The organism is Nitrosomonas communis, from assembly GCF_001007935.1.
GTDB classification, from domain to species: Bacteria; Pseudomonadota; Gammaproteobacteria; order Burkholderiales; family Nitrosomonadaceae; genus Nitrosomonas; species Nitrosomonas communis.
On sequence record NZ_CP011451.1, the window covers coordinates 1,730,144 to 2,652,889 of the forward strand.

Consider the following 922,746-nt stretch of genomic DNA (forward strand, 5'->3'; position numbering starts at 1 on the left):
TCCTTGTTTGGCAAACTCTTCGGTGACCGGGGCTACATTTCGCAATCACTCTTTGAGCAACTCCGCGAGCAAGGTGTGCAGCTCATCACCAAAGTACGCAAGAACATGAAAAACAAGCTGTTGCCGTTGTTTGACAAGCTGCTGCTACGTAAACGTTCGATCATTGAGAGCGTCAATGACCAATTGAAGAATATCTCGCAAATCGAGCACTCCCGCCATCGCAGCCCAGTTAACTTTTTTGTTAATCTGATAGCCGGATTGGTGGCTTACACCTTTCGCGAGAAGAAACCCTCACTTAATATCAGGCTCCCTCAAGCTCTTCCAGTCGTGATTTGATGATTCTTATGTCGAACTCACGTTACATTACTACCCCTTAGAAAGTCTCGCGAAAAATTTTATTGCAGACGCAAAGCCAACTGCTATCGGCCAACAAAACAGAATTTGTTTATGACTTCCCTTATACGCAGACTTCGCTTGGTTAATTCCATTTGTAAATCAAAACTGATTTTGTCGGCTTCACCATGCCGTATTATTGATACTGTCTGCGGCTCGCCTTCGCGCCATTTTTGATTTGGAAATGAAATAACCATAAAAATTGGTTGCACAGTATGTCGCTTGCGCAACATACTGCTCTGTTTTACACAGGAGAGGAGCACTATTTAATCTTTAAGGTTTCTTTCCCATTCACCAACTTGCTTTTCCGCTTCTTCCTTACTGATTCCATATGATTCTTGAATACGGCCAACCAGCTGATCGCGCTTCCCGGCAATTGTGTCGAGATGATCGTCCGTGAGGTTGCCCCATTGTTCCTTGATTTTACCTTTGAATTGTTTCCAATTACCTTCTATTTGATTCCAGTTCATTTTGCGGCTCCTTTTTAGGTTTGAATTGAATTTCTACTGCTTGATGCTCATTTCATCGGGGATGTTTTTTACACCCTTGATTTTCTGTGGAACTTCAATATCCCGGTCAATCTGAGTTTGGTTTTCCACAAAACTGCTGAGTTGAACTTATCCGTAGTGCGTTATTACATTAATTTTTGCCGGCAGTATCTTTTGCTTCACCCTTCACTTGGTCCTTATTCATGATGAATTCCTCAATATTAAGTTAATTCTCTACAAAAAGTACCAGGGTCGGTTCGTGTGCTACAGGCCGCCTCATTAACTTGCGTGAGGTTAAATGTATTGTAATGCTGGCATGACTACGCTTCTGTACGCTAGCTAACATAGGACTCAATGTAATGTTTTTTTCTAAAATAAAGCTGATTCACTTTCCAGGCTAATTATCGTTTTCCGATTTTTCGCTATCTGCTCATGTGTGAATGGTTTCTCAGGGCGGGCTGACCAGACGACCCAAGCGCTGCTGTGAGCAGGGATCAGCAAATTCCGGTAGCGCGCATGCGTTGTTAAAAATCAGTTTCGATGTACTTTATCAGTGGTCGTGTTCGTCACTGAGTCTATTTATCACTTCTTCTGTATCTTTGGATCAATCTGGTTTAAAAAATTCAATACCTGTCGGCTCGGCCGGCGTGATAGCGTTCATACTGCGCCTAAGGCTGGCAATGGATGAGTAAACAACTTTGCGGATCCGGTTGACCCCGCCGAGCGGTCGATGTTCGGATACCGAGTGCCAGGGCGTGTACGAAAGATTTTCACAAAATTTGTGTTGTGCTGGCTTGTCGAAATCTTGTTTGGGGATCGTGATAGTGGCAACTTTAAAAAATGGTGCGACATTCTCCTCCCATTCACTCGTGGACATCTCGACGCTGAGCGCTGCGCTGGCAGGTGTGCTGGTATCACGCGTCTGGAGCATAAATTCAAAGCAAGCGTCATTAGTGCTGAGGTGTTGCTGCATCGCTGCGCGCAAATAATTGGGGTCCTGCCACTTGACTGACGGAAGAGTGTTGTCCATTTGAGTGCAAGGTTTTGCGGAGTATTTCATTGCCCGACGGTTCGCACCAGAGCCTAACTGATAAGGTACCATCGACCAGTAGCGCAAATAGAGCGGGTTGCCGGTTTTCTTGCCACTGATCTTTGCCGCGATGATCGAGCCTTCTACCCCGAGCGAGAGTAGTGCGGATAACCGGGCTAACAGACTTGAGCTGTTGCGCGCTTGAATGAAGCTCAAATATTTCTGTGGATCATTAATGAAGAACACGGGATGATTAATCATTAAAAAATCCTGAGTATGGTTCTCATCGGTCAGAAGTTTTTCTCCGGGAACACCCATGAGTTTGATCGCCATGCCCCGCCCGTCTCCTTCCTTGTCTTCGGCCGTTGGGTCGCTGCTGCCGTTTGAAAAGCGTATCCAAGCCTTATAGTGGGCACCAGGCTGGAAGACGCCGTGCTGGTGTTCGTCCCGAAGCGCTTTATTAACCTGGAAGTCCGCCAGCACGCAACCATGTGCTTTGGTATGAACGTGGCGGAGCGCAGGAAGGTTATCCATATAACGCGATTTGATCGCTTGCTCGATGTTTTTCGTGATAGCCAGCGTTGCAGCTTCTTCTCCTGGCCAAGGCGATTCGCCGAGCTCAATGTCATATTCGATGTTGCTGGCCAGTGTCGGCTCGCTGCCTGAGTGCGCTGCGTGCACGGTGTTTGAAAGCAAACTTTCTTCCGGGATACTGCAAGCGGTCACAAATATCAGACTTGATAAAAGTACTGCCAGCCTTGTTGAAATTGAGTGGTGGATGAGTGGTGGCATAATGGTCTCATGTAAAAGCAGGACAGTAATTCGGGACATTCGCTGGATAGGCCTAAAAATGGTAATTTTCCAGTTCTGTTTGGACTGAGCCTGCGGGAAACCCATTTCCTTCGCTAGTTAATCCAAACAGGGCCGAAAGGGGCTCTTATTTTTCGAGCAGGTAGCTACTGAAATCGATAGGAGAAGTATTACAGGAATCGGGTATCTGGTATGTGCGCTAGCATACAATGAAAGTGACGACGAGTAGAGCTGAAGACGTTCTATGTCCCATTACGGGATCCGTAGCGTAAATGATAGTAAATCGAGTAATAGTAAACCGAGCTCCAGACCGGCAATTCACGAGGCAATTGTCGCTCTACTGACAATGTATTTTCTGAACTTACAAAATGGCATTGATTACCTGACGCATATGCAACTCTCGTGGCTTCCTACAGCTGATACTGACAGATGTGGTTTTAACTATTGCCACGCTCCATCACGCTGGTTGCTTGAAAATGTTTCTGCCATTTTTTGTTGACTCATCATATTGTTTGTTAATAGCAAAAAGACGCTACGTTAACCCAAAACTCACATGTGTGCGCTAGCGCACAGAAACGACAAGGGATTAGGTGTACTTTTTTTATCGGATACGAGTAGATGTTTTGTATTTGAACATCCGGTGTGGGCTGTTTGGTTTGTTTAACGCGAACAACAGTTATAGAAGAGAGAAGACCAAACAAGAGATGAAGCAGACAGGATAGTGACGGTTACAAATTTCATTTTAACATAGGAGCTATTTATGCAGCTTGGACTGTTTGAGCTTCCTTGTGAAGGGTGGGAGGGTATGTACTGGTTACGTTGGGTTTAATGCACATGACCATCGTTTCGGTGACAATTTTTCTACATCGGCATCAGGTGCATTGAACGCTGGAACTGCATCCATAGCTAATCACTGCTTCCGCTTCTGGTTGTGGCTCACTATTGGGATGGTCACCAAGTAATGAGTGGTTATTCACCGCAAGCATCACGCCAAGTGCAACACCTTTGAAGATTCACGCAGTCCTGAGATCTATGGCATCGGAATAGTTCTGTTCAAAGATGCCAAACTTTACCGTATGGAAGCTAGGAACACCGTAACATCGGCTACAAAGGGATGCGGGTGAGTCGCCGGAGGAAGAGCGAGCAGCCCTGGAGCAGGTGCTCTATTCCAGTGAAGTGCTAAGGACCATTTACTCGATGCATAGGAACTGACCGTTCTGTGGAGCCGCTCTACTGCATCCAAGGAACAGCTTGTAAAGTAGCTGGAAGACTGGTGTCAGCGCGCCGAGGAGAGCGGCATCAGAGCATTGCAATAATTCTCTCGGAAATTGCGTTGTTACGACTAACCCTTTGGAAGGAGAAATAAAATGACATTAGGAACAATACTACTGATCATTCTGATTCTGATCCTGCTCGGTGTGATTCCAACATGGCCCTACAGCAGGGGGTGGGGTTACGCCCCCAGCGGCATTCTCGGGTTAGTGTTGCTGATCTTGGTCATTCTGATGCTGATGGGCCGAATATAGCGCTCGGTTAATTGCATGGAAAGTTATATAGTCAAAGTAACAGCGGAATATTACACAACAGGCTCTGTGCTTTAACACGCAGGGCCTGTTTCGGGTATTTTTAGAGAACGAAGGGAAGCACGATTAATTAGCTGGCAATAACGAAGAAATTTATGGCAGGGTTATGCAGAGTGAGGCTGAAAAGTAGATCAATCTCAGCAGTAATCAATCAACTATTCATTCAAGGAGAAACGGTATCGGGCTCTACCATTGAATTTGTGCATGATACCCGTTGTCGAGTACTTTATTTAAGGAACAGGCCTAGAATAAAGAGTTTGTATTCTAGCTTTAGTATTTCTATTCTTTTTTATTCGCGGCATCGCCCTAAGATATAATTTCATTTCTAAATCAAAACTGACTTTGCCGGCTTCACCCTGCCGTATTATTTATACTGTCTGCGGCTCGTCTTCGCGTTATTTACGATTTGGAAATGGAATAAAAACTCTGGTGCTATCATCAGATTTAATGAAATTTTTAATTAGCGCTTGAGCAATTGAAAATATCTTTACTATGTTCCGTAACTGGAGTAGTTAGAGAACTGTTGCGCTGGATGCAACGGTTAAGACTGATGAAAGAAAGAAATCCTTTTCTCTTCATTGACGTAACAGAAAATCTTACAGAAGCTCAAAATTTTACGAAGTAAAATAGTTTGCGGTTTAAGGGAGGTGAGTTTCCGCCGCAGGTCGCGTCTGTTCTGTAGCTTTACTCTAATTCAAATTTAAATTTAAATTCATCTCTGTACTACAAGTAGATTTAAATCTTTTGTTGCTTGCTACGTAATCTAAAAATCATAAGTGTTATCAGCCGCTGTAAATTCCTGAATAACTATCTCAACTCAATGTCTAAGGCAATAAATGGCTTTAGTAGCGGTAAAACCCAAAGCAAAATAACTGATAAGTTGCCTAAATTTCGATTATTTAATTCGAGAAAGAATGGAATACTTATTTTTGGATTTCAGCTGTGTAAGAAATCAAACTTTGAAAAGTGCTTAACTTACTTGGACTGATAATCTTTAAAGCATTTATTAAACGTGATAAAAAATCATAAACGTCTGATTTGCTGTTTTCTTATGTGCGGTATGGTGCATGCTTTTTCTTCAGATATACAAGCCAAGGATAATACGCAAAGAAATATCACTAACCAGCAATCACATAATGATAATGATCAAATCACTATTATATTAAATGACATTATAAAAAAGATCAGCACGCAGAAAAAAGAACTTGACGAACAATTAGAGCTATTAGCAAAGGCACGCACTGATCAGGAAAAAGAAAAGATTCAATCTAAGATAGACACTATCGAACAAACAATAGCCGATCAGGAAGATTCATTTGAAATGATTCTCACCGCTGGGATAGATCTAGGTACCGATGAGACTGCTGCTAAGAAGGATTTTGATTGGCAGCAGGATTTAATCGAAATCATACAACCCTTCTTGCGAGAGTTACACGAACTTACTGAAAATAAGAGGAAGCTTGATAATCTTCATTTCAGGATTAACTTCTACCAACAACAAATTGAGAAAATAAATGAGGTTCTAAAACATATCTCAAAAATCAATCAGGAAAACTTGCAAACGGAAGCATTAGCTGAATTTGAACGAATTAACCAGAAATGGCAAGACCAGCTCGATGAAGGCAGGCATTTATTCGAGGTTGCTCAGTTGCAGCGCGATGAAATGATTCAGTTTAAGACCGAACAAGAACGTTCATTTTTTAATTACCTACAGGAATTCTATGAAGGTCGTGGAGCGACCTTGTTTTTAGCGCTAACCGCATTTATTAGTGTCTATCTTATGATGTTATTGATCTTAAAATTTTTTGGTTTGTTGTTAAATGGTAGAGATAAAAAAAGAAATTACTTTCAGAGACTGATTTTAGTTCTCTATTATTTTATGACGGTAATATTTGCATTAACTGCATTTTTTTATGTTCTGGAAGCACGAGATGATGCAGTGATGACGGGTATAATGATTGTAATTCTGATCAGCATTGCTTGGGTATTAAAGAACTCAATTCCTGCTTTTTTTGAAGAATTGAGGCTATTGCTTAATACAGGTTCTGCTCGAGAAGGCGAGTGCATTTCTTATAATGGGATCACTATGCAAATAGGAAGCTTGCATTATTATACTAATCTAACCAATCCATTACTCCCCGGGCTAAAGCTGAGGTTGACATTATCAGAATTAGCTAAATATGTTTCACGCCCTGTTTCCAAAGATGAGCCTTGGTTCCCCTGTAAAGTAGGAGATTATGTGATGCTTTATGGAGATATTTATGGAAAGGTGAAAAACATTACACTTGAGAATATCGTTTTATCATTACCTGATGGAACCATGCCCATCACATACACTATTGAGGATTTCTTATATGCTACTCCACGAAATTTTTCATTAGGTTTTGTCGCTACCACCACATTCGGGCTTGATGTTAAGCATTTTGAAATGAGTACTGTTGAGATACCTGGAATTTTGACAGAAGGGATTCATCAAGGAATATTGAAGGAAAGTTTTGGAGTTTCTTTAATAGACTTATCCGTTCATTTTGCTAAAGCTGATCTTTCTATCTTAGAGTACGAAATTATTGCTAACTTTGATGGTGCTGCAGCTAATGAATTTTATTCCATAATACGCGCTTTACAACGTTATGCAGTACAAATATGCAATGAACAACAATGGATTTCAATAACTGAGTAAAATTTTGCCGGTTCTTTACTCTACCAGACATTCATACCCGGATATTGCTTTATAATTCCAACTAAAACAATACTCTAATTTTTATCAGCCATTATCCAGAGATTGTGTAAAGAAGGGTTAATTTAAAACCTGTAAAAAAATATTCAGCACTCCACTATCTCTTATAGCTGTTTTCCAGGTTTGCTTTTTATTGAATCCTCAGCGTTTGTTTCAATTTCCGAATTGCTATCTTGATAGGCATATTTGCCGACATTAAAATCCTTACCGAAAATTTGCCAAAATGCGACGAACAAAACAGCAATAAGCGGACCAACGACGAATCCATTGACTCCTATTAGCGTAAGCCCACCCAACGTCGACAATAAAACCATCCAATCAGGCAATTTGGTATCTCGGCCAACCAAAATCGGCCGCAAAACGTTATCTGCCAGTCCAATGATAAACACACCATACGCAATTAACACCGTCGCCTCGAACCATTGTGTGATTGTATACAAATAGATTGCAGCTGGCACCCATACCAGACCTGCACCAATAACCGGAATCATCGAGAAAATTGCCATAATCACACCCCACAACAACGGAGACGGAATGCCTAAAATCCAGAAAATAAGACCACCCAGCGTTCCTTGAAGCATAGCAACCAGTAAATTTCCTTTAACTGTAGCTCTAGCAACCCCGGCAATATTTTGAAAAAGCAACCGCTCGCGCTCGTCACCCATTGGTATGACATAAATGAGCTTTTCAATCAACTGCCGACCATCGCGCAATAGAAAGAACGCAATGTACAACATTAATGCAAGCTTAGTAAAAAAGTTAAAAGTACCTATACCTAATGCTACGGCATTCTGCGTCAGAAAACTACCAATTCCCACCATTACTTCAGTCGCATTTTTTTGCAGTGAAGCGATATCGATGTCCATCCGTTCAAGAAATTGCTGCATTACGGGAAACGCTCGCCGAATCTGATCGAAATATTGCGCTAGCTGAATCTCACCACTTGCAATACGTTGGTAAAGCGCACTACCCTGCTGAAAAAAAGATGTCAACAACAACAAAAAAGGGATAACGACTAAAAATATACAAGCTATGAGTGTAATTAGAGCGATCAAATTAGGTTGCTCCCCCAATTTTTTTTTCAACCAAAGCTGCACTGGATGAAACAGGATTGCAATAATGCAAGCCCATAAAATAGGTGCAAAAAACGGTTTAAGCAGAAATAAAAAAAGGCCCGTAACAAATGTTAGTGCAATCAAGAATGTTTGCCGCTCAAGTATTTTGATCATCACAGAATCCTCGTTATGTCAACACGCTTTGGGAAAAGTTATCGTGGTGAAAATAGCAGCCGAAATGCACCTAAATGATTAAAATTCTACAAAAGCAAAAGCCCTCTTCTCACTTATATCAAGAGCCTGAGAAAGCTACTATAACTTGATTAACATGCAATCTTGCTTTCTCGCCCGAGAGCGGCCTGGAGCTCAACGATTAGCGAGTGGTGTTCGCCCTCATATTCCAACCATCTACGCTAGTCTAGCTATTTTTTCAAATACTTGATTGTGACTTCATAAAATATTTTTATCCACCGTTGTTTTTGTTACTTTTTGGCTTTGGATTATTTTCTTCTTTAATGGAGAAACTCTAAACTCTGGTTAAGCAGTGATTTTCAATAAATCATCTTATACTTTTATTATTTAAAAAACCCCGCACCAGTAGCAGCAAGAAATTCTTCAAGCTGGATTTCAGCGATTTCCTGATTATGTGCTGTACCACACAGATTCCCTGGCTATTATGAGCTAAATTAGTGCGAGCACAGCCATTTATTTCATTGTGCCACTAAAGTTTCTGGCTATTTATAAAGGAGAAGACATGCAAAATATTAGAAATGACTCTTCCGTTTCCATCTGGCAAGCTACCACCACCCTTCCTGCTTTTCCTTCTCTTGAGAGCGATGTTGAAACGGATGTATGCGTGATAGGTGCTGGTATTGCTGGTCTTACCACAGCCTATCTTCTAACCGAACAAAATCAAAAAGTAGTACTAATAGATGCCCATTGCATTGGTAGCGGTGAAACCGGGCGTACTACAGCACATCTTTTTCCTCCGGATGAGTGGTATCACAACATCGAAGACCATTTTGGAGCCGAGCATGCTGCCTTAGTAGCTAATAGCTTTTCTAAAGCAATCGATTTAGTTGAATCCATTATCAAAAAAGAACGAATTGATTGTTCATTCGAGCGCTTGGATGGCTATTTATATGCCTACTCTGAGAAAGATTTTAAAAGTATCGAAAAGGAATTCAATGCCGCACGCAAAGCGGGCGTCACTGTCCAGAAACTGGAGCAAGTTCCTGGAATAAGTTTCACTACCGGCCCTTGTATACAATATTCTAACCAGGCCCAGTTCCATCCACTTAAATATTTGAATGGATTAACAGAGGCTCTTGTGCGTAATGCTGGTATCGTTCATTGCGGTACTCGTGCACTAAAGATCGAAGGCGACAAATCAATGCAGATAGTGAGTACGGATGGTGGAAAAATTAAAGCCAAATCTGTCGTCGTCGCCACGAATACTCCCTTCAACAATAAATTAGTCATACACACCAAACAAGCCGCGTACAGAACCTATGTGATCGGCGTACGTGTTCCTAAGAAAAGCGTGCCGCGCATTCTAATGTGGGATACCGGTGATCCTTATTACTATGTGCGCCTGGAGACACCAGATTCTGAAAGCGACTCTGAAATACTGATTGTGGGCGGGAGGGATCATAAAGTTGGACAAGATGATCATCCTGAGCATCGTTATGACGAAATCGAACAGTGGGTCCGTGATCGCTTTCCAATGGCTCAATCGGTTGAATATCGATGGTCAGGCGAAATCATGGAATCCGCGGATGGCTTAGCGTTTCTCGGGCACAATCCGATGGATGACAACAACGTATATGTGATCACAGGGGATTCCGGTAATGGCATGACACATGGCACGCTCGGTGGAATGATTATCACCGATTTGATTATGGGAAGGAATAACCCATGGACTTCCCTGTACAATCCAGCACGTAAAGCCATTCATGGCATTTCCGACTTTGTTACTGAACAAGCTAATACGCAGGCTCAGTATACCGACTGGTTAAAAGGAGGCCAGGTAGCCTCTGTTCAAGAGATCCTGGCAGGGCAAGGGGCCATTGTTCAGGATGGCCTCCACAAATGGGCCGTTTATAGAGATGACCAAGGTGAATTGCATGCGGTATCGGCTAAGTGTACCCATTTAGGATGCGTTGTTCACTTCAATTCCGCAGAACGTTCATGGGATTGCCCTTGCCATGGCTCACGCTTTGATACGAATGGTAAAGTATTACATGGCCCTGCTTCAACTCCTCTTGCTCCCGTAGATCTCGAACTCAATAAAACTTAGGAGTACAAAATGGATAACAAAAAATGAATTCCGTCATAAATTAAGGGAAATCCTGTTAACTGATCTGACCGAACTACCCGTCAATTGCGCAGTACTGATAGCAGTGAAATCCAGAGAAAAACACCGAATAAGTTGCCTGAATTTGGCGTCGCTAATTCGAGAACGGAAAGAGTATTTATTTTTAGCTTATCTCTTAGGAAGTTAGCATACTTTAATCAGTACTTAACTTCCTAAGACCCAAAACAAATAAATACAACGTAATATTATTTATCAGTCGCATCTCTGACTGTATCTGCCTCATCTTCCAATCTATCAGCCGTATCTTCTGCTGATTTTCTTATTTGTTTTGCTTGCTCTTCCTTTCTCTCAGCTCTTGCTTCACCAGCTTTTTCAGTTGCTTCACGCATTTCTTTGTCTTCCTTGCGAATTTGGTCTGCTCTGTCTTCTAATCGATCAGCTTCCCTCTCCGCTCTGTCGCTAGCAGAACAACTAACAGAAGTTAAAACTAATAAAGAAGCGCTGAGTAACAGAGTTAATTTATTTGATTTATTCATTTCTATGATCTCCAATAATTAAGTTAATGATTTTTATCCTTTTGAAGGATTTAATTTTCATCATTCCACTGCTTCAATAGCTTATCCAATATGGTGATTAATTCAATACGTGTAAACACGTAGGGTCTTGTTGACATTTCATAGAGATAATCCCGGATATCTAATTTCTATCAGGCACGGCATCATGTTTTCGTCATTTATCTTTAGTTTGTCATACCGTGTTATTACTACTCGATATTATCGGCTTCAATATTGGAGCGGACGCAAGCGCTGCCAGGGCGCTACTTCGCTCCATTGAGGAGGGTTTCCATTTTTTCACCAACAATGACATTGTCGGCTTCACCTTACTATATGATTGATACTGTCTGCGGCTTGCCTTCGCGCCATTTTTGATTTAGAAATGACATTAAATCCGTCCAGATACTTCAGAGAAAAATTTACTTTTTATCAGAAAAAGCGGGCAAAGCTGTCATCCGAAATTTTCCTCTGCCATAGCAAAATTTTAAGGGTGGTGCAGAGGCCATTAAATGAAAAAGGGAACGCTGCCTATTTTTATTGTATTTATGCATAAAAAGAATAATATGGCGTTAGAACCCTTTTGTAATATTCTTTGCAATCAGCGTGCAATGCATGAGAAGTATCATGAACTGGAACTATCGGAAAGGAGGTTGTTATGATAAATGAGAACTTCGAGCAGATGGATAGCTGGACAAGTGAGGAAGTCGCCAAATTCAAAGAAGCAGCCAAGATAAAAGAAATCCAGCCGAGGGAAAAAGCAATAGGTTTTCTGGTAAAAACAGCTGCCAAGAAGCCTGGCAGGGTTATCGCTGAGGGAGACTCATGGTTCGATTACTTGCCGGGCACTGATCTTATCGATTGCCTTAAGAACCATTATGATTACGATATCGAGCATTATGCTAAGGCTGGCGATACCTTGGAAAACATGATTTTCGGCACCGGAATTAACAAACACTTCCAGCGGGTTGCTCCGCAGATTGAGACCGTACTGCGCCGGATAAAAGAGGTGCAACCGAAAGTGTTTCTGTTCTCGGGTGGGGGCAACGATGTGGCTGGTGACGAGTTCGAGTCGTATCTGAACCACAAGAATAGCGGTTTGCCTGCCTTACGGAAAGATTTCGTCGAAAACATGATCAACATCGTATTTCGTCAATACTTCACAGAGCTTATCAAACGGGTGGCTGCCGTATCACCAGCCACGCAGATAGTAGCCCATGGTTATGGCCACACGTTTCCAACGGGAGAAAGTGTTGATTTCCTGTTTTTCACCTTTGCAGGACCGTGGTTGCGGCCGGCACTTGCAAGAAAAGGGATCTTCGAGGCTACTGAACAGCAAAATCTCGTGTTTGAGCTTATTGATAAATACAACGAGATGCTGCGAGAGATGGCGCATGTTCACGCCAACTTCCACCATATCGATCTGCGCCCTATTCTCAATCCTGCAAGTGACTGGGCAAACGAGCTTCATTTGAAGAATAGCGCTTATGCACGCTCGGCTGCACAAATCCACGATAAAATACAATCCTTGCTTTAACCATCGTGGTGACATTGGTGGGAGATCATCGAAATGGAGATTTAGGAGGTGGAGTAATTAGAGGCATGATTGATTGCCTTGTTTTACCCGAAATTAAACGTGTCTCACGATAGCAATACATGATGATCAATTGTTCCATTTCTAAATCAAAACTGACTTTGTCGGCTTCACCTTGCCGTATGATGGGCACTGTCTGCGGCTCGCCTTCGTGTCATGTTTGATTGAGAAGTGGAATGATGTACTGCTTCACTAGCGCATCAACACGCAACACGCAACATGCTCCTGCCCTTCCCACATTTTCATTCTGAATAATAAATGTTAGATTATCCGATTTATTCGGAGAATCATATGCCCCGGCCGGTTACTCCATCGCTCGCCAGCGATATCATTATCGAACTTATCGATTATCCCAATCGTCCCATTGTCTTGATCGAGCGCGCTCATCTTCCCTATGGCTGGGCCATTCCTGGAGGGTTTGTCGATGTCGGTGAAATGATGGAACAAGCAGCGGTGCGAGAAGCGCGAGAAGAAGTTAGCTTAGATATAAAGTTGATCGCTTTACTCGGTCTTTATTCTGATCCAAGCCGTGACAGTCGTGGACATACTGTAACTGCAGTTTATGTGGCCGAGGCTTGTGGTACCCCAGTGGCAGACGACGACGCCAAAAATTGCCAGATATTCAGTGTAGATAATTTGCCCCAGCTTTTGGCTTTCGACCACAGTCTAGTACTTTCCGATTATCTTAATTTTCGTTCGACTGGAAAAGTGGCACCACTACGCGGTGTTTTTAAAATTTAAAGTATCCTTATCGCTTCAAAATTAGGTTTCATAATCCCTCACTCAGTCTTCGCCCTATAGGGAAGGTATTGATGCCTAATTTTGAAGTACGAGGAGATGCCTGACAAAAAGCCGCTTTTAATCATGGCATCGTTGTGCAACCGTTCATTACCTCAGCAATGATCACTGCGCTTACTCTGCCACACCTAGCTAATCCCTAAAATTCTGATATTGCAGTGGAAAGTCTGTAATAGATTCCTTAACGAATGCAATACAGTCCTGCAAGTCATCACGATTCTTGCCAGTAACACGCACGGATTCGCCCTGGATGCTTGCTTGTACCTTCAGCTTGCTTTCTTTGATCAGCTTGACGATCTTTTTCGCCAGTTCAGTTTCCACTCCTACTTTCACAGTGTAGGAACGCTTCACTTTGTTGCCACTGACCTTCTCGATCTTATCATTGATATCAAGGCTGCGGATATCTACGCCACGTTTGCTCAACTTGGAAGTGAGAATGTCCTGCACCTGGCTCAGCTGGAATTCATTGTCAGCATACATGGTAAGTTCCATTTCGGCCTGTTCCACGCGCGCGTCCGACCCTTTGAAATCAAAGCGTGTAGTGACTTCTTTGTTGGTTTGTTCCACTGCGTTCTTGACTTCGGTTTTATCTACTTCGGATACGATATCAAAAGACGGCATGTTCACTCCTTATAACAGCAAGAAAACGACAAATTAACCTAATTCCATTTCTAAATCAAAAATGATTTTGTCGGCTTCACCTTGTCGTATGATTGATACTGTCTGCGGCTCGCCTTCGCGTGATTTTCGATTTAGAAATGGAATAAACACTGCAGCTGCTCGGGGTGAAGCATGAGGTGACTCAGGTAACAAGGCTGGGTGCAATAAGTTCGCAGGGGCGCTCCCTGCAACGACGCTTTCGTGCCTGGAGCGGTCCACATTATACCGGCGTGGTGGCTTTAATATTCGGCTGAATGAGAAATTTCCAAAGAGGCCTCTATATGTCATGGGCTTAACTCTCCAATTAAGCGATCAATTGCAATTTTAGGATAATTAGGAATGAGCGTCCTCATTACCTGATCTTGAGAAAGCGGTGTTAAACCCTTTTATTCAATTCATGCATGAAAAAAATAATATAGTAAGTTTTATAAGATATGGAGGTTATGTTGTCATGTACATGTTCTTATAGGCGGCCCTACTACCATTAGTCACACCACTCGAATTTCAGAATTTTACATCGTAGTTCTGACTGCGATGGGCTTGTGCCCACTTGGTTTGCGAACTGTTGTATAGCAGTTTTACAATTTTCTAGTGCCATGTGCTCTGCTTGCTCTCTATCTGGTGCGCGCGCTAATCCATGCACTCCAATCAAGCTGTATCCCTGGTTTGCTCTACAATACTGGTGGCCACAATAATAGTTAGGAAAATAGTCAAGCACCCATTGGCAGCAGCTTCCCCATCCTTCCCGGGGAGGGCCTAAAACATCATATAGAGGTACAGCCAGAACCGCGGCAAATCCCTTGTCGTTGAATCCAGTCTTGTCAACAACATCGCCTTGCACGACTTCACCACGATTATCAAGATAGCTAATTACAGTATTTGACTGAGGATGCTTAGAACTACAGAGATCAGCCTCATATTGTGCCCGTATTTTTTCTTGAGGCGTGGCACAACCCACTAGGATACTAACTGAAAGTGCGACAAATACCAGCGGTAGTTTCATTTTTAATTATTACAATTTAGTTTATGGTTAAATTAGCTGAAGCAGAAATAAGAGAATAAATCTTTTAAGCAAATAAATTAGTGGCATTATTTAAAATTTGCGCGAGTAAATTAAACCCTATCATGTAATCTCTTTTAATTAAAGCTTCTTTAATAATGTAATGGAAATAATACGCTAAATAGAACCATTCTCATCGCTGCTGCTCATAACAAGTTCCCGTTACTGGATTAGTCTGGTTATAACGTTTATCCACAATTTCCGTGGATAAGGTTGTGAATAATTGCTGTATGTTGAAGAAGAGTCATGTTTATTCAGGACGCTGCAAAAAGATGCAGATCGGATGTTTTTACCACATTAGTGTTAGTGAGTCTAAGGATCGAGACTACTTTGTCAGTCTAAGCGATAGCTGTATTAACTCTTTTCCCAGCTTGAATAACCACGTTATCACATGGTTTGGTGGGGGCATAGTTATAGTTGCCACTGGCGTAAATTGCAGCCAAAGCAGCATAATCATATTTGCTCATAGATGGTTTTACATAACCTGCCTACTATTGAAAATACCTCGCAATCAAGTTTAATCTATGCGGTCTTTTATTTAAATAATCGACATGGATTTAACAATTACTCGCATTGAGTAAAGGTAGCTTCTCCATTGAATGTTTGCTGAGGGTTATCCTCACTGGCGCGCAGAAGGAAGATGCCATTCAAAGTATTTGCATCCAGGATGAGATGATAAGTACCCGACCATAGTCTTTTTTGTGCAGAATTTGGAACATTTTCTGCTTCTGAGGCATGAAGCGAAATCTCGATCTTATCACTTACTGTCGTGCTCGAACCGATTACCAGCCGCGTATGGTGTTGAAATGGTGGGGTGGTGATGATATCGAAACTGGCTGTTCCTGAGACTAAACGATTCTTGTTTTTTTTCCTGTGATTCGCTTCCTGATCCGCTTGCTCATTAAAGTCAAAAAGTTGCAACTGCGTGTCACCATGCCCTGGCATTGCGGTATTCAACAACCAGCAATAAGGAGCAGAGTCAGCCTGTGCCACTGAAGCCAAGCTAAAGATACTCACCAAAAGTAAATAATTAATAGTTTTCATGATGACCTGTTAAAGCAGTGTTAATATTTAGCAGCTAAATAAGGCTGTAACTGCTAAATTAATAGCACTTGGTGCATAAGTAATTCTATTTCTAAATCAAAATTGACATTGTCAGCTTTGCCTTGCCGTATGATTGATACGGCCGGCGGCTCGCCTTTGCGTCATGTTTGATTTGGAAATGGAATAACGCTTTGTAACACTTATAACACTTAGCCATTGCTAACTTCAAACATACTTGGCCGAGCAAACTGTAAAAAAAATCGACAAAATAATTCCTCTCAAAAGCAGAGAAGGAACCACGGCTCAAACTAATTGCGCTTTATTACGAAATGATAGTAAAACGCAACCAATAGGCAAGCAATAATGCATACGCATACAATTTTGTGTCTGAATAGCAGAGACATGAAAAAAAACCATATAATCAATCTGTTGCGTTATTGCGCCAGATAAATCAAGTTATCTGATATTAAAAATCCAGGCTGGCTCGTGTCATTTCGATAATTTTGTAAAAGAATTCTTTTTTTATGTCGAAATTTTTTACAGAATTATCTGGTGGCAGGGTTTCATTGATTAATTAATAATCATCAATCAAATTAAATTAATTTAAAAACAATAATATATATTAATTCCACTTAAATCGGCATGTTTATTGCTGATATAAAAGGAAATCATATTAAATTCAAATTAAGCGTTTTATAAATTTAAGATTGAGTCAGACAAAGCGTGAACTGAAATAAAACAACTCTGACTAAAATAGGTAATAATAATGAGAAGTATCTTTCCAGATTTGCTATCTGCTTTGTTTTTTATGATTCTTAAGGGTTTTCTAATCTTTGTATGAGCCATCAGCAATTCCCGCTCTTAAGAGTGGCCTATGCAATTTTTTTGAAAAGGACTACTTATGAGTGTAAATATAGTTGACATAGATCAGAGTCAAAGCAAACGACTTACTCGGAGTCAAGGTAAGCGGCTTACGCCAGCACTATACACATTGTTAGAAGCATGTGTTGAAATGAAAACAACCAATACCAAAGTACTTGCAGCTCACTTATGTCGCTCTCCTGCCACCATTCGCACTGAGTTCCAACGAATTCTTTCCTTTATGGATGTGCATTGCAGATATGAGGCATTGCGAAAAGCAGAAGATAATGGATTGATCCGACGACGTAAGCGAAGATAAATTGGCAAGGAATGGCAAGGAATTTGGTAGAGCAATCTGCTGATGTTGAGTTTTCCATGCCAACCTTGTTGGCAAGAACATACTTATAACATATTAGCCATCTATGTCACTGTTACTTTCTGGAAGCGCTTCATCTGGATTGTAATTGATATATTGCTGTAATATCTGACGTAATAGTTAAATGATCGATCTCATGGTAGCTTTTGATGTTCCTGCTATTGTGAGATAAAAAGTTATGCTCATGTATTATTGCGAAACTTTTTTTATTCTTGAGCATCGCTATGGAACAAAGCGTGACGATGCCTCATGAGATTCGCTGGCTGGATGCACGGTATAAATTCTTTGTTTTAATCTACGGATCACAGCAAATCAGGCTATCTCCTACTTTTCTCAATGAGAATATTTGCTTTGTCTGGACATAATAGGGCAATATCGGTAATTGGCAACTTGATTTGCTTTTTCCTGATTAACGCTCTGCCGCCCAATGGGAGATCAAATCAAAATGTCGCTGCTCTTCGTATTACCTATCATAAAGTGCCATGATGTGATGTGGCTGCTGCCATGACAGCGTGCAGGCAGCTGGCAAAGGTTGATTGAGTATGTTGAATATGGTTAGTCTTCAAAACATTGATATCCATAGCTCTACGATAAAGCACGAAATAACGTGTAGCTAATCTGGAGATGAGCTCAGATAAGCTCTAATTTGATAAGACTTTCCACAATTTTGGCGGGAGAATGCTATGACGAAAAGAATGATCGTAATTTTGGTCCTAATCCTGGCTGCATGCACAAGTATCAGAGGACCGAAAGAGCAGCCATGGATTTATGAAGAACCGATAGCTGGAAATCATGTTGATCTGGCACGCTGCGTTGTAGCTAGGTTGCAAGCGGATAGCAGATGGTCAATTCGTATGTTGCAATTCAGCAATCGACTCTATCAGGATATCGACGCATCCGCAATTTATGCCTATGACACAAGATTCCTGCCGGGTATCTTTGCGCGTAATTCCCCTACCAATCCCGATGCAGTTTTTGAATATGTTGCCCCGAACCCAGGAATCCGCTCCTGTCATCAAGATAGTGCCGAGGTGGAACCTGCTTATGCATTTGTTTTGATGATTAAGAATATGAGTGATAACCGTACGATGGCGACTTTGAAAGGCAATAAGCATGTAGGGGGTATCGCTTGGCAGCATTTGCAAACGTGCGTACTGACCAGAGCAAAGTCTTCATAATAGTGCTTCAGTTTGGCTGATCAAGGTTTGTCATTAGGCTCACTACTATACACTTATGAATTCATGGCATGCTGTTTCAGCTTGCAAAAATAAAAATATTATTCTTGTCAGTAATTTAAAACATGTTTCGAGGCTACGATGTGATCATCATCGGCGCGGGTGCAGCCGGGTTGATGTGTGCGATACAAGCCGGGAAGCGCGGACGGCACGTATGGTTGATCGACCATATGGCAAAAATTGCGGAGAAAATACGTATTTCAGGTGGCGGGCGCTGCAATTTTACTAATCTCCATGCGCAGCACCGATGTTATCTTTCGCAAAATCCACATTTTTGCAAATCAGCACTCAAGCAATATACAGTACAAGATTTTATTTCTCTAGTGCGCAAACATAACATTGCTTTTCATGAGAAAAAGCTGGGGCAGCTATTTTGTGATGACTCGTCCAAGCAGATCATTAATATGCTACTCACGGAAGCGCGTCAGGCAGGAGTCAAGCTGGAGACACAAACATGTGTGTTTGATATTGAGGCTGTTCCAGGTGGTTATTGTGTCAAGACCAATAAAGGTGATCAAATCTGCACTTCGCTTGTGATTGCAACAGGTGGCCTTTCTATTCCGAAAATCGGAGCAAGCAATTTCGGTTATGAAATCGCCAGGAAGTTTGGTTTGAATGTCATCGAACCCAGAGCCGGCTTGGTCCCTCTGACTTTTGACGGTGCGTTATTGGAGCGGTGCAAAGCATTGAGCGGTGTTTCAGTCGAGGCGAAAGTCTGCTACCAAAAGCAGGTCTTTGCTGAAGGACTGTTATTTACCCACCGCGGCTTAAGCGGCCCATCCATCTTGCAAATCTCGTCTTACTGGCAAGAAGGAGAGCCAATCAGGGTGAATCTGGCGCCTGGAATAGATGTTTTCAGGTTTCTAAAAGAAAAGAAGCAAAGCAACTCAAAAATGCACGTAAGTAATGCCCTTTCTGAGATTCTCCCCAAACGCCTGGCACAAAGCATCTGCGATGAGCAGACGTGCAATGGTATATTGGCTTCATTGCCTGATAGCAAGCTGGCAGCGCTTGCGCGCGCAGTCAATGACTGGCACATCCATCCCACTGGCACTGAAGGCTACCGCACAGCAGAAGTCACGGTAGGCGGTATCGATACGCAAGAACTCTCATCGCAGACAATGGAAGTCAAAAAACATCCCGGTCTGTTTTTTATCGGAGAGGTCATCGATGTGACAGGCCATTTAGGAGGCTTTAATTTCCAGTGGGCCTGGTCTTCGGGTTATGCTGCAGGGGTGGTTGTGTAGCGTACACCATCTATAAGGAATTAGAATTTAGGCTTATCTTTTGCTGAGGTATACCGTTTGACGCCCTCTATGATCTCCGCTTTGGCATCTTCAATACCGCCCCAACCTTCAATCTTGACCCATTTGCCCTTTTCTAAATCTTTGTAGTGCGAAAAGAAATGTGCAATCTGCGCACGCATGAATTCAGATAGATCATCCACCGATTTAATTTGCGTGTAAAGGCTGCATAATTTGTCAATCGGCACGGCCACTAACTTGATATCTTCACCGGCCTCATCGGTCATTTTTAATGCGCCAAGCGGTCGACAGCGAACAACTACACCAGTAATCAAGGGTACCGGCGAAATAACCAGCACATCTACTGGATCTTTGTCCCCGGATAAGGTATGCGGGATATAACCATAATTACATGGGTAATGCATGGAAGTAGACATAAAGCGATCTACAAACAGGGCACCCGTTTTCTTGTCCATTTCATATTTGATGGGATCAGAATTCATGGGTATTTCAACGATCACATTGAAATCATTGGGAAGGTCATGACCTGAATCGACACGATCTAAGTTCATTGGCAGTCCTGAAAATTGTTAATACGCTATTATAACGGTAAGCGTTGATTATCACGGCATGATCGATTGATTCATGCTTAACTTTCCTTCTATAAAATGGTACGTTAACTTAGTCTTATGCGCATGTTACTTAAACTGGTTATTTTCATGGCAGCCGGCTACGCGGCTTTGTTATTATTGGTATTTTTTGCCCAATCGTATCTTATCTATTTCCCGCAACGCAACATTACCTTTACACCCGATCGGGAAGGCCTTGCCTATGAGCCGGTGACGATTGCCACGGCTGATAAGGAAACCCTACATGGATGGTTTGTACCGGCCCCTTCCGCTGCTAAAGGAACCATTCTTTTCTTTCATGGCAATGCTGGTAATATTTCCCATCGGAGGGATTATTTATTGACGTTTTATCGATTGGGGTATAACACCTTCATTTTTGATTACCGAGGTTATGGCAGAAGCAGCGGTTCACCGTCAGAAACTGGCACGTATCAAGACGCATCAGCAGCATGGCAGTATTTGACCGAAATAAAAGCTATCCCACCTTCTCGGATCGTGCTATTCGGTGAATCACTTGGCGGTGCTGTCGCAGCATGGCTTGCTGCCAAGCAAAAACCCGGCGCATTAGTGTTGGCGTCGGTATTTATTTCGGTACCTGACCTGGCATCAGAATTGTATCCATTCCTGCCAGTACGCCTTCTCTCCCGATTCCAATACAATACGATCGATTATTTGCAGTCTGTCACTTGCCCGGTATTGGTCGCGCATAGCCCGCAAGATGAGATCGTGCCTTTTTGGCACGGTCAGGCGCTCTTTCAGGTAGCAGCCGAACCGAAACTATTCCTGACATTGCAGGGCGGGCACAACGAAGGCTTCATTTTTAGCCGTAAAGAATGGGCCATGGCACTGGATGATTTTATCAGTACCAGATTGGGGGAGGCTGGTAGATTATCCCAGTAATTCCATTTCTAAATTAAGCCTAACTCTGCCAGCTCTACCTTACTGTATTATTTATACTGCTGGCGGTTTGCCTTCGTGTCATCTTTGATTTAAAAATGGAATAACAGGGTAATCAATATATTGTTTGGCTTGAATTGGCAAAGACTGACATTTGCGCAGCTTGCTGGTTTGGTATGCTTGCCGCGAACAGTCATTAATAATCATTGTCAGATGGGATACTAATTGAGACAGAAGCTGCGAATATATTTTTTAAGAATTTGTTTGCTTATGGAAGGTCTGCTAGATGAGCTTGGATCCATTGAAACGGAATAAATCATTTCAATTAACCAAGAATATAAGGAGATCCAGATGAAATTGCGTCATTTTATCGTTATGCTATGCCTGCTTATCTTTAGTAACGGAGCATACGCATATCGTTGTACGATCGATATGAGAAAAATTGATGAGGCTTTGGCAAAAAAGCCGGCAATCACTGAAACACAAGAAGCCGAGGTCCGGAAGTTGCGAGCTGAAGGTGAAACCTTACATAACAAAGGAAAGCATACAGAAGCACTGGAAGCGCTTCATCGAGCGCTGGAAATACTAGATGTCCAGTAACCATTTTAGGAGAAGGAAAATAATAGTACTCACTTACTCAGTGTTCATAATATTGGAATATTAAGAATAAATGACTCAGACTTATTTTGATCATAACGCTACCACCGCAGTAGATGAAAGCGTATGGGAAGCCATGTTGCCGTATTTTCGGCAGGAATATGGCAATGCCTCTAGCCGCCATGCATTGGGTATGGCAGCGCGCCGTGCGATCAGCCAGGCACGTGAGCAGGTCGCGCAGGCTGTCGGAGTGCAGCCATCACAGATCATCTTTACCAGCGGCGGATCAGAAGCAAACAACCTTTTTATCAGAGGGGTGGCGGATTATTTAAAGCCTTCTCAGTTAGTCATCAGCGCGATCGAACACCCCTGCATCAGGCGGCCAGCCCAGGAATTGGCACGAAGAGCAAGTGAGCGCTGGCAGTTACGTCAACTGACGGTGAATGAATTGGGGCAGGTGCAATTGGAAGATGTACGTAATGCCTTGGCAGACCGACCTGCTATGGTATCAGTGATGTTAGCAAACAATGAAACCGGTGTGATTCAGGAGGTTGCTAAAATCGCGGACATGGCCCGCGCCCAAGGCGCCTGGATGCATACCGACGCAGTTCAGGCATTCGGCAAGATTCCGTTCGATTTCAATGAATTAAAAGTGCATGCGATGACTATTTCAGCACATAAGATTTATGGTCCCAAGGGCGCAGCAGCATTAATTATCGATAAGCGGCTACTGCTTAAGCCACTGATATATGGTGGAGGGCATGAAAATGGGCTGCGTTCAGGTACAGAGAATGTGCCCGCTATCGTCGGTTTCGGTGTGGCCTGCGAGCTGGCCTGCTCGCGCATAAACGAGATGTCCACGCGCTTAACCGAATTGCGCGAATATCTAGAACGAGGCTTGCTTGCAATGGGTGCGATTATTTTTGGATTAGACGCGCCACGCTTACCCAATACCTGTTATTTTGCGCTGCCGGAGATTGAAGGAGATACGCTGGTTGTTCGGCTGGATAAAGCGGGTTTTGCAGCTGCCAGCGGTGCTGCCTGCTCCAGTGTGACACCTGGGCAGAGTCATGTGCTGGAAGCAATGGGAGTTGACCCTATGCTGGCGCGTTGCGCAGTAAGAGTGAGCCTCGGATATGACAATACTATGACCGAAATTAATGATTTCTTGAAAACCGTGGGCAAAATCGCACGAGAGCTGAAGAGCTTGAATGGAATGCTACTGCAATGATTACCTTCAATATAGTTATCAAATTAAGGAAAATTTGATTTTTTCCAGTAGAATAACTTACCCATATTCATGTCCCGACACGACAAATTATAATTATAACAAGATTAATAATGCGTCAAATGATGCTATGACTAACAAAAAAAGCCCAATCCCTGTGAAAGCAATTGTTTTGAGTGCAGGTCAGGGACGGCGGTTACTCCCTCTCACTGAAAATACGCCTAAGTGCTTGTTACCCGTTTTCGGCAAGCCTGTGATCGCATGGCAAATCGATGCTTTACTGAGGGCAGGCATCGAAAATATTACCGTGATTGTTGGATTTCAGGTAGGAAAGGTGGAGGCATTACTCGCAGAGCGTTACGCTGATCATCCACAAGTCAGAACGCGCTTTAACCCTTTTTTTGAGGTGGCGGATAATCTTGCCAGTTGCTGGATTGCGCGCGATGAGATGACAGATGATTTTCTATTGCTGAATGGCGATACACTTTTTGATGCCGATTTATTATCATGTGTGCTACACGCTGAAATGGCGCCTATCACGCTTTGTGTAGACTTCAAGCAAATATTTGATGAAGATGACATGAAAGTGGAACTGGATACTGAAGGATGGGTTAGACATGTCAGTAAAGAGCTCACTGCAGAGCAAACAAACGCAGAATCAATCGGTTTGATTTATTTCCGCAAACAAGGCGTTCAGCTTTTCCGTGCTGCGGTTGAGCACGCATTGCGCGATCCAGCCAGGCTTAAATCCTGGTATCTCAGCATTATTGATAAGTTGGCTCAGCAGCGTTTGGTGAATTCCTGTTCTGTACATGGATGCCATTGGGGTGAAATTGATTTCATAGATGATTTGCGCAGAACAGAAACTTTGTTTGCGATACAGGGCGACGCGCTTAAGAAAGCAAACCCAATGGAAAGCGTAGTAGGCGATAAAACATTACCTTCTTCTATCTAAGCTTATGACCATAACCGTTTTTAATGGCACCATGCAAAAATTTGGTGCGCCGGCTACTGTCATCCGTCAGTATACCCATTGGAGCGTGCTACTGCGTCCTGCCCAGCTTACCCTGGGTGCGCTGGTCCTTGTTGCACATGAGCCAGCCCAGGCATTTTCTGAATTAAGCCCAGCGAGCTTTATCGAATTACACCAAGTGATCGGGCAAATTGAGCCTGCTCTGAAGAAAGCGTTCAATTACGACAAACTGAACTACTTGATGCTGATGATGGTGGATCCTGATGTTCATTTCCACGTGATCCCACGTTATGCACATTCACAGCAATTTACCGGACAAGAATTTATGGATGCAGGCTGGCCGGGTGTCCCTAATTTCAGTCAAATCAATCCCACCGATAGCGTCACCAATCAACTCATCATGAAACACATTACTGCTTGTTGGGAATAAATAAGATAACATGTCTGATAGAAATACACCGCCTGATTTTCCATTGCGCGAAGCACATGCACTTGTGCGTGATTTGATGACACCCAATCCATGGATTTACTGGCTGGATTTTCTGGTACACATCACACTCGGCTGGGCTGCGTTTATAACGGCGCTGCATAGCTCATTTCTCTCCGTGTGGCAAATTCTTGCTTGTGGTGTGGCGGTATTGGCTTTTTATCGGTCGGCGATCTTTATTCATGAACTGGCCCATCTCAAAAAAGGCACATTTAAAGTATTTCGTTTAGTATGGAATCTGATCTGCGGCATTCCATTGATGATTCCCTCGTTTACTTATGATGGCGTGCATAACGATCATCACAAACGGGATGTGTACGGTACCAGCAAGGATGGGGAATATCTCCCCTTCGCCATTCAACGGCCTGGTGAAATGGTGCGTTATGTATTGCTGTCATTCATTCTACCGTTGTTGCTGGTGGTACGTTTCTTACTGTTGACACCCTTATCTTATTTGATCCCGCCATTGCGCAGGCTTGTCTGGGAACGGGCTTCTTCCTTGACGATTAACCCCAATTACAAGCGAGCAGCCAATGCGGTACGTAATGATCACGATTGGCGCCTGCAGGAATTTGCCACCTTTGTATTTGCATTGGCAGTCGTTACCGGTGTGGCTCTCAATGTCCTTTCTTACCTGGTGCTGGTACTGTGGTATGTCATAGCCGTATTGGTTTTTATCCTCAATTCCTTGCGCACATTGGCTGCGCATGCTTATCGTAATCCTGGCACTCATACCTTGGAGTTGGCCGAGCAGTATCTTGATTCAATCAATGTTCCGGGGAATTTCCTCACAGGGCTGTGGGCGCCGGTAGGGCTGCGTTACCACGCGACCCATCATCTTTTTATGAGTCTGCCATATCATAATTTGAGCAAGGCACAGCATCGTCTTGTGCATGGATTGAGTGACAACACCCTTTATCTGCAGACTGTGCGCAAAGGATTATGGGATGCATTGACGCGCATCTGGAAAGAAGCGGCTGCCTCATCTCGATAGGAAAGAAAGTATCATGGAACTAGTGCCGTGAGTGAAAAACCGGAAATAACCAAGCTCGTCCTGCTGCGGCACGGTAAAAGTATCTGGAATCATGACAGGCATTTTACCGGCTGGAGTGACGTGACGCTGAACTTGGCAGGAGAAGAGGAAGCCAGGCGAGCAGGGCATTTGCTTCAGGAAGCTGGTTATACTTTTGATCTCTGCTTTACTTCAGAGCTGAAGCGTGCAACCGATACCCTCAAGATCGTGCTGTCGACCATGGGCTTGGAAGAAATACTCGTTCGGCGAGACTGGCGATTGAACGAACGCCATTATGGTGCATTGGAAGGGCTGCGGCCGTGGGAAGCGATCAGGCAATTTGGAATCTGGCCGATATTGAGTACTCAGATTTGCTTTGCAGCCACACCACCCTCCCTCGATCTGGGAGATCCACGTTTTCCAGGTAATCAAGTCAGCTATGCAGGTATTGATAAATCACTTCTGCCTTTGGCAGAAAGTTTAAAGCAGACAGTGGAACGTGCCAAGCCTTTCTGGCAACAAACCATTTTGCCAGAGATTCGCCAAGGAAAGCGTGTACTGATCGTCTCACACAAGAATCTGCTCCGTGGCTTAATGATGCAACTCGCCAACTTATCGCAAAAGCAAGTGATGAAACTATCCATCGCAACCGCCCAGCCACTGTGTTTTGAGCTGGATAGCAAGCTGAATCTGGTCAGGTATTATTATGTGCATCAAGAAAAAGGGTGAATTTGAATTATCCATTAACCACAAGAATGGGGTTTTTATATACGCTAGCCTAGAAAAAAGATGAGTGCCCTTTCTGGCTATAGCAACCTACTCCTGCGGTAAAAGGGACGCATCTCGCAAAGGTGCTGCATCAAGATTTGAGAGAAGCATACCATCTTAAAAGTTAGCACATGTCTTAAAACCGCCAAAAGCTGGCAATCAAGATGGGCTCAGGATAGAATCATAACCGTTAAAGTAGGTAATTCAGTGATGTTTGGGCCCCTACTATATAGGTCTTCTTTTTTACTTTTTTAAACCTAGGTCTATTCTTTATGCGTATCGTAGTGACAGGGATGGGAGTTGTTTCGCCGATCGGAATTGGGGTTGATCAATTCTGGGAGGCAGCCATTAAGGGCGTGAGTGGAATTCGTCGTATTCAAAGTTTTGATGCCTCCAGACAACGTTCCCAGATTGCAGGCGAAGTCATCGGATTTGATCCTGCCTCTTTTTTGTCAGCTAAGCAGGTGGAACAAACTGACCGATTTACTCAACTAGCGTTATTGGCTGCTAGTTTGGCGTGGGAAGATGCCGGTAGCCTTGATGGTTATGCGCCAGAGCGTCTGGCTGTGAGTTTGGGGTCCGGAATGGGTGGGTTTGCAACATTTGAATCCTCTGCTACACGCAAGCTGCAGAATAAGTCTGTACCTCCTTTTACTGTGCCCCGTATCATGGCCAATTCTGCTGCCGCCTGGATTGCTACCAAATATGGATTGAAAGGCGTTAATCTGACCACGAGTACGGCTTGTTCTTCGGGCGGAAACGCAATCGGTATGGGACTTGATCTTTTGCGTATCGGAAAAGCAGATGTAGTCATTGCAGGGGGGGCGGAAGCTTGTGTCTTGCCGCTGACCATGGCGGGTTTTGAAGCCTTGTTCGCGTTATCTACTCACTTTAATAATAATCCGGAACAGGCTTCCAGACCTTTCGCTAAAGATCGCGATGGATTTGTGATGGGAGAAGGGGCAGGTATACTCATCCTGGAGAAAGAAGAAGCAGCCGTGAGGCGTGGAGCCAAAATATACGCTTACTTGGCAGGCTATGGCTGCACCTGCGATGCCACTCATATCGTTGCACCCGAAATGGAAGGGCAGGTATCCGCCATGAAAGCCGCTATTCAGGATGCCGGCATACCACCAGAGAGAGTAGACTATATCAACGCTCACGCGACGTCTACCCCGCTCGGGGACATTGTTGAAACCAAAGCCATCAAAGAACTTTTGGGAGAACGTGCGCGAGAGATTGCGATTAGTGCTACCAAATCGCTCATTGGTCATACGATTGGTGCATCGGCTGCGATTGGTAGCATTGCTACCGTGATGACATTGCATACCGGTACGATTCACCCCACTATTAATCTCGCTGAGGCTGATCCTGAGTGTGATCTTAAGTATACCCCGAATCAAGCAACCCAACAGAAAGTCCAAACCGGTATGTGTAACGCATTCGGCTTTGGCGGCAACAACGTCAGCATTATCTTTTCAACCCTTTAAACACTACAGGCGTAATTTCAGATATGGATAAAACAGATATTGAACAGAAAGTAATACAGTTTATCGCATCAAAAGTTGAAAATGTGGATGTTTCCAAAATAACGACTGCTTCACAATTTGGGGAGCTGGGGCTCGATTCTATGGATACTGTCCAGTTGTTATTTGATGCAGAAGAAGAATTTGGCGTTTCTTTTGATAGTGACGAAGTCAAAAATTTTCGCAGTGTCGGAGATATTGTCAACTATATCGATCATCCTCCTCCTTCTGTATCTGCATAAGAATGCATAGAGTCATTCAGCATAGCCGGGTCCTTTACCGCGTGAGTCGCGCGCAAAGAAATTGATCTTGCCCATGGGTAATACCACGATGCCGCCGGGTGAAACCACATACTTCTTGTTATCCGCTTCCCGATCATAGCCAAGTTGTGTGTTGGGTTCGATGGTGTTATGCCGGTCAATAATGACGTTCCGCAGGCGGGCATTACGTCCTATTCGCACATAATCCATAATGATGCAATCCTCCAGTTCGGCACCTTCTTCTATTACGGTTTCACGGCGCACGATACAATTTTGGATACGCGTGTTTTTGTGGATGACGCAGGCTGCACCAAACAAGCTATTCTTGATTTCACCGCCCAGGATTTTTGCTACCGGGCCCTGATAATTACTGGAAAAGATAGGCCATTGTGGATTAAATGCGTCGAAACGGGGAGCCTCTCCCAATACATCCTTATGTGCGCCCAAATAAGCATCAATCGTTCCCACATCACGCCAATAGCCCACTTCTTCGTAAGACTTGATACCGGGTATTACATTGGTGGAAAAGTCATAAGCATATAAGCGCTGACTGGCCATTAAGCGTGGTAACACATGGCGTCCGAAATCGGTCTCGCCAAGCCGGTGGGCTTCGCGTAACGCTTCTATCAACACTTCGGTATTGAATAAATAGTTTCCCATAGAAGCATAGGCTCGGCCGGGATCAGAGGGCATAGGTTTGGGTGCTAAGGGTTTTTCTTGAAACTCGCAAATTCTTCCCTCCGTGTCAGTGCCAATAACACCAAAGCTCGATGCCTGTTCTATAGGGATCGGTAAGGCTGCAACTGTCACATCAGCCTGATGCTCTCGATGGAACCACACCATTTGGTTGATATCCATCCGATAGATATGATCAGCGCCAAACACAGCGACAATATCGGGTTGATGTAATTCGATGAGCCTGAGTCCCTGATAAACAGCGTCCGCGGTACCTTTAAATTGCAGGGTTTCCTTGTGCATTTCAGGGGGCACCACTGTAACAAACTGGCTGGGCAGTAAGGGCGATATGACCCAAGCTTTTCGAATGTGTTCAATGAGCTCTTGTGATTTATACTGCACTAATAGGTATACAGAATTTATTCCAGAATTGATCAGGTTGCTTAAAACAAAATCTACAATTCGATATCGTGCACCAAAGGGAACAGCAGGTTTACAACGCTCTGCAGATAATGGATTTAAACGCTTACCTTCTCCTCCTGCTAGCACAAATGCGATAATTTTTTCCAGCTGTCTTCTATCTCTCATTATTACTCCTTGTGATGACGTTTTTTTGAGCTGATTACCATATTAAAATATTAGCCTATATGAGTACTCAAGCGCACTTTAATTTGATAGGGATCAAGAGAGACATCCTGGATAAATTCTGCCAGACCACTATGGTTCAGGAGCTTTTAGCAGGTTATTGAAAAACGTATTCGAGGCAGTTGGTGATAGGTAAAAACAGGCGAAGCAGAATTTATCCCTGATAAATGAGCATGTTGTGCCTATTTTTAACACCGCAGCAGCCAAGCAGATAGTTTTTCAACAACTCACTAATTCCATTTCCCAATCAAACATGACGCGAAAGCGAGCCGCAGACAGTACCCATCATACGGCAAGGTGAAGCTGCGACAAAGTAGTCGGTTTTGATTTAGCAAGGGCATAAGCAGGCTCATCATTTGATTTGAATCCAAATTGACCGCATTGAGTGTCTGGCGCATTGAGTGTCTGGTCGAGTTCATGGAAAAATTGCTTGCCGATAACTATTTCTCCCGCCATCATAGAAGAAGCACAAAGTCTGGCCGAAGAAAGTGGAGGTTGTAATGAAAATGATTCATGTCATCTCCCATGCTCACTGGGACCGCGAATGGTATCGCACTTTTCAGCAGTTCCGTCTCAGGCTCGTTCATCTTGTGGACGGCTTGCTCGACCTGCTCGCTAAGGATGACAATTACAAACACTTTATGCTGGATGGTCAGACAATCGTGCTGGATGACTACCTGCTCATGCGGCCAGAGGCAGAAGCAATTCTCAAAAAGAACATCCGCAAAGAGCGTATTTTGATTGGTCCCTGGCACATCCTGCCGGATATGTTTCTCATAAGTCCCGAAGCGCATATTCGTAATTTGCTGGCAGGTGCACGGGATGCGCGCAAGTTTGGTCAGAAAATGAGGATCGGTTATCTGCCCGATTCCTTTGGGCATATCGGACAAATGCCTCAGATTCTGCGTGGATTTGGTATTGACAATGCCTGTGTTTGGCGGGGATTGGATGATCAGCCTGCCGAGTTCTGGTGGCAAGCCCCGGATGGCTCGCGTGTGCTGATGATGTATCTACGCGACTCTTACAGCAATGGTGCCGGTCTTAACGCCGATAACCCCGCACAATTCACTGAACAAATCAAACAAGCCGCAGATTCACTTGCGCCACATTCTGTTTTGTCTCATTTGCTGGTGATGTATGGTACGGATCATATGGAACCACCGGCCGGAACAAGCAAAGCCATTCAAGCCGCGAATGAGCATCTCAACGCATACTGCGCCATCCACTCAACCTTGCCAGCCTATCTCAAAGAAATTCAAACGGAAATCGCAGAGCAGAAATTACAACTTCCTGTGGTTACCGGTGAATTACGTTCCTGTAAACGTTCACCTTTATTGCCCGGTGTGTTATCTGCACGCATGTGGATCAAGCAGCGCAATCATACCTGCGAGAATTTACTGGAGAAATGGGCCGAGCCATTGAGTGTGTTTGCTTCACTCATGAAGTTAGTCAACAAGCCTGCGCCTCTGGTTCGTCAAGCCTGGCAACTGCTGATGGAGTGCCATCCGCACGATTCGATTTGCGGCTGCTCCATTGACCAGGTGCATGAAGAGATGAAATCACGCTTTGATCAGGTGGAACAAATTGGTGAAGAGATCACCAAACAAAATATCGACGCGCTGGCATCCGTAATCAACACAGAGCAGGAGTCCTCATCACCTGGCCCGAAGCTGTCAGCTATCATTGCCTTTAATCCGCTTTCTTTTCCCCGTACCGACGTGGTAAGTGCGAGCATGGTGTTGCCAGCCAACATTTCCGATTTCGAGATTGTGGATGAAGCGGGCAATCGCGTACCGCATCAGTCTGCCAGTGGAAAGGTAACCGATTTGATCAATGTGCGGGTGCCGCGTGAAAAGCTTGGCAGCCTGCTTGGGCTGGCGCATGAAGGACGCATTAGTAACCTGGCCGTACAGGCGGTTCACTTCGAGCGTGAGGGTGCCACCATGCGTATCGAAGCCATTTTTGCCGAGAATAAGCCTCCCCAAGTGGAGGTATGGAATAAGGGTGTGACGGCACTTCGGGAATTCATCCATGATACCAGCATAGAAGCCTTCCACATCCATGCCCGCTCGCCGCAATCAACTGATATTACCTTCGTAGTAAATGACGTGCCTGCTTTAGGATGGAAGACTTTCTATCTGTGCGCCAAGCAAAATAACCTGCCTGAAATCGAGGTGTCACCCGCCATGCGTTCGCTCGCGCCGCTGGTTTCTTTGCCATTGGTGCAAAAACTTATAGCACGCCTCTCCCGTCGCACATGCCGCCCACCTTATGTGATCGAAAATACCCACTTCGTGGTTGAATTAGAATTAAGTGACCGAACGTTGACGGTTACTGACAAGACCACAGCAAAGAAATATCGCGGTTTGCATCGTTTTGTAGATAGCGGTGACTGTGGCGACGAATATAATTTCTCCCCACCTTCGCTCGACAGCACACAGGACCTCCCGGCCTTGTGTGAGGTAAACATCGTGCGCGGTGCTGTCCAGCAGGTTATCACTGTTTCGCTTGAAATGAATATTCCTGCCCGTTTAAATGCAGACAGGAAATCACGGTCAAGTGAAAGGGTGAAACTCCCCATCACCACTACTATTACATTGATCAACGGCGTCCCGCGTGTGGATATTCACACACGCGTCAATAATGCCGCCAAAGACCACCGCCTGCGGGTACATTTTCCCTTCTCGACAGAAATTGAGTTTGCTCAATTTGATGGTCACTTTGAAATCGTCAAACGAAAAATAGGTATTCCTTTGCATGATGCAGCATGGGTAGAGGAGCCGCGCCCCGAAGCACCCCAACGTGCGTTTACTTCAGCGGTTGACATGAGTATCGCCAACCGCGGCTTGCCCGAAGTGGAAGTAACCTCGCGCCATGAAATTGCCCTTACTCTTCTGCGCTGTGTCGGTTGGCTCTCACGTGATGATTTTTCTACCCGTACTGGGCACGCAGGTCCTTTTCTAGAAACACCGAAAGCGCAAATGCAGGGTGAATGGGAGTTTGATTATTCGATCATCTTGAATCAGAGTAATTTTCAGCAGGCATGGAGTTTTGATGTACCCTTACGCGTAGTTTCGACTGATCTACACCGCGGCATGCTTGCTGGCACCGGCTCCTTTGTGACTGTCGACCATCCTTCTTTATTAGTGAGTGCCGTGAAAGAGACAGATGACGGTCGCGGCTGGCTTGTGCGTGGCTATAATATTGGTGACGAAGAGATTGAAGTTACCATTACGCCTTGGCGTAAATTCGGCAAATCTGCGCGATTGAATATGGCAGAGCAAACAATCAGCCTTCTCGAGATTGGGCGAAATGGAGAAATAACCGTCAGCGTGCACTCTCATGAAGTGGCTTCGGTCCTGTTTGAGGAGGGGTAGGCTGGGCTGATCAATCAATAGGAAGTTTGACGAGCCAGTCAGCTTTGCGTATATTTTCCTTATACTGAGCTGGGCACATGGCTGATTCCATTGTCCAATCAAAACTGAGTTTGTCGGCTTCCTCTTGCCGTAGGATTGATACTGTCTGCGGCTCGCCTTCACGTCAGTTTTGATTGGGAAATGGAATGAGGTCGGGTTTCATGCCGAGCGGCCACTTCGGAAGTGAGCTCTTAAAAAGGAAAACGCATGAGAGTTACCGTCATTGGTGCTGGTTATGTTGGACTGGTTACGAGCGGGTGTTTCGCCGATGTGGGAAACGATGTCGTGTGTATTGATACCGATCCGAAAAAAATCGAGCGCCTTACCCATGGCAAAATTCCGCTTCGCGAGCCAGGTCTTGATGCCATCGTCGCTCGTAACAGCACAGCGGGCCGTCTGAAATTTTCAACGAGCTATCAGGAGGCGGTCGCCCATGCCTCAGTTATTTTCATTGCCGTGGGGACTCCTTCGAGCGAAGATGGCTCGGCTGATTTATCAGGCGTATTGTCCTGTGCTCATGCCTTGGGCGAAAAAATTGTGCGCGATACGCTGGTGGTCATCAAGTCCACCGTGCCCGTAGGCACTAATGATCAGGTGCTGGCTGCCTTGCAAAAAGAACTCCATCAGCGTGATACTAACGTTCAGGTGCGTACCGCCTCCAACCCTGAGTTTCTTAAAGAAGGCGCCGCCGTCGACGATTTCATGCGGCCAGATCGTATCATTGTCGGCGTAAACGATGCGGCTGCGGCCGATATATTGCGTGCGCTTTATCTTCCTTTTAACCGCAATCGTGATCGGCTGTTTATAATGGATGTGCGCTCGGCTGAATTTACTAAATATGCAGCCAATGCGATGTTGGCGCTACGTATTTCCTTCATGAACGAGATGGCCGACATGGCAGACCGGCTGGGCGTGGATATCGAAGAAGTGCGCCACGGCATCGGTGCGGATCCCCGTATTGGGCCACACTTTTTGTATGCTGGTATGGGCTTTGGCGGCTCGTGCTTTCCCAAAGATTTGCGCGCACTTGTGCGTCTTGCCGATAGCATCGGGGAGCCGGCTCTGTTGCTGCGTTCCTCTCTCCAAGTCAACGAACGGCAGCGTGGCATTTTATTTGAAAAGATCAAAGCTTTTTTTGGAGGAAACGTACAGGGTAAAACCATTGCGTTGTGGGGCCTGGCCTTCAAAGCTAATACCGACGACATGCGTGAAGCGCCCAGTATTATGCTGGTCGATTTGCTCACTCGCTTCGGCGCGCGCGTGCGTGCCTACGATCCCGCGGCTATCAACAACGCTCGTCAGATATTTAAAACAACCCAAGGAATAACGTTTACCGCTTCAGCGCGTGAAGCATGTGAGGATGCTGACGTGCTCGCTGTGGTCACCGAATGGCTGGAATTTCGTAGTCCTGACTTTGAATGGCTGGCCGCTACGCTCACCCATAAAGCCCTGTTTGACGGTCGTAATCTCTATAATCCTGCTTTCGTACGCGCCAGCGGGCTGCAATATTTCGGTGTGGGACGTGGACAAAGCAATTAGCTGCAACGCTAGGAATGCTCCCATCATCGTTACGGGGGTGGCCGGATTTATTGGCATGCATCTGACTCAGGCGCTGCTCGCGCGTGGGGAGCAGGTCGTGGGAGTGGATAATCTCAATGACTACTACGATCCTGTGCTTAAAGAGGCGCGGCTGGCGCAGTTACAGACTTATTCCGCTTTTACCTTTGAGCGCATGGATATTACGCATCAAGCAAGGTTTTCTGCCTTAGTCGCGCGGCTGCACCCCACCCGTATCGTGCATCTCGCCGCACAAGTGGGAGTACGCTATTCCATCACGCAGCCGCAGGCTTTTATCGATGCCAACCTGAGTGGCTTTCTCAACGTACTGGAAGCAGCACGTTATCTGCAGCACGAAGGGATGTTCACCCATCTCGTCTATGCCTCCAGCTCTAGTGTGTATGGGGCCAACAGCATGGTTCCTTTTTCGGTCGAAGACCGAGTGGACACGCCCGTGAGCCTGTATGCAGTTTCCAAGCGTGCCAACGAATTGATGGCGCAGGTTTACGCACGACAGTTTGGTGTTGCCGCGACGGGTTTGCGCATTTTCACGGCATATGGCCCTTGGGGTCGACCTGACATGGCAGCCTTTAAGTTTACCGGTGCAATTTTAGCGGATGAGCCGATTGATGTTTACAACCACGGCCAGCTGCAGCGCGATTTCACCTACATTGATGACATCATTAGCGGTATGCTGGCCGTGCTGGATCACCCCCCGCCTGCGGTGGAGGGTGTGCCCCATGCGCTCTACAATATTGGTAACCATCAGCCTGAGTTACTCTTGCGCTTTATTGAGGTGTTGGCTCAAGCGCTGGGCCGTACTCCGAGGTTGAATCTGCTGCCGATGCAACCGGGTGACGTGCTGACTACTTACGCTGACACCACGCCGCTACAACGTGATTTCGGCTGGCGTTCTACCACAACAATTGAGCAGGGTTTGCCGCGTTTTGTGGCCTGGTACCGTGAACACTATCAGGTTTAAGCCGCAAGCATTGCCTGGCCGTCACTGCGGCCTCTGCGCTTTCTGGTCATATCGGTCACTAGGCAAGCGCCGAGTAAGTATTGCTATACGATACAACGCTTTGCTGATATGAGACATGATTACCCAATCGAGCAGCGTCGACTGCGCATCGCGGTGTTCTTGTCCGGTTTAAGCGGCGGCGGTGCCCAACGGCGTAGTTTGCTACTTGCACGAGGTTTCGTGGAACGCGGCTGCGTGGTCGACGTGGTCGTGGTGCGTGATGAAGGCCCCTTTCGTGCCGCAGTACCAGCCGGTGCGAGATTATTCGTACTCGAGTTTTACGCGGCTCATCTACCGGTCATCCGCAACTTCAAAGGATGGTGGGTGATGAGTAGTGTATTTGCTTTGGCACGCTATCTTGCCGTGGAACGCCCTCACGTTGTGCTGTCTACTTCGATTCCTGCCAACCTGGCTGCTTTGTGGGGAAGAGTGTGGTCGCAGACGCGCATCCCGATCGTGATCACCACCAATCTTAATCTCACAAAGGCGACAGCGAAATGGGGAGGATTGATTGCGAAGCTACTGCGCTGGCTGATCGCACGTGCCTATAATAGCGCACAAGCAGTCATCGCTATTTCACGTGGCGTGGCTGAAGATCTTATGACAGTTACCAGCATTCCCCGGGAGCGCGTATTCCAGATTTATAATCCGCTCGATCTTGATCTTGTTGCCCGCCTGTCGCGCGAAACGATCCAGCATCCTTGGCTGAGTACCGGTGCATCCCCTGTCCTGCTCGCAGTCGGCAAACTTAAATTGCAGAAGGATTATCCTACGCTCGTTAGAGCTTTTGCGCGCGTGCGGGTCAAGCACAAAATGCATCTGGTCATCTTGGGCGAAGGCGAAGAGCGTGCGCGCATTGAACATCTTATCAGGGAGCTTGGCATCGAAAATGACGTGTACCTGCCCGGCTTTGTAGAGAACCCCTTCGCGTGGATGGCGCGTGCTTCGGTTTTCGTGCTGGCGTCTGCCTGGGAGGGTTTCAGCAACGTATTGCTTGAGGCACTTGCCTGCGGCTGCACAGTGGTGAGCACGGACTGCCCAAGCGGTCCGCGCGAAATTCTCGCCGACGGCAAATTCGGCTATCTGGTCCCGGTCGGAGACGATATAGCGCTATCCGATGCGATCCTGGCCGCATTATCAGCACCTTCACCGCGTGAACACTCGACCGCACGAGCGGCAGAGTTCAGCTTCGATGTGGCCGTAGAACGCTACCTCGCAGTGCTCCGCGGCGTATATGCGCTCAGAAAGGAGAACTGACATGCGCATCGCTCTATTCATCTACAGCCTGCGCGGTGGCGGTGCCCAGCAACGCGCCCTTACGCTCGCCAATGGTTTTGCTGAAAGAGGGCATGTTGTCGATCTCGTGGTCATTGCTGACGATAACACTGGTATCGCGCTACATTCCGGCGTGCAAGTCGTTGTGCTCAAGCAGGGTTGGCGCTATTTCTTCCAGAGACTCAATCGACGCATTAATCTGCGTGGGCTGTTTACCGCCTGTGCCATACCGGCGCTGGCGCGCTACCTCCAAGACGAGCACCCTGAGGTGTTGCTTTCAGGTGCGAGTCACGTCAATTTGGTGGCGACATTTGCGCGCCGTTTTTCCAAGATGAATATTCCCCTCGTTCTGCGTGCGAGTAATTATCCTTCTGGTAATATCCGCTGGTGGCCACCGTTTGAGCAAGCGATCCACCGCTTACTGCGCTGGACGCTCGGTGTTGTTTATCCGTGGGCAGATCACATTATTGCCGTTTCCCAGGGAGTAGCGCGCGAGGTGCAGCGCCTCACCGGTTTGCCCGACCATCGCGTCACCACGATCTATAATCCCGTGGTTGGGCCTTATATTGCACGCCGTGCCGCGCAACCTGTCAACCATGTTTGGGTTACCGACCGCTCTGTTCCACTGATCATTGCTGTGGGTCGTCTGACCGTGCAGAAAGACTATCCAACCCTGATTCGTGCTTTTGCGCGCGTGCGCGCCGTGCGTGCGGCACACTTGGTGATTCTCGGCGAAGGGCGTCAACGCCACAAGCTCGAGAAGCTCATGCATGAGCTCCGGCTCGATACGGATGCCGCGCTTCTGGGCCATGTGGACAATCCGCTTGCCTGGATGTCGAAGGCAGCTGTGCTCGTGTTGTCTTCTGCGTGGGAGGGATTACCGGGTGTGTTGATCGAGGCGCTAGCGTGTGGCTGTCCAGTCGTGTCGACCGACTGTCCAAGTGGTCCGCATGAAATACTGGAGGGCGGCATCATCGGTCCCCTGGTACCGGTGCACGACGATCGGGCACTTGCCGCAGCCATTCTCAAGCTGCTCGCGGCACCGCCCGCACGTGCCAAGCTCCTTCGCCGGGCTGAGGATTTCCGTATTGATGCCGGGGTTGATGCCTACCTGCGTGTGCTAGCGGCTCAAGTCGCGGCACGTGGCATTTCCCCTGGGCCAAGCAGTACCGCATGACCGGACTCGAGCCGGTAGGCTTGGTCTGCCAGAGAAAGTGGCGTTTGCTGATGTGAGACAGCGAGGATGGTAACCTGACCGCGCAGTCCTGCTACCATCTGCCAAATCGCTTCCTCGCTGGTGCTATCCAACATCGAAGTGGGTTCGTCCAGGATGAGGAGCAGCGGACGACGCACAAGGGCGCGCGCGATCGCAATGCGCTGGCGTTCCCCTCCCGAGAGTTTGCCACCAAGCTCGCCCACATTGCTGTCCATGCCTTGTGGCAGGTGTGCGATAAATGACCACGCCCCACAGCGCCGCAGCGCATCCTCAATGCCTGCGCGACCGACTGCTGGATCACCGAGCGATACGTTGAGCGCGATACTCTCATTAAACAGTACTGTCTCCTGCGGAACATAACCGATCATGCGCCGCCATGTGGTCGTATCAAGATCACCAAGCGGCACATCGTCCACATAGATATCACCCGACTGTGGGCTCACCAGACGAGCCAGCAAATCGATAATCGTGGTCTTGCCGGCGCCGGATGGCCCAACAAGGACTGTGAATTTGCTGGCTGGAATGTCGACAGATACCCCATCAAGCACCCTGTGCGTGTCGTGAGCGAACACTACATCGCGTAGCACTATGCCGCGTGTGAGGTGTGGTATGGTATCGCCAGTGATCATTTCACGCTCGGCCTCGGCCGCCTCGACGGTCGAGAGCAGTGACCAGTATGCGCTTTCCTTCTCGGCCATATCCTGGTACTGTCGCTGCGCTTTGTTGAGGCTGGTCAGCATGCGAATAAAGACCAGCGCGAGCATGAATACTAAAGAGAGGTCGAGACCAAGCACAACGATGCATACATACACACTGATCGCGACGTAGGACATAAGCGCCATGTCCTGGAGCGCGGCGACCGCTTCTTTAGTGATGACCTGGCGGCGTAAGGCGGTGTTAAGCTGCTCGGTCTCATTCACGAGTATCGGCGTGACGATCGGCTCGCGTCCCATGACCTTGACCAGCTTGATACCGCGAAAGACGTCGATGAGGCGGGTAATAGCATCTTTTTGCAGCGTCGTTTGCAGTGCACCTGCCGCCCGTGTAATGTGGACGAGATGGCCGAGAATTGAAACAGTGACGATGCCGAGCAGAATCGCTACGCCCGTTGCCGCTGAAGAAGTCATTGCGGCGATGACGGCATAGGCAATCACGATAATTAACTGAGAGATCATCGTGACGCCCGCTAAATAAGCTTGCGAGGCACGGGTGGCTTCTGCTGCGAATGCGTTGGCGAGCACTCCGACAGGCTGACTCGTGAAATAGGTCCAGCGCGTATCAAGCAAGGCGCGTAACAAACGCAGCCGCAGATCAGTGGCGACTTGCGCTACGGTGTAGCCGACCTGGCGGTTGGCAACGAGCAGCAGCGCCGATTTGATCAGCAATGCTACCAAAATTACCAACAATAAAACAGGTGTGGACGGATGGAGCCCTATAGACGACAACACAGGCTCCATTATCTGAGCAAGGGCTGAATGTTCGCTGGCTGGTCGGTTACCCGCATGGCTCAGCAGCGGGAGCAAAGTAGAAAATCCAAAACCCTCTACTGCTGCGGCCAGCACCAGCGACGCAACCACCAGTGCACTGCGCCATGGATCGCTACGGGAAAATATGAGCAGCAGTTTCATGAAGTGAACCTGTCATCTCCTGCTTTCTAAAAATGCTCTGGTTATCTGTACTTTCACGCACCACATCATACCGGCAGTGTGCTTCAAGGTGTGGTTTCATGTATGCTCCGTTTTGAATAGTTGCTAACATTATTCCATTTCCAAATCAAAACTGACTTTGTCGGCTTCACCTTGCCGTATTATTTATACTGTCTGCGTTTATACTGTCTGCGGCTCGCCTTCGCGTCATGTTTGATTTGGAAATGAAATGCCTACAAGCATATACCGTACCTCAGACAGAGAGTAGCGCCATATGAAAAAACATTTTATTACAAAAGATAGAGGGGATAGCGCATGACTCAACACACATCCTATGCTGCTGTGGTGCTCGCAGCAGACCGCACCGCCAACGATGCGGTTGCGAGCCAAGCAGGCGTTGCATGTAAAGCGTTTGCCTCAGTTGGCGGCACACCCATGATTATCCGTGTGCTCGATGCATTGGCTGCGACTCACAGGGTGCAATCGATCATCCTATGCGGCCCGCCCGAAGCATTACTGCCGCAGTGTCCAGAGCTGGTCAAGCGTATCGAAAGCGGACAAATCATCTGGGTCGCCAATGAAAATTCACCTAGCCGCAGTGCGCACAAAGCGCTAGCGCAAGTGAATGAGCACACACGTGTGTTGCTGACCACAGCTGATCATGCGCTCCTCACGCCGGAAATCGTACAGTATTTTCTGGAAGTATCGAGTGCGGTGGATTGTGATGTGACAGTGGGGATGACCGATTATGAACTCATTAAAGCCGCTTTCCCCAGACGCAAGAAAACAGTCATCCGCTTACGTGATGGGAATTTCTGTGGTTGTAATTTATATACCTTCAATCAACAGGGCCGTGAACTGATTTCATTTTGGCGCAGAGCGGAAGAACAACGCAAACGACCTTGGCGGCTGGTTGGCCGGGTCCTAGGCTGGCGAGCCGTATTGAGTTACTTGTTTGGATTTTTAACGATGACGCAAGCGCTGAAAAGTGTTTCGGCCAAAACGGGCGTGAGAATACAGGCGATTAGACTTCCCTTTGCAGAAGCCGGGATTGATGTCGATAAGGCTGAGGATTTGCAGCTGGTAGAATCCCATTTAAATAAACGATGAAGCAACTTATCTGAGACAACCGATGCAGTCAGCAAACAAACCCCGCATTATTTCCAAAGAGAAATTGTGAGAACTCCGCTTCAACAAATCTATGATGAATCTGCTGACCACTATGAGCAACAGCGAGGTCTTTATAATATGACCTAATTCCATTTCTAAATCAAAACTGACTTTGTCGGCTTCACCTTGCCGTATTATTTATACTGTCTGCGGCTCACCTTCGCATCATTTTTGATTTAGAAATAGAATAGGGGTTTATTAGGGATAGGCCACGGTTTTAGTTATGGGAGAAACAGATTGCTGCATTATGGTTTTATAATCTTGTACGGTCGTCCAGATTTGCTAATACTTCCCGATGTCCCGGTGTCTGGCGATATCTGCAGCTTAAAGAGTTCATTGCTGAGCGAGCTGTACCCTTCCTGTCCGTCAGATTCTTTTACCAGTCCTGACTTCAATTCATAACGAAACAGCTCGTAGTAAGCTTCCAACCAGTAAAACCGTGGTCTACCCACTATTTGTTACCCTATTTGCCTAGTATTCTACGCTCAGCTAAGTTATTTGTTACGAGCTGGCGTAAAGGGTTTCGGCTTGGTAGGAATCTCGGTATCGCTAAACGTTTTCATATACGCTACGATAGCATCCTCTTCTTCTGAGGTTAACCCAAGATTACCAAGAATAGGTCCTCTGCGAGCGGTATTTTCTGGGTGCTCTGCTGCGGGCCAGCATTTATTCGCCAGTGCCTCCTCTTCCGTGTCTACACCTAATTCGGGAGGGCACACTGTGGCGCTCGTATTATAGAAATTTACGAAACCCTTGAGACTCTTGAAGAAACCATTATGAGCATAGGCCTTCACGAAAGAGGGATTGGGACGAGTATCCACGCCGCGCAGGGTTGGAGTCTTCCAAAAGCCACGGTGAGCCGGGTCGTTGGTGGTATCACTGAGGCCATCGTCTGGGTTCGTAAGGTTGAACTGTCCGATCGCGGGATTGGGCGGTGTGCCTATATTATGGTAGCTAAAATCGGTGTACAGCTGAGTAGGCTCCGCCCCATCTGACGGATTCGGACCAAAAGGAGAATTGCCACTATTATGACATACCACGCAATTGGCTCCTTTACCGTTAGGGGCGGGCCCGCTAATTATGTTGCCGCCAATCTTCACCGTATAAAACAGGTCATGACCCAGATTTTCCTGCTCAGTTAAACCGTCTAACGGAAACTTTTTGTCAGCATCGTTTGCGAGCGCCTGGTCACGCCTGGAGCTAAACGAAACGACTTTGCCGGAGTCTTGGAAGGCGGCAATTGCTACTGCAATACGCTTGTAATTCACATCGACGTGAGTATCGTCGCAAGTGATCGGAATAGTCCAGGCCTGCTCGAAAAGGGGAGCATACTGAGCCTTTTGAACATGTCGGCAAACACCGGCTCTATCCGCTTTGTTCTGCTCGACAGGATTGACGAAAGGGCCTAGCGCCTGGACGGCGGTCGGTCCCCGATATTGGCCGTAAGCAGTTTTTAGTCCAGCAGGATCGGCCGTTCCTGCAAAAACCTCATCGCCAATTTTGTTCGGGTCAGTAGTGTTTCCGGTAGGAATATTACCTTTAGCACGGCCGTCCCAGAAAGCACCCCCGAGTACTCCGGACGGTGGACCAACCACACCTTCCTGAAATGGTGGGATGAAACTTGCGTAAGCACTAGCGGGTGGCTTACGGTTTCCGATCGTGTGCGGATTGGCACCGGTTATCGCTACTTGAGTAAGGTTGGTCTGGGAATGCGGTCCCGTCCAGCCAGCCCTCGGGTCATGGCAAGTAACGCATGCCATGCGCGGTGGATTGGAGATTTTGTCCCAAAGACTTGTTCACCCAACTGCCGTAGGGCGTCAGGGTTAGCAGCATTCGTGCTGAGAGAGGAAAAGAATAACGGAAACGCCACGGCTAACGCGACGATTAAAGACTTTTGGATTTCCTTAAGAATCATAATGCCCATCATCTCCAATAAGAGTAACAAACGTATAGAAATTCATTTCTTTTCATTTGAAGCAGAAGAAATGCATAGGATCAAATTAGTAGAGCTTTGTTACTTGTTGCGTGGGTATGCTAGAGAGATAGGAAAGCGTCATACAATACGGCATTTGCATACATTTTCATGCTTAAAATAATAAAGGGGGCTACCATTGAATTAATAGAACTTGAGGTCGATAACCACTCGCTTCACTCTTGCTTTTTAAATTCATGGTTCTATAAATTAGACGAAAGCCTCCATTTTCAATACTTTTATAGCTGTTCCAGATTACTTGATTCGCCTTGCTACCGTTAAATAAAAAGCGTCCGCCAGGTTGCCAGTAACATTTATTCATACTGTCAGGTGCTCCGCAAGCTTATGCGGATGCCGTTTGTCTCCCCATGCCAGGAACGAACAGTGGGTTTTTACATTATTCGTTGGCAACAGTGGCATTGCGGAACGATGATACGGAAAATGCAATCATTGCGGATATGAGTTATCAGATTGCGACTCATCAAAGTACTGAGGAAACAAAGAAAGCCAGTGATTGTTGATTCGATGGCGCTAGCGGTAAGCATCACTTATTCCATCTCTAAATCAAAACTGACTTTGTCGGCTTCACCTTGTCGTATGATGGGTACTGTCTGCGGCTCGCCTTCGCGTCATTCTTGATTTGGAAATGGAATTAGCACAGCTGGCGTCAAGGTCAGCTTCATTGCCACCTTGATCCAGAAGCTGGCCAATGCCGAAGTTGCTGCGATAATAATCGAAAGTATGACCTACCGTTGGTTCAAGGAACCCTTTAGCCATATCCAGATCATAAATTCATATATTTTGTAACATGTGTGGCAAAAGTGTTGCAATTAGTCCAGAAACACTGCATTTAATACGTTATGCTAAAAGATTGGGGCAGTGCCATAAAACACAATATACACAAGGATTCGTGATAAATTCAGCCTTTTCTACCGTGACAGCCGACCAAGCCGCACCCTTGCACCAAGAATTCACCCAAGTAAGGAAAGATTCTGAAACGTTGTGTGCGCCTCTGGAAATCGAAGACTACGGCATTCAGACTATACCGGATGTGAGCCCGCCTAAATGGCATCTGGCACATACTAGTTGGTTTTTTGAAACATTTCTTCTCAAACCATTTCTCAAGCATTATCAGGAATTTGATGAACACTATGCACACTTGTTCAATTCCTACTATGAACAGATCGGAACGTATCATCCACGTCCGGAGCGAGGTCTGCTTTCCCGTCCGACGGTAAAGCAGGTATACGCATACCGGCAGCATGTGGATGCTGCTATGTTGGTGCTATTAGCACAGGAAACGCTGCCAGATTATCCTGAAATCGTCCGGCGCTGCATCATCGGCCTACATCATGAGCAGCAGCACCAGGAATTATTGCTGACCGATATCAAGCATATTTTTTCGTATAATCCGCTGCGCCCGGTGTACCGGGAGCTGCCAATCAGTAACATAAATCATACCGCTGAGTTATCCTGGCATGAACAACCTGGTGGCATGTATGAGATTGGTGCTGACGCTGCTGGGCAGTTTGCATACGATAATGAAACTCCCCGGCATAAGATTTATCTCAGCTCCTTTCGCATCGCTTCGCGCCTTGTCACCAATGGTGAGTACCTGGAATTCATGCATGCAGGCGGTTACTACAATCCTGCTTACTGGCTGTCCGATGGCTGGAAGATTGTGCAAACTCAACACTGGCAGGCACCGTTGTATTGGGTAAAGCAGGATATGCAATGGTATGAAATGACGCTTGGGGGGGTGCGCAAACTCGATGTTCATGCACCGGTATCGCACGTCAGTCTGTACGAGGCGCATGCCTATGCCAACTGGTGCAATAAGCGTCTTCCAAAAGAGGCAGAGTGGGAGATCGTGGCGCGCCAACAACCGATTACCGGCAACCTGCGCGATGCTGGTTACCTGCAGCCAATGCCAGCTGATTTACAGGGACTGGCCCAATTTTATGGTGACGTCTGGGAATGGACCCAGTCAAGCTACTCACCCTATCCCGGCTACCGGGCAGATTCAGGCGCGCTCGGTGAATACAATAGCAAGTTTATGAGTAGTCAGGGGGTATTACGGGGTGGCTCATGCGTGACGCCGCAAAATCATATACGCGCTACTTACCGAAATTTTTTCTATCCTGGGGACCGCTGGCAATTCAGCGGTATCCGCCTAGCGGAGGACATCACATGAATATCAGCAATGCCACATCCATCGCGTTTCATGATTATCACCCCAAGCCGGCTGATTTTTTTGTTGAGGTGATTGACGGCCTGTTACATCGCCCCAGGTCGATTCCGCCGAAATTTTTCTATAACGAGCGCGGCTCACAGCTCTTTGAGCAGATCACCGGACTGCCCGAGTATTATCTGACGCGCACCGAGCAGGGTATCCTGGAGGAAAATGCCGAGGAGATTGCCCGCATCGTAGGACGCAATTGCTTGCTGATAGAACCAGGCAGTGGCAACTGTGAAAAAGTGCGTTTATTGCTCGATGCCCTGCAACCGCAAACTTATGTGCCTATGGATATCTCCCGGGATCACCTGCGCAAAGCAGCGGTTAATCTGTCGGCCGATTATCCCTGGCTGGATGTGCATGCATCCTGTATCGATTTTACCCAACCACTGGACTTGTCGTTTTGTCCTCCTGATTCACAGCGCGTGGCATTTTTTCCGGGTTCAAGCATAGGCAATTTTGAACCAGATAGTGCGACCAGGTTTTTGGCACAGGTTGCCAACGTCGTGGGGCCGGGCGGAGGCATGCTGATTGGCGTAGATTTAAAAAAGGATCGGTGTATTCTCGATGCCGCTTACAATGACGCGACAGGCATCACTGCACAATTCAACCTCAATCTCTTAAAACGTATTAATAGCGAACTCAACGCCGATTTCGATCTGAACCGCTTTACCCATCATGCTTTTTACAACGAGCCCAAGGGTCGTATTGAAATGCATCTGATCAGCCAGTTACGGCAAGCTGTGCACATCGAACAACATACCATTGAATTCGTCAAAGGCGAAAGCATACATACCGAGAACTCTTATAAATACACTATCGAGGAATTCCAGGCACTCGCCATTCGGGCGGGTTTTATACCTGTTTACCTATGGACTGATGCCGATGCACTATTCAGTGTACAGTATTTTGAAATCCCCGCATGTTAATCTCATTGCATTGAATCCCTCGCCCATCTTCGAAGTGGGGATAATTTTATCTTCCGGAAAATAAGGCCAGAGAAGAATTTCATGCAATTGTAAAAGGGAAGAAACTATTGGAGGTATTATTTTAGCCAGTAAAGCTGGATGCTCAAAATGGCTCCCAACGAAGACTTTAGTTCAAGAAAGTGTTATCTGATTTTTATAAATTTTTTTGGTTTTCCTCTGTTGCAAAAGAAAGAGCGCTTTTACTTTCAAGTAATTTGCGAGAATAGATGTTAAAAATGAACATGGTGAGTGTTGAACCTACTCTACTGGCATGTTACTTTTGATGGTACTAAAAACGTTTGTCGCAATGAGGTGGCAAGACTTGAGCCTGTGGCTTATGTTTTTACATTACATAATATATTAGGCATATTTAATTATGTGAAAAATAGATTGCTGGGTTTTAGTTCTGTCGCCTTGCGCGGTTTCCCTGACTTGTCGGGCGCTGCCCGTCCGTCCCGAAGTCGCCAATACTTGCTCCGTGAAGCGCGCATTGCCAGCGCGTTGCGCCATTCGCTTCTTTTATCCGCCCTGACGCCAGTTCATAACATAACAGCTTGCGGTCAGCTTTCTATCTGTTAGGAGAACCGTGGCTCGTTCTCCCTTTCTCCCTTCAGAGGAAAGTTGATTTTTATACTACCGCCGTACATTATCGATATGAAGATGCCAATATTACATTCTAGTTGGAAAACATTGGTAGACATCGAAGCTGCGTCTTCCCTTATTAACCTCCGAAACAGGAACAATAGTATCGCCATTAATTAACGCTGCTTCATTACGCGCAAGATCCGCTAGTTCATCTGCAACTTTTTCTTGATTACGGTTAAACACTATTTTACTGACTACTTTAGTTTCAACTCTGCCTATTTTTTTGCATGGCTGGACTGCTTTGGCTGAGTGCACCAAGCGTACCCCTTCGCCTTTGGAAGTAACCTTAACCCATGTACAGGAAGAGAGTATTAAACAACTAGCAACAGCAATAAGAATTTTTATCATTACACTATCTCAGTTATAGGGAAAATTTTAATGAATAGTTTATTTGCAAAATAGGGCAATCCACATTTTTTTGGTTGTCAGATAATCGTTTTGCGCGAACGGAAGTGATTATAAGGATCGTTTACGTAGGTTCGCTTTATTTTTACGAGGTGGTGATAGCTTTTATCGAAATAAGTTTGGGTAGGCACTGAACTGTCTTTAAAGCTGATGAAAGCGCCTGAAGTATGGGGAATATCATAATCACGGCAAATCTCCATCCAGTCGAGCGCCTGGTTGACGCGGGTATACACATGGTTATTCTCACCTTCTCCTTTTTCTTTTTCAGTTTCATTCCACCAGGTTTGGTATTGTATGGTGAAGAGTTTATCCTTGTAAGGAAAGGCGCTTTTGTCTTTCTGCTCCAGGGTCATGACCTGCTGATAATAGCTGCCGGTAATAGCCCCTAAGGTAATATAAGTAAAGAGTCCCAGCTGTTCGTTGCCGCTTAATACCAGTGGAGAAGTGAGACTTTCCAATAATTTATAGTGGCCTTCTGTGCCAAGCCTCTCTTTATTTACTAAACGTGAGGTGATTTTGTGGGGGGCCGGCTGGTCTTCATCAGGTGGAAATGGTGTGCCTTCCAGCCCCTGTTTCAGCAAATTCATATTGTGAAACGAATAGCGATCCCAAGCACTCATCAGGTGATCGCCATAGGGTAAATCTTGGTACTTGCGCCCAGCTTTGCCCATTATGGTTACCTTGTAGGTGCTAGTGTGTCTAAAGTGTTTATCTACAAATTTTTGCAGACTATTTTCATCTCCTTCCCAGTAACCATACATCACGCAGTTGTGGCTTACAGTATGGGGATTAAAGTGCTCACCTTCGCTGGCATGTTTAGCCGCAATTTTCAGATTAGTCCCTACTAACTGGTTAGCGTCTGGCTGGGTGGAAGCAATGATTTTTTCCCATGTTTGCAACACATACAAGGTAGGTGTGGCATCGCGCAGAGCAAATAATTTGTTTTCAGGCACATAGTGGTATTTGTTCCACTCAATCTGAAACTTAATCATTTCATCGGGCAGGTCAAAGGTTTCAATTACAAACTCGGTCACTATGCCGTAGCTGAAACCACCTCCACCTTTTATAGCCCACAGCAGTTCTCGATCGCCAACTACTTCACTATTTATACTCAGCTCGCGTATGCTGCCATCGCCCAGCACCAGGGTAGCCCCTACGACACTTTCGCAGCACATGCCATGCTTGCGAGTCCAGGGACCCCAGCCTCCTCCCATGGTATAGCCTGCTATGCACACGGTAGCGCAAGTGCCATGCGGAATCATGACTTCACATTTGGCCAGCTCCGTGGTTAGGCTCTGAAAGCGTATACCAGGCTGTATGCGAGCAATCTTGCGCTCACGATCAATTTCTACCTTATTCATCTTCGAGAGATCGAGCAGAATGGTATCAGTGCCGCTGCATTCTCCTTCATGATCATGCCCACCCGAGCGCACACGTAAAGGCAAAGCATGTTTACTGGTAAATTTAAACGCTACGCTTACCTGTTGAGCTGTCTCACATAGCACAATAGCAGTAGGCATAAATTGGAAGAGACGGTTAAAAATATGACGATATTGGTCATATTTTTGCTGGTCTTGCGCACAGTTAAAAAGAATTTCGGGAGCTTCCATACCGTCTGAGCAGTAGGCCTCTTTAAGTTTTTCAATTCGGTCATGCATCTGTTTTATATAAGTTAAAGGTTGCTTATAAATGAGATAATTGATATTTCTGACTAACTATAAACAAGTACCAGATTCGGAGAAAAGGTAAGATATGAGCGACTGTGCGGTAAGCAATCATGTAAAAGCAATTAATACTAATATGCTTTTTAAATCGTGCAATGTACATTGTTCCCTTCTAATGCCATTCTTACAGGCGCGAACTAGGTATGCCTGCCAAGCACTTCCATTTCTAAACCAAAACTGACTTTGTCAGTTTCACCTTGCCATATTATTGATACTGTCGGCGGCTCGCCTTCGCGTCATTTTTGAGTTGGCAATCGAATACACCATGACTGATAACCTTCACAACTTTGATTGAGTGAGATTGCACGTCAGCCGGACCGGAATGGTGAAGTCATACTAAAGTTGAGCTTTCAGCAATCTTGCTCTACTTTTTGTCATAAGTTATTTTTAATATCCCGAAATGCCTGCATGATGTATAAAATTTTATCTATTTACCAGAATAGGACATATTAATAACTGGGAAACTGTAACTTTAGCGCTGATCTCAAAAATTCATTCTCATCATATAATAAATATTAACTCAGAAAATGAACATTATCTATTATTGAAATTAGCATATGATTAATGTATGCCAAGAGCAAGCTGAATCATATTTGTTGAGAAACCATATTGCAATAATCTGAAATGAAATCCGGGAAAATGACTTCACCATTGCTGTTGGATGTAGTCAATATTTCGGCTGTTGCTCGGTGTCAAGCTGGCTTTGCTTGTCATTCCTGGCAGGCTGCATGATTATAACTAGCTTTAACGTGATTCATGTGTTATGCATTAAAAATCATTTTGAATTCTTATCCTTTCTTTTGGTGAAAATTTTTCCATGATCGGATTAATAGTGGGCTAGCCAGATTACAAGGAAAATTATTTTCTTCGTGTTATGGTGGCGGGATACAGATGGTATGCTCGTGCATTGCATTATTGCCTGGTCATTAGTCATTCCCTGGCATCGGCATGTAATAAAGATGGGTTATTTCATTATGGCTCGCTTTCGTGCCAGTTTGATCTGGAGGTGGATGTTTGATTTCAGGACGAATTAAGACCAATACGACATTGATATAGCCTTTTATCTTATTGATGATACTTTTGTCCTAAAAAGGCTCCCAGTTTACACCAGTACACCATCAATCAGTTGCAAAACCCGTTCTGCCTGGTTGGCGAGTTGTGGATCATGCGTAACGATGACAAGAGTAGCATTCACTTTGCGATTGAGCTCCAGCATTAAATTAAATACTCCTTCTGCGGTATGGCGGTCAAGATTGCCAGTAGGTTCATCGGCCAGCACGCAGGCTGGCTGAGTTACCAATGCTCGTGCTACGGCTGCCCGTTGACGCTCTCCTCCAGAAAGCTCACCAGGCGTATGAGTCAGGCGATGGCTCAGGCCGACGTGCTGCAGCATGTCCGCTGCGCGCTCCATCGCTTCTTGTTTATTCATGCGCCGTATCAGCAGTGGCATGGCCACGTTTTCCTGAGCGCTGAACTCGGGAAGCAGATGGTGGAACTGGTAAATAAAACCAATTGAATGATTGCGCAATTGACACCTTTTTTCTTCGCTGATGGTGGTGAGACCTTGACCTAGCAGCAGAATCTCCCCTTTGCTCGGTGAGTCCAGTCCGCCCAGCAGATGCAGCAATGTACTTTTGCCCGAACCGGAGGCACCGACCACCGATACCATTTCGCCCCTGCTCAACGATAGGTTAACTCCTTGCAACACGGGCACTTCGAGCTTGCCCTGAAAGTAGCTTTTATAGAGATTTTTGCATGAAATGACGGTGTTATTCATAGCGCAGTGCCTCTGCCGGATTAACTTTTGATGCGCGGTAGCTTGGGTAAAGCGTTGCGAGTAGTGTAAGCGTAAAGGATACCACTGCCACTGTCACGATATCATCCAATTGTGGATCAGAGGGTATTTCGCTAATGTAGTAAACTTCCTGTGAGAGAAACTGAATGCTAAATAGTCGTTCTATGAACGCAACCACTTCTCCCACGTTATAAGCCAGCAGCGTTCCACCAATGAGACCCAGCACTGTGCCCAGGACACCGATTAGGGTTCCCTGCACAATAAATATTTTCATAATGCTGCCAGGGCTGGCACCCAAGGTGCGCAGGATAGCGATATCCGGTTGCTTGTCAGTCACGGCCATGACCAGGGTTGAGACGATGTTGAAGGCTGCAACCGCGATGATTAATGCCAGAATCAACGACAACATGCGTTTCTCGATCTGAATCGCCCGGAAGTAATTAGCGTGCTGATGCGTCCAGTCAGTGATGTAGTTATCAGCAGAAACCATCAATGACAGTTCTTTTACCACCTGGGGCGCCTGAAACATATCCTTCAGCTTGAGCCGCACCCCCGATACCTGGTTAGGTTCCATGCGATAGAGTTTCTGCGCATCTGCCATATGAATTAATGCTAAGCCAGAATCATATTCATAATGGCCGGCTTCAAATACGCTCGTTACGGTGAATTGTTTTAGACGAGGTAACATCCCTGCAGGGGTTACTTGACCCTGTGGGGAGATCAGGACAATCTTATCGCCCGGAAATGCACCCAGGCTACGTGCCAGCTCGATACCAATGGCAATATCGAATTCACCTGCTTTCAACTGATCAAGTTCACCCATCACCATCATTTGCGCGAAATCAGCTACGCGATTTTCATAGTCTGGCAAAATTCCACGTACCATAATACCTCGTACTACCTGATTGTGAGAGAGCATGCCTTGCGCGCTGACATACGGGGCTGCTGCAATTACTTGCGGATGCTTGCTTGCCATGTCGGCAATTTGTTGCCAATTAGTTAAAGTACCGCTAATGGTGCTGATTTGAACATGTGAAGCAACACCGAGTATGCGTGAGCGGATTTCCTTATGAAAACCATTCATGACTGACATGACCGTGATGAGTGCCGTCATGCCCAGCGTGATACCCAGCAAAGAAATCAAGGAAATAAAAGAGATGAAGTGATTACGCCGTTTTGCGCGTGTGTAGCGTAAGCCGATTAACAGTTCATAGAGGAACACGAATATTTTTCCTGGAGAAAATGAGATCTTATGGGCTATATATTCTAATGAAGCTGGGAAAGTAAATGTCAGGAAATTTCCAGAAAAAGTCTGAATTTTTGCCAAATTGCAGAAAGTACCTCTCGTCTTCAGTATAATTGATCAAGAGAAAACAGAATTTGATGTGGTTGGTTTTATGGTGCGAGAAGGAAAGGTTCGAATTATTGGTGGCAAGTGGCGCAGCCGGGTGATCACTTTTCCTGATGAGAAATATTTACGGCCAACACCTGATCGAGTTCGAGGAACGGTATTTAATTGGTTGGGACAGGATTTAACTGGTAAATATTGTTTGGATTTATTCGCAGGAAGTGGCGCAATGGGTTTTGAAGCAGCCTCACGAGGGGCTGAGCGCGTCGTGATGGTAGAGTTGAGTAGGAGCATAATGCATCAATTGGACGCAACCCGGCAGAAGTTGGATGCAGTTCAAGTAGAATTAGTGCAAATGGATGCGCTGGCATTTATTGCCTCGGATGTGAGGCAGTATGATGTCATATTTTTAGATCCTCCTTTTCAGTTTAATCTGCTGCCTGACTTATTGATGCAGCTTCCTTCACATATGACAGGAGACGGTTTGGTCTATATAGAAAATGATCATAAATTTGATCTGGATGAGCAATGGCTTGTATGGCGAAGCGGCCGGGCAGGCAAGGTTTACCACCACTTACTGAAATTGAAAAAAAATGGATAAAGCGGTTTATCCTGGAACTTTCGATCCATTGACGCGTGGCCATGAAGATCTGGTGCGTCGTGCCGCAAAATTATGTAAACATGTTATTGTGGCCGTGGCTGCGGATAGTGGCAAAACTCCTTTTTTCTCCTTGGCCGATCGCATTCAAATGGCCCAAGAGGTGCTAAAAGATTGTCGCAATATCGAGGTGATGGGATTTACTGGTTTGTTAACCGTGTTTTTGCAGCAACAAAATGCCCATATCATTCTGCGTGGCTTACGTGCTGTGTCTGACTTTGAATATGAATTTCAATTGGCGGGAATGAACCGTCATCTCTATCCAGAGGTTGAAACTGTTTTTTTAACCCCATCTGAGCAATATATGTTTATTTCTGCCACGATTGTACGAGAAATTGCCAGATTGGGAGGAAATGCAGACGAATTTGTGCATCCCATTGTTGCAGAACTGTTACGCAAGAAAATGAAAAACTGATTTTTTAAGGTGGTTGAGATGGCATTATTAATTACTGATGAATGTATTAATTGTGATGTTTGCGAGCCGGAATGTCCGAATCAAGCAATTTCGCAAGGTGAGGAGATTTATGAGATCAATCCCAATTTATGCACAGAGTGTGTAGGACATTATGATACCCCTCAATGTGTTGAGGTTTGCCCCGTCAATTGTATTATTACCCATCCCAATGTGACTGAGAGTCATGAGCAATTACTAGCTAAATATCATGCGTTGATTACTGGCGCGGAGCGAGCTCCTCAGGAATAGCATAACGCCTCGGCCCAAAAATGGCGGTACCTATCCGTACAATTGTGGCGCCCTCTGCAATCGCAATATCCATATCCTCAGACATACCCATGGATAGGGTATCGATATCGAAGCCATCCTTTTTGAGCTGCTCAAAGATCTGCCACATGATTTGAAATTGCTCGCGTTGCAGTGCAGTTGCTGAAGTCAGCTCGGGTACCGCCATTAATCCTCTTAATTTTAAACGAGGTAGTTGATTAACAAAGGCGGCGAGCTCTGCAGCCTGTTCAGGCGCAATACCACTTTTGGTCACTTCACCACTGACATTGACTTGGACACAGACTTGTAACGGCGGAAGCGATTCAGGTCGTGCATTAGACAGGCGCACAGCAATTTTTTCTCGATCTACACTATGTGCCCAGGCAAAATTTTCTGCAATAGGTTTGGTTTTGTTGCTTTGGATCGGGCCAATAAAATGCCACTCTATGGGTAAATCAGCAAGTGCGCGAATTTTGATCAACCCCTCCTGCAGATAGTTTTCTCCAAATACAGTTTGCCCCGCTTCCCAGGCTTCTCTTACCTTTTCAGGAGGATTAGTTTTGCTGGCAGCTAATAACAGAATGTCCTCTGGTCGTCGTCCTGCATTCCTGGCAGCCTCTGCAATATGGGATTTAACTGTTTGCAGACGTGTGGCAATTGTTGTCATGATTTACTAATTGGTAATAATGGCAATAAAAAAATAATCAAATAATGCTCGCTGGGAAAAGTGGCGCTGGATAAGATTAACTATCCCCTACCTAATATCTTCTCAATTTTTATTTATCCCTACCGTTATAAACAAGCAGGCTGTTACTTTGAGCTGGAAAACCAGGAAGAAATTCATGAAGACCAACCTTACCTACTCATAGCATCTAGGGAAAACGTAAATGAACATAGTAGAACTACTTGCCTTTGTGGTCAAGAATAATGCATCTGATTTGCATTTGTCTGCGGGTATGCCACCAATGATACGTGTACATGGTGATGTCCGGCGCATCAATCTGCCAGCCATGGAGCATAAAGATGTCCATGACATGATTTATGACATCATGAATGATAGTCAGCGCAAATTCTATGAAGAGCATCTCGAATGCGATTTTTCTTTTGCCGTACCTAATCTTGCGCGTTTTCGAGTTAATGCATTCAATACTCATCGAGGTGCAGCTTCAGTCATGCGCACAATTCCATCAAAGGTGCTAACACTGGAGCAGATCAAAGCGCCCAAGATTTTTGCAGAAATTGCGCAGCAACCGCGAGGCGTTGTGCTGGTAACAGGTCCAACCGGTTCGGGTAAGTCAACTACCCTGGCGGCAATGATCGACGATATTAATGAGAATCAGTATGGTCATATTCTTACACTTGAGGATCCGATCGAGTTTGTTCATGAAAGTAAGAAATGCCTGATCAATCAACGTGAAATCGGAAAAGATAGCCATAGTTTCGCTAATGCATTGCGTGCAGCTTTACGAGAAGACCCGGACATTATTTTAGTGGGTGAGATGCGAGATCTGGAGACGATTCGTTTGGCGTTGACAGCGGCAGAAACAGGTCATTTGGTATTCGGTACCCTGCATACGAGTTCTGCCGCCAAAACCATTGATCGTATTATCGATGTGTTTCCTGCGGAGGAAAAGGAAATGGTTCGTGCCATGCTATCGGAGTCCCTGCGGGCAGTGATCTCTCAGGCATTGTTGAAAACTAAAGATGGGACTGGCCGAGTGGCAGCGCATGAGATCATGATCGGTACCCCCGCCATCCGTAACCTGATCCGGGAAGGAAAAGTGGCTCAGATGTATTCAACTATTCAGACCGGTCAGAGTGTAGGAATGCAAACACTCGATCAAAACCTGGCTGATCTGGTGAAGCGTAATGTCGTTTCCATGGTGGAGGCAAGAGCCAAAGCTATGAACAAGGACAATTTTCGAAGTTAATATACCTAATCCATTTCTAAATCAAAACTGGCTTTGTCGGCTTCACCTTGCCGTTTATTGAAACTGTCTACGGCTCGCCTTCGCGTCATTTTTGATTTAGAAATGGAATAAAAGGAAAGGATATTAAAATTTATTATGGAACAAGAGCAGGCAACAAAATTTATGCACGATTTGCTGCATTTAATGCTCAGCAAAAAGGCTTCCGATTTGTTTATCACAGCTGGCTATCCGCCTGCGTTTAAAATTGACGGAAATATGACCCCCGTATCCCAGCAGCCGCTTTCCCCCCAGCAAACGGCAGAACTGGCGCGCGCTATCATGAATGACAAACAGGCGGCAGAGTTTGCAGCGACCAAGGAGTGCAATTTTGCCATTCATCCAGCGGGCATCGGACGATTTCGTGTGAATGCATTCATTCAACAACAGCGAGTAGGTCTTGTGATTCGCACGATCACTACACAAATTCCAAAATTTGATGATTTGGGTCTGCCGCTTGTGCTAAAAGACGTGGTGATGAGCAAGCGTGGTTTAGTTATTTTTGCAGGCGGTACCGGCTCAGGTAAATCGACCTCACTTGCCGCTCTGATCGGACACCGTAATCAGAACAGTTATGGCCATATCATCACTATTGAAGACCCAGTAGAATATGTGCATGAGCATATTAACTGCGTTATCACACAACGAGAAGTGGGCGTGGATACGGATTCCTGGGAAGCAGCACTCAAGAATACCTTGCGCCAGGCACCTGATCTTATTTTGATTGGTGAAATTCGTGATCGTGAAACCATGGAGCATGCCATTGCTTTTGCCGAGACGGGCCACTTATGCATGGGGACGCTGCACGCCAACAGTGCCAACCAGGCGCTTGACCGCATTATTAATTTTTTTCCGGAAGAACGCCGAGCACAGCTGTTGATGGATTTATCATTAAATTTGAGAGCCTTGATTGCGCAACGGCTGATTCCCAGGAAAGAGGGGAAAGGGCGGGTGGCAGCAATTGAGGTGATGCTGAATTCTCCATTGATCTCAGATCTGATTTTTAAAGGTGAAGTTCATGAAATCAAAGAGATCATGAAAAAATCGCGCGAGCTCGGTATGCAAACTTTTGATATGGCGTTATTTGAGCTTTATGAAGCTGGCCTGATCAGTTATGAGGAAGCGCTGAGAAATGCAGATTCCATGAATGAGCTACGCTTACAAATCAAACTGCACAGCTCAGAAGCGCAACACAAAAACATCAATGAAGGCATTGAGCATTTGACGATTACCTGATTTATGGCAGGATGAAGTCGTCATGGGGTATTTTAGAAAGTTTCCGGCAGTCTGGTTTTCACCAGACTGCCGTTTAGGATGACTGCTTCTCAATAACAACCTGATTATTCAGTACTTAATTATCGGTCTATCAGTACAGAATTATTTCCCTGTCAAAATATTTCGACCGTTTACCTCTTGAGGTAAACGATTGTTATTAGCGTAGAAGCTTTTTAGTTGAGTAAGTTGCGCATCTGAAATGGTGATCAATTTGGGGAGAATATACCATTGAACACCTTCGCTACAGGGCGGGGTAGTTAACGATCCTGCTAAGGTGAAGTACTGGATCGGTTGATCAAGTTTTGGTAATAACGCTGCAGGGTCGAATTGCAAACCGGAGTTTTGATTTTTACCACCTGAATCAGGTGGCATATTGTCTAGAATCGTTTGAAATACTGGATTTTGATCCCCTAAATTGATTGCCACTGCCAAAACGACCAGTCTGCCATCGCTCTTGACATGAACATAGTGCAATTCAGCTGGAAAACTAGTGGTACCCACGACATGTTCACTTGGTTCATGAAAATGAAATTGGGTTAACGGAAACGATTCTTCTCCAATCTTAAGATGGCCTGTGTAACCGGAGGAAGTATTAACTTGTATCGCATGACCCGTATTGAAAAAAACTGGTGCATTATCAACAGGATATGAAATTTCCAGAGGATTAACCTCTGTTCCCTCAATTTTTGCTTTAGCCAAGTCAATAGGAGATTGATGCTGCCCTACACCGCATTCAGCAAAAGGGAAACTTAACGGTGGTGCTTGAGAGGTGTCCTGAAGGGACCACCAGGTTTCTTGCTCAGTATGGTCCCAGTGAGGTGGTTCTGAAAAAACACTTGTTGCGTAAGATACAATGACAGCAGCGAATAAATTACTTAATAATTTTCTTTTCATGATCACTCCAGCAGTAACTAGTTATGAGATTAGCAAGTATGCTCTTTGCAGTACTCTTCCATCGGGTGCCCCTTTTTGGGAGTGGAAGGTTCTTGCCCTTCCCCTGAATCGTTATCTTTTGATGATTCTGAGGTTTCATTCTTAGTTGATGAATCAGATTGCTGTGTTGGCAGTATCAGCTCATTTGAGCTTGTTGATGAATTGGGTGATGTGGATGAATTGGATGTCGTGTCTGCTGCGGAACACGAAATGCTGAAACTTAGTAAGACAATTAACAAAACTTTAGTAAACATAATAAAGTCCTTGTGTATTAAAAGAATTTATAAAAACATACTTAATTGGTGAATAATTAACTTTCTAAGCCCTTCAGTTATCTTGCTTTTAATTTATATGACTGATTTTCCGTTCACGTAAGGTAATCGGCTAAAAATACATCAACTTTAGTCCTAACAGCTCTGTAACGCTTCTAACAGAGCAATTTTTTAATAAACATAAAATTTTCCTCCTTTGTAAAGAAATAAAACGAAAATGGTGAAATCAAAATAAGGCAGCAGGAGGAATGCTGTCAATTTGTATTTATCTTTCGTCCCAGAATATTGACTAAACGCCATTCAAATTCTTGTGTACCATCCGAATCTAAAACCATGGAAAGCGCACCCCTGGATAAAGGCAATACTTTCACGTCGATGTTGTATTCCTTCGTTTCAAGCGAGATTTCAGAGGATGTGCCTGCTATCTGCGAGGGGATCAGCTTGATAATGACCTGTTCGATAGCACAATTTTTATTCCTGTTGTAAAGGCTGCCATTAAAGATTCCCCAACCGAAGCCGGCAGCAATTTTGGTCTTATTCACCGCGTCAGAGGGAAGTGTTATTACATTTGAATTGTCATCAGGAGAAACCTCATCACACTGATTGCTCAATTCATGTTTTTGATTACTATTTTGCATAGAAGCTTTTAAGCAATGATCATAATCAGCTAAAGCTGGACTAGCGATAGTTATAAGAGGCCAGAGAGTAATACCGATCAGCATAAACCTGGCTAATAAAAATTGTTGCATTAACCAACTCCTTCTCTGTTTTCGCTCATTAAGATCTCAGCTTTTGTATAAGGTACATTATCTAAGCTAAATAAAATGTGAAGATGGAATAGTATGAAACAGACTAAATGAAATTTTAGGCAATTACCAATCACCCTTTGCTGTTAAATGGGGTTTGTGCCCTGGTTCGACATGCAGGTCAATCCGATTTGTTTATTTTATTTCCAGATCAAATATGACGCAAAGGTGAGCTACAGGCGGTATAAATAATACGGCAAGGTAAAGCTGATAAATTTTGATTTAGAAATGGAATGATATTAATGCATGAGGCCGGCGATCAAATTAAAGTAAGATGCTTGAACCTCATGAAAAATAAAAAAATGAAAGCAAGGTTAAGGATAATCCCAGTCAATTTTGCTGTTGAGTTGCCGTACTTGTTTGTTTCTCAACTCATCAATTAATGACATGTGCATTGAAAGGATAGTGATGCGGCTTGTGCTTCACTTCCCACTATTTGATGGGCTCCTGATGAGATGGCCTCATTAATCCGGCGCTGCAATCCGTTTAGCTGGGATTCATTAATAATAAACCCAATCATGGTATCTGGCGCATTGGGATCGCCTACTTCAACTGATGTACTCGATCAGCAAAGCGCTTCACAAACTCATCGTGAATCCGAACATCAATAGTAAAGCGGTTAATACTCATGCAGGTTTGGCCTTGGTGTAAAACTTACCAAACACCGCAGCTTCCACAACTTGCCCCAGGTCGGCATCACTCAATATCACAAATGGGCCATTACCGCCCAGCTCCAGTTCAAGTTGTTTCAGCATGGGACCTTCTGCCGCTAGCTTTGTGATATTGCGGCCAACCGGTGTGGAACCGATAAATGATATAACACGAGGAATCGGGTGAGTAACAAATGCATCGCCAATCTGGCTGCCTGCACTGACGATAATGCTGAGTACATCAGCAGGAAGACCGGCCTCCTCCAGAATTTTAGCCAATAGCAATCCGCCCGTTAGGGGTGTGTCATTGGCTGGCTTGACCACAACAACAGCGTTACCAACGGCCAATGCAGGTGCTGCAGACGAGCAGTGAGCTGGAATGGCCAGTTCCAGGGACTGACTACACCGACGACGCCGACGGGTTTACGATATATGCGGCTTTCCTTGCCGGGAATATCCGCCGGAAGAAGCCGGCCTTCTACCAGATAAGACAGTGTGGTTGCCTCGAGCAGTACGCCATGTACGGCAGTCCATTCCAGATTGGCTTTGCTACGGGTTCCACCGGATTCATGAATGATCCATGACACAATCTATTCATGGCGCGTTTCCATGATCTGTGCCGCTCGCCGCATACTTGCCCACCGCTCGCCCGGTAATAATGCTGCCCATTCAGGTTGTGCCTTGGCGGCACCCCAATCGGCTTCGTCCATGTCATCACGATTGGCGTGCGGTATTTCGACCAGAATGTTGCCATTATAAGGATGCAAGGCATTTAAAACCTCTATTCCCTTGCCATGACGCCACTGGCCGTTGATCAGTAACTGGTCGAAATTTGAATAGGGGGTGGAGTATCTTTTTTTTCCATCATGCATTCCTCATGCGTGTTTTCATAGAGAGCCCGGGAGTACAAAAATTCATACTACAGCCGAATGATCGGTTTAATCGTGCTCCCTTTCTCGCTATCTTCAGCAGCCTGATTGATTTGATCGAGGGAATAGAATTTCACCTGCTTGTCAAAAGGAAATCTTCCCTGCTGATAAAGCTCAACAAGTGCTGGAATAAAAAGATCCGGATTGCTATCGCCTTCGATGATGCCGATAATGCGCTTCCCTGCTGTCATCACCCCATTTACGTCGAAACTCGCTTCAGTACCCAAAGCAGGGGCGCCGACAATGCCGCATGTTCCCCGAATAGCCAGTGCATCAATGGCTTGACGCAATACGGCAGGGCGTCCACTTGATTCCAGCGTGAAATCAGCGCCTCCTCCGGTAATTTTGCGAACCGCTTCGACAGGATCGGTTTCCCGACTGTTAATAGTATGGGTTGCGCCCAGTTCCATAGCCAGAATCAAGCGCGCAGGCACTACGTCTGCCGAAATGATGGTGGTCGCGCCAGCTGCACGCGCTGCCATCACGGCACTGAGTCCCACTGCGCCGCCGCCAAAAGCGGCAAAACTGCTGCCAGGATTGACTTTGAGAGCATTTATGACAGCTCCAGCACCGGTTTGAATGCCGCAACCCAGCGGGCCGAGTAGCTCTAAGGGCGCATCGTTGGGGACCTTGATGACGTTACGCTCATGCACGAGCGCAAATGTGCCAAACGACGACTGCCCGAAGAAATGATCGTGGACTGGCTCTGAAGTATTATCTGCTGTAAAGGTTGACGTGCTGCCGTCTTCGCGTGCTCCATTGAAATTCAGCGCATAAAAATGTTCGCAATAGGTCAAATCACCACGTAAACAGGGCTTGCAGTGTCCGCACCACATATAGGTCAGCACAACATGATCGCCAACAGCGACTTTCTTCACATGGCTACCTATCTGTTCGACAACGCCCGAGCCTTCATGCCCCAACACCACTGGCAGCGGCACCGCATAAAGTTGATCGCGCGCGACCATATCAGTATGGCACATGCCCACCGCTACGATGCGAACGCGTACTTCATCGGACCGCGGATCATCCTGCATCAGATCTTCAATTTGAAACGGCCCACCCTGTTGGCGAATAACTGCTGCCTTGATTTTTCTCACTGATACCTCCGCTTTAGAAGGGTTGTTTGCTGTTCACAGGTAAGAGAAAGCTAGCGAATGCCAGATTTCCCCGGGGCAAGAATTCCATTGGGATCCAGTGCTTTTTTAAGGATTTTGTGTACATTTCTCTGTACCGGGCCATAAGTTTCAGCCACTTTATCCATAAATGCCGTGTTGACGCGATAAGTTCCATACCCGCGCGCCGAGAATTCGGTCAGCAATTCATCGAAACACTGATAGGCTGCTTTCGTCTGCTTCGGGTCAGTTTTATCGTACAGTACGTCGACAATATGATGCATATCACGCATGCCGACGATAAACTCACCGGAATAATCCAAGCCGTATTTGGCAAGAATCTGCTTGGTCAGAGACATCTGCTTGAGCGTCTCACTGCCTCGCGCCTGTGAGACGGGTGCGAACCACATCGACCCGCCACCACCACGCCAGTTATACAACGAAAATTCCGTAAGTGTCATTTCTCCACGCATGAGCTTGGCACGATAAACAAATGCGGGATCCTCTGCCGCTTCCTGCTCTGTCAGGATTTTTGCCTTGCCGGATCGACCAAAAGCCTGTGTCACGATTTTCCAATTCACATCAATCTGCTCCTGTGTGCCATAGAGAGCCGCATACACATTCCAAATACCTAGTTTATGGTCTTTCATAATCCGATAGACTGCTTCATCCGGGATTGAACCAGGCCCGGACACATAATCACTACGCCGAGCTTTTACGGGTGCCTCATACAGTGCATGAGCAATGACTACTGCATTCGGAATGACACCACTGATGCGCAGCGGACGAATCGTTTCCACGATCTCTACGATATCTTCTTCGTATTCATATTGAATCACAAACGGTTTGAACGCTGGCGGTTCAGGCATCAACCAGAAACCGAATTTAGTGACAATACCGTAGTTGGATTGTGTAAAAATGCCATCCAGATAAGGGCCGTATCCCCATTTAAATACCTGCCAAGTGTTGGAGTTAGGCATTGAACCCATTCCCGTACGCAGTACTTCGCCATTGGCAAGGACAACTTCCATGCCACAGGCAAACAGGAAGTGTTCTCCGTAGGGCGTATATCCGACACCGCGATCGAGCGTATTACCCACCGGCCCTGCAATGGCGGAGGGCGCTGGCATGGATAACCATAAGCCCAGTTTGTGTTCTTTGATATAGTCATCAAGCTGCTGATAGGTTACACCCGGTTCCACCAAAGCAAAGGCCAAATCTTTATCTACTTCGAGAATACGATTCATACGCTTGAGATCAAGCACGACCTGACCGCGCTCAGCAGGAGCTGCCGAGCCATAACCCAGATTTTTCCCAGTCGAAATCGTCCAGATCGGTACTTTGTATCGGTTACAAATCGCAACAATCTTTTGAATCTGCTCGACAGTCGTGGCCAGAAGTGCCGCTGAGGGTGCATGTTCGGCATCGGAAACCGGCATCATCGTCTTGATGTAGGGTGCCAGTTGTTCTGCGCTGATGAGCACAGCGGCATCGCCAAGCACGCTGCGAAAATCGTTGATAGCTGCATCAAATACTTTCTCTGTTACGCCTTCAGGTAATGCGATATATTTACTGGTCATGCTGTGTTCTCCCTACACGTCGATTACAAACGAAACAAAATGTTTTCCCGCTAATCCGTGATGATGCGGATAACGCTGACCTGATCTATGCACGAATGCGCGCCTGGAGCAAAGTTCCTGATGTATACCCTTACCCAATGCGGTCGCTACAGTCGCGTAGCCGGTGGCTTCTATCCAGTTGTCAAAGGGGGGAAGCTCAATTGCTGTAGCACTGGCTGTTTTATCTTGGTAAGTGGAAGAACTACCGGTCTGAGAAAATACAGGTTGCCAATTTTGGGATGCCCTCCAGCCAATAAGTTGACTGGCTTCCAGCGGAGGTACGCCAGCACAATGTAAACGGATTGGCGGCTGATCACCCAACTGATAAGACAGAAATTCGGATAGGTCTACCTCTTTTCCTGCACTATCTCCCAATGACGATGCAAGAAAATTTTCGGTAATAGAAAAATTGTGCTGATTCTGCATGAGAATTGATGCCAGTAATCCCCCGGCACTGTATGCGGGTGATGCCGTCGTCCACACATGACGCAAGGGGAGGGAGATGTTATCGCTGGATATAGAAGTATGTGAACCTAATGCCAGCAGGCGCCCTTCAGCATTCCGTACCAATTCAGTGAATATGGCTGCATTTGCATCATCCATGATGGCAACCCAGCGCATATTATGAGATTGTGTCAATAGATCGACTATGCGCACAGGATTCGTTAATAGCTCATCCTCTAATTGGAATGCCGGCAATATACCTTGACAGTAACTGCTATAGAGGGCGCAAGCAGTTTGGGCGCCTTTGGCAAACGCTTCGTCGATAGGTGTAGCCCCCATCAATAGCTGGCAATTATGTGTACTGCCGAACAGCGATTGATTGATGGGGGCTGCTTGAGTGATTCTGGGAATACCCAAAGCCAATAAGGTTCCACCGGTGAGTATGCCTTTGATGAGGTGACGTCGAGTTTCATCCATAAGATGTGACCTCCTTAATGCTGAGCTTCCGTTTTTGAAATGAAATCCGACAGTTTTGTCAGTGATTCATCGTCGATCTCTGAAGAGCGGAAAGCGGGCATGGCCCGGTTTCCATTACGAACGATAGTGCGGATATAGTTTATGGGAAGCTCACGGTTGCGAATGGATGGCCCGACCTGGGTTTCATGGCAATAAGCGCAAATTTTGGCATAAATTTCTGCACCATCCTTCCACGCAAACCCAGCACTAAGTTTCTCTTCCTGCGCTGACCATGCATGGTTTATCGCGGGGAAGAATATTACCAACATGAAACCGAATACTACGACTGCGCCTCCCAATCTTGTTTTTTTCATACTGATCCTCCGCAGAATTTCAGTGAGTTGTCGGGTGGGTAATGTGATGTATTCCCAGAAGAGTTAATAAAATTTTTCTGCTACTGCCACAGAAAGCTCGTAACTCTTTTACCCATGATTTCCTGGTTAAACACAACTTTGGCTGTCGGTGTATCGATACAGGCAGCACCATAACAGACATGTAACGGTAAAAGATGGTCTTCTCTAGGGTGGCAATATCGAGCAGAGGGAGCTTTCTCCCACTCAATCAATCTTTGCTCGCGCTCATCTGGCAGAAAATCTCTGCTGGCACATGTTTCTATCAGCCAGCTATCAAACTCATCGTTTTCTTTGTTGCCATCATTGCCACTCGAGAAGAACCGCTTCAAATTATGAAAGGACATCCCGGAACCAACAATCAGAACGTTTTTCTTTCGTAAAGAGGTGATGGCTTTCCCTAAATTAATGTGTTGACCTGGGTCTAAATTCTTGAGTAGGGATAATTGGAGGCAGGGAATATGTGCCTGTGGATACATCAGCATGAGTGGAATAAACATACCATGATCAAATCCCCGCTGTTCGTCCAGTTTAGCTGAAATTCCATTGGCTGTTATCATTTCAAGGATTGCTTTCGCCAGCTGCGGATGACCTGGAGCAGGGTAACGGATTTGATAGGCTCTTTCCGGGAACCCATAGTAATCATAAATCAATTCAGGATGGCTGTTACTTGTGATGGTTGCTTGATCCTCTTCCCAATGAGCACTGATAACTAATATGGCTGAAGGCTCACTCAAATTTTTTGCAATCCCTTTTAGAAAAGAAACCATCCTTTCATGTTCTTTATCGCCCATAACGGGTAAGGGCCCTCCGCCATGCGGTATATACAACACAGGTGAAAGTGTCTCTGATGGTTGATTGCTCATATACTTATTCCCTATCGCAAGAAAAACTAATATATTCCAATCATGAGAGGGGCTTTTTGTTATTCCATTTCTAATCAAACCTGACTCTGTCGGCTTCACCTTGCCTTATTATTGATACTGTCTGTGGCTCACTTTCGCGTCATTTTTGATTTCGAAATGGAATTACATTCCCTCTTGAATCAGCAAATCAGGCTAATTTCCTGGTTATTTTTGCTACATGAGCTCCCTGAAAGCGAGCAATTTTGAGTTCATTTTCTGACGGTTGACGGCTGCCATCTGCTCCGGCGAGTGTGCCTGCCCCATAGGGAGAGCCTCCAGTAATTTCACTCATATTCATGATTTCCTGGCAGGAATAGGGAACACCTACAATGATCATGCCGTGATGTAATAAAGTGGTATGAAAGGATGTAATGGTAGTTTCCTGACCCCCGTGCTGGGTAGCAGTAGACGTAAAAACGCTCGCAATTTTACCAATCAAGTTGCCGTCAAGCCACAAACGGCCGGTCTGATCAAGAAAATTGCGCATCTGTGCGCACATATTGCCAAATCGGGTTGGCGTACCAAAGATGATAGCATGATAGTTCGGTAATTCATCTACTGTCGCAATCGGTGCTTCCTGATCAAGCTTGACACCGGCCTTTCGTGCCACCTCTTCCGGGATCAGCTCAGGCACTCGCTTGATAATGACTTCAGTATCCTCCACGCTTCGCACCCCTTCCGCAACTGCTTTCGCCATGCTTTCAATATGTCCATACATACTGTAGTAAAGAACAAGAACTTTCGTCATGTTTTCTTTCCTGATTTCCTGGTTCGAAAAATGGCTTGTATTCAATTCATCCGTTTTTATTTCTAATAGGCTTCTATTTTTTAAAAAAGTTTTGTAACTTTAATAAGGTTATTCCTGAACCAAATTTATGGCAATAAAAATTTTGAATATCAATTTCAGATTAGATGGGGCTCTAATTTTTGAGTTGTCAGATCAAATCTTAGGAATCAGGATTTAATAACCCCAGAAATTATGCTGGCAGATGGAATAGCAACATAATTCCATTTCGGTAAAAACGGGTCAAACTCAATGGTGATATTTTCTTTAAAGCCATCCGCCACTTTGCGCCCAGTTTCAAATACCCTATCCATAATTGAGATAAAGACCTTTAGTCCCTGAGAAGTTTTTGCTTTACTCATGACTGCTTTGATCCGCTCGACACTGGTAAAAATAACTCCACTACAAGCTTTGGTGATAGCGTGGCGTGCATTATTGCTGCCTCCACAGTCGCAGAGCAATAAAATACTCGTCGCCTTTGGATAGTCCAGTTGACCATAGTTCAACCACCCATGCCGGATACAGGTGCAAGCGAATTCAGAGGTATCATGGCTCGTGCCTAATACGATATAGCCGCTTTTGCGATGGATGTCATACAGCCCATGAGGCACAATTTTACTGTCTGCCAAGTATGCAAAATCATGATCATTGACCCGCACGACCTCAGTGGTATAGAGCTTTCCGGGGCGATAAAAATTACCGATCAATTCTTTTTTTTAACGTCCATACTCATCACCGGATTACCTTGGACCCGGCACTCTTCTTTGAGGCGCTCGATATTTTTGAACTGCTCGTCCCGATGCGGCAGGTTCTTTTTCCCGGCTTCAACCTTGAAGGCTTGACGGCGGCGAAAATGATGTTTGTCGAGCAATTGATCAACAACGGTCACACTCACGCTAAATCCGCACTGTTTTAGCTTCTCAGCCATTTCGTTGCGGCTCAAATTTGACCACTTTACGGATTCATCCATTGGTGAACCGGCAGTATGATTTTTTAACATCTCTAAAAAAGCTTCATCCAGCCCTGCCATCGTCTCCACAACTGACTTTCGCCCACCCCCTGCTTGTCGAATACGTTTCTCCTTTTCAAGCAACGGCATCTTTAACTCTTTCAGGCCACGGCTAACGGTGCCTTCATCGCAGTGTAATACCTGACAAAGGTAGGTGATCCCTCCGTGACCCAGCTTTGCCGCCTCAACGGCAGCATAGCGGCGGCGGTCTTTTTCCGATAAGCTGTGATAAAAATTGCGCATTTGTGCTTCGACTTCAGGGGTGTATGTGGTTATCTTCATTTTCAAAACATAACCGAAATACTCTATCCGCGGCAACTTAATTTACAACTCAAAGCTCTGGAGTTATTGAATCTTCGTTCCTTAGTTACTGCACGTCAAGATATGACGACGCCATCTTTACGCTTGCCGCCTGAGATTGGTCGCGCAGCTCGGTCGCGTCAATACTGTTGATATGATCGGTGTACGCTTGCAGAATACCACAGTTAGCTAAAATAAACGCATGGATAGCCGCATGGGCTCCATGTTTGAAAACACACCTCGCACTGAAATGCACTAATTCATTAGAATTATTAAAATTGTACTTATTGATAACAAAGAATTTTATGGCACAAATACGGGAATACGATGCGATGATATGGTTGAATCTTATTCAGCAACTAACTTTCCTAAATTCTGAGGTATTCCATCCTTATCTAATTTAGCAACATGAATTACCCAATTTATTTTTGAGTCTACAGAAAAAGTCATCTCACTTACCCAGCCAGTAGTTGATTCCTCATCCTCAAAACCATTAAAAATAAAATTGCCTAAACTATATAAAATAGGCTTGCCCTTGTATATTTCAATATTCTGAGTTACATATGGGTGACCACCTACAATGGCATCGTCACCACTATCAATCATTAAATGAGCAAGCTTTTTTTGTCTAGAAGAAGCCATTTTTTCAGATTCCCAACCCCAAAGCGGGAAAACAATTACAATATCTGCTTTATCAAACTCTTTGGCGCTTCGAATATCATGCGTCACATACCCATCTTCGTTCCAGGCAATGTCCGGCCGGTCATCGAGTGCCTCGAAACTTCGCGGAAGATACTCGTTATAACCAGGAATTGCAATTTTTTTACCCTTAACTTCAAAAAGTATTGGTTTATGAGCAGACCGTATATCTTTCCCTCCACCAAAGTAACGTAACCCAGTCTGATTAAATAAATCCAACATTCTTGAAAAAGCTTCGAGCCCATAATCTCCACTATGGTTGTTTGCAACGGATACAGCACTAAAGTACTCTTTCAATATTGGAATAACTCGAGGGTGAGCTCTAAATGTAAAAGGTTTATCTTCTGGCTTACCACTAGTGCCAACCAAGCATTCTAAATTTCCTATTGTAATATCAGCACTTTTAAACAATGGATCAAAAGAAGAAAATGGATTTTTAACTTCTTCTATATACTGACCAGGTAATTCATCAAGCATTACATCGCCTGCAAATAGATTTTTATCTCTTAAGGATCTGAGAAGGAGGCTTCACTATAGAATGTTAATAGGAAGAGGATAATCAAGATTTTTTTGATAAATAGATAGGGTTATTGGCAAGCAAGCTTACAATGAAATAATAGTTCTCTTTCCATTCCTGTCGAATAAACTTTATTTTCTCCAAAAGTTTTGGGGGCAATTTTATGTTCTGAGGCGTGGATTAGAACGTATCTATCCTTGGAATCATAGTATGTATAAGTTTTTAATTTGTTGAGGTGATAAAGATATTGAGCTGAAAATCTAAAATGATTTGATAAATCTAGCTTATCAAAACTATAGAGATCAGTAGTAGGACTAACTCTCAATACATATTGATTGTTACTACTCTCAATTTCACAAATTAAGTTACTCCCTTCTACACGAATTAGAGCTGTACATCCTAAGAATATTGGAAACAAGGATAAGCATAACTTTCTGGTTATCATTAAAGTGACACAAAAAGCTGAATAAATTAACTTAAGGGCGCCTCTAAAAATTCATATTTCGTCACAATACTTTGTTGCTCACCATAAATTATTATTACATATCAACTATATGCTGCGTCAACATCTTTTGTTCTCGCCTCGTCCTGTTTAAAAATCTGAATTTTTAGAGGTGCCCTTAAAAGATCATTTCTACTTCTTATTTCTTTAAGTTACTTGAAATAAGGAGTTATTAATTTTCTGTTTAATCAGGATATTATTTTTTATTAATATCCAGAAATACGCTTCTTAATAGCAGCGTGAACAAAAAAGGAATAAAACTCATTCCTGTTACCCAATAATGCTCATAAGTGAATTGATCGCCTTCATCCATTATAATATACGTAAAAAAGATACCGACGGGAGCAATCAAGGAAAGGAATTGAATTAATAAAAATAGTCTTTTAAGCATATGGGGTTATCTTATATATTAATTTCTATCAGTTATTATAAACTTGATAGATTCGTGCATAGTCAAAGTAATTTGAGTTTAGTATAAAAAATAATAAAAGGTTTTGAATCTTCCTGATTTTTGAATCTTCCTGTGTGTGAGACAAAATGGAAGTTATACTTATTATCACCAATTTTCCTGACAAAACGAGCGCGTTAACGCTTGCTCAAAAACTCATTGAACGTCGAGCTGCAGCGTGCATCAATATTTTGGCCGAATCCACTTCAATATACCGATGGCAGGGAGAGACTGAAGTAAGCAATGAGATACCGGTCTTAATCAAAACATTAGCAAAACATTATAGGGTGATAGAAGAAATCATTAAAGCCATTCACCCTTATGAACTCCCTGAGATTATTGCAGTCCCTGTAAAGTTGGGATTGCCAGCGTATATACAATGGGTTGCCGATGAAGTGACCAATCATTCTTGAATTAGCAATATAAAAAAACAAATTTGGGTCAGCTATGCGTTTAATTCAATTTTTTTTAATTTTATTTATTTTTGTTAGTACAAATGTAGTGGCTGAAGAAGAAAAACGCTCCAGCGTACTATCGATCTTGCAGAAATTAGGTGCTGGTTTTGGGCAAGCAGAACAGGAGTTACTGCCTCCGGATGAGGCATTTAAGTTTTCGATTGAGGTGAAAGATGAGCATACACTCATTGCCAATCTTATTCCTGCAAAGGACTACTATCTTTATCGCGATAAAATTGCCTTTGAGCCGAAAAGTGATGGTATCCATATAGAAAAAATCATCTTGCCACCCGGCAAGATGAAGGAGGATCAGACCTTTGGTAAGACGGAAGTTTATTATCAGCCTGTTCAGGCAGTTATTTCATTAAAACGAGAAGTGCCAGCTGTAAACCAGCTTTCTCTTGCCGCAACTTATCAGGGATGTAATGAACCGATCGGTGTGTGCTATGCCCCGATCAAAAAAGAAAACGATATCACCCTGCCGACAATCAAAGCCGCTCTGAATACGGCTGCTGAGACGATCAGTGGCAACGCAGCGGCTGCGAATGTGGATGCTGCTGCAGAATTGTTCCAAACACCCGCAGGCTTACCCGCTATTGAAACGGAGTCGTACAAAATTGAACAAATGTTTGCGAGCGGTAATTTCTGGTTGATATTGACCGGTTTTTTTGGCATAGGCTTATTGCTCGCGTTTACGCCATGCGTTTTTCCCATGTTTCCAATTTTATCGGGCATTATTGCCAATAGGAGTCAGCATCTTACTAAACGACGCGGGCTTGTTCTTGCGCTGGCTTATGTCCTGGGAATGGCGATTGCTTATGCCATTGCAGGTATTGCGGCCGGCTTATCAGGTGCGATGCTGTCTGCGGCTTTGCAAAATGCCTGGGTACTAGGTACCTTTGCGCTGATCTTTGTCGTATTAGCTTTTTCAATGTTTGGCTTTTATGAATTGCAGTTACCCAGCTTCCTCCAGAGCAAGCTTTCAGAAGAAGCAGGACATTTGAGAGGAGGGCACTTATCTGGTGTCTTTGGCATGGGGGCACTGTCTGCCTTGATTGTCAGCCCTTGTGTAGCAGCTCCCCTTGCCGGTGCGCTGCTCTATATCAGTCAGACCCGTGATGTCGTATTGGGTGGAGCGTCATTATTCATGATGGCGCTGGGTATGGGTGTACCGCTATTATTATTGGGAGCTTCAGCAGGTGCGCTGTTACCTAAATCAGGCCCATGGATGGAATCCATCCAGCAGTTTTTTGGTGTGCTGTTGTTGGCGGTTGCCATCTGGCTGATATCACCGGTGATTTCTGAAGTCGCTCATATGTTGCTATGGGCCGCGCTACTCATTATCTCGGCAATTTATCTGCATGCAATCGATCCGTTACCTGAAAGAGCATCTGGTTTCAGAAAATTTCTTAAAGGCCTTGGGGTCATTGCGTTACTGACCGGGGTTGCTCTTTTGATCGGCGTATTGTCTGGCAGCCGGGATATTCTGCAGCCTCTCTCAAAATTGAGTGTTGCTAGTGCAGGGAACAATGAAGTGGCGCAGTCTGTGAGCTTGAATCAAGCTGACCATCTGCCATTTCAGCGGATAAAAACAATTGCTGAGCTTGATGAAGTGATCCAGCAATCAAAAAATAAATACATCATGGTAGATTTTTATGCTGACTGGTGTATTTCCTGCAAGGAAATGGAGCGCTTTACATTTACTGATGCAAACGTGCAAGCGCGATTAAAAGATGTGGTGTTATTACAAGTAGATGTGACTGCTGGAACACCGGATGATACAGCGCTACTGAAACGTTTCAAATTGTTTGGTCCACCCGGAATTCTATTTCTTGACCGCCAAGGGAACGAGGTACCGAACATCAAAATCATTGGCTATCTCAATAAGAAAGATTTTCTTACTGTATTGGATGCAGTATTGATTTAGCTTATCTGTTTTACCGTTTAATTAATCCACAAGGAAAGATTGCATGTCAAAGTTAGGCAAGTGGTTGCTTTATGTTGCTATCGCTTTGGGAGCGATAACTGCAGGATTTATGTTCAAGGCTCTCCAAGTGAACCCAAAGTTAAGCAGCCCTCAGAAACAAGCGGGCGCGGAAGCGTTCTTTGCTGCTAGTTTTCCGGATATCGAAGGGAATACGCAGTCTTTCTCTCAATGGCGCGGCAATGTGTTGCTCGTAAATTTCTGGGCTACCTGGTGCGCACCCTGTCGTGAAGAAATACCAGAATTTATTGAAACACAAGATAAATTTCGTGAGCAGGGGTTGGTGGTAGTAGGTATTGCTATCGATCAAAAAGAAAGGGTAGATGCGTTTAGTAAAGAATTTGCCATTAATTATCCTGTCGTGGTGGGGGATTTGGATGCTTTTTCACTCGCAGAGGCAATGGGTAATCCGCAAGGTGCGCTACCTTACACAGTGATGATCAATCGCGCGGGAGAAATTGTTGATACTCATTTAGGCCGCATCCACATGGATAAAGTTGAAAAAGTACTGAAACCTTTGCTATAACTTTGGAAGGGATGCAGTTAGCGGACATCATATTGATCATTCATTTTTTGTTCGTGTTATTCGTTGTAGGCAGTCTTCCTGTTATTTGGATGGGTGAGTGGCTGCATCTAAAATTTGTCCGGAATTTTGTATTTCGACTCACCCATCTTGCAGCCATACTGTTTGTTGTGGCTGAGTCGCTGATCGGTGTAATTTGCCCACTCACGAGTTGGGAGAACGAGTTACGTGGAATCAAAGCAGAGCAAAGTTTTATCCAGTACTGGTTACATCGAATGCTATATTATGATTTTCCTGAAGGCGTACTCACGGCAAGTTATGTGGTATTTGCGCTGTTAGTAGCGATCACTTTCAAGTTGGTTCCACCAAACATTCCCAGCAAATTGAAGTTTAAGCGTTAGGGATGAACAGTCTAATCACTTTCTATTTCGGTTAAGTTATTTTTAGTCAGAGTATTTTTAGTCAGAGAAAGGAGCTCTGCAATCGGTGGCTCAAATATTTCTTCATCAAAAGCCTTATCCCCATCAGCGACGGGAGCGCCATTGGGTTTGAGCCCTTGGAAATTGTAGCGCGCTTTGTCTGCTAAGTGAGATAATTGCACATTCTGGAGCGCAGTAAACATCGTTTCGAGCCTTCCTGGGAACTTTTTATCCCATTGCTGCATCATTTCTTTGATTACCTGGCGTTGCATATTTTTCTGAGAACCACATAAGTTACAGGGAATAATTGGAAAATTCTCAATTTCAGCGTAAACAGCCAGATCCTTTTCTTTGCAATAAGCCAATGGACGAATGACGATATGATGACCGTCATCACTAATGAGCTTGGGCGGCATTGCTTTGAGCTTGCCGCCATAAAACATGTTGAGGAAAAAAGTTTCGAGTATGTCGTCCCTGTGATGACCTAAAGCTATTTTGGTCACGCCAAGTTCAGTTGCCACACGGTAGAGTACGCCGCGGCGTAAACGGGAACATAAACTGCATGTGGTTTTTCCTTCAGCGATTACCCGTTTAACGACACTATAGGTATCCTGCTCAACAATGCGAAATGGCATACCTATTTGCGTGAGATATTCAGGTAGGACATGCTCAGGGAAACCAGGTTGTTTCTGATCCAGGTTGACCGCAATCAGTTCAAAATCCAAGGGAGCATGTGCCTGAAGATTGCGCAAAATATCGAGCAGAGCATAGCTATCTTTTCCGCCCGATAAACAAACCATCACCCGGTCGCCAGGTTCGATCATATTAAAATCAGAGATAGCCGTACCTACCAGGCGACGTAATCGTTTACGAAGTTTGTTGGTGTTATATTGCACTTTTTTGGATAAAGGTTCCATCATGAGAAATGTTGTCGTGTGAAAGTTCTAAAATACTTTATTGGTTATATCACTGGTTGTAACAAACTAAAAATAAATAGTTTAACAGCCGGAACAATAAAACAGTAACGCGTTCTAACAGTTGGATTTAAAATCACAGTTTTGTACCATAAGCACAGAGGGCAGAATTATATGAAGAAGCATATCACCGTATTCTTCTCGATTATGATGTTCTGGGTGGTGAGTGTATCGGCTGGTTTGAATCACAATCAACATAGTATCAATCCTTCGGCCATTGGTAAGCCAGGTGATCCTGCGAATGTGACACGTACGATAGAAATAACGATAATGGATAATTACTTTTTACCTTCCAAAATTAATGTGAGGCAAGGTGAAACGATCAAATTTATTGTTAAGAACGAAGGTATGAGGCGACATGAAATGGTCATTGATTCCTTGGAAAATTTAAACAAACACGCCAAAATGATGCGTTCGAATCCTGGTTTCATCAGTGACAGTCCCAACTATGTTGATATGCTGCCACGTGAGCAAAAAGAGCTCATATGGCATTTTACAGAAAGTGGTATAGTTAATTTTGCTTGTGGTTATCCTGGACATTTCAAAGGGATGCGCGGCGAGATATATGTGGAGATGAAATGAAAATAGCAATGAATAGATTTTTGTTGAAATCGATGATGGCTGGTGCATTAGCCTTAACAACATTGTCGACTTTTGCCGCTGAAACAGTTGAAGTTTATAAAAGCCCGACATGTGGCTGCTGCTCAAAATGGGTTGATCATCTGAGAGATAATGGGTTTACCGTGAATACCCATGATGTGGGTAATAAAGAAGCAAGAGCGCGCGCAGGTATCTCTCCTTCTTTAAGCTCTTGCCATACCGCCCTGGTCAGCGGCTATGCCATTGAAGGGCATGTGCCTGCACGTGATATCAAGCGGCTTCTGCGAGAACGCCCTGAAGCGGTTGGCTTGGCAGTTCCTGATATGCCCCATGGTTCCCCCGGTATGGAAGGCGCACGTAGCGATCCTTACAATGTCCTTCTGGTCAAACAAAAAGGCGACCAACGACGTGATGCCGCCGTTTACAGCAGCTATCCTTCTAAATAAAAAACGATAAGTAAAATCCAATATTCTCTATTAACTCTAAAAGATTTTTGCTTTTTTATACGCTTATGTGGCTTGAAATGAAAAAGTGTTTGCTGCCGACTTTAACGATAACTGGATTTATTTTAATGTCGGGCTGTACCGATTCTATTTCTACTGCCAATAAGCTTCTGCAGCAGATCCAACAAGGACAGACTGAAATAGTTGAGCGAAATTTTGATCCCGCCCAGATTACTCGAGGGCGGGCAATTTTTCGCGAGAATTGTGCTGTTTGTCATGGACCAAATGCTGAAGCCACACCCAATTGGAGAAAACCATTGGAAAATGGGCGGTACCCGCCGCCTCCTTTGGATGGCACAGCGCATGCTTGGCATCATTCGACTGAGGAATTGAAACGTTTCATTTTAAAAGGTGGTCCTCCTGGAGAAGGCCGTATGCCCGGTTGGGAAGGTAAACTTACAGAACAGGAAATAGAGGATATTCTTGTTTGGATTAAGTCTTTATGGCCTGATGAGGTATATGATGCTTGGTATAAACGAATTGAGCATCGCCAATAAACCGCTTTTTCAAGCATAAGTAAGCTGACTTTGTCGGCTGCACCTTGCCGTATGATTGATACTCTGTCTGCGGCTCGTCTTTGCGTCAAGTTTGATTGAGAAATGAAATGACTACTCAGTATTTGATAACGAGTGGCTGATGATGGCGCGCCCAACACGATTCGAACGTGTGACCCCCGCCTTCGGAGGGCGGTACTCTATCCACTGAGCTATGAGCGCTTAATACTTAAATTCCCGATAGGGAATGATGATAAAGAAACATCTATCTGGATTTATTCCTTTAACCCAGGCTTTGGCAAACCTGGATAAATACGGACAACTTTGACTACTTTATTTTTCGTTTGAATAATCTCCAGGAGATACCCAGCTATATTTAATCCAATCCCAGCCTCTGGGATATCCTGAAAATGCTCCAAAATCAAACCGTTTAAAGTTTTAGGTCCATCTAAAGGCAATTGCAACCCAAGCTTCCGGTTAAGATCACGTAATAACACACTACCTTCTACAATTATACTACCATCTGACTGCCGAATGAATGTGCTCGTCTGAGTAGGTGGGTGTGTGGTAAATTCACCAATAATTTCCTCAAGAATATCTTCGAGGGTTACCAGCCCTATCCACTCACCATACTCATCAACAACCAAACCTATTCGTTTCCGATTTTCCTGAAATAGTTGCAATTGTGAAAACAAGGGGGTGGCAGATGGGATGAAGTAAGGCTCCTGCATAACTTTCTCAAGTATGGTCGCAGTAATTTTTCCATCTCTCATTTGGTTGAATATTTTGCGTACGTGAATGATTCCGACTACATTATCAAGATGTCCGCGATATACCGGCAATCGAGTATGGTGGCAGGTTAGTAGTTGATCATGGATGGTTTCATCATCAGCCTCCAGATCGATGGCTTCAATCTGACTTCGTGGCACAATGACATCGTCAACGGTAACGGTTTCAAGATCAACAAGATTAATCAGTACGCTCTGATGTTTCTTCTGGATGAAATGGCCAGCTTCCAGAACAAGTGTTTTAAGTTCTTCAGGACTCATTTTATGAGTTGTATTTTCGTTAAGCTTTAGGCGAAAGAGGATTAATAGTCCTTGGACGAAAAGATTAACAAACCAAACGACAGGGTAGAAAATTTTTAACAAGGGTGTTAATACGTAGCTTGCCGGTAATGCAATTTTCTCTGGATAGGCAGCGGCGATAACTTTGGGCGTAATCTCGCTGAATATCAGTATTGCCAGTGTTACACCTATTGTGCCGATAAGTAGCGCCAAATCATTGTGTGCAAAGAACATAGAAATGATTACTGCCACCAGGGTGGCCGCGGCTGTATTTAATAGATTGTTTCCAAGCAAAATGACACCGAGCAATTTGTCGGTGTTGACTAATAATTGAGTTGTTAAGCGAGCGCCGCGATGCCCCTGTTTAGCAAGATGCTTCAAGCGATAGCGATTAATTGCCATCATGCTGGTTTCAGAAAGCGAAAAAAAACCAGATAAAATGAGTAATAAAAATAATGCTACAAGTAATACAGATAAAGGTACGTCTTCCAAATGGCTTTGTCCTTGTAACTTTCCGCAATCAAGCGTAAAAACAACTTCAGCCTCATACCAACTTATGAATTGGTTTCAGCTGCTAGCACACATATATTGTTGAAGAAGACTTTCTATCTTTAAACTCTATTTCTTTAGCCAATCGAAATAAACATAACTACTTTGTGGAACTTTCGACTCGGTAAAACGCTTAAGTTCTTCTTGATTCAGTTTCTTATCCCACCACATAGCGCGAGCTTCCTTTTGCTGCTCGGCCAAGTAGGGTCTTTTTTCAAATAATTCTCGCAGAAATTGAGTGTGCTCAGATTCATAATTGTCTATAGTCGGTTTGCTCATAATAGTAATAATTTGTAAACTTTAACTACAATTGATTGGATTGTTTTTGTAAATGTAACTTTTGCTAATGATAACTTCAACTGGGTAAATTATAAAAGAAGAAAAATGATTAAGAAAAGATTAAGCTAATGGTTAGTAATGAAAAGCTATTCAAATTTAACAGGAAATTTATATTTATTGGCTTCGGGAGTGTTGGACAAGGATTTCTTCCCTTATTATTAAGGCATGTTGATATTTTACCTTCCCAGATTAGGATTATTGCTGCAGATGAAAGGGGAAAAATTGAAGCAGAAAATCAAAATATCTCCTTCGAGGTTAATCCACTGACACCGCAGAATTATCGTCCAATACTTGGCCCCCTGCTAGAGCCTGGTGATTTTTTACTTAATGTATCTGTCAATGTATCCAGTCTGGCATTAATTGAATTATGCCACACACGAGGTGCGCTTTATCTTGATACTTGTATTGAACCTTGGATAGGTGGCTATGCTGACACCAATTTATCACTTTCTGAGCGCTCTAACTATGGATTACGTGAGAAAGCGCTGGCGCTGCGTGAAAAATTAGGATGCGGTCCGACAGCTGTTCTTTCTCATGGGGTTAACCCTGGTCTTGTTTCTCATTGGGTTAAGCAAGCGCTGCTGAATATCGCGCATGATATTGGCTTAAGTTTAGAAACCCCGGCTACGCGTAACCAATGGGCAAAGTTGGCGCAGATGCTCAATGTTTCCGTTATTCAATGTGCAGAGCGTGATACGCAAACAATCAATCCGCCGAAGCAGGTTGATGAGTTTGTTAACACCTGGTCAATTGATGGCTTTGTCTCCGAAGGAATACAACCTGCGGAGTTAGGGTGGGGAAGCCATGAAAAGCATATACCGCTTGATGGAAGACGTCATGGTTTTGGTTGTGATGCGGCTATTTACTTGGCACGGCCGGGTATTCAAACGCAAATTTATGGCTGGACTCCGCTTGAAGGAGCTTATCGCGGTTTTTTGATTACGCATAGTGAGTCCATCTCCATTGCGGATTATTTAACAGTCAAAGAAGGAAATAAGCTTTGCTACCGTCCCACAGTTTATTATGCGTATCATCCTTGTGATGCAGCTGTTCTCTCAATACACGAGTTCAATGGCAAGAATTTTAAGCTGCAATCAAAAGCTCGCTTACCTATGGAGGATATTTTTAATGGTGCCGATGAGCTTGGGGTGTTGTTGATGGGACATGCCAAAGGAGTATATTGGTATGGCTCGGTACTGTCTATCCATGAGGCGCGCAAGCTTGCTCCTTACAACAATGCCACTAGTTTGCAAGTGGCAGCGGGTATATTAGGGGGGGTAATCTGGGCCATGAAAAACCAGCAAGCCGGTATTGTTGAGCCCGATGAAATGCCTTTTGAGGATATTCAGAAAGTGGCGGCTTCTTACTTGGGGAAAATGGTGGCGCAATATAGTGACTGGACCCCACTTAGCGGACGAGGAGAGCTGTTTGAAGAAGATTTGGATAAAACCGATCCATGGCAATTCAAGAATTTTCGTGTTAGTTGAATAGTCGATCAATAGCTTTTGTTTTTACGGCGTAGATAAGAAAACCCGGTTGGGTGTATTGCTTGATTTGCAATACAATATCGTGATGTAGTCGATTTTCAGTTCAATATTGAAAAATAATGTTTCACGTGAAACATTATTTTTTAGGTTAAATTTTTTATGAATAAAAATGCGGAATCCCTTAGAATTGAACAATAATTAGATTACCGGTGTTACAACGCACATTTATGAGCTTTTCGGAAAATTTTGATGTTATCGTGGTAGGCGGGGGTCATGCAGGAACAGAAGCAGCGCTAGCGGCTGCTCGCATGGGGCAGAAAACGTTGCTGCTTACCCATAATCTCGAAACACTAGGGCAGATGTCTTGTAATCCCTCCATAGGCGGTATAGGTAAAGGGCATTTGGTCAAGGAAATTGATGCTTTGGGTGGTGTGATGGCTGAGGCCATAGATGAGGCGGGGATCCAGTTCCGAATGCTTAATTCAAGTAAAGGTCCAGCTGTGCGTGCGACACGTGCTCAGGCTGATCGCGTGCTTTATCGTCAGGCTATTCGCAGGCGCCTGGAGAACCAGCCTAACCTATGGTTAATTCAACAGGCGGTCGATGATCTGGTGTTGCAAGGTGATCGCGTCGTGGGAGTAATGACCCAGCTTGGCGTTAAGTTTTTTGCACCAGCCGTTATCTTGACAACCGGTACTTTTTTGGCTGGATTGGCGCATGTGGGTAATAATAATTTTCAAGCTGGCAGAGCAGGGGATCCGCCCTCCATCAGCCTGGCGCAACGACTGCGTGAGATGAAATTACCGGTTGGACGCCTCAAAACCGGCACACCTCCGCGTATCGATGGGCGCAGCATTAATTATGCTCTGCTGCAGGAGCAGCCTGGTGATGATCCTGTGCCGGTATTTTCGTTTCTAGGTAATGTGGCACAGCATCCGCGCCAGATAGCCTGCTGGATGACACGCACGAATCGCCGGACGCATAATATCATTCGCGAAGGCTTGGATCGTTCACCTTTATTTACAGGAAAAATAGAAGGAATAGGGCCACGTTACTGTCCGTCTATTGAAGACAAAATCGTTCGTTTTTCGGATAGAGACTCGCATACGATTTTTCTTGAACCGGAAGGACTGGATACGCATGAGGTGTATCCTAATGGTATTTCGACCAGCCTGCCTTATGATGTGCAAGTTAATTTAGTCCGGTCGATCAATGGGCTAGAGAATGCGCATATTATCCGTCCAGGTTATGCCATCGAATATGATTATTTTGATCCACGCGCACTTAAAAGCTCGCTAGAAACCCGGGGTATAGAGGGTCTGTTTTTTGCAGGCCAAATTAATGGGACAACGGGCTATGAGGAAGCGGCTGCACAGGGATTATTGGCAGGATTAAATGCAAGCCTCAAAGTGCAAGGACGTGCAGCATGGTGTCCGCGTCGTGACGAAGCCTATTTGGGTGTACTTGTGGATGATCTGATATCTCGTGGTGTGACGGAGCCTTACCGTATGTTTACCAGTCGTGCAGAATATCGTTTGCAGTTACGAGAAGATAATGCCGATATGCGATTGACTGAAATAGGATATCGCTTAGGAATCGTCAGTGAATCACGTTGGCGAGCGTTCGAGCTTAAACGTGAGGCCATTGAAACCGAGCAAGAAAAATTACGTAAGATATGGGTGCGTCCGGGGATGTTGCCAGAAGCGGATTTAATCAATGTGCTCGGTAAGACTATTGAAAAGGAATATTCGTTATATGAATTGTTGCGCCGCCCGGATGTGACTTATACCGAATTAATGGCATTGCTAGGCATAGAAGGTAGCATGGCTGATGAAAAAGTTATTGAACAAGTGGAAATCAATGTTAAATATGAAGGGTATATTGAGCGGCAAAAACAGGAAGTCGCTCGCTATAGTGTTTATGAGATGACGAGCCTGCCAAAGGATATCGATTATGGAAGCGTACGCGGTCTTTCGAGGGAAGTGCAACAGAAGCTGAATCAGCATAAGCCTGAGACGATTGGTCACGCAGCGCGCATTTCTGGCATTACACCAGCGGCTATTTCTCTGTTACTGGTCCATCTAAAGCGCGGTTTCGTATTGTCAGAAATAAAATAAATTATGAATTTAGAAAAACAACTACTGGAAGGTCTTAATAAGCTTGAGGCTGGCCTGCCTGAAGAGAGGGAGCGGACTAGCACCCGCTTGCTGCAATATATCCATTTTCTGAATAAATGGAATCGTGTACATAATTTGACCGCCGTGCGTGAACCAGAAGAAATGGTAACCAAGCATGTGCTCGACAGTCTGACGTTGCTCCCTGTGATTAGCGGGACTCATCATGCTGATGTCGGCGCTGGCGCGGGCCTGCCCGGTATTCCGTTGGCGATTGCGCGATCAGATTGGCATCTGACCTTGATTGAAAGCAATCAGAAAAAAGCGGCTTTTTTAAAACAGGGCTGCATTGAGTTAGCGTTGAAAAATATCGAGGTGGTTTGTGAGCGTGCTGAACGCTTCTTTCCCTCTGAAAAATTCGATACGGTCATTTCTCGGGCTTTTGCTGATCTGAGCACTTTTGTCAAATCAGCGAACCATTTATGTGCTGAGCATAGCAAAAGTAGGTTGGTCGCGATGAAGGGCCGATTTCCCGATGCCGAGCTGATGCAATTACCCGCGCAATTTGAAGTGGAAAAAGTATTGCGTGTCATGGTGCCTGGCTTGAGAGCCGCCCGGCATCTCATCGTTATTAAGCCAGATCTCGGAACGCGAGATTAAGGAGCTGGTGTTGTGGTAAAAATTCTTGCGATCGCCAATCAAAAAGGGGGGGTCGGTAAAACAACAACGGGTATCAATCTGGCTGCAAGCTTGGTTGCGGTCGGTAAGCGTGTGCTACTCGTGGATCTCGATCCCCAAGGAAATACTACCATGGGAAGCGGCGTGGATAAACGTGGTTTGCAACAGACGATTTACCATGTTTTATTGGGTGAGCAGCCCATCACTGAGGTAAGAGTGGTTTCCACGCCGGGTAAATATGATTTGATCCCGGCCAATCAGGAACTGGCTGGCACAGAAGTGGAAATGGTGAATTTGGAGCAGAGGGAAACACGCCTCAAAACAGCCCTTCAGCCTGTCAAGGAAGAATATGATTTTATTCTGATGGATTGTCCTCCATCGCTCAATTTGCTGACATTGAATGGTCTTTGTGCCGCCCACTCAGTCGTCATTCCAATGCAGTGCGAATATTTTGCACTTGAGGGGCTCAGCGATCTGGTCAACACGATCAGAAAGGTGCGGCTTAATTTTAACCCTACGCTTAAGATTGAAGGCTTGCTGCGCACCATGTTTGATCCACGTAACGTTTTAGCAAAGCAGGTTTCCGATCAACTGCAACAGCATTTCGGCAATAAAGTGTACCGGACGGTAATTCCGCGCAACGTCCGGTTGGCAGAGGCGCCCGGGTTTGGTGTGCCTGTCTTATTCCATGACAAATTATCAAAAGGGGCACAAGCTTATCTTGCCCTTGCGAAAGAGATTATGGGGGCTACAGCTTAACATGCCGGGTTTTCCAGATAAATTAGAAAAAAAACAGGTAATCAAGAGCAAATGGCTAAGGTAAAAGGTCTGGGAAGAGGACTAGACGCATTATTATCAAGTGATCACAACGATCATACGTTAGCAGAATCGTTGCAGCATTTGGATATCAGTTTGTTGCAGCCGGGTAAATATCAACCCCGTACCAGCATGGATCAAACCTCTCTGATGGAATTATCCGAATCCATCAAGGTGCAAGGGGTAATACAGCCCATTCTGGTTCGGCCGGTAACTGCCGAACGTTATGAAATCATTGCAGGCGAGCGTCGCTGGCGTGCCGCGCAGCTGGCTGGACTGACTCAGGTGCCTGTCATCATACGTGAAGTACCGGATGAATCAGCGCTGGCAATGTCTCTGATTGAGAATATCCAGCGTGAGAATCTGAACCCGTTAGAAGCTGCCACTGGCATCCAGCGTCTCATCAAAGAGTTTGGCATGACCCATCAAACCGCGGGTGAGGCACTGGGAAGTTCGCGCAGCGCAATTTCAAATTTACTACGGCTGCTTAATCTGGCTGAGCCTGTGCAAGAATTAATGTTACAGGGGAACATCGATATGGGGCATGGCCGTGCGCTGCTTGTCTTACCTGCTGCGAAACAAGTTGAAATCGCCCATCTAATTGTTCACAAGCAATTGTCAGTACGTGAAACTGAAAATCTGATCAAACGCATCGAGCAGGATCCGGCAGAAAAAATGGTCAAGCAAGACCGTGACTTGCTACGCTTGCAGGAAGACATTTCTTCCAGGCTGGGCGCCAATGTCGTCATCAAGCCTGGAAAACGTGGAGCAGGCAATCTGGTTATCCACTATACCAGTTTGGAGCAATTGGATGGCATTCTCTCTAAATTCTAAAAGATCGCCTAGATTTCTTGCTAAAGATAAAACATTAAACTCATCTGGAGCCTAATAAGTGAATACGCACATTCTCATCAACCCTGACGTTGCTGCCATCCTCGGCGCCCTCGTTGCGGATGCAGCATCACTTGGCCTGCACTGGTTGTATGATCCAGTGCGTATTGCAGAAATAGAAAAGGATGCAGAGTTAGTATTTCGCCAACCCCATGCTGCCGATTATGCCGGATCAAGCGGTTTTTTTGCACATGGCAGCAGGCAGGTAGGAGAGTCCTCAGGTTATGGAGAAGTATGCCTGCTAATGCTGAAACACTTGGCAAAACACGGTGAATTCAATCGTGCCGCTTACCAGCTCGAATTTCGTACGCATTTTGGACCTGGTGGTGAATATGTCGGGTATATCGATTCACCTACTCGCCAGACCCTACGGATTTTATTATCGCTTGATACCGCCAGCTTTCCGGAAATATCCGGTGCAGATGATGATCAAATGCCCGCACTCGCTGCTATTCCCGCACTGGTTGCTACGCACCATGGAGCATACGATGCGCTCATGCAGCGTGTTAAAGAAGTGGTACGCATTACCAATAACAATGAAATCGCCGTTTCCGCAGCGTGCTGTGCGGCAACTGCATTGCAAGGCATATTGAGTGGCAAATCAATGACTCAGGCTTTGACTGATGCTCTCGCTGTTGCCGGGGAAGTATTGAAGCCCACGTTGGAGCAGGCACTTGCTATGGAGGCGCTGGATAGCCTATCTGCCGCAAAGTCCTTTGGTTCAGCCTGTCATGTCACGGAAGGGCTTCCCCTTGTCTTTCATATCGCCAGGCATGCGCCGGATTATACTACTGCGATCAAAGCCAATATCCGAGCAGGTGGAGACAGCTGCGGACGCGCCATTATGCTCGGGGCATTGGTCGCCGCGCATCAGGCCAAACAACAAAACCTGGCCTCTTCCATTCCATTATATTGGCTGGCGCGCTTTCGCAAATTGGCGATAGCGGCTGAGGCTTGTGAGAGGATTTAATTGCCTGATAATAGCCTCCAAAGTGGATCAGTATAAATTTTTCAATTTTCAATCAAATATATGCGAAAGCGAGCCGCAGGCAGTATAAATTATACGGTAAGGGGAATCGACAAAGTTTAAAAAAAGGAAATAGCTGGCTTTCAAAGCAATGTTTTTGAGTAGGTAGTGGCATTATTATCTACGGAAGCTTGTGAGCATCGGTACTTATGTTGCTAGGACTTCTTTAATCTGTGCTCCTTTTGTGACCAGAGAATTGGCTCAAGATCATAATTCTCCAAAGCATCAATTACTGCCTGCGAAACAGTAGTATTGCTCTCATTTCATTCCAATTCAAACCGTCATCGCAGTTTCCTCCTCACCCCATATAATGAGACACCTCCTAGAGATGCTAGGGGTGGCACTTAGCAGAGATAACTGAATAAGCATGCAGCAGGCCAATATTCCGCATCGCGGCATTCTACCGCGAGATTTTTCTGCGCCCAAATTTCGTGATGTTTCACGCTAATGATCATGAGAGCATTGCTTCGCCCCGGATGATAAAAGATAAAACGGTGCGGTGTGCAGTTGTCAGAAGCCGTTCAAGTTTTTGGAGGTTTGACTCCGCACGCTAATGTGGCTCAAGCGATCAACTCGCTCCAAATTGTTGCCATAGAGCACCCATAGTAAAAAGGTCGCTTTTTCCATCACAGGATTGCAGGCAATTTGGTCACTTGACAGCAAATGTGCGCCGTAATAATGCAGTACTTGTGTTAGTCATCTTTCCTATCCATACTTTTTTATGGATCGGAGGTGTTTTGTCTTTTATCTATGTTCTTTCATAGTAAACCTGACTTTCTCGGCTTGTCCTTGATATATTATTGATACAGTCTGTGGCTCGCCTTCGCATATATTTGATTGGAAATGGAATAACATGATCTGCTTCTCCTTTCAAATTTACTGCTTGAAACTCAAATCCAACCCCAACCCCAGCCAGTGGTATAATTACACTTAAATCAAATAACTATACAATCTGCTTGGCCGGAAATATCAGCTTGAACGTGCAAACATCGTTAGAAACCAATACAGCCATTAACCTGCTTTACGCCCACCGTCGCTTGCTTCAAAAGAAAAAATTCTAAATATGCTTCATCACTTCCACTTCCTTTTTTTGATTCAGCGCTACAGATTTACCGATTTATATTATTTATTGGAGGAGAAATGAGTCACACATTGTATGAAACCAAGATTCAGCGCGTGCAACGTTGCGAACTGGCCGTGCCAGGTTCACGTCCGGAAATGTTTGAAAAGGCACTGAAGAGCGGGGTGGATTTTATCTTTCTGGATCTGGAGGATGCGGTTGCGCCTGATGATAAAATACAGGCCCGTAAAAATATCATTCAGGCAATCAACGATCTGGACTGGAAAGGGCATGGCATCACGCTGTCAGTGCGCATCAATGGCCTGGATACGCAATACATGGTACGCGATGTGGTTGATCTGGTTGAGCAGGCCGGCAACAAAATCGACACCATTCTGATTCCCAAAGTGGGGGTTTACGCAGATGTTTACATGGTTGAGGCGATGCTTAATCAGTTGGAAATGCAGCAAGGGCTGAAAAACAGAATCGGCATTGAGGCCTTGATTGAAACCGCTTTAGGTATGGCTAATGTCGAGGATATCGCGCGCAATGGCACTTGTGGACGGTTGGAGGCGCTGCATTTTGGTGTGGCTGATTATGCAGCCAGCAATCGCGCGCGCACTACCAATATCGGCGGACTAAACCCGGATTATCCTGGCGATCAATGGCATGCCGCCATCAGTCGCATGACCGTGGCTTGTCGTGCTTTTGGCTTACGACCCATCGATGGGCCATTTGGTGATATTCAGGATCCTGAAGGTTATAAGCAAGCTGCTAAACGGGCAGCTGCTCTTGGTTGCGAGGGGAAATGGGCGATTCATCCGAGCCAAATTGCATTGGCTAACGAGGTATTTACGCCGCCTCCAGCTGAAATTGAGAAAGCCAAGCGCATTCTGGCGGCATTGAAAGAAGCAGCGGCGCAAGGTAAAGGTGCTGCTTCACTTGACGGCCGCTTAATCGATGCCGCCTCAGAAAGAATGGCTAACAATATTGTGAAAGCTGCTGAGGCCATTGCTGCCAAAAACAAATAATCAGAAGGCAGGTTTTTGAACAGTTTTTAAATAGAAGGGGTAGGCATTGGATATTCATGAGTATCAGGCAAAAGAAATTCTGGCGGAATATGGTATCAAGATAGCCGAAGGTGGCTTGGCATATACGGTGGAAGAAGCAGTACAGCGCAGTCGGGAAATCGACGGGAACGTTTGGGTGGTTAAGGCACAGATTCATTCAGGTGCACGCGGTAAAGCTGGCGGCATCAAAGTATGTAAAACCAATGATGAAGTGGAGGCAGCAGCCGAAGCGCTTTTGGGCAGGAAGTTGGTAACTCACCAGACCGGTCCAGCGGGTAAGTTATGTACTCGGCTTTATGTCGAAGCAGGAACGGATATTGACCGAGAACTCTACCTATCTTTTATGATAGATCGCAGCCATGAGCGCGTCATTATGGTCGGATCTGCACAAGGCGGGATGGATATTGAGCATCTTGCTGCCACTAATCCTAAAGCCATCATTAAAATTTATATAGAACCAGCAGTAGGGTTGCAGGATTTTCAAGCACGTACCATGGCTTTTGCCTTAGGGCTCGGAGAAGACTTGCTCAACCATGCGATTAAAACTATCAAGGGATGTTATCGTGCTTTACGTGATATGGATGTCAATATTTTGGAAATCAATCCGCTGGTCGTGACTAAAACTAACGAGCTAATTGCGTTGGATGCAAAAATGAGTTTCGATGAGAATGCTTTATTCCGTCGTCATCGAATTGCCGAATTACGCGATACAACCCAAATTGATTCGCGCGAGGTTGCCGCGGCAGAGGTTGGTCTGAGCTATGTAGGATTGGATGGTGATATTGGCTGCATGATCAATGGTGCTGGCTTGGCGATGGCCACCATGGACATGATCAAGCTGGCAGGCGGTGAACCTGCCAATTTTCTGGATGTTGGTGGAGGCGCATCAGCTGAGCGGACAGAAAAAGCATTCCGTTTGGTACTGGCTGATGCAGGTGTCAAAGCCATGCTGGTCAATATTTTTGCTGGAATCAATCGCTGTGACTGGATTGCAGAAGGCGTCGTGCAAGCGGTTAAAAATATCGATATGAAAGTGCCATTAGTGGTACGTCTATCTGGGACAAACGTCGAAGAAGGTCGCAAAATCATTGCCGACAGTGGTTTGCCGATCATTACCGCGGAAACATTGGCGGAGGCAGCAGAAAGAGTCGTTCAGGCACGCAACGAAGTGGTGGCAAAACAAGGTTAAGGGAGAACAGAGTGGCCATTTTAATTAACGAAAATACGCGCATTATTGTACAGGGGTTTACCGGTAGAATTGGTAGCTTTCATGCGCAGGAAATGATCGAATATGGATCGAAAGTAGTCGGCGGCGTTACCCCAGGTAAGGGTGGAAAAACGCATTTGGGGCTGCCGGTTTTCAATACTGTGAGAGAAGCCGTTGAACAAGTCGGCGCCGAAGCGAGCATTGTGTTTGTACCATCGGCATTTGCCGCTGATTCGATCATGGAAGCAGCTGACGCGGGTATCAAGTATTGTGTTTCTATCACAGATGGTATCCCGACGCAGGATATGATGACGGTTAAGAGTTTTTTGCGCCGTTTTCCCAAAGAGCAAAGAATGATGCTGACAGGGCCGAATTGTTCAGGCACGATTAGCCCGGAGCGCGCGATGCTAGGTATCATGCCTGGTCATATTTATAAACGTGGGAATGTTGGCATCGTTGGTCGTTCAGGTACGTTGGGCTATGAAGCTGCCGACCAAATGCGGCGGCTGGGGATCGGTATTTCGACCTCTGTCGGCATTGGTGGTGATCCAATCATCGGAAGCTCGCATCGTGATGTGTTAGAAAAGCTGGAGCAGGATCCTGAAACTAAAATAGCGCTGATGATTGGTGAAATTGGTGGACCGCAGGAAGTGGAAGCGGGTATTTTCGCTAAAGAGAATATGAGCAAACCATTAGTCGCCTATATTGCCGGATTGACGGCTCCTCCCGGTCGGCGTATGGGGCATGCGGGCGCAATCATTTCTTCTGCGGGTGAAAGTGCTGCAGAAAAAGTAGAACGGCTGAAAGAGCTGAATGTCACTATCTGCCCAACGCCATCCTTGATGGGACAAACGGTGGCCTCGGTATTGGCTAAATTGTAAGTCAAATATTATTTCTTCAGTTTACTGGCCAGCTTTGCCATGACTGTGTGATAAGTCTGGCCAATTTCCTTGAATCTGTTATCAGTACTTATACAATAAATGCACGCTATCGTGCGCAAAATTGAAGTAATTTCTGAAGTTATGGACATTAATCAAAAGACTGACAAGAAAAGAATCTCAACAATAGCCCGCTTTCTCTTTTTATCGCGCTGGCTGCAGCTACCGCTTTATCTAGGGTTAGTACTGGCACAATGTATCTATGTATTTCATTTCTGGGTAGAATTGATCGATCTGTTAGGCGCTATCATGGGTGATAAAGAATCACTAAAGCATATTGTGCATATCGTTTCGCATGAAGATGGTGACGGACCAATGAAAATTACTGAAACAGCAATTATGCTGGTGGTATTGGGCTTGATAGATGTCGTGATGATTTCCAATCTACTGATTATGGTCATTATTGGCGGATATGAAACATTTGTTTCACGCATGAATCTGGAAGGTCATCCCGATCAACCTGAATGGCTGTCACATGTCAATGCCTCGGTATTAAAGATCAAGCTCGCCACCGCCATTATCGGTATATCGTCTATTCATCTGCTCAAAACCTTTATCAATGCCGGTGCGTATGATGAAAAGACATTAATCGCTCAAACAGGTATTCATATTACCTTCCTGATATCCGCAATTGCGATTGCCTTTACAGATCGCCTCATGTCTGCAACGGTACACGCTAGCACAGAATCAAGCGAGTGAAGGAGGAATGTCTTTTAATAGTTTAAGAATACCCTGTAAGGCGGTCCCAACAGCTTGCCGCCTTACTGCTTCACGATTTCCTGAGAAAAAATGAGTTTTGCTGTGTGCGAACCCTTGTCTAGATGCCCAAGCAAAGCACACCATCCCGACCGGCTTTTCCTCCGACCCCCCTGTCGGGCCGGCAACGCCCGTTACCGCCACGGCTAGCTGAGCATCACTCATTTTAATAGCGCCTGCTGCCATTTCTTGTGCGGTTTGTTCGGATACTGCGCCATATTGAGTCAGCGTGGCAGACTGCACTCCGAGCATTTGTTGCTTAGCGTGGTTACTATAAGTAACAAAACCCCGATCATACCAGGCTGAACTTCCTGTTACGGCAGTTACCGCTTGGCCTATCCAACCCCCTGTGCATGATTCTGCACTAGCCAGCATAAAGCCTCTTTCAGCAAGTGCCTTGCCTAACTGCTGGGCATAAGTTAGCAGCATTTGATCATCAATCATAACATCACCTCTAGAGTTACCTCGCGGACGAATCGCAGCCCTGCGTTTCACCTATTTTAAACATGACAAGCAGGTGAGGTGCAAAGTTTAATAAGTCATACCGTAAAGGAAAACGGTAGAATCAGGTTTGATTTAGAAACAGAATTAGAAGTAACTTTCAAATAATACCAGTGACTTCCAGCCAGAAAGACAAAGTAAGGTATAGAATGCTGCCAGTAAATCATCAAACATCACACCGAATCCACCGTGTAACTTGCGCTCAAAATATTTGATAGGAGGAGGTTTTAGTATGTCAAAAAAACGAAATAATATAAATGCAGCGCTATACCATAGCACATGATCGGGAATGAAATAAAGCACCAGCATGAAAGCTACGATTTCATCCCATACCATACCTGAATGATCCGGTGCGCCCAATACTTTGCCAGTAATACTACACGCCCAGATACCTAAAATAAACAGTATATCGATAACGAGTAACAGTGTGATCGGTTCGAACCACGAATTCAGAGACCAGAATAATGGAAAAGCAATGAGTGTTCCAAACGTGCCAGGCGCCCACGGGATTAATCCTACTCCAGCACCAAATGCGACAAAGTGGGCAAAGCGGCTATGAACAAACGCTAAATCAGGCTGCAAACGGGGGAGTTTGATGTCAGATTGATAAGGTTCAGGTAAGGAAGTGGTCATAGCCTTTTTTCTCGTATGTGATCGAATTACCGTTTGCATCCAGAAGGAGCAACCCTTCGCCTTGGGATATTTTACCAATGCGGCTAAGGGGAAGAGCCAATTCCTGGGATAGCTGCATTATTTCTGCAAATTTTATCTCGGGTGCAGTAAAACAGAGTTCATAATCATCTCCCCCTGCGAGTAAACAGTCAACTGCAAGAGGTAAAGATAAGTATTTTTGCATGACCCATGAGCATGCTATTTTTTCTACCTGGAGCGTGGCGGCCACATGGGAGCATTCCAGGATATGCCCAAGATCAGCCAGCAATCCGTCGGAAACATCGATAGCGCTATGCGCAAGATTAATTAACCGCTGCCCGAGTTCGACGCGTGCGTTAGGCAGATCAAGTGCAGGTAAACATACCGCCAGTTCTGCTGGAGCCAAAGTGATGCGTTGTTGCAGATGAGCCAGTGCTAAGGCAGCATTACCTAAATGCCCCGAAATCCAGATATCATCTCCTGCTATTGCTCCATTTCTTCGCAAAGCTTTATGTTTGGGGACTTCTCCTATGATTTGTATACCGATATTAAGCGGGCCACAGGTAGTGTCACCACCAATGAGTTCCACTTGGTATTTGCTGGCTAATGTAAAGAAGCCCTCTGTAAACGCTTCCAGCCAGCCGCTATTCATGTTGACCAAATTGGCAGGTAATGTCAGCGAGAGTGTGCTCCAACGCGGAATAGCCCCCATTGCTGCCATATCAGAGAGATTGACTGCTAGCGCTTTATGACCGAGTTTATAAGGATCAGCATCGGCGAAGAAATGCTGATCGACTACCAGCGTATCAGTAGAAATAGCTAAATCAATCGTCGCGGTGTAGGGAATGAGCGCAGCATCATCGCCTATGCCAAGGATCGCCAGCGGAGTTGGTCGTGTGAAATAGCGACGAATAATATCAAACTCGGAACTCACGATTAGGCTATGGAATGGAAATAATCATGAAGGATATATCAGACAACTAGCAGAACGTAGCTATGACGCCGGTTCAATTTTTTTCTTGGCCGCCGACTGAATTTCAATGGTACGTAATTGTGCTGCGAGCTTATCCAGCACTCCATTCACATATTTGTAGCCGTCGGTTCCCCCATATGTTTTGGCGAGCTCTATGGCTTCGTTGATAATGGCACGATAAGGAATTTCCAGATGATAAATGAGCTCATAGGTACTGAGTAAAAGAATAGAAGACTCAATAGGGCTGAGATCGGTCAGAGAACGATCAAGACAGGGTTGTATATGTTGTTCCAGCGTGGTTGCGTTTTTAAGTACACCACGCAGTAACTCGCAAAAAAAAGATTCATCTATTTTGTGAAAAAGGCTGGTATCACGTAATTGTGCCTCAATGAAACTGGCATCGCTGCCAGCAACCCGCCATTGGTAAATACCTTGTAGCACGAGTTCGCGCGAAAGATGACGACGTTTCTTGTATTTAAAGCCAGATTTTGAATGTGAAGTTGATTGTGCAGCAGCCATGAACGAGTTTTTAGGTGATTTCATCAAATTTTGCCAGAAGATTGGCCATTTCAATCGCTGCGCGTGCAGCTTCTATTCCTTTTTGCGTCATGCGGGCAAGCGCTTGATCATCGTTGTCAGTCGTAAGAATGCCATTTGCCACAGGAATATCCGTATCGAGTTGCACGGTGATTAAGCCTCTGGCTGATTCATTGGCGACGATTTCAAAATGATAGGTATCGCCCCGTATGACTGCTCCTAATGCAATCAAGGCATCAAACTGATCGGATAAGGCCATTTTTTGTAAGGCGAGCGGGATTTCCAATGCACCAGGTACCGTAGCTAATAATATATTGGATTCTTGAACACCCTGCTTAGTTAATTCAGTAATACACGCGCCAAGTAGTCCTTCTGCTATTTCAATGTTAAAGCGGCTCATTATGATGCCGATGCGAAGTTCGGTTCCAGTGAGCGTAGTTTCAACTTCTAGGATATTGTCATAATACGCCATGCTAACTCCAATAAGGCTACTAATAGTAAAAAAAATAGAATAGGATGGATTTTATTGTAAAGCAGTTAGTTTATTACGAGTTTCCAGATATCCCGTCACTTCCAGGCCAAAACCCGTCATGCTGGGCATTTTGCGGGGCGTTGCAAGCAAACGCATCTTACCTACGCCGAGATCTTTCAGAATTTGGGCACCAATGCCATGATCACGTAAATCTGTCTTGGGCTGATCATGGTAATGTGCTTTGCTTTGCAGAAGACGTTCTGTCAAGACGGCGGCATCTCCTTTACGATGAAGCAGTACGATAACACCTTGCCCCGCCTCAGCAATGGCACGCATGGCATCATTGATGCTCCAGGAATGCGTACGATCATTGATATCCAGCACATCGATGACAGATAAAGGTTCATGCACGCGGACGAGCGCCTCTCTATCAGGATGAAGTATGCCTTTTACCAACGCAAGGTGGATAGTATTAGCCATTTTATCATGGTAAGCAATCAGATGAAATTCGCCATAAATAGTTTGAATGGATCGTTCCGCCACGCGTGTAACCAAGCTTTCGGTGAGACTCCGATAATGAATGAGATCCGCAATAGTGCCAATTTTGAGTTGATGCTTGGCAGCAAATTCAATAAGATCCGGGAGCCGCGCCATTTCACCATTCTCTTTCAGAATTTCACAGATGACGGCAGCAGGGGTCAATCCTGCCATATGCGCCAGATCGCACCCTGCTTCAGTATGACCGGCGCGTACCAATACACCTCCTTTCTGGGCCTTGAGCGGAAAAATATGACCTGGCTGAATGATATCTTCGGGCTTGGCATCTGCTTTAACAGCAGCTTGAATGGTACGCGCGCGATCAGCGGCAGAAATGCCTGTCGTGACTCCGTTTGCCGCCTCAATAGAAACGGTAAAGTTGGTGCCATGCGCTGAATAGTTAGCTGAAACCATCATGGGCAACTGGAGTTGATGGCAGCGTTCTTCGGTCAGTGTTAAACAGACCAGTCCGCGGCCATATTTAACCATAAAGTTGATCGCTTCTGCTGTCACAAAATCAGCAGCCAAAACCAGATCACCCTCATTTTCACGGTCTTCTTCGTCGATGAGAATGACCATTTTCCCAGTTTTGAAATCTGCAATGATTTCATCGGTCGTGCAAATTGCCATAGTTATTTAATTATCTTCCAGAAGAGAATTCCATCAGACGCGCTACATAGCGTGCCAGCATGTCCGATTCTAAATTTAATTGTTCACCCGGTTTAAGATGTTTCAGGTTTGTTTCAGCTAGTGTATGGGGAATGAGATTGATTTCCAAAATATCGTCACAGATACGATTAACGGTCAAACTGACCCCATTGACCGTAATCGATCCTTTTACTACCATATATTTTAACAGTGATGGCGGGGATTTGATTGCCAGCAGATAATTTTCTCCCACTTGCTCGAATTTCCTTACTTCACCGATCCCATCCACATGGCCACTGACCAGGTGACCGCCTAATCGATCCGTTAAGCGCATAGCCTTTTCCAGATTAACATAATTACTTACTCTATTCAGGCCAAATGTACAATGCAACGTTTCCTCGGATACATCGACTGTAAAAAGATGGTTAGTTAATGAAGTTACTGTCAGACACACACCATTCACTGCAATACTGTCACCCACTTTGACATCACTCATCTCGAGCTTGCCTGGCGCAATTTGCAGGCTGATTGCATTCGATTTCTGGGTAAGTTGTTTAATTTCTCCGATTGCTTCGATGATTCCTGTAAACATTTTTATTTTCCTAACATTGAGAAGCCATCGCCTTGATTATGCTTCTTGGCGACGCAATCACCAGCATACGCCATCCTGAAAGTTTTTTTCAATTCAAATTGCCCAGAACATACGGCTAGCACCAGCTTTATTAATGCTAACGGCTTTTGCCGAAATGTTTTTCGTTTCCGCGGACCATTTTATTCCTTTTGGCGAAGCTAGCTTCGCCAAATTTCACGGTTCCTTTTCGATGTGATGCCTCAGATCGGTTAATTATTTCATCATAGTTTCAACCTATTAGGTAATTTTTAAACCAAGTGCTCTGGCACCAAGCATTTCTGGCACGATCCTTGCGCATATCTATTTGAAGGCAACCAAAGTTGAACAGGCTGACCTGACGAGAATGAAACCCAACACGTTAACGCAAAACCTGATGACTGATTTGATCATAACCCGATGCGTAATGAGGACCTAAAAATTGGAGGACTAAGCCATGCATGATATTGATCGCACAATGATGGAGTATGAGCCAGAGATGGAATATGAGCCAGAGATGGAATCTGAGACTGGTTATGAGTTCGGTGAATTTGAATATGCTGATATGGAAGGAGTACTTGATGAAGCCGAGGAAATGGATTTGGCGGCGGAGTTGCTAGGTGTGACAGATGAAGCAGAACTCGATCAATTTTTCGGAAAGTTGTTCAAAAAAATCGGAAGCAAAGTAGGTAGGTATATTAAATCTCCAACCGGCATCACACTGAAGGGCATTCTGAAGAGCGCTGCGCAGAAAGCACTGCCAATGCTAGGCACAGCGATTGGTGGTCCCGTAGGCGGTGCGCTGGCCAGTCAATTGGCAGAAGCTGGAAACGAAATCTATGGTATGGAGCTGGAAGGACTAAGCGAAGAAGATCAGGAGTTTGAAATGGCAAAACAGTTCGTACGCTTTGCCAGTACGGCGGCGGAGCAAGCGGCCGGTGCCCCTCCCCATATCGAATCAAAAGTAGCGGCAAAATCTGCCGCGATAACATCAGCCCAGCAGCATGCACCCGGCCTGTTACGCCCTGCCCCTTCTGCTACCGCCATGTCTACTATGTCGCTGCCGGGTAGTGGTCGCAGTGGGCGTTGGGTCAAACGGGGCAGCAAGATCATTCTGTACGGCGTCAAGTAGTCATTGCATTAATTGGAGTGTCGCTCATGGTGAACAAACCTGCTTATGTGCGCTGGATGTTGATGCAAGAGGCTCGTGCCATGCTAGTTCGGCTGTCTCAGGTAAAACCGTTTGTATTGACCGAGTCAACTGTGCCGGCGGCAAATGCTTCGTTAGCGGCTCAAAGCGCGATCGATCGCTACCTGATGGCGGGGCGGCATACATTGCGGTTGCAGGTACAAGCCTATTTACACTGGCTGCATGGCCTGGACGACGAGAACACTCATCCAGCTGAGGCGCAGCAACGTTTGAGCTTATTGCGATTACGCTTCAACGCAACGCTTTCACAGCTTGATATTTTTGCAGATGTCTTGACGCAACGCAGCGAATATGAAACTGGTATTAGGTTGGCTGGACTCGATGTCGTGGCCGCAGATGCATTGAGGTTGGAGAATTATTATGTGCCACCCCCCGTGATCTGTTATTTGGATCGTGGCTCGGGTGCGGCGATTCGCCGGGCCAGGACTCGCTTGCCGGGTGGTGGAGAAAATCCGGTGGCCGTGATTCGGGTGCCGCGCGAGCGGATGATTGGTAGTGGCATTGCCTCATCTTTGATCCATGAGGTTGGTCACCAAGCGGCGGCATTGCTGAATCTCACCAACTCCCTTCGGCAGGTATTGCAACAACAGGAGCGTGAGGTCAAGGATAGTATTTGGCGCCACTGGGAACGGTGGATATCGGAAATTGTTGCAGATTTCTGGTCGGTTGCCAGGGTAGGGGTGACTTCAACCCTTGGTTTGATAGGGGTAGTAAGTCTGCCACGGGCTTTTGTCTTTCGCATGAACATGAATGATTCCCATCCTTTTCCCTGGATCCGGGTCATCCTGAGTTGCGCCATGGGTCAGGCACTTTATCCTCATCCACAGTGGCATCGACTGGCTCAACTCTGGAAATCGTTTTATCCAAAGGCAGACTTGGATACGGCCGGTTATACCTTACTTAATCAGCTTGAAGCCGGGATACCTGAGTTCATCGACCTGTTAATTCACCATCAGCCTCGAAGTTTGCATGGCCAGTCACTGATTGAGGTCATGGATAGCGCCAATCGTCAACCTGATCGATTAAATGCTTATTTTGAACACTGGCAGCGGGCACCCGCAGCGATGTATCGCACTGCTCCGACTTTGGTATTTGCGGTGATTGGGCAGGCACGTTCCAATGGCAGGATGAGTCCGGAACAGGAGAGCGCAATTTTGACCAAGCTGCTGACCCATTGGGCAATACGCAGCACATTAAGAACTCATGCAACCTGTGTAATGCCTGAACTAACGCCCCCGATAGTCAAGGTGTCTTCATGAACCTGAGGGTGGCATAGCACAACGGATGCAATTGATTTTAATTGAGGAGAAATATTATGGAAAATGAAAAGGATGACAATGATCTTGGAGAAAATCGCATTCGAATTCACCATTCTACTGGAACATATAGTGATATAGAAGGAGGAAGCGCAATCACGACGCTTATACAAAAAGCGACTGCGTATTTCGATGCAGGTTTCGTTAGGCAGACAAGCACAGCTTTGGAGCCTTCAGCAGGAACGCCAACGGACGACCAGGCACTTTGGGCAGCGATTCGGGATCGTACGAATGCTATTAGCTTTGAGCAATACAATAATTTTATCGAGCGAGTATTTTGTGCCCCCCGCACATCTGACCAGGGCAGAGCAGTATGTTGTCCAGAGTTTGAGGATTCAGGTCCAATAGGGATAGGCTCTACATCGGATAACTGTCGAAATATGCCGTGTAGTACTTCAGATATTGAAGCATCTAATAATTTCGTTAAAACCAGCTCGATCGGATCGCCGTCGATTAATGAAAGGTATGAAGAATTATGCAGGCGACCCGGCATTTATGGCACCGATGCCTATCAGTTATTAAAACTGGCGACACAGGCATTTTTGCTGTTTGAAAGCGGAGTAGTGATTGAAGGAGCAAGAGATCCTGGCAGCGGTCGATTTCTCGTACCTAATTCTTCTGGTCTTCGCGGACGTAAGTGTGATGACAATGTGCCGGTAGAAAAAGAGCGGGGTAACTTAAATGATACTTCTTTTGGAACGCTCCAGAGTACCTTAGAACGTTATCTCACAACCACCTTAGGCGCTAACAGAGCACTACCTTATTTGAAGCGAATCGTCAGTGCTCTTCCTTCATTGAATTTGAGCACTGAAGAGGGACCGCCGTATTGTAATATTATTCTGCAGCATCGGCTTAGCTGCCCGAGCCTCCTGGAGCTCATCTGGTCCTATTGGCACGAGGAAGGCATGCTGGTACAGACAATGAATGCCATTTCCCTGCGATTCCAAAACAAGAAGCGGCACGCAAAGGATCCGCTGGCGAATCTGGCACTTGATTCTTTACGTCCTCTGAATAATATTCTTTGGGGATATATCCAGGATGAGCCTAATCGATTAAGCATACAACGCCGTTGCTACGAATACGACAGTCAATACGGCATTACTCTGGTAGGTAAAGCTGTGCCCAAATTGGAATCTGCCGATAGCCGCTCCCAGTTTATCAAGGCATTTCATAATTTGCTTTATCGTACAGTATTGTTCTACCGTGAAGATGATGATAACACCATCAAAGCCGATGCTTTCTCATTACTCAACGCACTGCGAGAAGTACATATTATCCTGGCGGAGGGAGCAATCAACCAGTTCGGCGATTTGCCATGGACTGCACGCCATGAGATGTTGCTGATGCAATGGATGCTGGCACGGCCCGAAACGAAGGAGTTCTTGCGGGGCCGTTATTCTGTGCCATACCAGGAAACATGGATGGGGGCAGTGGATGATATGAAGCGCTTGCAGGGCTGGTCGGATGTCACCGTCACACATTTCCATGAACTCGCCATAAAAGGGGAACAGATCTTGCTCTCCATCCGCTATGGCGATTGGATTGATATTAATAATCAGGAACAGGCCAGAAATTGGGCGCGTGACTGGCGGCCTGAAATTCAGCGCTATATACATGCCTACTATGCAGTGTCGGGGGTTGATCTAACTTCGGAAACCGTCGATGCCCGCGCAGCGGAAGCGCGTTATGCACAGCCATCTCTATTGCTTCAAAAACGACTCGCGATGCAGCAGCCAAAAAATAGGGTTGCCGGCCCTAATCAGCGTTTGGCAAATAGCCGGCGGACGGGGTATGCACCCTTGACAAACAAAATGGCGAACCGTCTGCGCATTGAGCGAAGCTGATTGCCGCTCAGAGTAAAGTCTGAAGGAGATCAATTATGAAGTATGCATTGAATCTAGAACCCGAAAGCGTAGGCGATGCATCCGAAATGGATGAATTCGAGGATGAGACAATTGATAACTTTTGGGAGCTGCAAGGGAATCCTGGTCATGAGTGTGGAACATGCGCTGAATTCGACACGGAGTTAGGCGAGGCAGAATGGGAGACCGAAATCAGAAGGGGGCAGCGTATGCCTATGCGTCCAACTGGGCTTAGGCCTGCTGCTTACCGAAGACCTGGCCCATCAGGTCAACCTAAACCTCGTGGTAATTATCCGTTTCATAAACACGGGAAATATAGGCGCTGGCCTGCGGGCGTTATAACAGCACCCCATAGTTGCACCTGCCCAGCGCCTAACTGTCCACGGCATGGCAGCGAGTATGTGCGTTGGGTGCAAAACACGTTGAATCAGGTTTTGGGACTGCGGCTCCCGGTTACCGGCATCATGAATCCGGCGGCACGGAGCGCTGTTCGCAGCTTCCAGCAGCGCCAAGGGCTCCCTGTCGATGGCATTGCCGGTCCTGATACAGAACGTGCGCTAATTGCTGTGAGAAGTGGAAAATCGCCCGGCAGTGTTGCTGCAAAACATGCTGAGACAGATATGGTGACACCGCTTGCATCGGCCAAGGTACCACTTACTGCAGAATTCGACTTTGAATTCGAGCGGCCAGAAGCCGCTGGAGAACGTCAGAGGAAGGCCCTGGCTAAGCGCCTACAGAACACACCAGTTGGCCGAGCGCTTACAAAGATGGGAGCAAACATTACCATTGAGAAGGCCCCGCCCTTGCATCCCGCGCATTGGGTACGCGGCCTGAGCGGTTTCGAGGTGCGCTGTGGTGGACAACGAAACATCAATGTCGTGTTTGGGCTGTTTGACCAGCAGAAGAAAATGCTGGCTTGGTACCTGTTTTCTTCGACCGTAGACTTAAGGTCAAAGCTCGCGTGCAAAAGAAGTGGCTCAAGACCGGTCGTGAGACCTTTTGGAGTTGCTAGCGCCGTGGCCACTTTTACTCCCAACCTCCAGAAGAAAAGCCAAATTGACGTGTCTGAATTGGTGCGTGACGCCAAAGGCCCCTCCGCAACAATGTTATTAGACACTAAGATTGATAAGAACCGCATAACTTGCCGCTTGGATAAGCTCAATACTAAATCAAATGGTCTCGTTCACCTAACTTTCGGTTTAATAAAAGTCTCCGAGCCTTCAAGCGCGAATGTAGCCATCCTTGGAAAGCTGTTCTTCCTAGACGTTGAATCCTTTGATGAAGAAAAGTTCAGAGAGCCCCCTGTTTTGGACCCTCGGCGTATATTAGATCCTCAGGCAATAGCCGAGAGGAAAGCCCTATCTCTCTTTTGACTACGGCTTATTTCTTGTGAAAAAAATTGGGATGGGCAATTTTGGTTAGTTACTAGTAAGGATATTCTTTAGGCTGAGTTGGTGTGTCGCGGAGTTCACCAACAACTTGCAAAAAGCCCCGACTTCAAGAATGAAATGGATTAAGAATGAGGCGGCGACAAATATCATGAAAACGTAATTAGCCAGGGGTCCTAAAAATGGAGAACAAAAATGAATGCAAGTGAAATGGGGGCGGAGTGAATTTCATTGCGAGAGGGCGAACGCTATCGAGGAAAACGCATTCTTTGCCAGGAACAACTTACCGGAGGATCGCGAATGGTTGCTGTTTCTAACGCCTTGATGAGGGCGCCCTTGACTCTTCTGTTCTGTGAATAACCGCTGTAAGCCCGGAATAAACGCCAGCACATTGGAAGATAATTATGGAGTTTAGTCATGAGCAATGAATACAGTTTTAAAGAGCAGCCATTTAAGGCTTCTTCCGAATTTGGGGAAGAAGAGAGCGAATTCGATCCAGAGACTTTCGGTGCTGAGCTAACCTACTCCGAATGGAAGGAGGGAATGCGAGGCAGCACGCCCTGGTCGTCCAAGCGCCGTATATGGGGGCATTCATCTCCTCCGTTGTTTGTGGACAAGGTTGAAGGTGAATCTGTCTCCTGTAGCTGCCCCGTGCACGGCACTGCGTTCGTCCGCTGGGTGCAAAGTTCATTGAATCAGGTTTTGGGTCTACGGCTCCCGGTCACCGGTATTATGAACGCGGCGATGCGGAGCGCGTTGCGCCGGTTTCAGCAACAGCGGGGTCTTAGGGCCAACGGCATCGCCGGGTCGGAGACCCGGCGCGCATTGGTCGAAGCAAAGAAATCTGAAAAGGGACAAACCGGCGACTTAACCGACCCGGCCGAATACGCGGAATTATTGGCTGAGGTTAGCGATAATGGAAAAGCAGATGCTTTTGTCGCCGACAAGAACGGAAAAAAATACTTTGACTCATTCCCGCAGCTTGGAAATTTGAAAGTTCAACGAATAACCATCTTGAAACCGCCAAATTTCGAAAATCTCATGGATTTGATGCTGGCATCGAATCAAAAGAACTTTGTGATCGATGCTCATGGGAACCCTAATGGCTTGACTATGCCTTTGGCAAGCGCAACTAGAATATCTGCGACAAAAACTGCCTTATTTATCCTGACAGGAATTGAATATATTCAATCATTGATCCGTACGGCTAAAGAAAGTGACACCTTTTGGGAGCGAGCTTCTGGGATGGATTTGGAGAGGTGGCGGCGGATTGTGGAAGTCATGCATTCCAAAACATGGCAACAGATGATGGCTGGATGGCCGAAGATAACTCCCAAAGTCTCCACAGTGGATGCAGCCAAGAGGATTGTCCAAGCTCGCCTCAACTCACTCGTGGATTCACTATTCCCCGGAAAGGTTGCCAACAAACAAGATCGAGTGAATAGGCTTATCAATAAAATGCTGCGCTTGCAAGCCCAGGGCATTCGTGAAATCCAATTTCGTGCCTGCAACATCGGGAAAGACTCGAATTCACTGTATGAATTTCGGAAGTTTTTTGGAGCTGATCACCTCTGTGCTCCTGATGTGCGTAGTGGCATGGGACCCCTAAGAAGATTTGACATTAGTCGGGGAGCTGTTGATCGATTAGCGCGCAATCGTCGAACCCAAGTATTTAGTATGCCGAGTGGCCGATTGGCCATCCTCATTAATGTCCTGAATCACGAATTTGAAGCATTTTGTGCAGCAGATGCACAGGCAGCCGTGAATGAATGGATTGCCACTCACATCATGGCTCACTCGACTTATCGACGAGGAGCATTTCCAATTCATTTCCTACAAACGCAGCCGCCAGCCTTTCCATTAGATAATGACTATGCGGCTCATATTAAGTGTCGTTCATCTTTCTGGGAAAGTGTCATTCGTAAGAGTGAAAAGCACCAGCAAGAAATCGAGGATTATGACGAACGGGAAGAGAACTGGGCGGTCAAGGAACAGGAAAATGAAAAGTATGGTGAATATATTGGCCAATTGAGCGAAGAGGAATTTGAAGAAGGTGGCACAATACCAGTCCTGTCGCTTGACAAGCTCAAGATCGATGGCCTTCCAGAGATTACTTTGACGTTGGGGGATAGTGGGCAATATCAGGGATTTTTTAGAAAACCTCCATCGTCATACAACGGATCGGTGAAACTAAGCGGAAGGGTTCAAATTGAAAAAGCGGGAACCCGGCGGAACTATGATTACGATCTCGATCGTAGCCAATGGCCTTTGGGTAAGGTGTGGGGTAATGTTGCAATCGGCGGCGCTATCTCTTCAAGTAGCGCAAGTTTCTCTTCTGTCAAGCGCGACGGGGTGTTTACCACATCGACCTGGATCGGCTACAAACCTTACCTGGTTCGTCGTCTCGTAATAAAAGTGATATTAGCGCTGAAAAACGGCAAGAGGTTCGGAGCCAAAGTGGTGGTGGAGCTAATCGATCTGGCCGGGTTCCTATCGATCGTTGACCCCAAGGAAAAGGTCCGCCCTGGATGGCAAACCCACTTGCAGTTTCTAGCCTCGGTGCGAAAGGTTTTTCATGGTAATGCCAGAGAACCACAGTTCATCGGTCCATTCAACTGGATATTGTATCGACATCGGAACGTAGAGCCACTGTTTAAGTTTTGCACTCCCGATGAAGAACGGCTTCAAGCCAAGCCCAAACATTGTAATCCCGCGCAACAAGCCGCAGAAGAACGGCTTCGACTCTACAAAATACTTTATGACAAAGGAGAGTGGCTTGAAATAGGACATGCACTTGCCGGGATTGAAGGCTCGCCAAAACAGGAGCCGAATAAGAATCAGAGTGTTCCAATACCAATCCGGCCGGAACTAATCGTGACTTGGTCAGGCGATTTGGGTAGTGCCTTGCAACGTTATATTCAGCATTTTTGGCTTGCAACAGACAAACACGGGAATCCCATAGACAAAAACGATCCGCTGGATCTGAATTACTATCTTGTGAGGGAAGCGAGCCGATCTGATTTAATTGGAGACATTGATGGAATCAATATCGGGAGTGCCTACGATTCCTCACGTTCTTTAGCAGATAATCTGAATGCCTACTATAGCAAGAAAAGCCTTCGCCGGTTTCACGAGTTTATCGCTAACTCGAAGAACGCGAAGGGGATTGCGGAGTTACCGCTGGAGCCCGGCAAGAAACCTCCCAAGCTCTCCAGACAAGCTCGGCAGACGATTGCTATTCACACCCATGGATATCTCAAATATTTCTGGGTAACAGGCGCACTGTATCACGGCACCGAGCCTGCCAAGCGCAAGCGGGTAGATGACATCATGAGGGTGGATAGCAAGTTGCTTCCCTTATCTGCAGAAATTCAGCAGGTTGCCGATTATTTTGGCCGCTTTCTTGAGGATGGACTTGCGCTGGAGCAAAAACAAGGTATCCAGCCGGAACTTGAAGAATTTGATTCATTTCTTAATGAATTGGGCAAATAGCTCCCGCGGGGTAATATGGAATTGCCATTCAGTCAGACAAGCACCAAATTAACGGCCGCACGCAAGTGATACTGGCTTCGAGACCATCATCGTGTTTCAGTGGCGGCAGCGGGTGGCCATATCGGTTTAGGTACCACCAGCCAATTTGGAGCAGGGCAGGGTGTCGTTGCGATTGCCAATGCTTCGGCCGCCCCGTCCGTGTATCCTGCTGACGGAGGAGTCTTGTTTGTCAAGGACGGCGCGTTCATATACCGAGGGGCTAAGGGAACAGTAACCAGGAGCGCGCCCGCTTAGGTGGTGTGGTAGCTTCATAATAGGGCTTAGTATTTCCATCTCGTGAATGAAATGCAGAAGGCAGCACGCGTTGGAAGATTGAAATGGCTTCGCCACAGCATGTTTACATGAGGTCGTTTCGCAGATTGAGAGGAGAGCAAAAATGACTAGTGATATATTTGGCCGCTTAGTGAGAGCACAATACCTAGTGAGATGAATACCTCATTCGGGCCTCGCATCAGCACTAACCGGTAGGATTTCCACGATGGCATCGACCTGCCGACTGAGCGGTAGCGATCCAAGGGTAGCTAAGAGTCCGGCAATGATTAAAATCGATGAGTGGCGGCGATAGCGATTGCATCTGCTGCGGATTGGTACTCGCGAGAGTACCGGGGTGTTTTATCTGGACAATGATGACGCACTGGAAGAGTATGCACGTCTTAACTGGGATTCGATGGCTATTGAGCTATCGGTTCTGCGGGCTGGAATTGGTCGATCGCCGGCTGGAAAGAGAGCAATTGTACTGATCGATGAGCTGCGGGTGAGCGGATCCTGGATCTCACTGACAGAGTCCCGCGTGGTGGAGCTAAGATAATGCAGTTTCTAACATTCATACTCGTTTCAAATTTTATGAAAATATCATACTAGCATAGGGACTGTGCCAGTTTTTTGAAGGAACTATAATCTCATGGCTGAAATGGGTAGTTGATCGGCTTTCGCTAATCAAATATTCCATCTTTTGATATAGCAAGTATCTTTTAATTTCCTAAGAGGAGGTGGAGCGTGATCATTGATTGCCACTGTCATGCCGGAACAGGTGATGGCTTGACCGGCCCCTGGGACACCAGGGCATCATTGCATGATTATCTGCGACGCGCATCAGCAGCAGGCATACATAAAACGGTGCTGTTTGCCGCTTTTCATTCAAACTATGCCATAGCCAATGAAGAGGTGGCACGCATCGTAGCGAGTAATCCTAAGCGTTTTTTCGGCTTTGCTTTTGTCCATCCTGCACGTGATCGGGGGCGTGTGCATGAACTTGTCAAGATTGCCGTTGAGTGCTATGGTTTCGTGGGCATCAAAGTTCACCGCCACGATGCCTCCATTACACGCGAAATCTGTACAGCTGCGCGCATTTACAATTTGCCGGTGCTGTACGATGTGGTGGGTGAGGTGTCTGTTTGCGAGCTACTTGCTCAAGAATATCCAGATGTTAACTTTATCATTCCGCATCTCGGCAGTTTTGCCGACGACTCGCGTGCTCAACTTGGTGTGATCGACCATCTGGTTCGCCATCCGAATATCTACGCTGATACCTCTGGCATACGACGCTTTGATTTGCTGAAACAAGCCGTCAAACGGGCGGGAGCAAATAAACTCTTGTTTGGCTCCGACGGGCCGTGGCTGCATCCGGGAGTTGAACTGACTAAGATCAAGGTATTAGGACTGCCACCATCCCAGGAAAACTTGATTTATAGCATGTCCCCTATAAATTGATTATAATTTACAGATGACCTATCCGATATTATTTCGCCGTAAAGTATTATCCGTTCGTGAGAAGGAGAACCTCTCAATGGCGCAAGTGGCCAAGCGTTTTGGTGTAGGGGTCGCCAGCGTGATGCGTTGGATCAAAACTCCCGATCCCAAGACCACCCGCAACAAACCTGCCACCAAGATCAACATGGAAATGTTGGCGCAGGACATCAAGAATTATCCGGACGCGTATCAGTACGAGCGCACCAAACGGTTGGGTGTCAGCAAGCAAGGCATTAACCATGCTTTAAAGCGTCTGGGCGTGACTTATAAAAAAAAGCCTGTGTCACCCCAAAGCCAGCGAAAAAGAGCGGCGTATCTTCCAGCAAAAAATTGAAGACTATGAGCGAGCAGGCCGCGTTATCGTCTACCTTGATGAAAGCGGCTTTGCGCACGACATGCCACGCACGCATGGCTATGCGCCAGTGGGTGAGCGCGTCCATGGCGTAAAAGACTGGCATGCACGAGGTCGAACCAATGTGATTGGCGCTCTCATCGGAAAGACGCTGCTGACCATAAGTCTGTTCATCGCCAATATCACCGCTGACATTTTCTATGCGTGGATAACGCAGGACCTTTTGCCTAAACTTCTGCCCGCTTGCGTGATTGTCATGGACAACGCAACCTTTCATAAACGGCAGGATATCCAAACCGCCATTGCCAATGCCGGGCATACACTTGAATACCTACCGCCTTATTCCCCTGACTTAAATGACATTGAACCCAAATGGGCTCAGGCCAAAGCCATCAGAAAAAAGGAAGGTTGTTCCATCGAGCAGCTCTTTGCCGCTTATGAAATTTAAATCATTTTATATGGGATCTGCTATAAGGAGGAAATTTTCTAAATTTGATCAGCGTAGCTAGAAATGGCAAATCATCAATAATGACAGACAAGTTAGCTGGCTCAGCGAAAATAATGACTGCAAGCGCTCGATTTTAGCTTATTGGTCATGTGAGATAGAGCGTATTATTTATCTTGTCGCGTATTGGGTTATTTTCGTGAGATACGCTAACAATTTTCCTGGCGCTGCGCTGCCCGACGCATCTGAAGTGCGCGGTCAGTAACGCCCAGACGCTGGGCAGCTCTTTGTAGGTTGCCGCTAGCTTCATTCACAGCAATTCGGATAGCAACATTTTTACTTTCTCGACTGATGGTTTTGAGATTCACACCGCGCGTCAAGGCGACGCGGATGGCGCGCTCAAAGCCACCGTCGCACCATGTGCTCCAGTAATCAGTATGATTTGGTCGGTCTTCCGGAGGGATGCAGCCTACCGTGATTGCTCCTTGCCCGGCGTAATGGCAGAGCATACGTGCTACAACCTGTTTGAGATCACGTACGTTGCCAGGGTATTCGTGACGCAGCAGGTATTCCTGTACTAAAGCATCCAGCTCAGGAGGTTCTTGATTGGGGAGGAATACCTTCAGGAAGTGATTGGCCAAAGGAAGAATGTCTTCAGGACGTTCCCGTAAGGGCGGCAAATGGCAAACATAACTGGCGATACGGTAATAGAGATCAGCGCGGAATTCACCGCGTTGCACTTGTGCGCAAAGATCGCGATTGGTGGCGCAAATCAAGCGGAATGAAGTTTGCTGCCAAGCATTGCCCCCAACGCGTTTGAAGGTATGTTCTTGAATAACCCGCAATAGCTGGGCTTGCAGTGTCAGAGGGAGTTCTCCTACTTCATCGAGAAACAACGTACCACCGTTGGCAAGCGCGAACACCCCATCACGGGAAGACACCGCGCCAGTAAAAGCACCCCGCTCATGACCGAAGAACTCACTGCCGGATAATTCCGGCACGATCGTGGTACAATCCTGAATGACCAAATTGCCCTTGTGCGCACGGGGATCCAGGACATGCACGAGATTTGCCAGCAATTCCTTGCCAGTACCACTCTCACCGAGGATCAAAACCGAAGCATCGGTGAAATGGGCCACTTCCACCACTTGACGTAGAATCGCCTTCAAGACCTGGCTTTCTCCCACTAATACATTCTGCACTGCGAGGGAATTCACCAGATGATGCACCGCCCCCCAGCGTTGAAGACGAGAAATGATCTCATGGATGAGGGTATTATCTTGCGAGTTCACTAAGACGTCAGAAGCACCTGCTTCCAATAGCTGCCAGACGGCATCACCCGGAATAGTTGTGTTACAACAGGCAAGCACGGCTATCTGGCCATTACGGCTAAGTTCGCGTAATTGCTCACAGATTTTTGGCGTGACCTTATTACTAAACATCACGCCTGCCATGCAGGAAAAACTATTATCATAGTCGTGTACTTTGATGTCCTGTTGGTGCAATCGATCAACGATTTCATCAGCAGCTTGTTTCTGATAGCCATCCATCCAGCGAAACCAGACTTTGATAGTCATCTAGTACCTCCAGTATTCAGTATTCTCGAAGAGAGAGCATGCTTAAATAAAGAGGAAAATAGAATTTTTCTAAACTAACAATTGAATTCGATTTTTCGAGTTAATGCCAGTGTATGTCATTGATATAGCAATGATTTTCTCTGATTCGATGTCTCGCTCATCTCTTCTGTTATGAGTAATGCTATCAATATTGATCATTACTCTATGCAATTAGCTTTAAGCCTGATGATACTAATGAATAACAAATAGGCAGGCAACCCTACATTTGCATACAATTTTTCTTTCTTAATGGCAGAAATATACAAAGTCAGCCATATGATCTATGTAATCACTCAGAAGTATCTTCTCAATGCGTTATAAACAATAAACTTTCTAAGTTCTTGTGGAAATTATGGAACATTTGACTATTTAACTGGATCAATCATCAGCCAAGAGAGAGATGATTATCCCTGCTTAAATCTCAGCAGATAAACTAACAGTTGAGAATCATTTTCAGTTTTCTCACACACAGTACTCTTAACAGATGTGTAATCACTACGTGAATCGCATGCTCAATGCAAAGGGGTTAGCGGAATCGTTCAAGTTTAGCGGTGGTCACAATAACTGATTATGTTACTGATTTAGTGTATAATTATTTCTTGTTCACGTCCATTTCAAGTTAATTCTTAGGTACTTAATATATGTCACGCCCACTCCGAAATATCGCTATTATTGCTCACGTTGACCATGGTAAAACTACCATGGTAGACAAATTGCTGCATCAGGCAGGAACATTTGCCGCGCATCAGACCATTGCCGAACGCGTCATGGATTCCAACGATATCGAACGCGAGCGTGGCATCACGATTTTTTCCAAGAATTGCGCAGTCGATTATGAGGGGGTGCATATCAATATCGTCGATACGCCTGGGCATGCCGATTTTGGTGGTGAAGTCGAGCGTGTGTTGTCAATGGTGGATGGGGTGTTGTTGCTCGTGGATGCGGTGGAAGGACCGATGCCGCAGACACGTTTTGTCACCAAAAAAGCATTGGCGCTGGGGCTACGGCCGATTGTTGTTATTAACAAGATCGATCGCCCTGGTGCGCGACCGGATTGGGTGATCAACCATACCTTCGATCTGTTTGATAAACTGAATGCAACGGAAGCGCAGCTGGATTTTCCAGTAGTGTATGCCTCCGCACTTAATGGCTATGCTACCTTGGATCCGAAGCAAACCAGCCCGGATATGCGTCCATTGTTCGAAACTATTCTCAAGCATGTGCCTGAACCTGCTGGCAATCCTGACGAACCGCTGCAATTGCAAATCAATGCGCTTGATTATTCGAGCTTTGTTGGGCGCATTGGCGTGGGGCGCATTACGCGTGGCCGACTCAAGCCTGCTCAGGAGGTAATGGTCATGACGGGGGAGCAAACGCCCAAGAAAGCGCGCATCAACCAGGTGTTTGGTTTCCGTGGACTGGAACGCGTGCCGCTGAGTGAAGCATTAGCAGGCGATATCGTGTTAGTGAACGGAATTGAAGAGCTCAGCATCGGCACGACCCTGGCAGATATCGATCATCCCGAAGCGTTACCAATGCCGAAGGTGGATGAGCCAACTCTGTCCATGACTTTTCAGGTCAATACTTCTCCCTTTGCGGGTAAAGAAGGAAAATTCGTTACCAGCCGCCAGTTGCGCGAGCGTCTGGAAAAAGAACTGCTCACCAATGTGGCGCTCAAGCTGGAAGAAACGGGTGAGACTGATTCTTTTCTGGTTTCCGGGCGTGGCGAATTGCATTTGACGATCTTATTGGAGAATATGCGGCGCGAGGGTTATGAATTGGCTGTTTCTCGCCCCCGCGTGGTAATCCGTGAAATTAATGGGGAAAAATGCGAACCTTTCGAAGTACTCACGGTGGATGTCGATGAAGAAAACCAGGGTGCCGTGATGGAAGCGCTGGGGATGCGGCGTGGCGATTTGCTTGATATGGTATCGGATGGGCATGGCCGAGTCAGACTGGATTATCGTATCCCTGCACGGGGTCTGATTGGCTTTCAATCGGAATTCATGACCATGACGCGTGGTACCGGTATGATGAGTCATGTCTTCGATGAATACGCACCGATGCGATCGGAGATCGCAGCACGCAGAAACGGTGTGTTGATTTCTGCCGAATATGGCGAAGCAGTCGCCTATGCCCTGTGGAAGTTGCAAGAGCGGGGACGCATGTTTGTCAGCCCGGGCGATCCGGTTTATGAAGGCATGGTGATCGGGATTCATAGCCGCGATAACGATCTGGTGGTCAATCCGATCAAAGGTAAGCAGTTGACCAATATTCGTGCCTCCGGCCATGATGAAGCCGTGGTGCTGACACCACCGATCCAGCTCACGTTGGAATCCGCCATTGAATTCATTGCGGATGATGAACTGGCGGAAATTACGCCAAAAAGCATACGGATACGTAAACGCTTACTGCTGGAACATGAGCGTAAGAAAGCATCGCGCACAGCTGCATAAATTATCTTTTTCTGGCTTTGCCTGCTGGTATGAACGAACACACATTGTGGTATATCGCTGATCCGATGTGCTCCTGGTGCTGGGGGTTTTCCCCCGTGATTGAAACCATCAGGCATGATTATGGAGAGCGCTTGGCGATCAAACTGGTAGTGGGCGGGCTGCGTGCCGGCACTACCGAAGCGCTTACCCCCGGGAAACGGGCAGAGATACTACAGCACTGGCATAGCGTCCAGCGTATGACGGGACAACCCTTCACGTTTGAAGGGGTTCTGCCAGCGGGGTTCATTTACGATACCGAACCTGCGTGCCGTGCTGTGGTTAGCGCTATGCTCATCGATTCATCGTATACCTTTCTGTTACTCGCTGCCATTCAACATGCTTTTTACGTTGAGCAGATCGATGTGACCCAGTTGCAAACGCTGATTCAACTCGCGACAGATGTCGGTATCTCTGCCGAATCATTTTCGCAAGTATTTACGTCGGATGCGGCTAAACAAACAACACAGGATCATTTCCGCCAGGCTATTCAATGGGGGATTCGAGGTTTTCCCACTGTTATTGGACAGGATGTTGCCGGTCTTCATTTGCTGACTAATGGCTATTGTACTATTGAAACCATGGGTCAGCGCATCGATGTATGGTTAAATACGTCTAATAGCCATGGCTGACTATTTAGTACCGAGGAGTACAGAAACACGGGTAACGGTGGAGTAGAGAGTCTGCTCTTTACTGTGCAGTGCTGTGCTGTGTATCGGTAGCCAGGTCTACAGGTCGATATTTTATGAACTGTAGTATGATGTGATTGAATATAGACTGATCCCTCTGCTGCACAGCTTGCCGAGCTCCGATTGATTCAGGATTGCCGAAAAACTGGGGAGGTTTGCCAATGATATCTGCTCATCGAGAAGGGCGCTTATTGCGAAGTTTGCTGATCGCATTTCTACTATTATGTGGAATGTATCCTTTGTTAGTTCAGGCTGAAATCTGGAGTCGTACATCCATAAACGGCATGAGAGATGTGGCTGTCGCACCTGACGGCATCATCTGGCTTACCGATAAGAACGGCGCCGTCTGGAAGTCGGATAATATCTACGCCTCCTCACTCACGCAAATTGCGACGAGCGGTTTTAGCCGAATATCTGTTGGACCTGATGGTGTGGCATGGGTAATTAAATCCAATGGTACCTTATGGAAATTTGCCACAGACAGCTGGAGCGAAACAGCAGCAAAGGAAATAGAAGATGTTGCTATTGCATTCGATAGCAAAAAAGTTTGGGTGGTTGGAAAAAATGGCACGATATGGTTTAGTAGCGATCAAGGGCAGAGCTTCATGCAGATTGAGGGAAGTAATTTTAGTCGGATTTCTGTTAAATCAGAAAATATGGTATGGGCAGTTAAATCCGATGGTACCTTGTGGAATCTGGCCGCGGGAAATTGGAGCAAAACATCGGCAAAGGATATAGAAGATATTGCCATCGCACCAAACGGTTTGATCTGGCTCACCGGAAAAGATGGAACGGTATCGAGCTCATCAGATGATGGCATTACTTTCATTCTATACGAAGAAGTCGGTGGTTTGAAAAATATTGATGCCAGGAACAGAGGCGCATGGGCGGTCAGTATCGATGGCACACTATGGCATAAATTCTTTTCTCCTCAGTTCTAATTCCATTTTTTAATCATACCTGATAGTCTTCTGGCCAGCCTCTTGGCAGCTCGCGCAGAGCACAATAGCGAAGCGTATTGCGCTTTAGCATGCCCGGCATGGGCTAAAACTTGTTATCTGAAAGGCAATATGAGGTATGTGTGTCTATAAAAAATGTATGCAATTAAATTATTGCATGGGTTTTTGTCACCACTTAGCATGGCGATAGAATTTGATTGAAAAAGAGCATTTATTTTATCTATATATATTTAGCAGCCCGAATGTTAAACCTCGTCGTGGCGGTGCCATATGACTTCGCCTGTTGGCACTCTATGGCCCTATGATCCTATAAGCCGGGCGGCGAAACAGACTAAAAGAAAAATCAGGAGCACCAAATATAAGGCTTCGTAAATTGGCCTGCCAATGAAGAAAAATACGACAGCGTTGAAAAAAACCATCAACTCGCTTGCAAAAAAGCACGGCACACCGCTATTTTTGATTAGCGAGAACCTGCTCATCGAACAGGTGAAGAAGTTTCAGACGCTACTGCCAAGCGTAAAGCCATTCTATGCGGTCAAAGCGAACAGCCATCCCTTCGTGCTGAAGATATTTGCAGAGTACGGAATCGGTTTCGACGTTGCGTCGACTCAGGAGATGAAAGCGGTGCTCGATCTCGGCGTTACACCCGATCGCATAATCTTTGCGAACACAGTCAAGCGGCCTGAGGCTTTGCAGTTTGCGGCCCAGCACGGTGTACGGTTAATGACATTCGATTCAGAATATGAACTCAACAAGATCGCAAAATATGCGCCGGGTGCGCACGTCTTGATCAGGATAAAAGTGCCGAATGTCGGCTCGCTCGTCGAGCTGTCCTTAAAATTCGGGGCCGAGCCGGCCGATGCCATTCCTCTCCTCATCAAAGCCTTTCAAATGAAACTCAAACCGGTGGGAGTGAGTTTTCACGTTGGGTCGCAGAGTACCAACGAGGAGAACTATCTTGCCTCCCTTGAAATGGCGTCAATGATATTCAATGAGGCTAAGATATAGCAGATCCCATATAAAATGATTTAAATTTCATAAGCGGCAAAGAGCTGCTCGATGGAACAACCTTCCTTTTTTCTGATGGCTTTGGCCTGAGCCCATTTGGGTTCAATGTCATTTAAGTCAGGGGAATAAGGCGGTAGGTATTCAAGTGTATGCCCGGCATTGGCAATGGCGGTTTGGATATCCTGCCGTTTATGAAAGGTTGCGTTGTCCATGACAATCACGCAAGCGGGCAAAAGTTTAGGCAACAGGTCCTGCGTTATCCACGCATAGAAAATGTCAGCGGTGATATTGGCGATGAACAGACTTATGGTCAGCAGCGTCTTTCCGATGAGAGCGCCAATCACATTGGTTCGACCTCGTGCATGCCAGTTTTTTACGCCATGGACGCGCTCACCCACTGGCGCATAGCCATGCGTGCGTGGCATGTCGTGCGCAAAGCCGCTTTCATCAAGGTAGACGATAACGCGGCCTGCTCGCTCATAGTCTTCAATTTTTTGCTGGAAGATACGCCGCTCTTCTTCGCTGGCTTTGGGGTGACACAGGCTTTTTTTTATAAGTCACGCCCAGACGCTTTAAAGCATGGTTAATGCCTTGCTTGCTGACACCCAACCGTTTGGCGCGCTCGTACTGATACGCGTCCGGATAATTCTTGATGTCCTGCGCCAACATTTCCATGTTGATCTTGGTGGCAGGTTTGTTGCGGGTGGTCTTGGGATCGGGAGTTTTGATCCAACGCATCACGCTGGCGACCCCTACACCAAAACGCTTGGCCACTTGCGCCATTGAGAGGTTCTCCTTCTCACGAACGGATAATACTTTACGGCGAAATAATATCGGATAGGTCATCTGTAAATTATAATCAATTTATAGGGGACATGCTATAAAGCAGTTGCCCTTGGAGATCCTCGACATCGGTGGCGGCTTTCCGATCCGTTACTTTGAGCAGGACAAGGATAGCTTCGCTCCTATGTCCCTCCAAATAAAGAAGGAATTGAAACGGTTGTTCGGTCCGGATGTCCAGGTAATCGCCGAGCCAGGCCGGGCGTTCGTTGGACCGGCATGCTATCTGGTCATGCAGGTTGTGGGAAAATCGATTCGTGGCAACAAGCATTGGTATTATCTTGACGATGGCGTGTACGGGTCACTGTCCGGTATCATCTTTGATCACGCGAAATACCATTACCATACGTTCCGCAGAGGGGTCAAGCAAATAACCACCCTTGCCGGACCTACCTGTGATTCGCTGGATATCATATCAGTAAGCGAGGATATGCCAGAATTGGAGATCGGAGATCTTATCTATTGTGAAAACATCGGTGCCTATTCCTGGGCAACAGCCACTAACTTTAACGGCATACCGCCAGCAGAAGTGGTTTTGATACCGTAGATGGTAGAAGATGGCTCGTGTTGCTAGAATGCTAGACCTTGGCATGACGGCGCAATACAGCTTCGTCTATTTTGCGTCTTACTGCTCTTACGATCAAATCCTTTTTCTTTACAACATATTAAGTTCTGCATGGTGCCGGACTGCAGGAATATGACCATCTGTCAGTTCCTTATAAATATCTTTCAGGTTCTCCTTTAATTCTTCGAGCGATTCCCCTTGCGTCATATAATCAGGAAATTCATCAAGGTAACCTAACCACATCTCGCCGTCTTGCCAGTATGTAATGCCATTGCAGTTTTATACATTCATTTACCTTTTAAGTATCATGTAAAGTGATGTGCTCTCGCAAAAATCAGCACCATAACCTTATGTCAACGTGTGCATCTTCAAAATAAAAGATTTAAAAAATCCGATAAAACCCTATCATAAACCTGTGAGTATCATGCGTAAAATATGATTTTTTGAATGAGGCTTGCCTTCTTTATTCGAGAAAGCTTTATGGAAAGCATTTGAATGGATCAAGTTCCTTATTCGCGGCCTGGCTCCTTTTTGCTATGTTCAATTGCAAGACGCGACCCTTTTGTGCGCAGTGGGTGCGTGAGAGGTGATGTCAAATGTAAGGCCTGACCCTAAGATCGCATTAAAATTCGGGGCTGAGCCGGCCGATGCTATTCCTCTTCTGATTAAAGCTTTTCAAATGAAACTAAAACCGGTGGGAGTGAGTTTTCACGTTGGGTCGCAGAGTACCAACGAGGAGAACTATCTCGCATCCCTTGAAATGGCGTCAATGATATTCATTGAGGCTAAGGATTTAGCTAAAAATAACTTCCCGAAATCAGATTGTTTGTGGGACTGCCCGGTAGTTCCAGCGAGGAAGATAGTCATCAAAGATGATCCTCATATTTTCAAGAAAATTCTCTGCACACTTTTTTCCTGTAACGTAAACCCCGGTCAATATATCCACGGTTACTTTTAAACCCTTGCAGGTTTTAGTCTTCTCCATAAATTGTTTGGCAATGGCGACCGAATGAAACACCACACCCTGGCAGGCACGCGTAATGTGCGAAAACAACCGGTGTTCAATAGGGTTGTACTTTGAGCAGTAAGGCGGATAGTGGGCAACACGAATTTCCAGTCCCAGCCGTTTGGCAAGCACCTGCAAAGCTTCCTTGAACACATGTCGATTGGCGGCGTTACTGCCGCCACCATCACAGAGAAGCAACAACCGCCGGGCCTTGGGATAGTGCTGGCAACCCTGCTGTTTCCACCAATGCGCAATACTGTCGCAACAAAATTCACTGGTATCGTGGCTGGTATTTAGGTTCATATGCCCTTCGTTTCGCGCCAGATCATAGATGCCATGCGGAATCAATTTGCCTTCACCGGCACTGGGAAAATCATGATCCAAAGCATCTACAGGCGTCTGTGTATAGGTGTAACCTTCTCGACTGAAATTGCCAATCAATTCCTTCTTTTTGGAATCAATACTGATCACAGGCTCTTCCTTGGCCATATACGCTGCCTTAAGTCTGGCAATGTTTTGAAACTGGGCATCCCGATCAGGATGGGCTCCCAGCGTTTTTTTCTTACGCGTTTTACGCTGTCCTAAACCATGTTTCTTTAATAATTTACGTACCGTGTACCGACTTGCTGATGTGCCCATTTCAGCCAGGCGGCGACTAATTTCGCAACGTGATAGATTGGTCCATAAGACACCTTCGCGCATCGGATCGCCGGCGGTAAATTCCGCAAGTAGCCTGAGGAAATTTTCTTCCAGGGTAGGCTTGTGAACCATTGCATTTTTACGTCCCGCACCTTTTTTTTCTGATCCGGCTCGGCGCAGGATCCTCACTCACTTCCAGTTCTACCAGACCACGTCGCACCGTCTTGGGATCCATATCAAATAACCCAGACACATACTCAATACCGCCGTGCCCTAGCTTGGCCGCTTCAATCCCCGCATACCGCCGCCGATCCTTTTCTGATAGCAGCAGAAACAACCGCTGCATCTTCAGTTCAATGCTTTTATCGTAAACAGCCACAATTTGTCATTCACCAATTATAAATTGGCTTTATTATCCATAATCCTGCATGAACATTCTAATCCAATTTCTGGAAGTTATTTTTGACGACATACTAAGCTGAAGCAGTTGCCCTTGGAGATCCTCGACATCGGTGGTGGCTTTCCGATTCGCCACTTTGAGCAGGATAAGGATAGCTTCGCTCCTATGTCTATTCAAATAAAGAAGGAATTGAAACGCTTGTTCAGTCCGGATGTCCAGATAATCGCCGAGCCAGGCCGAGCGTTCGTTGGGCCGGCATGCTATCTGGTCATGCAGGTTGTGGGCAAATCGATTCGTGGCAACAAGCATTGGTACTATCTTGACGATGGCGTGTATGGCTCATTGTCCGGCATCGTCTTTGATCATGGGAAATACCAGTACCGTACTTTTCGTAGGGGCGTCACGCAAATAACCACCCTTGCCGGACCTACCTGTGATTCGCTGGACATCATATCAGTGAGCGAAGATATGCCAGAATTGGAGATTGGAGATCTTGTCTATTGTGAAAACATTGGTGCCTATTCCTGGGCAACAGCCACTAACTTTAACAGCATACCGCCAGCAGAAGTGGTTTTGATACCGTAGAGTAAGAAGATTGCTCGCGTAGCCAGAATGTTATACCTTGTCATGGTGGCGCAATACGGCTTCGCCTATTGCGTTTTACGGCTCTTACGATCAAATCCCTTCTCTTCACAACACGTTAAGTTCTGATCAGAAAATTCATCAAGGTAACCTAACCACATCCCGCCGTCTTGCCAGTATGTAAATGCTATTAAAGTTTTATTCATTCATTTACCTTTTAAGTATCAAGTAAAGTGATATGCTCTCGCAAAAAGTCAGCACCATAACCTTATGTCAACGTATGCATCTCCAAAATAAAAGATTTAAAAAATCCAATAAAAATCTATCATAAACCTGTAAGCATCATGCGTAAAATATGATTTTTTAAAGAGGCTTGCCTTCTTTATTCGAAAAAGCTTTGTGGAGACACTCGAATAGATCAAGTTCCTTATTCGCGCCCTAGCCCCTTTGTGCTATGTTCAATTGCAAGACGCGACCCCTTTTTGTGGGGCAGTCCATCCAGTGGGGACGTGAAAGGTGATGTCAAATGTAAGGCCTGATCCTGAGATCCCTATTAAATCTGGTCATGGCGGCGCAATAAGGCTTCGCCTATTATGCCCTACGGCCCTATGTTCAGTTGCGAGACATGACCCTTTTTGTGCGCGGCCCATTTTGTCCGTGAGGACTGCGCGAGCTGCTATCTTGATCGAATTAAACGAAATAGTTCAGCCTGATACCGTGCATCTTGAAGCGCATCATGGGTAGCAATGAGCTTAGGTTTGAGATTAGATGAAATTTGACTTGATTTGGTTTGATCCCATGAGCACTTCGTAAAACCCATATATAAAGATTTAATGTCCAAGGCAGCAAATCCGAAGGGATTTTTATCAATATAGTAATGGAAATAGTAATTGATAAACGACCAGTCGAATGCTGCATTAAATCCAACGAAAATAGGTGTACCGTCGGATCCGGCGACATGTAGGACCCAGTCATAAAACATTTGTATTGCCTCGGCCGCTGCGATCCCTTCTCGCTCGAGTGTATCTAGTGATAACCCAGTTATTGCCAAAGCTTCTGGATCTGCGTTGCGATTTGTTGGCTTGAGCTTACAGGTGAACGTCATCGTATCATCAAAAACTACACAAGCACCGATAGTCAGTAAACTATACTTTCCGGGAATAGGTCCCGAAGTCTCTACATCTACTGAAATAAAAACTTCACGTTTAGTATTCATGGGATAAGAGGCTCCATTGGCACTAAGGGAGGACGATTTTTAATGGCCTCCCAGTGTTTGCTAAACTCCCTTTGACGTTCTTCTACTGTTCCAGTCGTTTTCCAGTGATGGCCGAAAAATGAGTAAATATCAAAAGGATGATCAGTTCCATCTTTTGCAAGGAGCATAGTGGGGAGACCTCGCCCGAATGCATACCCCAGCTCTATATAGCAATTTGGACGGCAACCAGTGATGTCAGCGATGACAACGCTGCTGCGATGGAGTTTAGCGAAAATTTCTTCATCGATTCTGGCGTAATCATATACCTGATTTCCGTCAATTACAGTCAACTTATACCCGAACTTACCCTCTACAATGGGTTGAACAACCGTGTCAAAAAAAGTTTGAACATCAAGATATTCTGGATGAGCTGGATTTAGTAACCGAACAACGAATGCCTTGGGTGGCGAAATATCCTCAAGGAGGTCAATTATGTCAAGTACTCTTTCGGTGATTTCTTTTCGCGACGGAAAATCAAGCCGGTTGATCCAAGTATGCGTCGGGGTTCCACCTTCTGTTTGAAAAAGTCGCCGCGCATGATTACTTGTCTGAGCATAGTCGAAGATCTTCTGTGCCCCAGTGTTGGGTGAACAAAGCTTGAAATTCAAAGGAACAACAGGTTTACCAGCATCGTGATAGAGATTTGCTAAAAATAGCACCCCTTCACCACCGCCAATCGCAATCAGAATATCTCCACAGCGCGCTTGAACCTCCATCCGTTTGCTATTCATGTTCCAATGTGCCGCGCTTTCGATCTGGACTAGAGGAGAGCCGCGGAACTTATCCCACAGGGACTGATATTGCTCGGGAATCTGTTCTTCGTTCTTGTGGTGCTTGACAGCGATTACGAGTGAACTAATTGCATCAGCCGGACGATTCGCCAAATTCTTTTCGATAGTATCCCAGACTAGCCAATCGAAACAGATTGGAAGGCCATCGGACTCCCGTACTTTCTCAGCATCCACAGGAATAACGAAAGTAGCGCCCTTACGGAGCAATTCCTTAACCAAACTTTCCACCAACTGGCGGGCACGCCCAACTTCCTCGGCTGACGCGTACTTTGCTTCATTCGGAATACTCCCTGCAATATGAATTCTACGGCCGAAAAGCGGTGATCTTGCCATTAAAAATCCTCCAAAATTGGTGATGGACGCAAATTTTTTGCCGCATCATGAATATGTGTAAAGTTAAGTGGCTGATTGGGAAAAGCCGAAGCCAATGCTGCCGGATATAACCGGGTCCGAATGTCTGAAAAGGTCCAACCTGGAATATCATTTTTTGGTCCTGTAGCAGCCACTAACTCGGCTATTTGGCTCTCGGTAAGGGAAACTCCAGCCAGATCCATTTTCAATAATGACCGTCGTTCTTCTTCATTTGGCCGAAGGAACTCTTCTATTATCGCTGCTCGTCTTTGTAGAGCTGCATCGAGTACTGAAAGTCGATTAGTACAAAGGAATACTACTATTCGTCCCCCAAACCTCCGCAAGTCATCTACGCATTGTATTAAGGTGTTAACCGCAACCTCATCTTCATGATGGCTATGTTCCTGAGTGCGAGAAGTGGCTAGGGAGTCGCCTTCGTCAATAATCAAAATTGCACGCCTACTTTTGCCAGCCGATTGGATAACTTCTTGAAAAGCCTGGGTCAATAATGTGCCCATTTCGCCGACTTTTCCACTGCCACGCACCCTGTTGCTCAACTTGAATAGCATAGAATCTTCAGTCCCAGATTCTTTTGCTAAGCGATTGGCAATACATTCGGCTGATGCCGTTTTTCCGGTGCCTACGTCGCCATAAAAAATCACCAACGGGTATTGGTCCGCTACAAGATCACAAAGAGGGATGCGCTGTCCATGATACTTTTTACTCCAATCTGCCAACTCATTAAGGTTGAGCAGTAAGCGCAGTTGATCATGGATTTTCTCGTAGCGTGAATCAAATCCAAGTAGTGTTTTCTCCCTTGCCGCCAGAGAGCTATCGGGGAGAGCTGTTTTGCTATCAAAAATATTATTTTGATTACTCATTAGTTGAAATCCTTGCGCTGCATACCATATGCGTTACTGACATAGTTTCGACCTGAATTGGATTTCAATGTCGAATGGCTCGTATCTACACTGGTAGGAACCCAGTCGATACAAAGCTTTGGTTTCAATTTGGATCGAGCTTCGGAATTGTATTCTGATGTGTACATCAGAATTATTTGAAGATAAGGTTGATTGACGCGAGGCCAAAGTACGCCACCCGGTCGGCTTGTGGTCAATGCTCCTGATTCTGTGTTAATGTCATAACGTACCGCCTTTATTTCGCTATTTCCGCTAAATAACGTCAAATCCACTGCTTTTAAGTAGCCGTTTTTTGCGAGAACTTCAATATCATGCCCCCATTGGCGCGCTTTTTCTTCCGAAATGGCGCCGGTGCTGCCGGCGATCATGACGATGTCAGCAGTAACTTTCCGCATGACTGTTTCAATATCAGTGACGGAGTAAGTCTCTGTAGCAGTATTTGAATAACTCATTAATTAGTCCTCCACCTTGAATCGAGGACCAAACAGTTCTTTCCAGATTTCAATATTATTTTCGCAAGACGCATAGTGTGCGATTTCCCAAGCATCGTTTGCAGCTTGCACAATTTCCAAACGTTCTTCGTCCTTAATTCGGCTGGCGACATTATTACTATTGCATACGGGATCAAGAATGACGACTGGATCGGAGAATTGTGGGTACACCGATCCATTTTCTGGGAAATAAATGACTTCCTTCAATTCAGATTGAGCGATATAAAGCAGAAAGTCACGAAAGCATTTTTCGATTGAGCCGTCCTTGCCATTCTTTGCAAGCACATGGGCCATGATCAATTCGATGATGAAGGATTTCAGTGGTTTAAGCTCGGTGTAGTTTCTCCACCTTTTAGCCAGTCGCACCAACGTCCGGAAATCACTATCAACATCCTTGCGATCGCGTACGAACTTGATTTGGCAAGGAGCACACGTTTGTATTTTGGAGCCGTCGTGTATGTCATACTGCCATCCGTAACCTAGTCTGGCTGGATCTTCGATTACGGGAACGATATCAACACTCAAGCCAGACTTGATGAATTTGACGGTCGCTGCCTTTCGCTACCTTTCGCTGAATTTCGAAGTGGTCAACAGCTTTGTTGGGATAAAGCTTAATCAATAAGTTGTAAATTGTTTCACTCAAGCTTTCCAAGGTTTCCTTATCGACACTGCGACCAGAGATATAAAACACCACATCTACATCTATGGGATCTTCCGAAGTTTTTCGAAGAATGGTGTATTTCGCAAACGATCCGGCCTTTACTACCTTGGTAATTTTAATGTCGGTCTGATCGTGCAGTCTTTTGCTTAGTTCACTGATGAGACGATCTACTTGCTCGTGATATTCCTTGCGTTTGTCAGCAGGCAAGCGCAAGACATTGCTATCGTAATATCGAAATTGGGTATTGTTTATTGACATTTGTTTTGTTCGCTATTCAATTTTCATAAATTTTGCTCGTTTCGGCTGTTTAGCGATTTTGGATATTGGGCCAGAGTTTGTGCTTTCAAGAGATCTTTTAAAATAAAACAATTAAATTATGAGTTGTGACTGTTTTATGTTAAATAATAATAGCTTGCGATATTATTATATGAAGCTAAATATTGTTTTAAAGTTAGGGGTATGGTGTTTTTTAAGTTTGCAATGAATAAGAAAAAAGCACGGTTCTTTAGTCAGTAGAATTCTCATTTGACTGTGGCCAAGCAACGGCACACTGTTTATTACAGATACTTACGTTTCCGTTTCTTGCTGCCATTCAACATGTCTTTTTTTAGACATCTCAATGTCAAACAAGCAGATGGACTAGTTCAGCTTGTGGCAGTTCTGGGTATGCCTGATTAAATATCTTCAAAAAATTACGTGACTATTTCGCATTGATTTTTCATCGATTGGGTACTTCTATTTCCTATTTCGATTACGTACCGTTCCTCAATCAGCGTTATAATTGTTCTTTTTCAGAAATAGATTAAAACACATGACCACCATAGTATCCGTACGACGGGGTAAACAAGTTGCATTGGGGGGCGATGGTCAGGTAACGCTGGGTTCTATCGTTGCCAAAGCCAGCGCGCGCAAGGTGCGCAGGCTTTATCATGGGAGAATTCTGGCAGGGTTTGCAGGGGGAACCGCAGATGCCTTTACCTTGTTTGAACGTTTTGAAGGTAAGCTGGAAAAACATCAAGGCCATCTCATGCGCTCTGCGGTTGAACTCGCCAAGGATTGGCGCACCGATCGTATTTTGCGGCGCCTGGAGGCAATGCTGGTGGTAGCGGATGGAGAGGCCACTCTGATCATCACTGGAGCTGGCGATGTGATTGAGCCTGAAATGAGCCTGGCTGCCATTGGCAGCGGTGGTGCCTACGCCCAGGCAGCGGCGCGGGCGCTGTTGGCAAATACCGATTTGCCTGCCAGGGAGATTATTGCCAAAGCATTGACCATTGCAGGTGATATTGATATTTATACCAATCAGGTTCACGTTATTGAGTCGCTCGATTAATTTGATTTACTCCTTCTAAGAAGCTATTACTATGTCACAAATGACCCCACAGGAAATTGTTCACGAATTGGACAAACATATCATCGGCCAAGTTAGCGCCAAGCGCGCCGTTGCGATTGCGCTCAGGAACCGCTGGCGCAGACAGCAAGTGGGTGATCCGCTGCGGCAGGAAATCACGCCCAAGAATATCCTGATGATTGGTCCCACCGGTGTCGGTAAAACAGAAATTGCGCGACGTTTGGCGAAGCTCGCAGATGCGCCATTTATTAAGATAGAAGCGACTAAGTTTACTGAGGTGGGTTATGTTGGGCGCGATGTCGATTCCATCATTCGGGATTTAGTGGAATCCGCTATCAAGCAGGGACGTGAACGGGAAATCAGAAAAATGCGCCCGATGGCGGAAGATCGTGCTGAAGACCGGATTCTCGATGTATTATTGCCACCTGCGCGCGATCTCGATTTTCGAGCAGAGAGCGAGGAAAGCAGCGTAACCCGGCAAAAATTCCGCAAAAAATTGCGCGAAGGGGAACTGGATGACAAGGAAATAGAAATAGAAGTTGCTATCCCACAGGCGAGCATGGAAATCTTTGCACCACCAGGAATGGAAGAGCTCACGTCACAGATTCAGGGTATGTTCCAGACGATCGGGGGCGGGAAAAAGAAAACGCGCAAACTCACGATACGTGAAGCCAAAAAAATCCTGGTTGAAGAAGAAGCGGCACGGCTTATTAATGACGAAGAACTGAAGTTGCGTGCGGTGCAGAATGTCGAGCAGAATGGCATTGTGTTTCTTGATGAAATCGATAAAATCACCAGCCGCTCTGAAACATCAGGCGCTGATGTGTCGCGGCAGGGAGTGCAGCGTGACTTATTGCCGCTGGTGGAAGGGACTACGATTTCTACCAAGTACGGTATGATCAAAACTGACCACATCCTGTTCATTGCGAGCGGCGCATTTCATCTCTCCAAGCCTTCCGATTTGATTCCTGAGTTGCAGGGGCGTTTCCCCATTCGGGTTGAATTGGGAAGTCTGAGCGCAGGCGATTTCGAACAGATTCTCACCAATACCGATGCTTGTCTGACCAGGCAATATCAGGCGCTGCTGAAAACAGAGGGGATCGAGATGAGTTTTGCCGAGGATGCCATCAAGCGATTGGCGGAAATTGCCTATTTTGTCAACGAGAAAACCGAGAATATCGGGGCCAGAAGACTGCATACCGTCATGGAGAAGCTGCTGGAGGAAATCTCTTTCAATGCGAGCAAGCGCAGCGGCGAAGCGATCGTCATCGATGCGGTTTATGTTGATTCGCGTCTCAAAGAACTCTCTCAAAGTGAGGATTTGGCGAGATATGTACTTTAGAAACCTCTAATAGAAAGAGGATGTCTCGTGCCAGCACATGAGGTTGTGATACTGAGTGGGGTGCGCACCGCCATCGGGGATTACGGCGGGGCGCTGAAGAGTGTTGCTCCGGTTACTTTAGCGGCAAAGGTGGTAGGCGAAGCTGTTGCACGCGCGCGTGCTAACCCTGCTGAGGTTGGTCACCTGGTTTTTGGTCAGGTGATCCACACGGAAGCACGCGATATGTATCTCGCGCGGGTAGCAGCTCTGCAAGGTGGCTTGCCACAATCCACTGCAGCCCTGACCTTGAATCGAGTTTGTGGCAGCGGTTTGCAGGCCATTCTATCCGCTGCTCATCTGATCTTGTCAGGCGATACTGAGGCAGCAGTTGCGGGTGGCGTGGAATCGATGAGTCGAGCAGGTTATCTGTTACCGGCGCTGCGCTGGGGACAGCGTATGAAAGACAGCCAAGCGGTAGATATGATGATCGGCGCTTTGACTGATCCGTTTGATCAAGTTCATATGGGTGTGACGGCGGAAAATATCGCTAAGAAATGGGGAATCAGCCGCGAAGAGCAGGATCAAGTTGCCATGGAAAGCCATCGGCGTGCAATCGCTGCCATCAAGCAAGGTTACTTCAAAACGCAGATCCTGCCTATCGAAATCCCCAGCCGAGAGGGAATGACGCTGTTCGATACCGATGAACATCCGCGCGAGCAAGTTAACCTGGAAAAACTGGCTGAGCTTCCCAGCGTCTTTGAGGAAAATGGCACCGTCACCGCAGGCAACGCCTCCGGTATCAATGATGGTGCAGCCGCGATGGTGCTCATGCATGCTCGAACAGCTGAGCAAAAGAATCTGCATCCGTTGGCGCGTCTCGTTGCTCATGGTTATGCGGGCGTTGATCCAAGCTATATGGGAGTCGGCCCGGTCCCTGCTGTCAAGCAGGCACTGAAGCGTGCAGGGCTCAAGCTCGCCGATATGGATGTGATTGAATCGAACGAAGCATTCGCTGTGCAAGCCTGTGCCGTTGCGCGTGAACTCGGATTTGATTCCGCCAAAACGAATCCCAATGGCGGAGCTGTCGCATTCGGACATCCGATTGGCGCAACCGGTTGTATTTTATCCATCAAGGCGATCTACGAACTGCATCGTACAGGCGGACGCTATGCCCTGGTAACGCTGTGTATAGGCGGTGGGCAAGGGATTGCTGCGATTTTTGAACGGCTCTAATAGCAGCTATCCATGTAACCGTTTATTGAGCAAACATGTCCCCTTCTTCCCGTCATGATCTGCAAGTATTATTTATTACACCAGAAGTCTATCCATTGTGTAAGACTGGTGGCCTGGGTGATGTCAGCGCCGCATTACCGACTGCTTTACGTGAATTTAACGTAGATATACGCTTGTTATTGCCTGGCTATCCCGCCGTTATGTCAGGGCTCAAATACAAACGGAAAATCGCCACCTTCAATGATTTCCACCATTTTCCACCTACTACGTTATGGTCAGCTAAACTGTCAGTCAACTATTCGGAGAATGTACCGGTATATATCATTGACTGTCCCGCGTTGTATCAACGTGAAGGCGGAATTTATCTCGATACCGCTGGGCAAAGCTGGTCGGACAATGTCTTGCGTTTTGGCGTGCTCTCAAAAATGGGGGCTATTCTATCAAGTGATGCGAGTCCGCTGACTTGGTTTCCTGACATCGTCCATTGCAATGATTGGCAAAGTGGGCTCACGCCTGCTTACCTTCATTTTCATCCGGGGAAAAAAGCGGCTAGCATGATGACTATCCATAATCTTGCCTTTCAGGGCTGTTTTCCGCCAGAAACAGTGGCTCAATTGGGGTTACCAGCCGCCAGTTATAATATGAACGGTGTGGAATATTACGGTAATCTGTCGTTTATGAAGGCTGGGCTTTATTATGCTGATCGTATTTCGACAGTCAGCCCCAGTTATGCCCGCGAAATCCAGCAGGCGCCGCTTGGGTTCGGTTTGCAAGGATTACTAGCGGCACGCAGTCAGCATATTGATGGCATCGTCAACGGTATTGATACGATGGAATGGGATCCTGCCACTGATCCTCATCTCAACAAAAACTATTCCAGCAATAACCTGGCTGCCAAGAAGGCGAACAAGCTTGCGATACAGCAGGTAATGGGGCTGGAGGTCGACAGTGATATTTTGCTGTTTGCCGCTATCAGCCGCTTTACCGAACAAAAGGGTTATGATCTCATCCTGCAGATCGCACCGCAGCTCGTGCAGATACCCGCCCAACTGGTATTGCTGGGAAGTGGAAATGCCATGCTGGAAGAGCAGTTGGTCAGACTGACAGATACTTATCCCGGCAAAATAGCTGCGCACATTGGGTTTAACGAAGCGCTATCTCACCTGATCGAGGGAGGGGCGGACAGCTTCCTGATGCCGTCGCGTTTTGAACCTTGTGGCCTGAATCAGATGTATAGCCAGCGTTACGGCACACCTCCGCTGGTCCATGCTACCGGTGGGTTGATTGATACTGTCGTGGATTGTACTGCGGCTACCCTGGCAGATGGCAGTGCAAGTGGTTTCCAATTCCATGGTATGACGCCGGAGGCATTTCTGGCGGGTATCCAGCGTGTGGTGATAGCCTACCGGAATAAGCGGGTTTGGCGGCAGCTACAGAAAAATGGCATGAGTAAGGATTTTAGCTGGCGGGCGAGTGCGATGGCATATCGTGAAATTTATCAGTCATTGCTGGCCCCAGTTTGATAGCATGTGAAGCGGCTGTTACCACGTCTTCTGCTTTTCTGCGGCTGCTATCAGTTTTTGGTAGGTCGCTAGACGCCGCGCATGAATGTTTCCTTCCTGAGCTGCGAGCAATAAGGCGCAATCCGGTTCTGTCATGTGCCGGCAATTGCTGAACCGGCATTGCCCAAGATAGGGGTAGAATTCAACGAAACCGCCTACCAGCTCACTGTTATCAATATGATGTAAGCCAAATTCCTGCAGACCGGGCGAGTCAATGATGGCACTGTCCAAATCAAGATGATAAAGGCGCGTGTGTGTCGTGGTATGGCGCCCGCTATCGAGGGCAGTGGAAATTTCCATCGTGGTGCGTTTGGCACCCGGCATCAATGCGTTGATGATGGTTGATTTCCCCATACCGGACTGGCCAGTCAGCACACTGGTGTGACCATGCAGATAAGGTCGAAGTGGTTCGATATTTTGAGTAGCACTGATAGTCAAAACCGGGTAGCCCAGCGAACTATAAAACGATAACGTAGCCGCTGCTGTGCGGGCCTGTTCGAGCAAATCAGCTTTGTTGAGTACGATGAGCGCTTTGATCCGCTGATTCTCAGCTGCGATCAGACAACGATCGATTAATTCTTCGCTGAAAGTCGGTACCACAGCCACTACGATGATAAGCTGAGTGACGTTGGCGGCAATCAGTTTCTGACGAAACGCATCGCTGCGATAGAGCAAGCTTGAGCGTGATAACACAGTTTCTATCACGCCTTGGCCCGAGGTGGTAGGAAGGATTTTAACCTGATCCCCGCAGGCAATGCCGCCTTTTTTGCCGCGCATAACGCACGTTAACAATGCTCCATCGCTTGTTTGGACGCCATACTGCCTGCCGTAGTTAGCAATGACCTGGCCTATCATTGGTTGAGTAAGTTTTGTCTTAGAAGGAGACTTTGAGCTCAAATTTTGAATAGCCAATCAATTTTGGCAGCACAAATAAAATCATTTTCCGACAATCCATCGATCGCATGCGTCATGTATTCGACCTGACACTTGTTATAGCCTACTGTCATGTCGGGGTGGTGATCCTCACGGTGGGAAAGCCATGCCACCGCATTCACAAATGCCATGGTTTGATAGTAATTTTTGAATTCAAAGGTTTTGCTGATTTTATTAGTCATCAGCGACCATCCTTCCAGCTGTTGCATTAATTTATTTGCTTCCTCTGCAGTAAGAGGAGGCACACCCCCTTCGCAGGGTTTGCATTGCTTGTTCGTTAGCTCACAGATATCAGCCATAAATACCTCTATACGGAAATAAATTTCTTGAGATGGGCAACCCGAATCGCAGCGGGAGGATGGGAGTCATAAAAAGTGGAATGGACTGGATCAGGGGTGAGCGTTGCTGCATTATCCTGATAAAGCTTCACTAACGCTTGAATCAAATCAGCGGCTGAAGCATTTTGTGCCGCATATTCATCTGCTTCAAATTCATGTTTGCGCGAATATAAGCTGGACAGCGGTTGCAGTAAAAAGGTAAAGACGGGCATCACGAGAAAAAATAGTAGCACCGCCATTGCGTTGGAAGGAACGGATGGGACAGTCACGCCTAATCCTTGATAGAACCAGTTCTGCTGCATCAAATAACCTAATAGCCACAAAAAGGCCAGACTGACGATGAATGACCAGACAATGCGTTTGATGACGTGGTGGCGTTTGAAATGGCCAAGCTCGTGAGCGAGGATAGCTTCTATTTCTGATGGTTCCAGGCGTGACAATAATGTATCGAAAAATACAATTCGTTTCGTTTTGCCAAAGCCGGTAAAATAGGCATTACCATGACTGCTGCGGCGTGACCCGTCCATGACAAATAAACCACTTGATTCAAAACCACACTTATACAAAAGCTGCTCGATCCGCTCTTTGAGAGAAGCGTCTTGTAATGGCGAAAATTTGTTGAACAGCGGCGCGATCCAGGTTGGATAAATAGCCAGGAGGAAGAGATTGAAAGCGACCCATGCCAGCCAGGCATAAAACCACCAACTCTCACCCATTTTCTCCATCAGCCATAACATGACGAATAATAAGGGTGCACCCAGCACAAAGCCTAATGTATATTGTTTGATCAGATCAGCAAAAAACATAGCCGGTGTCATCTTGTTAAAGCCAAATTGCTGTTCAATAACAAAAGTCCGGTAATAACTGAATGGAATTTCAATCACACTTAACAGTAAAACCGTGCTGATAATGAGCGCCATGCCATGAGGGATCGGATCGGTAAACCAGTTCGCCCAGAAACTTGCAAGGACATTGAGTCCCCCTCCCAGCGTGAGCATCAATAATAGAAGAACATGGGTAAAGGTGCTGGGAAAACTGAGGCGGGTTCTAGCGCAAGTATAATCAGCCGCTTTTTGATGAGCGGCAAGATCAATTTGTGAGGCAAAATCTTGCGGAACCTGGTTGCGATAAGCACGGATATGACGGATATGGCGGATCGCTAACCATAGTTGAGTAACAGTGGTCAGTAATAATGCAGTAATAAATACAGCAGTAAAAGTTTGCATAGTCAAAATAGCATAGAAAATATAATCGATTAACACTCAAACCTTGTGAAAACGAGCGTAGCAAGTTTCGCTAAAACGAGCGCAGCACACTTTGCTAAAACACGCACAAAACAAGTTTTAACAAAATAAAAGAAAAGTCACAATAAAAAACGCAATTATTGGAACACAGCCGTGCTGATTTGTTCACAAATACTTACCCTTCACTAAACATTAAGTGACGGATAGTTTTCAATATGACAAAATCAATCTCTTAAAATTCAAGAAAACGCATTATGGCACAAGATAGCAATAACCTCATCTGGATCGATATGGAAATGACCGGCCTGAATCCTGATAGCGATCGTATTATTGAAATCGCTCTGGTCGTGACCGACTCACAACTCAATGTGGTAGCCGAAGCCCCGGTATTAGTGGTGTCACAACCGATCGCTATACTGGACGGTATGGATAAATGGAATCAATCGACTCATGCTAAATCTGGACTGATTGATAAAGTTAAAGCTTCTAAGATGACAGAAATGCAAGCTGAGGAAACTATGCTCGCTTTTTTGCAAAATCATGTTCCGCCAGCAACCTCACCAATGTGTGGGAATTCAATTTGCCAGGATCGACGCTTCCTTGCTCGCGCCATGCCACAGCTGGAAGCGTATTTCCATTACCGTAATCTGGATGTCAGCACGATTAAGGAGTTGGCGAAACGCTGGAAACCTGAAATCATGGCTGGGTTGAATAAAGAAAGTAAGCACGAAGCGCTAGCAGATATTTATGATTCAATTAAAGAATTAAAATATTATCGTGAGCATTTTATCAGCGCTTAATAGTCTCAGTATTTATCTCGGCAAGGAGAGCATTCAATGATTAATAAAACAACCTTTACTGTCACTGTTAATCCCAAAATACCGGCTCGGCTATCGCGCATGGAAGAATTAGCCAATAATCTTAGATATAGCTGGGACCGTGAGACACGTAGTTTGTTTTCTCGTATTGATCCCCGCTTGTGGGGAGCAGCCGGGCATAATCCTAAGGCTTTTCTCAGGCGAGTCGATGAGTCGTTACTGCACAAGGCTGCATCTGAACGAACATTTCTATCCAGTTATAACAGCGTGCTGTCATCTTATGATGCGTATCATGCGGAACCCTTACAGTACGACCATATCGAAGGCTTCAGCCCACCTGACCGGATTGCCTATTTTTGCTTCGAATTTGGTTTTCATGAAAGCCTTCCAGTTTATTCTGGCGGGCTCGGTATTCTGGCTGGAGACCACTGCAAGGCAGCAAGCGATTTGCGTTTGCCATTGGTTGCAGTCGGATTGTTATACCGCCAAGGCTATTTCTTCCAGACCATCGACGCCCAAGGTAATCAGCAAGCAATTTATACTGATTCAGATTTTGAAGTTCTGCCGGTGAAGCCGGCTTTACATGATGATGGCTCAGAAGTCCATATACAAATAGCCTTGCCGGGACGTAATGTAATGGTAAAAGTCTGGCGGACTATCATCGGCCACGTCAACTTGTATTTGCTGGATACGGATTTACCGGAAAACCCTGAACATGACCGCTTGATCACCCATCAGCTTTATGGCGGAGATAAAAATATGCGGATCGAGCAGGAAATCCTTTTAGGGGTTGGTGGAGTCCGTGCGTTACAGAAAATGGGGATTAAACCAACCGTATGGCATAGTAATGAAGGGCATGCAGCCTTTATGATGCTGGAACGGGCACGCAATCTGGTGCAGCAGGGACTGGATTTTGCCAGTGCAATGGAGACAGTAGCTGTCAATACCATCTTTACTACGCATACCGCTGTACCTGCAGGACATGATCACTTCTCCAGAGCTATCATGCATGACTATTTTGCTGAATTTTGTCATGACTTGAAGATCTCCTGGGAAGAATTTATGGCATTGGGACATATGCCAGGTAGTGATGACTTCAACATGACCACGTTGGCTATCCATATGTCACGCACGCATAATGGAGTTAGCAAGATACATGGCGATGTCTCCGCCCGTATTTGCCGCGATCTCTGGCCCCAAATTGAGCCAGAGGAAAATCCAATCACTTATATCACCAATGGCGTGCATGTCCCCACTTTTTTAGCGCAGGAATGGTCGAATTTATTTTATCGATATCTGGGCTATGAATGGCGCGACAAAATGTGTGACATTGAATTCTGGTCACGTATTGATATGATTCCTGATCATTTGTTCTGGAGTGCGCGGCAGACATTAAAATCACAAATGTTCTACGGTATTCGTGCCCGCCTGACCGAGCAGAATAGACGCAATCGCGGCTCGGAGACGCATCTTGATCGGCTCCTGGAATTGGTTGATCCTATCAATCCCAATGTATTGGTATTGGGCTTTGCGCGTCGCTTTGCAACCTATAAGCGTGCAGCCTTGTTATTCGAGAATCTCGACTGGTTAAGAAAAATCCTGCTTGACCCAGAGCGACCAGTATTACTCGTTTTTGCTGGCAAGGCACATCCCGCGGATATTCCTGGCCAGGATTTGATTCGAAGAGTTAGCCAGGTAGCACGACTGCCGGAATTTGAAGGGCGGATATTGCTGGTGGAAGGCTATGATATGCGTCTTGCCAGAAGACTGGTAGCTGGCGTGGATGTTTGGATCAATAACCCTATTTACCCGCTTGAAGCAAGCGGCACTTCCGGCATGAAAGCAGGGATCAATGGCACGATCAACCTGAGTGTGCTCGATGGCTGGTGGGAAGAGGGCTTTGACGGAAAAAATGGCTGGGCCGTTAAACCAGCTTCGGATGATACTGAAGCTGGTGTGCGTGATAAAGATGAGAGTCAAGCATTCTACGAAATTCTGCAGGACCAGGTCATTCCCATGTATTACCACCGAGGCAAATTCGGCTATTCTGCTGAATGGGTCAAAATGGCCAAATATTCCATGGCTTCTCTGCTGCCGCGCTACAACGCAACGCGCATGGTGAATGAATATATCAAAAAATTTTATGCTCGTGCTCATGCACAAGGTGAGCACTATGCTCAAGATAATTTTGCGAATGCCAAAAAAGTCGCTGCCTGGAAGGCGAAAGTAAGTGCAGCTTGGGGAGGTGTTTCGCTACGGCGGCAGGATACGCCGTGTAAGCGGATTGATTTCAGCAATGCCCTACATTTCAAATTGGCGGCTAAATTAAACGGTTTGCAACCTGATGATGTGGTGGTGGAACTGCTTATTTATCAAGAGAATAAGAAAGTTAGGTTAAACAGCTACCAGCATGTTCGTTTCAAGTTTGTGGGAATAAACGAAATGCAGGAACACTTGTTTGAGCTGAATTATGTGCCCGAGTTATGTGGTAAGAAGGAATATTATTTACGCATGCATCCCTACCATCCGCTGCTGACTCATCCGTTGGAGATGGGCATGATGGTGTGGGTATAAAATTTTGTGCGAAGCGTTATTTCGCAAAATGGTACTGCTTAAAGGTTGCGCAGGTTCAAATTCGAAGTGCAATTTTTGATGACTGTTTGGTATAACTTATCGGTACTCCGGGGAATAGTTCACACATGCCTCGAAGGCGAGCCTCAGACAGTATAAATAATACGGCCAGGTGAAACTGACCGAGGCAGGTAATGATCGCACGGAGATAATAAGCCCGATGATATCTTGCTTATATGCACATGCTCAGCAGCTTGGAGAGTGTACAACACGTGCAGGGGTTTCAGGTTGCAACGTTACGTGATCTATGCCATATTGCTCCGATAGCATATGACGCAAATCGTCTAGAATACTGTCCCATTGATTGAGATCAAGCAGCACAACGTGGGCTGATAATGCGAATTGCTGCGATGACAATGACCAGATATGCAGATCATGTACCGACAACACTCCTGGCCGGGCTGCCATTTCAGTGCCAATGGTCGTCAGCGACAACTCCAGGGGAACACCTTCCATCAAGCCATGCAGCACTTCACGCAACAGACGCAAAGTGGAGTACAGGATAAACGCGACAATGAGCAGCGATAGCAGCGGGTCGATTAAAGTCCAACCGGTGAAGATGATTACCAGCCCAGACAATATGGCAACGATAGAGGCTAGCAGGTCGCTCAAAACGTGTAATGCCGCGGCACGTTGGTTCAAGTCAGTCTCACTATGCCCTAGTAGGTACAGTACGAGCACATTGAGTACCAAACCAATAAATGCCACGGTAGACACGACCTCTCCTTGCACGGGCAGTGGTTGTTGCAGCCGTTCGACAGCATGGATGATAACAATACTCGCCATTACCAGTATTAATAGACCATTGATTAAAGCTGCAAGGAACTCTGCACGGCCTAGCCCATAAGAATGGCGTGGCGTCGGGCGACGTTGCGCCAGCCAGGCCCCAAGTGAGGCGATCAGCAGAGCGCTGGTGTCGGTCAACATATGCCCGGCATCACTTAGTAATGCCAGCGAATTCGCCCACCAGCCCACACTGGCTTCTATCGCTGCATAGATGAGCGTAATGCTGGCAGCGAAATATAAGCGATGCGGGCTATTGTGGAGATGAGGTTGCTGGTGGTTGGGATGCCTCATGCTATTTCGCTATACGGCAAGTGATCATGCAACTTAATACCTGGTACGCTGCCGTAGTCAGCGGGAAGTTTGGCAGTGATTTCATATCGCAGCATATTAACATTCTCCTTATTAGGTGATTGTTAAGGGATATTTATCCCATTTCTAAATCAAACCTAGTTTTGTCGGCTTCACCTTGACGTTTTATTTTTTCTGTCTGCGGCTCGCCTTCGTGTCAGGTTTAATTTGAAAATGGAATTGTTTCTGTTTTTCGTTTACTAGCACTTCGTCTCGCTTGATGGCTTGTTCAGACTTTCCCGGCTATAAGGTAAGCGCAATCTCCAGATTATCGATTAAGCGAGTCTGGCCCAGCCAGCCTGCGCCGAGGATGACCAGATCCGTGTCGCTGGTATTGGCCGGCAGCAGTGTTTTACGCTGTTGCAAGGCAATATAGTCGACCTTCCATCCCTGCTTGGCGAGCTCACATTTTGCCCGCTCTTCTAATAGCCGGAGATTATGATCGCCTTGTTCTATTTTTTGTTTCACATGAAACAGTGTGCGAAACAAATGACTGGCTTGCTGTCTTTGCGACTCGCTCAGATAGCTGTTGCGTGAACTTAACGCAAGACCATCTTCTGCGCGCACTGTTTCACCCGCCATAATCTCGATAGGTAAATTCAATTGCTGCCCCATCTTTTGCATCAGATGCAGTTGCTGATAATCTTTTTTGCCAAATATGGCGATATGTGGCTGGACGATATTAAACAGTTTTAGCACAATAATTGCTACACCTCGAAAAAAACCAGGGCGGAATTGTCCTTCCAGCGTATCAGCTACGGCCGGGAGCAGTAGTTGAAATTCCTGAGGGACTGGATAAAGTTCTTTTTCGTCAGGTAAAAACACGATTTCCACCCCGAGCTGCTCCAAAAGATGGCAATCGGTTGTTTGGGTGCGTGGATATCGATCGAAATCTTCGTGCGGAGCAAATTGTAGCCGATTAACGAAAATACTGACGACGGTACAGCCTGCATGCTGCTGAGCTAGTTGAACCAATGACAAATGACCCTGATGCAAATTGCCCATGGTCGGTACTAACGCTATGGACGATTCACGTTTAAGGCGGGTTCGCAACGATGCAATATCAGTAATGATTTCCACAGCCAGTGCTTTAGGATAAATGAAATGAATGGTTAGAAAGTATGCTCTGCTGCCGGGAATTTTCCTGCCTTGACTTCTTGTACATAATGTTCGATCGCGGCTTGGATGCTGTCAGTGCCTATCATGAAATTTTTGACAAACCGGGGTTTATTGCCTCGATAAATGCCCAGCATATCATGCAACACGAGTACCTGAGCAGAGCAATTGACTCCTGCGCCGATACCGATAGTGGGAATAGACAACTCCCGGCTAATTCTAGCCGCTAAAGCTGCTGGAATCGTTTCCATAAGCAATATGCCTACCCCTGCTTCCTGTAGTAGCATAGCGTCATTCAGAAGTTGTTCAGCTTCGTTGGTGGTTCGTCCCTGGACTTTGTAGCCGCCCAACTGATGAACCGACTGTGGCATCAAGCCGATATGAGCACAGACAGGAATACCGCGCTGAGTAAGAAAATCGATGGTGTCAGTCATAATTTGACCGCCTTCAATCTTGACCATCTGTGCGCCTGCGGCCATGAGTCTGGTTGCATTCATGAAAGTTTCTTCAGGTGATACCTGGGAAGTGCCAAAAGGCATGTCAACCATGATGAAGGCTTTGTTTGATCCGCGCACTACGCACTGAGTATGATAAATCATATCATCCAGCGTGACGGGTAATGTGGTAGTATGGCCTTGCATGACATTGCCTAGTGAATCACCTACCAAAATAATATCGACGCCGGCATTTTCCAGTATGGCTGCAAAGGTCGCATCATAGCAAGTCAGTGCAGCGATCTTATTGCCTGCTGCATGCATTTTCTGTAAGGTATCTCGAGTTATTCTCATGACGGTTTAGTCCATAATGACTTATAGATATTCTCTCAGGCCACAGTTGAAATATTCCCGCGCACCTCTCATCTGATTAAGACGCTGGAGTAACAAGTTGAAATCGGCCGTGTTGTTGGCAAAATTGAGATTCTCGCTATTGACGATGATGACAGGCGTTTTTTCATATTGATGAAAAAACTGTGTGTAGCTACTCGATAACTTATATAGATAGTCTTCGGATATATTTTTCTCATAAGTACTACCACGACGCTTGATACGTTCTAACAGTTTTTCTGGTGAAGCCTGAAGATAAATGACGAGATCAGGAGAAGGCGCTTGGGGCTGTATTTGAGAATAAATTTTCTGATAGAGATCATATTCGGATTTGTTCAGTGTCATACGAGCAAATAATTGATCTTTCTCCAATAAAAAATCACTGATCATTGGTTTTGAAAGAACGTCTGCCTGCGTCACATATCGGAATTGATCAATACGTTGCAGTAAAAAGAATAGCTGCGTAGGTAATGCGTAGCACGAGCGGTCGCTATAAAATTTTTCGAGGAAAGGGTTTTCTTCCGGGCGTTCCAGCATTAAGGCACATTCCAGATGGTCTGCCATATTCTGGGCAAGACTGGTTTTGCCAGCGCCAACTGGGCCTTCGATAGCAATGTAGTGATATTTTTCAAGTATCATGATGATGAAATATATTCAAGTCGTTGTTGTGTACATGCGACCAGTAGCTCGCTAACCAACCCCTGGCCAGGAATTTTACAACCACGTGTGATTTCCATAAGTGGCTGTAATACGAATGCGCGTTCATGCATACGGGGATGTGGCAAGACCAAACCTTCCTCATGACATTGCAGATCATCATATAACAATAAATCAAGATCGAGAGTGCGCGGCGCATTGGGATAAGTTCGAATACGCCCGCAACGCCGTTCAATTTCAAGTAAAGCCATAAGGAGAGCCCGCGGCATAAGCATTGTTTCGATGTGGACAACTGCATTAATGAAATCAGGCTGATCAACTGTCCCCATCGCTGCGCTGCGGTATAGGGAAGATTGTCTTATCAAGCGGGAGTCAGGAAGCTCTGTTAGCAGTGAAATAGCTCGTCTGATTTGAAATAAAGGGTTTTCCAAATTGCTGCCTAGCCCAATAAAGGCCTGACTGGCTGATTGAGTCGGAATGGATGGTATCAGATCATTTTCCATAATAGCCGCTAAATTGGTGACGTCGCTTTTTTATGGTCTGTTGTTCCGGCTGATTTGCGTCGGCGGTTTCTTTTGCGTCGTTTGGGTGCCGTTTCCTTTAACAGCATCGCTTCGCGTGTAGCGGTATCAGCATGCTGGAAAATTTTCCACCACTGTCCTACTTCCATATCGAGCTCGCCACTTTCACAGCGTAACATAAGAAAATCATATGCCGCACGGAAACGCGGATGTTCAAGTAAGCGGAATGGCTTATGTCCTGCTCGCATCAGAAATCGTGGCTGTAATGTCCAGATATCATAAATGATGGAATCCAGCCGCCGTGGTAGAGCGAGCTGCTGACGTTGTAATGTTAATATTTCAACCATAGACAAATGCAGTGCAGGCATAGGTTTTTCTCCAGCAGCCTGGTGTTTATTCCAGGCTGCCAGCACTTCATGCCAGAGTAGCGTTGCAAACAAGAAGCCTGGTGAGATGGGCTTGCCCTCCTGCACGCGCTTATCGGTATTCTCAAGCGCTAAAGTAATAAAGCGTTCACCTAGGGGTTGCTCAAGAATGACATCCAGCATGGGAAGTAAACCATGATGAAGTCCGCGCATACGTAAATCCAAAACACAAGCAAGCGAGTGGCCAGACATTAATAGTTTTAGCATTTCATCGAATAATCGGGCTGCTGGCACATTCTGCAACAGGGGGGCCAAATCGCCTATGGGCACTGCCGTCTCTTCATCAAGCTGGATATCAAGTTTGGCAGCCAGCCGAACTGCTCGTAGCATGCGCACCGGATCTTCCCGATAACGTTGGGTAGGCTCGCCAATGATGCGCAAGCGTTTCGCCTCAATATCCTCATAGCCGTTGAGATAATCAAGAATTTCTTCGGTAGCGGGATTATAAAACAACGCATTAACCGTAAAATCCCGCCGCATCACGTCTTCTTCTTGACTGCCAAAAATATTGTCCTGCAGTAAACGCCCGTGTTGATCAGCATGGCTCTCAGTATTTATTTCCATACTGCCATTAATAGGGTAATTGGCACGAAAAGTGGATACTTCCACAATCTCGCTGCCATAAGTGACGTGTACCAGTCGAAAACGTCGCCCAATGATACGAGAACGGCGGAATAACGCACGTACTTCCTCGGGAGTCGCATTGGTTGCAACATCAAAGTCCTTGGGCTCCAGTCCCAGCAATAAATCACGAATGGCGCCCCCGACGACAAATGCAGAAAACCCGGCTTGTTGTAACACTACAGTTACCTTTAATGCACCTGGACTAATTTGATTGCGGCTAATGCAATGTTCCTTGCGAAGTATCGTGCGCAACACTGGGACAGTGTTGGCAGTAGATGAATTGCGCATGAAAATACGTTGAAAAAATTTATGGATCATTGCAAGATGCTGAAAGGATCAGTCACGGATTCTCCTGAAATCTGTAATGGGATGAGCGTATAACGGAACAATTCTCAGGCGAGACAAGTTCTTTCCTGCAGCTAGGCGCATTGCCGCATTCTCTGCTAATACGATATATCCTATCTGCCTTAGCGATTTTACTATGCGGGCAAGTGAAAAGTTTTTAAAGCTATCTTTATCAGTCATGGGATGGGCTTACCAACCAAGCGTTCAACTGCAATGCTAGGATTATACACTTGGTGATGTATTCAGATTAAGTGGTTCATTTTATTTAAATTAACCACACTCGTCATGGGTCTAACACCCCGATTTTAAGGATGGGTTATCAACAAAACGAGAGCAGAAGTCAAATGAGAGTTTTAACGAAAATGGAGAGAAATGCAATATTCGGAAGAATAAGTGTGGTTGACAAGCAACAACACCGATGAATCGAATCAAGGAGATACTAAAATTAAAATAGGCATAATATTCATGCCATTGTTAGAAATCCGTTGTGCGATCCAGGATAACTCGATCATAAAGCTGCTGAAAGCGAATAACAGCAGAATAAGCAACAAAAAATTAAAGTAATCAAGTAATAGTGATGGTAATGCTAAGCGGATACATAAGCAAACGAGCGATTAATTGATAGCAATTAAGTTATTATGAAAAATTGGGGAAGCTGACCGATAAGCCGGATTCTGTCGTGGACAGTCATTCCTCTAGGTGCCCAGTTACCCGGGCACTCAAGCAACCTACCCGCAGGCTCAGCGAGCAGCGTCATAGCCTGCCTATTTGGTCTTGCTCCGGATGGAGGTTACCGCGTTTCACCGTAACTTAATACGCTCGTCTCTGTGGCCCTGTTCCTCGCCTCACAACGGCCGGCCGTTAACCGGCATCCTGCTCTGTGGAGTCCGGACTTTCCTCTCCCTGTTTGCACAGGCAGCGACTGTCTGGTCAGCTTCTAGATATATTTTATCAAGTTCCTGTATAAGGAATGATAAAACTTTATCCTATAACAGTCCGTTGATTTCCTGTAATACTTCTTCATCGAGTTCTCCAACTTCGGCTTTGAGGCGTAATCGCGACATCAAATAGCTGTAATACGCTTGCGCCAAATCTCTGCGTGCGGCAAAGTATTGCTGTTGAGCATTTAAAACATCCACTTCTACCCTGACACCCACATCCCTTCCTAGTATGGTGGAATCCAACTGGCTCTTGCTGGTTGTAAGTGCCTGCTTTTGAGCTTTGATCAAGGCAATACCGTTAGTCACATTCAGAAATTGCTGGCGTACCTGCAAACCAATGGTGCGCTTAGTATTTTCCAAATCCTGACGTGCCTTATCCCGATTGGCTAATGCTTCACGAATGCGAGATTGCACTGAAAGCCCTTGGAAGATAGGAACATTCAGTTGCAGACCTACTGATTTCGATTCTAAATCGATACCAACCCCGGTAATGGCCCCCCCAACGCCTTGTTGATTACTGTACTGAGCGACCAGATCAAGTGTTGGGTAATGTCCCGCCCTCGCTTTTTTGATATCCTGCTCGGCCAGATCAAAGGTGAACTGCTGTATTTTGAGAGAAAAATTTTTCTGCTCAGCCAAGGCTACCCACTCTTCCATATTCTCGTAGGGGAGGGTAAGCGGAGCTGAAACTATCTTATCTATGCTAGTACTGATTAGCTGGTCTGGAAATCGGTTGATGATTCCTTGCAGGGCGCGCTTGTTAACTTCAAGCGTGTTTCTAGCCACAATTTCTTGCGAGACCGTTAAATCATGGCGAGCTTGCGCTTCATGCGTGTCTACAATCGTGGCAATACCTACTTCAAAGTTGCGCTTGGCTTGCTCCAGTTGTTCACTGATGGCTTTTTTCTGGCTTTCCACGACCTCAAGATTGGCCTGGGCAATGAGCACATCAAAATATGCCTGTGATACGCGCAATATCAAATCCTGGGCAGCCAGAACAAATCTGGCATCAGCTTGTGCAACCTGGTTTTTCGATTGCTCATAGATGATAAAATTTTCTATGCGAAAAAGCGGCTGCGTGGCTGCAAGGACGATGCCTCGATTTTTGACCAATCTTTCTGGACCGAAGTTAGTATCGATATACTGATTCTGACCTGTTCCAGTGAAATTAATGTTAGGGAGCAATCCTGCCCTGCCTTGCGGCAGTTTCTCCTGCGCTGCGATATAGGCAGCCCGCTCGGCACCATATTGCGCATCCTGCTCCAGCGCTTCACGGTAAATATTCATGAGGCTCGCTGCTTGCGCGGGTGTTTGCAGGATGATGCCGATAGCAACAAGCATAACAACCAGGTGCCACGGATTTTTCATGAGTACTTTTAGCAAAATCCTTCCAGATAGTGAGCGATATTAATCTCCTTCTCTGTGAAAAGTAAGCTAATGTATTGGATCGAATGCATTAAAAAGTAAATCGTTGAGGTTGCAGGGCGTTTCTCAGGGGGGCCGTGCAAGTTTCAAACAGCACCTTTGTCTCGTAGACGTTGGGTGCTACACAGGTGATAAGCATGGCTTCCATCAAAGGTTCTTCGCCGACAATCGCAAACAGACGTCCCCCAGGATTAAGGCTTTTTTGGAAAGCTTCAGGTAATATGGGTGTGGATGCGGTAAGAACGATGACATCATAAGGGCCGTGCTGAGGCCATCCCTGGGCTGCATCTCCTTGTTCCAAGGTGACATTAGTAATGCCATGGGTCTGGAGATTCATTTTTGCTATACTGCAAAGTGTTGGCACAATTTCAACACTATACACTTGGGCGCCCAACTCTGCCAGTAATGCTGTCATGTAGCCGCTGCCGCTGCCTACTTCGAGAATTTTGTCGGTTTTTTTGATACGTAATTCCTGGAGGATTCGCGCCTCCATTTTGGGTGTCAGCATAACTGCACCATAATCTAAAGGAATTTCCATATCTGCGAAAGCAAGTGAACGATAGGCTGCTGGCACGAATTCTTCGCGCCGCACTTTGTAAAGTAAATTGAGAATGGTTAGATCCAGAACATTCCAAGTCCGGATTTGTTGTTCCACCATATTGAAGCGGTTTTGTTCGAGATTGGTGTCGAGTTTCATAATCATTATTTTTATGGATGAAATAATCAGGCTTGCAATTATTTCATATTTCTATTAGTTTCACAGCTTCAGCTAGGGGTCCGCACTTGGAGATTAAATTGTGGTGCGCAATAAACTTGTTAGCAACATCTATTTTTTTCAGGCTCCAAGTGTCGGTGAGACAGTCCCTTAATACCTGATGCGGATAATGCCGCCGTAGGGAAGCTAGAGATATCCGCTTGCTCCTTACGGTATTTTGAGGAGCATAATATGAATACAATTATTTCAAAGTTAGGAAAATTTACCAGCGAAACGGCGCAGGTGGATGAAGCTGCGATCAAGCCATTGCCCAATTCGCGCAAGATTTACGTAGAGGGTACTCGTCCTGACATTCAAGTCCCTATGCGGGAGATCAGTCAATCGGATACAGCCATCAGCAGTGGCACAGAAAAAAATCCTCCCATTTACGTGTACGATACCTCTGGGCCCTATACGGATCCTGCGGTTAAAATCGATATTCGTGCGGGATTATCTCCCTTGCGGGAAAAATGGGTCGATGAGCGTGGTGATACTGAACGGCTTTCAGGGCTGACATCGGCTTATAGCCGGGAGCGTTTGAATAATCCGAAGCTCTCACAAATGCGCTTCAATCTCCAACGTCCGCCGCGACGCGCCAAGACAGGCATTAATGTGACCCAGATGCACTATGCCCGCCGTGGCATGATTACCCCTGAAATGGAATATATCGCGATCCGGGAAAATCAGCGACGGGAAATGATGGAGGCGCAAGGCAATGAATTACTCGTTCGCCAGCATACTGGCCACGATTTTGGTGCGGCGATCCCGCGCTTAATTACTCCCGAGTTTGTGCGCGATGAAGTTGCACGTGGACGGGCCATTATTCCCGCCAATATCAATCACCCGGAATCTGAGCCGATGATCATCGGGCGTAATTTTTTAGTCAAAATCAACGCCAATATTGGTAATTCTGCGCTGGGTTCCAGCATTCAGGAAGAAGTCGAGAAAATGACTTGGGCAATCCGCTGGGGAGGGGATACGGTCATGGATCTTTCCACTGGTAAAAATATCCATGAAACGCGCGAGTGGATTATTCGTAACAGCCCGGTACCGATCGGTACGGTACCTATTTATCAGGCATTGGAAAAAGTTGATGGCAAAGCAGAAGAACTGACATGGGAAATATTCCGCGATACCTTGCTTGAGCAGGCGGAACAAGGGGTTGATTATTTTACTATTCATGCTGGAGTGCGTTTGCCGTTTATTCCCATGACCGCCAAACGTATGACTGGCATTGTTTCACGTGGTGGTTCGATTATGGCTAAATGGTGTCTTGCGCATCACCAGGAAAGTTTTCTTTATACTCATTTTGAGGAAATCTGCGACATTATGAAGGCCTATGACGTCAGTTTCTCGCTGGGTGACGGACTCCGGCCGGGCTCGATTTATGATGCCAATGATGAAGCACAATTTGCTGAATTAAAAACATTAGGTGAATTGACGCAGATTGCCTGGAAACACGATGTGCAGGTGATGATCGAAGGGCCGGGTCATGTTCCTATGCATTTGATCAAAGAAAATATGGATCTGCAGCTTAAATATTGTCAGGAAGCTCCTTTTTATACCTTGGGACCGCTTACGACCGATATTGCGCCAGGCTATGATCATATTACTTCTGCCATTGGTGCCGCTATGATCGGCTGGTATGGTACCGCCATGCTATGTTATGTGACGCCCAAGGAGCACTTGGGGTTGCCTGATAAAGATGATGTCAAGGACGGTATCATTACGTATAAGATTGCAGCTCATGCGGCTGACCTGGCTAAGGGACATCCTGGCGCACAGATTCGCGATAATGCGCTTTCCAAGGCGCGCTTCGAGTTCCGCTGGAATGATCAATTCAATCTCAGCCTGGACCCGGACAAAGCCAAGCAATTCCATGATGAGACACTGCCGCAGGAAGGAGCTAAACTTGCTCATTTTTGTTCGATGTGTGGTCCCAATTTCTGCTCAATGAAGATTACTCAGGATGTACGCGACTATGCAGCGCAACAAGGCATGAGCGAGGATGATGCGCTAAAAAAAGGCATGGAACAGAAATCTACCGAGTTTAAAGAAAAAGGCGCGGAGATTTACAGTAAATTATGAGGGTTTTTTCATATCGTTTATTGTTATTTTTTAAATCTTTGAACAAAAGGCCGACATGGATTGGCCGATACTGATCAAAGCGCTGATTCTTGGAATTGTTGAGGGGTTGACTGAGTTTCTGCCGATTTCTTCCACAGGGCATTTGATCCTGATGGGTGATTTGCTTGATTTTAATGATGACAAGGCTAAGGTTTTTACCGTAGCCATTCAATTGGGCGCGATACTGGCAGTATGCTGGGAATATCGCGCCCGACTGACAGCAATTGTAACCAGTATAGGTTCAAAAGAGTCAAATCGTTTCCTGTTAAATTTATTGATTGCCTTTTTGCCTGCTGCCATCCTCGGTTTTTTATTTATCAAGACGATCAAATCTTACTTATTTCATCCCTTACCAGTTGCCATGGCGTTGATCATCGGGGGCATATTAATTTTATGGGCAGAACGCCGTGATCATATAGTTGATGTTAAGCAGGTAGAGGATATGGACTGGAAACATGCGCTGAAAATTGGCTGTGCCCAGTGCCTTGCCTTGATTCCAGGCACTTCCCGTTCGGGGGCCACCATTATTGGCGGCTTATTCTTTGGCTTATCACGTAAGGCAGCGGCCGAATTCTCCTTTTTTCTGGCGATCCCAATTATGTTTGCCGCTACCTTTTACGATGTGTATAAAAGTCGCGACCTGCTGCAAATGGAAGATTTGAGTATGTTCGCAGTTGGTTTTATGGCTTCGTTTGTAAGTGCATGGCTCGCGATACGTGGATTGCTGCGCTATATCAGCCATCATGATTTCGCTCTCTTCGCATGGTATCGCATCGGATTCGGCATCATGATCCTTGTAACGGCTTACACCGGACTTATTGCCTGGTCAACAGGTTAATTTAAATGTAGGGTGCAATAAGCGCAGCGCATTGCACCAGATTTACTGCGTAATGCCCGCAGCTTATTGCGCCCTACGGTCGGTCAATCAGATAGTAGCGGTCTCTAGCCGCTTGAGAAAGCGCCTGGATGGCGCTTCTACTGAAGAATAAGCAACGATCGAAACATTAACTTTGCACCCAAGGCAGATCCGCCGCCTTCCAGCCGCCTTTACGGCCGCGGTGGCCCGTTTCATCCTTATCGCCTTCAAAGCCTTCTAGGATGTTGTAGCAATTAGGAAAATCTGACTGAGTGGCGATAGTGGCTGCATAATCTGAACGTCCGCCGCTACGGCAAAGAAACATGATCACATCGTTTTGCTGTACTTTTTCAGCAACCTGATCAATAAAATTTGGATTAGGTTGCATGCCTGGGTAAGTCTTCAGCTCGACTTCGATGGCGCCAGAAATGCGACCAACCCAGTCCAGTTCGGCTTTACAGCGAACATCAATCAACTTGGCATTGGGAGTTGCTTGTAACAGTGCGAATGCTTCGGCAGGCAATAAAGCCCCTTTGTAAGGTAAATCCATCTCCTCAGCCCGTTCATGTGCTTTTTCCAATATTTTGCTTGAATTTTCCATGTGTCTATTTTAATCGGCAAAAGGTGAAGTGTAATCAAAGTGAAGCGCTGAGGCAAAAAAAGCCATGAATAATAATCTGAACTGATGCTATCCAAGTGAATCTCATATAATTCCACTTCTCAATCAAACCAGACTTTGTTGGCTTGTCTCTGTCATATTATTGATAGTGTCTGCGGCTCGCTTTCGCGTGAGGTTGGATTTGAAAATGGAATAATGTATTGTACAAATTAACTTTCTTTGTTTGTATTCTGAAAAAACACTATGTTCTATCTGATACTGGTTATCCTGCTGGTTATTTTAGTGGTCGGACCCTCTTATTGGGTGAAACACATCATGGAGAAGTATAGCCAGCCGGACGATCGTTATGCTTGTACGGGTGCAGAACTGGCCCGCACCTTGCTCGATCGGGCAAATTTACAACAAGTTAGGATCGAGACTACAGAGCTGGGTGATCATTATGATCCCCTGGAAAAGGTGGTTCGCCTTACTTCGGATAAATTCAATGGTCGATCGCTTACCGCGATTACAGTAGCGGCGCATGAAGTAGGGCATGCTGTTCAGGATCGGGATGATTACTTGCCGTTAAAAATGCGCACCAGGCTAGTGCAACTGGCTGCACCAGCGGAAAAAATGGGAGCGAGTATCCTCATGTTGGCGCCGCTTGTAGTCGCATTAGTCCGTGTGCCCCTGGCCGGTGCATTATTTTTGGCCGGCGGGTTGTTAACGTTAGGGACTTCAACGTTAGTACATTTGCTTACCCTCCCGATGGAAATGAATGCGAGTTTTGTGCGTGCTCTACCGCTTTTGGAGCAAGGAAATTATCTCAAACAAGGTGATGCACCGCATGCCCGCAGGTTACTCAAAGCGGCCGCCTGGACTTATGTTTCCGCTTCACTTATGACATTACTCAATATCGCACGCTGGTGGGCTATTATTCGGAGGTAGCGATAGGGTAGAGGTGCCGCCGTAGAGATAAATGCATGACGTCAACTATAGAATCTCAGAGTGATGGCAGCAAATGTTATGATGTACGGACTTGCCTGATAAGTATGCTAATCGCTTCTTTAACGATGCGATCTGAAATCAAGAGAGGATATTGATGACTAATAATATCAGCGGATGGGCTGCGCTCGATGCCAAGCAAAAACTCGAGCCGTTTACTTATGATGCTGGGCCGCTAGGATTGGAAGAGGTTGAAGTTGCGGTCGAATTCTGCGGTTTATGCCATTCTGATCTTTCCATTATTAATAATGATTGGGGATTATCGAAATATCCGGTTATTCCGGGGCATGAAGTCGTGGGCCGGATTGTGGCAGTCGGTGATCACGTCAAAGAACTGAAGATCGGGCAGCGTGTTGGTATTGGCTGGAATGTCAATAGTTGTATGCATTGTCATGAATGCTTGACGGGTCAGCATAATCTTTGCCTGCAAGCGGCACCGACCATTATCGGCCATTATGGCGGCTTTGCAGAGCGCGTGCGCTCCCATTGGCTATGGGCCATTCCGTTACCCAATGCGCTCGAAATATCTTCTGCCGGGCCGCTGTTGTGTGGTGGCATTACTGTTTTTGCCCCGCTGCTGATTCATGGTATCAAACCGACAGACCGGGTGGGTGTTGTTGGGATTGGCGGGCTCGGTCATCTTGCGTTGCAATTCGCCCGTGCCTGGGGATGCGAAGTGACGGCATTTACTTCGAATCTATCAAAAGCAGAAGAAACCCGGGCATTTGGCGCCCATCACGTTGTTTCCAGCCGTAACAACGCGGAAATCCGCAAGGTAGCTAATTCGCTTGATTTCCTGATGGTTACTGTCAATGTACCGCTCGACTGGACATTGCTGCTCAAAACGCTGAAACCGAATGGTCGTATGCACGTGGTAGGCGCCGTGCTGGAGCCGATGCCTATTCCGGCATTTGAGTTGATCATGGGACAGAAGAGCGTGTCAGGTTCACCCACCGGCGGACCAGCTATGTTGGCAACCATGCTGGATTTTGCCGCCCGACATCATATTGCACCGCAAGTCGAGCATTTCCCGCTGAATAAAGTCAATGATGCTATCGGGCATCTGGCAGCAGGTAAGGCAAGGTATCGGATCGTGCTGGATCATGTGGGTCCATTCTGAGCTAAGCCCAATGCCGATTCTGCCGCGGATACGTTTTTCAACCACTTGTGATTATGGTTATTTTTTCCTTTTGGCGCGAGGATGGGTGTTATCGTAGATCATTGCAAGATGTTGAAAATCGAGGTGAGTATAAACTTGAGTGGTGCTAATGCTGGTATGGCCCAACATTTCCTGTACTGCACGTAAATCTCCACTCGATTGCAGCATATGCGAAGCAAACGAATGGCGCAAGGCGTGAGGAAAGGTGTGAGTGCTGAGATTCTGCTGGCTGGCGCGAATCTGGAGGCGATACTCGACTGCACGAGGGCTGATTCGTTTGCCGCGGAGCGATAGAAAGAGTGCAGTTTCTCCAGGCGCCAGCATCGCTGCGCGTTGCTTCAGCCATGCTTGTAGCGCTTGCAAAGCATAACTGCCGACCGGCACCACCCGAGTCTTGTTCCCTTTTCCTCGAACCCGCACCGTGCCCTCAGTAAAATCGATATCTTCGGGTTTGAGCTGCGTTAATTCTGTCAACCTTAAGCCAGAAGAATAAAATAACTCGAGCATGGCACGATCGCGAATACTGAGCTGATCTTCCTGCTCGAAAGCCATCAGTTTTACTGTTTCATCTGGAGAAAGCGCGTGTGGCAAGTTTTTGGGAGATTTGGGGACTCGCATGCCATTGCAGGGGTTATCGGCATAGCCATGATGACGGATTAAATAGCGATAGAAGCCTCGCCAGGCAGAGAGCATCCTTGCAAGACTCCGGCCGGAGAGGCCCTCTCCATGAAGTTTGACGATGAAATGCCGGATATCATGAGCGCGCAGCTGATTCAAAGAGGTTGCTTCAGATAATTGCAGCAGAATAGCCAGATCTCTTGCATAACTTTTTTCTGTCAATGCGGACAGTCTGCGCTCATTAGTCAGATGGGAGAGATAAGCGCTGACCAGGACTGTTTTCTCTTCAGGAGCGTGGGAGTTCATGTACCTGTGCTTCAATATTCCAACACCCCAGGCGAATGAGCGCACCTGCAATGAGCTCGCTTAACCTTTCTAGATAAAGTGTGCCCATATCAGGATAAAACCGTTCCAGCTCTGGACTACCCATGACCAGTAACCCAAAGGTATGTTTCCTGCGTAGCGGGATGAGGGAGAAGGACTGTAACTGAGGTGTTTCATCTCCAAACCATTGCTTGATCTCGTCTGTTAAATGCGGACCACAGTAAGGCTTTGCCATGCTTTCAACAGCGGTGCGCACGGCCTCGCTGACTGGCGTGAATTCAGGGCGCTGCTGATTGTCAGGGGAATCTTTCAAAAACCACAAGCGAACAATGACTTGTTGGATGGAAAAATTTTCACGCAGACTGTCATTTAACCTATTCAGCATTTCTTCGAGCGAATTGGATTCCATCAAAGCAACCGACAGTTGGTGCATTTTTTCACCAATCATATCGTTATTTTCTCCGATACTGATGAGTTCGTGCAGTTTCTCTTGCAGCAAGCGGTTTTTTTCCCGTAACGAAACCATCTGGCGTTCATTGATCGAAATCACCCGATTTTCGTAAGGATGAGGAATCCTGACATCTGCCAGCATTTCAGCATATTCGACAAAAAACTGCGGGTTTTTCCGCAGATAGTGCGCAACATTTTCTGGTTTCATAATGACATCCTGATCAATTCCGGTTCATAGGGCAAAAATGGGGATATTAGCGTATAAATTCATAAACTGTGTAAGCACTTTTACATCTTCTCTTAATTCCAGATGGCCACAGAAGAAAATGGTTGGTCTATGGGCTCACAAGAGTTGCCTCTACAAAAAGCGATCGATATAAGCATACAAATGAAGATTTGCTGCTGGCAGTAAATTATTAATGTGAGAAAAATCACTTCTTTTTCAACCAAACAGATACAAAAAATAACAATAATATTAGGTCGAGCATATGGGGTGAGCATATGCAGACAGTGGCAAAATGCGGCCTGTTAAAGTTAATCCTTTCAGAGAGTTGGGTTGCTAATTAAAAGTGGCTCTGACTGAAAACGCAAGCATTTTTCCTGCAATATGCAAATTAAAAGATGTAAATGAGCAATTTTTTCTTCCCTAATCATTCTTCCAGCAGGTCGTTATTTTTTTTACTATGTTAAGGTTAATCCAGTTGGTTGTTATTTTTTACTATATTAAGCTAATAATGTTGCAAATTAACAACACAATCCCTTCAAGAAGATTTGATCACTTGCGTACAATAGTTTTTTTCGGCAGAATCGTCCAAACTTGTCAACTGTGGCGATTTCTGGCGGCGGGACCATTGTCGTGAAATAGCAATCAGGCAAACAGAAACGCGAAATCTGACATTTAACAGGTTGCAAGGACTATTTGTTTCATATTCAGCAATTTCGTGACATATGGTTTTTTGTCTTAAGTTTTTTTAACTTTATTTAAAAGGAACACGTGTTATGGCTATTTCCTCCCAACAAAAGGAAGATATACTGGCGCTGACGGTAGCTACATTTAATGCTGCTCCGAGTGCAAAAATAATGCAGGAATTGGCTAGTGCGGTTGAGTCTGGCATGACCAATCAACAGCTGGCTGATATTCTGGTGGCAACCGATGAATTTAAGGAAGGGGTTCTGAAGGGCGCCGTGACCAATGAAGAAATTACAGCCAACCTGCTGAAAAATTTCGGTCTGGCGGCAGGCAATACGGACGCGGCCAGCCCGGATGCTCAAGCAGAGGCCTTTTTCATGAACCGCCTCGAATCAGGCGCAAGCATAGGAAGTATCCTGCTGGAAGCAAGTGCGTATCTTACAGGCACTCCTGCTGAAGAATTCAAGCCTACTGCTGATCTGTTCCAAAACAAGGTTACGGTGGCTGATGTCTATTCCAGAGAGGGAAAAGGCGAAACTCTGGATGCAATGCAAAATGTGCTGATAGGCGTAACACCGACATTTCCTACGACAGAAGCTGAAGCTGAAGGGTTTGTAGCTGGAAAAGGTACTGGTCCTGACAACACTTTCCATCTTACTACCGGTGTGGATAACCCTCGAACCACTACTGGCAGCGATGAAATCAATGGTGTGGTTGATACAGCAGCTAATGGTGGTACGCTGACCAATGGCGATAATGTGAACGGCGGTGCTGGTTTCGATACCGCTAATTTGGTTGTTGCTAGTAGTGCATGGCCTGCAGGCGCTACTATCAAAGACGTTGAAAAAATCGTATTTAAAAATGTCAATCCTGCTGCTACTAATCTAAACCTGTCGAATGTGACCGGTGCTACGGAGTTGTGGAACTCTGGCGCCCTTAAAGGCTCGGTTCTGAATTTGACAAACATTCAAAGCAACGCTGCTATCGGAGCCCTGAATGTTGAGGGGGGCGCTACACAGAACGCTACCTTTAAAGATGGCTCAATTGGTGCGGGTGGTACGCTCACTCTGTCTACTGTCTCTTCCGGTAACAGCGCGACGGATCGTGTGAATGTATCCGTAGGACATGCGAACACAGCCAATAGCGCAAAAGATGTGACGCTGTCCGTGATCGCGGAAGGCAAAAATTTTGTGCAATTTGCTGACGGAGGCGGAGGAAAATCTATTGGTGGGCTGAGTGCGATTAAAGTAGCTGGCGGCGGTGCACTGGATATTGTGGCTCCAGGCGGCGAGTTCAACAATGTGACCACAGTAGATGCTACAAGTAACGGCGGTGGCGTCACACTCGATCTGACTACTAACAACAAGGATGTCACGTTCACTGGCGGCGCTGGCAATGACACACTCATTCTAGGAAATTTCACTGCTGCCGATACCATTGATGGTGGCGGCTCGGTAGATAAAGATGGCAAGAGCAGCGATAATGACACGCTCATCGCCTCACTGGCCAACCTGCAAGCTTTTAACAAGGCAGGTTCAGTGAAGAATGTGGAAACCCTCGGCATCAATTTAGGTGCTCCGCTGGCTGCGAACGCAACCGTGAATGGCGAATTGTTCGGTATCAGCAACATTACTTTTAATGATGCGCTTAATCTGAATGGCAAATCTCTGATTCTGTCGAATCTGGCTAATAACACCAATGTGACCTTCAAGGGTTCTGCAGGCGCAGGCGGTGGTACAATTGGCGTAGATGTCAAAGGCGCTGTTGCCGGTGCCGACAATACTGCGACGCTGACTTTCGGTAAAGACGCTAATCTCGGTACCAACAAAGTGACGGTCAATGCCGGTGGCGTGGAAACCATCACTATCGCAACCGATGCGACGTCTGGCGCTGGTGCTCAGCTCTTTAAGCTGGCCGATACTGCCCTGACTACGCTGAAGGTGACCGGCTCGGATGGGATCGGTATTGGCGATCTGACTGCCAGCAAAAATATCACCACCATTGATGCGACCGGTGTAGTGAAGGATGCTGTTGGTGCCGTAGGCGGTGTATTTGTATCTGTTGCTCAAAATGACAAATCTGTGACCTTCACAGGTGGTGAAGGCGGGGATGCTTACATTGCCTCGGCTAAGGGTGACATCGTGACCGGCGGTCTGGGCAGTGACGTGATCACTTTGGGTGCGGGCGCTGACAAGCTGATTTACAATGCTGCAGCAGAATCGGATGGCCAACCTGCTCCCAACGGCAGCGTGGACGTTATCGGTAATAATACGGCTACTGGTGACTTCGACGTGGCTGCGGATTCCATTCAATTTGCTGCCGCCCTGCAGACAGGTACTGCCAGCTTTATCGGTAACGCTGCCTTTACCAACACTGGCGCTACACAAGTTAGCTTTACTAATGTGGCCGATGCTAACCCGTTCGCAGTTGGAAACCAAGCGGGTGGTGCGGTGAAAGTTGACTTGAATGGTGATGGTACGTCCGACATGACGATTAACTTGGTTGGTGTGACCGAAGGCGAATTCGGTGCGTCCAACTTCAGTTTCGCCTGATAGAGCAGGCGGGGGCACGCCTCTGCTTCTCTAAGATAAGAACCCTGCCAGCCGTAAGGCTGGCAGGGTTTTTTAATTGAATAGAAAATATGGATAAAGATTGGTCACAAGGGTATTTCACTGAAATCGGCTATACGTTTGGTTACTATCGCGAGATTTCACCTGTTTTCATCCGTTTTTGCCTGTTGCTGCAAGGTGTAATGCCACCCGAGTCAGCCACACCAAATTATTGTGAACTTGGCATCGGGCAAGGATTGTCACTCAATCTGCATGGTGCTACGACACCCGGGCGCTTCTTTGGAACGGACTTCAATCCTGAACATGCGGCATTCGCCCAAAATCTGGCGAGAGCTGCCGCCTTACCGCTCGATATTCGGGATGAAAGCTTTGAGGAATTTTTGCATGCCGATCTGCCTCCAATGGATTACATCGCTCTGCATGGTATCTGGACTTGGGTGAGCACTGAGAATCACCAACAGATCGTTAATTTTGCACGTAAATTCCTGAAACCAGGTGGTGTACTCTACCTGAGTTATAACTGTTTCCCTGGCTGGGCGCCAGCTGCGCCGCTGCGTCAATTGTTCGCACTACATGACCGTTTCGCTAGTCGTGCGCAAGGTGCGTTCGCGCGCATGGATTCTGCGATTCAGTTTTCAGAGCGTTTACTGGATGCCAATTCGGCCTACGCACGCGCAGTGCCAGGCGTTAAAGAACGGCTAACCAAGATCAAGGAGCAAAATCGAAATTATATCGCGCATGAATTTTTTAACCGCGATTGGAACGTCATGTATTTCGCGGATGTGGCCGAGCGCCTGGCAGATGCCAAACTCGAATTTGCCGCTTCAGCCACCCCGCTCAATGCAATTGATGCCATCAACCTCAGCCCAGAAGCCCAGGAGATGATGAGGGAAGTCACTCATCCTGTACTCAAGGAGCAGATGCGTGACTACTTCACTTTTGCTCAGTTCCGTAAAGATATTTTTATGAGAGGGGTGTGCCGCTTGACGGATCAGGAAAAGAGCCAGCGTTTGCTGAATACACGTTTCGTCTTGATGAGCTGGCCGGAAGATATTCCGCGCAAGGTTACGGGAAACTGGGTCGAGGGAAATTTGCAACCAGAAATCTATAATCCCCTTCTGGCTGTCTTGGCCGAGCGTGAGTTCGCACCCAAGACCCTCCGTAGTCTGTGCGCAGCAATGGCTAATATAGCGAACGCACAACAAGTGCTGCAAGCAGTGACCATTCTGGTGGGTATGGGGCATTTGGCTCCCTGTCAAGATGAGGAAACGGTAAAGAAGGTGCGTACGAGCAGCGATCATCTCAACAATGTGATTCTTAACCGTGCGGTGTTTAGCCGTGACATCGCTTATCTGGCTGCTCCTGTGACAGGTGGGGCTGTCTCAGTAAACCGCATGCAACAGCTTTTCCTGCTGGCCAAGGAACGAAAAACAGCTGACCCCGCGGCGTTCGTTTGGCAGATTTTCAAGGACAACAATGAACGCATCGTCAAAGAAGGACAGGTCATCGAAAATGATGAGGAAAGTTTAAAAGAAATCAAAGCAAACTATGCGAGCTTTGCCGCCAAGGCGATGCCATTACTTAAAGCAATGGGAATCTTGCACTGAATAATTGAAATAGAAAGCTTCGATCGATTTAGTGTGGCGCTTCACCTCATTGCATACCTGGCAGAGAGTGCCACAAATGCTAGGTGGCAATGTTGCAGTGGTACAAGAAGATATGCGGGTGCTAAAAGTTATTCCATTTCTAACTCAAATCTGGTTTTGTCGGCTTCTCCTTGCCATCTTATTTGTATTATCTAACGACATGTCTTCGCGTGGTATTGGAGTTGGAGATGGAATTATCTGCTTTGCCTTACCTTGTAAGGCACGATTTCTCAACTTTGCTTTTGCAAAAGTATTGGTGTAAGCTGATTATATGGAGTTTCCTGTATTCAACAAGGAGCAGCGAGAAGGTTTAGCTAAAGTATCAGATAATGTGGCTACTGCATCGGTTGTTGCAGCCTTACTGGGTGGTTTGATTGATAAGAAAGTAACTATCTTCGCTGTGTTGGCACTGATATTTCTGGCAAGCATGTTCTTGATTGTTTCCTTTATTCTGCGTAAAGGAGCAGATGATGGCGATTGAATCTATAATTGGACTGGCAGTATTTGCAGCTATCATGTTATTAGTAGCATGGTACGCTGATAAGCATCGCTCAAGCAAATAGATGATCCGGTTTTATAAAGATGCTTGCAAGATGTGCCAACGTGACAAGGTCCATCGTTCGAATGTAAGTATTAACAGATATCCGCACTGCAAAACTAAAGTAATATAGCCCAAATCACTTTGGTAATCATACCTGCTGCAATACCGCCAGCCAGGATAGCGAAGCCTTGCTGTAACCGGGGGCCGGCAAGACGCTCGGCAAACATTCTACCGAGCAGCATGCCTGCGATCGTGCCAGTACAAAAGAATAAGGCTATCGGCCATTGCATCGCGCGAATGATTATCGCTGAAATGACGCCCGTGGTAGCAATCAGAGCGGTGATTGCCAGTGAGGTCGCCATTATGGACAATATGGGAAGATTAGTGATTTTCCTGAGGGCGGGTACGATCACGAATCCTCCTCCTACGCCCAGCAGACCTGACAAGAAACCTGCTGTGGTGCCTGACAATGCTAATGCTCTGAAACATGGTATGGTCCAAATTAAACGTCCGCTGGCTTCATCTATCTGACAAGGAGAAGCGGAATGTTGCGTGCTCATCTCATTTTTACCTTCATGCATGCTTTGGCGAAACATATGCTGGGCAACAAAGAGAAGTACTCCAGCAAACAGTAAGGTCAAGGATATATCGGGTAAATGCTGTGCTAGCCATATCCCGGCGGGTGAGATGAGCGCGCCTATCAAAGCAATGAAACTAGCTGCCCGGTATCTGACTCTTTTTTGTCTGAACGCCAGCCATGCGCCGATGGCTCCCGACAAGCTGACCGCCAGCAAACTGATGGGAGCAGCTTGTGCAACCGTCAGGTCCAGGCTGAACATGAGCAATGGCACTGCGATGATGGTGCCACCTGCTCCTGTCAGGGCAAGCACAATGCCGGTAAATGAACCGAGCAGAATGCTGATTAAGCTAGCGTCCACCGGCTACTCAGCTTACATTGGTTGAGCGGGTTAGCCACTCACGGCCTTTCAGCATGCCATTCCAATACAGCCAAGGGAACACTTTGGCTTTGAGAAACCAGGTGAATTGCCTTGGGACAGTCGGATCAAGCGGAAAAGTAGGTAGCAATTTTCCGCCAAAACCAAATTCGGCCAGAATCACCTTACCCTTTTCCACGGTTAGTGGACAGGCACCATAGCCGTCGTAAACATCGGGAAGCTGTTTGCCTTCTCTGGCTGCCAGCAGATTATCAGCTACGATCACGATTTGCTTTCTAGCTGCCGCTGCTGTTTTGGCGTTGGGCGAGGAGCAGGCATCTCCGAGCGAGAAAATATTGGAGTAACGCACATGCTGCAAAGTTATAGGATTGACTTCACAGAAGCCCGCTGTATCTGCCAAAGGACTGTTACTCAGAAAATCCGGCGCGACCTGGGGCGGCGTGACATGCAACATATCAAATGGTTTGTCTATACGTGAGGCTTTGCCTTCGCTGTCTTTGATTTCAAAAGTGGCAATTTTGTTGGTGCCATCGACTTTGATCAGATTAGAGTTGAAGACCAGTTTGGCATGATAGCGCTGCACATATTTCATCAATGGCGGCACAAAATCAGCGACCCCAAACAGTACTGCAGCGGCGCTATCGAATTCGACTTCAATATTATCCAGCACGCCCTGGTGCAGCCAGTAATCGCATGAAAGATACATGGCTTTCTGTGGTGCACCAGCGCATTTGATCGGCATAGGGGGCTGGGTGAACAATGCCTTACCTCTTTTGAGAGTTTGCGTCAGCGACCAGGTATAAGGCGCCAGCTCGAATTGATAGTTGGAAGTCACCCCATTTTTGCCGAGCGTTTGCTGGATACCTTCGATTTTTTCCCATGCTAGACGAATCCCGGGACAAACAATCAATTGGTGATAACCGATTGAGCGACCGTCCGCCAGATGGACCAGATTATGGTCTGGATCGAAACCGCTCGCTGCTGCCTGAACCCATTCAGCTTTGGGTGGAATGATATCCACCATGTTCCTTACCGTATCCTTAATGTCATAAGCGCCTCCACCAACCAAGGTCCAGGCCGGCTGATAATAATGCTTATCACTTGGTTCAATGATAGCAATGCGTAAGGAAGGTTGGCGATGCAACAAACTCGCAGTAACGCCGATGCCTGCAGCTCCTCCTCCTATCACAACGATATCAAACACGTTGCCCCAATTGCAGGCAGGAACTGCTGACTGTCTTTTTTCCGCTGAGGGAGAGGATAGCTGAGCCGTCGCAGGGGCTTCGCCTGTCCAGCTGCAGGCGGCAGTAACCGATTCTGCTTCACCTGCCGGCTTTTCCTGTTTTTGCTTGGCCATTTGATACAATGCTTTGGGCCGACTGCCGCTTTTGCAGAAAGCGAGCACGGGCCCCGGTAATTCAAGCAGCAGTTTGTCGAATGCTTCACTTTTTTCAGTCGAGGCTGCCCCGATCTCGACCGGTAGATAAACAAATTGAAGGCCAAGCGAGCGCGCTGCCTGTTGCAGTTGTGCGCTGGTAGGTTGCGCTTCCCCGCCCTCATAATCGGGTCGATTGCAAATAACCGATTGATAACCTGCTGCAGCAATTTCTGACAGATCATCCAGACCGATCTGGCCGGAAACAGACAATTTTTCATCCAGTTTAGTCGTGATTATACCCATTTTTTTCTCCTCCAGAAGGGATTGGTTTTTTCAGCTTAAGATGACTGCTTTTTTTCTGAGGGTGAGGACTGTGATCGATGCAATAAAGATGATACAGCGTTTGCATAATGTGTAATGCTGCCTGACTAGCCAGGCAGTAATAGATATATTTGCCCTTGCGCTCAGTATTGACCAGTTTTTCTTCCCGCAGCACGGTAAGCTGCTGTGACAGGGTCGGTTGTCGGATTCCAAGCGATTGCTCAAGTTCGCCCACATTTTTTTCACCTTGTGCGAGCTGGCAAAGAATGAGTAAACGATCTTCATTAGCCAGTGCTTTCAGCAAGGCGCATGCCTGTGCAGCGGATGCCCGATTGGACAGCATGTCAGTCAAACCAGTAGGATCAGCTATTTCTTTTTTGATTAATGGATTGCTCAGCATAAAAAGTGTTCAAATTTTCTTGTTTAAAAGGTGTTGCAAAAATGTTTTGTGTGGAGTAGACAGCAGCCTATCCATCTTGTTGCTTGGCCTGGCGGGCACGGTATCGTTCCACTAACTCAAAAATAGCCATACCAAGCAACATCGCTGCGACAAATACCATACCGTGCAGACTGCCTGATCCAACCAGCACCAGACCAGGGCCTGGGCAGACGCCAGCCATACCCCAACCGATACCAAACGCCAAACTACCTAACACCAGCCGTTTATCGATCACGCGAGATGTAGGCAGCGAAATGGATGAGCCCAGGAAGGTTCTGCCGTGGCGGCGTGCTAAGGCAAAAGCAACTATACCAACACTGATTGCACCCAGCATGACAAAGGCCAGAGATGGGTCCCAAGAGCCAGTCATATCAAGAAATGCCAGGACTTTGGCTGGATTTGCCATCTGCGACCAAATCAACCCGATGCCAAAGATCAAACCCGAGAGTAATGCGATGAATATCGTGCTCATAGGGAAATCCTTTTCAATGGCGCAATCAGCTCAGTAGATGTCTGATGAGGTAAACCGTGACTACGCCTGCAGTGATGAATGTGAGCGTCGCCACGATCGAACGGGGCGACATGCGTGATAACCCGCATACGCCATGTCCGCTGGTGCAGCCTGAGGCATAACGAGTACCCAGACCCACGATCAACCCTGTCAGAGCCATTATTAGGTAGCTGGTGTCTATTTGAATCGGGGGTAGTTCATTAAACAACTGCCAGATAATAGGTGCCAGGATGAGCCCGGAAGCAAAAGCAAATCGCCAGCCGATATCACCTGGCTGTCGCCTGAATAAACCTCCGACAATACCGGAGATGCCGGCAATCCGGCCGGCAAACAATAACAGGATCGCAGTGGCAATCCCAATCACCATGCCGCCAGCCAGCGCAGATGCAGGTGTGAAATGTATCCAATCAATGGTCATGAGAACTCTCCATGATTTATCTTTATATATAATAATAATTGATAATATGTTAATAAATATATTATAGTCAATTTATTGAATTTATTTGAGCTGAGAAAAGAAGAAAGAACAGGAGAGAACCATGCAACCAAACATCCAAGCATTCTTTGACCCGGCTACTTGGACAGTGACTTACGTGGTGTTTGATGAGCGAGGCGGAAGTTGTGCCATTATTGATCCTGTGCTCGATTACGATCCAAAAGCGGGTAGAACGAAAACGGTTTCTGCCGATAAATTGATTTCATTTATTCATGAGCAGCATTTGACTGTGGAGTGGATTCTCGAAACGCATGCACATGCTGATCACCTCTCCTCTGCGGATTACCTGAAAGGAAAGCTCGGAGGAAAAACAGCGATAGGCGATCACATCCCGGTGGTGCAGCAAACTTTCAAGAAGCTGTTCAATATGGAAGCCACATTTTCCCCGGATGGGTCGCAATTCGATCATTTGCTGGCGGATGGCGAATCGTTCGGTGTGGGCAAATTGACTGCCAAAGCCATTTCAGTTTCGGGGCATACGCCAGCCGACATGGCTTATCAGTTTGAAGATGCTATTTTTATCGGTGATACCTTATTCATGCCGGATATAGGTACCGCTCGTGCTGATTTTCCGGGAGGAGATGCACGTCAGCTTTATCATTCCATCCGTAAATTACTGGATTTTCCACCAGATACAAGATTGTTCATGTGTCATGATTACCCGCCCAAAGGTCGTGATGTTCAGTGGCAAAGCACAGTAGCGGAAGAACGTGCTCACAATATTCATGTTCATGATGGTGTCAGCGAAGAAGAATTTGTTGCGATGCGCACTGCGCGTGATGCGACCCTGGAGATGCCGGTGCTGATGCTGCCATCCGTACAGTTCAATGTACGCGCAGGCCAAATGCCTCCTGCAGAAGATAACGGGATTGCTTATTTTAAAATACCGATCAATGTAATTTGAGCATTTTTAATATGAATTAAGGTGGAGGGAGAAACAATGGCACACTTTGATAGCAAAAGACGACAATTTCTGCAGTTTGCTGCTTTTGGCACGATGGTGGCAGCGTGGCCGGGTTTTATTCTGGTGGAAGCGGCAAAGATGAATAATGCATCCAGCAGCGCGTTCAAGCCTGATGTGGAAATCGAGCTGACTGCTAGGCCCGATACTGTTTCCCTCAAGCCCGGTGCGGCCACCAAGGTCTTCAAATATCACGCCCAATTAATTAAAGGCCCCACTACTACGTTAACCAACATGCCAAGCTATCTTGGTCCTATACTGAATTTTGTGCGTGGCCAGAAAGTTCGCATCATTGCCTATAACGATTTGCCTGAGCCGACCGTTGCGCATTGGCACGGTTTGCACGTGCCGCAGAAAATGGATGGACATCCGATGTACGCCATCAATCCAGGTGAGCGCTATATTTATGAATTTGAAATCAAGAATCCTGCTGGCACTAACTGGTATCACGCACATACCCATGAAAAGACTGCCACCCAGGTTTATCAGGGACTGGCAGGATTGATCACTATAAGCGATGAACAGGAACAAAAACTGGCGCTGCCCAATGGTGAATACGATCTCCCTTTGGTGATTCAGGATCGGCGCTTGACTGTGGATAATCAGCTGCAGTATCTCCAGCATGGCCGGCGTGAGCGCATGTTGGGTTTTCTGGGTGATACTATTTTGATCAATGGCCAGATTAATCGTACTATTCCGGTTAAAACCCGTGCGTATCGCCTGCGCTTGCTGAATGCTTCGAATTCGAGGATTTACAAACTCGGCTGGGAAGATGGGACACCCTTGACGGCAATCGGCACCGATGGCGCTTTGCTCGAAAAGCCCGAAACCTTTCCGTATATCATGCTGGCGCCGGCTGAGCGGGTTGAATTATGGGTTGACTTCAGTGGCCGTGAGGTTGGCTCCGATCTCATCTTGCAAAGTCTCGAATATCACGGTGTCATGCCACATATGGGTGGCGGAATGAGAGGCGGGATGGGTATGATGAGGGGGGGGCTCGCGCAAGGAAGTAAATTTCCGTTGGTGAAATTTCATATTGCTGAGAAAACCAGCGAATCACCTCAATTACCGGCTCAGCTGATCAAATTCCAGCGTTTGACTGACCGTGATGTGGCCAACCCCGACAAACCAATCCAGATTGGCTTGAGCATGAGGCATATGTCGCCCGAGCTCAACCATCGATCGTTTGAAATGCTGGCTGTGGCTGAAGGGGAAAAAATTCCAGTCAATACCATCCAGAAAATCAGGATTTACCAGGAAGAGCATGGCATGCACGGAGGAGGTAGAAGGGGAATGGGTAGAATGGAGGATGATGCGGACGGTATGGAAGGAAGAGGAGGGATGAGAAGTGGCAGAGGCGGGATGATGGAAATGGCGCACCCGATCCATCTGCACGAGCAGCAGTTCCAGATACTATCCCGTTTAATCAAGGATTCGCATGGCAGTGGCTATGCTACTGTCAAGGATGGTTTCATCAATAGTGGCTGGAAAGATACCGTGCTGGTCATGCCTGGTGAAGAAGTCACGATTATCAAGCCATTCCAGGATTACACTGGTCTTTATCTTTATCACTGTCATAACCTGGAGCATGAAGATATGGGGATGATGCGGAATTTTTTGGTGAGCTGAATCATTCAAACTAACTGTGAACCAAATGACAGCGAGGTAAGAAATTCCTCTGATAAAATAGAGCGTACTATTCAACTCCTGTCCGCGAACTGCTTCAGCGCGGCATTAAAATCAAATAGACATGATGAGAAAAATATTATTGCTGGCTCTTCTTGTATCTCTCCTAACGCCTGCGCAGGCAGAATGGATAAGGATGGATGGGGGCGCAAAGCAAGGGGGGGCTCATTATTTTGATCCAGAAAGCATGCAAAAGGACGGCCATTTCAGAAGAATCTGGGTTTTATCCAGTTATGATCAGAAGCAGTCAGGCGGATATCAATCAGTCAAAAGCCTCTATGAGCTTGACTGCAAGGAAGGAAAAGCCCGCTCTTATACCATGCTGCTTTATTCAGATCCCAAAGCGGAAACCAGTGTAATCGGTGCTCAGCATGATCCATCAACTGATTGGTTTAGTTATCCCACCAATTCTCCTCTTAGTCATATCGCTAAGACTGTTTGCGAAAAATAATTTTGTCTATTCTTTTTGCCATTCAGAGTCAGCTTCATTACGGAGGAAATCCAGGTCGGGATGGCTATGGGCGAGAACGCGAATGGGCTAAGAAATTTTTCAAGACACTGAGGAGATAATCAATATCGCCAATGGTATGGTTGGCATTAATTTGGAAACGGATTTCTTCGTCTCCTTTAGGAACAACTGGATAATTTAAACCGGTCGCTAAAATGCCATTCTGGAAAAGATATTCGATCAGAAGCGCTGTTTGCTGGGTGTCACGCACGACCAGCGGAGTTACCGGGTGTTCGCCAGGAATGGTTTCGAATCCCAGTTCAGTTAAGCCATTTTCAAAGCGTGCTGTCAGCTCGCGCAATCTTGCTAAACGCGCCAGTCCTTCCTTGCTTTCCAATATTTCCACAGAGCCTGTGGCAGCCAGTGCCTCGGATGGGGTAATCGGATTTGAATACACATAAAAAGGGGAGACTTGCCGTAGATAATCAATCACAGGGGCGCTGGCAACGATATAACCGCCATTGACTCCCAAAGCCTTGCCCATCGTGGCAATGAGTATGTCGACTTGGCTCCTTGTGTATTCTTCGGTTCCCCGTCCGGTTTGGCCAAACGCGCCTACGCCATGTGAATCGTCAGCAACAGTAATGATGCCTTCGGCAAAGTTCTGCTCATATTTCCGGCAGATCGCGACAATTTTATCCAGTGGCGCATAATCACCACGCATACTGAAAATGCCGTCAGTGATGACCAGCACGCGCTTGATCTCAGGCTCACCGGCAGCATTTCTGCCAGAACTATAAGTACTGAGAATGCGTTCGAGTTCTGCCATATCGAGATGTGGGTAAATCTCTTTTTTGGCTGAATGGGACAAACGAATGGCATTGATGATGGAGTTATGATTCAGTTGATCGCTCACTACCAGCGTGTGTTCATCGATTAACGCGGGCAGTACCCCCATCACAGTTGCATAAGCTGCACTGTAAATCATGGCGGATGCCCGTCCGTGAAATGCCGCCAGGCGCTTTTCAAGTTCAACATGCGGTTGGTATGTGCCGGAGATGAAACGGACGGCACCGGGTCCGGTGCCAAAATGTTTAACGCCTTCTTCTTCTGCGGCGATCACCTTGGGATGCAACGCCAGACCCAAGTAGGAATTGGAGTTCATCAGTAAGTACGCCTTTTCATCACTTGCTAGAAGATAACGCGGCCCAAAGTTTTCATCTTCTGCCGGAGTGGGCAATCGGCCATTTCTTACCCAGTCGGGCAGGGTGATTTGTGCAATCACTTTCTCAACCCCTCTGTGAGCCCCTCTTTCCTTCAGCTCGGCCAGCTTCGAGGTGCAATACGCATTCAATTGTTCAAGAGACATCTCAGCTCCTTATCAATGTTTAACTTGGCTTTTTTGTAGACGCTCGATCATGTCTTTTGTCATGGCCGCAAGGTCATATTGAGGCTGCCAGCCCCATTCTTCCCGCGCAGCCTGATCGTCCATGTGGCGCGGCCATGAATCAGCGATGGCTTGCCGCACCGGGTCGATCTGATAATGCAGGGTAAAACCGGGAATATGTTTTTGAATTTGTCCTGCCAGCTCTTCTGGCGCAAAACTCATTGCAGTGAGATTAAAAGCATTACGATGTTTTAGCTGCTGCGAGTCGGCTTCCATCAGCTCAATGGCAGCCCGCACGGCGTCCGGCATATACATCATATCGAGAGTAGTGCCTTCAGCTAAGAAGCAGGTGTATTGCTTTTGCTGGATGCCCTGGTAAAAAATTTCGACGGCGTAATCGGTCGTTCCTCCGCCAGGCAGCGTTTCATACGAGATCAATCCAGGGTAGCGGACCCCGCGGGTATCTACGCCAAAACGGGTGAAGTAATAATCGCACAATAGCTCACCAGCCACCTTGCACACGCCATACATGGTATTGGGGCGCTGAATGGTATCCTGTGGCGTGTGGTCACGCGGCGTGCCTGGTCCGAAAGCGCCGATCGAACTGGGAAAGAAAACGGCGCAGCCATAGGCGCGGCTTACTTCTAAAACATTTTGCAGTCCTTCCATATTGATTTTCCAGGCAATCTGCGGGTTTTTTTCAGCGACAGCTGATAATAAGGCAGCCAGGTGAAAAATAGTATCAATGTGAAAGTCTTGTACAATGGTTGTAAGCGCATCGATATCGGTCACATCAAGCGAGGTGTAGGGCCCTTCTTCTACCAATGTTTTTGGAGGTGTTCTCTTATGTCCGGCCGCGACCACATGATCGCTGCCGTATTTTTTTCGCAGTGCAGGAACCAGTTCAGAACCAATTTGCCCGGTAGCCCCGGTGACCAAGATGCGATTCATAAATTCCTTATTTTTGAATTTCAGGAGCAATCAGAAAGAGATCATTGCCAAAAAACATTTTGGCTGGGCAAGTACATAGTGACTCTCATACTTACCATTATCTCTCTATATCGAGTTGCTTTGTCAAATGGAGGCCTATAGATTAAGCGGTTTTTTTGTGTACAGCCGTACCCATCCGAGGAAGCCAGATGCCAATCATCATGCCGATGAGATTGAATGCAATATCAACGAAACTAATGTATCGACCGGAGGTATCGGTTTGATACCATTTCAGCAGTGCGCCATAAATACCCGCCATTATCAGGATTAGAATCATTTTAATCCGAGGGTTAAAGTACGGAAACAAGCAGCGGTAACATATCCCGGCAAGCAAAGCATAGGCTGGCATATGCAGCGTATTGTGAATTATTGAAGAAAACAATAAAAATATGGAATGAATGATTGATGGATTGTCAGGCGGCTTCTCCGGTATCGGACAAATGGCATGCAGGCAGATATTACGCCCTACATGAGCTAATGGGTGATCTCAGTAATGCTTTGAATAAAAAGCATATGTTTACAAGCATGCTTTCATAATTCGAGCTTATTTCCAGATTACCCTGCCGGATCAGTATGGTCCGGCAGGATTTATTGCATCCGAAACCATGCGGCAGAATTTTATGCTGCGTATCCGCCGGCAAATTAGTTCTAAGTACCAGCAAAGTATTCTGAGATCATAATCAAAGCTACCGTTACGCCGAATATGACTGCGATATTAATAGCAAAATATCTAAGTGTTTCCGCATCGCTTCTTGTATTGTTTAATGAACTCATATCCTTATTTACTCCTATATTATCTGTAAACATAAAAAAATATGAACCGATTCAAGGTTATAAATATGAGCCGAATCGTGTTTAGCTTCATTGATCTAGATCAATGAAGCCAACCTCAATTATTGATTTATGTCAATAAATACTAATTGAAGGTCTCAATAGCTTCAGCTGTTTGCTCCCACAATAAATTGAAAAAACTGGGGAATAGGAAAAGGTGTTAGTTATTTCAAAGTATATACAATGCTGTAGGGCGTAACAGCGAAACGTATTGCGCCGCTATGACTGCTCAAAAGCTGGCGGGCATTGGGTGTGTGAAATTAGAGTATTGGCATGCAATAAGAGCAAATCTTTATTTGATTGCTCGTGTCACTCTGGTACTATCAGTTTTTGCGAAAGCTGAATAAGCTGCTCAAAGATCATGCGGGCTCTTTTTGTGAGCCGTTAACCATACCGTCTAATTCTCAATTGAAAAATCTATTTTATATTTTTACATCATATGCATGTGCTAGGTATTAATGCTCGACAGGCCTTTGAATTAACTGAGCTTCCTGATCCCGTTATTGGTGATTACGATCTGTTGGTGCGGGTAAAAGCAGTGGCAGTGAATCCTGTCGATATTAAACTCAAGGCTAGTATCAAGCCGGATCAGGCTGGATTGAAAATTCTTGGATTTGATGCCTGCGGTGAAGTGTTAGCAACAGGTGCACGGGTTGAGGGCTTCGCGGTGGGTAATCGGGTATTTTATGCGGGTGATGTCATGCGCGCGGGATGCTTTGCTGAACAACAAGCCGTAGATAGCCGCTTGGTTGCCAAAGCACCGCAAAGCTTGTCTGATCTGGAGGCGGCGGCCATGCCGTTGGTCGGGTTGACTGCTTCTGAAGCCTTGTTTGACCATTTGGGTATGAGCCTGGATGCTGCTGCTAATCAAGGCAAACGTATATTGATTATTGGCGGTGCAGGTGGGGTAGGTTCCATGGCGACTCAATTGGCTAAGCAAGTGGGGGGTAGAGTGATTGCGACGGCTTCACGTGCTGACAGTCAAGCTTGGTGCAGGCAATTAGGTGCAGATCAGGTGATAGACCATAACCAGCCGTTACGCCCGCAACTTGAGGAAGAGGTGGATTGGATTTTGTGTGCTGCCGATACGGATAGCCATCTTGATAATATGGCTGCTTGTATTCGACCCTTCGGTAAAGTCTGTGCTTTGGTGAGTCATCGTCAGCCGATGGATATGAATCGTTTTAAAAACAAAAGCGCAAGTTTTCATTGGGAGTTCATGTTTACCCGGGCGATGTTCAAAACATCAGATCAGTCGCAGCAAGGCGTCTATCTGCAGCGCCTGGCGCAAGCCGTTGACGCGGGGATTATTCGTTCCATCCTGACTCAGCAGGGCGGGCAGCTCAGTGTTGAAACGCTGCAAGCTGCATTTGATCAAGTTGCTAGCGGCAGGATGATTGGCAAAATAGCGTTAAAAGGGTTTTAAGCAATAATTTGCTCATAAGTGCTGGTAAAAACGTAGCTTCGCTCATTACTTGTCTGCATAGCTTATTAGCTCGGCTTTGATTTCCTCTTCCCATCCGAGCAGCTCTCCTCTATTTTTGCTTGCCTCGCTGATTAATCGTAGATTTCGGGCGGTGGTTTTGGATTCCCATGATTCTCGCCGTAACTCTTGGTATCCGCAATCGTGCCAAGGCTATGCTCTATCGTGCATACCGCATCCAATCCCTGCTTGCGAGCTTCAGCTAATTTTTTGATCTGCTCTGATAGACAGCGCGCTCACGGATATATCTCTTCCAAAACCATTGATTAATTAATAGATGGGGCTGTCCGTCGTTCGCTTGCTTAAATACTTCTTAAAATTGTTTTGTCAGGATTTGAGTAATTCTTGCGATATTGACAGGCTTGCCATTTGTACCGATACCATAAGGTATGCAACGTAGCGGCGCAACATTAAAGGAAGGTTGGCCTGTGTGCTTGATGAAAAGTGATACGGTGAAGCGGGCTGTGCAGCATGGCGCAAGCCGAGTTTGTAGAAAACGTTGGCGTTGGACGTGGTGAGATCAGTGAGAGCGTATTCGCATAATATCAGACGTTCGCACATTGGTTTATGGATCATATCACGGTCATTTCCTCGTCAGCTCGTATTGGTGCGTCATCGGCTGCCAGGATAGCCGGTTCGATCAGTCATGATAAACCGCATCAAAATCAAGCATCTTGCCGCCAGTCGTCGGTTCTTGCCCAAAAAGCATGAGTACAAAGCAGAGCGGGCTGGTCATGGTTTTTTTTCAGACTGGTTAAATAAGGGCGAAATCTTATCTCGCTGTTTATTTAATATTTTTGATGCGTTCAGAATATGAGGAGTGTACTCATAATCATGACCCTCAATGGCGTAATAATTCACTCATTTTAGTTGATTCTTGAGCGGAGAGGTTTTTACCGACACCAATGGCCGATGCTGTGGCTCTTTGCAGGCTGAATGCCATTTTTAGAAAATATTTCAACAAGCGCTTGCATTACTCGGTTTTTTGTATATAATGAGAATCATTCTCATTTACATTATTAAATTTTGGCTGTCATGAATAGATCGAATAGTAATTTGCAAGTTATTACGGAATCACACTCTTTACTCATGCGCGATCCATATAAACCAATTAGCAGTGATAGCTTGTTTGTAGTAGGTAACGAAGTGCTTATTCAACACCGAGGCGAACAGTATCGGTTACGCAGAACACGAAATGGTAAGCTGATTCTAACGAAATAGTGAGTAAAATTAAATATTATCTTGCAAAACAAAAAAACCTATAGCCGGATAAAACAGTTTCTCATCAGTCACTGGAAGTACTCTCTCCTCTGCCAGTGACTATTTTAGCCAGCCAGCCTAACTTTTCTAGGCAAGCCAGCCAATTTTTTTATCGATTTAAGGGGTAAGGGCTATGAAATCTTTAAAAAAAACTATCTTTACGCTTGCCTTTCATGGAATAGATAATTTCTCCGGCAATGCGTTGCACGATTATTCTCACCACCCTTCGCTCATCACAAAATACCATACAGATAATCCTGAGAAGAAATTTACTTACATCGGTAAGTTATTTTGGCTAAGAGATACCTTGCGTGCATGGCTGTCCGCCTTTAGAGCAATTTCATATGCTGTCATCCGGCCTGTATCTGAACAAGAGCCTCTCCCGATAATTCATAGCCATTTTCCCGGGAAAGGAGTGTATTCCAATGTAAACATAAGGCCGGAGACAGAATGGGTTCCACTGATCAAGGCAAAGCCGATGATCAAGTCTAATGCTAGCCAGGAGATCACCGAAATGCACGGTTCTAACCTTAACCTTGCCGGGCAAACTGTTCTATGCGTGGGTGGGCGTGCTACGCTTTATCCAGATTATCTTCAGCTGGTAGAAGCTGCGGGAGGGTGCTTCATGATCTATCGTGGCAATCCAGAAAGTAAAAGAGATCATTTATATCCATTACTAGATCGGGTTAATATGGTTATTTGTCCAGTCGACTGTGTCAGTCATGATGATTACTTTGCCGTTAAACGTTATTGCAAGCTGTCGGGCAAGTTGTGTGTATTCCTGGAACGTTCCAGCTTGCCTGCTTTTAGTCAAGGTTTGAGAATGCTTGTTTTACAATTGCGTAAAGATCATTATCCAGCGTAACAGATTTCCCGCTGTCTGTTTATGCATAGGGTATTAAAGGCACGATCATACTTTCGGAAAAGCAATATACTTATGCCTGGATCGCAGACGCAGAGGCTGGCTCTGGCCCTTGCGATCCTTCCTCGGTTATCTGGTTATTATTCGACTTCCAAATCAAAAATGATGTAAATGATGTGAAGGCAAGCCGCAGACAATATAAAAAATATGGCAAGGTAAAGCCGACAAAGTCAATTTTGGTTTAGAAATGGAAATAGGTAAATAAAGATCTGTTCCCCTAATAAAACTTCCCTCACATGCTTTCGGGCTGATATTTCACTTTTTTAAAAGTAGAAAATTCTATTCGTAATACTTTAGTCATTAGTAAAACGATCAATTCAGACATTTTCTATAGTGTGTTTCTAATTGGCGACAAAATAAAGCTATTGAAAATAATAAATTATTTATTAAATATAAAAAAACATGTTTCTAATAATAGACATAGAAAAACATGTTAAAAGCTTATTATCATAAGCAGCCCATGTATTTGTAAAAAAATTAATTAATTATTGGCGACATTTATCCCGGTTTTTCTTCTAAGGCTGTAATGTAAGCAATTGATTAGTAACTATAATGTTTTTTTGGCATAAATATTGCGGATAAAAAAGCTTTACATAGACATTCAAGATGACGAGGTCGTTTTAGATGACGAGGTCGTTTTTTATTGTAATGCGAATCATAGCGCATTATTTGCTTAATCTTTCCAGTCACAGGTTTTCTCTATGCCAGATTGCTTATCCATTGGCTGAAGAAAAAATAGTTATTAATAAAATATAAGGAGATAGACAATCTATGATAGCTATATCATCAGGTCAAAAGGCGGGGAAAATTATCGGTTTCTTTGCAGCAATTCTGATTGTTCTATTTATAAATAATACTTTTGCCCGCGATGATGATTCTGAGCTTAACGATAATGATCCCGATAGTGAGATTAGATTTGAGCTTACCGATAATGCCGGCCGCTGGTTTGATACTGGGGCTGAGTTAGAAGATAACCGCTCGATTGCAGTCGCTACACCGGGTGTGCGAGTTAAATTCTCGGGTGATTCAAATACCGTTCATACCAGAACCAGTCTGGTTTATCCTACCGGAGCCGCTGGCATGCCCTTTAATACCGAGCCGAGAAAGGGGGGCGACGATGTGACGCTGACTACTCCAGGTTTGTATATTTTTGTCTGTAGTATTCATCCTTACATGTTTGGCGCGGTGATTGTGGATGATCCGGCTACCGCCGGTTTGGATCTGGGTTCCTCGCTCAGTATGATTACGGGAGAAAGTTTTTCCAGCAGCAGCGACCTGGCAACACGATTGCTACGCACCTTTTTCATTGCGACCAATCCTGCCAACTGGCAGAACTATGCTAGTAGTACGCCTTGGCGTGTTACCTATCCAAACATGGATGTACACGTCGATGGAAGTACCGTTAATTTAGCCAATGCTCTGAATGCTCGTTATGGGAATGATTTGACGCTGGAAGCGCTCAGCAAACCAGCGATCCCTGCAGTAGGTGAAGTATGGGTCGCCACCCAGTTTGAAACCACTGCAGGGAAATCCAAGCCGGGTACGGTGTCGGCGATTGATGGTGGCAACTGGCAAGTGACGCGCAAAGTAGCCTTACCGTCGATCGATATGAATAATCCGCACAATTTATGGGCTGATAAGGACCAGAATGTTATTTATGCAACCCAATGGTTTGACAGTAAACTGGCTGTTTATGATCGCCAAACAGGGGCATTGATTCGGAATGTGTCTGTCGGTGAATCGCCTGCGCATGTGATGACTTTGACCGATAATGATCGGATTCACATCACCAATAACGGTGACAGCCGCACAGATTCTGTGATGGAGCTGGCGCCTCTCGCAACCGAAGTGCTGCGCCGTATCAATATTGGCCGTGGTACGCCGCATGGTCATTGGATGAGTCATGACGGCAAACATATGGTGACGCCCAATGTGATCAGCGGTGATACCACGCAATACAACTTCAGGACCAATGTTATTGAAGCCATTGTACCGGTAAGTGGTGAATTCAGCCATCCAGTGGCGGTTGGTATGCTGCCGAATGCCGGTAAATATTATGTCGCGAACATGTTTGACAACACGATTACGGCAGTCGATATGAGTACGCATACCGTCATCAAGCATATTAACCTGCTGGAAAACTACGATCCTTTGTCAGGCGCTGCTTCAGGCCCTGTGGGAGCATGGCCGATTCAGACACCGGTATCGCCTGATGGGAAAAACATGGTGACAGCCAATGCCCTGAGTGGAACGATTACCATCATCGATACCAGGCCAGGCCTGGCGACGACAGATGCAGCAGTAAAAATGCTGCCGTGTGATCCAGGCTGCCATGGCGTGCAGTATGGCGCCAAGCAAGGTGGTGGATACTATGCTTATGTATCCAGCAAATTCTCAAATAGACTGTTAGTGGTGGATCCCGATCCAAACGCTGATGGTGATCCGTCAGATGCGAGTATTGTCGGTAGTGTAGGACTCTTTGCTTCCGAGGCAACTCTTAGAGATGATGCCATAACAGGTAATCCGGGAATGGGTGGACAAGGTATACTGCCGATTCCGCTGGTTTACAATGGCTGGGTGCAAAATTTACCCGCTTCCTGGAGCGATCAACTAACTGAAGCGCAGCGTCATCCGATTCAGTAGTGAGGCAGCGTGAGGCGATAGCGCTAACCCGTATCGCCTTCGTTTCGGATCTGGCACTGAACACAGGGCCTGGTTTCTCTGGTAAAGCAGGAGCATGGACAATTAAGCGGGCTCTGCTACCGCTATTTTTGGTCGGGATATGGTATAAAATATTTAATAATATTACTGATTCATATGCAAAAGTAATTTTCAGCACATGAAAGCAAGTACTTGTGCCTATCCTTACTATGCAGAAGTTCCTTCAGATCCTGTATCATCCTGCTTTTAGAGTTCTTGCAAGCTTTCATGAAAACGATTTTTCTGGATTTTGAAAAAGGTATCGAGGAATTTGAAGAGAAGATCGAGCAACTGCGCTTTGCCCAGGATAATTCAGCACTGGATATTTCAGCTGAAATTGCTAAATTACAGGCAAAAAGCCAGGCGCTCACCAAAAATGTCTATGCCAAGCTCACTCCTTGGCAGATTTCTCAGGTGGCACGTCATCCGCAGCGTCCCTATGCACTTGATTATATTCAGTCTTTATTCACTGATTTTGAAGAGTTACATGGAGATCGCCATTTTGCCGACGATCATGCGATTGTGGGAGGATTAGCGCATTTTAACCAGCAGCCTGTGATGGTCATCGGCCATCAAAAAGGTCGTGATACCAAAGAGAAAATTTACCGTAATTTCGGAATGCCAAAACCAGAAGGCTATCGCAAGGCATTGAGGTTAATGAGCCTCGCAGAGAAATTTTCGTTGCCACTGATCACTTTTATCGATACGCCAGGTGCTTATCCAGGAATTGATGCTGAAGAACGCGGACAATCCGAAGCAATCGGGAAGAATCTTTACGTAATGGCTGAACTGAAAGTGCCTATTATATCTATCGTAATCGGTGAAGGAGGTTCAGGTGGCGCGCTGGCTGTTGCGGTTGGGGATGCTGTCATGATGCTGCAGTATGCCACTTACTCGGTTATTTCCCCAGAAGGGTGTGCTTCAATCCTTTGGAAGAGTGCAGATAAATCGTCCGAAGCCGCAGAAATCATGGGTATTACCGCTGATCGCCTGAAAGAACTGGAGCTGATCGATACCGTTATCAGTGAACCAATTGGCGGGGCACATCGCGATTACGCTGCTATCATGTATTCAGTCAAAAGCGCTTTGCAGGATACCTTAAGAAAGCTGCAGGTTCTGCCGTATGAAATGCTGCTGCAGAAGCGTTTTAATCGATTAATGGGGTATGGCAAATTTAAGGAAGTCAAGGCCGAACACCATTCTTGAATGGGTTGAATGCATCCTGCGTGCGCAGGTGGGCGGAAAAGATCACTTAGTGGTTGCGCTAAGTGGCGGCGTTGACTCGGTGGTGCTGCTGCATTTGCTTCATACATTGTCAAGCTCGATGACATTCAGGCTTTCCGCCGTGCATGTTGAACATGGCATCAGTGCTTATGCAGGCCAATGGAGTGATTTCTGCCAGAATCAATGCGGCGCGTTGGGTATTCCTATTCAGATTTTCCGTTTAAAAGTTCAGAAAGTGCCTCAGGTTAGCCTTGAGGCTGCAGCCAGGCAGGCACGTTATCAGGTATTTAACAGTATTGGAGCTGACTATATTGTGCTGGCGCATCATCAGGATGATCAAGCTGAAACTTTGCTGTTACAGCTTCTGCGTGGTGCGGGCGTTAAGGGTCTGGCGGGAATGCCAGTGGTGAGGAAGCTTGCTTCTAGGAGTGCGATCCGGCTTTTGCGCCCTCTGCTAAGTGTTTCACGCGAAACCATCCTGCAGTATGCACGGCAGCATCATCTTAGCTGGGTGGATGACGAGAGTAATAGCGACACTGCATACAATCGCAATTTTCTGCGACATGTTATTTTCCCGCTGCTGGAGCAGCGCTTTCCTGCTTACCGGGAGACATGCTCACGTGCCAGCCATCATCTTGGTGAAGCGGCTCACTTATTGGATGAGCTTGCCGGGATTGATAGCCAATGCGCTATGACAGCCGGTAAACTTCATTTGTTTGGTTTGCGTCAGCTCAGTTTTTCTCGCGCCAAGAATCTGTTACGCTATCTGTTCTCGCAGCACGGAGCAATCCAGCCCAATTCCCTAAAACTTGAAGAAATCTTGCGGCAATTATTGTCGGCAAAAGCTGATACTAAACTTCATCTTGTTTTTGGCGAAGTAGAGATACGATGCTTCAAAGGCTTGGTTAATATTCAATCAAAACGTATACCATCCGAGATAAATGTTCCTCTGGTATGGCGCGGAGAATATCGCTGGGTGATTGAGCCTTTGGGTGGGACGATTGAATGGATTCAACAGCAGGGTATGGGAATCAATCCGACTGAGCTGATTAAGAAGCCTGTCACTGTCCGCTTGCGCGCGGGAGGAGAGCGATTTCAGCCTGACTGCAAACGTCCCCGTCGCAGCTTAAAAAAGATGCTGCAAGAAGCTGCGCTGCCGCCATGGGAGCGTGGTACGCTACCGTTACTTTTCAGTGGTGAACAACTCGTCTGGGTGCCTGGCATTGGTGTGGATTGTGCTTTTCAGGCATTGCCGGGAGAATTGGGATGGGTGCTGACATGGCAGCCACATAAGGTCGATTAAGTAATCAAAATAACGTTTCAAACAATTTTTCGGAAAAAAACATGATTCTTGTAACGGGTGGAGCAGGATTTATCGGAGCAAATTTTATACTCGACTGGCTGGCACAATCGGATGAGCCCGTAATTAATTTAGATAAATTGACTTACGCAGGCAATCTGCAGAATTTGGCTTCATTAGAAGGAGATTCGCGGCATATTTTTGTACACGGTGATATTAATGATCAACAGAAAATAGCTAACTTGTTTAGGCAATATCATCCTCGTGCCATCATTCATTTCGCAGCAGAAAGCCATGTTGATCGCTCCATCCATGAACCGGAAGCCTTTATTCAGACAAATATTGTGGGTACTTTCAGGTTACTGGACACAACTTATCGTTACTGGAAAGAGCAGAAAGGGGAAATTCAACATGGTTTCCGTTTTCTTCATGTTTCAACGGATGAAGTGTATGGTTCCCTCTCTAAAGATGCGCCTGCTTTCACAGAAACTCATCCTTATCAGCCAAATAGCCCTTATTCCGCCAGCAAGGCTTCCAGTGATCAACTGGTTCGTGCTTATCACCATACCTACGGCTTACCTACGCTCATCACAAATTGTTCCAACAATTATGGCGCATTCCAATTTCCAGAAAAGCTCATCCCCTTGATGATCGTGAATGCGCTGGTTGGTAAGCCATTGCCTGTATATGGAGATGGTCAGCAGATCCGTGACTGGCTTTACGTAAAGGATCATTGCAGCGCCATTCGCCGTGTGCTGCAAGCCGGTATGCCAGGAGAAACTTATAATATTGGCGGATGGAATGAGAAACCGAATATAGAGATTGTGCATATCATTTGTAATTTACTCAGTGAGCTTCATCCGGCTGATTATCACAAATTAATCAAATATGTGGTAGATCGCCCAGGTCATGATCGCCGTTATGCCATTGATGCACGTAAAATCGAGCGTGATCTAGGCTGGAAGCCAGTCGAAACGTTTGAAACAGGCATTCGAAAAACTGTCAAGTGGTATCTGGATAATCAGGACTGGGTTGCCAATATACAATCCGGCGAGTATCGAAAATGGATTGAATCTCACTATCAGGAGTATGCCGGGTGAAGATATTGTTATTCGGCAAAAACGGGCAAGTGGGTTGGGAATTACAGCGCAGTCTCCAGCCGCTAGGTGAAGTGGTGGCATTGGATAGATCCAGTCAAGCATATTGTGGTGATCTGGCTGATCCGGCAGGGATCAGGCAAACCGTACGTGCGATTATGCCAGACGTCATCGTTAATGCGGTTGCGTATACTGCTGTGGACCGAGCTGAAAGCGAGCCCGATCTGGCGTACCAGATAAATGTTGAAGCAGCAGCCATTTTAGCGCAGGAAGCGCAGCGTATCGATGCCTGGTTGGTTCACTACTCTACGGATTATGTCTTTGATGGCAGCGGCGATAGCCCATGGATCGAATCTGATTTGACTTCCCCTTTGAATGTTTATGGCCAAACCAAACTCCAGGGGGAAGAGGCTATTCGCAATGCTGGCTGCCACCATTTGATTTTTCGGACAAGCTGGGTTTATGCTGCACGCGGCAATAATTTTGCCAGAACCATGCTGCGTCTGGCGCAAGACCGTGATCAATTAACTGTCATTGATGACCAGGTTGGTGCGCCGACAGGAGCGGACTTGCTCGCTGATGTGACGGCGCACGCAATTTTAAAGGCATTGAAACAGCTTGAGGTAGCAGGGCTTTATCATTTGGTCGCAGACGGGGAGGTTTCCTGGTATGGTTATGCCCGCTTCGTACTTACTTTTGCAAGAGAGCACGGTTGGGCAACCAAGACTCAATCTGAAGCTATTCTGCCAGTGCCCAGCCGTGCCTTTGCCACAGCTGCGAAACGACCGCTGAACTCTCGCTTGAATACTGAAAAATTCCGCCGCACTTTTGGGCTGAATATGCCTCACTGGCAAATAGGTGTTGCCCGGATGCTGATTGAGGTACTGGAGAAATAAACCAAGTTATCGGAGCTGCCAGCTTTCCGAAGTCCCTATTAGCAAATTGGCGGCCATTTTGCCGAAACGCTTGGCAAAATGCTCAGCTAATCCTTCCTTAGTAGTATAATCAACAATACGTCCGACTTGGATGACTTCCCGCGCTACATATTCGGCGCTGCCGAGTGCATCGACCAAGCCGAGGTCTATGCTCTTTTGACCTGTCCAGAGCATGCCGCTGAAGATTTCTGCTGTATTCTTCAGGCGCTCACCTCTCCCTTGTTGGACCACCTGTATGAATTGCTGATGAATTTCAGCTAGCATTTTCTGGGCATGCTCTCTTTGTTTGGGATCAGTGGGTGAAAAAGGATCCAGAAAACTCTTATTTTCCCCAGCTGTGAGCAGGCGTCGTTCAATACCTAGTTTCTCGAGAGTTCCCGTAAAACCAAAACTATCCAGGATGACGCCGATGGAACCAACAATACTTGCTTTGTCCACAAAGATTTTATCGGCAGCTACCGCGGCATAGTAACCTCCAGAAGCGCAAATATCCTCTACTACGGCATAAAGTGGAATTTGCGGATACTCCGCTCGTAACCGTCTAATTTCGTCATTGATATAGCCTGCCTGTACCGGGCTTCCTCCTGGGCTATTGATTCGTAGAATTACTCCCGCTGTGTTTTTGTCTTTAAAGGCTTTTTGCAGCGCTGCATTAATATTATCAGCGCTTCCCATACTATCAGGCTTGATTTCGCCACGTAAATCAACCAGTGCCGCATGTCTTTCGGAAATTCCCACAGATTCTTCCCCGAGCCAGCCTAATCCCCAGAAAAGCAAAACATAAAGGTAAATAAAAGTCAGTGATTTAAAAAAAATACTCCAATAACGCGTGCGGCGTTGCTCCTGCAAAGAGGAAAATACCAGTTTTTCCAATATTTCCTTTTCCCGGTCTTCATTACGATTTGTTGAATCTGTCATAGCTTCCTCAACTCTTTAGAATGATGTTTCTGAAAATAATAGTAAGTATGGTTAGACTATTTTTGAAATCTTACTCACATTATAAGCATTAAATGATATGTCGGGATTGCAATGAGATGCTGAATAAGTGCCACTTACCAGTAGGCTAGTACGTTAAGTGACGTGAAGGAATGAGCAAAGTTCGCTTTAACGAAACTAATTCTGCTCATTTTAGCGTGACTCACTCTGTTCGTTTTAGCGAAACTCACTCTGTTCGTTTTCCCGTTTACTGCACTCCGTTTGCCTTACACTTTATCTTGCTCGGTAGCTTATTCAGGATCTAGGTTTCCTTAATGGCGAGTCAGGGTTATCCAATCCTGACTACTTTATGACGATTTTAATCCCATCATCGGGTTGAAGTCTGGGATGACTGCTGCTCCATGACAAAGATTTCCACGCGCCGGTTTTTAGCTCGATTAGAGGGTATATCGTTTGAAGCAATGGGTTGAGAGGAGCCACGGCCATCAATCTGTATACGTCGAATTGGCACATTACGACTGACCAGGTAATCACGTGTACTGGCAGCACGATTAACCGATAGAGGATTGTTAATGGCATCCGTACCGGTATTATCAGTGTGCCCCACAATCATTATGGTCGTATTGGGATTATTAAGTAGACTGGTTGCGAAGCTATCAAGAATGGGCCTGAAATTAGGCTTAATATCTGCGCGCCCGCTGTCGAATGAGATATCACTCGGAATATTGAGCATCAAGCGGTTATCAGGAGTTTGTGATACCTGTACCCCAGTGCCGGCCGTCGCTGCCTCCATTTGTCTTTTTTGCTCTTCCATTCTTCGTGACCATATGTAACCTGCGCCAGCACCGAGTACAGCACCGGAACCTGCGCCAATAGCAGCACCTTTGCCACCACCCAGGATTGCACCAATCACGGCTCCTGTACCTGCACCAATGGCGGCACCTTGAGAGCTACCGCGTTGTGTTTCCGTCATGGTGGCACAGCCACCGAGCGTCAACGAAGTTACAAGAGTTGCGATTGTCATTCTAATTTTCATAAATATCTCCCTCATGAATAAACTGTACTGTAGCAGAAGAAGTAAAAAATTCAATCTTCATTATCTTATAGAGTGCGCTATTATTTCCTATAGATAGCGTTGAAACCAGTTTTTCATTATTTTAAAAGGTTGAATATTTATGACACAACAGATCATTGATTGTGAACTGCACGATTATATTGAAGTGGCTTGTATGTATGGCTATCAAGTCAGACTCATTTTAAGGGATGAGCAAATATTTGAAGGTAAAGCAAAAGATATTGCAACAACCGCTGAAAAACGAGAATTTTTGATTATTGATAATGAGCAGGGGTCACAACAGGTTGAGCTGATACAGCTTAAAAAAATACAGATACTGACGCCTAATGCACAGTTCAAAGAAGTTGTATTTTGATAACTATCTTGCAGAGAATTTACAGAATTGTCTCTTTTCACCAGATTATCTCTTGAATTAACTATTAGGCGCCTCTAAAAATTCAGAGTTCTAAGCAAGACAAGGCGAGATTAGGGTGTGATGTTTCACCGTTGTGTATCATGCTGGTTATGTCTTTTATCGTCTACTTTATTTCCGTATCTGGTATGATCACAGCTTACGACATACAAAACTTTGCAGAGAGCCTCTATAATGAATTCTCTTTATTCTTGGTATGTTGTCAGTAATAGTTATATAGCGGAGATAACCTATCAGCAGAGCGATCTCACAATAATATTAGGAATGTCTGCAAATCTGGTATTACCGAAGGATAGAGTTGTTCAAAATTCAAGCATGGAAGCGTTACAAAAAAGATATCCAATGCTTGATGTTTAAATATTGCCTAACAAAGGAGACATAATGAATCTGATTCTTACCGGAGATCATGTAGAAATCACACCTGCCTTACGCGATTATGTGAATTCTAAAATGGAGAAGATTAGCCGGCATTTTGATCATCTGATTGATGTTAATGTCATTTTGTCAGTAGAAAAACATCAACAAAAAGCTGAAGCTTATATTCATCTCCGTGGCAAAGACATTTTTGTCGAGGTAGAGAGCGCTGATATGTATGCATCAATTGATAGTTTAGTGGATAAGCTTGACCGGCAGATTCTTAAATATAAGGAAAAAAATATAGAACGTCGTAATCATGACGCGTTAAAAAATCAGGAATTTGACCATCCTGAGTAACGTTAAGTCAACTTAATAGAAAGAGAAAGTTGCAATGCCAGAAATTATCTGCTTCATCACAAGACTTAATCGGCCTAAGATAGGACAAGGCTAAGAGAATAGAAGTTATGGCATATCAAGTTGCCTACAGATATGTTATCAATACAAGCTAATTTTTTTCCCTCGTTGTCAAATCCCACCTAATTACAGCTTCAACTTCGATGTAAAAAGATAATTTCAGGCGGAATATCCTATTTGTGTTTATTGAGAGTAATTTTATTTCTTTTTATGAACCTTATTTCACAATTTTTACCAGAATCCAACGTGATCGTTGATCTGGATGTCGCCAGTAAGAAACGCGTCTTTGAGCAGGCTGGATTATTGTTTGAGAATACATTGCACATCGCACGCAGTCAGGTATTTGATAGCTTGTTCGCGCGAGAAAGGCTTGGCTCTACTGGCCTGGGTCAAGGTGTGGCAATTCCGCATGGTAGAATCAAGGGGCTGCGTGAAGCTGCTCTAGCTTTAGTCAGAATGAAAGAAGCCATACCTTTTGATGCACCAGATGGTTTGCCAGTCAATATTGCCTGTATCCTGTTGGTACCTGAAAAAGCAACAGATAAACATCTCCAAATTTTAAGTGAGCTGGCCCAAATGTTTAGTGACAAAAGTTTTCGTGAGAAACTGCTCTCGAGTAAGGGCGCAAAGGAGATTCATCAGCTTATCTCTGATTGGACACCTGGTAATGTCTCACATTAGCATTACTCAGCTATTTGAAGGCAATAAAGCTAAATTGAGGCTGACCTGGAATTGCGGGCAGGAGTATGGCAATAAGGAGCTGAATAATGAAGTCGTTGCTAAATCTCCACAAGGGCTGATAGGTCACCTCAACTTTATCCATCCTAATTGGATACAAGTGCTAAGTAGTTTGGCTATGGATTATCTTAATCAGCTTGACCTCTCTTCCTTGGAGAGAAAATTTCAGCAATTAGCTCAAAGTAATTTAGCATGCATGATTGTGGCTGATGGCGCTTTGGTTTCTGATGCCTTAAGATCATTCGCTGCGAGGACACAAACACCGGTACTTTGTTCAGCCAGTTCAAGCCTGGATGTCATCTGGATATTACGCTCCTTTTTAACCAAAGTGCTGGCGCCAAGCGTGAGTAAACATGGGGTGTTATTGGATGTTTTAGGAATGGGTGTGCTAATAACGGGTGAAAGTGGAGTGGGTAAAAGCGAATTGGCATTAGAGCTGATCAGTCGCGGTCATGGGTTAGTAGCAGATGATGTTGTTGAATTACGTCGTATCGGACCAGAAACACTAGAGGGTTTCTGTCCGCCAATATTACGAGATTATCTGGAAGTGCGCGGACTCGGTTTATTGAATATTCGGACTATTTTTGGGGAAACTGCGGTTCGTCGGCGCAAAAATATGAAATTAATCGTCCATTTGGAAAAATCCAGTGGTTCAGATATCAGTTCAGTTGAACGACTTCCTCTGAGCAATCTGAATGAAGATATTTTGAATGTAAACATACGCAAAGTGATTATTCCCGTTGCTGCCGGGCGGAACCTGGCGGTATTGGTCGAAGCGGCAGTCCGAAATTATGTTTTGCAGCTGCGCGGAATTGACAGCACCCAGGAGTTTATTAAGCGGCATGAGCAGAAAATGACTGATATTGCTTCAGATTAATATATTGGAGATTCTTTTCAGGAAATGAGTGCTGCGCATACGATTACTCTTGCCTTTACAGGTGCATCCGGTATGCCTTATGGCATTCGTTTGCTAGAAATATTATTAGCTCAAGGTGTGCATGTTTATTTACTATATTCACAAGTGGCGCAGATCGTTACCCAGCAGGAGATGAAATTGACGCTCCCTTCACGCCCACAAGAAGCAGAAGCATTTTTTACCAACTACTTTAATGCAGAAAAAGGGTTACTAAAGGTATTTGGGCGGGAGGAGTGGTTTGCACCCGTTGCTTCTGGATCGAATCCAGCTGATGCGATGGTAATTTGCCCCTGTACCATGGGCACCCTGTCAGCTGTTGCTTCAGGCCTGAATCAGAAATTAATCGAGCGGGCGGCGGATGTCATGCTCAAGGAGGGGCGTAAACTTATTCTGGTACCGCGCGAAATGCCCTTTTCTACGATTCATCTCGAAAATATGCTAAGGCTGGCACGTTGTGGCGCTATTATCCTGCCAGCTAATCCCGGATTTTATCATCATCCCCAGAGCATACAGGATATCGTCGATTTTGTCGTCGCACGTATCCTTGATCATCTTGGTGTCGCACATACGTTAATGCCACGCTGGGGCGAAGGAAGCGAGTGAGTTATTAACCATAAGTGTTCTTCTGGTTATTCCATTTCTAAATTAAACCTGACTTTGTAGCTTCACCTTGCCGCATGATTGATGCTGTCTGCCGTTCGCCTTCGCGTCATGTTTGATTTAGAAATGGAATTAAAAGCTTTTCACTAAACCTGACATTATTTCAATGTATTTCTTATCGCGCATGTCTCCCGTGAAATTGACTGTAATGTATGGTCAGTCAAATAGTAGATCGTTTTTTCAGTAATAACATAATCCATCGCGATATCATGCTCATGGGGATAGATAGTAGGAAGGTGGAGTATCTCAAATGCGACCCCGATAGTTAACGGTCGAGGATTGATTGCAGCCAGTGTACGATCAAAAAAGCCACTGCCATAGCCTAGCCGGTACCCTTGACTATCAAAAGCAACCATTGGGATGATGATGGCGTCGATGATGACTTCCTCGGTATCGTGAGGAATAGCAATGCCATAGGCATCTTTTCTCATCGGAGCTTGTGGCCACCATTTGCGGAATCTCAATGGTTGATGCGGACCCATTACCTCTGGAAGTGCCAGCGTCGCTCCACAGGCATATAAATAGACCATTACCTGTGCCGGCTCGTATTCGCCATGAAAAGGCGAATAACATCCCACACGGCGTTGTTGCAGTACCGGGAAACCTTGTATGAGCGAGGCGGTAATCGCCTCACTCCATAGAGCGCGTTCTGCCTCTGGAATTTGTTTACGACGTGCGATCAAATCAGCACGCTGTTGTTTCCGCCATTCTCGCCAGTTATTCATGGGGTGACATTTTAATCTGTCAGAAGCGATTGCTGGAAGTGAGTTCTAACAAAATTTTTCTGACTGGTACAGGGATAGCTAATTGTAATGCCCTATCAATAGTTAACCAAATCTTAGTGGCTGTTTTCTTGCGAGGATAATTGATCACTTGCAGTAGTTGGGGGTGAATCCGCAGCTTAAAATGGGTAAAGGTATGGTTAAGCGGAGGTAAGCTACTGATCGTTACACTCTCAATCCCCATACATTGCTTGCAGTAAGTTTGACTGTTGATGTCGATCGGTTTTTCTGGCAGACACCATAATCCGCCCCAAATACCCGGGCTTGATCGTTGTTCAAGTAAAATCTCATCCTGATTTCTTAATATCAAGAAAGTGGTTTCCTTACTGGGTAATGGTTTCCTGGGTTTGGATGTAGGAAGGCTCGCTACCCGGTTTTCCGCGAAAGCAATACAATCTGGCTGTAAAGGACAATTCAGACATTTTGGCTGATGACGCGTGCACACAATAGCGCCCAGATCCATCAATGCCTGGGTATAAGTAGCCATTTGTTGTTGGGCGTTTTCTTGAGGGAGGAGTCCCTCTGCTTTTTGCCACAATAGTGCTTCTGTTTTCTTTTCACCCGGATAACCGGTGATACCAAAGTAACGAGTAAATACCCGTTTGACATTTCCATCCAGTATCGCGCAGCGCTCCCCATAAGCGAAGGCAGCGATGGCCGCGGCCGTGGAGCGACCTATACCCGGCAGCTGTGCAATTTCTGCTGCATGCTGGGGAAACCTGCCCTGAGAACGCTCCATTATGAGGCAAGCTGCTTTATGTAAATTTCGGCCGCGCGAATAATAACCAAGACCGCTCCATAAAGTGAGTACAGTATTAAGCGATGCTTCGGCGAGGCATTCGATATCAGGAAAAGCTTCCAAGAAACGCTGATAATAAGGGATCACCGTCATCACTTGTGTTTGTTGCAACATAACCTCTGCCACCCAAATGGCGTAAGGGTCATTGGTTCCCTGCCAGGGCAGACTATGCCGGCCATGCTGTTTTTGCCATTCAATCAGGGTATTAGCGAAAGTAGACATTCAAGCAATGCGATGACTCGGTTTCTGATTGGACATGCTGAGGATGATTGCGGCTGAAACCCATTACTCCAGGGAGAATACTACTCGGCTGTTAGGCTGCTGACCATCACTTGCAGGCTCTACTTTTGTCCCCAGCACGAATACGCGCTCGTTCGGAATGCCGCCTTGCTCAATCAGCCAATAGAGGACAGCGCTTGCTCTTTGTTCTGCAAGTTCATGCAACTCATCATCACGGATTGTGGTGTGAGCGAGGATCAGCTGTTTCATTTCCTCTACAGGTAAGCTTTTGGTCAATCCGATGATGTTTTTGGGCTTTTCGAAATCAGCTTCTTTATAGACGTGCGTGAGATACTGGGCGTATTCTTTTTCATTGAGCCTGATTTCGTCCAGTGTACCAGTAGCCTGTCCTTTTTTTACGCTTGCGGAAAGTTTCTGTGCCTTGATGCTTCGCTCGAGTAATGCATGTTTGAGCTCTTCATGATCGTTGACCGGATCCGCAAAACTCGTTATTTCAAGCTTGAGCGCAGGATGATCCAGCAAGGCTGCCGCCAGTGCCTGCAGACGTTTTTCTGCTTCAGGTTGAAGTGTGGGGTAGCCTGAAGGGAAGCTGATCTGTGACAGCTCCTCTTCATCTCCCATTAAAGAGCTCAGCAAGGTAAACGGGGCTGTGGCGGCTTTGGTGATCAAATTGACAAATGCTGTCCAGACAATGCCTGTCAAACTGAACTCGGGATCGTTGATCGATCCCTTGAGTGGCAGACGAATGTCTATTTCGCCATGTCTATTCTTGAGAAGTGATATGGCGAGATGGAGCGGCAGTGACACAGCTTCAGGACTATCGGTTTTGTCGCCGAGAACAAGTTGATCCAAAAAGATTTTGTTTTTCGCTTTCAATTCACCGTTTTCAATATGATAATTGACATCAAGCGAGAGTTTTCCTTTCTCAATGACATAGCCAATGTATCTGCCAGAATAAGGACTAAACGTTGGCAAATCGATCCCCGTCGCGGTTGACTTGATATCGAGAAAGAGTTGTCCGCTGAATGGATCAATCATGCCTGAAATGTGCAGTGGTGCAGATCGATCAAACAAGCCTTGGATATCTATTTTTCCAGATTTACCTGGATGAAGTGGTCCAATCTGGCCTTTGAGTCTAGCCAAATTAGCGCGGTAGCTTGGTTTGATGAATTGATCTGCAAAATCAATATTACTATTTCGTAAAACAATTTTATCGATATAAACGGGTAAGGGGGCATTGTCGGCTGGCGCAATAGGGGTTGGCTGGCTGACTGAACCGTTCAAAGTGGACTCGGGAATGGGGGTAGGCTCTGTTTGCTTGACAAGACTGTGAAGATTGAGCTTCTTATTCGGTAATAAGGTGACGCGCGCATAAAAATCAGCGAGGTCAATGGTTGCGATGTCCACTCGTAATGGTTCGTTGATAAACTTGATGTTTGCAAGATCGATTTCTTTCCAGCGTAGCAACCTAGAGCCTTTGTCCTTATCAACTATATTGAAGTCAGTCAGTTGTCCTTTGCCAGTTAAGGCTATTTTGAGGGGTTCTCCATCTACTTTCGCATTACCCTGAAAAGAGAGTGCGCCCTGAGTAAGAAGCGCATTTAATCGATCGCTTAACCAACCCTGCAAAGGTACCAAATCAACATTTTTGAGATTAAAGATGAGATCAGTTGTGAAAGGTGTTCGCCTGAGATTGCCTCTGGTTTCAATGCTGCCGTGCTGATTAATGGTTGCTTGCAATAGCAGATCGAGTGGTGTGGCACCGTCCACATCAATATGGTTAATCATCAAATTCAATGAATCGATGTTCATTGGGGCTATTTTTGCCAGCGTGTGATCTTCAAAACGTACGGAAGCATTCGTCAATTTCACTTGATTGATTTGTGTTGACCAGGCTTTGCCAGTTTCAGTGTTTACCTGGGGGGTAGCGAACTCTGTTGACATCTCGTCTCGATCGTTGTTAGTTTCTACCATGCCAGTGCTTGCTGGATAGGCCGGTTTGGCAGCGGGAATGGGAACGGCCGTTTTGGCTGAAAACACGGCAACCTTCTCTGATTTACTGAATGCATAGGATCTATTGGCAGGTTTTTTATCTGGAATAGGAATGAGAGAGGTGGAATTTTCGATGGATTGAGGCGCTGATGACAATGTTACTGCGGGAGCAGCATTGCCGGATGATGATGCCAATATAAACAGTTGAGCCAGATCAAGTTGACCATCAGCTTGCCGGCGTATCAATGTCTTTGTCTCATCCAGTATCACCGAACCCAGCTCGATAAACCGTTGAGCACGATTGATCTTGATCGTATCGATGTCCAGTTTCGGCAGTTGCAGCACAGGTTCCGTTTCGCCATGACGCGTGAGTTTTGCATCTGCCAGCGATATCGTTGTCTCTACAGGCTGAGGCTCGGTCAGTACTGCTTCCTGCAATGTCATATCGAGCCGTTTCAACGCTACTTGATGCGGCGCTTGAACTGCTTCATTGTCGATAGCCAGTTTCTTGAGTGCAGCACGGCCAGACAGGCTAATGGTAGGTGCTTTGTCCCTCATTTGCGTAAAAACCAATGATAAATCGCTGTCTAGGTTTCCGGAAAGTAGACGGAAACCGACCGGAATAGGAGAATATTCATCGATATCAGTCAGATCAATATCATTAAACTTAAGCGAGAGCGTTGCTTCACGCCTGTCAGTAAACGGGCGCAACTTACCTTCGAGTAAAAATGGAGCGCCATTGATCGTAGCGCTGAGATGGGGTTCAACCCAATTGGTTTGTGTGCTTTGAAAATTAGCAATAAATGGAATGCCCAGCTTGATTTGGTCAATATTCTGCTGGCTTTTTTTGAGCCGATCCTCAAACGCTACGGTTCCTCCATCAATGCTGATGTTACTGATGGAAAAACGCGATTTGCCTTGTGTATCATCTGCTGAGCTGGTGGGCTGTGACTGGAATTGCTCGATCAGATCGGAAATATTGAAACGATGCTTATCCTCACGCACGAGGTGCAGTCTGGGCGCTGTTAACGTTACGGTACTGACAATGGGGGCTAGATGCCTGATCGATTCGGCGCTCAGATCAACATATAAACGAGCGAAAGCAAACAGAAGGTTGTCAGTATTGGCTTTTTCTGCTACCCGGAAGCCTGATATAGTCAATTCTAACGTATAAGGCTGAATGTCAATAGATTGAATGGTAACCGACCGATTCAGCTTCTCGGATAAAATGCCTTCAATCTTGTTCTTGGCATAACCAGGTAACCAATAATAGCCAAGCAATCCAAACAGTGCGGTGACTAGTATAACAACACCGAAGCTAATAACGAGACGCTTGCGCGTCACGAAACGACGTGGTGCTACAGGAGAATTTAAAGAATTTCCCATGCAATCGTACCTCCAGAAACGAGCCTGCAGGAAGCGGCGGGTAACGCAAGCCAAAAGTTGTTACTGAGCGCAGGTGATTAACTTGCTTGCGTTACCTGGCTGGATTGGCTGCTATTGCAAGCCAATCAATTCTACATCGAAAATCAAGGTTGCATTCGGTGGAATCACATTGCCAGCGCCGTGCGCGCCATAAGCCATATCGGGAGGAATGATCAATGTACGTTGCCCACCCACTTTCATTCCCATTACTCCTCGATCCCAGCCTTTGATAACACGTCCTGAACCCAGCAAAAATGAAAAGGGCTCCTTCCGGTCGTATGAGCTATCAAATTTTTTTCCTTTTTTATCAGGAGCCGCCGCATCATAAAGCCAGCCTGTATAATGAACACGCACGGTTTTACCTATTACAGCTTCCTCTCCTGTACCCTCCTTGACATCGATTTTTTGCAATTCAGTGGCTCCTGACGTGGCGGTGTGTGGCTCTGAGGCATGTTCCTTGTAGGCAACAGCGCTCAGCGGCAATAGCGTTAAACTTAGCAGAAAAAAGCTCAAACTCAATGAAATTTTTGTTCTATCCATAAAAACCTCAAAAGAAAAATCAAAAAATGTATTGCCTTTTATCAAACAGCAGCAAGTATTATACTCACTATGGCTTACCTATTTGGGCAATCCATGCAATTTCATATTATTGTGCCTTATTAACGGCATTCTGTTTTTTTAAAATTTTATAATCCGATTTATTTATTCATATGCAATTAAACGAACAAGCAAATCAGAATAGAGATGGAGTGCATATCCTGCACTTACATAATTCTCTTTTTATGCGTTGGCTTTATTTGGGGGTCGGCTTCACAGCTTTGCTGTTGGGGATATTGGGTATTTTTTTACCTATTCTTCCTACTACACCGTTTATCTTGCTAGCTGCAGCTTGTTTTGCACGCAGTTCAGAACGTCTTCATGATTTTTTGCTCGGTAATCGTATTACTGGCCCCATCATTTACGAATGGTGCCAATACCGTAGCGTATCCCGGCGAGTCAAACGCTGGGTATATTTTATGATCATCTTGTCATTTGGTAGCTCTATCTTGATGGTATCTTCCTATTGGCTTAAGTCAATGCTAATTGCGCTGCTAATGATATTAATGTTTTTTATATGGCGCATACCAGTCAGAGATACCGTCATTTATTCAAAAGAAAATTAACAGGCTTGATTATTGTCAGCAGCTATTTTGCCGATCCTTAAAAACGCAAAATCAAGTGCGTGCTGATGTATCTGGTATGCAAGAATAAATTATTCCCGCCACGACGGAAGCTGGTAAATTTATGGAATGGTAAAAGCTAATACCCAAGCCGGGATGAAAAGTATTTATAGAATCTTAAAAAAAGTTGTCAATAAAACTATTATAGCTGATTCATCAAGGGGATAGTCCGCTTAAAACTATAACGACGCGGTAAAATCCCTAAAAAGTAAAACTTCAGTTCTCTGCTAAAAGTATTGAACAAAAATATTAGCGGAAAATTTCTTTTCAGTATCGTGCAGACATCTTTCTTGGTTAACTTTAATGTGAATTAAGAGCTAACTGGTAAAAAATTCCAGGAAAACAGAGCCGCAGCCAGCTTTACGAATACATGCATCATAAGCCCCTTATAAGAACGCACTTTGCTGGCCCATTCAATGCCTGCTTTTTCTGCTATCCAAGCAAATAATGTTTCAATCGATTGCCGCACGCGAGCAACTGCTGTAGACAACCATTGATCCTGTAGCTCCAGATAGGGTTGCCTCGCAAGGGTTACCGAAAATGAATCAGTCAACCACACCTGCCTGGGATTCCTGATTTCCTGTTCTTGCTGAATCAGTGCTAATAAGGGTGCAAACACATCGGCTACTCGATTCAGGCGCTGAACATAAGCCACATAACCTGGGAGTCGTGGAAACTCATCGCGCAAGTGGCGATCCGCAAACGCATCAATACCTTTGATCTCTCGATGCTTGTCTACTACACCGAACAGGAAGAGGGTAATGATTTCTTCGTAGCTAAAACTTAAATCCGCGTAATGGCTCATTCTTTGATTATAAGTTCAAAGATTTTGCTGGTAATGCTTCGGTTTTTCCAGTTCATTGGTTACTTTGATTGAAATTGGGTGATGCTTTCCTCAATAGTTTAATGTTATAGATGAACTGGCTTCTATTTCAGCTCTTAATTCGTATTTTAATAGTAGCAATTGAGTTACAGAGGTTCGTAAGCAATTTTGGGGGCTTAGTCTGAGTATGATAAACTTATAAAGAAGAGCTTAATTATTTAGAAGTTAACAGGAGAGAAGAATGAAGAAAAAGCTACCTTTGTTGTTATTAGGTTGTATGCTGGTGGTATTGAGTGGCTGCTCGAGAGATAAATATATGCCAGAAGCAGGCGCAACGCCTGAGACTATTTTTAAGGAGGCTTGTGCAAAATGCCATTCTCCTGTAAATGGCAAGGTAATGGCGTTGAGTCCGGAAATAGCCAACAAGGAGGCAATTATTGATAGGATTAGAAATGGGAAAGGATTAGGCATGCCTGCTTTCCCTAATCTCATGGGTGATTCCGTGGAAGGTCTGGCACAATATGTATTGGAAAATAGCACAACAAAGTAAATTGTTGACAGCTGTCATTTTCTGTGATAGAGGTTTTTGCTGGACATTATGAGCTATCCATGCCGCATAAGGATTTCTGAATGGTTTGCTTGTGCGGCATTTTTTGATTGAAGCGGTAATTTGAGTTGACTTAATTCGTATTTACTCAGGAATTTGTCTTGCCTAATCACACAATAGCTAGAAATTATATTGTATCTACAGCGGAATCGAAATGTGCTACTTGTAGTTTGCGAGAGATATGTTTGCCAGTGGGTCTTGATAAAGATGAAACAGAGCTCCTGGGCGATTTAATTAATCATAAGTATAGGATTCGACGTGGAGAGCACTTGTTTCATACTGGATTAGCTTTCAAATCACTTTATGCTGTCCGCAATGGTTTTTTTAAATCTTGTGTACTTGACTCGGATGGTCGTCAGCAGGTTACTGGGTTTTATATGACGGGAGAGTTGTTGGGGCTGGATGCAATTAGCTCAGAAAAACACACTTGTGATACCGTTGCGTTAGAAGATAGCGAGGTTTGTGAGGTTCCTTTTATCAAGCTTGAAGAGATCAGCCGTCGTATTCCCTTGCTTATGCATCATTTTCATAAAATCATGAGTCGTGAAATCGTTCAAGATCACACCATAATGATGTTGATGGGAGGTAGAAAAGCTGAAGAACGATTAGCTGCTTTTTTACTTAATCTATCAGAACGTTTTGCCAAGCGTGGATATTCATCCACAAATTTTATTCTTAGAATGACGCGCGAAGAGATCGGAAGCTACCTGGGGCTCAAGCTTGAAACGGTTAGCCGTTCATTGTCCAGATTGCAAGAAGAAGGAATTATTACGATCAACAACAAAAACGTCAGATTAAACGATATTTATCGCTTGAGCCACAAAATTAGTGGCTACTCAGATTGAGAGTGGTTGTAATTTCTTGTCATTCAGAATTTATTGGAACCTCAATCTATATTTTTAGATAAATGGCTTTCTTGAGAGTAGGCTAGAGCATGTTATAATCGCCGGCTATCAAGACTCTCAAATATATAGCGGGAAGTCTAATTGTAATCCATATAGTAAATATTAATAAATACACACACTTGTCATTATAGGGTGCTTAATAAGCAAAATAGCTGGAGACGAGTGGCGGTTTAACCCTAAAGGAAATTTTATGTCAGTAAATATGCGTCAAATGTTAGAGGCTGGTGTACATTTTGGACATCAGACCCGCTTCTGGAATCCCAAAATGTCTCCGTATATTTTTGGGCAGCGAAATAAGATTCATATTATCAATCTTGAAAAAACCTTGGTCATGTTTGATGATGCGATGAAATATTTGCGTAGACTGTCTGCAAATGGAGGCACTATTCTGTTTGTTGGAACAAAACGCCAAGCACGCGATATCATTCGCGAAGAGGCAACACGTTGTGGTTCTCCCTATGTTAACCAGCGCTGGTTGGGGGGGATGTTAACCAATTTTAAAACAATTAAACAATCGATCAAGCGCCTCCAAGACATGGAGGCAATGGTGCAGGATGGTTTGCTTGATAAGTTCGTCAAAAAAGAGGCGCTCGATTTTCAACGTGAACTCGATAAGCTCAATAACAGTTTAGGTGGCATCAAGGAGATGAAAGGGCTGCCTGATGCGATGTTTGTTATTGATGTGGGATATCAAAAAGGAACTATCACTGAGGCAAACAAATTGGGGGTTCCTATTGTGGGTGTTGTCGATACTAATCATAGCCCGGCTGGCGTGGAGTATGTGATTCCGGGCAATGATGATTCAGGCCAAGCTATACGTCTTTATGCGCGCGCAGCAGCTGATGCTATTTTGGAAGGGCGCAATCAATCTATCCAGGAAATTATCGAAATGAGTAATTCTAGCGCTGAAAGTTGATTAGATTTAGCTAGAAATGTAGAAAAGAAGTAGTGATTAGAGCAGAAACAGAATTTGAAGCAGATATTCACTTTCGATTCTGTTATAAAATAAAAAAAGTGGTAAATGATAAAACCATTATATTGCTCTTTTCTTTCATCTTTATTAATCAATAATTAAGTTTTTAGTACTTGGAGTAAATATGGCGGAAATTACCGCAAGTATGGTAAAAGAATTACGTGAGCGAACCGGCTTGGGTATGATGGAGTGTAAAAAGGCCTTGGCAGAAACAAGCGGTGATATAAAAGCAGCGGAAGATTTGTTGCGAATCAAAAGCGGTGCCAAGGCAAGTAAAGCGTCTGGACGTATCGCTGCTGAAGGTGTTATTGGCGCTTATATTTCGACAGATAGGAAAAATGGCGCATTAGTGGAAATTAACTGTGAGACTGATTTTGTCGCAAAAAATGACGATTTCGTCAATTTTGCCAAAAGTTTGGCGCAGTTGATTGCAGCAGAAAAAGTGACTGAGACAGGAGCGCTCTCGACGATGACGCTGCCTCATGGAGAAACTGTGGAAGCCTCCCGCCAGGCTTTAGTGATGAAGCTTGGAGAAAATATCAGTATAAGACGAAGTGTTTGTTACACGGCAAATGGCAATCTCGCAATGTACCTGCACGGATCAAAAATTGGTGTAATGATCGATTACTCCGGTGGGGATGAAGCGCTAGGTAAGGATTTAGCTATGCATATTGCTGCATGTAAGCCGATATGCGTTTCTGGTGAGCAAATACCATCAGACTTGCTGGAACATGAGCGTCAGATTTTTGCAGCACAGGCTGCAGAGAGTGGAAAGCCGGCCAATATTATCGAGAAAATGGTAGAAGGACGGATAGCGAAATATTTAGCTGAGGTAACCTTGCAAGGTCAGCCTTTTGTTAAGGATCCAGAGCAAACAGTCGAGAAATTGCTTGCTAGCAAATCTGCCAAGGTTAATGGTTTTACTCTTTTTGTGGTTGGTGAGGGGATAGAGAAAAAGTCTGACGATTTTGCTGCTGAAGTTATGGCGCAAGTTAGTCAAACAAAAGAGAATAAAGCATAATAGCCATTTCTTACTTCAGCTTATGCCATCTGCTTATAAACGTATTCTGCTGAAACTTTCTGGGGAAGCCCTGATGGGCGACGATAAGTATGGGATTAATCGCAATGTGGTAGAGCATATCGTGGTTGAAATTGCAGAGGCATGCCAGTTCGGTGTTGAAGTGGCCATCGTGGTAGGAGGGGGAAACATCTTTCGTGGCATGAAATCTGCCGGTGACGGCATGGATCGGGTAACCGCGGATTACATGGGTATGTTGGCTACCATAATGAATGCTCTGGCCCTGCAGGATGCGATGCGCAGGAAAGGCTTAATATCACGAGTACAATCTGCATTACGAATTGATCAGGTGGTAGAACCCTATATACGCAATAAGGCAATACGGTATTTAGAAGAGGGGAAAGTTGTAATATTTGCCGCGGGTACCGGTAACCCTTTTTTTACTACCGATACCGCTGCTGCGTTGCGGGGCATGGAAATTAATGCTGATGTTGTACTTAAAGCGACTAAGGTAGATGGGATTTATTCTAGTGATCCCAAAATAAATTCCAACGCAACACGCTATCATCATTTATCTTTTGACGAGGCAATTATTGAAAATCTGCAAGTCATGGACGCTACAGCTCTGACACTTTGTCGCGACCAGAAATTACCCATTAATGTTTTTAGTATCTTTAAATCGGGCGCGCTTATGCGAATACTCATGGGGGAAGATGAAGGAACCCTGGTAAGTAATGGATGATTCAAATTAGGACGATTAATTATGATCGCTGATGTAAAAAAATCTGCTGAGCAGAAAATGCAGAAGACTCTGGAAGCACTTAAAACTGATTTTAGTAAAGTCAGGAGCGGCCGTCCACATACTGGTCTATTAGACCATGTTATGGTTGACTACTATGGAACCCCAACCCCTATTAATCAAGTGGCTAATATTAGCTTACCAGATGCGCGTACCATTGGTGTGGTGCCTTGGGATAAAAAAATGCTCAATGCTATTGAAAAAGCCATTCGTGAATCTGAATTAGGGGTGAATCCTATGACAGTGGGTGAAATGGTACGTGTACCCATGCCGCCGCTGACTGAAGAACGGCGTCGAGAACTTACTAAGATTGTTAAGAATGAGGCTGAAGCCGCCCGAGTAGCCATGCGTAATATTCGTCGAGATGCAAACGCTCACATGAAAGAATTACTCAAAGAAAAACAAATTTCTGAGGACGATGATCGGCGAGGTCAGGAGGAGATTCAGAAACTCATTGATCGCTATATCGCTGAAGTAGATAAATCTTTGCAAGCCAAAGAAGCCGAATTGATGGCTGTGTAAGTTATGCCTCAGAGCCTTAGCTCAACTGCCGAAATTTCAGGAAAAAGTATCATTCCCAGGCATATCGCCATCGTTATGGATGGTAATGGGCGTTGGGCAAAAAAGCGGTTTTTGCCAAGAGTTACTGGGCACAGAAAAGGTGTCGAAGCTGTAAGGAGTATCATTAAAGCGTGCATTGAACAGGGGGTAGAGTTTCTTACGCTCTTTGCTTTTAGTAGCGAAAACTGGCGCAGGCCTGAGGAAGAGGTCACATTTTTGTTACAGCTTTTTGTTAATACACTTGAGCATGAAGTGACCAAATTGAATGAAAATGGCATCTGCTTCAAGGTGATAGGTGATCTATCCAAATTTGATGCAAGAACTGTAACGTTCATTCGTCAGGGCGAAGAATTAACTGCTAATAATAACCGCTTGATATTTACGGTTGCAGCAAATTATGGAGGACGCTGGGATATCATGCAGGCTATCCAGAAACTGATGATCCATTCACCAGGTTTAATGGAAAATTTTGAAGAAGCGGATCTTGCCAAGTATTTTGCGATGAGTTATGCACCTGACCCAGATTTATTTATTCGGACTGGTGGGGAATGTCGTATCAGTAATTTCTTGCTGTGGCAATTAGCCTACGCAGAATTATATTTTACAGATACACTTTGGCCAGACTTCGATGCCCAGGCGCTTGATTTGGCGATAAAATCTTATCAGCAACGAGAGCGTAGGTTCGGTCGAATCAGTGAGCAATTGCAAAATATGCCTGTTGAAAAAGGAATGACCAAAATTGCTGCCAAGAAAAAATTTTAATTTCTTTATTTTTTATTTCAGCGGGATGTGACCCGCTCATGCTGAAAACACGGATCCTTACAGCTATTATTCTGATAGCTTTATTCATACCAGCTTTATTTTACTTGCCGGCAATATTTTGGGCGATGTTGCTTCTAGGGCTGACCATTGTTGCGTCTAGAGAATGGTGCAGACTGGCAAAGTTTACAACCCATCAAACTATACTTTATTTAATTTTGACAACCTTGCTGGGTGGAGAGTTACTGCTAATAATAAGTGAAGCAGTGACAATTAATCCAAACAATACTAGCATGATGTGGATTTATGTAGTGTCATGTATATTTTGGGGAGGCGTTGCCCCGATTTTATTATGGAAATTTTACGCGGTTAAAAGCGTAAGCTTATTAATGTTAATGGGTTGGCTCATTCTTCTCCCAACTTGCCTGGCCTTATATCAATTGCGTGCTATCGATCCGTGGTTACTGCTTGGATCGATGGGTGTGGTCTGGGTATCAGACATCGCTGCCTATTTTGTCGGCCGCTCGTTTGGTAAACATAAACTCGCTCCTAACATTAGTCCTGGCAAAACTTGGGAAGGTGTAGCTGGCGCTTTAATAGTGGTTGTTTGTTATGCGTTGATATGGGGTCAATTTATAGGAAAAGGGGATAATATATTAATAATCAATTTGGTTTTATTGTCCCTGTTGCTAGCCGGATTAGGAATTATAGGTGATTTATTTGAATCGCTAATGAAGCGACAGGCCGGTGTTAAAGACAGCGGTAACATTTTGCCTGGCCACGGCGGTATACTCGATCGAATTGATGCACTTACTTCAACTTTACCCATTGCAGTATTGGCATTTCTCATTTTTTATTCATTCGAACTATGACAGTAATGCATCATCTGACTATACTTGGATCTACGGGGAGTATTGGTGAAAATACATTGGATGTAGTAGCGCGTCATTCCGACCGGTTCCACGTGGTTGCCCTTACTGCTAATAAAAATGTAAATAAAATTTTTACACAATGTCAGCGTTTCCACCCTAAATATGCAGTCATGCTAGATGCAGTCAGCGCTGAACAACTGGAAAAAAAATTAAGAGCAGCAGGTATTGATACGCAGGTATTGGCAGGCATTGAATCGCTGGAAAGAGTGGCTTCTTTAGCTGAGGTGGATGCTGTCATGGCGGCAATTGTTGGTGCTGCTGGCATCCGCCCGACAATAGCAGCTGCACGCTCGGGTAAGAAAGTTTTATTAGCTAATAAAGAAACGCTTGTGATGGCAGGTCGTATTTTTATGGATATAGTAAAGCAGTACCACGCCATCCTGTTGCCGATTGATAGTGAACATAATGCCATCTACCAGTCATTGCCAAGACATTTTAGTGGAGACCTTGCTTCATCAGGTGTTCGCCGTATCCTGCTAACAGCATCAGGAGGACCCTTTCGGCGGTTAACCTTGTCAAATCTAGACCATGTCACACCTGAGCAAGCTTGCGCACATCCTAATTGGATCATGGGAAGAAAAATATCAGTAGATTCTGCCACAATGATGAATAAAGGGCTGGAAGTGATCGAAGCACATTGGTTATTCGATGCAGCGTCAGATAAAATCCAGGTCGTCATTCATCCAGAAAGCGTCATTCATTCCATGGTCGAGTATATTGACGGTTCAGTTCTGGCGCAACTGGGAAATCCTGATATGCGCACGCCAATTGCGCATGCCCTCAGTTATCCTGAGCGAATGGAAAGCGGTGTCAAGTCATTGGATATATTCGAGATAGCACAATTAAATTTTGAAGCACCGGATTTTGCGCGTTTTCCTTGCTTGAGACTTGCCTATGAGGCATTGTCTGCAGGTGGCAATATGCCAGCAGTACTCAACGCTGCCAATGAAGTCGCTGTCGAGTCTTTTCTTGCTGGTCAAATGCCATTTACTGCGATACCAGTAATGATCGAGCAGGCTTTGCAGATGATCAGTCGAACAGAGATTGCCTCATTGAATGATGTGCTGACAGCTGACTCTATAGCACGAGACGTTGCACGAGAATGGTTGGCGTGCCAAGCTTAAGTTTAGCGTGGCTTTTATGTGAAAAATAGAAGCAATGAGTAATTGACGAGGTGTAGCACGTTCTTTCTTCCTAAGTATATTAAGAAACATATTATTGTCATCATATTTAATTGATATGTCATTACTTTTTACAATTCTCTCTTTTATTGTTGCGCTTGGCGTATTAATCACTTTTCATGAGCTTGGTCACTATCTAGTTGCACGCTGGAGTGGTGTTAAAGTATTGCGTTTCTCAATTGGTTTTGGCCAGCCATTGTTCAAAAAACGCTTAGGTAAAGATCAAACCGAATGGGTGATTGCAGCGCTTCCCTTAGGGGGATATGTCAAGATGCTGGATGAGCATGAGGGAGAGGTTTTGCCCCAAGAGTTGCCGCGTGCATTTAATCGCCAACCTGTCATAAAGCGTTTTGCTATTGTCGCTGCAGGGCCGATCGCTAATTTTCTGCTGGCAATTCTTCTCTATTGGCTTCTTTTTATATCTGGAGTGAGTGGGTTGAAGCCTATACTGGGTCCCATAAAGCCATCGACACCCGCTGCCTTTTCAGCTTTTAAGGAAGGAGAAACCATTGTAAAGATTGAAAATGAGCCTGTGGTGACTTGGCAGGATGTGCGTTGGCTCGTATCAACCCATGTAATTGACCGTAATCCTGAAGTGATGGTGGAAACAGTTAATCCTCAGGGGGAAGTTTTTTGGCGGAAATTAGATTTAAGTAGTGTAGATACTGATGACGTGAATGCAAACTTCCTGGAAAAAATTGGTTTGGTAAATTATCCACCGAATATGGCGCCAATTATTGGTCAGGTAATTACTGGCGGAGCAGGGGATCGGGCAGGGTTGCACGTCGGAGATGAAATTCTTGCAGTAGACAATAAAGGCATTTCATATTGGGAAGAATTGGTTAAAGAAATCCGAGCCATGCCAGGGCAGTCGCTTACCTTGGAAGTTTTGCGTGATGGTAAGACAATAGATATTCCTATCACACCGGATAAAGCGGTCGATGGTAATGCAGAGATCGGGAAAATTGGAATTGCACCAAGGATTGATCAGGAAGCAATCACTAAGCTGTTGGTTAATGTAAGTTATCCTGCTGACACCGCATTGTTGAAAGCGTTGGATAAAACTTGGGAGATGACCTTTTTTACTCTTCGAATGCTGGGAAAAATGGTGATGGGAGAAGTTTCATGGAAAAATATGAGCGGTCCCATCACGATCGCAGATTATGCTGGGCAATCAGCAAAAATGGGGATAATTGCTTATCTTGGCTTCCTTGCTTTGATCAGTGTAAGCCTGGGGGTATTGAATCTATTGCCTATTCCTGTATTGGATGGAGGGCATCTAATGTATTATGTGATTGAAATTTTTAAGGGTGCGCCATTATCTGAAAAAACTGTGGCTATTGGCCAGCAGATTGGAATGGTGATGTTATTTACCCTCATGGTTTTTGCAATTTACAATGATATTTATCGGCTTATTTCTGGTTAAGCATGAAATTCAAGTGTCTCGTCATACTTTCTTGCTTGTTCTATTCGCTTGTTTGCGAAGCGATTGAACCATTCGTGGTAAAAGATATTCGTGTTGACGGGATACAGCGTACTGATGCAGGAACAGTCTTTAGTTATCTCCCCATAAAAGTGGGGGATGTTCTCGACGATACTAAAGCCGCTGCTGCAATAAAAACACTTTATGCAACTGGCTTTTTCCAGGATATAAAATTAAAAGCACAAGATGGATTATTGATTGTACAAATCCAGGAGCGCCCAGCTATTGCGCAAATTAATATTAACGGCGCTAAGGAATTTGAAAAAGACAAGTTGAAAGAAGGCTTAAAACAAGCGGGTTTATCTGAGTCGCGTATCTTTAGTCGCGCTTTGTTGGAGAAAGCCGAGCAAGAGTTGAAACGCCAATACATCAGTCGCGGCAAATATGCTGTTAAGATTACGACGACAACGACCCCATTGGAGCGTAATCGCGTAGGAATTAATTTTGATATTGAAGAAGGTAAAACGACCAGAATCCGTCATATCAATATTGTTGGTAATGAAGTTTTTAGTGATAGTGATTTGATAGGTTTGTTTGTGCTGAGAACACCGGGATTACTGACCTGGTTCACAAAAGATGATCAATATTCGAAACAAAAATTATCTGCCGATCTGGAAACATTGCGATCGTATTATCTCGACCGTGGTTATCTAGAGTTCAATATTGATTCTACTCAGGTATCCATTACGCCTGATTTGAAGGATATTTACATCACTATTAATATCACGGAAGGGCCGCAATATACGGTTTCAGATATCAAGCTTGCTGGAAATTTATTGGTACCAGAACAAGAATTACGCAAATTGATTAAACTCAAGCCAGGAGGTGTTTTCAATCGGGAGAAATTAACAGAATCCATCAAACTGATTACTGATCGATTGGGCGATGAGGGTTATGCCTTCGCCAATGTTAACGCTTCACCTGAGCTAGATAAGGACAGCAGGAAAACAGCGTTTACTTTTTATATCGATCCAGGACGCCGGGTTTATGTTAGGCGTATCAATATCAGCGGTAATGATCGGACCCGAGACGAAGTCATTCGCCGGGAATTTCGTCAAATGGAGGGAGCGTGGCATTCAACCAGCCAAATCAACCGTTCGAAGCAACGCGTCGACCGAACAGATTTTTTCTCGAATGTCGATGTGGAAACTCCCCCAGTGCCTGATGCGCCTGATCAGGTTGATATCAATGTCAGTGTGACTGAGAAACCTACCGGTTCGATCATGTTTGGGGCAGGTTACTCGGATTTGGAAGGGATCATTTTAAATGGCTCTGTTTCCCAGAATAACATTTTTGGCACAGGAAATTTTCTCAGCGTAAATGTTAATACCGGAAGTGTCAATAAGATATTTGCGGCATCTTTTACCAATCCTTATTGGACGATCAACGGTGTCAGCCTTGGTGTTGATATCTTCCGACGTTACCTGAACACCAACTCCTTGTCCAATGTAGGTGTTTTTAATACGGATACATCTGGCGCGACGTTACGTTTCGGGATTCCGATCGCGGAAAACGATATCGTTTCTCTGGGGCTGGGTGCGGAACATACGAAAATTGATCTTAAAGCCAATAGCCCCCAGCGCTTTAGAGATTTTGTAGAACAGTTTGGAAGCTCGACCAATAATCTTCCGATTACCCTTAGTTGGGCGCGTGATAACCGTGATAGTGCGATCTGGACTACCTCAGGGACGACGCATCGAGTATTTGGAGAAATTAGCCTGCCTTTTGCTGAGCTGGAATACTACAAGGCGAGCTATGAACAGAAATGGTTTGTTCCTATTACCAGAATATTCACCTTGATGCTGAATGGACAAGTAGGTGTTGGCGATGGTTATTCAGGTGAACCGCTGCCTTTCTTTAAAAATTTCTTTGCAGGCGGCTTTAATTCGGTGCGTGGTTACAATATTAATTCACTGGGCCCGCGCGACCCAATATTGGATGCCAATGGCAACCCAATACCTGGCAGAAGAGGAAGTGTTGTAGGAGCGAGTAAGCGTGTTGTTGGCAGCGCAGAAATTTTGTTTCCCGCTCCTTTTATGAAAGACTCAAAAAGTGTACGTTTGGCTGCTTTTATTGATGGTGGGAATGTTTTTAATGATTGGTCAGAACTGGATCTGAACTATTTGCGCTTTTCTACCGGGCTCGCTGTTACCTGGATTTCGCCAATGGGTCCGCTGAGGTTCAGTGTGGCACAACCATTAAATGACCAAAAGGGTGATGATATACAAAGATTCCAATTCCAGCTGGGGCAAACATTCTAACTCCAGGCTAGTTAGTTCAGCAGGAGGAGTAATTGAGGCGTAAACTGTTACGATTACAGTGGTTGATCAGCTTGTTCATGCTGATTTTTCTGATGGGCGGGAGCTCAAATATCTGGGCGGGAGAGATCAAGATCGGGGTGGTGAATACCGAGAAAATCCTGCGGGTATCTGCACCAGCTATCGCAGCACAAAAAAAAATAGAAAAAGAATTTCTGGTGTATGATGAGCGCATCAAAAAAATGGCCGCTCAAATCAAAGAATTGCAGGAACATTTAGAGAAACATGATAAAAGTACCACAATAGAAGAAAGGCAAACTAAGGAACGTGAGCTGGCGAACATCAGCCGACAATATCAACGGGCCCAGCAACAGATGCGGGAAGATTTAACTATGCGTCAAAATGAGGAATATAGTTTGATCTTGGAACGCGTCAATAAAGTTATTAAAAAAATAGCAGAAAATGAGGGTTATGATTTGATCTTGCAGTTACAGGATTCAGTCTATCGCAGCCAGCGTATCGATATTACGAATCATGTTATTAAGGCGCTTGCCGAGCAGGAGCAGGCAAGCGGAAAATAGGTATAATTCCAGCTCTAAATCAAAACTGACTTTGTCGGCTTCACCTTGCCGTATGATTGATATTGTCTGCGGCTCGCCTTCGCGTCATTTTTATTTAGAAATGGAATAACCTATTTTTCACTTATACGCACTCTGGGGCAGTATTAAGCGGACTATTATACAAATAGCTCATTCACTATCCAGGCTAAAAAGGGAGATAAGATTGAATGCCATGGACATTTATGAAATTTTAAAGTATTTGCCTCATCGCTATCCTTTCATTTTGGTTGATCGAGTTGTATCTTATGAGCCAGGCGAAAAGATTATTGCCCTAAAAAATGTATCGATCAATGAACCATATTTTATTGGACATTTTCCGCATTATCCCGTTATGCCAGGTGTTTTAATCGTCGAAGCTTTGGCGCAGGCAGCTGCATTATTAACGCTCAAAACAGAGAATGCTGCAAAAAATGATGCACAAGTTTATTATTTTGTAGGGATTGATGGAGTACGTTTTAAAAAACCAGTCATGGCTGGTGACCAGCTTATGTTGAAAGTTGAAATTACTAGACAGATCAAAGGCGTTTGGAAATATTCAGCGCGAGCAGAGGTAGATGATCAGCTTGTGACTGAGGCAGAATTGATGTGTACTGCTAGAAACATATAGAAGCTGCTTCACTTGTTTGCAAACTTCTTTTTTACTTCGGTGTTCTGCACTCATAGATAGCTTATTGACAAGCCAATGCATGAGACTGATTGGATCGGTGGTGTGGATGAGGCTGGCAGAGGACCACTTGCTGGGCCAGTCTATGCTGCGTGTGTTATTTTGGGCTCAGATTGCACTATTGAAGGGTTGGCTGATTCTAAAAAACTAAGCGAGAGAAAACGTACTTACCTTGCTGGTGTCATCAAGCATCGAGCGAGAGCATGGGCGGTCGCATCTGCTTCAGTTTCCGAAATCGATCGGCTAAATATTTTGCAAGCGAGTTTACTCGCCATGCAACGAGCCGTTGAAAAATTGCCACTGGTTCCCTCAATTGTTTTGGTTGATGGGAATCAATCGCCACGATTCAATTGCCCCACCAGGACGATCATTAAAGGTGATAGTTTAGTTGCTGAAATTTCAGCGGCCTCGATACTGGCTAAGACAGCACGTGATGCTGAAATGCAGCGATTACACATACATTTTCCGGTTTATGGTCTAAATCAGCATAAGGGATATCCCACAAAAGCTCACTTGGAAGCATTAAAGCATTATGGCATATCCAACATTCATCGCCGTAGCTTTGCTCCTGTACGTGCATTATTGACGGAGCCTGCTAGTTCCTGATTCTACTTTTCTAGCAAAGAACGCACATGAAGATTCCATTATTTTTGCATTTACTGGGTGTAGTCATTTGGGTGGGTGGGATGTTTTTTGCTTATATGGTGTTACGTCCAACAGCTGCTCAGTTGCTTGAACCTCCTTTGCGATTAAAGCTGTGGCATGGTGTTTTTAGCCGGTTTTTTCCATGGGTATTTTTATCAGTAGGGCTCATCCTGGCAAGCGGCCTTTATATGATCATGCAAATGGGAGGCTTTATGGCCGTACGTCTGTACATCCACCTCATGTTTGCGCTAGGTCTAGTGATGATGCTCATTTTTATTTATGTGTTTTTCTCGACATTCAAGAAACTTAACTATCATATTACCAGAGAAGAATGGTCATCTGCAGGGATTGTACTAGGACAAATTCGCTTGTTAATCGGAATTAATCTTATACTGGGAATGGTCACCATTACCGTTGCAGTTTTAGGTGGATCAACTTAGCTTGACCGATCGTGAGGATGTACTAAAAACCTTTTTGTGTTTTTGTACTCCATTATTAAAGAGAATCAATATAGGTGAAAAAAGATGCGTATAGAAAAGGATACCGTGGTATCGCTGCAATACTATAAATTGTCTAATTTAGACGGTGAGGTTATGGAAGAATCCACAACACCAGTCAGTTATCTGCATGGTGGTTATGGAGGAATGTTCCCGAGTGTAGAGGAGGCGCTACAAGGAAAGGAAGCAGGATATCAACTTTCCTTAGCAATGGAGCCGGAAGAAACTTTTGGGGAATATGACAGTGAATTGATTCACATAGAACCGCGCAGTGCTTTCCCAGATACTGTTGAGGTAGGGATGCAGTTCGAAGGCGGAGAAGAGAATTCCGATGATGTGATGATTTATACGGTTACCGATGTCACTGATGATATTGTTGTCGTTGATGGCAATCATCCGCTCGCTGGCATGGCTTTGCAATTTGAATGTACCGTAATGGAAGTGCGCGCTGCTACCCATGATGAGCTTTCACATGGTCATGTGCATGGGCCGCATGGTCATCATGAACACTAATAAACCCTAAAGGCTGTTGAAAAACTATCTTGTAGTCGCTGTGGTGTTAAGAACAGGCTCAAAATTACTGATTTATCAGGTATAAACTTTTTTGCCTGTTTGTTCCTATCATCTATTGCTATAAATACGTTTTTCAACAGATTGCTAATGCCATTTCCAAATCAAACATGACACGAAGGCGAGCCGCAGACAGTATAATAATAGGGTAAGGTGAAGCCGACAAAATCAGGTTTGACTTAGAAATGGAATAAAGACTTCTCAGGTCAAAACGCTCAATCTTTATTCAGCATCGATTTCAATGTATAGAGATGTTCCAGTGCTTCCTTTGGACTTAATTCATCTGGTAGAAGTTTACTCAAATGGCTAAAAATGGGATGAAATGTTTCAGAAAATTGTATAGTGGTATCGGTTGGTTCTGAAAATAAATCAAGTTGTGGGTTGTTGCTGATATTTTCCTGTTCTAGTTTAGTCAAGATTTTTTGAGCTGCCTTGATTACTGGAGCAGGTACACCTGCCAGCGCTGCCACATGCAGACCGTAGCTCTGACTGGCAGGTCCTTCATTAACCGTATGCAGAAAGACAATGTGTTGTTTATGTTCAACAGCTCCCAGATGAACATTGGCCGCTTGTTCAAATTCTTCACCTAATCTGGTCAGTTCGAAATAATGCGTCGCAAACAATGTATAACTCTGGTTCTTAGTCAGTAGATAACGGGCAATGGCAAAAGCCAGTGCCAAACCATCAAAGGTAGAGGTTCCCCGCCCAATTTCATCGACCAGCACCAGGCTCTGGCTGGTAGCATTGCGGAGGATATTGGCCATTTCGGTCATTTCAACCATAAAGGTGGATCTTCCACCGGCCAGATCATCCGATGCGCCAATGCGAGTAAAGATTTGATCAATCGGCCCAATACGTGCATGTGTTGCAGGTACAAAACTGCCGCAGTGAGCAAGTAACGCTATCAAGGCCGTTTGTCGCATATAAGTGGATTTTCCTCCCATATTGGGGCCTGTGATGATAAGCATTTGTCGCCTGCCAGTTTCACCTGCTCCAAGATGCGCATCATTGCTAATATAATGATTGACCTGACTTTCTACCACAGGGTGGCGACCGGCTTGAATTTCTATGACCGCTTCCTCCGTGAAGACCGGGGTAGTATAGTTGAGTAGTTGAGCTCGCTCTGCGAAGGTACTCAGTACATCTATTTCTGCCACACTCTGCGCTATGTTTTGTAAATGGCTGGAATAGGCACTAAGTTTTACCAGCAAGGTCTCATATAAATATTTTTCTCTGGCAAGTGCTTGATCTCTGGCTGTCAGCGCTTTGTTTTCAAAAGCCTGTAGCTCAGGCGTGACATACCGTTCTGCATTTTTCAAAGTTTGTCTTCTACGGTAATCGGATGGAATTTTATTACTATGTACATGTGTGATCTCGATATAAAAACCATGTACCCGGTTATATTCCACTTTGAGATTAGGGATGCCTGTGCGTGTTTTTTCGCGGGCTTCCAGTTGCAGCAGAAATTCGCCACAGTTATTTTGTAAGGCTCGTAATTCATCCAGTTCAGCATCGTAGCCATCAGCGATGACTCCTCCTTCGCGTAGCAGCGTACTCGGCTCGGGAAGTAATGCTTGCTGCAATAGCTCTACCAGAGAATTCTCCGGTATCATGGCATGTGCTAACAGGGTGATGTGCTCACTGGCAATATTGGTTGTCATGGCTACAATTTCAGGCAAAGCGATCAGGCTATCCCGCAGGCCGGAAAGATCGCGCGGCCGAGCTGATTTGAGTGCAATGCGCGCAGCGATGCGTTCGATATCGGCAATACGCTTGAGATGTGCCCTGATGCTAATATATGGCACCGTTATCCCAGAAGTTTCCATCAGAGCAGAGACGCTGCCAAGCCGATACTGCAGAATCCGGTAATCTCGTAGTGGATGATGCAGCCAATGTCGTAACAGTCTGCTACCCATAGTCGTTGAGCATGTATCCAGTAACGACATCAAGGTAGGTGAAGTTTCTCCGCGTAAAGTCTCAGAAATTTCTAAATTACGGCGGGTAGCAGCATCCATACGGATGTAGGTTCCTTCACGTTCAACCTGGATTGTTTTGATATGTGTAACATCTGTTCCCTGGGTGAGGCGGACATATTCGAGCAGCGCTCCAGCAGCCTGCAGCGCAGCATGCAAATCATCGCAGCCAAAACCAGCAAGATCATGGGTGCCAAGTAGCTTAGTCAGGCTGCGAGTAGCACTGTTGTAGTCGAATTGCCAAGCAGGCAGTTGTTTGGTATGCTTTGATCCATCAAGTGTTAGCGACGCATCCAACGATTCAGGTAAAAGAATTTCGGCAGGCTGCAACCGCTCTAGCTCACTCATTAGATTATTTGGAGAAGTTTCCAGCATTCGCAGCTGGCCAGCAGCTAGATTGAGCCATGCCAAACCCAACGTTAATTTGTGGGAAGCTAACGCGAGCACGATACAGTCACGCTTATCTTCGAGCAAAGTGGCATCGGTCAGTGTGCCGGGTGTGATGATACGTATTACCTTACGTTCTACGGGTCCCTTGGTTGTAGTTGGGTCGCCGACTTGCTCGCAAATAGCAACCGACTCACCTAGTTTGACGAGTTTGGCCAGGTATTGATCAGCGGCATGATAAGGTACCCCGGCCATCTTGATGGGCTCACCTGCGGATGTGCCACGCTGTGTCAGTGTGATATCGAGCAACTTAACTGCTTTCTCAGCATCTTCAAAAAATAGCTCATAAAAATCTCCCATGCGGTAAAAGAGCAGCTTGTCAGTATGTTGCGCTTTGATGCGCAAGTACTGCTGCATCATGGGAGTATGATCTTTTAGTGCCATAAAGTTGACGGAATATTAATCTGACAATATATTTTAGCAGATGAGGCTATTGCACGAGTTAAGCCAATGCGATAGAGGATTTGCTTTGCTAAGCATACGAAGATGTACGCTAATGCGTATTCCATGTCTAAATCAAAATTGACTTTGCAGCTTTACCTTGCCGTATTATGGATGTTGTCTGCGGCCGGCCTTCGCGTCATGTTTGATTTAGGCATGAAACTAAAGGTGCCTCTGAAAATTCAAAGCTCTTAACAAGGCAAGGCGAAAACAAAAAATGTTGAAATAGCCTATAGCTGATAGGTAATGAAACGTTTTTTGTCAACCACGTAAGGATATATGAATTTTAGAGGTGTCCTTAATACTGTATTGGATTGATTTAACCAGCTAATAGCTGACTGATTACTGGCTAAACTTATCGAAAGGAAATAGAAATTCAACAAGTCTAGCCAGGATGAAGCATATTCCTTACTGCATTGTGGTAATTATTATTGAATAATATATAAAGCCAAACTACAAAACCATGACATCAGGTAACGGGAAGCCATTGAAATTGCTGGCGTAGGCTGTGGTATAGGCGCCGGCGTTAGGAATAAAGATGAAATCACCTTCTTGGATATCTTCTGGCAATAGCTCGTCATGCATCAACACATCAACAGAATCACAGGTTGGACCGGCAATGGACCATGGCGTACTACTACCTGTGCGGTTAGTCAAAATCTCATAACGTAGCCCTTCACTAACTTCGATAATACCGCCAAATATACCTGCATCCCAATACATCCAGCGCTTGCCATTGCGTGTGGCCGTGCCCACAACTCTGCAAACAAAGCATGCAGAGTCCGATACGAGATACCGACCTGGCTCTGCCATGATGCGAATTTCTTCCGGAAGATCAGCGATTGCAGCATTGATGACATCTGCGATCACCTCGATAGAAGGAATTGGTTTAACATGACGTACAGGATAACCACCACCGATATTGAGTAAGCGAGGCCTTAACCCTGCCTGCCTCATGTCAGCGAAAACATTTCTCGCGCGTTCAATACCGACTCGCCAGTTTTGCGGATTACGGCATTGCGAACCTACATGAAAGGTGACACCCGCGAGATCAGCATTCAATGAGACCGCTTCGTTAATAATTGCTTTGATGTCGGCAAGGTGCGTGCCAAATTTTCCTGCCAGCGGCCAGTCACTGCCGATGTTGGGTGTATCGATGCGCAAATATAACTTTGCATCTGGCTTGACACTGACGATTTTACGCAGCTCTTCAACACTGTCCAGAACATACCATTCTACACCTTTAGATGCGGCGTATTCCAGGTATTGACGTGATTTCATCGGGTTACTGTAGTATATTTCCGCTGCAGGAACACCCAGACTAATTAACAGATCCAGTTCGGCAATGGACGCAATTTCAAATCCAGAACCTTCTTCTATTAGGGTTTTTAATACACGCGAATCCGGATTAGCTTTGGCTGCATAATGCGGATGAACACGTGGCATGGCAGCTTTAAAGCGGCGAATTTTATTACGGATAATATTGCTGTCGACCAACAAGAAAGGCCTGTTGTAACCTTTTTTGAGTGCGTCTTCAACGTGGGAAAGATCTAAACTAATCTCAGGATGGGTGTCAAAGATAACTTCATTTTCAGTTCTCTTTTGCACAGTGGCGGTACGTATTTTCATCATTAACTCCTATCAAAAGCCGCTACGTTTCTGGGATATGAATATGAACCAAATCAACCTTAGCAAAAGAATTCGCTTTACTTTTCATGATGACCTCCTTATTGCTTCTTGGCGCTAATAAAATGACTAAAGGGTAGGAATTATAGGCTGGATTTCTGTGGAATCAAGCATTTTTTTAATGTAGAAAAAAATGGTTTATTCTAAAAATAGATACATGAAATCATGAGGCTGTGGCATAAGTTATTTTTGCCTTTTAGGTCTTCAAATAGACTAAATTGTGTTTGAGACAATAAAAATAATTTATTGTTCAAGACAAATCACCTTAAGTGGTAAATCGCATCAAATTTTGCTGTACTCAGCAGGTTGGCATCCAGCGGCTAAGAGGAGAGAAAGAGGAGATATAGGGTGGGATAGAGCATTTGCAGATAAGAGATTTTAAGGAAATTTAGGCGAGAGGAGAGCGCTAGGCAACGAGGCAATATGCTAAGTTGCTGACATCTCTTTAAATTTTTCTGAAGGTTATAATTCCATTTCCAAATCAAAAATGACGCGTAGGGGAACCGTACACAGTATCAATAATACGGCAAGGTGAAGCCGACAAAGTTAGTTTTGATTTAGAAAGGGGATAGCTTGGCATACCATTAGTTGAACCAAAATCGGCAATCGCCTGTACAATTCTCCGCACATTTAGCGTACCCCAAAAGAGCGATGCTTATAATTAGCTCTTTTGTACGAGCATCTTTAGGATTTCACTTCTACCGGGTGAAGCGCAAAGAACCGCGCAGCAATCAACGACACAATTCAAGAAAAATCGGCGAGAAACGAGCGAGCACTTAAAATCGTGATTCGTCTACAAATAGATTTATAGAGGTATCTTTATGTGGTTTAAGAATTTACAAATTTATCGTATCACTGATTGGAAGCTTATGCCTGAAGAGCTGGAAGAGTTATTAGCCAGACGCACTCTGCAAGCCTGCTTAAGCATGGAAATGCAAAGCCTGGGCTGGATTCCACCAGGCATGGAAGAAACCCGCCTTGTGTATGCGCGAGGCCAGCAAATGCTGATTGCGCTCGGATCTGAAAAAAAATTGTTGCCTGCTTCCGTCGTGAATCAGCGTGCCAAGGAACGTGCTGTGGAAATGGAAGCGCAGCAGGGCTATCCAGTTGGCCGTAAACAGATGAAAGAAATCAAAGAAGCAGCCTTATACGAGCTACTACCGCGCGCGTTTGTCGTGCGGCAAAAAAGCCATGCCTGGATTGATCCGGTAGACGGCTGGATTATTATTGATAGCTCGAATATTGCCAAGGCAGATACCTTTGCTGAAACTCTCCTGAAAACGATCCCCACGCTTCTACTCAAGCGCATCAAGACTAATTTGACTCCTGCTTCAGCCATGACCCGCTGGCTATCAGGCGATGAGTTACCTCATGCGTTTACTATCGATAGCGATAGCGTTTTCCGTAGCAGAGAAGATAAAAAAGTCTCGGTCAGCTATCAGCGCCATCCACTCGATTCAGATGAAATTACCAGACATGTCCGAGCAGGCAAAGAAGTTACCAAACAGGCAATGGTATGGGAAAACAACCTTTCCTTTGTGCTGGATGAAAACCTGCAAATCAAGCGGCTCACCCTGCTCGATATCGAAAAAGAACCCGCTGAATCAGCGGAAGAGCAATTCGATAGCAATTTCTTCCTTATGACCGAACAATTGAAACAGTTATTACCTGATTTAATCGATGCATTAGGCGGGGAAGTGGTTGAGTGACAAGCTGGTTGGAAATTTAAGTGGTAATTTTAATGCTAATACATTACCCCATAAGGTCCGATTAATAAATCGGACCAGTACCATTTTACTGGATTGCTTCTTATTTTTTAAATTTAGCTGTTATATAGAAACATGGATTCGAATTCGAAGTGCACTTCGGAAGGCTGATTGGTAGAATTTATCGACACCCCGAGGAATACCTCATGCGGAGTTCTGAATCCAAGTACTTTGCATGGTCAGTGATTGAGATTATCGACTGCCCACTGCACTTGTTCTTCGGTAACACCAGTCAATCTCATCTTGGGGAAATACCGTTGTAGTAGCCCATTGCTGTTCTCATTCAATCCCTTCTCCCATGAATGATTGGGGGGTGCAAAGTCAAAGTAGATGTCTGCTTCCAATTCTTGAGCGATGATTTCATGTCCAGCAAGTTCTCTTCTTTTGTCGAATGTTACCGCGTAGCATTTGTGCTTGTGAGGGCGTAGCAGACTATTGATCTTTACTAATACTCCCTGCGCATGTTTCGCTGGCAATTGACCTTCCAGGATATAACGCGATTTCCTTTTTGCCAAGGTAACCAGTACTCCTTGATGGTTCTTGCCGATCACCGTATCGCCTTCCCAATCTTCAATACGAGTTTTATGCTCGACGATCTCGGGTCGTTCATCAATGCTGACTCGGTTGCGAATAGTGCCACATCGTTCTTGCCCACTTGCATGGCGCTTGCGTCGCGGTTTCTGGCAGCGTAGATGTCTTCACAAATCACCTCCTGCCAGTTTGTCGGCGTATAGGTGCTGATATAGTTTCGTGGCTGATTGACAATTCATTTTCCAGTTTAAGTCGGGCGGATGCCTGTTCAGGACTACTCATATCCTGTCGAATCATCTTCTCTACCTTATTCCAGTTTTCTCGGCTAAATCCCCTGCCCTGGGCTTTCTGCCTTGCACGTTTATCTGGTAATTCCTGTACCCGCTTTGGACGCCAACCTCGCTATCCCCTCTTGCGCCTGAGTTCTCGTGAGAGGGTAGATTTGTTCACGCCTACTTCATTCGCTATCTCACTTTGCTTAAATCCTGCTTTTCGTAACCCATAAATCTGATAGCGTTACTCACAGGTAAGCTGATGATAGTGCGGATTAAACTATGAAGTGCAACGCTCGACCAGATCAATACTTGAGCGGGTGTCAAGTCAAGATCAGCTGTTTAAATGTTAACGAGCTCAGCTTTTTTATGTATAATCCATTGGTAAGTAATTAATCTGTAAGTTAGAAATAGCAGTGTTGCCGACTATTATAGGAGCACGTGTATGAAACTTCTTGCAGTTGCTTTCGCTACTTATCTTTTTGTAACACCCATTCTTGGCCTCTCTCAGACTACCCGTTATGATGCAGAGCGCGCATTGCCAGCAACGCCTGCACCAATCAAGAGCATTCTTGCTGTACGTCCCTTCACACTTGAAACACCTTACCCATACACCTGGAGCAAGGAACGTTTCATGGTGTCTACGGGTGTTCTCATCGTTCTTGAGGTCGATCCCGCATACGTCGTTCCGCGCAACAAGCTGGAACCGGTGCTCTACGCGGGCAATGTTCCGGTGCAGCGACTGAACCACGGCAACGTCTCCGGTCGCGTCATAGGTATTGTGCCAGGCAGCATCGATCTCACCAACGCACTTATTTGGTTCGGTTCGCCGGATCTGCCGGAGCGCATCACGGCAAGTAGAGTCGAATCCGAGCGTGTACGTGCCGAAAGAGCCGGGATACGCCCATTCCCGGAAGCAAGGATTGCCAGTATTTCGCATCCACCGGTCGTTGCGAAGGATCTTGCTGCGCTGCTGCGCGATATTGGCGCCGAACTCATCCTTGAGTACTCCCCGCAGGAAAATGAACTTGCGGAGTCTTGGCGCCTACCCACAGCGAAGGTGCCGCCGAAGAACAAGTCCAATTAACAACAAACGTCTTTCGGATATGAGCATTCGATATGGGGAGGTATAATTATGAACAAGCACCTTTTGGGGCTTAAGGTCAAGTTCGTCGCCTTCAGCCTGCTGTTACCGCTGTCCGGGGCAGCGGCGATCACGGAAACCGAACTCGCCGGCAATCCCCTTGCGCAATACCCATTCTTCGAATACGTGCGCGCGTTTAACGTCGACGCACCGGTGAACGTCGCGATCGATCCGACGCGCTTCCCCGCCATCGTCGGCGCCACCTGCGGCGTCTATGTCGTCAACCACCAGAACGCGTCCGACTGGGCTGCGAATCCCGCGCTCGTCGACGTGACACCCGGCGGAATGCAGACGCACACGTTCAGTGCAGGAACGATTCAGGCGAATACCATTGAAGTAGCCGCGGCCTCCACATTGAATGCCAACGCCGGAGAGGGCCTCGGCGTACCCTACGACATCGTGCTTGACTGCGATCAAAACGGATCTTTAAGCGATGGCGACTATATCGACGGCCTAAGCGGCGAAGCCGGGTTCTACATGGTATCTGATACCACAATGGCAGGGCCGTATGCCGTTACCGAACTGGTTTATAACCTTGACTCCGCCGTCGCCGCGGACTTCGGCATTCCGGGCAACAAGCTCGGCGAAGACCTCTACTTTCCCACTAACATTGCCACAATGGGAAGACTGCCTCTCGTCATCATCAGCCGTGGTAACGGCCATAATTTCCGCTGGTACGACCATATTGGAAATCACCTTGCCTCCTATGGCTACGTGGTGATGAGCCATGATAACAATACGCAACCTGGTCCAGAGTTCGCCGCGACCACGACACTCGGCCACACCGACGCATTTATCGATCAGGTGGAAGCAGGCGCGATCGCTGACGGTGCGCTCGCCGGTCATATTGACGCGCGGCGCATCGTATGGATCGGCCACAGTCGCGGCGCCGAAGGGGTGGCGATCGCCTACCACCGCCTCTTCGACGGTACCGCCACGCCGACTCACTACGGCCGTAGTGACATCCGGCTGATCAGCAGCATGCTACCGACGGACTTCAACGGTAGTGAGGTCGCTAATCCGCACGACGCCAACTATCACTTGTGGACGGCCTCTGGCGATGCGGACGTAGATGGCTCGGCAGGGAATGAGTGTAGCGATGACGGCGTCAATTTCCTTGAGCGGTGCCAAACCTTTCACTTGGTTGACCGCGCCACAGGCTATAAGCAGTCGACGGTCGTGCAGGGAACTGGGCACGCCTGGTTTCATAACGGCGGCGACGCTTCCTCGTCTTCTTGGTTCACCGGCCCTTGCCCGATTGGTCAAACCAATACTCATCTCATCCTGCTGGGATATCTCCTACCGCTCGTTAAACACTACGTTGAGGGGAACATTCCCGCGCTCGATTTCTTGACGCGTCAGTACGAGTCTTTCCATCCAATCGGTGTGCCGACAGACGACCCGTGCATCGTCGTCACTCACGAATACAGAAACGGCGCAGCGGACGGCAATTTCATCATTGATGATTACCAAACGCAGCCCGAAATCAACGTAAGCAGTTCTGGTGCAGCGGTGGCGTTCGACGTCGAAAACTTAACCGAAGGTCGCCTTGACGACAACAATTTTGATTTCGACTGGGATGCGTCGGATCCTTTCAACGGCGCCACACAAGCTGGCGCCACCGATAGTCTCACCACGCGTTCCGACAATAGCCGCGGCGTCGTGTTCGACTGGACGGACGCAGACCATTTCTACGAATGGCAAGTGCCCGCGGGTAGTAATGATTTCACGCGCTTCAAGTTTCTGTCGTTCCGCGGCGCACAGGGCACGCAGCACCCGAACACTGTGGCCGAGCTCGGCGACCTCACCTTCACCGTCACGTTACGCGACAGTGCAGGTGTAGTGAGCCACATCAACATCGGTGCTTATGGTGGCGGGCTCGAGGAGCCTTATCAGCGCGACGGGGGGTGGCATAACGAAATGGAAACCGTCCGCCTGCGCACGACGGATTTCGCCAACAACGGTACTGGCATCAATCTCACTAACATTGTCGCGGTACGGTTTAATCTAGGCCCGTCATTCGGGTCGAGCAAAGGCCGCATTGTCATCGACGATCTGATGCTCACCAATGATCAGCCGCCGAATTCGCTTGCGGCCATTGAATAAGCTGGCGCAGACGCGGCTCTGGCTTGCTGGCAGCTCGGTAGTAGGCAGTCGTTTGCTTGTGCACTCTTTCGGCAGTGGAGGACTTGATCTGTCGCCCAGAAAGCTGAAGCTTTCTGTCGCTGGTGTAGCGTTCACTGTGGCGTAGATTCGACGCTGGCAACATAGAGCTACGTGGCGAGACTTGAGTATTATCTCACCAGGACTGAAGCTTAACGGTTGCTAAGAGCTTCCGATATGAACTGCTGTCGATTTAGTGCCAGTTGTTGAGAGAGTATCTGCATCATGCTTTAGTGCATGAAGGAGTGTAAATTTTATAGTAATGGAATGAATATTGCCTCAGGTGCCGGTGGTTTCATCTAATTCCATTTCAAAATCAAAACTGACTTTGTTGGCTTCACCTTGCCATATTACTTATCCTGTCTGCGGCTCACCTTCGCGTCATGTTTGATGTGGAATGGAATTAAAAACGGGTACGTACGGCCAGCGAGAAATCGGAGTGTTTATCAATTGCACCCAATGACGATTAGGGTAATTGTTCGCAAGAACAAGAATTCTTGATTCTGTACTTATTCCCTACTGTGCTGAGTAATGATGCTGCCGCTATTGTGCATACCAGAACTCAGATCATCGTGATGGCAATGGATCAGATTTTAATGTGGCACATGCACCTTGTACGTATTCATAGCCAGGCATAGCAAATGGATATGTATTCCTTTGGAAATCCCATGCCCATAACGGAAAGCTTGACATGATTCCACCATTAACACCGGTACAACTGCCAAAGCCCACAAACGGTGTATTCTTTACCCGACACTGACAGCTCAACGGTTTATCCAAATTGGATGAATTCGGGTTTTCAGTGCATGGAGCGGCATCGCAGATAGCCCAATATAAATCCCCGGTATAGTCTGATGTGTATTGATCACACGCTATGGGCTTGTACTCCAAAAGACTGCACCATCCACGATAAGAATAAGTGGATACCCAATTATACTTGACATTATCCACTTCATACTGTCCATCCTTGATGGCTTTACATACAGGAGCTTGGTCTATATCACAAGGATACTCCTCGGTGCACTTGGCCAGCGTCAGGCGTTTGACCACAAGGTCTTGGATCTCGCTTGTTGCAATAATATGGGGCTCATTAACCCTTAAACAGTCGCAGTCAGCCTTGTCCCCATTCATTTTGCAGTCGGGGGATGCACTACAAAGAGCGTGCCATCCAGTACACACGACAAATTCCTGAGGTACATCAATAAAATCAGAGGCGTTATTGTCCGTTCTTTCACTAACTTCTGCCAAACATATAGACCCATAACTTATTGCTATCCATACTATACACGTGATCGCTAAGAATTGAAATCTCATCTTTTTTCTTCCTAGTTGATTTATCTGATATCACGATGTAACTACAGAAAGGGTCACAGAATGGATCAATTCCAGATACAAGCACAGTTTTTTGAGTATTTTTGCAAATTAGCCCTTAATTCATATTGTAATTTTAATCTTGCGAATAGTTGGTAATATATAATTTAAGCAGCAAAATTAAACTTGTTATTCACATTGTTACTGCACGTGTTTACTGTAGTGAGCGCCAGGGTGCAATGTTTCGATCAGCCATTAGCCGATGTTGGCTGATGCCATCATCATTAAAGTCGGCTTGTTCAAATGCATTGATTTGATATATTCCAGATGCAAGATGGATTTTGATATGCCCATCTGCAACCGCGACATGTTTATTGCCATTTTCGCTCATATGGATGCTGCAGCGGGTGCCAGAGCCCCTGATGAGGGCATTGCCGACTTTTGCTTCAAGCTGATTAGGGGTATTTTTATCGATGTCAAAATAAACCTTCCCCTTAAATAACTCAATTTGCAGAGGGTGCTCTAGTTTCACGGCTATAGAACTGCTCATATCCAACGCCATATCTATACCGGGTGCTATCGCAGTGGCCAATTGTTCTTCCTGTTTTGTTTCATAAAACCGGATGCTGGGCGGCTTACCAAAATACCATGTCATCAGACCGAGCATTAGGCAACCACTCATAATTGCACAATGTACCAAAAAACGCCGCCAATTGAAAACAAATTTAAAGGGTTCTGGCTTAGGTTTTAGCATTTTGTTTATCGTAATATAAAATATAAGTAAAAATTATATACTGTTATTAAATTTTTTAAAGCACGGAATTTAAAGCAAATTCTCGATAAGTAAGCAGGGTTATTGATGTTCGGGACTTCAATTATTCACCTCCACTTTAAACATTTATCCTCCATCTTTGCGTCGCCCGAATGGCGGCACAAACTGAAAATGGAACGGATAAAACTGATATGACTTGCTGCTGGCACGGCAGTTATATCCACCTGCGCAAATCTCTCCTTCTATCAGGTAATTTTTGTTCATTTTCCCCATTTTTATTAACCGCTAACATTTCAGAAGATTACCTAAATATATTGGGCAAGAAAATACGTGTAAGTACGTAATAAAAGATGAGTAAAAAAGATAGGATCAGATACTACTTTGAATTGCAAGTGTTGAATGATTAGCGAGGAAGAGGCGCCTCGCACGAAACGGAATCTGCGTAACCGTGCGATTACCTCGGATTACCTTCTTGAGTAGGAAGCACAAATCCTGAATAAGGTTTGAGTGAAATGGCTCAAGGCGGTGAGTGTTGGTTCCTCCACTCAAAGAGAAAATCTAGAAACGACTGGTTGGGGTCTTCGACAGCTTATTGCTGCAGCATGTCAACAACAATTGCATGCAGATTTTCATCAACGAGATAACCAGCTGTTACCCTGGTAATAATACCGTTATCATTCTTGATAGTGCCGGCTGGCATGAAAGCAAGAGCTTCATTTGCCTAAGAATATCCGTTTGCTATGCCTGTCACCGTACTCACCTGAATTAAATCCGCAGGAACGCCTTTGGGATGAACTGCGTGAAAAATACCTTCGTAACCACGTACTTGACAGCATCTATATGCTTGAGAATCATGTGCTTAATGCATTAGGTGATCTTGAAAATGCCCCGGCTTTAATCAATAGTATTACTGGATAGAATTGGATTATTAATGCAATTTTTAGTGCAAATTAGAATGAGGCTTTCCAGCGGTGTTCACGTTAAACAAGCTTGCCGGATGAACATTTACTAACGTGATGTTTTACACGCTAAGTCCGAAATCAAAGATCTTATAATTTTAAAAGAACTATGTTTCACTCTTGCGACGGGCTTCTCAATAACAGCTCATGGATTTCTGCACGCAGAGCAACCACCTCTTGTTGTAAGGCGGCAATTTTTTTGGAGCCGGCGACTTCGGCTTCATCATTCTCCGCATCTCGGCCGATGAAAAAAGTCGCCAGCGTCGCTGTCATGTAGCCGAAGACAGTAAAAGCATATAACGCCAGAAACACGCACAGCAAACGGCCTTCGAAGGTTTGAGGCCAATACTGTGAACCCATCGTGGTCATGATCATTGCCGTCCACCACAGCGACTCGCCATAACTGTTCAAACCGCCGGGGACTTCATTTTCAAAGGCATACATGCCGGCGGCCCCAGCGAAGGTGACAAGTAATGTCAGCGCAATGATATAGCCGAAGCCGCGGCGCCGCAGGCTTTCACCCAACGCACGCATGCCCCGGTTCAGTGACGTGACGATGCGTAATAAACGCAGGCCTCTTCCTACACGTACCAACCGGAGCAGCCTAACCACGCGAACAATGCGAAAGATGCGTAAGGCCGGTATCAGCAACGCAATAGTCGTCAACCAATTGCTTTTAAGGTAAACCAGTTTATGAGGTGCTAGCATCAATTCCACGACAAAATCGAGAATGAAGATGCCCCAAATAATCGTACCGATAATTTCGAAGGCAGGACTTTCACCCCAGATCAATTCTCTGGCCAACAGCGCCAGCCAAATAAAGGCAAGTATCAGCATGGGTATTTCCAGCCAGTCTGCCAGACGCTGAAGTAACTCGTACCGTTCCCGATTCAGAGCATCTTGGCCAGGAGCTGTTTCGATTTTCTTATCGCTGTGGACTTCGTGCATAAAGACAATGCCTTACTTTATGTGCTTATGTTGAATTTATTAACAATTATGGCTCTTGAATGGATAACCGTTTTTTATAAGAATTTTTATTTATCAGAATTGTAAAAATTACTCACATTAGTTGAATTTGTGATTAGTAAAGTTCATCTGAATAAATAAAGCAAGTGCTGTTTTCTCCTTGTGCATTTATATTCTTCTTAGTGAATTTTGGCATTCAGCATATACTTAATTCAATATAAGCATATTGTTAAAGATTATAAATACTAAAATTTTATGCTCTACTTTAGCCATTCACTTTCCCTCCTTGCATCGCCTGAACGGCGACACAAACTGAGAAGAAAACAAGTGTCCTGACATAGCATGCTGCTGACGGGCTATTAAATCTGAAACCTTGTGTCACTGCGCTACCAGGCCTCCGATCAGGCGGTGCTTGTTGTGCCACGGTGTCACGACATTGATAGAGAAAGCGCCTTCCGCAACCAGGTTCAATAACTGAACCGGTGTTCATGCTGCCGGATATATCTTCCTTCATGATTTCGGTACAGAGAATTTTTGCTGCCACAGATTGTTCACATCTCACCAGCGCTTCAGGTTGTGAAATACGGGGAGATAATTCCTGGCGCCATGCGTATGGGTAGAGTATTTCCTCTGCATTCAGTTGTGTTCCGGTTGGCAATAGTACTCGCGCTTGTGACTAGCGTAATAAGCTTTGCGCCATGAATAATGCCATATCGCAGCGTGCTTCTTGGCCGATAGTCGCATCTTTGACAGCAGCGGCAATACCAGCCATGCCTGTTTGAAACAGCCACCGAACAACAACTGGATGGGCTTGTGTATGATGGATACTGTCTGCGGCTCGCCTTCTCGTCATATTTGATTTAGAAATGGAATTAGAAACTGAAAAGAAGATTTCCTGAAGGAAAAGACGTAATACTCTGCTGCTTGCGGCGGGGAGAGGCGATTAATTACTGTCGTAATTGAAGCGATCAATTAATGATCAAGCTTTTAGGCTTAATAGTCTTATTGCCGATGGATAACTATCCTTCCTGTTCATGAGCTAAATACTTTTATCTGGCAGGCTTTTAGCGTTATTTCCTTATTATTTCAAATGCATATCAATGATAATTGTATGCATTTGCATTATTGCCAGCCTCTCTGTTATTCCCTAGCATGATTACCTAAATAAGTTGAAGTAGCTTAATTGATGGCTGCTTGGCATTAAAAATCAAATTGTTCTATTAGACAGTATTGATAGACCTAAGTATTAACAGGTTGTAATGCAACAAATTTATTTATTTTTGGTGTTCACGTTGCTAAGCGATTTACTACGTTTGCGCAATTGCTTGAAATGAACTTATTGCCAAGGATGGGTTTCATTTTAGCGGTACAGCAAAGGCTAGTCAGCGGTTGGGGGTAGCATTTTGTGAGTAACCAAAGGATCAAAGAAAGGCAGAATGTTTGTTAGTTCTAACTGGCGTTATCAGTAGACGAATGGATGAAATTGAGGAGTATGAAATGACGATATTAAATCTGAAGTTGAAGTTTGAAATACATAACAAGACAACTGCTTGCATATCATAAAAATAGTCAAGATGAATATTATTCAATCTTGGGAATCCTTCGAAATTTAAAAATCAAAGTGACTGAATTACTTCTGCATTACGAGGGGTAATTTAAATTGATTCATGAGGTAATTTCTTTCAAACAATAGGGCTGTGATGTTACTTCATGAGTTCTTTGATCGTAGCAACCGCTGCTAGTAGCAACCTCTATTGACATATATTAAAGGAAGAGTGAGATGAGCTTAAAAAATAGCTTTTCCTAACATGGTGCAAAAGGTTGTTCAACTAGTATTTATTTAAAATAAAAGGAGAAGACAATGGGTACAACAACTGGAAATGATGCTCGTTCAACTTGGTTTGCGCAGCAACAAGCTGCTGGTACACAAGCTGCTGGTACTGAAGCAGGGGCTGCAGCTGCTGCAGCTCATGGTGGTGGTAAAGGAGCCGCTGCAGCTAATGCTAATGGAAACAATGCCGAAGCTAATGCTAATGGAACCAATGGAAACAATGGAACCAATGCCGAAGCTAATGCTAATGGAAACAATGCCGAAGCTAATGCTAATGGAAACAATGCCAAAGCTAATGCTAATGGAAACGATGGAAACAATGCCGAAGCTAATGCTAATGGGACCAATGGAACCAATGGAACCAATGGAACCAATGGAACCAATGGAAACAATGGAACCAATGCCGAAGCTAATGCTAATGGAACCAATGGAAACAATGGAACTAATGCCGAAGCTAATGCTAATGGAAACAATGGAACTAATGCCGAAGCTAATGCTAATGGAACCAATGGAACCAATGGAACCAATGGAAACAATGGAACCAATGCCGAAGCTAATGCTGAAGGAAACACCAACGCAGCTAATGGTAATGGACCAAACATTTTAGACTTGCTCGGTATGAGCCAAGGTGGTCATGGCCGTCGTCATGATGGTAAAGACCAAGATGGTAAAGACCAAGATGGTGAAGGCCAAGGTAACCAGGGCGATATGAGCCAAGGTGGTGATCGTGATCATCATGGTGCTAATGGAAACGATAGAGGCATGAGACCTGATGGTGGTGAAGGCCAAGATGGTCATCATCATGGCGGAAAAGGCCAAGGTGGTGAAGGCCAAGAAGGTGGTCAGGGCGGCGGTATGGGCCAGGATTGTGAAGGCCAAGGCGATCATCACCATGGCGGAAAAGGCCAAGGTGGAAATGACCAAGGTGGTAGAGACCGGGATGGTAAAGGCCAGGACGGAAATGACCAAGGTGGTAGAGACCGGGATGGTGCAGGCCGGGACGGAAATGACCAAGGTGGTAGAGACCGCGATGGTAAAGGTCAGGACGGAAATGACCAAGGTGGTAGAGACCGGGATGGTAAAGGCCAGGACGGAAATGACCAGGGTGGTAGAGACCGGGATGGTAAAGGCCGGGACGGAAATGACCAAGGTGGTAGAGACCGCGATGGTAAAGACCACGGTAGCAATGACCATGGTGGTAAACATAAAAATGTTGACGCACGTCCAGATCACCCTTGCCAAGGTGAAGAGGGAGCAGATAATTTTGTTTTCCATGATCTGGGGAACTGGACAATTGAAAACTTTAATGGAGAGGAAGGTGATACGCTGGACCTCAGTGGATTTGGTTTAACTCGTGATGAGGTAGCTGGTCATATCACAAATATCAAAATTGAGGCTGATACCATAATCGTTAACTTTGGCGACGATGTATCGATTAAACTGGTAGGCCAAGCGCCCACCTGGGATAACGTAATTACCGCTGAGCCAGCTTGATAGCGTATCAGTAGAAGGGGAAGCCTGACTTCCTCTTCACTTGTTAGTGCTGTAAAATTTGGGGCTTAAGTAACTATACCTTAGTTACTTAAGCCCCAAATCTTATCTATCTCTATATATCCATTCTTTATAACAAGAAAGTCAGACCAGCTGATTATTTTCTCCGCATATTTTAATTCGTGGTGTCGATAGCTGAAATTGTATGCAATCGCATTATTGCTAGCTTATTTGCTATCGGTAGGTGTCAACATACTTTTCGCCTGAATACATTATTTAAGCAACCTTTTCCATCGTGGTTTTTGGTTGCGTATTACCGGGATTAAGCCTGACTGTTGATTCGTGTGACCAGTTTCGGGTTTCGCCTGACCAACGTTCCGGATGCTTCTTTTTCGCTTCCTCATAGAGACGTTTTCACTGTTCAAGAAGAGTCACATCATCACCATGATGGCGCTGTGTTGGTGTCACATATTTTATGCCGCCATGGCGATGACAGTGGTTATACCAGTCAACAAAATGCAGCACCCATTGGCGTGCCTCGTCAAGACTTTCAAAAGGTTTGGATGGATAAGCAGGTGTATATTTCAAAGTTTTGAATAATGCCTCTGAATACGGATTATCGTTACTCACCGAAGGGCGGCTGAATGATGGAACAACACCCAGCTTCTGCATTGTTACCAGCATGGTGGCCCCTTTCATCGGGCTGCCATTATCTGAATGTAATACCACCTTCTGGTGGATGGGTAATACTTCAGTCAACCGGGTTTTTCGCAAAACATCAGCAGCTCGTTCCGATGATTCATTCTCATAGACTTCCCAGCCTACAATTTTACGACTATAGATATCCATGAACAGATACAGGTAAAAGAATACGCCTTTGAGCGTACTGGCCAGATAGGTAATGTCCCATGACCACACCTGATTGGGTCCATCTGCCATATAGGTTGTCGGTTTCTTTGTCGTGCCTGGATTGGCCGTACGGCCTCGGCGATGCAATTGGCCAGCATTACGTAAAATGCGGTAGAAACTGCTTTCTGACGCCAGATAAATAGCTTTGTCTGCTAGGGCAGGGACAATCTGTTTAGGTGTCTGGCTGCAGAATTCTTTACTGTTACAAACGTCGAGGATATGCTTTCTTTCCTGCTCACTGAGTTTATTGGCAGGCGTTTTCTCGACTATCTGCCGACGATCTTCCAGGCCAATGTGATGCCAGTATTGCAGCGTGCGGCTGCTGATGCCGATCACCTCACAGGCCAATCGTTGCCGTACACCTTGATTCACTGCTTCTGTTATTAATTGTATGGCCATCTGACGATCCTGCGCGCAGATCAATCTTCCTCGCTCACCCCCCAGATGGCTTCGCACTTTTTTGACAGCACCAGCAGCGCGGCTGTTTCTGCCAGTGCTTTTTCTTTGCGTCTGAGTTCAGCTTCCAGACGCTTTATCTGCTTCCGCTCTTCCTGACGATAGCGATTCTTTTCTTTCTCAGCCTGGGCATGGCGTTGATACCCTGACAGTGCTGCCGTTTTCCATTGATCAATCTGTTCTGAGTACAAGCCTTTACTGCGGCAATATTCACTCAGTTGTGCGCTATTCAAACCAGCTGTTTCTATTACAACCGCCAGCTTATCTTCTGCTGTCCAGTCATCTGCTTTACTGTTATCTCCCGGCACTGCGATCCCCCTATTCCTGTATTCTTTTCTCCATTTATACAGCGTAACATCAGATACGCCTGTTTCTTTACACAATTGGGGAACAGATACCGCATTGGGTGGCATCATCTTCTTGATGACTGATTCCTTAAATTCTTTTGAATAACTCTTTTGCTTCATGTCCTCTCACTTCGCCCTTCAAGTTTTTAGGTTTCAACTGCGGTGAAAGGTATCCTGACACATAGGGCTATGCCATACCTTAATCATGTAATCAGGCTCGCATGAATCAACTTATTGCTTTTGCATGGTCTTAGGGATTAAGCAGAATTTAATTCAAATATTAAATTATGTTGACCCAAAAATTTAGAGAGGCAAGCGAATGCGCTCAGAAGTCAATCATCTTTTTTGAAGATACGTTGATGAGTTTTCATGTATGAGTACAAACTCTTGTATAACTGAATAAATAAAATTGAGTGGATCGTTTCAATCAATTCTTTACCATTGGCGGAGTTTGTAAAACTGCCAAGAAGCAACCTCGATCTTCGACCAGCTTAACCTAAATAGCGCTTTTGTAAACATGATGCTGGGAAACCTCTTTGGTTGAATATTCATCAATAGTTCGGAGGAAAGCCTTGTGACTAAAATTCATGGCTGGGCCACACACGGTCCCAAGCAGAAACTTAAGCAGTTTACTTATGATGCAGGGCCCCTCGGATCGGAAGAGGTGGAAGTTGCCGTCGAATATTGTGGTATTTGCTATTCCGATGTTGCGATGATCAATGATGAGTGGGGTTGGTCGCATTATCCGTTTATTCCAGGGCATGAGGTAGTTGGACGAATCGTAGCTTTGGGCGATTACAGTAAGGGCAAGGGCTTGCGAACCGATCAACGCGTCGGCGTTGGCTGGAACGCCGGCAGTTGCATGCATTGTCACGAATGCATGACTGGTAACAATAACCTCTGTCCCAAAGTCGAGCCCACAATAGTCGGACGCCACGGTGGATTCGCGGACCGTGTTCGTGCGCATTGGGCCTAGACTGTTCCGCTGCCAGATAGACTCGACATATCGTCTGCAGGGCCGCTGTTATGCGGCGGTGTCACCGTATTTTCGCCATTGGTAACCTGTGGCATCAAATCAACTGACCACGTCGGTGTACTCGGTGTCGGCGGTCTGGGTCATATGGCCCTCAAATTTGCCAGAGCTTGGGGCTGCGAAGTGACGGCATTTACTACTCATCAATCCAAAGCTGATGAGGCGCGAGGTTTCGGCGCTCACCATGTGGTGCTGAGCCACGATAGAGAAGCTTTGGAGAAAATCTCCAGCTCGCTTGATTTGCTGATTATGACCGCTAACGCGCCACAGGATTGGCAAGCGCTGTTAAAAACATTGAAACCCAGAGGTCGCTTGCATATCCTGGGCGTGGTGACTGAGCCGATACCGATTATAGCCATCGATCTGATTTTAGGGCATAAGTGTATTTCAGGATCACCGGTAGGCAGTCCCACCATGATCGCTACGATGATGGAATTTGCCGCACGAACCGGTATTGCACCGCAAGTGGAGCATTTTCCGATGAGTCAGGTCAACCAAGCACTGGAATATCTCCGCTCAGGCAAAGCGCGTTACCGTGTCGTGCTGGATGCGGATTTTGCCTGAGTAAAGGAATAATTTGGAATAATTCCATTTTCCAATCAAACATGACGCGAAGGCGAGCTGCAGACAGCATCCATCATACGGCAAAGTGAAGCTGACAAAGTCCGTTTTGATTTAGCAATGAAATAAGGAGTTGAGTATTTCGCCTCTGCAACGAAGGTATGTGGTTTGGATAGGGGATTATCCTTCAAGCAGGATATGAAGCATAACGGTTACCAATCGTAAAAAAAATAGGAGAAGACGGGATGGCAATAACAGTTATTGAATATGTGCTTGGGCGTCTTCAAGATCTTGGGATAACGGATATTTTCGGGATACCCGGTGATTTTTCTTTCCCTATTAACGACGCGATCTGCAACGATCAAAATATGCGTTGGATTGGTTGCTGCAACGAACTGAATGCGGCTTATGCTGCGGATGGCTACGCACGCATCAGGGGATTCGGAGCTCTTTGCACAACCTATGGTGTAGGCGAGCTGAGCGCTCTCTGCGGCATCGCCGGTTCCTACGCCGAGAACTTGCCGGTGTTTCACCTGGTCGGTATTCCGGGACAGGCAATGATGGAGTCGAGAGGAAAAGTGCACCACACTCTGGGTAATGGGGAATTCGATTTATTCTACAAGATGTCAGAGCCCGTCGCCTGTGCCCGTGCCATCATGACGCCGGAAAACTGCGCAAGCGAGACTGAGCGACTGATTGCCGCTGCTTGTTATAATCGTCAGCCAGTATACATGGCATTTCCACTTGACTATGCGACCATGCAAGTATTAGGCAGGGCTGAACCTATTCCAGCCCCTCTGAGCGATCCTACATCATTATCAGCTGCGGTCGACGCAATGCTCGCCATGTTATCCAGAGCTCATACCGCTGTCATTATGCCCGGAAATATCACTTCACGCCTTGGGCTAAAGGACCAAGTCATGGCGCTTATCAATTCGTCAGGGTTGCCTTGTGCCACCATCGCCTCGGATAAGACCGATGTCGACGAAACACATCCGAATTTTATCGGCATATGGTCCGGTCGAATGGGCATTCCCGATGCGGCGCAAACCTTTGTCGAAGGTGCGGACTGTGTATTAGGTCTCGGCGCTTATATGACTGATTTCTTCTTTGGAAAAATTGACCGCGCTAAAACCATCAACATTGAGCTGCATGCAGTCAGGGTGGGTCAGGCCGTTTTTCGTAATATTCAGCTCGCTGACGCCCTCGCAGAACTGACCCGGCGTCTACCCAAACGCACAGATGTCAAAGGACCCAAGCCTGTAGGCCTGGGTGAGCCGGAAGGTAAAGGTAATGACCCGATAACAGCTCATGCGTTATATCCACGCTGGGAGAGATTCCTGAAACCAAGTGATATCCTGATTCAGGAAACAGGCTCCAGCGCTTTTCCGATGTTTTGCGCCCGCATGCCCAAGGGTTCTGTGTTTCATAACCAATTACTATGGGCTGCGATTGGCTGGGCAACGCCTGCTGCCTTTGGTGCGGCAATCGCCGACCCAAAACGGCGGCTGGTGCTTATCACTGGTGAGGGTGCCCATCAAATGACTGTCCAGGAAATCGGCCAGTTTGGACGGTACGGACTGAAACCGATCATCTTTGTGTTGAATAACAACGGCTATCTTATTGAGCGAGTGCTCTGCAAGCATCCCGATATGGAATACAATGACATTACCCAATGGAATTACCACCAGCTTCCGGCCGCTCTGGGTTGCAGCGACTGGTTCACGACGCGGGTGACGACCTGCGGTGAGCTCGATGCAGCTCTCGCACGAGCTGAAAGTTCGGGAACAGGTGTTTATATTGAAATCGTCACTAAGAAGTACGATACTCATCCAACGATGAAGCATATTCATGAGGTTGTCGCAGGTAACGTACGGATCAATTGGGATAGATAAAATTTAATGATTTGCGGCGTATAACAGATACCTGGTTAATCCAGTTCTGCCTGTCTTAATTCCCGTTTGAAGATGTTCCCTATTTACTCATAAGAACTGATTTCAATCAGGTAACAATGTCGTTGCATGAGGTGATTTTTTCTTGCTTAGAATACCTTTATTTCTAAACCAAGCCTGATGTTATCCGCTTTTCCTGACCGTATGATTGCTACTGTCTGCGGCTCGCCTTCGCGTCATGTTTGCTTGAGAAATGGAATACGAGGGTTTTCATGGTGCCGGCCTGCGGGCTTCGCGGAACCAGCTGCGATATTGCTCCATTTTTGCGCGCTGTGCCGCGGGTGCCTGGCGGCGACAGGTGGAATACTCTTCTGTTCCTGGCTGTGCGCCCCAACGTATTTCAGGGCAATCGTTGGGGTTATAAGCCATTTCATAGGCTGACTTCCGTGCTAGCACCTCAGCTATGGAAAGCTCCCATGGGCTACCGTCAGTGCGTGTATAGCGTATGCTGTGTTCATGGATGCGCCTTACGTGGTATTGCTCGATTCCGGCCTTGGCTTCTTCGGGACTCTGGTTTTTCAGTACGAACAATTCTGGGTAGCGTACGATCTTCTCAGGTAGGCCGTTTAACACATTGATGGCAATGATCAGGCGCATATCGCGGGACGGGGTGGAGTAATCTTCCCACGGGCCGATGGTCTGGAAGATTGCCGTGCCACTAGGCATGAGAATGGTGCTGCCGGAGTATTTGCGAAAATAGGCTTCACCATTGTCTACCGAAGTCACGCGCGTTTCGATTTGTTCTATCAACGCATCCAGTGTGGCTTCGTAAATTTGCTTGGGTTCAAGGCCTGCAGGGCTGATGAGCTTGGTTACCTTGGCATAGAAATTGTCTGCAGAGAGTTGATCTTGCTCCAAGGAGAAAGGGGCAAAATCAGGGTTCTCGATCAATTCGTCATTCGAGAGTAGCCGTAACCCGCCTGAGGATGTTGGCAGCAAAGGACGAAAAGCTTTAAAGCCTGGTCCGGCGCTTTCATTATTTGTGAACAGCATCGTACCCTCCCAGACCCGTTTGCGCGCAACCGAGTTATCTGGTTGAGCATCGACGGCTAGTAAAAGGCCGGGGCGTCCTTCTATTTGCGGAACCCATTCAACCAGCACCAGCACATGACCGTAGGGATCAGCATAGACTGTGCCCGGCCAGAGTCTCTCCCGGCTGAGAGTGATGGGATACAGATCCGTCGACTCGCTCTCTAATCCTGTCCGTAATGAACCTGAATGAACGGTATTGACTAACTGCCTGCTGATTTTTATGAAACCGGTCTGTGAGCTGATGCCGTGGGTAAATTCGGTGATGACGGTAGCTGTACCACATTGAGGTGGCGCCTTGGCTGAGCCACGCCCGCAAGCGCGGAAAGAGATGGGCAAACCAACCTTCCAGGCAAAATAAGCCCGCAAGGTATAGGGGAGATCGGCACAATCGGGGGTAAGTGGCAAGTGATGATCCTCATTGAGGCCAAGATAATTGTGCAGGAAGTTGCGCTCATTGTTGCGCAGCACAGGTTCCAAAGAACGGAAATGAAGGTTTTCCTCAGGTGGCGCGCTAAACAATGCTTCGATCCAGGCAGAATAAAAAGCTTCCGTGGCAAGGTTCCATGTTTTAGCTCTCCGCTCTTTTTTCTGAGCTCCTGATTCGCCAATGATGAGTGCATGACAAGCGATTAGTTTTCCATTCCGGCTCGCCTCTACTCGATAATGGCCTTCGTTGACACCTGCCAATTCAGCCACAAGGCTCCAAGGTGGGCCCCCTCGACGGTGTGAACGTAACGGCATGCGCTGATCTTGATGGTCGATCAGCGTGAGTTCCGACACGAGCCCATCCGTGGACACAGCCATGAGCTTGATCTGCTCATCGACTTTAGGATTGAGAGGAGAGATCCAGATATGCGTCTCGCCAGTTTGTTGGCATGAATTATCCCCAGCTTGCACCACAGAAATGCCGCAGAATGCGAGTGAGCACACGCAGAAAAAGTGAGCAAGCTTGATGGAAAATTCCAACACATAGCCTTGATGACATTTTACCGCACAGCGCCGATTAACTGATCGGTATAAACAAATACTGCTTAACTTCAGAGTGATGAAAAGGAAGTCTGGTCGTTCTCCCAAAATTGATCTAAAAAGGCTTAATATATTCACGCATCTACTCCGAGGTTGATCAGGTCCGTAAATAAATTGAATTGCTGGTGTTTTTCTTTTTTATCATTTTTAAATCAAAACTAACTTTGTCGGCTTCACTTTGCCGTATTATTGATACTGTCGGCGCTCACCTCTGCGTCATGTTTGATTTGGAAATGAAATTACGTAGTGTAATGAAAGTATAAGCTCTCATTAACCATTATTTCCGGGATTTTATTTCCTTCACCTTTGTCTGATTTTTTATTGGGCTATTAGCTGCTTTGATACTCAAAGCAGCAACTTCTCTGGATAATACGCAATTATGGGTCTCAGCGCCTGATGTAGGCAAAATTTAATAAAAAGGCTCTAAATAAAAACACGCAGTATGCGTGTACAAAAAAATTTCAATAAGCGCCCAAGCTAATGGGCTCATGGCTGGCGGTAATAAATTGAGCAAAAGCTAGCTATTTTAGCCAGTTGCCTGCAAAAATAATCGCTAGCAGGAGACTGCGGGCCTTATACGCCAATTAACTGATAATAGGAAGGATTATGCCTGGCGAAGAGGATGCTTTTTGGTACAAAGATGCCATTATTTATCAATTACACGTGCGTGCTTTTAGTGATAGTAATGGCGATGGCATTGGTGATTTCGCCGGATTGACTTCCAGGTTGGATTACTTGAAGGAACTGGGGGTCAATACACTGTGGTTGCTGCCATTTTATCCTTCTCCTCTGCGCGATGATGGTTATGATATTTCGGACTATCGTGGTATTCATTCCAATTACGGTACATTGGCTGACTTTCGAACCTTTCTGCAAGAAGCGCATAAACGCGATCTCAGAGTCATTATCGAATTGGTTATCAATCATACTTCCGATCAGCATCCCTGGTTCCAGGCGGCGCGTGTAGCCCAGCCCGGTTCTGCCAAGCGTAATTATTATGTGTGGAGCGATACCGTCAAAAAATACGAAGGAACGCGCATCATTTTTACCGATACAGAAAAATCAAATTGGGCATGGGATGAAGTGGCACAAGCTTATTATTGGCATCGCTTCTTTTCACACCAACCGGATCTCAATTTTGATAATCCGCGGGTAGCTAAGGCAGTACTGCGTGCTATGCGCTTTTGGTTTGATTTGGGAGTGGATGGTATGCGACTGGATGCCATACCCTATCTGTGCGAGCGCGATGGCACCAATAATGAAAATCTTCCTGAAACTCATGCCATCATCAAATATTTACGTGCTGAGCTGGATCAGCATTATGCTAATCGCATTTTTCTTGCCGAGGCTAATCAATGGCCGGAAGATGTGCGTGAATATTTTGGCGATGGGGATGAATGTCACATGGCTTTTCATTTTCCCTTGATGCCACGTATTTTTATGGCAGTAGCCCAGGAAGATCGCCATCCCATCATCGAAATACTGGGACAAACACCCGAAATTCCAGAGAATTGCCAATGGGCGGTATTTCTGCGTAATCACGATGAATTGACCTTGGAAATGGTCACCGACCGTGAACGTGATTATATGTATCTCACTTATGCTTCCGATCCGCTCGCGCGGCTTAATTTAGGTATCCGGCGACGCTTGGCGCCGCTGATGGAAGGTAGCCGCCACAAGATCGAGCTGTTATACAGCCTGCTCATGTCCCTGCCAGGCTCCCCTATTATTTATTACGGTGATGAAATTGGCATGGGCGATAATATTTATCTGGGCGATCGTAATGGTGTACGCACTCCGATGCAATGGAGTCCCGACCGCAATGCAGGATTTTCGCGCGCCGATCCGCAGCGGCTTTATCTACCGCCCATCATGGATCCGATTTATGGTTATGAAACCATCAACGTGGAAGCGCAAAGCCGCAATACCTATTCGTTACTCAACTGGATGAGACATTTAATTGCCACGCGTAAATCAATCAAATCCTTTGGCCGTGGCAGTATTAAATTTTTACATCCGGGTAATCGCAAGATACTTGCCTATCTGCGCGAATATCAAGACGAAAGTATTTTATGTGTGGCTAATCTTGCCAATAGCGCTCAGCCGGTAGAGCTGAATCTCGCAGCATACAAAGGCCGTGTACCAGTGGAGCTAATGGGGCGTACTGCTTTTCCTGCCATTGGTGAACTGCCTTATTTATTGAGCTTACCCAGTTACAGTTTTTACTGGTTCCGTTTGTCCGTGGATGTGGATGCGCCTGTCTGGCACGTGGACAAGTTGCCGCGTGAATTGTTGCCTGTACTGGTTTTGCCTGAAGGTTTGTTGAGTGCATTGATGCTGAAGTCTGAAGGAAAAGTAAGTGATGTGCTTGCCCGCAAAACGCGCACTCAATTGGAAACACAAGTGTTACCACAGTTCCTCATTGCTCAGCGCTGGTTTAACGGACTAGGTCAACCCATTACTCAACTGGAATTAAACTTGAATCAAGTCTGGAAGATCAATGATGGTAAAGAATGGCTACCACTTTTAATCAAGCTGCAATTCGATGAAGGGATAGCACAAACTTATTTTCTTCCGCTGGGTCTACTGCTCGGAAAAGCTGCGGATCAGCAATACCACGACTTGTCACCTTGGATGCTCGCCAAGGCCAGGCAGCACGCGCGAGAAGGTATGCTCTATGACGCGCTAGGTGAAGATGTTTTTTGCCATTTCCTGCTGAATGCTATCGTAACAGAGATGCGTCTGCCTTTTGCCTCGGGTGAGATGGTGTGTTCCAGGGCATCCGCTTTTCCGGAATTGCCAGAAACTATTGATGTGATTCATCTGGCAGAAGAGCAGAGTAATACTTCCATTATTTATGGCGACCAAGCTATACTCAAGGTTTATCGGCGTGTACAAGAAGGTATCAACCCAGAGCTGGAAATGGGGCAATTTCTGACCGAAATTTCGCCATGCGCGAGCGTAGCACCGTTGGCAGGCAGTCTAACCTATCAAAGTGGAGATTCTGTTACTGCTATTGCAGTATTGCACCGCTATGTAGCAAATCGGGGTACTTTTGGCCACTACACGCAAGACTATTTAGGCCGCTACTTCAAATTATGTGTAGATGAACCTGATCGCGCTCAAGAACCTGATGTGCATGCAGTCCATATGGTACAAATGAACATCATAGGTCAGCGTACAGCTGAATTACATCAGGCATTGGCGAACACTACCGGCAATGCTGCCTTCGATCCAGAGCGCCAGACTGCCAGTGAAATGTCGGCACTGATAGCCCAGTTAGAGAAGAATTTTATCTCCGTTTTCAATAAACTGGAACAAGTATTAATGCAGCTACCTGAGCAGTCATACCGGATTTGTGAACGCTTGCTCAGCTTGCGCTCGAAAATGCTTAATCGTATTATAAATTCACTGTCTGATGAATTTGCTTGGCACAAAATCCGCATACATGGGAATTACCACCTTGATCAGGTTTTAATCAGCCATAATGATTTTGTGATTATCGATTTCGAAGGTGATCCTAACCAGCCTTTAGAAATACGACGCACCAAACAATCACCTCTCAAGGATGTTGCTGGCATATTCTGTTCTATTAGGGCTACGGCACGCCTGGCGTTGAATCGGCATTTTGTGGAACGTGCGGATCATCGGGACTTGTTGGAGAGTTATGCACGTCAGTGGGAACATCTTGCCATTGATGCTTTTATGTCTGGGTACCAGCCATCCATTGCCGGCTGCTGTGCTTACCCGACCGATCCGATTCAAGCACAAAAACTGCTCGAATTGTTCCTGCTGGAAAAAATTTTGGATGAACTGAGTCTGGCTCTAGATGAATGGTCCAGCGGGTTGGAATCCGTGATGTTGCTTTTGCTCGACTTAATTGAACAAACCGCACTATGACCTGGGGAGAATAAGCATGCCTAATCGGAGAATACTTGCGATGGTGATGGCTGGTGGTGAAGGTAAACGCCTTTATCCACTTACTTGCGAACGTTCCAAACCTTCGGTTCCCTTTGGAGGACGCTACCGTATTGTTGATTTTGTTTTGTCTAACTTTGTGAATTCCCACATTTTTGCGATCTATTTGCTCGTGCAGTACAAATCGCAGTCGCTAATTGAGCACATTCGCCGGTCTTGGGGATTAGCACCTATTTTTCCGGAACAGTTCGTGACTGTGGTGCCGCCACAAATGCGCGAAGGACCAGAGTGGTTTCAGGGAACAGCTGATGCGGTGTATCAGAACCTTAATCTGATTCGACAGCATGCGCCGGATCTCGTGGCAGTATTTGGAGCTGATCACATTTATCGCATGGATGTGCAGCAGATGGTAAAGTTTCACCTGGAAAATAATGCCGATGTCACCGTAGCCGCATTGCCAGTGCATATCACGCAAGCCAGTTCTTTTGGTGTGATTGAGTGTTGTGAGGATGGGCGTATTCATCAGTTCCATGAAAAACCAAAACATCCCCCGACCATGCCGAGAAACCCTGCCCGCGCTTATGCTTCTATGGGTAATTATCTGTTCAGTACCGAGGTATTGTACGCCGCGTTGGAGGAAGGAAAACGTCGTGGCGAGAAAGATTTCGGTAAACACCTGTTGCCGCGCTTGTGCCAGAGTCATCGTGTATTTGCCTATAATTTCGCCGACAATCGCATACCGGGTGTGCGCGATTACGAGGAGGAGTCCTATTGGAGAGATGTTGGTACAATTGATGCCTATTTTCTGGCCCATCAGGATTTGCTGGGGCTTGAGCCAAAATTCAATCTGTTTAATCCGCACTGGCGGGTTGCTTCCAGTGAATATCAAGGGCCTTCAGCCAAGTTCATGCGTGCCGAAATCGAGAACAGCATCATCGATGATGGCAGCTTCATAAAGGGCGCGAAAGTTCGCAACTCGATCATACGCCGCGAGGTATTAATAGAAGAAGGAGTTGAGATCGATGAGTGCATTATCATGGATTATGCCATTATACGTCGAGGAGCACGCCTTAAACGTGCCATTATAGATCGTTATAATCTGATTGGAGCGGATAGTCGAATCGGCTATGACCGACAAGAAGATGCGAAGTATTTCACCGTTACTGACTCAGGAATTGTGATCGTACCGAAAGGAAAATACGACCACTCTATCGGTCGTTACCTGTAGGGAGCAAGCATGAAACGACAACACTGCATGCCTTTCGGTGCTGAATTTACTCAAGAAGGTAAGGTACGCTTTCGTCTATGGGCACCCGCAGCACGTCAGCTCATGCTGTTTATTGATGATCGAGCGCCGGTGTCCTTGCAAGCACAAGGGAATGGATGGTATGAGTGGATAAGCGAGCATGCGCATGCGGGCAGCCGTTATTATTATCAAATTGATAATGGATTATATGTACCTGATCCCGCGTCACGCTATAATCCTGATGATGTACATGGAGCAAGCCAGATAATTGATCCCGCTGCTTTCGAGTGGCAAGATGAGATGTGGTCTGGCCGGCCTTGGCAAGAGGCCGTGATTTATGAAATTCATGTCGGTACTTTTACACCAGAGGGTACTTTTGCAGCGCTCGAGCAAAAACTTGACTATCTGGCGGATCTGGGCGTGACCGCCATCGAATTAATGCCCGTTGCTGATTTTCCTGGTCAATGCAATTGGGGTTATGACGGTACCTTACTGTTCGCACCGGATAAGGTATATGGCACGCCTGACGATCTCAAACGCCTGATCCAGAGCGCTCATCGCCGCCATTTGATGGTGCTGCTCGATGTCGTTTACAATCACTTCGGGCCGGAGGGCAATTATTTGCATGTGTATGCGCCTCAATTTTTCACCGTGCGGCATCATACGCCCTGGGGGGCAGCCATTAACTATGATAGTGAAGGTTGCCGTGTTGTGCGCGATTTCTACATTCACAATGTGCTGTATTGGTTGGAGGAATACCATTTTGATGGTCTGCGCCTCGATGCAGTGCACACGATTGCCGATGACAGTCAACCCGATATTCTGGAAGAGCTGGCACAGACGGTACGCGCAACATTCAGTGCACGCGCAACATTCGGTGCAAAGCGTCATATCCATCTCATTTTGGAAAATGATCACAATGCCGCTCATTACCTTACACGTAGACCGAATGGACAAGCTATCCACTATGATGCGCAATGGAATGACGATGTGCATCATGCCTACCATGTGCTGTTGACGCATGAGCACGATGGATATTATGCCGATTATGCAGACGCACCTATCCGTCATTTGGGACGCTGCCTGACAGAAGGGTTTGCCTATCAAGGCGAAATTTCTGCGTATCGCCATGGTGAATCACGGGGTGAACCCAGCGTATACCTGCCTCCCTCGGCCTTTGTTGCCTTTCTACAAAATCATGATCAGATTGGTAATCGTGCGTTCGGCGAACGCCTGGCCACACTGGCTGCACCTGAAGCATTACGTGCTGCTACAATCCTGTTCCTGTTGTCGCCCTCGGTACCTTTATTGTTCATGGGTGAGGAATGGGGCGCACGAGAGCCTTTTCTCTTTTTTTGTGGATTCAGCGGGGAACTGGCTCAAGCAGTGACCATTGGACGACGCAAGGAATTTACCCGTTTTGAACGTTTTCACGATTTGGTTGCGTGTGAAGCGATCCCCGATCCGTGCGCAGCATCCACCTTTGAGCGGGCAAAACTGAATTGGCAGGCACAGCATCATCCACCGCACCATGAATGGCTTGCCTTATATCAAGAACTGCTGGCTTTGCGGCAACGCGTCATTGTTCCGCGCTTAAGCCTCTTGCGTGGTGGTGGGTTTGAGGTGTTGACATCACACGCACTGCGTGCCAATTGGCAGCTTGACGATGAGACAGGGATCTCAGTATATGCCAATTTGGGAGCAACGCCTGCTCGCTTGACTGCCTCGCCACAAGGCAAATTATTTTACGGTAGCAGGGCAGATGTTGATGGCCAGCTGTCGTCTGGCAACCTCTCTGCATTTACCGTAGGCTGGTATTTAAAGGAAAGTGATAGGGAAGACTATGGATGAGCTTGAAAAAGAATCTGAATTACTGGCCCATTTAAGCGAGCTAGCCGGAATCTTGCCTGCCTATACCGATAATTGGCAGAAACGCCATATCACTACTCCTGCCACTCAGCGTATGCTACTGACTGCCATGGGATTTGATGTCTCCACGCCGGAAAAAATTATTACAGCCATTGAAGAGCGTGAGTTACGTCCTTGGCGGCGCGCACTTGAACCCGTATCAGTGCTACGAGACCAACCGCCTTGGGTGCGTTTGGTCGTACAAGATGCCTGTGCTGGAGTAGAGTGGGGGTGGCGCCTGGAGCGCGAGGATGGTCGTAATCAGCATGGTCAGTTCCGTCCCCAAACGCTAGCAAAAATTGAAACCAAAAATATTGAAGGGGTTGGTTATACGGCCTGGCGGTTAGTGTTACCTGAACATCTTCCTCCAGGTTATCACCGCTTAAGCCTATCATATGCAGAAAAGCAATTGGGAGAACAATTACTGATTGTGCCTCCTGCTACGTGTTATCAGCCTGAGGCAATTGCCAATTCTGGCCGCATCTGGGGACCAGCGGTACAATTGTATACAATACGATCCGAGCGTAACTGGGGAATAGGTGACTTTACGGATCTACGGTTATTGCTGGAGCAATGGGCTGCACAAGGTGCGGATGTGATCGGCATTAACCCGCTGCACGCCTTGTTTCCGCATAATCCAGAACATGCCAGTCCCTATAGCCCATCCAGTCGTTTATTCGTTAATATTCTTTATCTTGATGTAGAGGCTATTGCTGATTTTCACGAATGCGAGGCAGCACGTGCTTTAGTCCATACTCCTGAATTTCAGATACGGCTGGAAGGATTACGCGCAACCGATCTGGTCGATTACACTGGTGTTGCTGCACTCAAGCTCCCCATGCTGGAAATGTTGTACCATTATTTCTGTGAGCAGCATTTAGCGAACGGTAGTGAGCGTGCCACCGCATTTCGAGCCTTCCAAGCGCGTGAGGGGGATAGACTATACCGCCATACCCTGTTTGAGGCATTGCAAGAGCATTTCCATAACCAAGATCCCGCTATATGGGGTTGGCCGGTATGGCCGGAACCCTATCGCTATGCGGAATCGGCAGAGGTGCGTGAATTTGAAAGTCAAAATCGGGAGCGCATCGAGTTTTTCACCTACCTGCAATGGCAAGCTGATTTACAACTGGGTGCCGCAGGAGCGCGCTCGCTTGAATTGGAGCTTGGAGTAGGCCTCTATCTTGATCTTGCGATCTCCGTGGACAATGGTGGAGCAGAGGCCTGGTTCAATCAAACACTTTATGCCATTGGTGTAGGGGTTGGCGCGCCGCCGGAACTCCACAATCAACTCGGCCAGGACTGGGGGCTGCCGCCCTTTGTACCAGATCGGTTGCGTGAGGCAGCTTATGCACCTTTCATTGCGACATTGCAGCATAACATGCGGCATGCCGGCGCTTTACGCCTTGATCATGTCATGGGATTAATGCGCCAATACTGGGTGCCTGCTGGGGTTCCCCCCACCGAAGGGGCGTATGTACGCTATCCTTTTGCCGATTTGCTCGGCATTCTGGCGCTGGAAAGTCAGCGTAACCAATGTTTGGTTGTCGGCGAAGATCTCGGCACCGTCCCGGAAGAAGTGCGTACTGCCTTATCGCCTATGAATGTGCTCTCCTACCGATTACTGCTACTGGAAAAAGAAGCGGATGGTAGTTTCGTCGCACCCATGAATTATCCCGCGCAAGCACTTGCGGCAGTTTCCACGCATGATTTACCCACCCTGCCGGGCTTTTGGCAGGGGCGGGATATCATCCAACGCACCCAATTACAGCTGTTCAGTTCTGAAGAAGCTCGTCGCAGCGCAGTGGTTACACGCGCCCAGGAACGTGCTTATCTTTTCCTGATGCTGGAAGAAGCCGGATTGTTACCAGAAGACGCGACAGTTAATCCGCTGTCACTTTCTATTGCGACACCGGAATTTATCCAGGCGGTCTATACCTATCTAGCTCAAGGTCCAGCCAGGATAATGATGGTACAGCTCGAAGATATCCTGGAGGTGTTGGACCAAATCAATATTCCTTCTACTACTACGCAACATCCCAATTGGCGACGTAAATTACCTCTTCAACTTGAAGCCTGGGGGGCTGACCGCAGGGTGCTCGCGCTGGCTGCAGCAATGCGGCAGGAACGCCCTCATATCCGTCCTGCCCCGATATTGAAACGGCGCTTACGTATTCCGCTTGCGACTTACCGTCTTCAGCTCAACCGTAATTTCACCTTTTCCCAAGCGGCGCAACTGGTGCCCTATCTCGCAATGCTGGGCATCAGTCATGTCTATTGTTCTCCTTATCTCAAAGCACGCCCCGGCAGTAGCCATGGCTACGATATCGTGGATCACAACGCACTGAATCCGGAAATTGGCACCAAGGAAGAATTTGAAGCTTTTTGTACCGCTTTGCATGCGCATGGCATGAGGCAAGTCCTCGATCTGGTGCCTAATCACATGGGGATAATGGGGTCGGACAACCAATGGTGGCTGGATGTGCTGGAAAGTGGTCCGGCCTCGTTCTATGCCTCTTTTTTTGATATCGACTGGCAACCCCTCAAAGAAGAACTACGCGGCAAGGTGCTATTGCCTATTCTGGGACGCTCATATGGCGATACGCTAGAAAGTGGTGAAATAAAACTTAGCTTTGACGAGGAATGTGGTAGCTTCAGCGTGTGGTATTACCAGCACCGCCTGCCTGTCGCTCCGCGTGAATATCCCCGGCTGTTGCGGCATCGCCTGCCCTTGCTCGAAGCGCAATTACGGCCAGATAGCCTGGATTTGCAGGAAATCGCCAGCCTGATTACGGCTTTCGACAATTTGCCACCACAGGAGGCTACGACACCCGATAAGATCCTAGAACGACACCGCGACCAGGAGTTGTTCAAACGTCGACTGGCAACATTGGTCAGTATCTCTACGCCTATCAAGCAGATGGTACTGGATACGGTCAACGACTACAATGGTAATATGGGCGATTTCGAATCATTTACACTCTTGCATGAATTGCTCGAAGCACAGCCATGGCGTCTTGCTAACTGGCGTGTTGCTTCCGATGAAATCAACTATCGCCGTTTTTTTGACATCAATGACCTGGCTGGCTTACGTATGGAAGACAGTTATGTGTTTGATGCAACCCATCAGTTAGCGCTGGAATTGATTGCCGATGGCAAGGTGGATGGCTTGCGCATTGATCATCCAGATGGATTATATGATCCACTGCAGTATTTTCAGCGATTGCAGGACCATGTCGCTCTGCGATCGTTAGCAGTTGAAGGTGAAAAAGCCGTTTATATCGTAGTCGAAAAAATTCTGGCTGATCATGAACCATTGCGTGAAGATTGGGCTATTCATGGTACTACCGGCTATGACTTTTGCAATCTGGTCAACGGGCTGTTTGTAGATCTCCGAGCTAAAACAATGCTGGAGCGCGCTTACCGTCTGTTTACTCATACATGGCCTGATTTCGAAAAACTCGTCTACCGCAGCAAGCATAAGATCATGACACATGCTATGGCGAGTGAATTGAACGTCATGGCAGGACAATTGAGCCGTATTTGCGAATTACGCCCCCATACACGTGATTTTACCACTAACAGCCTGCGCAATGCCCTTGCTGAAGTGATCGCCCGACTTCCGGTCTATCGGACGTATGTGCGCGACGGGCAGGCTACAATGTTGGACCGCCGCTATGTGGAATGGGCGGTAGCGCAAGCGAAGAAATTCACACAAGTGCTGGATACCAGTATTTTTGATTTTCTCAGCTCCGTTCTCCTGCTGGATGCAGCGACTGACAAAGACCCATCTTATGTCGCTGCTATTACTGCATTTGCCATGAAGTTTCAGCAGCTTTCCAGCCCGGTGATGGCAAAAGGATATGAAGATACTGCATTCTATCTATACCATCGCCTGGTTTCGCTTAATGAGGTAGGCGGTGATCCACGTATTTTCGGTCATTCTGTCAAGGCATTTCATGCTGAGAACGCTAAAAGGCTGGAACGTTGGCCTTATTCCATGCTCAATACTTCCACCCATGATAACAAGCGTAGCGAAGATGTGCGTGCCCGCATCAATGTATTATCAGAAATACCAAGTCAATGGCTGGAGCAAGTGCGGCGATGGCAGCATCTCAACAAAAGCAAAAAGCTGCTGATCGATCGTGAGGAGATTCCGAGTGCTAATGATGAATATTTGCTTTACCAAACATTGATTGGGATTTGGCCATTTGGAGAGTTGACTGAAGCTGAGCACGAAACTTTGCTAGCACGCATTGAAGCTTATATGCTCAAGGCAGTGCGTGAAGCAAAAGAGTATACTAGCTGGATTAATCCTAATACGTCTTATGAGGATGGCCTATCAGCTTTTATCAGGAAGATAATGGATCTGTCGAAAAAAAATACTTTCCTGGCTGATTTTCTTCCTTTCCAGCAGCGTGTGGCTTACTGGGGGATGTTTAATTCACTCTCGCAAACCCTGCTCAAATTGACTTCACCAGGGGTGCCAGACATTTATCAGGGTAATGAGTTATGGGATTTAAGTCTGGTCGATCCAGACAATCGCCGACCTGTGGATTACGTCCAACGCCAACATCTGCTAAAAGAACTGGAAGCCTTTGAGACTGTGCCTCAAGATGCACTGGCCAAGCAAGTCCGACAGTTGCTTGATCACATTACGGATGGTCGTGCTAAGTTATTTTTAACCTGGCGATTGCTGCATAGCCGCAAACAATGGCCATGTGTTTTCCAGAATGGTGCATATATACCCCTCACAACGACAGGGTCGCGCAAGGATCACCTGTGCGCTTTTGCTCGCCATGCCGATGACATTATGCTGATAGTGGTGGCTCCACGCTGGTTTTCCCGACTCATGCCTACAGCATCTGAACAGGTTCCTCTGAGCAATACTATGTGGAGTGCAACAACAGTGGAAGTGCCCATTCTTACCGCCGGAGCGCAGGGTGTGAATGTATTGACTGGGGAAACCGTGACAGTGGCTCAAACAAATGGCCTACCCGAGCTATTCGCTTCTGCGTTATTCACATCATTTCCGGTGGCGCTATTACAATTTCGGCCTCCAGAAGATTGAATAAAGGCTTCCCAATTTTATACCATCTGTCTCGTAAAGCTTCCGCTAATTATGCGATTTCCTTGGCTGATATTGCTGGATTCTTTATTTCTATCAATTTCTTTGAATTTTACGACAAACCCATTAAGTGCAAACAAACTTTATTTTCTCTTGACATATTAATACGACCGGTCATATTATAAATATATGCGTAAAGTGACGAAAAAAGAGCTCAAGCGAGAAAATTTGTTAAATCAGGGGGTAGCCATGCTCATGGGGCATGGCTATCATGGCACGGGGTTACAAGAAATCCTTGATGCGGCAAATATTCCTAAAGGTTCTTTTTATAATTACTTTGGCAGCAAAGAAAATTTTGGTGCGGAAGTCATTCAGCATTATGTTGAGCCCTTTATTGCGCAATTAGCGGCACATTTACAACAATCCGAGATTGACGCGTTGAGCGAGATACGGCGTTATTTTGATGAACTCATCATAGAACTTGAAAAAAATGAGTTTAAAGGCGGTTGTCTACTGGGTAATTTGATGGGGGAAATAGGCGATACCAGTGAAATTTGCCGGAAATCTCTTCAGTCTGCCGTTGGACGTTATCGTGATTTATTGCAATCTGGGCTGGCTAAAGCGCAGCAGCAAGGCACGGTAAGATCAGACAAATCGGCTGAAGAGATGGCGGATTTACTTATAAATACTTGGCAGGGAGCTTTACTGAGGATGAAAATAGAAAAATCATCTGCTCCAGTTAAGCAATGCTGCAAAGATCTGTTGGAAGGTTTTTTCAAACCATAATTTTTTTTGTGACAAAATAAGACGACCGGTCATATATTAAATATTTATTTTATAGGAGATAAAAAATGCCGAAATATATTATCGAACGTGACATTCCTGGCGCTGGCGCTCTTACGCCACAGGAACTTCAGGCTATTTCTCAGAAATCCTGCAGCATTCTGAACAAGATGGGCCCACAAATTCAATGGCTGGAAAGCTACGTAACGGACAATAAAGTCTATTGCATCTACATCGCGCCTGACGAAGCTACCATCAGAGCACATGCTGATCAGGGCGAGTTTCCCGCGAACCGTATTTCTCGAATCAAAGCCGTGATTGATCCGACCACTGCCGAGAATTAATTCCAAAGAGCACAGAAAAAACTTATTAAGGAGGAGATCATGTTCATGCAACGCCATGCCATCAATCTAATAATAATGGGTCTGACCTTAACCGCTGTCGGTGTCTCTGGTGCATTCGCAGAGGCTGGCGAAGCGGTTTCGGCCACAAACCGTGCAGCTGCCATAAAATCTAGCGCGGGTCACAAGCATGATGTGCAATCCGGCATGATGGCTAAGTCAGGTCCGGATGATCAGCGTGCGCCAAGCTTGCTGAATCTGGGTTCTCACACATTTCCGGTGAGTACGCGCAATAAATTAGCGCAACAGTACATTGACCAGGGACTTAATCTTGCCTATGGATTCAACCATGCGGAAGCACATCGCGCCTTCCAGAAAGCGGCGCAGCTCGATCCCGCGCTCGCCATGGCTTATTGGGGCCAGGCACTGGTGCTGGGTCCCAATATCAATGCGCCGATGAATCCAAAAGATGAAGCACCGGCGCTGGAACTCATCCAGAAGGCTGTAGCAAGCAAGGCAGCAGCATCAGCGCGGGAACGGGCGCTTATCGAAGCGCTCGAAAAACGCTATACAGGAAAGCCTGAGCAGCGAGCAGCAAATGACAAAGCCTATGCGGATGCGATGCGGGAAGTGCATCAACGTTTTTCGGACGATGATGATATTGCAACGCTTTATATCGAATCGATGATGAACATCCATCCATGGGATTATTGGATGCGTGATGGTTATTCACAAAAAGGGATGACTGTAATCGTTACACTCACTGAGGAAGTGATACGGCGCAATCCGCAGCATCCAGGTGCGCTGCATATGTATATCCACCTCATCGAGCCGACAAGTACGCCGGAACGGGCAGAAAAGGCGGCCGATACGCTGCTGACGCTGATGCCCGCCGCGGGGCACATGATACATATGTCTTCACACATCTATCTGCGCGTGGGCCGGTATGCCGATGCGATGAAAAGCAATCAACTGGCCATCGCTGCGGATGAGAATTATATCGCGCAGAGTCGCGCGCAGGGAATTTATCCGATGGTCTATTATCCGCATAACATCCATTTCCTGTCGTTTGCTGCAACGATGGATGGGCAAAGCAGAATTGCGATCGAATCGGCCCGGGAAGCAGCTAGCAGAATAGACGATGCTATACTAAAAGATTTGCCACTGACAGCACTATTCCGTATGCAACCATACTGGGCACTGGCAAGATTCGGACGCTGGCAGGAGATCCTTGCCGAGCCTGCGCCGCCATCCACTAACGCATTTTTGAAAGGAAGCTGGCATTATGTACGCGGTCTCGCATTTGTCGCCACAGGACAATTGCAACAAGCCGGGCAAGAGCTGGAGACGCTGCGCGAGATTATGCATGATCCATCGCTGGATGGCCCGCTGCTATCGAAAAATACCCCGCGCACCATCTTGCGCGCTGCACCCGAAGTGCTCGCCGGTGAAATTGCCGCTGCGCGCGGTCAATTCGATCAAGCCATCGCGCACCTTGAACGGGCGGTACATTTTGAAGATGCCCTGGTGTACACGGAACCATTGGAATTCCATTTTCCGCCAAGGCTGGCGCTGGGTGCTGTTTTACTGGAATCAGGGCGTCCGGACGAGGCGGAAACAGTGTATTGGGATGACCTGAGGAGAAATCGCAACAATGGCTGGGCACTTTACGGACTGATGCAGGCGCTGTGCGCGCAGAAGAAAGACGATCAGGCAGCGCTCATCGAAACACGTTTCAAAAAGGCTTGGGCACGTGCCGATGTGGAGCTCAGCGCATCCCGCTTCGGACGTCAGGCGGTAACGAGGTAAAACCTATGCACATTTCCAATCCTTTTACCTTGTAGCGCCTCCTTTTGGGGTAGCTAATTAATTTTGCCTTCATCAGATCTGACCAGATTATCTCTAAATTAGTTATTCCAACAAAACGCTTTCTCAACCGCAAAACTGCGAATTAAGCAGTTGCTAACCACTAGCCAATTGAAACTGTTTCCAAAACGGGTCCACAAAAGCGCCCGAAGGAGTTTCGGTTAAGCAACCGTTCAGCGGGGTAATTTCATTTATCAATCAAACCTGAATTTGTCAGCTTCTCTTTGCCGTATTATTTGTACTGTCTGAGGCTCGCCTTCGCGTCATGTCTGATTTAGAAATGGAATAAGCTATCACGAAGCCGGAGTCAGTTTTCTTAATGAAAGAGTTAACCGTCACGTTTGAGTACCTCTGCTACCCGGGCTTGAAGAACAGGAATAAGTTCCTGCTCGAACCACGGATTGCGCTTGAACCACAGATTGTTGCGTGGACTTGGATGAGGCAGGGGAACAATATCAGGCCAGTCTTTCCGCCATGCGCGAACAGTCTCGGTTAACGATGCACCTGTATTTGGCAGGTGATAAGCCTGTGCATATTGTCCTAATACCAGCGTCAGTTTGAGGTTTTGTAAGTGTGACAGCAATGCTGCTCGCCACTTTAACGCACATTCGGGCCGGGGAGGTAGATCGCCTGATTTACCTGTGCCAGGAAAGCAGAAACCCATAGGCAGGATAGCTACCTGCCTGACATCATAAAATATCTCGCGCGAGACACCCAACCAAGCACGTAATCGATCACCGCTTGGATCATTGAACGGAATACCTGTTTCATGAACCTTCCTGCCTGGCGCTTGGCTTGCCAGCAGAATACGGGCTGACTCATGTATCTGGAAAACCGGACGTGGACCGAGCGGTAAGTGTTCGGCGCAAAGAGTGCAGGCATGCGCTTCATTAATCAGTGATATAAGGGAAGTCATGCAATATGAGCTAGGAATAATGGAGCTATCACCGTTTTTTCTATTATTATAAAATATTGCCCATACGCAAAATTGCTCAAGTGAATGAACAAAAAAGTATAGCTGGGCTCACAGTCCTGATGCTTTCGTCCAGCCGCGATAGACCCACAGCACAAAATACTCAGCATATTATTTTGCTAAAGAGAAAAGATGATCAGTTTTATCGAATAAAGATGATGATACATGTCCAACTTCTAATTCCATTTCTAAATCAGAAGCGACTTGGTCGGCTTCACTTTGCCGTATGATGGATACTATCTGCGGTTCGCTTTGCATCATGTTTGATTTATAAATGGATAATGATTTAACAATATGCGCGTAAAAATTTTTTTATCAAATAGAGTCTAACTATTAGAATCTAATTCTGTGCAGGAATTCATAATGAAGCAAAAGCAGATATTGAGAGCGGTTATTCCCCTGTTGCTACTGCCGTTGTTATCCGGTTGCTGGACTTTGGTCGCGGCGGGCGCGGGTGCTTATGGGGGATATAAAATGAAAGAGAATGGCTATACTTTACAAAACCCGATTACTAAAGAAAAGGGTAAGAAATCAAGTCAATAAGATATTAGATCTTGCCACGGTCAAGCAGATCGCGATTAGGTGGGCGCATTCATGAAACGGTGCAGTTCTATCATCCTCGACGGCATAAGAAATTTTCACCCGTCCTATTTTGCCATGGTGATGGCGACCGGCATCGTGTCGATTGCATTTGAAGCGATGGCTTTTACCGGTATTGCGAGAGCACTGTTTGCACTGAATCTGGTTTTTTATCTGATTTTGTGCACTATTCTAACCATACGTATAGTGCTTTTCCTACCAGATGTGCTGACAGATCTCAGGACTTTACGGCGTGCCGTGCCTTTTTTAACGTTTGTGGTTGGCACCAATACCATCGGTATGCAGCTTGTTACCTTTCATCAAGCGACAGAATTAGCCATGTGGTTATGGTTGGTCGCACTGATTGGTTGGGTCGTATGCCTCTATTTCATTCTTCTTGGTTTTATCCTGATGCGAGGGAAACCGTTGCATGAAATCGTAAATGGCGCAACCTTACTGATTGTCGTCAGCACAGTATCAGTATCCCTGCTAGGCGTTCGTCTTCTGGAGGCAGCGGGTAGCCATGCGGGCTATGCTTATTTTATGGCAGGGAGTGTCTGGGTACTGGCGTTTGTCTTTTATTTGATGATTGTGACGTTGCTAATTTACCGATTGTTTTTCCAACGATTTGAACCTGCCGAATGGGACGCCCCTTACTGGATTTGCATGGGAGCCACAGCCATCATTACCCTGGGAGGCGCCGAGTTTGTCTTGCGCATGCCAGGCTTATCAGCCTGGCAAGGCATCTGGTTGGTTATTTTGTGGATCACGGTGTTTGCCTGGATGATCGGAACAATGTGGATTCCTTATCTACTGGTCATGGATATCCTGAAATTCACTCGTGTGAACATCGCAGATTCAGCACCGCTATGGATAAAAACTTTTCCATGGGCCAGACTCGCATTTGGCGGACAATGTCACGTCTACGATCCCCCCTGCTGGAGCAGAGTTTTTCCCATGGGGATGTATACCGCCAGCACCCTCTCTCTGGTAAAAGTGACCAGCTTTGGCTCATTGGCGATTATTTCGCAATACTGGGGCTGGTTTGCACTGCTCATCTGGTCGCTGACATTGATAGGCATGCTGCGTACTGTTTTCGCTGCCATTAACCTTGTGACGATTTCTACACGTTGAGATGAATTCATGTAATCTAATAGTTTGGCTTGCAGATGAGCAGAGTATTTTCGTCATTATTGCATTCCGCTAACTCCATTTCTAAATCAAACCTGACATTATCAGCTTCCCATTGTCCTATTATTTATATTATTACGGCTCGTTTTCACGTCATGTTTATTTAGCATCGGGAGAGTGCAATAAGTGAACGCATTGCACCGGCTATGTTTCACTCGGCGCACTAGCAATGGTGTGCTGCACGGGCTCCACAAGCAGAACCCAGGTAGAACAAAAAGCCAGATTTTCTAATCAAATTAATTGATTAAGGCATAGCAATATTTTTATGCCAAACCTCATCATGTCTACTCGAATTCATGTGTTACCACAGAGCGTTTTACGTTTTTTTGTTGTAACTATGGCCACGATGGTTGATGCTGATAAGGAGGAGAAATCATGAAATTCCACACTTTTTGCTTTGTATTCACGGCAATGCTTGTATCAGCGCCTGCATTGAGCGGCTCAAACAATTATTCAAATAGCGGCAATCAGCTTCCTACGTCACTTGAGCAGAAGGTCAAGAGCTTCCGGGCCGACCTTGAGGCGAGAGGGTATCAGGTTGCTCAGGGAAACTGGCATCTGTTTACGATCGAAGACTGCAAGTTCCCACTGGAAACGATCGGAATCTGTATGGGGAATAATCCTGCAGCCCCTTACGTCATCCTCACTCTTCCGCTCTGGCCGGATGAATTCGTGGACGATACAATGAAAGACTTGCTCGGGCCGACCCAGGGTGACACCTGGTGGACCTATCGCCTTGACGAACGGGAAGCACTGGTGGTGCTGGCGCAGCTCCCACCACCCGGGAGGTATTTTTCATTAGAGACCTATGTCTTTACGCGCGAAGGGGAAATCAATACTAACGATGAGATCTATCAGTCCGTGCAAGCTGATCCCTTCATGCAGAGCATCCTCTTCAAGAAGTCGCCAAATCCGTCCCGCTTGCTGACGTTCGCGAGTGTGGGCGATAACAACAACAACGTCGTTATTGAGCAACAGTCCGGAGCGGCCTTTGATCAGCAGCGTTTCTTCATTATCACGCCCGATAAGGTAATGAAGCGCAAGCTAACTCAGGCACTCTTGCGGGCGGGTTTGCCGGATCGCAACCAGGTGTTCACTGAACCCGTCTCGCCTGATCTCGCCCGGCTAGGGCTTGGCGCTGGAGCGGACGACCTGATGATTATTGTCCGTTACACGCATCCGGAGGACGAGGTGGCCGGTGACCAATGGCGCCAGCAACTTCCGCTCGCTGTGTTCCGGGTGAGGGACCCCGACACAGCACGTGCGACTGAGCCCTTCCCATTCCCTGTGCGGGACGAGCGAACCGCTCAATCCGAGCTGGAGCAGGAAGGCGATGCCAAAGATCTGGTCGCTGCGGTCAAGCAGCTCTGGGGGCAGCCCAATGCCAAGGTTGGGGGATTTAAAAGTCTGCTGCTTAAGGTGGATCTCCTCGGCGAGCACTGCCTTCCCCGTTCCATGAACTGCCTCGGCGACAATTCGGACGCCGATTACCAGATCAGCCCGACGGCGCGCATTGACTCGGGCGAGGTACTCGCCGTCGTAGGCACTCTCGGCACGGCCACCGGCAATGCCACATACGTGAGCCTGTCGCCCAATTGGATACCGCCCCTCGAAGGCGTCTTGGACGTGTTGGATGTCGATCTTGAGGGAAGTGCATCCGCCTTTGCTGGAATGGTTAACCACACCGAAAAGCTCTACGTCCACTACTTCCGGCGCGATTGTACGGATCTGCCGAATTGCCACGAAATTACCAGGGACATGATACCCCAAGACGGCGAACTCAAGCTCATCCAGCGGAACTATGTTGTTCCGGGATCGACCCGGGGCCCGGCCCCCACGTTGCTTGTGAACCCATCGCTGATCATTCTTGACAGAGCTTCACGACCGAAGAGCCACGCAGATAAAAAATAGCGCAAAGACGCTGACTCATTTCTGTCGTTCCGGCGAGGTTTTTTCTCACTGATCAGGTGATGAGTTTTGGTCAGTACTTGCGAGACGCTCCGTAAGTGAGCAGGAAGGAAGGGGATAGTGTTGAGGAGCGACTACTCCTGGTTGCCTGGGCTTGCACGTTCCCACCATTCTTTCTCACCCGGCACTATCACGAAGAGGGGATGCGGGTCGGGCCTAACAACACCCAGGAACTGCTTCAACCAGGTCGGATCGCGCGCTTCGAGTTTTTCCTTGAGATGCAGCCATTCGATATTGAGCTGACCCTCGCTCACGGGAATCTGTTCTACTGGGCCGAAATGGCCAATGAGTTGGGCGTTGAAGCGGTAGCCCCGCCTGTCGGCTTCCGCATGAACTTCCCGAAGATAAGCCGCAATAGCTGCCGCCGGGCTTGGGGTAGCCCTGAAACGGGCCAGCTGCGGATGATGCTGATATCCTCCTGTTGTACGTCCGAGCCCTGCTTGAGCAAGCAGGGCCTTGCGCCACAGCGCGACCAGCCCACGTGCGTCCAGATACGATGGATGAAGCGTCCACAATCTCACACGATTGCTCCAATCGCAATCTCATTTGCCAGCATTTCGGCCTGCTTGAGCACGGTCTCAGTTGCCAGTTTCTGCATGTCCGGCGGGTAGCCATATTGGCGCAATGTGCGCTTGACGATCACTTTCAGCTTAGCCTTTACGCTCTTTAACCGTCCAATCGATAGATGCGTTGATCTTGACTCTTTCGAATAACACAATCGCCAGTTCGCGCAACTTGTTCGCCGCTTTCCAGAGCTGCTTTTCGATGAGTTCTTGTTGGCTGATTTTTTGATATTTCTTGCTGGCCATGCTGTTTTTTAATACTGGGCGGATATCTTTTGAGTGATTTAAGAAACTAACGGACATGGCGACATTAACACTCCAATTAATGGAGGCCAACGTGCCCTGTTCGCCCCTCATCCCGACCCTTTCCCAGCGGGAGAGGGTGAGTTATGATATGTCGCTACGCAAGTTCTACGATATTTTCTTATGTTTTAAAGAATAGAGCCAGTTATGCTGCTATCTTACCAAACGCTTTTAAAACCGTAAAAACAGGATAACTTTTTACCCCAAACTGAATACATCCTTAAGCTCTGCATTGCTTAGCGTGCCAATCCATTTCTCTCCGATACCCACAGTCAAATCAGCCAGACTGCGCTTGGATTGAATCATGTCGTTGATGCGTTCTTCGAAGGTGGCGCGGGTGATGAGGCGATGCACTTGCACATTCTGAAGCTGGCCGATACGGTAGGCCCGATCGGTTGCCTGCGCCTCAACCGCGGGATTCCACCAGAGATCAAAGTGAATGACATTGGCGGCTGCTGTCAGGTTGAGGCCAGTACCGCCTGCCTTTAACGATAGCAGAAAAACGCGTTCGGTGCGGTCATGCTGGAAGCGCTCGACCATGCTATCACGCATTTTTCGCGTAACGCCGCCGTGCAGGAATTGGGGCTCGCGCCCGAAGCGAGCTTTGATCCATGCCGTCAGCAATTCTCCTGTTTCGCGAAATTGCGTAAATACCAGTACTTTTTCATGAGCGGCATAAATAGATTCGAGCAGATCAAGAAACAGTTCTGCTTTACCGGATAAGCTTGCCTCGCTATTTCCCGTTTTAAGATATTGTACCGGGTGATTGCAGATTTGCTTCAAGGCCAGGATCATCTGCAGAATCAATCCCTCACGTTTGAACGTGTCAGATTCGCCATTGATCACCTGCAAGGCTTCACGCACCACGGTTTCATACAATGCCGCCTGTTTCCTGGTTAGCTCACAGTATTGATTCTGTTCGATCTTGTCTGGTAAGTCGCTGATAATGCTTTTATCCGATTTGAGCCGTCGCAGCAGAAAAGGGCTGGTGACGCGCTTGAAACGCCGCACTACCTGGTGATCATGATGGCTCTGGATCGGGACGGCAAACTCTTTGGTGAAATGGGTAAGGTTACCCAGAAAGCCGCGATTGGCAAAATCCATGATGCTCCAGTATTCGGCCAGCCGGTTTTCAACCGGCGTGCCGGTCAAGGCAACAAAGCTAGCAGCAGGAATGGATTTAACGGCTTTAGTTTGTGCAGCAGCCGCATTTTTGATGTTTTGAGCTTCATCGATAATGACGAGGCGCCAGGAAAGTTTCTTGAGCTTGGCTTGATCCGTGCGTACCATGCCGTAGGTGGTCAACAGCACATCTGTCCGTTCATTTGCCAGTAAGCGTTCTGTGCCATGGAAAATGTCTACTGTCAGAGTCGGAGCAAACCGCGCGATTTCTTTGGTCCAGTTGGTAAGCAGGCTGGTCGGTACTATGACCAGCACCTTTGCTTCATGCAGGCTTCCTTCTTCTTTGAGTTTCAGCAAAGTGGTGATCATCTGCAGCGTCTTGCCCAAGCCCATATCATCAGCGATGACACTGCCAAACCCGGCACGAATATTGCGATACAACCAGGCATAGCCGCGTTCCTGATACGGTCGCAGGGTAGCATTGAGCGTAGTGGGTAGCGGTACATTACCCACTTCAGTCAACTCGCGAATGATGTCTCGTGCTTTTTCATCCAGGGTGATGGGCGTACCGAGATATTCCTTGCTCAAGGCAATACGCAAGCGTTCTGCCGGAGTAGTGGAGGGTGGTTTTTCCAGTTGCAAGCGTAACTTCTCAATATCAGCAGGATCAAGATAGACATACTCACCCTTGAAGCGCACGATGCCTTGGGCATTCTGGACCAATTCCTCAAATTCGGCCCGGGTGAGCTGGTTATTGCCAATTGCCACCATCCAGTTAAAACCTAAAATATCGCTTGCATTGAGAAAACCTGTGCTGCCTGTGTTTTTACCAGATAACTTCATTGATAAGCGTGGACGCAGGATGTGATCGAGCGCTTTGGGCAATAATGCGCGTATGCCAAGCAGCCGGATAATCGGCAGTGTATCGAACAGAAAAGCAGGCAGGGCTTCAGGAGTTAATGCGATCGGGGTAATAGCACCAGCACTGATATAGTGATTGAGGGGTGGAAAAAATTCTGCCAGCAATGACACTGTTTGCAACACACTGTATCGATTTGCCTGCCATGCTTTATCCGTTAGCAAGCGTGCAAATGGTACAGGCTCCTGCAATGAAGCATTCCGTGCCACCACGCCTAGCGACAAGCTGAATCCGACACCGTCATCTTCGAGCTGCAACACCGGCATATAAGTTTGCTGGCCAATATGAAAGCGCGACAACCACAACTGCACCCCGGCACCGATTTCCCCTTCACCGGGACCATCAACCCGAGTGCTGCCGTGGCCGAAAAACAGGCCAAGCGGTTTGTTGCCATATAGTTTCTCATGGCGAACATCGCTCCAATAACGTATAAACTCACCTAAAAATAAACTACATAATGCCATGGCTTGCACTTCGGCAGAGAGATTGGTTTCTTTCTTGCCGCTACAGTAAGCCAGCAATCCTGCTGGCAGTAGTGCTGCCAGTTGATTGATCAAAGCGTTCACCGTCCCATCCAGCATCGCTGGTAGCCAGCGCAGGCCTACTTCCGATTTGCCTGCTTGGAACACTTGGGGTAAGACTGCGCCTTGCGCCAGCAGATGCAGGCTAGCCATGCGAGCATGATACATAGCGACTACTTCCGGCTGGAGATCGGGTAAATCAGCTTCGGCAAGCTGCTGCAGCGTGGCTGCCCATTCCTTCCAGTGCGCTTGCAGCGTTAATCCGGCAACGGTGGGCTGGTACGTCTGATCAAGCATCACATGGGGTTTGTCTGCGGGGGTGATGACTGCCGAGCGGATGTTACTACTATTACTGCTTGTGGTAGCGGTTTTAAGTGCAAGGCGGGCCTGCTTGATTACTCGCTTCATCACTTTTTCGTAAGTCAACCGAAAATCGCCCGGTTGAAAGAAAGTTGGATTCGCAGGCAATACACTCACCAGGGAAGCAGCGAGATCGGGCAAAAGGGAATAATCAAGTGCGCTAGAGTCATCCAGGTCAGACATATTCTGCACCAAGGTTTCATGATGATGCGGCTGACCCAGCAGATCCTCTACCGTCGGCAAAGTCGCCTTGGCTTCCCGTTCGATTGAAATGTGACGCGCTGCCAGTTCCTGAGTAAGGTCGATTCCCTTTAAAGAAAATACTATAAAGGGATTACCATCGATTTCCCGACTGATCAGATAAATAACGGCAGCCAGGTGTTTACATGGCACTGCCCAATCCGGACAGGAGCAGGACATGGCAAGATCTGTCCAGCGTGTTGGGAAAATAGCTACTTTGAGTGTTTTGGCATGCTTCAGCACCGCGGGGTCAAGCTTGCGATTGAGCATTTTCGAGATAATGACCTGATCGAGCGCTACTGCGTCAAGCAAAGCCTTGGTCTGCTGCGAAGGCATGGGAGGTACTTTAATTGTGACGTCATAAGGGCGTGGACGGGAGCCTTTTACTCTGGCATAAATATTTCCATGCTGAATCTCGATTTTTGCTACTGCCCCTTTGTTGGCATAACTACGTCCGCGTGGTAGGCGATTGTCATAGTCGATTTGCGAGAGTGAGTTAAGCCACTGTGCTCCCCACCAGGTTTGTCCATAGCCTCTGTGTGCTGCCATTACGTAATGATTTCAGCAAATAGAATGATAAAAGTAATAGTGATTAAGTGGGCGTAGCAAAGCAACGTAATCGCCCTTGTCATTTTTATACATTATGGCAAGGGTTTCACTACTTCGCATCGTTCGCCGATCCAGCGGCCCTGGGTATCGGCTTTAGCATAGAGCGGCGCGCCTCGCACAACGCTATCGAATTCTGTTCGCCCACTGAAACTTTCCGGAGTTATAAACATTCCTTCCGCGTAACCATTACCTTTAAATTGCGAGTTATCACACATCAGTTCCATCTGATAGCGATTGCCTGTTCGGCTGGCATTTGTAACTGTACAGCCAGATTGGTTTTCATACAAATAGGTGGGCACCTCTTGCTTTGCCATTTCCGGTGTAATACAGACATTGGAAGTAGCCGCACCATTGCGGATTTGCGGTATCTCTAATCCATACTGCCTGGCCAAGTTAGTCAACTGCTGCATTTGCTCCGAGGGAATATGGGGCACTAATGCCAACAAATCAGACTTGGTCGTTACCTCCCATAATCCCGGTCGAATGATATTCTCCGCCCAGCTGGAAGTCGATAGAACGCCTGACAATAAGATAAATAAAACAATCTTGTGCATAGTGATTCCTCAAACTACTTCAGCTATTATGAAATATTCGGACTGATCTATTCTGAGCAGTTCATCAATTGAACCAATCACTGCTCAGAATATGATAACAAGGTACTACTTTTATCCCAATTTTCCATTCTTTTTATTTCTTTTCCTGCGGTTATAAAAATATAGCTGAAGATTCTCCCTATTGACCATCTGGTACTGACTCCAGCCAAGTGCAATGCTCGGCGACCCCTGGGTCAATATCACTTTGATCAATTCCTTTAGCGATAAGACCGATCACTCTTGGATCATTGTCGTATTCAGTATGAGCGGCCAAGGGATTAGCAAACTGTCCCACAAAAATATCTGTAATACTGGTCACGTTCAGAATGGCATTAGTCAATGTTGGACAAAGACGTGAATCCAAGTACTCATCGATAAAATTAGGAGGAAGCGCATAGCTGAATAAATCGTTGGGATCACTAAAGGCGATAAGATGAGTTTTACTGAAGAGTTTTTCTGCTGCATGGGTAGCATTCGGACCACAGATATCGGCAATTCGAGCAGTAACTCCTGGTTTGAGCTGCCCCATTTGCAAGAGGGGTAATTGGTTGGAAAGCATAAAAACAGTAAATTCCTTTTGTTGTAAGAGGTGTTTTTTTTCCAAGAAATTGCTCATTGTATTTGTTTGAGAAGGAGCTGCGGCTGGTTTCTCGGGAATTTGCACATTTTCGGCATGAATCGCCTCTAATTTAGTTATATCGCTGAAGATATTTGCTATCCATTGCAATGCATCCACAGTAATTCGACTGCCAAGACTGTGAGATATAAAGACAAATTCATCATCAATCCGATTCATTCTGTTGGGGGCGCTTGCATCACAGAATTGCGCCGTCTTGATCTGAAGTGATTCCCACATTTCACTCATGAGCCAGCAAAGCGATTGGCTAACAGAAACATTCATCTGTTGCCGTGAGGTACCATTGAACATCATCACATCCGGGATAGTATCATTGAGAAATACTTTCAAAGTATTATTAATATGTGTTCGCCGAAAGGAATACTGACCGGAGTTATCAAAATTAATGGTTTGCTTTTCTTTTGCTATAATTGGCTCCCATGTGAGTTCTGCGAAAATAATCTCTCTGTTTTCATTGGCATTCATGTAACGTGTCAAGCGGAGCAATCCAAGGTCCTGGCTTGGAAACATCGGGTGGGTGATGGTAATCTCTTTGATCGTTTCCTGAACACGATTGAGAGAGAGAGCCTGCGCCAGGTTTTCGGCCAGGCGGGTAGAGTAGCCTGGTTGAGGAGAGCCGATACCATGTACGACAAGTACTTTGAGCACAGGGTAGTTACCCTTATTGTTCGCTTGCGCCAATTGTTCCTGCCGCCTTAGCTTTTTTTCCAATCCCTCAAACGGGCGACCGCCTATATAGCACTTTCGGATATCTTCTTTCTCGCTTTGCATATTTAGTATCGCCTCAGTGACTCCTTTGGCTAGGTTGTCACAGCCTGAAGCAAGCATTGCGAGGCAGAAAAGGCAGATCATTATAATGACCTTTGGAAGCTGAACAAATCGAGATATCTTTATATTATTCGTAAATAAATTAACGAAAAAGAAATTGAATATCCTCACCAATTTGCTTTGTAAAATACAGATTACCATTGCTTGATTCGTTCCAGCAATTTATCGAAAGGGACAGCAAATTTTTGTACGCCTTCCGCTTCCAATTGTTCGCCGACTGCTTCCAGGTCAATACCAATTTGATGAAGTTTCTCTAGCAAGCTACGAGTTTCATCTAATTCCTGCTCGATACGCACTGCTGGTTGGCCATGATCACGATAAGCGTTCAGTGTTTCTAGTGGCATCGTGTTAATTGTATCTCTGGCAATTAAAGGTTCGATGTATTTAGTATCGCTGTATGCGGGATCTTTAGTTCCGGTACTCGCCCATAGCAGCTGCTGGGTGCGTGCACCATGGCTCGATAAGGATTGCCAGCGATTATCTTTAATCCATTGCTGATAGTACTGATAGGCAAGGCGTGCGCAAGCGATGGCAGCTTTACCTCGTAAACCGCTCACAGATTTGTCGCCAGTAATCTGGACAAGCTCATCCAGACGTTTATCCACCAATACATCAATGCGACTCAAGAAAAAACTAGCAACAGAAGTAATATGATCAACAGGCTTATGCTGAGCCACACGGGTGTCCAATCCTGCCAAAAATGCATCGACTACCTGCTGATAACGTTCCAGACTGAACAAGATCGTTACATTAATGTTGATACCCGCAGCAAGCAAATGCGTGATGGCAGGTAATCCCGCCTGGGTTGCCGGTACCTTGATCAGGACATTAGGCCGGTTAAGTGCAGCCCATAACCGCTCAGCCTCGTTGATGGTTTGTTGCGTATCATAAGCAACATGGGGTGAAACTTCCAGGCTGACAAAACCGTCGCGGCCATTTGATTTATCGTAAAGTGGTCGAAACAGATCGGCAGTCTGAGCGACATCTTCCAAGGCAAGTGCTTCATAAATTTCTTTGGGGGGCATGCCACGGTGCGTAAGCGAAGTAATGGCTTCATCGTAGTCATGGTGTTCGTTAATCGCCTTTTCAAAAATGGCCGGATTGGACGTTATCCCTGCCAAGCCATCTTCCTCTATCATTCTAGCAATTTCACCATTTTTCAGCATATTACGTTGAATATAGTCGAGCCAGATGCTCTGGCCAAGTGCTTTGATCTGAAGCAATGGATTAACATTCATAACCTACCTCCTAATTTTAGTTCATGGCATTAATGTCAGGTTCCTGGGATTGGTAGCCAGCCACTACTGAGCCCAATGCGTAACGCCTCTCAATCTCTGATTAAACACTATTATGGTGAATTTCCATGCAACATTACCGTACCTGACCACCAATGAATCAGATTGTTCTCAATGGGAGTACAAGCATCAGGGTGATAGGCCACACAGCGAGGCGTAAAATCGGTATAGGGACGTGTGGTAGGTAAATTACTTTTATAAAGATAGCCATTTAAAGCACCCGGGATGCTGGCGTAGTGTCGCATTGTCTCGCAAATAGGCGTTTCGCTATCCAGCGGGTCTGCATATAGCTGGATCTGGACAGAATCGGGTAAAACTTCCCCTAGATAAGTCTGTACTTCAAATGACCAGCCGTCTTTTTCTTCTGAGATTATCAGATTACCCCAATGTATTTGATGCCAATTTCGTCTTAACTGTTCCTCCCACAAGCGAAGCTTTTTAGCAATGACGCTTCCTTGGGCTGTTCGTTGTTGAAAATTGATAGCAGCGGGAAGGTACAATTTTTCCACATATTCACGTACCATGCGATTGTTACTGAACCGTGGAGCGAGATGAGCCATGCTGGCGCGCATGCGGGCAACCCAGCTTCTGGGAATACCCGTTGCGTCGCGATCATAGAACATCGGTACAATCTCTTCTTCCAGAAGCTGGTAGAGTTGTTCAGCTTCCACGTTATCCCAGCTGGCTTCAGTGTGCTCTTTGCCATCACCTAACGCCCAGCCAACTTCCGGTGTGTAAGCTTCGGCCCACCATCCATCCAATTCCGAAAGATTCAAACCTCCGTTTACCAATACTTTCATACCGCTGGTGCCACTCGCTTCCCACGGTCGACGTGGGGTGTTGATCCATAAATCCACACCTTGCACCAATTCCTGGGCTAAGGCAATATCGTAATCTTCGAGAAAGACAACTCGTTTACGAACAATCGGTTGAGCAGCAAATTGAGCCCACTGCTGAACGAGGTGTTTTCCTTCAATATCGGCAGGGTGAGCCTTGCCAGCGACAACGATTTGTACGGGTCGTTGCGTATCAGTAAGTATTCGGATCAGACGGTTAGGATCATGCAGCAACAGGTTAGGACGCTTGTAAGCAGTGAAACGTCTTGCAAATCCGATGGTTAACACATTGGGATCAAGAATCTGGTCGGACTCATCAATAATCTCTTGCTCTGCACCTCGTTGACTCAATTGCAAGCGAAGCCGTTGTCGCGCTTGACGCACTAAATCGGTACGTTCTTGGCCGCACAAAGTCCAAAGCTTGGCGTCATCCAATTTGTTAATTGCGGCAGTAAGCATTTCTTCTGTGCCGAGCCAGCGGTTTTTGCCGCAAGATTGTGTCCAAATCTCATCCGCCCAGAGAGAATCCCACGACGGTACATGTACGCCGTTGGTGATATAACTTATGGGTACTTCACATTCAGGCCAATGGGGGTAGAGATCCTGGAAGATACTTTGGCTGACTTTACTATGCAGATAGCTAACCCCATTTATCCGGCCACAAGATCGTGCCGCCAGGTAGGCCATATTGAAGGGCTCATTATCATCTTGCCCATTCCGGCGGCCTAGTTTCACTAATTCCTCAGGCGCTACGCCTAGTTTCTTAGCATAAATCAAGCCATATTTTGTGAGCAATTCAAGTGGAAAGGTATCGAATCCTGCTGCCACTGGGGTGTGCGTAGTGAATATGTTGCCAGAACGCGTCGCCCAAAGCGCTTCCCAAAAATCCACTTGCCGTTTCTCCCGAAAACAGCGGGCGCGTTCCAGTGCCACGAAAGCGGCGTGGCCTTCATTCAGATGGCAGATATCAATTTCCAGTTCTAATGTTTCTATTAACCGCCAGCCACCTATTCCCAGAACGATTTCCTGCACCAGCCGGATTTCATTTCCGCCACCATAGAGTTTGCTGGTAATACCACGATCAGGTGCACTGTTCAGCAGATTATTGCTATCGAGTAAATACAAGCTAACCCGTCCCACTCGTGCTTCCCAAACCTGCAGACGTACCGTTCGACCAGGCAATTCGATGGGGATGTGTAACCAAGCACCGTTATGAGCCAATACTGGACGCAACGGTAGACTGCTGGAATCATTATAAGAATAAATTTCCTGCTGCCATCCATTTCCGTCCAATACTTGTCGAAAATAACCTTCCTGATAGAGAAGGCCGATCGCGGTTACTGGCACGGCCAGATCACTGGCAGCTTTGAGATAGTCCCCCGCTAGAACACCCAGCCCGCCTGCATATAGTGGCAAGGCCTTACCCAAGCCAAATTCCATACTGAAATAGGCAATTCCTTTAAGTTTAGCTTCGGCATGCACTTCTCCAAACCAACCACAGCAATCACAGTAGCCATTGCGCGCCTTGGTTAAACTATCAAGGTGTTGTTTGAATTGCGCGCTTCGATTTAATTCTTCCAGTTGCTCGCGTGACAAGTTTTGCAACACTACAAATGGATTTTCACTTTGCTCCCATAATTGTGGGTCCATTGTTTTCCATACCTCATCGCCAGCATGGCTCCAGGTCCAGCGCAGGTCTGTAGCTAAGTCTGTAATCTGTTCAAGCAGGGGCAACAGCTCAGCGGGCAGATCCTGTAAGTAATGCATTATTAAGCGGGGTATTTTCATGAGTTTTTTGTACTCTTTCCTTTACCGATAATATGCTGATAAGTTATTCCATTTCTAAATCAAAAATAACGCGAAAGCAAGCAGCAAACAGTATCAATCATACGGCAAGGTGAAGCTGACAAAGTCAGATTTGATTTTGAAACGGAATGATAAACTTACTGCTCCCATCTTGCTCCTAATGATGGCTCAGGGGCATGATAAAGAGCGCTTCCGGCCAATAATTTTCGTCTTTGTGTTCCGTCCACCTCGCGCTCGAGAAGTTATGATGTTGTTTTAGCAAAACTTCGTTTTTACCATACTGGAATAGTTCGCCTGGGACGACATGGTGCCCAAAAAAACAAGCGATAATAAATACGATAAGCTATTGTTAGAATACCAAGTAGATGAAATCCGCTCATCCAATGGTACTAACTTGCCTGGTTTTTTAATGCAAAGTTTTTTCTTGAAAGATCGGAGAGATCATAATAATCAGGCGGTGTAAGCCGCGATTTTTCACATCACTGAAAAATAGTTTTCCTGCAAAACGTACTCCACTCATATTGACTACTTCAAAATGATGCCCTATGCGTGAAAGAAAGCGCAAATAGGGATTAGTCCGCTCTCCTTTTAATAGCTCGATTTTCGCAAGTTTTGGCAATAACTTGGAGATATGGAGTTTTGGAAAATTCTTGGGCGAATAACCCAATAATTTTGCGCCAGCTTCATTGCAATCGCGAATCAAGCCATCATCAGACAGTATCAAAACTGCCTGCTCGTTTTCGATACTGCCAACTTTAGTGCCGAAATTATTTCCTGGTTTCAATGCGAATTAAGAGCTGAAATAGAAGCCAGTCCATCAATAACGTTAAACTATTGAGGAAGACACTACCCAACCTCAATCAATCAAAGTAACCAATGAACTGGCAAAATCGATTAATAACGATTTATCTCTATGTTTGCAAGCATTATCAGCAAAATCTTTGGGTTTATAGTCAAAGAATGAGCAACCACGCGGATTTAAGTTTTAGCGACGAAGAAGTCATTACCCTCTTCCTGTTCGGTGTAATGGACAAGCATCGAGAGATCAAAGGTATTTATGAGTATGCGGATCGCCACTTACGCGATTGGTTTCCACGACTTCCAGGTTATGTGGCTTATGTTCAGCGTCTGAATCGGGTAGCCGATGTGTTTGCACCCTTATTAGCACTGATTCAGCAAGAACAGGAAACCAGGAATGCCGGGCAGGTTTGGTTGACTGATTCATTTCCGGTCATCCTTGCGAGGCAAGGTCGTCGGTTTAACGCGTGTGTAGCGAAACAGTTGGCGGATTCAGGCTACTGCTCTACCAAGAAGTTGTACTATCATGGTGTGCGGGTCCATATCATAGGGCGCCGCCAACCAGGCTCACTGCCGATTCCTGAGTATATTGGTGTGACTGGCGCCAGCGACCATGATGGCAAAATATTTGATCAGATTCGACCACAATTGTACAACAATGAGCTGTACGGTGATAAAGCTTATCAACGGCCTGACGCTGAATGCATCAGGCGAGCTCAGAATCTGACCGTCTTGACACCGGTTAAAAAACAAAAAGGGCAGCACCATCTGGAACCACAGGATCAATGGTTATCGACAGCAGTTTCTCGCGTGCGGCAACCGATTGAAGCCTTATTTGCCTGGATTGAAGAAAAAACAGGCATTGAATGTGCCAGCAAAGTTCGTTCTTATAACGGGCTTATGGTACATGTATTCGGAAAGCTGGCTGCGGCTCTGTTTTTCTGGAATTTTTTACGAGTCAGCTCTTAATTCACATTATAATCAATTTATATAGGACATGCTATAGAGATAAATCGCTATTAATCGGTCTTGCCAATTCATTGGTTACTTTGATTGATTGAGGTTAGGTGATGTCTTCCTCAATAGTTTAATGTTATCGATGACCTGGCTTCTATTTCAGCTCTTAATTCGCATTTCATTGTACGAGTATTCATTGTTTCACCTCCGTTTTTGCAGCGCGCCTTAGCGTCATGTTTGATTGGGAAATTGGATGAGATCCACTGCCTGTAAGCGACGGTTTCTTCCTTCCGACCACGCTTTGCAAAGAGGCAATGGTTTAATAGGTTTTATCTTTGTCTCTTCTTTAATAAAGCAACTACAAATTACTAGAATAATGGACAAATATAATCTTGGGATGTCATGATTATGCTAACAACCCAATTTGACAATTTATCGGAAAATAGAAGGCAATTAAATACGTGTAAACACGTAGTCATTATCTTATTCCACTTCTAAATCAAAACTGATTTTGTCGGCTTCACCTTGCCGTATGATTGATACTGTCCGCGGCTCGCCTTCGCATCATTTTTGATTTGAAAATGGAATAAGCTGCTTAAACCAAGAAGTACAGCAATTAAACTACTCATGTATTTTGAGATAGTTTTTAGTCGCTGAGCAGTTTTCAGGATAAGCCTGGATAAAACAGCTGCTTTATGTAGAAAATTATTCAGCCGACGCCAAGAAGTGACGTGGCTGAATCGGGTTTGTAAGCAGGTGGCTAGCAGTTCTTAATTATTTGTTTTTCTCGTGCTTGGCTTGTTCTGAAATGCCTGCTAAAACGCCAGCAGCAATTTTATGCAGCAGGTCGGCTGTTGCTTGAGAAAGCTGCAATCCAGCTTGAAACTGAGCCTGCCCGACAGAAGATATCTGATGGGTAAAGGTAGCGAGTGTTTCCTGGAGTTGAGCGCCGATCGTGGTGCCATTATGTTTTGCATGAGTGAATAAATCATTTAACGTTTCAGCAATGACACCTTTTGCAATAGACGCGGTTTGTTGCAATATCTCTATAAATAAATCTTCCAGAGTTGCTAAATCAGCGCGCGTTTTTGTAAGTTCTTCACGCGAAAAATGCATGGCTTTTCCGGCCGCTTCTTGCACTACCAGTTTTGAAGCTTCAGCAAATTGTGCAAAGGCAGTGTCCAACCCTGACACTGCATGGGATATTTGAGTCTGAGCAGTATTGGATTGTTCCGATGCCTGCGCTAATTTCTGCTGCGCACCATCGTGCACACCTTGCATCACAGCGGTAGCAATCCGGCCCAAAGATTGAATGTCTAAACGATGTGCTTGCATTGACTGGAGCGTTAACCGCCGTACAGTTTCCTTAACGTCACCGTCATGTATAATTGCTTCGCGTACATCGGCTTCGAGTTGCGCCATATCATCCTGGTCATGCACCGTTCTATTGCTTTCATTTTGCATTTTAGATACCTCCGGATTTAAATAAATGTGTCATATAGCAGGTTCATTTTCCGTCTTCAATGGTAAGCCGGTCAAGGCCACTCATATAAGACTGTAAAACAGATGGAATAGTTAGGCTGCCATCCCTATTTTGGTAATTTTCCAGAATAGCCACCAACGTTCGTCCAATTGCCAAACCAGAACCATTTAGTGTGTGGAGTAATTCCGGTTTTCCTTTCTCGTTGCGAAAACGTGCCTGCATGCGTCGTGCCTGAAAAGCTTCGCAATTGCTACATGAAGATATCTCCCGATAAGCTTTTTGTGCAGGTAACCATACTTCAATATCATATGTCTTTGCAGCCGAAAAACCTATATCACTCGTACATAATGTCATCACTCGATAAGGTAATTCCAATTTTTGCAAAATTTTTTCTGCATGGCTGACGAGCTGTTCCAATGTCTCATAGGATGTTTGTGGATGTACGATATGCACAAGTTCAACTTTTTCGAATTGATGCTGGCGAATCAAACCACGGGTATCCTTGCCATAACTGCCTGCTTCAGAACGAAAGCAAGGAGTATGAGCAACAAATTTCAGCGGAAGCTGTTCAAGCGGAATAATTTCATCACGCACCATATTAGTTAAGGGTACCTCAGCAGTAGGGATCAGGTATAATTTGAATAAACCATGTCCAGTTGATGTGGTTGCACCCATATGCTCGCTAGTTCCCGCATGCACGGCAAACAGATCTTCCTCAAATTTAGGCAATTGTCCTGTGCCTTGTAAGCAATCTGCATTGACCAGATAGGGGACATAAATTTCAGTATAACCATGCTCCTGAGTATGCGTATCCAGCATAAACTGTGTCAGCGCACGATGCAGGTGAGCAATGCCACCTTTCATCACGTTGAATCGCGTGCCACTTAATTTTGCTGCGGTTTCAAAATCGAGTAGACCCAATTCTTCACCTATGCTGACATGGTCCTTAATGGCGAAATCGAATGATCTGGGCGTTCCCCAGCGCCGTATTTCAAGATTATCCGTTTCACTTTTTCCCTCTGGAACACTGCTATGCGTTAAGTTAGGAATAGTTAATAATAGCTGCTGCAGCTCGGCTTGAATGCGCTCGAGCTGGCTTTCAGCCTGTTTAAGTTCACCTCCTAGATGAGCAATCTCTGCCATGATCGCAGCCGCATCCTCGCCTTTTTGTTTGGCAATGCCAATTTGCTTAGAAGTGGCATTACGTCTTGCCTGTAATTCCTGTGTTTGAGTTTGGATCGATTTGCGTTGCGCTTCCAGCCATTGGAATTGTGCTACCGGAAAAGTGTAGCCACGTTTGGCTAAGCGTGAAGCAATATTTTCTGGATCGGTGCGTAATTGTTGAATGTCTAGCATGTATTACTCCAAAAGAAGTGGCTCATCTTAACTGACCGGGCAGATTAATGTCTGTCATCACAGTATTTCTTATGTTTTAGGTCTAATTCCATTTCCAAATCAAAAGTGACGCGAAGGCGAGCCGCAGACGGTATCAATCCTACGGCAAGGTGAAGCCGACAAAGTCAATCTTGATTTAGAAATGGAATAAAGTCTGCTCACACTGAATCGGAAAAATTTGGGCTGGCCTGGACTGGTTCAGCCAAACAGCGCCGAAGCTTCTCCATAATGGCTTGATCAATTTGAGTCACGTGGAATTTGACAATTCTGTCAAATAGATAATGGTCAGTTCAATTAAGTAAATATACGAAGTAAGTAAGTTCGCTCAACTTCCCTCAAATTGGCATAATGCGAATACCTTTTGCCCTTGCTTTTCTAAACGATCTCTGCCGCCAACTTCAGGCAGATCGACCACAAAACAGCATTCGATGATTTCTCCTCCTATCTCCTGGATAAGCTTGACAGCTGCCTCCATGGTACCGCCGGTAGCAATAAGGTCGTCCACTAACAATATCCGTTCTCCTTTTCGGATCGCATCGGTATGAATTTCAATCCGATCACTGCCGTATTCCAATTGATAGTCACAGCCTATGGTTTCAGCTGGCAATTTGCCTGGTTTGCGTATCGGCACAAAACCAACGCCCAGCGCATACGCAACGGGAGCACCAATAATAAAGCCGCGTGACTCAATACCCACAACTATGTCGATATTGCTCGTTCGGTAGCGATTAACAATTTCCTGGATGGTGGTGCGTAAGCCAACAGCATCTTTCAGCAGTGTGGTAACGTCGCGAAACATGATGCCCTCATGAGGGTAATGAGGAATGGTGCGAATACGGGATTTAATAGGCATAAAAAGTTTAAATGTATAAATCTATCGATCAGAGCAAAGTTGATATTTGGTATCCATCTTAGCGTATTTTATCCAATCTGGCAGTAGGTTGAATTTGCAGATATAGCCTATTTGGGTATGAAGAAAAGTAACTCTACTTCTCTTCAAGAAAGACAAGGCGCTATTATGAATTTTACCCGGATTTGCAACGATGGAAAGAAAAGAAAAAATACACTTGCTTTGCTTAAGCAAGAGTTAGATTCTTTAAGTTTGAAGTACGAAAATTGAGATCGTCCTCCAAGGTTTTTCAGAATACTTATTCTGTTTCTAAATCAAAACTGGTTTTGTTGGGGTTTACCTTGCCATATGATTGATACTGTCTGCGGCTCGCCTTCGGATCATCTTTGATTTAGAAATAAAATAAAATGCAGAATGAAAATAGCATCGATCATGATGTGATGCTGGAAATTATTTATGTGGATAGCCAGTACCGTAATAAGTCGGAAAGCAGGAAAATCTATTTGAGAATAATGAACTCTCGCTGTTCCAATTGGCTTTGCCCGTGCATTATCCTTTTTTAGTAAATTATCTTGTCTGATTTTGCTGACCACTCTGAGAGGACTTTCAGTGCTTTTGGTCTGAGTATTTGTTCCATTGGAATTTTACGCTGTGGCAAATCAGACATGATTTCTTCATAAATAAATTCATCGTCGAATCCGATTTCGGTGGCGTCGGCCCTGGTGCATGCATAAAATACTTTTTCTGGACGCGCCCAATAGATAGCACCTAGACACATCGGACAGGGTTCGCAGGAAGTAAAGATGTAGCACCCATCAAGCCGAAAAGTGCCTAAATGCCAACAAGCATTTCGTATCGCGACAATTTCAGCATGAGCAGTAGGATCATTTAAAGAGATGACTTGATTGCTACCTTTTCCAATGATAGTGTTATTTTTGACGATGACACAACCAAACGGCCCACCCTCATTATGGATCACTCCATAAGCTGAAAGACTAATGGCTTCCAGCATAAATTGGGCTTGCTGAATTCCCTTCATGACCTGCTCATTATTTTTTCGCTTAGCTTGCTGTAAGGATCAATTTATTTATGCAGCAGAGTATAGTCTTACCAATAGCGCACATGCCCGGTGTCAAGGTGAATAAAGTTGGAGTCGGGATAATATCCAACACCACCGACTTTTAACGATAAAGCTGCTTTTCTCAAATCAGCCAGGGAAAATTCAGGTAATCGAATATCAATTGCCTTGCCTTGCATGTGCAGACTCTGTTTTGCTACGCCACTATTATGCAAGGCGAGCATTTTATTAGTCTCAGGCGAGCGATAGCCGGAAACGACCTGAAATTCCTTCTTTGCCCCCATTCGGCTAGACAAAAGCTGCAATATGTCGAGTAATCGAAGATCAATAGCATGGGTTCTACCGGTACGATGATCGCGTAAAATTTTTTCGATATCCCTGAGTACGCTAGGGATATAACGCCCTTTTTCCCAGTAAATAGATTTTACTCTTTCCCCTGTATGTAAATTAAGTAGGGATAATTCTTTAACTGGTTGTTTAATGGATGTTTTTGGCTTGCGTGCATAGGCTGCTGGTAACGCTAGCAGTGTACAGGCACTTAACCCTGTTTTAATAAAAAAGCGCCGACTAGCACCTAGCTTTGTTAATTGATGATTATGATTATTAACTCCTTGTGCAAACACTTTGAGTCCTCCCATAAGATATCAAGGTTATATTTAAACTAGATATGCTCGCTTACCAGCGAGCATACTTTAGAATTCGTTTGTCACGTCCATAAATATCTGATGCGAAATATATATTGTTTGTCTCATCAACCCATGCCGTGAGATAGATTAAATAAATGGGTAAGTGTTTAGATAAATTAACCGTAATTGTTTTACCGCTTTCTATTTTGTCACCGATATCAGTCGCTGCATTGGGTTCGTTCAAAATAAACCCAGCTAATTGCAATGGTTTCTCTAACCGGATACAACCCGAACTAAACATTCGAATATCTTTCTGAAATAATTGCTTAGAAGGTGTATCATGCAAATATATACTGAAACGGTTCGCAAACATAAATTTTATAGTGCCTAACGCATTCTTCTCTCCTGGCTCCTGCCTTAACACATAAGGAAAATTCTTGCCAACCGCATGCCAGTTAATCAAATCCGAATCAATTTCCTCGTAATGACCAGCATTGTTTACATAAACTCTAATTTTCTGTGAAGTAAAAAAATTAGAATTGTTTTGTTGTTTAGGTAATAGATCCTGCTGCGCAATACTGTTCGGAACATTCCAGTATGGATTCAGGATAAGGTGAGAAATGCGGCTATTGAAGCTGGGTGTTGAGCGATAATCACGCCCTACGATAATGCGCATATTTAAAACATGCTTCCCATATTCAATCGCAGTCAAACGAAATCCAGCAATATTGACCAATAAATAGCGATCGCCTAATTCTCTTGGCATCCATCGCAAACGTTCCATATTGATACGTAATTGCCTGATTTTCTGCTCGGGTGTTTTATTTAATGCCGCGCGTGTATTTGGTCCGATCACCCCATCAGCATTCAGTCCATGCTGTTCCTGAAATATCTTAATCGCGTTTACCAATTCACTATCATACTTTTCGCTTCCGTTTTCACTCGAAACGATATCATAGCTAGAATTGCCGTGCATGGCAAAAATTTGCGCAATTCGGGAACGGAGTAGCGGAATAATCGCGTGATTCATGTTGGGCCGAATTAAGGGCGTTTCCGGAATCATGGTCCAATTAACGCCACGTTTCACTAACTTACGGAGTTTGGCTAAAGCTTGCTTCATCAGCTGATACTCCTGGGTTTTAGGAGGTAAATCTGCCAGAGATGATTTTAAATTTCCAGAAGTAATAGCCTTTTGCAAATAAGCTGCTGGATCGAATTTTGGCTGCCGAATATGCCAATCCGGGTCAACTTCTGATGCTATCAGGCGACCTCTACGTAAATCTCGAGCAAGCATCAAAATTGATTGAGTAGTGCGCAATTCGAGTTCAAGTAGAAGAGAATACTCGCTGCTTTGTTTGCGTAAGTGCAATAGTTGTTCAAGCTGATAATCTTTGCTATCTAAACCTTCCTGTTCGGCAGTTGCAATAAATGCTATAGCTATATCAAGTTCAGGTGATAATTTGTCATTCTGTATCCAGGCCGGTCGATAACCGCGCATCGCATAAAAATGTTTTAAAATAGCTACATCAATCTCATTCGACACCGAAGAAGAATTGTTGAGCTGGTTTTGCAATGCTTCCGCATTAATTGAAGAGAGATTCTTAGCCGTTGCGGGGAGTAAACAAAATATCCCAATAGTAAAGAAGACTACTTGAAGTACTCGAATTTTAGTAAGTTGAGATATCTTTATAATGTGGAAATAAAAAAAACTCCTTTTACTTTCTAATAGACTGCTCATGAAATAACGATAAAATGACTTGCACCCATTTATATTAACCCGGCTTTTTACCATAAATCGACCAAAATTCCTAAAAAAGAGCTGATATATTTTGAGCTTAATGAGAAGATTAAAAAAAACGAAGGTAAATCATTACCCCTAAAATATAGGGGGTAAAGCGTTATAACTCGATTATTGATCCTAATGGTACTGTTACATAAAGTTAAATATTAACTGTAAGATAAAAATCTTCTTATCTAGATAAAATAAAGGGTATTCGGAAAATCATGAATATTAATAAATGGACTGATGAAGAGCTTTCTTCAACGCGCGATAAGCTCGATGCGTGGTGCCTCAAGCATGCCACCCCAAGCTGGGGAAATCGAATGTGGTTATTAACTGCGCTACTCGGAGCCGTGGCAATTTCAACAGGGGTGGTATTTATTTTTTTTGATGGTATTAGCGCGATGAGTATTATTTTGATCATCCTTGGTGGGATCACTTGCTACAGCTGGTACAGAAGTGAAAAGCAGCGCAAGATCAACATGAATTTCCTTGAGGAAATTAAGGTGGAAATCGCGCGTAGGGCTAAACGTAAAAATGAGAAACCAGTAAGTTAAATTTTATTTGCACTATATTTTTTTACATGCTATTAGTAGCAATTCTCTGCTAAATACTTTATCAGAGAATTGCTGAGAATGAAGTCCTATTAATTCTAATGTAGCGGTTAACACAGAAGAAATTGATTGCTTTAATGTCCTTATTCAGTTTGTCTGAGAGCAGCATGGTCTGGTAGGGGTAAGCACCTGTTTTATGAATGAGACTAACGGTTAGTTGTGTGGTTCTCTACTCAATTAATAAATTATTCCTTTTCCAAAGCCTCCCTGATTTCTGCTAATTCTTTCCGATGAGCTTCAGTCGCAATAGGGTAGTTCATTTGGAGCGTTTTCATTGTTTCCGTTACAATTTTAGATACAAGCAGTTGGGCATTAAGTTTGTCATCTGCCGGTACAATATACCAGGGTGAATGCTCTGTACTGGTAGCGCTCAGACATTCAGCATAGGCTGTTTGAAAAGCTTCCCAATGTTGGCGGGCTTCTATATCAGCACGGCTGATTTTCCAGTTCTTTTTTGGCTCATCAATGCGTTCAAGCAAGCGCTGCCGTTGTTCTTCTTTTGATAAATGAAGGAAAATTTTGACAGTGCGGGTGCCATTGCGATGTAAGTGGCTTTCTAGGTTGACAATATCCTGGAAACGTTCTTGCCAGAATTTTGTTGGGTCGAGAAGCTCCATGGGTAAATGTTGCTGCTCCAATAACCCTGGGATAACGCGGACTGCAGTGACTTCTTCGTAGTAAGACCGATCAAAAATACCAATACGCCCTCTTTCAGGAAGGCGATTGTTGCTTCGCCATAGAAAATCATGATCAAGATCCTCTGCGCTGGGTTGTTGAAAGCTGTATACTTGGCACCCTTGTGGATTGATGCCCGTCATGACGTGCTTGATAATGCTTCCCTTGCCTGCTGAATCAATGCCTTGAAGAATGAGTAATAGAGCATAGCGATTGTGCGCATAAAGTATATCTTGGAGCGCACCTAGTTCTTCATGTAATTCATTTAAAAGCTCTTGGTGCTTCTTTTTGGACGAATAGAGTGGTTTAATGCTGGTTGTCCAATCGGCTAAATTTACCTGTGTGTTTGGGTCAACCTTCAACTTGGTAAGTTTTGAATTAAGCGCCATGTTAACTCCTGTAACAAATTCCCCATTTGAAGCTGCTTCTGGAAGTTACTTGATCAATCGAATTGAGGCATTCGCATGTTGTATCTGATTATTAAGATTACCTGCTATGCGATCAATAAATCAATAAGGTAGAGATATTCTTTGTTTGTTCGATCAATCTAATACAGAAATCCGGTGATTGATTGTTATAACGATTGAACCGATAGCAATAAAAGTTAGGCCACATATCATCAGAACTCGTGGCCAGTCAAGCTTAGTGGGAAAATGCTCATGCACAAAATGACTGATAGGCTGGTATAAGGGAGCATGAACAATGTCCAGTCGGGTCAGCAGTAACATTCAACTTTTTGCGCTCGTATAGATATAAATAATAAGTGTGGGAATATCCCAATAGGTTCAAACGAAGTACTGTGAGAAGACAAGTTTGCGCCTATTTGCTTTTTAGCGTAGTAATCCGCTAGAGGCGGCAAGGCGCGCAGAAGAAACAAGCGGCGTCAGAGCTTGAGGAGTAAAGTTGGAATGTCGCGCTGGAGAAGACCGACACATCACTGGTGCTAATCCGCCCGTTTTTTAGCGTGGTCATGGGTCACGTCGGCGACATTGGTGAGTCCGTGGCAACGGACATCCCGTTTGAAAGAGTGAGTACAACGACGTACCTGAACCAGCGCGACATTCCAATAGAGATAATGGAGGATGTCATGGCAAAGTTCAAGCGAAGTAAATTGGAGTTAATCCATCCGAATGCAGCGGGGATTGATATTGGCTCTGCGAGCCATTTTGTGGCGGTACCGCCGGATCGAGATAACAAGCCGGTAAGGGAATTCAAGAGTTTCACCGCAGACCTGAATGGTTTAGCGGACTGGTTAGAGGCCTGTGAAATTGACACTGTGGCAATGGAATCGACGGGGGTATACTGGATTCCACTGTATGAACTTTTGGAGTCGCGCGGGCTGACTGTGTATCTAGTAAATGCGCGGCACGTTAGAAATGTTTCTGGCTGGAAGTCGGATGTACTGGACTGCCAATGGTTACAGCAACTGATGAGCTTTGGGTTGTTGTCTGGCGCATTCCGTCCGAAAGATGAGATATGTGCACTACGAGCCATATCTCGTCAACGCGATATGCTGATCCGTTATCAGGCGCGACATGTGCAACATATGCAAAAGGCTCTGGCGCAAATGAACATACAATTGGCGAACGTGATTTCGGATATTGTGGGCGAAACCGGTCAAAAGATCGTTCGTGCCATCATTACTGGTGAGAGAGATGGGCACATCCTGGCGAATCTCAAGAGCAATCGCATCCGGGCTGGCAAAGACGAGATTGAGAAATCGTTAGTCGGGAATTGGCGGGAAGAACACCTGTTTGCACTCAAGCAAGCGATGTCACTCTATGACGCCTACAGCGAACGACTCACCGAATGTGACCGGCAGCTTGAAACCATGCTGGCGGCACTTCAGGTGCACAAGGTAGAGATCTGCCAGAAGAAGCGCCGCTCCAATGTCAAGAACGCTCCCAAATTTGATTTACGTGCCCATCTGATTGGCATGTGTGGGGTTGATTTGACGCGAATTGACGGCATCGAAGTGACGATTGCGATGAAAGTCCTGAGTGAAGTGGGCGCTGACATGAGCAGGTTCAAGAGTGCGAAGCAGTTTGCCTCGTGGCTTGGGTTGTGTCCTGGAACAAAGATATCGGGCGGAAAAGTGCTATCGGGGGCAAGCAAGCGCACAGCGAACCGTGCGGCTCAGGCACTGCGCATGGCGGCAGTTTCATTGAAATCCAGCCAGTCTGCACTGGGTGCCTATTACAGAAGATTATGTGGCAGACTCGACAAGGCAAAGGCAATCACAGCGACAGCACACAAACTGGCGCGCTTGATCTACACGATGCTAACGAAAGGAACCGAGTACGTCGATAAAGGGCAGGAGTACTATGAGGAGCGATATCGTCAACGCGTGTTGCATCATCTGACTGTTCGCGCTCGGAAGCTGGGGTTTAATCTTACCCCTGTTCCTGAGGCTACTTAATATTTGCTGTAAAACCATTGTGTTACATTTGTTTCTTGAAAGTTGCTATTAATAAACCACTTTTCCGTATAGATGGTTTTTATTTTTTGGTATTTCATTTTCTATTTAATCTTATGATTGAGTTAAGGTTTGCTTTAAAAAAATTGTTGAATCATGCAAAGCAATCTTATTGAACAAAAAATAAGCTACCAACAAAAACAGGGGTAAAAAAGCAGAAATAAACCGTTTGTCAGTTCCTTCCTTATTCATTCTTTTATTGCTGATCTCAAAGTATATTGACATATACCCATATGGGGTATACGATGAATTTATTTTTGTAATAAAAGTGAGGAGGATCAAGGTGAGTACACTTCTTACGCATAGACACATTGAGTTACCAATAGAAGGGATGACTTGTGCAGCCTGTGCGGCGCGAATTGAAAAGAATCTCAACAGGTTACCGGGTGTGCAGGCAGCAGTAAATTTTGCCAGCGAGAAAGCGGTGATAGAGTTTGATGATACTGCCACACATGCTGAAGATCTGATTCACTCAATTGAAAAAGCTGGTTTTCATGTTATTCCTCCGACTGTACAACTGCGAATCAGCGGCATGACATGTGCAGCATGCAGTGGGCGCATTGAACAAGCGTTGAATAAAATCCCTGGAGTTACAGCTACTGTTAATCTGGCGACAGAAGTTGCTCATGTCCAATTCAACCCGGCTGCAGCAACCGTGAATGATTTGATTGCGGCTGTCGCCAAGGCAGGCTATAGTGCGAGTGAGATCAGCGAAGCAAGCCGTAATGAAGAGAAAGCCAGGCGGCTGGCAGCTTATCAGGCAGAGCTCCGTATCTTTTGGTTATCCGCTGCACTGACCTTACCATTTTTACTGCAAATGGGTGTGATGTTAACGGATCATGTTGATTTGCTGCCACGCTGGCTACAGTGGTTATTGGCAACACCTGTCCAGTTCTGGGTGGGGAGACGTTTTTATGTGGGTGCTTGGCATGCCTTACGCGGTGGTGGAGCGAATATGGATGTATTGATCGCTTTGGGCACTAGCATGGCTTATTTCTTCAGTGCAGTCGTTACGCTGTTCTCGCTGGACCAACACGTTTATTTCGAGGCGAGTGTCGCCATTATTACTTTGGTGCTATTAGGTAAGTTAATGGAAGCCCGCGCCAAAAGCAAAACTTCTGCCGCCATTGAGGAGTTGATTAAGCTACAACCTAAAACCGCACGAGTTGAGCGAGAGGGTGAAATTATCGAAGTTGATGTCGATACACTTAAAGTAGGTGACGTTTTTATTGTGCGGCCCGGCGAGAATTTACCTGTTGATGGGGTTGTCATTGAAGGTATATCCAGTGTGAATGAAGCCATGTTAACGGGAGAGAGTCTGCCGGTAGCTAAGCAGGTCGGTGCCAAAGTGTTTGCAGCCACTCAGAATCAACAAGGATTATTGAAATGCCGAGCTACCAGTGTGGGGGAGCATACGCAGCTTGCCGCCATTATTCGGCTAGTAGAGGAAGCACAGGGTTCCAAGGCGCCGATCCAGCGCATGGCCGACACCATTTCAGGGATATTTGTGCCGGTAGTAGTCGTCATCAGTATCCTGACTTTGGCATTAACGTGGTGGTTGACAGGAAATTTCGTATTGTCGCTGATCAATGCAGTGGCAGTACTAGTTATTGCATGCCCATGTGCACTAGGGTTAGCCACACCCACAGCCATTATGGTAGGCACCGGGCGTGGTGCTCAAATGGGTGTTCTTGTGAAAAATGCTGCCGCACTCGAGCATGCGGAAAAAATTCAAGTATTAGTCGTAGATAAGACAGGCACTCTTACGGAAGGGAGACCTGTTGTGACCGACGTCATTCCGGTAGGCTCAATCACTGAACAAGCATTATTACAGACCGCCGCTACCTTGGAACAAGGTTCAGAGCATCCACTTGCAAAAGCCGTGCTCGAGTACACAGCCGGCAGGGCTATACGGCCTCAGACGATGAGTAATTTTACATCCGTGACTGGAAGTGGCGTCAAGGCTCAGATCGGTGACACTGAATTTTTATTGGGCTCGCCAAAATTTCTGCGAGCGCATGGCGTACCCATGGACCCCTCTCATTTGGCAGTGCTTCAGGCTGAAAGCAAAACCGTGATTGGAGTGGCTGCTCAGTCCGAAGAAACCTATCAGATGCTGGGATATCTTGCGATTGCCGATCGGTTACGCAGTACCTCAGCGCAGGCGGTTAGGCGATTACAGGCAATGGGTGTTGAAGTTATCATGTTGACTGGTGATAATGCTGAAACCGCTGCTGCCATTGCCAAACAAGCAGGCATTAACCATTATCGCGCCGAAGTGTTGCCCCAAGACAAAGCAGCCGAAGTGGCCAAAATAAAAGCACGTGGACAATTTACCGGTATGGTGGGGGACGGAATTAACGATGCCCCTGCGCTGGCTGCGGCTGATGTGAGTTTTGCCATTGGCGCGGGCTCTGATGTGGCGATTGAAGCAGCGGACATTACGTTGATGCATAATGATTTGATGAGCGTGGCTGATGCCATTGCGCTTTCCCGTGCGACTTTGAGCAAGATCCGCCAGAATCTGTTCTTTGCTTTTATCTACAATGTGCTCGGTATTCCCTTGGCTGCCATTGGCATGCTTAACCCGATCATCGCAGGCGCTGCAATGGCGATGAGTTCGGTATCGGTTGTTAGTAATTCACTGCTGCTTAAGCGATGGCAGCCAGACACACAGATTAACTCATATTAAAGAGGAACCATTAAATGCAAACATCCATCATCCCTATCAAGGGCATGACCTGTATGGGTTGTGTCAGAAGTATTAAAAATGTGCTGGAACAGATTCCTGGCGTGATGAGTACCGAAGTTTCACTGGAGGATGCACAGGTTACCATTCAGTATGATGCAGCAATTACCGGGATCGATCAGTTTAAACAAGCCATCGAGGAAGCAGGTTTTGAAGCCTTTATCTAATAATAAAAGAGAGTTATGCCACGTGCCTGATCACGTGATACAGCCCAATAAGGAGGCGTTAATCAAGCGTCTTAACCGCATCGAAGGTCAGGTGCGCGGTGTAGCCAAAATGATCGTGGAGGACCGCTACTGCGTTGATATCCTCAATCAGGTGTCAGCGCTACAGTCTGCACTGGATGCAGTGGCAATGCAATTACTTGAAAACCATACGCATGGCTGTATGCAGTCGGCTATTCAATCAGGTAACGGTGATGCTGCTATTGATGAGCTTATGGCTGTGGTACGTAAGTTTGCACGATAAAACAATTGAGAAATGGTGCTTTCAAGCAAGGGTATTGCCTGCAGCAATTCCAAATACAGTAGAGAGTGCGAGTCCGTCCGTAGTTAAATTAACCAAGCATGCTCCAAGAAAAATGTAATGTTGGGGTTACATATGCCATGCTTATCCTTGACTTCTCGTCTATAAAATAGGCTGCCGTTAGCGCTATAATTTGTATCGTGCAGGTGAAGGAGGAATTTAGTAAATGCAGTTTCATTTTAAGTTTAACTGCGATCAGGAATGGAGTAAATGAGCATTACTTTTTATATGTGCGTTAAATAATTTCATCAGATGGTGATACGTTGTAGGTTAATTGTTTTTGCCCTTGTGGATATTCCTTTGCTACTTGCCATAAACATGCCATCTTTCTATTTAATGTCAATGGATTGAAATTTAGTTAAATTATTGGAATTTGGCTTTATGTCATATAAATTTTTTGGTTAATCATAGATACAGATACGCCGTAACAAAATGAATCATGCCAGTTAAAATAAACAGCTAAATAATTGTTAATCTTTAGTATTTCTTCAATAATAAACGAGGGTTCGCCAGGACGGCGATAAAGAAAGGAATAGCTTATGTCAAATTGGTATCAAGACAATTCACAATCGATAGGACGGACACCGTTAGTTCGGCTCAATCGTATTACCGATGGTGCAGCAGCGACCGTACTGGCCAAGATTGAAGGACGTAATCCGGCATATTCAGTCAAGTGCCGTATTGGAGTTGCAATGGTTGACGACGCTCAGCGCCGCGGCTTACTTGGTCCTGGTAAAGAGCTGGTGGAACCAACAAGTGGTAATACGGGTATTGCGTTAGCATTTGTTGCGGCTGCACGCGGTATCCCGTTGACCTTAACAATGCCGGAAACCATGAGTATCGAGCGCCGGAAATTACTTGTCGCATTTGGCGCCAAGCTGGTTCTGACGGAAGGTCAGCGAGGTATGGCAGGCGCTATTGCCAAGGCCGATGAAATCGTTGCTGCAGATCCTGATCGTTTTGTTTTACTACAGCAATTTAAGAATCCGGCCAATCCAGCAATACACGAGCTAACGACAGGTGCGGAGATTTGGCAAGATACTGATGGGGCAATTGATATTTTTGTTGCAGGTATAGGAACAGGTGGCACGATGACAGGTGTTTCCCGTTATATAAAACAAGGTAAGGGAAAAGCCATTACGTCAGTTGCAGTTGAACCAGCGGCAAGTCCTGTTATTACTCAGCAGCGATCAGGTCAGCCTTTAATACCTGGCCCTCACAAAATTCAAGGGATTGGCGCTGGATTTGTGCCGGATAATCTTGATCTCTCACTGGTGGATGAAGTCGAACAGGTGAGTAATGAAGAGGCTGTCTTGTACGCCCGTCGCCTCGCCGGGGAGGAAGGCATACTTTCCGGTATTTCCTGTGGTGCTGCAGTTGCAGCAGCTGTACGACATGCCAAGCGTGCGGAAAATGCTGGCAAAACAATTGTGGTGATTTTGCCGGATTCTGGTGAACGTTATTTGAGCAGTATTCTCTTTGAGGGAATGTTCAATGAAAAGGGGTTGAATGTAGAGTGACTAACGTCAATAGAATCAGCGATCTTCAAATAAGAAGTACTTTTCTTGAGATTGATCATATCGTTGAAGAATTACGTGATTTGCGGATTGCTTCGCTGGAAAATCGACAAGGGCATACCAGGCCTCCTAAACTTCCTTTACGCAAAATTCTGGTTGGTGTGGCAGAGGGCTTAAGTGCTGCGATGTTTCCTAATCGTTTGGGCCCGGCCGATCTCGCGGATGAGGGAATCGACCATTATGTCGGGCACACTTTGAATAGTGCTCTGCGCACGTTGCTGGTACAAATACAGCATGAATTACATTTTAGTTCGGGTTTGGAAAACCTGAGTGACGCTGATCGTGAACGGGCAGTAGAGATCACGCAAGCATTCGCCAAACGTTTACCTGCGGTTCGCAGTTTACTGGAAAGCGATATTGTGGCGGCCTACGAAGGGGACCCGGCAGCGCACAGCGTTGATGAAGTATTGGTATGTTATCCGGGTATTATGGCCATTACCTACTATCGGCTAGCGCATGAGTTGCACCGGCTCGGTGTGCCACTGATTGCGCGCATGATTTCAGAAATAGCCCATTCAATGACTGGGGTAGAAATACATCCAGGTGCTCAGATTGGTGGCAGTTTTTTTATTGATCATGGTACGGGTGTGGTCATCGGAGAAACTGCCATTATAGGTCGCAATGTGCGGCTATATCAGGCTGTTACTTTAGGTGCAAAACGGTTTCCGGTAGATGAGCACGGGGCGTTGGTAAAAGGCATACCACGACATCCGATTGTCGAGGATGATGTTGTGATTTATGCAGGGGCGACTATCTTGGGGCGTATCATTATCGGGCGGGGCTCAATAATAGGTGGGAACGTCTGGCTGACACGCAGCGTGCCAGCTGGCAGTCATGTTACCCAAGCACAAATGCGTCATGAAATATTCGAAGGTGGGTCGGGGATATAGCATTATATTTGAGAGATGGAGATGGCAAATAGCAAACTTTTTTTGATACTTGAGGACGCCAAAAAAATCGCCGCAGCGGCAGAAACGGAGGCCAGGCGCAATAATTGGCCCGTCGTCATTTCTATTGTTGATGAAGGAGGGCATTTACTTTACTTAATGCGGTCAGACAATACGCAATATGGCAGTATTGAAGTTGCCATACAAAAGGCAAGATCGGCCATCGCTTTTCGAAGGCCCACTAAGGTGCTGGAGGAGCAGGTCAATCAAGGGCATGTGCGTTACTTAAATTTACCTGGAGCAATACCCATTGAAGGTGGACTGCCTATTGTGCTCAGTAATCAATTTGTGGGTGCGATCGGCGTGAGTGGCGTAAGATCTCATCAAGATGCACAAATTGCGCAAGCGGGCATCGATGCACTTAATTCAGATTCTTTTTAATCTGTAATTTTGACAGAAGAAATAGTGCGTCGATAATAGATTATGGAATAACTATTTCTTATCAGGTTGTGATAGGGTTTTGATTCGCATAATCTGTTGTATTATCCAAATTTTATGACAATCAAACGATCTACAAATGTAAAGAAAGGGTTTGCAAAGAGTTAACTATGCATACTGTTTCTCGAAATAATACCCTAAGTTTATCCGTGACTGCGCTCACTTCAGTAAAACCTTGCTTAATACCCCTTTAACGCGGAGATTTAGCCAGTACCTGTAAAGACAGACGATACGTTTGGTTTTGCGTAAACCGATCTCCGGAGCGCTTGCTCCTCAGCTATTGCATTGCAAGTCATTGCCATTGAGAGCAGGAAATGTATGGATATTTTTTACTTCTCAATTCTTTTTAAAGAATGGTAAGAGTTGTGTAATTTCCAGTTCAATGGCCATTTATCAATCAAATGAGATAAACTAGCCATCTGTATTTTGTAAATGTTTGTTAAATATGGATCTACTTACTCAAGGATTATTGGGTGCCAGTCTTGCTCAGTCAGGTACGCGACAAAATGAAACGCGTTTAGCGACAGGTGTTGGATTTTTCGCTGGGCTGCTTGCAGATGCGGATATTCTGATTCAGTCAGTGAATGATCCTTTATTAACTGTGGAATTTCATCGCCATTTTACGCATTCCATCTTCTTTGTTCCGTTCGGTAGCTTGATTGCAGCACTTATTCTATGGCCATTTCTCCGGAAACGGTTATTTTTTTCACGCTTATACTTATTCTGTTTTTTGGGTTATAGCTTAAGTGGCGTGCTAGATGCGTTAACCAGTTACGGTACTCATTTATTTTGGCCGGTGAGTGAGGAACGAGTTGCGCTTAATATTGTTTCTGTGATTGATCCCATTTTTACCTTGATACTGCTAATCGCAGTCATTTTTGCCTACAAGAGGAAAGCAATCATGGTTGCGAAAATTGGCTTAATTATCGCAGCTTTTTATCTTGTGCTTGGTTGGGTACAGCTCCAACGAGCTGAAGCCGCTGCGGCTGACTTGGTTGCCTCCAGGGGGCATGTTGCCGAGCAATTGATGGTTAAACCGACTTTAGCCAATTTGATATTGTGGCGTTCGATTTATGAAACCGAAGGAAAATTCTATGTCGATGCGATTCGGGTTAGCCCGTTTTCGCAATCCCGCATCTATCCAGGAGAGTCCATCAAAAAATTCACGATTGATCAGTTTCTGAATCAACTGCCTGAGGAATCCACCTTAGCGAAGGATATTGCCCGTTTTACCATTTTTTCTGCTGGTTTTGTTGCGATTCAGCCTGATCACCCTGAACTTCTGATTGACGTGCGTTACTCAAATTTACCTACTACCATTGCACCCTTATGGGGGATAGAAATGAATCTACAGGATCCTGATCAACATGCAGTGTATCGATTATTCCGGGACACTTCCAAAGAAACACGTCAGAAATTTCTAGCTTACTTGACGGGTGAATCTGTCGATGAATGATCGAGTAAAAATGATGATGTGTGAGGATTCCCGTTTATCTCTTGACATCAATTTAAAGGTGTTTTTTCAGGAATGATGCTGCGTAATTCCTGAAATAGGGCCCGGAAGTTTTTAGGAGGTTTTCCTGCAAGCTTTTCTTTGATGGTATTGCGCACAAGTATTCGCAAACGCTGTAAATCAGCGTTCGGGTATTGCTGTCCAAATTCAGTAAAAGTTGCCTCATCCGCTAGCAGACGCTCGCGCCATCGCTCCAGAAGATGTAACCATGCAGTATGGTGTATGCTTGTACTTCGTACAGAATTAATTTTCTCCTGAATAGGTGCTACGTCAATTTTTCGCATCAGCTTGCCAATATATTGGAGCTGGCGCCGATGCGCTTCATGCTTGGTGATACGTTTAGCTTCAAAGAGGGCATCCTTGAGTATTTCTGGTAAATCAAGCTCAGCTATTTGTTGGAGATCAAGCGTCACTAACTGCTCACCGATATCCTGTAATGCATGCATGGCACGTTTGCGCCGTGTTTTACTGAGCGGAGATTCCTGGTCAGCATCATGTTTTATGTTATTTTGCATGGTGAGCTATGTAATGCAATAACGAGAAGCTGTTATCATATCGCTCTTTGAGCGCTCATTTTATTAAATTTACCTTAAAACGATTATATAACGATTATATTAACTTCGTTGCGGGTTGATTCTCATCAAGCTAATTTATATGAATAACGATATCTCGTCATCTCTACATTTCTCTTATCCTTTTGGAACGCTTCAGCAGATTGCACGCGATATTCTGGACCATGCTCGGAAAGGGGGTGCCAGCGCATGTGAAGCTAATGTCTCTGATGGTTGTGGTTTGAATGTCACAGTTCGACAGGGTGCTGTGGAAACGATTGAGCACACTCGAGACAAAGGATTGTCTGTGACAGTATACATTGGCCAAAAACGTGGTCATGCAAGTACTTCAGATTTTTCTCCACAAGCCATCGGGGATACAGTAACCGCTGCACTTTCTATCGCACGACATACTGCTGCAGATGATTGCGCAGGATTAGCTGACGCGAAGTTACTGGCTACTTCATTTCCTGATCTCGATTTATATCATCCGTGGGGATTATCAGTCGAACAAGCGATTGAGCTTGCGCAAGGTTGCGAAGCAGCGGCGTATGCAATCGATAAGCGCATTAGCAACTCGGAAGGGGCGACTGTATCCATGAATACATCACAGTTCGTCTATGCGAATAGCCATGGGTTTATAGCGGGGTACCCGCTTTCCCGACACAGTATGAGTTGCGCGGTCATTGCCACAGAGCATGATGCGATGCAGCGCGATTATTGGTATACCGTGGCGCGGGATGCAGCTGATCTGGAATCTATCCATGATGTGGGTAAAAAAGCAGGCAAGCGCACTGTCGCGCGTTTGGGAGCGAAAAAAATTGCGACCTGTGAAGTTCCTGTATTATTTGAGGCGCCAGTGGCCTCGAGTCTGATCGGACATTTTACTCAAGCTGTCAGCGGAGCCAGTCTTTATCGTAAATCATCATTCTTGCTGGATAGCCTTGGGAGGCAGGTATTCTCGCCAGATATTCGAATACGTGAAATACCACATATTAAGAAAGGACTAGCGAGCTGTGCTTTTGATGATGAAGGCGTAGCCACGCAGGAACGGAATGTGGTTGAGAACGGGATGGTGCAAGGTTATTTTCTCGGTAGTTATTCAGCACGTAAGCTCGGTTTGCAAACCACTGGCAATGCAGGAGGTAATCATAATTTGATCGTGGAAAACACCGCACCATTGTCATTTCCTGATTTGCTGAAGAAAATGAACAAAGGATTGTTGGTAACAGAATTACTCGGTCAGGGTGTGAATGGGGTAACAGGAGATTATTCACGAGGTGCTACCGGTTTCTGGGTCGAAAACGGAGAGCTAAGTTATCCAGTTGAGGAAATCACTATTGCTGGTAATTTAAAAGAAATGCTGCGTGGAATAATAGGGGTGGGCAGCGACAGAATTGTTCGTGGCTCTAAGCGATGTGGCTCGTTGCTGATAGAGCGTATGACAGTTGCAGGGCATTAAGCCTAATTTATCATTTTTGACTGCTTGTTTGAGTAATTGAATCCATGAATATAGAAGCATTTTTGAAATATTCTCATTTGCCAGAATGGTGAAGCCGCGACGAGGCCTGTCAGATGCACCTTATGCCGCTCCAGACATGAATGCGGCGTTGTTCCCGGTTGCAGGGAACGGTGCTGCGGCTTCATTGCGCTAAGCCTTGCACCTGGACTATTACACGCTACACTCTTCAATTTTGGTCTTTAAGTCACATAGAATGCGGAAGATTACTGAAAAGTTATGAGCATTGAATTTTTAATCTTATTTTTGATGCTCCGATGGAAATGATCATTTCTTTTTTAAGTAAAATAAAAATTCACCGCTCGCTTCAGCTGAGGACAATAGCTGGTTACCCGTTTGTTCGGCAAAAACTTGGAAATCAATGAGAGAAGCAGGATCGGTAGCGACGATTTTGAGTATTTGTCCGCGAGTCATATCTGTCAGAGATTTTTTGGTGCGTAGGATGGGTAATGGACAGACGAGTCCGCGTACATCAAGTTCTTTGTCAAAATTCATACTTCTCCTTTTTTTAAAATATTTACTTAATTTTACCGGCTATGACATAAGGTACCAACTCGCCTGATTTCAGATTATTGGAACCTCCAGCTCAAGATAAGTTACGATAATGCATTTTTTAATCATTTTATTATATGCCAGTTAATATTCCTCCCTTGTTACCTCAACAATTATTACCGATTCGGGGCATATCTCTGGGTATTGCTGAAGCAGGAATTAAACGACCTGATCGGAAAGATCTCTTGGTGATTGCGCTTGATGACAATGTAAAAGTAGCCGGTGTGTTTACTAAGAATCGCTTTTGTGCTGCACCCGTCATCGTGGCGAAGGCACATCTCTCGGCGGCCAGCTCAATTCGTGCATTGGTGATTAATACCGGTAACGCTAATGCCGGTACCGGAGAAGAAGGTATCGCCCATGCACGCGTGACTTGTACTGCGCTGGCTAAGCTGCTTGGCTGCGAGCCCCAGCAAATATTACCGTTTTCTACAGGCGTTATTATGGAACCCTTACCGGTTGACAGAATTATTGCGGGTATGCCTCGAGCCGTGAGCGAACTTAAATGTGATAACTGGTTTGCTGCCGCGCAAGCGATTATGACGACCGATATTGTTCCCAAAGGTATTTCCAGTCAGATTCAAATTAATGGCACTACCATTACAATAACGGGTATAGCCAAGGGTTCGGGTATGATTCATCCAAATATGGCAACCATGCTGGGATATATCGCCACAGATGCCAAGATATCTCAATCGCTATTACAGGAGATGGTACGCCATGTGGCGGATCATTCCTTTAACCGGATTACGGTGGATGGGGATACCTCCACCAATGATGCGTTAGTATTGATAGCAACAGGCAAGGCCAATCACTCGCAGGAGATTGATCGGAAAAGCCCGGAGTTTAATTTGCTGCAAGATACCATAACGGAAGTAGCTGTGAAGCTGGCTCAGATGATTGTACGCGATGGGGAAGGTGCAACTAAATTTATTACAGTGCAGGTAGAAAAAGGTAGCACACAGCAAGAATGTGCACAGGTTGCTTATGCCATCGCGCATTCGCCATTAGTCAAGACCGCTTTCTTTGCATCTGACCCTAATCTGGGGAGAATACTTGCTGCGATTGGGTATGCTGGTATAGACGATCTCGATGTTAACAATATTGAGCTTTACCTGAATGAAGTGTTAGTCGCAGAACAGGGTGGTAGAGCAAAAAACTATTGTGAGGAGGAGGGGCAGCGCGTCATGAAGCAATCTGAGATTACCGTGCGGGTGATATTAAACCGGGGTGTGGCCACAACTAGCATATGGACGTGTGATTTTTCTTACGACTATGTGAAAATCAACGCAGATTATCGCAGCTGATTTGTTATGAATAAGCTTGATTTATTCTACAATCGCTTGGATGAGCTGCTTAGTCGTATCGAAGCCGTGTTTCCTGCTCAGCAGCTCAATACCGATCTTGATGCTGCGATCGCATTTCGATGGCGCAAGCAAGCAAATACTGGGTATCTTCAACCCGTTACCCACCCGCATAACATTGTACTGGATGCATTATATGGCATTGATCAACAAAAGCAGTTAATTGATCAAAATACGTATCAGTTTGTCTTGGGCTATCCCGCGAATAACGTTTTATTGACTGGCGCACGCGGTACCGGAAAATCTTCTTTGGTGAAAGCATTGTTGAACAAATACGCAAACAAGGGATTGCGGCTCATCGAAGTCGAAAAACACGACCTCATTGATTTGCACGATATTGTTGAGCGAATTTTTCAGCGACCAGAGCGTTTTATTGTCTACTGCGATGATTTGTCATTTGAAAGCGATGAGCCAGGTTATAAGGCACTCAAAGTTGTTTTGGATGGCTCAATCGAGATGGCATCTGATAATGTACTTATTTATGCGACTTCCAATCGCCGACATCTGCTGCCTGAAGCTATGCGGGATAACCTTGAGACACGCCATGTGGATGGCGATATTCATCCCAGTGAGACGATTGAAGAAAGGATTTCATTATCCGAGCGTTTTGGCATATGGCTGTCATTTTATTCTTTCGATCAAGCCCAATACTTGGAGATTGTGCGTTACTGGCTTGCTTTCTACGGTATCAAAAAAATGACTGTATCAGCAAGAGAAGAAGCGTTGCGATGGGCGCTTACCCGTGGTTCACGCAGCGGGCGGGTCGCCTGGCAATTCGCGCGAGATTGGGCTGGTAAACGTAAGCTTTATCAGCTTTCGCAAAACAACTCAATGTAACTGTAGGCAAGCAATTTCATGGCTCATTCTTCTCCGTTGGTTGAAGTGGTTGCGGCAGTCATCATTCGGTCAGATGATCATTTTCTGCTAACAAGCAGACCGGAAGGGAAGCCTTATGCAGGCTATTGGGAATTTCCCGGTGGGAAAATGGAAGCGGGCGAATCTGCCTTGCAAGCACTTGACCGGGAGTTGCAAGAAGAGCTCGGTATCCAGATTAAGCAAGCTTATCCCTGGATGAAACGAATATTTACTTATGCGCATGCCACGGTTCGTTTGCATTTTTACCGAGTGGTTGATTGGTCTGGGGAGCCCTTTGGGCGCGAGAATCAGCTGTTATCCTGGCAAACGGTCGATAATCTGTCAGTCACACCTTTGTTGCCGGCTAACTTTCCGGTGCTCCATGCACTTGCTTTGCCCTCCATTTATGCGATTACCAATGCATCGGAGTTGGGTGAAGAAGCTATGCTACACAAGCTTGAGCAGGCTTTGCAGCAAGGCTTGAAGTTTCTGCAGATTCGTGAAAAGACACTGGCAGGGGATAGGTTGCGCTGGTTAGCAGATGAAATTATTCAACGCGCGCATGCTTTCGAGGCTAAGGTGGTCATCAATAGCGATATTTTGCTATCTCGGGAATTGGGTGCGGATGGTGTGCATTTAACTTCTGCACAGTTAATGTCGCTCACTAGCCGACCTGATGTCAATTGGTGCGGCGCTTCTTGTCATAATGCTGAGGAGTTGTATCAGGCAGAGCGCCTGGGTATGGATTTTGTAGTGTTAGGGCCTGTATTGCCCACTGTAAGCCACCCGGGATTAACTGCATTAGGCTGGCAAAAATTTTCTGCATTGATACGCGATTGTTCTTTACCTGTTTATGCGCTGGGTGGCTTAGTTCAGACGGATTTGGCTTTTGCCCTGCAACAGGGAGGTCATGGTATCGCTATGCTGCGAGATGTCTGGACAGATAAATAAATGGCATCATTTGAGCTTATTCACGACTATCAAATTGCAGAATTAACTAAAAGTATCAGATTTCTGGTTAAAAACTTCGTGTTCTTCTTCCTGCTTAGCCTCTGATACACGATAAGATTCTGTTGCCCATTGCGCTAGATCGTGCATTTTGCAACGTTCAGAGCAGAAGGGGCGATAACGGTTTGCTGTGCTCCAGGTGACTGATTTGCCGCATTGAGGACAATTAACAATTGTTGGTTTCATGACTTTAAAGAATTACAAATTACAATAAGCTAACTCAAAATCAATATCTTCCTCGTAGACATTCATTTTCTGATCTGGTTCAAACGGGATAAAACGAATATTAAGCGCATACTTATTCGCGCTGATTTCAGGTACACACGGAATTTCTTTATCGATTTTCAGACGCAGTAGCTGCGCTAAGTGACCTGAATCGGTCTGTTGAAATAAGCCTTGGTAAGCGGTATAACGAAAAATTCTTCCGCTATTTCTCAGCAGCTTTAATATGATGTTAGAACTGCTGCGTATAGGAAGCAAAGGCGCGATCCATTCGCTAAAATCATGATGACGCATTTCAGGCGTTATACTTAGCCAGTAATGATAAGATGGTAAATCAAATTCACATGCTCCGCCTGGTAAATTCATACGTTGTTTGATACTCATTAGCCATTCATTATCACGTAAATGTCCTCCTATTCGGCCTGAGATATTCAGTAAATCTCGGAATGTAACGGTAATATCATTGAGTACACGGTTTAATGCTTCTTCAGAGATTTCCGGATTCTTGCGTAAACCTTCCAACAAGCCTCTTTGTCGTTCCAGCTCCTGCAGCAAATCCGATTTAATATCGGCACGCCCGGTTACATCAAGAATTTCAAACAACGCGACAAGCGCCGCATGATGTTCAACCGGTGTGTCGCGCGCTAAAAAAAAATCAACTTTGTTAAATAAATCTTCAAGTCGCAACAAAGTGCGAATACGTTCATTAAGCGGGTGTTCGTAGCAAATCACGGTAATTATGATACTGAAAGTAATAATAGCAGAATGGAATCATACGCGATCAAACATCATTTCTGTAGAAAGTTTGATGCTTAAGCCAATACGAATAGGGTCAATTAAGCAGGTTTATTCAATTTATCCTTTGATAAGGCAAGATATTTTAGGTGGAGCCTTTCCACTTGCTTCTGCAGATAATCAAGATCCTGATCATTGATAATGATGTCATCCGCTTGCATGAGACGTTCTTTTCGTGAAACTTGTGTTGCCATAATAGCGTGTATTTCTTGTTCGTCCAACTTGCTGCGAGCAATGGTACGTGAAATCTGTAATTGTTCCGTACAATCAATGACCAGAATTCGATGGACTAGTTCTTGAAAAGCCTTTGCTTCCAACAGTAATGGCACAACAATGACAAGATAAGCAGAAGTCGCAAACTGAATACGACGGACTACTTCCTGGTAAATAAGCGGATGTAGGATAGCTTCCAGTTCGTTCTTGAAAATAGGATTTAAAAACACTAGCTTACGCATTTTACCGCGGTCTAGAGAACCATCTTTGCTAATAAAGCTTGTGCCAAATGTTTTTTTGATGAGGCTCATTGCTTTGCCTCCAGGCAAGGTTAATTCATGTGCGATTTCATCCGTATCAATGATGTCAATACCATGGGCAGCAAAATATTTTGTAGCCATAGATTTACCACAACCAATTCCGCCAGTTAAACCGATGATCAAAGGCATGCACTAAAATAAACCAAAGTAAGCGTGATTAATCTTATTCCCCCAGAATAAGGCAATCAAACCTCCGGCAGCAAGATAGGGGCCAAATGGAATGGTAGTATTTCTTTGAAATTTATTGGTAATTATCAATATGAAACTAATAACTCCTCCTGCAAATGAGGAAAATAGAATGACTAATGGTAACATTTGCCAGCCTAGCCATGCACCAATTGCGGCGAGTAATTTGAAATCACCATAACCCATTCCTTCTTTGCCCGTAATCAGTTTGAATCCCCAATAAATAGTCCATAGAACAAGATAACCGGCAACTGTGCCTATAATAGCTGATCGAATTTCAATAAAACCATTATCCAGATTAAATAAAAGCCCGATCCAGAGTAAAGGTAATGTAATCGTATCGGGTAATAATTGGCTCTCCAAATCGATAAAGGTAAGGGCAATCATCGCCCAAATAAACAACAAGGCGGCGATAGTAGTCAAGCCAAATCCGAAGTGCCATGCCGTAAAGCCGCTCATAATGCCTGTAAATCCTTCGACAATGGGGTAGCGAAGGGAAATACGCGTATTGCATTGTGAACAGTATCCTTTTAGGAATAAATAACTGATGAGGGGAATATTTTCGAGTACGGTAATTCTATGCTCACATTGAGGGCAAGTAGAGCGAGGTATGACCAGATTGAAAACCGGTGAATGATGAATATTCTCTCCCCGTAATTCAGCACATTGTTGGTGCCATGCTCGTTCCATCATTCTGGGAAGCCGGTAAATGACTACATTCAAAAAACTACCCACTATTATTCCAATGATAGTGCTAAAAGCGATAAAAATTGCCGATGAATGCTGAAGAGAATCGGTTAATGTCATGTATTGATTATCTGATTGGTTATAAACAGCAACTAGCCAACGACTTGGCCCATTTTGAAGATAGGTAAGTACATGGCGACAACCATGCCCCCGATGAGGGTGCCAAGGACTACCATGATCACGGGTTCCATCAGGCTGGAGAGCGCTTCTACCGCATTATCTACCTCTGCTTCAAAAAAATCTGCGATTTTACTTAACATCGAATCCAGAGAACCAGATTCTTCTCCAATGGCTACCATTTGTAGAACCATGTTAGAAAAGACGTTAGTCTGCGTCATCGCATCTACTAAGCTACTCCCTGTACTTACTTCTATCTGAATTTTTTTAGTCGCATCAAAATAAATGTGGTTCCCTGCAGCACCTGCAACTGAGTCCATTGCTTCAACGAGTGGAACGCCTGCAGCAAACATGGTGGAAAGCGTGCGAGCCCAGCGTGCCACCGTCGCTTTCCTGATCACCTCTCCAAAAATAGGTAATCTCAATACAAGCCGGTCCATAATACGTTGCATAGCTGTTGAACGTTTCCATATATAAAAGAAAGCATAAAGCCCCAACCCTATTCCGCCAAATATTGCCCACCAATAATCGACAAAGAAATCCGAAAGAGCCATAATCATTAACGTCGGTGCTGGGAGATCCGCGCCAAAATTCTGGAATAATTCTTTGAAGGCAGGAATAACAAAAATCATGATGACTGCTGTAATGATAAAGGCAACTACTATAATGGATATGGGGTAAAATAGCGCGGATTTAATTTTTCCTTTGATTGCCTGAATTTTTTCCTTATAAGTCGCTAAGCGATCTAACAAATCATCAAGGATACCCGCTGCTTCTCCTGCTGCCACAAGATTACAAAACAAGGCATCAAAGTAGAGTGGATATTTTCGAAAAGCATTTGCCAGACTACTCCCTGTTTCAATATCCATTTTTATATCCATCAATAATTTACCGACTGCCTGATTACTATGCCCCTTGCCTACGATATCGAAGGCTTGTAACAGAGGAACGCCAGATTTCATCATGGTGGCAAGCTGGCGCGTAAACAAAGTAATGTCTTTATCCCTGATGGTTCCCTTTATTTTGGTTTTAGTCACTTTTGTGACGCGGATACCCTGGCGGCGTAGAGTAGAGGTAACAACGATAGCACCTGCTGCGCGCATTTCTCCTTTAACTACTTTGCCAGATCTGTCTTTACCTTCCCATGAGAAGCTCGTTTCTTTGACTTTCTTATCCGGACGCCCTATCACAGCCGACATACTAAACCTCCTTGTTATCCCAATATTATTTATTATCTTAAAGGCAGTTTCTTAGGATAATTCCATAAAACTCAAGATTGCTGAGTTTGCTCATTTCATTAAAAATACTGCCAGATATTGGAATTTAACGGCAATTTTTAATGATTAATTTAGCTTCTCTGCGTGGAGGAAATGGTTTTTACCACTGTAAATGTTCGTCAGATTCACGTTGTATTCCATTTCTAAATCAAAACTGACTTTGCCGGCTTCACCTTGCCGTATGATTGATATTGTCTGCAGCTCGCCTTCACATCATTTTTGATTGAGAAATGGAAGTAAACATGCCTTGGCAATACCGCTACTAATAGTAGGATAAAGTAACTTGATATGTAGTTCTTGTTTTATGCGAGCATTGGTTAAGCGGCGCGATTCATTCATGAAGGACATCAGGCTAGGCGATATATATTTATTTGCTTGGAAGCGAGCAATTCTGGGTGGGCGTGGTAAGCTAAAATGATCAGCCACCAGATCAAAATAATCACCCATTTTTAAATGTGAATCATCGCTTGCATGATAAACCCTACCTGCTTTTCCATAATGAAGAGTTGCGACAATAATACGTGCCAGATCATCTGCATGAATATGGTTGGTATAGCTGTCTTCATCTGCTAAAAGTACGGGGGTACCTTGTCGTAGACGTGCAAGAGGCAAGCGATCAGCCGCATAAATTCCAGGGACGCGAATAATGGAAACTGACACACCATTGCGTATTCCCCAATTTCTAATTTGTCTTTCTGCATCCACACGTCGCCAGGCGCGCTCGTTAGTTGGATTGAGTGGATGGTTTTCGCTTACCCATTCGCCTTGGCAATCACCATAGACTCCACTGGTACTGATATAGATTAGCCGTTGTGGTAGTATTCTCCTTTTTGCTAATGTTCGCCGATGCAGAGTTGCTAACAGATGGGTGGTGCGTGAATCTTTTAAACCATAACCGGGCGGTGGAGCTAAATAGAGTATCGCGTGTGCCATGCCTGCAAGTCTGCCGAGGCTGTCGGGCTGATCAAGGTCACCGGGTATGGGTGTAATTCTGTGAGTACGTAATTTACCGGAATTTTCCGGTTTTCGACACAAACCTAGCAGTCGGTAGCGTTTATGTAGCAGCGGCGCTATTCGTAAGGCGATGTCGCCACATCCTATAATCAAAAGCGTTTTTTTCATTATTACTTATTTTATCAATAGTTTTTTCATTTATTCACGAGAAAATGTCGTATCAAATCATTATTAAGCCGAGTGATCATATTTTTACTGTAGAACCTCACGAAACGATACTTGAAGCTGCATTGCGGCAAGGATTCTCCCTTCCTTACGGTTGTCGTAACGGTTCATGTGGGGCATGCAAAGGAAAAATCATGCAAGGTAGGGTTGATTACGGCAGATATAATCAAGAAACGCTTACAGATACTGAGAAGCAGCATGGTTTGGCGTTGTTTTGCTGTGCTAAGCCTTTATCTGATTTGGTTATCGAATGTCGTGAAGTAGATGCTATTAAGGATATTAAAATCAGGATCATGCCAAGTCGCGTGCATAAACTGGAGCGTGCTGCACCAGATGTGATGATCATATACTTAAAACTACCTACAAACGAACGACTGCAATTTCTTCCAGGTCAATATATCGATATTCTGTTGAAAGATGGAAAGCGTCGAAGTTTTTCGTTGGCTAATGCGCCCCATGATGATGAATTTTTGCAGATTCATGCACGCAAATATCCTGGTGGCGTATTTTCAGAGCATGTTTTCTCGCATATGAAAGAGAGAGATATCCTTCGTTTCGAAGGCCCTTTGGGTTCTTTTGTTCTACGCAATAATTCTGTTGCTCATCCCATTATTTTTCTTGCCAGTGGTACTGGCTTTGCTCCTGTAAAAAGCATACTCGAGCATATTTTTTATACTGAAAACAATCATAAGCACAACAGAAAAATGATCCTTTACTGGGGAGCGCGTACCAAGGCAGATCTTTATCTAGAAAAATTAGCAAAGGAATGGGAGCAACAGCATAAAAATTTTACTTTTATTCCGGTACTGTCAGATGCCCTACCGACAGATAACTGGACTGGCAGATCTGGATTGGTGCATAGAGCAGTAATTGAAGATTTTGAGAGCCTGGCAGACTACCAAGTATATGCTTGTGGCTCGCCGCTTATGATTAAAGCTGCTTATCAAGATTTTACACAATTTAAAAATATGCGAACCGAAAATTTCTTCTCTGATATATTTTCTCCTTCGACAAGCAATCCTGTCGAATAAGTTTAACTATTCAATTTCTTTAATGTAAACCCTAATCCTTTATGATAATGATCTGCAGCCAGCTCAGGTTTATCCAGTTTTTCGAATAATTGCGCTAAAGCCAGATGAGCGGCACGGCTTGGCTCAATTGACAAGCTTGCTTCGAGATAATTTTGTGCTTTACCCCATAGTTCACAGTAAGTGCATAATTTTCCTAGCGTGAGTAATAATTCAGCATTGTTAGGATGCTTGCTTAGCCAACCTTCCGCTCGCTGGATTTGCCAGCTTACACTGCCATACAGGCAATTAGCATAAAGTGTAATTAATTCTGGATCTAACTTGGCATCAATGCTTTGTTCAATAATTTTTTGAGCGGTTGATACCTCATTCAATGCCATATAAGCACGAGCGGCTACTGCAGCCAATCTGCTATCCAGTCTTTCTGCTGGGTATAATTTGTTCCAGTATTTATTAAGTAATTCTAAATTCGAACCATATTTCTTAATATTCTCTACATGAGCATGATGCTTGATGTGTTCGATTAATGTCCTGTCAACGGGATAGCGTTTTTCAAGAATATCCGTCAACTCTAAAACTTCATCCCAATGTTGGGCCATCTGCTGTGCTTTTAATTCCAATTGAAGAACAGCTGTGCTTTGTAGTCCACCGATTGAGTAAAGGGATCGTAACGCATTTAACGCTTCTTCATGACGTCCCTCTTCAAGTAATAATTCTGCTTGGGTTACCAGCCTTAATGCTTTTTCTTGAGGAGCTTTTTGTTCCGCAATATTTAGATAATGGTCACGTTGTGAATAATTTCCTTGTCGATGAGCTGCGTGCGCTGCAATAACAGCATTAACCGCGCTAATGACAGGAGGACTTTTTAATTTTAATACTGTTGCTGCAGCTTTCTCTGCTTTATCATAGTGCTCCTCAAAAAATGTTTTTACAGCAGCAAGCATGGATTCCCTAATTTTTTTATGATGTAAGTGTCTCTTTAATCCCAGTATTCTTGCTATCAATCTGACTAACAGATAGAAAATAAAGAAAGCAGCAATCAATGAAATGATAAAAATATTGATCGTAAGTTCAATCTTGTAAGGTGGCACGATGATTAGTACAGAGCCGTTGTTATATTGAGCGGCAATTACAACTGCTACTGCCGCAGCAAATAGAGCTAACACCCAGAGCACCAGTTTCATTTACTCTCCTCATCACGTTTAAGCTGATAAATCTGCACGATATCAAAACGTCGTGAAACATCGGATAGTGCCTTATCAATTGTATAATTATGTATTTGATCTAATTGATTCAGTAGATCGGTAACAGATTCTGTTTGTTTGTCATAGTAACGATTGATCAATTCTGTTGCAGTCTCCAGGCTTGTTTGGAAATTTGTTTGATCGTGAGAAAGCAGGAAAACTTGTGCCAATAACAATTGTAGTTTTATTTTTTCTTGTAGAAGTTCGCGCTGAGAAGGCGATAGCAAATCAATTTCCGGGCTATCCACCTTCTGAATCACTATAAACTGCTGAAGATCTCGCTGAATATCATTAATGAATTGATAGCCACGATTATCTTTTGCTGCGGATTGTTTAAATGGAAGATCAACTTTAGTTAAATGAGCATCCATCGCTAACGGTAATGCATCAATTTTCTCGTTCAGATTGGAGAGCTTTTCCAGTGCTTCCCGTTGCTCGAGAGAAGTAACCGCTGTTGCACGTAGTTCATTAAGCTGTTGTTGAGTTTCTTGTTGAGCGGTTTGCACTTCAGAGATAAGCTTACGTGGTTTCTTGCCCAAAAAATCAACATTGGTCAAATATTCCGATATGGATCGTTGAATATCAGTAATGTGACCTCGCCTATCTGCCCATTGCCATGCCAAGAAAGCAATAGCTACAAGAATAATAAAAAATAGAACTAAAATACTCAGGTGTGATGATTTCGGTGGAGCCGTGTTAATCTCTCTATTCATGATTTTCGAGAAGTTAATTTTTAATTGATAGAAAATATTCCAGCAATCCTTGTACTAATCCATCATCTCCAGCAGCAGTAACGTGTATATTGGTAAGGCCAAGTTCTTTTGCAAAACAAGCAATGCGTTCATGCGCAGTGAACAAAGGTGTTTTTTTAAGTAATTGTTGGCCAACTTTACCTATCATGTCAAATAAATTATGTAATCCTTCACTGCTTGTCACTGTAACGGCATGTAATGCATTATTTGTCCAACTGTCCAGCAGGGGTGATACCTCTATTTTAGGCTTGTCACGGCGATAGCATTCAATATATTCTAAATGAGCTCCTCGTTGGATCAAGGTCTCACCCAATAATTTTCGTCCATCATTCCCGCGGAAAATAACAATATTCTTATCTAATACGTGCTGCAATTCCGGCATTCCGAGCAGGGCTTCGCTGTCATAGCGGCTGGATGGCACAATAATGTTTTTTATTCCGTACTGTCTGAGCTTATTGGCACTTCCTTCTCCCACTACGGCAATTTTCAGGTTGGGTGGTAAGGTTCTGTGAGCCTGGATCAAGGGGACCGCTTTATCAACTGCATTTGGGCTAACGAAAATGGCCAGATCAAATTCATCGAGACGGCTAATCACCTTAAGAAGAGGCTGAGGATTATTGGTGTCGGATATCTCCAGAACAGGAAATAATACCGGGTTGCCACCCTTTTTCTTGATTTCATTGATCAGATGGGAGGCTTGATGTGCCGGGCGTGTGACTAAAACGTATAATCCTGCTAGTGGTTGCGTTTCTGGCAAGCGGCACCTTCAATCATGGGGTTGCACCAAAGTTGCTAAAATTTCATCAGCACCTTGTTTCCTGAGACTCTCTGCTAATCGCTGACCAAGCGTCATGCCATCTTCTGGCTTACCGCTTAATTCATCATTTACCATGTTCGTTCCATCAGGATTCGCGACAAAACCCCGTAATGTGAGCACATCATCTGTGATTTCTGCAAAACCTCCCAGTGGCACCTGGCAGCTTCCTCCCAACACGCGGCTCATGGCTCGCTCTGCTTCAACACAATAGGCGGTTTCAGCATGATGTAAAGGTTGCATCAGTAATGCTAAATCAGCTCGATCATCGCGGCATTCTATGCCAAGCGCACCTTGTCCAACTGCCGGTAAGCTTATTTCGGGTTCAAGTAATGAAGTAATACGATAAGTCAGTTCCAAGCGCTTCAGTCCAGCTGCTGCTAAAATAATGGCGGCAAATTGCCCTTCATCCAGTTTGCGTAATCGGGTTTGCACATTTCCACGCAAGGGTTGGACTTGTAAATGTGGATAGCGTGCGCGTAACTGAGATTCGCGTCTTAGACTGGAAGTGCCGACGATACTCCCCGCGGGCAATTCGTCAGGATGAGTATATTTATTTGAAACAAACGCATCGCGAGGATCTTCACGTTCAGTGATAGCCGCCAGCATGAATCCTGGTGGCATATTCATCGGCACATCTTTCATCGAGTGCACAGCAATATCTGCACGACCATCTTCCAGTGCCTGTTCGAGTTCCTTAATAAATAGCCCCTTACCGCCAATTTTTGAAAGAGAAATATCAAGAATTTGATCGCCTTGTGTGGTCATGCCAAGTATGTTGATTTCGGATTGCGGGTATAATTCACGTAATCGATCCCGAATATAATTGGCTTGCCACATGGCAAGGAGGCTTTCACGAGAGGCAATAGTAATTTTAGAAGGGGGAGTAAATGAATTTGACATTAATTCTAATATGAAAAGATTACAAAACTTTCAGAAACGAGTCATTTTAGCATGGTCCATCATGGTATGGACAATAGCATACGTGAATTACCAGAATTTTATTAGATGGGAGATACATTGAGATGAGTTCTGACGCTGGTGTAAGTGTTTATTCTGACAACAATATGAGCGAGGAAAAGGATAAGCCTTTGCGTGAGGACATCCGTATGCTTGGTCGCATGCTGGGGGATACTTTGCGGGAGCAGGAAGGGGAGGCAACGTTTGAATTGGTCGAAACCATTCGTCAAACGGCAGTTCGCTTTCGTCGTGAACAAGATCCCAAAGCGCGTCAAGAGCTTGACATGATCTTGAACCGGTTAAGCAATAAGGCAACGATCGCGGTCGTGCGCGCCTTTAGTTATTTTTCACTGCTCTCCAATATTGCGGAGGATCTGCATCATAACCGGCGGCGGCGAGCTCATTTGCGCCAAGGATCTTCACCTCAGCCCGGCAGTGTTACGCTCGCACTGGAACGTGTGCTGGCAAGTGGCATAGATAACGCGAGCTTGGATAATTTTTTTGCTCAAGCAATGATCTCTCCGGTATTGACGGCTCATCCTACCGAGGTTCAGCGTAGGAGCATACTCGATTGTCAATTGACTATTCAGCGCTTATTGCAGGAACGCGACCGTATCCAGCTCACGCCTAACGAATTGCGCCACAATGAAGAAGCGTTGCGTGCTGCCATTCAGATTCTATGGCAAACCCGTATGCTGCGGTCAGTACGTCTTACCGTTCATGATGAAATTGAGAATGGCCTTATTTATTATACTTATACCTTCCTGAGCCAAGTACCTTATATCTATGCCAAGATCGAGGATCTGCTGGAGCGTCATAAGGGTAAAGAGGCGCCCCATGTGGCCTCTTTTTTGCGTATAGGTAGTTGGATAGGTGGTGACCGGGATGGCAACCCTTTTGTGACGCATCAGGTTATGTTGCATGCGGCAGAGCGCCAAGCCACGCTCGTATTCGATTTTTATATGGACGAAGTCAGCAAGATTGGGCGGACCATGAGTCTGGCTGAGCGTCTGATCCATGTAAGTGAGGAACTTGAGCAATTAGCTGCTGCTTCGCCAGATATTCCTGCGAGCCGCATTGATGAGCCATATCGACGAGCATTCCTCGGCATTTATGCACGTTTGGCTGCAACCAGTCGGCAACGTGGGCTTGCAGCGATGCCACGAGAGCCAGTCAATCCAACAGAACCTTATGCAGACAGTGCAGAGTTTATCCATGATCTTGATGTCGTGATCGATTCACTCAAGCAGCACAGATCAGATTGGCTGGCGCGCGGTGCATTGCGTAATTTACGGCGAGCAGTGGATGTATTTGGATTCCACCTGGCCTCACTTGATATGCGGCAGCATAGTAAAGTACATGAGCAGGTTGTTGCGGAGCTATTTGCGCGTGGCACTCGTCGGGATAATTATCTCGAGCTGTCGGCGAGTGAGCGTATGAAATGGCTATTGGCAGAAATCAGTAGCCTGCGATTACTCCATTCCCCTTATTTGACCTACTCCGAACCGACACAAAGTGAATTGCGAATTTTGCAAATGGCAGCAGAAATCCAGCGCCGCTTTGGTCATGCTGCGCTGCCAAATTACATTATTTCCATGACAACAGGTGTCATCAATATCCTGGAGGTCGCACTATTATTGAAAGAGGCGGGTTTACTTCGGGCGGGCGAGAAGCCGCAGTTGGGTCTGAATATTATTCCATTATTTGAAACCATTGAGGATTTACGCAGTTGCAGCACCGTTATGGATGAATTATTTTCATTGCCATACTACCGAAAATTGCTGGATTCGCGTGGCAATGTACAGGAAGTCATGCTCGGCTATTCGGATAGTAACAAAGATGGGGGCTTTCTTACTTCCAACTGGGAAATATACAAAGCTGAAATTGAATTGACGAAAATTTTTGCCAAGCACCAGGTGGAACTACGCTTGTTTCACGGACGCGGCGGGACGGTTGGACGCGGTGGCGGCCCCAGCTATCAAGGGATCATGGCGCAACCCCCGAGCAGTGTGAACGGGCAGATACGGTTGACCGAACAGGGAGAGGTTGTGGCGAGTAAATATACGGATCCTGAAATAGGACGCCGCAATCTGGAAACATTGGTGGCGGCAACGATTGAGGCGACATTGCTGAGTCATGATGCCATCCAGGAAAATGCTGCGCACTATTACCATGTCATGGAAACGCTCTCATCCTCTGCATTTGCAGTCTATCGCAATCTGGTATACGAAACGCCCGGTTTCAAACAATTTTTCCAGGAATCCACCCCGATCCGGGAAATCGCCGGGTTGCACATTGGTAGTCGGCCTTCTTCCCGTAAACCTTCTGATCGAATTGAAGATTTACGGGCTATTCCCTGGGTATTCAGCTGGAGTCTCAATCGTACCATGCTGCCAGGATGGTATGGTTTTGGTTCAGCGGTGGAAGCATTCGTTCAGCAGGCGCAAGGGGAGGAAACCGGATTACAATTATTACAAGAGATGTATCAAAAATGGCCCTTTTTGCAAACCTTGTTATCGAATATGGATATGGTGTTGGCAAAAACCGATATGGGGATTGCCTCGCGCTACGCTGAGTTAGTCACTGATGCCACCTTGCGTAACCAAATCTTTGGGCGCATCCAGGCAGAATGGGAACGTAGCGTAAAATGGTTGTTTGCAATCACAGGACATACAGCGTTGCTGCAGGAAAATCCTACCTTGGCGCGCAGCATTCGTATTCGCACGCCTTATATCGATCCGCTTAACCATTTACAAATAGAGTTGCTGCGTCGTTATCGTGCGGGGGATGATGTAGAGCAAGTACACCGCTCCATTCATCTTACGATAAATGGCGTCGCAGCAGGGCTGAGAAATAGCGGTTAAGTCAGGCAGCTAAACTGGTGCAAGGATGTGATGAAAAATTTTGCATACGGTTGAAAGTTGTAGCGCTGTAGATGGGTTGGGGCGCGTATTTTAAGGGATATAGCCATTCTGCACAGATCGGCTGTAGATGAATCGTAGCAAAGTTTCACAAGAGCGCTCTCCGGACGCTACTCGGATGCTATCGGGGCGCTATCGTCTTTATGAAACCTTGCGAAGATAGCCTGCCGCCTCACATGGCTGCTGCTCAACGAAATACTTGAGCGGTTCAAGCCGGTCCAACCTCATCCTGCCTTGAACACCTTCATCACTTCATCACATAAGTGGTTGATCACCTTCACCGCAATACGGCCTGATTGAGGCTTGGTGAAAGGCCGTGAGCAGTTGCTGTTGAGGATAGCCCACGCTTCTTCGTTGACCTCGGCTTTCAAGGTGGTCTTGAGCGCTTTATACGGATCGTTCTGGCCGAGGAAGTAAGCATGGCGCACGAAAAAGCTTTCGCCGTTATAGTCGGTATCGATGAACCAGCAGGCGATGCCTTCGGCGCCATCGCTGCGGATGTCACCTGTACTGGGGTCAAACACATCGACCCCATTTACTTTCACGCGAATAAGACCATTTTCTTCCTTGTGGATTTCGATGTCGGGTTCGCCGAAAATGACGAACAGATTGCCCTTGCCGGTGGCCTTGAGTTCGCCAGCCATGTGCAGGTCAGCATTCATGCGCGCCTTGAGGATCGGGATGCGGCCCAGCTTGTGGAATTCGCTGGCCTGCGCCTCATAGTTGAAGGCGCAGGCAATGAGCACATCAAAGCCGGCATCGCCTGCTTCGCGCGCAGCATCGACCAGATCAGGGCGGGAAACGGTGCCGAACTCGGGGCCGATAAAAATGCCTGCACGCTTTTCGCGCATTTCACCTGCCACCCCTTCCGCGTATTTGCCTTCGGCGCAAATATAATTGCCTGGCCAGCCGGTAATGGCAGTGAAGGTGATGCGGTCTTCCTTGTGCGCCTGCTGCACGCCGGCGGTTTTGAGGTTTTCCAGAATCATCTGCTCGAAACGATGACCCGTCGCATACTCGGCATCGGGTTGTGCCATCTTGTACGGATCGATCAGCTCATCATTCTCATCCACTCCCAGCACACGGTGGGGACTCAGACTTTCTACGGTAAATGGCCCGGCCACGCGCACCTTCTTTTTATCCTCATAGGGTTTGTCGTAGAGATATTCATACTCAGCCTTGGCGGCGATGGAAACATCGATTTCCTTCTGCCGGGCGATGCGCGTCTGCCACCACTGCGTATGTAAGGCCTCTGCTACTTTCGTCGCCCCGGCGAAGGCCGGGGCCCAGTCCTTGGCGGCTTGCTGGATTCCGGTTCCCGGATGAAAGCACCCCGGGGCAAGCTTTGCTGGAACGGCTTGGGAGAGGTCACGCGGAATTTACCATTCTTCCCAGGAGGTACCCAATGCCTTATTCAACTGCGCACGCAGCGGTTCCAGTTTTGCTTGATACTTGTCCCAAATGACGTCTATTTTGGCGTTATTGGCGATAGATTTTAGCGTGATATGCGCACGCGCTCATAAACGAAGCCATGGCGGATATTGTCGTAGGTAAGCTTGGAAAAAGGTGCGGTGCGCGTAATTTCTGCTTCTTTCAATCGGCCTTCTGCACTGTCGGCCAATTGATAATAAGGGTAACGCGCACCCATGATACACGCACGCGCCAGTGCCAGCGCGACGCGCGAGGTGTCGATCGTGATCCGGCGGGGCCCCATTATTCTGTAACATAGGTGGTGGTGCCGGAGCCGCAGGTCAGGTCTAGCACCAGGTCGTCAGGGTCGGTGGTCATGAGGATGCGTTTGCCAGCAACTGACAGCGAAGCGACCTCGGTTAGCCAGATCGTGGTCTCGACGGCTTCCATCTGGCAGAAGAACGGCCGAATCGAACCGAAGTTATGGTGTCGCCAATGTTGAAGAAGTCGCATGGTTTCCGGGGTAACCTGCCATTGACTTGAGGGCAAGGAACGCCAGGTATTCACATGTTTGCGAATTTCGTTGATGATGGAAGTGGGATCATACTGCTGTTTCTCGGAAGAAAGCCCTTTTCCTTCATCGAAGATGAGATCTTGTTGCGCTGGTGCGTCTTCTGCTTTTTGGGTTTGGGGATAGGCGTAATGAATTCCGCAGGTCGACGGTTTTCAACGATGTGTTGCGTTGGCTGGCCCGAGGCATCCAGCTCCCAATGTCGACCAGGAGAGTCGTAGGGTGAATTCAGGATGGGCTGATCAAAAAAGGAGTTCGACATGTTTTGTGATGGTGTTACAACCTGAAGCAGATAGCGTTTAACATACGATAACGCCTTATGGCTACACGCTTTCAGCAATAAGTTTATTTATAAAATATTTTATGGAGCCGTGGAATATACAAATCATCTCATTTTGGGGTAAATTATGAAAGTCGCATCATTATAGTCAGTTGTCTCTATGTGGCTATACAGCGTATCGGTTGAGCTCTGGAGATGGACTACAGAAACTTATCTCATAAGCTTGCCTGTCTTGGTAATCGGTTGCGATCGGCAGAAATACTTCGTTTGGGCGCATAATCAATGCGATGAGAAAGTTATTTATGCTTCATCTACAAAAAGAAGTAGGATTAACCCTGAATTGAATGCTATTTTGAATGCTATTGCGAGGAGAATGTATGAAAGATGAAATTAAACAACGATTGCAAAAAACTGAGACATGGATGCGAGGGCTTTATATGCTGTTGTTCATCTTTGTCTATGGCCTGATGGAATTTGTCATTATTCTGGTGATGCTCTTTCAGTTTATTTCCATTGTCCTGTCAGGCCATACTAATGTGCAATTACTCAAATTCAGCCAGAATCTGGCAGCCTATGTCTATCAGATCATTACTTTTCTTACCTTTAATAGTGAGCAGTTACCTTTTCCATTTAGTGCCTGGCCAAGCGAAAAGACCCAATATATTGAAGATGATCAATAATGGATAGCGGTGAGCTGCTGAAGAAGAGATCAATGGAAATAACTGCAATCCTGTCATATCTGGAAATTATTCATGATGTAAAAAAAAGCCTGTGTTGTCAGAACTCTAGGCTATTTTAATAATCTGATACTGTAGCTGAACATCAATAATCGTATCGTTTATTTGTGTTATTTGTGTTGAGGCTGATTCACTTATCTCAATATTTTCGTTTATTTTTTAACATGAAACTGAAATTAGCGAATGCCGTCAGGCTTTTGTTGCTTGTGGTTCTTACAGCACCTTTAGGAATTCATTTTGTCACGGAGCATGTTAATGCCGGCTGGCAAACTGCGAGCCGCGAACCGGTAGGGTTGGCGCCCGAGCCTGAACAAACGCCGGAAGCGATCATACAGGTTTACGGTGCACGTGCTTATGGTTGGCGAGGCTATTTCGGTATTCATACCTGGATTGCGGTAAAACCATCGTTAGCCCGAACTTACACCGTCTATGAGGTCATTGGCTGGTATTTGCGCCGAGGCGGTTCAGCCGTGTCAATTCATCAGCAACAACCCGATCGGCGCTGGTTTGGAAATATGCCCATCCTGCTGGCTGAGAAGCGAGGAGATGGCGTGGATGCATTGATTGAGCGTATTGAAGAGGCCGCATTGAGCTATCCCTACGCGCGCGAGTATACCATGTGGCCTGGCCCAAATTCCAATACCTTTACTGCCTGGATCGCGCGTGCTGTACCAGAGCTGGCGCTAGATTTGCCCCCCACGGCTATTGGCAAGGATTATCTTGGGAATAGCATGACCGCGGTCGCCCCTAGTGGCGGAGGTTGGCAGTGGTCTTTATTTGGGCTATTGGGGGTCATCGTCAGTGAGGTTGAAGGGTTTGAAATCAATCTACTTGGGCTGACATTTGGTTTCTCTCACAGCCCGGTTGCGATTAAGTTACCCCTCATTGGACGGATAGATCTGAGCGCACAAGACAGGTTCGCTATTTCTGCTCAGCAATAGAATAGTCTTGTGTGGCCAGTGAAGATGCCTCTGAATCATCCAATTATGTACACTATTCATGGCGCCAGCATACCAAGTGCTGGTGTATTATGAGTTTTAGACACGAGTGCTTTCCTGGCTGTAGCCTAGCACGCCCTGCAAAATTCGCACAATGTAATAACTTATCCAATTCAAGGATCGGTTAATCCAGGATTGCTTGCCCCAATAGAGCTTTGATACGGGTTTAGCATCTCTCATGGCTATTTGCAGTGTGGTTCTCAGCTCCATGGCAAATGCTTGATCAAGAATCATGACATTCGCTTCTTGCGCCATTAGAAGACTCAAAGGATCAATGTTGGAAGAACCGACTGTTGACCAATACTGATCAATGACGGCTACTTTGGCATGTAAGAAGCTTTTCCGATATTCATAAATCTTGATGCCGGCATCCAGCAAATTATCGTATAAGGCGCGTGATGCATGATACTGGATGCGATACTCGATTTTTCCCTGCAGTAGCAGGATAACCGACACACCTCGGCGGGCCGCATGGATAAGGGCTTGCCGAAAATTCCTGCCAGGAAGAAAGTATGCATTGGCGATTATGATCTCATTGTAGGCAGTAGCGATCGCTTTGAGATAAGAACGTTCAATGTCACGACGATGGCGAAGATTGTCACGGATGACAAATGCTGCACGCTGGTTGCCAACTGGTTTTGTAATAGGCTGCAATTCGAGATGAGTAATCCAGCGTTTTTTGAAATGCGCCCAGGCGACTAACATCCATAAACGTCTGGCGCTAGAATGGATCGTGGCCAATAAGGGCCCCTCTATTTTTACGGCATAGTCAAAACGGGGGATAGGTTCGCCAGGCTTTTGATAATCATTGATGATGTTGATTCCTCCCACAAAGGCGATGCGGGCATCGATGACGACTAGCTTACGGTGCATGCGGCGTAATCGATGACGCCTGAACCGGAAAGAAAAAACTTCTTTGCGGTAATGCATCACTTGAACCCCTGTAGCAATTAAGTTATCGATTGCTTTTTGGGGAAAGCTGAGTGAACCAAAACCGTCTATCAACAGGTGAACGGCAACACCACGCTGGGCAGCACGCTTGAGTGCGCTGGCAATGCGGATACCTGTCAGGTCATATTTGAAAATATAAGTCTGGAGATGTATTTCTTTATTGGCTTCATCAATTGCGCTTTCCAGCGCTGGGAAATATTCTGCTCCATTATGTAAGAGTGTGATCCGGTTACCTTTGATAAACTTGGGTAACTTCATGCACGCACAATATTAGCTGACAAGGCGGCATGATCGGAAATTCTCGACCAGGGGTGGCTTTGATGGATACAGACATTTTTTACCTGAAAACCACGCACATAAATCCGGTCAAGACGTAATAATGGAAAGATGGAGGGGTAGCTGCGGGCTGTTCTACCATGGGTCTGTTCAAAAACCTCGGTTAGTTGCAAGTGCTTCATCAGGAGGCGGCTGGCTGTTCCGTGCCAGTCATTGAAATCTCCCGCAATCACCAGGGGAGCATGAGGCGGCACGAGTTGTTTGATACGCTTCTCCATTGCTTCGAGCTGTCTGCGCTGGCCGCGCCTGAATAATCCCAGATGAACACAAATGCAGTGCAGGGTTTCCTGCCAGCCGGGAATACTGAGTTCACAGTGGAGTAAGCCACGGTTCTCAAAGCGATGAGACGAAATATCTTCGTTCTCCCAGCTTACAATAGGAAAGCGGCTGAGAATGGCATTGCCATGATGCCCTTCGTCGTACACCGCATTCTTGCCATAGGCAAAATCCTGCCATACTGAATCTGCCAAAAACTCATGTTGGGAAATGTTTGGCCAACTTATAAAACGGGAAGCATGTTTGCTGTGTTCGCCGACCACTTCTTGTAAAAAGACGATGTCAGTGCCGAGCGCACGTAATTGATCGCGCAGTTCGTGCAATACCAGGCGATGATTGAAATAGGAGAAACCCTTGTGGATATTGTAGGTGGCAATATGCAGTATATCGATCATAGGCAACTATAAGAAATGGCAAATCACAAAGTTCAGAACACTGACGCATTCAATATATCGTATTTTACTACTTTGAAACAGCGAGCATTCTTTCCAGTGTCAATCTGGCAAGTTTTGCTTCATGAACCGGTACCTTGATTTGGTTGACTACATTACCTGCTACCAGATTTTCCAATGCCCATGCCAGATGCTGAGGATCAATTCGTGCCATGGTTGAGCACATGCACACCATGGGTGACATGAACTGAATAATTTTATCCTGAGATTTGAATTCTTCAGCAATCCGTCCAACCAGATTCAATTCGGTACCCACCAACCAGCGGGTTCCTGCTTTGGCTTCACGAATGGTATTGATAATGAATTCAGTGGAACCGACATAATCTGAAGCTTTGCAAACTTCAAAACTGCATTCTGGGTGCGAAATGACTAAACCTTCAGGGTGTTGATTGCGAAATCGCAGGATATGTTGTGGCTGGAACATCTGATGGACTGAGCAATGCCCTTTCCATAACAAGATCTTGGCTTTTTTGATTTGCTCTTCGGTCAATCCACCCATGGGCTCATCAAAATCCCAAACGGGCATTTGTTCGAGAGGGAGGTCCAATTTGTAGCCACTCCAGCGCCCTAGATGCTGATCAGGAAAAAATAATACTTTTTCCCGCTGGGCAAACGACCATTGCAGAATTTTAGTGGCATTACTGGAGGTACAGACAATGCCGCCATGCTCTCCACAAAAAGCTTTTAAATCAGCACTCGAATTGATGTAGGTTACCGGTGTAATAACTTCATCAGGATCAAGTATTTCAGCTAATTCACGCCAGGCTCTTTCTACTTTAGAGAGATTAGCCATATCAGCCATCGAACAACCTGCTGCGAGATCAGGCAGAATAGCAATCTGCTCCGGGCTTGACAGGATGTCCGCAACTTCTGCCATAAAATGCACGCCACAAAAAACCAGATAATCAGCATCCGTTTTTGCCGCAAGATATGACAGTTTTAAAGAATCTCCCATCAGATCGGCATGCCGATAAACATCTGCTCGTTGATAGTGATGCGCCAGGATAACAGCACGTTTCCCTAATTTTTCTTTAGCAGCAATAATACGTTGTACACAGGTTTCATCCTGTAACAGTTCAAAGTCTTCAAAATCGATAGCGTTTGCGTGCATGGTTATTTCAAAATTTGATTAGGAAATGTATTAACATAATCATATTGTGGCAGGGATTCAAGTTTAAAGAGCATAAAGCATAAAATTCTCAAATCGTATGCTGGATGTTTCTTTCTATCTATCGAAAGAACGCTCACCCACAATGAAAAACAGCATGTTTGACTGTTTGGTTGATTAGAGTGTGACTTTGATATAATTATCCAGCCAAATTAATTTTAAGCGCCTGGATGACTCCTTTGCTGGATAAAACTAAAAGTCTTGTGCATAAAACGGTTAAACTTCTTGTAACTAACGAATATAAATTATTATTTTCAGACAATTCTCTCGCTATTCTGTTCATTATTGCTTCAGTAATAAGCAAAGATAGGCAAAGAAGATTGTTATGTAAAAAAGTGATATCGTGAGATGATCCACCGTCTACTCCCAGGCCCTATTGCCCTTTTGACGATACTTGCATTGTTGACATTATGGCTGGATCAAGCGATTCAATATCCAAGAAGCCGTGAAGATTACGATTCAAATCATCAACCTGACTATATTATTGAAAATCTTGCGGGCGTCCAAGTCGCTTATGATAAAGCACGTCAGCTTCTTTTTTCTGCCGATGTGATGACCCATTATCCGGCAGGAGATATGTCTTATTATGAACAGGTTGATTTTACCCGTTTGCAACCGGATAAGCCGTTGGTACATATTAGCGCTGATTATGCTGAGTTTGATGACGGTAAAGATATCTATCTCAAGGAAAACGTGTTCATCATTAGAGAAAAAGACTTAGATAGGGTGACGATGCGTACTGAATTTCTGCATCTGATCCCTCATGCTGAAATTGCAAAAACAGATCAGCCTGTAACGCTGGTAAAGATGGATATGACCGTAAATGCGGTAGGGATGGAGTTAAATGATCGAACAGAAAAAATTGATCTGAAATCAAGGGTAAAAGTGCGAGTGAACAAAAGGCAGCAGAGTACTGATCGATCTTTGAATAAAAAGCCGCAGACCCAACCAAATCAGCCTAAAAAATGAATGTATTTTTTTTCGTCTTGTTAATTATTGGCACACTGTGCTCGGAGCACGTTCTGGCAGAACGCGCTGATCGTAATAAACCGATTCAGATAGAATCAGATAGTGCTACAGTCGAAGACTATAAACGTAAGGATAATTTTCGCATAAGCACCTTTATCGGTAACGTTATTTATACGCAGGGGACGCGTATCATGAGGGCAGATAAGGTGATCATAAAAGAGGATCTCAAAGGCTTCCACTATGCGACCGCTTACGGAGATCTTGTCAGTTACCGGGAGAAACGTGATAGTGTTGACGAGTATATTGAGGGTTGGAGTCAACGCGTAGAATATGATGAAAAGGCCGATAAAATCGAGTTATTTGGCAAGGCGCTGTTAAAGCGAGGGGAGGATGAAGTGCGTGGCGACTATATTTCTTATGATATTATGCGGGATTTCTTCGAGGTGATCAGCGGCAAAGAGAAAAAAGCTCAAGAAAAATCAGACAGCAGAGTGCGGGTGATTATTCAGCCTAAAACAAAATCCCCCAAAACAACAGATGATGGAGAATAGTTTTTGTGCTACCGCCATAGATCACGCGGAAAATATCATGAGCGTACTTAGAGCTGACCATTTGATGAAAAGCTATAAATCTCGTACAGTAGTGCGGGATGTGTCCTTTTCTATCAGTAGTGGCGAAGTGGTTGGTTTGCTTGGCCCCAATGGAGCGGGCAAAACCACTTGTTTTTATATGATAGTGGGGCTGATACCATTAGGCGATGGTGAAATTCATTTGAACGACCGTGACTTGAGCAATATGCCGATTCATCAACGTGCGCGCCTTGGTTTGAGCTATTTGCCTCAGGAAGCTTCCATTTTTCGGCGTCTCTCGGTTGAAGATAATATCCTGGCTGTACTGGAGCTGCAGAATTTTAATGCTGCTGAGATTCAGCAACGGCTGGATCATTTATTGCAAGATTTGCATATTACTCATCTGCGAGAGAATCTGGGTATTAGCCTATCGGGTGGTGAGAGGCGGCGTGTAGAGATTGCGCGTGCTTTGGCTACAAAACCAAGTTTTATTCTTTTGGATGAACCCTTTGCAGGTGTAGATCCAATCGCAGTCATGGATATCCAGAAAGTGATTGGTTTTCTCAAAGAACGTGGTATTGGCGTGCTGATTACTGATCATAATGTGAGAGAAACATTAGGTATTTGTGATCGCGCCTATATTATCAGTGAAGGGACCGTGCTTGCCAGCGGTAAACCTAGCGAAATTATAGATAATGAGCGGGTAAGGGAAGTTTATCTAGGAGAGCATTTCCGGCTTTAATGATGAATATTCGATTCATGAAGCGAGATAGGAGATCGCTGCTTTCTCAGAACTATGAAACCTACTCTTCATCTTAAATTAACTACCAGTCTTAAGCTTACGCCACAGTTGCAACAGTCCATAAAATTGCTGCAGCTTTCTACCATTGAGTTAAATCAGGAAATAGAACGTATGCTGCAGAATAATCCTCTGCTGGAATTAAGCGATAAGACGGATTATGATCAGATGCATGCAGAGGATTTCTCGCTCTCATTACCCTTGGATAGGACTTCGCCCATTGAGTTGAATGACGCACAACATCAAGAGAAGGATGATGAATTGAGCTTACCTTCCAGTGAAGAGACTTACAGGCTTGGTGATTATGAAATCTTTTCCAGTCATCGAGAAAGTGAGGAGGATGAATGGGATTTTACCCAACAGATGATCAATCCTCCCACTTTGCGTGAACATCTCATTATGCAAATCAGCTTGAGCCAGATCAGCGAACGCGACCGTCAAATCGTGAGGATATTAATCGAAAGTCTGGATGATGATGGTTACCTTGCGCAGGACCTGCAAGAATTATTTGAAATGCTGCCAGCAGAGTTGGGCATTCATCTGGCTGACTTGCAGACAGCGCTTAAATATTTGCAACAATTGGATCCACCCGGTTTAGGTGCACGTAATTTGCAAGAGTGTCTACTCTTGCAGCTACAAGCACTGCCTGAAGACACGCCTTGTCGTCAGGAGGCGATTTTGCTTGTGGAGCACGATCTAGAGATACTTGCTTCAAAAGATTTTAAACAGATTAAGAAGTTGTTGCATTGTGATGATGAATGCCTGCGTTCCGTGCAGCAACTTATTACTCAATTGAATCCCAAACCGGGTAGTACGTTCAATTCAGCTGCCTCGCGTTATGTCATACCTGACGTAATTGTGACTAAGCTTAATGGGGCATGGGTAGCAAAACTTAATCCTGAATCAATTCCCCGCCTTAGTATTAATCAACTTTATGCTGGTATATTAAAGCGTGATCGAAATGATTCGACTCAAATGTTAATGAGTCAGCTTAATGAAGCCAAATGGATGCTTAAGAATATCCAGCAACGTTCTGAAACTATTTTTCGAGTATCCACTATTATAGTAGAGCACCAGCAGGCTTTCTTCGAGCATGGGGCAGTTGCAATGCGTCCGCTTGTCATGAGGGAAATTGCAGAAGCTCTGAATTTGCATGAATCTACCGTCTCACGTGTTACCACGCAAAAGTTTATGCATACACCCCAAGGCATATTTGAGCTCAAGTATTTTTTTGGAAGCCATGTCGCAACCCATGGTGGCGGAGCCTGCTCTGCTATTGCAATTCGTACTTTAATCAAACAATTGATACAAGGTGAGGAACAGAAAAAGCCGCTTACTGATAATCGGATTTCCCAGATTCTGGCTGAGCAGGGAATTATTGTTGCACGTCGTACGGTTGCAAAATACCGCGAATCGATGCAAATTCCCCCAGCTAATCTTCGTAAAGGGCTTTAATCGCATCAAAAATATTAATTTATAACAAGATAGAGAGAAGCCACTAGCATTGCTGACTTTGCCTGGCTCAAAGGAAGATGTACTCTGCGACCAATAAATTGCTTTCTCTCGTTCTGCCGGCGCGATCAAGCTGAAATCATTTATTCCGTAGTAGCGAACGTCCGTATTGTCAGAACCAACTACATACCGGGCCTTTTAACATTGCACACCACAGTCACCGAGGGAACTATCAGATTTGAATGTCTACCGAGAGGCTTAAGTAAGTTTTCAAATAAGGTGACATTTAGAGCATCGCCGAAATGATCCCTGATAGCAGCCCAATATCGAAAGCCACTGCCATAATCAAGTATAGAGGGTATGGTTATTTTAGCGTTTGTGAGCAAAGTTTCTAATTCGGCATCGTTAACCGTGGCTGAGACTCCGACATATGACATATCTGCATCGAGAACAGAACCACTTGCAGTGGTGCTTGATAGCACATGCTTGGCTTCTAGCCCATAGAATAACTTGGCATCTAAGGCGATTGCTGGATCAGGTTGCTCAAAATCGCCTATAATCCCATTCTTCATGAAGCTTATCGTTACACCAAGAGCATAACTATCTTTAAGATCGATCATCTTGGATCCTACCCATGAGGGGAGCATTGATCCAAATGCCTGGCGGCGATCGTGGCGGGCAAGGTCGATTTTATCTTCATAGAAATAAGTACCTTGATCAACGGTCCATTCGGTATCTTCTGGCTTCATTTGGTACTTATTCACATGGCAAGTTGCTGTAAGCACCGAGGGAAACTCTTCCGCTATAGCAAGGGGTTGATGAGCAAGTATTGAGTTGATGAATAGCGTCACAAACATACCAATTAGTGATAATTTATTCATGGCGAGTCCCCTCGTGATCACGTAGTTAAATGACTAACTGAACTTCTTTTTTACAGCCAACATAGTTCAATAAACTCAACCTACTAAGTTAAGGAATAATTTATTTTCCTTGAAGGAAAAAATATCTGAGAAGCATATGAAAACTGCACGTAGGCAAAAATACAACCGCGGATTCAAATTCAAACTGCGGCCTTTTGTTAGCTGCATGTTTTAGCTAACCGATATTCCGAAGAATACCTCATGCTTAGTTCTAAATACTAGGTTCTGTCAACATTTTAGTGAAGCGAAACCAATACTGAGATAGACCGTATAAACTCCATATAATTTCTAGCTATTCTTTTAATTGTGTAAGGATTGCTCTGTAATATTTAATTTTGTTGAAGAAAAACTCAATCAAATGACGCTCTTTATAAACGAACCAATCGCAATCTCTTGCATTGATTCGATTGTTGCGGACGAAATGATAGATTCAACGCCTTTTTCAGTGAGTGTTTGAATAAAAACGATCGCTATCGTAACCTTTATCAGCCAACAGGGCTGCCGCACCTTTTACCACAGAGCTAGCAAATTCAGCTTACCTGATAACACTGGCTTATCCATTTGCAAAGATAAAATCTAAGGTGTTGCCTTGACATATCTGGGAATGAAGTCTGATAAGTCCGGGCCGATTCATGATAAACGTCTCATTTATCCCCAGTAACGAGTTTGACTATGTATTCTGCTGGGTCTATATTCATCTTTGATAGAAAAGAAGTGCATTTAAATTTCTGATATATGGAAGTTAACTATGATTGTTTTTCAATCGTTATATAGTGTCGGCCCGAAAACCCTCTTCTTCTATAATAAACATAGGGTTGCGTCTAATTCAAGAAAAGAAGATTGCTGAAAAAATGAGTGAAAGTGCCGTTATTAGGTGGTTTTGGCGTATTTTCAAGCAAAACAATTTCAAACTTCGATTCAAATCAGCGAAAATATTGTCCTCAAAGACAAACTTCGTTCAAGTGGAAATCAAATGCGCGTAACCCAAACTTCCCAGATGGAATTAGGTGAAATTGATGTATCCCACATCAAATTTGACTTGAGATCACGAGATGATATTCCGAGGATACTGCGCGGCTTACAGCACCTGTACCTGGATGAGGCATTGTGCCACAAAGTTTTTGCCTTACTGGAAAGTGAAATTGCCCCCAAGGTGGATAAGCACAATGGTCGTCCTGGCATGACCCTATGGAGTGTCCTGGTATGTGGCGTATTACGGCTGGACTTAAATGCTGATTATGACCGTCTGCACGAATTGGTCAACCAGCACAGGACCTTGCGCGCAATGTTGGGGCATAGTCTGTACGATGAAGACAAGCAATATGCCTATCAAACCCTGGTGGATAATGTCAGTTTGTTCACGCCAGAATTGCTGGACAGATTAAACCAGATCATCGTCGAGGGAGGGCATATCCTCATAAAAAAGGACGAAAGCGCCCTGCGTGGGCGGTGCGACTCCTTTGTGGTTGAAACCGATGTGCATTTTCCAACCGACATCAACTTATTGGGGGATGCCCTGCGCAAAGCGATTACGCTGACGGCGCGCTGGTGCGAAAGCCAGCACTTAAGCGACTGGCGGCAATATCGCTACAATCTACGTCAATTAAAACGACTTATGCGCAATGCACAGAGCAAGAAGCGCCGCAAAGCCGCAGACCAACAAAGCAACCTACAAACGATTCAAGCGTATCAGGCCTATATTGAGCAAGCCCAATGTTACGTGAACAAAATTCAAACCACCTTAACCAAGCTGGTTACAACTGCTACGCGCGAGTTGCTGCAAAAGATTGAAATTGAAGACTGCCTCCAACATGCCAAGCGCCAAATAGACCAAATTGAGCGTCGTGTTATCAAAGGCGAAATCATTCCTCACCAGGAAAAAGTATTCTCCATTTTTGAACCCCACACCGAATGGGTCAGTAAAGGCAAAGCCGGTGTGCCTGTCGAGTTAGGCGTCAAAGTGTGCATTCTGGAAGACCAGCATCAATTCATCTTGCACCATCACGTAATGGAAAGACAAACCGATGATCAAATTGCGGTAAACATGGTCACGCAAGCTAAAAAACGCTTTCCCATACTCAATGCCTGCAGCTTCGATAAAGGTTTTCATTCACCTGCTAACCAGGCTGAATTAGCCCAACATCTTGAGCAGGTTACGCTGCCCAAAAAAGGCAAACTATCCAAAGAGCGCAAAGCAATAGAACAAATGGAAGAATTTGTTAAAGCCCGTCGTGCGCACTCAGCAGTAGAGTCAGCAATCAATGCGCTGCAGGTGCACGGACTAGACAAATGCCTAGATCATGGCATGGGTGGTTTTAAACGTTACGTTGCACTGGCTATTGTCGCCAGAAATATCCGCCGAATAGGTGATATTCTATGGCAGCAGGATGTTGAACGTGAACGTAAAGCTATAAAACGTCATTTAAAGCACCAACAAGCAGCTTAAGCTCTCCCGCTAACGCAAAAAACCGCCTGATTGCGAGCAATCAGTGGTGAGTGCTGGGTAGAAACCGTATTTTTCATGCCATGCCTCACAAAAATACAATCAGAGGCTTTTTTGGATGTATGGTTTCGTTGCATTTTTACAAAGGCACTTAAAAATTAAGCAGATTACTGGTGAAAAAATGGGGTTTTCGGACTGGCACTATATAACAGTAGCAATTTCGTTCGCGATAGTATCGTAATACCAAGCCTTGTTGCTCTCACGGTATCCAGTTTTTCAGCCATGGCCAGTGATCATGGTATGGCAGGCGCTGGCCGCACTACGATTGCACGACAAGTTGCCGAATGGAACACCGATGGCAAACCGGTAAAACTCGAGTTTGATTTCGGGGATTTCAAGGCGTGGGCCCGGCGCGATGGCTCGTGGAATGCGGAAGGAACTGTGCAGCATCATGGTCTCATGTGTGGAATCTATACCTTGCTGCTTCGGGTAGGTCATGGTAACCCTGGCTGCATGGACGTGCAGTGGTTCCGGGAACCAGTACCCGTGGCCAGCATACAACTCTGCAACAACGCTTCCGGAATGCTCTCTGGCGGAGACTTAGAATTCCGCGATGCTACACGTTTCGACGATATCACCTGCGCGGAACGTATCATCTCATGTAGTGGCACCTGCAAGTGATCAGGATGTAATACAGAATCAATTATATTTCAGTTCCCTTGGCATTGACCTGATTGAATTAAAAAATACTCCTGCTATAAGCACGGCAATGACTGCGCCAACAGACACAAATAGTTGTCCGGGAAAAGTGTCTAAAGTAAATTTCTTCTAACACTTAAATTTAGCTGCGTGCGAGCCAAATAAAAGTGAGTGCGAACGAAGCCAGCACAACTGTGTAGATTGCCCATCTGCTGCCCCGTTCGTTAGATTTGGTGGAAATAGAGGCTAAAACTTCTGCACTTCCATGGACGTCAACTTACTTAAAGCGTCATCTGTCCTACGCTCAATCTCATCCGCGTCATCGACTTCGCCCTGCGAGAGAATCATTTCGCCAGCTAGTCGAAAATCTGCCTCCATGCGCTCTTCAGATGCGGACTTACTAAGTCGAGCACCAGAATCGGCCAAGCGCAAAGCTGGACGCCACTGTGGCACAAGTGGCCAGATCGCTCCGATGCGAACACCGAGATAGAAAATAATCGATTGCGCGACTGAGCAGCCTCCGGCTCGGCAAGCGTGGTAGAACATTCGGTCGGCAGCCCGACGCAACTTCCTGTCTGATTTTGCTCTGTCGCACGCCACATCATGAACAATAGAAGCACGTCGGTAATCACCCGTATAAGGTGACCCGACTAAGGCCCACAGCGGCCGAGGAATAGATGCACCATTAATAATCACACCCTCAGGTGCATCCCACACCTTGCCATCTGGATCCGTGTATGTGAAAAGCTCGAGTATTTGCATCTGACGGTCATCGCCGCTTTCCGTTAGCCAGAGCGTACGAGGTTTACCTGAAAAGGAGCCATTATTCACAGTTCGTCCTTGAGATATAGTTTGGGTGAAGTCTAACTAAAATTAAATCCCCAAAATGGAGAAATATTTTATATTCTGGGATAAATCTTTCACTACAAATTGCATTCTATCTTGTTCCATTTTTATGGATACATATCAATTTAGATTTCATCATAATAAACTTTGTTCCACAAATTATGATAAAACCCTTACAAAATAACTGTGGTTTCCGCATCGTGGACACAAAAAAAGCATATATATTTTTTAAACTGAAGTCATTCCATTTCTAAATTAAAAATGACGCGAAGGCGAGCCGTAGACAGTATCAATAATACGGCAATGTGAACCGGCAGAGTTAGTTTTGATTTGGAAATGAAATGACCAGTCGCTTTGGACGCTGCTGTGGGATCAGCTTCATTGATTCGACTAAGATCAGTGTGTGCCATAATCGCCGCATTGGGTCGCATAAAGTAATGGCAGGGTTTGCTGCCCGGGGAAAGACCAGTGTGGATTGGTTTTATGGGTTCAAGTTGCACCTGGTCATTAATGACCAAGGGGAATTGCTGGGAGTCAAAATCACGGCGGGCAATGTGGATGACCGTGATCCGGTGCCAGAGTTGACGCGCTCCTTATTTGGCAAGCTCTTTGGTAACCGGGGTTATATCTCGCGGTCACTCTTTGAGCAACTCTGGGAGCAAGGCATGCAGCTCATCACCAAGGTACGCAAGAATATGAAAAACAAACTGTTGCCGCTGTTTGACAAGCTGCTGTTACGTAAACGCTCGATCATTGAGGCCGTCAATGACCAATTGAAAAATATCTCGCAAATCGAGCATTCCCGCCATTGCAGCCCAGTTAACTTTTTTGTTAATCTGATAGCCGGACTGGTGGCTTACACCTTTCGCGAGAAGAAACCCTCCCTTAATATCAGACTCCCTCAAGCTCTTCCAATCGTGATGTGATGATTCTTATGTAGAACTCACGCTACTATACACAGCATCGCCGTGTACCGACAAAGCCGTAGCGCGGCGAATTATCTTGAAGTTCGTGAGCTAGCGGGTGCAAGTTTGAATATCGAAGGCTGCTTCAATGCCTGCCAGATGATCAACAATCGCTTGCACTAAGATGGCATACGCGCCCATTCATTTTCCCAATTGCTGAATTGTTCTACTGGCATCGGCCTACTTACCAGATAGCCTTGCGCTATATCACACCCCAGCTCTGCCAAGTGATCCCATACAGCCTGACTATCTACCCCTTCCGCTACTACTTCCAAATTAAGATTGTGCCCAAGCTCAATGGTCGAATGTACAATCGCAGCTGAGTCGCTGTTTGTCACCATGGGCATGACAAACGACTGATCTATCTTAATTGAATCGACCGGTAACTTTTGCAGATAGCTTAGGCTCGAATATCCTGTGCCAAAGTCATCAATGAATAACCGGGTACCAAATTTCTTCAATTTTGTTAATGTCTCCAACGCTCCTGCTGGATCTTCCATCAAGGCGCTCTCAGTTAATTCAAACTGAATCATCTCCGGCCGAATACCCCAAGTAGAAAACAAGCCCTGTATGCGGTCAATAAGCAGAGGGTGGTATAAATCATGTGCGGACAAATTCACCGACAAAGCTCGCTCCACTCCCTCTTCATGCCAGATATAGCTTTGGCTAAAAGCTGCATCGAGCATCCAATTGGTCAGCGGAGTAATCAAGCCGGCATGCTCAGCGAGCTTGATGAATTCTATGGTAGGGAGCATGCCATGCACGGGATGCTGCCAGCGTACTAATGCTTCGGCCCCGCTTACGCGCCGTGATGCGATATCAACCTTGGGCTGGCAATACAGCGATAACCCATTTTGTTCGATAGCTTGGCGTAAATCTGCCATTAACGACAACCGCCGGGTGCATTCCTGTTCTTGTCCTCCGGTATAGAAGGCATAGCCGCCTCGGGCAGGGCTGGCTTCATGGGTAGCAATATTGGCACGTCGCAGCAAAACATCTGCCTCGGTGGCATGGCCGGGAAAGAGAGCAATGCCTATATTAACGCGAGGGTCGACTAGCAAACCTGCTACCTCAATAGGGTCATGCAATACCAGGGTTAGCTGTTGTGCAACCTGTACGGCATAGTCGGCTCCTCCGCTAGGCAAGAGCAAGGCAAACGCGCTTTCTTCGACTCGCGCCAAGGTATCGCTTTTCTTGATAGTATGCGTCAACCGTTGAGCCAGCTGTTGCAGCAGCTGATCGCCCGCGTGGTAACCCAAGATTTGATTGAGTTCACGAAAGCGGCCAATATTCAGGTGCAAGAGAGCAAGGGCGTGGTGTTGTTGTTTAGCGGTTTGAATGGCGTCTCGTAAATGCTCGAGCAAGAAGGTACGATTGGGCAATTCAGTCAGCGGATCATAATAAGCCAAGCGGGCAATGGTAGCCTCACATACTTGTTGGTTGATACGCATGCGCAGGTTGGTAATGCCATAAGCCAAATCATCGGCCAATTCGCCGAGCAACTTCACTTCTTCTTCACCGAAAGCATCGGGTTCAATCGCTCCCACGACCATGGCGCCGAGTACTTCTCCTTCCATTCGTAGGGGAAAGGCGGTAACCGCTGCAAAGCCAAACTTAATCGCACACTCGCGTATGGGAGCATAGGCAGGAGCAGCATAGGCAGGATCGGTGAGGATGTGCCTACCCACACTGGGCTGACCGGTGCGGATTGCAGTAGCAGCTGCAGTATGGCCTATTTCCATTTCTTTATCGGCCCAAGTATGATGAAGTGCTTTCATAAAGGCATTGTCTACGCCGATACCTTCCACCCAACGCATGCTCTTGTTTTCATCGTGTTCCGCATATACGACGCCTGCCGTACGATAGCCACCTTTATCTACAATGACTTGGCACATGTCGTGTAGCAATTCTTGCTCGTCCGAGGCGTGTAATAAAGTATGATTGCCCGCACTCAAAGTTCTGAGAGCACGGGTTACACCCTCGAGCTCCGTCAGTAATTCCTTAGTCGTTAGCGCTGAATCCGGATTGTCCTTATTTGACTCATTAACAGGGTATTCCATGCGTCCTCACGTGTATTTTTAAGATAAATTCAATTTTAAGATCGGTGAACTGGCTCCCTTGGTTGTAAATCAAGCTGCTCATCTCTATGGTAAATCGTCAGCTTCTCTCCTTGCTCTAAGCGATACGTTACCCTACCTTCCTTGATTTCTACTGCGAGTATTTGGCCACGGACGGTCAAATGAAATTGCAAAAACTGTACTTTCTTATTTGGGTAAAAGGTAAGCTGCCCTCCATAGTCGCGTAAACCGGCTACTCCATAAACTACTCCCATCCAGGTGCCACCCATAGAAGCAATGTGACAACCATTTTTCACATTTCCGCCGACGTCTGCAAGATCCATGAGTAAAGCATTAATCAAATAATTGAGAGCACGCTCGTCATACCCGACCTCAAATGCAATAATGCTTTGAATGCAAGCTGAGAGTGAAGAATCGCCTGTGGTCAGCTCGTCGTAATAGTCAAAATTACGCTTCTTCTGTTCAAGGGTAAATTCGTGTCCAAGTAAAAACATTGCTAACACGATGTCTGCTTGCTTGATCACTTGATGCCGATAAATAACAAGCGGGTGGAAATTGAGGAGCAGTGGGTATTTATCAAGCGGAGTGTTTTGGAAATCCCATGGTTCCAGATTAAGGAATTGGTCGTCCTGCGGGTGTATTTGCAAGCGTGAATCAAAGGGAATATACATCTGTTCCGCCGCCCGTCGCCAATCTGATACCTCGCCAGGCTTAAGCTCCGTTTTCAGTACCAGTGTGTGGTAGTGTTTCTCGCTACTTGCTTGTATCTTATCAACTGCATCAGCAGCAAACCTGAGATTCTCCCGCGCCATGAAGTTGGTATAGGCATTATTGTTGACTACTGTAGTATACTCGTCTGGGCCGGTGACGCGATGAATACAAAAGTGTCCATTCTGGCGCACCGAGAAGAAACCCAGGTCAAACCATAACCGAGCGGTCTCCACAAGGATTTCCGCACCCCATTCATGCAAGAAATCTTGATCGCCAGTAACATCGACGTATTTGATAATGCCATGTGCAATCGCGGCGTTGATATGGTACTGGGCAGTACCCGCCGCATAATAGGCTGATGCTTCTTCACCGTTAATGGTGCGCCAAGGAAATAATGCGCCTTTCTGGTTTACCGCACGAGCCCGTTCGCGTGCCTTATCAAGGATACTGTAGCGATACTGTAAAATATTACGCGCGAGCCGTGGTGAAGTGTAGATTAAAAACGGCAGAACATACATTTCCATATCCCAGAAATAATGTCCATCGTAGGTTTGGCTAGTTAATCCCTTGGCGGCTATGCCAGTATCGTCGGCTCGCCCTGCCGCTTGGATCAATTGGAACAAATTCCAGCGCAAACACTGCTGTAGACGCGGTGGCTGCGCACTGATCTGGATATCGCTCTGCTTCCAAAAATCATCCAGGTAGACTCGCTGGTCGGAGAGGAATCTTTCAAACCCATGGTGCACAATACGATCAAGCGTCCTGCCCGCGTGGACACTAAGTTCACCCGTCTCATCAGAGGGGGAAGAGTGATAAGTAATATACTTAGTCAGTGCAATTGGCTTGTTGGGTTCTGCGTCGATGAGAAATACAACCTGCGCTCCGTGCTCCCCCCACTTTGTTTCTGACGATGAAGCACAATCTGTTTCCAGAGTGTGGTCCATACCACAGGCTAGTGCCATACCACTTCTTTTTGTCCGATATCCAAGAATGACACGCTGGCCCTTTCCTTCTGCCATCTGTTGGCAGAGCACTTGGTTAGCAATACCTTGTGCGAGCCGAGGATCGTTGTATTCGTTCTTTTCGGGAAGGGGATGTTCAATGATCTCAGAAGATAAAACGAATGCAGCGCGAGCGTTGAGAACAGTCACCCGATAAGGAATCACTGCGACATGTTTTTCGAAAAATGAAACTAGACGGCGCGATTCAACCAGAAGCTGCCGGCCGTCAGCTGTTTCCCATAATACTTCTCGATCGAGCGTACCAGCACGCATGTCGAGAGCACGCTCATACCGAAGAATACGGGCGGTTGAGATATTAAATGGTTCATTATCAACATACAACCGAATGATCTTGGGATCTGGAAGATTTGTGATTGTCTGCCCGGTTGTAGCGAAACCGAAAGCGCCTTCCGCATAAGAAATTAGCCAGGTCTCATGAAATCCATTAACAAACGTGCCATGTTGATATGCAGGACCACCTTCTTCGAATGTGCCCCGCAAACCAAGATAGCCGTTGGACACAGTGAATATGGTCTCTGCCTGAGCCAGAAATTGTGAAGAAAGAGCGCTCTCGACCCAGCGCCATTCGTCGATTGGGTAGAGAATTTCTGGCGGAAGAATAAGATCGCGCTTAATCATCAACTAGCTCCGCTAGATCGGCCACGACCACATCTGCGCCATGGGAGCGGAGGATACTATCGTTACCTTCTCGATCTACGCCGATAACCAAACCAAACCTTCCGGCTCGACCTGCCTGTACACTAGCAATAGCATCCTCCACCACCACTGCTCGATCAGGTTTTGTACTTAACATCTCAGCTGCTTTGAGGAATGTCGCCGGTTCCGGTTTGCCGGGAAGCTTAAGTTCGCTCGCAATCGAACCATCGACCAGAACATCGAACAACTCAAGGATACCTGCTGCCCGCAATACTTGCTCGCAATTGGCACTGGATGACACCACTGCGGTGTGAATACTTAATTTCCGAAGCTGCCGAACCAAGGCGACTGACCCTGCGTAGGGCTCGACCCCACATCGGTTAATCGTCTCCTGTACCAGTTCATCTTTGCGGTTACCAAGGCCGCACACTGTGTCAACGGTCGCAGGATCTGTTGGTGTTCCCTCAGGGAGGGAGATATTGCGTGATTCAAGAAAACTTCTTACTCCGTCGTACCGGGTTTTCCCGTCAACATACTGCTTATAGTCATGCTCGATATCGAAAGGTTGGAATGGCTGTTGCGTTGCTGCTGCTTGCTGGGAAAGGAACGCATCAAACATGACTTTCCAGCACAATGAGTGAATCTTTGCAGTGGGTGTAAGCACCCCATCGAGGTCAAATAGTACAGCATCGAAGCGATCCGGAGTGATCCGTATATAATGTTGACTCATAGCGAAACTCCAATACATTCAATTGGTTCGCAGTAAGCACGGAAGAGTGTTAGAAAATAATAACTCTCTGATGAAAGATATACGTTAAGCTGAATATACAGTTAAACTTATAGGAGCAAAGGCTGCTAAGTATTAACTGCTAACAAATGTTTCTTGGGTGACGGGATCATCAACAGAAAAAGTGATACCGACCAGGCGTATATCATGATCAAGCGTACCTAAGTATGAACCAACACTTCCATCATCCCAGAAGATCTTAAAGTCAGCGATGGATCCAAATCCAGTTCCAGTCACAGATCCATTCAATTGTCCCACAAGTTCTTCATCATCAGTAACAACGGTTCCAGTAAGCTGATCACCATTTAATGTAGAGTGAATGATCAGTACATCTTCATTACTCTGAAAAATCTGCCAGTTAGTAAAATCGGTTGACATAATTTTTACTCCTAATATGTGCTAGCTCAGGCCAAACTGTACAATTGCTGATATGACTGAGTATCTGTGTCAGATAAGATTTAGTCCAGGTTTTTACTATTCAGAATCACTTTCACACAAAACAAAATATCTAGAGAAACTCTCTTATTGCATACCTTGCGCTCACGAGTTCTTCCACATTATGGATGCTAAGGACTAGCAAATAGAAGGTCAATCATGCGTTTGCATACTTTTTATCCCTTCAGCTTTTTTATCGCCTAACAAGTTAAGTATGATTCAGAATGTACAGGATTGGAAGAGCATCTCGACGGTTCGGTTTTGTTATTTACGTAATGCTTTGACCTGTGTCCATTTGTGTTCGATGAAATAATGAGAATACTCATTGAATCATTTCTAACTGGTTTGTCAATAGCGAGTATAAAGCAGATACACTCGGAAAGATAGATGCCTTGCGTTGGTGTGCAGGAGTTAACAAGCAGTGTATTGGCTAAAATAAAGCTATGCTATTCAAGGAAGTATCCACAATCGGACCCTGAGCCGTACCGTGCGGATGCAAATGGGCCCACTCCCTGTGGTTGGAGTGAGAGGGGCGCAAACTGCCCCGTCATGCATGCATAGTCGGCTGTTGCGGAGCGGTCGCAGGGCGGGCATGGAGGCAGTCATCCCGCACTTTCCCGATGGCCCCTGGAGGGACAATAGTGTGGAGACTATTCCGCTTAAGCCCAACGCGGCTCCGCTTGAGCTCTCGTACTCATCAACAGTGAGCATCGGTCGTGTAATCGCTCAGCATGGTTAATGCACGTATGCGATCGGCGCATCTTGTTATTTCGTCGTGTAGCAGGGAGACCTATTTTCCCACCGCATCAGTCAGTTTGACAACCAAAACGTCTGCTGATATGTTCGGCCCTTATGAAAAGGGGCATTTATTGTCCCTATCGCGCCGGGCAGGAACGATTACCGGAGTTATGCTTCTTCTCTATATGAGCAATTATATCAGGGCTAATCTACCATGCATGCTTCCATTCGCAATCGTATTATTCTGCAGGGTTTGCAATCTGCATCGGGTGTCGAGCGCATCGGCAATTATTATTATATTGTCTCAGACGACTCACCCGATTTGTATCGCCTTGACTTGTGCTGGAACGTCGTTGGGACAGCCCGCCTATTTCCTTCAGATATTCGCTCAGGAGATCGGATTCCCAAAGCCATCAAACCGGATTTGGAAGCCATGTGCTTGGTTGAATGGCATGGTAAACAGGAATTGCTCTGTTTTGGTTCCGGCAGCAAAACGCCCACACGCGACATCTGCTATCGCGTGGATGTAACCGACCCAGCGTCGCCGCAAAACATGCGCCCCATTTCTCTCACTGCGTTATATGATATTCTTCGCGCTGACCCCACCATTCTCGGCACACAAAAACTAAACCTGGAAGGTGCTACTACCACGCGTGATGCCGTTTTGCTTTTTCAGCGTGGCAATATCTCCGGCATCAATGCGCTCATGCAATATCCATTGGCGACTTTCATGAATTACCTTGACGGATCAATCTCGCTTGCACCTATTCCACAGGTCTCCACCTTTACTCTCCCCAAAATCAGTAACCGTTATGCGGGCTTTTCTGCCGCGCTGACGTGGAACGATTCGATTTTGTTTGCTGCCTCGGTCGAAGATACGGATAATGGGATTGACGATGGCGTAACCCTCGGAAGTTTTATCGGAATGTTGCAGGGAAAGGAAATTCTCTGGGTTGTTCCCGTCGAGTCGAACGGCTCGATCGCACCCGTAAAAATCGAGGGGATTGCGATTTTGCAAGTGCAAGAGAACTTGCTTGAAATTGCCTGTGTGATTGATAATGATATGGACGCCTCTGAAATACTTCGCATCGAAATCAAATAATGTATCCCCTAACCTGTATCTTTTGCTTTCTAATTCAAGAGGAGGAAACACTGTGTGGCGCAAAACAGGTTAAACGATGGCCTGACGCGGTTAGCCAGCACTACGCAGTTGGGGGAACGGGTAGGGGGCAAACTGACCCTCAGGCGCGCATAGTCGGCCGCTGCGGGACGCTTGCGGGGCGGGCATGGGGTAATTAATCTCGTGTGTTTCCGGTGCCTCTTGGAGGGGCGATAACGTGGGAATTACTTCGCCTAAGCCTAACGCGACTTCGCTTACTAAGCCTGGAGCATTAAACAAAAGAGGAATTTCTGAAACGCTTTACAGCGCAACCGAGAAACGCATCGAAGAAAGATTAAATTGGATAAACACTGACAATCTGCATAATTGAGATGACTTGCTTCATGCCAAAATCAGCACACCAATTTTTTCAATAAATCCTCAAATAATCTGCCTAATTAATATTAGACTGCCAATAAGTCAAAGAGTAGACTTGTGTCATCAGTTCGCATAGATCTGTAGAGCAGTGCGAGGATAAATTCATTTAGAGATGTTGTTACCAGGCTAGCAGGAGGGAGCGCATGAGACTCAGAAAGTTCATTATTCTCGACGGTATTATGGTAGCGCTGCTCCTGGCTGGATGTGCATCACCTCCGGAACGAGTGCTATCACAAAAAGCTCCGGCATATGCCGCGTTGCCGAATGCACATGCTCCGCTGAATCCAGACCAGGTTTCGCCCCTCTACGCTACGCTTACGTCGGGCAGCAGCGAGGCTGTTATACGTAACCGAGAGCGTAAACGTGGGCATGCCCTCAATGTGCTGTCCCTCTCAGGCGGCGGCCAAAATGGTGCCTTCGGTGCCGGCTTCCTGGCTGGTTGGCGCGAAAGTGGTCAACGGCCCGAGTTCGATGTCGTCGCAGGTGTGAGCACCGGCGCTTTACTGGCGACCCACGCTCTGCTCGGCACCCCGGCCGATGACGTGCATCTCGAAGAGATGTACACGCAAGTCACCAAGAAAGACATTTATCGGGACAGAAGTATCTTCAGCTTAGCGTTCGGCGCTGATTCGCTGTCAGACACCTCACCGCTTCGAGCGCTCATCGCCAAACACATCACTGCGGAGACCTTGGCACGCGTGGCTGCCGCTTACGACGACAACCGGCTCCTGTTTGTGGGCACGACCAACGTCGATTACGGCCAAACCTGGATCTGGGATATGACGCTAATCGCGAAGGACGGAAACCTCAAGCTTTATCGTGAGGTATTGCTCGCCTCTGCATCATTCCCTATCGTCTTTCCGCCGGTGGAAATCGATGGTCATCTGTTCATCGATGGGGCCGCCCGTTCGAATGTTGTTATCCCAGGGATGGGGTTGACAGAGCGACCCAAGCCTCCGCTGTATGGGCCAGGTAATGTGTATCTGATTTCTAATGGCAGGCTTAAGAATCCTCCCAAGGCCTTGCGCAGAGCCATCGGCGATGTGGCAGCCACGACGGTTAGCGTGATGATGGACCAGTCTATGCAAACGGCTTTGACGCGATCCTATGTCGGGACTCAGCTCTTAGGTTACAACTTCAAAATAGTTGAGATCCCAGATAGCGTAAACGTTGGAAAGGATCCACTCGCCTTTGACCCGGAACAGATGCGTGCGGCATTTGATGCGGGTCGTGCGCTCGGGAAGCAGGCCGATCCCTGGTCGACCGTTCCACCCAACCTTGGCGATATTCCCACTTGGGCATTGGAGGCGATAAAGGAGCGCCGTTATTGAGACGAAATTTCCAATGTGGTGATTTTGTTGGTTGATCGCGTGTCAGCGGGTATTGTACATTCCCGCATCCTATGCAGGGTTAAGACATGCTGCCGATATCTTAGTTAGAATGGACGCAGCGTGAATGCTGTCGGGTCAGTCACTACTTCGTCCGGTTTTCGGTTAGCGACCTCGACGAACTGTTTGGCCCAGCGATCCATAATGCCTTTTGTTGGACCATACCAGGTCAGGCGCGTCAGATCAAGCGGGCCTACATCCTGCATATCGCGATCGGCGAAAGTAGCGACTATTTCGTCAGTTTGTAGATCACGCAAGCGGGCTTCGAATGCTGCCCGCCGCTTGTTGATTGCGCCTGCCGCAGTGCCGCCACCAAGCGTCAGCCATCCGGCTGCGTGCAACACCGGCGTCGAGGGATTAATCTCGATCAGCGCCAGTTCCAGGCGGAGTGCCGGTTGTTGACGCTGATCAATACTTTCAATGACTTTAAAACGGTGGTTGGGATCTTCCTTGAAAGCTTTTACTACTTGGTCATGGAAATATACCGCCAACTCTTCGATATCTTTTTTCACATCATTGAACCAGCTAGCGCTGCTGGCTTTATGCAGCCAATCCATTTCAAACATGTACTGAGTATTGACAGGCGCGACGATCAATTCCTGATAGCGGCTTTTGTCAAAATCAGGTTTGATCCATACTTTCTGAAAAGGTAAATCAGTTGGCTGCTGCTGCAGTTCAGGATGTTCAATAAAAGCAGTATCGGGAGCAGGTTCGACAACTCTTGATTTGGCTTGATTGGAATCTGACTGAATTGCAGTACATCCCGTCATAAATATTCCTAAAAAATATAAAATCATTATTGGTGCTGTAAGAACTGAGGCTGCTATTTGTTTATGGATATTCATAATATGCTTTCTCCAAGAGAATAAAAATATATTTATTCGTTCAACAATCAGGGCTTCAATATATAAAGCAAATATAACTACATAGAATTTATGCAATGGGGCGCAGGAAAATCAGATCAATATAATCAAAATCATTTCTGCAACCCGCTTTATTGTTACATAAATAAAGCGATCTTAGGGCATAGCTTTTCTTATTTTTGAGGAATAAAAAAAGAATTTAAGTACTGATGTCACGCAGCCTTTAACTTTTGCAACTCAGCATAAGCCTGTTGGGTTGCCTTAATATATAGCTTCGCCCGCAGAGCAAAATGAAATGCTTATCTTATAAAATCACCATACTCAAGGAATATTCAACCTTAGATGTTTTAGCCCCGCAATATAATGGTGTACTAGCGACATGTTTTTTTACGCATGTTCATGATTTTTTCTTTTTAGCGTAGTAATCCGCTAGAGGCGGCAAGGCGCGCAGAAGAAACAAGCGGCGTCAGAGCTTGAGGAGTAAAGTTGGAATGTCGCGCTGGAGAAGACCGACACATCACTGGTGCTAATCCGCCCGTTTTTTAGCGTGGTCATGGGTCACGTCGGCGACATTGGTGAGTCCGTGGCAACGGACATCCCGTTTGAAAGAGTGAGTACAACGACGTACCTGAACCAGCGCGACATTCCAATAGAGATAATGGAGGATGTCATGGCAAAGTTCAAGCGAAGTAAATTGGAGTTAATCCATCCGAATGCAGCGGGGATTGATATTGGCTCTGCGAGCCATTTTGTGGCGGTACCGCCGGATCGAGATAACAAGCCGGTAAGGGAATTCAAGAGTTTCACCGCAGACCTGAATGGTTTAGCGGACTGGTTAGAGGCTGTGAAATTGACACTGTGGCAATGGAATCGACGGGGGTATACTGGATTCCACTGTATGAACTTTTGGAGTCGCGCGGGCTGACTGTGTATCTAGTAAATGCGCGGCACGTTAGAAATGTTTCTGGCCGGAAGTCGGATGTACTGGACTGCCAATGGTTACAGCAACTGATGAGCTTTGGGTTGTTGTCTGGCGCATTCCGTCCGAAAGATGAGATATGTGCACTACGAGCCATATCTCGTCAACGCGATATGCTGATCCGTTATCAGGCGCGACATGTGCAACATATGCAAAAGGCTCTGGCGCAAATGAACATACAATTGGCGAACGTGATTTCGGATATTGTGGGCGAAACCGGTCAAAAGATCGTTCGTGCCATCATTACTGGTGAGAGAGATGGGCACATCCTGGCGAATCTCAAGAGCAATCGCATCCGGGCTGGCAAAGACGAGATTGAGAAATCGTTAGTCGGGAATTGGCGGGAAGAACACCTGTTTGCACTCAAGCAAGCGATGTCACTCTATGACGCCTACAGCGAACGACTCACCGAATGTGACCGGCAGCTTGAAACCATGCTGGCGGCACTTCAGGTGCACAAGGTAGAGATCTGCCAGAAGAAGCGCCGCTCCAATGTCAAGAACGCTCCCAAATTTGATTTGCGTGCCCATCTGATTGGCATGTGTGGGGTTGATTTGACGCGAATTGACGGCATCGAAGTGACGACTGCGATGAAAGTCCTGAGTGAAGTGGGCGCTGACATGAGCAGGTTCAAGAGTGCGAAGCAGTTTGCCTCGTGGCTTGGGTTGTGTCCTGGAACAAAGATATCGGGCGGAAAAGTGCTATCGGGGGCAAGCAAGCGCACAGCGAACCGTGCGGCTCAGGCACTGCGCATGGCGGCAGTTTCATTGAAATCCAGCCAGTCTGCACTGGGTGCCTATTACAGAAGATTATGTGGCAGACTCGACAAGGCAAAGGCAATCACAGCGACAGCACACAAACTGGCGCGCTTGATCTACACGATGCTAACGAAAGGAACCGAGTACGTCGATAAAGGGCAGGAGTACTATGAGGAGCGATATCGTCAACGCGTGTTGCATCATCTGACTGTTCGCGCTCGGAAGCTGGGGTTTAATCTTACCCCTGTTCCTGAGGCTACTTAATATTTGCTGTAAAACCATTGTGTTACATTTGTTTCTTGAAAGTTGACTACACTGAGAGAGTATGATGCCTATATCATTAATTTATCTGATCAAGCAAACTCATCAATGTCTCAGTTCTGCTATCTACGCCATATATCTGCCAATTTAATGGAACCAAACGTAACATCATAGGATTTCCGAAGATAAAACTATAATGGCAATATATATGATATGAAGATAGGAGCATGGATATGATAAAGTATATTCAATATTTGCACTTATTTCGGTACTTACCGGTATAACCTTCATACTTTCAGGTTGTTCCGCACCTATGCGGCAACCTGCCGTTCCCCAGGTATGGTCTGAGAAAGCAGAAGTGGTCGGCTTGCCTGGAGTCCGTTACGTAGTACGAGTACGTTGCACAGTGCGCTCTGAAATGCCTGAGTTCACTCAAGATGCCATCGAAAGTTTTAACCGGGAACAAGCTTGCCTTGCCACAAAAGGCCAGGGTGCTAATCTGCCTTCTCCCAATCTGCCTCCTATCAATTTCTTGGCCATTTCAGGTGGGGGCGACAATGGTGCGTTCGCTGCTGGACTACTGTATGGCTAGACAGCGGCCGGTAACCGGCCGGAGTTCAAAGGGGTCACTGGCATTAGCACGGGTGCGATGATCGCATCCCTTGCGTTTTTAGGACCAAAATATGATTATATCCTGAGGGAGGTTTACACTAAAAGCGCACCCAAGGACATATTCGATAAACGCTATCCTTTCTCAGTAATATTCGATGATGCGCTAGCCGACAGTGCGCCGCTCCACCAGCTTTTAATAAAGGACATTACTCCAGATATGCTGAAAGAAATTGCTCAGGAGCATGAGCGAGGGTGATTGCTGCTGATAGCGACTACCAATCTGGATTCTCATCAATCAGTTATATGGAATATGGGAAAGATCGCTGCCAGCGACCACCCTGGGGCTTTAGAACTATTTCATAAAATTCTACTTGCCTCGACGGCCATACCGGGTGCTTTTCCTCCAGTGATGATTGACGTCGAAGCAAATGGTAATCGGTACCAGGAAATGCACGTAGATGGCGGTGCTACAGCACAAATATTTCTCTATCCCCCAGTACTTAAAGTGGCTGACATCAGCAAACAGAGAGGCATTATCCGCCAGCGGCGGCTTTACATGATACGAAATGCCCGTCTGGATCCTGGCTGGGCGGAAGTCGAACGGCGCGCTTTGTCGATTGCTGCCCGCGCTATTACTTCATTGATTCAAAATCAAGGTATTGGTGATTTATACGAGATCTATAGCCAGACTCAGCGAGATGGCATTGATTTTAATCTTGCTATTATTCCAAAAGATTTCAATACTTCTCATCTAGAAGAGTTCGATACTGAGTACATGCGTCAGCTATTTCAAAGTGGCTACGATTTGGCTATTAAGAACTACCAGTGGAAAAAGTTATCTCCTGGACTATGAGCAAAAAATTTTTTTAACCAAGAGAGTCGAATATTTTTAGTTGCAGAGAAAAGGCTTACCTAAACCATAGGATTACGTCAAACTCTTTGATAGGCCGCATAGCTTAAATTAAAGATCTTTTGATCACTGTCAATATGATCAGCTCCTATGTATTTGCACGTATTCAATTGGTTGGCATATTGCATTAGTCTTAAAAAGTTTTATTTAATTTGAAATTGGTTAGGGGAATTAAAAAATTACTTAATTGAGTGGTTATAAAAAAACTAACGACTTAGGTAAAATAAATTTAGCTGCGATGAGTTTGAGAACTGCTATCATTTATCTGTTTATAAGCATTGAATTTTAGTTTGAATTATTTTCCGTATCTTGGGTGTTATTTACTTTGAATATTAATTTCCGCATCTATATTTATAATAGAGTTAATGAATTTACTTAATAAACCCATTCACATCTTAGGGGCTGGAGGAATTGGTGCCGCGGTTGGCTGGGCCTTGGCACGAGCGGGTTATACTGTAGTATTGATTGACAGCCATCCTAACAAAATAAGCGAAGGTAAAAAGAATGGTGTAACGGTAGTTGGAATAGGAACACAAGCTGTACCTTTCATGGCTTTTGATGAGTGGATTGCGCCAAATGAAGGTTTTATTTTGCTCTGCACCAAAACCTATAATAATCCAGAAATACTCACACGTCTGCCGGAAGATGCTTTTCTGGTACCGATTCAGAATGGCTTTGATGCGGCTCTAGAGCGACGCCATCATGCCTGCGAAGGAATTGCTTCTTTTGTGTCCGAATGTCTGCGCGGTCGTGCTGAAACTCGAATTACAAGGCCGGGTACCCTCCACATTGGAGCACGCCGATCTGTCACTGCTTGGGAATGGGATGAAATCGCATCATTGGCTAAAGCACTGGCAAAAACTAAATTATTTCCTGTTGAATTGGTTAAAGATATTCAACCATATAAAGCGACCAAGCTTATGTACAATGCCGCTATTTCTCCCCTTGCGGCTGTAGCTGGCCTCGATAATGGCGCATTATTAACTGATCTGTTAGCTAAAAAGCTCTTTTTTGGTATGCTGTACGAAAATTATGCCATTCTCAAGCATGCGCACATTAAACTTGCTCGCATTGGGCCATTTCATCCTGATACCGTTTCCTACATTCTACGCATGACCGCTTTAAGTAAATTGATGGCCATATTTTTCCGACCATCACTACGCGGTACCTATTGTTCAATGGCTCCAGATATTTCCGTCGATTACTGCCGTACGGAAATAGAGGCCTATAACGGTTATCTGATCCAGCTAGCGGGAAATTTTCCTTGTCCATTAAACCGTGCTGTCTTAGCCCTCTTTGAGCGGATAGCCTCTGAAAATTTGAAGCCCCACCGAAAATATTTACAGTATCTGGTAGATAGTTTACCAGAAGGTGTTCTATTGGATTCAAGCCGCCGGTGATGCAGACTTTCTGGAGTTTCCATCTGTGGTGAACACGTTACTTGATGCAGGTAATCCGTTTGTTTCATGGAACAGCCTGGTATCGGCATCGATCCTCTACCGATGAATAGCGCAAGCGAGTGCACGCAGATGATCTTGAAGAACACTGGTTGAAACTGGCATATTGGGTACAAACTTGGAATACCCCAGAAGGAACGCATAATGACACCAAACTTCATACCACCCCCCCACGATGATTTGTCCAGTAAAGTAGCGGAAACAGCCATACGCCTGGGAGTGCTGGCGATTGTGCTGATATGGTGTTTTCAAATATTGCAGCCGTTTATTATTCCACTGGTGTGGGGAATCATCATTGCGGTAGCGATTCATCCCCTTTATCTCATGCTGCTCAATCTATTTGGCGACCGGCGCATAATTGCAGCAATATTGCTTATCACTGTATTGCTGACGCTGTTAATGGTGCCTACTGTCATGTTGACAAATCTGCTGGTGCATAACGTGGTAACGCTGGCGGAGCAATTTCTGCATGGGCAGTTCATTATTCCACCAACACCGGAAGCTGTCAGAAATTGGCCTCTTATTGGTGAATCCATCGCGAAAATATGGGATCTTGCCTCAACGAATTTGATCGAAGCCTTGAAGCTGATGCAACCCCAACTCAGAGCAGCCGGTGTCTGGTTGATCAATGCTGCTGCTAGCGCAGGTATGGGAATCATCATATTCATTGCTGCGTTCGTGATCGCGGGTATCTTATTGGTTTATTCCGAGAGCAGTTATCAGCTCGCTCATAGCATATCCAGGCGATTGGTGGGTGAGCGCGGCGATGACTTCGCCAATCTGGCCGAAGCTACAATTCGCAGTGTTGCTCGCGGGGTATTGGGCATTGCTGTTATTCAAGCATTGTTGGCAGGTCTCGGTTTTATCTTTGCCAGTGTGCCTGCTGCTGGAATATGGGCGTTATTGTGCCTGATCTTGGCCGTAGTACAGATCGGGGTAGGGATCATTGTTGTTCCAGCTATCATCTACGTTTTTGCAACCGGTGATACGCTTACCGCAGTGATATTTCTAATTTGGAACGTCATGATTATGCTACTGGATAATGTTTTAAAACCGTTGGTGCTGGGACGAGGTGTCAGTGTTCCTATAGCAGTGATCTTTTTGGGGGCTATCGGCGGCTTGCTGATGTCTGGTATAGTCGGATTATTCGTCGGTGCTATCGTCCTTGCGTTGGGTTATAAGTTGTTTCAGGTCTGGTTGAACATGGGATCATTATCCCGCTAGACCTGCACAGCAAAGCAGCTTAGAATCATCTTGCAGGCCGTTATGACTGAGCCGGTGGGGCAGCCGTATCCGGTTTGTTTCTTAGGTTTGTTAGCAAAATATACGTGCTGACCAGCAGCACCCATAATGGAAATGCCAATGGTGTCCAGTAAAAATATCCAGTGCTCAGTAACAGCAGCAGCGCCATTGCATAGCCGAGAAGCGCAATCCACTGCGGAAAAATTTTGGTGCGGACTGCGACTGTACAGATTGAGATCATAAACACCCCCGCCATTTTCACGGCATAGACATTGACGATCTGATATACCACGGTGCGTCCAAATGTGTAAATGCCCGATTCAACGAATTTGCCCGGTGCTATGTTATAGCTGATCAGGATGCCTGCTGCAACTGCTCCAGAAGCAAATAGCATGGCTAGAAACAGCAGGCCGCTGCCGAGGAATACAGTCGCGAAAAAGCGGTCTTCATAAATTCCAATTCGATCCCGCAGCACGCCGATGAACCATAAAAAGGCAATGCCCGCGAATGGTAGCAGATACAATGCCAGATTGACGGCCTTCCAGCCACCTGCCAGCCATGCTCCAGCATCATACGGATCTGCTGGCACCGAAACTCGAAAGAGAACGAGGCTAGTAATATACAACATGGAAAACAAAATACCAGCAACGGCGGCTGCGCGTGGGGTCTTTAAACGATTATCAGTGAGGGTTTTTTCTTTCTCCATGATTTAACTCTAGGAAGCATATTGCAACAGCTGACCTTCGCAGGTGGAAGGTCGGTAGGTGTCAACATACTTTTCGCCTGAATACATTATTTAAGCAACCTTTTCCATCGTGGTTTTTGGTTGCGTATTACCGGGATTAAGCCTGACTGTTGATTCGTGTGACCAGTTTCGGGTTTCGCCTGACCAACGTTCCGGATGCTTCTTTTTCGCTTCCTCATAGAGACGTTTTCGCTGTTCAAGAAGAGTCACATCATCACCATGATGGCGCTGTGTTGGTGTCACATATTTTATGCCGCCATGGCGATGACAGTGGTTATACCAGTCAACAAAATGCAGCACCCATTGGCGTGCCTCGTCAAGACTTTCAAAAGGTTTGGATGGATAAGCAGGTGTATATTTCAAAGTTTTGAATAATGCCTCTGAATACGGATTATCGTTACTCACCGAAGGGCGGCTGAATGATGGAACAACACCCAGCTTCTGCATTGTTACCAGCATGGTGGCCCCTTTCATCGGGCTGCCATTATCTGAATGTAATACCACCTTCTGGTGGATGGGTAATACTTCAGTCAACCGGGTTTTTCGCAAAACATCAGCAGCTCGTTCCGATGATTCATTCTCATAGACTTCCCAGCCTACAATTTTACGACTATAGATATCCATGAACAGATACAGGTAAAAGAATACGCCTTTGAGCGTACTGGCCAGATAGGTAATATCCCATGACCACACCTGATTGGGTCCATCTGCCATATAGGTTGTCGGTTTCTTTGTCGTGCCTGGATTGGCCGTACGGCCTCGGCGATGCAATTGGCCAGCATTACGTAAAATGCGGTAGAAACTGCTTTCTGACGCCAGATAAATAGCTTTGTCTGCTAGGGCAGGGACAATCTGTTTAGGTGTCTGGCTGCAGAATTCTTTACTGTTACAAACGTCGAGGATATGCTTTCTTTCCTGCTCACTGAGTTTATTGGCAGGCGTTTTCTCGACTATCTGCCGACGATCTTCCAGGCCAATGTGATGCCAGTATTGCAGCGTGCGGCTGCTGATGCCGATCACCTCACAGGCCAATCGTTGCCGTACACCTTGATTCACTGCTTCTGTTATTAATTGTATGGCCATCTGACGATCCTGCGCGCAGATCAATCTTCCTCGCTCACCCCCCAGATGGCTTCGCACTTTTTTGACAGCACCAGCAGCGCGGCTGTTTCTGCCAGTGCTTTTTCTTTGCGTCTGAGTTCAGCTTCCAGACGCTTTATCTGCTTCCGCTCTTCCTGACGATAGCGATTCTTTTCTTTCTCAGCCTGGGCATGGCGTTGATACCCTGACAGTGCTGCCGTTTTCCATTGATCAATCTGTTCTGAGTACAAGCCTTTACTGCGGCAATATTCACTCAGTTGTGCGCTATTCAAACCAGCTGTTTCTATTACAACCGCCAGCTTATCTTCTGCTGTCCAGTCATCTGCTTTACTGTTATCTCCCGGCACTGCGATCCCCCTATTCCTGTATTCTTTTCTCCATTTATACAGCGTAACATCAGATACGCCTGTTTCTTTACACAATTGGGGAACAGATACCGCATTGGGTGGCATCATCTTCTTGATGACTGATTCCTTAAATTCTTTTGAATAACTCTTTTGCTTCATGTCCTCTCACTTCGCCCTTCAAGTTTTTAGGTTTCAACTGCGGTGAAAGGTATCCTGACACATAGGGAGGTCAGAATAGGTTTTAGCGAGTAAAATTTTTCAGAATTGCACTTTTTCTCCAACCAATGCCTCAAATCTGAGGATTGAATATTATAGTTAGTAAGCCAAACTTCGCTTTGCCTTCATGGATTAACTGACTAAGTATTCTTTGCTGTTAATATTTGATTTCCCGTCCTTTCTCACGCGCATCCTGCTTGGTTTCTCGCTTTTCCTGCCGACATTCTGGTCGAGTCTTCTCATCTCCCGCGCGGCATTCCGCCTTGGTTTCTCTTGCTCCCTGACGTCCCTCCTGTCTTATTTCTCTTGCTTCCCGACGTTGCTCGCCTTGTTCGGTTGCGTAACTTATTGTCGGTGCTATCAATAATGCTGATGCAATTGACAAACTCAATGCAACAAGCTGAAAACCAGTTTTTCGATTCATGTTCTTGCTCCTTGATATGAGATAAATTTCACGCTAGCTGTCCAGATAAACTATAGTCCTCGCTATATTGGAATCCGCAAATAGTTTTCAGCAAACTTCCACATATAAATATCTATTCGATCTGTTCATCAAGCATAAAAAAATAAATACCTTTTTGTTAAGCTTTGACACTTTCAAAGGCTATCGAAAAATCGTGGTTAAAAAAATACGTGCAAACACGTATGTGATAAGTTTGGAGGCATTATGGGTTATATTGACCCTTTCATCGTTTAAGAAAGTCAAGAAGTTCTTTGGGATTGTCCGTGATAATGCCATCCACACCTTTATCAATCATTGATTGCCAATGTTCTTTCGTATTGGGCGTCCACGGGATCACGTGGCCTCCCATTTTATGGATCTCTGCCACATCTTGAGCCGTCAGCCATTCATAATTGGGTGAAAGAATTTGTGCCTGATAAGCTTTCATTAACTTTACCAAAGCGCCTGGTTCTGTGGGCCTATCTTCAATTAAAATAGAAAGGGGTAGCTTGGGTTCTAATTGGCGTGCGACTTTTAACGTGCGTAAGTCAAAGGATTGTAAAATCACCCGATTCATGAAGTTGTGTTTTTCTACAACTGCCAACACAAGCTTTACAAATTCCTCGGGTGAAGGGGAATATTCAGGGTGAGCTTCTTCAATTTTTATTTCAATATTGAAATACACTTTTTTCGCGGTGTGAAGCTTTGATTGCTCAACCATTTGAAATACCTCTTCGAGGGTTGGAATAGGGGTTTTTGGTTGAGCGACTTGCTGAGGAAAGCTGGGGTTGACCAGGGAACCGCAGTCATAAGCTTTTAACTCCTTCAGTGTCAGTGAGCGAATGAGAATTTGGGTGGTAAATTTCTTTCCTTGAGGATCCAGGCAAATATCCGGGTTTAATGCCGGATCATGATGAACGACGACTTGTTTATCTTTAGTGATGAGAGTGTCTAATTCCAAGGTGTTGACGCCCACTTGCAGCGCATACTCAAAGGCTGGGAGAGTATTTTCTGGGCGCATCCAGCGAGCGCCTCGATGTCCTTGCACTTCAAGTGCATAGGCAGACTCAAGAAATGAAATTAAAAAAGCACCCATCAATAACCCTCTTTTCATCTGAGTGTCCATCATTAATAAGATCTGCGAAAGCTCCTGCTGATTTCAAAATTGGAGGCGGGATGTAATTGGTCATCTCTTTTAGTACATAAACATAATCTACTGATTTGAAGTATAGATTAAGTTAGAAAACGATTTATTGACCGCTTATCAATAAAGCTTATTTCTACGTATTTGCGTATATTTGTATTTGTTTATTCTTTTTTTTCGATATCTTATTAATGAATAGGTAGGAAAGTATTAAGTTTAACATTTGCTAGCTTGCCTGGAACCATCAAAATTGTCTCAATGATTATCATTCCATTGATACATTGGATCAGCAGAAGATCAAGAATCAGTGAATAATAAGGAACGAAGCGCTATGATCAAGAAAATGGTTAAATTAATTTGTTTAGGCGCGGCATTAGTTTATTTGCTTTCAGCCTGTTCAACTACCCAGAAAATGTCAAATTCACTTAGGACTCCGACCGAGCAGTTATTAATCAGTGAAGCAGTGATGCGCAGTCTTTCCAAGCGATCCGAATCGGCTTTGCCTATTCCGCCGGGTGCAATTGTCAAGCTTGATATTTCCGGAATAAGTATGGATAAAGATTTTATACTGGGCGTTGTTGCGGGGTGGTTGGGACAACATGGCTACACGGTTGAAGGAAGTGCAGAAAATGCTAACTATCGTATTAATGTAGTGATAAATTCCTTGGGAACTGAATTGGGGAATACTTTCGTTGGAATCCCTCCAATTCAAGCTTCTTTAATACCTATTTCACTGCCTGAATTAGCGATCTATAAAGCTGAATACCAGACCGGATACGCAAATTTCTATTTTGATATTTTTGAGTTGCCATCTAATCGATATATTGCGTCATCTTCACCGTTTATTGCTGACACTTTCTTCAATGCATATACCGCATTATTTGTATTCACTTATAAAAGCACAGATCTAGTTTCTCCTCCACCTCTTCGTTAATAAAATTATCTCGTAAGCCAAATAAAATAGCAGCAACCTGAAAAAAAACAATTATCTCATAATCATGGGACAGCTTGTTCGACACCTTTTAGGTGAGTATCTTATTGATTGATTCATAGCTCCCTTCTCTTGAGGAGCGGAGTCTCCAGTAAACTTGGGGATTTCAGTTATTCCTACGTATTTACACGTATTTTTTTTGCAAGGATATTCAGATAGGATTTTCTAATATCTCTTCGCTCTATAAAAAAGGAGTTCTGATGATGAACTACACCGCACAAAAGCCTGCAACTGCCAGCAATCCACTCAGTGCAGAAGAGCTGCGCGCGATGAATGCCTGGTGGCGCGCCTGCAACTATCTCTCGGTAGGCATGATTTATTTGCGAGACAATCCCTTACTCAAGGAACCGCTTAAGATCGAGCATGTCAAGCATCGACTGCTTGGACATTGGGGGGCAAGTCCGGCGTTATCGTTTGTCTGGTTGCACCTCAATCGAGTCATCAAGCGCGACGATCTCGACATGATTTTTATGGCCGGCCCTGGACATGGGGCGCCGGGCGTTATCGGGCCGACTTATCTGGAAGGTACTTATTCCGAGGTTTATCCCGACAAGAGTGAAGACATGGATGGGTTGCGCAAGTTCTTCAAACAATTCTCCTTTCCTGGCCAAATCGGTTCGCACGTAACTCCGGAAACCCCGGGTTCCATTCACGAGGGGGGCGAATTGGGTTATAGCCTATCCCATGCCTATGGCGCTTGCCTGGATAATCCTGACCTCATCGTTGCCTGCGTAGTGGGTGATGGCGAGGCTGAGACGGGTCCACTTGCTACCGCCTGGCATTCGAACAAGTTTATCAACCCGACCCGCGACGGTGCGGTACTGCCCATTCTGAATCTCAATGGCTATAAAATCGCTAATCCGACTATTCTCGCACGCATCAGTCCTGAGCGGCTGGCAGCCCTTTTCCACGGTTATGGGTACACGCCCTATTTTGTCGAAGGGGATGATCCCGATTCCATGCACCAGACAATGGCGCAGACGCTCGATACGGTTATCGCTGAGATTCGCGCTATCCAGAAGTCAGCACGTGACAGTGGTAAGGCTGAGCTGCCGAGCTGGCCCATGATCGTTTTGCGTACACCCAAGGGCTGGACTGGACCGAAAGAGATCAATGGGCACAAAGCTGAAGGCTCCTGGCGTTCGCATCAGGTACCCTTCTCCGATGTACGTACTAATCCTGCGCATTTAAAGCTGCTGGAAGATTGGCTGAAGAGTTATAAGGCTGAAGAGCTATTCGACGCAAACGGACAGCTTATGCCAGAACTGCGTGCGCTCGCTCCACAAGGACATCGACGCATGAGCGCCAACCTACATGCCAACGGTGGTCTGCTGTGCAAGGATCTGAAACTGCCGGATTTTCGTAACTATGCAGTCGAAGTCAAGGAGGCCGGTAAGGTACTGCATGAAAACACCAAACCACTTGGAGAGTTTTTGCGCGATGTGATGCGCAATAACATGACTAATTTCCGTGTCTTTGGTCCCGATGAGACCGCATCTAACCGTCTGCAGTCGATCTACGAGGTGAGCAAGAAGGTTTGGATGGCAGAATTGCTGCCCGAAGATGCGGATGGTGGCGAATTGTCCCGCGATGGACGCGTGATGGAAATGCTCTCCGAACACACGCTGATTGGCTGGTTGGAAGGTTATCTTCTTACCGGCCGGCACGGTTTTTTCCATACGTATGAAGCTTTCGCTCATGTCATCGATTCCATGTTCAATCAGCACGCTAAATGGCTGGATATTTCCAAAAACCATGTCCCTTGGCGTGCACCGGTGGCGTCACAGAATATCCTACTGTCCTCCACCGTCTGGCGTCAGGATCATAACGGCTTTTCGCACCAGGATCCCGGTTTCATCGATCTGGTTACCAACAAGAGTCCAAGTGTCACCCGCATCTATCTGCCGCCCGATGCGAATACCCTGCTGGTAATTGCAGATCAATGCTTGCGCTCAACTAATTGCATCAATGTGATTGTTGCCGACAAGCAGAAGCATTTGCAATTTACCACCATTGATGAGGCGATTGTACATTGCGCCAAGGGTATCGGTATTTGGCGCCGTGCCAGTAACGATGAAGGGGTGGAGCCGGATGTGGTGATGGCATCCTGTGGGGATGTAGCTACTCAGGAGGCGCTTGCCGCGACGGCTTTGTTGCGCGAGCATCTTCCTGATCTGAAAGTACGCTTTGTCAACGTGGTGGATCTCTACAAAATGCAACCGATAACTGAACACCCATGCGGTTCAACCGATCGTGAATTTGATAGCCTTTTTACGACCGACAAACCAGTGATTTTTAATTTTCACGGTTATCCCTGGTTGATTCACAAACTCGCTTACCGCTTTAAGAACCACGAAAATCTGCACGTGCGCGGTTATAAAGAGCGTGGCAACATCAATACCCCGCTAGAACTTGCGATCTTGAATCAGACCGACCGTTTTACACTCGTGATCGATGTCATTGATCGGGTTCCCGGGCTTGCCGCCAAGGCGGCGCATCTGAAGGAGCAGATGAAAAATCAGATCATCCTCAATCTGGCCTATGCGCACGAGCATGGTGCTGACAAGGATGAGTTCACTAACTGGGTATGGCCTTATTGAGGCGAAGTAACATGAGTAAGCAATCTTCCTCATCCATTACAGATGCGACCACTGTCAGCCTGGCTGACGAGGAGGCGGTGAAACGTATCCTTGTTGAGACGATTTTCGGTCTCTGGGCGGCGGTAAACAATCTCACGCGCTTGCGTCCTTCCAGGCGCGAGCGCTATCGCGTCACGATTTTTGGCTCGGCCCGCACTCAACCTGGTCACTGGGTATATAAAGAGGTTAAGCGCATGGCAGAGGCACTGGCAGCCATGGGCTGCGATATTGTGACAGGTGGGGGGCCAGGTTTGATGCAGGCGGCCAACGAAGGTGCGGAAGTAGCCAAAGCACCGGAGCGAGTACATAACATTGGCATTCGTGTAAAGCTGCCGTTTGAGCAAGAGGTCAACCCATTCGTTGCGGAGGCTTTCGAGCATCAGACATTCTTTACCCGCTTGCAACACTTCGTCTTACTGTCCGATGCTTATATTGTCGCACCGGGTGGTATTGGCACGGTGCTTGAGTCGACGATGATCTAGCAATTGTTACAGGTGAGACATCTGCATGATACGCCGCTGATTTTTACCGGTCCAATGTGGCAAGGACTGGTCGATTGGGCGACGAAGATGATGTTGCGTCCAGGATTCGAATTGGCTAACGACAAAGATATGAAGATACCATGCTGTGTGGATACCGCTGATGAGGCAATTGCCATCGTCCGAGAACATCATGCACATTGGCTAGTGGAGAACGCTGAAAGGAGGTAGGGCTGTCAAAAATTGGACACTGCAGTAGTCGAATGGATACATGCTGATTGAGAAGAATTTTGTGGCGGAATGAGAATGGCCGGAAGTAGATAAAGCTCAGAATAACTTTGAAAGGAATCAACCATTATGGACAGTAAAACACCCCCGAAGCAAGCAGAAACTACCGCGCCGGTCGATACAAAAAGTTTTTCAGAGGTGGAGGTACGCACGGGTATGCAGGCCGCTGCACTCAAACAAGCCGTGATTGATCACTTGCACTATTCCATCGGGCACCCGCCGGTGGCCATGACATTACATGATTATTACTATGCGCTCGCGCTGGCAGTGCGTGATCGCATGCAGCACCGCTGGCTGAACACTATACAAACTAATTTCGATCTCAAACGTAAGATCGTCTGCTATCTCTCAGCAGAATTCCTTATGGGGCCGCATCTGGGCAATAACCTGCTGAATCTCGGTATCGAACAAGAAGCCCGGACTGCGCTGGCTGAACTTGGCCAGGATCTCGATTCCGTCCTGGAGTGTGAAGAGGAGCCAGGTTTAGGTAATGGCGGTTTGGGAAGGCTCGCTGCGTGTTATCTCGATTCGTTGGCAACACTGCAACGTCCGGCTGTTGGCTTTGGTATCCGCTATGAATTTGGTATCTTTGACCAGGAGATTCATGATGGCTGGCAGACGGAGATAACAGATAAATGGTTGCGCTATGGCAATCCTTGGGAAATTGCAAAACCAGAAGTTGCTTGCTATGTCAATTGGGGTGGGCACACCGAGCATTACCGTGATGAAGCAGGTAGCGATCGCGTACGCTGGGTACCGTACCGAGTGGTAAAGGGCACCGCCTTCGACACACCGATACAAGGCTATGGTGTTAATAACTGCAACACTTTGCGGTTATGGAGTGCCGAGGCAGTGGAATCTTTCGACTTCCAGGCTTTCAACACGGGTGATTACTACCAGGCGGTTGAGGACAAAGTGGTGTCCGAAACAGTAACTAAAGTGCTGTATCCTAACGACGAGCCGCAGATCGGCAAGCACCTGCGCCTGGGTCAGCAATATTTCTTCGTTTCCTGCTCGCTGCAGAATTTGCTTCATATCCTGGAGCTTGCAGACGTGCCAGTGGAGAATTTTGCAGAACGTTATGCTGTGCAACTCAACGACACGCATCCGTCCATCGGGGTGGCTGAACTGATGCGCCTGCTGGTGGATGAACGACGATTGGGCTGGGATAAGGCTTGGGCTATCACCGTTCAGACCTTTGGTTACACGAACCACACGCTGTTACCTGAGGCATTAGAGACTTGGCCATTGCCGATGTTCCAGACATTGCTGCCGCGCCATCTGGAAATCATCTACGAAATTAACCGTCGTTTCCTCGATGAGGTACGTGCGCGTTTTCCAAGGGATGAAGCGCGTGTGGCAAGAATGTCCTTGATCGGCGAAGCGGGTGAAAAGTGTATACGCATGGCACACCTCGCCGCTGTCGGTAGTCATGCTATTAACGGGGTAGCAGCACTACACTCTGATTTACTCAAGGCAAGTGTATTGAAGGATTTTTACGAGATGTGGCCCGAACGCTTCAGCAATAAAACGAATGGGGTCACGCCACGCCGCTTCCTGGCACTTGCTAACCCAGGATTGCGCGCCTTGCTCAATGAGACACTCGGTGGGCAATGGCCGGTGGAGGTGGGGTGGCTGCACGAACTCGAAGCCAAGGCCGGTGATGCCGCATTCCGGAGCAAGTGGCGTGCGATCAAAGAAGCCAATAAGAAGCGCTTAGCTGACTACATCCGAGCACATACCGACATCGAGCTCGATCCCACTTGGTTGTTTGACATTCAGGTCAAGCGCATCCATGAGTACAAGCGACAGCATTTGAACGTGTTGCATATCGTCACGCTTTACCGCCGTCTCAAAGAGAATCCAGGGCTCAAGATTCCGCCGCGTGCTTTCATTTTCGGTGGTAAAGCCGCGCCCGGCTATTTCATGGCCAAGCGTATCATCAAGCTCATCAATGCTGTGGCTGAGACAATTAACGCTGATCCGGATGTGAATACGCGCATGAAGGTGGCTTTTGTGCCCAACTTTAATGTCCAGAACGCTCAGCTCATCTATCCGGCTGCCGATCTGTCAGAACAGATTTCCACTGCCGGTAAAGAAGCTTCCGGCACTGGCAACATGAAATTCATGCTCAACGGCGCGCTCACCATTGGCACGCTTGATGGGGCTAATGTGGAAATACGCGAGGAGGTCGGAGCAGAGAATTTTTTCCTGTTTGGCCTGACTGCCGAGGAGGTAGAGCGTATTAAGCGCGAAAGGTATCACCCAACTGACTACATTGCCAGCAATCCTGAATTGCGTGCAGTGCTGGAACTTATCAACAGTGGGTATTTTTCCCGCGGTGATGCCGAAGTATTTCGCTCTGTAGTCGACAACCTGACCTTTTCCGATCCGTTCCTGGTGCTGGCTGATTATGCCGCCTATATCGCGTGCCAGGAGCAGGTAAATGTTGCATGGCAGGATAAAGAAAAGTGGACGCGCATGTCCATTCTCAATACCGCATGCAGTGGTAAATTCTCCTCCGATCGCGCTATCCGCGAATACTGTGACGAAATCTGGAATGTACAACCTGTAACCGTAAAATGATAGGGTAGGTTGCCATGTTGCCACAAGATAAAGCAAGTACCCAAGGGGAAGGCGGCGCAGGCAATGCCAACTTGACCTCGACGACGGGGCGTAAGGTTGCGCCACCTTTTATGGTCCTGCCAGGAAGCCGGTTTCCGCCGGGTGCAACTGTCAGTGCAGAAGGGGTGAATTTCTGTATCTTCAGTCGACATGCAAAACGGGCGGAACTGCTGCTGTATGCCGCTGCGGATAGTTCAACACCATTTCAGATGATTCTTCTCGATCCGGAACTTAACCATAGTTTCTTTTTCTGGCATGTGTTTGTCAAGGATTTGCCAGTCGGGACGTATTACACTTGGGGTATGGATGGCCCCAACGATACTGCCGCGACTGGACGGCGCTTCTACCCCGATATAGAATTGCTCGATCCTTGGGCAAAAGCAGTGAGTGATACGCTATGGAAGCGCCAACTTGTCTGCAGTGAGCAGGACAGTAGCTCGAAAAGTCTGCGTGCCATTGTCATTGAGCCGCTTCCAGGAACGGCAACTGGTGCAATGCCGTGCTGGAGGGAGCCCGACTTGGAAGGCGCAGTAATTTATGAGCTGCACGTGGGTGGTTTTACCCGTCATCCTTCCGCCGCAGTGGTTCATCCAGGCACTTTTACTGCTCTCAAGGAAAAAATTCCCTATCTACAGTCACTCGGGATCACTCACGTCGAGTTCCTGCCAGTGATGGCCTTCGACACACACGATGTTCAGCCTGGCGTGGCAGCTCGTGGGTTATGCAATTATTGGGGTTACAGCACGCACAGTATCTGGGCGCCACATCCTGGCTATTGTCTCGATCCAGTGCGCGCCACTTGGGAATTCCGCGACTTGGTCGATGCCTTGCATGCCGCTAACATCCGTGTATTGTTGGATGTGGTGTTCAATCACACGGCAGAGGGTGGAGAAACTGGACCGGTGATTAATTTCCGGGGACTTGCCAATGACATTTTTTACCATCTCGATGTCAGTGACCGACGCCGCTACCTTGATTTTACTGGTTGCGGCAACACCGTGAATTGTAACCATCCAATGGTGACAAGATTTATTGTACATTGTCTGGAATATTGGGTGGAAATACTCGGGGTAGACGGATTCCGCTTTGATCTTGCCAGCATTTTTGCACGCGGTGACAATGGTTTACCGCTGGCCAATCCACCTTTGCCTTGGGCGATCGAGTCATCGCACATACTCTCCCGAGTTCCGTTGATCGCCGAAGCATGGGATGCAGCCGGTTTATATCATGTGGGTGCTTTTCCGGGCATGGCCTGGTCGGAATGGAACGGTCAATACCGGGATGTGATGCGGCGCTTCGTACGCGGGGATCCTGGACTCGTGGGTGAAGTCGCGACCCGCATTTCTGGCAGTGCCGATCTTTATGCGCGCGACGAGCGTAAGCCGACCAACAGCATCAATTTCATTACTTGCCACGATGGCTTTACCCTTTACGATCTGGTGAGCTACAACAGCAAGCATAACGAAGCCAACGGAGAGGACAATCGCGATGGCAACAACGACAATATAAGCTGGAATTGCGGTGTCGAAGGCGAGAGCGACAATCCGGCAGTACTCAAGCTGCGTTGGCAGCAGGCGAAAAATCTACTGACCATTCTTATGGTATCGCGTGGTGTACCTATGCTGTTAGCCGGTGATGAAGTGCTGCGTACTCAACATGGTAACAATAATGCTTATTGTCAGAACAATGATCTCAGCTGGTTCGATTGGCGATTTACGGAGCGCAACGCTGATATGCTGCGTTACACCCGTGAATTGATTGCGCTGCGCCGGCGCCATCCCAGCTTGACCAGCAACCGCTTCTTTACTGGCTCACTGGTGCCCGGCCGCGATAGGGCTGATATTACTTGGCACGGAGCAAGGCTCAACGAGCCCCTCTGGCATGATGCGCAAGCACGTATCCTCGCTTTTACCATTGCTGGTCAGCGTGAGGATGAAGAGGATCTGCACGTCGTGCTGAATATGTCGGACCAGCCATTGGGTGCGCCTTTGCCGTCCTTGCGTTCCGGATGCTGGCATCTGGCAATTGACACTGCTCAACCAGCGCCTGCGGATATCTTTGTGCGCGAGAATCAGATGCCAGTGGGCGGAGAATTCTATCCAGTCGGTTCGCGTAGCGTGGTCGTGCTTGAGGCACGAGCATGAGCAACAGTATCATTCTGGTCGTCAATGCCGGTTCATCCAGCCTGAAATTTTCAGTGTTTCGCGTAAATGGCGCTGAAAATTTACCATTGGTAATCCGCGGGCAGATGGATGGCATTGGTACTCGTCCGTATTTGAAGGTAAGAGATGCTAACGAAACAATGCTGGTTGAATCTGATCTTACCACTTCGGAAGCGGCTACAGTTGGAGATGCCATTACGCTCGTCGGCGCCTGGCTGCGCGAGCGCTTGCAACATGAGTCGCTATTCGCCGTGGGGCATCGTGTAGTACATGGCGGTACCCAATTTTCCCATCCTGTGCTGGTTGATCGCGAGGTATTGATGGCGCTGGAGCAGTTGATTCCGCTTGCTCCTTTGCATCAACCTCATAATCTGGCTGCGATCCGCGCAATCGGCGAAAGGCAACCACAGATACCGCAGGTGGCTTGTTTCGATACGGCATTTCACCGCACCCATCCGCAGATTGCTGATCTTTATGCATTGCCTTGGAAATACTATGAATCCGGGGTGAGACACTATGGTTTCCACGGCCTGTCATACGAATATATCGCGCTCATATTGCCGAAGATGGCTCCTGAGATTGCTAATGGACGGGTGATCGTGGCCCATCTTGGCAGTGGCGCAAGCTTATGTGCCTTGCGAGCAGGCAAAAGTATTGATTCGACTATGGGATTTTCGCCGCTTGATGGGGTGCCGATGGGGACGCGGCCGGGTGCGCTGGATCCAGGCGTATTGCTGTATCTCGTCAATCAGTGTGGCTTGTCAGGGGGCGAACTGGAAACGCTGTTATATAAAGAGTCAGGGCTGCTGGGGTTGTCTGGCATTAGCAACGATATGCGCATCCTGCTGGAAAGTCAGGAGTCACGCGCGCAATTGGCTGTGGAGTATTTCGTGCATTACACCGTCAAACAGATCGGTGCGCTTGCTGCGGTGCTCGGCGGAGTAGATGGCATCGTGTTTACAGCCGGGATTGGCGAGCATTCACCGGTGATCCGGGCACGCATTCTGCAGGCCTGTGCTTGGCTAGGTGTGTCGGTCGATACCGCCGCCAATGAGCGAAGTGACTCGTGCATCTCGTCAACAGACAGCAAGGTCTCAGCCTGGGTGATTCCTACCAATGAGGAACTGATGATCGCGCGCCATACGCTGGCACTGATAAACAGTCGAAAGGGTGGACATGTTGAGTGACTGGATCCCTCTGCTGCACGATCTACGCCAATATCGCAAGGAATGGTTTACTCGTGATGTAGTTGCTGGGCTCTCGGTTACGGCAGTACAGGTACCCACAGCGATCGCCTATGCCAATCTGGCAGGTTTTCCGCCTGAAGTCGGTCTCTATGCGAGCATACTGCCGGTGCTGATCTATGCTTTGTTTGGTTCGTCGCGACAACTTATGATCGGGCCAGATGCAGCCACTTGCGCGATGATCGCTGCATTGCTGCTGCCGATGGCGGGCGGTGATCTGGATTATTACCTGAAGCTCTCGGCTGGCATGGCGCTCACGGCAGGCTTGCTGATGGTCTTTGGTGGCATGACCCGTATGGGTTTTATCGTGAATTTCTTCTCACGCCCAATTTTGATCGGTTTTCTCAACGGTATCGCGCTCAGCATCATTGCCGGACAACTGGGCAAGTTGCTCGGCATTACAGTGGTAAACCGGGATTTCGGACCGTCGCTAGTGGAACTGGCTGGGCGCTTCGGCGAGATGGATGGCTACAGTTTGGGTGTGGGGTGCGCTACGTTGGTGCTGCTGGTTCTGATCCAACACTATCTCCCCCGTGCGCCAGCGGCACTGATTGCGCTGCTGGTCGCCGGCCTAGCCGTATTTTTGTTGGGGTCAGATATGGGCTCGGTTAAACTGGTTGGTGAGGTTCCCTCCGGCTTGCCATCATTCTCGCTTCCGGGACTGGGTTATGAAGGTGTGCAGGGCATTTTTATAAGTGCAGTCGGTCTGGTTATCGTCTGCTTCACTAGCGGCATGCTCACTGCGCGGAGCTTTGCTGCGCGCAATGGCTATGGTATCAATGCCGATCAGGAGATGCGCGCGATCGGCTTTGCTAACATGGCATCGGGACTGTACGGCGGGTTTGCGGTCACCGGGGCTGACTCACGCACGGCAGTCAATGAGGTAAGTGGCGGCAAGACTCAACTGGTATCGGTGGTCGCTGCATTGGCTACAGCCGGGGTCGTGTTATTCTTAACGCAACCGCTGGGATACCTGCCTATCCCTGCTCTAGCTGCTGTGCTGATTTTTTCTGCTTGGGGCCTGCTGGATATTGCTGGTATAGGTCGCTTGCGCGCGATTGATCACTTCGAGTTCAGTTTGTCCCTAGTGACGACTGTTGGCGTGCTTGCTATCGGTGTGTTGCCGGGTGTAGTGCTCGCGATCACGCTGGCGCTACTCAATGTGTTTATCAAGATTTATCGACCGGCAGATACGCTGCTGGGTATTGTACCAGGCGTGGCTGGCTACAATGACCTCAGTCTGTCGGATGATGCCCGACCGGTACCTCGCATGATGATCTACCGCTTCGATGCACCATTGCTATTTTTTAATGCCGATTATTTCAAAGCACGGGTACTGTCATTGGTAGACAGCGCTGAACCCAAACCACGCTGGTTCGTGCTCAACGCTGAATCCATCAGCCAACTTGATATTACCGGGGCACAGGCTGTCGATGATCTGGCCACCGAGCTGCAGAACCGTGGTGTGCGTCTAGCCGTTGCCCGACCAAAGTTGTATATGCGTAAGTACGGACAACCAATGGGGCTGGGTAAGAAAATTGGTGCGGAAAATATTTTCTATTCCGTCCATTCTGCAGTTGAAACTATTCTGGCAAGAGAAGCGCAAGCGCATAAAACAGTGCCTCACGATGTTCAAAATGACCGGTAACAGTCAATCATCACTAAAAGGAATAATTAAGCATGAAAAAAGCACATATTCATGAATCTCCAGAACAGCGTGCAGACATACCTAGCAAGAAATCTAGCAAGAACAAGCTCAAACGCAAGGATTATGAAAAGGCTCTGCTCAGTTTGCAGGCGAAACTATGTTCTGTGCAGGATTGGGTTATCGCTACAGGGCAACGCATCATTCTCGTATTTGAGGGGCGCGATGCGGCAGGCAAAGGCGGTACCATCAAGGCGATTACTGAACGTGTGAGTCCGCGTGTATTCAGGGTGGTCGCTTTGCCAGCCCCCTCCGACCGCGAGAAATCGCAGATGTATATCCAGCGCTACATGGGGCATTTTCCCGCGGCAGGTGAGATTGTTATTTTTGATCGCAGTTGGTACAACCGCGCTGGTGTCGAGCATGTGATGGGTTTCTGTACCGAAGCCCAGCATCGTCGTTTTCTGGAACTGTGCCCATTCTTCGAGAAGCAAATTGTGGATAATGGCATCTATCTGCTCAAGTATTGGCTGGAGGTCAGTGATGAAGAACAGGAGCGCCGCTTTCATGCACGCATAGATGATCCTGTGCGTCAGTGGAAATTGTCACCGATGGACTTGCCTTCGCGTGAGCGCTGGTATGACTATTCACGCGCGCGTGATGAGATGTTGGCAGCTACTGACACCGATTTTGCACCTTGGCACATCGTGCGTTCCGACGACAAAAAGCGTGCGCGCCTGAATTTAATTGGTCATCTACTGAAGCAGATCCCTTATGAGCCCATAGCTCATAAGAAAGTTAAATTACCTAAACGCATGACAAAGAACGCCTATGACGATGAAGCAACCATGGTAAATCGGCGTTGGATCCCGGAAATTTACTGAGATCTACGTATTTATACGTATTCTTTTAATGAGCAGATTTTAATAATCTATTTAAACATCATAGATGATTAAAAGAGAGCATCCGGTTTCTGTACATTATTTTGTTCTCGGTGTGTCAAACGGCGATCTCAAGGAGCTTTCTTATGTATGTACGCGTTCTGATTGTTTTTTTTGTTCTTGCTGCTTTCCTCATACAAAGCGGCTGCTCCCAGGAAGCATCCGCCCCACAGCAGCGGCCGGCACCTGAAGTGACCGTGATCACTGTGACCCCGCAGGATATTCCCTATACCCCTAGCTTCGTCGCGCAGACTGAAAGTTCGCGCCAGGTGGACATTGTTGCCCGCATTTCAGGTTTTCTCGACCGCATTGCTTACCAGGAAGGTGATTTGGTGAAAGAGGGGCAATTACTGTTTCAACTCGATCAAAAACCATTTAAGGCTGAGTTAGAAGCTGCTCGTGGAGTACTGCAAGCGCAGCAGGCAAGGTTTAAGACGGCTGGCGCCAATCTTAAGCGTGTAAAACCGCTTGCTGAACAGAACGCACTTTCACAGGCTGATCTGGATCGAGCACAGGGAGAATTTGATGCAGCGAAGGCAGCCGTGTTCTCAGCAAGCGCGAATGTGAAGCAAGCTGAGCTGAACCTTGGCTATACCACCATCCGTGCTCCAGTGACGGGCCTTGCAAGCCGCTCACTCCAGCGTGAAGGTACGTATGTGAATGCGATGGCGGAGACTGCTAAACTCACCTATGTCGCTGCGATTGATCCGATCTGGGTCACGTTTAGTGTTTCGCAGAATCAGATGGCTCGCATTCGCGAAGAAAGCCAAAAAGGATCGATCATTCGACCTAAGAGCCAGGATTACGAGGTGGAGCTTGTTCTTCCTGATGGAAAACCATTTGCGGAAAGAGGAAGGATTAACTTTGCCGATCCATCGTTCAGTCAGGATACCGGTTCTTTCATGGTGCGTGCGGTGCTGCCAAATCCTGATAGGGAACTCCGTCCAGGCATGTTTGTAACGGCATACGTGAAGGGGGGGCTGCGGCCAAATGCAATCGTGGTACCACAGCTTTCAGTGCAGCAGGGGTCGAACGGTCATATCGTATACGTGATTAAGCCGGACGGTACAGCAGAAGTGAGGCCGGTAGTGGTGGGTGACTATGAGGGCGAAAAAGACATTGTGATCCTGAGCGGACTACAGGCCGGCGACCAGCTTGTGGTAGAAGGCATGCTCAAGGTGGTTCCTGGTCAACCGGTTAAGATCGTAGAGCCATCAGGGGATAACGATAAAGCAGCAGCCAGGCCTGATGTGGTCGCACAGGAATAGGCGGATAATTTCATGTTTACTCACTTTTTTATCGATCGACCGATTCTCTCAGCCGTTATTTCGATCCTGATCGTGCTTGCTGGTGCGGTGTCAATGTCCGTTTCACCCATCGAGCAGTATCCTGACATGGCGCCTCCACAGGTAACAATCGATGCGCGCTATCCTGGCGCCACTGCCGAGGTGATCGCGAACAACGTGGCAGCACCCATTGAGGCGCAGCTGAACGGGTTGGACAATTTACTCTATTTCTATTCAACCAGTTCTTCCAGCGGGAATGTTCAAATTACCGTAGTGTTCAATCAGGGCAGCAATTCAGATATCAATCAGGTCAATGTACAGAACCGCCTGAGTCAGGCGATGCCTCAGTTACCTCAGGTAGTGGTTGAGCAGGGAATTACGGTAGACAAGAAATCGCCTAGCATCATGATGGTAGTCTCAGTTTACTCACCCGATGAACGCTACGATGCTGCCTATATCGCAAACTATACCAATCTTTATGTGCTGGAGGAATTGAAGCGCGTGCCCGGGGCGAATCGTGCGAAGGCCTTCGGCCTGCCTGATATCGCAATGCGCGTGTGGTTACAACCTGACCGCATGGCCCAGCTCGGCATCACAGTGAACGAAGTGAGTAATGCAATCAGAAGCCAGAACCAGACCTTTGGTATCGGTCAGCTCGGCGCTCCACCGGTGCCGCCTTCAGTAGAGCAGCAGTATGTCGTAACTGCACAGGGTTTACTCATTAAACCAGAGGAATTTGAGAACATCATCGTCCGCACTGCGAAAGAAGGTTCCGCTATCGTCCGTATCAAGGATATTGGACGAGTCGAACTTTCCCAACGGGATTACTCTATGCCCAGCCGCATGAACGGCAAGACTTCGACTACTATCGGTGTCTATCAGCAGCCAGGTGCGAACGCAGTTGAAACTGCGGAGGGTGTGCGCAAAAAGATGGAAGAACTGAAAGCGAAATTCCCCACTGGCCTGGATTACAAGATTGTGCTCGATACGAGCCAGTTCACGCTTTATTCAATTGACAAGGTGGTGCATACCTTTTTCGAAGCAGTAGTGCTAGTGGTGCTGGTAGTATTTGTCTTTCTGCAATCGTTACGGGCGACTGTCATTCCCATCCTGGCAGTGCCGGTATCCATCGTGGGAACTTTTGTTGGCATGTATCTGTTCGGATTTTCAGTCAACATGCTCACCATGTTCGGTATGATTCTGGCAATCGGTCTGGTAGTGGATGATGCCATCGTAGTGGTCGAGAATGTCGAGACAAATATCACTAAGAAAGGGCTCACGCCATTGGCTGCCGCAAAGGAGGCGATGACAGAAATTGCAGGTGCGCTGATCTCGATCGTGCTTGTACTGCTTGCCGTTTTCTTGCCGGTTGCATTTCTCGGTGGGATGACTGGGCTGCTATATAAGCAGTTTGCGATTACCATTGCAATCTCGATGGTGATCTCGGGCATTATGGCGCTGACCTTGTCGCCAGCATTGGCCGCAATCATTATTAAAGCGCATCACGGCAAGAAAAACCGGTTCTTCCAGGCGTTCGAAAATGGGTTTACCTCTCTCCAGCGTGGGTTTCTGGGGGGGGTTGCCCGCGTCATACAATTATGGCCGGTTTCACTCATTATGTTCGGTGCTGTGGTGATTGGTATTCTGGTGATGTTTCGTATCCTGCCGGCAAGCTTTGTGCCCGATGAGGATCAGGGTTATTTCTTTGTGCTCGCGCAGGTTTCTGATACGGCGAGTATGAATGTCACGAGCCGCTTCAGCCAGGAACTGGAGCAGATTTTGCTCGGGGATCCGGCGGTACAGGATGTCGGTACGGTGAACGGCTACAGTTTCGTTGATAACCAGCAGAACAATAGTGCTGCGCTCATGTTTGCTCTGTTGAAACCTTTTGAAGAGCGCAAGGACCCTAGTCTGCTGTCGTTCGATACATTAAAGCGGCTCAATGCGCAATTTGCGACACTCAAGGACGGTAAGGCCTTCGCGGTTAATCCTCCCTCGATTCCCGGCCTGGGCACGACTGGAGGTTTCGAGTTTTACATTCAAAATCGCGGATCAGGTGATCCACGTGCAACAGACGCAGCCCTCAAGGCATTTCTTGCACAAGCGCGTGCGCGTAAGGAATTGCAGGCAGTGAACACGACATTCAGTGCAAACAGCCAGCAGCTCTTCGTCGATCTCGATCGCAATAAAGCCGAAGTGCTGGGTGTGCACGTGGCCGATGTCTTCAACACGATGCAGGCTTACTTCGGTTCTCAAGTGGCTGGACAGTTCGCACAGTTCAGCCGCGTATGGTTTGTTATCATTCAGGCAGACGCGAACTACCGGGCAAACCCGGAGGATTTCAATAAAGTATTCGTGCGCTCATCGAGTGGTGCTAACGTCCCGCTGTCGGCGCTGATTACAACGCGCTATATTGTCTCACCGAAGCTGGTGACACGCTTCAACGCTTTTCCGGCAGTTAAGATTACTGGCAGCCAGGCTCCAGGCTATAGCTCAGGAGATGCTATCCGGGTGATGGAAGAAGTGGCGCACGAGACACTGCCTGGTGATTTTGCTTATTCCTGGGCAGGGCAGGCATTAGAGGAGAAAGGCGCGGGTGGTACTTCCTCATCGGCTTTCATCTTTGGCCTCATTGTGGTGTTTTTGCTTCTTGCGGCACAGTTTGAGAAGTGGACGCTTCCCATAGCAGTGGTGCTGACAGTTCCTTTCGCGGTATTGGGCGCACTGCTGCTGACCTGGCTGCTAGGACTCGAGAACGATGTTTATTTTCAGGTCGGTCTGGTGACGCTGGTCGGCTTGTCTGCAAAAAATGCGATTCTGATCTGTGAGTTTGCCATCGAACGCGTCCGACACGGTATGCCAGCACGAGAGGCTGCTATTGAGGCCGCCGGGCTTCGATTACGTGCGATTGTAATGACATCTTTTGCATTCATTCTCGGCTGTGTGCCGCTTGCGATTGCGACCGGACCGGGTGCAAACAGCCTGCGTGCAATTGGCACCGGGGTAATTGGAGGAATGCTCGCTTCTACATTGATTGCAATTTTCTTTGTGCCGCTGTTTTTCTGGTTGCTGGAATCGATGAGCGCAAAATTTGCCAGCAAGAAAGAGAGGGGTGATGGACAAGATAACAAGGATGAGAGTGTGCTCGTGCCGGTGCCTGCTCCTGCTCATGTTTCCGAAGAAGAACCGCCTATCAAACGGGTGGATAAATAAATGAACTACATTATTCTTCCTTTGTTCGCGGCCACACTCCTCAGCGCATGTGCGGTGGGACCTGACTATCGGCGTCCAGTAATTGAGACACCTGAGAAATGGCGGGTTGATTATCCGCAAGCAGCGGAAGTGACAAATGTCGGATGGTGGACCCAATTTGGCGATCCAGCGCTTAATGCACTGATCGAAACGGCGTTGAATGAAAATCGCGATATCCAGGCGGCGGCTGCTCGAGTGGATCAATTCATCGGCGCGCTGCAAGCTACCCGCGCACAGTTCTTTCCGCAGATCGGCTATAGCGCGACTATAAGCCGTAACCGTGCTACGGAAGAGTTAGCCGTCCTTCCACCCGGTAACGACCCTTACTTTTCGCTTTACCGAGGGGCACTCAATGCGTCATGGCAGATCGACCTGTTCGGACGCATCCGCCGTCAGAGCGAGGCAGCCCAGGCACAAATATTCGCGAGCGAGCAGGGTCGCAGAGGGGTGATTCTTTCAGTCGTGACAAGTGTGGCTGCAAGTTACATCGGCCTGCGTGCGCTTGACCGGCAGCTTGAGATTGCCCGCGCCAGCGCAGCGAACTATGCGGAGACGATGAGGATCTTTGACCTCCGCTACCAATGGGGTGTTGTGTCACAGACGGAACTCTCCCAGATACAATCGCAATACCAGCTTGCACTTGCAACCATTCCGGGTATCGAGCAACAGATTGTTGCGCAGGAGAATCTTATCTCGATCCTGCTAGGCCGTAACCCTGAAACGATTCCACGCGGCAGTACTATCGATGAACTCATTGCACCGATAGTTCCACCTGATTTACCTTCAACACTGCTCGAACGTCGACCCGATATTGTGGAGGCGGAACAAAATCTTGTAGCCACCAATGCAAATGTTGGGGTGGCAAGGTCGCTATATTATCCGACTATCACACTCACGGGTCTGCTTGGCTCAGCAAGCACTGCATTCGGCAATTTCCTCACGGGACCAGCCAGCACCTGGACAGTCGCTGCCGGGCTCTTAGGACCGATCTTTACTTTTGGCAATATCACGGGACAGGTGAGAGCAGCCGAAGCAGCCCAGCGCGAAGCGATCGCTTTTTACCAGGCGATCATTCTCAACGCTTTCCGCGAGACGAATGATGCACTCATTGGTGCAGTGAAGAAACGGGAGGAAGCAGAGGCTCAGGCAAAACGCGTCGTGGCGCTTAAGGAATATGCTCGCCTCTCTCGGGCCAAATTCGACAATGGTTATGCGGGTTATCTTGAGGTACTCTTCGCGGAGAACCTGCTTTTCGATGTAGAGCTTGCTGCAGTGCGCTCGAAAGCTGATCGTTACACCGAGCTCGTGAATGTCTACAAGGCAACAGGCGGCGGTTGGGTTGACGAAGCTGAGCAGCTCACACCGAAGCCCCAGCTAAAGGGAGTGCAACCGGTACTAGAAGGAAATATATTGGCCCCCTAGAGGAGAGATTTAATAACATTATGTGATTGAAATTCTAGAATTGAGAGGAGACTGACTCATCTTATGCTAAATAGATCATAGAATTTTAGTTTATTAGTAGCTATGACAACCAAATTTAGTACCAAACGGTTAAATTTCTGATGAAAAAGGCTATTTATTTTTCTACATATTGTGAATTTTCCAGTTACTATACGATAAAAGAATATGCGGAAAGCATCAAAAAGATGATTTTATACAGCTTTTAGATAGAACATGATCAAAGGAGACAAGTTATGACGATTTCACCAGCTGCAGGTAAGCCGGCTACCAAAGAGATGCTCATCGATTTAACAAGACTTGAGCGTGAGTACTATGAGCGTCGGCCTGATCTGGTGGATAGTACCCAGTTAGTCAGTTTTGGTACAAGCGGACATCGCGGTTCATCACTGCATGGATCATTTACTGAAGCGCACGTTATGGCTATCACGCAGGCTATTTGTGACTACCGGCAAGGTCAAGGTATCGACGGCCCGCTCTACATGGGGAAGGATACGCATGCCTTGTCGGATCCAGCTCAGCGCACCGCACTGGAGGTACTGGCAGCCAATGGCGTCACGACGATCATCCAGAAAAATGATGGGGTCACACCGACTCCGGTGATCTCGCGGCTGATTCTCGTTTATAACCGGGACCGTAGAGAACATTTCGCTGATGGTATTGGGATTACCCCTTCGCATAATCCGCCAGAAGATGGCGGTATCAAGTACAACCCACCCAACGGTGGTCCCGCTGACGTTGAGGTAACAAAATGGATCGAGCAGAGGGCTAATGCGTTATTGCGTCAAGGCAATGTCGGTGTGAAAAGGATAACTTATGCATCCGCTATGCAGGCGAGTACAACGTATCAGGATGACTTTGTGATGCCTTATGTCGAAGATCTGCGCAATGTGGTCGATATGGAGGCTATCCGTGCTGCTGGCCTTAAGTTGGCTGCTGATCCGCTCGGTGGTGCAGCTGAACCTTACTGGGAACCCATCAATACCGTTTATCACTTGGACATTGATGTGGTCAATCCGACGATTGATCCCACGTTTTCTTTTATGACGGTCGATCACGATGGCAAGATTCGGATGGATCCTTCCAGCTCATACGCCATGGCACGGCTTGTGGGCCTCAAGGATCGATATCGCATCGCCTTTGCCAACGACCCAGATGCTGATCGGCATGGTGTGGTGGTTCCGTCCACGGGATTGATGAATGCCAACCACTACCAGGCGGTAGCGATTCACTATTTATTGACACATAGAAAATGGTCTGACCAGGTAGCTGTGGGTAAGACGCTGGTCAGCAGCAGCATGATTGATCGAGTGGTCAATAAGCTGGGTTATGAGCTATACGAGACGCCGGTGGGTTTTAAATGGTTTGTTCCTGGATTACTCAGCGGCTCGCTCTGTTTCGGAGGTGAAGAAAGTGCCGGAGCAAGTTTTCTGCGGCATGATGGTACAGTATGGACCACGGACAAGGATGGCTTGATCATGGATTTGCTGGCGGCTGAGATGACTGCGCGCACGAGCAAGGACCCGGGCGAACATTATGAGGAGCTGCAGGCCGAATTCGGCCAACTGTACTACACTCGCATCGACGCTCCTGCGACGCCAGAGCAAAAGGTAAAGCTAGCCAAACTGTCACCTGATGCGGTTGCAGCGCCCAAGCTTGCGGGCGATCTCATTAGAACGAAGCTGACGACTGCACCCGGTAACAACGCTCCTATCGGCGGCCTCAAGGTTATGACTGACAACGGTTGGTTTGCAGCCCGTCCCTCCGGTACCGAGAACATTTACAAAATCTATGCAGAAAGTTTTAAGGATGAAAATCATTTAAAAGCAATCCTGCAAGAGGCTCAGAAAATTGTGAGCGATGCAGTAAGTATTGCATAGAGATTTTTTGATTTGATGTTTGAGTGGCTACATTCTTGGAAGAAGAAATGGAGTCCGTCGTATCCTGACATTGGTGCTGCTATTCAAAAGGCAAATTAAAGGGACTATCATGATGACAAATAGGACGGAAAACATACTCCCCCTCACCGAACGTAATGCATGGAAAGCCTTGGCAGTTCATTACGAACAGCTTCGTCACCTCCAGCTGCGAACGCTCTTTGCAGACGACCCTCAACGTGGCGAACGCATGACGGTTGAGGCAGTGGGCCTCTACCTGGATTATTCGAAGAACCTCATTACCGATGAAACGCTTACGTTGCTACTGCAATTAGCCAGGGAATGCGGGCTTCGTCAGCGGATTGAAGCCATGTTTTGCGGCGAAAAGATCAACATTACGGAGAATCGGGCTGTGCTGCACGTCGCGCTGCGTGCTCCGAAAGAAGCTTCAATTGTCGTGGATGGGGTGAATGTCGTTTCCCAAGTACATGCCGTACTCGACAAGATGGTCGATTTTTCTGAACGCGTCCGGAGTGGGGAGTGGAAGGGACATACCGGCAAGCGTATTCGTAACGTGGTTAACATTGGCATCGGCGGTTCTGATTTAGGGCCAGTGATGGCCTATGAGGCATTGAAATATTACAGCGAACGGACGATGATATTTCGCTTCGTATCGAATATCGACAGCACTGATTTTACAGAAGCAGTGCACGATCTCGATCCAGCAGAAACGCTTTTCATTGTTTCTTCCAAGACATTTACCACGTTAGAAACCATGACGAATGCACATACGGCGCGAGAGTGGTTGCTCGCTGCTTTTGGTGGCGACACTCAGTCGATCGCTAAGCATTTTGTCGCTGTTTCAACGAACGCAGAGGAAGTAGCCAAATTTGGCATCGATACGGCGCAGATGTTCGAGTTTTGGGATTGGGTGGGAGGACGTTATTCCATGACTTCAGCTATCGGTCTGTCGACGATGCTGGCTATCGGATCCGCTAACTTTCGAATCATGCTCAGTGGTTTTCATCAAATGGACGAGCATTTTCGAACGGCCCCGTTTGAAAGCAATTTGCCGGTACTGATGGGTTTACTCACGGTATGGTACGCCGATTTCTTCGGTACCCAGGCGATTGCCGTATTACCCTATGAGCAGTACTTGAAACGATTTCCTGCCTATCTGCAGCAATTGGTGATGGAAAGCAATGGCAAGCAGATGACGCTGAATGGATCCCGTGTTAGCTATAACACGAGCCCAATTTATTGGGGCGAACCGGGGACTAATGGCCAGCATTCATTCTACCAATTGCTTCATCAAGGAACCAGCCTTATCCCTTGTGATTTCATTGCCTTCATTGAAACACTCAACACGCTTGGAAGACATCACGATATCCTGCTGTCGAATGTCTTTGCCCAGTCAGAAGCCTTGGCTTTCGGCAAGACTATGGAACAAGTCAAGGCAGAAGGCACACCTGATTGGCTGGTGCCACACCGGATCTTTGAGGGTAATCGCCCCTCCAACACTCTCCTTGCCGAGCGACTTACCCCGGAAGCACTTGGCAAGCTTATCGCGCTCTACGAACACTCGGTCTTTACTCAGGGTGCGATTTGGGGAATCAATTCATTCGACCAGTGGGGAGTGGAATTGGGCAAGGTGCTAGCTCAGCGTATTATCCCGGAACTTGAGAGTAAGGTAGAACCCGCACTCGGACATGACAGCTCAACCAATCAACTGATTCGTCGCTATCGAAACTCTAAAAGAACCTGAATTTTTTATGATGTAGTGGTCAGATAAAACCGGATACTAATTTATTAAGATTTTCCATCAATTCTATTGGTGAAATATTCCCAATCACTGTATGAATGCCATAGGCATTATAGTAAGCAATATATGCTTATATACTTTATAGCAGAATGGGTGACTGGGTTTTTCCTCAGCATATCGATTATGCCATGGCAGAGAACTGAACGGTAGCAAGATAAAAGAAACCCCACCAGATGACAATAGTCCGGCAGAGCTTCTCGCGTTTCATATATTTTTTAAATCAGTCGTTATGATTTACTCATAAGTAAGCGATAAGAACTCCCTCACATGCACTTTAATACCTGAATTTCATTCCTAAAGGATTAATCCTTCGGCTTCTCACATACAGCATCGCCACGCATTGTGCAAGCACGCCATCGGATTTTCTTCGCCCAATAAGTAAAAGCTTGCTCGACATCTTCCCACCGGTTCAATGATTTCCAGGCGTATTTACCCCCTCCACGGCGATCAACGCCAGCACCCAGCAATTCGCCAGTTTGGCTATCTGTGGCTTCCATTTCGATGGAAGATTTGCCGACTAAGCTTTCCGTTCCACTGAGTGCTTTTTTTCCTTTGGACACAATGAGGGAGCCTGGATGCATTGCTGTGACGTTATCTAGTACCGGGATTCCCTTCCCAGCTTCCGTGATGCCGATGCGAACCCTCAACACTCCGGGGCCAGGTTGCTGAACCATAGTATAATCCTTACGCAATTCTTCATCGACACGAGACCAGAGAAATTGCGACAAATGATTTGCATCTTCCATATCGATATTTTTAGCGCTCGATTTTTCTCCACGCCAGACTTGTACTGGCTCCAGCAGGATTTTCGTATAAGATCTGAATTTGGTTTTATCTGGCGTAAAATAAACCAGCGATGCCTCAGTTTCATTTGCTGCTGGATGGAGCATTGAATAATCTTGCAAGAACCCGGATGGTTCAGCCTTTCCAAACCCTCCCGCCTGTTCAGTAGTGGCACATGCTGTAAGCATTGCCGCGCATATTCCAATCAATATTGCTCGTTGTATCATCATGATCGCAGTCTCCTAAAAAATTCGTATAAGGGCCCATCTTTCACGACACTAGATAATCCTATATAGCTTGCTTAGCTAAAGCAATCTAATTATAAGCACGATCTATTCTTATGTGAGACAACTCATATTCAGGTATCTTGCCGTTGTCTGCCTGGTGAAATATTCGGACTGACGAAGGAATGGGTTTGTTCTTACGTGTTAGCACGTATTTTTTTAATTTGCGTATTCTAATAAGCTATTTCTACAACTGATTGGTTAAAAATGAGCATTTAATCTTCCTATTAATAGCGGCAACTTTATAAATTAGGCGGTATATGTTGCGTTTTCTGAGTTCGCTTTTCACAGGCACGTCCGAGCAACAGAAAGGTTTGCCTGAAGACTTGATTGAGCAAGCCATTGATCGCGCGGTAGCAGGTACGGATCAGCGTATCCGTGCCATTGGACAGTATCGAAAACGGCTTCGTCAGCCCGTTGAATTCGCTGTTGCTCACGTGATCGCTCTCGTTGACGCCTTGCCTGCGTCAATAGAAATCAGCCCGCGGGCATTTGGTGTTGATCCGCTACTCCGTACATTCTTTGTTTCGACTGATCATCTGCGCGAAGTTTTGGGAAGTTTCAAGACTCTGCGCAACTATCTGACAGATTTGACTGACCCTCTTCCTGAGCAGATTTTTGGACTGCTGAGTATGGATATGGAGGAACGCAAGGGATTCGGGATGGAACTTGTGGGTGACAGCTTGCGCCGTGATGTGCTGCAAGTGACCGTTAATTTTTCCCATCATCGTTATCTCGGACCCACCAGCGATGAGATGGATACCCGCCGAGAGCTTAAGAAACGCGCCTTCGATTTCCTGATCGAAAAGGCACTGGAGCGTATCGCGCGCGAGCGGAGCAAACGGAGGGAATTGGATCATCAATGGCATCTCCTGCAACAAAAGCTTAATACCATGAAAGCAGGAAATTGGGGGCTCGATCTGATGTTGACAGATCACGAACAGCAGCATTCTGATATAGCCACCTTGGAAGCGGAGATTGAGGCAATTGAGCGAGAGCTTGGACAATTCCATACCGATCATCTTGGTTTGGAAGAGAGTCTGGCAAGCGTTGTCGATACTTTGAGCCATCCTGCAGCATGGCTGGCATCTCGCGAGATCAGGTTACACCTTGATCCCATGGGAATCAAGATTCAAGATCTCTCAACGGCATCATGCAAGGGAATTGTTTTAACAGAGATTTTTTCAGGAACGGGGGAACGAAGAATCGTCCTGTTGGGACATATTGCACGAACGGATATACCCGAGCCAGCGAATATCTGGCAAGAAGCGAAGCGCTACCTGTAAGGGTGACATTGGTTGCATGCTGTAAAACTGTCCATATCAGTGTGCGCGTTTTGGATGTAAAAAATGAAGGAAGAATGTCGCACCTTTAACTGGGGTATTGGTCGGAGCAACGTTTCATATGGTTTGGGCACAATGGTTTTTCCTGCTAGGACACTAAAGTGATATTTTTAAATGCATTATCAGGAGGAGAACATGAGCGAGAATGAGAAAGACCTTGGCGTCGCGATGGCGCTTTTGGAGAGATTTACCACGCAGACACTACCAAGAGCCCTTGAAATCAAGGAAAGGGTTGACCGCGGAGAGCAATTGTCGCAGAGGGATATCGACTTTCTTCAACTAACTTTGACTGAGCGAGCTGAAGAGATTAAACCTCTCGTTGAGCGGCATGCGGAATATCAAGAAGTATACGCACAGGCGGTGCATCTTTATAAAGAGATTACTGAGCGGGCGCTCCTCAATGAGGAGAAAGCATCCCCACCCACTTAGCTCCAATTGGTTGGAAGCAACCATGAAAAAAGTGTCTATGAATTGTAATCAGCGAAGGGCAAAGGATGGTCGAATTCATCACCAGGAATTTTTGGCCTATCAACCAGGAGTTAACTCAATGAAAACAATGATACAGTGGTCTTCTCTGTTTGTATTTATGATTCTTATGCTTCTGGGAAATTTTACTCACTCAGCGGAGAATAGTTTGCTCATTCCATTGGGAGAGAAGGATCGTCTTGCGATTGAGAAATATCTGGGAAAGGAAGTTGTCGGGCAAGCTATTCCTGCACCGGCACTGGTTGATACTAACCGGTATCTGAATCTGAGCGCTGGCAATCGAAACTACCGGCTCGTGAGTGGGCCCGATACAGGTAACATCGAGCACCATAGGCCTACCATGCTGAAACAGGAAGCCAATAAGACTACCTGGCGATATGATACAGGAGCCAGATTCATCTATTATATTCTTGGAAAGGAGGATGGAAATTACGTTGTTACTGGGGTTACCGATAACGAGGAAGGTGTTTTTATACAATATTCGCCTAACAAACCTTTTATGCTGCAAGGGCTGGCTCCGGGCGAGCAGCGCAATATACAAACCGAAATGAAGGTTTTCGAATTGAGCAACCCGGACAAACAAATTCATACGGGTATACTCGATATCGGCTACCGCTACCTCGGCGCCTATAAAGTCACAGTACCGGCAGGCAGTTTCGATGCCGTTCTAATTAAATGGACTTTCAATGGAAAAGTAGGTCCTGCCTCGCTTAATGATACTCAGTATAGATTTTTTGCGGCAGATGTCGGCATGATTGCAGCTATTGAGCAGATGAAGGTTTCAGCTACACTCCTTTATAACAAACAGAGGAAAATTGCGAAAGTGCTGGTTGACAAGCCAAAATCCTGAGAAAGTTATCTGACAACCATATGATCTACAACGAAGTAGCATGATATGCTCTAGCTTATGGGAATTATCTTATATGACTAAACCAAACACTGTAATTCACTGAACTTTGCTGTTGTCGCAACCGCTGGGGAATAGTGTGCGAAAAATCTTGCCTTACGGGAATGGAAATGGAAGATTATATTATGTCGGGTACATTGAGAAATGAATTTCGTTCATTTTGCTACTGACATTGCTCATGTTTCTGGTTTCTCTGCACTAGGGTTATTCATTGGCCTGCTGCTTGTTTTTGGTATTGGTCGATATATAGGTGTTCGATGGCTTCTGGCAACGGAGAGTGAACACACTTCCGCGGGGCTACTCGACGGTGCCATCTTTGGACTGTTAGGATTACTCATTGCTTTCACCTTTTCCGGAGCCATTTCACGATTTGATGACCGGAAAGAGATGGTGATCACTGAGGCAAATGCCATCGGGACAGCTTATCTCCGCCTGGATCTGTTGGCAGTTGAGACGCAACCGGCACTGCGCGCTTTGTTCCGGCAATACCTGGATGCCCGCCTGGAGATTTATCAAAAATTACCCGATCTGAAGGCAACAGAAGTAGCTTTGGTTCGAGCGAATGCGCTGCAAGGTGAAATCTGGTCTGCAGCTGTAAAAGCCTGCGAAGTAACAGGCTCGGTGCCAACGACCAATCTGTTGTTAACGGCGTTGAATGAAATGTTCGATATCGCTACGCAACGTACTGTTGTGGCGTTAGAGATGCACCCCCCAACCATCATCTATGTGATGCTATTTAGTTTGGCTTTAATCAGTGCGGGATTGGCTGGCTATACCACAGCAGGCATCGCAAAGCATAGCTTAACCCATATGGTGGTATTCGCCGCAATCATCGCGATCACAGTCTATGTGATCCTCGATATTGAATACCCTCGCTTAGGACTGATCCGGGTCAATTCCGTGGATCGGGTACTGGTAGAACTAAGAAAAAGTATGGAATAAGTTTGAATATCAATGCATGCCATAAGGATTGACCAAGGTTACAGATGGCTAATTGTTAACACAGCGCAGGCGCAAAGCCAAGCAAATCAACAGATAGGCTGCATCGGTAGCAGCTAATTCTGTTTCCAAATCAAAAATGACGCTAAGGCGAGCAGCAGGCAGTATAAATAATACGGCAAGGTCAAGCCGAAAAAGTAAGCTTTGATTGGGGAATAGAATAACTTTGTAGATTCATTCTCTTTTTAAAAATACTTAAATCATTTTTGATTATTTTGCAATGAAGTTTCCTACGTATTTATACGTATTCTTTTAATTATTAAATTTGGGTAATCTTTTGAAATATGGAGTGTAATAACAAGCGTTTTGGTTCTTTTCTATATATCAAGGCATTTATTTAATTTTAACGCCAAGTTTGTAGCCGAAGTCGAGCTTAAACGCAGCATGTCTAACTCCTAGGAGTTTTTGCCTGAGTTATTACCGGAGTCTGATCAGCACTGCGACATGGATAGAGATAGTCAAATCAAAAAAGTCAACAAGAAAGCCAAATCAAAATCGACAGGAGAATCACTATGAGAATTAACTTAACGATTTACTTAATTTTGATCACAGTTTCAGTATCCATGTTAGTAGGTTGTGAATCTACTGGCGGTAAGCAAGCTAGTATGGACAGTCAGCAATCTAGTGTTGCAGCTGAAATCGATCGTGAAGTCGATATTGCTTTGGCGCAGCTTTTTCAAACGACGCCTGAGGCGAGAGATCTGGCGGCACGCGCGAAAGGAATTCTGGTATTTCCGCATATTCTCAAGGCAGGGTTTATCGCAGGGGCTCAGTATGGGAAAGGCGCCATGCGTAAAGGAAGAACGACAGCTGGTTACTATAATATTGTGGCGGCTTCGTACGGTTTGCAAGCAGGAGTGCAGTCATTTAGTTATGCAATGTTTTTCATGAATGATGAGGCGCTTAATTATCTCGAAAATAGCTCGGGATTTGAGGTCGGCATAGGTCCGAGTGTTGTCGTTGTAGATGCTGGAGTGGCCAGAACTTTAACAAGTACGACGCTTAAAGATGATGTTTATGCATTTATCTATGGGCAGCATGGTTTAATGGCCGGCTTGGGTTTGCAGGGATCAAAGATCACCAGAATTAATCCATGACCGGATTGCGGCCTATGGCTAAAGGAGATGACCTATGAAGATTAAAAGACAAGTGAAAATAAGGATGGCATTGTCATTATATTTGATGAGCCTGATTGCGCCAGTGGCTTGGGCACAGAAGCAATCACCGGAGGAATCAGAGTTTTCAAGAATTTCCTCAACAAGTTCGCAAATAGCTAAGGAGCAGGCAACAGCCAGGAATGCGCTTATCCGTATGGCCGAATTTCTGGCAAAGGCGCAGAAATACAGCGTTAACATCAAATCGAGTTATGAAGTGCTACAAGAATCCGGTCAAAAGATTGAATTTGGCGAGAACCGGAAAGTCATTGTGAACCGCCCTAATGGGTTGCACATAGAAGCGGAGCATAGTGACGGCGAGAAGCATCTTGTCCTGTATGACGGCAGGCAAATCACTGTCTTTACTCCATCTGAGAACGTTTACGCCCAGGCAACCAAAATCGGCGGAATCGATGAAGCAGTCATGTATTTCCTTAGAGATCTCGGTATGAGATTGCCACTTGCCTTACTCGTGACGGCCCGGCTCCCGGAAGAACTCGATCGACGCACTCAAACACTCGATTATGTAGAAGAGACCGTTATGGATGGGAAACCCGTTTATCATGTGGCAGGGCGCACTGAAACGGTCGATTATCAAGTGTGGATTACCGAAGGGGCTAAACCGTTGCCGCTTCAGATCGTGTTGACTTACAAGAATGTAGAAGGTCAACCAGATTACAGGGCAAAATTCTCAGATTGGAATTTGGACCCTAAAGTCAAAAATACCCTCTTTACATTTACCCCGCCTAAGGAGGCACGGAAGATTGCCTTTATCGCGCAATTGCCTAAAACTGTGCTTCAAGGGTCAGTGAGCCCAGCAGAAACAGGAGAACAGAAATGAACACCAAACCTTACTTGTTCATCACAATTATCACGGTCGCATTTATTTTTTTGATCGGCACGGTGCATGAGGCCGCCGCCCGTTTAGGCGGGGGAGGTGGAAGAGCGTCTGCCGGTGGTGCACGGGCGGGTGGTGGTGGTGCGAGGGCGGCTGGTGCTGGTTTTTCCCGTAGTGGTGCTGCCGCAAGCGGCAGCTTCTCGTACAGCTCGTCCCGAGGTGCAGCAGCAAGATCTGGCGCTCCAGCAGCCTCTGCATCGAGAACAGCCAGCCGATCGCAGGCTGCGCAGACAAGAGCGACGGGCCGGGCAGAAACCCGGGAAGGGCGCCAGGAAGGCTATACAGAACGTACCGATATCCGTCAGCAGCAACAAACTGCGCGGGCGGGTGAACGGACTGAGCGAGCAGGGGAGCGGACGGAACGAACTCAAGCCAGAGCGGACACCAGGGAGAGTTATGCGGGTCACTATTATGATGAACATGGGCACTATCATGATGATGACGACTGGGATGACGGTGAAGTTGCAGCGTTGGCGATTGGTGCTGCAGTAGTGGGCGGAGTAGTTGGGTATGCAGCGGGTCAATCAACAGCGACGCCATCCTCTACCGTCGTCTACAGTGCGCCTCCATCATCGGGTTATGCTAGCCTGCCCTGTTCTCCCTACACAACTGTGGTGCAAGGGGTGACCTACCACCAATGTGGTTCTACCTGGTACACTCAGGCTTACGGGGGAAATGGTGTTTCGTATGTGCCTGTAGCAGCGCCTTATTAAGTAGTTGGTGGAAGAGGCTGCTACTTTCATTAAATAGATTAAGTATATTGGAAGATCAAATTTATATTAGGACGAGGTAATGCCCCGTTCTTTGGGGTAATTAACTTAAAAACTAGCTAAATCCATTGTCTTGAAGCCATCTGGTCGCGCTGTTTTCAATCTATTGGTACAGACTCGGATGAGGAGGCTTTATAAGTTTGAAAGTCTGAAGTTAACTCGTTTTGCGGCAGCGATGCTTGCTCTGGTTGCTTTAGGTGCTAACGGGCAGGTCATCGAGCCGCGCACTTATACCAACGCGCCTGTAGGACTGAATTTTCTGGTGACTGGTTATAACTTTATCGGAGGCGGGGTAGGTACCGATCCAGCGCTGCCGATTGAGGATACCAAGGTTGAGATCCATTCTACGTTTTTTGCTTATGCTCGCTCATTGGATTTCTTCGGTAAATCGGCAAAATTCGATGTGGTGCAGCCGCTCTCCTGGGCATCGGGCAGTGCCACAGTTACGGACCAATTTCGCGATCGGGAAATATTTGGACCTGCCGACACAAGATTCCGCTTTGCAGTCAATTTCTTCGGCGCGCCGGCACTTTCTATGAAAGATTTTGCAAATTATCGACAAGACACGGTTATTGGCGCCAGCGTAGAAGTGACGGCGCCCAGCGGGCAGTACAATGAAGACAAACTTCTCAATATCGGCAACAACCGCTGGTCCATCAGGCCGGAAATTGGCATTTCAAAGAATTTAGGGCCTTTTATATTGGAACTTGCCGGAAGCGTCCAGTTTTATACAGCAAATGACGATTTTCTTAGTAGCAGAGTACGTGAACAGGATCCTGTTTACTCTCTACAGGGACACCTTATCTACAGTTTTGGAAACGGTATTTGGTTTGCCGTGGATGGCACCTTTTACACTGGTGGGCAGACTATTGTAGATGGTGTGAGAAGAGGGGGCAAGCTGGAAAACTCACGAGCAGGTGTGACCCTTTCTCTGCCTGTGAATCGACATAACTCGGTCAAACTGTTTTTCAATACGGGCGTCTCAGTTCGTACAGGTAGTGATTTCAACGCGGTTGGAATTAACTGGCAATATCGTTTCGGTGGGAATATTCATTGAGACGCCGGATCCTTATAATATATCTCGAACTTCCTTAAAAGCATGCGCTGCAGCTATCTGCTAAGACCAAGTGCTTGGATTCAGAACGCCGCATGAGATATTCTTCGGAGTGTCGGTAAGTTATGCCAATCAGTCTTCAGAAGTTGCACTTCGAATTTGAATCCACGGATTATTTCTACGTGTTCATACGTATTTCATTAATCAGCATATTTGAATACTCTAATCGCATATCATGTTTCAGTAAAAAGGGGCGCAATTATGCAAGCTTTCCGGCAAATGACTCAACTTTCACGCTTTCCTGATTTCTTCGTGGTAGGTGCACCGCGTTGCGCTACGACATCCTTCTGCCGATATCTTGCACGAAATCCGCAGATATGCTTCTCTCGGCCAAAAGAAACCTATTTCTTTAGTCAACTTGATCATGATTTATCTGAGAATGAATTGCAGCGAAATTACTTAAGCTGCTATTTCCCTTATTTTACTGCAGATTGTCGCGCCGTGGGTGAGGGCACCGTAACGTACCTTTATCAGCCTGAAGCTATCAAACGGATTCAACAACACAATCCTGATGCACAGTTTATTGTTTTAGTGCGCGATCCGCTTGCCATGCTACCATCGTATCATCAGCGATTGCGATATCTGCTGCAAGAGGATGAACCGGATTTTGAGAGAGCGTGGGCGCTCCAGTCGGCGCGAGCGCGAGGGGAGAATATTCCGAAGCGATGTCTTGATGCTCGATTGCTGGCATATAGTGAGATCGCAAAATTTGGTGCGCAAATACAGCAACTCTACGCCATCGCAGGACGCGAACGAACGCATGTGATCGTTTTCGATGATCTCGTGGCCGACCCGCTTCGCGTCTACCAGCGTGCCCTGGAGTTCCTTCACGTCGATTACGACGGACAGACCCGCTTTGAGCGGAAATACCAAAGCCGTATGTATCGGTATCGCTGGCTGCAGCAGTTACTTTATTTGCCAGTGATGCGTCATGGAAAAGTAATCGATACCCTGCAGCGTCGCCTGTCTCATTACAATCAGGATGGTTCAAAGCGTCGCAGCCTGATCAGCCGATTGGCTACTTGGAATACGATTCAGGCATCGCCGGCGCCGCTGTCTCCTAGGATGGCTGCTATTGTGCGCGAGGCGTTGCAAGCTGACATTCAGCTTCTTGCCAGCCTAATCGATCGCGATTTGAGAACATGGCTCGCCGCAAAAAAAGATTATGCTACCTATCGCTTGCTGCCCTATTGGAAGAAGGCGGTATCTGTTCCGACAAAGGCAGGCTGCCAGCACTGTAAGTTTTCTCCGAAGTTGGAATAATAGCATAGGCAATACTGGTTGCTTGAGTATTCGCTCGATTTCCAAGTTTCACAAGCAGCACCCGTATGTATTTCACGTGAATGGTCAGGAGTACCGGGTCGATTACCTGTCGGCTGAGTCGAATACTGGCATGTTTGGCGGCAACTCCAACTGGCGCGGCCCGGTATGGATGCCGGTGAATGTGCTTATTATCCGCGCTTTATTGAGTTTTTATCTTTATTACGGTGATCACTTCAAAATTGAATGTCCCACTGGCTCTGGCAGAATGATGAATTTGTTTGAAGTGAGCAAGGAGATTGCCGATCGGCTCGCACGCATCTTCCTCAGGAATGAACAAGGCAGGCGACCGGTGTATGGGGGTAGCGAGAAATTTCAGACTGATCCCTACTGGCGCGATTATATTCTGTTCTATGAGTATTTTCATGGTGACAATGGGGCAGGATTGGGCGCGAGCCACCAGACCGGCTGGACCGGACTGGTGGCGAAGACTATCCAATTGTTCGGATTGCTTGATGCCGAACGGTTCCTGGAATCGGGCAGGCAGGCTGCATTCAAGAAAAACGAGGTATGAATGCCTGGCCGAAGTACCCGCTGATCTATGAAATCAACACCTGGGTGTGGCTAGGTGAATTGACCCGTGAGGCGACACGACAGTATACACTAGCGTCAGTCCCTGATAGCGAGTGGGATCAGATTGCTTCATTGGGATTCGATGCGGTCTGGTTGATGGGCGTGTGGGAACGGAGCCCTGCTAGCATTGCCATATCGATGCGCAACGAAGGTCTGCTTGCAGATTTTCGCCTGGCCCTCCCTGATTTTTTGCCGGAGGATAATGTGGGCTCACCTTATTGCGTGCGGCGCTATGTGGTGGATCAACACCTGGGAGGAGCGAAAGGATTAGCGATTGCCAGAAGCAAACTCGCTGAGCGAGGGGTACGTTTGATTCTAGACTTTGTGCCGAACCATGTTGCTCATGATCACCTATGGGCATTTGAGCATCCTGAATACTTCATTCAGGGAACTCAGGAAGATCTGATACGCGATCCTCACTCATTCGTGTCCGTCAACGGCCGTGTGTACGCTTGTGGGCGTGACCCTTACTTTCCCGCCTGGGAAGATGTGCTTCAACTGAATGCGTTCAACGCTGGCCTGCGTGATGTTGTCATCGCAACAATGTGTGATATTGCGGAGCAATGCGATGGTGTGCGCTGCGACATGGCCATGTTGCTGATGAATACCATTTTCCACCAAACATGGGGTGATCGCGCAGGTCGAGTTCCAGAAGTTGATTATTGGCTGCAAGTGACTCCAGCTGTCGAAAAGAAGCATCCACAGTTCCTATTTATTGCCGAGGCTTACTGGGAGATGGAATGGGCACTGCAGCAGCAAGGTTTCGATTATTGTTATGACAAGCGTCTTTATGATCGCCTTGAGCATGATACTGCCGAGAGCGTTTACCTGCATCTCTGTGCCGATCTGCCCTATCAGGAAAAGCTCGTTCGCTTTATTGAGAACCACGACGAACCGCGCGCTGCTATGACGTTTACTGATCAGCGAGCACGGGTTGCTGCGGTAACGTTTGCGACATTGCCTGGTGCCAGGCTGTTTCATGAAGGACAATTCGAGGGACGCCGTGTAAAACTGCCCGTGTTCCTGCGCCGCCGCCCCGATGAAACCGTGGACCAGAATTTTCAGCGGTTTTACTACACCCTTCTTGAAACTCTGCGCAGCAAAGACTTCCAGGAGGGGGAATGGGAATTGTGCGAACGAATCGGCTGGCCGGACGATGATAGCTATCTGAATGTGGTCGCCTGGTGTTGGCAAAAAAATACTGATCGCCACCTGATTGTCGTTAATCTCTCAGCAAACCATTCTAAGGCGAGGGTGAGATTACCGTGGACGGATCTCGTCGGATATCCCTGGCAGTTGAGCGATCCGTTGCAGACAAGAGTATTTGATCGGTCGGGTGATGAACTTCAAGTATCAGGTTTGTACGTAGAATTAGCACCATGGGGTTATCACTTTTTCTGCTGTGAGCGTAATTGGTCGAGCTGAATTCGGGAGACAGCGGATATAACGACGGAGGAATGAATAGGAAAGCATAAATCGGGTTTGTGGCAAGCTTCAGCACCCTCTAAAGCAGGATGGATAGGGCTTGTCCCAACAGAGGCCATTTGCTTTGTTTCTTTTTCCGCGTGATCATTCTTACGGGCTGCGGTGAATTTGCCATGCATGATGTGGATAGTCTGTTATTCCCTGGTTTTTACAGATCAGAAGTTGTCGGTTTTTTAGCAGAATTAGGAATAACTTTTGCCGCTCTGCCAGATTTGATCGGGATGATTAAACGAAGGTCAAGCAAAGGCATGAACCCCAGGATGGCCGCTATTATGGGTACTTTCCAAATTTTATGGGTTTAGTACGGGTTGTTGATCTTTTCAAGACCTGTCATCCTTTGGAATATTATCGCGGTGATCACTAATTTCTTTGTGGTGGGCGCTTATTTTTACTTTGCTCGTAAAGAAAAAATAGGTCAAGGTCAACCGAGCTAATGAATTTAGCTAGATTTTATGAGCGAAGCGATGTCACCATCTGAATGGACTGTTGGGCAAACTGGATAAGTGCAAAATTGATCTTTTTCAGACTTGGTCTGTTGAAGATAAGGGATGAATAAAGTTTATTATGGATCTACAACGATCAGCATCCATCTGCAGTGGAGGCATTGATGATATGGTTCACATCTTTAGTTTCCAGACAAAGATTAGGGTAGCAGGGCTGATCTTTCTCATCCTTTTTATGGCAGGCAGGGTGTGGAAGCGTCCAGCCTAGATGGGTAGTACGCACCACATCGACGCTATTTTCTTCCTCCTCGAATTCAACAGGCTTGGAAGGGGAAGTGGTGGCCCTGTTCACACCCTTAGCGTCGACATCCTCTCGGGGCGATGAAGCCGTATTGAGCCTATATCTTGCGGAATCCATTAAAAAAATCGCTCCAACTTGGAAGATAATGGATGAACAGCAAACAATCGCCCTGATTAACCGTCACGGCCTGGCAGAAGAGTATACCTGCTTGCGCCAGGGCGTTGATCAAAGTCATGTCCTGAATCGGGAATTACTTCAAAAAATCGGGAAAAGTATAGAGGCGCGATACGTACTTCAGCCCAGATTGGCATACATTTCACAAACTATGACGGACCGTTTGGATGCGCCAGTCACTCCATTCGTGATTTTGCAGACCCGTTCTGCTGTTATGAGACTTTCCCTGCAACTATGGGACACCATCAGCGGTGAACCTGTATGGTCCTCCGCAGCCGAATCTGTCGTGGTAGGGGAAACGGCGAGCCTGGAGCCCATGTTTATCAAAGACGCTGCTCGAGCCGCATTCGGTGGTATGTTAGTAGACTTGCTGACTAAAAAAACGTCATCGGAATATAGTCGTCTGAACCATTTTCTTGACAGTTTGATCCAAGAGAAAAACAAATGAGATAAGCCAGCGGAACGGTAGGTAAGAGCTGCTGCAGGCCAGGGTAGGGCGCATTTCTTTGTGTACTTTTTTTGTCTGGACTGCCGTATGACCCGACGGCATTCAACGGATTCGGGAGTATAAAATAACGATTGAGGAGGTTTCATGCTACTCCCTAAAAAAAATCCAAAATCTACTTTAACCTGGGTTGCGATATTATCCATCGTACTTCAAGGTCAAGCATCTTATCTGTCAACTGGCCTAGAGGGTGTGGAGTGCCATCAAATCAAGGATGAAAATGTGCTTGACCGCTTTAAAGCTAAACAAGTCGATGTGTCTGCTGTAAATCTCAAATCGATTATCTTCAAATCGAAGGTATATCAGATTGGACCCGTGACCCTTACTCAGGACGAATTTCGTGCATCAGCTGCTCCAGATTCTGTGTCTGAAGTAGTTGTGAAACTTACCGATAAGCGGGCATTCGGGGTGCTGAACGGCAAAATGGTGGGCGTAGTCGAGGCAATCACGACTTTGGGTGGAACGAGTACGTTCTACGAACTTGCACTGTTAACTGAAAGTACTGAACATGCCCAAGGCTGGACAAATACTGATACTGTTCTTCTGGGCGATCGAGTAAGGGTACATTCGTTAGCAATTGAGCGTGATCACGTCACAATTGTGATGACGATGCATCGCCCGCAAGACGCGATGTGCTGCCCGACGCTCACGGTCATAAAGCGCTTTGCTATCCGGGGTGACCGCCTCGTCATGGTCAGCGAAGGAACATACTAGAAACACTATCTCCTTTACTGTCCTTCCTGATAGCCTTTTTGGTAGGCACGTTGCTCAGACTGTTTGTGTTTATCGTAAACATACCCACCTAACAAGCCCGCGCCTGCGCCAATGGCAGCCCCCATCCCTGCATTACCTGCTATTGCACCAATTACAGCGCCGGTTGCTGCGCCTCCTGCCGTTCCGGTCATCATTCTCTGTTCTGACTGAGTCATGCCTGCACATCCAGCTATACCCATTGAGATGACTGCTGCAATGATTAAATAAAGAATTTTTTTCATGCTATCGCTCCTAAAAATTATCGAATGGAATTAGCAGTAACCGTTATCCTACACATGGAAATTTCTCTATCAGATATTTCATTACGGTATCAACGGCTCGCTCCTTCAGGTATTCTGGATGAGCTTTCATCCATTCGACATAATTTGCTATGGCTTGGTTGCGTGACGGCTTAGGATCAGGCGGGCAAACCAAAGGGCTGAGCCCGGGATTACTGTAGAAATCTTGCTGATACTGATAAACGCCGACCAGGTAGCCATGGCAGAAGTGGATAGCTTCTTTGTAAAGGGGATCTGCTGGTGAGGCTGTACATAACTCGATGATATCCTGCGCATTCCTTGCCAGAAAATTATCTTTTGTGGCAGCCTGAGACTGTGTTGTTAGGCACCCTGCCATAATAATTGCTATGAAGCATTTTTGACAAATAGTAAGATGCATGATTTTTTCCTTCATGAGTTAAATAATTTATTCACTTATCGCCTATTTTGGTAAATTCACATCTTTCTTTAATAAGCGGCGAGGTATGCGGATTGCCGATGCCATTGGCAATCAGCGCGACCACCCGATCATCAATGAAATATCCCACATGGGCTTCCAGTGGATTAGCAAAGCCTTTGATATCAAAGGCATCAATAATTTTGGCTACGTTGATTGTGACGTTGGTAATGCTTGGGCATAATCGCGAATCCAGATATTTTTCGCTGAACTGATTGGGTATGCCATAACTTAATAAATCATTGGGGTCACTGAAAGCAATAATGGATGTATCGGTGAGCATACGCTGCGAGTAATGCGCACCTTCAGGTTTACAATAGGTTGCTTTCTGACCCACTACTTCGGGGGGGTCTCTGCCTAATTGCAGGAGCGGAAGCTGATTGGATAGCATGAAAACGGGGATATGTTTTTCACGGAGTGCTGCTATTGCTTTGGAGGTTGCTGCGGAAACAACCATTGATTTAAACTTTTCGTCTGATCCTAAACTGGCATACTTTTCCGGGTGTTCCAGCATATCGGCAATACGCTGGAAACCATCAATGGTGATACGGCTACCGAGACTATGTGAAATCACGACATAGTCATCGCGCTCTATTTTGTCGATATGCGCATCGCCCAAGCCTCGGCAGACATGTTCTCCTTCCTTCGGAAGATCTTGCCAGTATTGTGTTGCCATCCAACAGAATGATTGTGCGAATGCTGCCAGAATATGTTCCCTGATGCTGCCTAAATAAATAATAGGATCGGGCGTGGTGTCATTGGTGAATTCCTTTAGCCTACGATTGATTGTGGCTCTGCGAAAATCAATTTCTCCTGAAGTGTCAAATCTCAGCAGTGCTTTCTCTTCCAGAGAAAGCCTCGACCAGGCGAGTTCATAAAATGTCAGCTTCTCACCGGTAGCTTCATTCAGCAGTTGGGTTGCGCGCAAATTACCCAGAGTTTTGTCAGGATATAAAGGTGAAACCAAAGTGATATTCTTGGAATCGCCCGCACGACTGTTTAAATTTAATTCTTTGGCTAGTTTATTCAAGAATTCGGTGGAATAGCCTGGGATATGATCCCCTACACCATGCACCATCGCGACTTTGGTCTCTCCCTGTGAGTTGATGAGGTGTGGTTTAATCCCTTCAAAAGGCATGCCCTCAACGATGCAGATGCGGGTATCTTCAGTTTCAGCTTTTTCCAGAAGAGCTTGTGTCACACCTTTGCTGATGCTACTGACACAACCCGATAAGAAAAAAGTGATTGAGAGAAAGAAAATTAACCCTCGATTTTTTCTACTCAGATAATAAGCGCTTGTCATCATGATTTTATGGTTAGTTGTAATTGAACAAAACTGGACATTTGATTAAGGTCATTCAGCTTCGCTCATGCCGCATAATGGTAAGCTACATACTCCTGGTTTTTTGAACCTAAAAAAGACAATCTCAGCAGTAAATAACTGAAAAAACGTGCCGCTTGCTCTTTCAGCATGAAGTGACAGGAGAGTAAACTCTTTTCTTTTTATTCAATTCTGATGCTGCTATAGCTTATTAAAATTCGCGCACTAAAAATATACGTGTTAACACGTAAAACGATCCTTATGGCAATAAATTAAAATACATCTTTTGGGCTATTTATGCCGAATGTTTAAATTTAAGTGCCTTTTTGGTTTAAGACGAAAGGCACTTAAGGAAAAGAGGCGCTTGATGGATAAAGTCTTGGTAAGTTGTGTGATTGGCTGCAAATTAGCACGTAGTCAGTACTCATCTAATTTAGAACTTGAGGGGGCGTGGTTGGGATATGGGTATCCTTTGCTCGAATAAGACGCGAAAAATCTACAGCATCATCAGCGGCCAGTGCCCGAGCATTGATATGGGATAGTTGTTGTAATTCAGGAAAAGTCAGGCCGTCAGTTTTTAATTTACCGTGTTCATATAACAATTCCGGCAGGTAGCCGCTTGCCAGAATCTTCCAGTTGAAAGGTAGCTGTGGTGGATTGACGCGGCTATTCAGCCAGATACTGGTCGTACAGTTGGTCGTGAGCGTGTTGTAAAACTCGGGTCTGGTCTTTAGTTCATTGATTCTGCGCATATATTCAAGGAATAAGCGGCGGCCATTTTCGATGGGTCCATTTACTCGATAAATATAAGTATTTTCTGGTGGATTTTCACGATAGTTGGTGCGTAACCGTATAATGTCGCGCTCATCAGCGACCACGTAGATAAGTTCATATTGTCGGAAGAAGCCTTTAATAGAAGAGTAATCTTCACCTTTTTCCTTGCGTGTTTCGATGGATATGGCGAGATAGTTATCATCGAGAAAGGCGAAGCTCAAGAATATATGTGCTATGGCAGGCCCCATCCAATAAGAGGCTACTATATCCACTGCCTCCAGGTTGTTTAAGTCGAAGCGTTTGTCATAGTAGCTGGGGGTGTAATCAGTTTCGCTGCGGTAATTTAAGTTGCGAATGTTGTGTACTGTAATGAGATTGCCTTCAATCGTTGCGTATGGCAGCACTGCGACATCCGTTTGCCAGTTGCGCTCATTGGAGGGTGAAATATTGCTCCACCACACTAATAATATTAAGAATAACGCATAATAGCCAATAAGCACTTGCCATCGCCAGCGCCGAAAGCCTAATGCGATTAAAGTTGATAGCAATATAATCCCAAAGGCTATGGCCAGGATACTGCGTACCATATCGCTGTACGGACCTGAAAATGCAAGAGCAAGCACACCCCAGCTACCCGTTGCTATTGTCAGTAAACCGAGCAATATCCAACTCACAATGCTGATAACTGGGGCTCGGGCGTTCCTCATTAGGTGAAGCCTGTCGGCATGTTTTAATAGCTATGAAGATACGTCACTAGTTAATACATTTTTTATTTTAACGTGTAACCCCGGCCTTCAAAGCAGGCAGCATAGGCACGCTGAAAGTGCTGTTGTTGCTGTGCCGCAGCCTGATCATTACTCGCACGCTTCTGGCGTTGCCTTACCCCTCCTAACATCGTTCCACTGACTGCGCCTATTGCAGCTCCTTTGCCAGCATCACCCGCAATGGCACCAATTGCAGCGCCACCCGCTGCTCCACGAGCAGCCCCTCCTATTCGTTCGCCACCAAGCCTCTGCTGCCCGGATGCTGCATACTGGCTGGCTTGCAGAGGGTCATAGCCTGATTGGCCCTTGGCCCAAGCATAGCACTCACCTTCATCTATCTGCTGTTGTTCTACGGATTGTCCCTTTGCGGGATAAATGGTTAATTGTGCACTCACCGGTGTACTGGCAAGTAGTGCACCCATTGCTGTTAATGCTATAAATTTCTGGAGCATATTCCTTGCCTCCTAGTATTAACTTGAAATTGATTCAAAAAGATGACTTGAAACTTGGATATTCCAGCACTTTTTTTATTCTGCTAAAACTAATGGAATGGATTCTGCAAGTTCATATCGTACGATGGCGCGAATTTTGTTCTCGATCTGGAGGTAACGTGCAACCTTTGCACCAGGAAGGACGGCGCTAAGTTTGGGCACATATCTCCGCTTTAGGTTAGCTTCCTCCATTTCGATGGCAATGGCTTCATCAATCAGTTGAGTCGCCTTTTCATTTGGGATCGCACCTTTATTAAAGGCTACGGCATAGTCATCTATCAATCTTGCCAATCGCAGATTGATCTCATGTAAATCTTTCTGGTAGGCATCATAGACAGGCCAGAATACTTTGGCTTCTCCATCGGTCAGGCTCATATTATTGGTAACGACTAATTTCTTATTTGCAGTGATCTCATCGCGCAGCTCTTCCATATTGCTGGCTACATTGCTTTCATCCATATTTTTTTTGTCAGCGTACGAGGGTAGAGTTACGGAAAAGATCAGTAAAACAAAACACAACAGATGAGCTAAATATTTATTGTTCATATTCTTTTCCCTTCTTAAAATGGAAGTTAGTAGAGCCGAACTATGTGTTGGATATATTTTTTGATGTGTTGGATATATTTTTTGGCGAGCAATGATTGCCTCTAATAAAAGTAGACCTTAGCCTCCAGTTTGAGTTCAGTGTGGTATCATTTTTATAATGGAACGGATAATTACTCACTCAGATTACCTTAAGAAAACCGAAATAGTAGTTGTGCATCTTATGCTTACAGATCAGTTAACTATATCATTCTATTAAGGTGCCGGTACGAACCAAGACAAATTACAGGACCATACAAAATTTCTTTTATGTCTCTACTCATTTTTCATTATGATGTGATTGACTAAAATTGACATAATGAATAATGGTCTTTATATCTTCTGAAAATATAAAGTCGGGAAATGCTGATGGGTTAAAAGGATTAAATTTGTTAATCAAATTCACGCTTATTTCTTACTTACTCTAAACTTTCCTAATGAAAAATCTGGTTTAATATTTCTAGAATACACTATGTCTTTCGTGCAGTATTGATGCTAAATGGCATATCATTGTCTTTGATTGCACTGTTTATCTAACAAATCAAAATAGTAACTTTAGTTGAGAGGTTAAAATGGAGTATTACTATAAAAATTCGCGTAAAAGTGGTATTCGTGGGTTTACATTGCTTGAGTTACTGGTTGTGATGGTCATCATAGGTTTGCTGGCTGCCTATGTTGGTCCCAAATATTTCTCGCAGGTAGGGAAGTCAGAAGTCAAAATGGCGCAAGCACAAATTGATTCGCTTGAAAAAGCCTTGCATCAATATCGTCTGGATGTGGGCAGTTATCCCACTACTGAGCAAGGATTAAGTGCACTCGTGACACGACCTGGTAATGAGATAAAATGGCAAGGTCCTTATCTTGGTAAAGCACCTCCACCTGATCCTTGGGGAAAACCCTACCAATACATGTATCCGGGTGAGCATGCAGAGTTTGATCTTTTTTCTTTAGGAAAAGATGGGCAGCCAGGCGGGACAGGGGATGCTGCCGATATTGCCAACTGGTAGAAAGAATCAATGCGTTATACTGTAAAAGCGATTCTTGCCAAACAAGGCACAGTATCTCTCGAACTGGATGTAGCTAACGAACAGGAGGCTCGACAGCAGATAGCTGCTCAAGGCGGGATGGTGCTGAGTGTGCATCGGAACTTTGCGGGTTGGTTTCCTAAATCCAGAACACGTTTTCCGCTCACCCATTTCAGTCAGGAGCTTCTCTCTCTGTTAACAGCAGGCCTTAGTCTGGTAGAAAGTATCGAGACGCTTATTGAGAAAGAAGAGGATAGTGGCGTACGCAAAATTATCCAGGAAATTCTTGCGCGCTTGTATGAAGGGATGACCTTTTCGCAAGCATTGGAGACTTATTCGCAGATATTTCCTGCTCTGTATATTGCCACGGTTAGGGCGAGTGAACGAACAGGTGATTTACCTGAAGCCTTGACGCGGTATATCACCTATCAGACACAAATGGACATGGCGCGTAAAAAGCTGGTGGGTGCATCTATATATCCTGTTTTGCTGTTAGTCGTTGGACTGTTGGTAGCCGTTTTTCTGCTGCTTTTTGTTGTGCCTAAATTCAGTGCCATCTATGAGGATATCGGTGCAGATTTACCCTGGTTGTCCGTTATGCTGATCAAATGGGGGCGCTTGGTGCATGAAAGTGGCTGGATGATAGCGGGCATCTTTACCGCTATGCTGGCGCTAGTTACCTACAGTTTCACCCGACCTGCATTTCGAGCGCGTTTAATGCAGTTGTTATGGAAAATTCCGGCGATCGGTGAGCGGATGCGGATTTATCAGCTCGCCCGGTTTTATAAAACGCTGGGAATGTTATTGCGAGGTGGCATTCCGATCACAAAAGCATTGGAAATGGTGAGCAATCTTTTACAGCCGCATTTCCGGCCAAGGGTCATCGCAGCAGCTAACCATATCCGTGAAGGTAAAACTATCTCGAGCGCAATGCAAATAGCAGAGCTGACGACGCCCGTAGGAAGCCGGATGTTACGAGTAGGTGAGCGAACCGGGCTCATGGGGGATATGATGGAGCGGATCGGTGGTTTTCATGATGAAGAAATCGCTCGCTGGGTCGAGTGGACAACTAAGTTAATCGAGCCGCTATTGATGGCAGTTATCGGCACGGTGATTGGTGGTATCATTATTTTAATGTATATGCCTATTTTTGAGTTGGCAGGAAGTATCAATTGATTGAAGCGAATTCTCAGGCTGTTACAAAGCCATCTATCGATATACATCAGCTTGGCCAGGCGCGCCAACAGGCTTTAGCCCAAAAAAGCTCTGTCATCAAAATATTAGAGGAAGTATATGGCTACTCATCCAGTGAGCTAATGATCGAGTTGGGCCAACTCCTGCAGATGCCGGTGATCCAGATGGAAGATTTGCATAAATTGCATCCTGCTTTTGAGATTTTACCATTTGCAGAAGCAGTCAAACAGGAATGTGCTTTATTCCATAAAGATCAAGAGTACTTGCTTGCGGTAGCCGATCCATTTTTACCTAATTTACATGCTTGGGCAGATGAATATATTGCAGTCGGTGTGACGTGGTATTTAGTGCATCCGGCTGATCTATCAGCATTTTTCTCCCAGCAAGAAAAGAATATGCGGGCGATGGATAATGTGTTGCCAGCGGAACAGCAGGGAATGGCGCAGGCGGGTATCGAAAATTTGTCGTTAAAGACCATCCATGAAGGTACAAGTAAGGTCGTGAGGCTGGTTCACTCCACCTTATATGATGCCCATAAATCGATGGCAAGCGATATTCATCTGGAAACGATGCAGGGGTCATTAGCGATAAAATACCGAATTGACGGGGTATTGACCACCATTGGTGTGATGCAAGGCCATGATTTGGCCGAGCAGGTGATTTCGCGTATCAAGGTGATGTCTGATCTCGATATTGCAGAGCGCCGAATTCCTCAGGATGGTCGCTTTAAAGTTTCCATTCAAGGACGAGAGATTGATTTTCGTGTATCGATCATGCCGAGTATTTTTGGTGAAGACGCGGTGTTACGGATCCTGGATCGAGAGGCGCTTACCGATCATGTGGAAGGTTTGACATTGAACCAGCTGGGATTCAATCAGACAGCTATTACGAGTATCCGCCGATTGAGCTCGGAGCCTTATGGCATGCTGCTGGTAACCGGACCTACCGGAAGTGGCAAGACAACTTCCCTTTATGCCGCCATTTCGGAAGTTAATCGTGGTGATGACAAAATTATTACGATTGAAGATCCGATCGAATATCAGCTACCTGGTGTTCTCCAGATTCCGGTCAATGAAAAAAAGGGTCTTACTTTCGCGCGAGGATTGCGCTCTATTTTACGGCATGACCCAGACAAAATTATGGTGGGTGAAATCCGTGATGCCGAAACAGCCCAGATTGCGATACAAGCTGCACTAACCGGTCACCTTGTTTTTACCACGGTGCACGCTAATAATGTATTTGATGTGATCGGAAGATTTTCTCATATGGGAGTAGATCCCTATAGCTTCGTTTCAGCCCTGAACGGCATTGTGGCGCAAAGATTGGTGCGTTTGTTATGTCCTCAATGCATCATTGATGAGCATCCTGCGGATCAGCTGATTGCGGAATCCGGCATTCCTCTAGAAGAAGCGGAACATTATCACTTCCGGTTCAGCAAAGGATGTGGCCAATGTCGTGGCAGTGGTTATCGGGGACGGAGTGCGATTGCTGAGATACTGCTGTTAAATGATGAAATTCGTGAATTGATTATTGCGCAGGCTACGATTCGCCGTATCAAAGAAGCAGCTAAACAGAATGGTACCCGTTTTTTACGTGAAGCTGCACTTGAGATGGTTAAAACAGGACAGACCAGTCTGCAGGAGGCTAATCGTGTCACTATTGTGGCGTGATCGGATTCAGGTTTTTTTTGCGCCTGGTCGTGTGGATATGGTGAGAACGTTCCGGGGCACGAAATCCAGACAATCGCCCAGAATTTCACAAGTACATGGATATCCACAAGATACCGCCATGTGGAAGAGATCCTTACAACAGCTTGAGCAAATGATTGAAAAAGAAAATACAGCATCAAGTTTGAAGGGTGCTGAGCTGATCATCACGCTTTCCAATCATTTTATACGTTATGTGGTGGTTTCACCTCAGCAAGAAATTACTGGCCCGGCCGAGTTATTTGCTTATGCCAATTTTCGCATGCGAGAAGTCTACGGAGAACGAGTCGAGGATTGGGTCGTAAGTATAAGTGATGAGCATCCCTATCAAGGTACATTGTGTGCTGCGATCACCCGTGATCTATACAGTGAGTTTGAAGCACTGGTTTCTCGTCATCGCATGAAATTAAGACGAATCGAACCTTATCTGACAGCTGCTTTCGATCAATGGTGTAAATCGTTTAATGATAAGCGCTTCTGGTTTGTAGTCATCGAGCCAGAGCGGCTGTGTATGATTTTATTTTCCAACAGCGAGTGGAAGGGAATACGAAATCAGCGTGTCGTGCATTCGATTGAAACCGAGTTACTTGCTGCACTTGAGCAAGAGGCTATTAATTCCGGTTATCGGGAACCTATTGAACAGGTGTATCTGCTTGCCCCGGAAAATCCGGATTTGAATTTGCCCAGCGATAAAGGATGGCAATTTGCCTACTTACCTACTGAGAAAATACCGGTACCACTTCACTTCCCTTCTTTTAGTGTGGCTGATAGTGAGGCAGGACATGCGTGACCTGAAACTGAAATTTCCTTATATAGCGCAACAAGCGCGTTATATCGATTATATTTTGCTGGGATTAGGTTTCATGATTTTTATTGCCTGCTTTTATCAGCTGAAATCAGTCATGGAAGAAGCTGCGCATTGGGAAGCACGTATCGATCGTCTTGAGCAACAACAACAGCATAAAAAGACACCGAGAACGCCGGTTGCACGAATTACTCAAGAAACACAAAAGGAGCTTAAACAGGCAAAGGAAGTGTTGCGACAAATCAATTTGCCCTGGGAAGCGTTATTTGATTCCTTGGAATATACGGTAAGCGAGGAAATTGCATTATTATCTGTGCAACCGAATATAGCTAATCGAGCGATACGGGTTGCGGGTGAAGCGAGAAATTTAGCAGCATTGACTGATTTTGTCGAAGCGATTGAGCGAGAAGAAGTGTTTGAAAATGCATATGTGATCAACTATAAAGTGAAGCAAGAGAATCTCCATCGACCAATTGCTTTTTCTGTGACGACAACATGGATCGATTGACCGTAGAAAGACAGCTGATTCAAATACGCTGGCAAATAACGCGACTTAATCTAATCGGAAAAATAGGCTTGGGATTGTTTACCCTTTCGGTCGTCTTTTTCTGGGCAGCTGTTTTGCCACAAAAAGAGAACGTCCTTAAACTTAAGGAACAAGCCGCCTCAATGCAGCAACGAACGCAAGCTGAAGCTGCCGTAACCACAAAGTTAGATGATAATCAGGCCTTACAGGTTTTTTATAATTTTTTTCCGAGTATCGACTCATCACCTTACTGGATCAAGGAATTAGACAGGATTGCTAACAAACACAAAGTTGAGCTAAGTCGCAGTGATTATCGGTTGATGCAAGAGCAGGATTCAAAATTGGCTCGCTATGAAATGATTCTGCCCGTTCATGGCAGCTATCCTCAAATTCGTGCTTTTATTGCCGATATGCTGGAAACCATCCCCGCAATAGCTTTGGTTGATATCGCGCTCAAACGTGAAAATATTAAATCGGGCAAACTGGATGCCCGACTTAGCGTGAATCTATATCTGCACGGTTGAAATGGAAAAACAGGCGGCCAATATTCGCAGGTTGATTCTGGGCGCTGCGCTCGTGGCAACACTCTTTGCAGTGATATGGCTCGAGGAGAATGATGCTGACATAGAAGAGACCGTCCAACCCATTCTACCCACTAAACCCGCATCAAAAAGTGTAAGTGTAGCTGGCAGAAAAAGTGACATGGGTCATCTACAAGTTGATCAATTAGGGCAGCGAAAATTTAGTGCTGAAGCGGATGATATCTTTGCTTCTGCTTCCTGGGAACCGAAGCCACCTCGTGCTGATCTTTCTCAGTCTCCATTTGGTGGCGCCGGTGGTGCCGGTGGTTTGGACCAAGCTGCCAAATCTGCGCCTGTTCGTGCGCCTCCTCCTACAGCGCCTCCTCTGCAATTTAAATATATCGGCAAAATTATGGAAGGAAAGCGGACAAGCGTATTTCTTTCCATGGGGGATGAATTCTATATTGCAAAAGTAGGGGGACGTATCGAGAAAAATTATCGGGTCGATAGGATTAATGATGACGTAATCGAATTTACCTATTTACCATTGGGCATCAAACAAAAGCTTCTTATCAATAATAATAATCCTGGAAAGTTTTAATGAAATCAGTCAGATTTTTCTTCATTATTTTGCTGCTGACACTATTAATGAGCTGTGCACAATTAGCTACCAGAAATCGGGCATTTTTAGAAGGCCAGCAATTGATTGCGCAAGGTCAACTTGATGCAGGCTTGAAGAAACTTGAGCAGGCAGCTTATGAAGAGCCTGATAACAGAGAAATCCGTACAGTACTGACACGACAGCGTGAGGCGATCGCCAATCAAATACTCAACGAGGCGGAAAATTTACGAGCAGCGGGGAATTTTGATAGTGCTGAACAGCAATACCGCCATGTGCAGGAAATCACCCCTAATAGCGAGCGCGCCAAAGCAGGGTTAGAAGCACTGTATCTGGATCGGCATCAACAATTCTTTATTGAACAAGCCAGAGAGGCGCTCGCTCGAAATGATGTGGAAGGTGCTGAGGCGGCCGTGCGCGCGGTGTTACAGGAAAACCCGATGAATGGAGATGCGCGCTTATTAATTAGAGAGATTAATCAACGCCTTAGTCGGGCTGAAGAACCTGGGCTGGCATTAATGACCACTTTTGATAAACCTATCACAATGGAATTTCGCGATGCGAGTTTGAAAACGATTTTTGAGCTGATATCACGCACCGCAGGGATCAATTTTATTTTTGATAAAAGTGTTCAGCAGGAGTCGAAAACATCTATTTTTGTACGCGATAACAGAATCGAAGATGTTTTAAAATTGTTGCTAGTCACTAATCAACTTGCTTATAAGATATTGAACGACAATTCGTTGTTGATCTATCCGGATACTCCGGCCAAACAAAAAGAATATCAAGAGCTTGTGGTGCGCAGTTTCCATGTGGTCAATACCGACGTCAAACAGATGGTATCGATGATCCGCGGATTGGTCAAAGCTAAGGATATTTACGTTAATGAGAAGCTCAATCTTTTTGTGATGCGCGATACATTGGAGGCAATCCGTTTGGTAGAACGACTGGTTGCCATCAATGATTTTCCCGATCCAGAGGTCATGCTTGATGTGGAAGTATTGGAAGTTAACCGAAACAATGTAGCCAAGCTTGGACCTAATTTTCCAGGAAGTATTACTTACACTCCCAATCCCGGTGGCACTGACGCAAGCGGTAATCCCATTGCGGCAGCTGCTACAACTACACTGGATCAGATGACCTTTGGTTTAAAGAATTTTTCGGTCAGCAACCAGGTCGTGATTGATTTAAGAAAAGATCTTACCTTTAATGACCTGCTGGCCAATCCGCGTATTCGTGTCAAGAATCGCGAGAAAGCTAAAATTCTGATTGGCAGCAGACAACCTATCATTACTTCCAATGTCACGGGGACTGCAGCTACCGTATCACAATCAGTGACTTTCATTGATGTGGGATTGAAACTGGAAGTTGAACCTGTCATTTCTCCGAATAATGAGGTGGCCATCAAGGTGATGCTTGAAGTAAGTTCGATAACAGGTTTCGAAGCAGGCACAACGGCGGGGAGTCGGTTCCCTGTCGTAGGAACACGGACAGCAGAGACTTTACTGTCCTCAAATGATGGTGAAACGCATGTATTGGCGGGCTTGATTAACGACGATGATAAAAGAAGCCTGGGGGGTATACCAGGATTGATCGATACGCCGATCCTGAACAGGTTGTTTGGGAATCAAAGTCTGAATCGTCAAAAGACAGAGATTATATTGTTAATCACCCCGCGCATTGTACGTAATGTTACGCAACCGACCAAACTGGAGAGCGAGTTTTATTCTGGTACGGCCAATGCGGCTGGAAGATTGCAGACGTCTATTCGTAAGACATTGCCACAATCCCTAGCCCTGGCTCCTTCCGGGCCGGCGTTAGGTGCTCGCTCTGTTTTTGGAGGAGCACAGCCGACACCGTCAACGTCAATGGCTGAATCTGCTCCTAATCCATTTGCTGCAGCGGCTGCGCAACAAGCTGGTGGGGCTTCTCCATCACTTACCTTGTTAGCGCCGACCACTGTGCCCATGGATCGAGAATTTACCGCAACGGTGAGACTGGTTACCCAGAAAACCAATCTGGCGAGTGAACTTAATCTGACATACGATAAGGATCTGCTGGAAGCGCTGGATGGCGGTGAGAAATCTGGAGTTCGGACTATCAAGCTGGGTAGGGAAGAACCAAGTGGAATGACAACTGTCTTACGTTTCAAAGCGATCAGTCCCAATCCGGGGACCGCTGAAATTGCTGTTCAAAGTTTGACAGCACAAGACGACAAAGGAAACCCGGTTGAGGTGAGCTTGCCACCTCCCGTAAGTGTCGAGATCCAGTAGTAATATGCGAAAACGAAGCTCAGGATTGATAACAACCTCTCGTGGATTCACTCTGGTCGAATTGATGGTGGTGGTGGCTATCATCGCTACTTTGGCTACTGCAGTGATGCCGTTACGTGAGATTGCCGTTAAGCGTGAGAAGGAACAAGAATTACGTCTTGCCTTGCGTCAAATTCGTACTGCAATCGATGCTTATAAACAGGCTGCGGATGAGGGACGAGTGGAAAAGAAAGCAGATGAGGTGGGTTATCCCCGCAAATTGGAAGATCTGGCGAAAGGTGTGCCCAATATAAAGGATCCTAAAAAAAATATGATTTATTTTTTGCGACGTTTGCCGCGTGATCCTATGTTTGCCGACGAAGATATGGATGTACCTGACGTTGACACGTGGGGAAAGCGTAGCTACGAGAGCCCACCCGATAATCCGGAAGAAGGTGACGATGTGTTTGATATCTATTCTCGCTCCAGTCAAAAGGGGCTGAACGGGATTCCTTATAATCAGTGGTAAATGAGAATACTTGATTTTTACCGGCGCGCCGGTTTTACACTCATTGAGTTATTGGTTGTCATGGCAGTGATTGCTACTTTACTCAGTATTGTTGCACCGAGATATTTCAATTCAGTCGATCGGGCTAAAGAGGCTGTATTGCGTCAAAATCTGAGTATCGTGCGTGATGCGATTGATAAATTCTATGCTGATAGGGGAGTTTATCCGCTTAATTTGGAGCAATTGGTGGAAGAGCGTTATATTCGTGCTATTCCGATTGATCCAATTACCGACAGTGCTTTAACATGGATTGAAGTGCCTCCGCCTGGTGAGGAGGTTGAAGGCGTGTATGATCTACACAGTAGCTCTGATAAGCAGGCATTAGATGGAACATTTTACGATAAATGGTGAGAAAGAACCACGCTAGCTATCCTTGTGGAGAACAAGGTTATATCTATCTCTGGACGTTATTTGCGGTTGCGCTGGCAGGGGTAGGACTGGCAGGTGTTGGTCCAATGTGGCAAATTGAATCCCAGCGAGAAAAAGAAATGGAGCTACTTCATGTGGGGGATCAATTCAGGCGTGCAATTGAATCGTATTACCTCAATTCCAGTGGAAAAGCGAAACGGTATCCAGAGTCACTAGAGCAATTGCTCGAGGATAGGAGTTCATTAATAGCCAAACGTCATCTCAGAAAAATTTTCCTTGACCCAATGACCAATAGTCATGATTGGGGGTTAATTGAGCAAGCAGGGTCGGGCATTACAGGTATATATAGTAAATCGGACAAAATCCCGCTCAAGCGCACAAATTTTCCAGAACATTATTCCACATTTTCAGAAGCAAAAAGTTATCAGGATTGGAAATTTGTTCATGCTGGCGGGGGGACGGGTGGAACAGATTCACAGCGATCAAAAACACCTAAATCCGGTGTGCAAAGTGCTCCCTCTACCAATCCTTTTGCTAGTGATAAGGCTACATCAGGTTCTAATCCTCTTTCCCCAAGCCAGCCAGCAGATAGCACTAATCCATTTACACAAAATCCTCAATAATCGCGTAATCAATCTTGAGAGATCCTTTTTAAGGAAAACACTGAATGTTTTTACATAAATGAGCTACTCCATAGATAGGGCTCAAGAACTTGCTTATTAGCCGGTATAGTTTGTTTTCGGCGTTACCTCTGCTTGCTTTTCTTACTGTTATCCCATTTCCAAATCAAAAATGACACGAAGGCAAACCGCAGATAATATAGATAATATGGTAAGGTAAAGCCGGCAAAGCCAGTTTTGATTTAGAAATAGAATTAGATGACGGCAAATTTTAAATGCATAAGTTTATGTATTGTACGGCGTATCGAAGATACGTCTACACATTGTGATCGTTAGCTATACTGTGATAACGCTTAAATATGCCGTAGTATAAGAACTGGTTTAATTTTTTTTAGTCTTAATGATTTTATTGGCTTAATTCAGATGAATTTTAGAATGCATTGGATATTGTTTTTACTCGGTCTAGCTGGATGTACCCAAATACCAAAAGTCGAAAATTCGCAAGCAGAGGAACTGGCTAGTCAAAACCAACAGGGGCTGCCTCATCAAGAATTGACGAGCGAGTTATTATTTGATTTTTTGCTTGCTGAGACAGCATTGCAACGCGATAATCTTGAGGTGGCTGTTGAACGATATTCTAAGCTTGCCAAAGAGACACGGGATCCACGTATTGCCGAGCGTGCTACAGAGGTAGCGCTTCGTGCCCGTCAACTTGATGAAGCAGAGAAAGCTGTTGCCTTATGGATTGAACTGGAGCCAGATTCAACCAATGCACGTCAGGCTGCTGCAGCCTTGTTTGTGAGTACTGGCAAGCTTGATAAGGCACGTCCTCATCTTTTGAAACTGTTATCATCTGATAAAGAAACCGTTGATAAAGCTTTTATGCACTTGAGCAGGCTACTGTCACGTCACGATGACAAGAAAGCAGCATTGAAGTTATTGCAACAGCTTGCGATTCCTTACTCTGATTTGCCGGAAGCACATTTCGCAATTTCCCAAGCTGCCTGGAATGCTAATCAGCTTGATCTTGCACTTGATGAAATGAAAAAAGCGTTGGCATTACGTCCTGATTGGGAAATTGCCGCGATTCATCAAGGTCGGATTTTGCAGAAAATGGCTAATGCTGAAGCGATGACTTTTTATGAAAATTATCTCGCGAAATATCCTAAAGCCAATGATATGCGAATTGCTTATGTTCGCATGCTGATGGCAGATAAAAATTTTCTTTCAGCACGCGATCAGTTCCAGAAATTAATGACGGAGAATCCGTTTAATGCTGACATCGCACTTGCAGTGGGTTTATTATCTCTTGAATTAAATGATTTCGATAGTGCTGAAGCAAATTTTAAGAAAGCTTTGGAGCTGGGTTATGAAGATGCGAATAATCTCCATTTTAATTTAGCGCGCATTTATGAGGTTACTCAACGGCCTGACGCTGCTCTTAAAGCATATCAACAAGTAAGTGGAGGGGAACGGTATTTACCTGCTCAAATCCGTATTGCAGTTTTGCTACTTAAGGAAGAAGGAATTAATCGCGCTCGCCAGCATTTGCATCAATTAACACCGGAGAATGAGCAGCAGCGCGCCCAATTAATTTTGGCAGAGGCACAATTATTACGAGAGGTTAATGCGCATTATGAAGTTTTTAAGTTACTAGACAAAAATCTGGAAAAGACTCCGGATCAGCCTGAACTTCTTTACGATCGGGCTTTGGCGGCAGACAAAATAGGCAAATTTGATATCGTAGAAAAAGATTTGCGTAGACTGATCGAGTTGAAGCCAGATAATGCTCATGCCTATAACGCATTAGGCTACAGTCTTGCAGAGCGAGGATTGCGCTTACCAGAGGCATTAGCTTTAATCAAAAAGGCAGTTGAGTTATCTCCTGAAGATCCTTACATTATGGATAGTCTAGGATGGGTGTACTACCGGATGGGAAATTTTAGAGAAGGTCTTAATTATTTGAATCTTGCATTTACTACTCGTCCTGATCCAGAAATTGCCGCTCACTTGGGCGAAGTGCTCTGGGTTAAGGGGGCAAAAGAGGATGCTGAGAAGGTCTGGCGTTCTGCACTTGAGGCACATCCAGATAATGAAATATTATTAGATACTATGAAAAGATTAATGCAGTAATTTGGTTTTTTAAGCAGCGTATTTCATTTAAGAGCAGCTATAGGCTGCTTGATTTTTATCGTTTGCTGGAGGAATGCTGATATGTTTAATGTGCTCGAGTTTTATCAGCCGAATGGTTTGTTTTCGGAAGCGAAATAAAGCGCTGCTATGTGTAAAAGAAGAAATATCAATAAAAGCAAATTAAAAAATTAACTGGAAAATATACTTAGAATTCTTTACCACCGGTAAGGATAAGGCCAGTAGAATCCTCTGTAGTAATAGGGGTCGCCGTAAAAGCCAAAAGGATAAGGTGGGTAATATCCATATCTACCTGGACCATAATAATTGTATCGATACTCTTTGGGCCATAAGTAGATTGCCGTTGCTGAAATAAGTGGCACTTGTATGGTTTTATTACCAATAGTTCGCTCAATATCACCTTTGATTGTTCCGGTGACTGTTATTTCAGTATCTTTTTTATAAACAGCCGGGTCGAGAAACTCACTGCTTTCAATGACAAAACGACCTTCATTTTTTTTATTGGTATAGGGATAACCTTTCTTATCGAGAGGATAAAATAAAATTTGCACTAAGCTGAAATCTTTTTCGTTTTCTACGTCAATGATCACCCCACCCCAACGAATGGGCACATCCTTATACGCATTGATATCCTGATTGACTGTCTGGTAGGACAAATCAACAAAGGGAATATTTCTTATGGCGGCAGGTGGCAGGCTAGTACATCCATTCAGCAGAAAAAATAAACTGACTATTGATAAACGTAATTTCATATTTTTTCCTTTATCAAGTATGCTTGTCTTTTAAGCTGATGGAGCCTGCATCCAAACCTGAAAATACGGTATTAACTTTTGGACAATTGATTAAATAGATAATTCTAGTTTATCAGGCTGTTGAAATAACGTATTTAAGACGATCGATAATCCTAAATTCCTCTATTGGTAATTAGGATGAAAATAGCTGTAATTTAATTCTATCAACAGTTCCCGGTCAGAAATATTAACTGCTCCTAAGTGACAGTAAACAAGCTGAAAGCAAGGTGTGACAATGCTTTGAGAAGATTTTGATCATTTTATTAAAATCTCACCTGATTGGTGAGGTGATAAATCTCTCAAAGTGCCTTAATCAGTAGGGTTTCTGAGCAATTTAAAAGATTTCGACTGAGAATTAGAATAATAGGCAAAAGCAGGCCAAAAAAGCGTGGTTTATTCATAATAAATGATTATTTTGAGCCTGTTTTTTAATACTGCAAACAACAAGGTAAAATAATTTTTAAACAGCCTGTCAAGGGGAGAGCGGATTTTTACCCTAAATTAACTGCTTTGATTAGATTAATTTCCTAGTTGCCATAAGATAGCAGTAAGTTATGGAAGCGAATTTATTCAAATGCTGAGCAAAAATATTTGTTCCTTACATTTGAAAGGTATAATGCATAATTGTTGTCAATAAATAAATTGATATCCATGATATCTTCTACTATTAAATTAACTCTCTGATTTAACAACAGATGTCAATAGATACAAAAAAAATGTATGAAATCCAGTCAGTGCTGGAAATTAAGAGTAGTACTTTTTTTGTGCCAGTCCTGGTTTTGTACACCAATGATTTGGTTGTAATTGAGCAACGATTGCTACAAAAAATATCTCAAGCGCCGGATTTCTTCAGAAATTCACCCATTGTCTTTGATTTGCATGAATTAAATCATAATAATGAAATAGATGTGGTGAAATTAGTGGAGCTTATTCGTAAGATGGGCTTATTCCCTATAGGCATACGAGGCGGGAATGAGTTTCAGAATGCGCAAGCAAACTCGATATTTATTCCAGTAGATAACACTCAAAGTATCGCTGCTGAAATATCCAAAACATCTGTGCCAACTTCTCAAACGGTTGTTAAGGAAGTGGTTGTGAATAATGCGGCGACGCTGATAACTCAGCCTGTTCGTTCGGGTCAACGCATTTATGTATCGGGCGATTTGATTATATTGGCTCAGGTCAGTGCGGGTGCTGAAATCATGGCTGAAGGTAATATCCATGTTTACAATACATTAAGAGGTAGAGCGCTTGCAGGGGTGCAAGGTAACACAAATGCAAGGATATTCTGTTTTGATTTGCAAGCTGAGCTTATTTCAATAGCTGGGGATTATAAGACAAGTGAAGATCTTAAGGGAACGGTTGAAAAAAAACCAGTGCAAATCTATTTGCAGAATCATGCTTTAATAATAAAAGAATTAATATAGGATATTTCAGCGAAGGAGAATTAAGTGGCAAGAATTATTGTCGTAACGTCGGGTAAAGGGGGAGTAGGTAAGACCACCACAAGTGCTGCTATTGCCATGGGATTGGCAAAAAGGGGGCATAAAACAGTCGTGATTGATTTTGATGTGGGTTTACGCAATCTTGATCTTATTATGGGTTGTGAGCGACGGGTTGTTTATGATTTCGTCAATGTGATTAATGGAGAGGCAAACCTTAATCAGGCATTGATTCGCGATAAGAATTGTAATTTACTCTATATTCTGCCTGCTTCACAAACACGTGATAAAGATGCTTTAACTTTAGAGGGAGTAGAAAAAGTATTAGAAGAGCTCTCTAAAGATTTTAAATATATCGTGTGTGACTCGCCCGCTGGTATTGAAAAGGGAGCTCATTTGGCGATGTACTTTGCTGATGATGCTTTTGTCGTGACCAATCCAGAAGTATCTTCTGTTAGAGATTCGGACCGAATGCTGGGTATTATGGCAAGCAAATCACGGAGAGCAGAGTTGGCGATGGAACCCATCAAAGAGTATTTATTATTAACTCGGTATGATCCAAATCGGGTTGAAGCAGGAGAAATGTTAAGTCTGGAAGATGTGCAAGAAATATTATCTTTGCACTTGTTAGGCATTATTCCAGAATCAAAAGCAGTCTTAAATGCTTCTAATTCAGGTACGCCTGTGATTTTGGATGAGAAAAGTGATGCAGGCCAAGCTTATGCTGACGTGGTGGCGCGCTATCTTGGGGAAAAAAGACCTCATCGTTTTATTGATAGTAAAAAAGGGTTTCTGAGGAAGCTTTTTGGAGGGAAATAATGAGTCTACTGGATTATTTTAGATCATCTAAACCCAAAACAGCTACTGTTGCTAAAGAAAGACTACAAATTCTTGTGGCACACGAACGCTATTACCGTAACAAACCTTCTTACCTTCCTCAATTACAAGAAGAGTTACTGGCAGTTATCCGTAAATATGTCAAAGTGGAACAGGATGCCATCTCAGTTAAATTTGAGCAGGATGAAAATCAAGAGACGCTTGAGCTGAATATCGTATTGCCAGAAACTCAAAGCAGCAAACAGCAAGAGTATTCATGAAGTATTCAAGAATGGCTTTTAATTAATCTAAACAGTTGCTTGGTAATCAAGCAATAATGTATGTTCCGAAGCGAATATAAATAATAAATAGCAGAAATTTGGATGGCTAATTATTGGTTACGTGAAAAAGAGCAGGTTTGATATCCCTTGGTCAATAGCATTAGAAAAAATATTGAATTTTTTGTAGGGAAGCTACTGCTTTGTATCGTTTCAATGCTCGCAGGTTGTGTCTTATTTGACAGCCGCGAGGTCGTTACTACCATTGCTACTCAACCTGGTGAAGAAATTTCAAAGGAAGTCATTGCTAATTTTGATCTGGTTGGGAGAGTTTCAGTCAAAGCAGATAAGCATGGGTTTTCAGGCGGTGTACGCTGGCAGCATACCGAGATCAGCGATCAGATAATGCTATTTTCACCCTTAGGACAAACTGTTGCTCAGATTGAGCAAGGCCCGGAAGGTGTGAGTCTGATTACTTCCGAGCCAGAAACTTATTATGCAAGTAATGTGGAAAATTTGACAGAAGATGTCTTGGGATGGCGATTACCACTTTCTGGGTTACAATTCTGGGTGCAGGGTACCCATTTTCCATTTACTGTGTCTGAAAAGGATTTAGATAGGAATGGCCGCACAATAGCAATCAGACAAAACGGCTGGAAAATTACTTATTTGGATTATTTTTCGCAGCTTATTCCTGCATACAATCATCTTCCAAGAGTATTGGAACTTAGCCGTACAGACCTGAAACTGAAATTGGTAATTGATAGCTGGGATATAAAAGATTAATAGCATACTCTTTTTAAAAGATATAATAGAAAATTCAAGCAAACATGCAAACCTTTTTAGCACCTGCCAAGCTTAATTTGTTTTTGCATGTAGTGGGACGTCGGGAAGACGGGTATCATCTATTGCAAACGGTCTTTAGGTTGATTGACTTCGCGGATCAGCTGAGTTTTGTTTTAAGAGATGATTCTGCTATCAAATTGCGTACACCTACTCCTGGCGTACCAGAAGAAAATAATTTGTGTGTTCGTGCGGCAAAATTGCTGCAGCAAAGAAGCCACATAAATCTTGGAGTAGAAATTTTTCTGGAAAAACACATTCCGATGGGGGGCGGACTAGGAGGAGGCAGTTCCGATGCAGCAACGACCTTGCTCGTACTTAATCGTTTATGGGGGTTGAATTGGAATAGGGCCCGCTTGATGGAAGTCGGGTTAGAGTTGGGTGCGGATGTTCCAGTATTTATCTATGGTGAAAATGCCTTTGCAGAAGGGATAGGCGAAAAACTTTCATCGATTGCTTTACCACCAGCCTGGTATTTGGTGTTAATACCCTCGGTGCATATTTCAACAGGACAAATTTTTTCAAGCAAGGAATTGACACGGAATACAAATCCTATCACAATACCGCCCTTTTCCCCCTGGCAAGGACGTAATGATCTTGAAACAGTGGTTTGCCAGATGTATCCAGTTGTGGCAAGATATTTGCAGTGGCTGAAGCAATTAAATAACACGACATTAGTCGCAATGAGTGGTTCGGGTGCTTGTGTATTTGCAGAATTTGCAAACGAACGGGCAGCGAAGTATGCTTTTCAGCAATTGCCCGATGGAATGAGTGGTTTCGTTGCAGAGGGGTTGAGTTATCACCCATTGCAAAAATTTTTAGAAGAGTAACGAATTTGGGGAGTCGCCAAGTGGTAAGGCACCGGATTTTGATTCCGGCATTCGTAGGTTCGATCCCTACCTCCCCAGCCAGTATTCATAGATCAGCAGCGATTTCAAGTAACCGGTTTTCTGGTTTAAATCAGAGCATATAAATTTATAATTATGTGGCAAGCTTTGTATTACCAAGGGGTTCTGTGTTTTTCAGTATCCAGTTCATAGCAGGGAACTATTAGCCATGTCTTATGATAGCTTGATGGTTTTTACTGGCACAGCCAATCCACAACTGGCCCAGGACGTGGTCAAGTATCTCAATATTCATTTAGGGCGAGCAACGGTTTCTCGTTTTAGTGATGGCGAGATCATGGTAGAGCTTCTTGAAAATGTGCGTGGCAAGGATGTGTTTGTTTTGCAATCTACTTGTGCACCTACCAATGACAGCCTGATGGAAATATTGGTCATTGTAGATGCTTTAAAACGTGCTTCAGCAGGCCGTATTACCGCTGCAATTCCATATTTTGGTTATGCGCGCCAGGATAGAAGACCACGCTCGGCGCGTGTGCCAATTACAGCCAAAGTAGTCGCGAATATGCTTACCACTGTTGGAGTAGATCGACTTTTGACAATGGATTTGCACTCTGATCAGATCCAGGGGTTTTTCGATATACCCGTGGATAATATTTACGGCATGCCTATATTGCTAGGCGATATTTGGAAACATAATTATCAAGACCTGACCGTTGTATCGCCTGATGTGGGCGGGGTGGTACGAGCGAGACATTTGGCAAAACGCTTAGAGTGCGATCTTGCGATCATCGATAAGCGTCGCCCTAAGCCAAATGAATCTATCGTAATGAATATCATCGGTGAAGTTGAGGGGCGTACTTGTGTCATCATAGATGACATGGTAGATACGGCGAATACGCTATGCGAAGCTGCCAGAGCTTTAAAAGAGGAAGGGGCCGCAAGTGTCGTTGCCTATTCTACGCATGCAGTACTCTCTGGCAAGGCAGTGGAGCGCATTTCAGAGTCTAAACTGGATAAATTAGTAGTTACTGATACGATTCCATTACGTGATAATGCCAAAGCATGTGATCGAATTTGTCAGTTAAGTGTTGCAAGCTTGCTGGGTGAGTCCCTGGTGCGCATAAGTAATGAGAGTTCATTGAGCTCATTATTTATGGAATAAATAATGATAGTTTTTATTTTTGATTTGTCTGGTCGCGGATAAATCTTATTTTGGAGAATTGAAATGCAGATTGAAATTGATGCTAATAAGCGAACTTTGCAGGGCAAAGGTGCGAGCCGCCGCCTGCGTGTAGAGGGTAAAGTTCCTGGGGTTATTTATGGTGGAGAGGGAGCCGCGCAATCTATCGAATTAGACCATAATAATTTATTCTATAAGCTCAAACTGGAGGCATTTCACGCCTCTGTTCTATCGTTAAAGGTCGATGGTGTCAAGGAGCAAGTATTGTTGCGCGATGTACAAATGCATCCTTACAAACCACAGGTACTTCATGTGGATTTTCAGCGCGTTGATACGGATAAAAAAATACACATGAAAGTCCCGCTGCATTTCGTTAATGCTGAACTTTCACCCGGAGTAAAACTAGCAGGTGGCATGGTTAGTCATGTGCTCACTGAAGTAGATATATCGTGTTTTCCTCAAGATTTGCCTGAATATATTACCGTTGACTTATCAGAAATGGCTGCAGGCAGTACCTTGCATCTAAGCGATCTCCGGTTACCTGAGAATGTGGAAATTCCTGCACTGATCAAAGGTGATAACTTACCAGTGGCTACTCTCATTGTTCAGCGGGGTGCGGCTGAAGAAAGTAGTATGAGTTAATTCTTAAATAGGTCAAATAGATATCCAGCATAAATCGGAAATACAGGATAAGCTAATCTAATCTCTTCTGTATTTCCCTTCTCAAACTTAATAAGTCGCTGATGAACGTATCTGGATTGATAGAAAGTTATTGTTGTGCAATCAAACCGAGTAAACAATGAAACTCATTGTAGGACTGGGTAATCCTGGAGAAAAATACGCTGCTACGCGACATAATGTTGGATTTCACTGGTTATGTCGTTTGGCAGAACAATTGCGCATCACATTCAAATCTGAAGTTAAGTTCCATGGCCTGTGTGCAAATGTTGTGTTTGATAATGAGCAATTCTGGTTACTTAAACCGCAGACATACATGAATGCAAGTGGAATGGCCGTGGCAGCCTTATCACGTTTTTATAAGATCTCCCCTGACCAGTTATTGGTCGTTCATGACGAACTGGATTTACCTCCTGGAACTGCCAAATTAAAACTAGGTGGAGGCGCAGGAGGCCATAATGGTTTGAAGGATATTATCACACGTCTGGCCACCCAGGATTTTTGGCGACTGCGAATTGGGGTCGGCCATCCAGGGAATAAAAATGAGGTGGTGGATTATGTATTGCATCCACCTCGAAAAGAAGAAGCTTTATTGATTGATGACGCTATTCAGCGAAGTCTGGTTATTTGGCCGCTCATTGCAAGTGGTGACTATACTGCTGCCATGCATAAATTGCACACAAAACAAAAAGAATTATAAAGTTATACTTTTTATTTTGTGTATTTTCCCGTTTACTAGAATTTCAATAATAATCAGATTATGAGCCTGAAGTGCGGTATCGTTGGTCTCCCTAATGTGGGTAAATCCACACTTTTTAACGCGCTCACCAAAGCCGGTATTGCTGCGGAAAATTACCCTTTTTGTACGATTGATCCGAATGTTGGCGTTGTCGAAGTTCCCGATTCGCGTCTCAAAAAACTTAGTGAAATTGTTAAGCCCCAGAAAATACAACCTGCTATTGTTGAATTTGTTGATATTGCGGGTCTGGTAGCGGGTGCCTCTAAAGGTGAGGGACTAGGCAACAAATTTCTGGCAAACATCCGTGAAACGGATGGTATTGTGCATATGGTGCGTTGTTTTTCTGATGACAATGTGGTTCATGTGGCAGGAAAGGTTGATCCCATTTCGGATATTGAAGTCATTCAAACTGAACTTGCATTGTCTGATATGGCCACAGTGGAGAAAGCACTGCAACGAGAAGCCAAGCTGGCTAAATCAGGCAACAAGGAAAGTATTCGATGTGTGAGTCTACTCGAGAAATTACATGCCCATCTTGACCAAGGCCGGCCCGCGCGTAGTCTGGCTTTAGAAAAAGAGCAACAACCGCTAGTAAAGCCATTGTGCCTGTTGACCTCAAAGCCCGTTATATATGTGGCAAATGTTACGGATGATGGTTTTGAAAATAATCCATTATTGCAAAGCATTCATGAATATGCGGCACGGGAGGGAGCCCCTGTTGTAGCAATCTGTGCGGCCCTCGAAGCAGAAATTGCAGATCTGTCTGATGAAGACAAGCAAATATTTCTGGCTGATATTCATTTAGAAGAACCGGGCTTAAATCGCTTGATTCGTGCTGCTTATCAGCTACTCGGGCTTCAGACTTATTTCACTGCCGGTGTCAAGGAGGTACGAGCATGGACCATTCACAAAGGAAATACTGCTCCCCAAGCAGCCGGTGTGATTCATACAGACTTTGAAAGAGGCTTTATCCGCGCCGAAGTCATCGCCTATGATGACTTTGTTGCTTATAACGGTGAGCAAGGTGCTAAAGAGGCTGGGAAAATGCGCCTAGAGGGTAAAGAATATGTTGTTAATGATGGTGATGTCATCCATTTCCGCTTCAATGTATAAGTTGCTTCTCTACATTATCATCGAATGAAATTTATTTCATACGATTCCCTTTATGTTTGAATTATTCAAACATAAAGGGAGAGATCTTGCTAACTAGAAAGTCAGAAACAAATTGACGCCAAGAATATGCATCATTTGATCTGGACGGGCGTTATGTGGTCTGTTGATGTATTGATTCATATAGCCAATTTCCGCGTTGGCCATTTGATTGAATTTCCAACCTAGCCCAACAAAACCCCTGTTCTGATCAAAGCCATTGGTAATCCACCCTTTCTGAGGCGTATTCATCGCGATAAATATTTCATCCTGTACTATAAAACTAAGATTGGGTGAAATAAATTGCATGGGGAATGCAAATTTTATCAATTGGCGGAACCGGTAGGCTACATCGTTTTTACCAGGATCAGGAACATCATGATCAAAAAAGCGTTGCTCAAAACGGCTGCGCCATTGTAATTTGCCCCAGGAGAATGTATCTGCATAGATTAATTGTTGCCAGATCCGGTGCTCATCAAAAGGACCTTGTGCTCCAGAAATCGGTTCGGCCGTTGGTGCCCAGGCATAACCTGCCCAGATAGACACTTTATCATTAAGGGCGTAACCAACCCCAGGGCGGATAAGGGATTGAGTAAATTGAGAAGAGTCATTACCAAAACGTCCTTGACCTTCTAGCCAGAGTCTCCAGTTCTTCAGATTTTCATTACCGCTTACATTACCTAAATTAATATTCGCCATAATTTGGCCCCAAGTTTGGAAGTCAGTGACGACATCTTCAGCTATTGCGGGAGCCGACAACATACTAAACGCAGCGAATGCCGTAAAAATCTTAAGTTTTTTAAACATGTATTTTCCTTCCTTCGTTGGTAGAAACTTCTAGGTTTTTATGTATTTTGCAAATTAACTTCACTCAAAAATAAATTACGTTGAGCACAAAAAATAAATTTAGTCACTTAATTTAATAGCTTATATTTATTTCTAGACTCATCGATGTAACAAAGTGGAGACTTTGAGAGCGAAGCCTACCATAGAAAATGTCAAAAAAGTGTGAAGTGTGACAGAGAAAATTTGACAATTATTGAATATTGTTGCGAAAAAACAACTGTTATGATCGTATTTTATAATCCACAATTTCCTTAATGGCAGATAGAATTATTTCTTTTTTAGCTAATAAGATTATTGGGATGTTTAGTTTAGTAGTGGCCGCGATGCAGCCATCTATAAAGAAGACTTTGACGTTTCGGTCGAAGTAGTGATGTAGTGTAGATGGTCTATTCTACAGAAGATGCGTTCGAAGGCATGCGCGGTTGTTTAAGGCAGCCTTGTCGTAACTGAATTGGATTATCAGGTTGCTGCGTGGTGAGGTAATAGGCATTGTTCCCCTTTGCGCAAACCAATAAGTGACGCCTTACCGCCATATCTTTTGTCGACTGGCAATTTTTTCGACAGCGATATGACAGCAAGACAATCTTGAGCGGTCTTTGTTCCTTGTGATCGCTGGCCTGACCGGGGGCGGGTATCATGATGCGAGGATGATCCATGCTGCCGCTTTATGAAACATACATGATCCACTCAAAATCCGCCGGTCGTCAATCTGTTTCAGTACCTGCATGTTCTACGCTATTAACGGCTCATCCATGCTTATTGTTTATCCGTAAACCAGAGTAATGCCTTCACGCTTTGATCCCTTTCTCAAATATTTAAATCATGCTTGCCTCTCGAGAGTTAGCTTGAAATTCTTTGTAAAAAGAGAAAGGCTGGCACCTAGAACTTGATAGTCGCCATCGTATAGCCATAATTGGTATCTTTGCTGCCTGGACTATTCGGAACTTTATCAAAATAATCCCCTTTGAATATATGGCTAAATCCTATATCAAAGCTGACACGTTTTAAGAAGCTCCACTGAGGATCCCATCCTACGCTGACATCCAGCATATGCCCGAGGAAACTTCCTGCTCTACCGGTGGGGTCTTGCAGACCGGAGCCGGAAAAGGGACCACGTTTATCAGCCAACCAATACGCACGATGAGACAGCATGAGCCTGACATTAGGAACAGGCGTAAGATTCATACGAAAGCCTACAGGTGAGAAAAGGTTGGAGGGAAAAAATGGTCCAAACATACCAGTAGGGCCAAATTCCACCCGGCGTTTTGCATACAGAATGTCAAAATTCTTGTTCGGATCTCGATCACCCGATGCATAATCAAACAGGTAGATAAGCCTGAGAGGCCATGGGGTTGATTCAAAGCTGTACCCTACTTCTCCATGATGGCGATGCGCAAAAATACTTTCATCAAAGGTATCCCCAAATTGATACATCGACTCAATTTCATAGTCTATTGAGCCTCTGGTAGGTTTGGCAAATAACCTGAAACCTGGCGTGGATAAATTACGTTGCCTCAGATTATTACCTTCATTTAATTGAAACCAATAGGCATCAAAATTAGCCCAGCGATAATCACGGTTAGTAATGTGTGCACCTGAAAAATAGCTTTCTGGCGTATTCCAATCTAACTCTGACACTTCACGCTGGACAGGGCGTGTGCCCCAGATGTGGAGACCCCATTTCTCCTTGTCGTTCCCTAATGTAAATCGTATCCCATCAAAAGTAGGCGTGAAAGTGCCCCAACGATGTCCGCCGACCAAGCGCGATTCCCCATATTCCAGAATCATACGGCCCACTTCGAAGTTTGCACCATAACCTGTACCTAAAAAATTCTTGGAAAATAAATCAAGGTGAAGTTGAGTAAAATCAAAATGATTAGCAAAAATCGGGTTATGCTGTTGTCCATGTTCTGCCAGCGGTGTGCGGAAATCGGTGAGCTCAAGCGTAAACTTGGCCCAATCGATAATATTTTGTAATTCGAACAAGAACCTGGTCCGTTGATGGATCATTTCATTACCATCCGGAATCGCTCTGGTAAAACCATGATCATACACATCATAACGTGTTCGATGTTCAATAGCCAAATTGAGCCAATCTGGCGCCATGGCAGCAAGCGGGGTTTTATCGTTTTCCATAAGATCGGTCAGTCTATCAAAATCAAACCGGGTACTCCCTACTGGCTCCTCTACATCGAATCCATTGCGCCCAGTGTTATTTTTGAAAATAACTGATGGATTTTGAGTTTTCTGTGTTTCCGTATTTTGTGCTTGTGCAACGACAGCATCCTTATTGAAAAGTAATGATTTTTTAGCTTTTTTTTCTTCTGTTACCTGCTCTTCTGCAGCGAATGAGATATTCCCCCCTAGGTGAAATCCAATAACCAAACAGACCATCATGCTGATTATTTCTTTGTTATTCCTCATCATTGCTTTATAACCTCCTTTAAGGCCAAATATCCCAAAATACTTGTAATTTATGTATTTGGGTGATTCTGAGAAAATCGTAATCAACAACTACTAGTGCATAAAGCCTTATTAAATTTAACTAATAAAAACTCAGCGATACAATATGACAAAAGCTTATATGAAGTTATGAATAATGAACCTGTTGTTGCATGCCTATATGCTCAGTTTGGAACAGTGTAGCCTTTGTGTTATGAAAATCTTGTAAATTTATTTAGAATTTATTTATATTTGTTTTTTACTTACTTAAGAAGTTAAAAACACAATGAATTACATTGCGAAAAAAAGAGGAGGTAATTTAATAAAATGACAAAGTGGTATGGAACACATAAGCCTGTCCATAACGATTGGCTCGCAAGAGATGTTTAACTACAAAATAAGTTATTTTATTATCTTCAGCAATTAACTGTTTCTTATAAATATAAATTTCAGAAAGCTTGTAATAAATTAACGCCATTAAACATTAGAAAGGGAAAGAGAAATATGTAATTAAGCCAGAAAATTAGGCTGGATATCGTTCTCACTATGCCTTATTTGTCAGTAAAGCCAGATCGATAATCAGCTAGTAAAAAACAATAATTCATAAGGAGTGGTAATGATGATAGAGAAATATAAATCCGAGCACCTTTATGAGTGGATGGTAGAGATTAGACGAAAGCTGCATCGCCATCCTGAACTAGCTTTTGAGGAAATCGAGACTGCCAAAGTATTAATGGAGCAATTAACCAAATTGGGCATTTCTTACGACTATGCTGGCCCGGGTCATGCGGTGATTGGTAAGCTTTTTAGCAAAAGTGCTGTTGCACCAGTCGTTGCTTTGCGTGCTGACATGGATGCGCTGCCTGGTACCGAAAACACCCATTTGCCTTTTGCTTCCTGCATGCAAGGTAGAATGCATGCCTGTGGCCATGATGCGCATATGACTATGGTATTGGGTGCGGCTGCGCTGCTGAAAACATCACCTCCTCCTTGCCACGTATTGTTTGTCTTCCAACCTGCTGAAGAAAAGGGGGGCGGAGCGCGCGTGGTACTGGAATCAGGTGCATTGCAAAGCGTCAGTGCGATATTTGGCGGGCATGTGACTCACCACTATCGTGTGGGAGAAATTATGGTAGCTGATGGGGTGATCACAGCCCAGTCTGATCGTTTTAAAATTCATATTAAAGGTAAAGGCGGACATGGCGCGCGCCCGCATGAAGCGACCGATGCCATCGTGATTACGGGTTTGTTAATCACTGCTCTGCAAACCTTGGTTTCACGGGAAATTAACCCGGTTTATCCGGCCGTGGTGACAATTGGCACGGTTCACGCAGGCAGTGCACCTAATGTAATTGCAGAGGAGGCTATCCTGGAGGGGTCGATTCGTAGTACTTTGCCCGAAGTACGTGATCACATTCATACTGGATTAAGGCGTATGGCCAAAGCCATCGGTGAACTGCATAATGCCAAAATTGATATTGATATCACCCAAGGTTATCCTCCGGTTGTCAATACCACACGGGAAAGCCAGATTGCTCATCGTGCAGCTGAAAAAGTGGTGGGGCGTACACGCTTAATGACCCTCGATCATCCGAGCATGGGATCAGAAGATTTTTCTTATTATCTGCAAAAGATACCCGGTTGTTACGTGCGTTTTGGTGCAAGACGGCATGAGCATGAATATATTCCGTTACATAGTCCAGAATTTGATCTCAATGAGGAAGTATTGAAAGTGGGAGCTGCCTTTTTCGATGAAGTCATCAGAGAGACGGCACAAGACTATTTGAGCTGATGTCACTGTGGAATTCGTTCCCTCAAAACCATTAACCGTCGGGGTGGAACTCGAGCTGCAATTGCTCAGTAAGGAAAACCTCAACTTGATAAATGGTATCCAGCCTTTGCTCGAGTGTTACCCAGATTCACCCTATATCAAACCGGAGTTTATCCAAAATACTGTCGAGGTGATTTCCAAGGTCGGAGAAAATACTGCAGAGATCCATGAACACCTCCTCCAACTTGTCAAAGAAGTGAAACAGGCCTGTCTCATGCTGGGAATGGAGCTAGGTTCTGCCGGAACTCATCCCTTTGATAAGGAGCTCGCCTTGTTTACCCCGCTGCCCCGCTATCTGAAAATGGAGAAGGATACAGGCTATTTAGGTCATACTCAGATCACTTTCTCGACCCAGGTACACATTGGTGTGCAGGATGCAACTGAAGCGATCTATCTGATGCGTGCATTAAAACCTTATTTGCCGCTCTTAATTGCGCTTTCTGCCAGCTCTCCCTTTTGGCGTGGCTATGACACTGGTTTTGTCTCCTATCGCCTACGCATTCTGGCAGCCAGCCGTAGTTATGGCATTCCGCCCAGTTTTAATGATTGGCAGCAATTCATGGATTTTTATAACGCTTCGCAACATGCTGGTATGATACAAACCATCAATGACATCCATTGGGATATCAGAGTGCGACCGCATTGGGGAACAGTCGAAGTCAGAGTCATGGACGCGCAACCCACTCTTACCGAGTCAATGCAACTCGCCAGTTTTATTCGAGTGTTGTCAGCCTATCTGCTGGCACACCAGGAGGCCAACATTGAAAACCTGCCTCATGCATTACCCTGGTGGATTGAAAAGGACAATTATTATATGGCCTCGCGCTTGGGGTTGAAAGCAAACTGTGTGGTCGATAAAAATGGCTCATTCAAATCCATCTATGAAATTTGGCAGATAGTGCAAACAGAAATCCAGCCTTATGCCAGCGAAATAAGAGAATCGGAATATTTTGAACAACTCGTCAAGCGCGTAGCAGAACGGAATATCAGCTATCAGCGCCAACACACCGTTTACGAAGAAACCCGCTCATGCGAGAAAGTTGTTTCATTGCTTATTAAAGAGTTGGCAGATGACCTGGCTGTGATTAAGCTTGAGTAATATTTGTTCATGTGCGAATTAATTGATGTCTGCCCCAATTTTTCACTGATCGGTTTGGGGTAACGGACATAATCCGTTATCCCGGCCCGATCACAAGCCGGTTATCACAGAAATAGCACACGTGGGCAAGCCGAAAGAAAGATGAGCTTGCTTGAATTGTTTTCGGTCTCAAATGAGAAACAATAGGGTTGATCGCCGTAAGGTCAAAACATCGATTGTTCGGGATATGATCTGCTTTGCCGAATTCGCCGATCTTCCATATATGATGCAGGCGGCTGGGGGTCAGTATATTTTCGGGGTCTGGCTCGAGGAGGGCATCGCCGAACCTGAGAAATTCTTCATCTTGTTTCTCTATTGGTAAAATTGTCACTTCTCCGGGCAAAAAACACTTAGGGCCGAATCTGTAGTAATTAGGAAGCTTTGTCGACCAAATGCAGCGCCGCGGTTGGTTTGCCGACCGCTCGCTTGCCGGCAAGGGAGATATCTCATGCGCTCATCGGAGTAATTTATTACACATAGCAGAAAGAGATAAATTATGAAGACTTTTTTTGCGCTCAGTTTAACAACTCTTTTACTATTGGCAAATCCGGGTATTTCCGCGGCGCAATCACCTCCTCTTTCCACACCAATGTGTGCTTGGCAGTACGAATGGACACCTTTCGGCCTGGGTAATTGGCTCTGGGCGGACACTGCCAACCGCTGGTGGTACATGCCCATCGATGCACAATGGCAACAGCTGACGATTGCTGGTGCCTACCCCAAGGCACGGTTCTTCTCCATTGCTGTCTATGATAACGCGCCAGTCTCTACCGGGCTAGCCGATCACCTATTTGACGCGCAAATCGTACCTGATCCGGGCGGCGTCAATCCGTTCTCGGCTCCTGATCCAAGCAACGACAACCTAGCCGTCAAGCCCGATGCAACGTATACCATTACGGTCACACGGAGTAATAATACTGCCGAAAACGCGTTACAGTTACATGCGGATACGGGGTGGTTGCTATATCGCTTATACCTGCCGAATGCGGGCAGTGGCTCTATGGGCGGGGCGCCTTTGCCAGAGATCAAAATCACCGACGTAAATGGCCAAATAACCCCGTTACCGACCTGTCCGATCTTTAATCCGCAGTCGGAACTCACGCAGTTGCAGCCGTAGTTTGTTCCGGCGGAGTTGGAGAACCCACTAGAGCACTTCACAATTCCGCCGGTACCAGACCGTATCTGGTTCGACGCAATAGCGGAGCCGCCCCCGACTCTGCTGCCGAATCCCGACCAAAAATACCTGATATCGTTCTTTATGCCTGAGTACAAGCTGGATCGAGTCATTGTGATTCGTGGCAAGATGCCGGCGTTCCCCGATACTTATTATGGCCAGCCTGTGTCGCAACCTGTTCACGGTTTCAAAACCGTCCAATTGCGATATTGGGGGCTCTGTCAAGCAGAGTTAGTCTCGCCATTACCCGTAATCGGTTGTGCAACCGATGCGAGCACGCCGCTCGATGGACATGGATTCTACACCATCGTGATTTCCAATGATGTGCTTCGACCCGAGTGGCTACCGCAGAGCGTCGTATGGATTCCATGGGGTGACGAGAAGATGGTGCCCAAGCTCATCTTCATGCGAAACTTGCTGGCTTCTGCCGATTTTAGCCAGTCCGCCCAGAACGCCATTGCTCAAGGCTGTGGTTTCAATTTAACCTTTCCGACTCCGCCCACACAGGACGATATTATGCGCTCCGGTCAATGCGCACAACGTGTGATGGGAGCTTACTATCCCGAGGCCGTTTGGTGCAACCGGCAGACTTTCATTTCGGGCGGTTGGCAGGCCTGTTTGCGTTCGACTGATATGCCTTAGGCATCGCTTTAGCAGTGAGGCCGAAACCACGGGCAGAACGATTTGATAATTGAGCCAGTAGGGTTGGCAACTTCTCTTCATTGTGCCCCGTAACTGCTAAACCATCGCGGCGGCCTCTGCATAACTGTGTTTTTATAATTTTTCTCTGTATGTGTAACTGATAAAATCAATTTCTTAAAAATACCAGATTATCCAAAAAAGCCAGTTATGCAGAAGTCTCTTGCATGGAGTGGGAGACGGCTCCATTGATGGCGCGCCTACGCGTGGAATCGTTATATAATTGGGGGCAGGCTGCACATCAAGCAAAAACTTTAAAAAGATAGCAGTCATTACATAATGCATGAAGTGCATGTCAATGCATCACAATTTTTATGGGATGTTGTCTTGCTTTAGACGTTGCCCCAGTTCCACTGATCCAAAACCCGCTTGTATCTTCTACACTACTGTCTTTTACCCGCTGCCAATTAATTGTTTATTCGGCTAACAGAGGAGGTTGTCCAGAAGCATTTTAGGGTTTTCCTTATCATTACTGCGATAATAAAATAGTCATTTGATGCGTTTATGCATCTATTACCTAAATGTATTAATGATCCACTCATCAAGTAAGACTGTATTCGATGGTTGGATTTGGTCTTTCAGCCAACGTTTGAAAAACTTGTCATCTTGTATCAGTTGTAAATCCTGCTGCATGGCGTCTATATCTGCTTTGAGCAATGTTTCTTCTCTCCTTAGACTGCGTCGTAAACTAGTTGAACTCGGAGTTTCATAAGAGCTGAGGCCGAATTCATGACGGGCAGCGTGGCGGCGGTGATACAATTCGCCCTCGAGTTCCTGGGCTTGCTCCTTGAGTAACCGCGTGAGCGAGGTAATTTTTTCTTCTGCCATTTTGGCGATGGAGGCTGGGTCAGTAAGCTCAGTGCGCAACTGGATCTGCAGCAGTGCTATTAAATCACGACGATCATAAGCAGCATTGGCTTCGCTCATCAAAGCCGTTTTGCGGGCACGTTCATCAGGGTCGTTTTCACGATCAGGGTGTAGAGCGCTGGCGAGCTGGCGGAATACCTTGCGTAAAGTGGTTTCTGCTTCCTCCTGCTCCGCCTCGGCCTTGAGCTGGGCGGCAGTAGGTTTTTTTTTGCGCGCGCGAGCCTGTCGGCGTGCCTTTTCTTCAGCTTCAGCCTCGCGTAACCGCGCCATGCCGGCGTTAAATACATCCTGCATGGTTTCTAGCGAGTCTTCGTCAGTCAGAGATTCGCCTAGCATGTCTTCCATCATCGTGCGTATTTCCTTAATGCTGGCCTGTTCTTTCTGCTCGAGGCTCTCCGTGCTGTGTTTATCATGCAGGACTTGCATTTCCTCATCACCCTGAGCCGCGAGCTGTTCAGAGAGGCCGCATAAAATCGTGGTGGCGATACGTTTTTGTGTGGGGGTTAAGCCCTTGCGCTGCAATCGTTCATCCAGCCATAACACCATTTCCCGCGTGAGCAGCCGCTCACGCTCGCGCAGGGGGGCAATCGCCTGATGGTATAGCGGACGATGCGCATCGCTGATGGCTTGTAATTCAAGAAGCTGTTTTTTGAGTTTTTCGATACGCTCGAGTAAACGGTTGAAGCGTTGCTGACTGGGCGTTAACTGGGAATCTTGTGTCGTCAGTTTCAGTGCAGTCGCAGAATTGTTTACAGTTTGCTCAGAGGTGGCAGGCGTTTCATTGTTGAATAAATCGAATTGGTGAGACATAATCATCCTGTCTAGTCAGTTAGGTTGGAGAATGAAAGTATTTTTAGAGTCCAAATAATTTTACAAAGTGCCCGGGTAGTGGAGAAAAGATTATATCTCTCTAAAAGATAGGAAGTCATAGAACTTTTTTCTTCAGCTGGGGTCGATAGATTCGAAGTTTTGATAAAAATGAAGTATTTTTAAACCGTCTATTGCAATATCGATGATGGAATCACCCGTCCTTCCGTTATATACTTATCAGGCTGTTCAAAATAATGCATTCAATTTCCAGCTAAGCTACTTGTAATATTCCGTGAGTAATAAACTATATATTAAGACTTTTGGTTGCCAGATGAACGAGTATGACTCGGATAAAATGGCGGATGTACTTCATGTTGCCAGGGGTATGGAGTTGACTGATAATCCCGATGCAGCCGATGTGATTTTGTTCAATACTTGCTCTGTGCGTGAGAAAGCGCAAGAAAAAGTTTTTCATGATCTCGGACGGGTGCGGCACCTGAAAAAAAATAAGCCGAATCTGTTAATTGGTGTGGGAGGCTGTGTCGCTAGTCAGGAAGGGGCAGAAATCGTTAAACGTGCTCCTTTTGTAGATCTCGTGTTTGGGCCACAAACATTGCATCGTTTGCCGGAATTGATCAAGGAACGTGAAGCTACCGGTCGGCCACAAGTGGATATTTCTTTTCCTGAAATTGAAAAGTTTGATCATTTGCCGCCCGCTCGCACAGAAGGAGTGACGGCTTTTGTCTCCATCATGGAAGGCTGCAGCAAGTACTGCAGTTTTTGTGTGGTGCCGTATACGCGTGGTGAAGAAGTATCGCGTCCGCTCAACGATGTGCTGGTTGAAGTGGCCGGTCTGGTGGTACAGGGTATCAAGGAAATTACCTTACTTGGACAGAATGTCAACGCCTATCGTGGCGAAATGGATGAGGGTGAAATCGCTGATTTTGCCCTGTTGCTTGAGTATATCCATGAGATTCCTGGCATAGAACGTATTCGCTATACCACCTCGCATCCTCGGGAATTTACTACTCGTCTGATTGAGGTTTATGCAAAATTGCCGAAAGTAGTCAGCCATTTGCACTTGCCCGTTCAATCGGGTGCAGACAGAGTTCTGGCAGCGATGAAACGTGGCTATACTGCGCTTGAATATAAGTCGATTATCCGCAAAATACGTGCAGTCCGTCCAGATATTTCCATTAGTTCCGATTTTATTATTGGATTTCCGAGTGAAACCGATGCCGATTTTGAAGCGACCATGAAGCTGGTTGAAGACGTAAATTTTGATGAATCATTCAGTTTTATTTATAGCCCACGGCCAGGTACCCCTGCTGCTGATTTGCCTGATGATACCTTCCATGAAACCAAGCTGGCGCGGCTCTATCGTCTCCAGGAAAAAATTGCTCAGCAGGCACAAGCTATTAGTCAGGGAATGGTAGGAACAAGTCAACGTATACTGGTAGAAGGACCTTCCAAAAAGAACCCTGATGAATTGTGTGGTCGAACGGATAATAATCGGGTAGTTAATTTTGCTGGGACACCTGATCTGGTGGGTCATTTTATCAATATCAGGGTTACAGCTGCCTTGTCGCATTCATTACGTGGAGAAATTATCCATGAGTCGCGATCGATTGGCCTATAAATGCTCTATTATTACTTGCAATCTATCGTAACCCCTGCGAGAATCAATACGTCGCATTTATTTAACAAAAGTCTTGAAACCTAAACCTGTCGAGATTACTTTTTCTCCGGTTGATAACCGGCGTCTAGCCAATCTCTGTGGCGCGCTAGATGAAAACCTTAAACAAATTGAAAATGCGCTGGATGTCGTAATCGCACGGCGCGGTGAACATTTTAGTCTGCGCGGCCAAGCAAATCAGACGCAGCTGGCTGCCCAAACCCTGAAGAATTTATACAACCAGTCACACCATCATCTTAGCGTAGAGCAAGTGCAACTCGGTTTGATCGAGATAACTAACGCGTCCCATGCTTCGCAGTCGGCTGGGGATGAACTGGCGGATGCTGATGCTGAGTTAGCGGTACCCAAACTGATCACGCGGCGCAGCAATTTACATGGTCGCACACCACGGCAGGTGCAATACCTGCAGCAAATCCAGGATCATGATATTACCTTTGGTATTGGCCCGGCAGGTACCGGTAAAACCTATCTGGCGGTTGCCAGCGCGGTCGACGCATTGGAACGCGAAACGGTTGCACGCATTATCCTGGTGCGGCCCGCAGTCGAAGCGGGGGAACGCTTGGGGTTTTTGCCAGGGGATATGGTGCAGAAAGTTGACCCCTATTTACGCCCGCTTTATGATGCGCTATATGATCTCATGGGATTTGATAAAACCGGCAAGCAGTTTGAACGCAGTACCATTGAGATTGCCCCGCTAGCATTCATGCGTGGACGTACCTTAAATCAATCGTTCATTATTCTGGATGAAGCCCAGAATACGACGCCAGAACAGATGAAAATGTTCCTGACACGAATAGGTTTTGGTTCCAAAGCCGTCATTACAGGCGATATTACCCAAATTGATCTACCCAAGAATCAGAAGAGTGGTTTGATCGATGCAGAGCATGCCTTGGGAAAGATACGGGGGATAGCCTTTACCCATTTCAAAACTGAAGACGTCGTACGCCATCCGCTGGTGCAGCGTATTGTCGACGCTTACGAGAAACATGAAAAACGTCAGTAAGGTTCCCGAACCTTCCTCTGCCACAAATCATAAAAAGTTTAAATTAGTGCTGCAATATGCTGCTGAATTTCCCGGAACACCCAGACGGTTGCAGTTTCGTAAATGGGTGAATGCGGCATTGATGCAGAGTGCGGAGATCGTCTTGCGCATTGTTAACGAAGAAGAAGGCAGAGAGCTCAACCGCCATTTTCGTGGTAAAGACAAAGCCACCAATGTCCTGACGTTTGTCTACGATGAACTGCAATCCTTATCAGGCGATATCGTGCTCTGTGCGCCGGTCATCATCAATGAAGCACAACAACAAAAAAAAATTTTGGCTGCACATTATGCTCATCTGACCGTACATGGGGTATTGCACTTGCAGGGTTATGATCACGAGCATGAAGCAGATGCGGCGATCATGGAGCAACTTGAAACAGAAATTGTCACCCAATTAGGTTATGCCGATCCTTATTATGAACAATAAGGTGCGATAGCTTTCGTTCACAGTCCAGTTTTTTTAAGCACTACACTATTTAAACAATGATGAAATTGATCATGAATAATTCCTCCCATAAAGTCAGTTGGTTTGAACATCTTGGTTCACTCCTTTTCCGCCAACCCGAAGATCGTGAGCAGCTGGTGGCTTTGCTGCACTCTGCGTATGAACGTAATTTGCTCGATTCCGATGCGCTGGCCATGATTGAAGGGGTGTTGCATGTATCCGAAATGCAGGTGCGTGATATTATGGTGCCGCGTTCACAAATGGATACTATTGATATCAGTGAAAAACCGGATGAATTCATTCCGTATGTTATTGAAAAGGGACATTCGCGTTTTCCTGTTACGGATGGCAATAAAGATCATGTGATTGGCATTTTGTTGGCAAAAGATTTGCTGCGCTATTACGCAGGAGAAGAAGCGTTTGATGTACGTGATATGCTCCGTCCAGCCGTGTTTATTCCTGAGTCCAAGCGTCTTAATATCTTACTCAAGGACTTCCGCCGTAGTCGCAATCATATCGCCATCGTGGTAGATGAATATGGCGGTGTAGCTGGTTTGGTCACCATCGAGGACGTACTGGAGCAGATTGTGGGGGAAATTGAAGATGAGTATGACTTTGATGAAGAGGAAGCGAACATCGTAGCGGATGCCAGCGGTTATTATCGCGTTAAAGCGATCACGGAAGTCGCCAGTTTTAATGAGGTACTAGCAGCCGCCTTCAGTGACGAGGATTTTGATACGATTGGCGGGCTCGTTACCAGCAAATTTGGCCGGCTACCCAAGAATGGCGAATCCATTGTGATCGATAATTTCAGATTTACCGTGTTACGAGCCGACAGCCGCCGCTTGCATCTCCTAAAAGTAGAAAAAGTGGAGCCAAGCGCTTAAAATTTTTCCATCTGTATTTTTAATATCGCGTACTACCCACTCATTCGCTTAGCGCAAAATACTTATCCGGGCTAACGTTTCAGAATGCCAGATGTTAAAATAACTGGCAAATGCCCAACATCACTACCCGCAATTTTTCTCAACACGCTTTTAACACGCTTAATCAATATGGTTTGCCTGCCGTATTGGCACGCATATACGCCGCGCGTGGCATTCAACAGCCTCAGCAGCTTGAGACAGAATTATCCCAGCTACTTTCATTTGAGCAGTTAACCCATGTTTCTCATATAGCGGTACTGCTGGCTGATGCCATTGCCGAGCGCAAACGTTTATTGATTGTGGCGGATTATGACTCGGATGGCGCGACTGCCTGTGCAGTGGCCATGCGCGCACTCAGAAAATTTGGTGCCATCGTCGATTATCTCGTTCCCAATCGTTTTGAATATGGCTATGGCTTGACGCCGGAAATCGTGCACCTTGCGGCTACCTCTTCTGCTGGACAGCCGGATATTCTCATAACCGTCGATAATGGGATTGCGAGTGTGGAAGGGGTGCGGGCGGCTAATCAGCTGGGGATACAAGTACTTATTACCGATCACCATCTACCGGGAGATCAATTACCCGCTGCGGCAGTGATCGTCAATCCCAATCAGCCTGGCTGCAATTTTCCCAGCAAGCATCTGGCTGGCGTAGGCGTCATTTTCTACGTGATGCTTGCGTTACGCGCGGAGTTGCGCAAGCGCAGTGCGTTCGCTGCTGGTAAAGAGCCCAATCTGGCGAGTTTGCTTGATCTGGTTGCGTTGGGGACAGTTGCGGATGTCGTCAGACTCGATAGCAATAACCGCATTCTGGTTCAGCAAGGTTTGCAGCGTATTCGCAAGGGACGGGCATGTGCCGGCATTAATGCCTTACTGCAGGTTGTAAAACGTGATTTCCGACAAGTCTCCACCTATGATCTGGGTTTCATCATTGGGCCAAGATTGAATGCAGCCGGCCGACTCGATGATATGACCCTGGGGATTGAGTGCCTGATCACAGATGATGAATCCAGAGCGAGTCAGCTTGCTGCGCAACTGGATGAGTTGAACCGTCAGCGGCGTGAAATCGAAGCAGATATGCAAAATGATGCGTTGAGCAAGCTGGCAACTGTCATTGAAACTCAGGAATGCGCAACCGGATCTGGTTATAGCTTATGTTTGTATGATCCAAGCTGGCATCAAGGTGTGATTGGTTTACTCGCCTCGCGTATCAAGGAAAAATTTCATCGTCCGGTGATTACTTTTGCGCCGGGCAATGAAGGTGAAATTAAAGGCTCAGGACGTTCCATTCCAAGTTTTCATTTGCGTGATGCATTGGATCTTGTTTCTAAAAGGTATCCAGGATTAATTTTGAAATTTGGTGGGCATGCTGCAGCAGCTGGCTTGACTGTGCATGAGCAAAATTTTGAGCGTTTTCGGGATGCGTTTGAGCAAATTGCGCAAGCACTGCTGACGCCTGCAGATTTAGTCCATATCATAGAGACCGATGGCGAACTGGATGAGGCTGAATTAAATCTGGATCTGGCGTACTGGTTGGCTGGCTGTGTCTGGGGACAAGGTTTTCCTGAGCCGAACTTTAATGCCTGTTTCTACGTGGAAAGCCAACGTGTAGTAGGTGAGAAACATTTAAAATTAAAATTGAAGAAATTTGATTCGCACCGCAGTTATGATGCCATCTTATTTTTTCAGGTGGAGTTGCTGCCGCCCATGATTAATGCAGTCTTTCGTGTACAAGCTAATGAATACAATGGTAATACGACCCTGCAATTGCTGCTTGAACACTGGTTTCCGATTGATTCAATGACGCTATGAATAATACCTTCCAACCGGGAGTAGAGCTTGAGCATTTGGCTCCCTTTGCTACCAGTCTTGCCATTGGTCTTTTAATCGGCCTCGAACGTGAGCGTAGCCCCACAGCGAGAGCGGGGTTAAGAACATTTGCCCTGGTCTCACTGTTTGGTACGCTTAGCGCCATGTTGTCGCAAAAAACAAATTCACCCTGGTTGCTATTTGGCGGACTGTTGCTAGTGGGAACCATGATGATTACTGCTTATATTCGTCATCGAAATGAATTGCCTGATCCTGGCACGACGACTGTTGCGGCTATCCTTATCTGTTATGGTCTGGGCGCCACAGTCTGGTATGGCGAATCCACGCTGGCGGGGATGCTCGCTATTGTTACGACTATGTTGCTTTATTTTAAAACAGAACTGCATGGCATCACACAAAAACTTGACCGGCGCGATCTGATTTCGATGCTGCAGTTTGCCGTACTCACTTTTATCGTGTTACCGGTCTTACCTAATCAGGATTATGGCCCCTATGATGCGCTTAACCCTTATCAGATCTGGCTGATGATCGTATTGATATCGGGTATCAGCCTCTCCGGCTATATCGCATTGCGCTTTATTGGTCAGCGCTATGGCGCTGTCCTGTTAGGAATACTGGGTGGGGTCGTATCCAGTACTGCTACTACCATGGTATTTACGCGTCGTAGCGAAGATAATCCGATGCTGACCAAATTAGCGGTGGTGGTGATTCTAGTGGCTAATTTAATGGTTTTGGTAAGACTTACCGTCATCAGTGCGGTCGTGGCGCCGGTGATATTACCCAACATATTGCCGATCCTGGGTATGGGCCTTTTTTTTGGCCTGATCGCCACTACTTTCTGGTGGCGTGATTTAACCCAGCAAGAGGAACTTTCTATACCTGAAACTAAGAACCCTGTTGAGCTTACGATTGCAATCGGCTTTGGGGCACTCTATGCGATCGTGTTGCTGTTAAGTGCCTGGTTATCGGACATTGCGGGTAGCAGCGGACTTTATATGGTGGCGATTATTTCCGGTTTGACGGATGTGGATGCCATTACGCTCAGCAGTCTGCGTTTGCTCGATCTAGGTCAGCTGCAGGTGACAGAAGCAGTCACTGCCATTACACTGGCCGTCATTTCAAATATTATCTTCAAGCTAGGATTGATACTAGCTATCGGTAGTTCGCTGCTAGCCAAGCGCAGTGCTTTAGGCATGATCATCACTGCAATCGGCTTGGGAAGCGCGCTGATATTGTTTGGAAAATGAAGTTGTAGACCATGTCATTTAAACTTAATTTACCCGCGCCAGGGATGCTGTCGCGTTATTTCGGATTTGACGGTTCGAGCGATACCTTGGCTCTTGCCGAACTGACACGTTCCGGGCAGCAATGGGCTAAGCCGCTGACCATCATTACTGCCAGTGCATTGGATGCACAGAGATTGCTCGAAGAGTTACCTTTTTTTGCACCTGAATTAAATGCGCATCTGCTGCCAGATTGGGAAACATTGCCTTACGATACTTTCTCGCCACACTTTGATCTGATATCTGAGCGACTGGCGACCCTTTATCAGGTCATGAACGGGTTCTGCGATGTATTGGTCGTGCCTGTGACAACCGCTTTGTATCGCATGCTACCTAAGGAATTTTTGGCAGCCCATACTTTTTTTATCAAGCAGGGCAGTGTACTTGATTTAGCTGCCTTCCGCAGTCAGATGACTTTGGCTGGCTATACGCATGTGACACAGGTATTGTCACCGGGTGAATATAGCATACGCGGGGGATTGATCGATTTATTCCCGATGGGCAATCCGCTGCCTTACCGTATGGACTTGCTTGATAACGAAATCGAGACCATCAGGACATTCGATGTCGATACCCAACGCAGCATTTATCCGGTCAAAGAGATCAGATTGCTGCCTGCGCGTGAGTTTCCCTTGGATGAAGCGGGGCGCACGCGCTTTCGTATCAATTTTCGCGAAAAATTTGAAGGCGACCCTTCTCGCAGCCGGATGTATAAAGAAATCAGCAAAGGGAACACGCCCGCAGGAATTGAGTATTATCTTCCGCTTTTTTTTGAGCAAACGGCTACCTTGTTCGATTATTTGCCTCAGAACAGCTTGTTATGCCTGCATCAGGATATTTATCCAGTGGTCGAAAATTTTTGGCGTGATACTCAGTCGCGTTACCAATTATTACGAGGGGATACCGATCGCCCCCTCTTGCCACCAACTGAACTGTTTCTGACCACGGATGGCTTTTTTGGCAAACTGAAACCTTATACGCGTATTCAAATTCAGGCTGATAAAGACCTGGCCGCCGAATCATTTACGCAACCTTTGCCGGCCGTGCGGGTGGATCGTCATGCAGCTAATCCACTTGAAAAATTGACTGCATTTGTTGACGATTATACGCTATCGGGCGGACGTGTCTTGCTACTGGCTGAGAGTATGGGGCGGCGTGAATTGATAGCTGAATATCTGCATGAATATGGTCTGTGCCCGACACTTTGTAAAAATTATGCAGAATTTCAGTCGAGCAATGAGCCTTTCATGCTGAGCGTTGCGCCGGTCCATACCGGCTATATCCTGAATGCTGATCGCTATGCGTTGATTACCGAGAGTGAGCTTTACGCAACGCATGTGCATGGGCGGCGTGAGCGTGAAACGCGCAAGGCTACCTCGACTGACGTTATGTTGCGCGATTTATCTGAAATCAAGCCTGGCGATCCAGTCGTACATGAACAACATGGCATTGGCCGTTATCTCGGGCTGGTCAATATGGATCTAGGCGAAGGGGAAGCCGGTCAAACCAGTGAGTTCCTCGCACTGGAATATGCCGGCGGCGACAAGCTGTATGTGCCTGTTTCTCAACTGCATGTGATTGGACGTTACAGCGGGGTCTCGCCTGAATCAGCCCCTCTGCATAAACTTGGCAGTGGACAGTGGGAAAAAGCCAAACGCAAGGCCATGCAGCAGGTGCGTGATACAGCAGCTGAGCTGCTGAATCTGTATGCGCAGCGTGCAGCGCGTCAAGGTCATGTTTTCAAATTTAAACAGCATGATTATGAAGCGTTTGCAGAAGGATTCGGCTTCGAAGAAACCGCTGATCAAGCGGCTGCTATTGAAGCGGTTATCAGCGATTTGACCTCGGGCAAACCGATGGATCGACTGATTTGTGGCGATGTCGGCTTTGGTAAAACAGAAGTTGCTCTGCGCGCGGCCTTTATTGCAGTGGCAGATGGTCAACAGGTGGCCGTACTGGTGCCTACCACTTTGCTCGCGGAGCAGCATTTTCAGAATTTCTCGGATCGCTTTGGCTTAATTGCTGAACAATGGCCCGTGAAAATCGCCGAGCTATCACGCTTTCGTTCAGCCAAAGAGCAAGGGCAAGCTTTGGAAGGCCTCGCCAGCGGGCAAATAGACATCATCATCGGCACACACAAGCTGATCCAGGAGAAGGTTAAATTCAAGAATCTCGGCTTGGTGATCATTGATGAAGAACACCGCTTTGGTGTTCGTCAAAAAGAGCAGCTAAAAAGAATGCGTACCGAAGTGGACGTGCTGACTCTGACGGCTACACCCATTCCCCGTACACTCGCCATGTCACTGGAAGGGCTGCGCGATTTTTCTATTATTGCTACTGCCCCGCAAAGACGGCTGGCCATCAAAACCTTCGTCCATCCTTTTTCGGAAGGGATTATCCGCGAAGCTTGTCTGCGGGAGCTGAAACGTGGTGGCCAAATTTATTTTCTTTATAATGAAGTGAGCACTATTCAACACATGTATGACAAGCTTACGCAACTTCTGCCGGAAGCGCGTATTCACATCGCCCACGGGCAGATGCGTGAAAGTGAGCTGGAGCATGTCATGCGCGATTTCTACCAGCAACGTTTCAATCTGCTGCTATGCACGACTATTATTGAGACGGGTATAGATATTCCCACTGCCAACACCATCCTCATCCATCGTGCAGATAAATTTGGTCTGGCGCAATTACATCAGTTGCGCGGTAGGGTAGGGCGTTCTCACCATCAAGCCTATGCCTATCTGCTGACGCCGGGTGATGAAGCACTCAGTGCGCAGGCCAAAAAAAGACTGGAGGCGATTCAATCAATGGAAGAGCTCGGATCAGGCTTTTATTTGGCCATGCATGATCTGGAAATCCGCGGTGCCGGTGCTGTGCTGAGCGAATCACAAAGTGGTGAAATGCAGGAAGTCGGTTTTAATCTCTACAGCACCATGCTGGAGAACGCGATTAAATCACTCAAAGCAGGCTGTGAGCCAGATATGCAGCATCCCCTTGGTATTGCCACTGAAATCAACCTGCATGTGCCTACTTTACTGCCAGAAGAGTATTGCAATGATATCCATGAACGCCTGGTGCTGTATAAACGCATGGCCAACTGCATCAATGATGGGCAACTGGATGATATGCACCGGGAACTGATTGATCGCTTCGGTTTGTTGCCTGACCCAGCCCGAGCGCTACTTGACTGTCACCGTTTGCGTATTGCTGCCAAAACGCTTGGCATTGTGCGGATTGATGCCAGCACCGACAGTATTCTTATTCATTTTGCGCCCAACCCCTCTGTGGAAGCAGGCAAAATTATCACACTTATCCAAAGTGGCCGGGAATACAGTCTGGCTGGCCCAGATCGCCTGAAAGTCCAAGTGAAAATTCCGGATGCGGCAGAACGGGTCAAGCGCATCAGGAAGCTGATGGAGATGTTGAGTTAGTCAATATCCAACTTATCTTAGCTAACTCCGTTTTGAATGAAGGAGCTTAATTAACGCGAGTTCGACATAAGAATTATGACACTACGGCTGGAATAGTTTGAGAAAATCTATAATGTTAAGTGAGTGTTTCTTCTCCCGAAAAGTGTAAGTACCAGCCCGGCTATCAGATTAACAAAGAAGTTAAATGGGTAGCGATGGCGGGAATGCTTGATTTGCGAGATATTTTTCAATTGATTATTGATGGTCTCAATAATGGAGTGCTTACGTAACAGGAGTTTGGCAAACAGCGGCAACAGCTTGTTTTTTATGTTCTTACGCACCTTGGTGACGAGCTGCACGCCCTGCTGCCAGAGTTGCTCAAAGAGCGGCTGCGAGAGATAGCCCCGATCACCAAAGAGTTTTCCAAACGAAGAGCGTGTCAGCGCTGGCAGGAAATCACGATCATCAACGTTGCCCACCGTTATTTTTACTCCCAGCAATTCCCCCGGGCATTGATGACCAAATGCAGTTTGAACCCATAAAACCAACCCATGCAGGTTTTTCCCCGAGCAGCAAACTCTGCCATCATTGTATGCGACCAAAATTTTATAAAAATATCTCAACGAATTTCACTACTGTTTTAACAGTAGAACTTGGGGAGTCGAGTTTCTTCTCGACTCCCCTATACAAGTTTGGTCCATATTCAAATTAAACTGAAAAGAGTTCAAAGGCATAAAGCTGAATTTTGAAATGCGATGAGTGATTTATCCAAGAATGATCATTCTGATTCTTCACCCCTCGGAACAGCAGGGCTCTTCATTTGGCTGCTTAGTTTGCCAATAATGCTATCGAGTGATGCTTTCAACTTCTTGGCTGCACCGTTTATGGCCTCATTCACAGTTCCTGCTTGATGCGTAACAGCAACGGGTTGGCGGCCCTCTAGCCGGACTTCCATCAAGCAGCGTTTATCGCGTGAGCCCCCTTTCTGGCTGTTTTCATCACTGAGATGGACTTCCACTCGAGTCACCTGATCACGAAAATGTCGTAAATTGCTCTCGATCACTTCCTCAACCTGCGCGTTCAGCACATCTGAACCTTGGATATTATCGTCGGTATTGACTTGGATTTTCATAATTATTCCTTTCAGCTTTGGTTTAATAACGGTAGATCGCGGCAACACCTGTTTGTGAAGGCATGTGTTCAGCAGGAATCACCCACACATGGCCTCCTTTGTTCGCAACCAGCTCTCCCAGATCGTCAAGCAGGTCATCCACGCCAGGATCGCTAAGCTCGCTGAGTTCGATACGCCCCGTTGTGGAATCGAGTCGGCCAGGAAGTTGACGGTCGCTTTCGAGCAGCAGCGTTTCCACGCGACCAGCTGTAACTGCAGCCGCAACCTCAGCGAGATCGTCACTACCCAGACCCTTAGAGTGAGCTTGCGCGAATACTTCAATTAGTTCAGTAAGCCGTACCTGGTACTGAGGTGCGACAACTTCCCACGCACGGGCTCGAAGTTCCTCAAGAGACACAGCATCGGGGCTAATCATGATCCCCTCAGTGGCAAGAAATGGATTATGGCTGACGCGGTGGAACAGAGCGTGATGCTCAGGCAGTGCTGCTAGGATTAAGGGAAGTCCAGTTGGTTGCGAGTAATGCTCAAGTACTGCGCGGTCAACCGCACGGAAGAATCGCTCGGTGTCCACATCCATCTCGTCTTTTTTGCCGCCGTGTCCGTGGTGCATCGGTGTACTCCCTGGTCCGGCGCCGCCACCATAAGAAGATACGGTCAAGCGTGGCTCAGTCAACTCATCACCGAGGGCATCGGTAATCGTGCGCGGGACGCCGGGAGTAAGATCAATCTCGTCGATCGCATCGTGGTTTCCTTCGAAAAGCCTAATCGCATGCTGGCTCAAACCGAGCACTTGATAACGATCAACGGTTTGTAATAAACGCCTGAGTGGTTTGGTATGGAAACTATCAGCCACTACAGCCAGCTCAATGACCGGGCGTTGCGTCCTAAATACCTGAAAAAGTCCTGATGCAGCAAATACTGCCAATCCATCAAGGGTATGATTCCAAAACGCCATATCATCGGCAAGGGCGTTAAAGGGCTCCAGAATCTTAGTGATTGCCACTGCAGGATACTTCTGCTGCAGCGATTGCTCTAGCTTTTTCACTAAATTCCGGAAACGAATGGGATCCTGCTGATTGTCGGGGTGGTGGCGGTGGGTTGACTGGTAAAGTGATAGGCAGGGTGGCTGTGCACCAGCGAGCGTAGTAGAAAAGTCGTGAGTAAGTAGATTCATGAGCAGTCTCCTTTGAGAAGAGCAAAGCGTGAAGTACGCAATGAGTTGACTTTCAATGGTTTCCGCACGATACACATTAGCAGCTTCATAAATATAGCAGATATAATATAGAGGCGCGGAAACCGCATCTGCCTTGTTAATTGTAACAGACTCAGTAAGGTCAACCACGATCAATCTCTTTTTATATGAAAGAGACTGAAAGGCCATATTTCCACCAAGAAATGAGTCTGAAATTGAATTGCTGAATCGAGTATTATGCAAAGCATGGCGATTAATATGGGAGAAGCGAAACTACAGGCTCTGGCACAGATCAAGGAATTCTTGGAGAAAACTACAGAGGTAGCATTTCGAATTTCCAAGGACGAGCGTAATCGATTAATAGAGCGTATATTCAAGCGGCTACGCCTCTGACACGGACGGGTAGAGGGCGTAATGCTGCGATACATCGAGCGTATGACTGGATTTTCACGGCAGCAAATGCGACATGATTAGCGTGAAAGAGCCCATGCTGAAGGCGAGCAAATCTCTGGCCAGTGAAGGCCATGATACGATAAATCATTATCAAGTTTTGGCTGGTGTGATAATGTCGAACTTGATCAGAGCATTAATCCAACGCGGAGCATTGCGTTGAGCGGAAAGTGCTTCATAGTCAGTGGCTGAATCCCGGTAATGTTCGTACCGTTTGAGCATGAAGAAAACAGTGCGTAGTATTTTGTGGCCGATAGCCACGATTGCGCGTTTGTAGCCGCGCCGAACGACGAGAGACTGGAACTTCGATTTGACCACCGATCGGGTACGACTGGCGGCATGAGCGAACTCGCAAAGTAACCGTCGAACACAAGGGTTGCCCTTGCGGGCACGTCCAGATTCATGTTTGCCGGCGGACTCATGGTTACCGGGACAGATGCCGACCTTTGACGCCATATGACCAGCGCTGCCGAAGGCATTCATATCAGTGCCAATTTCGACGAGCAGCATAGCTGCACCCATGAGGTCGACACCAGGCAAGGTTTGCAACAGTGCCAGCGTATTGTGTTCATCCTTAAGTTCATCCAGAAGCTTGGCATCGAAACGGGCGATACGTGCTTCGATCTGCTCGATATGTGGCATCAGTTCGTCGAGCACAAAATGGTGGCTTGTTGTCAGATCACACTGCAAGGCGTCGAAGATTTCAACACGGCTGGCCTTGAGCCGCCGACTGGCGAATTTGAGTACCTCATGGGGTGGCTGTCCGGCGATAATCGTCTTGACCACGACCCGCGCCAACTGACTGACCAGTTTCTGTCGCTGATGGGCAATCAGACGCAGCTCGCGTAGTCTTGCCGGCGGTATAAACAATCCTCGTAGCCAAGCCAGCGCACGCCAGTGTCGCCAGCCAGCGGGCGTCACTTTTGCCCGAATACCTACTGCTTCTAGCCAAGCCAAACGGGCTCTTCCAGTAGGTACCTGTGCTTTCCATCACAACCTCGTCGGGGTGAAGCCCCGCCATCCAGCATGCCCGTTCCCGGCGATCGCGTTTGAACGTACCAAACTGCCGTTACTCCATGCTCGTACTGTCATCGGCTTCCTCGATCAATGCACAGGCCGTAATTTGCGCGTGATGAACCTCGAGACCAACCACGCATTTGTACAGTACTATCAGTTTCCATATTAACTCCCGTCAATTATACTCAAGGGTGGAAGGGGGTGAGTGCCAGCCAGCACTGAATATGCCTGAAGGTGATAAGTCACCAGCAGCCTGTTTAGCGTGCCGGGATGCGAGTCAGCCCAGCGGATCACGTTAGAATCGGGGAATCAGATTACCAAAATCTATTACGATCTCTACTCGCCACTTTCCACCTTGAAGTTTCTTTCATTCTTCGGGATACAGGTAATCACCATGAGCGTTAGAAATAGAATTAATAGTATTTTTTAGAGTGACCTATAGATTGAGTTCAATGTTTTTTATAGATGCGTGATAGGCTCCCAGGTAACCGTTAGCGAGATGCGATATAAAAAGGATAGAAGATGGCAATAACATCAGGGAGTGCCAGTTCCATTCCCGAACTTAAAATAACTTCCGACAACATAATGCTTGCTGCACTTAATCTTTCTGCACGAGCTTATTCTGATAACCATCTCGACGATCAACCAGTTATTGATGCTGTGAATGGACGCATTCAAAGCTGGGTACCTTTAGATGCCACAGCTTTGGGTTTTGCAGGAAACGATTCTCGATTCAGCACGATAGGCGAGAGTTTGTTGCGATATGACAATGACAATGCTTCGGCAACGGTGGGTTTAACTATACTGGGTGGCAAACGCATGTTAGGCATTTCATTTGAGGGCTCTAATGATCTTTTTACAAAAAATGGCAGAAAAGATTGGAATAATAATGTTTTCAACATAAAAGGTTATTATGATCTTTTAAACGATGCGCGCAACGATAACGAAGTCGGCTTCCTTCAATCAATCGCCAACTATATTAGTAGCCAAGGTATTGAACAGGTGCTCGTGACCGGCCATAGCTTAGGAGGAGCCGCTGCACAATTCTTCATGCAAGACTATGGTGTTACCGATGCGAGATATATCGGGGTAACTTTTGGATCACCCGGTACTAATCATTTTCAAGCATTACCGGAAGAACGCTTCGTCAATATTCGTCATAATGACGATGAAGCGGTAATAGCAGGAGAGGCGAGGGGATATGAAATAAGTGGCTCGGTTATTAATGTACGGGTGGATGATTCCGGGATAAATGGATTATCAGAACATGCACTGTTCGTTCCGCTGGATGACACGGCAATCAATTACCGAAAAAGTATGGAATTTATCACTTCCCAATTGAATGCAAACACTTTGTTCCGGGATATGAATATTGTTCCTGGCACTCATGGCAACGACAATGTGAATGCAAAAGAAGGTCAAAACATTGAGGTACTGCTGGGTGGTGATGGCGCTGACAATATGACAGGTGAAATGCCGGGTGAGCAACATATACAGATTTTCAAAGGGAGTTTGGGCAACGATACGATTCATGGTGGGGGAGGAATCGATTATGCCCTCTACAGCGGTGCCCGTTCTCATTTTACTCATCAAGTTTCGCCAGCCGGTGAGTTGATCGTAATTGATCAACGGACAGGGTCGAATAATGAAGGAATCGATACGCTTCAAGGTATCGAGCGTATCATTTTCACTGATATGGCTTTTGCGCTCGATATGGATGGCTCGGCCGGGATAGTTGCGAAATTGATTGGAGCTGTTTTTGGCGCGGGAAGTATTTCCAATACCGATTATGTGGCAGTCGGCCTTTCTGAGCTGGAAAAAAATACTGGTTATGAAGATCTTGCTGCCTTCGCTATTGCCGCCACCAGTGCCAATACACCTGCGCAAATAACTTCGTTACTCTGGAGCAACCTCATGGGAACAGCACCCACAGCGGAACAGGCGCAGCCATACATTGATCTACTGAATTCAGGCACATCCATTGGAGAATTGGGTGTATTCGCCGCAGAGCATCCGCTCAATCAAGCGAATATAGCGCTGGCCGAGCTGAGGGAAAGTGGGATCATTTTTGATCCGCTCGGGTTTGTTGTTTAGCACATAGCGTGAGACCAGCCCGGACTGATTCTATCTCTCAATTAAAGCTGGCTTTGTCGGCTTTACATTGCCGTTTTATTTATATTGTCTGCGGTTCGCCTTCGCGTCATGTTTAATTTGGAAATAGAATGACTAACAGCCAGCAACACATGCTAGGTTGGATGATTAACCAAAGGAGCAATGGCTGCGTAGGTGGCAGATGGTTAAGCAATCGCCCAGTTGTAATGATTGCAGGCGCTGAGTATGGTACGGTGCAAGAAACGATGGATCGACCAGTAATCTTCCGTGCCGGCACCCGTAAACATGCCCACGATCAGCAGATTCAATGAGGAATTGGCCGCCTCATTGAATTCTACTAGCAGTCCCGTTAGATGAGGATGAAAGGGTTGTTGCGCCAACTGCTCTTCCAGATAGGCGCGTAATGTGGGCACAATATCGGTCAGAATAGTCTCATGATGCAGATAATTCAGTTTGAAGTTGATCGGTATAGCAAAACCATCTCGCGATAGGTTACGAGGTTTTTTGCCAAGATAGTTAGCTACGCTGAAGGTGGTAGTGGCTCCCATTATATGCATTTGCACTATTTCTGGCGTTTGAAGTAATACTTTGCCATAAATGTCGCCCTCCAGAATGACGATATCGCCTACTTGGCTGGGGAACCAGGGTTCTTCCGGGGAATATGGACGCGACTGCAAATCTACCAAGCGGTCAATAGGAAGACGCAGTAACCCCCCATCAAGCAAAGGATTGTACAGTGTTGAAAAGAGGTTAAGTGAAGCAATCCGCCAAGGTAGTCCATTGTATAAGATGCGTTCACCTTCTCGAACGCCACCCATATTGAGCAGAAGGCGAATTTCTCGGATATAACGTGGCAACGATTTTTGTAATCCCCAAATTAATGTGATCATCAGCAAAACCATGAGTCCAAATAACAGCCAGTCGCCAAGAACGTACAAAATAAGCATAGCGGTAAATAAAGCCAGGGTCACGGTCAGCGTTCGAAGCAACAAGGCAATAGCTCGAGCCAGTCGTCGTGTTCCGGGTTCATGCTTTCGACTTGGCAGCCGTCTGATCAATCGCCCGAGGCCTATCAGCACCAGATAAATCAACACAAAACCGCACAGCGCCAGTATTAAATTAAGCCCACGCCCGCTAGCAAACTTTTGCAATTTGGTGATCAATTCCTCACCCAGTTCCTCACTAGGGGCAATTAAACGCTGCAGTTCGGTATCAATTCGTTGCAGACGGCTTTCGGCATTTTTACGTGGCTCCTGCCATTGATTAAGCAAATCTTTAAGCGCGTGCCTGACTGTTGCATGCTTGCTTTGTGCCAGCGTTTTCTCCAGTTCTGCAATTGCTGCGTCAGCGAGCTGCAAGTGATCTTCTTGCAACATTTGTTCATTTTTTAGCTGCTCCATCTTGCGCGGTCGCTCGGTCAACTGCTTTAGATCATCCATGAGGGGCCGTACAATCTCCTCTAATTCCTTTTTCCAGTTGAATGGGGCTTTTTCTTCCGGTTTCTCGGCTAATGTTGCAAGACCTTGCCCTCCGGTGACCGTTTCTTCAAAAGAGTTCTTCAAATCAATTAAACGTTGATCGAGTGATTGCAATTGTTTTAGGGTCTGTTGTTTGTCCGCTGGATTGGAAGTGTCTTTTAATTGCTCGCTGAGAGCAGTGCGCTCATTTTCAGTTTCCTTGATAGTGGTCAGCAGTTCATACAGTGATTCATCTGACGAGGGTGACTCAGTAGATTGGGTTGTGGCTGGTGCCGCCGGCTTAGTTGCTGGTACTGGTTGTGCACAAATACCCGATGAGAGGAGAACGAGAAAGAAAAAAGGGACTAGCAAAGGGATTATTAAAGGGGTTAGCAAAGGGACTGGCTTGAGCAAGGCCATGACAATACTCCTCCTCTATCTCTTCTATCAAATAGATGCGAAGGTAAACCTAGACAGTATAAATAATATGGTAAGGTCGAACTGAAGAAAATAAGATTTGATAATGTGCACTAGGGTCTGTTGACATTTCACATAGGTAGCCACAGATATCCACACGCTATGGCTACCATACTCTCGTAATTTCGCTTCAGTTTGTCGTATCGCGTTGCTATTGCCCGATACTGCTTTAGCCGGGCAAAAGCATTCTCCACCAAATGCCGGTATTTATATAAACCCCAATCCATATCTGCATTACCCTTCAACGAGTTGCGCTTTCCCGGTATCACAGCCCGAGCTCCCTTCTTCGTTATCTGTTCCCGTAACCATTCGCTGTCATAGCCCTTGTCCGCAACGATTGTTTTTGCGTCAGGCAACCTGGCAATCAAATCAGGTGCGGCAGAACAGTCATTGACTTCTCCACCGGTAATTTCAAACTCAACTGGCAAACCATACCCATCGACCGCTAAATGGATCCTGGTGGTATTGCCTGCACGGCTTTTCCCGATAGCCTGCGATTCTTGACTCGCTGCTCCCGCACTATGTTGATGCGCTTTAACATAACTGCCATCCATAAATCTCCATTCCCAATCGGGATCAACAGCCAATGCTTTGAAAACATTGAGCCATTTCCTGCTCAATGACCATGCATTGAATCTTTTATAGATAGAATTCCAGCAGCCGAACACCCTGGGCAGATCGCGCCATGGACAGCCAACCCGCATTCGATACAGTATGCCTTCTACCGTCATGCGCAGATTGCGCTTGTTATAAATCGATTCTTGAAGCAGAATCTTCTCCAGCTTCGACCAGTACTCATCATTGAGCATCATTCGGGGCATCGCAAACTCGTTTTGTTGGTAGTGTAAAGAACCCCAATATTACGAGTTTGTTTTTACCTATGAAATACTTATCTTAAAACGTCAACAGACCCTAGTAGAGTGAGACTTAAAATAACGGTAAATTCATCATTGCAACACCACACTCACTCCTCGGATCAAGCTGAGCATTAATAAGAAGGAGCTCGCTTCTTCAAGAGGCCTTTCTAAAGCTGATGAACTTGATTTGCAGAAGGAATGAAGAAGCCTGGCAGTTCCCATATTATGATCGTGCGCTTAAAACCAACAGGGATAAAACTATGGGTCACAGAATGTATAAAGGGCGCCTCTAAAAACTTATATTTGCGAGTATCCGCTTCCTTCGCGGATTGCTTACTTACTCCGTCTCGTCTCAATGCTCTCTTGTTCAAAAAAATGTCTCATTACCAATCAATCATATGCTGCATGAATATTTTCTGTTCTCGCCTTTTCTTGTTTAGGAATCTGAATTTTTAGAGGCGCCCTAAAAACAAATTCAATACTCAGCGATATATTTTTTTTAATCAAACCTGCTGGATGGTTACCAAATTTCGACAGTTACCCCGGGTTTGAGCCATTTGCTGAGTTGATCAATCTGCGTATTGGTAAGTGCAATACAGCCATTAGTCCAGTTGTATAGCCCGTGGACCTGTTGATCTGCTCGTCCGAGTCCGTGAATACCTAAATGACCACCCAACGGCGTATTTTGAGGAGGCGTTCTTCCTGCCTCGATGGCATAGATAATGGATTGCCATGTTTCTTTAGTAATCCGATTTTCCGCCAGAGCAAGATCAGCGGCTTCTCGATTCGGGAAATCCAGACCAAAGAAACGGTAGTAGCGGCTGGGTTCTTTTATCCGATCGATCTTGAAACTACCGAGCGGTGTTCTGTTATCACCCATCATTCTGGCCTTGCTGGCACCAAAGCGTCCGATGGCGATATCTTTAAAAACCGCTTCTAGTATCATTCCTTTCATAACTGATAAGGTGGACGTTTTGGTATCTACCATTATCCAGACATGATTATGTGCGCTGGATAGGTTGGAGATGAACAGGCAAAAAATCAATACAAGTAATCGGCTATACATTTTAAAAAAATAAAAAATAGTAAAGAAATTTTTCTAGTCTGGTTAATAGTGTTAAATCACGTTATTATGGTTCTTTCGGAGGTGGTTTAGCAATAATCCGGGTAATTTTCCTATTTAAATGCATTATTGTCTGATGATTTAAATTCATTATGTGCCTCGCTATTCCTGCTTGCGTAGAAGAAATTGTCGCGGAAGATTGCGCAATCGTCAATTTAAGTGGAGTACGCCGAGAAGTTTCGCTGGCGCTGGTGGAAGATGTCAAACCTGGCGATTATGTTATCGTGCATGTCGGTTTCGCATTACAAAAAATAGATCCGAGTGAAGCAGAACATACTTTAGCACTGTTTGCTGAAATGCAAGCACAAAATGATCCATTTTCTGCTGAGTAATCAATATGAAATACATAGATGAATTCCGTGACGGGGGATTAGCAAAAAAAATTGCTGCTCGAATTGTGCGTGAAGTGGATCCTCGGCGGCACTACCATCTGATGGAATTTTGCGGCGGTCATACGCATGCCATTTCACGCTATGGCATACCCGATCTGCTGCCGAGCAACGTGCATATGATCCATGGGCCTGGCTGTCCGGTTTGCGTTTTGCCCATTGGACGGATTGAAAATGCCATTCAATTAGCGCAGCAAGCGGAGGTGATTTTATGCAGTTATGGCGATATGCTGCGTGTCCCGACTCATCGGGGTATGAGTTTGCTGAAAATCAAGGCACAAGGGGCCGATATACGGATGATCTATTCCAGTACGGATGCGATCAAGATTGCTCAGCAAAATCCACAGCGGCAGGTCGTCTTTCTTGCTATCGGTTTTGAGACCACTACGCCACCCAGCGCGATCGTGATCAAGCAAGCACAAGCATTGGGTTTGACCAATTTCAGCGTATTTTGCAATCACGTGCTGACGCCTTCCGCTATTTCTCACATCCTGCAGTCTCCGGAAGTGCGCCAGTTCGGCTGGGTGCCGCTGGATGGTTTTATCGGACCGGCTCATGTCTCGGCTGTCATAGGCAGCCGGCCTTATGAGTATTTCGCAGAAGAGTTTCAGAAACCTGTGGTGATTGCGGGCTTTGAACCGCTCGATGTCATGCAGGCGATTCTCATGCTGATCCGGCAGATCAACGAAGGGCGGGCGCAGGTGGAAAATGAGTTTACCCGTGCAGTAACGTATCAAGGCAATCTCAAGGCGCAGCATCTGGTCGCAGAAGTATTTGAGCTGCGGCGAGCGTTTGAATGGCGCGGTCTCGGTTGGGTGCCTTACAGCGCACTGCGCATCAAGGCAGCTTTTAGTGATTTTGATGCAGAAAAGCGCTTTCAAATACCCGCGCTCTCCATCGCTGATAATAAAGCATGCGAATGTGGCGCTATTCTGCGCGGCATCAAGCATCCCAAGGATTGCAAAATTTTTGGTACTGTCTGTACGCCTGACAATCCGATTGGTTCCTGCATGGTCTCATCGGAAGGGGCCTGTGCGGCATATTACAGTTATGGCCGTTTTCGACAGACGGCATGATATCAACTGGAAACCAGGTTAAAGTGAGCAAAACGGCTTATATTCGCCCGCTTGATTTCAAAAAAGGTCGGGTGGAAATGGCGCACGGCGGGGGCGGGCGCATGATGATGCAGCTGATCGATAGCTTGTTCCTCACTGCTTTTGATAACGACATGCTGCGCCAGATGAATGACCAGGCCTGTTTTGCAGTACCAGCAGGGCGCATGGTGATGTCGACCGATAGCCATGTGGTTTCACCCCTGTTTTTTCCGGGTGGCGATATCGGCAGCTTGTCGGTACATGGCACACTCAATGATGTAGCGATGTCTGGCGCCAGGCCGCTCTATTTATCTGCCAGCTTTATTCTGGAAGAAGGCTTCCCACTGGCAGATCTCAAGCGCATTGTTGAATCGATGGCAAAAGCGGCGCAACAGGCGGGGGTCTCCATTATTACCGGCGATACCAAAGTAGTGGAACAAGGCAAAGGGGACGGAATATTTATCACTACCACGGGTGTCGGGGTCGTGCCTGAAGGTCTTCAAATTTCAGCCGAGCGCGCGCAGCCCGGCGACAAGATTCTGGTGTCTGGCACGCTCGGTGATCATGGTATCGCTATTCTGTCACTGCGTGAAAATCTTACTTTTCATACTACTATCCAGTCTGATACTGCTTCCTTGCATGAGCTGGTAACCTGTATGATCGAAGCTGTTCCCACGATTCATGTGCTGCGCGACCCAACACGTGGTGGACTCGCGACTACACTGAATGAGATTGCACGCCAAGCTGGCGTGGGCATGATGGTGTATGAAAATAAACTCCCCATTCGTGAACAAGTCAGAGCTGCCTGCGAATTTTTGGGATTTGATCCGCTTTATATTGCCAACGAAGGTAAATTAGTCGCCATTTGCCCTGCAGCAGCAGCAGAGACATTATTACAAACCATGCAAGCGCATCCTCTGGGTAGTGAGGCAGCAGTTATTGGTGAAGTGATCGAAGATTCCCATCATTTCGTGCAGATGGAAACAAGTTTTGGCGGCCAGCGGGTGGTTGACTGGTTAAGTGGAGAACAGTTGCCACGTATTTGTTAAATAACGCTCGTGATGATTACTTATTACTTGATTTGATTTGATTCTACCAGACAAAAAAATACCCCGGTTAACCGGGGTATGTGGCTTACTTGTGCTCGAACTTATTGAGGCACAATATTTGATGCCTGCTTACCTTTGGGGCCGGTCGTGACGTCGAAGGTCACACGCTGTGCCTCGCGTAATGACTTGAAGCCATTAGCATTGATTGCAGAAAAGTGTGCAAATAAATCTTCTCCACCGTTGTCTGGAGTAATAAAACCAAACCCTTTAGCGTCGTTAAACCATTTTACAGTACCTGTTGCCATGTTCTATTTCCTTAATAATAAATTTATGATTACGGTTATCCGTATGTAGCCATCGAATGTCAAGGAAAAAGGGTCAACTATTAGTACCACATTTAACAACTTGAATCCAAAAGACGTTAGTAGGATACGCTTTTTTAAGTAAAGTTCAAGTATTTATTCAAGATCAAGAGCAAAAGCTAGCAAAAGGATCAGGTCGCGAATCAAGAAAAAACAAGCCTTATACTATAAGGCTAAGTTAAGAGACGAGACGAGATGACGACCACTCCGTTTTCTTTTAACTGTGAGTAAGTCAGAAACAATTCAATTTTCCTTTCTTCCATCGTATCGAAATGTTGCTTAGCTTATTCATCTATCATATTTATGGATCTAACAAAGTTTGTTATTATGATGAAAGCTAAATCAATACAATTCTATAAAAATAAGGAGATAGCATGCGACTTGTCGTGTTAGATATCGTTTTTGACATAATATATTTATATTGCGTCATTCTGGAGGCCTAATTTAGTTTCCCCCTTTTTTAGTATTCATCAATCTCGGAACCGTGATGGCAAAATTCTTAAACACAAGCGCCACGAATTACTTCCTCGAAGAACTCATTAAGAATGCCAGGGATCGCCTGATTCTTATTAGCCCTTTTCTCCGGCTAAATGATCGGATCAAAGAGCTCCTTGAAGACAAAAACCGTTTGAAGATTGATGTTCGTATCGTCTACGGCAAGAGCGAGCTTCAACCCGGTGAAATCAGTTGGCTTACTGCACTTTCCTATCTCCGCACAAGTTTTTGCAAGAATCTCCACGCCAAGTGCTACCTCAATGAGGAACTGTGCATTATTACCAGTCTAAACCTCTACGAGTTCAGCCAAGTAAACAACAACGAAATGGGTGTGCTCATCCGGCGTAGTGAAGATCCTGATCTATACAAAGAAGCTTACGAAGAAGCTCAGCGCATCATTCGCATCAGCGACGAAATCCGTATCTCTGTCGAAACGGTCGAAAAGGAAGTGGAAATCATCGCAGAGAATGAAGAGCCGTCCTGCGACAAATTAACTTCGTCCAAGCTGGCACAGAAGCTCGGGGTTAAAACCAATGAATTTATAGAGCAACTAGTCAAATCAGGTTATCTCGAAGCCCGAGATGGGAAGAACTACATCACCACGAAAGGAAAAGATGCAGGTGGTGAATTTCGGATGAGTCCAAAACATGGACCATACTTCCTCTGGCCCGAGGCCTTCCGTCCATGAAGGCAACCCATCATTCCACCGAATCTGCACGAAAAGACGCGCGGGTTGGGTATTTTGAACGTTCGACATCATGAAGCTTCAAACCGTCCATTACGCTGAGCTAAATGCGAGGCAGCAAGAGTCATACAACTTCCAGAGGGTGTCGGGGGTGCTTGCTGACTACGGGTTCACAACCATTCGGCTAACAGATGATTGGCAGGGTGCAGATTTCATCGTACAACACATCGACGGTGAACAGCTCTCGAAAGTCCAGCTCAAGGGTAGGTATACGCTTGCTAAAAAATACATGGACAAAGATTTGTATATCTGCTTTCAAGATCGTGGTGTTTGGTATCTTACTCCGCATGACGAACTTCTGGCGTGGGCGCAGCAGAACATGAATATAATAAACACAGAGAGAGTCGTGGAGAACAGCAGGCTTGTACTCGTTTCCACGTCTGTCAGCAGCATTGAAGTGGTATCTTGAACCCTATCGAATTGGCGCCGCCCAACCGAGCACTCCAGCCGATGTCCCTTCGATCCCTTCATCGCTCCAAGTCAGCGGCTGAGTTTGGGCGGTGGGTGCACCCTTCTGAACTAAAGTAAAGATTTTTAAAATGAAAGAAATTGAACGAGATGAAGAGCGTGAATGCCGAATAGAGGATGAAGTCATCGTGGATGCCTATGGACCAGAAGAGCAGGCGCTAGGATGGTATTACTACTTGGAAGGTAAAATTACCTTCCCATTTTCAGCCTGTTGTATCGAAGCAAGGCCTATTTCTCCCCTCAAAAAAGGTGAAAAGGTGTCGGTAATTAAAATGGCTCCTGAAGATGATTGTATGCATGAAATGTTCGTTATCGTGGAATGGCAAAGCCGAAGTTTTGGTGTTCCACTCGCACAGTTAGAGCCAGTTGATATTGATGGGCGGACTGAGGAAGCCATTGCCGATTGGCATTATTGGGTAAAACGCGGTTATCAACTCGGTTGAGACAAAATAAAAGTAATTTCAAATGACTACGTTTGCAGGTTCCTACCCAACAATTACCTGCTGGATCGAAGAACAAGGCTGGATAGAAATTGGAAGAGATGAATATAGCAGTTCGTTGGTACGCGCGCTTGATCCAGGTGGCATGGTCTGGGAAAGTGATTCAAATATTGATTCAATTGACGATGCATTGCAAGAGCCAGAGAAAGAATTGAAGGATTGGTTCAGGAAAAATGGGTGAATTTTTGAGCCTGAAGTGCGCCTAATACAACGTGCACTGGATGGCTGGGACTCTATACGCGTGTTTGGGGCTTATTCTAATTCTCAATAGAAAAATCAATTATAGGATTACATAATATATTGTAAATAAATAATTTTACTTAAAAGATTATTGACTTTTTTTATTGGGAATTGGAATTATTCTAGAGCTTTGACTGTTTCCATTTCCAAACTTTTTTCTTCCCGACTGCCAATAGCGCAGGCCGTTGGGCGGCAAGAAGAGTTAATAAAAGTCTGAGGAATGGGATGGTAATTTGACTTGGAGCATACAAGTACAGTTACATATCTTGCCGTTACTGATCGGTATAAGCCTATCAACCAACCTTGTGACAGAGGCGTGGCGCGCGAGTATGGTAAACCTATGCATCAAAATCTTTGCGCAAGGCAAGCTTGTGCGCAATAAAATAAATTATTTTACTGACCAAAATGACATTTGGCCTCTAGTGCATGAGTACTCGGGATAAAGGAGTAAAGCTTGATAGGAATTTCCACGACAAAAAACCTCGGTTAGGCTAAACCGGGGTTTTTTATCAGGCTGGGTTCATACTTATTGAGGCACAATATTGGTAGCTTGCTTACCTTTAGGACCCATCGTTACTTCGAAAGTCACGCGTTGAGCTTCGCGTAATGTTTTAAAACCCTTGCTATTGATTGCAGAGAAGTGGGCAAATAAATCTTCTCCACCATTATCGGGGGTGATAAAACCAAAACCTTTAGAATCATTGAACCATTTTACAATACCAGTTGCCATATTATTTCTCCTTCCTAATGAATTTATGCATATGGTAATTTATTTATGACTATCGAATACCAAGGTAAAAGAGTCAACCAGAGGTATCACTTTTTTGATAACTTGAATTCAATAGACGAAAGTATGAGATATATTTCATTGTAAAGTTCCAGGTATCTTCATGTTTCCATACGCATAGCGAATGTGGGTTCTTGCAATAAATAGCTGTGAAAGTTTGGTTACCTAAGATAGATAGGGAGCTCATTCAATGCGCCCTTATTATTCCATTGCTAAAATCAAAATTGACTTTGTCGGCTTCACCTTGCCGCATGATTGATACTGTCTGCGGCTCGCTTTGCGTCATTTTTGATTCAGAAATGGAATTATTCCTTGATTACACATTATTCAACGATCCATTCGTACTTTGGCAGAGCATAACTTGAATTAAGATCCCAAAATAAAGCAATATACTTATATGTAGCTAAAATAGCATCTGGGTTAATAAATTAGTGTGAACATTCTCTTTCTCACCCACAGTTTCAACAGCCTCGCGCAGCGCTTATTTATTGAGTTGACGCGCTGCGGGCATGATGTCTCGCTTGAGTTCGACATCAGCGATTCCATTACAGAGCAAGCGGTCGAGCTTTACCGCCCTGATCTCGTGATTGCACCCTTTCTCAAGCGGGCGATTCCTGAAACAGTATGGCGCAGCGTGCCTTGTTTTGTGGTGCATCCGGGTATTGTCGGTGATCGCGGCCCGTCTGCGCTGGACTGGGCGCTCATGCACGGCTACCGCGAGTGGGGAGTGACGGTATTGCAGGCGAATAGCGAAATGGATGCAGGCGATATCTGGGCGTATGAAACCTTTTTGATGCGCTTTGCCAGCAAGAGCAGTCTGTACCGGCATGAAGTAACCGAGGCGGCTGTTAACGCTGTGCTAACTGCAGTGGATCGTTTTCTGTCAGGTACGTATCAGCCCATACCGCTCGCTAAGGCATGTCAGCAGCTTGGCAATAACCATGGCAGGCAACATATGCTGATACGTCAGATGGATCGTGCCATTGAATGGCAGCAGGATGACACGCATACTGTCCTGAAAAAAATATTTGCGGCAGATGGTTTCCCGGGCGTACTCGATTCGCTGTATGGTGCTCATTTTTATTTATTTGATGCCTGGGCAGAAGCGGCGCTCCATGCAGATAAGCCAGGTGCCGTGATAGCACAACGGCAGGGTGCCATTTGTCGTGCGACAGTCGATGGCGCGGTGTGGATTGGTCATCTGAAGCGAAAAAGTGATGCCGAACCCACCCTCAAATTACCCGCTACAATGGCATTGAGCGAGTATATGGCCGATGTGCCCGTAATACCGCCTGAATCGTTGTCCACCAGTGATGAGAGGAGCGATGCCACTTATCGTGATATCTGGTTCGAACAAAGTAATCAGGTGGGCTATCTTCATTTTGTATTTTATAACGGGGCGATGAGCAGCAGCCAATGCGAGCGGCTACGTGAAGCATATGTGATGGCTAGTCAAAGCGAGGTGCGCGTAATCGTGCTGATGGGTGGGCCGGATTTCTGGTCAAATGGGATTCATCTTAATCTGATCGAGCATGCGGCGAGCCCCGCCGATGAATCCTGGCGCAATATCAATGCAATGAATGATCTCGTGCGCGCCATCATTACCAACACCCGCCAGCTTACCCTTGCAGCGTTACAAGGTAACGCGGGGGCAGGGGGGGTATTTTTATCGCTTGCAGCCGACAGGATTTATGCACGTAAAAGCGTGATCCTGAATCCGCACTACAAGAGTATGGGTAACTTGTATGGTTCAGAATATTGGACGTATCTGTTGCCTAAACGGGTCGGTAAAAAGAAGGCGAGCGAGCTGACTGATAATCGTTTGCCAATCGATGCCGCGGATGCACAGCAAATTGGCCTAATCGATGGCTGTTTTGAGCTAAATCATGCTGATTTCCGTGAAAAAATTGAACAGATTGCGCAACAGTTAGCAGCAGGCGCTGATTATGCCCATCTCCTTACCAGCAAACAGCAGCGACGAGAACGGGACGAACGGGAAAAACCACTGGACAGCTACCGGGCGGAAGAATTGCAGCAAATGCAACTTAATTTCTACGGTTTTGATCCGAGCTATCATGTTGCGCGCTATCATTTTGTGTTTCGCATCCCACACGCCTGGACCCCACTTTATCTTGCGCGACATCGGCAGAGATGTAAAAGGGAACTAGGCGAGTGAATTTAGCATGAGCAATGTAGTCAAATTTAACAATGTTTTCAGCTTAAAAATACCAGTAATAGGCTGATAGCGGTCACTCGTTTACCTATAAATGACTGGAGGACTCATCGATGCTTCTTTTTCGTCAATGTGCCAGCATGTTCTTTTTAATAACCCTATTGCTGCTGCAACCCTCTCCCGTACTCGCAACGACCGATGCTGAATCCAGCGATTCGTTTCCTTTGCAGCGCTTTCTTGATCTTGAAATCGAAGGTATCTCATTGAGTACTCTGCCAGAAGAAGTGCCAGTCATCCTGGAAGCAGCAGGCTATTTACAGCGAAGGAATTCGATGTTCATCAAGACTTTCATCAAGGAAGCCCCCCTTCCTGGCGGCCGGAGTTCGCTTTACCGGATAGAACTGGAAGATACCCCTCAGCATCGGACTATTACTTATTTGCGCGAAGAGGGTGGCGGCAGAAACAAAAGCTCGGTAGAAAAAAATAAGCCAATTCCGGATAATGAAGCTGCTTGGGCAAAAGCAATTTATGAACTGGTCTGTTTGAACGTGCCAGATAAAATGAATAAAGCGCGTTCCTGCCAGCCGTTGCAGGAACAGGAAATCCGTTTTGGTGAGGGTGGTTTTTTGAATATTTCGGCTCATGCAGGCGCTCAGGTTAATGCATCAGGCGCAAGCACGATCCTGGGGATTACATATTTCAAGCATAAACAGAGCGTTAATGACAAGGATTTATAGCTTTGCACCGATCGCGGATGAGCACGCTAAAGTCCTCATACTCGGCAGTATGCCGGGAATTGCGTCGTTAGCTGCGGGGCAATATTATGCGCATAAACAGAATGTTTTCTGGCGCATCATGGCTGAACTGCTCTCCTTTGACCCTGCGATATCTTATGCTGACAAAGTTCAGGAGTTGAAGTCTGCGCGCATTGCATTATGGGATGTGCTTCATTCCTGTAAAAGAGACGGTAGCTTGGACGCAAAAATTGAAATTGAAACGCAGATAGCCAACGATTTTGAAAACTTTTTCCATGGCCATCGCAATATCACCTACCTTTTCTTTAATGGTACCAAAGCAGAAATCAGTTTCAAGCAATTGGTCATGCCAAGAATGAAGAGCAATGCGCTCTGCTATAGCCGACTACCATCCACCAGTCCGGCTAATGCTTCAATATCTTTTGAAGGGAAACTTAAAGCATGGCAGGCGATTCTCAAGCCTATTGGCATGGAACCAAACCATTGCGGGTAGAATACGGAGCACACACTCAATGATAGGTGAGTCCGACTACCAGCGTGAAACTTCAACATGAGTCCCTGAAGAGCAGCGTCATCATCGGTAGTGATTCCATTTCCAAATCAAACATGACGTGAAGGCAAGCTGCAGACGGTACCAATTATCCAGCAAGAGGAAACAGGTAAAGTTAGTTTGGATTTAGAAATAGAATGATTACTTCACATTTTTGCATCATCTCTATTGCGGAAACACTGAACCTTCATGCGCAAACGCCTCACTTGATTAGCGAAGCGAAACGTGAAAACCAGCGTCCATCGATGGAAGCGACTCAGCCCATTGATATGCTGAATGGCTGCTGACCATTGAACGCGCCGAATAAATTCAATCAACTGGCGCCGCCTTTCCTTGACGAGCGGAGCCAGTAAAATGGCGGTCAAGGACGGGGCTTGATTTCTGTTAAAAAAATCACCAAACCCAAATACATCATGTTGCGGGGTTTGTATGAACAATTCCGCCAAGTCGACACTGGGGGCGCTTCGCAAGGTGGCCCACACTCTAAGCGCAGTGTTTTGAAGCTCACTCGCGCTTATTACGTATCGTTCTATATATAACCGCCAATGTTTGGCTGCTAGAAGTATCCCTTGTTGAAAATAACGCGTGAACTGGTCATAGGCCGCATTTTCATCCCCTGAGACTTGGCGGCAGGCGAGTATTTGATCAGGGGTTCGGCGGTAACCCACTACACTTCCTCCGGCAGACATACAAAGCATTTCTAGTGCGGCAAAAACCTCAAACAGATCATTCGCATTACTGCTGATATTTTCGTTGGGACCATAAGCTGACTTGGAAACATTATCAGGCTGGGGATTGACAAACCGCCGCAGACCTAAATACATGCCATGCAAATTCGTCTCTGACATAACAAGTGCGAGGTTGTCTTGGATGGTGCCACGCCAGCCAATATCCACCACACCTATTTTGACATCGGACTGCCATCCATTTTGTATCAAGTAATCACACAGAAGCGATTGCTGACGAGCAATGGAGTTTTGTAATGCATTTACAAACTCTGGCGTACCAAAGAGCTTATTTAAAGCAGAGTTTTGTTGGGGAATTTCAATCACATCCTCGGGTTTTAGTTCAAGCTGATTAAGAATTTCTTTGAAATCAGCGATATTGATGCCAAGTGTGACAAACATTCCGGCAACATTTTGTTCCTTGAATAAGTCCCAGATACGGGACATTTCGCCAATGGTTACCTCCCGTAATGATGAGACGAAAGTTGACAGTCGGCTGACGGCCAATATGTTTGACGGTGGCAAGGTATGGCCAAAAAATGTTTGCTGAGGGAACAGGGCGGTAAATACCTGATGGAAAAACTCACCTTCTCGCGTCAGGAAATGGAGCTGATCAAGCTTTTTTACCAGTGCTTGCTCAGCAATCCATAAAGCAAAACCGATAAAAAGCGGAGCAGCATCCGCCCCAAGTCGAAAAGCGGCAGCTTGTTTAGCTGACATACCTTGGCTAGCTTGTAGCGCTTCGTCGGCACATAAGGTTCTGATGTGTTCGAATAGGGCTTCGCGGGAAGAAAACAGCCGTTCTCGAGCCAGTCGCTCAGCATGCAAGGTGGCAGGCAGGTAATGGACAGCCGTCACGCCAGACTTTTCAGCCGCTTCGATATCTGACCAGCGATTGTCCCCCACATGGACATGTTCCTTGGGAAAAATGCCGTGGAGAGAGTGGACATGCTGGAAAAGGCGTCCTGAACGCTTATTCAGACCAATCTCGCAAGAGGCAATGCCTTCGCAAACTAAAGCGCCCAATCCTTTTTCTTCCAGAAGGCGTCCGAGCATGCTTGAATTCATATAAAAGTCTGAGAGAAAATAATTACGCTCTGCTGGATAAGCTAGCAGGAAATCTTCAATATCTGGGTCCTTGAATGATCTCGCTATTTCGACTTGCAATTCGAATTCCGCTAACTTGCATGGTAACGTTGTATCAAAAGGCCTGCAGAAAACTGCCAATAACCACTGATGCAAGACCGCAGAAATTTCGTATTCATCATCCTGCCCTTCAGAGCGGGCAGCCTCTGCGAGAAAGCGCTCGGCATCGATACGCGCTCGATAGAGTGCCCAATGTTCCTGGAAATCAGGCTTGAGATGGTCCGGCCACCCCAGAAGGACATGCCGCGCCGTAGCCAGCTTGATGCATTCTGGATGACAATCTCGTCTCAACAAGGTATCCCAGACATCAATGGTGCGGAGTTTATACCTCAATATGCTGTTCTCCTTCCCAACGCCACCTCACCGATTGCTTCTAGCTGCTTCACTTTCCGGATTACTGAGCGCGGAAAGCGTGATGCAAGCACACTCAATTTGTGTCGACGGATAATGGCAGGGTTTTGGGCAAGCCGTAATTGCTCATCGTGCGAATAGTCGGCAAAGGCTTGCTCGGTCATGGCTACCAGAACCGAACGATCTGGCGCCGAGCCTTGCAGGCAGCCTGCCACCCATTGGTGGAATTGTGCGGAGGATTCTTCCCAAGACGGCCAGGCAGTAGCCGTTTGTAATGCTCCCTGTTGCAGTTGCGACAAGGTATCGCGATCTGACAACAAACGCTGCAGTATGCTGACGACTCTATCAGCATTGCCACAAGAAATTACGCATGCATTTACGCCATTGACGATGTACTCGTCGTGACCTGTAACGTCAAACACGATGGCCGTTCCGCCGCAATGAAATATCTCCAAGGGAGGGCCGAACATCCCTTCTACTGTACTCAGCTTGACTAAAATATCGCAGGAACGATAGATCTGGGCAGTCTTTATCATAGGTACTTGCGAAAAGACTCTGTTTACCCCAGGAAGCCAACTAACCGGGGAGCCAGTGAGTACCCAGATATCTCTCGCACCTGCTTCCCGCGCTAGGCGAATACTTAGCGCGGTGTTTTTGAATGAAACACCGAAATGTCCTTCTACCAGTATGCGAGGCGGCCGAGCCAGGTTACGCGGTGCAATTGCCGGCCCTGATGGCGTATAGATATCCTTCCGAATGCCGTTACGCACGAGTGCAGCCGCCTGACCAAACTTTTCCGCCAGGTATTGCTGAATCCAGGTCGCTTCGGTCACGTACAGAATGGGGAAACGGTAGGTCGTTTCCACCAAAAACCTCAAGGGTACTTCTTCTTCAGGATAAAAATTGGATTCGATCGACTGAACAAAATAAGCATATTGTTTAGCCTGGAAATGACTTAGCTCAAACACTGTCTTCCACCAGGTCGCAATGACTAGATCGAAATGCTCTTTCTTGGCTTCTACAATGGGAATGCAGCGTAAAGCCGGCGCTTCGTCATGCCAGGCAAGCGTTAAGGCGGAAAATGGTTCTTGTACCGCAAGGGTCACCTCGAATCCATGATCACGTAAATAAGCTGCGTGCTGAACGATCACATAAGTGCCACCACTGATCGCCATCGAACCCACAAGAAAACACAATTTCATCTCTTATCTCTTGTTAAATTGTAAAAATTACCTTCACTATATTTAACAACAGACCAATGTTTTGTCAGAGAATTCGAAAAGAGATTGATCAAATTTTAGCAATCACTCCTTCATCGCACCCCCTATTAAAAATTACTACGCCAATTAAAGGCCGCCTCAGCGTCTTTGCCAACGTCGGAACCAGCTATATAGCCTGTCCAACCCTGGCAGCGCCCGTATTTTGATAGTAAGCCATGGCCAAGACCCCAGTTCTGATGGTCGACGACGACGTAACAAATGCCAGGTAAACATCATCTGGCTTAATCGAGACACGCGACTGTTGGCGTTACCGAACCGGGATTCTTCAAAAACCCCGAAGTTTTCCACATGGTAAACAGAAAATGTCCAATCGATCTCCTCTTGAGATGGATGGAAAACCATGCGCGCATGCCGTTTCAGCGTGAATTTAAGCAAATCGTTAGCGGCTAGCGGTATATTTGCCAAGGCCGCAGCAAGCTGTCCAAAGTAATCAAAAATAGGTTGAGAAACTGGCCATACCTTTTCCTCAATCATTTTTTTTTCTTTAAATTCATCTTGCACAATTTGTACATTCCCATTGGCGTCTAATCCATACCGTTGGGCTGAGCCGTGGTCAGCATGAAGAATGATCTCAAAAAGTGAGCGGTTTTCGTTAAAGATAGCAAAGCCTGGCGTTAATTGATTAATATTGGAAAAAAGTAAGCCGGTTTTGGCATTGCGGACAGTGAGACCGCCGCTTGCCACCAGCCCTAAATAATAACCCTCAATTCTGGCTTTCTCGCCATGCAAATGGCTGAGCCAATTAAAGAGATTGTCCTGAATCGATCCTTTCCAGCCGACATCAACCACATGCAGCAATTCGGGTATTGAGCCGCCTGCCAGGCTGGCAAGATAGCGTTCGAACGCAGTACTTCTGGCGACACGTTCTTCTTCATACAGTTGCTGGAATACCTTTAACTTGAGAAGGTTTTGAAAGAGCGGGTCATTTGGCAAATCTTCTTTGACCGTTTCAAAAGCGCGGACATCTACCCCGAGTGCTTGCGCCAGGGAAAGGGTATGCTCTTCGAGTGCCAGGCTTTTTAAAAAATCAATGAGCGCGATACGACGATATTGCCTGAAAAGAACATGAAATCTTTCTTGCGATAATGGCCCGAGCGAAATCAGGAAAGTAGAGCGCCTCGACACCTGAAGATAATGAGTGCGGATAGTGACTGGACTGTCTCTATACGATAGATAGAGATCAAACATTTCTTTAAGAGGTTGTCCTTCGCGGGAGAAGAAAAATAAATCTTGTGCGCCCGCTTTGAGCGCTGCTTGATAAAGCCTGGCTATAAAAAGGTAAAGACTGAAAGCCATGTCGAGGAATGGCGTGGAGGGATACTGTTTATTTTGTAGCATCTTTAAAAAAACTTCAGAGCCTATTTTTTCAGAAACCGCATTGAGCACACTTTTAAGCCCCCTGATGCCTCGTATCTGCAGGGCCACAGTTTCATCACGCTGGCGAATCTGCTCTTCCATCGACTGCATCACAGCCCAGCGTGCTTCGAGCATCTGCGCTTGGGCCACCATCGCCTGGTCACGTTGGTGAATCTGCTCCTCCATCGATTGCATCACAGCCCAGCGTTCCTCGAGTAACTTTGCTTGGGCTGCCATCGCTTCGTCACGTTGGCGTATCATATTTTCCGCGCGCTGAAAGGATAGCCTGACGGGTTCTACTTCTTCCTGGTCGAGAACAATCTTAGGTACGCTCTGGAGGAATTTCTGCATAAGACCCAGCTTGTTCAAGGCCGATCCAACCCGAGCCTTGCCACCGGCAATAAAGAACAGCGACCCTGCTACCTTGTTCAGATGGTTGTCACGTAAGATGATCTGCCCTGCAGAAGAGTCAGATGTCTTCTGATCGAGAGGACGAAAAAGAGTGCCCATAGCAAATTCAGCGGAAAACATGCGAGCCGAATTAAAATATCGGCCGAGTAAATCCTCGAGATCTTTGTGAGTAAAACGATGCAGATGAAAGGGATTAGGTCCGTATACCTGCTCGCACAGCTCCTCATAATCAGCACTCGGAACGCTTCCAATCAGTAGACCATCGGCTTTGAGGATGTGGCTAACATTCCGAATGCACCTCTCAGGATCGTGAGTGTGCTCAAGCGTTTCAAGCGTAACAAAAGTATCGACGCTGGCTGCTTCACATGAATTATCCTCAAGCGTACCTACAGTAAAGGTGAAACCTGGCCTGGCATAATTTTCTGTTGCATACCGGATGGCTTCCTCTGAAGGATCCATGCCAAGATAGGAAGTAACCGCTTTCTCTTGGTTTAACAGGGTACTGCCATAGCCAATGCCACAAGCACAATCAACCACCCTACCTTCAGCCAGCATAGAAGCAAGCGTATATCGATGGAAATGCTCGTCCCTTAACGATGAGCGTTCAAACAAATCTATTGTGGCACGTTCCATTCGGTTAATTTTTAGTTTGTTGCCCTACAATATTGACTGCTCTGGGAAGGGGCGTTCCGAAGTCTCGGTGATCGCGCTCACAGCTGGTTGTGTTCTCGACCCATTAGCAGGGCTAATTATCTCTCGGCTCCAAGTGTGCGGGATGTCGACAATGCCCACGGCTCTAAAGTCGTCATTCACCGAAAAATGGCAGACGGGGACAGCTTCAGCCAGGATGCTCATACCCCGACCATCGTTTACCGCTACCCGCCACTTATATTTGCCCGAAACAAGCGGTAACGAAGGAAAATATATGCTGACACGAGCCTCACTTTCAGGTGAAAACTCGGCTAGGCCTTGCATTCCGGTGGTCATGCCAAAAACATAAGTGTCGTCTTCACGATACAAATTTACCACGAACGAAATGGTGTCGGAATAGGTACCGTGTATTTCGTAATCGAACTCGATACAAACGGGGTCACAGCTGTTAATCTCGGTGGCATGCCGAACATTACCAGTAATCAAAGTAGGATTTTTGATCACGACAGCGAAACCAGCGTTTCCGCCAATATTCGAACGAGAGGAAGTGAAATCTGATGATTCGGCCTTGGCTTTTGAACCCGCAGCGGAGCAATAGGCAATATATTCATCCATGACTTTTTCGGAAGACTCAAACATACACTGCCTTCCTTCCTGCAACAACAGAGCTCTTCGACAAATTGATCGAATCTGATAGGCATCATGGGAAACCAGCAGAATGGAAACGCCATCATCCATCATTTGATAAAGTTTCTTGATGCACTTCTGTTGGAAGGGCACATCACCCACCGCTAATATTTCGTCTACAATCAACACATCCGGTTCGGCGTGAATCGCTGCAGAAAACGCCAGACGCGCATACATTCCGCTTGAGTAGATCTTGACCGGTTGATCTATAAATTCACCGATATCAGCAAAAGCAGCAATATCTTCGTATTTCTTATCAATCTGATCTGAACCAAATCCCTGCAGGGCAACGCTCAAATAGACATTATCTTTTCCACTGAATTCCGGATTAAATCCAGAGCCGAGTTCTAGAAGGGCACTTATTCGCCCAAAAGTTTCCACTGTCCCTGTGGTTGGTGTTAATGTTCCTGCAATAATCTGCAATAAGGTAGATTTCCCCGAACCATTCCGGCCCAGGATGCCCATGCTCTCGCCTTTTTTGATTTCGAATGAGACATCTCTCAGTGCCCAGAACTCCTTGAAGTACTGTTGTCCTGCTTCACCAACAAAGCGGTGAAGTCGAGGAAAGATAAACTGTTTCAACCGATCACGCGGGGTTGTATAGATGTGATAGCACTTGCTTAGGTTCTCAACCTTGATGGCAATCTCAGAGGACATCTGCGAATCCTTTGCGTGTTTTCTGGAACCAGGCAAATCCAAACCAAGCAATGATTGCAGCAAGTAACATGTACATTGCCCAAGCACCCCAATCTAATCCTTTACCCCAAATCATCACGTCCCGGGCTTGTTCAACGGTGAATGTTAACGGGCTGATTTGCATAAATAAATGGTATTCTTCAGGCAAAGCAGCGATGGGGTAAAAAATGGGCGATAAAAACATGAGCGCAGTCATCATTACCCCAATAATTTGACTGACATCACGCAGATAGACGCCTAGTGAAGCCAGGAACCAACTCAATCCCAGAGTCATTAAAAAGAAAGGGATCAACAGGACAGGTAGCAGTACAATAGTTGCTTGGGGAATCCCGAAAAAAATCAAGTAAAACGCCAACCAGACAAATAAGCTGATCAACAGGTGAAAAGCAGCAGAACCCATGGCTACAAAAGGGAGTATTTCGAGTGGAAAGACGACTTTTTTAACATAGTTAACATTCCCCAGAATCAGATTGGGTGCTCGATTTAAGCACTCTGCAAATAAATTAAAAAGCATAAGCCCCGCAAATAGCACCAAGGCAAATTCTGTTTTGGATTCAGTACCACCCACCCAGCGGGCCTTGAAAACCACACTGAAAACAAATGTATAAACAGTCAGCATGAGGACGGGATTGAAGAATGACCATAATAACCCCATGATAGATCCGCGATAACGACCAATTACTTCACGTTTAATCAGATTATAAATCAGGCCCCGGTTGGTCTTAAGCGTGTTAAGTAATACAAAGGGAGAAATCGATCGGGCTGCGTGCGGATTCAATTTTCAAACTCCAGCTTATGAATAGATTGGGTGAGCTTGCAAGGCAACAAGAAGCTTCCGGAAGGTAATTTGATTAAATGGTTTGATGGCATAGAAGACTGGAATAAATATCTTAATATGTTACCTAATCCTGACAATAATTGCAGGCACGCTCATGTGTCAGTAATGGCAGTCATGGTCAGCTTTAATCGGATACTTTCAAGAGAAGCCCCTTGAGGTAGGCGCCTTCTGGAAAACTAAGCAAGATGGGATGATCTGGCGCTGCCATCTGCTGTGCAATAATATGTGCGCTGATCCCTGCGTCCAAAGCAGCGCCAGCGATGATTTTCTGAAACAGATCACTACTGATTCCACTGGAGCAGGAATAAGTGGCTACTATGCCGCCAGGTCTGAGTAATTTAAAAGCGAGTAGATTGATATCCTTGTATCCACGCGCTGCTTTCGCCGCAAACGAAGCCGTCGGCGCAAATTTAGGGGGATCAAGAATGATCAGATCAAACTTTCGATTCTGATCACGCAATTTACGCAGCATTTGAAATACATCGGCACATTGCCATTCCTGGAAATCCGTTGCCAGTCCGTTCAGAGCAAAATTGCGCTGTGCGAGTTTCAATGCCTCTTCTGATGAATCTACTGACAGGACTGACTTGGCGCCTGCTCGTTTGGCGTAGACAGAAAATCCACCGCTGTAGCAGAAACAGTTGAGTATATCTTTATCTTTTGCCAAGATGCCGATTTTGGCGCGATTATCGCGCTGATCCAGATAGAACCCTGTTTTCTGTCCAGTCATGACATCCACAGCAAAATACAGACCATTTTCTTCAATAATCAGATCATGGGGCAATTCACCCCACAGCACACCAGTATGTTTGGTCAAGCCTTCTAATTCGCGTACATCGGTATCGGAGCGTTCGTAAATACAGTCGGGATTACATAAACCTTTTAATATATCCAGGATCACTTCCCGCCAGCGTTCTGCCCCGACACTGCCAATCTGCATAACCAGTATGCGACCGTATTGATCGATTACTAAGCCAGGCAAGCCGTCGGATTCACCGTGCACCAGACGGCAACCTGTACTAAACTGAGACAAACCCAGCTCTTTGCGAAACTCTAATGCGTGCGTCAATTTCCGGTAAAAGAAGGCTTCATCAATACGCTCATCTTGCTGCCACGACCAAACGCGAGCAGCAATCGGTGCTTTCGAATGGAAGGCTGCATGGGCAAGGAAAATCTTCTGGTTCGTGTATATTGAGACAGTGTCGCCATCGCTCGGATGACCTTCTACCCGGCTGATTGCACCCGAATAGACCCATGGGTGCCGGCGCAACAGGGATTTTTCTTTCCCTGCCTTGAGGATGATTTTCTTCATAACGCTTTCGGTAGTGAGCTCTCAGCAATCAAATGGTTGCTTACTTGAATAAATTGTTTTCTGGCGCAGCGTCGGGAATTTGTGCAATGTTATCCAGCCATAGGGTTGCTTCACTATCGCTGGGTGCTCGATAATCTCCACGCGGTGAAAGTGACCCACCTGAACCCACCTTGGGGGCATTAGGGATGCAACTGCGTTTGAATTGGCTGATCTGGAAAAAGCGGTAGGCGAAAACATGTAACCATTGTTTGATTTCACCAATGTTATATTGGTTGCGCCTGTATTCGGGTATACCAGGCCAGCGGCCTTGTGTACGGTCACGCCAGCTACAATAGGCGAGAAAAGCAATTTTGCTCGGCAGGTAACCAAAGCGGGTGGTGTAATATAAGTTGAAATCCTGTAGTTCATAAGGACCAATGATGGCTTCCGTGCGTTGAGCAGGCTGATTACTCTCTGTTTTTCCTGGAACGAGTTCAGGGCTGATTTCTGTGTCCAGTATGGCACGCAGGACGAGGCTGACTTTATGACCAAGTTGATCAGTTTCAGCAATCCAGCGAATCAGAAATTGAATCAGCGTTTTGGGGACGCTCGCGTTAATGGCATAGTGTGACATGTGGTCACCGACGCCATAAGTACACCAACCCAAAGCCAATTCACTCAGATCTCCCGTGCCAAGCACTAAGCCATGGTGATAATTTGCCAGACGAAAAAGGTGATTGGTACGTTCACCCGCCTGTACATTCTCAAAGGTGACATCATAGACCGGTTCACCATGAATGAAGGGATGGTCGAGATCCCGCAGCATTTGCTCACAACTTGGCCGGATATCGATTTGATGCGCAGTGCAGCCAAGCACCTGCATGAGGGCTGTGGCATTGGCCAAGGTATGCTCGCTGGTAGCAAAGCCGGGCATGGTATAGGCCAGAATATTGGTGCGTGGAAAGTGCATTACATCCATCGCGCGCGCTGCCACGATAAGCGCATGCGTGGAATCCAGCCCTCCTGAGACGCCAATCACGATCTTCTGGATACCTGTGTGTTTCAGCCGTTTGACTAAACCCTGCACCTGGATATGGTAAGCTTCAAAACAACGGCTATCGCGTGTAGCAGGATCGGCAGGAACATAAGGAAAGCGATCATACTGGCGCTGGCAAAGTAGCCGGGCGGTAGTGGGTAGGGTGATCACAAAGGGAATTTCCCGGAATTGTCGAATTTCTTCTCGATAATACTGCACGCTCTGACCAAAGCTGTTTTGCCGCATGCGCTCCTGAACCAGGTGATCCAGATCCACGTCTGCAAAAATTAATTGTGAGCCGTCATGAAACCGGCTGGATTCAGCCAGAAGAGCCCCATTTTCATAAACCATGGCATGACCGTCCCAAGCGAGATCGGTCGTCGATTCGCCGGTACCGGCTGCGGTATAAAGGTAGGCTGCAAGGCAGTGCGCTGACTGATTGGCTACCAGGCTATGGCGATATTCCTGTTTGCCAATCGTGACATTCGAGGCCGAAAGATTGAGCAGCAGGGTGGCACCGGCCAACGCGGCATGAGATGAAGGGGGGACTGGCACCCACAGATCCTCGCAGATTTCGGTAAAGAAACGGAAATGAGGTTGATTTTTGGCCAGAAACACCAGCTTCTCGCCAAAGGGGATAGCGCTTTGGCCACATAGCGTAATGATGTCGCAGCCAGCGGCGGTGGCAGGCGCAAATTGCCGCAGTTCATAGAATTCCCGATAATTGGGAAGGAAAGTCTTGGGAACGACACCCAGAATGCGGCCGCGATACACAATCGCGGCACAGTTGAAAAGCAGATGATTCACTTGCACAGGTAAGCCGACTACTGTGATCAGTTCTAGTTGCTCTGAAGCTTCTAGCACCCTGCTGAGTGCCTCCAGCGCGCCTGCCAGCAAGGTCTGCTGATGGAATAAGTCTTCACATGAGTAAGCAGTCAGCCCTAACTCTGGAAAGAGAGCGAGGATGGCATGTTGCTCAACCGCCTGTGTCATAAGCGCAATGGTGGCAGAAGCATTAAATACTGGATCGGCCACGCGCACATCAGGTACACCGACAGCGACACGGACAAAACCGTGCCGATATAAATTAAAAAATTCCGGATTGATTGGCATAATTATTTGGAATAAACTAGGCAGTCGGTAGAAAACGCATCGATAAATCCAATGCCTTGATATCTTTAGTCAGACTGCCGATAGAAATTCTGTCTACTCCTGTTTCCGCTACTGTACGCACATTCATCAGCGTGATATTGCCCGAGGCTTCCAGAATAGCGCGTTTACCTGTGAGTTGTTGATTCAATGCAACCGCATGGCGCAATCTTTCAGGATCAAAATTATCCAGCAGGATCATAGGAGCGCCTGCATGGAGTGCTTGTTGCAACTCATCCAGCGTTTCCACCTCAATTTGGATAAGTACGTTACGGGGTGTAATTTCCTTGGCTTTGCGTAAAGACAGCTCAATTCCTCCGGTAGCCAGAATGTGATTTTCCTTGATGAGAATCCCATCGTACAATCCGAAACGATGATTAATACCACCGCCGCATTTCACTGCATATTTTTGGGCAAGTCTTAATCCGGGCAAAGTTTTGCGTGTATCGACAATCACTGCATCTGTGCCTGAAATGGCATCGACATAGCGCCGCGTCTGGGTGGCCACCGCAGAAAGCATTTGCAGGAAATTCAATGCGGTGCGTTCTGCCGTTAACAGAGCTCTGGCATTTCCTGTGATTTCACATAGTTTTTGATCTGCCTGAACCCTCTCGCCTTCCTGCGCCAACCAGCTAATTCTGATCGTGGGAGACAGCTGCCGGAAACATTCTTCAAACCAGGCAACCCCGCACAATACTGCCTGCTCCCTACTGATCACGCTTGCAGCCAGAGTTTTATCGGTAGGGACCAGTAATGCCGTCAGATCACCTGCGCCAATATCTTCTGCTAGTGCCAAACTCACCTGCTTCTTGATTTCTTCATGCCCGATCATGGAATACTCAATCTTCACATATCACTCTATTCGTCATTATCTTATTGTATAGCAATTGGCTGCCTGTTGATTTGGTCTTGGTTCATCCGCTTCGAATTTTTCATTTATTCAACACCTAATCAGATGAAATCTAAAGGTTCATTTCATTTCCAAATAAAACATGACACGAAGGCGAGCCGCCGACAGTATCAATCATACGGCAAGGTGCAGCCGGCAAAATCAGTTTTGATTTGGAAATGGAATCAGATGTTTTCAATCCAGCAAAGAAAGATCACAACGATGGAGCCAATCACTTGGTAATTTTTTAAAGCAGTTTCTCTTCTTTTTTGGCTGAAATGGAAAAAAAAGAATATTTCAGTACATCTGGAATAACTTTTAATAGATTGGGCTGGTCATAATTTTTATTGGAAATTACAGATTTATCAAAAGCTTATTCGTCCATTATAGCCTTTATGACCTGGAATATAAGGGTTATCCCTTACGTGTTTGCACGTATTTAATTCTCTTCTATTTTTCGATCAAATATTACTTCTAGTGTAGTGATGTATTACTACGATCATCTTGTTAATTATTTGTAATTGTTTTTGCTTAAACGAAGGAGACAACATGAGACCAGCTAAGCCATTTGACCAGGATGTCAGGAAAAATAAAGCAGTGATAGGCAGTAGCGCGAGAAGCGGTAGCGCTAGAGCCAAATATAGAGACGAAGATCCTTTTTCCCGTTCTGCTGGTTCAGCTTATCACAAAGCGCAAGTGAGGGGACTCCACCCAAAACATAAATTACATGATTGGTATGCGGTAGAAGAGGAAAATTAGCGAGTATTCAGCAGCTTAAGCCGTATTTACTACGGCAATCGTTTGCTTGAATCCCGGATGCGTCCTGGCAAAACGAGAGGAGCGCGAAATGGATCCCTAGTCTTTAGCAAAAATAATTTTTGATGGCTTATTGCTGAAGTGACAGTATGCCTATTTATTATGAATTCTACTCCGATAAAAAAATGAGCCTATTTTTACTGTAAGTCGTGTCCATAAAAAAAATAGATGATTTTTTTCTGTATCGCTGTTTCGGCGCATTACAAAGCTCGAGAAAGAGAACTTCATCCAAGGCATAAACAGGATTATTGGTTAACTTGCAGAAGAGGAAAAATAATAATGAAAATCACCCCAGCTTCAATGACATTTACCCTATTCATGACCTGCGTTATCTTTGGATTTTCTCCGGCTAGTTGGGCGGATAAGGCGGATAGAGAAAAAACGAACGTCTCTGACAGTACAGAACAAAAGCAGAGCGAAGGACAAGAGATTTTTCGTTTTGATACCTTTGGCAATGAGCAATTATGGACCGACGTGTTACGGCTGCACGAGGCTATTGCGACAGTCGACCCTGCCACTGCGTTAGCGGTCGGCCTCAAGGTGGATGTCGATGCCTTACCGAAAGAGCTTGTCGCTGCGCTTCAGGCTGGTCAAGTTGATCTCAAAAAGCCAGAGGTGACAGTTGAGCTGTTACGCCTGAATGCAGTCGTCGGGGTAAAAGGCAGCGTCGATGAACTGGGCCGTCTCGCTACCATTGGCGTGACCTGTGCGCTGTGCCATTCATCCGTCGATGACTCGCTCGCGCCGGGCATCGGCAAGCGGCTCGATGGGTGGGCTAACATTGACTTGAATGTCGGCGCGATCATCGCGCTGTCGCCGGTACTGGACGATGCGACTAAAGCGGAATTCAATACCTGGGGGCCGGGTAAATACGATCCGGTCCGCCATTATTTTGATGGTGCCAACATCATTCCGCTCAATAGCCCCTCGCAGCCGGTCGTCATTCCCTCGATCTACGGATTGAAGGGCGTCGGTTTTGAGACGTACACTGCAGATGGGCCTATCTCCTATTGGAACAGCTATGTAGGCATAGGGCAAATGGGAGGTAAAGGAACCTTCACCGATCCACGCACCGGCCTCACGATTGAGCAGACTCCGGATCTGGTTACACCGAAGCTTCCTGCCCTGTACGAGTATCAATTGATTCTGAAGACGCCAAAGGCTGAAGCAGGGAGCTTTGACCGAGCTGCGGCTCAGCGAGGCAAGCATCTGTTCCGCAACAAAGCTACCTGCGATACCTGCCATCAGCCCCCGCACTTCACTGACGTGGTACGTAGTCCAAATCAGCAAGAACCATTCCTGCATGACCCAGCCGAAGTGGGGGCAGACCCAACCTACGCTAATAAATCAGCCACAAAGAAATACCGAACCACGCCATTGCGAGGGCTGCAAAAGCATCCGCCTTATTTTCATGATGGCAGCGCAGCAGACCTGCTTGCGGTGGTCAATCATTATGACAAGCACTTCGGGCTGAGTTTGACGGAGGAAGAGAAGGCAGATCTGGTTGAATATCTTAAGTCCATCTGATAGTGCATCTGGTTAGAGTCGTGATTTTTGAATGCTGATCGGTTCACTATAAGCTGCCGTCATCGCTAGGAAGGCTAGGATCAGTTGACGTTTTAAGATAAGTATTTCATAAATAGAAACAAACTCGTAATATTGGGGTACCATACCACCAGCAAAACGAGTTTGCGATGCCCCGAATGGTGCTCAATGATGAGTACTGGTCGAAGCTGGAGAAGATTCTGCTTCAAGAATCAATTGATAATAAGCGCAATCTGCGCATGACGGTAAAAGGCATACCTGTAACTGTATCGAATGCGGGTTGGCTGCCCTGGTGCGACCTACTCCAGGCGTTCGGCTGCTGGATCTTATAATTTTATATTGTTTATTTTTCTGATTTTGATTGATGCACGATATTTTTAAAAAAACAATGGGAACCACATCACTATGTAATGAATGGATTTGTAAAAATGATTACACATTACCCTTTTCCTGATGACGTACTAGAATTTCAAGAATTAATAGATTTATTGCCTTTAGCTATTTTTATAAAAGATGCCGAGAGTAAAATATTGGCAATGAACAAAGCTTGTGAATTGCAGTGGGGTATAAATTTTAAAAATGTACAAGGAACAGACGGCTGCCAATTCTTTCCACCAGAGCAAATGAAGCAATTTCTAGGGAGAGATAAACAAGTATTTAGAAATTTTCATCAAATTGAGTTTGAAGGAATAATTTGCAATTATTCTCTTGGACAAAATCGGTTTGTTCGCACCTCTAAGAAACCTTTGTATAACAAATGGGGGAAACCGGTATGTTTGATTGGCATATCCATGGACATCACTGAACGCAGAGAGGCGGAGCAAAGTATTATGGAGATGACAACATTGTCTATGAAACTACTGCATACTATTGCACGACTGTAGCTGGAATCTTGCTAGGGTCTGCTGACATTTCACATAGGTAGCCACAGATATCCACACGCTATGGCTACCATACTCTCGTAATTTCGCTTCAGTTTGTCGTATCGCGTTGCTATTGCCCGATACTGTTTTAGCCTGGCAAAAGCATTCTCCACCAAATGCCGGTATTTATATAAACCCCAATCCATATCTGCATTACCCTTCAACGAGTTGCGCTTTCTCGGTATCACAGCCTGAGCTCCCTTCTTCGTTATCTGTTCCCGTAACCATTCGCTGTCATAGCCCTTGTCCGCAACTATTGTTTTTGCGTCAGGCAACCTGGCAATCAAATCAGGTGCGGCAGAGCAGTCATTGACTTCTCCACCGGTGATTTTAAACTCAACTGGCAAACCATAACCATCGACCGCTAAATGGATCTTTGTGGTATTGCCTGCACGGCTTTCGGCCTTCAGCCTGCGATTCTTGATTCGCTGCTCCCGCACTATGGCTTTGCGCTTTAATATAGCTGCCATCCATATAGCAGATCCCATATAAAATGATTTAAATTTCATAAGCGGCAAAGAGCTGCTCGATGGAACAACCTTCCTTTTTTCTGATGGCTTTGGCCTGAGCCCATTTGGGTTCAATGTCATTTAAGTCAGGGGAATAAGGCGGCAGGTATTCAAGTGTATGCCCGGCATTGGCAATGGCGGTTTGGATATCCTGCCGTTTATGAAAGGTTGCGTTGTCCATGACAATCACGCAAGCGGGCAGAAGTTTAGGCAAAAGGTCCTGTGTTATCCACGCATAGAAAATGTCAGCGGTGATATTGGCGATGAACAGACTTATGGTCAGCAGCGTCTTTCCGATGAGAGCGCCAATCACATTGGTTCGACCTCGTGCATGCCAGTCTTTTACGCCATGGACGCGCTCACCCACTGGCGCATAGCCATGCGTGCGTGGCATGTCGTGCGCAAAGCCGCTTTCATCAAGGTAGACGATAACGCGGCCTGCTCGCTCATAGTCTTCAATTTTTTGCTGGAAGATACGCCGCTCTTTTTCGCTGGCTTTGGGGTGACACAGGCTTTTTTTTATAAGTCACGCCCAGACGCTTTAAAGCATGGTTAATGCCTTGCTTGCTGACACCCAACCGTTTGGCGCGCTCGTACTGATACGCGTCCGGATAATTCTTGATGTCCTGCGCCAACATTTCCATGTTGATCTTGGTGGCAGGTTTGTTGCGGGTGGTCTTGGGATCGGGAGTTTTGATCCAACGCATCACGCTGGCGACCCCTACACCAAAACGCTTGGCCACTTGCGCGATTGAGAGGTTCTCCTTCTCACGAACGGATAATACTTTACGGCGAAATAATATCGGATAGGTCATCTGTAAATTATAATCAATTTATAGGGGACATGCTATAAATCTCCATTCCCAATCCGGATCAATAGCCAATGCTTTGAAAATATTGATCCATTTCCTGCTCAATGATCATGCATTGCATTTTTTATAGATGTAATTCCAGCAGCCGAACGCCTGAGGCAGGTCGCGCCACGGACAGCCAACCCGCATTCGATACAGTATGCCTTCTACTATCATGCGCAGATTGCGCTTATTATAAATTGATTCTTGAAGCAGAATCTTCTCCAGCTTCGACCAGTACTCATCATTGAGCATCATTCGGGGCATCGCAAACTCGTTTTGTTGGTGGTATGGGGACCCCAATATTACGAGTTTGTTTCTATCTATGAAATACTTATCTTAAAACGTCAACAGACCCTAAGCTAACTTCACATTTCTGTGCAATTTCCGGCTGGATGCCACCAATTTTTTTGCCTGGTCAATCTTCACTCGAAAAAAAACAGAAATGCCTCTAGCCTCGGGATTCTTATTGCTATTTTACGCAAAAAAGGTGTTCCTTTGATCATTCAAAATATCGGTTCTGGCTAAACAGTCAGCGCTACGTCTATTTCATTTAAATTCTTGAGACTAAATTTCACGCCTCGTGGAGTATTAAAAATTAATATAAAAACGATCGTCCTGAAAGAAAGGAAGCGATACCTTGTGGTATGCCGCAGGATAGTCGTTTTAAGATTTTTGCTATCTAACTCAATTTTTACTGAATTGAATTAAATAACACATAGTCATAAATATTATCTAAAGTAAATAATCTTTGTGGCGTTAATAATTTCGACAAATTGAAATAAAAAAAGATTGCATTATTTTTTGCTGCTTGTGGGATAGTCGGTTTGAATTGGTTTCTTACCGTCTATACGCTGTAATCCGAATTTTTTTATGAATAAAATGACTGAGATACAAGCGCATCTGTACAAATTGTTTAGTACCTAGCAATAGAAGAGCCGATTAAAAGTGAAGCAAGAAAAATTGTTAATGCAAAGGATATGAAGCTTTGCTCCTAATCCTAATACTTATTTGTGATGATGGTTTATAGCAGTGGAGATCGTGAAATGGCATTTGTGAATGAAAGAAAAGAAGATGGCACATGGCAGACCATAGATCGGGAGAAAAATCTCGTTCTGCAAGAAGTGAGAGGTGGCAGGCCACAGGAGCCGATAGAATTTAATCTTAATATTGCCGGAGAGAATATTTATTTTAATGCCTTTCGGAGAATGAAGCAGTTAGAAACCAAGAAATACGTGGTCGAGTGGCGTATTGTACAAATATTTTCCTCGCCCCTTCTGAAGCTAGACAGATCTCAATTGCATGCATTGATTGAAGAAGCTCTGGATGCTTATGGTTCCACATTTTCCAGAAAATATGTCGAAAGCTTGACAGTTATTTTTTCCCCTAATCTATAGGAGCTTCGGAAGATGGATGAGCAATCCGCAATTAATGAAATTATTGCCAGAAATAATGCTAATAATCCAATGTCTGTTAACGAACTCCGAGCACTGGCAAATACCGTAGATGTCAGTACAGGAAATTCAACTATATTGTTGTATAGCGGGGGTGTAGGAGAAATTATAGATCCAGTTATTGGTTACAGAGAATTTAAAGCCTCAGATTTTGCAGAATCTCTTTCAAATGCTATTTCTGTAAGGACAATTACAGATACACAGGTAGGAATATTCTTAAAAAATGTGGATTTTAGGCAAGCATTAGAAGATGCCGCCAATCGCGAAGGGTTAAATTTTGATACTTTATACCTTGGAATCGATGCGAATGGTGCTCGCATCAACAACACTAGTTTTTGGGATGAGGCTTCAGCACGGCTTGTGAACAGCCATACAGGAGATTTCCGCTTGATTATGCCGCATGCACCTGACGGTAGTGTTGCTGTGGCAACGGAAATCCCGGCTTTGTTGAGTAAAACTATCCAGCCCGGACAGAAAGTGAATGGTATTAATCTCCAGGATTGGCAAGACAGGTATCGGGTGGAGAAATTATTGAATGGTGAGAATGCTGCAAAGACAGAGCTAGTCGATCTAATTCGCGCTACATCCAATGCAGATCTGGCAGGTATGAATGTGGGGCGTGATAGTTCAGGTAAGCTATATATTGATACGAATACTTATTTGGGAAGAGCACTTGGATTGCCAGCCAAGGAAATTCCTGCAGGTGTTGATGTTACCAGATTGGCATTATTAGAGGATATGCATTTGACAAATAGCGATATGACTCTGTATGTCAAATATGGTGATTTACTCAACAAGGCAGGTTTGGTTGGAGATGTTCTAGGCACAGCTTTGGCTATCGCACAGGCGCAGCATGCCTATAATAGTGGAAATCCTAATGAGGCAGGTGCTATTTTAGCTGCACATGCTGGTAGTTTAGTAGGTGGTTTTGCTGCTGGAACGGCCTCTGCTGCGCTTGTAGCAGGTCTTCTGCTGGCGCCTGGTATCAATGTTGGTGTCGGAGCCGGCATGGTAATAACGGGAGTAGCTGGATTGGCTGGTGGCTACTTTGGCGGGCTGGCTGGGGAGAAGCTTTTCGAGGATTTGTATAGGGATGTGACAAGTATCGATATGGCGCTCTTTTTCCAGAATCTTGCAGAAGATTTTTCGTGGGCAATCAATCGCCTCAGTACTTTTATTATGCAAGATCTAGGTGATCTTGCGGGTATATTAAACACCGTTAATAATTTCTTTCTCCAATTCAAAAACTGGGTACCGCCTCGGATAGATCCGTTGGTGCTTGATCTGGACAATGACGGTATCGAAACCATCGGTATCAATGGCTCGATTGTCTTTGATCATGATGGTGATGGTATTAAAACCGGTACAGGATGGGTGGGGAAAGATGATGGTTTTCTGGTACTGGATCGTAATGACAATGGCACCATTGATACAGGGGCAGAGCTGTTTGGAGTCGATACCGTAAAATCTGACGGAAAACTAGCTATCAATGGTTTTGATGCATTATCGGATCTCGATTCCAATGCAGATGGATTATTTAACCAGAATGATGCGCAATTCTCGCAGGTGCGGGTTTGGCAAGACCTGGACCAGAATGGTATTTCCACAGCCAATGAGTTGTTTTTATTATCACAACTGGGTGTGGTTAGTATTAATTTAAAAGCCACTGCCAAAAATGTCAATTTTGGTAACGGCAATGTGCAAACGGCCTCAGCGGCGCATTTGACTATAGATGGTGAGGGACAGACAGGTAACCTGGATCTTGCCAATAATCCGTTTTACCGGGAGTTTGTTAATAGCATTCCACTTACAGAGGAAGCATTCATTCTACCAAACGCAAAAGGATCTGGTCTGGTGCGTGATTTGCGAGAAGCAGCTAGCTTGTCTTCAGACTTAACCAATCTAGTCAAAAATTACGTTAGCCAGACTAGCTATGCTGGACAGAGAGCATTGCTGGATGACTTGTTAATTGCCTGGGCTGAAACTTCCACTATGAAAACCAGTGTCGATCAGGCTGTAGACAAAGGTTATTACCTGTTTTATTTGATCCCAGGCCAATCATGGCCAGATTATGATAAACATCTTAGTTATTGGGATTCAACGAATAGCAGTGTTGTAGATGCACTTAGCCTATCAATGCGCGAAGAATACCAAACGCTTCTGCAACAGCAGCAAGAAACAGTAGGAATTCTCAGTGTATTGGAGCGTTTTAATGCTTCACCTTTTGTAACGGTAGGTACAGACCGGGTAACTTTGGGTAATGGAGCACAGAACATGGTGAATCCGGCACCGATTAGTGATGGTACAAGTATAAGAAGAGTATTTGTATCTTTATCGGCTACGCAAACGGAGTTGATGCAGCAAGGTTATGAGACATTGAAGGAATCCGTATATGGAAGTCTTGTCTTGCAGACGCGCCTTTCACCATACTTGAATGAGATTACCCTGAATGTGACTGAAACGGCAGGAGTTTCTGTGGATTTTTCTAGAGTGAACTCGTTGCTTAATAATCAAAAAGTGGTAGATCCTGTTTCTGCATTGGCAGACTTAATCGAACTGAACAAATATGCGGGACATATATTATCCCAAAATGGCTGGAATGGCCTTGATTTGTTGCGAAACTGGATTGATGAAGGCGTCGGCGGTAAGCAAGCAGATGTCATCCTGCAGGATTTGAATGTTAGTATTATCGAACGGGATACCTCTGCCGGTAGTAAAGATGACATCATTTTTAGCGAACCAAGCAATATAGTATTAAACGGCTATATCGGTAACGATATGCTAAATGGTGGTGCTGGGAATGACACTCTTGCTGGCAGTAGTGGTAATGATATTCTTCAAGGTGGTAGTGGTCGCGATCTATTGATGGGGGGTGATGGTGACGATATCTTGCGTGGTGGTATGGGGGAAAACGATCACCTGAGAGGTGATAACGGTAACGATACTTATCTCTTTGCTGCTGGCGACGGTAATACTTCCATTGATAACAATGACACAGGCACAAGCTATGATGTGCTGCAATTTATGGAGGGGATTAATCCTGGCGAGGTGGTTGTGACGCGCGATAGCAGCAATCTCTACCTGACCCTGACTAGTACCAGCGAAAAAATTACTGTCAGCAACTACTTTTACCAGGATGGAGTGGGTCCTTATGTCCTGGATGCGATTGAGTTCAGTGATGGCACCAGCTGGGATGTTGCCACTGTTAAGCAGAAAGTAATGCAGGGCACGAGCGAGGCTGACAACCTCACTGGCTTTGCCAGCAATGATACGATTGACGGCCTGGAAGGCAACGATAGCTTGAATGGCGCGGCAGGCAACGATACCTTACTGGGTGGTGCGGGTAATGATACCCTCTCCGGAAGCGAGGGCAACGACATACTGGAAGGAGGCGACGGTACTGACGTGCTGTATGGCGGCAGCGGAGATGACACGCTGAGCGGGGGCGCAGGTGCCAACGATTCTCTGACAGGCGATGCCGGCAATGACACCTATTTATTTGCCGCTGGCGAAGGCCACACCAGCATTAATAATTACGATACCAGTACTAGCCGCCATGATGTGCTTCGTTTCCTCGAAGGGATCAATCCTGGCGATGTATTAGTAAGCCGTGATAGCAGCAATCTCTACCTGACCCTGGCTGGTACTGGTGAAAAAATCACCGTCAGCAGCTACTTTTACCAGGATGGAGCCGGCCCTTATGTCCTGGATGCGATTGAGTTCAGTAATGGTACCAGCTGGGATGTCGCCACCGTCAAACAGAAAGTACTGCAGGGCACGAGCGGAGCTGACAACCTCACTGGCTTTGCCAGCAATGATACGATTGACGGCCTGGAAGGCAACGATAGCTTGAATGGCGCGGCAGGCAACGATACCTTACTGGGTGGTGCGGGTAATGATACCCTCTCCGGAAGCGAGGGCAACGACGTGCTGGACGGAGGTGACGGTACTGACATGCTGTATGGTGGTGCTGGAGATGATACGCTGAGCGGGGGCGCCGGTACCAACGATTCCCTGACAGGTGATGCCGGCAACGATACCTATCTATTTGCCGCCGGCGAAGGCCACACCAGCATTAATAATTACGATACCAGTACTAGCCGCCATGATGTGCTTCGTTTCCTCGAAGGGATCAATCCTGGCGAGGTAGCTGTAACACGTAATAGCAGCAATCTCTACCTGACCCTGACTAGTACTGGCGAAAAAATTACTGTCAGCAACTACTTTTACCAGGATGGAGTGAGCCCTTATGTCCTGGATGCCATTGAGTTCAGTGATGGTACCAGCTGGGATGTCGCTACCGTTAAGCAGAAAACGCTGCAGGGCACGAGCGGGGCTGACAACCTCACCGGCTTTGCCAGCAATGACACAATGAACGGTCTGGCTGGCAATGACACTCTGTCTGGCGGCAATGGCAACGACGTGCTGGAAGGAGGCGATGGTACTGACATGCTGTATGGCGGCAGCGGAGATGACACGCTGAGCGGGGGCGCCGGTGCCAACGACTCTCTGACAGGCGATGCCGGCAATGACACCTATTTATTTGCTGCCGGCGAAGGCCACACCAGCATCAATAACTATGACACCAGCGTGGGTCGCCATGATGTGTTGCGCTTTATGCAAGGGATCAATCCTGGCGAGGTAGCTGTAACACGTAATAGCAGCAATCTCTACCTGACCTTGCAGAGCACCGGCGAAAAAATCACCATCAACAGCTACTTTTACCAGGATGGAGCCGGCCCTTATGTCCTGGATGCGATTGAGTTCAGTGATGGCACCAGCTGGGATGTTGTCACCGTTAAGCAGAAAACGTTGCAAGGGACGAGCGGGGCTGACAACCTCACCGGCTTTGCCAGCAATGACACAATGAATGGTCTGGCTGGCAATGACACTCTGTCTGGCGGCAATGGCAACGACGTGCTGGAAGGAGGTGATGGCACTGACATGCTGTATGGCGGCAGCGGAGATGATACGCTGAGCGGGGGCGCCGGTACCAACGATTCCCTGACAGGTGATGCCGGCAACGATACCTATCTATTTGCCGCCGGCGAAGGCCACACCAGCATTAATAATTACGATACCAGTATTAGCCGCCATGATGTGCTTCGTTTCCTCGAAGGGATCAATCCTGGCGAGGTAGCTGTAACACGTAATAGCAGCAATCTCTACCTGACCCTGACTAGTACTGGCGAAAAAATTACTGTCAGCAACTACTTTTACCAGGATGGAGTGAGCCCTTATGTCCTGGATGCCATTGAGTTCAGTGATGGTACCAGCTGGGATGTCGCTACCGTTAAGCAGAAAACGCTGCAGGGCACGAGCGGGGCTGACAACCTCACCGGCTTTGCCAGCAATGACACAATGAACGGTCTGGCTGGCAATGACACTCTGTCTGGCGGCAATGGCAACGACGTGCTGGAAGGAGGCGATGGTACTGACATGCTGTATGGCGGCAGTGGAGATGACACGCTGAGCGGGGGCGCCGGTGCCAACGACTCTCTGACAGGCGATGCCGGCAATGACACCTATTTATTTGCTGCCGGCGAAGGCCACACCAGCATCAATAACTATGACACCAGCGTGGGTCGCCATGATGTGTTGCGCTTTATGCAAGGGATCAATCCTGGCGAGGTAGCTGTAACACGTAATAGCAGCAATCTCTACCTGACCTTGCAGAGCACCGGCGAAAAAATCACCATCAACAGCTACTTTTACCAGGATGGAGCCGGCCCTTATGTCCTGGATGCGATTGAGTTCAGTGATGGCACCAGCTGGGATGTTGTCACCGTTAAGCAGAAAACGTTGCAAGGGACGAGCGGGGCTGACAACCTCACCGGCTTTGCCAGCAATGACACAATGAATGGTCTGGCTGGCAATGACACTCTGTCTGGCGGCAATGGCAACGATGTGCTGGAAGGAGGTGACGGTACTGACATGCTGTATGGCGGCAGCGGAGATGATACGCTGAGCGGGGGCGCAGGTGCCAACGACTCTCTGACAGGCGATGCCGGCAATGACACCTATTTATTTGCCGCCGGAGAGGGCAACACCAGCATCAATAACTATGACACTGGTGTAGGCCGCCATGATGTGTTGCGCTTTTTGCAAGGGATCAATCCTGGCGATGTATTAGTAAGCCGTGATAGCAGCAATCTCTACCTGACCCTGGCTGGTACTGGTGAAAAAATCACCGTCAGCAGTTATTTTTACCAGGATGGAGCCGGCCCTTATGTCCTGGATGCGATTGAGTTCAGTGATGGCACCAGCTGGGATGTTGCCACCGTTAAGCAGAAAACGCTGCAAGGGACAAGTGGGGCTGACAACCTCACCGGCTTTGCCAGCAATGACTCAATGAATGGTCTGGCTGGCAATGACACTCTGTCTGGCGGCAATGGCAACGACGTGCTGGACGGAGGCGACGGCACTGACATGCTGTATGGTGGTGCTGGAGATGACACGCTGAGCGGGGGCGCCGGTACCAACGATTCCCTGACAGGCGATGCTGGCAACGACACCTATTTATTTGCCGCTGGCGAAGGCAACACCAGCATTAATAATTACGATACCAGCGTGGGTCGCCATGATGTGCTTCGTTTCCTCGAAGGGATCAATCCTGGCGATGTATTAGTAAGCCGTGATAGCAGCAATCTCTACCTGACCCTGGCTGGTACTGGTGAAAAAATCACCGTCAGCAGTTATTTTTACCAGGATGGAGCCGGCCCTTATGTCCTGGATGCGATTGAGTTCAGCGATGGTACCAGCTGGGATGTCGCCACCGTTAAGCAGAAAACGCTGCAGGGCACGAGCGGGGCTGACAACCTCACCGGCTTTGCTAGCAATGATACGATTGATGGCTTGGAAGGCAATGATAGCCTGAATGGCGCGGCAGGCAACGATACCTTACTGGGTGGTGCGGGTAATGATATCCTCTCCGGAAGTGATGGCAACGACGTGTTGGAAGGAAGTGACGGCAGCGACATGCTATATGGTGGTGCTGGAGATGATACGTTGCGAGGCGGTTCAGGAGGCAACGATTCCTTGACAGGCGATGCAGGTAACGACACTTATTTGTTCAAAATTTCCGACGCAAAAGATATTATCAATAATTATGATACCGATGTAAAAAGTTTTGATGTTCTAAGAATTACTGAGGTGTCTTTTGAAAATCTTTGGTTCAGTCGCAATGGGAGCAACTTGCAGATAAATATAGCAGGCACAGATGATCAATTAACAATAACTAACTGGTATAGCGGTAACACTTACCAATTGGATCAGATCACTGCTGACTCTTCCTCCTTATTGAAGGAACATGTTGATCAGTTAGTTTCAGCCATGTCTTCATATAAGGTGCCAAGCGGTGAAGGCAATATCATTTCACAAGATGTGATGAATGCATTGCAACCAGTATTCAATGAAGTATGGCTATAAGATAGAGATAATCAGCTTACACACAAGGATAAAACAAATTGTTTTATACGCAGACGAGATTATATGATTATAACGATTTCATTTGACAATTTGAATAAATTGATATGTTTTCAATGCATTGCTGATGGTTCTGCACACGAAGTGACATTCCCTGCCCATTATAGATAGGTGCAAGTATGCCAAATAATTAAACTCAAAATAAATAACTCCTTAACTACTCAGCAGCAAGTTTGACCAAATATACGGCTTTACGTATATTGCACTTTTGCAAAAAACGCTATTTTCCCTACCTCTCATGCCAAAAATTCAAGTCAACGGAGCGAAATTACATTACACAGAAGAGGGAACGGCACCAGAGACTATCCTGTTTGCCCATGGCCTGTTGTGGGGTGGCCAGATGTTTGAGGCACAGGTCAATGCGCTTAAAGATCGCTACCGTTGCATCACGTTTGATTTTCGCGGCCAAGGGCAAAGTGAAGTCACACAAGGCGGCTATGACATGGAGACCCTCTATCAGGATACGGTTGCTTTAATTGAGGCGTTGGGCTGTGCACCTTGTCATTTTGCCGGGCTTTCGATGGGAGGATTTATGGGGATGCGGTTGGCAGTCCGACGGCCAGAACTTCTGCGGTCGCTGATCCTGCTGGGAGCATCGGCTGATGCTGAGCCAAAAGAAAATATTCCGCGCTATAACCGGCTCAACTTTATTGCGCGCTGGTTCGGCTTGAGATTGGTCGCTGCGCCGGTTATGCGGATCCTGTTCGGTCAGTCTTTTCTTACCGACCCTAACCGTGCCGCACAGCGTGAGGAGTGGAAAAAGCATTTGATCGCCAATCATCGCATCGGCATCACGCGTGCGGTCAAAGGCGTGATAAATCGTCAGGGTGTTTACGATGAGATTGGCAAAATTACTACGCCTACCCTGATCCTCGTCGGTGAAGAAGATGTCGCCACGATACCGGCCAAAGCCGAGCGTATCCAAGCCCGGATTGCTGGATCACGTTTGGTCAGGATTCCCAAGTCAGGACATTCTTCCACCATAGAAGAGCCTGAAGCTGTCAATCTGGCTATTAAAACATTTCTGAACAGTCTGTGAAGACAACACCACGGTCTTCCCTTTGTGCTAATCAAAACCAAGAATAAATTTTATCTGTAAAAGCACTCACCATTGCTTGAGACTACTTCTTGGATTTATACCGATATCATGAATAACATGATTTTTGACTGAGAAAAGACGGTGGCTGGCCGAGATCGAGCTGATTCTAGTGGGGAAGCTATGCGAGATGGAATTTTTGTGCCATTGGGAGATTTATGACTGTATTTCCCATCCCAAGACACTGAACTCTTTCGTTATTTCCTCTCATGTTAAAATTGCTGATCCTTTTTGCTAAAAGGTCGCACCTCATGAAATACCCAATAGAAGAAAATGGACCTGAAGCTGAATATCAAACATTGATGCAGACTGGGGAGCTCAAGCCTGATGCTGATCAGGCCAGAGCAGTCGCTTCATTGGAACGATTGCACCGTGAGTTGGTTAATTACCCGGCGATAGGAAACCAGAACAATAAGTTCTCGTTCAAGAATTGGTGGCCGACTGGTTTGTTTGGTTGGTCAGGCAGTAAGCCCGCTCCCAAAGGGATTTATCTTTATGGGGGAGTAGGGCGCGGTAAATCGATGCTGATGGATCTGTTTTATTCTGTCGCTCCAATGACATTCAAACGACGGGTGCATTTCCATGAATTTATGCTGGATATCCACGCCCGGCTTAAGCAGGCGCATGATCTTTCTGCACAGAAACGGGTGCAGCATGGCGGAGGACGTGCCAGTGATGCTGACCCCCTTCTGGTTATTGCACGGCAAATAGCCGGTGAAGCGACCCTGCTCTGTTTTGATGAGCTGCAAGTGACCGATATTGCAGATGCCATGGTGCTGACCAGGCTGTTCAATGCGCTGTTTGAGCAAGGTGTAATTGTGGTAGCCACTTCTAACAGGCCGCCCGACGAGCTTTACAAGCATGGCCTCAATCGCCACCGCTTTCTGCCTTTTATCGAGCAAATCAAGGAAAGGCTTGAGCTGGTTGCGCTTGAGGGGCCGGTTGATTATCGCTACAACCGTCTCAAGGGTGCGCAAACGTATTATTTTCCGGTCAATGAGGAAACGACAGCTCAATTATCTGCCACCTTTTTCCGCCTGACCGATCGGCGCATAGAAGACCGCGCGAAGGTGCCCAGTGAAACGCTGAATGTGCAGGGGCGCGCGCTGTTTGTGCCCAAAGCAGCACGCGGTGTAGCAGTCTTTTCATTTAAACGGCTATGCGCAAACCCGGTAGGTCCGGCAGACTATCTCGCCATTGCCAGAACTTATCATACCGTTATCATGGTTGCGATTCCGCAATTTACCCCGGAAAACAGCGACCAGGCCAAGCGCTTCATCACTTTTATCGATGCGCTTTATGAGCATAACGTCAAATTCTTATGCTCGGCCGCTGTACCTCCTCAATCGCTTTATGCAGGGGGAGGGATCAGTTTTGAATTTGAACGCACGATTTCCCGTTTGATGGAAATGCAATCGGAAGATTACTTGACGAGAGGGCATGGCAAGGTTGTAGCGGATTAAAAACTTCTGTTTTGGTTGGTGGCAGCGAATCCTCAATACTCGAGATTAAGGGAAACCGATAGCAAAACAAGAAGGAATAATCGAATCTTACCCTTTGGTTCTATTTTATGAAAAGAAATTGTATGCCTTTGTATGATTGCGTTTCTTTTGTGATTTCTTATCATATTTAGAGAAAATGAATGGATCAGCTAACTCTTTTTGCTGTGCTTCCAATGTCAATCAGAAAATTACCGTTAATCATTGGATCAGTCTGTCCATCAATTCATAAATTTATGTGCGTTAGCTTTTCTGGTGCTGGTCAAAAAAAGAACACTTCACACCTATGCTAGATGCGATCAAAGGACTATTTAAACGCGTTTGGACCATTTTCTGGAAATGGATCCTTACCCCTTTGTTATCTATCATCGTGGGTATAGCAATTGTTCGTCCGTTAATTGATAATTACGTGCGGCCTGAGTCTTACACAATTTATTTTGTTGGCAATTTCGATAATGATGATGTTAATAAAATATGGAAAAAATTTAACCAGGAATATAAAGATGACTTAGAGATCGATGGTGTCAAGATTAAGCTACGGAAATTCGATGGCAAGGAAACGGATGCAAAGCGTATTTCCGAAAAGCTTGCCAAGGAGCACGACACTTTGATGGTAATTGGACATCTCTACAGCACTCCCACTCAAATCGCACTACCCAACTATTTACAAGCTGATCCGCCTATTCCCGTTATTCTGGCTTTTGAAAGCAACCCGAATGTGCTTCCACCAAGAATTCCCATCGATACCTTTTATCCAGTATTTCGTCTCTCCCCTACTGATGACAAGCAAGCAGAAACGGCCGCAGATTTTATAATTAGCAATAAAGGTAAAAAAATCTGGGTAGTGGAGGATGCATCTAACAATGTTTATTCCAGTTATCTGGCAAGTGAATTCATTAAACAAATTCATATAAAGAATGAATCCAGTAAGGTAATCCTCTGGAGCATGGATAAAGAAATTCTATCCTTTGATACTGTGAAAACGCTAGGAATCGACTGGATTTTCTATGCTGGGAATTGGTCAAACAGCCTTATTTTGATCCATCAGATCAGTGAAATATGGAAGAACCAAACCATGCCATCAATTTTATTAAGTGACTGGAATGTCGATAAGGCTTTTCTCAATCAAGAAGCAGTCAATATGAAAAAGGTATTTTTTACCCATACCATGAAAGCTGAAGACTATAATAAAGAAGGCTATGGCTACTGGGGTAAACTTGCTCATCAGTTATTAAAACAATTGGTTCAAAACGCGGATGAGGAATTCGATGAACTAGTAAGCGAGAGAAGTGGGCCTGCATACTATATACGCCGGTTGGTTAATTTCCGTGATGTTGCTGATGCACGTAACGCCCTGTATAGGGTGATGGAAAAATCAGTAAATCTGGAGAAGCCCTTTGATTTAGGGGAACAGCAATATATATTTAGGAGAGATGGGGCAGGAGTAAAAAACTTGTACCATGTGTGGAGAGTGTGTGAGCATGAATTTGTGGATTTTCCACGAGAAAGCTGGGAAATTCATGGAATAGAAGAGTGTGACCCCAAGGTATCCCCATGAAATCAACAGCCTTTGTTAAAAAGCCTTTACTCAATTGAGTATAGCAGCGCATTGCATCGACGTCGCATTCTGAGAAGCGCGATACTTCCTATTTTGCTGATTTCGATATTACAGCACGGGTTTTCCTATAGCTAATACATCATAAATATTGAATTATTCATCTTCCAGTTTGAGCGAACGTAGGGCGCAATCGTTATTGTGCCGAATTAAAAATGCAAGTGCAATGCGCTTCGCTTATTGGCACCCTACGTCTACAAATCATTAGCTGCAATCGAATAGTCGGACAGGACCCATCGTTTGAAGTAGATTAAAGCTACTGATTCAAAGATTCAGCCAATAATTATCCCACCCGTATTGACCCGATCTGCACACTGATAGTGTAATTCGTTTTTTTGTTCGTATCTCAGCCGGGCTAGAAAGTAAGGTCCGATAAATTTCAGTTATTGCAGTACCGGTTTATCAATGGTCAATAAATCATAAATATTGATCCATTCTCCTTCCACTTTCAGTGCCAGACAAGGATTGAAAACATAAATGCCGCGCATGACACGATAAAACAATTTGCGGTTGTATTTATCGTCTTTGTTGATTTCGTTCTTTGACAGAATACTGGACAGATAAGTCCGTTGTTTGCGCCGTTCCGGCAAAATACTATAGGGAATGTGCTGCACTGCATTGATAAAATCCTGGCTAGAGAATCCTGCCGGTCGGTAAAATATTTTTTTCGACATGACGCGGTAAGACATTGCGACCATCAGATTGAGCATGAAGAATTCCATGGTGTGCTGGTCGAGCTTGACCAGGCGCCCATCGACCTGAATACTCATGCTGGTGGGTTCGAGCTGCTCATAGATGTCGGCTAGTTTCTTTTTGGCGTAGCTTTCGTTGCGAACCGTTTGCGCCAGAGCGATTTGAAAAGCTGTAAGACCATTGCCATCTACTTTTTCAGTATCAGCGCCCAGCTCAATCAGCGCCTTGATTACTTCGGTATTGCCCATCCAGGCAGCGACCATTAATGGCGTTTGATTAAACATATTGCGAAAATCCGGGCCATATTGATCTACCTGCCTGAGGACGGCATCGGGTTTTTTAAAGCTATAGGCGCTATAGTGCTTCTGTTGCAGTAGCTGCAAGCTTTTTTCAGGGTGTTGCGCGGCTTTGAACCCGGCTTTCTGCAGGCTATCTAGAATGCTTCTATCTTCATAGACTAAACCATACTCAAGCAGGGCCATTCTGGCGTTTTTGTCGGCATTGTCAATGGCTTTTTGTTTTAGCTCAGCCAGGACAGATCCAGCGATGACCTGCCAGTCTGGTGTTTTTTGTTTGAGAATTTCCTGGCGAATGCGCTCAGCTTGCTCCTGCTTGCCCTGAAGTTCGAGTTTATGGGCTTCCTGACGCCAGGCATCCAGACTGGAATTCTGGCTGGCAAGCTGCAGGCTTTCCTGAGCATTACGCAAACCTAACAGATCCAATAAAGGTTGTTTGGGATTGTTTTCAATCCAGTATAGGTTTTTAACTGCCCTGGTCAGCGCAACGTACAGGGCATTGATATAAAATTTGTAGACTTCCAGTGATTTGTCAGTTTTATCCTTGGCACGGGCATATTTAATGTCTTGATCGAGATCAGCCAGACTGACGCCTTTGCTGATTTCACGATAGCGGCTTTCTTCCTGACTCAGAAAGTTATAGAGAATGATGTTTTCATATTCCAGTCCCTTGGCTTCCTGAATGGTAAAAACCAACGGCGTGCTGAAATATTGTTGTGCGGCTGGTTTTTGGTCGGCCGTCATCACGATGATGGCAAAAAGAGTGGAAGTTCTGGTTTTGCTGTCCAGTTCCTTGCGAACCGAAGCCGTGTCCTGCAAAAACAATACTTCGCCCTGGTTGTGACCGTTGCTTTCTACTAGATAATGACTTTCCTTGTCGATGGAGCCAAAGCGCTGGTTTTTGATTTTTAGAATCTTGTTGGCAATATCAGTGACTTGCGGTGAATTGCGGTAATTGGTATTCAGAATCCGGATCAGCTCATCAGATGTCTGAAGATCATCTTGCCGGTAAAACAGGCTTTTTACTTTCGACCAGGAAAAGAAGTTGGGGTGGACGATCTGGTTGGAGTCGCCACACAAGATAAAATTCTGCGTTTCATGCAGCGATTTGATGATCAGATAGAGCTGAATATTGGTCAAATCCTGCACTTCATCCACTACGACAAAATCATAACGTGGCTGAATGTATTGAAGATACTGATGGCTGACGATATTGCTGTCATAAAAATGTTCTTTCTGAAGGAAGGCCAGGTATTTTTCAAACACGTCATAGGCTAATTCGCGTTCTTCCGCCAGAAAAATCGATTCTTTGACGCCCAGATTCAGATAATCTTCACGGCTTAACCAGCTTTTGTCGGTGGCAGGCCCAGTGATAACGCCGCGAAACTCCTCGAATAATTTGTGCGCATCTTTTAATGGACCTTGGCGATAGCGGCCAAACCACTGCTGGAAAGCCTGAAAGGTGACAGGCTTGCCTTCCGGTACGCGAATACTTTCCAGAAATTCCTGGAACGATAAAAAATCAATCTCCTGATCGGGGTTATCGTAATGGTGCGCATAATATAAATCGCGGGAATTTTTAACCAGATAAGCTGATTGAGTGACATACAGGACATCGCCTATGGCCTGTTTCATTTTTTCCAGCGTCAGGGCCGTCTTGCCGCTGCCAGCTGAACCTATCACAATGAGCGGTGGATGTAAGTCATAAACCGATTGTTGGTAATCATCAAATGAGATGATTTTGTCCAACAGATTAAATGAGTTATGGTTAGGATTAAGATAAACCAGTTGCTTTCCAGCAGGCTCTTCGAGTTTGGATATGACTGGAATTTTATCTTCATCAATATTGCTAACCTGACGCAGAAAACGCGAATCCTGATAAGCGTGGTTTTTAATAAATTCCAGAATCAGCGCATAATTTTCTTCCTGATAACGATAAATCGAAAATAGCAGCCGATCACGCTGATTAAGCTTGGCTCGGTACAAATTCTCCTCAATTTTTTTAACTTCGGCTGATTTGAAGTTATCCTCTTCCAGGTATTTTTGTAGCTTGGAGAAACCAGGAATAGTATTGGGGTTAAGCTCGTTGTAGAGAAGTACTTTCATAACAACCTACTGATAAAAGTCATGCGACAAGGATGAGAAGGTGATTAAGCAATGCGGGGTATTCAAGAAAAATAATATACGCAAAGCGGGTTGTTTAGTCAAAGCACATTACTGAATGATCAAAATGGGTTCTGTTTTCGTATTGAGGGGAATCTCTAGAACTTGAAAAAAGTTGCCATAACCATCCTTGAATTCCATTTCTAAATCAAAACCGATTTGGTCAGCTTCACCTTGCCGTATGATTGATACTGTCTGCGGCTCGCCTTCGTGTCATTTTTGATTTGGAAATGGAAGAAGAAAATACTTGAGGACTGTAGATTGCATCAGTTTTTAATAGTTTGGTGCTCGTATTGCCAAGCACTGGCGAACCCAAACTCAGGATTTTTCCGCTTCAAACAGTATGGCTTGCATCGGATAACGTGTGGGATTGGAACCAAACTCTTGGATCAGTGCTTGCGTTAGCGCCTGTGCGATTTCCTCGGGGTCGACGTCACCGCGCTCTCTTATTTCAAAGATGACCGGACTGAAAATAAGCGCCCGTGCGAAGGCTGACACATCCATAATATCATGCTCCCGTGGCTGAATCGAGATGGTTATTCGCTTAAAGCCGGAACGAACAAGCTTTTCTTTGATGGGATCAATTTCATGACAGGAAACAGGATCAAACAGGAACCTGGGGGTATCCGACGGAAAGAACTGCTTTAGCACCTCAAAAGTTAGACTCGCGAAAGGATTGTAGTGCTCTGAGTCCCAGACACTGAACAAGTAGCGTCCTCCGTTCCTCAGCGTCCGGTTAGCTTCGCGAAAGGCGGCATCTTGATCGAAGAACATTACTCCAAACTGGCAGACCACCGCATCGAACGTTGCGTCGTCGAAAGGCAGTGCTGTAGCATCTGCGATTTGAAATCTGACCTGCTCATGAGGAAGAAATTTTGCGCGTGCGACGTCTAGCATGACATCACTGATGTCGACTGCAGTCAGCCGTGCATCCTTGCTCAGTGCGTCGCGCAACTTCCGCGTGACTATTCCCGTACCTGAGGCGATTTCGAGCACATCGCGCAGCGCTCTTTGCGTGGTGCGTTGCGCGATATCGGCTCCATAGTGTTCGAAAAGCACAGGGCCAAGATCTTGGTCATAAGGAGTGGCGACATCGCCCACATAACCTGCCATTGCAACTCTCCAGAAAGATAACTAATTATAAAAATAAAATAAACACCTGATTGACCTTCTCAACGAATCATAAATTTCAAGTAATGAAGTGATCACCAGATAAAACCAGATTTGTTATTTTGAAAGGCATATTAATTAATTCAGTGATAAGCTACAAGAAAAGTTCTATTATCTAAGAAATAGTCGATTACCTGTTAGCAGTAAAATATTATTTATGGATTACCCCAAATATCCTTATAAAAAATGCTTGAGTAAATAATATCTTAAAGATCAAATCTGATGCGATTGGATCCGACAAGTTATCTTATTAAATAACTTATAAATAAAATCACTTTATTTGCATCCACGATCTCATAAGCTACTTAAAATGTTGCGAAAATGAATGATCGCATCGTGCTCAGAGGGTAGCGATAAGGAAATAAAATAGCAAGTTTCACTAAAATTCTTTTAGCAAAATACATTTTGGGGATAGTCGCCTATCCAATAGATAGGTGGAGAAAGGAGCGCCGAGTAACACTGCGGAGAATGTCACAGTAATTTCTAGCAGTTTCATTGGATGAAATTAGAGAAAGAGATATAAAAACCATGGCATCTATACACGATCAAATTCTGCCTGAGGGTACCCAAATCGGTGTCTTCGAAATTAAAGATACCTTAAAAATTGGCGCGTTCGATATCATTTATCACGGCTGGAATCGTCATATTAAGGAGCAGGTAGAAATACACGAGTATTTTCCCCATGATTTCGCTATTCGTGCAAGCGATGGTTTGGCTGTCGAACCTAAGTCTCCAAGCGATAAAGTAAATTTTGAATATGGGTTAAAGGTTTTCTTGCATCAGGCCGAGATTCTCATGCAAATCGAACATCCTAATATTGCTGGCGCAGAGAATGTCTTGCAATTCAATGGGACGGCTTACCAGTTGATGGCTCACCAGGAAGGCTTATCGCTTAACAAGCTGGTCCAGCCTGACACAATAATTGCTGAAACAGAATTAATATTCATTCTGATATCGATCCTGGATGCGCTACAGGAGGTTCATAAATGCAAAATTATTCATGGCGGAATTCAACCGTCGGCCATTTTGCTGGACAAGAATGGTGAACCGCTGCTGACCCATTTCTCTGCTGCACGCTTGGCTATTGCCGCGCGTACCTCTAATCTTGCTAACGAATTAGCAACCGGTTATGCCGCTGTAGAGCAATATGAGCAAGCGAGTGTGCCTGGGCCTGCAACAGATTTTTATGCGTTGGGCGCAACCCTATATTATTGTATGACGCAGCGTCATCCGGATGCGGTCCAAAGCCGGATAATGGCTTTAAGCAAAGGCGAGCCCGATCCGATGACTTTACCTACCGAATCAGCAGGTACTGCCTACAGCGCAGAATTGCTGCAAGCGATCAATTGGATGTTACGGCCCGACTATAACGATCGGCCACAATCAGCAGCAGAGATTTTAATGCTACTCAAATCAACGCATACCGAGAGCCAAGCCAATCCTGCCACTACCGAGCAGAAAACTGTGGATGATACCGGGAGTAGTGCGGTAGCCAAGCGTTTCATAGGGATGGGGCTCATGATTGGAATGATTGCAGCGATTGCCGCTGGTTTGTGGTTTAGTGAAAAAGCTTCAGAACCATTTGATGATCAGCCAGATACCATCGCCACTCAGCCTCCAGCTACGTACCATAACGATCAAACTAGCCTTGCACCAGAAGGGCCAGAAGATCAAACTGTCGCCTTGGCCCGTAATCAAGCCAGTCAGCCAGAAAATCGCCAGATACCAACACAGACGCCTTCATCAGCAGCAAATAGATCAGTTAACAAAGAAGAGCTGCAGGATAATGCCGCCACTGCATCGAAATCCAATGCGGGCCAGCAACAGATGGCGGTTAAGTCATTAATTTCTCAGTCTGCGGATCAGGACTTGTCAGCAAAACCTAGGGATGAAGATACCATCAAAATGCATCTGGCTGCGGCTGAAAAAGCCATGAAAGCGATGCGTTTCACTACACCGCGTAGAGACAATGCTTATAAATACTACCAGATGGTGCTCGCAATCGATCCAGACAACGTAGAAGCACTTTCCGGGCTGCAAAGAATCGTCGATCAGTATGCCCAGCTTATCGACAAGGCTAGAATTGACGGCCGACTGGAACAAGCCGGACTGTATCTGCAAAGAGCTGAATCTGTATTACCGGACGATCCCAAATTACATCGCATTCGAGCAGAGTTGGCTGTTGCAAAGAAAAATTGATCCGATACTTGATTACGATTTTAAAGCCGGTCAAGTGGCTCTGGGGGATCTCTGTCAAATCGTCAACTGATATGATTTTTATCATTAACTTATAACTGACTTTCGACCTATTTATGAAAGCAACTGTATCTGATCTTTTAAAACGAATACCCGGTCCAGTCACTCAGGAATGGCCAATGGGCGAGCCATTTGCGCTAGCGTTTGCACATGGTTCAATGTCTGTCGAGTTATATGCGCCTCGTGGCACAGATATACAAACGCCGCACGAGCAAGATGAGCTTTATTTTATTCATTCTGGACATGGTGAATTTGTCATGGCAGGAGAACGCCATCCATTCGAAGCCGGTACGGTCTTTTTTGTTCCAGCCCATGTCGAGCATCGTTTTGAGAATTTTTCACCTGATTTTTCTACCTGGGTTGTTTTCTGGGGGCCTAAAGGTGGGGAGAAATCAGAATAATACGCCAAAAAGCCAATGCGCTCGCTTGCAATGCTGCTTACGGTCTAGTGAATTAATATAAATTGATGAGATGAGATATAGAACCGGCAGCGCTATGGCAAACATGCTTATTGTCTCTTAATGTACTACATGCGCAAATCACGGTTTGTGCGCTGACCATGGAAACGGATGGCGCGGATGCGTAGAGAGCAAAGAATGCTTAGCGTATTCAAACCTGATGGTTCAGTTAGTTTCGGAGGAGAATCGTCCGCGCAAGGGACTGACTGAGGGACGCATCCGTGTTATTCCCTTACCAAATCACAACTGATTTTGTCGGCTTCATCTGGCCGTATTATTTATCCTGTCTACGGCTCGCTTTCGCGTCATGTTTGATTTAGAAATGCAATAAGGTATATAGCAAGATAGGGTTCGATTGTTATTACTATCCTAACGACGCGAATAGATACTCCTAAATCCAAGCCACAATATCTCAAAGGATCGTTCCCTTTCCTGCCCTTCTTCCAATATTTACAAACTGCTTCATGGCACTGTGATCATATTCCATCACGCTTTTCGGTACGTTAGAACTCCCGACTCGACTATGTCGCAGACGCGAGCGGAAACAATATTAAGAATGGTTTTCATTTATTAATCAATATCTTAGTATTGTTTTTGTATTCTGCAGGCTTTATAATGCGTAAAACCTGAATTAAACATCGTGCTGTATTTACAGTCAGGTGCACGTTAACCAAATGGAGGTATCAAGTTGAAAGGCGACAATCAAACAGTAAACCTTCTGAACAAGGTATTGAAAAACGAGCTCACCGCTACCAACCAGTTTTTTCTCCATGCCAGAATGTACAAAAACTGGGGGTTGGATGGGTTGAATGAACACACCTATAAAGCCTCAATCAAGGCGATGAAACAAGCAGACAGCCTCATCGAAAGGATTCTTTTTCTAGAAGGCCTTCCTAACCTGCAGGATCTTGGAAAATTGCTGATTGGGGTGGATCCGTTAGAAATGCTTCAGGGAGATCTGGAGCTGATGAACGCTATTCGAACGCAACTTATAGAGGCGGTCAATCATTGCGAATCCGTCTCCGATTATGTCAGCCGTGAATTGCTTGAGGAAATGCTGGAACATACCGAAGATCATCTCGATTGGTTGGAAACCCAGTTAGAGCTGGCTGAAAAAGTGGGTATTCAGAACTATCTGCAATCCAAAATATAATTTGAGGAAAATATCTTATGAAAGGTAACGCAAAAATTATCGATATCCTGAACCAACTTCTTGCCGGGGAGTTGACCTCAATGGATCAGTATTTTACCCATTCACGTATGTATGATGATTGGGGGTTCAGCAAACTTTATGAACGCATTGATCATGAAATGGATGATGAAAAACAGCACGCCAATCTTCTGATCAAGCGAATTTTGTTACTGGAAGGCGTACCAGCAGTGGGTAACCGCAGTCCACTTAGAATCGGTAAAGACGTGCCGGAAATGCTGGAAAATGACCTGGAATTGGAACGTTCCGTGATAACTGCATTGCGTAACGCCATTGCCGTTTGTGAGCAGGAGCAGGATTTCCAGACGCGGGAAATCCTTGAAACCATGTTGGAAGACACAGAGGAAGACCACGCGCATTGGCTGGAACAACAGTTGGGGCTCATTAAAAAAGTTGGATTGCAAAATTACCTGCAGTCACAGATGTAACAGCTGAGCGGCGATCCAAAGCCTGTGAGACAGCTAGCAGCGCTGTCTTGATGTTAGTGCAATATTTGAATTAGCTAAGAAAAAGAAGTTAAAACTTTTCTAAATTTTCAACGCGGTCAAATGGCAAAGATACGTCACCTTTCTGCTCAAAAGGAATACTACTGCTCAGGCCTCGCAGGAAAAGTCGCCCAAAAAGCCGGTAATCTACCTTGTCATGACCAGATTTCTGCAATTGGCTCAACTGCTTCCATACCATTCCAAGCGTGCTAGTTGCTTTAACTTCTATTACTGTTTCACCCATGCGTGGTACGGTCACGGCCTTATCTGACAGGCCCTTGGCGAAAGATGTTCCGTTAAGTTCAACATCAAAGGTCATGCCATTGATATGCAGTGCTACGTCATTTGGATTACGGATGCGCAACTTGACGAGGAATCGCTGTTCCAAGAAACCAAGTTTTTCCAGTTCGATATCAGCCAAGGTGATGTCGGGACTCTGCTTTATTCCAGCCAGTTGCGTGCAACCAGCTACTAAAACAGCCATGCCCAGTAACAGTATCAGAACAATGCGTTTCATGTTACTCTCCAAATAATCAACATAAATGCCTCTTTTAACTCGAACTAAACTAAGGTGAAAGATAGGTGGATCAAGAGACGCTGCATTTTTTAGTCTGATGGTGATGATTTTGTTGACGATGTAACGTACAAAGGTAGACCAACAATCCATTTTTGACAACTGAGGCGTATTCTAGGTCATGCGTAGTGTAACCACTCTATCCCCATTTCTGATATGATTAACCCAGAGCTTTCATTGACTAGCTTGCGTTAATTACCAGCACGGTATATTCTTATAGTGTATGCCAGTCGAACATTGCTAATCCAGCCATTCCATTTCACAATCCCCTTGGCTTTGCCGGCTTCACCTTGCCGTATTACATATACTGTCTGCGGCTCGCCTTCACGTCATTTTTGATTTAGAAATGGAATAAACCCATCCCCACTGGACCAATTAACGCTCAACTAAAACTACCTCAACCGTATTTACTTTACCGTCCCGCAGGTATTGCAGAATGGTTTTCTGTCCAGCCTCAAGCGTTCTCAAGATATTGGCATACGCTGCCAGATCGCTGATCATTTCTCCAGCTAATTGAATCAGGATGTCGCCCGCCTTTAGCTGTGCCTGATGTGCTGGGGAGTCGTGAATAACGTTATCCACGCGTACGCCTTCACCTTGATGGGAGAAATCCGGCACTGTGCCGAGGCTGGCTTTGCGTTTTTCCTTAACTGTTGTGGATTTTGGCTGCGCATGTTGCGATGGCAAAGCCGCGGTCAAAGGTTCGGGACGATTAGCTAGATATTCGGTTGCTTCCTTGAGGATGGCAGCCACTTTAACTAGTCCAGCTGTATCGATTTTATCTACCGTATCGCCGGGGGCATGATAATCTTCATGTGCGCTGGCAAAGAATTGGACAGCTGGTATGCCGGCTTGGATGAAAGCCGCCTGATCGCTGGAACCGAAATCATCCTGCACCGCGTTGACCGGAATACCGGTGACAAAGCCTGCGCCGCGAAATACATGCACCAGTTCACGTGCTGTGCCGGTGCCGAACAGTGTTACCGGATTGTTGCCCAAGCGGCCTACTGTATCCAAATTGAGCATGGCGATTATTTTTTCTGCCGGATAGGTTCTGGTATTGTTAATGAAATGCTTTGAACCGAGCAGATTGGCTTCTTCACCCGTGAAGGCGATAAAAATAATACTACGCTGCGGTTGCCACTTAGTAGCGATTTGTCGCGCCAGCTCTAACATAACGGCTACTCCACTGGCATTATCATCTGCACCGTAATGTATTTTTCCATGGTTGGCAGCACGCACATCCGGCCAGCCCATGCCCAGATGGTCATAATGCGCACCAATGATTAAACTTTGCCCAGCTAATTCCGGATTAGTGCCTGGCAAAATTCCGATTACATTACGCAAGGTGATCTTTCCTTTCGGCGCGCCTACCTCTTGCTGCCAAGTCTGGTAATAGCTATTGTTATCCCCACCGGGTAATAGACCAGCTTGCTGGAAATTTTGTGCGATATAGTCTGCAGCAACTTCCAATTCTAGACTGCCCAATTCACGCCCCTTAAAGGCTTCGCTGGCTAAGTGGGTGATATCAGCCAGCATACGACTTTCCGAAAACAACGGCGGCAATTCCGCCAATGCGCGGCGGGGGGTTAAAGAGCCAACATGAGTGGAAGTAAACGAAGCATCATCCTTTTGCTTGATCAACCGAGTCAAGGGTGATTGGATAACAGGCCATTGACCTTTGTTGATATTGGTCAATTCGTCGCCTTCAAATGCCAGGTAACTATATTTGCGATAATGTGGCAGCTTTCTGGTTAATTCTGCAATTGCATTGGGATGATCGGATGCTACCCATAGCAGTGTTTTATCCGGATTGGCTGGCTGTCTGGCTGTCAGCACAATGGCATGCCTGGTTGGTTGATAAGTGTGTTGATCCAGTTGCAGTGCGCCTGAGTGATAGACAACATTCTGTTCTGCCAAAGTTGTAACCAACGCCTGGCTGAATTTATTTTGCCAGCCCATAATCCAGACTGTTCGATCGGCAGGAAGCGTTGCTAGCTGATCATCGCGCACCACTTCCAGCTGACCGGATTGGGTTTTTTGCCAATTTGCAGCCAAGGACTGATACGCTTGCAATACTGCTTTATCCGCATTGGCTGGCAGCACTAATAGCGGTTTTTCCGCGCCGAAGCCTTGTGATAGCGCAGCAGGAATTTCGCGGTTATCGAGACGCCTGAACACATCAAATTGAGGATCAATATCGATGCGCACCGGGCGTGCTTTAAAATCCATTTCTATTTCATTGGTTAACTGACCAATGCTGATGTTCGCTTGATAAGCCTGTTCTTCGCCTTCCAAATGAACAGCAATAGGTACAGTTAACTGATAGGGTTTGCCTTGCTGGGCTTGTTTGATTGCCACCTTGAGCTTAAATCCTTGCGCTGTAGGTTCAGCCTGTGCCTCCTGCATTAATAAATTGGGCGCGCCACTATGGTAGACCCACTGCTCAAAGAACACAGAAAAATCCTTGCCCGTAAGCGAGTTAAAGGTTGCCTTCAAATCCTCAAAGGTCGCTTGTTTGAATCTGAATTGTTTATAAAAAGTGCGTAACACCCGGATAAATTCCTTATCACCTAATTGCTGTCGCAGCATATGAAAAAACATCATGGTTTTCCCATAGCCGACTGCTTCTGAACTGGAACTATGGCGTGAAGTAAACTGGGCAATCGGAAAATCTTTTTCTTTGCTCACAAAATCCGTGTATTTTTGCAGCACGTCACGCCGGTATTCCTCTCCTTTACCCCCTTGTTCACTCACCAGATGGTCAGCAAGATAAGCTGTCAAACCTTCCGACCAGTTTCCTTTGCTGTAATCGACGAAGACGCCATTGCCCCAGTAATTATGCAAAATCTCATGCGGATAGGAAGAATGCAGGATGAAAGGGAAGCGCACTACTTTGGGGCCGAGCAGCGTAAAAGAGGGCATACCGTAGCCGGTCTCCCAGAAATTCTCAACCAGGGCAAATTTGGAATAAGGATAAGGCCCCAGCAGCTTGTTATACATGGCAATATATTGTGCGGTAGTATCCAGGTATTTCTGGGCTAATGCTTGATCAGGACTACGCAGATAAACGAATGCCTTTACTGCGCCTGCTGACTGTGTATAGCGCTGATAACGGCCCGCAACGATATAGATATCGTCCTGAGGCTGTTTCTCTTCCCAACTTACATGGTGGGCGGTTGCTGTTTTTTGCTCATGTACCAAGGTGCCCTGGCTGACGGCATCCCACTCGGCAGGCATTTGGATATTCAGAAGAAATGACACCATCGCATCCTCAAACTGGGGATACCAGGCGGTAGAAGTGGCCAAGAAAACGCCTTCATCAGAGATGAGCCCGGGTGTATAACTGAAACTGCGAGCATATTCCAGACCTGGGCCCTGCACGGCATGATTGATTTTTCCGCTGAAGGTTAAAGTAAATTCCTCTTGTTGGGGCGGTAAGGTCAAGGTGTACAGTTTTAAGGGAACCGGCCTGGCGCTCAAAGCCGCATTGCTTTGCTGGATAGCTACCTGCGCACCTTTTACTTCAGTCACGGTCAAATCGGCATGCAGACTGAAATCAAGCTGGGTAGCTGTTTTATTGTTTCGGTAGCGTTCGGGGACACGTACCAGATCTTTTACCCGAATTTCAGAGGTATCTGGCAAAAGTGTAATTTGCATCTGATGATGGAATGGCTCGCTGCTGGCAAATAGGGTTACACCATAGAGTAAGCAGCTGATGAGGAAACCCCATGTCATGCTCAATTTGATTGATTTTTTCATTCTTTAAATTTTATCGCTATTTTGTTATTCAGCTTATTTTGCAGGATTTTGATGAGATCACCAACCCATTGGGAACAACTTGTTAAGCTTATATCTTGTATACTTTGTTTTTAATGTTTTATTTAAATGTTTTTTAGCAACTTGACTTTTATGAGCGAAATGAAAAGTTTTACACACATGTTTTCTAATATTAACGCGCTACTATTTATGAATGGGCTACTCTCAGCATTTGTTTTCTTTGCTGTGGCTCAGGCTAGTGCAGCCGATTTTATCAGCGAGGAGCATCAGCTTTCAGACAAAGAAGTCAGGGTCGGTGAAGCCTATTATCGCGCAGATATGAAATGGATGGCTTATCAGGCAGAAGTAGCTGAGGAAAATCCCTTTTATCAAATTTACCTGAAGAATCTTGAGAATGGAAAGGTACAGCAGGTATCACCAGGGACAGGTAAAACGACTTGTTCATGGGTACATCCTTTACAAGAAAAAGTACTGTTTTCTTCAACCCATGACGATCCTGATGCCAAAGCCAAGATGACCGCCGAGATTGAAAGAAGAAAATCCGGTGAACGGCAATCGTATGCCTGGGACTATGATGAATTTTATGACATCTATGAAACTAACTTTCAAGGCGGGAAAATCAAGAATCTCACCAATACGCTGGGTTATGATGCTGAAGCTTCCTGGTCACCTGACGGCAAACTGATCGCGTTTGCTTCCAACCGCAGGGCTTACACCGAGCAATTATCCGAGGAAGAAGCTGCGCTGTTCAAAAAAGATCCTTCTTCTTTAATCGATATTTACATTATGAATGCGGATGGCTCCAACGTAAAAAGATTAACTCAGAACAATACTTATGACGGTGGGCCATTTTTCAGTCCGGACGGCAAAAGAATTGTGTGGCGCCGCTTTTCAGCCAATGGCAGAGAGGCAGAGATATTCACCATGAACATCGACGGCTCAGACCAGAAGCAAATTACCCATCTCAATATGATGTCCTGGGCGCCTTTCTATCATCCTTCCGGAAAATATATCATTTTCTCAACCAACGTTCATGGACACCGGAATTTTGAGCTGTACATTGTTGATGTGGATGGCAAAAAAGAGCCGGTACGGGTAACGGACAAAGAAGGTTTTGATGGATTGCCGGTATTTACGCCCGATGGCAAATATCTCACCTGGACCAGTGACCGTACACCTGAGAAAAAAGGCCATCTCTTTCACGCAAAATGGAATCATGAGAAAGCGTTGGAAAGCCTTTCCTTAAATTGAATTGAAATAAGATAAATGAAGCAAATGAATGTAATATATTCAAGGACTAGAAAAGAAGAGTGAATCAAGCTTAATTCTTTTCGCGTTTCATTGATACTTGCAAACAGACATCATTTAGGGTTACTTCAATGCGAACTATCTGATAGGAGGTAACCCTTAATGAAAAAGTAAAGTGGGTCTAGGTTGTTAAACCTGCACAGCTAAACTGTATAGGATATTTCTAGATATTTTTTTAACAACAGATTGTGCAGGTGGGAGTTACCATCTGCGTTGCTTAGATTGCGTACGTTCTCCACGTGGACGTGCGAGATTAACAGTAATATTCCTTCCATCCACAGCACGTCCATTTAACTTCTTGACTGCTTCTTCAGCTGCAGATTGTTTTTCCATTTCTACAAAGCAAAACCCTTTGGACTGACCAGTGTATTTATCCTTAATAAGGTTAATATTCATCACTTTTCCAAATTCTCCAAAAATAGTATGAAGCATGGTATCAGTGACATTATAAGATAGGTTTCCAACATAGATATTCATTCACATCTCTCATTTTTGTGCGGTGATTAGTTAAACCTACCAAATAACTCACCAAAATTAATTGATAGTGGTTTGTCATTAACTGACAAATATTTATAAAAATATCTAAGGAAAATTAAAGTGAGTCATATTTGAATCCTCTATTTTCCTGAAAGACGTTTCTTTGTTTTATTATCGCTGTCGAGTGTCCTATTAATCCAGGGCAAGCGCGGCATTATTCTGTTGTTAGATAATTAGAATAATTGATCTTGTAACAAATGCAGGTCATTTGAATGGGCCAATATACAGATCAATGCATAAGTCTTTGCTAAACTTGATTGACCGAAAATATCTTTAATCGTGGGGCAAATTATTGAGTATGTCCTACTATGCATTGTTTTTTTGCAGATACATAGTCAGACTATTTTTGGGTTTGCTACGAATTTGGTAATTGTACCCTTAATATAGCATGAAAATAAGCATTTAATTTATAAGACCCATTAATGGCATCATGGTTCCATTATCCACGTGATCTTACTAATGTGGGAAGCCTGAAAACTATAATAAATTGCTGTAGCACAAATAATGGAGAGATTAGTTTTTCTTGTTGAATTTATGAATGAAAAGAATAATATTGTATAGCACCTTCCCTTTTTCTTCGTACTTATCGCAGTTATTTGCCTTTTTCTCGTGAAAAGCTCTCGCTCGAAGCTGCACGTTGGTAGCTACACCAGCTAGTAGAACCGGAGAAGCTAATGAGATTTGGTCGAGAAGAGGGAAGAGGACGCCATACAAGGTAAAGCCATTTGGGAAGTAGAGGTAGAGTACACAGTGTCAGTTTGTTATGGATCAGCGGATAAGAATTATCTCAAGAAAATTTTAATCAGAATGTTATTCCATTTCTAAATCGAACTGACTTTGTCGGCTTTACCTTGCCGTACGATTGATACTATCTGCGGCTCGCCTTCGCGTCATTTTTAATTTGGAAATGGCGTTAGACTGATTATGCAGGCGCCCAAAATTTTTTATCTGCAGCAGCCATTGATGCGGTTTAAGTTCATGATGTTTTCAATGAATTTGCCAATATGAGGATGTATCGGATTATTTTGAGAAGGTAATTGAATTCTGTATGTCTAATGTAATAAACCCAATCGTATATAGCATAGGTACTATCCTGGGGTTGGTCTTCATTGGAGCTATTGTCGCGTTGTTTATCCACGATATTATCCAGAAACAGCACTCGATATTACGCAATTATCCAGTTATTGGCCGTTTACGTTTTCTTTTCGAGCTTCAGGGCAAGTACTTTCGTCAATATTGGTTTGCCGGTGATCGAGAGGAACAGCCTTTCGATCGTGCTACTCGCGCTTGGGTATACAAGAATGCCAAGAATAAAGGGGGCATCATCGGTTTTGGCTCCACTTATGACTTGCGTGAACCTGGGGCAAGCATTTTTGTCAATGCCGCTTTTCCCATTCAGGAAGAAGATCAGTTACCAACACCTTCGCTACTCATCGGGGAAGGTTATTGCCAACATCCTTTTGAAGCGAAGTCGATTATTAATATTAGCGGTATGAGCTATGGTGCCATTTCAGCAGCCGCAATACGTGCGTTGTCGCTGGGTGCGGCCAAGGCTGGATGCTGGCTCAATACAGGAGAGGGGGGGCTTTCTCCTTACCATAAGGAAGGTGGTTGCGATGTGATCATGCAAATAGGTACCGCTAAATATGGCGTCCGCGATGAAAACGGTAATTTCTCCCCTGCCCGCGCCAAGGAAATCGCCCAATTTGTGAAAGCTTTTGAGATCAAACTTTCACAGGGTGCGAAACCAGGTAAAGGGGGATTGTTGCTTGCTCCGAAAGTAACTCCTGAAGTTGCTGCTATTCGCGGTATTCCCGTTTTTCAGGATTCTATCAGTCCTAATCGCCATCACGATATTGGTAGCATCGAGGAATTACTTGATAAAATTGCTTACATTCGTGATTTAACCGGACGTCCGGTAGGGGTTAAAAGTGTTATTGGTGGCTGGCATTTTATCAATGAGCTTTGCGATGCCATTCATCGGCGTGGGTTAGAGTATGCACCTGATTTTCTGACTATTGATGGCGGAGAAGGGGGTAGTGGTGCCGCTCCCCAAACACTTATGGATTATGCAGGACTACCTATTGCAGAGGCTTTGCCGCGCGTGGTGGATACACTGATCGAATCTGACCTGAAGAAACGGATCCGTGTGATTGCGGCCGGGAAACTGGTCACTTCAGCTCATGGAGCGTGGGCATTGAGTGTAGGTGCAGATTTTGTTAATACCGCGCGCGGGTTTATGTTTGCCTTAGGCTGCATACAAGCGTTGCGTTGCCATCTGAATACTTGCCCTACTGGCATTACAACGCATGATCCGTGGTTACAACGCGGCCTGGTTGTTGAGCAAAAATACCTGCGGGTTGCCAACTATGCTATAAATGTTAACAAGGAGATCGCCATGCTTGCTCATTCGTGCGGACTTAAACATGCCCGGGAGTTCCGGCGGGAACATGTGCGTATTGTGCAAACTCCAGGAAAAAGCGTTGCATTGAATATGTTGTATCCTTATCCTGAAGTAAAGCGTTAAATAAAGAAGAACTCAAGGGTTGAAATTCTATCCTACTCCCATATAGTAAGGGGCAATAGATATTCTCATCAGGAGCTTGTATGCGTCTCGACAAACTTACTACTAAATTTCAACAGGCACTGGGTGAAGCGCAAAGTATGGCGTTAGGCAAGGATCATCCTTATATAGAGCCTCAACATTTGCTGCTCGCGCTATTACAACAAGAAGATGGTGGAACTTCTTCGCTGTTGCAACGTGCGGGCGTTAATGTCAACCCATTGCGTGAGGCGCTCGTAAAAAGCCTGGAACGTCTTCCCAAAGTGGAAGGGGTGGGTGGAGAAATCGGTATTTCGCGCGATCTTAACAACCTGCTCAATTTAACAGATAAGGAAGCGCAAAAGCATGGGGATCAGTTCATTGCCTCCGAGATATTCCTGCTCGCTGCACTTGAGGACAGAGGCGAAACCGGACAACTATTAAAGCAGCATGGGGCTAATCGCAATGTGCTGGAGCAAGCGATCAAATCGGTACGGGGCGGTGAGAGTGTATCGAGTGCAGAGGCAGAAGGCAGCCGTGAGGCATTGAAAAAATACACCCTCGATCTCACTGAGCGCGCACGCATGGGTAAGCTTGATCCAGTAATTGGACGTGATGATGAAATTCGGCGAACCATCCAGGTATTGCAGCGACGCACCAAGAATAATCCGGTACTGATTGGTGAGCCTGGGGTAGGTAAAACTGCCATCGTAGAAGGATTGGCTCAGCGCATCGTAAATGGAGAAGTCCCTGATACACTGAAAAATAAGCGTGTACTGTCGCTCGATATGGCCGCATTATTAGCAGGTGCGAAATATCGTGGTGAATTTGAGGAGCGGCTGAAAGCAGTACTCAAAGAACTCGCACAAGATGAGGGGCGTACCATCGTATTTATTGATGAGTTGCACACCATGGTAGGAGCGGGAAAGGCAGAAGGTGCCATTGATGCCGGCAATATGCTCAAGCCAGCACTTGCGAGAGGAGAGCTGCACTGTGTCGGCGCAACTACTTTGGATGAGTATCGTAAATATGTCGAGAAGGATGCAGCGTTAGAACGCCGTTTCCAGAAAGTACTGGTAGACGAGCCGACAGTAGAGGCAACGATTGCTATTTTGCGCGGCTTGCAAGAGCGCTATGAAGTCCATCACGGGGTAGATATTACTGACCCCGCTATCGTAGCGGCAGCAGAGTTATCTCATCGTTACATTACTGACCGTTTTTTACCGGATAAAGCTATCGATCTGATCGATGAGGCTGCGGCACGGATCCGTATGGAGCGGGATTCCAAACCTGAAGTGATGGACAAGCTTGATCGCCGCCTAATCCAGCTCAAGATTGAACGGGAGGCAATGAAAAAAGAAAAAGATGAAGCCTCGCAAAGACGTCTGACACTACTGGAAGATGAGATAAAGAAGCTTGAGCGCGAGTATGCTGATCTTGAAGAAATCCTGAAGGCAGAAAAATCACGCGCCCAAGGTTCACAGCACATCAAGGAAGAGTTAGAAAAACTCAGAAAAGAGGTAGAGGCGGCGACGCGTAAAGGAGACTGGCAAAAAGTCTCTGAGTTGCAATATGGCCGTATTCCTCAACTGGAGGAACAGCTGGCTGAGCAGATCCAGCAGAGTGAAACTACTGCACAAGTTAAAGAGGTCAATCGACCGAAATTATTCCGTACTCAAGTCGGTGCTGAGGAAATTGCCGAGGTGGTCTCTCGTGCAACCGGGATACCGGTTGCCAAAATGATGCAGGGAGAACGGGAAAAACTGTTATTGATGGAGCAAAAACTGCATGAACGCGTGGTTGGGCAAGATGAGGCAGCACGTCTTGTTTCCGACGCTATTCGCCGTTCACGCTCAGGATTGGCTGATCCCAACCGGCCTTATGGTTCTTTCTTATTTCTGGGGCCTACTGGAGTAGGTAAAACGGAATTATGTAAAGCATTAGCTGAATTTTTGTTTGATTCCGAGGAGCATCTGATACGAGTCGATATGTCGGAATTCATGGAAAAGCATTCGGTAGCACGTTTAATAGGGGCCCCGCCAGGTTACGTAGGCTACGAAGAAGGGGGTTATCTCACCGAAATGGTGCGGAGAAAACCTTATTCGGTGATTCTGCTCGATGAGGTTGAGAAAGCACATCCTGATGTATTTAATGTTTTGCTGCAGGTACTTGATGATGGACGTATGACAGATGGGCAGGGGCGTACAGTAGATTTTAAAAATACGGTTATTGTCATGACTTCCAACCTTGGTTCGCAAATGATTCAACAAATGAGTGGGGATGATTATCAGGTCATCAAACTTGCCGTGATGGGAGAAGTAAAAGCTTATTTCCGTCCCGAGTTTATTAATCGTATTGATGAAGTTGTCGTGTTTCATGCGCTGGATGAAAAGCATATTAAATCGATTGCACAGATTCAATTGCAGAACCTGGAAGCACGCTTGGCTAAAATAGAAATTAAACTGGAAGTAACCGATGCGGCCTTATCAGAACTTGCACGTGCCGGTTTTGATCCTGTATTTGGTGCTCGCCCATTAAAGCGGGCTATTCAATCACAAATCGAGAATCCTCTCGCTAAAGAACTTTTACAAGGTAATTTTGCCGCTAAAGATACGATCAGAGTTGATTGTGTAAACGATGTTTTAACTTTTTCCAAGGTGATATGATTTCCCTGGAAAGAAAGCGAAACGATAATGCATGAAAGTAGATAGTTTCAGGTAGAATATATTGTTTTTTTAAAGAAGATCCTATGCTAAAAGGTAGCTTGGTTGCGATTGTTACACCCATGTTTGAAGATGGCGCTCTGGATCTGGAGAGGTTTCGTGCGCTCATTGATTTTCATATTGCGCAAAAGACCAGTGGAATAGTGGTGGTCGGAACGACGGGTGAATCTCCTACCGTAGATTTTGATGAGCATAATCTGTTGATACGGACTGCGGTATCGCATGCGGCTGGACGAATACCGATCATTGCTGGCACTGGCGCGAACTCCACGAGAGAAGCTATTGATCTGACCATCTTTGCCAAAGATGCAGGGGCGGATGCCTGCTTATCGGTCGTTCCCTATTATAATAAGCCAACCCAGGAAGGACTGTATCAACACTTCAAGGTGGTAGCAGAAGCGGTTGATATACCAATGATTTTATATAATGTACCAGGTAGAACGGTCGCAGATATTTCCAATGATACCGTTCTGCGGCTTGCGCAAATTCCTAATATCATTGGAATAAAGGATGCGACGGGTAACATTGCACGGGGTTGTGATTTACTGCATCGTGTGCCGCTGGATTTCTGTGTGTATAGTGGAGACGATGCCACTGCACTGGCATTGCTGCTGTTAGGAGGACATGGCGTTATTTCAGTGAGCGCAAATGTTGCGCCCAAATTAATGCATGAAATGTGTCACGCAGCGTTTGCAGGAGATTTGATTGCCGCGCGTAGTATTAACAATAAGCTGTTAAAGTTGCATGTAGACTTGTTCGTTGAAGCGAATCCTATCCCGGTGAAATGGGCTGTCATGGAAATGGGTTTGATAAGCTCGGGAATTCGATTACCTTTAACACCACTTTCAAGTCAATTTCATCAATTGATCAAAGATGCAATGAAACAAGCTGAAGTAATGATTTAAAGGTTTGCGATGTCGAGAGTAAAATGCCAAAGAACGCTCATGCTGAGCGCAGTGTGGATATTGGTGATTTCTGGCTGTAATTCATTTAGTTTATTTCCAGAAAGTAAAAAAATAGACTATAAATCAGCGGGTAAGATACCTCCATTGGAAGTGCCCCCTGATCTGACTGCACCTTCTGCAGATGAACGCTACGCGGTACCTGATATTTCTTCTACAGGAAGTGCCACATTTTCTACCTATAACAGGGAGCGGGCAGAGCAGCCACAAGCTTATGGTAACTCTTCTATACTGCCTGTAACAAAGAGTCCCGCTCAAATTGCCCGATCAGGCACCCAGCGCTGGCTAGTGGTTCATCAAGCTCCTGAAGATGTCTGGCCAATAGTTAAAGAATTCTGGCAGGATTTAGGGTTTCTAGTTAAGGTTGAGGCGCCTGATGTGGGAATTATGGAGACTGATTGGGCAGAGAATCGCGCAAAAATACCCCAAGATATTATTCGAAGCGTTCTGTCGACTTTTCTCGACGGTTTGTATTCAACTGCTGAGCGTGACAAATTTCGTACCAGGCTAGAACGAAGTGAATCAGGTACAACCGAAATTTATATTAGTCATCGTGGAATGGCTGAAGTGCTTGCTGACAGGAGTACGCAGCGTACCATCTGGCAACCACGTCCTGCTGATCCTGATCTGGAAGCTGAAATGCTTGCCCGGCTGATGATACGCTTTGGCGCAGGGGAAGAGCTCGCCAAACAAGAAGTCGCTTCTGCAGCGAGTGAAGCCAGTGCCGTTAAAGAGCAAGCTTATATGGATAAAGCCAGGGGCGGCGTGCTAATAATTAGCGAAACTTTTGACCGCGCATGGCGTCGTGTAGGATTGGCGCTTGATCGGGTAGGTTTTACTGTTGAGGATCGAGATAGATCAAGTGGTGTTTATTTTGTTCGTTATGCTGACCCTGATCTTGAAAGTAGGAAAGCGAGCGATGGCCAGGGGATTCTTTCAAAGCTTGCTTTTTGGCGAAGTGATACTGATTCAAAAGCAGAACAATACCGTATTCAGGTAAACGGAGTCGGGGCTAACAGCGAGGTTCAGATTCTCGATCAGGATGGTGCGCCGGATGAATCAGAAGCAACGAATCGAATTCTTAATTTATTATATGAGCAGCTTAAATAGTTAGGTCTGGTAAATGATTAGCTGCGGTTGTACTAATTATTCTAAATCCCAATAGAAAAGTAAATAATATTAGACATATTTTCATTTATTTACATAGTGTTATGTTAAATTATAATTTCAGTTTTAATTAAGAATTAGAATTAAATAAATAAAAGTAAAAGGGTAAGAGGATAACAGAAGAAAAGCAAGGCTTGTTTTGTGCAAAGCGAAAAGTAGCTAATAAAAAAACCGCCCTGTAGGCGGTTTTTTTATTAGCTACATGGTTATTATATTATTAATGACCTGGTTTGCTGGTGCCGCCATAGGGACGTGCATCTGCACCCTCTTTAAGGCAGTTACCATTAGCATCCAATCCATGAGGACAATCCACTTTTTGACCGGAGATGATTTTATTATAGGCTTCTTTCTCGGTTTCAGGTAATGCTTGACCTGGTTTGCCACATCCTGCCAATGTCAGAGCTGATAAAGCGGCGGCGATCAGAAAAAATCTCATTATATTGATTCCTTATTAAAATTTGTAACTAACAACATCTTGTGACCAGTCCAGTATATAACGAAAATACTTGCTTGCTCAAGCAATGATTTGCAAAATTTTCATGGCGCTATGATTCACAATTCTCTTGCTAAGCTAAATAGACCTTCAAGGGGGTGTTCAATTACTTCTTCATCAGCATATTTTTCTTATAAATTATCCTCCATAACAATAACATGCTTGACAAATATTGTGCGTGCTTTCTACTAATTTTTTAGTTTTCTCCTTTCTCTGTGTTCTATCCTGACAATTCCTATTGAAATCGGTATGAACCACTCGCTTAGTATAATCAGGAACTCAACTAACGCTTGTTCTGTCATAAGGTGTATTCCAACAACCCGCTGTATCGAGATTTCTTATGAGACACAGACAGGAGGATCTATGCCACAGGGTGACAAGAGTAAGTATACGGACAAGCAGAAAAGGAAGGCCGATCATATAGCCGAAGGATATGAAAAACGTGGAGTATCAGAAAAAGAAGCTGAACGAAGAGCTTGGGCAACCGTCAATAAAGAATCGGGCGGTGGTAACAAACCTGGTGGCAGTGGTTATGGGAAAAAAGATACTCACGCATCATCCCGCAAGGGTGGACACAGCATGACAACGGAAGAACGGAGCAGAGCCGCAAAAAAAGGTTGGGAGACCCGCCGCAATAAAGAAAAGGCATAATACCCCATTTAAATGATGCGGTGCAGCTCGTTACCAAGGTACGCAAGAACATGAAAAACAAGCTGTTGCTGCTGTTTGGTAAATTCCTGTTATGTAAACCCTCGATGATTGAGACCGCCAATGACCTATTGAAGAATATCTCGCTAATTGAATATTTCCGCCATCATAGTTCATTCAACTCTATTTCTAAATTGAAACTGGCTTTGCCGGTTTCACATTGCTGTATGATTGATATTGCCTGAGGCTCGCCTTCGCGTCATGTTTGATTTAGAAATGGAATGAGGGATATGCTTCTTTAATGATCACGAATAAACTTCGCAAAGCCACTGCACCATAAATAATCGCATTTCCGGGAAGCTGGGGTCAGCTGACTCTGAATATATATATATACTTGCTGCTAGCATCCTTATTTCTCGGTCAAGTGACGGTTTATTTCCCATAAAGCTTCCTCGGGTACAATTTCCTGAATAGCGGGAAATAAATATTGCTCCTCATAGCGAATATGCATACTGAGCAGTGCCGATAGCTTCTGACCTTCTTCAGCCAGCGCCGCTTCTTGCTCAATGTTTTTTCTCAGTTGACTCACGGCTTGTTGGATGTCGTCGTGTTGTTTTAAGGTTCCGATAATTTCCAGATGGTCTGGTGATGAATACTGAGATAAAACGGGTAGCAGAATTTCTTCTTCTTGACGAAAATGGAGTTGAAGACTGGTATCCCAATACGCAATAAAATCAATGGCAATCCGATGAAGTGATGGTATATCGGAGCTGGAAGAAGCCATACGCAGATTTTTTGCCTGGACAAGAGCATGATGATGATCATGAGACAAGGGATAAAGGCTTTTATGACGTTTCATAAGTGATCATTTGTAACATGGGCTAGTGTTGAGTTTATCAATGCTAAAAGAGAGCATGTATGCCAACGAGTCAGTAGGACAAAAGAGCATATGAAAAATTAATGAATACAGCAATAGCTATGGAATACGTGTTTGTACGTATTTACTTGGTTTTTAATATCCGATTAACTGTTACCACTTGCGTATGAAAGCTTAGGCAATCTTAATGTGATACTTCACAGAGATCTTTTAACCAGGGAGGTAATACGATGAGCTATGGAGATATTGTAGGACGTTTGCTAAACGAAATGACCAATAAGGGAAAAGAAAGACTTAAACATATAGCCAATTCTGCTCAGTCTACAACTCAGTCTACAACTCAGTCTACAACTCAGTCTACAAATAAGTGGATGGATATGATAGAAAAGTTCGTTCGTACGAAGCAAGCCGGTAACTTGACAGGCGGACAATTAGGAGGCATAGGCGCACTGGCTGGCGCTTTGCTAGGTGGTGGAGCGTCTGTAGTAAAAGGTGCGCTAGGTGGAAGTGCGCTTTCTATGTTAGGAGCTATGGCCATTAATGCCCTTCAGAAAAAATATGGTGATCAGCCTTCTGATTTACAGAAAAAGGAAGCGACTCATTCGTTGCCTAGGGAGCAATTAGAAAGGGAAGCGGCACATTCCTTGCCTAAGGAGCAATTAGAAGCGATGATTTCATCAGACACAGAAAAGCTTATACTGCGGGCGATGATAAATGCTGCCAAAGCAGATGGTCAGCTTGATCAGTCTGAAATGGACAAAATTATGGGTAAGGTAAATGAAGACGGGATTACGGACGAGGAACGCCAATTTATCCACAATGAGCTAATTCAACAAATGGATCTAGACAAGCTGGTTTCCAGCATTCCTAATCAAATTGTTGCGACTCAGGTTTATGCTGCTTCCTTATTCGCAATTGATATAGATACGGAAGCCGAAAAAGCCTATTTGCGTCAATTGGCACATTCACTTAAGCTGGACTCGGATACTGTTAGAAGCCTTCATGAGATGACAGGCTCTCCAATAATTTAACTTTATCTGCTACCAGCTTTTGGTTGCGTCTTGATCAATATTTTATTTGGATATAAAAATATTGATTGAGGAATTCCATGATGCGAAAGTTTATCGTTGAGCTATAGGTACTTTTTTCTGGATCTATATCTTAAATGTCGCTCCTGTAGAGGATACAAGCGGCAATTCTCTTTATGACCTGACTCCTGGTTTCAACGTAATGGCGGGTATATTTTCTGTTGCGTGTATTTCGGGCGGTGTATTTATCCTGCAGTAGCGATAGGCGTGGTATTAATGGGTCTGATAAATTCCAGCAATATCTGGGTTCATCTGGTTGCTCATTTTATGAGAGGTGCAGGGGCAGTATTGATTATTAATATGGTGAAACCAGATGACAAATAGAGAAAGAGAAAGCTTGCTATTTGATAAGTTGGCTGGTAGAGATGTATGAACACCTTATCATTACATTGTCTAATTTCTGAATTAAAACTTGCTTTGTAAAAAAAACCAATAGAGCGAAACTGGTTTGTTATCAATCCGATTTTCGCTAGGCTGCTAATCATCAATTTTGCAGCTCCGTCATTTTCTCGTGCTGCCAAGAAAGCCTCCTTCGATCTAGCCATTGTTCGATTTTTTTCAAGATCTCATTCCGTAACGGTTGCGATGAGAAAAGGTGCTCATGGTGGCTCAACTTCGGTAGGGGTAACAGTTCATTATCTGGATGATTCTGTAGAGTGAGCTGTGCAAAGTCCTCACTACCCCAGGATGGAGTAATCGGATCACGGCCAGAGAAGATCAAATAATAAGGTATAGCGAATTCGCTCATATGATGGCGAAAATGGATGATTTCTGTTTCGATTGCTTTGACATAACGCAACAGAGCGCGACGGATGAACCAACCATCGGCGCGAATACGAGCTTTTTCATGCTCGCTATCAGTTAAATAATCGACCACCCAATCAGGTGTGGCCGGCGTGAAGAGTGTCCGCAGACCTGGCCAGGATAACACTTCAAATATTCCGTCGAGCAATGGCACAATGATAAGGGACACGATCTGATTAATGATTAATAGTGGCAAAGATTCGTTCTGCGGACTCAAGAAATGCTCTTCGGCATGAAATGATAGCTTGATGAGTGGATTTGCCAGCCAGCCGCGCCAGCCTGGAACTTCGGTAACGGAAAAGGCTGGCCCAAGCAAGATAATGCCTTGCACTCGTCTGGCTGATTCGCTCTTATTTTGAGTCGACAGCAAATAAGAAGCCGCAATCAGAGCACCCAAGCTATGAGAAACAATGAAGATCGGTTTGTCCGATTCACCTTGTTCATCGCATGAGATAATCAGCTGCTTTAATGCATGACTTAGATCTTGTTTCATTGGCTCCAGATCATATAATGGAATTTGTGCCAGATAGGCATCACCCACTTCCTGTTGAGCAGCTCCCGCAATCAGGGCTCGATCTGCCCGTTGCAGAATCGGATTGGACAGGCCATGCGCATAAAGATCGAACCCTGCCACTATGAAACGCTGAGCGAAATAACGGGCTATTTCGCTATAACGCCCCATGTATTCATTCATGCCATGAACAAGCAGCAAACAAGCCAATGCATTGCTGGGTTCGGTCGGTTGTAAAATCCGTAGAAGCAGGGGACTGGCATCATCTGCCTGGTGAATAGGAATTTCCTCACCCCAGCGCGGGTAAGGTTGGGTGATGAATTGCCGGTGGACACAACCCGAAAGCATTGCTACTAGCAAAACTATGGATGCCACAAAAGAGTAGCGCATATTTCAGCTTTGCCCTACATCGTACGCTTAAGAAGCGGTTTGAGTTCTTGTAATGAGCGGGTATTGAGTACATTTTGTTTCTCCAGCCAGCCACGCCGTGCTTGGCCAATACCGAAACGCAGGTTATGGAAATCCAACACACTGTGCGCATCCGAATTGATGCTGATGAGAACACCTTCATCCTTGGCTGCCTGGCAATAAATGTCGAGTAAATCCAGTCTCTCCGGATGAGCATTAAGCTCTAGGTAGCAACCGCGCTCTTTAGCCTTGCGGATAATACGCAACATATCGACATCGTAGGGTTTACGCCTGGCGATGAGCCGTCCACTAGGATGAGCGAGCAGCGTGAAATGGGGGTGATCCATGGCCTTGAGAATACGTTCAGTCTGTTTGGCGCGTGACAACTCGAAGCGACTGTGTACGGCGCCGACTACCAGATCCAATCTTGCTAGTATCGAATCAGGTAGATCCAAGCTACCGTCTTCGAGAATATCAACTTCAATACCTTTGAGCAGCGTAATTTCCGTTAATTGCTCGTTAAGACGATCAATCTCGTCAATCTGCTTGGCTAGTTGCGTCGGATCGAGGCCATGGGCAACGGTGAGCTGGCGCGAATGCTCCGTAATAGCCAGATATTCAAAGCCACATTGTTGCGCAGCGCTAGCCATTTCTTTAAGCGTAGCATGACCATCGCTTGCCTTGCTATGCGCATGCAAATCGCCCTTCAAATCACCCAGCTCGATAAGTTCAGGTAAATGCCCGCTTCTGGCAGCTTCAATTTCACCGCGATCTTCGCGTAATTCTGGCGGAATAAACGGCAGCCCTACAGACTGATAGACAGATTCCTCCGTTTCCCCAGCGATACGCCGTTGACCCTTAAATACACCATATTCATTGATTTTGAGCCCTTGTTCCTGACCCAGGCGGCGGATAGCAATGTTATGTGCCTTACTGCCTGTGAAATAATGCAGGGCTGCACCATAGCTCTCGTGTTCTACTACACGTGCATCCACTTGTAGCTTGCATTTAAGGATGACACTACTTCGGGTAGGGCCGTGCGAGAGCACCTCCGTTATATCGTCATAGCTGCAAAAGCTTGTCATGACCGGGCTCTTCTGGGCGGCCGTAATCAAAATATCGATATCTCCTACTGTCTCCTTGGCTCGTCGGTAACTGCCTGCTATTATCGCCTGCTGTACTCCGGAAATCGTCCGAAGCCAAGCTATCAGAGGCTCAGCATACTGAGCTGCAGTAGCCAATTTAAAACGGCTGGTGCTGCCAGCATAAATGGCTAAGGCATCAGCAATGCGCATCTCAGTTTTTTCACCAAAGCCCGCTAGACTCTGAATACGATGGTCGCGTACCGCCCGTTGCAATTGCTCCATAGTATGGATATCCAATTCCTGATACAAAGTTTTTACCCGTTTGGGCCCCAGCCCAGGAATTTTTAGTAATTCCGTAATAGTCGACGGTAATTGCTTATGTAGCTTATCCAGCACAGAACAGTGACCGGTCTCAACGATTTCCTGTATTTTGTTAGCGAGATCTTCCCCAATACCAGGAATAATCGTCAAATCTTCTCCTCTTTGCACCATGATACGGACATCTTTACCCATTTCCTGCAAGTAACGAGAAGCATTACGATAAGCACGCACACGAAATACGTTATTGCTATTCTCAATTTCCAGCAAATCAGCCATCTCTTCGAAGATGGCTGCGATATCAGCATTATGGATAGGCATCGCGCCTCCTTTATTTTTTTGGACAAAAGTAAAGGAAAACCAGTTATGAACGTAGTGAATATATGTTCATTGTTCTTAGGAGGGTTTTATGATCATAGTAGTTTCCTAATGCTTTGACTAGGTTACTAAAAATAGTGGCAAGAAAGTTTCATGCTTGCACTTACTAATTGATACCTTGCTCAGTTTGTCAGCAAGCCGGCGAAGCGCCGTCGCATATTTTCTAAGTGGGAGCCTTCCCAGTAGATGCGCTGGCAATTGATGCATTGACGGAAGACTTCATAGTAACGTCTCGTCTTAGGTTCAAGATGATCCAATATCTTGGTCTTGTCGACGGGAGCGAGCACACCGTTACAGACCAGACATCGTGCAAAAGGATGAACCAATCTGCATAAATCAAAGCGGCGCACGACTTCATTGATCTGGCTTTCAACATCAACTGCACGCACCCAATAGCCATGCTGAATCTGTTTGGCGTGCAGCAGGCGACGGTCTCGGGTCAGCACGATACGCTGCTCGTTTACTGCAATCTTCACAACCATCGAATCATGATAGTCATTACGATAGAGACTGTCGAAGCCCAATAAGCGCAGGGATCGGGCGAGCTTGCCCAAATTGACATCCAGGATAAAACGAGGATCAGATGGGATTTCTTCGCGTAATCTAAGCAAGGGGCTGATGTCCAGCCTTTTGAAAACCGGAAAGACAGCGACACGATCGCCAGCCTGCAGTTGATAATCGAATCTCACTGATTGACCATTTACAATAATCAATTCAACTTCGGTATGAGGTACACCGAAAGCTTCAATCGGATCTTTAATTCCAGGTTGACCACTGAAGCGATAGGGCATCGTTTTCTGCCGTTGCTCGGCAGAAAAAAAATCATTCAGCTTAGCATAAAAACGAAATTCAGCTACCTTGTCTGGTTGCATCTTTTCTGCTCTTAAAGGATTATCATGCGGTAAACTATCAGAAAATCCGATTTGATGCGTCAACCTTGTGACCTCTCTTTAATCAGGTCAACACAATTGGCAATGGGAGCGTACCATGTTATTCCCGTCAAAATCAAAAGGAACAAAAGAAATAGGTCGTTGGGGATCAATGGTATTCTTGAGAGCATTAATAACAAAATTCAGCTTGCCAAACGACGAGCCAGAGGTTATCGAAATATTAACAACTTCATCAATATGATTTATTTCTTATATGGAAAACTTCGGTTTACTTACCCACGGTATTTTACATAGAACCAAATCAGCATTATTCCGAGAGCTATGTCAGCAATGGTGTAACCAACTATCACTATGCTGGGATTATCTACAAATATCATTCGATTTCAAACTCTAGCACAGCCGGCCGCACCATAATGTTCGACGGCGTGAATTTGGATTATAACGGTTGGTACGCAGATATATCACATACTCAATATGTGAATAAGGAAAAGGGGGGTTAATCTCTTACTGTTTCGAACTTGATGGCGGACTGGTTAACCATAGGTTTACAAACTCATATACAGCATGGAATAGTAGAGACCGTCACTCGGTAAATTGTTGAAGCTAGAATGATTTTTTCAAGGTAGACCATAAAAGCTTGGAAAAATCTTTCTAGCTTAAGAATAAATCCTTTTGCTTGAACCAATATAGAAAGAAACTAATCATAAAAAAAGAATATAGATCTGAGTAGCAGCTTTTAAATGCCAACCTACCGCAACATATTTAGGAGGAATGATGGCTTTAAAACAATACGGCGTTCTTAAAGGCAAAGCGATCAATAAAATCATTGGGAAAGGTTCAAGCCCGCATTACGAAGTGCATGTTATCGACGATACCACAGACTATCGTATTGCTGTGAATGTAAAATCCAAGCTAGCTCCCTCTGAGCTTTTATATTTACTCATTGATGATTTTCGCCATCCCATTCTGGAAAAACTGATCAAACTAGATAAAGGATTTACTCGGCTTGAGAATGCACCAGACAAAATGGCGCTCGACTTTATCCGCGGCAATCTATTCGATCCAGGACAAATGCGTCCTTTACCGCATAACATTCCTGGCCCGGATAATGATCTCAATGAAAAAATAGATGCTTATGTACAACGCGCCATTGGCGACGAGCGGGCAAGTGTTTATGCTTTCGGTGAACGCTGGGGACCTGAAGCAAACATAAAAGATCAATATTTCGGCTTTCTGCCCGGAAATGGCATTCACAATATTCATATGAATCAAGGCAATGTAGAGCAGTATGTGGAGGAAGATGGTGTCTGGCAGGATGGGGCGTTACTTTTTCATTTTCCGAGCATAGAGCAGGTGGGGGCTGGCACGGAGATTTGGCCGGAACAGTGGGTCGCGGTATTTTTAGCCTTCCAATCCCAGTGTTGGCATAGCGATGATCAAACAGGTCATCGATTGCCTGAATGTGAGGACAATATTCCGCCTAAAATAGAATCTGACGTACAAATCATAGCGGCGCTGGTTAATCCGGCAGGGGACGATCAAGGGAATGAAACAGTGACCTTGATTAATCGCTCGCCCAATAGCGTAGATCTGTCCGGTTGGTTAATTGCAGATAAAAATAAAAAACGATCCTTTATCACCAACCTGCAGCTTAACCCAGGCGCAACCGGTGTCGTGAAACTGGATAGTCAGGGCGCGCAGTTAAGTAACAATGGGGGAATTATTACCCTGCTCAATCCGGAAGGGCTTAAATATCACGGGGTATCTTATACCAAAGAACAATGTCGTAGCGGCTGGACGATTGTGTTTTAAGGCGTAATCTTTTATTTGCCAAATATTCTGAATTGGTTCAGGTCTAGCTAAACTGACATATATTGGTCTAATCTATTCTGCTGCCTTTCGGGTCTTTTTCATAGGACAATGGCCTCATGATGAAAAATACTGCTACATTGGAACTATGTGGCATCAGCAAGACTTATGCGAATGGAAAGCAGGTGCTGTCCGATTTATCTTATACCCTGACTACAGGGGAGTATGTAGCCATCATGGGGGAATCGGGGGTGGGTAAATCGACGCTACTGAACCTGATTGCCGGATTGGATATTCCTGATACCGGCGAGATATGGGTTGATGGCGTGGTGCTGTCAGCAAAAGATGACGAGGCAGCCACCTCTCTGCGGCGGCGTCATTTTGGCTTTGTCTTTCAGGCATTTCACGTCTTGCCTCATTTGACGCTGTTACAAAATGTCGCATTGCCGCTGCTGCTCAATCATTTGCCGTTTGATCGTGCCCAACAAATGTTGGTGGCAGTAGGATTGCAGGGGCGAGAGCAGGATTTCCCGCGCCAATTATCGGGAGGGGAATTGCAGCGTGTCGCGATTGCGCGCGCACTGGTGCATCGGCCTCGTCTGGTTCTGGCTGATGAGCCGACAGGCAATCTTGATCCCGATACCGCTCAGGAAATTCTTCAATTGATGCGCAGTGAAATCAAAGCCAATGGTGCTGCCGGCATTATCGTTACCCACTCGCAAGCAGCCGCAGCAACAGCAGATCAAATCCTGCTGCTGAGCAAGACTGGCTTACAACCCGTGCTATCTCATCAACGTGTATGAGTCGTAGTCTTCTGTCCCGTTGGCTGTTGCTGGGAGAGTGGCAAACGCATCGGCTACAAATCGTGGTTGCGCTCATTGCGATTGCGCTGGGCATTGCCATGGGTTTCTCGATTCATCTGATCAATACTGCGGCAGTCAATGAGTTTTCTGCGGCCGCCAAAAGCTTGTCCGGTCAATCAGATTTCCAGGTGCGCGCAACGCAACCGACCTTTGATGAAATGCTGTATCCTCTTTTGGCACAGCATGAAAGCGTGGCAGTTGCCAGCCCGATACTGGAAATCCAGGCGGCCATCCCTGCCAAGTCAGAGGACGATAGAAATAATACCTTGAAAATTCTCGGGATCGATGTGTACCGTGCGGTTGCTATAACACCCGATTTAGTTGGCGTGCCTGCGAAAGGGCGCGCTTTCGACATATTGTCAGACGATGCCATTTTTCTGTCACCTGCAGCGATGGAATGGCTGGAAGTCAAGCAGGGTGACCAGCTGTCATTACGTCTGGGCACCCAAACTGTGACATTGCGGGTAGCAGGTGGCCTCGTCAGAGCGCATGCCGGGCAGCGCATTGCGGTCATGGATATTGGCGCAGCACAGTGGCGCTTTAATCATGTTGGATGGTTATCACGCATCGATCTTAAATTAAAACAGGGTGTCAACCACTCTGCATTTAAAGAGGCACTTGAAAAGGAACTGCCCGCACAATACCTGATAACTGAAACGGTCGATCAGGAAAGGCGTATCCATAATATGTCACGCGCCTATCGCATCAATTTGAATGTACTGGCGCTGGTTGCGTTGTTTACCGGTGCTTTTCTGGTATTCTCGACTCAAGTGCTGTCCACTTTGCGGCGGCGTCCACAGTTTGCGCTGCTACGCGTACTTGGATTGACGCGCAACCAAATTCTGCTGCAGATCCTGCGTGAAGGTGGTCTGCTTGGTATGATGGGTTCTCTGCTCGGGCTTGGGTTGGGTTATGTATTTGCCGCAACCGCATTGCATGTTTATGGCGGGGATCTCGGCGGGGGATTTTTTCCTGAAATCAAACCGGCTATTCAGATGAGTCCGTTGGCAGCTTTGCTTTTCTTTATACTCGGGGTGAGTGTGACCCTGTTAGGCAGCCTGCTGCCCGCCTTGGAAGCAGCTCAAGCCCATCCCGCGTCCGCGCTCAAGTCGGGTAGCGAGGAGATGGCACTGGCAAAATTGCGAACTCCCTGGCCGGCACTCATCTGTTTACTATTGGCAGCTATGTTCACGCAACTCCCGCCTGTGGCGGAACTGCCGCTTTTTGGCTATTTTGCGATAGCTTTGTTGCTGATCGGCGGCATTGCCTGGATGCCATCATTAACTGCCTTGTTTTTTTCCGGATTATTTCGCGTCTTTAACCGCCTGACAGCGGGTGTGCTGACTACTTTGGCATTAGCCAGGCTGGCGAATGCGCCACAGCAAGCTGCGATTGCACTAGGAGGAGTCCTGGTAAGTTTCAGCCTGATGGTGGCTATGGCGATTATGGTGGCGAGTTTCCGCATCTCGGTAGAAGACTGGCTGACGCGTATTCTGCCAGCTGATCTCTATGTGCGCACAGAGGCTCGCCAGGATGCACTTGGCTTTACGCTGCAAGAGCAACAGGCAATTGCGGCAACAGCGGGAATTGAACGTATCGATTTCATTCGCTCACTGCAGCTTACTCTCGATCCAGCCCGACCGTCTGTTACATTGATTGCCCGGCCAATCGATCAAGCTGATCCAGGCCATACTCTGCCGATGACAGATAATGCGCTAAATCCTGCAGAAATTCCTCTGGAGGCGATTCCCATTTGGGTATCGGAAGCGATGGTTGATCTTTATGATTACCAAGTGGGCAAGCGTGTGGCGTTGCCGTTGAGTGAGGCGCAGCAGGACTATATTGTGGCTGGTGTATGGCGTGACTATGGGCGTCAATATGGTGCTATCCAGATGCAACTGGCTGATTACCAAAAGATAACAGGTGAACGACATGTCAATGAAGTAGCGCTCTGGCTACAGGCCGACGTCATGTCTGCGGAGGTTATGGTTTCGCTGAAAGCGCTACCATTTGGCGAATCGTTGACGTTCTGGCAGCCGAATGCAATTCGGGTAATCAGCCTCAAGATTTTTGATCGCAGTTTTGCCGTCACCTACCTGTTAGAACTGGTTGCGGTCGGGGTAGGCTTGCTCGGGGTGGCAGCCAGTTTCTCCGCGCAGGCACTGAGGCGTGTCAAGGAATTTGGTATGTTACGCCATATCGGGGTGACACGCGGTCAAATCTATCGCATGCTGGCACTGGAAGGCGGATTGCTGGCTGGCTTTGGGATCACTATCGGATTTTTATTGGGAGGAAGTATCAGTCTGATTCTCATTTTTATCGTTAATCCGCAGTCATTCCACTGGACGATGGAACTTCATCCACCCTGGCAATGGCTGCTCATCATGGCGTTCGCCATGCTGATGGCAGCGGCAGTGACGGCGCTGCTCGCCGGACGGCACGCGGTGTCGGGCAATGTGATACGTGCAGTTAAAGAGGATTGGTAAGAGGTTATGTATAAGCTGGTATCGTTCCTTATTTTATGGTTGACGTCGCTGGGAGTGCCTCTGGCAGCCCCGCCGGTATATACCTCTGTGACGCCGCGAGCGCTGGTTTTTCCAGAGGATTTTGGTGCGCATGAAAATTTCCGCATTGAATGGTGGTATGTGACAGGCTGGTTGGAAACGTCCGATCAGCAGCCGCTGGGCTTCCAGGTTACTTTCTTCCGTCCGACCACTGAGCACGATGAGGATAATCCCAGCCGGTTTGCACCCAAACGGTTGATCATCGGTCATGCGGCGCTGACCGATCCAACGGTCGGTAAACTGTTGCATGTGGAGAAAAGCGCGCGTGAGAGCTTTGACTTGGCTTATGCCAAGGCTGGTAACAGCAATGTGAAACTGGATGACTGGTATTTTATTCGGGAAGCGGATGGCCATTACCGCACCTATGCTAAAGGGGCTGATTTTACGCTTGAGCTTTCATTGACGCCGACGCAACCACTGATGTTGCAGGATCTGGATGGCTTTTCCCGCAAAGGACCGAAACCTGAGCAGGTCAGTTATTATTACAGTGAACCGCATTTGCAAGTCAGCGGCACGGTCACGCGCGATGATCGGGTTTTACCCGTGAAAGGCAGCGCCTGGCTCGATCACGAATGGTCTTCGGAATATCTTGATCCGAACGCGGAGGGGTGGGACTGGACCGGCATCAATCTGGACGATGGTTCGGCGTTGATGGCTTTTCAGATCCGTGGCAAGGACGGCAAGAAAGCGTGGGCCTATGCCGGTTTGCGCGACCCTTCTGGCCGCATGACTATTTTTTCGCCGGATGAAGTCAGCTTCCTTCCCGTGCGCACCTGGCGCTCTCCCCATACCAACGCAGTCTATCCAGTCGTCATGCGCATCAAGACGAGGGATATTGAATGGAAGATCGAGCCGTTGCTGGATGATCAGGAACTCGATGCACGCCAATCGACGGGTGCGGTTTATTGGGAAGGGGCCGTCACCGTGACGCGTGATGGCCAGCCGGCAGGTCGCGGTTATCTGGAATTGACTGGCTATGATAAAGCGTTATCGATATAGCTGATAGCAAAATAAGATGAAACTGACTGACAACGAAATTTGCGATATCACGCAGCGCCTGGAAGCGGGCAAGTCGTTGCCGGACAAATACCGTCTCCTGCTATTCGAAGATAAGCGCGAAGTGGAGTTGGTCTGAAATGGTAAGACGAACGAAGTGTGTAACATCGTGCTGCCCTTTCAGACGATTGAGCAAGTGGACGAACCGCGTGCGGAAAAACCATCGGATACGGGGCCTTGCAAATGAGCCTGTTCGATATTGACAATCGCGGACGGCAGCTCAAAGGCTGGATCAATAAGCTCATCTGGGGCGATAACAAGCTGATTCTTTCCAGCTTGAAGAATGGGCCATTATATGAAGAAATCGAAAAACAGGGTGGCCTCAAGCTGATCCACATAGACCCGCCGTTTGATGTGGGTGTTGATTTTTCGATAGATATCGAAATTGGCTGTGATACTTTCACCAAGAAATCCAATGGTCTCGAAGAAATTGCTTATCTTGATATCTGGGTAAGGGCGCGGATTCCTTAATCGTGATGATCTACGAACGGTTGGTGCTGATGCGCGCGATCTGCTCGCGGAAGATGGCAGCATTTATGTACATTGTGTATTGTTGTAGAAGATGCGATGCGGTGGCGAAAAGACAACCTTAGCCCATCCAAAATGAAAGATTATAAAGCGTGGTTAAACAAGATATTGATGAGGTTGAAAAGGCGTTAGTGTTGTGCTAGAGCTCTTATTTTCTGGTATATAGTACGCCTTTTTTATTGTCAATTTATGAGATATTAGAGGAGGAAAGGTCTCCCCCTCTAATATTCTATTAACTTTCTCCGGTAATGACGTTATTCCAAGTGGGCGGTTGACCTACCAACATAATTGACACATCGTTGCCAAAGTTAACGATGAAAGTATCAGCCTCAATTTTGATATTCGTAATATGACCGGCCAACTCTTCACGAGTTAAATCATACTCAGTGAAATCCAGCATATCCCCTTCCTGCCCATTATAGTTATTAATTGTCCAGCGCCCTATATCATGGAAAACAAAATTTTCTGCTCCCTTTTCACCATGGCAGGGTTCACCTGGACGTGCGTCGACATGCTTTTGTTTATCACCACCACGGTCTTTACCATCATGATCTTTGCTACCTTGGTCTTTACCGCTCTGGCCTGTACCACCAGAGCCGTCTGTTCTTGGAGCATCCGTAATTGGGGCACTCGTATCAGCACTTAGAGCATCAGTAATCGGGGCGCTAGTATCTGCACTTAGAGCATCAGTAATTGGGGCACTAGTATCTGCATTTGGAGCATCAGTAGTTGAGGCACTAGTATCAGTACTTGGAGTATCAGTAGTTGGGGCACTAGTATCAGTACTTAGGGTGCCAGTAGTGGGGACATCAGTGGGACTACGATAAAAATGTACGTTGTGTACAGTAGAGTAAGTATCTATCATTTTCAGCCAGTCTTGAAAATAACCATTGTAATAATGGTAGTAGTCATCTTTAGATACTTCTACACCACCATTGTAATAATGCCGGTCATCATCTTTAGATATTGCAGCTATATTATCGCCACTCGTGCCATTATCAGCGCTTGTACTCATCATATTCCCCTTATATGTTTGGAATCAATACTCGTTGAACAATCTTTCGGATCATGTTGGGAATTGCTATCTTCTGAGTCCATCTCGTGCCTGTTTTAATGAGCCTACAAGGGATTGCTACGATCAAAGGATTCATGAAGTAAAATCCCAACCCAGATTTACTGAGCTATTGTTTGGAAGAAACTACCTCATGGGTTAAGCTAAATTACCCTTAATAATGCAGAAGTAATTTGGTCACTTTGATTTTTAAATTTCAAAGAGCTCTCAAGATTGAATAATATTGATCTTGTTTATTTTTAGGGAATGTTGGTAGTTCTAGCCCTGTACTTTCAATCCTTCAAATTAATATCCGTCATTTCGCGCTACTCGGTTTCATCCATCCTATCCGCTGGTAAGCCAACTAGTACCGACAAACATTCTGCTCCTCTCGCATCTTCAAGCCCTTTAATCCTTGGGTTGCTCACAGAATGCTACCTATAACCTCTGTTGAGGCAAAAGGAAAGAGGAAACAGCAAGCAGACACTCGATCCTCTATGTGCTAGCCCTTACTGTACCGCCGGCATAAAACTGCTCTTTGGCAATAAGTTTGTTTTCGGTAGTTCTACAAGCGCGGGACTTCGCTTGGCAATAATATGAATGCGCTCCCCTTTGAATCGCACCAGAAGCAATTCGTCAACAAAATGCCTGGCAGCATTAATACCAAGAGCGAGAAAATGAATTCGTTACATTAAAATTTCCTAATTCTTGGGGTTACCACCTTAGCATGTAACGATGCTATAGAATAAAAAATAGACTGACAATAATACAAAAGCATACATTTTAGCTGTTTGTGCTAGGAATTTCTCCAAGAAATTTGAAGAAGAAAACCAGATGATCTGACTATCTCGTTTTTTTACATTTGCTGGCAAAGCTTATATCTGTGCTATTGCTGCCAATCTTCTGCCGTATCTGGGCAATACTGCTAGTACCTTGTATTTGTTTGGCGATCGCCAGCAGGCAAAATCGGATAGCTGCCAAATGAATGGATGTGATATAGGCGACGTAGTGGTTGCTTTGCTCTTTCAGCAATCCGAGCGAGAGGCTGCTTTGCTTCTTTGAAATAAACTTCAACTGCCCACTGCATGACATAGCGTTGTAAAATCTCTGTGGCGGATAAAGCGGTACCGGTACATAAAAAGACTACCCAGTCATGCTTGCCTGTTTGGGTTTTAGTTTGATCCATCGCACCACGGACAAATAACAATCGAATTTAACCCATTGTTCAGAGTCCTTAGGGCTTTCGGCCAGATTGAGTTCTGCATCTACCATTTTAGCCTGGTAGCCACAGCCGGCAATCATCTGACGTTTTTACCGACACTGTGCCGATAGAGTGCTCTAGCATCCGATTTCTGTCTCACATGCTACCTGCGGCATATTCACTTACGCGATATTTCATCCTGTTTTTCTTCATCCTGAGAATGGCAAGCAATGCGGTTTCCTGGCTCAGGCGTATCATTGCTTTGCTGTCGTACCATACATCGGCCAATAGATAACTTGCGTCAATCCCAGCCCGTACATTCCGGTGAATCATACTGGCAACCATCTCCGGCTTACTTTGGTTTTGAACAATACGATAACGCTTCGCCACTATACTGCGCCCATCCTGAAATGGCTGTTCCAGAGGCTGGGCTTTTACCTGGCTAATAAACAATTCACTATCCAGTAGCACCAGACCTTCTTCGCTTGCCAGACCCAGTGTCACTACTTGTTGTCCCATCACATGCCTTCCCAGGGTGTGATCAAAATGGCTCGAAATGCCAGGCATCTTGTAGCCAAACCGTCGCACCACCGTATCATCCACAACAAACCTACTATCCTTCGCCTGATAACTTGACAACGCCTTGCGCGCAACCTGCTTATGATGCTTGCGCCAGTTCAGATCCTGCCGGTTCAGCGTCTCATAAAGTACATCTTTACCCATCCCTTGCAACAGCCCTTCGCGCGTAAACATGCCAATAGATTCTTTCTTTAACCACAACCACAGCGATAGTATGTCAATCACTTCATTGATGGGCCTGCCCGAATGTTTGCTAAATCCACAACGGCTTAATAAGGTTCTTATCCCTAGCCGTTGCCAAAGCATAGCCAAAATATTATCAATTAAGAGCCCGCTTGCTTGCAAAAGATCGGACGTTAAAGCTGGTAAAGCTGTGATTTTTGTGACAGGATTCATAGGTGTTCTAACAGGAAGTCAATAATTACCTCGCAGTGCATTTCAAGCTGGACTATGTCAACGCGGCTGGTGATATTGTTAACTAACGTGAGTTCGACATAAGAATCATCAAATCACGACTGGAAGAGCTTGAGGGAGCCTGATATTAAGTGAGGGTTTCTTCTCGCGAAAGGTGTAAGCCACCAATCCGGCTATCAGATTAACAAAAAAGTTAACTGGGCTGCGATGGCGGGAGTGCTCGATTTGCGAGATATTCTTCAATGGGTCATTGACGCTCTCAATGATCGAACGTTTACGTAGCAGCAGCTTGTCAAACAACGGCAACAGCTTGTTTTTCATGTTCTTGCGTACTTTGGTGATGAGCTGCACGCCTTGCTCGCGGAGTTGCTCAAAGAGTGATTGCGAAATGTAGCCCCGGTCACCGAAGAGTTTGCCAAACAAGGAGCGCGTCACCTCTGGTACCGGGTCACGGTCATCCACATTGCCCGCCGTTATTTTTACCCCTGGCAATTCTCCCTGGTCATTAATGACCAGGTGCAGCTTGAATCCATAAAACCAACCCATGCTGGCCTTTCCCCGGGCAGCAAACCCTGCCATTACTTGATGAGACCCAATACGGCGATTATGGCACACACTAATCTTAGTCGAATCAATGAAACTGATCCCACTACATTGCCCAAAGCGACTGGTCAGAAAACAGCACAAAGGCACCAGGCTACCTTGCAACAGCTCCACAAAGCGGTGGTAACTCACCAACCCTGGAAAATAATCGCGCTGATACCTCAACACGTAATTCAGGTAATAGTGTTTAAACGTCCGGTACCCGGATAGATGAAACCCGACCATGATGGTCATGATTTCGCTTAGACACAGCGCTCCTTGCCGCCGACGCTGTTTCAGCGATGACTCTAATAAGTGCTGCTCCCATTGCGGCTCAAACTCTTTACAAAATTCGTCACTCTCACAAAAAATCGTTGTAGTATCCATGGAAATCTGACTCCTCTCATGATGAAATTCTTTTGCAAAACCATTTCATCATAAGGAATTCAGGTTTCTTTTACAGCTTTTCTTATGTCGAACTCACGTTAACTACTACCCTGATTTTTTGGTGAGATTGTCTTCTGACTACATTGTTGTGGTAGAAACCAAAGGACAGCAAGATTTGGACGTGCCTTTAAAATGCAGCGATTGCGTCAGTGGTGGGAGGATGCTAATGCGCTGCGAGTAGGTATGAATTATGATTTTGTCTATGTGAATGAAGCAGGCTATAAGCAATATGCCCCCAAGTCATTTGCAGATTTACTGGCCGGGTTTCGTGAGTACAAGAATGACTATCCAGCGATATTCCAATAAATGGGGAGGTGAGACCGTGAGGGAAGCAAAGCAGTTGGTTCAGTTGATTTTGCACGCTTGGCCGGATACCCCCAAGCGATTTACCTGTTTGGATCGTGGGTACGGAATATGAACGAGCTGAAAGTGATGTAGACATTGCCGTGCTGTTGCCGCCCACGCAAGCGAAAGAGGCGGGTTCGCTTTTATTCAGTGAGCTACATCAGGCGCTGCAAATAGCGGTGAATAAGGATGTAGACTTGATCAATTTGCGCCTGGCTCCGACAGTGTTGCAAAAGGAGATTATTATGAGTGGTGAGCGGCTTTTTCAGAGCACTGGAACGGCTGCCGATGAATTTGAAATGCTAGTGCTCTCGTTCTATCAAAAGCTCAATGAGGAACGTGCGGATATTTTAGCGGAAGGTTTACGCAGTGGAAAATTCTACGACCCATGAACGATATTATTCTTAGGAACGAGGATTCAATAACTCCAGAGCTTTGAGTTGTAAATTAAGTTGCCGCTGATAGAGTATTTCGGTTATGTTCTGACAATGAAGATAACCACCTATGCCCCGGAAGTCGAAGCGCAAATGCGCAATTTTTATCACAGCTTATCGGAAAAAGACCGCCGCCGCTATGCTGCCGTTGAGGCGGCAAAGCTGGGTCACGGAGGGATCACCTACCTTTGTCAGGTATTACACTGCGATGAAGGCACCGTTAGCCGTGGCCTGAAAGAGTTAAAGATGCCGTTGCTTGAAAAGGAGAAACGTATTCGGCAAGCAGGAGGTGGGCGAAAGTCAGTTGTGGAGACGATGGCAGGGCTGGATGAAGCTTTTTTAGAGATGTTAAAAAATCATACTGCCGGCTCACCAATAGATGAATCCGTAAAGTGGTCAAATTTGAGCCGCAGCGAAATGGCTGAGAAGCTAAAACAGTGCGGATTTAGCGTGAGTGTGACCGTTGTTGATCAATTGCTCGACAAACATCATTTTCGCCGCCGTCAAGCCTTCAAGGTTGAAGCCGGGAAAAAGAACCTGCCGCATCGGGACGAGCAGTTCAAAAATATCGAGCGCCTCAAAGAAGAGTACCGGGTCCAGGGTAATCCGGTGATGAGTATGGACGTTAAAAAAAAGAATTGATCGGTAATTTTTATCGCCCCGGAAAGCTCTATACCACTGAGGTCGTGCGGGTCAATGATCATGATTTTGCATCCTTGGCAGACAGTAAAATTGTGCCTCATGGGCTGTATGACATCCATCGCAAAAGCGGCTATATCGTATTAGGCACGAGCCATGATACCTCTGAATTCGCTTGCACCTGTATCCGGCATGGGTGGTTGAACTATGGTCAACTGGACTATCCAAAGGCGACGAGTATTTTATTGCTCTGCGACTGTGGAGGCAGCAATAATGCACGCCACGCTATCTTTAAAGAGGAGTTACAGAAATTGGCAGATGAATTGGCTATTGAGATTCGTATCGCTCACTATCCCCCGTACACGTCAAAATATAATCCCATAGAGCATCGATTATTTCCTCATATCACCAAAGCTTGTAGTGGAGTTATTTTTACCAGTGTCGAGCGGGTCAAAGCAGTCATGAGTAAAGCAAAAACTTCTCAGGGACTAAAGGTCTTTATCTCAATTATGGATAGGGTATTTGAAACTGGGCGCAAAGTGGCGGATGGCTTTAAAGAAAATATCACCATTGAGTTTGACCCGTTTTTACCGAAATGGAATTATGTTGCTATTCCATCTGCCAGCATAATTTCTGGGGTTATTAAATCCTGATTCCTTAGTAAGAAAATTAGTATTGAACGTTGCCTCAAGCAAATCGATCAATATTACCGCATGGAAACCAGTATGCCCTTTGTCAAGGATCAGCTTCGCCTGGATGCGGTGGCGATGAATTTGCAGCGCGCTGCAGAATTAACGATTGATATAGCCAATCATCTGGTGAAAATTCGTAAACTCGGCTTGCCACGCGATAGCCGCGAATCCTTTACTTTGCTAGCACAAGCCGGGATAATCGATGAGACAATGATGCGTAAACTGCAAGGTATGGTTGGATTCCGAAATATTCTGGTGCATGAATATCAGGAATTAAATATGCAAATCTTGGTTGATGTGATCGAGCATCGTACCCAGGATCTGCTTGAATTTGCTAACCAGGCGCTGCATTGGGCAGATTAAGTCTGATTCGCTTCGGATCGATAGTTTTTATTTTGCTTTAATGTTTCTTGTAATAATCAAATAAATATAAACGAATCGATTACTTTGATATCACTTCATAATCAGGAGAAGTTGCGTATGAATCAAGAAATGCCGCCTTTAGATCCCCATCCGTTAAACAAGTATGTTGCCTGGGTAGGCTCGCGCAACCGCGAACCCATTCTCGGTTTGCTAAAGGAGAAGTTGCCTAAAGATCCTGAACGCATCCTGGAGTTGGCTAGTGGCAGTGGCATGCACATCAATTATTTTGCACCCCATTTTGATCATTTGCATTTTCAGCCATTCGATAAGGATATCGAGGTGTTTGATAATATCAAAAAGCTGACCAGCGAACGCGGCAACAACGATATTGCTGATCCTGTTCATCTGGATTAAACCAAGCCGGAGACCTGGTTTAATCTGAGCCTGGAAAAATCATTTTCCGTAATTTTTTGTATCAATATTTTTCAGGTGGCACCTATTTCCATTGCGGATGGCATAATGAAATGTGCGCAACATTTGCTTAAAGATGATGGACTTTTGTTGATTTACGGTCTTTTCCGCGTGCATGGCTAATTTTCTACCGATTCAAATAGAGAATTTGATGCAACGCTTCGTTCGGCAGGTATTGAAGAATGGAGACTCAAGGATGTGGCTGATTTGAAAAAAGCTGCGGCAAAGTATAGGCTGGAGCTTAAAGAGCAGATTGAGATGCCGAGCAATAACTTTTCGTTGATCTGTGGCAGGATAGGGTGGTGAGTCAAGTAGGTGCAGCCATCGTCGCCGGTGTCGGACCAGTACGCGGGTTAGGCGCAGCACTTGCCATTTGCTTTGCTGAAAAAGGCTTGCATGTCTTTATTGCCGGCCGCAGTGGAGATAAACTCAAAGAAGTAGCGCAGCATATCGAACAAAGAGGAGGGTCAGTTACTCCTGTGGTGGCGGATATCACAGTGGATGAAGATATGAGGCGATTGTTTGAGGTCGTGCGATCACGCGGTGATCCCATCGATATCGCAGCTTATAATGTGGATAGCAACTTTCCCGCTCCCTTTCTGGAAACAGATACCAAGACATTTGCTGTCTTGTGGCGGCAGAATTGCCTGGGCGCTTTTTTGTTTGCCAAGCAAACAATTGGTATCATGCAAGCACAGCAACATGGTACTTTATTTTTTACTGGTGCAACCGCTTCCTTGAGAGCCAGACCTCCTTTTACGGCATTTGCGTCTGCGAAGGCTGCTTTAAGGGCTCTGGCACAAGGGTTGGCAAGAGAGTTTTCTCCTCAAGGCATTCATGTCGTTCATACTATTATTGATGGTGTCATCGATGGTGATCGGGCGCGTAGTCAGTTTCCGCAATATGTGAAAGCAAAGGGCGAGGCAGGCTTATTGCAGCCCGATGCGATTGCACAAACCTATTGGGCAATCCATCAACAGCCACCCAGCGCATGGACGCATGAATTGGATTTGCGGCCCTTTAAAGAACCTTTTTGAGATAACGACTAGAGTCTGTTGACGTTTTGAGGTAAATATCTCGTTTATAGGGCACCTCTAAAAATTCAAGCTATAAAATGAGGCGCGTTAGGAGAAAGTAGTATTTTCTTGATTTGTCCAGGATAACACGTTGTTTCAAATGTATAATAATGAGATTATGCTCCCCGATATGAGTCCTCACCATGCAACTCGGTTTTTTTGACCTTGACAATCGATATGCTCAGCTAAGTAAGTTAAATGATCCGCTTGAAGAGCTGAATCGCATAATCGATTGGAATCTATTCGCTGATCTTCTTGCAGAGACAACGACGAAGCCCCGGAAAAGTGAAGCAGGCCGCAAACCCTTTGATCGGGTGATGCTATTCAAAATGCTGGTATTACAAAGAATGAATAATCTGTCGGATGATCGGCTGGAGTATCAAGTCCGGGACCGGTTGAGTTTCATGCGGTTTTTGGGACTTGGTCTGGCAGGGGTAGTGCCTGACGCAAAGACCATGTGGTCGTTCCGGGAAGAGTTGAAAGAGAACCATCTGATGGATCGTCTGTTTGCAAGATTCGATGAATGTTTACGAGAGTTGGAGGTAGAACTGAAGTCAGGTCAGATCATTGATGCGACCTTTGTGAGTGTGCCTAAACAACGCAATACACGTGAAGAAAACAAGATGATTAAAGAAGATGCCGTTCCGATTGAATGGGGACAGAATCCCCACAAACTGGCGCAAAAAGACATTGATGCGCGTTGGACGAAGAAGAACAGCGAATCGTTTTATGGTTACAAAGATCACGTCAATATGGATCGCGATACCAAGCTGATAACCACATGGGAAGTTACTTCAGCGCAAATTCATGACAGTCAGGTTTTGGAAGAAGTGCTGCAATCCCCTGAAGTGGGAGGCGCAGATATTTATGCGGACTCAGCATACCGCAGCAATGCACAGGAAGAAAGTCTGGTCACCTCAAAATACACGAGTCAGATTCACGAAAAAGGCGCTCGCAATCATCCCCTCACGCAAGCACAAAAATCCAGTAACAAAGAGAAATCACGGGTACGTGCACGAGTCGAGCATGTGTTTGGTTCGATGACGAATGAACTGGGCGGAATCACGATTCGTACCATAGGTTATGGGAGAGCAAAAGTACACATAGGCTTACTCAACCTCGTCTATAACATCAAGCATGTAGCGACGCTGATTCGAAAAGGGTATTTCAGTTTCGATAGGGTTAGTGCGCCCGAAATGGCTTAAAGGGAGCAAAAACGAGAAGATAACAACCCGAATCACCTTGAATTTAGAAAAATTTAATTATTGGACAGAAAAACTTTGAGAATCAAGTGAAATTGCCCTCCTGGTTGAATTGATTTGCTTTTTTTAGGTATTTTTAGCGTAGTAATCCGCTAGAGGCGGCAAGGCGCGCAGAAGAAACAAGCGGCGTCAGAGCTTGAGGAATAAAGTTGGAATGTCGCGCTGGAGAAGACCGACACATCACTGGTGCTAATCCGCCCGTTTTTTAGCGTGGTCATGGGTCACGTCGGCGACATTGGTGAGTCCGTGGCAACGGACATCCCGTTTGAAAGAGTGAGTACAACGACGTACCTGAACCAGCGCGACATTCCAATAGAGATAATGGAGGATGTCATGGCAAAGTTCAAGCGAAGTAAATTGGAGTTAATCCATCCGAATGCAGCGGGGATTGATATTGGCTCTGCGAGCCATTTTGTGGCGGTACCGCCGGATCGAGATAACAAGCCGGTAAGGGAATTCAAGAGTTTCACCGCAGACCTGAATGGTTTAGCGGACTGGTTAGAGGCCTGTGAAATTGACACTGTGGCAATGGAATCGACGGGGGTATACTGGATTCCACTGTATGAACTTTTGGAGTCGCGCGGGCTGACTGTGTATCTAGTAAATGCGCGGCACGTTAGAAATGTTTCTGGCCGGAAGTCGGATGTACTGGACTGCCAATGGTTACAGCAACTGATGAGCTTTGGGTTGTTGTCTGGCGCATTCCGTCCGAAAGATGAGATATGTGCACTACGAGCCATATCTCGTCAACGCGATATGCTGATCCGTTATCAGGCGCGACATGTGCAACATATGCAAAAGGCTCTGGCGCAAATGAACATACAATTGGCGAACGTGATTTCGGATATTGTGGGCGAAACCGGTCAAAAGATCGTTCGTGCCATCATTACTGGTGAGAGAGATGGGCACATCCTGGCGAATCTCAAGAGCAATCGCATCCGGGCTGGCAAAGACGAGATTGAGAAATCGTTAGTCGGGAATTGGCGGGAAGAACACCTGTTTGCACTCAAGCAAGCGATGTCACTCTATGACGCCTACAGCGAACGACTCACCGAATGTGACCGGCAGCTTGAAACCATGCTGGCGGCACTTCAGGTGCACAAGGTAGAGATCTGCCAGAAGAAGCGCCGCTCCAATGTCAAGAACGCTCCCAAATTTGATTTGCGTGCCCATCTGATTGGCATGTGTGGGGTTGATTTGACGCGAATTGACGGCATCGAAGTGACGACTGCGATGAAAGTCCTGAGTGAAGTGGGCGCTGACATGAGCAGGTTCAAGAGTGCGAAGCAGTTTGCCTCGTGGCTTGGGTTGTGTCCTGGAACAAAGATATCGGGCGGAAAAGTGCTATCGGGGGCAAGCAAGCGCACAGCGAACCGTGCGGCTCAGGCACTGCGCATGGCGGCAGTTTCATTGAAATCCAGCCAGTCTGCACTGGGTGCCTATTACAGAAGATTATGTGGCAGACTCGACAAGGCAAAGGCAATCACAGCGACAGCACACAAACTGGCGCGCTTGATCTACACGATGCTAACGAAAGGAACCGAGTACGTCGATAAAGGGCAGGAGTACTATGAGGAGCGATATCGTCAACGCGTGTTGCATCATCTGACTGTTCGCGCTCGGAAGCTGGGGTTTAATCTTACCCCTGTTCCTGAGGCTACTTAATATTTGCTGTAAAACCATTGTGTTACATTTGTTTCTTGAAAGAGGTGCCCTTGAATTGATTCTCCGGCATATGAATAGCATTATCTGGGTCCTGCAGGATAATCCAGATGCTTATGAGCCAATGGTTGATATCAGGTTATATAAGTCACAAGAATATGTTGATGCTGAGATGTGGGCTTATGGCTACATGCGTGGTGTAGAGTTATGCCGTGCACAGTGGCAGCCATTATTTGATGATCCGCATGGGCTGATAGTATTATTCTAAATCCCAATAGAAAAGTAAATAATATTAGATATATTTTTATTTATTTACATAGCGTTATGTGGAATTATAATTTCAGTTTCTATTAAGAATTGGAATTACGTCCTATTCGCTTGCATGTTGCTGGCGATGTCACACCGGAAGAAAAATTGCTGACTCAAACACCAATTCAACGTGAAGAACTTGCTAAGCAAATACTTGCCAGCGTAGCCTGGATTTATCGTTACTGGCTGCCCTATCGACAAGCTACCTCTGAGCGTACGATTGTTACCACATTTCAGCGGGATCATCCTAAAATTGGGCGTAATGATCCATGTCCCTGCGGCAGTGGGAAGAAATACAAGAAGTGCTGTGGGATAACGGGGATATTGCACTAAGAGGAAGTTACCGCGTTTCTTCAGTACCTGGATAGGCTCTTTTCATCATTTTTTGGCGCGGCGGATAACTTACAGAAGGTAAAGCAGCGCTAGATAGGCTAGGCATGCGGCCCATGTTGCGCGCATAGTGGGCCACTGCGCCGTGGTTGCGGAGCAGACATGACTACCTTTATCCGGCTGCATTTCTAGTAGGTCCAGGGAGGCCCTTCTCGTCCGTATCGCCAACTCGACTACACTTAGCTTCCACCTCATTAAGTGAGGCTGTCGGTCGTGTACCCGATGATAATCCGAGGTGTTTCTTCGGTGATGATATAGATTCTTTGTTTGTCATTTCTCCTAGCATTCAAAGCCTGAATCATCCTCCCGGGTTGGGGTTTTATCCAGTGGTATTTTCCCTCGTTGCAAGCAGGAATATATCATTTCAAAAGCAGCAAGAATGAAGCAGTAATAATCTGTTTTCCATTCCAATGGTTGATATACCTTGTAAAAGGCGTTATCCCATTGCCACATCAAAAATGATGCAAAAACGAACCGCAGACAGTATAAAAAATAATACGGCAAGGTAAAGTGGACAAAGTCAGCCTTGATTTAGAAATAGAATTACAGCAAAACAAGTGCCTCATCGGTTCGGTGCTGTAAATGACAAGTTCCTTATTGTAATTTTATTTCTAGGGCAGCCAACTTTGCTGGCGAAATAGTTTTCAGTCAAAAATCTCCCACTCCACAACAGTTTCTTCACATGAGGGAAGCTATGATCATTTCTGGTAGCCGGTCAATTTAAAACAAAGCGATCGAGTCAGTTATTGATGTATGGTATGAGTTTTACTAAATATTTACCTTAAAACTTAGGAGACTTGAATTAAATATGATTTGATTTCCGGCGTGAAAAGATCTCAATAAATATTTACTGAATTTCATCCGTCACTCAAAATGTCAGGGAAGTTTTTTTATCAATCGTTAAAAAGAGTGATAAATGATTCGGTATTTACTGTTCTGCTGTTTTTGACATTCTATCTTCCACTATTTGCTGAGAAGAAACCTTCTTATGAATATTATCATTTAGGGAATCAGGTGGATATTACCTCGACAACCCAACCAGGGATAGTGTTAATGGGTGGTGGTACCGATGTAGAAGCAGCTTTCCAGTGGATGTGTGAATTGAGTGGCAATGGAGACTTTCTGGTAATCCGAGCAACTGGAACAGATGCCCATAACCCGTATATTCAGCAGCTATGCCCAAATAGTAACTCAGTTGCAACGCTCATTATTCCAACTATTGAAGCTGCCAATGATGAATTTGTCGTTAATACTATCAATCAGGCTGAAGCGATATGGATCGCAGGTGGTGATCAATCCAACTATACTAATTATTGGAAGGGAACGCCTGTGCAGGAAGCTCTTAATGATCGCATATTACAAGGTATTCCAATTGGCGGAATGAGTGCAGGGCTGAATGTTCTTACTAGTTTATTTATTCTGCACTTCTTAGCAAGGGCGTGACGTCTAGTCAAGCGCTCGCCGATCCTTTCAGCAAATACATTACTCTTGACCGTGATTTGGTAAATATACCGATTCTTCAAGGAATAATTGGGGATGCACACCTGATAACTCGGGATCCTATGGGTCGTGATATCGCTTTTTTATGTCGTATCTACGGAAACGGATGGTCTGATCAGCCTCGTAGTATTTCGATTGATGAAGAAACAGCGCTACTTATTGGTGCTCACGGTAGCGGTACAGTAGTGGGTAAAAGCAACGCATATTTTCTGCAAGCGCCTGGTGCACCAGAAGTTTGTAAAACAGGGAACCCGTTAACTTATAAAGATATCAACGTATATCGAATCAATGCAGCTGGCGGCAAATACCAATTATGGAACTGGCATGGAATCGGTGGCAGTGAATATCTTGTTTCTGCAGTAGAGGGAGTGTTAATTTCAGACCAAGATAGTCTCTCACCATACTAACCAGTATGGTGGACGTCTGTTGCCCCGGCCCTGCCCGTCGGAATTGCAGGGGGAGGTGGGGCGCAAACTGCCCCCTGGCACGCACATAGTCGGCCGCTGCAGGACAGTTGCGGGGCGAGCATAGGAGGTAGTAGTCATCCCATGCGCACTCGGTGGCCCTAGAGCAGACGATAGTGCAGATCTCGTCCCGCTTAAGCCCAATGTCACTTCGCTTGAGCTTTCGCACTCACCAACCGGGATCATCGTCATCGTTCGTATAAATAGTGATACTCCACAGAGGTTTTTCTTAGCAAGTAAAGACTGAATCATTATTCCTTGAGGAGAGAAGTGTAAATCTCTATATTGGAAAGTAATTTTAGCGGGATGTATTTATAAATAACCCCCGTGTTACTTGGGCGGAGGGAGGATATGAGTTTAATGAATTGCGATCATAAAATGATGCAACGGCTAGAAGCTGAAGCTGTATATGGGACGCTGGATTCTTTTTATCAGACTATCCTGACTACCGCGCAGTACAAAAAACTTATTCTGATCGGCGAAGCTACACATGGCACGATGGAATTCTATCGCATCCGCGCAGAAATTACCAAAAAACTGATCGAACAGGGTCTGTGCGATGCTGTTACAGTCGAAGCGGATTGGCCGGACGCGTACCGTGTTCATCGCTATGTCTGCAATCGTTCCGATGACAAGGAAGGCCAGGAAGCGTTGTCGGATTTCGAACGTTTTCCGTCCTGGATGTGGCGCAATACGGAAGTCTTGGATTTTATCGAATGGCTGCGTGGCTTCAATAAATCTGAGAAATTTGCTCCTCCGTGCGGCTTCTACGGTATGGATCTTTACAGCTTGAACGCTTCGATCCAAGCTGTTATCACCTATCTCGATCAAGTCGACCCAATCGCTGGAAAAGCCGCGCGTGAGCGTTACGCCTGTTTTGGTCAATTCAACAATGATCCGCAATCCTATGGTCTGGCCACGGCTTCAGGCGTTCTCGACCACTGCGAAGAAGAAGCCGTTCAGCAGCTTATGGAAATACAACAGAAAGCGCGGCTTTATCTGGAACGAGACGGCATGTTCGCAGGTGATGATTATTTCTCGGCTCAGCAGAATGCTGAAATCGTGCGTAAGGCCGAAGAATATTATCGCGCTATGTATCGTGGTCATCCTAATACCTGGAATCTGCGGGACTGGCATATGTTTATGACCCTGGAAAAGCTGGAGAATTATCTAGGCCTGAAGGCCAAGCGTGACATGCGCATCGTCGTCTGGGCGCATAATTCGCATCTTGGCAATGCGTCAGCCACGGAAATGGCCCAACGTGGCGAAGTTAATATCGGCCAATTAGCCAAGGAAAAATATGGTGATGAGTGCCTGAATATCGGTTTTTCAACGGCGCGCGGAACTGTTACGGCAGCTTCAGACTGGGATGGACCGCTGGAAACAAAAACAGTGCGTGAACCCTTGCCCGGCAGTTATGAAGAGTTATTCACAAGTCTAAAAACCAGAGAATTCGTTCTCGATCTGCACAAGCCTGAAATCGCAAAGGCCTTGAAAGAAGAACGGCTGCAACGTGCTATCGGCGTGATTTATCGCCCGGAGACAGAACGCTGGAGCTATTACTTTCATGCCGAACTACCCAGGCAATTCGATTTCATGATTCATATCGATGAAACGCATGCACTTGAAGCCTTGCCCACCTTTCCGCACGAACGACCAGGCGCATTGGATGAAACTTACCCTTACGGATTATAAGAAAATTGAAACTCTCTATATATTCAACAATTTCCAAAATGCTAAACAGGGAATTTAGAAGCCGTCTCAAAATAATTTGACCATTGGTTATATAGTTGAAGCTTTATCCTCAACCATTTTGAGTAAGTTATGATAAAGTGAGGCTGTGTTTGGGTTCGGGATAGCATCCCGGGATTTGTCCTTCATCTCTCTCGCGTCGAATAGCGGCGCGACCCTTGAACTTAAGTTAGGATCAAGCTGATAACTCTATCGAATTTCTTGCTAAGTATTTATTGGTTAGTGTGTCAATGTATGTTTTATCGTAAGGAACTCTTAGCTGAAGTAGCATTCCTATAAGTAATTCTTATTGATTATAAGAAGGTTAATTTGAATTTCATTGACTGATAAGGAGGAGTTATGGCAAAAGCAAATCCCATTCAAGTGCAAAAGTATTTATCAGGCATGGATTATCCGGCAGATAAAGACGAAATTATAGATCACGCCAAAGACCAAGGTGCAGATAATGATGTAGTGCAAATACTCCAACAATTACCAGAGCGAGACTACAAAACCGCAGCTGATGTTAGTAAAGCTATTGGTCAAATTGAATAATTGTTTAATTACCCAAACTCATAATCATTGGTGAGATACAGTAGCAAATCCGCTTGCATGCAGCTCAGCTCTTTTGTAAGCGTAGCTTTGCCGGTAAGCGCTTAAGACCAAATAGCGCCGCCCTGATCAGCAAACGTGTATCGCTCAGGCATGGGGCAGGGGCACGATAATGCTGTTACTTTATTGTTTATCCAGCTCACGATAAGGACTGGTCTGAATAAATACCTTGATTGCATTACATACCGAATGCTGCTGTCGCAGCTTTTTGCCGCACTGCTTATATAACTAGCAACGGATTCGCTGAGCTCAGGCAAGCTATAAACAAGCTGACCAGACGAGCAAGAAGAAATCATCTGTTTCCTGGGCGCTGACACTTCTTCCAATGCCAAGCATGATACGCCGCGTAACTCATAGCCTAAGCGTTCCATCACTACCCCGAACCTGGCATGTAACCAAGAGGGTTGAGTGTCGCGTAACGCTTTCACAGTTGTAATCCCAGTTGCATTCAGATGTTGGCTCAATTGTCGTCCGATACTTCATACCTCACCTACTTCGATATTAGATAACCAAGCTTCGAATTGTTCATGTGGCATGGTTGAGAAATCGCACACACCATTAAAAGTGGGTTGTTTCTTGGCAATATGATTTGCTAGCTTTGCCAGCGTTTTAGTAGCGCCAAACCCTACACATACCGGCAAACTTGTCCACTGGCGTATACGATGACGTATTTTATGGCCAATGCTCATGGGTATCGGCCAGAAGTTTGCCAAGCCATGCAGACCGAGAAAACATTCGTCAATGGAGTAGACTTCCACATGTGGGCTGAAATCACGAAGAATCGCCATCACTCGATCTGACATATCGCCGTAAAGGGTATAAGTTGGATGAAAGCGCAACAATGCCATGCTGTTTTGCTAAGTCTTTGAGCCGGAACCATGGCGTGCCCATTTTGGCACCGAGTGCTTTGGCCTCATTGGAACGAGCAACCGCACAGCCATTATTATTGGAGAGCACCACCACTGGCCGATTGATCAGGTTCGGATTGAAGGCACACTCACAGCTGACATAAAAATTATTCACGTCCACCAGAGAGCAAACATCGGCTGACTGATAGTAACGCTGTTTGAGGACATGAGGAGTACTTTAGTACATAATGAGACCGACAGTATAAAGCACTCATTCAGCGAATAATAATGACGATATGCGTGGGCGTTTAGCCTGGGCTTATCCACGTGCCAACCTGATCAAGCGATATCATGCGGTAACGATGCCCGGGATCGAGCCGCGCTATAACATCGCGCCTGCGACCGTAAAGTGGGTCATAATTTAATTGCCGTTGACAATAGCGTTACCTACCCACTGCAGAAATTGCTGCCGCCCTGCCAGTAAATGCTTTTTTTGCTTCCTTGATAATAACTCGTCCTGCATTCAAGCTTTAATTTTAGGCTTATGTATGCTTGCGTACAGATAAAGTCCGCTTCGAAGCGTACGCTAAAGTACTTCTTCGTTTTATAGAACCGGAGATAAAGAGCCCAAACACATTATGGGTGTTTTTAAAATTCCTAAATAAGAGGGCATTATGCCTTTGAATAAAGAAAAGGATGAGGGCACCGCGTAAAGATTAACGCAACCCCGGCGCGGCTGCATATTGATTATTTTTAAGGGCACTTTTGATAGTTTTAATACACGTTTTTTGAGCGCGGAGGATTTATATTTATGAAAGCAGTTGTATTTCACGGCATTGGTGACATCAGGCTCGAAGAGGTGCCGGAGCCGAAGATTGAAGAGCCGACAGATGCGATTGTGCGTTTAACGACCAGCGCGATTTGTGGCACGGATCTGCACTTTATTCGCGGCACTTTTTCAGGAATGCAGACGGGCACTATCTTAGGTCATGAGGGCGTCGGTATCATCGAAGAACTCGGCGCGGATGTGCGCAATTTGAGCGTTGGTGACCGCGTCGTCATTCCTTCGACTATAGCCTGCGGTTACTGCTCATACTGCCGAGCCGGCTATTACGCACAGTGCGACAACGCCAACCCGAACGGCAAGACCGCCGGGACAGCGTTTTTCGGCGGGCCACCGGCAGCGGGCAGTTTTCATGGCTTACAGGCTGAAAAGGCGAGAATTCCCTTCGCCAACGTCGGGCTGGTTAAACTGCCGCCTCAGGTAAGTGATGAGCAAGCCATTTTGCTTTCTGACATTTTCCCTACCGGCTATTTTGGCGCAGAACTGGCAGAAATTGAAGACGGAGATACGGTCGCGGTGTTTGGCTGCGGTCCGGTCGGACAATTCGCCATCGCCAGCGCAAAATTAATGGGCGCGGGAAGGATTTTCGCTGTCGACCGTGAGCCGTCACGACTCGAAATGGCCCGGACGCAGGGTGCCGAAGTCATCAATTTTGACGAGGAACATCCGGTCGAAACGATCCAACGATTGACGGGTGGAATCGGCGTTGACCGCGCCATCGACGCGGTCGGTGTGGACGCGGTGGCGGCGCACGAGGGACCGGCTGCCGAAGAAGCTGCTCAAAATAAAGAACAGTTTGACGAGCAGCTATCGCAGGTCGCGCCCCAAACGAATCCACAAGGTGAGAATTGGATTCCCGGGGACGCTCCTTCCCAAGCTCTGATGTGGGCACTTGAAGCGTTGTGTAAAGCCGGGACGCTCTCAATCATCGGCGTTTACCCGCCCGAGATGCAGAGTTTTCCGATCGGAAAAGCGATGAACAAAAACCTGACCATAAAGATGGGCAACTGCCATCACCGCAAATACATTCCGATGCTCGTCGATATGGTCAAAGCTGGCGAGATCGACCCTGTAGGAATTTTAACGCAAACCGTGCCGATGACAAATGTGATTGACGCTTATAAAGCTTTCGATACGCGCCAACCCGGCTGGGTCAAGGTCGAACTCAAACCTGAGGCGAGCCAAAAAGAAGCTTAAAACTAAAGCAGAATACTCGTTCGACTATTTTGACCAAAAAACAAGGAAGAAATATGGCTAGAACTGCGGCGGATATTCTGGTTGAAAGACTGGCTAATTGGGGTGTGGAAGTAGTATTTGGCTTCCCGGCGACGGCATTAACGGGTAATAGAATCTTTGCGCACAAGGCAAGAGCAAATTCGCTTTATTCAAGTCAGGCATGAAGAAGCCGCTGCGGCTTATGGCTTGCGGTTATGCTAAATCCACAGGAAACTCGGCGTCTGCCTTGCCACATCAGGTCCCGGAGCAGTGTATCTTTTGAACGGGCTTTACGATGCGAAAAGCGATATCGTACCGGTTATCGCCATCACTGGACACACTTATCACGACTTGATCGGAACGTATTACCAGCAGGATATAAATGTCCCAGCGTTGTACGCGGACGTTGCGCTTTATAACAGCCAATTGTGCAGCATGTCACTGCTGTTACTGACATGGCTTGCCGGCTGGCTTTGGCCGAACGAGGTGTCGCGCACATCAATTTTCCGATTGATTTGCAGGAAGCTGCTTTAAAAGACGACGATCCCGATGATGAAAACACAGGAGCACACTTCTGCCGTTTGGATGAAAGCCGTTCTAGCTCCTTCATCAGACGAGATAAAACGCGCGGCTTCGGTTCTGAATGAAGGGAGCAAAACCGCGATTGTGTGCGGCAGGGCGCATTGGACTGCGGCGAACTCATCGAAGAAATCGCCGAAAAATTAGCTGCTCCTGTCATGAAAGCTTTTCTCGGCAGAGCCGTTGTTCCGGATGATTCGCCGTTTACGACCGGCGGGATTGGTCTGTTGGGTACATTACCGTCTGAGCTGGCAATGGAAGAATGCGATTCGCTTTTAATCATCGGTTCGAATATGCTGTATGTGAATTATTATCCGAAAGCCGGACAAGCTAGAGCCGTCCAGATTGATTCCGACCCGTCTCATTTGGGTTGGCGCTACAGATCGAAGCCGGTTTGGTAGGTGACGCCCGCGCTAGGCTAGAAGCTCTTTTGCCGCTGATTGAAAGAAAGAATGATCGCTTGTTATGTCAATGAAGTGATGATCGATAGTTGCACCATCATTAGTAACGCGTTAGACCATAGGTTGGGAAATCGTGAAAATATTACTTGCAGAACCCGAACGTGAGCAGTCCCAAGGGGAAGAGATCGCCAACAGCATCAGCCACGGTATAGGATTGGTCTCAGCACTTGTGGCAACTCCATTTCTTATTATGCATGCAGTGCAGCACCCTGATACGAAATTCATTACCGGTGCGAGCCTCTTCATGGCAACGATGGTGCTGCTTTATCTTGCTTCTACTCTCTATCATGCCCTGCCGCGAGGCAAGGCCAAGCGTGTGTTTAAGATTGTCGAACACTGCGCGATCTTTCTCCTTATCGCCGGCACCTACACGCCGTTCACGCTTGGCGTGCTTCATGGCGCATGGGGCTGGACGCTCCTTGGGATCGTCTGGAGTCTTGCTGCAATTGGGGTGGCACTGAAGGTGTCTGATAAGATGCACAACCCCATCATTTCTACCAGTCTTTATCTGCTTATGGGATGGCTCATTTTGATCGCAATTTATCCGTTGTATACCCGCATACCTGTCTCCGGTCTACTATGGCTGGTTGCAGGAGGCATCGCCTACACTGTTGGCGTGTTCTTTTTCGTGACCGATTCGCGCTTTCGATATGGTCACTTCCTCTGGCATTTATTTGTAATGATGGGTACTGCATGCCATTACTTTGCGGTGCTCTGGTATGCGGCCTCCTAACACAGTGTTGTGATCAAATAGTAGAGTGAGCAGATGATGCGTCTGCTGCTTTTTCACGGTTGTAAGGGGGGCGATAGCGTGGAGCTTATCCCGCTTAAGCCCAACTCTACTTGGCTTGAGCTCTCAATCTCATCAGCCGGGCCACCGACCATGTATCTAGTGATGATTTAGTAACGGCATAGACCTCTGCTCGACGGCTTGTCGTCATTCGCAGGTGTTGCGTGACCGGACTGGTGAGCTTATTCTTTAGCCTTGTACATAAAGTAAGGAGATTTTTATGTCAGAAAGAATCAATCTTGGTAAATCCGCTCCAGCACTCTATCAGGCAGTCATGGGCCTTGAGAAGCTATCGGCTGAAGCCGTTGCTTCTGCAAATATCCCGATTGGCTTTGCACATCTGTTGCGCCTTCGTGCATCCTAACTCAACCAGTGCGCGTTTTGTGTCAGGATGCATACTCGAGATGCCCTATCCAGCGGCGAGTCAAGCGACCGCATAAGTGTCTTGCCAGCTTGGCGGGAAACTGAGTATTTTACCGAAAAGGAACGCTCATCATTGGCACTGGTAGAAGCAATTACCTTGATCTCTGACGGGCAAGTGCCAGATGCCGTCTATGAGCAAGCAGTGGCAAATCTGTCAAAAGATGAAGTATCGGCTATCGAGTGGCTGTCGGTAGTCATCAATGCCTGGAATCGTGTTGCCATTTCCAGCCGTTATCCTGTGAAGGCGTGAGCATGACTGATGCTTCATTCAAGCCGAAGCCGTTGCTCGGTTCGGCTCAGTTCAGGCGTTGAGCATGGCAATTTCAACAACTGCAATAATCAAAATCTTGCTGATAAGAGATATACGATGAACTATTGTCAATAAAACCGGCGAAATCAGACTGCCTGAAAACTATAGGTCGCATTGGAGTTCATTTAGGCTCATGGGTGATTAATAATGCCAAAGCACCAGGTTACGGTTTCCTGATGTTTACACACAGCCGGAGGTAGTCAAGGTATTTCTTGAAACTGGCCAATTTCCCGATGGTATAGTCTTAATAAAGGAAGTCCGCAAGATCATCTCACGCACACTGACCACTGGACCGGCGGTATGGGCAGGCGATACGCCTGTCTGGTTTGTGATGATCAAGGACACAAAAGGCCGTTTCAAAGACAGTGCCAACTGGGAAGAAAGTTGGGGATGGGCGTTGTTTGAAGCCCAAACCGGAACATTAATACACCCAAAGGCTATCTGGAAAATTATCTTCCCTGCCATGTGCCGGCAAAACAAACTGACTGGATATATATCGAAGGCTATCCTACCCTCAGACCACAATAGATATCCTGGAGAACCATTTCATTCAGAAATAATACCAGCAACAACGCCTGGACAATCAACATAAAAGGAGCAAAAATTGAGAGACATGGGGGGCTTTACTATGAGGGCCTTATTTTGCCGAGAGAACCTGGGCTCGATAGGCGAGGGTTACAGCCCCTGTGAAGGGGTGCGCAGGCCGGGCAATGAACTAACAGTGGTGTTCACCAGTCCATGCTTTGTCGAAGAATACGCATTCCGATCCGCGATTAGATTGATGAGGCTGAGGACATCGTGCGGTGATCTGTATCCACTCATTTTTATCAACAAAGGAGAACACCATGTTTACTAGATTTCTGTACGGGGCTGCCTTGGCAGCGCTCTCTGCAAACGCAGCTTCAGTCGATAACTTGCCCACAGATAAATCCAAGGTAACGGTCGTCTTTGATCACGCTCTCCCGAATGTGCCCGGCAAGAGCATGAAAGGCGTGCTAGTCGAATACCAGCCGGGTGGCTCATCGCCAGCACATACCCATCCAAAGTCGGCTTTCATCTATGCAACGGTACTTGAGGGGGAAATTCGTAGCAAAGTCAATGACGGTCCGGAAAAGGTTTATCGCGCTGGCGAGAACTTCGCTGAATTACCTGGCGATCATCATGGCGTCAGCGCAAATAATAGCAAGACTCAACCTGCACGCCTGTTGGCCGTCTTTATCGTCGATACCAACGAAAAAGACCTCGTCACGAATGACAAATAATGAAAGAACGGAGTCTTGCAATCACTACCCTGCCTCTAAAGAGTAAGGCTGGATTGCAGGAGGAAATAAGGTATAAATAGGGCAGTAAAAATGTACCACTGATGGGCGCTAATTTTGCATGAATAGCAAAATAAAAGTACCAGTCTAAAGCCTGTAAGCTAATGCGAGTAGCATCAAGTGAGAGGGAAGATGTATTCAGTGGCTCATAATAGTTCTATTACACATTGGCTGAATAGGCATCCTCTCCTATGTTGATAGAATAGTAAGTCCTACCAAGCTATTCATAACAAAGGAGAAGCCATGAAAATAAGCGAAGATAAAAAATCTATAAGCTTGTCACTCAATGGAACATTGTCTGCACACGAGCTGACAACGCTAATAGCAGAGCTTGCAGTTGTCAGAGCAAACATGCTTCCTGAAGTGCCAAAAACACCGCCAGTTAAAAGTGATGGAAGTATGTCTGTGCAAGACGATCCGCGGCTAGTCATTGTAAAACTCAAAGATGGCAAAATCAGATTCGGGTTCAGGAATGCAGGACTCGGCTGGCTTGTCTTTAACATTCCCAGCAAAAAAGCTTGCACCATCCGTGACTACCTCATTGCCAACACTCAACCAAGCGCTAGTGATCTCTTCATAAATAACAACAGAGACAAAAACACGCTTCAATGATTTAGAAAAGTTGTCGCCAACAATAGTTAATGGATTCCTCCATAATTAATCTTCTCGGTCCCGCTGTAGTATTGAACTTTCCATGATTTCTAATATCCAGATACCCTGTGCTTAGGATTGGTGGCCCGATGCCGATAAAGTACGAAGTTCCACCAGCTATTCAATTAACAAAGGAAAAACTATGGAAAAACCATCTCCCTTCAAAATAGGCATGGTCTGGTACTATCGCGAAGATTACAATGCCATCCTCAGAATTATGACTGATAGTCATAAGCTGCCCGAAAGCTTCGACATATGGCTCGCTGAAGCAGAACAAGATGAGGACAATCTTACGCAGGATGGCTATACCGTCGTGCGCACCCGTATCGATCCCGAAACGTTTCTTGGTTGGTGCCGCTCGCAAGGCCTGAATGCCGATTTCGAGGCACGCATGGGCTTTGCCAACTTCATTGTGAAACAAAGCGCAGGAAGTAACATATTTAACGTGAGTTCGACATAAGAATCATTACATCACGGCTGGAAGAGCTTGAGGGATTCTGATATCAAGTGATGAGGATTTATTCTCATGAAGAAGGATGAAACTCTTCTTCAAAATCAATTTATCATAAGGAGCTCAGACTCCTTTTGCTGCTTTTCTTATCCCGGACTCACGTTAATTAAAAACAGACCATTTGTACTGGTTTAAAATTAAAAGATTCGATCGATTTTCTGCCTGCACTACCCAACATGGAGACCAAGCATGCGAAACATTTTTTTCATCTTTATTTTAAGCTGCATAGTTATATTCAATTGTGCTGGTCAAACTCTTGAAAATGGTAGCGGCTCTGTGCCACTGGTCCAATGTGGTGATGTTACAAGTCGAAAACACCTGAATATCCTATCTATCAATCTCCTTTTCTCTGAAGTTGAAACGCGTAATCAGCGTTTAGATGCTATTGCTGAGTTTGCAGCAAAAACACCTGTCGATGTCATTCTTCTTCAAGAAGTGGTTGATGGTGCCCTAGTTCATACGACTAATAGTGCGCTAGATCTCCAAGAAAAGCTTCGGGCTCAAACGCACAACTATGACTTACATACGGCATTCGAAGTTGGATTGTCAGGCCTACTGGTAGTAGCCAATGCAGTGCTGAGTCGCTGTGAAATTGATTACGAGATATCCAAGCGCTTGCCGCACGCTTCTGAATTGGAATTTCTGGGACATGACATTAAATTGCGTAGAAACGTGATGATGACACGTATTAATATTCCCGGTTCTGGGAAACTGAATATTTATAATACTCATCTTTGTGCAAAGTGTGCTGCGCATGAGCTCAATGCCCAGTTGGATGTTTTACTCCCATTCATTGATGAGATAGAGGGGCTTTTCCCCCAGGGTAATCCTGTGATTCTTGGTGGAGATTTCAATATCGACCATTTCCGCATTGCTCCCTTCGAGGAGCGTCCTTTCTATGAAAGAATTATTAATGCTGGCTTTACCGATGCTTATGCTCAAGATAGACCCTTGGAAGATTTATGTGCAGAAGGTGGTCAGCCTGACATACACTGTACAGTAGGGGTTTCCACCTTGGATGTGGGAGCTGCTGCTAGACGCATTGATTATATTTTTGTCAAGAAGGTAAAGGGCGTACTTGAAAGTCGTGTTGTTTTTAACACTCTTGTTGATCCAAATCAGCCTACTGTATCCGATCATGCTGGTGTCTTTGTTTCAATAGCCTTGCCATAATTAGAAGGGTATACGGCTTTGATATTGAGTTAAAAAATCATCGCGGTAGTTCAATTCTTGAGCTAAAGATTTAAATGGTGTTGAACTCGGTTCAACAGAATCAAGATCAGGCGCTTTTTTAATTCTCACGTTAAAGAAAATACAATTCCCTGCTTATTATGCTGATATCTGGGATAATTGCGGATGAAAAAAACTCTACAGTCAGCCTCTTCATCCGCAACCAACACGGCTGGGCGCCTATTTAACCTGAGTTCGACATAAGAATCATCTCCCTACGATTGGAAGAGCTTGAGAAAACCTAATGTTAAGCGAGGGTTTCTTCTCTCGACACCCTGGGCAATTTTGCGTCTCTTCTGCCAGTTTCGCCGCCCGTGCTCGCCGCCATTGAGTTTCGGGGCGATGCTCAGAAAAGTTCGGAGGGAGCCGCCGTAAGCCGTTGTTTTGCATGAGGGAGAGAGTGCAAGCGCGCCATAATGAATGGTTCAGGTTCAGCCCTGGTTCGGTTTGTTCGCACCGGTTCGGTGCCAGGTAAAAGAACTGCTTTGGATTCTTCGTCTATCTGTAGATATAAACGACTGAGCTCCGGACTGTTAATCCGACGTTCACTGGCATGAGCCCTGATCGGGGAGTCAAGCATGCATAGCCTACTATTATATAACTGTATATGTGGCATACTTGATAAGTATATAAGAAGGCATGCCGGGCTATTAGTTTTGATTTGGATATTGGAGGGCAACTATCTTTTATACTCTCAGGCTTCTCAAATTCTACGTTACCTATTTATTAATGCTGAAAGAATGCTGAAAACGGGAGGCTATCTGAGCAATGTGCGATAACGAACAGAACTCGCTTGCTTTTATGCGTAGAGTCTGAAACTGATGAGAAAGATAGCTTACATATCAAAAACAAACCTGTTTAGGAGGAAATATGGATATTGAAGTTGGTGGTTTTCTTGGTTTTGTCATACTCGTCCTGGATATTTGGGCTATTATAAAAATCACTCAAAGCGCCGCTTCAACCGGAAATAAAGTATTTTGGGTGGTTTTGATCCTGATGCTGCCCGTGGTCGGTTTGATCATTTGGTGGTTTGCAGGACCCAAGGCGATTAACTGATATCTGATTTGTCGACATGGAGATAGAAGCTGTCAGCCAGCGGACGTGCTTTTAGCCTTGATGACAATCAGAACTAAAATCTCTCCCCCTGGTATTTTTATTACCCTAATTCGAATGGGTCATACCGCACCGAACACACGATGCAGCGATCGATCAGGCTGTGTTCGCCGCTGTACGTCCGGACCGTTTCGAATACCATATTCATACTATAACGCTCACGGCAAATCTACGCTACTACTAGGGTCTGTTGACATTTCACATAGGTAGCCACAGATATCCACACGCCATGGCTACCATACTTTCATAATTTCGCTTCAATACGAATTAAGAGCTGAAATAGAAGCCAGTCCATCAATAACGTTAAACTATTGAGGAAGACATCACCCAACCTCAATCAATCAAAGTAATCAATGAACTGGCAAAACCGATTAATAACCATTTATCTCTATGTTTGCAAGCATTATCAGCAAAATCTTTGGATTTATAGTCAGAGAATGAGTAATCACGCGGATTTAAGCTTCAGCGACGAAGAAGTCATTACCCTCTTCCTGTTCGGTGTAATGGACAAGCATAGAGAGATCAAAGGTATTTATGAGTATGCGGATCGCCACTTACGCGATTGGTTTCCACGACTTCCAAGTTATGTGGCTTATGTTCAGCGTCTGAATCGGGTAGCCGATGTGTTTGCCCCCTTATTAGCACTGATTCAGCAAGAACAGGAAACCAGGAATGCCGGGCAGGTTTGGTTGACTGATTCATTTCCGGTCATCCTTGCGAGGCAAGGTCGTCGGTTTAACGCGTGTGTAGCGAAACAGTTGGCGGATTCGGGCTACTGCTCAACCAAGAAGTTGTACTATCATGGTGTGCGGGTCCATATCATAGGGCGCCGCCAACCGGGCTCACTGCCGGTGCCTGAGTATATTGGTGTGGCTGGCGCCAGCGACCATGATGGCAAAATATTTGATCAGATTCGACCACAATTGCACAACAATGAACTGTATGGGGATAAAGCTTATCAACGGCCTGACGCTGAATGCATCAGGCGAGCTCAGAATCTGACCGTCTTGACACCGGTTAAAAAACAAAAAGGGCAGCACCATCTGGAACCACAGGATCAATGGTTATCGACAGCAGTTTCTTGCGTGTGGCAACCGATTGAAGCCTTATTTGCCTGGATTGAAGAAAAAACAGGCATTGAATGTGCCAGCAAAGTGCGTTCTTATAACGGGCTTATGGTACATGTATTCGGAAAGCTGGCTGCGGCTCTGTTTTTCTGGGATTTTTTACGAGTCAGCTCTTAATTCACATTTAAATTATCACAACATAGGAGAGTCAGGTAATGGGCTCGACTAAACACAGCAAGCTTTTAGAAAAAAACGGAGCTTTTCAATAAAATTAGAGACGTGTTCAAAAATAGGTAGGCTGATGTGGAGCAGCTTTATATAATCAGACTAAATATACCAATTAGATACTAACAACCTACTCGGAGGGACTGAAATGTCGACAGCAAATAAGCAGCGGGTCGAATACCGAATATATCCTAGTATCGGGATTGCACGCATCGGTGACAGTAATGATGGGTTTATTGAAGGACCTGAAGCTCCAGGTATCGCTCCGGAAAGTCCCTACCGTGGATCAGACGGTGGGCTCCGGCCTCAAAGCACGCGATTCCGCATCTACAAAGTGGAAATCGATGTCAATGAAAACGAAATTGTGACGGCGGAGATTACGGCTAACAGTAAAACGAAGATTGAATGGAGCGTTGGTTTGGCAAATCGTAAGGCTGCCGGTTTCCGCATTATGGATACGCTAGCGCGAAGCAGTACACCAAGACTAAGAAATGATGGGTATGATCGCCAGAAATTGGTGATTTCAGCTTTGGGCACTATCTCCGAAATTAATCAGCCCCAGACACGCATGAGTGGTTCTATCGAGTTTGCCAAGCCAGGAATACCAAGTCATCATGTGGCGAATATTGAGCTTGCCTCAATAATGACCGATGCTCAAGGTCGCCTGATAGTAATCGGTGGCCCTGGAAAATCCGCTTCACCACTAAATCTCTCTGCTGATCATTTTGCAGATAATGATGGATGGTATGACAGTGTCTCTGATGGGCCTATCGGTGCGACGCTAGAAATTGATGGCACAACTCACCCGGTTGTATCTGCGTGGGTAGTTATAACCGTGCCGCGTTTTGCACCAGAGGTCTACGGCGTAGTAACTTGGTATGATCAGGCCGTGAGCATGGCGAGAATGAATAATGATGGCACATTTGACTCTCCGAGAACAACATCTTTTACTCGAGATATTTATCCAATATTAAAACGTGCTGATATGCTTAGATGGGTACATCGACCAGCCCATGGAAGCACTTTTCCGCGCGCATTGTCTGATGCTACGCGTTTAAGTGAGCTGAAAGACCAGCGCTCTCGTGCTGATTTAATGGCTCGACTGACCAAACTAAATAGCACTGCCAATAGTGCAGAAGAGCTCTCTCCGGTACGTACTATGCCATTACTATACAGCGGGGCGAACCCGGATCCCAACGGTCCCACCTGGGTTTTTCCATCACTCACACGCTATCAACATGCGCATTTTACGAATTGGGTACTTGGTAATTTCGATGCTGATTGGGAAGGCCAGGAACGTGCGCCAACAGCGTTTAGCCAAATAGATATAGCACTACAACCACGTGCGTTGTGTGAGGCAGCACTGGAAACTTGCATTGGTAGCTCTTTCTTTCCAGGCATCGAAGCTACCTATGATATGGCTAGAGCTGAAACGTATCATCCAAGGCCCAACCTGCGCCGCGAGTTTAGAGTGAACCCAGACCATCCAGCCGGATTTCTAACAGAAAAAATGGCGCTTCCATGGCAGGCGGACTTTGCCGATTGTACGGCTTATTGGTGGCCCTCACAGCGCCCCGTGTATGTGAACACTGGTGGGGATCAAGGTACACGCTGGGATCGTGGCATTAACGGAGTTGGATTAAATGGACACCTTAATATGGTAGCAAACTGGGCGAAGCTTGGTCTTATTGTTCGAGATCCCATTACAGGAAAATTGATCGAGACAGATAGGCTTCTGCCTTAATACTTCAAACGCTGTGAAGGATTCTATATTAATTATTGGAGGTGGACCGGCCGGATTGGCGCTAGCAATTGTACTGTCACGAACTGGATTGGATGTATGGGTTACAGAATTAAGCAATTACACCCAGCTGCGGATTGGTGAACACCTGCCCCCAAGTGGTGTGCAAGCACTTAATATGCTCGTGCCGAATAATCTTTTGTTCAATGAAAATCACTTAAACAGTAGTGGTGTCGATGCATACTGGGGTCACTTGGCTCCAAATCGGATGGATTACCTATTTCATCCGATTGGAGTTGGAGTAAATTTATCTCGCCCAGCATTTGACCGAGATCTTGCATTAGGTTGCCGAGAGGCTGGTGCCAATATCGTATTATCCACAGTTCTACTATCTGCAGAATGGAAGCGAACATATTGGTTGGCAACCTTGAAATCACTAAGTGGGATAATTGATTTATACCCTAAGCTCATAGTTGACGCGACTGGACGTCGTGCTCGCTTTGCTCGAATCCAAGGCGCAAGCGTTAAAGCCGACGATCAGCAGTTTGCTGTGATAAATATGCGAACGAATAGAAATGAATTCGTGGATGGAGGTCGGGTGCTTATCGAGGCTACTGAAAATGGTTGGTGGTATCGCGCGCCATTAGCATCGGACCGATCGGTTACCATGTACATGACCGATGCTGATATGTTACCACGAGGAGGCAAAGCGACACTGCATGCGTGGTGGATTAACCAACTTCATAAAACTAATCATGTTGGTGCGAACATGACTAACTGTGTTTCTGGAAGAGGGTTGGTGGTCAGGTGTGCGCGCTCGCAACGTCTCTCATACGCATCGGGAGATGGCTGGCTCGCAGTTGGGGATGCAGCCATTGCTCTTGATCCTTTGGCATCAAGAGGGATTTCCAAGGGTTTGGAAGAAGCATGGCACTCAGCTGATATCGTGTTGCGCTATTTATCGGGCAGTGCGAATGTACTACACGAGTATGCTGATAAGGTTATTCAATCCTATAGTGAATATAAGAAATTACGCCATAGCTACTATCTTACTGAAACACGATGGCCTATGGCGAAATTCTGGCGTCGTCGACAGTACCAAACTTGAATAGTGTATTAGAATTGGATTGAGTTTTTCTATTAATTTTGTCACAAAGCTTTTGTATGATTACTCTTCTCTTTGTGGAAATAAATATAAAGCTCCGAACTGTTAATCCGACGGTCACTGGTTTGAGGCAGGGTAGTAAGAGTTGTCAATGGGTAACACCTTGTTATATTATGACAATTATGAGTTGCGCTCAAGCGTGCGCTCAAGTGAGCGTCGGACTCCGGGTTGTGCTTCCACATAGTGTGATAGAACCAGCCATCGGCTTTCAGTACCACTCATTCCATAGCGCGGAAGCGGACATGAATCCCTCTTAAAAAGGGACGATGATTAGCCCAGGATCATTTTTTCTAAGTGCTGCAGCCGATAGTGGTGAGGTAACTCTTGACTGGCGTCATGGTGACCGTCGCCTCCGTGTCCGCAACAAAGAACACGTGCTCGTAAGGCGCACCCGAAAACGTGATCACGCTCTTCTCGCGAACGAGACTGTGGGAGCCATCGCATCCTGCTGTCCATACTGCCCGAAGCCTGCGGGTGCTGCCGTCAAGTTGCCTGAGCGTGACATCTATGTAGTCGGGATACTGTTCGATCGCTATGGATTCTGTATTCCACTGTATGTCCACGCAAGCTCATGTAGTTACGCACCCATGATCTGTTCGTTGTCGTCCTGGCCTAGAGCGTTAGGATATATGGAAATAGGCTCATGCTTTGACCTATATCTCCGATGAGAATTCGGGCGGTCCACTTCCCGTTTACCCACATATTTGTACCGCCAACAATAGCACCTAATGCGTGTGCTGCTCGTTGAGACCCATCTTCGAATAGATTTCGAGCGTGCGTGCCTGTACTGCCATCGCCCGCGTCTGCTGTGCCGGTCCTGAATGACGATTGATGATCAGAGGACGCATCCCTCGACGTGCCAACTGGTTTGCGAGCATCGATCCGGTCGGGCCCGCTCCGACAATCAGTACTTCCACATCCATTGACGTCTCCTTTGAGTAGCGTGCTGCATTACCCATCTCAGATAATAAATTTTGAACTGCTGTTGATTTAGTATCCCATACAGAGAGAGTATTAGCCTCATATGTCAATATATAGATGCTTATGTGTATTGGCTCAAACTTGATCTGATAGCTTCAATCACGTGATCTCGGGATAATAAAGTCAGCAAAAGGAATATGAATTATGATAAGTGGACTCCGGAAAAGAGTTTCATCATTATTCATGAGAAGACATCCTCTCTTAGTATTAGAGTTTCTCAGGTGTTCTCTCAACCGTAGCGTAATGATTCTTATGTCGAACTCACGCTACAATATGTTTATCCCCCTGGCTGCAGTAACATAACGCCGCGCCGTTAGAATAGCTATAAAAATTGTATACATTTGCATTATTGCTTCCTAGATTTTATTTCCTTAATCTTATGTGTTAACAATAACAGATCGGTTTAATTCATAGTTTCTACTCTGCTTCAAGTGCCAATCTGCTTTATTAGCTGTTATTTTTTTATTCATGAGCAATGAGGGATGATTAGGATGGAGTCGGTTTATCCTTCAATGAGCAGCGTTTTTTAATGCAGCCAAGACGTGCTAACACAGCGGATGGGAGATTATTAATAACAGCGTGAACAGGGTTGTATGCTTTATGGGTGGCATTATCAGCAAATATTATTCCTTACTACTATCAGTTAAAATGTATATTGAAAAAAGAAGATGGATGGATCTGAAAGGACTGACAGTTTCTTTTATTTTAGCTTTGCTAGGCATATTTGCTTCTCTCAGCTTGACTAATACTGCCCAAGCGGAGGAACCTGCTGCGTTTAATAGCTGGGTCAAAACTGCTAGGATTGGTGGTGCCGAGCTATTTACAGAAATGACAGCGCAAGAGATGGGCCAGATCATCTCTAATATGGTGTCCCAGAAGGTCACCGTTATCGAGGCTGATTCTAATCTCTCTAGCTACCTGACCGATGCCCAGTTCGAGCAGGAACTAGCGCTCATGCGCAGCTTCGCGGCCGAGGCCCATAAACGGGGCCTTAGGGTAGTTTGGTATTACCCGAGCCTGGAAGTGTTAACTCCCAATGGCAAAAATCTTGAGCACACTATGTTTAAAGATCACCCGGATTGGGTACAAATTGGCATAGACGGCCAACCTAATGTGTTTTATGGCGGTAGTGGCCGCATTCACTGGGTCGAGAAGGACGCGGAAAGTGCTTGGATGTCGCCTCAGTCACCTTATAAGGATTATTTTCTTGACCGTGTCCGAAAGATAGCAGCCACAGGAATCGATGGTTTATGGTTAGACGTTCCCCTGTTTAACGATATTGGCGTAGACTGGGCCGGCTTTGATCCCTATGCAATTGCAAAGTTTAAAGCTGATACAGGTCTTGATGCACCAGTGGCCGAAAACTGGACGGATCCAACCTGGAGGCGTTGGATTGCTTGGCGCCGCCAAGAGATAGCTTTGTTTTTACGTGATGTGGCGAGCGCAGGCCGGGCTATCAATCCCGAATTCCCTCTAATTGTTGAAACTGTCACTCTAGATTACAACGCGACGACTGCTATTGCGTTAGATGGAGCCGACTTGAAGAATTTGGAAGGAATCACGCACGTCTGGGAAATCGATGCATTGAGCGATGGGAATGGTATGCGCTCTTCTTTAGAAGACGATTGGATATCTCTCATCGCTATGAACAAATTCGGACGAGCGGCCTCAGGTAAAAAGCCATCCTGGGTGTTTACTTATGGTCAGCTTAGCGATGATGCTGAATTGGTGATGGCAGAAGCCTTGGCTACACGCAACAATCCATATGAAACAAAAATCCCGCAAATGACCACGTCTGTAGGCGCCGACTACCGTACCCGTATGTTTGGTTGGGCTCAAGAAAACTCGCCCTATTTATTTGAAACGCAACCTGGTGCGCGAGTTGCAGTTCTTTACTCGTCCGCGAGTCGTGACTATGTTGATCAAGCGGCGGGAGTCGGGCTATATACTGATACGACATCTAACGACCCGCTTTGGTGGACTACCAACCAGCTTGACAGCGCCTACGAACGGCAATATTTAGCTGAGTATCGCGGTATGGTGAAAATGCTGGTGCATCAACATATTCCTTTTGAAATCGTTGTCAATCCAGTTGATTCAGCAGAGCTAAAGCCCTATGAAACAGTAATCTTGCCAGCAGTTCAGGCAATTTCTGATACCGAAGCCGCAATCCTGCAGCAGTATGTCGAAAACGGCGGCAATCTGATTGTAACGGGCGCCAATCCCACCGCTCTGGATGAATATGGAACTGCTCGAGCTGACTATGCTTTAGCCGATCTGCTGGGATTTAGCAAGAGCGACTCGCTTCCTGCCGAGAAGCAAAACACATTTGGTACTGGTAGCGTACTTTTCTTTTCTGCCTCGTTGGGGAAAGACTATTTTGTCTCCAGCGATGCAACAGCACTCGAGAAATTATCTGGTGCCGTTCAGGCAACCAATACAATGCCCTTGACAACCGATGCGGACCGCCGCGTCCATTTCGAGTTATCTCAGCTTGGCAACCAGACGATTCTGCAATTCGTGAATTTTATCGGTGTCAATGGCTCTTTTACAGTAGAGCCAACTACTTTCTCCGTCAATCTTAAGATTCCGGATGGCAAGGAAGTAACTGGTGTAGCATTGACCTCGCCCGACTCGACTAATACACCCGGATTGAGACCGCTTGATTATACGGCATCAAACCAGCAAATTATTTTTAATGTAATGCTAAACCAATATGCACTCGTCGTGGTCTCTTATGATGACACACAAGCGTCTTCCAACAATCATACGCCAATCGCTAGCAAATAAATATAATCTTAATACTGGCATCCATGTATCGGTAAATTTTACGCACGCCATGCTGTTAGCTAATGATGACGACCTTAATGGTGCACGCTAGTTATTAAAACTGTGAATGCTATCAACTCAAGCAGTTTACTTGTAAATTAGGCTGATGGTATAGCATATCACCTATAAATAAATAAGGAATAAATAGTAGCTTGCCATGTTAGATTTCATTTTTTAAAGTAGTGTATTGCGTCATATATGTCTTATATGTTCCCCACGTACTTACACCTCTCAGTTGCGCGGGCGTCCGCTACTATGTCGCTTCATAGCGAAAGTGGCAACACAATATCTTCTGAGTCTTTTTCACTAGTGCTTCGTCCAGCCCCTGACACAAACATGGTGCTGTCATCAGGCGAGCAACTTGGAGATATCGAAATTCATCTGACACTTTCTACAAAGTGGCGTACTGCAAACGAGCTCGACCGAGATCTTACCGATGACGATGTTGGCTTCCTTGCACATACTCAAGGAGAGCGAAGCGAGCCCTTTGTTCACGGTGCAGCACTTCTGCGCGACACCACTGTTGTTGGAGCACTACTTTCCAGGGGGCAGAGGGAAGAGTGAAGCTTGTTCTGCCGTCAGTCCCCATTAAAGAAATAACTGATACTACACCTTTTGTTTGGGGCACAAACCGTCCAAATATGCTGCGCATCAGCCACCTTGAGCTATCTGCCTTTCCAATCAAAGAAACGCAATGTGAGGGCTAATTTCTCCTTTCACCGGATTTGCGCGAAAATCCACTCTAGCCAGTAAATTCCAACTTAAAACATCACATGAATGGGCTCGTAGAGTCAGTTATAGCGGAGACGCAGGATATCTCAAGGACTGAGATTGACGAAGAGCAGGTTCGTGCATTCGACGCTGAGGCTGATTTCATTGGACTTTCAATATCTCTCCTGATTGAGGTCGGATCCTATGTTTGTGTTGTAGGCAATCTGTATCCGGTGAAGACACGAAGTTGGAACAGAGATCAAGCGATTCTCGGTGATGATCTCGTCAGGCTGTACAAACTTATTGACGGCTTGCTCGATCAAACTTGCAAGCATCGTAGAGAAATATCCTTCGTATTAGGGCGGTTGGCATTTGAATGCATTATCAACCTCCGGTACTTGATTGCCTATGCGTCTGAGGAATTATTTTTCTCGTACCGCAGATATTCGCTACAACACGAAAGGCAGCTTCTCGAACGGATCAAGGTAAATATCGAAGTAAGGGGTGGACAGGGGTTAACAATCGAGCGCCGAATGATTAACTCTATCGAATGAAGTTTTCAAGTTTCAGGAAATAATGTTGAAGATGGACCAAAGACAAAAGACCGGAACTGGGGAGCTCATAACATATTCGGAAGAGCGAAGGCGGTCGGGCTCGAGGAGGCATATGTTGCTGCGTTTGGTGGCGTTTCCCATACAATACACGGAAATTGGCAAGATTTGGTCGAATACCACTTGGAAGACATTGATGAGAATTCTTTTCGTGCTGATTTTAAGTGGCATGCGCCGAGACCACTGTTGCTTAATGCGATTACATTGCACGCCACACAGGCAGTGATAGATTTTGCTTGTTATATAGCGCCGGAGGATTCGGACCCTATTGTTGAGGGACTCCGCGAGCTTCAAAAACGTGCTCGACTTCTGTCACGCCTTCACGAGGAGTTCTTAATATTGAAATTGCGTGATATCTAATCAGTGCTTCGAGATGGATGCGTTCTATCGGTGCGCTGCTTAAGCACAGCACTAGTCTAAGAATGCTTGTCTATCTGCACAGTCTGTAAATGAAGATAGGATTTACACCATTCAAATTAAGTTTAAATGAAAAGCTGGCGAATCAAGTAAGTCAGGCTCCGATATTGGCATTGTTGGGGAATCTGCACACTCTGAAAAGATTAGATTGGCATACCTCCATGAGCAAGGCATTCCCTTATGTTGCGGAGATACTGGTGTCCCAGGGTCACCGAATCAAGTCCTACCCGCAAATCTGCTGAATAAAGAATGTAGTATTCAAAATCGACTCATTTCTTCTGATGAGCAGGAGACAGTTAGCCTGATCAATCACAACTTGATCTCTCTGCTTAATGCTTCTAAATACGAGACGGTAAATGATGTCGTCGATGGCGTTATCATTTGGGAATGCGGTTAGTCAGGAAGATGCTGTATAGACGGTGATCAGTGCGCTGGCAGAATGGTAGAGGCAATGCGGCGTGGGAAGGGTGCCGGTCGGCCCCGTCCTGCCCCGGCGGTTTGGTGAGAGTAGGGCACAAACCGGCCCCTCAGGCGCGCATTGATGTGGTTCCCTGTAACTGGACAACCTGAAAGAAAGTTCAGCTCTGATATGTATAGTTAAACAGGTTCAGGCAACCCGATCAATTCTTGGATCACTATAGTAGATTTCATCAGGCGTAAGACGGTCAAGGCTTTGATGAAATCGTTCTTGATTGTACCATTCAAACCATGTGGATAAATTCTGCTTTATCTCCTTCAGATTATTGAATTCTCTGGTATATAAAAGCTCATACTTAACTGTCCGCCAAAGTCGTTCAACAAAAATGTTGTCATAGTAGCACCCCTTGCCATCCATGCTGATCTGAATATGATGATCTTTTAGTATGGAGGTAAATGCTTCGCTGGTAAACTGTACGCCCTGGTCGGTATTCATGATCTGTGGACAGCCATAATCCTGGATGGCTGCCTCCAGCGCCTGAGTACAAAAGTCAGTATCCAAGGTATTGGACAAGCGCCAGCTCAACACCTTACGCGAATGCCAGTCGATGATGGCAACCAGATAGCCAAAGCCTTTCTCCATGGGGACATAGGTTATGTCGGCAGCCCAAACCTGATTGGGTTTATTAATGACAAGTTCTCTAAGCAGATAAGGATAGACCTTATGCTGTTTGCTTGAGATGCTGGTCCTGGGTTTTGGAGCTATGCTGACAATACCGAGTGTCTTCATTAAGGAAGAGGCTTTCTTGCGCCCTAACATGATTCCCTGGCGCTGAAACCAGGTAGCATAACTGCGTGAGCCATATTGTGGCGTCTTTAAGTACTGTTCATCCATCATGCGCAGCAGAACCAGATCAGCATTACTGATTGGTTGCGGTTGATAATAATAAGTTGAGCGCGCCAGATCCAGCAGCTGACATTGACGAGTTTGACTAAGTTTGCCATGGGGCTCAATCATCTCTTTGCGTTCTACAAGACTTAATGATTGAGCTTTCTTGCTAAAAAATCGCGTTCTACCGCCAATTGACCAATAACCCGGTGCAGGTCATCTGTTGTAGGCTGCTCCTTATTGGCGGCAGTATTATTTTTACAAAACAGCTCGGCAGCTTGCTCAATGAGTTGCCGTTTCCAGCTATTGATCTGCGTGGGATGTACATTATAACGCGCTGCTAATTGGGGGACAGTTTCATCACCACGTATCGCTGCCAGCGCTAGTTTTGCTTTGAATTCGCTCGAATATTGTATGCGCTTTTTACTCATTGTTATTAAGCGCCTTTTTAATTCTGCCAGAGCTTAACAACCTGTACAGTTTTTGGGTACCACTTCACATAGTCGGCCGCTGCGGGGCGGGGCATGGGGTAGTCATCCCGTGCGTTGCCGGCGACCCCTGGACGGGCGATAGCGTGGAGCTTACCCCACTTAAGCCCAACTCGACTTGGCTTGAGCTCGCGATTTTATTAACTGGGGCCATTAGTCGTGTATCCGATGAAGGTCTAGAGGAATCTACTCCGCTCCACAAAATTCCATCAATTCGCATCGGTTGCGCCCATTCGCTTTCGCTTGGTAAAGGGCGGTGTCAGCACGGAGGATGACATCGTCAATCTCTTCCTCAGGGCGGTATTGGCTGATTCCGATACTAACCGTGGCGTTGAACGGAAGGGAAATCGTCGTGATGTTCTCCATCTCACTCCGGTAGGCGCTACGGATGCGCTCTGCAACCAGCAATGCTTGTTCGGAAGTAATGCCCGGAAGAAGCGCCAGGAATTCTTCGCCGCCAAAGCGACAGAACACATCCTCGGTACGTAACACCCGCTGGGAAGAAGACACGAAGCGACATAGGAACTCATCGCCGCCTTGGTGACCGAAGTGATCATTGATGGCCTTAAAGTGGTCCAGATCCATCATCAGTACAGACAAGGGTTGTCCATTGCGTCGGCAACGGGCCAGCTCCTTTTCTGCAAACATCAATAAGGCACGACGGTTAAGGGCTCCAGTGAGCGGGTCGTGGCTCGCCTGATGGTCTAGCTCCTTCTGAAGCCGTTCACTTGCCATGAGCACCATGCCGAGCGTCGCGCCCATAGTGAAGCACAGCCACCAGAGCAACATCAACGGGGTTGGCCCATCCGGACTCCAAGGGTCAACGGTTGCGTCACTCGTCGCTACTGCGAAGCTGCGAACAAAGAATAGCGCTGCGCTGATCGCGTAAAGCCAGCCCGAAACACGCATCGTAATTTCCCACGGACGGGCGGCCGATAATAGCTCCTGTGCAACCATGGCCGAAAGCAGCGCTACCCATAAGGCGTTGCTCGACGTGCGAAAACTCAACGACTGCAACACGTTCGAAGCCACGATCAAACCAATTGCAAACACAATAAGGACCATCAGAATTGGACGCGACAACGGAGCGCGGCCTACAAACCGGCGGAAACCATCCCATAGGATAATGAAGCCCATCGCGATGAGCATTTGCGCCAATGATAATGCCAACCATTCGGGAACAACATTGCGCATAGCAATCATCAAAAGTGCCACTGTTCCCAGCACACTGGCCCCCGCCCAATGGCCGAGTCCGGGTATCCCGGGATGAGTGCGCCATAACAGGATGCGAGTCACTGCTGAGAGCATCGTGGCCAGCGCAACCGCGACCAGTAGTGTCTGGACGTCGAAGCTTATTAGAGGTGGAAACATCGGAACACACTAACCTTAAGTGTTGTCAGAGGAAATATTTTTTGCTGTGTTTCGCTAATTGAGATATAGGAAGAATAAATAATCTTTTTTTAAGAAATAAAAGTCATGAAGAAAAGACAAACAATCTTTTTGTATAGGAATATTTACGATATACCACTTTCCCAGCAAATCTCAATGATCAAATAGTGAGAAGAAAGGCGTTCTTCTTCTTTTACTATATACCTTTGGCATATTCTATGCTAATTGCGCATCCATTCCCAGCTTGGCCCTGGCAGCATATATAGTTATATAAGAGGGTATTCGGAAAAAATGAATCCTGGAAATTAAATCGAACGTACTAATAAATTCTTATCATTCTGTACGCAGGGTAGCTAGCAGGTAGGCCTAAAAAGGATTTATCCTCTGCCAATATCTTCATGTCTGTGAGTAAAGCAGCTGCAGAATAATAATTATCAAGGATGCTGTGAACTATATTCTAATTCATTCTTCAAGGAGAGAGTAAATGTTGAAAATCGGGTTTGTATCCCGGATTGGCAGTATCGTCTCAGTATTTGCCTGGCTGTTACCTGCGATTTTATTCGCCGCAGAAACGGTGACTATCGATCAAGGCACAGAGTGGACAGCTGCTACCCGGAACGACTTCTATAGCCGAGATCAAGGATCTCAGATTATGCCGCTTCGATGGATAGTCGCTTTAAAGCAGCCAAATGGCAAGCCATTTATGGATGAAAGCCTTAGTCGTTATGGTTATTTAATCAATGAAGCAAGCCGGCCCGCCGGGTTGCCGGTTGGATTTACTGTTAACAGCGGGGGGAACGGACAGGAAATAGGCATGAGTTGTGCTGCCTGCCATACGCGTCAAATCGAGGTTGCTGGTACTTCATATCGAATCGATGGCGGCCCTGGAATCGTTGATTTCCAAAGTTTCCTTGCTGATCTCGATATTGCGGTGAATACGGTCTTGACGAACCAACAAGCATTCATCGATTTCGCTCATGCCGTACTCGGCTCGTCATCAACTTCGGCAGATAAGGAGAAACTACGAGAGGAAGTAAAAGCCTGGTATCTACCTTACCATACATTGATAGAACGCGCACTCCCCACGCAGCCTTGGGGCCCTGCAAGACTCGATGCTGTATCGATGATCTTCAATCGGCTCGCTGGGCTAGACATCGGTCCTGCCCCTACTTACATGATCCCTGAAAATATCCAGCCAGCTAATGCACCGGTACGTTATCCGTTTCTCTGGAATGCTGCAATTCAGGACAAAACACAATGGCCTGGTTTCGCCAGTAATGGCAACAGCATACTGGCGCTTTCCCGAAATCTCGGAGAAGTTTACGGAGTATTTGCTATTTTTCATCCTAAAAAGGATGTGGACGATATACTCGGTATTGACTATCTAGCCACTAATTCGGCTAATTTCTCGGGATTACTCGCATTGGAAGATTTGATTAAAAAAATTGGTCCTCCCAAATGGCCATGGCAGATAGATCAAACCCTTGCCAACAAAGGTAAAGAAATTTATGAACGCAAGACTCAAGCAGGTGGTTGCGCTGATTGTCATGGTATTGCACCCGGTGAAACCAGGTTTTTCGAGCAAAAAACTTGGAAAACTCCCATTCTGGATGTTGATACGGATTCAAAGGAATATGAAATTCTCGGTCGTACTGTGAAAACAGGTGTGCTTGAAGGTGCAAAAATTCCATTTCTCGCTGCTCCACTCAAGCCAGTTGATACCGCCTTCAACGTTCTGGGAACCGCTGTCCTCGGCTCTATTCTCCAGCATTACATTCCCATTCTATCGAAGATCAAGGATAGGGCACAAGCAGATAGTCTGAAGTCACCTTTTCCACCCGAAACTGAATCTCTCCGAGACGCATTTATTGTACCGGCTGTACCTGAAAAAATAGCCAAACCAGCTAAACCTACTTACGCGTATGAATCAAGAGTTCTTCAAGGAATCTGGGCTGCTGCACCTTACCTTCACAATGGTTCTGTACCCACATTAGCGGAGTTGCTGAAGCCAGCAGCCGAACGAGTCAGTTCATTCAAAGTTGGTCCGGTTTATGATATCGTCAATATCGGAATTTCTGCTGAGCAAACTAAGTTTGATTATACGTTGCAGACAACGGATTGCAGTGACCGAAATTCCGGTAATAGCCGATGCGGTCACGAATTTGGTACCACACTTTCCTCAGACGAGAAAAAAGCTTTGCTTGAGTATCTCAAAACGCTCTAAGTAGAGACATTATCTCTGCGGCATGACTTGCTCCGGGTAAACATCAATTTTCCTGGAGCGAGTCCTATTTCCTCAATATCAGCTTTGTCTTTGGAATACAGTTCCAAAATCGTTTTACTACTCCATCCTCAGGACAATCTTTTCCTTTGTTAGCCATAAGACTGCGCATACAGCTTAACCAGTTAAGAATGATTCAAAACGTATGTGTAATTGGATGAGCATATCTACGGTTGAATCGCCCCGGGAATTCCGGAGACGTGTTTTGTTAAGTCAAGCTGCATCCGTTGACTCCTTCAATTGGCGATAATATGCCATTTCGAATTCAGCCGGTGGAATATTTCCAATCGGCTCCAAAACCGGCGATAGTTGAACCAATCCATCCATTCCAAAGTGGCAAATTCCACTTCATCAATAGTGCGCCAGGGCCCGCAATGCCGTATGACCTCTGTTTGTATAATCCATTAATCGTTTCAGCCAGCACATTGTAGTAAGAAGAGTCACCGACACTACCAACAGAGGCTTCAATATTGGCTTCTTCCAGAAGTTCCGTACAACGGATCGAGAGATATTGACTACCCCTGTCGCTATATCAGTCGTTCAACAGTGTAGCGAGCAGTAACAATGCCTTCTCGTAGCAACTGCCGCCAGATTTTGTTGGTCCCATAAACTTTGAGATTATTCTCCCATACGCGCACTATGTTACTTTCAAACTCCTTATCACGCTTGATGCGATCAGGCAAGCGATCAGAATCTCGTTCGCGTGCTTTGTGTTCATATAACCTGATCAGTTAAGAATGATTCAAAAAATATTCTCCTAGTCCCATTTAACACAAATAAGCGCTGTGCAAAATACTGAGTAAATAACAAAACTAAACCGTCGATATACTCTTCAAATTCTATACATTCTGAATCATTTTCAATTGATTAAGTCATAGTAACTCGACAGGGCAATCTGAATTTGCTCGCAGATCGGCTCGACCCCGTATTGTTCTTTATGCTGATCAACAAATATCACCATCACTTCGGTCGACGGTCGAGCTCCGGCTGGGCGAAATATGCTGATGCCTTACGCAATATCTTGTTTGCTCGTTTAAGTTCACGATGTTCTTGTTCCAGTTGCTTGAGCCGCTCACGATCCAATGAAGACAAACCTCCTCGAATTCCCTGATCGGTTTCTGCCCGTCTTACCCACGCTCGCAGCGTCTCCGATGTACAGCCAATCTTGATGCGATCGATTTGATGGCCGACCACTGCGATTCATGCTCCTTTTGCTGTTCAAATATACCAATCGTACCGCTCGTTCCCGTACTTCCTGTGAATAACTGACTTGATTCTTCATCTTCTCCTCCTCTCAAGTCATTTCATCTCTGAAAAACCCGAGGCGGTTCACATCATAAGGAATTCAAGTTCTTTTTGCTGCTTTTCTTATCCCGAACTCACGTTAGATAACAAAGCCTCGAATTGTTCATGCGACATGGTTGAGAGATCGCATACCCCATTGAAAGACGGGTGCTTCTTGGCAATATGGTTGGCCAGTTTAGCCAGCGTTTGGGTAGTGCCAATGCCAACGCACACTGGCAAGCTGGTCCACAGTTATATTCGGCTATGTATTGACTGACCAATGTCCGTTGGCATCGACCAGAATTTGCTCATACCCTGTAGACCGAGAAAACACTCATCGATCGTATAAACTTCAACTCAGCACTGTGGAACTCACTTCATTCCTTTCGACGCCTGTTTTGGCTGAAGTTGCCATGTGACTCGACCCACTTCTTCACATTTCCAAATTTGCCGCACCGCAATTTGATAGGCCTCCTTGCGGTGCCTCTCGGGAATCTGGACCAGCAACCGGAGCGCCGTGCGTGACTTGATCGGAAACAAAACCTCGCCGAAATGCATGCGCCCGTGCGGATTGACCGGGATAAGCGCAACGGCGCGTTTGCGGTCTATCGATGCCATACCGAGCTGATGGCACTCATGGAGCAGCTCGTAGAAAATCAGCGGTACTTCAAGCACTGCCTTGGCCCCATCCGGGAGTTTCCCTATCACTTCTAGTGCCATATATCGGGCCTTGTCTGGCGTGCCTGGCGCAAGGAACTTGAGCGCCTTAAAACCTTTAGGAACCGTCGGATCTTCCACGTCGGGATCGTTGTTTTCGACGTTGAAGTTCCGCCAAGTGACATTATTATTTTCCCGAATGAAGCGCCGGAAGTTGTCCCAATTTAAGAAATCAGCTGGACCTGGCGCCGGATCTGCGGCGTTGCCGACCAGCCCGACAAAGCAATAGTGCCCGGGGCCAGGTATATCGGCTTGTTGCCAGACGATGGCGTCTGACACGGTCAGTTGCTCGCCAATCGGCACATTCGGAAGGATGGTCGTGCCCACCAGCGTCCACAGGTCCGGTGTCACCAGCGTGGCGACAGGAGACCAAAAAACAGTAGCCTCGACGTTCGCTGCAGGCGAACCGCCTTGGTTCAACACGCGCACATAGATATAGTTATCCTGGCCGATTTCCGCTGTCGATCCTAGCGTCGCAATGTTCTCGGTGCCGCTGTCCACTCCGAACTCGGCCTGCGGGTTTGCGACCGCCGTGGGTCTGAGTATGATGTCAGGGCTCGCAGAAATGGCACCGGTGTGCGGCTCGCCGGTATCGCCAACGAAGTCACGAATGTAGATGTCCGGTGCAGTGTTGAAGACCGTGTCAAAAATGTTGCGTAAATTGGGCATAACCCCGATCTGCGTGGTTTCGGTTATGGAAGATGGTGTCCCTGTCACCGGATTACTCAGTATGGCCCGTATCTGCCGGGGGCTGAAGCGGAAGCCTAACTGCGCTTCCGCGCGACCCTGCACTGCTAATGCTGCGCCGGTGATGATGGGTGAAGCGCCTGACGTACCACCGAAGCCGGCCGTATAGGCAGTGGTCGAGCCGCCTGCGTCAGAGGACAGGGTGTTGATGTTCTGACCCCAGGCATAGCAGTCAATACGCCTGCCGTGGGGCGCATAGGCCAGTCGGGTATGAGGTGCCGTCGAACTCGCAGCGGTAACGATGATCGCCCCCGAGTCTCGAAAATCTGGATTAGCAGCATCGCGGTTGAGGATCGCCTGACCCGCCAAGGTGGTGTATGTGTCCATATCTAGCGGTGGTGTGGAGCCGTTGTCAGTCCCGTTCCCACCTGCTTCGACCACGATGATGCCGAGCGCTGTGCCCAGCCGGATGGCTTCGTACTCGGCATCATATGCCTCAATCGGTCCGAGCAGAGTTGTACCGTTGAGATAGACCTGGGCTTCCAACAACAGAACGTCACCGAAGTTCAGGTTAGTGATGGCGGCGAAGATCGCATCCGGGCGTGTGCTCCCGTTGTAAGACACGACATCCACAGAAGCGATATTTGGGACGATTCCGATACACCCAACCGCATTGTCCACAGCGCAGATTTCGCCCAGGACTGAGGTGCCGTGGGCGCGAGAACTGTCAAGTAACGTGCCATGCAGCAGCGACGCCCCGTGCGCCGTAATATCTTCATGGTTCAGCGTCCAGCCTCGCTCCAGGTCGATGAACCGCTGTCCTGCACCGTCGCCGCCAACAAATGCCCAAGCGTACTCCGCATCGATACCGTCTGGCGAGGGATCGAGGTAGCCCTGATTCACGGAGCGGGGATCATCTGCTGCATTGACGACTGGATCAGGCCCAGCCTGGTCGATATATGCTGCTCGAACGCTGTTCCAGCGCAGGAGCGTCTTGACCAGTTCAACAAGGTCGGTCTCGGGCGGTGCATCAATATAGTAGAATGCGCTGAAGTTGGTAGGTTTGTAAGTCGGATCCATCTCCATCGCGCGGCGCGTCAATTCCTGTAAGTCGCTTCCTTTGAAATGAGTGAAGACTGGGCTTAACTTGAGGCCGGGGAACTCCTCTGTCAACTTCTTCCACGGCCCGATACCCGTATGCTCGATCTGATCTTCCAGGTCAGGTCGGTCAGCTAGCTGAATACCATCACGGAAGCGGATGACTACTCTCGGGCGATCAAACATCGCGTCATTAATCTCATCCTTTGGTTCACGTTGGTTTGCCATCATGTCCTCCTTTACATACTTTGGATTGCGGTGACCGCAGAGACCCGCTCAATCTGGAATCGGGTCGAGGTAACGGACTGTGTCCGAGATGAGCGATCGCGAGCGAGATTAGTGACATCCAGAAAAGCAAGGTGCTGTTTAATTTGATAAGAATGCTAAGTGCTTACAAAAATATAAGCAATAATTCATTTGCATACATTACTTTTACTGATAAGTGACCAAAAATTTCTGAGCTTAGATTATTTGTGCCTTCGTGATAAAAGGCATAAAGAGAAAACTCAGCCCAGTTATGAACTGGGCTAGAGTAGCGTGTTTGGAATCAGATAGCTTCGAAAAGATCCAAAGTTTGTGCTAGTGAAAGAAGTGGCAAACTATGAATTGAGTAAAATCAAGAAAGTTATGCAGTGGGGGGTAAGTGCTAGCTGGCCCGGTCCGAGGCAGTTTTCGGGGTTGGGTGGGGGGCAAACCGGCCCCTCGGGCGCGCATAGTGGGCCGCTGCGGGGCGGGCACATGAGGGTAGTCATACCGTGCGCACCCGGTGCGCCTGGAGGGGCGATAGCGTGGAACTCATCCCGCTTAAGCCGAACTCGGGTTCACTTAGCTCTCATCTTCACTAACCATACCATAAGCCATATAGCCAATGATCATCCAGAGGAGTATCTTCGGTGACGACGGCTTTGCGCGAGTATTTTTAGAGATTAAGCTAAACAGCTTGGTCAGTTATAAACTGAGCGTATAAAATAGTCTGTCCTATAACTATTGAAGTGTCCGTGTTCTCCGATGAGTGAAATAAATCAGCAAGAATTCGATGAGCTTACCAATCGTTATCGAAAACTAATCGCGTCTCAAAAAACCTTATTACTTTCTACCGCTTCGACTGATGGTGTCCCAAATATCAGCTATGCCCCTTTTGTGCGCGATGATACTGGGCTCTATTATATCTATGTCAGTGAACTGGCGAGCCATACAGTCGATTTACTGAATAATCCAAAAGCATCAATAATGTTTATTTGTCCGGAATCAGAATCTCATAATCTGTTTGCACGCGAGCGAGCCGTGTTAAATTGCAGTGTAAAAGAAATAATGCGGGATACTGAGGCATATACGCAGCGGATACAAGCATTGCAAGAAAAATTTGGCAATGTTGTCAGCGTATTATGCGCCTTACCAGATTTTCATCTATTTGCATTACGTCAGGAAAGCGGACGATATGTTGCTGGTTTTGGACAGGCTTTTGCAATCGATGTAGACAATGATAGTTTGAAACGTTGAATTGTTTTTGTAATCTTGGCGAATTTAAGTGCAATTCAACCTGTACTGTCGGTATTTGCAATTGCCAATATGCATTTCCCTCAATTGATCATCCTCGATGCGGCCCTCAAAATAGGCAATAAATACCCGCATGGTATCTTCGTGTGCGACTACCACTAATGTTTTATCCTTGTGTCCTTTTAGCCAGTCGATGAAGCGTAATACACGCAGCTTGTAATCAAGCAACGATTCACTGTCATTTACGCGCTTTCGTAGCGGATCATAAATAATCGCTACAAAATGGTCAAATACTAGTTTGCCCTCAAAGCCAGAGCGGATGTCAGCAAGATCAGGTTGAACCTCAATTGGCACTGAGTGGTAGCAGTTTATTACCTCTGCTTATTACCTCTGCTGTTTATGTGCGTGTTAGTGGAGAAACTACAATACGCTCAAATGCTACATGACGCAGCGTCAGTGCTGCTGAATGCGCCTGTTCCTGTTCCTGTTCTATGCCTACTTTTGTTAAATGGACGTCTCGGTTAGGATCATAGTTGCACAGGCCAAGATCATTATAATTAGTACGCCTATGGCGCATGAGGTAGATATCCATGCAACAAATGATTCTGAAATTAAAATCCAAGTGGGGTACAAAGTTAATACAGATTTAAAAATGTACCAAATAACGAGACAGAAGTGTAGTAGCCAGGTTTATAAAAAAATATGATTCTTTGAAAATGCATTGGCAGAATCAAGGTAGCGATGCAGCGTGAACGGGTGCAGATCAGCCTGCGTCGCCGCCTTTTTTCGGGAGGAGTAGGGCGCAAACTAGCCTCTGGCGCGTACATAGTTGCCTGCTGAGGGGATGGGGGTAGTCATCCCGTGCGCTGCCGGCGGCCCATGGACGGGCGGTAGCGTGGAGTTCACTTTGCCTAAGCCCAATGCTACTACGTTTAAGCTTTTACTCTTACTTACATGGCCTGGTCATGTATTCAGCAATAATCCACAGACGTTCCTCTAGGCGAGCAAAGCCTAAATCATCATTTCGGGTTGGAGTATTATCTATAGGGTATCATTTCTTTTTTCTGCTCAAGCTTAGACCAGAATTCATCGGTAAGCATTAATCTAGCATTACAGACTCTACTATTACTAGTGGTATGCAAGTCTTTCAATATAATGAATTTGCAATTATTTATAAAAATGATCAATAGGCTCTGATCAGATATGACTTTAATTCCGTGGTGGAAAGGTCTCAATAAATATTTACTGAATCTGATCCGTCACATCAAAATGTCGTGGCAGTCTTTTTATCCGCTGTTAAAAGGAGCGATAATTGATGCGTTATATAGCTGTTCTGCTGTTTTTGACATTTTCTCTGCTCCTAATTGCTGAGAAGAAACCCCCTTATGAATATTATCGTTTGGGGAATCAGGCTGATATCACTTCAACCGCTCAATCAGGCATAGTACTAATGGGTGCGGGTATCGATGTAGACGCAGCTTTTCAGTGGATGTGTGAATTGAGTGGCAATGGAGACTTTCTGGTAATCCGAGCAACTGGAACAGATGCCTATAACCCTTATATTCAGCAGCTGTGCCCAAATAGTAACTCAGTTGCAACACTCATCATTCCAACTATAGAAGCTGCCAATGATGAATTTGTCATCAACACTATCAATCAGGCTGAAGCAATATGGATTGCAGGCGGCGATCAATCCGATTACATCAATTATTGGAAGAGAACGCTCGTGCAGGGAGCTCTTAATGAGCGCATATTGCAAGGTGTTCCAATTGGCGGAACGAGTGCAGGACTGAATGTTCTTACCCAGTTTATCTATTCCGCACTTCTTAGCAAAGGCGTGACGTCCAGTGAAGCGCTTGCCGATCCTTTTAATAAGTACATTACGCTTGATCGGGATTTAATGAATTTATCAATTCTTCAAGGCGTAATCGGTGATGCACGCGTAATACCCCGTGATCGCATGGGGCGTAACATCGCATTTTTGTGTCGTATTTATGATAACGGATGGTCTGATCGGCCTCGTGCTATTTCTATCGATGAAGAAACAGCGCTACTTATCGATGCTCTCGGGATCGGTACAGTGGTGGGTAAAAGCAATGCATATTTCCTGCAAGCGCCTGGCGCACCAGAAATCTGTCAAGCAGGAAGTCCGCTAACTTATAAAGACATCAACGTTTATCGAATCAATGCAGCTGGAGGTAAATACCAATTGTTGAACTGGCATGGAATTGACGGTATTGAATATCTTGTTTCTGCAGTAGAGGGAGTGTTAACTTCAGACCAAGATAATCTCTCACCATACTAGCGAATATGGTAGGTGCCGGCCGGCCCCATCCCGCTCATCGGAATTTCGTGGGAAGAATGGGGCGCAAACTTGCCCATCGGACGCGCATAGTGGGCCGCTGCGGGGCAGTCGCCGTGTGGGCATGGAGGTAAAGTCATCCGATGCATGTCCGGCGGCTCCTGGACAGGCGATAGCGTGGGGATTAGTTATTATCCTTTAACATTTAATACCTGCTTCAAGGTATGCTTAATCTTCACCAAATCCCATTGATTTTCCATGACTTGATCAATATCTTTGTAGGCAGCTGGAATCTCATCAATTCTTGTTTCATCTTTAGGGCATTCAATACCTTTAGTCTGCTCCTCCAGATCAGCAACAGTGTAAATTCTCTTTGCCTCATTCCTTCCCAACTTTCTGCCCGCACCATGAGAACACGAGAAAAAGGATTCTTCATTTCCTAATCCTTCAACGATGTAAGATTTCGCACCCATACTGCCTGGAATAATGCCTAAATCACCTTTTCTCGCTCTGATTGCGCCCTTACGTGTAACAAGCACATCTATCCCGAAGTGGTGTTCTCTTGCAACATAATTATGATGACAGTTTATAGCTTCATCAGTAGTGGTGAATGATGATAAAAATTTACTCATACACTGCAACACAATATCCATCATGATCCGCCTGTTAAGTTCAGCAAACTCCTGTGCCCATGACACAGCATTAACATAGTCATCGTATATCTCGGTATGCTCAACCAAGTAGGCTAAATCTTTGTTGGGCAGATTATCCAGGATAAAATACCGTTCCATTTCTTCCTTGGCTTTCTCAATGAAATATGATCCTATTCTGTTGCCGACTCCCCTTGAGCCCGAGTGAAGCATTGCCCAGACGTAATCTGATTCATCTATGCATATCTCAGTAAAATGATTCCCGGTACCAAGGGTGCCCAAGTGGCTAATAGTGTTATATCCTTTGGCTTTAGGGTGTTTAGTAATGGTTTCTTCATATTCATCAGAAAGAAACGTATTCCAGTAGTGCGAAACACACTTAATTGGATTACCCCACGCTCCCCTGTCCGCACTCCCCCCGTTGTTGGTTCTTCCATGAGGTATTCTTTTCTCAATCTCTGAACGCAATTCATAAAGATTATCAGGCAGCATTGAAGCTTTTAACGATGTTTTAACCGCAGACATACCGCAACCAATATCCACACCTATAGCCGCTGGAATGATTGCGCCTTTGGTGGGAATAACTGATCCAATAGTTGATCCAATGCCAGCATGAACGTCAGGCATTACAGCAATATGCTTATGGATGAATGGAAGCTCTGATAGATCAGATAGTTGGTCTAATGTGCATTGATCAACTTCATCAGTCCAGACTTTTACAGGAGCCCTATTACTTAAGGGCACCTCTAAAAATACCTAAAAAAAGCAAATCAATTCAACCAGGAGGGCAATTTCACTTGATTCTCAAAGTTTTTCTGTCCAATAATTAAATTTTTCTAAATTCAAGGTGATTCGGGTTGTTATCTTCTCGTTTTTGCTCCCTTTAAGCCATTTCGGGCGCACTAACCCTATCGAAACTGAAATACCCTTTTCGAATCAGCGTCGCTACACGCTTGATGTTATAGACGAGGTTGAGTAAGCCTATGTGTACTTTTGCTCTCCCATAACCTATGGTACGAATCGTGATTCCGCCCAGTTCATTCGTCATCGAACCAAACACATGCTCGACTCGTGCACGTACCCGTGATTTCTCTTTGTTACTGGATTTTTGTGCTTGCGTGAGGGGATGATTGCGAGCGCCTTTTTCGTGAATCTGACTCGTGTATTTTGAGGTGACCAGACTTTCTTCCTGTGCATTGCTGCGGTATGCTGAGTCCGCATAAATATCTGCGCCTCCCACTTCAGGGGATTGCAGCACTTCTTCCAAAACCTGACTGTCATGAATTTGCGCTGAAGTAACTTCCCATGTGGTTATCAGCTTGGTATCGCGATCCATATTGACGTGATCTTTGTAACCATAAAATGATTCGCTGTTCTTCTTCGTCCAACGCGCATCAATGTCTTTTTGCGCCAGTTTGTGGGGATTCTGTCCCCATTCAATCGGAACGGCATCTTCTTTAATCATCTTGTTTTCTTCACGTGTATTGCGTTGTTTAGGCACACTCACAAAGGTCGCATCAATGATCTGACCTGACTTCAGTTCTACCTCCAACTCTCGTAAACATTCATCGAATCTTGCAAACAGACGATCCATCAGATGGTTCTCTTTCAACTCTTCCCGGAACGACCACATGGTCTTTGCGTCAGGCACTACCCCTGCCAGACCAAGTCCCAAAAACCGCATGAAACTCAACCGGTCCCGGACTTGATACTCCAGCCGATCATCCGACAGATTATTCATTCTTTGTAATACCAGCATTTTGAATAGCATCACCCGATCAAAGGGTTTGCGGCCTGCTTCACTTTTCCGGGGCTTCGTCGTTGTCTCTGCAAGAAGATCAGCGAATAGATTCCAATCGATTATGCGATTCAGCTCTTCAAGCGGATCATTTAACTTACTTAGCTGAGCATATCGATTGTCAAGGTCAAAAAAACCGAGTTGCATGGTGAGGACTCATATCGGGGAGCATAATCTCATTATTATACATTTGAAACAACGTGTTATCCTGGACAAATCAAGAAAATACTACTTTCTCCTAACGCGCCTCATTTTATAGCTTGAATTTTTAGAGGTGCCCTTAATACTTTCTTTATGGTCATTCTTTTTCACCAGTTTAAATTTAGGATGTTGACCAACTTTCAGTAAAAATAATTCCAGCATTAAGATAATATTTGGGTCTTTCCTTGGGTTAACTACTATTTATCAGTCTTATCTTGTAATTCCCCTATAAGCTGATAGCTTTCCAATATCAGTAACTTTGAACTCATCTTTTGTTATTTATCTATCTCTCGTCTCGATAGTATATGCGCTTCAAATGGGTCGCTTTCACGGATAACACAATCAGACTTAAGCGCAATATCTCATTCTAAGTCATCAGTCCAGTACATAGCATCTAGGTGATCTTATGCTATTTAATGTTGACCAGAATGCTGACCACGCTATTCAAAAATATGACCAAATATGCCTAAATTTGGTCTACCACAAATCAGAATTCTATTGATTTATAAATATTAAAACGAATGCAGCGTAGGCCGGGCCCGGGCGCATGCATAGCGCCCACTGTGTAGCCTCTCCGGAATAGGAATGGTTTACCCCTCCATCCGGTTCCTTTGGGTCTCACCCTAGGCGATTTTAGTTCGTTTCTGCCGATTTCACTGCCGGTACTCGCCACCATTGGGTTTCGGAACGATGCTCAGAAAAAGCTCGGAGGAAGCTGCTGCAAACCGTTGTTTTGCATGAGGGAGAGAGTGCAAGCGCGCTATAATAAATGGTTCAGGTTCGGCCCCGGTTCGGTTTGTGCACACCGGTTCGGTGCCAGGTAGAAAACTACTTTGGATTCTTCATCTATTTGTAAGCATATGCGACTGATACCCGGACTGTTAATCCGACGATCACTGGCATGAGAGAAGAGGTGGGAATCATCAATGTGTAAAATATTATTATATAATGTGATTACTTGGTTGCGCTGAAGAATGCGCCGGAGTGACCGCCGGATTTCGACTCCTTCTTACACATAACGTACATTTTTCTTGCATCTCGCATGTCGGTAGGTTGTTGATTTGCCCAGATGATCATTCTGCTCCTCCTTAAAAAATCAAAAATAGGATCATCATTCACCGGTAGCCAATTCATTAAACATGCCGTTTTTTGCTTCTCCACCCATACTTCTGTAAAGGTGACACATGACTTCAGAAGAGATAGTGAGTAGAAAAATCTGCAAGTAACATGGCACATAAAGTGCGCCTCCGTGATTAGGCGCTGTTCATAAAATACCATCAGAGATAAAGGCGATAGTCTTACTAGGAAAACAAATGTATGGCTGCAATCTTTACTTTCGACGCATCATCGATTGAAAGCTTGGCAAACGTAGAACTCTCTATGTATAACAATTGGTGTTGTGACGCTGAAAATACCTAACCTGGATGGCACCACGCATATCTTTATGTCACCACTGGAATTCATGCAACAGCTGGCTGTGCCGGTTCTCCAGCCAAGGCTCAATCTCATTCGCTATCATGATGTACTCGCGCCGAATGCCAAACTGTACCCTGAGATTATTCCTGACAGCAAGAAAAAACAAAAATAACCGATTTGATACGGATGATGATGCGCCACATTCTCCGGCTTCTGTGTGCATCAGTTGGGCACGCCTGTTAAAACGGGTATTCGATATTGACATCGAGCATTGCGGTGGAACCTTGAAAATATCGCTGCCATTCTGGAATCCGGTGCAATCACTAAAATTCTTGACCATCTCGGCTCGTCCTCCCGAGCGCCACCACGTTCACCTGTGCAGGTCCAGGGTCTTTTTGATCCCGTCTGATTCGTGGCCCATCTTTTTTAGCACACTTCATGATTAAGCTGACCATTCCGTCTGGGCGTCTTTCGCGTAATTAACAAAAAACGATCAAAAGTCAAACTATTTGCTGGTGATCTGACACAAATTTTGTGAATTTCTGATTAATTGCCGGTATGGTTGACAACCATACCGTTCTTGAGTAGATTCAGATTCAATGGAAAATGGCGTTTATTTTTCCTATACACCGCTTACGGTCGGCTTATGCGGAACGATCTGAATTGGACCCATCTTCCGGATTTCTCCACCGTGTCCTTCCACGTAGGCTTTCAGGGCATTGTGAGGATCAGCCAGCAGCTTCTCCCGATTCGCTGCCTTTACAGAGCTTTGGATGACATACTACACTCCGCGGGAATTGCTCGTGATGTATAATACAACGCACAGTCCCTGGCGCGAGATTCCAAGCTGAGGCAAAGTCGCAGCTCAGACGTAAGACAACACAAAGGAACTGCGCTTGAACCGCAAACTTCATCTGGAAAACCTCACTAAGGGACCATTACCGAGCCCGCGCTCGCTGCCTGGGGGTCGATTTGGCTGACTTAACGGCTTAATGTAAAGCAAGCGATCAATCTGTTGCGATGACCCAGTTGTTCTTGAGGTGAAGAGTGAACGATTTTTTCAGACGATATCTGCTGCCCGGGTTCGTGTTCGAATCCGCAGTGATCGCCGGGGGCTACGCCACCGGACGCGAGCTGGTGGAGTTTTTTCTGCCAGCCGGACCCTGGGGCGGTCTGCTGGGCATGGTGGTGGGCATGCTCGTCTGGAGCGCGGTGCTGATGGTCAGTTTCGAACTGGCTCGCGTCGCGCGCGCGTATGATTACCGTTCTTTCTTCAAGCTTCTACTCGGGCGTGGCTGGTTTCTGTTCGAGATTGCGTACCTCCTACTGATCATCATCATTATGGCGGTCATGGGGGCGGCGGCTGGTGAAATCACCCATAGCCTGTTCGGCTCACCGAAACTGATTGGCTCGCTGAGCATGATCGCTGCCACTGGTCTGCTGCTGTTCTACAGCAGTGCGACCATCGAGAAATTTCTGACCCTGTCCGTCGGCTATCTCTATCTCGTTTACGTCGTTTTTGTCATCTGGAGCTGCATCGCGTTCGGCGATCGCATTGAAGCCAGCTTCGCGGCGGCACCGCTTGGAGACAACTGGTTCAAGGCCGGCCTCACCTACGCCGGCTATAACGTCGCCACGATTCCCGCGGTTCTGTTTTGTATTCGTCATCTGAGCCGTCGTCGCGAAGCCATCGTCGCCGGAGCGCTCGCCGGTCCGCTCGGCATGCTGCCAGGCGTGCTGTTCTACATCGTGATGATGGGTTTTTACGACGAGATCGGCGCGGTGGTGCTGCCCTCGGCCTTTCTGCTGGCCAAGTTGCAGGCGCCGTGGTTCGAGTGGGCGTTCCAGATCGCGGTGCTGCTGACATTAGTAGATACCGGCGTGGCGATGCTCCATGCGATCAACGAGCGCGTAGCGAAGATCTACGAGGAGCGACACCGGCTCATGCCTCAGATGCTTCGTCCGGCGCTCTCCGTAGCGCTGATGGTCGTCTCGGTGTACGCGGCAGCAGGTGTCGGTCTGGTCGACCTGATTGCGCAGGGCTATGGCCTGCTCACCTACGCCTTCATCGTGATCTTGATCGTGCCGGTGCTCACTATCGGCATCTGGAAGCTTCATCAGCCGACACGGATTCAAAGTTCGATCACGTTGCAGTCGGAGATTTAGTCTTCTTATCGCGATTGTGGAGCCCGACCTCGCGCGCAGGAGACGCGATCGGCACAAGACTCTGCTCTGGGTGGCCTAACGTCTCGAGGCAAGCCAATCGAGCATGCGATTGAACGTGTCGGGATGCTCGACCATGGGGATGTGCCGCGCGTTTGCGATCATCGTGGCGAATTTTCCCGTACTTGATGACTTCACGTGATGACATTCGTGCACGGCCTATTTTTCCTTCGCGTGGCCATTGACCAAGCAGGATCACCTTGAACATCATCAGCACGTCAAGCGGTTCCTGGCCTCCACCATTCGATAGTTTGCGCTTGTATAGCATGTCTCCTATAAATTGATTATAATTTACAGATGACCTATCCGATATTATTTCGCCGTAAAGTATTATCCGTTCGTGAAAAGGAGAACCTCTCAATTACGCAAGTGGCCAAGCGTTTTTGCGTAGGTGTGGCCAGCGTGATGCGTTGGATCAATACTCCTGATCCCCCAAGACAACCCGCAACAAACCTGCAATGCAACCAGGATCGACATGGAGATGTTCGCAGGACGTCATAGGTTATCCGGACGCGTATCAGTACGAGCGCATCAAACGGCTGGGAGTCAGCACTTGCGTGATCGTCATAGACAAGGCGATGTTCCACAAGCGACAGGATATCCAAATCGCCTTTGCCAATGCCGGGCATACGCTTGAATACTACCGTCTTATTCTCCAGACTTTAATGGCATTGAACCCAAATGGGCCCAGGCCAAAGCCATCAGAAAAAGGGAAGGTTGTTCCATCGAGCAGCTCTTTGCCGCTTATGAAATTTAAATCATTTTATATGGGATCTGCTATATTCATATGTTAAAACATAAAATAATACACGAGATTATTCCTCATAAATATCACGTTTGACATTGGTAATGAAAATCTCCCAGGCGTATGAAGCGGTAAAATCACTACAGATTTCAATGAAAGAAATATTTGAGTCTTCAGAAATTGATTTTCCGTTTATAAGTAGGCTTGCAATGGGAGGTAAGATTGGAAACTCAATCCGTGGCATTCTGATCTCAGGTGATGGAATTGGGTCAAAAAGTGGAATATATCTAATAGCCACACCTGAAGAAGATATTCTCTATATTGGAAAAGCTACCAAAAATAACTTGCACCATAGAGTGTGGAGTCATCTTCAAACTCCACAAGAATTAGAAAATGGTAACTGGTCATTTCCAAACAATGCATTCGAGTCTTTTGGGCCTCATAATGAATACGTTCAAATAATAAGAAACGGATATGCAAGACTTGGTGTAATCACGATTTCAAATTCCAATTTAGTTTCGCTTGTGGAAGTTTATCTGCATACTCTACACCATCAAAAATATGGCTCGCTTCCATTCTTTAATAAGCAGATTGGATAAGCATGTCTTTGACGTTGCACTTCTTTCACCGGCGCTACCTTAATAACGCAGGTAGTCAAGCTGATGGATGGATGAGTTTTTTGCTATCGCTTAAGATTCATGCCGCCGCGGTACTGAGGGCATGGAGAGGAAGTTAAGAAAGTATTGTTCCTCCTTCAAACAGAGAATTAATTGTAATCAGATTAGTACTCCAGTGCCAAGGTAGTCAAATTGGAAGCGGAAAGAGGAGAAGTCGTCTTATACTTTTATAGCTAATAATGTCATGATCTCCATAACTATATATCCATCCATATAGTATGCTATAAAGTTAGCAAACATGAAAAACGTATTTATATTATTGCTGTTAATGCCAGAATTATAGAAGATAAAATGTGAATTAAGAGCTGACTCGTAAAAAATTCCAGAAAAACAGAGCCGCAGCCAGCTTTCCGAATACATGTACCATAAGCCCGTTATAAGAACGCACTTTGCTGGCACATTCAATGCCTGTTTTTTCTTCAATCCAGGCAAATAAGGCTTCAATCGGTTGCCACACGCGAGAAACTGCTGTCGATAACCATTGATCCTGTGGTTCCAGATGGTGCTGCCCTTTTTGTTTTTTAACCGGTGTCAAGACGGTCAGATTCTGAGCTCGCCTGATGCATTCAGCGTCAGGCCGTTGATAAGCTTTATCCCCATACAGCTCATTGTTGTACAATTGTGGTCGAATCTGATCAAATATTTTGCCATCATGGTCGCTGGCGCCAGTCACACCAATATACTCAGGAATCGGCAGTGAGCCTGGTTGGCGGCGCCCTATGATATGGACCCGCACACCATGATAGTACAACTTCTTGGTAGAGCAGTAGCCTGAATCCGCCAACTGTTTCGCTACACACGCGTTAAACCGACGACCTTGCCTCGCAAGGATGACCGGAAATGAATCAGTCAACCAAACCTGCCCGGCATTCTTGGTTTCCTGTTCTTGCTGAATCAGTGCTAATAAGGGTGCAAACACATCGGCTACCCGATTCAGACGCTGAACATAAGCCACATAACTTGGAAGTCGTGGAAACCAATCGCGTAAGTAGCGATCCGCATACTCATAAATACCTTTGATCTCTCTATGCTTGTCCATTACACCGAACAGGAAGAGGGTAATGACTTCTTCGTCGCTGAAGCTTAAATCCGCGTGATTACTCATTCTCTGACTATAAATCCAAAGATTTTGCTGATAATGCTTGCAAACATAGAGATAAATGGTTATTAATCGGTTTTGCCAGTTCATTGATTACTTTGATTGATTGAGGTTGGGTGATGTCTTCCTCAATAGTTTAACGTTATTGATGGACTGGCTTCTATTTCAGCTCTTAATTCGCATTCAAATACGCCAAACACGGATTGCTTTGTTGTTCCTCGACCTCGCTTGCGCTTGCCATGATAACTGCGTTGTCGTTTTGCTCCAAATTAGCTTTCATCAATCTCAACTCTACCTACTAATTTGTCTTTTAAAGCGGTCTAATAACAATATATTATTTGTCTAAATAACCCATATCAGCGGTTTATCGTGTTACGATTTTTCCTAGTAGCAGAGCAGCTTTGGCTTACAGGAATATCAATGCAAAAGCATTTAATTATTTTTTCGATGTAATAGTTGCGTAATTTAATGTTTCTTAACATCTTACTAAACTAACAGATCATTTCTGCTAGTCTAGAGCCTTCAATAATACAAGCTACATGTGCGTACTTGTTTTACGTACTAAGTCAGCAAATCTAGGAGGAAATATGGATGGCTGGTTCCGTTTCGTTAATGGCCTGTCATGAATGCGATTTACTGTTGCGCGTGGATCATTCGTTTGCAAAGGGAGTAGTGAAATGTCCTCGCTGCGCTGCTGTTCTGCTTAAGCATAAACGACACAGCCTAGATTTAACCCTGGCATATACGATTACCGGTTTGATTTTGTTCGTGATTTCCAATTCCTTTCCGATTATTGACTTCCAATTTGAAAGGCAGAGCACAGAAACTATCTTGCTTTCAGGAGTCTGGGAGCTGCTCGATCAGGACATGTACTTGCTTGCAGGTCTCGTATTTGTTACCACCATCCTTGCACCTTTCACCCAGCTTGCCACTTTGCTCTATGTATTTTTACCATTAAAGTTCAACCGTATTGCGCCATATACATCTGAGGTATTTCGCTTTGCATCAGCGCTTAGGTCCTGGAGCATGATGGAAGTCTTCATGCTTGGTATTCTGGTTTCCACGGTCAAGTTGGCTTCCATGGGAACGATTGTTCCTGGCATTGCCCTGTGGTCCTTTGGTATTCTAATCTTTGTACTAGCGGCGGCCACATCCAGCCTCGACCCGGATCTGGTATGGGAAAAGCTGGGAGTTAGCCAGTGAACGATCAAACTAACACTTGGATTACTGCAGCTGCAGTCGGTCTAATAAATTGCCACAGCTGCGGCCTGCTGCATAAAGCGACCCCGGTGCATAGTTATTGCCACCGTTGCGGTGCATCTTTGCATTTACGCAAACCCGATAGTCTGTCACGGACCTGGGCTTATTTGCTTGCCGCCTATATTTTGTACATCCCGGCCAATGTATTGCCAATTATGACAACTACCAGTCTGGGGTCGGTCCAGTCGAATACGATTTTAAGCGGCGTTAATTATCTTCTGGTCTCAGGTTCGTGGTTAGTCGCCTTGATCATATTTATAGCCAGCATTTTTGTACCTGTACTGAAATTGATGATTCTCAGTTACCTGGCGATTTCTGTTCAAGTGCGTTCTTCATGGCACCCTCGGGAACGAGCACGACTCTATCGTCTGGCGGAAATCATGGGGCGATGGTCCATGGTCGATATCTATGTGGTGACATTGATGGTGGCTTTGGTCAAAATTCAAGGATTGGCTGATATCGATGCAGACATCGGCACTGCTGCCTTTGGGGCGGTTGTAGTCTTGACGATGCTGGCGGCCATGTCATTCGATCCCAGGCTGGTCTGGGATAACGCAGAGAGAAATAATGAATGAGCAAAGCTTAAATGAAAAACAAGCCAGCGACCTGCCAGTAGCGCGAGTGGAAGCCCGTAGTGGAATATCCATAGTCTGGCTGATTCCACTGGTAGCATTGCTTGTCGGTGCATGGCTGGCTTATAAAGCGTGGTCTGAAACTGGCCCCACCATTACGATAAGCTTCAAAACTGCAGAAGGATTGGAAGCGGGTAAAACTAAAATCAAATACAAAAACGTCGAGATTGGCCAGATTCGGTCAATCGAACTGAGCGATGATCTGTCGCATGTTATTGTCACCGCTGAATTGGTTAGGAATGCCAAGCATTATCTGACAAAAAGTACGCGTTTTTGGGTGGTTCGCGCACGCATTGCGGCAGATGAGGTTTCCGGACTGAGTACGCTTTTATCTGGCGCTTATATCGGCATAGATCCCGGAAAAGAAGGTAATAGTGTGAGGCATTTCGTCGGGCTGGAAACCCCGCCAGTGTTAACAGATGACACACCTGGAAGTCATTTTTTTCTTCGTGCTGACAATTTAAGTTCTTTGGATGTCGGGTCGCCGGTATATTACCGTATGATCAAAGTGGGTCAGGTGATCGGCTATCGCTTCGCTGAGGATGGCCAGTCGGTCGAGATTGATGTATTCATCCATTCACCCCATGACAAACAGGTCAATTCCAATACTCGTTTTTGGAATGCGAGCGGCCTGGAAATATCTTTAGATGCGAATGGTATAAAGGTAAGTGCTGAATCATTGGTCACTGTCATGATGGGCGGCATCGCTTTTGAGACTCCAAGAAAGCTGAGTCAGGTAGAGACCGTTACCAAGGACCGTGAATTTGTTCTGTTCAAAAACCGTGAAGCTACTATTCTGGAAAATCCTACACTTAAGATTGAATATGTATTGCATTTTTCCGGTTCGGTGCGTGGTTTAAGTTTGGGTGCGCCGGTAGAGTTCAGGGGAATCCCGGTCGGCGAAGTGATTGATATCGACATGGAATTCAATGCGGAATCCAACGAGATCATGATTCCAGTGACAATAGAATTTATACCTGAAAGCATAATATTCAAAGGCGTTCCCAACCAAAAAGAGTTTATCCGCAGCCATCACAAAACAGTTATGAATGCCTTCGTCAAACGAGGAATGCGCGCCCAGTTAAAAACTGGAAATTATATGACAGGTCAGTTGTTTATCGATCTGGATTTTATCCCTGATACACCTATCGCAAGCATTAATTGGGAAAAGACACCTCCCGTGTTTCCCACTACGCCAACACCCTTTGAGGAAATCAGCACCACGCTTACTAGCTTGATCAAAAAACTGAAGAATCTTCCATTGGATAAAATTGGAAGTCAGTTTCAGGACACAGTTATCAAATTGACGTCGACCATGCAGAAGACAGAGCAATTAGTTCACGCTCTGAATACTTCTGTTACGCCGTCGATCATTGCGACATTAGATCAGACTCAGAAGATGCTTTCCACTGTGGAGCAAACAATTCAAAGCGACTCGTCCACGCAACGTGACCTGCAAGATGTGTTCGATGAATTGTCAAAAGCCGCACGATCCATCCGTATCATGGCCGATTATCTGGAACGACATCCTGAGGCACTCATTCACGGCAAACGAGAAAATTAATGATACCTCCATCCCTTGTATTCCATTGTCTGGTCATCTTGGTGGCGTTATTGGTGACTGGATGTGCAAGTACGCCTACTTATACGTTTTATACGTTAAGTGCTATGCAGGCCGTAGATGAAAAACTTCCAACAGTTTACCGCAGCAATAATGCCACTATTTCAGTGAATCTCGTTTCGTTTCCATCCTACTTAGATCGCCCGCAAATCGTTACTCGACCTACGGCACATACGTTAGTAATCCATGAATTTCAGCGCTGGGGTGGATCGCTGGAAGACGATTTTATGCGGGTACTTGGCGAAAACTTATCAATCTTATTGAATACTCAACATATTTTTTTGCCACGGCAAAATGCGTCGTTTACTATCGATTACCGCGTTGCTATCGATGTTAAACGATTTGATGGAAATCTGGGCGAGCAAATCGTCCTTGATGTCGACTGGATGATTATCACCCAAGAAAATAAAGAGCGCGCAGTGATCAGAAAATCAGTGATACGTGAAGCTGTTGACTCGAGCGATTATGAGCCTCTGGTATCGGCTAAAAGTAAGGCTGTAGAAAAATTAAGCCATGAAATTGCTGATCTAATCTGGAAAATCCAGAATAATTAATCCCTATGCTCTGGTAGGTAGCCACAGATATCCACATGCTATAGCTACCATACTCTCGTAATTTCGCTTCAGTTTGTCGTATCGTGTTGCTATTGCCCGATACTGCTTTAGCCGGGCAAAAGCATTCTCCACCAAATGCCGGTATTGATATAAACCCCAATCCATATCTGCATTACCCTTCAACGAGTTGCGCTTTCCCGGTATCACAGCCCGAGCTCCCTTCTTCGTTATCTGTTCCCGTAACCATTCGCTGTCATAGCCCTTGTCCGCACTCATTGCTTTTGCGTCAGGCAACCTGGCAATCAAATCAGGTGCGGCAGAACAGTCATTGACTTCTCCACCGGTGATTTCAAACTCAACTGGCAAACCATAACCATCGACCGCTAAATGGATCCTGATGGTATTGCCTGCACGGCTTTTGCCGATAGCCTGCGATTCTTGACTCGCTGCTCCCGCACTATGTTGATGCGCTTTAACATAACTGCCATCCATAAATCTCCATTCCCAATCGGGATCAACAGCCAATGCTTTGAAAATATTGAGCCATTTCCTGCTCAATGACCATGCATTGAATCTTTTATAGATGGAATTCCAGCAGCCGAACACCCTGGGCAGGTCGCGCCACGGACAGCCAACCCGCATTCGATACAGTATGCCTTCTACCATCATGCGCAGATTGCGCTTGTTATCAATCGATTCTTGAAGCAGAATCTTCTCCAGCTTCGACCAGCACTCATCATTGAGCATCATTCGGGGCATCGCAAACTCGTTTTGTTGGTGGTATGGGAGCTCCAATATTACGAGTTTGTTTCTATCAATGAAATACTTATCTTAAAACGTCAACAGACCCTAGCCAGATTCAATAACCCAGCAGCTGACGCTCTAAATGTGAGCAATCAGTCGCTATAATTTGGAAGTGCCGTTTACAGAATCAGGCGTGGATAATTGCCCAGAACAATAAATATGATGTCCAAACAAGAATAGGAGTTTAATGATGCCTGTCGAACCAGCCAATTCAACCGTTAAGCCTGAATGGATGACACTTATTGAGAGCCGCAAGCAGCGGGCCGACTACTTCTTTCAAACCGTGCTGGAAAACCAACGCGAATGGTATTCCAAAAAGGCCGGGATACACAAGAAGCGGCATCTGTTTTTTGCCATGTCGGTTATAGTGATGGGTGCGCTTATTTCCTTCTTGCAAGTGATGGATACTGAGATTTGGATCCGCTACCTCACTGCCGCGTTGGGTGCCGTGGTTTCGGTTCTCCGCGCCACCGATATGCTGCTGCGCCCTGGCGAAACCTGGCAAGGTTACCGCAAAGCATCCGAAAACATGAAGCGAGAATGCCGACTTTATCTCAATAATGCAGATGTTTATGCGGATGCTGGAAATGAAGATGCAGCCTACCACTTGCTGGTGGAGAGGGTGGAAGTTATTATTGCTGAGGAACAGCAATTGTACTGGCAATTTCACGCCAAGAGCACCGTACCAACGCAGGAATCGAAATCTAAAAATGAGGGAGCCAAGTAAATTCTAGGTCGATTACAGATAAAGTTTAAGCAAGAAATCCAGTGAAAATGCCTCTTTTACATTATAGCAAAATCAAGCATAATCGATTATTTGGCTTTTTATAACGGTCGCCGATCACACTCGGCATTAGGCTACAAAGCCCCGATCAAATTCGAACGGGAATTTTTTAACAACGCTGCCTAAATAGGTGTCCGGCTTTTGTTGACCATTACATTATGACGTGGTCAAGTAAAATCGGACACCTCAGTTAAATGTGAATTAAGAGCTGACTCGTAAAAAATTCCAGAAAAACAGAGCCGCAGCCAGCTTTCCGAATACATGTACCATAAGCCCGTTATAAGAACGCACTTTGCTGGCACATTCAATGCCTGTTTTTTCTTCAATCCAGGCAAATAAGGCTTCAATCGGTTGCCGCACGCGAGAAACTGCTGTCGATAACCATTGATCCTGTGGTTCCAGATGGTGCTGCCCTTTTTGTTTTTTAACCGGTGTCAGGACAGTCAGATTCTGGGCTTGCCTGACCTCTTCGGCGTCTGGCCGTTGATAAGCTTTATCCCCATACAGTTCGTTGTTGTGCAATTGTGGCCGAATCTGATCAAATATCTTGCCATCATGGTCGCTAGCGCCGGTTACACCAATGTACTCAGGGATCGGCAATGAGCCTGGTTGGCTGCGCCCAATAATATGGACCCGCACGCCATAATAGTATAACTTCTTTGTGGAGCAGTAGCCTGAATCAGCCAACTGTTTCGCTACACACGCGTTAAACCGACGACCTTGCCTCGCAAGGATGACCGGAAATGAATCAGTCAACCAAACCTGCCCGGCATTCCTGGTTGCCTGTTCTTGCTGAATCAGTGCTAATAAGGGTGCAAACACATCGGCTACCCGATTCAGACGCTGAACATAAGCCACATAACCTGGAAGTCGTGGAAACCAATCGCGTAAGTGGCGATCCGCATACTCATAAATACCTTTGATCTCTCTATGCTTGTCCATTACACCGAACAGGAAGAGGGTAATGACTTCTTCGTCGCTAAAACTTAAATCCGCGTGGTTGCTCATTCTTTGACTATAAATCCAAAGATTTTGCTGATAATGCTTGCAAACATAGAGATAAATGGTTATTAATCGGTTTTGCCAGTTCATTGATTACTTTGATTGATTGAGGTTGGGTGATGTCTTCCTCAATAGTTTAACGTTATTGATGGACTGGCTTCTATTTCAGCTCTTAATTCGCATTTAAGCTGCTTTTATCGATTCTGCTGCTTCTGCTTCATATTGATTCGGACTTTTGTAATCCAGGTATGAATGCAGTCTTTGGTTGTTATAAAACACGGCGATATACTGCAAAATATCCTGCTGTGCTGCATGGCGGGTTTGGTAATGCCGCCATTGGCAGCGTTCCTGCTTGAGGCTGCCAAAGAAACTTTCCGCAACCGCATTATCCCAACAATTTCCCAGACGACTCATGCTGCCAATAAAACCGTATGCTTTCAGTAGATTGCGGTATGCTTTACTAGCATACTGCGACCCACGATCCGAATGCACGATCAGGCCAGGCGGTGGCCGGCGTAGCCAGATCGCCATTCGTAATGCATCACAAACCAGTGTTGCTTTCATCCGTGAGCTCATACTCCAGCCCACCACCTTTCGGGAGAACAAATCGATAACAATCGCCAGATACAGCCAGCCTTCCTGAGTCCAAATGCAGGTAATGTCGCAAACATAGACTTGATCCGGTCTGGCAACCGTAAATTGCCGATTCAATTGGTTCTCAAACACTGGCAACGGGTGATTGCTGTCCGTCGTCACCTTGTATTTCTTCCGGTGTTTCACTTGTATCCCGGCTTCTTGCATTAGTCTTCTCGCCTTCCAGCGACCAACCCGATAGCCCAAGGCACTTAGCGCTCGCTTCATCCTGCGACTGCCATAGGTATAATCGCATGATTTTGCAATATTCTGCACAGCATTAAGTAGTTGCCTGTGGTGTAGATCATCCGGGCAATTGCAGCAGCGTTGTTCATAGTCATGAGTCAAGCACTGCGACTGACACCCAATAGCCGGCACATGAGGCCGACCGGGTAGGTCTTTTTCTTTTGGGTGATGAACGAATACTTCACTTCGTTTCTTTCGCGAAAAAGACCGCCGCCTCCTTTAGTATTTGCCGCTCAAGCTTTAATTGCTTGTTTTCTAGTTTAAGCCGCCGGATTTCTTCCTGCTCCGGTGTCAGTTTCCCATTACCGCGGAATGCCTGACCATTAGTATCCGCCTGGCTTTCCCTGATCCATCGCCCAAGCATGTTAGCCCTGATTTCCAGGTTTCTGGCAGCTTCTGCTATCGTTAATCCCTGATCCAGTACCAAGCTGATTGCATCCAGCTTGAATTCCTTTGTATAGTGTTTCCTAGGTTCCATTTCATCCTCCAATTAAGACTATTTTCTCTTAACTGGAGTGTCCGGGTCTATTAGACCATATCAATTGAGTATCAAAAACCTTTAAGATATATTGATACTGTAAAATTATCCAGCATGATTTTATTCTGCGCTGTGGTGGAATAGGCATTTTGGGTTATTTCGAGGACCAAATCTCAACTAGTTCCTAAAATAAGGAGGAATGTGATGAAAAAGTCAGTGATAGTACTGTCGATTCTCGCGTTATTTCTCGTTGGCTGCGCAACTTCATTTACAGGTAGCTCAAAAATTAGTGGTGGCCCCGAACAATGTGTAGAAATATGTTCAAAATGGAAGATGGAACTTGTTGGGATGGTTGCACTAGGTGAATATACTGATGGTTGTATTTGTAAAGTTAAAGAAGCCAAAATATCAACGAGCGATATAGGAAAAGCTGTAATTCTCTCGTCTGCAAGTGGAGCAGGTATTGTTGGGGTTTGGCAAAAAGCAAATGACTAGATTCTTGTTGACATTTTAGCGAAGCCAAATTAATGCTGAGGCAAACTGTATAAACTGTATAAACTGTATTAGCTAAAACTTGATCTGACAGCTTTAATAACGTGATCTAGAGATAATAAAATCAGCGAAAGGAATCTGAATTGCTTATGATAATGAATTTCGGAAAAGAGTCTCATCATTATTCGTAAGGAGAAACCCTCGCTTAATATCAGACTTCCCCAAGCTCCTTCAGCCGTAGTGTAATGATTCTTATGTAGAACTCACGCTACTATACACAGCATCGCCGTGTACCGACAAAGCCGTAGCGCGGCGAATTATCTTGGCTCTATATGAATTTTAGTGGGTATGGCATTATTGAATAATGAATAATGGAACCTTGTTTAGTCTGGCTTTAGGCCTTCAGTCTCCTTGGGAAGTTAAAGAAATAAAGTTTGTTCATGCTGAATCAAAGCGAAAAGAGTTACACCTACAGATTGGTTTTGCAGTAGGGGCACGATTTGCAGATGAGGCAGGAAATCTTTGTGGTGTTTATGACACAGTGGAGCTGACATGGCAGCACCTTAACTTCTTTGAGCATACTTCTTATCTGCACTGTGCCGTTCCCCGCATCAAGACATCGGCAGGTAAGGTAATTAATGTAGCGGTACCGTGGGCATGCGCCAACAGTGGTTTTACCTTGCTGTTTGAAGCCCTGGTTTTGGCCATGATTGAACGAGAAATGCCGGTTGATCGTGTTGCTGAGCTAATGCAAGTCAATCCACAATGCATCTGGACGATATTCAACCATTGGGTAGGCAAAGCGCTGATGCAGACGATTCTGCTGCTGTTAGCCAGCTGGGTGTCGATAAACTTCCACGCGCAAAGGGCACAACTATGTCACGGTGGGAGTTGATATGGAAAGTGAACGTGTGATTTATGTGAATGAAGGAAAAGGCAAACAAGCCGTTCAAGCTATTGGCGAGCATTTGCAAGCAAAAGGGGCACAGGCAGAGCAAATTCAGCAGGTCAGCATGGATTTATCGCCTGCTTTCATTGCCGGCGTCAAAGATGCTTTCCCCTGTGCACAGATTACCTTCGATCGTTTCCATATCGTCAAACTGCTCAATCAAGCAATGGATGCAGTGCGCAAAGCTGAACGCAAGGAACACGATGCGCTTAAAGGCCACCAATACACTCTTCTAAAAAACCGCGAATCACTCTCAGAAACACAACAGCAACAATTAACTGACATACTTCGCCTCTACCCTACCTTGGGAGAGGCCTACCGCCTCAAAATACTGTTCAATGATCGATGGAGCATGCCGGATAAGACCAGTGCCCACGCTTTTCTCACGCAGTGGTGCAATGAGGTTAAGCAAGCCGGCATTCCAGCTTTCCAGGCTTTTGCTAATACGGTCACTTCTCACTGGAACGGGATTATTCACTTTGTTGAATCCCGTCTGACCAACGGCATTCTTGAGGGCATCAATAACAAGATTCAGCTTGCCAAACGGCGCGCCAGAGGCTATCGGAATATTAACAACTTCATCAATATGATTTATTTCTTATGTGGAAAACTTCGGTTTACTTACCCACGGTATTTCACATAGAACCGAAAATAATAACTCTCTGTTGAAAAATATACGTTAAGTTGAACATACAGTCAAACTTATAGGAGGAAAGACTGAAAAGAATAAATAGGTTATGAGCAATTATGCTAATACGGAAAAAAGCAGCATTTGCTTTGAACTCTCCAGAAAGTATATTCTTTACCCAAACCGATCTTCAGCCTCTTAATGCTGTTTTGTGATTTATTGTCTTGCTATTTTAATTATATATAAATATAGGAACTTTGGAGCAGGACGTGAAGAATCATTTTTCATCCGCGTATCAGTACGAGCGTATCAGACGGGCTTGGAGTTACAACCTAGTGCATCAATCATGCTTTAAGGCGTCTGGTGTTATTTATAGCTTAAATGCGAATTAAGAGCTGAAATAGAAGCCAGTTCATCGATAACGTTAAACTATTGAGGAAGATATCACCCAACCTCAATAAATCAAGATAACGAATGAACTGGCAAGACCGATTAATAGCGATTTATCTCTATGTTTGCAAGCATTATCAGCAAAACCTTTGGATTTATAGTCAAAGAATGAGCAACCACGCGGATTTAAGCTTTAGCGACGAAGAAGTCATTACTCTCTTCCTGTTCGGTGTAATGGACAAGCATAGAGAGATCAAAGGTATTTATGAGTATGCGGATCGCCACTTACGCGATTGGTTTCCACGACTTCCAGGTTATGTGGCTTATGTACAACGCCTGAATCGGGTAGCCGATGTGTTTGCCCCCTTATTAGCACTGATTCAGCAAGAACAGGCAACCAGGAATGCCGGGCAGGTTTGGTTGACTGATTCATTTCCGGTCATCCTTGCGAGGCAAGGTCATCGGTTTAACGCATGTGTAGCGAAACAGTTGGCTGATTCAGGCTACTGCTCCACAAAGAAGTTATACTATTATGGCGTGCGGGTCCATATTATTGGGCGCAGCCAACCAGGCTCATTGCCGATCCCTGAGTACATTGGTGTAACCGGCGCTAGCGACCATGATGGCAAGATATTTGATCAGATTCGGCCACAATTGCACAACAACGAACTGTATGGGGATAAAGCTTATCAACGGCCAGACGCCGAAGAGGTCAGGCAAGCCCAGAATCTGACTGTCCTGACACCGGTTAAAAAACAAACAGGGCAACACCATCTGGAACCACAGGATCAATGGTTGCCTACAGCGGTTTCTCGCGTGCGGCAACCGATTGAAGCCTTATTTGCCTGGATTGAAGAAAGAACAGGTATTGAATGTGCCAGCAAAGTTCGTTCTTATAAGGGGTTAATGGTGCATGTATTCGGAAAGCTGGCTGCGGCTCTATTTTTCTGGAATTTTTTACGAGTTAGCTCTTAATTCGCATTTAACCAATTAACAATAAATTTTAATATATAACCGACATTCCGTACCCCATTCGCAATTATCTGAATTTTCTTGAGATATTTTTTCATACCCATTTTTTCGGAAAAATTAATGAAGAATTATCAGTGAGTTATGAAAAGGGTGCAGAATATCGGATATAAGATTTAAAGCACATATTGAAAGTTTGGCTTTGTTTTTTACGCAGCGCTTCATTTTGATAGCGTTTTAGTAACTAAACGGTAATTTATACTTTATGCCCGGTACTACCTCGACACAGAGGGAAGAGAAGAGGGTTCAAACTAGTGCTTAGTTTCATTAAAACATATACATATTTAACAGTATGAGCCATAATCCTCCTGTTCGATAATAACGGGAGAGCAAACATGGCAAGAAAAAGTGGGCGAGGAAAACTGGCACTATCGGTAGAAGAGCGTGAGCGATTGAGACAGCTATCAGGTTCGCGCAGGCACCCAAGCGAGAAGTAGAACGGGCACAAATGCTATTACGCTACGCGGATGGAGCAGATATTGCGGGGATTGCCAGGGAAATAAAGGTTACACGTGCCACAGTTTACAAATGCATCGATAAGGCCTTGGCTGCGGGGGTGGAAACAGGACTAAGGATTTAGCTAAAAATAACTTCCCGAAATCAGATTGTTTGTGGGACTGCCCGGTAGTTCCAGCGAGGAAGATAGTCATCAAAGATGATCCTCATATTTTCAAGAAAATTCTCTGCACACTTTTTTCCTGTAACGTAAACCCCGGTCAATATATCCACGGTTACTTTTAAACCCTTGCAGGTTTTAGTCTTCTCCATAAATTGTTTGGCAATGGCGACCGAATGAAACACCACACCCTGGCAGGCACGCGTAATGTGCGAAAACAACCGGTGTTCAATAGGGTTGTACTTTGAGCAGTAAGGCGGATAGTGGGCAACACGAATTTCCAGTCCCAGCCGTTTGGCAAGCACCTGCAAAGCTTCCTTGAACACATGTCGATTGGCGGCGTTACTGCCGCCACCATCACAGAGAAGCAACAACCGCCGGGCCTTGGGATAGTGCTGGCAACCCTGCTGTTTCCACCAATGCGCAATACTGTCGCAACAAAATTCACTGGTATCGTGGCTGGTATTTAGGTTCATATGCCCTTCGTTTCGCGCCAGATCATAGATGCCATGCGGAATCAATTTGCCTTCACCGGCACTGGGAAAATCATGATCCAAAGCATCTACAGGCGTCTGTGTATAGGTGTAACCTTCTCGACTGAAATTGCCAATCAATTCCTTCTTTTTGGAATCAATACTGATCACAGGCTCTTCCTTGGCCATATACGCTGCCTTAAGTCTGGCAATGTTTTGAAACTGGGCATCCCGATCAGGATGGGCTCCCAGCGTTTTTTTCTTACGCGTTTTACGCTGTCCTAAACCATGTTTCTTTAATAATTTACGTACCGTGTACCGACTTGCTGATGTGCCCATTTCAGCCAGGCGGCGACTAATTTCGCAACGTGATAGATTGGTCCATAAGACACCTTCGCGCATCGGATCGCCGGCGGTAAATTCCGCAAGTAGCCTGAGGAAATTTTCTTCCAGGGTAGGCTTGTGAACCATTGCATTTTTACGTCCCGCACCTTTTTTTTCTGATCCGGCTCGGCGCAGGATCCTCACTCACTTCCAGTTCTACCAGACCACGTCGCACCGTCTTGGGATCCATATCAAATAACCCAGACACATACTCAATACCGCCGTGCCCTAGCTTGGCCGCTTCAATCCCCGCATACCGCCGCCGATCCTTTTCTGATAGCAGCAGAAACAACCGCTGCATCTTCAGTTCAATGCTTTTATCGTAAACAGCCACAATTTGTCATTCACCAATTATAAATTGGCTTTATTATCCATAATCCTGCATGAACATTCTAATCCAATTTCTGGAAGTTATTTTTGACGACATACTAAAAGACAAATACCATCGGCCCAAGGAAGCTCATATTACACCGGAGGCGGCTGGCTGGGTAGTGAATTTGGCCTGTACTAAACCAAAAGATCACGCATTGGCTGCAGAGTTGTGGACACTTTCTGCTTTGGCGCAGTTTGTGCGGTCAGGTGCTGTAGCAGCTGGGCACCCGTGCTTGCAGCGAGCTGCAAAGGCGACAGTATGGCGTATCCTCAATGCTCACGATATCAAACCGCATCGTATTCGCTATTATCTGGAAAAACGCGATGCTGGATTTGAGCAGAAGATGCATGAGGTATTGGTGGTCTATCGAGAAATTGCCATGGCGCAGGATGCTGAAAATGAGATGCCAGATCAACGGCCGATATACACGGTTAGCGTAGATGAAAAACTCGGTGTTCAAGCGCTGACCAATACTGCACGGGACTTGCCTCCCATTGCTGGCGAGCAATCATGTGTGGCTCGCGATCATGAGTACGTTCGAAAGGGTACGGTGTCGATCATTGCCGGAATCGATTTGCACAATGGACACATCATCGCGCAGGTGCACGATCGTCACCGCAGTCGGGAATTCATTGGCTTCTTGAAAGAGCTGGATGCGTACTATCCCCAGGGATCGGTCATTCGGTTGATTCTCGACCATCATTCTGCCCACATCTCGCAAGAAACCATGGCTTACCTAGCTGAGCATCCGGAGCGTTTCAGTTACGTTCACACACCTAAGCATGGCTCGTGGCTAAATCTGATTGAGTCGGTATGCTCGAAAATGGCAAGAACCTTTTTGCGTCCTATCCGAGTCGCTTTAAGGGATGAGCTAAAGGACAGAATTATGAAAGGCATTGCAGAGATGAATGCTGCACCAGTAATCTATCGGTGGCGCAACTTCGATTTTGCCGCATAATGTATCTATTTTTGTGAAACGATATACTAGCCCCTCAGGCGCGCATATTTGGGCGCTGCGGGGCAGTCGCGGGGGGCGGGCATGGGGTAGTTATCCCGTGCTCTCCTGACGGCGCCTGGACGGGTAATAGCGTGGCGTTCATCCCGCTTAAGCCAAACTCGACTACGCTTTAGCTTTCATTCGCACTAACCGGGACCACTGATCGTGTATACAGTAGCCCAGAGGATTTCTTTGGTGACAGTATAGGCTTTCTGTTAATTGTTTCACTCGGCAAGCTGCGCATCCATTTCGAGCGCAGGTTCGATGTCTACTTTGCGCTGATCTCTTTAGCTGCAGCCGTCATCTTCTCACGTTTCGTAGATGACTTGTGTTAGCGGCTCTAAGTGTTAACTGCTAACCCACGTTGCTTGGGTGACGGGGTCATCAACAGAAAAAGTAATGCCGACTAAGCGTATATCATGATCAAGCATACCTAAGTATGAACCAACACTTCCATCATCCCAGCTGATCTTAAAGTCAGCAAAGGATCCAAAACTGGTTCCGGTCACTATTCCATTCAATAGTCCAACATCTTCATCTTCATTAATGACAGTTCCAGTAAGCTCGTCACCCTCTAATGTAGATTGAATGAATAATGTATCCTCATTACTCTGAAAAATTTGCCAGTTAGTGAAATCGGTTGACATGGCTTTTACTCCTATAATGTGCTAGCTCAGGTCAAATCGTACAGTTACTGATATGATTGAGCACCTGTGTCAGATTAGACTTGGTCCAGGTTTTTACTATTCAGAATCACTCTCACACAAAACAGAGCTATGGAAGCTTTCTCTTTGCATATCTTGCGCTCATGAGCTCTTTCGCATAATGGATGCTAAGGAATGGCAAATAGGCGGTCAATAATGCATTTGTATACTTTTTATTCCTTCAGCTTCTTTTATGGTCTAATTCCATTTCCAGATCAAAAATTAATTATTATATATAGCAAGTTATTGAAATTACATCAATAAATAATTTAATAAATATCCTTTAGATTTAAAAATGGAATAACAAGTTAGAATGGTTCTGAATGTACTGGATTTGAAGAACATATCCACGGTCAGGTTTTGTTATTTACGGGGAACCTTGTTTTTAGTAATTCAGCGGTAATTTATACTCTGTGGTCGGTACGATCTCGGTACCGGTGAGAGAGTTGGGTACAAACTGGCCCCCAGGCGCGCATAATTGGCCGCTGTGGGGCAGAGCAGTCGCGGGGCGGGCATGGGGAATACATGGGGAATACCCAGCCGGCGTGCGCATCCGGCGGCCCGTGGAGGTGCTTTCGATATGCGCTTGCTAAGCTTTTTCAAAGCCACGTATTTCTGTCCATTATCTACTTAAACTTTTGCACCCCATATTGATGTTTTAAGTTTAAGTATCCTACAATTTTACTGTATCTCATAGAGAAACAATAAATTTCCTTTTTTAGCACTTATTTTTTGTGCTTTAAGTCGATATTATGCAAACATACAAAACTAATAATGGTTTGGTAAGAGGGTTAATGTATTAAAAACCATAATCTTATTATGAGTAATGAGCGCAGTTATAGATGTTGGGGATGAGAGAGAAATATCCTGAGTAAAAGATAGATTATATAAGATGTATCCCGTAAAGAGCGTATTCTCAGCATAGCTATTTTCAAAGTAAGACATGATCAAAATGTTTTAGCAAATGAAGGAGCAAAGTTAAGTTGTTTTATAGAGATGCTATGATGAGAACGAATATTTTCTGGATAGGTATATTGGCGCTTGGTTTTTTGTCTGGGTGTGCCCAAATGAGTCCATTAGCGAGCAATCACAGCAATGAAATTCGTAATGTTGAATTGGGTTCCATTGACCCTAATGATCACAGGACTGTTGCTAAACATTACGAAGATGTGGTCAAAGAGATGAAAGCAAAGCTGGAAGTACAGCAAGAGTTGCTTCAGAAATATGAGGGACATACTTACTATTACGGACGAAAAGGGCAAGACCTTGAGGCCCATACTTTAGCTAATATCAGATATTTAGAACATTCTATCAAAGAGAATATGAATGAAGCTGCTATTCATCATAGAATGGCACAGGATCAACAAAAACGAGATCTCAGTTTATTAACCGAATAGTTCGTATATCCTCAATTCAATTAGCCAATATTTAGAATAAAAACATCTAAATTCCAGAAAACAAGGAATCCTGAAAAAGCCGCGATATCAATTACAGATACGCGGCTTTTCTTTTATATATCTGCTTTTATTTTGTACGTTAGCACTATGTTTGGTTGGTGCTGCCGGTATTAATCTTAAAAGCCTAGAAAAAATAACTTGAACACATCATGCTATATTCACGGATACTCGCGGCTTAATTTTGTAATTCCATTCACTGTGAAAACCCTCTCTTTCAATAGCCAGTTCGGCAAGCTCCTAGTCCGACACCTTGATGCCTGCCTGATAAGTGTTTTCATCAAGTTCAGCCTGAATCCGCAAGCTCCCCGCTTTAGTCGTGTTGCCGATCAGGTTCACCACGATTTTCCGGCTAAGCAGTGGACGTCCACGCTAATTCTGGGTGATGTGACAAAACATGCGATGCTCAATCTTGTTCCATTTGCTGGTTCCAGGTGGAAAATGGCAAACCTGAATGGTCATCCCCAGTTCATCTGCCAGTTTCTGCAACTGTACACGCCACAAGCGCATCCGGTAGCCACTGCTGCTTCCACAGTCGGCTGTAAATCAGCAGGCGTTTGGTCTTGGGATAAAGCGGTTGCCCCATCTCCGGCACCACGGCGGATGCTTTCGACGGCAAATTCAGCGGTGTCGTGATCAATGCCGACACTCACCCAACCCTGGTTGGCGGTCAGGTCGTAGACCCCGTACGGCGCCACCTTGCCCAAGTCAGGGTCGATGAAATCGTAAACGCGAACCTCTTCAGGCTTTCCTTTGGCCGCCATTCCTGACCACTGTTCGTGCAATCGCCGATCAAGTTCTTTTGCCTTGGTATCCACCGAAATCACCGGATCGCCAGCAGCCTGACACTGCGCGACTTGACTGGCAATATGCTGAAATTGGTCCTCGCGGTCAGGATGATTACCGTCCTCTCGCGTCTTGCGTGTCGATTGCAGGCCGTAACCCATTTGCGCCAGCAGGTCACACACCGTCCGCTGACTGACCGCATGACCTTGCGCCTGCAACTCTTTTGCCAGTCTTGGGGTGCTCTTGCACGTCCAGCGCAACGCTACCATTGGGTCTGCGCGAGAAGTCGGATCGACCAAGGCATCCAAATCCCGCAATAACGTCGGATCTTTACGGGTAAGTTTCTTTTGTCCGCCTCCCTGGGTGCGTACCCGTTGATTGGGCGCAGCCAGGGTAGTCAGGGTGGTATGATCCAATTCCGCAAGGCCCGCGTAAATCGTTGTGCGGGAAATTCCCACTGCTTTGGCCACAGTACTCACGCCACCGTCACCCAGATCACGAGCCTCGATGTCAGCCCACAACCGCATAAATGTTCAAGTTATTTTTTCTAGGCCCTTATTGATGCGAAAGGTTGCAACTATTACTAAATTGTTACTTGTCCACAATTTTTGTGGATAACTTTGTGGGTAATCTGTAAATACTGTTGCTAAGATGGTTATTTGTAACAATATTTACTGGATCGATTAAATTTTATACAGATAATAATCTCATTTATAATCAAAATATTATCCTTATATTGTTTAGCTCTATAGTTTTGATTTAAGCAGGATATTTTATAAAAAGCAATGTGGATTATTTTGAGGATGTCAAGAAAATCCTCAATTCTATTGCATGCATTCTAGGCCACCATACTCTACGTCTATTTGTCGGCCAGGCGCTGTAGGAGGCGGCTAACAGCGTGTCGGACAGGATCCAGGAGGAGGCGGCGAAAGACAAGCTAGGCGGTAGGCGGGTGCGGCGGATAGTGCAGGTCGGCCCTGCCGCGTTCCGGGGAATAGTAGGGCAAACTGGCCCCTCACGCGTGTATAGTGGGGCGCTGCGGGGCGGTTGCGGGGCCGAGCATGGGGGTAATTCATCCCGTGCCCGCTCATGGCTCCTGGATGGGCGATGATGTGGAACTCCACTTTGCCTAAGCCCAACGCGACTTCGTTTTATCGTTCACTCTCACCAACCAGGGCTATTGATCGCGTATCCAAGGGTATTTAAGTGGAGTCTATACATGCGGACGCTACCGTTACCTGGAACTCATTAAGTTATGAATGTAAAGAGCAACACAGCCGTTTTCTGTTTAAATCAAGGTTATTTCTTCTTTTTCTTTGTTGTAGCTACTGCTGTCTTGAAAATGGATTTAGCCGTGAATTTTGGCACTGTGGTTGCAGCGATCTTCAACGCTGCACCGGTCTTCGGGTATTTGCCGGTGCGAGCGGCACGCTTGGTAGACTTGAAAGTACCAAAGCCAGGAAGTATGACGTATCACCCCTGGCGACGGTTGCCACTACACTATCGATCAGGGCTTTCAAGGCCTTGGTTGCGGTGGTTTTGGGTATCTCTGTTTGTGCTGCAATCTGTTCTACCAGTTCCGTTTTGTATATGTTGGAAATGCTCCTTTTGGTTAAAAAGCTAGCAGTATAAATATTCAGACGTTGCTGGCATATCATCATGTCATCCACATTAAGTCTGTGTTCCCATATAGGGCACCTCTAAAAATTCAAGCTATAAAATGAGGCGCGTTAGGAGAAAGTAGTATTTTCTTGATTTGTCCAGGATAACACGTTGTTTCAAATGTATAATAATGAGATTATGCTCCCCGATATGAGTCCTTACCATGCAACTCGGTTTTTTTGACCTTGACAATCGATATGCTCAGCTAAGTAAGTTAAATGATCCGCTTGAAGAGCTGAATCGCATAATCGATTGGAATCTATTCGCTGATCTTCTTGCAGAGACAACGACGAAGCCCCGGAAAAGTGAAGCAGGCCGCAAACCCTTTGATCGGGTGATGCTATTCAAAATGCTGGTATTACAAAGAATGAATAATCTATCAGATGATCGGCTGGAGTATCAAGTCCGGGACCGGTTGAGTTTCATGCGGTTTTTGGGACTTGGTCTGGCAGGGGTAGTGCCTGACGCAAAGACCATGTGGTCGTTCCGGGAAGAGTTAAAAGAGAACCATCTGATGGATCGTCTGTTTGCAAGATTCGATGAATGTTTACGAGAGTTGGAGGTAGAACTGAAGTCAGGTCAGATCATTGATGCGACCTTTGTGAGTGTGCCTAAACAACGCAGTACACGTGAAGAAAACAAGATGATTAAAGAAGATGCCGTTCCGATTGAATGGGGACAGAATCCCCACAAACTGGCGCAAAAAGACATTGATGCGCGTTGGACGAAGAAGAACAGCGAATCATTTTATGGTTACAAAGATCACGTCAATATGGATCGCGATACCAAGCTGATAACCACATGGGAAGTTACTTCAGCGCAAATTCATGACAGTCAGGTTTTGGAAGAAGTGCTGCAATCCCCTGAAGTGGGAGGCGCAGATATTTATGCGGACTCAGCATACCGCAGCAATGCACAGGAAGAAAGTCTGGTCACCTCAAAATACACGAGTCAGATTCACGAAAAAGGCGCTCGCAATCATCCCCTCACGCAAGCACAAAAATCCAGTAACAAAGAGAAATCACGGGTGCGTGCACGAGTCGAGCATGTGTTTGGTTCGATGACGAATGAACTGGGCGGAATCACGATTCGTACCATAGGTTATGGGAGAGCAAAAGTACACATAGGCTTACTCAACCTCGTCTATAACATCAAGCGTGTAGCGACGCTGATTCGAAAAGGGTATTTCAGTTTCGATAGGGTTAGTGCGCCCGAAATGGCTTAAAGGGAGCAAAAACGAGAAGATAACAACCCGAATCACCTTGAATTTAGAAAAATTTAATTATTGGACAGAAAAACTTTGAGAATCAAGTGAAATTGCCCTCCTGGTTGAATTGATTTGCTTTTTTTAGGTATTTTTAGAGGTGCCCTATAGTCAATGAGATGGTTAAACGGCATCACGATCTTGGATAGCAGGTTATAAGTAACTGTGATCCGATGTCTTGTGCTGCAAACATGTAAATTGTGATCAGCACTTAAAGAAAGAATAATCCAGAAGAAATAGAGGTGTTAATATAATTTAAAATAAGCTACCAAGTTAACAAAGAAAAATTCTCATTAGTTGTATAAAGTATATATGAATATCAACTTTAACAACCTTTCTGACAACTTTCTACTTTCTCTTTTATCATCAGATGAGCAAGCAACCATAAGCTCGGCAGTTAAATTAGTTCCCGTTAATATTGGCGATATTATTTGTGAGTCAGAAGCGAAATTGGAATATGTTTATTTCCCTATTAGTGGAATGTTTTTACTGCTGTATATCTTAGAAAATGGAGGATCTGCAGAAATTAGCGATATTGGTAAAGAAGGATTTGTGGGAGTACCTATTTTATTGGGAGGTGAAACAATGCCTCACCAAGTAATTATACAAGGTTCAGGAGAAGCATTCCGCATGCCCGTTTACCATCTAACAAAACTTTTCACTCAATCAATTTCCTTTAGAAATATTTTATTACACTATATGCAAGCTTTAATGACTCAAATTTCTCAAACTGCAGTATGTAATAGTCATCAAAAATTGATCAAAGACTTTGCCGATGGCTTCTCCTTTCATTAGATCGATTATCCGGTAATGAATTATGTATGACTCAAGAGCTGATATCTATTATGTTGGGTGTACGTAGAGAAGGGATAACATCGGCTGCTTCTAATCTCCAAAAAGAAAAAATTATTGATTACAGTCGAGGAACTATTTGTGTTCTGGATAGGCACAGACTGGAAGAAAGATGCTGTGAATGTTACGAGGTGGTAAAAAAAGAATATTCGCGATTATTTTCTGATATTTGTTGATCAGCATAAAGAACAATACGGGGTCGAGCCGATTTGCGAGCAAATTCAGATTGCCCCGTCGAGTTACTATGAACACAAAGCACGCGAACGAGATCCTGATCGATTGCCTTGCCTGATCGTATCAAACGGGATAAGGAGCTTGAAAGTGACATACCGCGCGTATGGAAGAATAATTTCAAAGTTTATGGAGCCAACAAAGTCTGGCGGTAGTTGCTACGAGAAGGCATTGTTACTGCTCGCTGTACTGTTGAACGGCTGATGAAGAAGCTTGGATTGCAAGGTGTCAGACGTGGTAGACGATGTTGGACAACGATTACAGATGACTTACTTGCCCGGCGAATAGATAAAGTTAACCGGCAATTCGCGGCAATCCGGCCAAATCAGTAGTGTGCCGCAGCAAGCGGCGTAAGAGATGAGGGTATGGCCCCTCGCAATCGGCTTGCAGGAGCGGGTTGCAAACCACCTTAAGCGACTTTGGCCAAAAGCCTGGGTCGTGAGCGTTATGGAAAAGGTGCCTCGAGGCATCAGGTTTGGATCAAGGAAGACGAACAACCGTGAGCTGCCGTTCAAGTGTCGAAAGCACTCAGATGACATCAAAACTGGAGGGCGATGTTACTCCAGGAGCAGTCTGGCCGTTACCTGCTTACGGGCCAGGCGGTGTCCGGCATAGAGGCAGCGTCAGCATGATCCGGGCTCTTACGCTGAACTGCGGGAACCTTCGGTGTCGATGGCAAGCGAAAGGCACAAGCCAAACGGGCGAGGCCGACAGTAGCGATGCGCCACCAAGGGACGGAGCAACTCGTAGTAGCGATGAAGCTGCTGTAATGGTGGTGGAGCAAAGGAGTTGCGTCATTCCGGCATGGGATTGCGCCAACTGCGCAAGCAGGAGGAGCGTAGCCCCATGACCAAGTCGTACCATATTCCCAAGAAACTTATCTGGGAAGACTATCAATGTGTTAAGGCAAACGCAGGCGCAGCGGGCATAGATGGTGAATCAATCGAAGAATTCGAGCGCTGTTTGAGTAACAACCTGTACAAGTTCTGGAACCGCATGTGTTCCGGTAGTTATTTTCCGCCGCCGATCAAAGGCGCCGATCCCCAAGAAATCAGGGGGCGTGCGCATGTTAGGCATACCGACAGTTGCTGACAACATAGCGCAAACAGCAGTTAAGCGAATGCTTGAACCCGTTCTGGACCCCTTGTTTCATTGCAACTCCTATGGTTATCGACCTGCATGCTCAGCGCTCGATGCGATCGCCATAGTGAGGCGGCGAAGCTGGGAATATGACTGGGTGATCGAATTCGACATCAACGAGCTCTTCAATAATATTGAGCACGATTTATTGATGCGTGCCCTCAGGAAGACTGCGGATATCATGGGTGCTGCTTGCTGTGTATTGGACGGTGGTTAACAGCACCCATCAAGCTGCGGAAGGTACATTGCTGCAGCGAACACGTGGCACGCCACCAGGCGGTGTCGTGAGCCCGTTGCTGGCCAATCTATTTTTGCACTATGCATTTGACGTATGGATCACTCGGAGCAACTGCCCAGCGTGCGCTTTTGCCGTTACGCTGATGACGCAGTGGTTCATTGCAAGAGCCTGGCGCAAGCGCACTATACGTTGCAAAAGATTGACGAGCGTTTTCGGCAGTGTGGGCTTGAATTGCATCCTGAGAAAACGCACATTATGTACTGCAAAGACATCAATCGGCAGGGTGATTTCCCTCACGTGCAATTTACATTTTTTGGCTATACCTTTCGACCACGCAAAGCGGTGGATAAGTATGGAAGAGTCTATGTAAATTTTGCACCGGCAGTCAGTCGCGATGCCTTGCGCGCCATACGGCAAACTATCCGGGGATGGCATCTGCAATTGAAATGCGACAAGGAGCTCAGCGATCTCTCGAGTAGGTTCAATCCGGTGCTGCGGGGCTGGCAGAGCTATTATGGACGTTTTCATGGCTCGGCAATGTCAGCAATCTGGAAGCACATGAATGATTACTTGACGCGCTGGCTAAGACGTAAGCACAAGCCCCTCGCCCGGCACAAAATCCGCGCGAGACGCACGAATGCATGCTTGAATGAACGTGCAAGCATGCATTCGTGCATTGGGAACTGGGATACCCCTACGACTGAATAATGAGAGCCGGATGAGCTGAGAGGCTCACGTCCGGTTATGCGTCCAGCGAAGGCTGGCGTGTTCAGCAGGAGACAGACCTGCCGGGGAAAGAGTCAGAAGCCCCGTAGCTTGGATAGCGGGAAGGCGGGTAACCAATATCCTGAAGCCTATCGACAAGACTTTCCTTGGTGAAGTGCGAGTCACCGGGCCGTAACGAAAGTAAACGCAAAAGTAGCCTCGAAAGTGAGAAGATCCGAAGGCCGAGCTCATAACCGTACGGCGAAGGCAGCATGGGTAGTCGAAAACTGGCCGATACGACTATTCCACTTTGGCGGGGTAGTAGCGACAGCACAGTGATAAAGACACGCTAAGCAACTGGAGAGACCCTACTCGCCCCGATGCGAAATCGTCTGAGCAAGGTAGATCCTATAACCGGCGAACCCGGGAAGTGGATCGAAGGCGAGAGGGAGTCGGATAGGCTCGTAGTGGCGATGAAACGGCGTAACGGCTGTGGATACGAAGGAGCCCTACCGTTTGTAATTTCTCTAACGATATGAAAGGCAAGGACGACATGATAAAAGCGTTCAGTAGTTTGCAGGATCTGAGGAGGAGAATATACGTCAAGGCGAAGGCTGAACCGTCCTGGCGTTTTTGGGGTTTATACGTCCATATTGGTAAGATAGAAACGCTGCATATGGCGTATGAGATGGCCAAGAAAAATAACGGCGTGCCAGGCACTGACGGCGTCACGTTTGATGACATCGAGACGCAGGATGTAGCGACATTTCTTGCGCAGATACAGGAAGAACTGATTGGGCGCATATATGTGCCGCTACCAGTGCGAAATAAGGGAATACCGAAGGGTGAGAGTAAATTCAGAACCCTATCGATTCTGGCAATTCGAGATCGGGTGGTGCAAGGTGTGCTCAAGCTAATAATAGAGCCGATCTTCGAGGCGAATTTTCAACCGGGGTCATTTGGCTACCGTCCAAAGCGCACGGCACATGAAGCGGTGAAACGAGTGGCACAAGCAATTGTTCAGAACAAGACACGCGTGATTGATCTTGATCTGCGCGCCTATTTTTTACACGGTTCGACATGAACTGCTGTTGAAGAAAGTCGCGCAACGAATCAATGATGATGACGTAATGCACTTGTTGAAAGTAATGCTAAAAGCTTCTGGTAAACAAGGCGTACCGCAAGTGCGCTGTAGACGCGCAACAAACGCAAAATTATTTGCGTAAAGCTGAGCTTAAGCTCTATAGATGATGGAGGAATCGACCCTCCGATATCGGCGTTCAGGTGCTGGTATCAAACCACTTCAAGCGGCTGCTGTAAAAGGCGGTGGTCGTGAGCGTTGAAGAAAGTCAGAGGATAAAATCTGGCGAGGTATGGACTAGAGAGACGAATGAAACTGAATCTCTGTTGAAGCATCGTAAAGCCCTTATGACATCAAAACTGCAGCTATTTGTGGGGCGGCGGGATAAATCCACAAGCAACCTGATTACTGGGTGGGTGGTGTCCGGTGTGCAGGAGGCGTGAGTCTAGTTCAGGCATTTATAGGGAACTACAGGAAGCAGTCGCTTGGATGAAAAGGGAAAAATTCAAGGAAGTGACCTTCCAAGAATGAGCGTACCAAGGCCAAGAACTGTGGCGGGACTACTCGTAGTAGTGATGAAGTTTCTGTAATGGAAATGGAGCGAAGGGGTAGTGTTAAACAAGCTTAATTTATTATTCAACTTGCAGAAGGATGAAATAATGAAGGCAGCAAAACCATTTGATATTCCCAAGGCATTAGTGTGGGAAGCGTTCAAATTAGTCAAAGCCAATCAAGGGTCTGCTGGTATAGACCAGGAGTCACTTGAGGATTTTGAACAGAACTTATCGGGAAACTTATATAAACTTTGGAATAGATTATCATCAGGTGCTTACTTTCCTCCGGCCGTTAAGGGGGTAGCGATACCCAAGAAACAAGGAGGAGAAAGAGTGTTAGGCATTCCAACGGTCTCGGATCGAATAGCCCAAATGACAATTAAACTGGCGTTTGAGCCATGCGTTGAACCTCACTTTTTGGACGACTCCTACGGATATAGACCAAATAAGTCTGCACTAGACGCGGTGGGAGTCACGCGGCAAAGATGTTGGCAGTTCAATTGGCTATTGGAGTTTGATATCAAAGGCCTGTTTGACCATATCGACCATAATTATTGATGAAGGCGGTGAGGAAACACACCAATAATCGGTGGATAATACTGTACATAGAACGATGGTTGAAAGCTCCTATGCAGATGCCAGATGGAAAGCTCGTCAAGCGGGCGCTAGGTACGCGCCTCAGGGCGGTGTGATAAGCCCCGTGTTGAGTAATTTATTTATGCACTATGCGTTTGATGTGTGGATGACACGTAATCATCAAGAAAAACCATGGTGTCGGTATGCCGATGATGGGATAGCCCATTGCAGAACAAAATGGTCGGCAGAAAAGTTGTTAGCTGAGCTTAATCAACGTCTTGTCGAGTGTGGTTTAGAACTGCATTCTGAAAAGACAAAAATAGTCTACTGTCAAGATGGCGCACGAAAAGGGTACCATCAAAGCACAAAGTTTAAATTCTTAGGTTATGAATTTCGCCGAAGAATGGTGAAAGGCTTCGAAGGCAGAATGTTTTTGAGCTTTACGCCGGCGATAAGTAAAGAAGCCAAGAAATCAATAAATAGAACGATAAGAAGAACGGGGGTGCGAAACAGAAGCGATTTGAGTTTAGAAGAAGTAGCTCTTTGGCTCAATCCTATGCTTAATGGATGGATCAACTATTATGGGAGGTTCAATAAATCAGCATTGAAACCTGTTATGCGTCAAATAAATTTCACACTTATAAAATGGTGCATGCGCAAATACAAGCGGTTCAGATACAGTAAGGCCAGAGCGTGTCAATATCTGATAAAGACTTTTGAGACGCGGCCTTACCTATTTGCGCACTGGAAAAGGGGAATACAAGGTTCATTTGTTTAATGGGAGCCGGATGAAGCGAGAGCTTCACGTCCGGTTCTAAGGAACGAGGATTCAATAACTCCAGAGCTTTGAGTTGTAAATTAAGTTGCCGCGGATAGAGTATTTCGGTTATGTTCTGACAATGAAGATAACCACCTATGCCCCGGAAGTCGAAGCGCAAATGCGCAATTTTTATCACAGCTTATCGGAAAAAGACCGCCGCCGCTATGCTGCCGTTGAGGCGGCAAAGCTGGGTCACGGAGGGATCACCTACCTTTGTCAGGTATTACACTGCGATGAAGGCACCGTTAGCCGTGGCCTGAAAGAGTTAAAGATGCCGTTGCTTGAAAAGGAGGAACGTATTCGGCAAGCAGGGGGTGGGCGAAAGTCAGTTGTGGAGACGATGGCAGGGCTGGATGAAGCTTTTTTAGCGTAGTAATCCGCTAGAGGCGGCAAGGCGCGCAGAAGAAACAAGCGGCGTCAGAGCTTGAGGAGTAAAGTTGGAATGTCGCGCTGGAGAAGACCGACCCATCACTGGTGCTAATCCGCCCGTTTTTTAGCGTGGTCATGGGTCACGTCGGCGACATTGGTGAGTCCGTGGCAACGGACATCCCGTTTGAAAGAGTGAGTACAACGACGTACCTGAACCAGCGCGACATTCCAATAGAGATAATGGAGGATGTCATGGCAAAGTTCAAGCGAAGTAAATTGGAGTTAATCCATCCGAATGCAGCGGGGATTGATATTGGCTCTGCGAGCCATTTTGTGGCGGTACCGCCGGATCGAGATAACAAGCCGGTAAGGGAATTCAAGAGTTTCACCGCAGACCTGAATGGTTTAGCGGACTGGTTAGAGGCCTGTGAAATTGACACTGTGGCAATGGAATCGACGGGGGTATACTGGATTCCACTGTATGAACTTTTGGAGTCGCGCGGGCTGACTGTGTATCTAGTAAATGCGCGGCACGTTAGAAATGTTTCTGGCCGGAAGTCGGATGTACTGGACTGCCAATGGTTACAGCAACTGATGAGCTTTGGGTTGATGTCTGGCGCATTCCGTCCGAAAGATGAGATATGTGCACTACGAGCCATATCTCATCAACGCGATATGCTGATCCGTTATCAGGCGCGACATGTGCAACATATGCAAAAGGCTCTGGCGCAAATGAACATACAATTGGCGAACGTGATTTCGGATATTGTGGGCGAAACCGGTCAAAAGATCGTTCGTGCCATCATTACTGGTGAGAGAGATGGGCACATCCTGGCGAATCTCAAGAGCAATCGCATCCGGGCTGGCAAAGACGAGATTGAGAAATCGTTAGTCGGGAATTGGCGGGAAGAACACCTGTTTGCACTCAAGCAAGCGATGTCACTCTATGACGCCTACAGCGAACGACTCACCGAATGTGACCGGCAGCTTGAAACCATGCTGGCGGTACTTCAGGTGCACAAGGTAGAGATCTGCCAGAAGAAGCGCCGCTCCAATGTCAAGAACGCTCCCAAATTTGATTTGCGTGCCCATCTGATTGGCATGTGTGGGGTTGATTTGACGCGAATTGACGGCATCGAAGTGATGACTGCGATGAAAGTCCTGAGTGAAGTGGGCGCTGACATGAGCAGGTTCAAGAGTGCGAAGCAGTTTGCCTCGTGGCTTGGGTTGTGTCCTGGAACAAAGATATCGGGCGGAAAAGTGCTATCGGGGGCAAGCAAGCGCACAGCGAACCGTGCGGCTCAGGCACTGCGCATGGCGGCAGTTTCATTGAAATCCAGCCAGTCTGCACTGGGTGCCTATTACAGAAGATTATGTGGCAGACTCGACAAGGCAAAGGCAATCACAGCGACAGCACACAAACTGGCGCGCTTGATCTACACGATGCTAACGAAAGGAACCGAGTACGTCGATAAAGGGCAGGAGTACTATGAGGAGCGATATCGTCAACGCGTGTTGCATCATCTGACTGTTCGCGCTCGGAAGCTGGGGTTTAATCTTACCCCTGTTCCTGAGGCTACTTAATATTTGCTGTAAAACCATTGTGTTACATTTGTTTCTTGAAAGAGATGTTAAAAAATCATACTGCCGGCTCACCAATGGATGAATCCGTAAAGTGGTCAAATTTGAGCCGCAACGAAATGGCTGAGAAGCTAAAACAGTGCGGATTTAGCGTGAGTGTGACCGTTATTGATCAATTGCTCGACAAACATCATTTTCGCCGCCGTCAAGCCTTCAAGGTTGAAGCCGGGAAAAAGAACCTGCCGCATCGGGACGAGCAGTTCAAAAATATCGAGCGCCTCAAAGAAGAGTACCGGGTCCAGGGTAATCCGGTGATGAGTATGGACGTTAAAAAAAAGAATTGATCGGTAATTTTTATCGCCCCGGAAAGCTCTATACCACTGAGGTCGTGCGGATCAATGATCATGATTTTGCATCCCTGGCAGACAGTAAAATTGTGCCTCATGGGCTGTATGACATCCATCGCAAAAGCGGCTATATCGTATTAGGCACGAGCCATGATACCTCTGAATTTGCTTGCGCCTGTATCCGGCATGGGTGGTTGAACTATGGTCAACTGGACTATCCAAAGGCGACGAGTATTTTATTGCTCTGCGACTGTGGAGGCAGCAATAATGCACGCCACGCTATCTTTAAAGAGGAGTTACAGAAATTGGCAGATGAATTGGCTATTGAGATTCGTATCGCTCACTATCCCCCGTACACGTCAAAATATAATCCCATAGAGCATCGATTATTTCCTCATATCACCAAAGCTTGTAGTGGAGTTATTTTTACCAGTGTCGAGCGGGTCAAAGCAGTCATGAGTAAAGCAAAAACTTCTCAGGGACTAAAGGTCTTTATCTCAATTATGGATAGAGTGTTTGAAACTGGGCGCAAAGTGGCGGATGGCTTTAAAGAAAATATCACCATTGAGTTTGACCCGTTTTTACCGAAATGGAATTATGTTGCTATTCCATCTGCCAGCATAATTTCTGGGATTATTAAATCCTGATTCCTAAGAGCGGCTGAGGGGAAAGTACTCTCGGCCGACTCACCGGTGGCGTGATTTCGCCGGTACTTAGCAATCTTTATCTCAACGAGGTAGATCGGATGCTGGAACGGGCGAAGGAAGTCACGCGTTATGGCAAGTACACCTATGTCGAGTATGCAAGATTTGCTGACGATATGGTGATCTTGGTCGATGCGCATCAGAGGAATAACTGGCTGAGGAAGGCGGTGGAGAAGCGACTGCGGGAAGAATTTGCCAAACTACAGGTTGAGGTCAATGAAGAGAAGAGCAGTATCAGAGACCTGAGTCGCGGAGAGAATTTCGGATTTCTTGGGTTTGATTTTCTACGCATCCGTAGTCTCCGAGGCGTATGGAGACCGTATTATGTGCCGAAGCAGAAAAAGCGCACGGCGCTATTGCAAAAGCTTAAGGAAGTGTTCCGAAGGTATCAGTCACAACCGGTTGATCGAGTAATACATTTGATTAATCCGATTTTGCGTGGCTGGGTTAACTACTTTGCGATTGGGCACTCGAGTCGGTGCTTCAACTACATACAAGACTGGATAGAAAAGAAAGTGAGGCGACATTTGATGCGATCCCGGAAACGACGGGGCTTCGGCTGGCGAAGGTGGAATAGGCAGTGGTTATATGGCAAACTGGGGCTGTTTCATGGCTACCGGATGTTAAAACCAGAGCCGAAAGCTACGCCAGCAGGATAGGTCTCATAAACCTTGATGTGAAACATGCGGGGGAGCGCAGTGCGGGAAATCCGCATGCTGCGTTCGACGTGGAGGGTGCTGGAAACGTGACAAGGGGTGGTTGGTACCTATTGCCCGAGTTAACGCGCCAGTACTCGACCCTACCTGCGAGGGGCTGGGGGGTGCAATTCCCCTGGTCTACTCACCCCTTTGTTGCAACGTGGACGGGATTTGTTTATGTGGCGTTTATTATTGATGTTTTTGCGAGATACATTGTCAGCTGGCAGGTCAGCCGATCCTTGCATACCGATATAATACTCGATGCATTGGAACAGGTATTATGGGCACGGCGGGAAACCAAGGGACTAATCCATCATAGCGACAGGGGTAGTCAATATCTCTCGATCCGTTGTGCGGAACGTCTGGCAGAAGCCAATACTGAAGCCTCTGTTGGTAGTGTCGGTGACTCTTACTACAATGCGCTGGCTGAAACGATTAATGGATTATACAAAACAGAGGCCATACGGCATCGCGGGCCCTGGCCCACTATCGATGAAGTGGAATTTGCTACTTTGGAATGGGTGGATTGGTTCAACCATCGCCGGTTATTGGAGCCGATTGGAAATATTCCACCGGCTGAATTCGAAATGGCATATTATCGCCAATTTAAGGAGTCAACGGATGTAGCTTGACTCAACAAAACAAATCTCCGGAATTCCCGGGGCGATTCAGTACCGGTTTGTTGAATCTAGTGTGCATTGATGTGACGTGCAATGGCGAATATGTCGCAACGATCTACCAGAAACGGTGAAAAATTGAAGAATTTCATAAGTCTCTGAAATCCATTGCGGGATTGGCAAAATTGCGAACCCGCACGGTAACTATGCAGAATAATCATGTTTTCATGGCCATCTATGCCTTGTTGAAGCTGAAATGCTTGAAGATCAAATATAAGGCCAATCATTTTGCATTGCGAGCGAAATTTTTCATTAAAGCCGATCAGCATAGCCTATGCTCAATTACAAGAAATGAAGATCGCGTAACATCAGTGATTACGGTTCAAATATCCATTTGGGTACTCGCGTATATTTCAACTTCAACTGCAATCGGGGCGGGTAGTGTTGTAACGCGTGACGTTCAGGAAGGCGTACTTGCGGTCGGTAATCTATGTCGAGTGGTTCATAATGGTTCGGAATAGATGTTATGGCGATTGCTTAGGTACTTTATGAGGGAAGTTTCTATATCGATTCTCATCAATGATGGTGACCGCCTCGATGGTGTCCTTTCCAATGCCTATGACTATGCCCTCTATGGCCTCCACCTCGGTGTGCGTTGTCGAAATGTCTATGTCCACCATGGATATGTCTATGTCCTCGAAAGTGCTTTTGATTAAGGTAAATTGATGGACGATATCTGTACCCAAATGAAACTCCTCCATAATATCTCGGTCCTCCGTAATAGCCTGCACCTGGATAATAGCCTGCTGCTCTAGAGTATCCTGTTCCTCCGTAATAAGAAGGAGTTACACATCCGCTGAGAAGAAAAATGAAAATCACGACTAAAAATGAGATAAATTTTTTTGCATTCATGATGCACTCCTAATAAATATTTCAAATGAAATTCATCAATAAATTTGATGTGATTAAAATTTCATTGGTTATAAATATTGTATGGACTTAACCCTGAACAGTATCTGAACGCAAAATAATCACCAATCAGCACTGAAGTAGCTTATGTTATTGCCACAAGTAGTGTTAAATAGCGTGTCAATGTGTTGTGATTTAATAAAGACGGATACCTTGTAAGGTAGTGAGACAATTAATTAACGAAGTGAAGGATGAAAGAGACAAGCAAGCGAAGGCTTTATAGTGAGTTTCATTAATTTTAAAAGAGTTTTATCCTGGTATTACTTTACCTTGTGTTGCCGTTATTTGCAGTGACTCAGGATTATACTGGGCGCATGATCGGCGTATCGGATGGTAGCACGGTAACTATCCTTGATGATCGCAAACAGTAAATCAAAGTACGGCTGGCTGAGATCGATACCCCATAATCTGCACAACCCTATGGATCGCGTGCCAAGCAGGAGCTATCCAGATCTCCGACAAGTAATCCAAACTCACAAATTTGTTTCCGGTTGGTAGTAAACAGTGCTGAATTTGGATATTTTTTAATCTTTCTGGCACCAAGCGCTCAGGGAAAAGGTTCAGTTCAACTATGAAGAATGAGGCTATCCAGGGAACTCGCACAACCACACGCGCCCAATTAGCCATTGTCTCGAAAGGCCGGGTACAGGGTCATTCCACCATCGACATACAAAGTTGTGCCGATCACGTAATCCGAATCGTCGGACGCTAGCCAGACAGCGGCACGCCCAATGTCCGCAGGCTCGCCTATCCGTCCATATGGGATGAGGGTAAGTAAATCGGCTTTTGCTTGTCGTGTTTGCCAGGCGGCACGGTTGATCGGTGTTTGAATAGCACCGGGTGAAATAGCATTCACCCTGATTTTCTGATGAGCCACTTCCTGCGCCAAGCTCTTCATGAACATGAGCAGTCCCCCTTTGGAAGCAGCATAATTCACGTGTCCGGCCCAGGGAATGATGTCATGCACCGAAGAAATGAAAATAATCTTTCCGCAAGCGCAAGATAATTCCGGTCTCACGCCGCGTTGCAGGAATATTTTGACGGCTTCTCTCGCACAAAGGAATTGACCGGTAAGATTGACCGAGAGCACCTTTTCCCATTGTGCCAAGGTCATTTCAGTAAATGGTGCATCTTGCTGGATACCCGCATTGGCCACCAGAATATCGAGGCTGCCCCATTTTTCAACGACTGCTTGGAACAGGGCACAGACCTGTGCTTCTTGACTGATATCCGCGTTGATGGTTAGAGCTTCTCCGCCACCCTCTCGGATCTCATCGGCAAGTATTTCCGCGTCTGGGCTATTTGACAAATAATTGATCGCCACTCGCGCGCCTGCCTTTGCCATTGCGCGTACAATAGCTGCACCGATCCCAGAATTTCCGCCGGTGATTAAGACACGTTGACCAGCCAGTATTTTTTCACTTATCAATGGCATGATAATCCCCCGCCTCAATGATTGTGTGGTTTCTCTTTCTATATTTTCTAGAATACTTTTTGCCTGTCAGCGTAGACTTTGCTATGGCAAGCCAGCACCCGGAATGGCTACTCTGGCTATCTCAATGCGGCCTGATTGCATGACGCGAGCCTGGGCCGCATCATCGGTCTCAGAAGTTGTAATAAACAATGTGCGACGATCGGGTCCACCGAGCATGCAAGCATAAGGTGCCCCGACCGGTTGAATGCGCGCTAACACGGTTCCGGCATGATCGACTCGCAGAAGCTCAGACGTTCCTGGGCTGGCAACCCACAGCGCGCCTTCTGCATCAAGGCAAATACCGTCCGGCGTGGCATTTTTCAAATCAGCCCATAACCGTGGTGTATATAGCAAGCCATCTTCACCCAGCGTAAAGGCAGTCAAACGGGAGGCAAATGTCTCCGCCACAATGAGCGTACTGCCGTCAGGAGTAATTACGCTGCCATTCGGAAATATCAAGGCACTTGCGGTGATACTGCAATGACCATCTGGCTCGACCAGCACCAGACAGGTTGCAACGGGTGATTCACCACCATGCAGATCATAGCCAAAATTACCTACATAAGCTCGGCCATTAGCCGCCACCACCATGTCGTTACAGTGAAATGGCGCCAAACTGGAAAGATCAGCATGTAGTACCGGCCCCTGTTCAGTCAGGCGATAAACCTTGCGCTCGGTCATGGCAACCAGCAACAACGTACCATCAGGCAGCCAGCCAAGTCCTCCAGGTAAATCTTCGGTTTCCAACTGACATTCCATTTTCCCATCTAGGGTCACCGTAAGCACTTGTCGTGCATGCTGGTCGGTGAACCACAGGCGGTTCTCTCGCCAACGCGGCGATTCAGGGAAAGTCAATCCAGCTAAAAGTATTTCGGTGTCTGAATTCATGAGCGGCTAGGTTCCCTCATAAAGCTGAATCGATGGATAATTGAGTCTACAATCTTGGCTACGGGCTGGTCAATACTAAGGATGAATTCATTATCGGGCAGTTCTAATGCATCAAGCTGGCTTTGCAGCAAATCGGCTGGCATAAAGTGATCGGATCGCTGCGACAGCCGTTGAGACAGGAGAGGCCGATCCCCGGTAAGAAACACAAAATGCACGCGCCCGGGATTGATGCAAAGCATGGCCCGATAACTTGCCTTCAAGGCAGAACAGGCCAGAACGACGCGGTTTCCTCGGGCAATGTGCGCGCTGAGTTCCGCTCGCAGACGATATAGCCAAGGCTTACGATCGGCATCTTGCAGGGGTTCCCCCCGTTGCATCTTTGCTATATTCTCTGGAGGGTGGAAGTCGTCTCCCTCAAGAAAATCCCAATGCAACCGTTGCGCGAGTGCCTTACCTACCGTTGTTTTTCCTGATCCCGAGACGCCACATATGATCACTACCTGTCCTTCGCTCACCGGTACTGATTCTGCCCGATGGTCACGGGCTGCTGGCTTAACAGTCATGGTCAATAAGGGGAATTGCCAGCAGGAGATAGGCCCAACCGGATGGATCGAAGCAGTATTCATTAATCGAAACTTGCTTGATCCAGGAGAGCTTGCCAGTGCCCATCCCATCCCGCCAAGCTTGAATTTTTCCAATTCTTAAAGCTGCAAAAATCACTTTAGATGCAAGCTCACGAGAGCGAGATAGCTTTTCTTTTACCATATGCGATTTATCCAAGGATTAATTTAAATTGAGCCATAAATTTCTAGAATTCGTATTCTAGCAGTATGCTGCCAAAATCGTGGAGTCGATGCCGCGCAAGGTGGATACCGGTCGATTCGCACCGTCACGCGGTTCCGTGAGTGGATAGGACGCAAACCGGCCCCTCGGGCGCGCATAGTCGGCCGCTGCGGGGCTGTTGCGGGGCGGGCATGGGGGTTTATAGCAGGTAGTCATCCCATACGCGCTCGGTGACCCTTGGACGGGCGGTAGCGTGGGAATTATTCCGCTTAAGCTAAACTCGACTTCGCTTTACTTCGCTTTAGCTTTTGGTCGTGTATCTAGTGATAATCCATAAGCGTTTCTCTCAGTGAGCAAAGCCTGATTCATCATTTCGGATTAGAGCATTATCCAATTTAGTTATCGAGTTGCAAGCAGTAACCCATTATAAAATTCAACGTCAACCGCATATAAGTCCACAGATACTCACGCTCTTTGGTGTGCATGCGCTAGGTGATGCCTTCCTACAGATTGATGCACTTGCAACACCCTATATTTTGTTACTTCCAGTATCTTGGTTGCGCTCCCGTCTGTTCGCCAAGTCTATACATCGCAGGCTCACAACTGGAAGCTCGTCATGACCAATTCATTTTAAATTGAGAGGGAAGCAAAAATCTCAATCTCCCATATTCACTATTTATTATCAATTGGTACTTTTATAAATAGCAAATAAGTAGCATGCCCATTGGATTAAGTAATTGTGAATTTATAGCTTATAACTCTTTTTTCTTTGTTGAGAGCCGATATAGAAAATTACTAGCGAGACTTTCTTCATAGGATATATTTGGCATGAGCATAAAACACTTGTTTTTCCTTTCTGCAGTTTATTTGTCAGTGGCATTCAGCGCGAATATTTACGCCACTAATCTTTTTGTTCCAGCCTATTTCCATCCATCGGATTCCCCGACTCTGGATTACTGGGGTGGCCTGGCTGCAGCAGCTCAAATAGTACCTACGACCGCAATTCTTAATCCAGACAATGGGTTCGGAACAAGCGTTGATCCCGATTATGTTAAAGCTATTGATCAGGTTCATGCATCTGGAGGAAAGGTAATTGCATATGTATTCACCAGTTACGGAGATCGCCCACTGATCGACATTGCTATCGAAATTGATAATTACATAGCCTTCTATACGATAGACGGTTTTTTTATCGATGAGATGGCTTCAGACGGAACTGATGAAAACCTCATGTACTATGAGCAAATATATAACTACATCAAGAATAAAAGTAGCCATTATTCAGTAACGGGAGCTCCAGGAGTAGTACCTGACGAAATTTATCTAAGCAAACCAGTTGCTGATAATTTGGTGGTATTTGAGGATAGCATGAGAAATTACATAAACTTTAAGCCAGCACAGTGGCAACAAAATTACCCGAAGGACCGGTTTATTCACATTGTTTATAACGCAACATGGTATCAAATGATACAGGCGTTCAGTCAGACCGACAAAAACTACGTTGGAAGTCTGTACATAACCGATGATAATTTTCCCAATCCTTATGACAGTCTTCCGCAGTATAGAGAATTGGAAGTCGAGATGGCGATCGTGCCGCCTAATAAAGAGCAAAAGATATTTATTTATGCCGAACAATTGTTTCCTCAATATTTTTCTCTTGCAAATGAAGATAATCAGCAGCTTGATGGGTTCATCTATCGCTATTATTCAACCACCAATGCATACATAGGAATCAAGAATGGCGATGTATTCGTACTCGGTGATTCCTTTGGCCCAAGCATTCGGCGTATCGATACGATTGAAAATACACTCCAACTCTTGGAAAGTGCAGCGGGCTCCTAAGATCTATTAACAGGAGAAGAGAGTGGGGCGCAGGTCGGTACCTGGCGGACGCATAGCTGGTCGCTGCGGAGCCGTTTCTGGGCGGGGATAGCCTCTACCCCATTCCATTTCCTCGGGGCTTATCCTGGGTAGCTCTGGGTCGCTCTACCAGTTTTTCCCACCGGCACTAGCCGTTTTAAGTTCCGGGACAATGCTCAGAATAAGTTTGGAGGAAACCGCCGCAAAGCTTTGTTTTGTATGAGAGAGGAGGGCGGAGGCACGTCATAAATAGATGGCTCAGGTTTGGCCTCGGTTCGGTTTGTGCGGATCGGTTCGGTGTCAGGTAAAAACCTACTTTGGACTTTTCATCTATCTGTAGGCATAAGCGACTGAGCCCCGGACTGTTAATCCGAAGATCACTAACATGCGGAAGGGAAAGATAGTCGCCAGCCGTTCGAAACGCGTCTCATTGAAAATCAGGTAGGCTCGTTCGATCAGCTTCTTGGTGGCCGGGCCTGATAAAGTACCGTGCAGCATATCCATCTCAGCCAGAAGAATCGTATCAGTTAAATTAAAGCGGCGGCAGAATCCATTCTTGGGGCACTGTACTTTTTGATTACTCGACCTGATTTACCGTACTGCTCAACTAATCATGTTACCTGCTGCCGTGACAGGCCCGTCATGCGTTTGAGATAGCGTAACACTACACCTGTCGCACCGAGACAATCGAGTATAACCGAACCGTTTCAATAACTTCTTGATAAATCTATATTGTTCCGCCTTGGGAATCTTGAGCGCAATATCATGCGTTCCTTCCAGAAACAGCTTAACCTGTGCCACCGTTTGTAGCTTTGCTTCATCCATGTTGATCACCATGCCTCACATAATGACCAATTCAGAATCTACTTGCTCAGACTCATTTTTCGCCGGAAATACGCACTCCCTTCAGACTCATTTCATATTGGAAGAAGCTATTGCTTCTCATTGTAAGAAGCTTGCGTTAGAGTCTGAGATAGTTTCTAGAGAAATCATTTATCCATATAATTATTATGGTCAAGATTGGGTGCAACTGATATGTAAATTTTAACCGTTTGTGAACAAGAGGGGGGTATGGCAGAGCATTTTACCAAGTCCGCAGCACGTAATATTTTCTATGGCGGTTCAATTTTCTTTCTGGTGGTTTTCGCGCTTTTAACTGTTCACAGCCATTTCTATATCAAAAATGTTTCAACGGATGAATCCACTCTGACCGAGGCCGTTGCCAGAGGAAAGCATGTGTGGGAGCGTCATTCCTGTATTAATTGTCATGCGCTACTGGGTGAGGGTGCTTACTTTGCCCCGGAACTAGGAAATGTATGGGTCCGCTACGGAGGGCGGGAAAACGCGGAAGGCGCGCGCATGGGCTTAAAAGCCTGGATGCGCGCACAGCCTACAGGTGTAGCGGGGCGGCGGCAAATGCCGCAGTTCAATCTGACAGAACAGGAACTGGATGATTTAATTGATTTTCTTGAATGGACGAGTCGTATCGATACATTGGGCTGGCCCCCAAATGATGCTGGCTGATTGTATGTGCGATTTACTTAAGGAGATTCATGATGAAATATCAGACCCAGAAACTTGCTTATCCCTATTTTGTAGCGGCGCTGGCCTTATTCCTGGTTCAGGTATTAGCCGGTGTGCTGGCTGGCACTATTTACGTTTTTCCAAATTTTCTGTCGGAAGCCGTTCCTTTTCATATTGTTCGAATGATACATACCAACGCTCTTCTGGTATGGCTGCTGCTAGGCTATTTTGGAGCCAGTTATTTTCTGATACCAGAAGAAAGTGAATGTGAAATCCATAGCCCCAAGCTAGCCTCGCTGCAGCTTGGGATCTTTGTATTTGCTGCCTTGGCTGCCGTTGTCGGTTATCTTTTCGGGATCCATGAAGGGCGCGAATTACTGGAGCAGCCTTTTTGGATCAAGGTTCTGATGGTGATTGCTTTTTTATTGTTTATTTACAATGTAACAATGACGGTTCTTAAAGGGCGGAAAACCGTTGTTTCCATTGTTTTGCTGCTGGGTCTCTGGGGCGCTGCAATATTCTTCCTTTTTGCTTTTTACAATCCAGACAACCTGGCCTTGGATAAGCTGTACTGGTGGTGGGTTGTGCATGTCTGGGTTGAAAGGGTATGGGAATTGATTATGGCGGCCATGCTGGCCTTCTTATTGATTAAACTAACCGGAGTCGATCGTGAAGTGATAGAAAAGTGGCTTTACGTCATCGTTGGTTTCTCTCTGTTTAGTGGCTTGCTGGGAACCGGCCACCACTATTACTGGATAGGTACGCCGGAATACTGGCACTGGATTGGTGCAGTATTCTCAATTCTGGAAGTCGTGCCTTTTTTCGCTATGATCCTGTGGGCTTTTTATCTGGTTTATCAAAGCGGGCGCAACCATCCCAATAAAGCGGCAACACTCTGGAGCCTGGGCTGCCCGGTCATGGCTTTTTTTGGGGCAGGAATATTAGGTCTCATGCATAGTTTTCCATCGATCAATTACTATACCCATGGCACTCAGTTGACAGCGGCGCATGGGCACCTGGCTTTTTATGGCGCCTATGTGATGTTGAATCTGGCTTTCTTTACCTATGCCTTGCCTGCCTTACGGGGATTGCAGCCATTCAACCAGATTCTGAATATGTGGAGTTTCTGGTTCATGACGGGCGCCATGGTATTCATGACGCTTACGCTTGCGTTTGCGGGTATCCTGCAGACCCATCTTCAGCGTGTGCTGGCCATGGGTTTCATGCAAATCCAGTCACAAATTGAATTGTTCTACTGGTTCCGGCTAGGGGCAGGTTTATGTTTCCTGATTGGGGCGGTGCTCTTTATTTATTCAGCGCTGGGTCCTGTCCGGGAGCAGGTGACGATTTCAAGGTATTCACAATCACCCTCACAATAACAGCCATTGATCATGAGTCATTTCCAGCTTCAACAGGCATCACACGAACCAGTCGTGCTGCAGGAAGTCCCGTTTTATAAGCCAGCCGGTAATGAATGTACATTATTTGAAGTGGCTTATCGGCAGCAACTGCCGCTACTGATCAAGGGACCAACGGGCTGTGGCAAAACCCGGTTTATTGCCCATATGGCAGCTCGGCTGGGGCGCCCGCTTTATACGGTTTCCTGTCACGATGACATGACCGCGGCCGATTTGACGGGGCGCTATCTTCTCAAAGGAGGCGAGACGGTATGGGTAGATGGCCCGTTGACACAGGCCGTGCGCACAGGCGGCATCTGTTATCTGGACGAAATCGTGGAGGCGCGCAAAGATGTCACCGTGGTGCTTCATCCACTGACAGATGATCGCCGGATTCTGCCGCTGGAACGTACCGGTGAGATCCTGAAAGCGCCTGACGGATTTATGCTGGTGGTATCCTATAATCCGGGTTATCAGAATATCCTGAAATCATTAAAACCGAGTACGCGCCAACGCTTTGTTTCCATCAGTTTTGATTTTGCCCCGCTGGAAGCAGAAGTCGAAATCGTATCCAGTGAAAGCGGCTTGCCTGTGGCGCAGTGCGTACCCTTGGTGAATCTCGGGAAACGGTTACGGGCGCTGAAGGAGGTTGATCTGGAAGAAGTCGTGTCCACCCGCTTGCTCGTTTATTGTGCCATTCTGATTAAAAATGGATTGGATCCTTTCCAGGCGGCTGAAACTGCCCTGGTGGAACCGCTTTGTGATGATCTTGACGTCAAGGAAGGTTTGCTGGAACTGATACGTGCGACTTACGGCTAAAGTATGTGGCAATTCTTCGAGCTGGAAGAGCAAATTGGCCGCTATTGGCACCATCTCGTAGGCAAGGCGGATAGTTATCCCTCTTATCCAGAAGCCGCTGTCACGCTGGATTCGCTGCGTTCTGCACTGAGTGTTTTTTTAGAGGCCTGGGTGGCGCGCCAGGAATAGTTTTAGCAGCAGGGATGCCGCAATCGTCATGGCATCGCCTGAAACTGCGACAACGCCTGGGCATGGATCAGGAATTCCTGCCCCGGATAGAGTGTAATGCCGAGCGGATGTTACTGCCTGCAACCATTGCGTGTTTTCCATCAGCCGCATTAAACCGGCGACTTTATTTCTGGCTGGCTGCTTATTTTTCCGCCGCTGAAGATTCTACCGTTGAAACACCAAATGATCCATTGCAAGCTGATCTCGCTTTTCTGCATAGCGCCTACTGGAACTGTTTAAAAGTAGTTGAACATTACCCCGGGCTTGCCCGGGATTATCAGAAACTCTGCAAAGCGCTGTATGAACAGCGACCGTATCGACTGCTTTCCGGCCAAGAACAGGCCATCGAAGTCGTTATACAGGCATTATTAGGAAAGCCTGGTTCAAATGCGCTCGGTGAAGCATTTTTACAGGCCATCATGCAGCCTGAGCCTGATTTTCAACGCTGGCAAGCCGAGAAGAACTACCATACTTTCCTGCCCATTCCTTTGTGGGGAGAAATCCATTCAGGTAAAATTTCATCAAACGCGATGACGGAGCCTTCAGATCAGGATGACGGCGGCAGTAGCCATCAGGAAAATGAGGATCATCGCAAGAAAAAGGGCCGAAGGGAAAAATACGCACAAAGCGAACGGGATGATCCGCTGTTGCTGAATCGCTTTGAGAAACTCATGAGCTGGTCCGAAATGGTCAATGTTAATCGCGCTGTGCAGGATGACGATGAAGATGCCGCTAAGGAAGTCGCCGAGACGATCGAAGAAATCACGTTGAGTCCACATCAGCGCCAGGCCGCGACCAAGCTCAAATTTGATCTTGATCTTGCGCCAGACGACGTCAATCCAGCTGTTCTGATTTCCGAATTGACTTATCCTGAATGGGATTATCGACGCAAAGCTTATCATGCGCAACAATGTCGGGTACTTTTTCAGAATGCTGAGGAAGGGAATGAGATGGGTACCTAATCTTGAGACCAGGCGCCGTTTTCGTAAAATCCAGCGACAATTTGAAACATTAAGGCCCCGTCGTGAGATTTTACGTAGCCAGCTGGACGGCGCTGAGTTGGATATGGATGCGCTGGTGCGTGCACATTGTGATTTCTTTGCTCAGGGAAATGGTTCTGACCAAGTCTATCTAAAGGCTCGTCAACAGGCTCGTGATCTGGCTGTAGCCATACTGGTGGATGTGTCACTATCTACGGATAGCTGGATTGACGGTCGGCGTATTCTTGATATTGAGAAAGAAGCTTTGATTACACTGGCTTCCGGTCTTGCCGTTTGTAGAGATGCTTTTGCAGTCTATACCTTTACTTCACGCAAAAGACACTATGTCCGTGTGGCTGCCGTAAAAGATTTTGATGAAGCTTTCAATAGCCAGGTATTGCGTCGTATTGCCGCCTTGCATCCTGGTTACTATACTCGCATGGGTACGGCTTTACGCCATGTCCGGCAGCTACTGAGCAAACGAACTGAACGTAACCGTCTTGTTCTCTTGTTAAGCGATGGCAAACCCAACGATCTGGATTATTATGAAGGCCGTTAAGGTATTGAAGATACCCGACAGGCAATTTTGGAGGCCCGGAGAGCAGGTCTTGCAGTTTTCGGCATTACGATAGATCGCAAGGCGCAGGATTATTTCCCTTATCTATTCGGTAAGGGGGGTTACGCTATTGTGGGCCGGCCTGATCGCCTTTCGCATGTTCTGCCTATTATTTACCAGCAATTGGTAGGGTGACCAGTTGACCTATAAAAGCATTGGGTCGCGAATCAAGAAAAATAAGAGCGACGATTGGGGTTATTGTTTGCAAGAATAAGGACGCTTAGTTCTGTACCTGACTCTGAGTTGCTGTGTGACTCAGTAAAAGTTACGAGTATCTCACGTGCACTGATGAAATCCAGTGCTTAATTACATTATTTAGCGATAAGGTACATGCTATCTTCCAGGGAAGAAGCATAGGCACCTATTAAATTACGATGAACGGGCACGGAAAACATTGGAGCGGCGGGCGAATAGCCAAACAGAGCCCCACAAAGCGGTGTTTCGAGCACGGATTATTTTGGAATGTTTAGATGAGTAAGGCATTATGGCTGTATCGCGGACAGCTCAAAAATACTATTGTTAATTTACGCAATTAAGCACTAGTCCACTCGGATAATTTCTTGCAAGCTGCTTCCAAGAGTATCTGCGAAACGCTTCCAGATGCTATAAGTTGCCAGTCATCTAGATCCTCCTTCTGCTGTGCCCTCGTTGTGATGACATAGACTGTATTAGTCACTTCTACAGCTGGAGGATGGAAGGATTTATTATTTAGATTTCCTTTACTCACGGACCTCGTTTGGCTAACAATAAAAATTGATTGCGCAGTATGTCGCTTTCGCAGCATACTGCTCTGCTTCACGCAAGAGGAGGACGCTACTTAATCATTAATGAAGATTTCTTTCCCATTCGCCAACTTGCTTTTCCGCTTCTTCCTTACTGATTCCATATGATTTCTGAATTCTGCCAATCAGCTGATCGCGTTGCCCATCGATCGTGTCGCAATCATCGTCGGTGAGTTGGCCCCATTGTTCTTTGATTTTACCTTTGAATTGTCTCCAGTTACCTTGTATTTGATCCCAGTTCATTTGCAGCTCCTTTTTAAGTTTGAATTGAGTTTCTACTGCTTGATGCTTATTCATCGAACTTCGATAAATGCACCAATATTGGTTCGCGTACTAAGGCTACACGTATTAATTCATATGTAGTCAAATATATTGTAATGCGGATATAACTATGCTTCTGTGCGCCAACTAACATAGTGTCAGCCCGAAAACTCTCTATCCATAGTGGAAAAAATGAGTTGCGCTTAATTTTGGAGATGAAGATTTCTAAAAACTAAGTCTAAGTGACATTATTAGATGATTTTGGCGCATTTTTATGCAAAATAACCACAAACTTCGCTTGAAATGGGCAAATATTGTCTTCAAAAATTAAACTTTGCTGGAGTGGGATTCAAATAAGCGCAGTGCAAAATACCCAGATGGAATTAGGCGAAATTGACGTCTCCCACATCAAATTTGATTTGAGATCACCAGATGACATCCCGAAACGAAATGGTTAACCAGCATAAAATCTTGCGCGCAATGTTGGGGCATAGTCTGTATGACGAAGACAAAAAGTATGCTTATCAAACTTTAGTGGATAACGTCAGCCTGCTCACGCCAGAACTGCTGGACAAATTAAACCAGTTCATTGTTGAGGGAGGGCATGTTCTCGTAAAAAAAGGCGAAAGCGCCCTGCGCGGGCGGTGCGGCTCCTTTGTGGTTGAAACATATGTGCATTTCCCAACCGACCTCAACTTATTGGGGGATGCTATGTGCCAAGCAATTACGCTGACGGCGCGCTGGTGCGAAAGTCAGCAATTAAGCAACTGGCGGCAATATCGCTACAACCTGCACCGATTAAAACGACTAATGCATCATGCGCAGAACAAAAAGCGCAGCAAAGCTAAAACGGAAGCCCACCGGAATAAAATCCACGCACAAATGATTCAAGCGCATCAGGTCTATATTGACCAGGCGCAACGCCACTTGGACAAAATTCAGACTACCTTAACCAGGCTGCTCGCCACTGCTCCTGGCGAGCAGCTGCAGCAGCTTGAAATTGAAGGCTACCTCCAACACGCCCAGCGCCAAATTGATCAAATCGAACGTCGTGTCATCAAAGGCGAAACCATTCCTCACGCAGAAAAAGTATTCTCTATTTTTGAGCCACACACCGGATGGATTAGCAAAGGTAAAGCCGGCGTGCCTGTTGAGCTGGGTGTCAAAGTGTGCATTCTGGAAGACCAATATCAATTCATCTTGCACCATCACGTAATGGAAAAACAAACCGATGATCAGATTGCGGTAACCACGATCACGGAAGCGAAGAAACGCTTTTCCACCCTCAACGCCTGCAGCTTCGATAAAGGCTTTCATTCACCTGCCAATCAGGCTGAATTGACCCTGCAGCTCGAGCAGGTTACGCTCCCTAAAAAAGGCAGCCTATCCAAAAAGCGGCAAGCGGTAGAACAAACTGAGGCATTTGTTCAAGCTCGGCGTGCCCACTCAGCGGTAGAGTCGGCCATCAATGCGCGGGAGGTCATGGCCTAGACAAATGCCCAGACCATGGCATCGAAGGATTTAAACGTTATGTTGCATTAGCTATTGTCAGCAGAAATATCCGCCGAATCGGTGACATGTTGTGGCAGCAAGAGGTGGAACGTAAGCGCAGAACAATAAAACGTAATTTAAAGCACCAACAAGCAGCTAAGCTATCCAGCTAATGCAAAAAAACTGCCTGATTGCGAGCAATCAGCGGCTGGTGCTGGGTAAAAATCGTGTTTTTTATACCATACTTCTCAAAAAAATATAATCAGGGACTTTTTGAGATGCATAGTTTCATTGCATCTTTATAAAGGTGCTTGAAAATTAGGCAGCTTGTTGGTGAAAAAATGGGGTTTTCAGGCTGGCACTAACATAGTACTCAATGTAATATAACGTGAGTTCGACATAAGAATCATCACATCACAATTAGAAGAGTTTGAGGGAGTCTGATATTAAGCGAGGGTTTCTTCTCGCGAGAGGTATAAGCTACCAATCCGGCTATCAGATTAACAAAAAAGTTAACTGGGCTGTGATAACGGGAATGCTCAATTTGCGAACTATTTTGCCTGCCGTGATTTTGACTGCCAGCAATTCCCCCTAGTCATTGATGACCAGGTGCAACTTGAATCCATAAAACCAATCCACACTGGTCTTTCCCCAGGCAGAAAACTCTGCCATTACTTTATGCGACCTCATACGGTGATTATGGCACACATTGATCTTAGTCGAATCAATGAAACTGATTCCACTGCATTGCCCAAAGCGGCTGGTTAGAAAACAGCATAAAGGCACCAGGCAACCTTGAAGTGGTACCCAAAAACTGCTCAGTCTGTTCGGGCGTAAGCTTCTCGCCGTATTTCCGGCTTCGCCCCCGCTGGCTCTCCAGCCTCGGCGCAGGTACATCGTATAGACGGGTATCCCTTCTGACCTGACCAATTACATCAAAGCCGCGATTGAGCATCGTGCTGATAACATATTGCCGCATATACCAGCTATCCATCAATACACGCACCCTCAAACCTCGCAACAAGCTCTGCACAGCACGCACCAGCGTATTAGCTGCCACCAGTTTGCCGGTGTTGCTACCAGCTGGCATCAAGCGGGAAAGTAACGGCAGCGCTACCGGCTCCTTGCTGGCTCGACGAGTGATGATTGCCAGATTGACCCAGCATTGGCCTTGCACAAATCCAGCATTGGCCTTGCACAAATGCAGGCAGATTGATCTTGTTGCCATGCTGGTGGTGAATCCGGCTGCCTGGCGCTTTTTTTGAAGTACGCAACGTTACTGTATCATCAATCGCCAGATGGACCACATCGTGTGTCACGCTCGCTAACACCAGCCGCATAAATTGCCGTGCCAGCGCCAACCAGGACCATTTTCCCTGTTGCAACCATTTGTAATAACTCGTCCAGTGATTGCGCATCGTCAGCATCAAATACGCATCCGTGACAAATCCTGTCGGCGTCAACATCGCCCCGATCAACAGCTCAATAAAGGTGCCTGTTGATCTTAGGGGTAGCACTTTGGCTAAAAATGTTATCCAATTACACAGTTCGCCAGGGATACCAGCCTGTCCTTTTGCGTTCATCGCGGCCTCCAGAAGTAAAATGACATTTCTTTCTAGAGGCCGCCTTTCTAAATAACTTTTAAAAACAAAGCTATTTAGAAAGGCGGCAACGATTTTTTCGTTGCTTTGTCAAGTTTTTTGCTACTCTTTTATCTTTGGGTAATTTTTTCCTTTAAGGGTGAAACTCTAAATTCTAGTTATTTAAATCAAATTATTATTTGTTCACAATTTCTGTGGATAACTTTGTGGGTAATTTGTAAATACTGTTGCTAAGATGGCTATTTGTAATAATCTTTTTTAGATCGGTTAAATTTTAGACACATAAAAATATAATTTATAATCAATAAATTATATTTTTACTCTTTATTTCTGCGGTTTTGATTGATGCAAGATGCTTTTTAAAAAATGATGTGGATTAATCCATAATGTCAAGAAAATCTTCGATTTAATTGCATGGATTCCTATTTGAAATGTTGAGATTTTAGATTCTCCAAAGAGGAAATTTGAAGCTCTTCAACAAGATGATTAAGCTTATCTTATGCTTAATGATTGGGTGGTGAGTTGGTAAATGAGCGTTACCCTTCTTCTATGTTTAATAAGAGATCAGGTTTAAATAAATGAAAAAGAATTGTGCTTCTACGATATTAGTATTTTGTTTAATTTTTATACCTAATCTTGTATTAGCAAGCAGAGGATCTGTGGAAAATAGGAATACAGATATAAATATTGTTCTGGCGCATGGATTTTTTGGATTACGCACAGTGGGTTCCGATAATTATTTTAATGGTGTTGAGAAACATCTTAAACATCATTACGATGCCAAAGTATTAGTTACGAATGTAAGCCCAATAGGTAGCATTAGAGAACGAGGCAATCAATTAAGACAACAAATAATTAATGCAATTAAAAATCCTGATGAATACCCCTTTTTTAATCCCAAAGCTCCAATTCATATTATCGCTCATAGCATGGGTGGATTAGATGGCCGTTTTATTCTATCGCCAGCGAACCCTGATAATATCGCCAATTTGATCACCTCCTTAACTACTATCGGAACTCCACATAAAGGATCACCATTAGCAGATTTATTCTTCCTCGGCTTTAATCCTTTGGTCGAGCTTTTGAATCTTTGGTTTAATGTAGATGAGTTTATGGAATCTCTTTCTGAATTAGGAATAACAAGAAACGGAATACACGACCTAACTACAGTCGCAATGCGTATTTTCAATCAAGAATATGAAGATGATCCAAATGTAAGTTATTTTTGGGTTGCCGGGATTGGACGGGGTGGAAGTTTGAATAAAACCAGTTATGACTTATCATTAACTCACACATACATTCAGATGGTCACTCAAGAAGATAATGACGGTGCAGTAACCTTATCTTCCGCCATGCATGGTGAAGCTATTGGAGAGCCTTGGCTTGCAGATCATCTGGACGAAGTAGGACATGATTTAGATTACCCACCAACTGGCATACCAAAAAATTTCAATTATTTAGCTAAGTATGATGAAATAATTCTAAGAATAAGATCAGTTCAATCAGACTAATTACGTACCTCTGCATTCGGATTGCTAAAGGAACATCCTATGTATACTATTGTATACATGATTGATGGTCTCGGTTGGTAGAGGTGTCCCTTTAAATTTATTTTTCTTAAGGTAATCTGCAACTGTTAATCCGAGTATCACTGGTATGAGGTAGGGGAGGGGATCATCTATGCTTAACACATCGTTAAATAATGAAATCTATCAAATGCGCTGATGCGTGTGCCAAGGTGAGTGTCAGACGCTGAGTTAGGTTTCCAGCAATATTTTACCATTTGTCATCAGCACATCAATCTCGGGTAACAGATTTACTCTACCTTCAGCTTTAAATCGTTTCCCTGATATTGTCCTTTCTAGTCTCCTTTATTAAGTATTGAGTTTAAATTCCTCTTAATTCGTAGCAAAAAATGATCTGTTAATTTTGCTTGAAGGGTGAAAAATGGGCCAGAACCACAATATTTTGCTGCTGATCAAAGGAAAATTTTGTGAATTCTGCATGACTTTCCGGTCAGGTTGACGACCAAACTGTTTCTTGGTACATTCGGCTCTCATAAAGGGCATTTTTGTTCATATGCGCAGTTATGCCTTATTCGAAAAGCATCTAGATTGCTACAGTTCGTCAATAGATCGCTTGCGCGTAAATTGATTTATCCAGCAGTGAAAATCTTTTTCAGCTACGCCTCAGAAGATCGCGAACAGGCTCGGGCAATATATCATGCGTTGCGCGACCAGGGACACACGGTATTTTTTGACCGCACTGATTTACCTGCGGGCGAGGAATTTCACAATCACATTCGCACAGCGATCGAAGCTTCGCACTTATTCATCTTTCTGCTTACCATTAAAGCAATCGATGCTGGCAGCTATACGTTGACGGAACTCGAGATCGCGCAGAAGTCCGGAATACGAGTTTTGCCTATTGTGCCAGATGCGATCGATTTCGCTTTAATACCCACCGCACTTAAATCCGTCACATTTCTCCAGCCCGACGGCAATGTTGCGGCAAGCGTCGCGGCCGAAACCGCCCGGATCGCACGCGCATGGCGCCGTCGTCGTGTCAAACAGATTGTCACGGGTGTGACGCTTGTGGCGGCGTTTTCGATCGGACTGTTTTATGGGCAAAAATTTTTTACCAAACGGGGATTTATCGGCAATGATGGCGCGCCCACTGTACTGGTTCCCGCGGGAACGTTTGTCATGGGAGATGACGATCAATCGCCGCGACGGGAAATCTTCCTCAATGCGTTTTATATTGATGTATTTGAAGTGACGTTGGCGCGCTACGCAAATTTTCTAAAGGCGACAGGAAATATGCGTGCTCCGGAAAACTGGCCGAATGGCGAGGTTGCTCGCAACGGCGATCTACCAGTGGTCGGTGTCGATTGGTACGATGCTGAAGCCTACTGCCATTGGGCAGGAAAACGATTATTGACTGATGCTGAATGGGAGAAGGCAGCGCGCGGCAGCGATGAGCGAACATATCCATGGGGAAACGACGAGCCCACGCCAGATCGCGCGCGTTTCGGCCTTCCATATGAGCGACTGGCATACCAAAACGGTGTTGCCGCTGTCGGCACCCATCCCAAAGGCACGAGCATTTTCGGCGTTCAAGACCTCGCCGGTAATGTCTCAGAATGGGTCAATGATTGGTTTGCAGAGAGTTTCCCATTGAGCGAGCGGCGCAATCCCAAAGGGCCAAAAATAGGTACCGACAAAGTGATCCGTGGCGGCGGTTGGTTCGACCCGGCATCGTACATCACTGCGGCGCGGCGCATGTACGCTAATCCGGATAATCGTGCCGACGACGTCGGATTTCGTTGTGCCGCAGATGCACGCTGATAACATGCTAATTCTAATTCGTGGAAGACACCTCTCCCTTACAGGGAGAAACTCAACAGTAGCGCGTGCGCATACTGCACGTGTATCTAATAGAATGTCCAATAGACTTTGCTGTTTGCGCTATCTCTATGCCCAACTCCAATGGCAGTAATACTGCTTGCGCCGATCTCTACTACTCTGCTGTTTTTAGCTGCTCTGAATCATTACCGTCCTGGTACTAATTGATCTATTCCGCTCGCTTTTCTAACCATAATTCTTTTCTTCATAATACGTGGCTATATTGTTTTCATTATTTAATGGGAATTGGAATTAGGCTACAAAGAAAGCCCTCGATCGAATTCGAGCGAGATTTTTTAACCACGCTGCCTATTATAGGTAAGCGTCCAGTTTTTGTTAGCCATTACAAGACGCGCTGAAAGAGGAGACCAGTTGTCCCATCCTGCGTAATCCTTTCAATGATTGTCAAGCATGTGTTTTAATAATGAATACTCTTGTCGTCGCGTCCTAGTCATGATGTCTTTAATTATCATTTTTACTTTTACGTTCAGCTTGGTATTGCTGGCTTGGTTTGCTGCTCTGGCCCTGGTGTGCCGTAGCTTTTATGCTCCGCGCCAGCTTGAACAGAGCAGCCCTGCCGAGCTCGGACCCGTCTATCATGAAATACGCATTCCCACTGTTCGCGGCAAGAAGTGCATTCCCACTGTTCGCGGCAAGAAGTTATTCTGCTGGCTGATCCCGGCTTCATTATCCAGACCTAAACCGGTAGTAGCCGTGCTGCACGGTAGGGGTGGCAACGCCGAGGACATGTTGCCCTTTGCTCCACTGCTGCATCGCACTGGCCTGGATGTGTTGCTGATAGATGCGCACAATCACGGTCGGTTTGAAATTCTGCCGAGATTGGATCTCCTTCCCGGAGATAATCCGACAGTGAAGCGACGATGGTAGATTTCAAAGGCAACCAATCCGAGCGGAGTACCATCTTTGAAGCGCCCGTTGGTATGGGGCTTATCCGTTCCAGCTATTGGCAATTAGAAGAAATCATGCAGGAATATGTCGTTACAGTTGGTCTCGCATCAAAAGACGGTAATTCAGTAATTAATTATGTTGAGAATATCAAGCCATATATCTATATCCTTGACTGAGATTGAAATTCAGGCGATACGCGCCCAGGGCTCGGGTGGGCAGAATGTAAATAAAGTAGCTACTGCAGTTCATTTGCGATTCGATATAAAGGCTTCATCACTCCCAGAAATATATAAAGAAAGATTATTGAATTTAAAAGATAGCCGAATCACTAGCGAAGGCATTATCATCATAAAGGCTCAGCGGTATAACAGTCAGATTAAGAACAAAGAAGATGCACTCAATCGATTACGAGAGATTATTCAAAGCGTCACTGTCCAGATAAAACCACGAAAACCTACTAAACCAACCAAAGCTTCCGAGACCAAGCGTTTGGAACGTAAAGCAATCCAAAGTCAAAGAAAGTCGTTACGCAGGAAGATTGATGAGGAGAAATAAATAAGAATAAATGTAATTGTAGTGGCTCAGATTTATGTTGAGATTTTTGTAGCATGACTTTAATACAGTTCGGCAGCCTGCTTACGACCGGGGCTGTGTAAAAATTCATCCCCAAACTTGTCAGATATGGAAATTGCCCCCTGAGTAGCTAAAGATCAATCAATACTCAATAATTGATTCCATAGTGCCTGGTATTTGATTCCATATTTGGCATGGCCAAACCATTGGCGTTTCAATCTTGTGTTTTTACACAACTTGGACACAAACCAGGCTCGGACTGACCATAGGTTTGCATATTTCCTTCTTGATTCTTATGCAGTGTCATTGTGAAATGCTGTATTGAGTGCTTTTAAAGGTTTTTATTTTCTCAATATTGAACAACTCGGAACGAGAAAGATTGCTGTTGCTAAGATCACGGTAGCAGTTATCATAACTTCCTGATGTCATCTTGTTCATAGTGGAGCTGCCAAAAACCAAAATATCAAATTGGCGTAATGGATAAACCTCCACGCAATCTAAAGAAACCCATTTTTCGAAAACATCAGAGTCATATTGGCCGTTCTCTACCGTTATAGCATATCCCCTATAGATTGATTATAATTTACAGATGACCTATCCGATATTATTTCGCCGTAAAGTATTATCCGTTCGTGAGAAGGAGAACCTCTTAATCGCGCAAGTGGCCAAGCGTTTTGGTGTAGGGGTCGCCAGCGTGATGCGTTGGATCAAAACTCCCGATCCCAAGACCACCCGCAACAAATCTGCCACCAGGATCAACATGGAAATGCTGGCGCAGGACGTCAAGAATTATCCGGACGCGTATCAGTACGAGCGCGTTCGAGCGTACCAGGCGGCTGGGAGTCAGCAAGCAAGGCATTAACCATGCTTTAAAGCGTCTGGGCGTGACTTATAAAAAAAGCCTGCGTCACCCCAAAGCCAGCGAAGAAGAGCGGCGTATTTTTCAGCAAAAAATTGAAGGCTATGAGCGCGAAGGCCGCGTCATTGTTTACCTTGATGAAAGCGGCTTTGCACACGACATGCCGCGCACGCATGGCTATGCGCCAGTGGGTGAGCGTTGTCATGGCGTAAAAGATTGGCATGCAAGGGGCCGAACCAATGTGATCGGCGCCCTGATCGGAAAGGTGCTGCTGACCGTAGGCCTGTTCATCGCCAATATCACCGCCGACATTTTCTATGCATGGGTGACGCAGGACCCTTTGCCTAAACTTCTGTCTGCTTGCGTGATCGTCATGGACAACGCAACGTTCCATAAACGGCTGGATATCCATACCGCTATTGCCAATGTCGGACATACACTTGAATACCTGCCGCCTTATTCCCCAGACTTAAATGACATTGAACCAAAATGGGCCCAGGCCAAAGCCATCAGAAAAAGGGAAGGATGTTCCATCGAGCAGCTCTCTGCCGCTTATGAAATTTGAATCATTTTATATAGGATCGGTTATATTGTCGACAGGTTATCTGAATGAAGTGATTTATACCTTTTGACATAGCTATAGCCTAACCAGTTAAGAGTGATTCAAAAAAAATTCTCATCTAAACCAAACATGACGCGAAGGCAAGCTGTAGACAGTATCAATAATACGGCAAGGTCAAGCTGACAAAATCAGTTTTGATTTGGAAATGAAATTACCTGCTTGCCAAACTTCCTCCGGCAAAATATTTACTTGATGTTATCTACGAGGAAGCAGCGCTACATCAGGACCTGGGTCTAAAAACGCATAAAAAATAATGCTGCTTTGGTGCGCTCTCAAAAGCCTCGAGTAGTTTTTTCTATGCTTTCTACTTGAGCTTAATATCACCGTCGCTGGTTTGCGTATAGATTGTATAAGGAAGGGCAATCGTATCTAAAACTCCTGATAATGCCATATCGACGAATAGAAGTTGGGGTATGGGTGCTATCCAAAGGGATAACCGAGAGGGTTTCCCTCGGAGGAGGCAAATATTGTAAGAAACACCACTATAAATCCGCGGTATCGTTTCACAGGATGTTTCAATTTGATTTAGATTACGCTTGGCAATCCAATCGCCTCGAACAACGGTATTGATTGTGCCACATCCAGCCAGAAATACCGCTATCGTGCAAACAAATGTATATATTAGTTTGTCCTTCATTAGCAAGTTTGCAAGTAAACAAGAAAAAATAAGAAAGAACCAATATTCTTTTGGGATCCGTAAAGCTAAAGATCCTTGAATTTCTATATGCTAAGCTACCCAGCGGTATTTCTCTCTCTTGGCCGTTGTTTCGGCTCGCCTTCGCTCACGGTCGGACTGCTGGCGTTCATACCGGTTACTCTTATCTCTGAGACGGATTTGGCGCGCAGTTCGGAAAAATCGAGCGGATCGGTGGAAGCAAAGGACGCTGCGAGTGTTATGGCAAAGGTTCTCCTTTTGTAAGCTCCTTTTTAAAGTTGTGCAGCGCGGTCTCGAGGTTTGCGATCTCCAGAAGGTTCAGGTGCAGCGTAGTCACAATGCTCCCCTCGATCAGGATATGAAAGACAAATCCTTCCACTGTGTCGGCGGAACTGATTTTGAAATCGTAGTTTACTCCGTCTATATCCATGATGTGTCTCCTTTAATGAAGTCCAACTTTGTGAATTTCTGCGGGTCGGTTGCACGTTGCGGTTACAGACCATAGAGAATGTTGGTGATGTAGTCGTAGATCGGATAAATTGTCGGTTTGTATTTGATATCCTGCCAGCCAATTACGTCGAGGTGGTCGTAATTGTCGTAATAGCCGAGGTAATTCCAGTAACCTTTAATCGAGTTGCCGTCATAGCTACGTACTGGCTGACCGAACGGTGCTTTCATGCTGATATAGTTGACCGCGCCATCATTGACGAACCAGTTGTCGTTAACCTGTACGCGACTCGGATCGGTCTGAGTATATGAACCCATGCCACTTCGAAGAAACGATGGCACCACCCATCCGCCAGCGGTATCCTTAAGGAAAAAAATCATGTCGTCGCGGGCATATTGATAAATGCTGCGCTGGAACGGCGCGATCAGTCGGTCGGTATCGTTGCGGCAGAAAAAACACCCTTGTTCGGTGGCATGGTTGGCGATAGAGTAGTAATATACATTCGGCGAAGTCTTGACCCAGCTGTTCAGCTCGCGCGCGCCATCCGGGCCGACTTCCCATAGCCCTGAATCGCGGTTTTCCAGTTTCCAGAATGGTGCGGCCTTGGTGCGATTGATGAAATCTTTGATATTTTCGGAATCTCTATCTTTAAAAGGTGTATGTTCTAGGCCGTATTGTTCCAGCTTGAAGTTGTATACCGGATTATTGCTGCCACCGAGACCAGTAGCCTGGATGATCAAACCGATCAGTTCCGGCATTTTTGGCATGGAACTGATGATCACCTCGCGCAGCGTAGTGCCGTTGTGCGGCGTGGAGATGGTGGTTGCACTTTTCACCCAGCCGATCTTGCCGCCGGCGTAGAGCGGGCTGTCGCCTTCATTGGCGTACGGTGAGCCGTTTTCCAGCAGTTCGATCAGCGTATGAACGGTCTGGCCACCTTGGCTGTGCGAGATCAGATGGATCGGGTGATTTTCATCCCGTTGTGGATAGAGTGCGAGCTCATCATGATTGGGATTGTTGTTCGGGTCGGCTGCCCAGCATTTGCCACTTGGTTTCTGGATTTTGCCGTATACTGCGAATTGTTTGGTGCGTGCTGCACCGTAGTCAACGCACCCCCCTTTAATCTGATAATACAGCTCCACCGCGCGATCCCAGTTCGAACTCACGGGCCCGACCGTGGCAGTAAATACCTGATGGGAGCCGTTGCTGGTTCTGAGATAAGCTTCAATATCGTTGAAACCACCCCAGTATTTAAAGCCTGTTCCCTGCAATTCATGCGGACCAAAACCGAGAAAACCGTGTACCAGTACAATCGGGTCGTTGTTTGCAGCCAGCACTGCGCCGCTTGGTATCCACACCGACACTGCCAGCACAATGCTTGCCAGGAGCTTTCCTGTTCTGTGTAATAGTGTTGTCATCCCGCTTGTCTCCAAGGGTTAGCCCGAATATTGCACGAGCATCAAAAATAAGAGCGAATTTGCCAGAAACTCATTTTACAATTGGATAAATCAGATCTCTATTCAAAATTTGTTGTGATGGAATGCGTTTTTCTGAGGATTTTGTTGGAAATTATGACAAAAAAGAGGTTTTTCTTTGTTGACAGGCGTAGCCCATCCACCCCATTGCTATTTTATGCGGTAAACGGCGATTCATAATCCTGGGAATGAGTTACCCAGGAGCAAGTCTGGCTGCGGTTTGGAAGAACAGTTTTTGGTAGGGACAGCTGCTTGCCAGTAGAAAGCGAATACGGCGGGTATTACGTAGCATGACGGCACCGATTTTGATCAGTTTGAGGCGTAATGTGCTCACATAGGCCTGAGCCAGTTCGGTACCTTGCAAGGCAAGCCGCCGTATGGTTTCCAGCAAAATGTAAGCCAGCGAGGACAGGAGTAGACGAAATTGATTTGACCACCACCGATGGCAACTGGTGCGATCTGCAAACAGATCGAGCTGTTGTTCCTTGATCCGGTTTTCCATTTCACCGCGTAAACAATAAATCTTATCGTACAGAAGCTGCGGTTTACCGGTCAGATTGGTGACGAGATAACGTGGATGACTGCCTTTGTCAGTGTGTTCGATTTTAACAATGATGCGCCGTGTCCGCTGCCAGCTTTTTGCAGCATATTGAAACTCGTCAAATCGTCGTACTTTCTCACCTGATTCAACATACTGCTTCTCTGCCGCTTGCTGCCATTGCGCAGTGATCTCATTCAGCCGCTTGTTTTGGGCGATACCCACGATATAACCCACCTCATGCCGCTCACACCATGCCAACATTCTGCGGCGGCAAAAACCACTGTCACCTCGAAAAATGATACAAACTGCAGGCCAGCTCTGCCTGAACCGTTTTACCAGCAATGACAGAATGGCCCAGGCATGTTTTGCCCCATCAATATTACTTGGCCGCAGGTAGCTTACCAGCAGTTGATCCTGGCAGAACACATACAGCGGCAAAAAGCAGTAGTGATCTGAATGCCATGAAAGAAGCGGCCTTCCTGTTTGCCATGAACCGCATCATCAGTAACATCAAAAATCCAGCATCAGTTCCTTGGGTGGCTGTTTAAATGAAGCCATAAACCGCTCTACCATTACTTGATGAACATGCCAGGCCGTTTGCCGATTCGCCCGATTCTCCCAGCGGCATAAGGTAGAGCTGCTCGCCAATACCTCTGCGCGTTCAACCGCTGATTGAATCGCCAAATCATGGCGTAATTGCTGATGATCATTGAGGTCTTCATAGCCACATGCCAACGCATAAACCCGTTGGCGCAATAGCGTCAAACTATCATGCCTGCAACTTGCCTGCCGACGATTATCGTCCAGCGCTTGAGCAACCGCTTTGCTCAACCCAATGCGTTTATCCATCTGGCGCAATAACATGACACCACCATCTGAAGTAATATCCCCGCCCTGGAAATTCACTTCAACAGTACGCTTTTTTACCTCTGGAAAATTAAACGATTCCTGGGTACACTTTGTCACTGGCAATTCCTTTTCTTTATTCAGTCTAGGTAACTGAATTATAAAGAATTATTGATAAATTGTCACTTCTCCTCGTGCGATATTGTGGCTAGTGCTCGTCGCTATTGGGTTTCGGAACGATACTCTGAAAAAGTTCGGAGGAAGCTGCCGTAAACCGTTGTTTTGCGTGAGGGAGAGAGTGCAAACGCACCATAATGAATGGTTCAGGTTTGACCCTGATTCGGTTGGTTCGCACCGGTTCGGTGCCAGATAAAAAACTACTTTGGATTCCTCGTCTATCTGTAGGTATAAACGACTGAGCTTCGGGCTGTTAATCCGACATCATTGGTATGAGGTAGGGAGGGGGGGGATCACTAATGTGTAACGAGCCATTATATAATGATATTTATGATTTGTGCTGATGCGTTGTCCGAGGTGAGCGTCGGATTTCGAGCTCTGCTTTTATATAGCGTATATATTTTTCTTGTATTTTGTACGTTGGCGGGCTGCTGATTTGCCCAAGTGGCCCTTCAGTTTTCTTTTCATTAAGCACGGGGGGTGCAGACTTATGTTATATAGTTAAAAAATTCATTGGGAAAACCATTGTAGATTTATGGGAATGTGTATTGCCACTTTGCACGCAATATCGTTCAATAAAAAGGCATGCATATAAAATTTTCGCGTTAATATTTACAGTATAAATTTACTAATTTATCCAAATCCGAGCATTTTCTCCTATCACCTACTTAGGATTTAGCTAAAAATAACTTCCCGAAATCAGATTGTTTGTGGGACTGCCCGGTAGTTCCAGCGAGGAAGATAGTCATCAAAGATGATCCTCATATTTTCAAGAAAATTCTCTGCACACTTTTTTCCTGTAACGTAAACCCCCGGTCAATATATCCACGGTTACTTTTAAACCCTTGCAGGTTTTAGTCTTCTCCATAAATTGTTTGGCAATGGCGACCGAATGAAACACCACACCCTGGCAGGCACGCGTAATGTGCGAAAACAACCGGTGTTCAATAGGGTTGTACTTTGAGCAGTAAGGCGGATAGTGGGCAACACGAATTTCCAGTCCCAGCCGTTTGGCAAGCACCTGCAAAGCTTCCTTGAACACATGTCGATTGGCGGCGTTACTGCCGCCACCATCACAGAGAAGCAACAACCGCCGGGCCTTGGGATAGTGCTGGCAACCCTGCTGTTTCCACCAATGCGCAATACTGTCGCAACAAAATTCACTGGTATCGTGGCTGGTATTTAGGTTCATATGCCCTTCGTTTCGCGCCAGATCATAGATGCCATGCGGAATCAATTTGCCTTCACCGGCACTGGGAAAATCATGATCCAAAGCATCTACAGGCGTCTGTGTATAGGTGTAACCTTCTCGACTGAAATTGCCAATCAATTCCTTCTTTTTGGAATCAATACTGATCACAGGCTCTTCCTTGGCCATATACGCTGCCTTAAGTCTGGCAATGTTTTGAAACTGGGCATCCCGATCAGGATGGGCTCCCAGCGTTTTTTTCTTACGCGTTTTACGCTGTCCTAAACCATGTTTCTTTAATAATTTACGTACCGTGTACCGACTTGCTGATGTGCCCATTTCAGCCAGGCGGCGACTAATTTCGCAACGTGATAGATTGGTCCATAAGACACCTTCGCGCATCGGATCGCCGGCGGTAAATTCCGCAAGTAGCCTGAGGAAATTTTCTTCCAGGGTAGGCTTGTGAACCATTGCATTTTTACGTCCCGCACCTTTTTTTTCTGATCCGGCTCGGCGCAGGATCCTCACTCACTTCCAGTTCTACCAGACCACGTCGCACCGTCTTGGGATCCATATCAAATAACCCAGACACATACTCAATACCGCCGTGCCCTAGCTTGGCCGCTTCAATCCCCGCATACCGCCGCCGATCCTTTTCTGATAGCAGCAGAAACAACCGCTGCATCTTCAGTTCAATGCTTTTATCGTAAACAGCCACAATTTGTCATTCACCAATTATAAATTGGCTTTATTATCCATAATCCTGCATGAACATTCTAATCCAATTTCTGGAAGTTATTTTTGACGACATACTTAAATCAGTCATTCCAGATGTAAGGCTTATAGCATAACTACATATACCATCTTATTGTATCTATAAAAGATACAATTAATTTCTTATTTTAGTACTTATTTATTTTGCTTTAAGTCGATATTATACAGCTTAAGAAAGTGATCATACTGAAGTATGAAGCTAAATGTATTAAAAACCATAATGTTATTATAAGTAATAGTCAAAACTATAGATGCTGAGAATTGGAATAAAATATTCTAATTAAACGATAGAGCGTGTATAAGATGTTTCCTGTAAAGAGCGTATTATCAGCATGGTTATTCCTAAAATAAGACCCGTACAAAATTATTCAGCAAATAAAGGAGCAATGTTAAGTTGTTTAATGGAGGTATTATGATGAAAACGAATATCTGTTGGTTGGCTCTATTAGCGATTGGTTTTTTATCCGGCTGCGCCCAAATGAGTCCGATAGCAAGCACTTTGAGTGATGAGGAGCTTGTTGCGAATCAACATTTCATAGAACCTAGTAATCATGATGCCGTGGCTAAACATTACGAAGATGTAGCCAGAGAGATGAAAGCCAAATTAAATGCGCAGAAAGAACAGCTCGAGGAATATGAAAGACACAATTACTACTATGGAAGAAAAGGACAAAACTTCCGCTCGCATACTTGGGCTAATATCAGACATTTAGAAAACTCTGTCAAAGAGAATTTGGAAGAGGCTGCCATGCATCGAAAAATGGCACAAGATCAACAAAGACGAGATCTCAGTTTAATAGCTAAATAGAATATATACTCTCAATTAAATTAATAAGTATTTAGAAAAAAAACATCTACATTCCAGAAATCAAGGAATCCTATAACGGCCGCGCTATCCTTGCAGATACGCGGTTTTTCTTTTCAGAAAGAATGACAAATAGTGAAAGGACATTTGATGCCTGATCATGTCCGCATGTGCATTAGTATTCCGTCGAAATACTCGGCGTCCCACATTGGGATATATCAAAGAGAAAAGCGCAATATCGGTTGCACGGAGATTTATGGGAAAAGCAAGGAATTTTACAGGTGTAAGTTTTTACAGGTGTAAGTTTTTGGGTGCGTATTTATTTGTATCTACGGTGCAGGGCAATCGCGCTTAAATTATCCCAATAACTCGGAGTAAATATTCATTATCCCATCCGGCTTTTAAACGCTTGGTCTTGATGCCAACCTTGGATGTTTTTTCGGCCTTGATCAGATTCAGGGCGATATGCCGGATCACAGCCAGATTCGCAGCACTATGCCCCTTGCGAGTCCGATTGCTGTCTTTATCAAAGGCGATATCAAGCACCCAGTGCAAATTGTTCTCTATCGCCCAATGCGCCCGCACCACACGCTCTAATCGCTCCGGATCATTCGCATCAAGGCTACTGATGAAATAGCGTATTTCCTCGGTCACTTTGTTATCGGTTTCTCTTGTGGCGGTAATGGCAATAATGCTTCGTAAGCTTTTCCAGTCATGCCGTTCCTGGAGCCAGGCTATATCGGCTGTTGCTCGAATTGAGCGGGTTTCAATTCGACCATGCTCACCTTCATAGCTAACCAAGGTTACTTTCGGCGATAAAGATGACGTGAAAAATGTTTTCACATCGTCGTGTAGGGTACCCTGATTGCCTTTCAGGCTAAACACATAGTCACCGCCTTGCTGTTTAATCTGTTCGGCAATTTTCTTCTGGCAGCCCATGGCGTCGATCGTAATCACTGCCCCTGCGATATCAAGCCTTGAAAGCAATTTGGGAATGGCAGTGATTTCATTTGATTTGTCATCGACTTTAACCTGGCCTAATACCAGATTGTTGTGCTGAGCCCAAGCGCTGACCATGTGGATGGCGGCTTTTTTTGAAGCCTGGTCAAGGCTACGTCTTAAACACTTGCCATCTATCGCAATCACTTCGCCTTCGGTGAGGCTGGCCAGGTCAGCAACCCAGCGGGAAAAACAAACGCTGAACTGCTCGGTATCAATGGCGGCGTAAACTTCTCCGAAGGTATCATGCGAAGGGATGCCATGCTTTAAACCCAGCAATTCGGTGAACCACGCCTCTTTTGCCAAGCCAAATTGTTCAATGGCAACCCACATCTGCACCACAAATCGTAGCGCAGATACTGATAAAGAAAATATCTGGTAGCTGATGTTTCTTTTGTCTGTTTACTCGAGGATCTTGAATGCTCGAAAAGTGATGGATAATTGAAGGTGTTGGCTTTGCTATCATCTAAAATCAAAATGATAGTGTTATTACCTTATCTAAATTCTATTTTCAAGCACTTTTAAGCGCGATTGCCCTGATCTACGGTGGAGTTATTCTATTTCTATTTCATAAGTGAATTTATAATCCAAGGCCATGCGACGATAGATTGGACACATTCACGATCTTTTTCCATGTCGCGCATTGCTGCTTCCAGGTGATTTTCAAGCGCGTCCAGGCTATCAAACATACGATTATGGAATGATTCCTCTCGTAGCCCATCCCAAAGATTCTCAACAGGGTTGAGTTCCGGTGAGTAGGGTGGCAACATAAGTAAACGCAGATTATGTGGCAGCTTAGGGTGTGACTACGATGCCATCCTGCCCCATCCAGCGCCAGGATAATCCGGTCATTGGGATGACGTGACGCTACTTCATCCAGAAATAGCTGCCTGCAGTAGCTATTAACCTGGGGCAGGATAAGCGTATCCAGTTCACCATCAGCGATAGAGACAGCAGCATAAGCATAGACATATTCCCGGGTGATCATTGCCTGGCATAGTGGTCGTATAGGTTTGGGACACCAACCTCGGCGTGTATCGGAAACATGCCCGAAGCGAGCTTCATCCTGAAACATCAGACGAAGTATCCCTTCTGCTTGCCACTCCTGGTCGATTTCGATGAGAGTAGCACGCAGTTTTCTTCCACTCGTCCTGAGCGAGTGCGTCAGCTTCGGGATGGCGCTTGTCAGGGGTTAATTTGCGCCAACCATGACGGTGCAGCAGGTAGTAGTAGGTGGCTGCGGGCGATGTCTTGTGTTTTAAGCGTGCATCTAATGCCTGCTTGATTTCGCTTACAATCAGAACACCTCCAGCCGCTGCTTTTTCGATAAAAGGCGTCAGAAAGGTAACTTCTTCTTCACGGGAAAGATTCTCGCGCCGTCGCCCACCACGGGTAGGCTTGGTTGTGTCGTATATGCCGCCATTGCGGATGAAACGTCTTCGAAGCTGGCACGCCTAGCCTATTGAAACACCTGTTGCGGTAGCTGTCTGCTCCATTGATAAGCCAAGTTCCAAAGGTAGCAGTACAGCCTGTGCTTGCTTTAATTCTTCTATTGTTCGGGCATTAATCAGTAATGCCCTTGCTTGTTCCAAAACTTCTTTACCACTTGCCGCTCGTGCCATCACCATACTTCCTTTCATAAGTTGCTTCTATTATTTCACTTATGAACTGATGTTACGCAGCCTTTAACTTTTGCAACTCCGCATAAGCCTGTTGGGTTGCCTTAATAGATAGCTTCGCCCGCAGGGCGAAATGGTTGGCCTTATGCTTGATCTTCAAACATTCCAGCTTAAATACGGCGTAAATGGACATGAACACGTGGTTACATTGCGTGGTTACCCCGTCCGGGTCGGCGGCTTTGCTAGCGCCGCATTGGATTTCAACGACTTGTGAAACACTTCGACTTTCCACCGTTTTTGGTAGATCGCCGCTATTTGTCCACCTTCGCAGAAAAAGCTACTCTAAACCAGATTCAACGTGCCTGTGCTGCCGTCCTTGTTGGTAAAGACCCGCCGTACCAAAAGCACTTCCTGATCGAAGCCTTTCAGCCAGCAGCGCACTGCCTGCCGATCCGATAACGCCAGTTCGCTTACCTTGACGAAATGGCCTTGTTGTTTGTCTTCCAGCGTCAGTGCTACCTGCCGGTTATCCTTCAACGCCGCCACGAAATGCTTACCTGAACGCAGTACCGCCTCAAAGTTCTCTGTCGCTGCGAACCAGATATCGAACAGCACGTAACGAAATTTAAGTGGGTTGTTTACGCATGTCTTGAGCATGTCCCCCGCAACAACTCGTTCTTGTTGACATCACTGGTGCGCTTTGACGCTGCAATATTGCAACGGCTTGCGAATCATTTCGAAAGCCACCGGGATCGATACCTCATCATTGTAATGCGAATTAAGAGCTGAAATAGAAGCCAGTCCATCAATAACGTTAAACTATTGAGGAAGACATCACCCAACCTCAATCAATCAAAGTAATCAATGAACTGGCAAAACCGATTAATAACCATTTATCTCTATGTTTGCAAGCATTATCAGCAAAATCTTTGGATTTATAGTCAGAGAATGAGTAATCACGCGGATTTAAGCTTCAGCGACGAAGAAGTCATTACTCTCTACCTGTTCGGTGTGGTCGACAAGCATAGAGCGATCAAAAGTATTTATAAGTACGCAGATCGCCATTGATGCGATTGGTTTCCACGACTTCCAGATTATGTGGCTTATGTTCAGCGCTTGAATCGGGTAGCCGATATGTTTGCACCTTTATTAGCACTGATTCAGCAAAAACAGGAAACCATAAATCCCGGGCAAGTTTGGCTGATCGATTCATTTCCAGTAGCCTCCCTATGTGTCAGGATACCTTTCACCGCAGTTGAAACCTAAAAACTTGAAGGGCGAAGTGAGAGGACATGAAGCAAAAGAGTTATTCAAAAGAATTTAAGGAATCAGTCATCAAGAAGATGATGCCACCCAATGCGGTATCTGTTCCCCAATTGTGTAAAGAAACAGGCGTATCTGATGTTACGCTGTATAAATGGAGAAAAGAATACAGGAATAGGGGGATCGCAGTGCCGGGAGATAACAGTAAAGCAGATGACTGGACAGCAGAAGATAAGCTGGCGGTTGTCATAGAAACAGCTGGTTTGAATAGCGCACAACTGAGTGAATATTGCTGCAGTAAAGGGGCTTGTACTCAGAACAGATTGATCAATGGAAAACGGCAGCACTGTCAGGGTATCAACGCCATGCCCAGGCTGAGAAAGAAAAGAATCGCTATCGTCAGGAAGAGCGGAAGCAGATAAAGCGTCTGGAAGCTGAACTCAGACGCAAAGAAAAAGCACTGGCAGAAACAGCCGCGCTGCTGGTGCTGTCAAAAAAGTGCGAAGCCATCTGGGGGGTGAGCGAGGAAGATTGATCTGCGCGCAGGATCGTCAGATGGCCATACAATTAATAACAGAAGCAGTGAATCAAGGTGTACGGCAACGATTGGCCTGTGAGGTGATCGGCATCAGCAGCCGCACGCTGCAATACTGGCATCACATTGGCCTGGAAGATCGTCGGCAGATAGTCGAGAAAACGCCTGCCAATAAACTCAGTGAGCAGGAAAGAAAGCATATCCTCGACGTTTGTAACAGTAAAGAATTCTGCAGCCAGACACCTAAACAGATTGTCCCTGCCCTAGCAGACAAAGCTATTTATCTGGCGTCAGAAAGCAGTTTCTACCGCATTTTACGTAATGCTGGCCAATTGCATCGCCGAGGCCGTACGGCCAATCCAGACACGACAAAGAAACCGACAACCTATATGGCAGATGGACCCAATCAGGTGTGGTCATGGGACATTACCTATCTGGCCAGTACGCTCAAAGGCGTATTCTTTTACCTGTATCTGTTCATGGATATCTATAGTCGTAAAATTGTAGGCTGGGAAGTCTATGAGAATGAATCATCGGAACGAGCTGCTGATGTTTTGCGAAAAACCCGGTTGACTGAAGTATTACCCATCCACCAGAAGGTGGTATTACATTCAGATAATGGCAGCCCGATGAAAGGGGCCACCATGCTGGCAACAATGCAGAAGCTGGGTGTTGTTCCATCATTCAGCCGCCCTTCGGTGAGTAACGATAATCCGTATTCAGAGGCATTATTCAAAACTTTGAAATATACACCTGCTTATCCATCCAAACCTTTTGAAAGTCTTGACGAGGCACGCCAATGGGTGCTGCATTTTGTTGACTGGTATAACCACTGTCATCGCCATGGCGGCATAAAATATGTGACACCAACACAGCGCCATCATGGTGATGATGTGACTCTTCTTGAACAGCGAAAACGTCTCTATGAGGAAGCGAAAAAGAAGCATCCGGAACGTTGGTCAGGCGAAACCCGAAACTGGTCACACGAATCAACAGTCAGGCTTAATCCCGGTAATACGCAACCAAAAACCACGATGGAAAAGGTTGCTTAAATAATGTATTCAAGCGAAAAGTATGTTGACACCTACCGTTACTTACGAATTTCGCTACCAAAGAAGTAGCGCAGCTTGAAAAGCCTGGCGTCCATCGTTCGGTCATTACCAAAATTGCCATTTTCAACTCGATTGAGGTGGAACGACAATTTAATGCAGATTGCCAGAATCAGTTTATCAAATTATTCGTCAAATTTTTGTGAGTTGTCATTTTTTAGATGCAAATAGCATCTACTGCGTTCTTCGTGAAGAAGCTAAATATTTATGCAGGTGTGAGATGGAAAAAATTTAATTGATTGGGTTAAGTAGGGCGGTTGGTGCAGGTAAAAGCACGGTGGCTCAGGATTTGAGGGATTTATATGGTTTTCTGAAACCACATTTAAAGAAGATATGGTGTGCTGCCTGGCTTATATATTCGAGGTGGACATAGATATCTTCAATGACCGCGATCTGAAGGAAAAACCGCATGATGATATGGTCTAATAGACTCGGACACTCCAGTTAAGAGAAAATAGTCTTAATTGGAGGATGAAATGGAACCTAGGAAACACTATACAAAGGAATTCAAGCTGGATGCAATCAGCTTGGTACTGGATCAGGGATTAACGATAGCAGAAGCTGCCAGAAACCTGGAAATCAGGGCTAACATGCTTGGGCGATGGATCAGGGAAAGCCAGGCGGATACTAATGGTCAGGCATTCCGCGGTAATGGGAAACTGACACCGGAGCAGGAAGAAATCCGGCGGCTTAAACTAGAAAACAAGCAATTAAAGCTTGAGCGGCAAATACTAAAGGAGGCGGCGGTCTTTTTCGCGAAAGAAACGAAGTGAAGTATTCGTTCATCACCCAAAAGAAAAAGACCTACCCGGTCGGCCTCATGTGCCGGCTATTGGGTGTCAGTCGCAGTGCTTGACTCATGACTATGAACAACGCTGCTGCAATTGCCCGGATGATCTACACCACAGGCAACTACTTAATGCTGTGCAGAATATTGCAAAATCATGCGATTATACCTATGGCAGTCGCAGGATGAAGCGAGCGCTAAGTGCCTTGGGCTATCGGGTTGGTCGCTGGAAGGCGAGAAGACTAATGCAAGAAGCCGGGATACAAGTGAAACACCGGAAGAAATACAAGGTGACGACGGACAGCAATCACCCGTTGCCAGTGTTTGAGAACCAATTGAATCGGCAATTTACGGTTGCCAGACCGGATCAAGTCTATGTTTGCGACATTACCTGCATTTGGACTCAGGAAGGCTGGCTGTATCTGGCGATTGTTATCGATTTGTTCTCCCGAAAGGTGGTGGGCTGGAGTATGAGCTCACGGATGAAAGCAACACTGGTTTGTGATGCATTACGAATGGCGATCTGGCTACGCCGGCCACCGCCTGGCCTGATCGTGCATTCGGATCGTGGGTCGCAGTATGCTAGTAAAGCATACCGCAATCTACTGAAAGCATACGGTTTTATTGGCAGCATGAGTCGTCTGGGAAATTGTTGGGATAATGCGGTTGCGGAAAGTTTCTTTGGCAGCCTCAAGCAGGAACGCTGCCAATGGCGGCATTACCAAACCCGCCATGCAGCACAGCAGGATATTTTGCAGTATATCGCCGTGTTTTATAACAACCAAAGACTGCATTCATACCTGGATTACAAAAGTCCGAATCAATATGAAGCAGAAGCAGCAGAATCGATAAAAGCAGCTTAACTGAGGTGTCCGATTTTACTTGACCACGTCATGATGATCTGCTTGGCAAATCACCTAGGGATGTGATGCAGTCGTTTGGTGTTGAATAGGGCAGAAAATTGATCCATCCGGATATCTGGGTGAAGAGAGTTGAGAATTTGATTGGCCATTATCTGCGATTGGTTTTATCTGATGTGCGCTTCGACAATGTGAAGCACAGATGATCAAGCGCAATGGCGGGGTGATCTGGCATATCGAGCGCAAGAATAACCTATTTGCAGTCAATACCGAGCATGAAAGTGAGCGTAGTATTGATGATAAGCATATCGATTGGGTCATTCATAACGATGTGGATCTGGATCATTTGCGTGCTGAAGTTGCTGATGCAATGGCAGGAATAACAAAGCAAGAGGAATAACTATGTGTTTTCTTAGATTTTTTGTTATTGCTTGGGGAGGTCTCTTGGGGATGATCTTCGTCAAGCAAATCCTCGCATTTTGCAAGTGGGAGAGAAAACGCGAGGAAGAGCGTGAACTGAAAAAGAATAAAGAAATTATTTAGAAGGTTCTATGATGAAAGCTGATTCTTTCCCGCAATCATCGCATAAGAAGACCGCGTCTTTTACGCCCAATGATTTAAATGTAGGGTTAGGTCGGCTCCCAGTCCTTCTCAGGTTAGATGAGCCGCAATGGTCGCACACATCTTCTGAATTAATGTTTGAAGAACGAGCCTCTAAAGCTGCAATTCTTTGTTCTAGCTCAGGGATCTTTTTTACTAGAGCCTGCATTTCTTTCCATTCAGCTCTATCTTTAATGATATCCCAAGCATCTTTCATGATTCCCATGGCTTCTCCTTTGTTGTTAATAGCTTGTTGGAGCTTTCTATTTTATCAGCATTGGAGAGCCCTTCTTTTTTGCGCACAAACTTCTCCAGATGCTTTGCAAGGAAATTTATCAACCTTAAAGGAGAAAACGATATGACAAACGACGAATATTCCATGCTTTTTGGAAAACAGACGCATATTAAAGATCAATCGATCAAGGCATACAATGAATCACAACGTCTTTATCGTGAGTTGCAATCTTGGATGCACGAATTGCATCTCCATAAGATGAATGAGCAGTTAACAGCTCGCGGTCATACGCTGGTCGATCAATTGTTCGAGAGCAAAAAACTGGAGGCTTATTGGAAGCTGAAGAAATCCAAATCAACAAGGCTTTAGCAGGGCAATCCAAACCGCCAGAAGGTAACGCCTGATATTAATTTACCAACCAAAAAGGAGAAAATAATATGACTAATTATGAAGCGATTGGACGTTATCACGTAGCAGTGAAAAGAGTTCAAGAACTAATAGCGAAACGAAACAATTCCCTGACTAGAACGTCTGCGTTGATAAATAACGGGCTCAATATAAACCATACAACACGCATATCATCGGAAAATGCTGCAATTTCGAGGCATTGCAAAACTTACTGACTGAAGCTGAGAGCATCAATGATGAATTAATTAAGGAATCAGGATTTAATAACCCCAGAAATTATGCTGGCAGATGGAATAGCAACCTAATTCCATTTCGGTAAAAACGGGTCAAACTCAATGGTGATATTTTCTTTAAAGCCATCCGCCACTTTGCGCCCAGTTTCAAATACCCTATCCATAATTGAGATAAAGACCTTTAGTCCCTGAGAAGTTTTTGCTTTACTCATGACTGCTTTGACCCGCTCGACACTGGTAAAAATAACTCCACTACAAGCTTTGGTGATATGAGGAAATAATCGATGCTCTATGGGATTATATTTTGACGTGTACGGGGGATAGTGAGCGATACGAATCTCAATAGCCAATTCATCTGCCAATTTCTGTAACTCCTCTTTAAAGATAGCGTGGCGTGCATTATTGCTGCCTCCACAGTCGCAGAGCAATAAAATACTCGTCGCCTTTGGATAGTCCAGTTGACCATAGTTCAACCACCCATGCCGGATACAGGTGCAAGCGAATTCAGAGGTATCATGGCTCGTGCCTAATACGATATAGCCGCTTTTGCGATGGATGTCATACAGCCCATGAGGCACAATTTTACTGTCTGCCAAGGATGCAAAATCATGATCATTGACCCGCACGACCTCAGTGGTATAGAGCTTTCCGGGGCGATAAAAATTACCGATCAATTCTTTTTTTTAACGTCCATACTCATCACCGGATTACCCTGGACCCGGTACTCTTCTTTGAGGCGCTCGATATTTTTGAACTGCTCGTCCCGATGCGGCAGGTTCTTTTTCCCGGCTTCAACCTTGAAGGCTTGACGGCGGCGAAAATGATGTTTGTCGAGCAATTGATCAACAACGGTCACACTCACGCTAAATCCGCACTGTTTTAGCTTCTCAGCCATTTCGCTGCGGCTCAAATTTGACCACTTTACGGATTCATCTATTGGTGAGCCGGCAGTATGATTTTTTAACATCTCTAAAAAAGCTTCATCCAGCCCTGCCATCGTCTCCACAACTGACTTTCGCCCACCTCCTGCTTGCCGAATACGTTTCTCCTTTTCAAGCAACGGCATCTTTAACTCTTTCAGGCCACGGCTAACGGTGCCTTCATCGCAGTGTAATACCTGACAAAGGTAGGTGATCCCTCCGTGACCCAGCTTTGCCGCCTCAACGGCAGCATAGCGGCGGCGGTCTTTTTCCGATAAGCTGTGATAAAAATTGCGCATTTGCGCTTCGACTCCCGGGGCATAGGTGGTTATCTTCATTGTCAAAACATAACCGAAATACTCTATCAGCGGCAACTTAATTTACAACTCAAAGCTCTGGAGTTATTGAATCCTCGTTCCTAAGCTAATTGAAGTAATCAATTCTCTTGCCCCAATAGCGGAAGAACCAGAAATCAAACTAGATTGATTAGGTAACACATGCTCATGACATATCTAGCTTCTCTGACTTACCCCGGCACTCAGGACTCAATTAAATCCTGCGTGGCTTGTTGGATTACGATCGCAGATACGCCATTTTGTTTTAGCGCTTCGATAAAACGCGCTATTGATATGCCGGAATATCTATATTTGTCTCGGTGCAACCCTTCATTAATGTATGACTTTATCAATTCCTGGTATTCGGGAAATTCTGTAATTGACGCTATTCTTTTCAGGGAGTCCACTACATCAAGCGGAACATTTCTTGTAATGGACACCATGGGGCGGTCTTTCTGCAAGAATTCTTTAGAGTGTTCAGAAAACATAATGGGATTCCTCTTATGATTTTGTACGAAATTCAGGAATTTTTTCAGAAATTGTACCAAATTTGATCGCAACTTAAATGCAAATTAAGAGATGAAATATATCTCAACTCATCAATTAAATGGGGAGGCATTTAAGAGCTTGGCACCGCTAACCACTCGGGCTTATCCAGATTTAATCAACGCTACTTTCTTATAAAAAGGAGAAAAAATGAGTGCAATTATTTACGGTCCGTAAGGATATGGAAAAACGAGAAATTCTGAGAAGTTGACAAAACACTTGGGCTTATCCAACATTCTGGATGAATTTATACCAGGACAAGAACTGCCAGAAGATACGCTGGCATTAACTCATGTGCCTGGTATGGAAGGGCACTTAATTATGATGATGTGATGCTGGCTAATATTTTCAGACGCTCAAGGCAAGCATTCATGTTGGCATCGCTTTCAGTAGGGATACAGCCGTCGTTATACAGGTATATCCTATCGACGTTGGAATCACCTTTCCATGATAGCTTGGCTGCTATTGTTGGTGTGATGCCTTGGATTTCTGTTGATATTAGATATGCTTGGTATTCGAGAAGGTCAGACGTAATGAATCCGAGCGGTTTTCAGGATGCCGCTCTTAACGCGGCAGAGCTATTAGCTCAAATCCGTAACCTCGGACCAACGCAGCCTTGTACTGCGCTCTTAATTGTGCTTTCAACTTCAAAACAGCGGAAGGAGTTGTTACAGAGACTTCTAGGATCTCTGTTAGGTGATATCCATAATTTATCAAGGCAGAACGAGCCAGTGTCAAAGCCTCTTCCAGAGATTGCGCAGCAATGAAAATGATTGCATTAACATCGACAACATATTCGCCATTAGTTGAGTCTTTTACGTGTAACGCATCTGCGGTAACTAGGTATATCTCTTTCATGGTCTTTCCTTTGCTGGTAATAGCTTTCTGTAAATTACTGTTCAACCATCACAGGAAAAATCACTTGTTATATTGCTCTTGCTGCGCTTACCAACATTATTCAAACGACAAAACTAGCTTTTTGCCAAGCACAGAAGCGACTTTGTCAAGCTGTTTGAGGGACGGCCAATGATGGGGATTTTCGAGACGTTGAGCAGAAGGCCAGGAAGTTTCCAAGGTACGTGCAATTTCGGCAAGCGAACGGTCACCACGTGCCCAACGGATCAGCAAAGCGGACTGTACTCGCGCATCAGGCGCGATGTGGTAGGCATCTTTTACATTTTCACTGGGGCGTGGAATCTCACGTCCATCCTCAAGATATATTTGAAGGAGTGCAGTCAATACCTCTGCGCCGTTAAACACACATTCATCGAATGTGTCGCCTTGCGTAAATGCTTCCTCAATATCGAGGAATTGCACAACAAACCCGAGGGGTTCTTGCGGTTCAAATACTGCTGGATAACACGTATTCATTGTAGTTTTACTCCTGTCAGTTTTTCAATCTTAGCAACCAAACTCTTGCCAAGGCCGGTAGAGCCATGAAGTGTAATCGGAACATACTTGCCTTTTTTCCCCATGATTTGGTGGCTGCCATTGATGTGTTTGAATTCCCAGCCTTCAGATTCAAGTTTCTTGATGATTTGTTTTCTGTTCATATTTTAAATGATATATCCATTTTGGTATATTATAGAGAGATATTTAAGAATTTGACAATCACTTGTTATACGGGCTTATCCTTTCCATGCCACGGAAAAAACGTGGCCAGGTTTGGAAGCCTAAATGAGGCGGCGAAGGATATTAGCCGCGCGTATCAAGCAGTGCGGCTTTTTTTGTGCCTCAGTGCGTCCGTTTGTTTATGGGCGGGCTGAACAGGGAGCCGCAAGGCTCGCAAGTGCCTCACTTGTCTTCCAACCTGTTCAGTTTCCGCCCACCATGTTTGGAAGCGTGGCAGGCGGTTCGTACAACGAACTTGAGGCACACATCATGACACATACCGATTTAGTAACGGTATTCACCAGCACGATTCAGCATCAATCTATCCAACTCTGCAATGCACGTGACCTGCATCAATTTTTAGAGTCTCAGCAGCAATTTGCTAATTGGATTAAAAATCGCATTGAGCAATACGGTTTTGTTAAAGACGAAGACTACTTAGGATGTCGTCAAAAATAACTTCCAGAAATTGGATTAGAATGTTCATGCAGGATTATGGATAATAAAGCCAATTTATAATTGGTGAATGACAAATTGTGGCTGTTTACGATAAAAGCATTGAACTGAAGATGCAGCGGTTGTTTCTGCTGCTATCAGAAAAGGATCGGCGGCGGTATGCGGGGATTGAAGCGGCCAAGCTAGGGCACGGCGGTATTGAGTATGTGTCTGGGTTATTTGATATGGATCCCAAGACGGTGCGACGTGGTCTGGTAGAACTGGAAGTGAGTGAGGATCCTGCGCCGAGCCGGATCAGAAAAAAAAGGTGCGGGACGTAAAAATGCAATGGTTCACAAGCCTACCCTGGAAGAAAATTTCCTCAGGCTACTTGCGGAATTTACCGCCGGCGATCCGATGCGCGAAGGTGTCTTATGGACCAATCTATCACGTTGCGAAATTAGTCGCCGCCTGGCTGAAATGGGCACATCAGCAAGTCGGTACACGGTACGTAAATTATTAAAGAAACATGGTTTAGGACAGCGTAAAACGCGTAAGAAAAAAACGCTGGGAGCCCATCCTGATCGGGATGCCCAGTTTCAAAACATTGCCAGACTTAAGGCAGCGTATATGGCCAAGGAAGAGCCTGTGATCAGTATTGATTCCAAAAAGAAGGAATTGATTGGCAATTTCAGTCGAGAAGGTTACACCTATACACAGACGCCTGTAGATGATGTGGCTACACTAAACCGGACACACAATTTAAACTAATCTGAAAAGAGTGTGATCCTAATATGAAGCGAGAAAAAACCAAAACTTATACAGCCGAATTTAGAGCGTCAGCAGTTAAGCTGGCCAACGAATCAAGTAAACCTGTTGCACAAACGGCCAGAGATCTGGGCGTAAACGAAAATACCCTGCATACCTGGATTAACAAATACAGTCAACCACTGGATCAGGACAAAGCAGTACGTACTGACGATCATTTATATGAAGAGTTAAAGCGCCTGAAGAAAGAAAATGCTCGCTTGACGGAGGAGCGTGATTTATTAAAAAAGGCAGCGGCGTACTTTGCCAAGGAGCAACGATGAAGTACGCATGGATCAAAGAGCATGTTAACGAGTTTGCAGTCGACTCGATGTGCTGTTTTATGGAAGTTTCTCGAAGCGCTTATTATGCCTGGCTGCACCGTGTCCAAACTAACAGGGAAAAGGATGATATTGAGCTAACGACAATTATCCGGAATGTTTTCAGGAACAGCCGTGCTACCTATGGCACCCGACGTATTCGGGAATCGCTAGTCAGGTGGGATCGAACCGTCAGCCGTCGACAAATAGGACGGTTGATGCGAGAAGCTGATCTGGTGTGCAAAACGAAACAAAAATTTAAAGCCACTACAAATTCCAAACATGATTTGCCCATTTCGCCTAATCAACTGGATCGGCAATTTAACGTACACCAGCCCGACCAGGTGTATGTGGGGGACATCACTTACATTCATACTCAGGAAGGCTGGTTGTATTTAGCCGTGGTAATTGATCTGTATTCACGACAAGTGGTAGGTTGGTCAATGGCAGACCATATGCGAACAAAGCTGGTGAATGATGCGCTGCTGATGGCTATTTGGCAACGAAAATCTGCGAAGGACTTGTTGTGGCATAGTGACCGCGGCAGTCAATACGCATCGGATAGCCACCGGGCGTTATTAAAACAGCATGGCATCCGACAAAGTATGAGTCGAAAAGGTAACTGCTGGGATACTCAGTTTAATATGTCATGGAATGCCTGACTTGATCTGACTCGTGCTGGGATTGGCGAAGTGCCTTTGCGTTGACCTGTCGATCTGGTCCAGGTATTCCCCGAGCGTTGCCGGGCCCAATACTCGTGACCTAATAGGAGCCTTGAATTTGCACCGTGAGTGTCCTGTCCGGTAACTGGGGTTGGTAATGCACTAATCTTGATTAAGGAGTATGAATATGGACGGCACACTGGTTAAAAATGAAGTTATTCTTGGCGTTGATACCCATTGAGGGTACAGGAACATATGGCGCTGGTCTTGCCCGTTTATTGCGCGAACAGGGTATTGAAGTATGGGAAGTCAATCGTCCTGATCGTGCCAAGCGCCGACTTCAAGGAAAATCTGATCCGACTGATGCTGAGAGTGCAGCACGCACAGTACTTTCCGGTAATGCAACGGCAACGCCAAAGTCACAGTCAGGCGTGGCTGAAGCGCTGCGTATGTTATCGGTTGCCAGACGTAGTGCAGTCAAGGCAAGAACACAAACCATCAATCAACTCAGATCGTTATTAATCAGTGCACCGGATGATCTGCGTGAACGACTCTGGAAAACCAAACCGGAGGAATGCGTAGCAGGCTGTGCACGACTTCGGAAGGCAAAAGGCAGTGTTTTGCATAAAACATTAGCTGCAACACTTCGTTTGCTGGCCAAGCGCTGGCTAATGCTTTCAGCGGAACTAAAAGAGATCGATGTGACGCTTGATCGTTTGACAAGTCAATCAGCGAAGCGCCTTCGAAATCAGTTTGGAGTCGGGCCGCAAACGGCAGCGACACTTATTGCCGTAGCGGGAGATAATCCAGAACGTTTAAGGAATGAAGCGGCCTTGGCTGCGTTATGTGGAGTAAGTCCACTGCAGGCTTCCTCTGGAAAAACTATCCGCCATCGATTAAATCGAGGAGGCAATCGATCTGCAAACAACGCGTTATGGACCATCGCGATGGTACGTATGCGCAGCGAACCAAGAACCCAAAGTTATGTGGCACGACGCGCTGCTCAAGGGATGTCAAACAAAGAAATTCAACGCTGCCTGAAGCGTTACATTGTTCGTGAATTGTATCCCCTTATTCTCGCAGATTTATCTGATGCTGCTGCAATTACTTGACATAGGAGCGTCAACGCGGTATCGGAAAGCTTCTTCCACACTCTGAAAACAGAGCTGATACATCATCAGCCCTATCAAACTCGCGATGAAGCTAAACAAGCTGTATTTGAGTATATTGAGGTGTTTTACAACCGTGAGCGACTGCATTCAGCCAATGGATATTTATCACCGCTAGACTACGAATTGCAGCACAAAGCTGCTTAACATTGTGTCCAGAAAAATGTTGACACATCATTGTGCATAACGGAGCAGAATTAGCCCCAAGACGGGGTCTTTATATTCCGCAGCGGTTAGTTTGGAATTGGCACGCAGGTTATCCCTATGTGTCAGGATACCTTTCGCCGCAGTTAAAACCTAAAAACTTGAAGGGCGAAGCGAGAGGAGAAGATGCAAAAGAGTTATTCAAAAGAATTTAAGGAATCAGTCATCAAGAAGATGATGCCACCCAATGCAGTATCTGTTCCCCAATTATGTAAGGAAACAGGCGTATCTGATGTTACGCTGTACAAATGGAGAAAAGAATACAGGAACAGGGGAATCGCAGTGCCTGGAGATAACAGTAAAGCAGATGACTGGACAGCAGAGGATAAGCTGGCGGTTGTCATAGAAAAAGCTGGTTTGAATAGCGCACAGCTGAGTGAGTATTGCCGCAGTAGGGGACTATACCCAGAACAGATTGATCAATGGAAGACGGTAGCGCTGTCAGGGTATCAACGCTATGCCCAGGCTGAGAAAGAAAAGAATCGCTATCGTCAGGAAGAGCGGAAGCAGATAAAGCGTCTGGAATCCGAACTCAGACGCAAAGAAAAAGCACTGGCAGAAACAGCCGCGCTGCTGGTGCTGTCAAAAAAGTGCGAAGCCATCTGGGGGGTGAGCGAGGAAGATTGATCTGCGCGCAGGATCGTCAGATGGCCATACAATTAATAACAGAAGCAGTGAATCAAGGTGTACGGCAACGATTGGCCTGTGAGGTGATCGGCATCAGCAGCCGCACGCTGCAATACTGGCATCACATTGGCCTGGAAGATCGTCGGCAGATAGTCGAGAAAACGCCTGCCAATAAACTCAGTGAGCAGGAAAGAAAGCATATCCTCGACGTTTGTAACAGTAAAGAATTCTGCAGCCAGACACCCAAACAGATTGTCCCTGCCCTAGCAGACAAAGCTATTTATCTGGCGTCAGAAAGCAGTTTCTATCGTATTTTACGTGATGCCGGTCAATTGCATCGCCGAGGTCGTACAGCCAATCCAACCACGACAAAGAAACCGACAGCTTATATGGCAGATAGGCCCAATCAAGTGTGGTCATGGGATATTACCTATCTGGCCAGTACGCTCAAAGGCGTATTTTTTTACCTGTATCTGTTCATGGATATCTATAGTCGTAAAATTGTAGGCTGGGAAGTCTATGAGAATGAATCATCGGAACGAGCTGCTGATGTTTTGCGAAAAACCCGGTTGACTGAAGTATTACCCATCCACCAGAAGGTGGTATTACATTCAGATAATGGCAGCCCGATGAAAGGGGCTACCATGCTGGCAACAATGCAGAAGCTGGGTGTTGTTCCATCATTCAGCTGCCCTTCGGTGAGTAACGATAATCCGTATTCAGAGGCATTATTCAAAACTTTGAAATATACACCTGCTTATCCATCCAAACCTTTTGAAAGTCTTGACGAGGCACGCCAATGGGTGCTGCATTTTGTTGACTGGTATAACCATTGTCATCGCCATGGCGGCATAAAATATGTGACACCAACACAGCGCCATCATGGTGATGATGTGACTCTTCTTGAACAGCGAAAACATCTCTATGAGGAAGCAAAAAAGAGGCATCCGGAACGTTGGTCAGGCGAAACCCGAAACTGGTCACACGAGTCGATAGTAAGGCTTAATCCCGGTAATACGCAACCAAAAACAACGATGGAAAAAGTTGCTTAAATAATGTATTCAGGCGAAAAGTATGTTGACACCTACCGTTATCTGCTGAATCCCAGAGCTCTTTTTCGAGTTGTTTAATTTGTTCGTTGTTCATTTGACATCTTTATCAGCAAATATAAAGTAAAACAGTAGCTTGTTCAGGTTCTCTCCTTAAAGCTTAGGCATGTACGTAATTCCTATTTGTCATGAATTGTACTAGCTAAAAACCCGATTTTCAAAACAACAAGATAGATTGCGTTAAAAGCAAAATCTATTAACAGAAGATTTCAGAAAATACTTAGAGCCTTTAATAGTAGCTATTAGCTAACGTGAGTTCGACATAAGAATTACGCTACCACATACCTCAACACGTCATTCAAGTAATAGTGCTTAAACGTCCGATAACCGGATAGATGAAACCCCACCATAATGGTCATGACTTCGCTTGGACACAGCTCCCCTCGTCATGACGCTGTTTTAGCGATGACTCCGACAAGGGCTGCTCGACCGCGGCTCAAACTCTTTACAGAATTCGTCACTCGCACAAAAAACCGTTGCAGTATCCATGGGAATCTGACTGCTCTCGTGATGAAACTCTTTTCCAAAACCACTTCATCATAAAGAATTCAGGTTCCTTTTACAGCTTTTCTTATGTCGAACTCACGTTAGCTAATATTAAAAAGCTTTTATCCACAATTTCCGTGGATAAGGATGTGGGTAACTGATTTATAATAACCGAGTATGACAACTTCCCCGATATTGACTTCCGGCATCGCGTCAGGTGCTCGCCAAAGGCACATTTGTGTTTCATCTAAGAGAACATAACGAGGGCCTAATCCGAGATTTTTACCGCATGTTTTGCAGTTCATGATCATCCACCTCAGTAAATGAAATTAGATGATGTTGATTTTCTTATTACCTTAGCCAGATTGAAATTGTATTTTGGTCGTACTAACTCAAAATATCTGAACCCCACGAATATGCCAATGCAATCAATGAACTAACCCAATAACCACAAGAGCCTTCGGCGACGCTATGGGCTCGATAATCTGAAAGTGTCGCATCCTACAAAGCGCCCTCGGTCATCAATTGGCCCTTGGCGTTTTGCCTTTTCTATCTTCCATTAGCTATATGAGGTGCACCATGCTCATCATCAATGATCCCACCCAAGCCAACCGCATCCCCGATTCCGCCATACGCAGCCTGGTGCAGCAGAGGTTCTCTGAGGTCTGCGCAGGTGAACCCTACGACTGCGACCGCCACGGCTACATGGTCGTGGTGGAGCCCGGCGACAGCGTGGAAGCCCTAGAGCGGGAAGTAGGCTTCCCCATTCTGCGCAATCCCTTCGACGATACCCGCTACGGAGAGCCGGATTTCTCGCTTTCCTTCGAAGCGCTGGAGGAGCACTACGAATGCTAGGAGTTGGTCTACATCTTCAACGATGAAGGCTTCATTATCGGCATCTTCATCCATAAACAAACGGGCGTCGATGATGACCTGCTGGCGTTGTGCGCTGAATACGCCGTAATGGTTCCAGCTTCTCAGTTTTCCAGATTTTCAGGTTTTTCCATCCACTTCCCATCCCTAGCTTATTGGAGGCGGAAGGGCTGGAGACCAATGGGAGAGGAACAGTGAAACTATGAGCGCGTTGACTACGCTGAATTAATGACGAGAATCAAGAAGCTCATGAGTTCAGCTGTCGATCAGAAAATGGAAGAGGGCAAATAACCAGCCGGATCCGTGTAACAGCCGGCCAACTACGGCAAGAAAACCAAGTTTATCTGAAGAAGCTATTGCTCTAGTGGGCTAAAGCAACATCGTTAAATTCCTTGGGTTGTATAATTTTCTTCACTTGAGATTTAAAGATATTTTTTGATGGGAATATTGATGGGAAAATTATAAAAATATCTCAATAACTGCTTAAATACTGGGATATTGGCGGAGAAGGCGTCCCCCTAACCAGCTTTCCACAGTTGTCTACTGATATCCACTCTTATACCAAAAATCCTTTTATTTAAGCCTAATTAAGAGCATTTCTGCAAAAAGCTTGTATATCACTGTATCATAAAATATACTGCTGTCTAGTCTTATTGGTCAGAACTAAGGTAAGAATTAGATATGGGCAAGCTACAAGCAGTAAAAATTAAAACTCTACCCCCAGGCAGTCATTCAGACGGCAATTGTCTATATTTGCGCGTTAAAAATTCTGGCGCTAGAAGCTGGGTATTTCGTTATAAAGTTAATGGAAAGCCTGTTGAATTGGGTATGGGTTCAGTTTCTGTTAGAACTCTATCTGAGGCACGTGATTTAGCTGTCGACATGAAGCGTGCTATTGCTGCGGGTTCGAATCCCAAAAACCTGTTAACACCAAAGCAACAGACCAAGACCTTTGCTGATTATGCGCTTGAGTTGATCGAGTCAAAGCGGGCAGGGTGGCGCAATGCCAAACATGCTCAACAATGGGTTAATACGTTACAAGAATATGTCTTTCCTTTTATCGGTAAGAAGCCTGTTCAGGAAATTCATTTAGAGGACATTAAAAGGATTCTGAAGCCTATCTGGTACGACAAGACCGAAACAGCAAGCCGGGTGAGAATGCGGGTTGAGGCTGTTTTAGATTTTGGCTATCTGCATGAAAGTATAGATAAAGCAAACCCTGCACGCTGGCGTGGGTGTTTAGATCACATTTATCCATCCCCAAAGAAAACGCAGCCAGTAGAACACTTTGAGGCTATTTACTACGATCGATTACCTGAAATCATGACGATATTACGCGCTAAAACCAGTATGAGCGCTTATTGTGTCAGATGGATAGCGTTAACAGCATGTCGCAGCAATGAAGCGCGTGAAATGATGTGGGATGAAATAGACATAGATAATGCGATCTGGACAATACCGGGAAAAAGGATAAAGGCAGGGCGTGAGCATCGTGTCCCATTATCACAAGAATGTATTGAGATACTGGAAAAGGTTAAAACATTTAATCCTCTTAGTAAAAAAGGATTAGTTTATTTCAATCAATATGGTGATGCTCTTTCTGACGTGGCAATCAGCAAAGCGCTTAAGTCAATCTCATATAAAGAAGCAACCATTCACGGCTTACGTTCCAGTTTTCGAGATTGGGCGGCAGAAAAGACACAATATCCTCGCGAGGTATGCGAACAGGCACTTGCTCATGCTATTGGCGCGGTTGAAGGAGCTTACCGACGTTCAGACCTTTTCAATAAAAGACGGATATTGATGAATGATTGGGCGGATTATCTGAATAAATGAGGCTTACAGATAGATTAAAAGTTCGAATCAGTTTATCACTGTATTATAATACGCAGATGAATAATGTTATATTCATAAGTGATTGTGAGGTTTCCCCCAAAGTGTTGGCGCACTTTGAGGGATTTAATCCAGTCAATTTTTTTCCCTTCACGGATATGACAATGACTGAGTACGTTAAACGCTTTTTTGTTATTGCATTCAACGCAAGTTACATGTTAACAAAATAGTGCCCTTAAAGCACGAAAAAAGTAGCTTTATACGCATAAAGTCATTGTCATCTTTTTAATCTAAAGGATGATTATGCAAGAAATTAGTTTCAAGAAGAAACCCGCAGTATTAGAACAAACATCATTTTCCCACGCGAATTTATATTTAAGAATTCGTAAGGGGAAATTTCCCCACCCTGTCAAGATTGGAAGTTCATCCGTATGGATTGATTCAGAAGTCAATACGGTTTGCAGAGCGATGGCGGCAGGCTATACGGATGACCAACTTAAAGAGTTGGTAGCCAAGCTTGAAGCAGACCGTAAAAATGTAGTGCAATAAAAAAGGAGCACCAGATTATGTATGCTCCTATTTCTTTACCTGAAGACTCTTGTCAGTCAGCAAACAGTATTTTAACAAATCACCTTGATATTGTTAATCAATTCGCCAATGATGCAGCTAGTAAACGAGGATTGATTATTGTCAATCCGGTTGCTGATGGTGAGATTCATAGATGCGCTATTGCTGGCAAATCTAGAAACAATCGAGATGGCGCTTATCTCCTGCATATTGACGATTTTCCCTGTGGCGGCTTCCAAAATCATACTGATGGGCTAGGTTGGCAGAATTGGCGGGCGGATATAGGCAGAAAACTGACCCACCAGGAAATAATTGCACAGCAAGCTAGAATTGACGAGGCAGAACACCAGAGAAGGATTAAACTCCACAGTCAACGTGAGAAAGTGGCGGCAAAAGCAGCCTACCTGTATGGCTGCGGCAGACCAGCAAGAAACCAGAAAGACCACCAATATTTAATCAAGAAAGGTATTCAGCCTCATGGCGTGAAAATTCTTGGCAATGCGCTTATTGTGCCTCTCCAAGATCAAGCAGGTAGGCTAGTTAATCTTCAGTTTATCTCCCCGGAAGGTAAGAAGCGCTTCCCAAAGGGTAGTAAAAAAGAAGAATGCTTTTTCATCATTGATGGCCTATCCGAACGGATTCTAATTTGTGAAGGCTACGCAACAGGAGCAAGTCTTTTTGAGCATAGCGGACAGCATATCATTGTGGCGTTTGATGCGGGCAATCTCTTACCTGTTGCCAAAGTTATCAGAAGCCATTTTCCTGACCATGAAATTATCGTATGTGGTGATAATGACTTATCTGGTGTAGGTCAGAAAGCGGCAAACGAGGCAGCGTTAGTGGTAGGCGGCAAGGTATTGATTCCACCTATTGCGGGCATGGATTGGAATGATTACTTGACAGGAGGTTGCCATGTCTAACACCTCATCGGCCGTGATTGATTTCAGCAAGGCGGAAACGCCAAAACCAGAAGTAAAAAGCAAAGATAATGAAAAAAGAACATCCAGGCTAACTGACATAATCAACCTAGCTAAATCATCCTGCGAAATGTGGCACGATGAAAACCGCGATCCCTACGCAAGCTTTGAAGCTAATAGCCATAAAGAACACTGGGCGATTGATTCACGTGGTTTTAAAGAATGGCTGAGTCGGCAAGCTTTTTTTGAAAAAATTGGTTCTGTTAGTAAAGAGGTTATGGCGGACGCCTGCGCTAATTTAAGCGGAATTGCCAAATATGAAGGCAAGAAACACGCAACAGGGCGGCGCGTAATGTTCCACGATGGAGCTTATTGGATTGATCTTGCAAACGATGACTGGCAAGCCTTGCGCGTTGATTCCAGCGGTTGGCAGATTATTAGTAATCCACCTGTCAGATTTTTGAGAAACCGAAACTTCAGGCCGTTACCGATGCCACTATCAGGGGGTAATGCGCTGGATTTGTTCAAGTTGCTAAACGTGCCCAAAGAGGATGAATTGCTTATCCTGGCGTGGATTCTTGAGTGCTTCAGAAATAATACCCCTTACCCGGTTCTTGAATTAACAGGTGAGCAAGGTAGTGCCAAAAGCACGACGCAGCGAGTTATACGGCTATTCATTGATAATAACGAGGTGATGCTAAGGTCAAGACCAAAGACAGTTGAAGATATTTATATAGTGGCCAGCAATGGGCATCTTGTCAGTTATGAGAATCTGTCCAGTCTAAGCCAGGATATGTCAGATGCGCTTTGTGTTGTGTCCACTGGTGGCGGGTACGCTTCAAGAACCTTATACACCAATGGAGAGGAAACCATATTAACCGCAAAAAATCCGGTTGTTCTTAATGGAATAAATAGAGTTATCACACGGCCTGATTTGCTTGACAGGTCTATAACGGTAAGCCTCCCACTGATTGAAAAAAGGATAGATGAGGCAGAACACAAAAGAATGGTTGATAGGCTTGCACCGGTTATCTTTGGCGGGTTGCTTGATTTGCTATCAAAGTCACTGCGAATATTACCAGGCGTAGAGATCGACCCGGCAAAACTCCCGAGAATGGCGGACTTTACTAAATTAGGCGAGGCAATGAGCCAGGCCCTTGGCAAAGGTAGCGGCTACTTTTTGAATAAATATATCGAGCTTCGCAAAGAGGCAGTGGCAAACACAATCGACGCAACGCCACTTGGACGTGCTCTTTGTGGCTTTGTTGAATGTGGATACAGTCATATAGGCACGGTTGGCGACCTATTGCGTAGGCTGAACGACTTTGAGCATAAAGCAGGGATCGAGCCTGGTGATTTTTGGCCGAAATCACCTAGAAAGCTTGGTGATGAATTGCGACGGTTAGCGCCTGCTTTGCGACAAATCGGTATTGAATGCTCAGTTGAATCAAAAGCGCGGCGGGATGGTATCCACTGTATCTTGAAGAAAAACTGATCCACCTCCCGCAAGGTCGGAAAAGATATTCACAATGTTCACAACATTCACACAATAATGCAAGACATTGATTAATAATATCAGTATTATTCTTGACCTGTGAACATGTGTGAACATTACGTGAACATTGAAAATATAGATGTTCACACGCAAATTACTGATTATAAAGGTTTGTGAATGTTGTGAATGTTGTGAACGTGTATTCCCACCTTGAGAGAAGGCATTTATAGTGATTATGCTGTAACGGATAAGGACTATTCATCACCAGATGATCGGGTAGTGTCGTGATTGCCTGTTTCTCTTTGGTGGGCATTGCCAGCAATATAAAGCCACTAATCACGGCGTGAGGTACAGGCCGGTACCAGATATTCTGAAGCGGTGCAGCGTGTTCAAGCCAAGGAAAGGAGGATCACTACCTTCTAACGTTCAGAATAAAGCTACAGGCTATTATTCTGTATTTATGGTGGGAAGGTGTTTCACATAAGGCAGGGTAATAGCTTGTGGCGCATTCTAGCGATCTAAAGTAGGTTGAAATAGATTTATACGCTGCAAAATTAACAAAGTGTGGGAAAGTGTAAAAGAGAATTAAACAAGATCTGTGTTATTTTAACGTTAAATAACAGCGTTATTCGTGAAGCACGACGCTATAATAGCGGCAAATAGCGTGCTAGACGAAACCCCACCTTGTATTCTGTTTTGTGACAAAGTGTTGAAAAGTGCCGAAACGTTGAATACTATTCTTGATAAGACCCTACCTTATATCTTTAGTGCTTTTAAGCACGAAACCGCGCTTTGCTTAAATTTTTACACGGGCAGTTCAGAAAAACAGGTTTTGATAACAGGGGAGCTTCAATCTCAAGCACTCTTAAGCCCAGGACCGCGCTTTACAATTCCTTCTCTAAATCTAACAAAAAAAGAACTAATTAAAAACTAGTCTTATAATCTTAAACAGAGAAATACGAGAGCGAAAAAACAGATGCTGGCTGCATACCAATGTACCAAAGCTACTTATGGTACAGAATATTTGCATAGTCAATTGGTAGATCAAGGGGTACGGATTACAGCATCCCTTGTGCGAATGCTTCCCAAAAAGGTAAATGCAGCTGCCAGAATCAGAGTATATACTCTCGGGGATGCCGTTGAATATTTCGGCGCAATCTTTCAGGGTGTTTTTGGGTAATGCAAATAAAATTTGCTGAACAGATTTAGCATGAAACACTTCGAAAAAACGAAAGTACAATTAATTCATGAGATCACTGAGCTTCGCAAGCGTTGTGCCATCCTTGAAGAGGCAGCAGTTGAACAAAGCCAGTCGGAGATGAAAATTAAGGGTGAGCGCGATTATGCTGAGAGCGTCATTGAAACCATACGCGAGCCTCTTATGATACTAAGTTCAGACCTAAAGATTCTCTCCACTAACCGCAGCTTCTACGACACCTTCAAAGTATCACCTGAACATACAGTTGGGAATTTTATCTACGACATTGGAAATGGGCAATGGGACATTCCAGACTTGCGGTTACTCCTTGAGAATATTATTCCCCACACTACTGTAATTAGTGGGTATGAAGTCGAGCACGTCTTTCTAAATATCGGACGAAAGATTTTCCTGCTCAACGCGCGGGAGATTTTCAGAGGAAATATTGGCTCACATACGATTCTCCTAACCATGCAAGACATAACAGAACGTAAGCAAATAGAAGCGCAGATTAATCAACTGGCGTTCTATGACTCGCTCACCCAATTACCTAACCGTCGTCTGCTCAACGACCGTTTGAGCCAAGCCATGTCTGCCAGCCAGCGCAGTGGTCGCTATTTTGCACTGATGTTCCTTGATATGGATAATTTCAAGCCACTTAATGATACATATGGGCATGTGGTGGGAGATTTGCTATTGATTGAAGTTGCGAATCGGCTTAAAAATTGTGTTCGTGGGATGGATACAGTGTCCCGCTTCGGCGGTGATGAGTTTGTTGTAATACTGAACGATTTGAATAGGGATAAAGCCGAATCAGTTTCACAAGCTGAGCTCGTCGCAGAAAAAATCCGTGCCTCCTTGTCGGCTTCCTACTCGCTAGTTGTCAAGCATGAGGGGAAATCTGATACTACTATTGAACATGACTGCACCGCGAGTGTCGGAGTAGTGTTATTTTTCAATCATGACGTTAACCAAGACGAAATCCTTAAGTTGGCTGATACAGCAATGTATCAGGTTAAGGAATCTAAGCGCTAGCTGACAAGTGGTTGAACCCGCGATAGGTGCTCACCAATTACTTGCTCTGGTGCTCACTTCACTACGTCATTTTTAGCACACCCCGTTAGATACCCTGCCAATCATCACTCTTGTGGGCCCAAATATTATTTGAACTAATTTATGAAATTCCATAGCAGGAAGCGTATACTTATATAAGTTCATTTCTGCTTCTATGAACTATGAGAACCGATAAATAATCTTTTACATCCGCTCAAAGTTCTTTCTTGAAGTACAGTTCATCAGAAAAGTTGAACATCACCAATTAAACACATACACCACTAAGTTCCCCAGTTGAAGGTCTATTAAACATAGATCGTCTAGAAATTCCGCTACTGCTGCGTTATACCTGAAAAGCTGACTTTGAATTGAATACCTCATTCTGATACAGACTTTTTCTTTGTTGAAATTCACGCCTTCTGTTATTCATTATGAATACTCAGAGCATGCAATTAAGAAGTATTTTTTTAAGGTGGACAATATGTTGAGCATTATAGATCGAATTGAAAGATATATAATATATGTCCTTGTCTTTATGCTGCTTATCTCAGTACTCTTGGGTACTATTGAGTTAGGTCGAGCCATACTAGCAGGAATTATTGCTGCCCCTTTGTTCCTAGTCAAAACTCACACGCTGTTTGAGTCCTTTGCTCTTTTTCTCGTCATTGTGATCGGATTAGAGCTTCTTAAATCTATAAAAAGCTATCTAGTGCATGGTTCTATTAACCCAGCATTCGTAATTGAGGTGGCAATCATTGCTCTAGGTAATAAGTTAATTACTTTAGATTTAAAATCTAGCCCACCTGAATTCCTATTGGGTATGGCGTCAATTCTGCTTGGGCTGTCAATAACCTATTTTATTCTCAAGAAAGCAAACTAATATCTATAATGGGCTCTAAATACATGTTCTATTAATGTTGCATGAGTAGTGTGTTACAGAGTTAGTAGCAGTACCCAGAATCATTTTCTGGCATTTTAAAGTATGCGAAATTTAGTGGAACCCAAGGTTTCGTAAAATATAGAGATGGAATGGAGGATAAATCCAGGCCAAAAAGCTGGTTATCCGTGTCAAGACTTACCTGAGGTGTTTGGATGCTAGAGTTCCATTTAAAATCAAATTCAAGCACTCTCCGCAAATGGTATGGATTGACCCATCAAATCGTTTTTCACACACTCGTTAGACCATAAGTTGGAAAATCGTGAAAATAATACTTGCAGAACCCGAACGTGAGCAGTCCCGAGGGGAAGAGATCGCCAATAGCATTAGCCATGGTATAGGATTGGTCGCAGCACTTGTAGCAGCCCCATTTCTTATTATCCATGCAGTGCAGCACCCAGATACGAAATTCATCACCGGTGCGAGTCTCTTCATGGCAACGATGGTGCTACTTTATCTTGCTTCTACTCTCTATCATGCCCTGCCGCGAGGCAAGGCCAAGCGTGTGTTTAAGATTGTCGAACACTGCGCGATCTTTCTCCTTATCGCCGGCACCTACACGCCGTTCACGCTTGGCGTGCTTCATGGCGCATGGGGCTGGACGCTCCTTGGGATCGTCTGGAGTCTTGCTGCAATTGGGGTGGCACTGAAGGTGTCTGATAAGATGCACAACCCCATCATTTCTACCAGTCTTTATCTGCTTATGGGATGGCTCATTTTGATCGCAATTTATCCGTTGTATACCCGCATACCTGTCTCCGGTCTACTATGGCTGGTTGCAGGAGGCATCGCCTACACTGTTGGCGTGTTCTTCTTCGTGACCGATTCGCGTTTTCGATATGGCCATTTCCTCTGGCATTTATTTGTAATGGTGGGTACTGCATGCCATTACTTTGCAGTGCTCTGGTATGCGGCTGCCTAGAGCAAACAAAGTTCAAGAACAAGATTATATTGGAAGTATTGAGATATATGCCGTTATTTCTAGAATACTCTACTGTGGATTTTATGTCGGGACGCATAATGGCGTTTATTTTTAGCAATATTCTGCAAATCGAATTGAATATTTTTAAAACCTTTATATTAGGTACAAACAAATAAGGTCTGGGCTTCTGAAAAAAAGCCTAATAATTAAGAAGTGGAGAGGGGGGCTTCAATCTTTAGCGCTTCCAGGCCCCGGACCGCGCTTTGCTAGAATTTTTGCAGCCGCGAAACTAGGAATAGGGGTTATTTCGATCTTTGCAACTTTACACTAGAGAACCGCGACTTGCTTTTTCTTCGCTAAACGTATCCAAAAAAGGTAATTTAGGTTTACAAAACCTTACATAAAATGACTAAATCTGAATTAGCGCATTCTTTGAATATCTCTCGAACGATGCTTTATAAATTGATTGCTCAGGGAATGCCTTGGGATTCTTTGGAAGCTGCGACCAGCTGGCGAAGAGATAACCTTAACCCATCCAAAATGAAAGATTATAGAATATGGTTAAACGAAGTATTAATAAGGATAGGCAAGCGCTAGGATTGCATTAGAGCGCTTATTTTATGGCGGAAATGGTGTTTGTATATGCCTTGCTCTTTTTTTCTAAAGCTTTCAAAATAAGAGCCGATTAAATTATTTCATGATGCAGTACTTGTCATGAACTTCTCGAATGTGAAACAAAACCCTCACTAGATCTCCAAGCTATCCGGTGGGGGTTTTCCTATGCTTTGCTTGAAGATGGCAAAAAGTTAAAGTTTCATAAATAAAGGCCGTTGAATGTATTTCATGATGCAGTACTTGTCATGAATCAACCTAAAATTTAAAAAAGTGTTGGAAGCCCCACCGAGTTGTGAACTGATTCGGTGGGGTTTTCTATTTGATTTATTGAATTTCCAATCTTCTGCTTTAACCGAAGATAACAAACACCCTTACCTTAATTTTCAATAAAATTCAGCAGTAAAAAATAACCTGGGGAGAATATGGCAGCTTTACAAAACCTGCTTGCAAGCTACCGACAAGCATCACTTACCGAGCGAGAAAAAGGCACATATTTTGAAGAGCTTATTCTGACATACCTCAGAAATGAAGCCACTTATCGCGATCTTTACAGTGATATCTGGACATATGCTGATTGGGCAGAAGAGCGAGGGCTTGATAAACGCGATACCGGCATAGATTTAGTGGCAAAAACCCAGGGCACCAATGAATTCCATGCGATCCAGTGCAAATTTTATGATGAAGGCTACCGTATTCATAAAGCTGACATAGATAGCTTCTTTACCGCGTCAGGAAAAAAACCGTTCACTCACCGTATAGTCATCACCACAACCAACAATTGGAGCGAACACGCTGAACATGCGCTTCAGGGGCAACAACCACCGGTTAGTAAAATTGATCTGCATGATCTGGAAAACAGCAAAATAGACTGGGAGAAATATCAGCCAAAGATATCTCCTGTTCTCAAAGAGAAGAAAAAATTACGCGATCACCAGAAAGCTGCTGTGTCAGCCGTGGAAGCAGGATTACAGCCTGCTGATGCTGATCGTGGGAAATTAATTATGGCTTGTGGTACCGGGAAAACTTTCACAAGTTTAAAAATAGCCGAGAAGCTTGCAGGCATGGGCAAACGTGTTCTTTTTCTGGTACCGAGCCTTTCTTTATTATCCCAAACGCTTACCGAATGGACACAAGAAAGTGAAGTGCCCTTACATAGTTTTGCGGTGTGCTCTGATAGCGATGTGGGGCACAGAAGAAGGATTGATAATGATGTGGTGCAAACTTTTACTCATGAATTGCGATACCCAGCTACAACAGAACCCAAGCGGCTTGCCGTTGAAATGGAGAAGCGCCACGATAATGATCATATGAGCGTGGTGTTTTCCACTTATCATTCCATTGATGTAATCAGCAAAGCACAACACGATCATGGTTCGGCTGATTTTGACCTGATTATCTGTGATGAAGCACACCGCACCACGGGCGCTACTTTTGATAATGAAGATGAAAGCAACTTTGTCAAGGTACATGATGGCGACTTCATCCGGTCAAAGAAACGCCTCTATATGACTGCTACCCCGCGCATTTACGGTGACAATGCTAGAGCCATAGCTGAGAGAGACAATGTGGCGCTATATTCTATGGATGATGAAAAGCTCTACGGCAAAGAGCTGTATGTCATCACTTTTTCTGAAGCGGTCAAACTTGAACTGTTGGTAGATTACAAAGTGATCGTTTTGGCGGTAGATGAAGAACATGTTCAAAGAAGCATCCAAAAATTATTATCCGATGAGAATAATTCTCTCAAGGTGGATGATGCCGGAAAAATCATTGGTTGTTGGAAAGCGCTGGCTAAGCTTGGCACGCAAGAACAATTGATCGGTGACCAAGACCCCATGCGCCGTGCGGTAGCTTTTTGTCAGGTAATTGAAGCGCAAAGAGGTAACAGGGTTCACAAGGTCAGTTCCAGGCAGATTGCATCCATGTTTCAGGCAGTAGTCGAGGCTTATCAGGAACAGGAAGAAATAGAGCCAGAAGCACGCCTCATTTGTGAGGCTGAACATGTTGATGGCAGCATGAACGCCACGGCGAAAGAAGAAAAATTGCAATGGCTTAAAGCAGAAATACCAGAAAATACCTGCCGCATTCTCAGCAATGTACGTTGTTTATCCGAAGGAGTGGATGTACCCGCGCTTGATGCTGTTTTATTTTTAACGCCACGCAATTCTCAAGTAGATGTGGTGCAATCAGTCGGTAGAGTGATGCGCATTGCCCCAGGTAAAAAACGCGGTTATGTCATTCTGCCAGTGGTTATACCAGCCGGTATAGAAGCCCATGAAGCGTTAAACGATAACCAAACCTATAAAGTAGTTTGGCAGGTATTGCAAGCCTTACGCTCGCACGATGATCGGTTTGATGCCATGATCAACAAGCTGGATTTGATTGGTAGCGACAAATCCAAAATGGAAATCGTAGCCGTCACTGACAAGCTTCAGAAAAAGCCGAACAAGAAACCGGGTGACAAGAAGAGGAAAAATGCCAGAAATAGTTATAGCATTGGCGAAACAGGACAGAGAAAGAATAACGAAGAAGATCAACTTGAGCTGCAATTCGAAATTGGTGAAATAGAACGCGCTATCTATGCCAAGGTCGTGCAGAAGTGTGGCAACCGCCAGCACTGGGAAGATTGGGCGAACGATATTGCGAAAATTGCCCGTACTCATATCACACGTATTAAAACCATTCTTGAGAACCCGGCTAACACAAGAGAGATTGAAGCGTTTAATAGTTTCGCTGCCGAATTACGCGATGACTTAAACGATAGCATCAGCAATGAAGAAATAATCGAGATGCTAGCCCAACACCTCATTACAAAGCCAGTATTTGATGCCTTGTTCAGTGATTATAGTTTTGCCCAGCATAACCCTATGTCCCTAGCCATGCAGGGCGTGCTAAATCTATTGCAGCAACACAATTTGAGCAAAGAAGCCGATACGCTGGAAAAATTCTATGCTAGTGTAAAGTTGCGAGCTGAAGGGATTGACAAAGCAGAAGGCAAGCAAAAGATCGTTGTGGAACTCTATGACAAGTTTTTCCGCAATGCCTTCCCTAAAATGACCGACCGGCTGGGCATTGTTTATACCCCCGTGGAAGTGGTCGACTTTATTATTCATAGTATCAATGATGTGCTGCAACAAGAGTTTGGTCAGACATTAGGTAGCAAGAATATCCACATTATTGACCCGTTTACTGGCACCGGCACATTTATCACTCGATTGCTGCAAAGCGGCTTAATCAGCAAAGAACAGTTGGCGTATAAATATCAGAATGAAATCCATGCTAATGAAATCGTTTTGCTGGCATATTACATCGCGGCTATCAATATCGAAGCGGTCTATCACAGCATCATGGGGGGAGAGTATCAACCCTTTAATGGTATTTGCTTGACTGACACCTTCCAATTGCACGAAAAAGAAGATCTGGTAAGTGAAATGCTGGAAGCCAATAGCAGTCGACGTAAAAAGCAGAAAGCGCTGGATATACGGGTGATTATGGGTAACCCGCCCTATTCAGCAGGTCAAAACAGTGCTAATGATAATAACGCCAATATTGCTTACCCTAATTTGGATAAAAGTATCCGCGCCACCTATGCCGCTCATTCAATAGCAACATCTACCAAAAATTTAATGGACTCTTATATCCGCGCAATCCGTTGGGCAAGTAATCGCATAGGGAATAGTGGCGTAATTGGTTTTGTAAGCAATGCTAGCTTTGTGGATGCCAATACTGCCGATGGATTGCGTAAATGCCTGGCGGAGGAATTCAGTAGTATTTATGTGTTCCACTTGCGGGGAAATCAGCGCACGTCAGGTGAGTTATCAAGAAAAGAAGGAGGTAAGATTTTTGGAAGTGGTAGCCGGGCACCCATTGCCATCAGTATTTTGATTAAAAACCCCCATAAAGTTGAAAAAGGTCTGATTTATTTTCACGACATTGGTGATTATTTAAGCCGTGAAGAAAAGCTCGCCAGAATTAGCAAATTCAAAAGTATCAGTGGAATTAAAAAAGCTAACGGCTGGTTACCCATTGTACCCGACCAGCATCATGACTGGGTAAATCAGCGGGATGACAGTTTCAGTGAATTTATCAGCTTGGGAGATAAGAAAGATAGAAATGCAGCGGTGGTTTTTGAGAATTACTCACTAGGTGTAGCTACTGGACGTGATGCTTGGTGTTACAACTTCAGCAAAGCTGCTGTTACAGATAGAATGAAAAGTATGATTGATTTCTATAATAGCGAAGTCTTACGTTATCAAGCTCAAACAGGCACAAGCAATGAAGTAGATATTGATGGATTCGTAACGAACGACACCACGAAAATTAGTTGGAATCACAATTTAAAAAAACGATTTTGCAAAATCTAAAATACATCAATTCCAGCCTGAATCCATAACCATCTGCTTTTACCGCCCATTTACAAAGAGCTATCTTTACTTTAGCAAGGATTGGAATGCAAGGATTTACCAAATGCCCTGTATTTTTCCTAGTGCAGGGATGGGTAATCGGATGATTTGTGTGACAAGCCTTGGGGCAAAAAAAGGTTTCTCAGTTTTAATAAGTAAAGCTCTTATTGATCTAAATATGTTAGAAGCAGGAGCTCAATGTTTCCCACTCAAGCTCTATGAAAAAAATTCGCTAGCTGATGCATCAATTAAGACTAATGATATGCAGGATGAGCTTGTTGCTAACCCGCAATCAAGCTCATCAACCAAAAGCAATACTCAATACACAGCAAAGGATGGCATTACCGATGCGGGTTTAGTACATTTCCAGATAGCGTATTCTACAGAAATCCTTACCAAGGAAGATGTGTTCTACTACATCTATGGCTTGCTTCATTCTGAGGATTACAAAAAGCGCTATGCTGATAATCTCAGCAAAGAATTACCACGTATTCCTTGTGTAAAAAAAGCTTCTGATTTTTGGATATTTAGCAAGGCAGGCCGTGACTTGGCAGAGCTACACTTAAATTATGAAACCGTAAACTGCTACCCAGTGAAACTGGATACTGGCAATAAAAAGCTTAATGAGCTAGGTGACAAAGATTATTACGTTGAGAAAATGAGGTTCGCTAACAAGGAAGACAAAAGCGTTGTCGTGTATAACAACCATATCACCATAAAAGAAATTCCATTGGAAGCCTATGAATATGTGGTCAATGGCAAGCCTGCCTTGGAATGGGTTATGGAACGACAAGCAGTCACAACTCATAAAGAAAGTGGCATTGTAAACGATGCAAATCTATGGGCAATTGAAACCATGAACGATGCAGCCTATCCGCTTAAATTGTTTCAGCGTGTTATTACGGTGAGCCTAGAGACAATGAAGATCATAAATGCTTTGCCAAGATTGGATATTGCCACTAATTTAATTACTAACCCTATAAAAGATTCGACCCTTGTATAAAAAATGTCTTTTTAGGGCGAGTGGAATTTTCTACGGTAAGAATTAAAGTCAGAACTGAAGGAGTTAAGTAGATAATTTTATTTTTATAATCAATAAGTTGTTTGTCTTTAAATGGCGGAGAAGGCGGGATTCGAACCCGCGGTACGGTGATAACCGTACACACGCTTTCCAGGCGTGCACCTTAAACCACTCGGTCACTTCTCCCATTTGCTTCAAAAATGATGTTGTTTAACTTAAAATAATAGGGTGCCAAGGATAAACTAGTTCATACTTTGGAGCAACCTTTGTACTGATTGTTTCTAAGAATTATAGATGATTTACCAGAGTAACTGAGAAAGATCCTTTAGCGGATTGTGAAAAGCCTAGTCGTAATCAATGACGGGCAAAAACAGGTGAAAGAAGAAGCAGGGTTTAAACCTGATAAGAATGAATATTTTGAGCCTGCTTCTAACGCCGTGGCCTAAGTTGGATCACTCAACAGCTTGTTAGAACTTTATCTTTCTTCCTATTACACTACATACTTTCAGACGATACTTTGCTTGAAAACATAGATTGTTATATCAATAATTATGGCTCATATCTTATAGTAATACATAATCATGTACGTATTTTACATAATAAGCTGCAGAGAATTAATCCTAAGTGAGATTAACTAGAATCTACTCAAAAAGTATTTCTCATAATCATTTAAAATATATACTTCATAATATATTATTTTATAATATTGTTAATTATAATAATATGCGGTTTAATCAAAATTGATCGAACTTAAATAAGTTTGAGTTCAAATCAAATGCAAGGGTTTCTGCATAATTTATCTAAAAACATTGCGCTTAAGCATTGGTTCAACACTACTTTCTTTTAAAAGTAAATTTGTATATTTTTAGTCAGAGCCTAAATATACGAATTAATTGCATTCTGGCTTCTTGCTCTTAATAGATTAGTAATACAGAGAGTGTTCGACATATGCATATCTAGACTAGGAAATTTTTGCATCTTTTCATTATTAGGAGGATTTTTTAAGTAATATGGGAACGAAAAATAGATCTTCTAGTCTATTTTTTTGTGAACTTTATGACATTCGAGAAAAATAGAATGAAACTATTTAAAAAAATACCTAACCCAAGGGAAATTCGGCAGAAGCTTGGTCTTAATCAACAAGAATTCTGGAATAAGGTAGGTGTAACCCAAAGTGGCGGTTCACGTTACGAGAGTGGACGAGAGATACCTAAAGCTGTCAGGGAATTGGTGCGATTGGTCCATATTGATCGGATTGATTTGACCAAAATTAAACGAGACGATCTGATTGTGGCTGCAATGCTAAAAGCACAGTACCCTGATCTGTATAAAAGCTTGAAAAAATCAGCAAAATTGAAATAATTCCAGAAATTCCCTTTGAGTAAATCAGTCAATTTGTGGGCTAATGACTGGTTTATGGATTAGGACTATGGATGAACCTTTACCGCAAGCCCAAGTGTTTTAATTCTTGCGGCAAACGATGCTATCCATGCCGCCGACACTTTAGATAGCCGGGATGCTTCAGGTTGCAGAGAGGGACGTGCTAATCCATACAGCAATATTCCCTGTAATGATATCCCTTCTTGTTTTATCTTAGTGAGGAATTCAAGATAAGCTTTGATTTCTCTCTCAGCAGGAGGTTTTCCATCTATTTCAAGCACACACGTTTGCAGCCAGGTAGGGCATAAGGAGGCGGCTATTTTTAGGTTGGCGTGCATTTTCTTTAGGCTCATGCGGGTATTATTAATACGCATTCTGCCCTCTTGCGTCACACTATCTAATTTGAACCAGATCTCACCATTTAGCTTCGACATATGGCTAAGCCCTCGCTGGACATGAGCTCGATCAATCAAACTGCCATTAGTAATCAGAACTAATTTGAGTTCTTCTGGCAGGGGAAAATCGCGTTTAACACGCTCAATCAAGCTGATTACCTGCTCGAACTCTTTTACGCTCGTGGGTTCTCCATTCCCTGACAAGGCGATATCATTGATACGCCTGGCTTGTTGTGGCACTTTATCCAGCATAAAGCGTCCATAAAGCAATTCATGAAGAAAAGAGCGCAATTCTTGTTCCAGCTTGACTAAATCAATTATTGGAGCAGAACCGCGTTTGAGATTGGGTACTTGGCAATAGATACATCGCCAATTACAGGCATTATTAGGATTCAGATTGATTCCGATTGATACGCCAGAAGCTCGGCGCGAGATAACAGGATAAACATAGGTCATGCTAATGCTATCTCGGCTATGATCTGAAACGCTTAATAGTTTAGGAATAGGCTGCAATGGTATAATCCATCAAATGTTGATTACGCGAAGATTAGAATTTGATGCTGGCCATCGTATTTCCACTCATAACAGTCAGTGCCGTCATTTGCACGGCCATCGTTATGTGATAGAAATTACTTTATCAGGTAATATTATTTCTGACGAGGGCGTGGCAGAACAAGGCATGGTTATGGATTTCTCTGAAATTAAACGTATAGCGAAAGAGGTCCTGGTTGATAAATGGGATCATGCTTTTCTTGTATATGCCCGCGATACTCTTGTAGTTGAGTTTTTGCAATCACTGAAAGATCATAAAACAGTTATTATAGATACGCAACCGACGGCAGAAAACCTGGCAATTAAAGCTTTTCATATATTAGATCTGGCATTTCAAGATGCTTACGGAAATCGGCTCGCACTGGAACAGGTTCGATTGTATGAAACTCCTAATTGCTGGGCGGATGCAAGAAGAGAAATTATTAATCATACCAATAATCCATAATAATTTGTAAACATGTTTATTGATTCCCACTGTCACCTGGATTTTCCTGATCTTGCCAATAATCTTGATGAGATTCTTGACAATATGCAACAAAATAATGTTACTCACGCCTTATGTGTTAGTGTTAATTTAGAAGATTTCCCTCGTGTGCGAGTTTTGGCGGAATCACATGACAATCTTTTTGCCTCCGTGGGGGTACACCCTGATTATGAAAACTTAATCGAACCGGATGTTCCGCAATTAGCGAATCTTGCTCATCATCCTAAAGTTGTTGCGATTGGAGAAACGGGACTTGACTATTTTCGCCTTAAAGGAGATCTCGAGTGGCAAAGAGAACGCTTCCGTCAGCATATTCGAGCTGCCAAGCAATGCAATAAACCCCTTATCATTCATACCCGAGAGGCAGCGGCTGATACGCTACGTATCATGGCTGAAGAAGGGGCAGATAAGGTAGGGGGGGTGATGCATTGCTTCACCGAAAGCTGGGAAGTTGCCCAGCAGGCAATTGAAATGAATTTTTATATTTCGTTTTCCGGCATTATTACTTTTAAAAATGCTACGCTTGTTAAAGACGTCGCTCGAAAAATTCCTCTTGAGCGTATGCTGATTGAAACTGATTCTCCTTATCTTGCTCCAGTCCCCTATCGTGGAAAGACCAATCAGCCTGCTTTTGTACGCTATATCGCTGAGGAGATTGCTAAGTTGCGGGAGGTGAGCTTGACGGAAATCGCGGCCATCACCACCCATAACTTTTTCAACTTATTTAAGATTGCTTAAGATCGGAAGCTTTCTGAATAAATAGCAGCCAGTTACTGTATTCTTTATGTGATCAAGATGTCCCTGTCTATCGATGCAATTGCTGGCACTTAACTTTATTTGTCTTGTTTAGAACTCTGAAGTTTAGAACTCTGAATTTTCAGAGGCGCCCTTTATTGAGGTAAAAGATAAGGCAGAGAGAAAATCTGTAGTACTGGACCTTCTAAATTCTTCCAAAATATTTTACCTGATTCAACACTATTGGTTTGAATAACAGCAAGGGCATCAAAACCTCCCTCAGGGGAAGGTGCTGCATTAACTATTATACCGCATGATTGTTCTGGCAATTCAGCGCTAAATAACTGATCGCCAGCCATGACTGGTTGGGATGAAGCAATATTGGCCAAATACATGCGGCGCTTTAATTTACCAAGATACTGTGTTCTTGCTATAATTTCCTGTCCTGGATAGCAACCTTTCTGGAAACTGAGCCCTCCCGTAATATCCAGATTTACCATTTGGGGGATAAAATGCTCCTGGTTTATGGGTAAAATAACAGGGATGCCAGCTCTGATTTCCAGCCAATCCCAGCAGATAGCGCCAACTGGTAATGCCTGTAAAGCTAAATGTGGCCATATCATGACCGCTTGATCTAGCGTTGTGATAATTTCATAGCGATTAATATCTCGGCATAAAATACTTCCTTGCGCAGCATGGACTATTCCAAGCGGTAACATGGGGAGGGCTGTGTGATGGAATACTTCTTCAATTAACGACTTTGCTTTATTTCCTGCGATACCAATACGTATCAAAGAATCGCTGCTGTTGTTTAATCGCACCTTTGCGCGCAGTATATACATTGACAGGCGTTTAGAAACAGTTTCAAGCAAAGTGGATGGTAATTGCATGAAATATCCATTGTGATCTGCTTGTGACCAAATTATAAAATTTGCCAGTATGCGACCTTTAGGGGTGCAATAGCTACCGTGTTGCGCAATCTGATGATTCACTTTCCTCAAATCGCAGGTTAATTGCCCTTGTAAGAAAGTTAATGCTTCTTCTCCTGAGAAATGAATTAGACCAAAATGAGAGAGATCAACCAGAACAGTATCAGTTTGAGTACTTTTTAACGCGATAGCATCATGTTCTTTGAAATGTATCACCTGACCTTTTTCAATAGTAGCATGGTGTTCTTGTAAAAAAGTCTGCCAAACAGGATTCATAGGGATTTATCTGATCAGAGAAAACGATTAATTATTTTTAATTATGCCAGCATTAACTATTTATCTTAAATCATCAAGACAATATACCTTATTGTTATGCATGGCACATTTTGCGGTTGCTTGTATTTTATGGAAGATGGATTGGTCGATATTTATTAAATTAATAGGGAGTATGTTACTCGCTATAAGCTTATGCTTATACTTGCGCTGTCATGCGTTGCTTCTTTCAGTTCGATCAATTGTAACTTTACATTTTTCAGAGGATGGATTGACTTGTACAGCCCAAACTCAATCTAATGAGCATATTACATTTACCATTAAGAACGATACTTTCGTCACACCCTATTTGACTGTATTGTGTGTGAAATCTCCCTATTCGTTTTTTTCTCGTAATATCGTCATTTTTGCAGACAGTATCGATGTGGATAAATTCAGACAATTACGGATATGGTTAAGATGGAAATGGAGAAGAAAATAAATTAACTACTTTAATTAAAATCAGAAAAAAATTATTTTTAATTTTAAAAATTAAGAAAGCTAAATTTCTTCTTCTGCTGGGAGTTTGCGCGCTTCTTCTTCTAACATGACTGGGATCCCGTCTCTGATTGGAAAAGCTAAGCGGTCTGGTTTACAGATTAATTCTTTTTCATTTTTCTTGTAAATTAAAGGGCCTTTACACAATGGACATACCAGAATATCTAAAAGTTTTGGGTCCATAAATTTTTCTCTTAATTTTTTTAAAATAATTTCTCGTAATCCAATGTTTATTGTTATTTCTTCATGCAATACCCAAAATTTCTCATTGGCTTGATCCAAACATTTTACAGCATCCTCTTCTCTCAAAAGAATAATTTCAGCATCAGGAATCTGTAAATTTTTTTTAATAAATGGGTCATTGTTGATAACTGAATGAGATTTTACATTTAATTTCAGATAGCTTAGTTGCTCCAGGAAATCATGAGAATGATTGATATCCGTAATAACATGAATAGATTTACCCTTAAATGTAGAAATTTCGTAATGAACATCAGGGTTAAGCAAATTAATGAAATATTCATTTGCTGGCCTCATATAAAATGTTTTAATCTCATTTCCGACATTATGTATTGATAACCGGCTGCTTTTTTCATTCATTACTACTGCGTCTACTTTATTTAGATAGGATAAGCTATCACGTAAAGGCCCGGCCGGCAAAATTAAACCATTACCGAAACTCAGTTTACTCTGATCAAGTACAACAATCTCGAAGTCCCGCTGCAATCGCAGATCCTGTAAACCATCATCACAGATGAGCACATTGCATTCAGGATGAGCTGTAAGTAGGGCTTGCGCAACCTTTACGCGATCATGACCAATCCATATTGGGCAAATACTCTTACTTAGATAAGCCATCAGCAAAGATTTATTTCCTACAATACCAGGTTTACTTGAGAGCGTAACGGCAAGGGGAGAGCCGTAATTTTCGGAATAGCCGCGACTAATGATGCCAGGGTATAATCCAAATGCTTTTAATAGATGAATTAACCAAATGACGAGGGATGTCTTACCGGCATCATTAACAGTAATACTGTCAATAACAATTATGGGTACAGATGTCTTAACCGAATGCAATATACCAAGCCGATATAATAATCGCTTAAATGTTAAGAACAGTCTAAAAAATAAACTAAATGGCCAAAGAATGATATGAAGAGGTGTAATTCGATGCCAATATAGTTCAGACCAATTCATTGATGGTATATTTCTTTATATAAGGATTAACTTTTAATTAGAGAATTATTTCTGATTTTCTTACACATACTACACATGCTTTAGCAAGCTAATCATCTCGCTCAATATGGTATCTCACTGGAAGAAAACTACTGATATAAATTAAATACCCTTTATTACCTTTTATCTCGTATTCTTCATTTGCGGAAAGAATCCGCGCTTTCGAGTAATCAATTAAAATCTGGGTAGTCGTTGGTCAAATAAATAATTTTAATGCAGTGTCACTACCAGCAGGAATATGATGCGCTGCCATGGTTGCTTGAATATTTATAAGTTGTTCTCTACTCCTCCTGATACCGTTATCACTTAGTGGTACACGATTATCATCTACCATGATGCCATTTAAGGTAGAAGAAAAAAGTCCAGCGAGATGAGCCATTTGATCAAATACTTTCTCGCCATTGGCTACCCTTGGCACATCAAACAAAAAAGTAATCCCATGTGTGGTCAAGGTACGCATATTGGCAGGTAAGAAGGGCGTTGCTTCATAGTTACCCAGAGAAAACAATACAGCATTGTTTTCATCTCGATATCTGAATGCACCCTCAGATTCAAGCCTAAAGCCAGCTGACTCAGCCAAGGCGCGTATTTTCGTTCCAACGAAAGCACCGCCATCTTTGCTGATAATATTAATACCCATCACTATATCGACTTCTGCACAAAATTTGTCGAGTGATACTGCTCTTATATAGGCATTCGAAATATCCGGGCAATCAGCAACTGCATTTACTTGTAAGGCAAAATCTTCGACCATATCACGGAATCGAGATAAATTAACTTCACTTACCGGACCTGCTCGATCAACCAGCTGCAAACAGCCATTTAAATAGATATAACCACCTTTCGTATGAAGTGATTCAATCGTAATTTCTTCCCAGGTTTGACCATCTTGACTCAGTCCATACCAATGGACAGGTTTTCCAAAGTCAAATTTCTGCTGTAATAACTCAGCTAGTTTGTCGTTAGAGATCAGCTTGTTAGCCCGAATACTCGTGATATAGTTGATGGTGCTGTCAAAATTAACCGATTTATGCTCTTCTAGTGGCTCATCAATAGACAGTTCTTCAGGTTCTAAACGTGCTTTTGGTTCTAAACGTACTTTTTCTTTTGTGGAATTAGCTTCAGTTTGCAATTCTTGAGTGGAGTCAGTACTGAATTTAGGTTCGATACGTTCATTTTCCCAACCGGTTTTGCCCATTTTCAATAATGCGTCTTCATGCTCATGCTCAAATGAGCGTTTGACGTTACGTCGATAACGCATTTGCTGTAACCAGTTAAATAGAGCTACAGCGCCAATAATAATTATACCGATAATGATTAGGATGATTTGTAAGTCACTCATACTCAAAGTCGCTCATATTCATGTTTAATAAGCCAATATTTTAATTTCAATCATTATAATTATAATCCCTTATCGTCTTTAAATAAGTTTTAGACGACACCTATTTCTTTGTTTGAGTTTATGGCCTTATCGAGATCTACCGTAACTATACGTGAAACCCCTTGTTCTTGCATGGTAACACCAATGAGTTGTTCTGCCATTTGTATCGTAGTTTTGCTGTGACTGATGAATAAGAATTGAGTTTCTCTCGACATCCGTTTTACAAGATCACAAAAACGTATTGAATTATTGTCATCTAAAGGCGCATCCACTTCATCAAGCAAACAAAAGGGTGCAGGATTAAGTTGGAATAATGAAAATACGAGTGCTAAAGCGGTAAGCGCCTTTTCTCCACCCGAGAGTAAATGAATTGAGTTATTTTTTTTACCAGGAGGCTGTGCAGTGAGCTGCATTCCGGCATCGAGGATTTCTTCACCGCTTAAAACCAGCCTTGCTCGACCTCCACCAAATATGGCTGTGAATAATTCGCCTAAATGCGTATTTACTTTATCAAAGGTTTGCATGAGGCGCTCACGTGTTTCGCGGTCAATTTGTCGAATGGCATTTTCTAAAGTGATGACTGCTTCTTTCAAATCAGTGGCTTGTTCATCAAGATATATTTTACGTGCTTGTGATGTTTCTAATTCCTCCAATGCAGCAAGATTAACCGCGCCAAGTGCTGTAATTTCAATATTAATTCGATTAATTTCTGCTTTTAATCGAGAAGGCTGCACATTGTTCAATAACGGCCGCAATTCATCTTCTTTAGCACCAGCCTCTAAAAGTTTCTCGTTAAATTGATTTTCTGTTAAACGCGCTTCCTGCTCCTTGAATCGTATCTGATTGATAGATTCTCGGAGTTGATACGATTTTTGCTCCGATTTAAGCCGCGCTTGTTCCGTTTCACGTAGCGCCTCGGTTGTATTTTCCAGGTCATGACGAACTGAGGTTAAAACCTGTTCATGATCTATTTTCTTTGCTAACCATTCATTAAGCTGAGTTTGAAGGGGCTCATCATCCAAATCTGCTTGTGCATGATGCAATTTATCCAGGTTTTCTGTTAAGTTAGCGATGTTTTTGCTGATTGCTTGAACATCGTTTTCTAATTGCTCAATTTTATGCTGGCAATTCTTTTCATGAAAAATAGTTTCACGCATTTTATCTGCCAAATTTTGTACTAATAACCGACATTCATTTAGAGTCTGCTCGGCAACTTCACCCGTTAACTTGATTTGCTGTAGTTGCTCTTCCAGATTAACTATTTGTGCTTTACCCTCAGCCAATTTTATTTCTGCTTCTTGCTTTTGCGTGTATTCAATGGATATTTGATGGGAAATTTCGATTAACTCATCTTCAATTTGATGGTGTCGCTGGGAAACACGTTCTATAAGCTGTGAAAGCTGTAAGATTTGAAGCTGCAACGCGTGTTCCTGCTGCTTTAGTTGCGTTACCTCGCTTCCTAGCTCCGATATGGTGACTTCAAGTTCATCACACCTTCCTTCTACCTCAGCCAATGTGGAGTGGGCATGCGTTAGCTCTTTCTCAAGTGTATCGATTTCAATCTCAATCTGGGCTATTTCACGTTGTCGTGCTAATACCCCATGTAATTGCGAATCGGCCGCGTAATAGCTTAAGCTGCCGCAAGTAAACACATGACCTTCAGGAGTCACCAACATTTCGCCTGGAAGAAGTTGTTTTTGTTGGATGAGACCTGTTTCAATATCGCTAATAGTAAATATGCCGCTTAGCCATGATTCCACCATGGGTTGAATAGTAGCCTGTGCATAATTTAAATAGATGCTAAGAGGTTTCCATTGTTTTTTTTCATGCCTTAGATGACAGCTTGTAGCGCGAACTTTGATGGGAGTGACTTCAAAGATGGACCATTTCCCCGGAGGCGGATGATTCTTCCAATTTAAAGCCATTTCGAGCTGCTCAACGCCTGCAGCATTGATCCGCTCACGCAAAACAGCTTCTAACGCATTTTCCCATCCTTTTTCTATTTGGATGTATTGCCATAAGCGCGGTAATAAATCTAATTGAAGCTGAGATATCCATTTATCTAATGCTTTATTGTTTTCAAGTCGACGTTGAATTTGCTGTAAAGCGGCATGGTGGGCTTGAAGTTGAGTCAGTTTCTGTTGGACAGACTGGACATTCTGCAAAGCTTCTTTTCGAGTATATTCAGTTATTTTTAACTGATTTTCTGCTTCAGTCAAAGCATCTTGTTGCTCTTGCAAATGAGCTATGATCTGATTTTTTTCTTCTGTTAAATTAGTAAGCTCTGCTTTATCAATTTGCGGTTGCGAATTCTGTTCCTGGATCAAGCGCTCATGGCGTGAGCTTAATTGTTGGATGGCTTTATCGGCATGAGCAAGGTGGCTCTGATGCAGTTTTTCTGTTTGCTGGGCAAGTAACAAATTTTTCTGCACAGTAAATAATTGATCTTGGCTCGTGCGAAAAACTGATTCTAGTTCCGGCAATTTCTCATTCTCTGAGTGGTAATTTTGACTGCTCGTGATACAAACCAATCTTGCTTGCTCAATTTCGCTACGCCAGTGATTAAGATGCTCACATGCCTCTTGCATTTGATACTGATTGTTTTCTAGCTGTATTTCGACTGTAGAGATTTGTTTGACAAAATATTCTCTGTTCTCCCGTGTATGCTGCAATTTTTGCTCCATGCGCGCAATCTCAGCATTGATGGCGTATAACTCTCCTTGCATTTCATGTTGTTGTTCACTTACAGTGTGTTGCTGCGCACGCATCTCTTCAAGCTGCTTGTCTAGTTCGTGCAAGCTGGTTACTTCATTTGCCAGCTCATGCTCAAATTGTTGAATTTGCTCCTCTGCATGAATGCGTTTTGCAATCGCTTCCTGTTTTTGAAATAACCATAAAGTATGACAAGTAGTGTTTAATTGTTTTTGTAATGCACCAAATTTCTGGGCGATCTCCGCCTGTTTCTTTAAATGTTGTAATTGTTTTCCCAGTTCTTGAAGAATGTCTTCTACACGCATGAGATTGCCGCGTGTATCAATCAATCGCAGTTCTGTTTCATGTCGCCGCTCACGATAGCGTGAAATACCGGCGGCTTCTTCAAGAAATACGCGTAACTCCATAGGCTTGGCATCGATAATACGGGAAATCATGCCTTGCTCAATGATGGCATAACCGCGTCCACTTACCCCTGTCCCGAGAAAAATATCAGTAATATCTCGACGACGCACGTGGGTATTATTGATGTAATAATTCGATTCACTATCGCGTTGGATGACGCGCTTGATAGAAATCTCGCTATAAGCTGCCCATCGGCTGGCTACTTTTCCAAGTTTATTATCAAAAATTAGCTCGACACTGGCTCGCCCAACAGGCTTTCGGCTAATTGATCCACTGAAGATGACATCCTGTATTGACTCTCCACGCAAAGCCGTCGCCCTGGATTCACCTAATACCCAACGAACGGCATCGATAACATTGGATTTTCCGCAACCATTGGGTCCAACAATACCTACCAGATTACCCGGAATAAGAATGGTGGTGGGTTCTACAAAAGACTTGAAGCCAGCGAGTTTGATTTGGGATAGACGCAATTGAATAATAAATAAAATTGGTATAATTCGGTTTAAGAATCACTTCGAAAGCTATTTTAACTGATTTCACCTTAACCAACCGAATTGAAGAGACCTATCGCATGGCGAGTAAGCCCTCAAAAAAGCTAGAAACGTTCGATAATCCATTTATTGCCAGAGATTACCGGATCCATATGGAAATACCAGAATTTACCTGTTTATGCCCGAAAACAGGACAACCCGATTTTGCCAGACTTATTTTGGATTATATTCCTGATAAAAAATGTGTCGAATTGAAAAGTCTTAAGCTCTATATTTGGTCTTACCGTGATGAGGGAGCATTCCATGAGGCAGTGACTAACCAAATTCTTGATGACTTGGTGGCGGTTCTAAAGCCGAGATATATGCGGCTTATAGCAAAATTTTTTGTGCGAGGTGGAATTTTTACGAATGTCATTGCAGAACACCGCAAGAAAGGTTGGAAGCCGGAACCTGCTGTTTTCCTTGAAGCGTTCGAGGAACAGTCAAATACACGGGGTGATTAGCCGCCGAGTATGTTACTTAAATTAATAAGATAGGTAGCTGTAATGGATGATTTCAGAGAAGAACGGGATGCTATAGGTGCCATCCAAATTCCTGCCCATGTGTTATGGGGTGCGCAGACACAACGATCTTTACACAATTTCAAGATTTCCAATGAGAAAATGCCGACCACGCTGATCCACGCTCTGGCATTGATCAAACGCGCAGCAGCCCAGGTCAATTGCCAACTGGGTTTGCTTGATGACACTGTTGCCAATGCCATTATTGCAGCGGCTGATGAAGTGATGGCTGGACAACATGAAACAGAATTTCCACTCGCTGTCTGGCAAACGGGCTCCGGCACGCAAACCAATATGAATATGAATGAAGTATTGGCAAATCGTGCTTCTGAATTATTGGGCGGAGGGCGTGGCAGCCAACGGAAAGTTCATCCCAATGACGATGTGAATAAAGCACAATCTTCCAACGATGTATTCCCCACGGCAATGCATGTGGCTGCAGTTCAGCTCATTCATAATCAATTAATTCCGGCTATTCGGACGTTACACCAAACCTTATTTACTAAATCTCAAGAATTCAACTCTATTGTCAAGATAGGCAGAACTCATTTACAAGATGCCACTCCTTTAACGCTAGGCCAGGAATTTTCTGGGTATGTTTCACAGTTAGATCATGGGCTCAAACACATTGAGGCATCGCTACCTCATTTATATGAATTGGCTTTGGGTGGAACCGCTGTCGGAACCGGATTGAATACACATCCTGAGTTTGCTGTGCGTGTCGCGTCTGAAATTGCCAAGTTAACGAACTTTCCTTTTGTCACCGCTCCGAACAAATTTGAAGCGCTTGCTGCAAATGATGCGCTCGTTCATGCTCATGGTGCATTAAAAACACTGGCCGCATCTTTAATAAAAATTGCTAATGATATTCGCTGGCTGGCTTCGGGTCCGCGCTGCGGAATTGGCGAGATCAAAATTCCGGAAAATGAGCCCGGCAGCTCAATCATGCCTGGTAAAGTTAACCCTACTCAATCAGAAGCTATGACTATGCTTTGCTGCCAGGTAATGGGTAATGACGTCGCTATTAATATGGGGGGGGCAATGGGTAATTTTGAACTTAATGTAATGAAGCCTTTGATCATCCATAATTTTCTGCAAAGTGTGCGCTTGCTCGCAGATGGAATGATGAGTTTCAACGACCACTGTGCAGTAGGCATCACAGCTAATATCGAACGTATCAATATGTTGATGCGACATTCCTTAATGCTCGTGACAGCTTTAAACCCTTACATTGGTTATGATAAAGCTGCAGAAATTGCTAAAAAAGCCTATCGTGAAGAAACCTCGTTAAAAGAGGCAGCTCTTTCTTTAGGTTATGTTACTGCTGAAGAATTTGATGCATGGGTTAATCCCGAAAAGATGGTTGGAAAAATTAAATAGCATTCTTAATACGATGAACCCAATATTGATTAGTATCTCTTTGCTTGTCATAAGTAACGTTTTTATGACGTTTGCCTGGTACGCACATCTCAAGGAATTGAATTCGGCACCTTGGTTTGTTGCGGCTGTAATAAGCTGGCTAGTGGCTTCTCTCGAATATATGTTTCAAGTTCCTGCAAATCGAATCGGCTATACAGTGTTTAGCGTTGGACAACTTAAGATCATTCAAGAAGTCATCACATTAAGTATTTTTATACCTTTCGCTGTTTTTTATTTAAAAGAACCACTCAAATTGGATTATTTATGGGCGGGTCTTTGCATGATAGGGGCTGCGTATTTTATGTTTAGAGATAAAATCTCATAAACAATAAGTTTTCTCAGGTTCAGGGTGACCATTATCCGCTGATTGTGCTTGCCGATTAGGCTATTACCTTCCCAATTACTTACACGCGCGCTGCTTCGCAGAGTGCTTGCATCGCGGTTTCCGGCAGTGCATAGGTTTTCACCACTCACCTCCTGCCAGCTTGGCTGCGCAGAGGTGCTGATAGAGGGTTTCATGGCTTAAAGACAATTCACCTTTCAGTTCAAGTCGGGCTGATCCGTGTTCAGGATGCATATCCTGCTAAATCATCCTGCCGACCTTATTCCATTTCTAAATCAAACATGACGCGAAGGTGAGCCGCAGACAGTATCAATAATATAGCAAGGCGAAGTCGAAAAAGTCAGTTTTGAGAAATGGAATTATTCCGATCTTCCCGGCCAGATCGCCTGGCTTTGGCTTTGGCTTTGGCTTTCTGCCTCACGCGTTTATTTCTTAGTTCCTGCGCCTGCTTCAGATGCCAATTGTGTTGCCCTTTATTGCACCTGAGTTCGCGCAAGATCACAGATTTGTTCAACATCAGCTTGATTCGCTATCTCACTTGCTTAAACCCGTTTTTCGTAACCCCTAAATCTGATAATGTTGTTCTCGGGTGAGCTGCTGATAGTGCTTCAACTGTGCTCTTTTATTTGACCATTCAAGAAGCTCGGATCCTATCTCAGCTTGCCTCTTGTCGCCTTATAAAAGTTGCACTTCAAACTTGAAACTGCCTGAGTTTTTTATTGCAGCCTTATCTATTTTCTTGTATCGCATCTTTTTTTCGCATCTATTTTCAACTTCAATTTCAATCAGATTTCATAACTTTAATGCTTTTATTCTAAAACAATAACCACAGTTACTTGATTGTTATTTGTTTATCCGTCATGATTTCTTTCCTTATTAGTTGTATGGTTTTATCGCTATGTTGGAGAATATTAATGACATTTTTATTGAATAGCTTTGAAGTTATTGGAATTTCTATGTTTTTATTATGGATATGATTGATGGTCTTCGAAAATTTCAAATTGAGATTGAAGAACCTTGCAAGGCCATAAGAGAAGCGACATTCTATGGATCAATATAAATCTATGGGGCAGTATAAATTTAAGGAAGCGATTGTTATTCCTTTATCCGATGGGTCAGAGCTGGCTTTGATTGTTTATGAACTTGATGGTCAACCTTTTTTAATTCCAGCTTTTGCTGATCCTTTGCAACATGCCTTGTTTAAGCAATTATTAAAAGAATATGGCATCAATCCCACAGATGGTGAGATTGCATGGGATAGTGCAGGATTTATTCATGATATTAGCCAAAAGCAAAAAATCAATTAATTTATGAAGCTCTTTTGATTTTGCCTTGACACATGGGAGTTTGGTATTTGCAGAGATATATTAAAAAACGCCTGGATGAATCAGGCGTTAGTTGTGAAGAACTGCGCTTCCTGTATCGTCAATTTGGTTAGCCCGTAAAACCGTTTCGCAGATAAAGGCCTAAACAGCCTACCTCAAAATAGGTCAGATACATCGCTTTCCTTCTAACCCCTTTATTATGATCTAATTGTGCATAATATATAAAGTGTCATTTACTGGTATTTGACATCCAGCGTCGGCGTGCTTTGTTGGTGCCAATGTTAAAATTATTGTGACAAGTAGAGCCATTGTTATACTTGCTGCCGCGCTGTTGGATTTCTTGAAACAGCTTTCAAAAATTCTCCTTCTTCTTTCATCTTTTTCTGTAACCAGATTACTTGCCGCGATGACTTCTAATCTATCTACTTTTACGTAATCTGCTAGTAATATACAAACATCTACTGGAAGACCTCTTTTTCCAGCTTTAGCCATTCTCAAATTTACATCCAAAATACCTATTCTCTTAGCCAATTCTATTTGAGTCCCTGCTTTTTCTACGCCAATTTCAATGTAATCTTTTAGTTCCATCATATCCCCCTCCTTTATGTATCAAAATTGATACATTTAATTGTTAATTAATCATACTTTTCATATCTCCATAAGTCAAACAAGGATATTAATTATCAGGAGAAAGTATGAAAATATTAGGTCTTAATATAAAACGTATTCACGCTTCAAAGAAATCAGACGGAAAACCCTATGGAATGTATGAGTTAACGTGAGTTCGGCATAAAAATTATCACACCACAGCTGAAAATGAAATATTAAGGGAGGGCTTCTTCTCGTGAAAGGTGTAAGTCACTAGCCCGGCTATCAAATAAATACGGGCGTTATTCTCATTATTTTTTGATAGCTTTTACTGCAGATATTCACATGGTAGCAATTCATGGCCAAGGCCGGCTAACAGCCATGGTACTAAAAATGTATCAGTTTTTTGGGCGACAGGTTTGGATAAGCCGGCTGGTAATGTATCTTATTGCTTCGGGCGGAGAGTGATTTGAGTGATAGTGCGTTTCTGGATGGTTTAGATCAGCCTGGCATGGCCTTGCGTCTCAATTAGCCATTGCCAGGCGCTGGTAAAAGAAACAAACTGGTGGGCACTGAATGATGGCATAGAGCTGATCGCTTTTAATTATCAGGCGTAAAGTTGGGAAGAACCAAGCCAGGTGATAGGTATTCGGCAAAAAATAAAAATTTTAATGCCAGAGATTTCTAAGTCACTGAAGCTGCTTTACTGACATTCATGCCAGCCTGTAATTTGATGAGTTTGTTTCATCAGGCAAGTACTACGAAGTAATAGAGCGTCAGGCAAATCCGATGTCTAACATACCCTAAAACGCTGCGTTATGTTATGTGCTCTTTGCCAAAACTGGCTATATTAACCTATGAGGGCCGAAAAAGATTATTAACCTGGAGTTGCTATGCAATAGCGTGAATAGATCAATGTCTTTGGGATAAGTCCAAAATATTTGATCTTTCCGTTAGATTCAGCCCAATATTCACTCCTTAACTCCTTAACTCCTTATTCCTTAATCGCTTCTAATGGAAAATCTGAGTTAAGCAAAAAAGTGAAATTAGTCTTTGAATAAAAACTGTTAGGTTATATTTATTTCAGCGGAAAAAAGTAATAAGTTATTACATATGGGGTATTTTGAATTAGATTTGTTCAAAAATCCCGATAAATCAGAATTTTTTAAAAAGCCACAGTAGTCTATCAGATAAATGATGCTATGAATGAGGATAAAAAAAGAGTAAAAGAGCCATTCTAATTAACAAAAACTAGGAAGCAATTGATGATCATTGGATTACCTAAGGAAATTAAAGATAAGGAATATCGAGTCGGAATGTCGCCCGGTAACGTACACACGTTAATAGAGCACGGGCATCAGGTTCGGGTACAAGCCGGAGCAGGGGAGGGGAGTTTCTTTACTGATGGAGATTACCAGTCGGCTGGCGCTGATATTGTTCCTTATGCCGAGGATGTTTGGTGTGCCCAGATGGTGGTGAAGGTAAAAGAACCAATTCAGCAGGAATATCGCTATCTGCGTCAAGATTTAATTCTTTTTACTTATCTGCATCTGGCTTCGAATAAAGTACTGACTGATACAATGCTGGCTGCAGGAACGACCGGTATTGCTTATGAAACTGTGCAAACTGAATCAGGTGAGTTACCTTTGTTAGCACCCATGAGTGAAGTAGCCGGAAGAATGGCAATACAAATAGGTGCGACTTACTTGCTTAAAACATTAGGTGGCCGTGGCATCCTGATGGGGGGGGTTCCTGGCGTAGCTCCTGCCAATGTGGCCATTCTGGGAGCAGGTATTGTAGGTGCTAATGCAGCCAGAGTTGCGGTTGGAATGGGTGCTCAGGTGACTGTACTGGACGTGAATCATTCACGGTTGAAATACCTGGATGATATTTTTCATGGGCAATTATTGACGCGTATGAGTGACAGATTCAATATTAAAGAAATCGTTTATCAAGCTGACCTTGTTATTGGTGCAGTGCTCATTCCAGGTGGACGAGCACCTTGGCTGGTGACAAAAGAGATGTTGTTACATATGCGCCGAGGATCGGTTATTGTTGATGTGGCAGTTGATCAGGGGGGATGCGTGGAGACCACTCACCCTACTACTCATAGTGATCCGGTTTATGAATTGGATGGTATCTTGCATTATTGCGTTACTAACATGCCAGGGGCTGTTCCTCGCACGAGTACCTTTGCACTCAATAATCAGACGGCAGCTTATGTAGTGCGCCTGGCAAATGAGGGGCTAGATGCTGTACGTCATAACCGCACTTTGCTCCACGGGCTCAATCTCTATCGCGGTTTCGTGACTCATCCCGCTGTAGCAGAGGCATTCGGGCTGAAATATACGCCGCCATTGCAAGCAATTAATACGGCATCTTTTTGATGAGAATAAGCATTACTTTCTGAGAAGGTACAACTGATAACAATTCTTATTCATAGTATAATCGTTGAAAACTTTGTAAGCTATGATTTTACTTTCTGACATTCTCATGCTTTATATTTAAATAAATGTGCAAACTATTTTCGATTAAACGTTTTTTGGTCATTACATACTGTTTTGTTTCCCTGCTGGTAATCAATGTAGCCCAGGCAGAGCAGGTCGTAGTGTATTCAGCAAGAATTGAAGAACTTATCAAACCGATGTTTGATGCTTTTACCAGAGAAACAGGCATTCAGGTTAAATTTACGACAGACAAGGAAGGCGCTTTATTGGCCAGACTTAAAGCAGAAGGAAAGAGAACTCCGGCCGATGTTCTCATTACTGCAGATGCAGGGAATTTATGGGAAGCCGCACGGGCGGGACTATTAAAATCTGTTTCTTCTTCTATACTGGAAGCAAATATTCCTGCTCATTTACGAGATCCGCAAGGGCATTGGTTTGGTCTTTCGGTGCGGGCTCGCACTATCGTCTACAATACGCAAAAAGTAAAGCCGTCAGAGCTTTCTACCTATGAGGATCTGGCAGATCCGAAATGGAAGGGAAGATTATGCTTGCGCACCTCAAAAAAAGTTTATAATCAATCGCTTGTTGCAATGATGATTGCCGAGCATGGGGAAGCTGAAACTGAAAGAATTGTGAAAGGTTGGGTCGATAACCTTGCAACTGAGCCTTTGTCTGATGATACGAGAACGCTCGAATTTGTAGCAGCAGGACGATGCGATGTGGCTCTGGTTAATACTTATTATTATGGCAGATTGATGGAAAGCAATTCTAATTTACCTTTAGCTATTTTCTGGCCCAATCAAAAAAATAGTGGTGTGCATGTCAATATTTCAGGAGCTGGCGTTACTCAATTCAGCAAGAATGAGCATGCAGCCATCAAATTGCTGGAATTTTTATCTTCAGAGAAAGCGCAAAATTTATTTGCTGACGTCAATATGGAATATCCTGTTAATCCTAAGGTTAAGCCCAGTAAAATAGTTGCAGCCTGGGGAGAGTTTAAACAAAACCCAATGAACTTAGCCAAAGCAGGGGAGTTGCAAACAGCAGCAATAAAATTAATGGATCGTGCGGGTTATCGATAATCTAGTAGGTACATGTGAATAGTGAAAAATATGCTGTAGTAGAAAATAAGAATCCAGAAATTAGCCGCCCCTTGTTAAACCACAAAGCAAGTTTCTGGCGGCTAATTCCGTTTCTCGTTGCAGCACTGATACTTATTCCTGTCGTTGTTGTTTTCTCTTCATTTCTCATGCCAACGGACGATGTCTGGAAGCATCTTGTTGATACTGCACTTTTTACCTTATTAATCAACACATTTTGGCTCTCAGTGGGAGTTGTGGTTGGGACGTCATTGTTGGGTGTCAGCCTTGCGTGGCTTACCGCAATTTATCAGTTTCCGGGCAGCAGGTTCTTTTCCTGGGCTTTGTTGCTGCCACTAGCCATTCCAGCCTATGTGACTGCATTTATTGTACACGGTTTGTTTGATTATACTGGTCCTATTCAGACAACTTTACGCACTTGGCTGGGATCAGAGTTACCCTGGTTTCCTGATTTATACGGAAGAGGGGGAGTAACAGTTGTTATGATTCTGGCTTTCTATCCCTATGTCTATTTAATGGCACGCAATGCCTTTCTAACGCAAGGAAAGCGTTTGCTAGAAGTGGCTCAGTCGCTGGGCCTTAACCGTAAACAAGGATTCTTCAAAGTAGCGCTGCCGATGGCTCGCCCATGGATTGCAGGCGGTATCATGCTGACGCTCATGGAAACGCTTGCAGATTTCGGGACCGTTTCTGTATTTAATTACGATACATTTACCACGGCGATCTATAAAGCATGGTTTGGCATGTTTTCCTTACCTGCGGCTTCTCAGCTTGCATCATTACTGATCACCCTGGTTTTTGTACTCATTATTATTGAACAACAATTTCGAGCGCGAATGCGTTTCGCTGAAACAAAGAGAAGTTCACACGCTGATCGTATCGTACTTTCAGGTTGGAAAGCGTGTACAGCTATATGCTTTGCTGCAAGTGTTTTATTTTTTGCATTTGTGCTGCCCATCATGCAATTGAGTGGCTGGGCTGCTCATTCTTTAATGCAGAGCTTTGATCAACGTTATCTGGAATTTCTCTTGCATTCACTTCTGTTATCAGCCATGGCCACACTGATTACCTGTTTTGTTGCCATATTATTAGTTTATGCAGTTCGCCTTTATTCTAATACGTTCACTCGAATCGCAGTCCGTATTGCAACGATAGGTTATGCTCTGCCAGGTGCCGTATTAGCAGTAGGTATTTTTATTCCCCTTGCCTGGTTAGATGATCAGTTAAATGAATGGCTATTAACTCTGTTTCAAATTGAAGCTGGTTTATTGATTCAAGGCACAGTCGGTGTCATGCTGATAGCTTACATGACACGCTTTCTTGCTGTTGCTCACTATCCTATAGACAGTGCTATGCAACGTATTACGCGCAGTATAGATGAGGCAGCGATGGGTTTTGGTTTAACCGGTTGGGCTGTGCTTCGAAGTGTTCATTTACCCATGTTGAAAACCGGAATATTCACCGCTGCTGCGTTGGTGTTCGTAGATGTCATGAAAGAAATGCCCATTACTTTGATGACTCGTCCCTTTGGCTGGGATACATTGGCTGTACGTATTTTTTCATTGACTTCAGAGGGTGAATGGCAGCAGGCTGCATTACCTGCTGTGACGTTAGTTTTGGCGGGATTGGTGCCTATTATTTTACTGATGCGACAAACAGACAAGTAGCTTGTGGATACCTTACTGAAATTAGATCAAATTCAACATGCTTATGGTAAGCAGACAACCATTAGTCATTTATCGTTTGATTTAAGAAAAGGAGAGATCGGGTGCTTGTTAGGACCCAGCGGTTGTGGGAAAACCACTGCATTACGCTGTATTGCAGGCTTTGAACCATTAATGGGAGGTGAAATATTACTTAACGGCATGGTGGTGAGTCGTGCTAACTTTAGTCTTCCACCCGAGCAAAGACATGTTGGTATGGTATTTCAGGATTATGCCTTGTTTCCTCATCTGACAGTAGCAGCAAATGTAGGGTTTGGATTGCACCGCAGTCATCCGACTGAGCGTATGCAACGTGTAGCTGAGATGCTACAAATTGTCGGTCTTGCAGAAGAGGCTAACAAGTATCCTCATGAGCTTTCCGGCGGGCAGCAACAACGTGTCGCCTTAGCCCGAGCACTGGCGCCTCATCCTGATTTATTACTACTAGATGAACCTTTTTCTAATCTGGATGTCACCTTGCGGGAGCGTTTAAGTTTAGAAATACGCGATATTCTAAAAAGTCTGCATATTACTGCCATTCTGGTAACGCATAATCAAGACGAAGCTTTCTCTGTGGCAGATGTAATTGGCGTTATGCATCAAGGCAAAATTATGCAATGGGATACAGCCTATAATTTATATCATCGTCCTGCCAATCGTTTTGTCGCCAATTTTATCGGGCAAGGTATTTTTCTCCCCGGGAAAGTGCTTTCCCTTGAAAAGATTGAAATAGAACTAGGTATTTTAACGGAAGAAATTTATCATCAGTACCAATTAGATGACGCGATTTATCATGCCGGAAGTGAAGTAGAGGTATTAATTCGACCAGACGATATTGTGTACGATCAACAAAGTACTTTACAAGCCATGGTCACCCATAAAGCATTTCGAGGTGCCGAGATTCTTTATACGTTAAAATTAGCCAGTGGCAAGACTCTATTATCGCTCATTTCGAGTCATCATAATCATGCGATTGGTGAGAAAATCGGTATCAGGTTAGAAGCTGATCATCTCGTAGTTTTTAAAAAAGAAAATTATACAGATGTTCAAGAATCGCGAACATTCCATCCCTAATGGGGATAGATTACGGTTAAAGCTTGCAGGTGGCAATAAAATACATTGATTAGCCGAGAATTAAATTAACTTCTGAAAATTATTTCGGCAGCTGAAGATACTAGCCTGGCGCACAAACCATCTTGAAATTACACTATTCATAGCTAAGTGACTAGTTTATCGCAGACTTGAATTTCGTGCGGCACGGATTGCTTCGGCAAGCTGCAGCACTGACATTGCGTAAAAAGTACTGCGATTATATCGTGTAATAACATAGAAATTCTGAAAACCAAGCCAATATTGAAGCGTATCATCATCTTTTAATTCAATAAGTGCTGCTAATCTTTCATCGCTTGTTTTTTCCAGCGGGATAATATTGGCTGCACGAAGTTTTTTTACTGGATGAATAGGCTCAATGCCTGCAAGCAAAATTTCTTGATAATGATTACTGCCAATAGGTATGTGTGCGCGTGCGATGGTGGGTCCTCCTGCTTCCCACCCGTATTCCTTGAGATAATTGGCGACACTGCCAATTGCATCAGTTGCATTGCTTGCTAAATCAGTTTTTCCATCACCATCAAAATCTATGGCATAACGCCTATAACTTCCCGGCATAAATTGTGGAAAACCAATGGCTCCTGCGTAAGAACCTCTGATACTGAATAAATCGAAATTTTGCTCCTGTGCCAGTAACAGGTATTGTTCCAACTCATTTTTAAAAAAATCAGCGCGTCTTGGAAAATCAAATGCTAAAGTGGTCAATGTGTCTATAACGCGATGTTTACCTGTCGTTGTACCATAGGCAGTTTCAACGCCAATGATGGCAACAATAATTTCTGCAGGAACGCCAAATACTTGACTTGCTTGCTCCAGTTTCTGTGCATGTTCATTCCAGAAATTGACGCCGCTTTTTATGCGCTGTGGATTGATAAAACGGGCGCGATATTTATTCCAAGGTATGGAGGAAGCGGGTACTGAAATCAAATCAATGATAGTTGGCTGGAATTGCACCCTATTAAATATATCTTCAAGTTTGGATTGATTGAATCCATGTTGTGCAACCATTTCATCAATAAACTGTCTTATTTCCTGACGTAAAGGAGATGCAATAAGCGCCATACTCCAGAAAATCAAGAACAAATAAATAAGCATGCTCAATATTTGACGGATATAATTACGCTTGATTAAATGCATGATTATTCGCCTCTTGTTGGAATAATTAAATAGATAAGTAGATTCTGCTTCATCTTTTTGTATGTAAAATAAACTTCATTAATAAAACTGGGGCTAACCGCCAGTTTATGATTTAATGTCAGCTTCTTAAGTATTGTTAGTCTTACGTAGGCTTTATAGAAGTTTAATTGTAATGTATGACAACACTTCCCATTTGCCGGAATTTTCTATAGTATAACAATCACAAGCTTGCGCACTTCTATTTCAGCTTTGATTCGATTGGCTGTCATGCATGACAGATCTATTCATTAGTGCATTGCACTATTGATCAATATTAACTTGAAAATAAAATTTGAATGAGGATTTCATGAGCCAACATGTTCATTATATTACAGATGCCACTTTTGAAGCGGAAGTACTACAATCAACCACACCAGTATTGGTTGATTATTGGGCAGAATGGTGTGGACCATGCAAAATGATTGCCCCAATTCTTGATGAAGTTGCGAATGAGTATAGTGGTAGACTTAAAGTTGCAAAACTTAATATTGATGAAAATCAAGCGACTCCTCCAAAATATGGAATTCGTGGCATCCCTACCCTTATGTTATTCAAAAATGGTAATATTGAAGCAACCAAGGTGGGTGCTCTTTCAAAGTCTCAATTGACAGCATTCATTGACAGTCATCTATAAAATCTTAGACTTACCTAATAAAAGCGCTCTATAAGCTTTAGCTGAAAGAGTATTGCTCCAAACTTGACTTTTCCTATTGGCGTTACTCCTCTTCCTGATTATTTTAGCTTCATTTTCTATCCCAATCATTTTTTACGAGTTTCTTCATGCGTTTATCTGATCTTAAAAGTCTTCATGTTTCCGAATTGATAAAAATGGCTGTTGCCAATGAAATTGAGGGAGCCAATCGTTTGCGAAAACAGGATCTGATTTTTGCGTTACTAAAAAATCAGGCACGTAAAAATGAAAGTATCTTTGGAGAAGGAACACTGGAAATTTTGCAGGACGGTTTTGGGTTTTTACGCTCACCTGACACTTCTTATCTGGCAGGACCGGATGATATTTATATCTCACCTAGTCAAATTAGGCGCTTTAATTTGCATACCGGTGATTCAGTCGATGGGGAGATTCGTCCCCCGAAGGATGGAGAGCGGTATTTTGCCTTAGTCAAAGTTGACAAGGTCAATAATGAGCCGCCAGAAAATTCCAAACGAAAAATTCTGTTTGAAAATTTGACACCATTGTTTCCTACTGAACGTTTGGTATTAGAACGTGATATTAAATCTGAGGAAAACATTACAGGCCGGATTATTGATCTGATTGCTCCCATAGGGAAGGGGCAGCGGGGCTTATTAGTTGCAAGCCCAAAATCCGGAAAAACAGTCATGTTGCAGCATATTGCGCATTCAATAGCAGCTAATCATCCTGATGTCATCTTAATGGTGTTATTAATTGATGAGCGACCTGAAGAGGTGACAGAAATGATTCGCTCAGTCAGAGGCGAAGTGATTTCGTCTACTTTTGATGAATCTGCCATGCGACATGTTCAAGTAGCCGATATGGTCATAGAGAAAGCTAAACGCCTCGTGGAGCATAAAAAAGATGTGGTGATATTACTTGATTCTATCACTCGTTTAGCTCGTGCGTATAATACGGTTGCACCTGCTTCCGGCAAAGTATTAACAGGGGGGGTGGATGCCAATGCGTTGCAGCGCCCAAAACGCTTCTTTGGTGCTGCACGGAATATAGAAGAAGGAGGTTCTCTTACCATTATTGCTACCGCTCTCGTAGATACCGGCTCACGTATGGATGATGTCATTTACGAAGAGTTTAAAGGTACTGGCAACATGGAAATTCATCTTGATCGGCGTATGGCAGAGAAACGTATTTATCCTGCCATTAATGTTAACCGTTCGGGTACTCGCCGAGAAGAGCTGTTGCTTCCGCAGGATATCTTACAGAAGATATGGATATTGCGAAAACTACTTTATCCAATGGATGAGATGGACGCAATGTCATTTCTACTTGACAAGATTAAAGCTACAAAAGGTAATGCTGATTTTTTTGATTCAATGCGGCGTGTATAAATTATTTTTGTTACTACATCTTTAAGTTTGTTTTACGATGGCATTGATATTGAAAGAAACATGAGCCTTCCAAAGTTGCGCCCAGCCCTTTAATAAAGGATAATACCCCGTTTTTTTAATTTATAATCCAGAGATTTGGTCTGAGAATTAAGGACGAAAGAAAATATGAGAGCAGAAATCCATCCAAATTATCAAGAAATAACAATAACATGCAGTTGTGGTAATGTCTTTAAGACATGTTCTACTTTAAATAAGCCTTTGCATGTAGAGGTTTGTTCGGCTTGTCATCCTTTTTATACCGGAAAACAGAAGATTGTAGATACTGCCGGAAGAGTTGAGAAATTTAATCGCAAGTATGGAAAACCAGTACAAAAATAAATATTAAACCGTTATATTGTGATTGGGTAATTTATTCTTTTCTTAAATTTTTCCAAAATTTAACGTTTATTTCTGTCAACAGCGCCGATTGAAAAAGCACATACAATACTTATTAATATAGCGTTGAATGTGCTTATCAAAACAAGCTCATTCGCGCTGAAAATTCTGTAATTGAATACAACAATAATCGTTCATGTGTTCTAATATACAGAGCAACTGTCCAATTAAGCAAAATCAAGACTAGGTTAACGTGAGTTCGATATAATGATTGCGCTACCACAACTGAAAGAGCTTGAGGGAGTCTGATATCAAGCGAGAGTTTCTTCTCTCGAAAAGTGTAAGCCACCAGCCCGGCATCAGATTAACAAAGTAATTAAATGGGGTGCGATGAGGGGAATGCTCGATTTGCAAGTATCTTACAACGGGCCATTGGCGGCTCCCATAAGCTGTCTTTCCCCGGGCAGTAAACTCTGCCATTAACTTTATAAGATCCAATGTGGCGGTTGTGACACGCACTGATCTTGATCAATCAATGCAGCTGATTCCACTACATTGTCCAAAGCGGCCGGTCAGAAAGTAGCACAAGGGCGCCAGGCTGCCTTGCAATAAACTCAACAAAGCGGTTGTAGCTCACTAATCTTCGAAAACAAGACTGATGCCTCAACACCTCACCACCTAAATAATAGTGTTTAAACGTCCGATAGCCGGACAGATGAAATCCCACCATGATGGTCATGACTGTCACTTAAACACAGTTATGCTCGTCGCCGACGCCGTTTCAGCGATGAATCCGACAAGTACTAATCCCAGCTCGGCTCAAACTCTTTACAAAAGTCGTCAATCACGCAAAAAATCGTTATAGTATCCATTGAATCTGGCCCCTCTAAGGATGAAATTCTTTTCCAAGATAACTTCATCATAAGGAATTCAGATTCCTTTTGCTGCTTTTCTTATCCCGAACTTACGTTATTTATACTGTCTGCGATTCGCCTTCGTATTATATTTGATTTGGAGACGAAATAATAAGCAATTGTGTCCTTTAAAGAAACAAGTGATTTCTTATTTGATTACTTAATTTTATTATCTGTACCGGTATTATGAAACATAAAAAATCAAATGTTTATAATAACTAGGTCTAATAGTTTAAAAACCTTAATATTATTATAAATAATATTAAAATCAATCGTCTGTAAGAGTTAAGTAAAACGCCACTTTAAAGAATCAAGTGAATTATAGATTTGTTTTTTGCAGAGAACGTATTCTCTATATGGATATTCTTAATGAAATACAAATACAATATCTCTGATAAAAACTTTTGAATAAAGGAATGGAGTGGGAATTAAACTAAGTTGGTAGAAGTGTTTGATCAAAAAACTGGCTTTCTTGATGACTGTTTCAATATTTGGTTTTATGATCCCGGGTAAGATACTTGCTCAATGTGTTATTTACAGGCTGAATAAACCATACTTTATTGGCTATTACTCTCATCTTGGGTGATTTTTATGGAAAAAACAGGTAAAAAAACAAGTGGTGGTAATATGATATGCCTTGCTCCGCTCGTTTTTTTATTTTTTTTCCAATTCGCTGCCGCGGCAGACATACCGCCAGTCAATGTTCCCGATACCATGGCGGAACGCGTAAAAGCATGTATCACTTGCCATGGTCCGGAGGATAAGAAAGGTAGAGATGTGTATTATCCGCGCATCGCTGGCAAGCCGGAAGGTTATCTTTTTAATCAGCTACGCAATTTCAGAGATGGTAGGCGTCATTATCAACCCATGGCTTGGCTGCTGAAAGGTTTGCCTGATCAATACCTGCGGGACATGGCTGCATATTTTGCTTCGCTGAAACAGATTTTTCCTCCCCCTGAGCCGATGAGTTCTGCTTCCGCCGACATCGAACTGGCCCGTAAGCTTATATTTCAGGGTGATCCTGCCCGAGAAATTCCCGCGTGTGTTGAATGCCATGGAAAGGATTTAATGGGAACAGCGCCTTTTATCCCTGGCTTGCTAGGCCTGCCACGTATCTACATAATCGCCCAATTTGGTAGCTGGCAGAATGGCGGTATGATGCGGGGCCAAACCTCTGACTGCATGTCAGAAATTGCAAAACAGCTTACTACTGCGGAGGCGAATGTCATAGCAACTTGGTTGGCTGCACAGCCGGTTTCGGAAGCACTCCTCAAGCAGGAGCATTCTGCAGCCCTCTCTGAAAAAATGGCTAGACGTTGCAGTAGTATTGTCATGCCATCTCCCGCACTGCAATGAAGCGCTCTGTCATCTCCGCTGCAGTAGTTGGATTAATCCTCGCTGTATTTCTGGTTTCGATCGGTTTTTCTCCTGTGAGTGAAAAGTCTGCAGTGGCAAAGCTAGAAGATAACATTGTGGAACAACAGGTACAGCAAGCACGAGGCGCGTATCTTGCACATATCGGCAATTGCATGGGGTGTCATACTGGACAAAACGGGCAGCCCTACGCTGGAGGACATATTCTTGAGACGCCTATCGGAACATTCATAACACCTAATATTACACCTGACCAGCAAACCGGTATTGGTCTCTGGAATGAGGAGGATTTCTGGCGGGCGCTGCATGAAGGCAAGGGACGCAATGGCGATCTTTTGTATCCGGCTTTTCCATACACGGAATATACAAGAATCACTCGCGAGGATTCCAATGCAATTTTCGCCTATCTTCAATCTCTCCCGTCCATTCAACAACAAAACCCACCGAACCAGATCCATTTCCCTTTTAATTTCCGTCCGCTCATTTATATCTGGCGAGCCCTCTATTTCGAGCAAGGTATTTACCAGCCTGAAGCTGGAAAGAGCGATGAATGGAATCGAGGAGCATATCTGGTGCAAGGACTCGGGCATTGCAATGCCTGCCACACAACTCGGAATCCGCTGGGTGCAAGTCAGGGCGAAATTCTGGGGGGAGGACAGCTCATGGGTTCTAACTGGTATGCGCCATCCCTGACTTCGCTGCAAGAAGCAAGCACTTCCGATTGGCCGATCCACGAAATCGTTCAACTACTCACGGTAGGCTTGTCATCCCGTGCGATCACAACAGGGCCGATGGCAGCTGTCGTCAGTCAAAGTCTTCAGCATTTGTCAAAAGATGATGCGCATGCTATGGCAGTCTATCTGCAGTCTTTACCGAAGACCGCTCCCCATTCAAGGGGAATCGCTCCTGAGCTTACGGAGGAGGTTGACAGGCAGCTCCAGCATGGCCACAAGATCTACGAGACACACTGTCAGGATTGTCATGGAAGCTTCGGGCAAGGTGCACCAGGGGCATATCCTCCGTTGGCTGGCAACCGTAGCGTCACACTAGCGTCCCCGATTAACGTGATTCGTAGCATTCTATACGGCGGTTACGCACCAGTCACGGCAAGTAATCCACGTCCTTACGGCATGCCGCCGTTTGCACACATCTTGAATGATGAAGAGATCGCATTAGTATTGTCGTATATCCGTAATGCATGGGGTAACCGCGGGAGCATAATCACCTCAGTTCAAGTTGATAGAAGCCGAAAAGGCGCACAATGAGATAACTCCATCTCCAAATCAAACATAACACGAAGGTGAGCTGCAGGCAGTATCAATCATACGGCAAGGTGAAGTCGACAAAGCCAGTTCTGATTTAGAAATGGAATAGAATTTTATATCATTCAATGTTCTGAACTTGCTCACGCATTTGTTCGATCAATATTTTTAGTTCCACAGAAATTTTTGAAACTTCTATGTCTACAGATTTTGAACCAAGAGTATTAGCCTCCCGATTAAGTTCCTGCATTAAGAAATCAAGCCGTTTGCCAACACACCCTCCCTTTAATAAGGCGTGTTCCACTTCATCTAGATGAGTTTGTAATCGTGATAATTCCTCGTCTATATCAATTTTGCTGGCAAATAATATTAGCTCTTGCCGAAGACGATCATCGTTACCATCTATTTTTGCTTCTTGCAAACGTGTTATTAACTTTTCCTGAAAATTAGCGAGTAACATTGGAATACGCGGTGAGAGCGCCGTTGTCAATTGGCGTAATTGGCGCAGACGCTCCAGCAATGTATTCTTCAGTTTTTCTCCTTCACGAACACGCGTAGCGATAAACTCATTCAAAGTCGCCTGAAGTAATTCCATGCAAGCTTCATGTAGTGCTGGAGTAGACGCCATATCGCTTTTCAATATGTCAGGCCAACTCAAAATGTCTGCTACAGTCAGGCTTTTTGCATCCGAAAGAGCTGATTTAACCGTGTTGTTCAGCTCTATTAATCTACTTAATAACGGCTCATTGAGCTGTTGAGGTAAATCTACTTTAGCGTACGGCATGAAGGTTAAACGGCAATCAATTTTCCCTCGCTTTAACTGAGTATTCAGGAGCTCACGCATTGCGGGTTCCAGCAAGCGGAATTCATCTGGCAAACGGAACTGAATATCGAGATAGCGATTATTAACCGAGCGTAGTTCTAGCGTTAGGGAGCCATGTGCAATCTCCTTAGACATAACGGCATAACCTGTCATGCTGGCTATCATGAGTTTTTCCTTACCTTAATAATAATCTTGATATGAGTCAGTATAGAAGGTTGGTCAGTTGAAAGCCATGAATCTTTTAATATGCTTTTTCTCCTCATCAACGAGTCGATTAAAACGGATGAACCCAGAGGAGTAAGTTTATGGATGGGCTAATTGTTGGAGATAGTTGCGCCATCCACCAAAATGGCTGATATCAGTAGCTTTTTTGATGGCATAATGTTCACAGAGAAAACCTTGCACTGTTTCACCATTTACCAAGGTAATAGTGCCGATACCTAACGGTGCTGGAATGAGGGCGACAAAGCTGCCAAATTTGCGTGCCGGCAACTCCCAAATTTCCAATTCAATAGCGAAGCCTCGTTCATTCTCATTTACTCGAATTAAGCCAGGACGTTGAGGTGGTTGGCCTGGCAATGCATAGAGCTTGTAGTCTGAGGAAGTCGTGGTGCTGGTTATTAATCGGCCCTGGCGAGTAGTCAATTGTTCATTTAGCGGTAGGCCGGATAAATGTGCGCCACAAACGGCGATACGAATCTGACTAGACTGAAGTACGTCAGGGAAATGAGTTTTAGGTAACGCAATACCCGTCGCACCCAAAGGCAGTGAGTAGAGCGCTTGCAAACGGTGCGCAAGATGCAGTAAGGGCATATCCTGGTGAGCAGGTGCCACCAGCGAAATACCAAAAGGAAGCCCATTATGTTGAAAACCAGCAGGGGTAGCGACGGCTGTATAGTCGAGCAGATTCATGAAATTGGTGTAATAACCCAGATGGGTATTGAGACGTATCGGATCTTGCTGCATGGCTTGGACAGAATAGATCGTGCCGGCAGTGGGGGAAAGCAAACAATCAACCCTTTGCCAGATCTGATCTGCCTGCTGTTTAATCCGACGCAATTGATCGTATCCTTTAAAGGCGTCAGCGGCGGAGTATTGTTTCGCAGCTGAGATAATTTCGCGTATCGGCGCAATGATTTGATCGCCTTGGGACTCGAAAAATGACTGAATCGCTGTATACCGTTCGGCTATCCAAGGGCCTTCATAGAGAAGGCGGGCAGCTTCGAGAAAAGGTTCAAAATCGATTTCAATCGCTTCTCCACCCAGCGTATGCATCGAGGCGACTGCCTCATAGAACAACCGCTCACTTTCAAGGTTACCGAAGAATTGCAATTGCTGCCTACGCGGAACAGCAAAGCGAAAATGGGAAACTGCACCAAAGTCAAAGTTATATTCTTCTCTTTGCCTGGAATAAATATCTTCAGCATCGTAGCCAGCAGAAACCTCCAGAATGCGCGCGGCATCAGCAGCAGTCAATGCAAAAATTGATATGGTATCGAGGGAGCGGCAGGCTGGCACCAGGCCATGCGCTGAAAGCCAGCCTTTTGTCGGTTTATAACCAATCAAATTATTAAAAGCGGCAGGAACCCTGCCCGAGCCTGCGGTATCGGTGCCAAGACTGAAACATACCTGCCCCTTGGCGACAGCAACCGCCGAGCCTGAGCTCGAACCGCCGGAAATATAATCACGGTTAAACGCATTGCGGCAAGCACCATAGGGAGAGCGGGTACCATTCAGGCCTGTGGCGAATTGGTCCAGATTGGTTTTGCCGATAGGAATGGCGCCAGCATCCATCAATCTGCGCACAACCGTCGCGCTGCGAGAGGGTGTGTAGGCAAAAGCTGGGCAGGCAGCCGTGGTCGGTACACCGGCAAGATCAATATTATCCTTGATGGCAAAGGGAATCCCATATAGCGGGAGTTCCGCCATTCCCTTTGCTTCTACCTGGCTTGCATAATATTTCAAGGACTCCAGTGGAAGTGGAGTAATCCAAACATGGTCCGGATCATGTTGAATTTCAACATGAATCCTCTCTACCAGTTGAGTGGGGGATAACTCACCCCTTGCGTAGCGTTGCAGTAAAGAGACAATATCACTGAGCGGATAAAATTTTTCCATTGTCACACTTCTTCCTGAATAATGAGTAGTACTTGACCGGCAGATACATATCCCCCTTGTTTGCAGAATAATTGTTGCACGGTGCCCGTGACAGGCGAATCTACCGAGAATTCCATTTTCATGGATTCGACCATGATCAGCTGTTTTCCTGCTTCTACGGGTTCTCCTTCCCTGACCAGCAGCTTCCAGACTGTGCCTGTTACTTGAGAAGTGACAGCTTGCGCACCTTCTGGTAAGTCGAGTTCGCTCTGTGCATCGGCTTCTTCCAGTACATCTTCACTGATATATTGAGCTAAGTGATTAGCCTGCCAGCGTTGGCGTTCAGCTTCGAACGCAGCTTGCTGTTTAGCTTTGAATGCATGGATACTGGCAGCATGTTGCTGCAGAAAAGCGTTGTATTCACTCAGATTCAGAACCGTTTCTTCCGTGCGTAGCTTGAAACGTCCGGTAATGAAATCGTTACGCAGTGTGAGGAGTTCACTTTCGCTGATGGGATAAAAACGGATTTGATCAAAGAAACGTAGTAACCAGGGACGGCCTTCCTTGAAATCGGCGGTTTGGCGATAGCGATTCCACATTTGTACGGTGCGACCGACAAACTGGTAGCCGCCCGGGCCTTCCATACCATAGATGCATAAATAGGCACCGCCAATCCCGACAGCATTCTCAGGTGTCCAGGTACGTGCGGGATTGTATTTGGTGGTGACAAGACGATGACGGGGGTCGAGCGGGGTCGCGACCGGTGCGCCCAGATAAACATCCCCCAGCCCCATGACCAAATAGCTCGCTGCAAATACAATATGCTGAACTTCTTCGATGCTCTCCAAGCCATTAATGCGGCGAATAAATTCGATATTACTTGGGCACCACGGTGCGTCGCTGCGGACCGATTGCATGTATTTTTCAATAGCGAGCCGCGTAGCGGCGTCATCCCAGGATAAAGGTAGATAGATGATGCGGGACGGTACTTCCATATCATCGATTGCGGGCAGCTCGTTTTCACCTGCCATCAGAAGAGTCATTAACGTATGGCGCGTTAATCGTCGTGAATCAAAATGGATTTGCAGGGAGCGAATGCCGGGCGTCAGATCCAGGATACCAGCAAGCTCACCGCTGTCGATACGTTGCTGTAGCCATGTCATCAAAGCATGAGCCCGGAAGCGTAAATTAAGATCGAGCACAGGCGGACCATATTCGATTAACAAATATTTATCGCCAGACTGACGATAAGTTACTTGCACCTGTTTTTTGCTCTCAGAAATACGATGCAAAACGGGATTTTCCAGCTTCGCAGATTGAGTAGAAATTGAGATATTTCCATCGGCATGAAGATGCTGGATCAGCAAGTTCTGTTGTTGCTCCAGCGCAAGCGCATCTTCCATCGCTATTGCGCGGAAATGGAGGCTATCGCCTGGTCTAAGCTGGCCAATTTTCCATAACTCTGCATAAGCTATGGTAACCGGACAAACAAAGCCACCCAGACTGGGGCCATCAGGACCAAGGATGATCGGCATATCGCCGGTAAAATCAACTGCGCCAACCGCGTAGGCGTTATCATGAATATTGGAAGGATGCAGCCCAGCTTCGCCGCCATCCATACGCGCCCATTGTGGTTTAGGACCGATGAGGCGCACCCCGGTACGACTGGAGTTATGATGGACTTTCCATTCAGCGGCAAAAAAATGTTCAATGTCTGCTTCGGTAAAGAAATCGGGCGCCCCATGTGGACCATACAATACCGCGATTTCCCAGTGGTTCGTATAATCAGGAACCCATTCCTGTGGCAGATACTGTGGAAGGAAAGGCTGAGAAGACTCCATCACGTGAATATGCAGCACATCCCCGGCACGGAGCACACGTCCTGCATGCCCACCGAACTGACCGAGTGTGAAAGTAGCTTTGCTGCCAAGGTAATCAGGTATCTGAAAGCCGCCTTGTACTGCCAGGTAAACTCGGCTGCCCGCTTGTTTAACCTTGCCAAATTGCAAGAGTGTACCTGCTTTGACGAGATGAGATTGCCACTGGAGTAAGGGCTTACCGTCCAATAATATATCAATAGGAGCGCCACAGATGGCAATGATGCTAGCGCAATTGAAACGCAATGTCGGCCCCGCCAGAGTGATTTCCAGCCCGGCTTTATCTTCGGTATTATTCACTAGCCGGTTGGCAAGACGGAAGGCCAGACTATCCATTGGCCCTGAAGGAGGAACGCCTACGTTCCAGTAACCGATTCGCCCAGGATAATCCTGTATCATGGTTTGTACACCCGCGTTCAGGACATCAATGCTGTGTGCCTGATAATGGAAATCATTAAGAAACTGAGTGCTCACTTGCCCATTACGAAATAGGGTACTTTGCAGAATCTGTTTGAGATAAGCGAGATTGGTTTCAATCCCATGCAATGCCGTGTGATCCAGCGCTGTAAGGAGATGAGCAATGGCTTTTTCCCGGTCAGGTGCATGCACAATGATTTTAGCCAGCATGGGATCATAAAACGCTGATATGTTTATCCCTCGCTCGACCCAGGTTTCCACCCGGGCAGCAGTAGGAAACTCCGCCGTGGTCAAGGTGCCGCTGGAAGGCTGGAAATCTTTTGCAGGATTCTCCGCATAAATGCGTACCTGGATAGAAGCACCCTGTGGTTTGATTATAAAAGAATCGAGCGGGAGGAGATCGTCCGCTGCTTGCCGCACCATCCATTCTACCAGATCGATACCGGTAACTTCCTCGGTGACCCCGTGTTCGACTTGTAGACGGGTATTAACTTCAAGAAAATAAAACTGGCTATTAACAGCATCGAAAATATATTCGACGGTACCGGCAGATTGATAATTAACTGCTTTGCCGAGGCGCACCGCGGTTTCCAGTAACGCCTGACGCAGGGGAGGAGGGAGGTTGGGGGCAGGTGTTTCTTCGATGACTTTCTGGTTGCGCCGCTGCATGGAGCAGTCGCGCTCGCCCAACGCCACAACTTGGCCCTTACCGTCACCAAAAATCTGCACTTCAATATGGCGAGCCTGGTCGACATATTTTTCCAGAAATAATCCGGCATCTTTGAAATTGTTTTGTGCGAGTGTTTTGACCGATTCATAAGCGTCAACCAGTTCATCCTGATTCCAGCAGAGACGCATGCCTATGCCGCCACCGCCGGCAGTACTTTTTAACATGACCGGGTAACCAATATGCTTGGCCTGATGGCAGGCTGCTTCGAGATTTTCCAACAGATCGGTTCCCGGCAGAAGGGGAACTTGGTTTTGCAATGCCAGGGCCCGGGCAGTATGTTTCAAGCCAAAGGCGCGCATTTGCTGCGGAGTAGGGCCGATAAAACATATCCCATGCGCAGCACACTGCTCGGCAAAATCAGCTTTCTCACTGAGGAAGCCATAGCCTGGATGAATCGCTTGCGCGCCAGTTTGCCGAGCAATCGTTAGTATTTTATCTGCGCGCAGATAGCTTTCAGCCGCGATGCCACTACCAATACAGTGAGCCTCATCCGCCTCGATGACATGCCGTGATAAAGCGTCCGCTTCGGTATAAACGGCTACGCTTGCTATCTCCATCCGGCGGAGTGTGCGGATAATACGACAAGCAATTGCGCCACGATTGGCAATGAGCACTTTATTAAACATAGTTTTATCCTTCATGGATCAATCATTAACTGGCTGACGTCTCCCAGACCAGTAATCTGATCGGTGTTGGGTTGTAAGCATTGCAAGGATTATTCAGCTGCGGACAATTCGAGATCAATACCAATACATCCATTTCAGCGCGCATTTCGACATACTTGCCAGGCGCAGAAATACCGTCTACAAATTCCAATCTACCATCCTCTGTGACAGGCACATTCATAAAAAAATTGATATTGCTCGGAATATCGCGCTTGCTCATGTCAAGGTGCCCGCAAGCGGTTTCATGTGCGAGTGCATGCAGAAAATTATCGCGGCAGCTATGCATCGGGTATTTTTCCAGCGCGTAACGCACGGTGTTGCTTTCTGCGGAACAGGCACCGCCCAGCGTGTCATGACGTCCACAGGTGTCCGCAGTGATCGTGAGCATGACATTGCCAAAATTGGAGCAGAGCTTGCTGCCAGTGGTCAGATATAGCTTATTCTGCGCGCGTATCGTGTCTGCCACGCTATAGCGCTCCCATGCATGATTTGCATTGAAAAATAGCGTATCGACGGCCTGATTGCCTTCCAGGTCAACAATACGAAAAATCTGTCCCTGTTTAACTATCTTGACCCAAGGCTCACCTGCCGCACAAATTTCATCAATGATAGCAGCATCAGGATTAAGTTGACTTTCGATCAATTGAAACGTATTCATAATGCACCTCCACAAGGGGGATAGAACCGATGAGTATTGTGCAATCCACGCAGGTTCTCGGCAATTTGTTTGCACTCCGAAGCTGCCGCGGAGGAGGTAGTAAAGGCAGCCAGATGGACAGTACCGGGTTGATAAGTTGTGTTGGTATCAAGCGGATGAGGAGCGGTAGAAAGGACAACCAATGTATCCATTTCAAAACTCAGATCGACATAACTGCCTGCTTTACTGTGGTTGCGATGGAAGGTGAGTTCACCTGCATCATTGGCAGTTACTTTGCTGAAAAAATTTATATTGGCTACGATGTCACGCATGCCCAGCCCCCATTTGCCAAGTTCGATCAACATGCCATCCAAACCATTGCGATACATTTGATTGCGATGTTCTTGGTAACGGGTGATGCCATATTTTTGCTGGATCAGTGTGCGATCACTCAAGCCACATACGGTATCATGCCACCCTACTGTGTCAGCTGTAATGCAGCAGAATATCCGACCCATATCGGAGTAACAGGCATGTCCCCTAGTCAAGTGAAAAGTATGTTGTGCCTTCAACGTATCGGCCATATTGTAGCGCTCTAGTTTTTCTTCTTGATTGAAGAATAAAACCGCTGCATTGGCGTTACCGCTGACATCGGCTAAACGCAGAGTAATTCCGCGACGCAGTATGCCTGACCAGTGGCATCCGCCCGGAATAGGTTCTTCCCATAGGGATATATTCTCTTGATTCATTTGTTTCTCCTTATCAGAATGGTTAAGGTTGTTGCGCTTAGGATGCTTCCCAGAACCAGCGGTACTGCCCAAAGCTGCCACCAGGGCGCATTGGGTGAAGCCAAGTAGGTGCGTGGCCACGCAATATTAATTAACTCGAATAATGACCAGAGAAAAGCGATGATATTGATGATCAGACCCCACCGTCCTAATCTTAATTCCCCCAGCGCTGGATCCCAGCGGCCGGTGAGCCGAGTGTATAAACCGACGCCTGTGGTCATGGAAAACATGGCATAGAGACCGCCTGTACCAAATGCGATGATGGTAGCGACAGCCTGATCATGGAGCCCGAACAATAGTCCCAGGCCAGCCAAAAATACTGTGCAGAGAATCGCATTTCTTGGTGTTTTAGCAGTAGTTACGCGGCTGAGTGGTGCAGGCAGGCTGCCTTCACGCGCCATGGAGAAGACGATGCGGGAGGTGTACTTCACGACGGATGCACCGCAAGCGAGAAAAGCGATCACGACAATCGCCAGAAAGGGTTTCTCAAACCAATCTCCAATATGGGTGGTAATCAGCGGTGTAATAGGGTCAAATGTTGCACTGGTTTTTGCCAGGGTATCGTGATCAAACGATAACGTTAATGCAGCAGAATTGAAGACGACCACGGTACCTACCGCGCATAACGAGAAAAAAATCGCGCGCGGTACCATGCGCTTGGGCTGGTGCGTTTCCTCTGAAGTGGTTGAGCAGGCATCAAATCCGATGAATGCCCAGCCGGCAATGGCGAGTGCAGCTAAAAAAGCAGAAAGTTTGTCCGGTGCTGTACCGCTACCCAGGTTCTGGAATAATTCGGAAACGGGATGTTCCCGGAAAAACAGGAAAAGTAACAGGGCAATACCAAATGATCCAATGATTTCGGCATATACCCCAAGTGCAATGATCGACTTGAACACATTTACATGAGCAAGATTGAGCAACATGCAAATGAGCAGAAAAACCATACCCCAGCATACCATTATAAAGCCAGTTCCACTTGGAGCATCAAATAGAATAGCGAGCCAGATTCCTCCGGTATAAGCGGTTGTGGTCAGCATGGCGATGGTTGAGCTGACATAAATGATCCCAGCGTACTGGCCTGTAATCGTTCCACCGAGTTGGCGCGCCCATTTGTAAGCGCCGCCTGCAATCGGAAATTGGGAAGAGAGCTCGGCGTAGACGGTCGCAACTAATAACTGCATGATTAAACAGATCACGAGCGCTGTGAACCAGCCTCCACCAGTGACATTGGTTTGGACACCGACTATGGCATAAAGCCCAACCACAGGAGAAACCACAGCGAAGCCAAGCGTAAAGCTATTCCAGATGCCCATGCTGCGATTAAGCATTTGGGGATCAGTTGATTTCATTTCAGATGAAAAGCTTTTGTGACTATGAACGGTTGACATGGTATGCCTCATAAAAATAATGAGAAATGATTCAATCCGAGTTAAAGCTCTCAATTAACTGAGAAGCTGAAGATCGGTAAAAAGCTTAGCCTGAGAGCGATAGCTCGTTTAAACCTGGAAGTAGTTGGAAAAAAATGAACGGTCAGGCATTGCGTATTTTTTTCTGACCAACTCGAATTACTCACATTGGCCTGTATCCATGAATCGGCCGTAGCAAGTGTTAGATTTTTTCCAGTACTATTGCTGGAAAGAAAGTGGTGAAATGAATATAAGATTGATATGTACATAACGAAGCCTCCTTTAAATCATCAGGTCAAATACCGAGAGTCGTAATGTGTCAAAACATTACGTTTCTCCCGGGCTTTTATCCCTCCGTGGAGCTTCGTTATTACTGAAGCCAGAAACTCTCGGACCAGACACTTCTAAAGCAAGAAGCCGGAACCCTAGTTTGCTATTACATCAGTTGTATAACATGATACAACTTAGTGACGCCTCTCAATAGTTAATGAATACTAAGAAACGATTTCAAGAATAAAGTTAACATATCTTTTTTAGAAAAACAAATTTGTATTTTCGAAATTGATGGTAAATGGCGAACTCCTCGTATAGTATCTTGCTTATAGATTTACTAGACTAGGAAGGTGTGGGTCAAGCAACACCATACTGTGCGCGATAACGCTTAATGGCTAATAAATCAGGTGCCATATCGCCTCTGGCCACTAAATAATCCATAATATTATCCAAATTGATAATGCTGATCACCGGGATGTGGTGCATCTGTTCAACATCCTGGATAGCAGATTTCTCATGGCGGCCTCGCTCCATGCGATCCAGCGCAACGACAACACCACAAGGTGTGGCTGAAGCAGTACGAATAAGATCGACAGATTCCTGGACGGATGTGCCTGCAGTGATCACATCATCGACAATCAGCACTTGGCCTGCGAGTGGCGCACCGATAATATTGCCTCCTTCGCCATGATCTTTGATTTCTTTTCGATTAAAACAGAAAGCATAATTATGACCCATCTCAGCTAGCGCAATGGCAATCGCGCTGACAAGCGGGATCCCTTTGTATGCGGGGCCAAACAACATATCAAGCGGGAGTTGGGCAGCTAAAATGGCTTGCGCGTAGAATTGGCCGAGTTTATGGAGTGAATTGCCATCATTAAATAACCCCGCATTAAAAAAATAGGGTGACAGACGTCCTGATTTGGTCTTGAATTCACCAAAGCGCAGCACATTACGTTCGATGGCAAATTCAATAAAGGCTTGTTTAAAATCTGGCATAGCTCTAATAATTCATAAAAATGCGAATTATAATGCTAAAGATAAATGGTGTATTCTGCATAGCTACAGTTTTGGCTTAAGTTTATATTTTAAGCGGTTTTTGGCTGTTTATTATTTGCTGTTTTATATACAGTTTGCTCTTCATCTATGAAAAAAATTGTTTATCGCAAACACAATTTTTACCATGTTGCTAACCGATATAAAAATCCGCAAGACAAAACAATAATAAACCGAGAATTAACCAACCGCCTTGGTTTATACATTATGCAATGATTGACATTTTTCCTACTGCATCCAAAAGCACAAACATTTGTAGGGTTTTTAACAGTTGTCTTTTTTGTCATCCATTCTTCGCTGACGCCATGGCTGCGGTATTAATTCCAGAATGTGGTTGGCTCATACATCCCGTCCTCAATCATTTCTTCCATAAGGCATCAACCAAAGTGTTTATGGAAGAGTACATTCTGCCTAGGGGCTTGTTCCTTGATAAAATTTCTCTGTTTCAATGTCATTGAAGTCTGGAGAATAAGACAGCAGGTATTTAAGCGTATACCCGGCATTGGCAAAGGCGGTTTTGACACCCTGCCGTTTGTAGAACGTCGCGTTGTCCATGATAATTACGCAAGCGGGCAGGAACTTGGTCAAAAGGTCCTGTGTAACCCACGCATGGAAGATGTTGGCATTGATCAATGTTAATCCCCAGGAGCATAGCCATGCGTGAGGGGCATGTCGTGCGCAAAGCCTCTTTCATCGAGATAAACAATGACGCGTCCTTCGCGTTCATAGCCTTCAATTTTTTTCTGAAAGATAGGCCGCTCTTCTTCGTTTGTCTTTGGGTAAGGCAGGTTCTTTTATAAGTCACACCCAGACGCCTTAAAGCATAAATTTATTCACTAACATCAAGTGGTAAGATATATAATAAATTCTTTTGTTTCATTAAGTTGTAGTATAAGTTTTAATTTGCCAATAGCATAAATCTACTGTAATCTTGTTGTAATCTACGTCTTTAATCTTTGGGATAGTTAACATGGCAGTCGTGAAATGGGCTGTACGTCCATGGGATGATCGCAGAATTTTATATATTAATGAGTTATGTGATGTATCCAGTATGCTGCCAAACGAAGGCGATATCATCAGTCGGCCTTTTCTTGTTGATCCTGAAACACTTGAACCGGTTCTTGTTCGTGTGATTGAGATTATTGATCATCCCAAAATGCATTCCCATGTGGTTGTCGTAGTAGCCCCAGCAGACGAATATTAGTAAGCTTGGCTTTGTGCTTGCCGATTACAACCCGTGCTATATTAGTTGTTGACATCCAGTAGATAAACGCTCGCATTTGGCAATCTAATGCATCTGATATGTCGCCCTGGTGGCAAGTGATGATTTCTTGATAAACTAGCTGTGTGTCTGATTGTTTGACAGCATGGAGTTCAATTGGTAACGCCTGCGCTACCACCAACCGCAAATTGTTGCTAATCCCCATCCCTTCGCTCCGGTGCTTACATCCGGCTCCACTCTTCACAGCGCACCTTGTGAGATACCTTGTTATCCAGAATTTGGTTAGTATTTTGTTTCCATTTATTGTAACCATTGGATTATGTGAATTTTAGAAGAATAGGGTCAGGCTAATGAAGGTTTTTAGTAGGTGACAATTCGAACCAGAATGGCTCTCTCTTACCAACGACAATTTCTTCATTGAGTTGATATAGGAAATTGAGCGTAATAATTGAATAACCTGGTTGAAGTCCCTCAATCTCACCATATTCGTTTTCCAGAATATGATGCACCACAAAAAGAGAGCCGTATTCAAGTATAAGAGTCGTATTATTCTCAATGACAGAGGGGGCAACAATTATCTTATCTTGATGATTTAATTGTTTAAGTACTGGAGCAATAACGTAGTTTGTATTCTTGTACAAGAGATTATCGTATGATTCAAAATTGACAAATAGTAAGCCAGAGTAATTTTTCTCATTTCAGAACTGGCTAAGGGTGATGGAGTAATCACGATTTAGCTTAACTACGATATTCCGATGTGACTTTTTCATTATTTGCTCCTTATAAAGTTGTCGCAACAGTGCGGAATTTTTTCCAAGCAATCCATGTTTAACAACTAAATGGTACGCTTATACCGGAATAACCAGGCGTTCAACGCTACGCCTATAACAGATATTGCTTGTTTTTATAGCTTGCTTTGTTTGATATAAGGATAAGGCTTTAAGCCTCTAATCTAGTTGATCCGCTTGATCCGATACGATGGTATTAATTACACGTATTGTTTTTGCTAGTTATTCAAAGTAATTCTGATTGTTTAGTAATATTGGCTCGGTGTTTTATCTTTTTGATTTCTTTTTGTGCAATTTGTTCTTCTTGTGGTTCTTATCCCGCTATGATGTGCGACCTACTGAAACATAGAACAGGCTGGGAGCAATAAGAAGTGCTGTGAGTAAAAAGCCATAATTTTAAAATCATGGGTTTTGCTAGGTTTGTTTATTATCCACATTTTCCGTGGATAAAGCTGTGGATAACAGCCTGATCTTGAGCAAGGATAAAGCTTGATTTAGATTGCTTCAAAAATATGCTAAAGATTTTAGCATCATGGCCGATAACCTATTTGTACTAATGGTGTTATTAATGCTAGCCATAGTCTTAGATAAGTCGGTGAGCTAATTTACACCTCACCGAGTTATTTTATATTTGAATTTGTTTGAACTTTGTTAGTGAGAATGAGTACTAATTAATACTCCTATTATGGGAGTATTTTAGTGCATACCTGCTGATGTTCTGCCATTACGTCATCGGTTATGTATATGTTTTTTATCCCCTTTGCGGTACATGGCATAGTTCTCTGACTCCTTTCTTATCGCTATGTACCGCATCCTTATTGATGTTCATCAACTAATAAAAGCGTTTACCTTATCATTTGTAGGATTTCTTATGTAGGGTCTCAACGTTGATAGGTGTGCCGTTTCCTTCAGCTGTTATTTCAATTGTGTTGCCGTCAGGTTTTCTTGCCTGAGGATCTGTTGGCATTTTAGCGAAACTACATTAATGCTGAGACAAGCTGCCTAAACCTTTTGTAATTTCCAGTTATTTTTTTATATTGAGAAGATATTCTTCGTGAATGTTTAATTTTGTAAAAGTGACATTCATTCAAATGATAAATTTATATAAGAATATGTATTTATAGGATATTTAATAACTTATTATTAGTCTCATATTGCTCTTAAAATAAAAATTGTATGCATTTGCATTATTGCTTTGTTATTTGCTACTCCTTTATATTGCTAAACAACAAAGTGAAATTACCTTGAACAACTTTAAACAATGATTTATTCATTGTTTAAAGTGGACTTATTTCCTTTGTTGATAGCTTCTTCTTTTTAATCATTCTTATTATTTTAATAATTTCTTCCTATCTTTCATTTTAATAATTTCTGGTTTATTAGCCGACTAAAAGAGAACTAACTAATGCAGTTTTTCATGCATCACACTTATTCTCTATAAGCTTGGCTATAAGCTATAAGTTATAAGGAGGCAGTATGTATAAATCTACTTTAACATTGAAGAAAACACTCATATTGATCGGTACATGTATGTTTGCCAGCATGGCATTCGCTCAGACCACTGGGACCACAGGTGGTACTAATACCACTGGTGGCACTGACACCACTGGCGGTACTAATACCACTGGCGGTACTGGTACCACGGGCGGTACGAATATTACTGGCGGTACTGGTACCACTGGTAGTAATGATCAGGCCGCTTGTTATGAATGGGATAAGTTTCCGAATGAGCGATTTAATCTTAATGTAAAAATGCATAGTTCTCTTTCTAGTGCAACTGGTGGAAGTGGAGGAACTGGAGGAACAGATTCTAGCCAAGGCCAGCAAACAGCTTACAGCGTCCATGGTAAACATGTGATCAGTAGTGCTTTCATGGCAACGGTAGAAGGCACTGTCGTTACTGCTGGCGAAACCTCCGATACCACGGGTACGACAGGAACGAACACCGGTTCGACGGGAGCTCATTTAGGTCTTCTTGCTAAATGGGTCAGAGGAGATGGGCAAACTGCTGATTTCGTTCGGTCAGTAACGGTGGACTGCACCTCGGATGAAGCGAGTTCAACGCCGAATACATGGACTTGTGAAAGTAGAAATGAATTTGATATTTACCATGGTTCTTCCACGCTCACCAAGGTGGATGAGACACAAGACCAAGCTTGCAACGCCTTTGAAGATAGTCAGCAACGTGCAAACGCAAGTTTAACTGCTAATTCTCTGCAGGGTGTTAACTCCAGTGTTTTAAATTCAAATCAGGGTCAGCAAAATCAGAATCAGAATCAGCAGGGTCAAAATTCGGCACAGTAACGTAACTGTTACATAAAGATACAAAAAGGCCGCATATGCGGCCTTTTTGGTTTTCCCGGTCAAACCACCTGGCTTTGGCTTTCTGCCTCTTCGTTTATCTCGTACTCAGGTGTTGATAACGCCTTTAATTGAGCCAAATCGGTTAACCGCATCCGATAGCAATCAGTTCTTTACGCCTCTAGTTTTCTGCGGTCGGGCGGGCGCGAGGAATACAAACTCACAACGGAGAAAATAACTCCGCCTGATTTTCTTCGACTGGTCATTAGCACACGACCGCTGCATATTCTATTTGTAGCGCTTCAAAATATTACAAGTTTGCACCTAAATATTTTGACAATCTTGGCAATGGTGCCAAATCGCGGATTGCCGTTTTCCGAGAGTGATTTGTATAAGCTAGTTCACGATACTCTGGCTCGTGCCGCGATTTCGGCCATACCCCTAGCGCGAGCAGCAGTTTTCAATGCCAGAATAAAATCGGATGCAACTCCGGAATGAGTGGTTTTGCGCAAGAACTTGCGAATGTCCTCGTCCGTCTCAAGGTGTGCAGGGATGTTGAAATGTCTTGTTCTGATAGTCATTTTCAAACCTCCAAGAATTTTAAAAGTATTTTCTCTTTTCTTAATGTCTCGCTCTTGACCAGATTTATTACTATACACCAACAGTAAAATAATGTGCTGCTGGCGGATTGGGTAATACATAAATGCTGTTGCTAAAAAATAGCGCAGCTTGATCAACCCGGTTTCGATCGTTCTGTCATTACTAAAATTGCCATTTTCAACTTGATTGAGGCAAGACAATAATTTATTGCAGATTGCCAGAATTAGTTTACCGGACTATTCATTAAATTCTTGTGTAGCAATCGAGGCATATTTCACCGCTTCAATATATTCATACATGGTTGGTTGTTGGGAGGTGTAAGCTGGCTGATTACAATTTGTACTATATGAGTATTTGATATTACATTTAAAAAACTTCAAAATTACCAAGTCGAAATTTGACAAAACTCGTGTTCTCTATCAACTGACAAGCTATAACCATCAACTGCCAAATGGTATCTTTGTGGTATTGCCTGCACGGCTTTTGGCCTTCAGCTTGAGATTCTTTACTCGCTGCTCCCGCACTATGGCTTTGCGCTTTAACATAGCTCTGCCATCAATAAATTCCCATTCCCAATCCAGATCAATAGCCAGTGCTTTAAAAATATGGATCCATTTCCTGCTCAATGCCCATGCATTGAATCTTTTATAGATGGAATTCCAGCAGCCGAATGCCTGGGGCAGGTTGCGCCATGGACAGCTAACCCGCATTCGATACAATATTCCTTTTACCGTCATGCGTAGATTGCGCTTGTTATCAATCGATTCTTGAGGCAGAATCTCCTCCAGCTTCGACCAGTACTCATCATTGAGCATCATCATTCGAGGCAGCGCAAACTCGTTTTGTTGGTGGTATGCAAACCCCAATATTACGAGTTTGTTTCTATCTATGAAATACCTCTCTTAAAACGTCAACAGACCTTAGGGTAATAAAAGATTTAAGGCCTTGGCGGGGGAGCGACCAAGGGTTCTATGGATTGCCAGTGAAGACGCTGTCACGGATCAGTCTGGCCTATTGCTGCATGAATAAAGAGTGGGGAATGACTGATGAGCAGGCGTGCAGCAAATAAATAATGATTGCCACAATCACCTGTAGATCAGCAATGGCCTGAGCAGAGCGTTCGAAATCATTGGCAATCAAAACGAGCGCTTTATCTTCTTCTGTAGTGTAGCAGATGCATCGCAGACACTCAGGATATTAGCTGCCTGTGTTGGAGTTTAAGCGGATGGATGGATTGATCGGCTGCCACACGACCAGTAACCTGCTGTGAGGAGGTCACTTTAAAGATAACATGGGCGCGGCAAAAAGAACATTCTGTTCTGTACGCTCGACCTGCCATTCATAGGTATTATTCCATTTCTAAATCAAAACTGACTTTGTCGGCTTCACCTTACCGTATTATTGTATTGATACTGTCTGCGGCTTGCCTTCGCGTCATTTTTGATTTGGAGATGGAATTAGGTATATTCATTCATGATTCCATGTTAGCGTCTTTATTAAGACTATCAATCACTCCCTTAAATTTAGGTAATTCCTGCCAAGCTACCGGATCGCAGGAAGCGGTCCACAACCTTATTGCGGTCCTATCGCCTTCATATATAAATTTATTATTAAAATATCTTCCTATACACACCAAAGTCTTTTCTGTTAACTCATTGGGATCAGGGTTAACATAAGCAAGCAATATTCTCCTATCCTTCGGTGCCGTGTTTATTGGTTGCCAGCTCATTATTATCTCCATTTGCTTGATGATTCTATTAAATCTATCGGCATCTTTTTCCACGTAACTTATAATTTAAACTCTCCCTAGACGGATTGAGACCATTTAAGAAAATTAAAGATGCTGCTAAGTAATCAGATACGCAGCTATTATGTTTACTTATCCATTGGCTGGTCGAATCAACTTTTCCCCCTGATTACTTATCCGTCTTATTACAGATGGCGCCGCTCATAATTGCATCTGTTATGAAGAGAGCGGTTTCATAAGAATAGCATTAAAACATCATATATTAACTATTGCGGTCTCCTATAAGCCTGCGAAGGGGGAAGAGACTGGCATCTTTGGTAGAAATATAGAATAGTTTATTTCTTTTGTTGATAAATGTTTCCATTCGTAGAAACCCAAGTTGGAATAAGATAGCACTGACGCAGCATAATGCCGCTCGATCAGTTTGGCGCGTGGATAAGCAGGAGTAAAACGTCTGTGTACATATCGTTACATTGTTATTCGTTAAATGAGTGTTTTATACTGTCGGTCTCATCATGTAATGAAGATTCCTCATGACAACCATTGTTTCTTTTGTACCTACTGATGCCTCGACGCGATCCTCCTTACTGCGTGCAGAGATTGACCCTGCCGTTTGTATATTGCCGTTATTGCAGCATCGCATTTCTGCCGGGTTTCCATCTCCTGCAGATGAATATGTTGAGAAAAGGCTGGATCTCAACCATTATCTGGTACGCAATAAAGCGGCGACATATTTTTTTCGTGTCGTTGGCGATTCCATGAGCGGTGCACATATATACGGTGGCGTTATGCTGGTGGTGGATCGTTCCATCAAGCCTAAGTACGGACACATCGTGCTGGCAGTGATTAACAATGAATACACTGTGAAGCGATTGTATACTTGTAATAATGTAATCGAACTGCATGCTGATAATCCCGCTTATTTACCGATTCGTTTTAAGGTAGATGAAGAATTGCAGGTATGGGGAGTGGTGGTAGGAACAGTCACACGCTTTGCGGTGTGAGCATTACTATGAGCAATTCTCTTATTAGTCAACCGATGTTCGCTCTGGTAGACGTGAATAATTTTTATGTCAGCTGTGAGCGTGCCTTCAATCCGAACCTGATCAATCGGCCAGTGGTGGTGCTCTCCAATAATGATGGTTGCTCGGTGGCCCACTCTCATGAGGTGCGAATACTTGGGGTCAAAATAGGCACACCATGGTTCAAGCTCAAGGATTTAGCAAGGCAGCATCACATCATTGCGCTTTCATCGAACTATATACCCTTTATAGTGATATGTCGGACCGCGTAATGACCATATTGCGTGGTTTCAGTCCCCATGTTGAAGTCTATTCCATTGACGAGTGTTTCCTTGGTCTGCAGGGTTTGGACAAACTTTGGTTAACGCCTACGAACATGGGTCAATCCATCCGTCAGCGCATACGCCAGTGGACCAGCTTGCCGGTATGTGTTGGCTTTGGGATTACTAAGACATTGGCGAAGCTGGCTAATCATATTGCCAAAAAGCAACCGGAATTCAATGGCGTATGCGATCTCGCTTCCATACCATCCGCACAGTTGGAGGCTTTATTATCGGCTATCGAAGTGGGCGCAGTATGGGGCGTGGGGCGACACTTGAGCCAGCATCTTAATGCATTCGGTATAAGCACTGTGAAAGCATTACGTGATACGCCTCCCTCCTGGCTACGTACCAAGTTCGGAGTAGTCATGGAACGCTTAGGTTATGAGCTACGCGGGGTATCGTGTCTGGCATTGGAAGAAGTATCAGTACCTAGGAAGCAGATCATTTCTTCCCGCTCGTTTGGCCAGCTTGTTTATAGCTTGCCTGAGCTCAGCGAAGCTGTTGCCAGCTACATGAGCAGTGCGGCAGAAAAGCTGCGCCGTCAGAACTCAATTTGTAATGTAATCCAAGTGTTTATCCAGACCAATTCCTTCCGTGAACAGGATAAACGATACAGTAACAGCATGACTGTGCCCTTGCCCAATGCCAGCAGTGATACACGTTTGCTGATCAGGGCGGCGCTATTTGGTCTTAAGTGTATCTACCGGCAAGGTTATGCTTATAAAAAAGCAGGCGTGATCTTGAGCTGCATTGATTCTGCAGCAAAACAACAGGAGCCATTGTTTGAACTGTATGGCGCAGGGGGTAGATCAGCAAAATTAATGTGTGTATTAGACCAGATAAATCAAAGATATGGACGTGATACCTTATCGGTATTTTCAACAAGTAAGAGGAAATCATGGTCCATGCATCGGGGGAAAGTGTCACCTTGCTATACAACGAACTGGAACGATGTCCCGATTGCATACGCGTATTAATCAAAGGACCATTTGATCAGGGCTCAAGTTCGAAGCCTATGTATTCTCTATTGTTTCATTTCTATCTATAGTGGATTCTGCCAAAAAAACAAAAAACGGATACAGTATATGGTACATAATGAGCAAAATGATATTTATTAATAATTAAATCAATAGGTTATGTTGTTCATATGAGGATTATAACGCTTAACTTGAATGGGGTACGTTCTGCAGCTAATAAGGGTTTCTTTCAATGGATGACTCAGCAACAAGCTGATATTGTGTGTGTTCAGGAGTTGAAGGCCCAACTTAATGATATGACCACTGAAATGAAAATTCCGAATGGCTACCAAGGTTATTTTCATTGTTCAGATAAAAAAGGCTATAGTGGGGTAGGGGTGTATTCTCGCTATGCACCTGACAAAATCATTAAAGGCATAGGAATTCCGGAAATCGATTTTGAAGGGCGATATTTACGTGCAGATTTTGGCAATTTGAGCATCATATCAATTTATCTTCCTTCAGGAGCGAGTGGTGAACATCGGCAAGTTATCAAGTTCTTTTTCATGGAGCGGTTCTTCCCGATTTTGCAGGCACTGGCTGGTAGTGGCAGAGAATTCATTTTGTGCGGAGACTGGAATATCGCTCATAAGGAAATCGATCTAAAAAATTGGCGCGCTAATCAAAAGAATTCAGGATTTCTTCCAGAGGAGCGCGCTTGGTTGACAGCAGTTTTTGAGGAATTAAATTTCATTGATGTGTTCCGAAAAATTGAGCCATCACCAGAACGATACACCTGGTGGTCAAATCGCGGGCAGGCATGGGCAAAAAATGTAGGATGGCGTATCGATTATCAAGTTGCGACCCCTGTGATCGCCAGCAAAGCAACTAGCGTATCTATTTATAAGGAGGAACGCTTCTCGGATCATGCGCCGCTCATCATTGATTACGATCATTACTTATGAGTACCATTGCTAGTTGGCTGAGTGTTTGTCGTATCTATGCGCACCCCAGGGTGATGGGCATGCTGGCACTGGGTTTTTCCGCAGGGTTGCCCATGTTGCTGATACTTGGTACATTATCCTTCTGGTTAAGAGAAGCAGGTGTTGATCGCACTACCATAGGCCATTTAAGCTGGATTGGTCTGGCTTATGGCTTTAAATGGATGTGGTCCCCCTTGGTCGATCGTCTTCCCTTACCACTCTTAACGCGATTGCTAGGTCGACGCCGTGCTTGGTTACTGCTTTCGCAGACCACGATCACGATCGCTTTGGTGGGCATGGCGAGTACTGACCCACTTGAAAATCTCTCCCACATGGTTTTTTTTGCATTAGCAGTTGCTTTTGCTTCAGCTACTCAAGATATTGCACTAGATGCTTATCGAATCGAGGCAGTCGAACTAAGATTACAAGGTGCGATGGCGGCTACTTATCAAGCGGGTTATCGTTTGGCGATGATATTGGCTTCTGCGGGGGTGTTGTGGATTGCAGCCTCGTTAGATGGTAATCCAGCTGATTATGATTATCAGTCTTGGCGAATAGCTTATCTGGTTATGGCAGCCTCTATGGCGGTGGGTATTATCACTACATTTATTATTCAGGAGCCTGATGTTTCCATCAATCATCTTGTTGTGGAAAATGAAAGACAAGCCAGCCAAATAATTGCACGCTGGAATTTAAATACTCCTCTTACGCAATTATTAATCTGGTTATACGGTGCCTTGATTGCACCTTTTCAGAATTTTATTGTACGGCATGGCTATCATGCTATCTTGATACTGACTTTGATCGCTATCTATCGCATTTCGGATGTGGTAATGGGCGTGATGAGCAACCCTTTCTATGTTGACATGGGCTATACCAAAGATGAAGTAGCAGCCGTCTCAAAAGTGTATGGTGTCATCATGACAATTCTAGGTGCGGCAATAGGAGGGCTGTTGATAGTCAGATTGGGTGTGATTAAAACGTTATTCTTTGGTGCCATTTTATCTGCCGTGACTAATTTGTTATTTGTCTGGTTATCGATGAAAGGGCACGATATTACTGCACTTATATTGACTATTTCTGCCGATAACCTTTCCGCTGGAATCGCTTCTTCAGCATTTATCGCTTATCTTTCAGGATTGACTAATTCTGCCTATTCAGCGACCCAGTATGCTTTATTTAGTTCAACCATGTTATTGCTCCCGAAATTTATTGCTGGTTTTAGTGGGCAATTTGTAGATACGTATGGGTATGCGCTATTTTTTACCGGCACTACCTTACTTGGTTTACCTGTTCTCCTTTTGGTATGGATGGTCGGGCGAATAGAACTTAAACTATCTAGTGTCGGCCCGAAAACCCTCTTCTTCTATAATAAACATAGGGTTGCGTCTAATTCAAGAAAAGAAGATTGCTGAAAAATTGAGTGAAAGTGCCGTTATTAGGTGGTTTTGGCGTATTTTCAAGCAAAACAATTTCAAACTTCGATTCAAATCAGCGAAAATATTGTCCTCAAAGACAAACTTCGTTCAAGTGGAAATCAAATGCGCGTAGTGCAAAATACCCAGATGGAATTAGGTGAAATTGATGTATCCCACATCAAATTTGACTTGAGATCACGAGATGATATTCCGAAGATACTGCGCGGCTTACAGCACCTGTACCTGGATGAGGCATTGTGCCACAAAGTTTTTGCCTTACTGGAAAGTGAAATTGCCCCCAAGGTGGATAAGCACAATGGTCGTCCTGGCATGACCCTATGGAGTGTCCTGGTATGTGGCGTATTACGGCTGGACTTAAATGCTGATTATGACCGTCTGCACGAATTGGTCAACCAGCACAGGACCTTGCGCGCAATGTTGGGGCATAGTCTGTACGATGAAGACAAGCAATATGCCTATCAAACCCTGGTGGATAATGTCAGTTTGTTCACGCCAGAATTGCTGGACAGATTAAACCAGATCATCGTCGAGGGAGGGCATATCCTCATAAAAAAGGACGAAAGCGCCCTGCGTGGGCGGTGCGACTCCTTTGTGGTTGAAACCGATGTGCATTTTCTAACCGACATCAACTTATTGGGGGATGCCCTGCGCAAAGCGATTACGCTGACGGCGCGCTGGTGCGAAAGCCAGCACTTAAGCGACTGGCGGCAATATCGCTACAATCTACGTCAATTAAAACGACTTATGCGCAATGCACAGAGCAAGAAGCGCCGCAAAGCCGCAGACCAACAAAGCAACCTACAAACGATTCAAGCGTATCAGGCCTATATTGAGCAAGCCCAATGTTACGTGAAAAAAATTCAAACCACCTTAACCAAGCTGGCTACAACTGCTACGCGCGAGTTGCTGCAAAAGATTGAAATTGAAGACTACCTCCAACATGCCAAGCGCCAAATAGACCAAATTGAGCGTCGTGTTATCAAAGGCGAAATCATTCCTCACCAGGAAAAAGTATTCTCCATTTTTGAACCCCACACCGAATGGGTCAGTAAAGGCAAAGCCGGTGTGCCTGTCGAGTTAGGCGTCAAAGTGTGCATTCTGGAAGACCAGCATCAATTCATCTTGCACCATCACGTAATGGAAAGACAAACCGATGATCAAATTGCGGTAAACATGGTCACGCAAGCTAAAAAACGCTTTCCCATACTCAATGCCTGCAGCTTCGATAAAGGTTTTCATTCACCTGCTAACCAGGCTGAATTAGCCCAACATCTTGAGCAGGTTACGCTGCCCAAAAAAGGCAAACTATCCAAAGAGCGCAAAGCAATAGAACAAATGGAAGAATTTGTTAAAGCCCGTCGTGCGCACTCAGCAGTAGAGTCAGCAATCAATGCGCTGCAGGTGCACGGACTAGACAAATGCCTAGATCATGGCATGGGTGGTTTTAAACGTTATGTTGCGCTGGCTATTGTCGCCAGAAATATCCGCCGAATAGGTGATATTCTATGGCAGCAGGATGTGGAGCGTGAACGTAAAGCGATAAAACGTCATTTAAAGCACCAACAAGCAGCTTAAGCTCTCCCGCTAACGCAAAAAACCGCCTGATTGCGAGCAATCAGTGGTGAGTGCTGGGTAGAAACCGTATTTTTCATGCCATGCCTCACAAAAATACAATCAGAGGCTTTTTTGGATGTATGGTTTCGTTGCATTTTTACAAAGGCACTTAAAAATTAAGCAGATTACTGGTGAAAAAATGGGGTTTTCGGACTGGCACTATCTACCAATAATAAGGTGGAAAATCGTGCTGAGAAAATTACCTTCGGGTAAAGCGATAAAATGCAAGCATCCCGAAAAAATTAGGAGCAAGATTAATTTGCCGGTTACCGCTCATGACTCGCCGCTCTAAGATATGCACACCATGTTGGTGGCAAAACTGCTCAAAATCACTTAGTGTGCATAAGTGAACATTGGGGGTATCAAACCATTCATACGGTAGATTTTGTGATACCGGCATATGACCCAATGAAACTTGTAATCTATTCTTCCAGTGGCCAAAATTAGGGAAGGTGACGATACCTTCTTTGCCCGCACGGAGCATTTCCTGAATAATTTTTTCCGTGTGCCTCATCGCTTGCAGAGTTTGCGACAAAATGACGTAATCAAACGAATCAGATTCGAAACCTGATAAACCTGATTCTAAATCACTCTGAACGACGTTGACCCCATTGTTGAGGCAGGCCAGGATATTGGCATCATCAATTTCCACGCCATAACCATGTACGCCGAGCGTTTCCTGCAAATACTGCAGCAGCGTGCCATCACCGCATCCAAGATCAAGTACTCTCGATTCTGGTCTGATCCAAGCAGCAATGGTAGCAAAATCGGGTCTTGATAAAGTAAGAGAGGAAAATAGCTTAGCCATGAAAACACTGTGCAAAGATTAAATATCGATTTTATTCATATAAGCCCGCACCAATTGGTGATAGTGCTCATCTTTCATGAGAAAGGAATCATGACCATGCCTGGACAATATTTCTGCATAACTTACATTGAGTTCATTATCCAGTAAAGCTTTGACAATAGCGCGAGAGCGCTCAGGTGAGAAACGCCAATCAGAGCTAAATGAAAGCACAAGAAAATTTGCTTTAGCGCAACGGAAAGCAGCGCTCAAATCATCATCATAATCTCGCGCAGGATCAAAATAATCCAGTGCTTTTGTCATAAGCAGATAAGTGTTGGCATCAAACTGCTCAGCAAATTTATCTCCTTGATAACGCAAATAAGACTCGATCTGGAATTCTACATCAAAATTGAAGCTGAGCGATCCTGTCCGTAAATCCCGTCCGAATTTCTCTGCCATGGAATCATTGGATAAATAGGTAATATGTCCCAGCATACGAGCAAGACGCAGACCTCTACGCGGCAATGTACCATGAGAATAATAATCGCCCCCATGAAAATCCGGATCGGTAATGATGGCCTGGCGTGCCACATCATTGAAAGCAATATTTTGTGCTGTTAATTTCGCTGCAGCAGCAATAATAACCGCGTGCCGTACTTTCTCGGGCGCATAAAGGGCTAATTGCATGGCCGACATGCCACCAAGACTGCCACCCACCACAGCAGCAAATTGATCAATGCCAAGTTTATCAGCTAATCGCACATAAGTTTCTGCCCAGTCTACCGTTGTGACCATGGGAAAATCTGCACCATAATGCTTATCCGTTTTTTTATTGATACTTGCAGGGCCAGTTGAGCCATGGCAGCCCCCTATATTGTTTACCCCAATCACAAAAAATTTATGTGTATCGATCGGTTTGCCAGGACCAATCATATTGTTCCACCAACCTACATTTTTAGGATTATCAGCATAAACGCCAGCAACGTGATGATTACCCGAGAGGGCGTGGCAAATTAATACTGCATTGGATCTGGTTGCATTTAATTCACCATACGTTTCATAAACTAGCTCGTAGTTATCCAATACTGCACCACTTTCCAGACTAAGTGGCGTGTCAAAGAAAATCCTTAGGGGCGCAACGATACCAATGGAGTCTGAATCATGCATGAATATAAGAAGACGTTAAGAAATTCTGTATAAGATTATCTAAAACTTATGTGAAATAAGCATTATATCGTCAAAAGTACTTATGAGCCTTAAGTGTTTATAAAGTCGTGATTATTTCGAATTAAAAAGATTAGTTATTTAATTTTGATAATAATCCATGAATTTTCTCAGATTCATCAGTTTTAAGAATTTTTTGGATTATCGGCGTGATACTTGGTAAATGGCTTTTTAGAATCTCGTGCTTAACAGGCAGAATATGGGCTGGATACATGGAGAACTGCTGTAATCCAAACCCTAACAGTAAGCGAGTGTATTGGATATCACCTGCTATCTCGCCACAAATTGAAATGGGCATATTGGCGCGATTGGCAGTAGAAAGAATTCGCGCCAATAGCCAAAGCACAGAGGGATGCAGTGGATCATAGAGATGGGCCACCGTGTCATCCGCTCTATCAATAGCCAATGTATATTGAATCAAATCATTAGTTCCAATGGATAAAAAATCCAGTTTACGCATGAACATTTCCAGACTTAGTGCTGCTGCTGGGATTTCAATCATTCCACCTACCTTAATCTCCTCATCGAAAGGTTTTTTTTCATCTTGCAGATTTTGTTTAGCATGATTAAGAAGTTGTAAAGTCTGGCTAATCTCGTAATCGTTTGAAAGCATTGGGATGAGGATGCGAATCTTGCCATAGGCAGACGCTCTCAAAATGGCACGCAGTTGTGTTAGAAACATAGCTTGCTCGGCTAAACTTAGCCTAATGGCCCGCAATCCCAGCGCTGGATTGATGGCAGAGCGGCAGCTATTTTTAAGACTCTTGTCAGCACCTAAATCGAATGTGCGTATGGTAACGGGTAAGCCCCGCATATTTTGGGCGACAGTTGAATAAGCCTCAAACTGCTCATCCTCACTGGGTAAATCATCTCGATTGAGAAAAAGAAATTCACTGCGGAACAACCCAATACCTGTCGCGCCACTTTCTTTAACTTGTTCAACATCTTGAGGTAGCTCAATATTGGCATGTAATTCTATTGATGTACCATCGAGTGTCATAGTAGGGATAGATTTGAGACGTTTGAGTTTACGTTTTTCCAGATCCAGATGATTCTGTTTTAAACGATATTCAGCAAGCACATATTTGTCAGGGTTGACAATCACCACCCCTTGACCTCCATCTACTATTAAATGGTCATTATTGTAAATAAGCTGGCGCGCATGGTGCATCGCTACTATGGAAGGAATATTCAGACTGCGAGCTATAATTGCAGTATGAGAAGTGACGCCACCCAAATCGGTAAGAAAAGCCGCAAATTGATGTTGTTTATATTGCATAACATCTGCTGGACTTAGATCGTGTGCTACCAGAATACTGTTACCATCATGCTTTAAGGGAGGAGGAATGTAACCTGGATGTCCCAATAAAACTTTCAATACCCGTTCGACGACTTGCATGACATCAGTTTTACGTTCTCGTAGATAAGCATCTTCAATTTCTTCAAACTGAGAAAGTAATACTTCCATTTGCTGCGTAACGGCCCATTCTGCATTGCATTGAGTTTGAGCGATACACTCAACTGCTGCGGAGCTAAGTGTGGGATCATCCAGTATCATATGATGCAGCTCAAGAAAAGCATTGAATTCAGCAAATGTAGGTCCTTGATTCGCTGAAGATTGTAATTTTTCAATCTCCCCGCGTACTGTTGCGAAAGCACAGTTTAATCGTGTTATTTCTTTGTCTATCTGGTTTTTGGGAATCAAATAATGAGCCACATTAAGTGTGGCTGGAGAAGCAAGGTGTGCGTGCCCGATCGCAATACCTTCAGATGCACCTACACCATGCAATATAAAACTCATTCCCCTTCTCCAAAGTAACCATTGATCAGATTAGTCAATGCCTGCATGGCCTCAGTCTCATCAGCTCCGGTTATTTCAATTGCAACTGTGGATCCTTTATTGGCGGCGAGCGTCATTACACCCATAATACTTTTTGCATTGACTCTACGACCGTTACGTATGAGCCATACTTCACTTTGGAATTGACTTGCTAAGCGTGTAAGCTTCGCAGAAGCACGTGCATGTAGGCCAAGCTTGTTGATAATAGTCACTTCTTTAAGTAGCATCTCAGCATCCATGTAAAATATGCATCACACCTTCTTTACCTCCAGCAAGTGCTTTTGCTACCACAACTGAAAGTGGCTCATGTCGATAATTTAATGCACGCACTAACATGGGTAAATTCATTCCTGCAAGGCATTCTACTTTTCCAGTTTGGATCAACTGAGTGGCGATATTAGAGGGAGTTGCGCCAAGAATATCTGTCATCACTAATACACCATCGCCTTGATCAAGTTTTTTAATTAATTCCTTAGCTTGAGCAACTACTTCATCAGGCTTATCTTGTATGGAAATAGCTTGGTATATTAATTGCTGCGGTTTTTCTCCCAGAATATGGGCTGCGCAATGAGTAAAACTCTCACCAAGCTTATCATGAGAGATAATTAAAATTCCGATCATTCAAATTTTTGCTTATTTTTCGCAATGAGAAATCAAATTACAAATTTTATCATTGTCGAGATTATTCTGGTCCATCTTTAACATATCAAAAAATCTTGTTTTTTATAGCGGCAGAACAATGATGCCCTTGACGAAGTCGAGTATATCGATAGAGGCAAGCATATGAGGATGAATTATATTACCGTATTCTACATTTCTTAATAGCCCAAATAAGATGATTTAACCTTGGTTTTTCTATACTACATAAGAGCATAGGATCACTCATTCAGTCATCGCTAGTCGCCAAATACACGATAAAAGGGGAGAATCGAGATGGGCGAGAGCGAAAGCCTAATTTCATTACTAAATCAAAAATGACGCGAAGGCGAGCCGCAGACAGTATCAATCATACGGCAGGGTAGAGCCGACAAAGTCCGTTTTGATTTAGAAATGGAATAAGTCATAGCAAATTTGGGGGTATCTACTCATATTCATGGAAAGATACATTGGTTCTATTGCATATTGAATATTGAGAATAAGAGGCTATTTCTTGACAAAAGCAGTTAAATGTAACATCATGCCCGGCTTGTTATAAAGCATAAAATAGTTGATGAAAATATTTTAAAGAAAGATAGTTTTAATTATTTACTATTGGCTTTAATAGGCTGTTTCATTAACCTTTGATATAATGTTGTACTATTAACTAATAATAAAAACTGTAAGAAAAATAAAAGCTAGGAGCGCCCGTAGCTCAGTTGGATAGAGTACTTGGCTACGAACCAAGGGGTCGTGGGTTCGAATCCTGCCGGGCGCGCCATATTTCATTCTTATCCAAATAAAGCTAAAATGAGTTTAAGAAAATAATATTCTTTTTTAGTTGAAAGATATTATATATCGCTTCGTTGTACTAAAGGCCAAGTAGCTCAGTCGGTAGAGCAGAGGACTGAAAATCCTTGTGTCGGTGGTTCGATTCCGCCCTTGGCCACCAATAAATTCAAAGGGTTACAGGTTTATGACTTGTAACCCTTTTTTCATTACTTAAGATTTGTAACCGTTTTGTAACCGCATTTCTAAATTCAGATTTTCGTGTAGGAAAATAGTAGGAAATTTTTATCAATAACAACATTCTTGAAAATAACAATAAAATTAATTTAGGTAGGCTCGATGGGCGAAGCAAAGCGAAGAAAACAGAGTGAACCGAATTTCGGTCGTATTCCCAAGAATCCAGGATACCGCGGATTGGTTGTTAGTCCGCCAATTGAGATTGAGGGCACCCGTTTATACGCTAAATCTTCGAGTCTAGATCCACAGGAGCTTCGATTTGCTCTGCTATTTTGGGATCGACTTGTGTGGCCATCTTCCAGAGCTATATTTTTTGGAAGCAATGTGGATGAAGAATTTCTTGAATCAGCGGGAATTCTCAGCAGACCAGAGTACACCTTTAACGGGGATATGGCTCAAGGTATAGCCAAAAGTCAAATCCAAGCTTACCTAGATCGAGAGTCGGCTGAGCCGGGAACTTGGGCTCTTGCGCAAGGCGAAAATTCGTTTTTATTGAAAGAAAATCTAGTCGAAGAGGGGGCGGGGGTTTTAGTTGAGCTACATAGGGCTATTCCTGTACCACAACACGATGTGCCGCTTGTTGAAATACTCGAATTCAAAGAACGACGTCGAGATGAACTAATTTTATTAAGACACCAGCTCGAATCTTTTGTATCTGAGATCGAGGGTTCTGCAGAGAGAGCTTTAACACTGCAAAAACGCGTTGCAGAGATTGATCAGGCTTGCTCAAATCTATTAGTCGTAGGAAAAGAATGGCAATTCCCTATTTACCTTTCAAATATTAAAGCATCTTTTAATCTTACCCCAGTAAAATCTGGGCCTTTCACATATGCCGGCTGGAAAATGGGCGAGCCATATGGACTTGTTGCTGCTACAGTTGCGGCTGGAGTTGCTGGTTTGCTAAGTACTTTTGAAATCAAGGGGGATTTTGGTCTTCGATCAAAGAAACGGCCTATAAATCCTTATCGATATGCATACCAGATTCATAAAGAGTTGTCTTAATAATATGTTCTGCAAGTAAATAAGCCACACACTAATAGTGCATGGCTTGCGATTTCAATTAATCACCAACTAAGCTATTTATCACTTAGCCTCTATTCTGCAAGCTCTATCCGTTTCCCATCGACGACGCTCGGCTTTGTTCACATAATTGCAGCCTACGTTTTCAGCTTCAACATTAATGCAGCATCGAACATCTTCAGTCTGCCAGGCATCGATTTCCTCAACAGAAACATGCGGACCAATGAGAAAGGGGAAATAAAAAGAAGCAAATCCGCCCGTAAGTTTTGGGCGGATTGAGCTAACAGGTAATGCGAATTTCAGGAGAGAACGCCAAATGATATTGGGGTTAATCTTTTAATCGAAGGATTATAGGAGGCGTAATTCTATACACGAATAGGCAAAGATACTTGTGGCTGTATTGGTACTAGTATTTTTGCATAAGCTCGTAAAATTTCATTATACAAGTCAGTATGCTTTTGTGCTTCAATAGTAATGATTAACGCATAACGAATTTTTTCTGCTCTGCTAGCTTTGCCGCCCGATTCTCGCGCATTGTAGTGAATGTCAAATACAGGATTATTAAGGCTGCTGCCACGCATGTTTTTCGCGTTGTGCAAGACAGTTTCCCACTTACCCATATCTGAACGCCGCTCTTCCTCGGTCGCGTATTTCTTCATATCGAAAAAGCTCTTTGAGTCAGCATTGATTTTACCGCCTTTTATCTTCTCATCACTAGGACGAAAAACAACCTCAAGGCCTGCTCGTGTATATGCTGCCGCATCCTGAGGATCTGTTGGTGAAGCGTAGCAGAATGTTGCTTTAATACGAATGTTGCCTTTTAAACCATCAGTTGGTAGTGGTAGTGTCGCGCGCAGATACTTGCCTGGCTTCAACTCACCCTGATAAACCACGCGTGCCACTCCTTCTGGGCAAGTTATGATACTCATGAGGTCTTCAGGAATTTTACCCCAGCCTACTTCCAGCTTGTCGTATTCAGAGGGATCGGCCGCATGCACCAATAGCGCTTTGATGGATAAAGGTGTGAGTTCCGAACCAAGTATAGAACGAATGCCTACGGCACTACGTAATAGATAAGGCGAAGCAAAGCTGGTTCCTAATTGCGGTATAAGTGTAGGACTTTTACTTGACTCCAATACATGAAAATACTTTGAAGTATCGCCACCAAATGCCATAAGATCTGGTTTGACAACACCAGGGCTACGGCCTGGTCCGGTAGCGCTATATGGCGCACGGCCCCAGTTATTTTCAGTACTGTTAGCAGCTCCTACGGCAATCGCATTGACGCAATCTGAAGGTACTTGCACTCTGTTATTTCGCGATAGACGATCTCCCTCACCATTATTGCCCACTGCAATTGTCATCAGCGTGTCGCCATCGCTTAATAAATCGTCAATGACGGAGGTCCATGCGTGAACATCCGTATCCTCGATAGGTAGATCTGGGCCGAGGCTGAGATTGATAAACTGGTACTGGCGTGACAATAAAACTTCTTCTATAAAACCTAGTGTTCGATACATTTCCAATGGATTTTCAGCATCAGAGCTGTCGTCTAATACGCGTAAGTGATCCACATAAGAGTATGGGCGTAATGCGGTTCCGTTAGGTTGGATTGGACCGAATAGGAATGCCGATGTAACTGCTAAGCCATGTGCTGGCCCATCGGCATCGTCTTTCGCATTTTCATCAAGAATGCGGTAAGAGCGTATCCAAGGGTTGATTGTATGTTGTTTTGGGAGGCCACCGTCAAGGATAGCAACCTTCGGTTCCGATGACAGCGGCTGCTCGGTCGGTAGTCTGCAGTTGATCGACACGCTATTATTGCGTTGGATAGGTCGAAAACTACGCAGCCTGGGTACTGGACGGATGACGCGTATGAATGCAAACATAGCAAGCTGCTCGATATCCATGTGCTTACCTTCGACTGGGACAAACCAGAGACTCCCAACAGTGAAGCTCAAATCACTATAGACCTTAACATTCATATTCTTTGCATATTTCATGAAAGCTTGCTGTACAAATAAGCGATCTCCCTCTGGTAATAGATGAACTCCTATCTCGAAAAAATAATTTTTCTTGTTACCACCTCTGACTATTCGCTCTTTAGGTGCAAATACCGTGAACCTCTCGATATGGGTCAAATCCAGTGCTTCATCAGATTCGGGCTCTATTTCTCCCATCCATTCTTGAAGATGACGAAATGCTTGCCGCTTGCCAGCGACGAACAGTTCAGTTGTTGCGCATTCTTGGGGCGCACCCTTCCTAGTCCATTTATAGGGCGTTAGCTTGACAGTGCGGCTGCCAATAGACGCTAATCCTGCGGACTGCAGCATCGCCATAGGAAAGAATGAGCGAGCGATATAGCTTGGGTTCATGGCTAGACGAGCTACACCAAAATCGCTAGGACAAGCTTCCGGCGGGAGAGTATCTAGTGCGGCTGCAGTTTCCAAGAATTGCGGGCCAAGCCGTTGCTTTGCTTCTTGAAAAGTATATGCTTGAGCCTTGTTATGTGGACGTTTTGGTCCCTTGATGTCATGCGTCAGTAATTCACCGCGTCCAATCAGAAAATTGGTTGTGCTCATGCGTTAATCTTCCTTATTGTTATTCATTTTGTTTTTGGGGTCTTCTCACTGATATATTTTCGGATCGTGTCACGGCTCACGCCAGTTATGCTGGAAATGTTGTGTTGTGATAGGCGAGTCTGCTTGGCTAGTAATACGGCTAAATTAATGCGCCCCTGGTGATCAAGAGCTGGGGCACGCAGCTTAATAAATTCCTCGATCAATTCAGTGTCGGAAGCTGCTTCTAGCGCTAAAGAACGTCGAAGGCGCTGGATATCTCGTTTGATGTCACTGAATGATAGTCCTTGGAAGGCAAAAGCGAGTATATCGAGCCAGCGCGTGAACCGAGCATAATCTGATCCAAAAAAACGCTTGATGGCCATTTTTACTGCGGCAGAATCAGGCGCTTTGAATTCAATAACTAAATCGAATCTTCTCCATAAAGCTGAATCAATAAGTTCAGGATTATTTGTTGCTGCCAGCAGCAAGCCGGTGGATGGCCATTCGTCAACTTCCTGCAAGATAATCGTCACAAGTCTTTTTAATTCGCCGATATCACTTTCGTCATTCCGGCGCTTTGCAATAGCATCAATTTCATCTAATAGTAAGACGCAAGGGCTGCTTTTCGCAAAATCTAGCGCAGCCCGTAAATTACTACCGCTGCGACCGAGCAGGCTGCTCATAACGGCAGTTAAATCTAGAATGTAAAGAGGAACATTAAGCTGTGATGCAAGCCATTGTGCAGTTATAGTCTTTCCAAGTCCGGGTTGTCCAACAAAGATGGCGGACCGTGTAGGCTGCAAGCCAAGTGAAGTTAAACGTTCAATCTGATGACGCTCTTGCATTAATCGTTCAAGTGTTTGTGCAAGATCATCAGCTAGCAAAGGAGCATCTTCGCTCGACTCTCCCTTGAATATCTTTAAAAGGGATAATCGAGATTCATCATCAACAGGTGGAGTTCGATCCGACATAGGAGGATGCGATGATACTTTACGCATCGATGTTTGGCTGCTATGTGTCTTGGCGCGTAGGTGTAGATCCATCTGCTCAGCGAGTTCTGGTTCGATATTTCTATACTTGCGAACAAGACGCGCTACGAATAACCGTACATCTTGCGTGTTTTCTGTAAGGGCAAGCCTGGCAAGATGGGATAAATCTGTCTCTATATCGTTCATTTAGTCTAAAATTAATTTAAATATATGATAATAAAGTTTAATTAATAAATAAATATTGGACTAATATTATTCTACATGTATCTAGAGCTTTTCACTACTTAAATTTAAAGAGTGTGATATTGATGGCGCGAAGATTTATATAAGGTGTGAGAAATCTATAGACGATAGGTAAAGTAAAAAAATAATCCAGGCGTGAAGCAAATAGAGAAGAAGGCATAAAGCTAAACATTAAACCCTGAGCGCCTGCTATTTGTTTTATGTTTAGGAGGCATTATTAATTTTGAGTGCCTCAAAAAGAGAAAAGAAGCTAAAGCTTTTACTATCTTGGCCAATACTAGATTTGTAGTAACCTTATCATTCCTAAATAACTCGGTGAGATATTTACAGTACCCACTGGGTTATTTTATTTGGGCATCATTAAAGCAACCCCATCTGTCTTGGCTCATCCTGCTGTTCAATAGCCAGAATTTTTCTTGCTTGCCGTTCAGTAAGGCTATATTTCAACGCGAGCTAGTGCTGGCTTAAGGTGGGCCATTCTGCGCATCTCTTCATTAACTTTTGTTAAATTTTGAACAAAGCCGGACATAAGCTAAAGTCCTGCATGTGGCGATGATATGTCTTTACCTTTCTCGTGTAGCGTTTTTCTCCAAGCTGGCTCGCTGTTCAATATTTCATCCAGCTTTGCTTTTTCGTTCAAATAAGCTTCTGAATATTCCCCATCTTGACGTTTAGGTGCAGGTAGATAACCTGATGGATTAACTCGTTTCTCAATCACAGACGGCAAATTACCTGCTGACACGTCATAAATCGCTTTATCAAGCTCTGTTTTCCAGCGAGTTTTGAGGTAAGCGTAAGGATTGTTCATATCCATACCGATTCTCACTGCTGCGTGATAGATGGCTGGATTTGACCATTCATCGCGACCTTCACCACGTAGGTGCATTTGCTCGATTGCCTCATGAAAAGCAGCTTCGTAGTCTAGTGAAGGTCGGCATGCTTCCAGAAATTGCGGGAAGGTTGGTGGCCAGTCTTTGTATAGCTTAATGCATTGACCAAGACCGAGCTTTGCTTCATCAAAAGTAACCTTTCTCTCCTCCAACTCTTCAGCCCATCCGATCATCCAGTTTTTTAACTCAGCTTCAGACTTGAAACATTGCTGCCACTTGCCCGGGTAATAAAAAGCCAGCTTTTCAAAAAGCATCTCAATAGCTGACTTTCCTGATTGTCTCTTCATTGACCAGTTCGCCTTCGATATCGATCGTTCTGCCTTGCTCTCGTTGGTTTCCATATCCATCGCCGCCGTTGATGTAGTCCATTGGGTTGAATTTCTGATTGGATGATTTTGTAGGAGGTGCTTGCTCTCTTTGCAGCCATTCGGCTTTAAAGCTTTTCCAGCCGTTTTGGCAGCAGATTTCTAAAACATCAGCAATACTGATTTTTGCTTTGGCTGCCTCCTTCCTCAGAGCATTCAGACCGGTATCTGTGAGAGGTGCTTTGAATTGTTTTCGTAAAATCAGATAGTCATTCCAAACCTGTTCAGGGATGTCATCAGGTCTGTCGATAGTGAATTTTTCTTTCTTTTCTTTTTTATTTGTTTTTTCTTTATTGGTCTGTTTATTGGTATGTTCTATGGTCTGTTTTTTGCCCCTTACCGAATCGGTAACCGTTTGAGTTACTGAATCGGTAACCGTTTGAATTACCGAATCAGTAACCGTTACCGAATTAGTAACGGTTTCGTGATCGGTAACCGTTTCTGAATCAGTAACCGTTTCTGAATTAGTAACCTTTTTGATTGGGATTTCAGGCACCGTTAAGCTGTAATGGCAATGCATTGACTTTCCGCCATTGCCTTGTTTTTTTAGCCAGCCCAGCTCAACGAGACTTGTTGTGGCCGTTGAGATTTTGCATAAAGGCAGACCGCACCTTTCGGAAATTTGCTCTCTGGATGGCCAGCAAAGATTTGTGTCCTTATTTCTAAAGGAAAGGATAGCGCCAAGGACACGCAGCTCGGTTTTGCTTAGCCTGTCATCCATGAACACTTCTATAGGCAGCATGGAAAAGATATTGTCCGTTTGACGCATCCTTTTATCCTCCTACCCTGCGTTACCTACACGGCCTTTCCTACCCATCCAGCGTCTCAGGTAGTTAGTACCAACGCTTATGTGAAGCAACGCTTCATCCACTTCAGTCCAGCCAGTAATGAGCAACCCATTAAGATCATCTAGTGCATCCCATAGCGGTGAGCCAATATCGCGGGGAAGAATGTTTGACCATACTTTCAATTCAGTGATGAGTTTTTTTGCTACCTCGATACTGCGGCCATCACCTTCATTGCAGCTTGATGCTGGACGTGTCCATGTTGGCGGTTCAATACGCTTGTAGTCTTCCAGCGATTTGAGCAGCCTTTCTTCTATCTGCTTGACAAGTTGTTCTGCTTGGGCGGGTGGTAATGATTCCGGTTTATGGGGATAACTTCTGGTATTGCGAGTAGCTGGCAAATTGTTATGGTTGCCGCGTTTTTTTCTGGTGTGATGGGATGTGTTATCAGTGCATACTACGGGTAGGTTGTTTTGCTTGGACATAATGTCCTCCTTTGTATTTTGTGATTGAAGTGGTGCCGGGGATTCACAACTGTACAAAGTCAGCCAGGCCTATTTCCCTTGCGGGTGTTGTATTAGCCTATCCCCGACTCGATCTGAACTAACCATAAACCTATGGGTAGTTAAAAACTGTGGGCGCAAAAAAACCGCATAACTTTCGAGTGCGGGACCGCTTTGTACTGGAGTTTGTGAGGCTCCCTGAGACGCACTATATTACTCTTAATCTGGTGTGTCAAATAATAGTAACCGGCAAAGCATATTTTGATTGAAGGATGTATTGTAACAACTCAATACCAATGGGCTTGATAAATAAGAAAACCCCCACCAAGTGGGGCGATACCTAGTGAGGGCTTTATTTCACATTAAATGGATTCATGATAAATGCTACATCATGAAATACTCTTAACGGCTTTTATTTCTGAAGCTTTAGGATAAAAAAGGTAAGGGGTACATAAAACCATTCGCGCAGGAAAATAATCGGTCTAGCGCAATCATAGCCCATTTCTCACATCATTAACCTTTACTAAGTGTCTTATGATCTTGGCTGAGTTACAGAATCACAAAGAGCATGCTTTGAGCAATTATTTATAAATTATCAATGGGCTTGATAAATAAGAAAACCCTACCGGATGGCTACAAAATCCGGCAGGGCTTCCAACACTTTTTTGGATTTTAGGTTTGATTCATGACAAATACTGCATCATGAATTACTTCTAGCGGATCTTATCTTGAAAACTTTAGGAGTGAAGAGTAGGGCACATATAAACCATTCCCACCAGAAAATAAACGCTCAAGCGTAGTTCTTGAGTTGTTTTTCAGACTATGCCATTGCCCACGGATGAGCTTATAAGTGCAAACTTACATATTAACGAGCTGCACACCTTGCTCCTAGAGTTGCTCAAAGAGTGGCTTTTTACAAAAGTCGTCACTCGCACAAAAAAATTGCTATAGTTTCCATTGGAATCTGGCTCCTCTTGTGATGAAGTGCTTTTCTAAAACAATTTCATCATAGAGAATTCGGGTTCCTTTTACAGCTTTTCTTATGTCAACTAACGTTAAATTAGAAGCCGGTCATCCTGAATAAAATGGGTCGAATATCTAAAGATACTTAGCCGCTTGAGTGATGTACATCATATCATCCTGAAGGAAATTTGGTTCATATTGAAGTGGTACCCAAAAACTGTACAGGTTGTTAAGCTCTGGCAGAATTAAAAAGGAGCTTAATAACAATGAGTAAAAAGCGCATACAATATTCGAGCGAATTCAAAGCAAAACTAGCGCTGGCAGCGATACGTGGTGATGAAACTGTCCCCCAATTAGCAGCGCGTTATAATGTACATCCCACGCAGATCAATAGCTGGAAACGGCAACTCATTGAGCAAGCTGCCGAGCTGTTTTGTAAAAATAATACTGCCGCCAATAAGGAGCAGCCTACAACAGATGACCTGCACCGGGTTATTGGTCAATTGGCGGTAGAACGCGATTTTTTAGCAAGAAAGCTCAATCATTAAGTCTTGTAGAACGCAAAGAGATGATTGAGCCCCATGGCAAACTTAGTCAAACTCGTCAATGTCAGCTGCTGGATCTGGCGCGCTCAACTTATTATTATCAACCGCAACCAATCAGTAATGCTGATCTGGTTCTGCTGCGCATGATGGATGAACAGTACTTAAAGACGCCACAATATGGCTCACGCAGTTATGCTACCTGGTTTCAGCGCCAGGGAATCATGTTAGGGCGCAAGAAAGCCTCTTCCTTAATGAAGACACTCGGTATTGTCAGCATAGCTCCAAAACCCAGGACCAGCATCTCAAGCAAACAGCATAAGGTCTATCCTTATCTGCTTAGAGAACTTGTCATTAATAAACCCAATCAGGTTTGGGCTGCCGACATAACCTATGTCCCCATGGAGAAAGGCTTTGGCTATCTGGTTGCCATCATCGACTGGCATTCGCGTAAGGTGTTGAGCTGGCGCTTGTCCAATACCTTGGATACTGACTTTTGTACTCAGGCGCTGGAGGCAGCCATCCAGGATTATGGCTGTCCACAGATCATGAATACCGACCAGGGCGTACAGTTTACCAGCGAAGCATTTACCTCCATACTAAAAGATCATCATATTCAGATCAGCATGGATGGCAAGGGGTGCTACTATGACAACATTTTTGTTGAACGACTTTGGCGGACAGTTAAGTATGAGCTTTTATATACCAGAGAATTCAATAATCTGAAGGAGATAAAGCAGAATTTATCCACATGGTTTGAATGGTACAATCAAGAACGATTTCATCAAAGCCTTGACCGTCTTACGCCTGATGAAATCTACTATAGTGATCCAAGAATTGATCGGGTTGCCTGAACCTGTTTAACTATACATATCAGAGCTGAACTTTCTTTCAGGTTGTCCAGTTACAGGGAACCACATCATATAGCGAAACTACTTAGAATCAAGGTCAGGATCCTAAATTTTACTCACGTAAAGCATACTTGATAGATAAAGAGTTACTCATCAATTAAATAGGAAGTTTAATCGTTAGCATTGGACAGAATTATGAGGAGCAATTATAAGGGTTCAATCACTACCAAGCCTCACCAGCCGTTAAGTATAACGGAAAGATTAGGGTTGACAGAGGGGCTATTTTTACAAGGAGGAATTTCAATGAAAGAAAGCCAGAAAAACGAACTCTTGTATCAAGCTCTGGATTTGCAAGGAGGAATTTCAATGAAAGAAGACCAGAAAAACGAACTCTTGTACCAAGCCCTGGAAACAGAAAAAGGTGGTATCGAAGTTTATCAAATGGCGCTTCGTTGCGTAGTAGAAGAAGACCTAAAGGGGGAGTGGGAAGAGTACCTGGAACAAACAGAGAAACACCACCAAATCCTGCTGGGCGTTTTCCAGAAGCTGGGTCTTAATTCTGATGAGGAAACCCTTGCACGGAAAGTGGCTCGTCATTTTCTTGAATCATTGATAAATTTGATGAAGATGGCTCTTGAAGCAGGTGATCCTCCAGCTGCTGAGCTTGTGGCCTGTGAATGCGTAGTTATGCTGGAGACCAAAGACCACCAGAATTGGCAGCTTATCGGGGAATATGCAAAAAAAGCAGAAAGTACCGAAGCCAAGGTGCTTAAAAATGCATATGACCAGGTAGAAGATGAAGAAGATGAGCATCTCTATAGCACTAAGGAGTGGTATCGCGAGCTTTGGATCAACTCTATATGCATGAAAGCTGTCCTGTCTTCGCATGAATGAAGAGAAAAGCATGTTTATACCGCCATCCGTGCGGTACGGACGCAGAGCTCTAGTGCCCGTGTAAAGATTTAGGTGCGTGTGGTTTATGCTCTTTGAATTGCTAGGGATACAAAGAGGACCAGTCATAAATAGAAAACCCCACCGAATCAGCTAAAAATCCGGCGGGGCTTCCAACACTTTTTCTGCACTTTAGGTTTGATTCATGATAAGTACTGCATCATGAAATACTTTAAACGGCCTCTATTTATGAAACTTTAATCTTTTTGCTATCTTCAAGCATTGAATTAGAAAACCCCCACCAAGTGGGGCGGCACCTAGTGAGGGTTTTGTTTCACATTCGAGAAGTTCATGACAAATGCTACATCATGAAATATTTTTAACGGCTTTTATTTCTGCAACTTTAGGATAAAAAAGGGTAGGGGAGACACATAAAAACCATTCACGCCGAAAAATAATCGATCTAGCGCAATCGCAGCCCATTTATCGCACCATTAAACTTTACTAAGTACCTTATGATTTTGGCTGAGTGAGGGTTTTTATTTTGCCGCCATTTAGCAGAGCAGCTTCTACAGAAGCTCAGAGCATACTTTGAGCAATCATTTATAAGTCACTTTGCGAATGACTTTTTGCTCAATTACAATAAGAACAATGTGTTAACTATGTTTAAACCCCACACCCTAAAATATTCACGCGGATTTCATTACCCTCAAGGGAGAAACCTCTCGGAAGTACCTTAAGCCTTTACACCGTTTTGTCTCGCTTGCTCAAGGAAAATCTCAAAATTTAGATTTTCACCGCCGCGCGCTACAGTCAAATAACCAGTTGCTACAGTTAAATCTTTCTCACATGAATTAAGAACATGATTCAGGCACTTTTCATCCATGCCTTTAGCGGTTGCCCATGCTTGAATTTCTTTCAATGCTTCACCCATAAAGATTACGTTAATTGCCATTTCTTTAACTCCTAGTTTTTACGTTAATAAAAGAACATCCTGTTACTACTTGCCGTCTTGCTGCTGTCAAGTTCCCGCTTTGCAGTAGAGTAATAGCGCCCGCGTGCGTCTGCATCCTGCTTAAGCCTGTCGGTCAGGTAATAATGTTCAGATTCATCAATACCTATCGCGCTTAACCACTCACACACTTTCATCAATTGCCTCTGCTGCATATCAATTATTTCTGCCACTTTTGCCTCTCTTTTAATAATTTGCTGCTGTTTGACTATGCTGTTTGACTAGATTCAAACTCGCCTCTCGCATGTCGCAAGAAGTAGGCCAGCGCTTCATGGTCTGCCTTGCATCGGTCTATCACCTGGTAATGGCCTTCTTCTGGTTCGCCAATCTTGAATAACCATCTTTTAATTATTTCTAGCTGGCTTGTCGCCTGACATCTGATTCTCCTTTAATTGCTGTGTTGACCATTTTCTAAATTGCTTACACACCTATACCCCTGTCGAATTTATCGAATTTAAGAATTTATTAAGGCGATATCAGCTTATCTATTATTTTCATAAATTCTATAAATTCGATGGGGGTCTATGTCTGTATGATATTTTTATATAATAAATAAATACTTAGAATTACATTTATAGCGAATTTATAGAATTATCGAATATTTGCGGGTTTACCTGATAGTAAAATGAAGGTTTCTTCGAACCTTTGTTAATTCGTTTCATTTCTGGTGAGAGCACATTCCATTCACTTAACCGCTCAGCAGCAACCTTGAGTTTATCGACTGTTCTGAATCTTCCTTCCAGTGCTTTTTGTGCCTGGCTGCGGTTAAATTCAATAAGCCTGCTTGCTTGTATCCATTTCATCACGTGGAGTGCATCTGCTTCTATTTGATCCGCCCCAAGTAACTGGAAAGCTGTCTTTGTGTGCTCAATCAGAAGCTCGCATAGTGTAACCGCACGGCCTACTGCGTCATCATCAACGCAATTGGAATTTCTCCCTGTCTTAATCAATTGCATTAAGCCAGCAATCCGCGCACAGTTACCGGCTAGCTTTGCTCCCCATTCAGCAATGTGCTGGAGTTTGCCATTTTCTCCCAATTCGTCTTCAACTTGCTGGGCGAAATCTAACCAAAGCTCACGCGCTTTATGAGTAAAAGCAAGTATTCTGGGTGCTGGTGCAAATTTTTCTGCATCGACCAATAAATTAAGCAATTCATCATGCCACGCTCGCTTAATATCATCGGGAATAGGGGTAAGATTTCTAACATCACGACGACCTACCGTATTTTGTGGAATCGTAAATAAGAACCGCGCCAATAAGCCGGAATCATGAAACCGCTTGTCATTTGCTGCATTCTGTAAAATGCCAGGCTGTAGCATCAGGCAAAAGGTCAGTGCAGGCTTTTCCATAAATGCTTGTCTTGTTCGGCGATCAATTCGCACTGACGATCCCGAATATGCTTGAAGGAATACATCCAGAATCGCAATACCACCTGAGTATTGTCCGCTTAGAATCTGGAATATCCCGGCTTCATCAGAAATAAGCGCCATGCGCTCATGTTGCTCAACAAGCATAACTTGTAATTGCTCGGGTGTAATATCGCCAGTCATTAGCCTTGGCGATTTTAACTCATCAGGCATGGCCTCAATTTCTGAACGGATTTCATCACGAATCTTGTTTCGTTCCTGCTCATCGTCAGTTGCCCCCGCCTTTGTCTTGAGTTTCTCGATCCGTTTCTCGATCACACTACGTGTCGCTTCGACATCTGCAATCTGTCTACGCATACGATCACCTGTCAGTTTTTCCCAGCGCTTAAGGGGATCGGTTAAAGCATTCAGAACAGGCGTTTTCCTGCTTCCACTGGGTGCAATGGTTAATGTCCATATATTTAGCGGCTCAGAATAAGATTGATCACCATGCGGCGCAACTTCAAAGCGACGCTGAACCGCGGTTGCAATTGAGGATAGGGCAGGTAAGATCACAGCACTCTCACTAACCTGTAAGTTAGCAGCAAGCGCCTGCGCCATTTCACCCGCCCATGCAGGCAAAATATTCGCTTGAATAGTAGGTAATTTAATCGTGCCAGGCAGAATCAGGGGCGGCCATTCATCAGAAGGCTGTGGTCTTGTCAGAATCGCGTCAGTTGCGTTATTCCTGACCTGGGTACACTTATTATCCCTTGCCAAATCAATCGCGCTCGAGATAGATTGCCGTACCGCGTCTAGTCCGCTATACTGATGAAGGTCGTTAAAGTCTGTTGCTTTCTCTTGGCGGTTCTCACCAAAATAAGGAATAGCAAGTAAACCACCCACTGCCCGCGTGGCCTCGCGGGCTTGGGTTACTCCTGGATTTCCTTCCGTTCGATAATCATCATCCGCGCAAATCACCAGCCTTGCTTTAGGGTATTTCTTGCGTAAAGCTTGCGCTACAGGTAGAAGGTTGCCCGCATCAAAAGCAATCGTTACAGTGTAACCTGTTGCCTGGTGAATGCTTGCACCCGTCGCCCAGCCTTCACAAATGCAAATCGTATCTAGCGATTCTCCCAGCGTCGCAAAGTATGCACGCTTCCTGCCACCTGTCATGAATCGCTTGGAACCATCAGGCAAGATGAATTGAAGGCTGTGCAAAGTACCCTCAGCATCGCAAAGCGGAATTATCAATGCACTGCGTAGTTGCTTAATACCTATTGGTTTAACTTTCTTTAAAGCTAAATAAGCGTGCTTGCTATTAGCATTCCCAGCTCGACTCCACAAAGCATTAGCCTTTTTACGTGTAGTTTCGTGCAATGCAGCTTCTTCTGCTTCCCGCTGCTTTTTTATTTCTGCTAATCGCTGGCGGTTTGCTTCTTGTTCAGCCGGGGATAGCTCGTTTGATGATTTGATACACCAAGTATGGTGTTCTCCTGTCTTCCAGCTACCAAATGCTCCCGCTGGTATGTCATCAAGATGCAGAACATACCAGCCGGACCGCTTACCAGATTTATCATCCTGACTAGCAAAGCGGTGTAGTTTGCCATCAGGTACAATCCCACGAATGGGGTTCAATCCAGCGGCACACATGGCTTCAGTGAATTGATTGATAACCTTGATCATGTGCTACACCCCCAAAGCTTCACGTATTACTAGCAAGTCGCGATGACGTTCTTCTTCGGTTGCGCCTGGTCTTAGGTTTGCGTAGTTGCTGCGGCATGAACGAAAGATAGCTAACCGAAAATCAATTGGCAGATCGAGTAATAAAAATTCTTTATTGATGGCGCGTTCAGTTATTAAGCAGCGCTCCAGTAATCTAGCCGCATAATCCACAGAATCCGCCAGCATGTATTGACCAATAAGTTCAGGGTGTTCATATAAGCACTTCTTGCCTAAGCGCCGTTCGATTTCGTCACAAGCACGACTAAAGCGATCAGAAATAATGTTGTCGCTGGTTTTTGCAATTTCATCAATCATTGCAACCTCCCGATTGGTTCGTAAGAAATCGTATTGCTATTTCAAAATCTTGCACACAAATTTGCATGAAAGCAGCAACCAATTCAGGATGTTTAGACGCGTAGCCATCGCCAAGCCGTTCGTCAATAGCTCTCACAGCGCGATTCAAATATGTTTCTGTTGTATCGCCTGCTTGTCGCACCAGTTCTGAGGCGCTCATCATTGGTAATGAATTCATAGATTTTTTACCTTTAAAAGATTTTAAGAAATTAAGAGGAAAACGCTGTCACGTGGATAGCGTTAGTTTATGCCTAGAATTTTTTGATTTCTGAGACAGTCCAGGCTAAACAAAAGAATCCGCCCATATCACGGGCGGGATTTCGTTATATCAAGTTGACTCTGTTTACCAAAAATCATGCTCAGCTTTGAATTTCTTGATAGCTGCATCAATATCAGGTTTTGATGGGGCTGGGAATGCGCTTGCTACGAGTCCTTGCCAATTGGGCGTGTAATAGCCGCTACAAGCTATAGCTGCATGTGCTACAAGGAGCTTTTCTATGATCTTTTTGTTATTGGCAGCCAGTTCACCTGCAATGGCTTTCTGGATGTCATCGCAAAGACAGCGTCTGTAGAAAGTTATGCTCCGGTCAAGATCCCTTATCTCCCTTTGCAGTTCATCCTGCACCTGTGGTACCAGCTCTAACCGTTGCCTTACTTTGTTTAATTCGTCTTTTGTCGCATAAGCCTCACTGTATTTTTGATTAGCTTCTACTTCGTCAATTTCACCTTTAATTGCTGCTTTGACGGCTTTTTTGATATCTACGTCTGATCGATCTAACTGGTCTGCCAGTCTGGCCTCCAGAGCAATATCTTCAAGATGCTTCACCTTAAGCAAGGATTCTTGTTCGGTTAAGCGTTTCATATCTGCGAGCGCTTTTTTTAAAATTTCTACGGAATATCCGGCCATTGTTTTATCTCCTGATTATTTGAGTTTATGCTGCTTGGTGTGGGTTGCTGCTGCTTGCTGAACAGGTCAAACGCCCATGACGCGCTTAATTTCTTTTACTGGCCATGCTAGACGGCCATTAATTCTAAGTGGAGTGATTAAGCCATTCTCGTTCATTGCCCATATCCGCATAGTCTGCGGTTTACGGTTGAGGTAATAGGCTGCTTCTTCTGTGGTTACAGTAGGACGGGTTATTTCTTCGAGGGGAGGGAAACTTTTTTCTGTTGACGTTACCCCAGAATGGGCAACCTGGTTAGAGGGATAAGCTTTTTTTACCAGCTCATCAATATTAATTGCTGTTGCTGTTTGCATTTTGAATCACCTTTCTTTGTTGAATTGAGGTGATTCATTGTCTAGCAACTGAATATATTTACCGCCATCTTTGGCGATTAACGGCGGCTAATGCTCTTTAATGGCGGTTAAAGGTTATTTGGCTGGTTGTTGCGGCGCTTCAGCCTTTTTTCCAAGGCGTTTTTAGTTAATTTATCTGGTTTGTTGCGATCATTCGTATAGCATAACGCCCCATCTTCGCTAATAACCCCTGAGAACGGCGGGGTCTCAGACAGCGCCAATTCTTTCAATTTCAAATAGACAGCAGGGAACATCGTAGTGCCAGCTTGAGCGATTGCACTATCTATTGCTGGGTCAAGAGTATTACTGCGAAGCTTATTCGTTTTTATTGGCGGGTTGATTGTTCTATTAAGTGTTGGCTGTTTTTGCTCATCTGATAACAATGGAAGAAACGGTTTGGCTTCTTCCTCTTTAAGGTGATCAAAATACTTTGTAATAGAATCATGCAATTTATTTACTGCCTGATCTATACAAGGTTCGCTGCCACCTTCAAGCGCTAGAAAGTGAAATCCTAGATACATCAACAGCTCACTTGCAGCAAGTTGCCTTGGAGTAAGGATGGTAGCTTGAAGATTGTAAAATAGTTCATTCCCTACCTCTAATGCATAATCTCCCCATGTTTTTTGAATTTCTGGTTCGCTCTTAATAGTGACTATCCTCTCTTTGGTAGAACGAACACCTCGTGCCCAACCATCAAGTAAATTGATGCTCTTTTTCTTTGTAAAATATCCCTCAGGTATAAATTCTTTGATATCGCAAAGTACCTGAGCTCTTAATTTAATTAACGTAGAAGCATGGCGCGAAGACCAATCCATAAGTATTCCTTCAAGCGCCTTTTCTGTCCCAAACTGGGGGCGGTTTAACTCGTTCATGTTGGCAATCTTTCCAGCGGTTTGATATTGGGAATAGGTTGCTGTTTTGCCTGCCACAAATCCCACTGTGTTTGCATTTCTAGCCAAATATCGGGCGTTGTGCCAAGCCAGGCGGAAAGGCGTAGCGCCATACCAGCCGTTATACCTGCTTTAGCGTTCAGCAATTTGGAAAGGGTGACGCGGGAAATTTGCAATTCTTTTGCTGCTTGCGTTACCGTCATCTCTTCTGGTAGCCATTCGCGTAATACTTCGCCTGGGTGGGCTGGATTGTGCATTCTGCTCATGTTTATTTTCCTAACATGCGAAAAGCTTTAATCATTGTTGAATCGTATACTGTTAATTAACACATATCAACACATGATAATATAAATCAATGATGCTTGAATAATTGGTTCTATCGGTTCATTATTCGCAAACTTGCTTTAGTTGATGTAAATTCAATTCCGGCCTCTTGCAATATCCAGGCTTCAATTTTGACATGCCACATTCTCAGTAAATCGAGTGGGCGCCGTATGTAATTCTTCTCCCTTACTCCACTTGGTTTGTGTCCTTGAATTTGGGCTGCGATGCCTGCGGGCATTTCCACCCATTCTGACAAAGTAGCGAATGATCGTCGCAGCCCATGGATAGTCAAATCCACGCCTGCTATAACACATGCTTTTCTATGCGCTATAGCAGGTTCAGTTAGCCGTCCACTAGTTGCGGTAGGGCTGCTAAATACCCATTGATTACGACGCGGTAACTGACTTAATAGATGTGATACATAAGGCGTTAATGGTATGACTCTTTGGCCGTCTACTTTGTCCCGAATAGTTAAGCTTTTCCATTGAAAGTCACAATCTTCCCATCGAAGCTGCGCTAACTCTTCACGACGTGCACCAGTCAATAAAAGGGATTGCAGATATACGCTAATGACAGGATTTTGAATTTGCTGAACTGATTTAAACCATGCGGGCAGTTGCTCACGTTGGAGCACATCGTTTTTTGCTTTTGGCTTGCCTGTTATTTCTTTGATACTCCGATTTTGCGCCGGATTAGTTGTGACTATCTCTTGATAGACAAAATGTTTGCCACACCAGAAAAGAAAGGCTCTCAATAGCCGCACTGATAAGCGAGTGCGGGTTGGCCTCTTAATAGCCTCTGTTTTAGCCCACTCTTCTATTCGTTGCGCTGTTAGATCAATAAGTCTCAGATTTGCTAACGAAGCAAGCGAACCAGGTACAGTTAATTCAGAACTACGGCTCCGTGCTTTTCCGCCCGGGTGCATGACTTTAGTATGGTCACGATAATGAAGCTCAGACCAAAATGGCCTTCTTGCTTCAATATATTCATCCCACACAGTTTGTACCGTTATTGATTCGCGCCTCTCTTTCAATTTTATGGCTTTGGCTTCGGCTTGCTTTGCTGCCTCTTCCTGCGCTTTTAATTCTCTTGGGTCATGCCCTTGGTCGATTAGAATTTGCAGACGCCGTGCTTCAGCTTGTGCCTCTGGAATACTCCACATGCAAACATCGCCAATTGTCACACGCATTGTTTGACCTTTAACCTTGGATTGAAAGATATAACGCTTGCGCTCTGAATTGGGAGTGGCTCGTACTCCTAACCCATATACTTCATTACACCAAAGGAAAGCTTGTGGTTTGTCTATTGGGCATTGAAAAGATGCGATCCTTCCTGCTGTCAGTTTGATTTTTGACATAGTCCTTGCGTCAAATTTGTAACCAGTTTGTAAGAAGTTTTGATGATTTGTAACCGTTTTGTAAGCAGATTTTTTAATTAAAGATAAATGCAAATCAACATTATTATAGCCATAACATATTGATTCATGTTGAAAATAGTTAATTTATTGAATAACAATCAACAATGATAAATGGTTATTTTTTGAGACTGAAAATCCTTGTGTCGGTGGTTCGATTCCGCCCTTGGCCACCAATAAAATCGGGCACTTAGTCATAACATGGCTAAGTGCCTTTCTATTTTCAGGCTCTCGTTTAGAAAAATAGTAAGGAATGATGTGGTTCCCTGTAACTGGACAACCGGGGGTAGATATACCCAGGTATGGGTGTGGCAGGAAAAAAATGTCACAATTTTGTTGGCGTGCTGCTTGCTTTGGAATGGAACGAACTACTGAAAAGCTTTGCCTGACATAATAATAGATCAACATGCGCTGGTAAAAATCAACGCGACGACAGGGGTAAAAATAGCCAAATACTAAATCACGGTGAAGGGAAGAATATCGGCAATGCAGCCAATCACAACAGGTGCGCTACCTGTCATACGAACGGCCGCTGGCCGACCAGCAGAATCATCGTATTGCGACCCAAACCGAACGATCATGACCAACAATGTGGCGAAGATAAGATCCGCGCGTAATATTGAGACGTTGCCGCTTCGACTCTGACTTCTGATCAAGCAACTATGACATTATCCCTTACCGAATAGACCTCCAAGACTCGCCTTAATTTCACTTTCCGTTCTACCTAACTTCACGAGAAGGCTGATATAGTTTTCCATGACAATGCGGAAGTGCGGATACTCCGTACCTACACTTTCGATGAATATGGCCAGCGCGCGTCGTATCAGCGGCTCAGCCTCAGCCAGGCGGTTGGTATCCTTAAGCAGTCCCGCTAGATTGTTGAGGCGAATAGCGACTTTGGGGTGATCCGCTCCGAAGCTAGCCTCGTCAATGGCCAGCGCGCGCCGCATCAGCGGCTCGGCCTCAGCCAAGTGGTTGGTGTCCTGAAGCAGTTGCGCCAGGTTGTTGAGGTGGATGGCAACGTTGGGATGATCTGACCCGAAGCTGGCCTCGTCAATGGCCAGCGTACGCCGCATCAGCGACTCGGCCTCAGCCAGGCGGTTAGTGGCCTTAAGCAGGCATGCCAGGTTGGCGAGGTCGCGGGCGACGTTGGGATGATCCGCTCCGAAGCTAGCTTCGTCAATGGCCAGCGCGCGGCGCACCAGCGGCTCAGCCTCGGTCAAGCGGTTGGTGGATTGAAGCAGTCCCGCCAGGTTGTTGAGCTTGCGGGCGACTTCGGGATGATCCACTCCCAAGCTAGCCTCGTCAATGTCTAACGCACGCCGCATCAGCGGCTCAGCCTCAGCTAGGCGATTGGTTTCCAGAAGCAGTCCTGCCAAGTCGTTAAGGTCCAGGGCGACTTTGGGGTGATCCGCTCCGAAGCTAGCCTCGTCAATGGCCAACGCGCGGCGCATCAGCGGCTCGGCCTCGGCATGCAGCGACTTGGTTAGGTACATCAACCCCAGCTGATTCATCAGTCGAGCTGCAGGCAAGGCGATCCCAGCGGCATCTGCATGCTCAACTACTGACTGGGCGTGCGGTAGCAGTGGGTTTAGGACTGGCCAGTTTCGTACATCCTGCGGATCACCGACAAAGGCGGCATCCAGCCATCGCAGCGTTTCAGTCAAGCGGATATGTTCTGAATCATCGCATTGGCGCCGAGTGATTTCCTGCACCAGGCGGTGTACGCTAAAACTCGGACTGTCAGTGGCGCGAGTGACCAATGAGTAGGATTCCAACTCGGCCAGCGCGGTGAGTGGATCGGACTCGCTTTCTCCCTCCACCACCCGTACATCGAGCAGAGATTCCGGAATCGGAGCAGGACTTAGCCAGGCCAGACGCTGCAGCAATTGCCGGGCGGATTCGCCGAGTTGGTCGAAGGTGGTCTGCCAGGTCACGGCGACACTTTTAGGATACTGCATCAGGCGCGAATCGTACCAGCTCAGAACACTATCACTCTGGCTGTGCCATTTCTCAAGATAGCCCTTGAGGGTGAGTCGATTTTGGAATATATAGGCACCAGCCTGCTCCAGGGCCAGGGCCAGGCAACCAAGTGTTTCCGCCAGGATGCTTGCTTGAGCGTTATCATCGGTTAGCCGGCGACGTTTGCCGTCGGTACGCTCCAGCAGGAATTCGATAGCTGCCTCGATTGACAGGAGGTCCACTGGCAAAACCGACTTACTACCGCTCCAGTTTACTAGCCGGCTGGTAACCAGGAGGTGTCCACCAAACAATTGCGGCACCAAATCTTCGACAGCTTTCGCGACTTCTTCCGTGTCCACGTTATCCAGGATCATCAGCCAACCAGGATTCTGACGCAGCCAACTGAGCACAGCATCGCGCTGTCTGCTTTCATCAGTTTCGCGCTGCTCCTCCAATTTGAAGGTATGGCACAGCGCTGCCAGGTTACGTTGCAGTGCTTCCACGCTGTTAGCGTCGACAAAGAGCAGTGCCATGTAATCTTCACCGCGTCGCCAGGCATATTCCAGGGCCAGCCGAGTCTTGCCGATACCGCCAAGGCCGCTCAGTACACGAGTGACTACCGGTGTTTCATCGTTTTCAAGAACAGGACCCAGGCTCCGGCTTAGGTAGTCCAGCCAGGCACCCCGGCCTTTGAATAACCCACCAATGCTTGCGATAGGAAGAATGACGGGTTTCTTGAGTGCACCGGCGCGAGCAAGGATATCGTGCAGCTTGGAACGCAGTATTTCTACTGCTAGCCGATCAGGGTTAGCGAACCTGATCTCCGGATAATGCTCGAGTGCAGCCAAGCGTGCGAGGTGCTGCTGCTGTTGCTTGCGTTGTTCCTCGTTCGGCTGGTATTGCGCGTCGCGCGGCGCACCTGCTTCAGGTATGGCAATGATCAATCTCTTGCGGTAATACAATGCCAGCCACGCCTCCCACTGTGTGTAGGAAAGTGCTTGCGCCCCAGGCTCTAAAAAGGGATGAAGCGGTGGCAGTCGTTCTGCAAGTTTTGGGCACTGCTTCAGGATGAATGCTAAGGAAGGGGCTTGTGCCAAGGCGCCGGTCATATCGCCGACCAAATGGATCACCGCATCGCATTGCTGGAGGTATTCATCCAGCTTATCCAAGGTCTCGGTGCCGGTCGCGATGAAGTCCTCCTGCACCTTGACCGTAACATTAGGACGTTCAAGGTCGTGCCGTAAAGCATCACGGTAACTGCGGAACTCTGCGCTAACAGTAGACAGGAAGATGCGAATCTGTGTCATAGCTGTTTTTTTATGGCTAATAAAGATAGTTCCAGTATTGCTTCTTTCTTGTCGAAAAGCAAGAAGCTATAACATACCATCATATCGGTTTAATCTCATTCCTACGTCAGAAGAGCCTTAATTTTCCACCAAATTGCCTCTTTGCACTTTGCTCCCTCCAGCCACCGATACACCTGCCTAGAACTTCTACCGAGTGCATGCGCCAGCTTGGCAATCGTCCACCCTTGCTCAATCAACTCCTTCAGAGCATCCGCGGCAGAACTCGATTGCTGTTTCGAATGGATAAAATTCTCAGATATCAACAAGTTTCGCTCTTGCCCAAAACGTTGCAGCAGCTGGGTATATCGCTCCTTGACAGAATAACTCACCGACTGACCAGAGAGCAGGTTGCTTAACGTTTTATCGCTGATCCCCAGCTCATTACAAAGTTCTTGTCGGGTTAATCCAGAGTTCAACAGCGTTCGACACGGCTGATCAAGCCAGATGGTCAAACCCTCAGGATCTTCGATAGCAAAGGTTTGCGACTCTTCCTCACCCATCAATGTCGTACCATTGGATTCCCCATCTTCGGAGTAACTATAAAGCGTTTGGGTTTCCTTGCCACAATAAGCAAGGCTTTCGACCATCACCGGCTGTTTCTGCAGTTGGCCAATCCCCTGTGGTGGATAGGCTTTGTGTTCGGCATGCGCAAAGTAGTGCCACACCTTTTCCGCCAGGGTCGCAGTCGGCGCATGAGGAACGTGCTGATGGGTATCCTTGCGGGTAAGGTGCGCCATGATTTCGTCCATATCAGTGGAAAACGGCGCGTAGTAGCCCACCTCCATTAGCTCTGGTTTAACCTGAACAGGCTTGCCGGTTCGCCGCATCCGTTCGTGGATCATCCAAGGCTCAATGCCTGGCAGCGTCACAAAGAACGAGCAGGGACGGATGTCCGGAATGCTTTCGACCCGTTGATAAACCTCCCACGTCGAAACGGTTTCCTTGGAGATGGCAGGTGTATCACCCAGCAACCCGTATATCTCCTCATCGAGGATCATGTCAAGCTCATCGTTTATGGGGCCTGACTCGGCTCGGCGAATCGCCATGGTCCATAAGTCATCGATCCAGCGGGCGGTGCAAATGGGCTCGTCATCCTTCGCATAAGGTACCGGCAGCTTGGAGCGATAGCCGGGAGGATTAAGATAACTACCAAGCCCGTGATTAGTACATTTACGCAGCCTGATACCTTCTTGCCATTGTCCATGATCATCTTTCCAGCGCTTGTTATAAAGTGCATAGCGCTTGCTTGAAACAGCCAAAACATATAAAGGCTCTGGCTCATCATCGACAACATTGACCTCTTCACTTTTTAAGAGTGGAATGCCCGCGTTATAAGGTGACAGTAGATTGACCATTGTAATGATGTCTTCGATGTAGTGATGAAAGGTCTCCCTCTCCATACTATCGGGTCTGATAAATACCATAGAATCAGTATCCCCTAATGCATGGCTGATACCACGATCCCGCCCAAGACGTTCAATCAAAGCAAACAGCAGACGCCCACCCCCAGTGATGAAACTTGCGATCTCGCCCGCATAATGTTTTCCAGGGGTTTCAAATTGTGTGGTTTTGCACGGACGAGGTAATCCTTGACCAATATGAAGTTGAATAGACCGCGGCACTTCGAAAGGATCTTCCTCAATGAATTCAGCTAATACGCCATAACTAGTCGAATTAGCAAGAAATTTCAAACCCTGTTCCATTGATTCCAGTTTTTCAATTTTTTGTTGATCGTAATTTAATACGCTATCTTGTTTTTTCTGAGATTTTATTTCTGTTTTGATTGCCTGGCGCATTTCGATGATGGTTTTGAACAAGTCATCTTTCTGCAAATCGATAGCGTAACCTTCATCACCAAAGATACATTTAGGCTGAGTTGGCACTATGCCCTGTGGAATAAGCTCATAGGCTTGCTCGATTACTGGAATTTTGCTGGGGTTCATCAGCACCGCTGCGCAGACATCGGCTAGCGTGTACCAAATGGCGTCGGTAGCAAAAACAGGCGTTACGGCAATGTTAGGGGGATCGGCGGGCCCTGCGAAACGGGCTCTCACGGGCAAAATCTCGCCCTGAGGAATCAGCTTAACCATTGAACGCAGTTTTGGCCATATGGCGGGGTCTAATAATGTTTCCGGCGATAAATCTTTTAAGAGTACTCTCACCCAGTCCGTGTTATCGCGTCGTTCAATTTTTTCTGCCAACAATAAGGATTGATTTCTCATTAACGCATTGACCGACGGGTATTGTGAAGTGAAATCCACCATCATGCACTCCATGGAGCGCAGGCGCACCATGACCTCAGATCGTCCACCATAATAGGCTTGGCTGGCTATACCATAAAAACGCGAATCGGTGTCCGGATGTTGTGCTTGGAAACGAGGCACGCCCATCGCTTTAAAATATGCTTTACCTAAGGATGCCTCAGAAAAAATGCGTGTGATGGGAGTAGTTAAATCATGTTGCCGGTAGAGATCACGTAATCGTCGGTATAAACTGAACGTTGCACGGACATCCTGAAAAGCATAGTTTATATATTGATTACTGAGTTCTTTACCATGGAGATTCTCAGCATCAAACTTACATTCAGACTCAGGCACATCCGCACGACGACAAAGACCCTGCAAAGTAAGATCTCCAGGCCCTAGTAAGGCACGACCCAATGTAGCCATATCAAGAAATTCTCCTTCATAAGGCTTAGCAGCGTTATCGATGTTTTGGCGCACAATTCGAAACGCAAACTTGGCCTTTTTGGGTCCCAGTTTGCGCATCCGGATGTAAGGATGAAACTGGCAATCATCGGGTTGCAAATCCTCTCTCTTTTGTGGATTTTTGACTTGCCATTGCTTAATACAGTCGCACAAAATAAATTTGAACCCATTGGTATAATCTTTTCCCCCAGGCCCCCAATCTGTTGCTAGTCGAGAAAGATCGAATGGCAGGTTATGTCCCACGCATAATGCGCGCTTTTTATGAACCCAGTAGTAAAATTGTTGCTTGACGAATTGTGCAACTGGCAACAACACCATGAGGGGCTGATGTTCATCTTTCTCACAATTAAATCGATCTACCCAAGTCGTCAGTAGCATCAGCTCATCAGGATTTAGATGCGTTGGATGATAAAAACAAAAATGCCGACAAGGCTTATCAAGCTGTTCCCGAGTTAATTGCCGGGACTCCCAAAGATCAACCTGCTCAGATTTTTCTATTCCGAAAACGCTTGCAAAACCGAAGCGCAATTCATTTTTAACATCAGCAGTGGTTTCGCAATCAAACACAAAAACAAAATCTGAATACGGCTTAAAATTCTCAGCAATTGCCAATTGGGTGTTTTTCAAAGATTGCGCCCGTGAAGATAACTTTTGTTCGGTCTTCTTTTCAGGCTTGGGCGTCCTCTTTTTGCGAGCTTCTGTCTGCTCAGGATAAGCTCTCAAGATTTGCGTTACAACCTTAGGCTCTATAGGTAAGTTTGTTTCTTTCACGCCATTTTCTCCTTCGTTCTCCAATTTCCTGCATATCCTTTAACCCAAGCTCTCGCGATGAGCTTTGCTGAGTACTCCATGTCAATTGCCGCTCTGTTAGTTCAGCATGACAATTCAAACAAACATCCACGATCCAGTCAGCATTATTGCGATGCATCTCAACATGGTGCCCCTCAATAGGAATGTTGTTGCCTCTGCAAGCGCCACAATGACCTCGCTTATGCTGAGCATCATCACAGTTATGACATCGGAAGACGTCTTTGGAAAACCTTCTCAATACAGGCCAAAAATATTCCCCGCAGTCTTCACAACAGGCGGTATCTGGCCAACCGCGTTTGGTCTTATTCCGGCTCATGAGGAAAAGGCCAGATTGCCGCCCAGTTCCACCCGCTCGGAAATCCGATGTTGCCGTCCGGCTTCCTTCTGGCTCTCGACGATGCGGCGCTTGCGCGCTCGTTCCAAGGCGATCAAAGTGTCCAGATCGGTGACTAAACGGTGGGAATTACCCCTGACGTCATGGATGACAGTTCGCATATATTTCCTCAGCATGCTGGCATCGTTTTGTCTGATCGCCTTCATGACCTCATTCAAATACTCGGCCAGCTGCGATGCTGTGGTTTGATCGACGGTCAATCTTTCTAGTTTGCCTGGTTTGACATAGACCTCCATGCTGGACAAGGTATCGGCTGCTTTATACCGCTTGGCATTGGGGTCAAAATCGATAAAGCCGAAGCCGGACATCCAGCGCTTGAGTGTGGCAAGACCGATGCCCTCCATCCTCGCAGCGTGGGTCATAGACTCACCTTGCCTCATGCGCTCGGCAACGCGGTAGCTTTTCGTTAAGGTCGCTAGTTTGGGTGTGGGTGGCGCCGACGCTCGTACGAGCTGTGCAGAAACTTCCTTTTGCCGTGGGTGGCCATAGGCTTGCGACCGGGACAGCCCCTTGGCTTTGCCGGCTCGAAGTCGTTTCTGATATACCTGGGAAAGCTGGGCTAATGGTTTACGAGGGCGACCGCGTCGTTTAGCCATGGCTGGTTACCTATTTTTGCAATCGTGATAACAGTGATCCACTCGATCTACCTTTTCCCTGGCATCCAATGAATTTGTCGTCAACAACTCCTCGAGCAGTGACTGGCGTGGTTGCTTCAATATTTTGCCGATCAGTGCACGCACCAAGGTACTTACCGGAATGCCAGAGCTAACCGACATGTCACTAAGTTGACTCATCCACTCGTGCGGCACGTTCAAGCCAATGCGGTAGTGTTTGCCAAGCTTGTGGCCCTTGATCATAAGGCTTTACCTCCTGGATTGTTCAGTGTCGCGGGACTAATAGGGAGGTGATGGCGGGAGCGCCTCAATGCAGCACCAAGAGCATGGCGTAAGATTGCAGAACTCGAAAGCCGAGACAGGCGCGAGAGTTCGTTCAAGCATGACACCCATTCCTCTGAAACGAGCAAGTTTACCAAGTGGTAACGGCGGGGCACTCGATGGAGAAAATTATTTCTATGCACGATTGTAAATCCTTTTGATAATGTACTTATCATAATAATGTTGAACTCTAAGTTACTCTCTGTATATATTAAAATCTATGTTATTCACTCTTTCTATTACAGTCAAGTGTTATAAATCAATAACTTACATTCATGTATAAAACACTAGCTTGACGACACTTATGCACGATTGTAATATATTGTTATGAACGAGTTGACTACCGAAGAGTTACTGGAAACACTTCATGGAGCAGGAATGCGCGTTTCTCACGATCAGTTGAAATACTGGCGACGCAACGGACTGTTACCCAAGCCGCGTCGGCGAGGAAGAGGACGAGGGTTGGGAGTCGAGCAATTATGGGATGAGGCATGTGTCGAGAATGTGCGGCTCATACTCGAAAGCAGCGGTGGCAAGCGAATCAATTTGATAACTGCTGGACATCATCTCTTCACCTACAATCAGCCGTTAGGAGAGCCCTTGTTAAGTAGAATTCTGCTGGAAATTCCGAGCGAGATGCGCGAACAAGCACAGCAGCGTACTAAAAACACTGTGGCTGATTCCGAGCTTGTGGAGTTAGCGCGCTTTTTAACACCTCAAAAGGTCAAAGACGCCATTGCTCACACAGACGAGAACACTTTGATTGAACTTTATCAGCGAATCAATCAATTTGAAACACCGCTCGAGGGCGATATTGCGCTGATTTCGAACTGTCAGCAAGTGTTTGATGTTTTGGTCAAAACTGAATTTCCAGACTTAACTGGTAGGACTTCGCTATCGGATGACGCTTTATATCGTCGTCAACGATCCTTTCTGGCATGGGCTGTGTTAATTCGTCATTATGGCGATTCTTTGCGTAGAATAGCCTCTAGTGCTCTTCAGCGTATAGTATTAAACAGCATGTCCTATAATGCAGACCCACCGATCAATTGGCCAAAAGCTTAGGAGATATTCATCATGGCCAACAAACCTCTTCCTATCGAAAAAGTACGCAAGCTACTTCACCTCAAATTCAAGGAGAAGCTGTCGTATCGGGCCATTGGACAGGCTCTGGGTATTGGTTATATGTCGGCGTGCTATCTGGTGCGCAAATTTGTTGAATCGGGCCAGATTTGGCCGACTGAGCTAACCGATAACGAGCTTCGCCTTCTGCTTTATCAACAGAAAATACCTTATCAGCCTGTTCGAGTGTTGCCCAACTTTGAGGAAGTAAGGCAACGATTAGTAGACGGCAGTTCCATACGACGGGAGTGGCAAACCTATCTATCGGAGAATCCGGATGGATATCGATATAAGCGATTCCGCGAACTGTATCAGCTATGGTGTGAGAATCGGCTTGATGTTAACTCCCATGCACCGATCCCTACACCATGCGAAGGCGCCCTTAAACCGAAGCCGATAGTAAGCAAGCAAGAGGCGAGCCAGAGAGCCCTTAATGAGGAGGAATGCATAGGAGAGGCCTTAAAAAAAGCAGAAGGCTTTTGGCACAGTCAGGTTAACGACAACGCCTTGTTAACACTAGCGGGTCATGGTGCTCGTCTTACAGTGGAACGAGATGAATTGGTCATTTTTCCAGGCACTACGGCAAGCACGGTTAAGGAACCCGCTCGGCGGCTGGCTCGTGCAGTGCATGGCCTCAAGGCTATTGTGATTGTCGGTTATGCAGGCTATCTCACGCTCGATGCCATCGAATGGCTGGCACAACAGAAAGTGGGGCTATATACACTGGATTTGGTAGGAGATCTTTGCCTTAATTTGATACCGGCCATTTCTCCCCATCGCCCGATTCAGCGCAGGGCACAGTACACAGCCAATCCCTTTACCATTGCGCGCAGTATTATGCGGGAAAAACTCGGCGAGGCCATACGGGTAAAGCCAGCATTAGCGCTGCCTTACCGGCGGATTTTAAATGATATATCCAGCATAGGAACCTTGGATATGCTCAGGCAGGCTGAAGGACGAGCGGCTAATCTGTATTGGAACCAGTGGAATTTTGAGCTGGACCATCACCGGGACTTTCCCGAGCACTGGCGCACCTTCTCCAACCGGAGCTCAACGCTCACGGGCTCAGGACGCAAGGCGGTTCATCCGGTCAATGCCATGTTGAATTATGGCTATACCGTATTAGCAGGACGCATCGAGCGAGCCTTAGTCTTTGATGGCTATGATCCCGCTGCTGGAACCCTGCATGCAGCTATGGACGGGCGCGCGAGCCTGGCATGGGATTTAATCGAATTGTTACGCCCAACCGTGGATGAGCAGTTGATTGGCTGGATACAAACACAAAAATGGCGTAAGCGGGATTTTGAGGTAAATGATGACGGTGTGGTTTATCTTCGTCAGCAACTCGCTCGGGTTGTCATTCAGAAGAGCTGGATTCCGGATGCCAAGATTAAGCAGGTTATTCGGTGGTATGCTGGGCAGCTGGTAGGTCGGGAGGAAGGATTTAGAGTGGGATGATTCTTTTTGATTCTTTTCCTTATGCTATAATCATAATTAAGCAGAAGAATCAAGTAGCGTAGTGCGATTGATTTGGTCCTTGACAAAATTATGCTTGAAATTATCCGCGCTCGAGGCCAGTTGTATAGCTAGTTTTCGGCCACAGCGGATGCTCATATTTAGCTGCTGATTCCTCGAATGACTGCTTTTGGATCTGTGCTAGAGATGGCGCTATTGGCCGAAATTGAAGAATTCCTCACCAATGTAAAAAAGATGCGTTCAAAAGCATTGAGCTAACAAGTGTTGGTATAGCGATCGCACATGCACACTCTCGTAAAAAAGCTGGATTTGATGCCGATCTATCTATATAGATTTAACAAGAGCGTAAACTAGGACACTCGCAAGCTCGCGGCTATTTCGCGGGCGTTTGGCGCTGCGAAATGATATTGATAACCAAGCAACTAAAGATTGACATCCCTCACGAACTCGACGAGGATGAGATTGAGGGTTACTTCCACGATAATGTGGAGGACCTCTACTCCGCGCTTGACCTTGAGCTTCCTGATGATCGCGCACAAGTCGATGACGTACAGATAACGGAGTTTGAGCTGACAGATGACTCCGTGCATATCGAGTATAACGTTGAGTTCTCCGCGTATTACGGGTGCGATGACGCTAACTATGCAGACTCAGATCAACGCTCAGTATCCGGTCGTCGTGATGGCAGCACGCTTATCTTCGATATATTTGTTCCGCCACCACGACGCGACACGGTTGACGAGTTCTAGCGTGATTGCGCCTCACTCGTTCGGACACAAACTAGGCTATGCCTCGTTTGCGCCGCACAGCTTTGTCGTTATGTCTTTCATGCAAACCAGAGGAAGTTATCTTGCCTAAAACCTTGAACGTTGCTGACGTCATGCCGGGCGATGTGTTGCTTTGCCGTAGTGACTACAGTGGAGCGTCTGTTACAGAAGTCACCGGATCAAAGTATGTACATGCTGCGATTTGTGTCAGGCAAGGATATGCGGCGGAAGCAAGTGGTCATCGGGTCAAAGAAATAGAAATAGAGAAGCTCCTCAATGAATACGATCATATCGCTGTCCTGCGTCAGCCCGATTGCTGGTCGCCACGTCGAGTAAATAAGCTGCAGTCCTTCATAGACGCCGCCATTTCACGGAAAGCCGGCTTCAATTGCGACGGCATGCGGACTTTCGAGGAAAGAAAAAAGGCGCATGAAGAAAATTTAATGGACAAGCTGCGCGAGTTCTTCGAGCAAACTCCCGTTGACCCTGCAGTGGATTGCAAATCATACTTTTGTTCTGAGCTAGTGGCAGCAGCACACGTGGCCGTCGGAATAATCGAGCCAAGCGCCGCCGTAGTTTATGAGCCATCTACGCTCTCGCCTAGCGACCTCGCAGATGACTTCACCTTTGGCATCTTTTGCGGGTATCTGATTCCGTACTCTGGGTACATTATTCCCGAAGACGATGAGTATTCCGCAGCGCCGCGGTTGGATGAAATATTTGAAAACAAGACATAACAACAGATTCCAGTAAGGCCTGAGCGTTAGTCCAACGCTCAGCACAAATCATGCATAAAAATGACATTGAGTTCTACAAATTCTTTATTCATGAGGGTATCATTGCTGCCCATGAGAATAAGACTGTGGAAACGGTCAAGTCCAAGTTTGTCTTTACATAAATACACTACAAAATCATGAGCTACGCGCCTTCGGTACCGGATACCTGCTTCGCTGTCGCCGGTTATGAACGGCATAGAACTTCCACTAACGAGGGCATATGCAGAATGTACTGAAGCACGCAATATACATATTCTTAGCAATCTCCGCGGCTACCGCCTTTATAGTCTTGGGTGCTCTTATATATTTGTGGACGAATGATGCGCAAATTAAGGATCTGCCTTATTTGGGGGGACTTATAAGCGCTGTAATATTTGAGGTCATCGGCGTTGTAATACTATTTGTTAAAAAAGGACTGAAATACCTTCCAGAGGTAGAGATTAACAAGGAGGAAGGTGAGACTCTTGAGTTCATGAAAAGATTTATTAAATCTGGAAGCTCTGTAACGATTGTTAGCAATCGCCTTGCTTGGCTAAGAAAGTCTGCACCAATTAAGGATGCCATTATTCAAATGGCTAAGGATGGGACATCGTTAGAAATCATAACGCCATCCGAAGTGGCTGATGATATAAAGAAACCGCTTGTAGATGCTGGCGTTATTTTCTATGTCACCAAAGAAAAAGTACCGCCAGACGCAAGATTTACTCTTGTGGATGGCAGCCGAAGCGGGGCCGAGAAACTGGCGATTGCTAGAGGTAGCCATCCAGAACATGAAATCACAATATTTGACAATAATTCAGGACCACAGATTATTGCTATGGCAAAGGACATAATACGAAAATCTAAAGAGCTGTCCCGTGCCGCATAGATGGTGCACTTCGGCAGGCCTCAGACAAACTCAAATTGAGTCTGGCGCCGACATCACCTTTAACGAGGTTTTCAAGCCCTTATTTATCCAGCGAATATGCGCCCTTAAACCCAAGAGAGTTATCGAGGTAGGAGCAGGAACTGGGCACCTATCGAAGGCAATCTCAGGTCACGGATTTTCTCTCACCACAATTGAACCCTCCGAAGGAATGTTCAGGATTGCCCAAGAGGTCCTAAGCGGCGAGAATGTTATCCTTAAAAATTGCTCATCTTTCACACTGCCCCTATCTGAAACTTTTGATGTGGCATTTTCTCACATGGTGGCTCACGTTGTTGAAGATATGCCAGGCTTCTTCAACTCCATAGCTATCCATCTCTCACAAGAAGCACATTTTATTTTCTCAATTCCTCATCCATGCTTCTACAATTCCTATAAAAAGTTTTTTGGTGAAGAATACAACTACATGAAGCGCATGATGAAGGTAGTTTCGTTTAGCATCACTAGGGATCCTGATAATTTGATCTCTGGTGTTCCTTACCATCATAGGCCATTGTCTGACTACATTAATGCGCTTGTAGATGCTGGGTTCGCGCTTGACGGATTTGATGAAATATATCCACCAGAGAAAACGCAGAGAAAATATGGCGAACTGTGGGAAAGCCCAAGATATTGTGTCTTCGTTTGCAGAAAGCTCTAACACAATGTGATCAATGGGGCATCAACTAAGCTGCGCTCCGTTGCCGCCCATTTCCGCTAGAGTTATCTTTATTTCTAAAAACAAATATTCATCATCTCACCATCTGGTTTGAGTCGCAAGGCGACGATTCCACTCTAAGTGGGAAGCGGCGGTTAATATGATAGAAGCGCACCTGCTATGATTGGCTGTATTGCTGGTATCCTGCCCTTCACCGTAGTTTAGGGTTTGGCTGGTTTTTGCTTCCTACCGTCACGCCGATTTTATCAGAGCGATTCAACCTATCATTCTGTCATGTGAAGCTTCCCAATAGCTGATCCAGTTACAAGCAATTTTCATGCCATCAAAGTTATGACATTTTTTCCTGGCACACCTGCTCCTGGGTATATCTACCCCCGTAACTGGACAACCTGAAAGAAAGTTCAGCTCTGATATGTATAGTTAAACAGGTTCAGGCAACCCGATCAATTCTTGGATCACTATAGTAGATTTCATCAGGCGTAAGACGGTCAAGGCTTTGATGAAATCGTTCTTGATTGTACCATTCAAACCATGTGGATAAATTCTGCTTTATCTCCTTCAGATTATTGAATTCTCTGGTATATAAAAGCTCATACTTAACTGTCCGCCAAAGTCGTTCAACAAAAATGTTGTCATAGTAGCACCCCTTGCCATCCATGCTGATCTGAATATGATGATCTTTTAGTATGGAGGTAAATGCTTCGCTGGTAAACTGTACGCCCTGGTCGGTATTCATGATCTGTGGACAGCCATAATCCTGGATGGCTGCCTCCAGCGCCTGAGTACAAAAGTCAGTATCCAAGGTATTGGACAAGCGCCAGCTCAACACCTTACGCGAATGCCAGTCGATGATGGCAACCAGATAGCCAAAGCCTTTCTCCATGGGGACATAGGTTATGTCGGCAGCCCAAACCTGATTGGGTTTATTAATGACAAGTTCTCTAAGCAGATAAGGATAGACCTTATGCTGTTTGCTTGAGATGCTGGTCCTGGGTTTTGGAGCTATGCTGACAATACCGAGTGTCTTCATTAAGGAAGAGGCTTTCTTGCGCCCTAACATGATTCCCTGGCGCTGAAACCAGGTAGCATAACTGCGTGAGCCATATTGTGGCGTCTTTAAGTACTGTTCATCCATCATGCGCAGCAGAACCAGATCAGCATTACTGATTGGTTGCGGTTGATAATAATAAATTGAGCGCGCCAGATCCAGCAGCTGACATTGACGAGTTTGACTAAGTTTGCCATGGGGCTCAATCATCTCTTTGCGTTCTACAAGACTTAATGATTGAGCTTTCTTGCTAAAAAATCGCGTTCTACCGCCAATTGACCAATAACCCGGTGCAGGTCATCTGTTGTAGGCTGCTCCTTATTGGCGGCAGTATTATTTTTACAAAACAGCTCGGCAGCTTGCTCAATGAGTTGCCGTTTCCAGCTATTGATCTGCGTGGGATGTACATTATAACGCGCTGCTAATTGGGGGACAGTTTCATCACCACGTATCGCTGCCAGCGCTAGTTTTGCTTTGAATTCGCTCGAATATTGTATGCGCTTTTTACTCATTGTTATTAAGCGCCTTTTTAATTCTGCCAGAGCTTAACAACCTGTACAGTTTTTGGGTACCACTTCACTTGATGCACTGCGGCAGACTATTCTCGAATGGCAATAAGTGCTTTTTTGCTTCCTTGATAATAACTCATCCTGTATTCAAGCTTTAATTTTAGGCTTATGTGTGCTTGCGCACAGATAAAACCAGATTCGAAGAGTACGATAAAATCGTTCTTCGTGTTATCAAAGCGGAGAGAAAGAACCCAAGCGCATCATGGGGGATTTTTGAACTTACCGAATAGGAGGGTATTATGCCTTCAAATAAAGGAAAGGATGAGGACAATAAGGGTACCAGCCAGCGTGGTTTTGCTTCCATGGACGAAGAAAAGCAACGTGAAATTGCGAGCAAGGGCGGTCATGCAGCTCACGAGAAGGGTACTGCGCATGAGTTTACTTCGGAGGAAGCACGCGAAGCGGGTAGGAAAGGAGGTCATGCGGCTCATGAAAAGGGTACAGCTCATGAGTTTACTTCTGAAGAGGCGCGCGAAGCAGGCAGGAAAGGAGGCCATGCAGCTCATGAAAAAGGTACAGCCCATGAATTTAGCTCGGAAGAAGCGCGTGAAGCAGGCCGCAAAGGTGGACATTCACGTGGTAAAGGCGACTCCGAGGATGAAGATAAATCATCTTCCTCTACTCGTGGCGGCACATCTGAGCAGCATGCGGAAGCAGGCAGGCAAAGCCATAAAAATCGCTAATCAGTAATGATAACAACGAGCAGATTCGTTTGCTCGTTGTCTTTGTGCCAGCGTATTGGTTATTTACTTGATCGGTATTTGCCCAATTAATGATTTTTTTCTAGATTAAATCGGTTGGTTTGCTGTTGCATAATGAGGCAAAGAGTCTGGATTTATTTGGCTTGTCGTTGCGCTTCTTTTTCATCACCAAGATGAGGAATATGTTCATGGTCTTTAAGATGGGTAGCTCCGACCAAAAATCTTTTCGTTCGTTGACGTATTCACAGTCTATATCGCACCTAAGGTTAATTTCTAGTTGCTCTTGTGTGCCTTCACCGTCTTACACACCGTCTTACATTGAAATTCTGAAGTAGCGCGTCCAGGAAAATACCCGCATCAACTTTTTCCCGTTGGGGTACATGCACTTCGTGCTTTCACACAGCAAGTTGTACGTGCGCCATTCTGTCAGATTTTCTATCATGAATGGCGTATGTCGCTTGCTCGCATCCTTGTTTCATTTTAAAGAGACCAACTCGCACCCGAAATTGTTGCCATAGAGCAACCTAGGAAAAGGCCGTTTTCCATCACAGGATTGCAGGCAATTTGGTCGCTTGACAGTAAATGTGCACCGTAATGATGCAGTACCACCGTAATGATGCAGTACTTGTTTTAATCATCTTTCCTTGCCCATATCTTTTTATGGGGTGGGGTATTTTGTCTTTTATCTATGTTCTTTCATAGTAAATCGAAACTGACTTTGTCGGTTTCACCTTGCCGTATGATTGATACTGTCTGCGGTTCGTCTTCGCGTCATTTTTGATTTGGAAATGGAATTACTCCGCGCATGAATTTCAATATGTCTTACATAAAAGTGGAAGAATGATATTATCTATTCCGTTCCCACGTTATACATTTTCAATATTGCCATTCTAAAGAAATATGCGTAGAATCTTCGCAACCCTACCTAGTTTAGGGTTTTCAAGAACAAAGAGTAATTTTCAAAAGGAGAAAGAAGATATGGAAGAAAATAGAAGAGTAGATGAGGCTGGTTTGTTTAAAGTAGTTGCAGGTGCAACCATTGGTCTCATAATTGTAGGGCTAATCGTATGGTTTACTGGAGCGGGCGGCAAATACTAATTAATCGCGTTTGGGAAAATACTCTATTTTTCCTAATCATCTCTTGGCGCATTTGTTGATTAGTATAAAGGTCAAGAAAGGTCTAATTGAACGCGTTATATTGGCTAGAAGTCGATGGTGGTATGACACGACTTCTAGCTACGTTAATCTGCTTACCTCTTCTAATTTCCACATAGATCAGTATCGATCATAATTTCTTATTAATAGTAATTTCTTAGCAGCCATTTGCGAGACACCTCTAATACTCATTAACCGCCTCAGAAGAGGCATCATAAAAAACAAGATGTGCATCTATCAACTTTATGACAAAGGTGCGACGGTAAACGATCTGCTTAGCTCTATCCATTATTTTTTACATAATAATCAATTTTGAGTCGCCGCTACCTTTAATTTGCGCGATCACCGACCTGCAAACAAGATTTTTTTGGCGTAAGTAAGGCAGTGACTCATCGATCTGCTGTGTGGCTGCCTAATTTCTCCTGAAGGCTGGATGACACGTGCGATCAATACCCTTGTCCGGGTCATCGCCAGACAATCTATTTCCAAATCCTGGAACGCAGCAGTGTGTGAAGGCTATGGCTGGCGCGCCTTGTTTGAGGCGATCAGTAATGCTTGCTGGTGAGCCATTCAATCTAGTCATCCACGATACGCTGGTTTCACGCTCATCGGTTCTACATCAATCCAAAAGGACGAGATACATTACATATCTTTGTATACTTTATTGGCGAAATTATTATGCACAAATTGGTATCTACACATATTTTAATCCACTTTGAGCGATAGATTGCTATCCCCACTAAATATTGATATTAACAATAAAAGGGTAAGGCGCATCGGGTTAACAGTAACTTATTGGAATTATTATCATAAAATAAAATTCTGTTTTGTTAGCAATTGAATATTGTTATAATAACCATAATGTCTGGTGGGCTTATTCAGCCCATTTTTTATTTGTGGCTAAGCTATGACCTTATATGAATTACTAGATCCGATTTTAGCGGGAATGGGTTATGAATTGATAGATGTGGAGCAATCAGCATCTGGTAGATTGTTAAGAATATTTGTAGATAAAGAGGATGGTGGTATTTCTATTGACGATTGTGTCGCTATTAGTAACCATCTTAATAAATTATTAGCAGTGGAAGGGATAGATTACAATCGACTTGAGATATCTTCTCCGGGTCTAGACAGACCTCTGACAAAGGAAAATGATTTTATCCGCTTTTCTGGGAAGTTAATAAAAATTAAATTGCGAATAGCGCTACAAGGTCAAAAAAACTTTACTGGAAATATACGAGAAGTCAATGATGGAATATTAGGGTTAGAAGTTGAAGGAAGATTGCTACATATTAAATTAGATAATTTAGAAAAAGCTCGGTTGGTTCCGGAACTATAACTATAGATGCATAAAAAATTGGCTGGAGGAATATGAGCCGCGAGATTTTGCTATTAGTAGATGCCTTGGCACATGAAAAAAATGTTGATAAAGCAATCGTTTTTACTGCCTTAGAAATGGCGCTTGCGTCCGCCACAAAGAAACATTTTCATGAAGATATGGATGTGCAAGTTGTCATTGAGCGGGAAACTGGAAATTATCGGTGTTTTCGTAACAAACTAGTGGTTGCTGATGATGCTGTAGAGAACCCTGCACGGCAAATTTCTTTAAGCGAAGCATTACAGTATGATGCTGATATTAAATTAGGGGACCACATCGAAGAACCTTTAAAGGCAATAGAATTTGATCGTATTGGTGCTCAAGCAGCTAAACAAGTCATCTTTCAGAGAATTCGTGACGCAGAACGAGAACAGAATCTGAATGATTTTCTTGAACGTAAAGAGTATTTGATTGCCGGCACTATTAAGCGCATGGAGCGTGGCAATGCTATTGTGGAATCAGGAAGAATTGAGGCTATTCTTCCTCGTGATCAAATGGTTCCCAAAGAGAATTTGAGGGTTGGAGACCGCGTTCGCGCATATTTGCTTAGAGTTGATCGCTTAACAAAAGGGCCTCAATTAGTTTTATCACGTACTTCTCCTGAATTCTTGATTAAATTATTTCAATTAGAAGTACCTGAAATTGAAGAAGGATTATTAGAAATTAAAATGGCAGCAAGAGATCCTGGCTCACGCGCTAAAATAGCCGTTAAATCAACTGATCCACGCATTGATCCAATTGGAACTTGCGTGGGTATGCGAGGTTCTAGAGTGCAGGCTGTGATAAGCGAGTTGGCGGGGGAGCGAATTGATATTATATTATGGTCGGAAAATCCGGCTACTTTTGTCGTTAATGCGCTTGCACCTGCCGAGATCAGCAGCATTATGGTCGATGAAGATAAACATAGTATGGATATTATTGTCGATGAAGAAAATCTCGCGCAAGCAATCGGCCGCGGGGGGCAAAATGTACGCCTCGCGTCAGAATTAACGGGTTGGAATCTCAATATCATGACAGTAGAGGAATCACAGAAAAAGAATGAAGAAGAAACCTCTAGGATATGTAAGCTGTTCATGGAAAAACTTGGTGTTGATGAAGAAGTAGCGGATATTCTGGTAGAGGAAGGCTTTTCTACACTAGAAGAAATTGCTTACATCCCGCTTAATGAAATGCTTGAAATAGAAGCGCTTGATGAAGAAACGATTAATAAACTACGCAATCAGGCACGTAATACTCTTTTAACTGATGCGATTGCTAGCGAAGGAAAATTTGAACACATATCTGGAGGACTACTTTCACTGGAAGGCATGGATATGCAACTAGTTCGTGAGTTAGCTGCCAAAGGTATTAACACTCAAGAGGAGCTTGCTGATCTTGCCGCAGATGATTTAGTCGAAATGACAGGGATCGATATTGAACGTGCTAATATGCTTATTATAAAAGCGCGAGAACCGTGGTTTAATTAGAATATATTTATATCGATCGTTTTGCTTTGAGCTTGAAATTTTAACTGTCAATACCAATAACATAAGATTAAAACCAAAATAAGATTTGCGTTTTTGAAATGAATTTAGAGTAAAAAGGTTGCTGATGACTCAAATGACTGTAGAAAAATTTGCCAATGAACTGGATGTGTTGCCAGAAGCGTTACTTGACCAGCTTCTGGCTGCAGGCGTCAAGAAGCAATCGATAAGGGATATTTTGACAGAAAAAGATAAAACACAGCTGCTTGACTATCTTCGTAGAGTACACGGCTCGATTGAATCCAAGAAGAAGATCACGTTGACTCGGAGGGAAACTACTGAAATACGACAGTCGGATGGAACTGGTAAAGCTCGGACTATTGAAGTCAAAGTCCGAAAAAAGCGTGTGCTCACTAAGCCAACTGAGCAAGAGGTTGAAAAAGAGGTAGTACTTGAAGCGGCGACTACTTCAGCCCCTGTTATTCCATCAGCATCTACCCGAAAACCAATAATTGATGCAGCGGAACAAGCCTTACGTGAGCAGGAAGCATTAAAACAAGCTGAATTAATTGCCCGTCAAGCAGCCGAGCTTAAAGAAAAGCAGGAAAAAAGAAGAAATATCATTGCTGAAGTTAAAAAAGAACCCAAAAAAGAAGAATTAATTCCAAAAAAAGAAGAGCCAACTCCACCATCTATCACGGAAGAGGTGCCAACTCAAATACCCGCACCCCAGTCAGAACAGGAATTAGCTGAGAGTGCCGAGCACAAGCCTGTTGTTAAAGCTGAACAGGAACTAGCTGAAAGTGCACAGCCTAAACCTGCTGTTAAAGCTGAAGATAAAACAGAGAAGAAGAAAAAACCAGCTAAACAAGAAGAGTTATGGAAAGATGAGGTTGGCAAAAAACGCGAAGCTAAAATACGCGGTGATGTATCTGGCAATCAAGGTTGGCGTGTTCGCAAAGATAAGCAGCATGGTAAATCAAATTTAATTGAGGCGCAAATACAGCACGGGTTTTCTGCCCCTACCGAGCCAGTCGTGTATGAAATTTTGGTACCAGAAACTATATCTGTTGCTGCACTTGCACAAAAGATGTCAGTAAAAGCGGCTGAAGTTATCAAAGTGCTGATGAAAATGGGTACTATGGTAACAATCAATCAGATGCTGGATCAAGATACGGCCATGATCGTAGTTGAAGAAATGGGTCATATTGCAAAATATGCGGCACCTGATAGTCCGGAATCTTTTCTTGAAGAAATTAAAACACCCGTGTCCGAACTGGAGATGGAGCCTCGTGCACCGGTAGTAACGGTAATGGGGCATGTTGATCACGGAAAAACCTCACTATTAGATTATATTCGTAGAACACGTGTGGCAGGTGGTGAAGCTGGGGGAATTACACAGCATATCGGAGCCTACCATGTGGAAACCTCCCATGGGATGATTACTTTTCTTGATACACCGGGGCATGAAGCATTTACTGCAATGCGTGCACGAGGCGCCAAAATTACCGATCTTGTAGTTCTTGTGGTCGCAGCTGATGATGGCGTAATGCCTCAAACTATAGAAGCTATTCATCATGCTAAGGCAGCAAATATTCCTATTGTGGTCGCTGTTAATAAAATAGATAAACCTGAGGCAAATTTTGAACGTATTAAGCAAGAACTCTCAAATCAAGGGGTTGTGTCAGAAGATTGGGGAGGAGAAACCATATTTGCACCTGTTTCAGCTAAAACCGGGCAAGGCATTGATGAGCTTCTTGAAAGCATTTTATTGCAAGCAGAGGTTTTAGAACTTAAAGCAGTCAGAAATGCGCCTGCAAAAGGAGTAGTCATCGAGTCACGCTTGGATAAAGGACGTGGCCCAGTTGCTACTATATTAGTGCAATCTGGTACGTTAAGACGTGGTGATGTTTTATTGGCTGGTGCTGTATTTGGAAGAGTACGGGCGATGCTGGATGAAAAAGGTAGCCCAATTGAAGAAGCTGGAACATCTATACCAGTAGAAATTCAAGGGTTATCTGATGTGCCGATAGCAGGTGAAACAGTGATAGCGCTAGAAGATGAACGTAAAGCACGCGAAATTGCATTGTTTCGCCAAGGTAAATTCCGTGATGTGAAGCTTGATAAACGGCAAATTGCGAAGATGGAAGATGTTTTTGGTCAGAAAGAAGGGGCCAAAATACTCAATCTTATTATTAAAGCAGATGTGCAGGGTTCGTGTGAAGCATTGTCATATGCTTTGCAGAAGCTTACCACCGATGAAGTGAAAATCAATATTATTCATAGTGGTGTAGGTGCAATTATTGAGTCTGATATTAATTTAGCCCTTGCATCTAAAGCTGTCGCAATTGGTTTTAATACTCGTGCTGATGCAAGTGCTCGTAAGTTAATTGCTTCAACAGGTATTGATGTACACTATTATAACGTGATTTATGATGCTGTTGATGAGATTAAAAAAGCGCTTTCTGGCATGATGATGCCAGAACGTAAAGAAAGCATTATTGGCTTGGTTGATATCCGCGAGATATACCGTATTTCAAAGGTAGGTACGGTAGCTGGCTGTTATGTTTTGGATGGTGTAGTAAAACGTGACTCTCTTGTGCGAGTCTTGCGTGATGGTGTGGTAATTCATAGTGGTAGTCTTGATTCTTTGAAGCGCTTTAAAGAAGATGTGAAGGAGGTAAAGGCAGGGTTTGAATGCGGACTTTCACTTAAGAATTTTAATGATATCCAAGTTGGTGACCAGCTAGAGATATATGAAGTTATTGAAACAGCACGTGTTTTATAACACCAGAAATAAATGTCATGCCTAAAGATTATTCTCGAACACAGCGTGTTGCTGATCAGATACAGCGTGAATTAGCTGTACTGATTGAAACCGAAGTTAAAGATCCACGAGTAGGAAGGATCACTATTACTGGTGTAGAGGTAACACGTGATTACTCACATGCCAAAATTTATTATACAAGTCTTGGTAATAAAGAAGATAGGGTTGCGATTGAGGAAGGTTTACAACATGCCAGTGGATTCCTGCGTAGCCAATTATCAAGCAGAATTAGATTGAGAGTAATTCCTCAGCTTCATTTTATTTATGATGAATCAGTTGAACGTGGATTATATCTTTCACAATTAATAGATAAAGCAACAGGCAAAATCTAGCCAATACTCTTTCACTTGGTATGATAGCCTCCGTCCAATTTATTTTTTAACTCAATAAATTACATAAGAAATTTAACTATAAAATATTTACTTTTGAGAAAAGTAGGTAAATAAGATTAGCTATTGCTGTAACTTATTTACCTTATACAATTTTTTCAAAGCTTACAGGAAGTTAACTTATTAAACGTAATATTAGTGGTGTTTTATTACTCAATAAACCCTCTGGTTTAACATCTAATCAATCGCTACAAATCATCAAGCGTTTTTTCGGCGCTACAAAGGCAGGTCATACTGGCACACTTGATCCCATGGCTTCTGGTCTACTGCCTATTTGCTTGGGCGAAGCCACAAAATTCTCAGCCATGTTATTGAACGCAGATAAAACCTATCACGCCACACTGAAGCTGGGTTATCTCAGTTCTACTGGCGACGCAGAAGGGGAGATAATTGCAGCAGTAAGCGCAAAGTTGAATCACGAAAAACTGAGTTTATTGCAAGTACAAGAAGTTTTGCAGACTTTTAAAGGGCACGTTAAACAAACACCTCCTATGTATAGTGCACTGAAATTTAACGGGAAACCTTTATATCACTATGCGCGAAAGGGTAAAGAAGTTGAAAGAAAAAGTCGGGATATTGTTATCTATGATTTATATCTGGACTCATGGATGGGGGATGAAATGTCGCTTGTGGTTCATTGTGGAACAGGAACCTATATACGTACATTGGCTGAAGATATCGGTAAGGCATTGGGATGGGGGGGGGCATATCTTACAAGTTTATGCCGTAGTCAGGTTGGGAATTTTAGGTTGCAACAAGCTTATCAGCTCGATCAATTTCAGGGTGCTTTCTCCTCTGAGTATGATGCTTATTTATATCCTATAGATAGCCTCCTACAGAATTTTCCCTCCATTACGCTCAATGAAGCAGAATCTTTATTTTTATGTCAAGGGCAATGGATAAGGAATAAACATAAAATTGATTTGTCAGGCGGAACCCGCGTTAAACTATATGATAGTAGTGGATTATTTTTTGGGGTAGGGGAAATAACAGAAACTGGAGCAATCGCGCCTAAAAGGCTTATATCGAATAAGATTTAGAAAATTATATTATTAAGTAATATGATTTTCTAACTGTATGGAGTTATAAGTAATAAAATGAAGAGTATTTGCAGTCTAAAAAAGCAGTTTTAGTTTTAGGTTCAATTATTTTCCGGATTTTTTTCCATAACACAAAGTGTCAAAGGTATTTCAGTACGCTATAATATTTAGTTTTAATTAATTGCTAACTATGTTGCAAGGCAGCAATCTGGAATGCGCGCGCGGCGATCGCGTATTATTCAGTGGAATCAATTTTTCTATCAAACCTGGCGAATTGATGCAGGTGCGTGGGCCTAATGGTAGTGGTAAGACAAGCTTATTAAGAATGTTATGCGGATTGACTGTTCCAAGTTCAGGAGAGATTAATTGGAATGGCACCAGTATTCGATCTCTAGGTGCAGATTATTTTAGTATGATCACCTATTTAGGTCATTTGAGCGGTGTAAAAGATGAGTTGACCGCTATTGAAAATTTACGTATTACAAGCGCGCTTGCTGGGGTAGACATTGATGAAAAGATAGCCTATCAAGCCTTGCAGAAAATCGGCTTAGAAGAACGTGAAACCTTATTAGCTAAGGTATTATCGCAAGGCCAAAAACGGAGAGTCGCATTGGCGCGTTTGATATTAGTGAATACAAAGCTATGGATATTAGATGAACCTTTAACTGCATTGGATGTGTCCGCAATTGAATTCATTAAAAATATAATAGAGCAATATTTGGCTCAAGATGGTATGGTGATACTGACAACGCATCAGGAAATTGATATTAGAGCTACCGTAACGCATCAATTATACCTTTCTTGATATGTTGACTTGGGTAATTCGGCGAGATCTATTATTGGCCATGCGCCGGCAGGCTGATGTATTAACGACATTATTTTTCTTTATTATTGTAGTAAGTCTGTTTCCACTTGGGGTGGGGCCAGAAATGAATACACTTCGCATCATGGCTCCGGGAATTGTATGGGTTGCGGCATTATTAGCGTCAATGCTTTCACTTGGACGTATGTTCTCTAACGATTATCTAGATGGAACGCTAGAGCAGATATTGCTTTCACCCACATCCTTGTCGTTATTAGTGCTAGGAAAAATGTTGTCACACTGGCTAATCACAGGAGTTCCACTCGTATTGATGGCTCCAGTATTGGGTATTCAATATGATTTACCTTTCAGCGCGCTGGTAGTATTGACATTATCATTATTATTGGGCACTCCTATACTGAGTTTAATTGGTGCTATAGGTGCGGCGCTTACTTTAGGGCTAAGAGGAGGCGGGGTATTAGTATCCTTATTAGTACTGCCTTTATATATTCCTGTTCTTATTTTTGGAGCGGGCGCAGTCGAAGCCAGTACCGCAGGCCTGGGATTCGAGGCGCATTTCTCATTACTTGGTGCTTTCTTGCTCGTATCCTTAGTTTTTGCGCCGTGGGCAACAGCAGCCTCCCTCAGGATTTCAATGGAATAACATTCAACTAAAAACTTATAAACAAAAATCTAATATGTCGATAAACTGGTATAAATATGCTTCACCTGCAAGTTTTTATTTTCTGGCAGGTAAAATGATTCCGTATTTTTCTATTGCCGCTATAGCGTTGTTAATTATTGGTCTTTATATTGGTTTTTTTGTAGCACCGACTGATTTTCAACAAGGTGAAGCGTATCGTATTATTTTTATTCACGTGCCAGCTGCCTGGATGTCAATGTTTCTCTATGTAGTTATGGCATTTTGGGCGGGAGTTGGTCTTGCTTTTAATACGCGTCTTTCATCGATGATGGCGACAGCTATCGCGCCAACAGGAGCCATGTTCACCTTTATTGCATTATGGACAGGAGCGTGGTGGGGTAAGCCAATGTGGGGAACATGGTGGGTATGGGATGCTCGACTTACTTCAGAATTAATCTTATTTTTTCTTTATATTGGATTTATGTCGCTCCAGGCAGCTATTGATGATCCACGGCGAGCAGATAAAGCTGGTGCAATTATCGCATTAGTAGGGGTAGTTAATATACCTATTATTTATTTCTCAGTTCAATGGTGGAATACATTACATCAAGGCGCCTCCGTCAGTATTGCTCAATCACCCAAAATGGCTACAGCAATGCTTGCAGGAATGTTAATTATGGCACTTGCCGCATGGATGTACTCCATTGCCATGATATTGATGCGAGCGCGCACTATTATATTGGAGCGTGAGCGTCATACAGCATGGGTAGCAGAATTAAAGGGAATGACACGATGAATTGGAACAGCTGGTCAGAATTTTTTTCAATGGGTGGATATGGATTCTATGTCTGGGGCTCATATCTGGTATCGTTTATTTGTATCGCAGGCGAAATTTGGATTTTATTAAATCGCCAGCGAACTTTGCAACAATATCCTGGTCAGAGAAACGAATTAAATATGAGAGAGAAAAAGAATGAAACCACGTCATAAAAAAATAGCTATTATCGCCGCAAGTGTTACTGCGCTAACTTTTGCTGCTATTTTAGTATTGAATGTTTTTCAGAGTAATCTGGTTTTTTTCTTTAGTCCAAGCCAGGTTGTAGCCAAAGAAGCTCCTATAGGCAAAAATTTTAGAATTGGTGGAATTGTAGAAGAGGGCAGTTTAAAGCGCCAAGGCAGTAGCACGACTGTCAACTTTGCCGTAACAGATACTGCAGAAACAATAAAAGTCGTATATACCGGGATACTACCTGATTTGTTCAAAGAGGGTAAGGGTGTGGTAGCACAAGGGAAAATAACGGAGGATGGTATTTTTTATGCAGATGAAGTTCTTGCCAAACATGATGAAAATTACATGCCACCTGAGGCTGCAAGCGCACTAGAACAAGCAGCCAAAGCTCAGAAAGCCTCATTAGTTCAATAAGAAAAAGCTTTTATCGACAATTTCTTAATCTCAGATAATTTTTTAAGGGATAGCATTTCAACATGATTCCAGAACTTGGTAATTTTGCGCTAATACTTGCGATGTTATTAGCTTTGATTCAAGGAACGTTGCCTCTTATTGGTGCCGCTCGCGGTATTCCTTCATGGATTGCTTTGGCTCGCCCGGTTGTACAAGGTCAATTCGTATTTATTGCCATTGCATTTGGCTGCTTGGCTTACTCTTTTGTTAACAACGATTTTTCTGTGCACAATGTAGCTTCTCATTCTAATTCGGAATTGCCGCTGCATTTCCGATTTGCTGCTACCTGGGGATCGCATGAAGGATCATTGCTGCTATGGGTATTGCTGTTGGCAGGGTGGTCAGTTGCAGTCAGTGTATTTAGTCGTCAATTACCAGACGATATGGTAGCGAGAGTTTTAGGTGTGCTAGGTCTGGTTAGTGTGGGATTTATATTATTCTTGCTATTTACTTCCAATCCATTTGATCGTCTTTTACCGGCAGCGTTTGAAGGGAGTGATTTGAACCCCTTGCTTCAAGACCCTGGTATGGTAATGCATCCTCCCATGCTTTATATGGGATATGTTGGCTTCTCGGTAGCCTTTGCGTTCGCTATTGCCGCTCTCCTCAGTGGCCAGTTAGATGCTGCCTGGGCCCGCTGGTCGCGGCCTTGGACAACGGCTGCATGGGTATTCTTGACTATCGGTATTATGATTGGTAGTTGGTGGGCTTATTATGAATTGGGCTGGGGGGGATGGTGGTTCTGGGATCCAGTTGAAAATGCTTCCTTTATGCCTTGGTTAGTGGGTACCGCCCTCGTGCATTCTCTTGCCGTTACGGAAAAACGTGGCAGCTTCAAAAGCTGGACTGTGTTGCTTGCAATCATTGCATTTTCATTGAGTTTACTCGGAACATTCCTGGTTCGCTCTGGTGTGCTTACATCCGTTCACGCCTTCGCGACAGATCCTGCACGTGGCATATTCATCCTAGTTTATTTGGTAGTAATAATAGGTTTCTCTTTAGCGCTGTTTGCCTGGCGGGCACCCAAAGTGGGTTTAGGAGGAAGCTTTCAACTTGTTTCGCGCGAGACCATGCTTCTTGCCAATAATGTATTGTTGCTGGTTGCTGCTGGCAGCGTCATGCTGGGCACACTTTATCCATTACTTGTTGATGCATTGGGGCTTGGGAAGATATCAGTTGGGCCTCCCTATTTTGAGGCTATCTTTGTACCGTTAATGGCACCCGCTGTTTTTCTGATTGGAGTGGGACCCATTGCCAAATGGAAACAAGCAAGTTTACCGTCCCTGGCAATTCGTTTGCGCTGGGCTTTTGCCGTGAGTTTAGTTTCCGCATTAATCGCGCCTTTTTTGATGAGTGAATGGAAACCGCTTGTTAGCTTTGGTTTGTTATTAGCTTTCTGGATTATTGCCAGCATTTTTGTCAATATCAAACACCGTTTACAAAACAGTGGGGAGAGTGGGTTATTTAGCAAGTTATCCCGACAATCTCGTAGCTACTATGGGATGCATTGTGCGCATTTAGGTATAGCCGTTTTTATCGTCGGCGTCACGCTAGTCAATGGTTATGAAACTGAAAAAGATGTTCGTATGGAAATCGGTAATACTGTTTCAATTGGCGGATATACCTTCCGTTTTAATGGGACAAAAAACTTAACTGGGCCTAATTACAAATCAATTGAAGGTGATATCGATGTTCTGAAGAATGATAAGCAGATTAGGAAGCTATATCCAGAAAAAAGAACCTACAATGCTTCGGGTATGGCCATGACTGAAGCTGCCATTGATACTGGTTTATTCCGTGACTTATACGTCGCATTAGGTGAACCTCTAGATAATAATGCCTGGATAGTCCGTGTCTATCATAAGCCTTTTGTAGATTGGATATGGTTGGGATGTTTCTTGATGGCATTAGGTGGAGTTTTATCTGTTACTGATCGTCGTTATCGTTACGGCATACGCAAAAAAAGCAAAACTGAAATTACCTCAGAAACGACTGCTGAAAGTAATAAAGGTGCAACACCTACAGAAGCAGAGCCAATTATTGTGCCGGAGGTAAGAAAAGTATGACCCGGTTCTTATTGCCGCTTGCGATATTCTCTGTTTTAGTTGTATTTCTTGGGGTTGGCTTGACATTGAATCCACGGCAGGTACCGTCCCCTCTTGTGGACAAACCCGCACCTGTATTTCAGCTGCATCATTTGCATGATCCAGATAAAACTCTAATGTCGCAAGATAATCTGGGGAAAGTATGGTTGTTGAATGTCTGGGCTTCCTGGTGTGTCGCTTGCCGTGATGAGCATCCTTTGCTTGTACAATTAGCGAAAGCAAAAATAGTACCGATATATGGGCTGAACTACAAAGATCAGCGAGATACCGCCATACAATGGCTTAAGCAATATGGTGACCCTTATACAATCAGTATCGTTGATGCCGATGGGAGAGTGGGTATTGATTATGGCGTGTATGGTGTCCCTGAAACATATATCATTGATAAGCAGGGAATAATACGTTACAAACATATTGGACCTGTGACAGTAAAATCGCTGGAAGATAAAATTCTTCCACTGATAAAAGAGTTGCAAGGATAAATTCGATGTATAAATTTGAAGTAGCAGCAAATAGTTTTATATTGCAAAACCGTATTGATCATTATTCTACATTTATAAAACAGCTTATTGCTGTTCTCTTTGTGGCGTTGGTACCATTGATTAGCTTTGCTAATGAAGCGGTACCGGTTGCAGAAGATCCCGTACTGGAAAAACGCTTGATTAACTTATCAGAAAATCTACGTTGTCTGGTATGCCAAAATGAATCTCTCGCTGGCTCTCGTGCTGATTTTGCCAATGATTTAAGGCGAGAAATGCGAGAGCAGATGAAAGCAAATAAAAGTGACGAAGAAATCATCGATTTTTTAGTTGCCCGTTATGGTGACTTTGTTCTTTATAACCCACCATTCAAAACTACCACACTGTTGTTATGGTTTGGCCCACTTATTTTATTTTTGGGGGCAACAATAGGTTTATTTATTTATTTAAGACGGCGTCGCACACAATTGGAAGATTTTCCACTATCGGAAAGTCAGCGCTTAGAGGCCGAAGCTTTAATAAATAAAACTAATAAGGAATAAGTATGACTTCTTTTTGGGTTGTTGCTGGAATTTTTATTGTTGCTGCATTAATGTTTGTTCTTCCCACTTTGTTGAGGAAAAGACAAGATAAGATTGAGCTATTAGAGCGGGAAACTGCGAATATTGCGATTTATCGTGACCAGCTTGCAGAATTGGATAACGATTTACGTAATGATATTTTATCTAAGGAGCAATACGAAAAAAGTAAGCAGGAATTACAAAAAAGAATGTTGCAAGATTTGGCAACATCATCAAAAAACCCGGCAACTTCTTCCATGATAAAAGGTCAGGGGGTTGTGACGTCAGTTGTAGTTATATTTGCAGTTCCTTTAACTGCAATATCGTTATATATGGTTCTGGGTGATACACGAGGTTTACTACCACAATCTCAGTTAGCCAGTGTAACGCAATCTCACGCACAGGACATGGCAGGAATGCCATCTAGCCATAGCGAAATTAAATCTGTTGTGGATAATTTGGTTGCTCGTCTAAAAGAAAATCCAGGAGATATAGAAGGCTGGGTAATGCTAGGCAGAACCTACGCTATTATGGGTCAATATCAGGAAGCCAGTGCAACTTATGCTAAATTAACCGAAATAATCCCTGATAGTGCACAATTGTTGAGTGATTATGCAGATGTACTTGCCATGACAAATAACGGAAGTTTGATAGGCAAACCTGCTGAATTAATTAATCAAGCACTTAAGATCGATCCGAATTATCCAAAAGCACTTGCACTAGCAGGTACGGTTGAATTTGAACAAAAAAAATATGATCAGGCTGCAGCTTTTTGGGAGAAATTGTTGAGTGTTATTCCAGCTGATTCACAATTGGCTCAATCCGTCAATGAGAGTATTGCTCAGGCAAAGTCACTGGCGAGCGAAGGGAAAGACTCAGCTCCAATGCAGTTAGCAAAAAATTCAAATATCGATACAGATTTGCCTGTTGAGAAAAACCAGCAATCACAATCTGATAAATCGGATAACACTGCCAAAGCAGCTACCATCACTGGAACCGTTTCGCTTAGCCCTGCATTAGCTAGTAAGGTATCCCCAAATGATACAGTGTTTGTTTTTGCACGAGCTAAAACTGGGCCTAAAATGCCATTGGCGATTTTAAAACTGACTGTAAAGGATTTACCCACTACCTTTACATTAAATGATGATATGGCGATGACGCCTACCATGAAGATGTCTAGTTTTCCAGAAGTAGTCATAGGTGGAAGGATAACAAAATCAGGCCAGGCTGTTCCAGCCAGTGGTGATTTAGAAGGGTTTAGCAAACCGGTAAAACTGGGTGATAAAGATATTGCCGTGGTGATTGATCAAGTAATTCCCTAATACCAGCCTCTTGTTAAATACGAGATTTTAACTACTCCAATGATACTTGAACCAGCTCCAGATTTTGAACTTAAGGCTACTGGTGAGAAAACATTTCGCCTATCAGCCTCTTTGGGTAAGAATATCGTGATTTATTTTTACCCTAAGGATGATACACCAGGCTGTACCGATGAGAGTCTGCAATTTCGAGATCTCTATGCTAGATTTAAAGAGCTCAATTGTGAAATTGTTGGGATTTCACGAGATAGCATAAAGTCTCATGACAGTTTTAAGGAAAAATTATCATTGCCTTTTGATTTGCTGAGTGATCCAGATGAAACCGTATGTGAACTTTATGGTGTCATTAAGATGAAAAACATGTATGGCAAGCAAGTACGAGGTATAGAGCGCAGTACTTTTGTAGTTGATACCAAAGGGATATTACAAAAAGAATGGCGTGGAGTGAAAGTACCCAGCCATGCTGAAGAAGTTCTTTCGGTTATTAAGGAACTAGAAAAAAGTTAAATAAAATTTAAGGCAATAGATGCTTGATTGCGTTTTTTTCTTCTAAAAGCTCTTTATAGGTAGTAAGCATCTTTGCTTGAGATATTTCATTTATTTCTAACCCTTGAACAATCGTGTAATCGCCATTCTTACAAGTGACAGGGAAGCCATAAATTACCCCCTCTTGAATTCTATAGCTTCCATCAGAAGGAATTCCCATTGTGACCCAATCATGTTCTCTTGTACCAATGATCCAGTCGTGAAGATGATTAATTATTGCATTAGCAGCGCTGCCTGCACTCGATAACCCTCTTGCTTCAATTACTGCGGCACCACGATTCTGAACGGTAGGAATAAAATAATCCTCTATCCAGGATTGATCCTTAATAAGATGGATGACCTTCTTGCCATTGATTTCAGCATGACTGAGGTCAGGAAACTGTGTAGAAGAATGATTACCCCAAATAATCATTTTGCTGATGCTTGATACTGACTCCTTTAATTTTGCTGCTACTTGATACAAGGCGCGATTATGATCAAGTCTAAGCATGGCAGAAAAATTACCGGGTGATAAGTTAGGGGCATTTTTCATTGTAATATAAGTATTAGTATTGGTTGGATTGCCAACAATCAGTACTTTTACATTACGATTTGCAACTTTATCAAGGGCTTTACCTTGAGTGCTGAATATTTCTGCATTTACGGTGAGTAGCTCTTTTCGCTCCATTCCTTTAGTGCGGGGGCGGGCGCCCACTAAAATAGCGATATCCACCTCATTGAAAGCAACTAACGGATCATCTGTTGTGATGACATTTTTCAAAAGAGGAAAGGCACAGTCATACAATTCCATGACTACACCATCAAGAACATGTTGAGACTGAGGGAGGTCAAGGAGATGTAAGATAATAGGCTGATCATTACCCAGCAAATCACCAGCCGCTATCCGGAATAACAGGCTATAACCAATATGACCGGCTGCACCTGTGATCGCAATGCTAACAGGAGGTTTCATTCTTTAGCTCATCAAAGGAGGTTATCACTCATAATAAAAAAATTGAGGATTTATAAATACACTCTCTTTATTATACTAGGAGTCTGCTATCCTTACTCTCAGATTTAGGATAATAATTTAATTCGAAAACTTTGCATGTTTAAAACTGAATTTATCGTTTACTTGAATTATTTACAAACTCGTCAGAAAATGAATCGAAATAGCTCTCCTTAACTAGACAAACTAAGAATAAATTAAACTTTGAAAAGGTAGTTATCAAGCCCAGACAGCCTGATCAGTAGTAATTTAAAAAACACGGTGTACAGATGCAAGCTATGGAGGTAGCGGCTTGCAAAAGTACACCGCCAATTTCCTATCAATCAATAAAGGAGCTACAAATGAGTTACAAATATGATTCAGTTTATAGAAATGCATTCAACAAAACCACATTAGCAACTTAAGAATACTACAGTTAAAGTATCCAACTTTCTCTATGATGTTAGCAATTGTACTAAGGTACAGGCGTACTAAGGTACAGGTATAGTAATTAATAAAGCCATATTTAGATGAGGAAGAAGTTATTCTATTTCCAAATCAAAAATGACGCAAAGGCGAGACGCAGACAGTATAAAAATTAATATGGCAACAAGGTGAAGCCGACAAAGTTAATTTTGATTTACAAGAGTACAGTAATAATCATTCGGGACTAGCGTATCTAAATGGAATTACAAAATATTATTATCATCGGTTTTGCTAGCTGTTTTGTTTTAATCCTTTTATTAAAAATCTTTTATAAAAAAAGCGATCGCGTCTATTACCATACTAAAGCTTTATTTACTCCTGCCGAAAGGTCTTTTTTTGGAGTACTTTCCCAAGCTGTGTCCAATCAATATTTAGTTTTTGGTAAAGTACGTATTGCAGATGTTGTCGGGATTAAAAAGGCCTCAAATAATAGTGTCAGGCAAATAGCTTTTAATAAAATGGCTAGTAAGCATTTTGATTATGTACTTTGCACTAAAGATACTTTGTCAGTTGTAGCAGTTATTGAACTTGATGATAAAAGCCATTTAAAAGAAAAAACGATTCATAGAGATTCACTTGTTGAAAATATATGTAGAAACGCTGATTTAACATTGATCCGCTTTAATGTTAAAGCCAGCTATCAAATTTCAGCTATTAAAAATAAAATAACGGCTTCTCTAAATTCTTCTCACGATGAGCTATGAGAAAATAATCTTAATGCAATAAATACCACATAAGCCTGCTTAAGAAAACCTGATTCAGCAAACGTGATATAAGCTACATTACAATTTATTGTCAGCACCTCGTTATAGCTACACTTTTCTTTATGGTATACAGATGATGAATTAATCATCATTCCAATTTTATTACTACTTCAAGCAGAAGCGTATAACCTTTTGACCATTCAGCACCGTGTTTGATAAAAATATTTGATTAAGTATAATTAAGTTTAGCAAAGAGTGTTTACTCTCTTATGCTTTAGGTAAAAAACGAGATAAATACTACTTGTGCGGACAATGCAATAAGTTGCGGTACTATTGTATTTTGAGGCTGCCTAACTCGACGGAATGTATTCAAGTACTGTATATGAGTCAAGAACGGCCAGAGCAGCTAAATTTGATACGCACTTTTCTGTCTAAAAGCGGTTTGTACTCATTCTGCTGCATTTCGGATTGCCAGAAACCTGGCTGAAAATAGTCAGCCAAACCTTGGGAGAGTACTATGAATAGTTGCTCTAAGTTAACCGAAATATCGAATAAGGAAGGGTTTGACCTCTCCAACCACTCAGCCGAAAGGGTGCATCTTGGGGCATGGGTTAGTCAGGAGGGGGTATGGTTTCGTTGCTGGGCACCCAAGCCGGCTAAGGTTGAGGTAATACTCGAAGAGAACGAGCAAGGATATCCTCTCACCAAAGATTCTAACGGCTATTGGTCGGGGTTGGTTCCAAATGCTTCGGCGGGCATGACATATCGCTATCGATTGGATGGAGAGCAATGTCATCCAGATCCCTGTTCACGATTTCAACCACAGGGTCCTCACGGACCTTCATTAATCGTAGATTCTGGTGCCTATGCATGGAGAGACCAAGGTTGGCCAGGAGTCAGGATGAGAGGGCAAGTCATCTACGAAATGCATGTAGGAACCTTCACCCCAGGCGGCACATTTGACTCTGCCATCACTCAATTGGATGCCTTGAAAGATCTCGGGATCACGGTCATTGAAGTAATGCCGGTGGCGGAGTTTCCAGGACGATGGAATTGGGGTTATGACGGAGTCGGGCTTTACGCACCTTCCCATGTCTACGGTGATCCCGAGGCGTTGAAACGCTTTGTGGACGAGGCCCACCAACGGGGGCTTGGTGTCATTCTCGACGTTGTATACAACCATCTAGGACCGGATGGTAATTACCTCCCGGAGTTCAGCGATGAGTATTTCACCGACCGCTATAACAATGAATGGGGCCAGGCGATCAACTTTGACGGGCCCGGATCACGGGAGGTGCGGGAATTTTTTGTTAATAACGCCTGTTATTGGATCGAGGAATATCACCTGGATGGGTTACGCCTGGATGCGGTCCATGCCTTTCAGGATGCCAGCCCCATGCATATCATTGCTGAGCTATCTCAGACGGCCAGAAAGGTGGCAGGCACACGGTCGATCATTCTGGTGGCTGAATGCGAAGCTCAGTGGGTGCGGACCATTCAACCGATCGCGCAGGGTGGGTGGGGGCTCGATGCCGTGTGGAGTGAAGACTTTCATCACACGACTCGCGTGGCTGCTACTGGTCGCAGCGAAGGCTATTTCACTGATTACCGCGGCTCACCGCAGGAATTGATCTCCTGTGTGAAGCGCGGGTTTCTCTACCAGGGCCAGCGGTACCAGTGGCAAAAAAAACCAAGAGGCACTATGGTGTCGCATGAACCAGCCGAAGCATTCGTATTTTTTCTGCAAAATCATGATCAGGTTGCCAATCAGTTGCGGGCGGATCGGCTGCATACCAAGACTAGTCCGGGTGTTTGTCGTGCCTTGACCACGCTGCTGCTACTTGCTCCGCAAACCCCCATGCTCTTCATGGGGCAAGAGTTCGGAGCCTCCACTCCCTTCCACTACTTTGTCGATTTTCCTCCCGGCAAATTGGCCGAGGATATCTATCAGGGCCGCAAGGAATTTCTCGCGCAATTTCCCAGTTATGGCTCACCGGCTGCACAAGCAGCGATCGTCGACCCCTCCGATCCCTCAGTCTATGATCGTTCGCGTCTGAACCTGTCCGAGCGAGAGCACCATGCCGAGTGGTACGCCTTGCATCGGGATCTCCTTCGCCTCCGACGCGAGGATTCGGTGATTGCGCAACAAGCGCGAGAGGCAACCGATGGGGCCGTATTAAGCCCTTGGGCATTTCTTTTGCGGTACATGGGACATGATGGGAACGACCGCCTGCTACTCATCAATCTAGGGGCTGATCTGCTCTATCAACCTGCGCCGGAGCCCCTGATAGCTCCTCCTGCCGGGCGTTCCTGGTCATTCGTCTGGTCGAGTGACGCCCCTTGTTACGGAGGTCCGGGTGTCATTGAGCCCTTGACTGAGCAGGGCTGGAGGTTACCCGCAGAGTCTGCGGCCCTATATACTGCCGTACCAGGTGAAGCCAGAGTCGATTAACGCAGTATTAAGAAGAGGAGTTAAATAACGTGGTGATGAATACGACAGTACGTAGTGATCCCATCATATTAACCATTCCACATGATCAGCTACCCAACATCAATACCTTTCTTACCAAGGAATGGTTAGTAACGAACGGGCTCGGTGGCTATGCCTCCTCGACATTGCTGGGGGCTCCGACGCGACGTTATCATGGGCTGTTCATACCGGATCTGCCGGCACCTTGGGGGCGAACGGTTCTGATTCCCCGACTTGACGAAGAAATCATTACCGACGGAGAGTCTCTGCTCATCAGCGGGATAGAATATGAAGATGGACGGTTGGTGAGCGACCTCCCGCGACTGCTCACAGAATTCTGCCGCGAATGGCAGACGCCGGTCTGGCGCATAGCAGCCAAGGGACGGCGCTTGGAAAAGCGCATCATCATGCCCCACGGTGACAACTCGGTATATGTGGAGTATCGTTTGCTCGAGGGTGAACCGCTGCAGCTCCGGCTCCGGCCATTCCTGACCTTCCGCACACTCAGCGCACAGATCAGTGAAAGTTGCCAGCCGGCCTTTCCGCCAACTCTCCTTGATGGACGCTTTGAACTCTGGCTTTGCGAAGATGTTCCACCATTACGCATGTGCGTCAGATCGCCAAAGCAGCAATTTAGCTTTAGGATGGACACAGTCACAAGTCGCGGTGTTTGTTACCGCGTTGATCGGGATCGGGGATCCGAATACGTCGAGGACTTGTCAAGCCCTGGCTATTTCACCGTCGAGCTGACACAGGGCCAACCTGTGTCATTCGTGGCCAGTACCGAATCCTGGGACCGGCTTGAATATGAAGCGCAGGACATCATCGACGCAGAAGCTCAGCGGCTGAGTGCCTTACTGGTGCACATCGATGAATCAGAAAAGGACAATATGGAACGATGGCTGACGTTGGCAGCAGACCAATTCATCGTTATTCCCGCATCTCGCGTTGACGTGCACGCGCCGCACGCATCCGCTGACGAACCCTGCACGGTTATCGCCGGGTATCACTGGTTTACTGATTGGGGACGCGATACTATGATCAGTCTCGAAGGGTTAACTCTTTGTACCGGCCGTTACCGAGAAGCTCGATCTATTCTGCGAACGTTTGGTCAATATGTACGAGATGGCCTGTTGCCAAATCTCTTTCCGGAAGGAAAACGTCAAGCCCTCTACCATACAGTGGACGCTACATTATGGTATTTCCATGCTCTGGACCGTTATTACCAGATAACCGGTGACCGCGAAACGTTATTGACACTGTATCCCGTGTTGATCTCTATAATCGACCACCATGTGAAGGGAACACACTTCGGCATCAAGGTTGACGAACATGACGGGCTTCTGCATGCTGGTGCAGAGGGCTATCAACTGACTTGGATGGACGCCAAGGTAGGCGATTGGGTCGTAACGCCTAGGCGCGGTAAGCCGGTTGAAATCCAGGCGCTCTGGTATAACGCGCTGCGCTGTATGGCCGATTGGGGGTCAGTGGTGGGTAATTCTTCTGAGCGGTGGACAGGCATGGCCAGCCACGCGGCGCAGGCATTCAATCGCCGTTTCTGGGATCATGATTTGGGATACTTATTGGATGTCATTGACGGAGAGCAGGGTGATGACAACAGCCTGCGTCCGAACCAGATCCTGGCCATCTCACTTCCTCATCCTATTTTAGAAGAAGCGAAATGGCGCCCGGTGCTCGATGTAATAGCAGGCCGATTGTTGACTCATGTAGGGTTGAGAAGCCTGGATCCAGCCCATCGGAATTACAAAGGTACGTATTTCGGCGATCTTCGCGCAAGAGATGCAGCCTATCACCAAGGCACGGTCTGGGCTTGGTTGATCGGCCCCTTCCTCGACGCATGGCTTAAAACTCACGGAAACCTTACCATGGGTCGCCAGATGCTCGAGGGATTTAGAGCACACCTCCTTGATGAAGGCATTGGTACTATAAGCGAGATTTTTGACGCGGATCCCCCTTATTATCCCCGTGGCTGCATCGCACAGGCCTGGAGTGTAGCAGAAGTACTGCGAGTCTGGCAAAAGACTAAAGAAGCGACTGTTGGTTGAATAAAGTTAAATAGGTTCAGGGAAAAATTCGCTTGCTCCTTCCTTTGGCACACAGAGGTGATCCTAAGCGGCATCGAAGTCGTATCGGAATTTAGAAATGGGTTAATCACACATTTAAGAGGTACTACTATGACTCATTTGACTGATCCCAAAATGAAAGAATGTGTAGAAGCCTGTAATTAATGTTATCAAATGTGCTTGCATGAAGCGATGAATCACTGTCTTGAATCAGGCGGTGAGCATGTTGTACCAGACCATTTCCGCCTGATGATGAGTTGCGCTGAAGTTTGCCAGACTTCAGTCAATCTTATGCTGATCCATTCGCCTTTTAGCCACCAGCTCTGTAGAGTATGCGCTGATGTTTGCGAGGCCTGTGCCAGCAATTGTGAAAAAATAGGTATGAGTGATTGCGCAAGAGTTTGTCGTGAATGTGCTAAAAGCTGCAGAGCGATGGCTGCAAAAAAATAATTAAGCTTTGACATGTGTAAGTTAACCAGGCCAATCTTTGCCTGATGCATCGCCATTAACATGCAACCTTAAAAGCCTAATGGCTAATTCCGGGATTGCTTATACTTTTTAGGTATATTTCTTTCCGCTATATTTTAATCTTCTATTTAACATAATATACATTATACGCAGTATTATTTATAGGTTATTAGGCTTCTTTCCGTGAAATGGTTTTTCAGTTAGCCAGATGATGGCAAAGCAAACGTAGTCCCCGATCGACACTTAAGTCAATTAGGCGTTTTTCTCGACCTCAGCATATCGATAATATTTACGACGCTTAGATGGCTTACGAGTGGCTCGAATAAACCAGTAAACGCTATAAAGTTTTGCCTCCAGCAAAACCTCGAAGGAATCTCCCAATATTTTAGAGTTTAGAGAATGAATCAAGAGGATGTGTATGTCGCAAGGATGTCATAAGGGCGTAATACTGAACCGTATAATAGTCAATACATAGTATCTTTTTTGTGTAGCTTCTTCGGTGCCAGCGTTTTTCCTTCTTCCTAAGGCCGTCTCCTAAGGCCTTACTGGCACCTCTCTTTTTTCTTTGATGATTCCTTGGTTATTTGCTCCGGCTTCTCGTTGGCTTTGATTGTCTTTGATTGTCTTTGATTATTTCAGGTGGGGTTTTATCAATTACATTTAAGCGCAGTTTATAGCCGAAATATAGCGCTAAGAGGGGTATAAAAAAGATAAAGTATAGCAAGCTATGAGTTCACACCTCTTAAGCTTTTATGAAGCGCGAAACGCTGCGGTTTATGTCAGCAATCAAAAACGTGATTTTGCACTTCTCACTCCGTTTAAGGAACCGCGCATGATGTGTTTTAGGTTGCGTTTAAGTCTCCTTTAACTCCTTTATTTACAGCTATATTTAAACTTTCTTGGAAATACTAAGTCATAACAAGTAATCCTGGTATACGGGATTACGGTACACAACTGCTAATGTTCTTCTCTCTCTCCCCTAAGCTGCTGTGTACCGGTTTTCTTTCATAGCTTTCTCCATTTTTAACGGTGCAGAGCTTAGTTTATAAATCACCTTCCTGCTGTGCACCGTCTTTTCGATGTGTTGCTAATTTTTTATATAGCCCCTACTCACATGATTTAATATACCCAAGTATTCTATTAGGTCTACTCAGGCCTTCCAATCAAAGTATTATATCGAACGCAGTCAAAAAGCTATTTCACCCCTACTTCATGTGCTTGTTGATCGGCATGATAACTGGAACGCACCATGGGACCACAGGCAGCGTTACTGAAGCCCATTTCTATGGCTATACGCTCAAACTCCTTGAAGCCTTCGGGTGATACATACCGCATGACAGGCAAGTGTCCGATGCTGGGTTGTAGGTATTGGCCGATGGTGAGCATATCGACATTATGTTCACGCAAATCTCGTAACACCTCAATAATTTCACTATCGGTTTCTCCCAGTCCTAACATTAAACCGGATTTAGTAGGAATAGCTGGAAAAGCAGCTTTAAAATCTTTCAGCAATTTTAACGAATGCGCATAATCGGCACCCGGTCGGCATTGCTTATATAAACGTGGCACTGTTTCAAGGTTATGATTGAGCACATCGGGAGGACACGCAGATAATTTTTCCAACGCAACCGACAATCTGCCACGAAAATCCGGCACTAGAAGTTCAATTTTAGTCAGTGGAGAATGAGCCCGGATCTCACGCACGCAATCGACAAAGTGTTGTGCTCCACCATCGCGCAAATCATCACGATCCACACTGGTGATCACGACATATTTAAGCTTCAATGCTGCGATAGATTTTGCCAGATGTAATGGCTCTTCAGCATCAGGTGGTAAGGGTCTGCCATGCGCCACATCACAGAAAGGACAACGCCGGGTACAAAGATCGCCCAAAATCATAAAAGTGGCCGTTCCTTTACCAAAGCATTCGCCAATATTAGGACAGGAAGCTTCCTCACACACCGTATGCAATTTATGCTCCCGCAGCAAGCGTTTAACTTCGGTATAAGTCTGACTATTAGATGAGCGTACCCGTATCCATGATGGCTTGCGCAGTATCTCACTAGGCTGTTGAGCAGTTATTTTGATTGGATTGCGCGCTGTTTTAGCAATCCCTCTTTCGTGCCTATCAGTGGTCATGGCGTTAGATATTACTCCCTTCAGCAAGTTTTAATTGTAGTTTTTTGATCATTTTCAGGCCTAGCACTTCCATTTCATCATCAATGCCCAGATTTTTTGTCTGGGTGACACGCATCCCCGCATAACCGCATGGATTGATTGCAGAAAAAGGGGTTAAATCCATGTCTACATTCAATGCAATACCATGGTAGCAACAACCATTTTTAATTTTTAATCCTAATGAGGCAATCTTGGCATTACTTACATAAACGCCCGGCGCATCTACGCGGCCCTCTGCATGCACGTGATATTCTTGTAGCAAGTCTATCACAGCCCTCTCCATCTTTCTGACTAACTCCCTTACATTCAGCTTCAAACGGCGCAGATCAAGTAATAAATAGGTGATGAGCTGTCCTGGACCATGGAAAGTAATTTGCCCGCCACGGTCGGTTTGGATAATCGGGATATCATTCTGATACAGCAAATGCTCCGGTCTGCCGGCAATACCCTGGGTATAGACTGGCGAGTGCTGCAGCAGCCAGATTTCATCAGGTGTATACTCAGTACGATGAGCGGTAAACTCCTTCATAGCATGCCAGGTTACGAGATAATCTACCGTACCCAGCTCTCTTATTTTCATGGCCAACGATACCTGTTCTGGCCTAAACCGTAAATTTTCCACTTTATGGGAACTTCAAAATACCAGCATGACCATGGGGTGATCATGAAGCTCCTGATAGAGTGCATCAAGTTGCGCGCGTGAAACCGCCCAAATCGTACAGGTTATACATAAATAGTTACCATTCTTGCTCGCTCTTACTTCCAGTGCACTTTCCTCAAAATCTGGTGCATGAGTTTTGACAATATTCAGTACCGTTTCAGTAAATCCCTGCTGTGCTCGACCCATAATCTTGATGGGAAAGTCACAAGGATATTCAATAAGCGAAGGCTGCTCTGTCATAGTCTGTGTAACCGTTTATATCCCGAAACTCACTATTCTGATAAAACGGCAGAATTTCCAGCACGCATCGTACTTGCCTTATATTGCTGATAAAGCTGGTTAAGTTGCTTGAACATAGCTCCTGGTTTGCCATCCCCAATGGCTTTCCCATCAAGTGATACAATTGGCATGACTTCTCTGGTGGAAGAAGTCAGCAGCACTTCATCCGCTGTACGAAGCTCCCCTTCTGCGATTTCTCTTACCTCATGGGGAATGGCGTGGGCTTGAGCTAATTCCAGCACGACATCATACGTTATCCCTGGCAACATCAAATGGCTCTTGGGGGGGGTTAACAATACATTATTTTTTACGATAAAAATATTACTGGCGGCACCTTCAGTTAAAAAGCCGTCACGCACAAGAATGGTCTCCATAGCCCCCGCATCAATCGCCAGTTGACGCAGCAAGACATTCGGCAGCAATGAGATAGCCTTGATATCGCATCTCCCCCACCGATTATCGGAAGCAGTAATGGCCGGCACACCCGTCAACAATAGCTCCTGGGGTGGAACTAACAATGGGTTGCTCATCATGAACACAGTAGGAGAAACACCCGCCGGAAATGCATGATCACGCTTGGCTACCCCGCGCGTGATATGCAGATAGAGATATTGATCATCAGCAGCATTACCGGCAATGATCTGCCCGATAAGAGTATGCCATTGTTCATTCGTGTGGGGATTGTTAAGCCGGATGCCATTCAGGCTATGTTGCAAGCGAGCCAGGTGCTCTTTGAGGCGAAATGGCTTGCGCGAGTAGACCGGGATGACTTCATAAACCCCATCACCAAAAATGAATCCTCGGTCTAGTACCGGTACATAAGCCTCTTCAATCGGCATAAACTTACCATTAAGGTAAATCATATTTTTTTCCAGGAATTAATTAAAGAGCATATGGAGGCTATCCCAGGCGCGCCCAAAAATACCGGCTTCACCTATCGTTTCCAGGGAAACGAGTGGATAAGCTGCGATTTCCTGATCACCCAGGCTGAATTTAACGGTACCCACTTCTTGCCCTTGATTGATAGGGGCAATCACGGGTTGCTTATATTCCATTTTAGCCTTTATTTTTTCAGCCTGCCCTTTGGGCAAGGTAAAATAGATATCACGATCAAACCCTACCTTGAGCGTATTCTGTGCCCCTTTCCAGATTTGCAGAGCAGTAATTTCCTGATCCTTTTTATAGGGATGCGCCGTATCAAAGAACTGATAGCCGTAATTCAATAAACGTTGACTTTCCTTGGAACGTGCATTAGCTGAGGCAGTTCCCATCACGACTGAAATCAACCTGCGCTCATCCCGTTGGGATGACGTAATCAAACAGTAACCAGCAGCCACCGTCCAGCCTGTCTTCATGCCATCTACCGTAGGATCCACCCACAGCAATCGATTACGATTGGGTTGAGTAATGCCATTGTAGGTATACTCACGCAGTGAATAGAGAGGATAAAACTCTGGAAACTCACGAATAATAGCGGCCGACAACAATGCAAGATCGTGTGCCGTGCTGTAATGTTTGGGATGGGACAATCCAGTCGAATTGGTGAAATTCGTATTGATCATTCCCAAACGAGCCGCTTCCTCATTCATCTTATGGGCAAACATATCTTCAGAACCCGCAATCAGTTCGGCCAGCGCAACACAGGCATCATTTCCGGATTGCACGATCATGCCACGAATCAATTCATCCACCGTTACCGGCTTATTGGGTTGAATAAACATGCGAGAACCCACCATTTTCCAGGCTGCTTTAGAAACGGGAACCACTTGATCCAATTTGATACGGTTCTGCTTTAGCTCGGAAAAAATCACATAAGCTGTCATCAGCTTAGTTAGTGAGGCTGGCTCAAGGCGCTCATGCTCATTTTGACTGATCAGTGTTTTACCGGTGTGAAAATCAACGAGTATGTAAGATTTTGCTGCGACAGACAAGGTAGGCTGCTGTGCAAAAACAGGAAATACTGCCAAACATAGCACTAACCAAAGAATGCTCTTCATAAGAATACGTAAAAATTTCATTATAGCTTGCTCATCAAAATTCATAAACTGACTACATCGAACGGATTTTTTAATTTAATTTGTCAGACAGGGAACAACACAATATTTCTTGGTGAATAACTGGAGAGAAGAGGAAACTTGCTTGAGTAATCTAAGAAATTCACGAATATCCAGCTTAAATCATGAGTAAACGCGGATTGGATTTGACTATCCATAGCTGCAGTTTTGAAATACAAAAAGGGTATGATAACAAATAATATTGGCTGTCATCTCAAATTCTCTGATGCGATGCACTACTATAGAGGAATGAAGATTAACGCTACCTGAATGGCAAAATAAAGACAGTACGGATTCTCTTGGCCCGGAGGATTTCATCGGCAGGTTTCTTGCCAAAGAAACAACATATTGTCCTTCATCTCTTGGATATAAAACAATCCGGACGGCAACCGCAGCAAGGTATGTGCACGCATGCGTCTGCTCTCTTACCGAAAGGTGGATTGGTCAGTAGCATGGCAAGACTATGTCCCGCTAACTACTTTAGCTCTTTTTTCTGTACTATTTTCATGGTAATAAATCGCGTCTGATTCGAGTGGCAGCCTTCTGCGCCGCTTCCATAATGCTCTCAGGATCCACGTCCACCAGTTCTCCTTTTCTTTTCAAGGATTGTCCGTCGACAAATACCCACTCAACATTCACAGGCTGGCCGTTAAAAACGATCTGATTGACCCAATCAAAGCTCGGAGCAAAGTTGATATTTCCCGGATTGATGATAATTAAGTCGGCTTTTTTACCAGGTGTCAGGGAGCCAATGCGATCAAACATATCCAACAGCTTGGCTCCATCCACCGTGGCCATACGCAGCACGTCAGCAACCCGAGGAAATATGCCAGCTTGAAGCGATATGGCGCGTTGCAACCCCAGTGCAGCGCGCATGTCGTTAAACATATCACTCGTGTCATTCGTTCCACCATCAATGCCTAGACCTACTTGAACACCAGCCTGTTTCAGCTCAGGCAAGCGGATGACCCCAGAAGCTAGTCGCATGTTACTAAGCGGATTATGCAAGATACGCACATCATGTTCAGCCAGGATATTAATTTCTTGATCAGTGAGGTGTATCCCATGAGCTCCAAGCAGATCTGGCCCCAGTGCATTAGCCTCTTTTAGCACATCAAATGCTTTATCTTCACGTTGCGCAATGTTCTCAAGCAAATGCACATGCAGTTTTACGCCCAATTCCTTGGCCAGCTTAGACATTGCAATAAGATCGGATCGAAATGCCTCCGAAGGGTGTGAAGCCACTTGAAAAGTGGCTCTGGGATTGGGGTCAATCATTGTCTGCTTGACAAGCTTCATGTCAGCTATGCTGGTAGGATCAGCGGTACCAAGATGCGCGAACACAAACCGCAATCCAGAGTCACTGAGGGCACGAATATTCCCCCGTACGAACTGGGGTGTAAAGGCATGCGACCAGTCGACCGTTGTGGTGATTCCTGTGTTAATCAGATCCAGGGTACTGAGCCTAACTCCAGCGTAAGCCTCGGTTTCAGTAAGCGTAATACTAGGATTAAACAGTGGGAACACACAAGCATCTAGCCAGCCAATGAGGTTTTTGTCAGTGCCACAGCCACGGATGAGTGATTGCCATAAGTGATTATGCACGTCAACAAAACCAGGCATGACAATTTTGCCCGTCGCATCCACAACCTGAGCACCACTCTCCTGCAAGTTTTTACCTACCTGAGCGATCTTGTCTCCATTCAGCAAAATATCGGCATTCTCGACAATTCCTAACTCACCTGTGCCTATCGTAGAATCCATGGTGAAGATAAGGGCAGCGCCACGAATCAGAGTCTTTGAAGGTGCCGCTTGTGCCAATGCACAGAAGGAACCCACTACAACGCTCAGCATGAAGGAACCCAGAATCACAGAATACCAGCGCTTATATTTCAATATCATTTCACTCATCTCTAGCCGTTGATGTGAGATTACCTAACAATTTGGATGTATTTATGAGCTTATGATCCGCTTTTATCGTATACCTCCTAGTCAACCCAACTTCTGAACCGTCCCAGCACCGCTTCCTAATAAGCCATAGCCAGATCAATTATGAGGATGGTCACAGTTACGACACAGTAATGTAGAAGTTGGCCACATCATAGTCCTTCCCCTTTTGAGAAAACATCGACATCATTGAGAATCTCACGAAACTGTTCTAGGGCTGCCTCCAGATCCTCTACAATCTCCTGTGCAATCACATCCGGCGCTGGCAGATTGTCTGAATCCGACAAAGATTCATCCTTCAGCCAGAAAATATCCAGGTTGATCTTGTCGCGCTTGATCAGCTCCTCATAATCAAAGGCACGCCAGCGACCGTTTACTCCCTCTCCTTCTGGGTTGGGGTGAGGGGCATTACCTCTCTTCTTCCCTTTCACCGTCATTCCGGCCTCCGAGCCGGAATCCATTTCTGGACACCACGTGGGTGTACGGTTAAACCTGTTCTCAGGTTTGAAGCATTTCACAAACTCATCCAGATCTGCCCGCTTCAAAGGATTCGTTTTCAGCGTGAAATGCATGTTAGTGCGCAAGTCGTAAATCCACAGTTTTTTAGTCCAAGGCGTCTCAGAAGCAGGCTTCTTGTCGAAAAACAGTACATTTGCTTTCACTCCCTGCGCGTAAAACAAACCGGTCGGCAAGCGCAGCAAGGTATGCACATCGCACTCATGCAGCAGTTTGCGGCGGATGGTCTCACCCGCCCCGCCTTCGAACAGCACATTATCCGGCACCACCACAGCAGCGCGACCGTTCTGCTTGAGCAGGGTTTTGACGTGCTGAACGAAGTTGAGCTGCTTGTTCGAGGTGGTCGTCCAGAAATCGCCGCGCTCGACGATGTCGCGCTCACGGCTCGCCTTGCCATCCTCGCCCACGATGGTAGTACTGCTCTTCTTGCCGAACGGCGGATTGGTGACCACCAGGTCGAAGCGGTCGCCGGGGTCGGCGGCTAGCGAGTCAGACACTACAATGGGTTCGAACTCCTGGCTGCCGATACCATGTAGCAGCATGTTCATGGCGCATAGCCGCGCCGTGGCCTGTACCAGCTCCCAGCCCTTGAAGGTTTCTTCCTTGAGCTGCTTGCGCTGATCCTTTGTCATGTGCGGATTGTGCTTCACCACGTAATCGTGCGCCGCTAGCAGAAAGCCGCCGGTACCGCAGGCCGGGTCACTCACGGTCTCGCCGAGCTTCGGGACCATAACGTCGACAATGGCCTGTATCAGTGGACGTGGGGTGAAATACTGACCGGCACCGGACTTGGTGTCCTGCGCGTTCTTTTCCAGCAGGCCCTCGTAGGCATCGCCCTTCACGTCGGCACTCATCGACACCCAACTTTCCTTGTCGATCAGATCCACGATCAACCGGCGTAGCTTGGCTGGGTCTTGGAATTTATTTTGTGATTTATTAAAAATCAGCCCGAGCAAGCCTTTCTGATTGCCCAGCGCTTCAAGAGTGTGGCGGTAGTGGTCGAACAGCTCGTCACCGTCTTTTTTAATCAGACTCAGCCAGTCATAACCTTCAGGTACGGGACTCTTTTGGTGGTATGGTGCTTTGGTGCGCTCATCGGCCATCTTGAGAAATAGCAGATAGGTAAGCTGTTCGACATAATCACCATACGACATGCCGTCGTCGCGCAGCACGTTGCAGTAATTCCAGAGTTTTTGGACGATGGAAGATGTATTCATTCTTGATGCTTAATCCTGTTAATGCGAAGGGTTCAATATCTGTAAACTCGAACAAATGACAAGTGACTTTGAGCCTCTAGTCATTGCAACATACAAATTCCGCATATCAAGATTAGTCGCATTCAAAATGACAGCAGCTTCCGCCTCCAACCCTTTCAAGAGAAGAGTGCTTCCGACTGCACGCCTAGGGAGCGGGCGACCCTGCATTCGATTTTGTTCACGAGCCTGAGTCGCAGCTTCGTAAAAGGATAGGCTGGGCGTATTAATACAGGCATATAATGCTTTGATACATGCTCTTAGCACCGCTGGTCTAAAAACACGCACTCCCCCTTCTTTATTTATCGCCACAAGTAGGTCAAGAACACCGCGATATGTGGGCTTTCGTACAAAATCAAGCGCCGCCCTTTCTACCTCAGAAGGCTCCTTGCGGGCAGCGCCTCTACTCAAAATATCTACTCGCCGCACCAAATCAGTTGCTCCAACGTTAGTCATTATACTTTGAGCAAAGTTTGCAATCTGAACAAGAGAGCCATCACGCTCTAGATTTAGATTGCGGGCAAATGTAACGAGGTCTCGCAAATCAACCGCTTCCACTGTCACAGCACCTGGCACTGAGCTAGCAATACGATGCCTGCTATCGGCGTTAACACTGTCCCCAATAATCAGAACATGCCCATTATCGCCTGGGGGCTTTATCCTGGCAGCTTTCAGCATCCTCGCATGGTTATCTACTCCATCAAGTGGAATCCATTGCACTTGCGCCGGCGCAGTACTGAGGTCTATTTGTTCACCAGCTAATAGCTTTCGCCGAACATCAAGAAGCCATTCCCCCAGGCCCACAGCTCCCGCATTTATCCATCTCCAAGGCCTATTGAGCTCACCTGCAAGCGGAAAATGTTCACAGACATGCTTTTCCCAATTAGCCAAGGCATCGGAACCAAACCCAAAAATCGCCTGGAGTGGATCACCAAGCGCACATGTAGGTAGTGCCTGCGCTGCGTAAAAGACAATTGCATGTTGCCGGACAGAGCAGTCCTGATACTCATCAACAACCAGGTGCGCATAACTGGCAGTGAGAATGTCATTAATATGCCCTCCCTTTAGTAGCGTGATTGCCGCATTCCTAATTTGCGGGTAGTCTTGTCCTGGATTTACTAGATGCAGTATTTCCTTCTCCAGTTTTGCTCTAGCCGGAAACATAGAAACCAGCCTAATTGCCCATCCGTCGATAGTTGCTAATCGATATGTGCTTGAAGGAACACCCTCCCTGTTCAGACGATCTCGTAGCGCAACTACACCCGCATTGGTGTGTGTAAGAACAAGAATTGGTTTGCGATTACCATGGCGCTTTAGTGCTTCGCTAATGAGGTGCGTTTTCCCACAACCGGCAGGAGCGGAGATTGTTCCTCGATTTATTTTCAATAAGTCGATCTCACTCACCAGCGTTGTCCACCCAGTTAAATATTCGATTAATTACCTCTCGAAATCCTTCCTCAGATTTTTCAAGATCAGGACCAACAATGTCACGACCCACGATCTCCATCGTACTCACGGTCTTAAACCATGAGGATTTTTTGGATTTCGCCGCCTTGGCAAGAATAGATCTATTCTCCTGAGTTAACTCACATTTGCATACCAATAAGTCTTTTTTTCCGTCTGTCGCTGATTTAATATGGTCATTAATAACATTCTCTCCCTTAAGTTCAACCGCCAGTTCAATAAGTTTCAGGACTGCACCATCAGAGAGGCTTATGAATATCTCATCTTCAAGCGCCCGACCTTTACGCCAAGCAATTACCTCTCCCCCGTCATTCGAGAATTCCTGTTCAAGCTCCGGAGCTAGATGTGCATCATCATCACGAAGCACAGCGGTTCGATATCCAAGTGACTGAAGAGACTTGGCGCGTTTAAATAAGAGGGTGCCGGTTCCATCGACTAATCCCACGCCTTGCGCTGCAATCGATGGTCCTCCATTCACAATTCTGTGTTGGTCTAGCCCACGGATGAGTCCAACCTCGCTGGCACCCTCACAAACAAAAACGGATCGCGCAAGAAAAGCGTTTGGATATAAACGGATAGTGCCTTGAATATCGTCGTCAATGCCTACACAGCGTAATACGTGACGATCCTCTAGTCTCCGCATGGCATATAGCTGGGTACCCCTCAATTCGCGTAGTGCCACCGGTGAATGAGTCGTCACAAATAACTGAAGAAGCGGCTCCTTTTCCTTGGCGCCCAATGAGTCCAGCAATCGAATAATGCGATGTGGCTCAAGACCATATTCCAACTCATCTACCAGAATAACTGTCGACTGCACTGCAGCCTTACGTTGAAGCCCAGCAATCAACAAACGCGTAGAACCGATTCCAAGAGAACGTAAAGGTATTCCGCTTTGATCATGGAGTGAAATTGTTCCCCCACCAACAGATACAGAATGAATATCAAGCAAAGCTTTAACGTTGCCTCCGACCGGAATTCCAAGTTCTTTTGCTACTAACGTGACAGTGCTGAGCGTTCCTGCAAGTTGCTCTCCCGCTTCGTTCCCAAACGTAGCTCTTGCATCACGGACAATTTTTGCCAGTGCCGCTGACGCAGCAGCGCGTTCCTCTGATACGCGGTTCAAGACCGACCCCTGGCGCCAACTTAAGTTGTAATCCGCTATCGCTCCAATACGCGTCGGAGCAATTCGAACCCTGTCGTTCCAGCCAAGATTTCGTGTTTGATTTAGAGCCGCTGCCCGTTCTGAAACCAAAATCCATGATGGGTCAAGATCGCCACCAACCGTAAGTTGTATCGTCAGCACCGTCTCTAAGCCTGCTTCTGGCTCATCTTCAATCTCTCCAGTTGTCTTATTGAAACTTCTGAGGTACAGGCCGTATGTTTCAATACTTTTGAGGCTATCTTCGAGCTCCCCAATAGTCACTGCTATGAGTATTGGCTCTTCAACATTAAGTCTATAAAAATCTGTATCTGTGAATTGCGGGTTACGGCGCGCTCCGACGCAAAGGTCTATCGCATCTAATAGAGTGGACTTGCCACTATCACCTGGCCCTATCAAACAATTCACACCATCTGACGGCATCCAATCTAGACACCTGATCCCACGAAAGTTTCTTATTTCAATCTTGCGAATACGCGCCATATTTAAAACCGTTTCTTATATATTTGCTTTGCATACAAAAGAAGAGTGCAAAATGCTTTGTCGAAGAATATCGGCATGCTGGAGGTTGGCATCCATCTGGGCCTCAATTTTGCTCATGAGCGAGAAGCGGCGATCGATCTCAGCAACAATTCGGTATTGTTCAGTGAGTGGCGGTAGCAAAATAGGGTATGCTTCGATGGCGGCTTGGTCGATCTTTGGCATCGTGCCAGATATTCCTTGGGCACGGCCCTTGAAGTAGCGACGTCCGAAATCGCTTTGCAAAGCAAGTTCGACATATCTTGGGACAACAAGCTGACAAACTCGGATTCTTATCAGCAAATCTGGAATGAAAGCGAATTTCTCCGGGCCGCTATAAAGAGAGGCTGTACCTACCAACTCTGGCGTGTTCGATCTCTCAACATAGATGTCACCAGGCATTGCCCATAAATCAGCGACCTTCGCAGGATTAGCTACGGTTCGCTTGGTATTTGCTTCCGAGAAATCGCCTTCGGTGACAGCACTTAAAGTAAAAGCACGGAGTCCATTTGGATCGGTGGTTGCTTTTGCTGAATGTCCATTACGCAAGGGCTCACGCAATAAATCACTTACCGATGCCCACACCCACCCCTCCGGCAGTTTAGGCAGGTCGGTGGTGTCTGGTGCAACGAGTTCTTTGTATTTGCCCTTGCCCTTCCACTGGCTGCAGCGGGTTTCGAGGATGCGTTGCAGGAGTTGCTCGCCGGTCTCAAAACTGCGGCCTTCGCGGCGGGCACGTTCGGCTTCGGTTTCGACGAGACGACCTTTGACGGCGGCTTTGAGGACGGCGGCTTTGTAGCGCTTGAGGTTGGCCTTGACGTGCTTGAGGATGGCGACAGCTTCGTCAAGGCGAGAGAATTGTTTTTCGATTTCCGCGACAATGCGTTTTTGTTGATTGAGGGGCGCGAGTGGAATCTTCAGTGAATTAATCTTTTTCTGATTCAACGAAGATTGATTCACAGCGTGCTGCGCTATCTTCATAAATGTTCCGTTGCGACGATAAAAATTCAACAGATAGTGCAGATAGTAAGGATCAAGAAGTTCTCTCTTGGTACGCAGAAGTAGAAGATTCATGCCGTGGAGCAACCGCTTGTGGCTGGTTACGACAGCAGTCTTTCCCAAATGTAGATCACTGTTGATATGGCTGAAAAGAATGTCACCGCGCCGAAGCAGGAACCTTTCCTTCTTCGATTCTTCTAACTCACGGACGTAGCGTACTCGCTCAAAATCTACGAATCCGTTTGAGATCGTCTCAATACGAGTGATAGGAATTCCAGGGGGTTCCTTCTCTTGCACGCATGTTAGTCCATTGGTAATTCGCTCAAGCACGTCGCCAAGCTCAGTAACGGTCCAGCTGGCTGGCAGTGAAGCTTGTGTAATTTCTGTTTTCATCATGAAGCCATCTATGCTGCTAACGTCTCGTTCAGTTCTTCAATGATTGCATTCAGCTGATCGCCGAACAGCTGATACACTTTGCCGAGCCCGCCATGTTGCGTAAATGGTGGCAACTCGAAATCATCTGGCTCGATGCTGAGGTTAGCAGCGATGTGGTCACGGATCATTTCGAGCCAGTGGGATTGTTCGCGGGTGAAAGGCTCTGGATTCCGGCCTTCGCCGTAATGACGGCCCTGAGTGGCTACCCAGGCATTAAAGTTGGCGTTGACACGTTCGGGGAACGGGATGAGTTCGTTGTCCTGGTGCATGGCAAAGCGCACCAGTGAAACCAGATCAGTGAGGATGCGGCGGCCAGAGGCGCCTTTGACTTTGGATTTTTCCAACGTAGCGTAGGCGTTCCACAGTTGCGATTCGTTCCACAGATACGGCGGCTTTTCAATAGCATCAGCGAGTTCTTTCACGGCCTCGAAGGTGAGGCGCTGTTTGTAAGGTTTGCTGTAGAGCACCTGCAAGGCGGTGATTTCGTCCTTGTGCGCTTGAATGAATTGCTCGAAGGATTGGACCACACCCTTGGCGCGGTCGAGGGCTTCGGGCAAGAAGCCAACGTCGAGGACTTCATCGGCACTGATGATGTCGATGACGACTTCGTTTTTCTTTTTGATCTCAGTGAGTAGCGCGCGTAGTTCTGGATTGTAGAGTGGCTTTATTGCATCCTGGATGATACGCATACGGGCTTCGTTTATCTTGGCTTCTGGATTCCGGCTTTCGCCGGAATGACGGCTTGTCTCACCCTTATCTTCTACAGTAAAAAGAGAAGGAACTATGTCAGGATTGAGCGATTGAATAATGTTGTGGGCAAGATCTTTGAGGCTGTAACCACCATTGAGCTGCCGAATTTTTTGATCATCTTCGGGTTTGAGACGATGTTCCATACGTGCCAGGCGGACAGCGAGCGAGGTCAGCACATCGTCTTCAGTGTTGCCGAAGGCGACGGCCTGTATGAGTTTTTCGAAGCTGACGGTGGGCTTCTGTTCCATCGGGCGCGAGTCGGTCTTGTCCTGCTCGCAGACGCCGACAGCGTCGACGATGACGAAGTGGTCCTTGGCCTGGGCGTCGGGAGTAACGCTTTGCAGGTCGTCAGGCTTGATGACGCGCACGCCACGACCTTTCATCTGCTCGAAGAAAGCGCGGGATTTGACCGCGCGCATGAACATGATGACTTCCACTGCCTTGATATCGGTGCCGGTAGCGATCATATCCACTGTGACAGCGATGCGTGGCATGGGGCTGGTGCGAAATTCATTGATGAGGTCTTTCGGTTTCGTGCCCCCTGCCCCATAGCTGCGGTAAGTGATCTTCTGGGCAAAATCGTTACCCTTGCCGAATTCCTCACGCACGATCTCGACGATATTTTCCGCGTGCGCATTATCCTTGGCAAAGATAAGCGTCTTGGGAACCCAGCTGCGGCCAGGGAAAATTTCGGTGAACAGTTTATCACGATAAGTCTGGATAATGGTGCGGATCTGGTCCGGGGCGACCACATTGCGGTCTAGCTGGTTTGGGTCGTAGCTGAAATTGTCGTCGAGCTGTTCCCAGCGCTTTTTGCGTGTGTCGCGTTCCATGATCTGCACTGCGTAGCCGGATTCCACCTTCGAACCTTTTTCAGTGATCTGGGTGCGGATGCGGTAGACGTCATAGTTGACGTTGACGCCGTCGGCCACAGCCATTTCATGATTGTATTCCATCACCAGGTTCTGGTGGAAGAAACCGAAGGTTTGTTTGCTGGGCGTGGCAGTGAGGCCGATGAGGTAAGCGTCGAAGTACTCCAGCACCTGCGCCCATAGGTTGTAGATGGAACGATGGCATTCGTCAGTCACGATAATATCGAAGGTTTCAATCGGGATAGCCGGATTATACTCAATCGGTTCCGGTCGTTTGAACAGGCCACCGAGCTTGTCCACTGATTCTTCCTCGAGGTCTTCCGCCAGTTCCTTGCCTTTGAGCATGGCATACATACGCTGGATGGTGCAGATGCATACGCGCGCGGTGGTGTCGATTATATTTGAATGTAAGCGTTGAACGATGTATTCCTCGGTGAACTTGAAGTTGTTGTAGGGCGAAGCGTATTGCTGGAATTCCTTGAGCGTTTGGTCGCCAAGGTTGCCGCGGTCGACCAGGAACAGTACCCGCCGGGCGCCAGCGAATTTGATCAGACGGTAGATGAACGAGATAGCAGTAAAGGTTTTGCCAGAACCAGTAGCCATCTGAATGAGTGCGCGTGGACGATTTTCCTTAAGTGATTGTTCCAGATTCTGGATGGCTTTGATCTGGGCAGGCCACAGCCCTTCTTCCCTGAGCAGTGGCATCTGTTGCAGGCAAGCAAGAAAAGTGCTGCCCGTTTGATAATACTGCGGCAGGCTCTGCTGTACAGTGTGTGCTGGTGGATTAGGTGGATTGTTCAGCCATTCCGCTAGCAGTCCAGGTGTATGGAATGCAAATACTGACCTCGAACGTGGAGCGGGATCAAGGCCATTGGTAAAGCGGTTTTCATTTCCCGTCGATTGATACGAGAACGGCAGTGGATTGCTCCAGCGTGGCAGACCATCCGGCAAACCTTGCGTGTATTTGTCCGATTGCGTTTCAACGCCGGTGAGAGTTACGCCTGCTTTCTTGGCTTCGATTACCCCTACTGCTTTACCATCGATATACAGCAGATAATCTGCAAAACCATATCCAGTTTTCAGTGGAAATTCGCGAATGGCTAAGCCGCGTACGGCATGGATATTAACTTTTTCTGCATCGCACACCAACCAGCCTGCTGCCGTCAGCAGACGATCGATATTCTCCCTTGCGTGTTGTTCCAGTGACAATTTTTATTATTATATGGTAAGTATATCATCAAGTCATGAGCGGCAAGACAATAGCATAAAAAGCTGTCACTCAGCTAGTCTTTCTACAATTTACTCGCGCACTGTTTCCCAGAACTTCTGCAGGCGTTTGACGGATACCGGGTAAGGCGTTTTCAATTCCTGAGCAAACAGGGAAATGCGCAGCTCTTCGATCTGCCAGCGGAATTCGGTCAGATTGGGGTCGCTGATACCTGCCTTGCGATGTTTTTCCAGGCGCTGCAGGTATTGATTCCATAATGCCGCGATACTGACGGCATGCTGGCCGTCGCGTGAGGGGTTGCTGGCGTATTTATCGAGGCGCAAGACCATGCCTTTCAGATAACGTGTCAGATGCGGCAGTCGCTCCCAGTTGGTTGCATGTAGAAAGCCGGGATAAATCAGGTGATTGAGTTGATCGGTCAGTTCAGTCTTGAGGCGAGGATTGCTGATCGTGCTGGCAGCCAAACGTTGTTTCAGCGTCTGGTATTCCTGTGCGATATCCTGGATGAGTCGGGCGACAGCATCAGTTACGGGACTGAGGCGTAACCGCGCACGCTGTTTCTGGGCGTTAAATTCGCTTTCGCTACGTGGCAGTTGGTCATCACCGATGAAGGCGCGGTCGCTGATGGCAGCGAGCATGTCGCGTTTGAGCGTTTCCGGATCGATCAGGGTGCTCAACTGCATAATCGCCTGTTTATGCCCCGGCAGGTTTTTCTCAAGCTGCTTCATCCTGTCTTTAAGTTCGAAGCTCAATAATCGCCGCACTCCTGCCCGCATGTTGCTTGCGGCAGCGTCACGAGTATCGAACAGGCGTATGGCGACATGATCGGTCTGATCGACCAGGGCGGGATAGCCGGTAATTTGTTTGCCTGCGCGCGTGAAGGTGATCTCTTCGGGCAGATCACCAAAATCCCAGCGCGTGAGCTGATCGCGCTCGATACTGATTTGCTCGGCTGTGTCTGACTGGGCAAAGGTCAACTGTGCGGCTTGCCCCAATTGCGCCTGCAATTCTGTGAGATTGCGGCTCATGGCGAGCTCCTTTCCGGCATCATCGATGACTTTGTAATTCATCTGCAAATGCAGCGGTAAAGGTTTGTCGTCCCAACTGTCGAGCGGCACTTTAATACCTGTTTGGCTTTGGATAAAGCGGGCCAGCGCTTCTGACAGCAGCATGGGTTCTGCTGGTTCCTGCTGCTCCAGAAAACGGGTGACATAGTCGGGCACGGGTACCAGATTGCGCCTGATCTGCTTGGGCAGCGATTTGAAATACCAGGTTATTTTTTCCCGTACCAGTCCCGGTACGAGCCAGTCAAACTGCGCTATAGTTAACTTGTTGAGAAAAGGCAGCGGTATGGTGATGGTCACGCCATCCAGTACGTGTCCTGGTTCAAATCGATAGTTTAAGGGGAATGCGTGGCCATCAATATTAAGCGTTTCAGGGAATTGCACTTCGGTAATGCTGCCTGCTGCATGGCGCATGAGGTAATCACGCGTTAGATAAAGCAGCTGCGGATTGGTTTGTTCCGCCTGCTTGCGCCATTTTTCAAAAGCTGCCCCGCCATAGATGTCTGCCGGAATAATGGCATCGTAAAACGCAAAAATTTCCTGCTCATCAACCAGCACATCCTGCCGGCGTGCCTTGTGCTCGAGTTCTTCGATGGTTTCAATCAGCTTGCGGTTGTGCTCGAAGAATGGCGCTTTGGTTGCGTATTCCCCTGCGACCAAGGCATTGCGGATAAAGATCTCGCGTGCTTCCTTGGGATTGATCCGACCATACGCCACGCGCCGTTTCGGCACAATCGTCAAGCCATAGAGTGTGACACGCTCATAAGCGGCGACTTGGGCAGGCTGCTTTTCCCAATGAGGATCAAAATAATGTTTTTTACAGAGCCTGCCAGCGATGTTTTCCAGCCAGGAGGGATCGATGGCGGCCACGCAGCGGGCATATAATTTGGCGGTTTCAGTCAGCTCCGCCGCAACGATCCATTTGGGTTTGGCTTTTTTCAGTGATGAGCCCGGAAAAATCGAGAATTTGATACCGCGCGCGCCGAGGTATTCGCCTTCGCTTTCAGATTTGAAGCCAATATTACCGAGCAGTCCTGCCAGCAAGGCGCGGTGGATTTCATCATAATTTGCCGGTACCTGATTCGGTTTGAATCCCAGTTCCATCACCAGAGTATGCAATTGCCCGTGAATTTCACGCCATTCACGCATGCGCCGATGCGAAATGAAATGCTCCTGGCACTGGGCGATCAGTTTTTTGTTGGATTTTTTATGCTTGAGCTGCTCATCAAAAAATTCCCATAGCTTCAAGAAACTCAGAAAATCCGAGCGCTCATCACGAAAAGGTTCATGCGCGCGGTCGGCTGCTTCCTGCTTTTCGAACGGCCGGTCGCGCGGGTCTTGCAGGCTGAGGGCGGATGCGATGATCAGTATCTCGCTCAGACAGTTCTCCTGTTTTGCCGCCAAAATCATGCGCGCAATTTTCGGGTCGATTGGAAATTTGGCCAGGCGCCAGCCGATCGCGGTCAGTGCATTGTTGTCATCGACTGCGCCCAGTTCAGTCAGCAGTTGATAACCATCCGCGATCATGCGTGGTAGCGGTGGCTGAATAAATGGAAAGTTTTCCACATCGCCGATCTTGAGCGATTTCATGCGCAAAATCACAGCCGCGAGCGATGAACGCAGAATTTCCGGGTCGGTAAACTCGGGACGCGCGCGATAATCTTCTTCCCCATACAGACGCACGCAGATGCCACTCATCACCCGCCCGCAGCGCCCGGCTCGCTGATTAGCGGAAGCCTGGGAAATCTTTTCGATCAACAGCTGCTCGACTTTATTGCGGTAACTGTAACGGTTAACGCGCGCCAGACCCGTATCGATCACATAACGGATGCCTGGCACCGTTAGGGAGGTCTCCGCTACATTGGTAGCCAGTACGATGCGCCGCATGTTACCGGGCTTGAACACGCGTTCCTGCTCAGCAAATGATAAGCGTGCAAACAATGGCAGGATTTCCACCCCTGCCCCGCCGCCCGGACGGCTAAAAGCATGTTTGCGCAAGGATTCAGCGGTTTCTCTGATTTCCCGTTCACCCGGCAGAAAGATCAGGGTATCGCCCGGCCCTACCCGCATCAGCTCATCGACTGCATCGATAATCGCCTGTTGCAAGTCCACCTCTTCCTCATCTTCAGAAGCCAACGGACGATAGCGTACTTCCACCGGATACAGCCGGCCGGATACTTCGATCACCGGCGCATTATGAAAATGCCGGGAAAAACGTTCTGCGTCGATAGTGGCAGAAGTCACAATCAGCTTCAGATCAGGCCGTTTTACCAGTATCTGCTTGAGATAGCCCAGCAGGAAATCGATATTGAGGCTGCGCTCATGCGCTTCATCGATGATAATAGTGTCATAAGCGCGTAACAGCGGATCACCTTGCGTTTCTGCCAACAGAATACCGTCTGTCATCAGTTTGATATAAGTATCCTTGCTGACACTGTCGGAAAAGCGCACTTTATAACCTACCGCATGACCAAGCGGGCTATTCAGCTCGGAAGCAATTCGCATCGCTACCGTGCGGGCGGCAATGCGGCGCGGCTGGGTATGCCCGATCAGCCCGGCTACCCCACGCCCAAGCTCGAGGCAGATTTTGGGTAATTGGGTGGTCTTGCCTGAACCGGTCTCACCACACACAATGACCACCTGATTCGCCTCAATGGCGTGTGCGATTTCTTCGCGCTTGCCAACGACAGGCAACTCTTCTGGATAGGTGGGTTTGGGCAGATTGGCTAGACGCCGATCCAGCTCAGTGACAGCAAGTGGTAATTTCATGAAAAACTTAATGACAGAAACTTTATGACACAACTAAAGACACAACGAAGGCAAGCATTAACAATCAGCTTGCCGAATTAAAGAATTAGACAGTTAACAGCCATTACGATTCTCTGCTTACGATGACCGTTAAAGACACAACGAAGGCAAGCATTAACAATCAGCTTGCCGAATTAAAGAATTAGACAGTTAACAGCCATTACGATTCTCTGCTTACGATGACCGTTTCTTTTTGATTACTCAATGTGCCCTGTTCAATAATTGCTACGGTCAATCTGGAAATCGCTACACGCTTGCCAGTGGCTTCTTCGGTGATATCCGTCTGCCAGACCTGAGTGCGACGACCGATATGCAGCGGGGTACATACCCCGATGACATTGCCCTTCGTGACCGCTCGGATATGATTGGCATTGATATCAAGCCCAACTGCGCGATATTTCTCCGGATCGATCGTCATCCAGGCTGAGACACTGCCTAATGTTTCTGACAAGACGCAGCTTGCACCACCATGCAAAATCCCAAACGGTTGGGTTGTCCTTTTATCCACCGGCATCCTAGCTGTTAGAAAATCAGGGCCAATTTCGGCAAAACGGATGCCGATATGCGCACCCATATTAGCGTTGCGCAGCCCTTCCAGATAATCGAGTGTGTAATCCTTGAACCAAATCATGCTCACTGGTTTTCCTTTATTGATTGATCGTTTAAAAATTTAAAAGCGTTCTATACCGCAACTCTGCTAAACCGAATATTATAAAGGCAATGATCAAATCGACAGGTCACTTTGTTATAGCCCTGCTTTTCAGGTTGGCATGAGAATCTCTGAGCAGCCTGTTACAACTAAGACAAATCATTCAGGAGCGAGCGATATGATGGAAGGTACGATTTTCATCGGAACATCCGGCTGGTCATACTCTCACTGGCGAGACCTATTCTACCCGCCGGGTTTTTCCCAGAAAGAATGGCTGTACTATTATGCAAAATACTTTAAAACTGTCGAGATCAATAATTCGTTCTATCAATTGCCTGATAAAAAAACATTGCTGCGATGGTATGACATAGTCCCTAAAGACTTTATCTTTACCGTCAAAGCCAACCGTTACATCACTCACATACAAAGACTAAACGATCTGGAGCAAAGTACGTATACTTTCCTGGAACGAATACGCATCCTGGAAGATAAACTAGGGCCCATTTTGTTCCAGCTCCCGCCTCGCTGGCATTTCAATCCCGAGCGCTTGTCTGCTTTTCTGGAGACGCTCAGCAATGATTTCAGATATGTCTTTGAATTTCGCGACCCTAGCTGGCATAACGCACAAACTTATCAACTGCTCTCAATGCACAAGACAGCTTTCTGCATCTTTGATCTGGATGGTTTTCTTTCACCCAGGGAAGTGACCACTGATTTTATTTATGTGCGACTGCATGGCCCAAACGGTCCTTATGAGGGCAGTTATAGCAAATGTTCTTTATCTGACTGGGCAGCTACTTTTGCTAACTGGTCAGCGCGCGGTCATACCGTCTATTGCTATTTTGATAATACCAAAAGCGGTTATGCCGCTGTACAAAATGCGCTAACCTTACAAACTATGCTGCATAGAACCGAATAATTGCAACCAGGGTGAATTCCATTGCCAAAGCAAACCTGACGCGAAGGCGAGCCGCAGACATTAATAGCTGATAAACAATGAATTACTTATCCCGTCGTATCGCTCACCTTGATATGGATGCATTTTTTGCGTCTGTTGAGCTGCTGCGTTATCCGCAATTACGCGGGTTGCCTGTGGTCATTGGCGGGAAATCAGAGCATAAGCCGGTGCGACTGGAAGATGGAAGCCTGCGTTTCTCACGGTTACGTGATTATGCAGGTCGGGGTGTGATCACGACAGCCACTTATGAAGCGCGTGCAGTTGGCGTATTCTCTGCAATGGGCCTAATGAAAGCGGCACAACTTGCTCCCGATGCCATTTTGCTGCCAGTTGACTTTGATGCGTATCGCCATTATTCGCAGCTGTTTAAAACTGCCGTGGCAAGCATTACGCCGCAAATCGAAGATTCCGGCATCGACGAAATTTATATTGACCTTAGCAGTCTGCCAGAGGATAGCTTGACGCTGGCGAAACGTATCAAACAAGCAGTATGCGATGCCACCGGTCTCACCTGCTCAATTGGGATTACGCCGAATAAAATGCTCTCGAAAATGTGCTCCGATTTTGAAAAACCAGATGGCATCACTATTCTGGATCTGTCTGATATTCCGGAACGTATTTGGCCACTACCAGTACGTAGGATCAATGGCATTGGCCCCAAAGCAGAAAAGAAACTGGCATTGCTCGGCATTTCGATCATCGCCGAGCTGGCCCAGGTCGAATTAAGTTTGCTTCAGGCACACTTTGGTCGCGGCTACGCAACTTGGCTCTTTGAGGTCGCGCATGGTATTGATCATCGTCCAGTCATGACTCGTTCGGAACCTAAATCGATCAGCCGGGAAACTACTTTTGAGCATAACCTTCATCCACGCCATGATCGCACTGCTTTATCGGAAGCACTTACCGCCCTGTGTACACGTGTTGCACAAGATCTGAAAAGTAAAGGCTACCTTGGTCGAACCATTAGTATTAAATTGCGCTTCGAAGACTTCCATACTGTCACGCGAGATATCACCTTGTCTACGTTCATTGCCGATCCTATTGCTATCCGCCAGGCTGCGCGGGAATGTCTACGGCGTGTACCCCTGGAAAAAAAGCTGCGATTGCTTGGCGTACGGGTCAGTATGCTGTCTTCTACCCACTCGCTGCAGGTAGCGAATGTGTTAACTCAGGGCGAATTGCTCCTTGAATTCCAGGAATAGCCATCATGAGGTCACCCATTCAAATTTTCTGTTAATTCTGTTAATTAAGCGAATTGATTCCTATTCCTTGTTTATGCCTTTATCATTATCTCAGGGAATAATTGTCGTGTTTCCATTTACTACCGATGGGTACGTTAAATTTGTTATTTCCTTGTTAAATATGACCTATAAAGTTCGAAAGAGTATAATAACCGCTCCAAAAGTTATAAATAAGCAGGTTTGTCAATATTTTATGTCTAAAAAACTTTTTCAGAGAACACCGGTACTTGATGGTAACGACCTTAATGCTAAACGTGAAGAGATACGATCTTATTTTCATACTACGCTGGATTATTACGAGCAGCTTTTTGAAACGTTACGTAACGATGAAGCTTATTACGTTAAGCCGATCACGCTGAGGCATCCTCTGATTTTTTATTTGGGACATACTGCTACTTTCTTCACTAATAAACTGATTCTGGCCGGCTTGATTACTGAGCGAATTAATCCCAAAGTGGAATCAATGTTTGCAGTCGGCGTCGATGAGATGAGCTGGGATGATTTGGATACGACTCATTATGATTGGCCATCCGTAGAAGAAGTGATGACATACCGCCGTACCATGCGCAGTATCGTCGATAAGCTCATCAGCGATACGCCCTTGACTCTGCCGATTACCTGGGAAAGCCCCTGGTGGACCATTATAATGGGTATCGAGCACGAGCGTATCCATCTGGAAACCTCTTCGGTATTGATTCGCCAACATGCACTGCAATACGTTCAACCCCATCCTGCCTGGCAGCCCTGTCGCAAAAGCGGAACTGCCCCGGAAAATCAATTGGTGGCTGTGCCGGCTGGCAAGGTGCAGATCGGTAAAAGCAACACCGATCCTGTTTTTGGATGGGACAATGAATATGGCCACCATTCAGCGAAAATCCAGACATTCCAGGCAGGCCGTTATCTGGTGAGCAACCAGGAGTTTCTTGCTTTTGTTGAAGCCAATGGTTATGGCGTAGAGGATCACTGGGAAGAGGAAGGCCGTGGCTGGTTAAAACATACGCGTGCGCAATACCCTACCTTCTGGCTAAAACAAGGCAATGAATGGTATTTTCGCTTGATGACTGAGGAAGTGCCGATGCCCTGGGATTGGCCAGTAGAAGTCAATTTTCATGAAGCCAAGGCGTTTTGTAACTGGAAAGCGAAAACCAGCGGCCTACCGATACGTTTACCAACCGAAGATGAGTGGTACCGATTGTATGATGTAGCCAATTTATCTGAGGTACCTCACAATGCTCCAGCCGCTGGCAATATTCATCTCGATTATTATGCTTCGAGTTGCCCCATTAATGAGTTTCCTCAGGGTGAATTCTTCGATATCGTAGGGAACGTTTGGCAATGGACAGAAACACCCACCTACCCATTTGAGGGGTTCGAAGTTCATCCACACTATGATGATTTCACAACGCCTACTTTTGATGATCGGCATAATCTCATCAAAGGCGGCTCCTGGATTGCCTGTGGTAATGAAGCACTGAAGGCATCGCGCTATGCCTTTCGCCGGCATTTCTTTCAACATGCCGGATTTCGCTATATCGTTACTGATACGCCTGCCTTCCAGCCCAGCTCTCATTATGAGACAGACAAATTGCTGTCCGAGTATGCCGAATTTCATTATGGCGATACGTATTTCGATGTGCCCAATTTCCCGGCTGCTTTGGCTAAGCTAGCTATTTCTGCCATGGGCAATCGACCCGCACATAAGGCGCTTGATTTGGGATGCGCCTCAGGGCGAGCCACCTTTGAATTGGCCAAACATTTCGATCATGTAACAGGTGTCGATTTCTCTGCACGTTTTATCAATCAAGGCGTGCAGCTCGTTCAACAAGGGGTGCTGCGTTATACTCTAACCGATGAAGGCGAGCTGGTTTTTTACAAAGAGCGTTCGCTCGCAAACCTGGGGCTGGATGATGTTAAGCATAAGGTTGAGTTCTTTCAAGGGGATGCTTGCAATCTCAAACCCATTTTGACTGGTTATGATCTTATCCTTGCAGCTAATCTGATCGATCGTTTATATGATCCGGCCAAATTTCTGGCAAACGTACACAGCCGGGTCAATCCTGGCGGATTGTTACTGCTTGCCTCCCCTTATACCTGGTTAGAAGAGCATACTAAGCGGGAAGCATGGATCGGTGGATTTAAGCGGGATGGGGAAAGCTTCACTACATTGGATGGTTTGAAAGAAATACTGGGCAGTCATTTCAGACTGATTCAAGGTCCACAGGAAGTTCCCTTCGTCATCCGTGAAACTAAACGTAAATTTCAGCATACATTATCAGAGGTAACGATCTGGGAGAAAATCGCGTGAGTGATTTATTCGACCGCGATATCAAACGGATCGGAACGAATAGCACCAAGTTTGATGGGCGTCTGAGTACCTTCGGCAATGCCAATGTGATGCCGTTGTGGGTGGCCGATATGGATTTCGCTGCCCCTGCCGAAATCACGCATGCTCTGATTGGACGGGCTACCCATCCTATCTACGGTTATACGCTTATCCCGGAGAGCCTCTACCAGTCGCTCATCGACTGGTTATGGCTGCGCTATCAGTGGAAGGTAGAACGTGAGTGGATTATTCTCAGCCCTGGCGTAGTGCCCTCGATAACGACGACGACTATGGCACTCACTCAAACAGGTGAGCAAGTCATCATACAGCCACCGGTGTATTTTCCCTTTTTTTCGGCAGTCACCAAGACAGACAGACAATTGATACTCAATCCTTTGCATCTGGCAAAGGGTCGATACACGATCGATTTCGACCAACTGGAGCAGATCGGTACTAATGCGCGCATGCTGCTATTCTGCTCTCCCCACAATCCTGTGGGAAGAGTGTGGAGCAAATCTGAGTTAACGCAGCTTATTGAAATGGCTGGCAGACATAACTGGGTGATTATTTCGGATGAAATTCATGCTGATCTGGTTTATCCAGAAAACCCGCATCGCCCCCTCGCAAGTCTGACTGAAAATCCAGAAAATATCATTACGGCTATAGCACCAAGCAAGACTTTCAATATTCCAGGACTTCATCTGTCTGCCTTGATCGTACCGAATAAAATACATCGTACTGCTATCACGCATTTTTTTGACATGATGCATATCAGTGCAGCTAATCCCTTCAGCATGGTGGCATTTGAAACGGCTTATCGGAGCGGAGCAACCTGGCTGAACGAATTGATGCTGTATCTAAAAAATACACGCGATCAGGTTGATGGCTACCTGGCCGAACATCTGCCAGACATTCAATTAATTAAACCTGAAGGAACCTATTTACTTTGGCTGGATTGCCGCGCCCTGAATATGAACGATAAGCAGCTTAAGCATTTTTTTGTGCATGAAGCTGAAGTCGGATTAAGTCCTGGCGCTTTATTTGGGAAAAACGGCAGCGGTTTCATGCGCATGAATATTGGCACGCCCCGCCACAATATTATGACAGCACTTGAAAATATTAGAAAAGCTTACAAGCGGGTAAAGGTAAGATCAGGAAGAATATTATAAAACGACTATCGTTGTAATTTACCGAGAAACATGGCGATATTGGAGTTGTTCCATGGCAGGATATCTTCGTCTCTCAAAAGATCAGGAAATTTCCTGGCTGGCATGTCACAGGCTTCCTCATCGCCAATCAGCATCACCTTCATTTTGGCTTCAAAAGCACAGCGCAGTTCCCATAATTGTCCATCAGCCCGAATGGTATTGGGGGTGATGAGACCAATTGCCCCATTACACCCTCTAACCTTTTCCCGGCATTCTTCTTTCCATGCGCTCTCCCATGATCTCTTTTCGGGCATGAAGACACATGTGATTTCAGGACTCTCTTTGTTTATCTGCTCTATAAGCTTATCTCTAAGCTCAGCATCCTTGAGTGCAAAGCTGACGAAAAGCTGATTCGTTGGTTCCATTTTGCTCCTCCCTGATTTGTTTTCAGCAAGGGATACCCATCTATCCCTTGTAGATTCTTTCCTAACTGGACGGAATATAGCATTCAGCCAATTAAGCGTCAACGCGCAGGCGTTGCAGTAATCCTATACCCAGGCTCGCCATTACCACAGAAACAATAGGATTAAGCACATTCAAGAAAGCATAAGGAGCATACTCTAATACTGAAATACCGAGTGTTGCTGCATAAAAAGCGCCTGCCGTAGTCCATGGAATCAACGCTGTTGTCATCGTCGCTCCTTCTTCTACCGAGCGAGAAAGCATCGCACTATCCAGTTGGGCTTTATGATAAGCGTCCTTAAATAATTGACAATTCAGAATGATCGAAATATACGCTTCCCCCATTCCTATATTGCTGATAAATCCAGACACTATCGTCGTGACGATGAGCGTGCGCACACGCTTAATACGTAAAATTACATGTTCAAGAATAACGGAAAGAAATTTTGCGTGGTGCAAGATACTGCCTAACGCCAACGCCATAATCGATAACAACAAGGTCCAGGCCATGCTATAAATTCCCCCACGACCAAGCAAGGAATCGATATGGTCTATGCCTGTGCTACCAGGCTGATTGAGCCAGAGTGCGTTTAATACCTCGATGAAGTTTCTTTCTTGATAAAAAATGGCAATCACCATGGCCAATACGATACTGCATGACATGCTTATTGCCGCAGAATAATTTTTGATACTCATGCCCAACATGCACAACAATGGTAACGACGTGACCCATAGATTTAATTGGAATGTGCTTGTTAGCACAGTTTGAATCGCTGTTATCTCCTCTGCAGGCAGTGCATAGTCTTCATATTGAAGCCCTACAAAGATAAATAGGATAAGCGTCAGTATAAAGGCTGGGATGGTAGTATATAGCATGGCATAAATGTGGCGATAGAGGTTGGTGCCAGCGCTGATGGCGGCGAGATTCGTTGTATCTGACATAGGTGATAATTTGTCACCAAAGGTTGCGCCTGACACAATCATGCCCGCTACGATAACCAGCGGAATACCGATCGCCTCTGCAATACTGATGAGTACCACCCCTATCGTTCCTACCGTTCCCCAGGAAGTGCCCGTTGCCAGTGACATGAGACTACATAAAATTAATCCGATTGCAAGAAATACTGTAGGGTTGAGTAATTCCAGTCCGTAATACAGAAGACTGGCAATTGTGCCACTGTGCATAAAACTTGCGATGATCATTCCAACCAGGATAAAAATGTAAATAGCAGGCAGCGCGTGACTGATACCCGTATTCATCATATGCTGAATATCAGTGAAAGTATGGCCCAGCATAGCTGAATGGATACCTACCCATAGCAAGCATATGAAAATGATGGTATGAATATGGATCTCCAGCACAAAGAGTCCCAGCGAGATCATTAAAAACACACCAAGCAAACAAATAATGGCTTGGAGAATAGAGGGTTCTTTGCGATCTTCTTGTTTAAGAGAATTAGTCTGTGTCATTTTTGTTCAGTTATTGATCAATCTAATCAGTTCTTGTGTGCTGCAGCTTGTATCTTAAGCATGATTCGCATCACCACTGATTTTAAAACAGAGAAGTTGAAGGCGAAATTTGCCAATGATTTGCCAATGAACAGTAGTCATGAAGCTCATCCAGGCACAAGCTATCAAACACCCATGTAAAAGCTTTTAAATACTCATGACATCTTATTATTTAATTCTAATCTGTCTTTTCAAAAAATAATAAATTTCCTGTTACGCAAATATACCCATCAAAATTTCTTGCGCACTGAGAACAGCAAGGTGTAGTATTTTTTTATAGTAAATTTAAGAAGAATGAGGGAAACCAAAAGTCATTACTTGTATTTTCGTGAATAGCTGTGAATAGCTTAATAGAAACTATGCTATTAATAGCTACTTTCAAGTTGAATCTTATCACTTAAGGATCTGTTGACATTAGCTGCTCTTTAATTGAATAAAGGAGATGGATATGACACAAAGAATTGCCCACGTTGATGATGATCCTGATATTCGAGATACTGTTCGTCAAATCCTAAAAAAGCACGGCTATGAGGTCGACAGCTATCACACAGCGAATGATTTTCTCAACTCATTGAATGATCCTGCTGTAATTCCTGATTTGGCTATTCTTGATGTCATGGTTGAATCAATGGATGCAGGCTTGAATACCTATGTAGAATTGCACAACCGTTTCCCTAAAATGCAGGCAATTTTTATGACTTCACTCGGTGATATGATTTTGCCTTATTTCGAAAATAAGTCACAAGAACAGCAATTTAACCTGGACGGGAAAAAAGAAGGTGAACAAAAACTAAGTGATGAAATATTAAGAGATAATATTCGCTGGTTCATCATTTTTCGATGGGCTGTCATTGGTGCACTGATTCTTTTTCAGATCGTAGCTCTGATAGCATCTGAGGAACTTACTCAACTGGGAATCAGAGAACAGCAAGTTTGGCCGCTTGCGATTACCGTCATTTTGAGTGCCGCCAATTTTGCGTATATTTATGCATTGGATTTTTGCCAGCCTTTAAAATACAACTCACCTTCAATCAACATTTGGCTGCAGATCATTGTTGATTTATTATGTTTATCGATAGTTGTGCATTATGTAGGCAGTACCGCAACGCCTGCTCCCTTCTTCTATATCCTCCATATTGCCTTAGCATGCATCTTTTTCTCGGCGCTGGAAAGCTTATTTGTTGCAATCATAGTTTCCGCGATGTACACGATTGTTTTACTCGTTGAAAATGAAATGTTCTATCAAGTATCACAATCAATTCTTATCGATCCACGCTTTTCGAATGAAAGCTTACAAAAAGGTAGAGTTCTAGTATGGATGATTGCACTCGATACTTTATTTTTTATTGTATGGTATGTTGTCTCACGCCTTACACTCGTTGTTCGAAAGCATGAGCAATATCTCCGGGATGCCTATGATCAAATCAATCAAGCCCAAATTGCAAAAGATCAGTACGCTATGTTAGTGACGCATCAACTTAAGGCACCGCTTGATGCTATCCGTAGCAAAATTAATCTGGTCAAAGAGGGATATTGTGGAGAGGTGTCGCGTGAAATTGAAGATGTGCTAACCAGAATTGATAAACGTGGACATAATATGTCAAATTTAATCCTGGATGTACTCAGGCTTGAAAGACTAAAAACCGCTGGGAGAAATACCAATGCAATGGGATACGTTGATATTTCAGCAACGATTAATAAGTGCATTGATAAATTAGAACCAGTAGCAAATGCCAGAAATATTAAAATAAAATTATCGATGCAAAATTTTTTTGCCTTTGGTATTCCAGATCAGATAGAAATATTATTTGAAAACATCATTGCCAATGCGATTACTTATTCTTATGACAATACAGAAATTAATATTACTTCTATCATTGAACTGTCAGATAACTTAGCAAGCGTAACCATTACTGATCATGGAATTGGCATTGAAGCAAAGGATTTACCGAATATTTTTGACGAGTATTTTTATTCTCCAAGAGCGGTGATGCATAATCAGTCATCTAGCGGCATTGGCCTGTCACTCGTCAAAATTGCCGCAGCTAACAATAATCTACAACTTAAAGTTGCCAGTGCACCAGGCTTGGGAACAGCATTTTCTGTGATTTTCCCGAATATACAATTTTTAAGGGAGAATCATAACGCTTCTGCATATTAATGTTTTATACCAAAGATAAGCAAACTAAGCAGAAAATAGGTAAAATTTAGGATATTGATGGATTTTAAATGCTGACTACTTTGAATTCTATCAGAATAATATTTTATGCAAATTATCGAGAAGGTTAAGATTCTCTCCAGTTGTATCACAACACCCAACGCTTTGTAAGTTTTGGACAAATAATCTATTAAAAGGTAAAATTCTGGGTTCTTGAAATAGAGTTAATTAACAAAACTGGAGAAAATTAATTATATGGCAGTTACAACCGAGCAAAAAGCCCAGGTGGTGCGTGATTATCAAAGAGCCGCAGGCGATACGGGATCTCCTGAAGTACAGGTGGCACTTTTGACTACTCGTATTAATGATTTGATCAATCATTTCAAAACACATGTTAAGGATCATCATTCTCGCCGCGGCTTACTTAAAATGGTCAGTCATCGACGTAAATTACTGGATTATTTAAAAAAGAAGAGCAACGATCGTTATCTAGCGCTAATTGAGCGCCTTGGTTTACGCAAATAATTAATTTATTAGCTTTCTTCCCTAAGTCAGAGAAATTTTAAGTAATCGTTTAATTAAACAATAAAAATGAGTTATCAAGTAGGGAAATAGCCAATCAAACAAGGATGATTACATCAATAAAGAAGGATTGCTAATTGGAACTAATAAAGAAGAGTATTACCTACGGTCGCCATAGACTTACTTTGGAAACCGGAGAAATTGCGAGACAAGCTCATGGTTCAGTGATAGTTTCGTTGGATGATACAGTCGTATTGGTGACTGTCGTCGGAGATAAAAGTACCAAACCTGGGCAAGATTTTTTTCCGTTGACCGTTGATTATCAAGAAAGATTCTATGCTGCAGGTCGTATTCCCGGAAGTTTCTTTAAACGTGAGGGGCGCCCTTCCGAGAAAGAAACACTTACTTCAAGATTGATCGATCGTCCTATTCGGCCATTATTTCCTGCTGGCTTTTATAATGAAGTGCAAGTGGTTGCAACCGTTTTATCAGCTGAAGTTGAAGTGGATGCTGATATCGCAGCAATGATTGGTGCTTCCGCTGCGCTAGTACTTTCGGGTATTCCCTTTGATGGTCCTATTGGGGCCGCCCGTGTTGGTTATATCAATAATGAATACGTACTCAATCCAACTACCACCGAATTAAAAGAAGCTCAGCTTAACCTGGTTGTTGCTGGAACACAGCAAGCGGTCTTAATGGTTGAATCAGAAGCAATGGAATTATCTGAAGAGATCATGCTAGGCGCCGTTATGTTTGGTCATGAGCAGATGCAAGCAGTCATTAATGTCATTAATGAATTTGTTGATGAAGCTGGCGTTACTGCATGGGATTGGAAACCAGCTGAAAATGATCCGGTATTAATTGAAAGCATTTCACAATTGGCAGAAGCAGATTTGCGAAATGCTTTTCAATTAAAACAAAAGCAAATTAGAAACGAAACCATTAAAGAAGTTTGGCAACGCGTCTACACAGAATTAGGTGTCGGCGCTGAAGAAGGTCCTGATGAGCAGTCCGTCAGAGAAATCGGCTTTGAACTCGAAGCCCGCATTGTTCGTAGTCAGATTCTTGATGGAGAAGCGCGTATAGATGGACGTGGCACAAGAACTGTGCGCCCTATCTCGATACGCCATGGTGTACTTCCACGAACACATGGCTCAGCATTATTTACACGAGGTGAGACACAAGCGCTGGCCGTGGCCACATTAGGAACAGCACGCGATGAGCAGAAATTTGATACCCTACAGGGAGATTATACCGAACGCTTCATGCTTCATTACAATATGCCTCCTTTTGCTACAGGAGAAATTGGGCGTGTCGGTACGCCAAAGCGACGCGAAATAGGCCATGGTCGTCTCGCAAAACGTGCATTGGAAGCAGTGCTTCCTCCACCTGAAGAATTTGGTTATTCGTTAAGAGTCGTTTCGGAAGTGATGGAATCCAATGGTTCCAGCTCTATGGCTTCGGTTTGTGCTGGTTGTCTTGCATTGATGGATGCAGGCGTTCCCTTGAAAGCGCATGTGGCAGGTATTGCCATGGGGCTGATTAAAGAAGGGAACCGCTTTGCTGTGCTTACCGATATTCTTGGTGATGAAGATCACTTGGGCGATATGGATTTCAAAGTGGCAGGTACTGAGAAAGGTATTACTGCACTGCAAATGGATATAAAAATTCAAGGGATTACCAAAGAGATTATGCAGGTAGCCTTACTACAGGCGAAAGAAGGCCGCTTGCATATCCTGGATATCATGAAGAACGCTCTTCCCGCTACCCGGGAAAACATTTCGACTCACGCTCCGCGCATTATCAAATTTAAGATTAATCCGGAGAAAATTCGTGATGTGATCGGTAAAGGGGGCGCCGTCATCCGTGCACTCACTGAAGAAACTAATACGACCATAGATATCAGTGATGACGGCACAGTTACGGTTGCCTGCATTAATAGTGAGGGCGGGGAGCTTGCAAAGAAACGTATCGAGGATATTACAGCAGAAGTAGAAGTAGGTAAGATATATACAGGCGTAGTATTAAAATTGCTCGATTTTGGCGCAATTGTGAGTATATTGCCTGGAAAAGACGGCTTGCTGCATATTTCTCAAATTGCTCATGAGCGTGTTGAAGACGTAGCTACTCATCTTAAAGAAGGACAAACTGTGCGAGTAAAAGTCTTGGAGGCTGATGAAAAAGGTCGGCTCCGTTTAAGCATGAAAGCGGTTACTGAGGTCGAAACAGAGATTGTACCTTCCTAATACAATATTAGTCTTATTCTAATGTAACTCCAAATTTGTCAAAGTAAGCGTTACCATATTTGAAGTAAATATAAGATAACGCTTACTTTGTGTCTTTGATTATTCAAATTTTCTAGGCATTTCCTACTCTTCGTCATCCGCCTGCTATTAAGATAAATACCAATAAAGCAGCTACAGGAGTGAGGGGGCAAATATAAAACGCTTTAATTTCCTGGATTCATTAATTGATGACTCGTTCTGGTGAGGATGGCGTTGCTTTGTAAATAACGTGAGTTCGACATCAGGGCAATCGCGCTTAAATTATCCCAATCACCCGGAGTAAATACTCATCCGACATTCCGCACCCCCGTTCGCAATTATCTGAATTTTCTTGAGATATTTTTTCATACCCATTTTTTTGGAAAAATTAATGAAGAATTATCAGTGAGTTATGAAAAGGGTGCGGAATGTCGGCTCATTATCCCATCCGGCTTTTAAACGCTTGGTCTTGATGCCAACCCTGGATGTTTTTTCGGCCTTGATCAGATTCAGGGCGATATGCCGGATCACAGCCAGATTCGCAGCACTATGCCCCTTGCGAGTCCGATTGCTGTCTTTATCAAAGGCGATATCAAGCACCCAGTGCAAATTGTTCTCTATCGCCCAATGCGCCCGCACCACACGCTCTAATCGCTCCGGATCATTCGCATCAAGGCTACTGATGAAATAGCGTATTTCCTCGGTCACTTTGTTATCGGTTTCTCTTGTGGCGGTAATGGCAATAATGCTTCGTAAGCTTTTCCAGTCATGCCGTTCCTGGAGCCAGGCTATATCGGCTGTTGCTCGAATTGAGCGGGTTTCAATTCGACCATGCTCACCTTCATAGCTAACCGAGGTGACTGCCGGCGATAAAGATGACGTGAAAAATGTTTTCACATCGTCGTGTAGATTGCCCTGATTGCCTTTCAGGCTAAACACATAGTCACCGCCTTGCTGTTTAATCTGTTCGGCAATTTTCTTCTGGCAGCCCATGGCGTCGATCGTAATCACTGCCCCTGCGATATCAAGCCTTGAAAGCAATTTGGGAATGGCAGTGATTTCATTTGATTTGTCATCGACTTTAACCTGGCCTAATACCAGATTGTTGTGCTGAGCCCAAGCGCTGACCATGTGGATGGCGGCTTTTTTTGAAGCCTGGTCAAGGCTACGTCTTAAACACTTGCCATCTATCGCAATCACTTCGCCTTCGGTGAGGCTGGCCAGGTCAGCTAACCCAACGGGAAAAACAAACGCTGAACTGCTCGGTATCAATGGCGGCGTAAACTTCCCCGAAGGTATCGTGCGAAGGGTTGCCATGCTCCAAGCCCAGCAACTCGGTAAACCATGCCTCTTTTGCCAAGCCAAATTGTTCAATGGCAACCTACATCTGCACCACAAACCGTAGCGCAGATACTGATAAAGAAAATAGCTTGTAGCGGATGTTTCTTTTGTCTGTTTACTCGAGGATCTTGAATGCTCGAAAAGTGATGGATAATGGAAGGTGTTGGCTTTGCTATCATCTAAAATCAAAATGAAAGTGTTATTACCTTATGTAAATTCTATTTTCAAGCACTTTTAAGCGCGATTGCCCTGAAGTAAGTACGATGTGACAGAGTAATAAATTTTTAAAAGTGCTATTATATTTTTTTAGCACGAATTTAATAGGTAAATATGATAACCCCGACTAAAACTTCTTCCAATCTTCCCTCAAAAAGTGATGAAACTGGTACTAAAGAAGAAAAGATAGATCTTTCTAATCCAGCCCCTGAAAACGATAAAACTGAATCCGACATGATGCTACCGCATGAACGTGATCAAACTCCAGCTGCGGCTGGCACAATGGGCGCCGGGAATGAGCAATCACGAGAAGTTATCAAGCAAGCATACGATGATACTAAGGAAGGATTAAAAGATACTGATCACCGAGGAATACCTTCAGACATCGACGCCTCAGATCCTGCATCACAATCTCTGACAGATGATATACGCAAGAATAAATAGTAGGTAGTTAAATTTTTCTTCTAATTTATGAAAGGAAGATCCGGGGCAAGATAGATTTATTTCACCAACATCAACCTTGAATAATTACTTTCAAGCCTTGATTGAGCACTTTTTTTGCGGGTATCACTGACTCACGGAAAACGTTCAGTATTTCTACTGCCATTGCTTGAGAAGGTGCCGAAATTTCGGTATGGTTTGAGCCAACTTCGCGATTAACCAACCCACTAGACACCATCGCACAGTGAGCTGTATCAAATTACCTGCGTTTCGGATTTAGTGAAAACAACGAATTAATACCCTCTATAATTCATTCTCCGCGCATTACATTCATTCCAAGTACATATAAAAACCCTAGGCACATCAAATAATCGCTTGTAGCCCATCCCAGTAGGTTTATTTGAGACCATCCATAAATATTAAACCCAAGTTCGCTCGAATTTATTAGCAAACGACTTGAAAGCTTTTAACTGCCTCAAGCTCTGGCTTACGGGGTCTATATAAGAGAATTAATTGCGCCGCTCATGATTATTTGAGGAACCTAGCACGATTTGGCGGTTTACTCATTATTGGTAACATGATGTTTGCCATAATGCTTGCTCATCACAGTCAATTATTTACATTAACAAATACCGGTGGCTGGGCTCTAGAATTACAAGCTTTCTTTTTACATACAGGACTAGAAGTATTTTTCCTTGGAACTCGCAGAATCACAATTAAGCCAGACTAGAGAAAATCAAACTAAGTTTAAGTATGTTCACATAAAAAAGAATACGTTTTAGATCATTTCAATTGTATCTACTAAAAAATTAAATACACTTTAAATTAACGTGAGTTCGACATAAGAAAAGCTGTAAAAGAAACCTGAATTCCTTATGATGAAATGGTTTTGCAAAAGAATTTCATCATGAGAGGAGTCAGATTTCCATGGATACTACAACGATTTTTTGTGAGAGTGACGAATTTTGTAAAGAGTTTGAGCCGCAATGGGAGCAGCACTTATTAGAGTCATCGCTGAAACAGCGTCGGCGGCAAGGAGCGCTGTGTCTAAGCGAAATCATGACCATCATGGTCGGGTTTCATCTGTCCGTCTACCGGACATTTAAGCCCTATTACCTGAATTACGTGTTGAGGTATCAGCGGGGTTATTTTCCAGGGTTGGTGAGCTATAAACGCTTTGTTGAGCTATTGCAAGGTAGCCTGGTACCTTTGTGCTGCTTTCTGACCAGCCGCTTTGGGCAATGCAGTGGAATCAGCTTCATCGATTCGACCAAAATTAGCGTATGCCACAATCGCCGCATTGGGTCACATAAAGTAATGGCAGAGTTTGCTGCTCGGGGAAAGACCAGTGTGGGTTGGTTTTATGGGTTCAAGTTGCACCTGGTCATTAATGACCAAGGGGAATTGCTGGGAGTCAAAATCACGGCGGGCAATGTGGATGACCGTGACCCGGTACCAGAGTTGACGCGCTCCTTATTTGGCAAACTCTTTGGTGACCGGGGTTATATCTCGCAGTCACTCTTTGAGCAACTTCGGGAGCAAGGCGTGCAGCTCGTCACCAAGGTACGCAAGAACATGAAAAACAAGCTGTTGCCACTGTTTGACAAGCTGTTGTTACGTAAACGCTCGATTACTGAGACCGTCAATGATCCATTGAAGAATATCTCGCAAATCGAGCATTCCCGCCATCGCAGCCCAGTTAACTTAATAGGTGATTTAACCACATTCCAATTTCTAGCAATGAAACAACTATCCGACGTCATTGCGCGATGCCATGCACATGGAATAAAAATATACACGCCCTCCCCTCCAACTCAGAAATCCAGGATTATTTATTTTTCACCCGTCGGCGCAGACGCCTTACTCCGAAATAAACGATCGTGAGTATTACTGGAATTGCAATACCAGTGATTAATTCCACATTAATAGCATATCCTGCAGCTTTCGCTGCCTTAAGCCCATAGCCTACTATACCAAGCAAATAGTAACTCAGTACGACCACTGATAATCCTTCTACAGTCTCCTGCAGCCGCAATTGTAAACGTGCACGATTATCCATAGATTTCAATAAATCACGGATTTGTGATTCCGTGGAAATATCGACGCGTGTACGCAGCATGGATGAAGCGCGTGTTACCCGTAGAGAAAGCGTCTCCAAATGTGAGCGAACGATATCGAAAGTTCCCATTGCCGAAGTCACACGCTGTTTTCTAAACTCATAAAGCATCTGCAACCCTTCGATACGCTCTTCTCTCAATTCAGCGATACGCTGCTGCATGATAGCGTAATACGTCTGTGATGCACCAAATCGATGGCTAGTCTGGGCAGAGATTTTCTCGATTTCGGAGGTTAATCTTGTCAATTCCCCTAAGAGACGCTGCTCATCTTCAATTCCGGGCAAATCATTACTAGTAATCAGCTCTGATAAGCGGTCATCGTAACGCTCCAACTGAGGAACTATCCTACGCATGAGTGTCAATGGCAGTATGGTGAGCATACGATACGTCTCAATTTCCAGCAAACGTTGCACCAGCCTTCCAACCTGACGGCTCCGGAGATTATCATCATGAATCAAGATTCGGCTAAAACCATCTGCATGAATTTGATTGTCGCTCCAAACACTGGCGCTGCCTCCTGATACTTTGGAACCAATCACGGTATTGGATGCAAATAGACTAGCTAGCTCACTTAGACTACGGCTAGGACGAGATCGATCATCCAGTGCAATATGCGTCGCAACCAACACTTCACCGGGCAGGCTGGCTAACCAATCTGGTGGTACAGAGGTAATGGCTGGTCTAGCAAAAGGAATATCGAACGGACCTTTACAATAAACTGTATAGGTAGAATATTCGGTATGGCGTTCCCAACGTAGACGAAAATCTCCAAAGTCGGTACTGAACTGATCAAAGTGAGCATTAGGTGGAAAAATATCGTAACGATGACAAAGTTGAACCAATAATTGGCGCTCCTGATCGACCCATTGCCGATCAGACAAAAGTACCAAATGAGATAGTTGGGCAGGAATACTCACCAACTCATAAACATCCGCATTAAGCTCAGCATGAAGATCGTGTCGTTCTGAGTATTCCGGAAGACCTAAGGGGTGCTTACCGAGCAAAGCGTGCTTATTAGTCATTGTTTGTGAAGCCAAAGGAGGAAAATCCATATTGCTTAGCATTCCTGAAATTTATGAATATCTAAAATAAAGATTACCATATATTGGTTAAAGCGATATTTCAGTATCTCCTGCTAGTTAAAAGAATTTTCTAATGGAAAATTCTGAATTAACTATCAGAGTTTAACAACAGGTGGGATGAATGTAGTTTGAGTTTATATCTGATAAATAATTAATTTTGTGTCTGTTCTTAACACCACAACTGCAAGGTAGATAGTTTTTAAATGGTTTTTTTAGACTATACCAGCAGTGTAACTCATGCCGTTCATAGCATATTCGCAGAACATGATCTCTCAATGTATTGTCGGCCCGGCTTCACGAAAGATGGCGTCTATAGCTAGCGCGTCAAAACGGTATTCGCGATTGCAGATGTCGTCATGTACGACAACTTCGCCACATTCCTGCAAAATAGCATTAACTTCTGAACGGCCTAAAGACTGCAGCATATTATAGATTTTGGCTGGATCTTCGTGACAGCCGTAGCTGACCTTCTGAGCTTCAAAAATGCGGATGGCTTCTTCCGTAAACAAGCGAGTAAGAATTTCTTCAGCAGTTAATCTGAACATAGGCTGGTCTTGCACCGTTGCGGCAAGTGCTTCTATACGAGTCCATCCATCTGGATCCTGTTGATCGGCGGTGGGAAGCTTCTGCAGCAGGATGCCGAAGATGGCATTATCTGATGTCGTCAGGAACAAACGTGAAGGAAGCTGTTCAGACTGCTTGAAATAGTGCTCAAAGACTTCGGCAATCGTGTCACCATCAAGCGGCACAATGCTCTGGTAAGCCTCGCGCATGGACAACATGTCCAAGGTCAGCACTAGCTGACCATGCCCCAGTAAATCAGGTACTGGTAACATTCCTACCTGAGGTACATGTTTAGCCATCCCGCGCAAATGAAGACTTTCATCGCAGTCGATAACTAACATAGGAACCGGACCATCACCTTTTAGCTGCACGGTTAGGCGTCCAAGTTGCTTGAGATTACTACTCAGTAAAAGCGTAGTAGCGCTCATATCTCCAAGTAGCTGGACGACGGATGCCGGATAATTCCGATCTTGCAGCATTTGCTGCCATACGCTATCAAGATGCACCACTGCACCCCGTATATCCAGATTCTCTAATAGAAAACGCTGTACGTAGTTGTTCATTTTAATGATTCCTTTGCAATGCTATTTAAATCTGTAAAGTTACTAATTTACGATATCACTTAATCAGATAAATATCTGTTTATGTTTTTTGTGGATAAGTTTGTGAGTAATTTGTAAATATTGATACCAGGATGGTTATCCTTAATAATATTTACTCATTGGATTAAGATTTAAATATATGATTTTAATGAATTAATTATAATTATATTATATGCTGAGGCGAATTTAATTGAAGTGATGAGTATTATTTAACAAATTGTGGATTATTTCATAATGTCAATATTATTTTAGAAGCCAACTAGAGAATTTCATGTGCTAAATATTAGAAATACTAATCCTGCTTTAAATAAAATTGAGTAACTGCTTATGGTTATATTGAATTATAGGACATGGCTAGCTCAATAGTGATGAAGAGAGATAACATTAATCCAACATACCGATAAATAAATAGAGACAATATAGGCCCCCTGCTCGACTAAGTTTGACTTGGCTTTTTTTCTTAATTCAAAAGTTTTAAATAAATCAATGTTAACCTGTTCCAGCACACCTTGTGACTAAATAGTATTGCAACCCAAGAACTTCTTGCATGGTATTACCGTAATGCTATGCCTACTGAACTGTGTGGGTAAGTGTGACAAGCTGAACGTTCGGGTAGTTCAGTTTTGTTACACTGATGTAGTTGAAGTGGTACTGGATATTTCAACCAAACTTCATTTTGCTGGTATCAAGCTAATGCGCCTGATGCTGCAAAGTTCTAGTGATAATAGAAAGCAACAATAAGTTAGTTTTTTAGCAGAACAATTTCATACTTTGGCAAAATAATACTCCCTATTTTAGAGAAGAAATCGCTCACCCTGAATCTCTTTTTTGTAAGATAGTATAATGAATCATCATCTGAAAAAAGCTTTCTTTGAAACTCAAGCTAAGACGCAACAAGAGCGCGTCAAGCAAACCGACCGATCTGTCCAAACCAGTCAGTCCGACAGTCAGGCGGAGATGTTTGCCAATCGTTTACGCAAAAATCTGAAGAAACTAACGAGATGGGCCAAACAGAATCAGGTGTATTGCTACCGATTATACGATGCTGATTTGCCGGAATACTCGGTAGCAATAGACCTTTATCAAGGTGAGCAAACCTGGGTCAATGTTCAGGAATACGAGCCACCGAAAACGATTGATCCTATCAAGGCCCACCAGCGACTCGCGGGAGCGATGGCAGAAGTAGCGAAGGTGTTAGAAATTCCAGCTGAGCAAATATTTTTAAAAGTTCGCCGCAAGCAGAAAGGCACCGATCAGTACCAAAAATATGGCAATTCAGGTCGCTTTTATATCGTTGAAGAAAGCGGGTGCAAATTCTGGGTGAATTTTGAGGACTATCTGGACACCGGCCTGTTTCTCGATCACCGGCCAATGCGTATGTTGATTCAACAACAGGCTAACGGCAAGCGTTTCTTAAATTTATTTGCCTATACCGGGAGCGTTACGGTACATGCCGCGGTCGGTAGAGCGGCAGCTAGTGTCACGGTCGATATGTCCCAAACTTATCTGAACTGGGCGAGACGAAATTTCGACCTCAACGGCATCCGTGGTGATCACAAGCTGGTGCGTGCTGATTGTCTTGAGTGGTTGGCTAAACAGGCTGATTCAAAACAAAAGCAGCACTTTGATCTGATTTTTCTTGACCCCCCAACTTTCTCCAATTCCAAGAAAATGGGTAAAGCCTTCGATATCCAGAGTGATCATGTACAATTGATCCGCAATGCTACGGCGTTGTTGGCGCCGGGTGGAGTATTGTATTTCTCAACCAACTTCCGTCGCTTCAAAATGGATAAAGAAGCGATGATGGATTTGGCCATTGAAGATATCAGCGCAGAGATGATCCCTTTGGATTTCGCTCGTGATACCAAAATTCACTATTGCTGGAGAATTTCTCGATGAATGAGTAGGTGCATATTATCGGAAAGAGTAGGATTCTACTCCTAACGGATAGTCATGCGGCAATGTTTGTAAATATGACTAGACTAACAGATCACTTCTGTTAGTCTAGTGCCGGAATAAATAGGTTACAACTAAACCATGTAGCGATCTATCGTCCCTTGACTTGTAGAGCATTCTTAACAGATTTCACGCCTTCGACACTACGCGTAACTTCGGTCGCTTTGTCAATGTCGGCTTCGGAACTGACGAAACCACTCAGTTGAACGACACCCTTAAAGGTTTCAACGCTGATTTCAGTGGATTTTAGTGTAGGTTCCTGGAAAATTGCCGTTTTAACCTTTGTGGTAATGACAGAATCATCTAAATATTCTCCAGTTCCCTCTTGTTTGGGCGTTGAGGCGCAGCCCAAGAAAAAAGTCATTAGAGCAATTAAAAAGAAAGTGGAGAAACGGTTATTAAGCTGTGTCATAGCAATGCTCTCCTAGAAGATTGACGGAACAAAAACATCCTTCGTTACTTTTAGAGTAAAGGACGCTCGGTTTATAAATGCTCACCTACATAAATTATTGGATGTATAAACAACGTCATAAGTTCATACTCATCAGGTCTCGACACAGGGTATTAAACAACAGCCATCAATATTGCCTGCTGAGATTTTTATTCCCGTCAATTTCCTGACGATTAATGATCAGGTGCAGCCTGAAACGAGACAATGACGAACAAGCATTGCATATTAAACCAGAGATTCTGCCAAAACTAATATACAAGCATATATTTTTACTATAATGTCCATCACATCTATACAGCCATTAAGGATAGGTGAGGATAGGTTACCAATAGAATTTGAGAAGGAGCTTAGCAAATATCTGGTTTTATTTGAATAATCACATTGTCTCTATTGCAGTACTGGAAAAACAGCTTTAATTAAATAATAATAGCTGCGCTAACCTGGTTGTATTGACCAATGAGGCAGCAAATTGGATGTCTTGTTAGTTCTTTCGCATAGTACTCTTCATAGTTATATTACCAATAAAGGGGAGCAATAAATGGTATCGAGACGCAACTTCCTTAAAACTTCTGCAGCCTGCCTGGCCATCCCAGCGGTACTTGGAATGAGCAATACATTATGGGGTCAGCCAACCAACTTGCGGGTTCGAAAAAACTTGATGACCCTTGCAGACAATGATCCATTCTTTGAAAAATATGGCGAAGCGGTAAAGGCCATGCACGCATTGCCTGATACCGACCTGCGTAGCTGGTGGGGTCAGGCAACCATTCATGCAGATTATTGCCAGCATGCTACCCTTAACTTTGTATCGTGGCACCGCCCATATATAGCGATGTTTGAGGAAATCTGCGGAGAGCTGATTGGCGACAGCAATTTTGCCTTGCATTACTGGGATTGGAACCAGAAGAATGGGATTATTCCCAACCCCTTTTACGACAATCCACTGCTTAATGTCACACACTGGAATGATCCGGGGGAATATAATGGGATTAACTGGGGGCGAATCGACAGCCTTCCAATTAGGGCTCTGCAAAAGGGTACAGGATTGCAAAGTGATCCAGTACGTAGTGGTAGCTTTACGGAAAGAAACTTGCAGACCATTTTGCGTCAATCTTCATTTGTAAACTTCAACAACATGCTGGAAAGGCAACCACACAACAATGGGCATGTCATTGCTGGTTTCCCGGCAAGAGGGTTGCCCGGGCACATTGGTGATGGCTTATCTCCACTCGATCCAATTTTCTGGATGCACCACTGCATGGTGGACTACATGTGGGCAAAATGGCAATCTGCGGATAACACTACTCAGGACAACGACGAAACCTACAGCGATATGTTTGTAGACAAGAACGGTAATCCCATCACCTTCACTTCCCAGCAAGTGCGAGACTTTACCAAACTGGGGTATACCTATGATGACTTGATTGGCAGAGAGCGTTTTGAAGCGATGTTGAAAAACGCCGAAATTTCGAGTGCCTTTCAAGCGACGCTAGCGGAACAGTTAAAAAGCGCGAAATCTGTGTCCTTAGGAATGAAAAAAGCAAGTATCACCGCAAGTGTTGGCGAAGAAACCAGTCTTTCGGCTAAAACCACGAATTTGCTCAGAAACCTCCAGAGCAGCCGCGTGTTTCGCACTACCCTTGCCGGCAAGAAGCTCCTGGCCACAGAAGGTACGCGCGTTATAGCTGTTCTAAAAAATGTCGGCTGGCCGCAAGGCGGGAATAACGGTCTGGTAGTGAATGTTTTTGTGAATTGCCCTTATCTGACTCCAGAAACGCCTGCAACTGATCCCCATTATGCTGGAAGTTTCGGTTTTTTTGGCTCTGCAAAGATGACAAGCATGGAGCATGGCAGCAGTGTGGTGATAGATATTACTGCGCCGTTGACGGTACAGGCTGGAGCAGGCAGGCTGATCGATGATATCAAGGTGCAACTGATGCCGGTTAATGCAGCTGCTGAAAGTAAGAATACTGCCTCTTTTACTGTTACAGATTTAGAAATTATACGGCTTGATTGATGCTGGATGGAGCAATAACTTCTTATTATCTTGAGCGTACTGCTGGTTATAACGGAATTTTAAGCTGTGAACTTACCTACTGCCATAATAGGATGAACATGAAACCATCGAGACGTGTTGCCATCGGGAGTCTGGTCGCAGTATTGCTGGTGCTTTTATGCCAAAGTTGTTATGCGGATGCGGTCGTGGACAAGGACCGCATCGTGCAGATGGCTCTCAAGGGGACGATGGAAGCTAAAAAAACACCTACTATCCTGGTCGTGCGCTATAAGGTGCTTGCTGCCCCCGAGCAAGAGCACAGCATGATCCAAATCATATTTTCTCCCATAAAACTCAACACAGACGACAGAATAATAACTCAGAAGCAGGAAGACTGGATGAGCGAGAACACCCTTGGATGGATCACTCACCACCCTCCTGCCCGTCAGGGTCAAACGGGAGAGGTTCGTTTGTCCATTCCATTACCCGTCCGTGAAACAGCAGAGCAGCATTTTGTGCTATTTCGGATGCTGCCGGTCCATCCTGAAGGAAAATTAGAAAAGAGCCGCCTCCAGATTACCTCTGTCCACCTGGAGTAAATAGCGTGAGTTCGGGATAAGAAAAGCAGCTAAAGGAATAGCCTGGTGATTCTTATGTCGAACTCGCGTTAAATAATAAACGCCAACTTATTTGGTAATGACATGTAAAACATCATGCCGATCTGTATCAGTGACTAGACCTGGTTCATTAGTGCCCGACTGTACTGAACCACTAACTAAATGAAATTTATTCTCAATGAAACCTCCCGCCAACCCATGACGTGGCATTGGCATTGGAGCTAATCTAATCCATGTATTACTTTTAGGATCAAAAGCTTCAACTGTAGTATAGGTTCCCCAAATATCTTGATGTCGAATTTCACCACCCGCAACATAAAGACGGCCATCATATACATCCCATGCTGTAGCACTACGTGGCGTAGGCATCGAGGCCTTTAAATCCCAGCGATCAGTACTCGGATCGTACTCTTCGACTAAATCTAAATTCTGTGAATATGAAATGAAGGCAGAACCAGCTCTACCTCCAGCTACATATATTTTATTATTGATCATGCCTGCAGCTGCATGATTGCGAGGCGTTGGCATGTCTGTTGCATTAGCCCATGTGTTTGTTGCGATGTCATACACTTCATGCTTCCCTAACGCTATTAATCTGGAAGGATGTATCCATTGGTTTTTACTAAACCCTTCCGGAAAACTCGCGCCTCCAATTAAATGAATTTTCCCATTAATATGCACGGCATTCGCAGATCCTCGTTCTGAAGGGAGCGGAGCTAAAATTTTCCAATTCCCGGTTTCCGGATCATACATCCAGCTATCCGTAACCGGTACCCACATTGCTTGACCTTCTTTGGGCATTGAAAACCCACCGAACATATAAATTTTACCTTCTACGGAAGTCAACGCCATATGATGCAATTTAACGGGCATGTCATTTTTACGTGTCCATTTATCGGTTTTCGAATCATATTCCATCACCATACCAAGCGGCTCCCAATTGAGCCCTAATCCACCGAACATGTAAAATTTATCTTTAGTGGAAACGCCTATCACCTCCTCAGCTCCAAGAGGTGTAGATGCCGCTGTTCTCCATTCATAAGATTGTGCTGGAATATTATCTTGAGCACTTAACTCATTACTCAACAAAAATATCAATAAAATTCCTACAGCATGCTTGGATAGGTTCATACTGATTCCCCGCGAAGTGGTCATTATTAAGGATGATAAATTGTTACTTTATAATCAAAATAATCATTAATACTGCCATAACCAATTGAAAAATATCTGGTAAATTGGCTATTTCCGTCATCGCAGCCCATTTAACTCCTTTGTTCATCTGATAGTGGAGTTAGTGGCTTATACTTTCCGAGAGAAGCAATCTTACCTTAATATTAGGCACAGACTTTTCTAACTGCAGTGTTGTGATCCTTATGTCAAACTCACGTTATATGGAACACAATAAAGGCTAATCGTAGCCACCACACATGAATAGAGAAATATCTTCATCCGTAGCATTAATCAGAGCATGGAGATTGCCACCTTTCAACATAGCAAAATGTCCCGATCTCAAAGTACGAATTTCAAAACATCGCTCTCGTTGGGGCATTTTTAACCAATCCCCGATTACCATAAACCCTTGGCCTTCCATCATCAAAAACATTTCCTGATTATCTCGATGGCGGTGCAGACCAATGCCACACCTTGCTTTTAAGAGATGTAAATCCATGTAATCAACAGCAAAGAATGGTTCAAAGTTGTTGTTATGATTTTTAGTACCAAACGCATTGAAGTTCCAGGAATTTAACTGACGTCCTAATTCATTTCGACCTGAATAATAGCCATAATTAGACATCAAATTTCGGTATTCCAGAAAGCCAACTCCTCCATGAGGATTAGGGCTAATTCCAGTTCCCAGGAAGTTGTCCCAACCTCGCAAAATCATGTTAAATTCATAGTGGTAGTTAGCTCCGTTTTGTGAGTCCCACTTTTGTTCGTAAAAATCTGCCCAAGCTAGCTCTATATGTAGTGGTAAAATTGGGTGCATGGAATTGCTGGGTGCAACATTTATCATGTAGAGATCATTCAATTTTTCCCGGTTAAAGTCATGCATATTTCCTTGCACAAGAGCGTTTTGGACGATCAATTCTCCTCGTTGTAGTGCTTCTAATCCTTTAGTATCCAGCAGTGTGGTTAGATCGCTATCAGGATAACCCCAAAATTCAACTTCATAACGATCGCTGCGTGGATTGTATGGCACTGGGACAATGATAGGCCCTATGTTAGCAACTTTAATCCAGAGTTTGATTTTTTCACCTAATTGATTATTGGTTGAAGTCGATAAATGAGAATCAGGTCCCCCGCGATAGGAAACACGCAGGAATGGGCCTGTCCAGTTTCCAATAGTTACCAGGCCTCTGATGAGCACTGTGTCAGTACTCACAAACTCTTTGACGTTCTGCTTCTGGAAGTCGGTCTTATTATCTTGCAGCGATGGTTCAAGGATACCTGCGTCCCCTCCTTGGGGACCATAGAAAGTGAGTGAGTGATAGGGGAACAGATACTGTAGATGTTCAGATAGATAAAATTCACGCTCTGCAGCCAGCTGCGATCGCTCCATTAAATTCATCAATTTCAGCAGCGGATTGCTTTGGTCATAATTGGGAGTTGTGCCGGATGGCACCTCAACGATAATATCCGAGTGAACAATAAACATAGAAAATATTTTCCCTTTTAGACCGTGTGGTATAGAAAAGCTACAAACTTGAGCGGTATAGTGCCATTATTGCGGATGCCGTGCATTCCTCCACTCTTCGTGTAGATGACACTACCTGGTTTAACAGGAAGTTCTTTGAAATCTCTGAAGCCCAAGCCCATCACCTGCCGCTCCACCGTGGGAAATGAATCAGTAGCCGGATCGTCCCCAACCCGTAGATAAGCTATCCCCTCACCTTCGGTGATGTAATACAGCTCTTCAGTGCCAATGTGCTGGTGATTACCTTCAACCTTACCGGGCGGTATGGTGACTTCGTGGAAGAATATCATTGACCCACCCAACTCACGCTGAACTACCCAACGCATCTCAATAATATTGTCATCTTCCAATTCTTGATTGTCAGAATCCATCATTGCATTTCGATAACGCACAGGTTGAATATCGGGTGTTTGTAAGTACCAACCCCGTTGGAAGTTGATGAGATAATTCTGATCCAGGATAGTATTATTGGGAGAACTCGGGCTAGATGTGCGAGGTTCCTGGTGGGATCTCAAATATCCGTTATCCCATACTGTATCATTGTCATTAATAGCGTACCCTGTGGGCAGATCGCGGTCATTTTCACGAAATGCTAGCTCTAGTTGCCTTAAAGATTTGATCTCCTGCAAAGCTGGATTAAAAGCCCGTACTCGTGTAATCGGGCAATCTCGGCCCATCTGATCCAACACTTGGAAATCATGAAAAGAATTGCCCGGGGGCTCTAATGTTTCCCAGATCTCTACTTGAAACGCATCTACCCAGGGACAGTAGTGGAGTTTAACCCTCGACTCAGCCATTTTTGTCATATCGTCTGGCATGATTTTGACCCAAGCAATGAGCTGGTCCTTGAGGAAGCGCCGCTTTTCACGGGCTTGTTCAACTAAGCGGCTGGCTCTGTACTCTATTCGCAGAAAGTTGCTGAGAAACTGGCCGTCTAAGTAGACTTCTCCCTTAATAACATTAATATCGAAGTAGCTGCGAACTTCCTGGACATTATATCGGTAGCGATCGCTACGAGTGGCATTTAAGTATTGGGCGTGATAAATGCGGTCAGGAAAAAAAACGACTTTAAATATTTCATTCCAGGGATTTGTCTGAATGGTATTAAAAGCGGGATCCATAGTTTTTACAACCTCTTAAGCAATTCGTCAGCAACACGAAAGGAATTAGCCTGAATCGTTAAGGTTGGGTTCGCGCCACCTGAGGTAGGCATAAATGCCCCATCCGTAACGTATAGATTGTCAAAATTCCAGGCACGACAATGAATATCCAAGACCGAATCACGGGGGTCAGTCCCGAATCGTGCTCCACCTAGAATATGGTTGGCAATGCGTGCCAGGGCGTTCTCAGCATTAAAAATACCACCTTGACCTTCAAACAGAAATTGAAATTCTCCGGTATTATCTTCTCCACCATATTTGAGAATCTTTCCGCACATCCCGGCCAAAGTATCCATCAAATACTGATCATGACTGTGCCATGTCTTGATGATATAAGCTACTGGCCGGTTCCACTTATCTGAAATGGTTGGATGCAGCTCAATTCGGTTGTTTCTTTGAGGCACCTGGTTCGCCATAAAACTTACAGATAGCCCTCTTCCTATGTTTTCATCTAAGAAATCTGCTAAACCTTGGCCTGCCAAACGAGTATCGTCAATAAAGCCTTTCCAGAGCGTATCAAGATCCTGACTTCCATGATTGCGTCCTATGGAAAGAGGCAAAGCCTGGTCAGATGTATTGTTATAAATTGCACCTCCAGCCCATAAACCATTGTTTTTCAAAAAATCTTCTGTGGCACAGCAATCTGTTGCCCAGTCGGCGTCTAAGGCCATTGACTTGTCATTCCGGGTTGGCATGAGAGCGCTGGCGCCTCCAAAACAATGGGTTAAAAAATATCTTCCCAACAGATCATTTTGGTTGATGCGTTGATCAAATTCGCTATTAAGCCTTGCAGATAGCTTTAGCAATCGAATCGATTCAATTGCAGAACAAGCCACCACTACCAGGTTACCTTCGACAGATAGTTGCCTTCCTGATGGATCCCGATACATCACACGATTTATCCTGGCACCGTCACATTCTAGATGAGTGACAATGCAGTTTGCACGAATCTCGAAATTGGGTTGGTCGGAGATTGGACTCAAAAGAGCTACCCAAGTATTCGATTTAGCACCAAGGGGACAGCCGTAGCGATTAACGTAGCTGGTTTTTAAGGTTTCTGGATCGGTAGGAACTTTTCGCCCACTTGGTGGGTGATCGCGAGTGATCACTGCCAGAGGAGTACGGTAAGGTAATAGGGGATCTATAGGGTTAAGCTCTCGCCCTAACTGCTCCATTCCAGCTTTGGCGTAACGACTTATAGGGTTCGGTTCCAGGGGAGGCTGGTAGTTGTCCTTGCTAAAGCGTTTAAGCTGATTATCAACCGTTCCGTTGAAACCAATTAATTCTTCGGCCCGAGTATAATAGGGCTCAAGCTCATCATAGCTAATTGGCCAGTCTCTTGCCTCTCGCTGTACATCCTCATCAGGATCATTTTTGAGATCAGTACGACCCGCATTGAAGCTTTGCAAGTGAAAATCAGTGGGAGTAAAACGCAAAGATACTCCCCCATATAGCTGGGTGCCACCTCCCACAACTTGAGCGGTATAGCCTTCAATTGTTGCGCGATCTTGTCCGTCTGCCCCACGGTAGACATGAGGCTCATCATTAATATCTGGCTCTACGTGACTGGAGTAAAAACCTTCTCCATAGTTAGCCACTCCAGGAACCTGGACTCGCTTTTCCGTTCCATCGGAGATTAACTCATCGCGTTTAAAGTCACTTAATCCATTTGTATTTTGGTATTGCGGTTTAAATAGCGGGCCTTTTTCTAAAATTAGAACTGATTTGCCTGCTTTGACCAATGTATGAGCTATTGGTGCTCCTCCCGCTCCACTACCAATAATTATTACATCAAATTTGGTTTGCATAATAACTCCTACTCGCAAATGCCGGACTGTTCAAACTGTGGTGGTCACTTTTAGCCGTGATAGTCCTTATTGATCCCTAACGGGGATTCAATTGCACGTTGCCAGTTGAATAAAGTGGTTCTTGTCGCTGTGTCAAGATACCGTTCCGCAAGGTATGCCCATCCTGCTGCTCCAATATTTCCACCATATTTAGGATGGGAAAAAGCGCCTGTAAAGGTGTGGCGTCGTAAAAGCTCCCAAAAGTAGCGTGGTCTACTATACCTACTGTAATCCCACCCTGGAACAGTATTTGCCGCCATCTCGTCATAGAGCTGGGCATACATTTCTACTGATATGTCCTGCGGGTCGATAAAAGGATTCCGTTGCCTCAACACTTGATTAATTTCACTAATACAGATTTTGTAATCAATCAAATGATGGTTTTCTTCTCGTGCCAGAATACAGTCAATATAATTGGCTGCCCCCACTGATTCATCAAGACGGTAAGCAGACGGGAAAAGAGCAGCTTTGTCTTGCTTATCAAGAATATTATAGTAGCGATCGATGAAATTCTGTCCTTCTCGAGTACGAAATGGCAAGATGTGGGCCACGAGCCGCTGCAAGATAGCATATTCCCAATCTTCAAAACTGAGGGGCTGAGTACAGAATTGGGTGAAAAATCGTGACCAGGTCTTATTGTTATCGAGAGTAATCCGCTGTGGGTTAATCGGATCTATAATGTATTGATTATTAACCAAGTATTTATAGAGATGGACTTCAGCTTTCGGTACAATGACGGTCAAAGCAAAATAACCAGTATTTTCCCCTAAAAACTGAATAGGTCGAAGGGGAATGGGTTCATAAAGTGTGGCAAAAGTACCAATTACGCCAATGCTTACAGGAGAAACAACATCCCGATTCTGATAGACAAAAGTTACCTGATTAACTGCATAATTAGATTTAGAACTTGTCCCATCGCTATAAGTGTCGATAAGAGGAAATCGCCATGATTCAGCGATTCTAGCCCTGGTGTCATCGCTGCCAAATTGTCCGAAATTATGTCGTGGATCTGTATTATCCCTCGCTAAATATTTAGTGCAATGGTTCAATACATACTCAGGATCAGGGTCCAGAACTTGAATTGCCATTTATTTCTCCTTGTTCTTGACTGACTAAAATAAATGCCCGCAAATTAAAGCTCAGCAAAAACGATGAGTCAAACTTCCTTATATAACTAAAATAAGTGATAACTAATATTTAAACAATAATACATTTGCATGCATTTTTAACCATAATAGCAAGAACGTCGAAAAAGAATGGGCGTGTAATATCACTACTTTAATTTGACTGTTATTCTTAAATAGAAGACTTGGGGCATTCCAATTTCTGTAGCATTTCTGCATGAGATAATGGAATGGATGCTCACTATCCCAATTTTGTTACCTTCAAGCGTTTTTGGTAGATCATGAATGGTGTTAGTGCTACACAAATATAAAACCATATAGAGCCCTATAGCGATTATCTCGCAAAAACTAAGAGGCTATTTGCTGGTAGCACGAGCGATGCGGAAAAATTGAACTCGTGCAGCGGCTGCGTATCCGCCCACACCTGACCACCATTACCGGCAACTTGAGGATTTACCCAATGATCGTATACATCACTGTTGAAGACCTCGCGCCAATTTCCGCCTCCGGGAAAACCAATACGATAGCCAAAGCGATGAACGTTGCCTAGATGAACGACTATGAGCACATCGTGGCCTTCGCCCTCCACCCACCGGTGAAAGACCAATACTCGATTTTGATCATGCGTATGCACTATGCGAAATCCTTGACCTTTTAGGCCTGGGCGGCTATTACGCAAATGGATCAACTCCCTTGTAAAGCGGAGATGGTCAATCATGTCCTTGTCTCCTTGCTCAAGTCCGGCCCAGTATAGCAGCAAGTTCTGGTCATCAACGAAATTGTCGGACCACTGCTTATCTTCGAGGAACTCCTGTCCCATGAAGAGCATGGGGATACCAGGTGCAGTCAGGCTCAACCCAGTAGCGACACGCGCACGACTTCGGGCAAACCATGAACGCGCGTTTGAAGGATCGCCCAAATTGCTGATGCGCAGTTCCCGTCCTTTATAAACAATATCATGGTTCTCTGGCCCCTGTACAAAGTGCCAGTGTTCATAAAACCCGTCCGGCCAGAGGTTACGCGCAAGCACCGTCATGTCGAGCGGTCGCTCGTCTGGCACGCTTGCATTTGCTATGACATTACGAATAGCGATCCGAAGTCCGTCTGTCAGGGTCGTATCAAACCCCGCACCTTCTGGTGGTCTCTTCACGATGTAGGGGTTGACATTCCAATACTCGGCAAGATCCATGGCATTGGAGGTATTTGCAAGGAGCGTTGCCGCGAGATCCTGACAAAAAATCCAGCCATAGGGCGCCCCGTCATGATCGATTACCTCAACACGATCATAGCGAAAGCCATCCACACGATATTCGTTCAGGAAGAATTTGGCATTCTGAATAAGGAAATCGCGTACTTCCGGCTTGGCAAAGTCGAAAACAAGCCCGCCCGCGTGGCCTTTATCCGTAAAATAGAGCGAACTACGGTTCCCGCCAGTAGTCGCTTGTCGATCAAAGAAATATATACTCTCATCACCGAAACTTCCGCCGGCATGGTTATAGACTACGTCCAGCAGTACGGCCACCCCGTGCAGATGACAGATATCCACAAGCGCTTTCAGTTGATTCATTTCGCCATATAACTCGGCCACTTCATATTTCTGCTGGCCCTTCGACTCCAATAGCTCATTCACCTTGGCGACGTAGGATGCCAAATCTGCATCTGCCACAGCGTAATCCATTTCAGGAGAGTAATAGTCAGTTCCGTTGTATCCAAGACTAAACTGCGTCTGAAACTCTTGGATAGGCATAAGTTGTAGCGCAGTAATGCCCAACTCAGTCAAATAGGGGATTTTGAGCGCGACGTCAAGGAAGGTACCGGCCTTGTTTGGAAGGTTCGGAGTGAAGAACGTCCCTACATGGAGTTGATAGATCACAAACTCATGAAAAGGCGGTGTGATGAAACCCAGTTCGTGCCAAGGAAAATCCGGTTTTCGGATAATGCATTTGCTGGGGAAGGGCGTTTCCAACTCGCGCGCGTAAGGGTCACGTTTGGGCCCCTCACTCCCATCACCAACGATATAAAACATGTACCGCTGCCTATCACGCACACCTGGGATAAAACCAAGCCAATGACCGTAGTTGTCGCACGTAAGTAAATCGGTATCGGTACGTAGATGCCCGTTGAAATCACCCACAACATGAACGGAATGGGCATGCGGTGCCCACACACGAAATGTAGCACCATCAGCGATGAGGTTTGCTCCCATTGGTGTCCCGGAATGAGTGTGCTCAAGCGATGCCGGCATAAGATTAGGCCCTTGATAAAGTTTATAAGAAAAAGAAGATCTCTTTTTAAAAATACCAATTCTTCAATAGCTTATCTAATATGCAGGCTAATACAATACGTGCAAGCACGTAGGAATTAGTAAATTTGTCCTATTACTTGATTTAAGAGGTAGCTTCTTCAAAAGATAAAGCCTGAATCATTATTTCTGTGAAGTGATCCTCAAGACTATGCAGATTATTAAAGTGAGGTATGCTGAGTTTTATGAAGTCCAAAGTTTCTTAAAATATAGACATGAAATGGAGGGCAAAAATGGAACAATTACCCCGAACACGATATAGCCAGGACTTTCGCGATCAATCGATCAAGTTTTTTAAAGAAAGTGGATTAACTCTGGTTGAAGCAGCGAAACAACTATCTGTACCTGAGTGGACCTTTAAGAACTGGGTTTATGCTGGCCGGCAAGGCGAACTCACAACTGTAGGTATTTTACGAAGCAGAATAAACAATTTATGATTCTATGTATCTGTACTATAAGATATTTAATATTTTATTTTCAAAAATTATTTTTTATACAATCATGTAGATTTATCTATAAAAAATAAAAATTGTATACATTTGCATTATTGCTTTATTTTTTGTTACCCTCCTATATTGATAAACAATAAAGTTGGATTGTCTTGATTAATTGCCTACACATCGCTTAGGGTATTTGTCTACTTTGTTGGGAATTTCTTCTATATTGATCATTTCTTCCATTTTGATGATTTCTTGTTTATTAATTGATTACAAGAGAATTAGCTAATGTAGTTTTTCATGCATTAAGTTTATTTCTATGTTTTTCGCTATAAAGTTAAGGAGATAAAGCTATGTATAAATCAACTTTAACATTGATAGGAACAATAGTGCTAACTGGTACATTGATATTCACCAGCATAGTATTCGCTCAGAATGCCTCGAATGAACAGAGGCCTGCTGGTAGTACTAATACTCCTGGCACCTCTGATAACCCTGATAGCCTTGGTACACCGGGTACCTCTAATAATTCCGATACATCTAATATTCCCGATACCTCTGGTAGTTCTGTTAGCCCTAGTACTCCGGAAAGCTCTGTTACTCCTTATACTCCAGATAGCTCAGTTACACCTTATACCCCGGGTAGCTCCGTAACTCCTTATACCCCAGATAGCTCTGTTAATCCTGCTACCCAGGGTAAGTAATGACTCAGCATTTGTTATTAAAGATGTTTTTCGTGTTGTTTTACAGTTTGTTTTGAATTCATCTATTTTGAGTAGATAGCCGAGAGCTCAAAACCGACTATAGACGGATAGCGTATTCCCTGCCTAAGCAGTAGTTTTTTATTAGCTCAACACTCGGTCATAAGAATTTATGAAGTAAAAAAAAACCACGACTTTCTGGCATGGGGCTATCCGCTACAGCAGGTGTTTGAGTACCTACACAAAAGGATAAGCCCGTAGAATTCATGGTGCCAAAATTGAACGAGTTTTCAGCTTTTCTATAATTTCGATATCACACTTTCTAACCTCAATTCCTTGACCAGCATAGTACTGGAGCTCAACTAGACAAAATGTTGAAAGATGTGCTGGATGATCCTGGCTTCACACTCGTTGGGTACCAGCCGGCGATTTTCGACATCATAGCCGAGTGGCGGTATGCCACCCATCCACATCCCCTTTTTCTTGCTATAGCATGTCCCCTATAAATTGATTATAATTTACAGATGACCTATCCGATATTATTTCGCCGTAAAGTATTATCCGTTCGTGAGAAGGAGAACCTCTCAATCGCGCAAGTGGCCAAGCGTTTTGGTGTAGGGGTCGCCAGCGTGATGCGTTGGATCAAAACTCCCGATCCCAAGACCACCCGCAACAAACCTGCCACCAAGATCAACATGGAAATGTTGGCGCAGGACATCAAGAATTATCCGGACGCGTATCAGTACGAGCGCACCAAACGGTTGGGTGTCAGCAAGCAAGGCATTAACCATGCTTTAAAGCGTCTGGGCGTGACTTATAAAAAAAAGCCTGTGTCACCCCAAAGCCAGCGAAAAAGAGCGGCGTATCTTCCAGAAAAAAATTGAAGACTATGAGCGAGCAGGCCGCGTTATCGTCTACCTTGATGAAAGCGGCTTTGCGCACGACATGCCACGCACGCATGGCTATGCGCCAGTGGGTGAGCGCGTCCATGGCGTAAAAAACTGGCATGCACGAGGTCGAACCAATGTGATTGGCGCTCTCATCGGAAAGACGCTGCTGACCATAAGTCTGTTCATCGCCAATATCACCGCTGACATTTTCTATGCGTGGATAACGCAGGACCTGTTGCCTAAACTTTTGCCCGCTTGCGTGATTGTCATGGACAACGCAACCTTTCATAAACGGCAGGATATCCAAACCGCCATTGCCAATGCCGGGCATACACTTGAATACCTACCGCCTTATTCCCCTGACTTAAATGACATTGAACCCAAATGGGCTCAGGCCAAAGCCATCAGAAAAAAGGAAGGTTGTTCCATCGAGCAGCTCTTTGCCGCTTATGAAATTTAAATCATTTTATATGGGATCTGCTATAGCAGTAATCTTGTCACGAATGCGCTCACCGGTAACTTCCCGCTCGAACAGGACAAACGATAGCAAGATGTTCAGCATCAGCCGGCCCATTGACATCGTGGTATTGAAATTGAACTATTGATTACCCAGAGAAACGGTATCTGTATCGCTCAAGGACTTCCACTATCATGGGGGATCTTCCCGGCATTTCGTGAAAAGAAACGATTCTGCTAATCTCAATGTTGTTCATCAGGTGCCTCCGAGCTAAGCAAGCGACATTCGAGCTGCAATAACCGTGATAGTCACGGTCGTCGGCGAATGGTATTCAGTCTTCAGAAGGGAGTCTGATGACAAAATTGTTTTCAGCGGAATGCAGATAGTTACTGAAGTCTAGGATTGGTTTACTGCTGTAAGCTGGCTTTAGATTATACTTCTCGTGAATCAAACATTGGTTTAAGTTAGTGCGGCATAGCTGTGAGTATATTAGAATTTTAATATGTCATCACGTTACCCGCTTACTGCACAAGAGATTGCCGATTTAGAGGTGGCGCACCGTAAAACATTAGTTAAGTGCTATGCTGACCGGCTAAAAACGGTTTACCTGCCAGGTAAAGGCTGGTCGGTTACTCAAGTGGCTAAATCGCTCATGATTGACCGGGAAACTGTGCGTAATCACTATAAGCGTTATCGCAAGGGAGGCTTGTCTGCGCTACAGAAGTTTGAGGCTGACGGTAGTGAATCTTTTTTGAATGAGTTGCAGAAACAAGCATTAGATCAGCATTTACATAAAAATCTGTATCTGACTGCCAAAGAAATCGCACATTATGTTGAACAAACCTGGGGTATCTCCTACAGCGAAAGCGGCATAACCCAATTATTATGCCGCATGGGTTATGCCTATAAAAAGCAAAGGCTGGTGCCAGGTAAGGCTGATGCTGAGAAACAACGCACCTTTGTGCAATGCTATGAAGCACTCAAGGCAAGCAAAGCGCCCGAAGACGCTATTTATTTCATGGATGCCACTCATCCCCATCACAATCCAGTAGCCGGTTACGGATGGATCAAACGCGGCCAGGATCACGAAATTCGCAGTCATACTGGCCGGCAGCGCTTGAATATCAATGGTGTGATTAATACGGTCAATCTGCAGGCCACCAACTGTTTTAGCGAATCGAGGCACACCATCCACAGCAGCCTATATTCACATTATTTGTGACAATGCGCGTTATTATCGATCACAACTGATCAGTGCTATCTCAATGATTCAAAAATAAAACTCGTATTTTTGCCGCCGTATGCACCCAATCTCAACTTGATTGAACGTTATTAGAAATTCTTCAAGAAGAAAATCCTGTATGACCGTTACTATGAAACTTTTTCACTTTTTAAAAGTGCTTGCGAAGCTTTTTTGGCGAAACTTCGTTTTCACAGCATCGCATCATTACGAAGCAGAATTACGCACATTATTAACTGATAATTTCCAAATCATCGGAGCACCTGAGTGCCGAAATTTTATGTATGATGGGTATATGTCATTTCACACATAATGAAGTAATAAACTTAACGAAAAACTTCAGCGTGCCAGTAAATTTACCGGCTACCAGCAATGCAAGAATGATGACTGCGTAGCCGATTAATGTTGCTGTCGTATGTATGGCTTTGATGAAACCTGCCCTTCTCGCTTTGTCCTGTAGAAGAAAATCAGCATTTACCTTGGCAATCTCAGCCAAACGATTTATCTGTTTCGCAGGCTCCAGTATCTTGCTGTTCCGACATGCTTTGAGATTTTCTATCTCCTTCTCAAGACTCTCGATCTTTGCTTTATGAGCAACTAGTTCCATGGAATGAGGACATTGAGCTGACATTTAAAGACTCCCGTTATTTGATGAGTCAGAGGCGTGTTTTCTGGCCTCGATGGTTAATAGATTCATGCGATTGTCTTTTTTTTTTACGTAAGAGTAATGCACGCAAGCGGAATCAGGTATTCCAGATGTGTAGTTTTCGAGGATAAGCTGATCAAATTGTAGATTCTTAGAAATCCATATAGTAATGTCGTAATTTGAGACGACTTTCACCTCGACATCGACCGCTTGTCCCAGCGTATGCTGGGAAACTTTTGTGCCATGAATTGCACGGTTCAATTCTGAAATCCGGTACCTACTATTCGGTACAAATGGAATGCCATAATGTTCACGAATCGGCGTAAATGTGATTACATACATACATTAAATTGGCAACCACTTCTGCTGATGGTTTGTCATCAATTTTTAATTTGATTGCCGTGTCTGAGTGAATCAGTGCACGTAGCGTAAAATGAGAGAATAAGTGTTGATCTGAATTCATATGATTTACCTATTTTTTTGGATAGTGATTTGGCAAAGCTTTCAAGCCCGCATCAATTTATCAATCCGATTAACGATGGTAACCTGAATTTTCTGTTCAGCTTCACGACTTTTCTGCCAGTCACCAAACGGTTTACTGTCAAAGAATTTCCTGCCAAAACTGACCGGCATGGCTAGGGCATTAGGTAAAGGGGTATGTGCGTACAGGCTAAGATTAGCGGCCAGGCTCATCATGCCTTCTGCCCAATTCTTTCGCCAGGTTGGAGATGGCATAATGTACTGGAAACCGGGCCGGTGGTAATCCACCAGCCAACCCTCTTTTCGGTAATGCAACCAATCCCTCATCAGAAAATTCAATATTGAACAGGTGCGAGAGTTTTTCCCGACCGTTCATATAATGCGTCATGAGCGCAGCAAAATCGCTTGCTGGATAAGCCCCTATGATCCGCATGCGATTAAGCAGAAAATGATCATAGGTATCCTCACCCTCCATGGGATCAGGAACCGCTTCATCTTTTCTCACCAACTGCGCAGCCATACCGCCCAGTAACCAATGAAGTCTTCCGGAAATATCGGGCAGTTCACCCAACAACCGTTCAATAGATTCCGCCATAGCGCCGGTAAAATGCTTAATCCTCCAGGCCTCATCAACAACCTCACCCAATTCAATCGTATGGCTGACCGCTGGTGTGGAAATATCCGAGGCATAGCTTAAATAATCAGAGTAATGACTTGCTCCCAGCGAGAGGTCCGGTCCATCTTCCAAAACGGAAGACAGGTAATGACAGACTGCTAGCATACGTTCCTGCACCGTCCAACAGGCAGGATCGGGAGGCGTGCTTTTATCCTTTGATAAGACATAGCGCAGAAAAGCAGTGTAGGAAGCTTCCTGCTGATGATCAGGTATTGCCGCGATCACAATGGAATCGGTTATGGAAAGCTCTCGCAGCTGCACGGTCAATCGACGCGTGCGAAGTAATGGAAAGTGAAGCATGTATCCCTGCCATTTTAATTAACAGAATACAAGCATTTTAATGACATAGGAATGCTGTGTTTGTGCGGTTTTCCGTCATTGAACGGAAAAATGAAGTAGAATGCAAACCGGGCTCAACACACTTAGCAAGAGACATCAATCCAAACAGAAAGCGTTTCAATTTATCCTGCAAAATTTCAAGGTTATGACCGGGTAACGCAAAGCCGAAAAACAGCCGAAAGGTTAAGGTTTGGGCAGTATCTTGTTGCGGTGTTGAGGTACTTGGTCGCCTTTTCATATTCTCTACAAATAATTATGGAACCTAAACATTACACGCCAAAAGAATTAGATGAAGCGGTCGCTCAAGAGCGAGAAAGATGTTTATCGATGTGTCGTATGGTGATGGACCATCATTCCGAAATAGCCAAAATAGCCGCACAAGAATTTGATGAGGAAAATAAGCACTTCATAGAAGGTCAGATCTCGGGTGCAAAAGATTGTATTGAAGCTATTGAAGGGAAATGGGATAAGAATGCTGCTAAACAGTCACCAAGAGCTTATCCATTTACAAAGTAACCTTGTAACCATCCCAGTCATTACGATCAATCGCTGTCAAGGTCGCTAATGACATCGGCACCAGTTTCTCGACATATCTGCCACCCGCATCAACCGGAGAGGATATGGGACCGCTAATAGACTCACTTACTAAAGTCGAATAAATACATTCTTTGTAGCGCATGGCAACATTTGGTGGGGCAATAGGTGACACCAATGCTTCGATTGCGCTAACAACAATACATTATCCATGGATAATCTTCCTCCCCTATCTTATGCCAGTGGTCGTCGATTAATAAGTCGCACGATTCTATGGGATATAAGTCACCGGAACCTGAAGCTAGATTCGCTCCATCATCACAAAATCTTCATTTTTGCATGTACTGACGTATGATGCAGATACTCTCTCAACAACTGGTACTAAATTGACAGCAGTTCAATTATATCTTCTGCTTTAAAACTTTTCCCTGATACAGCCATTTTGTGTCTCCTTTATTGAGTTACTGAGTTTAAATTCTCTCTCAACTTGTAGTATTAAAAATGACCTCAGTTCACATATTTAATCTCACTACTGTTAATCCTAAGCCCTTGAGAGATAAGCCTGAGTGGGCTTGGAGATGGAGTAAAATTGATGTGTTCAAAACAGCAATTTTCCAACCCAAGGGCTTAAGCCTAAAGCATCTTAACACTGTATTACATCAACTGCTCAAGTACATTCCCCGTTACCGTTTTGATCGAGCCGTAGAACGCCATGGAGGAGATCATCAAATACGGACACTTAACTGTTGGACGCAGTTTGTAGCGCTGATTTATGCGTAACTGGCACAACGCGTTTCACTTCGCGATCTGCAAACAACTTTCAATAGTCATGCTACTTGCCATTTTCACTTGGGAGCGACACTGATTCGCCGCTCCACACTGGCAGACGCTAACGCGCAGCGTGCGCCTGGCCTCTTTCGCGAAATCATGTTCTGGTTGATCCACAAGCTTCAAGGTAATCTGCCGTCTGCGAACGAGATCGTGTGGTTGGGTGATTCCACCACACTGGATTTGAATCTCCACCACTATGCCTGGGCTAAGTTTCGTTCCAGTAAGGCAGATATAAAACTCCATACTGTCTACGACCCGCATGCCTGTATTCCTACTTTCCTTGAGATGGGTGAGGCCCGTGCGCATGATGCGAAGGCAGTTGCTTCTCTGCCTTTGCTGACAGGCGCAACCTATGTTTTTGATCGTGCCTACCATAACTATGAGTGGTATGCCAGGCTGACAAAACAAAACATTCGTTTTGTCGGGCGCATGAAAGCCAATACTGTATTGAAGTGATCTCCTCGCAGCAGGTAGACGCCCGAGTGTCAGCAGACGAAACCATCCGTTTAACTTCTAACGCAGGCAGTCAATATCCTGAGTATCTACGCCGTATTCTCTACACTACCGAAGAAGGTAAAAAGCTCGTTTTTATCACCAACGATTTCGAACGTCCTGCTCAAGCTATTGCTGATTTGTACAAAATGCGTTGGCAAATCGAGCTGTTTTTCAAGTGGATCAAGCAAAATCTCAAAATCAAACGCTTTCTCGGTACCAGCAAAAATGCAGTGCTGATCCAAGTGGCCGTGGCAATCATCGCTTATTTGCTGGCACGCCTTGTTCAGCAATCATTCCCCAACTCTTTATCCATGCAACAATGGGCAAGACTAATCTGTGTCAATATCTTCGATAGAAAACAACTGGAATCCTTGGCCAAACCACCACCCAATCCTACCAATCCTCCTTCAACTCAAGAGCTTGATCTTGGTTTTGCTTAACCGGACAGTAGAGATAATTTCCGTATATTTTCTATCCTTCTGGCAGCAAAATATTGTTGCGATTGCTACAAATGGCGTCAATAATCACGTATAGGAAAGCGATTCAAACCGGAGCAAATCGTGAATTTTCTACGCGAGATATAAGGCATGATGGCTAATGGCAGGACTTTGCTGAAGGCATGCAAGCATGCAGGTATAAGTAACAAGAGCTATTACCGTTGGCGCAAGATTTACATTGTGCGAACGCGGGATCCGGAGTCCGGCGGTCAGCCTGCGCACGCATCAGCTCATATATAAATATCATTATATAATAACCTCTTACACATTGATGATTCCCACCTCTTGTCTCATGCCAGTGATCGTCGGATTAACAGTCCTGAGCTCAGTCGCTTATACTTGCAAATAGACGAAGAATCCAGAGCAGTTTTTTTACCTGGTACCGAATCGGTGCGAACAACCGAACTAGGGCCGAACCTAAACCATCTCTTATGGCGCGCTTCCCTCTCCTCCTTCATGCAAAACAACGGTTTGCGGCAGCTTTCTCCGATCTTTTTCTGAGCATCGGCCCGAAACCCAATGGCTGCAAGCACCGGAGGGAAAAACCGGCAGAAGCGCCACAAAATTGCCCGGGGTGAGACCTGCGAATCTGATGGGGAGTACCATCCCTGCCCCGAAACGGCCACATAGCGGGCAATTATGCTTACGTCCTGCATCCACCATATCCGTTAGAAAGACTGCAGGATATATAGGAAAAACAAAGAATTTACAGGGTAAGAGTTTTCTGCCATATGGTTATTTTATATTTAAGGTGGGATTAGATGAAGAGATGGTCAAATCCGCAAAACTGAAGATCTATTTTATCGCCACTTTATCGCCAGTTTATGCAGGCTGGAATTCCACCTTTGGGTCGCAGGGTTATTGCCATCTCAATCTCGACTTCATCTGGGTCAAGCAACTGTAAATCACAGTGCTGAATTATCATACATAGCAAAAGCTGGCTCTCCATTAATGCAAAATGACTGCCGATACAGATACGCTCACCTGTCCCGAAGGGTATGAACGAATATCTCCGGTTTTGGGATACCAAAAATCGTTCGGGGTCAAACTGCTCTGGTTGTGGCCAAAAGTCGGCATGATGATGAAGATTGAAAATACTGAATATCGCAAGCCTGCCAGCTTTTAAAAAATAATCATCAACCTCGGTATCTTTACTAACTTTACGCAGCAAAAAACTGGCAGGCGGACGGAGGCGCATCGATTCACTAAGTACGGCTCTGGTATAAACAAGCTGCTGTAAATCTGCGGCGTTTGGTATTTTCCCTTGCAACAATCGATCAAGTTCCTCGCGCAGCCGAGCGAGCGCGCCTGGATGGCGGACGAGTAAATATAAAGTCCAGCTTAGTAAATTCGCAGTTGTTTCATGACCCGCGCTAAAAATGGTAATCACTTCATCACGAACCTGCCGATCGGTCATCTTCTCACCGTTGTTGTCATCACGCGCTTTTAACAACATATCCAACAGGTCATTCTGACCCGAGGGTGCAGTGCGGCGTTGATCGATCATCCCGTATATGACATTATCGATTATTTCCAATGCCTGCTTGAATTTTCGATTCGCCGGAGTGGGCACATATAACGGGAGAGTCAAAGGATTTGCGATGGTTTTAGCGGCATATCTCAATAAAATCTCCAAGGACGGCGCGATCTGTTCTATTTTGTCGAGGACACTGGTGCTGAACATGGTTTGGGTGATGACCTCCAATGTAAGCCGCATCATTTCACCCGACAGGTTGACCTGCGCCCCTTCACCCAGCTGCCGCCATCGAGCCAGCATGTTGTTACCCGCGGTAGCCATTTGCGGCAGCAGCGTGGTTACATTACTTCTCTGAAAAACGGGCTGCATCAAGCGCCGTTGTCTTTGCCATAAATCGCCCTGACTTGTTACTAATCCCTGACCTAAAATCAATGCCAGACCGGTTGGTTTTTCAGGGTTGTAGGTTTTTACAAAAACATCGCTTTGCCTGATCAAGGCTTGTTCAACTAGTTTTGGGTGGCTAAATAAATAAAATTGGCGAGCAGCCAATCTGAAGCTGACTAAATCTCCATAATTTTGCTGCCAGCCATAAAAGGCTTGAAGGGGGTTCGCAATCATCTGCCTTAAATTCCCCAGAAGAAAATCGCCCTTGACCTGTGGAACTGTTTTGTTATGCGCCATCGTCTAGCCAGTTGGAAGGTTAATGAGGGACTCGCTAGTGAACTGCTGTCAATTTAGTACCAATTGTTGAGAAAGTATCTGAATCATACGTCAGTGCTTGAAGGGATGTAAATTTTGCGGTGATGGAGCAAATACAACTTCAGGTAGCGGAGGTTGATAACCCAATGGGCAATGCGGTCTGATAGTGTTGTACTCACGAACCCACCGGTTCACGATAGCTTGCGCCTCCTGAACGCCATAGAAGCTTTCACCATAAGATAAATTATCACGTAATGTTCCATTAAAGCTGTCACAGTAGCCATTTTCCCGAAGGATGTTAGAACGACCGCATCTCAGCCGCGAAGCGCCGCCTCGATCACGGCGATATCAATCTTTCGCATTGTCATCATCGCATCGAATGCGCGCTTGGCGGCAGCGGGGTCAGGATCAGTTATCGCTTCTGTCAGTGCCAGAGGTGTGATTTGCCAGGATACTCCCCATTTGTCCTTGCACCAGCCGCACGCACTCTCTTGGCCGCCGTTGCCGACTATCGCGTTCCAGTAGCGATCCGTTTCAGCCTGGTCAGCGGTTGCTACCTGAAATGAGAACGCTTCGTTGTGCTTGAACGCAGGACCACCGTTGAGCCCGAGACACGGAATGCCCATTATGGTGAACCAGACCGTCAACACATCCCCTTTCTTCCCGGACGGAAAATCCCCTGGTGCGCGGTGCACTGCGCCGACAGTCGAGTCGGGAAAGGTAGCGGCGTAAAACTGTGCCGCGTCTTCGGCGCAGCCATCGTACCAAAGACAAACCGTGTTCTTTGCAGGTATTGTCATGTCACTTCTCCACTAAGATCGAAATTTTTGCCATTCATGCATCGCTTCACTGTGCTTGACATTAGCGGTCTAATTAGAAATAGATATCCAAAATAACGCAATATATTACGTCAAAAATGACATCTAACACGGCAAGCAGCATGTTATCACCTTATTTTTTATAAGATACGCCAATTTAGCTTTCATCGTAACAAACTTTGTTAGATTCTTAAATAGGATGAATAGATCATGTTTTTTGACCAGATACGCGACAATTTCTCGCTCCTTATACAAATACACGCAGCCATTAACCCCTTACTTTTTTCTGTACCACATGTGACTGACATGTTAATGAAGTGTTAATCTGATTTTAATCAACTCTCTATTAGCTTGCGTTATCTCTAAAATGCAGCTATTTCCTGCAGGCGAACTCCGTACTGGCACATCGATACGACCTTGGCAGCAAACCCGATTGCCGAATTTGAAAGCCACGTAAATTGCACCATGGTGGACAATAAACACCAGACATTGCTCGCTGCACAAAACGGCCAGCTACCCCTCAGCAAGATTGATGAAGGTAATGGAAGCTTTAAATCATAAATACAGACGCAGTATTGCCTCGGTGTATTATTCTGTAGGAGCAAGAAATCCTGGAGCATTGGACGTGAGATTATATCGCCCTGCTACACCACGAATTGGCAGGATGTGCCGATCGCGTACGCACATTTGCCAGATTGAGTGATTACCCGACCGGTGCTCTCTATTGGTGAGATCGAAAGGCAAAGCGAAGTCGAGTTGGGCTTAAGCGGTATGAGCTCTACACTTTCGCCCTTCCAGGGGGTGCCGGGAGCGTACCGGATGAGTACCTCCATGCCCGCCCCGCGACTACCCCGCAGCGGCCAACTACGCGTGTTTGAGGGGCTCGTTTGCGCCTAACCTTTTTCCTCCAAACTGTGGCGCTGGGCTGATCTGCACTTACTAACAATGCATTGCCTCATGATCACATGAATTTACTGCTACTCTTTACGATAACAAACTGCACAAAGCTCTGCTGAAATAATTTATGTTTAAACCTTATTTAAGCCGATGGAATTTGATTTCCGATGGCGATCCCATTGTCACGCGTAGCAGTTATTTATTGCGGGTGCGTATGGATGGGCACATAAATGGCAATCCTGCCATGCTAAAAATGCCATGGATACCGAAGAGAAATTCGGCGGCTTAGTTATGCAATGGTGGAATGGCGATGGCGCAGCACGAGTGTATGCGTATGAAGGCGATGCTTTATTGATGGAGCGGGCACAAGGAACAAATTCTCTCATCGAAATGGCGTACGAAGGTCAGGATGATGAGGCTAGCCGCATCGCTTGTAACGTAATCGCCAAATTACACAAACCCCGATCGACACCTCCGCCCGAACTTATCCCATTAAATATTTGGTTTGAAGCGTTAGAATCAGCTGCCCAGCGCGAAGATAGCTTGCTTCTCGAAAGTTTAGCTGTCGTAAGGAAGCTATTGGCGTCACCGCGCGACATTGTAGTGCTGCATGGTGACGTGCATCACGCAAACGTACTGGATTTTGGCTCGCGCGGCTGGCTAGCCATCGATCCAAAGCGAATAATCGGCAAACGCGGCTATGACTACGCAAATCCTCTGTGTAATCCAGAATTGCCAACGGTCACAGATCCCCTCACTCAGATTTATTTGCCAATCTCACGTGATTGCGCAAGCTGCTAATTTGGAACGACAGCGCTTATTGCAGTGGACATTGGCGTATGCTGGCTTATCGGCTTCATGGTTCTTGGAAGAGGATGATCACCAAAACGCTGATTTGGATCTTTTCATTGCTGAACTAGCTCTGCAAGCCCTATCAATGGGAGCAAATAATCATGAGGGCATTTATTGACAAACTGCGCATTGAACCCATCACACAGGATAACGCGACCGATGCCAAGGCCATTTGATGGAACATTTATTATCAACGCTCGTTTGTACTCTACTCTCGACTTTACCCGATGGCTTCTGCTACGAGATAATCTTCATACCCTCCTACGAAAAGCGCTATAGTCATGCCGAGATCGACCCACGAATTTCGGAGAGTATCTGAAACATTCCAATCACTCTGGATTCTTGGCCCATTTGCAAGGTCGCCCTGCAGGTTTATTATTACTTTCGGAAAGCTGGAACCGAATGGCCGTGATCGACGATATCTAGGTAGATGCTTCTCATCGGCGTCCAGGCATTGCAACAGCTCTGCTGAAAGAAGTCGATGCTTGGGCACATCAGAGGTATCTCTCCGGTCTCCGATTGAAAACTCAGGGTATACCATTGTCGTAACGTGCCAATTATATGAACATCACGGTTTCGTTTTGGGCGGTTTAGATCAATATCTATATGCCGGTACCCATGAAAATTCCAAGAAAAATCGCACTATTCTGAAATCGTTTGTTCAATAATTAGAATAAAAACATCTAACTATGCAACGCTATTTACAGCTCGCGAATGATGAAAAATAAGAGCGGCGGTTGGGTTTATTGTTTGCAAGAATAGGAATTGTTTGTTCTGGACCTGACCATGATGTGCTATTTTGCCCGCCGCTTAACGGCATAACTATACTGGATAGGCCATTCAGGTTCTATCCCTAACGTATGTTGCGCCTTGAGGGCCCAGTAAGGCTCCCGCAGTAACTCTCGGCCGATAAAAACGAGATCCGCCTGTCCGCTGGTGATGATTTCATCCGCGTATTGCGGGTCAGTAATCAATCCCACCCCGCCTGTGTAGACTTGTGCTTCATTTCGGACGCGTTGGGCAAATTGAACCTGGTAGCCTCGGGCAACGGGAATTCTTGCATCGGGTATAACACCGCCGGACGAGACATCGATCAGATCCGTTCCAAGTAACTTTAGTTCTCTGCAAAGAATAATCGATTGCTCTATATCCCAGCCACCATCGACCCAGTCAGTGGCAGAGATTCGCACGAAGAAAGGCAGCTCGGACGGGATAACATCGCGGAGGCGTTTGGCAACGCTTAGCAAAAGCCGCATGCGATTTGCCAAACTGCCGCCATAATTATCAGTGCGATGATTACTTAAAGGTGATAAAAATTCGTGCATCAGGTAGCCGTGTGCTGCATGAAGTTCTATCACTTTAAAGCCCGCGTCCAGTGCACGTCGAGCCGCCGTCTCCCATGCTTCAACGCAATGCTCAATATCTGTTTCTGACATGGCGTTGGGAACCGGATCGTCTGGGTAAAAAGGCAGAGGACTGGGACCAATCACTGGCCAGCCTCCTTCCGCCGGAGTTTTCAGGCTACTGCCACCATTCCAAGGAACATTACAGCTGGCTTTGCGTCCAGCATGGGCGAGCTGGATACCTGGAATCGCGCCTTGCCTCTCCACAAATCGTGCAATGCGAGCTAATGGCTCGATATGCTCATCTTTCCAAATCCCCATGTCTCCCGGTGTAATGCGTCCCTCAGCCGTGACTGCAGTGGCTTCAACAACTACAAGTCCTACACCACCCATTGCCCGGCTACCCAGATGGACGAGATGGAAGTCGTTGGCAAAACCGTCGTGAGCAGAATACATGCACATGGGCGATATTGCGATCCGGTTGCGGAAAGTAACGCCGCGAAGGGTAAGTGGGGACATCAGATCCTCTTCCGGGATTTCTCGGTCATGCTCGCTCTGACATTGTGTTTGGATAGCGGCATTGCTCAGCCGGCGGTCACTGACCGGAGCAGCTGTGGTAACTTCTGCGGTGGTGTTGGCAGTAAGGCTTGTCTTGCTCAGAGGGTCAGGAGTTCCGTCTATATTGTGTTTGTTCTCGTCATTATGAGACATAGCTTTTCCCTCGCTGTAAATTGCCAGTATACGCCTTTTGATCTGCCTGAAATACTCGTAGAGGGATAATTGCTGATTGAGCACGTACATCAATATCATACAGATAGTTCTAAATTCACAGCACACCTTAACTATGGTCATTTTTAGTGCCAAAAGTTGAGAGAGGTATTAACCTGAACAACTCACTTAAGGAGGCAATAAATGGCATCAATAGGAAAACGATTCAAACCGGAGCAAATTGTGAATCTTCTACGAGAAATAGGAGATCGCATAGAGTGACGACTATGGAAAAAATCGGATGAGAGAACCATCCTAACTCATGAAATACTCTGGAAACACAGGTTAATGTTGATGACATTATGATATGTCAACAATGTCTAAATGTTTATACTGCTAGCTTTTTACCCAAAAGGAGCATTTCCAGAATATACAAAACGGAACTAGTAGAAGAGATCGCAGCACAGGCAGAGATACTCAAAGCTACCGCAGCCAAGGCCTTAAAAGCCATGATCGATACTGTAATTGCAACCGTCGCCAAGGGTGATATATCGCAACCAGATAATATTGATTATAATTTAGCGATGGCCTATTCACTGGATTTCCGCCGTAAAGTCCTGTCTGTCCGAAAGAAAGAAGGACTTACGATAGCCGAGGTGGCGGCCCGGTTTGATGATTGATCTTGAGGTATTGCGGCAGGATGTTCTCGATTATCCTGATGCTTATCAGTACGAGCGGGCAAAACGTTTGGGTGTAGCGCAGAACGCTATTTTTCTGGCGCTCAAGAAGCTTGACATCACCTATAAAAAAAACTCTGAAGCATCCCAAAGCAATTGATCACGCACGGCGCATCTTTCAGGAGAAGATGGCCGCTTATGAAGCTGCAGGCCAGGCCATTGTCTACATTGATGAAAGTGGCTTTGCGCAGGATGCACCGCGCACGCACGGTTATGCACCTGCTGGTCAGAGATGTCATGGCACGCATGACTGGCATGCGCCAAGTCGTATCAACGCGATCGGCGCCCTGATCGGAAAGCTATTGCTCACGTCAGCCTGTTTGCACTCAATATCAATGCGGATGTGTTTCACGAATGGGCGATGCAGGACCTGTTGCCTAAATTACCGTCACATGCCGTCGTTGTGATGGACAATGCCACCTTCCATAAGAGGCAGGATACGCAAGAGGCCATACAAAACGCTGGGCACACCCTTGAATATTTGCCCGCCTATTCTCCTGATCTAAACCCCATCGAACATAAATGGGCACAGGCGTTCGCAGTAACAGCAATTTAACTAGCGGGTTAAAGTCCCGTCCAAGGAATTGTCCATACGCCTTGGTAGCACGAAGGAGCGGCATTCAAGTAATTGAGTGACGTGAGTTTCTAAACGACAAAGATGCAGGCCGTAACGCAAGTGAACCTAGAAGTAGCCTCGTAAACTAAATGCGGTTGCCGACCTCGTGTCTGTATAGGGAAGGCCGAAGTGATAGTGTGCTGGTAATGGAAGCCACACTAGCGAGCCGTCGGGGTAGCAGGGTCGGCATGTATCGGAAGTTAAATTGTACAGTGCTGGAGATCCATAACGGTTGACGTGGTCAAGTAAAATCGGACACCTCAGTTAAGCTGCTTTTATCGATTCTGCTGCTTCTGCTTCATATTGATTCGGACTTTTGTAATCCAGGTATGAATGCAGTCTTTGGTTGTTATAAAACACGGCGATATACTGCAAAATATCCTGCTGTGCTGCATGGCGGGTTTGGTAATGCCGCCATTGGCAGCGTTCCTGCTTGAGGCTGCCAAAGAAACTTTCCGCAACCGCATTATCCCAACAATTTCCCAGACGACTCATGCTGCCAATAAAACCGTATGCTTTCAGTAGATTGCGGTATGCTTTACTAGCATACTGCGACCCACGATCCGAATGCACGATCAGGCCAGGCGGTGGCCGGCGTAGCCAGATCGCCATTCGTAATGCATCACAAACCAGTGTTGCTTTCATCCGTGAGCTCATACTCCAGCCCACCACCTTTCGGGAGAACAAATCGATAACAATCGCCAGATACAGCCAGCCTTCCTGAGTCCAAATGCAGGTAATGTCGCAAACATAGACTTGATCCGGTCTGGCAACCGTAAATTGCCGATTCAATTGGTTCTCAAACACTGGCAACGGGTGATTGCTGTCCGTCGTCACCTTGTATTTCTTCCGGTGTTTCACTTGTATCCCGGCTTCTTGCATTAGTCTTCTCGCCTTCCAGCGACCAACCCGATAGCCCAAGGCACTTAGCGCTCGCTTCATCCTGCGACTGCCATAGGTATAATCGCATGATTTTGCAATATTCTGCACAGCATTAAGTAGTTGCCTGTGGTGTAGATCATCCGGGCAATTGCAGCAGCGTTGTTCATAGTCATGAGTCAAGCACTGCGACTGACACCCAATAGCCGGCACATGAGGCCGACCGGGTAGGTCTTTTTCTTTTGGGTGATGAACGAATACTTCACTTCGTTTCTTTCGCGAAAAAGACCGCCGCCTCCTTTAGTATTTGCCGCTCAAGCTTTAATTGCTTGTTTTCTAGTTTAAGCCGCCGGATTTCTTCCTGCTCCGGTGTCAGTTTCCCATTACCGCGGAATGCCTGACCATTAGTATCCGCCTGGCTTTCCCTGATCCATCGCCCAAGCATGTTAGCCCTGATTTCCAGGTTTCTGGCAGCTTCTGCTATCGTTAATCCCTGATCCAGTACCAAGCTGATTGCATCCAGCTTGAATTCCTTTGTATAGTGTTTCCTAGGTTCCATTTCATCCTCCAATTAAGACTATTTTCTCTTAACTGGAGTGTCCGGGTCTATTAGACCATATCAAGATTGTTGATGCCGGCAAAGAGAAGTTTCGCTTTCTGGGATTTGAACTGAAGATGAATGTCGGCTCAAAGGGGATGGCTTACCCGCACATCAATCCGTGCGATAAGGCGGTAAAGAAGGTAAAGACCCGCATCAGTGAGATAACGGCGAGGAACCAGACATGGAGACCGTTGGACGAGGTAGTGCGTGATATGAATCGAACGCTGCGCGGTTGGTCGGAGTATTTTCATTTCAGGAATTCATCGGCGGTATTTCTCAAGGTGAAACGTTTTGCTGAAGAGCGGTTGAGAATTCATCTACGCAAGCGGTACAAGGTGACGAATTGGAAATCAGCAATGATTCAATTTCCGAGGTGCGTACTGTATGAGAAGCATGGACTCTACAAATTATCAACGATAGCTGGCTGGAAGATGGCGCATGCCTCGACGTGAAGAGCATCGGAAAGCTGTGTGCGTTAATAACGCATGCACGGTTTGATGAGGAAGGGCTGGTGAAATTGACTATGGAATGGCTATTGAGGCACCGCCAAACGAAAGGGGCGGAAACAGATATAGCATGTCCCCTATAAATTGATTGTAATTTACAGATGACCTATCCGATATTATTTCGCCGTAAAGTATTATCCGTTCGTGAGAAGGAGAACCTCTCAATCGCGCAAGTGGCCAAGCGTTTTGGTGTAGGGGTCGCCAGCGTGATGCGTTGGATCAAAACTCCCGATCCCAAGACCACCCGCAACAAACCTGCCACCAAGATCAACATGGAAATGTTGGCGCAGGACATCAAGAATTATCCGGACGCGTATCAGTACGAGCGCGCCAAACGGTTGGGTGTCAGCAAGCAAGGCATTAACCATGCTTTAAAGCGTCTGGGCGTGACTTATAAAAAAAAAGCCTGTGTCACCCCAAAGCCAGCGAAAAAGAGCGGCGTATCTTCCAGAAAAAAATTGAAGACTATGAGCGAGCAGGCCGCGTTATCGTCTACCTTGATGAAAGCGGCTTTGCGCACGACATGAAAGCGGCTTTGCGCACGACATGCCACGCACGCATGGCTATGCGCCAGTGGGTGAGCGCGTCCATGGCGTAAAAAACTGGCATGCACGAGGTCGAACCAATGTGATTGGCGCTCTCATCGGAAAGACGCTGCTGACCATAAGTCTGTTCATCGCCAATATCACCGCTGACATTTTCTATGCGTGGATAACGCAGGACCTGTTGCCTAAACTTTTGCCCGCTTGCGTGATTGTCATGGACAACGCAACCTTTCATAAACGGCAGGATATCCAAACCGCCATTGCCAATGCCGGGCATACACTTGAATACCTACCGCCTTATTCCCCTGACTTAAATGACATTGAACCCAAATGGGCTCAGGCCAAAGCCATCAGAAAAAAGGAAGGTTGTTCCATCGAGCAGCTCTTTGCCGCTTATGAAATTTAAATCATTTTATATGGGATCTGCTATAAGCAACTCCTAATGGCGATTGAAAGCCAGTCCTTTACTCTACCAAAGCACTGCGTAGACAACAAAACCAGACCGTTGAGATGCTCTTCAAATCCTATACATTATGAATCATTCTTAACTGGTTAGGCTATATTATTATGCTGTTTGGGCTTGCCTTTTGTCATGTTTGATTTTGAAATAAAATTATGATGTCAATCCATCTAATCTTATTTTAAAATATGCCGGGGTTATAATGAGGGCTTAGGGCTTGTTATTTGACGACCACGACCTCTATGTCGCCTTGCCGATGCATGACAATAATCCCGACATCCAGTTTATGCCGCCGGACAAGCAGATCCACCGAGGCCTTTCCTACTTGTAGATTCTTGATCTGCAACTCATGCAGGAATACCGGGAGTATCGGGTACGTAAAGTACACTTTGGCCTCAGACGCATGAATCGACATACCCAGACAAGCTTGAAGACCCATGAAGGCGGAGGCCGCAGCCCAGGCCTGGGGATTACAGGCGACAGGGTAGCGGGTCAGGCCTTGGCCGGGTCGGCGGACAAACCCGCAAAACAATTCGGGCAGCCGGTGGAGATCCACGACCAGGCTGGCATCAAACAAGCTAGTCATGATCTTTTCCACGCCAGCCTTCAAACCATATCGGGCAAGACCGGCTGCGATAATTGCGTTGTCGTGAGGCCACACGGAGCCGTTATGATACGACATTGGGTTGTAGCGTCTCTCCCCATCCGCCAACGTGCGCACCCCCCATCCGCTGAAGTGATCATTGTTCATCAGGGTGTCGGCCAACCGAACGGCGCGGTCGGGACTAACGATCCCAGTGTACAGACAGTGACCCGCATTGGACGTTCTCACGCGACAGGTTTTCTTATGTCCATCCAATGCCAGTGCGTAAGTGGACAAGTCTTCACACCAGAACACCTCTTCAAATTGTTGTTTCAGTTTTTCCGCCTGCCGACGGAGTTCGTTCGCTCGTTCCGGTAATCCGAGCGCTTCCGCCAATTTAGCGCCCTGCTGCTTGGCGTCATAGACATAGCCTTGTACTTCGCACAAGGCGATCGGGCCCTCCGCTAGTTCTCCGTTCTCGTGAAAAACCGAATCACTCGAATCCTTCCAGCCCTGATTATCCAGTCCTGTCTGGGACTTTCGATGGTACTCCACGAATCCATCCCCATCCTGATCACCATAAGTATCGATCCAATCAAGGGCCAGTTCGATATTCGGCCAAAGGGTGCGCATTAACGCGAGGTCGCCCGTCCGTTCATAATAGGCTCCCGCCAACATGACAAAGAGCGGTGTCGAATCCACACTGCCGTAATACAGTCCAAAGGGAATCTCTCCCAGCGCGGCCATTTCCCCCTTTCGCGTCTCGTGCAGAATCTTTCCCGGCTCGGCATCCTGCGCCATCTTCAGTTCCTTCGCTTGGGCCGACGCCAAGTAACCGAGCACCCCGCGAGCGATCTGCGGTTTGATCCATAACGCTTCGAGCGCCGTAATAATGCCGTCCCGGCCAAATGGCGTGCTGAACCAGGGAACCCCAGCGTACGGATAGGGCCCCTCGGCCGTCTCGGTGACCATCATGCGAAAGTCCACCAACGAACGGTTCCACCATTCATTGAATTGCTCGTTAGATGTATGAATCAGGCAATCCTCGCTTTGTTCGGCTTTGAGCTCCATCTCGGTCTCGGCCACCGCATGATCGTACGCAAAACAAGTCCGCAGTTTCGCGCCGATATCGCAGCAGATCGTGACGGTAACCAACATCTCGGCTTTTGGGTCCAAGGTCATATTAAACAGCGCTTGCGTCACACTGAGTTCCGTCGGAATCGGCGAAAACATGATCCTGGTTTGACGCAACACTCCATCGAGTCCCTCGTAGGGCAAGACGAGAACATCCTTTCCCACCGCCCCGTGCAATTGCTTCCCTTTATGTTGCCGTTTTGTGCCACGGACTTCAAAGATATCCGCAAAATCCGATTCGAACCGGAGTCCGATCTGTATCGATATGGCGGCCAGACTGAAATTCGAGAAACGAAATCGTTCATACCCCACTCCGTTCCACAAAAACCGGGAGCGAAAGACATGCACGCTACCCCGCGGAATGTCGATCTGGCCTTCGTGATATAGGTCCGGATTGGTCAAATCGACCGCCAACAACGCATTGTCTTCCTTGATGGTGGAACTGAGCAGCATCGGCCGACCATTGTTCAGAAACAATTCCTCCCGGCTCAGGAACCGCGTTCCTTCGTGATACAAGCCCTGTGTTCCATGACCGACCAGTTGAATATCCCCATAGCGATCGAAGACACCGAAGGTTTCGCCATGCTTGAGCACCCGGGTCCGATTGTCCGCCATGGACGAGCTGGCAAGAATATAAAACTGATCATTGATGTTGATAATCTCTTCCACAAAAACCTCCATTACGCTTGCCGAAATGATTACACGATCTCATCCGCGAATATCCAATGGACAGACCCGAACGAATGATCACGCGGCAGTTCAATTCCTCTTATTACCTTATACTCTTCTTACCGACCATGCTCAATATACCATTCAATCTCACGTCCCAACACTATTGGTCAATGCGTGGAGAGCTGCGTCGCAAGCTTGATCACTTCAGGCTCTTCGGCAGCAATAATTGTTCCGTCCAATTTGTTCTCATCCAGTGGATGACATAAGCCGAGACGATGGCGGCCAAAAAGAACCCAGTTCCAATTCCTACGACACTCGGGAGTTCCCCGATCTCTTGCGTCGTCCAGCCGAACAACGTCATCCCTGCGATGGCTGCTACCATCGCGCCAAGATTGTAAATGGCCAGGACACGTCCCAACATTACCCGCGGCGCGATCTCCTGCAGGATGCCCCAGGCAATCGGAGTCAACGCACCAGCTCCTATGCCGATCACGACCATGAGCAGCGCAGCGGGAAGACGATTGGAAGTCAAGACCAACCCCCATATGGCAAACCCACTGATCAGACTGGACACCATCATCATTTGAATGCGCCGGTAAAGCGGCCAACCGGACAGAGAGACCAACCCCAGCGACATTACCAAAAGCCCTACACCGTAGGCAGACCAAAAATAGCCAACCTCGACCGGACCTAAATCCAGCATCTTCTTCCCGAACACTGGGAACAAAGTACTGAAGGCGCTTGCTGAAAATGTGTAGGCTATAGCAACACCAATTAACAGTAGGATCATCCGCTGATCGAACAACACGTACCGAAATCCGTCCCGCACATCCTGAAACATATTGGTCAGCGAAGTTACCGCCGCGGAGGCCGATTCGGCTGCCGGAAACCGAATAATCAGGAAACACGCGGCCGAGACGAGATAACTGACGGAATTGATACAGAGCACTTCCTGTGAACTCATCGTTGCGATCCCTATGCCGCTCAGTGCGGGACCGATGATGATGCCAATGCTCGTCGTTGTCTGTAAAAGCGCATTGGCCGCGGTGAATTCATGCCGGGCGACCAAGAGCGGAATCGAGGCAGTCAGCGCCGGTCCGAACACGGCCGACGCAACCGCATGAACGAAAACCAGGATATAGAGACGCTCAATGCTGAAGGATTCGACCGAGATCAAACAGGGTATGAAACCAAGTACTACGGCACGGATGAGATCGCTACCGATCAGCAGTAATTTCTTGGGCAGCCGGTCGACGATGACCCCGATGAAAGGCCCGAACAGAATCGGCGGAAGCGTCTGCAGCAAGCCGATGATCGTGGTCTTAAGCGGAGAACCGGTAATGGCATAGACGAACCAAAGTAGCGCCAGCTTGGACACCGCATCACCGACCTGCGAGACCATCTGACCCCACCACACGAGGGTAAAGTCTCGTGTGAGGAATTGCGGTGACCAGCTAACTGTCGGGCTCAGCCTGGATTCATTCGTGTTGCATCGTTTCATAGTGAGTTAGAATTCATGGAATGAAACCAGCTTGGGCACTAGGGAGTCGTTTACTCAGCTGTAATGAGCCGGACGGTGCTGGTGTTCACCGCCTTGACACCGGGCACCTGGCGAGCCGCCTGAGCCGCTTCCAGAATAATGACCTGAAATCGCGTGGATCCAGTCAACGTAACGACTCCTCCTTCCGTTTTTACCTCGAACTTCACCGCTTGCAATGTTTCACTCTTTTCGAATCGTTCTTTTATCAGTTGAGTGATGATTTTGTCTCGCTCGACGACGAGCCCATGAGAGGCATTTGGATTCACTTTCAGACGATTCTTGACCGCATGCACTCCGTCGAGACAACGGATAATATCTGCTGCCGTCTGCTTTTCGCTGTCGCTGGTGACCTTGCCGAGAAGGACCAGATCCTTGCCTTTTGCGTCAATTTCAATGTCATAGGGAAAAAGTCGGGAATCGGCCATGAGCGCTAGCTTGGCCGTGATTATCAGGGAGTGTATTGATTCTTTCCCTTCGGCTTCCACGAATTTGGTTTTGTCCGTTGACGTCTGATCTGTGGACGACTGGCCGTTTGCCGCCGGTTTGTTGTCCGCTGGCGGATTGACCTGCGGGCATGGCCGTTCGTCGCCAATTATTTCCACTTCTTTTTGGTGCGATTCCATATCCTTTGATTTCGCTTCCGACTCCTCCGTCTCCTGTTCCAGTTCCTTGAGTTTATGTTCAGACTCATGGATCGTCGGTTCGGTCTCCTTAAGCTTCGGCACCACCTCAGGTTTGATTTCGAGAGATTCGGCGCCGAGCAGGATTCGTCCATCTATCAACGCCATGCTGCATATCAGAGCGATCAATGCAGCAAATCTGAATGAACGGAAGAAAGAAATCATGACATCACGTTTTCATGCTGGATCACGTCCGAATCCTCTCCACGGATTTGCCCTGCTGCACGCGCCGCACTGTAAGGCATTCGATTCACCGCTGCGAAAGAAACCGGAAATACACGATAAGCTGGGTAAGCACGAGAACCACATGCGCGAGAAGATGAAACAAGGCAATCATACGGCGGCCACGGGCTCTGCAAACCCGTGGTCCAGAGAAATTCCGGATAACTAGGTCGTGGCTGGAGCATAATCTCGACGACTCACATGAATCGTCACCATTGCAGTGAGCAACAGGGCCAATCCGATACCGACCAGACTTGCAGCCGGACTGATTTCATCCGAAGCCCATCCAAACCCCGCCATGCCAACCATAGAAGAAGCCATTCCACCAGTGCTAAACGTGGTGAAAACACGGCCTAAGAGGTGTTCGGGCGTCACTTCCTGGAGCGTGGCTGACACGACTGGGTAATACACCGATGTGGTACCGCCGATGACGCCGATCAGCAACATTGTGTTCGCTAACACCGGCGTCTCTATCAATCCAAGACTGCAGACCGCCAGACCTCCCACTGCCAGGAACTTGGCGATTCGACCGATGCGATTGCGAAAATCACCTTGTGGTACCCAGGCCAACCAGAGGGAAGCCGCCAGCATTCCGATCCCCAATGCCGACCAGATCCATCCCAACTCGAGCGGTCCGACCTGCAACACTTCTTTCGCGACGACAGGCAGCATGAACACAAAGGCACTGATAGCCAAATTATAGAGCACGGCTGTAATCATCAAAGCGAATACAATTCGGTGTTGGATAAAGACGAACCGGAACCCCACGGCCAGATCCTTGATGATGGGGGTAGACAAGACTTCCAGCCGTTTGACCACGTGACTATCGCGTACGGCGATCGGAATGATGCACAACGCGGAAATAAAGTATGCCACGGCGTTGAAATACAGAACGTTCTGCACTCCGACCACTGCAATGCCCAGGCCGCCCAAGGCCGGACCCAGCAGAACTCCAACGTTCGTCGTGCTTTGAATAAGTGCATTGGCCGAGGTCAATTGTGATCGATCGACAATCAAGGGAACGGCCGATGATAGCGCCGGCCCGAAAATCGTGGAGACAATCGAATTCAAGAACACGAGCACATAGAGACGTTCGAGCGTCAATACGTCAAAGGCATAACATAAAGGAATGAGCACTACGGTCAGCGTACGCACCAAGTCAACGACAATCATTACCATTTTTTTCGGCAGACGATCCAGATAGACGCCGATCAAAGGGCCAAAGACCAACGGTGGAATGGTCTGCAGAAGACCGATCACGGTCATCTTGAGTGCGGATCCGGTAAGTTCATAGACGAACCAGAGGAGCGCCACTTTGCTCAGGCCATCCCCGATCTGGGAAATGGCCTGTCCGGCCCAGAGCATCCCAAAATCTTTGGTCCAGAGTAATCTCCAACCACTTGTGGCAGACTGCACCGTAACATCCTTCTCTTTCATAGCCATTCCGCGGACATCCCTTCTGCAATCGTGTTTCGCTTTCCGGGAAACACTTGCGGCCCGCTCAGTATTTGTTGGTACGCCTGGACATAATTCCGCACCATCTGCTCGACGGTAAACCGTTCTTCAAATACCTGGCGGCATCGCCGCCGATCGATCAAGGAGATGCCTTCGACATGTTTGGTCATCTCATCAAGGTTTTCACTAATCAGACCGGTCATCCCATGTTCGATGATTTCGGGGATAGAGCCGCGGCGGTATCCGAGCACGGGCGTACCACAAGCCAACGCTTCGATCAAAACCAATCCGAACGGTTCGGGCCAATCATAAGGACAAACCATAGCAAGAGCATTGCCGATGAAATCATTCTTTTGCACATCGGTCACTTCACCGACAAACTCAATCAGCGGATGATCCAGTAACGGTTCGACCACACGTTCGAAATAAGCTCGATCGGCCTGATCGACTTTTGCCGCAATTCGCAATGGTATGCCGACCCGCTTGGCCAATTCGATGGCGTGGTCTGGACACTTCTCCGGGGCAATACGCCCAAGGAATGCCAAATATTGACCTGGTTCAGGATGAGCACTGTATAAGTCGCTGGGCAATCCGTGATACACAGTAGCCAACCAATTACACCAAGGTAATGGACTTCGCTGCGAATTTGAAATGGAAACCAAGGGCAATTCGGAGAACTCACGGAATACTGGCGCCAGTTCCGGCAAGTCCAACCGCCCGTGCAATGTGGTAACCACCGGCACGGGGGAACGCCGCGCAAGAGAAAATGCCAAAAAATCGAGATGCGAATGGATCACATCAAACTGGTCAGCCACGCTGAAGACCTGTTCCACCATCGAAATTAGCGGGGCCTCCCGGCTAAAGATGCCAGTGTTGAGACGAAGTGCTTGATTGCAAGGAGCTTCCAGTTTCGCTTTCGTTAAGGAATCGCCACTCGCGAATAATGTTACGTCATGTCCCTGGCGAACGAGTTCTTCGGTTATGTAAGAGACTACCCGTTCTGTCCCTCCATACATCTTCGGTGGCACACTTTCCCATAGGGGTGACACTTGCGCAATTTTCATTCGAACGACTCCTTTGTATGTGTATAAGAAAATAAGTACTCTTATTCATAATTACATTACAGGCATTAGGAAATATAGGTAACTTTTCTTTCAGAATTATCTTTCTTTTTTTAATCTGACTCTTCCTCTCTATAAAGCAAATGTTAGTGCAATATACTTCCTTTTTTCCTACTTATGATTTATCACCTTATCTGCTTAGTAACGTAACAAAAAATTTTTGGTTGACACACTGATGAAAAAATTTGCAGGATAACCCGTTCCACTAATAATCTGGCTGCCTGAGCATCATCTTCTTTAGCTTTGCTTACCATCTGACTAATAATCTCGGGCATATGTTCTGCAATACTCTCTCGCAGCTTTGCTATTTTGCCTGTACCAGGCTTGCGTCCATTAGGATTTCCAGACTCTCCTGATTTCCAGCGGCCTTGCTTCTTTTCTATCGTTTCATTGTTGCTTTTCTCCTGTTTTAACAAGAAATTTAAATTTGATCGAGCATTTTCAATCTAAATGAAAAAATCACACATACTATTTTTGATAAAAGCGAGGGGAAAAAACCGACTAATCGACGAAACCGATTCAGCTTTCCATTTTGCCGCATTCCGCGTTGTATCATCTTTTACAAATCGCAAGCCATTGACTACACGTCCAGCACGACGTTTTATCCACCATCCTAGATGTCTACAGTCAATGATTCCATCCCGCTCGCCTGCAATATCGGTGACAATTTGTTATGCCAAGCCTGCAAGAAATCACCCAGTAATTCCCGGTCGGAGTCATCATTTATGTATTCAAAAATACAGGCCGCTGGATCTGGCAAACCCAAACATAGCAATGATTGCCGGCAGTAGTCTGACCACTCAGCATAACTGGAGATATAGCTTAACCATTTAAGAATGATCAAAATGTATAAGATTTGAAAAGCATCTCAACGGTTTGGCTTTGTTGCTTACGCAGTGCCTTGGCCTGTGCTCATGTATGTTCGATAGGATTGAGATCAGGAGAATAGGCGGGCAAATATTCAAGGGTGTGCCCAGCATTTTGTATGGCCTCTTGCGTATCCTGCCTCTTATGGAAGGCGGCATTGTCCATCACAACGACGGCATGTGACGGCAATTTAGGCAACAGGTCCTGCATCGCCCATCCGTGGAACACATCAGCGCTGATATTGACTGCAAACAGGCTGACGGTGAGCAATAGCTTTCCGATCAGGGCGCCGATCGCGTTGATACGACCTGGCGCATGCCAGTCATGCGTGCCATGACATCTCTGACCAGCAGGTGCATAACCATGAGTGCGCGGCGCATCCTGTGCAAAGCCACTTTCATCAATGTAGACAATGGCCCGGCCTGCAGCTTCATAAGTGGCCATCTTCTCCTGAAAGATGCGCCGTGCGTTTTCGTCTGCTTTGGGATGCTTCAGAGTTTTTTTTATAGGTGATGTTAAGCTTCTGGAGCGCCAGAAAAATAGCGTTTTGCGCTACACCCAAACGTTTTGCCCGCTCGTACTGATAAGCATCAGGATAATCGCGAACATCCTGGCGCAATACCTCAAGATCAATCTTGCGTTGGCGAAACCCTTGAGGTTTACGATGGATGTTCTTAACCCAGCGTGTCACGCTTGCCACGCCCACATCAAACCGGGCCGCCACCTCGGCTATCGTAAGTCCTTCTTTCTTTCGGACAGACAGGACTTTACGGCGGAAATCTAATGAATATGCCATCTCTAGATTATAATCAGTATTATCTGGTTGCGCTATATCGAAATATTTGACCGCACAGCTGTAATACCCTGTGTGCTAAATCGTATGAGCCACGTTCTTCAATTTTTCTTATAGCTGCTAGAAGTTCAAGAGGCTCAATCTCTGCAATCATCTTTGTGCCAATATAGGGAAAAATAATATTTTTCAATCTGCGCTTAACGTCTTTAGCATGATGTGGTACCCAAGTATGAGTTTGTTTATCAAGCCATTCCAAAGCGACAGCTTGAAAAATATTTTCCAGAGGAATACCTGCAGCAATTCGTCGCGCTATCTCACTTTTTTTCCTTAATGTCGGCCTTAGCTTGCTTTCTTTGTGCACTAGGGTCTATGCCCTTAGTAATAAGTTTCCGTGCCTCGAAATGTGCCAAGCGAGCATCTTTTAAAGTTATATTGGGATATATCCCCAGAGATAATAATTAGGCTTTCCCTGGAAGCGGTACTTAAAACGCCACCACCGTGACCCGTTGGGATTGACTTGTAAATACAATCCCTCATTATCAAATAAATATTGAACCTTACTTGCTAGATTTTGTATTTCGTATTTCAGCATCAGTGAGTAACATATTGGTATAACTCCAATAAGTGTAGAAAGTTATACTAAGGGCACCTCTTTCAAGAAACAAATGTAACACAATGGTTTTACAGCAAATATTAAGTAGCCTCAGGAACAGGGGTAAGATTAAACCCCAGTGAAGTGGTACCCAAAAACTGTACAGGTTGTTAAGCTCTGGCAGAATTAAAAAGGAGCTTAATAACAATGAGTAAAAAGCGCATACAATATTCGAGCGAATTCAAAGCAAAACTAGCGCTGGCAGCGATACGTGGTGATGAAACTGTCCCCCAATTAGCAGCGCGTTATAATGTACATCCCACGCAGATCAATAGCTGGAAACGGCAACTCATTGAGCAAGCTGCCGAGCTGTTTTGTAAAAATAATACTGCCGCCAATAAGGAGCAGCCTACAACAGATGACCTGCACCGGGTTATTGGTCAATTGGCGGTAGAACGCGATTTTTTAGCAAGAAAGCTCAATCATTAAGTCTTGTAGAACGCAAAGAGATGATTGAGCCCCATGGCAAACTTAGTCAAACTCGTCAATGTCAGCTGCTGGATCTGGCGCGCTCAACTTATTATTATCAACCGCAACCAATCAGTAATGCTGATCTGGTTCTGCTGCGCATGATGGATGAACAGTACTTAAAGACGCCACAATATGGCTCACGCAGTTATGCTACCTGGTTTCAGCGCCAGGGAATCATGTTAGGGCGCAAGAAAGCCTCTTCCTTAATGAAGACACTCGGTATTGTCAGCATAGCTCCAAAACCCAGGACCAGCATCTCAAGCAAACAGCATAAGGTCTATCCTTATCTGCTTAGAGAACTTGTCATTAATAAACCCAATCAGGTTTGGGCTGCCGACATAACCTATGTCCCCATGGAGAAAGGCTTTGGCTATCTGGTTGCCATCATCGACTGGCATTCGCGTAAGGTGTTGAGCTGGCGCTTGTCCAATACCTTGGATACTGACTTTTGTACTCAGGCGCTGGAGGCAGCCATCCAGGATTATGGCTGTCCACAGATCATGAATACCGACCAGGGCGTACAGTTTACCAGCGAAGCATTTACCTCCATACTAAAAGATCATCATATTCAGATCAGCATGGATGGCAAGGGGTGCTACTATGACAACATTTTTGTTGAACGACTTTGGCGGACAGTTAAGTATGAGCTTTTATATACCAGAGAATTCAATAATCTGAAGGAGATAAAGCAGAATTTATCCACATGGTTTGAATGGTACAATCAAGAACGATTTCATCAAAGCCTTGACCGTCTTACGCCTGATGAAATCTACTATAGTGATCCAAGAATTGATCGGGTTGCCTGAACCTGTTTAACTATACATATCAGAGCTGAACTTTCTTTCAGGTTGTCCAGTTACAGGGAACCACATCACCATCTGATGGATCGTCTGTTTGCAAGATTCGATGAATGTTTACGAGAGTTGGAGGTAGAACTGAAGTCAGGTCAGATCATTGATGCGACCTTTGTGAGTGTGCCTAAACAACGCAATACACGTGAAGAAAACAAGATGATTAAAGAAGATGCCGTTCCGATTGAATGGGGACAGAATCCCCACAAACTGGCGCAAAAAGACATTGATGCGCGTTGGACGAAGAAGAACAGCGAATCATTTTATGGTTACAAAGATCACGTCAATATGGATCGCGATACCAAGCTGATAACCACATGGGAAGTTACTTCAGCGCAAATTCATGACAGTCAGGTTTTGGAAGAAGTGCTGCAATCCCCTGAAGTGGGAGGCGCAGATATTTATGCGGACTCAGCATACCGCAGCAATGCACAGGAAGAAAGTCTGGTCACCTCAAAATACACGAGTCAGATTCACGAAAAAGGCGCTCGCAATCATCCCCTCACGCAAGCACAAAAATCCAGTAACAAAGAGAAATCACGGGTGCGTGCACGAGTCGAGCATGTGTTTGGTTCGATGACGAATGAACTGGGCGGAATCACGATTCGTACCATAGGTTATGGGAGAGCAAAAGTACAAATAGGCTTACTCAACCTCGTCTATAACATCAAGCGTGTAGCGACGCTGATTCGAAAAGGGTATTTCAGTTTCGATAGGGTTAGTGCGTCCGAAATGGCTTAAAGGGAGCAAAAACGAGAAGATAACAACCCGAATCACCTTGAATTTAGAAAAATTTAATTATTGGACAGAAAAACTTTGAGAATCAAGTGAAATTGCCCTCCTGGTTGAATTGATTTGCTTTTTTTAGGTATTTTTAGAGGTGCCCCTAATATTTATGCCAAGTTATACTTGGCTGTCAATAGATATAATTAGATACTGATGGATAGTTAAAAAGGTTAATCTGATTGTATTTATTATATATTTAGACAATTATTGGATATCGTTAGATATTATTAGATAATAAATTGGCGGAGAGGGTGGGATTCGAACCCACGTGTCAGGTTACCCCGACCATCTGATTTCGAGTCAGCGCCGTTATGGCCACTTCGGTACCTCTCCTTGCACGTTATTTAAAGTATAAATTTGCGAGCTTTTATAGTTTACCAGTTTATAGCTATTTTAATTATAGCAAAAAAGGTAAATTTTACTCACCTGACCAGTTCTAAATGTCTAACATAATCTTTACTTAAAATTAGATAGCATTAACAACTGAATTTCTTATTTTCTGGATGGCTTTGGCTTCAATTTGTCGAATCCGCTCAGCTGATACCCCTAATTCTTCGGCCAACTCATGAAGTGTCGCAGTATCTTTCTCTCTTAACCAGCGCGCTTCAATAATATGACGGCTGCGATCATCAAGATTGGCAAGTGATTCTTGAAGTCTTTCATGGCATATGTGAGAAATCTGGTTTTTTTCAATAATTTGCGAGGGATCGATGCCATCAGTCAAATAATCAATAGGATTGCAGCTTTCATCATCTTCTTCTGATAATGGCTCCAATGAGATATCACGCCCACTAAAACGGGTCTCCATTTCGACTACTTCTTCAGATTTGACTCCCAATTGTTTTGCTACGGCGGCTATCTCCTCCTGATTCATAGTATTCAAACCTTGTTTCATGCTCCGCAAATTAAAAAATAATTTACGTTGCTGTTTAGTGGTTGCAATTTTGACTAATCTCCAATTTCGCATGATGAATTCATGGATTTCTGCTTTAATCCAATGAACCGCAAAGGATACCAGGCGCACGCCACGTTCTGGATCAAATCGTTTCACCGCTTTCATTAAGCCGATATTACCTTCCTGTATTAAATCGGCATGGGGTAAGCCGTAACCTAAATAGCCGCGGGCTATCATAATGACCACTTTTAAATGCGATAGCACTAATTGATGAGCTGCTTCTATATCATTTTCATCCCTCAAACATCTCGCCAAGCGTATTTCTTCCTCTTGGGACAGCATAGGGAAACGGTTAACAGTTTGAATATAGCCTTCAATACTATTTCCTACGATCGTGGGTAACGCAAGAGTTGTTGTCATACTTTCTCCTTTCATCTCAATTTTGAATTATTATTATTTTAAAATTTATTTTAGCACTCGCGCAATGAGAGTGCTAAGAATTCCTTAAGTTTCTTTAATTATTATAATTTTATGAGAAAAAAATTCTTTGAAAGCCTGACTTTAGTGAAAAAATAAAGTAAATATTCTCTAAATACTTCGTTCAGAGAATATTTTATGGTTTGAAGAAAAAATCTAGAAAATGTATTTGTATATAGAAATGTTGGGTATAGAAAAGTTTATTCCATTTCAAATCAAAACTGACTTTGTCGGCTTCGCTTTGCCGTATGATTGATATTGTCTGCGGCTCGCCTTCGCCTCAATTTTGATTGGGAAATGGAATTTACCTACTAGAAGCCAATATTTTTATTCTGGCTCTATTTGAGAGAGATGCTGTGCAACTGATAATCTTGCTCCCAGCCAGCCTAACAATGCTGAAAAGATAAGCAAACTAAGACTATCGTTTAAAGACAGATAATTCAGATGAAAATCTGTTGCATAGAGTTGGGTCAGTTCCACTAGACTTTCATTGATGGCTTGAATACACAAGGCAATAAGGAGCCAGCCAGCGGCTGCACCTGCCATTCCTTGTATTGCGCCGAAATAAAGAAAAGGACGACGGATGAAACTATCGGTCGCTCCGATTAATTTAATAACTTCAATTTCATCTCGCTTGGTTAATATCTGTAAGCGAATTGTATTAAAAACGACTATGATTAATGCAAAACCTAACACAACGGCTAACATCACTACGGCAAGCTGCCCCAATCTAAGTAAAGCATCCACCCGCCTGGCCCAATCGGTATCGACCTGAACATGCTCTATCTCAGGCCATTTTTTTATTACAGCGCGTATATCCTCTAATTCATCAGGTAGAATTTGCTGGAGATTGATAATGAAAGCATCAGGTAATGGATTTTTTGGTAGATTATTTACCATCTCATTTAAGCTACTTTCTTGTTGTAATTGTTGCAAGGCAATCTCTTTGGAAATAAATTGAAAACTCGCAATATTAGGAAATTCTTCCAATTTTGAATTAACGTTTTCAATCTCTGCTTGTGATGCGTTCAATTTAAGAAATATACTTAATTGTGGCGTGTTGGCAGTATCACTAGAAATAGCTTGCAAGTTCCCGAGCATAGTATAAATACCAAGGGGCAAACTGAAAGCAATCCCAATGACAATAATGCTCAGGAGGCTGGATAAGGGCGTATTAGCAAGCTGCCTGAGTGCTCGGCTTAGTGCTTGCCAATGTTGTGATAACCATAGTTTCATACCACCAGCTTTCCTTGATTGAGTGTAAGTTTACGATAACGGTTATCATTTAAGAGAGCGGTGTCATGTGTGGCGATCACCACCGTAACCCCTACCTGATGAAAAGATCGGAATACTTCCATAATGCTTTGCGCATAATCTACATCAAGATTTGCTGTTGGCTCATCGGCTATTAAAATGGATGGGCGGTGAACCACTGCTCGAGCAATACATAATCGTTGCTTCTCGCCACCAGATAATGTAATTGGGTAAGCATTTTCCTTTCTCAGTAACCCAACTTTATCAAGTGCAGCACGAACTCTCCCAGCTGTCGCTTTATTCTGAAAGCCACGTATTTGTAATGGCAGCATCACATTGGCAAAAACATTACGGTCATACAAAATCTTCTGATCCTGAAAGATTAAACCCAGACTACGCCGTAAAAAAGGAACTGTATTTTTCTTAAGTGCGTTGACATTCTGATCGCTTACCATAATATTGCCATAGGTGGGACGCTCAATTGCCGCAATAAGCTTTAACATCGTGCTTTTACCAGCACCGGAGTGACCGGCTACCAAAACTAATTCACCCGAATGGATTGTAAAAGCAACATTTTTTAAAGCCTCAAACCCGTCTGGATAACGTTTGGAAACATTGACAAAATTAATCATAAATACCCAGTAGCCACAAACAGATCTAATTGGTTAAAAGCTTAATCAAATATTGCCTCGACAAATTCTTGCGCATCAAAAGGCCTCAGATCTTCTAACCCCTCCCCTATTCCGATAAAGCGTAAAGCAGGAGGATTTTGTGGATATTGGGCGGCTATCGCAGCTATTACACCCCCTTTGGCAGTCCCATCCAGTTTGGTAAGGACTAAGCCGCTCACGCCAAGGGCTTCATCAAAGGCTTTGAGCTGATTAAGTGCATTCTGACCTGTATTGGCATCTAATACTAACAAGACCTCATGGGGGGCATCTGGTAACGCCTTGTTGATCACTCGTTTGATCTTTTTAATCTCTTCCATCAGATGCATTTGGGTCGTCAAACGGCCAGCAGTATCAGCCAGTACTATATCAATATCACGTGCTTTAGCTGCATTGATGGCATCGAATATGACAGCGGCAGGATCACTTTTTTTCTGAGAATCACTTTCCTGTGCGATAACTGTCACATTATTGCGTTCACCCCATGCCAATAATTGTTCTCGTGCTGCCGCACGAAATGTATCACCAGCAGCCAGCAATACTGATTTACCCTGCGATTGAAAATAATGAGCAAGTTTGCCAATGGTAGTTGTTTTACCGACCCCATTTACGCCCGTTATCATAATGATAAATGGCTTCTTGGTCGTCACGTCAAGCGGTTGAGCCAATGGAGCAAGCAAATTGATTAAAGTTTCTTGAAGTGCTTCTTTAAGCTGCTCCGCGTTGTTCAGCGCATCTCGTTTTACTTTCTTACGTAATGCATCCAGCAGCAAATTAGTAGCATTCACGCCAGCATCTGCTGTAAGCAAAATCGTCTCAAGTTCATCGTAGAGTGCCTCATCTATTTTGCGACTACTTAACAAGCTAGATAATTGCTTGCCAAAGTTCTGCCGGGTTCGAGCAAGCCCTTGTCTGATTTTACTTGTCCAACTCTCCGTCTTAGAATTGTCCTCAGCGGAACTTTTGTCAGTAGAATTTTTTTTAGATTTAAAAAGACTAAACATTCTGGTAGGCTGTAATTATTATGAATTTACGATAAATGTTGATTGTATTCTTATTACCCGGATTTGGGTGTGCTAAAAAATAGCGCGTTAAACTTTTATATCATTTCACTTCCATAATCAAATACTTGCAGTATTAAAATACTCATTTTCTTTGTAAAGATGAATTCCCTACTACATTATTTTTTATGTTACATCAAAATGTTTCTCTGATAGCTTCTACTACCCGTTAAAATGATAAAAATTAGCTATCTGCAAAATAATCCAATTAATTGGTATCTATTATAACCTATTGATATAATTAAATATATTTTTTATTCCGGCAATCTCTGCTAGAGAAATGGAATAAAATTCAAATAATTGAAATAAGCCTTATTTTCCAGTCGAATAATACCCATGTCTCGCCCGATTCATGCACGGATTGACCTGGTAGCACTTCAGCATAATCTTTGCATTGCACGCAAACATGCGCAAAACGCACGTCTCATAGTAGTCCTCAAGGCAAATGCTTATGGACATGGCCTACTCAATATTGCAAGCGCCCTCAAAACCGCAGATGCTTTTGCTGTTCTTGAAATCGACGCTGCGGTACGCTTAAGAGAAGCCGGTATTTATCAGCCTATTTTGCTTCTGGAAGGCTTCTTCTCCGAGGCAGATTTAGCCATCATAAGACAGTATCAGTTAACTACCGTCATACACCATCATGAGCAATTAGCCATGCTGTCCTCATCAAAACTAGAAACTAAGATCAATGTATTTCTTAAAATCAATACAGGAATGAACCGTCTTGGTTTTACACCCGAGGAAGGATTGGTAGCACTTAAAATACTCAAGAATAATCCGCGTATCGATCAAATTACGTTAATGACGCATTTTGCCTGCGCAGATGATCCCTTTAAAGAAGACGAAGTGAATCAGCAACTCAAACGTTTTGACTTGTTTGCTGGAAAATATCCTCTACCATGCTCATTGGCAAACTCTGCAGCAATTTTACAATATCCAAAAACACATGCTGATTGGGTACGCCCGGGCATTATGCTCTACGGTGCCTCTCCTCTAATTGATAAAACCGCTTCAGAGCTAGGATTACGCCCTGTCATGACGGTATCAAGTAAAATAATCGCCATACAGCATCTAGCTGCAAAAGAAAAGGTTGGATATGGTGGCCAATTTCAGACTGAACAACCCATGAACATTGGTATCGTTGCGTGCGGTTATGCCGATGGATATCCACGACATGCACCCACCGGAACTCCGGTCCTTGTTAATGGGCAACGCACACGTATTATTGGACGCATCTCCATGGATATGCTAACCATTGATCTTACCAGCATTAAGAATGCCAGTATCGGGAGCCCAGTAATTTTATGGGGAAATGAATTACCTATAGAGGAAGTGGCGAAATTTGCAGGCACAATCAGTTATGAATTGTTTTGCGCTTTATCCTCAAGGGTGAAGACAATAACAGTAACGAACGAGAATCAGTAAAGCCTTTAACTTTACTGACTCCCAAGCAAATAAGATTATTCGACTTTAGCTTTGCTACGTAGATCTTGCACAGTCGCAGCAAAGTTCCGCTGTAATACACGCTGTTGCATATTTGTTTTTACTTCTTCAAATGGAGGTGGAACTGCAGGACGTACATCTTCCAAACGAATGACATGCCATCCGAAATTAGTTTGCACCGGTTTTTCTGTTATATTTCCTTTTTTCATGTTTTGCAAAGCGTCCGCAAAAGGCTTGACATAGGCTGCAGCCGCACTCCATCCTAATTCACCACCATTGTTTTTACTGCCGGTATCAATCGATTTTTCTTTTGCTATTTTCTCAAAAGAAGCCCCTTTTTTCTTAAGAGAAGCAATGATATCTTTGGCTTCTGCTTCACTTTCAACCAGGATATGACGAGCTTTATATTCTTTATCGCCCATCTGTGCTTTTACCGTTTCATATTCACGTCGTAAGATATCGTCACTTACTGCATTATTTTTAATATAATCAGCTTGATAGGCTCTAACTAATATCGCCTGACGAGCAAGCTCGGTTTGAGTGATCACATCCGGATCTCGATCAAGTCCTTTTTTCTGAGCCTCTTGCGCAATAATTTCTTCTGCGATGAGATTTTCGCGCAGCGTATTCCTCATTTCTGAAGATTCAGGTTGCCCTTGAGCCACAGCCGCTTTGACCATAAAATCAAGCCGTGCCTGTGGAATAGCAACTCCATTTACTTTGGCTACGGAAGCAGTTGATTGAGCATGAAGAGAGGTGACAACAAAACTTGGCACACATACCGATATTAACAATAGAAATTTTATTAACTGCATGCAACTTCCTTTAGGTAATATAAAATTAATAGAATTTTTTATATAAGATTACGCCCTAACAGTTTTATTGACTGTAAGCGTGATTCTTTACATATTATAGGCATAGGTAACATAAAATATCTGGCAAACCTTATTAATAATTTTTAATCTAATATTTTATAAGGTTTAATCTGGCAAAACCTTCCTGAATGGTTTAACAGTTACTTTTGAATAGACTCCTGAGGTTACATAAGGATCCGCTTCTGCCCAAGATTGAGCCGCTTCAAGTGAAACAAATTCAGCTACGATTAAGCTTCCGGAAAAGCCGGCTGGACCAGGATCAGGATTATCAATTGCTGGATAAGGTCCTGCAAGTATAAGTCGTCCTTCATCTTGCAATGCTTTGATGCGCTCTAGATGGGCTGGCCTGGCCATCATGCGTTTTTCAAGGCTGCCTGGAGCATCTTCCCCATTTATCACATAAAACATTATATTAATTTCCTGCCTTAGTCTTATTAATTTGTCTTTGATTATACTTATCAATGATTTGGAATAATTAGATGAGAATTATTGGTAAGTTAGAGATTATTTCATGTTCATCCTAAATATAGATTATAAAGAACTCTTTAGATTCAATTTTTATACTTCATATTAACTTGTTTCCAATATCAATTGAAAAAATCATTAAACCTATATCCAAAAATTAAATAACCAGGAGGTTAATGGAGAATTCAGGTTAAATATTTATCTGATTCAACCAGAATTTAGCTTGAACAAAAATAATATTGGATTTAAATTTGATTTAAACTGGAATGATTACCAATCATAAAAAATATATTGAATATAGTGTAAAGTGGAATTCAAAGATTATTACAATATTATGGGCATCAAACGCGATGCCACACAAGATGATATCAAGCGAGTCTATCGTAAACTGGCACGAAAATATCATCCAGACGTCAGTAAAGAACCTGATGCCGAGGTCCGCTTCAAAGAGATTGGCGAAGCATATGAGGTACTTAAAGATCCTGAAAAACGGGCTGCATATGATCAATTAGGCAGCGGTTGGAGAAGTGGTCAGGAATTTCAACCCCCGCCTGGATGGAATCAAGGTTTTGAGTTTCATGGCGGAGGTTTTACTCAAGCAGATACTTCAGAATTCAGCAGCTTTTTTGAAGCATTATTCGGAAGCCGCTTCAATGCCAACAGGAAAAATCGTCATGATGGCTTTAATGTACGTGGCGAAGATACCCATGCCAAAATATTAATTGATCTTGAAGATTCTTATCATGGAGCAACTCGTACTATCACACTTCAGCACACAGAAATAGGTCCTGACGGGCGGCCGCAAATTAAAAAGCGTACATTAAATGTGAGAATTCCCAAAGGCGTTCGACAGGGGCAACTTATTCGTCTTGTAGGCCAAGGTAGCCCAGGCGTGGATCAAAATAGTGCTGGGGATCTTTATTTAGAGGTAGCATTTCAGCCGCACTCCTTGTATAAAGTTGAGGAGAAGGATGTCTCCCTCGAACTTCCTGTTACGCCATGGGAAATGGCGTTGGGAACCACCATCAAAGCGCCTACTCCAACAGGTATTGTGGATTTGAAAATACCTGCTGGCATTCAATCAGGGCGCAAGCTGCGCCTGAAAGAACGTGGCATTCCGGCTCATCCACCCGGAGATTTATACATTATTTTACAAGTTGTTTTGCCGCCAGCTGATAGCGAGCAAGCTCGCATACTATACCGGGAAATGGAACAAAAACTAGCATTCAATCCGCGCACCAAATTGGGGATATAAATGACAATACATCATAATGTAATCGACGGCATTATCGTTGAAGATAATATGGAGCTTTCTCTCGGTGAATTAAGCCGGATCTGTGCAGTCAATGCAGAGTGGATTGTTTCTTTAGTGGAAGAAGGGATTCTTGAGCCAATAAATATTACATCTAAGCGGTGGTATTTCAGTGGTACTTGTTTGCGGCGCGTTCAAATTATTCAGAGACTACAAAGAGATCTGGATGTTAATCTGGCAGGTGCCGCGTTGGTACTCCAGCTTCGTGAAGAAATCGAAATATTGCGTACTCGTTTAAGTACGATCACATCGAATGATACAGAATAGTTTAGCGTAAACCTACTATTTCCTCAGTAAAAGGCAAGCTGATAAAGCTAGTATAGATGGATACAACGATTAGAAAGCTGGCCTTCTATAGTCGAACACAAAGATCCTGTGCAAGAGATGCGCGTTCTTGCGCTGAAGCAGGAGTTTCAGCAAGTTGATCAATATATCTAAGACGCTTCTGCATCCCTTTTCCATTTGCAATTTGGATAGACAAACCAGGTCTTGCATTCAATTCCAATACCAAAGGACCAAGCTCACGATCCAACACCACATCTACTCCCAGATAACCTAATCCGACCAATTCATAACACTGAGAGGCCAATGCTAATAGCTTATCCCAGTGAGGAATCTTGAAATTTCCAATATTGGCGCCAGTATCAGGGTGTTGTTCAACAGGTTGGTTCTGCCAGACAGCATGCGTAGTAAGCCCGGTTGCTAAATCTATGCCTGCTCCAACTGCTCCTTGATGTAAATTCGCCTTACCATCTGACATACGTGTAGGTAAACGCACCATTGATGCAACAGGGATGCCTCTGAATACTACTGTGCGAATATCGGGTACGCCACGATAACTGATTGACTCAAATATCGGATCAAACTTTACCCTGTATTCTATGAGCGCATGATCTGGTTGGCCGCCAAGGCTATACATGCCACTTAAAATATTGGAAATATGATATTCCAGATCTTCTTCTGTCAATAAGCTGCCATTGTTATGCTGGTAGCGGTTATTGATTTGCCCAATGATCACATAAATGCCGTTTCCCCCCGAGCCATGCGCCGGTTTAACCACGAAATCTTTATGACTATTTACAATATCGGGGAGATGACCTATGTCATGTTCGATTTCAATCACACCATACAACTCGGGTACTGCAATGCCTGCAGCAATGGCTAGCCGTTTGGTGCGAAGCTTGTCATCAACTAATGGGTAGAGAGATCGTTCATTGTAACGTAAGATATAATCCGCATTTCGTCGGTTTATCCCAACTACCCCTGCTCGCTTTAGATTGAGTAAGACTTTGAACATCTGTTCAGCGTTTGGCTAAAGCACGGAAACGCCACAGCTCTGTCAATCGATATCCGGAGTATCGACCAAACAATAGTATGGCTGCCAACACAACAAGCAATAATTCAGGAAATACAAATAATAAATGTTGTAAGGCATCGATATTCATTACTAAATAACCAATTGTTGCCACCAGCAGGCTTCCTGCGCCTTGTTTAAATGCTTCCGCGGGGCCAGCTTCATCCCATGTAAGAGACATCCGTTCTATGGTCATAGTCATGATTACCATTGGAAATAGAGCGACTGATAGCCCCATTTCAAGTCCAAGCTTGTGCATGATAACGCTGATACTTGCCATAAGAAGCACTACCATCGTTAATACAGAAGCCAAGCGTGGAATGAGTAATAACTTTAATCGATCCACATAAGCACGCAATAATAATCCTAATCCGACAATCAAACAAAACAGTAGTAACCCCCAGGCCAACTCTGTCTCGCGAAGAGCCAATGCAATCAATACCGGCATAAATGTCCCAAAAGTTTTAATCCCAATGAGATTACGCATTAAAACTACGACAAATGCCCCTAAAGGTACCATTAATAATATCTTATAGACGTTCTGGCTTTGAACCGGCAATGAATATAAGGAAAACTCCATCAGGTGTGATCCTTTGAGCGCCGCACGTGATTCTGCAATATCCACTAATTCCCGTAGCGTTTTGGCTACGGAAAATTGGAGACTTACTTCACTTCCTCCATCGACAGAAAAGGTTTTCTGATCACCAATTTGCCATAGGATAAAATTGGATGGCAGGCCTTCCTTACCATTCTTTATATTGAGTGTGCGCCATTGCTTGCCATCATAGACTTGTGTCCAGGATTCCAACTCGGAATAAAGCTTACCATCTTCTAGACGAAGACCTTGAATAATTCGAGTAGGAATACGGGCTCCTGCTAAAATCCAATTAATACCTTTAGCAAGATTACGAGAATGATGGATATGCTCCAGTAGCAATTTTAACTCTGGTGCTGGGGATGCAGCATTTAATTGCTTAATGACTTGCTGTGCAAAAGAAACGGTATCTGCAGATTGCTGTCGCGCCTTATCGAGCAGCCCCTGGATAATGGGTCGGAAATTTTCAGGATATTCTGGTATGGGTGGATAAATTGGCGCTTTAACTGAATCAATTGTCTTTTCAGTATCCTTGTATAAGATTGCGCGATAGAATAATAATTGTTTCCCTTCTGCACGCCGCTTTGCCCACAAAGCTGTTCGTGCATTATCATCTTGTTCAATTGCCAATCCATAATTGGCTGCGACGAAATCCTCGTCGAGAATAGTATAGCCAGAAGGATTAAAAAGGAGCGGTAAACTTACTTTTATGCTGGTTTCTGGCTTTGCGCGAAAACTGATACGGGCTTCCACATTCCAAACTTCTGCTTTCTCAGAAGTAGTGAGAGGCAATCCCAGGGTAGTTACTTTATATATAGCTAAACCTAGCCCTGCTGCACATAATATGATAACTAGGAGTAATAAGTGAAGCTGTCTCATTCAGGAATAGCTAACTCATCTGATTGATCATTTTTTTTCTTCTTTTTCTTTACGTGACCGCAATCAGCCTTACTAAGGTGAGTACGCGATGAATCAACTAGCGCGACACCCGCAAGCGCTTTACGTCCAAGCAAAATGGGATAATTTAAGGCTCGACGATCAATAAGATTAAATTCAACTTTATGTATTTCGTTTGCTAAACAAACGTCCATCGCAATAATAAGGCGTTCTTGTGAAATACCGCTATGTTGTTTTATCTTATGTGAACGAAGTAAGGGGCGTTCAATTTCGACAGTGCGAGTGGGTTTACCTTTTTCAGTTCCAAAATCGAGTATGAACCGCACCCAATCTTTATTTCCTTTTTTGAATTGATGAATATCCCGTGCACTCATGGATGAGGTATTTGCTCCAGTATCTATACGAGCAAGCATTTTTAGCCCCCATGGCTCCAATCGAATAGATTCTACCCATCCAAGGATATGTCGTGGCTCAGGTTGATCGGTTTTACTATCACTTAATACTGAATCGCTTGTTATTAGCAAAAAAATTGCTAACAAACAATAAAAATGTTCCCGTAGGATTCTAATCATCAAGACGATCCAAGATTATTTTGATCAAAATATTGATATTATATTATTAATAGCGCATGACACGCATGCTTTTATTGCCGAGCAATAGTAATGGAGCGGGTGAAGGGAATCGAACCCTCGTCGTAAGCTTGGGAAGCTTCTACTCTACCATTGAGCTACACCCGCGTGATAAAATTGTATTACTAAACGGATTTTAAGTTTACCTTACATTAAACCTATTTAATATATTTCAAATGTTACAAGTCACCATAAATGGTCAACCTCACCATTTTGACAATCCACTAAGTCTTCAACAACTGCTGGAGCAGATGTCAATCCAAAATAAACGTATTGCTGTCGAACGTAATGGTGAAATCGTGCCTCGAAGTCAGTTCACATTACAAACGCTTTCTGACGGAGATCAATTGGAGATTGTGGTGGCTGTAGGTGGTGGCTAATTCCTTTTATTTTTGATTAAATCAAATATTAAACGTTTTTTAATCTTATATGCAATACGCATTTTTCTATAAACACTGATTTCATGGATGATTTCATCGTCGCTGGCAAGCATTACTCTTCTCGGCTTTTGGTTGGTACCGGAAAATATAAAGACTTCAACGAAACACGCGCTGCCATAGAGTCTAGCGGCGCGCAAATCATTACCATCGCTATTCGTCGAACTAATATCGGCCAGAACCCCAATGAACCCAATCTGCTTGATGTATTGCCGCCTTCTCACTATACATTGCTGCCTAATACTGCTGGCTGCTATTCTGCAGAGGAGGCCATCCGCACTTTGCGACTCGCAAGAGAATTGCTGGATGGTCATTCTCTGGTAAAACTAGAAGTGCTCGGTGACCCAAGAACACTTTTTCCCAATGTGGTAGAAACCATTAAGGCAGCAGAAATTCTTGTTAAAGAAAATTTTCAAGTAATGGTATATACCTCAGATGATCCCATTATCGCTAAGCAATTAGAAGAAATCGGCTGTGTTGCAATTATGCCTTTGGCCTCATTAATAGGCTCAGGGATGGGTATCCTGAATCCTTGGAATTTGCAGATCATTATCGATAATAGCCAAATTCCTGTGCTAGTAGATGCTGGCGTAGGAACAGCATCTGACGCAGCGATCGCGATGGAATTAGGATGTGACGGTGTGCTAATGAATACGGCTATCGCTGCTGCACACAACCCGATTATGATGGCCTCTGCTATGCGCAAAGCCGTAGAAGCAGGTCGTGAAGCTTATTTGGCTGGACGCATGACAAAAAAAACTTATAGCGCAAGCTCCAGTTCACCAAGTGAAGGCATCTTGCCGGTACAGTCGAAATGATCTTTCAGTCCGCTAGATAAAATTAATTTAAACAGTGCTATTTTTTTGTCACCAGTGAATTCCATTCGTAGTTATGTGCTTCGCCAAGGCCGTATCTCAAATGCCCAGCGTCATGCCTATGAAACGCTGTTGCCAGAATTTGGCATTCCTTTTTCAGCGCAACAACTGAATTTTGAGAAGATTTTTGGACGCAGCACTTCCAGAATCCTGGAAATAGGCTCCGGCATGGGAGAAGCGACAGCTACTATTGCTCAACAGCACCCCCAAAACGATTATCTGGCAATAGAAGTTCATACTCCAGGGGTGGGCAGCCTGCTTAGTCAAATAAAAATGCTTGAATTAACGAATTTACACGTTATTCAACATGATGCAGTCGAAGTTCTGCAGCACATGCTGCCACTTGAATCCCTCGACGGCGTTCATATTTTTTTTCCTGATCCCTGGCCCAAAGCGCGCCATCATAAGCGTCGGTTAATCCAGTCAGCTTTTGTTTCGCTTTTATGTAAATATATGAAATCGGGTAGCTATCTTCATGTTGCTACGGATTGGAAAAACTATGCTGAACAGATCTTATTTGTTCTCAGCAACGAAAGCCTGCTTACCAATACAGCAATCGATTATGCGGTACGCCCACCCTATCGTCCACTCACAAAATTTGAGCAACGCGGTTTACGCTTAGGACATAACGTCTGGGATTTAATATTCACTAGAAAATAGCGTCAAAACGAACTCCTTTTTTCACCCTCTCATCAGCTTTCGTTAAGGTATGTTACGGCATGAAACTTAGAGGAGAGTTTACATGGATGTCGCCATTTATATTGCCGCAGCTTCTGTGACTATCCGCAGATAACCATCTTCACGCAACGGCACTAGATACTTGTCATCGTAATAGCCATCAGGAATACCAGTTGTTCCGCCGCCAGTTTGACGTATTGCGCGATCAACTTCTGCCCATGAGGTTTGGTAGTTATCACGGTAATATAGCCTTACAACGCCTGTATTAGCGGTGCGTCGAATGGTAATGGTTCTTTTTGCGGTATCGGTACCAAGCTGAATTAATCTTGATATCCACTGTGAGCCTACTGCAGCATCTGCCCCGCCATCTTCGTTGCGGATAAGCGTAGATCCAGTAACTTTTCCAGTAGCATCCCATGATCTATCCAGACTGGCAGACAGCTTGATTCTGTTGTCAGATCGAATTGATGTTGGCCTGATGATTTCCGTGCCATCTTCATCAGAAAGAAGATAATCTTGCCCGGTAATAATCTTTGAAGTGTCAGCTATATCAAGAGCATCATCGCTACTTACTCCATTGATAACAGCGATATCATCAATAGCCTGCAAGCTGTACCCTGAAGCGAACAACTCAAAGACCATTCTCTTGTCGCTATTTCTGTATAAGAAATCAGCTCCAAGGACATTCTGCAACGTGGAAGGCGATGCCGTGCCATCCAGTGATCCTAGAATGCCGCCGATTTGAGATACAATCGTGCCAACCATTCCCGCCAAAGAGAGGTTGCCAAATCTAGCTGCAGTTATTTCTTCTTCAACAGAAACCGCTCTATCGTCTAGATTCTCGAAATTATGATCTATTTCTGCATAGCGCTCGTTCCAAAGACCTGGTGTTGCTTGCACATCCTGATCTATTGGAATGCGTGTAATTGTTGGGTCTGGCAGGCTCATGTTAGCTATCCACTCCTTTAGCGTCATAGCTGTAGAGACTAACTGTCAGAACTGCCTAAATTTTGTGCAATTTCCGTTGTTATGATGAAGAAGTGATGGTAGCTCTAAAACCTGTGGTAGCTTTGTTGCATTAAATGATGAATCAGTTGAAGATATATGCCAATATAATAATAAAGACACTATCATGAAGTCAACTTGGAAAAGAAAGCTACTGCAGTTATTGGAAATCTTAGCTTTTTCTATATTAGGTATTTCGGTAGTTCTTATCTGCTTAAATACGAAAGAACCATTAGCATCTGCAATCGGATTTGCAACCGTATATATTGTATATCAACAATGGAGAACAAATCAGCAAAAATTAAATTTTGACCGTTATGACCGTCGCCTCAAGGTCTATGATGAGGTACGGAAAATTCTGAGCTTGATAATCCAAAAAGGCACGGCAAATTATGAAGATCTGCGAAAATTTTATTCTGCGACATCAGAAGCTTATTTCTTATTCGGAAATGAAATACAAGATTACATTGATGAAATATTCAGACGCGGTATCAATCTAGAACGTTGGTCAACAGAATATAAAGACTCTTTCACTTACAAAAAACCTGGTCATGATTATGGTATGGTCTCAAATAGAATGCATGAAGATTTAGTGTAGTTTTCGGAGCAGCTTGAACCAGCAAAGGAGAAATTCAAAAAGTATCTTCATATACGATAAGATTACTAATATATTTAAAATAAGGACGAGACTATGACCATCATTGACCAGACAACTTTTACTATTAGTTGCTCGTGCGGGGAATCTGAATCTAAAACCATTCATCAGCATGGCTCCAGGTATGGTGGCACATGGGAGCCTGTGGGATCAATGGTCAAGTTTACGGTGTACTGGAATAGCGACGATGAACTAACAGCACCTGAAATTACATCAGCTCAGTGCAAATCTTGTGGTGCTGACGATTGCCATATTGCAATCAAATAGAGGAATATCATGACAATTATTCCATTTGAACCAACTTGCGAATCGACCCTGCCTATTTTGCAGAGAGCAAAGCTCAACCCTCCGTTTTGCGCACTGCCTTTATTGCAGTTCAGAATTCCTGCTGGCTTCCCATCTCCTGCAGATGACTACAAAGAAAAAAGTCTGGATATCAATGATTACCTGGTACGCAATAAAGCCTCGACGTACTTCTTTCGCGTTGTAGGTGATTCAATGACTGGTGCACATATCCACGATGGCGACATGCTGGTAGTTGATCGCTCAATCAAACCTAAACACGGGCATATAGTTCTGGCAGTGATTAACAATGAATATACTGTGAAGCGATTGTATTCCTGCAATGGTGTGATTGAGCTGCATGCTGCGAATCCGGCTTATCCACCTATCCGCTTCCGCGAAAATGAGGAATTGCAGGTCTGGGGAGTCGTAGTGGGAACATTTGCACGCTTTATCGTGTAATCATGTCTACTAACATTATCTCTGTCAGTTATAAAAATTAATATAGACACCCACATAATTAAAGCTATTTAAGATGTCTTGAAAATTGTGAAAAGTACAGCCTGTGCCGTATTAAACAGTGAATGAATGCGGCACAGATAAGTGCGGATGTGGATAATCATCCAGATTGTTCCATTACTAAATTGTCAGAGAATTTGTCAACTTCTCCTTTCTCTTATTCTCACGGTATGTAGAAAGGCCAAGACTTGATTTTTTTCTTAATAATGTTGATCGCATTGTGATCAAGTCAGAAAGTAGCTGATCATATTCCTTCTTGAGGACTTTATAGCACTCACAAACCTCGGTTTCCAGGCGCGGTCTATCCAGCACTTTGATGTGACCTCGCGAGTAATGGATTATGTTCTTGCGTTGCAATTTACCGGCCGCCTCAGTAATGCCTTCGCGGCGGACACCAAGCATATTGGCGATCATTTCTTGCGTCATTGTCAACTCATTCGATGGCACGCGGTCAAGGTATAACAGCAACAGACGGCAGAGATGCTGTTCCACCGAATGATGCTGATTGCACACTGCCGTCTGTGCGATCTGCGTGAGCAATGCCTGAGTGTAACGCAGCATCTGATGCTGCATCGGCATAACATGATTGAATTTCTGTTTCAACAAATTTTCATTTAATCGGTAGGCATAACCTGCACTCTGCACCACGGGAATATTTGACATGGTATCCCAACCCATAAAGAGGGACATTCCGATTACTCCCTCATTGCCGATTATCGCGATTTTAGTGGATTTACCATCCTCCGTAAAATTGAGTAGAGACACGACCGAAGTAGTAGGGAAGTATACATGATTTAGTTTATGGTCTGGCCCGCCCAGTGTTTCTCCGACCAGCATCGGCACTAGTTCCAAATGAGGATACAATTGTTCCAATTCATCTGTGGGCAGGGCGGCGAGGAGACAGTTCTGGTGTGGACTATGGGGAATCTGGGAAAGAGCAGTAGACATTTTAATCTCCCTTTAAATTAAAACTGAGTTTAAGCCATATCTGATTGGCTTAAGCTAAGTGCATATAAAAAGATGATTATTAGCTGGCTAAAGCTAAATTAGATTTTAACTACTAAATTATATATATAGCAATAAACTTATCGCTTGAATGCTAATAATAGCGGGTAATTTTATGTGATATTTGGCAGATCACAATAAATTATAATATGTTATGTGAATAGTATATCAAAAATGTTGACTAAAAATATACCTATAAACGCGTATATTTAGCTCCTGTTGATCGACAATTAAAAACCTTTTTAGAGCTTCCATCATTTCAGCAAAAAATATTAATGCGCATGGATAAACTAGCTTATAGCGGCAATTTAAATATTTTTATGAAATAAAAGATATTCATATCTTAATAATTTAAAAAATATGATATAGAAGTAAAAATCCTTGTACCGGTGGTTCAATCTTTGGCATTTGCGGCGCATGATATCTGTCGATTAGTTTGGAGCACGGTGATGTGGTTCCCTGTAACTGGACAACCTGAAAGAAAGTTCAGCTCTGATATGTATAGTTAAACAGGTTCAGGCAACCCGATCAATTCTTGGATCACTATAGTAGATTTCATCAGGCGTAAGACGGTCAAGGCTTTGATGAAATCGTTCTTGATTGTACCATTCAAACCATGTGGATAAATTCTGCTTTATCTCCTTCAGATTATTGAATTCTCTGGTATATAAAAGCTCATACTTAACTGTCCGCCAAAGTCGTTCAACAAAAATGTTGTCATAGTAGCACCCCTTGCCATCCATGCTGATCTGAATATGATGATCTTTTAGTATGGAGGTAAATGCTTCGCTGGTAAACTGTACGCCCTGGTCGGTATTCATGATCTGTGGACAGCCATAATCCTGGATGGCTGCCTCCAGCGCCTGAGTACAAAAGTCAGTATCCAAGGTATTGGACAAGCGCCAGCTCAACACCTTACGCGAATGCCAGTCGATGATGGCAACCAGATAGCCAAAGCCTTTCTCCATGGGGACATAGGTTATGTCGGCAGCCCAAACCTGATTGGGTTTATTAATGACAAGTTCTCTAAGCAGATAAGGATAGACCTTATGCTGTTTGCTTGAGATGCTGGTCCTGGGTTTTGGAGCTATGCTGACAATACCGAGTGTCTTCATTAAGGAAGAGGCTTTCTTGCGCCCTAACATGATTCCCTGGCGCTGAAACCAGGTAGCATAACTGCGTGAGCCATATTGTGGCGTCTTTAAGTACTGTTCATCCATCATGCGCAGCAGAACCAGATCAGCATTACTGATTGGTTGCGGTTGATAATAATAAGTTGAGCGCGCCAGATCCAGCAGCTGACATTGACGAGTTTGACTAAGTTTGCCATGGGGCTCAATCATCTCTTTGCGTTCTACAAGACTTAATGATTGAGCTTTCTTGCTAAAAAATCGCGTTCTACCGCCAATTGACCAATAACCCGGTGCAGGTCATCTGTTGTAGGCTGCTCCTTATTGGCGGCAGTATTATTTTTACAAAACAGCTCGGCAGCTTGCTCAATGAGTTGCCGTTTCCAGCTATTGATCTGCGTGGGATGTACATTATAACGCGCTGCTAATTGGGGGACAGTTTCATCACCACGTATCGCTGCCAGCGCTAGTTTTGCTTTGAATTCGCTCGAATATTGTATGCGCTTTTTACTCATTGTTATTAAGCGCCTTTTTAATTCTGCCAGAGCTTAACAACCTGTACAGTTTTTGGGTACCACTTCACGGATAAGGTAGACAGAGCGTCCGCACAGCTCGTCGTATGTTACTTATCAAATAAGTATTTTATACTGTCCCTATCATTAACCACCTAAGCAATGGTCATGACGATTAATGACATTATTTCCGTCAATAAACAAATATTCGCTTTAGCAGACGTAAATAATTTCTATGTCAGCTGTGAGAGAGCTTTCAATCCTAATCTGCTCAATAGACCGGTCGTAGTACTCTCCAATAATGATGGATGTGCGGTCGCCCGTTCCAATGAAGTCAAGGCGCTTGGCGTTAAAATGGGTACGCCATGGTTCCAGCTTAAAGATTTGGCAAAACAGCATAGCATTGTTGCGTTGTCATCCAACTATACATTGTATAGCGACATGTCTAATCGGGTGATGACGATCCTGCGCGATTTCAGCCCTCATGTTGAAGTCTATTCGATCGATGAGTGTTTTCTTGGTCTGCAGGGCTTGGTAAACCTCTGGCCGATACCCATGGGGATTGGTCACAAAATACGTAGCCGTATACGGCAGTGGACCAGTTTGCCGGTGTGCGTAGGCTTTGGCGCCACTAAAACGCTAGCAAAACTTGCTAACCTTATTGCCAAGAAACAACCATATTTTAATGGTGTATGCGACCTTTCAAACATGCCTCATGAACAATTCGAGTCTTTATTATCTACTATAGAAGTAGGTGAAGTATGGGGTGTTGGAAGAAAATTGAATCAACATCTGAATGAGGCAGGGATTAAAACCGTGCAAGCATTACGTGACACTCCAACTGCCTGGTTACGTGCTAAGTTCGGAGTTGTGATGGAGCGCTTAGGTTATGAATTACGTGGGATCTCATGCTTGGCACTGGAAGAATTATCAGCACCTAAAAAGCAGATCATTTCCTCAAAATCATTTGGACAATTGATTGATAGTCTACCGGAGATTAGTGAATCCGTCGCCAGCTATACCAGCAGTGCGGCAGAAAAGCTGCGCAGCCAGAACTCGGTCTGTAATGCAATCCAGATATTCATCCAGACCAATCCATTTCGTGAGCATGATAAGCAGTATAGTAACTGCATTACTGTGCCGCTACCCAATGCCAGCAGCGATAGCCGTTTACTGGTCAGAGCGGCACTATTTGGTCTCAAACGTATTTACCGACCAGGCTATGCTTATAAAAAAGCAGGGGTAATTCTGGCCGGCATAGACTCTGAAGAAATATATCAAGACTCATTATTTGGACTATATGGTGCAGATGATAGGTCAACTAAGTTAATGAGTGTGCTTGACCAAATAAATCAACGATACGGATGTAACACTCTTTCAGTGTATTCAGCAGGTAAGAAAAAATCATGGATGATGCGTAGGGAGAATATGTCTCCTGGTTACACCACAAATTGGCAGGATGTTCCAATTGCGTATGCGCATTGACCCGGTGATAGCTTGTGTTATTCTGTTTCCGTTTCAACTTCCTGAATATCCCCAATCCACTTTAAGAAATCGTAGGCATTCGACTCCTTAATATCATCTTTAGAAAAAGATTGCACGCATTCAACTTCATAGAAACAAGTCAGGTAATTACGGAAAAAGATTTTCTTTCCCATTTCAACCAATCTCAACACAAAATCCAATGCTTCGATAGCTCTTTAAGAACAGCGGTTTGAAACTCATCTTTTGTTATTTTCGTGTATCCTATATCAATAGCAATATGTACTTCACGTGGATCGCCTTCCCAGGTAACACAATCACATTTAAGCGCAATATTTCCTTCTGGATCATCAGTCCAATGCATAGCAAAATCAAATTTTATGCCTCTAAAAAACCACATACATCTTTTCTCGTCGTACCATGTTTCGATATTGTAGAAAGCTTCTGACATCGGTTATTCTTCCTGTTAAGATGGGGTGCTGGATAATCCCCAAAATCACACTATATCTTATTGCTTATTAATCGTGTATAGGGTGTCACCTTGATCACATCTTATCCGGTCAATAATGGTTACATGGGGCGCACGGAACTCATTAAATTCATGCTCTAACTTATTGATTATTACTGTACTAGAGGTGTACAGATTGGCCGTCTGGATTGAATGAGTATTTCATATCAGCCCACCAAACTGGATTATCATCAATAACCCATTGTCCGCAACCGTTATACCAATAAACATCCCTCCCGGTCCTAGCCCATTCGATAATCATTTCGGCGTGCGGGTGGGGCTGGCAGATCATGTAAACATCAATCTCATTACCTTTCAGTAGGGCATCAACTCTTTGCTCTGAAAATACATCGTACGCTTTCCAGATATTTGACTCCGTTCCAGCTTTAGTACAAATCTTGAAACCTTCTTTGGAAGTTTTCATCTCGATAATCTGCTCTTCACTTCCGGTGAATTTTTTCCAGGCTGGCATTAGTTATCATCCCTTAACATTTAATACCTGCTTCAAGGTATGCTTGATCTTCACCAAATCCCATTGATTTTCCATGACTTGATCAATATTTTTGTAGGCAGCTGGAATTTCATCAATTCTTGCTTCATCTTTAGGGCATTCAATACCTTTAGTCTGCTCCTCCAGATCAGCAACAGTGTAAATTCTTTTTGCCTCATTCCTTCCCAACCTTCTACCTGCACCATGAGAGCACGAATGAAATGATTCTTCATTCCCCAAACCTTCCACGATGTAAGACTTTGCACCCATACTGCCTGGAATAATGCCTAAATCACCTTTTCTCGCTCTAATTGCGCCCTTACGTGTAACAAGCACATTAGCCCCGAAGTGATTTTCTCTTGCAACATAATTGTGATGGCAGTTTATAGCTTTATCGGTAGTGGTGAATGATGGGAAAAATCTACTCATACACTGCAATACAATATCCATCATGATCCGCCTGTTAAGTTCAGCGAACCTCTGTGCCCATGACACAGCATTAATATAATCATCATATATTTTGGTATGCTCCACTAAGTAGGCCAAATCTCTGTTGGGCAGATTATCCAGGAGACTGTATCGCTCCATTTCTTCCTTGGCTTTCTCAATAAAATAGGAGCCTATTCTGTTACCTATTCCCCTTGAGCCCGAGTGAAGCATTGCCCAGACGTAATCTAATTCATCTATGCATATCTCAATAAAATGATTTCCGGTACCAAGGGTACCCAAGTGGTTTATAGTGTTATATCCTTTGGCTTTAGGATATTTAGCAATGATTTCTTCATACCCATCAGCAAGAAATGTATTCCAATAATGCGAAACACACTCAATTGGGTTGCCCCACGCTCCTCTGTCACCACTTCCTCCATTATTAGTTCTTCCATGAGGTATTCTTTTCTCAATTTCTGAACGCAATTCATAAAGGTTATCAGGCAGCATTGACGCTTTTAACGAGGTTTTAACTGCCATCATTCCACAACCAATATCCACACCCACAGCAGCCGGAATGATTGCACCTTTGGTGGGAATAACTGATCCAATAGTTGATCCAATGCCAGCATGAACGTCAGGCATTACAGCAACATGTTTATGGATGAATGGTAGTTTTGATAGATCGGATAGTTGGTCTAGTGCTGATTGATCAACTTCTTCAGTCCAGATTTTTACAGGGACTCCATTCCTCAATACTTTCTTTACAGTCATTGTTCTTTTTCACCAATTTAAATTTAGGATGTTGACCAACCTTAAGCAAAAATAATTCCCATCCGTAGGAAGAAATCTATCAAGGTATTCAGCTATTTTAAACCGCTGATTCTGCCTTAATTCCAGGCTGATTCTCACACTCTAACAGCTGCCGGTATTGAATCCAACCGCGTAGGTTTCCACTCCAAAAATGACCATTCCTATCCATATGCGTTATTCCTTTTTCCCAACTAAGCTCGTAATTATCCTTTACGAAATTCATAGGTGTTGCTGGGTGTTCTGTCGGGCTCATGTGAACATCCGATATCAAATCATCGTGTAACTGGATATCCTTCGGTATAATCGGATCACTACCATCATGATTGTTATAAGAGACTCTTGCTATTCTTGTCGTAGAACATTTGATAGCACTTTCATTACCCATCCCGTTCCATTCATCAAAAGTTATATAAAGCAAATGCCATTGCCCTGGCATTAATTCAATGGGAGTTGAATTATCCATTGATTCTTTCATCTTCTTGGCAACGTCATACATAGCAGGGTCAGCATCAGGATGAACTCTTAGATTCCAGAAATTTTCCCAATCAGTTCCAGTGCAAATCTTATGCTGCCAATAGAATCCAGATAGATACCTATTCAAGTGCTGCTTATGAACCTTATCCCATTCTTTTAACTTGCCAGCCGTATAGCCATAAATATCTTTGAGAACATTCCAGAACTCTTCCTTTGAATCCTCATCAAGCAATAAATCTCCCTGCATACCAGGCTGATTCAATCGCACATCTTCTGGCGGTAATAACCATGGTCGAGCATCTTCATGAAAGGAATGGCCCGGTTAGATGAACTGTTAGAGCTGATGTTAGATAGCCTCCTGTGCTTCTCAAATTCCGCATCAAGAAACATGGGTGCTTTTGACTGAATGCTCGTTATTCTTATCCCATTAGCAATGGAATCGCATATTGTTTTTGCTGTTATTGTCATGCCGTAGACCGTTCCTTGTTGTTTGTTGAGTTTTGTTAATTAGTGAACCGCTGTTGATAGCAGCGCAAGAAATGCATCGACTTTGGCCGCACTTTCGTTTTTCTCTGGCTCTGCATGCTTATTTCCAGCTGTATTTTCATAAAGAACCACGCGGTTTCTGGCATCTTCGTTAAGCTTATTCAAAGCCACAACACAGAGAATTTGTGCAAAAAATTCATTATCATGGTGGTTTGATTTGTCATACTTCATCATTTCAGCTTCAACCTCTTCGTAAGGGCATCTAACCGAGATGTTTCTATAATCAATGTTAAAGCGCACAACAGCATTTTCCCCATTTATGATGAAGCATTGATATTCTTTAATTAACTCTGCGTTTGTGGCAAGCAAATCATCAATTTTACGCATAATATCCATAGCTGATTTTTTGCCATCTTCAGAAGGATGAACCATTGTTCCGTTTTCAAACACAACCCAATTGTTGCCGCATTCAATCTTACTCATTTGTTCTTTCCAAAACTCAACGTGACTCATTTATTCCACCGTATCCTTATTACTATCAAATAAAACTACTCTACTTTTTGCATCAAGATTTCTTTGCTTTATGCCCAAATAAATAGCGCAATGCATTACCTCATCTGGGCTTGTGTATGCTGGAAAATCTTCTTTTTTACAATATGTCCATATGGTTCCGTACGAACTCTGAAATGAAGTTGTCCAATAATTGGCATAACCTCTTGGGTAAATATACATAGCGAAGTTCATTTTTTCTCTGAAATCCACATGAAGCGCATGATCTAACATCTCAAGGACTTGGGAAGCGTTAAAGCCCAAATAAGGAGTGACTAATGTTCCATTCTCAAAAACAACCCAATCTTCTAATAATCCTAACTTGTTAATAAATTCTTTCCAAAACTCAAGGTGATCCATTAATTTCCCTATTTTTGTTTTTAGTTTTTATCGAATGTGTGATAACCAATGAAGTTTTTACACCCGCTTAACGTCAGAGCAGGCTTGATATAAACCTGCCTCGGGTTAGCGTTGGGATCCCTTCTTCTGCATCGCTGGCAGAGTGGAGCCTTTATTCCTCCGCATTTGTCTATGTAGTGTATGAGTCGATCGTTTGGATCACCTTTTAACATTTAACTACTTCCAGGGCATCATCAATAGCGATCGTCAAATCCTCTAAGCTGCCATCGTTGTGAATAATCAAGTCAATGTATTTCGGGTCCAGACCTTTCTTAGATTCGTGCGGAGATTCCACTTTGAAGGGGTTGTTCTACCTTTTTACTTGCCAGATAGTGCCGCCATTCTTTTTGATCATTTGAGCTTCATCCTCAAACCGAACATCAGAAACAACGATATCAAGAAGAGATTGTGTTTTTAGTTTTAAGTAAGTCTTTATTTTTAACTCAGTAGGTTTAACAGATGTATCAGGGTCAATTGATCGAGCCCAGTCACTAAATGAGAACATAACTTCTCTTGGTGTGGATTCACCTAGTAATTTGCTAGGCTTATCTTTTAGCTTTCTATCATAGAAAAGATTGAAATATATTTCATAATCAGGATGACCGTTTACAATATCAAGTGACAGCAATATTCTTCTGACAAACTCAGTTTTAAACATAATCTCTTTATAACCATATTTGTCAGAGAGAAGCCGCCCCACCTGACTCTTGCCTGATCCAATTGCCCCAGCTAGGCCGATTAATTTAAAAGGCATGCTTCCTTTTCTATCCTATTCAGAGTACATCGTAGTTTCGTCACCTGTTGCGCGCCAATCAAGTTCATTGTCGCTCAGTCTTCTACGCATCATCACCTCTGTCTCGGGAACAACATACAGCACTCTACATATTCGCGAATAAACTGAGAACCACCAGTTACGTATTCTCATATCAGGATGCTGGTAACCAAGCACCTCTGCAGCATGCATGAAGTGAGTTAAGTAATGGTGTGGTAACTCGTCCTTGGCTTTAAGAAAGGCATCTATTTTTGGTTTCATGGCTGTTTCCCAATCAAGAGCAAAACGACCATCATAATCTTGCATATTGCATGATGGCCCGGTAAATGATCCGCCTCCGAGTTGACAAGGGCTGTTAAAAACCTTTCCATCAAAAGCAGATACAAGCACACATCTGCGAAACCATCTAATCATAGCCCGACATGCTTGACACTTGGATATACCATCTGGACCACGTATAGCACTTAACAATACTGATTGTTGCATCAGAGGTAACTCAGACACCCAATCTTGCACTGTACTTTTACTCATTATTCACTCCTTTATAATTTAGTTTGCACAATTTGTTGCAAACAAAACTTATAAATGTTGTTTTATTGTCAACCTAATCGCTAAAGATCTCTGTTTTTGCCAACTGAATTAATAGTCAAACACCAGAAGAAATGGAATTTTAAAAATTTTATTCATAAATTATCAAACCAGACTCTAAGCTGTAAAATCCGTTACTTTTAATAAATATCGTCTTTATCCATTTAAATATTTACCTTAATATGCAAAATTCCAGCTATACACAACATAACTTCAACTACAACCAGCGCACGAAACAGACTCTTTCCAAGACATTCTTTTTTTATCCTTACCATTAAATTAAACATCAGCAAAAAGCTCTTCAGTTTTGTTCAATGATCAAAATGTAAGTAATCAACAATTTATGTTGAGCGATGGAACGAATAGTTGTCTTGTTGATCCAGATGGCGCAAAAATTCAGAGTGATATAAAACTAGTTTGGTATGGGAGCACTGAATGGCCAACTACGACCAAAATTCTGGAAAGTCAATCTATATTGAATATAGCCTCCAAGCATTATCGCTACCAGGAAAGACTCATATTACCCCGCCAATCACTTTATATTATCGGACAATTTAGAACCCTATCCTCTCATACCAATCAATCAGTTAGACAAGTGATGCTTGATCTCATTGATAATTGGAAAAAAGATAAGCTGCAACTATTGACGCGTTTCGATACCAATAAAGATGGTGAAATTGATCAGGAAGAGTGGGAATCAGCACGTCTGGCAGCACAATTACAAGCTCAACAAATTTACCTTGAGCGACCAGTGGAACAAGCTGTCAGCATTATTACAAAACCAGATATCTCACAGCGACCTTTTATCATATCTGTTTATCCCCAGAAGCGACTGATCAAAAAATATCGCCAAATTGCTTTTTCTGCTTTCACTCTTTGTCTGGTCTTAATGGGCTACATTGTCTGGTTAATGCAGACATACCATTGACATACAATACGCATTAACTAGTCTTTTAAACCTTTAGCAATCCTATACAGTTGTGATTTTGTTTTAGAAATGTTAATTTAAAAATAAGGTATCGATAAAATTATCATCAAATATTGAGTTATGGGGTGATTATCATTTATGAAAATACCAAGACTGATCAATAGCTTTTATATTCTTATTCTGTTGAGTTTAATGCTATTTTTATTCGGGTTGATTGCCTTTCTATCTCCAGCTAGGGATAAGTTTGTTTATGGCTATATCGAGCCTGTTGTCCTCTACCCTGATGAAATTCCATTAGCTGCTAAATTAGATACAGGCGCTGTGACCTCTTCGCTTTCTGCAAAAGAGATTTATATATACAAAAAAAATGGTAAAGACTATGTGAGATTTAAGGTTTCTCATCCCGATATCAAGGAAACACCAGAATATGATTTACCCGTTACGCGAATTGTCAAGATCAAGAATCGTGCAAACAAGGAAATATCGAAAAAATATAATTCACGCCCAGTGGTAAAAATTCCTATCTATTTTGATGGAAAACTTTACAATATCATGGTCAATCTTATTGATCGTTCCCATTTCTCAACACCGATGCTGTTAGGTAGAGAAGCACTGGATAAGATAAATGCTATTGTCGATAGCACAGCCATAAACACTATTCGATGATATTGAGTAAAACAGGCTACTCAACTTTTCAGCGTTTTTTATGCCGTATTTCACAGCACTTCTGGTCCCTCCTACAGGGCTATTTTCTCAGGCCGTATTGCACTGGATGAAAATGTTTAATCGTGCTGCTGGAGTATGAAGAAACTGTCGGCAGTTTTATCTCTTTAAGAAATAGATAAATGATGGTGAGCGACGAACCTGATAACATTCTACATGATAGGTCGAATTCCAATGCTGTTGCTGTGTTTGGTCAAGCTGCCAAATATTCTAATGATCCGAGCAGAGGAGAATCGGATGTGTTGATAGTCGTTAATTTACCTATTTATTTACTGTAAACAATTGTAGCATTTCTTCCAAGTTACGCTCATGCATGTACCACTAATTGTCTATGAGAATTGCGATAATCGGCGCAGGCTGTTCAGGCCTTACCACCATAAAAAATTTGGTTGAAGCTGGCCTGGAAGACATTAATTGCTTCGAGAAAAACGACCAGATTGGTGGCAATTGGGTTTTTACGGCCAACGAGAGTCATAGCAGTATTTGCGAAACAACGCATATTATCTCTAGCAAATCAATGTCGCAGTTCAGCGACTTCCCCATGCCCGATGATTATCCTGATTATCCAAGTCATCAGCAAATACTGGCATATTTTCAAGCTTATACCAAGCATTTTCAACTGGAGAAATATATTCGGTTTAATACTGCGGTGCTACATGTAGAAAAAATCGAAAAAGAAGGCTGGCGACTGTTTCTGAGCGATGGTACCTGGACAGATTTTGATTATCTATTGATCGCCAATGGCCACCATTCGGCACCACGTCACCCTGCTTGGAAAAATGACTTTACGGGAGAATATCAGCATAGCCATGATTACAAGTCTAATCAGGGGTTCGAAGGCAAACAAGTATTGGTAGTGGGTGCGGGCAATTCTGGCTGTGATTGTGCTGTTGAAACCAGCCGTGTTGCTGCGCGAGTGGATATCAGTCTCCGTTCTCCGCAGTATATTATTCCTAAGTTTGTTATGGGGCAGCCTACCGATGCTTTCGCTGCTTCGCTTCAATGGTTGCCCCAAAATATCCGTGATAAGTTACAGAAGATTTCTCTACGTCTCCAGATTGGACGCTACCGTGATTACCAATTACCCGAGCCAGATTTTCTACCAACCAGAGCTCACCCCACCATCAACTCTGAATTATTAGACAAAATACGGCATGGAAAAGTATATCCTCGTCAGGGGGTCAAAGAAATTTCAGGCCAAACCGTATTTTTTGAGGATGGTTCTGCTGCTGGATACGACGTTATTATCGCTGCCACAGGTTATAAGATTAGCTTCCCTTTTTTTGATCCCTCTTTCATTAACTGGGAAGATGTCATCCGTATTCCGCTTTATCTTCGCATGTTTCATCCAGAGCACTCCACTCTGATTTTTATCGGATTGATACAGCCTCAAGGGTGTATCTGGCCGCTTGCTGAGATCCAGGCCAGGCTGGCTGCCCGACTGATTGCTAACAAAATACAACTTCCAATTAACTGGCGTGCACAAGCATCCATTGAAGGTAAATGTTTAGAACAACAATTTATCCGACATCCGCGCCATTCCATTGAAGTGCATTATTTCCCGTATTTAAAGCAATTAAACCGAGTACTCCACTCCGGCTATAGCCGAGAGTAGCTTGGTTGTGGTTTCTATTCTTTACACTTTAAAAAAATCTGCAGTAAATCATTTAAAAAACGTCTACCCGTTAACGTTGGCATGATGCGATGATGATCCCAGCTGATCAAATTACGCTGCTCTGCTTCTTCCAGTTGTTGTTGAATAGTGGTAATAGGCATGCCCGTTCGCGCCTGCAAGCTATCGACCTGAAAGCCACTGGTTAAACGAAGTGCATTCATCATGAATTCAAATACACGGTCTTCCGCCTGAATTTCGTGTTCAGATTGTACCGGATCACCCAAGGCGCTGTCTCTCGTTAAGATCTTTGCAAGATACTGCTTGGGTTGCTTATATCGCATTTGTCGTATTATCTTATGTTGGAAGCTGATTTTACTGTGCGCCCCCGCACCGATCCCCAAATAATCGCCAAATTGCCAGTAATTCAAATTGTGACGTGATTGATAATTAGGCTTGGCGAATGCCGAAATCTCGTAGTTGGCATAACCCCAACTGGATACTGTCTGCTCAATCATCAATTGCATCTCAGCAGCGAGATCATCATCTGGCACCGAAGGCGGAAAGCGATAAAATAGGGTATTCGGCTCCAAGGTCAGATGATAAGCTGAAATGTGCGGAACCCCTGAGGCACATGCAAGCGCAATATCATGACTGGCTTCTTCCAGGGTTTGATCTGGTAATGCGTACATCAGATCTAGGTTCACGTTATCAAAATTTTTTAATGCAATTTCGATTGCATGATGCGCTTCCTTATCATCATGTATTCGCCCCAATGCTTGCAAATGTCTGGGATTGAAGCTTTGAATACCGATAGACAGGCGATCGATTCCCGCAGCATGGAAATCTGCAAACTTTTGGGCCTCGAATGTGCCAGGGTTGGCTTCCAGCGTAATTTCAGCAGAAAGCTCTAATGGCAAAAGCATTCTGACATGGGTAAGCAGTTTGTCCACTGCTTGAGCACTTAACAAACTAGGCGTTCCACCCCCCAGGAACACGCTAGTGACAGGTCGTCCCCAGATTTGAGGTAACGCCATTTCCAAATCACGGATAAGCGCCGAGACATACTCATCTTCCGGCAATGAACTCCCCTTTTTACCAATTTCATGCGAATTAAAATCACAATACGGGCATTTTTTTACGCACCATGGTATGTGAATATAAAGACTCAACGGCGGTAAAGCTGACAGCTTGGGCGAGTGCGTACTAAATATAGATGAAACGGAAATAGCCGTTGCCATGATCAATCACATACCTATTTTCGATAAAAAAATAATCAGCGTTTAGTAGTCGCAAGAAACTCGCTTAACTTCTTGAGTGCTTTTCCACGATGACTGATCTGGTTTTTTTGCTCCATTGGAAGCTGTGCCGCAGTCTTATTCAATTCAGGTAAGAAAAAATACGGATCATATCCAAACCCCTCTGTCCCCGAGGTTCCAGCACGATCTCACCATGCCAGCTACCATCAACAATAATGGGCTGTGGATCGTTAGCGTGCCTTACCAACACGATAATACAGTAGTAATAGGCACTGCGATCAGATTGATTTCTCAAGATACCAATTAGTTTCTGGTTGTTACGCTCGTCTGACTTAGGCTCCCCTGCATAGCGGGCAGAAAAGACACCGGGCGCACCGCCCAGAATATTAACACAAATACCAGAATCATCGGCAAGCGCAGGTAAACCAGTCACTCGGCTAGCGTGACGTGCTTTGGCAAGCGCATTCTCAACAAAAGTGCCATAAGGCTCTTCGATTTCAGTTACTGCCAAATTTGATTGCGCTATGGCCTCGATTCCAAGTGGTGCTAGTAATTGTTGTATTTCTCTCAACTTGCCTGAGTTACTACTTGCAATGATAAGCTCTTGCATGTATTAATAATCTGCTGCGAGTGCTTTTTTTTGCAAGGCAATCAGCTCTTGTATTCCCTGCTGAGCCAAATCTAACATTGCATCCATCTCTTTCCGGGTAAATGCTGCACCTTCGGCGGTTCCTTGTATTTCCACCAAACCAAGACTTCCTGTCATTACAACATTCATATCAGTATCGCAAGTAGAATCTTCAGAATAATCCAGATCCATCAAAGGTGAACCATCATGTATGCCCACTGAAATAGCTGCAACATGATCCCGTATTGGATTACTCACGATCAAGCGCTGTGTCAGCAGAGATTCGATTGCATCGTATAATGCGACAAATGCACCCGTAATACTTGCCGTCCTGGTTCCTCCATCCGCCTGGATGACATCACAATCAATCTGAATAGTTAGTTCTCCTAAAGTTTCCAAATTAATGATTGAGCGTAATGCTCGTCCTATTAAGCGTTGAATTTCCATGGTGCGCCCGGACTGTTTTCCTTTTGCAGCCTCTCTCTGCATGCGCTCATTCGTTGAGCAGGGTAACATACCATACTCAGCAGTTAACCATCCCTGCCCTGTTCCCTTAAGAAAGGGAGGCACTTTGTCGGCTACACTTGCCGTACATATAACTCTGGTATCACCAAATTCAATGAGAACGGCTCCTTCAGCATACTTGGTATAACGACGTGTAATCCTGACTGGGCGAATTTGGCTAGCAGCGCGATTGTTATGACGGAACATTATTGGAATCCGTTATCAAAAATTTTCATCTAAAATATTAGAGCAAGATATTCAGGTAACAAAACGATAAGAAGTCGGTTTCGGCGGAGAACCTGTTGATACTGTTAATATTTCATAACCATTCTCAGTAACTAATACTGTATGTTCCCATTGGGCTGATAAGCTGCGATCTTTCGTTATCACCGTCCACCCATCTGGTAGCGCGCGAATAGCAGCTTTCCCCGCATTGATCATAGGTTCAACGGTAAAAATCATACCGGCCTTAAGCATCAAACCTGCACCGCGATGCCCATAATGAAGAACCTGGGGATCTTCATGGAATTTTGCACCAATACCATGACCACAAAATTCTCTTACTACGCTATAACCTGCACCTTCAGCCATGCGTTGAATGGCATAGCCAATATCACCTAAATGTTTACCAGGCCTGATTTCTTCTATTCCTCGCCACATCGATTCAAAAGTTACCTCACATAAGCGCTTTGCCTGTATCGACGGCTGCCCAACATAATACATGCGACTGGTATCCCCATGATATCCATTATAGATTACCGTCACATCAATATTGACGATATCTCCCTCTTTCAATTTTTTATCTCCTGGAATGCCATGACAGACCTGGTGGTTAATTGAAGTACAGATTGATTTTGGAAAAGGGCTGTATCCAGGGGGAGCATAATTAAGGGGTGCAGGTGTAGTTTTTTGGACATTAACCATGTAGTCATGGCAAAGCTTATCAAGTTCGCCAGTTGTCCTTCCTCTCACAACATAAGGGGTAATATAATCAAGAACCTCGGACGCCAATCTACCGGCTATCCGCATTTTTTCAATTTCCTCAGGGGTTTTTATCTGGACCGTCACAATATTTCTCAATAATCCACCTATTACATAATAAAATTCTTCATTTTTTATATTTTAGAGCTTGTTGTTGCCATTAGGTCATCCATTTTGGTATTTCCGACTTACTATCAAAAATTGCTGAATAAGGGTATGGGTTTTCTCTTCCACTTCTTTCGTTTTCGGGTGATTAAAAATGATGAATTTTACTAGCTCAAATTTTAACTTACTAATATTTACATTTACGCTTGAAATACAAATACCTTTATTTTTTATTCTCTCGAACTATTGCATTGCTACCAACTGCTCACGTAATATGCTGAATGAAATAGTACTATGTCACGGTATACTACTTAACTTAGATCATTAAAGTAATGAGCACTTCTGAAACTCATATTTGCGAGCATTCGCTTCGAAGAATGACCCGCTTACCTTGTTTTGTCACAATCTTCGTAGTTCAAAAAAAATGTTTCCTTAGCTATCAGTTATAGGCTGCGTCAATATTTTTTGCTAGCCTTGTCTTGTTTAAAACTCTGAATTTTTAGAGGCACGCTATATTAAATTCAGCAACTCATTAATTACCTTTAAATCTTACATTACTTTATTTATATGATATTTGCTCTGGTACGATACGAATCGATACCAAATATAGTTATATTTTGCATGCTACTCCTGAAGATAACAATTTTATTTTTATAGATATCTTTATCTTTTGTGTCATGCGATCTTTTTTTAATTCAATCCTAGCTAAACAATATTCGAAAATTTCTTTTAACCAGCGCTGATATAAGTAAAAAATATTTTTATTCTGATGGATTATCAGCTATAACCGTTTACTGCTATAAGTAAACCTTGTTAGAATGCGAAGTTAATTTGGCTCTTTTCTTTTTATGAAAACCTTAAAATCATCAATTCCTCAAAATATGAAAGTCATTAAAAATACTGCTGTCATTTTTGCATTTATATTTTCAAATCAAATTTTAGCCGATACACCTAGCACTCATGGTGATTCTGAAAAAGGCAAAGAAATTGCTACGGGTGTTTGCGCTGGCTGCCATAACGCTGATGGCAATAGCGTTATCCCAAACAACCCCACTCTTGCTGGCCAGCATCCGGAGTATATCACCAAGCAATTAATGGATTTCAAGGTAGAAGGTGATTCACCTGCAAAACGCGATAGTCAGGTGATGGTTTCTATGGTGGCAGCACTCTCTGCAGATGATATGCAGAATATCGCCGCTTACTATGCTCAACAAAAAATCACGCCTGCAACGACAACTAATAGTGATGAATCATTACTAGAAGTCGGTAAAAGAATATATGACGGCGGTAACTTAGAAAATAATGTGCCAGCTTGTTCCAGCTGCCATTCCCCTAACGGAGCAGGTATCCCTCCTCATTATCCAAAGCTCGCAGGTCAGCACCCAGCCTATACCATTTCTCAATTAGATGCATTTTATCGTGGAGGTCGTACTAATGACATCAATCACTCCATGCAAAAAGTCGTACTACGCATGAGTGCTCAGCAAATAAAAGCTGTAGCTGAATATATTGCAACGTTACACTAGAATGAGATTCCGCTGTTAAAAAAGAGGCATAGCCTCTCATTGAAAATTGGAAATTACCACCGTTATCATCGGTGGTAATTTAACATTTTTATACCCAAGAGCTAAAAATACGTTCAGCTGCAAGCAACGTATTATCAATCTCTTCGCTATTATGCATAGCAGAAACGAAACCGGCCTCATAGGCAGATGGCGCAAAATAAACTCCCTCTTCTAACATCGCATGAAAAAAGCGATTAAACGCTGCTCTATCACACGCCATTACCTCTGCAAAACTTTTTGGCGGTTCTTTACAAAAATATAAACCAAACATGCCACCAACAGACTCGGCGCAAAAATTTACGCCACATTTGTTTGCAACGGCTGTCAAACCTTGAGTCAGCTGTTGAGTTTTAGCTGAGAGTGTCTCATAAAAACCGGGCGCTTGCACTTCGCGAAGCGTTGCTAGTCCAGCTGAAACTGCAACAGGATTACCAGATAAAGTACCCGCTTGGTATACCGCACCGAGTGGAGCCAGGCATTGCATAATTTCCCGTCGTCCTCCAAATGCAGCCAGAGGCATACCTCCTCCTATCACTTTACCTAGTATCGTAATATCAGGTTTTATCTGATAAAGTCCCTGAGCACATTCCAGACCAACACGAAAACCTGTCATGACTTCGTCAAAAATCAGGACGCTACCATGTTGTGTGCTTAGTCTTCTTAAAGCTAGTAAAAAATCCGGCTCTGCTTTCACCAGATTCATATTCCCTGCGACAGGCTCAACGATAGCGGCAGCAATTTCCTTACCAAATTCATCAAAGGCTCTTTCTAAGCCATCAATATCGTTATAACTTAGTACAATGGTATGTGCTGCAGTTTCAGCTGGAACACCTGCTGAACTGGGGTGACCAAATGTCAATGCCCCAGAACCCGCTTTTACTAATAAGGCATCATCATGACCGTGATAACACCCCTCAAATTTAATAATATGGCTTCTACCAGTATAGCCACGTGCTAAGCGAATGGCACTCATCCCGGCTTCAGTACCTGAACTCACCAATCGCACTTGTTCTATCGAAGGAAGCAATTTGCAAAGCAGCTCAGCAATTTCAAGTTCTGTCTCGGTAGGAGCGCCAAAGGATAATCCATTCTGTGCTGCTTCTTGAACTGCTTTGACCACGTTGGGATGAGCATGACCAAGGATAAGCGGTCCCCATGAGCCGACATAATCTATATAAGATTTTTCATCCGCATCCCAAAAATAAGCACCTTTACCACGTTTAAAAAAAATAGGCGTGCCACCAACAGATTTAAAAGCACGTACAGGCGAGTTAACACCTCCAGGAATATATTTTTGAGATGATTCATATAATTGTTGATTAAGTGAGGTCATTTACTTACTCGTCATTAAGATGATGAAGAAAAAGTTTGTTCAGTCCTAAAAAATAGCTGGCTAAATTTTTTTGCAACAAATTGAATATCCTGCGTACCAAATAGCTCATGACATACAGCAATAGAATTGCTTCCATGAGCGATTAATGAGGAAGCATTAGCCAGAGTAATGCCACCAATTGCAACGATGGGAATATTCAATTTCTTCTTTGCTTCAGACAGTAGGTCAGTTGATGCTCTTACCGTATTAGTTTTAGTTTTTGAGCAAAAAAAGGCGCCAAATGCAACATAATCAGCGCCCATTCTTTCTGCCCCAAGCGCTAACTCCAGCTGATTATAACAGGACACGCCAATAATTTTGTTTTTCCCTAGATAGTCTCTAGCATCAGTAATAGCAATGTCTTCTTTTCCTATATGTATGCCGTCAGCGTCGACTTCTATAGCCAGATCATAATGATCATTAATAATTAAGCGAGTACCATATTGCTTACAAAGCTTGGATAACGCATTTGCCTGAGCCAAACGCAGTCTGTAATCGGCGATTTTATTTCGATATTGAACATATTGAACGCCACCTGCAATCGCCTGACGCGTCATCTCACACAGTTGTGTTGTATCCGTAATACCAGGCGTAATAGCATATAAACCATTCATTTCGTGAGAGATCATTAAAATCAGCTTTTTTTTTCTTCTAAATCATTCTCATCAGACGCCCAGAAAAATCTATCTGGTAAATATTGTCCCATCCCGGGACGGAACCCTGATTTAAGTGCATGCCAAGTATAGTCTTGTGCTTCATAAACACTTTCAGCGATAGGCAATCCATGTGCGAGAGAGGCGGCAATTGCTGACGAGAGCGTGCATCCCGATCCATGATAAGACCCGGGCAAACGCTGCCATTCATCAGATCGGATAACCCCGTTGGTATCATACAATGTATTAATTACCTTCCCTGTATTTTCATGAGTACCCGTGATCAAGGCATATTCGCAACCTATCTGTAATAACCGATCCGCACTTTGCTTTAAATCAATAATCTCTAATTCGTCCTCATTCTCAAGTATCAGCCGCCTTGCTTCTAGACTATTGGGCGTAATAATGGTGGTTTGTGGAATTAATAAATCACGTATGGCTGTAATTATCTGTTCATTAGCAAGTGGATCACCACGACCAGAAGCAAGCACTGGATCAAGAACCACTGGAATATCAGGATAATCAGCAATTATTTCCGCAATGGCAACGACAGTTTCTACACTGCCGAGCAGGCCTATTTTAAAAGCATCTACTGGCATATCTTCTAGTACGATACGAGCCTGATCTGTAATCCACTCAGAATCTAGCGCCATTATATTTTCAATGCCAACAGTGTCCTGGATGGTTACCGCGGTAATAACTGAAAGTGGATGACATCCTATACTTGCTAATGTGAGAATATCAGCCTGTATACCTGCTCCGCCGCTTGGATCGCTTGCAGCAAATGATAATACTTTGGGGGGTGGTTGTGACATGCAATAATACCGTAAAATATAATTTTAACTTAAAAGGACGTTTCGATCTATCATGCAGACCGATGAAAATCAGATTTATCACCGATACATGTGTTTGATCTGTGGTTATATCTATGATGAAGCCGAAGGTGCACCCCAAGAAGGAATTCCTCCTGGAACGCGATGGGAAGATGTACCAATTAATTGGACTTGCCCTGAATGTGGCGCACGTAAAGAAGATTTTGAGATGGTAAATATATAATGCGCATACTTCATACGATGCTGAGAGTAGGAAATCTCGAAAAATCTATTCATTTTTATACCAAAATTCTGGGTATGAAAGTTTTGCGCCAGAAAGAATATCCGGATGGAAAATTCACGCTGACATTTGTAGGCTATCAGAATGAATCAGAAAATGCTGTTTTAGAATTAACTTATAATTGGGGTATAGAAAAATATGAACTTGGCACAGCATTTGGCCACATTGCAATAGAAGTAGACAATGCATACGAAATGTGTGAAAAAATAAAAAACTTAGGAGGAAAAGTAACGCGTGAGGCTGGTCCAATGAAACACGGTTCTACTGTTATTGCATTTATTGAAGATCCAGATGGGTATAAAATTGAGTTTATTCAAAAAAGATAAATGAAGCAATATCAATATAACTGATAGGCTTTATCAGGAAAATGCTGTTACCAGGAGTAAGAATAATATAAATGATGTTTAATCTATGCAAATAATTAACTATGATTTATAAAATGATGGTAACAGCAGAATTCGTATTTATTCTCGTAAGCTGATAAGAGAAAAGAGAACCCCTTCAAATTATCTGTGCAATAAAAAAACTGTCGGTCTCCTGTTTATTTGGGGTAAATAGCTTTTCCATTCCTTGATTTTCTTGGTAGCAATATATTCATCTTTTAAAGTAAGATTACTGGCAATACATAAATCAGTTTCGTCATTACAGTTCTGGATGAGCAACTCCAGCAATTTCTGATTCCGATATGGTGTTTCTATAAAGATTTGGGTTTGATTAAATCGTGCTGATTCTTGCTCTAATTGGATAATTGTTTTGAGACGCAGTTCGTGCTTTATGGGTAAATAACCATGAAAGTGAAAGCTTTGTCCATTCAGTCCAGATGCCATCAACGCTAATAAAATAGAGGATGGTCCCACAAGCGGAACAATAGGCACATGCTTTTGATGTGCAGCCCGTACAAGATTTGCCCCCGGATCAGCAACGGCGGGACAACCTGCTTCAGATAACAGTCCTATATCATTTCCTGCAAGTAAAGGTTCAAGTAGTCGACCTAGCTCATTAAACCGGGTATGCTCATTTAATACCTGCATCTCAATTTCTTGTAAAGGCCGCATCCCTTCAATCTGCTTCAGGAAATATCTAGCAGTCTTTGGATGCTCAACAATAAAATATTTGAGACAAGTAATACGCTGCTGAACATTTGCAGGAATGATATCAGCAAACTCTGCCTCTCCTAATGGAGCCGGTATAAGGAATAGTGTGCCAGGATGCATATACAGACAGTCTACAACTCATTTCGCTGTCAAATCATGAAGCTATTAGGAATGATCTAACTAGCATCTTTGAAAATACCTTAATCGTAGAAGTCTAAGGTCAATCTGATTTGTTAAATATTTAATGAAGCACTCTTGGAACACTCAAAATGAATTCAGGAATATCTACGGTAAAATGAAAGCCATCCTCAGCAACCATTTGATAACTTCCCTTCATTGTGCCAGCTAGAGAAGGAATCGTTGTACCGCTGGTATATTCGAAAGTATCGCCAGGTTTAATAAGGGGTTGTTCTCCTACCACACCTAAACCTCGTACCTCATGAATATTACCATCACCACTCGTAATGATCCAATGGCGACTTATTAATTGGGATGCCACATTTCCTGTATTGGAAATACTAATAGTATAAGAAAATACATGGCGATCCGCTTCTTCGTCTGATTGTTCTGGCAAGTATGTTGTGCGGACCAATATATTGATATCATATTTTTTTTCGTTATTCATAGTTTGTGTATAGCGCACTATTTTCCAAATTACACCAAGTTACTAACTTAGATTTAGTTATCTCTAAAAGACCATAACTACCTACAGTGAATGTATGGAGTATGTCAAAAGTTAAAATATTAAGAATCGAGTTATGCAAGTATCGTTCTCATAGCTATTCAATTTTTCAAGCTAAGATTAATTTAATCCATAAATCAAAGCTATCGCTAAAGCTACCCGAATAATCTTCAAAAGAAGATGGCTAATCTCATAAATTACTAAAAGTAATTGGTAGTTAAAAATAAATGGTAGTTGCCTGAATAATATATGCCTAAGGATAGCTTTTGAAAAATGCGTAGATACACAGCACTACGATGTGAACTTGAAACGAGGCAACAAGCGATTCTTTCTGAAGTTCTCTAAGTATATATAAATCTTGTAAATTATTACCTAAATTTGCAATATAACCATCATTCCTGTAATGATACTATATGCAAAACTTACTCATGTGTATATTTTTAACATAATATTACCAAAATATTGACATAATAGTGAGTAATCTATTTTTTCCAGAAAGCAGCCGTAAATACGATTAAAAAAGTATAAAACTCTAGTCTTCCCAGTAACATAGCAAAGCTACAGAGCGAGATCTGGAAATCTGTCAAAGAAGCATAGGTTGTCGCTGGTCCAATTTGATTAAGTCCGGGCCCCAGATTATTGATATTTGCGACTGCAGCCGAGAAGGCTGTTATTTCATCCAGACCACTTAACGTCAGCACCAAAGTCAAGAGAATCATACTTGCTAAATAAACAAATAAAAATACGAATACTGCAAAGATAATTCGATTGGCGACTACATTTTTCCCTAACTTAACAGGCGAAATTGCTTGCGGATGCATAATTGTGATCAATTCACGAAAAAACTGCTGATATAAAATCCTCACACGGATCATTTTAATTCCCCCTCCAGTTGATCCAGAGGAAGTACAAAAACCGGATAAAAATAGCATCCATAGCGGAGCAAATATCGGCCACAAGCTATAATCAGTATTGCTGTAACCGGTAGTAGTCGCAACGGAAACAACATTAAAAGAAGCATAGCGCAGCGCTGTTAACGGATCAGTATACACTCCTGTCAACCATAAATAGCCGGCAAGCCCTATACAGCTAGCTAATACAATCACAAAATAAGGTTTGATCTCAGGATCATGATAATAAGATGAGAAGCTTTTAGCTCGCCAGACCATAAAGTGGGTTGCAAAATTTATTCCGCTGATCATCATGAATATGATCGCAACCAATTCAATTATTGGCGAGTTCCAATATCCATAACTTCCATCATGAGAAGAAAATCCCCCTAACCCCAAAGTCGTGAATGCATGCATGACTGCATCGAACCAGTTCATCCCCGCCAGCTTGTATGCAATCATGCAAATCAAGGTGAGCAATACATACACTAACCATAATCCTTTCGCGGTCTCAGCAATACGAGGTGTCAATTTAGACTCTTTCATGGGGCCGGGTATCTCTGCTTTAAATATCTGTCTACCCCCTACCCCGAGCATAGGCAGAATAGCAACAGCCAATACAATCAATCCCATACCTCCTAACCATACCATTTCACCACGCCACAAATTAATCGAGTGAGGCAGGATATCGAGACCGGTTAAGACTGTTCCTCCAGAGGCTGTCAGACCAGATGTTGCCTCATAGTATGCTTTAGCAAAACTGATGTCAGGAAAAAAACGTAATAAAGGCAGCATGCCAAAAAGTGGAAGCAGGAGCCAAACTAGAACAACCAATAAAAAACCATCACGAATCTGTAGTTCACGCTTGTAACGGCGGGTCATTAATCCGATAATTGCGCCACAACTCATTGTCATCAGAATAGCCTCACCAAAAACAACTGATGAGCCATCTTCTGACCAGTATGCGACACCGTAAGGTACCAGCATCGTAAATCCGAATACCAGTATGATCTTGCTCAGTACATTGGTAACCGACAAAAATTGATTCATGGATCGGTCAATTATAAAAAGGATGCGCTAACCTGAAATAACCTTTCAATTTGTCGAATCATCTTTTTATTGATGACAAACAGAATTACATGATCTTCTGACTCAATGACTGTATCGTGGTGAGCAATAATGACGCGTGCTTTATCCCAATCTTTGGCATTATTACTTTCCTCAATAGCGCCTGTACTCAACCACCGCTTGTTCTGCGGTGGTAAGCCACGCACGATGGCACCGATCGTCGCACCTTTAGGTAATTTGATATCCTCGATTTTGCGTCCGACTATATTGGATGATTGGGAGTCACCGTGCGCGACCAGCTCAAGCGCCTCAGCTGCTCCACGACGCAAACTATGGACTGCAGCGACGTCTCCCTGCCGGACATAGGCAAGTAATGAGCCAATCGTCACTTGTGCAGGTGAAATTGCGATATCAATTCCACTGCTTTGAACTAAATCCACATATACACTTCTGTTAATTAAAGCAATGACCTTTCGTGCACCCAGACGCTTAGCTAACAGCGATGCCATGATATTATTTTCATCGTCATTGGTTAATGCACAAAATACATCCATTTCAGCTACATTCTCATCCTCCAGTAATTCTTCATCCGTGATATCTCCATGCAGCACCAGCGCATAATGTAGTTCCTGAGACAGAAGCTCGCATATCTTGCCATCACGTTCGATGATTCTGACTTGATATTCTTTTTCCAGTGCTTCCGCCAGACGCCTGCCAATTTTACCGCCTCCCCCAATCATGACCCGTTTGACCGGCTTATCCATGCTGCGGAGCTCACTCATCACAACACGAATATCCTGAGTAGCCGCTATGAAAAAAACTTCATCACCCTCCTCGATGGCGCTACTTCCTTCGGGAATAATAGGGCGATCTTTGCGAAATATCGCTGCAACTCGGGTATCGATATTGGGGATATGCTTCCGTAATGTCTGTAGTTGATGTCCTACCAATGGCCTACCTTGTAGTGCCCTTACAGCGACCAGACTCACTTTACCAGAAGCAAAATCAAGTACCTGTAATGCTTCTGGAAATTCGATTAATTTCTCGATATATTCAGTTAATATTTGCTCTGGATAGATAGCATAATCAACACAAAAATTCTTTTGTGAAAAAATATCAGGATGCTTTAGAAAATCACTTGCACGAATTCGTGCAATTTTGGTAGGAATATTGAATAAGCTGGCGGCAATCTTACATGCCACAAGATTGATTTCATCACTTTCGGTGACAGCCAATACCATATCAGTATCTTCAGCCCCTGCTCGTTTAAGTACTGAAGGATGAGAAGCATTTCCGGCAACTGTTCTTAAATCAAAGCGATCCTGCAGTAAGGCTAACTGATTTGCGGCAATATCGACCACCGTGATGTCATTTGCCTCACTTACCAGGCTCTCGGCAACAGTAGAACCAACTCGCCCGGCTCCCAGAATAAGAATTTTCATAGAGGCAATCTGTTCTTTTGAGTTTTTAATAACTATACACCTAAGTTCCTCTGTTGGAATTTAGGATGAAAATAGCTGTAATATAATTCTATCAACAGTTCCCGGCCAAAAATATTAACTGCTCCTAAGTTACAGTAAACAAGCTGAAAGCAAGGTGTGACAATACTGTGAGAAGATTTTGATTATTTTATTAAAATCTCACCTGATTGGTGAGGCCATGAATCTCTCAAAGTGCCTTAATCAGTAGGGTTCTTGAGCAATTTAAAAGATTTCAACTGAGGAATTTAGGATAAAACATCCTACACCGCAGAAATCCCGTCATTTTGATAGTGTGCTCTTACCCAATCACGCCATTGCCTAAATAATGCAGGATCAAGTGCAGCAATTACTGAGCGTTGCCAGGGTGATCCTGCCCAATAATCATCCTGCTCAAAGCTGCACATAGAGCCACCTGATTCTTCCAGAATCAGACAGCCGGCAGCGTAATCCCAAGGTTTCTGGCCACCGTGGAGATACAAATCAAAGTAACCCGCAGCGGTATAACACCATTCTAGAGTACATGCACCAAAGTTACGCTGTGACGCATAGGGAGGAGAGGCAGCTATCTTCTCAGCCAGCTTACGATCAAGGCGTTTAAGATCGACGTTAGCTATTGCATTTCGTAAATGAGTCTCACGATTTCTCAACGGTAATCGAATACCATTAAGATAAGCACCTTTACCTTTCTCTGCGTAAAACAATTCTTTTGTGACAGGGTTGTAGACCACACCCAAAATACTTCGCCCCTTGCGCATCAATGCGACGGAAACTCCAAAATAGGGAAGGCCATTAAAAAAATTGGAGGTGCCGTCGATTGGATCAACGCTCCAGAGCCCGGCATCTCCCGCTTCCCACAGTGCATGTTGTTGCTGTATGGACATTTCTTCACCCATTACTGCAGCAGGATGAATTCTCTGGAGTTTATCCAGCAAAACTTTCTGTGCGACTAAATCAGCTTCAGTATAAAAGCTACCATCCGCTTTACGGTGGCGCACCACTTGCATATATCGAGGCATAATCTCCTCTTGTGCAACGTCTTTTACGACCGCAATGAGTTGTTCCAGCATATTTAATCAGCTCGCCATTTAATCGAGCAGCCGATACTCGGTATTTGATCTTTAGGGCCCTGACCTGTTTGAGCCACTTGTACCATTGCCTCGAATAAGTCACGGCGCGCATCATCTGGCGCCGCCTCTTTGCGAGAGGCATCTAACCGTCCACGATACTGTAGTTCCAGGCGACTATTAAAACCAAAAAAATCCGGTGTACAAACTGCTCCATAGACTTTGGCAATTTCCTGGGTTTCATCCCATACGTAGGGAAAAGGATAGGCATACTCTTTAGCCACTTTAACCATGTTATCAAAAGAATCTTCTGGATAATCCTGAGGATCATTCGACATGATAGCGATTGCACCAATACCATATCCCACCAACTCTTTTACGTCCCGTATAATACGATCGCGTACTGCTTTGACATAAGGGCAATGATTGCAAATAAACATCACCAGCAACCCATTCTCACCTTTTGCAGCAGCCAGGCTATAACGTTTGCCATCTACTCCAGGCAAATCAAAATCAATTGCTTTCCAGCCAAAATCACAAACAGGTGTTTCAAGACTTGCCATATTTTCTTCTCCTTATCGTAGGTCTTGTTTGTCTTTGCTATATTATCATGGAATCACAACTCGCCTGCTCTCAGGCCCTTATTCACTATGACTGCACGCTTTTATTACCCTGGCGCTATGCTACCGGGTCAAATTATTACTTTGCCTACAAATACAGGCCATCATGCCACGCGCGTGCTACGTCTTAAGCAAGGCGACAAAGTAATTTTATTCAATGGAGAAGGGGGCGAATTTTCTGGATCAATCCATCATCTTGATAAATCAGCCAACACAGTGATTCTCTCACAATTTCACGCAATCGAACGTGAATCACCGCTTTCTATCAGTTTGATGCAAGCGGTTTGCTCTAATGAGAAAATGGATTGGATCATACAAAAATCAGTAGAACTCGGTGTTAGCTGTATCCAGCCTGTTACGGCAAATCGTAGTGTTGTACGGCTTTCAGAAGAACGTGCAAATAAACGGCTATTGCATTGGCAACAAGTCATCATTGCTGCCTGTGAGCAATGTGGTCGAAACCGTATTCCAAAACTATACCCTTTACTAACACTATCAGATTGGTTCAATCAACAATTTGAAAGTAAACTAAATAGTATAGAGAATCAATTCATTTATAAACTTATGCTTTCACCTACAGCAAATAAGCGCTTATCAAAATTCCCGCTGCCAAGCATGGATACCCCCCTGTTACTGCTTGTTGGGCCGGAAGGGGGCTTTACCACAGAAGAAGAAAAAGCGGCTCATACGATGGGTTTTGTTTCAATTTGCTTAGGTCAGCGCACCTTACGAACTGAGACTGCGGCACTCGCTGCGATAGCCACTATGCAGACTTTATGGGGAGATTATTGAATAAATTTTGTATCCATAGACAAAAGCTTTCCATTCTCATCCCCCTTCAAAATGTGGTATCCATACTTTTACCTGAAGGGAGAAAGCTGAATGAGGAATGATAACAATCGGATTTTAAAGTGCTATGAGTATAGTTTCAAAATACATGAAATTGCTTTTCTTCTAATAAAATATCTACTGATCAGCTTGCTCTCATGAAAAAGCTCTAAGTGATCATTAAACTCATAACAACATTACTTGAACATGGCACAAAATGCTGATTTTGTCACTTGGTTCCGTTCCGTTGCACCTTATATTAACGTATTTCGCAGTAAAACCTTTGTGGTCGCATTCGGGGGTGAAATTGTAGCTGATGGAAATTTTGTTGAACTGGTTCACGATTTCAACCTGTTAGCAAGCTTGGGAATCCAGTTAATTCTGGTGCATGGCGCACGACCACAAATTGAATCCCGATTACAACAGCATAATTTGGAAGCAATGTATGTAAACGGAATACGCGTGACAGATAATCCCACGCTTCAATGTGTTAAAGAAGCAGTCGGGAAAGTTCGTGTTGAAATCGAAGCTTTGATGTCTATGGGATTACCCAATTCACCCATGGCTAATGCTGCTATCCATGTTGCTAGCGGTAATTTTGTTATAGCCCGCCCTATCGGTGTGCTTGAAGGCGTTGATCTTATGTATAGCGGGGAAGTACGAAAAATTAACACCTCAGTTATCCGCTCACGTTTGGAAAAGGGAGAAATCGTTTTACTCTCGCCACTTGGTTACTCTCCCAGTGGAGAAATCTTCAATCTCACACTGGAAAATGTTGCTACCGAAGTCGCTATTGCGCTTCAGGCAGAAAAACTTATATTTCTGATGAACCCACTTGGTGTCATGCGCGGATCTACGGACCAGAGTAGCACTTTATGGCGTGAATTGACTATTGCGGAAGCAAAAGCAGTACAAAAAAAATTCATCACGCCCATCGATTCAACAGATGATATTCAGTTATATCTCCCCTGCGCAATACATGCGTGCGAGAATAGTGTTGCGCGAGTTCATCTGATTAGCCGTCATATAGAAGGTGCTTTGTTGCAGGAATTATTTACCCATGAGGGTATTGGCAGCATGATCACACAAGGGCCTCTGCAAACTATACGCAAAGCTGAAATAGAAGATATAGGCGGCATTTTGCAATTAATTGAGCCATTAGAAAATGAAGGTGTGCTGGTTAGACGCAATCGCGAATTATTAGAGATTGAGATTGATCATTTTACCGTTCTGGAACACGATAACATGATCATTGCCTGTGCTGCACTTTATCCTTTCCCAAATGAAGGCGCCTGCGAGCTGGCTTGCCTTGCTGTTCATCCGCACTATCGCAGGACTGGCTGTGCCAGTACGTTACTTAAACATATCGAACAGCAGGCCTTAGCGCAAGGTTATCTCAAGCTATTTGTCTTAACCACGCGTACAGCCCACTGGTTCATTGAAAGAGGTTTCACAGAGACTACACCTGATAGGCTGCCTAAGAGCAAGCAGAGTCTTTACAATTATCAGCGTCGCTCAAAAGTATTCATGAAAGAAATATAAGTTGGAGGGAGTGGCATGACAACCATTTGTTTTAATATGAATTATAATTGAGAGAAATATAACTTCTTCAATTAACTTGTTTGGGTAACAATATGACAAGAATAGTGAAATGCATCAAGCTGGGTCGTGAAGCGGAAGGGTTGGATTTTCCGACTCTTCCAGGTGAGTTGGGAAAACGAATTTATGAGAGTGTATCTAAAGAAGCATGGAGCCAATGGATCCAGCACCAGACTATGCTTGTTAATGAATACCGTCTCAATCTTGCTGATATCAAAGCACGTAAGTATCTCATAGCGCAAATGGAAGCTTATTTTTTTGGTGAGGGTGCTGATCAGCCAGCAGGGTATGTTCAACCTGACAAGTAAACTGGAAAGAAAAACATAATTTTTTATCTTAACAGATCATGGATTGCAACCATTAAACAAGATAAGCCGGAAATGCCAGATTCAGCCATTATGAGTGATGTGACTAGCTCCACTCCATTCCTCAACCGAGAGCTTAGCCAAATCGAGTTTAACCAGCGTGTGCTTGCTCAAGCTCGAAACAAAGATACACCCTTACTGGAGAGATTGAAGTTTTTGTGTATTGTGAGCAGCAACTTCGATGAATTTTTTGAAGTACGAGTCGCTGGATTAAAAGAACAAATCAAGCTGGACACACCAGGTTTTGGGCCAGATAGCATGTTACCTCGCCAGACCTTCAAGCTGGTTTCCGAAAAAATACATCAAATTGTAGATGAACAGTATAAGTTACTTAACGGATCTATTTTCCCAGAGTTAGCACTACACGGGATTCGTTTCCTTCGCAGAAATGATTGGAATGACTGCCAGCAAGAGTGGATTAAAGCTTTTTTCTTTCGTGAGCTTATGCCCATGCTCACACCGATCGGCCTGGATCCTTCCCATCCTTTTCCACGCGTATTGAACAAAAGTCTGAATTTTGCGGTAGAACTAGAAGGGAAAGATGCCTTTGGGCGAAATTCAGGTATGGCAATAGTTCAGGCGCCACGTATTCTTCCGCGTATTATACGACTCCCGAAAGAGGTCAGTACCGAAGAATATAATTTTATCTTCTTATCTTCGATTCTTCATGCGCATGTCGGTGAGCTGTTTGCAGGCATGCAAGCGATTGGTTGTTTCCAATTTCGCGTCACTCGCAATAGCGATTTGTTCGTGGACGAAGAAGAAATCAAAGATTTGCGCCTAGCTTTGCAAGGTGAATTACCTCAACGGCATCTTGGTAATGCGGTACGTCTCGAAGTGGCGGATAACTGCTCACCACATATGACAGAATTTCTACTTAGCCAGTTTGGCCTGACTCTGGATGATTTATACCAGGTTAATGGACCGGTCAATCTGGTACGTCTCATGCAAGTTCCTGCACAAATTGATCGCCCCGGCCTGAAATTTCCTCTGTTCATTCCTGGTTTGCCGTTTTCCACTCAGAAAAAGAAAACTTCCGATATTTTCCAGTTAATTCGCAAGAATGACATTTTATTGCATCATCCCTATCAGTCATTTCAACCAGTCATCCAGTTTATCCAGCAAGCATCAGTGGATCCGAATGTCGTAGCGGTCAAACAAACGGTCTATCGTACAGGCTCAGACTCTACTGTCATGGAAGCGCTCATTGCCGCAGCCAGCCGGGGAAAGGAAGTGACTGTGGTTGTCGAGTTATTGGCGCGATTTGATGAAGAAGCTAATATCAATTGGGCTAGTCGCCTCGAAGAAGTCGGCGCCCATGTGGTTTATGGTGTTGTCGGTCATAAGACTCATTCCAAGATGGCAATGATTGTGCGACGTGAAGAAGGCAAACTCCGTCGCTACACCCATCTTAGTACCGGTAATTATCATCCGGGTACCGCCCGGCTTTATACTGATTTCGGCTTGCTCACCTGCCATGAAGAAATCTGTGCTGACGTCAATGAAGTATTTTTACAACTGACTAGCCTTGGCAAAGCCAGCAAATTGAAATATCTATGGCAATCCCCTTTTACTCTTCATAGCCAAATTCTAGCTGCGATCACCAATGAAATGGAGAATGCGAAAGCAGGTAAACCTGCAGGGATCATTGCCAAAATGAATGCATTATTGGAGCCCAATATCATTCAGGCCCTCTATGCTGCTTCGCAAGCTGGCGTAGAAATTCAACTGATTGTACGAGGTGCCTGTGCCTTGCGCCCAGGCGTACCGGGCATGTCAGAGAATATTACAGTGCGATCCATTATTGGACGTTTTCTTGAACACACGCGTATTTTTTATTTTTGTAACAATAACAATCACAATATTTATTTATCGAGTGCTGATTGGATGGATCGTAATTTCTTTCGCCGGATTGAAATCTGCTTTCCAATTTTAGAGCCGCGCCTAAAAAAACGCGTGATTGCTGAAGGATTAAAACCTTATCTTAGAGATAACACCAACGCGTGGGAAATGGATGCCAGTGGGCGCTACAAACGTAAATCGGTTCGCCCGAGCAGGCGTTTTGGTGCGCAAGAGGTATTACTTACCAAGCTCGCTGCCGCCAAACAAAGCTAGATCGACTGGACCTGTATTTATGCCTAAAGAAATCGAGCTCAAGCTATCGCTACCCAGAAGCTGCATTAAACATTTGCAGCACTTACCGCTACTAGAGACTTTGGGTATTTCCCGGCCAACTAAACAAAAGCTTTATACCATTTATTTCGATACACCTGACTTAGCTTTAAAACGGCAAAATTGTGCGCTACGCCTACGTCAAATGGGCAAAAACTGGTTACAAACCATTAAAACAGAAGGGAGTGTTGCATCTGGATTGCATGAGCGCAATGAATGGGAAGTATCCGTTCCCAGTAATCAGCTTGATTTCACTCAATTAGGCGATCCTGGAATGATCAAATTATTGAGTGATGCTGAGTTAAGGAAGCAACTACGGCAGGTATTCATTACGCGATTTACCCGGCATATGTATCTCCTGCAAATGGAAGAAGGTAGTCAAATCGAGTTCTGCTTTGATCATGGCAAAATTATCATCGATCACACAAAAGAATCTTTTACTGAAATCGAACTTGAATTAAAGTCGGGCAAGCCTAAGCAACTATTCCGGCTTGCGCTTACGCTTGTCCAGATACTTCCTTTCCCACTCAGACTGGAAAACATAAGTAAGGCTGAACGAGGCTATATGCTTTATACGGGACATAAAAATCCTCCTGTTAAAGCCTTGCCTGTTGAGCTTAAAGCTGATATGGACTTAACGACAGCTTTTACTCTGATTGCACAAAACTGCCTTGATCAATTGACCAGAAATGAACATGGCGTGATAACGCGTATTGATGTTGAATATCTCCATCAGATGCGTATTGCGCTGCGTCGGCTCCGCACAGCTTTTGATGTTTTTGCGTCTGCTATCCCAAATGAGGTATCACTCATACATGAGCTTAAATGGTTAACGAACCAATTGAATCCAGCACGTGACTGGGATGTTTTTGTTACAGAACAGCTTCCGAAAATTCAGCAGAATTTTGAAGATCATACAGGAATAGCTGCGCTCATAAAAACATGTGAAATATTACGCAAAAAACACAATAAAGCTGCACGCAATAGTATCAAATCGAAACGTTATACCAAATTGATTTTGCAGTTAAATTTGTATCTTGAAGAAGCATTTAAATACCCAGGCCAACCGAAGACCTTGAAAAAAGCAGTTACCAACATGGCATTGATTAATTTCACGAAATCTGTGTTGATCAATTGCCATAAGCACATTATTGATACTACGAATAAAGTTGAAGAATTTGATCTCACATCACTCCATTCGCTCCGCATTAGCATAAAAAAACAACGTTATGCCGTAGAATTTTTTCAAGCGCTTTTCGCCCCTGTCGAGGTTAAAAAATATATCCAATCATTATCTGGGCTACAAGATATCCTTGGCTCCATTAATGACAGCATAAATACTCAAAGACTGCTTAAACAAATCCCGGGCTCGAAGACAAAGACATTAGTATCGCGAGAAGCGACTGGAATTATTCTAGGATGGAATAAGCAGCGACTCCAGCGAATGAATACAGAAATAAAGGATGCCTTGCAACTTTTCTACCACGCTCCCCTTTTCTGGGAAGCTCGTTGAGATGCGGAGCTGCTACACCGCATTTTGCTTTTATGGGCACCTCTGAGAATTTATGTCTGCGAGCATCTGCTTCGTGGGTTGCCTGCTTACCCCGTCTCGTCACACTACTTCGTTATTCACAATAAATGTTTCCTTTACCTATCAGGTATATCAGTTATATGCTGCATCAACATTTTTTGTTCTCGCCTTGTCTTGGTTAGAACTCTGAATTTTTAGAGGCACCTTTATATCAATATTAAGAAAATATAGTTAAAAAAACATAGCAAAAAATTAAGGCTGCTGGTGTTTGGGAAGATCATCAACCCATTTCGAGCAGCCTTTTTATCCCTGTCTCTACTTATTAAGCAATGATAGGTTTTAGTTCACCTTTTGCATATCTGTTAGCTATTGCTTCTAGCGAGGTAGGTTTGATTTTACCTGCCTGCCCTGCACTACCAAATGCTTCAAACCGTGCTTTACAAATTTCTTTAGCTGCGGCAGTCGCATCTTTTAGATATTTTCTTGGATCGAATTCACTCTTGTTTTTAGCCAAATGACGACGGATGGCTCCAGTCATAGCTAACCGAATGTCTGTATCAATATTCACCTTACGCACACCATTTTTAATACCTTCCTGAATTTCCTCGACAGGCACACCGTAAGTTTCTTTCATTTCGCCGCCATATTCCCGAATAATTTCAAGCCATTCTTGAGGGACAGAGCTTGAGCCATGCATTACTAAATGAGTATTAGGAATCCGTTTGTGGATTTCCTTGATACGCTCAATAGCCAGAATATCTCCGGTTGGTTTGCGTGTGAATTTATATGCGCCATGTGACGTGCCAATGGCAATAGCAAGCGCATCCACGTTAGTTTTTTTCACAAAGTCGGCGGCTTGCTCTGGATCGGTCAGCAGTTGATCATGCGACAGCACACCTTCCGCACCATGACCATCCTCTGCTTCGCCCATCCCGGATTCAAGTGATCCAAGGCAGCCTAATTCACCTTCAACAGAAACGCCGACGGCATGAGCCATTGCAACAACTCTTGCGGTAACATCAACATTATATTCATAGGATGAAGGTGTTTTGGCATCTTCTTCAAGGGAACCATCCATCATGACACTAGAAAAGCCGCTACGAATTGCATTTACACATACTGCAGGTGAAGCGCCATGGTCTTGGTGCATGACAATAGGAATATGTGGGTAGGCTTCCACCGCGGCTTCAATCAAATGACGCAAAAAAGGCTCTCCAGCATATTTACGCGCACCAGCTGAGCCTTGCATGATCACTGGGCTATTGCATTCATCCGCTGCCTGCATAATCGCGTGAATTTGTTCGAGATTATTCACATTAAATGCCGGTAGTCCATATCCATTTTCTGCTGCATGGTCCAACAGTTGTCGCAATGATACAAGTGCCATTTAAGTCTCCTTCATTTTAAATTTTGTATCGGATTTATTAAAAAAATTAGTTGATACGAAGCAAGTATCTCGATAAAGGGCATTATTAATCTTTTAAATTGACTTACGATAAGAAAACTTAAGAAGTTATTGATACTGAATTTGTTTCAGTGCTTTTTACATCTCTTGATTTTCTGTGATCACCTACACGAACGATTTTCATGGTATTAGTCCCTCCCGATTTGCCAACAGGCTCTCCTATAGTCATTACTATCAAATCACCATCACGGACTGCTCCACGCTTGAATAACTCATCTTCTGCCAGACCTAAAATAGCTTCTGGATCAAATAATCCCTGGCCAAATTCTATGGGATAAACGCCCCGAAATAGAGTCATCTTACCAAGGGTATCTTCCTGGGGGCTAAGGGCAAATATAGGCACTTTTGAGCTTCTTCGCGACATAAGTAATGCTGTTACACCACTTTGAGTAAGTGCTGCAATAGCACGAATTTTGAGACCGGTGGCAGTATACATCGCTGCACGAGCAATAGCCTCTTCAATACTAACTAGTTGGGTTTCGGGCGAACGCTCAAAGCTCTGATTTACTATGTATTCTTTTTCTGCCTCCAGGCATACTCTTGCCATGGCTTCTACTGCCTCGGTCGGGTACTGTCCTGCTGCAGATTCCGCAGATAACATAACCGCATCCGTTCCATCCAATACCGCATTGGCTACATCTGAAACTTCCGCACGAGTGGGAATCGGATTAATGATCATGGATTCCATCATCTGTGTTGCAGTTATCACGAGTTTATTTTTAGCACGAGCAGATCGTATCATCCGCTTTTGCAATGCCGGTACGGCAGCATCCCCCACTTCAACGGCCAGATCACCACGCGCAACCATGATCGCATCTGATGCGTCTAAGATGTCATCTAATGCCAAGATAGCTTCAGAGCGTTCAATCTTCGCCATAATCAGGCTATTACCCCCAGCCTCTTGCATTAAGGTTCGTGCTTGACGGATGTCTTCACCTGTGCGAGGAAAAGATACCGCCAAATAATCTGCTTTCAATGCTGCAGCGGTCTGGATATCCTGTTTATCCTTAGTAGTCAGTGCAGGTGCGCTTAATCCACCCCCTTTTCGATTAATGCCTTTATTATTTGATAGCACCCCCCCTTGCTTGACTTGGCAATATATTTCATTTCCTACTACCTTAGTGACATTAAAAACAATGCGGCCATCATCTAATAATAATGTCGCACCAACTTCCACGTCATTAGGTAATTCCTTGTAGTCAAGTCCTACTCTCTCTTCATTGCCTAATTCACAGTCAGCGTCCAGTATGAATTCATCACCTGCTTTGAGCCAGATTTTTCCATGATCAAATTTACCAATGCGAATTTTTGGCCCTTGCAAATCAGCTAATATCCCAACCTTATAACCAGTAGCGCGAGCAAGATTACGAGTCAGGTCAGCGTAAGCGATATGTTCTTCGCGAGTACCGTGTGAAAAATTTATTCTCACGACATCAACACCTGCAAGAATCATACGTCGCAGAACAGTAGAATCGCTACAAGCAGGTCCCAGCGTAGCAACGATTTTTGTTCTTCTAATCATTCTAAAAGAATTTTCAGATAAATTTTAACGTGCACGCAATTCAAGAATCTCAACTGCTGGAAGCTTTTTCCCTTCCAGGAATTCAAGAAAAGCCCCCCCTGCTGTCGAAATATATGACACTTTATCGTATATTCCATATTTCTGAATTGCAGCAATAGTATCGCCACCTCCAGCCAATGTAAAAGCCTTGGTGTCAGCAATTGCTTTTGCGATGGTATGTGTGCCTGCACCGAACTGATCAAATTCAAATACACCGACTGGTCCATTCCAAACAACCGTCCCTGCCTTCATTATGATATCAGCCAATTCTTGCGCGCTTTTTGGTCCAATATCGAAAACCATGTCATCATCTGATACATCATCAGCATCTTTTAATACAGCTGGCTCATTAGCATCAAATTTCTTACCAACCACGACATCTACAGCGATTGGGATGATTGCACCTCGTTTTTTCATTTTGTCTATCAACATTTTTGCCGTTGGAATTAAATCATCCTCGCATAAGGATTTCCCAATATTTTTTCCAGCAGCTTTAAGGAAGGTATTTGCAATGCCACCTCCTACCACCAGTTGATCTACTTTTTCAGAAAGTGATTCAAGTACTGTCAGCTTGGTCGAAACTTTTGAACCTCCAACAATCGCAACCATAGGTCGTGCTGGGTTGTGTAAAGCTTTAGTCAAGGCTTCCAGTTCTTCTGTCAAAAGTATGCCGGCACAGGCAACGGGAGCATATTTTGCGATCCCATGCGTGGATGCTTCAGCTCGATGCGCGGTACCAAAAGCATCCATGACAAATATGTCACATAACTTAGCATAACTCTGGGCAGTAGCATCATCGTTCTTTTTCTCGCCTTTATTAAAACGGCAGTTTTCGAGAATAACCAACTCGCCTTGCGCAACATCAAACCCACCATTCACCCAATCCTTGATCAAACGGACCGGTTTACCCAGACGTTCTGCAATATTATCGGCAACAGGTTTTAGCGAATTCTCCTCACTCCATACGCCTTCTTTCGGACGACCTAAATGGGAAGTTACCATAACTCTTGCGCCACGATCTAAACAATATTTTATAGTGGCCATTGATGCTGTGATGCGCGCATCGGATGTAACTTTGCCATCTTTGATGGGTACATTAAGATCAGCGCGTATAAAAACGCGTTTGTCTTTCAAATCCAGATCGGTGAGTTTGATAACAGACACATTAACTCCAATATATACTAAATATTAATAGGGATAACTTGCAGTATTGATTGCTTTACTTACTCAAAGAAATACACTAGTCATGATGAAATTAGAAAAAAATAACTCCGAGTAAAATCATAACCTTGTTCTTTAACATCTCATTAAGAAGTTTAAACTTTTGCGCCTTTTACTCGGAGTAAATCGTATGCTTGCCTTGATTCTTTGAATGCTTATTTGCTGGCAATCACGCGAACCATCTCTAGCACTTTACAGGAGTATCCCCACTCATTATCGTACCAGGCAACGACTTTAACAAAGTTTTTGTCTAATGATATTCCTGCTTCAGCATCGAAAACAGAGGTACAGCTTTCCCCACGGAAATCGGTAGAGACTACTTTGTCGGCAGTATAGCCAAGCACACCTTTCAGTGAACCTTCTGAAGCAGTTTTCATGACATTGCAGATTTCATCATAAGTAGCTTCTTTATTTAATTCCACAGTAAGATCTACCACAGATACATCAGACGTGGGTACTCTAAAGGCCATTCCGGTGAGTTTCTTGTTCAGTTCGGGAATAACGGCTCCCACTGCTTTAGCCGCTCCTGTAGAAGAAGGAATAATATTTTCAAGAATTCCCCGCCCGCCTCGCCAATCCTTATTAGAAGGACCATCTACTGTTTTTTGGGTAGCCGTTGCTGCATGAACCGTGGTCATTAATCCACGTTTGATTCCCCAGGTATCATTCAACACTTTTGCGACTGGTGCAAGACAGTTGGTGGTACAGGAAGCATTGGAAACAATCGGTTGTCCATTATAAGATTTATCATTAACACCATAGACAAACATGGGCGTATCATCTTTGGATGGTGCGGTCATAATAACTTTCTTGGCGCCTGCGGCAAGATGCTTTTCGCAAGTTTCTTTAGTAAGGAAAAGCCCGGTTGACTCCACTACCACATCAACACCTGCCTCGTTCCATTTTAGCTCAGCAGGATCTTTTATCGCAGTTAAGCGGATTCGTTTATCATTTACTACTAAAGTATTTCCCTCCACTGCAACATCACCGTTAAAACGACCATGCACAGAATCATGTGTCAGCATGTAAGCCAGATAATCTGGCTCAAGCAAATCGTTGATAGCCACTACTTCGATATCGTTGAATTTTTCAACAGATGCACGAAACACCATGCGGCCAATACGACCAAACCCATTGATTCCTACTTTTATTGTCATTACATAAGCTCCTCAAAACAAAAAAAAACCATAACTAAGTGTGTCTCTTCTGTCTACTAAATGGGCGACACGATTTATATTATTCTTTTCACAGCATCAACGACGTTCTCGACAGTGAAACCAAAATATTTAAATAACACTTCAGCAGGAGCTGATTCTCCGAAAGTGTCGATGCCAATGATTTCTCCCTCAAATCCGACATATTTATACCAGTAATCTGTTACACCCGCTTCTACTGCAACTCGGTTAATGCCTGGTGGCAGTATACTTTCCTTATAGGCTTGGTCTTGGCGATCAAACAAGCTAGTGCATGGCATGGATACGACACGTACCTGTATACCTTCGGCAGATAATGCTTTCTGCGCAGCCATGGCTAGCGCCACTTCTGATCCGGTTGCGATAATAATTGCTTGTGGGTTGCCATCAGCGGCTTCAGATAAAATATAAGCTCCTTTATCAATGAGTTTGATAGTTGCCGCATCTCTTTTCTGGAAAGGCAAATTTTGACGACTGAAAATAAGTGTCGTCGGTCCATTTGTGCGTTCAATTGCACGTGCCCAGGCTACAGTTGATTCGACTGTATCACAGGGTCGCCATACATCCATATTAGGTATTAAGCGTAACGTTGCCGTTTGCTCTATCGGCTGATGTGTCGGGCCATCTTCACCCAGACCAATTGAATCGTGAGTAAATACGAAAATGTTACGGATTTTCATTAAAGCTGCCATGCGTAAAGCATTGCGGGCATATTCTGAGAACATCAGAAATGTAGCACCGTAAGGAATGATACCGCCATGTAACGATAAACCGCTCATAATAGCGCTCATACCAAATTCACGCACGCCATAGTAAATATAATTCCCGCCGGTTTCTGCGCTTACTCCTTTTGAGCTAGACCATTGCGTCAGATTTGAACCAGCTAAATCTGCCGACCCGCCAATCAATTCTGGTAAAATAGGAGCTAATCCTTCAATTGCATTCTGTGATGCTTTTCTCGTCGCAATCGTCTCTTCTTTTGCGTTAACGCGATTTATAACACTGTTAACATGCTCTGGCCAGTTAGCTGGTAATTCCCCAGCCATACGGCGTTTAAGTTCGGTTGCTTCTTCAGGATATTTCTTTTCATACTCTGCAAACTTGTTATTCCATTCACTTTCTAGCTTTTGACCTTTTGCGCGAGCATCCCATGCATCATAGACTTCTTGAGGAATCTCAAAGGGAAGATGATGCCACCCAATATGAGGTCGTGTAGCCGCGATTTCCTCTTCCCCTAATGCTGCACCATGAACTGCATGTGTATCGGCTTTATTGGGAGAGCCCATTCCAATAACAGTTTTACAGCAAATCATGGAGGGTTTGTTTGGAATATTTTTAGCAGCTTCGATAGCAGCTTCAATGGCATCTGGATCATGACCATTTACATTTGGCACAACATGCCATCCGTATGCTTCAAAGCGTTTGGGCGTATCGTCAGTAAACCAGCCTTCCACATGTCCATCAATTGAAATACCGTTATCATCATAAAAACAGATGAGCTTACCCAACCCGAGTGTGCCCGCCAGAGAACAGGCCTCATGTGAAATACCTTCCATCAAGCAGCCATCGCCAAGAAACACATAGGTATAGTGATTAACAATATCAAAACCAGGACGATTGAATTCTTGCGCAAGAATTTTTTCAGCCAGTGCCATTCCAACCGCATTGGTAATACCCTGACCTAAAGGCCCTGTTGTTGTTTCTACCCCTGGCGTATAGCCATATTCTGGATGTCCGGGAGTTTTGGAATGAAGTTGTCGAAAATTCTTAATATCTTCGATTGACACATCATAACCCGTCAAATGTAAGAGCGCATAAATCAACATGGAACCATGCCCATTGGATAAAACGAAGCGGTCACGGTCAGCCCATCCGGGGTTATTTGGATTATGACGCAAATGATGAATCCAAAGCACTTCCGCAATTTCCGCCATACCCATTGGCATGCCGGGATGACCCGATTTAGCTTTTTCTACTGCGTCCATCGCCAAGGCACGAATAGCACTCGTCAAATTCTTGAATACTGGCGCGTTAAAATCCTCAAATGCTCCCATCTTCACTATCCCTTAAAAAAATCAAAAAACAGAATATCCATCTTCCGCGCCACATGACAACAAAAGTTGGCAAAAACCAATATTATCTCCTAAGACGAAGTGCTCTACAACATCGATTTATTGATTACTCAAACATAGTTTTTATTGTTATTTCAACTATTCTGGTTGCGCAACTTAATACCTAGCGCCTTTATCTTACGGTAAAGATGCGTGCGCTCCAAGCCCGCACGATCGGCAACACGCGTCATATTACCGCCTTCTTGGTCAATCAGCTTTTCGAAATAATTTTTCTCAAATAAATCTCGTGCTTCACGCAAAGATACATTTAAAGGTATATCCGGCGCAATTGATATAGCTGTCGATAAAGGAGGGGCTAAAGTCTGTTGCACAAGCTCTGCTGAAATTTCACTACTGGTACAGGTTAAAGCTAGCGAATGTACCGCACTTGTCAATTGAGCCAAATTACCCGGCCAATCATAATTGCGTAGCGTATTCAATGCAGCTGTACTAAAGTGAATGAAGGGTGCTTCACCTGATTCAATATAATTTGAGAGTATTTGATTAGCTAGCTCGGGAATGTCTTCACGATGCATTCTAAGAGAAGGGACGCTGATACAAAGACTGCTTAATACCTCGTATAACTTAGGATTATAAATACCTTGCGCGGTTAATTCTGCCAAGGGCAAAGTCGTGGCACACACTAGGCGTACATTATATTTCTCTAATTTATTCAAGAGCAGAAGCAACCCTTTTTGTTCTAATTTATTGAGATCGCCAACTTCTCTAAGAAATAATAAACCATCCTTTGCTTGCTCGAGTAAATTGAGTGGATTTTCTGCGAGAAAAGAAAATGATTCCGGCTCAACCCATGGAGTATTGATATGATGCAAGAAATGTGCACAATACTCTATTCCTACACCTGGCTCCCCCATGAACAGCACAGGCACTTTCAAATTAATTATTTGCTCGAGTTTCTTTTTTAATTCTGTAATTAAAACTCCCCGACCCAGACTCGCCAGGGAAAAAGTCGGAATTGGCTTACTTTGCCCGCCACGCAAAGCTTGCCCAACAGTGCTAAGTAATTTTTGCAAAGGTATGGGTTTTTCAAGGTAACCCACAGCTCCAATACGCGTTGCTTCGACTGCAGTATCAATGGTACCGTGTCCAGACATCATTATCACTGGCATGGTAAGCAATCCACTATTGGCCCAATCTTTAAGTAATGTTATGCCATCTGTATCTGGCATCCAGATATCCAAAAGTACCAAGTCGGGGCGAATTTGATTACGCCAATTGCGAGCTTGTTCTGCATTTTCTGCCAAAGCTACCTGATACCCTTCATCATTTAAGATTTCGGATAAGAGCTCGCGTATGCCAACTTCATCATCAACAACAAGAATCGTATTGTTGGCCATTATATTGTAATTACCCTCCCCAGAACTGGAATGCAACTAACGCTTTGTAGCATTCATTATTATCAAGTCAACAACGCAAATACTATTTTCTCTATCATGTTACTTGAAGAGGAATGGATATGGGGTGATCAGATAATAATCTTGGTAATACAATGATGATCTTAGCTCCATGCGGTTTGATGTTTTCGATTTGGATTGTACCATTATGTTCATTAATAATTTTTTTGACAATTGGCAGCCCGAGACCCGTACCTTTTACTTTGGTCGTTACATAGGGTTCAAATGCCTGCGCTTTAATCTGTTCTGCAAATCCCTTGCCATTATCGCTTACGCTGAACTGAACACTATTAGAGAGCGTTTCAGTTCGCACGGTGATCGTAGGCTCTACTACATCAACTAAAGCATCCTGAGCATTTTGCAGCAAATTATGTATAACTTGCCTTAACCTTGTAGGATCTCCGCGAATTAATGAAGGCTCAGCGCTCAATTCTAAATTAATTTTTGAGCCATGACTGCGACTTGAGTGAGTATTTGCAGTCTCATATAACGCAAGTACTTCACGTATCAACCTATTAAAATCGAGCTGGTATAATTCCAGTTCAGGTATACGTGCATATTCACTAAATTCATTGACCATCTTCTTAAGCGCTTCGACCTGATTGACAATTGTTTCAGTAGAGCGCTGTAAAATTTTTGCATCCTGCCCAGTTAATTTTTCCATTAATTTATGCTGCATACGTTCTGCAGAAAGTTGGATAGGGGTTAAAGGATTTTTGATTTCATGAGCAAGTCGACGGGCAACCTCACCCCATGCAACCGTGCGCTGAACTTGCAGTAAGCTGGTGATATCATCAAATACCACAACACCTCCTCCGGTCACTTGAGGCAGGTGTGACCCTCGAAGAAGCAAAACTTGATCTTTATTTTCACTAAAATGTAACACTTGACGTTGCCATTCTCCCATTTCCGCGGAATTGAATCCTATGCGTATTTCTGTGGCGAGTACACGCAATTTCGGTTCTTTTTCGGCACATTCTTCAATCGTTAACCCGACCAGATTGGTCAACGGAGTCTGTAGAATTTGCTCAGCACTATGATTGACGGTACTGATGCGTAACTTTTCATCAAATACCATCACGCCAGAAGAAAGGTTTGCCAGTATACTTTCAAGATAAGCCCGGGCATTTTCAATCTCCTGCTGATTCCGTTGCGTGGTAGCACGCGCTACTTCAAGCTGCTCAGTCATAAGATTAAAAGATTCTGTCAGTATGCCAAGTTCGTCGTTACTTTGCACAGAATGGCGTCTACTAAAATCCCCTTGTGCTACAGCTCTTGTTCCCTCAGCTAACATACCCAACGGTGCGCTTAATTTTTCACTAATAAGGAAGGCGGCAGCAAGAGCAGAAAAAAGCGCTAAAAATAATGCTAATGTTAATGTTATGCCATAAAGTCGAGTCAACCCATGACGAGATAATGTTAACTCTTGGTAATTGCGATACCCTGTTTGAACAATCTCGGCATTCTCCGCAAGTAATCGGGGCACTTGCTGCAAAACCTGCAATACACGGATATCATCATCAAGATTTAATACATTCACGGGAACGAGTACTCGCAAATACAGCCCATTACCAGGAATAGATTCCACTGCACTATAGCTCTTCTGCATGCGAATATGCCGCATAGCGGCAGCGTTGGGTATTTCTGGAAACAGCGCCATGTCATCTATGCTGGAAAAAGCAATTGCTTTACCATCCTGGTTAAACAACGTGGCTTCTTGTATCTGCGACTGAACCAATAGCTGATTCAATGCTGACAATGGCATTATAGGTGATTCAGATAATGTTAATGCAGTAGCCTTGGCTTTTTTCTCGAGCTCTTCAAGTAAATTGTCAAGCATAGTTTGCCCTAAATTTAATCCGCCCTCTAATGCCTCATCGACTTTGACATCAAACCAGGATTCGATACTTTTCCCTAAAAACTGGACCGAAATACCATACACCAGAATCCCTGGAAGGATGGCCATCAGTGAAAAAACCATCAGTAAGCGAACTGCAAGTTTAGAGCCAAATACGCCTGCTTTTAGCCTCCTGTTTAGCCTCCATAGCAAGAGCCCCACAACTATCAGCAAAAATAATACAAAAATTACATTAAAGCCAATCAGCCAGCGGTAAACACGCTCAAGAAATTCAGTATTAGCACCGGCTGTTGCCAGTAAAAACAGCATGACTACGCTAAGCCCTGTAACTATGATGATGAGGTACTTCATAGCTGCTCTTTATAGTAGGTTCTTAGGAGGCGCAGGCAATTTAATACGCCATTCCTTTTTTTCTGAACTTAAATTCCAATCTTTTGAACTAAACCATTCCAATTGAAATGGTTTGGCTAATCGAGAAATATCCAGCCATACTTGCAATGTGGCGATGTATTCTACATCCTGTTTCAGCGTAGAATTGATTTCAATAGGAATATTATGCTGTTTTCCCAATGTCTGGAGTGCTTCTTGCAGCGTATCAAAGCCTTGTGGCATCATTCGATTACCACTCAAACGATATTGCCGGGTGAGCGCATGATAACTCAACTCTATACGCTGCTTACTGCGAGCCACCTCTTCATCTAGCCAGTACCAATGACTATCTATGAGTGTGAATTTGGATACAAAATAAAGTATGATGCCTTTTTCTAGGGCCTGCTCTAAAGTATTGTTGAGCGTGATATCAGCATCAAGATTTATTTGGTAACCTTTATCTACTGCTTCCAGCGTAAACGATTTTATCTCTATTCCCCCTCCCCCTTCGCCCCGAGCTGGTGCTGCTAATAATATCGACGAAATCAGCAATATTGTCGCCATCATCTGCAACAATATTTTAAGTCGTAGTGTTCTATCAAGTCTTACAAAGCAAGGCATAGAAAAAACCGTCATGTAAAGAACTTGGCAGCAACTGCCCATTAACCATATCAGAATGCGAAAGAGGTAATAAACGAGCATCTTGATGCGATTTTAGAAATTCCTTAATTAAAATTAAATTTTCTTCATGAAAAATAGAGCAAGTTATATACAGCAACTTTCCTTCTCTTTTCAGAATTTTCCATAAAGCATTGAGAATATTCTCTTGGTTGCTTGCAAATAGGGATAGATCGGTTTGTCGCCGCAACCATTTAATATCAGGATGACGACTGACTACGCCCGATGCACTACAGGGTACATCAGCCAGAATTCGGTCAAATGCTTGGCCATCCCACCATTCTGAAGGATAAAGCGCATCACCACATACCAAACGATGAGGTTCATTCCCGAGACGCTCAAAATTTTCTGCTACACGTTTAAGTCTCTGCGCATTACTATCAAGCGCAGTCAATTTTATTTGGGCTAATTCCATTAAATGAGTGCTTTTTCCCCCTGGTGCTGCACAAGCATCTAACACGTGCATACCTTCATGCACATCCAGTAAAGGTGCAGCCAACTGAGCGCCTGCATCTTGTATTGACATCAAACCATCCTTAAATCCTGGAAGTTTCTCTATTGGCAATGGCTGCGCCAACTTCAATGCGGCATCCCATATTAAATCAGCTTTAATACCGTGCTCCTCCAGCATTTCTTGGTAGGCTTTAACTCCAATTTTCCGGACATTAACGCGCAATGTCATTGCAGGATGCTGATTGCTTGCATTCAGAATAGTTTTATAATGGTTGGGGTATTGTTTACGTAGTTTATTAATCCACCATTGTGGATGGGAATATTTCCCAATATCACTACTAACTTGCTCACATAATGCAGAACTATTACGTATAAAATTCCGCAAGACAGCGTTAACTAATCCTGGTGCGCCTCGTTTATTACTTAAAATACGGGCAGTAGAAACAGCATGATCAACAATTGCATAGGAAGGCGCTTTGCTGTATTGCAGCTGATATAAACTTACCAATAATAAGTAACGCAGTTTAAGATCTTGTAGCGTATTATCTAATAATAAATTAAGTAATGCATTAAGTTGCCCGTAGTAACGCAATACTCCATAGCTCAAATCCTGAATGGCGCCTTGCTGTTGATGAGAAAGAGGCAGATTCGATTGCCATATCTCCTGTAGAACCTCCGTTAGGTTTTTGCCTGAAAGAACACGTCTTATAGCGATAACAGCGAGGTGCTGAGCTTTAATCATATTCCGAATTAGCAATCCACCACGGTAGAAAAAAACTGACCTGGCTGTAAATAATGCCCCACCATAAATTCTGCGATAGGCATTTTTTTTCCGCCAGGTTTTTGCACAACCTCTAGAATCAGCGATCCTCTTCCACAAGCTACTACGACCCCCTCACTGCCGGTCGTAACGATTTCTCCTGCTTTACCAGGATTATTTTTTACAGCAGCTTTAGCTTGCCATATTTTCAATAAACTACCTTGAAAGTACGTATAAGCTCCCGGGTAAGGGTTAAAAGCACGAATACTCCGATCAATTTGATCCACATCCATTCGCCAGTCAATTTCTGCTTCTTTTTTTTGGATCTTTGCAGCATAGCTAGCCAGTGTTTCATCCTGGGGAGTCGCGCTCAATTTACCAAGCTGCATTAATTCTAATGCTTCGACAATACTCTGCGCGCCTAAATCAGCAAGCTTATCATGAAGGGTTTGCGCCGTATCCACAGCGTCAACAGGAATGTCACGTTGCAGCAACATATCACCAGTATCAAGCCCCTCATCCATTTGCATAATGGTAATACCCGTTTCCTGGTCACCTGCTAATATCGCTCGTTGAATCGGCGCTGCACCTCGCCAGCGAGGTAAGAGGGAAGCGTGAATGTTCAAGCAACCATAACGTGGAATTTTTAAAACTTCTTTAGGTAGAATTAATCCATACGCCGCGACCACCATCACATCCGCATTAAATACTTTTAATTGAGTA

At 45.2% G+C, this 922,746-nt stretch carries 850 protein-coding genes, 7 tRNA genes, 1 other RNA gene, 52 pseudogenes, 1 riboswitch and 1 other annotated feature (2 of these 912 only partly in view); of the genes and pseudogenes, 501 read left to right on the top strand and 409 right to left on the bottom strand.

The features are described from left to right. Positions 1–336 carry the end of an IS982 family transposase gene (locus AAW31_RS07890; RefSeq protein ID WP_046849813.1) on the top strand. Its footprint begins 543 nt before the window's first position, so the window shows 336 of its 879 coding nt (coding positions 544–879); its start codon lies off the left edge, out of view; its stop codon occupies positions 334–336. An 83-nt stretch (positions 337–419) separates the two neighbouring features. On the opposite strand, the gene AAW31_RS07895 is transcribed toward AAW31_RS07890, so the two are convergent. From AAW31_RS07895 to AAW31_RS07905, 3 genes are all read right to left on the bottom strand, one after another. After that, positions 420–626, bottom strand: a complete 207-nt coding sequence (locus AAW31_RS07895) for a hypothetical protein (RefSeq protein ID WP_046849814.1) — start codon at positions 624–626, stop codon at positions 420–422. Positions 627–659: 33 nt separating this feature from the next. Then, positions 660–863 (bottom strand): CsbD family protein, encoded by a 204-nt coding sequence (locus tag AAW31_RS07900; protein ID WP_046849815.1) that lies wholly within the window; start codon positions 861–863, stop codon positions 660–662. Between the two features lie 622 nt (positions 864–1,485). Beyond that, positions 1,486–2,703: a catalase family protein gene (locus AAW31_RS07905; RefSeq protein WP_046849816.1), complete on the bottom strand. Its 1,218-nt coding sequence runs from the start codon at positions 2,701–2,703 to the stop codon at positions 1,486–1,488. A 1,385-nt stretch (positions 2,704–4,088) separates the two neighbouring features. On the opposite strand from AAW31_RS07905, the gene AAW31_RS19760 reads away from it, so the two are divergent. Together AAW31_RS19760 and AAW31_RS07915 are read left to right on the top strand one after the other, a co-directional pair. Then, a complete protein-coding gene (locus tag AAW31_RS19760; protein WP_046849817.1) occupies positions 4,089–4,247 on the top strand; it encodes a DUF3309 family protein in 159 nt (52 codons plus the stop codon). Positions 4,248–5,364: 1,117 nt separating this feature from the next. Next, positions 5,365–6,984: a coiled-coil domain-containing protein gene (locus tag AAW31_RS07915; protein ID WP_046849818.1), complete on the top strand. Its 1,620-nt coding sequence runs from the start codon at positions 5,365–5,367 to the stop codon at positions 6,982–6,984. Between the two features lie 161 nt (positions 6,985–7,145). Here AAW31_RS07915 and AAW31_RS07920 read toward each other — a convergent pair whose 3' ends face one another. Beyond that, the gene (locus tag AAW31_RS07920) at positions 7,146–8,240 is read right to left on the bottom strand and encodes an AI-2E family transporter (protein ID WP_235264567.1); all 1,095 of its coding nucleotides are present in this window, start codon (positions 8,238–8,240) and stop codon (positions 7,146–7,148) included. Between AAW31_RS07920 and AAW31_RS22705 the strand changes: the two genes are divergently transcribed. Continuing rightward, positions 8,161–8,352, top strand: coding sequence for a hypothetical protein (locus tag AAW31_RS22705; RefSeq protein ID WP_235264589.1), 192 nt, complete (start codon positions 8,161–8,163; stop codon positions 8,350–8,352). The genes AAW31_RS07920 and AAW31_RS22705 overlap by 80 nt on opposite strands. A 498-nt stretch (positions 8,353–8,850) precedes the next feature. Then, entirely contained in the window at positions 8,851–10,395 is a 1,545-nt protein-coding gene (locus tag AAW31_RS07925; RefSeq protein ID WP_052752145.1) for an FAD-dependent oxidoreductase, read from the top strand. Between the two features lie 36 nt (positions 10,396–10,431). Here AAW31_RS07925 and AAW31_RS21910 read toward each other — a convergent pair. Together AAW31_RS21910 and AAW31_RS07930 are read right to left on the bottom strand one after the other, a co-directional pair. Continuing rightward, positions 10,432–10,551: pseudogene (locus tag AAW31_RS21910) on the bottom strand (IS1595 family transposase); the annotation flags it as partial. Positions 10,552–10,658: 107 nt separating this feature from the next. Then, positions 10,659–10,949, bottom strand: a complete 291-nt coding sequence (locus AAW31_RS07930; protein ID WP_046849820.1) for a hypothetical protein — start codon at positions 10,947–10,949, stop codon at positions 10,659–10,661. Between the two features lie 673 nt (positions 10,950–11,622). Here AAW31_RS07930 and AAW31_RS07935 point away from each other — a divergent pair. Both AAW31_RS07935 and AAW31_RS07940 read left to right on the top strand, forming a co-directional pair. Then, complete coding sequence (locus AAW31_RS07935; protein WP_046849821.1) at positions 11,623–12,501, top strand: SGNH/GDSL hydrolase family protein; 879 nt, start codon at positions 11,623–11,625, stop codon at positions 12,499–12,501. 348 nt (positions 12,502–12,849) lie between these two features. Continuing rightward, complete coding sequence (locus AAW31_RS07940; protein WP_046849822.1) at positions 12,850–13,299, top strand: NUDIX domain-containing protein; 450 nt, start codon at positions 12,850–12,852, stop codon at positions 13,297–13,299. A 189-nt stretch (positions 13,300–13,488) separates the two neighbouring features. Here AAW31_RS07940 and AAW31_RS07945 read toward each other — a convergent pair whose 3' ends face one another. From AAW31_RS07945 to AAW31_RS07960, 4 genes are all read right to left on the bottom strand, one after another. Then, complete coding sequence (locus AAW31_RS07945) at positions 13,489–13,977, bottom strand: YajQ family cyclic di-GMP-binding protein (protein WP_046849823.1); 489 nt, start codon at positions 13,975–13,977, stop codon at positions 13,489–13,491. Between the two features lie 33 nt (positions 13,978–14,010). Further along, positions 14,011–14,304, bottom strand: a complete 294-nt coding sequence (locus AAW31_RS07950; protein WP_046849824.1) for a hypothetical protein — start codon at positions 14,302–14,304, stop codon at positions 14,011–14,013. Positions 14,305–14,500: 196 nt separating this feature from the next. Next, positions 14,501–15,019, bottom strand: coding sequence for a hypothetical protein (locus AAW31_RS07955; RefSeq protein ID WP_046849825.1), 519 nt, complete (start codon positions 15,017–15,019; stop codon positions 14,501–14,503). Between the two features lie 621 nt (positions 15,020–15,640). Continuing rightward, positions 15,641–16,120 carry a hypothetical protein gene (locus tag AAW31_RS07960; protein ID WP_046849826.1) on the bottom strand — a complete coding sequence of 160 codons (480 nt, stop codon included), beginning with the start codon at positions 16,118–16,120 and terminating at the stop codon, positions 15,641–15,643. Positions 16,121–17,021: 901 nt separating this feature from the next. Between AAW31_RS07960 and AAW31_RS22710 the strand changes: the two genes are divergently transcribed. The 3 genes from AAW31_RS22710 (at position 17,022) to AAW31_RS07970 (ending at position 19,839) form a co-directional block, all read left to right on the top strand. Beyond that, positions 17,022–17,300, top strand: coding sequence for a helix-turn-helix domain-containing protein (locus AAW31_RS22710; RefSeq protein WP_082110379.1), 279 nt, complete (start codon positions 17,022–17,024; stop codon positions 17,298–17,300). A gap of 740 nt (positions 17,301–18,040) precedes the next feature. Next, positions 18,041–18,535, top strand: coding sequence for a hypothetical protein (locus tag AAW31_RS07965; protein WP_046849827.1), 495 nt, complete (start codon positions 18,041–18,043; stop codon positions 18,533–18,535). A 122-nt stretch (positions 18,536–18,657) separates the two neighbouring features. Beyond that, the gene (locus tag AAW31_RS07970) at positions 18,658–19,839 is read left to right on the top strand and encodes a BaiN/RdsA family NAD(P)/FAD-dependent oxidoreductase (protein ID WP_046849828.1); all 1,182 of its coding nucleotides are present in this window, start codon (positions 18,658–18,660) and stop codon (positions 19,837–19,839) included. 20 nt (positions 19,840–19,859) lie between these two features. Here AAW31_RS07970 and ppa read toward each other — a convergent pair whose 3' ends face one another. Beyond that, on the bottom strand, positions 19,860–20,408 hold the full coding sequence (gene ppa / locus AAW31_RS07975; RefSeq protein WP_046849829.1) for an inorganic diphosphatase: 549 nt from the start codon (positions 20,406–20,408) through the stop codon (positions 19,860–19,862). Positions 20,409–20,525: 117 nt separating this feature from the next. Here ppa and AAW31_RS07980 point away from each other — a divergent pair, with 117 nt between their 5' ends. The 9 genes from AAW31_RS07980 (at position 20,526) to AAW31_RS08020 (ending at position 28,195) form a co-directional block, all read left to right on the top strand. After that, complete coding sequence (locus AAW31_RS07980; RefSeq protein WP_046849830.1) at positions 20,526–21,365, top strand: alpha/beta hydrolase; 840 nt, start codon at positions 20,526–20,528, stop codon at positions 21,363–21,365. Between the two features lie 348 nt (positions 21,366–21,713). Next, a complete protein-coding gene (locus tag AAW31_RS07985) occupies positions 21,714–21,962 on the top strand; it encodes a hypothetical protein (protein ID WP_046849831.1) in 249 nt (82 codons plus the stop codon). Positions 21,963–22,032: 70 nt separating this feature from the next. Continuing rightward, positions 22,033–23,190 (top strand): cysteine desulfurase family protein, encoded by a 1,158-nt coding sequence (locus AAW31_RS07990; protein WP_046849832.1) that lies wholly within the window; start codon positions 22,033–22,035, stop codon positions 23,188–23,190. 154 nt (positions 23,191–23,344) lie between these two features. Next, positions 23,345–24,142 carry a phosphocholine cytidylyltransferase family protein gene (locus tag AAW31_RS07995; RefSeq protein WP_235264533.1) on the top strand — a complete coding sequence of 266 codons (798 nt, stop codon included), beginning with the start codon at positions 23,345–23,347 and terminating at the stop codon, positions 24,140–24,142. A gap of 4 nt (positions 24,143–24,146) precedes the next feature. Beyond that, the gene (locus tag AAW31_RS08000; protein WP_046849833.1) at positions 24,147–24,590 is read left to right on the top strand and encodes an HIT family protein; all 444 of its coding nucleotides are present in this window, start codon (positions 24,147–24,149) and stop codon (positions 24,588–24,590) included. Between the two features lie 10 nt (positions 24,591–24,600). Beyond that, the gene (locus tag AAW31_RS08005; RefSeq protein WP_046849834.1) at positions 24,601–25,641 is read left to right on the top strand and encodes a fatty acid desaturase family protein; all 1,041 of its coding nucleotides are present in this window, start codon (positions 24,601–24,603) and stop codon (positions 25,639–25,641) included. Positions 25,642–25,668: 27 nt separating this feature from the next. Next, positions 25,669–26,388: a 2,3-bisphosphoglycerate-dependent phosphoglycerate mutase gene (locus AAW31_RS08010; protein WP_052752146.1), complete on the top strand. Its 720-nt coding sequence runs from the start codon at positions 25,669–25,671 to the stop codon at positions 26,386–26,388. A 311-nt stretch (positions 26,389–26,699) separates the two neighbouring features. Beyond that, a complete protein-coding gene (gene fabF / locus AAW31_RS08015; RefSeq protein WP_046849835.1) occupies positions 26,700–27,917 on the top strand; it encodes a beta-ketoacyl-ACP synthase II in 1,218 nt (405 codons plus the stop codon). A 23-nt stretch (positions 27,918–27,940) separates the two neighbouring features. Beyond that, complete coding sequence (locus AAW31_RS08020; RefSeq protein ID WP_046849836.1) at positions 27,941–28,195, top strand: acyl carrier protein; 255 nt, start codon at positions 27,941–27,943, stop codon at positions 28,193–28,195. 12 nt (positions 28,196–28,207) lie between these two features. Here the strand turns inward: AAW31_RS08020 and AAW31_RS08025 are convergent, their stop codons facing one another. Together AAW31_RS08025 and AAW31_RS21255 are read right to left on the bottom strand one after the other, a co-directional pair. After that, entirely contained in the window at positions 28,208–29,476 is a 1,269-nt protein-coding gene (locus AAW31_RS08025) for a glucose-1-phosphate adenylyltransferase (protein WP_046849837.1), read from the bottom strand. A gap of 342 nt (positions 29,477–29,818) precedes the next feature. Next, complete coding sequence (locus AAW31_RS21255) at positions 29,819–29,989, bottom strand: hypothetical protein (RefSeq protein ID WP_158441441.1); 171 nt, start codon at positions 29,987–29,989, stop codon at positions 29,819–29,821. A 44-nt stretch (positions 29,990–30,033) separates the two neighbouring features. Between AAW31_RS21255 and AAW31_RS18890 the strand changes: the two genes are divergently transcribed. The 5 genes from AAW31_RS18890 (at position 30,034) to AAW31_RS08050 (ending at position 37,979) form a co-directional block, all read left to right on the top strand. Then, positions 30,034–32,910, top strand: a complete 2,877-nt coding sequence (locus tag AAW31_RS18890) for an alpha-mannosidase (protein ID WP_052752147.1) — start codon at positions 30,034–30,036, stop codon at positions 32,908–32,910. A 246-nt stretch (positions 32,911–33,156) separates the two neighbouring features. Next, positions 33,157–34,488 (top strand): UDP-glucose dehydrogenase family protein, encoded by a 1,332-nt coding sequence (locus AAW31_RS08035; RefSeq protein WP_046849838.1) that lies wholly within the window; start codon positions 33,157–33,159, stop codon positions 34,486–34,488. After that, the gene (locus AAW31_RS08040; RefSeq protein WP_258920422.1) at positions 34,472–35,488 is read left to right on the top strand and encodes an NAD-dependent epimerase/dehydratase family protein; all 1,017 of its coding nucleotides are present in this window, start codon (positions 34,472–34,474) and stop codon (positions 35,486–35,488) included. Before AAW31_RS08035 ends, AAW31_RS08040 begins: the two co-directional genes overlap by 17 nt. Positions 35,489–35,596: 108 nt before the next feature. Next, positions 35,597–36,784 (top strand): glycosyltransferase, encoded by a 1,188-nt coding sequence (locus AAW31_RS08045; protein WP_046849839.1) that lies wholly within the window; start codon positions 35,597–35,599, stop codon positions 36,782–36,784. Position 36,785: 1 nt separating this feature from the next. Beyond that, complete coding sequence (locus AAW31_RS08050; RefSeq protein WP_046849840.1) at positions 36,786–37,979, top strand: glycosyltransferase; 1,194 nt, start codon at positions 36,786–36,788, stop codon at positions 37,977–37,979. On the opposite strand, the gene AAW31_RS08055 is transcribed toward AAW31_RS08050, so the two are convergent. Then, positions 37,931–39,646 (bottom strand): ABC transporter ATP-binding protein, encoded by a 1,716-nt coding sequence (locus AAW31_RS08055; protein WP_046849841.1) that lies wholly within the window; start codon positions 39,644–39,646, stop codon positions 37,931–37,933. The two genes, AAW31_RS08050 and AAW31_RS08055, sit on opposite strands and share 49 nt — an antisense overlap. Further along, positions 39,618–39,746, bottom strand: coding sequence for a hypothetical protein (locus AAW31_RS23095; protein WP_258920423.1), 129 nt, complete (start codon positions 39,744–39,746; stop codon positions 39,618–39,620). The genes AAW31_RS08055 and AAW31_RS23095 overlap by 29 nt, the downstream gene beginning before the upstream one ends. A 233-nt stretch (positions 39,747–39,979) precedes the next feature. Here AAW31_RS23095 and AAW31_RS08060 point away from each other — a divergent pair, with 233 nt between their 5' ends. Next, entirely contained in the window at positions 39,980–40,774 is a 795-nt protein-coding gene (locus AAW31_RS08060) for a nucleotidyltransferase family protein (RefSeq protein WP_046849842.1), read from the top strand. Between the two features lie 305 nt (positions 40,775–41,079). Here AAW31_RS08060 and AAW31_RS21260 read toward each other — a convergent pair whose 3' ends face one another. The 4 genes from AAW31_RS21260 to AAW31_RS08070 all read right to left on the bottom strand — a co-directional run bounded on the left by AAW31_RS21260 (position 41,080) and on the right by AAW31_RS08070 (position 43,583). Further along, on the bottom strand, positions 41,080–41,286 hold the full coding sequence (locus AAW31_RS21260) for a hypothetical protein (protein WP_158441443.1): 207 nt from the start codon (positions 41,284–41,286) through the stop codon (positions 41,080–41,082). A gap of 42 nt (positions 41,287–41,328) precedes the next feature. Further along, positions 41,329–42,594, bottom strand: coding sequence for a cytochrome-c peroxidase (locus tag AAW31_RS08065; RefSeq protein WP_082110381.1), 1,266 nt, complete (start codon positions 42,592–42,594; stop codon positions 41,329–41,331). Continuing rightward, positions 42,519–42,761 carry a hypothetical protein gene (locus tag AAW31_RS21265; protein WP_158441445.1) on the bottom strand — a complete coding sequence of 81 codons (243 nt, stop codon included), beginning with the start codon at positions 42,759–42,761 and terminating at the stop codon, positions 42,519–42,521. The genes AAW31_RS08065 and AAW31_RS21265 overlap by 76 nt, the downstream gene beginning before the upstream one ends. Before the next feature lie 630 nt (positions 42,762–43,391). After that, positions 43,392–43,583, bottom strand: a complete 192-nt coding sequence (locus AAW31_RS08070) for a hypothetical protein (protein WP_046849843.1) — start codon at positions 43,581–43,583, stop codon at positions 43,392–43,394. A gap of 94 nt (positions 43,584–43,677) precedes the next feature. Here AAW31_RS08070 and egtB point away from each other — a divergent pair, with 94 nt between their 5' ends. The 3 genes from egtB to AAW31_RS20570 all read left to right on the top strand — a co-directional run bounded on the left by egtB (position 43,678) and on the right by AAW31_RS20570 (position 46,589). Continuing rightward, complete coding sequence (gene egtB, locus AAW31_RS08075; protein WP_235264534.1) at positions 43,678–45,000, top strand: ergothioneine biosynthesis protein EgtB; 1,323 nt, start codon at positions 43,678–43,680, stop codon at positions 44,998–45,000. Then, positions 44,997–45,971: an L-histidine N(alpha)-methyltransferase gene (gene egtD, locus AAW31_RS08080; RefSeq protein ID WP_046849844.1), complete on the top strand. Its 975-nt coding sequence runs from the start codon at positions 44,997–44,999 to the stop codon at positions 45,969–45,971. Before egtB ends, egtD begins: the two co-directional genes overlap by 4 nt. Before the next feature lie 288 nt (positions 45,972–46,259). Then, positions 46,260–46,589 (top strand): hypothetical protein, encoded by a 330-nt coding sequence (locus AAW31_RS20570; RefSeq protein ID WP_144412888.1) that lies wholly within the window; start codon positions 46,260–46,262, stop codon positions 46,587–46,589. A gap of 90 nt (positions 46,590–46,679) precedes the next feature. On the opposite strand, the gene AAW31_RS08085 is transcribed toward AAW31_RS20570, so the two are convergent. Then, positions 46,680–47,003 (bottom strand): DUF4156 domain-containing protein, encoded by a 324-nt coding sequence (locus AAW31_RS08085; RefSeq protein ID WP_046849845.1) that lies wholly within the window; start codon positions 47,001–47,003, stop codon positions 46,680–46,682. A 77-nt stretch (positions 47,004–47,080) separates the two neighbouring features. Beyond that, positions 47,081–48,718 carry an FAD-dependent oxidoreductase gene (locus AAW31_RS08090; protein WP_052752150.1) on the bottom strand — a complete coding sequence of 546 codons (1,638 nt, stop codon included), beginning with the start codon at positions 48,716–48,718 and terminating at the stop codon, positions 47,081–47,083. A gap of 935 nt (positions 48,719–49,653) precedes the next feature. Between AAW31_RS08090 and AAW31_RS21270 the strand changes: the two genes are divergently transcribed. After that, entirely contained in the window at positions 49,654–49,818 is a 165-nt protein-coding gene (locus AAW31_RS21270; RefSeq protein ID WP_158441447.1) for a hypothetical protein, read from the top strand. A gap of 68 nt (positions 49,819–49,886) precedes the next feature. Here the strand turns inward: AAW31_RS21270 and lolD are convergent, their stop codons facing one another. Then, entirely contained in the window at positions 49,887–50,561 is a 675-nt protein-coding gene (gene lolD / locus AAW31_RS08095) for a lipoprotein-releasing ABC transporter ATP-binding protein LolD (RefSeq protein ID WP_046849846.1), read from the bottom strand. Then, positions 50,554–51,801, bottom strand: coding sequence for a lipoprotein-releasing ABC transporter permease subunit (locus AAW31_RS08100; protein ID WP_046849847.1), 1,248 nt, complete (start codon positions 51,799–51,801; stop codon positions 50,554–50,556). The genes lolD and AAW31_RS08100 overlap by 8 nt, the downstream gene beginning before the upstream one ends. A 106-nt stretch (positions 51,802–51,907) precedes the next feature. Between AAW31_RS08100 and rsmD the strand changes: the two genes are divergently transcribed. The 3 genes from rsmD to AAW31_RS08115 are packed head-to-tail and all read left to right on the top strand — an operon-like array spanning position 51,908 to position 53,288. After that, positions 51,908–52,528 carry a 16S rRNA (guanine(966)-N(2))-methyltransferase RsmD gene (gene rsmD, locus AAW31_RS08105; protein ID WP_309567611.1) on the top strand — a complete coding sequence of 207 codons (621 nt, stop codon included), beginning with the start codon at positions 51,908–51,910 and terminating at the stop codon, positions 52,526–52,528. Then, entirely contained in the window at positions 52,521–53,000 is a 480-nt protein-coding gene (gene coaD, locus AAW31_RS08110; RefSeq protein ID WP_046849848.1) for a pantetheine-phosphate adenylyltransferase, read from the top strand. The genes rsmD and coaD overlap by 8 nt, the downstream gene beginning before the upstream one ends. An 18-nt stretch (positions 53,001–53,018) precedes the next feature. Next, positions 53,019–53,288 carry a YfhL family 4Fe-4S dicluster ferredoxin gene (locus AAW31_RS08115; protein ID WP_046849849.1) on the top strand — a complete coding sequence of 90 codons (270 nt, stop codon included), beginning with the start codon at positions 53,019–53,021 and terminating at the stop codon, positions 53,286–53,288. On the opposite strand, the gene AAW31_RS08120 is transcribed toward AAW31_RS08115, so the two are convergent. Next, positions 53,257–53,973, bottom strand: a complete 717-nt coding sequence (locus tag AAW31_RS08120; protein WP_046849850.1) for a YggS family pyridoxal phosphate-dependent enzyme — start codon at positions 53,971–53,973, stop codon at positions 53,257–53,259. The genes AAW31_RS08115 and AAW31_RS08120 overlap by 32 nt on opposite strands. 220 nt (positions 53,974–54,193) lie before the next feature. On the opposite strand from AAW31_RS08120, the gene AAW31_RS08125 reads away from it, so the two are divergent. Together AAW31_RS08125 and AAW31_RS08130 are read left to right on the top strand one after the other, a co-directional pair. After that, positions 54,194–55,237 carry a type IV pilus twitching motility protein PilT gene (locus tag AAW31_RS08125; protein WP_046849851.1) on the top strand — a complete coding sequence of 348 codons (1,044 nt, stop codon included), beginning with the start codon at positions 54,194–54,196 and terminating at the stop codon, positions 55,235–55,237. Between the two features lie 135 nt (positions 55,238–55,372). Next, complete coding sequence (locus AAW31_RS08130; protein ID WP_046849852.1) at positions 55,373–56,509, top strand: PilT/PilU family type 4a pilus ATPase; 1,137 nt, start codon at positions 55,373–55,375, stop codon at positions 56,507–56,509. Between the two features lie 141 nt (positions 56,510–56,650). Here the strand turns inward: AAW31_RS08130 and AAW31_RS08135 are convergent, their stop codons facing one another. Next, positions 56,651–57,442, bottom strand: a complete 792-nt coding sequence (locus tag AAW31_RS08135) for a carbonic anhydrase (protein WP_046849853.1) — start codon at positions 57,440–57,442, stop codon at positions 56,651–56,653. Between the two features lie 45 nt (positions 57,443–57,487). Between AAW31_RS08135 and AAW31_RS08140 the strand changes: the two genes are divergently transcribed. Then, positions 57,488–57,787 carry a hypothetical protein gene (locus tag AAW31_RS08140; RefSeq protein WP_158441449.1) on the top strand — a complete coding sequence of 100 codons (300 nt, stop codon included), beginning with the start codon at positions 57,488–57,490 and terminating at the stop codon, positions 57,785–57,787. A 220-nt stretch (positions 57,788–58,007) separates the two neighbouring features. On the opposite strand, the gene AAW31_RS08145 is transcribed toward AAW31_RS08140, so the two are convergent. The 11 genes and pseudogenes from AAW31_RS08145 to AAW31_RS08190 all read right to left on the bottom strand — a co-directional run. After that, entirely contained in the window at positions 58,008–58,502 is a 495-nt protein-coding gene (locus tag AAW31_RS08145; protein ID WP_046849855.1) for a hypothetical protein, read from the bottom strand. A gap of 436 nt (positions 58,503–58,938) precedes the next feature. Beyond that, positions 58,939–60,081: pseudogene (locus AAW31_RS23565) on the bottom strand (aldehyde dehydrogenase family protein). 47 nt (positions 60,082–60,128) lie between these two features. Then, positions 60,129–61,238 (bottom strand): NAD(P)-dependent alcohol dehydrogenase, encoded by a 1,110-nt coding sequence (locus AAW31_RS08155; protein ID WP_046849856.1) that lies wholly within the window; start codon positions 61,236–61,238, stop codon positions 60,129–60,131. 50 nt (positions 61,239–61,288) lie between these two features. Further along, a complete protein-coding gene (locus AAW31_RS08160) occupies positions 61,289–62,833 on the bottom strand; it encodes an FAD-binding oxidoreductase (RefSeq protein WP_046849857.1) in 1,545 nt (514 codons plus the stop codon). A gap of 12 nt (positions 62,834–62,845) precedes the next feature. Further along, on the bottom strand, positions 62,846–63,793 hold the full coding sequence (locus AAW31_RS08165) for a hypothetical protein (protein WP_046849858.1): 948 nt from the start codon (positions 63,791–63,793) through the stop codon (positions 62,846–62,848). A gap of 14 nt (positions 63,794–63,807) precedes the next feature. Further along, complete coding sequence (locus AAW31_RS08170; RefSeq protein ID WP_046849859.1) at positions 63,808–64,146, bottom strand: c-type cytochrome; 339 nt, start codon at positions 64,144–64,146, stop codon at positions 63,808–63,810. An 80-nt stretch (positions 64,147–64,226) separates the two neighbouring features. After that, positions 64,227–65,048, bottom strand: coding sequence for a DODA-type extradiol aromatic ring-opening family dioxygenase (locus AAW31_RS08175; protein WP_046849860.1), 822 nt, complete (start codon positions 65,046–65,048; stop codon positions 64,227–64,229). Positions 65,049–65,235: 187 nt separating this feature from the next. Beyond that, complete coding sequence (wrbA, locus tag AAW31_RS08180) at positions 65,236–65,835, bottom strand: NAD(P)H:quinone oxidoreductase (protein WP_046849861.1); 600 nt, start codon at positions 65,833–65,835, stop codon at positions 65,236–65,238. Positions 65,836–66,041: 206 nt separating this feature from the next. Next, entirely contained in the window at positions 66,042–66,332 is a 291-nt protein-coding gene (locus tag AAW31_RS23570; protein WP_407667748.1) for an ISAzo13-like element transposase-related protein, read from the bottom strand. Positions 66,333–66,341: 9 nt separating this feature from the next. Further along, positions 66,342–67,162, bottom strand: a pseudogene (locus tag AAW31_RS21920) (ISAzo13 family transposase); the annotation flags it as partial. Between the two features lie 366 nt (positions 67,163–67,528). Next, positions 67,529–68,362, bottom strand: a pseudogene (locus tag AAW31_RS08190) (CapA family protein); the annotation flags it as partial. A 1,073-nt stretch (positions 68,363–69,435) separates the two neighbouring features. Between AAW31_RS08190 and cutA the strand changes: the two are divergent. From cutA to AAW31_RS08215, 4 genes are read left to right on the top strand one after another with little or no spacing between them, the layout of a single operon-like run. Then, positions 69,436–69,759: a divalent-cation tolerance protein CutA gene (cutA, locus tag AAW31_RS08200; protein ID WP_046849863.1), complete on the top strand. Its 324-nt coding sequence runs from the start codon at positions 69,436–69,438 to the stop codon at positions 69,757–69,759. 34 nt (positions 69,760–69,793) lie between these two features. Next, positions 69,794–71,728 carry a protein-disulfide reductase DsbD gene (dsbD, locus tag AAW31_RS08205; protein WP_046849864.1) on the top strand — a complete coding sequence of 645 codons (1,935 nt, stop codon included), beginning with the start codon at positions 69,794–69,796 and terminating at the stop codon, positions 71,726–71,728. 43 nt (positions 71,729–71,771) lie between these two features. Continuing rightward, positions 71,772–72,311 (top strand): TlpA family protein disulfide reductase, encoded by a 540-nt coding sequence (locus tag AAW31_RS08210; RefSeq protein ID WP_046849865.1) that lies wholly within the window; start codon positions 71,772–71,774, stop codon positions 72,309–72,311. 11 nt (positions 72,312–72,322) lie between these two features. Further along, positions 72,323–72,709 (top strand): DUF2784 domain-containing protein, encoded by a 387-nt coding sequence (locus tag AAW31_RS08215; RefSeq protein ID WP_046851620.1) that lies wholly within the window; start codon positions 72,323–72,325, stop codon positions 72,707–72,709. Positions 72,710–72,720: 11 nt separating this feature from the next. Here the strand turns inward: AAW31_RS08215 and ttcA are convergent, their stop codons facing one another. Continuing rightward, complete coding sequence (gene ttcA / locus AAW31_RS08220) at positions 72,721–73,644, bottom strand: tRNA 2-thiocytidine(32) synthetase TtcA (protein ID WP_046851621.1); 924 nt, start codon at positions 73,642–73,644, stop codon at positions 72,721–72,723. A gap of 171 nt (positions 73,645–73,815) precedes the next feature. On the opposite strand from ttcA, the gene AAW31_RS08225 reads away from it, so the two are divergent. The 3 genes from AAW31_RS08225 (at position 73,816) to AAW31_RS08235 (ending at position 75,301) form a co-directional block, all read left to right on the top strand. Further along, positions 73,816–74,283, top strand: a complete 468-nt coding sequence (locus tag AAW31_RS08225; RefSeq protein ID WP_046849866.1) for a cupredoxin domain-containing protein — start codon at positions 73,816–73,818, stop codon at positions 74,281–74,283. Between the two features lie 8 nt (positions 74,284–74,291). After that, positions 74,292–74,747: a DUF411 domain-containing protein gene (locus AAW31_RS08230; RefSeq protein WP_235264535.1), complete on the top strand. Its 456-nt coding sequence runs from the start codon at positions 74,292–74,294 to the stop codon at positions 74,745–74,747. A gap of 125 nt (positions 74,748–74,872) precedes the next feature. After that, complete coding sequence (locus AAW31_RS08235; RefSeq protein WP_235264536.1) at positions 74,873–75,301, top strand: c-type cytochrome; 429 nt, start codon at positions 74,873–74,875, stop codon at positions 75,299–75,301. 143 nt (positions 75,302–75,444) lie between these two features. Here AAW31_RS08235 and AAW31_RS08240 read toward each other — a convergent pair. The 3 genes from AAW31_RS08240 to AAW31_RS08250 all read right to left on the bottom strand — a co-directional run bounded on the left by AAW31_RS08240 (position 75,445) and on the right by AAW31_RS08250 (position 77,193). After that, positions 75,445–75,520: transfer RNA gene (locus tag AAW31_RS08240), tRNA-Arg, on the bottom strand. 53 nt (positions 75,521–75,573) lie between these two features. Next, complete coding sequence (locus tag AAW31_RS08245) at positions 75,574–76,857, bottom strand: HlyC/CorC family transporter (RefSeq protein ID WP_046849869.1); 1,284 nt, start codon at positions 76,855–76,857, stop codon at positions 75,574–75,576. Between the two features lie 126 nt (positions 76,858–76,983). Then, positions 76,984–77,193 carry a DUF3460 family protein gene (locus tag AAW31_RS08250; RefSeq protein WP_046849870.1) on the bottom strand — a complete coding sequence of 70 codons (210 nt, stop codon included), beginning with the start codon at positions 77,191–77,193 and terminating at the stop codon, positions 76,984–76,986. 128 nt (positions 77,194–77,321) lie between these two features. On the opposite strand from AAW31_RS08250, the gene AAW31_RS08255 reads away from it, so the two are divergent. The 6 genes from AAW31_RS08255 (at position 77,322) to AAW31_RS08280 (ending at position 84,209) form a co-directional block, all read left to right on the top strand. Then, positions 77,322–78,740: a homospermidine synthase gene (locus AAW31_RS08255; protein WP_046849871.1), complete on the top strand. Its 1,419-nt coding sequence runs from the start codon at positions 77,322–77,324 to the stop codon at positions 78,738–78,740. Positions 78,741–78,967: 227 nt separating this feature from the next. Further along, on the top strand, positions 78,968–80,857 hold the full coding sequence (mnmG, locus tag AAW31_RS08260) for a tRNA uridine-5-carboxymethylaminomethyl(34) synthesis enzyme MnmG (protein ID WP_046849872.1): 1,890 nt from the start codon (positions 78,968–78,970) through the stop codon (positions 80,855–80,857). Positions 80,858–80,860: 3 nt separating this feature from the next. Then, positions 80,861–81,514, top strand: coding sequence for a 16S rRNA (guanine(527)-N(7))-methyltransferase RsmG (gene rsmG / locus AAW31_RS08265; RefSeq protein WP_046849873.1), 654 nt, complete (start codon positions 80,861–80,863; stop codon positions 81,512–81,514). A gap of 12 nt (positions 81,515–81,526) precedes the next feature. Continuing rightward, entirely contained in the window at positions 81,527–82,291 is a 765-nt protein-coding gene (locus AAW31_RS08270; protein ID WP_046849874.1) for a ParA family protein, read from the top strand. 51 nt (positions 82,292–82,342) lie between these two features. Beyond that, positions 82,343–83,182 (top strand): ParB/RepB/Spo0J family partition protein, encoded by an 840-nt coding sequence (locus AAW31_RS08275; protein ID WP_046849875.1) that lies wholly within the window; start codon positions 82,343–82,345, stop codon positions 83,180–83,182. A gap of 58 nt (positions 83,183–83,240) precedes the next feature. Then, positions 83,241–84,209 (top strand): ADP-ribosylglycohydrolase family protein, encoded by a 969-nt coding sequence (locus AAW31_RS08280; protein WP_046849876.1) that lies wholly within the window; start codon positions 83,241–83,243, stop codon positions 84,207–84,209. Between the two features lie 212 nt (positions 84,210–84,421). Here the strand turns inward: AAW31_RS08280 and AAW31_RS23575 are convergent. Further along, positions 84,422–84,517, bottom strand: a pseudogene (locus AAW31_RS23575) (hypothetical protein); the annotation flags it as partial. Between the two features lie 889 nt (positions 84,518–85,406). On the opposite strand from AAW31_RS23575, the gene AAW31_RS08285 reads away from it, so the two are divergent. The 4 genes from AAW31_RS08285 to AAW31_RS08300 all read left to right on the top strand — a co-directional run bounded on the left by AAW31_RS08285 (position 85,407) and on the right by AAW31_RS08300 (position 89,240). Further along, positions 85,407–86,357, top strand: coding sequence for an HpcH/HpaI aldolase/citrate lyase family protein (locus tag AAW31_RS08285; RefSeq protein WP_046849877.1), 951 nt, complete (start codon positions 85,407–85,409; stop codon positions 86,355–86,357). Positions 86,358–86,403: 46 nt separating this feature from the next. Next, positions 86,404–87,585 (top strand): malate--CoA ligase subunit beta, encoded by a 1,182-nt coding sequence (locus tag AAW31_RS08290; protein WP_046849878.1) that lies wholly within the window; start codon positions 86,404–86,406, stop codon positions 87,583–87,585. 11 nt (positions 87,586–87,596) lie between these two features. Continuing rightward, positions 87,597–88,484, top strand: coding sequence for a succinate--CoA ligase subunit alpha (sucD, locus tag AAW31_RS08295; protein ID WP_046849879.1), 888 nt, complete (start codon positions 87,597–87,599; stop codon positions 88,482–88,484). 141 nt (positions 88,485–88,625) lie between these two features. Next, the gene (locus tag AAW31_RS08300) at positions 88,626–89,240 is read left to right on the top strand and encodes a YqhA family protein (RefSeq protein WP_046851622.1); all 615 of its coding nucleotides are present in this window, start codon (positions 88,626–88,628) and stop codon (positions 89,238–89,240) included. On the opposite strand, the gene pncC is transcribed toward AAW31_RS08300, so the two are convergent. From pncC to AAW31_RS08335, 7 genes are all read right to left on the bottom strand, one after another. Then, positions 89,229–89,741, bottom strand: coding sequence for a nicotinamide-nucleotide amidase (pncC, locus tag AAW31_RS08305; protein WP_187426894.1), 513 nt, complete (start codon positions 89,739–89,741; stop codon positions 89,229–89,231). The genes AAW31_RS08300 and pncC overlap by 12 nt on opposite strands. Positions 89,742–89,885: 144 nt before the next feature. After that, complete coding sequence (locus tag AAW31_RS08310) at positions 89,886–90,431, bottom strand: phosphatidylglycerophosphatase A family protein (protein WP_046849880.1); 546 nt, start codon at positions 90,429–90,431, stop codon at positions 89,886–89,888. After that, positions 90,412–91,383, bottom strand: a complete 972-nt coding sequence (gene thiL, locus AAW31_RS08315) for a thiamine-phosphate kinase (RefSeq protein WP_046849881.1) — start codon at positions 91,381–91,383, stop codon at positions 90,412–90,414. The genes AAW31_RS08310 and thiL overlap by 20 nt, the downstream gene beginning before the upstream one ends. A 60-nt stretch (positions 91,384–91,443) precedes the next feature. Further along, complete coding sequence (gene nusB, locus AAW31_RS08320) at positions 91,444–91,941, bottom strand: transcription antitermination factor NusB (RefSeq protein ID WP_046849882.1); 498 nt, start codon at positions 91,939–91,941, stop codon at positions 91,444–91,446. 10 nt (positions 91,942–91,951) lie between these two features. Then, positions 91,952–92,431 (bottom strand): 6,7-dimethyl-8-ribityllumazine synthase, encoded by a 480-nt coding sequence (gene ribH, locus AAW31_RS08325; RefSeq protein ID WP_046849883.1) that lies wholly within the window; start codon positions 92,429–92,431, stop codon positions 91,952–91,954. 51 nt (positions 92,432–92,482) lie between these two features. Continuing rightward, a complete protein-coding gene (gene ribBA / locus AAW31_RS08330) occupies positions 92,483–93,598 on the bottom strand; it encodes a bifunctional 3,4-dihydroxy-2-butanone-4-phosphate synthase/GTP cyclohydrolase II (RefSeq protein WP_046849884.1) in 1,116 nt (371 codons plus the stop codon). A gap of 10 nt (positions 93,599–93,608) precedes the next feature. Then, positions 93,609–94,208 carry a riboflavin synthase gene (locus AAW31_RS08335; protein ID WP_046849885.1) on the bottom strand — a complete coding sequence of 200 codons (600 nt, stop codon included), beginning with the start codon at positions 94,206–94,208 and terminating at the stop codon, positions 93,609–93,611. A gap of 472 nt (positions 94,209–94,680) precedes the next feature. Here AAW31_RS08335 and AAW31_RS08340 point away from each other — a divergent pair, with 472 nt between their 5' ends. From AAW31_RS08340 to AAW31_RS08360, 5 genes are all read left to right on the top strand, one after another. Next, positions 94,681–95,355 carry a hypothetical protein gene (locus AAW31_RS08340; protein ID WP_046849886.1) on the top strand — a complete coding sequence of 225 codons (675 nt, stop codon included), beginning with the start codon at positions 94,681–94,683 and terminating at the stop codon, positions 95,353–95,355. 26 nt (positions 95,356–95,381) lie between these two features. Continuing rightward, positions 95,382–96,692, top strand: a complete 1,311-nt coding sequence (locus AAW31_RS08345; protein ID WP_046849887.1) for a hypothetical protein — start codon at positions 95,382–95,384, stop codon at positions 96,690–96,692. Positions 96,693–96,748: 56 nt separating this feature from the next. Then, on the top strand, positions 96,749–98,593 hold the full coding sequence (locus AAW31_RS08350; RefSeq protein WP_052752154.1) for a hypothetical protein: 1,845 nt from the start codon (positions 96,749–96,751) through the stop codon (positions 98,591–98,593). A 35-nt stretch (positions 98,594–98,628) separates the two neighbouring features. Beyond that, positions 98,629–99,984: a peptidoglycan-binding domain-containing protein gene (locus tag AAW31_RS08355; RefSeq protein WP_046849888.1), complete on the top strand. Its 1,356-nt coding sequence runs from the start codon at positions 98,629–98,631 to the stop codon at positions 99,982–99,984. A gap of 558 nt (positions 99,985–100,542) precedes the next feature. Continuing rightward, positions 100,543–103,491, top strand: coding sequence for a peptidoglycan-binding domain-containing protein (locus AAW31_RS08360; RefSeq protein WP_158441451.1), 2,949 nt, complete (start codon positions 100,543–100,545; stop codon positions 103,489–103,491). An 86-nt stretch (positions 103,492–103,577) separates the two neighbouring features. On the opposite strand, the gene AAW31_RS21275 is transcribed toward AAW31_RS08360, so the two are convergent. After that, the gene (locus AAW31_RS21275; RefSeq protein WP_158441453.1) at positions 103,578–103,724 is read right to left on the bottom strand and encodes a hypothetical protein; all 147 of its coding nucleotides are present in this window, start codon (positions 103,722–103,724) and stop codon (positions 103,578–103,580) included. Between the two features lie 395 nt (positions 103,725–104,119). Here AAW31_RS21275 and AAW31_RS08370 point away from each other — a divergent pair, with 395 nt between their 5' ends. The 4 genes from AAW31_RS08370 (at position 104,120) to AAW31_RS08385 (ending at position 106,100) form a co-directional block, all read left to right on the top strand. Then, a complete protein-coding gene (locus AAW31_RS08370) occupies positions 104,120–104,359 on the top strand; it encodes a hypothetical protein (protein WP_046849891.1) in 240 nt (79 codons plus the stop codon). Between the two features lie 188 nt (positions 104,360–104,547). Further along, positions 104,548–105,261: an amidohydrolase family protein gene (locus AAW31_RS08375; protein WP_046849892.1), complete on the top strand. Its 714-nt coding sequence runs from the start codon at positions 104,548–104,550 to the stop codon at positions 105,259–105,261. 13 nt (positions 105,262–105,274) lie between these two features. Continuing rightward, complete coding sequence (locus tag AAW31_RS08380; RefSeq protein ID WP_046849893.1) at positions 105,275–105,634, top strand: IS630 transposase-related protein; 360 nt, start codon at positions 105,275–105,277, stop codon at positions 105,632–105,634. Continuing rightward, positions 105,630–106,100 (top strand): transposase, encoded by a 471-nt coding sequence (locus AAW31_RS08385; RefSeq protein ID WP_144412830.1) that lies wholly within the window; start codon positions 105,630–105,632, stop codon positions 106,098–106,100. Before AAW31_RS08380 ends, AAW31_RS08385 begins: the two co-directional genes overlap by 5 nt. 206 nt (positions 106,101–106,306) lie before the next feature. Here AAW31_RS08385 and AAW31_RS08390 read toward each other — a convergent pair whose 3' ends face one another. Beyond that, positions 106,307–107,674, bottom strand: a complete 1,368-nt coding sequence (locus tag AAW31_RS08390) for a sigma 54-interacting transcriptional regulator (RefSeq protein ID WP_144412889.1) — start codon at positions 107,672–107,674, stop codon at positions 106,307–106,309. A 680-nt stretch (positions 107,675–108,354) separates the two neighbouring features. On the opposite strand from AAW31_RS08390, the gene typA reads away from it, so the two are divergent. From typA to AAW31_RS08410, 4 genes are all read left to right on the top strand, one after another. Further along, positions 108,355–110,169, top strand: a complete 1,815-nt coding sequence (gene typA / locus AAW31_RS08395; RefSeq protein ID WP_046849894.1) for a translational GTPase TypA — start codon at positions 108,355–108,357, stop codon at positions 110,167–110,169. A gap of 29 nt (positions 110,170–110,198) precedes the next feature. Continuing rightward, positions 110,199–110,837, top strand: coding sequence for a DsbA family protein (locus tag AAW31_RS08400; RefSeq protein WP_046849895.1), 639 nt, complete (start codon positions 110,199–110,201; stop codon positions 110,835–110,837). 218 nt (positions 110,838–111,055) lie between these two features. Beyond that, positions 111,056–111,835, top strand: a complete 780-nt coding sequence (locus AAW31_RS08405; protein ID WP_046849896.1) for a tectonin domain-containing protein — start codon at positions 111,056–111,058, stop codon at positions 111,833–111,835. 402 nt (positions 111,836–112,237) lie between these two features. Continuing rightward, positions 112,238–112,861 carry a type III PLP-dependent enzyme domain-containing protein gene (locus AAW31_RS08410; RefSeq protein ID WP_052752155.1) on the top strand — a complete coding sequence of 208 codons (624 nt, stop codon included), beginning with the start codon at positions 112,238–112,240 and terminating at the stop codon, positions 112,859–112,861. 20 nt (positions 112,862–112,881) lie between these two features. Here the strand turns inward: AAW31_RS08410 and AAW31_RS08415 are convergent, their stop codons facing one another. Further along, entirely contained in the window at positions 112,882–113,415 is a 534-nt protein-coding gene (locus tag AAW31_RS08415; RefSeq protein WP_309567617.1) for an IS630 family transposase, read from the bottom strand. Further along, on the bottom strand, positions 113,348–113,707 hold the full coding sequence (locus AAW31_RS08420) for an IS630 transposase-related protein (protein WP_046849897.1): 360 nt from the start codon (positions 113,705–113,707) through the stop codon (positions 113,348–113,350). Before AAW31_RS08420 ends, AAW31_RS08415 begins: the two co-directional genes overlap by 68 nt. Before the next feature lie 43 nt (positions 113,708–113,750). Here AAW31_RS08420 and AAW31_RS08425 point away from each other — a divergent pair, with 43 nt between their 5' ends. After that, positions 113,751–114,248 (top strand): type III PLP-dependent enzyme domain-containing protein, encoded by a 498-nt coding sequence (locus AAW31_RS08425; protein ID WP_144412890.1) that lies wholly within the window; start codon positions 113,751–113,753, stop codon positions 114,246–114,248. Positions 114,249–114,356: 108 nt separating this feature from the next. On the opposite strand, the gene AAW31_RS20575 is transcribed toward AAW31_RS08425, so the two are convergent. Continuing rightward, positions 114,357–114,509 carry a type II toxin-antitoxin system HicB family antitoxin gene (locus AAW31_RS20575; protein ID WP_144412891.1) on the bottom strand — a complete coding sequence of 51 codons (153 nt, stop codon included), beginning with the start codon at positions 114,507–114,509 and terminating at the stop codon, positions 114,357–114,359. Between the two features lie 346 nt (positions 114,510–114,855). Here AAW31_RS20575 and AAW31_RS23580 point away from each other — a divergent pair. Next, positions 114,856–115,050, top strand: a pseudogene (locus AAW31_RS23580) (hypothetical protein); the annotation flags it as partial. A 33-nt stretch (positions 115,051–115,083) separates the two neighbouring features. Here the strand turns inward: AAW31_RS23580 and AAW31_RS08430 are convergent. Next, on the bottom strand, positions 115,084–116,043 hold the full coding sequence (locus tag AAW31_RS08430) for an ISAzo13 family transposase (protein ID WP_052751990.1): 960 nt from the start codon (positions 116,041–116,043) through the stop codon (positions 115,084–115,086). 7 nt (positions 116,044–116,050) lie between these two features. Further along, positions 116,051–116,257 (bottom strand): hypothetical protein, encoded by a 207-nt coding sequence (locus AAW31_RS21925; protein WP_046851391.1) that lies wholly within the window; start codon positions 116,255–116,257, stop codon positions 116,051–116,053. 147 nt (positions 116,258–116,404) lie between these two features. Here AAW31_RS21925 and AAW31_RS08440 point away from each other — a divergent pair, with 147 nt between their 5' ends. Further along, positions 116,405–116,896 carry a type III PLP-dependent enzyme domain-containing protein gene (locus AAW31_RS08440; protein WP_052752157.1) on the top strand — a complete coding sequence of 164 codons (492 nt, stop codon included), beginning with the start codon at positions 116,405–116,407 and terminating at the stop codon, positions 116,894–116,896. A 673-nt stretch (positions 116,897–117,569) separates the two neighbouring features. On the opposite strand, the gene AAW31_RS08445 is transcribed toward AAW31_RS08440, so the two are convergent. From AAW31_RS08445 to AAW31_RS21935, 6 genes are read right to left on the bottom strand one after another with little or no spacing between them, the layout of a single operon-like run. Then, positions 117,570–118,109, bottom strand: a complete 540-nt coding sequence (locus tag AAW31_RS08445; protein ID WP_046849898.1) for a 3'-5' exonuclease — start codon at positions 118,107–118,109, stop codon at positions 117,570–117,572. Further along, complete coding sequence (locus tag AAW31_RS08450) at positions 118,106–119,272, bottom strand: hypothetical protein (protein ID WP_046849899.1); 1,167 nt, start codon at positions 119,270–119,272, stop codon at positions 118,106–118,108. The genes AAW31_RS08445 and AAW31_RS08450 overlap by 4 nt, the downstream gene beginning before the upstream one ends. Further along, positions 119,272–120,171 (bottom strand): AAA family ATPase, encoded by a 900-nt coding sequence (locus AAW31_RS08455; RefSeq protein WP_046849900.1) that lies wholly within the window; start codon positions 120,169–120,171, stop codon positions 119,272–119,274. The genes AAW31_RS08450 and AAW31_RS08455 overlap by 1 nt, the downstream gene beginning before the upstream one ends. Beyond that, the gene (locus tag AAW31_RS08460) at positions 120,171–120,662 is read right to left on the bottom strand and encodes an HORMA-1 domain-containing protein (RefSeq protein ID WP_046849901.1); all 492 of its coding nucleotides are present in this window, start codon (positions 120,660–120,662) and stop codon (positions 120,171–120,173) included. The genes AAW31_RS08455 and AAW31_RS08460 overlap by 1 nt, the downstream gene beginning before the upstream one ends. A gap of 3 nt (positions 120,663–120,665) precedes the next feature. After that, positions 120,666–121,226 (bottom strand): CBASS oligonucleotide cyclase, encoded by a 561-nt coding sequence (locus tag AAW31_RS21930; protein ID WP_200899756.1) that lies wholly within the window; start codon positions 121,224–121,226, stop codon positions 120,666–120,668. After that, the gene (locus AAW31_RS21935; RefSeq protein WP_200899757.1) at positions 121,216–121,620 is read right to left on the bottom strand and encodes a nucleotidyltransferase family protein; all 405 of its coding nucleotides are present in this window, start codon (positions 121,618–121,620) and stop codon (positions 121,216–121,218) included. Before AAW31_RS21935 ends, AAW31_RS21930 begins: the two co-directional genes overlap by 11 nt. Before the next feature lie 553 nt (positions 121,621–122,173). Between AAW31_RS21935 and hslV the strand changes: the two genes are divergently transcribed. The 4 genes from hslV to glgA are packed head-to-tail and all read left to right on the top strand — an operon-like array spanning position 122,174 to position 126,790. Next, positions 122,174–122,695, top strand: a complete 522-nt coding sequence (gene hslV, locus AAW31_RS08470) for an ATP-dependent protease subunit HslV (protein WP_046849902.1) — start codon at positions 122,174–122,176, stop codon at positions 122,693–122,695. Between the two features lie 31 nt (positions 122,696–122,726). Further along, positions 122,727–124,055 (top strand): ATP-dependent protease ATPase subunit HslU, encoded by a 1,329-nt coding sequence (hslU, locus tag AAW31_RS08475; protein ID WP_046849903.1) that lies wholly within the window; start codon positions 122,727–122,729, stop codon positions 124,053–124,055. Between the two features lie 27 nt (positions 124,056–124,082). Then, positions 124,083–125,267: an acetyl-CoA C-acyltransferase family protein gene (locus AAW31_RS08480; protein WP_046849904.1), complete on the top strand. Its 1,185-nt coding sequence runs from the start codon at positions 124,083–124,085 to the stop codon at positions 125,265–125,267. A gap of 35 nt (positions 125,268–125,302) precedes the next feature. Then, on the top strand, positions 125,303–126,790 hold the full coding sequence (gene glgA, locus AAW31_RS08485) for a glycogen synthase GlgA (protein ID WP_046849905.1): 1,488 nt from the start codon (positions 125,303–125,305) through the stop codon (positions 126,788–126,790). Positions 126,791–126,808: 18 nt separating this feature from the next. Here the strand turns inward: glgA and rsgA are convergent, their stop codons facing one another. From rsgA to AAW31_RS08500, 3 genes are read right to left on the bottom strand one after another with little or no spacing between them, the layout of a single operon-like run. Beyond that, positions 126,809–127,684, bottom strand: coding sequence for a ribosome small subunit-dependent GTPase A (gene rsgA, locus AAW31_RS08490; protein ID WP_046849906.1), 876 nt, complete (start codon positions 127,682–127,684; stop codon positions 126,809–126,811). Between the two features lie 38 nt (positions 127,685–127,722). After that, positions 127,723–128,061, bottom strand: a complete 339-nt coding sequence (locus tag AAW31_RS08495; RefSeq protein WP_046849907.1) for a 4a-hydroxytetrahydrobiopterin dehydratase — start codon at positions 128,059–128,061, stop codon at positions 127,723–127,725. Positions 128,062–128,069: 8 nt separating this feature from the next. After that, entirely contained in the window at positions 128,070–129,326 is a 1,257-nt protein-coding gene (locus AAW31_RS08500) for a M48 family metallopeptidase (protein ID WP_046849908.1), read from the bottom strand. A 272-nt stretch (positions 129,327–129,598) separates the two neighbouring features. On the opposite strand from AAW31_RS08500, the gene orn reads away from it, so the two are divergent. Further along, on the top strand, positions 129,599–130,144 hold the full coding sequence (gene orn / locus AAW31_RS08505; protein ID WP_046849909.1) for an oligoribonuclease: 546 nt from the start codon (positions 129,599–129,601) through the stop codon (positions 130,142–130,144). Between the two features lie 36 nt (positions 130,145–130,180). After that, a complete protein-coding gene (glgP, locus tag AAW31_RS08510; RefSeq protein WP_046849910.1) occupies positions 130,181–132,736 on the top strand; it encodes an alpha-glucan family phosphorylase in 2,556 nt (851 codons plus the stop codon). A 243-nt stretch (positions 132,737–132,979) separates the two neighbouring features. Here the strand turns inward: glgP (AAW31_RS08510) and AAW31_RS08515 are convergent, their stop codons facing one another. From AAW31_RS08515 to AAW31_RS08550, 9 genes are all read right to left on the bottom strand, one after another. Beyond that, complete coding sequence (locus tag AAW31_RS08515; protein ID WP_046849911.1) at positions 132,980–133,870, bottom strand: cation diffusion facilitator family transporter; 891 nt, start codon at positions 133,868–133,870, stop codon at positions 132,980–132,982. Positions 133,871–134,170: 300 nt separating this feature from the next. After that, a complete protein-coding gene (gene panC / locus AAW31_RS08520; RefSeq protein ID WP_046849912.1) occupies positions 134,171–135,007 on the bottom strand; it encodes a pantoate--beta-alanine ligase in 837 nt (278 codons plus the stop codon). 32 nt (positions 135,008–135,039) lie between these two features. Further along, positions 135,040–135,831: a 3-methyl-2-oxobutanoate hydroxymethyltransferase gene (gene panB / locus AAW31_RS08525; protein ID WP_046849913.1), complete on the bottom strand. Its 792-nt coding sequence runs from the start codon at positions 135,829–135,831 to the stop codon at positions 135,040–135,042. Positions 135,832–135,852: 21 nt separating this feature from the next. Continuing rightward, positions 135,853–136,506, bottom strand: a complete 654-nt coding sequence (locus AAW31_RS08530) for a deoxynucleoside kinase (RefSeq protein WP_046849914.1) — start codon at positions 136,504–136,506, stop codon at positions 135,853–135,855. After that, positions 136,503–137,027: a 2-amino-4-hydroxy-6-hydroxymethyldihydropteridine diphosphokinase gene (gene folK, locus AAW31_RS08535; RefSeq protein ID WP_046849915.1), complete on the bottom strand. Its 525-nt coding sequence runs from the start codon at positions 137,025–137,027 to the stop codon at positions 136,503–136,505. Before folK ends, AAW31_RS08530 begins: the two co-directional genes overlap by 4 nt. 8 nt (positions 137,028–137,035) lie before the next feature. Beyond that, entirely contained in the window at positions 137,036–138,412 is a 1,377-nt protein-coding gene (gene pcnB, locus AAW31_RS08540) for a polynucleotide adenylyltransferase PcnB (protein ID WP_046849916.1), read from the bottom strand. Between the two features lie 674 nt (positions 138,413–139,086). Beyond that, an RNA gene (rnpB, locus tag AAW31_RS19320) (RNase P RNA component class A) lies at positions 139,087–139,377 on the bottom strand. A gap of 48 nt (positions 139,378–139,425) precedes the next feature. Continuing rightward, positions 139,426–140,748, bottom strand: coding sequence for a TolC family outer membrane protein (locus AAW31_RS08545; RefSeq protein WP_046849917.1), 1,323 nt, complete (start codon positions 140,746–140,748; stop codon positions 139,426–139,428). An 88-nt stretch (positions 140,749–140,836) separates the two neighbouring features. Next, on the bottom strand, positions 140,837–141,502 hold the full coding sequence (locus AAW31_RS08550; RefSeq protein WP_144412893.1) for a protein-L-isoaspartate O-methyltransferase family protein: 666 nt from the start codon (positions 141,500–141,502) through the stop codon (positions 140,837–140,839). Between the two features lie 249 nt (positions 141,503–141,751). Here AAW31_RS08550 and thiC point away from each other — a divergent pair, with 249 nt between their 5' ends. Together thiC and AAW31_RS08560 are read left to right on the top strand one after the other, a co-directional pair. Next, complete coding sequence (gene thiC, locus AAW31_RS08555) at positions 141,752–143,647, top strand: phosphomethylpyrimidine synthase ThiC (protein ID WP_046849919.1); 1,896 nt, start codon at positions 141,752–141,754, stop codon at positions 143,645–143,647. Positions 143,648–143,702: 55 nt separating this feature from the next. Further along, positions 143,703–144,524 carry an undecaprenyl-diphosphate phosphatase gene (locus AAW31_RS08560; RefSeq protein WP_046849920.1) on the top strand — a complete coding sequence of 274 codons (822 nt, stop codon included), beginning with the start codon at positions 143,703–143,705 and terminating at the stop codon, positions 144,522–144,524. Positions 144,525–144,690: 166 nt separating this feature from the next. Here the strand turns inward: AAW31_RS08560 and AAW31_RS08565 are convergent, their stop codons facing one another. Then, entirely contained in the window at positions 144,691–145,143 is a 453-nt protein-coding gene (locus AAW31_RS08565) for a rhodanese-like domain-containing protein (protein ID WP_046849921.1), read from the bottom strand. Between the two features lie 261 nt (positions 145,144–145,404). Between AAW31_RS08565 and AAW31_RS08570 the strand changes: the two genes are divergently transcribed. Both AAW31_RS08570 and ahr read left to right on the top strand, forming a co-directional pair. After that, positions 145,405–146,088 (top strand): zinc metallopeptidase, encoded by a 684-nt coding sequence (locus AAW31_RS08570; RefSeq protein ID WP_046849922.1) that lies wholly within the window; start codon positions 145,405–145,407, stop codon positions 146,086–146,088. Positions 146,089–146,242: 154 nt separating this feature from the next. Beyond that, positions 146,243–147,265 carry an NADPH-dependent aldehyde reductase Ahr gene (gene ahr / locus AAW31_RS08575; RefSeq protein ID WP_046849923.1) on the top strand — a complete coding sequence of 341 codons (1,023 nt, stop codon included), beginning with the start codon at positions 146,243–146,245 and terminating at the stop codon, positions 147,263–147,265. Between the two features lie 57 nt (positions 147,266–147,322). Here ahr and xerC read toward each other — a convergent pair whose 3' ends face one another. Together xerC and AAW31_RS08585 are read right to left on the bottom strand one after the other, a co-directional pair. Continuing rightward, positions 147,323–148,228, bottom strand: coding sequence for a tyrosine recombinase XerC (gene xerC / locus AAW31_RS08580; protein WP_046849924.1), 906 nt, complete (start codon positions 148,226–148,228; stop codon positions 147,323–147,325). Then, positions 148,209–148,904 carry a DUF484 family protein gene (locus AAW31_RS08585; RefSeq protein WP_046849925.1) on the bottom strand — a complete coding sequence of 232 codons (696 nt, stop codon included), beginning with the start codon at positions 148,902–148,904 and terminating at the stop codon, positions 148,209–148,211. Before AAW31_RS08585 ends, xerC begins: the two co-directional genes overlap by 20 nt. A 791-nt stretch (positions 148,905–149,695) precedes the next feature. Between AAW31_RS08585 and AAW31_RS08590 the strand changes: the two genes are divergently transcribed. From AAW31_RS08590 to AAW31_RS08605, 4 genes are all read left to right on the top strand, one after another. After that, positions 149,696–152,158 (top strand): beta strand repeat-containing protein, encoded by a 2,463-nt coding sequence (locus AAW31_RS08590; RefSeq protein ID WP_046849926.1) that lies wholly within the window; start codon positions 149,696–149,698, stop codon positions 152,156–152,158. Between the two features lie 89 nt (positions 152,159–152,247). Continuing rightward, positions 152,248–153,783: a class I SAM-dependent methyltransferase gene (locus AAW31_RS08595; RefSeq protein WP_046849927.1), complete on the top strand. Its 1,536-nt coding sequence runs from the start codon at positions 152,248–152,250 to the stop codon at positions 153,781–153,783. Positions 153,784–153,832: 49 nt separating this feature from the next. Next, positions 153,833–154,084 carry a hypothetical protein gene (locus tag AAW31_RS08600; protein ID WP_144412894.1) on the top strand — a complete coding sequence of 84 codons (252 nt, stop codon included), beginning with the start codon at positions 153,833–153,835 and terminating at the stop codon, positions 154,082–154,084. Positions 154,085–154,093: 9 nt separating this feature from the next. Continuing rightward, positions 154,094–154,303 carry a hypothetical protein gene (locus AAW31_RS08605; protein ID WP_046849929.1) on the top strand — a complete coding sequence of 70 codons (210 nt, stop codon included), beginning with the start codon at positions 154,094–154,096 and terminating at the stop codon, positions 154,301–154,303. 176 nt (positions 154,304–154,479) lie between these two features. Here the strand turns inward: AAW31_RS08605 and AAW31_RS08610 are convergent, their stop codons facing one another. From AAW31_RS08610 to AAW31_RS08630, 5 genes are all read right to left on the bottom strand, one after another. Beyond that, entirely contained in the window at positions 154,480–155,301 is an 822-nt protein-coding gene (locus AAW31_RS08610) for a sulfite exporter TauE/SafE family protein (protein WP_046849930.1), read from the bottom strand. Between the two features lie 7 nt (positions 155,302–155,308). Then, a complete protein-coding gene (locus AAW31_RS08615) occupies positions 155,309–157,000 on the bottom strand; it encodes a bifunctional protein tyrosine phosphatase family protein/NAD(P)/FAD-dependent oxidoreductase (protein ID WP_082110384.1) in 1,692 nt (563 codons plus the stop codon). After that, positions 156,981–157,361 carry an ArsR/SmtB family transcription factor gene (locus AAW31_RS08620; RefSeq protein WP_235264569.1) on the bottom strand — a complete coding sequence of 127 codons (381 nt, stop codon included), beginning with the start codon at positions 157,359–157,361 and terminating at the stop codon, positions 156,981–156,983. Before AAW31_RS08620 ends, AAW31_RS08615 begins: the two co-directional genes overlap by 20 nt. Positions 157,362–157,485: 124 nt before the next feature. Next, positions 157,486–157,929, bottom strand: a complete 444-nt coding sequence (locus AAW31_RS08625; protein WP_046849931.1) for a YeeE/YedE family protein — start codon at positions 157,927–157,929, stop codon at positions 157,486–157,488. A 25-nt stretch (positions 157,930–157,954) separates the two neighbouring features. After that, positions 157,955–158,386, bottom strand: a complete 432-nt coding sequence (locus AAW31_RS08630; RefSeq protein ID WP_046849932.1) for a YeeE/YedE family protein — start codon at positions 158,384–158,386, stop codon at positions 157,955–157,957. Positions 158,387–158,507: 121 nt separating this feature from the next. Between AAW31_RS08630 and AAW31_RS08635 the strand changes: the two genes are divergently transcribed. From AAW31_RS08635 to AAW31_RS08645, 3 genes are all read left to right on the top strand, one after another. Beyond that, positions 158,508–159,368 carry an MBL fold metallo-hydrolase gene (locus tag AAW31_RS08635; protein WP_046849933.1) on the top strand — a complete coding sequence of 287 codons (861 nt, stop codon included), beginning with the start codon at positions 158,508–158,510 and terminating at the stop codon, positions 159,366–159,368. A gap of 36 nt (positions 159,369–159,404) precedes the next feature. Then, on the top strand, positions 159,405–161,054 hold the full coding sequence (locus tag AAW31_RS08640) for a multicopper oxidase family protein (RefSeq protein ID WP_046849934.1): 1,650 nt from the start codon (positions 159,405–159,407) through the stop codon (positions 161,052–161,054). A 121-nt stretch (positions 161,055–161,175) separates the two neighbouring features. Further along, positions 161,176–161,562, top strand: coding sequence for a surface-adhesin E family protein (locus AAW31_RS08645; protein ID WP_235264537.1), 387 nt, complete (start codon positions 161,176–161,178; stop codon positions 161,560–161,562). 64 nt (positions 161,563–161,626) lie between these two features. On the opposite strand, the gene AAW31_RS08650 is transcribed toward AAW31_RS08645, so the two are convergent. From AAW31_RS08650 to AAW31_RS21940, 3 genes are all read right to left on the bottom strand, one after another. After that, positions 161,627–162,928 (bottom strand): aminotransferase class I/II-fold pyridoxal phosphate-dependent enzyme, encoded by a 1,302-nt coding sequence (locus tag AAW31_RS08650; protein ID WP_046849935.1) that lies wholly within the window; start codon positions 162,926–162,928, stop codon positions 161,627–161,629. A gap of 12 nt (positions 162,929–162,940) precedes the next feature. Further along, positions 162,941–163,897, bottom strand: coding sequence for an L-threonine 3-dehydrogenase (locus AAW31_RS08655; protein ID WP_046849936.1), 957 nt, complete (start codon positions 163,895–163,897; stop codon positions 162,941–162,943). A 142-nt stretch (positions 163,898–164,039) separates the two neighbouring features. Beyond that, the gene (locus AAW31_RS21940; RefSeq protein WP_258920425.1) at positions 164,040–164,318 is read right to left on the bottom strand and encodes a VanZ family protein; all 279 of its coding nucleotides are present in this window, start codon (positions 164,316–164,318) and stop codon (positions 164,040–164,042) included. Positions 164,319–165,212: 894 nt separating this feature from the next. Between AAW31_RS21940 and AAW31_RS08660 the strand changes: the two genes are divergently transcribed. From AAW31_RS08660 to rfbD, 8 genes are all read left to right on the top strand, one after another. Beyond that, positions 165,213–166,193, top strand: coding sequence for a zinc-binding alcohol dehydrogenase family protein (locus AAW31_RS08660; protein ID WP_200899758.1), 981 nt, complete (start codon positions 165,213–165,215; stop codon positions 166,191–166,193). 1,146 nt (positions 166,194–167,339) lie between these two features. After that, the gene (gene hemP / locus AAW31_RS19780; protein ID WP_235264538.1) at positions 167,340–167,471 is read left to right on the top strand and encodes a hemin uptake protein HemP; all 132 of its coding nucleotides are present in this window, start codon (positions 167,340–167,342) and stop codon (positions 167,469–167,471) included. Between the two features lie 172 nt (positions 167,472–167,643). Then, a complete protein-coding gene (locus AAW31_RS08665) occupies positions 167,644–168,375 on the top strand; it encodes a DUF2325 domain-containing protein (RefSeq protein WP_046849938.1) in 732 nt (243 codons plus the stop codon). Positions 168,376–169,203: 828 nt separating this feature from the next. Beyond that, positions 169,204–171,075 carry a copper oxidase gene (locus AAW31_RS08670; RefSeq protein WP_082110386.1) on the top strand — a complete coding sequence of 624 codons (1,872 nt, stop codon included), beginning with the start codon at positions 169,204–169,206 and terminating at the stop codon, positions 171,073–171,075. A gap of 285 nt (positions 171,076–171,360) precedes the next feature. Beyond that, positions 171,361–172,338 (top strand): acetyl-CoA carboxylase carboxyltransferase subunit alpha, encoded by a 978-nt coding sequence (locus tag AAW31_RS08680; RefSeq protein ID WP_046849940.1) that lies wholly within the window; start codon positions 171,361–171,363, stop codon positions 172,336–172,338. Further along, positions 172,298–173,659: a tRNA lysidine(34) synthetase TilS gene (gene tilS / locus AAW31_RS08685; RefSeq protein ID WP_046849941.1), complete on the top strand. Its 1,362-nt coding sequence runs from the start codon at positions 172,298–172,300 to the stop codon at positions 173,657–173,659. The genes AAW31_RS08680 and tilS overlap by 41 nt, the downstream gene beginning before the upstream one ends. A 41-nt stretch (positions 173,660–173,700) precedes the next feature. Further along, entirely contained in the window at positions 173,701–174,756 is a 1,056-nt protein-coding gene (rfbB, locus tag AAW31_RS08690; RefSeq protein ID WP_046849942.1) for a dTDP-glucose 4,6-dehydratase, read from the top strand. Beyond that, positions 174,753–175,649: a dTDP-4-dehydrorhamnose reductase gene (gene rfbD / locus AAW31_RS08695; RefSeq protein WP_046849943.1), complete on the top strand. Its 897-nt coding sequence runs from the start codon at positions 174,753–174,755 to the stop codon at positions 175,647–175,649. The genes rfbB and rfbD overlap by 4 nt, the downstream gene beginning before the upstream one ends. A 6-nt stretch (positions 175,650–175,655) precedes the next feature. Here the strand turns inward: rfbD and AAW31_RS08700 are convergent, their stop codons facing one another. Together AAW31_RS08700 and AAW31_RS08705 are read right to left on the bottom strand one after the other, a co-directional pair. Further along, the gene (locus AAW31_RS08700; protein WP_046849944.1) at positions 175,656–176,606 is read right to left on the bottom strand and encodes a S49 family peptidase; all 951 of its coding nucleotides are present in this window, start codon (positions 176,604–176,606) and stop codon (positions 175,656–175,658) included. Positions 176,607–176,991: 385 nt separating this feature from the next. Next, the gene (locus tag AAW31_RS08705; protein ID WP_046849945.1) at positions 176,992–177,660 is read right to left on the bottom strand and encodes an OmpA family protein; all 669 of its coding nucleotides are present in this window, start codon (positions 177,658–177,660) and stop codon (positions 176,992–176,994) included. A 139-nt stretch (positions 177,661–177,799) separates the two neighbouring features. Here AAW31_RS08705 and AAW31_RS08710 point away from each other — a divergent pair, with 139 nt between their 5' ends. From AAW31_RS08710 to AAW31_RS08730, 5 genes are all read left to right on the top strand, one after another. Continuing rightward, positions 177,800–178,054 (top strand): Rho-binding antiterminator, encoded by a 255-nt coding sequence (locus tag AAW31_RS08710; RefSeq protein ID WP_046849946.1) that lies wholly within the window; start codon positions 177,800–177,802, stop codon positions 178,052–178,054. 438 nt (positions 178,055–178,492) lie between these two features. After that, positions 178,493–178,825 carry a ribosome hibernation-promoting factor, HPF/YfiA family gene (hpf, locus tag AAW31_RS08715; RefSeq protein WP_046849947.1) on the top strand — a complete coding sequence of 111 codons (333 nt, stop codon included), beginning with the start codon at positions 178,493–178,495 and terminating at the stop codon, positions 178,823–178,825. A gap of 267 nt (positions 178,826–179,092) precedes the next feature. Continuing rightward, on the top strand, positions 179,093–179,563 hold the full coding sequence (locus tag AAW31_RS08720) for a PTS sugar transporter subunit IIA (protein ID WP_046849948.1): 471 nt from the start codon (positions 179,093–179,095) through the stop codon (positions 179,561–179,563). Continuing rightward, positions 179,550–180,497, top strand: a complete 948-nt coding sequence (gene hprK, locus AAW31_RS08725; protein ID WP_046849949.1) for an HPr(Ser) kinase/phosphatase — start codon at positions 179,550–179,552, stop codon at positions 180,495–180,497. The genes AAW31_RS08720 and hprK overlap by 14 nt, the downstream gene beginning before the upstream one ends. A 24-nt stretch (positions 180,498–180,521) precedes the next feature. Beyond that, positions 180,522–181,139: a flavin prenyltransferase UbiX gene (locus AAW31_RS08730; protein WP_046849950.1), complete on the top strand. Its 618-nt coding sequence runs from the start codon at positions 180,522–180,524 to the stop codon at positions 181,137–181,139. 155 nt (positions 181,140–181,294) lie between these two features. Here AAW31_RS08730 and AAW31_RS08735 read toward each other — a convergent pair whose 3' ends face one another. From AAW31_RS08735 to AAW31_RS08750, 4 genes are all read right to left on the bottom strand, one after another. Continuing rightward, the gene (locus AAW31_RS08735) at positions 181,295–181,921 is read right to left on the bottom strand and encodes a 5-formyltetrahydrofolate cyclo-ligase (protein ID WP_046849951.1); all 627 of its coding nucleotides are present in this window, start codon (positions 181,919–181,921) and stop codon (positions 181,295–181,297) included. Positions 181,922–181,940: 19 nt separating this feature from the next. After that, positions 181,941–182,999: an A/G-specific adenine glycosylase gene (mutY, locus tag AAW31_RS08740; protein ID WP_046849952.1), complete on the bottom strand. Its 1,059-nt coding sequence runs from the start codon at positions 182,997–182,999 to the stop codon at positions 181,941–181,943. A gap of 63 nt (positions 183,000–183,062) precedes the next feature. Beyond that, entirely contained in the window at positions 183,063–186,395 is a 3,333-nt protein-coding gene (locus AAW31_RS08745; protein ID WP_046849953.1) for a DUF748 domain-containing protein, read from the bottom strand. Between the two features lie 111 nt (positions 186,396–186,506). Then, positions 186,507–186,974, bottom strand: coding sequence for an FKBP-type peptidyl-prolyl cis-trans isomerase (locus AAW31_RS08750; protein ID WP_082110387.1), 468 nt, complete (start codon positions 186,972–186,974; stop codon positions 186,507–186,509). Positions 186,975–187,216: 242 nt separating this feature from the next. Here AAW31_RS08750 and AAW31_RS08755 point away from each other — a divergent pair, with 242 nt between their 5' ends. Then, positions 187,217–187,597 (top strand): YbaN family protein, encoded by a 381-nt coding sequence (locus AAW31_RS08755; protein WP_046849954.1) that lies wholly within the window; start codon positions 187,217–187,219, stop codon positions 187,595–187,597. A 367-nt stretch (positions 187,598–187,964) separates the two neighbouring features. Here the strand turns inward: AAW31_RS08755 and AAW31_RS08760 are convergent, their stop codons facing one another. Beyond that, the gene (locus tag AAW31_RS08760) at positions 187,965–188,459 is read right to left on the bottom strand and encodes a hypothetical protein (RefSeq protein WP_046849955.1); all 495 of its coding nucleotides are present in this window, start codon (positions 188,457–188,459) and stop codon (positions 187,965–187,967) included. 259 nt (positions 188,460–188,718) lie between these two features. On the opposite strand from AAW31_RS08760, the gene AAW31_RS08765 reads away from it, so the two are divergent. The 16 genes from AAW31_RS08765 to AAW31_RS08840 all read left to right on the top strand — a co-directional run bounded on the left by AAW31_RS08765 (position 188,719) and on the right by AAW31_RS08840 (position 202,892). Continuing rightward, complete coding sequence (locus tag AAW31_RS08765) at positions 188,719–189,027, top strand: c-type cytochrome (RefSeq protein ID WP_046849956.1); 309 nt, start codon at positions 188,719–188,721, stop codon at positions 189,025–189,027. A gap of 173 nt (positions 189,028–189,200) precedes the next feature. After that, positions 189,201–189,929 (top strand): fumarate/nitrate reduction transcriptional regulator Fnr, encoded by a 729-nt coding sequence (fnr, locus tag AAW31_RS08770; protein WP_046851634.1) that lies wholly within the window; start codon positions 189,201–189,203, stop codon positions 189,927–189,929. A gap of 250 nt (positions 189,930–190,179) precedes the next feature. Then, complete coding sequence (rpsB, locus tag AAW31_RS08775) at positions 190,180–190,905, top strand: 30S ribosomal protein S2 (protein ID WP_046849957.1); 726 nt, start codon at positions 190,180–190,182, stop codon at positions 190,903–190,905. A 181-nt stretch (positions 190,906–191,086) separates the two neighbouring features. Beyond that, positions 191,087–191,983 carry a translation elongation factor Ts gene (gene tsf, locus AAW31_RS08780; RefSeq protein WP_046849958.1) on the top strand — a complete coding sequence of 299 codons (897 nt, stop codon included), beginning with the start codon at positions 191,087–191,089 and terminating at the stop codon, positions 191,981–191,983. A gap of 22 nt (positions 191,984–192,005) precedes the next feature. After that, positions 192,006–192,722 (top strand): UMP kinase, encoded by a 717-nt coding sequence (gene pyrH / locus AAW31_RS08785; RefSeq protein ID WP_046849959.1) that lies wholly within the window; start codon positions 192,006–192,008, stop codon positions 192,720–192,722. A gap of 21 nt (positions 192,723–192,743) precedes the next feature. Further along, positions 192,744–193,301: a ribosome recycling factor gene (frr, locus tag AAW31_RS08790; RefSeq protein WP_046849960.1), complete on the top strand. Its 558-nt coding sequence runs from the start codon at positions 192,744–192,746 to the stop codon at positions 193,299–193,301. Positions 193,302–193,304: 3 nt separating this feature from the next. Continuing rightward, complete coding sequence (gene uppS / locus AAW31_RS08795; RefSeq protein WP_046849961.1) at positions 193,305–194,102, top strand: polyprenyl diphosphate synthase; 798 nt, start codon at positions 193,305–193,307, stop codon at positions 194,100–194,102. 38 nt (positions 194,103–194,140) lie between these two features. Then, the gene (locus AAW31_RS08800) at positions 194,141–194,971 is read left to right on the top strand and encodes a phosphatidate cytidylyltransferase (RefSeq protein ID WP_046849962.1); all 831 of its coding nucleotides are present in this window, start codon (positions 194,141–194,143) and stop codon (positions 194,969–194,971) included. Continuing rightward, positions 194,968–196,155 carry a 1-deoxy-D-xylulose-5-phosphate reductoisomerase gene (gene ispC, locus AAW31_RS08805; protein ID WP_046849963.1) on the top strand — a complete coding sequence of 396 codons (1,188 nt, stop codon included), beginning with the start codon at positions 194,968–194,970 and terminating at the stop codon, positions 196,153–196,155. Before AAW31_RS08800 ends, ispC begins: the two co-directional genes overlap by 4 nt. A gap of 115 nt (positions 196,156–196,270) precedes the next feature. Continuing rightward, complete coding sequence (gene rseP / locus AAW31_RS08810; protein WP_046849964.1) at positions 196,271–197,638, top strand: RIP metalloprotease RseP; 1,368 nt, start codon at positions 196,271–196,273, stop codon at positions 197,636–197,638. A gap of 2 nt (positions 197,639–197,640) precedes the next feature. Beyond that, positions 197,641–199,956, top strand: a complete 2,316-nt coding sequence (gene bamA, locus AAW31_RS08815) for an outer membrane protein assembly factor BamA (RefSeq protein ID WP_046849965.1) — start codon at positions 197,641–197,643, stop codon at positions 199,954–199,956. A 32-nt stretch (positions 199,957–199,988) separates the two neighbouring features. Beyond that, on the top strand, positions 199,989–200,534 hold the full coding sequence (locus AAW31_RS08820; RefSeq protein ID WP_235264539.1) for an OmpH family outer membrane protein: 546 nt from the start codon (positions 199,989–199,991) through the stop codon (positions 200,532–200,534). Between the two features lie 211 nt (positions 200,535–200,745). Continuing rightward, entirely contained in the window at positions 200,746–201,180 is a 435-nt protein-coding gene (fabZ, locus tag AAW31_RS08825) for a 3-hydroxyacyl-ACP dehydratase FabZ (protein WP_046851636.1), read from the top strand. A gap of 75 nt (positions 201,181–201,255) precedes the next feature. Further along, positions 201,256–201,843, top strand: coding sequence for a ribonuclease HII (gene rnhB, locus AAW31_RS08830; protein ID WP_046849966.1), 588 nt, complete (start codon positions 201,256–201,258; stop codon positions 201,841–201,843). A 26-nt stretch (positions 201,844–201,869) separates the two neighbouring features. After that, complete coding sequence (locus AAW31_RS08835) at positions 201,870–202,322, top strand: CopD family protein (protein ID WP_046849967.1); 453 nt, start codon at positions 201,870–201,872, stop codon at positions 202,320–202,322. Positions 202,323–202,406: 84 nt separating this feature from the next. Further along, the gene (locus AAW31_RS08840) at positions 202,407–202,892 is read left to right on the top strand and encodes an FKBP-type peptidyl-prolyl cis-trans isomerase (RefSeq protein WP_046849968.1); all 486 of its coding nucleotides are present in this window, start codon (positions 202,407–202,409) and stop codon (positions 202,890–202,892) included. A 272-nt stretch (positions 202,893–203,164) separates the two neighbouring features. Here the strand turns inward: AAW31_RS08840 and mutS are convergent, their stop codons facing one another. Next, entirely contained in the window at positions 203,165–205,753 is a 2,589-nt protein-coding gene (mutS, locus tag AAW31_RS08845; RefSeq protein ID WP_046849969.1) for a DNA mismatch repair protein MutS, read from the bottom strand. A 510-nt stretch (positions 205,754–206,263) separates the two neighbouring features. After that, complete coding sequence (locus AAW31_RS08850) at positions 206,264–207,439, bottom strand: type III PLP-dependent enzyme (RefSeq protein ID WP_046849970.1); 1,176 nt, start codon at positions 207,437–207,439, stop codon at positions 206,264–206,266. Between the two features lie 878 nt (positions 207,440–208,317). Here AAW31_RS08850 and AAW31_RS08855 point away from each other — a divergent pair. Continuing rightward, a complete protein-coding gene (locus AAW31_RS08855) occupies positions 208,318–209,205 on the top strand; it encodes a recombination-associated protein RdgC (protein ID WP_046849971.1) in 888 nt (295 codons plus the stop codon). A 236-nt stretch (positions 209,206–209,441) separates the two neighbouring features. Here the strand turns inward: AAW31_RS08855 and AAW31_RS19785 are convergent. Continuing rightward, a pseudogene (locus AAW31_RS19785) lies at positions 209,442–209,897 on the bottom strand (IS30 family transposase); the annotation flags it as partial. Positions 209,898–210,195: 298 nt separating this feature from the next. Beyond that, positions 210,196–210,300, bottom strand: coding sequence for a helix-turn-helix domain-containing protein (locus tag AAW31_RS23585; RefSeq protein WP_082110561.1), 105 nt, complete (start codon positions 210,298–210,300; stop codon positions 210,196–210,198). A gap of 210 nt (positions 210,301–210,510) precedes the next feature. Here AAW31_RS23585 and AAW31_RS08865 point away from each other — a divergent pair, with 210 nt between their 5' ends. From AAW31_RS08865 to AAW31_RS20585, 3 genes are read left to right on the top strand one after another with little or no spacing between them, the layout of a single operon-like run. Beyond that, on the top strand, positions 210,511–211,152 hold the full coding sequence (locus AAW31_RS08865; RefSeq protein ID WP_046849972.1) for a hypothetical protein: 642 nt from the start codon (positions 210,511–210,513) through the stop codon (positions 211,150–211,152). 48 nt (positions 211,153–211,200) lie between these two features. Then, on the top strand, positions 211,201–213,315 hold the full coding sequence (locus tag AAW31_RS08870) for an alpha/beta hydrolase (RefSeq protein WP_046849973.1): 2,115 nt from the start codon (positions 211,201–211,203) through the stop codon (positions 213,313–213,315). After that, the gene (locus tag AAW31_RS20585) at positions 213,308–213,460 is read left to right on the top strand and encodes a hypothetical protein (RefSeq protein WP_158441457.1); all 153 of its coding nucleotides are present in this window, start codon (positions 213,308–213,310) and stop codon (positions 213,458–213,460) included. Before AAW31_RS08870 ends, AAW31_RS20585 begins: the two co-directional genes overlap by 8 nt. 479 nt (positions 213,461–213,939) lie before the next feature. Here the strand turns inward: AAW31_RS20585 and AAW31_RS08875 are convergent, their stop codons facing one another. Both AAW31_RS08875 and AAW31_RS08880 read right to left on the bottom strand, forming a co-directional pair. Beyond that, a complete protein-coding gene (locus tag AAW31_RS08875) occupies positions 213,940–214,620 on the bottom strand; it encodes a hypothetical protein (protein ID WP_144412897.1) in 681 nt (226 codons plus the stop codon). Positions 214,621–214,897: 277 nt separating this feature from the next. Continuing rightward, the gene (locus AAW31_RS08880) at positions 214,898–215,365 is read right to left on the bottom strand and encodes a FecR domain-containing protein (protein WP_235264540.1); all 468 of its coding nucleotides are present in this window, start codon (positions 215,363–215,365) and stop codon (positions 214,898–214,900) included. 807 nt (positions 215,366–216,172) lie between these two features. Between AAW31_RS08880 and AAW31_RS18910 the strand changes: the two genes are divergently transcribed. Further along, positions 216,173–216,373 (top strand): transposase, encoded by a 201-nt coding sequence (locus AAW31_RS18910; protein WP_052752159.1) that lies wholly within the window; start codon positions 216,173–216,175, stop codon positions 216,371–216,373. Positions 216,374–216,528: 155 nt separating this feature from the next. On the opposite strand, the gene AAW31_RS08890 is transcribed toward AAW31_RS18910, so the two are convergent. The 3 genes from AAW31_RS08890 to AAW31_RS21285 all read right to left on the bottom strand — a co-directional run bounded on the left by AAW31_RS08890 (position 216,529) and on the right by AAW31_RS21285 (position 218,233). Then, positions 216,529–217,362, bottom strand: a complete 834-nt coding sequence (locus AAW31_RS08890) for a potassium channel family protein (RefSeq protein WP_046849976.1) — start codon at positions 217,360–217,362, stop codon at positions 216,529–216,531. Between the two features lie 283 nt (positions 217,363–217,645). Continuing rightward, the gene (locus AAW31_RS08895; protein WP_046849977.1) at positions 217,646–218,038 is read right to left on the bottom strand and encodes a hypothetical protein; all 393 of its coding nucleotides are present in this window, start codon (positions 218,036–218,038) and stop codon (positions 217,646–217,648) included. 18 nt (positions 218,039–218,056) lie between these two features. Beyond that, on the bottom strand, positions 218,057–218,233 hold the full coding sequence (locus AAW31_RS21285; RefSeq protein WP_158441459.1) for a hypothetical protein: 177 nt from the start codon (positions 218,231–218,233) through the stop codon (positions 218,057–218,059). 1,008 nt (positions 218,234–219,241) lie between these two features. On the opposite strand from AAW31_RS21285, the gene AAW31_RS21290 reads away from it, so the two are divergent. Continuing rightward, positions 219,242–220,705 (top strand): hypothetical protein, encoded by a 1,464-nt coding sequence (locus tag AAW31_RS21290; RefSeq protein ID WP_046849978.1) that lies wholly within the window; start codon positions 219,242–219,244, stop codon positions 220,703–220,705. A 273-nt stretch (positions 220,706–220,978) separates the two neighbouring features. Here the strand turns inward: AAW31_RS21290 and AAW31_RS08905 are convergent. Beyond that, positions 220,979–222,534: pseudogene (locus AAW31_RS08905) on the bottom strand (IS3 family transposase). A 454-nt stretch (positions 222,535–222,988) separates the two neighbouring features. On the opposite strand from AAW31_RS08905, the gene AAW31_RS22725 reads away from it, so the two are divergent. The 3 genes from AAW31_RS22725 (at position 222,989) to AAW31_RS08920 (ending at position 225,903) form a co-directional block, all read left to right on the top strand. Next, positions 222,989–223,390 carry an alcohol dehydrogenase catalytic domain-containing protein gene (locus AAW31_RS22725; protein WP_235264541.1) on the top strand — a complete coding sequence of 134 codons (402 nt, stop codon included), beginning with the start codon at positions 222,989–222,991 and terminating at the stop codon, positions 223,388–223,390. 78 nt (positions 223,391–223,468) lie between these two features. After that, on the top strand, positions 223,469–224,011 hold the full coding sequence (locus tag AAW31_RS22730; protein WP_235264542.1) for a zinc-binding dehydrogenase: 543 nt from the start codon (positions 223,469–223,471) through the stop codon (positions 224,009–224,011). 242 nt (positions 224,012–224,253) lie between these two features. Continuing rightward, positions 224,254–225,903 (top strand): alpha-keto acid decarboxylase family protein, encoded by a 1,650-nt coding sequence (locus tag AAW31_RS08920; RefSeq protein WP_082110390.1) that lies wholly within the window; start codon positions 224,254–224,256, stop codon positions 225,901–225,903. A gap of 267 nt (positions 225,904–226,170) precedes the next feature. Here the strand turns inward: AAW31_RS08920 and AAW31_RS08925 are convergent, their stop codons facing one another. Continuing rightward, positions 226,171–227,961, bottom strand: a complete 1,791-nt coding sequence (locus tag AAW31_RS08925; protein WP_144412898.1) for a hypothetical protein — start codon at positions 227,959–227,961, stop codon at positions 226,171–226,173. A gap of 663 nt (positions 227,962–228,624) precedes the next feature. On the opposite strand from AAW31_RS08925, the gene treS reads away from it, so the two are divergent. From treS to AAW31_RS08960, 7 genes are all read left to right on the top strand, one after another. After that, positions 228,625–231,918, top strand: coding sequence for a maltose alpha-D-glucosyltransferase (treS, locus tag AAW31_RS08930; protein ID WP_144412899.1), 3,294 nt, complete (start codon positions 228,625–228,627; stop codon positions 231,916–231,918). Positions 231,919–231,934: 16 nt separating this feature from the next. Then, positions 231,935–233,164: a glucose-1-phosphate adenylyltransferase gene (glgC, locus tag AAW31_RS08935; protein WP_046849980.1), complete on the top strand. Its 1,230-nt coding sequence runs from the start codon at positions 231,935–231,937 to the stop codon at positions 233,162–233,164. A 9-nt stretch (positions 233,165–233,173) separates the two neighbouring features. Beyond that, positions 233,174–235,033 carry a malto-oligosyltrehalose trehalohydrolase gene (gene treZ, locus AAW31_RS08940; RefSeq protein ID WP_046849981.1) on the top strand — a complete coding sequence of 620 codons (1,860 nt, stop codon included), beginning with the start codon at positions 233,174–233,176 and terminating at the stop codon, positions 235,031–235,033. After that, entirely contained in the window at positions 235,026–240,161 is a 5,136-nt protein-coding gene (locus AAW31_RS08945; protein ID WP_046849982.1) for a malto-oligosyltrehalose synthase, read from the top strand. The genes treZ (AAW31_RS08940) and AAW31_RS08945 overlap by 8 nt, the downstream gene beginning before the upstream one ends. 186 nt (positions 240,162–240,347) lie before the next feature. Continuing rightward, a complete protein-coding gene (locus tag AAW31_RS08950) occupies positions 240,348–240,944 on the top strand; it encodes a TetR/AcrR family transcriptional regulator (protein WP_046849983.1) in 597 nt (198 codons plus the stop codon). Between the two features lie 65 nt (positions 240,945–241,009). Then, positions 241,010–241,285, top strand: a complete 276-nt coding sequence (locus tag AAW31_RS08955) for a DUF4242 domain-containing protein (RefSeq protein ID WP_046849984.1) — start codon at positions 241,010–241,012, stop codon at positions 241,283–241,285. A 45-nt stretch (positions 241,286–241,330) separates the two neighbouring features. Next, positions 241,331–243,091: a tetratricopeptide repeat protein gene (locus tag AAW31_RS08960; protein WP_046851639.1), complete on the top strand. Its 1,761-nt coding sequence runs from the start codon at positions 241,331–241,333 to the stop codon at positions 243,089–243,091. 385 nt (positions 243,092–243,476) lie between these two features. On the opposite strand, the gene AAW31_RS08965 is transcribed toward AAW31_RS08960, so the two are convergent. Together AAW31_RS08965 and AAW31_RS21295 are read right to left on the bottom strand one after the other, a co-directional pair. Beyond that, positions 243,477–244,064 carry a uracil-DNA glycosylase family protein gene (locus tag AAW31_RS08965; protein ID WP_046849985.1) on the bottom strand — a complete coding sequence of 196 codons (588 nt, stop codon included), beginning with the start codon at positions 244,062–244,064 and terminating at the stop codon, positions 243,477–243,479. Positions 244,065–244,232: 168 nt separating this feature from the next. After that, a complete protein-coding gene (locus tag AAW31_RS21295; protein WP_158441461.1) occupies positions 244,233–244,382 on the bottom strand; it encodes a hypothetical protein in 150 nt (49 codons plus the stop codon). A gap of 102 nt (positions 244,383–244,484) precedes the next feature. On the opposite strand from AAW31_RS21295, the gene AAW31_RS08970 reads away from it, so the two are divergent. The 3 genes from AAW31_RS08970 to AAW31_RS08980 all read left to right on the top strand — a co-directional run bounded on the left by AAW31_RS08970 (position 244,485) and on the right by AAW31_RS08980 (position 247,802). Then, positions 244,485–244,664 (top strand): hypothetical protein, encoded by a 180-nt coding sequence (locus tag AAW31_RS08970; RefSeq protein WP_046849986.1) that lies wholly within the window; start codon positions 244,485–244,487, stop codon positions 244,662–244,664. Positions 244,665–244,715: 51 nt separating this feature from the next. After that, positions 244,716–245,834, top strand: coding sequence for a tellurite resistance/C4-dicarboxylate transporter family protein (locus AAW31_RS08975; protein ID WP_046849987.1), 1,119 nt, complete (start codon positions 244,716–244,718; stop codon positions 245,832–245,834). Positions 245,835–246,266: 432 nt separating this feature from the next. After that, positions 246,267–247,802: a hypothetical protein gene (locus tag AAW31_RS08980; RefSeq protein ID WP_046849988.1), complete on the top strand. Its 1,536-nt coding sequence runs from the start codon at positions 246,267–246,269 to the stop codon at positions 247,800–247,802. A 131-nt stretch (positions 247,803–247,933) separates the two neighbouring features. On the opposite strand, the gene AAW31_RS08985 is transcribed toward AAW31_RS08980, so the two are convergent. The 9 genes from AAW31_RS08985 to AAW31_RS09020 form a co-directional block, all read right to left on the bottom strand. Next, positions 247,934–248,380: a pyrimidine dimer DNA glycosylase/endonuclease V gene (locus tag AAW31_RS08985; protein ID WP_046849989.1), complete on the bottom strand. Its 447-nt coding sequence runs from the start codon at positions 248,378–248,380 to the stop codon at positions 247,934–247,936. Next, a complete protein-coding gene (locus AAW31_RS22735; RefSeq protein WP_235264544.1) occupies positions 248,377–248,502 on the bottom strand; it encodes a type I restriction enzyme endonuclease domain-containing protein in 126 nt (41 codons plus the stop codon). Before AAW31_RS22735 ends, AAW31_RS08985 begins: the two co-directional genes overlap by 4 nt. A 7-nt stretch (positions 248,503–248,509) precedes the next feature. Further along, a complete protein-coding gene (locus AAW31_RS22740; RefSeq protein WP_235264545.1) occupies positions 248,510–248,668 on the bottom strand; it encodes a DUF3387 domain-containing protein in 159 nt (52 codons plus the stop codon). Positions 248,669–248,923: 255 nt separating this feature from the next. Then, positions 248,924–252,436, bottom strand: a complete 3,513-nt coding sequence (locus AAW31_RS08995; RefSeq protein ID WP_046849991.1) for a DEAD/DEAH box helicase — start codon at positions 252,434–252,436, stop codon at positions 248,924–248,926. 92 nt (positions 252,437–252,528) lie between these two features. Beyond that, positions 252,529–253,050 (bottom strand): DUF3617 domain-containing protein, encoded by a 522-nt coding sequence (locus tag AAW31_RS09000; protein WP_046849992.1) that lies wholly within the window; start codon positions 253,048–253,050, stop codon positions 252,529–252,531. Positions 253,051–253,228: 178 nt separating this feature from the next. Continuing rightward, positions 253,229–254,578 (bottom strand): hypothetical protein, encoded by a 1,350-nt coding sequence (locus tag AAW31_RS09005; protein WP_144412900.1) that lies wholly within the window; start codon positions 254,576–254,578, stop codon positions 253,229–253,231. A gap of 110 nt (positions 254,579–254,688) precedes the next feature. Then, on the bottom strand, positions 254,689–255,792 hold the full coding sequence (gene tal / locus AAW31_RS09010) for a transaldolase (RefSeq protein ID WP_046849993.1): 1,104 nt from the start codon (positions 255,790–255,792) through the stop codon (positions 254,689–254,691). 110 nt (positions 255,793–255,902) lie between these two features. Continuing rightward, on the bottom strand, positions 255,903–258,473 hold the full coding sequence (gene glgP, locus AAW31_RS09015) for an alpha-glucan family phosphorylase (protein WP_082110392.1): 2,571 nt from the start codon (positions 258,471–258,473) through the stop codon (positions 255,903–255,905). 424 nt (positions 258,474–258,897) lie between these two features. After that, positions 258,898–259,275 carry a PAS domain-containing protein gene (locus tag AAW31_RS09020; RefSeq protein WP_046849994.1) on the bottom strand — a complete coding sequence of 126 codons (378 nt, stop codon included), beginning with the start codon at positions 259,273–259,275 and terminating at the stop codon, positions 258,898–258,900. Positions 259,276–259,367: 92 nt separating this feature from the next. Here AAW31_RS09020 and AAW31_RS09025 point away from each other — a divergent pair, with 92 nt between their 5' ends. After that, positions 259,368–260,258 carry a transposase gene (locus AAW31_RS09025; protein ID WP_046849350.1) on the top strand — a complete coding sequence of 297 codons (891 nt, stop codon included), beginning with the start codon at positions 259,368–259,370 and terminating at the stop codon, positions 260,256–260,258. Between the two features lie 762 nt (positions 260,259–261,020). Here AAW31_RS09025 and AAW31_RS09030 read toward each other — a convergent pair. The 6 genes from AAW31_RS09030 to AAW31_RS09055 form a co-directional block, all read right to left on the bottom strand. After that, complete coding sequence (locus AAW31_RS09030) at positions 261,021–261,710, bottom strand: DUF6781 family protein (RefSeq protein ID WP_046849995.1); 690 nt, start codon at positions 261,708–261,710, stop codon at positions 261,021–261,023. A gap of 43 nt (positions 261,711–261,753) precedes the next feature. Next, entirely contained in the window at positions 261,754–263,085 is a 1,332-nt protein-coding gene (gene serS / locus AAW31_RS09035) for a serine--tRNA ligase (RefSeq protein ID WP_046849996.1), read from the bottom strand. A gap of 364 nt (positions 263,086–263,449) precedes the next feature. Next, positions 263,450–263,977 (bottom strand): adenine phosphoribosyltransferase, encoded by a 528-nt coding sequence (locus tag AAW31_RS09040; protein WP_046849997.1) that lies wholly within the window; start codon positions 263,975–263,977, stop codon positions 263,450–263,452. Positions 263,978–264,533: 556 nt separating this feature from the next. After that, positions 264,534–265,013, bottom strand: a complete 480-nt coding sequence (locus AAW31_RS09045) for a nucleoside deaminase (RefSeq protein ID WP_046849998.1) — start codon at positions 265,011–265,013, stop codon at positions 264,534–264,536. Positions 265,014–265,081: 68 nt separating this feature from the next. Then, complete coding sequence (locus AAW31_RS09050) at positions 265,082–265,675, bottom strand: DUF882 domain-containing protein (protein WP_235264546.1); 594 nt, start codon at positions 265,673–265,675, stop codon at positions 265,082–265,084. A gap of 52 nt (positions 265,676–265,727) precedes the next feature. Next, positions 265,728–267,251 (bottom strand): L,D-transpeptidase family protein, encoded by a 1,524-nt coding sequence (locus AAW31_RS09055; protein ID WP_235264547.1) that lies wholly within the window; start codon positions 267,249–267,251, stop codon positions 265,728–265,730. A gap of 431 nt (positions 267,252–267,682) precedes the next feature. On the opposite strand from AAW31_RS09055, the gene AAW31_RS09060 reads away from it, so the two are divergent. Then, positions 267,683–268,015 carry a hypothetical protein gene (locus AAW31_RS09060; RefSeq protein WP_046850000.1) on the top strand — a complete coding sequence of 111 codons (333 nt, stop codon included), beginning with the start codon at positions 267,683–267,685 and terminating at the stop codon, positions 268,013–268,015. Positions 268,016–268,257: 242 nt separating this feature from the next. Here the strand turns inward: AAW31_RS09060 and AAW31_RS09065 are convergent, their stop codons facing one another. Then, on the bottom strand, positions 268,258–269,136 hold the full coding sequence (locus tag AAW31_RS09065; RefSeq protein WP_046850001.1) for a PPK2 family polyphosphate kinase: 879 nt from the start codon (positions 269,134–269,136) through the stop codon (positions 268,258–268,260). A 698-nt stretch (positions 269,137–269,834) separates the two neighbouring features. On the opposite strand from AAW31_RS09065, the gene AAW31_RS09070 reads away from it, so the two are divergent. From AAW31_RS09070 to AAW31_RS09105, 8 genes are all read left to right on the top strand, one after another. After that, positions 269,835–271,166, top strand: a complete 1,332-nt coding sequence (locus tag AAW31_RS09070; RefSeq protein WP_046850002.1) for an IS110 family RNA-guided transposase — start codon at positions 269,835–269,837, stop codon at positions 271,164–271,166. A gap of 340 nt (positions 271,167–271,506) precedes the next feature. Beyond that, the gene (locus AAW31_RS09075; RefSeq protein ID WP_258920426.1) at positions 271,507–273,915 is read left to right on the top strand and encodes a heavy metal translocating P-type ATPase; all 2,409 of its coding nucleotides are present in this window, start codon (positions 271,507–271,509) and stop codon (positions 273,913–273,915) included. Positions 273,916–273,929: 14 nt separating this feature from the next. Beyond that, on the top strand, positions 273,930–274,139 hold the full coding sequence (locus AAW31_RS09080) for a heavy-metal-associated domain-containing protein (protein WP_046850003.1): 210 nt from the start codon (positions 273,930–273,932) through the stop codon (positions 274,137–274,139). Between the two features lie 22 nt (positions 274,140–274,161). Beyond that, positions 274,162–274,440: a metal-sensitive transcriptional regulator gene (locus AAW31_RS09085; protein ID WP_046851644.1), complete on the top strand. Its 279-nt coding sequence runs from the start codon at positions 274,162–274,164 to the stop codon at positions 274,438–274,440. A 596-nt stretch (positions 274,441–275,036) separates the two neighbouring features. Beyond that, positions 275,037–276,017, top strand: a complete 981-nt coding sequence (cysK, locus tag AAW31_RS09090; protein WP_046850004.1) for a cysteine synthase A — start codon at positions 275,037–275,039, stop codon at positions 276,015–276,017. Continuing rightward, positions 276,014–276,964, top strand: a complete 951-nt coding sequence (epsC, locus tag AAW31_RS09095; RefSeq protein ID WP_046850005.1) for a serine O-acetyltransferase EpsC — start codon at positions 276,014–276,016, stop codon at positions 276,962–276,964. The genes cysK and epsC overlap by 4 nt, the downstream gene beginning before the upstream one ends. 21 nt (positions 276,965–276,985) lie before the next feature. Continuing rightward, on the top strand, positions 276,986–277,402 hold the full coding sequence (locus AAW31_RS09100; RefSeq protein ID WP_046850006.1) for a GlcG/HbpS family heme-binding protein: 417 nt from the start codon (positions 276,986–276,988) through the stop codon (positions 277,400–277,402). A 502-nt stretch (positions 277,403–277,904) separates the two neighbouring features. Further along, positions 277,905–278,915: a metal-dependent hydrolase gene (locus AAW31_RS09105; RefSeq protein ID WP_046851645.1), complete on the top strand. Its 1,011-nt coding sequence runs from the start codon at positions 277,905–277,907 to the stop codon at positions 278,913–278,915. 47 nt (positions 278,916–278,962) lie between these two features. Here the strand turns inward: AAW31_RS09105 and yjgA are convergent, their stop codons facing one another. Continuing rightward, positions 278,963–279,487: a ribosome biogenesis factor YjgA gene (yjgA, locus tag AAW31_RS09110; protein WP_046850007.1), complete on the bottom strand. Its 525-nt coding sequence runs from the start codon at positions 279,485–279,487 to the stop codon at positions 278,963–278,965. Positions 279,488–279,626: 139 nt separating this feature from the next. Here yjgA and pmbA point away from each other — a divergent pair, with 139 nt between their 5' ends. Further along, positions 279,627–280,985: a metalloprotease PmbA gene (gene pmbA / locus AAW31_RS09115; RefSeq protein ID WP_046850008.1), complete on the top strand. Its 1,359-nt coding sequence runs from the start codon at positions 279,627–279,629 to the stop codon at positions 280,983–280,985. A 324-nt stretch (positions 280,986–281,309) separates the two neighbouring features. Here pmbA and AAW31_RS09120 read toward each other — a convergent pair whose 3' ends face one another. After that, positions 281,310–281,537: a sulfurtransferase TusA family protein gene (locus AAW31_RS09120; protein ID WP_046850009.1), complete on the bottom strand. Its 228-nt coding sequence runs from the start codon at positions 281,535–281,537 to the stop codon at positions 281,310–281,312. Between the two features lie 134 nt (positions 281,538–281,671). On the opposite strand from AAW31_RS09120, the gene argJ reads away from it, so the two are divergent. From argJ to AAW31_RS09135, 3 genes are read left to right on the top strand one after another with little or no spacing between them, the layout of a single operon-like run. Next, positions 281,672–282,901 (top strand): bifunctional glutamate N-acetyltransferase/amino-acid acetyltransferase ArgJ, encoded by a 1,230-nt coding sequence (gene argJ, locus AAW31_RS09125; protein WP_046850010.1) that lies wholly within the window; start codon positions 281,672–281,674, stop codon positions 282,899–282,901. A 6-nt stretch (positions 282,902–282,907) separates the two neighbouring features. Further along, complete coding sequence (locus AAW31_RS09130) at positions 282,908–283,795, top strand: ATP-binding protein (RefSeq protein ID WP_046850011.1); 888 nt, start codon at positions 282,908–282,910, stop codon at positions 283,793–283,795. Positions 283,796–283,813: 18 nt separating this feature from the next. Continuing rightward, positions 283,814–284,764 (top strand): Nudix family hydrolase, encoded by a 951-nt coding sequence (locus AAW31_RS09135; protein ID WP_046850012.1) that lies wholly within the window; start codon positions 283,814–283,816, stop codon positions 284,762–284,764. A gap of 42 nt (positions 284,765–284,806) precedes the next feature. On the opposite strand, the gene AAW31_RS19800 is transcribed toward AAW31_RS09135, so the two are convergent. The 6 genes from AAW31_RS19800 to AAW31_RS09160 all read right to left on the bottom strand — a co-directional run bounded on the left by AAW31_RS19800 (position 284,807) and on the right by AAW31_RS09160 (position 289,820). Continuing rightward, complete coding sequence (locus AAW31_RS19800) at positions 284,807–285,007, bottom strand: DNA gyrase inhibitor YacG (RefSeq protein ID WP_082110395.1); 201 nt, start codon at positions 285,005–285,007, stop codon at positions 284,807–284,809. 12 nt (positions 285,008–285,019) lie between these two features. Next, the gene (gene zapD / locus AAW31_RS09140) at positions 285,020–285,775 is read right to left on the bottom strand and encodes a cell division protein ZapD (RefSeq protein WP_046850013.1); all 756 of its coding nucleotides are present in this window, start codon (positions 285,773–285,775) and stop codon (positions 285,020–285,022) included. Between the two features lie 104 nt (positions 285,776–285,879). Beyond that, on the bottom strand, positions 285,880–286,500 hold the full coding sequence (gene coaE, locus AAW31_RS09145; protein WP_046850014.1) for a dephospho-CoA kinase: 621 nt from the start codon (positions 286,498–286,500) through the stop codon (positions 285,880–285,882). 3 nt (positions 286,501–286,503) lie between these two features. After that, complete coding sequence (locus tag AAW31_RS09150; protein WP_046850015.1) at positions 286,504–287,364, bottom strand: prepilin peptidase; 861 nt, start codon at positions 287,362–287,364, stop codon at positions 286,504–286,506. Positions 287,365–287,396: 32 nt separating this feature from the next. Further along, on the bottom strand, positions 287,397–288,620 hold the full coding sequence (locus tag AAW31_RS09155; RefSeq protein ID WP_046850016.1) for a type II secretion system F family protein: 1,224 nt from the start codon (positions 288,618–288,620) through the stop codon (positions 287,397–287,399). Between the two features lie 291 nt (positions 288,621–288,911). Beyond that, the gene (locus AAW31_RS09160) at positions 288,912–289,820 is read right to left on the bottom strand and encodes an SDR family oxidoreductase (RefSeq protein WP_046850017.1); all 909 of its coding nucleotides are present in this window, start codon (positions 289,818–289,820) and stop codon (positions 288,912–288,914) included. Positions 289,821–289,864: 44 nt separating this feature from the next. Between AAW31_RS09160 and AAW31_RS09165 the strand changes: the two genes are divergently transcribed. Beyond that, on the top strand, positions 289,865–290,908 hold the full coding sequence (locus AAW31_RS09165) for a CDP-6-deoxy-delta-3,4-glucoseen reductase (protein WP_046850018.1): 1,044 nt from the start codon (positions 289,865–289,867) through the stop codon (positions 290,906–290,908). Positions 290,909–290,910: 2 nt separating this feature from the next. Here the strand turns inward: AAW31_RS09165 and AAW31_RS09170 are convergent, their stop codons facing one another. The 4 genes from AAW31_RS09170 to hemC are packed head-to-tail and all read right to left on the bottom strand — an operon-like array spanning position 290,911 to position 294,618. Next, complete coding sequence (locus AAW31_RS09170) at positions 290,911–292,089, bottom strand: heme biosynthesis protein HemY (RefSeq protein WP_046850019.1); 1,179 nt, start codon at positions 292,087–292,089, stop codon at positions 290,911–290,913. Beyond that, positions 292,086–292,862: a uroporphyrinogen-III C-methyltransferase gene (locus tag AAW31_RS09175; RefSeq protein ID WP_046850020.1), complete on the bottom strand. Its 777-nt coding sequence runs from the start codon at positions 292,860–292,862 to the stop codon at positions 292,086–292,088. The genes AAW31_RS09170 and AAW31_RS09175 overlap by 4 nt, the downstream gene beginning before the upstream one ends. Positions 292,863–292,875: 13 nt before the next feature. Further along, the gene (locus AAW31_RS09180) at positions 292,876–293,658 is read right to left on the bottom strand and encodes a uroporphyrinogen-III synthase (protein ID WP_046850021.1); all 783 of its coding nucleotides are present in this window, start codon (positions 293,656–293,658) and stop codon (positions 292,876–292,878) included. Positions 293,659–293,667: 9 nt separating this feature from the next. Continuing rightward, the gene (hemC, locus tag AAW31_RS09185) at positions 293,668–294,618 is read right to left on the bottom strand and encodes a hydroxymethylbilane synthase (RefSeq protein ID WP_046850022.1); all 951 of its coding nucleotides are present in this window, start codon (positions 294,616–294,618) and stop codon (positions 293,668–293,670) included. Between the two features lie 122 nt (positions 294,619–294,740). On the opposite strand from hemC, the gene ppc reads away from it, so the two are divergent. Continuing rightward, positions 294,741–297,539: a phosphoenolpyruvate carboxylase gene (gene ppc, locus AAW31_RS09190; RefSeq protein ID WP_046850023.1), complete on the top strand. Its 2,799-nt coding sequence runs from the start codon at positions 294,741–294,743 to the stop codon at positions 297,537–297,539. A gap of 281 nt (positions 297,540–297,820) precedes the next feature. Here the strand turns inward: ppc and AAW31_RS21945 are convergent, their stop codons facing one another. The 4 genes from AAW31_RS21945 to AAW31_RS21960 form a co-directional block, all read right to left on the bottom strand. Further along, on the bottom strand, positions 297,821–298,720 hold the full coding sequence (locus tag AAW31_RS21945; RefSeq protein WP_200899759.1) for a hypothetical protein: 900 nt from the start codon (positions 298,718–298,720) through the stop codon (positions 297,821–297,823). Positions 298,721–299,091: 371 nt separating this feature from the next. Further along, complete coding sequence (locus tag AAW31_RS21950) at positions 299,092–299,310, bottom strand: hypothetical protein (protein ID WP_200899760.1); 219 nt, start codon at positions 299,308–299,310, stop codon at positions 299,092–299,094. Next, positions 299,310–299,573 (bottom strand): hypothetical protein, encoded by a 264-nt coding sequence (locus tag AAW31_RS21955; RefSeq protein WP_200899761.1) that lies wholly within the window; start codon positions 299,571–299,573, stop codon positions 299,310–299,312. Before AAW31_RS21955 ends, AAW31_RS21950 begins: the two co-directional genes overlap by 1 nt. Next, entirely contained in the window at positions 299,570–299,839 is a 270-nt protein-coding gene (locus AAW31_RS21960) for a hypothetical protein (RefSeq protein ID WP_200899762.1), read from the bottom strand. The genes AAW31_RS21955 and AAW31_RS21960 overlap by 4 nt, the downstream gene beginning before the upstream one ends. A 395-nt stretch (positions 299,840–300,234) precedes the next feature. On the opposite strand from AAW31_RS21960, the gene AAW31_RS09205 reads away from it, so the two are divergent. Next, a complete protein-coding gene (locus AAW31_RS09205; protein WP_046850025.1) occupies positions 300,235–300,537 on the top strand; it encodes a DUF4389 domain-containing protein in 303 nt (100 codons plus the stop codon). 221 nt (positions 300,538–300,758) lie between these two features. Then, complete coding sequence (locus AAW31_RS09210) at positions 300,759–301,535, top strand: DUF3750 domain-containing protein (RefSeq protein ID WP_046851646.1); 777 nt, start codon at positions 300,759–300,761, stop codon at positions 301,533–301,535. A 96-nt stretch (positions 301,536–301,631) separates the two neighbouring features. Here the strand turns inward: AAW31_RS09210 and clsB are convergent, their stop codons facing one another. The 3 genes from clsB to nadA all read right to left on the bottom strand — a co-directional run bounded on the left by clsB (position 301,632) and on the right by nadA (position 304,718). After that, positions 301,632–302,801 carry a cardiolipin synthase ClsB gene (gene clsB / locus AAW31_RS09215; RefSeq protein WP_046850026.1) on the bottom strand — a complete coding sequence of 390 codons (1,170 nt, stop codon included), beginning with the start codon at positions 302,799–302,801 and terminating at the stop codon, positions 301,632–301,634. Next, positions 302,798–303,550 (bottom strand): endonuclease/exonuclease/phosphatase family protein, encoded by a 753-nt coding sequence (locus tag AAW31_RS09220; RefSeq protein ID WP_046850027.1) that lies wholly within the window; start codon positions 303,548–303,550, stop codon positions 302,798–302,800. Before AAW31_RS09220 ends, clsB begins: the two co-directional genes overlap by 4 nt. Before the next feature lie 67 nt (positions 303,551–303,617). Beyond that, entirely contained in the window at positions 303,618–304,718 is a 1,101-nt protein-coding gene (nadA, locus tag AAW31_RS09225; protein WP_046850028.1) for a quinolinate synthase NadA, read from the bottom strand. Positions 304,719–305,159: 441 nt separating this feature from the next. Here nadA and lptC point away from each other — a divergent pair, with 441 nt between their 5' ends. Genes lptC through AAW31_RS09245 form a run of 4 tightly spaced genes read left to right on the top strand, consistent with a single transcriptional unit; the run spans position 305,160 to position 308,567 of the window. Further along, on the top strand, positions 305,160–305,744 hold the full coding sequence (lptC, locus tag AAW31_RS09230; RefSeq protein WP_235264344.1) for an LPS export ABC transporter periplasmic protein LptC: 585 nt from the start codon (positions 305,160–305,162) through the stop codon (positions 305,742–305,744). After that, complete coding sequence (lptA, locus tag AAW31_RS09235) at positions 305,741–306,295, top strand: lipopolysaccharide transport periplasmic protein LptA (RefSeq protein WP_046850030.1); 555 nt, start codon at positions 305,741–305,743, stop codon at positions 306,293–306,295. Before lptC ends, lptA begins: the two co-directional genes overlap by 4 nt. A gap of 37 nt (positions 306,296–306,332) precedes the next feature. Further along, the gene (lptB, locus tag AAW31_RS09240; protein WP_046851647.1) at positions 306,333–307,055 is read left to right on the top strand and encodes an LPS export ABC transporter ATP-binding protein; all 723 of its coding nucleotides are present in this window, start codon (positions 306,333–306,335) and stop codon (positions 307,053–307,055) included. Positions 307,056–307,109: 54 nt separating this feature from the next. Further along, positions 307,110–308,567 carry an RNA polymerase factor sigma-54 gene (locus tag AAW31_RS09245; RefSeq protein WP_046850031.1) on the top strand — a complete coding sequence of 486 codons (1,458 nt, stop codon included), beginning with the start codon at positions 307,110–307,112 and terminating at the stop codon, positions 308,565–308,567. A gap of 179 nt (positions 308,568–308,746) precedes the next feature. On the opposite strand, the gene AAW31_RS09250 is transcribed toward AAW31_RS09245, so the two are convergent. Beyond that, positions 308,747–309,445, bottom strand: coding sequence for a hypothetical protein (locus tag AAW31_RS09250; protein ID WP_046850032.1), 699 nt, complete (start codon positions 309,443–309,445; stop codon positions 308,747–308,749). A gap of 1,012 nt (positions 309,446–310,457) precedes the next feature. Here AAW31_RS09250 and AAW31_RS09255 point away from each other — a divergent pair. After that, positions 310,458–311,930 carry an ISNCY-like element ISNco1 family transposase gene (locus AAW31_RS09255; RefSeq protein ID WP_046851564.1) on the top strand — a complete coding sequence of 491 codons (1,473 nt, stop codon included), beginning with the start codon at positions 310,458–310,460 and terminating at the stop codon, positions 311,928–311,930. 279 nt (positions 311,931–312,209) lie between these two features. Then, a complete protein-coding gene (locus tag AAW31_RS09260; RefSeq protein WP_046850033.1) occupies positions 312,210–312,608 on the top strand; it encodes a hypothetical protein in 399 nt (132 codons plus the stop codon). 264 nt (positions 312,609–312,872) lie between these two features. Here AAW31_RS09260 and AAW31_RS09265 read toward each other — a convergent pair whose 3' ends face one another. Next, positions 312,873–313,457, bottom strand: a complete 585-nt coding sequence (locus tag AAW31_RS09265; RefSeq protein ID WP_046850034.1) for a DUF1353 domain-containing protein — start codon at positions 313,455–313,457, stop codon at positions 312,873–312,875. A gap of 356 nt (positions 313,458–313,813) precedes the next feature. Here AAW31_RS09265 and AAW31_RS09270 point away from each other — a divergent pair. Further along, a pseudogene (locus AAW31_RS09270) lies at positions 313,814–314,398 on the top strand (IS982 family transposase); the annotation flags it as partial. Positions 314,399–314,556: 158 nt separating this feature from the next. Here the strand turns inward: AAW31_RS09270 and AAW31_RS09275 are convergent. The 4 genes from AAW31_RS09275 to AAW31_RS09290 all read right to left on the bottom strand — a co-directional run bounded on the left by AAW31_RS09275 (position 314,557) and on the right by AAW31_RS09290 (position 320,049). Next, positions 314,557–316,497, bottom strand: a complete 1,941-nt coding sequence (locus AAW31_RS09275; RefSeq protein ID WP_082110396.1) for a putative bifunctional diguanylate cyclase/phosphodiesterase — start codon at positions 316,495–316,497, stop codon at positions 314,557–314,559. A 35-nt stretch (positions 316,498–316,532) separates the two neighbouring features. Beyond that, positions 316,533–318,866, bottom strand: coding sequence for a glycoside hydrolase family 65 protein (locus tag AAW31_RS09280; protein ID WP_144412901.1), 2,334 nt, complete (start codon positions 318,864–318,866; stop codon positions 316,533–316,535). Continuing rightward, positions 318,859–319,614, bottom strand: coding sequence for an HAD family hydrolase (locus AAW31_RS09285; RefSeq protein WP_046850035.1), 756 nt, complete (start codon positions 319,612–319,614; stop codon positions 318,859–318,861). The genes AAW31_RS09280 and AAW31_RS09285 overlap by 8 nt, the downstream gene beginning before the upstream one ends. A gap of 132 nt (positions 319,615–319,746) precedes the next feature. After that, entirely contained in the window at positions 319,747–320,049 is a 303-nt protein-coding gene (locus AAW31_RS09290; protein ID WP_046850036.1) for a hypothetical protein, read from the bottom strand. Between the two features lie 556 nt (positions 320,050–320,605). On the opposite strand from AAW31_RS09290, the gene AAW31_RS09295 reads away from it, so the two are divergent. The 3 genes from AAW31_RS09295 to AAW31_RS18915 all read left to right on the top strand — a co-directional run bounded on the left by AAW31_RS09295 (position 320,606) and on the right by AAW31_RS18915 (position 323,712). Further along, positions 320,606–320,845 (top strand): hypothetical protein, encoded by a 240-nt coding sequence (locus AAW31_RS09295; protein ID WP_144412902.1) that lies wholly within the window; start codon positions 320,606–320,608, stop codon positions 320,843–320,845. Between the two features lie 213 nt (positions 320,846–321,058). Further along, on the top strand, positions 321,059–321,946 hold the full coding sequence (locus AAW31_RS09300; protein WP_046850038.1) for a DUF6929 family protein: 888 nt from the start codon (positions 321,059–321,061) through the stop codon (positions 321,944–321,946). A 578-nt stretch (positions 321,947–322,524) separates the two neighbouring features. Beyond that, positions 322,525–323,712 carry a patatin-like phospholipase family protein gene (locus AAW31_RS18915; RefSeq protein ID WP_052752161.1) on the top strand — a complete coding sequence of 396 codons (1,188 nt, stop codon included), beginning with the start codon at positions 322,525–322,527 and terminating at the stop codon, positions 323,710–323,712. Between the two features lie 104 nt (positions 323,713–323,816). On the opposite strand, the gene AAW31_RS09315 is transcribed toward AAW31_RS18915, so the two are convergent. Beyond that, complete coding sequence (locus AAW31_RS09315) at positions 323,817–324,539, bottom strand: DUF3313 family protein (protein WP_158441463.1); 723 nt, start codon at positions 324,537–324,539, stop codon at positions 323,817–323,819. A gap of 763 nt (positions 324,540–325,302) precedes the next feature. Here AAW31_RS09315 and AAW31_RS09320 point away from each other — a divergent pair. The 6 genes and pseudogenes from AAW31_RS09320 (at position 325,303) to AAW31_RS09335 (ending at position 330,833) form a co-directional block, all read left to right on the top strand. Continuing rightward, positions 325,303–326,633: pseudogene (locus AAW31_RS09320) on the top strand (IS110 family RNA-guided transposase). 310 nt (positions 326,634–326,943) lie between these two features. After that, the gene (locus AAW31_RS21965) at positions 326,944–327,222 is read left to right on the top strand and encodes a hypothetical protein (RefSeq protein ID WP_200899577.1); all 279 of its coding nucleotides are present in this window, start codon (positions 326,944–326,946) and stop codon (positions 327,220–327,222) included. A gap of 57 nt (positions 327,223–327,279) precedes the next feature. Then, complete coding sequence (locus tag AAW31_RS21970; RefSeq protein WP_200899578.1) at positions 327,280–327,498, top strand: hypothetical protein; 219 nt, start codon at positions 327,280–327,282, stop codon at positions 327,496–327,498. 54 nt (positions 327,499–327,552) lie between these two features. After that, on the top strand, positions 327,553–328,095 hold the full coding sequence (locus tag AAW31_RS21975) for a patatin-like phospholipase domain-containing protein (protein ID WP_200899579.1): 543 nt from the start codon (positions 327,553–327,555) through the stop codon (positions 328,093–328,095). Positions 328,096–328,517: 422 nt separating this feature from the next. Further along, positions 328,518–329,552, top strand: a complete 1,035-nt coding sequence (locus AAW31_RS09330) for a ketopantoate reductase family protein (RefSeq protein WP_046850041.1) — start codon at positions 328,518–328,520, stop codon at positions 329,550–329,552. Between the two features lie 201 nt (positions 329,553–329,753). Continuing rightward, positions 329,754–330,833 carry an AI-2E family transporter gene (locus tag AAW31_RS09335; RefSeq protein WP_052752162.1) on the top strand — a complete coding sequence of 360 codons (1,080 nt, stop codon included), beginning with the start codon at positions 329,754–329,756 and terminating at the stop codon, positions 330,831–330,833. Between the two features lie 40 nt (positions 330,834–330,873). Here AAW31_RS09335 and AAW31_RS09340 read toward each other — a convergent pair whose 3' ends face one another. The 4 genes from AAW31_RS09340 to AAW31_RS09360 all read right to left on the bottom strand — a co-directional run bounded on the left by AAW31_RS09340 (position 330,874) and on the right by AAW31_RS09360 (position 334,816). Beyond that, positions 330,874–331,557 carry a hypothetical protein gene (locus tag AAW31_RS09340; protein WP_046850042.1) on the bottom strand — a complete coding sequence of 228 codons (684 nt, stop codon included), beginning with the start codon at positions 331,555–331,557 and terminating at the stop codon, positions 330,874–330,876. Positions 331,558–331,647: 90 nt separating this feature from the next. Continuing rightward, a protein-coding gene (locus AAW31_RS09345) for an IS3 family transposase (protein WP_144412869.1) occupies positions 331,648–333,203 on the bottom strand; the annotation gives its coding sequence in 2 pieces (ribosomal slippage) (positions 331,648–332,744 and positions 332,744–333,203; 1,557 coding nt in all). 214 nt (positions 333,204–333,417) lie between these two features. After that, positions 333,418–333,684 (bottom strand): hypothetical protein, encoded by a 267-nt coding sequence (locus AAW31_RS09355; RefSeq protein WP_046850043.1) that lies wholly within the window; start codon positions 333,682–333,684, stop codon positions 333,418–333,420. Between the two features lie 262 nt (positions 333,685–333,946). Continuing rightward, positions 333,947–334,816 carry a glycerophosphodiester phosphodiesterase gene (locus AAW31_RS09360; protein WP_046851653.1) on the bottom strand — a complete coding sequence of 290 codons (870 nt, stop codon included), beginning with the start codon at positions 334,814–334,816 and terminating at the stop codon, positions 333,947–333,949. Positions 334,817–335,177: 361 nt separating this feature from the next. Between AAW31_RS09360 and AAW31_RS09365 the strand changes: the two genes are divergently transcribed. The 14 genes from AAW31_RS09365 (at position 335,178) to pgi (ending at position 357,498) form a co-directional block, all read left to right on the top strand. Continuing rightward, positions 335,178–335,780, top strand: a complete 603-nt coding sequence (locus AAW31_RS09365) for a hypothetical protein (RefSeq protein ID WP_046850044.1) — start codon at positions 335,178–335,180, stop codon at positions 335,778–335,780. A gap of 260 nt (positions 335,781–336,040) precedes the next feature. Next, complete coding sequence (locus tag AAW31_RS09370) at positions 336,041–338,437, top strand: phosphoketolase family protein (protein ID WP_046850045.1); 2,397 nt, start codon at positions 336,041–336,043, stop codon at positions 338,435–338,437. Continuing rightward, complete coding sequence (locus tag AAW31_RS09375; RefSeq protein ID WP_200899580.1) at positions 338,425–338,958, top strand: LOG family protein; 534 nt, start codon at positions 338,425–338,427, stop codon at positions 338,956–338,958. Before AAW31_RS09370 ends, AAW31_RS09375 begins: the two co-directional genes overlap by 13 nt. A gap of 12 nt (positions 338,959–338,970) precedes the next feature. Continuing rightward, entirely contained in the window at positions 338,971–339,186 is a 216-nt protein-coding gene (locus AAW31_RS21980; protein WP_200899581.1) for a hypothetical protein, read from the top strand. Between the two features lie 195 nt (positions 339,187–339,381). After that, positions 339,382–341,829: a glycogen/starch/alpha-glucan phosphorylase gene (locus AAW31_RS09380; RefSeq protein WP_235264345.1), complete on the top strand. Its 2,448-nt coding sequence runs from the start codon at positions 339,382–339,384 to the stop codon at positions 341,827–341,829. Positions 341,830–341,843: 14 nt separating this feature from the next. Next, positions 341,844–344,012, top strand: a complete 2,169-nt coding sequence (glgX, locus tag AAW31_RS09385) for a glycogen debranching protein GlgX (protein WP_200899582.1) — start codon at positions 341,844–341,846, stop codon at positions 344,010–344,012. Then, positions 344,009–345,217, top strand: a complete 1,209-nt coding sequence (locus AAW31_RS09390; RefSeq protein ID WP_046850046.1) for an acetate/propionate family kinase — start codon at positions 344,009–344,011, stop codon at positions 345,215–345,217. Before glgX ends, AAW31_RS09390 begins: the two co-directional genes overlap by 4 nt. Beyond that, positions 345,207–346,922 carry a SulP family inorganic anion transporter gene (locus AAW31_RS09395; RefSeq protein ID WP_052752164.1) on the top strand — a complete coding sequence of 572 codons (1,716 nt, stop codon included), beginning with the start codon at positions 345,207–345,209 and terminating at the stop codon, positions 346,920–346,922. The genes AAW31_RS09390 and AAW31_RS09395 overlap by 11 nt, the downstream gene beginning before the upstream one ends. A 32-nt stretch (positions 346,923–346,954) precedes the next feature. Continuing rightward, on the top strand, positions 346,955–347,803 hold the full coding sequence (ppk2, locus tag AAW31_RS09400; RefSeq protein ID WP_046850047.1) for a polyphosphate kinase 2: 849 nt from the start codon (positions 346,955–346,957) through the stop codon (positions 347,801–347,803). Between the two features lie 143 nt (positions 347,804–347,946). Beyond that, complete coding sequence (locus AAW31_RS09405) at positions 347,947–349,128, top strand: efflux RND transporter periplasmic adaptor subunit (protein WP_046850048.1); 1,182 nt, start codon at positions 347,947–347,949, stop codon at positions 349,126–349,128. Positions 349,129–349,140: 12 nt separating this feature from the next. Beyond that, positions 349,141–352,359, top strand: a complete 3,219-nt coding sequence (locus AAW31_RS09410; RefSeq protein ID WP_082110398.1) for an efflux RND transporter permease subunit — start codon at positions 349,141–349,143, stop codon at positions 352,357–352,359. Continuing rightward, on the top strand, positions 352,360–353,820 hold the full coding sequence (locus AAW31_RS09415) for an efflux transporter outer membrane subunit (RefSeq protein WP_046850049.1): 1,461 nt from the start codon (positions 352,360–352,362) through the stop codon (positions 353,818–353,820). A gap of 272 nt (positions 353,821–354,092) precedes the next feature. Further along, entirely contained in the window at positions 354,093–355,736 is a 1,644-nt protein-coding gene (gene pgm, locus AAW31_RS09420) for a phosphoglucomutase (alpha-D-glucose-1,6-bisphosphate-dependent) (RefSeq protein WP_046850050.1), read from the top strand. Positions 355,737–355,845: 109 nt separating this feature from the next. Then, positions 355,846–357,498: a glucose-6-phosphate isomerase gene (pgi, locus tag AAW31_RS09425; RefSeq protein WP_235264346.1), complete on the top strand. Its 1,653-nt coding sequence runs from the start codon at positions 355,846–355,848 to the stop codon at positions 357,496–357,498. Between the two features lie 359 nt (positions 357,499–357,857). Here pgi and AAW31_RS09430 read toward each other — a convergent pair whose 3' ends face one another. After that, on the bottom strand, positions 357,858–358,568 hold the full coding sequence (locus AAW31_RS09430; protein ID WP_046850051.1) for a DUF3313 domain-containing protein: 711 nt from the start codon (positions 358,566–358,568) through the stop codon (positions 357,858–357,860). Positions 358,569–358,882: 314 nt separating this feature from the next. Between AAW31_RS09430 and AAW31_RS09435 the strand changes: the two genes are divergently transcribed. The 12 genes from AAW31_RS09435 (at position 358,883) to AAW31_RS09490 (ending at position 369,973) form a co-directional block, all read left to right on the top strand. Beyond that, positions 358,883–359,908 (top strand): hypothetical protein, encoded by a 1,026-nt coding sequence (locus AAW31_RS09435; protein ID WP_200899583.1) that lies wholly within the window; start codon positions 358,883–358,885, stop codon positions 359,906–359,908. A gap of 192 nt (positions 359,909–360,100) precedes the next feature. Then, on the top strand, positions 360,101–360,394 hold the full coding sequence (locus AAW31_RS09440; RefSeq protein ID WP_046850052.1) for a hypothetical protein: 294 nt from the start codon (positions 360,101–360,103) through the stop codon (positions 360,392–360,394). 118 nt (positions 360,395–360,512) lie between these two features. Next, the gene (locus AAW31_RS09445) at positions 360,513–361,301 is read left to right on the top strand and encodes a TapB family protein (RefSeq protein WP_144412903.1); all 789 of its coding nucleotides are present in this window, start codon (positions 360,513–360,515) and stop codon (positions 361,299–361,301) included. 201 nt (positions 361,302–361,502) lie between these two features. Then, positions 361,503–362,300 carry a bestrophin-like domain gene (locus tag AAW31_RS09450; RefSeq protein WP_046850054.1) on the top strand — a complete coding sequence of 266 codons (798 nt, stop codon included), beginning with the start codon at positions 361,503–361,505 and terminating at the stop codon, positions 362,298–362,300. A 569-nt stretch (positions 362,301–362,869) separates the two neighbouring features. Continuing rightward, positions 362,870–363,454 carry a lipid-binding SYLF domain-containing protein gene (locus AAW31_RS09455; protein ID WP_052752165.1) on the top strand — a complete coding sequence of 195 codons (585 nt, stop codon included), beginning with the start codon at positions 362,870–362,872 and terminating at the stop codon, positions 363,452–363,454. Positions 363,455–363,488: 34 nt separating this feature from the next. Then, complete coding sequence (locus AAW31_RS09460; RefSeq protein WP_200899584.1) at positions 363,489–364,352, top strand: DUF2092 domain-containing protein; 864 nt, start codon at positions 363,489–363,491, stop codon at positions 364,350–364,352. Continuing rightward, positions 364,349–365,122, top strand: coding sequence for a hypothetical protein (locus AAW31_RS18920; RefSeq protein ID WP_052752166.1), 774 nt, complete (start codon positions 364,349–364,351; stop codon positions 365,120–365,122). The genes AAW31_RS09460 and AAW31_RS18920 overlap by 4 nt, the downstream gene beginning before the upstream one ends. A gap of 178 nt (positions 365,123–365,300) precedes the next feature. Further along, positions 365,301–366,236, top strand: a complete 936-nt coding sequence (locus AAW31_RS09470; protein ID WP_046850055.1) for a transporter — start codon at positions 365,301–365,303, stop codon at positions 366,234–366,236. Positions 366,237–366,494: 258 nt separating this feature from the next. Then, positions 366,495–367,556 (top strand): sulfotransferase family protein, encoded by a 1,062-nt coding sequence (locus tag AAW31_RS09475; protein ID WP_046850056.1) that lies wholly within the window; start codon positions 366,495–366,497, stop codon positions 367,554–367,556. Between the two features lie 76 nt (positions 367,557–367,632). Then, positions 367,633–368,127, top strand: coding sequence for an MGH1-like glycoside hydrolase domain-containing protein (locus AAW31_RS09480; protein WP_046850057.1), 495 nt, complete (start codon positions 367,633–367,635; stop codon positions 368,125–368,127). Beyond that, on the top strand, positions 368,124–369,611 hold the full coding sequence (locus tag AAW31_RS09485; protein WP_046850058.1) for an alpha-amylase family glycosyl hydrolase: 1,488 nt from the start codon (positions 368,124–368,126) through the stop codon (positions 369,609–369,611). The genes AAW31_RS09480 and AAW31_RS09485 overlap by 4 nt, the downstream gene beginning before the upstream one ends. Positions 369,612–369,751: 140 nt before the next feature. Further along, entirely contained in the window at positions 369,752–369,973 is a 222-nt protein-coding gene (locus tag AAW31_RS09490) for a hypothetical protein (RefSeq protein WP_144412904.1), read from the top strand. Between the two features lie 277 nt (positions 369,974–370,250). Here the strand turns inward: AAW31_RS09490 and AAW31_RS09495 are convergent, their stop codons facing one another. Next, positions 370,251–370,532 carry a hypothetical protein gene (locus tag AAW31_RS09495; protein WP_046850060.1) on the bottom strand — a complete coding sequence of 94 codons (282 nt, stop codon included), beginning with the start codon at positions 370,530–370,532 and terminating at the stop codon, positions 370,251–370,253. A gap of 28 nt (positions 370,533–370,560) precedes the next feature. Between AAW31_RS09495 and AAW31_RS09500 the strand changes: the two genes are divergently transcribed. Together AAW31_RS09500 and AAW31_RS09505 are read left to right on the top strand one after the other, a co-directional pair. Further along, positions 370,561–371,037: a hypothetical protein gene (locus AAW31_RS09500; RefSeq protein ID WP_046850061.1), complete on the top strand. Its 477-nt coding sequence runs from the start codon at positions 370,561–370,563 to the stop codon at positions 371,035–371,037. 144 nt (positions 371,038–371,181) lie between these two features. Next, positions 371,182–371,808 carry a hypothetical protein gene (locus AAW31_RS09505; RefSeq protein ID WP_046850062.1) on the top strand — a complete coding sequence of 209 codons (627 nt, stop codon included), beginning with the start codon at positions 371,182–371,184 and terminating at the stop codon, positions 371,806–371,808. Positions 371,809–371,822: 14 nt separating this feature from the next. Here AAW31_RS09505 and AAW31_RS09510 read toward each other — a convergent pair whose 3' ends face one another. The 6 genes from AAW31_RS09510 to AAW31_RS09535 form a co-directional block, all read right to left on the bottom strand. Then, positions 371,823–372,089 (bottom strand): YMGG-like glycine zipper-containing protein, encoded by a 267-nt coding sequence (locus tag AAW31_RS09510; protein WP_046850063.1) that lies wholly within the window; start codon positions 372,087–372,089, stop codon positions 371,823–371,825. Positions 372,090–372,132: 43 nt separating this feature from the next. After that, entirely contained in the window at positions 372,133–372,483 is a 351-nt protein-coding gene (locus AAW31_RS09515) for a Rap1a/Tai family immunity protein (protein ID WP_144412905.1), read from the bottom strand. A gap of 73 nt (positions 372,484–372,556) precedes the next feature. Continuing rightward, positions 372,557–373,888, bottom strand: a complete 1,332-nt coding sequence (locus AAW31_RS09520) for a hypothetical protein (RefSeq protein WP_200899585.1) — start codon at positions 373,886–373,888, stop codon at positions 372,557–372,559. Between the two features lie 443 nt (positions 373,889–374,331). Then, positions 374,332–375,384 carry an Lnb N-terminal periplasmic domain-containing protein gene (locus AAW31_RS09525; protein ID WP_046850065.1) on the bottom strand — a complete coding sequence of 351 codons (1,053 nt, stop codon included), beginning with the start codon at positions 375,382–375,384 and terminating at the stop codon, positions 374,332–374,334. 62 nt (positions 375,385–375,446) lie between these two features. Beyond that, complete coding sequence (locus AAW31_RS09530; protein WP_046850066.1) at positions 375,447–375,893, bottom strand: glycine zipper family protein; 447 nt, start codon at positions 375,891–375,893, stop codon at positions 375,447–375,449. A gap of 75 nt (positions 375,894–375,968) precedes the next feature. Beyond that, entirely contained in the window at positions 375,969–376,478 is a 510-nt protein-coding gene (locus AAW31_RS09535; RefSeq protein ID WP_046850067.1) for a hypothetical protein, read from the bottom strand. A 608-nt stretch (positions 376,479–377,086) separates the two neighbouring features. On the opposite strand from AAW31_RS09535, the gene gspG reads away from it, so the two are divergent. The 12 genes from gspG (at position 377,087) to AAW31_RS09595 (ending at position 388,852) form a co-directional block, all read left to right on the top strand. Continuing rightward, positions 377,087–377,521 (top strand): type II secretion system major pseudopilin GspG, encoded by a 435-nt coding sequence (gene gspG / locus AAW31_RS09540; protein WP_046850068.1) that lies wholly within the window; start codon positions 377,087–377,089, stop codon positions 377,519–377,521. A 9-nt stretch (positions 377,522–377,530) separates the two neighbouring features. Next, complete coding sequence (locus AAW31_RS09545) at positions 377,531–378,715, top strand: type II secretion system F family protein (RefSeq protein ID WP_046850069.1); 1,185 nt, start codon at positions 377,531–377,533, stop codon at positions 378,713–378,715. Next, entirely contained in the window at positions 378,712–380,403 is a 1,692-nt protein-coding gene (locus AAW31_RS09550; protein ID WP_046850070.1) for a GspE/PulE family protein, read from the top strand. The genes AAW31_RS09545 and AAW31_RS09550 overlap by 4 nt, the downstream gene beginning before the upstream one ends. Further along, a complete protein-coding gene (locus tag AAW31_RS09555) occupies positions 380,384–381,229 on the top strand; it encodes a hypothetical protein (RefSeq protein WP_046850071.1) in 846 nt (281 codons plus the stop codon). The genes AAW31_RS09550 and AAW31_RS09555 overlap by 20 nt, the downstream gene beginning before the upstream one ends. Beyond that, positions 381,222–381,752: a PilN domain-containing protein gene (locus AAW31_RS09560; protein WP_046850072.1), complete on the top strand. Its 531-nt coding sequence runs from the start codon at positions 381,222–381,224 to the stop codon at positions 381,750–381,752. The genes AAW31_RS09555 and AAW31_RS09560 overlap by 8 nt, the downstream gene beginning before the upstream one ends. After that, positions 381,740–382,294: a hypothetical protein gene (locus tag AAW31_RS09565; RefSeq protein WP_046850073.1), complete on the top strand. Its 555-nt coding sequence runs from the start codon at positions 381,740–381,742 to the stop codon at positions 382,292–382,294. The genes AAW31_RS09560 and AAW31_RS09565 overlap by 13 nt, the downstream gene beginning before the upstream one ends. 1 nt (position 382,295) lies before the next feature. Continuing rightward, positions 382,296–382,892 carry a hypothetical protein gene (locus tag AAW31_RS09570; protein WP_046850074.1) on the top strand — a complete coding sequence of 199 codons (597 nt, stop codon included), beginning with the start codon at positions 382,296–382,298 and terminating at the stop codon, positions 382,890–382,892. Further along, positions 382,892–385,183, top strand: coding sequence for a FecR domain-containing protein (locus AAW31_RS09575; protein WP_046850075.1), 2,292 nt, complete (start codon positions 382,892–382,894; stop codon positions 385,181–385,183). The genes AAW31_RS09570 and AAW31_RS09575 overlap by 1 nt, the downstream gene beginning before the upstream one ends. A gap of 4 nt (positions 385,184–385,187) precedes the next feature. Further along, positions 385,188–385,691: a type II secretion system protein gene (locus tag AAW31_RS09580; protein ID WP_046850076.1), complete on the top strand. Its 504-nt coding sequence runs from the start codon at positions 385,188–385,190 to the stop codon at positions 385,689–385,691. Further along, positions 385,692–386,081, top strand: a complete 390-nt coding sequence (locus AAW31_RS09585) for a type II secretion system protein (protein WP_046850077.1) — start codon at positions 385,692–385,694, stop codon at positions 386,079–386,081. Next, entirely contained in the window at positions 386,075–386,722 is a 648-nt protein-coding gene (locus AAW31_RS09590; RefSeq protein ID WP_046850078.1) for a hypothetical protein, read from the top strand. The genes AAW31_RS09585 and AAW31_RS09590 overlap by 7 nt, the downstream gene beginning before the upstream one ends. A 420-nt stretch (positions 386,723–387,142) precedes the next feature. Beyond that, positions 387,143–388,852, top strand: a complete 1,710-nt coding sequence (locus AAW31_RS09595) for a tetratricopeptide repeat protein (protein WP_046850079.1) — start codon at positions 387,143–387,145, stop codon at positions 388,850–388,852. Positions 388,853–389,067: 215 nt separating this feature from the next. On the opposite strand, the gene AAW31_RS09600 is transcribed toward AAW31_RS09595, so the two are convergent. Beyond that, on the bottom strand, positions 389,068–389,622 hold the full coding sequence (locus tag AAW31_RS09600; protein WP_046850080.1) for a Slp family lipoprotein: 555 nt from the start codon (positions 389,620–389,622) through the stop codon (positions 389,068–389,070). A 734-nt stretch (positions 389,623–390,356) separates the two neighbouring features. Between AAW31_RS09600 and minC the strand changes: the two genes are divergently transcribed. The 10 genes from minC (at position 390,357) to ychF (ending at position 397,595) form a co-directional block, all read left to right on the top strand. After that, positions 390,357–391,088, top strand: coding sequence for a septum site-determining protein MinC (gene minC, locus AAW31_RS09605; RefSeq protein ID WP_046850081.1), 732 nt, complete (start codon positions 390,357–390,359; stop codon positions 391,086–391,088). 24 nt (positions 391,089–391,112) lie between these two features. Then, a complete protein-coding gene (minD, locus tag AAW31_RS09610; RefSeq protein WP_046850082.1) occupies positions 391,113–391,922 on the top strand; it encodes a septum site-determining protein MinD in 810 nt (269 codons plus the stop codon). Further along, positions 391,922–392,200 (top strand): cell division topological specificity factor MinE, encoded by a 279-nt coding sequence (gene minE, locus AAW31_RS09615; RefSeq protein WP_046850083.1) that lies wholly within the window; start codon positions 391,922–391,924, stop codon positions 392,198–392,200. Before minD ends, minE begins: the two co-directional genes overlap by 1 nt. Before the next feature lie 147 nt (positions 392,201–392,347). Beyond that, on the top strand, positions 392,348–392,983 hold the full coding sequence (gene lolB / locus AAW31_RS09620) for a lipoprotein insertase outer membrane protein LolB (protein ID WP_235264347.1): 636 nt from the start codon (positions 392,348–392,350) through the stop codon (positions 392,981–392,983). A 44-nt stretch (positions 392,984–393,027) separates the two neighbouring features. Beyond that, a complete protein-coding gene (gene ispE / locus AAW31_RS09625) occupies positions 393,028–393,870 on the top strand; it encodes a 4-(cytidine 5'-diphospho)-2-C-methyl-D-erythritol kinase (RefSeq protein ID WP_046850084.1) in 843 nt (280 codons plus the stop codon). Between the two features lie 6 nt (positions 393,871–393,876). Beyond that, positions 393,877–393,951: transfer RNA gene (locus tag AAW31_RS09630), tRNA-Gln, on the top strand. A gap of 145 nt (positions 393,952–394,096) precedes the next feature. Further along, complete coding sequence (locus AAW31_RS09635) at positions 394,097–395,047, top strand: ribose-phosphate pyrophosphokinase (RefSeq protein ID WP_046850085.1); 951 nt, start codon at positions 394,097–394,099, stop codon at positions 395,045–395,047. Positions 395,048–395,110: 63 nt separating this feature from the next. Further along, a complete protein-coding gene (locus AAW31_RS09640) occupies positions 395,111–395,707 on the top strand; it encodes a 50S ribosomal protein L25/general stress protein Ctc (protein ID WP_046850086.1) in 597 nt (198 codons plus the stop codon). Positions 395,708–395,864: 157 nt separating this feature from the next. Next, entirely contained in the window at positions 395,865–396,443 is a 579-nt protein-coding gene (gene pth / locus AAW31_RS09645) for an aminoacyl-tRNA hydrolase (protein WP_046850087.1), read from the top strand. A 60-nt stretch (positions 396,444–396,503) separates the two neighbouring features. Further along, entirely contained in the window at positions 396,504–397,595 is a 1,092-nt protein-coding gene (gene ychF / locus AAW31_RS09650) for a redox-regulated ATPase YchF (RefSeq protein ID WP_046850088.1), read from the top strand. A 93-nt stretch (positions 397,596–397,688) separates the two neighbouring features. On the opposite strand, the gene AAW31_RS09655 is transcribed toward ychF, so the two are convergent. Next, positions 397,689–398,438: a DUF2490 domain-containing protein gene (locus AAW31_RS09655; RefSeq protein WP_046850089.1), complete on the bottom strand. Its 750-nt coding sequence runs from the start codon at positions 398,436–398,438 to the stop codon at positions 397,689–397,691. Positions 398,439–399,356: 918 nt separating this feature from the next. Beyond that, positions 399,357–400,904, bottom strand: a complete 1,548-nt coding sequence (locus AAW31_RS09660; protein WP_082110399.1) for an alginate export family protein — start codon at positions 400,902–400,904, stop codon at positions 399,357–399,359. Positions 400,905–401,535: 631 nt separating this feature from the next. On the opposite strand from AAW31_RS09660, the gene AAW31_RS09665 reads away from it, so the two are divergent. Both AAW31_RS09665 and AAW31_RS09670 read left to right on the top strand, forming a co-directional pair. Then, positions 401,536–402,711, top strand: a complete 1,176-nt coding sequence (locus AAW31_RS09665; RefSeq protein WP_200899586.1) for a M20 metallopeptidase family protein — start codon at positions 401,536–401,538, stop codon at positions 402,709–402,711. Positions 402,712–402,718: 7 nt separating this feature from the next. Next, positions 402,719–403,849, top strand: a complete 1,131-nt coding sequence (locus tag AAW31_RS09670) for a carboxylate-amine ligase (protein WP_046850090.1) — start codon at positions 402,719–402,721, stop codon at positions 403,847–403,849. Positions 403,850–403,925: 76 nt separating this feature from the next. On the opposite strand, the gene AAW31_RS21300 is transcribed toward AAW31_RS09670, so the two are convergent. Continuing rightward, positions 403,926–404,219: a hypothetical protein gene (locus AAW31_RS21300; RefSeq protein WP_148906849.1), complete on the bottom strand. Its 294-nt coding sequence runs from the start codon at positions 404,217–404,219 to the stop codon at positions 403,926–403,928. Between the two features lie 165 nt (positions 404,220–404,384). Between AAW31_RS21300 and AAW31_RS09680 the strand changes: the two genes are divergently transcribed. Beyond that, positions 404,385–405,005, top strand: a complete 621-nt coding sequence (locus tag AAW31_RS09680; RefSeq protein WP_046850092.1) for a hypothetical protein — start codon at positions 404,385–404,387, stop codon at positions 405,003–405,005. A 15-nt stretch (positions 405,006–405,020) separates the two neighbouring features. Next, complete coding sequence (locus AAW31_RS09685) at positions 405,021–405,704, top strand: hypothetical protein (RefSeq protein WP_144412906.1); 684 nt, start codon at positions 405,021–405,023, stop codon at positions 405,702–405,704. A gap of 570 nt (positions 405,705–406,274) precedes the next feature. Here the strand turns inward: AAW31_RS09685 and AAW31_RS09690 are convergent. After that, complete coding sequence (locus AAW31_RS09690; RefSeq protein WP_046850094.1) at positions 406,275–407,438, bottom strand: coiled-coil domain-containing protein; 1,164 nt, start codon at positions 407,436–407,438, stop codon at positions 406,275–406,277. Positions 407,439–407,730: 292 nt separating this feature from the next. Here AAW31_RS09690 and miaB point away from each other — a divergent pair, with 292 nt between their 5' ends. From miaB to mfd, 7 genes are all read left to right on the top strand, one after another. Further along, positions 407,731–409,077: a tRNA (N6-isopentenyl adenosine(37)-C2)-methylthiotransferase MiaB gene (miaB, locus tag AAW31_RS09695; protein ID WP_046850095.1), complete on the top strand. Its 1,347-nt coding sequence runs from the start codon at positions 407,731–407,733 to the stop codon at positions 409,075–409,077. 73 nt (positions 409,078–409,150) lie between these two features. Further along, positions 409,151–410,137: a PhoH family protein gene (locus AAW31_RS09700; protein WP_046850096.1), complete on the top strand. Its 987-nt coding sequence runs from the start codon at positions 409,151–409,153 to the stop codon at positions 410,135–410,137. Then, the gene (gene ybeY, locus AAW31_RS09705; RefSeq protein WP_046850097.1) at positions 410,121–410,603 is read left to right on the top strand and encodes an rRNA maturation RNase YbeY; all 483 of its coding nucleotides are present in this window, start codon (positions 410,121–410,123) and stop codon (positions 410,601–410,603) included. The genes AAW31_RS09700 and ybeY overlap by 17 nt, the downstream gene beginning before the upstream one ends. A gap of 71 nt (positions 410,604–410,674) precedes the next feature. After that, complete coding sequence (locus AAW31_RS09710) at positions 410,675–411,508, top strand: HlyC/CorC family transporter (protein ID WP_046850098.1); 834 nt, start codon at positions 410,675–410,677, stop codon at positions 411,506–411,508. Positions 411,509–411,618: 110 nt separating this feature from the next. Beyond that, positions 411,619–413,358, top strand: coding sequence for a single-stranded-DNA-specific exonuclease RecJ (gene recJ, locus AAW31_RS09715; RefSeq protein WP_046850099.1), 1,740 nt, complete (start codon positions 411,619–411,621; stop codon positions 413,356–413,358). After that, positions 413,355–414,623, top strand: a complete 1,269-nt coding sequence (locus AAW31_RS09720) for an MgtC/SapB family protein (RefSeq protein WP_046850100.1) — start codon at positions 413,355–413,357, stop codon at positions 414,621–414,623. Before recJ ends, AAW31_RS09720 begins: the two co-directional genes overlap by 4 nt. A gap of 11 nt (positions 414,624–414,634) precedes the next feature. Next, positions 414,635–418,093 carry a transcription-repair coupling factor gene (gene mfd, locus AAW31_RS09725; RefSeq protein ID WP_046850101.1) on the top strand — a complete coding sequence of 1,153 codons (3,459 nt, stop codon included), beginning with the start codon at positions 414,635–414,637 and terminating at the stop codon, positions 418,091–418,093. A gap of 73 nt (positions 418,094–418,166) precedes the next feature. Here mfd and AAW31_RS09730 read toward each other — a convergent pair. From AAW31_RS09730 to AAW31_RS09740, 3 genes and pseudogenes are all read right to left on the bottom strand, one after another. Further along, a pseudogene (locus tag AAW31_RS09730) lies at positions 418,167–418,670 on the bottom strand (IS982 family transposase); the annotation flags it as partial. Between the two features lie 180 nt (positions 418,671–418,850). Then, positions 418,851–419,204, bottom strand: coding sequence for an HPF/RaiA family ribosome-associated protein (locus AAW31_RS09735; RefSeq protein ID WP_046850102.1), 354 nt, complete (start codon positions 419,202–419,204; stop codon positions 418,851–418,853). 22 nt (positions 419,205–419,226) lie between these two features. Then, positions 419,227–420,378 carry a baeRF3 domain-containing protein gene (locus tag AAW31_RS09740; protein WP_046851667.1) on the bottom strand — a complete coding sequence of 384 codons (1,152 nt, stop codon included), beginning with the start codon at positions 420,376–420,378 and terminating at the stop codon, positions 419,227–419,229. Positions 420,379–420,654: 276 nt separating this feature from the next. Here AAW31_RS09740 and AAW31_RS23115 point away from each other — a divergent pair, with 276 nt between their 5' ends. Beyond that, the gene (locus tag AAW31_RS23115; protein WP_258920384.1) at positions 420,655–420,789 is read left to right on the top strand and encodes a hypothetical protein; all 135 of its coding nucleotides are present in this window, start codon (positions 420,655–420,657) and stop codon (positions 420,787–420,789) included. A 150-nt stretch (positions 420,790–420,939) separates the two neighbouring features. Here AAW31_RS23115 and AAW31_RS09745 read toward each other — a convergent pair. Then, positions 420,940–422,029, bottom strand: a pseudogene (locus AAW31_RS09745) (IS110 family RNA-guided transposase). Positions 422,030–422,385: 356 nt separating this feature from the next. Here AAW31_RS09745 and AAW31_RS18925 point away from each other — a divergent pair. Continuing rightward, on the top strand, positions 422,386–423,957 hold the full coding sequence (locus AAW31_RS18925) for a lipase family protein (protein WP_052752168.1): 1,572 nt from the start codon (positions 422,386–422,388) through the stop codon (positions 423,955–423,957). Positions 423,958–424,160: 203 nt separating this feature from the next. On the opposite strand, the gene AAW31_RS09755 is transcribed toward AAW31_RS18925, so the two are convergent. The 3 genes from AAW31_RS09755 to AAW31_RS09770 form a co-directional block, all read right to left on the bottom strand. Beyond that, a complete protein-coding gene (locus tag AAW31_RS09755; RefSeq protein WP_046850103.1) occupies positions 424,161–425,852 on the bottom strand; it encodes an AAA family ATPase in 1,692 nt (563 codons plus the stop codon). 128 nt (positions 425,853–425,980) lie between these two features. Beyond that, positions 425,981–426,730: an IS5 family transposase gene (locus AAW31_RS09760; RefSeq protein WP_082110400.1), complete on the bottom strand. Its 750-nt coding sequence runs from the start codon at positions 426,728–426,730 to the stop codon at positions 425,981–425,983. Between the two features lie 556 nt (positions 426,731–427,286). Next, complete coding sequence (locus AAW31_RS09770; protein ID WP_235264348.1) at positions 427,287–427,754, bottom strand: L,D-transpeptidase; 468 nt, start codon at positions 427,752–427,754, stop codon at positions 427,287–427,289. A gap of 227 nt (positions 427,755–427,981) precedes the next feature. Here AAW31_RS09770 and AAW31_RS09775 point away from each other — a divergent pair, with 227 nt between their 5' ends. Genes AAW31_RS09775 through hypE form a run of 3 tightly spaced genes read left to right on the top strand, consistent with a single transcriptional unit; the run spans position 427,982 to position 430,421 of the window. Further along, positions 427,982–428,221: a HypC/HybG/HupF family hydrogenase formation chaperone gene (locus tag AAW31_RS09775; protein WP_046850106.1), complete on the top strand. Its 240-nt coding sequence runs from the start codon at positions 427,982–427,984 to the stop codon at positions 428,219–428,221. A gap of 5 nt (positions 428,222–428,226) precedes the next feature. Further along, positions 428,227–429,354 carry a hydrogenase formation protein HypD gene (hypD, locus tag AAW31_RS09780; RefSeq protein WP_046850107.1) on the top strand — a complete coding sequence of 376 codons (1,128 nt, stop codon included), beginning with the start codon at positions 428,227–428,229 and terminating at the stop codon, positions 429,352–429,354. Next, positions 429,351–430,421: a hydrogenase expression/formation protein HypE gene (hypE, locus tag AAW31_RS09785; RefSeq protein ID WP_046850108.1), complete on the top strand. Its 1,071-nt coding sequence runs from the start codon at positions 429,351–429,353 to the stop codon at positions 430,419–430,421. The genes hypD and hypE overlap by 4 nt, the downstream gene beginning before the upstream one ends. Before the next feature lie 101 nt (positions 430,422–430,522). Here the strand turns inward: hypE and AAW31_RS09790 are convergent, their stop codons facing one another. Then, the gene (locus tag AAW31_RS09790; RefSeq protein ID WP_046850109.1) at positions 430,523–430,726 is read right to left on the bottom strand and encodes a cold-shock protein; all 204 of its coding nucleotides are present in this window, start codon (positions 430,724–430,726) and stop codon (positions 430,523–430,525) included. A gap of 544 nt (positions 430,727–431,270) precedes the next feature. Between AAW31_RS09790 and AAW31_RS09795 the strand changes: the two genes are divergently transcribed. From AAW31_RS09795 to AAW31_RS09810, 4 genes are all read left to right on the top strand, one after another. Next, positions 431,271–431,966, top strand: a complete 696-nt coding sequence (locus AAW31_RS09795; protein WP_046850110.1) for a phospholipase D family protein — start codon at positions 431,271–431,273, stop codon at positions 431,964–431,966. A gap of 70 nt (positions 431,967–432,036) precedes the next feature. Next, complete coding sequence (locus AAW31_RS09800) at positions 432,037–432,432, top strand: hypothetical protein (protein WP_046850111.1); 396 nt, start codon at positions 432,037–432,039, stop codon at positions 432,430–432,432. Positions 432,433–432,562: 130 nt separating this feature from the next. Then, positions 432,563–432,934 (top strand): calcium-binding protein, encoded by a 372-nt coding sequence (locus tag AAW31_RS09805; RefSeq protein WP_046850112.1) that lies wholly within the window; start codon positions 432,563–432,565, stop codon positions 432,932–432,934. Positions 432,935–432,956: 22 nt separating this feature from the next. Continuing rightward, the gene (locus AAW31_RS09810; RefSeq protein WP_046850113.1) at positions 432,957–433,172 is read left to right on the top strand and encodes a hypothetical protein; all 216 of its coding nucleotides are present in this window, start codon (positions 432,957–432,959) and stop codon (positions 433,170–433,172) included. Positions 433,173–433,757: 585 nt separating this feature from the next. Here the strand turns inward: AAW31_RS09810 and AAW31_RS09815 are convergent. Further along, entirely contained in the window at positions 433,758–433,961 is a 204-nt protein-coding gene (locus tag AAW31_RS09815) for a cold-shock protein (protein WP_046850114.1), read from the bottom strand. A gap of 490 nt (positions 433,962–434,451) precedes the next feature. Here AAW31_RS09815 and AAW31_RS09820 point away from each other — a divergent pair, with 490 nt between their 5' ends. The 3 genes from AAW31_RS09820 (at position 434,452) to AAW31_RS09830 (ending at position 437,439) form a co-directional block, all read left to right on the top strand. Next, on the top strand, positions 434,452–436,194 hold the full coding sequence (locus tag AAW31_RS09820; RefSeq protein WP_046850115.1) for a hydrogenase maturation protein: 1,743 nt from the start codon (positions 434,452–434,454) through the stop codon (positions 436,192–436,194). A 110-nt stretch (positions 436,195–436,304) separates the two neighbouring features. After that, positions 436,305–436,928, top strand: coding sequence for a hypothetical protein (locus AAW31_RS09825; RefSeq protein WP_046850116.1), 624 nt, complete (start codon positions 436,305–436,307; stop codon positions 436,926–436,928). Continuing rightward, on the top strand, positions 436,912–437,439 hold the full coding sequence (locus AAW31_RS09830) for a DNA-deoxyinosine glycosylase (protein WP_046850117.1): 528 nt from the start codon (positions 436,912–436,914) through the stop codon (positions 437,437–437,439). Before AAW31_RS09825 ends, AAW31_RS09830 begins: the two co-directional genes overlap by 17 nt. Positions 437,440–437,642: 203 nt before the next feature. Here the strand turns inward: AAW31_RS09830 and AAW31_RS09835 are convergent, their stop codons facing one another. From AAW31_RS09835 to nadC, 8 genes are all read right to left on the bottom strand, one after another. Beyond that, complete coding sequence (locus AAW31_RS09835; RefSeq protein WP_046850118.1) at positions 437,643–439,700, bottom strand: HAD family hydrolase; 2,058 nt, start codon at positions 439,698–439,700, stop codon at positions 437,643–437,645. Further along, positions 439,697–440,920 (bottom strand): glycosyltransferase, encoded by a 1,224-nt coding sequence (locus AAW31_RS09840; RefSeq protein WP_046850119.1) that lies wholly within the window; start codon positions 440,918–440,920, stop codon positions 439,697–439,699. The genes AAW31_RS09835 and AAW31_RS09840 overlap by 4 nt, the downstream gene beginning before the upstream one ends. Positions 440,921–441,076: 156 nt before the next feature. Then, the gene (locus AAW31_RS18930; protein ID WP_082110401.1) at positions 441,077–443,398 is read right to left on the bottom strand and encodes a methyltransferase domain-containing protein; all 2,322 of its coding nucleotides are present in this window, start codon (positions 443,396–443,398) and stop codon (positions 441,077–441,079) included. Positions 443,399–443,422: 24 nt separating this feature from the next. Further along, positions 443,423–444,760: an ABC transporter ATP-binding protein gene (locus tag AAW31_RS09850; protein ID WP_082110402.1), complete on the bottom strand. Its 1,338-nt coding sequence runs from the start codon at positions 444,758–444,760 to the stop codon at positions 443,423–443,425. Next, entirely contained in the window at positions 444,750–445,577 is an 828-nt protein-coding gene (locus tag AAW31_RS09855; RefSeq protein WP_046850120.1) for an ABC transporter permease, read from the bottom strand. Before AAW31_RS09855 ends, AAW31_RS09850 begins: the two co-directional genes overlap by 11 nt. Before the next feature lie 184 nt (positions 445,578–445,761). After that, positions 445,762–446,949: a class I SAM-dependent rRNA methyltransferase gene (locus AAW31_RS09860; RefSeq protein ID WP_046850121.1), complete on the bottom strand. Its 1,188-nt coding sequence runs from the start codon at positions 446,947–446,949 to the stop codon at positions 445,762–445,764. Between the two features lie 40 nt (positions 446,950–446,989). Further along, a complete protein-coding gene (locus AAW31_RS09865) occupies positions 446,990–449,077 on the bottom strand; it encodes an NAD(+) synthase (RefSeq protein WP_187426903.1) in 2,088 nt (695 codons plus the stop codon). 16 nt (positions 449,078–449,093) lie between these two features. Continuing rightward, positions 449,094–449,945, bottom strand: a complete 852-nt coding sequence (nadC, locus tag AAW31_RS09870) for a carboxylating nicotinate-nucleotide diphosphorylase (protein ID WP_046850122.1) — start codon at positions 449,943–449,945, stop codon at positions 449,094–449,096. Positions 449,946–450,551: 606 nt separating this feature from the next. Here nadC and AAW31_RS09875 point away from each other — a divergent pair. From AAW31_RS09875 to AAW31_RS09890, 4 genes are all read left to right on the top strand, one after another. Further along, positions 450,552–450,761, top strand: coding sequence for a hypothetical protein (locus AAW31_RS09875; protein WP_046850123.1), 210 nt, complete (start codon positions 450,552–450,554; stop codon positions 450,759–450,761). A gap of 336 nt (positions 450,762–451,097) precedes the next feature. Beyond that, entirely contained in the window at positions 451,098–452,345 is a 1,248-nt protein-coding gene (locus AAW31_RS09880) for a hypothetical protein (RefSeq protein WP_052752170.1), read from the top strand. Positions 452,346–452,521: 176 nt separating this feature from the next. Further along, positions 452,522–452,695, top strand: coding sequence for a hypothetical protein (locus AAW31_RS23595; RefSeq protein ID WP_158441467.1), 174 nt, complete (start codon positions 452,522–452,524; stop codon positions 452,693–452,695). Positions 452,696–452,773: 78 nt separating this feature from the next. Beyond that, positions 452,774–453,247 carry a PAS domain-containing protein gene (locus AAW31_RS09890; protein WP_082110403.1) on the top strand — a complete coding sequence of 158 codons (474 nt, stop codon included), beginning with the start codon at positions 452,774–452,776 and terminating at the stop codon, positions 453,245–453,247. A gap of 29 nt (positions 453,248–453,276) precedes the next feature. Here the strand turns inward: AAW31_RS09890 and AAW31_RS09895 are convergent. From AAW31_RS09895 to AAW31_RS09910, 4 genes and pseudogenes are all read right to left on the bottom strand, one after another. Continuing rightward, positions 453,277–453,763 (bottom strand): annotated as a pseudogene (locus AAW31_RS09895) (IS5 family transposase); the annotation flags it as partial. A 21-nt stretch (positions 453,764–453,784) separates the two neighbouring features. Next, positions 453,785–454,318, bottom strand: coding sequence for an IS630 family transposase (locus AAW31_RS09900; protein WP_309567619.1), 534 nt, complete (start codon positions 454,316–454,318; stop codon positions 453,785–453,787). After that, complete coding sequence (locus AAW31_RS09905) at positions 454,251–454,610, bottom strand: IS630 transposase-related protein (RefSeq protein ID WP_046850125.1); 360 nt, start codon at positions 454,608–454,610, stop codon at positions 454,251–454,253. The genes AAW31_RS09900 and AAW31_RS09905 overlap by 68 nt, the downstream gene beginning before the upstream one ends. A 33-nt stretch (positions 454,611–454,643) precedes the next feature. Beyond that, a pseudogene (locus AAW31_RS09910) lies at positions 454,644–454,913 on the bottom strand (transposase); the annotation flags it as partial. 779 nt (positions 454,914–455,692) lie between these two features. Between AAW31_RS09910 and AAW31_RS09915 the strand changes: the two are divergent. From AAW31_RS09915 to AAW31_RS09935, 5 genes are all read left to right on the top strand, one after another. Next, positions 455,693–456,043 (top strand): hypothetical protein, encoded by a 351-nt coding sequence (locus tag AAW31_RS09915; RefSeq protein ID WP_144412907.1) that lies wholly within the window; start codon positions 455,693–455,695, stop codon positions 456,041–456,043. Positions 456,044–456,055: 12 nt separating this feature from the next. Then, positions 456,056–463,528: a calcium-binding protein gene (locus tag AAW31_RS22750; protein ID WP_052752173.1), complete on the top strand. Its 7,473-nt coding sequence runs from the start codon at positions 456,056–456,058 to the stop codon at positions 463,526–463,528. Between the two features lie 295 nt (positions 463,529–463,823). Next, entirely contained in the window at positions 463,824–464,624 is an 801-nt protein-coding gene (locus AAW31_RS09925; protein ID WP_046850127.1) for an alpha/beta fold hydrolase, read from the top strand. Positions 464,625–464,932: 308 nt separating this feature from the next. Beyond that, complete coding sequence (gene zapE / locus AAW31_RS09930; RefSeq protein WP_046850128.1) at positions 464,933–466,144, top strand: cell division protein ZapE; 1,212 nt, start codon at positions 464,933–464,935, stop codon at positions 466,142–466,144. 322 nt (positions 466,145–466,466) lie between these two features. Further along, a complete protein-coding gene (locus AAW31_RS09935) occupies positions 466,467–467,738 on the top strand; it encodes a type 1 periplasmic-binding domain-containing protein (protein ID WP_046850129.1) in 1,272 nt (423 codons plus the stop codon). 440 nt (positions 467,739–468,178) lie between these two features. Here AAW31_RS09935 and AAW31_RS09940 read toward each other — a convergent pair whose 3' ends face one another. After that, positions 468,179–470,890: a UvrD-helicase domain-containing protein gene (locus AAW31_RS09940; protein WP_082110404.1), complete on the bottom strand. Its 2,712-nt coding sequence runs from the start codon at positions 470,888–470,890 to the stop codon at positions 468,179–468,181. A gap of 375 nt (positions 470,891–471,265) precedes the next feature. Next, entirely contained in the window at positions 471,266–472,006 is a 741-nt protein-coding gene (locus AAW31_RS09945) for a class I SAM-dependent methyltransferase (RefSeq protein ID WP_235264349.1), read from the bottom strand. Positions 472,007–472,645: 639 nt separating this feature from the next. On the opposite strand from AAW31_RS09945, the gene AAW31_RS09950 reads away from it, so the two are divergent. The 4 genes from AAW31_RS09950 to bfr (AAW31_RS09965) all read left to right on the top strand — a co-directional run bounded on the left by AAW31_RS09950 (position 472,646) and on the right by bfr (AAW31_RS09965) (position 476,469). Further along, positions 472,646–474,316, top strand: a complete 1,671-nt coding sequence (locus AAW31_RS09950; RefSeq protein WP_046850131.1) for a protein kinase domain-containing protein — start codon at positions 472,646–472,648, stop codon at positions 474,314–474,316. 176 nt (positions 474,317–474,492) lie between these two features. After that, complete coding sequence (locus AAW31_RS09955; protein WP_046850132.1) at positions 474,493–474,774, top strand: cupin domain-containing protein; 282 nt, start codon at positions 474,493–474,495, stop codon at positions 474,772–474,774. Between the two features lie 745 nt (positions 474,775–475,519). Further along, positions 475,520–475,984, top strand: coding sequence for a bacterioferritin (bfr, locus tag AAW31_RS09960; protein WP_046850133.1), 465 nt, complete (start codon positions 475,520–475,522; stop codon positions 475,982–475,984). A gap of 17 nt (positions 475,985–476,001) precedes the next feature. Beyond that, complete coding sequence (gene bfr, locus AAW31_RS09965) at positions 476,002–476,469, top strand: bacterioferritin (protein ID WP_046850134.1); 468 nt, start codon at positions 476,002–476,004, stop codon at positions 476,467–476,469. Between the two features lie 88 nt (positions 476,470–476,557). Here the strand turns inward: bfr (AAW31_RS09965) and AAW31_RS09970 are convergent, their stop codons facing one another. Both AAW31_RS09970 and AAW31_RS09975 read right to left on the bottom strand, forming a co-directional pair. After that, on the bottom strand, positions 476,558–477,043 hold the full coding sequence (locus tag AAW31_RS09970) for an LEA type 2 family protein (protein ID WP_046850135.1): 486 nt from the start codon (positions 477,041–477,043) through the stop codon (positions 476,558–476,560). Between the two features lie 432 nt (positions 477,044–477,475). Next, entirely contained in the window at positions 477,476–480,862 is a 3,387-nt protein-coding gene (locus tag AAW31_RS09975; protein ID WP_052752175.1) for a M20/M25/M40 family metallo-hydrolase, read from the bottom strand. 177 nt (positions 480,863–481,039) lie between these two features. On the opposite strand from AAW31_RS09975, the gene AAW31_RS09980 reads away from it, so the two are divergent. Further along, positions 481,040–482,131, top strand: coding sequence for a TolB family protein (locus AAW31_RS09980; protein WP_144413051.1), 1,092 nt, complete (start codon positions 481,040–481,042; stop codon positions 482,129–482,131). A 258-nt stretch (positions 482,132–482,389) separates the two neighbouring features. Here AAW31_RS09980 and AAW31_RS09985 read toward each other — a convergent pair whose 3' ends face one another. Continuing rightward, a complete protein-coding gene (locus AAW31_RS09985) occupies positions 482,390–482,665 on the bottom strand; it encodes an RNA recognition motif domain-containing protein (protein WP_046850137.1) in 276 nt (91 codons plus the stop codon). Positions 482,666–483,773: 1,108 nt separating this feature from the next. Here AAW31_RS09985 and AAW31_RS09995 point away from each other — a divergent pair. The 4 genes from AAW31_RS09995 to bamC all read left to right on the top strand — a co-directional run bounded on the left by AAW31_RS09995 (position 483,774) and on the right by bamC (position 490,062). Then, entirely contained in the window at positions 483,774–485,252 is a 1,479-nt protein-coding gene (locus tag AAW31_RS09995) for an FMN-binding glutamate synthase family protein (protein WP_046850139.1), read from the top strand. Positions 485,253–485,332: 80 nt separating this feature from the next. Next, the gene (gene clpB, locus AAW31_RS10000) at positions 485,333–487,933 is read left to right on the top strand and encodes an ATP-dependent chaperone ClpB (RefSeq protein WP_046850140.1); all 2,601 of its coding nucleotides are present in this window, start codon (positions 485,333–485,335) and stop codon (positions 487,931–487,933) included. Positions 487,934–488,016: 83 nt separating this feature from the next. Further along, on the top strand, positions 488,017–488,895 hold the full coding sequence (gene dapA, locus AAW31_RS10005) for a 4-hydroxy-tetrahydrodipicolinate synthase (protein WP_046850141.1): 879 nt from the start codon (positions 488,017–488,019) through the stop codon (positions 488,893–488,895). Positions 488,896–488,904: 9 nt separating this feature from the next. Then, positions 488,905–490,062: an outer membrane protein assembly factor BamC gene (gene bamC / locus AAW31_RS10010; protein ID WP_046850142.1), complete on the top strand. Its 1,158-nt coding sequence runs from the start codon at positions 488,905–488,907 to the stop codon at positions 490,060–490,062. Between the two features lie 274 nt (positions 490,063–490,336). Here the strand turns inward: bamC and AAW31_RS10015 are convergent, their stop codons facing one another. Further along, the gene (locus AAW31_RS10015) at positions 490,337–490,555 is read right to left on the bottom strand and encodes a hypothetical protein (protein ID WP_046850143.1); all 219 of its coding nucleotides are present in this window, start codon (positions 490,553–490,555) and stop codon (positions 490,337–490,339) included. Between the two features lie 420 nt (positions 490,556–490,975). Between AAW31_RS10015 and AAW31_RS10020 the strand changes: the two genes are divergently transcribed. Beyond that, complete coding sequence (locus AAW31_RS10020) at positions 490,976–491,263, top strand: hypothetical protein (RefSeq protein ID WP_046850144.1); 288 nt, start codon at positions 490,976–490,978, stop codon at positions 491,261–491,263. Between the two features lie 20 nt (positions 491,264–491,283). Continuing rightward, positions 491,284–491,442, top strand: a pseudogene (locus tag AAW31_RS10025) (transposase); the annotation flags it as partial. A gap of 227 nt (positions 491,443–491,669) precedes the next feature. Here the strand turns inward: AAW31_RS10025 and AAW31_RS10030 are convergent. After that, positions 491,670–492,119: a hemerythrin domain-containing protein gene (locus AAW31_RS10030; protein ID WP_046850145.1), complete on the bottom strand. Its 450-nt coding sequence runs from the start codon at positions 492,117–492,119 to the stop codon at positions 491,670–491,672. 248 nt (positions 492,120–492,367) lie between these two features. On the opposite strand from AAW31_RS10030, the gene AAW31_RS10035 reads away from it, so the two are divergent. Next, positions 492,368–493,168, top strand: coding sequence for a tellurite resistance TerB family protein (locus AAW31_RS10035; RefSeq protein WP_046850146.1), 801 nt, complete (start codon positions 492,368–492,370; stop codon positions 493,166–493,168). 541 nt (positions 493,169–493,709) lie between these two features. On the opposite strand, the gene AAW31_RS10040 is transcribed toward AAW31_RS10035, so the two are convergent. The 3 genes from AAW31_RS10040 to AAW31_RS10050 all read right to left on the bottom strand — a co-directional run bounded on the left by AAW31_RS10040 (position 493,710) and on the right by AAW31_RS10050 (position 497,664). Further along, a complete protein-coding gene (locus AAW31_RS10040) occupies positions 493,710–494,930 on the bottom strand; it encodes an alpha/beta fold hydrolase (RefSeq protein WP_046850147.1) in 1,221 nt (406 codons plus the stop codon). Positions 494,931–494,944: 14 nt separating this feature from the next. Continuing rightward, positions 494,945–496,672: a DNA polymerase/3'-5' exonuclease PolX gene (gene polX / locus AAW31_RS10045; RefSeq protein WP_046850148.1), complete on the bottom strand. Its 1,728-nt coding sequence runs from the start codon at positions 496,670–496,672 to the stop codon at positions 494,945–494,947. A gap of 179 nt (positions 496,673–496,851) precedes the next feature. Beyond that, a complete protein-coding gene (locus tag AAW31_RS10050) occupies positions 496,852–497,664 on the bottom strand; it encodes a Mut7-C RNAse domain-containing protein (RefSeq protein WP_200899587.1) in 813 nt (270 codons plus the stop codon). 105 nt (positions 497,665–497,769) lie between these two features. On the opposite strand from AAW31_RS10050, the pseudogene AAW31_RS20645 reads away from it, so the two are divergent. The 6 genes and pseudogenes from AAW31_RS20645 to AAW31_RS22025 form a co-directional block, all read left to right on the top strand. Continuing rightward, a pseudogene (locus AAW31_RS20645) lies at positions 497,770–497,913 on the top strand (transposase); the annotation flags it as partial. 480 nt (positions 497,914–498,393) lie between these two features. Beyond that, positions 498,394–499,431, top strand: coding sequence for a DUF2278 family protein (locus tag AAW31_RS10055; protein ID WP_046850149.1), 1,038 nt, complete (start codon positions 498,394–498,396; stop codon positions 499,429–499,431). Between the two features lie 119 nt (positions 499,432–499,550). Beyond that, on the top strand, positions 499,551–500,231 hold the full coding sequence (locus tag AAW31_RS10060) for an ABC transporter ATP-binding protein (RefSeq protein ID WP_046851680.1): 681 nt from the start codon (positions 499,551–499,553) through the stop codon (positions 500,229–500,231). Continuing rightward, the gene (locus tag AAW31_RS10065; RefSeq protein WP_046850150.1) at positions 500,228–502,777 is read left to right on the top strand and encodes an FtsX-like permease family protein; all 2,550 of its coding nucleotides are present in this window, start codon (positions 500,228–500,230) and stop codon (positions 502,775–502,777) included. Before AAW31_RS10060 ends, AAW31_RS10065 begins: the two co-directional genes overlap by 4 nt. 6 nt (positions 502,778–502,783) lie before the next feature. Then, positions 502,784–503,854 (top strand): lipocalin-like domain-containing protein, encoded by a 1,071-nt coding sequence (locus AAW31_RS20650; RefSeq protein ID WP_046850151.1) that lies wholly within the window; start codon positions 502,784–502,786, stop codon positions 503,852–503,854. A 240-nt stretch (positions 503,855–504,094) separates the two neighbouring features. Then, positions 504,095–504,382: a hypothetical protein gene (locus tag AAW31_RS22025; protein ID WP_046850152.1), complete on the top strand. Its 288-nt coding sequence runs from the start codon at positions 504,095–504,097 to the stop codon at positions 504,380–504,382. Between the two features lie 289 nt (positions 504,383–504,671). Here AAW31_RS22025 and AAW31_RS10080 read toward each other — a convergent pair whose 3' ends face one another. From AAW31_RS10080 to AAW31_RS10090, 4 genes are all read right to left on the bottom strand, one after another. Next, positions 504,672–505,454 (bottom strand): hypothetical protein, encoded by a 783-nt coding sequence (locus tag AAW31_RS10080; protein WP_046850153.1) that lies wholly within the window; start codon positions 505,452–505,454, stop codon positions 504,672–504,674. Between the two features lie 961 nt (positions 505,455–506,415). Then, complete coding sequence (locus tag AAW31_RS18940) at positions 506,416–506,676, bottom strand: hypothetical protein (protein WP_052752176.1); 261 nt, start codon at positions 506,674–506,676, stop codon at positions 506,416–506,418. 171 nt (positions 506,677–506,847) lie between these two features. Then, positions 506,848–507,576 (bottom strand): transposase, encoded by a 729-nt coding sequence (locus AAW31_RS18945; protein WP_158441469.1) that lies wholly within the window; start codon positions 507,574–507,576, stop codon positions 506,848–506,850. A gap of 198 nt (positions 507,577–507,774) precedes the next feature. Next, the gene (locus AAW31_RS10090) at positions 507,775–508,653 is read right to left on the bottom strand and encodes an IS982 family transposase (protein WP_046848682.1); all 879 of its coding nucleotides are present in this window, start codon (positions 508,651–508,653) and stop codon (positions 507,775–507,777) included. Positions 508,654–508,845: 192 nt separating this feature from the next. Between AAW31_RS10090 and AAW31_RS21335 the strand changes: the two genes are divergently transcribed. The 10 genes and pseudogenes from AAW31_RS21335 (at position 508,846) to AAW31_RS22760 (ending at position 516,299) form a co-directional block, all read left to right on the top strand. Continuing rightward, positions 508,846–509,019 (top strand): hypothetical protein, encoded by a 174-nt coding sequence (locus tag AAW31_RS21335; protein ID WP_158441471.1) that lies wholly within the window; start codon positions 508,846–508,848, stop codon positions 509,017–509,019. 95 nt (positions 509,020–509,114) lie between these two features. Further along, positions 509,115–509,450, top strand: coding sequence for a type VII toxin-antitoxin system MntA family adenylyltransferase antitoxin (gene mntA, locus AAW31_RS10095; protein WP_200899588.1), 336 nt, complete (start codon positions 509,115–509,117; stop codon positions 509,448–509,450). A 387-nt stretch (positions 509,451–509,837) separates the two neighbouring features. Then, positions 509,838–510,784 (top strand): annotated as a pseudogene (locus AAW31_RS22035) (ISAzo13 family transposase). A 21-nt stretch (positions 510,785–510,805) separates the two neighbouring features. Then, the gene (gene hepT, locus AAW31_RS10105; RefSeq protein WP_258920433.1) at positions 510,806–511,186 is read left to right on the top strand and encodes a type VII toxin-antitoxin system HepT family RNase toxin; all 381 of its coding nucleotides are present in this window, start codon (positions 510,806–510,808) and stop codon (positions 511,184–511,186) included. Between the two features lie 129 nt (positions 511,187–511,315). Continuing rightward, positions 511,316–511,963, top strand: a pseudogene (locus tag AAW31_RS22755) (DUF938 domain-containing protein). Continuing rightward, a complete protein-coding gene (locus tag AAW31_RS10115) occupies positions 511,960–512,694 on the top strand; it encodes an SDR family NAD(P)-dependent oxidoreductase (RefSeq protein ID WP_046850155.1) in 735 nt (244 codons plus the stop codon). The pseudogene AAW31_RS22755 and the gene AAW31_RS10115 overlap by 4 nt, the downstream one beginning before the upstream one ends. A 182-nt stretch (positions 512,695–512,876) precedes the next feature. Beyond that, a complete protein-coding gene (locus AAW31_RS10120) occupies positions 512,877–513,938 on the top strand; it encodes an IS5 family transposase (protein ID WP_046848942.1) in 1,062 nt (353 codons plus the stop codon). A gap of 390 nt (positions 513,939–514,328) precedes the next feature. Continuing rightward, positions 514,329–515,660, top strand: a complete 1,332-nt coding sequence (locus AAW31_RS10125) for an IS110 family RNA-guided transposase (RefSeq protein WP_046850156.1) — start codon at positions 514,329–514,331, stop codon at positions 515,658–515,660. 19 nt (positions 515,661–515,679) lie between these two features. Next, positions 515,680–515,925, top strand: coding sequence for a UPF0149 family protein (locus AAW31_RS10130; RefSeq protein ID WP_258920386.1), 246 nt, complete (start codon positions 515,680–515,682; stop codon positions 515,923–515,925). 89 nt (positions 515,926–516,014) lie between these two features. Further along, on the top strand, positions 516,015–516,299 hold the full coding sequence (locus AAW31_RS22760; RefSeq protein ID WP_052752178.1) for an SEC-C metal-binding domain-containing protein: 285 nt from the start codon (positions 516,015–516,017) through the stop codon (positions 516,297–516,299). 169 nt (positions 516,300–516,468) lie between these two features. Here AAW31_RS22760 and AAW31_RS21340 read toward each other — a convergent pair whose 3' ends face one another. Continuing rightward, the gene (locus AAW31_RS21340; RefSeq protein WP_158441473.1) at positions 516,469–516,630 is read right to left on the bottom strand and encodes a hypothetical protein; all 162 of its coding nucleotides are present in this window, start codon (positions 516,628–516,630) and stop codon (positions 516,469–516,471) included. Positions 516,631–517,229: 599 nt separating this feature from the next. Here AAW31_RS21340 and AAW31_RS18950 point away from each other — a divergent pair. Together AAW31_RS18950 and AAW31_RS18955 are read left to right on the top strand one after the other, a co-directional pair. Next, positions 517,230–517,799 carry a cyanophycinase gene (locus AAW31_RS18950; RefSeq protein ID WP_052752179.1) on the top strand — a complete coding sequence of 190 codons (570 nt, stop codon included), beginning with the start codon at positions 517,230–517,232 and terminating at the stop codon, positions 517,797–517,799. Further along, positions 517,796–518,263 (top strand): hypothetical protein, encoded by a 468-nt coding sequence (locus AAW31_RS18955; protein ID WP_052752180.1) that lies wholly within the window; start codon positions 517,796–517,798, stop codon positions 518,261–518,263. The genes AAW31_RS18950 and AAW31_RS18955 overlap by 4 nt, the downstream gene beginning before the upstream one ends. Here AAW31_RS18955 and AAW31_RS20655 read toward each other — a convergent pair. Then, a complete protein-coding gene (locus AAW31_RS20655) occupies positions 518,252–518,572 on the bottom strand; it encodes a hypothetical protein (protein WP_144412911.1) in 321 nt (106 codons plus the stop codon). The two genes, AAW31_RS18955 and AAW31_RS20655, sit on opposite strands and share 12 nt — an antisense overlap. A 99-nt stretch (positions 518,573–518,671) precedes the next feature. Here AAW31_RS20655 and AAW31_RS10145 point away from each other — a divergent pair, with 99 nt between their 5' ends. Together AAW31_RS10145 and AAW31_RS10150 are read left to right on the top strand one after the other, a co-directional pair. Then, complete coding sequence (locus AAW31_RS10145) at positions 518,672–520,015, top strand: erythromycin esterase family protein (protein ID WP_046850158.1); 1,344 nt, start codon at positions 518,672–518,674, stop codon at positions 520,013–520,015. 396 nt (positions 520,016–520,411) lie between these two features. Beyond that, positions 520,412–520,606, top strand: a complete 195-nt coding sequence (locus tag AAW31_RS10150; RefSeq protein ID WP_046850159.1) for a DUF2795 domain-containing protein — start codon at positions 520,412–520,414, stop codon at positions 520,604–520,606. Between the two features lie 101 nt (positions 520,607–520,707). Here AAW31_RS10150 and AAW31_RS20660 read toward each other — a convergent pair whose 3' ends face one another. The 3 genes from AAW31_RS20660 to AAW31_RS22060 are packed head-to-tail and all read right to left on the bottom strand — an operon-like array spanning position 520,708 to position 521,686. Continuing rightward, positions 520,708–521,091 carry a DNA polymerase Y subunit UmuC family protein gene (locus tag AAW31_RS20660; RefSeq protein ID WP_144412912.1) on the bottom strand — a complete coding sequence of 128 codons (384 nt, stop codon included), beginning with the start codon at positions 521,089–521,091 and terminating at the stop codon, positions 520,708–520,710. Positions 521,092–521,142: 51 nt separating this feature from the next. Continuing rightward, positions 521,143–521,511, bottom strand: a complete 369-nt coding sequence (locus AAW31_RS18960; RefSeq protein WP_052752181.1) for a Y-family DNA polymerase — start codon at positions 521,509–521,511, stop codon at positions 521,143–521,145. After that, positions 521,435–521,686: a Y-family DNA polymerase gene (locus tag AAW31_RS22060; protein WP_200899592.1), complete on the bottom strand. Its 252-nt coding sequence runs from the start codon at positions 521,684–521,686 to the stop codon at positions 521,435–521,437. Before AAW31_RS22060 ends, AAW31_RS18960 begins: the two co-directional genes overlap by 77 nt. Before the next feature lie 121 nt (positions 521,687–521,807). On the opposite strand from AAW31_RS22060, the gene AAW31_RS23120 reads away from it, so the two are divergent. The 15 genes and pseudogenes from AAW31_RS23120 (at position 521,808) to AAW31_RS10200 (ending at position 529,787) form a co-directional block, all read left to right on the top strand. Beyond that, positions 521,808–521,936, top strand: a complete 129-nt coding sequence (locus AAW31_RS23120) for a hypothetical protein (RefSeq protein WP_258920387.1) — start codon at positions 521,808–521,810, stop codon at positions 521,934–521,936. 386 nt (positions 521,937–522,322) lie between these two features. Then, the gene (locus AAW31_RS10160) at positions 522,323–523,552 is read left to right on the top strand and encodes a zinc-dependent alcohol dehydrogenase (RefSeq protein ID WP_046850160.1); all 1,230 of its coding nucleotides are present in this window, start codon (positions 522,323–522,325) and stop codon (positions 523,550–523,552) included. Positions 523,553–523,605: 53 nt separating this feature from the next. Next, positions 523,606–523,755, top strand: a complete 150-nt coding sequence (locus AAW31_RS21345) for a hypothetical protein (protein ID WP_158441475.1) — start codon at positions 523,606–523,608, stop codon at positions 523,753–523,755. Between the two features lie 37 nt (positions 523,756–523,792). After that, the gene (locus AAW31_RS23600; protein WP_082110409.1) at positions 523,793–524,104 is read left to right on the top strand and encodes a thiamine pyrophosphate-binding protein; all 312 of its coding nucleotides are present in this window, start codon (positions 523,793–523,795) and stop codon (positions 524,102–524,104) included. Beyond that, the gene (locus tag AAW31_RS20665; protein ID WP_052752182.1) at positions 523,999–524,217 is read left to right on the top strand and encodes a hypothetical protein; all 219 of its coding nucleotides are present in this window, start codon (positions 523,999–524,001) and stop codon (positions 524,215–524,217) included. Before AAW31_RS23600 ends, AAW31_RS20665 begins: the two co-directional genes overlap by 106 nt. Before the next feature lie 36 nt (positions 524,218–524,253). Next, positions 524,254–524,550, top strand: coding sequence for a hypothetical protein (locus AAW31_RS18970; RefSeq protein ID WP_158441477.1), 297 nt, complete (start codon positions 524,254–524,256; stop codon positions 524,548–524,550). A gap of 133 nt (positions 524,551–524,683) precedes the next feature. After that, positions 524,684–525,343: a PAQR family membrane homeostasis protein TrhA gene (trhA, locus tag AAW31_RS10170; protein WP_046850161.1), complete on the top strand. Its 660-nt coding sequence runs from the start codon at positions 524,684–524,686 to the stop codon at positions 525,341–525,343. 33 nt (positions 525,344–525,376) lie between these two features. Further along, positions 525,377–525,514, top strand: a complete 138-nt coding sequence (locus tag AAW31_RS21350) for a hypothetical protein (protein ID WP_158441479.1) — start codon at positions 525,377–525,379, stop codon at positions 525,512–525,514. A gap of 106 nt (positions 525,515–525,620) precedes the next feature. Beyond that, positions 525,621–525,764, top strand: a complete 144-nt coding sequence (locus tag AAW31_RS22065) for a hypothetical protein (RefSeq protein ID WP_200899593.1) — start codon at positions 525,621–525,623, stop codon at positions 525,762–525,764. A 12-nt stretch (positions 525,765–525,776) separates the two neighbouring features. After that, a pseudogene (locus AAW31_RS22070) lies at positions 525,777–526,073 on the top strand (carboxymuconolactone decarboxylase family protein); the annotation flags it as partial. 292 nt (positions 526,074–526,365) lie between these two features. Beyond that, positions 526,366–526,725, top strand: a pseudogene (locus AAW31_RS23605) (hypothetical protein); the annotation flags it as partial. A gap of 253 nt (positions 526,726–526,978) precedes the next feature. After that, entirely contained in the window at positions 526,979–527,395 is a 417-nt protein-coding gene (locus AAW31_RS10185) for a cupin domain-containing protein (RefSeq protein WP_046850163.1), read from the top strand. A gap of 300 nt (positions 527,396–527,695) precedes the next feature. Beyond that, positions 527,696–528,064, top strand: a complete 369-nt coding sequence (locus AAW31_RS10190) for a hypothetical protein (protein WP_046850164.1) — start codon at positions 527,696–527,698, stop codon at positions 528,062–528,064. 181 nt (positions 528,065–528,245) lie between these two features. Beyond that, the gene (locus tag AAW31_RS10195) at positions 528,246–528,563 is read left to right on the top strand and encodes a Rossmann-fold NAD(P)-binding domain-containing protein (protein ID WP_046850165.1); all 318 of its coding nucleotides are present in this window, start codon (positions 528,246–528,248) and stop codon (positions 528,561–528,563) included. A gap of 327 nt (positions 528,564–528,890) precedes the next feature. Next, positions 528,891–529,787 (top strand): endonuclease/exonuclease/phosphatase family protein, encoded by an 897-nt coding sequence (locus tag AAW31_RS10200; protein WP_235264351.1) that lies wholly within the window; start codon positions 528,891–528,893, stop codon positions 529,785–529,787. A 403-nt stretch (positions 529,788–530,190) separates the two neighbouring features. Here the strand turns inward: AAW31_RS10200 and AAW31_RS20675 are convergent, their stop codons facing one another. After that, positions 530,191–530,424 carry a hypothetical protein gene (locus AAW31_RS20675; protein WP_144412913.1) on the bottom strand — a complete coding sequence of 78 codons (234 nt, stop codon included), beginning with the start codon at positions 530,422–530,424 and terminating at the stop codon, positions 530,191–530,193. Positions 530,425–530,714: 290 nt separating this feature from the next. Between AAW31_RS20675 and AAW31_RS10205 the strand changes: the two genes are divergently transcribed. The 5 genes from AAW31_RS10205 to AAW31_RS23890 all read left to right on the top strand — a co-directional run bounded on the left by AAW31_RS10205 (position 530,715) and on the right by AAW31_RS23890 (position 535,823). Further along, positions 530,715–530,900: a PLDc N-terminal domain-containing protein gene (locus tag AAW31_RS10205; RefSeq protein ID WP_046850167.1), complete on the top strand. Its 186-nt coding sequence runs from the start codon at positions 530,715–530,717 to the stop codon at positions 530,898–530,900. A 410-nt stretch (positions 530,901–531,310) separates the two neighbouring features. After that, a complete protein-coding gene (locus tag AAW31_RS10210) occupies positions 531,311–532,201 on the top strand; it encodes a hypothetical protein (RefSeq protein WP_046850168.1) in 891 nt (296 codons plus the stop codon). A 196-nt stretch (positions 532,202–532,397) separates the two neighbouring features. Further along, positions 532,398–533,993 (top strand): LodA/GoxA family CTQ-dependent oxidase, encoded by a 1,596-nt coding sequence (locus AAW31_RS10215; RefSeq protein WP_046850169.1) that lies wholly within the window; start codon positions 532,398–532,400, stop codon positions 533,991–533,993. Between the two features lie 13 nt (positions 533,994–534,006). Then, the gene (locus tag AAW31_RS10220; protein WP_052752184.1) at positions 534,007–535,098 is read left to right on the top strand and encodes an NAD(P)/FAD-dependent oxidoreductase; all 1,092 of its coding nucleotides are present in this window, start codon (positions 534,007–534,009) and stop codon (positions 535,096–535,098) included. Between the two features lie 323 nt (positions 535,099–535,421). Further along, a complete protein-coding gene (locus tag AAW31_RS23890) occupies positions 535,422–535,823 on the top strand; it encodes a hypothetical protein (protein ID WP_455565959.1) in 402 nt (133 codons plus the stop codon). Positions 535,824–535,880: 57 nt separating this feature from the next. Here the strand turns inward: AAW31_RS23890 and AAW31_RS10230 are convergent, their stop codons facing one another. Further along, on the bottom strand, positions 535,881–536,186 hold the full coding sequence (locus tag AAW31_RS10230; RefSeq protein ID WP_144412915.1) for an FAD-dependent monooxygenase: 306 nt from the start codon (positions 536,184–536,186) through the stop codon (positions 535,881–535,883). Positions 536,187–536,736: 550 nt separating this feature from the next. Here AAW31_RS10230 and AAW31_RS10235 point away from each other — a divergent pair. The 4 genes and pseudogenes from AAW31_RS10235 (at position 536,737) to AAW31_RS20680 (ending at position 541,101) form a co-directional block, all read left to right on the top strand. After that, complete coding sequence (locus AAW31_RS10235; RefSeq protein ID WP_082110412.1) at positions 536,737–538,926, top strand: beta-galactosidase trimerization domain-containing protein; 2,190 nt, start codon at positions 536,737–536,739, stop codon at positions 538,924–538,926. Positions 538,927–539,220: 294 nt separating this feature from the next. Beyond that, positions 539,221–539,529: a hypothetical protein gene (locus AAW31_RS10240; protein ID WP_144412916.1), complete on the top strand. Its 309-nt coding sequence runs from the start codon at positions 539,221–539,223 to the stop codon at positions 539,527–539,529. A gap of 209 nt (positions 539,530–539,738) precedes the next feature. Beyond that, positions 539,739–540,647: pseudogene (locus AAW31_RS23230) on the top strand (DUF5677 domain-containing protein). Positions 540,648–540,852: 205 nt separating this feature from the next. Continuing rightward, complete coding sequence (locus AAW31_RS20680; protein ID WP_144412917.1) at positions 540,853–541,101, top strand: hypothetical protein; 249 nt, start codon at positions 540,853–540,855, stop codon at positions 541,099–541,101. A 210-nt stretch (positions 541,102–541,311) separates the two neighbouring features. On the opposite strand, the gene AAW31_RS10255 is transcribed toward AAW31_RS20680, so the two are convergent. The 3 genes from AAW31_RS10255 to AAW31_RS18975 form a co-directional block, all read right to left on the bottom strand. Continuing rightward, on the bottom strand, positions 541,312–542,139 hold the full coding sequence (locus AAW31_RS10255) for an IS3 family transposase (protein WP_046848692.1): 828 nt from the start codon (positions 542,137–542,139) through the stop codon (positions 541,312–541,314). A gap of 20 nt (positions 542,140–542,159) precedes the next feature. After that, positions 542,160–542,441 carry an IS3 family transposase gene (locus AAW31_RS23610; RefSeq protein WP_036503716.1) on the bottom strand — a complete coding sequence of 94 codons (282 nt, stop codon included), beginning with the start codon at positions 542,439–542,441 and terminating at the stop codon, positions 542,160–542,162. 243 nt (positions 542,442–542,684) lie between these two features. Beyond that, positions 542,685–543,701 (bottom strand): GGDEF domain-containing protein, encoded by a 1,017-nt coding sequence (locus AAW31_RS18975; RefSeq protein ID WP_158441481.1) that lies wholly within the window; start codon positions 543,699–543,701, stop codon positions 542,685–542,687. Between the two features lie 670 nt (positions 543,702–544,371). Here AAW31_RS18975 and AAW31_RS10270 point away from each other — a divergent pair. Then, positions 544,372–546,111, top strand: coding sequence for a di-heme-cytochrome C peroxidase (locus AAW31_RS10270; RefSeq protein WP_046850175.1), 1,740 nt, complete (start codon positions 544,372–544,374; stop codon positions 546,109–546,111). Positions 546,112–546,381: 270 nt separating this feature from the next. On the opposite strand, the pseudogene AAW31_RS22770 reads toward AAW31_RS10270, so the two are convergent. From AAW31_RS22770 to AAW31_RS18980, 3 genes and pseudogenes are all read right to left on the bottom strand, one after another. Beyond that, positions 546,382–546,881, bottom strand: a pseudogene (locus tag AAW31_RS22770) (IS3 family transposase); the annotation flags it as partial. Positions 546,882–547,054: 173 nt separating this feature from the next. Continuing rightward, positions 547,055–547,171 (bottom strand) — a sequence feature (AL1L pseudoknot). A gap of 77 nt (positions 547,172–547,248) precedes the next feature. Continuing rightward, positions 547,249–547,362, bottom strand: a pseudogene (locus tag AAW31_RS23615) (hypothetical protein); the annotation flags it as partial. Between the two features lie 462 nt (positions 547,363–547,824). Beyond that, on the bottom strand, positions 547,825–550,182 hold the full coding sequence (locus AAW31_RS18980) for a S8 family peptidase (protein WP_052752187.1): 2,358 nt from the start codon (positions 550,180–550,182) through the stop codon (positions 547,825–547,827). A gap of 363 nt (positions 550,183–550,545) precedes the next feature. On the opposite strand from AAW31_RS18980, the gene AAW31_RS10285 reads away from it, so the two are divergent. Both AAW31_RS10285 and AAW31_RS10290 read left to right on the top strand, forming a co-directional pair. Continuing rightward, positions 550,546–550,851 carry a hypothetical protein gene (locus AAW31_RS10285; protein ID WP_144412920.1) on the top strand — a complete coding sequence of 102 codons (306 nt, stop codon included), beginning with the start codon at positions 550,546–550,548 and terminating at the stop codon, positions 550,849–550,851. A 111-nt stretch (positions 550,852–550,962) separates the two neighbouring features. Then, complete coding sequence (locus tag AAW31_RS10290; protein ID WP_046850177.1) at positions 550,963–551,454, top strand: HugZ family pyridoxamine 5'-phosphate oxidase; 492 nt, start codon at positions 550,963–550,965, stop codon at positions 551,452–551,454. A gap of 24 nt (positions 551,455–551,478) precedes the next feature. Here the strand turns inward: AAW31_RS10290 and AAW31_RS23125 are convergent, their stop codons facing one another. Next, a complete protein-coding gene (locus tag AAW31_RS23125; RefSeq protein WP_082110415.1) occupies positions 551,479–551,823 on the bottom strand; it encodes a histidine phosphatase family protein in 345 nt (114 codons plus the stop codon). Positions 551,824–551,848: 25 nt separating this feature from the next. Next, positions 551,849–552,028: a histidine phosphatase family protein gene (locus AAW31_RS23130; RefSeq protein ID WP_158441485.1), complete on the bottom strand. Its 180-nt coding sequence runs from the start codon at positions 552,026–552,028 to the stop codon at positions 551,849–551,851. A gap of 738 nt (positions 552,029–552,766) precedes the next feature. Here AAW31_RS23130 and AAW31_RS10305 point away from each other — a divergent pair. Together AAW31_RS10305 and AAW31_RS23135 are read left to right on the top strand one after the other, a co-directional pair. Continuing rightward, on the top strand, positions 552,767–553,756 hold the full coding sequence (locus AAW31_RS10305; protein ID WP_052752188.1) for a cyanophycinase: 990 nt from the start codon (positions 552,767–552,769) through the stop codon (positions 553,754–553,756). A gap of 5 nt (positions 553,757–553,761) precedes the next feature. After that, positions 553,762–553,887, top strand: coding sequence for a hypothetical protein (locus AAW31_RS23135; RefSeq protein ID WP_258920388.1), 126 nt, complete (start codon positions 553,762–553,764; stop codon positions 553,885–553,887). A 57-nt stretch (positions 553,888–553,944) separates the two neighbouring features. On the opposite strand, the gene AAW31_RS10310 is transcribed toward AAW31_RS23135, so the two are convergent. From AAW31_RS10310 to AAW31_RS22785, 3 genes are all read right to left on the bottom strand, one after another. Further along, on the bottom strand, positions 553,945–555,147 hold the full coding sequence (locus AAW31_RS10310) for an RtcB family protein (protein WP_046850180.1): 1,203 nt from the start codon (positions 555,145–555,147) through the stop codon (positions 553,945–553,947). A 139-nt stretch (positions 555,148–555,286) separates the two neighbouring features. Further along, entirely contained in the window at positions 555,287–556,348 is a 1,062-nt protein-coding gene (locus tag AAW31_RS10315; RefSeq protein WP_046849671.1) for an IS5 family transposase, read from the bottom strand. A 1,501-nt stretch (positions 556,349–557,849) separates the two neighbouring features. Further along, positions 557,850–558,158 (bottom strand): hypothetical protein, encoded by a 309-nt coding sequence (locus AAW31_RS22785; protein ID WP_235264352.1) that lies wholly within the window; start codon positions 558,156–558,158, stop codon positions 557,850–557,852. Positions 558,159–558,865: 707 nt separating this feature from the next. Here AAW31_RS22785 and AAW31_RS10330 point away from each other — a divergent pair. The 4 genes from AAW31_RS10330 to AAW31_RS10345 all read left to right on the top strand — a co-directional run bounded on the left by AAW31_RS10330 (position 558,866) and on the right by AAW31_RS10345 (position 561,385). Then, positions 558,866–559,984 (top strand): YkvI family membrane protein, encoded by a 1,119-nt coding sequence (locus AAW31_RS10330; RefSeq protein WP_046850183.1) that lies wholly within the window; start codon positions 558,866–558,868, stop codon positions 559,982–559,984. 354 nt (positions 559,985–560,338) lie between these two features. Continuing rightward, positions 560,339–560,542 (top strand): helix-turn-helix domain-containing protein, encoded by a 204-nt coding sequence (locus tag AAW31_RS22075; RefSeq protein WP_200899595.1) that lies wholly within the window; start codon positions 560,339–560,341, stop codon positions 560,540–560,542. Further along, a complete protein-coding gene (locus AAW31_RS22080; protein ID WP_200899596.1) occupies positions 560,500–560,835 on the top strand; it encodes a hypothetical protein in 336 nt (111 codons plus the stop codon). Before AAW31_RS22075 ends, AAW31_RS22080 begins: the two co-directional genes overlap by 43 nt. A gap of 55 nt (positions 560,836–560,890) precedes the next feature. After that, on the top strand, positions 560,891–561,385 hold the full coding sequence (locus AAW31_RS10345; RefSeq protein ID WP_187426949.1) for a GIY-YIG nuclease family protein: 495 nt from the start codon (positions 560,891–560,893) through the stop codon (positions 561,383–561,385). Between the two features lie 376 nt (positions 561,386–561,761). On the opposite strand, the gene AAW31_RS10350 is transcribed toward AAW31_RS10345, so the two are convergent. Together AAW31_RS10350 and AAW31_RS20690 are read right to left on the bottom strand one after the other, a co-directional pair. Beyond that, positions 561,762–562,652, bottom strand: coding sequence for a hypothetical protein (locus AAW31_RS10350; protein WP_046850186.1), 891 nt, complete (start codon positions 562,650–562,652; stop codon positions 561,762–561,764). A 59-nt stretch (positions 562,653–562,711) separates the two neighbouring features. After that, positions 562,712–563,044 (bottom strand): annotated as a pseudogene (locus tag AAW31_RS20690) (IS1595 family transposase); the annotation flags it as partial. Positions 563,045–563,153: 109 nt separating this feature from the next. On the opposite strand from AAW31_RS20690, the gene AAW31_RS10355 reads away from it, so the two are divergent. From AAW31_RS10355 to AAW31_RS10370, 4 genes are read left to right on the top strand one after another with little or no spacing between them, the layout of a single operon-like run. Beyond that, a complete protein-coding gene (locus AAW31_RS10355) occupies positions 563,154–563,765 on the top strand; it encodes a paraquat-inducible protein A (RefSeq protein ID WP_046850187.1) in 612 nt (203 codons plus the stop codon). Next, positions 563,762–564,397, top strand: a complete 636-nt coding sequence (locus AAW31_RS10360) for a paraquat-inducible protein A (RefSeq protein WP_235264353.1) — start codon at positions 563,762–563,764, stop codon at positions 564,395–564,397. Before AAW31_RS10355 ends, AAW31_RS10360 begins: the two co-directional genes overlap by 4 nt. Then, positions 564,390–566,018, top strand: a complete 1,629-nt coding sequence (locus AAW31_RS10365) for a PqiB family protein (protein WP_046850188.1) — start codon at positions 564,390–564,392, stop codon at positions 566,016–566,018. The genes AAW31_RS10360 and AAW31_RS10365 overlap by 8 nt, the downstream gene beginning before the upstream one ends. Continuing rightward, on the top strand, positions 566,018–566,629 hold the full coding sequence (locus AAW31_RS10370; RefSeq protein WP_052752189.1) for a PqiC family protein: 612 nt from the start codon (positions 566,018–566,020) through the stop codon (positions 566,627–566,629). Before AAW31_RS10365 ends, AAW31_RS10370 begins: the two co-directional genes overlap by 1 nt. Before the next feature lie 3 nt (positions 566,630–566,632). On the opposite strand, the gene AAW31_RS10375 is transcribed toward AAW31_RS10370, so the two are convergent. Beyond that, positions 566,633–567,388: an IS5 family transposase gene (locus AAW31_RS10375; protein WP_082110416.1), complete on the bottom strand. Its 756-nt coding sequence runs from the start codon at positions 567,386–567,388 to the stop codon at positions 566,633–566,635. Positions 567,389–567,623: 235 nt separating this feature from the next. Between AAW31_RS10375 and AAW31_RS10380 the strand changes: the two genes are divergently transcribed. Next, complete coding sequence (locus AAW31_RS10380; RefSeq protein ID WP_052752190.1) at positions 567,624–568,160, top strand: DUF4231 domain-containing protein; 537 nt, start codon at positions 567,624–567,626, stop codon at positions 568,158–568,160. Positions 568,161–568,418: 258 nt separating this feature from the next. Here AAW31_RS10380 and AAW31_RS10385 read toward each other — a convergent pair whose 3' ends face one another. Further along, positions 568,419–569,309: a transposase gene (locus AAW31_RS10385; protein ID WP_046850189.1), complete on the bottom strand. Its 891-nt coding sequence runs from the start codon at positions 569,307–569,309 to the stop codon at positions 568,419–568,421. A gap of 93 nt (positions 569,310–569,402) precedes the next feature. Next, positions 569,403–570,576: pseudogene (locus tag AAW31_RS10390) on the bottom strand (IS3 family transposase). A 204-nt stretch (positions 570,577–570,780) separates the two neighbouring features. Here AAW31_RS10390 and AAW31_RS10400 point away from each other — a divergent pair. From AAW31_RS10400 to AAW31_RS19900, 4 genes and pseudogenes are all read left to right on the top strand, one after another. Next, entirely contained in the window at positions 570,781–571,071 is a 291-nt protein-coding gene (locus tag AAW31_RS10400) for a hypothetical protein (protein ID WP_046850191.1), read from the top strand. A gap of 361 nt (positions 571,072–571,432) precedes the next feature. After that, positions 571,433–572,660, top strand: a pseudogene (locus AAW31_RS10405) (ISL3 family transposase). Between the two features lie 459 nt (positions 572,661–573,119). Continuing rightward, the gene (locus AAW31_RS10410) at positions 573,120–574,010 is read left to right on the top strand and encodes a transposase (protein WP_046850192.1); all 891 of its coding nucleotides are present in this window, start codon (positions 573,120–573,122) and stop codon (positions 574,008–574,010) included. A 502-nt stretch (positions 574,011–574,512) separates the two neighbouring features. Beyond that, complete coding sequence (locus AAW31_RS19900; protein WP_082110417.1) at positions 574,513–574,644, top strand: helix-turn-helix domain-containing protein; 132 nt, start codon at positions 574,513–574,515, stop codon at positions 574,642–574,644. 20 nt (positions 574,645–574,664) lie between these two features. Here AAW31_RS19900 and AAW31_RS10415 read toward each other — a convergent pair whose 3' ends face one another. Continuing rightward, on the bottom strand, positions 574,665–575,624 hold the full coding sequence (locus AAW31_RS10415; protein ID WP_052751990.1) for an ISAzo13 family transposase: 960 nt from the start codon (positions 575,622–575,624) through the stop codon (positions 574,665–574,667). A gap of 7 nt (positions 575,625–575,631) precedes the next feature. Continuing rightward, positions 575,632–575,838: a hypothetical protein gene (locus AAW31_RS22085; RefSeq protein ID WP_046851391.1), complete on the bottom strand. Its 207-nt coding sequence runs from the start codon at positions 575,836–575,838 to the stop codon at positions 575,632–575,634. A 127-nt stretch (positions 575,839–575,965) separates the two neighbouring features. On the opposite strand from AAW31_RS22085, the pseudogene AAW31_RS10425 reads away from it, so the two are divergent. After that, positions 575,966–576,868: pseudogene (locus tag AAW31_RS10425) on the top strand (IS630 family transposase); the annotation flags it as partial. A 386-nt stretch (positions 576,869–577,254) separates the two neighbouring features. Here AAW31_RS10425 and AAW31_RS10430 read toward each other — a convergent pair. Further along, on the bottom strand, positions 577,255–577,554 hold the full coding sequence (locus AAW31_RS10430; protein WP_046850193.1) for a hypothetical protein: 300 nt from the start codon (positions 577,552–577,554) through the stop codon (positions 577,255–577,257). Positions 577,555–578,024: 470 nt separating this feature from the next. Between AAW31_RS10430 and AAW31_RS20695 the strand changes: the two genes are divergently transcribed. Together AAW31_RS20695 and AAW31_RS10435 are read left to right on the top strand one after the other, a co-directional pair. Beyond that, complete coding sequence (locus tag AAW31_RS20695) at positions 578,025–578,204, top strand: hypothetical protein (protein ID WP_144412922.1); 180 nt, start codon at positions 578,025–578,027, stop codon at positions 578,202–578,204. Positions 578,205–578,612: 408 nt separating this feature from the next. Then, the gene (locus tag AAW31_RS10435) at positions 578,613–579,008 is read left to right on the top strand and encodes a hypothetical protein (RefSeq protein WP_052752192.1); all 396 of its coding nucleotides are present in this window, start codon (positions 578,613–578,615) and stop codon (positions 579,006–579,008) included. A 297-nt stretch (positions 579,009–579,305) separates the two neighbouring features. Here the strand turns inward: AAW31_RS10435 and AAW31_RS23620 are convergent. Continuing rightward, positions 579,306–579,575: pseudogene (locus tag AAW31_RS23620) on the bottom strand (ISAzo13-like element transposase-related protein). Next, positions 579,524–580,378 (bottom strand): ISAzo13 family transposase, encoded by an 855-nt coding sequence (locus tag AAW31_RS10440; RefSeq protein ID WP_052752193.1) that lies wholly within the window; start codon positions 580,376–580,378, stop codon positions 579,524–579,526. Before AAW31_RS10440 ends, AAW31_RS23620 begins: the two are co-directional and overlap by 52 nt. A 371-nt stretch (positions 580,379–580,749) precedes the next feature. Here AAW31_RS10440 and AAW31_RS10445 point away from each other — a divergent pair, with 371 nt between their 5' ends. Continuing rightward, entirely contained in the window at positions 580,750–580,962 is a 213-nt protein-coding gene (locus AAW31_RS10445; protein ID WP_046850194.1) for a hypothetical protein, read from the top strand. Between the two features lie 188 nt (positions 580,963–581,150). Here the strand turns inward: AAW31_RS10445 and AAW31_RS10450 are convergent. Continuing rightward, positions 581,151–581,512, bottom strand: a pseudogene (locus AAW31_RS10450) (HU family DNA-binding protein). A gap of 164 nt (positions 581,513–581,676) precedes the next feature. Between AAW31_RS10450 and AAW31_RS10455 the strand changes: the two are divergent. The 3 genes from AAW31_RS10455 to AAW31_RS22790 all read left to right on the top strand — a co-directional run bounded on the left by AAW31_RS10455 (position 581,677) and on the right by AAW31_RS22790 (position 583,805). Continuing rightward, positions 581,677–582,738, top strand: coding sequence for an IS5 family transposase (locus tag AAW31_RS10455; protein ID WP_046850195.1), 1,062 nt, complete (start codon positions 581,677–581,679; stop codon positions 582,736–582,738). A gap of 351 nt (positions 582,739–583,089) precedes the next feature. Continuing rightward, a complete protein-coding gene (locus tag AAW31_RS10460; RefSeq protein WP_235264354.1) occupies positions 583,090–583,572 on the top strand; it encodes a Crp/Fnr family transcriptional regulator in 483 nt (160 codons plus the stop codon). 26 nt (positions 583,573–583,598) lie between these two features. Continuing rightward, on the top strand, positions 583,599–583,805 hold the full coding sequence (locus tag AAW31_RS22790) for a helix-turn-helix domain-containing protein (protein ID WP_235264355.1): 207 nt from the start codon (positions 583,599–583,601) through the stop codon (positions 583,803–583,805). Here AAW31_RS22790 and AAW31_RS21595 read toward each other — a convergent pair. Continuing rightward, positions 583,754–583,984, bottom strand: a complete 231-nt coding sequence (locus tag AAW31_RS21595; protein ID WP_162488641.1) for a hypothetical protein — start codon at positions 583,982–583,984, stop codon at positions 583,754–583,756. The genes AAW31_RS22790 and AAW31_RS21595 overlap by 52 nt on opposite strands. Positions 583,985–584,015: 31 nt before the next feature. On the opposite strand from AAW31_RS21595, the gene AAW31_RS23625 reads away from it, so the two are divergent. From AAW31_RS23625 to AAW31_RS22115, 16 genes and pseudogenes are all read left to right on the top strand, one after another. Then, positions 584,016–584,192 carry an IS3 family transposase gene (locus AAW31_RS23625; RefSeq protein WP_392390569.1) on the top strand — a complete coding sequence of 59 codons (177 nt, stop codon included), beginning with the start codon at positions 584,016–584,018 and terminating at the stop codon, positions 584,190–584,192. 200 nt (positions 584,193–584,392) lie between these two features. Then, positions 584,393–584,710, top strand: a complete 318-nt coding sequence (locus AAW31_RS19905) for a hypothetical protein (protein ID WP_200899597.1) — start codon at positions 584,393–584,395, stop codon at positions 584,708–584,710. Further along, a complete protein-coding gene (locus AAW31_RS22090; protein WP_200899598.1) occupies positions 584,707–584,952 on the top strand; it encodes a hypothetical protein in 246 nt (81 codons plus the stop codon). Before AAW31_RS19905 ends, AAW31_RS22090 begins: the two co-directional genes overlap by 4 nt. Further along, positions 584,927–585,217, top strand: a complete 291-nt coding sequence (locus tag AAW31_RS22095; RefSeq protein ID WP_200899599.1) for a reverse transcriptase domain-containing protein — start codon at positions 584,927–584,929, stop codon at positions 585,215–585,217. The genes AAW31_RS22090 and AAW31_RS22095 overlap by 26 nt, the downstream gene beginning before the upstream one ends. Positions 585,218–585,331: 114 nt before the next feature. Then, complete coding sequence (locus AAW31_RS22100) at positions 585,332–585,946, top strand: group II intron maturase-specific domain-containing protein (RefSeq protein WP_200899600.1); 615 nt, start codon at positions 585,332–585,334, stop codon at positions 585,944–585,946. A 550-nt stretch (positions 585,947–586,496) separates the two neighbouring features. Next, positions 586,497–587,027, top strand: a complete 531-nt coding sequence (locus AAW31_RS10470) for a reverse transcriptase domain-containing protein (protein ID WP_200899601.1) — start codon at positions 586,497–586,499, stop codon at positions 587,025–587,027. Positions 587,028–587,275: 248 nt separating this feature from the next. After that, a complete protein-coding gene (locus AAW31_RS10475; RefSeq protein WP_046848830.1) occupies positions 587,276–587,467 on the top strand; it encodes a hypothetical protein in 192 nt (63 codons plus the stop codon). A gap of 168 nt (positions 587,468–587,635) precedes the next feature. After that, a complete protein-coding gene (locus AAW31_RS22105; RefSeq protein WP_200899602.1) occupies positions 587,636–588,136 on the top strand; it encodes a reverse transcriptase domain-containing protein in 501 nt (166 codons plus the stop codon). A 55-nt stretch (positions 588,137–588,191) separates the two neighbouring features. Next, a complete protein-coding gene (locus AAW31_RS22110) occupies positions 588,192–588,932 on the top strand; it encodes a reverse transcriptase domain-containing protein (RefSeq protein ID WP_200899603.1) in 741 nt (246 codons plus the stop codon). Between the two features lie 121 nt (positions 588,933–589,053). Next, positions 589,054–589,347, top strand: a complete 294-nt coding sequence (locus AAW31_RS10485) for a hypothetical protein (protein WP_046849032.1) — start codon at positions 589,054–589,056, stop codon at positions 589,345–589,347. Between the two features lie 248 nt (positions 589,348–589,595). Next, complete coding sequence (locus AAW31_RS10490) at positions 589,596–590,927, top strand: IS110 family RNA-guided transposase (RefSeq protein ID WP_046850196.1); 1,332 nt, start codon at positions 589,596–589,598, stop codon at positions 590,925–590,927. 74 nt (positions 590,928–591,001) lie between these two features. Further along, a pseudogene (locus AAW31_RS10495) lies at positions 591,002–591,918 on the top strand (ISAzo13 family transposase). 50 nt (positions 591,919–591,968) lie between these two features. Further along, positions 591,969–592,634 (top strand): group II intron maturase-specific domain-containing protein, encoded by a 666-nt coding sequence (locus AAW31_RS10500; protein WP_046850197.1) that lies wholly within the window; start codon positions 591,969–591,971, stop codon positions 592,632–592,634. A 191-nt stretch (positions 592,635–592,825) separates the two neighbouring features. Next, a pseudogene (locus tag AAW31_RS10505) lies at positions 592,826–593,305 on the top strand (DDE-type integrase/transposase/recombinase); the annotation flags it as partial. After that, the gene (locus AAW31_RS23140; RefSeq protein ID WP_258920389.1) at positions 593,302–593,424 is read left to right on the top strand and encodes a hypothetical protein; all 123 of its coding nucleotides are present in this window, start codon (positions 593,302–593,304) and stop codon (positions 593,422–593,424) included. The pseudogene AAW31_RS10505 and the gene AAW31_RS23140, both read left to right, overlap by 4 nt. Before the next feature lie 93 nt (positions 593,425–593,517). Then, on the top strand, positions 593,518–593,811 hold the full coding sequence (locus AAW31_RS22115) for a hypothetical protein (protein ID WP_200899604.1): 294 nt from the start codon (positions 593,518–593,520) through the stop codon (positions 593,809–593,811). A gap of 3 nt (positions 593,812–593,814) precedes the next feature. Here the strand turns inward: AAW31_RS22115 and AAW31_RS20715 are convergent, their stop codons facing one another. The 5 genes from AAW31_RS20715 to AAW31_RS21355 all read right to left on the bottom strand — a co-directional run bounded on the left by AAW31_RS20715 (position 593,815) and on the right by AAW31_RS21355 (position 597,401). Next, entirely contained in the window at positions 593,815–594,036 is a 222-nt protein-coding gene (locus tag AAW31_RS20715; RefSeq protein ID WP_158441487.1) for a hypothetical protein, read from the bottom strand. Between the two features lie 842 nt (positions 594,037–594,878). Continuing rightward, positions 594,879–595,694 carry an SDR family oxidoreductase gene (locus AAW31_RS10525; protein ID WP_046850201.1) on the bottom strand — a complete coding sequence of 272 codons (816 nt, stop codon included), beginning with the start codon at positions 595,692–595,694 and terminating at the stop codon, positions 594,879–594,881. Positions 595,695–595,775: 81 nt separating this feature from the next. Further along, on the bottom strand, positions 595,776–596,621 hold the full coding sequence (locus tag AAW31_RS10530; RefSeq protein WP_046850202.1) for an SMP-30/gluconolactonase/LRE family protein: 846 nt from the start codon (positions 596,619–596,621) through the stop codon (positions 595,776–595,778). Next, positions 596,618–597,184, bottom strand: coding sequence for a gluconokinase (locus tag AAW31_RS10535; RefSeq protein WP_082110420.1), 567 nt, complete (start codon positions 597,182–597,184; stop codon positions 596,618–596,620). The genes AAW31_RS10530 and AAW31_RS10535 overlap by 4 nt, the downstream gene beginning before the upstream one ends. After that, positions 597,174–597,401 carry a hypothetical protein gene (locus AAW31_RS21355; RefSeq protein ID WP_158441489.1) on the bottom strand — a complete coding sequence of 76 codons (228 nt, stop codon included), beginning with the start codon at positions 597,399–597,401 and terminating at the stop codon, positions 597,174–597,176. Before AAW31_RS21355 ends, AAW31_RS10535 begins: the two co-directional genes overlap by 11 nt. Before the next feature lie 831 nt (positions 597,402–598,232). Between AAW31_RS21355 and AAW31_RS10545 the strand changes: the two genes are divergently transcribed. After that, entirely contained in the window at positions 598,233–599,246 is a 1,014-nt protein-coding gene (locus tag AAW31_RS10545) for a spherulation-specific family 4 protein (RefSeq protein ID WP_052752198.1), read from the top strand. A 348-nt stretch (positions 599,247–599,594) separates the two neighbouring features. Here the strand turns inward: AAW31_RS10545 and AAW31_RS21360 are convergent, their stop codons facing one another. Continuing rightward, positions 599,595–599,762 carry a hypothetical protein gene (locus AAW31_RS21360; RefSeq protein ID WP_158441491.1) on the bottom strand — a complete coding sequence of 56 codons (168 nt, stop codon included), beginning with the start codon at positions 599,760–599,762 and terminating at the stop codon, positions 599,595–599,597. Positions 599,763–599,867: 105 nt separating this feature from the next. Next, the gene (locus AAW31_RS10550; RefSeq protein WP_046850204.1) at positions 599,868–600,101 is read right to left on the bottom strand and encodes a hypothetical protein; all 234 of its coding nucleotides are present in this window, start codon (positions 600,099–600,101) and stop codon (positions 599,868–599,870) included. A 234-nt stretch (positions 600,102–600,335) separates the two neighbouring features. Between AAW31_RS10550 and AAW31_RS10555 the strand changes: the two genes are divergently transcribed. The 6 genes from AAW31_RS10555 to AAW31_RS22805 are packed head-to-tail and all read left to right on the top strand — an operon-like array spanning position 600,336 to position 604,750. Next, entirely contained in the window at positions 600,336–600,788 is a 453-nt protein-coding gene (locus AAW31_RS10555; RefSeq protein WP_046850205.1) for a c-type cytochrome, read from the top strand. Positions 600,789–600,820: 32 nt separating this feature from the next. Further along, positions 600,821–602,167: a cbb3-type cytochrome c oxidase subunit I gene (locus AAW31_RS10560; protein WP_046850206.1), complete on the top strand. Its 1,347-nt coding sequence runs from the start codon at positions 600,821–600,823 to the stop codon at positions 602,165–602,167. A gap of 12 nt (positions 602,168–602,179) precedes the next feature. Next, entirely contained in the window at positions 602,180–603,004 is an 825-nt protein-coding gene (locus AAW31_RS10565) for a CbbQ/NirQ/NorQ/GpvN family protein (protein WP_046850207.1), read from the top strand. A gap of 3 nt (positions 603,005–603,007) precedes the next feature. Beyond that, positions 603,008–603,172 carry a hypothetical protein gene (locus tag AAW31_RS22795; protein ID WP_235264356.1) on the top strand — a complete coding sequence of 55 codons (165 nt, stop codon included), beginning with the start codon at positions 603,008–603,010 and terminating at the stop codon, positions 603,170–603,172. 14 nt (positions 603,173–603,186) lie between these two features. Further along, complete coding sequence (locus AAW31_RS22800) at positions 603,187–604,173, top strand: hypothetical protein (RefSeq protein ID WP_235264357.1); 987 nt, start codon at positions 603,187–603,189, stop codon at positions 604,171–604,173. Further along, complete coding sequence (locus AAW31_RS22805; protein WP_235264358.1) at positions 604,157–604,750, top strand: nitric oxide reductase activation protein NorD; 594 nt, start codon at positions 604,157–604,159, stop codon at positions 604,748–604,750. The genes AAW31_RS22800 and AAW31_RS22805 overlap by 17 nt, the downstream gene beginning before the upstream one ends. Before the next feature lie 881 nt (positions 604,751–605,631). On the opposite strand, the gene AAW31_RS10580 is transcribed toward AAW31_RS22805, so the two are convergent. Further along, a complete protein-coding gene (locus AAW31_RS10580) occupies positions 605,632–605,832 on the bottom strand; it encodes a CsbD family protein (protein WP_046851697.1) in 201 nt (66 codons plus the stop codon). 395 nt (positions 605,833–606,227) lie between these two features. Here AAW31_RS10580 and AAW31_RS10585 point away from each other — a divergent pair. Then, positions 606,228–607,514: pseudogene (locus AAW31_RS10585) on the top strand (ISNCY family transposase). A 236-nt stretch (positions 607,515–607,750) separates the two neighbouring features. Here the strand turns inward: AAW31_RS10585 and AAW31_RS23895 are convergent. Together AAW31_RS23895 and AAW31_RS10595 are read right to left on the bottom strand one after the other, a co-directional pair. Next, a pseudogene (locus AAW31_RS23895) lies at positions 607,751–608,142 on the bottom strand (transposase); the annotation flags it as partial. Between the two features lie 16 nt (positions 608,143–608,158). After that, positions 608,159–608,924: pseudogene (locus tag AAW31_RS10595) on the bottom strand (IS701 family transposase); the annotation flags it as partial. Between the two features lie 596 nt (positions 608,925–609,520). On the opposite strand from AAW31_RS10595, the gene AAW31_RS10600 reads away from it, so the two are divergent. The 7 genes from AAW31_RS10600 (at position 609,521) to AAW31_RS22130 (ending at position 615,252) form a co-directional block, all read left to right on the top strand. Then, positions 609,521–610,453 (top strand): esterase/lipase family protein, encoded by a 933-nt coding sequence (locus AAW31_RS10600; protein WP_144412924.1) that lies wholly within the window; start codon positions 609,521–609,523, stop codon positions 610,451–610,453. Positions 610,454–610,963: 510 nt separating this feature from the next. Continuing rightward, positions 610,964–612,289 carry an SUMF1/EgtB/PvdO family nonheme iron enzyme gene (locus AAW31_RS18990; protein ID WP_052752200.1) on the top strand — a complete coding sequence of 442 codons (1,326 nt, stop codon included), beginning with the start codon at positions 610,964–610,966 and terminating at the stop codon, positions 612,287–612,289. Between the two features lie 513 nt (positions 612,290–612,802). Next, positions 612,803–613,234, top strand: a complete 432-nt coding sequence (locus tag AAW31_RS10610) for an alpha/beta hydrolase family protein (protein WP_052752201.1) — start codon at positions 612,803–612,805, stop codon at positions 613,232–613,234. Next, entirely contained in the window at positions 613,228–613,431 is a 204-nt protein-coding gene (locus AAW31_RS21600; protein WP_046850212.1) for a hypothetical protein, read from the top strand. Before AAW31_RS10610 ends, AAW31_RS21600 begins: the two co-directional genes overlap by 7 nt. Beyond that, positions 613,391–613,810 (top strand): alternative ribosome rescue aminoacyl-tRNA hydrolase ArfB, encoded by a 420-nt coding sequence (gene arfB / locus AAW31_RS10620; RefSeq protein ID WP_046850213.1) that lies wholly within the window; start codon positions 613,391–613,393, stop codon positions 613,808–613,810. Before AAW31_RS21600 ends, arfB begins: the two co-directional genes overlap by 41 nt. Before the next feature lie 607 nt (positions 613,811–614,417). Further along, the gene (locus AAW31_RS22125) at positions 614,418–614,690 is read left to right on the top strand and encodes an IS630 transposase-related protein (RefSeq protein ID WP_200899605.1); all 273 of its coding nucleotides are present in this window, start codon (positions 614,418–614,420) and stop codon (positions 614,688–614,690) included. 16 nt (positions 614,691–614,706) lie between these two features. Beyond that, positions 614,707–615,252, top strand: a complete 546-nt coding sequence (locus AAW31_RS22130) for an IS630 family transposase (RefSeq protein WP_235264572.1) — start codon at positions 614,707–614,709, stop codon at positions 615,250–615,252. A 361-nt stretch (positions 615,253–615,613) separates the two neighbouring features. Here AAW31_RS22130 and AAW31_RS23635 read toward each other — a convergent pair whose 3' ends face one another. The 6 genes and pseudogenes from AAW31_RS23635 to AAW31_RS22135 all read right to left on the bottom strand — a co-directional run bounded on the left by AAW31_RS23635 (position 615,614) and on the right by AAW31_RS22135 (position 621,325). Continuing rightward, positions 615,614–615,946: a YceK/YidQ family lipoprotein gene (locus AAW31_RS23635; RefSeq protein WP_046850214.1), complete on the bottom strand. Its 333-nt coding sequence runs from the start codon at positions 615,944–615,946 to the stop codon at positions 615,614–615,616. 256 nt (positions 615,947–616,202) lie between these two features. Further along, positions 616,203–616,394 carry a hypothetical protein gene (locus tag AAW31_RS10640; RefSeq protein WP_046850215.1) on the bottom strand — a complete coding sequence of 64 codons (192 nt, stop codon included), beginning with the start codon at positions 616,392–616,394 and terminating at the stop codon, positions 616,203–616,205. A gap of 62 nt (positions 616,395–616,456) precedes the next feature. Further along, positions 616,457–617,830 (bottom strand): esterase/lipase family protein, encoded by a 1,374-nt coding sequence (locus tag AAW31_RS10645; protein WP_046850216.1) that lies wholly within the window; start codon positions 617,828–617,830, stop codon positions 616,457–616,459. A 250-nt stretch (positions 617,831–618,080) separates the two neighbouring features. Then, positions 618,081–619,394: pseudogene (locus AAW31_RS10650) on the bottom strand (IS1380 family transposase). An 826-nt stretch (positions 619,395–620,220) separates the two neighbouring features. Further along, entirely contained in the window at positions 620,221–621,111 is an 891-nt protein-coding gene (locus AAW31_RS10655; protein WP_200899607.1) for an ISAzo13 family transposase, read from the bottom strand. A 7-nt stretch (positions 621,112–621,118) separates the two neighbouring features. Continuing rightward, entirely contained in the window at positions 621,119–621,325 is a 207-nt protein-coding gene (locus AAW31_RS22135; RefSeq protein ID WP_046851391.1) for a hypothetical protein, read from the bottom strand. Between the two features lie 504 nt (positions 621,326–621,829). On the opposite strand from AAW31_RS22135, the gene AAW31_RS10665 reads away from it, so the two are divergent. Continuing rightward, on the top strand, positions 621,830–622,222 hold the full coding sequence (locus AAW31_RS10665; RefSeq protein ID WP_046851701.1) for a hypothetical protein: 393 nt from the start codon (positions 621,830–621,832) through the stop codon (positions 622,220–622,222). A 348-nt stretch (positions 622,223–622,570) separates the two neighbouring features. Here the strand turns inward: AAW31_RS10665 and AAW31_RS10670 are convergent. The 5 genes and pseudogenes from AAW31_RS10670 to AAW31_RS19000 all read right to left on the bottom strand — a co-directional run bounded on the left by AAW31_RS10670 (position 622,571) and on the right by AAW31_RS19000 (position 625,494). Further along, a pseudogene (locus AAW31_RS10670) lies at positions 622,571–623,684 on the bottom strand (ISAs1 family transposase). A gap of 97 nt (positions 623,685–623,781) precedes the next feature. Continuing rightward, a pseudogene (locus AAW31_RS22140) lies at positions 623,782–624,293 on the bottom strand (IS630 family transposase). Then, a complete protein-coding gene (locus tag AAW31_RS23640; protein WP_082110564.1) occupies positions 624,280–624,648 on the bottom strand; it encodes a helix-turn-helix domain-containing protein in 369 nt (122 codons plus the stop codon). Before AAW31_RS23640 ends, AAW31_RS22140 begins: the two are co-directional and overlap by 14 nt. Before the next feature lie 24 nt (positions 624,649–624,672). Further along, positions 624,673–624,858 (bottom strand): hypothetical protein, encoded by a 186-nt coding sequence (locus AAW31_RS20730; protein WP_144412926.1) that lies wholly within the window; start codon positions 624,856–624,858, stop codon positions 624,673–624,675. A 321-nt stretch (positions 624,859–625,179) separates the two neighbouring features. Then, the gene (locus AAW31_RS19000) at positions 625,180–625,494 is read right to left on the bottom strand and encodes a hypothetical protein (protein ID WP_052752204.1); all 315 of its coding nucleotides are present in this window, start codon (positions 625,492–625,494) and stop codon (positions 625,180–625,182) included. 207 nt (positions 625,495–625,701) lie between these two features. Between AAW31_RS19000 and AAW31_RS22145 the strand changes: the two genes are divergently transcribed. From AAW31_RS22145 to AAW31_RS10710, 4 genes and pseudogenes are all read left to right on the top strand, one after another. Then, complete coding sequence (locus AAW31_RS22145) at positions 625,702–625,905, top strand: hypothetical protein (protein WP_200899609.1); 204 nt, start codon at positions 625,702–625,704, stop codon at positions 625,903–625,905. A 224-nt stretch (positions 625,906–626,129) separates the two neighbouring features. Next, positions 626,130–627,687: pseudogene (locus AAW31_RS10695) on the top strand (IS3 family transposase). A gap of 533 nt (positions 627,688–628,220) precedes the next feature. Beyond that, positions 628,221–629,394 (top strand): annotated as a pseudogene (locus tag AAW31_RS10705) (IS3 family transposase). Positions 629,395–629,593: 199 nt separating this feature from the next. Next, entirely contained in the window at positions 629,594–629,791 is a 198-nt protein-coding gene (locus AAW31_RS10710) for a hypothetical protein (protein WP_046850218.1), read from the top strand. Positions 629,792–629,926: 135 nt separating this feature from the next. Here AAW31_RS10710 and AAW31_RS10715 read toward each other — a convergent pair whose 3' ends face one another. Continuing rightward, the gene (locus AAW31_RS10715) at positions 629,927–630,217 is read right to left on the bottom strand and encodes a hypothetical protein (RefSeq protein WP_046850219.1); all 291 of its coding nucleotides are present in this window, start codon (positions 630,215–630,217) and stop codon (positions 629,927–629,929) included. A gap of 132 nt (positions 630,218–630,349) precedes the next feature. Between AAW31_RS10715 and AAW31_RS10720 the strand changes: the two genes are divergently transcribed. Continuing rightward, positions 630,350–630,595, top strand: a complete 246-nt coding sequence (locus AAW31_RS10720; protein WP_046850220.1) for a hypothetical protein — start codon at positions 630,350–630,352, stop codon at positions 630,593–630,595. A gap of 340 nt (positions 630,596–630,935) precedes the next feature. On the opposite strand, the pseudogene AAW31_RS23645 reads toward AAW31_RS10720, so the two are convergent. Beyond that, positions 630,936–632,125: pseudogene (locus AAW31_RS23645) on the bottom strand (ISAzo13 family transposase). A 200-nt stretch (positions 632,126–632,325) separates the two neighbouring features. Further along, on the bottom strand, positions 632,326–632,610 hold the full coding sequence (locus AAW31_RS10730) for a hypothetical protein (protein WP_046850221.1): 285 nt from the start codon (positions 632,608–632,610) through the stop codon (positions 632,326–632,328). A gap of 265 nt (positions 632,611–632,875) precedes the next feature. Between AAW31_RS10730 and AAW31_RS23145 the strand changes: the two genes are divergently transcribed. Then, entirely contained in the window at positions 632,876–633,001 is a 126-nt protein-coding gene (locus AAW31_RS23145; RefSeq protein ID WP_258920390.1) for a hypothetical protein, read from the top strand. 231 nt (positions 633,002–633,232) lie between these two features. Here the strand turns inward: AAW31_RS23145 and AAW31_RS10735 are convergent, their stop codons facing one another. The 3 genes from AAW31_RS10735 to AAW31_RS10745 all read right to left on the bottom strand — a co-directional run bounded on the left by AAW31_RS10735 (position 633,233) and on the right by AAW31_RS10745 (position 634,221). Then, positions 633,233–633,526, bottom strand: coding sequence for a hypothetical protein (locus AAW31_RS10735; protein ID WP_046850222.1), 294 nt, complete (start codon positions 633,524–633,526; stop codon positions 633,233–633,235). A 96-nt stretch (positions 633,527–633,622) separates the two neighbouring features. Further along, a complete protein-coding gene (locus tag AAW31_RS10740; protein WP_046850223.1) occupies positions 633,623–634,039 on the bottom strand; it encodes a type II toxin-antitoxin system HicB family antitoxin in 417 nt (138 codons plus the stop codon). Continuing rightward, entirely contained in the window at positions 634,036–634,221 is a 186-nt protein-coding gene (locus AAW31_RS10745; RefSeq protein ID WP_046850224.1) for a type II toxin-antitoxin system HicA family toxin, read from the bottom strand. Before AAW31_RS10745 ends, AAW31_RS10740 begins: the two co-directional genes overlap by 4 nt. Positions 634,222–634,345: 124 nt before the next feature. On the opposite strand from AAW31_RS10745, the gene AAW31_RS22160 reads away from it, so the two are divergent. The 7 genes and pseudogenes from AAW31_RS22160 (at position 634,346) to AAW31_RS10785 (ending at position 639,555) form a co-directional block, all read left to right on the top strand. Next, positions 634,346–634,738: an antA/AntB antirepressor family protein gene (locus AAW31_RS22160; protein ID WP_046850225.1), complete on the top strand. Its 393-nt coding sequence runs from the start codon at positions 634,346–634,348 to the stop codon at positions 634,736–634,738. Between the two features lie 110 nt (positions 634,739–634,848). Next, positions 634,849–635,055 carry a hypothetical protein gene (locus AAW31_RS22165; protein WP_046851391.1) on the top strand — a complete coding sequence of 69 codons (207 nt, stop codon included), beginning with the start codon at positions 634,849–634,851 and terminating at the stop codon, positions 635,053–635,055. 7 nt (positions 635,056–635,062) lie between these two features. Beyond that, positions 635,063–635,485, top strand: coding sequence for an ISAzo13-like element transposase-related protein (locus AAW31_RS22170; protein ID WP_052752205.1), 423 nt, complete (start codon positions 635,063–635,065; stop codon positions 635,483–635,485). Positions 635,486–635,508: 23 nt separating this feature from the next. Further along, a pseudogene (locus AAW31_RS10770) lies at positions 635,509–636,494 on the top strand (IS3 family transposase); the annotation flags it as partial. 230 nt (positions 636,495–636,724) lie between these two features. Then, positions 636,725–637,615 (top strand): IS110 family RNA-guided transposase, encoded by an 891-nt coding sequence (locus tag AAW31_RS10775; RefSeq protein ID WP_200899612.1) that lies wholly within the window; start codon positions 636,725–636,727, stop codon positions 637,613–637,615. A gap of 12 nt (positions 637,616–637,627) precedes the next feature. Beyond that, a pseudogene (locus AAW31_RS19950) lies at positions 637,628–637,819 on the top strand (IS3 family transposase); the annotation flags it as partial. 183 nt (positions 637,820–638,002) lie between these two features. Then, positions 638,003–639,555 (top strand): IS3 family transposase gene (locus AAW31_RS10785; RefSeq protein WP_144412927.1). Its coding sequence is split into 2 segments (ribosomal slippage): positions 638,003–638,459 and positions 638,459–639,555, totalling 1,554 coding nucleotides; the frame shifts between segments, so codons are not numbered across the junction. Between the two features lie 338 nt (positions 639,556–639,893). Here the strand turns inward: AAW31_RS10785 and AAW31_RS23900 are convergent. After that, positions 639,894–640,101: pseudogene (locus tag AAW31_RS23900) on the bottom strand (IS982 family transposase); the annotation flags it as partial. A 119-nt stretch (positions 640,102–640,220) separates the two neighbouring features. Continuing rightward, positions 640,221–640,403, bottom strand: coding sequence for a hypothetical protein (locus AAW31_RS20740; protein ID WP_144412928.1), 183 nt, complete (start codon positions 640,401–640,403; stop codon positions 640,221–640,223). Positions 640,404–640,677: 274 nt separating this feature from the next. On the opposite strand from AAW31_RS20740, the gene AAW31_RS10790 reads away from it, so the two are divergent. The 11 genes from AAW31_RS10790 (at position 640,678) to AAW31_RS23150 (ending at position 655,914) form a co-directional block, all read left to right on the top strand. Then, positions 640,678–640,953: a hypothetical protein gene (locus AAW31_RS10790; protein ID WP_046850228.1), complete on the top strand. Its 276-nt coding sequence runs from the start codon at positions 640,678–640,680 to the stop codon at positions 640,951–640,953. 699 nt (positions 640,954–641,652) lie between these two features. Beyond that, complete coding sequence (locus tag AAW31_RS10800; protein WP_046850230.1) at positions 641,653–642,807, top strand: tyrosine-type recombinase/integrase; 1,155 nt, start codon at positions 641,653–641,655, stop codon at positions 642,805–642,807. A gap of 300 nt (positions 642,808–643,107) precedes the next feature. Then, positions 643,108–643,353, top strand: coding sequence for a helix-turn-helix transcriptional regulator (locus AAW31_RS10810; protein WP_046850232.1), 246 nt, complete (start codon positions 643,108–643,110; stop codon positions 643,351–643,353). 17 nt (positions 643,354–643,370) lie between these two features. Further along, on the top strand, positions 643,371–644,291 hold the full coding sequence (locus AAW31_RS10815) for a toprim domain-containing protein (RefSeq protein WP_052752206.1): 921 nt from the start codon (positions 643,371–643,373) through the stop codon (positions 644,289–644,291). Further along, positions 644,284–645,783 carry a hypothetical protein gene (locus AAW31_RS10820; RefSeq protein ID WP_052752207.1) on the top strand — a complete coding sequence of 500 codons (1,500 nt, stop codon included), beginning with the start codon at positions 644,284–644,286 and terminating at the stop codon, positions 645,781–645,783. Before AAW31_RS10815 ends, AAW31_RS10820 begins: the two co-directional genes overlap by 8 nt. Before the next feature lie 631 nt (positions 645,784–646,414). After that, on the top strand, positions 646,415–646,717 hold the full coding sequence (locus tag AAW31_RS10825) for a hypothetical protein (protein WP_046850233.1): 303 nt from the start codon (positions 646,415–646,417) through the stop codon (positions 646,715–646,717). A 276-nt stretch (positions 646,718–646,993) separates the two neighbouring features. Beyond that, positions 646,994–648,016: a sensor domain-containing diguanylate cyclase gene (locus AAW31_RS19010; protein ID WP_052752208.1), complete on the top strand. Its 1,023-nt coding sequence runs from the start codon at positions 646,994–646,996 to the stop codon at positions 648,014–648,016. Between the two features lie 499 nt (positions 648,017–648,515). After that, positions 648,516–648,914, top strand: a complete 399-nt coding sequence (locus AAW31_RS10840) for a phosphate-starvation-inducible PsiE family protein (RefSeq protein ID WP_046851710.1) — start codon at positions 648,516–648,518, stop codon at positions 648,912–648,914. 319 nt (positions 648,915–649,233) lie between these two features. Beyond that, positions 649,234–649,893 carry a PAQR family membrane homeostasis protein TrhA gene (trhA, locus tag AAW31_RS10845; protein ID WP_046850235.1) on the top strand — a complete coding sequence of 220 codons (660 nt, stop codon included), beginning with the start codon at positions 649,234–649,236 and terminating at the stop codon, positions 649,891–649,893. A gap of 1,037 nt (positions 649,894–650,930) precedes the next feature. After that, positions 650,931–654,872 (top strand): DEAD/DEAH box helicase, encoded by a 3,942-nt coding sequence (locus tag AAW31_RS10850; protein ID WP_200899613.1) that lies wholly within the window; start codon positions 650,931–650,933, stop codon positions 654,870–654,872. A gap of 31 nt (positions 654,873–654,903) precedes the next feature. Beyond that, positions 654,904–655,914, top strand: a complete 1,011-nt coding sequence (locus AAW31_RS23150) for a type ISP restriction/modification enzyme (protein ID WP_258920434.1) — start codon at positions 654,904–654,906, stop codon at positions 655,912–655,914. A gap of 112 nt (positions 655,915–656,026) precedes the next feature. Here the strand turns inward: AAW31_RS23150 and AAW31_RS10855 are convergent. After that, a tRNA-Ser gene (locus tag AAW31_RS10855) sits at positions 656,027–656,118 on the bottom strand. An 891-nt stretch (positions 656,119–657,009) separates the two neighbouring features. Here AAW31_RS10855 and AAW31_RS10860 point away from each other — a divergent pair. Further along, on the top strand, positions 657,010–657,294 hold the full coding sequence (locus AAW31_RS10860; RefSeq protein WP_046851711.1) for a helix-turn-helix domain-containing protein: 285 nt from the start codon (positions 657,010–657,012) through the stop codon (positions 657,292–657,294). A 65-nt stretch (positions 657,295–657,359) separates the two neighbouring features. Here the strand turns inward: AAW31_RS10860 and AAW31_RS10865 are convergent, their stop codons facing one another. Then, positions 657,360–658,163, bottom strand: a complete 804-nt coding sequence (locus AAW31_RS10865; protein WP_046850236.1) for a radical SAM protein — start codon at positions 658,161–658,163, stop codon at positions 657,360–657,362. Positions 658,164–658,236: 73 nt separating this feature from the next. Between AAW31_RS10865 and queD the strand changes: the two genes are divergently transcribed. Both queD and AAW31_RS10875 read left to right on the top strand, forming a co-directional pair. Then, positions 658,237–658,704 carry a 6-carboxytetrahydropterin synthase QueD gene (gene queD, locus AAW31_RS10870; protein ID WP_046850237.1) on the top strand — a complete coding sequence of 156 codons (468 nt, stop codon included), beginning with the start codon at positions 658,237–658,239 and terminating at the stop codon, positions 658,702–658,704. A gap of 12 nt (positions 658,705–658,716) precedes the next feature. Continuing rightward, on the top strand, positions 658,717–659,481 hold the full coding sequence (locus tag AAW31_RS10875; protein ID WP_046850238.1) for a TatD family hydrolase: 765 nt from the start codon (positions 658,717–658,719) through the stop codon (positions 659,479–659,481). Positions 659,482–659,633: 152 nt separating this feature from the next. Here the strand turns inward: AAW31_RS10875 and ygfZ are convergent, their stop codons facing one another. Beyond that, positions 659,634–660,683, bottom strand: a complete 1,050-nt coding sequence (gene ygfZ, locus AAW31_RS10880) for a CAF17-like 4Fe-4S cluster assembly/insertion protein YgfZ (protein WP_046850239.1) — start codon at positions 660,681–660,683, stop codon at positions 659,634–659,636. Positions 660,684–660,726: 43 nt separating this feature from the next. Between ygfZ and AAW31_RS23650 the strand changes: the two genes are divergently transcribed. Further along, a complete protein-coding gene (locus AAW31_RS23650; RefSeq protein ID WP_392390529.1) occupies positions 660,727–661,161 on the top strand; it encodes a protein YgfX in 435 nt (144 codons plus the stop codon). 59 nt (positions 661,162–661,220) lie between these two features. On the opposite strand, the gene AAW31_RS22825 is transcribed toward AAW31_RS23650, so the two are convergent. From AAW31_RS22825 to smc, 4 genes and pseudogenes are all read right to left on the bottom strand, one after another. Then, positions 661,221–661,400: a Trm112 family protein gene (locus AAW31_RS22825; RefSeq protein WP_235264573.1), complete on the bottom strand. Its 180-nt coding sequence runs from the start codon at positions 661,398–661,400 to the stop codon at positions 661,221–661,223. Between the two features lie 24 nt (positions 661,401–661,424). Beyond that, a pseudogene (gene lpxK, locus AAW31_RS10885) lies at positions 661,425–662,414 on the bottom strand (tetraacyldisaccharide 4'-kinase); the annotation flags it as partial. Between the two features lie 235 nt (positions 662,415–662,649). Further along, complete coding sequence (locus AAW31_RS10890; RefSeq protein WP_046850241.1) at positions 662,650–663,795, bottom strand: cell division protein ZipA C-terminal FtsZ-binding domain-containing protein; 1,146 nt, start codon at positions 663,793–663,795, stop codon at positions 662,650–662,652. Positions 663,796–663,884: 89 nt separating this feature from the next. Further along, positions 663,885–667,424, bottom strand: a complete 3,540-nt coding sequence (gene smc / locus AAW31_RS10895; protein ID WP_046850242.1) for a chromosome segregation protein SMC — start codon at positions 667,422–667,424, stop codon at positions 663,885–663,887. A gap of 101 nt (positions 667,425–667,525) precedes the next feature. Here smc and queF point away from each other — a divergent pair, with 101 nt between their 5' ends. From queF to AAW31_RS10910, 3 genes are read left to right on the top strand one after another with little or no spacing between them, the layout of a single operon-like run. After that, the gene (gene queF, locus AAW31_RS10900) at positions 667,526–667,948 is read left to right on the top strand and encodes a preQ(1) synthase (protein WP_046850243.1); all 423 of its coding nucleotides are present in this window, start codon (positions 667,526–667,528) and stop codon (positions 667,946–667,948) included. 42 nt (positions 667,949–667,990) lie between these two features. Continuing rightward, the gene (gene fumC, locus AAW31_RS10905; RefSeq protein WP_046850244.1) at positions 667,991–669,385 is read left to right on the top strand and encodes a class II fumarate hydratase; all 1,395 of its coding nucleotides are present in this window, start codon (positions 667,991–667,993) and stop codon (positions 669,383–669,385) included. Positions 669,386–669,398: 13 nt separating this feature from the next. Continuing rightward, positions 669,399–669,749 carry a DMT family protein gene (locus AAW31_RS10910; protein ID WP_046850245.1) on the top strand — a complete coding sequence of 117 codons (351 nt, stop codon included), beginning with the start codon at positions 669,399–669,401 and terminating at the stop codon, positions 669,747–669,749. 358 nt (positions 669,750–670,107) lie between these two features. Here AAW31_RS10910 and AAW31_RS21370 read toward each other — a convergent pair whose 3' ends face one another. Further along, a complete protein-coding gene (locus AAW31_RS21370) occupies positions 670,108–670,284 on the bottom strand; it encodes a hypothetical protein (RefSeq protein ID WP_158441495.1) in 177 nt (58 codons plus the stop codon). Between the two features lie 529 nt (positions 670,285–670,813). On the opposite strand from AAW31_RS21370, the gene AAW31_RS10915 reads away from it, so the two are divergent. Further along, the gene (locus AAW31_RS10915; RefSeq protein ID WP_046850246.1) at positions 670,814–671,074 is read left to right on the top strand and encodes a hypothetical protein; all 261 of its coding nucleotides are present in this window, start codon (positions 670,814–670,816) and stop codon (positions 671,072–671,074) included. A gap of 222 nt (positions 671,075–671,296) precedes the next feature. Here the strand turns inward: AAW31_RS10915 and AAW31_RS10920 are convergent, their stop codons facing one another. Continuing rightward, on the bottom strand, positions 671,297–671,683 hold the full coding sequence (locus AAW31_RS10920; RefSeq protein WP_046850247.1) for a hypothetical protein: 387 nt from the start codon (positions 671,681–671,683) through the stop codon (positions 671,297–671,299). 342 nt (positions 671,684–672,025) lie between these two features. Here AAW31_RS10920 and AAW31_RS23155 point away from each other — a divergent pair, with 342 nt between their 5' ends. From AAW31_RS23155 to AAW31_RS10940, 5 genes are all read left to right on the top strand, one after another. After that, the gene (locus AAW31_RS23155) at positions 672,026–672,148 is read left to right on the top strand and encodes a hypothetical protein (RefSeq protein WP_258920391.1); all 123 of its coding nucleotides are present in this window, start codon (positions 672,026–672,028) and stop codon (positions 672,146–672,148) included. Positions 672,149–672,945: 797 nt separating this feature from the next. Beyond that, positions 672,946–674,067 carry an alanine dehydrogenase gene (gene ald / locus AAW31_RS10925; protein ID WP_046850248.1) on the top strand — a complete coding sequence of 374 codons (1,122 nt, stop codon included), beginning with the start codon at positions 672,946–672,948 and terminating at the stop codon, positions 674,065–674,067. A gap of 125 nt (positions 674,068–674,192) precedes the next feature. Beyond that, entirely contained in the window at positions 674,193–675,209 is a 1,017-nt protein-coding gene (locus AAW31_RS10930) for a Fe(3+) ABC transporter substrate-binding protein (protein WP_082110425.1), read from the top strand. A 167-nt stretch (positions 675,210–675,376) separates the two neighbouring features. Continuing rightward, the gene (locus AAW31_RS10935) at positions 675,377–676,894 is read left to right on the top strand and encodes an ABC transporter permease (protein WP_082110566.1); all 1,518 of its coding nucleotides are present in this window, start codon (positions 675,377–675,379) and stop codon (positions 676,892–676,894) included. A 3-nt stretch (positions 676,895–676,897) separates the two neighbouring features. Further along, a complete protein-coding gene (locus tag AAW31_RS10940; protein ID WP_046850249.1) occupies positions 676,898–678,004 on the top strand; it encodes an ABC transporter ATP-binding protein in 1,107 nt (368 codons plus the stop codon). A 156-nt stretch (positions 678,005–678,160) separates the two neighbouring features. Here the strand turns inward: AAW31_RS10940 and mltB are convergent, their stop codons facing one another. Further along, positions 678,161–679,177, bottom strand: a complete 1,017-nt coding sequence (gene mltB / locus AAW31_RS10945) for a lytic murein transglycosylase B (RefSeq protein WP_046850250.1) — start codon at positions 679,175–679,177, stop codon at positions 678,161–678,163. Positions 679,178–679,523: 346 nt separating this feature from the next. Here mltB and trxA point away from each other — a divergent pair, with 346 nt between their 5' ends. The 3 genes from trxA to rpmE all read left to right on the top strand — a co-directional run bounded on the left by trxA (position 679,524) and on the right by rpmE (position 681,634). After that, positions 679,524–679,850 carry a thioredoxin TrxA gene (trxA, locus tag AAW31_RS10950; RefSeq protein WP_046850251.1) on the top strand — a complete coding sequence of 109 codons (327 nt, stop codon included), beginning with the start codon at positions 679,524–679,526 and terminating at the stop codon, positions 679,848–679,850. Between the two features lie 146 nt (positions 679,851–679,996). Beyond that, a complete protein-coding gene (rho, locus tag AAW31_RS10955; RefSeq protein WP_046850252.1) occupies positions 679,997–681,256 on the top strand; it encodes a transcription termination factor Rho in 1,260 nt (419 codons plus the stop codon). Positions 681,257–681,421: 165 nt separating this feature from the next. After that, positions 681,422–681,634 carry a 50S ribosomal protein L31 gene (rpmE, locus tag AAW31_RS19955; RefSeq protein ID WP_074665799.1) on the top strand — a complete coding sequence of 71 codons (213 nt, stop codon included), beginning with the start codon at positions 681,422–681,424 and terminating at the stop codon, positions 681,632–681,634. A 271-nt stretch (positions 681,635–681,905) separates the two neighbouring features. Here rpmE and AAW31_RS23905 read toward each other — a convergent pair. Next, positions 681,906–682,503, bottom strand: a pseudogene (locus AAW31_RS23905) (transposase); the annotation flags it as partial. Positions 682,504–683,136: 633 nt separating this feature from the next. Between AAW31_RS23905 and AAW31_RS10960 the strand changes: the two are divergent. Together AAW31_RS10960 and AAW31_RS10965 are read left to right on the top strand one after the other, a co-directional pair. Then, the gene (locus AAW31_RS10960) at positions 683,137–683,901 is read left to right on the top strand and encodes a c-type cytochrome (protein WP_052752210.1); all 765 of its coding nucleotides are present in this window, start codon (positions 683,137–683,139) and stop codon (positions 683,899–683,901) included. Then, positions 683,898–685,184 (top strand): c-type cytochrome, encoded by a 1,287-nt coding sequence (locus AAW31_RS10965; RefSeq protein ID WP_046850253.1) that lies wholly within the window; start codon positions 683,898–683,900, stop codon positions 685,182–685,184. Before AAW31_RS10960 ends, AAW31_RS10965 begins: the two co-directional genes overlap by 4 nt. Positions 685,185–685,302: 118 nt before the next feature. Here the strand turns inward: AAW31_RS10965 and AAW31_RS10970 are convergent, their stop codons facing one another. The 8 genes from AAW31_RS10970 to AAW31_RS23655 all read right to left on the bottom strand — a co-directional run bounded on the left by AAW31_RS10970 (position 685,303) and on the right by AAW31_RS23655 (position 696,583). Further along, positions 685,303–686,169: a YicC/YloC family endoribonuclease gene (locus AAW31_RS10970; RefSeq protein ID WP_046850254.1), complete on the bottom strand. Its 867-nt coding sequence runs from the start codon at positions 686,167–686,169 to the stop codon at positions 685,303–685,305. A 138-nt stretch (positions 686,170–686,307) separates the two neighbouring features. Continuing rightward, a complete protein-coding gene (gene atzF / locus AAW31_RS10975) occupies positions 686,308–688,122 on the bottom strand; it encodes an allophanate hydrolase (protein WP_046850255.1) in 1,815 nt (604 codons plus the stop codon). 2 nt (positions 688,123–688,124) lie between these two features. Beyond that, positions 688,125–691,751: an urea carboxylase gene (gene uca / locus AAW31_RS10980; RefSeq protein WP_046850256.1), complete on the bottom strand. Its 3,627-nt coding sequence runs from the start codon at positions 691,749–691,751 to the stop codon at positions 688,125–688,127. A 25-nt stretch (positions 691,752–691,776) separates the two neighbouring features. Next, on the bottom strand, positions 691,777–692,448 hold the full coding sequence (locus tag AAW31_RS10985; RefSeq protein ID WP_046850257.1) for an urea amidolyase associated protein UAAP2: 672 nt from the start codon (positions 692,446–692,448) through the stop codon (positions 691,777–691,779). Further along, complete coding sequence (locus AAW31_RS10990) at positions 692,445–693,176, bottom strand: urea amidolyase associated protein UAAP1 (RefSeq protein ID WP_046850258.1); 732 nt, start codon at positions 693,174–693,176, stop codon at positions 692,445–692,447. Before AAW31_RS10990 ends, AAW31_RS10985 begins: the two co-directional genes overlap by 4 nt. Continuing rightward, positions 693,173–694,603, bottom strand: a complete 1,431-nt coding sequence (locus tag AAW31_RS10995; protein WP_082110426.1) for an APC family permease — start codon at positions 694,601–694,603, stop codon at positions 693,173–693,175. The genes AAW31_RS10990 and AAW31_RS10995 overlap by 4 nt, the downstream gene beginning before the upstream one ends. 351 nt (positions 694,604–694,954) lie before the next feature. Then, positions 694,955–695,061, bottom strand: a riboswitch (guanidine-I (ykkC/yxkD leader). Between the two features lie 190 nt (positions 695,062–695,251). Continuing rightward, positions 695,252–695,893 (bottom strand): orotate phosphoribosyltransferase, encoded by a 642-nt coding sequence (gene pyrE, locus AAW31_RS11000; RefSeq protein WP_046850259.1) that lies wholly within the window; start codon positions 695,891–695,893, stop codon positions 695,252–695,254. A 468-nt stretch (positions 695,894–696,361) separates the two neighbouring features. Continuing rightward, entirely contained in the window at positions 696,362–696,583 is a 222-nt protein-coding gene (locus AAW31_RS23655; protein ID WP_144412930.1) for a transposase, read from the bottom strand. Between the two features lie 337 nt (positions 696,584–696,920). Between AAW31_RS23655 and AAW31_RS11010 the strand changes: the two genes are divergently transcribed. Further along, on the top strand, positions 696,921–697,154 hold the full coding sequence (locus AAW31_RS11010) for a hypothetical protein (protein WP_046850261.1): 234 nt from the start codon (positions 696,921–696,923) through the stop codon (positions 697,152–697,154). Between the two features lie 365 nt (positions 697,155–697,519). On the opposite strand, the gene AAW31_RS11015 is transcribed toward AAW31_RS11010, so the two are convergent. Next, positions 697,520–697,813 carry a hypothetical protein gene (locus AAW31_RS11015; protein WP_046850262.1) on the bottom strand — a complete coding sequence of 98 codons (294 nt, stop codon included), beginning with the start codon at positions 697,811–697,813 and terminating at the stop codon, positions 697,520–697,522. 1,623 nt (positions 697,814–699,436) lie between these two features. On the opposite strand from AAW31_RS11015, the gene AAW31_RS19015 reads away from it, so the two are divergent. After that, complete coding sequence (locus AAW31_RS19015) at positions 699,437–700,264, top strand: hypothetical protein (RefSeq protein WP_052752211.1); 828 nt, start codon at positions 699,437–699,439, stop codon at positions 700,262–700,264. Positions 700,265–700,563: 299 nt separating this feature from the next. On the opposite strand, the pseudogene AAW31_RS22180 reads toward AAW31_RS19015, so the two are convergent. The 4 genes and pseudogenes from AAW31_RS22180 to AAW31_RS11035 all read right to left on the bottom strand — a co-directional run bounded on the left by AAW31_RS22180 (position 700,564) and on the right by AAW31_RS11035 (position 702,590). Further along, a pseudogene (locus AAW31_RS22180) lies at positions 700,564–700,962 on the bottom strand (addiction module antidote protein). A 311-nt stretch (positions 700,963–701,273) separates the two neighbouring features. Then, positions 701,274–701,691, bottom strand: a pseudogene (locus tag AAW31_RS11030) (IS5 family transposase); the annotation flags it as partial. Positions 701,692–701,872: 181 nt separating this feature from the next. After that, positions 701,873–702,001: a hypothetical protein gene (locus tag AAW31_RS23160; RefSeq protein WP_258920392.1), complete on the bottom strand. Its 129-nt coding sequence runs from the start codon at positions 701,999–702,001 to the stop codon at positions 701,873–701,875. 331 nt (positions 702,002–702,332) lie between these two features. Continuing rightward, positions 702,333–702,590 (bottom strand): hypothetical protein, encoded by a 258-nt coding sequence (locus tag AAW31_RS11035; RefSeq protein ID WP_139297497.1) that lies wholly within the window; start codon positions 702,588–702,590, stop codon positions 702,333–702,335. Between the two features lie 551 nt (positions 702,591–703,141). On the opposite strand from AAW31_RS11035, the gene AAW31_RS11040 reads away from it, so the two are divergent. The 6 genes from AAW31_RS11040 to AAW31_RS11060 all read left to right on the top strand — a co-directional run bounded on the left by AAW31_RS11040 (position 703,142) and on the right by AAW31_RS11060 (position 708,906). Continuing rightward, the gene (locus AAW31_RS11040; RefSeq protein ID WP_082110427.1) at positions 703,142–703,612 is read left to right on the top strand and encodes a LexA family protein; all 471 of its coding nucleotides are present in this window, start codon (positions 703,142–703,144) and stop codon (positions 703,610–703,612) included. An 8-nt stretch (positions 703,613–703,620) separates the two neighbouring features. Beyond that, positions 703,621–703,902 carry a Y-family DNA polymerase gene (locus AAW31_RS23235; protein ID WP_309567357.1) on the top strand — a complete coding sequence of 94 codons (282 nt, stop codon included), beginning with the start codon at positions 703,621–703,623 and terminating at the stop codon, positions 703,900–703,902. Further along, positions 703,902–704,930: a Y-family DNA polymerase gene (locus tag AAW31_RS11045; RefSeq protein ID WP_309567358.1), complete on the top strand. Its 1,029-nt coding sequence runs from the start codon at positions 703,902–703,904 to the stop codon at positions 704,928–704,930. Before AAW31_RS23235 ends, AAW31_RS11045 begins: the two co-directional genes overlap by 1 nt. Before the next feature lie 170 nt (positions 704,931–705,100). After that, on the top strand, positions 705,101–705,874 hold the full coding sequence (locus AAW31_RS11050) for an exodeoxyribonuclease III (protein WP_046850264.1): 774 nt from the start codon (positions 705,101–705,103) through the stop codon (positions 705,872–705,874). Continuing rightward, positions 705,871–707,307 (top strand): AmpG family muropeptide MFS transporter, encoded by a 1,437-nt coding sequence (locus AAW31_RS11055; RefSeq protein ID WP_235264360.1) that lies wholly within the window; start codon positions 705,871–705,873, stop codon positions 707,305–707,307. The genes AAW31_RS11050 and AAW31_RS11055 overlap by 4 nt, the downstream gene beginning before the upstream one ends. A 126-nt stretch (positions 707,308–707,433) precedes the next feature. Beyond that, positions 707,434–708,906, top strand: a complete 1,473-nt coding sequence (locus tag AAW31_RS11060; RefSeq protein ID WP_046851577.1) for an ISNCY-like element ISNco1 family transposase — start codon at positions 707,434–707,436, stop codon at positions 708,904–708,906. Between the two features lie 238 nt (positions 708,907–709,144). Here AAW31_RS11060 and metW read toward each other — a convergent pair whose 3' ends face one another. The 5 genes from metW to AAW31_RS11085 form a co-directional block, all read right to left on the bottom strand. After that, positions 709,145–709,753, bottom strand: coding sequence for a methionine biosynthesis protein MetW (gene metW / locus AAW31_RS11065; RefSeq protein WP_046850265.1), 609 nt, complete (start codon positions 709,751–709,753; stop codon positions 709,145–709,147). 18 nt (positions 709,754–709,771) lie between these two features. After that, positions 709,772–710,899 carry a homoserine O-succinyltransferase MetX gene (gene metX, locus AAW31_RS11070; protein WP_046850266.1) on the bottom strand — a complete coding sequence of 376 codons (1,128 nt, stop codon included), beginning with the start codon at positions 710,897–710,899 and terminating at the stop codon, positions 709,772–709,774. A 130-nt stretch (positions 710,900–711,029) separates the two neighbouring features. After that, positions 711,030–712,757 (bottom strand): phosphoenolpyruvate--protein phosphotransferase, encoded by a 1,728-nt coding sequence (gene ptsP, locus AAW31_RS11075; RefSeq protein WP_046850267.1) that lies wholly within the window; start codon positions 712,755–712,757, stop codon positions 711,030–711,032. Then, positions 712,754–713,023: an HPr family phosphocarrier protein gene (locus AAW31_RS11080; RefSeq protein ID WP_046851719.1), complete on the bottom strand. Its 270-nt coding sequence runs from the start codon at positions 713,021–713,023 to the stop codon at positions 712,754–712,756. Before AAW31_RS11080 ends, ptsP begins: the two co-directional genes overlap by 4 nt. A gap of 1 nt (position 713,024) precedes the next feature. Next, entirely contained in the window at positions 713,025–713,417 is a 393-nt protein-coding gene (locus AAW31_RS11085; protein ID WP_046850268.1) for a PTS sugar transporter subunit IIA, read from the bottom strand. Positions 713,418–714,136: 719 nt separating this feature from the next. On the opposite strand from AAW31_RS11085, the gene AAW31_RS11090 reads away from it, so the two are divergent. The 3 genes from AAW31_RS11090 to AAW31_RS11100 all read left to right on the top strand — a co-directional run bounded on the left by AAW31_RS11090 (position 714,137) and on the right by AAW31_RS11100 (position 715,460). Beyond that, positions 714,137–714,213: transfer RNA gene (locus AAW31_RS11090), tRNA-Arg, on the top strand. Positions 714,214–714,308: 95 nt separating this feature from the next. Then, positions 714,309–714,384: transfer RNA gene (locus tag AAW31_RS11095), tRNA-Phe, on the top strand. 176 nt (positions 714,385–714,560) lie between these two features. After that, positions 714,561–715,460: a DUF6236 family protein gene (locus AAW31_RS11100; RefSeq protein WP_046850269.1), complete on the top strand. Its 900-nt coding sequence runs from the start codon at positions 714,561–714,563 to the stop codon at positions 715,458–715,460. Between the two features lie 383 nt (positions 715,461–715,843). Here AAW31_RS11100 and AAW31_RS11105 read toward each other — a convergent pair whose 3' ends face one another. The 5 genes from AAW31_RS11105 to AAW31_RS11125 all read right to left on the bottom strand — a co-directional run bounded on the left by AAW31_RS11105 (position 715,844) and on the right by AAW31_RS11125 (position 721,796). After that, on the bottom strand, positions 715,844–718,060 hold the full coding sequence (locus tag AAW31_RS11105) for a S8 family peptidase (RefSeq protein ID WP_046850270.1): 2,217 nt from the start codon (positions 718,058–718,060) through the stop codon (positions 715,844–715,846). A gap of 23 nt (positions 718,061–718,083) precedes the next feature. Further along, positions 718,084–719,214, bottom strand: coding sequence for an AAA family ATPase (locus AAW31_RS11110; protein WP_046850271.1), 1,131 nt, complete (start codon positions 719,212–719,214; stop codon positions 718,084–718,086). Positions 719,215–719,803: 589 nt separating this feature from the next. Beyond that, positions 719,804–720,448, bottom strand: a complete 645-nt coding sequence (locus tag AAW31_RS19020) for a hypothetical protein (RefSeq protein ID WP_144412932.1) — start codon at positions 720,446–720,448, stop codon at positions 719,804–719,806. Continuing rightward, positions 720,417–721,295, bottom strand: a complete 879-nt coding sequence (locus tag AAW31_RS19025) for a helix-turn-helix domain-containing protein (protein ID WP_052752214.1) — start codon at positions 721,293–721,295, stop codon at positions 720,417–720,419. The genes AAW31_RS19020 and AAW31_RS19025 overlap by 32 nt, the downstream gene beginning before the upstream one ends. Positions 721,296–721,307: 12 nt before the next feature. Continuing rightward, entirely contained in the window at positions 721,308–721,796 is a 489-nt protein-coding gene (locus tag AAW31_RS11125) for a hypothetical protein (protein ID WP_046850272.1), read from the bottom strand. A gap of 1,247 nt (positions 721,797–723,043) precedes the next feature. Here AAW31_RS11125 and AAW31_RS23660 point away from each other — a divergent pair. The 3 genes from AAW31_RS23660 (at position 723,044) to AAW31_RS11140 (ending at position 725,064) form a co-directional block, all read left to right on the top strand. Further along, positions 723,044–723,325 carry an IS3 family transposase gene (locus AAW31_RS23660; RefSeq protein WP_036503716.1) on the top strand — a complete coding sequence of 94 codons (282 nt, stop codon included), beginning with the start codon at positions 723,044–723,046 and terminating at the stop codon, positions 723,323–723,325. Positions 723,326–723,345: 20 nt separating this feature from the next. Continuing rightward, the gene (locus tag AAW31_RS11135) at positions 723,346–724,173 is read left to right on the top strand and encodes an IS3 family transposase (protein WP_046848692.1); all 828 of its coding nucleotides are present in this window, start codon (positions 723,346–723,348) and stop codon (positions 724,171–724,173) included. Positions 724,174–724,473: 300 nt separating this feature from the next. Next, on the top strand, positions 724,474–725,064 hold the full coding sequence (locus AAW31_RS11140; RefSeq protein ID WP_200899615.1) for a hypothetical protein: 591 nt from the start codon (positions 724,474–724,476) through the stop codon (positions 725,062–725,064). Positions 725,065–725,797: 733 nt separating this feature from the next. Here AAW31_RS11140 and AAW31_RS11145 read toward each other — a convergent pair. From AAW31_RS11145 to AAW31_RS11220, 17 genes are all read right to left on the bottom strand, one after another. Further along, complete coding sequence (locus AAW31_RS11145) at positions 725,798–726,016, bottom strand: hypothetical protein (protein ID WP_046850273.1); 219 nt, start codon at positions 726,014–726,016, stop codon at positions 725,798–725,800. Between the two features lie 23 nt (positions 726,017–726,039). Then, positions 726,040–726,246, bottom strand: coding sequence for a hypothetical protein (locus tag AAW31_RS11150; protein WP_046850274.1), 207 nt, complete (start codon positions 726,244–726,246; stop codon positions 726,040–726,042). Positions 726,247–726,645: 399 nt separating this feature from the next. Beyond that, positions 726,646–729,105: a DUF3987 domain-containing protein gene (locus tag AAW31_RS19965; protein WP_046850275.1), complete on the bottom strand. Its 2,460-nt coding sequence runs from the start codon at positions 729,103–729,105 to the stop codon at positions 726,646–726,648. A gap of 3 nt (positions 729,106–729,108) precedes the next feature. Continuing rightward, positions 729,109–729,459, bottom strand: a complete 351-nt coding sequence (locus tag AAW31_RS11160) for a hypothetical protein (RefSeq protein WP_046850276.1) — start codon at positions 729,457–729,459, stop codon at positions 729,109–729,111. Beyond that, the gene (locus tag AAW31_RS11165) at positions 729,452–729,676 is read right to left on the bottom strand and encodes an antitoxin (RefSeq protein ID WP_144412933.1); all 225 of its coding nucleotides are present in this window, start codon (positions 729,674–729,676) and stop codon (positions 729,452–729,454) included. Before AAW31_RS11165 ends, AAW31_RS11160 begins: the two co-directional genes overlap by 8 nt. Positions 729,677–729,841: 165 nt before the next feature. Further along, entirely contained in the window at positions 729,842–730,405 is a 564-nt protein-coding gene (locus tag AAW31_RS11170; protein WP_046850278.1) for a hypothetical protein, read from the bottom strand. 66 nt (positions 730,406–730,471) lie between these two features. After that, positions 730,472–730,756 (bottom strand): DNA-binding protein, encoded by a 285-nt coding sequence (locus AAW31_RS22835; RefSeq protein ID WP_235264361.1) that lies wholly within the window; start codon positions 730,754–730,756, stop codon positions 730,472–730,474. 107 nt (positions 730,757–730,863) lie between these two features. Further along, on the bottom strand, positions 730,864–731,667 hold the full coding sequence (locus tag AAW31_RS11180) for a hypothetical protein (RefSeq protein ID WP_046850279.1): 804 nt from the start codon (positions 731,665–731,667) through the stop codon (positions 730,864–730,866). Continuing rightward, positions 731,664–731,951 carry a HigA family addiction module antitoxin gene (locus tag AAW31_RS11185; protein WP_046850280.1) on the bottom strand — a complete coding sequence of 96 codons (288 nt, stop codon included), beginning with the start codon at positions 731,949–731,951 and terminating at the stop codon, positions 731,664–731,666. Before AAW31_RS11185 ends, AAW31_RS11180 begins: the two co-directional genes overlap by 4 nt. A gap of 110 nt (positions 731,952–732,061) precedes the next feature. Then, entirely contained in the window at positions 732,062–733,366 is a 1,305-nt protein-coding gene (locus tag AAW31_RS11190) for a tyrosine-type recombinase/integrase (RefSeq protein ID WP_046850281.1), read from the bottom strand. Between the two features lie 144 nt (positions 733,367–733,510). Then, positions 733,511–733,831, bottom strand: coding sequence for a hypothetical protein (locus AAW31_RS20745; RefSeq protein WP_144412934.1), 321 nt, complete (start codon positions 733,829–733,831; stop codon positions 733,511–733,513). Between the two features lie 47 nt (positions 733,832–733,878). Further along, positions 733,879–734,004 (bottom strand): hypothetical protein, encoded by a 126-nt coding sequence (locus AAW31_RS23165; protein WP_258920393.1) that lies wholly within the window; start codon positions 734,002–734,004, stop codon positions 733,879–733,881. Between the two features lie 87 nt (positions 734,005–734,091). Then, entirely contained in the window at positions 734,092–736,692 is a 2,601-nt protein-coding gene (locus AAW31_RS11200) for a tetratricopeptide repeat protein (RefSeq protein WP_052752215.1), read from the bottom strand. Positions 736,693–736,793: 101 nt separating this feature from the next. Beyond that, the gene (locus AAW31_RS11205) at positions 736,794–740,210 is read right to left on the bottom strand and encodes a hypothetical protein (protein WP_046850283.1); all 3,417 of its coding nucleotides are present in this window, start codon (positions 740,208–740,210) and stop codon (positions 736,794–736,796) included. After that, positions 740,179–740,367 carry a hypothetical protein gene (locus tag AAW31_RS20750; protein WP_144412935.1) on the bottom strand — a complete coding sequence of 63 codons (189 nt, stop codon included), beginning with the start codon at positions 740,365–740,367 and terminating at the stop codon, positions 740,179–740,181. The genes AAW31_RS11205 and AAW31_RS20750 overlap by 32 nt, the downstream gene beginning before the upstream one ends. Before the next feature lie 194 nt (positions 740,368–740,561). Next, on the bottom strand, positions 740,562–741,005 hold the full coding sequence (locus AAW31_RS11215; protein WP_144412936.1) for a hypothetical protein: 444 nt from the start codon (positions 741,003–741,005) through the stop codon (positions 740,562–740,564). A 240-nt stretch (positions 741,006–741,245) separates the two neighbouring features. Then, positions 741,246–741,500 (bottom strand): hypothetical protein, encoded by a 255-nt coding sequence (locus tag AAW31_RS11220; RefSeq protein WP_046850286.1) that lies wholly within the window; start codon positions 741,498–741,500, stop codon positions 741,246–741,248. 67 nt (positions 741,501–741,567) lie between these two features. Between AAW31_RS11220 and AAW31_RS21375 the strand changes: the two genes are divergently transcribed. From AAW31_RS21375 to AAW31_RS11240, 5 genes are all read left to right on the top strand, one after another. Then, positions 741,568–741,729, top strand: coding sequence for a hypothetical protein (locus AAW31_RS21375; RefSeq protein ID WP_158441497.1), 162 nt, complete (start codon positions 741,568–741,570; stop codon positions 741,727–741,729). A 176-nt stretch (positions 741,730–741,905) separates the two neighbouring features. Continuing rightward, on the top strand, positions 741,906–742,643 hold the full coding sequence (locus AAW31_RS11225; protein WP_046850287.1) for a hypothetical protein: 738 nt from the start codon (positions 741,906–741,908) through the stop codon (positions 742,641–742,643). A 12-nt stretch (positions 742,644–742,655) separates the two neighbouring features. Beyond that, positions 742,656–744,158, top strand: a complete 1,503-nt coding sequence (gene cas1 / locus AAW31_RS11230) for a CRISPR-associated endonuclease Cas1 (protein WP_046850288.1) — start codon at positions 742,656–742,658, stop codon at positions 744,156–744,158. Positions 744,159–744,752: 594 nt separating this feature from the next. Continuing rightward, positions 744,753–745,034, top strand: a complete 282-nt coding sequence (locus AAW31_RS20755; RefSeq protein ID WP_144412937.1) for a hypothetical protein — start codon at positions 744,753–744,755, stop codon at positions 745,032–745,034. Further along, a complete protein-coding gene (locus AAW31_RS11240; RefSeq protein ID WP_144412938.1) occupies positions 744,964–745,680 on the top strand; it encodes a C40 family peptidase in 717 nt (238 codons plus the stop codon). The genes AAW31_RS20755 and AAW31_RS11240 overlap by 71 nt, the downstream gene beginning before the upstream one ends. A 38-nt stretch (positions 745,681–745,718) precedes the next feature. On the opposite strand, the gene AAW31_RS11245 is transcribed toward AAW31_RS11240, so the two are convergent. Continuing rightward, positions 745,719–745,916 (bottom strand): hypothetical protein, encoded by a 198-nt coding sequence (locus AAW31_RS11245; protein ID WP_046850291.1) that lies wholly within the window; start codon positions 745,914–745,916, stop codon positions 745,719–745,721. 110 nt (positions 745,917–746,026) lie between these two features. On the opposite strand from AAW31_RS11245, the gene AAW31_RS11250 reads away from it, so the two are divergent. After that, complete coding sequence (locus AAW31_RS11250) at positions 746,027–746,587, top strand: hypothetical protein (RefSeq protein WP_200899616.1); 561 nt, start codon at positions 746,027–746,029, stop codon at positions 746,585–746,587. Beyond that, complete coding sequence (locus AAW31_RS11255; protein WP_046850293.1) at positions 746,577–747,284, top strand: class I SAM-dependent methyltransferase; 708 nt, start codon at positions 746,577–746,579, stop codon at positions 747,282–747,284. The genes AAW31_RS11250 and AAW31_RS11255 overlap by 11 nt, the downstream gene beginning before the upstream one ends. A 448-nt stretch (positions 747,285–747,732) precedes the next feature. On the opposite strand, the gene AAW31_RS11260 is transcribed toward AAW31_RS11255, so the two are convergent. Together AAW31_RS11260 and AAW31_RS11265 are read right to left on the bottom strand one after the other, a co-directional pair. Continuing rightward, on the bottom strand, positions 747,733–748,560 hold the full coding sequence (locus tag AAW31_RS11260) for an IS3 family transposase (RefSeq protein ID WP_046850294.1): 828 nt from the start codon (positions 748,558–748,560) through the stop codon (positions 747,733–747,735). Positions 748,561–748,580: 20 nt separating this feature from the next. Then, positions 748,581–748,862 (bottom strand): IS3 family transposase, encoded by a 282-nt coding sequence (locus AAW31_RS11265; RefSeq protein ID WP_036503716.1) that lies wholly within the window; start codon positions 748,860–748,862, stop codon positions 748,581–748,583. A gap of 296 nt (positions 748,863–749,158) precedes the next feature. On the opposite strand from AAW31_RS11265, the gene AAW31_RS11270 reads away from it, so the two are divergent. The 17 genes from AAW31_RS11270 (at position 749,159) to AAW31_RS11345 (ending at position 765,749) form a co-directional block, all read left to right on the top strand. Next, on the top strand, positions 749,159–749,602 hold the full coding sequence (locus tag AAW31_RS11270; RefSeq protein WP_046850295.1) for a KGG domain-containing protein: 444 nt from the start codon (positions 749,159–749,161) through the stop codon (positions 749,600–749,602). A 1,606-nt stretch (positions 749,603–751,208) separates the two neighbouring features. Continuing rightward, positions 751,209–751,340: a hypothetical protein gene (locus tag AAW31_RS23170; protein WP_258920394.1), complete on the top strand. Its 132-nt coding sequence runs from the start codon at positions 751,209–751,211 to the stop codon at positions 751,338–751,340. A gap of 342 nt (positions 751,341–751,682) precedes the next feature. Continuing rightward, positions 751,683–752,114: a ribosome maturation factor RimP gene (gene rimP, locus AAW31_RS11275; protein WP_046850296.1), complete on the top strand. Its 432-nt coding sequence runs from the start codon at positions 751,683–751,685 to the stop codon at positions 752,112–752,114. 32 nt (positions 752,115–752,146) lie between these two features. Continuing rightward, on the top strand, positions 752,147–753,619 hold the full coding sequence (nusA, locus tag AAW31_RS11280; RefSeq protein ID WP_046850297.1) for a transcription termination factor NusA: 1,473 nt from the start codon (positions 752,147–752,149) through the stop codon (positions 753,617–753,619). A gap of 124 nt (positions 753,620–753,743) precedes the next feature. Beyond that, positions 753,744–756,404, top strand: a complete 2,661-nt coding sequence (infB, locus tag AAW31_RS11285; protein ID WP_046850298.1) for a translation initiation factor IF-2 — start codon at positions 753,744–753,746, stop codon at positions 756,402–756,404. A 17-nt stretch (positions 756,405–756,421) separates the two neighbouring features. Continuing rightward, positions 756,422–756,775: a 30S ribosome-binding factor RbfA gene (gene rbfA / locus AAW31_RS11290; RefSeq protein WP_046850299.1), complete on the top strand. Its 354-nt coding sequence runs from the start codon at positions 756,422–756,424 to the stop codon at positions 756,773–756,775. 191 nt (positions 756,776–756,966) lie between these two features. Continuing rightward, the gene (truB, locus tag AAW31_RS11295) at positions 756,967–757,872 is read left to right on the top strand and encodes a tRNA pseudouridine(55) synthase TruB (RefSeq protein WP_309567622.1); all 906 of its coding nucleotides are present in this window, start codon (positions 756,967–756,969) and stop codon (positions 757,870–757,872) included. 190 nt (positions 757,873–758,062) lie between these two features. Beyond that, positions 758,063–758,677: a cytochrome c biogenesis heme-transporting ATPase CcmA gene (ccmA, locus tag AAW31_RS11300; RefSeq protein WP_046850301.1), complete on the top strand. Its 615-nt coding sequence runs from the start codon at positions 758,063–758,065 to the stop codon at positions 758,675–758,677. A gap of 1 nt (position 758,678) precedes the next feature. Next, positions 758,679–759,338 (top strand): heme exporter protein CcmB, encoded by a 660-nt coding sequence (gene ccmB, locus AAW31_RS11305; RefSeq protein WP_046850302.1) that lies wholly within the window; start codon positions 758,679–758,681, stop codon positions 759,336–759,338. A gap of 34 nt (positions 759,339–759,372) precedes the next feature. Next, entirely contained in the window at positions 759,373–760,113 is a 741-nt protein-coding gene (gene ccmC, locus AAW31_RS11310) for a heme ABC transporter permease CcmC (protein WP_046850303.1), read from the top strand. After that, a complete protein-coding gene (gene ccmD, locus AAW31_RS11315; protein WP_046850304.1) occupies positions 760,110–760,307 on the top strand; it encodes a heme exporter protein CcmD in 198 nt (65 codons plus the stop codon). The genes ccmC and ccmD overlap by 4 nt, the downstream gene beginning before the upstream one ends. Then, positions 760,291–760,740, top strand: coding sequence for a cytochrome c maturation protein CcmE (gene ccmE / locus AAW31_RS11320; protein ID WP_046850305.1), 450 nt, complete (start codon positions 760,291–760,293; stop codon positions 760,738–760,740). The genes ccmD and ccmE overlap by 17 nt, the downstream gene beginning before the upstream one ends. Before the next feature lie 62 nt (positions 760,741–760,802). Beyond that, entirely contained in the window at positions 760,803–762,845 is a 2,043-nt protein-coding gene (locus tag AAW31_RS11325; protein WP_046850306.1) for a heme lyase CcmF/NrfE family subunit, read from the top strand. Then, a complete protein-coding gene (locus tag AAW31_RS11330) occupies positions 762,842–763,366 on the top strand; it encodes a DsbE family thiol:disulfide interchange protein (RefSeq protein WP_046850307.1) in 525 nt (174 codons plus the stop codon). The genes AAW31_RS11325 and AAW31_RS11330 overlap by 4 nt, the downstream gene beginning before the upstream one ends. 5 nt (positions 763,367–763,371) lie before the next feature. Then, the gene (locus AAW31_RS11335) at positions 763,372–763,905 is read left to right on the top strand and encodes a cytochrome c-type biogenesis protein (RefSeq protein ID WP_082110428.1); all 534 of its coding nucleotides are present in this window, start codon (positions 763,372–763,374) and stop codon (positions 763,903–763,905) included. Between the two features lie 2 nt (positions 763,906–763,907). Beyond that, positions 763,908–765,245: a c-type cytochrome biogenesis protein CcmI gene (ccmI, locus tag AAW31_RS11340; protein ID WP_046850308.1), complete on the top strand. Its 1,338-nt coding sequence runs from the start codon at positions 763,908–763,910 to the stop codon at positions 765,243–765,245. Positions 765,246–765,284: 39 nt separating this feature from the next. Further along, the gene (locus tag AAW31_RS11345) at positions 765,285–765,749 is read left to right on the top strand and encodes a peroxiredoxin (protein ID WP_046850309.1); all 465 of its coding nucleotides are present in this window, start codon (positions 765,285–765,287) and stop codon (positions 765,747–765,749) included. A gap of 7 nt (positions 765,750–765,756) precedes the next feature. On the opposite strand, the gene AAW31_RS11350 is transcribed toward AAW31_RS11345, so the two are convergent. After that, positions 765,757–766,740, bottom strand: a complete 984-nt coding sequence (locus AAW31_RS11350) for a malate dehydrogenase (RefSeq protein ID WP_046850310.1) — start codon at positions 766,738–766,740, stop codon at positions 765,757–765,759. Between the two features lie 698 nt (positions 766,741–767,438). On the opposite strand from AAW31_RS11350, the gene AAW31_RS11355 reads away from it, so the two are divergent. The 3 genes from AAW31_RS11355 to AAW31_RS11365 all read left to right on the top strand — a co-directional run bounded on the left by AAW31_RS11355 (position 767,439) and on the right by AAW31_RS11365 (position 772,481). Beyond that, a complete protein-coding gene (locus tag AAW31_RS11355; RefSeq protein ID WP_046850311.1) occupies positions 767,439–767,945 on the top strand; it encodes a DUF2726 domain-containing protein in 507 nt (168 codons plus the stop codon). A gap of 517 nt (positions 767,946–768,462) precedes the next feature. Continuing rightward, entirely contained in the window at positions 768,463–770,397 is a 1,935-nt protein-coding gene (gene treZ, locus AAW31_RS11360) for a malto-oligosyltrehalose trehalohydrolase (RefSeq protein WP_082110429.1), read from the top strand. Between the two features lie 35 nt (positions 770,398–770,432). Next, a complete protein-coding gene (locus AAW31_RS11365; RefSeq protein WP_052752216.1) occupies positions 770,433–772,481 on the top strand; it encodes an amylo-alpha-1,6-glucosidase in 2,049 nt (682 codons plus the stop codon). A gap of 215 nt (positions 772,482–772,696) precedes the next feature. On the opposite strand, the gene AAW31_RS21380 is transcribed toward AAW31_RS11365, so the two are convergent. From AAW31_RS21380 to AAW31_RS11435, 14 genes are all read right to left on the bottom strand, one after another. Then, positions 772,697–772,963 carry a hypothetical protein gene (locus AAW31_RS21380; RefSeq protein ID WP_158441499.1) on the bottom strand — a complete coding sequence of 89 codons (267 nt, stop codon included), beginning with the start codon at positions 772,961–772,963 and terminating at the stop codon, positions 772,697–772,699. Between the two features lie 1,198 nt (positions 772,964–774,161). Beyond that, positions 774,162–775,106 carry a lipoyl synthase gene (lipA, locus tag AAW31_RS11375; RefSeq protein ID WP_046850313.1) on the bottom strand — a complete coding sequence of 315 codons (945 nt, stop codon included), beginning with the start codon at positions 775,104–775,106 and terminating at the stop codon, positions 774,162–774,164. A 4-nt stretch (positions 775,107–775,110) separates the two neighbouring features. Further along, complete coding sequence (gene lipB / locus AAW31_RS11380) at positions 775,111–775,725, bottom strand: lipoyl(octanoyl) transferase LipB (RefSeq protein ID WP_046851727.1); 615 nt, start codon at positions 775,723–775,725, stop codon at positions 775,111–775,113. A 54-nt stretch (positions 775,726–775,779) separates the two neighbouring features. Further along, entirely contained in the window at positions 775,780–776,046 is a 267-nt protein-coding gene (locus AAW31_RS11385) for an HP0495 family protein (protein WP_046850314.1), read from the bottom strand. Positions 776,047–776,078: 32 nt separating this feature from the next. Next, complete coding sequence (locus tag AAW31_RS11390) at positions 776,079–776,948, bottom strand: D-amino acid aminotransferase (protein WP_046850315.1); 870 nt, start codon at positions 776,946–776,948, stop codon at positions 776,079–776,081. 15 nt (positions 776,949–776,963) lie between these two features. Beyond that, positions 776,964–778,082, bottom strand: a complete 1,119-nt coding sequence (locus AAW31_RS11395; protein WP_046851728.1) for a D-alanyl-D-alanine carboxypeptidase family protein — start codon at positions 778,080–778,082, stop codon at positions 776,964–776,966. 561 nt (positions 778,083–778,643) lie between these two features. Beyond that, positions 778,644–780,050 carry an amidohydrolase family protein gene (locus AAW31_RS11400; RefSeq protein ID WP_052752217.1) on the bottom strand — a complete coding sequence of 469 codons (1,407 nt, stop codon included), beginning with the start codon at positions 780,048–780,050 and terminating at the stop codon, positions 778,644–778,646. A gap of 188 nt (positions 780,051–780,238) precedes the next feature. Beyond that, positions 780,239–781,819, bottom strand: a complete 1,581-nt coding sequence (locus tag AAW31_RS11405) for a type I restriction-modification system subunit M (RefSeq protein WP_046850316.1) — start codon at positions 781,817–781,819, stop codon at positions 780,239–780,241. Positions 781,820–781,837: 18 nt separating this feature from the next. After that, positions 781,838–783,259 carry a UvrD-helicase domain-containing protein gene (locus AAW31_RS11410; RefSeq protein WP_200899618.1) on the bottom strand — a complete coding sequence of 474 codons (1,422 nt, stop codon included), beginning with the start codon at positions 783,257–783,259 and terminating at the stop codon, positions 781,838–781,840. Further along, positions 783,252–784,961 (bottom strand): ATP-dependent nuclease, encoded by a 1,710-nt coding sequence (locus AAW31_RS11415; RefSeq protein WP_046850318.1) that lies wholly within the window; start codon positions 784,959–784,961, stop codon positions 783,252–783,254. The genes AAW31_RS11410 and AAW31_RS11415 overlap by 8 nt, the downstream gene beginning before the upstream one ends. A gap of 15 nt (positions 784,962–784,976) precedes the next feature. Further along, positions 784,977–786,392: a restriction endonuclease subunit S gene (locus tag AAW31_RS11420; RefSeq protein WP_046850319.1), complete on the bottom strand. Its 1,416-nt coding sequence runs from the start codon at positions 786,390–786,392 to the stop codon at positions 784,977–784,979. An 8-nt stretch (positions 786,393–786,400) separates the two neighbouring features. Next, entirely contained in the window at positions 786,401–789,262 is a 2,862-nt protein-coding gene (locus AAW31_RS11425; RefSeq protein WP_046850320.1) for a type I restriction endonuclease subunit R, read from the bottom strand. A gap of 90 nt (positions 789,263–789,352) precedes the next feature. Next, on the bottom strand, positions 789,353–793,114 hold the full coding sequence (gene hrpA / locus AAW31_RS11430) for an ATP-dependent RNA helicase HrpA (RefSeq protein ID WP_046850321.1): 3,762 nt from the start codon (positions 793,112–793,114) through the stop codon (positions 789,353–789,355). A gap of 199 nt (positions 793,115–793,313) precedes the next feature. Further along, positions 793,314–793,784: a hotdog fold thioesterase gene (locus tag AAW31_RS11435; protein ID WP_046850322.1), complete on the bottom strand. Its 471-nt coding sequence runs from the start codon at positions 793,782–793,784 to the stop codon at positions 793,314–793,316. Positions 793,785–793,980: 196 nt separating this feature from the next. On the opposite strand from AAW31_RS11435, the gene AAW31_RS11440 reads away from it, so the two are divergent. The 4 genes from AAW31_RS11440 (at position 793,981) to AAW31_RS11455 (ending at position 799,493) form a co-directional block, all read left to right on the top strand. Then, positions 793,981–794,721: a DUF72 domain-containing protein gene (locus AAW31_RS11440; protein WP_046850323.1), complete on the top strand. Its 741-nt coding sequence runs from the start codon at positions 793,981–793,983 to the stop codon at positions 794,719–794,721. 77 nt (positions 794,722–794,798) lie between these two features. Beyond that, positions 794,799–795,962 (top strand): DNA polymerase IV, encoded by a 1,164-nt coding sequence (gene dinB, locus AAW31_RS11445; RefSeq protein ID WP_046850324.1) that lies wholly within the window; start codon positions 794,799–794,801, stop codon positions 795,960–795,962. A 232-nt stretch (positions 795,963–796,194) separates the two neighbouring features. Continuing rightward, entirely contained in the window at positions 796,195–798,306 is a 2,112-nt protein-coding gene (ovoA, locus tag AAW31_RS11450) for a 5-histidylcysteine sulfoxide synthase (RefSeq protein ID WP_046850325.1), read from the top strand. Then, the gene (locus AAW31_RS11455; RefSeq protein WP_046850326.1) at positions 798,303–799,493 is read left to right on the top strand and encodes a PatB family C-S lyase; all 1,191 of its coding nucleotides are present in this window, start codon (positions 798,303–798,305) and stop codon (positions 799,491–799,493) included. Before ovoA ends, AAW31_RS11455 begins: the two co-directional genes overlap by 4 nt. Positions 799,494–799,498: 5 nt before the next feature. Here the strand turns inward: AAW31_RS11455 and AAW31_RS11460 are convergent, their stop codons facing one another. Together AAW31_RS11460 and nhaC are read right to left on the bottom strand one after the other, a co-directional pair. Next, the gene (locus tag AAW31_RS11460) at positions 799,499–799,897 is read right to left on the bottom strand and encodes a TIR domain-containing protein (RefSeq protein ID WP_046850327.1); all 399 of its coding nucleotides are present in this window, start codon (positions 799,895–799,897) and stop codon (positions 799,499–799,501) included. A 91-nt stretch (positions 799,898–799,988) separates the two neighbouring features. After that, positions 799,989–801,404, bottom strand: coding sequence for a Na+/H+ antiporter NhaC (nhaC, locus tag AAW31_RS11465; protein ID WP_046850328.1), 1,416 nt, complete (start codon positions 801,402–801,404; stop codon positions 799,989–799,991). A gap of 487 nt (positions 801,405–801,891) precedes the next feature. Between nhaC and AAW31_RS11470 the strand changes: the two genes are divergently transcribed. The 3 genes from AAW31_RS11470 to pnp all read left to right on the top strand — a co-directional run bounded on the left by AAW31_RS11470 (position 801,892) and on the right by pnp (position 806,369). Continuing rightward, on the top strand, positions 801,892–803,604 hold the full coding sequence (locus tag AAW31_RS11470; RefSeq protein ID WP_046850329.1) for a hybrid sensor histidine kinase/response regulator: 1,713 nt from the start codon (positions 801,892–801,894) through the stop codon (positions 803,602–803,604). 252 nt (positions 803,605–803,856) lie between these two features. Next, positions 803,857–804,126: a 30S ribosomal protein S15 gene (gene rpsO / locus AAW31_RS11475; protein ID WP_046850330.1), complete on the top strand. Its 270-nt coding sequence runs from the start codon at positions 803,857–803,859 to the stop codon at positions 804,124–804,126. Positions 804,127–804,260: 134 nt separating this feature from the next. Next, a complete protein-coding gene (pnp, locus tag AAW31_RS11480) occupies positions 804,261–806,369 on the top strand; it encodes a polyribonucleotide nucleotidyltransferase (protein WP_046850331.1) in 2,109 nt (702 codons plus the stop codon). A gap of 420 nt (positions 806,370–806,789) precedes the next feature. On the opposite strand, the gene AAW31_RS11485 is transcribed toward pnp, so the two are convergent. From AAW31_RS11485 to AAW31_RS23180, 3 genes are read right to left on the bottom strand one after another with little or no spacing between them, the layout of a single operon-like run. Then, positions 806,790–807,587, bottom strand: a complete 798-nt coding sequence (locus AAW31_RS11485; RefSeq protein ID WP_258920395.1) for an ISAs1 family transposase — start codon at positions 807,585–807,587, stop codon at positions 806,790–806,792. Positions 807,588–807,612: 25 nt separating this feature from the next. Beyond that, positions 807,613–807,747 (bottom strand): transposase family protein, encoded by a 135-nt coding sequence (locus AAW31_RS23175; RefSeq protein WP_309567359.1) that lies wholly within the window; start codon positions 807,745–807,747, stop codon positions 807,613–807,615. A gap of 10 nt (positions 807,748–807,757) precedes the next feature. Further along, positions 807,758–807,907: a transposase family protein gene (locus tag AAW31_RS23180; protein ID WP_258920396.1), complete on the bottom strand. Its 150-nt coding sequence runs from the start codon at positions 807,905–807,907 to the stop codon at positions 807,758–807,760. A 151-nt stretch (positions 807,908–808,058) separates the two neighbouring features. Here AAW31_RS23180 and AAW31_RS11490 point away from each other — a divergent pair, with 151 nt between their 5' ends. Further along, positions 808,059–808,388 (top strand): hypothetical protein, encoded by a 330-nt coding sequence (locus AAW31_RS11490; RefSeq protein ID WP_046850332.1) that lies wholly within the window; start codon positions 808,059–808,061, stop codon positions 808,386–808,388. Positions 808,389–809,312: 924 nt separating this feature from the next. Further along, positions 809,313–810,131, top strand: a pseudogene (locus AAW31_RS11495) (IS982 family transposase); the annotation flags it as partial. An 82-nt stretch (positions 810,132–810,213) separates the two neighbouring features. Here AAW31_RS11495 and AAW31_RS11500 read toward each other — a convergent pair. Further along, on the bottom strand, positions 810,214–811,524 hold the full coding sequence (locus AAW31_RS11500) for a DUF3422 family protein (RefSeq protein ID WP_046851731.1): 1,311 nt from the start codon (positions 811,522–811,524) through the stop codon (positions 810,214–810,216). A 332-nt stretch (positions 811,525–811,856) separates the two neighbouring features. Beyond that, positions 811,857–812,711 (bottom strand): Hsp33 family molecular chaperone HslO, encoded by an 855-nt coding sequence (hslO, locus tag AAW31_RS11505; RefSeq protein ID WP_046850333.1) that lies wholly within the window; start codon positions 812,709–812,711, stop codon positions 811,857–811,859. 882 nt (positions 812,712–813,593) lie between these two features. Between hslO and rlmKL the strand changes: the two genes are divergently transcribed. Further along, positions 813,594–814,649, top strand: a complete 1,056-nt coding sequence (rlmKL, locus tag AAW31_RS11510; RefSeq protein WP_082110430.1) for a bifunctional 23S rRNA (guanine(2069)-N(7))-methyltransferase RlmK/23S rRNA (guanine(2445)-N(2))-methyltransferase RlmL — start codon at positions 813,594–813,596, stop codon at positions 814,647–814,649. A gap of 148 nt (positions 814,650–814,797) precedes the next feature. Here rlmKL and AAW31_RS11515 read toward each other — a convergent pair whose 3' ends face one another. After that, entirely contained in the window at positions 814,798–815,118 is a 321-nt protein-coding gene (locus AAW31_RS11515; protein ID WP_046850334.1) for a BON domain-containing protein, read from the bottom strand. A 577-nt stretch (positions 815,119–815,695) separates the two neighbouring features. On the opposite strand from AAW31_RS11515, the gene AAW31_RS11520 reads away from it, so the two are divergent. Together AAW31_RS11520 and AAW31_RS11525 are read left to right on the top strand one after the other, a co-directional pair. Continuing rightward, on the top strand, positions 815,696–817,174 hold the full coding sequence (locus AAW31_RS11520) for a tyrosinase family protein (protein WP_046850335.1): 1,479 nt from the start codon (positions 815,696–815,698) through the stop codon (positions 817,172–817,174). A 98-nt stretch (positions 817,175–817,272) separates the two neighbouring features. After that, positions 817,273–817,752, top strand: coding sequence for a hypothetical protein (locus tag AAW31_RS11525; protein WP_144412940.1), 480 nt, complete (start codon positions 817,273–817,275; stop codon positions 817,750–817,752). An 87-nt stretch (positions 817,753–817,839) separates the two neighbouring features. Here AAW31_RS11525 and AAW31_RS11530 read toward each other — a convergent pair whose 3' ends face one another. The 6 genes from AAW31_RS11530 to AAW31_RS11555 all read right to left on the bottom strand — a co-directional run bounded on the left by AAW31_RS11530 (position 817,840) and on the right by AAW31_RS11555 (position 826,802). Beyond that, positions 817,840–818,901, bottom strand: coding sequence for a Kelch repeat-containing protein (locus AAW31_RS11530; RefSeq protein WP_046850337.1), 1,062 nt, complete (start codon positions 818,899–818,901; stop codon positions 817,840–817,842). A gap of 277 nt (positions 818,902–819,178) precedes the next feature. Then, positions 819,179–820,426, bottom strand: a complete 1,248-nt coding sequence (locus tag AAW31_RS11535; protein ID WP_046850338.1) for a cupin domain-containing protein — start codon at positions 820,424–820,426, stop codon at positions 819,179–819,181. A 17-nt stretch (positions 820,427–820,443) separates the two neighbouring features. Then, positions 820,444–821,586, bottom strand: coding sequence for a cupin domain-containing protein (locus AAW31_RS11540; protein ID WP_046850339.1), 1,143 nt, complete (start codon positions 821,584–821,586; stop codon positions 820,444–820,446). Positions 821,587–821,591: 5 nt separating this feature from the next. After that, complete coding sequence (locus tag AAW31_RS11545) at positions 821,592–823,433, bottom strand: GMC oxidoreductase (protein ID WP_046850340.1); 1,842 nt, start codon at positions 823,431–823,433, stop codon at positions 821,592–821,594. Between the two features lie 50 nt (positions 823,434–823,483). Then, complete coding sequence (locus AAW31_RS11550) at positions 823,484–824,560, bottom strand: gluconate 2-dehydrogenase subunit 3 family protein (protein ID WP_046850341.1); 1,077 nt, start codon at positions 824,558–824,560, stop codon at positions 823,484–823,486. Between the two features lie 370 nt (positions 824,561–824,930). Beyond that, on the bottom strand, positions 824,931–826,802 hold the full coding sequence (locus AAW31_RS11555) for an alpha-amylase family glycosyl hydrolase (protein ID WP_200899619.1): 1,872 nt from the start codon (positions 826,800–826,802) through the stop codon (positions 824,931–824,933). 329 nt (positions 826,803–827,131) lie between these two features. Between AAW31_RS11555 and AAW31_RS11560 the strand changes: the two genes are divergently transcribed. From AAW31_RS11560 to AAW31_RS11575, 5 genes are all read left to right on the top strand, one after another. Next, positions 827,132–827,335 carry a transposase gene (locus AAW31_RS11560; protein ID WP_046850343.1) on the top strand — a complete coding sequence of 68 codons (204 nt, stop codon included), beginning with the start codon at positions 827,132–827,134 and terminating at the stop codon, positions 827,333–827,335. A gap of 353 nt (positions 827,336–827,688) precedes the next feature. Continuing rightward, positions 827,689–828,039 carry a hypothetical protein gene (locus tag AAW31_RS20765; protein ID WP_144412942.1) on the top strand — a complete coding sequence of 117 codons (351 nt, stop codon included), beginning with the start codon at positions 827,689–827,691 and terminating at the stop codon, positions 828,037–828,039. Positions 828,040–828,560: 521 nt separating this feature from the next. Next, the gene (locus AAW31_RS11565) at positions 828,561–828,920 is read left to right on the top strand and encodes an IS630 transposase-related protein (RefSeq protein ID WP_046850344.1); all 360 of its coding nucleotides are present in this window, start codon (positions 828,561–828,563) and stop codon (positions 828,918–828,920) included. Next, complete coding sequence (locus AAW31_RS11570; RefSeq protein WP_144412826.1) at positions 828,916–829,386, top strand: transposase; 471 nt, start codon at positions 828,916–828,918, stop codon at positions 829,384–829,386. Before AAW31_RS11565 ends, AAW31_RS11570 begins: the two co-directional genes overlap by 5 nt. Before the next feature lie 499 nt (positions 829,387–829,885). Continuing rightward, positions 829,886–830,605, top strand: a complete 720-nt coding sequence (locus AAW31_RS11575) for an IS630 family transposase (protein WP_200899620.1) — start codon at positions 829,886–829,888, stop codon at positions 830,603–830,605. A 316-nt stretch (positions 830,606–830,921) separates the two neighbouring features. Here AAW31_RS11575 and AAW31_RS11580 read toward each other — a convergent pair whose 3' ends face one another. The 4 genes from AAW31_RS11580 to AAW31_RS11595 all read right to left on the bottom strand — a co-directional run bounded on the left by AAW31_RS11580 (position 830,922) and on the right by AAW31_RS11595 (position 832,725). Next, positions 830,922–831,254, bottom strand: coding sequence for a hypothetical protein (locus AAW31_RS11580; RefSeq protein ID WP_046850345.1), 333 nt, complete (start codon positions 831,252–831,254; stop codon positions 830,922–830,924). Continuing rightward, positions 831,255–831,611 (bottom strand): D-Ala-D-Ala carboxypeptidase family metallohydrolase, encoded by a 357-nt coding sequence (locus AAW31_RS23665; RefSeq protein WP_052752218.1) that lies wholly within the window; start codon positions 831,609–831,611, stop codon positions 831,255–831,257. A gap of 162 nt (positions 831,612–831,773) precedes the next feature. Further along, on the bottom strand, positions 831,774–831,965 hold the full coding sequence (locus AAW31_RS11590; protein ID WP_235264363.1) for a hypothetical protein: 192 nt from the start codon (positions 831,963–831,965) through the stop codon (positions 831,774–831,776). Beyond that, entirely contained in the window at positions 831,946–832,725 is a 780-nt protein-coding gene (locus tag AAW31_RS11595) for a hypothetical protein (RefSeq protein WP_046850347.1), read from the bottom strand. Before AAW31_RS11595 ends, AAW31_RS11590 begins: the two co-directional genes overlap by 20 nt. A gap of 294 nt (positions 832,726–833,019) precedes the next feature. On the opposite strand from AAW31_RS11595, the gene AAW31_RS11600 reads away from it, so the two are divergent. After that, positions 833,020–833,280 carry a hypothetical protein gene (locus AAW31_RS11600; protein WP_046850348.1) on the top strand — a complete coding sequence of 87 codons (261 nt, stop codon included), beginning with the start codon at positions 833,020–833,022 and terminating at the stop codon, positions 833,278–833,280. Here AAW31_RS11600 and AAW31_RS21385 read toward each other — a convergent pair. Further along, on the bottom strand, positions 833,270–833,443 hold the full coding sequence (locus tag AAW31_RS21385) for a hypothetical protein (protein ID WP_158441501.1): 174 nt from the start codon (positions 833,441–833,443) through the stop codon (positions 833,270–833,272). The genes AAW31_RS11600 and AAW31_RS21385 overlap by 11 nt on opposite strands. Positions 833,444–833,799: 356 nt before the next feature. On the opposite strand from AAW31_RS21385, the gene AAW31_RS19980 reads away from it, so the two are divergent. From AAW31_RS19980 to AAW31_RS23190, 3 genes are all read left to right on the top strand, one after another. Beyond that, entirely contained in the window at positions 833,800–834,078 is a 279-nt protein-coding gene (locus AAW31_RS19980) for a DUF4372 domain-containing protein (RefSeq protein ID WP_082110432.1), read from the top strand. A 69-nt stretch (positions 834,079–834,147) separates the two neighbouring features. Beyond that, entirely contained in the window at positions 834,148–834,585 is a 438-nt protein-coding gene (locus tag AAW31_RS23185; RefSeq protein WP_052752219.1) for a transposase, read from the top strand. After that, positions 834,582–835,064, top strand: coding sequence for a transposase (locus AAW31_RS23190; protein ID WP_052752220.1), 483 nt, complete (start codon positions 834,582–834,584; stop codon positions 835,062–835,064). Before AAW31_RS23185 ends, AAW31_RS23190 begins: the two co-directional genes overlap by 4 nt. 486 nt (positions 835,065–835,550) lie before the next feature. Here AAW31_RS23190 and AAW31_RS11615 read toward each other — a convergent pair whose 3' ends face one another. The 4 genes and pseudogenes from AAW31_RS11615 to AAW31_RS11625 all read right to left on the bottom strand — a co-directional run bounded on the left by AAW31_RS11615 (position 835,551) and on the right by AAW31_RS11625 (position 838,097). Next, on the bottom strand, positions 835,551–835,784 hold the full coding sequence (locus AAW31_RS11615) for a hypothetical protein (protein WP_046850350.1): 234 nt from the start codon (positions 835,782–835,784) through the stop codon (positions 835,551–835,553). 148 nt (positions 835,785–835,932) lie between these two features. After that, positions 835,933–837,279, bottom strand: coding sequence for a cytochrome P450 (locus AAW31_RS11620; protein WP_052752221.1), 1,347 nt, complete (start codon positions 837,277–837,279; stop codon positions 835,933–835,935). A 117-nt stretch (positions 837,280–837,396) separates the two neighbouring features. Continuing rightward, positions 837,397–837,585, bottom strand: a pseudogene (locus AAW31_RS19985) (integrase core domain-containing protein); the annotation flags it as partial. Positions 837,586–837,611: 26 nt separating this feature from the next. Next, positions 837,612–838,097 (bottom strand): VOC family protein, encoded by a 486-nt coding sequence (locus tag AAW31_RS11625; RefSeq protein ID WP_046850351.1) that lies wholly within the window; start codon positions 838,095–838,097, stop codon positions 837,612–837,614. A gap of 483 nt (positions 838,098–838,580) precedes the next feature. Between AAW31_RS11625 and AAW31_RS22850 the strand changes: the two genes are divergently transcribed. From AAW31_RS22850 to AAW31_RS23195, 4 genes are all read left to right on the top strand, one after another. After that, positions 838,581–838,676 (top strand): phage protease, encoded by a 96-nt coding sequence (locus AAW31_RS22850; RefSeq protein ID WP_235264364.1) that lies wholly within the window; start codon positions 838,581–838,583, stop codon positions 838,674–838,676. Then, complete coding sequence (locus AAW31_RS23670) at positions 838,677–838,814, top strand: DUF4113 domain-containing protein (RefSeq protein WP_082110567.1); 138 nt, start codon at positions 838,677–838,679, stop codon at positions 838,812–838,814. A gap of 456 nt (positions 838,815–839,270) precedes the next feature. Next, entirely contained in the window at positions 839,271–839,813 is a 543-nt protein-coding gene (locus AAW31_RS22185) for an aminoglycoside phosphotransferase family protein (protein ID WP_200899621.1), read from the top strand. A gap of 1 nt (position 839,814) precedes the next feature. Then, positions 839,815–839,982 carry an aminoglycoside phosphotransferase family protein gene (locus tag AAW31_RS23195; protein ID WP_258920397.1) on the top strand — a complete coding sequence of 56 codons (168 nt, stop codon included), beginning with the start codon at positions 839,815–839,817 and terminating at the stop codon, positions 839,980–839,982. 102 nt (positions 839,983–840,084) lie between these two features. Here the strand turns inward: AAW31_RS23195 and AAW31_RS11635 are convergent, their stop codons facing one another. Further along, positions 840,085–840,405 carry a hypothetical protein gene (locus tag AAW31_RS11635; protein ID WP_144412943.1) on the bottom strand — a complete coding sequence of 107 codons (321 nt, stop codon included), beginning with the start codon at positions 840,403–840,405 and terminating at the stop codon, positions 840,085–840,087. 253 nt (positions 840,406–840,658) lie between these two features. Continuing rightward, complete coding sequence (locus AAW31_RS11640; RefSeq protein ID WP_235264365.1) at positions 840,659–841,918, bottom strand: NADH:flavin oxidoreductase/NADH oxidase; 1,260 nt, start codon at positions 841,916–841,918, stop codon at positions 840,659–840,661. Between the two features lie 359 nt (positions 841,919–842,277). Between AAW31_RS11640 and AAW31_RS22855 the strand changes: the two genes are divergently transcribed. The 4 genes from AAW31_RS22855 to AAW31_RS23675 are packed head-to-tail and all read left to right on the top strand — an operon-like array spanning position 842,278 to position 843,208. Then, a complete protein-coding gene (locus tag AAW31_RS22855) occupies positions 842,278–842,595 on the top strand; it encodes an HU family DNA-binding protein (RefSeq protein ID WP_052752222.1) in 318 nt (105 codons plus the stop codon). Then, entirely contained in the window at positions 842,588–842,752 is a 165-nt protein-coding gene (locus tag AAW31_RS19995) for an IS630 transposase-related protein (protein WP_235264366.1), read from the top strand. The genes AAW31_RS22855 and AAW31_RS19995 overlap by 8 nt, the downstream gene beginning before the upstream one ends. Before the next feature lie 28 nt (positions 842,753–842,780). After that, the gene (locus AAW31_RS22195) at positions 842,781–843,059 is read left to right on the top strand and encodes a hypothetical protein (protein ID WP_200899808.1); all 279 of its coding nucleotides are present in this window, start codon (positions 842,781–842,783) and stop codon (positions 843,057–843,059) included. Next, positions 843,014–843,208, top strand: coding sequence for a transposase (locus AAW31_RS23675; RefSeq protein ID WP_407667751.1), 195 nt, complete (start codon positions 843,014–843,016; stop codon positions 843,206–843,208). The genes AAW31_RS22195 and AAW31_RS23675 overlap by 46 nt, the downstream gene beginning before the upstream one ends. A gap of 324 nt (positions 843,209–843,532) precedes the next feature. Here the strand turns inward: AAW31_RS23675 and AAW31_RS11655 are convergent. Further along, positions 843,533–844,706, bottom strand: a pseudogene (locus AAW31_RS11655) (IS3 family transposase). A gap of 116 nt (positions 844,707–844,822) precedes the next feature. Between AAW31_RS11655 and AAW31_RS11665 the strand changes: the two are divergent. The 3 genes and pseudogenes from AAW31_RS11665 to AAW31_RS11675 form a co-directional block, all read left to right on the top strand. Further along, the gene (locus AAW31_RS11665; RefSeq protein ID WP_046850353.1) at positions 844,823–845,200 is read left to right on the top strand and encodes a group II intron maturase-specific domain-containing protein; all 378 of its coding nucleotides are present in this window, start codon (positions 844,823–844,825) and stop codon (positions 845,198–845,200) included. 155 nt (positions 845,201–845,355) lie between these two features. Then, complete coding sequence (locus tag AAW31_RS11670) at positions 845,356–845,781, top strand: IS630 transposase-related protein (protein ID WP_200899624.1); 426 nt, start codon at positions 845,356–845,358, stop codon at positions 845,779–845,781. 10 nt (positions 845,782–845,791) lie between these two features. Next, positions 845,792–846,205: pseudogene (locus AAW31_RS11675) on the top strand (transposase); the annotation flags it as partial. Between the two features lie 274 nt (positions 846,206–846,479). Here AAW31_RS11675 and AAW31_RS11680 read toward each other — a convergent pair. The 3 genes from AAW31_RS11680 to AAW31_RS11690 all read right to left on the bottom strand — a co-directional run bounded on the left by AAW31_RS11680 (position 846,480) and on the right by AAW31_RS11690 (position 850,976). Beyond that, entirely contained in the window at positions 846,480–848,645 is a 2,166-nt protein-coding gene (locus AAW31_RS11680; RefSeq protein WP_187426927.1) for an amylo-alpha-1,6-glucosidase, read from the bottom strand. Between the two features lie 202 nt (positions 848,646–848,847). Continuing rightward, positions 848,848–850,149: an MFS transporter gene (locus tag AAW31_RS11685; protein WP_082110435.1), complete on the bottom strand. Its 1,302-nt coding sequence runs from the start codon at positions 850,147–850,149 to the stop codon at positions 848,848–848,850. 50 nt (positions 850,150–850,199) lie between these two features. Continuing rightward, positions 850,200–850,976, bottom strand: a complete 777-nt coding sequence (locus AAW31_RS11690) for a BON domain-containing protein (protein ID WP_046850356.1) — start codon at positions 850,974–850,976, stop codon at positions 850,200–850,202. Here AAW31_RS11690 and AAW31_RS21390 point away from each other — a divergent pair. Next, positions 850,975–851,259 (top strand): hypothetical protein, encoded by a 285-nt coding sequence (locus AAW31_RS21390; protein WP_046850357.1) that lies wholly within the window; start codon positions 850,975–850,977, stop codon positions 851,257–851,259. The genes AAW31_RS11690 and AAW31_RS21390 overlap by 2 nt on opposite strands. Here the strand turns inward: AAW31_RS21390 and AAW31_RS11700 are convergent. The 8 genes from AAW31_RS11700 to AAW31_RS23680 all read right to left on the bottom strand — a co-directional run bounded on the left by AAW31_RS11700 (position 851,256) and on the right by AAW31_RS23680 (position 855,918). After that, a complete protein-coding gene (locus AAW31_RS11700) occupies positions 851,256–852,527 on the bottom strand; it encodes an MFS transporter (RefSeq protein ID WP_046850358.1) in 1,272 nt (423 codons plus the stop codon). The genes AAW31_RS21390 and AAW31_RS11700 overlap by 4 nt on opposite strands. Continuing rightward, positions 852,524–853,609, bottom strand: a complete 1,086-nt coding sequence (locus AAW31_RS11705) for a glycosyltransferase family 4 protein (protein WP_046850359.1) — start codon at positions 853,607–853,609, stop codon at positions 852,524–852,526. The genes AAW31_RS11700 and AAW31_RS11705 overlap by 4 nt, the downstream gene beginning before the upstream one ends. A 182-nt stretch (positions 853,610–853,791) precedes the next feature. Further along, positions 853,792–854,082: a DUF5681 domain-containing protein gene (locus tag AAW31_RS11710; protein WP_052752223.1), complete on the bottom strand. Its 291-nt coding sequence runs from the start codon at positions 854,080–854,082 to the stop codon at positions 853,792–853,794. A 197-nt stretch (positions 854,083–854,279) separates the two neighbouring features. After that, positions 854,280–854,510: a hypothetical protein gene (locus AAW31_RS11715; protein ID WP_046850360.1), complete on the bottom strand. Its 231-nt coding sequence runs from the start codon at positions 854,508–854,510 to the stop codon at positions 854,280–854,282. 68 nt (positions 854,511–854,578) lie between these two features. Then, positions 854,579–855,040 (bottom strand): IS630 family transposase, encoded by a 462-nt coding sequence (locus AAW31_RS11720; RefSeq protein WP_144412945.1) that lies wholly within the window; start codon positions 855,038–855,040, stop codon positions 854,579–854,581. Continuing rightward, positions 854,964–855,329 (bottom strand): IS630 transposase-related protein, encoded by a 366-nt coding sequence (locus AAW31_RS11725; protein WP_046850361.1) that lies wholly within the window; start codon positions 855,327–855,329, stop codon positions 854,964–854,966. Before AAW31_RS11725 ends, AAW31_RS11720 begins: the two co-directional genes overlap by 77 nt. Before the next feature lie 19 nt (positions 855,330–855,348). Further along, complete coding sequence (locus AAW31_RS19050; RefSeq protein WP_052752224.1) at positions 855,349–855,687, bottom strand: tyrosine-type recombinase/integrase; 339 nt, start codon at positions 855,685–855,687, stop codon at positions 855,349–855,351. A gap of 66 nt (positions 855,688–855,753) precedes the next feature. Continuing rightward, positions 855,754–855,918 (bottom strand): Arm DNA-binding domain-containing protein, encoded by a 165-nt coding sequence (locus tag AAW31_RS23680; protein ID WP_392390565.1) that lies wholly within the window; start codon positions 855,916–855,918, stop codon positions 855,754–855,756. A 207-nt stretch (positions 855,919–856,125) separates the two neighbouring features. Here AAW31_RS23680 and AAW31_RS11740 point away from each other — a divergent pair. Beyond that, positions 856,126–857,255, top strand: a protein-coding gene (locus AAW31_RS11740) for an IS3 family transposase (RefSeq protein WP_144412787.1) whose coding sequence is annotated in 2 segments (ribosomal slippage) — positions 856,126–856,378 and positions 856,378–857,255 — 1,131 coding nt in all. Because the reading frame shifts where the segments join, the coding sequence is not laid out codon by codon here. A 42-nt stretch (positions 857,256–857,297) separates the two neighbouring features. Then, positions 857,298–858,041, top strand: a complete 744-nt coding sequence (locus tag AAW31_RS11745) for an IS5 family transposase (protein ID WP_144412946.1) — start codon at positions 857,298–857,300, stop codon at positions 858,039–858,041. Positions 858,042–858,326: 285 nt separating this feature from the next. Here AAW31_RS11745 and AAW31_RS11750 read toward each other — a convergent pair. The 5 genes from AAW31_RS11750 to ftsY all read right to left on the bottom strand — a co-directional run bounded on the left by AAW31_RS11750 (position 858,327) and on the right by ftsY (position 862,384). Then, positions 858,327–858,419 (bottom strand) — tRNA-Ser (locus AAW31_RS11750). A 133-nt stretch (positions 858,420–858,552) separates the two neighbouring features. Then, entirely contained in the window at positions 858,553–859,401 is an 849-nt protein-coding gene (gene rpoH, locus AAW31_RS11755; protein ID WP_046850362.1) for an RNA polymerase sigma factor RpoH, read from the bottom strand. A 384-nt stretch (positions 859,402–859,785) separates the two neighbouring features. Beyond that, a complete protein-coding gene (gene ftsX / locus AAW31_RS11760; RefSeq protein ID WP_046850363.1) occupies positions 859,786–860,694 on the bottom strand; it encodes a permease-like cell division protein FtsX in 909 nt (302 codons plus the stop codon). Continuing rightward, on the bottom strand, positions 860,691–861,344 hold the full coding sequence (gene ftsE / locus AAW31_RS11765) for a cell division ATP-binding protein FtsE (RefSeq protein ID WP_046850364.1): 654 nt from the start codon (positions 861,342–861,344) through the stop codon (positions 860,691–860,693). The genes ftsX and ftsE overlap by 4 nt, the downstream gene beginning before the upstream one ends. Before the next feature lie 41 nt (positions 861,345–861,385). Continuing rightward, entirely contained in the window at positions 861,386–862,384 is a 999-nt protein-coding gene (ftsY, locus tag AAW31_RS11770) for a signal recognition particle-docking protein FtsY (RefSeq protein WP_046850365.1), read from the bottom strand. A gap of 393 nt (positions 862,385–862,777) precedes the next feature. On the opposite strand from ftsY, the gene alr reads away from it, so the two are divergent. Beyond that, positions 862,778–863,869: an alanine racemase gene (gene alr, locus AAW31_RS11775; RefSeq protein WP_046850366.1), complete on the top strand. Its 1,092-nt coding sequence runs from the start codon at positions 862,778–862,780 to the stop codon at positions 863,867–863,869. A gap of 35 nt (positions 863,870–863,904) precedes the next feature. Here the strand turns inward: alr and AAW31_RS11780 are convergent, their stop codons facing one another. Both AAW31_RS11780 and AAW31_RS11785 read right to left on the bottom strand, forming a co-directional pair. Then, entirely contained in the window at positions 863,905–864,702 is a 798-nt protein-coding gene (locus tag AAW31_RS11780; protein WP_046850367.1) for a peptidyl-prolyl cis-trans isomerase, read from the bottom strand. Between the two features lie 165 nt (positions 864,703–864,867). Continuing rightward, on the bottom strand, positions 864,868–865,170 hold the full coding sequence (locus AAW31_RS11785; protein ID WP_046850368.1) for a YciI family protein: 303 nt from the start codon (positions 865,168–865,170) through the stop codon (positions 864,868–864,870). A gap of 364 nt (positions 865,171–865,534) precedes the next feature. Here AAW31_RS11785 and AAW31_RS11790 point away from each other — a divergent pair, with 364 nt between their 5' ends. Further along, on the top strand, positions 865,535–866,482 hold the full coding sequence (locus AAW31_RS11790) for a DnaJ C-terminal domain-containing protein (RefSeq protein WP_046850369.1): 948 nt from the start codon (positions 865,535–865,537) through the stop codon (positions 866,480–866,482). Then, positions 866,483–866,806, top strand: coding sequence for a chaperone modulator CbpM (locus AAW31_RS11795; RefSeq protein ID WP_046850370.1), 324 nt, complete (start codon positions 866,483–866,485; stop codon positions 866,804–866,806). 85 nt (positions 866,807–866,891) lie between these two features. Here the strand turns inward: AAW31_RS11795 and AAW31_RS11800 are convergent, their stop codons facing one another. The 4 genes from AAW31_RS11800 to AAW31_RS11815 form a co-directional block, all read right to left on the bottom strand. Further along, positions 866,892–867,836, bottom strand: coding sequence for an alpha-L-glutamate ligase-like protein (locus AAW31_RS11800; RefSeq protein WP_046850371.1), 945 nt, complete (start codon positions 867,834–867,836; stop codon positions 866,892–866,894). 4 nt (positions 867,837–867,840) lie between these two features. Continuing rightward, on the bottom strand, positions 867,841–869,367 hold the full coding sequence (locus AAW31_RS11805; RefSeq protein ID WP_046850372.1) for an inactive transglutaminase family protein: 1,527 nt from the start codon (positions 869,365–869,367) through the stop codon (positions 867,841–867,843). Continuing rightward, entirely contained in the window at positions 869,364–869,924 is a 561-nt protein-coding gene (locus AAW31_RS11810; RefSeq protein WP_235264367.1) for an ATP-dependent zinc protease family protein, read from the bottom strand. Before AAW31_RS11810 ends, AAW31_RS11805 begins: the two co-directional genes overlap by 4 nt. Before the next feature lie 124 nt (positions 869,925–870,048). Beyond that, positions 870,049–870,122: transfer RNA gene (locus AAW31_RS11815), tRNA-Gly, on the bottom strand. Positions 870,123–870,190: 68 nt separating this feature from the next. Here AAW31_RS11815 and thiS point away from each other — a divergent pair. From thiS to trmB, 3 genes are all read left to right on the top strand, one after another. Then, entirely contained in the window at positions 870,191–870,394 is a 204-nt protein-coding gene (gene thiS, locus AAW31_RS11820; protein WP_046850374.1) for a sulfur carrier protein ThiS, read from the top strand. An 83-nt stretch (positions 870,395–870,477) separates the two neighbouring features. After that, positions 870,478–871,269, top strand: a complete 792-nt coding sequence (locus AAW31_RS11825) for a thiazole synthase (protein ID WP_046850375.1) — start codon at positions 870,478–870,480, stop codon at positions 871,267–871,269. Positions 871,270–871,314: 45 nt separating this feature from the next. Continuing rightward, a complete protein-coding gene (trmB, locus tag AAW31_RS11830) occupies positions 871,315–871,986 on the top strand; it encodes a tRNA (guanosine(46)-N7)-methyltransferase TrmB (protein ID WP_187426917.1) in 672 nt (223 codons plus the stop codon). A 96-nt stretch (positions 871,987–872,082) separates the two neighbouring features. Here trmB and AAW31_RS11835 read toward each other — a convergent pair whose 3' ends face one another. Beyond that, positions 872,083–872,952, bottom strand: a complete 870-nt coding sequence (locus AAW31_RS11835; RefSeq protein WP_046850377.1) for a hypothetical protein — start codon at positions 872,950–872,952, stop codon at positions 872,083–872,085. A 184-nt stretch (positions 872,953–873,136) separates the two neighbouring features. Here AAW31_RS11835 and AAW31_RS11840 point away from each other — a divergent pair, with 184 nt between their 5' ends. Both AAW31_RS11840 and AAW31_RS11845 read left to right on the top strand, forming a co-directional pair. Then, the gene (locus AAW31_RS11840; protein WP_046850378.1) at positions 873,137–873,607 is read left to right on the top strand and encodes a hypothetical protein; all 471 of its coding nucleotides are present in this window, start codon (positions 873,137–873,139) and stop codon (positions 873,605–873,607) included. 333 nt (positions 873,608–873,940) lie between these two features. After that, positions 873,941–874,408: a LexA family protein gene (locus AAW31_RS11845; protein WP_052752226.1), complete on the top strand. Its 468-nt coding sequence runs from the start codon at positions 873,941–873,943 to the stop codon at positions 874,406–874,408. A gap of 177 nt (positions 874,409–874,585) precedes the next feature. Here the strand turns inward: AAW31_RS11845 and AAW31_RS11850 are convergent, their stop codons facing one another. From AAW31_RS11850 to AAW31_RS23910, 3 genes are all read right to left on the bottom strand, one after another. After that, a complete protein-coding gene (locus AAW31_RS11850; protein ID WP_046850379.1) occupies positions 874,586–875,413 on the bottom strand; it encodes a Crp/Fnr family transcriptional regulator in 828 nt (275 codons plus the stop codon). A gap of 572 nt (positions 875,414–875,985) precedes the next feature. Next, positions 875,986–876,813, bottom strand: coding sequence for an IS3 family transposase (locus AAW31_RS11855; protein ID WP_046848692.1), 828 nt, complete (start codon positions 876,811–876,813; stop codon positions 875,986–875,988). A 20-nt stretch (positions 876,814–876,833) separates the two neighbouring features. After that, complete coding sequence (locus AAW31_RS23910) at positions 876,834–877,115, bottom strand: IS3 family transposase (protein ID WP_036503716.1); 282 nt, start codon at positions 877,113–877,115, stop codon at positions 876,834–876,836. Positions 877,116–877,280: 165 nt separating this feature from the next. On the opposite strand from AAW31_RS23910, the gene AAW31_RS11865 reads away from it, so the two are divergent. Beyond that, positions 877,281–878,597 carry a Y-family DNA polymerase gene (locus tag AAW31_RS11865; protein ID WP_082110440.1) on the top strand — a complete coding sequence of 439 codons (1,317 nt, stop codon included), beginning with the start codon at positions 877,281–877,283 and terminating at the stop codon, positions 878,595–878,597. Between the two features lie 184 nt (positions 878,598–878,781). Here AAW31_RS11865 and AAW31_RS11870 read toward each other — a convergent pair whose 3' ends face one another. The 8 genes from AAW31_RS11870 to AAW31_RS22205 form a co-directional block, all read right to left on the bottom strand. Then, a complete protein-coding gene (locus AAW31_RS11870) occupies positions 878,782–879,045 on the bottom strand; it encodes a hypothetical protein (protein WP_046850381.1) in 264 nt (87 codons plus the stop codon). 178 nt (positions 879,046–879,223) lie between these two features. After that, complete coding sequence (locus AAW31_RS11875; RefSeq protein WP_046850382.1) at positions 879,224–879,574, bottom strand: hypothetical protein; 351 nt, start codon at positions 879,572–879,574, stop codon at positions 879,224–879,226. Between the two features lie 6 nt (positions 879,575–879,580). Next, positions 879,581–880,795 (bottom strand): RtcB family protein, encoded by a 1,215-nt coding sequence (locus tag AAW31_RS11880; RefSeq protein WP_046850383.1) that lies wholly within the window; start codon positions 880,793–880,795, stop codon positions 879,581–879,583. Positions 880,796–880,892: 97 nt separating this feature from the next. After that, positions 880,893–881,570 carry a hypothetical protein gene (locus tag AAW31_RS11885; RefSeq protein WP_144412948.1) on the bottom strand — a complete coding sequence of 226 codons (678 nt, stop codon included), beginning with the start codon at positions 881,568–881,570 and terminating at the stop codon, positions 880,893–880,895. Between the two features lie 245 nt (positions 881,571–881,815). Further along, a complete protein-coding gene (locus AAW31_RS11890; protein WP_046850384.1) occupies positions 881,816–882,307 on the bottom strand; it encodes a hypothetical protein in 492 nt (163 codons plus the stop codon). Continuing rightward, a complete protein-coding gene (locus tag AAW31_RS11895; protein WP_046850385.1) occupies positions 882,308–882,703 on the bottom strand; it encodes a hypothetical protein in 396 nt (131 codons plus the stop codon). 349 nt (positions 882,704–883,052) lie between these two features. After that, positions 883,053–883,496: a hypothetical protein gene (locus AAW31_RS11900; RefSeq protein ID WP_046850386.1), complete on the bottom strand. Its 444-nt coding sequence runs from the start codon at positions 883,494–883,496 to the stop codon at positions 883,053–883,055. Positions 883,497–883,511: 15 nt separating this feature from the next. Then, complete coding sequence (locus AAW31_RS22205) at positions 883,512–883,775, bottom strand: hypothetical protein (protein WP_200899625.1); 264 nt, start codon at positions 883,773–883,775, stop codon at positions 883,512–883,514. A gap of 634 nt (positions 883,776–884,409) precedes the next feature. Here AAW31_RS22205 and AAW31_RS11910 point away from each other — a divergent pair. From AAW31_RS11910 to AAW31_RS11920, 3 genes are all read left to right on the top strand, one after another. Next, entirely contained in the window at positions 884,410–885,030 is a 621-nt protein-coding gene (locus AAW31_RS11910; protein ID WP_052752228.1) for a GIDE domain-containing protein, read from the top strand. Positions 885,031–885,168: 138 nt separating this feature from the next. Further along, positions 885,169–885,696, top strand: a complete 528-nt coding sequence (locus tag AAW31_RS11915; RefSeq protein WP_046850388.1) for an ATP-dependent zinc protease family protein — start codon at positions 885,169–885,171, stop codon at positions 885,694–885,696. A 388-nt stretch (positions 885,697–886,084) separates the two neighbouring features. Beyond that, positions 886,085–887,368 (top strand): flavin-containing monooxygenase, encoded by a 1,284-nt coding sequence (locus tag AAW31_RS11920; RefSeq protein ID WP_046850389.1) that lies wholly within the window; start codon positions 886,085–886,087, stop codon positions 887,366–887,368. Between the two features lie 14 nt (positions 887,369–887,382). Here the strand turns inward: AAW31_RS11920 and hemW are convergent, their stop codons facing one another. From hemW to map, 4 genes and pseudogenes are all read right to left on the bottom strand, one after another. Then, positions 887,383–888,606 (bottom strand): radical SAM family heme chaperone HemW, encoded by a 1,224-nt coding sequence (gene hemW, locus AAW31_RS11925; protein WP_046850390.1) that lies wholly within the window; start codon positions 888,604–888,606, stop codon positions 887,383–887,385. A gap of 35 nt (positions 888,607–888,641) precedes the next feature. After that, positions 888,642–889,234, bottom strand: a pseudogene (gene rdgB / locus AAW31_RS11930) (RdgB/HAM1 family non-canonical purine NTP pyrophosphatase). Positions 889,235–889,237: 3 nt separating this feature from the next. After that, complete coding sequence (gene rph, locus AAW31_RS11935; RefSeq protein ID WP_046850391.1) at positions 889,238–889,963, bottom strand: ribonuclease PH; 726 nt, start codon at positions 889,961–889,963, stop codon at positions 889,238–889,240. A gap of 51 nt (positions 889,964–890,014) precedes the next feature. After that, on the bottom strand, positions 890,015–890,824 hold the full coding sequence (gene map / locus AAW31_RS11940; RefSeq protein ID WP_046850392.1) for a type I methionyl aminopeptidase: 810 nt from the start codon (positions 890,822–890,824) through the stop codon (positions 890,015–890,017). An 866-nt stretch (positions 890,825–891,690) separates the two neighbouring features. Here map and AAW31_RS11945 point away from each other — a divergent pair. Next, complete coding sequence (locus AAW31_RS11945) at positions 891,691–892,368, top strand: c-type cytochrome (RefSeq protein ID WP_235264368.1); 678 nt, start codon at positions 891,691–891,693, stop codon at positions 892,366–892,368. 88 nt (positions 892,369–892,456) lie between these two features. On the opposite strand, the gene hemL is transcribed toward AAW31_RS11945, so the two are convergent. From hemL to thiD, 3 genes are read right to left on the bottom strand one after another with little or no spacing between them, the layout of a single operon-like run. Further along, the gene (gene hemL / locus AAW31_RS11950; protein ID WP_046850393.1) at positions 892,457–893,740 is read right to left on the bottom strand and encodes a glutamate-1-semialdehyde 2,1-aminomutase; all 1,284 of its coding nucleotides are present in this window, start codon (positions 893,738–893,740) and stop codon (positions 892,457–892,459) included. Between the two features lie 14 nt (positions 893,741–893,754). Further along, positions 893,755–894,408: a thiamine phosphate synthase gene (gene thiE, locus AAW31_RS11955; RefSeq protein ID WP_046850394.1), complete on the bottom strand. Its 654-nt coding sequence runs from the start codon at positions 894,406–894,408 to the stop codon at positions 893,755–893,757. 5 nt (positions 894,409–894,413) lie between these two features. Further along, the gene (gene thiD / locus AAW31_RS11960) at positions 894,414–895,247 is read right to left on the bottom strand and encodes a bifunctional hydroxymethylpyrimidine kinase/phosphomethylpyrimidine kinase (RefSeq protein WP_046850395.1); all 834 of its coding nucleotides are present in this window, start codon (positions 895,245–895,247) and stop codon (positions 894,414–894,416) included. 52 nt (positions 895,248–895,299) lie between these two features. Here thiD and AAW31_RS11965 point away from each other — a divergent pair, with 52 nt between their 5' ends. Together AAW31_RS11965 and gloA are read left to right on the top strand one after the other, a co-directional pair. Continuing rightward, positions 895,300–895,488, top strand: a complete 189-nt coding sequence (locus tag AAW31_RS11965) for a rubredoxin (protein WP_046850396.1) — start codon at positions 895,300–895,302, stop codon at positions 895,486–895,488. Next, positions 895,488–895,871: a lactoylglutathione lyase gene (gloA, locus tag AAW31_RS11970; protein ID WP_046850397.1), complete on the top strand. Its 384-nt coding sequence runs from the start codon at positions 895,488–895,490 to the stop codon at positions 895,869–895,871. Before AAW31_RS11965 ends, gloA begins: the two co-directional genes overlap by 1 nt. A gap of 180 nt (positions 895,872–896,051) precedes the next feature. Here gloA and AAW31_RS11975 read toward each other — a convergent pair whose 3' ends face one another. From AAW31_RS11975 to AAW31_RS12000, 6 genes are all read right to left on the bottom strand, one after another. Beyond that, a complete protein-coding gene (locus tag AAW31_RS11975) occupies positions 896,052–896,759 on the bottom strand; it encodes an SAM-dependent methyltransferase (RefSeq protein ID WP_046850398.1) in 708 nt (235 codons plus the stop codon). A gap of 121 nt (positions 896,760–896,880) precedes the next feature. Further along, positions 896,881–897,264 carry a Co2+/Mg2+ efflux protein ApaG gene (gene apaG / locus AAW31_RS11980; RefSeq protein WP_046850399.1) on the bottom strand — a complete coding sequence of 128 codons (384 nt, stop codon included), beginning with the start codon at positions 897,262–897,264 and terminating at the stop codon, positions 896,881–896,883. A 539-nt stretch (positions 897,265–897,803) separates the two neighbouring features. Beyond that, positions 897,804–899,261: a TrkH family potassium uptake protein gene (locus AAW31_RS11985; protein WP_046850400.1), complete on the bottom strand. Its 1,458-nt coding sequence runs from the start codon at positions 899,259–899,261 to the stop codon at positions 897,804–897,806. An 11-nt stretch (positions 899,262–899,272) separates the two neighbouring features. Then, entirely contained in the window at positions 899,273–900,721 is a 1,449-nt protein-coding gene (gene trkA / locus AAW31_RS11990) for a Trk system potassium transporter TrkA (RefSeq protein WP_046850401.1), read from the bottom strand. Positions 900,722–901,020: 299 nt separating this feature from the next. Next, positions 901,021–901,827 (bottom strand): inositol monophosphatase family protein, encoded by an 807-nt coding sequence (locus AAW31_RS11995; RefSeq protein ID WP_046850402.1) that lies wholly within the window; start codon positions 901,825–901,827, stop codon positions 901,021–901,023. 2 nt (positions 901,828–901,829) lie between these two features. Next, positions 901,830–902,387, bottom strand: coding sequence for a thioredoxin family protein (locus AAW31_RS12000; protein WP_046850403.1), 558 nt, complete (start codon positions 902,385–902,387; stop codon positions 901,830–901,832). Positions 902,388–902,474: 87 nt separating this feature from the next. On the opposite strand from AAW31_RS12000, the gene AAW31_RS12005 reads away from it, so the two are divergent. From AAW31_RS12005 to AAW31_RS19055, 5 genes are all read left to right on the top strand, one after another. Beyond that, entirely contained in the window at positions 902,475–903,236 is a 762-nt protein-coding gene (locus AAW31_RS12005) for a 16S rRNA (uracil(1498)-N(3))-methyltransferase (protein WP_046850404.1), read from the top strand. A gap of 243 nt (positions 903,237–903,479) precedes the next feature. Then, positions 903,480–904,814 carry an amino-acid N-acetyltransferase gene (argA, locus tag AAW31_RS12010; protein WP_046850405.1) on the top strand — a complete coding sequence of 445 codons (1,335 nt, stop codon included), beginning with the start codon at positions 903,480–903,482 and terminating at the stop codon, positions 904,812–904,814. Between the two features lie 92 nt (positions 904,815–904,906). Beyond that, positions 904,907–905,179, top strand: a complete 273-nt coding sequence (locus tag AAW31_RS12015; protein WP_046851743.1) for an oxidative damage protection protein — start codon at positions 904,907–904,909, stop codon at positions 905,177–905,179. Between the two features lie 72 nt (positions 905,180–905,251). Beyond that, positions 905,252–907,351 (top strand): polyphosphate kinase 1, encoded by a 2,100-nt coding sequence (ppk1, locus tag AAW31_RS12020; RefSeq protein ID WP_235264369.1) that lies wholly within the window; start codon positions 905,252–905,254, stop codon positions 907,349–907,351. A gap of 19 nt (positions 907,352–907,370) precedes the next feature. Beyond that, on the top strand, positions 907,371–908,921 hold the full coding sequence (locus tag AAW31_RS19055) for a CYTH and CHAD domain-containing protein (RefSeq protein ID WP_052752230.1): 1,551 nt from the start codon (positions 907,371–907,373) through the stop codon (positions 908,919–908,921). Positions 908,922–909,261: 340 nt separating this feature from the next. Here AAW31_RS19055 and fba read toward each other — a convergent pair whose 3' ends face one another. From fba to fmt, 10 genes are all read right to left on the bottom strand, one after another. Then, complete coding sequence (gene fba / locus AAW31_RS12030; protein WP_046850406.1) at positions 909,262–910,326, bottom strand: class II fructose-bisphosphate aldolase; 1,065 nt, start codon at positions 910,324–910,326, stop codon at positions 909,262–909,264. 118 nt (positions 910,327–910,444) lie between these two features. Continuing rightward, positions 910,445–911,926: a pyruvate kinase gene (pyk, locus tag AAW31_RS12035; protein ID WP_046850407.1), complete on the bottom strand. Its 1,482-nt coding sequence runs from the start codon at positions 911,924–911,926 to the stop codon at positions 910,445–910,447. 24 nt (positions 911,927–911,950) lie between these two features. Continuing rightward, positions 911,951–913,129: a phosphoglycerate kinase gene (locus tag AAW31_RS12040; RefSeq protein WP_046850408.1), complete on the bottom strand. Its 1,179-nt coding sequence runs from the start codon at positions 913,127–913,129 to the stop codon at positions 911,951–911,953. Between the two features lie 212 nt (positions 913,130–913,341). Continuing rightward, on the bottom strand, positions 913,342–914,343 hold the full coding sequence (gap, locus tag AAW31_RS12045; protein ID WP_046850409.1) for a type I glyceraldehyde-3-phosphate dehydrogenase: 1,002 nt from the start codon (positions 914,341–914,343) through the stop codon (positions 913,342–913,344). Between the two features lie 74 nt (positions 914,344–914,417). Continuing rightward, positions 914,418–916,433 carry a transketolase gene (gene tkt / locus AAW31_RS12050; protein ID WP_046850410.1) on the bottom strand — a complete coding sequence of 672 codons (2,016 nt, stop codon included), beginning with the start codon at positions 916,431–916,433 and terminating at the stop codon, positions 914,418–914,420. A gap of 152 nt (positions 916,434–916,585) precedes the next feature. Further along, entirely contained in the window at positions 916,586–917,848 is a 1,263-nt protein-coding gene (locus AAW31_RS12055) for a sigma-54-dependent transcriptional regulator (RefSeq protein WP_046850411.1), read from the bottom strand. 94 nt (positions 917,849–917,942) lie between these two features. After that, positions 917,943–920,114 (bottom strand): sensor histidine kinase, encoded by a 2,172-nt coding sequence (locus AAW31_RS12060; protein WP_046850412.1) that lies wholly within the window; start codon positions 920,112–920,114, stop codon positions 917,943–917,945. A gap of 9 nt (positions 920,115–920,123) precedes the next feature. After that, positions 920,124–920,699 carry a DUF4390 domain-containing protein gene (locus AAW31_RS12065; protein WP_082110442.1) on the bottom strand — a complete coding sequence of 192 codons (576 nt, stop codon included), beginning with the start codon at positions 920,697–920,699 and terminating at the stop codon, positions 920,124–920,126. 31 nt (positions 920,700–920,730) lie between these two features. Continuing rightward, entirely contained in the window at positions 920,731–922,005 is a 1,275-nt protein-coding gene (gene rsmB, locus AAW31_RS12070) for a 16S rRNA (cytosine(967)-C(5))-methyltransferase RsmB (RefSeq protein WP_046850413.1), read from the bottom strand. Between the two features lie 8 nt (positions 922,006–922,013). Further along, a protein-coding gene (gene fmt / locus AAW31_RS12075; protein ID WP_046850414.1) for a methionyl-tRNA formyltransferase crosses the window boundary here: on the bottom strand, positions 922,014–922,746 show its 3' portion. Its footprint extends 212 nt past the window's final position; the window shows 733 of its 945 coding nt (coding positions 213–945); its start codon lies off the right edge, out of view; its stop codon occupies positions 922,014–922,016.

Coding starts and splice junctions, on each gene's coding strand:
- AAW31_RS11895 (WP_046850385.1), bottom strand. CDS start 882,703: ATGGATCACCTTGAGTTTTGGAAAGAATTTATTAACAAGTTAGGATTA.
- AAW31_RS18930 (WP_082110401.1), bottom strand. CDS start 443,398: ATGGAACGTGCCACAATAGATTTGTTTGAACGCTCATCGTTAAGGGAC.
- AAW31_RS11920 (WP_046850389.1), top strand. CDS start 886,085: ATGAGAATTGCGATAATCGGCGCAGGCTGTTCAGGCCTTACCACCATA.
- AAW31_RS11405 (WP_046850316.1), bottom strand. CDS start 781,819: ATGAATACATCTTCCATCGTCCAAAAACTCTGGAATTACTGCAACGTG.
- AAW31_RS09045 (WP_046849998.1), bottom strand. CDS start 265,013: ATGAAGGGAATTCAGCAAGCCCAATTTATGCTGGAAGCCATTAGTCTT.
- AAW31_RS20675 (WP_144412913.1), bottom strand. CDS start 530,424: ATGCTTGACTCCCCGATCAGGGCTCATGCCAGTGAACGTCGGATTAAC.
- ccmE (WP_046850305.1), top strand. CDS start 760,291: ATGAAACCACGTCATAAAAAAATAGCTATTATCGCCGCAAGTGTTACT.
- AAW31_RS11785 (WP_046850368.1), bottom strand. CDS start 865,170: ATGTTTTATGTGATAAATGGGGAAGATGCTCCAGGCAGCCTTGAAAAA.
- AAW31_RS11180 (WP_046850279.1), bottom strand. CDS start 731,667: ATGAACGAGTTAAACCGCCCCCAGTTTGGGACAGAAAAGGCGCTTGAA.
- AAW31_RS21925 (WP_046851391.1), bottom strand. CDS start 116,257: ATGCAGCGGTTGTTTCTGCTGCTATCAGAAAAGGATCGGCGGCGGTAT.
- AAW31_RS23650 (WP_392390529.1), top strand. CDS start 660,727: ATGCCAGCATTAACTATTTATCTTAAATCATCAAGACAATATACCTTA.
- AAW31_RS11355 (WP_046850311.1), top strand. CDS start 767,439: ATGGAATTACAAAATATTATTATCATCGGTTTTGCTAGCTGTTTTGTT.
- AAW31_RS22165 (WP_046851391.1), top strand. CDS start 634,849: ATGCAGCGGTTGTTTCTGCTGCTATCAGAAAAGGATCGGCGGCGGTAT.
- hypE (WP_046850108.1), top strand. CDS start 429,351: ATGATATCAACTGGAAACCAGGTTAAAGTGAGCAAAACGGCTTATATT.
- AAW31_RS22100 (WP_200899600.1), top strand. CDS start 585,332: ATGGATCACTCGGAGCAACTGCCCAGCGTGCGCTTTTGCCGTTACGCT.
- AAW31_RS10215 (WP_046850169.1), top strand. CDS start 532,398: ATGTCGACAGCAAATAAGCAGCGGGTCGAATACCGAATATATCCTAGT.
- AAW31_RS09175 (WP_046850020.1), bottom strand. CDS start 292,862: ATGAATAGAGAGATTAACACGGCTCCACCGAAATCATCACACCTGAGT.
- AAW31_RS08065 (WP_082110381.1), bottom strand. CDS start 42,594: ATGGCATGCGTTACTTGCCATGACCCGAGGGCTGGCTGGACGGGACCG.
- AAW31_RS11035 (WP_139297497.1), bottom strand. CDS start 702,590: ATGAGCTGGCAACCAATAAACACGGCACCGAAGGATAGGAGAATATTG.
- AAW31_RS08560 (WP_046849920.1), top strand. CDS start 143,703: ATGGATTGGCCGATACTGATCAAAGCGCTGATTCTTGGAATTGTTGAG.
- AAW31_RS09690 (WP_046850094.1), bottom strand. CDS start 407,438: ATGTCTCACCAATTCGATTTATTCAACAATGAAACGCCTGCCACCTCT.
- AAW31_RS08390 (WP_144412889.1), bottom strand. CDS start 107,674: ATGACTATCAAAGTCTGGTTTCGCTGGATGGATGGCTATCAGAAACAA.
- AAW31_RS10380 (WP_052752190.1), top strand. CDS start 567,624: ATGCCTGTCGAACCAGCCAATTCAACCGTTAAGCCTGAATGGATGACA.
- treZ (WP_082110429.1), top strand. CDS start 768,463: ATGAATAGTTGCTCTAAGTTAACCGAAATATCGAATAAGGAAGGGTTT.
- coaD (WP_046849848.1), top strand. CDS start 52,521: ATGGATAAAGCGGTTTATCCTGGAACTTTCGATCCATTGACGCGTGGC.
- AAW31_RS11665 (WP_046850353.1), top strand. CDS start 844,823: ATGAATGTCGGCTCAAAGGGGATGGCTTACCCGCACATCAATCCGTGC.
- AAW31_RS11825 (WP_046850375.1), top strand. CDS start 870,478: ATGGATGATTTCATCGTCGCTGGCAAGCATTACTCTTCTCGGCTTTTG.
- AAW31_RS12000 (WP_046850403.1), bottom strand. CDS start 902,387: ATGGCAAGTCTTGAAACACCTGTTTGTGATTTTGGCTGGAAAGCAATT.
- dinB (WP_046850324.1), top strand. CDS start 794,799: ATGAATTACTTATCCCGTCGTATCGCTCACCTTGATATGGATGCATTT.
- AAW31_RS11670 (WP_200899624.1), top strand. CDS start 845,356: ATGACCTATCCGATATTATTTCGCCGTAAAGTATTATCCGTTCGTGAG.
- ybeY (WP_046850097.1), top strand. CDS start 410,121: ATGAAAAACGTCAGTAAGGTTCCCGAACCTTCCTCTGCCACAAATCAT.
- AAW31_RS10930 (WP_082110425.1), top strand. CDS start 674,193: ATGTGCAAACTATTTTCGATTAAACGTTTTTTGGTCATTACATACTGT.
- AAW31_RS10545 (WP_052752198.1), top strand. CDS start 598,233: ATGAGCATAAAACACTTGTTTTTCCTTTCTGCAGTTTATTTGTCAGTG.
- AAW31_RS21295 (WP_158441461.1), bottom strand. CDS start 244,382: ATGATGCAAAGCGAACCGCAGATAGTATCCATCATACGGCAAAGTGAA.
- ttcA (WP_046851621.1), bottom strand. CDS start 73,644: ATGGAACCTTTATCCAAAAAAGTGCAATATAACACCAACAAACTTCGT.
- AAW31_RS23155 (WP_258920391.1), top strand. CDS start 672,026: ATGGTAGCAATTCATGGCCAAGGCCGGCTAACAGCCATGGTACTAAAA.
- AAW31_RS08980 (WP_046849988.1), top strand. CDS start 246,267: ATGAAATTCCACACTTTTTGCTTTGTATTCACGGCAATGCTTGTATCA.
- hprK (WP_046849949.1), top strand. CDS start 179,550: ATGTCTCACATTAGCATTACTCAGCTATTTGAAGGCAATAAAGCTAAA.
- AAW31_RS21340 (WP_158441473.1), bottom strand. CDS start 516,630: ATGACAAACAAAGAATCTATATCATCACCGAAGAAACACCTCGGATTA.
- AAW31_RS12015 (WP_046851743.1), top strand. CDS start 904,907: ATGACAAGAATAGTGAAATGCATCAAGCTGGGTCGTGAAGCGGAAGGG.
- AAW31_RS09455 (WP_052752165.1), top strand. CDS start 362,870: ATGAGAATTAACTTAACGATTTACTTAATTTTGATCACAGTTTCAGTA.
- AAW31_RS19980 (WP_082110432.1), top strand. CDS start 833,800: ATGACCTCAGTTCACATATTTAATCTCACTACTGTTAATCCTAAGCCC.
- AAW31_RS08960 (WP_046851639.1), top strand. CDS start 241,331: ATGCAACGCCATGCCATCAATCTAATAATAATGGGTCTGACCTTAACC.
- AAW31_RS11160 (WP_046850276.1), bottom strand. CDS start 729,459: ATGATTGATGAAATTGCAAAAACCAGCGACAACATTATTTCTGATCGC.
- AAW31_RS08745 (WP_046849953.1), bottom strand. CDS start 186,395: ATGGGAAATTCTTTAAATTCTCCTGTAGCACCACGTCGTTTCGTGACG.
- AAW31_RS09770 (WP_235264348.1), bottom strand. CDS start 427,754: ATGGTAGATACCAAAACGTCCACCTTATCAGTTATGAAAGGAATGATA.
- AAW31_RS10030 (WP_046850145.1), bottom strand. CDS start 492,119: ATGAAACGTCATAAAAGCCTTTATCCCTTGTCTCATGATCATCATCAT.
- AAW31_RS09980 (WP_144413051.1), top strand. CDS start 481,040: ATGTTTTCTAATATTAACGCGCTACTATTTATGAATGGGCTACTCTCA.
- AAW31_RS08165 (WP_046849858.1), bottom strand. CDS start 63,793: ATGGATGAAACTCGACGTCACCTCATCAAAGGCATACTCACCGGTGGA.
- AAW31_RS11595 (WP_046850347.1), bottom strand. CDS start 832,725: ATGCTTCACTTTCCATTACTTCGCACGCGTCGATTGACCGTGCAGCTG.
- AAW31_RS09860 (WP_046850121.1), bottom strand. CDS start 446,949: ATGAAGAAAATCATCCTCAAGGCAGGGAAAGAAAAATCCCTGTTGCGC.
- AAW31_RS21345 (WP_158441475.1), top strand. CDS start 523,606: ATGGCTAGAACTGCGGCGGATATTCTGGTTGAAAGACTGGCTAATTGG.
- AAW31_RS10065 (WP_046850150.1), top strand. CDS start 500,228: ATGAGTCGTAGTCTTCTGTCCCGTTGGCTGTTGCTGGGAGAGTGGCAA.
- ccmD (WP_046850304.1), top strand. CDS start 760,110: ATGAATTGGAACAGCTGGTCAGAATTTTTTTCAATGGGTGGATATGGA.
- AAW31_RS09335 (WP_052752162.1), top strand. CDS start 329,754: ATGACACCAAACTTCATACCACCCCCCCACGATGATTTGTCCAGTAAA.
- AAW31_RS08310 (WP_046849880.1), bottom strand. CDS start 90,431: ATGACCACTTCCTTACCTGAACCTTATCAATCTGACATCAAACTCCCC.
- AAW31_RS08605 (WP_046849929.1), top strand. CDS start 154,094: ATGGAGTTTCCTGTATTCAACAAGGAGCAGCGAGAAGGTTTAGCTAAA.
- AAW31_RS22075 (WP_200899595.1), top strand. CDS start 560,339: ATGACCTATCCGATATTATTTCGCCGTAAAGTATTATCCGTTCGTGAA.
- AAW31_RS07955 (WP_046849825.1), bottom strand. CDS start 15,019: ATGAAACTACCGCTGGTATTTGTCGCACTTTCAGTTAGTATCCTAGTG.
- AAW31_RS22090 (WP_200899598.1), top strand. CDS start 584,707: ATGACCAAGTCGTACCATATTCCCAAGAAACTTATCTGGGAAGACTAT.
- AAW31_RS11575 (WP_200899620.1), top strand. CDS start 829,886: ATGTCATCACGTTACCCGCTTACTGCACAAGAGATTGCCGATTTAGAG.
- AAW31_RS08225 (WP_046849866.1), top strand. CDS start 73,816: ATGAAGAAGCATATCACCGTATTCTTCTCGATTATGATGTTCTGGGTG.
- AAW31_RS09975 (WP_052752175.1), bottom strand. CDS start 480,862: ATGAAAAAATCAATCAAATTGAGCATGACATGGGGTTTCCTCATCAGC.
- AAW31_RS10255 (WP_046848692.1), bottom strand. CDS start 542,139: ATGATTGAGCCCCATGGCAAACTTAGTCAAACTCGTCAATGTCAGCTG.
- minE (WP_046850083.1), top strand. CDS start 391,922: ATGAGTCTACTGGATTATTTTAGATCATCTAAACCCAAAACAGCTACT.
- rseP (WP_046849964.1), top strand. CDS start 196,271: ATGTCATTACTTTTTACAATTCTCTCTTTTATTGTTGCGCTTGGCGTA.
- AAW31_RS09000 (WP_046849992.1), bottom strand. CDS start 253,050: ATGCACAAGATTGTTTTATTTATCTTATTGTCAGGCGTTCTATCGACT.
- AAW31_RS10580 (WP_046851697.1), bottom strand. CDS start 605,832: ATGAACTGGGATCAAATACAAGGTAACTGGAGACAATTCAAAGGTAAA.
- AAW31_RS10160 (WP_046850160.1), top strand. CDS start 522,323: ATGAAAGCAGTTGTATTTCACGGCATTGGTGACATCAGGCTCGAAGAG.
- AAW31_RS10550 (WP_046850204.1), bottom strand. CDS start 600,101: ATGGTGATCAACATGGATGAAGCAAAGCTACAAACGGTGGCACAGGTT.
- AAW31_RS11400 (WP_052752217.1), bottom strand. CDS start 780,050: ATGAGTGAAATGATATTGAAATATAAGCGCTGGTATTCTGTGATTCTG.
- AAW31_RS08530 (WP_046849914.1), bottom strand. CDS start 136,506: ATGATACTTGAAAAATATCACTACATTGCTATCGAAGGCCCAGTTGGC.
- AAW31_RS10820 (WP_052752207.1), top strand. CDS start 644,284: ATGTCTAACACCTCATCGGCCGTGATTGATTTCAGCAAGGCGGAAACG.
- AAW31_RS11335 (WP_082110428.1), top strand. CDS start 763,372: ATGTATAAATTTGAAGTAGCAGCAAATAGTTTTATATTGCAAAACCGT.
- ribH (WP_046849883.1), bottom strand. CDS start 92,431: ATGGCGTATTATGACAATATCCTAGAAGTTGAAACTACGCTCACTGGA.
- AAW31_RS07940 (WP_046849822.1), top strand. CDS start 12,850: ATGCCCCGGCCGGTTACTCCATCGCTCGCCAGCGATATCATTATCGAA.
- AAW31_RS08160 (WP_046849857.1), bottom strand. CDS start 62,833: ATGACCAGTAAATATATCGCATTACCTGAAGGCGTAACAGAGAAAGTA.
- AAW31_RS08950 (WP_046849983.1), top strand. CDS start 240,348: ATGCGTAAAGTGACGAAAAAAGAGCTCAAGCGAGAAAATTTGTTAAAT.
- AAW31_RS20750 (WP_144412935.1), bottom strand. CDS start 740,367: ATGCATCGCAATAATGCTGACTGGATCGTGGATGTTTGTTTGAATTGT.
- AAW31_RS10485 (WP_046849032.1), top strand. CDS start 589,054: ATGAAGATAACCACCTATGCCCCGGAAGTCGAAGCGCAAATGCGCAAT.
- AAW31_RS07980 (WP_046849830.1), top strand. CDS start 20,526: ATGCGCATGTTACTTAAACTGGTTATTTTCATGGCAGCCGGCTACGCG.
- AAW31_RS23890 (WP_455565959.1), top strand. CDS start 535,422: ATGATTAGCCCAGGATCATTTTTTCTAAGTGCTGCAGCCGATAGTGGT.
- rpoH (WP_046850362.1), bottom strand. CDS start 859,401: ATGACAACAACTCTTGCGTTACCCACGATCGTAGGAAATAGTATTGAA.
- AAW31_RS10640 (WP_046850215.1), bottom strand. CDS start 616,394: ATGGATATAGACGGAGTAAACTACGATTTCAAAATCAGTTCCGCCGAC.
- AAW31_RS10400 (WP_046850191.1), top strand. CDS start 570,781: ATGAAAAAGTCAGTGATAGTACTGTCGATTCTCGCGTTATTTCTCGTT.
- AAW31_RS11640 (WP_235264365.1), bottom strand. CDS start 841,918: ATGTCTCATAATGACGAGAACAAACACAATATAGACGGAACTCCTGAC.
- AAW31_RS09575 (WP_046850075.1), top strand. CDS start 382,892: ATGAAATCAGTCAGATTTTTCTTCATTATTTTGCTGCTGACACTATTA.
- AAW31_RS18950 (WP_052752179.1), top strand. CDS start 517,230: ATGTCAGGGAAGTTTTTTTATCAATCGTTAAAAAGAGTGATAAATGAT.
- AAW31_RS19055 (WP_052752230.1), top strand. CDS start 907,371: ATGCCTAAAGAAATCGAGCTCAAGCTATCGCTACCCAGAAGCTGCATT.
- AAW31_RS09165 (WP_046850018.1), top strand. CDS start 289,865: ATGTCGTATCAAATCATTATTAAGCCGAGTGATCATATTTTTACTGTA.
- AAW31_RS18925 (WP_052752168.1), top strand. CDS start 422,386: ATGGCAATAACATCAGGGAGTGCCAGTTCCATTCCCGAACTTAAAATA.
- treZ (WP_046849981.1), top strand. CDS start 233,174: ATGAAACGACAACACTGCATGCCTTTCGGTGCTGAATTTACTCAAGAA.
- AAW31_RS08550 (WP_144412893.1), bottom strand. CDS start 141,502: ATGAAACTCGACACCAATCTCGAACAAAACCGCTTCAATATGGTGGAA.
- AAW31_RS08570 (WP_046849922.1), top strand. CDS start 145,405: ATGTTCTATCTGATACTGGTTATCCTGCTGGTTATTTTAGTGGTCGGA.
- AAW31_RS09495 (WP_046850060.1), bottom strand. CDS start 370,532: ATGGATTCCGCAAGATATAGGCTCAATACGGCTTCATCGCCCCGAGAG.
- queD (WP_046850237.1), top strand. CDS start 658,237: ATGTTGATTACGCGAAGATTAGAATTTGATGCTGGCCATCGTATTTCC.
- AAW31_RS09295 (WP_144412902.1), top strand. CDS start 320,606: ATGGGCCCACTCCCTGTGGTTGGAGTGAGAGGGGCGCAAACTGCCCCG.
- AAW31_RS11185 (WP_046850280.1), bottom strand. CDS start 731,951: ATGAGCAGAATGCACAATCCAGCCCACCCAGGCGAAGTATTACGCGAA.
- AAW31_RS08545 (WP_046849917.1), bottom strand. CDS start 140,748: ATGAAAAATCCGTGGCACCTGGTTGTTATGCTTGTTGCTATCGGCATC.
- AAW31_RS09130 (WP_046850011.1), top strand. CDS start 282,908: ATGAATAAGCTTGATTTATTCTACAATCGCTTGGATGAGCTGCTTAGT.
- AAW31_RS09485 (WP_046850058.1), top strand. CDS start 368,124: ATGAATGCCTGGCCGAAGTACCCGCTGATCTATGAAATCAACACCTGG.
- AAW31_RS08070 (WP_046849843.1), bottom strand. CDS start 43,583: ATGGCTAAAGGGTTCCTTGAACCAACGGTAGGTCATACTTTCGATTAT.
- ovoA (WP_046850325.1), top strand. CDS start 796,195: ATGTCTAAAAAACTTTTTCAGAGAACACCGGTACTTGATGGTAACGAC.
- AAW31_RS10745 (WP_046850224.1), bottom strand. CDS start 634,221: ATGAACAGAAAACAAATCATCAAGAAACTTGAATCTGAAGGCTGGGAA.
- pcnB (WP_046849916.1), bottom strand. CDS start 138,412: ATGATCCATAAATTTTTTCAACGTATTTTCATGCGCAATTCATCTACT.
- polX (WP_046850148.1), bottom strand. CDS start 496,672: ATGCCTATCCATAATGCTGATATCGCAGCCATCTTCGAAGAGATGGCT.
- glgX (WP_200899582.1), top strand. CDS start 341,844: ATGTTGCCACAAGATAAAGCAAGTACCCAAGGGGAAGGCGGCGCAGGC.
- AAW31_RS09805 (WP_046850112.1), top strand. CDS start 432,563: ATGAAAGAAATTGAACGAGATGAAGAGCGTGAATGCCGAATAGAGGAT.
- AAW31_RS21255 (WP_158441441.1), bottom strand. CDS start 29,989: ATGGCGGGAGAAATAGTTATCGGCAAGCAATTTTTCCATGAACTCGAC.
- AAW31_RS11945 (WP_235264368.1), top strand. CDS start 891,691: ATGAAAACCTTAAAATCATCAATTCCTCAAAATATGAAAGTCATTAAA.
- AAW31_RS10720 (WP_046850220.1), top strand. CDS start 630,350: ATGACAAACGACGAATATTCCATGCTTTTTGGAAAACAGACGCATATT.
- AAW31_RS23165 (WP_258920393.1), bottom strand. CDS start 734,004: ATGATCGTTCGGTTTGGGTCGCAATACGATGATTCTGCTGGTCGGCCA.
- AAW31_RS21390 (WP_046850357.1), top strand. CDS start 850,975: ATGCTGCATATCAGAGCGATCAATGCAGCAAATCTGAATGAACGGAAG.
- AAW31_RS08850 (WP_046849970.1), bottom strand. CDS start 207,439: ATGAAAATACGTACCGCCACTGTGCAAAAGAGAACTGAAAATGAAGTT.
- AAW31_RS08515 (WP_046849911.1), bottom strand. CDS start 133,870: ATGAGGCATCCCAACCACCAGCAACCTCATCTCCACAATAGCCCGCAT.
- AAW31_RS09935 (WP_046850129.1), top strand. CDS start 466,467: ATGCTAGATGCGATCAAAGGACTATTTAAACGCGTTTGGACCATTTTC.
- AAW31_RS08765 (WP_046849956.1), top strand. CDS start 188,719: ATGAAGAAAAAGCTACCTTTGTTGTTATTAGGTTGTATGCTGGTGGTA.
- AAW31_RS10715 (WP_046850219.1), bottom strand. CDS start 630,217: ATGGGAATCATGAAAGATGCTTGGGATATCATTAAAGATAGAGCTGAA.
- AAW31_RS11725 (WP_046850361.1), bottom strand. CDS start 855,329: ATGGCATATTCATTAGATTTCCGCCGTAAAGTCCTGTCTGTCCGAAAG.
- AAW31_RS08865 (WP_046849972.1), top strand. CDS start 210,511: ATGAAACTTCTTGCAGTTGCTTTCGCTACTTATCTTTTTGTAACACCC.
- AAW31_RS08455 (WP_046849900.1), bottom strand. CDS start 120,171: ATGAGTAATCAAAATAATATTTTTGATAGCAAAACAGCTCTCCCCGAT.
- AAW31_RS10090 (WP_046848682.1), bottom strand. CDS start 508,653: ATGGATACTACAACGATTTTTTGTGAGAGTGACGAATTTTGTAAAGAG.
- AAW31_RS11140 (WP_200899615.1), top strand. CDS start 724,474: ATGAAAGAAAGCCAGAAAAACGAACTCTTGTATCAAGCTCTGGATTTG.
- ppk2 (WP_046850047.1), top strand. CDS start 346,955: ATGAAAAAAGCACATATTCATGAATCTCCAGAACAGCGTGCAGACATA.
- AAW31_RS11515 (WP_046850334.1), bottom strand. CDS start 815,118: ATGACACAGCTTAATAACCGTTTCTCCACTTTCTTTTTAATTGCTCTA.
- pgm (WP_046850050.1), top strand. CDS start 354,093: ATGACGATTTCACCAGCTGCAGGTAAGCCGGCTACCAAAGAGATGCTC.
- AAW31_RS10125 (WP_046850156.1), top strand. CDS start 514,329: ATGGCAAAGTTCAAGCGAAGTAAATTGGAGTTAATCCATCCGAATGCA.
- AAW31_RS11900 (WP_046850386.1), bottom strand. CDS start 883,496: ATGCCTTTTAAATTAATCGGCCTAGCTGGGGCAATTGGATCAGGCAAG.
- tilS (WP_046849941.1), top strand. CDS start 172,298: ATGGCAAATTTAAGGAAGTCAAGGCCGAACACCATTCTTGAATGGGTT.
- rpmE (WP_074665799.1), top strand. CDS start 681,422: ATGAGAGCAGAAATCCATCCAAATTATCAAGAAATAACAATAACATGC.
- AAW31_RS08380 (WP_046849893.1), top strand. CDS start 105,275: ATGACCTATCCGATATTATTTCGCCGTAAAGTATTATCCGTTCGTGAG.
- AAW31_RS08085 (WP_046849845.1), bottom strand. CDS start 47,003: ATGATAAAAATTCTTATTGCTGTTGCTAGTTGTTTAATACTCTCTTCC.
- AAW31_RS10560 (WP_046850206.1), top strand. CDS start 600,821: ATGAAATATCAGACCCAGAAACTTGCTTATCCCTATTTTGTAGCGGCG.
- AAW31_RS11915 (WP_046850388.1), top strand. CDS start 885,169: ATGAAAATACCAAGACTGATCAATAGCTTTTATATTCTTATTCTGTTG.
- fba (WP_046850406.1), bottom strand. CDS start 910,326: ATGGCACTTGTATCATTGCGACAACTGTTGGACCATGCAGCAGAAAAT.
- AAW31_RS10190 (WP_046850164.1), top strand. CDS start 527,696: ATGAAAATAAGCGAAGATAAAAAATCTATAAGCTTGTCACTCAATGGA.
- tkt (WP_046850410.1), bottom strand. CDS start 916,433: ATGGGAGCATTTGAGGATTTTAACGCGCCAGTATTCAAGAATTTGACG.
- AAW31_RS10860 (WP_046851711.1), top strand. CDS start 657,010: ATGAAACTATTTAAAAAAATACCTAACCCAAGGGAAATTCGGCAGAAG.
- AAW31_RS08255 (WP_046849871.1), top strand. CDS start 77,322: ATGGTTAGTAATGAAAAGCTATTCAAATTTAACAGGAAATTTATATTT.
- AAW31_RS10370 (WP_052752189.1), top strand. CDS start 566,018: ATGATACCTCCATCCCTTGTATTCCATTGTCTGGTCATCTTGGTGGCG.
- tsf (WP_046849958.1), top strand. CDS start 191,087: ATGGCGGAAATTACCGCAAGTATGGTAAAAGAATTACGTGAGCGAACC.
- AAW31_RS08405 (WP_046849896.1), top strand. CDS start 111,056: ATGATATCTGCTCATCGAGAAGGGCGCTTATTGCGAAGTTTGCTGATC.
- AAW31_RS21375 (WP_158441497.1), top strand. CDS start 741,568: ATGCAGCACCAAGAGCATGGCGTAAGATTGCAGAACTCGAAAGCCGAG.
- AAW31_RS09395 (WP_052752164.1), top strand. CDS start 345,207: ATGTTGAGTGACTGGATCCCTCTGCTGCACGATCTACGCCAATATCGC.
- AAW31_RS22805 (WP_235264358.1), top strand. CDS start 604,157: ATGAGATGGGTACCTAATCTTGAGACCAGGCGCCGTTTTCGTAAAATC.
- AAW31_RS08285 (WP_046849877.1), top strand. CDS start 85,407: ATGAGTCACACATTGTATGAAACCAAGATTCAGCGCGTGCAACGTTGC.
- AAW31_RS09415 (WP_046850049.1), top strand. CDS start 352,360: ATGAACTACATTATTCTTCCTTTGTTCGCGGCCACACTCCTCAGCGCA.
- AAW31_RS08145 (WP_046849855.1), bottom strand. CDS start 58,502: ATGCAACAATTTTTATTAGCCAGGTTTATGCTGATCGGTATTACTCTC.
- AAW31_RS11330 (WP_046850307.1), top strand. CDS start 762,842: ATGACCCGGTTCTTATTGCCGCTTGCGATATTCTCTGTTTTAGTTGTA.
- AAW31_RS10600 (WP_144412924.1), top strand. CDS start 609,521: ATGAAAAAGAATTGTGCTTCTACGATATTAGTATTTTGTTTAATTTTT.
- AAW31_RS10210 (WP_046850168.1), top strand. CDS start 531,311: ATGAACTGGCAAAACCGATTAATAACCATTTATCTCTATGTTTGCAAG.
- AAW31_RS10565 (WP_046850207.1), top strand. CDS start 602,180: ATGAGTCATTTCCAGCTTCAACAGGCATCACACGAACCAGTCGTGCTG.
- AAW31_RS11985 (WP_046850400.1), bottom strand. CDS start 899,261: ATGAATCAATTTTTGTCGGTTACCAATGTACTGAGCAAGATCATACTG.
- AAW31_RS11060 (WP_046851577.1), top strand. CDS start 707,434: ATGCGCGTAGTGCAAAATACCCAGATGGAATTAGGTGAAATTGATGTA.
- AAW31_RS09600 (WP_046850080.1), bottom strand. CDS start 389,622: ATGAAATTACGTTTATCAATAGTCAGTTTATTTTTTCTGCTGAATGGA.
- AAW31_RS10270 (WP_046850175.1), top strand. CDS start 544,372: ATGTTGAAAATCGGGTTTGTATCCCGGATTGGCAGTATCGTCTCAGTA.
- AAW31_RS22855 (WP_052752222.1), top strand. CDS start 842,278: ATGATATGTCAACAATGTCTAAATGTTTATACTGCTAGCTTTTTACCC.
- AAW31_RS09635 (WP_046850085.1), top strand. CDS start 394,097: ATGTCTTATGATAGCTTGATGGTTTTTACTGGCACAGCCAATCCACAA.
- AAW31_RS11490 (WP_046850332.1), top strand. CDS start 808,059: ATGATAACCCCGACTAAAACTTCTTCCAATCTTCCCTCAAAAAGTGAT.
- uca (WP_046850256.1), bottom strand. CDS start 691,751: ATGTTTAATAAAGTGCTCATTGCCAATCGTGGCGCAATTGCTTGTCGT.
- AAW31_RS10995 (WP_082110426.1), bottom strand. CDS start 694,603: ATGTCAACCGTTCATAGTCACAAAAGCTTTTCATCTGAAATGAAATCA.
- xerC (WP_046849924.1), bottom strand. CDS start 148,228: ATGAACTCCCACGCTCCTGAAGAGAAAACAGTCCTGGTCAGCGCTTAT.
- AAW31_RS08400 (WP_046849895.1), top strand. CDS start 110,199: ATGAACGAACACACATTGTGGTATATCGCTGATCCGATGTGCTCCTGG.
- AAW31_RS11865 (WP_082110440.1), top strand. CDS start 877,281: ATGACGATTAATGACATTATTTCCGTCAATAAACAAATATTCGCTTTA.
- AAW31_RS10610 (WP_052752201.1), top strand. CDS start 612,803: ATGTCTTTAATTATCATTTTTACTTTTACGTTCAGCTTGGTATTGCTG.
- AAW31_RS09740 (WP_046851667.1), bottom strand. CDS start 420,378: ATGAATCTACTTACTCACGACTTTTCTACTACGCTCGCTGGTGCACAG.
- AAW31_RS10440 (WP_052752193.1), bottom strand. CDS start 580,378: ATGCGGTTGTGGGCTGACATCGAGGCTCGTGATCTGGGTGACGGTGGC.
- AAW31_RS11500 (WP_046851731.1), bottom strand. CDS start 811,524: ATGACTAATAAGCACGCTTTGCTCGGTAAGCACCCCTTAGGTCTTCCG.
- AAW31_RS08625 (WP_046849931.1), bottom strand. CDS start 157,929: ATGAGCACGATATTCATCGCATTACTCTCGGGTTTGATCTTTGGCATC.
- AAW31_RS23610 (WP_036503716.1), bottom strand. CDS start 542,441: ATGAGTAAAAAGCGCATACAATATTCGAGCGAATTCAAAGCAAAACTA.
- AAW31_RS21935 (WP_200899757.1), bottom strand. CDS start 121,620: ATGTCAATAAACAATACCCAATTTCGATATTACGATAGCAATGTCTTG.
- AAW31_RS10470 (WP_200899601.1), top strand. CDS start 586,497: ATGATAAAAGCGTTCAGTAGTTTGCAGGATCTGAGGAGGAGAATATAC.
- AAW31_RS09570 (WP_046850074.1), top strand. CDS start 382,296: ATGGAAAAACAGGCGGCCAATATTCGCAGGTTGATTCTGGGCGCTGCG.
- AAW31_RS10890 (WP_046850241.1), bottom strand. CDS start 663,795: ATGAGTGACTTACAAATCATCCTAATCATTATCGGTATAATTATTATT.
- AAW31_RS11395 (WP_046851728.1), bottom strand. CDS start 778,082: ATGAAGAGCATTCTTTGGTTAGTGCTATGTTTGGCAGTATTTCCTGTT.
- AAW31_RS11110 (WP_046850271.1), bottom strand. CDS start 719,214: ATGAACGATATAGAGACAGATTTATCCCATCTTGCCAGGCTTGCCCTT.
- argJ (WP_046850010.1), top strand. CDS start 281,672: ATGCCAGTTAATATTCCTCCCTTGTTACCTCAACAATTATTACCGATT.
- AAW31_RS10790 (WP_046850228.1), top strand. CDS start 640,678: ATGCTCATCATCAATGATCCCACCCAAGCCAACCGCATCCCCGATTCC.
- AAW31_RS19900 (WP_082110417.1), top strand. CDS start 574,513: ATGCTATTACGCTACGCGGATGGAGCAGATATTGCGGGGATTGCCAGG.
- AAW31_RS10015 (WP_046850143.1), bottom strand. CDS start 490,555: ATGAGATTTTTTCTGATCGCCGCCGCTTTATCAGCTCTGACATTGGCA.
- AAW31_RS09100 (WP_046850006.1), top strand. CDS start 276,986: ATGGCAAATAGCAAACTTTTTTTGATACTTGAGGACGCCAAAAAAATC.
- AAW31_RS12065 (WP_082110442.1), bottom strand. CDS start 920,699: ATGATGGCGACAATATTGCTGATTTCGTCGATATTATTAGCAGCACCA.
- pyrE (WP_046850259.1), bottom strand. CDS start 695,893: ATGCCAGATTTTAAACAAGCCTTTATTGAATTTGCCATCGAACGTAAT.
- ftsX (WP_046850363.1), bottom strand. CDS start 860,694: ATGAAACTATGGTTATCACAACATTGGCAAGCACTAAGCCGAGCACTC.
- AAW31_RS20575 (WP_144412891.1), bottom strand. CDS start 114,509: ATGTGGTTAGGTTACCTTGATGAATTTCCTGATTATATGACGCAAGGG.
- AAW31_RS23130 (WP_158441485.1), bottom strand. CDS start 552,028: ATGCGCCATAGGCGTACTAATTATAATGATCTTGGCCTGTGCAACTAT.
- AAW31_RS18890 (WP_052752147.1), top strand. CDS start 30,034: ATGAAAATGATTCATGTCATCTCCCATGCTCACTGGGACCGCGAATGG.
- AAW31_RS22705 (WP_235264589.1), top strand. CDS start 8,161: ATGCAAGCCCATAAAATAGGTGCAAAAAACGGTTTAAGCAGAAATAAA.
- AAW31_RS09875 (WP_046850123.1), top strand. CDS start 450,552: ATGAGACCAGCTAAGCCATTTGACCAGGATGTCAGGAAAAATAAAGCA.
- egtD (WP_046849844.1), top strand. CDS start 44,997: ATGAATATCAGCAATGCCACATCCATCGCGTTTCATGATTATCACCCC.
- AAW31_RS11795 (WP_046850370.1), top strand. CDS start 866,483: ATGACAATACATCATAATGTAATCGACGGCATTATCGTTGAAGATAAT.
- AAW31_RS08060 (WP_046849842.1), top strand. CDS start 39,980: ATGACTCAACACACATCCTATGCTGCTGTGGTGCTCGCAGCAGACCGC.
- AAW31_RS09850 (WP_082110402.1), bottom strand. CDS start 444,760: ATGTCCTCTGAGATTGCCATCAAGGTTGAGAACCTAAGCAAGTGCTAT.
- AAW31_RS07915 (WP_046849818.1), top strand. CDS start 5,365: ATGGTGCATGCTTTTTCTTCAGATATACAAGCCAAGGATAATACGCAA.
- AAW31_RS23235 (WP_309567357.1), top strand. CDS start 703,621: ATGAGCAATTCTCTTATTAGTCAACCGATGTTCGCTCTGGTAGACGTG.
- AAW31_RS10920 (WP_046850247.1), bottom strand. CDS start 671,683: ATGATGGAACTAAAAGATTACATTGAAATTGGCGTAGAAAAAGCAGGG.
- AAW31_RS09505 (WP_046850062.1), top strand. CDS start 371,182: ATGCTACTCCCTAAAAAAAATCCAAAATCTACTTTAACCTGGGTTGCG.
- AAW31_RS09475 (WP_046850056.1), top strand. CDS start 366,495: ATGCAAGCTTTCCGGCAAATGACTCAACTTTCACGCTTTCCTGATTTC.
- AAW31_RS08210 (WP_046849865.1), top strand. CDS start 71,772: ATGTCAAAGTTAGGCAAGTGGTTGCTTTATGTTGCTATCGCTTTGGGA.
- AAW31_RS08235 (WP_235264536.1), top strand. CDS start 74,873: ATGTCGGGCTGTACCGATTCTATTTCTACTGCCAATAAGCTTCTGCAG.
- AAW31_RS10145 (WP_046850158.1), top strand. CDS start 518,672: ATGAGTTTAATGAATTGCGATCATAAAATGATGCAACGGCTAGAAGCT.
- AAW31_RS09950 (WP_046850131.1), top strand. CDS start 472,646: ATGGCATCTATACACGATCAAATTCTGCCTGAGGGTACCCAAATCGGT.
- AAW31_RS10365 (WP_046850188.1), top strand. CDS start 564,390: ATGAATGAGCAAAGCTTAAATGAAAAACAAGCCAGCGACCTGCCAGTA.
- AAW31_RS11580 (WP_046850345.1), bottom strand. CDS start 831,254: ATGTCAGCTCAATGTCCTCATTCCATGGAACTAGTTGCTCATAAAGCA.
- AAW31_RS11690 (WP_046850356.1), bottom strand. CDS start 850,976: ATGGCGTTGATAGATGGACGAATCCTGCTCGGCGCCGAATCTCTCGAA.
- AAW31_RS18960 (WP_052752181.1), bottom strand. CDS start 521,511: ATGGCATTGTTGCGCTTTCATCCAACTTATACCCTTTACGGCGATATG.
- panB (WP_046849913.1), bottom strand. CDS start 135,831: ATGAGAATAACTCGAGATACCTTACAGAAAATGCATGCAGCAGGCAAT.
- argA (WP_046850405.1), top strand. CDS start 903,480: ATGGCACAAAATGCTGATTTTGTCACTTGGTTCCGTTCCGTTGCACCT.
- AAW31_RS19995 (WP_235264366.1), top strand. CDS start 842,588: ATGATTGATCTTGAGGTATTGCGGCAGGATGTTCTCGATTATCCTGAT.
- AAW31_RS19800 (WP_082110395.1), bottom strand. CDS start 285,007: ATGAAACCAACAATTGTTAATTGTCCTCAATGCGGCAAATCAGTCACC.
- AAW31_RS08655 (WP_046849936.1), bottom strand. CDS start 163,897: ATGAATCGCATCTTGGTCACCGGGGCTACCGGGCAAATTGGTTCTGAA.
- AAW31_RS09220 (WP_046850027.1), bottom strand. CDS start 303,550: ATGATCGATATACTGCATATTGCCACCTACAATATCCACAAGGGTTTC.
- AAW31_RS09360 (WP_046851653.1), bottom strand. CDS start 334,816: ATGAAAAGAGGGTTATTGATGGGTGCTTTTTTAATTTCATTTCTTGAG.
- AAW31_RS11050 (WP_046850264.1), top strand. CDS start 705,101: ATGAGGATTATAACGCTTAACTTGAATGGGGTACGTTCTGCAGCTAAT.
- AAW31_RS21975 (WP_200899579.1), top strand. CDS start 327,553: ATGGGAAAGATCGCTGCCAGCGACCACCCTGGGGCTTTAGAACTATTT.
- AAW31_RS21950 (WP_200899760.1), bottom strand. CDS start 299,310: ATGGGGCCCCGCCGGATCACGATCGACACCTCGCGCGTCGCGCTGGCA.
- AAW31_RS11105 (WP_046850270.1), bottom strand. CDS start 718,060: ATGAGCACAACCAATTTTCTGATTGGACGCGGTGAATTACTGACGCAT.
- AAW31_RS10910 (WP_046850245.1), top strand. CDS start 669,399: ATGAACCCAATATTGATTAGTATCTCTTTGCTTGTCATAAGTAACGTT.
- AAW31_RS11415 (WP_046850318.1), bottom strand. CDS start 784,961: ATGGCGCGTATTCGCAAGATTGAAATAAGAAACTTTCGTGGGATCAGG.
- bamA (WP_046849965.1), top strand. CDS start 197,641: ATGAAATTCAAGTGTCTCGTCATACTTTCTTGCTTGTTCTATTCGCTT.
- AAW31_RS08680 (WP_046849940.1), top strand. CDS start 171,361: ATGAAAACGATTTTTCTGGATTTTGAAAAAGGTATCGAGGAATTTGAA.
- AAW31_RS09985 (WP_046850137.1), bottom strand. CDS start 482,665: ATGAATATCTATGTTGGAAACCTATCTTATAATGTCACTGATACCATG.
- dapA (WP_046850141.1), top strand. CDS start 488,017: ATGCTAAAAGGTAGCTTGGTTGCGATTGTTACACCCATGTTTGAAGAT.
- AAW31_RS08955 (WP_046849984.1), top strand. CDS start 241,010: ATGCCGAAATATATTATCGAACGTGACATTCCTGGCGCTGGCGCTCTT.
- AAW31_RS09865 (WP_187426903.1), bottom strand. CDS start 449,077: ATGCCAATCAATCCGGAATTTTTTAATTTATATCGGCACGGTTTTGTC.
- AAW31_RS08670 (WP_082110386.1), top strand. CDS start 169,204: ATGATAGCTATATCATCAGGTCAAAAGGCGGGGAAAATTATCGGTTTC.
- AAW31_RS09940 (WP_082110404.1), bottom strand. CDS start 470,890: ATGAAAGTACTTCTCTACAACGAGCTTAACCCCAATACTATTCCTGGT.
- AAW31_RS21600 (WP_046850212.1), top strand. CDS start 613,228: ATGGTAGATTTCAAAGGCAACCAATCCGAGCGGAGTACCATCTTTGAA.
- AAW31_RS10960 (WP_052752210.1), top strand. CDS start 683,137: ATGGAAAAAACAGGTAAAAAAACAAGTGGTGGTAATATGATATGCCTT.
- AAW31_RS09735 (WP_046850102.1), bottom strand. CDS start 419,204: ATGAAAATCCAAGTCAATACCGACGATAATATCCAAGGTTCAGATGTG.
- AAW31_RS10430 (WP_046850193.1), bottom strand. CDS start 577,554: ATGTCAACCGATTTCACTAACTGGCAAATTTTTCAGAGTAATGAGGAT.
- AAW31_RS09285 (WP_046850035.1), bottom strand. CDS start 319,614: ATGAGTCAACATTATATACGGATCACTCCGGATCGCTTCGATGCTGTA.
- AAW31_RS22135 (WP_046851391.1), bottom strand. CDS start 621,325: ATGCAGCGGTTGTTTCTGCTGCTATCAGAAAAGGATCGGCGGCGGTAT.
- AAW31_RS07985 (WP_046849831.1), top strand. CDS start 21,714: ATGAAATTGCGTCATTTTATCGTTATGCTATGCCTGCTTATCTTTAGT.
- AAW31_RS09680 (WP_046850092.1), top strand. CDS start 404,385: ATGAAGACTTTTTTTGCGCTCAGTTTAACAACTCTTTTACTATTGGCA.
- AAW31_RS22790 (WP_235264355.1), top strand. CDS start 583,599: ATGACTCAAGAGCTGATATCTATTATGTTGGGTGTACGTAGAGAAGGG.
- AAW31_RS22740 (WP_235264545.1), bottom strand. CDS start 248,668: ATGGCCAGCAAGAAATATCAAAAAATCAGCCAACAAGAACTCATCGAA.
- AAW31_RS11460 (WP_046850327.1), bottom strand. CDS start 799,897: ATGGAACCAACGAATCAGCTTTTCGTCAGCTTTGCACTCAAGGATGCT.
- nhaC (WP_046850328.1), bottom strand. CDS start 801,404: ATGACACAGACTAATTCTCTTAAACAAGAAGATCGCAAAGAACCCTCT.
- AAW31_RS08230 (WP_235264535.1), top strand. CDS start 74,292: ATGAATAGATTTTTGTTGAAATCGATGATGGCTGGTGCATTAGCCTTA.
- AAW31_RS07925 (WP_052752145.1), top strand. CDS start 8,851: ATGCAAAATATTAGAAATGACTCTTCCGTTTCCATCTGGCAAGCTACC.
- AAW31_RS08975 (WP_046849987.1), top strand. CDS start 244,716: ATGAAACGGTGCAGTTCTATCATCCTCGACGGCATAAGAAATTTTCAC.
- AAW31_RS12005 (WP_046850404.1), top strand. CDS start 902,475: ATGACTGCACGCTTTTATTACCCTGGCGCTATGCTACCGGGTCAAATT.
- ald (WP_046850248.1), top strand. CDS start 672,946: ATGATCATTGGATTACCTAAGGAAATTAAAGATAAGGAATATCGAGTC.
- AAW31_RS10290 (WP_046850177.1), top strand. CDS start 550,963: ATGAGTGAAATAAATCAGCAAGAATTCGATGAGCTTACCAATCGTTAT.
- trkA (WP_046850401.1), bottom strand. CDS start 900,721: ATGAAAATTCTTATTCTGGGAGCCGGGCGAGTTGGTTCTACTGTTGCC.
- AAW31_RS11855 (WP_046848692.1), bottom strand. CDS start 876,813: ATGATTGAGCCCCATGGCAAACTTAGTCAAACTCGTCAATGTCAGCTG.
- mnmG (WP_046849872.1), top strand. CDS start 78,968: ATGAGCTTTTCGGAAAATTTTGATGTTATCGTGGTAGGCGGGGGTCAT.
- AAW31_RS09440 (WP_046850052.1), top strand. CDS start 360,101: ATGAGCGAGAATGAGAAAGACCTTGGCGTCGCGATGGCGCTTTTGGAG.
- AAW31_RS09160 (WP_046850017.1), bottom strand. CDS start 289,820: ATGAAAAAAACGCTTTTGATTATAGGATGTGGCGACATCGCCTTACGA.
- AAW31_RS11685 (WP_082110435.1), bottom strand. CDS start 850,149: ATGAAACGATGCAACACGAATGAATCCAGGCTGAGCCCGACAGTTAGC.
- cutA (WP_046849863.1), top strand. CDS start 69,436: ATGGAAGTTATACTTATTATCACCAATTTTCCTGACAAAACGAGCGCG.
- hrpA (WP_046850321.1), bottom strand. CDS start 793,114: ATGAAATTACCACTTGCTGTCACTGAGCTGGATCGGCGTCTAGCCAAT.
- AAW31_RS10535 (WP_082110420.1), bottom strand. CDS start 597,184: ATGACTGTTAAGCCAGCAGCCCGTGACCATCGGGCAGAATCAGTACCG.
- AAW31_RS09080 (WP_046850003.1), top strand. CDS start 273,930: ATGCAAACATCCATCATCCCTATCAAGGGCATGACCTGTATGGGTTGT.
- AAW31_RS08620 (WP_235264569.1), bottom strand. CDS start 157,361: ATGCTGTCCAATCGGGCATCCGCTGCACAGGCATGCGCCTTGCTGAAA.
- lolD (WP_046849846.1), bottom strand. CDS start 50,561: ATGAATAACACCGTCATTTCATGCAAAAATCTCTATAAAAGCTACTTT.
- AAW31_RS11165 (WP_144412933.1), bottom strand. CDS start 729,676: ATGAATTCATTACCAATGATGAGCGCCTCAGAACTGGTGCGACAAGCA.
- AAW31_RS10060 (WP_046851680.1), top strand. CDS start 499,551: ATGAAAAATACTGCTACATTGGAACTATGTGGCATCAGCAAGACTTAT.
- AAW31_RS08170 (WP_046849859.1), bottom strand. CDS start 64,146: ATGAAAAAAACAAGATTGGGAGGCGCAGTCGTAGTATTCGGTTTCATG.
- AAW31_RS09795 (WP_046850110.1), top strand. CDS start 431,271: ATGGCAAAATTCTTAAACACAAGCGCCACGAATTACTTCCTCGAAGAA.
- AAW31_RS18940 (WP_052752176.1), bottom strand. CDS start 506,676: ATGGATCAAACTAAAACCCAAACAGGCAAGCATGACTGGGTAGTCTTT.
- AAW31_RS10350 (WP_046850186.1), bottom strand. CDS start 562,652: ATGAACTGGCAAAACCGATTAATAACCATTTATCTCTATGTTTGCAAG.
- AAW31_RS11520 (WP_046850335.1), top strand. CDS start 815,696: ATGGTATCGAGACGCAACTTCCTTAAAACTTCTGCAGCCTGCCTGGCC.
- AAW31_RS07945 (WP_046849823.1), bottom strand. CDS start 13,977: ATGCCGTCTTTTGATATCGTATCCGAAGTAGATAAAACCGAAGTCAAG.
- AAW31_RS19760 (WP_046849817.1), top strand. CDS start 4,089: ATGACATTAGGAACAATACTACTGATCATTCTGATTCTGATCCTGCTC.
- AAW31_RS08135 (WP_046849853.1), bottom strand. CDS start 57,442: ATGAAAAGAAAATTATTAAGTAATTTATTCGCTGCTGTCATTGTATCT.
- AAW31_RS21960 (WP_200899762.1), bottom strand. CDS start 299,839: ATGTCGAACTCCTTTTTTGATCAGCCCATCCTGAATTCACCCTACGAC.
- AAW31_RS08635 (WP_046849933.1), top strand. CDS start 158,508: ATGCAACCAAACATCCAAGCATTCTTTGACCCGGCTACTTGGACAGTG.
- AAW31_RS07950 (WP_046849824.1), bottom strand. CDS start 14,304: ATGACATATAGAGGCCTCTTTGGAAATTTCTCATTCAGCCGAATATTA.
- pmbA (WP_046850008.1), top strand. CDS start 279,627: ATGAATAACGATATCTCGTCATCTCTACATTTCTCTTATCCTTTTGGA.
- AAW31_RS11135 (WP_046848692.1), top strand. CDS start 723,346: ATGATTGAGCCCCATGGCAAACTTAGTCAAACTCGTCAATGTCAGCTG.
- AAW31_RS09070 (WP_046850002.1), top strand. CDS start 269,835: ATGGCAAAGTTCAAGCGAAGTAAATTGGAGTTAATCCATCCGAATGCA.
- ppc (WP_046850023.1), top strand. CDS start 294,741: ATGAGTTCTGACGCTGGTGTAAGTGTTTATTCTGACAACAATATGAGC.
- glgC (WP_046849980.1), top strand. CDS start 231,935: ATGCCTAATCGGAGAATACTTGCGATGGTGATGGCTGGTGGTGAAGGT.
- nadA (WP_046850028.1), bottom strand. CDS start 304,718: ATGCACGCAAACGCTATCGATTTTGAAGACTTTGAACTGTTACAGGAT.
- hemW (WP_046850390.1), bottom strand. CDS start 888,606: ATGGCAACGGCTATTTCCGTTTCATCTATATTTAGTACGCACTCGCCC.
- AAW31_RS12055 (WP_046850411.1), bottom strand. CDS start 917,848: ATGGCCAACAATACGATTCTTGTTGTTGATGATGAAGTTGGCATACGC.
- AAW31_RS08730 (WP_046849950.1), top strand. CDS start 180,522: ATGAGTGCTGCGCATACGATTACTCTTGCCTTTACAGGTGCATCCGGT.
- AAW31_RS22025 (WP_046850152.1), top strand. CDS start 504,095: ATGAGCCTGTTCGATATTGACAATCGCGGACGGCAGCTCAAAGGCTGG.
- AAW31_RS10385 (WP_046850189.1), bottom strand. CDS start 569,309: ATGAACTGGCAAAACCGATTAATAACCATTTATCTCTATGTTTGCAAG.
- AAW31_RS11270 (WP_046850295.1), top strand. CDS start 749,159: ATGCCTTCAAATAAAGGAAAGGATGAGGACAATAAGGGTACCAGCCAG.
- hypD (WP_046850107.1), top strand. CDS start 428,227: ATGAAATACATAGATGAATTCCGTGACGGGGGATTAGCAAAAAAAATT.
- AAW31_RS07905 (WP_046849816.1), bottom strand. CDS start 2,703: ATGCCACCACTCATCCACCACTCAATTTCAACAAGGCTGGCAGTACTT.
- AAW31_RS07900 (WP_046849815.1), bottom strand. CDS start 863: ATGAACTGGAATCAAATAGAAGGTAATTGGAAACAATTCAAAGGTAAA.
- AAW31_RS09915 (WP_144412907.1), top strand. CDS start 455,693: ATGGCATTTGTGAATGAAAGAAAAGAAGATGGCACATGGCAGACCATA.
- gloA (WP_046850397.1), top strand. CDS start 895,488: ATGCGCATACTTCATACGATGCTGAGAGTAGGAAATCTCGAAAAATCT.
- gspG (WP_046850068.1), top strand. CDS start 377,087: ATGGAGTATTACTATAAAAATTCGCGTAAAAGTGGTATTCGTGGGTTT.
- AAW31_RS08880 (WP_235264540.1), bottom strand. CDS start 215,365: ATGAGTGGTTGCCTAATGCTCGGTCTGATGACATGGTATTTTGGTAAG.
- AAW31_RS08350 (WP_052752154.1), top strand. CDS start 96,749: ATGGAAAATGAAAAGGATGACAATGATCTTGGAGAAAATCGCATTCGA.
- AAW31_RS18920 (WP_052752166.1), top strand. CDS start 364,349: ATGAACACCAAACCTTACTTGTTCATCACAATTATCACGGTCGCATTT.
- AAW31_RS11560 (WP_046850343.1), top strand. CDS start 827,132: ATGGAACAATTACCCCGAACACGATATAGCCAGGACTTTCGCGATCAA.
- ychF (WP_046850088.1), top strand. CDS start 396,504: ATGAGCCTGAAGTGCGGTATCGTTGGTCTCCCTAATGTGGGTAAATCC.
- AAW31_RS09450 (WP_046850054.1), top strand. CDS start 361,503: ATGAATTTCGTTCATTTTGCTACTGACATTGCTCATGTTTCTGGTTTC.
- AAW31_RS23675 (WP_407667751.1), top strand. CDS start 843,014: ATGCAGGACCTGTTGCCTAAATTACCGTCACATGCCGTCGTTGTGATG.
- AAW31_RS10730 (WP_046850221.1), bottom strand. CDS start 632,610: ATGTTTTCTGAACACTCTAAAGAATTCTTGCAGAAAGACCGCCCCATG.
- AAW31_RS21265 (WP_158441445.1), bottom strand. CDS start 42,761: ATGATGGGCATTATGATTCTTAAGGAAATCCAAAAGTCTTTAATCGTC.
- AAW31_RS10240 (WP_144412916.1), top strand. CDS start 539,221: ATGTCGCTTCATAGCGAAAGTGGCAACACAATATCTTCTGAGTCTTTT.
- AAW31_RS10375 (WP_082110416.1), bottom strand. CDS start 567,388: ATGCCCCGAATGATGCTCAATGATGAGTGCTGGTCGAAGCTGGAGAAG.
- rlmKL (WP_082110430.1), top strand. CDS start 813,594: ATGAATCATCATCTGAAAAAAGCTTTCTTTGAAACTCAAGCTAAGACG.
- AAW31_RS08965 (WP_046849985.1), bottom strand. CDS start 244,064: ATGACTTCCCTTATATCACTGATTAATGAAGCGCATGCCTGCACTCTT.
- AAW31_RS11800 (WP_046850371.1), bottom strand. CDS start 867,836: ATGTTCAAAGTCTTACTCAATCTAAAGCGAGCAGGGGTAGTTGGGATA.
- ftsE (WP_046850364.1), bottom strand. CDS start 861,344: ATGATTAATTTTGTCAATGTTTCCAAACGTTATCCAGACGGGTTTGAG.
- AAW31_RS09060 (WP_046850000.1), top strand. CDS start 267,683: ATGAATATTAATAAATGGACTGATGAAGAGCTTTCTTCAACGCGCGAT.
- AAW31_RS11470 (WP_046850329.1), top strand. CDS start 801,892: ATGACACAAAGAATTGCCCACGTTGATGATGATCCTGATATTCGAGAT.
- zapE (WP_046850128.1), top strand. CDS start 464,933: ATGAAATACCCAATAGAAGAAAATGGACCTGAAGCTGAATATCAAACA.
- AAW31_RS09405 (WP_046850048.1), top strand. CDS start 347,947: ATGTATGTACGCGTTCTGATTGTTTTTTTTGTTCTTGCTGCTTTCCTC.
- AAW31_RS09155 (WP_046850016.1), bottom strand. CDS start 288,620: ATGTCGGCTGTGATAGGGCGTCCGGATAAGAAAGTCAAAGAAACGAGC.
- AAW31_RS11040 (WP_082110427.1), top strand. CDS start 703,142: ATGACAACCATTGTTTCTTTTGTACCTACTGATGCCTCGACGCGATCC.
- AAW31_RS10850 (WP_200899613.1), top strand. CDS start 650,931: ATGGCAGCTTTACAAAACCTGCTTGCAAGCTACCGACAAGCATCACTT.
- ispE (WP_046850084.1), top strand. CDS start 393,028: ATGCAAACCTTTTTAGCACCTGCCAAGCTTAATTTGTTTTTGCATGTA.
- rph (WP_046850391.1), bottom strand. CDS start 889,963: ATGTTCCGTCATAACAATCGCGCTGCTAGCCAAATTCGCCCAGTCAGG.
- AAW31_RS09585 (WP_046850077.1), top strand. CDS start 385,692: ATGAGAATACTTGATTTTTACCGGCGCGCCGGTTTTACACTCATTGAG.
- AAW31_RS11880 (WP_046850383.1), bottom strand. CDS start 880,795: ATGACTGTAAAGAAAGTATTGAGGAATGGAGTCCCTGTAAAAATCTGG.
- AAW31_RS08590 (WP_046849926.1), top strand. CDS start 149,696: ATGGCTATTTCCTCCCAACAAAAGGAAGATATACTGGCGCTGACGGTA.
- ygfZ (WP_046850239.1), bottom strand. CDS start 660,683: ATGAATCCTGTTTGGCAGACTTTTTTACAAGAACACCATGCTACTATT.
- AAW31_RS11850 (WP_046850379.1), bottom strand. CDS start 875,413: ATGTCTACTGCTCTTTCCCAGATTCCCCATAGTCCACACCAGAACTGT.
- AAW31_RS09755 (WP_046850103.1), bottom strand. CDS start 425,852: ATGGCCTTGCTCAAGCCAGTCCCTTTGCTAACCCCTTTAATAATCCCT.
- AAW31_RS11245 (WP_046850291.1), bottom strand. CDS start 745,916: ATGCCGTTCATAACCGGCGACAGCGAAGCAGGTATCCGGTACCGAAGG.
- AAW31_RS08840 (WP_046849968.1), top strand. CDS start 202,407: ATGCGTATAGAAAAGGATACCGTGGTATCGCTGCAATACTATAAATTG.
- AAW31_RS09280 (WP_144412901.1), bottom strand. CDS start 318,866: ATGATTAAGCGCGATCTTATTCTTCCGCCAGAAATTCTCTACCCAATC.
- hemL (WP_046850393.1), bottom strand. CDS start 893,740: ATGACCTCACTTAATCAACAATTATATGAATCATCTCAAAAATATATT.
- AAW31_RS09660 (WP_082110399.1), bottom strand. CDS start 400,904: ATGATGAGGAATAACAAAGAAATAATCAGCATGATGGTCTGTTTGGTT.
- AAW31_RS18915 (WP_052752161.1), top strand. CDS start 322,525: ATGAGACTCAGAAAGTTCATTATTCTCGACGGTATTATGGTAGCGCTG.
- AAW31_RS23180 (WP_258920396.1), bottom strand. CDS start 807,907: ATGATAGCAAAGCCAACACCTTCCATTATCCATCACTTTTCGAGCATT.
- AAW31_RS08705 (WP_046849945.1), bottom strand. CDS start 177,660: ATGAAAATTAGAATGACAATCGCAACTCTTGTAACTTCGTTGACGCTC.
- glgA (WP_046849905.1), top strand. CDS start 125,303: ATGTCCCCTTCTTCCCGTCATGATCTGCAAGTATTATTTATTACACCA.
- AAW31_RS09655 (WP_046850089.1), bottom strand. CDS start 398,438: ATGTTTAAAAAACTTAAGATTTTTACGGCATTCGCTGCGTTTAGTATG.
- AAW31_RS08410 (WP_052752155.1), top strand. CDS start 112,238: ATGAAGAAAAATACGACAGCGTTGAAAAAAACCATCAACTCGCTTGCA.
- pyk (WP_046850407.1), bottom strand. CDS start 911,926: ATGATTAGAAGAACAAAAATCGTTGCTACGCTGGGACCTGCTTGTAGC.
- AAW31_RS09760 (WP_082110400.1), bottom strand. CDS start 426,730: ATGCCCCGAATGATGCTCAATGATGAGTACTGGTCGAAGCTGGAGAAG.
- frr (WP_046849960.1), top strand. CDS start 192,744: ATGATCGCTGATGTAAAAAAATCTGCTGAGCAGAAAATGCAGAAGACT.
- coaE (WP_046850014.1), bottom strand. CDS start 286,500: ATGCCTTTGATCATCGGTTTAACTGGCGGAATTGGTTGTGGTAAATCT.
- uppS (WP_046849961.1), top strand. CDS start 193,305: ATGCCTCAGAGCCTTAGCTCAACTGCCGAAATTTCAGGAAAAAGTATC.
- AAW31_RS21360 (WP_158441491.1), bottom strand. CDS start 599,762: ATGCTGCACGGTACTTTATCAGGCCCGGCCACCAAGAAGCTGATCGAA.
- AAW31_RS07935 (WP_046849821.1), top strand. CDS start 11,623: ATGATAAATGAGAACTTCGAGCAGATGGATAGCTGGACAAGTGAGGAA.
- AAW31_RS09810 (WP_046850113.1), top strand. CDS start 432,957: ATGACTACGTTTGCAGGTTCCTACCCAACAATTACCTGCTGGATCGAA.
- AAW31_RS08460 (WP_046849901.1), bottom strand. CDS start 120,662: ATGAGTTATTCAAATACTGCTACAGAGACTTACTCCGTCACTGATATT.
- AAW31_RS20765 (WP_144412942.1), top strand. CDS start 827,689: ATGTATAAATCAACTTTAACATTGATAGGAACAATAGTGCTAACTGGT.
- AAW31_RS08430 (WP_052751990.1), bottom strand. CDS start 116,043: ATGGTTCACAAGCCTACCCTGGAAGAAAATTTCCTCAGGCTACTTGCG.
- AAW31_RS11530 (WP_046850337.1), bottom strand. CDS start 818,901: ATGAACCTATCCAAGCATGCTGTAGGAATTTTATTGATATTTTTGTTG.
- AAW31_RS22850 (WP_235264364.1), top strand. CDS start 838,581: ATGGTGGACAATAAACACCAGACATTGCTCGCTGCACAAAACGGCCAG.
- nusA (WP_046850297.1), top strand. CDS start 752,147: ATGAGCCGCGAGATTTTGCTATTAGTAGATGCCTTGGCACATGAAAAA.
- AAW31_RS11805 (WP_046850372.1), bottom strand. CDS start 869,367: ATGAGACAGCTTCACTTATTACTCCTAGTTATCATATTATGTGCAGCA.
- AAW31_RS09560 (WP_046850072.1), top strand. CDS start 381,222: ATGCGTGACCTGAAACTGAAATTTCCTTATATAGCGCAACAAGCGCGT.
- ccmI (WP_046850308.1), top strand. CDS start 763,908: ATGACTTCTTTTTGGGTTGTTGCTGGAATTTTTATTGTTGCTGCATTA.
- AAW31_RS09710 (WP_046850098.1), top strand. CDS start 410,675: ATGAATAATTCCTCCCATAAAGTCAGTTGGTTTGAACATCTTGGTTCA.
- AAW31_RS10875 (WP_046850238.1), top strand. CDS start 658,717: ATGTTTATTGATTCCCACTGTCACCTGGATTTTCCTGATCTTGCCAAT.
- AAW31_RS18980 (WP_052752187.1), bottom strand. CDS start 550,182: ATGGCAAACCAACGTGAACCAAAGGATGAGATTAATGACGCGATGTTT.
- yjgA (WP_046850007.1), bottom strand. CDS start 279,487: ATGCAAAATAACATAAAACATGATGCTGACCAGGAATCTCCGCTCAGT.
- AAW31_RS08800 (WP_046849962.1), top strand. CDS start 194,141: ATGCTGAAAACACGGATCCTTACAGCTATTATTCTGATAGCTTTATTC.
- AAW31_RS11010 (WP_046850261.1), top strand. CDS start 696,921: ATGGCAGTCGTGAAATGGGCTGTACGTCCATGGGATGATCGCAGAATT.
- AAW31_RS08700 (WP_046849944.1), bottom strand. CDS start 176,606: ATGACAGATTCAACAAATCGTAATGAAGACCGGGAAAAGGAAATATTG.
- AAW31_RS08565 (WP_046849921.1), bottom strand. CDS start 145,143: ATGGAAAATTCAAGCAAAATATTGGAAAAAGCACATGAACGGGCTGAG.
- clpB (WP_046850140.1), top strand. CDS start 485,333: ATGCGTCTCGACAAACTTACTACTAAATTTCAACAGGCACTGGGTGAA.
- AAW31_RS10415 (WP_052751990.1), bottom strand. CDS start 575,624: ATGGTTCACAAGCCTACCCTGGAAGAAAATTTCCTCAGGCTACTTGCG.
- pgi (WP_235264346.1), top strand. CDS start 355,846: ATGATGACAAATAGGACGGAAAACATACTCCCCCTCACCGAACGTAAT.
- fabF (WP_046849835.1), top strand. CDS start 26,700: ATGCGTATCGTAGTGACAGGGATGGGAGTTGTTTCGCCGATCGGAATT.
- AAW31_RS11540 (WP_046850339.1), bottom strand. CDS start 821,586: ATGGATCCCGCTTTTAATACCATTCAGACAAATCCCTGGAATGAAATA.
- AAW31_RS08035 (WP_046849838.1), top strand. CDS start 33,157: ATGAGAGTTACCGTCATTGGTGCTGGTTATGTTGGACTGGTTACGAGC.
- AAW31_RS08020 (WP_046849836.1), top strand. CDS start 27,941: ATGGATAAAACAGATATTGAACAGAAAGTAATACAGTTTATCGCATCA.
- arfB (WP_046850213.1), top strand. CDS start 613,391: ATGTTGAGAATATCAAGCCATATATCTATATCCTTGACTGAGATTGAA.
- AAW31_RS08055 (WP_046849841.1), bottom strand. CDS start 39,646: ATGAAACTGCTGCTCATATTTTCCCGTAGCGATCCATGGCGCAGTGCA.
- AAW31_RS09640 (WP_046850086.1), top strand. CDS start 395,111: ATGCAGATTGAAATTGATGCTAATAAGCGAACTTTGCAGGGCAAAGGT.
- AAW31_RS19025 (WP_052752214.1), bottom strand. CDS start 721,295: ATGCGTCAAACGGACAATATCTTTTCCATGCTGCCTATAGAAGTGTTC.
- AAW31_RS22750 (WP_052752173.1), top strand. CDS start 456,056: ATGGATGAGCAATCCGCAATTAATGAAATTATTGCCAGAAATAATGCT.
- AAW31_RS10020 (WP_046850144.1), top strand. CDS start 490,976: ATGCCACAGGGTGACAAGAGTAAGTATACGGACAAGCAGAAAAGGAAG.
- AAW31_RS08335 (WP_046849885.1), bottom strand. CDS start 94,208: ATGTTTACAGGAATCATCGAAGCAATCGGAGAAATTAAACAACTTACC.
- AAW31_RS09365 (WP_046850044.1), top strand. CDS start 335,178: ATGATCAAGAAAATGGTTAAATTAATTTGTTTAGGCGCGGCATTAGTT.
- AAW31_RS09815 (WP_046850114.1), bottom strand. CDS start 433,961: ATGGCAACTGGTATTGTAAAATGGTTCAATGATTCTAAAGGTTTTGGT.
- rsmG (WP_046849873.1), top strand. CDS start 80,861: ATGAATTTAGAAAAACAACTACTGGAAGGTCTTAATAAGCTTGAGGCT.
- AAW31_RS09520 (WP_200899585.1), bottom strand. CDS start 373,888: ATGATGACAAGCGCTTATTATCTGAGTAGAAAAAATCGAGGGTTAATT.
- AAW31_RS11055 (WP_235264360.1), top strand. CDS start 705,871: ATGAGTACCATTGCTAGTTGGCTGAGTGTTTGTCGTATCTATGCGCAC.
- AAW31_RS10530 (WP_046850202.1), bottom strand. CDS start 596,621: ATGAATTCAGACACCGAAATACTTTTAGCTGGATTGACTTTCCCTGAA.
- AAW31_RS09330 (WP_046850041.1), top strand. CDS start 328,518: ATGAATTTACTTAATAAACCCATTCACATCTTAGGGGCTGGAGGAATT.
- metW (WP_046850265.1), bottom strand. CDS start 709,753: ATGGCTAAGCTATTTTCCTCTCTTACTTTATCAAGACCCGATTTTGCT.
- AAW31_RS11615 (WP_046850350.1), bottom strand. CDS start 835,784: ATGGTGGATGCAGGACGTAAGCATAATTGCCCGCTATGTGGCCGTTTC.
- metX (WP_046850266.1), bottom strand. CDS start 710,899: ATGCATGATTCAGACTCCATTGGTATCGTTGCGCCCCTAAGGATTTTC.
- AAW31_RS08045 (WP_046849839.1), top strand. CDS start 35,597: ATGAGACATGATTACCCAATCGAGCAGCGTCGACTGCGCATCGCGGTG.
- AAW31_RS11700 (WP_046850358.1), bottom strand. CDS start 852,527: ATGAAAGAGAAGGATGTTACGGTGCAGTCTGCCACAAGTGGTTGGAGA.
- AAW31_RS18975 (WP_158441481.1), bottom strand. CDS start 543,701: ATGATTGCTATGCGCAATGTTGTTCCCGAATGGTTGGCATTATCATTG.
- AAW31_RS09775 (WP_046850106.1), top strand. CDS start 427,982: ATGTGCCTCGCTATTCCTGCTTGCGTAGAAGAAATTGTCGCGGAAGAT.
- AAW31_RS10965 (WP_046850253.1), top strand. CDS start 683,898: ATGAAGCGCTCTGTCATCTCCGCTGCAGTAGTTGGATTAATCCTCGCT.
- fabZ (WP_046851636.1), top strand. CDS start 200,746: ATGGACATTTATGAAATTTTAAAGTATTTGCCTCATCGCTATCCTTTC.
- AAW31_RS07895 (WP_046849814.1), bottom strand. CDS start 626: ATGTTGCGCAAGCGACATACTGTGCAACCAATTTTTATGGTTATTTCA.
- AAW31_RS09590 (WP_046850078.1), top strand. CDS start 386,075: ATGGTGAGAAAGAACCACGCTAGCTATCCTTGTGGAGAACAAGGTTAT.
- hslO (WP_046850333.1), bottom strand. CDS start 812,711: ATGAACAACTACGTACAGCGTTTTCTATTAGAGAATCTGGATATACGG.
- AAW31_RS22095 (WP_200899599.1), top strand. CDS start 584,927: ATGTTAGGCATACCGACAGTTGCTGACAACATAGCGCAAACAGCAGTT.
- AAW31_RS08360 (WP_158441451.1), top strand. CDS start 100,543: ATGCGAGGCAGCACGCCCTGGTCGTCCAAGCGCCGTATATGGGGGCAT.
- AAW31_RS08340 (WP_046849886.1), top strand. CDS start 94,681: ATGCATGATATTGATCGCACAATGATGGAGTATGAGCCAGAGATGGAA.
- AAW31_RS08855 (WP_046849971.1), top strand. CDS start 208,318: ATGTGGTTTAAGAATTTACAAATTTATCGTATCACTGATTGGAAGCTT.
- AAW31_RS08250 (WP_046849870.1), bottom strand. CDS start 77,193: ATGAGCAAACCGACTATAGACAATTATGAATCTGAGCACACTCAATTT.
- AAW31_RS10355 (WP_046850187.1), top strand. CDS start 563,154: ATGGCTGGTTCCGTTTCGTTAATGGCCTGTCATGAATGCGATTTACTG.
- AAW31_RS23115 (WP_258920384.1), top strand. CDS start 420,655: ATGGGAGAAGCGAAACTACAGGCTCTGGCACAGATCAAGGAATTCTTG.
- AAW31_RS09205 (WP_046850025.1), top strand. CDS start 300,235: ATGAAAGATGAAATTAAACAACGATTGCAAAAAACTGAGACATGGATG.
- AAW31_RS08125 (WP_046849851.1), top strand. CDS start 54,194: ATGAACATAGTAGAACTACTTGCCTTTGTGGTCAAGAATAATGCATCT.
- AAW31_RS10205 (WP_046850167.1), top strand. CDS start 530,715: ATGGATATTGAAGTTGGTGGTTTTCTTGGTTTTGTCATACTCGTCCTG.
- AAW31_RS09500 (WP_046850061.1), top strand. CDS start 370,561: ATGGATGAACAGCAAACAATCGCCCTGATTAACCGTCACGGCCTGGCA.
- AAW31_RS08650 (WP_046849935.1), bottom strand. CDS start 162,928: ATGTCTCTTGAACAATTGAATGCGTATTGCACCTCGAAGCTGGCCGAG.
- AAW31_RS11975 (WP_046850398.1), bottom strand. CDS start 896,759: ATGCATCCTGGCACACTATTCCTTATACCGGCTCCATTAGGAGAGGCA.
- AAW31_RS10345 (WP_187426949.1), top strand. CDS start 560,891: ATGAAAATCTCCCAGGCGTATGAAGCGGTAAAATCACTACAGATTTCA.
- AAW31_RS08760 (WP_046849955.1), bottom strand. CDS start 188,459: ATGAGCCATTACGCGGATTTAAGTTTTAGCTACGAAGAAATCATTACC.
- bfr (WP_046850134.1), top strand. CDS start 476,002: ATGAAAGGTAACGCAAAAATTATCGATATCCTGAACCAACTTCTTGCC.
- AAW31_RS11565 (WP_046850344.1), top strand. CDS start 828,561: ATGACCTATCCGATATTATTTCGCCGTAAAGTATTATCCGTTCGTGAG.
- orn (WP_046849909.1), top strand. CDS start 129,599: ATGGCACAAGATAGCAATAACCTCATCTGGATCGATATGGAAATGACC.
- AAW31_RS21970 (WP_200899578.1), top strand. CDS start 327,280: ATGATCGCATCCCTTGCGTTTTTAGGACCAAAATATGATTATATCCTG.
- AAW31_RS23910 (WP_036503716.1), bottom strand. CDS start 877,115: ATGAGTAAAAAGCGCATACAATATTCGAGCGAATTCAAAGCAAAACTA.
- clsB (WP_046850026.1), bottom strand. CDS start 302,801: ATGAAGTTACCCAAGTTTATCAAAGGTAACCGGATCACACTCTTACAT.
- AAW31_RS11365 (WP_052752216.1), top strand. CDS start 770,433: ATGAATACGACAGTACGTAGTGATCCCATCATATTAACCATTCCACAT.
- AAW31_RS09545 (WP_046850069.1), top strand. CDS start 377,531: ATGCGTTATACTGTAAAAGCGATTCTTGCCAAACAAGGCACAGTATCT.
- AAW31_RS10460 (WP_235264354.1), top strand. CDS start 583,090: ATGAATATCAACTTTAACAACCTTTCTGACAACTTTCTACTTTCTCTT.
- AAW31_RS23170 (WP_258920394.1), top strand. CDS start 751,209: ATGACACGTGCGATCAATACCCTTGTCCGGGTCATCGCCAGACAATCT.
- AAW31_RS11350 (WP_046850310.1), bottom strand. CDS start 766,740: ATGAAACCTCCTGTTAGCATTGCGATCACAGGTGCAGCCGGTCATATT.
- AAW31_RS10235 (WP_082110412.1), top strand. CDS start 536,737: ATGGGTGGCATTATCAGCAAATATTATTCCTTACTACTATCAGTTAAA.
- AAW31_RS08970 (WP_046849986.1), top strand. CDS start 244,485: ATGAAGCAAAAGCAGATATTGAGAGCGGTTATTCCCCTGTTGCTACTG.
- AAW31_RS10915 (WP_046850246.1), top strand. CDS start 670,814: ATGGATCAATATAAATCTATGGGGCAGTATAAATTTAAGGAAGCGATT.
- AAW31_RS09925 (WP_046850127.1), top strand. CDS start 463,824: ATGCCAAAAATTCAAGTCAACGGAGCGAAATTACATTACACAGAAGAG.
- AAW31_RS11345 (WP_046850309.1), top strand. CDS start 765,285: ATGATACTTGAACCAGCTCCAGATTTTGAACTTAAGGCTACTGGTGAG.
- AAW31_RS11220 (WP_046850286.1), bottom strand. CDS start 741,500: ATGATCAAGGGCCACAAGCTTGGCAAACACTACCGCATTGGCTTGAAC.
- AAW31_RS08050 (WP_046849840.1), top strand. CDS start 36,786: ATGCGCATCGCTCTATTCATCTACAGCCTGCGCGGTGGCGGTGCCCAG.
- thiS (WP_046850374.1), top strand. CDS start 870,191: ATGTTACAAGTCACCATAAATGGTCAACCTCACCATTTTGACAATCCA.
- AAW31_RS09210 (WP_046851646.1), top strand. CDS start 300,759: ATGAAACTGAAATTAGCGAATGCCGTCAGGCTTTTGTTGCTTGTGGTT.
- AAW31_RS11260 (WP_046850294.1), bottom strand. CDS start 748,560: ATGATTGAGCCCCATGGCAAACTTAGTCAAACTCGTCAATGTCAGCTG.
- AAW31_RS10040 (WP_046850147.1), bottom strand. CDS start 494,930: ATGCGCTACTCTTTTGTGGCATCCATAGTTTTGCTAGTAGCAATGCTT.
- AAW31_RS12060 (WP_046850412.1), bottom strand. CDS start 920,114: ATGAAGTACCTCATCATCATAGTTACAGGGCTTAGCGTAGTCATGCTG.
- hslV (WP_046849902.1), top strand. CDS start 122,174: ATGACCACCATAGTATCCGTACGACGGGGTAAACAAGTTGCATTGGGG.
- AAW31_RS09580 (WP_046850076.1), top strand. CDS start 385,188: ATGCGAAAACGAAGCTCAGGATTGATAACAACCTCTCGTGGATTCACT.
- AAW31_RS08945 (WP_046849982.1), top strand. CDS start 235,026: ATGGATGAGCTTGAAAAAGAATCTGAATTACTGGCCCATTTAAGCGAG.
- AAW31_RS11875 (WP_046850382.1), bottom strand. CDS start 879,574: ATGCCAGCCTGGAAAAAATTCACCGGAAGTGAAGAGCAGATTATCGAG.
- AAW31_RS11225 (WP_046850287.1), top strand. CDS start 741,906: ATGAACGAGTTGACTACCGAAGAGTTACTGGAAACACTTCATGGAGCA.
- AAW31_RS08215 (WP_046851620.1), top strand. CDS start 72,323: ATGCAGTTAGCGGACATCATATTGATCATTCATTTTTTGTTCGTGTTA.
- AAW31_RS09515 (WP_144412905.1), bottom strand. CDS start 372,483: ATGGCAGGGTGCCTAACAACACAGTCTCAGGCTGCCACAAAAGATAAT.
- AAW31_RS09135 (WP_046850012.1), top strand. CDS start 283,814: ATGGCTCATTCTTCTCCGTTGGTTGAAGTGGTTGCGGCAGTCATCATT.
- hemC (WP_046850022.1), bottom strand. CDS start 294,618: ATGTCAAATTCATTTACTCCCCCTTCTAAAATTACTATTGCCTCTCGT.
- AAW31_RS21370 (WP_158441495.1), bottom strand. CDS start 670,284: ATGTTGAACAAATCTGTGATCTTGCGCGAACTCAGGTGCAATAAAGGG.
- AAW31_RS09040 (WP_046849997.1), bottom strand. CDS start 263,977: ATGCCTATTAAATCCCGTATTCGCACCATTCCTCATTACCCTCATGAG.
- AAW31_RS10525 (WP_046850201.1), bottom strand. CDS start 595,694: ATGCCATTGATAAGTGAAAAAATACTGGCTGGTCAACGTGTCTTAATC.
- AAW31_RS09840 (WP_046850119.1), bottom strand. CDS start 440,920: ATGAAATTGTGTTTTCTTGTGGGTTCGATGGCGATCAGTGGTGGCACT.
- rpsO (WP_046850330.1), top strand. CDS start 803,857: ATGGCAGTTACAACCGAGCAAAAAGCCCAGGTGGTGCGTGATTATCAA.
- AAW31_RS08345 (WP_046849887.1), top strand. CDS start 95,382: ATGGTGAACAAACCTGCTTATGTGCGCTGGATGTTGATGCAAGAGGCT.
- AAW31_RS10740 (WP_046850223.1), bottom strand. CDS start 634,039: ATGAATACGTGTTATCCAGCAGTATTTGAACCGCAAGAACCCCTCGGG.
- ahr (WP_046849923.1), top strand. CDS start 146,243: ATGACTAATAATATCAGCGGATGGGCTGCGCTCGATGCCAAGCAAAAA.
- AAW31_RS10410 (WP_046850192.1), top strand. CDS start 573,120: ATGAACTGGCAAGACCGATTAATAGCGATTTATCTCTATGTTTGCAAG.
- AAW31_RS08175 (WP_046849860.1), bottom strand. CDS start 65,048: ATGAGCAATCAACCATCAGAGACACTTTCACCTGTGTTGTATATACCG.
- AAW31_RS11080 (WP_046851719.1), bottom strand. CDS start 713,023: ATGCTACTTAAAGAAGTGACTATTATCAACAAGCTTGGCCTACATGCA.
- AAW31_RS22080 (WP_200899596.1), top strand. CDS start 560,500: ATGCAACCAGGATCGACATGGAGATGTTCGCAGGACGTCATAGGTTAT.
- AAW31_RS22825 (WP_235264573.1), bottom strand. CDS start 661,400: ATGGACCCAAAACTTTTAGATATTCTGGTATGTCCATTGTGTAAAGGC.
- AAW31_RS22125 (WP_200899605.1), top strand. CDS start 614,418: ATGACCTATCCGATATTATTTCGCCGTAAAGTATTATCCGTTCGTGAG.
- lipA (WP_046850313.1), bottom strand. CDS start 775,106: ATGACCACTGATAGGCACGAAAGAGGGATTGCTAAAACAGCGCGCAAT.
- AAW31_RS09025 (WP_046849350.1), top strand. CDS start 259,368: ATGAACTGGCAAAATCGATTAATAACGATTTATCTCTATGTTTGCAAG.
- typA (WP_046849894.1), top strand. CDS start 108,355: ATGTCACGCCCACTCCGAAATATCGCTATTATTGCTCACGTTGACCAT.
- AAW31_RS19020 (WP_144412932.1), bottom strand. CDS start 720,448: ATGAAGAGACAATCAGGAAAGTCAGCTATTGAGATGCTTTTTGAAAAG.
- rpsB (WP_046849957.1), top strand. CDS start 190,180: ATGTCAGTAAATATGCGTCAAATGTTAGAGGCTGGTGTACATTTTGGA.
- AAW31_RS08090 (WP_052752150.1), bottom strand. CDS start 48,718: ATGCATGACCGAATTGAAAAACTTAAAGAGGCCTACTGCTCAGACGGT.
- AAW31_RS19015 (WP_052752211.1), top strand. CDS start 699,437: ATGTATAAATCTACTTTAACATTGAAGAAAACACTCATATTGATCGGT.
- fumC (WP_046850244.1), top strand. CDS start 667,991: ATGGATGATTTCAGAGAAGAACGGGATGCTATAGGTGCCATCCAAATT.
- AAW31_RS08115 (WP_046849849.1), top strand. CDS start 53,019: ATGGCATTATTAATTACTGATGAATGTATTAATTGTGATGTTTGCGAG.
- AAW31_RS20740 (WP_144412928.1), bottom strand. CDS start 640,403: ATGAACTGCAAAACATGCGGTAAAAATCTCGGATTAGGCCCTCGTTAT.
- AAW31_RS09370 (WP_046850045.1), top strand. CDS start 336,041: ATGAACTACACCGCACAAAAGCCTGCAACTGCCAGCAATCCACTCAGT.
- AAW31_RS19000 (WP_052752204.1), bottom strand. CDS start 625,494: ATGCTCAAGACATGCGTAAACAACCCACTTAAATTTCGTTACGTGCTG.
- AAW31_RS11965 (WP_046850396.1), top strand. CDS start 895,300: ATGCAGACCGATGAAAATCAGATTTATCACCGATACATGTGTTTGATC.
- mutS (WP_046849969.1), bottom strand. CDS start 205,753: ATGGCACTAAAAGATCATACTCCCATGATGCAGCAGTACTTGCGCATC.
- AAW31_RS09460 (WP_200899584.1), top strand. CDS start 363,489: ATGAAGATTAAAAGACAAGTGAAAATAAGGATGGCATTGTCATTATAT.
- AAW31_RS08130 (WP_046849852.1), top strand. CDS start 55,373: ATGGAACAAGAGCAGGCAACAAAATTTATGCACGATTTGCTGCATTTA.
- ispC (WP_046849963.1), top strand. CDS start 194,968: ATGACAGTAATGCATCATCTGACTATACTTGGATCTACGGGGAGTATT.
- AAW31_RS08750 (WP_082110387.1), bottom strand. CDS start 186,974: ATGGATAGAACAAAAATTTCATTGAGTTTGAGCTTTTTTCTGCTAAGT.
- cysK (WP_046850004.1), top strand. CDS start 275,037: ATGTCAAATTGGTATCAAGACAATTCACAATCGATAGGACGGACACCG.
- AAW31_RS21965 (WP_200899577.1), top strand. CDS start 326,944: ATGCGGCAACCTGCCGTTCCCCAGGTATGGTCTGAGAAAGCAGAAGTG.
- AAW31_RS08585 (WP_046849925.1), bottom strand. CDS start 148,904: ATGAAACCAGAAAATGTTGCGCACTATCTGCGGAAAAACCCGCAGTTT.
- glgP (WP_082110392.1), bottom strand. CDS start 258,473: ATGAAAATACCCCGCTTAATAATGCATTACTTACAGGATCTGCCCGCT.
- AAW31_RS20655 (WP_144412911.1), bottom strand. CDS start 518,572: ATGATTCAGTCTTTACTTGCTAAGAAAAACCTCTGTGGAGTATCACTA.
- AAW31_RS08720 (WP_046849948.1), top strand. CDS start 179,093: ATGAACCTTATTTCACAATTTTTACCAGAATCCAACGTGATCGTTGAT.
- AAW31_RS22195 (WP_200899808.1), top strand. CDS start 842,781: ATGGCCGCTTATGAAGCTGCAGGCCAGGCCATTGTCTACATTGATGAA.
- AAW31_RS09830 (WP_046850117.1), top strand. CDS start 436,912: ATGACAAGGATTTATAGCTTTGCACCGATCGCGGATGAGCACGCTAAA.
- AAW31_RS10055 (WP_046850149.1), top strand. CDS start 498,394: ATGGCTTTAAAACAATACGGCGTTCTTAAAGGCAAAGCGATCAATAAA.
- AAW31_RS09800 (WP_046850111.1), top strand. CDS start 432,037: ATGAAGCTTCAAACCGTCCATTACGCTGAGCTAAATGCGAGGCAGCAA.
- AAW31_RS09245 (WP_046850031.1), top strand. CDS start 307,110: ATGAAACCTACTCTTCATCTTAAATTAACTACCAGTCTTAAGCTTACG.
- AAW31_RS11625 (WP_046850351.1), bottom strand. CDS start 838,097: ATGACAATACCTGCAAAGAACACGGTTTGTCTTTGGTACGATGGCTGC.
- mfd (WP_046850101.1), top strand. CDS start 414,635: ATGTCATTTAAACTTAATTTACCCGCGCCAGGGATGCTGTCGCGTTAT.
- AAW31_RS22085 (WP_046851391.1), bottom strand. CDS start 575,838: ATGCAGCGGTTGTTTCTGCTGCTATCAGAAAAGGATCGGCGGCGGTAT.
- ccmC (WP_046850303.1), top strand. CDS start 759,373: ATGTCGATAAACTGGTATAAATATGCTTCACCTGCAAGTTTTTATTTT.
- pyrH (WP_046849959.1), top strand. CDS start 192,006: ATGCCATCTGCTTATAAACGTATTCTGCTGAAACTTTCTGGGGAAGCC.
- ftsY (WP_046850365.1), bottom strand. CDS start 862,384: ATGTTTAGTCTTTTTAAATCTAAAAAAAATTCTACTGACAAAAGTTCC.
- AAW31_RS09065 (WP_046850001.1), bottom strand. CDS start 269,136: ATGGCGCTTAATTCAAAACTTACCAAGTTGAAGGTTGACCCAAACACA.
- AAW31_RS08920 (WP_082110390.1), top strand. CDS start 224,254: ATGGCAATAACAGTTATTGAATATGTGCTTGGGCGTCTTCAAGATCTT.
- AAW31_RS10195 (WP_046850165.1), top strand. CDS start 528,246: ATGGAAAAACCATCTCCCTTCAAAATAGGCATGGTCTGGTACTATCGC.
- AAW31_RS23680 (WP_392390565.1), bottom strand. CDS start 855,918: ATGCTGAAATACGAAATACAAAATCTAGCAAGTAAGGTTCAATATTTA.
- ccmB (WP_046850302.1), top strand. CDS start 758,679: ATGTTGACTTGGGTAATTCGGCGAGATCTATTATTGGCCATGCGCCGG.
- AAW31_RS19905 (WP_200899597.1), top strand. CDS start 584,393: ATGACATCAAAACTGGAGGGCGATGTTACTCCAGGAGCAGTCTGGCCG.
- AAW31_RS08420 (WP_046849897.1), bottom strand. CDS start 113,707: ATGACCTATCCGATATTATTTCGCCGTAAAGTATTATCCGTTCGTGAG.
- AAW31_RS11215 (WP_144412936.1), bottom strand. CDS start 741,005: ATGACCCACGCTGCGAGGATGGAGGGCATCGGTCTTGCCACACTCAAG.
- AAW31_RS11890 (WP_046850384.1), bottom strand. CDS start 882,307: ATGAGTCACGTTGAGTTTTGGAAAGAACAAATGAGTAAGATTGAATGC.
- AAW31_RS10455 (WP_046850195.1), top strand. CDS start 581,677: ATGCAACTCGGTTTTTTTGACCTTGACAATCGATATGCTCAGCTAAGT.
- lipB (WP_046851727.1), bottom strand. CDS start 775,725: ATGAAAATAAGAGAGCTGGGTACGGTAGATTATCTCGTAACCTGGCAT.
- AAW31_RS11420 (WP_046850319.1), bottom strand. CDS start 786,392: ATGATGAAAACAGAAATTACACAAGCTTCACTGCCAGCCAGCTGGACC.
- AAW31_RS11125 (WP_046850272.1), bottom strand. CDS start 721,796: ATGTCCAAGCAAAACAACCTACCCGTAGTATGCACTGATAACACATCC.
- AAW31_RS09355 (WP_046850043.1), bottom strand. CDS start 333,684: ATGAATCGAAAAACTGGTTTTCAGCTTGTTGCATTGAGTTTGTCAATT.
- AAW31_RS22145 (WP_200899609.1), top strand. CDS start 625,702: ATGAACTGGCAAAACCGATTAATAACCATTTATCTCTATGTTTGCAAG.
- AAW31_RS22205 (WP_200899625.1), bottom strand. CDS start 883,775: ATGAAACCAAAAATAGATGCCTTTCTTAAAGCCAAGGACGAGTTACCA.
- AAW31_RS11085 (WP_046850268.1), bottom strand. CDS start 713,417: ATGATCGGAATTTTAATTATCTCTCATGATAAGCTTGGTGAGAGTTTT.
- AAW31_RS10150 (WP_046850159.1), top strand. CDS start 520,412: ATGGCAAAAGCAAATCCCATTCAAGTGCAAAAGTATTTATCAGGCATG.
- lptB (WP_046851647.1), top strand. CDS start 306,333: ATGAGCGTACTTAGAGCTGACCATTTGATGAAAAGCTATAAATCTCGT.
- AAW31_RS09530 (WP_046850066.1), bottom strand. CDS start 375,893: ATGCTCCAGAAATTTATAGCATTAACAGCAATGGGTGCACTACTTGCC.
- AAW31_RS08275 (WP_046849875.1), top strand. CDS start 82,343: ATGGCTAAGGTAAAAGGTCTGGGAAGAGGACTAGACGCATTATTATCA.
- AAW31_RS11200 (WP_052752215.1), bottom strand. CDS start 736,692: ATGACACAGATTCGCATCTTCCTGTCTACTGTTAGCGCAGAGTTCCGC.
- AAW31_RS10080 (WP_046850153.1), bottom strand. CDS start 505,454: ATGAGTACAAGCGCTGATAATGGCACGAGTGGCGATAATATAGCTGCA.
- AAW31_RS11545 (WP_046850340.1), bottom strand. CDS start 823,433: ATGCAAACCAAATTTGATGTAATAATTATTGGTAGTGGAGCGGGAGGA.
- AAW31_RS07990 (WP_046849832.1), top strand. CDS start 22,033: ATGACTCAGACTTATTTTGATCATAACGCTACCACCGCAGTAGATGAA.
- AAW31_RS08450 (WP_046849899.1), bottom strand. CDS start 119,272: ATGGCAAGATCACCGCTTTTCGGCCGTAGAATTCATATTGCAGGGAGT.
- AAW31_RS08890 (WP_046849976.1), bottom strand. CDS start 217,362: ATGCACGAAGTCCACAGCGATAAGAAAATCGAAACAGCTCCTGGCCAA.
- AAW31_RS11620 (WP_052752221.1), bottom strand. CDS start 837,279: ATGGCGCATAACAAAACAGTTCCACAGGTCAAGGGCGATTTTCTTCTG.
- AAW31_RS22795 (WP_235264356.1), top strand. CDS start 603,008: ATGTGGCAATTCTTCGAGCTGGAAGAGCAAATTGGCCGCTATTGGCAC.
- AAW31_RS09275 (WP_082110396.1), bottom strand. CDS start 316,497: ATGGAATACCCTGTTAATGAGTCAAATAAGGACAATCCGGATTCAGCG.
- AAW31_RS11835 (WP_046850377.1), bottom strand. CDS start 872,952: ATGAGCCTGCCAGACCCAACAATTACACGCATTCCAATAGATCAGGAT.
- AAW31_RS10435 (WP_052752192.1), top strand. CDS start 578,613: ATGATGAGAACGAATATTTTCTGGATAGGTATATTGGCGCTTGGTTTT.
- AAW31_RS11780 (WP_046850367.1), bottom strand. CDS start 864,702: ATGCAGTTAATAAAATTTCTATTGTTAATATCGGTATGTGTGCCAAGT.
- AAW31_RS11045 (WP_309567358.1), top strand. CDS start 703,902: ATGACCATATTGCGTGGTTTCAGTCCCCATGTTGAAGTCTATTCCATT.
- AAW31_RS09825 (WP_046850116.1), top strand. CDS start 436,305: ATGCTTCTTTTTCGTCAATGTGCCAGCATGTTCTTTTTAATAACCCTA.
- pth (WP_046850087.1), top strand. CDS start 395,865: ATGAAACTCATTGTAGGACTGGGTAATCCTGGAGAAAAATACGCTGCT.
- AAW31_RS08615 (WP_082110384.1), bottom strand. CDS start 157,000: ATGGGTATAATCACGACTAAACTGGATGAAAAATTGTCTGTTTCCGGC.
- AAW31_RS18945 (WP_158441469.1), bottom strand. CDS start 507,576: ATGCTTTGGCAACGGCTAGGGATAAGAACCTTATTAAGCCGTTGTGGA.
- AAW31_RS08445 (WP_046849898.1), bottom strand. CDS start 118,109: ATGAATACTAAACGTGAAGTTTTTATTTCAGTAGATGTAGAGACTTCG.
- tal (WP_046849993.1), bottom strand. CDS start 255,792: ATGAATGTTAATCCATTGCTTCAGATCAAAGCACTTGGCCAGAGCATC.
- AAW31_RS10985 (WP_046850257.1), bottom strand. CDS start 692,448: ATGAATACGTTTCAATTGATCGAAAGTCAACTTAATCCTGATGCTGCT.
- trxA (WP_046850251.1), top strand. CDS start 679,524: ATGAGCCAACATGTTCATTATATTACAGATGCCACTTTTGAAGCGGAA.
- AAW31_RS09445 (WP_144412903.1), top strand. CDS start 360,513: ATGAAAACAATGATACAGTGGTCTTCTCTGTTTGTATTTATGATTCTT.
- AAW31_RS09105 (WP_046851645.1), top strand. CDS start 277,905: ATGGATCTACTTACTCAAGGATTATTGGGTGCCAGTCTTGCTCAGTCA.
- AAW31_RS09665 (WP_200899586.1), top strand. CDS start 401,536: ATGATGATAGAGAAATATAAATCCGAGCACCTTTATGAGTGGATGGTA.
- AAW31_RS23660 (WP_036503716.1), top strand. CDS start 723,044: ATGAGTAAAAAGCGCATACAATATTCGAGCGAATTCAAAGCAAAACTA.
- AAW31_RS09005 (WP_144412900.1), bottom strand. CDS start 254,578: ATGATCTGCCTTTTCTGCCTCGCAATGCTTGCTTCAGGCTGTGACAAC.
- AAW31_RS11440 (WP_046850323.1), top strand. CDS start 793,981: ATGATGGAAGGTACGATTTTCATCGGAACATCCGGCTGGTCATACTCT.
- ptsP (WP_046850267.1), bottom strand. CDS start 712,757: ATGAGTTTTATATTGCATGGTGTAGGTGCATCTGAAGGTATTGCGATC.
- AAW31_RS11870 (WP_046850381.1), bottom strand. CDS start 879,045: ATGTCAGAAGCTTTCTACAATATCGAAACATGGTACGACGAGAAAAGA.
- AAW31_RS08120 (WP_046849850.1), bottom strand. CDS start 53,973: ATGACAACAATTGCCACACGTCTGCAAACAGTTAAATCCCATATTGCA.
- AAW31_RS09290 (WP_046850036.1), bottom strand. CDS start 320,049: ATGTCAACCGATTTTACTAACTGGCAGATTTTTCAGAGTAATGAAGAT.
- gap (WP_046850409.1), bottom strand. CDS start 914,343: ATGACAATAAAAGTAGGAATCAATGGGTTTGGTCGTATTGGCCGCATG.
- AAW31_RS09890 (WP_082110403.1), top strand. CDS start 452,774: ATGAATGGATTTGTAAAAATGATTACACATTACCCTTTTCCTGATGAC.
- AAW31_RS08665 (WP_046849938.1), top strand. CDS start 167,644: ATGAAATCTTTAAAAAAAACTATCTTTACGCTTGCCTTTCATGGAATA.
- AAW31_RS11100 (WP_046850269.1), top strand. CDS start 714,561: ATGGGCGAAGCAAAGCGAAGAAAACAGAGTGAACCGAATTTCGGTCGT.
- AAW31_RS21350 (WP_158441479.1), top strand. CDS start 525,377: ATGATGCGTCTGCTGCTTTTTCACGGTTGTAAGGGGGGCGATAGCGTG.
- AAW31_RS23120 (WP_258920387.1), top strand. CDS start 521,808: ATGCGTGGGCGTTTAGCCTGGGCTTATCCACGTGCCAACCTGATCAAG.
- AAW31_RS09565 (WP_046850073.1), top strand. CDS start 381,740: ATGGATCGATTGACCGTAGAAAGACAGCTGATTCAAATACGCTGGCAA.
- AAW31_RS22115 (WP_200899604.1), top strand. CDS start 593,518: ATGGCCATCTATGCCTTGTTGAAGCTGAAATGCTTGAAGATCAAATAT.
- AAW31_RS08025 (WP_046849837.1), bottom strand. CDS start 29,476: ATGAGAGATAGAAGACAGCTGGAAAAAATTATCGCATTTGTGCTAGCA.
- AAW31_RS09390 (WP_046850046.1), top strand. CDS start 344,009: ATGAGCAACAGTATCATTCTGGTCGTCAATGCCGGTTCATCCAGCCTG.
- AAW31_RS11845 (WP_052752226.1), top strand. CDS start 873,941: ATGACAATTATTCCATTTGAACCAACTTGCGAATCGACCCTGCCTATT.
- AAW31_RS10865 (WP_046850236.1), bottom strand. CDS start 658,163: ATGACCTATGTTTATCCTGTTATCTCGCGCCGAGCTTCTGGCGTATCA.
- AAW31_RS22185 (WP_200899621.1), top strand. CDS start 839,271: ATGGATACCGAAGAGAAATTCGGCGGCTTAGTTATGCAATGGTGGAAT.
- AAW31_RS10840 (WP_046851710.1), top strand. CDS start 648,516: ATGTTGAGCATTATAGATCGAATTGAAAGATATATAATATATGTCCTT.
- AAW31_RS09250 (WP_046850032.1), bottom strand. CDS start 309,445: ATGAATAAATTATCACTAATTGGTATGTTTGTGACGCTATTCATCAAC.
- AAW31_RS11190 (WP_046850281.1), bottom strand. CDS start 733,366: ATGTCAAAAATCAAACTGACAGCAGGAAGGATCGCATCTTTTCAATGC.
- AAW31_RS10555 (WP_046850205.1), top strand. CDS start 600,336: ATGGCAGAGCATTTTACCAAGTCCGCAGCACGTAATATTTTCTATGGC.
- thiE (WP_046850394.1), bottom strand. CDS start 894,408: ATGATCTCTCACGAAATGAATGGTTTATATGCTATTACGCCTGGTATT.
- AAW31_RS19965 (WP_046850275.1), bottom strand. CDS start 729,105: ATGATCAAGGTTATCAATCAATTCACTGAAGCCATGTGTGCCGCTGGA.
- AAW31_RS11600 (WP_046850348.1), top strand. CDS start 833,020: ATGGAACCTAAACATTACACGCCAAAAGAATTAGATGAAGCGGTCGCT.
- AAW31_RS09375 (WP_200899580.1), top strand. CDS start 338,425: ATGGCCTTATTGAGGCGAAGTAACATGAGTAAGCAATCTTCCTCATCC.
- AAW31_RS11635 (WP_144412943.1), bottom strand. CDS start 840,405: ATGGTATACCCTGAGTTTTCAATCGGAGACCGGAGAGATACCTCTGAT.
- cas1 (WP_046850288.1), top strand. CDS start 742,656: ATGGCCAACAAACCTCTTCCTATCGAAAAAGTACGCAAGCTACTTCAC.
- AAW31_RS19010 (WP_052752208.1), top strand. CDS start 646,994: ATGAAACACTTCGAAAAAACGAAAGTACAATTAATTCATGAGATCACT.
- AAW31_RS10710 (WP_046850218.1), top strand. CDS start 629,594: ATGATCAAGCGCAATGGCGGGGTGATCTGGCATATCGAGCGCAAGAAT.
- recJ (WP_046850099.1), top strand. CDS start 411,619: ATGCCCAACATCACTACCCGCAATTTTTCTCAACACGCTTTTAACACG.
- AAW31_RS20755 (WP_144412937.1), top strand. CDS start 744,753: ATGACTCCGTGCATATCGAGTATAACGTTGAGTTCTCCGCGTATTACG.
- AAW31_RS11385 (WP_046850314.1), bottom strand. CDS start 776,046: ATGACAGAGCAGCCTTCGCTTATTGAATATCCTTGTGACTTTCCCATC.
- ppk1 (WP_235264369.1), top strand. CDS start 905,252: ATGCCAGATTCAGCCATTATGAGTGATGTGACTAGCTCCACTCCATTC.
- AAW31_RS20650 (WP_046850151.1), top strand. CDS start 502,784: ATGTATAAGCTGGTATCGTTCCTTATTTTATGGTTGACGTCGCTGGGA.
- pncC (WP_187426894.1), bottom strand. CDS start 89,741: ATGATTGATGATCAAATGCTGCTAACTTATGCCCAGCAGTTAGGCAAG.
- rsmB (WP_046850413.1), bottom strand. CDS start 922,005: ATGATTAAAGCTCAGCACCTCGCTGTTATCGCTATAAGACGTGTTCTT.
- AAW31_RS09120 (WP_046850009.1), bottom strand. CDS start 281,537: ATGAATTTTGACAAAGAACTTGATGTACGCGGACTCGTCTGTCCATTA.
- AAW31_RS08500 (WP_046849908.1), bottom strand. CDS start 129,326: ATGCAAACTTTTACTGCTGTATTTATTACTGCATTATTACTGACCACT.
- AAW31_RS09435 (WP_200899583.1), top strand. CDS start 358,883: ATGTTGCGTTTTCTGAGTTCGCTTTTCACAGGCACGTCCGAGCAACAG.
- AAW31_RS09790 (WP_046850109.1), bottom strand. CDS start 430,726: ATGGCAACAGGTACTGTAAAATGGTTTAACGACGCTAAAGGGTTTGGT.
- glgP (WP_046849910.1), top strand. CDS start 130,181: ATGATTAATAAAACAACCTTTACTGTCACTGTTAATCCCAAAATACCG.
- AAW31_RS22835 (WP_235264361.1), bottom strand. CDS start 730,756: ATGCAAACAGCAACAGCAATTAATATTGATGAGCTGGTAAAAAAAGCT.
- AAW31_RS08870 (WP_046849973.1), top strand. CDS start 211,201: ATGAACAAGCACCTTTTGGGGCTTAAGGTCAAGTTCGTCGCCTTCAGC.
- AAW31_RS21380 (WP_158441499.1), bottom strand. CDS start 772,963: ATGTCAAAGCTTAATTATTTTTTTGCAGCCATCGCTCTGCAGCTTTTA.
- AAW31_RS11325 (WP_046850306.1), top strand. CDS start 760,803: ATGATTCCAGAACTTGGTAATTTTGCGCTAATACTTGCGATGTTATTA.
- lptA (WP_046850030.1), top strand. CDS start 305,741: ATGAATGTATTTTTTTTCGTCTTGTTAATTATTGGCACACTGTGCTCG.
- thiC (WP_046849919.1), top strand. CDS start 141,752: ATGAATACAATTATTTCAAAGTTAGGAAAATTTACCAGCGAAACGGCG.
- thiD (WP_046850395.1), bottom strand. CDS start 895,247: ATGTCACAACCACCCCCCAAAGTATTATCATTTGCTGCAAGCGATCCA.
- AAW31_RS09510 (WP_046850063.1), bottom strand. CDS start 372,089: ATGAAAAAAATTCTTTATTTAATCATTGCAGCAGTCATCTCAATGGGT.
- AAW31_RS08595 (WP_046849927.1), top strand. CDS start 152,248: ATGGATAAAGATTGGTCACAAGGGTATTTCACTGAAATCGGCTATACG.
- AAW31_RS11840 (WP_046850378.1), top strand. CDS start 873,137: ATGAAGTCAACTTGGAAAAGAAAGCTACTGCAGTTATTGGAAATCTTA.
- AAW31_RS10970 (WP_046850254.1), bottom strand. CDS start 686,169: ATGATAGCCAGCATGACAGGTTATGCCGTTATGTCTAAGGAGATTGCA.
- AAW31_RS09170 (WP_046850019.1), bottom strand. CDS start 292,089: ATGAAACTGGTGCTCTGGGTGTTAGCTCTATTTGCTGCGGCAGTAGCA.
- AAW31_RS22785 (WP_235264352.1), bottom strand. CDS start 558,158: ATGGTCAAGAATTTTAGTGATTGCACCGGATTCCAGAATGGCAGCGAT.
- AAW31_RS10185 (WP_046850163.1), top strand. CDS start 526,979: ATGTTTACTAGATTTCTGTACGGGGCTGCCTTGGCAGCGCTCTCTGCA.
- AAW31_RS10935 (WP_082110566.1), top strand. CDS start 675,377: ATGCCAACGGACGATGTCTGGAAGCATCTTGTTGATACTGCACTTTTT.
- AAW31_RS23135 (WP_258920388.1), top strand. CDS start 553,762: ATGGTAGGTGCCGGCCGGCCCCATCCCGCTCATCGGAATTTCGTGGGA.
- AAW31_RS10035 (WP_046850146.1), top strand. CDS start 492,368: ATGAGCTATGGAGATATTGTAGGACGTTTGCTAAACGAAATGACCAAT.
- nusB (WP_046849882.1), bottom strand. CDS start 91,941: ATGGCTGCTGCACAATCAACTTCACATTCAAAATCTGGCTTTAAATAC.
- minC (WP_046850081.1), top strand. CDS start 390,357: ATGTCAATAGATACAAAAAAAATGTATGAAATCCAGTCAGTGCTGGAA.
- AAW31_RS09535 (WP_046850067.1), bottom strand. CDS start 376,478: ATGAACAATAAATATTTAGCTCATCTGTTGTGTTTTGTTTTACTGATC.
- AAW31_RS10120 (WP_046848942.1), top strand. CDS start 512,877: ATGCAACTCGGTTTTTTTGACCTTGACAATCGATATGCTCAGCTAAGT.
- AAW31_RS23595 (WP_158441467.1), top strand. CDS start 452,522: ATGGTGCTCAATGATGAGTACTGGTCGAAGCTGGAGAAGATTCTGCTT.
- atzF (WP_046850255.1), bottom strand. CDS start 688,122: ATGGAAAAATTTTATCCGCTCAGTGATATTGTCTCTTTACTGCAACGC.
- rbfA (WP_046850299.1), top strand. CDS start 756,422: ATGCCTAAAGATTATTCTCGAACACAGCGTGTTGCTGATCAGATACAG.
- AAW31_RS09150 (WP_046850015.1), bottom strand. CDS start 287,364: ATGACATTAACCGATTCTCTTCAGCATTCATCGGCAATTTTTATCGCT.
- AAW31_RS22170 (WP_052752205.1), top strand. CDS start 635,063: ATGGTTCACAAGCCTACCCTGGAAGAAAATTTCCTCAGGCTACTTGCG.
- rfbB (WP_046849942.1), top strand. CDS start 173,701: ATGATTCTTGTAACGGGTGGAGCAGGATTTATCGGAGCAAATTTTATA.
- rimP (WP_046850296.1), top strand. CDS start 751,683: ATGACCTTATATGAATTACTAGATCCGATTTTAGCGGGAATGGGTTAT.
- AAW31_RS08630 (WP_046849932.1), bottom strand. CDS start 158,386: ATGACCATTGATTGGATACATTTCACACCTGCATCTGCGCTGGCTGGC.
- AAW31_RS08710 (WP_046849946.1), top strand. CDS start 177,800: ATGACACAACAGATCATTGATTGTGAACTGCACGATTATATTGAAGTG.
- ribBA (WP_046849884.1), bottom strand. CDS start 93,598: ATGGCAATTTGCACGACCGATGAAATCATTGCAGATTTCAAAACTGGG.
- folK (WP_046849915.1), bottom strand. CDS start 137,027: ATGGAAAATGATCTGATACCATCCATTCCGACTCAATCAGCCAGTCAG.
- AAW31_RS11265 (WP_036503716.1), bottom strand. CDS start 748,862: ATGAGTAAAAAGCGCATACAATATTCGAGCGAATTCAAAGCAAAACTA.
- AAW31_RS09995 (WP_046850139.1), top strand. CDS start 483,774: ATGTCTAATGTAATAAACCCAATCGTATATAGCATAGGTACTATCCTG.
- AAW31_RS08495 (WP_046849907.1), bottom strand. CDS start 128,061: ATGGCTGATATCTGTGAGCTAACGAACAAGCAATGCAAACCCTGCGAA.
- AAW31_RS10815 (WP_052752206.1), top strand. CDS start 643,371: ATGTATGCTCCTATTTCTTTACCTGAAGACTCTTGTCAGTCAGCAAAC.
- AAW31_RS09905 (WP_046850125.1), bottom strand. CDS start 454,610: ATGACCTATCCGATATTATTTCGCCGTAAAGTATTATCCGTTCGTGAG.
- hpf (WP_046849947.1), top strand. CDS start 178,493: ATGAATCTGATTCTTACCGGAGATCATGTAGAAATCACACCTGCCTTA.
- bamC (WP_046850142.1), top strand. CDS start 488,905: ATGTCGAGAGTAAAATGCCAAAGAACGCTCATGCTGAGCGCAGTGTGG.
- AAW31_RS10305 (WP_052752188.1), top strand. CDS start 552,767: ATGCGTTATATAGCTGTTCTGCTGTTTTTGACATTTTCTCTGCTCCTA.
- AAW31_RS11555 (WP_200899619.1), bottom strand. CDS start 826,802: ATGGGAGCAAACCTCATCGCTGATGGTGCTACATTTCGTGTGTGGGCA.
- AAW31_RS08000 (WP_046849833.1), top strand. CDS start 24,147: ATGACCATAACCGTTTTTAATGGCACCATGCAAAAATTTGGTGCGCCG.
- AAW31_RS11535 (WP_046850338.1), bottom strand. CDS start 820,426: ATGTTTATTGTTCACTCGGATATTATCGTTGAGGTGCCATCCGGCACA.
- AAW31_RS09300 (WP_046850038.1), top strand. CDS start 321,059: ATGCATGCTTCCATTCGCAATCGTATTATTCTGCAGGGTTTGCAATCT.
- AAW31_RS23665 (WP_052752218.1), bottom strand. CDS start 831,611: ATGTATGTAATCACATTTACGCCGATTCGTGAACATTATGGCATTCCA.
- AAW31_RS10800 (WP_046850230.1), top strand. CDS start 641,653: ATGGGCAAGCTACAAGCAGTAAAAATTAAAACTCTACCCCCAGGCAGT.
- AAW31_RS08640 (WP_046849934.1), top strand. CDS start 159,405: ATGGCACACTTTGATAGCAAAAGACGACAATTTCTGCAGTTTGCTGCT.
- AAW31_RS09955 (WP_046850132.1), top strand. CDS start 474,493: ATGGGCGAGCCATTTGCGCTAGCGTTTGCACATGGTTCAATGTCTGTC.
- AAW31_RS11240 (WP_144412938.1), top strand. CDS start 744,964: ATGCCTCGTTTGCGCCGCACAGCTTTGTCGTTATGTCTTTCATGCAAA.
- AAW31_RS11705 (WP_046850359.1), bottom strand. CDS start 853,609: ATGAAAATTGCGCAAGTGTCACCCCTATGGGAAAGTGTGCCACCGAAG.
- hslU (WP_046849903.1), top strand. CDS start 122,727: ATGTCACAAATGACCCCACAGGAAATTGTTCACGAATTGGACAAACAT.
- AAW31_RS20745 (WP_144412934.1), bottom strand. CDS start 733,831: ATGTTGATCTATTATTATGTCAGGCAAAGCTTTTCAGTAGTTCGTTCC.
- AAW31_RS10645 (WP_046850216.1), bottom strand. CDS start 617,830: ATGACAACACTATTACACAGAACAGGAAAGCTCCTGGCAAGCATTGTG.
- AAW31_RS09315 (WP_158441463.1), bottom strand. CDS start 324,539: ATGACGGGATGTACTGCAATTCAGTCAGATTCCAATCAAGCCAAATCA.
- AAW31_RS21335 (WP_158441471.1), top strand. CDS start 508,846: ATGCAGCGATTGCGTCAGTGGTGGGAGGATGCTAATGCGCTGCGAGTA.
- AAW31_RS10315 (WP_046849671.1), bottom strand. CDS start 556,348: ATGCAACTCGGTTTTTTTGACCTTGACAATCGATATGCTCAGCTAAGT.
- AAW31_RS22110 (WP_200899603.1), top strand. CDS start 588,192: ATGGTTGAAAGCTCCTATGCAGATGCCAGATGGAAAGCTCGTCAAGCG.
- ppa (WP_046849829.1), bottom strand. CDS start 20,408: ATGAACTTAGATCGTGTCGATTCAGGTCATGACCTTCCCAATGATTTC.
- AAW31_RS23635 (WP_046850214.1), bottom strand. CDS start 615,946: ATGAAGGACAAACTAATATATACATTTGTTTGCACGATAGCGGTATTT.
- AAW31_RS07930 (WP_046849820.1), bottom strand. CDS start 10,949: ATGAATAAATCAAATAAATTAACTCTGTTACTCAGCGCTTCTTTATTA.
- AAW31_RS07970 (WP_046849828.1), top strand. CDS start 18,658: ATGTTTCGAGGCTACGATGTGATCATCATCGGCGCGGGTGCAGCCGGG.
- AAW31_RS09880 (WP_052752170.1), top strand. CDS start 451,098: ATGAAAATCACCCCAGCTTCAATGACATTTACCCTATTCATGACCTGC.
- rho (WP_046850252.1), top strand. CDS start 679,997: ATGCGTTTATCTGATCTTAAAAGTCTTCATGTTTCCGAATTGATAAAA.
- AAW31_RS09255 (WP_046851564.1), top strand. CDS start 310,458: ATGCGCGTAACCCAAACTTCCCAGATGGAATTAGGTGAAATTGATGTA.
- AAW31_RS21285 (WP_158441459.1), bottom strand. CDS start 218,233: ATGACGAGAAGGCGAGCCGCAGACAGTATCCATCATACACAAGCCCAT.
- apaG (WP_046850399.1), bottom strand. CDS start 897,264: ATGAATAACGAAAAAAAATATGATATCAATATATTGGTCCGCACAACA.
- AAW31_RS10810 (WP_046850232.1), top strand. CDS start 643,108: ATGCAAGAAATTAGTTTCAAGAAGAAACCCGCAGTATTAGAACAAACA.
- AAW31_RS08755 (WP_046849954.1), top strand. CDS start 187,217: ATGCGTTGGCTTTATTTGGGGGTCGGCTTCACAGCTTTGCTGTTGGGG.
- AAW31_RS09030 (WP_046849995.1), bottom strand. CDS start 261,710: ATGCAAAATGAAAGCAATAGAACGGTGCATGACCAGGATGATATGGCG.
- alr (WP_046850366.1), top strand. CDS start 862,778: ATGTCTCGCCCGATTCATGCACGGATTGACCTGGTAGCACTTCAGCAT.
- AAW31_RS11590 (WP_235264363.1), bottom strand. CDS start 831,965: ATGATGAGCCTGGCCGCTAATCTTAGCCTGTACGCACATACCCCTTTA.
- AAW31_RS09430 (WP_046850051.1), bottom strand. CDS start 358,568: ATGATGATACAACGAGCAATATTGATTGGAATATGCGCGGCAATGCTT.
- AAW31_RS20730 (WP_144412926.1), bottom strand. CDS start 624,858: ATGAAAGGAAGTATGGTGATGGCACGAGCGGCAAGTGGTAAAGAAGTT.
- AAW31_RS22065 (WP_200899593.1), top strand. CDS start 525,621: ATGTCAGAAAGAATCAATCTTGGTAAATCCGCTCCAGCACTCTATCAG.
- AAW31_RS09260 (WP_046850033.1), top strand. CDS start 312,210: ATGGCCAGTGATCATGGTATGGCAGGCGCTGGCCGCACTACGATTGCA.
- rsgA (WP_046849906.1), bottom strand. CDS start 127,684: ATGATAGGCCAGGTCATTGCTAACTACGGCAGGCAGTATGGCGTCCAA.
- AAW31_RS08735 (WP_046849951.1), bottom strand. CDS start 181,921: ATGAATAACTGGCGAGAATGGCGGAAACAACAGCGTGCTGATTTGATC.
- AAW31_RS08355 (WP_046849888.1), top strand. CDS start 98,629: ATGAAGTATGCATTGAATCTAGAACCCGAAAGCGTAGGCGATGCATCC.
- wrbA (WP_046849861.1), bottom strand. CDS start 65,835: ATGACGAAAGTTCTTGTTCTTTACTACAGTATGTATGGACATATTGAA.
- ccmA (WP_046850301.1), top strand. CDS start 758,063: ATGTTGCAAGGCAGCAATCTGGAATGCGCGCGCGGCGATCGCGTATTA.
- dsbD (WP_046849864.1), top strand. CDS start 69,794: ATGCGTTTAATTCAATTTTTTTTAATTTTATTTATTTTTGTTAGTACA.
- AAW31_RS08995 (WP_046849991.1), bottom strand. CDS start 252,436: ATGGCAGCACACAGAGGCTATGGACAAACCTGGTGGGGAGCACAGTGG.
- AAW31_RS10490 (WP_046850196.1), top strand. CDS start 589,596: ATGGCAAAGTTCAAGCGAAGTAAATTGGAGTTAATCCATCCGAATGCA.
- AAW31_RS09340 (WP_046850042.1), bottom strand. CDS start 331,557: ATGGAGAAAGAAAAAACCCTCACTGATAATCGTTTAAAGACCCCACGC.
- AAW31_RS08645 (WP_235264537.1), top strand. CDS start 161,176: ATGATGAGAAAAATATTATTGCTGGCTCTTCTTGTATCTCTCCTAACG.
- AAW31_RS10990 (WP_046850258.1), bottom strand. CDS start 693,176: ATGAATCAAGAGAATATATCCCTATGGGAAGAACCTATTCCGGGCGGA.
- rnhB (WP_046849966.1), top strand. CDS start 201,256: ATGCATGAGACTGATTGGATCGGTGGTGTGGATGAGGCTGGCAGAGGA.
- AAW31_RS09970 (WP_046850135.1), bottom strand. CDS start 477,043: ATGAAACGCATTGTTCTGATACTGTTACTGGGCATGGCTGTTTTAGTA.
- AAW31_RS07960 (WP_046849826.1), bottom strand. CDS start 16,120: ATGAAAACTATTAATTATTTACTTTTGGTGAGTATCTTTAGCTTGGCT.
- mutY (WP_046849952.1), bottom strand. CDS start 182,999: ATGTCTACTTTCGCTAATACCCTGATTGAATGGCAAAAACAGCATGGC.
- infB (WP_046850298.1), top strand. CDS start 753,744: ATGACTCAAATGACTGTAGAAAAATTTGCCAATGAACTGGATGTGTTG.
- mltB (WP_046850250.1), bottom strand. CDS start 679,177: ATGCATTTAATCAAGCGTAATTATATCCGTCAAATATTGAGCATGCTT.
- AAW31_RS07965 (WP_046849827.1), top strand. CDS start 18,041: ATGACGAAAAGAATGATCGTAATTTTGGTCCTAATCCTGGCTGCATGC.
- nadC (WP_046850122.1), bottom strand. CDS start 449,945: ATGATCGGGCATGAAGAAATCAAGAAGCAGGTGAGTTTGGCACTAGCA.
- AAW31_RS08300 (WP_046851622.1), top strand. CDS start 88,626: ATGGACATTAATCAAAAGACTGACAAGAAAAGAATCTCAACAATAGCC.
- AAW31_RS09470 (WP_046850055.1), top strand. CDS start 365,301: ATGAGGAGGCTTTATAAGTTTGAAAGTCTGAAGTTAACTCGTTTTGCG.
- AAW31_RS22800 (WP_235264357.1), top strand. CDS start 603,187: ATGCCGCAATCGTCATGGCATCGCCTGAAACTGCGACAACGCCTGGGC.
- AAW31_RS08835 (WP_046849967.1), top strand. CDS start 201,870: ATGAAGATTCCATTATTTTTGCATTTACTGGGTGTAGTCATTTGGGTG.
- AAW31_RS10665 (WP_046851701.1), top strand. CDS start 621,830: ATGAAAACGAATATCTGTTGGTTGGCTCTATTAGCGATTGGTTTTTTA.
- AAW31_RS11525 (WP_144412940.1), top strand. CDS start 817,273: ATGAAACCATCGAGACGTGTTGCCATCGGGAGTCTGGTCGCAGTATTG.
- AAW31_RS11145 (WP_046850273.1), bottom strand. CDS start 726,016: ATGGCAATTAACGTAATCTTTATGGGTGAAGCATTGAAAGAAATTCAA.
- AAW31_RS09410 (WP_082110398.1), top strand. CDS start 349,141: ATGTTTACTCACTTTTTTATCGATCGACCGATTCTCTCAGCCGTTATT.
- AAW31_RS22710 (WP_082110379.1), top strand. CDS start 17,022: ATGAGTGTAAATATAGTTGACATAGATCAGAGTCAAAGCAAACGACTT.
- AAW31_RS09595 (WP_046850079.1), top strand. CDS start 387,143: ATGAATTTTAGAATGCATTGGATATTGTTTTTACTCGGTCTAGCTGGA.
- AAW31_RS22160 (WP_046850225.1), top strand. CDS start 634,346: ATGAGGCGGCGAAGGATATTAGCCGCGCGTATCAAGCAGTGCGGCTTT.
- treS (WP_144412899.1), top strand. CDS start 228,625: ATGCCTGGCGAAGAGGATGCTTTTTGGTACAAAGATGCCATTATTTAT.
- AAW31_RS10735 (WP_046850222.1), bottom strand. CDS start 633,526: ATGAAAGAGATATACCTAGTTACCGCAGATGCGTTACACGTAAAAGAC.
- AAW31_RS09720 (WP_046850100.1), top strand. CDS start 413,355: ATGAATAATACCTTCCAACCGGGAGTAGAGCTTGAGCATTTGGCTCCC.
- AAW31_RS21385 (WP_158441501.1), bottom strand. CDS start 833,443: ATGCGCTACAAAGAATGTATTTATTCGACTTTAGTAAGTGAGTCTATT.
- AAW31_RS11170 (WP_046850278.1), bottom strand. CDS start 730,405: ATGGCCGGATATTCCGTAGAAATTTTAAAAAAAGCGCTCGCAGATATG.
- AAW31_RS21290 (WP_046849978.1), top strand. CDS start 219,242: ATGGGTACAACAACTGGAAATGATGCTCGTTCAACTTGGTTTGCGCAG.
- queF (WP_046850243.1), top strand. CDS start 667,526: ATGGCGAGTAAGCCCTCAAAAAAGCTAGAAACGTTCGATAATCCATTT.
- AAW31_RS09525 (WP_046850065.1), bottom strand. CDS start 375,384: ATGAGGAACGCCCGAGCCCCAGTTATCAGCATTGTGAGTTGGATATTG.
- hemP (WP_235264538.1), top strand. CDS start 167,340: ATGCGCGATCCATATAAACCAATTAGCAGTGATAGCTTGTTTGTAGTA.
- AAW31_RS10655 (WP_200899607.1), bottom strand. CDS start 621,111: ATGGTTCACAAGCCTACCCTGGAAGAAAATTTCCTCAGGCTACTTGCG.
- AAW31_RS08005 (WP_046849834.1), top strand. CDS start 24,601: ATGTCTGATAGAAATACACCGCCTGATTTTCCATTGCGCGAAGCACAT.
- AAW31_RS11995 (WP_046850402.1), bottom strand. CDS start 901,827: ATGCTGGAACAACTCATTGCGGTCGTAAAAGACGTTGCACAAGAGGAG.
- AAW31_RS11390 (WP_046850315.1), bottom strand. CDS start 776,948: ATGATTTACCTTAATGGTAAGTTTATGCCGATTGAAGAGGCTTATGTA.
- AAW31_RS11550 (WP_046850341.1), bottom strand. CDS start 824,560: ATGGCAATTCAAGTTCTGGACCCTGATCCTGAGTATGTATTGAACCAT.
- AAW31_RS23095 (WP_258920423.1), bottom strand. CDS start 39,746: ATGAAACCACACCTTGAAGCACACTGCCGGTATGATGTGGTGCGTGAA.
- serS (WP_046849996.1), bottom strand. CDS start 263,085: ATGCTAGACATTCAACAATTACGCACCGATCCAGAAAATATTGCTTCA.
- AAW31_RS11435 (WP_046850322.1), bottom strand. CDS start 793,784: ATGATTTGGTTCAAGGATTACACACTCGATTATCTGGAAGGGCTGCGC.